The following is a 756,052-nucleotide window of genomic DNA, read 5'->3' as shown; positions in this document are numbered from 1 at the left end:
CGTCCGGCTTGGTCTTCAGATGCAGGCCGGGTGGCGTATCGAGGAACCTTGCCCAGCGCGTGCGCACCTTGACCCAGTAGCCCTGGGTGCCCTTCCAGTACGCATAGGCCGGGGCGAAGTCGACCTCGGTGGTCTTGCGGTAATCGTTGAAACCGAACTCGCGCGCGATCGCTTCCTGGCTGCCGTCGGGCTTGCGCAGCACCTTGGTGTTGAACTGTTCGTGGGTCCAGCCGTTGGGCGTGAGCGTGTGGCGATTGATCACCGCGAGCGCGTTGTAATCGCTGCGCTTGGTGTACTCGCGGCGCGGCAACGGGCGCCAGCTCAGGTCGCTGGTCCAGGTGGGATGGCCGTCGGCATAGTCCCAGCGACCGGTGCCGCAATAGCGTGGCGCGTCGCTGACCTCGTAGACGCACTGGGTCCAGGCGCCGGTGGTGACTGCCGGCGGCAGCGCATGCACCGTCCAGGTCTGATCGGCGCTGAATTCGAAACGCTGCGGCGCCTCGTAGATCCAGTCCTGCCGCCAATGCTTGGTCACGTGCCTGCTCTTCTCGTCGACCAGCAGATGCTGCAACACCAGCTTGCGCGGTGAATCCTCCACCACGATCACCACTTCGCTGGCGCCGCTGCGCATGGCCGATGCACGCTCGTAACCGGGCTTGAGCAACACCGTCTCGTCGAAGGCAAAGTCCACTGCGTATTCGCCCTGCATCGCCAGGATGCTCTGCCGATCGCGCTGGGCGTCGGCGGCGGCAATCAACGGCAACAGGCTCAGCGTCAGTGCGATACAACGGGAAAACGTTCGGCTCATCGGAACTCTCGGGAGTGGTGGGAGACGTCAGCGGCGCAGGCGCACCAGCGACGTGGTCATGTCGGATGGGTTGTTGTTGCTGGATATGGCGGAGGCCGTGCGCAAGGCGGCAGCGCGCGCGCAGCAGCAATCGTCCACCGCCACGCGGCCGTCGATGCCCTCTTCGCGCGCCAGGCGTGCGGCAACCTCCGCACCCAGCGCCGACACGGTCGCCAGGCTGGCGACAAACGGCTGCTCGCGGGTGGCGGCGGCCTGCAGGCGCAGCGCGCTCAAGCGCCACGCCTCCCCACGCATGCGCCCGGCCAGACGACGCCACAGCCGCTCGCCGACGCCCAGCTCATGGTTTTCCATCGGCAACGGCGGCAGCCGCGAGACCAGGCGATCCCAGATCAGGAAATCGCTGTCAGGCAGCAGGCAGATGCGCCAGCAGCACTGCCCCTCGGCATCAAAGAACCAGATGCTCTCGCGCACGCCATCGCTGTCGACCTGCCGGCACGCCGCCGCATCCACCGCGTGCTGCCAGCCATCCAGTTCGTTGCCCAATGCGGGCCGGTACAGGCACAGCACCGTGCCCAACGCCGCCAACTGCTGCGGACGCGGCAGCGCGGCGCGGGTGGCACGTGCATGCGGCAACGACGGCAGCGGGCGGGCGATGGGCATGGCCGCTACCAGCTCACCGCCAGGCTGACCGAGGCGGTGCGCCCGGCGCCGGTGAAGCGATCGATCACCGTGCTGCTGGCCAGCGTGCCGTTGGGCAGCGCATTCCAGTCCACATAGCGGCGGTCGGCGAGATTGAAGATGCCTGCAGTGACCTTGGCACCGGGTGCGAACTCCCAATGCCCCAACAGGTCCAGCGTGGCGTAGCCGGCCGGGGTGTAATAGCTGTCCAGCTGCGGGCGACGCTTGCGCGCGACGAAGGTGCCGATCAGTTCCGCGCCCCAGGCATCGCTGTCGAAGGCCACGCCGAGCGTGCCGCGCAGCGGGTCGACCGAGTTGAGCGGGGTGTTGTCGGTGAGATTGTCGCCTTCCGCATACGCTACGGCGCTATTGAGCGACCAACCCTGCCAGCCGGCCAGCGCGCCCAGATCGATTCCGCCGCGCGCTTCGGCACCCTTGATCACCACATCGTCCACGTTGCGCGACTGGAACAGCATCAGCCCTTCGGCATTGAAGCCGGCCGGCGCATACGATTCGATGAAGTTGCGGTAGTCGGTGTAGTACACGCTGACACCCAGATAGCCGACTGCATCATTGAAACGCAGCCCGAGTTCGCCACCGCGGCTGGTCTCCGATTTCAGATCCGGATTGGCGATGGCGGTGTAGCGCGCCTGCAGATTGGTGAAGCCGATGTTGACGTCGTTGTACGGCGGCGCGCGGAAGCCGTGCGCGTAATTGGCATACGCCGACCACGCGTCCGAAAACCGCCACACCACACCGAACTTGGGAGACACCTGGGTCTCGTAGATGGTCTCGGCGGCAACGCCGGGATTGTCTTCGCGGAAGATGTCGTCCACCTGCGGCGACAGCCGGAAGTAATCCACGCGCACCCCGGGCGTCAGCGACAGCTGGCCATCGAACAGGCGGATCTCGTCCTGCGCATACAGCCCGAGCTTGGTGGTCTCGCTCTTGGGAAAATCGCGCACCGGGAACACGTCCTGACCGACGCGGTTGGTGATTTCGCCATTGGCCAGATTGACCGAGTAGCCATCGCGCTTGGCGCGGGTGTCGGTCCAGGTGCCGTCCAGGCCATAGGTGATGTCGTGGCTGAGCGTGCCGGTGTCGATGGTCTTGTGCGCGTTGACCAGCAGGCCGTACACGCGCTGATCGAAGTTGTGTTCGTTATGACGGCGGGTGTTGTTGCCGCGTAGCTCGTCGGTACGCTGCAGGCTCTCGCTGTCCTGGCGATACAGCTGCCACTGCAGGTCGTCGGCCAGTGCCCAATCCAATGCATCCAGCTCGTGGCGCAGCGAAACGCGCGCGCGGGTCTGATGGTCGCGTCCGTCCTGCGACAGGATGCGCAGCGATGGCGTGGTCACGCGCGGGTCGATGCCGGTCAACGCCTCGATGCTGCCGTAGTCTTCGTTGCCTTCCACGGTGAGCTTGAAGCGCTGCTGCGCGCTGGGCGCGTAGACCAACTTGGCGAGCACGCTGCGGCCATCGATGCGCTGCGGGTTGGCCGCGGTGCGGGTGAAATCGCGGCTGCGGTTGTCGCCCTGGTTCTGTGCCTCCTGGCCCTGGCGATGGCTGACAGCCACCATGCCGCTCCAGCGCTCGCCGCCGAACGCGCCGGTGGCACCGGCGAACAGGCCGTTCCAGTCGCCTTCATAGCCGAACTTGAGGCCGACATAACTGTGCTTGTCGGCGCTCAGGTAATCGGATGGATCCTTGGTGACGAAAGCCACCACGCCGCCCAGCGCGTCGGAGCCGTACAGGGAGCTGGCCGGCCCGCGCACCACTTCGACGCGCTTGAGCGTTTCCAGATCGACGAAGTTGCGATTGGCGTTGAGGTAGCTGCCGAAACTGAAGGTGTCCGACACCGGCACGTTGTCGACCAGGATCGCCACACGGTTGCCGTCCAGCCCGCGGATGCGGATGCCGTTGGCGCCGGTGAAGCGGCCGCTGGTGCTGGTCACCGACACGCCGGGCGTGTAGCGGAACAGATCCTTGAGCTCGCGCACCAGTTGGTTGTCCAGTTGTTCGCGATCGATCACATCCACGGTGCTCGGCACATCGACCAGGGCACGCTGGGTGCGCGTGGCGGTCACCTGCAACCGGTCGAAGTCGTGGACCTCACGCGCGGCGTCACCATTGGCGGCAAGGTCGGCAGCGTGGGCACTCAACGGAAGAGCGGGCAGCGCAAGCGACAGCGCGACCACCAGCGGATGCAGGCGAATCATCGGGAACCTTTGAGGGAAGTTCCCGGCAGCGTGTGCTGCAGACTAGGCCGCGACCGGCCGCCGGGAAAGAGCGTGGGATGCGCGGACGACGGCGGCAACGCCCGCGGCAGACAACCCGATCCCGGGCGCCACTGCGCGGAATCGGAGGGTAAAAACTTACTTGGTCAGGATGAGCTTGTCGTTGCTGGTGTGGCGCAGGCGATAGACGCGGTCGCCATGCTGGATCAGCACTTCGCGACGGCCTTTGAGCAGCGCCTCGCTGCTGATGAGGTCTTCTGCGGGGACGGCGCGCGGAGCAGCGCGGTCGCGCAGGTTGACCGGTTCGGAGCGGAGCAGCACGGGATGAGCGGTCATGATCTGGATCTCCAGTCGGTTGGCCAGACAAATAATAACCATTCTCATTTAATGATCAAGAGCCATTCTCATCTTCTTGACACGACCTTTGCATGGGTCAGGCGATTTCGATTCACCAATCCTATTGAAAAGATTCAGCCGCGATTTCTGATTGGGGTTTTCCGTGCACAGTTCGTGGCCTTGCTGATCACATCGGTGGTGAGGACTACGCTGGGCAAGCGCGAGGACTGAGCGGACGGCAGCACCTTGCGATGCATGGATTTGGCTGGCGTGCACGACCTGCCAGGTGCAACCTCTTATTCGCGTTGAGAACCAACAAACCAACGCAGCGCAGTCGACTGTCCCGCACGCATGCACGGCACAGGGCACTCCTCAGCGCGTCGCCCCCTCCACCCGTGCCCACCCGTCGGCATCGACCTGGGTCAGGGTCTCCAGCGCGCCGAGATTTTCTTCCAGCTGCGCGACCCGGCTGGCCCCCAGGATCACCGTGGACACGTGCGGGTTGCGCAGGCACCAGGCGATCGCCAGGCGTGCGGGCGACTGGCCCAGCTCGGCGGCCAACGCACAGAAGGCGCGGGTGCGTTCCAGGCGGCGCGCTTCCGGTGTGCCCAGCACTTCGTCCTGCAGCCACTGATTGCCCGGCTGGCCGAGGCGGCTGTCCGCGTCCACGCCGGCGTTGTACTTACCGGTCAGCAGGCCCGAGGCCAGCGGCGACCAGATCGTGGTGCCCAGCCCGCCCTCGCACAGCGGCGCGTATTCGCGCTCCAGCCGGTCGCGGTGCAGCAGGTTGTACTGCGGTTGCTCCATCGCCGGAGCGTGCAGGTGTTCCTGCTCGGCGATGCTGATGGCCTCGCGCAACTGCTCGGCGCTCCACTCGGAGGTGCCCCAGTACAACACTTTGCCCTGGCGGATCAGGGCATCCATGCTGCGCACAGTTTCGCGGATCGGCGTGTCCGGATCGGGCCGGTGGCAGAAGTACAGGTCCAGATAGTCCACGCGCAGGCGCTTGAGCGCGGCATGGCAGGCGTCAGTGACGTGCTTGCGCGAGAGTCCGCGCTGGGTCGGGCGCGGGCTGTCCACCGCGCCGAAGAACACCTTGCTCGACACGCAGTAACCATCGCGCGGCAGGCGCAGGTCGGCGATCACATCGCCCATCACCTCTTCGGCGCGGCCGCGTGCGTATACCTCGGCGTTATCGAAGAAATTGATGCCGTTGTCCCAGGCGGCGGCAATCAGGTTGCGCGCTTCGCTGCGCCCGATCTGCTTGCCGAAGGTGACCCAGGCCCCGAACGACAGGGCCGACAGCTGCAGCCCGGTGGACCCCAGACGACGGTATTGCATTGGCAGACTCCAACAACCTCCGCGGCGCCCTGCCCCGGATCGGCGTGCGCAGTGTAGGACGTGGTGCTGCCGGGGCGACAGGGTTGCGCGGCATCGATGCCGCTCAAGGTCCCATGCCGGCACGCGCAGGTACCACCGGTTCTATCGGTTCCGGAAAGAAGTGCGAACAGCCAGATGAGCTGCACGTTCTTCCTAGCGTCCATTCCTGGCGCGTGACGCCAGATGGATCGCTTACCGATCACAGCGGCCACGGAGTCCGCAGAGATCAACACGTGCTTGACGCATTGCTTGCCGATCAGCAGTGGCAATGCTGGGAGCGTGGTGTCGCGTCCGGGGGCGGGACCGTGTGGCGGCATGGATGCCGCCACCGAGCCTCCAGGGACGGATTCACGGCGTGTCCCGACGCCGGATGCGGCGCCGCGCCGCCGACCAACCACGCGCATGAGATCTTCAGGTTCTCAGTGCAAGCTCCGGTCTACCGAGGGCGCTTGCACGCGTACCGGCGTGGGACACGCCGCAAGTACGTCCATGTAGGCTCTGGCGCGGCATCCATGCCGCTCAAGGTCCCTCGCCGGTACGCGCGCAAGCACCACGGGTTTTGTCGACGGCTGACGGGAAAAGCGGCATCCGGTCGGCTGACCGTGCTTCGGGGCGCGGTCTTTGCGGGCGACGCTCGGCAGCGAATCGACGCCCCCCGATCAATGACCTTGCGCAAGCGCGGCTCGCCCGCCCGCGCGCAGGCAACTGCCCGCGCCCGCCCCGGCTCGCCTGCGGGCCAACGGGCGGGCCCTGAATGCTGCTCGCCTTGCCCACGGTCACCCCCTGCTCTAGGCTTCTCGTTTTGCCGTCAGCAGCCCCGGGGATTGGAATGGTCGAAGGTTTGGGAAGGATCGGTTTCGGCCTGTTCGGTCTGGCGGTGCTCATCGGCATCACCTGGCTGTTTTCGAGCAACCGCCGCGCGATTGACTGGAGGCTGGTCGCCACCGGTCTGGCGCTGCAGATTTCGTTCGCCGCGCTGGTGCTGCTGGTGCCGGGCGGACGCGACGTGTTCGACTCGCTGGGCAAGGGCTTCGTCAAGGTGCTGAGCTTCGTCAATGAGGGGTCCACCTTCATTTTCGGCAACCTGATGAACATCGACAGCTACGGCTTCATCTTCGCGTTCCAGGTGCTGCCCACCATCATCTTCTTCTCGGCGCTGATGGGCGTGCTCTACCACCTGGGCGTAATGCAGGTGGTGGTCCGCGCGATGGCGTGGGCAATCACCAAGGTGATGCGCGTGTCCGGTGCGGAAACCACCAGCGTGTGCGCCAGCGTGTTCATCGGCCAGACCGAAGCGCCGCTGACGGTGCGTCCGTACATCCCCAAAATGACCCAGTCCGAGCTGCTGACGATGATGATCGGCGGCATGGCGCATATCGCCGGCGGCGTGCTGGCCGCCTACGTCGGCATGCTCGGCGGCAGCGACCCCGTGCAGCAGGCGTTCTATGCCAAGCATCTGCTCGCTGCCAGCATCATGGCCGCGCCCGCCACCCTGGTGGTGGCCAAGCTGCTGGTGCCGGAAACCGGCACCCCGCTGACCCGCGGCACGGTCAAGATGGAAGTGGAAAAGACCACCAGCAACGTCATCGATGCGGCGGCAGCCGGCGCCGGCGATGGCTTGCGGCTGGCGCTCAACATCGGCGCGATGCTGCTGGCCTTCATTGCGCTGATCGCCTTGATCAACGCACCGCTGACCTGGCTGGGCGAGATCACCGGCGCCGCCGCACTGCTGGGCCGGCCGACCAACCTGTCGACGATCTTCGGCTACGTGCTGGCGCCGATCGCCTGGGTGATCGGCACCCCGTGGGTGGACGCGACCACGGTCGGTTCGCTGATCGGGCAGAAGGTGGTGATCAACGAGTTCGTCGCCTACAGCGAGCTGTCGCGTATCGTAAAGGGCGAAGTGCCGGGCGTTGGCCTGAGCGCGGAAGGTCGGCTGATTGCCACGTATGCGCTGTGCGGCTTTGCCAACTTCAGCTCGATTGCGATCCAGATCGGTGGCATCGGCGGGCTGGCACCGGAACGCCGTCACGATCTGGCCAAATTCGGCCTGCGCGCAGTGCTGGGCGGTTCGATCGCCACGTTCATGACCGCTACCATTGCCGGCGTGCTCTCGCATTTCGGTTGAGGCGGCGCGGGTTCATCGGCGTGACGGTCTAATCGCCGCACGCCACGTTTCATTCAGTCATTCAAGTCAAGGGTATTTATGAGTTCGGTCGTCGTTGTCGGGTCCTTCAATGTCGATCACGTGTGGCGCTGTGATGTCCTGCCTGCGCCGGGTGCCACCATCGCCGGTCGCTACAGCACCGGCCCGGGTGGCAAGGGCTTCAACCAGGCGGTCGCGGCCGCACGTGCCGGTGCCAGGACGCACTTCCTGTGCGCGCTGGGCGACGACGCCGGCGGCGCGCTGGCGCGCTCGCTGGCTGCGCACGACGGCTTTGCGTTGATCGCCGAGCCCAGCAATGAGCCGACCGGTACCGGCGGTATCTATGTCGACGCGCACGGCCGCAACACCATCGTGATCGGCGCCGGTGCCAACTCGGTGCTGAGCGCAGCGTTTGTGGACAACCAGCGCGCGCTGGTGGCCTCGTCCGGCGTGTTGCTGGCGCAGCTGGAATCGCCGGCGGAGACCATCGAATCGGCGCTGGCGCTGGCACGCGAATGCGGCGTGCTGACCGTGCTCAACGCCGCACCGGCCAATGCGCCGACCTCGATCGGCCTGCTCAAGCTGTCGGACGTGCTGACGCCCAACGAAACCGAATTTGCGGCCCTGCTCGGCCGCCACGTCGGCGAACGCATCAATGCCGACGATGTGGCGGCGCTGGACGGCAACACGCTGCATTCGCTGTGCCGCAAGCTGCTGCCGGGCGGTACCGTGGTGGTGACGCTGGGATCGGTGGGCGCCTTCATCTCGCATGCGGAAGAACAGCTGCGCGGCGACACGGCCGCGCATTACCGCGTGGGCGCGGAAAGCGCGCAGACGGTGGACACTACCGGCGCCGGCGACGCCTTCAATGGCGCGCTGGTAGCCTCGCTGGCGCAGGCGCCGACTGCCAGCTTCGTCACCCACGTGCGTTTTGCCACCCGCTACGCCGCGCGCTCCACCGAAGTGGAAGGCGCCGCCACCTCGATGCCGCGCATGGTGCCCGAACCGGCCGTGTGATCCGCACGCTTCAAGCAAACAACGAAGGCGACCGCAGCGATGCGGTCGCCTTTTGCGTTCAAGGCGTCGGCATACACAGGAGACTGCTTCGATCCGCGAACGGCATGTCGAGGCCTGTCCATCGACGGACGCCGCCAGACCCGCTGCGCCGGAGCTTCGATCTTCTTCATCGGATAGCAGTCTGGGCGGCAGGACCCGGCGTGATGCCGCGTCGGGCACCCGTACGCTCATCCGGCGCTGACGCGACACCGTCTCCCGACGGGAGAGGAGTTGGGGTGAGGGTACGGTCAGCCAGCAATCTCGCCGCTGCCCTCGCTCTACTGGTCACCTGACCCACACAGCAACCGCACAAGACCGAAGGCCGGAACTGCTTTCCCGATTCCCGATTCCCGATTCCCGATTCCCGATTCCCGATTCCCGAATCCCGAATCCCCACCCAGCTACAATGCCACCATGCAGATCGGCCCCTACTCCATCGACCCGAAAGTGATCCTGGCCCCGATGGCTGGCGTCACCGACAAGCCGTTCCGGCTGCTGTGCAAGCGGCTGGGCGCCGGGCTGGCGGTGTCGGAGATGACCATCTCCGACCCGCGCTTCTGGGGCACGCGCAAATCGCTGCACCGCATGGATCATGCCGGCGAGCCGGATCCGGTCAGCGTGCAGATTGCCGGCACCGAGCCGCAGCAACTGGCCGAGGCGGCGCGCTACAACGTCGACCACGGTGCGCAGCTGATCGACATCAACATGGGCTGCCCAGCCAAGAAGGTCTGCAATGCCTGGGCCGGCTCGGCGCTGATGCGCGACGAGGACCTGGTGGCACGCATCCTCAGCGCGGTGGTGCAGGCGGTGGATGTGCCGGTGACCCTGAAGATCCGCACCGGATGGGACTGCGATCACCGCAACGGCCCGACCATCGCGCGCATCGCGCAGGACTGCGGGATCGCCGCGCTGGCCGTGCACGGGCGTACCCGCGATCAGCATTACACCGGCACTGCCGAGTACGCCACGATTGCGCAGATCAAGGCGGCGCTGCAGATTCCGGTGATCGCCAATGGCGATATCGACTCGCCGCAGAAGGCGGCGCAGGTGCTGCGCGAGACCGGCGTGGATGCGGTGATGATCGGGCGTGCCGCGCAGGGGCGCCCGTGGATCTTCGGCGAGGTGGCGCATTATCTGTCCACCGGCGAGCTGTTGCCGCCGCCGTCGTTGGCGTTCGTGCGCGATACCCTGCTCGGCCATCTGGAAGCGCTGCATGCGTTCTACGGGCAGCCGCAGGGCGTGCGCATCGCGCGCAAGCATCTGGGCTGGTACGCCAAGAATCACCCGCAGAGCGCCGACTTCCGTGCAGTGGTCAATCGCGCCGAAACGCCGGAAGCGCAGCTGGAACTGACCCGCGCGTATTTCGACGCCTTGATCGCCGGTGTGCCGCCAGCGTTGTCGGTTGCCGCCTGAGTTTTCCTGCGTTGTTGGAGCTGCAGCCATGACCGCACCAAGCGACACCCCGACCTATCTGCATGGGTTTTCGTCTACCGAACAGGCACGCCTGCTCAAACAGGCGCGCCTGCTGGAAGCCACGCTGTTCAACCAGATCGACTACAGCGGCGCACGCCGGCTGCTGGAAGTGGGCAGCGGCGTGGGCGCGCAAACCGAAATCCTGCTGCGCCGCTTTCCCGACCTGCACGTCACCGGCGTGGATCTGAGCGAGGCGCAGTTGGGCGCGGCACGCGCCAATCTGGAACGGCTGGCATGGTGCCGCGAGCGCTACACGCTACAGCAGGCCGATGCCAGCGATCTGCCGTTCGAGGCGCGTCAGTTCGATGCGGCGTTCCTGTGCTGGGTGCTGGAGCATGTGCCCTCGCCTGCGCGCGTGCTCAACGAGGTGCGGCGTGTGCTGCTGCCGGGCTCGCCGGTGTATGTCACCGAGGTGATGAACGCCTCGTTCCTGCTGCATCCGTATTCGCCCAATCTGTGGCGCTACTGGATGGCCTTCAACGATTTCCAGCACGACCAGGGTGGCGACCCGTTCGTCGGCGCCAAGCTGGGCAACCTGCTGCTGGCCGGCGGCTTTCGCGATGTGCACACCGAGATCAAGACGCTGCATCTGGACAACCGCGAGCCGGGCCGGCGCAAGACCATGATCGGGTTCTGGGAAGAAGTGCTGCTGTCGGCGGCCGACCAGTTGCGCGAGGCCGGTGCGGTGAACGCAGACACCGTGGATGGCATGCGCCGCGAACTGGCGCAGGTGCACAGCGACCCGAACGCGGTGTTCTTCTACTCGTTCGTGCAGGCGCGCGCGACAGTGTATTGAGCCAGCGGGCTGCTCGGGCTTACTACGTCCGCGTTGCCGAGCGCCCCCGCCAAGCAGGCCTACCGAGCTGCCGGAGCAGGCGTGGTGGCGTGTTCCAGATCGCCGGTCAGCACCGTGCCGGCGGGCTCGTGCCAGATACGGCGCCACATCTGCGCCAGTACCTCACCAATTTGATCGCGCGCCACTGGCGCGCGGTAGGCGGCCTGGATCTGTCGCGGCGTAATCGGCTGCCACTGCCCGTCTTGACGGTGGGCCACCACGAAGTTGAAGTTGTAGTCCGGCTCCAGACCCATGCGCAGGTCGCTGAGCATCAGCTCGTCATCGACCAGGCGTGCGCGCATGAAACCGCGATTGAACCAGGTCAACCGGCGCACCGCGTCGAAACCGGCCACCTCGCCCAGGGCCTGGGTGTTGCTGGAATAGCCGCGAAACTGCATCGGGCCCTTGTCGGCCACCAGCGAGCGTTCGCCGATCACATAACCGTTGGGCGTCATCGCCACCACGCGCCACAGCAAGGTGTTGAGCGGCATCGGCACCGAGAAACGCGGCGCATCCTTCAAGCCGAGCGCGGCCAGTGCACGGTCCGCTTCCTGGTCGACCAGGTGCTTGGCCAGCAACGACCAGCCCAGATAGGCGGAGCTGAGCGCCAGCCCGATCACCAGCGCGTGCTGCGCGAGCGGCCGCGCGCGCGCAAACCATGCCACCGCGCAGGCCAGCAACAGCCATAGCGTGTAGGCCGGGTCGATGATGAAGACGCTCGACCACATTGCCGGATGCGGCTGCAGCGGCCACCACAGCTGGGTCCCGTAGACGGTGAAGGCATCCAGCAGCGGATGCGTGATCAAGGCCAGCTGGATCGCCCAGAACCAGCGCTTGGGCGCAGTGGCCACGCGCCCGTTGCCGTAACGGCGAAACATCCACCAGATCAGCCAGCCCAGCAACGGCAGCACGAACAACGAATGGCTGGCGCTGCGATGCACCGTCATCAGCGTGACCGGATCGTCGGTCAGCGGCAGCAATACCAGCGCATCGAGATCGGGCAAGGTGCCCAGTGCGGCGCCGGCCAACAGGGCTGCACGGCGCTGTCCGGCCGGTGCGATGGCGGCAGCGACGGCGCCACCAAGAACGATCTGGGTCAATGAATCCATCGGCCGATGCTAGCAGGACGGGCATCGTCCAGTGCCATCACGTGCGTTCCGGCCGGCCGGCAGTCAGCCAGTAGCCGCAGTGCTCGCATCGCGCTGCGGCTCGCGGTCGAAAACGGCGCTGCAGCCGCCGTCCGCAGTCCTTGCACCAGGACAGCGAACGCTGCACGCCGCGCACGTCCGATGGCACATACCGGCAGCTGCGGTCTGCCGGCAGCTGCTGCGCCTGGCCAACCTCACGCCGCGCGCTGCTGCGCGGCATGAGGTTGCGGCGCCAGCTCGGCCAGCACGTCGCCGTGATGGTTGACCAGTTGCAGTGCGCCGGACTGCGTTTCGCGCAGCGCCGTCAGGCTCTCCACCCAGTCGCCGGTGTTGGCGTAGAGATGGCCGGCCTGCATGCGCAGTGCGGCGCGATGGATGTGCCCGCAGACGATGCCGTCCAGATCGCGACGCACCACATCGGCCAGGCCGGCCGCCACGAAGCGGCCGATGTAGCGCTCGGCCGCACCGCTGCGGCGCTTGAGAAACTCGGCCAGCGACCAGTAGCGCATGCCCAGGCGCCGCCGCAGACGATTGGTCAGCTGATTGCCGGTGAGGATGCGGTAATAGAGCCAGTCGCCAAATCGTTCCTGCAAGCCGCCGAAATGGGTTTGCGCGTCGTAATCGTCGCCGTGGGTGACCAGCAGCCGGCGCCCGTCCAGCAAGGTGTGGACGCTGCGTCGGCGCACCTGCATGGCCGGCATTACCAGACCACAGAAGCGGCGGATGGCACGGTCGTGGTTGCCGGGCACGTAGATGATCTCGGTGCCGCGCCTGGCCTGCGCATGCAGGGCGGCGATCACCTGCTGATGCGCCGCATCCCAGACCGCGCGCCGCTGCGACATCCACCACAGGTCGATGATGTCGCCGACCAGATACAGGGTCTGGCAACGCTGGCGGCCGATGAACGCGGCGATCTCGGCGGCATGGCAGTGCCGCGAGCCCAGGTGCAGGTCGGACAGGAACAGGGCGCGGACGGGAGGGTGCAATGTGGACACGTGCATGCGGACATCTCCAGGGCAAAAAATGTCGACCGCGATCGGGCGCTGCGCAGGCAGGCTGCGTGCGCCGCCCGCAGGCATCGGCAGCGCGCTGACACAGATGCGCCCCGCAGCAAGCCGCGGCGTAGCACTGCAATCGGACGCGCGCATCCCGGCTCGTGGTCGCCATGGCAGCCATGCGCCCCTCGCCCCGGCACGCTGTCCGACGATATGGCTCATTCCCCTCCAGCGGCGTGGCTGCACGCAGCCATGCCGCCAGGCACGCGCGCATGCTGACAGTTCAGTACGACCGCTGCATGGCAAGCTGACGACACCCGGATGACCGTGCAAACCCCCGCCACGACACGGGTTTAACGCCACAGCGGGCTGTTCAGGCGCACAATGCACAGGGTTGTCGGACGGTGTATCATCCGCACCCATCTTTTCATCCGAATCAAGGGATATAAGCCTGATGTCCAGCTACCTGTTCACCTCCGAATCGGTCTCCGAAGGCCATCCGGACAAGATCGCCGACCAGATCTCCGACGCAGTGCTGGATGCCATCCTGGCCCAGGACAAGCGCGCCCGCGTGGCGTGCGAGACGATGGTCAAGACGGGCGTGGCGATCGTTGCCGGCGAAGTGACCACCAGTGCCTGGATCGACCTGGAAGCGCTGACCCGCAAGGTCATTCTGGACATCGGCTACAACAGCTCCGACGTCGGCTTCGACGGCGAGACCTGTGGCGTGCTCAACCTGATCGGCAAGCAGTCGCCGGACATCAACCAGGGCGTGGATCGCAAGAACCCGGAACAGCAGGGCGCCGGCGACCAGGGCCTGATGTTTGGTTACGCGACCAACGAGACCGACAGCCACATGCCGGCCGCGATCCATCTGGCGCACCGCCTGGTCGAGCAGCAGGCCAAGATCCGCAAGAAGAAGAACTCGGCGCTGTCGTGGCTGCGTCCGGACGCCAAGTCGCAGGTCACCCTGCGCTACGAAGACGGCGTTGCGACCGCGATCGACGCGGTGGTGCTGTCGACCCAGCACGATCCGGGCATCAAGCAGAAGGATCTGGTCGAGGCCGTGCGCGAGGAAATCCTCAAGCCGGTGCTGCCGGCCAAGTGGCTGCACAAGGGCACCAAGTTCCACATCAACCCGACCGGCAAGTTCGTGATCGGCGGGCCGGTGGGCGATTGCGGCCTGACCGGCCGCAAGATCATCGTCGACACCTACGGCGGCTGGGCGCGTCACGGTGGCGGTGCGTTCTCCGGCAAGGATCCGTCCAAGGTCGATCGCTCGGCAGCCTACGCCGCGCGCTATGTGGCCAAGAACGTGGTGGCTGCCGGCCTGGCCGACCGTTGCGAAGTGCAGGTCTCCTACGCCATCGGCGTGGCCGAGCCGACCTCGATTTCGGTCACCACCTTCGGCACCGGCAAGATCGCCGACGAGCAGATCGAAAAGCTGATCCGCAAGCATTTCGACCTGCGTCCGTTCGGCATCATCCAGATGCTCGACCTGATCCACCCGATGTATCAGCAGACCGCGTCCTACGGCCACTTCGGCCGCAAGCCGAAGGACTTCTCCTACACCGACGCAACCGGCGCGCAGCACACCGCCACCGCGTTCTCGTGGGAAAAGACCGACCGTGCCGACGCCCTGCGCGCCGACGCCAAGCTGAAGTAAGCCAGCTGCTCCTGCGGGAGTGAAACTGGCAAGAAGTGCAGATGGGCCGCTGATGCGGCCCATCTGCGTTTTGGCGGAATGCGTACCGTCATCAAGGCTTGCGTGGGAAGCATCGCCTGCCGATCAGCAGTGGCAACGATGGGAGCGCAGTGCCGCGTCCGGGGGTGGGGCCGTGTGGCGGCATGGACGCTGCCACCGAGCCTCCAGGGACGGATTTACGGCGTGTCCCGATGCCGGATGCGGCGCCGCGCTGCCGACCAACTCCGCACATCGATCGATCTTGCGCACGACATCTGGCGTTTTCATGCGACTGCTTCGGTCTACTGCGGCCGCTTGCACGCGTACCAGCGTGGGACACGCCGCAAGTACGTCCATGTAGGCTCTGGCGCGGCGTCCATGCCGCTCAAGGTCCCACACCGGTACGCGCGCAAGCACCACCGATCATCGTCGGCAACTGAGAGAAAAGCGGCCTTCGGTTGACTGGTCGTGGCCTGGATCTTGTTCCATCGGTTCCATGCGGATGCTTCGATGAGCTGAAGGTGCCTGCACATCGCAGCCCCGGCATTGCGTTCAAGGCTCACGTTGCAACTGTTGCTCCAACGCCTGAGCGAACGCCTTCAACGGGCACGCCATCCGTTGCTCGCCTGTGCATAGACCCAAGGCCAGTTCCTGCTGCAACGGCGGGTGCGCTAGATCCAATGGCGCCAGCGTCCGCAGTTGATCCAGCGATTGCGCAAGATACCGCGCATGCACCACCTGCTGCCCATTCGGTTCGCGCCATAGCTCCAGCAGCAACGCGCCGCCCGGCGGCGGATCGTCGGCACCGTAGCCGGGGAGATGAAAGTGCACGCCCAGCAAACCGCTCAAGGCAGCGATATGCGTATCGCTGCCAACGAAGACCGAGACCTTTGGCGCCTGCATATCGCCGAAGCGCTGCAGCACTTCGCGCGCCAGCGGTGCGCCCGAACGTGAGGCCATGTAATGCGGGCGCGCGTAGATGTCGAACAACAAGGCGTGCAGGCGCGAGACCTGCGCCAGCCGCTCGGGTGTGGCGCGGCCCCAGCCGACCTGCGACAGCGGCAGGCCTTCGGCGTATTGCAGCAGCAATACCTCGCCGGTGCCGGAGGTCAGGTCGATCGGCCCACCCAGGGCCAGGCCGCGCCCGTTGGCCGACGGTGCCAGCGTGGACGGCATCTGCGCGAAGTCGCAGGGGGTGCGCGTGCAACCCAGGATCTGCTGCATTGCCTGCAACTCGGCTGCGTGCCCTCGCAGCAATGCGGCGGGGCCACCGGTTTGCTTTTCGATCGCCGCAACCGCCGCCGTGCCATCGAACGGCACCGCGCCGGCTTCGATCGGGCGGAACAACGGATCGTTGCTGCCGGCCTGGCGATGTCCGGCGACGATCCCGCAGCCTGGTGCCAGCGCCTCGGCCAGCAAGGCGCCGCTGTCGATGGTGCGCTGATCGGTATTGGCCCAGACCGACACGCTGCCTGCTGCCGGGCATCCGCTACGCGGCAACACGCCCTGCTGCGCCAGCCATTGACGCAGATAGTCGCCGCTCAGCTGCACACCGATGCGCCCGTGTGGCGTCAGCAGGCTGGCCGGTGTGGACCATTGCGGCCATGGCGCGTCGGCATAGTGCGCGGCAGCGGCTTCGCCTTGCAGCGGTGCGCGCACGCCGTGCCGGAAGACAGCCACCACGCGTTCCAGCTGTGCGGTCTGCGCGATTGCGGGCGCCCCGGGCGGACGCGGCGTGCAGCCGATCAGCAGCAGCGCGCCGAGTGCGAGTGCCGGCATCCGCCATCGCGGCCGCAGCGCTGTCGTCGAACGTGGCCTGACGCCTGCGTGCAACGGCGCGACGATCCTGCACGACGGCAACGACGCGATCCCCATCGCGTCGCTGCCGTCATCGCCTGCGGGCGTCTGTTCACCACCCTGCCCCGTTTTCTTCGCTTGCCTGAAACCCATACCTGTCGGTCATCCGGTTGTTCATCGCGGAATTTACCGGGCCAATGTGCAAGGCAGACGACACCTGGCGGAACTTATCCAACATGTCCGGGAAGCTGCCACGCAGCGATGAATGCTCCTAAGCAGTCGCACGGTTGCGGTGCCAAGAGCGGACAACACAAGAAAGCTGGCGGTCGTCAGGTGGGTGCGGAGGGTGCGCTCAGAATCGAAATGTACGAATAGGTCCATACCGCTTCCGAGCACCGGCAGCGCCTCACCTGACGGCGGCGCAGTCGGTGTGTTGGCCGCTCGAAGCTCGGCATCAGCCTTGTACACCCGCAACTCACCGCATGGTGCGCCGCTTTGAGTAGATCCCCCGCGCACCGACCATCAGGACGCACTGCGCGAGGCCGCGCCGCGCTGACATGAGGTGGACCGGCATCCGTCCATCGACACACGCCTGCGCGGCGCGCCAGCTATCCGGGACCGTCGTGCTCCTGCGCCTGCATGCGACTGTATGCGTGCAGATCGGCCCGCACTCAGGTGCGCAGGAAGATTTCCACGCGTCGGTTGAGTTGTCGCCCGCCGGGGTTGTCCTGTCCATCCAGCGTATTGGGTGCCACCGGTTGCGATTCGCCATAGCCTTTTGCGCCGGCCGACTGCGCGGCACCGCGGGTGCGTAATGCGGCCAGCACCGCCTCGGCGCGGCGCTCGGACAGCGCCTGGTTATAGGCGTCGCTGCCCTTGGCATCGTTATGCCCGCGAACCTCCATGTCCTTGGCGCTGACCTTGCCGAGTGCGGCCGCCAGCACGTCGAGTACGCGCGCGGCGTCGGGGCGGATTTCGGCCTTGTCGAAGTCGAACAGGATGCGCTCGTTCAAGGTGATCAGATAGCCGCACGGTGCGCCGGGAAGTGCGAACTTCTGCAGCAGCGGGAAGCGCCCGGCCGGCGGCACCTTCGGCAGCGGCGGCATGCGCACTTCGCGCGGCGGGGTACCGACGGTGCCGGTGCCATTGCCGCGGTTCTGCACCAGTCCGTCCGGGCCGTTCCAGGTTCCCGAGCCGTCGGCATTGATGGTGATCAGACCGCGCGGGCCGTTCCAGGTGCCGCTGCCATCGCCGTGGTTGTCGACCAAGCCACTCTTGTCGCTGTTCCAGGTGCCTGCCCCCTTGCCATCCAGACTGATCAGGCCGGCCGGGCCGTTGTAGGTACCGGCGCCGCTGGCCTGGACCTGGATGATCGCGTCGTCGCCACCGGCGCCGCTGGCGTTGATGGTGCCGCTGCCGTCGGCATTGACGCGGATCAGGCCGCCGTCGAAGTTGGCAGTACCGCTGCCATCGGCCTTGAGGTCGAACAGCCCGCCGTCGCCGTTGCGCAGCAGATTGCCGTTGGCATCGACGCTGGTGATGCCGGCATCGTTGATCAGGCTGCCGCCATCGCCGCAGCGTGCCGGCGTCACGCTGACGCCTTCGATCGGGTCGAGAATGTCCTGCAGCGAGGCCTCCAGTGCGCGCTGCGCCGGGGTCACGCCGGCAATCTCCGGCACCACGATCGACGGGATGGCCGGGAATTCGGGCACCGCTTCATCGGCGACCGGTGGCGATGCGGATGGAGGCGCTGCGGTCTGCGCTGCCGGCGGCGTGGCACTCACAGGGTCGGCCGCCTCGCGTTGACCTTCGCCGCGGCCGCAACCGGCCAGCAGCAAGGGCACCCAGATCACTGCCGACAGCGTCTTGCGCATTGCGTCTTCCCTGGTTCGAGCGTGTTCGAGAACCGCCTGATAGCACGGGCCAGGTAAACAACGCGCTAAACGCGGCCAACGCAACGACTGCGCGACCGTCAGGCAGTGCGGTCGGTGCCGGGATCGGCATGCTCGTGCACTCCACCTCCTGCGCGTCGTCCCCACCCACCGGATGACCGCGTGTTGCCCAGGTTTGCGGGCCCAGGCGTGAGCGATCACAACGCCGGGACGCGTACCGGACAATGGCGCGCATCGGCAGCGGACAAACTCCACACCCCGCGGTGCGTGACTAGTAGCCACACCTTCCAGCGAGGGTGCAGCGCACTCAGAACGTCGCAGGCGTCGCAGTCGGGCGCGCGGCCTGCGCCTGGTTTGTGTCTGCCGCTTCCGATTGCAGCTGCTCGTGCAGGATGCGGCGAATTTCCAGAATCGCCTGCGGGGTTTCCTGCACGCTATGCCAGGAGGTCACCACCAGCTCCGACTCGGCGCCGTCCAGATGCGCGCTGCGATACGGCACCAGGCCATCGTCGGAATCGGCCAGCGGCACCTGCGGTTTTTCGCGTCCGACAATGGTGTGGTAATGCACCTGCGGGGAGATCGGCAGGTCCATGCTGGCGCGCACGAATGGGTCGGTATCGCGCAGGTTGTCGATGCTGGTCGGTGGCAGCAGGCGCCGCTTGCGCCGTGGGTCGTTGCCCTGCGCGCGCCGCTCGCTGCTGGCCAGGTCCTGAAACACATCGCCGAAGCGATCCAGCAAGGCGATCGGCAAACGCACCAGGCGGCCGACAAAGCGCCCGAGACCACCTTCGGCCAGGGGCGTGCCGCGATGCGGCGCGGCGATGAAGATGGCGCGGTCGACCTGCGGCATTGGCGAAAAATGCAGCAACGGCGACAACTTCGCGCGGATGCGTGCGCCGCGCTCGCCGTCCAGCCGGTAGTCTTCCAGCAGCGAATTCCACAGGCGCTCGCCCGACGAAGACACCAGCAGGCGCCCGATCACCCCGCCCATGCTGTGGCCGATCAACACCATGTCGTGCGATGCGATCGCCGTGCCGGACGGATCGAAGTGCTGCAGGCTACGCTCCACCAGGGCCTGGATTTCGGCGCGGTTGACCGCCACCGGCGCATTGGTGGGGTAGTACACCTGCCAGATCTGGTAGCGCTGGCGCAGCGCTTCATCGCCCATCACTTCGTTGGCGACATTGACCCAGGCTTCCGGGCTGCTGGCAAGGCCATGCAGCATCAACAGCACGCGTCGGTTCGGGTCGTAGGGCTGCATCAGATACAGATGCGGGCGGTCGATGCCGCGCGCGCTGCCCAGCATCGAGCGCAGGGACTGCGCGGCAAACCCGGACCTGGCCAGCCACAGGCCATACGCGGCGGTGAAGTTGGCCGCCAGCGGCACGCGCTGGCCATGCAGTACCACTTCGTTCTGGCGATACGGGTCGTAAGGCACCACGGTGACGGCACGACCGCGCAGCACCGCATCCAGCGTATCGCCCTCGAAGCGCAGCAGCAGCGTTGCCGGTGCATACGGCATCTCGCTGAAGGTAGGCAGCGGACGCTCAGGTGTCGCGACAGCGGCAGCAGATTGTTGCAAGGCCAGTCCGGCAGGGTCGCCGACCACCTGCGGGTCCACCTCGGCCACCAGTTCGGCGCCGAAGCCGTCGCGTCGATACGTGCTGCGCAGCCCATCGAAGCGCAATGCCGAGGCGGCAAAGATCGCGCGCGGCGTGTTGCCGCCGCCCGGCAACCGATATGCAGACATGTCGATACCGACCTGCCAGCGGCCTATGCTGGTCGGCTCGCGCTCGCTCTGGCCGGTCTGCTGCGCGCGTGCGAACAGGCGTTCGATCACCTGCTGCACGGCGTAGTTGTAGTAGTCGCGCACCTGCGTCTGGCGATTTTCGAACGCACGCGCGCTGGGCGCCCGATCGGTGAAAAACAGATACGCGTACGCATGCCGCGCGGCCTCCAACCAGGCATCGACTGCGGCATCGCTCATGGTTGTCGGGTCGCGCCCGCCCAGCGCAATCGCATGCGCGGTCCATAGCTCGGCCTGCGTTGCCAGCCGGCGCTCATCGCCGATGCCTGCCACGGTGGCGAGTTGCTGCAGGCAGGGCATCGGGTCGCTGCGGCAGGCCTTGGGTTGCAGACCGGCCACCTGCACCGTCTCGCCGCTGGCCTGGCTCAACGCGCCAGTGCTGAGCACATCGCCACGCGTGCGCGCGATGAAGTCGCCGCTGCTGTGCGATTGCACCGTGACCATGGCGCAGCCGCTCAGCCACAGGCTCGCCAGCATGCCCGCCAGCACCGCGGCGGTACGACATCCACGCAGGCGCGGCGTCACCGGGGTGCGCTCGCGGTGGCCCCAGGCGCCGGTGCCTGCGGCATGCCGGCGCGGATGCGCTCGGAGAAGTCAGCCGCCTTGTCGGCGGCGATCGCACGTGCGGTGAAATGCCCGCACTGCTTCAGTGTGGCGAAGTCGTAGCCGGGCATCAGCCCATCGTGATCGTAGGCGTATGCGTCGGCGTAGCCGGACAGCAACAGGCGATGATCCAGCGGCAATGTGGGCTGCAATTGCCGCGCCAACGCAAACACGATCGTGGTGCAGTTGCTGGTGAGCGTGTTGTAGAACGCCGGCGCGCGATTCAAGTCGTTGGCCAGGCCCACGTAGCCCATGAACATGCGGCGCAGCCCGGCCTTGGGAATCGCCAGCCGATACAGATACATGTCCTCGCCGCGCACATTGGTGCGCACGCGCAGGATGTCGCGCTCGTCGGCGGCGACCAGGGTCTCTTCGAAACTGCGGAAAAACCCGCCCAATGCCGAGAACGACTCGTCGCGCTCCTTGCGGATTTCCAGCGAGAACACCACGTGCGAGCCGTCGTCGAAACCGAACGACACCAGGGTGTGCGCGATCGCCGGGCCCATCCAGTACGACAGCGCCAGATCGGCGCTGACCAGACGGTCCAGATCGTACTGGCGGGTTTCCCAGCGCGGCTGGTAGTCGGTTTCGCTATGCCAGTCGAAATTGCGCACGTTGTGCAGCGTGACGATGTTGCCGTGCACCTCGGGCCGCAGGCGCTGGGCGACATCGTCGGCCCAGTCGCGGTCCTGGCTGGGCTGCATCATCCACCACGACACCGCCAGCACCGCAAATGCCGCACTGAAGATGCCCACCAAGGCCCAGTTCTCGCGGCCACGGCGCAGACCCCACAATGCCGCGATTGCCATCGCGCACCACGAGCCCACCCACGCCGCGCGCACGAACGCATTGCCGGTCAGCGCGAAGTAGATCGCCAGCCCGCCCCAGAGCGCGGCCAGCACCAGCGCCACCCGCAGCGCCCAGCGCCCGATGCGCGAACGCGTGGCCGGTTTCATCGGGTGCCGCCTTCCGGCACCTGCATGCCCAATGCGTGCATCAACAGATCGGCCGAACGATGGGCAAGCCGTTTGCGTTCGGATTCGTCATTGCCGCGCAGGCAGCTGCCCAGCATGTCGATCACCAGCAGCAGCTGTTCGTCGTCGACATCGGCACGGCACAGGCCGGCGTCGCGGGCGCGATGCACGAACGGCAGGAAGATGCTCACCACACGCCGGTCGGCGGTTTCCACCGCCGGGTGCGCGCGTTCGATGGACCGCCAGAAATCCACCAGCGGCGCGGACTGGGCGATGTGCTCGGCCACGTCGTGCAGCAGCACGGCCAGTCCGTCCGGGCGCTCGGCCAGATCGGCGGCCAGCCGCTCCAGGCCATCCAGGCCGCGGGTCATCAGCGCGGTCATCAGCGCGAGCCGGTCGGGGAAATTGCGGTACAGCGTGGCGCGGCCAAGGCCGGCACGCTCGACCACCAGTTCCAGCGGGGCATTGACGCCGTGTTCGCTGAACACTTCGTCGGCGGCATCGAGTATCTGCCGGCGGCGCAGCGCGGCATCAGGGCGGGAAGTCGTCATCGCGGCATTATCGGACAGATTTGTCCGGTTACGCCAGAGTCCGCTTGTCGATTCCGCGCCCTCTCCGACCAACGGTCGGATCGGATTGGACCATCGAATCCGACGGTCCAATCAGCGAACCGGATCAGCCGGTGTTCTGCACGCCTTGCGAGACGCCGTTGACGCAGGCGACCAGCGCGCGCAGCAGTTCGTCGTCCTCGCCATCGGTGGCACGCCAGCGTTGCAGCAGGTCCACCTGCAGCACGCTGATCGGGTCGATGTAGGGGTTACGCAGACGGATCGACAAGGCCAGCCGCGGGTCGTGTTGCAGCAGCGACTGCTGGCCGGTCAACGCCTTCACCCAGCCCTTGGTCAGCGCCAGCTCGGCGCCGATGCCCGGGAAGAACCGCTCGTGCAGTTCCCCCGACAGCCGCGAGAACAGCTCGGCGATGGTGAGGTCGCCCTTGGACAGCACCATCGCCACGTCGTCGAGGAAGGTGCGGAAGAACGGCCAGTCCTGCGCCATCTCGCGCAAGGTGTCCTCATGCCCGGCATCCACTGCCGCCTGCAGGCCGCTGCCCACGCCGTACCAGCCCGGGATCACCGCACGCGCCTGGCTCCAGGCAAACACCCACGGAATCGCGCGCAGGTTGGACAAGGCCGCGTCCTGGCCGAGCCGGCGCGACGGGCGCGAGCCCAGCGTCATGCGTTCGATCACATCGATCGGCGTGGCGCGGCGGAAGTACTGCATGAAATCCGGCGCACCGACGAAGGCGCGATATGCCACGGTGCTGCGTTCGGCGACCAGGTCCATCACCGGCCGCCAACGATCCTCGCGTGGCTCGGGCGCACGCGGGCGCAGGCTGGACAGCAGCACCGCGCCGGTCATCTGTTCCAGCGAGCGCAGCGCCAGGGCACGGATGCCGTACTTGCGATGGATCACCTCGCCCTGCTCGGTCACGCGCAGCCGGCCATCGACACTGCCGCGCGGTGCGGCATCCAGCGCGCGGCTGGTCTTGCCGCCGCCACGTGCGATCGAGCCACCGCGGCCATGGAAGAAGGTCAGCCGCACGCCCAGCTCGGCGGCGGCTTCGAGCAGTTCCACCTGCGCGCGCTGCAGCCCCCAGCGCGAGGCGGTGATGCCGCCGTCCTTGCCGCTGTCCGAATACCCGAGCATCACCATCTGCGTATCGCCGCGCGCGGCCAGATGCTGGCGGTAGACCGGGTCGGCCAGCAGATCCTGCACGGTGCCGGTACCGCCGCGCAGATCGTCCACGGTTTCGAACAGCGGCACGATATCCAGCGGCACTGCGCCGGCGTCGTCGACCAGGCCGCCACGGCGCGCCAGCGCCAGCACGGTGAGCACGTCGGCGCGGTTGTGCGCCATCGAGATGATGTAGCTGCCCAGCGCATCGGCGCCGTGGCGGCTGCGCGCATCGGCAAGCGCGGCAAACACCGCATCCAGTCGCGCATTGCCTTCGTCATCCACGCGCGGCAATGCCTGCTCGCCGGCGGCATACGGACCGAGCAATGCAGCGCGCTGCCTGGCCTCCTGTTCGTCCCAATCCGCCTGGCCGAGTGCATCGGCCACCGCACGCGCATGCACGCTCGATTCCTGGCGCACATCCAGACGCGCCAGGTGGAAGCCGAAGGTGCGCACGCGCCACAACAGGCGGCGCACCGCGAACCAACCGGCGTGCAGGCCCTTGTTGGCCTGCAGGCTGTCCAGGATCAATTGCAGGTCGTGTTCCAGCTCGGACGGGCTGGTGTAGGCACCCTCGGCATCGTCCAGCGTGGCCTGCAGGCGCGCGCGCATCAGATCGTTGAGCAGCCGGTACGGCATGTCGCCGTGGCGCGGACGCGAGCGTGCGGCGTCCTCCGGCAACAGCGCGCGGTAGCGCTGCAGTTGCTCGCTCAACGCCGGGCTCACCGCCACCAGCGTGGTCGACTGGCTGAGCAGGCTGGCCAGTTGCCAGAGTTCCTTCTGATAACGGTCCAGCACCGCACGCCGTTGCGCATCCAGCGTGCCGGCGATGGTGACGGCATCCACGTTGGGGTTGCCGTCCATGTCGCCGCCGACCCAGGTGCCAAAGCGCAGCAGCCGCGGCAGGGTCGGCACGCTGCCGTAGGTTTCTTCGATGGCGTGTTCGAGGGTTTCGTACATCACCGGGACCACGCGATACAGCACCTGGGTGAGATAGAAGCCCACATGCTCGCGCTCGTCCTCCACGGTGGGGCGCACCGGCGAGGAGTCGGCGGTCTGCCAGGACGCGGTCAAGGCCATGCGGAAGCGCGCCGCGTCGGTGGCGCGCTCGTTGGGCGTGCGCATGCCGTCCAGGTTGTCGACCAGGCTGGCGACCATCAGCTGCTCTTTTTCCAGCAGCGCGCGGCGCACCGCTTCGGTGGGATGCGCGGTGAACACCGGCTCCACGTCAATCCGCGGCAACCACTCGCTGAGCTCGTCCAGCGTCACGCCCTGCGCCTTGAGCCGGCGCAAGGCATCGTGCAACCCGTCCGGCTGCGGCGTGTCGGTGCCGCTGCGCTGGTATTCGCGGCGGCGGCGGATGCGGTGCACGCGCTCGGCGATGTTGACCACCTGGAAATAGGTGCTGAAGGCGCGCACCAGCGATTCGGCCTCGCGCGGCTCGCGCCCGGCCAGCTGCTCGCTCAGCGTCGACGGCGGGGCATCGCTCTCGCGGCGCGCAATCGCCGTGGTGCGGACGCGTTCGATCTCATCGAGAAATTCCGCAGAGACCTGCTCGGCGAGCAGGTCACCGACCAGTGCACCGAGCCGACGCACATCGTCGCGCAAGGCAAGATCGGGGGTAGCGAACACAAGACTGCTGCGGTACTCGTTCATCGGAAACGCACACCCTCTCAAGCGCAAAGTCGTCGAAGACTAACCCAAAAGGATTAGATGATCGCGACCGGCACGACGGTTTCAACACCAACCATCGTGTGCTGGCGCTCCCTGCCCATGACCTCGTAGGAGCGCGCTGGCGCGCGATGGGGCTTTCCCGGTGATGCCCCATCGCGGGCAGGTCCGCTGCTACGCGAGGTGGCTGTCCTGGTCATGCTGCGTCGCGCCCGGGTGCGCTCCTACCGGTGATCGCGGCAATCGCGTGGACGGCGCAGCGAATCTTCCCGGGACGCGAGGCGGACGCATTCGCCGTAGGAGCGCACCCGGGCGCGACTTTCCTGGTAAGGCCCTCGCGGGCAAGCCCGCTCCTACGGGTGATCGCGCAACCATCCACGCGGCTCGGCAGACGTTGCCGGCAGCGCATCAGCCACATCCTCATCTGATGTAGGAGCGCACCCGGGCGCGACGAGGCGTTATCGATAAAGTCCCATCGCGCGCAAGCGCGCTCCTACCGGTCCCAACGCACCATCGATCAACGCGTGCGCGTCGCGCCGGTCTCCTTCATCGGCTCGCCGAGATTGGTCTTCAACCACTGCTCGCTCTCGGCCAGCATCTGCAGGATCGACTGCCGCGCACGATACGCATGCGATTCGTTGGGCAGCAGCACCAGCCGCGCGTTACCACCCAGGCCCTTGATCGCGGCGAACATGCGCTCGCTCTGGATCGGGAAGGTGCCGGTGTTGTTGTCGTCCTGGCCGTGGATCAACAGCAGCGGATCCTTGATCTTGTCGGCGTAGTTGAACGGCGACATCGCCTGATACACCGATTGCGCCTGCCAGTAGTTGCGCTCCTCGGCCTGGAAGCCGAACGGGGTGAGCGTGCGGTTGTAGGCCCCGCTGCGCGCGATGCCGGCCTTGAACAGCCGCGTGTGCGCGAGCAGATTCGCCGTCATGAACGCGCCATACGAGTGCCCGCCGATGGCGATGTGCTCGCGGTCGGTGACCCCGCGCCGCACCACTTCGTCCACCGCGGCCTGCGCATCGGCGACCAGCTGCGGCACATAGGTGTCGTTGGGTTCGGCATCGCCTTCGCCGACGATCGGCATGGTCGGGTTGTTTAGCACCACATAGCCGATCGCCAGAAACGCCTGCGGCCCCCAGTAGCTGATCGCGTTGAAGCGATAGGGCGAGTCGGTGACCTGGCTGGCGGTGTCGGCACTCTTGAACTCGCCCGGATAGGCCCACATCAGCAGCGGCCGCGGACCGTCGCGCTTGGGGTCGTAACCGGGCGGCAGCAGCAGCGTGGCAGTGAGGCCCACGCCATCGGCGCGCTTGTAGCGGATCTGCTCCTTCTGCACGCCACGCAACTGCGGCAGCGGATGGGCGAAATGCGTCAACGCCCGCGGCGCAGGCGCTGCATCGCCCAATGCCTGCACCACATAGTTGGCCGGCTCCTCGGGCGACTCGCGGCTGAGCAGCAACTGCGTGCCTTGCGCATCCAGCAATGCCAGCGGTGCGGAATAGCTCGGCGCCTGCGAATGGAACAGGCGCGTGGCGCGCCTGCTCTGCAGATCGAAGCGATCCACGAACGGGCGGTCGCCTTCCGGCGAGGCGCCCTTGCCGAGCAGGAACAGGCTGTTGCCATCGGCGCCGGTCTGCAGCAGCGTGCGGCCCTTGCCGTCGGCCACGGTCGCCGGCGTGCCGGGATCGTTGTAGCGGTCCTGCGAGGAGCGGTCCCAGAGCAATTCGGGCGCGCGCTGCGGCTGGTCCGGTGCGATACGCCACTGCTTGGTGCGGCGGGTCTTCCACCAGCTTTCGCTGAGGATGGCCAGATCGCCGCGGCCCCACTGGATGCCTTCGAAGCGGCTGCCCAGTTGCGCCAGCGTGACCGGCGCACGCGTAAATGGCGCAGCCTGCATCAGCACCGCATCACGGATCTTGCTCTCGCGTGCCGGGTCGCCGCCGTCCTGCGCCTCGGCCCAGACCAGCGTGGCCGGCGCATCGATGCGCCAGGCGATGTCGCGCACGCCGGTGGGCACGGCGTCATTGCCGGTCGGCAGGCCTTCCACCAACGGCAGCCTGGCGATCTGGCGCACCAGCTTGCCCTGCAGGTCCAGCACATCGATACGGCGTGCGAAGTTGTCCACCGGCACCAGATACGAGAACGGCCGTTCGCTGCGTTCGCTCAGGATGTAACGGCCATCCGGCGACACCGACAGATTGAGATAGATGCCGGGCGTAGCGACCGGGCGCACCTGCCCACTCACGCTGACGATGATGGGCTGGCCGGTGGCGTAATACTCGAACACGCGCGCATCGGCCTCGTTGCGCAGCAGGTCCTGATAGGTCGGCAGCGAGCGCACGCCGGCAGCGGCGCTGGTCTGCTGGATCGCCGGGCCGTCCGGCACCGCATCGCGGGTGGGCGGCGCGCCCTGCCCGGCCACTTGCTGCTGCAGCAGCAGGCCGCTGCCATCGGGCAACCAGCGCAGATCGTCGTTGACACTGGTGTTCAAACCGGCCACCAGACGCCGCGCCTGCCCGGCCGCCACGTCCACCAGCCACAGCTCGTTGGCACCGCTGGCCGCGTCCTCGCGGCGGAACGCCAGGTAGCGCTGATCCGGCGACCAGCTCAACGTGGCCAGCGACAACGGTGACGGCAGCCCGGCGATCTGCCGCTCGCTGCCGTCGGCCACCGACAGCAGCCACAGCTTGTCGGCAAAGGAGAACCGGCTGCTGGCAGAGGTTTTGGGATGGATGCGCAGGCCGGCCAGCTTGAGTTCGGGCTGGGCCACCTCGGCGATGTCCGGCAACGCCGGCAACTGCAGCATCGCGCCCAGGTCGCGTTTGGGCGACAGGTGCAGCAGCGGCGCGCGCGGGGCATCCACCACTGCCTGCAGCGCCTTGGAGGGCAGTTGGTAGCCAGTGCTTGCCGCAGCGGCAGGCGGGCCAGCCGACGCGACGGCTGCGGCCGCAGCCAGTGGTGCGCTCAGCGCCAGTACGCCTGCCAGGGCCCATCGCTGCTGCCGCCTGCCGTGCCGTGCATCGGGTGTCGCCTGCATTGTCCATCCCCAGTGTCGATCGACTGCGGACCATAGCAGCCACGCGCTCCCCCGCTCCCCTGCCGTTGGTTGGGGCGCGCGCCACTTCAAGCCGGCCAATTCATGCCGGAGGGGGGTGCTGCCGATATAATCAACGCTCTCGTCGAGGGGCGCTGCGACCGGTATGGCGGACTGATCCGCCAACTGCACGAAAAGTGCGGGAAATACGGCCAGGCTCGACAAGCATTCATCGTTCAACGGCGCCCCGCATTGCAGACATTGGTCTGCTTACCGGAGCTATTGCATGAACGCTGTCACGAAAATCGCCCCACACACCGATTACAAGATCGCCGACCTCTCCCTGGCCGATTGGGGCCGCAAGGAGCTGGACATCGCCGAGCACGAGATGCCGGGCCTGATGTCGATCCGCCGCAAGCATGCGCAGACCAAGCCGCTGAAGGATGTACGCATCACCGGCTCGCTGCACATGACCATCCAGACCGCGGTGCTGATCGAAACGCTCAAGGACATCGGCGCCAACGTGCGCTGGGCCTCATGCAACATCTTCTCCACCCAGGACCACGCGGCCGCCGCGATCGCCGCCTCCGGCACGCCGGTGTTCGCCTGGAAGGGCGAGACGCTGGAAGAGTACTGGGACTGCACCCTGGACGCGCTGACCTTCACCCTGCCCGACGGCACCCAGACCGGCCCGGAGCTGGTGGTGGACGACGGCGGCGACGTCACCCTGCTGATCCACAAGGGCTATGAGCTCGAAAATGGCAGCACCTGGGTCGACGAGCCGGCCTCCTCGCACGAGGAAGGCGTGATCAAGGCGCTGCTCAAGCGCGTGGCCGTCGAGCGTCCGGGTTACTGGACCCGCGTGGTCAAGGACTGGAAGGGCGTCTCCGAAGAGACCACCACCGGCGTGCACCGCCTGTACCAGATCGCCGAAGCCGGCAAGCTGCTGATCCCGGCCATCAACGTCAACGACTCGGTCACCAAGAGCAAGTTCGACAACCTGTACGGCTGCCGCGAGTCGCTGGCCGATGGCCTCAAGCGCGCGATGGACGTGATGCTGGCCGGCAAGGTCGCGGTGGTCTGCGGCTATGGCGACGTCGGCAAGGGCAGCGCTGCCTCGCTGCGTGCCTACGGTGCCCGCGTGATCGTCACCGAGATCGACCCGATCTGCGCCCTGCAGGCGTCGATGGAAGGCTTCGAGGTCAACACCATCGAATCCACCCTGGGCCGCGGCGACATCTACGTCACCACCACCGGCAACAAGGACATCATCACCGTCGAGCACCTGCAGGCGATGAAGGATCAGGCCATCGTCTGCAACATCGGCCACTTCGACAACGAGATCCAGGTCGATGCGCTGAACGCACTCAAGGGCGTGGAAAAGATCAACATCAAGCCGCAGGTCGACAAGTACGTGTTCGGCAACGGCAATGCGATCTTCCTGCTGGCCGACGGCCGCCTGGTCAACCTGGGCTGCGCCACCGGCCACCCGAGCTTCGTGATGTCCAACTCGTTCGCCAACCAGACCCTGGCGCAGATCGACCTGTGGGAAAAGCGCGACAGCTACGAGAAGAAGGTCTACATCCTGCCCAAGCACCTGGATGAAGAAGTGGCACGTCTGCACCTGGAAAAGATCGGCGTCAAGCTGACCACCCTGACCAAGGACCAGGCCGACTACCTCGGCGTGGACGTGGCCGGCCCGTACAAGCCGGATCATTACCGCTACTGATCAGCCGGGCGGTTGATTGCCCGGATGTCACCGCTTGAACAGAACGGGCGCCGCAAGGCGCCCGTTTTCTTTGCAGGATGCTGGATGGCCCTGCGTGCAAGCGGCCCCACATGGCGACCAATCTGCGTTCGTGCCTGCGGCATCGACATGCATCGCATGGATGCAACGCCTCGAGCAAGGCACCATTGAATCCAGCACGCCGGGTAGCCTTGTCGTCGGCATGGCAGCTGTTGCCGTGTGCGATACTCGGGCAAGGCTTGCGACTTACCTGCGTGGCAGCAAGACCGGTCAACCACTACGTAACACCCATCGTCAAAAGGAACCAACATGGGCGGCTTCAGCATCTGGCACTGGATCATCGTTCTTTTCTTCTTCTGCAGCATTGCTGCCGTGATCAGCCTGATCGTCTGGGTCGCAAAGCGCGCGTCGCGCAAATCGACTGTGGCAACGACGGGGTCAGCAGTGCCGAAGAGCGCTCAAGCCAGACTGCTGGAGCTGGACACGCTGAGGTCGCAGCAGTTGATCACCGATGCGGAGTACCAACAGCGCCGCAGCCATATCCTCAGCGAGATCTGAGCAGCGGCTGCAACGCATGAACCATGTTTCCGCTGTCCTGGATCAACATGTCCATGTGATCTGCGACAGTGCCCTGCGCCAGCGATTGCTCACGCGCGGCAGTTCGATGCAAGACCGCATCAGTCTGAGCTTCAAGGGCTCTGAGGAACTTGCCGAAATCCTCAGCCTGCTGCAATCACTGCAGGTTCCCTTTGCCGACGCACCTGCGGGCTGGCCCCCTGCGGCCGTCTTCGCGCAGCTCAGGGATCAGGGACTGGTGCAAGGCGCGATCACTACCGTCGCATGGGTCGCCCCGGACATGCCCGCGCTCGGCGTCGGCTAGCACGCATCAGCGCCAGGGGTGCCGGCAGCTGATCCGGTGCAATCCACGCAATGCCGCGCCTGAGACTGTCGCGCTGCGGCAAGGCCGAAAACTGCAGACGCAGCTCGGCTCTGCAGTCGCACCTGCAGCTACGTTTATGCTCGACGAAAGCAAGCGCCCGCGGTGGCGAGCGGAACCGCACTGCCACGCCTGAGTTCAAGAGCAGCGCTGCGTTCCCTGCCACGCGGAAGAATTGCACGACACGCCGTGGCTATCCGCGCGCTACGGCCGCCAGTTCGCATTGCGTTCCCAGAACGCAACGCTGCGCCGGTACGCATCGCGGTCCAGTGCCACACCGGAGCCGCCCTCGTCCACGCCCAGTGCATTGCGCAGCATGGTGATGGGCGCCATTGGAATTTCTTCCGGCTCGGTGGTGTAGAGGCAACCGACCACGCCCCAGTCGGCGTCGATCGGCGCGCCCTCCTTGGCCAGCTGATCGCGGCTATAGAGGATCGGCAGCAGATACGTCGCCACCGGTGGCTCCACACCTTCGAACCAGCGCACCAGCACCGGTAACTCCTGCGTGCTGCGTGCCTCGTAGCCGGAGCGCAGCTGGTGGCGGTTGTCGTCGGTGATCGGTGCAGTGAGGCAGCGCGTCGAGGTCCAGTTGCGGTGCACATGCAGCTGGCAGAACGGCGCATAGCCTTCGATCACGCGCACCGGCGCCTCTTCATTGAGCCGCTGGATGAACTGCTCGGGCGTGCAGTCCTGGATGGCGTTGCGACGACCATCGCGGGGAAACAGACGGGTGCGGGCAAACGGTGTGAGAACGATGGACATGACGGTGGTGGGTGGCAAAGAACGCCAGGGTAGCCTGCAGCCCTGCCATGCGACCACTTACCAGATCAGATCGTCCGGCACCTTGAACTGGCTGTAATAGTCGTCGTCGCTGTCCGGCGCCGAAGGCGTGCTGCTACGGCCATGATCCAGCACCACAGTGTCCGCATCGCGGCTGTAGACCTTGTCGGCGGCGGCGCGCGGAATCAGCTCGAAGCCATCGCCATGCCGCACGATCACCAGCGCTCCGCTGGCCAGCTGGCTGCGCAGCGTGGGATTGACCAGCACGCTGCGGATGACGCGGCCGTCGTTGAAGCGGTAGTCGATCTCTCCATCGCGCTTGACCTTGTTGGTCTCCACGATCTGCCGGACCTGGGCCAGCACTTCCTGCCGCCGCAGCTGCAGCTTGCGTTCTTCGGCCAGCGCGCGATCGCGCTCGGCGCGCTCGGCCTGTAGCCGCGCTGCGTCCACCTTGTCGACCTCGGCCGGTGCCACGGCCGCGCCCTTGGCATGACGCTGCTTGTTCTGCTCGCGCGCGACCTTGTCCACCTGGGCCTTCTTGACCAGGCCGGCCTTGAGCAGTTGTTCTTGCAGCGGATTGCGCATGGGAGGGGAACCGGTGAATGTGCGCCCAGTTTACCGCGCCCCGCGCCACCCAGCCTGACTGCCCAAGCCCGCCCCGGCTGCAGCACCGCGCCGTACCGCGGTACCGCGATCCACCCGCACCGCGCAAAGCGCGACCTGCATCGGGGTTTTCGCGGGTACTCGCATTGAATACGTATGCACAACAGCGATGTTGCGCCGCGATGCACGCTTAGCATCACCGCGCGCTGCACGCCGTGCGCGCGCTTTCCGGAACAGGGGCCGGAGGCCTTGATGCGGGCATCGCACAGCATGCGTGTGCTCGCGCTTACCGACTGGAGATCCATCCGATGCGCGATACGCACACTCCACCCCCACCCTCACGGCTTCAACGCAGCTCGCGGCTGCTGCTCGCCGCGCTGGTGCTGCTGCTGACCACCGCCAATGTGCAGGCCGATGTGATCCTGCACGCCTTCAATTGGCCGTATGCCACCGTGGAAGCACGTGCCAAGCAGATTGCCGATGCCGGCTATCGCAAGGTGTTGGTCGCTCCCGCGTATCGCTCGCAAGGCAGCGCGTGGTGGGCACGCTACCAGCCGCAGGATCTGCGCGTAATCGATGGCCCGCTGGGCGACACCGCCGCGTTCTCGCGCATGGTGCAGGCGCTGGCCAATAACGGCGTGGAAACCTATGCCGACGTGGTGCTCAACCACATGGCCAACGAGGCCGCGACACGCTCGGATCTCAACTACCCCGGCAGCGCCGTGCTCGCGCAATACGCTGCGAATCCAGGCCGTTACGATACCTTGCGTCTGTTCGGCACCTTGCAATCGAACTTCCTGAGCGCCAGCGATTTCGGTCCGGCCCAGTGCATCACCAACTACAACGACGCCTACCAGGTACGCACCTATCGCATCTGCGGTGGCGGCAGCGATCCGGGCCTGCCCGACCTGGTCGGCAACGATTGGGTGGTGCAGCAGCAGCGCGCCTATCTGCAAGCGCTGAAGGGCCTGGGTGTGACCGGCTTTCGTGTCGATGCGGCCAAGCATATGAGCTTCGACCATCTCAATCGGGTCTTCGATGCGGGCATTCGTTCCGGCGTGTATGTGTTCGGCGAAGTGATCACCGGCGGCGGCAGCGGCAATGGCGATTACGACCAGTTCCTGGCGCCGTACCTGCAGTCCACGCCGCATGCGGCCTACGATTTCCCGTTGTTCAACGCGGTGCGCAATGCATTCGCCATTGGCGCCAGCCTGCAGCAGCTGGTGGATCCCGCGTCCACCGGACAGGCGTTGCCGGGCAATCGCGCGGTGACCTTCGCCGTCACCCACGACATCCCCAACAATGCCGGCTTCCGCTACGCCATCCTCGACCCCGTCGACGAGACGCTGGCATACGCGTATCTGATCGGCCGCAACGGCGGCATGCCGATGGTCTACACCGACAACAACGAAAGCGGCGACAACCGCTGGGTCAACGCCTATCTGCGCGACGACCTGCGCCGCATGATCGGCTTCCACAACGGCGTGCAGGGCAGCGACATGCAGGTGCTGTCGTCCAGCTCCTGCCATGTGCTGTTCCGGCGCGGCAGCCTGGGCATTGTCGGCATCAACAAGTGCGGCAATCCGGTCACCACCACTGTGGCGATGAATGGCAGCGTGCTGTACTGGAATGCGGATTATGTGGATGCACTGGGCTCGGGCAGCGTGGTGCGTATTTCCAGCGGCTCCTACACCTTCACGCTGCCGGCGCGCGGTGCACGCATGTGGCGCCGCTGAGCTGTCTGGCCAGCACGAGGCGTCCGCTGCGTGGTTGAAGCACGTCTCAAAGACACCCAGCCTTTGACACAAAAAACACCGGCTTATCGCCGGTGTTGTGGGTGCTGCAACACGTTGGATGGTGCGACCGGCTACCAGGCGAACGGCGCGGTGACCTTGCGCGCGCCGAGCATGAACGCATCGGCCACATGCACGAACGGGGTGACATCCACCTCCGATTCGCCGGCGCGCACCAGCTGCACGAAACGCCGGTACAAGCCGTCGTATTCGCCGGCGGCTTCCACTGGCTGCGGCTGGCCATCGATACTGAGCCTGGCACCGCCCTCACTGAGCATGAGCAGGCCATCGGTGGTGTCCACTTCGATATCCCAGCGCTGATGGCCGGTCTGCAGAAAATCCAGTTCCGCCGTTACCGGCACCCCTGCGGTATCGACAAAACCGAGCCTGGCGTACAGCGGTGCCTGGCGATTTTCCGGCGTGTGCAACTCCGCTTCGCGCAGCGCGAAGGGGCGCGGCAGCAGATGCGTGACGATGGACAGCGCATTGATGCCGGGGTCGAACACGCCCATGCCGCCCGGCTCCAGGATCCAGTCCTGGCCCGGGTGCCAATGGCGAATGTCTTCCTTCCAGGTGATATGCGCGCGCAGGATCTGCTTGTCGGCCAGCCACGCCCGCGCAGGCTCCACGGCAGCGGCGCAGCGCGAATGCCAGCTGGTGAACAGGCTGCGTTGCGCACGCTGCGCCAACACGCGCAGATCGTCGATCTCGGCCAGGGTGGCGGCCGGGGGTTTTTCCAGGAACACATGGCGCCCGGCGGCCAGCGCGGCCTGTGCCTGCGCGTGCCGCCCGACCGGTGGCGTGCACAGCGCCACCGCTTCAATCTGCGGATGCGCCGCGAAGGCCTCTTCCAGGCTGTGGTAGGCCGGCACTCCATCGACCGTGCCATGCCGGCTCACCGTGGCCACCAGCTGCACATCGGCACGCGCGGCGATGGTGGGCACGTGCTGGTCGCGGGCGATCTTGCCGATGCCGACAAGGGCAATGCGCAATGCGTCTGGATGCTTCATCGAAACCTTCGGGCTGATAGGGACGTGGCGGGACCCGCGCGATCGCCCGTTTCGGGCGCATGCACGGACACTGCGGCAGCGGCGCGCTGCACGCGCACGCAACGGCGCAGTGTAAGGTCACGCTGCGGTTCGCTGCGAGACATCGCTCCTGCTTGTTTTGCTATACCTGCGCCGCCCGGTGGCCGTGCAGGAGCCGCCATGCTGCATCGGTGCAACTGCACGGCACGCCTTGCCGTTCGTGGCCTTCCACCTGGTCGCGCTGGAGCACTCGGCGGCTACGGTGGGGCGCCCGGGCTGCGGCCGATGTATGGCCAAGCCTGCGACGCCGGCTGCAGACAGAGCGACCTGCATGCGCCTTGCGATGCGCTCACATCTCCAGCACGACCTTGCCCAGGTGGCTGCCCTGCTCCAGATAGCGGTGCGCTGCAGCGGCTTCGTTGAGCGGGAAGCGCTTGTCGAGCAGCACGCGCAGCTTGCCCTGCGCGATCCACGGCCACACCACGCGCTCCACTTCCGCGGCCAGGCGCGCCTTTTCGTCGGCACTGCGCGGGCGCAGCGTCGAGCCGGTGAGGATGGCCTGCTTGCGCATCAGCAGCGGGATCGGCACCTCGATGGTCGAGCCGGCCTGCGAGGCGATGTAGACGATGCGCCCGCGTGGGTTGAGCGCCTCCAGGGTGTCGGCGAATACCGCAGCGCCCACCATGTCCAGCGACACATCCACCCCGCCGTGCGCCTTGGCCACGTCGACAAACGATTCGGTGGTGGAGTCGATCGCCACATCGGCACCCAGTTCGCGCGCCTGCGCCGCCTTACCTGCCGAACGCGCAGTCGCCAGCACATGCGCACCGGCGGCCTTGGCCATCTGGATCGCAGTCACGCCGATCCCGGACGTGGCGCCATGCAGCAGCAGCCATTCCCCGGCCGCCAGCCGGCCATGCTCGAACAGGTTGGTGTACGCGGTAAAGATGGTTTCCGGCAGCGCCGCGGCATGCGCCAGATCCATGCCAGGCGGAATCGGCAGCACATGCCGCGCGTCGACCGCTGCGTACTGTGCGTATCCGCCACCGCCCAGCAGTGCACACACCCGATCGCCGACCTTCCAGCGACCGGCCGGCTCCACGATCTCGCCGGCGATTTCCAGCCCGAGCGTCTGCGGCGCGCCGGGCGGCGGCGGATAGTGGCCGGCACGCTGCAGCAGATCGGGACGATTGATCCCGGCCGCATGCACGCGGATCAGCACCTGCCCCGGCGCCGGACGCGGGCGCGGCTGCTCGCTGGCGTACAGTGCATCCGCATCGCCCTTGCCATCGCGTATGGCGATTGCAGTCATCGTGGTATCGCTCATGCGCAGCACTCCGTAGAAAGTGCACCCAGTGTAGAGCTGCCCGCGTCAACGTCCGGCGCAAGCCCGCTCGCGACATGGCACGCAGGCGCAGCGCAACCACTGTCTCCGCCAAGTCACGGTAAGCAACCACGCGATGACCGGCATCACGCGTGAAACCAGTGCGGCGACAAACGCGATTCGCCTGCCCGCTGCAAGGCAAGGCTTCGCTCGCCGCCGCGCGGCAAGCGCCTGCAGGTCCCCGCAGATCGCGCCGTCATTCCGCTGACAGCACGCGAGGTAACCGAATGCAGGACACCCGCAACCAAATATGCATTCATCGCGATGAAGCGATATTATGCCAGTACGATCCGCCGGACCCGCCGCGATGACGCATCTCAGTTTCGAGTTCTACCCGCCCAAGACCGACGACCAGCGCGCCCAGCTGGACCGCACGGCGGCCAGGCTGAAGGGCTACGCGCCGGAATACGTGTCGTGCACCTTCGGTGCCGGCGGCTCCACGCTCAGCTACACCTCCGAGACGGTGCGTCACCTCAAGCAGAAGCACGGTTTCGAAGCCGCCCCGCATCTGTCCTGCGTCGGCGGCAGCCGCCAGGAGATCCGCGAGCTGCTCAAGCTGTATCGCGCGATCGGCTGTACCCGCATCGTCGCGCTGCGCGGCGACCTGCCCTCGGGCATGGGCCATCCGGGCGACCTACGTTACGCCTCGGACCTGATCGCCTTCATCCGCGCCGAGCACGGCGACGCGTTCCGGATCGAGGTCGGTGCGTATCCGGAAACCCATCCGCAGGCGACCGACGCGCTGAGCGATCTGCGTTACTTCAAGGCCAAGGTGGATGCCGGCGCCGATGCCGCAATCACCCAGTATTTCTACAACGCCGACGCGTACTTTCATTTCCGCGACGCCGTGCAGCGCATGGGCGTGGAGATCCCGATCATCCCCGGCATCATGCCGATCTCCAATTTCTCGCAGTTGCGGCGCTTTTCCGAGCAATGCGGTGCGGAAATTCCGCGCTGGATCAGCAAGAAGATGCAGTCCTACGGCGACGATGCCGATGCGGTGCGCGCCTTCGGTGCGGAAGTGGTGGCCACCGTGTGCGAGCGCCTGATCGCCGGCGGCGCGCCTGCCCTGCACTTCTACACGCTCAACCTGGCCAAGCCGACCACGCAGGTGCTGCAGCTGCTCGGGCGCTGAGCCAGCCGCTCGCAGCCATGCCCTCGGCAGGCGTATCTGTGCGGGCACATCACTGGCAAACGCGCGTGTGATGCGCAAACGCCGTGCAAGCTCTTTCGGTCCCGGCGCGTTGCTCGCCGGCTCACGCAGGCCCCGTTACGCTGCGCCGATGCCTCGCCTCCTGCTGCCGTTGCTGCTGTTGTTCTGCCTGTGCCCGGCCACGCGCGTGCAGGCGCAGGAGATCCGTCGCTGCGTGACAGCGGACGGGCAGACCATGTTCACCGACCGCCGCTGCGAAGATGTCGGCGCCGCGGCGCGCCCGCCGCCGGCCGCGCGCACGCAGGGCAACACCGGCCTGCATCGCTACGGCTGCCCGCGCCGGCTGAGCGAACTGGTGTCGTTGCTGCAACTGGCGGTGGACAGCCGCGACGTCAATCGGCTCTCCAGCCTCTACCTGTGGAGCGGCCAGTCCGACGCCGCTGCCAACCAAGTGCTGAGCCGGCTGGAGGCGATCGTGCAACGCCCATTGCTGGACATCGTGCCGATGTACCCGCAACGCGATCCGCCGACCTGGGAAGCCGATGCCGGCACGGCAGCGGCTCCATCCCTGGACGGCAGCGCCATCGACGCCCCACTCCCGGCACCGCCAAGCCGCCCGCGGCCCTGGGGCCTGCGCCTGGAACAGAACCTCGCCAGCGGTGCGCCCGCAAGCAGCGTGTTGCGGCTGCGCCGGCAGTACAACTGCTTCTGGGTGACGTTTTAGCGCAGCGCCCGGCGTAAGCGGATTGCAGCGGCCAAGTACATGCGACGGCGCATTGCCCCGGCAATCGGTGATGGTGACGATGGTGGTGTGGGCTGCGAGGCAGTGAGCGTATCGGCTCAGAGACCCCGAACCTCATGCCTCATAGGTGACGCTTGCAGGCTATGCGACAAGCCGGCCCATGATCTGCGTGACCGCCTGCTGCGGGCTCAGCACGGCGCTGTCGATCACCCAGTGCGGCTCGGTCCAGGCCACGTAATCATGCGCGAGCACGGAGGCCCACCCCGGCACGCGCAATCCGACCACGTCGCTTTGCCGCAATTCCACGCGCTGCCGATGCACGTTGCGATCGCTGCACACTACCTCGATCTCCAGCAAGCGGCTCCGTGCACGACGAGCTACATCGCGCCACGCTTCACGGGTGACCGGCAACGGGTTCACGCAATCGGCGACCACCACGTGACCCAGTTGCAGATTGGCCTCGGCAAGTGCGTAAGCGGTCATGTAGCCCGCTGCTCCGACATCGTTGGCGAGTGCACCACTTTCGCGTAGTGACTGCTCGATCGTATCGATACGCAAATAAAACGCAGTGCATTGCGTCAGTAGCGCCTGGGCAATGGAACTTTTGCCGACGCCCGGCAATCCGCCGAACACCACCAAGATCGCTGACTGCAGGGTCACTGCGGCCACAGCGCGCGAATCGCCGCGATGCCTTGTGCGCCATGCGAACGGGCTTCAAGCAGGTCGCCGACCTGCATGCCACCGAGTGCGTAGATCGGCAAGGAGACCTGCTCGCGCAAGCGTTCGAATCCATCCCATCCCAGGGGTATTGCACCCGGATGCGACGCGGTCGCCTGCACCGGGCCCAGCACCGCAAAATCGCAGCCAAGACGCTGGGCGTGGCGCAGGTCTTCCAGCCCGTGACAGGAAGCGGCGACCGGCTGCTCGGCCGGCAACGGGCGCTGCTGCAGGCTGGCCAGTTGCTCCGCGCCCAGATGCACGCCGATGCCGAGTTCGCCGGCCAGTGCGATGTTACGGTTGAGCAGCAGTTGCGCGCGCGCACGGCCACGCAGGCGCATCACCTGCTGCAGCAAGGCCTGCCAGCGCGCCGGTTCGGCCTGCCGCGCACGCAACTGGATGCGCGTGATGCCCTCCTGCAGCGCACGCTCCAGACCTTCCAGCCACAGCACGTCATCGGCCGGCTCGGGCGTGATCAGATAGCGGTCGGGCTGGCGCAGCACACCGACCACCGGCACATCGGCCGGCGGCATCGAATAACGGGTCAGCTTGTCGGCGGCCACCCAGGTCATCGCCTGGCCTTCGCGGCCGCGCGGGCTGCCTTTCCATGCGGTGATGTGGCGCACTTCCAGGCGCAGCCGCTTGTCCGGGTACAACTGCGGCACGTCCATCAGCCACTCGCCGACCTGCGCCTCGATACCGAGCTCTTCGTTGAGTTCGCGCACCAATGCCTGTTCGGAGGTCTCGCCAGGTTCGCGCTTGCCACCCGGAAACTCCCACAGGCCGGGCATGTCGCGGGTTTCGGTACGGCGGGTCAGCAGGATGCGGCCGCGGGCGTCAGTGATCACGCCGGCAACGACGTGGATGGATCTTAGAGAATCAGGCATGGCACAAGAGTGCCGCGAGTGAGCCGTTCAGTGCAATCGCTTGGCGGCGGGGAATGGAGATTCGGGAATCGGGAATCGGTTGAAGCAGGCACCATGCCCGCCTTTGCAATTCCCCATTCCCGATTCCCGATTCCCGATTCACGCCTACAGCGGATGCCCGATGCGCCAGAGCACGCCGCTAGGATCGTGCAAGGTGAAATCGCGTGCGCCCCACGGCCGATCTTCCGGCGCGCTGCAGCTCACCCCGAACTGCGCGCCCAGGCCGGTGTCGTGCACGTGCTGCCACCAGCTGTCGGCATCGTCCACCCACAGGTGCAGCATCAGGTTCTCGGCCAGTTCGCGCAGATAGAAATCCTGCAGCAGGAATGCGCAATGCGTGCCATGCCGGAAGCAGGTCACATTGCCTACCTCGTCCTCCTGCACGAAGCCCAGCGCGCGATAGAACCGCTGCGACACCGCGTAGTCGCGCGCAGGCACGAACACCTTCAATTGCTGGCTGGATAGCAACGCCATGACCGCACTCCACGCAGGATATGGATCGAGCATACGCCCCGCAGTGGCACCGGCGGAGACGCCTGCATGCGGCGGGCGCCGTTGGCGCCACAAGAAATGGACAGCGCGGCAGAGCTACCGTGCCGAGGCCCACCGCAAGACAAATCGCCGGACGCTTCCAGCGTCTATGCGATTGGTGTCCCGTCGTTGCCTGGCAACGATGCAAGCCATGCCTTCGCAGGGAATTGGCCAAGGGCGGCGAAACCTGAGCGTGGCCTCGTACCCGGTCTGCGATATCCCCTTTCCTGCTTCAAGACCCCCTCAGGATCCCATCCGTAAGCAGAGCCCCCCTTGGTAAGGGGGCGCGCCAAAGGCGCGGGGATCGGAAGCAAGGACCGTGCACCAGGCGTCCGCTATGCGGACGCCTGGTGTGCAGCCCGCCAAGCGGGCTGCACCACGGTCAACTCAGCTCAGCTGAGTTGACCGTGGCAATGCTTGTACTTCTTGCCGCTGCCGCAGGGGCACGGATCGTTACGGCCCACCTTGGGCTCGTCGCGGGTCACCTGCGACACCGGCACCGGGGCGTTGCCGCCCTGCATCTGTTCCACTTCCTCGTCGGCACCGTAGCCGCCGGCGTCCTGATGCTGGAACTGCGAGGCCATCAAGCGCGCCTGCGCCTGCAGACGCTCCTGCTCTTCCAGCTCGGCCACTTCCTCTTCGCTGCGGATGCGCACGCGCGCCAGCAGGTTGATCACTTCGCGCTTGACGTTCTCCAGCATCTCGGAGAACAGCTCGAAGGCTTCCTTCTTGTATTCCTGCTTGGGCTGCTTCTGCGCATACCCGCGCAGATAGATGCCCTGGCGCAGGTAATCCATCTTGGCCAGATGCTCCTTCCAGCCCTGGTCGAGCACGGTCAGCATCACGTGCTTCTCCAATGCGCGCATGGTGTCGTTGCCCACCGCCGCTTCCTTCTCGGCAAAGTGCGCATCCACCGCTGCCTGCACCTTGGCCGCAATCTGCTCGGCGTCCAGTTCTTCCTGCGTGCGTGCCATCTCGCTTAGCGCCAGCGGCATGCCCAGCTCCGATTCCAGCGTGGCTTCCAGACCCTTCAGGTCCCACTGCTCATCGACAGAGTTGGGCGGCACGAAGCGTGCGACCAGGTCGTAGATCACATCGCCACGGATGCCGTCGACGTTGTCCTTGACCGATTCGGCATCCAGCAATTCGTCGCGCTGGGCGTAGATCACCTTGCGCTGGTCATTGTTGACGTCGTCGAAGTCCAGCAGGTTCTTGCGGATGTCGAAGTTGTGCGCTTCCACCTTGCGCTGCGCCTTTTCGATCTGCCGGCTGACCAGGCGATCTTCGATGACGTCGTCTTCCTTCATGCCCATCATGCGCATCGCCTTCTGGACCCAGTCCGAGGCGAAGATGCGCATCAGGTTGTCTTCCAGCGACAGATAGAAGCGCGAGGAACCCGGGTCGCCCTGACGACCGGCACGGCCACGCAGCTGGTTGTCGATACGGCGCGATTCGTGCCGCTCGGTACCGATGATGTGCAGGCCGCCGGCCGCCTTGACCGCATCGTGACGACGCTGCCATTCGGTCTTGGCCGCAAGGCGCTGCTCGTCGCTGATGTCGTCGCCCATGGCATGCAGCTCGGTTTCCAGCGAACCGCCCAGCACGATGTCGGTACCGCGGCCGGCCATGTTGGTGGCGATGGTCACCGCGCCCGGCTGGCCGGCGTTGGCCACGATGGTGGCTTCGCGCTCGTGCTGCTTGGCGTTGAGCACTTCGTGCTTGACCCCGGCCTTGCGCAGGTGCTCGGACAGCATCTCCGAAGTCTCGATCGAGGTGGTACCCACCAGCACCGGCTGGCCGCGCTTGGCGCAGTCTTCGATGTCGGCCAGCACCGCGTTGAACTTGCCCTTGCGGTTGAGGAACACCTGGTCCGGATGGTCCTTGCGCACGGTCGGGCGGTTGGTCGGGATCACCACCACTTCCAGGCCGTAGATGCTCTGGAATTCGTAGGCTTCGGTGTCGGCCGTACCGGTCATGCCGGACAGCTTCTTGTACATGCGGAACAGGTTCTGGAAGGTGATGCTGGCCAGCGTCTGGTTCTCGCGCTGTACCGGCACGCCTTCCTTGGCCTCGACCGCCTGGTGCAGGCCATCGGACCAACGGCGCCCGCTCAGCGTGCGGCCGGTGAATTCATCGACGATCACCACCTCGCCATCGCGCACGATGTAGTCCACGTCGCGCTGATAGATCGCATGCGCGCGCAGCGCGGCATTGAGGTGATGCACCACGCTCAGGTTCTGCGCGGCGTACAGGCCGTCTTCGGCATTTTCCAGGATGCCGGCCTGCATCAGCAGTTCTTCGGCGTGGCCCATGCCCGCCTCGGACAGATGCACCTGCTTGCCCTTCTCGTCGATCCAGAAGTCACCCTCGCCCTCTTCGCTTTCCTGCCTGGTCAGCTGCGGCACGATGCGGTTGACGCGGATGTACAGCTCCGGCGACTCGTCGGCCGGGCCGGAGATGATCAGCGGGGTACGCGCCTCGTCGATCAGGATCGAGTCGACTTCGTCGACGATCGCGTAATGCAGGTTGCGCTGGTAGCGGTCGGCCTTGGACAGCGCCATGTTGTCGCGCAGGTAGTCGAAACCGAACTCGTTGTTGGTGCCGTAGGTGATGTCGCTGCCGTAGGCCTCGCGCTTGTCGCTGTGCGGCATGCCCGGATACACCACGCCCACGCTCAGGCCCAGCCAGTTGTACAGCTTGCCCATCTGCGCGGCGTCGCGGCGCGCCAGGTAGTCGTTGACCGTGACCACATGTACGCCCTCGCCCTGCAGCGCGTTGAGGTACACCGGCAGCGTGGCGACCAGGGTCTTGCCTTCACCGGTGCGCATCTCGGCGATCTTGCCCAGGTGCAGCACCATGCCGCCGATCAGCTGCACGTCGTAATGGCGCATGCCGAGCACGCGGCGGCTGGCCTCGCGGCACACCGCGAAGGCTTCGGGAAGAATCTTGTCCAGGGACTCGCCGGCGGCAAGTCGCTGCTTGAACTCCGGGGTCTTGGCTTGCAGCTCGGCGTCGGAGAGCTTCTCGATCGTCGGCTCCAGCGCATTGATCTGGGTGACGAGGCGGTTGAGCTGGCGCAGCTGGCGTTCGTTACGACTGCCAAAGACACGGGTAAGCAGACTGTTGATCATTGAAGAAACCGGTTGAAAAGGAACGGTTTGACCGACGCCGGTCCCCAAGACCCGGCCGCCGTAAACGAAACAGGGCGCACTGCGCCCTGTCGATGGCAACACCCTATTGTAGCTTGGGGCGGGCCTTCACGAATCAAGCGCCGCCCGCGCCGTCGTCAACCGCGCCCGCGGCGGCCCACCGGCGTGTTGGTATCGCCCAGGAACTTGCGCGGATTGACCACCCGCCCGTCCGCCCACACCTCGAAATGCACGTGGGCGCCGGTGGAGCGGCCGCTGGATCCGGCCCGGGCCACCTGCTGGCCGGCGCGGACCAGGTCGCCCACCTTCACCACCAGGCGCGAGTTGTGCGCATAGCGGGTCACATAGCCGTTGCCGTGGTCCACTTCCACCACGTTGCCGTAGCCGCCGCGCACGCCGGCATAGCTGACCACGCCGTCGGCGACCGACATCACCGGGTCGCCCACGTTGGCGTGGAAGTCCACGCCCTTGTGGAAGGCCGAACCACCGTCGAACGGATCGGCGCGGCCGCCGAAGCCGGAGGTGATGTAGGTGTTGCGGATCGGCATCCGCGAGGGCACCGAATTCTGTTCGAGCTGATGATCGAACATCAGCGCGGCCAGCACGTTCAGTTGCTGGCCGGAGGCGGAGAACTGCTGTTCGACCTGCCCCAGCGTCTGCTTGAGCGACTCGACCGGCATGTCGCTGACCGGCTCGTCGCCGCCACCGACGCCGACCGGGGCGTCGAAGTCGAACTCGCCGTCCTTCAGCTTGCCCATTTCGGTCAGCCGCTCGCCCAATGCATTGAGACGGGTGGCCTGCGCCTGCAGCTCGCCCATGCGCGCGGCCAGTGCGTTGACCTGCGCCTGCGAGGCGCGCTGCGCCTGGGCCAGCTCGGCCTGCTGCCGGGCAACCTTGGCCTGCAACGCGGAATTGGTCACCATGCCGGTGGCGGTGCTGGCACCGATGCCGATCAACATGCCCAGCCCAAGCACGGCGCCGAGGACTACCATCGGTCGATCCGCGGCAAAGCCCTGGAACTGGCGGGCCAACCGCTGCGCCCGGGTTTCGCGAGATTTGATTACAACTTTCTTCAACGCCATATGAGTGTCATGTCCAAGCCCAAGTCCAACGCACGCAACCCTTCCGTCCCACAACCGGCCATCGAGGCCGCGTTGGGTGAAAAGGCTGGCGACCCCTTGCGCCGAGCGTTGTGGCTCGATGCGCTGGACCGACAGTTGCGCCCCCTGTTACCGCCTCATCTGGCCACCCGTTGCCGGCTGGCCAATGTCAGAGACGAACAGCTCGTTTTTCTGGTTGATTCACCTGTCTGGCATGCCAAGTTGCGACTTGCCGAGACCCAATTACTGGATGCCGCCCGATCCATCGGACTGAAGGCCACCGCAGTGACCATCAAGACCACTACCACCCCGCTGCATTCCCCAATGCAGCAGAATCGCGAGCGTCCGCGCCCCGTCTCGGAGGCCACGCACAGAGGTCTGCGCGATGCGCTGGCCTCCCTGCAGGATGTTCCACCCACCAAACGGTGAGCACCGCGCCGCTGGTGCGAAGCGGCCGCCGCAGCGTGAAAGAATTGCGAAGACCGCGCACGACCCGACGCATCCTAGCGGGCCTCAGCCACGCAGGAGTTAGAGAAGTCTTAAATAAAAGTTAAGAACGGGCCAGTAATCCGACGCAGTTCACACTTCGAACGCCGACTGCGGCATTCCCCGACATCAGGCGTAGACGGGGCTGGCGTAGGTGACCGGCGGTTGCACGGTGCCTTCCGGGAAGCTGACCCATTCCCAGGCGGCCTGATCCGCCAGCAGCGCACGCACCAGCTTGTTGTTGAGCGCGTGGCCGGACTTGAAGCCTTCGTAGGCGCCCAGAATGGCGCCGCCGGCCAGGTACAGGTCGCCGATGGCGTCCAGGATCTTGTGCCGCACGAATTCGTTGGTGTAACGCAGGCCGTCCTCGTTGAGCACGCGGAACTCGTCCAGCACGATGGCGTTGTCCATCGAACCGCCCAGGCCCAGATTGCGCTCGCGCATGTATTCAAGGTCGCGCATGAAGCCGAAGGTGCGGGCGCGCGAGATTTCCTTGACGTAGGCCGAGGTGGAGAACTCGATTTCCTGGCGCGACTGCTTGGCCGGGATCATCGGGTGGTTGAATTCGATGGTGAAGCCGAGCTTGTAGCCCTCGTACGGCTCGAAGCGCGCGACCTTGTCGCCCTCGCGCACTTCCACCGTCTGCTTGATGCGGATGAAGCGCTTGGCCTTGTTCTGCTCGACGATGCCTGCCGACTGCAGCAGGAACACGAACGGGCCGGACGAACCGTCCATGATCGGCAGCTCGGCCGAGGACAGTTCGACGATGACATTGTCCACACCCAGGCCGGCCAGTGCCGACATCAGGTGCTCGACGGTCTGGATCTTGGCACCATTGCAGGTCAGGCCGGTGCACAGCGTGGTCTCGGTGACCAGTTCGGCATCGGCCGGGACTTCGACAATCGGCTCCAGGTCCACACGCCGGAACACCACGCCATGATCGACCGGAGCCGGTCGTAGCGTCATGTACACCTTGTCGCCGCTGTGCAGGCCGACGCCGGTGGCGCGAATGGTGTTCTTGAGAGTGCGTTGCTGGGTCATATGCGAAGTCTGGATGAACAATGCAGACAGACGCTGAACCGGCTGTCTAATCCGTACAGATTATCTGAATTTTAACAAGTCGCGCGTGACGGGAACTGTAATCCCCGGGTCACGCCGCTGCAAAAGCTGCCGGATCGTGGCCGACCCGGCAGAAAGGACATGGCACTGCACCCCGAGGCGAACCCCGGGCGGAACGGACCGCGCCGCCGTAGCGACGCAGCCGACGATCCTCAGTCGGCCTGGCGGCGCAGGAACGCCGGGATATCCAGGTAGTCGTTGGGCAGGTCTGCGGCCGGCGCAGCCGAACCGCCGCCGTTGTTGCTGCCGCTGCCGACCGAGTCGCTGCTCGGACGACGCAGGCCCAGGCCCATGCTGCCGCCGACGGCCTTGGACACCGCATCGCCGCCGCTGGTGTCGAAATCGCCGAACTCCGGCTGGCCGGTGGTGGCATTGCGCACCAGCTTGATCGGCGCGCGCTGGTCCGGACGCTGGGTCTGGCGGGCAACCGCACGGTTCAGGCCAGTGGCCACCACAGTGACGCGCACTTCGTCCTGCATGTCCGGGTCAAGCACGGTGCCGACGACCACGGTCGCATCTTCCGAGGCGAATGCCTCGATGGTGCGGCCGATCTCGTCGAACTCGGACATGGTGAAGTCCGGGCCGGCGGTGATGTTGACCAGGATGCCGTTGGCACCGGCCAGGTTGACGTCGTCCAGCAGCGGGTTCTGGATGGCGGCTTCGGCAGCGGCCTGCGCGCGATCGTCGCCGCGTGCCGAGCCGGTGCCCATCATGGCCAGGCCCATTTCCGACATCACGGTGCGCACGTCGGCGAAGTCGACGTTGATAAGACCCGGACGCACGATCAGGTCGGCGATGCCCTGCACGGCGCCCTGCAGCACGTCGTTGGCGGCGCGGAAGGCCTGGATCATGGTGGCGTTGCGGCCGAGCACGGTGATCAGCTTTTCATTGGGAATGGTGATCAGCGAGTCGCAATGCTGGCTCAGCTCCTCGATGCCCTTGAGCGCAACCTGCATGCGGCGACGGCCTTCGAACGGGAACGGCTTGGTGACCACGGCCACGGTCAGGATGCCCATTTCCTTGGCCAGCTGTGCAACCACCGGGGCGGCGCCGGTGCCGGTGCCGCCGCCCATGCCGGCGGTGATGAACACCATGTCCGCACCCTGCAGCGCGTCCATGATGCGCTCGCGGTCCTCCAGCGCGGCCTGGCGGCCGACTTCCGGATTGGCGCCCGCGCCCAGGCCCTTGGTGACGTTGGTGCCGAGCTGCAGCTGCAGCTTGGCGCCACAGTTCTTGATTGCCTGCGAGTCGGTGTTGGCGGTGATGAACTCCACGCCATCGACATTGGTGTTGACCATGTGCGCAACCGCGTTGCCGCCGCCGCCGCCCACGCCAACGACCTTGATTACCGCGTTGGGAGCCATCTTTTCGATCAGTTCAAAATGTGCCATGTCAGTGTCCTCTTGAGCCGGGATTGGGGGGTGGGGATTGGGGAGTCGCAAACGCGCTGGTCCCTGTCCCACTCCGCATCACGGCGAGTGTTGTTGTTTGAAAGTCGGGATTCGTGTGCCTGGGCCATGGATGCGCTGTTGCGCTCTACGACTCACGGCACCTACTCCTCGACGCAATGCCTGCAAAAAATTTTACCGCCTACCCGCTCGCCGCTCTCCACTTAATCGTTGCTACCACTCTGCTTTTTTTCGCCCTTGCCAATCCCAAATGCCGAATTCCAAATCCCGGCCCCTCAGAATTCCCCGCGATACCAGTTCTTCAATTTCTTGAACAAGCTCCCGGCGCGACCGGTCGGAATCGACGGGCGGCGCGGGTGTTCGATCTGGCTGCCCATCAGCAGCAGGCCCACGCCGGAGGCGTGCACCGGGTTGCCGACGACTTCGCCCAGGCCGGTGACGTGCTGGGGAATGCCCACGCGCACCGGCATCTGCAACATTTCTTCGGCCAGTTCGACCACGCCTTCCATCTTCGACGCACCGCCGGTGAGCACCATGCCGGCGCGCACCATTTCCTCGAAACCGGAGCGGCGCAGTTCGGCCTGCACCATTTCGAAGATTTCCTCGTAACGGCCCTGCACTGCCTGCGCGAGCGCATGCCGCGGCATGCGCCGCGGCGGGCGGTCGCCGACCGACGGCACCTGGATGCTTTCTTCGGCGGTGGCCAGCTGCGCCAGCGCACAGGCGTAGCGCACCTTGATCTGTTCGGCTTCCGGGGTGGGCGTGCGCAGCATGTGCGCGATGTCGTTGGTGACGTGGTCGCCGGCGATCGGCAGCGAGGCGGTGTGGCAGATCGCGCCCTGCACGTAGACCGCAAGGTCGGTGGTGCCGGCGCCGATATCCACCAGCACCACGCCCAGTTCGCGCTCGTCGGCGGTCAGGACCGCCACGCTGGAGGCCAGCGACGACAGCACCAGATCGTCCACCTGCAGGCCGCACTTCTGCACGCACTTGGTGATGTTGGCCGCTGCCGACTGCGCGCACACCACCAGATGCGCGTGCACCTCCAGGCGCACGCCGGTCATGCCGACCGGATTGCGGATGCCTTCCTGCGAATCGTCCAGCACGTACTCGCGCGGGATCGCATGCAGGATGCGCTGGTCAGCAGGAATGGCCACGGCCTTGGCTGCATCCAGCACGCGCTCCAGATCGCTCCAGGTCACTTCGCCGTCGCGGATCGGCACGATGCCGGGCGAGTTCTTGCACTGCACGTGGTTGCCGGAAATCGACGCGTACACCGAGCGGATTTCGCAGCCGGCCATCAGCTCGGCCTCTTCCACCGCGCGCTGGATCGACTGCACGGTGGATTCGATATCCACCACCACGCCGCGCTTGAGACCGCGCGATTCATGCGAACCGATGCCGATCACTTCGATCGGATTGCCGGGCGAGTACTCGCCGACCAGCGCGACGACCTTGGAGGTGCCGATGTCCAGTCCAACGATGAGGGATTTGTCGCCTTTGCGGTTCATGTCTTAAAGCCGGGATTCGGGATTTGGGATTCGGGATTGGAGAAAAGCGGGGTATGGGTGCGAGGGAGTTGCAGCACGACCGTGTGATGTGCGGCGGGCGTGGCCGGCGGAGGTTTTTTCTTGGTCTCGGGCACCGCGTTTTCCAAATTCCGTTCGACCGTGAAGCCGTTGGTGTAGCGCAGGTCGGCGCGGGCGATCGGGCGTTGCGGGTCGGCCAGTTGCGGCAGCACGCGGGCGAAGCGCTGCAGGCGCGCGCGGGCGTCGTCGCGGCCGATCACGATCTGCACGCCGTTGCTCAGGCCCAGCGACCAGCTGCCGCGCGCGTCCATTTCCAGACGCTCCACATCCAGCCCGGTCGGCGCGAACAACGCGCGCGACTCGTTGTAGAGCGCCACCACGTCCTGGGTCTTGCTGTCCGGGCCACCGAGTTGCGGCAGCTTGAAATCCTTCAACAACGGCGGGGTGCGGAACAGCCGGCCCTGCTCGGACAACATGCGGTCGGTGCCCCAGCGCGCGAACGGCTTATGCTCGGTGACGTGCACTTCCAGCACGTCCGGCCAGCGCTTGCGCACCTGCGCACTTTCCACCCACGGCAGGCGCGCGATGGCGTCCTGCGCGTTCTGCAACTTCACCGCGAAAAAGCCCGCGCGCGCATACGGCAGGACCACCGCACGCAACTCTTCGGCCGGCACCCGCTTGAAGTCGCCCGACACCCGCAAGCGCGCCAACGGCCAACGCTCGGCACCGACCCAGCCATTGAGCACAGCCACCACCGGCAACGCGACCAGCGCCACCGCGAGCAACCACGCCAGGATGCGCAGGGTGGCGTTCATGCGCGCGCTCCGCGCGCGGGAATGGGGAGTCGGGAATAGGGAATCGTCAACAGCGGCACACTGCCGGCTGTCGCTTTTGCGATTCCCGATTCCCGATTCCCCATTCCCCGCGTCATAGCGTCTGCTCCAGCACGCGCCAGACCAGTTCTTCGAAATCGATGCCGAGCTGGCGCGCGGCCTTGGGCACCAGCGAGTGGCTGGTCATGCCCGGGGCGGTGTTGACCTCCAGCAGATACAGCTGGCCGCTGGCACGGTCGCGCATCACGTCGACGCGGCCCCAGCCGCTGGCGCCGGCAGCGCGGAAGGCGTCCAGGGCGAGCTGGCGCAGTTGCGTCTCGGCATCGCCGTCCAGGCCCGGACACAGGTACTGGGTGTCGTCGGCCAGGTACTTGGCGTTGTAGTCGTACCACTGGCCCTTGGGCACGATGCGGATCGACGGCAGCGCGACCTCGCCGAGCACGGCCACGGTGAGTTCGTCGCCTTCGATCAGCTGCTCCATCAGCAGCGCGCCGTCGTAGCGCGCCGCCAGCAGCACGGCTTGTTCGAGCTGGGCCTGGTCGAACACGCGGCTGATGCCGACGCTGGAGCCTTCATTGGCCGGCTTGACGATCACCGGCAAGCCGATCTGCCGCGCGGCGGCATGGATGTCGTCGGCGCTGGCACCGGCGGCCAGGCGCGCATAGCGCGGCGTGGACAGGCCCAGCGACAGCCACACCTGCTTGGTGCGGATCTTGTCCATGCTCAACGCCGAACCCAGCACGTTGGCGCCGGTGTACGGCACCTTGAAGGCTTCCATCAGGCCTTGCACGATGCCGTCTTCGCCGCCGCCGTTATGACCGTGCAGCACATTGAAGACGCGATCGAAGCGTTTTTCGACCAGGGCCTGCGCCAGGGCCGGAATGCCGTCGACCGGCTGCGCGTCGACACCGCGCGCGCGCAGTGCGTCGAGCACGTTGCTGCCGGAGTTCAACGACACTTCGCGCTCGGACGAGGTACCGCCGAGCAGCACGGCGACGCGGCCGAACGCGGCCGGATCGCTGGTACGTGCATTGGGAATCACCGCGCTCATGCGCTCGCTCCGGTGAAACCGTTGTTGATGATGTGCTGCGCGACATAGCCGATATCGCCGGCGCCCATCATCAGCAGCAGATCGCCGTCCTGCAGCACGTCCGGCAGCACTTCGGCCAGGCCGGAAATCTGCCCGACCACCACCGGTTCGCTGCGGCCGCGCGCACGGATCGCACGCGCCAGCGCGCGCGCATCGGCGCCCGGAATCGGCGCTTCGCCGGCCGGATAGACCTCGCTCAGCACCAGCGCATCGACGGTGCTCAGCACCGCGGCGAAGGCATCGAACTGATCGCGGGTACGGCTGTAGCGATGCGGCTGGAATGCGACAACCAGACGCTTGTCCGGCCAGCCGCCACGGGCGGCGGCGAACACTGCTTCCAGCTCGCGCGGATGGTGGCCGTAATCGTCGACCACGCGCACGCGCGCACCGGTGCTGGTGGTGACTTCGCCCAGGTCGTTGAAGCGACGGCCGATACCGGCGAAGTTTTCCAGCGCACGCGCGATGGTCTCCGGCGCCACGCCCAGCTGCCAGCCGATCGCAGCGGCCGCCAGTGCGTTGAGCACGTTGTGGCGGCCCGGCAAGGCCAGCGTCACCGGCGTGGTGGTGCCTTCGGGCAGGCGCAGCGTGAAGCGCATGCGCGGGCCGTCCTGCACCACGTCTTCGGCGCGTACGTCGGCGTTTTCGCTCATGCCGTAGCTCATCACGTGGCGCGGCGTCTTGCCGGCCAGCGCGGCCACTTCCGGGTCGTCGATGCACAGCAATGCCAGGCCGTAGAACGGCAGGCGCTGCAGGAACTCGGCGAAGGCGGCCTGGATGCGTGCGAAATCGTTGCCGTAGTTTTCCAGGTGATCCGAATCGATGTTGGTGATCACCGCCATCAGCGGATTCAGGCGCAGGAAGCTGCCGTCGCTCTCGTCGGCCTCGGCCACCAGCCACTGGCCGCCACCGAGCTTGGCGTTGGCGCCGGCGGCCAGCAACTGCCCGCCGATGACGAAGGTCGGATCCAGCCCGCCCTCGCTCAGCACCGCTGCGGCCAGGCTGGTGGTGGTGGTCTTGCCATGCGTGCCGGCCACCGCGATGCCGCGACGGAACCGCATCAACTCGGCCAGCATCGCCGCACGCGGCATGATCGGAATGCGCTGGCTGCGCGCTTCCATCAGCTCGGGGTTATCTTCGCGGATCGCGCTGGACACCACCACGCAATCGGTGCCGAGCACGTTGGCCGCCGAATGCCCGCGCATCACCCGCGCACCCAGCTTGGCCAACCGCCGCGTCGCCACGTTATCGGAGTTGTCCGAGCCGGAGACTTCATAGCCCAGCGTCAGCATCACCTCGGCAATGCCGCTCATGCCGGTGCCGCCGATACCGACGAAATGCACGCGCGGAAATGCACGCACCAGGTCGCCACTGTCCTGCAGACGGCGGATCACGCGGCACCTCCGGTGGAGGTGCCGGGATTGGAAATTCGGGATTGGAGATTGGTGGCGATCAATTGCGCGGAGCGGTCGCCATTAACGGATGTCTGCATGCTGTCCTGCTTGTGCTGTTGCTCTTTACGAATCCCAAATCCCGAATCCCCACTCCCGGCTTCCTGAAGAATGATGTCGGCAATGCGTTCGGCGGCGTCCGGCTTGGCCAGGGTGCGGGCGGCCTGCGCCATCGCCAGGCGGCGGGCGGGGTCGGTGAGCAGGGTCTGCAAGACCTGCTGCAGGCGCGCGGCCAGGGTGTCGTCCTGCTTGAGCAGCACGGCGGCATCGGCGCCGACCAGGTATTCGGCATTGCGGGTCTGGTGGTCGTCCACCGCTGCGGCGAAGGGCACCAGCACGCTGCCGATGCCGGCGGCGCACAGTTCGGCCAGCGTGGAGGCACCGGCGCGGCACACGACCAGGTCGGCCCAGGCGTAGGCGGCGGCCATGTCGGCGATGAAGGGTTCGACGCTGGCGTTGACGCCCGCCTGCGCGTACGCGGCCTCGGCTTCGGCACGCAGCTTTTCGCCGCACTGGTGGCGCACGTCCACATCCGGGTGACCGAGCGCGGCCAGTGCCGCCGGCACGGCCTGGTTCAATGCGCGTGCGCCCTGGCTGCCACCGAGCACCAGCACGCGTACGGCACTGCCACGGCCGAGCAGGCGCGTGGCCGGCGCGGGAAGCGCTGCGATTTCCGCACGCACCGGATTGCCCACCGCTTCTTCGCCGGCGAAGCTGCCCGGGAAACCGGTCAGCACACGGCGCGCAAACCGCGACAACACCTTGTTGGTCATGCCGGGCGCACGGTTCTGCTCATGCACCAGCAACGGCACGCCGAGCAGCCGCGCTGCCAAGCCACCCGGGCCGGCCGCAAAGCCGCCGAAACTGATCACCGCACGCGGCTGGCGCTTGCGCAGCACGAAGCCGGCGGCGCGCACCGCGCGCATCACCCGCACCGGTGCACCGAGCAATTTCACCAGGCCCTTGCCGCGCAGGCCGCTGATGGCCAGCGTGTCGAGTTGAATATCGTGCTGCGGCACCAGCCGGGTTTCCATCGCGCCGTCGGCGCCCAGCCAGGTCACCGGCACGCCACGCGCGCGCAGCACCTTGGCCACGGCCAGACCCGGGAAGATATGCCCGCCGGTGCCGCCAGCCAGAATCATCACTGGTCGGATCCCCGCACCTGGATGTGCAGGCGTTTGCGCGGGATTTGCATGAGCGCTCATGCAATCCTCCCGAAGGTCGGTTCCACGCGCGGCTGCATGCGGCTGGTGCCGCGCAGGAACTCGGACGCATGCGCAGACGTGGCCGAGGCTGCAGCAACCGGTGCCGGCGCGGGTGCGGCGGCAACCGGCTCGCGCTGCGGCTTGCGCGCGGGCGCGTAGGCCGGCGTGGCCGACTCGACCACCGGTTCGGCCGGCTCGGCCGACGCTGCGCCCGCACCCTGCGGCGACAACTTGCTGCGCAGGCGCTCGGCACGATCCATTTCGTAGGACACGCGCAGCAGCAGGCCCATCGCCACGCAGGTCATCAGCACCGACGAACCGCCGGAGGAAATCAGCGGCAGGGTCAGGCCCTTGGTCGGCAGGATGCCCAGGTTCACGCCTACCGAGACGAAGCTCTGCAGGCTGATCCACAAGCCGATGCCGAAGGCGATGTAGCCGGAGAAGTGACGCTTCATTTCCACGCAGCGCATGCCCAGCCAGAACGCGCGGCCGACCAGCAGCGCATACAGCGAGATCACCCCACACACGCCGACAAAGCCGAGTTCTTCGGCGATGACCGAGAAGATGAAGTCGGTATGCGCTTCGGGCAGGTAGTTGAGCTTCTGCACCGAGGCGCCCAGGCCCACGCCGGTCCACTGGCCACGGCCGACCGCCATCAAGGCGTTGGACAGCTGATAGCCGGAGCCGAGCTGGTCGGCCCACGGGTCCAGGAACGAGGTGATGCGACGCAGCCGGTACGGCTCCAGGATCGCGATGAAGGCGAACACCGGCAGGCCGAACACGATCGGCATCGACATGCGCGGCAGGTTCACCCCGCCCAGCACCAGCATGCCGGCGGTGATCGCCAGCAGCAGCGTGGACGAGCCGAAGTCCGGTTGCATCAGCAGCAGGCCGACCAGGGCGATCGCCACGCCCAGCGGCTTGAGCATCGCCGGCCAGGTCGCATTGACCTCGTCGCGAAAGCGCACCAGGTAGCTGGACAGCCACACGATGTAGAGCACCTTGACCGCTTCGACGGTCTGGAATTTCGACACGCCCAGGTTGATCCAGCGCTTGGCGCCGTTGACGCTGCTGCCCAGGCCGGGCACGAACACCACCATCAGCAGGCCGAAGCAGGCCAGCAGCAACACCTGGTTGTACTGCTCGATGGTCTTGAGCTCGGTACGCATCGCCCAGAACGCCAGGCCCACGCCGATGCCCAGGAACAGCAGATGGCGGGTCAGGTAATAGAACGGGTTGTCGGACAGCTCGATCGAGCTGGACGCCACCATCACCACGCCCAGCGAGGCGAGCGTGGCCGCGGCCCCGAGCAGCCACGGGTCGTAGCGGCCGCCGATGGCGTCCAGTCGCGTGGCCTGGCGGGACATGTCGTTCATCAGCGCACCTTCAACGTGGCAAGGCCGATCAGCACCAGCACCACCGAAATGATCCAGAAGCGCACGATCACGCGCGGCTCCGGCCAGCCCTTGAGTTCGAAGTGGTGATGGATCGGCGCCATGCGGAACACGCGCTTGCCGGTCAGCTTGAAGCTGGCGACCTGGATCATCACCGACAGCGTTTCGATCACGAACACCCCGCCCATGATCACCAGCACCATCTCCTGGCGCACGATCACCGCGATGGTGCCCAGCACCGCGCCCAGCGACAGCGCCCCGATATCACCCATGAACACCATGGCCGGATAGGTGTTGAACCACAGAAAGCCCAGGCCTGCGCCAGCGATCGCCGAGCAGATGATGATCAGCTCGCCGGCCCCGGGAATCAGCGGGATCTTCAGGTATTCGGCAAACACGACGTTGCCCGAGGCATAGGCGAACACGCCCAGCGCGCAGGCCACCAGCACGGTCGGCATGATCGCCAGGCCGTCCAGACCGTCGGTCAGGTTGACCGCGTTGGAGAAGCCGACGATCCAGAAATAGGCGATCACCACGAAGCTCACGCCGGCCAGCGGCAGCGCGATCGACTTGAACATCGGGATGTAGAAGGTGATCGCGGCCGGCACGTCGGCGGTGTAATAGAGGAACAGGCCTGCGGCCAGGCCGAAGATCGACTGCAGCAGATACTTCCAGCGCGACTTCAGGCCGTTGGGATCGCGGCGCACGATCTTGATCCAGTCGTCGTACCAGCCGATCGCACCGAAACAGACCATCACCGCCAGCACCAACCATACGTAACGGTTGCGCAGGTCGCCCCACAGCAGCACCGACAAGGTCACCGTCAGCAGGATCAGCGAGCCGCCCATGGTCGGGGTGCCGGCCTTGGAGAAATGCGTCTGCGGGCCGTCCTGGCGAATCGGCTGGCCGCCCTTGAACTGGGCCAGCTTGCGGATCACCGCCGGGCCCATCCACAGCGACAGGAATAGCGCGGTCAGCGCGGCCAGGATGCCGCGGAAGGTCAGATAGTTGAACAGCCCGAACAGGCTCTCCAGTTGCTGCAGCCAACGCGCCAGCTCAAGCAGCATGGGATGCGTCCTCCGCTGGTGCGAGCAGCGCGGCGACGATGCGGTCCATGGCGCTGCCACGGGAGCCTTTCACCAGCAGCGTGGGCGGGGTTTGCGCCGTGGTGGCGGCAGTCTGCGCCGCCGCACCGGTGTGTTCGTACATCGAAGAAGATTCCTGCGTTTGGGTCGGCGAAACGGCGAGCTGCGCCAGATCCGCCTGCAAGGCCGCGATCAATGCGGCATGGGTGGCGAACACGCGGCCGCCCTCGCCGAACGCCTGTGCGGCGGCGGCACTGAGCTCGCCCAGCGCGTACAGCCGCTGCAGCTTGGCCGCGCGCGCGCGACGGCCGGCGGCGGCATGCAGGGCGGCGCCTTCCGGGCCGAGTTCGCGCATGTCGCCCAGCACCAGCCAGCCTTCGCCAGGCGCAGCGGCCAGGGTGTCGATGGCGGCATCCAGCGAGCCGGGGTTGGCGTTGTAGCTGTCGTCGATCAGCACCGCGCCGCCAGGCAGGGCGTGGGTGATCTGACGGCCGGCCACCGGGCGCACCTGCGCCAGGCCGGCGGCAATGATCGGCAAGGTGATGCCCGCCCCCAAGGCCAGGCCGGCCGCGGCCAGCGCGTTGAGCACGTTGTGGCGGCCCGGCAACGGCAGCGCGATCTGCGCCTGACCTTGCGGGGTCACCAGGGTGAATTGCGCGCCACTGGCCTGCAGCCGCAAGCCATGCGCGGTGATGTCGGCACTGGCCTGCAGGCCATAGCGCAACACGCGGCGGCCCTGTACCGGCTGCGCATGCAGCTGCTGCTCGAACCAGGCACCGAAGGCATCGTCGGCATTGATCACCGCCACGCCATCGGCCGGCAATGCAGCGTAGATGGCGCCCTTGGTGCGGGCAACGCCGAGCAGGCTGCCCAGGCGTTCCAGATGGGCGGGGGCGATGTTGTTGACCAGGGCCACGTGCGGCTGGGCGATGTCGGTGAGATAGGCGATATCGCCCGGCTTGCCGGCGCCCATTTCGTAGATCGCCAGGTCCGCATCGTCGGGGGCGGCGATCACCGCCAGCGGCAGGCCGATCTCGTTGTTGCGGTTGCCCGGCGTGGCGTACACGGTGGTGCCGTCGACACGCCCGGCCTCGGTCAGGATGGCCAGCAGCAGCGCCTTGACGCTGGTCTTGCCGTTGGAGCCGGTCAAGGCGATCACCCGCGTGGCGCGGTCGCGCTGCATGCCGGCGGCGATACGCGCCAGCGCCAGTTCGGTATTTTCCACCAGCACCTGCGGCACGCTCAGCGCCGGCAGCAGGCGATCGACCAGCACACCGCTGGCGCCGTGCGCCACCGCGTCTGCGGCAAAGTCGTGTCCGTCGAAACGCTCGCCGCGCAGCGCCACGTACAGGCTGCCGTTGGCCAGCGTGCGGGTGTCGTTGCCGACGGTGTCGATCATGGCGTCGTCGCCATGCAGCTCGCCACCGGCCCAGTGGGCGATCAACGACAGCGGAGTGAGCTTCATGCGCGCACTCCCAGTACGGTGCGCGGCAACAGGGCCTGCGCCGCCACGATGGCGTCGTCGAAGGCATGCCGCACGCCGGCGACTTCCTGGTACGGCTCGTGGCCCTTGCCGGCGATCAGCACGATGTCGGAGGCACTGGCCATGCTGATGGCCTGATGGATCGCGGCGGCGCGGTCGCGCTGCACGATAGCCGCATCCGGGCGTGCGAAGCCGCGCAGGATATCGGCCACGATCACATCGCCATCTTCGCCACGCGGGTTGTCGTCGGTGACGATCGCTACGTCGGCATTGACCTCGGCAATGGCCGCCATCTGCGGGCGCTTGCCGGTGTCGCGCTCGCCACCGCAACCGAACACGCAGATCAGCCGGTCCTGTGCATGCGAGCGCAGGCTGGCCAATGCCTGTTCCAGCGCGTCGGGCGTGTGTGCGTAGTCGACGACCACCAGCGGTGCGCCATGCGCGCCACCCAGGCGATTCATGCGGCCGTGGATCGGCTGCAACCGACCGAGCACTTCGGCGATCTGCGCCGGCGCGATCTCCAGCGCAAACAACGCACCGGCCACGGCCAGCAGGTTGTCCACGTTGAAGCGGCCCAGCAGCGGCGAGTGCACCGGATGCACCTGGCCGTCGAGATGCAGCGCGAAATTGATGCCGTTGTGATCCAGCTGCAGTGCCTGCGCACGCACGCTTGCCTGGGCCTGCGCGCGCGAACTCACGCCGATCGCGCGCAGCGCGGGGTCGAGCGAAGCCAGCAGCGTGCGGCCGAAGTCATCATCCAGGTTCACCACCGCAGCCTTCAATCCGGCGCGCGTGAACAGCCTGGCCTTGGCCGCGCCGTACTGGGCCATGTCGCCGTGGTAATCGAGATGGTCGCGGGTGAGATTGGTGAACACCGCCACGTCGAAATGCACCGCATCCACGCGGCCCTGGTCCAGCGCATGCGAGCTGACTTCCATCGCCACCGCCTGCGCGCCCGCGTCGCGCAACTGCGCCAGCAAGGCATGCGTTTGCAGCACCAGCGGCGTGGTGAAACCGGTCGGCACGGCGCTGCCGTACAGGCCGACACCCAGGGTGCCGAGCGTGCCGGCAGGGGTGCCCAGCAGCGTCAGGGCCTGCGCCAGCAATTGCACGGTGGAGGTCTTGCCGTTGGTGCCGGTGACGCCGACCATGCGCATCGCCCGCGAGGGCTGGCCGTGGAACTGATCGGCCATCGCGCCCAGGCGCGCACGCAGGCCCGGCACCGCGATCGCGTCGGCCGGTGCCGGCAGATCAGCCGGCGCCGGCGGCTCGAACAACACCGCCGCCGCGCCATTGGCGCGCGCCTGGTCAACGAAGCCCAGGCCATGCGCACCAAACCCGGCGATCGCCACGAAGGCATCGCCCGCACGTACCGCACGGCTGTCCATCACCAGGCCCGACACCTGCACCTCGTGCGCAAGCGGTACGTCCGGCAACAACTGCGACAGCGGCATGCTGCGGCTCACTGGCGGCTCTCCTGCAACGGTGCAGGCTGGGCGGGTGCGGGCAATGCAGCCGGCGCGAGTGCGGTGGGAATACCCGCAGACACTTCATCCACCGGGTCCGGCACCAATGCCGGGTCCAGATCGGCCGGCTGCGGCTTGACCACCGGCTGCCCGGTCTTGCCGGCGGCCTGCGCGGCCAGCCACGACTGGATGTCGTCCGGCGGCACGTCCATCAGCCGCAGCGCGCCTTCCATTACCTTGTGGAACACCGGCGCCGACACCAGGCCGCCGTAATACACCTTGCCCTGCGGATCGTTGATCACGATGACGGTGGCAAAGCGCGGTCGCGTGGCCGGCACCAGGCCGGCGAACAGCGCGTTGTAATGCCCGCGCTCGTACCCGTTGGCGCCATTCTTGCGCGCGGTACCGGTCTTGCCGGCCACGTGATAGCCCAGGATCGCCGCGCCCTTGGCGCCGCCCTGGGTGACCACGGTTTCCATCATGTCGATGACCTGGCGCGCCACTTCCGGAGTGACCACCTGGCGGGTTTCGTTGTGCTGGCCGCGCACGAAGGTCGGCGGGGTCAGCTTGCCGCCGTTGCCCAGCGTGGCGTAGGCCTGCGCGATCTGCAGCGGCGTCACCGACAGGCCGTAGCCGTAGGACATGGTGGTCTTGGACGGGCCGCTCCAGCGCGCCGGCTGCAGCACCACGCCGGCCGATTCGCCGGGAAAACCGCTGTGCGGGGCAGCGCCGTAACCGAAGTTGCGGATCGACTGATAGAAGGTCTGGTCCGGCACCTTGGCGGCGATCTTGGCCGCGCCGATGTTGGAGCTGCGGGTGATCACGCCGGTGACGTTGAGCACGCCGTTGTTGCGCGGCACATCGCGGATGGTGAAGCGCCCCACCGACATGTAGCCGGGGTTGGTGTCGATGACGGTGTCCTTGGTCACCACACCGGCGGTCAGCGCGGTGGCCACGGTCAGCGGCTTCATCGTCGAGCCCGGCTCGACCAGATCGGTGACCGCACGGTTGCGGCGCGCCGACGGGTTGATGCCGGTGACCGCGTTGGGGTTGTAGGTGGGCAGGTTGACCATCGCCAGCACTTCGCCGGTGGCCACATCCATCACCACCATCGAACCGCCGGCCGCATTGTTTTCGACCAGAGCGTTGCGCAGCTCCTTGTAGGCCAGGAACTGGATGCGGCGGTCGATGCTCAGCGTCAGGTCCTTGCCCGGCTGGGCCGGACGTACCAGATCCACGCTCTCCACGATCGCGCCGCGCGCATCGCGCACCACCTTCTTGGAGCCGGGCTTGCCGCGCAGCCATTCGTCAAAGGCCAGCTCCAGGCCTTCCTGGCCGCGGTCGTCGATATTGGTGAAGCCCAGCACGTGGGCCATCGCCTCGCCTTGCGGATAGAAGCGACGGAACTCGCGCTGCGAGAACACACCGGGGATCTTCAGGTCGACGATCGCATGTGCCTTGTCCGGGTTGATCCGGCGCTGCAGGTACATGAATTCCTTGCCGGCCTTCTGCGCCAGCTTGGCGTTCAACTCGTCCAGCGGCTGGCCGAGCGCCTTGGCCAGCTCGGGGATGCGGTCCGGGTTGCGCAACAGTTCCTGCGGATTGACCCAGATCGATTCCACCGGCGTGGACACCGCCAGCGGCTCGCCGTTGCGGTCGGTGATCATGCCGCGCGAGGTGGCGATCGGCAGTTCGCGCAGATAGCGCGCTTCGCCCTGGCGCTGATAGAAATCGCGGTTGACCAGCTGCACGAACGCCGCCCGGCCGATCAGCGTCACCGAGCACAGGCCCAGCGCGATGCCGACCAGCGTCAGGCGGCCACGCAGGTTGAAGTTGCTGCGCGCGCGGTTGCGGCCGGCCTTCATTCCGCACCTCCGTGTGCGCCACCCTGCGGGCGGCGACGCCGTGCACAACGGCTGTCCTGCCGTCCGCTCATGGGCGCACCACCACGATGTCGTTGGTCTCCGGGAACTTCATCCCGATGCGCGCACGCGCAACCTGATCCACGCGATTGCTTTCCGCCCAGGTGGCCTGCTCCAGCTGCAGCCGGCCGAATTCGATATTCAATTCATCGCGCGTGTGCTCGAGCTTGGACAACTGCACGAACAGCTTGCGATGCATGTGGCGCATGTACACGACCCCGATCGCCGAGGCGATGCTGCAGGCAAGCAGCACGATGAGCAGCAGGCGGCTCATGCGGCGTCTCCATTCGGAGACGCCGGGAATCGGGATTCGGGATTCGGGATTCGTGAAGCAGCGGCACTGTTGCCTTTGCCCATTCCCGATTCCCCATTCCCCATTCCCAGTTTTTCGGCCACCCGCAATACCGCGCTGCGGGCGCGCGGGTTGATGCTCAGTTCGGCGTCGTCGGCCTTGATGGCGCCGCTGATCAGCTGCAGCGTCGGTACGAACGGCTGCGCTTCGGGCAGGCGGCGGTTGCTCGGCGGGGCCTTGGCGTAGCGGGCCATGAACTGCTTGACGATGCGGTCTTCCAGCGAATGGAAGCTGATCACCGCCAGGCGGCCGCCGGGCTTGAGCGCGCCCAGGGCGGCGTCCAGGCCGGCTTCCAGATCGTCCAGCTCGCGGTTGATGTAGATACGGATCGCCTGAAAGCTGCGCGTGGCCGGATGGGTCTTGCTGTCGCCGCGCGGCATCACCGAGGCGATCAGCTCGGCCAGTTGCGCGGTGCGCAGCAGCGGCTGTTCGGCGCGGCGGGCCACGATGGCGCGCGCGATGCGGCGGCTCTGGCGCTCTTCGCCATAGGTCCACAGCACGTCGGCGATCTCGCGGTCGCTGGCATGCGCCAGCCACTCGGCCGCGCTCTGGCCGGCGTCCGGATCCATGCGCATGTCCAGCGGGCCGTCCTTGCCGAAACTGAAACCGCGCCCGGCCACGTCCAGCTGCGGCGAGGACACGCCCAGATCCAGCAGGATGCCGTCGACGGTTGCCGCAGCGACCACCTGGCCGAGACCGGCAAAGCTGCCGCGATGGATGGACACGCGCGCATCGTCACCGAACGACTGTTCGGCCACGGCAATCGCGTCGGGGTCCTTGTCCATCACCAGCAGTCGACCTCCCGGGCCAAGATGTTGCAGCACGCCACGGGCGTGTCCGCCACGTCCGAACGTGCCATCGAGATAGGTTCCGTTTTCGATCACCTGCAGGCCGTCCAGAACCTGCGTGTACAGCACCGGCACATGGGCCGCCGGTGGCTGCGACACCGGGTGACCGGGCTGCGCTTCACCGCGCATCCGGGCACCCCGGCTCACAACCTGAGATCGAGCAATTCATCGCCCAGATCCCCGTCAGACAATGTCTGCTGGATCAGTGCGCGATGTGCCTGCTCGCTCCAGAGTTCGAATTTGTCGCCCATGCCCAACAGCACGGCCTTCTTCTCGATGCCAACCGCATTGCGGTGGCTGGCCGGGATGCTCAGACGGCCATTGGCGTCCAGCTCCAGCACTGCGGAAGAACCCACCAGTTTCTGCTGCAGCGTGCGGACCACGCGCTGGGTATTGGGCTTGGACATCACATCGTCACGCACCCGCTCCCACTCCTTTTCCGCATACAGCCACAGGCATCCGGCTTCGAACGGGTTGTAGGTGAGCACCAGGCGATTGCCGCTCACACGCGTGACCAGGTCGCGGTACGCGGTTGGCACCGCCATACGCCCCTTGTCGTCCACCGTGATGGCAGTCTCGCCCTGAAACACCGAATACAACCTCGAATACCCGCTGGGGGATCATTGAACCACGAAAAACCACAAAACACCTGGTTTTCCCTCCGTTGCCCACCTTAGCAGCGCGTCAAAGGTTGTCAACAACTTTGAAGGTCATAAATCGCCAGTCGCATCAATGAGTTGCAGCACTCTTTAGAGACTTGTTCAAAGGTTATCCACAAGTTGCTGTTTCATCTCAGATTTTGAGATTGAACAAAAATTCAGGGGCGTGAAGGTCATGTAAACCGGACTGCAGTCTCACTTCACACTGCGCCAGCTGCACATGGGCATTGCGCAAACAGGCGACAATCAGACCTATGTGCCTGGTCGCTCTTGCCTGGAAAACCCACCCGCGTTGGCGTCTGCTGCTGGCGGGCAACCGCGATGAATTCCATGACCGGCCGACCGCTGCGCTGGCGCGCTGGCCGGCACCCGCCGACGGCGTGCTGGCGGGCCGCGACCTGCGCTCGGGCGGTAGCTGGGTGGGGTTGGGCAGCGACGGCCGCGCTGCGGTGGTGACCAATGTGCGCGACCCGCTCGCCACTGCGTCCGGCCGCTCGCGCGGGCATCTCATTGCCGACTACCTGGCCGGCAGCCTGGACGCGGCCGTGTACGCCGTCGACCTGGCAGCGGCCGCGCACGAATTCCCGCCATTCAATCTATTGCTGTGCGACGCCGAACGATGCGAACACCTCAGCAACCACCCACCGTTGGCACGCACCTTGGCGCCGGGCATCCACGGCATGTCCAACGGCCCGCTGGACGCGCACTGGCCCAAGACCACTGCACTGACTGCAGTCCTGCACGACTGGTGCGCGGCAGGTAGCGACGACCTGCAACCGCTGTGGACCGCCCTGAGCAACCCCGCCATCGCGCCCGACGCCGCCCTGCCCCACACCGGCGTGGACCTGCCCACCGAACGCCTGCTCTCGGCCGCCTTCATCAACGGCTCCAGCTACGGCACCCGCGCCACCACCATCGTCGCGGTGGACCACCAGGGCAGCGGCTTCATCCACGAACGCCGCTTCGGCCCCGCCGGGATCTTCCAGGGCGAAACGCGGCTGGACATCGTCGGGACGTGTCGACGATGACCGCAGCAACCAGCGCACATTGATCGCAGCCAAGGCAAGGCACCCAGCAACGCACCCAAGTGCAAGCCCCCTTGAGTCAAGGGGGCGCGGCGACAGCCGCGGGGGTTCTGGCATGCCCGGAGCGGGGCCCGCGTTTTGTACTGCCAAAGGCGGTACGAAGCGTGGGTGTCTTCTTGGGGCGAACGCCCAAAGAAGGCAGCGAAACAGCCGCGGGGGTTCTGGCCTGCCCGGAGCGGGGCCCGCGTTTTGTACTGCCGAAGACGGTACCAAGCGTGGGTGGCTTCTTGGGGGCGAACGCCCAAAGAAGGCAGCGAAACAGCCGCGGGGTTCTGGCATGCCCGCAGCGGGGCCCGCGTTTTGTACTGCCGAAGGCGGCACCAAGCGTGGGCAACTTCGCGAAGGGCGAACGCCCGAAAGAAGGTGGCGGAGCCGGCCGGTAAGCCGGGTTCTGTCGTGGACAGTCATTCGTCTAGGCGCTACGTCACCGCAGCGCTCAAGCAACCTACCCGGATCCAGCGCGGGCCACGCCAATGGATCCCTATTTGGTCTTGCTCCAGGTGGGGTTTGCCGTGCCGGTCCGTTACCGGACTCGCGGTGCGCTCTTACCGCACCATTTCACCCTTACCGGCCCCTCGCCACCCCTCTGCGGCCTCCGAACGCACTTGGCGATGCCTATGCATCGCCGACACGTTTCAGTGGCGGCAGAGGGGTGACGAGGGACGTAGGCGGTATCTTTCTGTTGCACTTTCCGTCGGCTTGCGCCGCCCAGGCGTTACCTGGCACCTTGCCCTATGGAGCCCGGACTTTCCTCGGCACTCTTGCGAGTGACGCGACTGTCTGGCCGACTCCGCCGGGGCGCACTATACGCTATCGCCACCTTTCAGAACGGCGCCGCGAGCCGGCCCCGCCATCGCCGGCAGGCCCGCAATTGCCCGTAGGAGCGCACCCGGGCGCGAGAGGCCTTACCGAGAAAAATCCCAGTGCACGTCAACGTGCTCCTGCAACAGCACACCTAGCCGCCATACAAGGCCTTGCGCGGCGCACCGGTCAGCTCGGCGGCCAGCTTGGCGGCGGTGGACGGCGGCAGGTGTTCGGCCAGCTTGGCGTAGACGCGGCGGCCTTCGGCCAGCTGGCCTTCGGCGGCGTCGGCGGCGCCCTGCACCATCACCACGAACTCGCCCTTGCGCTGGTTGTCGTCGGCTTCGACCCTGGCCTGCAGCTCGGCCAGGGTGCCGTCGAGCACGGTTTCGAACAGCTTGGTCAGCTCGCGGGCGATCACCGCCGGGCGCTCGTCGCCGAAGGCCCCGCGCAGGTCGGCCAGCGACTCGACGATGCGGTGCGAGGACTCGTAGAACACCAGGGTGCGGGTCTCCCCGGCCAGGTGCGCCAGGCGCTCGCGGCGCGCGGCGCTCTTGGCCGGCAGAAAGCCCTCGAAGCCGAAACGGTCGCTGGGCAGGCCGGCCACGCTGAGCGCAGCGATGGCGGCGCAGGCACCCGGCACCGGGCTGACCCGGATCCCGGCCGCACGCGCGGCGCGCACCAGCTTGAAGCCGGGGTCGCTGACCAGCGGGGTGCCGGCGTCGCTCACGATGGCCAGCGACTCGCCCTCGCGCAGGCGCGCGACGATGCGCTCGGACATGGCCTCTTCGTTGTGGTCGTGCAGGGCCAGCAGCGGGCGGTCGATGCCGAAATGGCCGAGCAGCTGGCGGGTATGGCGGGTGTCTTCGGCGCAGATCGCGGCCACGCCACGCAGCACCTCCTGCGCACGCGGCGACAGGTCGGCCAGGTTGCCGATCGGCGTGGCGACCACGTGCAGGGTTCCGGGGGAGGTCATCAACGGTATTCCGTAGGGCAAAGGGTAGAATCGTAGCGTTTTTAACGGTCCGCCCCGGCGGGCCCCGTCCAATGGATCTGAAATGAACAAGCGTGTTGCAAGGATCTCCGCCCTGTCGCTGATGGTGATGCTGGCCGCCGGCTGCGCCACCAGCAGCGTGACCCAGACCGCCTCGCCGACCCAGAGCGCGGCGCTGGCATTGCTGGACCAGGGCAAGCCGCGCGAGGCGGCGCAGCAACTGGAAGCCGAGGCGGCCAGCGCCAGCGGTGCGCAGCGCAGCCGCCTGCTGGCCGCGTCTGCATTCGGCTGGCACGACGCCGGCGATGACGCGCGTGCGCGCACGCTGCTGGCCCAGGTGACCCCGCGCCATCTCAGCGGCGAAGACCGCGCCCGCTTCGCGCTATTGACCGGCGAGCTGGCGGTGATCGACAAGCAGGCCGCGCAGGCGCTGCAGGCGCTGGGCGACAGCCCGCAAGGCCTGCCCCAGCCGCTGCAGACCCGCTGGCTGCTGGCACGCGCCGCCGCATTGGAAGGTACCGGCGACCTGTTCGGGGCCGCCGCCGACCGCGCACGCGCCGATGCCAGCCTGACCGGCACCCCGCGCAGCGAGAACCAGCGCGCGATCGTGCGCCTGCTCGCCGCACTCGACGATGCCACGCTGAAGGGCCGCACCGCGGCGCTGCCGGCGGGCGACCCGCTGTACAACTTTGCCGGCCGCGCCTTGATCAGCCGCGGGCTGGCGCTGCCGCGCGCCTTCGATCGCGACGCGCAATGGGGCTTTGACACCAGCAAGCGCCCGCCGGCCGAACGCGACGGCTACCGCCCGCCGGTCAAGCTGGGCGTGCTGCTGCCGCTCAGCGGCAGTCTGGCGACCGCCTCGGCGCCGGTGCGCGACGGCCTGCTGGCCGGTTACTACGCCGAAACCCGCCGCCGCCCGGAACTGCGCTTCTTCGACACCGCCGGCACTGCCGCCGGCGCCAATGCCGCCTACGACAAGGCGGTGAGCGCCGGGGTCGACTACGTGGTCGGCCCGCTGGGTCGCGACGAGGTCAGCGCCGTGTTCGCACGCGGCCAGCTGCCGGTGCCGGTGCTGGCGCTCAACCGCCCCACCGACAACAAGGCACCGCCCAGCGGCAGCGCCGGCTTCTCGCTGGCGCCGGAAGACGACGGCATCATGGCCGCCGAATACCTGCTCTCGCGCGAGCGCCGCAACGTGCTGATCGTCGGCACCAGCGACGACAACGGCAAGCGCACCATCAAGGCCTTCCGCGACCGCTTCACCGAACGCGGCGGCAGCGTCGCCGGCAGCATCAGCGTGGCCGAGGTACCGGGCGACATCGGTGCGCAGCTGCGCAACTACGGTGCTGCCGATGCGGTATTCCTGGCGGTGCGCGGCAACACCGCGCGCGCGCTGGCGCCGCAACTGGCCTTGAGCGGATTCGCCGGCAAGTCGCGCGTGGGCACCTCGCAGCTGGTGGCCGGCACCGGCAAGGTCGAAGACGACCTGGCCCTGGACGGCATCATCTACCCGAGCGAAACCTGGACCGCACTGGGCGTGTCCGGGCTGCCGGCCTCCACCCAGGTTGCCAGCACGCTGCCCAGCGCACGCGGACCCGGCGCGCGCCTGTTCGCTTTCGGCTACGACGCCTGGAAGATCAGCGCATATCTGGAAAAGCTCGCCACCGGCACCGACGGCGGCCTGCGCGGCGCTACCGGCACGCTGCATCTGGATGGCTTCGGCAACGTGCTGCGCACTCCGGCCTGGTCCACCTTCAACGGTGGCCGCCCGGTGCCGATCGCCGACGGCCGTTGACGCCATGCCGGCAGCGCGCCAGCAGCGGGGTGCGGCGGTGGAAGCGGCCGCACGCACGCTGCTGGAGCAGGCCGGGTTGCGGCTGGTGGTGGGCAATGCCAACTACCGCGGCGGCGAACTGGATCTGGTGATGCGCGACGGCCAGGCGCTGGTGTTCGTGGAAGTGCGCTATCGCCGCGACAACCGCTTCGGCGGCGGCGCGGCATCGGTGGATGCGCGCAAGCGTCGCAAGCTGGTGCTGGCCGCGCAATTATTCCTTGCCTATCACCCGGCACTGGCGACCTTGCCGTGCCGCTTCGATGTGGTGGAAGCCAGCGGTGAGCCGCCGGTGCTGAACTGGATCCGCGACGCCTTCCGCGCCGACGATTGCTGACGACGACGACCCACGCGCGATGCCCACCATCATCACCCATGCCGCGGTGCCGCTGGCGCTCTGGTGCGCCAGTGAACGCGGCCGCCTGTCGCCGCGCCTGCTCGGTGCCGGCATCGTCGCGGCGATGTTGCCCGATGCCGATGTGCTGGCGTTCGCGTTGCATGTTCCGTATGCGGATGCGTTCGGCCATCGCGGTGCCAGCCACTCGTTGCTGTTTGCCGGGCTGATCGCGCTGCTGGCTGGTGTTGCGCATCGCGTCTTGCGTGCGGACGCGCTGCAGGCAGCAGCGTTCTTGTTCGTCTGCGCCGCATCGCATCCATTGCTGGATGCGATGACCTCCGGCGGACTTGGCGTTGCGTTGACCTGGCCCTGGAGCGAGGCGCGCTGGTTCGCGCCATGGCGGCCGATTCGCGTGTCGCCCTTCGCCAACGGTTTCTTCAATGCGCGCGGCCTTGCCACGCTGCTCTCCGAGCTGCGCTGGGTCTGGCTGCCGCTCACCGTCGCGGTGCTGGGATGGAAATGCATCCAGCGCGCGGCACCACAGGATCACACTTCATGACCGATGTGCTTCCCACTGCCCTGGCCGCGTTGCTGGCCGCGCGGCTTGGCCCCGATGGCTGGTTGACCGGCGACGACGCGCGGCGCCGCTATGGCGAGGACGATTCGCGCCGCTGGGCCTTGCCCGCCGCCGTCGCCTTGCCGGGCGATACCGAGGATGTGGTGGCGATCGTGCAGGCCTGCCGCGCGCATGGCGTGCCGATCGTCGCGCGCGGCGCCGGCACCGGCACCACCGGTGCGGCGGTGCCGTTTTCCGGCGGCGTGGTGATGTCGATGGCACGCATGGATCGCATCCTCGCGCTGCGTCCGGCCGATCGCTGCGCCATCGTGCAACCGGGCCTGCTCAACGGCCAATTACAGCAGGCCTTGCAGCCGCACGGCCTGTTCTGGCCGCCGGATCCGTCCAGCGCGGACATCTGCAGCGTCGGCGGCAACCTGGCCACCAATGCCGGCGGCCCGCGCGCGGTGAAATACGGCGCCACCCGCGACAACGTGCTCGGCCTGGTCGCTGTGACCGGCACCGGCGAGGTGATCCGCTGCGGCGGCGCGTACACGAAAAATTCCACCGGCTACGACCTGACGCATCTGCTGGTCGGCAGCGAAGGCACCCTGGCGATCATCGTCGAAGCGACCTTGAAGCTGACGCCGCGCGCGGTCGCGCAAGCCGGCGTGCGCGCGCTGTATCGCGATGCGGCCAGCGCCGCGGCGGCGGTCTCGCGCATCATGGCGCAACCGACCACGCCGACGATGCTGGAATTCATGGATGCCAGTGCGATCGCATTACTGCGCCGCAACGGCAGCGATGTGCCCGAGGCCGGCGCGATGCTGCTGATCGAAGCCGATGGCGATCACGACACCCTGCCCTACGCATTGCAGGCCCTGCACGATGCCGCCGATGGCGAGGGCGTGGTGAGCCTGGACGTGGCCGCCGATGGCAGCGCGCGCGACAGGTTGTGGGCCGCGCGGCGTGCGCTGTCGCCGGCACTGCGCACGATCAAGCCGGGCAAGATCAACGAGGACGTGGTGGTGCCGGTCTCGCGCATCCCCGAACTGGTGGCCGGCGTGGAAGCGCTTGCCGCCGAATTCGCGTTGCCGATCGTCGCCTTCGGCCATGCCGGCAACGGCAACCTGCACGTCAACATCATGTACGACCCGGCCGATGCCGACGAGGACGCGCGCGCACATGCCGCATTGCCGCGTCTGTTCGCACTGGTGCTGTCGCTGGAAGGCACGCTCTCCGGCGAGCATGGCATCGGCGTGGCCAAGCGCGCGTTCATGACGCAGGCTTTCAGCGCACCGACACTGGCCGCAATGCGCGCGATCAAGGCTGCGCTGGATCCGGACGGGATCCTGAATCCGGGCAAGGTGCTGCCACCGCGCTAGTGGCGTTGTCGCCTCAACGCGTCACCCCGATAAAGCGCAAACCCACGCCCGGTTCGGTGACGATGTAATGCGGGTCGGCGGCATCGTCGTGCAATTTCTGGCGCAGCTTGCCGACCAGGATGCGCAGGTAATGGGTGTCTTCCTCGTGGGTGGGGCCCCACACCTCGCGCAGCAGTTGCGGCTGGGTGACCACGCGGCCGGCGTGCTTGAGCAGCAGCGCGAGCAGGGCGTATTCCTTGCGGCTCAAGGGCACCGCTTCGCCATCGAGGGTGACCTCGCGCAGGCCCAGGTGGATGTGCAGGCGGCCGTCGTCGAACACGCTCTCTTCCACCGTGCTGCCGGCGCCGGCCTGGCGCAGCAGCGCGCGGATGCGCGCCATCAGTTCCTGCACGCCGAACGGCTTGGTGACGTAGTCGTTGGCGCCGGCATCGAGCGCGGCGACCTTTTCGATTTCGCCGGCGCGCACGGTGAGCATGATCACCGGCACGTTGGACCACTGGCGGATCTCGCGCAGCACCTCGTGGCCGTCGCGATCGGGCAGGCCGATGTCCAGCACCACCAGTTCGGCGCCCTGCCCGGCCAGCGTGGCCAGGCCTTCCTCGGCGGTGCCGGCCTGCAGCACGCGGTAGCCCTGCGCACGCAGGCTGATGTCGAGAAAGCGGCGGATCTGCGGCTCGTCGTCGACGATCAGCACGCGGGCAGGCGGGATGGCAGTGAGGTCAGTCGGCATCGGGGCGAGGTGGCGCGGCGGGAACGAGCAACGGCAGCGTAATGCGGATCGTGGTGCCGTGACCATCGGCGCCGGCCAGCGCCTCCACGCTGCCGCCATGCGCGCCGATCATGCCCTGGCAGATGGTCAGGCCCAGCCCGGTGCCGTGACGGCCGCGGTCGCCACGCTCCACGCTGTAGAACATGTCGAAAATGCGCGCACGCTCGTCCTCGGGAATGCCGGGACCCTGGTCGCCGATATCGATCTGCAGGGCGCCGGCCTGCAGCCGTGCCTGCACGGTGACGGCCACACCGGCTGGCGAAAATTTCGCCGCATTCTCCAGCACGTTGAAGATGGCCTGTTCCACCAGCGCCGGGTGCACCCAGATCGCCGGCAGGTCGGCGGCCAGATCCAGTTGCAGGCGCACCGCCGGCTGGTAGCGCTGCAGCCGCCGCGTGGCCGAGCCGATCAGCTCGTCCACGCCGATCCAGTCGCGCTTCAAGGTCAGCCCGGTGTGGCCGAGCCGGGTCATGTCGAGCAGGTTCTGGATGTAGCGATCCAGCCGCTCGCCTTCGAGCTGGATGGTGTCGAGCAGGCTGTGGCGGTCCTGCGCGTCCATCGCATCGCCGTAGCTGGCCAGGCTGCTGGCCGAGCCGATCATCGAGGCCAGCGGCGAGCGCAGATCGTGCGAGACCGAGGACAGCAATGCCGAGCGCAGGCGCTCGGTTTCGCCACTGACACGCGCGCCTTCCAGATCGGCGACCAGGCGCGTGCGCAGCGCCGCCTGGCCGATGTCCTCCACCATCGCTTCGGCCAGCCGACGCTCCTCCAGGCCGGGCCGCTGCACGCTCTGACGGAAACGCAGCGCGGCCACCCCCAGGCTGCCGCGTTCGTGCCGCACCGGCAGGCACCACCACTGCGCACCGGCCAGCGTGTCGGTGAAGCGGCCGGCCGGCTGACCGTGGCGCTGGGTCCAGTCCGCCGCGCTGCGATCGAGTGCACCGAAGCTGGCCGGTGCATCGCTTTCGCGCTGCTCCAGGCGCAACCAGGCCTCGGCATCCAGGGCCGTGGTCAGCGCGCGACGGCCGGCTTCCAGCACCTGCCCCAGGTCGGCGGCGGTGCTGAGCTCGCGGGCCAGCGTCTGCAGCGCATTGGCATGCGCATTGGCGGCGCGCAAGGCCAGCACCTGGCTGCGCAGGCGCGAGGCCAGGCGGCCGGCGACCAGGGCGGCGATCAGGAACAGGCATACCGTCACCACGCCCTGGCGCGCGCTGATGTGCAGGGTGAAGCGCGGTTCGATGAAGAAGAAGTTGTAGGCGACAAAACTCAGCAGCGCGGCGATCACCGCGGCAGCCATGCGCGTGCGCGAGGCCACCAGCACCACCGCGACGATGAACACCATCGACAGGTCGTCGATGTCGGTCCAGCGCTGGATCACCCACGCCACCGCAACCGCGGCAGCGGCGGCGATCGCCGCGAAGGCCAGGTCGTAACGCTGCAGCCACTGGCGCGGATTGCGCCAACGCTGGCGTGCGCGTGCACGCGCATCGGCGGAGCTGACGATGACCAGTTCGTAATGCGCGCCACGCTGCAGCAGTTGCTGGGTCAGCGTGCGGTTGAACATGCGCGCCAGCGGGCGTTCGCGCGTGCGCCCCAGCACCAGCGTGGACACGCCGTTTTGCGCGGCGAAATCCAGCAACGCTTCGGCGACGTTGGCGCCGTGCAGCAGCGCGGTATCGCCCCCCAGGCGACGTGTCAGTGCGAAGGCGCGGTCGATCTCCAGCTGCCAGGCGGCGTCGGCCACGGTGCGCGTCTGCACGGTGACCACCGTCCACGGCGCATCGCGTCGTTCGGACAACCGCCGCGCCACCCGCACCAGATAATCCGAGCTGCCACGGCCATCGATGGCCACCACCACGCGGCGACGCAAGGCGGCAGTGCCCGGCAAACCGCGTGCGGCCTGGGTGTCGCGCAGGTCGCTGTCGACGCGGTCGGCCGCGGTCTGCATCGCCAGCTCGCGCAGCGCGGTGAGGTTGGAGGGCGAGAAAAACGCCTGCAAGGCCTGCGTCGCCTGCTCGGGCAGATACACCTTGCCCTGCTGCAGGCGCTCGATCAGTTCGCGCGGCGGCAGGTCCACCAGCACGATGTCGCGCAGGCGGTCGAACACCGCATCGGGCACGGTTTCGGACACGCGCACGCCGGTGATGCGCAGCACGATGTCGTTGAGGCTTTCCAGGTGCTGGATGTTGACCGTGGTGTAGACATCGATGCCGGCATCGAGCAGTTCCACGATGTCCTGCCAGCGCCGCTCGTGCCGGCTGCCCGGCACGTTGCGATGGGCCAGCTCGTCGATCAGCGCCAGCTTCGGCTTGCGCGCCAGCAACGCGTCCAGGTCGAGTTCTTCCAGCTCCCGGCCCTGGTAGTTGATGCGGGTGCGCGGCAGCAGCGGCAGGCCATCCAGCAGTGCCGCGGTTTCGCTGCGGCCATGGGTTTCCACCACTCCGGCCACCACGTCCATGCCCTGACGCAGGCGCTCGCGCGCCCTCGACAGCATGGCGTAGGTCTTGCCCACCCCGGGCGCCGCGCCCAGAAACACGGTCAGGCGCCCGCCATGTTCGCGCTGCAGTTCGCCGATCAGCGCGTCGGCTTGTTGGGTGCGGGCGTCAATCATGGAGGCCGGGATTGGGGAAGCGGGATTGGGGATTGGTGCAGCCTACCGCGAGCTGACAGCTCTAGTGCTGTTGCTTTAGCCCATTCCCGATTCCCGACTCCCCATTCCCCGCGCGATCCAGCGCCAGGTTCAGTGCCAGCACATTCACCCGCGGCTGCCCGAGCAGGCCGAACTGTGGCTGTTCGGTGGCAGCCCGTACCAGCGCGGCCACGCGTTGTTCCGGCCAGCCGCGCGCGGCGGCGACCCGGCGCACCTGGACCTGTGCGCCGGCCGGGCTCAGGTGTGGATCCAGGCCACTGCCGGATTGGGTGATCAGCTCGGCGGGGACCGCCTCCGGTGCGATGCCGTCGCGTGCAGCCACCTCGGCGCGCGTGGCGGCGATGCGGGTTTGCAGGTCGGGATTGGAACGCGCCTGGTTGCTGCCGGCCGCCGCAGTCGGGTCGTACTTGGCCGCCGAGGGCCGTGGCTGGAAATAGCGCGCATTGGCAAACGGCTGCGCCACCAGGGCCGAGCCCACCACACGCGCGTCATCGCGCAGCAACGAGCCGTGCGCCTGCTCGGGGAACAGCGCACCGGTGATGCCAGTGGCGACCAGCGAATAGCTCAGGCCCAGGCCCAGCAGGATGAACAATGCCAGCATCACCGCCCCGCGCAGGGCGCCGTCGTCGCGCAACGGCTGCGCCGTGGACGTACCGGTTTTCGAAGAAATCGTCATGACTCAGTTCCCCAAAGTGGCGACAAGCGCCAGGTCGATCAACTTGATCGCGGCAAACGGCAGCAACACGCCACCGACGCCGTACATCAGCATGTTCCGGCGCAGCAGGGCCGTGGCGCTGGACGGGCGAAAGCGCACGCCGCGCAACGCCAGCGGAATCAATGCCGGGATGATCAGTGCATTGAAGATCAACGCCGCCAGCACCGCATGCCGCGGGTTGGACAACTGCATCACGTTGAGCGCGGCCATCGACGGAATCGCCGCGGCAAACAGCGCCGGCAGGATCGCGAAATACTTGGACACGTCGTTGGCCAACGAGAACGTGGTCAACGCACCGCGCGTGATCAGCTGCTGCTTGCCCACTTCGACCACCGCCAGCAGTTTGGCCGGATCCGAATCCAGATCGACCATGTTGCCGGCCTCCTTGGCCGCCTGCGTGCCGGAGTTCATCGCCAGGCCCACGTCGGCCTGGGCAAGCGCCGGCGCATCGTTGGTGCCGTCGCCGACCATCGCCACCAGCCGCCCGCCGGCCTGCTCGGCGCGGATGCGGGCCAGCTTGTCTTCCGGGCGCGCCTGGGCGATGTAGTCGTCCACGCCGGCTTCGGCGGCAATCGCGGCGGCCGTGAGCGGGTTGTCGCCGGTGATCATCACCGTCTTGATGCCCATCGCACGCAGCTGCGCGAACTTTTCCTTGATGCCTTGCTTGACCACATCGCTCAGCTCGACCACGCCCAGCACATGCCGGCCTTCGGCCACCACCAGCGGGGTGGCGCCGCCGCGCGCGACTTCTTCGATGCGGCCATTCAACTCCGGCGACACCGTGGCGCCCTGCGCCTGCACATAGGCCACGATCGCATCGCCGGCACCCTTGCGGATGCTGCGCCCGGCCAGATCCACGCCGGACATGCGGGTCTGCGCGGTGAAGCCGATGAAATGCGCGCCCTCCGGCTCGACCGCCACCGCGCCCTGCTGGCGTGCCAGCTTGACGATGGATTTGCCTTCCGGCGTCGGGTCGGCCAGCGAGGCCAGCATTGCAGCATCGCGCAGCTGCGCACGGTCGATGCCGGCCAGCGGATGGAACGCGGTGGCCTGCCGGTCGCCGTAGGTGATGGTGCCGGTCTTGTCGAGCAACAGCACGTCCACGTCGCCGGCCACTTCCACCGCCTTGCCGGATTTGGCCAGCACATTGGCAGACAGCGCGCGGTTCATGCCGGCAATGCCGATCGCCGGCAACAGCCCGCCGATGGTAGTCGGGATCAGGCACACCAGCAGCGCGATCAGCAACAGCGGGTCCAGCGTAACGCCGACGAAGCCGGCGATCGCCGGCAGCGAGGCCACCACGATCAGGAAGGTCAGCGTCATCGCCGCCAGCAGCAGGGTCAGCGCGATTTCGTTCGGCGTCTTCTGCCGGTTGGCGCCTTCCACCAAGGCGATCATGCGATCCAGGAAACTATGCCCCGGCTCGGCGGTGACCTTGAACACGATCTCGTCGGAAAGCACGCGCGTTCCGCCGATCACGCCACTGCGATCGGTGCCGGCCTCGCGCAGTACCGGTGCCGATTCGCCGGTGACCGCCGCTTCATTGATCGTTGCAACGCCGCGCACGATCTCGCCATCGGCCGGGACGAATTCGCCTTCGGACACCATCACGTAGTCGCCCGGGCGCAGCTCTGCCGCCGGCACGCGGGTCTCGCGGCCGCCAAGTGCGGTTTCCACCCGGCGGGCGACCAGATCCTTGCGCGCACGGCGCAGCGATGCGGCCTGCCCACGCCCGCGCGCCTCGGCGATGGCCTCGGCGAAATTGCCGAACAGCACGGTGACGAACAGGATCGCCGTCACCGCCCAGCCGAACCCGGCATTGCCATGCCCGCTGGCGGTGATCACCGCCGCCAGCAGCGTGCCACCCATCACCACCGCCATCACCGGGCTGCGCAGCAGATGCCGCGGCGCCAACTTGAGGAAGGCCGCGCGCATCGCCGCCACCAGCACGGCGGCGTCGAACAACGCCGCGTCACCGCGCGCGCGTTTTTCAGTCGTATCGATCGTAGACATTGCTCAAACTCTCAGGACGCCGCCAGGGCGAGGTGTTCAGCGATAGGACCCAGCACCAGTGCCGGCATGAACTGCAGCACGGTGAGCACCAGCACGATCGCCATCAGGGTCAGCGCGAAGGTTGGCGTTTCGACCTGCAGGCTGCCGGCCGATTCCGGCGCGCGCCGCTTCACTGCCATGCGCGCGGCCACCATCAGCGGCAGGATCAGCGCGGGATAGCGGCCCAATGCCAGCACCGCCGAGCAACTCAGGTTCCACCAGTACGTCGCATCGCCCAGGCCTTCGAAACCCGACCCGTTGTTGGCAAAGGCCGAGGTGTACTCGTAGAACACCTGGCTGATGCCGTGGAAGCCGGGATTGGAATTGGCGGTAAATGCCGGCACCGCCAGCGCCACTGCGGTGAAGCCCAGCACCACCAATGGCTGCAGCAGGATCAGCAGCGCAAGCAACTGCACCTCGCGCGCTTCGATCTTGCGGCCGAACAACTCCGGCGTGCGCCCGGTCATCAAACCGGCCAGGAACACGCTCAGCAGCAGATACACCACGAACTGCTGCAAGCCGCAGCCGATGCCGCCCCAGATCGCGTTGATCAGCATGTCCACCAGCGTGACCAGGCCGCTCAACGGCGCCAGCGAATCGTGCATCGCATTGACCGAGCCGTTGGAGGTCTGCGTGGTCAAGGCCGCCCACAACGCAGACGCATCTGCGCCGACACGCACCTCCTTGCCTTCCATCAAGGCAGCCGAGCTGGCGCTGGCCGAATGCGCTTCGGACCACAGCAACAGCGCGGTGGACGCGACCGACATCGTCAGCATGGTGCCGAACACCAGCGCGGTGAGGCGCTTGCGCCCGGTCAGATAGCCGACCATGAACACCACGCTCATCGGCAACAGCACCAGCGCCAAGGTCTCCAGCAGGTTGCTCAGCGGCGTGGGATTTTCCAGCGCCACCGAACTGTTGGGGCCGTACCAGCCGCCACCGTTGGTGCCGAGCTGCTTGACCGCGACCATCGCCGCAACCGGCCCGACCGGAATGGTCTGCTTGGACATGCCGGCGCTGCTGTCCAGCGGTGCGGCAGTGGCCGCACCCTGCAGCGTGGAGGGCACGCCCTGCCAGCCGAGCAGCACGGTCCACAGCAGGCACAGCGGCAGCAACACACGCACGCTGGCGCGGATCACATCCGCCCAGTAATTGCCGACGTCTGCGTCCGGCAATGCCTCCAATCCGGCAGCCGACTGCTGCCGCCCCGGGCGCGGCGTGACGATCTCCGGCTCCTCCAGCCCGGCCACCCGTGGCTTGGCGCTGGCCGTCGCATTGGATGCCGGCAAGGCGTCGGACACAGTTGCAACGGCACGCCCACCGAACAATGCGCGCAAGGTCGCCACCGCCAATGCCAGGCCCATCATCGGCGTGACCACCTGCAGGCCGACGATGCCGGTCATCTGCGCCAGATACGACAACTGCGCCTGGCCCGAGTAGTGCTGCTGATTGGTGTTGGTGACGAACGACACCATGGTGTGCAGCGCGGTGTCCCAGCGCATGTTCGGGATGGCGTCCGGGTTGAACGGCAGCCACGCCTGGGTCATGAACACTGCCCAGGTGAGCAGGCCTACAACCAGGTTGCTGAGCAGGAACGCCACCGCATACCCACGCCACGACATGCCCTGCTGCGGGCGGGTACCGAGCAACGCATACAACGGCCGTTCGATCCAGCCGAACAGCACGTCGCCACGCATCGGGGCGCCGCGCATCACCGCTGCCAGGTAGCGGCCCAGGGGCCAGGCCAGCACGATGGCCAGCGCGTAGACAAGGAGAGTTTCAATCATTGGAGCGCACTCGCATCAGAAGTCTTCGGGGCGCAGGACCACGTACAACAGGTACGCGGCGGCAACGAGTACGGCCACGCCGCACAACAGGGACAACCAGGCAGGCATGTGGGCTACTCCCCGAGGCGCGCGCAACGCGGCGCGATGGATGCGAGATGCGACGGCGCATGCAGCGTCTGCAGGCCGACAAGGCAAAGCGCTGCCGCACCGCGCGCGCAGCGGCGATGGAGCAGACAGGTCAAGGGATGCATCGGGATCGTCCACGGCGGAACCGCTCCGCCAACCCGCGCAGTGTCTTCCCGGGCTGCGTAAAGTCGCTATGGACCTGCAACAGCCGCCGCGTAAATTCCGCATAAATGCTGTGTGGCGACGGTCTGCAGTCACGTCTCCACGCTATGCAGTCGTTTCCGGGTAACCGCGACCTCACCCACGCCGCCGGGTCCCAGCCCAGGACAACCACGTTTTGAGTCAAGGCGTATGAGGTCGTAGCAAAGCCTCATTGGTCGAGGGCGCGGTGCCCTCACCACTTCCGGGACACGCCGTAGATCCGTCCATGGAGGCTCCTTGGCGGCATCCATGCCGCCAAGGGTCCCGGAACCGGCAAGGTCACCGCACCAGGACGTTCTGAGGTTGCTTCATTGAAAGCCTGCTAACTGCTCGGCTCGTCTTGGCAACTGATTAGCCATGCTGCAAACACTGCATGCCACGCCCTGCTCGCCCGTGCACACCGACTATCTGGACTGGTCCTTGCCCGCCCACCGTCGCGGGACCTTACGCGGCATGGATGCCGCGTAAGAGCCTACAAGGACGTACTTGCGGCGTGTCCCGCAATGGTGGGCGGGCAAGGCCCCCGCAGCAAACTCACAGCGTCGAGGGCGCGGCGAGGACACCGCACCGGTTGCAAGCTGTTTGTTAAACACCATGCGCTCCGACCAACTCGACTGGTCCTTGCCCGCCCACCGTCGCGGGACCTTACGCGGCATGGATTCCGCGTAAGAGCCTACAGGGACGTACTTGCGGCGTGTCCTGCGATGATGGGTGGGCAAGGGCCCTGCAGCAAACTCACAGCGTCGAGGGCACGGCGAAGACACCGCACCGGTTGCAGGCTGGTTCGTTGAACACCATGCACACCGACCAGCTCGACTGGCCCTTGCCCGCCTACCGTCGCGGGACCTTACGCGGCATGGATGCCGCGTAAGAACCTACACGGACGTACTTGCGGCGTGTCCTGCGATGGTGGGCGGGCAAGGGCCCTGCAGTGGAGCCGCAGATCAGCCGCTCTACAACTGATCTAGCCGAGCGACCTCATTCCTAATACACGAGGAGCCAAAATCAGCCGGGATTCCGAGTTGCAGCCTCGTTCACCAGATGCCGTCAAGACCTGGCGGGACGAGCGCACAGCACCCTCTTCGCTCGCGGAACAGGCCGTGACTTCGCACCTGGAGGCTCCCACCTGTCCCCACCTGTCGACGGAGCGATCACCGTCGCTGCACTAACGTACCGGCGTCATCCATCAGAGTCCTTGCACATGCCTGTCAGCTACTCGATCAGCCTGCCCGACCCCAAGCTCGCCCGCGGCGGCGATGCGAGCGTGAGCTTTAGTGCCCATGGTGCCGAGGCCTTTGCCGAACAGTTGCAGGCCGCCTTGCGTGATCCGGCCTGGTTCGATCGCTGGCGCCAGCTGCAGGCCGACCCGGACGCGGTGGACCCCAGCCTGGGCGTGACCGATCCATCGGCCACGGTTACCGGCAAGCAGGGCGACCTGCGTGTCGACCTGGTCGCCACCACCAGCATCCCCGGCGACCTGCTCAAGCAGCGCATGCAGGCCCTGGCCGGGCACCACTGGGAACTGCGCGACGTGCGTTGACTTCCACGGCCGACGCGTGCACGACGCGGCGGCAATGTGGCTCAGGCCGGTGCGCTGTCTGCCACAGGCCGCGGCCAGCGCCATTTCAAATTCACCGCCAGCGTGCCCACCACGATCAGCGCCAGGCCCAGCCACTGCACCGGCACCAATGCGTGGGCGTAGAGCAGATAGTCCAGCAGTAGCGTCACCAGCGGATACACGAACGCCAGCACCGCAATCGTGGCCACATGCAGATGGCGATAGGACGAATAGAACAGCACATAGACGATGCCGCTGTGGATCACGCCCAGGCCCGCCAGCCACAGCCAGTGCAGACCCGGATGCAACGCCGCACTGCTGGAAAACCCGGCCAGCAGGAACGTGCCGACCCAGCATTGCACCGTCACCACCGCGAGCGGCCGCTCGCGGCTGATACGGCGCGACATCAGCAGCGACGCACCGCATAGCAACGCCGCCAACAGCGTCAGTGCAATGCCGATCAGATAGCCACGGTCGGCCGCCTGCCACAACCGGGCCGGATTTGCCGAGCAGGCCACGCCGACGAATGCCAGCAACGTCCAGCCCAGATCGGCACGCCGCGTGCGCTCGCCTTGCACCAGCGCGGCCAGCAGCAACATCACGAACGGAAACACGTGGTAGACCATGGTCGCCACGCCGATCGACGAGCGCGCCATGCCGGCGAACAACGCCACCCAATTCAACACCAGCAGCACACCGCTGACGATGGCATCGCGCAACAGCGCACGCTCGCGCCATAGCCCTCGTAGCTGTCCACCGACCAAGCCGCATACGGTAAGAAACAGCGCCCCGAACAGGCAGCGATAGAACACCGCCGTCACCGGATCCTGCCCGCTTTCGTGGACGAACACACCGACCGAACCGATCAGGACTTCGGCAACCAGCAATTGCCAGACCGCCCGTCGCCCAGCGCCGGCCGATACTGCATGCACAGATAGAGGACTGCTCATAGCGCAATGGTTCCCTGCAGATACTGGACAGCGCTGCCGCGCACGTAGACATGCCGCGGCTCGACCCGGCACTGCAGTTCGCCGCCACGCGCGGAGGCCTGCAGCGCGGTGAGCTGCGTCTTGCCCAGCCGCTGCGCCCACAACGGCGCAAGCGCGGCATGAATCGACCCGGTGACCGGATCTTCGCTGCCGCCGTTGCAGGGCCAGAAGTAGCGGGAGACAAAATCATGCTCAAGGCCTGGCGCGGTGACCGCCACATCGCGCGGCGCCAGTGCCAGCATCCGGCCCAGATCCGGCGTCACCGCACGCACCTGTGCTTGGTCGGCGTAGACGGCGATATACGCCTGCGCGTTCGCATAGACAGCTTGGGGCGCGATCGATAACGACTCAGACAACGCGTGCGGCACCACCTGCAGCAGCGACGGCTCCTGGTTGGGAAAGCGCAGCTCGAAGCTGCGCTCATCCATCCTGGCAACGGCGATCTCACCGACAGCCGGCGTACGCAAGCGTAGTGGAAACGCCGCCAGCTGGTGCGTCGCGATCACGAACGCGCTGGCCAAGGTCGCATGCCCGCAGAAGCCGACCTCCTTGAGCGGTGAAAACCAGCGGATGTCGAACACCCCGCTGTCGTCGCGAACGAAGAAGGCGGTCTCCGAAAGATTGTGTTCGCTGGCGATGGCCTGCATCACCGGCTCCGGCAACCAGGCCTGCAATGGCACCACGGCTGCCGGATTGCCCTTGAAACGCAGCGTGGTGAACGCATCGACGATAAACACAGGAAGCAGCACGGCAAACCTCACAGAAGGGAAGATACCTGGCGTACTCACCGGGCACGGCCAGTCTGCAACGTGCTACCCAACCATCACAGATTCAGATACGCTGCAAATCGACCAATACAGATGGAAGGCGCCCGCAGATGCTGCTGTACGAATCGCTGGCCACGCAGCTGCGGCAGCAGATCGAAGGCGGCACCCTGCGTGCCGGCGAGCGCCTGCCCTCGATCCGGCAACTGGCCGCCAACCATGGCATCAGCACCGCCACCGCCGTGCAGGCCTGCCTGCAACTGGAACGCGAGGGGCGCGTGCAAGCGCGCCCGCGCTCGGGCTACTTCGTGCGCAGTGCGGCGCCTGCATTGCCGGCCGCCGCACCCGTCCCACGTCGGCGCAAACCGGGCATGGTCGACAACCCCGCCTTGCAGCGCGTACTCGACACCTTGGCGCGTACCGACCTGGTGCCGCTGCACACTGCCACCCCCGCGCCTGCGTTATTGCCCACCGCGCAACTGGCCGCAGCCCTGTCGCGGCAGCTGCGTCGCCAGCGCACGGCGGCGCTGGATTACGCACCGCCGCAAGGCCACCCTGCACTGCGCCGCCAGATCGCACAACGTTATGCACACTGCGCAACCACCGTCGACGCAGAAGAGGTGATGATCACCGCCGGCGCGATGGAGGCGATCAGCCTGGCGCTGCGCACGCTCACCGCACCGGGCGATGTGGTGCTGGTGGAAACGCCCACGTATCACGGCATCCTGCAGGCGGTGGCGGCACTGCGCCTGAAGGTGCTGGAGGTACCCAACCGTCCCGGCCAGGGTATCGATGTCGCGCGTCTGGATACGCTGCTGCAGCGCACGCCGGTGCGTGCGGCAGTGCTGGTCCCCAACTTCAACAATCCCAGCGGCAGCCTCACGCCCGACAGCGCCAAGCGCGCATTGCTCGACAGCTGCGCGCGCCATGGCACCGTGGTGATCGAAGACGATATCTACGGCGAACTGGATTGGTCGGGCCAACGTCCACGTCCGCTGCGCCATTTCGATACCCATGCCAACGTGATCACCTGCGGCTCGTTCTCCAAGGTGCTCTCGCCCGGCCTGCGGGTGGGGTGGTTGCTGGGTGGCGACTGGACCGACGCCCTGGTGCGCGCCAAGTACTTTTCCACCGTCGGCAGCGCCAGCCTGCCGCAACTGGCACTGGCCGACTACCTGGCGCAACACGATCTGGAACGGCATCTGCGCAAGCTGCGCCGCACCCTGGCCGACAACGGGCAGCGGCTGCGCGATGCCATCGTGCGGCATTGGCCGGAAGGCACGCGCGTGGGCGACCCGGCAGGCGGGTTATCGCTATGGCTGCAGTTGCCCGACGGCGGTAGCGGCCAGGCCGTGTTCGAGGCCGCGCTGGCAGAACGCATCGGCACCTCGCCCGGTCATCTGTACTCCAGCCGTGGCGACTACGCAGATCACCTGCGGCTGACCTGCGGCCAGCCATGGAGCGACACGCTGGAGCGCGCGATGCGCCGATTGGGCAAGCTTGCGGCGCAGGTCGTGCGTTAGCCGTTCTTGGTTTGTGGCAATGGCGATAGCCGACAAGATAATGATGTGACGCAGCTGGTCGACGCAGACTTCAGATGCGAAAAGGCTGCTTGCGCGCTTTACCAGGAAGTCTGCAGGGCGTTGTGTTGAAGCCTGCCTGTTGAATGCGCTGTATTGAAAAGCTGACAGGACGCCGTTATCCAAACAACGGCACGCCATGCTCTGCTTGCACCAGCACACCGACCATCTCGCCTGGTCCTTGCCCGCCCAACGTCGCGGGACCTTACGCGGCATGGATGCCGCGTAAGAGCCTACAAGGACGTACTTGCGGCGTGTCCCGCGATGGTAGGCGGGCAAGGGCTCTGCAGCCACGCGCAGATCGGCTGCTCCACAAGGCCAGCTGCCCGCTCCATCGGGCGTCGCCCGTCCCTCATCCGCCCGTGCGGGGCACCGTCTCCCGAGGGGAGCAGGGAAGTCAATTCGACGCTTTACTCAAGCCGCGGCCCGCGCAACACGGCAGCGCGGCAATGCAAGGCGCACCACCATCCACCATCGCATACCACGCATCTACTGCGCACTCGACCAGCCGATCAACCACGCAACGCCGCAGCATGGTGTGCGATGTGTTCGCCGATAAAGCTGGCGATGAAGTAGTAGCTATGGTCGTAACCAGGCTGCAGCCGCACCGTGACCGGATAACCGGCGGCCTTGGCAGCCTGTTCAAACAGCGACGTCTTCAGCTGGTTCTCGAGGAATTCGTCGCCATCCCCTTGATCGATCAACAGCGGCAGGCGTTCCTGCGCCTGTGCGATCAACGCAGTGGCGTCGTACGCTTGCCACGCTGCGCGGTCCTGACCCAGATACTGGCCGAATGCCTTCTCGCCCCACGGCACCTGGCTGGGCGCCACGATCGGCGAGAATGCCGACACGCTGCGATAGCGGCCCGGATTCTTCAACGCGATGGTCAAGGCGCCATGGCCGCCCATCGAGTGGCCGCTGATCGCGCGCGCGCCGGTGGTGGCGAAGTTCGCTTCGATCAACGCCGGCAATTCGTTCACCACATAGTCGTACATGCGGTAGTGCGCCGCCCACGGCTGCTCGGTGGCATCGACATAGAAGCCGGCGCCCTTGCCGATGTCGTAGCCGTCCGCGTCGGCCACATCGTCGCCACGCGGGCTGGTGTCGGGCGCGACGAGAATCACGCCATGCTCGGCCGCATACCGCTGCGCGCCGGCCTTGTTGATGAAGTTCTGTTCGGTGCAGGTCAGCCCGCTCAGCCAGTACAGCACCGGTAGCGGGCCATCGGCGGCCTGCGGGGGCAGATAGACGCCGACCTGTATGCTGCAGTTCAAGCTCTGCGACTGATGCCGGTAGACGTCTTGCCAGCCGCCGAAACAGGCATGGTGTTCGATACGTTCCATGAGATTCCTTCGATAAAAACCCGCGGCCGGCACGAGCGCCGGCCGCGGGGTTGGACGATCAGTGCAGCAAACCTTTCTTGCGTGCCACGTTGGCGGCCAGCGCATCCATCAATCCCGGCGACAGGCAGTCGTACGGGGTCAGCCCGAGCTCGTTGAGACGCGCGCGCACGCCGTCCATGTCCGCCGGCGGCGTGCCGGTTTCGATGATGGAGGACACGAACGCCGCAAAGCCCGGCGTCGACCAGCCCGACTGCTGCGACAACTCGGTATGGATGAAGTCCAGACCGTAAAACGCGTGCCCCTTGTCTTCGATGCGACCGAACATATGCACACCGCAGCCGGTGCACGCATGCCGCTGGATCGCCGCGCTTTCGTCGACGACCTTGAGCTTTTCCGCATGCGCGGTCACCGTGACCTTGTCGCGCGGCACCACCGCAATTACCGAAAAGGTCGCGCCTTCCGGCTTCCAGCATTTACTGCAGCCGCAGGCGTGGTTGTGCGCGGTCTGCGCAGCCACGTCCACGGTCACCTTGTCGCTGGCGCAGTGGCATTCAAGGGTTCCGCCCTGAAAGCTCTCCGCACCGCCACGCGCTATACCACTGTCTACCGAAGGATGAATCGAGACGCTGGTCATCATGCCCCTCCCGGAGTATCGGGTACCACGTGCGCGGAAGCGGCCGCGCGCCGCTCCTGGCCGTACGGTCAGAAATGGATCACGGTGCGGATCGACTTGCCTTCGTGCATCAGGTGGAAGGCCTCGTTGATCTCTTCCAGCGGCATGGTGTGGGTGATGAACGGATCGAGATCGATCTCGCCGTTCATCGATTGCTCCACCATGCCCGGCAACTGGGTCCGTCCCTTGACGCCGCCGAAGGCCGACCCGCGCCATACGCGGCCGGTCACCAGCTGGAACGGACGGGTGCTGATTTCCTGGCCGGCGCCGGCCACGCCGATGATGACGCTCTCGCCCCAGCCCTTGTGGCAACACTCCAGCGCCGAACGCATCACGTTGACGTTGCCGATGCACTCGAAGCTGAAGTCCACGCCGCCATCGGTCAGCTCGACGATGACCTCCTGGATCGGCTTGTCGTAGTCCTTGGGGTTGATGCAATCGGTGGCGCCCATGCTGCGCGCCAGATCGAACTTGCCCGGGTTGGTGTCGATGGCCAGGATGCGCCCGGCCTTGGCCTGCACCGCGCCCTGGATCACCGCCAGCCCGATGCCGCCCAGGCCGAACACCGCCACGCTTTCGCCCGGCTTGACCTTGGCGGTGTTGTGCACCGCGCCGATGCCGGTGGTCACGCCGCAACCGAGCAGGCAGACCTTTTCCAGCGGCGCTTCCGGGTTCACCACGGCCAGCGAGATCTCTGGCACCACGGTGTACTCGCTGAAGGTGCTGCAGCCCATGTAGTGGTAGATCGGCTCGCCGTTGTAGGAGAAGCGCGTGGTGCCGTCGGGCATCAGGCCCTTGCCCTGCGTGGCGCGCACGGCCTGGCACAGGTTGGTCTTGCCCGACAGGCAGAACTTGCACTTGCGGCATTCGGCGGTGTACAGCGGGATCACGTGGTCGCCGACCTTGACGCTAGTGACGCCCTCGCCGACCTGCTCGACGATGCCGCCGCCCTCGTGGCCCAGCACGGACGGGAAGATGCCTTCCGGGTCGTCGCCGGACAGCGTGAACGCGTCGGTGTGGCACACACCGGTGTGGGTGATGCGGACCAGCACTTCGCCGGCCTGTGGCGGTGCGACGTCGATCTCGACGATTTCCAGCGGCTTGCCGGGTCCGAATGCAACTGCTGCACGGGATTTCATGTGGTGGCGCTCCTGACGATGGGGTTCAAGGACGGGCACGGCAGGCGCCGGCCCGGTGGGAGTTCATTTGAGATAGGACCGGACCAGCCCGAGCAGCTCCTGCACCCGCTCGGCGCGCTGCGCGTCGGAAGCGGCGGCGTGGCCGAAGTCCTCGCGGATATGCGCTTCGAGCACCTGCGACATCAGCCCATTGACGGCACCCCGGATTGCGGCGATCTGCTGCAGCACAGGCGCACAGTCTGCGCCCGCCTCCAGCGCGCGCTCAAGCGCGTCGCATTGCCCGCGCAGACGTCGCACGCGTGCTAGCGCCCGCTTTTTTTCCTGCGGCGAATGCGGCATGACGACTCCGGCCAGATACTGGGGGGCAGTATATGGATTCGCCCGAAAAAATCCATGCCCGCGAGGAAGACCGCTCGAAAAAGGCGACAGACCGCTGCTGCCTGGATCGGCGCCCAGCTACGACAACATCCGCGCCAGCCATGGCGCTTAACGTCCATCCAGGCACCTGCCGCTCGTCGACCCGTGCTGCTGCGCTGCTGCGGATTACGCGTGCCGGCCGCCGCTGTCGTCGCACTGCAGCACGCCACTGGCAGGCGTGTGCAGGCGCAACACGCGCCCGTCAGCTGTCGTCGCTGTCCAGACGCATGCTCTGCGATACCGGCAGCTCGATGGTGCAGCGCACGCCGTCCGGCCCCAGCGCAAGTCGTCTCGGCCTGCAGCTGGTACGGCAACGCGCGTTCGATCAGCTCGCGCCCATAGCCGGAGCCTTGCGCCGCTTCGCCAGGCGCCGGCATATGCACACCGGTCTCGCTCCACTCGATATGCAGGCGGGTGCCCTTGGCGGTACCCAGCAGGCGCCAGCGCACCCGCAACTGGCCGCCGGCCTGTGCAAGCGCGCCGTACTTGTTGGCATTGGTGGCCAGCTCATGCAGGGCCAGCGCAAAGGTCTGCACGGTGCTGGAGCGCAGACGCACGCCGGCGGGGCCGTCCAGTGTCACGCGGTCGCCTTGGCCTTGCGCATCGATCGCGCCCATGGCCGACAGCTCGACCCGGATCAATTCGTCGAACAGGATACGATCGCCCTCGTTCAGGCGCGACAGTAGGCCCTGCACGCGCGCCAGGGCATCCAGGCGATCGTTGTAGATCAGCGCCAGCTCGGCGATGGTCTTGCTGCTGCGCTGCGTGCGATTGAAGACCACACGCACCACACCCATCAGATTACGCGTGCGGTGCTGCAGCTCGGCCAGCAACACCTGCTGGCGATCTTCCCACTGCCGTCGTCGGGTCACGTCCTGGCCGATCTTGAGATAGCCCAGCGGCTCGGCGCTGCCATTGCGCAGCGGCCGCGTTGCGCCTTCGATGAAGACGTGCCGGCCATCCTTGCACCGATGCCAGCGCACATTCGGCGCGCCGCCGGTGTAATGCGCCTGCTCGATCTCGCGCTGCGGCACGCCGGTCAGGCGATCTTCGGCAACGAAGGTCATCGCGATGTGTTGGCCGATCGCCTCTTCCGCGGTCCAGCCGAACACCGCCTCCGCTCCCGGTGGCCAGGTCTGGATGTGTCCGCGCGTATCGGTGGTAAAGATTGCGTAGTCGAGCGCGCTCTCCAGGATCACCCGGTAGCGCTCCTCGCTTTCGAGCAGCGCGCCCTGTGCACGCGCACGCTCCAGCGCCGCCCAGGTGCGCTCGGCGGTTTCCTCTGCCAGACGGATCTCGGCGGCATTCCAGTTGCGTGCGCTGCGTTGATTGACCACGAAGGTCGCCACCAGCTGGCCGCCCCTGATCAGCGGCACCACGATCAGCGCAGCGATCTGGTTGCCCAGATAGGCCGCGCGCTGATCGTCGGGCAATGCAGGATCGGTGGCGGCATCGCGCACCACCCAGGTCTGCGCGTCGAGCAGCCAGGGCATCGGCCAGTCGGTCAACGCGAAACGACGTGCATGACTGGTTTCATCGGGCTGATGCCAGTCGCGCTCGACCACGTACTGCTGCGCCCTGGCATCCACCTCGACGTAGTAGGCGCGGCCGGCGGCCAGATGCTCGCCCAGCACGCGCGCGGCCTCGCCCTGGATCGCAGCCGGATCGGACAGCGGCCGCAGCGCGTCGGAGAGTTTCAGCAGGAAGGCATTGCGGTCCTGCACCTCGCGCAGCGCCGCTTCGGTGAGCTTGCGGTCGGTGATGTCGAGCACGAACTCGAAGCCGGTGCCGTCGGGCAAGCGCTTGGACGCAAACAGGGCCCAGCGCCGGGTTCCGTCCTTGCACAGGTATTGGCGCTCATACGGTGTGGCGCTGCCCTTGGTCCTGAGTTCCTCGAACGCCCGCTCGCACAGGTCCCTGGCTTCGGGTGGGGTTAGCGCCTGCCAGGAGAGCGTGCCCGCTTCCACGTCGGCACGGCTGTAGCCGCTCATTTTCAGGAAGGTGTCATTGGCATCGGTGAAGCGGCCGCCCATGTCGAAGTAGGTCGCACCGACGGTTTCGATCGTCAATGCGGTGCGGAAGCGTTCTTCGCTGGCACGCAGCCGCGCGTCGGCGCGTTTCTTGTCGGAGATGTCGCGGAAGTACACCGACATGCCGCCATCGTTGGTGGGATAGATGCTGATATCCACCCAGTACCCCAATGCCGGCGACAAGGCTTCCAGTCTGACCACCTGGCGTGTCTGTGCCGCGCGCACATGCGCCTGATACGGAAGCGACCCGATCGAGTCCGGAAACTGCTCCCACAGCAGGTTTCCCAGCAGTTGGTCGCGCGAACGCCCCCACAGCAGCTCGGCTTTCTGGTTGATGTAGGTGAAGCGCCCCTGCGCGTCGACGCCATAGAAGGCGTCGGAAATACTTTCGAGGATGTCGCGATTGCGCTCGGCAAGCGCGCCCACTTCCGTCTGCACCTGGCGCTGCACCGTGACGTCCTGCACCACCGCAACGCCACCGGTCACACCATCCTCTTCGCGCAGCGCCACCGCGGTGATGCGCAACCAGCGCTGCGCAGTGTCACGGGGATCGAGGAAATCCACCGGCATGGTCGCATCTTCGCCACGCAGCGCACGGGCGCAGGGAAATTCCTCGATCGCAACCGCCCGCCCCTGCTGGTCGACCCCGGCCCACGGTTGCTCCTGCAATGACTCGCGCGAGGGCACCCGCTCTGCCAGCTGCTCACGCAGTTGTGGATTACGGTAGGTGAAGCGGCCTTGCGTATCGAACAGGCCGATTCCGATCGGAACCTGATCGAGCACATAGGTCAGCCGCGCCTCGCTCTCGCGCAGATGTTCCTCGGCCTGCTTGCGCGCGGTAACGTCGGCGCCGGCACCGAACCACTCGGTGATGCGCCCGCCCGCACCCAGTGCCGGTACCGCCTTGGTCGCCATCCACGCAATGCTGCCATCGGCGCGTCGCACCCGGTGCTCGAACACGATCGCGCTGCGCGCGCGGATCCCTGCATCGATCCTGCTCCGCACCAGCGCCTGATCCTCTGCAGGGATGTAATCCATGATCCAGGAACGGCTGGTCGCCATCGCATCGGCAGTGCGTGCGCCGGCGGTCAGCTGGTGCATCTCGTCCCAGTCGGCGCTCATGCGGTAATGCACCTCGGAACTTGCCGCCGACAGCGCGGCCAGCCGCGACTCGCTCATGCGCAAGGCCAGCTCGCCGCGATGGCGCTCGATGTAGTCGGCAGCCGTCCATGCGAGCAGTTCGAGCAATCTGAGTTCGTGCTCCGCAGGCCGATACGGCACCGTGAACTGGGTCCCGAGCAATCCCAGCAGGCCACCGGCACGATTGAACAACGGAGTGAACTGGGCAGCACGGATGCCGCTGCACAGCGCGGCCTCATAATCGGGCGTTCCCTTCAACGGGGTGAAGGTTTCGATGTCCTCGATCACCAACTGCCGGCGTTCGCGCCGCACGGTGTCGCAGGTCGCCTGGAAGCCGTCCTTCAGGAACTGCTGGACGAATGTGCTGCGTTCGTCATGTCCGCGATAGACACGCAGCTCCATCTCGCTGTTGTGTGCACTGACCAGTTGCACACAGCCGCAGTCGGTACGCGCGAAGGCACAGGCAAGCGCGGTGATCTCCTGCAGCGCGATGCGCGCATCGGCCTGTGCCGCCAGGCTGACCTGCAGGGCATGCAGGCGACGCATGCCGGAAAGCTCGTCCCGCAGCGCCGCGTTGTCCTGCATGGTGTCGTCGGGCACGGCACTCATCGTGTCCGGCTCTTGCCTGCGCGCATCGTCATCGATCATTCGTACCGGGTGAGCGCACACAGTGGGCAATCGATGGCGAAGAGCTTGTCAGTAGCGTGCTCGACACTGCCGAGTGTCGTCGGGTGCCTGGTGTACGGATAGGACCCGGCTGAAGCATCACGGAGGGAAATCGCTTCAGTCGGCCTCGCGACTGCCTGGCGATTGTCAGAGGATCCAGGTAGAGGCCGCCAAGCGCGGCCAGCGTCCGCTTCTTCCGGACCCAGCAATGCATCGTGCAGGGCGACCGCCGCTCCTGCGCAACTCACTCCAGCTGCAGCGTCGCCGCCAGCAGCTGGAACCGACGGGCGGCGTGATCAGCACGATCAGCCATGCCGCGGCGGTGGCGCGAAACCTTCGGCCTCCAGGCATTGCGACAGCGCGGGCGGAGGCGGGCCAAGGGGCGGCGCGTCAGGCGCAGGCAACGCGATGCCTTGCGCGGTGGCACAGGCCTGCAACGCGGCGTCGAAGTCGGGATCGTGGGGTGGCGGACCATGTGGTTCGCCAGGCCCGTGCGGGCGATCTGGCGCCGGGCCGCCGGGCATCGGCGTTGGCCGCCGCACGCCGTTGCTGGCCAGACAGCGCTCAAACGCACTGCGGTCCATGCCTTGCGTGGGCGCATCGGGATGCGGCGTGGCCGCAGCTGGCGAGGGCAAGGCCACTCCCTGCTCTTGAGCACAGGCCTGCATCGCGGCCAGATCGCTCGCACTCGGTGGCGGTGGTGGTGGCGGACCACGCTGTGCCTGTGGTGGCGCGGGCGGCGGCGGTGGCCCGCCGGAAGGCGCGCCGCAGAAACTGGCGCAGCCGCCCAGGCCGAGCACTGCGAGCAATGCACTGATGGCAACGGCTGTGGAACGTGTCTGGACCATCGTCGATCTCCCTGGCTGGATGGCGCATGCGCGTACCGCACGCACATGGCAATGGCGGGCTGTACCCGCTTGGTCAGGGAGAGCGTTGCATCGCGATATGTCGTGCATTTGCCGCTGCGCGCCGATCGCCGGCGTGCGCCGTCATGCAGCGTGCAAGACCTGGGACCACGCCAGCACCGTGCTGCATCCAACACGCAGGGGCTTTGTCAGAGCGGTGACCCGGCCAAGCCAGGGGCTAACGCATCAATTTTCGACGACCGCCTGGGCCACGTCCGTGGTGACCTCCGCCGCATCTGCGGGCAATGACGCCAGCACCGCATTGCGAAAGCGCGCGGCGAACGCGGCATCGTTGGCCTGGTAGAACGCCCGCGCGTTGGCCGACAGCTGATCCAGCTGCGCCTGCGACAAGGCCAGCGCGGTTTCCACCGCCTGCGCAATGCCCGCCGCGTCCACGAAGTAGTACGACGCCAGACGCCGCTGGTGCACCTCGGCCACCGGAATCAGCACGCCGTGCTCGGGCCTGACCAGTTCGTTCATCGGCTCACCGTCGGTGGCCAGCGTCACCGCGCCCACGCTCAGCGCTTCCATCAGGTAGTGCCCGAAGCCTTCGGCCTCGGATGGGCACAGATGGAACAGGTGCGCGTTCTGCAGGCGGCGCAGTTCGGCGTCGTCGAGATAACGGACGCGGTGGTCGATGTTCGGCGCCACCACCGGCTTGCCGGCCGTGCGCGGATTCTGCACCACCGTCAGCAGCGGCCATTCCGGATGCCGCTGCCAGGTCTCCAGCAGCACACGGGTGCCCTTGGCGGTGCTGCGCCCGGCCAGATGGAAGAACGCACGCTGACGCACGACCTGTGCGTCGTAGCGATCCGGGCTGGTGAAGCCGATGAACCGCGTGGTGCAGCCCAGACTGCGGAAAATCCGCTCCGCGTGATGGGTCTTGCACAACACCGCGTCGAACTGCGGCAGCCGCGGCAGCCACTTGGGCAGCAACCATTCCGGATTGGGCACCAGCAGGTTGGTCTGGCCCAGCGGCAGGCAGCGCGCATACACGCGCTCGGAAAAGATCTGCACCGGCACCCGCCCGAACAGCGCGCGACTAGCCCACAGACGGGCTTCGCGTGCGGTGTCGTGCAGCCGCTGACTGGTGAAGCCCACTTCCTGCACCGGTATGCCGCCGGCACGCAGCGTCTGCGCCATCAGCACCATGTCCCGGGTCAGGCCCACGCCGTTGTCGCGGCTGATCACCCGCATCATCGGAAACGCCTTGTCATGCGTACACTCGCCATTGCTGCGGCACAGTGTCGATGGCCCGGTTTCCTGCGCGATGTCCCGTTCTGTCATGTTGCGTCACACGTGTGCCAAAGGTTGACAAATTCAATCATTATGATGCGTGCTCCAGCCCTGCAACTGCGAGCACCATGTACCCGGTCGCCACCACCCTGCGCGGGCCAAGCTCCGCGCCACCGACGATGATCTCCATGGACATGCAACAACCCTGCGTTCTTGTGGTCGACGACGACCCGGACCTGCGCAAGCTGATCGGCGAGTTCCTCAGCGCCCACGGTTACCAGGTGGACGTTGCCGAAAACGTGGCGGAGATGCGCAAGAGCATCGCTCAGCGCCGCCCGGACCTCATCGTACTCGACGTGATGATGCCTGGAGAAGACGGCCTGAGCGCGGCGCGGGCGCTGGCCAGCGAGCGCGGTTCACCTGCGGTCATCATGCTCAGCGCGCTGGGCAACGACACCGACCGCATCATCGGCCTGGAAGTGGGCGCCGACGATTACCTGGCCAAACCCTGCAATCCGCGCGAACTGCTGGCGCGGGTACGCGCCCTGCTGCGCCGCAGCCAGGCCAGCAGCGAGCAGGCCGACCACCGTGGCAATGTCTACGAGTTCGCCGGTTGGCGGCTGGACGTGGTGCGGCGCGACCTGCGTGACCCCACCGGCATCTTCATCAACCTGTCCGACGGCGAGTTCGCGCTGCTGCGTACCTTCGTCGAGCATCCGCAGCGTGTGCTCAGCCGCGACCAGTTGCTGGACTACGCCCGTGGCCGCGATACCGACGTCTACGACCGCGCCATCGACAGCCAGATCAGCCGCCTGCGCCGCAAGATCAACGAGCGCGTGCATACCGAGTTGATCCGCACCGTGCGCAACGAGGGCTACATGCTGCTGCCGGGCGTTTCGCGTCTGTGAGCAAACCGGCACGTCGCGGGCTGTCGATCTTTGCCCGTACCTTTGTGCTGCTGGCGGTGGCACTGCTCACCGCCCAGGTCATCGGCATCGCCCTGCTGGTGATGCGCACCCCGGTCTACGAGCCGCCGGTGCATCCGCCGGAGGTGGTGGCGCTGCTGTCCACGCGCATGCCGGCCGGCACCCAGACCCTGACGGTGCACGAATCGGCCCAGGCCCCGCTGCCGCCGGCAGGCCAGGTGCGCGACGGGTTTGCCGAAATGCTGCTGGCCCATTGGCTGGATGTCCCCGAGCAGCGCGTGCGCTTCTACCGCAGCGCCGACGATCGCCAGGGCCCGCGCATCGGCATGTCCCCACCGCCGCGCATGCCCGGCCAATCGCAGGCATCCGGGGCCGATGATGGCGATGCCAGTTACGCCGGCAATCGCCACGAGGCCTTGCAGCGCTCGCCGCCGGCGCCAGGCGACTGGCCGCACGAGCGCCCCCCCGGTGCCCCGCCGTTCGGCAATGGACTGCGTCCGGACGACAGCCCCGGCGCCTGGGAAAGCGAGCGCCTGACCCCGGGCGTGCCCTTGCTGGACGGCTTCACCGCCGCGCTGCAACAGCCCGATGGCCGCTGGCGCACGGTCGAATCGCCACCGCGGCGGCTGTCGGCCGAGTTCAAGACCCATGTGGTGCTGCTGTTCCTGGCCGGCCTGCTGGCCAACGTACCGTTGGCGTGGTGGTTCTCGCGTGCGTTGTCGGCGCCGATCAAGCGCTTTGCCGAAGCCGCCGACCGGCTGGGCCGCAACCCGGATGCTGCCGCACTGCAACGCAGCGGCCCACCGGAGATCGTGCGCGCGGCCGATTCGTTCAATGCGATGCAGGCCCGCCTGAACCGCCTGATCAACGAACGCACCCACATGGTGGCGGCGATCGCGCACGACCTGCGCACGCCGCTGGCGCGCCTGTCGTTCCGCCTGGACGGCCTGCAGCCGCCGTTGCGCGACAAGGCGCTGGCCGACATCGACGAGATGAAGGCGATGATTTCCGCCGCGCTGGATTTCATCCAGAACGATCGCCACCGCGGCAAGCGCGCGCCGCTGGACCTGCGCCTGCTGGTGGAAAGCGTGGTCGACAACGCCACCGACATCGGCGCCGATGCCGAACTGCTGCCCGGCCCGGCGATCACCCTGGATGGCGACCCGCTGGCCTTGCGGCGCGCAGTGATGAACCTGCTGGAGAACGCGCTGAAATACGGCAAGCGCGCGCGCCTGCAACTGCAGCGCGACGGCGAAGAGGGCGTGCTGTGGATCGACGACGACGGCCCCGGCATCGACCCGACCCAGCGCGAACAGCTGCTGTTGCCGTTCGTGCGTGGCGAGTCCTCGCGCAATCGCGACACCGGCGGCATCGGGCTGGGTTTGTCGGTGGCGCACAGCATCGTGCTGGCGCATGGCGGCGACCTGCGCCTGGACAACCGTGCAACAGGTGGCGGCCTGCGGGTGACGGTGCGCCTGCCGTGCATGCCGGAGCGGCGCTAGGGCCGGGTTGGAGTACGTTCTCTCGCCCGCAAGCTCGGGGGTGCCGGCCGGCGCGTATCCGAGAATTCACGCCTGCACACAACGCTCCGCGCGATCGATCAGCCGCGCGCGACCACTACTGCGATCAGCAAGCGCTCAATACGCAAACTCGCGGAACACGCGATCGATGTCGCCATTCCATGCACCGTGATACAGCGCCAGCTTGCGCTCGGCGGCGGTGACACCGCTCTCGGCGATCTCGGCGATCACATCCACAAAGCCGGTTTCGTCCTGACCATCGGCATTCAGGCGCGCACGCCGACGCAGGCCCTCGCGGGCGATCTTGACCGCTTCCACCGCCAAATCGCGCACCGTCCCATTGCGGAACGGCAGGCCGAGCGCATGCTTGGGCACGCCGTCGCGCAGCGCGTGGCGCTCGGTGGTGCTGAAATCCTTGACCAGATCCCAGGCCGCATCCAGCGCGGTGTCGTCGTACAGCAACCCCACCCAGAACGCCGACAGCGCGCACAGGCGGTCCCACGGGCCGGCGTCGGCGCCGCGCATTTCCAGGTACTTCTTCAGGCGCACTTCCGGGAACGCGGTGGTCATGTGGTCCGACCAGTCGCGCAGCGTCGGCAACGCGCCCGGCAATGCCGGCAACCTGCCCTGCATGAAGTCGCGGAAGCTCTGTCCGCTGGCATCGACGTAGACGCCGTCGCGGTAGGAGAAATACATCGGCACATCGAGCAGGTAATCGACATAGCGCTCGTAGCCGAAGCCGTCCTCGAACACGAAGTCCAGCATGCCGGTGCGGTCGGCGTCGGTATCGGTCCAGATGTGCGAGCGGTAGCTGAGGTAGCCGTTTGGCTTGCCTTCGGTGAACGGCGAATCGGCGAACAACGCGGTGGCGATCGGCTGCAACGCCAGCGACACGCGGAACTTCTTCACCATGTCCGCTTCGGTGGCGTAATCCAGGTTGACCTGCACCGTGCAGGTGCGGGTCATCATGTCCAGGCCGAGCGAGCCGACCTTGGGCATGTAGTTCTTCATGATCTGGTAGCGGCCCTTGGGCATCCACGGCATTTCATCGCGGCGCCACTTGGGCTGGAAGCCCATGCCCAGGAACCCCAGCTGCAACTCGCCGGCCACCTGCGCCACTTCGTCCAGATGGGTGCCGGTTTCCACGCAGGTGTGATGCAGGCTTTCCACTGCCGCGCCCGACAGTTCCAACTGGCCGGCCGGCTCCAGCGTCACCGAGGCGCCGTCACGCAGCAGCGCGATGGTGTGGCCGTTTTCCTGCACCGGCTCCCAGCCGAAGCGGGTCAACCCGGTCAGCAATGCCTGGATACCGCGCTCGCCTTCGAACGTGGGCGCGCGCAGGTCGTCGAGCTGGAAGCCGAACTTTTCGTGCTCGGTGCCGATCCGCCAGTCAGCGCTGGGCTTCTCGCCGGAGGCCAGCACCTGGACCAGCTCCGCGCGTTCGGTGATCGGCGTTTCGGCAACGTGGCTGGGACTCGACAAGGGCAGGCTCGCAGGAAAATTTAGGGGAACGATGTGGGGGTCCTCCCCTGCCACCGCAAGGCCCGCACTATAACCGCAGGGCATGGAAAGAATTGCTGCCATCGGCCGGGTCTGACATTTCCATCCATGCGCACGGCGTGGCCGCGGCAGCCGAGGCCGGGCGTGACGGAGGGCGCCGCAGGCCGCAACCGTCCAGGCTGAAACTGGACACCCGCAACTTCCTGCAGGCGCGGATGCACGGCGTTTGATCGTCCGCAGCCGCGCAGCCGCGATCCTGTAGCATCGCCCGGCCATGACCGTTGCGCCCACACCCACCGACGCCCTGCTCGCGCAGATGGCCAGCCTGCTGCACTGCGAGCGCGCCGAAGGGTTTGCCTGCGTGAGTGCGCGGCGCGAACACGGGGCGCGCTCGGTGGATCTGACCCAGGCGCAGTTCGCGATGGTGCTGCAGGGCCGCAAGCAGGTGCGCAGCGCGACCCAATCGCTGCAGTTCGTGCCGGGCGACCTGTTCCTGGTGACGCGCCGTTGCCGCATCGATGTGATCAACACGCCCGACCCGCAGACCGGACTCTACCTGAGCGTGGTGGTCCCCCTCTGCGAAGAGGCGCTGGCCGCTGCACGCGCATTGTGGAACGAGCCGCTGCCCGAGGCCGGCGCCGACATCGCGCAACTGCCGGCGATCGATTTCGCGCTGACACTGCGGCAATGGCGCGATGCGCTGCAGCACGGCCTGTATACCGAAGCACGCCTGGCGCTGGCCGCACTGGTCGTCACCCTCTGCCGCCGCGGCCACGGCGGCCTGTTGCTGCCGCCGGCGCCAAGCGTTGCCGAGCAGGTGCGTACGCTGATCACCGCGCAACCGCAGCGGGCGTGGCGCTCGCGCGATATCGAAGAGAGTCTTGGCATCAGCGGTGCCACCTTGCGCCGGCATCTGGCCGCCGAACACCGCTCGCTGCGCGAACTGATCACCGACGCGCGGCTGGCGCACGCCATGGCCTTGCTCTACAGCACACGCTGGCCGCTCAAGACCGTGGCCGCGCGGGCCGGCTATCGCTCTACCCGCAGCTTCAGTCAGCGCTTCCAGCAGCGCTACGGGCTGGATCCGGCCAGCATCGGCAATAGCCGCTAGATCGCCGACGCGAGCGCTTCGCGCAGCGCAATGAGCGAATCGCGCAGGTCGCAGCGGCCAGCATGGCGACACCGCGGCGCTTGCCGCCTGTCCTGGAGTTGCTCATGCCTGTTTTTTCCGCCCTGCGTTCGCTGGCGCCGCTGTTGCTCGCCGCAAGCGCCACGCTGGCGCACGCCGCTGCGCCCGCATCCACCCACGCACAGGTCCCCGGCTTCTACCTGCAGCGCATCGGCACGCTGCGCGTCACCGCCTTGTTCGACGGCAGCGTGGCGTTGACGCGGCAACAGCTGTCCAACGTGGCCCCGGCAGAGCGCGACCGCCTGCTCGCGCAGGGCTACGTGCCCGAAGACGGCAAGGGGCTGCAGACGGCAGTCAACGCCTATCTGATCCAGGACGGCAGCCACCTCAGCCTGGTCGATACCGGCACCGCGCAGTGCCTGGGGCCCGGCCTCGGTCAGGTGCTGAGCAACCTGCGCGCCGCCGGTTACGACCCCACCCAGGTCGACGATGTGCTGCTCACCCACGCGCATCCGGACCACCTGTGCGGGCTGCTCGATGCGCAGGGCAGGCCGGCCTTTCCCAACGCCACGGTGTGGCTGTCGGAGGCCGATGCCGCGTACTGGCTGGACCCGGCCTCGGAGGCCGGTGCCGTGCCGACACTGCAGTTCGCCTTCCCGCTGGCACGCGCGGCCGTCGCGCCGTATCAGGCCCAGGGTCGGCTGCGCCGCTTCCAGCCCGGCATCAGCGCATTGCCGGCCGGCATCACCGCGCTGGACAGCCAGGGCCACACGCCCGGCCACGTCTCCTATCGCTTCGACGGCGGCACCGGCAACACGGTGCTGGTGTGGGGCGATGTGCTGCACTACCACGCCGTGCAGTTTGCCCGGCCGGACGCCTCGTTCGAGGCCGACAGCGACCGCAGCAAGGCGATCGCCTCACGGCGTCGCCTGCTGGCGCAGGCCGCCGACGGCCGCTGGTGGGTGGCCGGCGCGCATCTGCCGTTCCCAGGGCTGGGTCATGTGCGCCGTGAGGGCAAGGCGTTCGCCTGGGTGCCGACCGAATTCGGGGCGGTACCGCAATGAAAAAACGGCGAGCCCTGGCTCGCCGTCCTGATGCTCTGAAGGCCAGGCGTCATGCGCCAGGCCCGCCCCGGCTCACTCCGCGGCAGGCGCCGCGACGTCCAGGCCCAGCCAGCCGCCGACGATGCCGCGCAACTCGTCCACGCCCTGGCGCGACTCGCCGGAGTAGGTCTGCACGGTCACGCTGTCGCCGAAGCGCGAGGTCACTTCCTTCTTGACCTTCTGCAGCGTCTGCATCTGCTGGCCACGGCCGAGCTTGTCGGCCTTGGTCAGCAAACCATGCGCGGGCAGGCCGCGCTCGGCCGCATAGCCGAGCATCTGCAGGTCGTAATCCTTGAGCGGATGGCGGATGTCCATCACCACCACCAGCCCGCGCAGGGCTTCGCGGGTGCGGAAATAGCGGTCGATGAAGGCCTGCCAGTGCGCCTGCAGGTCCTGCGGCACCTTGGCGTAGCCGTAACCGGGCAGATCCACCAGATAGCGCTCGGGCTGGATCTGGAAGAACACCAGCTGCTGGGTGCGGCCGGGGGTCTTGGACACGCGCGCCAGTGCGTTCTGGCGGGTCAGCGCGTTGAGCGCGCTGGATTTTCCGGCGTTGGAGCGGCCGGCGAAGGCGACCTCGTAGCCGCCATCGTCGGGCAATTGCCGGGCGTTGTGGGCGGACAGGTGGTAGCGGGCTTGTTCGATAAGGAGCGACATCTCCCTAGGATCGCACGTTCGGGGCCTGACGGTTTTGCTGCACTGTTCGTTGACCCTGGCGCAAAGGCGTGTCGATAATCGAAGCACGCCTGCCACAGCCAGCACCCAACGCGCGCGGGCCGGGTCCATACGGAGCTTTAGCTGATGCGCCATGCTCGTGTGCTAGTCCTCGCCGCCCTCGCCGTGCCGGTCATCGCCGCCGTGGCGTTTGCGCAGTCGGCGGTCACGCCGATCCCCGATCCGCCGCCGGTGCGCATTGCCCCGCTGGAGGTGGACCTGTCCAAGACCACCTGGGGCGATGCCAAGGCCGGCCAGACCAAGGCCGCCGCCTGCGCGGCCTGCCATGGCCCGGACGGCAATCCGGCGGTGGCCATGTACCCGCGCATCGCCGGCCAGACCGAGCGCTACGTGGCGCACCAGGTCGCCTTGATCGCCAGCGGCGAGCGCAATACCGGCATGTCGGCGGTGATGGTGCCGTTCGTCAAGGACCTCACCGCGCAGGACATGCGCGACCTGGGCGCCTACTTCGCCACGCAAAAAGCCGCTGCCGGGGTGGCCGACGATGCGGTGGTCAACGAGGGGCCGTACCAGGGCCTGAAGTTCTACCAAGTCGGCGAGAAGCTCTACCGCAGTGGCGATGTCGCGCGCGGCGTGCCGGCCTGCATGGCCTGCCATGGGCCGTCCGGCAGCGGCAATCCGGGCCCTGCGTATCCGCGCCTGGGCGGCCAGCATGCCGAGTACGTGGCGCGGCGCCTGAAGGAATACCAGGTCGGCACCACCCAGGAGCGCAACCCGGCGCTGTTCAATATCATGGCGCAGGTAGCGCACCCGCTGACCGAGCAGGAGATCCAGGCGCTGGCCAGCTACCTGCAGGGTCTGCACGACCGCGCCGACGATGCCGCCGCCGCGCAACTGCCCGCAGCAACGCCCGCCCGCTCATGAGCTGACCGCCGCAACCGCCACAGCGTGTCACGACGCCGGTCCCGCGACCGGCGTCGTCGTTTCCCGCCCTCCCCCTTTCCACCCCCACGGAGCCTGCATGAATCTGTTTTCCCGCCTGTCCCTGCTGTTGTTGCTGTTGATGCCGCTGGCGGCCTGTGCCGCCGACAAGAACGCCCCGCCGGTCGAAGGCGACGACTACATCGTCATCGACGGCGGCCAGCCGTACGCGCCTCTGGCCGGCAAGGTGGAAGTGGTCGAGGTGTTCGGCTACACCTGCCCGCACTGCGCGCACTTCGAGCCACCCCTGGAGGCCTGGGTGACCAAGCAGCCGTCGTATGTGCGCTTCACCCCGGTGCCGGCGGCCTTCGGCGGGTTCTGGGATGCCTTCGCGCGTGCCTACTTCGCCGCCGACATCCTGGGCGTGGCCAAGCGCAGCCATCGCGCCATGTTCGAGGCGATCCACGAAAAGCAGACCGTGCCGACCCAGAACGTCGCCCCGGAGGAACTGGCCGCCTTCTACTCCGGCTATGGCGTGCCGCAGCAGCGCTTCATCGAGACCTACAAGAGCCAGGCGGTCGACGCCAGGCTCGATGCCGCGCGCGAGTTCGCCAAGCGCAGCAAGCTGCCCGGCACCCCGGCGATCATCGTCAACGGGCGCTATCTGATCGGCGCGCGCAACTACCCGGACATGCTGCGCGTGGCCGACTACCTGATCGCCCGCGAACACGCTGCGCCTGCCAAGCGCTGAACCGCGTAACCGCCACCGACGGCCGCCCGTGGCATCATGCGCCCCGCGGCCGTCCGGCCCTTTCCTCGCCCCACGCTGGAGATCCAATCCGATGAAGACCCGCTTCGCCCTGACGCTGATGGCGCTGCTGCCGATCCTGGTCGCCTGCAAGGCCCAGGACGGCTCGTCCGACACCGCACCTGCCGCCACCACGCCGGCTGCCGAAACGGCGCCTGCTCCGGCTGCTGCCACGCCGGCCGCCGATCCCGCCGCACCGCCTGCAGTTGGCGAGAGCGCCAGCACCCCGCCGGCCGCCGCCCCCAGCGCCGCACCGCGCGCGCCGAACGGCCCCGAGCCGGTCGCCGGCACCGACTATCTGGATATCGAAGGCGGCCAGCCGTACCAGCAGGCCGCCGGCAAGATCGAAGTGGCCGAGGTCTTCGGCTATGTCTGCCCCGCCTGCAACGCGTTCCAGCCGCTGATCGGGCCGTGGAAGGCCGGCCTGCCGTCGGACGTGCACTTCGTCTACGTACCGGCGATGTTCGGCGGCCCGTGGGACGACTACGGCCGTGCGTTCTACGCCGCCGAAACCCTGGGCGTGCAGGAAAAGACCCACGAAGCGCTGTACAAGGCCATCCACACCGAGCAGACCCTCAAGGGCGAGCGCGGCAAGGATTCGGTGCAGGACATCGCCGCGTTCTACGCCAAGTACGGCGTGGACCAGAAGACCTTCATCGACACCATGAGCAGCTTCGGCGTGTCGGCCAAGACCAACCGCGCCAAGCAGTTCGCCACCCGCAGCAAGCTCACCGGCACCCCGTCGCTGATCGTCAACGGCAAGTACCTGGTCAAGGGCCAGAGCTTCCCGGACATGCTGCGCATCGCCGATCACCTGATTGCGCGCGAACGCGCCACGCTGGCCAAGTGATCCTGTCGATCGCCGCCCTGTGAACGCTTCGGATTCGCGCACCCTGCGGGTGCTGACGGCCAATATCCAGGCCGGCTCCAGCACTCGCCGTTACAGCGATTACGTCACGCGCAGCTGGTCGCATGCGTTGCCGCTGGGCAGCAAGCGCACCAGCCTGGACAGCATTGCCAAGCTGGCCGGCGAGCGCGACATCGTGGGCCTGCAGGAGGCCGACCCGGGCAGCCTGCGCTCGGGCTTCACCAACCAGACCCACTATCTGGCCGAGCGTGCCGGCTTCCATTACTGGAGCCACCAGCCCAACCGCCGCATGGGCGGGGTGGCCTCCAGCGCGAATGGTTTGCTCAGCAAGCTGGAACCGCTGGAAGTGCAGGACCACGCCCTGCCCGGCCGGATCGGCGGGCGCGGCATCCTGCTGGCCAAGTTCGGGCAGGGGCGCGAAGGCCTGGCGGTGGCGGTGGCGCATCTGTCGCTGGGCGCCAATTCGCGCATGGCGCAGCTGGCCTTCATCGCCGAATTGTTGTCCGAGCATCCCAACGCGATGTTGATGGGCGATTTCAATTGCATGGCCGACCGGCCGGAAATGCAGGCGCTGTACCGGCACACGCGGTTGCAGCCGCCGAGCTGCGAAGTGCATACGTTTCCGAGCTGGCGTCCGGACCGGGCGATCGACCATATCCTGGTCAGCGACAGCCTGACCATCGAGCATATCGAAGCGATTCCCGCCGCGTTCTCCGACCATCTTGCGGTGGGCATGGATATCCGCGTGCCACTGCAGCTGCTGCGCTAGCCACCACGCAAAGTGGCTACGGGTTTGCACTGGCGGACTCGACCGATGACACCCCCTCGACACCGCCTGTGCGATAACGCAGGCGGTTTTTCGTTGGGAGCACAGCACGTGATACGCGTCATATGAGTGTGTCGGCATGAGTGCGGTTGAGCCGCAGCTGTTGCCGGTGCGCACCCTGCGCCCGGTGTTCGTGCTGGCGGCCACGGTGGTGTGTACGTTTGCGTTGTTGGTGTCGTTGTTTCCGCTCGAAGCGGGCCGCGTGCTGCTGGACGCGCAGACCTGGGCCTCGCGCAATGTCGGCTGGTACTACCTGCTGGCGATGACGGTGTATCTGGTGTTTGTGCTTGGCGTGGCCTTGTCCAGCTACGGCAACATCAAGCTCGGCGCCGATCACGACGAACCGGAATTCAGCTATCTGTCCTGGGCCGGCATGTTGTTCGCCGCGGGCATCAGCATCACGCTGTTCTTCTTTTGCGTCTCCGAACCGCTCACCCATTATCTGCAACCGCCGCAGGGCGGCACCGGCAGCGGCGAAGCTTCCGCGCGGCAGGCGATGCAGCTGCTGTTCCTGCATTGGGGACTGCATGGCTGGGGCGTGTTCGCGCTGGCAGCGATGGCGCTGGCGTATTTCGCATTCCGCCACAACCTGCCGCTGGCCTTGCGCTCGGCGTTGTATCCACTGATCGGCAAGCGCATCAACGGGCCGATCGGCTACACCGTGGATGCGCTGGGCATCGTGGCCACCGTGTTCGGCCTGGGCGCGGACATGGGCTTTGGCGTGCTGCATCTCAACGCCGGCCTGAGCACCTTGATGGATGTTCCGCATACCCATTGGGTGCAGGTCGCGCTGATCGTGGCGATGATGGGCGCGGCGATCGTGGTGGCGGTGTCCGGCGTCGAGAAAGGCGTGCGCTGGATGTCGGACATCAACATGCTGCTGGCGATCGCGCTGCTGCTGTTCATGCTGTTCGCCGGCCCCACGCAGTATCTGCTCAACGCGCTGATCCAGAACCTGGGCGACTACCTGGGCAGTGTGGTCAACAAGAGTTTCGATGTGTACGCCTACGGCGGCCGCAGTGACTGGCTCGGCAACTGGACGGTGTTCTACTGGGCGTGGTGGATCGGCTGGGCGCCATTCGTAGGCCTGTTCATCGCGCGTATTTCGCGCGGCCGCACCATTCGCGAATTCGTGCTCGGCGTGTTGTTGATACCGCTCGGTTTCACCCTGGCGTGGCTGTCGATCTTCGGCAACAGCGCGCTGGACCAGTTACTGCATCACGGCCAGGGCGCGCTGGCGCAGCAGGCCATCGATGCGCCGCAGACGGTGCTGTATTCGCTGTTGCAAAGCTACCCGTGGAGCCGCACGGTGATTACGGTGACGGTGGCGATCAGCTTCGTGTTCTTCGTGACCTCCGCCGATTCCGGCACGGTGGTGTTGTCCACGCTGTCCTCGCACGGCGGCGAGCCGCACGACGATGGCCCGCGCTGGCTGCGCGTGTTCTGGGGTGTGCTCACCGCGGTGGTGACCGGCGGCCTGCTGCTGGCCGGCAGCATGGACGCATTGAAATCGGCCGTGGTGCTGGCCTCGCTGCCGTTCTCTGCGGTGTTGCTGCTGATGGCCTGGGGCTTGTCGCGCGCGCTCAGCGAAGAATCGCAACGCAAGCGCGCACAGCTCTACAGCCCCAGCCCGCTGATCGGGCAATCGCGGCATCACCGCGGCTGGCGTCAGCGCCTGGGCCAGGCGATGCATTTCCCGGCGCGCGATGAGGTCTATCGCTTCATGCACGACCAGGTACGCCCGGCGATCGAAGCGGTCACCACGCAGCTGCAGGAAGAAGGCTGGCAGGTCAGCAGCCGGCTGGACGACGACGACATGGAAATCAGCGTCGACCACGGCGAGCAGCAGGGCTTCCGCTACCAAGTGGTGATGCGCGGCTACCTGACGCCGTCTTTCGCCGCGCAACGCCTGCGCAACCAACGCTATTACCGCGCCGAAGTGTATCTGTACGAAGGCAGCCAGGATTACGACCTGGTCGGTTACAGCCGCGAGCAGATCATCAACGACATCATCGATCAATACGAGCGTCACCTGCAGTTCCTGCATCTCACTCGCTGAGGTGCCGCCGCTGCCGCGTGCGCCCCACAGGAGGTTTGTCATGCCACGTTTTCCCGACCAGTTGCTGTATATCGGCGGCCGTTACGTTCCCGCCCGCGGCGGCCACACCTTCGAGGTGGTCAACCCCGCCACCGGCGAGGTGCTGGCCAATGTGCACAACGCCGGTGCCGACGACCTGGACGCCGCGGTCGACAGCGCCACGGCCGGCCAGCAGCAATGGGCGGCACTGACCGCGGTGGAGCGCTCGCGCATCCTGCTGCGTGCGGTGGCGCTGCTGCGCGAGCGCAACGATGCGCTGGCCGAGCTGGAAACGCTCAACACCGGCAAGCCGCTGAGCGAAACCCGCAGCGTGGACATCGTCACCGGCGCAGACGTGCTGGAGTACTACGCCGGGGTGGCGCAGGCGCTGCAGGGCGCACAGGTACCGCTGCGCGAAGGCAGCTTCTTCTACACACGGCACGAGCCGCTCGGCGTGGTCGGCGCGATCGGCGCGTGGAATTACCCGATCCAGATCGCGCTGTGGAAGGCCGCGCCCGCGTTGGCGGCCGGCAACGCAATGATCTTCAAGCCCAGCGAAGTGACACCGCTGACCGCACTCAAGCTGGCCGAACTCTTCACCGAGGCCGGCCTGCCCGATGGCGTGTTCAACGTGCTGCCCGGCGACGGCGCCAGCGTGGGCACCGCGCTCACCGAACACCCGCAGATCGAAAAGATCAGCTTCACAGGCGGCACCGCGACCGGGCGCAAGGTGATGGCCAGCGCCTCGAGTTCGTCGCTGAAAGACGTGACCATGGAACTGGGCGGCAAGTCGCCCCTGATCGTCTGCGCCGACGCCGACCTGGATCTGGCCGCCGACATCGCGATGATGGCCAACTTCTACAGCTCCGGGCAGGTCTGCACCAATGGCACCCGCGTGTTCGTGCCGCGCGCGCTGCGCAACGCCTTCGAGGCGCGGCTGCTGGCACGCGTCCAACGCATCCACATCGGCGACCCGCTGGACGTGCGCACCACCTTCGGCCCGCTGGTCAGCGCCGCGCACATGCAGCGCGTACTGGACTACATCGAACAGGGCAAGGCCGAGGGGGCGCGCCTGCTGTGCGGGGGCGAACGTCTGCGCGATGGCGCGCTGGCACAAGGTTGCTATGTCGCACCGACCATCTTCAGCGACTGCACCGACGTGATGACCATCGTGCGCGAAGAGATCTTCGGACCGGTGCTGAGCCTGCTCACCTACGACGACGAAGACGAAGCGATCGCGCGCGCCAATGCCACCACCTACGGCCTGGCCGCAGGTGTGGTGACGCCCGACCTGGCGCGCGCGCATCGGCTGATCCATCGCCTGCAGGCGGGCATCTGCTGGATCAACACCTGGGGCGAGTCGCCGGCAGCGATGCCGGTGGGCGGCTACAAGCAATCCGGCGTGGGTCGCGAAAACGGCCTGGCCACGCTGCAGGCCTATACCCGCACCAAATCCATCCAGGTCGAACTGGAACGCTACGCGTCGGTGTTTTGACCGACCGACGCCACCTGGCAGGCCGTCGCCGGCGATACCGGCGAGCTGCGCAAGCTGCAGCCTGTAGATCGCGCTGCCATTTCGAACAAGAACAGCCGCCCACCACGCAATCGTCTTGAAAGCCGCTTCACGCCGGCACCGCAACAAGGAGAATCCCATGCAACGCGAATACGACTACATCATCATCGGCGCCGGCTCGGCAGGTAACGTGCTGGCCGCGCGCCTGACCGAAGATCCGGGCGTCAGCGTGTTGCTGCTGGAAGCCGGCGGGCCGGATTACCGGCTGGATTTCCGCACCCAGATGCCGGCGGCGCTGGCGTTCCCGTTGCAGGGCCGTCGCTACAACTGGGCCTACGAGACCGAGCCGGAGCCGCATATGGACAACCGACGCATGGAATGCGGGCGCGGCAAGGGATTGGGCGGCTCGTCGTTGATCAACGGCATGTGCTACATCCGCGGCAATGCACTGGATTTCGACCATTGGGCCAAGCGGCCGGGCCTGGAAGACTGGAGCTACCGCGACGTGTTGCCGTACTTCCGCAAGGCCGAGACACGCGACATCGGCGCCAACGATTATCACGGCGGCGAAGGCCCGGTCAGCGTGGCCACGCCGAAGAACGACAACAATGTGCTGTTCCATGCCATGGTCGACGCCGGCGTGCAGGCCGGTTACCCGCGCACCGACGATCTCAATGGCTATCAGCAGGAAGGCTTCGGGCCGATGGACCGCACGGTGACGCCGCAGGGGCGCCGCGCAAGCACCGCGCGCGGCTATCTGGACATGGCGCGTCCGCGCGATGGCCTGCACATCGTTACCCATGCCACCACCGATCGCATCCTGTTTGCCGGCAAGCGCGCAATCGGCGTGCATTACTTGGTCGGCAACAGCAGCGAGGGCATCGACGCGCATGCGCGCCGCGAAGTGCTGGTGTGTGCTGGCGCGATTGCCTCGCCGCAGCTGCTGCAACGCTCCGGTGTCGGCGCGCCGGATCTGCTGCGCGCACTCGACGTGCAGCTGGTGCACGACCTGCCCGGCGTCGGCCAGAACCTGCAGGACCACCTGGAGGTCTATATCCAGTACGCCTGCACCAAGCCGGTGTCGTTGTATCCGGCGCTGCAATGGTGGAATCAACCCGCCATCGGCGCGCAGTGGTTGTTCGCCGGCACCGGCACCGGGGCCAGCAACCAGTTCGAGGCCGGCGGCTTCATCCGCACGCGCGAAGAATTCGACTGGCCCAACATTCAGTACCACTTCCTGCCGGTGGCAATCGATTACAACGGCAGCAATGCGGTGAAGGAACACGGCTTCCAGGCGCATGTGGGCTCGATGCGCACCCCCAGCCGCGGGCGCGTGCATGCCAAGTCGCGCGACCCGCGCCAGCATCCGTCGATCCTGTTCAACTACCAGTCCACCGATCAGGACTGGCAGGAATTTCGCGATGCGATACGCATCACCCGCGAGATCATCGCCCAGCCCGCACTGGATGCCTATCGTGGCCGTGAAATCAGCCCGAGCGCGGACTGCAAGACCGATGCCGAGCTGGACGCGTTCGTGCGCGCACGCGCAGAGACGGCGTATCACCCGTCCTGCTCCTGCGCGATGGGCACCGATGACATGGCGGTGGTCGACGGACAGGGCCGCGTACACGGCATGGACGGCCTGCGGGTGATCGATGCCTCGATCATGCCGCGCATCATCACCGGCAACCTCAACGCCACCACCATCATGATCGCCGAGAAGATCGCCGACCGCATGCGTGGCCGCACGCCACTGCCGCGCAGCACCGCCGACTACTACGTGGCCGGCGATGCGCCTGTGCGCGGGTGATGCTAGAAAACGCAGTGCGCCACCCTGGGTGGAGTGCGCGGTGCCCTCACCGCTCGCGGGACACGACATAAACCTGTCGCTGGGGCCTCGGTGACGGCAGCCATGCCGCCACACGGTCTTGCAATCGGTAAGGACACCGCACCAAAGAGCTTGCAGGTTGTTTGTTGAACGCCATGCACACCAACCATCTTCGATGGTCCTTGCCCGCTCACCGTCGCGGGACCTTACGCGGCATGGATGCCGCGTAAGAGCCTGCATGGACGTACTTGCGGCGTGTCCTGCGATGGTGGGCGGGCAAGGGCCCTGCAGCGAAGTCGCAGATCAACCGCTCTCCGCTTTACGACCGACCCGACCTGATGGACTAAAACTTCAAGTCGACCCGCGCATACCAGAAGCGTCCACCGGGGATGTCGTAGGTGGAGGCGTCGTAGCCATTGAGTGAGCACGACAGGCAGAGCGGCGGGTCCTTGTCGAAGACGTTGTTCAAGCCGGCCGTGAGCTGCAGCCCCTTGAGCCAATCGACGCGATAACCCAGCTGTGCATCGTGGTAGGTGATCGCATCCAGGCGATTGGTGCCTGTGGCAGGATCGGAACACACCGCAAATTCCACTGCATCGCCGCATTGCTCGGTGAGTTTGGAGATGTGGCGCGCCGTCCAGGATGCGGTCCAGTTGCCCAGCGACCAGTCCAATACCGCGTTGCTGGTCCATTCGGGGATCGCGCTGTCCACCACTTCGATGCCCGGCCCCTGCGGCTGGCGCTGCCCTGCCGCACCGAGTGCCTCGTAGCGGCCCACAAAGGTGTTCTGCCAGGACACCTTGAAACGGCCAAGCGCCGTCTCTGGCAAGGTCCAGAACAGGTCCACATCCCAACCGTCGGTCTTGATCGAACCCAGATTGGTCAACCGGTTGTTGAACGCATTGATGCCGCCGGTGGAGGCGCGCCCGATGCCATTGCAATACAGTGCGTCCAGGGTATCCACGCACAGATCCAGCTGGGTTTGCGCATTGATCGCCTGGATCGCGCCATCGACATGATGGCGATAGAACGTCATCTCCAGGTCGAGGCGGTCGGACCAGCTGGCATTGCTGGCAAAGCCAGGACTGAACACAAAGCCGGCACTGAAGCTGCGCGAACGTTCCGGATCCAGTTGCTCGTTGCCGCCGGTGGTGACCGAGATCTGCTGGTTGGCCTGTTGATAGCCGGCCGGTACGCCGAGCGATGCGCAGTTCGCGGCGCTGCCGCGCGGCGCGGTGCCGCCCAACCCGATCGAGCATGGATCGGACAGCTGCAGATCGGCGCGCGCGGCCGAACCGAACAGCTCGCCGATGGTCGGCGCACGGAAGCCCTCTGCATAACTGGTGCGCAGCACCAGCTCATCGGTGACCTGCCAACGCAAGCCGTACTTTGGCGTGAACTCACCACCGAAAGTGGAGTAATCCGAATAACGGCCAGCGATATTCAGGTCGAGTTTGTCGCCCAACGACGAATTGGCGAAGATCGGGATATTGAGTTCGAGATAGGCCTCGTTGACGTCGTAGCTGCCTGAGGTCGGCAACGATGGCACACCGTTGTAGCGCCCCGCCACGGTGAGCGGATCGGGTTGGTAGGACCCTTCGTACTTGCGGTATTCGTAGCCGGCGGCGAACGACACCGCACCACCGGGTAGCTGGAACAGCTCGCTGCTCAGATTGGCGGTGAACAGGCTCAACTCGTTCTGGCTGCGGTCGCGCACCACCGGCTGGATCCAGCGCAACATCTCCGGCGTGATGCTGCCGGCGCCGCTGAAGATATCCAGTGGCACGCAGCCGGCCACCGCCGCGCACGCGGCCGGATCGCCCAGGCCAAGGTTGATGTTGTAGAGGTTGTAGCTGCCGTAGTTGGTCTGTTCGGCCTTGTTCTTGCTGTACATGCCGTTGATGTCCCAGAACCAGGTGCGCGCCGCACCTTCGAAGGTGCCCACCAGACCGGTGCCGAAGTATTGCGTGTCGACCTGCTGCTCGAAACGGCGCGCCCCGCCTTCCACCGGGCGGCGGCCGATCTGGATCAGGTTGGTGGCCGAGTTCAACTCGAAGCCGAACGGATTGAACGGATTGAGCGCGGAAATCACGATGTTGTCGGCCAGCGGATTGCCGGTGCCGGCATCGGGGCCGAGAAAGATCGGCTCGGGCGCGGCCTGGTTGGTCGACTCGCGCCGGTTGCCCAGCGCCTTGACGTACCACTGCACGTCGTCGTTGAAGTAGTAGCGGAATTGCGCAAACACGCCCTTGCGCTCGGACGGTGTCAGCAACAGGTTCTGTTCGGCAAAGTTGTAGCGGTCTGCGGTGCCGAAACAGTGGTAGTCGTCGCTGCGCGTACAGCCGGCGCTGCCATCGTATTGCGGCGTGCCGACGCCGGCATTGGGCGTGAGGTTCTGGCGCACGCCGGTGTTGGGGTCGACGAACTGGAAGCGACCATCGGGCGTTGCCGAGCTGGCAAAGGTCAGCCCGGTGCCCGGGATCGGGAAGCGGGCCTGCGCGCGGTCGCGTGCGTAGATCGGATCCTGCTTGACGTAGCTGGCGCCCAGAAACAGGCTGAAATCCTCGCCGCTGGTGCCCCAGGCCAGGTCCATGCCCTGGTTGGCGCCGTCGCCCTTGCCGTATTGCCCGTAGTTGAGCGTGACCTGCGCACCGTCGAAGCTGCGCCGGGTGATGATGTTGACCACGCCGGCGATCGCATCCGAGCCGTACAGCGACGAGGCGCCGTCTTCGAGCACCTCGATGCGCTCCACGATCGCCAACGGAATGGTGTTGAGATCGGTCGACGAGCCCACGCCGGAGGCCGAAGACTCGTTGACCCAGCGGATGCCATCGACCAGCACCAGCACGCGCTTGGAGCCGAGATGGCGCAGATCCACCTGCGCCGAGCCGGCGCCCACACCGCCGCCATCGGGCGGGAAGCCGAAGTTGCCGGACGAATTGAATTTGGCGTTGAGCGCCGAACCCGACGCGGTGAGTTCCTGCAGCACCTCGCCGATCGAGGTCAGGCCGGTGCGTTCGATGTCGGCGCGGTTGAGCGTCTGGATCGGCACCTGGCCCTGCAATTCTGCGGTCTTGATGCGCGTGCCGGTGACCTGCACGCTGTCGAGCGTGCGCGTGCTCGGGGCGGCCTCGGGCTGTTGCGCCCAGGCGAGTGTGGGAACCAGACACAACGACAACTGCACGGCCAGGCATGACCGCGGGGAGCCAATCAGACGCTTCATCCTTTCTCTCTCCAGAAGGACTGCTTAAGTGTCCGCACGCCCCCGTGCCCTGCGGTCCGCCCCAACTTTTAAACGAAACCTTAACGCCCCGCAAGCCAACCATGCAGGCAGTGAGAGACGCTTCCCATTGCGCGCCGGGCCGCAGACCAAGACCGCGCGCCAACGGGACGCTTCTGCACCTTGCGGCGCATGTCGCTGCCGACAGCGCTGACGGGCATCGATCCTGCGCGTATTCACTCAGGCGCGCAGGCGCGCTTCGGTATCATCGCGCAATGACTTATGCCCCCCGTCTTGCCACTGTTTTCGTCAGCCTGCTGTGCCTTGGCAGCACCACGCTGCATGCCCAAAGCCTCGACCCGCAACTGACCGCCATGCGCGATGCCATCGCCGCTGCAGAGCGCGGCCAGTCCGATGCCGGTCAGCTCGGTGCCCTGAGCCGTCACCCGCTCTATGGCTGGCTGGAATTTGCCACGCTCAAGCGCAACATCGACAACGTCTCCAACACGCAGGCGCAGGGATTTTTGCAGCGTTATGCAGGCCAGCCGGTGGCCGAAAGCTTCCGCAGCACCTGGTTGCCGGCGGTGGCGCGGCGCCAGGACTGGACCACGTTGCTGGCCAACTGGAAACCCACCGACAACGTCGGCCTGCGCTGTGCGCAGCTGACCGCGCGACAGGCAACCGGCAAGCTGGATGCGCAGTGGAGTCGCGATGCGTTGACGTTATGGCGCACTGGCAAGGGCCTGCCCGATGCCTGCGATCCGGTGGTCGCCGGGCTGGAGTCGCGCGGCGAGCTCACTCCGGCGCTGCGCTGGGAGCGCGTGGAGGCGGCCGCCGATGCGCAACTGCCCGCGGTGATGCGCACGGCCGCACGCGGTCTGCCGGCAGCCGATCTGGCCCTGGCCAACGATTACGCCGCGTTTCTGGACAAGGTGCATCCGCGTGCATCGAGCTGGCCCAGGACCGAGCGCAGCCGGCGCATCGCGGTCGATGGCCTGGCCAAGCTGGCCAAGAGCGACCCGGATGCGGCCGAGCAGCAGTTGCCGCAGCTGGCCAGCGCGCTCGGCTTCAGCGAGGCGCAGCGCGGCCAGGTGCTGTACCAGATCGCGCTGTGGACGGTGGCGTCGTACCTGCCGGATTCGGCGCGTCGCCTCAATGCAGTGCCCGATGCCTCGTACGACGAGCGCCTGCACGAATGGCGTGCGCGCGAGGCGATGGCGCGCGGCGACTGGCCGGCCGCCTTGGCGGCGATCCGCAAGATGCCCGCCAGCCAGCGCAGCGATTCGCGCTGGCAGTATTTCGAGGCGCGCCTGGCCGAGAAGACCGGCGCTGCCGCGGCCGCGCAGCCGCTGTATCGCGCAGCCGCGCAATCGCCGACCTTCCACGGCTTCCTGGCCGCCGATCGTCTGCAGCAGCCTTATCGGCTGTGCCCGTGGGAGCCCAAGGACACCCCGCAGGCCAAGGCCGCCGTCGCGCGCGATCCGGCGTTGCTCCGTGCCATCGCCTTGTTCCAGATCGACCGCCCCGGTTGGGCCGTGGCCGAGTGGAACGATGCCGCAAGCCGCTTCGACGACACCCAGCGCCGGCTGGCGGTGCAGGTGGCCAGCGAGAATGGCTGGTTCGATCGCGCAGTGTTCGCGCTCGGCAAGCAGCCGGACGAACAACGCCTGTATGCATTGCGCTTTCCGCTGCATCACGACGACAGCATTCGCCGCGAAGCGGCCAAGAACGCGATCGACCCGGCCTGGGTGGCAGCAGAGATCCGTGCCGAAAGCATCTTCAATCCACGCGCCCGCTCGCCTGCCAACGCGATGGGCCTGATGCAGGTATTGCCGGGCACCGGCGCGGCCGTGGCCAAGGGCATCGCCCTGCCCGGTTATGCGGGCGCCACCAGCCTGTACGAGCCGGACACCAACATCGCCATCGGCACCGCCTACCTGCGCCAGTTGCTCAATACCTACGGCCTGCCCTACCTCACCATCGCCGCCTACAACGCCGGCCCGGGGCCGACCGGGCGCTGGCAATCGCAACGGCCCAACTTCGAGCCGGACTTCTGGATCGAAACCATCAGCTACAAGGAAACCCGAGAGTACGTCGCGCGCGTGCTGGCTTTCAGCGTGATCTACGACTGGCGGCTCAACGGCGACATGCTGCCGCTGAGCGATCGCCTGATGGGCAAGCTGGTGGACAAGCGCCTGAAACCGGTGTGCACGCCAGGCCAGGCGACCAATAACGCGGCGCAGGACTGAGCTCCCAGTCAGCCGCCGAACATGGCGGCCGGATGAGGTGGTCGTGCTTGCGCGGTTGCGCGTGGTTGTCTTGGCCTGGGGCGCAAGCTAGGCGATGCCGCTCTGATACTTGCCTTTCGGTAGGCTCCTAAGCTTCGGGCTTTGGAGGCTTCAGGCTCTCAAGCTCTGGGGCTCTGGGGCCAACCAAGCGTTCCCGTCATTGCGTTGTTTAGGTGCAATCGAAAGCGCGGGTCGGCGAGTGCGCGGTGCCCTCACCGCTTGCGGGACACGCCGTGAATCCGTCCGTGGAGGCTCGGTGGCGGCATCCGTGCCGCCACACGGTCCCGCAACCGGCAAGGACACCGCACCAGAAGGTTGGTCGGTAGTCACGTGAAAGTAGCTTGTTACACGACGTGCATTGGACGTTGGCCGTTGGGCCGGGCAAGTACATCACTATCCGAAATGCACATCACGCGCTGCTCTTACCCATGCGCAGCAGACGTCCCGACTGGTTGCCGCTCGACGTGCACCGCGCATTGAGCCGGCGCATCGGCATCAAGCAACGCGCATCAAGCATTGCGCTTAGCTGTGCACACCGACCATCTCGACTGGTCCTTGCCCGCCCATCGTCGCGGGACCTTACGCGGCATGGATGCCGCGTAAGAGCCTACAGGGACGTACTTGCGGCGTGTCCCGCGAGGGTGGGCGGGCAAGGGCCCTGCAGCAAAACCACACATCACCCCGCTCTACAGCTGATCTATCCGCAAAGCCGTACTGCCTTGCGGCATGTCCCGCGATGGTGGGCGGGCAAGGACCCTGCAGCAAAGCCACACCGCACCGGCTCTACAGCTGATCTATCCGCAAAGCCGTAGATCGTCCACTGTGCCTTACAGCATGTCCGCGATGATGGGCGGGCAAAGGCCCTGCAGCCAAGCCGTGGATCAGTCGCTCTACGACGCACGCACCGCATCGGGCATCATGTCGCGATGAAGATCTATCTTGTTGGCGGCGCAGTCCGCGATGCCCTGCTTGGCCAGCCCGCTGGCGACCGCGACTGGGTGGTGGTCGGTGCCGATCAGGCGCAGATGGAACGCCTGGGCTTCAAACCGGTGGGGAAGGATTTCCCGGTGTTCCTGCATCCGCGCAGCGGTGAGGAGTATGCGTTGGCGCGTACCGAGCGCAAGTCCGGGCGCGGCTATCGCGGCTTCGTGGTGGATGCCGATCCTTCGGTGACGCTGGAGGAGGATCTGCTGCGCCGCGACTTCACCATCAATGCGATCGCACGCGACGAGGACACTGGCGAGCTGTTCGATCCGTATGGCGGCGCGCGCGATCTGCAGGCGCGCGTGCTGCGGCACGTGGGGCCGGCCTTTGTCGAAGATCCCGTGCGCGTATTGCGCGCTGCCCGCTTCATGGCACGGCTGGCACCGCTTGGTTTCACTGTCGCGCCAGAGACCGCAGCACTGATGCGCGAGATGGCCGCCAGCGGCGAGCTGGACAGCCTGGTGCCCGAACGTGTGTGGCAGGAATTGCGCCGCGTGCTGGAGAGTGCGCAGCCGTCGGCATTCCTGCGCACGCTGCACGACACCGATGCGCTGCGCGTCATCCTGCCCGAGATCGATGCGCTGTATGGCGTGCCGCAACGTGCCGAGTTTCATCCGGAGGTGGATACCGGCATTCACCAGGAAATGGTCAGCGACATGGCCGCGCGACTGGCGCCCGGCGACGCGCTGGTGGGCTTTGCCGCATTGACCCACGACCTGGGCAAGGCGCTCACGCCGGCGGAAGAATGGCCGCGCCACATCATGCACGAACAGCGCGGCGTTGCCCCGCTGCAGACATTGTGCGAGCGGCTCAAGGTGCCACAGGATTATCGCCAGCTCGCCATCACCGCCTGCCGCGAACACTTGAACGTGCATCGCCTGGCCGAACTGCGCGACCGCACCGTGCACGAGCTGCTGGTGCGCTGCGACGCGTTTCGCCGCCCCGAGCGCATCGCGCAACTCGCGCTGGTCTGCGAAGCCGACAAGCGTGGCCGGCTGGGCAGCGAAGACGCCGCATATCCGCAGGGCGAACAGCTCAAGCATCTGCACGCCGCTGCGCTGGCCATCAATGCGCGCGACCTGGCCGCACAAGGCCTGCAAGGCCCGCAGATCGGCGAGGCATTGGCGAAGGCGCGGATTGCGGCGATTACGGCCGCAAGAAAGGCCGGCACATAGCCGATGCATCGCGCATACCGTTGTCGCAACACGACAGGGATGTAGCCGTGCCAAGCAAAGCGTTGCCGCTCAGATCCGGACTAGCGAAAGATCCCCGGGTCGAAATTGCAACCGCGAGCCGCCGCCATTGCAACAGGGCGGCTGCCCGAAAGCAGCCGCCCGGTCGACGTCACAGCTTGAAATTCAGGCTCAGCATGAAGGAGCGGCCGTTCTTGTAGATGTAGTACGGCTGGTTCTTGTTGCCGATATAGCTGAAGTAGGTTTCGTCCAGTAGATTGGTGGCTTCCAGCGCCACGCGCAGGCGCTCGGTGGCCTGGTAGCCGAATGAGGCATCGACCTGGGTGAATGCATCGGTCATCTGCTGGCCGTTGAGGCGGCCAATCTGGGTGAAGTATTCCGAGCGCCAGCCCAGATTCACCCGCGCGCTCCATTTGCCCTGCTCGTAGTACGGGCTGATGTTGTAGGCGTTGCGCGAGTTGTACGGCAGGCTGTAATCGCCGTCGGTCTTGGAATCGGAATAGGTGTAGTTGGCCACCACGCCGAACCCGTTGCCGAAGTTGTGCTGCAGGTTGAGCGCAACGCCGCGCACCTTGGCATCGCCGGCGTTGGTCGGCACGGAGGTCTGATAGGTGCTCGAGCCGCCGGTGGCGTTGTTGAAGAACACCCGGTCTTCCACGGTGGTCAGGATGTAGTTGGAGATATCGCGCGAGAAGAACTCGCCGCTGAGCAGGCTGCTGTCGGAGAAGTACCACTCCAGCGATGCGCCCAGGTTGGTGGACTCGTACGGACTCAATCCAGGATTGCCCGTGGACGCGGTGAGCGTGGTGTCGTCGGTGGCCACGTACGGGGTCATGTTGGTGTAGCGCGGCCGTGCGATCACCTTGGACGCAGCAAAGCGCAGCATCAGATCGTCGCGCAGGTCGTAGGCGATGTTGAAGGACGGCAACCATTTGCCGTAGCTGTTGAGGAAGTTGACCGGCGTATAGCCGCCACCGGGCGCATAGCTGAAACCATCGGTGGAATCGCGGGTGTGCACGTAACGCACGCCGACGTTGCCGCGATAGCGCTCGCCGGAAAAATTGCCCTGCAGGAACCAGGCGCGGTTCTGCTCTTCGATGCTGTAGTTGCCGGCGTAGCTGATCGGCAAGCCGTCATCGCCCTCCAGGCCACCGATGTACTGGCTGATGGCGCCGCTGTTGATGGTCGACCAGCGCTGCATGTCGGCGCTGGTCGACAAGCCGTCCAGATAGCCCGACGGCGTGGTGCCCGGCGAGAATGCGGCCAGCGTGCTGCCGTCGTTCGGTGTCCAGGTGCGGCTGTAGGAGGACTGCCCGGTGGCATGATTGGTCAGCTTGATGCCGGTCAGGATCTGGGTGAACGGCCCCCACTCCACCGCATGGTCGAAGTCCAGCTGCAGGTAGCGTTCCTTGTCGTACTGCGGGCTGTGGCTGGCCGAGGCATTGTTGAGCTGCATCGCCGCCGCGTTGGTGGGGTCGGTACTGTAGTCCATCGCGGTGCGACGCCCGTCGATGTTGTAGCTGTAACCGGCGAGGTTGCGGAACTGGATGCCGTAGATGCGCTCGGCGCCACCCTGCGAACTGGTGTAGCCCACCTGGCTGGACGCATTCCAGCCATCGCCATGCCAGTCGGCGCGTAGATGGATGCTGCCGGTGCTGACCTCGCTGTTGCGCAGGTAGCCATCCAGGTAGGTGTTGGACTGGTCGCCGAACGTACCCGAGGTCGCCACGCCGTTCTCGAAGCCCAGCGCCTGCGCATCGCCGGGGGTGGAACCCCAGTAGCCATAGCGGCTCTGGTTGTAGTTGTCAAAACTCTCCTCGACGTACAAGCCGGTCAGATTGAGCTCGAAATCGGCATCCGGCTTCCACTGCAACGCCGCGCTGACGCCGTCACGCTTGCGCGTCTGCTGGAACAACGCGGTGTTGATCGAGGTCGGAAAGACGCCGGTGTTGTTGCCGACCACGGACGCCGGAAACCCTGCGCCTTGCACATTGTCGTAGCCGAAGATCTCCACGCCATCGCGGCGCAACACGCGCTGCGAATGCATCACCGAGGTGAGCACACCGAGCGTTTCATCCTGGTTCTTCCAGCTGTACAGCGCCGAGGCATTTGGCTTGCCTTCTTCGGAACGGTCGTTATAGCCGTAGCTCAGCGTGCCGGTCAGGGTGTTGCGCTCAAGGTCCAGCGGCTTGCGCGTGTGCACGATCACGGTGCCGCCGATGGAGCCCTCGTCGATGCGTGCCTCCGGTGTCTTGTAGACCTCCATCAGGCCGACCACTTCCGGCGCCAGCGTGCTGTAGTTGAACGAGCGGCTGTCCGGGTCGTTGGGATCGCCGCCCCAACTGGTGGAGGCAATGGTCTGGCCGTTAAGCAGCACGCGATTGAGTGCCGGATCGGTGCCGAGGATGCTGACCTTCTCGCCTTCGCCGAACTGGCGATCCACGGTGATGCCGGACAGGCGCGACAGCGACTCGGCAACGTTGGTGTCTGGGAATTTGCCGATGTCTTCGGCGCTGATCGCATCGACGATCGCATCGGCATTGCGCTTGACGTTGAGTGCCTTGCCGAGGCTGGCCTGATAGCCGACGACCTTGACCTCGTCCAGCGTGGACACCGAGGGATTGGTTTGCGCGGGCGCCTGTTCCTGCGGGCCTGCAGCCTGCTCCTGCGCACCTGCGGGCAACGCGGCAAGACCTGCCAGGGCAGCGCCACCGATCAACAGGCCGCGGACTGCAGTACTCAATGGGGTGCGACGCAGCGGATGCGCATGACAGAACAGGTGGCGGGACAACTCGAACACACGGGAAGACGGCATTGCGTAGACCTCTTGACGGATGTCAGGTGGCAACCATGTGGTTGCACGACAACGCGCGATGCGCGTGACATGCCCGCACTCCGTCCCCTGTGCCGGATGCGAGCAGCGTCCCGCATCGCCGTAGCGGCATGCGGGTCAGCGCCAGTCCGACCAGCGGCCGGACGACAACGCTTTCAAGATTTCAGAAGTGGCTCCTGCTCGCTGACAACGTTATCAGCGAAGGTGCCCTTTCGCAGCCGGGCCTGTCAACTCGCTGCCACAAAAGCCCAGTTTCATGCCTGAAACCGCACCGGCGATGCAGATATTGGAATGACAGCGTGATCGTGTTCGCACTCATGTGCATCGACGATGTAGACCACTGCGCGTAGCGACCTGATGCCATAAGGCTGCGCAGCCGGATGTTGCGATGCAGAGTGTGTTGCAGGCTTTGATGTGGTGGATGGTGTACGCAGTGCATTGCCAAACTACCGCGATTGCATTGCTGACGTGCTGCAAGTGCATGCGGCTGCAGTCATCGTCGAGCCTTTACTGCAACGGGCTGCGCGTCGGTTGCAGCCTGACGCAGGAAGCGACCGAGCTCTGTTGGCCGCTCCATCGTTCGACACGATTCTTTTCCAGAACTTGGCGAAAGCACGCCCTGCACTCGCGCACGCACGCACGCACGCACGATCATGCTGCAGCGTACCGACGATGGCGGTTCACCGCAGACACGACCGCAAACAAGGTTTCAAACGCATCGCGCCGCACGAACGGGTTCGTGCGGCGGCGAGCGGACTTACTCGCGCTGCCCGGCGACCCAGGTGGCAAGTACCTGCACGTCGGCATCCACCAGCACCAGGTCGGCCTGGTAGCCGGGTGCAATGCGGCCCAGGCGCTGGCCCAGGCCGATGCATTGCGCCGGATAGGTGGACGCCATGCGCGCGGCTTCGGCCAGGTCCACGCCCAGCCACTGCACGCTGTTGCGCACGGCCGTGGCCATGTCCAGCGCCGAGCCGGCCAGTGCGCCGTCGGCATTGCGTACCACGCCGTCCACGGCGGTGATGGTTTCGCCGTACAGGTCGAAACTGGGGCTGTCGGCACCGACCATCGGCATGGCGTCGGTGACCAGCAACAGCTTGCCGCGCGGTTTGGCGGCCAGCGCCACGCGCAGGCTGGCCGGGTGCACGTGCACGCCATCGACGATGATGCCGCACCACACATCGGGGTCTTCCAACGCGGCGCCGACCGCGCTGGGCTCGCGCCCGGCCAGCTGCGACATCGCGTTGTACAGATGGGTGAAACCGCTGACGCCGGCGGCAATGCCGTCGCGCGCCTGCTCGTAGCTGGCCGCAGTGTGGCCGGCAAACACGATCGCGCCGCCGGCGACAAAGGCGCGGATGTCGTTCAGCGGCACGCGCTCGGGTGCGAGCGTGATCAGGGTGACGCCGTTGTCCAACGAGGTATCGACGGCAATCTCGTGCGCGTCGGGCAGGCGGAACTTGTGCGCGTCGTGCGTGCCCTTGCGGGCCGGGCTCAGGTACGGGCCTTCCAGATGAATGCCGAGCACGCCGGGCACGCCTTGCGCGATGGCCTGGCGCGTGGCGGCGATCGCCTCGGCCATCACCTCGGCGGTGTCGCTGATCAATGTCGGCAGCATGCCGGTGGTGCCGTAGCGGCGATGCGCGGCCGCGATCGTGGCCAGCGCCTGCGGGTCGCGCGCATTGTTGAACAACACGCCACCACCGCCGTTGACCTGGATGTCGATGAAGCCGGGCAGCAAGGTGGCGCCGCCCAGATCCACGCGCGTATGCGCCTGCGCAACGCGCGCATCGTCGGCCGCCACCACCGCCTGGATCTGCGTGCCGGCCAGCAGCACCGCCAGCCCATCCTGCAAGCCGTCGTCGGTGAGCACGCGTGCATTGCACAACGCTTGAATCGGGGAAGCATCCATGTTCAAACGGTTTCCGTGACCTTGTTCAAATGCGGCGGCAGATCGGGATTGTTGCCACGCTGCAGGGCCAGCGCGTTGATCGCGCGGTAGAAGCTCTGCACGGTCAGCAGCGGCGCGCTGGCCGGATGTGCCGCATCCACGAGCGGCAGATCGCCGTCGGGGGCGGCCAGCCACACCTGCGCGCCACGCGCGCGGAATTCGGCCGCGAGCGCACGCGTGCCGGCGCCGGTTTCGTCGGGCTGGGCGAACACCAGCACCGGGAAGCCCGGCCCCACCAGCGCCATCGGGCCGTGTTTGACCTCGGCCGAGCTGTACGCCTCGGCATGCAGGCCGCAGGTTTCCTTGAACTTCAGCGCCGCTTCCTGCGCCGCGCCCAGGCCCAGGCCGCGACCGAGCACGAACAGGTTGTGTGCCGGCACCAGGCCGGCAGTGAGCGCGGACCAGTCGGCCTGCCAGGCGGCGCGCAACTGCTGCGGCAGTGCCTCTACCGCCGCGAGCAGGGCCGGGTCGTTCTTCCACACCGCGCCCAGGTGCAGCAGCGCAGCCAGCGAGGCGAGATAACTCTTGGTGGCAGCGACGCTTTTTTCCGGGCCTGCGCCCAGCGGAATCACCACCTCGGCCAGCTGCGCCAGCGGTGAATCCTCGACGTTGACCAGCGCGACCACGCGCGCGCCGGCCGCCTTGGCGGCCTCGGCATTGCGCAGCAGGTCCGGGCTCTTGCCCGATTGCGAAATCACGATGTACAGCGCACCGCGCAACTGCAGCGGCGATGCGTAGACCGAGCCCACCGACGGCGATGCAGAGGCGGTCACGATGCCCAGTTGTGTTTCGAACAGATACTTGGCGTAGGTCGCTGCGTGATCGGAACTGCCGCGTGCACAGGTCACCACGAACGGCGGCGGCGTATCGCGCAGCGACTGCGCGAGGGCGGCGACGGTGTCGGCATTGCGGGCGAACTGTGCGGCGACCACGTCGGCGGTCTGCGCCGCCTCGCGGAACATCAAGGTCTCGGTTTCGGTGGGAAGGCTCATCGTGCTCAGGCGGATTCGGGAGGAAGGGATTTGGCGGACGGCGTCTGCGCCGGTGCAGTGGAACCGCGCACCACCAGCTGCGGCACGAAGCCGCGGTTCTGCAATTGCGCGGGCTGGTCGTCGTAGGCATCGCTGCGCAGCTGGCTGATCAACAGGCGTGCGGCATGCCGCGCGATGTCGTCGGTGGCCTGCTTGGCGGTGGTCAGCGCCGGCCATGACTGGCGCGAGAACGGGCTGTCCTCGAAGCCGGCGATCGACAATTGATACGGCACGTTCATGCCGGTGGACTTGGCCGCGGCCAGCACGCCCGCGGCGATTTCATCGTTGCTGCCGAAGATGGCGGTGGGCGGCTCGCGCAACGACAGCAGCCGGCGCGCGCCACGGAAGCCGTCGTCGAAGGTGTAATCGCCGGGAATCACCAGGTGCTTGTCCAGGGTGATGCCGTAGTCCTTCAACGCCGCCTCGTAACCGGCGTAACGCTCGCCGCTGGAGCGGTGCTGCGGGCCACCCCACAGGAACCCGATGCGCTGATGGCCCAGCTGGACCAGATGCTCGGTGATCTCGTAGGCGGCAGCGCGGTCGTCGATATAGACGCAGGGGCCGTCGCCCGGATCGTCGGTGGCGGCGATGATGCGCACGCTCTTGATGCCGCGCGCAGCCAGGCCGGCCATCAACTCGGGGCGCTCGGACATCGGCGCGGTCAGCACCACGCCGGCCAGCCGCGAGCGCTGCACCCATTCGGCCAGTTCTTCGGCCAGCAATGGCGAGGTGGAATCGCAGGGATGGATCTGCAGGCCGAAGCCGGTTTCGCGGCAGGCGGCCAGCACGCCGTTCTGGATGCCGATGATGTGATACGGGTTGGGATTGTCGTAGACCAGGCCGATCACGAACGGCGTGCCGCTGCGCAGGTTGCGCGCGGACGGATCGGGTTCGTAGTCGAGATCGGCGATGGCGCGCAGCACGCGCGCGCGCGTGGCCTGCATCACCGACGGTTCGTTGTTGATCACGCGCGACACGGTCTTCAACGAGACCTTGGCGCGCTCGGCGACATCTTTGATGGTGGGCCTGCGCATGGGTGTGCCTTGTTCGTCGGAACGCATCATGCTGCCTGGTTCACTTGGCCTGGGCCGGCAGGCCCACACGGTAACCGCGCAGCGAATAGAACAGGATGTAGAGATAGCACGGCACCATCAGCGCAGCGAACACGACCTGGAAGTCGTAGTGCTGTTTGAGAATGGCGAACAGCTGCGGAATGATCGCGCCGCCGGCAATGCCCATGACCAGCAAGGCCGACCCGATCTCGGTGAAGCGGCCGAGCCCGCGAATGGCCAGCGGAAAGATCGCCGGCCACATCATCGCGTTGGCAAAACCGAGCGCGGCCACGAAGCCCACCGACACATAGCCGTGGGTCAGCAGCGCGCCCAGCGAAAACAGCACGCCCAGCACCGCCGACACGCTCAGGTAGCGCGCCTGCGAGATCACACCCGGAATCAACGCCAGGCCGACGATGTAGCCAACCAGCATCGCGCCCAGCGTGTAGGAGGTGAAGATCTTGGTGCTGTCCAGCGGCAGATTGAAGCCGTGGCCGTAGGTGCCGATCGCATCGCCGGCCATCACTTCCACGCCCACGTAGACGAACAGGCACAACACGCCCAGCCACAGGTGCGGGAACTGGAAGATGCTGGATTTCTGCACGCCAACCGCGCTGCCGGGCGTGGCATTGGCCTCGGAGGCCCGCAGCTCCGGCAGCGGCGAGAACAGCACGCCGATCGCCAGCAGCAGCAGCACGCCAGACATCACCAGATACGGTGCGTGGATCTTGGCGGCGAAGGCCGTGAGCAGCTGCTGCTTGGTCGCCGCATCAGCGCTGGCCACCTGCGCGGACAGATCGCCGATGCCGTGCAACACCAGCGAGCCGATCAGGATCGGCGCCAGGATGCCGGCGATCTTGTTGCAGATGCCCATCAGCGCGATCCGCCGCGCCGCGCTCTCGATCGGCCCAAGGATGCTGATGTACGGGTTGATCGCGGTCTGCAGCAGCGCCAGGCCGCTGCCAATCACGAACAGGCCGCCCAAGGCGCCCGGATACCAGCGCTGGGTGGCGAACTGGCCGAAGCCGGCCGCGCCCACCGCCATCACCACCAGGCTCAGCGCCAGCCCCTTCTTCATGCCGGTGCGCTTGAGGATCCACGACGCCGGCAGCGCCAGGAAGAAGTACGACAGGTAGAACACCATCAGCACCAGAAAGGCATTGACCTCGTTGAGGTCGAACGCCAGCCGCACGAAGGTGATCAGCGGCCCGTTGATCCAGGTGAAGAAGCCGATGATGAAGAACAGCACGCCGACGATGGCGATCGAGACAACGGGATTTGCGGGCCTGGCGGTAGTCATGGATCGGCTGGCTCTTGAGTTGTCGGTTGGGGGGCGCCGCGCTGGATCAGCGACGCAGTTCGGCGACGAAATCGTAGAAATCGTTGTGGCAATAGGTGTCGGTCAATTCGATCGCGCTGCCGTCGCGCGCATAGCCCACGCGCACCACATGCAGGATCGCCTCGCCGGTCTTCATGCGCAGGTGTTCGGCCAGCCGCGCGGGCAGATTGATCGCGCGGAAGTACTGCAGCGCGCGCACCACCGGGGTGCCCTGCGCGTCCAGGTAGCTGTAGAGCGAATCGCCGATCTGCTGCGGGTCGGCGACGATGCGCTGCGGCAACACCGCATGCTCGTAGGCCATGACCCGGTCGTCGGCGCTGCGCAGGCGGGTCAGCGAGGCCACCGCCGCATCCGGCGACAGGCCCAGCCGCAGGATCTCTTCGCCATGCGCCGGACGCAGCCGCCGCTCCAGCCAGCGCGTGCCGGGCTCGTAGCCCTTGATGCGCAGCGTCTCGCTGAAACTGGTCAGGCCGCTGAGCTGGTGCTGGATCTGCGTGGTGACGAAGGTGCCGGCGCCCTGCCGGCGCGAGACCAAACCCTGTTCGACCAGCACGTCCACGGCCTGGCGCAGCGTCACCCGCGAGATCTGCAGCCGCTCGCACAGCTGGCGCTCGGCCGGCAGCGCCTCGCCGGCCTTCCACTGCGCGCCGCGGATCTGCTCGTCCAGCTTGCTCGCCAGTTGCAGATACAGCGGCGTCGGCGCGGAGGCATCCAGCGTCAGCGCGTCCATCCGGGGGTCGGTGTCCGTCCTGGCTTCGGTTTTCGGTTTGGCCATTGCCTGTCCTCCGGACCGACTTGGATTCGTTAGGTCCAATATAGTACCAATTTGCTCAGCGCGCATTAGCGGCTGTGGATTATTGGGAGCGGTGATAGGCCCTGGCTGACCCAGGCTTTCGCCGCGTCAGTCATGGGCGGGCGTGCATGCCGATCAGCAGGCCGGTGCCGGGCTGCGTCACCGATTGCCGGGTCGGGCAATCACAGCCGCAGATACCAGCGCCGCCGATCCATCCACCAGCCCACGCACCAACACAGCAGCGTGTAGCTCAGCGCGCACAGCAGCGACCCGAGCGGGCCCGGCGCGATGGTCTGGAACACGCGGATGCCGGCCCAGGCGTACAGGTCCAGCCCGGAACTGCCGGCCGGGAGCAGCCGCAGCACCACCACGAACAGTTCGGAGAACAGGTAGATCGCCAGCGGGTTGCGCCCCAGCACGGTGAAGAAGCCGCTGCCGCCGCTCCAGCCGCGCAACTCCAGCAGGTAGACCAGGACGCCCAGCGCCAGCAGATCCAGGCCTACCGTGCAGGCGACGAACGACCCGCTCCAGAGCTTCTTCGACAGCGGCCAGGCCGGGTGCCAGAGCAACGCCAGCAGCACCAGCCCCGCGCCCGCCAGCAACAGGCTGCGCGTGGCGGCACCGGTCTTGCCGTGCCGCTGCAGGAAGCGCCCGCCCAGATAGCCGGCCAGCACGTTGACCGTGGCCGACAGCGTGCCAAGCAGGCCCTCGGGGTCGAAGCCGCCATCCTTGCGATACAGATGCGCATGCCCGTACAGCCACAGGTCCAGCCGGGTGCCGGCGTTGCCGGTCTTGCTCAGCTCCGCACCGGGCTCGCCAAAGACGTACAGCAATGCCCAGTAGCCCAGCAGCAGCGCGACGCAAACCGGCGCGATAGCGCGTAGCGGCAGATAGCGCACCAGCAGCGCTGCGAGCAGATAGCACAGGCCGATCCGCTGCAGCACGCCGGTCAGGCGGAGTTGATCGACTGCAGTGAACGCCCATCCACCATCGGGCTGCGGGTGGAAGAACGGAAACCAGTACATCAGCACGCCGCACATCACGATCAGCGCGGCGCGCTTGCCCACGCGGGCGAGGAACTGCCGGTGCGGCGTGCCGGTGGCCAGCGCAAAACTCATCGCGCTGCCGACGGCGAACAGGAACGAGGGAAACACCAGATCGGCAAGCGTGAAGCCGAACCAGGCCGCGTGGGTCAGCTGCGCATATGGCTGCGCGCCGGGCCCGGCGGTGTTGACCAGGATCATCAGGAAGATGGTCAGGCCGCGGAACACGTCCAGCGACAGGAAGCGTTCGCGCCTGGGTGCTGCGGTTGCAGCGCCAGCTGCAGCGGGGAGTGTTTGTGCGCTCATCGCAGTTCCTTGCCCAGCGACTGCAGGGGAAGGCGGCCTGCAGACGTGCTGCCCGTGGCGAGCGTCATTGCATCGGCGCGGAAGCGCTCATGTAGGGCCGCGATGTGCGATACACATCTGCTCATTGGGCAGTGCCTTGCGGGGTGCTGCGAATGGCATCGTGCGCCATGCCGTGCACGTCACCTTGGGCAATGCCTTGCATTGCATCGCGCCTACTGCCTTGCACATTGTGTTTCATCGCACGTTGCAAACCATCAGGCGCGTCCACCTGCGCCAGCAAGCTGCGTAGCAGGATCAGTGGGTCGCGGGGTGGCTGTCGCTTCGGCACTTCGTCCTGCGCGGCCCATTGGCGCTCCCACGCGGCAAGCTGCGCGTTGACTGTCGCTGCGTCGAACGGTGTGCCCGCCTTGCGTGCGGCGCGGTATGCGCCGAGAAAGCGCGTCCAGCGCTGCAGATAGAAATCCGCGTACATGCCCTGCCACGCCTTGGATGCGTAATCGGCCAGGTTGCCGTCGCCGCCCCAGATGCTGACCTGCGCACGTGCATTGCCGACATAGGCACGCCGCAGTGCGGCATCGTTGCCGGCGGCCGCAGCGGCCTGGCCGGTCCAGTCGGCCAGGGTTTCGTGCTGGCCGCCGACCAGTGCATCCAGCCCCTGCACCAGTTGCGTGGTGCGTGCCAGCAGCGCATCGCCGCGCGCGAGGTCGCCGGCGTCGTAGGCCTGCACCACCGCCTGCAATTGACGGTCGGCATGCAGGCTCAGGTAGTGCCGTGCGTCTTCGATCAGGTCGTAGCGGTACAGCGGCGCGTCGGCATAGCGGTGGGCCTGCTGCAGCAAAGCATTGATGGCGCGGCGCAAGCGTTGCGGATCGCCGGGGCGGTCGTCGAAGCCGACGATGTCGGCGGTCGGCCGCTTGAACAGCAGATACGCGCCGGCGCGCTTGTTCCACCAGCGCGGCGACCAGTAGCGGGTCTGGTAGATGCCCGCTTCCAGATCCGACCAGGCCTGCAGCAAGGCCGCATCGCTGCGGCCGTAGCGCGCGCGGGTGTATTGCGTGAGCCATTGCGACCAGGATTGCTGCGGGCCCTCCCAGGCCAGCGCGTAGAGATAGTCGTAGACCACCGAGTTGCTGTGCAGCCCTTCCGGAAACACGCCAAAGCCGCGCAGATTGCGTTTGTCCGGATCGGCCAGCAAGGCCTGCAGATCGTGTCGATAAAACGCGAAGTCGCCGTACACCGGGTTGCTGGCGCCGTAGTTGTGCACGTAGCCATAGATCCACTGCTTGTTGTCGAACGCCTGCGAGGACTTCCAGGTGCCGGGATAGCGGTCGTTGCCGATGTCCAGCACCATCAAGTGCGCGTCGGGCACCTTGCCGAGAAACGCGGCGATCGCCTGCGGTTGCCAGAACTCGCGGTCGGCACCGAACAGCCAGCCCTGCATTACCCAGGTGGCCTGCGGATTGACCTGCGCGATGGAGCGATACAAGGCCTGCCCGTACTCGGCCAGGCGTGCATCGCGTTGCGCCGCCGGCACGGCCTTGGCACGTGCGGCATCGGAGTTGGCGATGCTGTCGCCGTACTTGGCGGCGGCCACGTCGCTGCCGTCGTCGGCCACCGGCGGCAGCATCTCGTTGAAGGCGTCGGCCAGATAGAACTCGCCTGCACCGTAGGCCTGCGTGTACAGCTCCAGAAACCGGCGCGCGACCTGGGCGAACAATGGATCGCGCGGATCCAGCCAGTAGGTTTCGTGGAAACCTTCCCAGGCGCGCATGCGGTAGATGCGCGCGTTCGGATGCGCCTGCGCGAATGCCTTGGGCACGTAGCCGGCAAACGCCGGCAGCACCGGCTGCATGCCCAGCTCGCGCATGCGGCTGAGGATCTGCGTCTGCAGCACGCGCTTGCTGTCGATCCATTGCTGCGGCAACGGCGCGCGATAACCTTCGATATTGCCCATGCGCTGCCACGGGGTGAATGCGGGGCCGGAGAAATACTCCGCCAGCGCGTCATCGCCCACGTCGAACTCGCGCCACAGCGCCTGCCAGATCGCCTCCTGCCCTTCCATCGCCAGCGGCATGTCGATGCCGTGCAACGCCATCCAGTCGATCTCGCGCTGCCAGCGCGGCCAGTCCCAGAACGGCGTGGTGTAGCCGTAGGTGCAGGTGTTGAGATAGGCGCGATGCGCAAACGGCGTGCGCACCTGGCCGCTGCTGTAGGCCGGCCATTGCGCCGGCAGCGCCACGCGGTCGCCTTCCCAGCTCATCGAGGCTGCACCGGCCTGGCCCAGATAAGCGTAGGCGCCACGCGCCAAGGCCACCTGCGAGGAGCCGGCAATGCGCACCGTGTCGCCGCCGGCATCGATGCGATACCAGTCCGCGCCGTCGCCGCGCGGCGCCACGCGCATCTCGAACTGGGCGGCGCGTGCGTCGATCAGGCGTTGCAGCACCGCCTGTGCGGGTGGTGTGGCCAGCACGGTAAGGGGAATGGCGAGCAATGCGCCCAGCACTGCGCCGGCGAACAGCCGCGCGGGCGAGGACGGGAAAAACGATGAGGTAATCATGGCGAGTTCCGATACTGCACGGTGACGACGTCGTGGAATCCAAACGGTTGATCCGCAGCGACCTGCAGGATCACCGCCAGCGTGCGCGCGCCGGCTGCGGGTGCAAGCGCCAACTTGATCGGCGTACCGGCCGCCGCCTGCGTCACTGCACGGCCATCCAGAAACACCTGCGCCGGCCCGCTGAGGCGGCCCAGGTCGAGCATGCCGCCGTGGGCCTGCACGCCCTGCCACGGCGTGAACCGGGTGCGGTACAACACGTAGCCGGCGCGTTCGGGCGCGGTTTCCAGGGTGCCGGGCAACGTGTTGCTCCAGCTGTTGTTGTCGTTGGGGCGGCGCGAGAGATCCGGCGCCGGCGGCTGCGCGAAGGCGGCGGTGTGGCGCCAGCTTTCGACCACCATCACCGGCGCCACGATCGGCACCGTGGCTGGCAGCGGCACCGTCACGCACGCGATCTCGACCACCGCATCGCGCACGCCTGCGCTGCGCGCCTGCAGCCGTAATACGCCTGCGCCACGCTCGGCCTGCACGATCGCCTGCGCCAGCCCGTTGAACAGGGCCACTTGCATGCCCTGATCGGCGGCGTGTGCATTCGGGTCGCCATTGCCAACCCCCAGCAAGCGGCCACCGCTGATCTGCAGCGTCAGCATTGCATTGCAATCGGGCACGTGGCGACCTTGCGCATCCACCGCTTCCAATGTCACCGGCTGCGCATCGCGGCCATCGCCGCGCAGCTGGGGGCGGTCGGGCGTGAGCCGCAGCGCAACCGCTGCGCCGGTGGTTTCCACCCGCGTACGCGCCACCTCGCGGCCGTCGCGCCAGGCCACCGCTTCGAGCACACCCGGCGCATAGTCCACCTGCCACTGATTCATCTGCGCGCGATCCACCGCCTGTTTGCCCAGCGAGCGGCCATTGAGCCACAGCTCCACCTGCGCGGCATTGCAGAACGCCATCACCTTGATCGGCCGGCTTTCGCGACCCGGCCAGTTCCAGTGCGGCAACAGGTGCAGCACCGGCGCGTCGTCGATCCACAGCGCGCGGCGCAACCAGTAGGCCCCCTTGGCAAATCCGCATTGATCCATGATGCCGAAGAACGCGCCCACCGACGGCCATTCGAACGGTGTGGGTTCGCCGCGATAATCGAAGCCGGTCCACACGAAACCGCCGGCGACGAACGGGCGTTCGGCAATCAGCTGCCAGGCGCGGCGGTGGGTATTGCCCCAGTCCGCGGCCAGGCTGTCGTCTTCGGCCACCACGTGCGCGTCCAGGTCGGTGAACCACGCGCCGCGGGTCTGGAACGCGCTGGTGTCCTCGCTGGACAGCATCGGCGTGCGCGGCCGCGCCGCATGCACGCGGTCGTAGTTGAACTGGCGGTAGTTGAAGCCGAGCACGTCCACCACATCGGCCGCGCCACGGGTGGCGAACATGCCGTCGTTCATGCCGGCGGTGATCGGGCGGCTGTCGTCGAGCGCGCGCACGGCGCTGGCAGCGCGCGCCATGATCGCGTAACCGGTGGCGGTGCCCTGCAGCGGCTCCTCGTTGAGCAGCGACCACAGGAACACGCTGGGATGGTTGCGCTGGCGCCGCACCATGTTCTGCAGCAGCGCCACATACTCGGGTGCGGGATTGAATAGCCTGTTCTCGGCCATCACCAGCATGCCGAGCCGGTCGCAGGCCTGCAGCAGTTCCGGTGCCACCGCGTGATGCAGGCGGATGGCATTGCAGCCCATCGACTTCAGGCGCTGCAGGCGAAACGCGTGCAAGGCATCGGGCAGCGCCACCCCGACGCCGGCATGGTCCTGATGCAGGCATACGCCCTTGATCTTGAGCGGGCGGCCATTGAGGAAGAAGCCGTGGTCGGCATCGAAGCGCAGGCTGCGAAAGCCGATCTCGCACTCGGCACGGTCGCTGCGGCCGTCTGCGCCACGCACGCTGGCCTGCACCCGATACAGCACCGGCCTGTCCACGCTCCAGCGCTGCGGTTGCGGCACCGACATGCTGATGGCCGCCTGCACGGTACCGAATGCAGCCACGCGCAGTTGCGTCTCGCCACTCGCCACGACAACACCGTCTGGGTCGCGCAGCGCCACATCCACCCACGCCTCGGCAGGCTGTTCGCCGCTGTTGACCAGGTCCAGTTGCACCGGCAGCTGCCAGAGATCGCCCGGGCCTTCGCGCGGCGCCGCCGCCAGGCCATCGCCGGCGATATGCAAGGGCGCACGCAGCACCAGCCAGGTGTGCCGGTAGATGCCGCCGCCTTCGTACCACCAGCCATCCATCGCCTCGGCATCGACGCGGATGGCGATGCTGTTCACGGCATTGCCGTAGCGCGCGACCGGCGTGAGATCGATGACCAGCCCGTTGTAGCCGCTCCAGCTGCGCGCCATCAGCATGCCGTTGACCCACACGGTGGCATGGCTGGCGATGCCGTCCAGACGCAGTTCCACCGCCTGGCCGCGCACGGACTCGTCTAGCCGTAGCGTGCGCCGGTACCAGGCAATGCCGCGCGGGCGATAGCCCTGCGCGATGTTGGCGTCGGCGCGCACCGCCTGCTCCACCACGAAGTCGTGCGGCAGTTGCAGCTGTCGCCAGCCGGTGTCGTCGTAGTCCGGCGCCGCTGCGCCCCAGGCGCGGCCGGCCTTGGCGTTGTCGTAAGTCTCGTCCTGCGCCAGCAGGCGCGGCGGCGGCAGATCGCCGGCATGGAAGCGCCAGCCCTCGTCCAGGTCCAGCCACTGGCCTGCGCCATCGGTGCCCGCTGGCGGTGGCGCGGGACGCGGCGTGCCGCCACTGCCCGCGCGCGGCGCTACAGCGTTCGCCGCGCCAGACAGCAGCGCCGGCACGCCAAGCAGCGACGAGGCGCAGACGCTGCCGGCAAGGAACTCACGCCTGCGCATGATGGCGCCCGCCAGCCTGCACCGCAGGCGCGCTCCGTGACGCATGCGGCGCGCGCGCGGCCACTGCATGGCGCGCGTCCATCACACCTGCGGCAATGCCTGCGCTGCTGGCTGCCACCCGCAGCGATGCCTGCCGGCGCAGCGCTCGCTGGCCCGGCATCACAGCATGTCCCACTGCATCGACAGGTAGTAGCTGCGGCCGGTGACGCCGGTCATCTGCCAGCGGCTGGCGATGTCCTTGTAGGCCTGCTCGGTGCGGTTGGTGAGATTCAGGCCACCGAGCTGGAAGCTCAGCCTGTCGTTGACCTGATAGCCGAGCACCGCATCCAGCTGGGTGCGCGCCTTCATGGTGTGGCCTTCGCGCGCGAAGAAGCTGTCGCTGCTGTCCTGTTCGTACTCGCTGCGATGGTTGAGCGAAACGCGCGCCGAATAATGCGCACTCTCCCAGTACGCGGTGGCGTTCCAGGTCTGCTCGGACAGGTTGCGGATCTGGAAATCGGTATCGCGCTGCGGAATCACCCGGGTGAAGTTGGTGGTCACCCCGAAGCCGTCGATCGGCAGCCAGGCATCCAGCGATTGCGTCCAGCCCAGTTCGTAACCGCGGATCTTGACCTTGCTCGGGTCGTTGGTGGTGGCGGTGATCTCGTAGATATCGCCGCCACTGTCCACGCAGTCGCCGGCCGCATTGCTGGACAGCGCGGTGCCGTTGAAGGCGGCCGGGCAGACGATGCTGTTGAAAGTGCCGTTCTTGATGTTTTTCCAGAAGCCGGCCACGGTCAGCGCGCCACCGTTGCCGTAGTACCACTCCAGGCTCAGGTCGGCCTGGTCGGCGGTCAGTGCCTTCAGATCGGTCTGGCCCTGGGTGACGACATAGGTGGTGGTGCCGCCGGTATTGGTGCCGGTGGAGATGGTCGAGGCGATGGCGGTGTTGCTGTCCAGGATCGGCCGCACCAGCACCTTGGCGGCGGCAAAGCGCAGCAGCAGGTCGTCGCGCATGTCCAGCACCAGATTCAGGCTGGGCAACCAGTTGGAATACTCGTACGGCGCGCGCGCGGTGCCGATCACCACATTGGCGTCGTCGCTGGCAGCCTGCGCCTGGGTCAGGTAGGTGTCGGTGGTGCGCTTGGTGTTTTCGTAGCGCAGGCCGAGGTTGCCGCGCAGACGCATGCTGCCGATGTCGGTATCGATGCGCGCCATCGCATAGGCCGAGGAAATGTCGTTCTCGATGCTGTAGCTGCTCTGCGGTGCGAACAGCACCGGCACGCTGATGCCGGCCGCCGCCAGCGAGCGCGCGTAGGCCGCGATATCCGGGGTGACCCAGCTGTCCTGCGAGGCCAGCTGCCCGTCGAGGAAGTTGCTCACCGTGCTGTTGGCGGCCGACAGCTCCGGGAACATGTCGAAGCCCGACACCGCACCGGTCCTGAGCAGATACAGGAAGTCACGCCGGCGCACGTCGCGCTCGAAGGTTTCGCGGCGGTATTTGGCACCGAAGCGCACCGCATTCAACGCACCCAGCTCCAGATACCGTTCGGCATCCAGCTGCAGCGACCATTCCTTGTTGCTGAGCGACTGGATGGAGCCGTTGGGGTACTCGCTGCGCACCAGATTGCGCTTGTCCCAGGCGCTGGCATCGGTGGCGTCGGCATCGGTGGTCAGCGAGATCGCGTCGGGATTGGAGGTATCCAGCAGCGTCGCCGAGGGGATCCGGCCCAGGATCGCGGCGCGTTCGTTCTCGTCGGTCTTGCCCTGGGTGTAATTGGCCGCGCCGCTGAGCGTCCAGGCATCGCCCTTCCATTTGAAGTCGTAGGTGAGCAACTGTGTGGACAGATCGTGTTGTTCGATCTGGCGGTTGTTTTCCAGCCAGTAGTCCGATGCCGACACCTGCGTGGCGGTCAGGCCGTTGGTCTGCAGCACCGTCAGCGGGCTGCGCTCGAACGAGTACACCAGCTGGTTCATGTCGTTGGCGGTCTTGTCCTGCGAATACAGCGCAGTGAGGTTCATCTCCAGCTGGTCGTTGGGCTTCCACTGCAGGCCGCCATTGAACATCTTGCGCGTGGTCTCGCGCTCGATCGAGCGATAGCGTGGACGACGCGGGATGTACAAGGTGCCGGCGTCGGTGTCCTGCGTGTACCAGCGGTCGATCCACAGATAATCGGCGCGGTCCTTGAGCTTCTGGTAGCCGGCACTGAGGAACACGCCCAGATCGCCACCGCCGAACTTGAACTGGTCGATATAGGTCAGCACGCCCTTGGGCGTGGGCGAGCCACCGGCGAACTCTGCATATTGGGTCTTGGCCGAGAACAGCAACTTGGTCTGCTGGTAGTCCAGCGGTTTGGTGGTGTTGATGTTGACCGTGCCGGACAGGCCACCGGCATCCATGTCCGCCGAGGGCGACTTGATCACCTCGATCCCGGCGGCCACTTCCGGCTGGATGATGTCGTAGCGGAACCCGTCGGTGAAGTCGGCGCTCTTGATCACCTGGCCGTTGATGGTGGTGGCCGAATACTGCGGGCCCAGACCACGCACGCTGATGGTGGAGCCGCGCCCGTTGATGGTGGAGATCTGCACACCGGGGATGCGCTGGATCGCCTCGGCGATGTTCTCGGCAGGAAACTTGCCGATGTCCTGTGCGGAGATGCCATCGGTCATGCGCACGTCGTCGCGCTTGTTGTCCATCGCGGTGATCAGGCTCTTCTGGTAGGAGCTGGTGACCTTGACGGTATCGAGCTGGGAGATCTGCGCCGATGCCGGCGGCGGCGATTGTTGCGTCTGCGCACTGGCACCGCAGGCAAGCAGCGACAGCGCGATGGCGACTGACAGCGAGGAGGGCGAACAACAACGCAACGAGGCACGCGGGACAGGTGACATGGGAGATCCTGAGGTGGAATGGCTGGACGACGACGCGGCTGGCATTCCGATCGATCAGCAAAGACAGATCACGACGCTGGGCAACCCACCCACACGCGCACAGGCCACCAGTTCCGGACGTGCGGAACCGCCTGCGATCTGTTGTCTGCGAGCACCCCGTACGGCCCCCCGTGGGTGCCGATGCCGCCTCCCTCCCAGGACGGACATCGCATGCCATTGCTGATCAACGGCCCTGACTGGCAAATACCAATTCAGTGGATTTGATTCTTATGGTCTTTAAAAGATCCTGTCAACAATCACTGCCGAAAGTGTTTGACCGGCGGCTGCGAACGCGTCTGAGCCCTGCTTTTCAAGACCTTCGACGGTGCACAAAGGATCATTTGGGTGCGTGGCGGGCATCGTTGTCACAGGACCAGTCTCTGACCAATCCCCGGTAACCAGACCAATTCCGGTGGGTCCGGAATGTGTGGGCCGCAGCACACGCGTTGCGGGCTGGATCACAGTCCATACCGCACGCTCCCGTGTATCGGAAGCAGCACTTCTGCCTTATCGAAGCAACCCAGCAACTGGCGCAATGACTACGCAGGGTCCTACGCCGACAACGTTGTCAACAGATCAATGAAGTGTGCCACCGCAGCGGCCGCGATGAAGACGCCAGCCACCAGGCATGCACGCTAATGGTGCAGGCGACAGATTTCTCGCCGCGCCGCGCGTAACAGCAGTCCTAGCGCAATTGCCCCTGGTCGATGCGCAACAAGCTGCGCTCCGGGGTGGCGGCAAAGCCTAGCAACTGCAGGCCCACGCCCAACACTTCGTCCTGCCCCGGATCGATGCGTGACTGCAATTGCCAACGCCCATCGCGCCACACTTGCAGCTGTGCATCGGCCTGCACGCCGGCAGGCAACGGTGCATCGGGCAGCAGACTCAGCACGACGCTGTCATCCACGCACCGCGGCTGCCCGGACAAGCGCAACGGCGGCAGACCGGGCAGCTCGCCCGCCCCGCTCGCCAGCAGTTGCAGGCCGACCCGGCCACCTGCCTGCACGCAACCGGTGGCATCGAACAGCAGATCCACCTGCTGCAGCTCCACCGCCAGATCGATCAAGGCCATGCCCGCCGGCTGGCGCAACAGCAGCTGGCCCTGCGCATCGCCGATACCGTGTTGCGCGCCATCCACCAGCAGCAGTTGCAGCTGCGGGGCCTGCAGGTGCACCTGGCGCTGTCCACGCAATAGCGGCCAGATGCGCGGCCGCACCATGACATCGCCGAAGGCGATGCCCTGCCATTGCACCTGCCGCAAGGTGCCGGCCCACACCGGCCCCTCCACGTCCAGCGCCGAGAACGGCAAGCCCTCGCGTGGCAACACCAGGCGCAGGGGCAGCCATGCCAGCAGCGCAACGCCCACCATCAACAAAAAGACCAGGGTCCAACGCAGGCGCGTCACGGTGCAGGCTCCGTAAACCCGCAGCGTACCCGCAGTTGGCCCTGGTCGCGCACGATGCTCAGCTGCGTCGGCGCCAGGTCATGCGCCTGGCGCAGCCGCTCCAGCCAGCCGAACAAGCTGGCGGCGCTGACCGCATCGATCTGCACGTCCACCCCGCCCGCTGCGTTGCGCTGCTGGGCGGTGATGCCGACGCCGGCTTCGCGTGCGCTGCTTGCGATGAGCTCGTTCAGTGCCGCCGTACCAGGAGCAGCGGTACGCCTGCTCGCCGATGCCTGCGCAGATGCATCGAGCACCAGCTGCGCCGCAGCGGCATAGCGCGCCTGCGCCTGGGCACGCCAGTGCCGCAACGGGGTGTAGAGCGCATACCAGGCGACGAACGCGGCCACGGCAGCGCACATCACGCCCAGCATCAGCCGCTCGCGCGGCGCACGCGTCTGCCACCACTGCATGCCGCGTTGCATAGGTGCAGTCATCGCAATGGCTCCAGCGCGAACGGCGTCCGCAGGCGATCGTCCTCGCCCTGGCTGCTGCCGGGCTGCAGTTGCCACCCCTGCCCGGCCAGCCGCGTGGACAGCTGTTGCAGGCTGGCGCCATCGGCGTGCAGCAGGGTGCCGCGCAGCGGCTGGGTGGCGTGATAGTCGATCTGATCCAGTTCCGCCGCCGGCATGGCATCGACCGCTGCGAACAAGTCGCCGAGCTGCATGGCCAGGCGATCGGCCGCTGCCCCGGTATGCCGGCGTGCCTGCAGCGCGGCCGGCAGCGCCGCTGCATCGCGCACGCCCAACTGCGCGGCGGCGCGCGATTGCAGCAGGCGCGCGCCGATTTCGTAGCGCAGTGTCTGCGCCAGCACCAGCACCAGCGGCGACAGCAGTACCAGTGCGGCCAGCGCCGCAAGACGGCGCGTAGTGACCGTGTGCTGCGCGGCCGGCCGCGCAGCGAACGCGTGTTGCAGCAGGTTGATCGGTGCGCGCGTGGCGCCTTGTGCAAGGCAGGCAATGGCGTGCGCGGTGTCGTGCGCTGGCGGCTGTGCCGGCGCGCGCGCGCCCAGCAGCATGCGCGCAGCCTCCGGCTCCAGGCTGCAGGCCAGGCCTGCGCCACGGATCAGCCAGCGACCGTCCCAGTCCACCACTGCCGCCGCAGCGTCCGCGGCGGGCTCCAGCAACAGGCAATCGGGCACCACCGCATCGGGGACGACGCCCAGCTGCGCTGCGCGCGCCAACCACTGCTGCATTGTTGCGCCATCCACCGCAGCGACCAGGCGCGTGCCATCGGCCTCGCTGCGATCGGCGATCACCACATGCAGGGCCGACGTCTCCACAGCCAGATGTTCGGCCAGTTGCAGGCGCGCGGCCGCGACCGACTGCGCGATGCTGCGGCCAGGCAGGCTCAGCCAGCGCAGATGCACATCCACGCCCGGCACCACCAGCACTGTGCGTGCGGACGGTTCATACGGCGCGCTGGCCACACGCTGCGACAGTACCTGGCCATGCGCGTCCACACGCACGGCGATCGCGTGCGCGGTGGCATCGGCGGGCAGCAACAGCAAGGTGGTACTCATTCGTCGAAACTCCATTGGCGCGCCACCAGCCGCACGCGCCCGGCAGGATCCTGCTGCAGCAAGGCGTCCAGCACGACTTGTGCGTCGGCGTGGTCGACCTGGCTGTAGAGGGAGAAATAACGGGTACGTAATTCGATCTGTTCCAGCACTGCATTGGACAGCTCGGCCTGGATCAGCGCTGGCTGGCTCAGGAAGGTTTTGACGTCGCGCCATCCGCCGGCCGGCCGCGCGGCGATGACGCGGCGCGCGGCCGGCAACTCCAGGGCGCCTTCGGTCAGCGCCACCAGCACCGGCGCATCCTGCAGACGCAACGTATTGATGTTGACCGGCGACAGCCGCGCCTCCGGCAGTGCGCACACATGCGGCCGCAACTGCGCGATCACCTGCGGCGTGTAGCCGGCAATGGCACGCAGCTCGCTGACGCCCGCCAGCAGGGTCGCCCCGCTGCGCAACGGCACTGCCGATTGCAGGTAGCGATCGTCTTCGGCGCCCTGCGCACCGGGCTGGCTGTCGCTGTCGATCCAGTCCACCAGCGCATCGGTCAGCGCCTGCGCCTGTTGCGGTGCGATGCCCAGCACCGCCAGCAAGGCGCGGTACTGCGCTGCGCCGTCGTCGCTGCGCTGCCATTGCTCGGGCGCACCGGCGACCACGCTGTTGAGATTGAAGCAGCCGCCGCGGTCGCGCAGCCGCACGCTCACTGCGCCGTCGTCCAGCGGAAAGGTCACCGGTTGATCGTTCCAGCCACCCTCCAGCGTGGTACGCATCGGGTCGCGCCTGGCCAGTGCCTGCAGGCGTTGCCGGGCGATGGTTTCGGTGCCCAACGCATACCACTGCGCCTGCGTCATCGCCTCGCCATTGCCGCTGCGGCGCAGGCCAAAGCGCAGATCGTCCAGCACTGCGACCATCAGCAACGTCATCACCGCCACCAGCAACAGCACCGTCAGCAGTGCGACGCCGCGTTGCTGCCTGCATGCGTTCAAGGTCTTCATCCGCGCCCCTCCGGCAGCAGGAACAACTGGCGCACGCGGCCCCATTGCTCCAGGTCCAGCTCCAGCGAGATCGCATCCGGCAGCGCGTCGAGCCCGCCGCTCCAGCCATCGCTCCACTGCGCGCGATAATGGAACCCGACCACCGCCGAGCGCACCCCACGCAACACCACCTGCGGCGGACCGGCGATTGCACCGTCGAGTGCGGGGCGTGCACTGCGCTCCAGGCGTCCATCGACCACGCGGTATTCCACGTATTGCAGCGACGCGCGCGGCGCCTGATCCGGATTGCTCCAGCCGCGTCGCACAAATCCGAACAGCGGCCCCGGCACACCGGGCGGGCTGGCGATGAACGCGGTGCGTGCAGCGCCGCCCTCACTGTTGCGCGTGCGCCGCACTGCGGCCTGCTGCAGGTCGCTGCGCAACAGGCCATGTGCAAGCTGGAACTCGCGGACCTGCTGCAAACGTGCACGCACTGCATCGCGCTGGTCGATGCTCTGGCGCATCACCACCACCGCCGCGACTGCCACCAGCGCGAACACCGCCAGGGCGACCAGCAGCTCGATCAAGGTAAAGCCCGCGCTGCCACGACTGCCCGCTGCGCTGCGACGTACACGCATCATTCGGCGCTCCGCAAGACGCTGAGGCTGGCGATTTCCTGCGCCTGCGCTGCAGCGCGCACCTGCACCTGGATGCGCACGATGCCGGTACTGCCGGCCGGCATCGACGTACGCCGCCAGTCCCAGCTGCGTCCGCCCAGCATTTCCTGCCCGTTCGCCGGCGCCACTGCTGCGGCGGTGGGCGCCAGCATTGCGTCGATCGCCTGATTCTCCGCAACCACCGCAGCCAGGGCGCGCTCTTCCAGCACCACCGCGGTGCGCGTGCTTTCGCCGGACAGGTTCAGCAGGCCAACCACGGCCATGCCGAAGATCGCCAGCGCGACCATCAGTTCGAGCAGCGAAAACCCGGCGCAGGCATGGGGATTACCGCAGGGGCGCATCGACCCGTACCACGCCGGCGGCGTCCACCACCACCTGCAGCTGCTGCTGGCCGTCGGCCAGCGCGATGCGTTGCGGCGTGGCCGCACCGGTGGGATCGAAGCGCACGCTCAACTGCGTCCCGCCCACCGGCAACTGCGTCTGCACGCCGGCAGGCCAGCGCATCGCGGCGAACGGTTTTTCATCCAGCGGCACCCAGCGTTGCTGCGCCTGGCGGCGGAACCTGTAGCCACCTGCATCCACGGTCACCTCGACCATGCGCAGGCTCAGGATGGCTTCGTCGCGTGCGTGCAGCAGGGCACTGGCCAATGCATCGGCCTGGTCGTGCAGGTCGCGTCGCGTATCGGGCAAGGTCAGCACCACCAGCGTACTGGCCAGTGCGGTGATCACCAGGACGGCGAGCAGTTCGAGCAGGGTGAAGCCGCGCGCCTGCGCCCGCGACGCACATGCCCGTGCTTGCCTTGCCATGGCCGGTTGCGCGAGCACCGCTGCGACTCAGCGCCAGTTGCCGACATCGGCATTGTCGGCGTCGCCGCCTTCGGCACCATCGGCACCGAACGAGTAGACGTCGAAGCCACCACTGCGGCCCGGGCGGCGGTATTGATACGCATGGCCCCACGGATCTTCCGGCAGGCGGCGGATATAGCCGCCCTGGCGATAGCGCTCGGGCCGGGTCAATCCGCTCGGCGCATTGAGCAAGGCCTGCAGGCCCTGTTCGGTGCTCGGGTAGCTGAGGTTGTCCAGGCGATAGGTCTCCAGCGCCTGCTCCAGCACCGCCACGTCGGCACGCGCCTTCTCGACCATGGCGCGGTCCTGGCTGGGCATCACGTTGATCATCACCACCGTGGCCAGCAGGCCGATGATGACGATGACCACCATCAACTCGACCAGGGTGAAGCCGCGCGTTCGCGCTTGCGAGGACAGCGAGCAAGGACGTTGGCGGTGATGGATGGACTGCATGAGGATCTCCAGGGATGGGCGGCCGCGCTCAACCAAGCGCGAGGGTGTTGAATTGCAGGATGGGCAGCAGGATCGACAGCACGATCACCGCCACCACCCCGCCGAGCAGCACGATGATGGCCGGCTCCAGCAGGCTCATCGCCGCGGTGGTGAACGACGCGAACTCGCGCTCCAGATAATCGGCGGCGCGCTCCAGCATCGGCGCCAGGCGCCCGCTGTTTTCGCCGCTGGAGGCCATGTACAGCAGCGTCGGTGGAAACACGCCGGCGCGCTTCATCGCCGCGGCCAGGCTGCCGCCCTCGCGGATTGCCGTGACCATGTTGTCGGTGGCCAGCCGCAAGGCGCGGTTGTCGACAGTGCGCGCGGCGATCATCAGGCCTTCCATCAGCGGCAGCCCGCTGTTGACCATGATCGCCAGCGTGCGCGCCATGCGTGCGGCGTGCAGGTCGCGGATCAACCGGCCGAGCAAGGGCGCGCGCAGCACCGTACGGTCGGCCGCCAGGCGTAACTCCGGGCGCCTGAGCAGGCGCAGCGCTGCGATCACCGCAATGACCAGTGCCACCAGCAACGGAATGCCTGCATGCAACAGGAAGTTAGACACGCCGATCACCGCGCGCGTCAGCCATGGCAATGCGCGGCCCATCGAATCGAACTGGTCCACCACCTTGGGCACCACGAAGGTCATCAGCACGATGACCACCGCACCGGCAGTCAGGGCCAACGCCGCCGGATACACCAACGCAGACTGCAGCCTGCTGCGCACCTGCGCCTGCCGCTCCAGCAGGTCGGCCAGGCGCTCCAGCACCTGCGGCAGCGCACCGGCACTCTCGCCCGCGGCCACCATCGCGCGGTACAGCGGCGGAAACGCCATGCCCTGGCGCGCCATCGCATCGGACAGGCGGAAGCCCTCGACCACCAGCCCGTGCGTCTGGCCGGTGACCCGGCGCACGCCGCGCCGCTCGGATTGCGTGCCGATGGTGCGCAGCGCTTCTTCCAGCGGCGCGGTTTCCACCAGCGTGGCGAGTTGCCGGGTGAACAGCACCAGATCCTTGCCGCTGAAACGCGCCGGACGCACGCTGCTGGCCGCCACCGCCGCCTCCACGCGTACCGGCACCCACTGCCGCTGCTCCAGTTGCGCACGCGCAGCCTGTACCGTGTCCGCGCTGATCACGCCCTGACGGCTGTGCCCATGCAGGTCGAGCACGGTGTAGTCAAACCGCGGCATGCGCATCGTCCTGCTGGCGGGTGACCCGCAGCGCTTCTTCCAGCGTGGTGAGGCCTTGCAGCACAGCGGCGCGCGCGGCATCGCCCAGGCGCGCTGCGCGTGCGAAGGCCGCTGCCGCCAGGGCATCCTCGTCGGCGTTGTCGCCGATCAGGCGGCGCATCGCATCGTCCACCGCGATGGCTTCGTAAATGCCCACGCGCCCGGCATAACCGCTGTGGTGGCAGGCCGCGCAGCCCACGGCGGCGTAGATGGTTGCATCGTCGGGCGCCTGCAACATCTGCCGCGTGCTGGCATCCAGCAGGCGCGGTGCGCGGCACTGCGTGCACAGGCGACGGACCAGGCGCTGCGCCAGAATCAGCCGCAGGCTCGACGCGAGCAGGAACGGTTCGATGCCCATGTCGCGCAGCCGCGTGACTGCGCCCACCGCATCGTTGGTGTGCACGGTGGACAGCACCAGGTGGCCGGTGAGGCTGGCCTGCACGGCGATCTGCGCGGTCTCGGCGTCGCGGATTTCGCCGATCATCACCACGTCCGGATCCTGGCGCAGGATGGCGCGCAAGCCGGCCGCGAAGGTCATGCCGACACGTGCATTGACCTGGGTCTGGCCGACGCCGTCGATGGCGTATTCCACCGGGTCCTCCACCGTGAGGATGTTGCGCGAGCCATCGTTGAGCAGGCTCAGCGCCGCATACAGGGTGGTGGTCTTGCCCGAGCCGGTCGGCCCGGTCACCAGCACGATGCCGTTGGGCACCTGCAGGGCGCGCTGCACGGTGTGCATCACCGCCGGTGGCATGCCCAACTGGGCCAGCGACAAGGTGCCCTGCTCCTTGTCCAGGATGCGCAGCACCACCCGCTCGCTGCTGCGCGTCGGCAGCGTGGACACGCGCACGTCCAGTGCCTTGGCGCCCATCACCAGCGACACGCGGCCATCCTGCGGGATGCGTTTTTCGGCGATATCCAGCCGCGCCATCACCTTGACCCGCGACACCAGCAACGGCGCGATGCGTCCGGGCAAGGTGGCCGCCTCGCGCATCACCCCATCCACGCGCAGGCGTACGCGCAGCCGCGATTCGTAGGACTCCAGATGTACGTCCGAGGCGCCCAGGCGCGCGGCCTCGGCGATGATGCCGTTGATCAGGCGGATGATCGGCGCATCGTCCTGGCTGTCGAGCAGATCGGCGGTGGGGATGTCGTCGATCAACGAATCCAGGCTGCCGTGCAGGTCCAGCGCCTCGACCTGCACGCCCTGATCCATGCCGGCATCGGCGTAGATCTCCGACACATGCCGGTCGAACACCGACGGCGCCAGCGTGCGCACCTGCAACGGCATGCCCAGCGCACGCCGCAGCTCGATCAGCGCCTGCACGTCGCCGCCTTCGCGCAGGCCGATCTGCGCGGCGCTGTCGCTGCCCAGCAGCACCACGCCGTGGCGCTTGGCAAACGCGTAGGAAATGCTGGCGCGCGCGGTGTTCATGGCATCAGCGCTGCGCGGGACGCGCGCCGGGCGCAGGCGTTGTTGCCGGTGCGGGCACGGCCGACGATGGCGCGGCCGGCAGCTGCGGCGGCTGCGCACGCAGGTAGTCGCGCACCAACGCATCGAGCGCGGCTTCCGGGTCGCCATCGGCCAACTGGCGATCGCGCAGATAGGTGTAGCGCGGCGCGGTCATGCGCTGCGCATCGGCCGCGTCGCGGATGATGGTCGGGCGGATGAACACCATCAAATTGGTCTTGTCGCGATTGCGCGACTTGTGCCGGAACAGCGCGCCCAGCCCGGGCACATCGCCCAGCAGCGGCACCTTCTCCACGGTCTGCCGGTCGTTCTGGTCGAGCAGGCCGCCGAGCGCGACGATGGCGCCGTTTTCCACCACCACGCGGGTTTCGATCTGGCGCTTGTTGAACACCAGCTCCGACGACTGCGCGCTGACCGGCCCGGCAATCGCCGAGACTTCCTGCTTGATCGCCAGGGTGATGCCGCCGGCGGTATTGATCTGCGGGCGCACTTCCAGCTCCACGCCCACGTCCTGGCGCTGGATGGTGCGGAACGGGTTGTCGTTGGCCGCGCCCAGCACTTCGCCGGTGGTGATCGGCACTTCCTGCCCGACCAGGATGCGCGCCTGCTCGTTGTCCAGGGTCATGATCGACGGGGTCGACAACAGGTTGGAGCCGGTGTCGCTCTTGACCGCATCGATGATCATGCCGAACACCGCATCGTTGCTTTGCCCGGCCAGCCCGATCAGGCCGCCGCTCAGGCCCAGCAGCGATTGCGCGGCCACATTGCGCGCCTGTTCCAGCACCGAATCGTCGTCGCCGTTGTTGCTGCGCGTGCCGGCCGCCGCTGCGGCCAATGGCACGATGCCCGGCGAGGCGCCGCTGTACTGCGTGGCGATCAACGGCACCGTGCCATTGCGCCCGGCCAACAACAGCTGCACACCCAGACGCTTGGCGGCGGTGTCGGAGATCTCCACCACGATCGCTTCGACCAGCACCTGCTCGCGATGCACGTCCAGCTGACGGATCACATCCATCAAGGCACGCTGGGTTTCCGGGTCGGCATTGATGATCAAGGCGTTGGAGCCGGGGTAGCGCACGATCACCGGGCGCTTGCCGGCGGCCGGTGTGATCACCTGCGTCTGTGCAGCGCCCGCAGCAGCGGCGGCCACATCCACCGCGTTGGAGCGCGTGTCCTGCCCGGGCTGCGCCTCGTTGCCCGGGGTCTGCCCGACCAGCTGCTGCAACACCGGCAGCAATTGCTCGGCGCTGGCGTGCTGCAGCCGCACCACGCTGACATCGCCGCGACGTTCGGCACGCCCGTCCAGATCCACCGCGGTGCGCACCACCCGCTGCACCAGCGCCGGGTCGCCGCGCACGATCAGCGAATTGCTGCTTTCCACCGGCAACACCGACAGCACATTGCTGCGCTCGCCCCCCTGCCCGAACAGCGAGGTCAGCGTGCGCGCCAGTTCCTGCGCAGAGCTATTGCGCAAGCTCACCGTGTCGATCGCCGCACGGTCGGTGTCGATCTGCGCGACCAGGCCGCGCACGCGGCGCAGGTTATCGGCGTAATCGGCAATCAACAGGCTGTTGCCCTGCGGCATCGCCATGATCACGCCGCCGCGCCCGATCAAGGGCTTGAGGATCTCCGCGGCGCTGCGCGCATCCACACGCTGCAGGGTAAACACCTGCGTGGCAAATCCCAGGTTGCCGTTGGCGGCGCTGGCCGGCTGCTGTGCAGCGGTATCGTCGGGAATGATGCGGTAGGTCGACGGCCCGCTGGACACCGCGATCAAGCCATTGGCACGCAAGACCGCCAGCAGCATGCCGAGCAGATCCTGTTCCGACATCGCCTGCGCACGCGCCACGTTGACCGTGCCCTGCACGCGCGTGTCCACGATGAAGGTGATGCCGGTGGCACGCGACACATCCTGGATGAAGGCGCGCAGGTCCACATCCTGCAGGCGCACGGCCGGCGCATCGGCGGCATGCAGCGACAGCATCGGCACCGCCGGCAGGGCGAGCAACAACGTGGCCGAAAACAGCCATCTGGGGCGGGCAGCAGTCATTGCGGGCGCTTCAAGGTCATGGTGTGGGTCTGGCCGTCGCGGCGGTAGGTCAGCGTGGCCGCCTGGCCATCGCGCAGTTCGTCCTGCAGCTCGCGCAGGTGTTCGGCATCGAGCGTGCGGCCATTGAGTTGGGTGAGCACATCGCCCGGCGCCAGGCCGGCCTGGCGCAGCAGCGCACCATCGCCGCGCGGCATCACGGTGAAGCCACTGCCGTCTTCGCTTGCACGCAGGCCGGCGGTGGTCAGCAGTTGTTGCGGGTCGACGGCCGCCGCCGTGGCCGTGCCGGCCGCGGTGCCGACATTCGACGTCACCGCAGGTGCGCCGCCCGCTGCTGCAGTCGTGGTCGTTGCCGGCGATGTGGCCGCCGCAGACGCGGTGGATTCCACCAAGGCCAGACGTCGCACGCCGCTACCGGTACGCAGCAGCACGTGATCGCTCGCGATCGCCTGCACCGTCACGCCAGCCACCACGCCATCGCCGATGCGATACGCCCCCTGCCTGCCGTCGCCGCTGCTCAGGAACGCAGCCGCTTGCGCGCCACCCGCGCGTACGCCATGCAACACGATGCCGTCGCTACTCGCCTCCGCAACGCTGCGATAGAACACATCGCGGCGCAGTACCGGCAATTCCGCCTGTGCAGGCGTGGTGACCTGGGTGGTGCCCAACGGCCCGATCGGGGCGATCACCAACCACATCACGCGCGCGCACTGCAACGCGAGCAAGGCCAGCAGCACGCAGGCCAGTGCGCTGCGGCCGCGCGCCGACATCAGGGGTTTCAAGGAGGGCAAAGCGCGCTGCAAAGCGGACATCCGTCTCAGGATTGCGGTCGGATGACAGAATGCGGCAGCAATGTGTCAGTTCGAAGAAAGTGATGACACAGTCCGACACACGGCGACACAGACCCAGATGCAAACGCCCGCCATGCGAGGCAGGGCGGGCGTTTGCGATACCGGCAGCGGGCGTCGAATCAGAAGCGCGCTGTCACACTCAGGTCATACGTCACCCCGGGCTGGTACTCGTACAGGTCCACCCGATTGCTGCCCAGGCTCTGATATTCCTGGTACTTGGTCTTGAGCAGGTTGCGTGCGGCGAAGTTCAACGACAGCGTATTGCCCGACCATACCAGGCCCTTCTTGATCACCAGATCCAGCGAGGTGCCGGGCTTGTCGATGTAATCCGGTTGCCCCGGCCGGCCACGCGCGGACACCCGCTCGCCGACATAGTTGGCGATCAAGGTGGCCTGGCTATGGGTGCTCTCGCTTTCCACACCGATCTGCAGGTTGGCGATGTCATCGGACTGCCCCTGCAAGGCCGAGCCATCGCGGATGAACAAGGTCGCCTGCACCGGTGCGGTGAAGCCGAACGGCTGCACGGTGTCGCCATCGCTGGCACTCACCTCCGACTTGGTGCGCGTGTAGTTGCCGGACACGAACACCCGCTTGTCGCCCCACCAGTCGGCCGCGATCGGCAGGTCCAGATATTTCTTGGCCTCCAGCTCGATGCCGTACAAGGTGGCCTCGGGCGCATTGATGAAGCTCTGCACGATGCCGCCGCCGGGCGCGTCGTTGACGATGGCTTCGATCGGCTTGTCGATGCTCTTGTAGAACGCGCCGACGGTGAAATACTCGCCCGGCTCGAAGAACCACTCGTACCGCGCATCCAGGTTGACCAGCTCGCTATCGACCAGGAACGGGTTGCCGAAGAACTGGCGATCGATATCCGGGTCCAGATACTGCTGCGGCGCCATCTCGCGGAACTGCGGGCGCGCGATGGTCTTGGACGCACCAAAGCGCAGCTGCTGGTTCTCGGCAAAATTCCAGGTCACCGTGGCCGATGGCAGCGCGTAGCTGTTCTCCAGCGGTGCCACGCTGTCCTGGCGCACGCCAGTGAAGATGTCGTACGGATGCACCGCCTGGGTGGCGTCTTCGTAGCGCACACCGACGGTGGCGCGCAGGGTCGGCACGATCTCACCCTCGGCCTGCAGATACGCCGCCTTGACCTTCAGGGTCGCATCGTACGCGGCCGCACCGAAGCTGCCGGTGGTCTCGCGCAGGCGCAGCAGATCGTTGCTGAGGTTGTAATCGGAGATCAGGTGATCCACACGCTGGAACTGGTTGTAGAACGGCAGCGGGCCGTCCAGCGCCAGGAAGCGGAACTCGCGGCTCCACGCGCTGCGGTCGTTGTCCAGATAGGCCAGACCGCCCTTGACGGTGAAGTCGTGCTCGATCGGCAAACGCCAGGTCACATCCACCCCGCCGCTGGCCACCTTGTCGTCGACCTTGCTGAAGCGGGTGTAGTTCTGCACGCGCGAGGCATCATGCGCCCAGTAGCCATCGAGCAACTCGTAGCGAATGCCGGTTTCGTATGGCACATCGCGGCTGGCATTGGCCACCGCTGCGCGCCATTCGATCTTGAGATCGTCGTACTCGCCGAACGCGTGCGTGCCGCGCAGCTGGTTGTTGATCAGCTGGCGCTCGTACCACTCGGTGTTGTCGTCACGCACATCGAAACCGGCCAGCTCATCGCGGCCGGCACGGCTGCGTGCCACCTTCAAGGCATCGTGCACATACAAGGTGGTCCAGCCGATGGTGTGGCGGCCGTACTCCCAGCCCAGGCCCAGCATGCCGTTGGTGCGCACGTTGTTGCGGGTGGTGGCGAAGTCGTAGTTGGAGTTGAACTCGACCGTATCGCCGACAAAGATGCCGTCCTGCTGCTTGCCGGTGCGGGTGCGCCACTCGTTGTCGTAGCTGGCCACCGCGATGATGCCCAGCTTGGCCTCGCCCACGTCCATGCTGTAACCGGCACTGCCGCCGACATTGACGTCCGGGGCGATGCTGTCCTTTTCCTGCAGCACATACAGGTTGGCGTCGTTCAAGCTGCGGCCGATACGGCGGATGTCCTCGCGCGAGAAACTGCCCAGATCCACGCGCCGGCCGCTCTGGATCGCATCGCGCAACGCGGCAGGCTGCTTGCGGGTGCCATCGTCGTAGCCCCATTCGTCATCGCCGGAGCCGTAATAGGTCAGGCCTTTTTCGCCGGTGCTGACGCTGTTGACGCCGCCACCCACGGTCAGCGACAGGAACGGTTTGTCCGGCACCGCCATCGACTGCAGATCGATCACGCCACCGCCGAATTCGCCCGGATAATCGGCCGAATAGGTTTTCTGCACGGTCACGCTGGCCAGCACGTCGCTGGGGAACAGATCCAGCGGCACCACGCGCTGCATCGGCTCGGGGCTGGGCAACGGCGAGCCGTTGAACAATGCCGACGAATAACGCTCGCCCAGGCCGCGCACATACACGTACTTGCCGCGCGACAGGCTCAGCCCGGTGACACGCGTCAGCGCCACCGCCGCGCTGCTGTCGCCGGTGCGCTCCATGTCCTCACGGGTGACGAACGATGCCACCTCCGAGGTCTGCAGCATCGGTTCGGGAATGTACTCGCCGCGCACCACGACCTGGTCGAGTTGCTTGGGCGCACTGGTGGCGGTGCTGCTACTGCCGCTGGCAGAGCCGGCATCGGTGGTGGTCGACTGCGCCAGCGCAGCGCCGGAAAACAGCAAGGTGGAAATGGAAAGAGACAGGCCCGTCCGCGAGAGACGGGCGACAGCGGAGGTTCGCATCGTGGGAGCCCTGGCAACTGAAAGATGAAGCTGGACGCATCACAAGGCAGCCGCACGGGCTGCCTTGCGATGCTGTGCCTCAGCAGGGACGATCGGCGGTCAGGCCACAGGTCCAGCCCTGCCACCAGGTGTCGTTGGCATCGCGCACGCCACCGATGTAGTTCACCTGCTGGAAGAAGCTGCTCACCCCATTCAAGCCCTGGAAGGCCGGCACGGCGCTTTCGTTGGCGCCATTGACGAAGGTGTTCTGCAACGTGGACACACCGTTGGCGACGTTGTTGGTGCCGGCCGCGAACTGGGTGGCCGCACGCGCGTCGCTGCCGAAAGCCGTCGGGCAGGCGAAGAACACCGAGTTGAAGGTCCCGAGCGTGTCGGCATCGGCCAGGTTGAAGCACACCAGGCCATCACCGCTGCCACCGGCCGGACGCGTGACGACCGAGTTGTAGAACGCGGCCTGCGTGCCCTGGTTGAGCATGATCGCCGCACCGGCGCGCGCATTGCCCACGTAGGTGAAGTTGGCCACCTTCGGGCGCGAGTACGGTTGACGGCGCAGGCTGCTCCACTCGTTTATGCGGTCGCCGCCACCGGCGCGCTGCACCACGATGCCGAACTGCAGGGCGCCGTTCCAGCCGGCATCGGTATCCAGCGAATCGTCGTCGGCGCCGGTGATCACGATGTGGCTGCCGTTGACGGTGCCACCGAACCATTCGATACCGTCGTCGGAGCTATTGTGGATCTGCACATGATCCAGGCGCGTGCCGCTGCCCACGCCGGCCAGGGTGATGCCCTGCAGCTCGTTGTTGGGCGAAATTTCGAAGCCCGAATACATCACCCGCAGGTAGCGCATGGAGCCGCTGTTGTCGGTGGCGCTGTTGCCGCCGTAGAACGCATTGGTACCTTCCACCTGCGCCTGGCATTCCGGCGTACCGGAGACCGTGGTGCCCGGGCAGTTGTTGATGGCCGCACGGCCCAGCACCACGATGCCGCCCCACAAGCCGATGGTGTTGGCGCTGACCTGGCCCTCCAGCGCCTGGCGCGCGGTGAACACGATCGGGGCGGTGGCGCTGCCTTCGGCAAAGATCTGCGAACCGCGGTTGACCACGATGTAGTCGCTACCCGCCGAACCGAACAGGGTCACGCCCGGCTCGATGGTCAGGATGCCCTGCGTGCTGCCGGCGGCCGGTGCGATGGCGTTGCCGCCGCGGTCGGTGCCCACGTTGACGCGCCCGCTGATCGAATACGCCGTGCCCGCACGTGCCGGCACCACCAGGTTGCCGTTGATGGTGTCCGGCAGCTGGCAGGCGCGCAGCGTGTTGTTGGCGATGGTGCCGACGTTGGAGAAACCGGTCGGGCAATCGGCGGCCGGGCCGGTCGGTGCCGGAGCGGGCGTCGGTGCAGGCGTGGGCGCCGGGGTCGGTGCGGGAGCCGGCGTCGGTGCCGGCGGAAATGCGCCCTCGCCGGGCGAGGCGACACGATCGGCACCACCACCGCAGGCCGACAAGGCCAGCGCGGTACCAAAGGTCATGAGAAGTGTCTTGCTGCTATTGCGAACGGACATGCGGCTGATCTCCAGGTCAAGGAAGGTCCGGTATGAAGAGGAGTCGTCAAGAATTGGTTGCGTTCCGCTCACTGCAGTGGCGAGCACGTTCAAGATCCCCGTAACTTTTATAGGGGCTGTCTGTTTCATTTGTCTTACGACGACACAATTGACACATGTCTGCCACACATTGACATGCACTGTAGGAGGATGACTCCGCCTCCCATCCCCGCTGCCCTGGGCGACTGGATCATTGCGCAGGCAATGACCGGCCAGCCGCCCGAACAAGCGCTACAGCCGCTCCTGGATCAGGGCTGGAACGAACAGGACGCCATCGACGCAGTCGAGGCCCTGCTGCGCGACCACATCCACCAGCACGCGCAGACCCATGGCCTGCCGGTGCCGGTGCGCGTGCCGGCAGTGCTGCAGCACAACGATGCCTCGTTGCTGGACCTGGGCGATCGCCAGGTGCGCGTGCTGGTCAGCCTGTTGCTGCCGCGCGTGGCGGTGCTGGGCGATTTCCTGTCCGATGCCGAATGCGAGGCATTGATCGCACTGGCGCAGCCACGCCTGGCGCGTTCGCGCACGGTGGACAACGACAACGGCGCGCAGATCGTGCATGCCGCACGCACCAGCCACAGCATGTGCCTGCAGCTGGGGCAGGATGCGCTGTGCCAACGCATCGAAGCACGCATCGCCCGCCTGCTCGACTGGCCCGTGGACCACGGCGAAGGACTGCAGGTGTTGCGCTATGCCACCGGCGCCGAGTATCAACCGCACTACGATTACTTCGACCCCGCGGCCGCCGGCACGCCGGTGTTGCTGCAGGCCGGCGGCCAACGCGTCGCATCGCTGGTGATGTATCTCAACACGCCGGAACGCGGCGGCGCCACGCGCTTTCCCGATGCGCACCTGGACGTTGCCGCCGTCAAAGGCAATGCGGTGTTCTTCAGCTACGACCGCCCGCATCCAATGACACGCAGCCTGCATGCCGGCGCACCGGTCCTGGCCGGCGAAAAGTGGGTGGCGACCAAGTGGCTACGCGAACGCGCGGTACGCATGCCCGGCTAACGCTCCGCAGAACACCGGCACCAGCGGCCGGCACGTACCGACGCGACCAGCCCCCCCCTGCCGCCTGCCACCCAAGCCTGTTGCGCCGGGCCAGCCACGCCTGGACACCGGAGCTGCTGCCGGCCTCCAATCCTGCTGACCGCAGCCACCGCTGAGCGCGGTGCGAAGCGCGCTGGCTGCCGCGATCCAGCCCCCGGCAGCGCACGCGCACCGCGAGCACCCTGCAGCTCGGACCGAAGACTTGCCATTTATGTTATAATATTGCAAAAGATGCCACATTCGGTTTCCCACTTCGCATTGGTGCTGTCCGATCCATGAAGATCCACATTCTCGCGGCGGCCGTCGGCGCCGTTCTGCTGCTCCCTGAGGCACGCGCACAGTCGTCCGATTCAGCGCTGACGCTCGGCAAGGTCGATGTCCACCAGCATGGCGAAGGCCAACTCACCGCGCATCAGGTACTGACCTCGGTGGACGTGCTGGGGGCCGATCAGATCGAGGACAAGAACGTGTCCTATAGCTGGGAGCTGCTCGGGCAGATGCCCGGCATCCAGCTCACCGAAACCCGGCAAGGCGCCGAATCGGGCAAGGTCAGCTTTCGCGCCTTCAACGGCGAGGGTTACCTCAATGCGATCAAGACGCTGATCGACGGCATCCCCAGCAACGTCAACAGTGGCAACCAGCGCTTCATCGACATGCTGTTCCCGCTGGAAATCAGTTACATCGAAGTGGTGCGCGGCACCAATGATCCGCGCTACGGCTTGCACAATATCGGCGGCAACATCAATTTCGGCACGCGCCAGGGCGGCAGTTACACCGACGCGCGCCTGACCTACGGCAGCTTCAACACCCGCGATGCGCAGCTGGCCGTGGGACGCGAACGCGACGGGTTTGCGCAGAACTATTTCGTCGGCGTGCAGGCCTCCGATGGCTACCGCGACCACGACACCTCCAGCAAGTATTCGTTGGGCGGCAAATGGTTCTACGGCAACCTCGACGACGGCATGCGCATCGGCCTGACCGCACGCGTCTATCACAACCAGGCCGACGAACCCGGCTTCATGACCGCAGCGGAAATGCAGGCAGACCGTCGCAGTTCGGACCTGCGCAACCGCAACGACGGCGACGACCGCGACATGCGCCAGTTCGGCGTCCATCTGGATCTAAAGCTGGCAGACGGGCTGTTTTTCGGCACCAAGCTTTACTCCAACCGCTATCACGACGACCGCCGGGTGACCTTCAGCGACCTGCCCACCGGCAATGCGCCACGCCAGCGCCGCATCTGGGACGAGACCCAGGTCGGCATGCTCAACACGCTGACCTGGCGCAGCAGCGACACGCTCACCCTGGAAGGCGGCATCAACTACGAGCATCAGGACAACGCCTACCGACGCGAGCGTTTCAGCTATGCCGAGCCAACCGATTTCAATGCCACGCCGGCACGCATCCAGAACGACGACCGCCATACCTTCGACAACTGGGGCGCCTACGTGCAGGCGATCTATCAGCCGACCGAGGCGCTGAAGATCGTGCCGGCCTACCGTGTGGACCGCTTCGACGGCGACACCCGACTGCCCGGCGGCGTTCGCGCGCCGCTGCAGCGCTATGGCACCATCGAGCAGCCCAAACTGAGCCTGGTCTACGCCTTTACCCCGACCACCAACGTCTATGCCAACTGGGGCCGCAGCTTCCAGGTGCTGACCGGGTCCACGGCGCCGGCTTACCTCACCGCCGGGCAGGCGGACGTCCGCCCGTCCACCAATACCGGCGTGGAGCTGGGCATGAAATTCAGCCCGTTCCAGGGCGGCCAGGCGCGCATTGCGGTGTGGCAACAGGACGCGGCCAACGAAGTCTCCAACATGCCCGCCACCGGCACCACCGTCACCCTGGGCAAGACACGCAGGCGTGGGGTGGATGCGCAGATCAATGCGCAGCTGGGCGACAGGTGGACGCTATGGGCATCGCACGCATACCAGGAGGCAAAGATCGAACGCGACGACCGCGATGCCAGCGTGTCGCTGGTCGGCCGCGAAGTGGCCGCAACGCCGCGTTACATCAGCAACGTCGGCGTCGAGTACCGCCCGACCGCTGCGCTGCGCTTGGGAATGCAGGGCCGCGCGCAAGGCGACTACTATCTGGAGGAGCGCAACCTGGCCGGCAAATACGGCGGCTTCGCCACCCTGGATCTCACCGCCAGATACACCATCAATCCCGCCTGGAGCGTGGATCTGCAGGTCCGCAACGCCACCGGCCGCGAGTATGCCTACGTGTGGTACGACAGCTTCTTCTGGACGCAGGCGCAGCCGATGTTTTCGCCAGCGGCAGGGCGCCAGCTCTATCTTGGCCTGAACATGAAGCTGTAACCCGCGCATCCACAGGCTGCGATCGACGTCTCATCCGATGATGTACGCGTGGCTGCTACCCGATGCAGCCCTGCGCCGGATCCGGGACTCCACACGCTGCAGGCAGCTGCCACGACATCCCGCTACCCGCTGCCGATGCGTCAATGCGCCATCGCAAGTACACCGCTCGATAACGGCAGTGCCTGGCGCACACGCGCATTCGTACACGCATGCGCGCACGCAACTCAACCCCGCGCGAACAGGCGCTGGTCGATCCGCAACATCACAAGACACAACGGCGTCCACGCCAGGCACAGGCCTGCAGCAATGCCCAGCGTGTCGGCCAGCGCATCGTATGGGTCGGCGCTTCGATTGGTCGTCAGTGCGCCTTGCGCGATCTCGATGCCAACGCCTAAAGCCACCAGACCGATGGCCGCACCAACCTGCGCGCGGCGCGTGGCAAACAACTGCACCGCGCCCCAGCACAACAGCGCGAAGGTCAAAAAGTGCTCGGCCTTGTCGCTGTTATCCGGCAGCTCCGGAATCTCCGGCGGCGGCCCCAGGCAGACCGCGATCACCACCACGATCGCAGCGATCCACAACCCCACCCACAACCGCGGCCGATGAAACGGGCGCAGCGTCTGCGTCACAGCCGCCACGTGAGATCGCCCGCCAGAAATGCCGGCGCAAAATCGACGTCGCGCGCAAAACCCATCACCTGGAAGCGCTCGCCCATTTCGCTGGGCAAGGTCAGCCGCTTGATCTGCTCGCGCAGCCGCATGCGCCCTACTTCGTCGGTGCGCGTGTCGGCCTGCGCCAACAACGCATCCAGGCCATTGCCGAGCAGAAAACTCGCCTGCGTGCAGTAGCCGGCCAGTTCGAAACCGGCTCCGGTGCCGGCCTCGGCCAACGCGGTGAAGTCCACCGACGCAGTCAGATCCTGCAGGCCCGGCCAGCGATACAAATCCTCATGCATGCGATGGCGATAGAACGCGCGCAAGGTGCCGTCTTCGCGCTGCGCACGATAGAACTCGCCACGCGGGTAACCGTAGTCGACGAACAACATCGCGCCGCGCTTCAGACCGCCAGCCACCGCCTGGATCCAGTAGGGCAACTGCGGCAGCAGCTCGGAGCGATAACCATCGGCGAAGGGCTGCTCCAGATAACGTTCCAGATGCCGCACTGCCGCGCCCAGCAAGGCATCGGCCGGCTGCTCGCCGCGCGCGAATTGCTGCTGCGCATCCAGCACCACGGTTTCTTCATACACCTCGCCGTCGCGCAGCGTGAAGCGCGGCGTGGGCAATGCGTCGATCACTTCGTTGGCGAACAGCACCCCGTCCCAATCGTCCGGGAACGGCCCGTCCAGCCACTCCACCAGATCGAACACCGGCGGGATCAGGCTGCGTCCCAACCGCTCGCGCTGACGCTCGCGCAGGTCGGCACTGGGCTCCAGGATCGCGTAACGCTCCGGCAGCGCATCCAGCTCGAGCAGGCGCTTGAGCGTGACTTCGGCAAAGGCACCGCTGCCGCCGCCCACTTCCAGCACGCGCGCCTGCGGCCCGAGTTGCTGCAGCACCGGTGCCAGCGCACCGGACACGGTGGCCGCGAACAACGGCCCCAGCTCCGGTGCGGTGACGAAATCGCCAGCCTCGCCGAACTTGCTGGAGCCGGCGCTGTAATAGCCCAGACCCGGCGCGTACAACGCCAGCTCCATGAAACGCGAGAACGGAATCGCACCACCGGCGGCGGCGATCTCGGCGCGCAGATGCGCGGCCAGCCGGCCGCTATGCGCCAGGGCGTCCGGATCGGGAGTAGGAAGGTCGGCGTGCATGCGGGCACCGGTTGCGGGGACAATGCACAGGATAGCCGAGCCCTTTGCAACGCCGAGCGAGTGCGCCATGACAGACAGTTCCAAGGTGGTGTTGATCACCGGTGCAGGTCGCCGGATTGGCGCGCAGATCGCCACCACGCTGCATGCGGCCGGCTACCGCGTTGCCCTGCATGCGCACCGCTCCGGCGCGGCGCTCGGCGCGCGTGTAGCGGAGCTCTGCGCCCTGCGCGCCGGTAGTGCACAGGCCCTGCACGCCGACCTGCGCATGCCGGAGGCACCGGCGCAGCTGGTCGCCGACTGCATCGCCGCGTTCGGCCGCCTGGATGGCGTGGTCAACAATGCCTCCGCGTTCTACCCCACCGCGCTCGGCGCAGCGACAGCCGCGCAATGGGACGAGTTGTTCGCAGTCAATGCACGCGCACCGTTCTTCATCGCCCAGGCTGCCGCCGCGCAGCTGCGCCAGCATCGCGGTGCCATCGTCAACATCACCGACCTGCACGCGCAGCAGCCGATGCGCAATCACCCGCTGTACGGCGCGTCCAAGAGTGCGCTGGAAATGCTGACCCGCTCACTCGCGCTGGAGCTGGCACCGGAGGTACGCGTCAACGCGGTCGCGCCCGGCGCGATCCTGTGGCCGGAGCAAGGCAAATCCGCAGCGGCCAGGCAGGCGCTGCTCGCACGCACGCCGCTGGCCCGCATCGGCACGCCGGAGGAAATCGCCGAGGCGGTGCGCTGGCTGCTGGACGACGCCGGCTTCGTCACCGGCCACACCCTGCATGTGGACGGCGGCCGCCAGCTCAGTTGAGCTGCAACGGCGCTAGCGCGCCACATCCAGCGCCGGGGCCGCATCCAGCGCCACCGTCATGAACGCGATGCCGTGCTGCGGGTGCGCCTGCCACAGCGCGGCCAGGGTCTGCCCGCTGAGCGGATCGACAAAGTCGGGTGCGATATCGGCCAGCGGCTTCAACACGAAGGCATGCTTGAGCTCGGGCCGCGGGATGCGCAGATGGCCGGGGCCTTCGATGATGCAATCGCCGAAGAACACCACATCCACGTCCAGCGTGCGGTCGCTGAAACGCGGGCCGCTGCGATCGCGGCCGTGCGCATCTTCCAGCGCATGCAGCCAGTGGTCCAGCGCAGCCAGGTCCATGTCCGTGTCCAGCGCCACGGCGTTGTTGACGAAGTCCGGCCCGTCGAAGCCCACCGCCGGCGTGCGGTACGCCGGCGAGACGGCAAGCTGGCCGAAGCGTGCGCGCAAGGCGTCGACGGCCAGGCGCAGGTAGTGGGTCGGCTGGACGTTGCTGCCGAGGCTGAGAAGCACGGTGGTCATGCGTTATTCGCGCATGCGGCCAGCGTGGGCGTCAACTGTTGCAATCGTGTCGCATCTGAGCCTGCCCGCCCGCAGCGCGCCAGACCCTGGCCTCAGGCCGCTTCCAGCGCATGCGCCACCGCGCGGAACACCCGGCGCATTTCCAGCGGTTTGCGCAGCACATGCACCGGGATGTCCGGCGGAAAATGCGAACGTTGCAGCGGCGCGCCGACATCTTCGAGCACGATCGCCGGGCCGTGGTAGCCCAGCTCCTGCATGCTCAACAACACGCTCACCGCCGAGAGCTGGATGATGTCGCTGTCGATGATCACCAGGTCCGGCATCGCGTGCTGCTGCACCAGTTGCAGCGCCGCCGCGCCATCGGTGGCCAGCTGCGGTTGATAGCCCTGGCTGGACAAGGCATTGCCCAGTAGCGACAGGCGCGTGGCCTCGCCATCCACCAGCAGGATGCGCTGCCCATGCCCCAACGCCAGCGGCGGCTCGGTGTCGGCAATCGTCACTGCGGCCGCACGCATCGGCACGATCATGTCGAACCGCGTGCCCTCGCCCAGGCGGCTGTCGACCACGATGCTGCCGCCGTAGCTTTCGACGATGCGCTTGCAGGAAATCAGCCCCAGGCCGGTGCCATCGGCCTTGGTGGTGAAGAACGGACTGAACAGGCGTGCGCGGGTATCTTCGTTCATGCCCACGCCGGTGTCGGCCACGCTCATGCGCACGCGCGTGCCGTCGTGGCGATCGGCCGACAGGGTCAGCATCCCGCCGCCCGGCATCGCCTGGATCGCATTCAGGCCCAGGTTGAGCAGGCATTGCTGCAACTCGGTGTAGTTGGCCTCGATGGTCAGATCCAGCGGGATCGTGTCCATCTGCAGGCGCACGCCGTCGGGCAGGCTGCTCTTGAGCAACATCTGCACGGCCTGGAACAGGCTGGCGATCGACACCTGCTCGCGCGGCTTGTTGGAGCCACGCACGAACGAGAGCATCGACTCGGCCATCTCGTGCCCGCGCCGGCCGCACTCGGCCACCACGTTGGCCAGCTGGCGCAGCTGCGGATCGTCGGTGCGTCCGGCCAGCAGGTCGGGCACGATCAGCAACGGCTGCAGGATGTTGCGCAGGTCGTGGCTCAACCCGGCCGCCAGCATTGCCAGGCTTTCCAGTCGCTGCGCGCGCATCAGCTCGCTCTCCACGCGCTGGCGTTCCAGGTCGGCGCGCGCCTCGCGGATCGCACGAATCACCGCGCTCGGCAGGCGGGTCGGATTGTGCTTGATGATGTAGTCGTTGGCGCCGTCCTGCAGCGCCTTGACCGCGGTCTCCTCGCCCATGGTGCCGGAGACGAAAATGAAGGGCGTGGCGCCGCTCTGGCGCACCAGGCGCAGCGCCTGATGGCCGGAAAAACCGGGCATGCTCAGGTCCGACAGCACGATGTCCGGCTGGAATTCATCCAGTGCGGCACGCAGCGACGGCTCGCTGTCCACACGCTCGAACGCCGCATCCAGCCCGGCATCGAGCAGCTGATCGGACAACAGCTCGGCGTCTTCCGGTGAATCTTCCACCAGAAGGATCTTCAGCTGCTCCAGTTTGCCCCCCTCTTGCAGCATGGGTCAGTCCAGCTCCGGTGCCTGATTGATGACCGCCCAGAAGGTGCCGAGCGTCTTGACTGCGTTGAAGAACTGATCCACGTCCACCGGCTTGACCACGTAGGCATTCACGCCCAGGTCCCAGCTGCGGGCCAAGTCGCTCTCCTCGCGCGAGGACGACAGGATCACCACCGGCAGGCGCTTGAGCGACTCCTCGCTGCGGATCTGCTTGAGCACTTCCAGCCCGTCCAGGCGCGGCATCTTGATGTCCAGCAGCAACACCGCCGGCAGGCCTTCCTCGCGATCGGCGAAGATGCCCCGACGCAACAGGTAGTCCATGGTCTCCACGCCGTCCTCGACGTGCACGATGGGATTGGCCAGGCGGGCTTCGCGCAGCGCGTCGACGGCCATTTCCGCATCGGCCGGGCTGTCTTCTGCCAGAAGAATGGTACGGATGGCGGTCATACATTGAACTCTTGGTTGGGCGCTTCAAGCGCAGGAGGAAGCACAAAATAGAACGTGGCGCCTTCGTCGACCGCGCCTTCGGCCCAGACCCGGCCGCCGTGACGCGTCAGCACACGCCGCACGCTGGCCAGGCCGATACCGGTCCCGGGATATTCGCTGGCCTTGTGCAGGCGCTGGAACACGCCGAACAACTTGGCGCTGTATTCCATGTCGAAGCCGGCGCCGTTGTCGCGCACGCTGAACTGGTGGCCGCCGTCAGCCATCGGCGTATAGGTGACCTCGATCCTGGCCACCTCGCGCTTGGTGCTGTATTTCACCGCATTGCCGAGCAGGTTCATCCACAGCTGGCGCATCATGTTCTCGTCGGCCACCAGCACCGGCAACGGCGCGATATGCCAGTCCACACGGTGGCCGGTGTTCTCGCTCTGCACGTTGGAATCCAGGATCGCGCGGGTTTCCGACACCAGCGACTGCATGTCCACCGCCTGCAACCGCAGCGCGCTGCGGCCCAGGCGCGAGTACACCAGCAGATCGTCGATCAGCGACGCCATGCGCCGCGCCGAGCTGCTGATCACTTCCATGTAGTGACGCGATTTCTCGTCCGCCGCATCGCCCAGGTGGCGCGCCAGCTTGTCGGAGAATCCGGCCACATGGCGCAGCGGCGCGCGCAGATCGTGCGAGACCGAATAACTGAAGGCTTCCAGCTCGCGATTGACCTCCGACACCTGCTCCACCTTGCCTTCCATCTGCCGGTTGAGCTCCTGGATGCGCAGCTGCGAGGCCTTCTGCAGGCTGATGTCGCTGACCGTCATCAGCACCACGTCTTCGTCGCTGGTGTCCGGCAGCGGCATGCGCCGCGCGTTGATCAGCATGGTGCGCTGCACGCCATCGGCGGCGCGCTGCTCGTGTTCGTAGTCCCACAACTCGCGGCCGCGCAGCAACACGTCGGCCAGCCGCTGATGGATCTGCGCATCGCGCCAGACGCCATCGCCCACGTCCTCCAGCGGCATCGATTCGTTGCCGCGCTCGTCCAGCCCGTACAACTCGGCAAACGCCGGGTTGTGCAGCAGGATGCGCTGGCCGGAATCCAGCAGCACGATCGGCTCGCGCACGGTCTGCAGCACCGACGACGCGCGGCCGTTGGCGCGCAGGTATTCCTGCTCGGCCGCCAGGCGGCGACGGATCTGCCGCTGCAGCAACCAGGTCACCGTGCCCAGCAGCAGCAACTGCACCACCAGCGTGCCCCAGCTCAACACCGCGTAATGCGTGCGTTCGGTGTCGGCGCGCGTACTGCGCAACTCCAGCAGCTTGCCCTCGGCGTCCTGCAACTCGTCGATCAGCACGCGGATCGGGTTGTTCAGGGTCATGTCGTTGATCAGCAGACGGATCTGCTCCGGCGCGGTGGTCACCGCAATCCGCTCGGCCAGCAACAGGCGCCGCTCGATGGTGCTCTGGATACGCCCCATCCGCACCTGCTGTGCGGGGTTGTCCTTGGTCAGCACGATCAGCCGCTGCACCGCCGCCAGCGACTCGCGCCGGCCGCGCCGCATGCGCTCCAGCAGGGCCGGGCGCTGCACGCCATGCGAGCGCATCAAGGCTGCAGATTCGGTATCGCGCATCGCCGCTTCCAGGCGCTGGGCGGTCTCCTGCACCTCCTGGCTATGCGACACCCACACCGCGGCCTGGTTGGCGTTGTGCGCCATCTGCTGCAGCAGCAGCGACGGCACCACCACAATCAGAAACACGGCAACCGCCAGTAATGGCAGGCGCCAGCGATCCCATCTGTCTTCTTGGACCGTTGTCTGCATTGCTAGGTCTGTATCCGCTCGCTGCCAAGGCCCCGAAGGCAAGTCGGCATTGTCTCCGATCAGGCTCAGGATGAGATTAACGATTCAGCCTGATCACTCCCATGGCGACATAGCTGAATGGGCATATCATAAGTGCAGTAAACGTGAAAATGGCGCGAGCGCCCGGCCGCCCGTCGGCGTGCCCGTCTTGCGCGCAGGCAACAAAAAAGGCGCACCCCATGGAGTGCGCCTTGTGCTCGGTTCAGCCGCCTCGCCTCGGCTGGCCCGGCATTCGCTACCGCTGCAGTTACATCTTTGCAGCGACGACCTTCAGGCCGGTGGACTTGACGCTCTTGACGCCTTCGATGCCCTTGGCAACTGCCACGGCCTTGTCGTGCTCGGCCTTGGTGGCAACCGTGCCGGTCAGGGTGACAATGCCGTTCTTGGTCTCGACCTTGACGTCGGTGCCCGACACATTGTCAGTGGCCAGCAGATCGGCCTTCACCTTGGTGGTGATCCAGGTGTCGGTCACCGGCTTCTTGGATTCGTTCATGTTGTAGGCAGCGTGATCCTTGTGCGCGGCGTGCTCCTGCGGCGCAGCGAATGCCTGCGAGGCACCCAGCGTCAGACCGAGCGACAGCGCCAGAGCCAGCAACTTGCGTGCATGTGTGATGTTCTTCATCGGATGTACCCTCCTGTGAATGTGGCCGCAGTCTGCAGTGGCGCTCGTCGTGCATACGTGACTGCCGGATGCAGGGGTTGTGAACCCGGCGCACACGGGTGGGTGCAATACCATGCAGGCCTCCTCCGTCGTTGCGATGAACCGTTTTCAATGCCTAAACCGTTCAATCTGGCCGTCGTCGGCTATGGCTATGTCGGCCGCACCTTCCATGCCCCGCTGATCGCCGGCACCCCCGGTCTGGCCCTGCACAGCGTGGTGTCGTCCAAGCCGCAGCAGGTGCAGGCCGACTTCCCCGATGTCGCCGTGCTGGCCGATCTGGAAACCGCATTGGCCGATCCGGCGCTGGATGCGGTGGTGCTGGCCACCCCCAACCAGACCCACGCACCATTCGCGTTGCAGGCCCTGGCCGCCGGCAAGCATGTGCTGGTGGACAAACCCTTTGCGTTGGACGCCGCACAGGCGCGCGAGGTGGTCGCTGCTGCGGCGGCGGCCGGGCGTATCGTCAGCGTGTTCCAGAACCGGCGCTGGGATGCGGACTTCCTCACCGTGCGCCGGCTGATCGACGAAGGCCAGTTGGGCGAGGTGGTGGAATTCCATTCGCATTTCGACCGCTTCCGGCCGCAGGTGCGCGACCGCTGGCGCGAAAGCGACATCCCCGGCGCCGGTCTCTGGTACGACCTGGGGCCGCATCTGCTCGATCAGGCGCTGCAGCTGTTCGGCACGCCACAGGCGATCGGCGCGGACCTGCAGCGCCAGCGCAACCAGGCGCGCAGCGACGACTATTTCCACGTCACCCTGCGTTACCCGCGGCTGCGCGTGATCCTGCACGCCGGCTCGCTGGTGGCCGACAGCGGCCTGCGCTTTGCCGTGCACGGCACCCGTGGCAGTTACCTCAAGCATGGGCTGGATACCCAGGAAGACCAGCTACGCGCCGGGCGCCGCCCCGGTACCGCCGGTTGGGGCGTGGACCCGCTTCCGGGCACGCTGACCCGCGTCGACGACGAAGGCCGCGTGCATACCCATCAACCCGACACCACGCCGGGCGACTACCGCCAGTGCTACGCCGCGTTTCGCGATGCCCTGGCCGGCGCCGGACCGGCACCGGTCAGCGCTGCCGACGCGGTGCAGGTGATGGAGCTGCTGGAGCTGGCACAACGCAGCGCCGCCTCGGGCCAGGTGCAATGGCTGGAAGGCGCGAGCGCGGCTTCACGCGGCTGATGCACGGCTGGGCACCGGTGCAGGCGCCCAGCCGATATTCGGCATCGGCATGGCGCGCACGCGTCCTGCGCTGCCACGTCCGGGCACCGCATCGATGCGCACTGCCATCAGTCAGCGGGCACGCCGGCAGTCGCCAGACACAGACGCGATGGAACAGACCTGCACTGCGCGCCATGCAGGCGCGCAGGAATCGGCATCGCTCAGACGTCCTTGCTGCCGATCGTCGGCGCGGCTTCCGTGGTGGTCTTGACCGCATGACCACCGAACTGGTTGCGCATTGCGGCCAGCAGCTTGTCGGTGAACGAATCCTTGTCGCGCGAGCGCAGCCGCTCCATCAGCGACAAGGTGATGATCGGCGCCGACACTTCCAGGTCGATCGCCTCGGCCACCGTCCAGCGCCCTTCGCCCGAATCGGCCACGAATGGAGCGATACCGGCCATGGTCGGATTGTGCGCCAGCGCATCGGCGGTGAGATCCAGCAGCCACGAACGCACCACGCTGCCATCGCGCCAGATCTCGGCGACCTGGTGCAGATCCAGCGCAAAGTCGGTCTTGTGCTGCATCAGCGCGAAGCCCTCGGCATAGGCCTGCATCATTCCGTACTCGATGCCGTTGTGGACCATCTTGGTGAAGTGGCCGGCGCCGCTCGGGCCGACGCGGCCCCAGCCCTTGTCCGCTGCCGGCGCCAGCGTGGCCAGGACCGGATGCAGCGTGGTCACCGCCGCTTCGTCGCCGCCGACCATCAGGCTGTAGCCTTCCTGCAGGCCCCAGACGCCGCCGCTGGTGCCGCAATCGACAAAGGCGATCCCACTGGCATGCAGCAGCGCGGCGCGGCGTTGCGAATCCTTGTAATACGAATTGCCGCCGTCGATGACGATGTCGCCGGCCTGCAACAGCGGCAGCAGCTGCGCCAGGGTGTCGTCGACGATCTTGCCCGCCGGCACCATCAACCACACCACGCGCGGGCTCGGCAGCGCGGACACCAGCGCGGCCAGCGCATCGGCAGTGACAATGCCCTTGGCCTGCGCACTGCTACGCGCGGCTTCGCCAGGATCGTAGCCATGCACGCGGTGTCCGCCGTGCACCAGGCGCTCGGCCATGTTGGCGCCCATGCGGCCCAAACCCACCATACCCAGTTCCATAATCGCTCCTCATGATCTGATCAGTGCAGGGTGCCACGCCCGGCGTACGCTGGCGTGGCGGAATTCTCAATGGATTGTTCCGTCGCGGTGCCGGCGCCGCACTGTTGCAGCTGCCAGTCGATCCAACGCCAGTACAAGGTGCTGCGCAGATTGTGCAGGGTCAGGTCGATGGCATACGGCGTGCGCGGATTGCGATCGAGCAGGCGCGCCACGTGGTACCCGATCGGCTTGATGCCCTTGGGATGCACGTACACCAGAAAGCCCTGGTAGAACGGGTCATCCAGCAGGCCTTGCAGCGTCTGCAGGCGTGCCTGCTGCTGCGGGTCGAGCGTGGCGCGCAGCGCGGCATCGCGTTCGTACAACAGCCGCTCGAAGCGACGCTTGCCCGGTCCGCGCAGTTCCCTGGCCAGCTCCCAGATCTGCCGGTTGCGCGCGTCGTAGTGCGCAAAGCCGCCGTGCTGCGCCAGCGCCTGCGCCGCCGCATCGCTGACGTCCACCACCACGAAGTTTTCGGCCTGGTTGTGGATGTCGTCCAGAAACGACTTGTCGAACACATGCGCAATAAACCCCGGCGCACCGACAAATGCCTGCCGCCCCAGCTGCGCGGTTCTGGCCGCCTTGCCGTCGGCGAAGAACTCGCCGGCATGCGCACCCAGCAGGATGCTGTCGGTGTTGTGCAGGGTCAGAAACGTGCCGATCGACAATTCGCCCGAGGTGAACACCTGATCGAATCCGGCATCGCCATACAACTCGCGCTGGGTGGCCAGCTGGGCCACCTGCCGCCCCACTCCGCATTCGGAGCGCACCTGGCCGCGATAGAACGCATCCAGCGCCTGCGCATTGCTGCCACGCGGTTGATAGCCGCGCCCGAAACTGCGAAAGCCGCTCCAGCCCTGCGAGGCCGCGCCACGCCAGCCGAATCCGATCCAGCCCAGCTGCAGCGCCGAAAACCGGTAGCCCGGGTTGTCCTGTAGCTGCGTGGTGGCACGCCGTGTGGCCGCACCGAGTTCGAACGCGTATGCACATTGGGTGGCGCTGTCGTCCAGCAAGGCCTTGAGCGCGGCGCCGCGTTGCTGCGCGTTCCAGCTGGCCGGCAGCGTCAGTTGCAGATCGCCGGCCGCACGCGCCTGCGCAAGCGAACCGCGCGTACACGGCTCGCCGCGCTGGATCACCGGCGCACCCACTGCGGCGCTGCGAATGCTCCAGCCCAGCTTCTGCAGCAAGGCATCCACACAGTCAACGGACGCCTTGCGTGCGGTCTCGCTCGGCGCGGCCGCGGCAGCCTGCAACAGCTGCACACCGAGCAGCGCCATCGCGCATAGACGCACGGAGAGGCGGCGGCGCGGTCGGTGCGGCGCGAATACTGATACTGACGCAGGCCGCATCACTCCCGTCCACCGCCGCGGGCGGGGCTTCTGAAACGCACTCATCGGTACAAGGTGGTGTAAATCGGCAGCAAGCTGCTGCATCCTCAGACGTAGAAAGCCCCGGCAGGACCGGGGCTCGTAGGATTCACTGCATCAGGTTCAGCGGCGTTCGCAGACGCGCTCGACCTGACGGTTACCGTTGGCTTGCTGGCGGTTGCCCTGGATGGTGCGGCCCGCTGCGCCGCCGGCAACTGCACCGGCCACGGTTGCCAGCTTCTTGCCGTTGCCGCCACCAACCTGGTTGCCGAGCAGGCCACCAATGGCCGCGCCAGCAACTGTCCCGCCGATGCGATTGGGATCGGTCGAGTTCTTCTGCACTTCGACATTGCGGCAGCGCACGCGCGTGCCATCGCCGAACTTGCGGCCTTCATCTGCTTCGGTGTAACGCTGCTGGTACGAACGCGTTTGCGCCTGCGCCAGTGTGCTGGTTGCCATCAACGCGATCAGGGACATACCCACGAGGGAATTGCGCATCTTCATCGTCTGTCTCCATCTCGCCCCTTGGCGAGTCATGGCTGCACTTTCGCCACTTGGTCGAGAACGCGACGTGAAGCGTGCAACCGGCTATTCAGGCTCTGGAGCAGAGCCTGAATCGCTTCGTCACGGTTGGCTTGCTGGCTCGGTTTGCGGCAGCTTGGCTGGTGTCGGCGGTGGGTCCTGCGCCTCCACCGGCAATGGCGCCACCGGCGGCTGTGCGACATGCGTTGCAGCAGGTTGCGGCGCAGCTGTAGTGGGCGTGGGCGGTGGAGTGGCTGCCTCGCTGGCCTGAGTGGCCGCAGGCACCGGAGCCGGTGCTTGAGATATCGCATGCGGTGGCGGTGGCGGAGCAGCAGTTGCAGGTGCAGGCACCGCTGCGGTCACCTTGGGCAGATACGAATTTAGACGGTCGAAGAAGCGTTTGTAGAAGGCCGCGTCCTGCACCGTGGTGCTGGACACGCGCACCAGCGAATCGCCGCTGCTGCCGACCGGCAACGACAACGAACCGAGCACGCCGACACCGACGCTGGCCGAGGTCGAACTCTTCTTCAGCGCGTAACGGTCCTGCAATGCGCTGACGAACACCTGCGCCTTGCCGCCGTCCTGCGTGGCGCAGGAAATGCGCAGATTGAGTTGTTCGCTCTGGTCGGCTTCCTTGAGCTGGAAGTTCTTGCTGCCTTCCACCGCAGCGGCATCGGCACGCGTCACCGCATAGCCCTGGCTCAACAACACCCGGCGCGCGGCCTCGCAGGCCTGCGGCGAGGTGGAGGCCACACTGCGCGAGTAGGTGTCGTCGGAATTGAACGACTCACGCATCAGCATGGTGTCGCCCTTGCTGCCACCGCAACCAGCCAGGGTTGCCAGCGCGCCAAGCAGGGCACCGCGCGCAATCAGGGAAGAACAAGACATGGAGACATTCCGGCATCCAAAACCGGCACAGAGCATAGCCGCAACCGGTGTGCGCGCGGCGTCGCGTGGCCGATCAGGGCAACGGCGGTTCATCCGCTGGCAGTTGCAGGTCCAGCTGCAGGCGGCCGCCGTCTGCGCCGATGCGCTCGGCGCGCAGATAGTGGTGCGCACGCACCGCCGCCAACGCGACCGGCGCCCGGCATGGCTCGCCCCACAGGCTCAAGGCGAATCCCTGCGCCTGCAGCCAGACGGTGAGGCGGTCCCAGAGTGGCTGCTCCGCCTGCAGGATCAGGTCCAGATCCGCCGGCCCCTCCGGCACCGACTCGGGTGCCTGCAGCCAGCGCGCGTAGCTGCCGTGCACCTGCACCGGCAGGCCGTCTGCACGTAGCGCCTGCAGCAGCAGCGCTGCCTGCTGCAGGTCCAACTGCGCACGGCAGTGCTGGAAGATCAGCGCGTACTCGTGGCTGCGATTGCTGTGCGTGCCTGCAGGCGCCAGCGCTGCGCCCGGCCGCCGGTAGCACAGCACCCGCTCCTCGCGCAGGGTAAACAGGCTGGCAAGGATCCGCCCCAGATCCCACGCCTGCGGAATCACCCGCCCGCCGACGACGACGTTTTCCGCCATCGCCACACCGAAGCCATCCGCTCGCATCCGCTTGCGCAAGGCATGCAATACCGCCCGCATGCCGGACAGGTAGCCTGCGTAATCGGCGCTGGCATACAACTGCCCCGGCAATGCCGCACCGCGCCAGTGGCAACCGAAATAAGGCACGTTGGTCAGGCACAGATCGACCGCCGCAGCGGGCGCGGTGTCGACCAGCGTGCCGACCACGACCGGCGCCTGCACGCCGTGCCGCTGCAGGCGCGTGCGTGCCAGGCGGGCACGTGCGGCATCGATCTCCATGCCATGCGCGCCACGCCCTTCCAGCGCCGCCGCCAGCAGCGTGCTGCCGAATCCACAGAACGGATCGAACACCTGTGCACCCGGCACGCTGAAGTGCCGCACGAACGGGCGCATTTGATTCACCCAGCCGCAGTCGCGCCCGCCAAGCGGATCGGCTGCGCGCAGATCCTCGGGCAATGCCAAGGATGGCTCATCCGGCGCCGGCGTCCACCAGCTGCGCTGATCGAGTTCATCCATCGCCCGGCTCCCACAGCACATCTGCATCCGGGTCCCAGCCCGCACACAGGCGGCCATTGGCGAAGAACACCAGCTTGTAGAGGTCGCCTGTGGCGTGGCGTGCGTGCATGGCCGCGTAGTCGGCGCTTTCGAACACCACTTCCAGGCCGTCCTCGCTGCGCATGCGCAGATTCCAGAAGTAATAACCCTCGGTCATGCCGTCGGCTTGCCAATGCGACCACCACGGCTGCTGCATGCAGTCCGCCAACAGGCTTTCCATGCCGATGCGATGCTGCGCGATGTAGCGCCAGGTGCCATTGCTGCGGTACGCATCGTCCAGACGCGACAACTCGCGAAAGATCACCTGCGTGGCGCCACAGCGGCGCGCCCACGCGATGTATTGCGCCACGCCATCGGCACAGTCCACGCCGCCCCGCTGCACGATGCAGACCAGCCGCACCGGCAGGCGCGCTGCGATGCGTTGCGCCGTCCGCGCGAAAATGGCCGCATCGGCAATGGGCTCTTCTGGACGAAAGCGCATGATCGCGTCGTTGCCGGCCTGCAGCGGATGGTGACGCGACAGCTCGATCCACGACAGGCCGAAGTCGACCAGGGCATCGAGCAACTGCGCCCCCTGCGCGCGCGCCAGGCCGGCGCCATTGCTGTACAGCACACGTTGCTCCACGCACGGGCCATCGGGCGTCGTCGCCAGGGTCTGCAGCAAGGCCTGCAACCAGTCCGGGTCGTCGGTCATCTCCAGGCCGGACAAGGAATACGACAACGGCACCCCGTGCAGCAGCTGCAACGCAGCGCGCAACTGCGCAAAGTAGTCCGGCCCTGGCCGCAACATCGCTGCCGCCGGGCCACCACGGTGTTGACGCAGGTTTTCCGAACAGAAGCCGCAGCGCGCCGAACATGGCCGTACCGAGGCATACGGGGTCAAGGTGATCGGCAACGCTGCCCGATACGCGCGCTCGCCGATGCGCAACGCATGCCATCGGCTGCTTTCTTTCTGCTGCGGCACGCGCCGCCGCAGGCTGGGCGCGGCGGCGCGCAACCCGGCCAACAGCGGCGATGCAGACAGCAACGAGTCGTCATCCAGGGAGGCGTGCATACCGTCAGCCGCGCGGCGAACGTCAGCGACGCGCGGCATCGGCACGTGCGCGCACCTGCTCCAGCGTCCACTCCTGCTGCATGACGCCGTTCTCCCACACAGTCACCAGCGCATCTTCGCTGTCGGCATGCGCGTCGACTTCATCCAGCAACGCGCTGCGATAGCTGCCATCGGCACGGTCGCGCAGCAGGGTCAGCCGACCGCGCTTGCTCTGCTTGCCCTTGTCGGTGATCGGGTCCTTGTAGACATCGATCCATTGCCCGTCCACGCGCACGGCCGAGCACTTCAACGCGAACTTCTGGGTGTCGCGATCCACCTTCTGCAACAGCGCACCGCCCATGCCGAAGGCGACGTTGTCGGCGGCATAGCCGGCAGCAGTGATGCGTTCGAGAATCGCGCGCAGCGACTGCGGGTTGATGCCATCGCCCTGGATCACCCGCACATGGTTGAGCACCTTGTAGCCCTTGCCGTTGCGCTGATGGCCGAACGCCTCGTCCAGCAGCAGCAGGCATTGCTCGACCACATCCACCGGGTCGCCCGAATCCGGACGGATCACCACCGTCGCACCGGAGGCAATCACCTCCTCGCGCAAGGTGGTGCCCCAATGCTCGCGGATCGCGCGGTAGATGTCGTAGCTGTCCGATACCACCGCCACCAGCGAACCGGGGCGCGCGAACTGCGCCAGCATGTTGCGGTACGCATCGGCCTCGCGCTCGCGGCCCCAGCTGGTGATGGTGCTGTGCTCGGCAGCGGGAATCGAATAGCCGGCTACCGGCGTGTGGTAATGCGCACGCGCCAGCAGCAACGCCGACAAGGTATCGGTGCCGAGGAAGTTCACCAGATGCGCGGCACCGCCCAGCGCGGCCGAGCCAAGGCTGGACACCCCACGCGCGCCGAAGTCATGCAGCTTGAACGGCAACTGCCCTTCCGGATCGTCGCTGGTGCGCTGCAGGTAATCGCGTACCACCTGCTTCACCTGCCAGCTCACCGTTGCCACCGTCACCGGGTACCACACGCGCAACAGCAGCGTTTCCAGGTACGACGGCACCCAGAACGCCTTGGGATCGGTGGATTCGATCGTCATCAGCACATTGTGCGTGGGCACGACCGTGCCTTCGGGCACGGCACGGATGCGGATCGGCAGTTGCCCGCCGAGACGATCGACGATGTCACGCCAGCCGGCCTCGTTGAACGGCTCGCCATGCGCGGCCAGCAAGGCCTTCGCATCGTCGATGTCGGCATGCGTCACCGGCCGGCTGATGGCCTCTTTCAGGATCGACTGCAGGCCGAAGAACACAGTCTGGTCATAGACGCCACCGCGCGATTCGACATAGAAAAACGCTGCATCGGTGCCGGGTGGATACTGCAGCCAGTGGCTGGCCTTGTAGCTGTCGGTGTTGAGCAGCAGGTTATCGAGGTAATGCATGACGGAAGCTCCTTCGCGTCGAATGAACCAGCGGTCTGTCCGCCGGCAGGGAGGCTACGGTTCAAGCCGATCTTGGATTGCGCGCGGACGCATTTGGTGGATGACGGCACGCAATCGTTGTCGGCCTCAGCCGCGACCCAGGAAGAATTCGAGGATATGCAGATGATCTTCGTACAGGCGCGGGCCCATCGCCATGACTTCGGCAAGCGGAATCCAGCGCGCCTTGTCGGCATCGTCGCCGCCGCGCACCGCGGGCAACTCACCGGCCGGAAATTCGAAATGGAATGCATGGGTAATGGTGCGCCCGCGCAGGCTGCGCTCGGGGTGGTCGAACACCTGGCGTCCGCGCAACGAGCCCTTGAGCACCGGCACCGGCACCTTCAGCCGTGTTTCCTCGCGCAGCTCGCGCAGGCAGCCGTCCAGCAGCCCTTCGTCCTGGCCGACGAAACCGCCCGGCAATGCCCACAAGCCCTTGCCCGGCTCGGCGCGACGACGCACCAGCAGCACGTGGCCCGAATGCACCACCACCGCATCGGTGGTGACGAAGGTCGGCGGATACGGCGCATCCTTCCAGGCGGCGCGATACTGCTCGATGAAACGGTATTCGGCCACCAGCTGCGCGTAGCTCGGCGAGTTGCGCCGGAACGCTTCCAGCATGTCGTACACCGGCGCCGGCACATTGCCGCGCAGCATCAGCAACCCACCGTGGAAACCGATCTCGCCGGCCTCGAACAGATAGCGGCGCAACTCGGTGGCCGACAGCGTGGCGGTATGTTGCACATCTTCCAGCGGCCACTGCGGAAACTCGCGCAAGTAGTAGCTGCTGGCGTCCTTGTCCATGCCGATCAGGCCGATGCGCGCATCGGGCGTGCCGCCATCGGCCTGTACGGCCTCGGCGACCTGGCGCTGCACCTCGGCAATCCACAGGCTTTCGTTGTACAGATGGTCGCGCAACGGGCGCAGGATCAGCCGCTGGCTCTCGCCCGGCAACGCGGACTCGATCATCACCGCACGTTCGGCGACGGTCCACGGATTACGAATGGTGCGAGGCGTGTCGGCAGAGCCGATCAACACGATGAGCTTGTTCGCCTTGCCCAGCGCGTGGCGGGCGACGGCGGCGTGGCCGTTGTGAAAGGGCTCGAAACGCCCGATGAACACGAGATAGTCGTACTGCGGTGCCATGAGAATCCCTCACGGTTGAGTAGGCAGACCAGCGGTCTATCCGATGGCTTGGTGCAAATGCTACGCCGATGTGCGACGACGTCAAGCGGGCACGGTATGTCGATGACATTTCGGTCATGCATGCCGATTAGACTCGCCGATTGGTCCTTGAGGAATCCGCCTGCATGTCACGCCTGTCCGTTCGCGCCATCTCACGCTCCCTGTTCGCCGCACTCGCGCTGTTGTGCATCGCCTTGCCTGCGTTGTCTGCACCTGCGCCTGCGCCCTTGCGGGTGATGTCGTTCAATGTGCGCGTGCCGGTGGATACCGATGGCGACAAGCGTTGGAGCGTGCGCCGCACGGCGATGGCGGCATTGGTCGAACAAGCGCACCCGGACGTCTTCGGCACGCAGGAATTGGTGCAGGAGCAGGCGCAATATCTGGCTGCGCAACTGCCTGATTACCGCTGGTTCGGCAAGGGCCGCCGCGGCGACGACAGCGACGAGCACATGGGCGTGTTCTACGACAGCCGCGCGGTGTCGGTGGTGGAATCGGGCGACTTCTGGCTGTCGGAAACGCCACAGATCCCCGGCAGCAGCAGTTGGAACACCGACCTGCCGCGCATGGTGACCTGGGCCCTGTTCGAGCGTCGCAGCGACAAGCGCCGCTTCTATCTGCTCAACACGCACTTCGCCCACCGCGACCAGGACGAGGCCGCCCGCGAGCACAGCGCGCGCCTGATCCTGTCGCGCATCGCGGCGCTGCCGGCCAACATTCCGGTGGTGCTGACCGGCGACTTCAACAGCGATCCTGACCAGGGCACCTACCGCGTCCTCACCGCCTCGCTTGGCGATGCACGCGCCCGTGCCCCCGAACCGCAAGGCCCGGAAAAAACCTTCCAGGACTTCAGCACGCAGCCGACCCGTCGTATCGACTGGATCCTGTTCCGCGGCCTGACACCGACACGCTTTTCCACGCTGGATCAGCGTCCCGGCGGTGTATTGCCGTCCGACCACTATCCGGTGCTGGCCGAATTCGCCTGGCCGCGTTGATCGCGCCAGCGACGTGACGCTGTCACGATGCCGGCCGCTCTGACGCTACGCAGCTCAGTCGTGTTGCAGCCAATCCACCAGCGCTTGCAGCATGGTCGACGGCGCAGGCTCGCAACGCAGCACGATCGAAAGTTGCCGCGGTGCCCAGGCTGCATCCAGGGGCACCGTGACCAGTTGATCGCGCACGCATGAGCGTTGCACAGCGGCGTGCGGGAGAATCGCCACGCCCATGCCTTGCGCGAGCATGCGGCACAACACGTCGATGACTTGTACCTTTGCACGCATGCGCACCTGCACGCCGGCGCGGTTCATCTGCACGCGCAGATGCCGTTGCAAGGCGCTGTCGCCGGCCAGCCCCAGCGTGTCCATTCCCGCGAGCTCGCTCAATTGCAGCGTCGCGGCGCCGGCCAGCGGATGCGCTGCAGCCATCACCAGCACCAGTCGATCCTCACGGAACGGCAGCACCTGCAGCCCACTGAGATCGGCATGACCCGCGACCACGGCGATGTCGGCGCGTTCCTCGCGCACCGCATCGGCAGCTTCGTCGCTGCCCTGCTCGGTCAATGCCAGATCCAGCTGCGGATGTGCGATAAGAAAATCCGCCAACCGTTCGGGCAACCATGCCGACAGCGCCGCGGTATTGGCCGCCAGCCGCAGCGTCACCTGGCCACCGCCACCGTAGCCGCCCAGCTCCAGCTGCAGCGCCTCGGCCTGCCGCTGCAATTGCCGTGCGTGCCGCAGCAACACGCCGCCGGCCGGAGTCAGACTGACGCCGCGGCGCCCGCGTTCCAGCAGTACGGCGCCCACCTGCAGCTCCAGCGCACGAATCCGCGCACTGGCAGCGGCCAGCGACAACGCCGCGCGTTGTGCACCGGCAGTAATGCTGCCGGTCTCGACCACTGCGATGAACAACCGTAAATCGACAAATTCCAGATGCATCAGCGCTCCACAAGCACGTGCAGTCATCGACATGCGCTCGCCACCGACAGGACAGGCCAGCCAAGCCAGGGGCCTCTGCACGCGCGGCGTCCCGCCTTAGCCTTCGGCGCTGCCGAAGCCTGCATCAAACAATCACGCATTGTCCGCCGCGGAGCAAGCCCGGATCCTTGGCTGCATGGAGACATTGCACACCCACTGGTATCTGATCGCAGGCGTGTTTTTGCTGGCAGGCTGGGTCAAGGGCGTGGCCGGGATGGGCTTGCCGACCGTTGCGATGGGGCTGCTGGGTCTGTGGCTGACGCCTGCCGAGGCAGCGACCTTACTGGTTCTGCCTTCGCTTGTGACGAATGTGCAGCAAGCCTGGGGACCGGACACCGCGACCCTGTTGCGACGTCTGTGGCCATTGCTGGCCACCGTGACGCTGGGCACCTGGCTGAGTGCAGGGGTGCTGACAGGCGCCGACCCCAGCCTGGTCCGCGCCGGGTTGGGCGCGCTGCTGGCGCTGTACGCCTTGCTTGGGCTGGTCCGTCGGTACTGGACGATGCAGGCGCGTCACGAACCGTGGGCGGGGCCACTGGCCGGCCTGGCCACCGGTCTGTTGAGTGGCGCCACCGGCGTGTTCGTGCTGCCATCACTGCCCTACCTCACCGCCCTGCAACTACCACGCGAGCTGTTGATCCGCTCCCTGGGCTGGTGTTTCGGCGTGGCGACGCTGGCGCTGGCCAGTGCCCTGGCCTGGCACGGCGCGCTACCCCGCGCGGCGATCGCTCCGTCGTTGTGGGCACTGCTACCCACCGCCATCGGCATGTGGCTGGGCGCCTGGGTGCGCAACCGCATTTCCGCCGAGACGTTTCGACGTTTCTTTTTCACCACCTTGCTGGTGCTCGGTCTGCAAGGCGTCTGGCAGGCACTGGCGTAAGCACAACGGGCGTCGCACGACACGCAGGCACGGCAGCCAGCAATCGATCGTCAGTCAAATCCGCTCGCGACGTCGTGCCAGCCATGAAAGGGGCGGCCAATAAAAACGCCACCGCGATGCGGTGGCGTTTCTTGTATTTAACGCTGATGTCGTCGCCAGCTGTTCGACGAACGATCAGTCGGCCCAACGCCCCGGCGCGGTCGACTGCGGCAGCACCTGCGCCGACAGCGGCTGGTCCTGCGACAGCAGGCCCAGCGCATCGGCGAGGATGGCGGCCGATTCGTGCAGCAACGGATCCGGGCGCTTTTCTGCGGCCTTTTCGCGCGCAGTGTCCTTGACGATATCGCGCTCGTTGCCGGTCAGGCCGTCGTCGCTGTCTTCGGCAAGCGGGTCCAGCGGCAGGCCCAGCTGCTTGCGCACCTGCTGGCGATCCTTGCGCTGCTGATCCTGCTTCTGACGCTCGGCAACGCGCTCGGCTTCGTTCAACGAGATGTACTTCTTGGCCTTCTCATCGCGGAACTGCTTGACGTCCTCTTCCCACCACTGGAATTCCTTGTCGGTGGCGATACGCGCGGTGTGCAGGCCCTGCAATTTGGGCAGCAGTGGCGCGAAGTTGCCGTACTGGGTGTGCGGTGCGGCGGCGATGCGCGTCCACGGCAGCGCGTTGTCGTAGGTGCTCTCGCCGAACTCGGTGGCATCCACGCTGGCCGGGAATGCGATGTCCGGCACCACGCCCTTGTGCTGGGTGCTGGAGCCGCTGACGCGGAAGAACTGCGCGATCGTCAGCTTGACCTGCCCGTAGCGCTGGCCTTCCGCCGCCGGCCAGCGGTCCAGGTCGACGATGTTCTGCACCGTGCCCTTGCCGAAGCTGGTTTCACCGATCACCAGGCCGCGGCCATAGTCCTGGATGGCACCGGCAAAGATCTCCGATGCGGATGCCGAGCCGCGGTTGATCAGCACGCCCAGCGGACCATCCCAGGCCACTTTTGGATTGCTGTCGCCATTGACGGTGACCCGGCCGCCGGATTCGCGCACCTGCACCACCGGGCCCTGCTCGATGAACAGGCCGGTGAGCTCGATCGCCTCGTCCAGCGAACCGCCGCCGTTGTTGCGCAGGTCCAACACCACGCCGTCGACCTTGTCGGTCTTGAAGCCGGCCAGCAGCTTGGCGACGTCGCGCGTTGCCGAGGCATAGTCGGTCGCGTTGCGGCGACGGCCTTCGAAATCCTGATAGAAGCCCGGCAGCTTGATGATGCCGATGCGGCGCTCCGGCTCGCTGCCCTTGGCCGGCAGGGTGATGGTCTCGCCTTTGGCGGCCTGCTCGGCCAGGCGCACCTTCTGCCGGGTCAGCGTCACGGTGCGGTGCTTGCCGTCGATGCCCGATTCGGCCGGGATGTATTCCAGACGCACCTGGGTGTCCTTGCTGCCGCGGATCTTGGCGACCACGTCGTCGATGCGCCAGCCGATCACATCCTCGATCGCGCCGTTCTTGGCCTGGCCCACGCCGACGATGCGATCGCCCGGCTTGAGCGTGCCATCCACCGCTGCCGGACCGCCCGGGATGACCTCACGGATCACCACCATGTCGTCCTGCTTCTGCAGCTGCGCACCGATACCTTCCAACGACAGCGACATCTGCTGATTGAAGTTTTCGGCCGTGCGCGGCGTGAAGTAGTCGGTATGCGGATCGACTGCGTTGGTGTAGGCGTTGACGAAGAACTGGAACACGTCCTCGGCCTTCAACTCGTTGACCGAATCGGCCAGCGCCGCATAGCGCTTGTCCAACGTCTTGCGAATGTCTTCGGGCTTCTTGCCAGCCAGCTTCAGACGCAGCCAGTCGTTCATCACCGACTGGCGCCACAGCACGTCCAGCTGCTTGTCGTCGGCAGCCCACGGCACGTCCTTGCGGTCGTACTCAAACTTGTCGCTGCCGGTGAAATCGAAGTCCTGCTTGAGCAGGTCGCGCGCGTACTTGACGCGCTGATCGACGCGCTTCTTGTAGACCGAGAACACCTGGAACGCCGGATCCAGCTTGCCCCCGCGCAGCGCGTCGCCCACGCCTGCTTCCAACGGCGCGAAGCCGGTGATGTCGGTCTGGGTAAAGAACTGTTTGCTGCCGTCCAGGGTTTCCAGATAGCGCTTGAACACATCCTTGGTCATGGCCTCGTCCAGCGTGCGCGGACGGTAGGCGTAGCGGCTGTCGGAGAGCAGGCCATAGACCAGCTTGGTCGCTGTGGCCTGGTCGGGCGTGGCTGCCGCCGGCAACGCCGTGTCGGCGCGTGCGAGCAAGGCCATCGGAGTGGTCAACACCAGCGCCAGCAGGCCGGCCTTCATGGACGCAGAAACGTTGTAGGTCATCGAATGGCTCTCGGCACAGGGCCGACGAAAGAAAGGCGGTGAACGGATCAGACAGCATGACAGTGCCGAAAGTTGCTGGCGTTGTCATCCACTGGCTGAATCAGCCTAGCGCCGGGCCTGTAGCGGATTGTGAACGCGACCGTACCCTGCAAGCCGAGGGCAGCGGCCGGAGACGACACGACCCCGCGGTGTGCGGGGTCGTGTGGGTCGTTCTGGCTCGAAATCATCGGAGCTACGCGAGGGCGGTCGCGGGCAGTTCGCGACGACACGCACTCGGTGTGCGGCCGGCTGCGGCATCAGATGACGCCGGCACTGGCGGCCGCGCCCGCCTGAGCATGGGCGCAGGCGTGATCGGCGAGCTTAAGCAGCGACGCCCGCGCCGGCGGCCTGACGATCGGCGTGATACGAGGAGCGCACCATCGGCCCGGAAGCGACGTGGCTGAAGCCCAGCGCATTGCCGTAGTCCTCCAGCGCCTTGTATTCCTCCGGCGTCCAGTAGCGCATCACAGGATGATGGTGCGGCGTCGGCTGCAGGTACTGGCCGATGGTGATCATGTCCACATCGTGCGCGCGCAGGTCGCGCAAGGTGGCGTGCACCTGCTCCATCGTCTCGCCCAGGCCGAGCATGATGCCGGACTTGGTGGCGATGGACGGATGCTGCGCCTTGAAGCGCTGCAGCAGGGTCAGCGACCACTGGTAGTCGGCACCCGGACGCACGTTCGGGTACAGATCCGGCACGGTTTCGATGTTGTGGTTGAACACGTCCGGCGGGCTGAGCGCCAGGATCTCCAGCGCGCGGTCCATGCGGCCCTTGCCGCGGAAGTCCGGGGTCAGGATCTCGATGCGGGTCTTGGGTGAGCTGACCCGGATGGCCGAAATGCAGTCGACGAAATGCTGGGCACCGCCGTCGCGCAGGTCATCGCGATCCACGCTGGTCACCACCACATACTTCAGGCCCATGTCGGCCACGGTGGTGGCCAGGCTGGCCGGCTCGTTTGCATCCGGCGGCTTGGGCCGGCCATGCGCCACATCGCAGAACGAGCAGCGCCGCGTGCAGACCTCGCCCAGGATCATGAAGGTGGCGGTGCCGTGGCTGAAGCACTCGTGGATGTTCGGGCAGCTGGCTTCCTCGCAGACCGTGACCAGGCGGTTTTCGCGCAGCTTGGCCTTGAGGTTCTGCACTGCATTGCCGGACGGAATCCGCACCCGGATCCACGACGGCTTGCGCAACACCGGCGCATCGACGAACTGCACTGGCGAGCGGTTGATCTTGTCGCCACCGATCTGCTTGACGCCGGTCTGCAGCGGCGCAGGTGCGGCGGTGTCGCCGGAGACGACCTGCAAGGGGATGGAACGGGCGATAGGCTGGGTCATGGCAGTAACGGGCGCTCAGGCCGGAAGCGAAAGGTCGGGCAACGCGGAGACAGGCTGCAGGACGAGACCGAACTGGCGCGCCAGCTGATCGAGCAGCACCGCCTTGACGGCGTCCATCCCGGAGGGGCCGCCCAAGTCTAGCACCGAGGTCACCTGCAGGCCCTGATAGCCACAGGGGTTGATGCGGTGGAACGGCTCCAGGTCCATCGCCACATTGAACGACAGGCCGTGGAAGGTGCAGCCGCGCCGCACCCGGATCCCGAGCGCGGCGATCTTTGCCCCGCCCACGTACACGCCCGGCGCGCCCTCGCGGCGCTCAGCGAGGATGTTCCATTCGTCCAGCGTGTCGATCAGCGCCTGCTCGATCTTGCACACGTAATCGCGCACGCCGATCTTGAGCCGACGCAGGTCCAGCAGCGGATAGACCACCAGCTGGCCGGGGCCGTGATAGGTGACCTGGCCGCCGCGATCGACCTGCAGCACCGGAATTTCGCCCGGCGCGAGCACATGCTCGGGCTTGCCGGCCTGGCCCAGCGTAAACACCGGCGCATGCTCGACCACCCACACTTCGTCGGCCGTGGCCTCATCACGCGCATCGGTGAAACGCTGCATCGCACGCCAAACTGGCGCGTACGCCTGTCGGCCGAGATCGCGCAACTGCGCCGGCAGGACGGGGACAGGGCTTTCCGCAGCCTGGATCGCTACAGCGTCCACTTCACTTCCGGGTGGTCGCGCAGCGCCTGGTGCGCAGCGTCGAACTGCTCGCGGCTCTCGGCACGGAAGCCGATCTTGACCGAGACATATTTGCCGCTGGACGAATGCTTCCAGCTGATGCTTTCCTCCAGCAGCTCCACACCGGTGGCGGCGAGCAGGCGCGGAAGTTCGCTTTCCAGCCCGCGCTCGGCCGCGCCCATTGCGCTGAGCTCGAAGGTACCGGGAAACTGGAAGCCGTGATCGGGGTTGTCGGTGCTGATTTCCATCCGCCCATTATCGGGACGATGGTGGACAAACCCAAGCCCGCCGCGCGCGGGACAACACAACGGGGCCGCAGGGGCCCCGTTGTTTCACGCCGTACGCGTCATGCCCAGCGTGGGTCTGGCCAACTGCTTACTTGGACAGTTCCAGCATGGCCGACGACACCCAGCCGCGGTTGCCCATTTCGTCTTCGACTTCCCACATGACGCCTTCCTTGGTGCCAGTCGGGTAAAGCATCATGCCCGGCTCCAGCGTACGCACGGCCGCGCCAGTGCCCTTGGCATTGCCCAACAGACGCCCCGCGCGGGTCACGGTCACAGCCTGCTGCACATTGGATGCAGCCGCGTTGCCGGACAGACCGCCGAGCTGGGTGACGACGTCGGTGTAAGCCTGCAGATAGGCCAGGGTAATCACCTGTCCGATCTCGGTATTGGCATAACCGCCGGCACCGGCGGCGCCGTAGTCGCCGCCGCTGAAGACGTTGCCACGCGCGCCCCAGCCCAGGTCGGTCTTCTTGGCGTTGCCTTCGGCCATGGCGACCTGTTCGGAGGAACGCACATCGGTGATGGTCAGCACCACGTCGGCGGTCTTCTTGTTGAGGTTCAGGCCACCGACCAGGTTGCCGGCATTGCCGCCCATCAGGCCGCCCAGCATGCCGGCAATGGCGCTGCCGCCGGCATTGTGGTTCTGCGAAATGAGGTCCGGCGTCATCACATAGTCGGCTGCGCGGATCTGGCCCTTGCCGACGTTGGAGCGGGCGCGCAGGTCGCCGTTTGCCGCCATGTCGCGCTCGCGCTGCGATGCCGCCATGCCCGCGCCACGGTCTACCAGGGTGAAGCAGCGCGAACGGTTGACGAATACCTTGATCAGCTTAGAAGGCGCCGGCAACTGCTGACCCGACCACCAGTTGACTGCATCCTCCGGCTCGAGCACCGACAGGCTGCCCAGCGGTTTGGCGCACACCGGGATCTGCGCGACGGCCTCCTTGCGCTGATCCTGTGCAGACCCCTTGAAGGCATCCTTCAGTCCGGCCGAAGCCGGCGCGCTGACACTGACCAGTGCAACACCCAACACGCTGGACAACAGCGCTGCGCTCACAGAAATCGTCTTGCTCATATTTGTTCCCCTGACACCTGCGCTGCCGTCGGCAAACGCGATCCGTTGGTGATGAAACGGCCTGAGAAAGGCCGCCGTTCCTTGGGGCTAGTTCCCCCGGAGGCGGATCATATGCGATTCGCGCGGGCTTTTCATGGCCGCCGTACCGCAAATGGAACGGACTGGTGTTCCAGGCTCTGCCGCTGCATCCGGGCGGCTCGGGCATGATCCCGGAGCACATTCACGCGGCGCAGCAGCGGCCGCAGGCACCTTTGCTGAACATCGCCCCTCCTTACCTTTCCAGGCCCTCCATGCTTCGACCGCGCGCCTTGTCCGCTGCCCTGCTGCTCTCTCTTTCCGTACTGTCGATGCCGGCCGTGGCTGCCGACCAGTGCGATTCCAGCAGAATGAGCCGGACGCCGCCGGCGGTGAACTTCCGGGTCGACAACGACCTGTTCGGCGGAGAGGATCAGGACCAGGGCTATTCCAACGGCGCGGTGCTGACGCTGGTGTCGCCCAACCTGGTCGACTACACCGACGACCCCTGCCTGCCGCGCACCGCGCGCTGGGTCAACGGCTATCTGGAGCGTCTGCATCCGGGCGAGTTCGATCAGCAGAACATGGTGTTCTCGATCGGCCAGGCGATTTTCACTCCCACCGACCCCACCCGCCGTGATGTGATCCCGGACGATCGCCCGTATGCGGGCATCCTGCTGGCGAGCTTCGGCTACAACGCGCGTAACGATGCGCATCTGCGCACCACCCAGCTGCAGGTCGGCGTGGTCGGCCCGTGGGCATTTGCGCAGGAAGCGCAGGATGCGATCCACGATGTGCTGGGCGACGAAAAATTCCAGGGCTGGGACAACCAGCTGCACAACGAGCCGCTGATCAACCTGGTGCACGAGCGCATGCGCCGCTGGCCGGGCGACGCGGCAGTCAATGCGGACGGCTTCGGCTGGGATTTCATCTCGCATTGGGGCGGCGCGGTCGGCAACATGGCCACGCATCTGAATGCCGGTGGCGAGGTGCGCTTCGGCTGGAAGCTGCCGGACGACTTCGGCAGCACCCCGACCCGCCCGGCCGGCGAGAACACCGCCCCCAGCCGGCTCGGACGCGCCAGCGGCTGGTCGGGCCATCTGTTCCTGACCACCGATGCGCGCTGGGTGCTGCGCGACATCACCCTGGACGGCAACACCTTCCGCAACAGCCACAGCGTGGACAAGCGCCCGTTCGTAGGCGACGTCGGCTACGGCCTGGCGGTGATGTACGGCCGCTGGAAGTTCGCCATCGCCCGCTACCACCGCACCCGCGAATTCGACACCCAGCGCGAAACGCCGGTGTATGGCAGTTTCACGATCAGTCGGATGCTTTGAGGGCTGGGAATTGGGAATCGGGAATGGGGAATAGGTAGAGCAAGAGCGACACCCCCGCTTCTGCGATTCCCACCTCTCCGATTCCCGCTCTCCGATTCCCGATTCCCGATTCCCGATTCCAAAAAAATGCCGGCTTTCGCCGGCATTTTTTTATTCTGATTCCCACCACATCCAGAACGCATCCCAGAGGCGCTTGAAGAAGCCGCCCTCCTCGACTGCGTTGATGGCGACCAGCGGGGCCTGGGCGATGATCTTGCCGTCCAGGCTGACCTTGACGGTGCCGATCTGCTGGCCCTGCTTGATCGGGGCCTGCAGGTTCTTGGCCACTTCCATGCTGGGCTTGAGGTCGTTGTAGCGGCCGCGCTGCAGGCTGACCAGCAGTGGCTGGGCCACGCCGAGCTGCACTTCGTCCTGCTGGCCCTTCCAGACCTTCTGCTTGGTCACGACCTTGCCGGGCGAGTACAGGCTGTGGGTTTCGAAGAAGCGGAAGCCCCAGTTGAGCAGGGCCAGGCTGTCGTCGGCGCGCTGGCGCTCGGACGAATCGCCCATCACCACCGCCACCAGGCGCTGGTCGCCGCGCTTGGCCGAGCTCAGCAGGCAGTAGCCGGCCTCGGAGGTGTGGCCGGTCTTGATGCCGTCCACCGCCGGGTCGCGCCACAACAGCAGGTTGCGGTTGTTCTGCTTGATGCTGCCGACCTGGAATTCCTTGATCTTGTTGTAGGCATAGGTCTCCGGGTAGTCGCGCACCATCGCGCGGCCCAGCATCGCCAGGTCGTAGGCGGTGGAATGGTGACCTTCGGCGCTGAGGCCGTGCGCGTTGACGAAGTAGGAGTCCTTCATGCCGATCTTGGCGGCGTAGCTGTTCATAAGCGAGGCGAAGGCTTCTTCGCTGCCGGCCACATGCTCGGCCAGTGCGATCGCGGCATCGTTGCCGGACTGGATCGCCATGCCCTTTTCCATGTCTTCCAGACGCGCGGTCTGGTTGACCGGGAAGCCGCTGTAGCTGCCGTCGGTGCCCGCACCGCCCTCGCGCCAGGCGCGCTCGCTCATCATGACCTGGTCGTCGCGCTTGACCTTGCCATTCTTGATTTCGGCAGCGACCACGTAGGACGTCATCACCTTGGTGATGCTGGCCGGGGCCAGCTGCTGGTGGATGTTTTCACCAGCCAGCACCTGCCCGGTGGCGTAATCCATCAGGATCCAGGACTTGGACACCGCCGGCGCGGGTGCGGGCGGAACCGGGACGGCGGCCGGCGCAGCGGCAACGGCAGGCGTCGGCTGCGGCGCAGGGGTCTGCGCGCAGACCAGGCCAAAGGCGAACGTGGCCACCGCAGCGGCGGCGAAGCGGAATTTCATTGAAGAACGACTCCTGACGGGCCCGAAGGCTGGGTAATGCGAAATTGTAAGGCGCCACGGCGATCAGGGCGACGCACGCGATGCTGCGCGCGCCTGCGCAGTTCAGCGATGGCGGCAGACGACGCGCCGAACGTGGCTGACGCACTGGGCGATCGAGCAAGCTGCATGGGGCGCGTCGTGATCGCGGCTGCCCGACGCTAGCTGTCGATAGCGGGCGCCGGCCTACCCACCGACGCCTTGGCTGCCGGATCGATCGTGGCTAGTTGGCGACGATCTGCGGGCGCCCGAAGCCCAGGCCGGCGATGCGCTGCGCGATTTCCGAGGCATTGGCGTGATCGCGCGCATTGACGCGCAGCCGCCACAAGGTGCGACCGCCGCTGACGATGTCGCTGACGCTGGCACCGGCGATCCCGGCCGAGGCAAGCTGCGACAGCGCGCGGTTGGCGTTCTCGCGGCTGGCGAAACTGGCCACCTGCAACAGGATGTCGCCCAGTGCCGCCTCGGCCACGCTCGGCGCCTTGACCGGTACCGGTTCGCTCCTGAGCGGACGTGCCGGCGCGCTGTCGGCGGGCTTGATCGCCGCCACCGCGACCGGGGCGGCTGGCGCGACCGCGACCGGGGCAGCCGAGGCAGGCCGCGGCGCGGCGGCAGCCGGCTTGCCGGTGGCCACGCGCACGCCCTGCGACTTCATCCAGGCATCGAAGTTGTCGGCGTTGCCGGGCTGGCGCGAATCGGCCACGCGGTAGCGCCAACGCTCGCCCGCGGGAATCGCAGCGGCCCCTGCACTGCCTGCCGCTGCGGCGGCTACCGGAGCGGCGGCACTGGCGGCCACTGCGCGCGGGGCGGCGGCCGGCACGGTACGGGTGGGCAGGCGCTGCACCAACCCATCGATCTGGCTGGCGCTGGCGGCCGGCCGTGCGGCGGCCACCGCAGTGCTGACCGGCGCGCGGCCGCTGCGGCGCTTGGCCAGCAGATTGCCGTTGTCGGCTTCGGTCAGACCGCGTACCTCGACGTTGCCGGTGCCCTTGCCGGTGATGCCCAGCTTGACCGCAGCGGCGTAGCTCAGATCGATCACGCGGCCATCGTGGAACGGGCCGCGGTCGTTGACGCGCACCACCACCGAGTCGCCGGTGTCGGTGTTGGTCACCAGGGCGAAGCTGGGCAACGGCAAGGTCTTGTGGGCGGCAGTGAAGGCGTACATGTCGTAGACCTCCTTGTTGGAGGTCAGCCGGCCGTGGAATTTGCTGCCGTAATACGAGGCGGTCCCGCGTTCGACATAGTCGCCGGGGTTGTCCATCACCACGTAGCGTTTGCCCAGCACCTCATACGGCGAGCGGTTGCCCACCGCCGAGCGCGGCTCGTTGGTGACCAGCGGTTCGGGGATGCAGGCCACGTTGGGCACGTGGTCCGGCGTGGCGTCCTTGACCCCCGGCTTGTACAGGCCGCCGGCGGTGTAGTCGCCGCGCGTGGACGGGTCTTCCTTGGCGGGTGCGTAGGGCGAGGTCGAGGGGCAACCGGTGGCCACATACGCCGGCCCCTTGCCGTCGACCTTGACGCCCTTGATCGCGCCGCTGCCGCCGGTGCCGGCGCTTTTCTTCGGTGCACTGCTACAGGCCGCCAGGCCGAGCATCAGCGCCATCGGGATCAACCACTTGGGGCCTGTCATGCTGTTCATGCCGGGGGTAACTCCTTGCCGGCGATGGCCTCGGACAGCTGGAACACGGCCATCGCGTACATCTTGGAAATGTTGTAACGGGTGATTGCGTAGAAATTCTGGAAGCCCAGCCAGTACTGCTTGCCGTTGGCATCGTCCAGGGTGATCGGGGTGGCGGTGCTGCCGGCCACCACCGGCGCATTCGGGTGATAGCCGCGCGCAGACAGGTCGGCCAGCGTGTACACCGGCGACCAGTCGGTGGGATTGAATTCCTCGTGGCCGGCGGCCAGCGTGGCCGGCACCGCGACCTGGCCACCGCGCACCCAACCGCCCTTCTTGACGAAGTAGTTGGCGACCGAGGCGAACACGTCGTTGTGGTCGGTGAACAGGTTGCGCTTGCCGTCGGCATCGCCGTCGACGGCGAACTGGCGGTAGCTGGACGGCATGAACTGGCCCATGCCCATCGCGCCGGCATAGCTGCCGATCAGCGTGGTGACATCGAGCTGCTCTTCCTTGCCGAGCGCGAACAGTTGGCCGAGTTCATCGCGGAAGAACAGCTCGCGACGCACTTCGCGTTCGAGCTTGGCCGGGTCGCCGCTGCGCGGGTAGCGGAACGCCAGCGTGTATAGCGCGTCCAGCACGCGGTACTTGCCGGCGTTGCTGCCGTAACTGGTCTCCACCCCGATGATGGCCACGATCACCTGCGCCGGCACGCCGGTGGCCGCTTCGACCTTGCTCAGCTCGGCACGATGCTCGGCCAGGAACTTGCGGCCGCCATCGATCCGCGCCTGGGTGATGAACATCGGGCGATATTCGTTCCACGGTTTGACCCGCTCGGCCGGGCGCGACATCGCGGTGACGATGGCGTCCTTGAATTGCGCCTGCGCCAGCACTGCTTCGATCTGTGCGGCGTCGATGCCGTACTTGGCGGCGGTGTCGCGCACGAAGTTGGCGCGGGCGATCTCGAACGGCACCGGGGTCAGGTCCACCGGCGGCAGCGCGGGCGCTTCGGCAGCGGCACTGACGGGCGCGACCGGGGCGCTCGGCGGCTTGGCCGGGGGCGCGCTGGCGGCCGGCGGCGGGGTCGGAGGGCTGGGCTGAGTCGCGCAGGCGACAAGGCCGAGGGTGAGCAGGCAGGTCAGAGTGCGTCGAATCATCGGCCGAGGGTAACAGAGAACAGATGAACTTCTGGCAATAAGACCATGAAAGGAAAGAGCTTTAGCTTGCCGCTCTGGGCGGCGGGGATTTGGGAGGGGGGATTGGGGATTGGTTTGGGTGCTGCGGGGGAATGGGGAATGGGGAATGGGGAATGGGGAATGGGGATTCGGGATTCGGGATTCGGGATTCGGGATTCGGGATTCGGGATTCGGGAATTGTGGGGTGCGGGGTGCTCGTGTGCCGACCGGGGTTGTCTGGTGGACCGGGCCAGGCGCTGGCGGAGCTTGCGTTTTCGTGGGCCTGCTTCTGGTTTGTTCCTCTGATGGCATTAGCGGCCGTCTTGGGTCCTTTGATGTCACTCCGGCCGTCAGGCGCGGCCGGTGGCCGCGCCTGGTCGATCACAGGGCCGGGAAGCGTGGCGCAGTCGAGCAGGCGGGTACGCTGCCGCCAAGTTGCACGCTGGAGGTGGTGACGTTGCTGCCGGTCGGGGTGAGCGCGCTGTTGCTCAGCCCGATCTGCGCATCACTGGCGGAGACCGCGGTATTGCCAGTGGCCACATTGGCCAGCGTCAGGTCCAGCGGCGTCTGCGCATCGAAGCCTTTCAGGATCCAGCCCTTGCCCTTGAGGCCGACATCGCCGGTGGTACGCAGGCCGTTGACGACGACCCCGGCGAAACTGGGCTTGGTGCCGCTGCCGCCCACCGAATAGAACGGGTTGATCACCAGCGGGCTGGTCACCCCGTACAGGCAGGTATTGCGATAGGTGACCAGGCTGACCGGGCCGCCCTTGGCGAGGCTGGTCTTGATGCGCAGCCCGGCGTTGTCGGTACTGCGGTTGCCGGCATCGTCGGTGGCGGTGATGGCGTTGTTGTCGACCAGCACGTTGTTGACCCCGGACATCACCTCGCTGCCGATCGAGATGCCGTGGGTGCCGTAGCAGCGGTTGTCGCGCACGCTGATGTTGCCGGACCTGGACGCAATGGTCTTGATCGCCACGCAGTCGTCGCCGCCCATTACATCGTTGTCGACCAGGCTGGCGTTGACCACGCTGTCCAGGTCCAGGCCATCGGTGTTGGGGCTGGTCGCCGGCGACTTCACCCGCACGCCCCAGATGGTCAGGCCATCGACGATATGCGCGAAGAAATGGAAGTACGCCGCATTGATCAGATTGACGTTGTAGAGGGTGAACGTGTTGGAGTTCTGCACCTTGATCAGGTCCGGGCTGTTCTGCACCTGGCCGGCAGCCTTGGCGTTTTCGCCGAACTCCCACCAGGTGGTGCTCTTGCCGAGCATGGGCAGATCGCCGCGTCCGTCGATCGTGCCCTGGCGCCCGCCGGTGCGTACGCCCATCACGCCCGACCTGGTGCCCTTGACGCTGATCAGCGGCAGGCAGCCGCCGCTCTTGGCGCCTGCGACACCGCAACCGCTGCCGTAGTCGGCCGGATTGCGCGAGCCGTACAGGGTCACGCCCTGATCGACGACCAGGGTGACGCCGGTGGGAATGGTCAGCGGGCCGCTGAGAAACGCGTTGCCGGTGCCGGCCTTGAGCAGCACGCTGCCGTTCTTGCCGGTGCAGGCAGTCAGTGCGGCCTGGATGGCTTTGGTGTCGGGCGGTGCGCTTTCCAGCGCGGCGTCGAACAGCCGTCCGCTTGGCGTATGGCTGGCGCTCACCGGCTGGCAGGTGGCGGGAATCGCCGGCTCGGAGACCGCGCGCGTATCGCCGGTGGCAAGGTTGATGGCGCCGGCGTGAGCGGCGAACGTAATACAGACACCGCCGATCGCGGCGGTTGGCAGTTTCATGGAAGAGGTCACCTGGAAGAGGAATGGCGCGCGCCTGCAGCTGCAACGCGACCCGGCCGCGCGCAGGACGGCGGCGCATCGGACTCTACGGAGCGACGCGCCCATTCACAGACGCCGCGCGAACCCGATACCGCATGCGCGAAGCGGCCCCGTGCCGGGAGGTCGTCATTGCAACGCAGCGCGCAGAACCGCGCGTGCGTTGCGATGCGCCGGTTGCGTAACCGGCACCTGTCGAGTGCGCCCTCAGAACGGCGCGTCGATGTCCACCACGTCGATCAGCTTATGGTTGACGAACTCCTTGATGCCCAGGCCGATCAGCTCGCGGCCGTAGCCGGAGCGGCGCACCCCGCCGAACGGCAGGTCGGCCTTGACCATGGTCGGATGGTTGACGAACACCATGCCGGTGGAGATACGCCTGGCCACCGCCACGCCACGCGCGGTGTTGGCGGTGAACACCGAGCCGCCCAGGCCGAACGGCGAGTCGTTGGCGATGCGCACCGCATCGTCCTCGTCGGCGGCCTCGAACAGCATCGATATGGGCCCGAAGAACTCCTGGTAATAGGCCGGGTTGTCCGGGGTCACACGAGTCAAGATGGTCGGCTGCACGAATGCGCCCTGCGTCGGCACCGGTGGTCCGACCTCGGTGGCGGTGGCGCCATGTTCGACCGCCGCGGCGATCTGCTGCTTGAGCTCGTCGGCCGCGTCCTGCGAGGACAGCGGCGCCAGCGTGGTCGCCGGATCCATCGGATCGCCGGCCTTCAGCGCCGCCACGCCCTCGCTGTAGCGGCGCAGGAATTCCGCATACACCTCGCGCACCACGATCATGCGCTTGGACGATACGCACACCTGGCCACCGTTCCAGTGGCGGCCGAACACTGCCCACTTCACGGTCTTGTCCAGTTCGGCGTCGGCCAGCACCACGAACGCGTCGGCGCCGCCCAGCTCCAAGGTCGACTTCTTCAGCGCCCTGGCCGCCTGCGCGGCAACGATGGCACCGGCCCCCTCCGAGCCGGTCAGCGCCACGCCGTGCACGCGTGGGTCGTTGAGGATGGTCTCCACCTGGGTGCGGGTGGCGTAGAGGTTGGCGAACGCGCCGGCAGGCAGGCCCGCTTCGGCCATCAGCGCCTCGAACCTGGCCGCGCACTGCGGCACGTTGGAGGCGTGCTTGAGCAGCATCGTGTTGCCCGCCGACAACTGCGGGGCGATGATCCGCGCAATCTGGTAATACGGGAAATTCCACGGCTCGATCGCCAGCAGCACGCCCAGCGGGTCGTGCACCACGATCGCCTCGCCCTCGGCCGGATCCACCACCGGCAGCGACTCCGGCGCCAGCAGGCGCTCGGCGTTCACGGCGTAGTACTCGAAGATGTCGGCCGACAGGATCACCTCGGCCTCGGCTTCGCCGATCAGCTTGCCCATCTCCAGGGTCAGCAAGCGGCCGTAGCCGCGCACGTCGGCACGCAACAGCTGCGCCGCCTTGTGCATGACCTTGGCGCGCTCGGCAAAGGAAGCGTGCTTCCACTGCTGGAAGGCGGCATCGGCAGCGCCGATCGCGGCGAGCACCTGCGCGTCGGTGGCGTCGGGAAAGCTGGCGAGCAGTTCGCCGGTGTAGGGATTGCGGGTCGCATAAGCCATGCTGGTGTCCTCGTGGGATGGGTCGGGAAGCGCGTCGCGTCGCGCCGGATCGGTTCGGTCAGACGGCCAGTTCCTTGACTGCCTGCACCATGCGGTTGAGCACCGCGGCGGCATCGCCGTAAACCATGTCGCAGTTGTCGCCGTAGAACAGCAGGTTCTCCACGCCGGCGTAGCCCTTGCCCTGGCCACGCTTGATCACGTAAACCTGATGGGCCTGGTCGGCGTTGAGGATCGGCATGCCGTAGATCGGCGAGGCCTTGTCGGTACGTGCGGCCGGGTTGACCACGTCGTTGGCACCGATCACCAGCGCCACGTCGCTGCTGGCGAAGCTGTCGTTGATGTCGTCCATGTCGAAGATCAGGTCGTAGGGCACGCCGGCTTCGGCCAGCAGCACGTTCATGTGCCCGGGCATGCGCCCGGCGACCGGGTGGATGGCGAACTTCACGTCCACGTCCGCGGCCTGTAACAGCTTGACCAGTTCGTATAGCCGCGCCTGCGCCTGTGCCACCGCCAGTCCGTAACCGGGCACGATGATCACGCTGGAGGCATAGCGCATTGCCACCGCCGCATCGCCGGCATCGACTGCGGTCATGCGCCCCTGCACATCGCCCTGCGCCACCGCCGCGCCGTCGCCGAAATTGCTTAACAGCACATTGGCCAGCGAGCGGTTCATCGCCTTGGCCATCAGCACGGTTAGCAGCGTGCCGGCCGAGCCGACCACCATGCCGGCGATCATCAGCGCCGGGTTCTGCAGCGCGAAACCCTCCAGGCCCACCGCCAGGCCGGTGAAGGCGTTGTACAGCGAGATCACCACCGGCATGTCGGCACCGCCGATCGGCAGCGTCATCAACACGCCGAAGCCAAGCGCGGCGACGAAGAACACCAGCGCCGCCCAGCCGCCGCCGACCTGCGCCACGACCAGCGCGCCGAGCACCAGCGCGGCGACGAACACACCTGCGTTGAACACGCTCTGGCCCTTGAAACGCCATGCGTTATCGATGCGGCCGTCGAGCTTGGCCCAGGCGATCACCGAACCTGACAGCGAGATCGCTCCGATCAGCGCGCCGAGCACGGTCACCGCCAGGTGCAGGCCGCCGTGCTGCGGCTGCCGCGAGGTCAGCGCGACTGCGGCGACCGCCGCCGCCGCGCCGCCGCCCATGCCGTTGTACAGCGCCACCATCTGCGGCATGGCGGTCACCGCGACGGTGCGACCGCTGCGCCAGGCCCAGGCGCCGCCGAGCGCCAGTGCCAGCAGCGCCAGTGCGAGATTGGTCAGCGCATGCGGCTGCGCGGCCGGTTGCAGGTCGGCCAGATAGCCGAACGCGGCGGCGACCGCGACCAGCATGCCAATGCCGGCCAGCACGATGCCGCGCAGCGCGGTCACCGGCGAGGACATGCGTTTGAGACCGAGAATGAACAACAGCGCGGCGGTGAACCCGCTCAGCTCCACCAATAACTGCAGCATGACGCTACTCCTTCGTGGCGGCGGATGGGGAGGCGGGCTTTGCGCTGGGCTTGAACATCGCCAGCATGCGGTCGGTGACCACGTAGCCGCCGGCGGCGTTGCCGGCACCAAGCAGCACGCCGACGAAGCCGATCGCCTGGCCGGCGATGCCGTCGGCGTTGAACAGCGCGTGCATCGCGCCGACCACGACGATGCCGTGGATGAAGTTGGAGCCGGACATTAGCGGCGTGTGCAGGATCGAGGGCACCTTGCCGATCACTTCGTAACCGGTGAAAGCGGCAAGCAGGAACAGGTACAACGCGATCATCCAGCTCATCGACAGGTCGAGATTCATCGCTCAGGACTCTTTGGCGGTGGATGCAGGCGCGACGGCCTGCACGGTGGGGTGGCAGGCGCGGCCGTCGCGGGTCAGCAAGGTGCCGGCCACGACCTCGTCGTCGAAGTCCGGCGCCAGTACGCCATCGCGCACCAGCAGCTCGATCAGGTTCAGCAGGTTCTTCGCGTACAGCTCGCTGGCGTGCTGGGCCAGCGCCGAGGGCACGTTGAACGGCGCGACGATGGTCACCGTCCCCACCTCGACGGTCTGCCCGGGCACGCCGCCCTCGCAGTTGCCGCCGCTGTCGGCGGCCAGGTCCACGATCACCGCGCCAGGCTTCATGCCGGCGATCTGGGTGCGGTCGATCAGGATCGGGGCGGTACGGCCGGGCACGTTGGCGGTGGTGACGATCAGGTCGGCCTGTTGGATATGCTGGGTCAGCACCACGGCGGCCCTGGCGCGTTCGTCGGCGCTGAGTTCGCGCGCATAGCCGCCCTCGCCGCGCGCGTCGATGCCGGTGTCGACGAACCTGGCGCCCACCGATTGCGCCTGCTCGCGCGTTTCCGGGCGCACGTCGTAGCCTTCGGTGACCGCACCGAGCCGGCGCGCGGTGGCCAGCGCCTGCAGGCCGGCCACGCCCAGACCCATCACCAGCACGCGCGCGGCGCGCAGCGAACCGACCGCGGTAGTCATCATCTGCAGGATCCGCGGCAAGTGCACCGCACCCAGTAGCGGCGCGTAATAGCCGGCCAGCGCGGCCTGGCTGGACAGTACGTCCAGCGCCTGCGCGCGACTGATCCGCGGCACGGTCTCCATCGCGAACGCGGTGATGCGGCGTTCGCACAGCAGGTCCAGCAAGCCCGGTAACTTCGCCGGATACAGCATCGCGATCAGCATGCTGCCCGGACGCATCCCCGCCAGCGTCTGCAGCGAGGGCGCCTGCACCGACAGCACAAGATCGGCACCAGCGACGACTTCCCTTGCGTCGTCGAGCACGGTGGTACCGGCATAGGCCGCATCGGCCAGGTACGAAGCGAGGCCGGCGCCGGCCTGCAGGCGCAGCTGCGCGCCCAGTTTTGCCAGCTTCGGCAGCACTGCGGGCACCATCGCCACGCGGCGCTCGCCAGCACGTTGTTCCTTGATGATCGCAACAGTAAATGCCATCCGCTTGAGCCCGTTTCGAGGACGGGGGCACTGTGCGCGTGCCGCCGCACGGCGGCATTGATTCAGATCAAGTCGGCGCGCGGCGATGCGCAGGCCCTTGCGGCCCCGCCGGCGGGACGTGCACCGAGCCGCTCAGCGCATGCAGGTGGGATGCGCGGGACCTGCCGGCGCGCTCCGGCTTATCGACCGGACGGAAGCGGCGCGAGAGCAGGAAAAGCCAACTCGCGCGGCACCGGCCGCGCCGCGATCGGTCGCGCACAGCCGCCGAGCCGCAGCGCGACCGGGCGCCTTAGCAGGCGCAGCTCAGTAGCCGTGCACCGGGCGGTGCGCCTTGACCGCCATCACCAAGCCCAGCCCGGCCAACAGCGACACCGCCGAGGTACCGCCGTAACTCATCAGCGGCATCGGCACGCCCACCACCGGCAGCAGCCCGGAAATCATGCCGCCGTTGACCAGCACGTAGACGAAGAAGGCCAGGCCGGTGGCACCGGCGACCAGGCGCGAATAGGTGTCGCGCGCCTGCGCGGCGATCCACAGGCAGCGCGCGATCACGATCAGGTACAGGCTGAGCACGGTCGCCACGCCGATCCAGCCGAACTCCTCGCTGAGCACCGAGAACGCAAAGTCGGTGGTCTGTTCGGGAATGAAGTTCAGATGCGACTGCGAGCCCAACCCCCAGCCCTTGCCGTCGAAACCGCCCGAGCCAATCGCGATCTTGGACTGGATGATGTTCCAGCCGGCGCCCAGCGCATCGTTTTCCGGGTTGAGGAACATCATGATGCGGTCCTTCTGGTACGGCCGCAGCAGCCAGAACCAGGCCACCGGCGCGGCCGCCGACACGCCGCCCACGCCCACCGCCACCCACCACCACGGCAGGCCGGCCAGCAGCAGCACGAACACACCGCTGGCGGCGATCAGCACGCCGGTGCCGAAGTCCGGCTGCAGCATGATCAGTGCGGTCGGCACGCCGATGATCACGCCGGTCACCAGCACGGTGGAGATGCGCGGCGGCAACGGCATGCGGTGCAGATACCAGGCGGCCATCATCGGCAGGCTGATCTTGAGCAGTTCGGCCGGCTGCAGGTAGAACAGTTTCAGGTCCAGCCACTGGCGACCGTACTTGCCGGTGCCAAGCGCGAACACCGCCAGCAGCGGCAGCATCGACAGGCCGTACACCCACGGCGTCCAGGCGCGCAGGCGCAGCACCGACATGCGCGAAATCCCCCACATCGCGGCCAGGCCGATGACGAAACGCACGGCTTGCGCCATCACCAGATGATCGCCGTTCGCGGCGCCGCCCGCGCTCTTGAGCACCGACAGGCCGATCACCATCAGCGCACCCAGCGCCAGGCACAGCACCCAGTCCAGGCTGCGCGTGAAGCGCGCAACCATGTCCACCAGCCAGCGCAGGATGTCACTCAATGGTCGGTCTCCTGGACCGCATCGGGCACATCCGGCACCACGGGCTGCGCCGGCGTGTTGGGGTCCAACGCCACCGCAGTCTGGCCGATCACCACCGGCAGCTCGTCCAGCGTGGCCGCGGCCGCATCGCCGGCCTGGCGCGCATCGGTGGCGCCGGCTTCGAACTGGTTGACGCCCACCGCGGTCATGCCGAGCTCGCTGTCCAGCGGCTCCAGGCCGGCGGGCAGCTTGCCGAGCAGCCAGGCGTCGAAGATCTTGCGTGCGATCGGCGCTGCCGAGCTGGTACCGAAACCACCGCCCTCCACCGCCACCGCCACCGCGATGACCGGGTTGTCGGCCGGCGCGAAGCCGACGAACAGGCCACGGTGGCGCAGGTGCAGCGGCAGGCTGCGCGGGTCCACCGCGGCCACGCCCTTGCGGCTGACTACCTGCGCGGTGCCGGTCTTGCCGGCCATCTGATACGGCGCGCCCGGCGTGATCGCATAGCCGGTGCCGCCCGGGCGCATGGTGTCCATCATGCCCTCGCGCACCACCTGCAGGTGCGCCGCGCTCGGGCTGATCGGCTTGCCCGGCGGCTGGATCATCGGCTGCCAGGGGTGATCGAAGCCGGTGCGCTGCTCCAGCACCAGGTGCGGGCGCAGCAGCAGCCCGCTGGCGATCGCCGACACCCCGCGCACCAGTTGCAGCGGGGTCACCTTCCAGTCGCCCTGGCCGATGGCGATGTTGACGGTGTCGCCGGGATACCAGCGCTCCTTGCGGGTTTTGTACTTGTAGGCCGGCGACGGCAGGATGCCGCCGATCTCGCCGAGCAGGTCCACCCCGGTCGGCTGGCCGAAGCCGTACTCGCCCAGGTAGTGGTCGAAGCGCTCGATGCCCATGTCCACCGCCAGCCGGTAGTAATAGGTATTGACCGACTGGGCGATGGACTTGCGCAGATCGGTCCAGCCATGGCCGCCGCGGTGCGAGTCGCCCCAGCCGCGGCTGACCCCGGGCAGGTAGAACATGCCGGTGGACAGCACCCGGTCTTCCGGCCGGCGCAGGCCGCTGTCCAGGCCGGCCAGCGCGATCAGCGGCTTGAGCGTGGAGCCCGGCGCCACGCCGCCCAGCACCAGCCGGTTGAACTGCGGCCGCGACGGGTTGTCGTTGAGCATCTTGAAGTCGGTATGCGAGATGCCGTTGACGAACAGGTTGGGGTCGTAGCTGGGCAGGCTGACCATGCCCAGGATCTCGCCGGTGCGCGGGTCCATCGCGATCGCCGCGCCTTCGTGCTCGCCGAACGCGGCCACCATCGCGCGCTGCAGGTCGGCATCCACCGACAGCCGCAGGTCCGCGCCCGACTGCGGCGCGACCCGGCCGACGGTGCGGATCGCCCGCCCCTGCACGTTGGTTTCGACCTGCTCGTAACCGACCTGGCCGCGCAGGTCCTGCTCGTAATAGCGCTCCAGCCCGGACTTGCCCATGTGGGTGAGCGCGGCATTGCCCTCGCCCAGCACCGCCAGGTCCTTCTCGTCGATGCGGCCGACGTAGCCGATGATGTGCGCGAACAGCGGCCCGTACGGGTAGCGGCGGGTCAGGTAGGGCTCCAGCTCCACGCCGGGGAAGCGCCAGCGCTCCACCGCAAAGCGCGCCATTTCCTCATCGCTCATGCGCAACTTGAGGGTGACCGGCAGGAAGCTGCGGCGCGCGCGCCGCTCGCGGTTGAAGCGCTCCAGATCCTCCGGCGCGATCGGGATCACCTTGCCCAGCGCGGCCAGCATGGCGTCCATGTCGGCGACCTTGTCCGGGGTCACGTCCAGGCGGAAGGCCGGCACGTTCTCGGCCAGCAGCCGGCCGGTGCGGTCGTAGATCATGCCGCGCCCGGGCACCACCGGCTTGGGCTTGATGCGGTTGGCTTCCGAGCGCGTGGCATAGACCTCGTGGTCGAGCACCTGCAGCTTGAAATACCAGCCGCCCAGCCCGACCAGGCAGATCACCACCATCACAAAGCCCAGCACCGCGCGCCGGCGGAACTGCTCGGCCTCCGCATGCGGGTTCTTGGGATGACGGCGCCCGTGCATGGCTTACTTCTTGCTCCGCTTGCCCAGCCGCACCGCATCCAGCAACACGAACAGCGGCGGCCACAGCGCCATGCCCAGCAGCGGCGCCCACCAGTAGCTCCACGGCAGGGTCGGCTCGCCCACCGCCAGATGCACGGCCGAGGAGACGATGCGGTCGTTGAGCAGCAGCCCACCGATCGCCAGCGCCTGCTGCGAGACCGGGAAGAAGCGCATCCGCGCGCGGAAGCGCTGCAGGATGAAGGTCATGATCACCAGCCGCAGCGCCTGCTCGCCGAGCAGCCCGCCATACAGCAGGTCGGCCAGCACGCCGGCCACGAAGGCGATGCCCAGCCCGACCCGGTCCGGCTCCTCGATCACCCAGTACGCCAGCACCAGCGCCAGCCAGTACGGACGCAGCGGCTGCACCACCACCGGCAGCGGCAGCAGGCCCAGCACCAGCGCGATGACGATGCTCGCCGGCAGGATCCAGGTGTTGCGCATGCGGGTCATTGGTCCGTCTCCTGCGGAGCCGGACGGGATTGGGGAGTGGGGATTGGGGATTGGCTGGAAGCAGCGCCCTGTGGCGGGGACGAACGGGAATCGGGATTCGGGCCGTTGGATGCGGTCGATGCGGGACGCCGGGCGGACGTGCTGGCCGGGCGGCCGGACGCTGGCGCACTGGACGGCTGCGCGCCGGGCGCGGCAGGTGTCGCCGCGGACTGGGTAGGCGCCGAGGTACCGGTGCCCGATGCCGCGGCGGCCGTCGGGCGCGCGGTATCAGTCGCTGCGTTGGAAACACCGCCCGCAGGCGTGCGCGGTGTCGCAGTCACCGGCGCGCCGGCCGCCGCCGCGACGCCGTTGCCGTTGCCGTTGCCGTTGCTGTTGCTGTTACCAATCCCAACTCCCGAATCCCCAATCCCGGCCCCAGGCACCACCCGCAACGGCTTGCCGGCGCGCAGCAGCAGCACATCGCGGCCGCGATCAAGCTTGGCGGCCGGGGTCAGTTCGCCGACCAGGAAGGCGTGGGTGTCGTCCGGGTGCAGTTCGGAGACCTTGCCGACCGGGAAGCCGGCCGGGAAGCGGCCACCGAGGCCGGAGGTGACGATTTCGTCGCCCACCTGCACGCCGGCACTGAGCGGGATGTCGCGCAGTTCCAGCCGGTCGCCGCGGCCGTAGACGATCAGGCGCACGCCGTTGCGCGCCACGCTGACCGGCACCGCGTGGTCGGGGTCGGTCAGCAGCAGCACGGTCGAATGCAGCGGGGTCACTTCGATCACCTGGCCCATCAACCCGCCGGCATCGATCACCGCCTGGCCCAGCAGCACGCCATCGCGGCTGCCGGCGTCCAACAGCAGGCGCTGCCGGGTCGGGTCCAGGTCGATATCCAGGATCGGCGCCAGCTGCACGTCCAGCCCGCGGCGCTCGGCCACGTTGAGCAGTTCGCGCAGCTGCGCATTGTCCAGGGCGGCGGTCTGCAGCCGGGTCAGGCGCGCATTGGCCACCAGCAACTGATTGCGCAGGGTACGGGTTTCTTCCACCAGCTGCGCATGGGTGGCGGCGTTGTCGCGCACCTGCGAGCCGATCCGCCCCGGCAACCCGGCCACCGCCCAGATCGGCTGGATCAGCAGGTTGGCCTGCAGACGCACCTGGCTCAGCCAGCCCCCCCGGCTATCGAGCGCGATCAGCACGATCGCCAGCACCAGATAGACCAGCAGCCGCAGCGTGGAGGTGACTTCGCCCGGACGGGAGGCGACGGGAGGACCGGCGTAGGAGGGCACTGTCAGGGCCGGGATTGGGGATTCGGAATTGGGGATTCGGGGAGCGGTTGGCTGCCCCCGATACGGATGCGGCTAAAACGTGAACTCGCGGAACTGCGGAGCAGTCCTACCGGGCCGTGGGCCGGAACCGCTTTTGCGAATCCCGAATGCCGACTCCCCAATCCCGAACGCTTCACTCCGGCGCGAAGAACTCGTTGCCGTGCATGTCCACCAGCTCCAGCGCGCGACCGCCGCCGCGGGCCACGCAGGTGAGCGGGTCGTCGGCGACCTGTACGTGCAGGCCGGTTTCTTCGGAGATCAGGCGGTCCAGGTCGCGCAGCAGTGCGCCGCCGCCGGTAAGCACGATGCCGCGCTCGGCCACGTCGGCACACAGTTCCGGCGGGGTCTGTTCCAGCGCCAGCTTGACCGCCGAGACGATGCCCGACAGCGGCTCGTGCAATGCCTCGAGCACTTCGTTGGAGTTGATCTTGATCATCTTCGGCACGCCTTCGGCAAGATTGCGGCCGGAGATTTCCATCTCCTGCACCTCGTCCTGCGGGTAGGCGCAGCCGATCTGCAGCTTGATGCGCTCGGCGGTGGCTTCGCCGATCAGCATGCCGTGGTTGCGGCGCACGTAGTTGGTGATCGACTCGTCGAAGCGGTCGCCGCCCACGCGCACCGACTGCGAGTAGACGATGCCGTTGAGCGAGATGACCGCCACTTCGGTGGTGCCGCCGCCGATGTCGATGACCATCGAACCGCGCGCCTCGGTCACCGGCATGCCGGCACCGATCGCCGCGGCCATGGGTTCCTCGATCAGATACACATCGCGCGCACCGGCTTCTTCCGCCGATTCCTTGATGGCGCGGCGCTCGACCTGGGTGGAACCGGCCGGCACGCACACCAGCACGCGCGGGCTCGGGCGCAGGAAGCGCGACTTGTGCACCTTCTTGATGAAGTGCTTCAGCATTGCCTCGGTGTAGGTGAAGTCGGCGATGACGCCGTCCTTCATCGGGCGGATCGTGGTGATGTGACCCGGGGTGCGGCCGAGCATCTGCTTGGCCTCGGCGCCGACGGCGGCCACCGAGCGCGTGCCGCCGATTGCGCGGTCCTGACGCACCGCCACCACCGAAGGTTCGTTCAGTACGATGCCCTGCCCGCGTACGTAGATCAGCGTATTGGCCGTGCCCAGGTCGATGGACAGGTCGTTGGAGAACATGCCGCGGAGTTTCTTGAACATCGAGGGAGTTGTTCCTGGGTAAGTCGCGTGCCCGCCGCCAGACTGGCGAAATTTTGGGCAGAAAACGAAGTCCACTAGCCTAGCAATCCCCCCCGGTGCGGGCAAGGAAAAATCGGCCGTTGCGGCGTCGTTTTCATGTGCCGGTCACGCCGGGCGTGGCATGCGCTTGTGGCCCTGATCGGTCGCAGCCGTTACCCTTTGCGCCGCGGCGCGCGCGCCGTCCCGCTGCCATGCCCGGCAACTGGCGGGTATTTCCCAACGCAAAGGCCTGACTCGATGTCCGCACTGATCTGTGGTTCCCTCGCCTACGACACCATCATGGTGTTTCCGGACCAGTTCAAGAACCACATCCTGCCGGACAAGGTGCACATCCTGAATGTGTCGTTCCTGGTCCCGCGCATGCGCCGCGAGTTCGGCGGTTGCGCCGGCAATATCGCCTACAACCTGCATCTGCTCGGCGGCGCGCCGATCCCGATGGGCACCGTGGGCCAGGACTTCGGCCCGTACCGCGAACACTTCGAAACGCTGGGGATCGACCTGTCGCGGGTGAAGATCATCGACGACCTGTTCACCCCGCAGGCCTTCATCACCACCGACCACGACAACAACCAGATCACCGCCTTCCATCCGGGCGCGATGATGCGCAGCTACGAGAACCACGTGAAGGATGTGCCGGGCGTGACCCTGGGCCTGGTCGGCCCGGATGGGCGCGAGGGCATGATCCAGAATGCGGAAGAGTTCGCTGCCGCCGGCATTCCCTTCATCTTCGATCCCGGCCAGGCGATGCCCTTGTTCAACGGCCCGGAACTGCGCCAGTTCATCGAGCAGGCCCAGTACGTGGTGGTCAACGACTACGAATCCAACCTGCTGCAGGAACGCACCGGCTGGGACGAGAAGGACATCGTCTCGCGCGTGCAGGCCTACATCACCACGCAGGGCCCCAAGGGCGCACTGGTGCATACGCCGGAAAAGACCTACGACATCCCGCCGGCGCACGAGCGCCGCGTGGTCGACCCGACCGGCTGCGGTGACGCCTTCCGCGCCGGCCTGATCTACGGCATCCAGGGCGGCTACGACTGGCTGACGATCGGGCGGATGGGCAACCTGATGGGCGCGCTGAAGGTGGAGCACCCGGGCACGCAGAACCAGCGGTTCGACTTTGCCGAGTTCAACGACCAGTTCAAGCAGCAGTTCGGCTACGCGCTCTGACGCGGCACCACCGCTGATCAGCGCTGTGCCCTTCTCCCCTCGGGAGAAGGTGCCCCACAGGGGCGGATGAGGGGACGGGCGAAGCCCCGTGCAAGTTGAACAGCTTCGGGTTTCGCACCGCCCCCTCACCGCACCCCCGCTCCCGCTCCCGCTCCCGCAGGAAAGGGGCGCGTCGGCACCGCAATTGCTGCAATGCAGTTTGAGCATCGGCCCGATCTGTGCCTCTACTGACGCTTCGCGCCCACTGAGGAACGCTGGCCCATGTCCGAGCCAAGCGTTGTCGCCGCCACGTCCATCGCCCTGCCGGAGATCGAGCCGGATGCGCTCCGGCAGATCCGCCGGCTGCGCGACATCGCGCCGCTTGCCGCGCCACTGTCGCGCTCGTGGCGGCGCTGCCTGGACGATTACGCGTTGTTGCCCGAGGCAGCCCCCGAGCCGCTGGTGCACGATGCGCTGCACGTGCGCGAGCGCCAGCAACGTCTGGGCGATGTGCTACGGATTGCCAAGGTGGAGATGGAAAACCTCTACGAGCAGATCGCCGGCAGCGGCTACGCCGTGATCTTTGCCGATGCAGAGGCGACCGTGCTGCACAGCGTGCACGACCCAACCCTGCTGCGCGAATTCCGCCAGGCCGGTCTGTTCTGCGGCGCCAGCTGGGCCGAGTGTCACCAGGGCACCAACGGCCTGGGCACCTGCGCCGCCGAACGCACCGCAGTCAGCGTGCACCGCGGCGAACATTACCTGACCCGCCATCTGCCGCTGTCGTGCAGCGGCGCGCCGATCCTGGACCCGCATGGCGGGCTGCTGGCGGTGCTGGATGCATCCACCCCCAACGCGCAGGACGGCAAGCAGATCCAGCGCCACACCGTGGCCCTGGTGAGCATGTCGGCGGCGCAGATCTCGCGCTCGCATTTCCTCAACCAGTTCGGCCATGCCTTCATCCTGCGCTTCCATAGCCGGCCCGAGTTCGCCGGCCTGCTGCACGAGGCACTGATCGCGATCGATACCGATGGCCGCGTGCTGGCAGTCAACGAGGCGGTGCTGGAGCAACTGGGCAAGATCGATCGCAGCCAGCTGGTGGGCCGCAACATCGCACAGGTGATGCAGCTGGATTTCGACACCCTCGAGCACCGCGCCGGCAGCGATGCCGGCACCTTGTGGTCGATCCGCTGCGCCTGCCATGGGCGGCGGTTCTACGCACTGGTGCGCCCGCCGCGCGCGCGCGCTGCGCTGCCGGCGGTGGGTGGGCCGGCGCAGCTGGCACCGGATACCGAGCTGCAACCCGGTGAGCATGTCGGCTCGGATTCGCGCATGCGCCACAACCTGGCCAATGCCTTGAAGCTGGCTGCGCATCGGGTGTCGATTCTGCTGTGCGGCGACACCGGCACCGGCAAGGAGGAATTTGCCAAGGCGGTGCACCGCGGCTCGCCATGGGCCGGCGGCGCGTTCGTGGCGATCAACTGCGCGGCGATTCCCGAGGCATTGATCGAGAGCGAATTGTTCGGGTATGCGCGCGGCGCGTTCACCGATGCCGCGCGCGAAGGCCGCCATGGCAAATTGCTGCAGGCCAGCGGCGGCACCCTGTTTCTGGATGAAATCGGCGACATGCCGCTGCCCTTGCAGAGCCGCCTGCTACGCGTGCTGGAAGAACAATGCGTCACCCCGCTGGGCAGCGAACGCGCGGTACCGCTGGAGCTGCACGTGATCAGCGCCAGCCATCGCGATCTGGCGCAGCGGGTGGCGGCCGGCGAGTTTCGCGAGGATTTGTATTACCGGCTCAATGGCGTGGTGCTGCACCTGCCACCGCTGCGTGAGCGCAGCGACAAGGCCGAACTGATCCGCACCCTGCTGCGCGAGGAAGCCAGCGAGCACAGCGTGCGCATCAGCGAAGAAGCGATGCACAAGCTGCTGAGCTACGCATGGCCGGGCAACCTGCGCCAGTTGCGCAATGTGCTGCGCACGGCGGCGGTACTGTGCAGCGACGGAGTGATCCGCCTGCCGAATCTGCCGCAGGAAATCGTCGATGCTGGCAGCGCACCGTGCCTGGTCGATGGCGGCGCGGTGGCCGCCGACGACATGCCCGGCCGCGTCGCACTCGACCAGGCCGAACGCCTGGTGCTGCAGCAACAACTCGAACGCCACCGCTGGAATGTCAGCCGCACCGCCGATGCCCTGGGCATCAGTCGCAACACGCTGTATCGCAAGCTGCGCAAGCATGGCCTGGATACCGGGTGATTGGAGGGCGGGGATTTGGGATTCGGAATTGGGGATTCGTTAGAGCCCATGCTGGTTCTTGGCGCTGGTATTTGGAGCGATTTATCAAGAGCACTTCTTGACAATCAGGTGGGTGCCGCTGTTGTTTGGTGTGGCATGCACCACGTGTCGATGCCGCGATTGTGGAGCGGATGATTTGGAGCTTGGCTGCAGGGCCCTTGCCCGCCCACCCTCGCAGGACACGCCGCAAGTACGTCCTTGTAGGCTCTTACGCGGCATCCCTGCCGCGTAAGGTCCCGCGACGGTGGGCGGGCAAGGACCTGTCGAGATGGACGGTGTGCATGGTTTTAAACAAGGCAACCAATCAACTGTCTGGTGCGGTGTCCTCACCGCTTGCGGGACCGTGTGGCGGCATGGATGCCGCCACCGAGCCCCCAGGGATGGGTTTACGGCGTGTCCCGCGAGCGGTGAGGACACCGCACCCTCGACTAGCGCAGCTCGGCACCATCCAGATAACGCTGCGGGCGACTGGCGATTGCACTTTGCGCCTTACGAATCCCTAATCTCCAATCCCGAATCCCCAGCCTCATAACGCCCAGCGTATGCCGATCAGATACTGCCGCGGCACGCCCGGCGCGAGGAACCTTGCCGGGCCGGTTTCCACCGGCGCTTCCTGCGGGCGCGCGAGTTCGCCATCGGGGAACACGTCTTCGGCCACGGCCGCATAGGTCGCATAGCGGCGGTTGAAGACGTTGTCGACGCGGGCGAACAGCGATAGCCGCTCGCTGAATTGCAAACGTGCCTGCAGGTCTACCAGCGCGTAGCCGGCGGTGCCGATGTCGATGCGCTCGGGTGCGGGCTCGTCGTCGTCGGCATTGTCGACCTGGCCATCCTCGTTGCCGCTGGCCACGCGCCCGGACACCGCACGCACCCCGGCGCCCAGGGTCAGCGCATCGTGCTGCCATTCCACGCCGAGCTTGAGGTTGTGGCGCGGCAATGCGGCGATGCGCAGGCCTGGACGCAAGGCGATCACGCGCTCGCCGGACAGCAGCTCGCCATCGCTGCGGTAGGTCGCATCCAGGAAGCTGTAGCCGGCCGACCATTGCCAGTCGCCGCTGCGCAGACGCAGCGCCAGATCCGCGCCCTGGTAGCGGGTGCGGCCGACGTTGTCGAAGTAACCCAGCTGGGTGTCCGGTGCACGCAGGAACAAAATGTCGTCGCGATTGTCGGCGCGGTACACCGACAGGCTGGCGTTGCTGTTGGCCGACGGCGCCCAGCGCGCGCCGAGCTCGTACGTGCGGGAGACGATCTGCTCCAGGCGCGGGTCGGCCTGCAGGCCGGTCGGCAACCGACACGGCTGGGTGGGATCGGCGCAACCCAGTTCGATCGCGGTCGGTGCGCGGCTGTTTTGCGCGACCGAGCCGTACAACGTCAGCCCCGAATCGAGCCGATGGGTCAGACCCAGGGACGGATTGGCCTTGGCATAGACGAAGCGCTCGCGTGGGCGGTCGCCGTCGTCGGCGGTGGAAAGGATGTTGTCCACCACCACGCGATTCCAGCGCACTGCGGCACTGAGATGGGTGGCATCGTCCAGCGCCCAGGTGTCGGCGACGAACACGCCCAGCGTTTTGGTGCTGCCGCGCACGCCGGAAAAGAACGCGCGCTCGGCATCCGGATCGGCAGCGACCGAGCGGTCCGGTTGCACCCAGCCGTCGCGGGCGAATTGCTGATAGCGCACGTGACCACGATCGAAGGTGACGCCGGTGCTGAGCGCATGCGCACCCCACTGACTGCTCAGGTTGACTGCCAGACCTTGCGCCTCCTGGCGCATCTGGGTGGTGTTGAGCGCGCCGGTGGGCAATGCATCGGCATCGGCGCGCGCGACATCGCAATCGGCATCCAGCGCGCTGCCGTCGGCGGCGTAGCCGGAGGCGCATTCTTCGACGAACTCCTCGTAGTCCTCGCCGATATCGCCATTGACAGTGTCGCGGCGGCCCACGCGTGCGTAGGCCAGTGCATGCAATGCGGTGTCCGCATCAAAGCGATGGTCCAGTTGCGCGGTGAACAGCGTATTGCGATTGCGGGTGAGATCGGGCGAGGTGTACACCGCGCGGCGGTCGGCGCGATACAGGCCGGGCTCGGGGCCATCGTCGGTGTAGCGCGTATCCGGCAGCAGGCCATTGCCGATCAGGCGGCTGCGCCCGTGCAGCACCGACAGGCTCCAGTCGGTCTGCTCGCCCTGCTTGCCGACCTTGCCGAACACGGTGCCCAGGCGGCCCTCGGAGGCATCGCGCCAGCCGTTCTCGTCGAAACCGGTCACCGCGACGAAGCCATGCCAGCCGTCCTGGCTGGCGAGCCCGTAACTGGCATCCAGGCGCTTGCGCGCACCGCTGCCGATGCTCAGCTCGCCCTGCACTCCCGGTGAGGTGAGGCCCGATGCGGTAGACAACACCACCGCGCCACCGAGCGTGTTCGGCCCGAACAAGGGATTGGAGCCGGGCATCAGGGTCACTGCATTGATTGCCGACTCGGGCAGCATGTCCCAGCTGACGATGTCGGCGAACGGTTCGTTGAAACGCACGCCATCCAGATACACCGACACGCCTTGCGAGGCGCCGGGCAAGGCGGAGGCACGAAACCCGTGGAAGGTGAGGTCGTTCTGGAACGCGCTGCCCTGCACATCGTTGCCGTCCACGCCGACGAAGCGCCGCTGCAGCAGATCGCCGAGGTTGTTGCTGCGCGCGCGCGACAGCTCGCTGTTGGTGGCCGATTGCACCATGTACGGCAGTTGCGCCGCATCGATGGTGGTGCCGGGGATCGGCGTGGCGGTGACCTCGATGCGGTCCAGCCAGGTCACCTGCGGCGCCTCGGCCGCCACTGCCAGCGCACTGCTTGCGAGCAAGGCGCTAGCGCAGGCGCCTGCCAGTACGTGACGGTGCAACTTCGCTGTGCTGCGTGTGCCTGCTGCCATCTGCGTCTCCTCAATAGAGCACGATCGATTTGATGCCGCGCGCCGCACGCAAGTCCGCCAGCGCCTGATTGATGTCGTCCAGCGCCAGCGTGCGGGTGATCAACGGCGCCAGCCGGATGTCGCCGTGCAGATAGCGCGCGACATAGCCGGGCAATTCGCTGCGCCCCTTCACTCCGCCGAAGGCGCTGCCGCGCCACACCCGCCCGGTCACCAGTTGAAACGGGCGCGTGCTGATCTCCTGCGCGTCGTCGGCCACGCCGAGGATGACGCTCTCGCCCCAGCCCTTGTGGCAGCACTCCAGCGCCGCGCGCATCGCGCCGACATCGCCCACGCATTCGAAACTGTGGTCGGCGCCGCCATCGGTGAGGTCCACGATCACCTGCTGGATCGGTGCGCCGTAGTCGCGCGGATCCAGGCAATCGGTGGCGCCCAACGCGCGCGCCAGCGCGAACTTGGTCGGGTCGATATCCACCGCGATGATGCGCCCGGCCTGCGCCAGTACCGCGCCCTGCACCACCGACAAGCCGATGCCGCCCAGGCCGAACACCGCCACGCAGTCGCCGGGCCGCACATGCGTGCTGTTGAGCACCGCACCGACGCCGGTGGTGACCGTGCAGCCGAGCAGGCAGACCTGATCCAGCGCTGCCTCCGGCTGGATCCGCGCGACCGCGATCTCCGGCACCACGGTGTATTCGGAAAACGTGCTGATGCCCATGTGGTGCAGGATCGGTCGGCCCTGCAACGAGAACCGGCTGCTGCCATCGGGCATCAGCCCGCGCTCCTGGCTGCTGCGGATCGCCTGGCACAGGTTGGTGCGGCCGGAACGGCAGAACTTGCACACGCCGCATTCGGGCATGTACAGCGGGATGACGTGATCGCCGGGCTGCACGCTGGTGACGCCGATACCGACCGCCTCGACAATGCCGGCGCCTTCCTGCCCCAGGATCACCGGGAAGCTGCCCGCCTGCGCATGCGCCAATGCATGCGCATCGCCATGGCAGATCCCGGTGGCGACCAGGCGCACCAGCACCTCGCCGGGCCGCGGCGGCTGCAGGTCCACCTCTTCGATGGTCAGCGGCTGGTGCGGACCCCATGCCACCGCAGCGCGTGTCTTCATCCGGCCTCCCTGGCGCGCTGCGGCATGCCCGCCGCTCAGCGCGCGATGACCACGCCCCACGGCAGTTCGCCGACGGGGATCTGTTTGATCTCGCGCAACGCGACGGTGTCGATCACGCTGACCGTGTTCGAGCGCCCGTTGGCGACATACAGCTTGTCGCCGGCCGGGGTCAGTGCCGGATTCCACGGCCGCAGCCCCACCGCGATTTCGGCGAGACTGCGCGCAGTGTTGGTATCGATCACGCTGAGCGTGCCGGCACCGCCGTTGGACGCATACAGCCGCGTGCCGTCGGCAGACAGTGCCACGCCCGCCGTGCGCACGCCGGCTGGCAGGCTGGCGCGGCGTTGGCGCGTCTGCAGGTCGATCACGTCGACCACATTGGCGGTTTCCTGCGCGATGTAGACGCTATGCCCGTCGGGCGCAAACGCCATGCCGCGCGGATGGCCGCTGGTGGCGACCACGCCACGCGAGCGACCGGTGGCCAGCTCGATCATGTCCATGTCGTTGGAACCCTCGTTGCTGGTGAGCAGCCACTGCCCGTCCGGCGTGTAGGCGCAGTGCTCGGGCGCCTGCCCGCGCGTGGCGATCACCTGTTGCACGCTGAACTGCGCCGCATCGATCAACATCACCTGGTTCTGGCCTTCCACGCACACCGCAAACTGCTTGCCGTCCGGCGACAGCGCAATGCCTTCGGCGTTCTCGCCGATCTCCACGCTGCGCAGCACCGCGTCCTTGTCGGTATCGAGTTCGATCAGGCGGTGATGCTCGGCATCGATCAGGTACAGATGCCCCTGCGGGCCCGGCAATACCTGCTGCAGACGCTTGCCCAGTTGCCCCTGCGCACTGAGCGTACGCACCACCGTGTCGGTGTGCGTATCGATCACCGACACCGTGCCGCTGCGCTGGTTGGGCACATAGGCAAATACCGGCGGCGTTGCGGGCACCGGTGCCGCGGCCTTCGTTGCAGGCGTTGCTGTCGCCGGCGCAGCGCTGGACGCCGGCGGCTCCGCATCGCGCCGGCAACCGGCCAAGGCCAGCAGCGCGCCCAGCGCAGTTGCCGCAAGCAGGCACCGCCACCCGGTTGCCACTGGCCTCATTGCGCCTTGCCCGCGGTCTTGTTGATCGAATGGATGAAGGCGAGCAGTTTTTCGGTATCGCCCGGCTTGAGCACCGGCGCGAACGGCGGCATCTGCCCGACCACCTTTTCATGCCCGACCCGGGTCTTGCCGTGGGTGATCATCGCGGCGGTGCCTTCGCTGATCAGCGTGCGCAAGGTGTCGTCGTCGCTGCCATACACCCAGATGTCGTTGGTCAACGGCGGGCACATGCCGCCGCCACCGGTGCCGCCATGGCAGGCATTGCAGCCGGCAGAGAAATAGATTTTCTTGCCCTCGGCGATCAGCTCGGGCGTGGCCTTGACCTCCGGCCCCTTCGGGATCGGCACCACGGTGGCCGGCGCTGCGGGCGGCGTGGCCGGATCCGGCGCAGGCCCGGCGGCCGGGTTGGGCACCGCGGCGCTCGCCGCCGCAGGCGCAGGCGCGGCAGTACCGGTGGCCGGCGCCGGCGGGCTGGCAGCCGGTGCGGTGGCCGCCTCAGGCGCGGGCGCGGGCGGCGGTGCGTCCTTGCCGCAGGCCGCCAGCACGACGCTGAGCATCACCGCGCACAGCGGTGCGCGCATGGAACGATCGAAACAACCCACGGTGGACTTGCGCATGAACGAACCTTTCTGATCGGAGGGAGCACCGCGCACCCCGTGCGCGCGGCGGGTGACACAGTCATTGCCGGGAGGGGCGCCTGGCCTCGGTAAGCAGCGTGGCCAGCGCGTTATCGCCGCGTGCCTGCGCTAATGCAGCGGCGGTCTTGCCGTCGCGATTGCGTGCGGCAGGGTCGGCGCCGGCCGCCAGCAGGCGCTTGGCCGCCGCGTCGCGCCCGGCCGCGGCGGCCAGCATCAATGCGGTGACGCCGGCCTGGTTGGCGTGGCCGACGTCGGCACCGCCGGCCAGCACCGCATCGAGCATCGCCGGGTCGTCGCGCGCCACCGCGAACATCACCGGCGTGAAGCCGGTGGCATTGGCACGCCGTACATCCGCGCCCGCCTTGAGCAAGGCCTGCACCACGCCGACATCGGCATAGGACACCGCCAGGTCCAGCGCGCTCCAGCCATCGCTGGAGACGGTGTCCACCGGCGCGCGCTTGCCGAGCAACCTGGTCACGCTGTCGGCATCGTTGGCCCAGGCCGCCTTCATCAACGCGGTCCAGCCGCTGCCATCGCGCGCATCCAGGCGTGCACCGGCATCGAGCAGCAGGCCGACCAGATCCGGTTCCTGGTTGCGGATGGCCTGATGCAACGGCGGCTCGCCGAGCAGGTTGGGACGGTTGGCATCGGCGCCATGCCGCAACAGCCACGCCGCACGCACCGCGTCGCCGGCATCCAGCGCATGCGCCAGTTCCTGGTTCGGGTCGGCACCGTCGGCGATGCGCAGTTGCAGCTGCGCCAGCTCCTGCGAGGACGCGGCCGGGCTTGGCGCCTTGGATACTGGCGTCGGCGTGGCATACGGCCCGTGCGCGGCCAGATCGCCGGCTACCACGCAGTCGCCACAACGCACCAGCGGCACGTGATAGCTGCGCAGGATCTGGGCAATCTTTGCCGCGCTCTGTTGCATCGCGGTGTTCAACGCATCGCGCAGGTCTGCGTTCTTGCGCGACACCGCCCACGCCATCGAATACTCCAGCACCGCATCGTCGATGGTATTGAGCGGCACCATGCCCAGGCCACCGCGTTGCGCGTAATAACCGGCCACCGGGCCCCATGATTCGGCCGCATCCAGTTCATTGGCGGCGACGCGCTCGACCAGCTTGCCGGGATGTTCTTCCGGCGCCGTGGCCGAGTCGTAGAACAGGTATTGCACCTGGCCGCTGATGCCGTGCTCGTACAGGGCCTGGCGTGCGGGCGAGCTCTGGAACACGCCCAGCCGCAGTTTTTTCAGCGCCGGATCGTCCAGCGACGTCGGCACCAGATCCAGGCCCTTGCGCGTCACCAGCACATAGGCCGAGCGATACAGCGGGCGCGTGGTCAGGCCCTGCTCGAAATCGCTGTTGAGGTCCATCAACACATCGCAGCGGCCGGCAGTGATCGTGCTGCGTGCCAGCCCGCGTTGGTAATAGGTGCGCCACTCGTATTCCAGGCGCCGGCCCATGGCATCGGCCACGACTTGCGCGATCTTGTTCTGGAAGCCTTCGCCGGCCTTGTTGGACAGCGGCATGTTGCCCGGGTCGGCGCAGACCCGCAGCACGTGCGGATCGGGCGCTGGCGGTGGAGCACTGGCCGTGGCCGGTGCCGCAGTGGAGGGCGCCGCAGCGGGCGCCGCAGCGGAAGCAGAAGCAGAAGCGCGAGCCGCCGGTGAGGACGGCTCGCGGGTGCAGCCTGCGGCGACGAGTCCGAGGCTGCAAAGCACCAGCAGCCGACACAGCTGCCGGTGCATGCCACGCGCACCGGCAGCGAACTGCCAGTGCGCGCGTCCAACGCCTTGCGTGGAACTCATCGTGCGGTCTTCGCTGCGGTGTTGGCGGTGCCGCCTGCAGCCGCCGTGGCGGTTGCACTGGCGGTCACGGTCTTGCCGGCACCATCGATCCGGAAGCTGTGCACCATGCCGCCGAGTGGGATCTTGTCGAAGCCGGCACCAAATGCCAGACCGGCTGCGCCCAGCGCGCCATACGGATCGGACGGATCCAGACCTGCGGCCACCGGCAGGCCGATCCAGCCACCGATGCCGGAGAACACCGCCACGTACTGGTGCCCATTGGCCTTGTAGGCGATCGGGTTGCCGATGATGCCAGAGGGCAGTTTCATCTCCCACAGCTTCTTGCCGGTGTCCTTGTCCACCGCACGGAACCAGCCATCCAGCGTGCCGTAGAACACCAGCCCGCCGTCGGTGACCAGGGTGCCGCTCCACACCGGGAACTTCTCCTTGATCTCCCACTTGGACTTGCCTTCCACCACGTCGAAGGCCTTGACGATGCCCAGTGCACCCGGCTCGTTGGGCTTCATCATCACGTTGGCGAACACGTAGGGCAGGCCCATCATGGTGTTGCCGCGTTCCTGCGGTTCCAGCTCCATATGCCAGTTGTTGGTGCCGCAGAAGAACACCGCCGCATTGGCCGGATCCACCGAGCACGGCTGCTGGTCCTTGCCGCCCATCGCCGACGGGAAGGCCTGCACCTTCTTGCCGCGCTCCAGCGGCGAATGCGCGGCCACCTTGACCGGGCGGCCGGTCTTCATGTCGATGCGTTCGGCCCAGTTGGCCGGTACGAACTTGTGCGCGCGCAGCAAGGTGCCGTCGCGGCGATCGAGCACGTAGGCAAAGCCGTTGCGATCGAACTGCACCACCGATGGCACCTGCTTGCCGTCGATGGTCAGGTCCACCAGGATCGGCTCGTTGATGCCGTCGTAATCCCACTGATCGAACGGGGTCTTCTGATAACCCCACACCGCTTCGCCGGTATCGATCTTGCGGGCGAACAGGGTCATCGACCACTTGTTGTCATGCTCGCCGTTGTTGCATTCCTCCTGCGAGGTCTTGCCGCAGCGATACGACGGGCTCCACAGGCCGGGATTGCCGGTGCCGTAGTAGAGCAGCTTCAACTTCGGGTCGTAGCTGTACCAGCCCCAGGCCGCACCGCCACCACGCTTCCATTCGTCGTTGGGAAAGGTCTTGACGCCTAGATCGCCGAGCTGGCCATGCTGCGGGTTGGCCTTGTTGAAATCCGCACCCAGGCAGATCGATTTGTCAGTACCCGCCGCATCGCAGGACCATGCCTGCTTGCCATCGGCCAAGTTGTAGGCAGCGACACGCCCAAGCACGCCGAACTCGTTGCCGCTGATGCCGGCCACCACTTTGCCGTCGGCGATGATCGGTGCCATGGTGATAGTTTCGCCCTTGTCCGGGTGCGCGAGTTTCTGCTTCCACACTTCCTTGCCGGTCTTGGCATCGAGTGCGATCACATCGCCGCTCAGGCTGCCGAACACCAGCTTGCCATCGGCATAGGAGGCGCCGCGGTTGACCGTATCGCAGCACGCCACCGCCACCGAGCGTTCGTCCTGCTGCGGGGTGTACTTCCACAACACCTTGCCGCCGTCGTCCTGCGCTGCCAGGTCGATGGCGAACACGTTGTTCGGATACGCGCTGACCATGTACATGATGCTGCCGATTACCAGCGGCTGGCCTTCGTGGCCGCGCGTGGCATCGGTCTTCATTTCCCACGACATCTTCAGGTTCTTGACGTTGTCGCGATTGATCTCGGCCAGCGGACTGTGCCGGGTGAGCGCGAAGTCGCGCCCGATGCCGCCCCAGTTATCCGGGTTGCTGGCATTGGTGGTGAACTCGCTGTCGGTATCGACTACGGCGGCGGCCGCCGGCGCGGCGGGTTTGGCGGCCGGTGCGGGCGTTGTCGTCGTTTCCGTGGCGGCGTCTTTCTTGCAGCCGGCCAACGCGGCGCTCAGCGCAAGCATGAGCAGCACACTGCTGCGCAGGCTGCGACAGGAAGATTGGTGCATATGCGTCTACCCCTCTCGATTGAACAACCAGTCGGTTGAAACATCCCGCAGCGCAGGCGTTGCACCCGCCAGTTGCACCGCGGACGTCGGAAACGTCGAGAGGGAAAGAGCAAACGCCATGCCAGCGCACTGGTGCGACGCACCATGTTGGAGCAGCAGGGTTTGATGTGATGGCAGTCGCTTGCGCCAGGTGCACTGTCACGGTTCTGGCACAGTTTGCGCCGGGCGTGCTGTGACATGGATGGTGCAGCGGGGGTGGGACTGCCTGTCGGTCAGTGCTGCGCACCCTGCAGGCTTGAGGCGACATAGCTTGCTGTGGCTCGCGCAAGGCAACACCTCACCTCACCGAAGGCCAGCTACGTTGTCGAACGGGGTGCTGCCGCGTTTCCCTCCTCCCATCGGGAGAAGGTGCCCGAAGGGCGGATGAGGGTACGGCGTAGGCCAGTTGCATGATGTCTGGCAGTGCTGATGACGCATTGCAAGATTCAGCGGCGTCCACGCCCCTTCGAGCGCATGTCACTTCCAATGCGATAACGGTGTCCTGATCGCCAGCGTTATCCAACGACACGCGGCCAGCCACGCATCGCACTCCATGCTTCGCGCGCTTGGCCTACTCGCCAAAGCTCACGCTAGCGGTTCCACTGCGCCAGCAACTGCGTGCAATCCTGCAACCGCCAGTCGGCAAGGCCGGGCCATGGATCGCCGGGTGTGTTGACCAGCACGGTGCAGGCACCGACTGCACGGCCGCAGGCCAGGTCGTTGTGGTGATCGCCGACCATGACCAGTGCTGTGCCCCCCACTGCCCAGCGTTGCGCAAAATACTGCAGGCCATCGGGTGCGGGTTTGGGGGCGGCCTCATCGCGGCCGACGATGTCGTCCCAGGCGAATGCATCGTGCAGGCCGATCGCCTGCAATGTCACCTGCGCCAATGCGCGCGCATTGCGGGTGAGCATGCCGAGCCGGCATCCGGCTGCCTGCAACGCACGCACCAGGGCCACTGCACCGGACGCAGGCTGTGCGGCGTGTGCGAGTTCACGCTCGTGCGCGAGCAACCAGGCGTGTTTGGCTGCGGCCTGCTCGGCCGGCAGCGATGCCAGGTGGTGCAGGATGTCCGCCTCGGGCGGGATCTCCAGCGCGCGTCGGATCAACGCGAAATCGTGCACCGCTTCAGTCAGCGTGCCGTCCATGTCGAACACCCAATGGCGGTAACCGGACAACGCGGGAGAGATCTGTGTGATGGCCATGGCGTCCATACGTGAGGAGACTCCAGAGATGGTTGAGGCAACGCCGCAAGCCGTCAGGGAACGCACATCGCGCACTCACCCGAATGGACCGGCACCTCATGCCGATGCCGTACGTCGACTGCGCAGCTGGTGCCGTGCAAGGGCGGTGCGCCTACTTCCAGCCCGGCATCTGGGTGGTATCCAGGCCACCCACTTCGAACTCTGCCGTGCGCGTGCCGCCGGCTTTCACCGGGAACGCGATGCTGATGCGCTTGGCATTGCGCACCAGCTTCCACAGCGCCTTGTCGTCGTCGATGAACATCGCGATCGCTTCATCGGTGTCGGGGCGGTGCGCGGCCATCGCGCGTGCTGCGCCACCATCGGCCGAGACCTGCACCTTGCAGCCGCCATAGCAGTTGAAGTCGCCGGCCTTGAGCACGAGATAGCTGTGACGCTTCCACTGCGGGTGATCGCGGAACACCAGGCTCACCGGCTTGGGGCCGCTGCCGTCGACATCCACGCGGCTCTTGGCATCGATCATCGCCGAGCGCTGCGTGCCGCCCTTGGCGGGCACCTGCGAGTACTGCCACAACGCCTGCATGCGGCGCAGTTCGCGCGCCTGGTCGCCCTTGGCCTTGATGTCGGCATAGCCGGGTTCGATGCGTGTGGCCGCCGCGGTACCGGCGTAGCCTTCCAGCAGTGCGGCACCATGCGCACGTGCCATGTCCCAGTTACCGGCCGTCACCGCCTCGTCGTATTGCTTGGCGAGTGCATCGGCCTGTTGTTGCTTGGCCTGCGCCTGCGCGCTTGCCTGCGCCTGACGCTGCGCCTCGCGGTCGGTACAGCCACTCACTGCAGCGACGCACAAGGCCGCGCTCAGCAGATACTTCATCGTCGACTCCGGAAGGCATGAAAGGCAGCGGCAACGATACCAGCCTGCCCGCGACAGCCGCGATCAAACTGCGGCACGCTGTAGGAGCGCACCAGGGCGCGATGGAGCATTCCCGGTAACGCCACGTCGCGCCCGGGTGCGCTCCTACAACGGCGATTGCAGGGCGCGGTGCTGCCTGCACGATGCAGCAAGGAAAGCGGCGGGAGGGCGTCGGCAACGCCCTCCCCTGCCATTACGGCTGCGGCTGCGGCTGCGCCGGCGGTGCCGCCTTGGCCTTGGCGATCATCTCGGCCACCGATGCGGTGGTGATCGGGTGGTAGCTGGGCTTGGCCTTTTCGAAGGCCTGCTCGGCGAAGGCGATGCCGTCCGGGGTCTTCAACAACTCGGCGTAGATCGGCAGCACCAGCTTGCGGCGGCCGACGCGTTCGATGAACTCGCCTGCAGCGGGGCGCGCATCGGTGTAGCCGCTGCGGATCGCCAGCGGATACCAGCGCATGGCGATTTCGCCGTTCGGGGTGCCGGTGAAGTGGTAGGCCTCATCCAGCTGCTTGAGCTGCTCGGGCTTGAGCATGGCGCCCATGCCGCTGAGGAAGTGCACCCATTCCTGCGTGCCCCATTCGCCGGTGACCTGCTTGCTCGGCAGCGTGCCGCTGCCGCTCCAGGCGATGCGCGCGGTGTCCACGATCGAGAAGCTGCGCGAGCGTGCCTTGGCGGCGAAGGCCGGGATGCCCGGCTGCTTCAACCACGCATCCACCTCGGCCGCACTGACCGTGTTGGGATGCTTGTCCAGCAGGTTCTTGTTGAGGTAATCGACGAACTGGTCGGTGGTGGCGCTCTGGAACGCGTGATCGTCGAACCAGCCGCGCAGGAACGGGTCGAACACCTCGCGGCCGAAGCGCTGCTCCAGGAACTGCAGGAACCATGCGCCCTTGACGTAGGCCACCTGGCTCAGGGCTTCGTCGGGGTCGCGCTCGGCCAGCGGCGGCAGCGCCAGCGCCTGGTCGGCCGGCGCCATGCCCTTCACTTCGGCCAGCAGGTCGCCCTGGTCGATCTCGCGCTCCATCTCGGCCATCTCGACGCCATACAGCGCTTCGGTGATGCGGGCCTGCACGTAGGTGGTGAAGCCTTCGTTGAGCCAGATGTCCTTCCAGCTGGCATTGGTCACCAGGTTGCCGGACCAGCTATGCGCCAGTTCGTGCGCGACCAGCGACACCAGCGACTTGTCGCCGACGATCACGGTCGGCGTGGCGAAGGTCAGGCGCGGATTCTCCATGCCGCCGAACGGGAACGACGGCGGCAGCACCAGCATGTCGTAACGGCCCCAGCGATACGGGCCATACAGTTTTTCGGCAGCACCGATCATCTTTTCGGTGTCTTCGAATTCCTTGGCGGCCTTGTCGGCCATGGCCGGCTCGGCCCAGACGCCCGAGCGCGCGGAAATCGGCTTGAACACCACGTCGCCGGCGGCGATCGCCAGCAGATAGGACGGAATCGGCTCGGGCATCTTGAAGCTGTAGTCGCCGTCGCGCGCGGCCTTGGGGTCGTTGTCGGCGCTCATCAGCACCATCACGTCCGGGCGCGAGGTCACGTGCGCGCTGTAGGTGAAGCGCACGCTCGGGGTGTCCTGCAACGGCACCCAGCTACGCGCGTGGATCGCCTGCGACTGGCTGAACATGAAAGGCAACTGCTTGCCTTCGGTCATCGACGGCTCCAGCCACTGCAGGCCGGAGGCGGTCGGCGCGGTGTGGTAGGTGATCACGACCTTGGCCGGCTGATTCGGCGCCTCGATGGTGAGCTTGCTGCCGAAGGTCTTGTCGGCCGGCGCCAGCGCGAACTGCAGCGGCGCCAGCGTGCCCTTGCCGTCGTCGGCCTGCACCTGCGCAATGCTCAGCTCGCGCGTGTCCAGCACCAGCTGCTTGGCGGCCTTGTCCTTCCATTCCAGCGTGTAGGTGGCGGTGCCGCCGATCTGCTTGGCGTCGAAATCCAGCTTCAGGTCAAGCGCCAGATCCTTGATGACCACCAGCTGCGGCTGGGCGTAGGAGCTTTCGTCGTGGTTGCGGGCGTCTGCTTTCACGGGGGCCTTGGCAGTGGTGGCCGGCGCGGCGGTGCTGGCGGCCGGCGGCGTGGACTCGTTGGAACAGCCGGCCAGCGCAATGGACACGGCCAGGGACAGCGACAGGAACGGGAAGCGCATCGACGGCACCGCAGCGAGGGAATTGGGCATTTTAACGCCCCGGGCCGTTGCCTGCCCGTGCGGCCGATGGCGAGCGCTTGCCGGCTGCTCAACCTGCGCCGGCTGGGGACACCGTGCATGTCGCTGGCCGCATCGGCGCGAACCTTACGCAGCAACGGCGTTAATGGCGTAACTCAGGCTACCCGTGCCTAGCGTGCACCCGCCTGCGGCCCGGCCGCTAGGTGATTGCCGGATCGCCTAGACCACCGGATGGCTGCGCGGGCTGTCATGCCCGTCGCGTACCAGACGCCGGCCACCGGAGAACTTGGCGCGATACATCGCCGCATCGGCGCGGCGATACAGCTCGGTGGCATCCAGGCCCCGCTCGCACACCGCGCTGCCGGCGCTCACATGCAGCGGCGCCTCGTCGGCATCCTCGCGTTCGAGCATCGACAGCCATTGATTGAGCTTGAGCGTGGCGTCGTCCTCGCTGGCATGCACGCCGATCAGGAACTCGTCGCCGCCCCAGCGCCCGATCCAGTCCTGCGCGCCCAGCCAGCCGTAGGCCGACTCCACCAGCCGCACCAGCACGCGATCGCCGGCCAGATGGCCGAAGCGGTCGTTGATCGGCTTGAGGTTGTCCATGTCCAGCACGAACAGCACGAACGGCCAGCCTTCGCGCTGCGCGGCGGTGACCGAATCGCGCATCGCCTGCTCGCAGCCGCGCCGGTTCAAGGCCTCGGTCAGCGGGTCGAACAAGGCGTGCTTCTTCAGGTCGCGCATGCCGGCATCGATGCCGCGCAGGCTGCGATTGATGCCACGCAGCAACCGCCCCAGTTCGTCGTCGCCATGTTCGGGCAGGCTGGGCAGACGTTGATCGGCGTAATACGCATCCAGTGCGTCGGCGGCGATGCGCAGCGGTGCGAGCAGGCGATACAGGGCCGACAGGGTCGCCGCGGTGCCAGCCAGCGTGGCCAGCAGCGCCACGATCACCACCGACCACAGCGGGCGCCCGCTCAACTCGCTTTGCGCGGCCAGCCAGGCGATCAACAACAGCAACGGCAGGTGGATGCCGACAAAGGTCACCGCCAGCAGCTTGGCGCTGAAGGAGCGGGGAAACACGCGCGACAACCCTGCGTACAAGCGCATCCACGTCTCCGGCAAAAGAGCGCCTAGTGTCGCCGACCGTTGGTGGAGCCGACGCGACGGGAGTCTCAAAAGTTTGTCGGCAAACGCACCTGCGCACAGTGCAATCGTGCGGCAAGCGAACACGAGCATGACCTGCTCGTGCGATGCCCGATGCGCGATGTCCGGCGCATGCTGCGCGCCGGACCGGACGCTCAGATCACGCTGCGTCGGATCTGGGTCAGATCTTGTAGCCGGAGTGGATCGCCACGATGCCGCCGGTCAGGTTCTTGTAGTGGCAACGCGCAAATCCGGCCTCGCCCATCATGCCCTTGAGCGATTCCTGCGGCGGGTGCTTGCGGATGCTTTCTGCCAGGTACTGGTAGCTGTCGGCGTCGCGCGCGAACAACTGGCCCAGCCTGGGCAGGATCTTGAACGAGTGGAAGTCGTAGATCGGCTTGAACCAGTCGGCGGTGACTTCGGAAAACTCCAGCACGCGCGCCTGCCCGCCCACCTTCAACACGCGGTACATCTCGCGCAGCGCGGCGTCCTTGTCGGTGACATTGCGCAGGCCGAAGGAAATGGTCACCAGATCGAAGCTCTGATCCGGGAACGGCAGCGCCTCGGCATTGCATTGCACGTAATCGAAGCCGGCCACCAGGCCGCGGTTGGTCAGCCGGTCGCGGCCTACCGACAGCATGCCGGCATTGATGTCGCCCAGCACCACCGCGCCTTCGCTGCCGACGCGCTCCTTGAGCAGCACGGCGATGTCGCCGGTACCGCCGGCCAGGTCCAGCACACGGTCGCCCGGCTTCACCTGCGCGGTCGCCACGAAGTAGCGTTTCCATGCGCGGTGCACGCCCAGACTCATCAGATCGTTCATCAGGTCGTAGTTGCGCGCGACCGAGGTGAACACTTCGCCGACCAGCTTCTGCTTGTCCTTGGCAGCGACGTCGCGGAAGCCGAAATGGGTGGTACCGGAGGTATAGGGGGATTCGCTCATGGGCGGATTATCGCACTGCTGACGCCGCCATGACCGCAACCGGACCACAATCGCTGCCTTCCCTGCGACCGGCCCTGCGAGCCCTGCGTGCACGACAAGTACGTCCAGCGCGACTGGCAGCCCCACGAGAAGCCCACCCTGCCCGGGTCGGCCTCCACCCCCCTGCACTCCACCCGGCGCCGCATCCAGTACGGGCTGGTGGGCGTGGTGGTGGCGCTGACCGGCGGGCTGAGCAATGCGCTGGTCACCGCCAACCTGACCTATCTGCAGGGCACGCTGGGCGCCTACGCCACCGAAATGGCCTGGCTGCCGGCCGCCTACGTGATGACCAACATGTCGGCCAACCTGCTGCTGGTGAAGTTCCGCCAGCAGTTCGGGCTGCGGCGCTTCACCGAGATCTTCCTGGCGCTGTATGCGGTCATCGCCTTCGCGCATCTGTTTGTGCACAGCCTGAGCTCGGCGATCACCGTGCGTGCCGCGCACGGATTGGTGGGCGCCGCGCTCAGCTCGCTGGGGCTGTATTACGTGATCCAGGCGTTCCCGGCCAAATACCGGCTCAAGGCGGTGGTGACCGGGCTGGGGGTGACCCAGCTGGCGCTGCCATTGGCGCGGGTGTTCTCCACCGATCTGCTGGAATTTGCACAGTGGCAGGGCCTGTACCTGTTCGAACTGGGCCTGGCGGTGTTCGCGCTGGCCTGCGTGCTGGCGCTCAAGCTGCCGCCCAGCGACCGCTATCGCGTGTTCGAGCCGCTGGATTTCCTCACCTTCAGCCTGTTCGCGGCCGGGTCGGCCGGGCTGGCGGCGGTGCTGTCGCTGGGGCGGCTGCTGTGGTGGACCAGCACACCGTGGCTGGGCGTGGTGCTGGCGGCCTCCATTGTGCTGCTGTGCACGGCGGCGTGGATCGAGCACAACCGCCGCAACCCGATGATCAACACGCGCTGGCTGGCCAGCGGCGACATGCTGCGGCTGGGCCTGGCAATCCTGCTGATCCGGCTGGTGCTGTCCGAGCAGAGCACCGGCGCGATCGGCTTCCTCCAGACCCTGGGGCTGGCCAACACGCAGCTGCAGACCCTGTTCGCGCTGATGTTGCTGGGTGCAGTGGTCGGCGTGGCCGCCAGCGCGTGGCTGATCAATCCGGCGCGGGTGGCCGAACATCTGATCATTGCGGTGGCGGCGATCTGCATCGGCTGTTTCATGGATGCCGATGCCACCAGCCTCACCCGCCCGGAGCAGATGTACGTCAGCCAGTTCCTGCTCGCCTTTGGCAGCACCTTTTTCATCGGCCCGGCGATGGTGGCCGGGCTGGGCCGGGTCATCGCGCAGCCCGGCAACCTGATCAGCTTCATCGTGCTGTTCGGCATGGCACAGAACATGGGCGGCCTGCTCGGCAGCGCGCTGCTCGGCACCGTGCAGGTCGTGCGCGAGAAATACCATTCCAGCCAGCTGGTCGAACATCTGGCATTGACCGACCCGCAAGTGGCCGCGCGCGTGCAGGCCTATGCCGCGCTGTACGGCCGCAGCATCGGCGACCCGGCCCTGCGCCAGGCCCAGGGCGTGCGCGCCCTGGGCAGCGTGGCCACGCGCGAAGCCAATGTGCTCGCCTACAACGACGTGTTCCTGTTGATCGGCTGCATCGCCATCGCCACCGGGCTGTGGATCCTGTCCGTGCTGGTGTGGCGGCGTTATCTGCGCCCATCCGCTGCGTCCCCCTCTCCTGCTTCCACCGCGCGCCCATGAATACACCTGCAGCTTCAACCTCTCCTGCCGATCTGCAACGTCGCAGGCGCCGCCGCATCGGTGGCGTGATCGGCTTCGGCGGGCTGGCCCTGCTCGGTGTCGCCCTGGTGCTGTACGCATGGCGGTTGCCGCCGTTCGTCAGCGCCGTCGAGCGCACCGAGAACGCGATGGTGCATGGCCAGATCACGGTGATCGCGCCGCAGGTCAGCGGCTATGTCACCGAGGTGCCGGTGCAGGACTTCGCCCACGTCAAACACGGCCAGTTGCTGGCCAGGATCGACGACCGCATCTATGCCCAGCAGCTCGAGCAGGCCAGGGCGCAGCTGCAGACCGCGCAGGCCAACCTGTCCAACTGGGACCAGCAGCGGCATAGCGCCGATGCCACCATCGCCGAACAACGCGCCGCACTGAGCAGCAATCAGGCCCAGCGCGACCGCACCCGCTCGGCGTATGCGCGCGCGCAGCAGTTGGCCGAGCAGAAACTGGTATCCGAACAGGATCGCGACACCGCCTTCGCCGCACGTGCGCAGGCCGATGCCGGCGTGGCGCAGGCGCGCGCCGCCGTGCAGGCCGCCGAGGAGAACGCACGCAGCGTCACCGTCAATCGCGCCGCGCTGGAAGCGGCGGTGGCCAATGCGCAGGCGGCCCTGCAACTGGCGCAGATCAATCTGGACAACACGCGCATCCTGGCCCCGCGCGATGGCCAGCTCGGCCAGCTCGGCGTGCGCCAGGGCGCCTACGTCACCAATGGCACGCAGCTGATGTCGCTGGTGCCGGACACGTTGTGGATCGTGGCCAATTTCAAGGAAACCCAGATGGCCAAGATCCGCATCGGGCAACGCGCCAGCTTCACCGTGGATGCGTTGGACAATGCGCGTCTGCACGGCCTTGTGCAGGAAATCTCCCCGGCCGCCGGCTCGGAATTCAGCGTATTGCCGGCCGACAACGCCACCGGCAACTTCGTCAAGATCGCCCAGCGCATTCCGCTGCGCATCAGCGTCGATCCGGACCAGGCGCTGGCACCGCGGCTACGCCCGGGCATGTCGGTGGTGGTGGCGATCGACACCGACAGCGCGGTCGACTGACGCGACACAGCCGCTATCATGCGGTGATGTCGTCCCTGTCCCCATCCTCGCTGCACTGGCAATGCCTGCGCTTCGACCAACTGAGCACCACGCAGTTGTACACGCTGCTGCGGCTGCGCTCGGATGTGTTCGTGGTGGAGCAGCAGTGCGCGTATCCGGAGCTGGATGGCAAGGACAGCCTGCCGGGTGTGCTGCATCTGCTCGGCAGCACCGACGACGGTGCGTTGGCCGCCTATCTGCGCGTGCTACCGCCCGGTGTGAGTTACCCCGAGCCGAGCATCGGCCGGGTAGTGATTGCCGCCACGCAGCGCGGCCACGGCTTCGCACACGCATTACTGCGGGAAGGCTTGCGGCTGGTGCACCGGCAGTGGCCCGCCAGCGCCGTGCAACTCGGCGCGCAGGCGCACCTGCAGGCGTTCTACGCCGCACACGGTTTCACGCCCTCGTCCGCACCGTATCTGGAAGACGGCATTCCCCACATCGACATGCTGCGTCGCGCCGACGCCGCCACCCAGGAGCCTGCATGATCACCACCCCCGACTACCGCGCACTGCTCGACACCGCCATTGCCGAAGCCCGCCAGGGCCTGGCCGAAGGCGGCATTCCGATCGGCGCGGCGCTGTACCACAACGACGGACGCCTGCTCGGTTGCGGCCACAACCGCCGCGTGCAGGAAAACGATCCCTCCGTGCATGGGGAAACCGATGCCTTCCGCAAGGCCGGCCGGCAGCGTCGCTACAAGGACACCATCATGGTCACCACGCTGGCGCCGTGCTGGTACTGCAGCGGGCTGGTGCGCCAGTTCAATATCGGCACCGTGGTGGTCGGCGAGTCGGTCACCTTCCAGGGCGGCGTATCCTGGCTGCGCGAGCACGGCGTCACTGTCATCGACCTGCAGAGCCAGGAATGCATCGACCTGCTGGGCGGCTATATCTCGGCCAACCCGGACGTGTGGAACGAGGATATCGGCGAGGACTGAGCGGTTTGGGTGCAGAGCGCTTGATCTGCGGCTTGGCTGCGAGGCCCTTGCCCGCCCACCATCGCAGGACACGCCGCAAGTACGTCCCTGTAGGCTCTTACGCGGCATCCATGCCGCGTAAGGTCCCGCGACGGTGGGCGGGCAAGGACCATCGGAGATGGTCGGTGTGCTTGCTTAAGAGCAGCAAGGGCAGTGCGTGATGCGCGTTGTTTGATCCTAATGCGCCGGCGCAACATCCGGCGTCAGTCGAGCGATAAGCAGCTTTTTGCGTGACCACCGACCAACTATTTGGTGCGGTGCCCTCACCGATTGCGGGACCCTTGGCGGCAGGGATGCCGCCAAGGAGCCTCCACGGACGGATTCACGGCGTGTCCCGCGAGCGGTGAGGGCACCGCGCCCTCGACCGACCCAGCGTTTGACTGCATCCGGGAGGAGGCGGCTAACAACGCCGCCAGGCCAGCGCGGTCGGAATCGGCATGTCCAACGCGTACACGCCGGTTCCGGTTGCGTCCACACCGGTCTGATGACCGTTGGCACCTGCACGCAGGTGCGCTGCGATCAGAGGATATAGCGGCTCAGGTCCGGGTCCTGCACCAGCTCGCCGAGCTGCGCATCGACATAGGCCGCATCGACCGTGACGCTCTGGCCGTCGCGATCCGGCGCCTCATAACTCAGCACATCGAGCAGGCGCTCCAGCACCGTGTGCAGGCGGCGCGCACCGATGTTTTCCTGCCGCTCGTTGACCTGCGCGGCGATCTCGGCAAGGCGCTCCACTGCATCCGTGCCGAAGGTCAGGCGCACGCCCTCAGTCTGCAGCAGGGCTTCGTACTGCTTGATCAACGCCGCCTTGGGCTCGGTGAGGATGCGCACGAAATCGGCCTTGGTCAGCGCGGTCAATTCGACACGGATCGGGAAACGACCCTGCAATTCGGGAATCAGATCGCTGGGCTTGGCAAGATGGAACGCGCCGGAGGCAATGAACAGGATATGGTCGGTCTTGACCGTGCCGTACTTGGTCGACACGTTGGAACCTTCCACCAGCGGCAACAGATCGCGCTGCACGCCCTCGCGACTGACATCGCCGCCATTGGAGCCGGCTTCGCCACGCTTGGCGACCTTGTCGATCTCATCGATGAACACGATGCCGTGCTGCTCGCAGGCTTCGATCGCCGCCGCACGTACGTCGTCTTCGTTGACCAGCTTGCCGGCTTCTTCTTCGATCAGCAGCGGGCGCGCGGCCTTGATGGTGAGCTTGCGCTTCTGCGACTTGCCGCTGCCCAGGTTGGAAAACATCTGCCGCAGCTGCTGGCCCATTTCTTCCATGCCCGGTGGGGTCATGATGTCCATGCTGGCGTTGACCGCCACTTCCAGCTCGATCTCGCGCTCGTCCAGCTCGCCGCTGCGCAGCATGCGGCGGAACTTGATGCGGGTGTCGTTGTCCTGCGCCGAGGGCTCGTTGCGCGCCGCTTCCGGATCGAACCCGATCCCGGCCGCACGGCGCGGCAGCAGCGCATCCAGGAGGCGGTCTTCGGCGCGTTCTTCGGCCTGGTTGCGCACGCGCACCTTGGCCTGTTCGCGATACAGCTTGACCGAGGTGTCAGCCAGGTCGCGAATGATCTGTTCCACATCCTTGCCGACATAGCCGACCTCGGTAAAGCGCGTGGCTTCGACCTTGACGAACGGCGCATTGGCCAAGGTGGCCAGACGCCGCGCGATCTCGGTCTTGCCGACGCCGGTCGGGCCGATCATCAGGATGTTCTTGGGCATCACCTCGTTGCGCAGCTCTTCGGGCAGCTGCATGCGGCGCCAGCGATTACGCAGCGCGATGGCAACCGCACGCTTGGCATCGTGCTGGCCAACGATATGACGGTCGAGCTCCTGCACGATTTCGCGCGGAGTCATGGTTGAGGTATCGGAATTTGGCATTGGGGATTGGGGATTCGTAAAAGCGGAGTAGGAACGATCGATGCGTGTCCGGGCGCAGGGAAAGGAGTGCTTTTGCGAATCCCCAATCCCAAATCCCGATTCACAGCTCTTCGACCACCACATTGCGATTGGTATAAATGCAGATATCGCCGGCGATGTTGATCGCCTCGGTGGCGATGGTCTTGGCATCGAGCTCGGTGTGCGCCAGCAGCGCGCGGGCAGCCGACAGGGCGTACGAACCGCCCGAACCGATGGCGATGATGCCGTCTTCCGGTTCGATCACATCGCCGGTCCCGCTGATGATCAACGAGGTTTCCTTATCGGCGACCGCAAGCAGCGCTTCGAGCTTGCCCAGGCGGCGCTCGGTGCGCCAATCCTTGGCCAGCTCCACGGCGGCACGGGTCAGTTGCCCATGCTTGTCGAGCTTGGCTTCGAACAGCTCGAACAGGGTGAACGCATCGGCGGCGGCGCCGGCAAAACCGGCCAGCACCTGCCCCTCGCGGCCGAGCCGGCGCACCTTGCGCGCATTGCCCTTCATGACAGTGTGGCCGAGGGTGACCTGGCCATCGCCGGCAACGGCGACATGCCCACCACGCCGAACCGAGATGATGGTGGTGGCGTGAACGATGTTGGGGTTCTGGCTGGGGTCCATGGGTCCTCCGGGGGTTTCCAATGAGGTGGGGACGCCCCTGCCGGGTTCAAGCATGCTGCGCGCATGCGGCGCGGGCGGCTGATGCAGCGCGCTCAGACGGCAGACAGCATGCGTCTGCGCTACCGGTACGCAGGCATCGAGCAGCCGTACACGAGAACGATTGGGAGCGTGGTGTGCGCTTCGGGATGAACCGGGTGATCGTCGCCGGCGCGGAGACGCTGCTGCGCAAGCCTGTCACCGCAGTCCGCGGCCGTCATATGCGCATCACTGCAAGAAACGCTCCGGCCGGAATAACCACGCAGGCCCGCGCATGGATCCGCGTACAGGCGCCGATGCCTGCGCTCTTGCCCCTCTCCCAATGCGATAGGGGCTCAAGAGCGGCGATTCGCACGCGGCGGTACTTCAGAGAAGTGTTTAACCGCTACGCGCAACACACGCCGCGCCACTCACTCAGCAGCTTTCTTGCGCCTGGCGCGCGGATGCGCAGCGTCGTAGACCTTGGCCAGATGCTGGAAATCCAGATGCGTATAGATCTGCGTGGTGGCGATATCCGAATGGCCAAGCAATTCCTGCACGCCGCGCAGGTCGCCGGAGGATTCGAGGATGTGGCTGGCAAAGGTGTGCCGCAGCATATGCGGATGCACGTCCTTGAACATGCCCTGGCGCACCGCCAGTTGCTTGATGCGGATCTGCACTGCGCGCTGCGAAATCGCACCGCCGGCGCGGCCGGGGAATACATGCGTATCGGCACGCCCGCCGCTGTCGCGCAGCCATTCGCGCAGCGCGCCGACCGCATGCGAGCCCACGGGCACCAGGCGCTGCTTGCCGCCCTTGCCGAGCACCATCACCAAGCCGCTGTCCAGATCCAGGTCGCGCCAGCGCAGCGCGCAGAGCTCGCTCAGGCGCAGACCGGACGAATAGAACAGCTCCAGCAAGGCGCGATCGCGCAGGCCCAGCGGCGCGTCGGTGGGCACCTCGACCAGACGCACCGCTTCATCGGCATCCAGTACCCGCGGCAATTTACGCGGCGCCTTGGGCGCACGCAGCGCCGCCGCCGGGCTTGCGGCGATGCGGCCATGCTTGAGCAACCAGGCGTAGTAACTGCGGCATGCCGACAGGCGACGCTGCAGGCTCTTGGCCGACAACCCGCGCCGGTGCTCGGCCGCAACGAACTGCCGCAACTGTGCGCTATCGAGCTGCGCCACATCGTCGATGGCCTGTTCGCCGGCCCAGCTCACTAACGCAGCAAGATCGCGCTGGTAGGCATCCAGCGTATGCGCAGACACCTGCCGCTCGACCTGCAGGTACGCCAGGAAATCGTCGACCGACGCCACCTCAGATTCCTCGCTGCCGCACCATCGGCGCGGCCATCCAGCGCAGGCTGCACGCATCGGCGCACCCTGCACGGCGCATCATGTGTCGAAGCGCTGCAATGCTACGCCCAGGGACTCGCCCATCATGCGCAGGAACAAGGTGCCCATGCCGGGATAGAAACGGTTGGCGTCGCTGCTGCCGACCGCAATCAGGCCGATGCCGGGCAACGGCAGCAGCGCGGTGGATTGCACGTTGGCAGCCTGGTCGGCGTACAGCAGCGCGTGTTTTTCCGCCTGCAGGCGGCCACAGATCGGCTCGCCATCGCTCAGGCAATCGCGGAACGGGGCAAGCCGTGCATCGTCGGCGGCGATGACCTGCAGCCAGTCGGCCTCCAGGCCGGCGACCGGCTTGAGCAACACCAGCCGCACCAGTTCGCCATTGAAATCTTCCGCCAGCGAGGCGGCCATCGCCTTGAGCGTGTCGGCCGCGCTGGTCTGGCGCATCAGCGCCAGGGTCAGTTGATGCGTGCGTACCGCCAGGCGCTCGTTGTCCTGCGCATTGTGGCCAAGCTCGTGCAGGCGCCGCGACAGTTCGCGGTTCTTGTCGCGCAGCACTTCCAGCTGATAGGTGGCCAGCGAGGCGGTGGGGCCGTCGTCGCGCGGCACCAGCAGACTCACCGCCAGATCCGGGAACTGCTTGAGGAAGGTCGGGTGGCGCCGCAACCAGGTTGCCACTTCGTGCGCGCTGAATTTGTCCGTGTTCTCGCTCATCAGTTCCATTCTCCATCGAAGACGAACACGGCCGGACCGGACATCACGACGTCCTGTTGTTCGCCGGCCCAACGGATGCGCAGCTCGCCGCCGGGCAAGGACACCTGCACGTCGCGCTCGACCCGGCCACGCTGCATCAGCACCACCGCCGCCGCGCAGGCACCGCTGCCGCAGGCCAGGGTTTCGCCGACGCCGCGCTCGAACACGCGCAGGCGCACATGCGTCGGGTCGACCACCTGCACAAAGCCGACGTTGACCGAGTCGGGGAACGCGGCGTTCTGCTGCAACAGGCCGCCGACGCGTTCCACCGGCGCCGCCTCCACCCGCCCCACTTCCACCACGGCATGCGGGTTGCCCATCGACACCGCGCCAAAGCGCACGGTTTCGCCATGCACCGGCAGCGCGTATTCCTCGCGCGCATGCGCAAAGCCGGCCAGCGGGATCTGCGTGGGCTCGAATTGCGGCACGCCCATCGCCACCGCATAGGTGCCGGCGTCCAGACGCTGCACGCGGTGGGAGGTGAACGGGCTATCGATGACGAAGTCATCGCCCTGCGCGGTGCCGTCGCGCACCAGCCAGGCCGCCACACAGCGCGCGCCGTTGCCGCATTGGCGCGCGGCCGAGCCGTCGGAATTCCAGATGCCGTACGCGGCCACCGCCTCGCTGCTGCGCGGGGGTTCGATGGTCAGGATCTGGTCGCAGCCCACCCCGAAATGGCGGTCGGCCAGGCGTGCGGCCAGCGCGGCATTCGGCGGCGGCGTGCCGTCGCGCAGGTCCAGCAGCACGAAATCGTTGCCGGCGCCATGCATTTTGGTGAAACGCAGACGCCCGCTGCGGCCGTCAGCGCTCATTGCCGCTGCTAGCGGGCTGGTCGGTGGTGGGCGCGGGCTGCGTATCGGTGTTCACCGGCGCAGGCGCAGGCGAGGACTCATCCAGCGGTTGCGGCGCATCCGGCGGCTGCAGCACCGGCTGGGCTTCCACCGGCACCGGCTTCTGCGGCATCACCAGCGGGCCCTTGTTGCCGCAGGCGGCAAGCAGGACAAAGGTCGCACCAACCAGTGCGAGACGAACAGACGGTCGGGACATGATGCTCATGGCCGAAGTATAGCCAGAACACCCTGACTGCCGTGCGCTCAATGCGCAGCGGGCAGCGCGCGCGGTGGCGGCTCGGGGCGCAGCCACAGCCAGATCGCCACCACCGCCATACTGCCGATTGACAGGCATTTGACCCAGAACACCGGCACGCACCACAGCATGATGCCGGCGCAGACGGTCATGGTGAGCGTGGCCATCCACTTGGCCTTGCGGCTGACCGCGCGATAGGTCTGCCACTCGACGATCGCCGGGCCGAAGCGCGGGTGCGAGAGCAGCCAGTTGTGCAGGCGCTCGGAGCCGTGCGAGGCCGCCCAGGCGGAAATCAGGATGAACACGGTCGTCGGCAGGCCTGGCACGAAGATACCGACGATGCCGGTCGCCAGGCTGGCGTAGGCCAGCAACCACCAGGCCCAGCGGAATCGAGTCGGTCGCGTCATGGGTAAATGATACGGCCAGCGGGCGCCGAGATGGTCCGGGCATCCCCTTCTCGCACCGGGAGAAGGGGCCCCGAACCGCGGATAAGGGGACGTCTGCACGCAGGATTGGGCGGGTTTTGCTTACCAATCCCCAATCCCGACTCCCCAATCCCCGCCCCTCAACTACTTGACCCCGAGCTGATCCAGCACAAACGCATAGGACTCGGCGAGTTCGCGGTAACGGCGGAAGCGGCCGGACTTGCCGCCGTGACCGGCTTCCATGTTGGTGCGGAACACGATCGGCCGGGTACCGGTGTTGTCGTCGCGCAGCTTGGCCACCCACTTGGCCGGCTCCCAGTACTGCACCTGCGAATCCCACAGACCGGTGCCGACGAACAGGGCCGGGTAGGCCTGCCTGGTCACGTTGTCGTACGGGGAGTAGGACAGCATGTAATCGTAATAGGCCTTCTTTTCCGGGTTGCCCCACTCGTCGTATTCGTTGGTGGTGAGCGGGATGCTGGCATCGAGCATGGTGGTGACCACGTCGACGAACGGCACCTGCGCGACCATCACGCGATAGTCCTGCGGGGCCATGTTGGCCACCGCGCCCATCAGCAACCCACCGGCGCTGCCGCCGGAAGCGGCGACGCGATCCTTGGCGGCATAGCCCTGTTCCACCAGGCCGCGGGTGACGTCGATGAAGTCGGTGAAGGTGTTCTTCTTGTGCAGCAGCTTGCCGTCGTCGTACCACTGGCGGCCCATTTCCTGGCCGCCGCGGATGTGCGCGATGGCATACACCACGCCACGGTCCAGCAGGCTGATCGCCGGCAGATTGAAGGCCGGGTCCATCGACATGCCGTAGCTGCCGTAGGCGTACTGGAACAACGCCGCAGTGCCGTCCTTCTTGAAGCCGCGCTTGTACACCAGCGACACCGGCACCTTGACGCCATCGCGCGCAGTTACCCAGACGCGCTCGGTGACGTACTTGCCGGCGTCGTAACCGATCACCGGCTGCTGCTTGAGCAGCTTGCGCTCGCCGGTCCGCGTATTGAGTTCGTAGGTGGTCGCCGGCGTGGTCAGCGAGGTGTAGCTGTAGCGCAACCACTCGGTGTCCGGCTCGGAATTGATCGCCAGGCCCATCGAATACGCAGGCTCGTCGGCCTTGACGTATTGCGGTTCCCCCGCATGAGCTCCTACATCCATATGCGGACTGTTGAATTGAAGACGCACGCGTTCCAGCCCGCCGGAGCGCTCTTCGATCGCGGTAAACCCGTCGAACAGCTCGAAGTTTTCGATATAGACCTTGTCATCGTGCGCCACCCAATCGGTCCACTGCTTGCGCGTGGTCGCATCGGTGGGTGCGGTCACCAGCTTGAAATTCTTGGCGCCATCGGCATTGGTGCGGATCACCCAACGGCCATCGAAATGCTCGGGGTGATATTCGACATCGCGCTCGCGCTTGGCCAGCAGGGTGAACCGCTCGGGATTGTCGGCCGGCGCATAACGCGTCTCCGACGACACCGTGCTTTCCACGCCGATGGTGATGTACTTGTCGTCGCGGGTACGGCCGATGCCCATGTAGAAGCTGTCGTCCTTCTCCTCGTAGACCAGCACGTCGTCCTTGGAGGGCGTGCCCAGCACGTGTTTCTTCACCCGCACGGTGAGCAGCGTTTCCGGATCGTTCTCGACATAGAACAGGGTCTTGTTGTCGTCGGCCCAGACCACGTTGGCCGACACGCCTTCCACCGTATCGGGGTATATCTCGCCGGTGTCCAGATTCTTGAAGCGGATCGTGTACTGGCGACGTCCCACCGCATCGTCGGCCCAGGCCAGGATGCGATTGTCCTGGCTCACTTCCGCATCGCCGACGCTGAAGTAGCCCTTGCCCTGCGCCATCTGGTTGACGTCGAGCAGAATCTGTTCCGGCGCGTCCATGCTGCCCTTGCGGCGCGCCTGGATCGGGTAGTCCTTGCCGGCCTCGAAGCGCGTGTAATACCAGTAGCCACGCTCGCGATACGGCACGCTGGCGTCGTCCTGCTTGATGCGCCCGACGATCTCGGTATACAGCGCGTCTTCCAGCGGCTTGAGCGGCGCCATCACCGTGTCGGTGTAGGCGTTCTCTGCGTTGAGGTAGGCCAGCATCGCCTTGTCCTCGCGCTTGTCGTCGCGCAGCCAGTAGTAGTCGTCGCTGCGGGTGGCGCCGAACGGGGCCTTGACCACATGCGGACGCTTGGCCACGTCCGGTGGCGACGGGAGAGCTGCGAAGGCGGAAGAAACAGATGTGGTCATCAGGCTGGCGATCAGAAGGGCGAGGACAGGCTTCATCAGATTGGGGTCCGTTGGATGAACGCAATGCCATCCCAGCACCCGAGTGTGGAAGAGCCCGGCCGGGAGCGTCATGTGCCCGAGGTCATGCTGCTCTATCCTCTTCGGTATGGACTCCCTACATTCGCATGCCCCCCGCTACAGCCGCCGCAGCCAGGACATCGCCCCGTTTCATGTGATGGCGTTATTGGCGCGCGCCAATGCGCTGGAACAGGCCGGCCACGATGTGATCCACCTGGAGATCGGCGAACCGGATTTCACCACCGCCGCACCGATCGTCGCGGCCGGACAGGCCGCACTGGCGGCCGGACACACCCGCTACACCGCCGCCCGCGGCCTGCCCGCGCTGCGCGCCGCCATCGCCGGGTTTTACGCGCAGCGGTACGGCTGCGCTATCGATCCGGAACGCATCCTGGTCACCCCGGGCGGCTCCGGCGCATTGCTGCTGGCCAGCAGCCTGTTGGTCGACCCGGACAAACACTGGCTGCTCGCCGACCCCGGCTATCCGTGCAACCGGCATTTCCTGCGCCTGGTCGAAGGCGCCGCGCAACTGGTGCCGGTCGGCGCAGACACCGATTACCAACTGACGCCAGGCCTGATCGACGCCTGCTGGAACGCCGACAGTGTCGGCGCACTGGTCGCCTCGCCGGCAAATCCCACCGGCAGCGTGCTGTCGCGCGCGCAACTGGCCGGCTTGTCGCAGGCGCTGCATGCGCGCGGCGGCCACCTGGTGGTGGACGAGATCTACCACGGCCTGACCTACGGCATGGATGCGCACAGCGTGCTGGAAGTGGACGACAGTGCCTTCGTGCTGAACAGTTTTTCCAAGTACTTCGGCATGACCGGCTGGCGCCTGGGTTGGCTGGTCGCTCCGCCCGCAGCGGTGCCGGAGCTGGAGAAACTCGCGCAGAATCTTTACATCAGCGCCTCCACGATCGCCCAGCACGCCGCGCTGGCCTGCTTCACGCCCGACAGCATCGCCATCTTCGAAGCCCGCCGCGCTGAGTTCCAGCAGCGCCGCGATTACCTGCTGCCCGCGCTGCGTGCACTGGGCTTGAACATCGCCGTCGAACCGCAGGGTGCGTTCTACCTGTATGCCGATATCAGCGCATTCTCGGACGATGCCCAGGCCTTCTGCGCGCATTTCCTGGAAACCGAGCATGTCGCCTTCACCCCCGGCATCGACTTCGGCCACCACCGCGCCAATCAGCACGTCCGCATCGCCTATACGCAAAGCCTGCCGCGCCTCGAGCAGGCGGTGGAGCGGATTGCGCGTGGTTTGCAACGTCTTTGATCGAACCAGCGCCAGTGCGCACGGCGCCTCTCGTCGAGCAGCGCCTGGACGTGGCCGCAGGTTCACTGCATCGATGTAAAAAGCCGTGACTGCTGTTTGCCGCGGCTTTTGCATTGCTGTTTGTGGACTTGCCTCGCCCTGCAGCGAACCAAGCGCCGCAGCCACGCGTGGCTGCATGGGCACCCTGCTGGGCCGTAGCCAGTAGCGTGCGCACGTACCCTCATCCGCCCTTCGGGCACCTTCTCCCGATGGGAGACGGAACCAACAAAAAGCCCTGGACCATTCGGCCCAGGGCTTTCTTCAACGCAGCACCTGATCAAGACAACTCGAATTACCGAGCTGCCTTGGGGCGGCAACTCAATCCGCCAGCCGCTCCCACAGGAAGCTGTAGGCCAGCGCCGCCATGTGTGCGGCCTGTGCGTTGTTGGCCGCGCCGCCGTGGCCGCCTTCGATGTTCTCGTAATAGGTCACGTCCTTGCCGGCCTCGATCATCTTGGCGGCCATCTTGCGCGCGTGGCCCGGATGTACGCGGTCGTCGCGCGTGGAGGTCAGGAAGATCACCGGCGGATAGGTCTTGCCCGGGTCGAACAGGTGGTACGGCGAGAAGGTCTGGATGAACTTCCAGTCGTCGGTATCCGGATTGCCGTACTCGGCCATCCACGAGGCACCGGCCAGCAGATGGCTGTAGCGCTTCATGTCCAGCAGCGGCACCTGCACCACCACCGCGCCGAACAGCTCCGGATACTGGGTCAGCATGTTGCCGGTCATCAGCCCGCCGTTGCTGCCGCCCTGCACACCCAGATGCCTGGTCGAGGTGATCTTGCGCGCCACCAGGTCCTTGGCCACCGCAGCCATGTCTTCATAGGCCTTGTGGCGGTTCTGCTTGAGCGCGGCTTGGTGCCAGCGCGGGCCGTATTCGCCACCGCCGCGAATGTTGGCCACCACATAGACGCCGCCCTTCTCCAGCCAGGCGCGGCCCAGTCCGCCGGAATAATTGGGCGTCATCGAAATCTCGAAACCACCATAGCCGTACAGCAGGGTCGGCGCGCTGCCATCGAGCTTCAACGCCTTGGGGCGCACCAGGAAATACGGCACGCGGGTGCCGTCCTTGCTGGTGGCAAAGTGCTGCTCGATGCTGTCCTTGCCGGCATCGAAGAACGCCGGCATGGCCTTGAGCGGCTGCGGCGCGGTACCCACCTCCACCCACGACAAGGTGGTCGGGGTCAGGTAGTCGGTAACGGTCAACCACAGCGCGTCGCTGTCGTCGCTGTCCACCGCGCTGACGTCGACGGTGCCGAACGCCGGCGCACCGACGAAGGCGCTCTTCTTCCAGGCATCCTGCCCAGGCGTGATCACGCTCAGGCGGTTCTTGACGTCTTCCAGCACGTTCAACACCAGGTGCGAACGCGTCCAGGCGATACCTGCCAGCGAGGTGCTGTCGGTGGGCTCGAACAGCACATCGAAGCTGCGCTTGCCGGCCATGAAGTCGTCAAAGCGCGTCGCCAGCAGCGAGCCGGCCTTGTAGGTCTTGCCGGCCACGGTCCAGGGTTCGCGCAGTTCCAGGGTCAACCATTGCCGCTTGACCGACTTGCTGGCCGAGTTGGGCGCATCCACCTTGACCAGCTTGCCGTCGGCACCCTTGAGATACAGCTCCTCGTTGTAGAAGGCCAGCGTGCGGCTGACGAAATCGCGCTCGAATCCGGGCGTGTCGTCGTGCATCGCGGCGATATACATGTCGGTCGGCTTGCCCTCGTACACCACCGTGGCGGCGCTGAGCGGAGTGCCGCGCTTCCACTGCTTGGCGATGCGCGGATAGCCGGAGCTGGTCATCGTGCCGGCACCGAAATCGGTGAACACGTAGACGGTGTCCTGGTCGATCCAGCCCAGCCCGCCCTTGGATTCGGGACGGAAGAAGCCGTCCTTGACCCACTGCTTGCCGGCCAGGTCGAACTCGCGGGTGACATCGGCATCGGCGCCGCCGCGCGACAGCGCGATCAGGCAGCGCTGGTAATCCGGGCGCAGGCAGTCGGCGCCGTGCCAGACCCAGTTCTCGCCTTCGGCCTTGTTCAGCGCATCCAGGTCCAGCACCGTTTCCCACTTGGGCGCCGGCTTGCGGTATTCGTCCAGCGTGGTGCGCCGCCACAGGCCGCGCTCGTGCTGCTTGTCCTTCCAGAAGTTGTAGTAGTACTCGCCGATCTTCTGCACGCCGGGAATCTTCGCGTCCGAATCAAGCACTTCGCGGATGCTGGTTTCCATCTGCTTGAAGGCCGGCGTGGCCGCCAGGCGCGCCTCGGTCTTGGCGTTCTGGGCCTTGACCCAGTCCAGCGACTTGGCGCCGGAAACATCTTCCAGCCAGGCGTAGGGATCGTTGGACACGGCGGTTTCCTCTGCAGAGACGGCGCCAGCGGTGATCAGACCGGCAACCAGGCAGATCGAGGCGAGTTTGGACATGAATGTTTCCGGGAGAACGAACGCCGGGAACGTAGCATAGCCCTCCGCCGCCCGACCCTGCCGAAGGTCAGGCCGCGCGCGCCTGTGTTGCCGCGCGCGACGTGCTGCGTCGGCGTTGCGCCTGCGGCCCGCGCCGACGTGGCGCGCCGCGCCGCGCACCTGGCCGTACCAGGGCCGGCAACGCGAACCGGTGCAGGCTCCACCAGGCCAGCATCGGCATGCCGACCAGCCATAGCGGCAGCCAGCCGATCCACTCGCTGTGGCCGCGCGCGGCTGGCCACACCAGCACCAGGGCCAGGCCGGCCAGGGCGATTTGCCGGACCGGGCGCAGCACGCGCGGGTCGGGACGTTCGGAACGACGGGAAGGACGAATTGACATGGCGGCACTCCGTGGCAGGAAGGATCAGGACAGGCCGGCAGGATTGCCTGCGCCCATCTCACCGACTGCGACCTGGCGGCGAAAACCGGAGAGACCGCCTTGCCGGGTGCCGGCGCCGCGGTGCGATAACCATTGCCAAGCCGCCGATGGCGCCCTCTTCCGCGCCCGGACCCAGGCCTACGGTTGCCGCGTCCGAGGCAGCCGGGTGCGCCAGACCCGACCGTTGACGCGAACTTGCCCCCTGCATGCGGTAGTGTGCTGCTCCAACTGCCCCTTTGTGATGTTGCGATGCGCCTGACCGTTACGATCGCCCTCGCTTTTCTGTTCGTCCTCGGCCTGCCCGTGGCATCTGCCAAGGACGCGCCTGCCAGCGAGCCGGCGGTCGATCTGTCCAAGATCATGGGCACCTGGTATGTGATCGCACGCATGCCCAACCCGGTCGAGCGCGGCCACGTCACCAGCCGCGACGAATACACCCTGGTCGAAGACGGCAAGGTGGCGGTGCGCTATGTGTACCGCGAGGGCTTCGGCGAGCCGGAGAAAGAGGTCAACGCGCGCGCCTCGGTGGATGCCGAGAGCGGCAACCGCGACTGGCGGGTATGGTTCTACAAGGTCATCCCGGCCAAGCAGCGCATCCTGGAAATCGCACCGGACGGTTCGTGGATGCTGATCTCCTACCCCGGCCGCGACCTGGCCTGGATCTTCGCGCGCAAGCCGGACATGAGTCGCGACCAGTACCGCAAGCTGGTCGACAAGATGCGCGATGACTATTCCATCTACACCGACAAGCTCAAGCGCGTGCCGCAGCTGCGCGAGCAGGTGGACCGCCTGGGCTTTGAAGTGCCCAACAAGCGCTGACATTGGCGGGCCGGTCGGTTACCCGGCCGGCGTCGATTGTTCCAGGCGTCAGCCGACTGGATGCGCCGGTCGGGGAGACCCGGCGTGCGGCGTCGCGGCCGGCACCGATCTCCACTTCATGTGCCAGCCTCCTGGCGCGGTTTCCGGACGCAGCGCACAACACCGACGCGCGCAACCGGCGATGGCCATGTCAGCACGCCGTGGGGGCGCCGAATCAGCACCTCACTGCGCGCGGGCACCTGTCGCATGACGACTCGCACCCCGCGCTACGGCCCGGCCACGCTCAGTCGTAATTGCTCAACGCCAGCGACAGCAGCGCCTTGGCCTGCTCGCGCAGCGAGACCGGCTCGACGATCTCCGCGTCCGAGCCGTAATGCAGCACGTCCATCAGCAGTTCGCGCGAGTTGCTGTACGGCACTTTGAGCTCGTAACGGCCATCGGCCAGAAAGCGGCCCTGCTGCTTGGAATGCCAGTGCTCGTCGGCGACCCAGCGCGCGGCCTTGGCACTGAACACGATGGTCGCCCAGCCCTTGGGCGCGCCGGAAAAAATGCCGTAGCTGGCCGCCAGCTGCTCGTCCAGCTCGCTATCGGGCACATCGCGCGGCACGCTCTCGAGCAGGCGTGCGTGATTGATACGGTCCACCGCAAAGCTGCGCACGCCATCGCGGCCATGGTCCCAGGCATCCAGGTACCAGTTGTCGCGGTAGTGGGTGATGCGCTGCGGGGACACCGTGCGCTTGGTCGATTCGTCGGTGGAACGGGCGCGGTAGTCGAAGCTCAGCTGCTTGCGCTCCAGCACGCCGGAGGCCACGGTGCGGAAGCTGGCTTCGTCCAGCTTGCGGCCGCGGTGCGGAATCACCCGCACCCGGTCCACCGGCCATTGCGACACGCCGGCCTGGGCGGCCAGCAGCCCTTCGATGCGTTGCTGCAGCGGCGCCAGCATCGAGGACAACACCCCGCCACCGGTGCGCGCCAGCAGTTGCTGGGAGGCCAGCAGCGCATGCAGCTCTTCCGAACTCAGCCACAGGCCGGGCAGTTCGAAGCGGTCGCTTTCGCCGGAGAGATAGCGGAACCCCGATTCGCCGTCGCCTTCCACCGGCGCCATCAGCGCATCGCGCAGAAACGCCAGGTCGCGGTACACGGTTGCGCGGGAACAGCTCAGCTCATCCTGCAGCCGCGCCACCGTAACCGGGTAGCGTGCCGATTTGAGCAAGCGATGCAGGGAGTTGATGCGTTCGTAGCGGTCCATGCGTCGATTATGTCCGAGTCTTTGCGTGGCAGGGTGAGCGTCGCTGTACACCGGCAATCATGCCTGGATCGGCGCCGCCACTGCGCGCGGGCGGGCGGGCCGCGGGCCTGCAGCGCGCGAAGGCCGGGCCTGGTTGCGATGCGCCAGCCGCTGCCGTTGCGCAAGCCGACGCCCGAACCCCTTCTGAAGCGCGGCGTTCACTTACTCATGACGCAGCCGCTCAGTCCGTTATCATGAAATCGCTTCCACCCTCTTTCGCCCCTGTCCTCCAAAGCGAGCCGCCCATGTCCCGCCGTGCCCCGTTGTCTGCCCTGCTGCCGCTGTTGTTGATCACGCCCACCGTCTGGGCCCAGGCAGTCGCACCGGCCCCGGCGGACCCTGCCGCAGCCGTGATGCCGTCGCCGTGGGGCGGGAGCAGTGGCGAGCTCGGCTATGCCGCCGCCCACGGCAACAGCACCACCGACAGCCTCAATGGCCGGATCCGCCTGCGCTATACCGACGGCGACTGGATCCACAGCCTGGATGCCACCGCGCTGCGCTCCAGTTCCGAATACACCAACACCAACGACGACGGCAGCACCTCGCGCGAGCGCCAGACCACTGCCGAGCGCTACACCGGCAGCGCCGGCAGCGCGCTGCAGTTGGGCGAGCACCGCCAGCTCACCGCCACCGGCCGTTACGAACACGACGACTTTGCCACCTACGACCGCCTGGCCACCTTCGGTATCGGTTACGGCACGCGCCTGATCGATGCCGACCGCTTCTACCTGGATGCGCAGATCGGCCCGGGTATCCGGCGCGCGCACAACAGCGACGAAGACCGCAACGAGACCGGCCTGATCGGGCGCGGGCTGTTCGACCTCAAGTACACCGTCACCGACAACACCGACCTGATCAACACGCTGCTGGTGGAATCGGGCGAATACAACACCTACGCGCAGAACGATTTCGGCGTGCAGGTCAGCATGAACTCGCACTTCGCGCTCAAGGCCGCCTGGCAGATGCGCCACAACAGCGAGGTCAGCGACGGCGACAAGAAGACCGACACCCTGACCACGGTCAACCTGGTCTATACGTTCAAGTAAACACCCGCAATCTGTAGGAGCGGCCCCGGCCGCGAAGGGCTTTCCCGGGAAAGCCTCTCGCGGCCGGGGCCGCTCCTACGAAGAGCGCAGCTTGCTGGACAGACCCTGCGCGACGCGGCGGTCAATGGGCCCAGACATTCGACTACGCAACCGCAATCTGTAGGCCGCGAGGGCTTTCCCGGTAGAGCCTCTCGCGGCAGGGGCCGCTCCTACGAAGAGCGCAGCTTGCCGGACAGACCCCTGCGCGACGCGGCAGTCAATCGGGCCCAGACATTCGACTACGCAACCGCGAGCGGTAGGAGCGGACCTGGCCGCGAGGGCTTTCCCGGTAAAGCCTCTCGCGGCCAGGGCCGCTCCTACGAAGAGCGGGGGTTGCGTGGGGGCGGGCATTGCGTGCGTAGCGGCCAGGTCTGGAGCTTGCGCCTGGGCGTCGATGTCGGTCGCGTTACACGTTGACGCGACGGCGCGTTACAGCTCGGCCAGCAGCTGCGCGGCGCCCTTGTCGAACAGGCCTTGCGCGACCAGGCGGCCGAGGGCCTCGGTGTCGTCAGCGCTGCCGTGCGCCTCGGCGTGGATCAGGCGTCCATCGCTGGCGCTGCCGACCATGCCCTGCAGGAACAGGCCCTGCCCTTCCCAACGCGCGAATGCCGCCACCGGCACATGGCAGCTGCCGTGCAGCGCGCGATTCATCGCCCGCTCCGCTTCCACGCAGGCGCGCGTGCGGCCGGCGTCCAGCACTGCCAGCAGGCCATGGATACGCGCATCGTCGCCACGGCATTCCACCGCCACCGCGCCCTGGGCCGGTGCCGGCAACCAGTCCGGGACGTCCAGACGCGCGGTGATGCGCGCATCCAGGCCCAGCCGCTGCAGGCCGGCGCAGGCCAGCACGATGGCGTCGTAACCGCCGTTATCGAGCCTGGCCAGGCGGGTGTTGACGTTGCCGCGCAGGTCGATCAATTCCAGATCCGGGCGGGCCGCGCGCAGCTGCGCCTGACGCCGCAAGGAGGAGGTACCCACGCGGGCGCCCAACGGCAGCGCCTGCAGGTTGGCATAGAGATTGGACACCAATGCGTCGGCGGCATCGCCGCGCTCCATGATCGCCGGCAGCACGAAGGGCGCGTCCAGCTCCATCGGCACATCCTTGAGCGAATGCACCGCGCAATCGGCCTCGCCGCGCAGCATCGCCAGCTCCAGCTCCTTCAGGAACAGGCCCTTGCCGCCGATCGCGGCCAGCGAACGGTCCAGCACCTCGTCGCCGCGGGTGCTCATCGGCACCAGCGCGACCTCCAGCCCGGGGTGGTGCTGGCGCAGCGCGGCGGCGACGTGTTCGCTCTGCCAGAGGGCGAGCGGGCTCTTACGGGTAGCGATGCGGAGCGTGGTCATCGGGCCATTATCACGGACCGGGCGCGTAACTCCTACCTGGAGCGCACGCCGGCGCCCGCAGCACATTGCCGCGACCGAGCAACGCACCTCACCACACGTGACAGGTCACGCCCTAACGCAGTTGCTCGCGCAGGCTGGCCACGCAGCGGCGGCTCACTTCCAGCGGGTGCGGCACGTTGCGCAGTACCGCGTGCACCTGGCCATCGCCGCTGCGGCGCAGTTCCACCAGCTCGGCGCGCGCGACCAGGCAATTGCGGTGGATGCGCACCAGGCGGTCGGCGAATTCGTCTTCCAGCGATTTGAGCGACTCTTCGATCAGGTCCTCGCCGCGGGCGTGGTGGACGATGACGTACTTTTCCTCGGCCTGCAGGTAGCGGATGTCGCCGATGGCGATCAGCCGCAGGCTGCCACGCAGGCGTGCGCACAGATGCGTGCGCAACGGCGGCGGCGTGGCGCTGGGCGCGCGCCCGGCCAGGAAGGTGGCCACCTTTTCCAGCGCGGCGGCCAGGCGTTCGGGGCGCACCGGTTTCATCAGGTAGTCCAGCGCGGCGGCATCGAAGGCCGACAATGCGTGCTGGTCGTAGGCGGTGCAGAACACCACCGCCGGTTGCGGCTGGCTCTGGCGCAGCAGGCGCGCGGTTTCCAGGCCGTCGACGCCGGGCATGGCGATGTCCAGCAACACCAGGTCCGGATGCAGGTGATGGCACTGCTGCAACACCTGCTGGCCGTTTTCGGCCTCGCCGATCACTTCGACATGCGGATGTTCGCCCAGCAGCAGGCGCAGGCGCTCGCGCGCCAGCGGCTCGTCATCGGCGATCAGCACCCGCACTTGCGTGGCCGTCATGGACATCCCCCTTCGCTGCAGCGACTCCCCCGTCACGACAGCGGCAATGTGATCTCACAGGCATAGTAGCCCTCGGCCCAGCTGGCCGCCATCCGTGCACCGGCACCGAACTGGAACGCCAGCCGGTGCGAGATGCTGGCCTGGGCATGCCCGGCCCCGGCCACCAGCGGCAACTGGGTGCCCGGCTGCGGGGCCGGATTGACGATACGGATCTGCAACTGGTTGCCGCGCTGGCGCAGCGACAGGTACAGCGTGCCGCCCTCGGGCATGCGCGAGACGCCGTGCAGCACGGCGTTTTCCACCAGCGGCTGCAGCACCAGGCGCGGCATCGGCAGCTCCCACGGCAACGGCTCCTGCCGGTGCCAGCGCACCTGCAGGCGCTCGCCCAGGCGCAGCGATTCGATCGCCAGGTAGCGTTCGGCCAGTTCGCATTCGGCACGCAGGCTGGACATGCCTTCGCCGGCACCGAGCGCGGCGCGGAACAGATCCGACAGGTCCAGCACCGCCTGCTCGGCCACGACCGGGTCGCGGCGCAACAGGCTGGCGATGAGATTCATGCTGTTGAACAGGAAATGCGGACGGATGCGTGCCTGCAAGGCATCGGCCTGGGCACGCGCATTGGCCTGCACCTGCGCTTCCCAGCGGTCGCTGACGTAGAAGTAGCGCAATGCCAGCGCGGTGATCAGCACCACCGTCGCCGCGCTGCCCAGGGTGAAGCGCCAGAAGCCGACCAGGGGACCGAGCGGGGCCTGGTCGAGCGCCGCGTACAGGGCGTGCACGATTCCGGCGCCGAGCATCGCCACCACCGCGGCGATCGACAGCGCGGCCAGCCCGCCCACCCGTGGCGGCAGCCGCGACAACGCCGGCCGCAGGACGCATAGCAGCACGCTGACCGCCAGCGCCAGCCATAGCGCCAGGCCGCTGGCAGAGACAAAGCGCGACAGGGTGATACTGCGCGCCGCACCGGCGTCGGGCACCAGGGTCACCACCAGCACCACCAGTTCGGCCAGGCCCAGCATGGCGCCCAACCGCGGCAGCCGGCACAGGTCCGGCATCCAGGCGGTCTGGGGCGCGTGCTGGGCCATGGCCTCAGGCGGCGGTGAAGCGCGCCTGCATCCAGGTGCGCAAGGCCTCGATTTCTTCCAGGCAGACCTGGTGGCCCATTGGGTAGGTGTGCCAGTCCAGTTCGAAACCGAGCGTGCGCAGGGTCTGCATGCTGGCCTGGCCGGCACCGAACGGCACCACCGGGTCGGCGGTGCCGTGGGCCATGAACACAGGTTGGCGGGCAGCGACCGGCTGCAGCTGGCTGGCGGCCGCCGCCGGCTCGGGCAGATAGGTGGACAGGGCGATCAACCCGGCCAGCGGTACGCTGCGCTGCAGTCCGACCGCCAGGGTCACCGCGCCGCCTTGCGAGAACCCGGCCAGCAACATGCGCTCGAGGGCGATGCCGCGGGATTGCTCATGGGCGATCAATGCCTCGACCTGGGCCACCGATTCGGCGATGCCGGCCTTGTCGGCGCGTGTGGCGAAATCCATGCCGACGATGTCGTACCAGCCGCGCATGCGCACGCCGTTGTTGATGGTGATCGGGCGGATCGGCGCATGCGGAAACACGAAGCGCAGCGCCGGCCAGTCCGGGCGCACCAGTTCCGGCACCATCGGGGCGAAGTCGCTGCCATCGGCGCCCAGGCCGTGCAGCCACAGCACGGTCCATTGCGGGTTCGTTCCGGTCTCGCGTTCGATCACTTCCAGCATTGTGCAGCTCCGCTTGCGGGCCGAGCATTATGCCTTGCGCCATCGGCCAGACCGATCACGGGCCGGCCGAGCCGGACAGCCCGACCGCTCTTGCCGCTTGGTGCGCGCCGCTGCCCCGGCGCGACAGACGCGCAGATCGCAACGCGCACCGATCCAGCCATGCGCCGCCTGCGCGCTCAGATCAGCGACGGCTCCAGCGCGGCGGCACGGCGCAGCTCGGCCGCACGCACCAGTACCTTGGGCGGATCGAGCTCTTCGGGAATGCAGAAGATGCCGGCGCGGCGCAGGGCCAGGCCGGTGCGGCGCAACGAGGTCACAGCCACCACCGGGATCGACACCGCCATGCCCACGATCACTGGCGCCATCCAGGCCGCCAGCGATGGCGACACCGTATAGGCCACCGCGCCCATGAACAGGCCGAACACGGTCAGCCCGCCGTAGCTGCGCAACAGCGCCGGCCACGACAGCTTGCCGTCGTCGCGCACCTGCGCATCCCAACCCGAATCCTTGCCGGCCAGTACCTCGAACACGCCGCGCGACTGCAGGTACATCACCACCGGCGCCATCAGCGCCGCCAGCACGGTTTCCAGCAGGATGCTCAGCAGCGCGCGGATCGCGCCGCCGCAGGCGCGCAACTCGCGCGGGTTGAGCAGCAGCGCGATATAGCCCAGCAGCTTGGGCGCCAGCAGCACGAACATGGTGCAGACGAAGATCCAGATCGCGTTGCCCTGGCTGCTGCCATGCCAGTAACGGGCGGGCGAGAACGGCAGGTCGCCGGCCAGATCGATCCCGCCACCGGCCAGCGGAATGCCGATGCCAATCAGCATCAGCAGGCCCCACATCGGCGCAGTGAAGTAATGCCCGATGCCGATCAGCATGTGCATGCGGCTGATCCAGTGCAGGCCCTTGGCGCCGACCACCTTGGCGTGCTGCAGGTTGCCCTGGCACCAGCGGCGGTCGCGGATCAGCAGGTCGGTCAGCGTGGGCGGGCCTTCCTCATAGCTGCCCTGCAGGTAGGGCACCATGTGCATGGCCCAGCCGCCACGCCGCATCAGCGCCGCCTCGACGAAGTCGTGGCTGAGCACATGCCCGCCGAACGGCTTGCGCCCGCGCAGCGACGGCAGGCCGGCGTGATCGGCGAAGGCCTGGGTGCGAATGATGGCGTTGTGGCCCCAGTAGTTGCTCTCGGCGCCGTGCCACCAGGCCACGCCGAAGGCGATGATCGGCCCGTACACGCGCCCGCCGAACTGCTGCATGCGGGCGAACAGGGTCTGCCCGTTGACCACCGCCGGCAGGGTCTGGATCAGGCCCACGTCCGGGTTGTTTTCCATGCCGGCGACCAGCCGCACGATGGTGTCGCCGGTCATCACGCTGTCGGCGTCCAGGATCAGCATCTGCGGGTAGTTGCCGCCGAAACGGCGCACCCAGTCGGCGACATTGCCGGCCTTGCGCGCGGCATTGTCGGCGCGGCGGCGGTAGAAGATGCGCCCGTGTCCGTCGACGCGGTCGCACAGCTCGTTGTACACCAGTTCTTCGGCACGGCCGATGTGTTCGCGGGTGGTATCGCTGAGCACGAAGAAGTCGAAATGCTCCAGCTGGCCGGTTTCGGCCACCGATTCGTAGATTGCCTGCAGGCCGGCCAGCAGCCGGCGCGGGTCTTCGTTATAGGTGGGCATCAGCAACGCGGTGCGCGTATGCAGGGTCGGCAGCGGCGCTTCCGGGTCGATGCCGAGCTTGCGTCCGGCGCGCGCCACCACGGTGACGAAACCGGCCACCGCGCTGGCGAAGGACATCGCGATCCAGGCAAACAGCAGCACGAACAGGCCGAGCAGGCAGCCTTCCAGCACGCTGAGGCCATCGGGCCACAGCACGCTGAGCATCACCCACACCGCCACGGCGGTGGTGGCGAAGGTGCCGCCGATCAGATAGAAGCGCCGCACGCCGATGCCGACCGGCGCGGTGCGCTGATGCGGCACCTGCAGACGGCCTTCGCGCAGGGATTGCTCGGGCATGGCCAGCGGCGCTTCCGGTGGCAGCGTGGGCTGGCCGGCGTCGAGGGCGGAAACGGGGGGAAGATCGGTTGGTGCGGGGGAAAGAGTCACAGTGCCGTCCATCAAGGCTGCCCGCCGCACGATCGCGGCAGTGTGGGCTGACGCGGGAGATCCCTACCCGCTACGCGTGGCGACGTCGCCGCATGCACCGCAGTCCGGGCGAGCCCGGCAGTGCGGGACCACGTCGCAGAATTAGCAGCTCTAAGACCACTCCGATGCACAAGCTCTCCTGGCTGCGACGATGACGTCGCGGCTCATCTTAAAGAATCGACCGTTAAAGGAAACGAAGGCCGCGCTGCAGTCTTCGCCCCACCCGACGAGGACCGCGCGGCAGACTACGCCGCAGCGACCGAACGCTACCCCAACAGATTGCAGCCTGGCACGCGTGCTGTCACGGGCGGCAAACCGCACTGTCATGTCAGACAACTGCAAGTGATGTGCCAGGACCTGCAATCGGTTGCAGCGCCAGCCTGCCGGCGCGCGATCAAGGCGACGGGCTGAGCGGTTCTAAGGCATTCTGCCGCGCGTCACGGTGCATCGGAATAAGCGATGTCGGGCTTGGCCCACGTCGGCGCAGTACACGAAGGCTGCGTTGCGCCTGTAATCGCCGGCAAGGACACCGCACCGGGGAGTTGGTCGGTGGCCAGGTGAAAAGCTGTTGGTCGAGCGATGGACATAAGACGTTGAGCCGCGTCGTTGAATGCATCGTGCCCTGCTTGCACCGTGCCCACCGACCATCTCCGGTGGTCCTTGCCCGCCCAGCGTCGCGGGACCTTACGCGGCATGGATGCCGCGTAAAAGCCTACACGGACGTACCTGCGGCGTGTCCCGCGATGGTGGGCGGGCAAGGGCCTTGCAGCCAAGGCGCAGATCAACCGCTCCGCGCCTTCGTCACTCGCCCGTGAGTGAGCACTGGCCCAAGGGACCAACCCTCCTATCAGCCGCTCTGCGAGCGACGCATGCGTGGCACCCGAGCGCGCGCAGACGCCCGCGGCCTCGGCCTTGAACTAGCCGACCAGACCTGCAAGCACCGGGCACATGGCTGCAGGCAGGAGGCGGCATGCGCACATGCCGCATCGAACAGCAGCAGCGCCGCCTGACGGAAGCGCTGCCGCCATAGCGGCCGGTGTTACTTGCGCGCAGCCTCGCTGGCGTCGCGGGTGGCGCGGAACTCCGAATCGTTGCTCCAGTTCGGCCACTGGCGCGAATCGGCCAGCTGTTGGCCCAGCGCGTACAGCACGCCCAGATCGCGCGCGGCGCCGGCGAAGGTCCAGTCCGGCTTCCACTCGTCGCCCTGCTGATGGTAGCGCTTGGCGGTGTAGTCGTCGGAGGCGGCCTTGCCCGCGGCCACGCCGCCCACTTCCCAATCCTGCCCGGCCGCATACGACAGCGCCGGCACGCCACGCTTGGCGAAGGAGAAATGGTCCGAGCGGAAGAAGTACCCCGCCTGCGGCTTGGGATCGGGCGTGTAGCGCAGCTTCCACTGGCCGGCGACGGTCTTGAGCTGATCGAGCAATTCGAGTTTTGCGGTGCCGTAGATGCCGAAATCGCGCGATGGTACGAACGGGCTCATGCCGTCCATGTTGATCACCGCCACGGTGGTGTCCAGCGGATACAGCGGCTTGGAGGCGTAGAACTCCGAGCCCAGCAGGCCCTTTTCTTCGGCGGTGACCGCCAGGAACACCACCGAGCGCTGCGGCTTGGGGCCGGCGGCAAAGCCGCGCGCCAGCTCCAGCAGTGCGGCGGTGCCGCTGGCGTTGTCCAGCGCGCCGTTGAAGATGGTGTCACCGCGTGCGTCCGGCTTGCCGACGCCGATGTGGTCCCAATGCGCGCTGTAGATCAGCGTTTCATCCGGATGCGTGCTGCCTGGCAGCCGTGCGACCACGTTGTGCGAGGTGATCACGTCGGATTTGACCTGGTAGCTGGCGCTCAGCCCCTGGCCCTTGAGTTCCACCGGCTTGAAGCCACGCGTCTGCGCCTGCTTCTTCAAGGTGTCGAAATCCAGCCCGGCCTGCTTGAACAGGTCGGCGGCCAGATCGCGCTGGATCCAGCCTTCCAGGGTGGGATGCGCGGCGCGCGGGTTGTCGCGCACCACGTCGAACATGGTGTTGGTGTTGGAGCTGGCCACGGTGTCCCAGCCATAGGAGGCGGGCGCGGTTTCGTGCACCACCAGCACGCCGAGCGCGCCCTGGCGGGCGCCTTCTTCGTACTTGTAGGTCCAGCGGCCGTAGTAGGTCATGCCGGCGCCGTCGAAGGCGCCCTTGCCAGTTTCGAAATCCGGGTCGTTGATCAGCACCACCGCGATCTTGCCCTTCAGGTCCACACCCTTGAAGTCGTCCCAGTCACGCTCCGGCGCCTTGACGCCGTAGCCGACGAACACCAGCGGTGCGTTGGCGATGTCGACCTTGGACGAGCCGTCCAGCGCGGCGCGGATGGCGATCTGCTTGCCCTGGGTCAGCGCCTGCGGCTTGCCGGCGTGCTGCAGGGCGATGGTCGGCGTGCCGACGATATCGGCGCGGCGCAGCGGCACCGCCTGGGTCCAGGCGCGCTTGCCGTCGGTCAGGTCGCCGCCCGGCTGCAGGCCGGCGTCTGCGAACTGCTTGCTCAGGTAGGCAATGGTCTTTTCCTCGCCGGCGGTGGCCGGGCCACGGCCTTCATAGGCATCGGAGGACAGCTCCTTGACGTCGCGCGAGATGCGCGCGCCATCGAAGCTCGGCGTCGCCGCCATCAGTGCGGTCGAGACCGCCATCGCCAGCATTCCCATTGCAACGCGTTTGGTAACAACTCGCTTCACTGCAGCACCCAGGTAGTGTCCGAACAGCCCTGGAGTGTAGCTACTGCGGCGTTCGATCGGGTGTGCACGGCAGCGGGCGATGCATGCCGTCGCGCCAGCGCCACTGCCGCTCAGAACAGATCGACGCTGCCGACCTGCTGGGCGACCTGCTGCATCTTTCCGCTGGCCACCAGTTCGGCGTACACCTCGGTGCGATTGCGGCCGTGCTGCTTTGCCCAGTACAGCGCCTTGTCGGCCTCGTCGAGCAACTGGCTGATCAACTGGCCGTCGGTGAGCTCGACGATGCCAGTGCTGAGCGTGACCTTGCCGACCTGCGGAAACACCTGCTCGGCCACCGCCATACGGAAACGCTCGAACAGGCTCACCGCGATGTCGCGGTCCACGCCGCGCAACACGATCACGAACTCCTCGCCGCCGAAGCGGAACAGCAGATCGTCCTGGCGGAAGCAGCGCTGCATCAACTGCGCAACCAGCAACAGCACCTCGTCGCCGTACAAGTGGCCGAAGCTGTCGTTGACGCGCTTGAAGTGATCGATGTCCACGATCCCCAGCCACACGCCTTCGCTGGCTGCTGCATCCGCACCACCGGCGAACAGGCGCAGGATCACATCGTCGAAGGTCTTGCGGTTGCGCAGGCCGGTCAACGCATCGCGCTGGGCATCGTCGAGCAGGCTGCGGTAATTCTGGAAAAAGCGCGCAAAGCCCTGCAGCATCACCTGTTCGGCGGCGCCGGGTGCGCGCGAGCCGCCCACGCGCAGGCAGGTGCGGATGCCGCGTGCCTCCATCATCGGGTACACCAGCAGCGCGCGGCCGTCCTGCTGCAACTGCACCACATCGCCCGGCCCATGCAGGTCAGCCAGTTGCGCGCGCAGCTGCGCGTCGTGGATGTCGGCCACCGTCAGCGACAGCCGGCCATCCTCGCGCAGCCGCGTTTCGGCCATGGTGCGGCCGTCCGGTGCGATGCGCAGCAACGACAGTTCCTCGGACGCGCAGACCTCGCGCATGGTGCGCAACAGGCTGAGGTCGAGTAGATCGGCATCGCGGATGGCGGTCAGGTCCACCATGCGTTCCAGCAACGGTGCCGTGGTCATTGCCGCACCATCCCGCGGGCAGACGCAGGCCCGCAGCGCCGGTCACGGCACGCGGGCACACCTCTCGGGCTGGAACGCACTGGCATCACGACGGGTTACCGGCAGTCTCGATGCCGGTTCATCGGCGCTGAACGCGCGAACTTGAGTCCGCCCGCCGGCCGGCGCAGCGCACGGCCAGCCGGCGTACACGGATGTGCAGGCGCACGACCGGCCGGCGCACCAGCGCGCTTACGGCAGTGCGGACTCCAGCGCATCGTCGCCCAGCGCGTGCGCCTGCATCAGACGCCGGCTGCCGGCATTCAGCCCTTTGACCTGGACGTCCAGCGCGTGATGACGCAGCCGCTGCACCACTTTGTCCAGCGCCGCCACCGCGGTGATGTCCCAGAAATGCGCGCGGCCGACGTCGATCACCACTGCGCGGCCGGGCACCTGGCGCGCGTCGAAGGCGTCGATGAACACGTCGGCCGAGGCGAAGAACACCTGCCCGCGCACGTGGTAGGTACGCACGCCGTCGTCGCCGTCGCTGTGCGTGATCTGCAGCAGCCCGGCCACCTTGAAGGTGAAGAACACCCCGCTCAATACCACTCCCACCGCCACCCCGGCGGCCAGGTTGCGGGTGACCAGGGTCACCGCCACGGTGGCCAGCATCACCACGCTGGAGGTGCGCGGATGGGTGACCACGGTGCGCAGCGAACGCCAGTCGAAGGTCTCGGCCGAGACCATCACCATGATCGCCACCAGCGCGATCACCGGTACCTGCGAGACCCACGGCTTGAGCAGCACCATCAGGATCAGCAGGAACACCCCGGCGAACAGGGTGGAGAGACGGCCGCGCCCGCCGTATTTCACGTTGCCCACGGTCTGCCCGATCATGCCGCAGCCGGCGATGCCGCCGAACAGGCTGGCCGCGGTGTTGGCCAGACCCAGCCCGGTGCACTCGCGGTTCTTGTTGCTCGGGGTGTCGGTGAGTTCGTCGACCACGCGTGCGGTCATCAGCGATTCGAGCAGCCCCACCATCGCGATGGCCAGCGCCGGCAGGGCGATGATGCGCAAGGTCTCCAGCGTCAGCGGCACCGCCGGCCATTGCAGGACCGGCAGCGCGTTAGGCAGCTTGCCCAGATCGGCCACCGTCTCCAGTGGCAGGTGCAACGCTGATCCCAGCACCGTCAGCACCAGGATGCACAGCAGCGGCGAAGGAATCGCCGACACGCCCGGCAGCGGCAGCCGCGGCAGGCCGTAGATGATGAGCAGGCCCAACGCCAACATGCCCCAGGTGGCCAGGTTGGCGTGCTGCAGATGCGGCAGCTGCGCGGCGAAGATCAGCACCGCCAGCGCATTGACGAAGCCGGTACGCACCGAACTGCTGACAAAGCGCATCAGCACGCCCAGCCGCAGCAGACCGAACAGGATCTGCACCGCACCGGCCAGCAGCCCGGCCGCCAGCAAATAGGGCAAGCCGTGTGCGGCCACCAGCGGTGCGGCCACCAGGGCCACCGACCCGGCCGCAGCGGAAATCATCGCTGGGCGGCCGCCGAAGAACGCGATGACAATCCCGATCACGAACGACGCGAACAGCCCCACTTGCGGGTCGACGCCGGCCACGAACGCAAAGGCGATCACTTCGGGAATCAGCGCAAAGGTAGCGACCGCACCGGCCATCAGTTCGCGCGCAGGCGAGGCGCGCCATTGCGCCAGTTCGGCACGCAGAAAGGACATTGGAAGACACTCCGGGGACAGAAAGGACAGCCTGCGGACAGGCGACAGCGGCGATAGTGTGCGCGAAAGCGACCCGGCCCGCAGCCTGCGTGTGACCGGTGCGGCAATGCGCCTTTCTGTGGTCCGGATCACGCCAAACGATGCGGCTGCGGACCAAGATGCCCCCCTCACCGGGTTCGGGTGTCGAGCCGGGTTCGCTAGGGAGATCACCATGTCCATTTTCAGGACTGCCAGTACGCTCGCACTGGCCACCGCGCTGGCGCTCACCGCCGCACCGGCCTTCAGCTACTCCATCAGCAACAACAAGATTGTCGACGACAGCGGCAAGGTGGTCCAGCTCAAGGGCGTCAACGTGTTCGGCTTCGAGACCGGCAACCATGTCATGCACGGTCTGTGGGCACGCAACTGGAAGGACATGATCAACCAGATGCAGGGCCTGGGCTTCAACGCCGTGCGTCTGCCGTTCTGCCCGGCCACCCTGCGCAGCAGCACGATGCCGACCAGCATCGATTACAGCCTCAATGCCGATCTGCAGGGCCTGAGCTCGCTGCAGATCCTGGACAAGGTGATCAACGAATTCAACGCGCGCGGCATGTATGTGCTGCTGGATCACCACACCCCCGATTGCGCCGCCATCTCCGAGCTCTGGTATACCGGCTCGTATTCCGAAGCGCAGTGGCTGGACGATCTGCGCTTTGTCGCCAACCGCTACAAGAACGTGCCCAGCGTGATCGGCCTGGACCTGAAGAACGAGCCGCACGGTGCCGCCACCTGGGGCACCGGCAACGCGGCCACCGACTGGAACAAGGCCGCCGAGCGCGGTTCGGCCGCGGTGCTGGCGGTGGCGCCGAAGTGGATCATCGCGGTGGAAGGCATTACCGACAATCCGGTCTGCTCGACCAATGGCGGCATCTTCTGGGGCGGCAACCTGCAGCCGCTGGCCTGCACCCCGCTGAACATTCCGGCCAACCGGCTGCTGCTGGCACCGCATGTCTACGGGCCGGACGTGTACGCGCAGGCGTACTTCAACGACAGCAAATTCCCCAACAACATGCCGGCGATCTGGGACCGCCACTTCGGCCAGTTCGCCGGCACATATGCGCTGCTGCTGGGCGAATTCGGCGGCAAGTACGGCCAAGGCGACGCACGCGACAAGGTCTGGCAGGACGCGCTGGTGAAGTACCTGCGCAGCAAGGGCATCAACGAGGGCTTCTACTGGTCGTGGAATCCCAACAGCGGCGACACCGGCGGCATCCTGCGCGACGACTGGACCAGCGTGCGCGAAGACAAGATGGCGCTGCTGCGGACGCTGTGGGGCACGGTGAGCAGCACCACGCCGACGCCTACTCCCACTCCGACGCCCACGCCAACTCCAACACCGACGCCGACGCCGACGCCCAGCGGCAGCTTCAGCACCAAGGTGAGCGTGGACAGCCAGTGGAACGGTGGCTACTGCAACCGCGTGCAGGTCACCAACACCGGCACCGCCAGCGGCACCTGGGCGATCGCGCTGCCGGTCACCGGCACTGTCAACAACGCCTGGAACGTCACCTGGTCGCAGAGCGGCAGCACGCTCAAGGCCAGCGGGGTGGACTTCAACCGCACCCTGGCCGCCGGTGCGACGGCCGAATTCGGCTTCTGCGCGGCCGGCTGATGCAATACGGCGGGCACGTAGTGCGTGTCCGCCATTACCTTGCAAGCTGCCGACAGTCTGCAAGTCACCAATGTCGCGTCACCCATCGATCGCTGGATCGATGCCCATGACCTTGCAGGAGCGCCCCCGGACGCGATGAAGCGTTATCGATAACGCCCCATCGCGCCCGGGGGCGCTCCTACATTGCAGCTGCCGCAAGCGGACGCTGCCGCAATTAGCATTCAACCCGCATGTGAATCAGCCGCTATTCATGACATAGCGCCCTACGCGCGTTCTGGATGCCGTTGCCATGCCTGTTGTCTCCCTGTTGCGTCGTCACGTTGCCAATCTCCCGCTTACCCGCAAGTTCGTGCTGTTGTGCAGCTTGTTGACGGTGGGCGTGATCCTGCTGGCAGTGGCCGCGGCCCGCCTGCAATACCTGGACCTGATCGAGGCGCGCAAGCTCAGCGTCAAGACCGAGGTGGAGATGGGCCTGACCGTGATGCAGCACTACGCAGACAAGGCCAAGGCTGGCGAACTGACGGTCGAACAGGCCAAGGAAGCTGCACGCACCACGCTGGCGGACATGCGCACCAACGACGGGGTGGATTACTTCTTCATCGTCGACCCGCAGATGCGCATCCTGATGCATCCCAAGCGCGCCGTCGGCACCGACATGAGCGACTACAAGAGCGATGCCGGGCAGTACGTCTATCGCGACATCAAGACGGCGATCGAGCGCGGCGACGGCTTCAGTTACTACGACGCGCCCAAGCCGGGCAAGCAGGAGCAGCTGCCCAAGATCAGCTACGCCAAGACCTTTCCGGCCTGGAACTGGGTATTGGTGATGGGCGTGTACGCCGAGGACATCCAGGTGCAGGCCTGGGGCTTCACCCGCACCCTGACCCTGATCGGCGGCGCCTTGGTGGCGATGGTGATCGGCCTGTGCTGGTTGATCGCCTCGGCGATGGCCGCACCGCTGCGGGCAGCATCGCGCACCGCGGAGGCGATCGCCTCGGGCCGCTTCGACAACGATATCCGGGTTGAATCGCGCGACGAAACCGGCCAGCTGATGCACAGCATGCAGCAGATGCAGACCCAGTTGCAGCGCTTCAACGGCGAGATGCAGACCATGATCCGCCTGCAGCAGGGCGAGAACATCGCGCACCGCATTCCGGAGGATTTCCCCGGCGATTACGGCACCCTGGCGCATGGCGTGAACACGGTGGTGTTCGAGCATCTGGATGCCATCAACGAGGCGATGGACCTGATGGGCGAGTACGGCCGCGGCGATCTGCGCCGCGACATGCGTCGCCTGCCCGGCCAGCGCGCGGCGCTGCACGAAGCGTTGGACACGGTGAAGAGCAACCTGTCGGCGATCAACAGCGACATCGCACGCCTGGCCGACGCGGCCGCACGCGGCGATTTCTCCGCACGCGGCGAGCAGGCGCGCTACCAATTCGCATTCGCCGAAATGGTGCAGGCACTGAACCGCCTGATGCAGCAGGCCGATGCAGGCCTGGACGATGTCGGCCGCATCATGGCCGCGATTGCCGATGGCGATCTGTCGCAGCGGGTGGAATCGCATTACGAGGGCGCATTCGGCCGCCTGGCCAATGCGGCCAACCGCACGGCGATCCAGCTGACCACCATCGTGCAGGGCATCCAGCACTCGGCCGAGATGATCAACACCGCCGCCGGCGAGATCGCCAGCGGCAATGCCGACCTGTCCACACGCACCGAGCACCAGGCGGCGAACCTGGAAGAAACCGCCGCGTCGATGGAAGAACTCACCTCCACCGTGCGCCAGAACGCCGACAACGCGCGCCAGGCCAATCAGCTGGTCAAGGGCACCGGCGAAGTGGCCGAAAGCGGCGGCCGCGTGGTGCAGGAAGTGGTCAGCACCATGCAGGCGATCACGCAATCGTCGGCACGGATCTCCGACATCATTGGAGTGATCGACGGCATCGCGTTCCAGACCAACATCCTGGCCTTGAACGCGGCGGTGGAAGCGGCACGCGCCGGCGAACAGGGCCGCGGATTTGCGGTGGTAGCCACCGAAGTGCGCGCGCTGGCACAGCGTTCGGCCGGCGCGGCCAAGGAGATCAAGCAGCTGATCTCCGATTCTGTGGAAAAAGTGGCGCAGGGCTCGGACCTGGTGCAACAGGCCGGCAGCACGATGACCGAGGTGGTCAGCTCGGTGCAGCGGGTGACCGACATCATGGCCGAGATCACCGCCGCCAGCACCGAGCAAAGCGCCGGCATCGAGCAGGTCAGCACCACGGTGATGCAGCTGGATGAAATGACCCAGCAGAACGCGGCACTGGTGGAAGAAGCCACCGCTGCGGCACGCAGCATGGAAGACCAGGCGGCGGATTTGACCCGCGCAGTGGCAGTGTTCCGGTTGGTGCCGGAGCAGGCTGCGCTGACGCAACGGCGCTCGGTGGTGCAGGCGGCTTGATTGAGGGATGTAGAGCGCCTCCCCCTGCGAGCGCGAAAGCACGGCATGCGCGCCACTGGCGCGCGTGACGCAACCGTGGGCTGGGGCGCGGAGCGGGGATTCGGATAAGCGTGCCCGAAAGCCGCATCTGCACAGAACAGGCGCGTCATCGGATCAAAAAAAGCTGACCAGACCGCAGATCAGCAGACCGCCGTGCAACGTGCACGGCTCACAACCATGCATACCGACCATCTCGATTGGTCCTTGCCCGCCTACCGTCGCGGGACCTTACGCGGCATGGATGCCGCGTAAGAGCCTACAAGGACGTACTTGCGGCGTGTCCTGCGATGGTAGGCGGGCAAGGGCCTTGCAGCCAAGCCGCAGATCATCGCTCTGCAACTGAACTATCCGTATTGTCCACGCCAGTCGAAGCGCAATGCGTAGAGCAACCAAGGCTTCGACTCGCGGCGGCGTTGAGGCGTGATTAGATACTTAAGTCAAACGCTCGGTGAGTCGAGCGCGCGGCGCCCTCACCGCTCGCGGGACACGCCGTGAATCCGTCCATGGAGGCTCCTTGGCGGCATCCATGCCGCCAAGGGTCCCGCAATCGGTCAGGGCACCGCACCAAATAGTTGGTCGGTGGTCACGCAAAAAGCTGCTTATCGCTCAACTTACGCCGGATGTTGCGCCGGCGCATCAGGATCAAACAACGCGCATCACGCACTGCCCTTGCTGCTCTTAAGTAAGCACACCGACCATCTCCGATGGTCCTTGCCCGCCCATCGTCGCGGGACCTTACGCGGCATGGATGCCGCGTAAGAGCCTACATGGACGTACTTGCGGCGTGTCCTGCGATGGTGGGCGGGCAAGGGCCTTGCAGCCAAGCCGCAGATCATCGCTCTGCAATCCATGCATCCATCGCCTGCATCACCTCTCCAGACGACCGCGATAATGGGTCTCAACGTCGCGGGTGGTGAACATCATCGATGCGATTGACGCGGCTTTATGGGTAGGCCGTACCCTCACCCGCCCTGCGGGCACCTTCTGCTGTTGGAGAAGTGTGTGTTGCTGCATGCGCTGCGTCAGCGCGCGGCGTCGCGTCCGGTGGTGGCACTGCCGTGGCGGGCGCGTTTGACGGCGTACATCGCTTCGTCTGCCGCGTGCATCAGGCTGGCAGCGTCGGCCTGCTGGCCGTGTTGCCAGGCGACGCCGATGCTGGACCGGATCGGCAGATGTTGCTCACCGAACATGGCACCCCCCACCGATGCGGCGCGGATCCGGTCTGCCACGGCGGCGCATTCGGTCTGCGGATCCTGCAGGTTGTCCAGCAGCACCACGAATTCGTCGCCGGCCAGGCGTGCCACCAGATAGCGGCCTTCGGCCGCCTGCTGCAGGCAGCGGCCGAAGGCGACCAGTACCGCGTCGCCGGCGCGGTGGCCGTGGACGTCGTTGATGCGTTTGAAGCCGTCCAGATCCAGGAACATCACCGCGACCGCGCGCTGCTGCTGTTGCGCCTGGGTCACCGCAACCTGCAGCGCCTCGGACCAGGCGTGGCGATTGGGCAGGCCGGTCAGGGCGTCGCGGGTCGCGCGCTCGTGCATCAGCCGATGCAGGGTCTTGTGCGCGGTGACATCCTGCGCCATCAGGAAGAATCCCTGCGCCTGCGCCGCTGTGCCCTGCATTTCCGGCACCAGGGTGATTTCCACATCGCGCGGTGTCGCGCCACCACGCAGAACGTGTTCGAAGTGGGCCCGCTGCCCGGCGCTCACCTGCGCCAGCGCAGCGCGCGCCTCCGCACCGAGGTCCTCGCCCAGTACCTGGGTGATCGCGCAGCCGACCAGACTGGCCGGCTCCACGCCGAGCCAGTCGCGATGCGCCTGGTTGGCGAACAGGCAGCGCTGCGCGGCATCGTAATGTCCCACCAGGGTGGGGGTGGCATCGCTGATCGCACGCAGCCGCGCTTCGCTTTCGGCCAGGCGCTCGGCGGCGACATGGCGTTCGGTGACGTCCTGAATCTGCGAGACGAAATGCACCGGCGCGCCGCTGCTGTCGCGCACCAGCGACACCGACAGCTGCGCCCAGATCACCGCGCCCTGCTGGCTGATGTAGCGCTTGGCCAGGCTGTAATTGTCGCGCTTGCCGTCGATCAGTTCCTGCACCAGGCGCAGGTCCATGTCCAGATCGTCGGGGTGAGTGATGGTCTGGAAGGTGGTGCGCAACAGCTGCTCGCGCGGATATCCCAGGATGCTGCACAGCGACGGGTTGACGTCGCGCCAGTCGCCATCCAGCGAGACGATCGCCATGCCCTGCGGGGCGGTTTCGAACGCACCGCGGAAGTGCTCGGCCGCCAGCTGCGCGGCGGCCTGCGCCTGCAGCTCGGCGGTGACGTCGATGGCCATTGCCAGGTAGCCGGACAGCCCCTGCTGCGTGTCGTGGATGATGTTGAAGCACAGCCGTACGCGCCGCAGTCCGCCGTCCTTGCGCACCAGGGTCCAGATTTCTTCTTCGAGCAGGTCGCCTGCAGCGGCGGCGGCCAGCTTGATGTACGACGGCGGCGACAACGCCAGCGTGGCCATGTGCCGCTCCAGCTCGGCCGGCAGGTGGAACTGCGCCGGGCAGCGGCCCAACACCTCGTCGGCCGCGTAGCCCAGCAGGCGCTCGGCGCCGGGGTTGAACAATTCGATGCGCCCGTTCGGATCGAACGCGATGATCGCCACATCCTGCGAGGCGTCCACCAGCGACTGCAGGCGTGCGCGCTCGCCCGCCAGCGCAGCCGAGGCATCGCGCAACTGGGTGATGTCGTGCATCACGCATACCGCACCCAATGCCGCGCCCTGGTCGCTGACCACCGGGTCGGCATTGCACAGCACGCTGCGTGCCGGCTGGCCGGTGGCACGGATCACCATCTCGGCATTGCGCACGTGCTCGCCGGCCCAGGCGCGCACCAGCGGGATGGCCTCGGTGGGCAGCAGCGCACTGCCGTCGGCGTTATAGAGATCGAAGTGCTGGGCCCATTGCGTCGGCGGCAACAGGCGCGGATCGGTACCGTGCCATTGCCGTGCGGCGTGGTTGAACTCATGCAGCAGCCCGTCGCTGTCGCAGGACACCACGCCGTCGGGCATGGCTTCCAGCAAACGGCTCAGGGTCTGCCGCTGCGCCTGCGCAGCCAACCGGTCACGACGCGCCTCCAGTTGACCGACGGCTTGCCGCGCCAGGCGGATCAGGCCTTGCTTCTGGTTTTCGTCGAGCAGCCGCGATTGGGTGCTGAGCGTGCACAAGGTGCCGTAGGCATAGCCCTCACGGCCGACCAGCGGCACGCCCGCATACGAGCGTACCCCTGGCGCAGCAGTGACCAGCGGGTTGCGCGCGAAGCGCGGATCGGCCGCCGCATCGGGCACTTCCAGCAGCTCGGTCCCCATCACCGTGTAGGAACAGAACGACATCGCGCGCGGGGTACCTTCCAGATCGGTGCCACAACGCGCCTTGAACCACTGGCGGTCGGCGTCAAGCAGCGACACCAGCGCCATCGGGGCGCCGGTGATGTGGGCCGCCAGCCAGGCGATATCGTCGAATTCGGCCTCCGGCTCGGTATCCAGCACCCCCAACCGACGCACCGCCTCCACGCGCAGGGCGTCGTCGGCGGGAATGGGTACGGGCGGCAACAGGACGGTCATGGCGTGATCGGCGGGCAACGTCTGGGCAAGGTAGGTCGCCCCAGGTAACGGCGAGGCGATGATCAACTTGAGCGCGTGCGCCGGGCCTGCTGGCGGGCCGGTGGTTGCCGCACCCCCACCCGCGCCGGCCCGGGCGTCCCATCGCACGCCGCCCCGCCGGTGGCCGCACCTGCCCCCCTGCCGGACAGCATTTGCGACACCGCCGGGCAGCCACTACCCTCGGCCGATTGTCCTGCTCTGGAGTGTCACATGCTGCGTCCGCTGTCCCTGTTGATCGCCGGTGTGCTCGGCGTCGCTGCCGGTACCGTTGCTCCCGCCGTCGCTGCCGCCCCGGCCAGCCTGTCCAAGCCCGCGGCCAGCAGTGCCATTCCCGAGATCGGCTACACCCGCTTCACCCTGCCCAACGGCCTGACCGTGGTGGTGCACGAAGACCACAAGGCGCCGGTGGTGGCGGTAAGCATCTGGTACCACATCGGCTCCGGCGACGAGCCGGCCGGCAAGACCGGCTTTGCGCACCTGTTCGAGCACCTGATGTTCTCCGGCTCGGAGAACAACAAGGGCAGCTTCTTCGCGCCGCTGGAAAAGGTCGGCACCACCGACATGAACGGCACCACCTGGTTCGACCGCACCAACTATTTCGAGACCGTGCCGACCACCGCGCTGGACACCGCGCTGTGGCTGGAATCGGACCGCATGGGTCACCTGCTCGGCGCGATCGGCCAGGAAGAACTCGACACCCAGCGCGGCGTGGTACAGAACGAGAAGCGCCAGGGCGAGAACCGCCCCTACGGCCGCGTGGACCAGAACATCCTGTCCAACCTGTTCCCGGCCAACCACCCGTACCAGCACGACACCATCGGCTCGATGGAAGATCTGGACGCGGCCTCGCTGGCCGACGTCAAACAGTGGTTCAACGACAACTACGGCGCCGCCAACACCACCCTGGTGCTGGCCGGCGACATCACCGTGGCGCAGGCGCGTGCCAAGGCGCTGCAGTATTTCGGCGACATCCCGTCTGGCAAGCCGGTGGCGCGCCAGCAGCCGTGGGTGACCCCGCTGGCCGCGCAGAAGCGTGGCGTGCAGCACGATCACGTCTCGCAGCCGCGCATCTACCGCACCTGGGCCGCACCGCAGCTGGGCAGCGATGCGGCGATCCAGCTGGACCTGGCCACCACCGTGCTCGGCGGCGGCAAGACCTCGCGGCTGTATCAGCGCCTGGTCTACCAGGACAATCTGGTCGATGACGTATCAGCGGCGATCCAGCCGTTCGCGCTGTCCAGCCAGGTGCAGATCCAGGCCGACGTGAAGGACGGCGTCGACCCGGCCAAGGTCGAGGCGATCATCGACGAGGAGCTCAAGAAGTTCATTGCCCAGGGCCCGACCGCCGACGAGCTGCAGCGCGCGCAGGTGGCCTACCGCGCCGGCTTCGTGCGCGGGCTGGAAAAGGTCGGCGGCTTCGGTGGCAAGGCGGTGATCCTGGCCGAGGGCCAGGTCTACCGCGGCGACCCGGGCGCCTACAAGCAGGATCTGCAGCGCGGCCAGGCCGCCACCGTGGACAGCGTCAAGCAGACCGCCGCCACCTGGTTCGGCAAGGGCGACTATCTGCTCACCGTGCTGCCGGCCGGCAAGGATTTCGACCCCGCCGCCGAAGACAAGGCAGTGGTCGCGCGTGGCGAAGAACCCGGCAAGCCAGCGCCCAGGCTGCCGGCCGCCGGCAAATACAAAACCACCGCCTCCACGCTGGACCGCAGCAAGGGCGTGCCGCAGACCAGCCAGTTCCCCGACCTGAGCTTCCCGCAGCTGCAGCGCGGCAAGTTGAAGAACGGCGTCGAGGTGATCCTGGCCGAGCGCCACACCATCCCGGTCACCCAGGTGGAACTGCTGTTCGATGCCGGGTATGCGGCCGACCAGGGCAACAAGCTCGGTACCGCCAGCTTCAGCGCCGCGCTGATGAACGAGAGCACCGCCGCGCTGGATTCGGTGGAAGTGGCGCAGCGTCGCCAGCGCCTGGGCGCCATCACGGCGGTCGGCTGCGATCTGGACAGCTGCAGCGCCTCGCTGGATGCGCTCAACGACCAGTTGCAGCCGTCGCTGCAGCTGTTCTCCGACATCGTGCGCAACCCGGCCTTCAAGGCTGCCGACATCGAGCGCATCCGTGGCCAGTGGCTGGCCGGCATTGCGCAGGAGAAGACCCAGCCCAACAGCCTGGCGCTGCGTGCGCTGCCGCCGTTGCTGTTCGGCCAGAACCACCCCTACGGCATCCCGCTCACCGGCAGCGGCACCGAGGCGGCGATCAAGAGCCTCAACGCCCAGGACCTGCAGGCCTTCCACCGCCAGTGGCTGCGTCCGGACAACCTGCGCATCCTGGTGGCCGGCGATACCACGCTGGCGCAGATCATCCCGCAGCTCGATGCCGCCTTCGGTGACTGGAAGGCGCCTGCCACGCCGTTGCCGAAGAAGAACCTGGTCCAGGTCGCCGCGCAGCCCAAGCCGCGCGTGTACCTGATCAACCGCCCGGATGCGCCGCAGTCGGTGATTCTGGCCGGCCTGCTCGCACCGTCCACCAAGGCGCCGGACAACCTGGCGATCGGCGTGGCTAACGGCGCCTTCGGTGGCACCTTCACCTCGCGCCTGAACATGAACCTGCGCGAGAACAAGCGCTGGGCCTACGGTGCCGGTACCCGCATGCTGGATGCGCAGGGCCAGCGGCCGTACATGTTCTCCGCGCCAGTGCAGACCGACAAGACCGCCGAGTCGGCCAACGAGATCCTCAAGGAAGCCACCGCGATCATCGGCGACAAGCCGCTGACCACCGACGAGATCGAGAAGATCAAGAACCAGCGCATCCGCGCCCTGCCCGGCAGCTTCGAAACCACTGGCGCGGTGCTGGGTGCGATCGAAGGCATCGTGCAGTTCGACCGCCCCGACGATTATGTGCAGATGCTCAAGCCGCGACTGGAAGCGATCGACCAGCCGGCCGCGCAGAAGGCCATCAAGGAAATCATCGCGCCCAACGCGATGACCTGGGTGATCGTGGGCGACCTGAAGAAGATCGAATCCCCGGTGCGTGCGCTCAAGCTCGGTGAGGTGCAGGTGCTGGACGTGGACGGCAAGCCGGTCAAGCGCTGAGGCTGGTCAGTCGCACACCGACGGCGCGGCTTTCGAGCCGCGCCGTTGCCAGATCCGCGTACGCAACGGTGCGTGCGCGTATGAGTCGCCGGTGCCTGCGTGCAATGCGCAGGCATCACACTTGGGTTTGAAATCTCGCGCCGGCGCTTCAGTCCGCCGGTTGCATGTCCCCTAGCCTGCGCAGCGCGGCGGGGATGCGGATTTGGAGACGCTGTGCAGGCCACGCCGGGAACGCGGCCGATATCCACGCGGCGTTATCGATGGTGCCGGTATCGTGGCCTCTTTCTCGCTCGCGCTTGTCCGACTTACCCGATGAAGCAAATGCCCCCGGCTGACGAAGCCTCCCGCCAACAGGTCCTGGACGGCTATCGCATCGTCGACAGCCTGCCCGAGGACACTTACCAGGACGTCGTGCAGGTGGCGGCCTCGCTGTGCAACACGCCGATCGCACTGATGTCGCTGGTCGATCGCGACCGCCAATGGTTCAAGGCCCAGCTCGGTCTGGGCATGCAGCAGACCGACCGCAGCCAGGCAGTGTGCGATCACGCCATCCGCAGCCCCGAGCAATTGATGGAAGTGCGCGACCTCACCCAGGACAGCCGTTTTGCCGATGTCTCTGTGGTCACCGGCGAGACCGGCGCGCGCTTCTATGCCGGCATGCCGCTGGTCACCTCCGACGGGGTGGCGTTGGGCACCGTCTGCGTGCTCGACACCGAGCCGCGCACGCTCACCGACACTCAACGCACCGGGCTGCAGGCACTGGCGCGCGTCACCATGCGCCTGCTGGACGAGCGCAAGCGCGAGCTGCAGCTCGAGCGCGAGGCGATCCTGCAGCCGGTGGCACCGGCGGCCGCCGATGCCGGTTATTACCTGGTGATTCTGGAAGTGCAGGAACTGGCCGCGCTGGCCGAAAAACAGAGCGAGCGGCTCCTGGGTCGCGCCTTGCAACAGCTCGACCAAGCCCTGGCCGCGCAGGCGCAAGCCAACGGCGACAGCGTGGACCGCGTGACCGACAGCGCCGAATTCATCGCCGTACTGCGCGATCCCAATGCCGAGCAGAAGCTGCAGCGCCTGCGCGACATCGCCAAGCAGCAGCATGCGCACGGGCTGACGGTGCTGATCGGCCAGGCGCAGGCAACCCGTGGCGACGAGCCGATCGGGCAAGTGTTCCTGCGCGCGGAAGTCGCGCTGAGTGTCGAGAAAGACCGTTACCGCCAGAGTCTGGCGCAGGACGGCCTCAGCGCCTGATGTAGCGCGGGGCGACAGTCCGGCTGCCGGCTGATCCGCCGTGTCATAGACGTGCCCTCACAACTCCCGCTGCGCGCCTTCAGCCGCGCTTGCGTCGCGGGCGCTCCAAGGCATGCGCGCGCTTGCCGCGAAAGCCGTACCTTCTCGCCCAGGCGGGAGGGGGTTTTAGTCCCGATATCGGACGAAGCTGCCTTACTTCTTCAATTCCTGTCGGGACGCTTCCCTTCTCCCACCGGGAGAAGGGAAGCGCAGCGCCGCTCGTCCACTTCCACTTCGCGCGGCTACCAGGTGATTGAGCGGTGTGGGTGAGTCGGGTGCAGAGCTGCGGATCTGCGGTTTGGCTGCAGGGCCCTTGCCCGCCCACCATCGCAGGACACGCCGCAAGTACGTCCATGTAGGCTCTTACGCGGCATCCATGCCGCGTAAGGTCCCGCGACGGTGGGCGGGCAAGGACCTGTCGGGATGGTCGGCGTGCACGGCAAGAGCAGTGCTTGCTACGCGTTGTTCGGATTGTCGTGCGGCCGAAAATCTTCCATCGCAAGCCGAGCACCAATCAGGTTTTCACCTGGTCGCCGACCAACCTTCTAATGCGGTGTCCTTGCCGGTTGCGGGACCCTTGGCGGCATGGATGCCGCCGAGGAGCCTCCATGGACGGAGTCAGTGCGGGTCCCGCAAGCGGTGGGGGCACTGCGCAATCGACTCACTCACCGTCACGCGTCAACGCTGCGAATGTGGCCGGTACGTTGCCGCCATCGAGACAGCCTTAGAGAGGTTTTGCCCGCTACTCCTGGTCAGCTGCACCCAAACGCATTCACTGACCCACTCACCCGATCGCACACTGCTTCAACTGGCGGTCCGCGTACCACAGCGCGCGGCGGGCCAGATCGTAGGCGCTGTCGGCCTGGCGCGGCAGCATCTGTGCGGCCATCACCGGGTCGGCGCCGTTGTTCAAGGCGTGCTCGGCACGCTCCAGATCGCCCAGGTGCGTGCGCACCGGCGACAACAGGGATTTGCGTTTGGACGCATCGCAATGCGCGCTGCGCTGCTCCAGCGCGGCCAGCGCCTCGCGGATGCGGCGGCTGGCTTCGCCCTTGAGATCGGGCGGTGTCTCGTGCGCGATCGGCGCGGCCTTGTAGGCATCGCCGGTCGCCTCGCTGCCCATCTCGGCCTGATTGCCCGCCAGCGCGGGGTTGAAGCGCACATCCGGCGGTGGCCGCGCCTTGGCCACCTGCGTCTGCGGCCCGTTGAGCATGTCGTTGAACTTCTTCATGCCGCGATTCATTTCCTGCATCGCCACATCGCCCAGCGTGCCGTCGCTCTTCCAGTCCTTGGCAAAGCGCGTGTCCTGGTATTGCACCGGATTGACCCGTTCCATCACGTTGCGCGCCTTGGCCTGCGCGCGTTCGTCGGCCATGCCCGGTGGCACCGCGGCGCCGGCCTGCGCCATCGGGTCGACCTGCGCATCGCGCGGCATGCGCAAGCGGCCTTCGCGGGTGTAGAGCTGGGCCGCCATCGATTCGCCAGCGGGCGCGTTGGCGGCGGCAACCTGCCGCTGCGGCGGTGGGGTACGTGTCGGCGGTGGCGCACTGCGCGCGGATGAGGCCGCGGCAGGAGCCGCGCGCGGTGTGGAGTCGCGTTGCTGCGGCGGTGTCGCCGGCGCCGGCAGCGTCAACTGCGGACGCGGCACGAAATACACCTGCAAACTGTCGTCGTGTCGCGCGGTGTCGCGTGGCGGCGGCATATACAGCAACAGACAGGCAAGAAAGAACAGGATGGCGCCCGTGCATGCGACAGCGGCGACATGCGGGACAAGCGTTTCCTTCCTGCGGGTAATCACAATGCGGGAGACCGATGAGATGAGAGATGCGCACGCCGCACCGTGAACCCGGTGCAGGACGCGCAAATCTAGCGGGCGTGGCGTTTGCGCGCGTTTGAAATTCGTTGTTTGGGCCGCAGGCGCCAGCCGCCATTCACATTAGCGAGCGTGGCGGCCGACGCCCGCTGCTTGCCGACAGGCATTGCCCGGCCCCGGCGGCATGGATCCTGCATGCTGTGGCGGCGGTCGTTCGCCCTACATCCGGTCGATGCCGACTGGCCAGGGTGCGGGCCGCACATGCTCAGTCATCCTCCGGACGGTACAGCCGCTGGCAGACCTCGCAGAAAAACGCCCGCCGCCCGGCCTTGCCCAGGTGCTTTCGATACTGCAGCGGCGCGCCGTCGCGCGGGCAGCTGGTTTTGGTATGCACCTGATAATGCTTCTTCAGCACGAAGGCCTTTTTCCAGGTGTAGAAGTCGAAGCTATAGTCGCGCGCCTGGGTGACCAGCTCGCCGAGCTTGCGCGCCGACAATGCGCCCACCGTGCTTTCCGGGTGCACACGGATGCGATGCAGCACTTCGTTCTTGATGATGTTGCCGACGCCGGCAAAGATGGTCTGATCCAGCAACGCATCGGCGGCCAACATGCCGGGTGCGGCGCGTAACTTGCGCCGTGCCTGCGCGCCATCCCAGAGCGGGTTCATGACATCCGCCGTCCAGTCGTAGACCTCGTCCAGCGGGCGCTCGATGAACTGCACCGAGCAGGCGTAGAAATTCAACCGCTGGCCCTTGGAAAACTCCAGGCGCAGACGCGGCACCGCATTCGGCTTGTCCTCGTCGATGCGATAACTGCCGAACAGCAGAAAGTGGATGCGCACGCTGAACTGCGCGCACTCGATCAGGAAGTGCTTGCCCCAGCTGCGTAACGCCAGCACCTTTTGCTGCTCCAGCCGCGCGATGTCCTGCTTGCCGTTGCCGGACACGCGCAGGATCTTGCGGCCGACAAACGCTTCGGTCTGTTCGCGCAGGATGACAAGGGAAGGACCTTCTGGCATGCGCCCAGTATCGAAGTCGTCGGTGAGTCGGCCGTGAGCGCAGTGCACACGCAACGCTGACATGCGCGCATGCATAGAGTGCTGCCCACCCGTCTTGCGTATACCTCATGCAGGCTCGTTCATCCATCGCCCTGCCGCGCGTGCGCTGTGGCTGCGCAGGCTGGTCGATTCCGGCCGCCGACCGCGCCGCATTCGGCGATGGTGCCAGCGTCCTGCAGCGCTATGCCACACGTTTTGATGCAGTGGAGATCAACTCCTCGTTCCATCGTCCGCACCGTGCCAGTACCTACGCACGCTGGGCCGACAGCGTACCGGAGGATTTCCGCTTTTCGGTCAAGCTGCCGCGCAGCATCAGCCACGATGCACGCCTGCAAGGTACCGGTGCATTGCTGGATGCCTTCCTGGCCCAGGCCGGTGCGCTGGGCACGCGACTGGGCTGCCTGCTGCTGCAACTGCCGCCCAGCGCTGTGTTCGATGCGCCGGTGGCGGCCAGGTTCTTCGCCATGCTGCGGCGGCGCTGGGACGGCGGCGTGGTCTGCGAACCGCGCCATGCCAGCTGGTTTCTCCCGCAGGCACAGGCGCTGCTGGCACGCCACCGCATCGCACGCTGCGCCGCCGATCCGGCGCCGGTGCCGGACGCCGCCACACCGGGTGCGACAGCCGGCCCGCAGTACTGGCGCTGGCATGGCGCACCGCGCATCTACTACAGCAGCTACGACGACAGTGCGCTGCAGACACTGGCCGACGCGGTGCGCAACGCAGCGCAGGACGCGACGCATCCGCAGGCAGAACGCTGGGTGATCTTCGACAACACCGCCGCCGGGCTGGCGGTGCCCAACGCGCTGCAGCTGCAGCGTTTGTTGCAGACCGGTCGGCCGCGCCAAGGCTGACGCATAAGGACAGCAAGCCGCCTGGCTTTGTTCGGCGTGCCACCGGTGCGTCCACGCCGCTGCAATCGGTCAGGCGAGCAAGGCCGAGCTGCCGCCGGCCAGTCCCCACGCGCGCCGGCTGCCGTGCACTGGCAGTGCCGCCCGCCGTTCGCCACGTGCCGCCCGCCGCGCTGTGGCGCGCATCTTGCAGCGATGTCGGCAATCCGACGCGGTCCGCACGTGGCTCAAGCTGCCTCGATCCGGGCCGATAGGCCTGAATCGGCAACGCAACCCGCGCAACCACCTGCAGCCCCGCGCCGGATCACCTTGCTGAATCCAGTCGTCTCCGTGCGAAGCCTGTCGGCCTGCCGACACCGTCGTCCGGCCCCGCCCGCCACTTCGGTCGTTTACCATGCCGCACGTCACTGCCCGTTCTGGAGATGCCATGAGTTCTGCCGCGCCCCCGTGCTGCACGTCGCTGCTTGGCCTGTCGCTGAGCATGTTCGTGGCGCCCTGCACGCTGACCGCCGCGCCCATGGACACTCCGGTCGTCAACGCACCGGCGGCCACACCGCCCACGCCCGACCTGGCCTACCCGGAACTGTTCCGGGCGGTGCAGAGCGGCGAGCTGTTCGACGACCAGAAGCACTTCGTCGACTTTCTGCCGCTGCGCGACCCGGCCCTGATCAACGCCGACTATCTGGCGCAGCACGATCACCCCGGCTTTGACCTGCGCAAGTTCGTGGACGCCAATTTCGAAGAGTCGCCGCCGGTGCAGACCGACGCGATCCGCCAGGACACCGCGCTGCGCGAACACATCGACGAGCTGTGGCCCAAGCTGGTGCGCAGCCAGACCCACGTGCCGCCCTACAGCAGCCTGCTGGCGCTGCCGCATCCGTACGTGGTGCCGGGCGGACGCTTCCGCGAGGTGTATTACTGGGATTCCTACTTCACCATGCTGGGCCTGGTGAAGAGCGGCGAGACCACGCTCAGCCGCCAGATGCTGGACAACTTCGCCTACCTGATCGACACCTACGGGCATATCCCCAACGGCAATCGCAGCTACTACCTGAGCCGCTCGCAGCCGCCGTTCTTCTCCTACATGGTGGAACTGCAGGCCGGCGTGGAAGGCGAAGCGGTCTACCAGCGCTACCTGCCGCAGCTGCGGAAGGAATACGCCTACTGGATGCAGGGCAGCGAGGACCTGCAGCCCGGCCAGGCCGCGCGCCATGTGGTGCGTCTGGCCGACGGCAGCCTGCTCAACCGCTACTGGGACGAGCGCGACACCCCGCGCCCGGAAGCCTGGCTGCACGACACCCGCACCGCCGCCGAGGCCGGCGACCGCCCGGCCGCCGAGGTCTACCGCGACCTGCGCGCCGGCGCCGAGAGCGGCTGGGACTACACCAGCCGCTGGCTGGCCGATGGGCAGAACCTGCGCACCATCCGCACCACCGCCATCGTGCCGATCGACCTGAACAGCCTGCTGTATCACCTGGAGCGCACCCTGGCCCAGGCCTGTGCGAAGCCGGGTGCCGAGTGCACGCAGGACTATGCGGCGCTGGCACTGCGCCGCAAGCAGGCCATCGATGCGCACCTGTGGAACGCGGCCGGTTACTACGCCGACTACGACTGGCAGACCCGCAAGCTCAGCGACCAGGTCACTGCCGCGGCGCTGTATCCGCTGTTCACCGGCCTGGCGACCGACGCGCACGCCAAACGCACCGCCAGCACCGTGCGTGCGCGCCTGCTGCGCCCCGGTGGCCTGGCCACCACCGCAGTGAAGACCGGCCAGCAGTGGGACGAGCCCAATGGCTGGGCGCCACTGCAATGGGTGGCGGTGGACGGCCTGCGCCGTTACGGCGAAGACGCGCTGGCGCGCACCATCGGCGAGCGCTTCCTCACCCAGGTGCAGGCGCTGTTCGCGCGCGAGCACAAGCTGGTCGAAAAATACGGACTGGAAGCCGATGCGGCCGGCGGTGGCGGTGGCGAATACGCGCTGCAGGACGGCTTCGGCTGGACCAACGGCGTCACCTTGATGCTGTTGAACCTGTACCCGGACACCGCGAGCAAGCCGGCGCCGGTCAAACGCGTGCGCAAGCCCGAAGCGGCCACGCGATGAGCGTGCGCCAGCGCTGCCGGGCATGCCCGGCGGCGCTGGCGGCCTTGCGGTTCTGGCAGTCGGCAACGCCGGCGGATCGCTGCATCAGGCATCGCCTGATCGCTGCGCCAGTGCAGCGCGCAGCAGCGTGTTCGATTGGTTGCTGCTACTGCACCACCGGCCATGCACTGCCGTCGTAACCCAGCCGGTTGATGCCCAGGCGCGCGTCGCCGCGGTCGTCGTAGTAGTGGTAGACCAGGATGTCGCCGTCGCCATCGCGGAACACCGATTGCCCGCCTGGCCCATGCATGCTGCCCAACCCGGACTGGATCACCGTGCCGCCGCCGTTGCGCATGTCCACCCCGGCGCGATCCAGGTACGGCCCGGTCACCGAGCGCGCACGTCCCACCGCAATCTTGTAGGTGCTGCTGGCGCCCTTGCAGCACGCATCGAACGACACGAACAGGTAGTACCAGCCATTGGCCTGCTGGATGAAAGGCGCCTCCACCGCGCCCGGGGACGGCCGGCTCGCCAGGCTGTAGCGCGTCGTGTTGCCGGACAGCTGCTTGCCGGTGCCGGGGTCGAGCTGGATCAGCTTGATCCCCGACCAGAACGAGCCGAACGCCAACCACCACTTGCCATTGCCGTCCACCACCAGATTGCCGTCGATGGCGTTGTAGTCGTCGCTGCTCTTGGAGGTGTAGACGATGCCTTGATCCTTCCACGAGCCAGGCTTGCCGGTGCTGCTGCTGGCAAGCGCAATCGCCGAGGTATTGGTGGCGAACTTGGAGGCGGTGTAATACATCAGATACTTGCCGCCATGGAAGGACACATCCGGCGCCCATAGCTGGTTGTCCGGGTTGTAGCTGCGCACCCAGCTCGGCATGCTGCTGAAGATCGCGCCCGCATTGCTGAACTTGGTGCGGTCGGTACTGGTGACCACGCCGGTGGTGGCATAGATGTAGTAACGCCCATCGCTCAGCTTGAGCATCGACGGGTCGTGCACGATGGTGTCGCCGCTCACCACACCCGGCCCCACTGCCGCTTGCGCGGGCGCGCCATGCAAGCCAGTGGCAGCAGCAGCCAGGGCCAACAGCGACGCAATCGCGCGACTACGCAGAGACATTCCAGACCAGCCACCTTCCACTCGACTGCCACCCACAACGCGCATCGCCCCACTCCTTGAACAACGTAAAGACGTTTTCTGTAGGCGCAATCTAGCCCGGCAACAATGCCACGAATCCGACGCCGATCTCAGAAGCACGGTGCAGGCCGAGCGGTTGTTTTATTTGCGACGTGCCTTCGTGCCGAACTGTGTAACGTAGCTGGGATTGCATACGTCGGAACGTGGCGCGCACAGAGTCACTGCACCAGTGGCGTATCGGCGTCATCTCTTTATCGCCGTGCAGTGCGTCGATGCCAACCCGCATCCATGACGCTGCAAAAAGCTGCAGCACTACTTCGCCACGACGCACAGATCTTGATGGATGGGCACCTGGTTGTGGCTGTCATCGCGCGCGACGCGCTGACTGAGCACCATGTGCGCCGCAACATCGGCGCGCCATCTGTGCAGACGCACAGCGACGCGCACACCAGTACGCTTCGAAGATACAAGCCTGCCGCGTATCATGCGCACTCTTTCACCCTCCAGGACGGATCCATGGCCGTACGCACGCTTAACGAATTTCTCGCCCATTCCAAGGAAAAGGACGTCAGCCCCGATCCGTTCGAACTGGAAAACCCGCACCTGCTGGAAGTGCGCCTCGACGGCATGGTGTGGTCCAAGGCCGGCGCCATGGTCGCGCGCACCGGCAACGTCAAGTTCACCCGCGAGGGGCTGCTGGAACAGGGCCTGGGCAACCTGCTGAAGAAGGCGGTCAGCGGCGAAGGCATGCAGCTGATGAAGGCCGAAGGCCAGGGCCGGGTATATCTGGCCGACCTCGGCAAGCTGGTGACCTTGTTGCGTTTGAATGGCGAAGCGATCTTCGTCAACGGCAACGACGTGCTGGCCTTCGAATCCGGCGTCGAGCACAAGATCACGATGATGCGCAAAGTGGCGGGCATGCTGTCCGGCGGCCTGTTCAATGTGCGCCTGAGCGGCCACGGCATCGTGGCGATCACCTCGCACTACGAGCCGCTGACCCTGCCGGTCACCGCCGCCAGCGGCCCGGTGTTCACCGACCCCAATGCCACCGTGGCCTGGTCGGGCACGCTGTCCCCGGAGCTGGTCACCGACGTGTCGATCGGCACGCTGTTCGGCCGAGGCTCGGGCGAAAGCCTGCAGATGCGTTTTGCCGGCGAAGGCTGGGTGGTGGTGCAGCCGTACGAGGAAGCCAGCTTCCAGGCCAAGGGCTGATCCAGGCCGCCCGGCAGCAATCAACAATGCGTCTCGCCTGGTCGCACGCTACGCAGCTGGGCAGTTTTCCGGTCTCGGCGCAGTGCGCAGTGACAGCTGCGCATCCCAGCCACCCTGTAGGAGCGCCCCCGGGCGCGAGGGCCTTCCCGGTAACGCCGCATCGTCCCGGTAACGCCGCATCGTCCCGGTAACGCCGCATCGCGCCCAGGTGCGCTCCTACGGGGTTTCCTGCAGTCTGCCGCGCGCTGCACAGCTACCGGGATGCCCTAGCCTGGCATTGCGTAGTCACGCCACCGTAGGCAACAGATGATTGCGTTGACGGCACTCTGTAGGAGCGCCCCTGGGCGCGAGGGCCTTCCCGGTAACGCCATATCGCGCCCAGGTGCGCTCCTACGGTTTCCGGCTCTGATGCATCACACCCAGCCACGTTTGCGGAACCAGGCCAGCGGCACCAGCATGCTCAGCACGATCACGCCCAGCGCCCAGTAATACGCGTCGTGCCACTTGAGCTCGGGCATGTAGGCGAAGTTCATGCCCCAGATGCCGACCAGCACGGTGGGCGGAATGCCGACCACCGAGGCCACCGCCATCACCTTCATCACGTTGTTCTGGTCCATGTTGATCATGCCCAGCACGCTGTCGAGCAGGAACTCGATGCGGTCGTCCATGTGCTGCTGGAATTCACTCAAGGTGGTCAGGTCCTTGTGCAGCAAGCCGATGCGTTTGGCCGCATCGGCACCGAACCAGTCCGGCGCGGCGCCATCCAGATAGGTGACCAGACGCAGCAGGCCTTGCCCGGCATTGTGCAGCCCGCCCAGACGTCGGCCCATGCCCCCGACCTGATGCAGCATGCGCTCCAGGTCCTTGGTTTTGTGCGGGTTGTCGAACACCTGCCGGGTGGTGTCGGTGACCTCGGCTTCCAGCGATTCGAGCCGGTCTGCCAGGCGCCCCACCAACTGGTCGAAGATGCGCAGCAGCAGATCGTCGGCGCTATGGCAGGGCTCATGCGCAAGACGCGCGGCCACCGCATCCAGCGAGCCCATGTGCTGCTCGCGCAGGGTCACCAGCATGGTCGGCGACAACGCAAAGCCCAGCGGCGCAGTCGGGCCATCGTCGTCCTGAAAGCGCGGCACGTTGAGAAACAGCACCTCGCCCTGGCGCCGCACCCGGCTGGAGAATTCGATCTCGCCGATGGCCGCGCGATCCGGCAGCGCAAAGCCCACCTTGTCTGCGGCCTGCGCCAGTTCCTGCGCGCTGGCCTGGCACAGGTCGACCCAGCAACCTTGCGTGTGCTGTGTTCCGGCAATCGGGTGCGTCGTGATCATGCGATGGGCCGTGGCGATGGATGGCGGCGAGCATCCCGTTCCACCCGATCCGCGTCAACGTCGCGCGCAAAACGCGCTTAGCTGCCAGTGGCCTTTATCGCAGCGCCGTGCAGCCACAGACGTCAAGGCCCCGCAGTGCGGGGCCTTGATGAGGTCTTCGCTGGATGCCTTCGCTGGTACGCGCGCTCAGCCGCTGCGCGTCTGCTGCCGCTTCACCGCATAGCCGATCGCCAGGATCAGGAACCACACCGGGCTGGCCAGCAAGGCCTGGCGTGTGTCGGCCTGCAAGGTCAGCAGCACGATGACGAAGGCGAAGAACGCCAGGCACACGTAGCACATCAACACGCCACCGGGCATCTTGAACGCCGAGGCCGCGTGCTGCTCGGGCCGCTTGCGCCGGTACGCGATGTAGGCACACAGGATCAGCGACCACACGAACATGAAGAGCACCGCCGACAAGGTGGTGACCAGCGTGAACGCAGTGACCAGGTTGGGGATCAGGTACACCAGCATCGCGCCCAGCAACAGGCACAGGCAGGAGAACAGCAGGCCACGTGCCGGCACCGCCGCACGCGAAAGCTTGGCAAAACCCTTGGGCGCGTGCTGCTCCTCGGCCAAGCCGTAGAGCATGCGGCTGGTGGAGAAGATGCCGCTGTTGGCCGACGAGGTGGCCGAGGTCAGCACCACGAAGTTGATCAGGCTCGCGGCCGCCGGCACGCCGGCCAGCACGAAGAGCTCCACGAACGGGCTCTTGTCGGCCACCACCTGCCGCCACGGCGTCACCGCCATGATCGCGATCAGCGCCAGCACGTAGAAAATCAAAATGCGCACCGGGATCGAGTTGATCGCCTTGGGCAGGTTGCGGCGCGGGTCTGCGGTTTCCGCAGCGGTGGTGCCGACCAGCTCGATGCCGACGAAGGCGAACACCGCGATCTGGAATCCGGCAAAGAAGCCGCCAATACCCATTGGGAACATGCCGCCGTCGTTCCACAGGTTCGACAGCGAGGCCACATTGCCCGACGGCGAGCGGAAGCCCCAGGCCACCAGCCCGGCGCCGGTGAGGATCAAGGCGCAGATGGCGATGATCTTGATCAGTGCGAACCAGAACTCCATCTCGCCGAACAACCTGACCGTCACCAGGTTCAGGCTCAGCAGCAACAGCACGCACAGGATGGCCGGGATCCACGGCGCCAATCCGGGGAACCAGAACTGCGCATAGGCGGCGATCGCGATGACGTCGGCGATGGCGGTGATGATCCAGCAGAACCAGTACGTCCACCCGCAGAAGAACCCGGCCCACGGCCCGAGCAGATCGGTGGAGAAGTCGATGAACGACTTGTACTCCAGGTTGGACAGCAGCAGCTCGCCCATCGCGCGCATCACGAAGAACAGCATCGCGCCGATGATCAGATAGACGAACAGGATCGACGGGCCAGCCAGGCTGATGGTCTTGCCCGAGCCCATGAACAGCCCGGTGCCGATCGCGCCACCGATGGCGATCAGCTGCAGGTGGCGATTGGAAAGACTGCGTTGCAGATGATCGGGCGCGGACGGATCGGACATGGGGCACGGCACCGGCAAGTGAACAAGCCGTCAAAAATACGAGATCGCGGCAGCGCGCACCAGCGGTTTACACAGCGGCGCCGGGTAGGCCGCAGCGTGCGCCGGCGAACGGTGGTTGGCTAGCCCCATCGTGGTGCGCCGCTTATCCACGCGTTCGCGGCTGCCCTGATCGAGGAAGCGCAGCCGTCGGTAACGCGCGCAACGCATCGCTGGAGCAGTCCCCCTCTGCCTGCCGCCTGCACGTTGCAGCGCTGTCTGCTCTCGCGACACACAGGCACATGCACTACCAGGGCACGAGCACAGCCGGTCGACCACGTCCGCAGCATGCCTGCCGTTACGTCCGTCACCCGCGCAGCGCAACATGGCCACCGCTGGTCGGCGATGCATCAAGTACACACCGCCGACAGCGGCGGCGCATCAAGCATCCCGCACAAACCGCGATCCCCATTCCAGTGCGGCCGCTCGCCTGCCGCGGCTCCCACACTCCTGCCCGCTTCCTTGACCCGGCGCACGGACCGCACACGACGATCGCTGGTCTCCTGCGCGGGCCATCCCTCAGGACACTCCCATGCGCTCTCATGCTCATCTGCTGCTTGGCCTGGCCTTGCTGACTCCCGTGACCGCACTGGCCGTGCAGGTCGACACACGCGGACACCTCACCGATGCGCGCGGCCAGGCGCTGCAGGTACGCGGCGTGACCTGGCCCGGCTTCGATCGCGCAGCGCTGGCGGCCACCGGACTGCGCAGCAATACGCTGCAGCAACTGCTGGATCAGATGCAGGCATCGGACATCAATACCGTGCGCGTGCCGATCTGTGCGGCAACCCTGCAAGCCAGGCCGGTGGCAGCCGCCGAGGTAGCCGGCGACCCCGCGCTGGCTGGCCTCACTTCCCTGCAGTTGCTCGACGCCGTGGTGCGCGCCAGCACCCAGCGTGGCATGCAGGTGCTGCTCGCTTTCGCCGATGGCGCTTGCGATGACGCGGCGCCGCAGCTGGGCACGCAGCACGACGCCTGGATGGAGGGCCTGGGCCTGCTCGCGCGCCGCTACGGCAGCACCGCGGGCGTGCTCGGGATCGACCTGGGCAGCAGCGGCTACCGCAATGCCAACTGGGCGGGCAATGCGGCAGACGCCGACTGGAACCGCATCGCCGCGCGAGCAGCGGCCGCGGTGCTGAAGCAGGCGCCGGCCTGGGTGATCGGAGTGGAGGGCGTGGGCAACGACGCGCTCTGCAGCGACTCCGCACGCAAGGCCGCCGGCAGCAATCTGCAGCCGCTCGCCTGCGTGCCGCTGCGCATTCCGCGCGCACATCTGCTGCTGATGCCGAAGCTGGCCGGGCCGGATCGCGACGCGGCGGACGCGTTTGCAGCGGCCGACTTTCCGCGCAGCCTGCCGGCGAGCTGGCAGCGCGACTTCGGACAATTCTACGCCGATCACGCGGTGCTGCCGGTCAGCCTGGGCGGCGGCCTGGGCGATGGCGATCCACGTGACCGGGCATGGCAACACGCACTGAGCGGGTATCTGAGCAACACCGGCATGCACAGTGCCGTGCTCGGTAGCTGGGAGGTGGGCAATGCCAACAACGGTGGCCTGCTTGCCAGTGATGGCAACCCGCGTGCCGACAAGCTGCAGGTCCTGCATCAGGCCTGGGGACTGACGAGCGCCAGCGCCGCCACGCCATCGGCAAAGACGGCCGCTGCCGCGGATGCCAGCAAGGCCACTGGCTGGAACAGCACCTTCACCGGCACCGCGACCTATACCGGCTCGGGCTATTCCGGCGGAGCGGCGCTGCTGGATCCCATTCCGAGCAATGCCTTCATCACCGCGCTCAACCCCACCCAGATGAACTTCGGCGGGGTCAGGGCCGCACTGGCCGGCGCCTATCTGGAAGTGACCGGGCCCAAGGGCAAGGCCGTCGTCTACGTCACCGACCTATACCCGGAGGGCGCATCGGGCGGCCTTGATCTATCGCCCAACGCCTTCGCGGCGATCGGCGACACCGTGCAGGGGCGCATCCCGATCAGCTGGAAGATCGTGCGCGCGCCGACCACCGGTAACGTGCAATACCGCATCAAGGAAGGCAGCTCGCGCTGGTGGGCGGCGATCCAGGTGCGCAATCACGTCTACCCGGTGGTCAAGTTCGAAGTGAAACAGGGCAGCAGCTGGAAGAGCCTGCAGAAGATGGACTACAACCACTTCCTCGGCGAGCAGCTCGGCAACCAGCCCTTGTCCATTCGGATCACCGATATCCGCGGCAAGGCCATCCTGGACACGATCCCCGCGCTGCCCGAAGACGGCGACAAGCCGGTGTACTTCGAACCCGGGCATGTGCAGTTCCCTTGACGAGGGCATCGCGCCCTTGACCATCCGGCCTGGGAACATCCAGACGATGCTGAAGAATCTCAGTGTCGGCCGCACACGCCTGGTGGCTACTCAAGTGCTTGGTTAGCCGCTCTTACCCCCCGCATCAACCACCCGCAAGCCCGCCACCGACGCGGCCGGGCAATGCCTGATCGTCGTCTTCTTCCAGATCGCCCACCTCCTCGCGCAAACCGCCTTGCTGCGGAGTCTGTTCTTCCAGCGGGATTTCGTCTTCATTGGTATCCGGATCGGGCGTGCCGTGTGCCGACAGCCCGGCAATGGCGGTGGTCATCGGACGCGCAGTGCGTGGATTGAGCTGCATGAGGTGACTCCGATCGGTTCGAATGAAGCACCGACAGTGCGCAACGCAGCGCTACCGCACCGTGATCCCGGGCAGGATCGTGCTGACATGCCGTTGACGTCGGCCACACCACATCGGCCACGACTATCATGGCCGCAATTTTCCGAGGCCACGTCATGCGCCATCGCATCTGCCTTGCGTTCCTGCTCAGCTGCGGCCTTGCGCACGCAGCCGCGCCCGAGCCTGCCTCACGCCTGGATGCGGTGCTGCAATCCGGCGTGCTGCGGGTCTGCACCACCGGCGACTATCGCCCCTACTCGTTGCTGCGTGCCGACGGGCAGTTCGAGGGCAGCGATATCGCCCTGGCGCAGTCGCTGGCCCGCAGCCTGGGCGCGCGCGTGGCGTTCGTCCGCACCAGCTGGCCGCAACTGATGCCCGACCTGCTCGCCGATCGCTGCGACATCGCGGTCGGTGGCATTTCGGTCACCTTGCAGCGGCAACGCCAGGCCAATTTCAGCGCGGTGCTGGATGTGGACGGCAAGATTCCGCTGGTGCGCTGCGCCGACCAGGCGCGTTACCGCAGCCTGTCGCAACTCAACCGACCCGAGGTGCGCGTGATCGAACCGCCCGGCGGTACCAACGAGGCCTTCGCGCGCCAACAATTGCCGCGCGCGCACCTACGCCTGTTCGCCGACAACACCACCATCTTCCAGGAGCTGCTGCAGCAGCGCGCGGACGTGATGATCACCGACGCCTCCGAAGCGCTCCACCAGCAGGCACGCCTGCCCGGCCTGTGCGCAATCGCACCGGAGCAGCCGCTGCAATACGGCGAAAAAGCCTTCCTGCTACCGCGCAACGACCAGCCCTGGAAAGCGTACGTCGACCAGTGGCTGCACCTGAGCAAGGCCAGCGGCGAGTACGCGCGCATCGTTGAAACCTGGCGCGCACCGCGCAAGGAATCCACTGCGCCCCCGTAAAACCGGGATTGGGGAGTCGGGATTCGGGATTGGCAGCGGCAATTGACACCAGCGACAACACGCTTTGACGCCGTTACCAATCCCCAATCCCGACTCCCCAATCCCCGCTCTCAGACAATCTTCGTCCGCCGCCACCACCGCGACACCTGCTCCTCGCGGATCAGCGTGAACAGGCCCGCGCCCAGAATAAGTGCGATGCCGACCGCCATCGGCCAGTCCAGGTGGTCGTGGAACAGTAGGTAGCCGAAGGCGATCGCCCACAGCATCTGGCTGTATTGCGTGGGCGCAACCACGCTCACCGGCGCCATGCGCGTGGCGTACATCAGGCAGATCGCCGCCAGGCCGGCAAGCAGGCCGTAGCCGGCCAACAGCCCCCACTGAGACAGCGTGGGCCAGACAAAGGTCGGCAACATCATGATCCCGCCCATCACCAACGGGCCGATCACCCCGGCGCCGTACAAGGTCAGGCGTTTTTCGCTATGCCCGGCCATGCGCAGCGTGATGACCGAGATCGCACCGACCAGGCCACACACGATCGCAGCCACATGCCCGTGGGTGAGATGGCGAAAGCCCGGACGCAGCACGATCAACACGCCGATGAAGCCGACGATCACCGCCGACCAGCGCCGCCAGTGCACTTCTTCCTTGAGAAACACCACCGACAGTACGGTGACGAAGATCGGCATCAGGAAAATCAGCGCAAACGCCTCGGCCATCGGCAAGGTGGTGAACGCAATCACCGAGGTCAGGTTACCGATGGCACCGGTGAGCGCACGCAACAGCCACAGGCTGGGTTGCTTGGCCATCACCAGCTCGCGCAGCCGGTCGTCCGGCTTCTTCAAAAATGGCACAGCCACCAGCATCAGCAGTGCACCGAGAAACAGCACTTCGTAGACCGGCAGCGTGCCTTCCAGCAGCTTCACGAACGCATCGCTGATCGAATAGGCCGCATAACAGGCAAACCCCAACAACACACCCTTCAGCATTGCCGATCCTCCACGGTTGGCGCCAATCGGACAACATGTCGACGGGGGCAGCGCGCAGTATGCGGTGCGGCGTGCGTCGGAGGAATCGGCGCATGCATCCGGGCACGACGGCTCATGCATCACCACCGGCACACCATTGCAGACGGCCCGCCGCCCCACGTCGCTGCAGAGACCGCCGCTGCGCCGCCGCGCCATCGTGCCCGCGGTGCGCTGGATGCGCATGCGTGATGGGGTCGGTTACGATGCCAGTCCATCCCTCGCACCCGCAGCGCGCGTGACGCCTGCCCACCCAGACCAGCGACTCGTGCCCCACTACTCCGGCCCACTCCTCATTTCCTCCGATGCCCAGGCGCTGCTTGCCGCGCGCGGCAGCGGTCTGACCCAATGGACCGGCTCGCTGGACCTGGGCCGCAGTACCGGCACCGCGCAGCTGGATGCGCAGACCTGGCAGTGGCGCGGCAGGGGCTACCCGTATCCGGGCAAGTTCAAGGAGCGCACGCTGTACTTCTGGGACGGTGATGATTTCGCCCCGATCTCGCGTTTCAGCGGCGCGCTGATCAAGCTCATTCCCACCGAATGGGGTGCGCCCACCTTCGAGATCGATGGCATCAAGATGCTACCGTCGGCGCAGCTGTCGCCGTTCGACGATGCGCGCCGCAAGGTGGCGCTGGTCGACCCGCGCGGCAAGATCGTGCTGGATACCTGCGGTGGGCTGGGCTACTTCGCTGCCTGCTGCCTGGAAGCCGGGGTGGCGCAGCTGCACTCGTTCGAAAAGAATGCCGACGTGCTGTGGTTGCGCACGCTCAATCCCTGGTCGCCGGACCCGGCCGATGCCGCCTACGGCGGACGCCTGCAGCTGACCCACGCCGATATCTCGCAGCACATCACCACGCTGGCGGACGATTCGGTCGATGCCATCCTGCACGACCCGCCGCGCTTCGGCATTGCCGGCGAGCTGTATTCGCAGCTGTTCTATGACCAGCTGGCGCGGGTGTTGCGTCGTGGCGGGCGCCTGTTCCATTACACCGGCGCGCCCAACCGGCTCACCAGCGGGCGCGACGTGCCCAACGAAGTGAGCAAACGCCTGAGCAAGGCAGGCTTCAGCACGCAACTGGCGCTGGATGGTGTGCTTGCGACGCTGCCGGCGCGGCGCTGATTGCGGGATGTTTTCCGCAACCGAAAACGCGCAGTCAGTCGCGGCCAACTGGATGTCGGCGCTGCACGCCAAGCCGCAATGCAGCAGACAGATGCCGTCCCAGGCATTGACCGCCTCCGTCTGCCTGGAGTGCAGTCTGCGTGCCAGCCACGCCTGACCAGCAAACGGATCTGCGATACTGCAGCGCCCACGACAAGGACGTTGCATGCGCATCCGCTTTCCGACCTGGTTGCTCGCCGCGCTGTTGGTGATGACCGGCGCACACGCGCAGACCGCGCCACAGACGTCGCCGCCGCCGCAGCCCATGTCCGAAGTCACCACCCGCCATCCGGTGACCACTGCGGTCCTTGCCGGGCGTACGATTCGTTTGGGCGAACACGCCGGCAAGTGCGCGATCCTGCGCGATGACGAAGTGCTCCCGCTGGGCATCGGCGCACCGTGCTACTTCAGCATCAATCGCCAACACGGCGCCCAGGTGCACCACTTCCACGGCAGCGACATCGTGCTGGTGCAGCACGCCCACCCCACCTCTGCGCCGGACTGGGATATCAAGCTGTACGGGGCGATCTGCGCGTTCGAAGCGCAGGCCGTGCGCGAAGTCGATGGCGTGCTGGAACCCGGCAGCGTCGCCACTTCCTGGCACTGCGACCCGACCATGGGAGCCGATCAGAAGCAGTTCGTCTACAGCTATGACACCTGGCCCAGGCGCGAGACGCAGCCGCCATCACGCAAGCAAAAGCAGACACAGCCCTGATGGCCACATGATGCGCAGGCATCGATCGGCGCAAACGGTTGCCAAGGCCGTGTGACCCGACCGCTGATCAACACCGTGTACTCAACAGCGGCTTGCCGCACGCCTGCGCAGCCGCGTCGTCGTCGACAGCGCGGCACCGCGGCACCGCAGTTGCGCATGCTGTGGAACGACCACGCAGGTCACCGCCTGCCGCGTCGGTACGTGGTCCAGGCAACGTAGGTGAACCAGGCGATGAGCGCCAACGGCACACTGGTCAGCAACGCATCCCAGCCGACGGCGATCCAGAACCGCTGCGGGTCTGCATCCGCGTAGAAGACCCTGGTCGGCCGGCCGCGGATGACGCTGATATAGCGCCCCGTGACGATCGCCTCCAGCACCAGCCACAGCCGCATGCAGCAGGCGATTGCCACGACAACCGCTCCCCCGCCGATGATCCATTCGTGGATCCGGGACGCTGCGGGAGCTGGCGCAGGTGGCGGTGATTTGGGCCGCTTCTTTTTCACGCAGGCATCGGTTCGATGGTGGCGGCGCAGTGTACGCGCAGCGCAACCGGCCGAGGCCATCCATCGCACGCATGCAGCACCTGGTGGTCGCGCAACGAGCGCATGACACGCACCTGCCGGCTGAGCGCGGCCGCTATACTGATGGCGCAGCGCACTCGCTCAGAGTGAATGGAATGCTCCACGCTGCATTCGTCTCAGGGAAGATGGCCAGCAACAGTGCAACATGGATTGTCCGGGCGCTTCCTTGGGGTTTTTGCCGTCTTCGCCATGCAGTGACAACAACGGCCTCGTACCAAGGATCTTTCGCTTTGAAGACGTTCACCACGTTCCTGCTTGTCTCTTTCAGTCTGCTGCTGGCTGCCTGCGGTGGCGGCACCACCACCGGCGCCTCCAAGCTCTCTTCCAGCGACTACCTGCTGCACAACATCTCGGTCTGGAATGGCGCGGTCACCATCATCGACCCGTGGGTGTCGGGCGATCGCGGGCAGAGCCTGGTGGCCGATGCCGTCGCGCACAAGCCGCTGGACAGCTACAAGACCGCACTGGGCAGCCAGCGCAAGGCACTGGCCGCCAACGCGCAGGCCAATACCGCCATGGCCGCGGGCGTGCCAGACAACGCCAAGGACCTGGACGGCAAGCTGTCGGCCTACCTCAAGCGTGCCGACGCGATGATGGCCGCGCTCGAACGCGTGGCGGCCCTGCCCAACGGCTACGGCAATGCCGAGCTGGCGCCGTTGGCCAAGGACCTGGAAACCGTGTCCGCCCAGCTCAACACCGATATGGAAGCGCTGAATACCGCGCAGCGCGCGTACTCCAAGCAGCACAAGATTGCGATGCAGGAAGTCAGCCAGTAAGCAGCGCAGCCGCGATTTCTCCTGCAGGCCGGCATGGTCTGCAGGGGAAATCGCAACACGCCGCTCAGTTGCTCAGACCGAACATCAACGAGCGATGCGTTGCCACGCCGGCCATTGCGCCGCTGGCAACCGCAAAGGCGATCGATGCCGCCGGGTTGGCCACATCACCGCAGGCAGCGATACCCGGCACCGAGGTGGCCTGCATGGCATCCACCGCGATATGACGGCCCAGCGGCCCCTCGCTGGTACTGCAGCCCAGCGATGCGACCAAGGCACTGAGTTCGGTCTGGGTGGTGATGAACAGGCCATCCAGCGCGCAGACCTGCCCATCGCGTAACACCAGCTCCAGCACGTCGCCATCGCCTTGCAGCGCCGCCACTGTGCCGCCCACCACGCGCACGCCACGTGCCTGCAATTGCGCGTGCTGCGCCTCGTCCAGCACCACCGCGTCGTTCAAGAACAGCTGTGTTGCGCCCCAGTCCGGCAGCATGGCCGCCTGATGCACCGCAAAGGCGGAGGTGGCAAGCACGCCGATGCGGCCCTGGCCCAGCTCATAGCCGTGACAGTACGGGCAGGCGAACACCTGCGTGCCCCAGCGCTCTGCCAGGCCGGCCAGCGCCGGCAGACGATCGACCACCCCCATCGCCAGGACAAGGCGACGCGCCGTATGCGTGGAGCCATCGGCCAGCGTCACCTCGAAGGCTTCCGCCTCGCCGCGTAGCTGTATCACCTGGCCGTCGGCCCATTGCACGCTCGGATAGGCCAGCAGCTGCGCGCGTCCGGTCTCGGCAATCTGCGCAGGTGATGCACCGTCGCGGCTGAGAAACCCGTGCGAGGTGGTGGCAAAGCGATTGCGGCGCTGGCCGCTATCGATCACCAGGACCGCGCGCCGTGCACGCGCCAGCTGCAGCCCGGCCGACAGTCCGGCATAGCTGCCGCCAATGATGATCACGTCGTGCTGCATGTCCGCTCCCGGTAGAAATCCGCGTTATGTACTTTTCGATGTTACATGAAAAGACCGTCGATTCAACCGCGGTGTGCTGACGTGGCTACCTGCTTGATGGCTGACGGGTTGCGTGTGCTAACGAGGGTTGATGCGCTGCCTGCTGTCACGCTTGCCGTGATCGGCGGCGGTTCGCGTCGTCACCTGCAGGAATGCATTGTTTGCCAGTGCGGCGTGGCGGTGCTGCGCGGATGCGCACATACACGCCATGCCGAAAAACGGCATCGCCCTGGCGATTGCGCCTGGCCAAGCGCGCCCTGTCTGCGATCGATGCCGACCAGCTGCCGCAAAGCGCATGCGTATGCCGCATGGGACTGCAAGCGCAGGCACACCTCGCGTCCGCCATCCCGGCTGCACCCCATGTGCAACGGCGTATGCAACAGCTGGTGTGCGTCAGCGCCTGCGTTTGCCTGTCGGCAGACCGGCAGGCAGCGCGGCTGCCGTGCACAGCGCATCGAATTCGTCCGCCAGCGTTGCCAGCGTCACCGTGCCCAGGCGCTGCAGCAACACGGTTTGTGCCTCGGCCAGCGCGTCGGCGATGGCTGCGTTGACCACACGCTCCACGCCACATTGCGGGTTGGGGTGATCGGCGCCGATCGCAAACAGATGCGGGCCGCCCACTGCACGGTGCACGTCCAGCAATGTCACCTGGGTCAGGTCGCACGCGATATGCCAGCCACCGTTGTGGCCCTTGCTCGACTGCACGTAGCCGGCAGCACGCAAGCCGGCCATGGTCCGACGCACCACCACCGCATTGGTCGACAGCATGCCGGCGATCTGCTCGGAGGTCATCGGCCGCTGGCTTCTGGCCATGTGCAACAGCACATGCAGCATGCGGGAAAGGCGGCTATCGGTTCGCACGCGGTCTCGGTTCGCTCAATCGACGGAAGGCAACGTGGCAGCGCCACCGCACGATTGTGCCGCAGCCCCGCGCAGATGTCGCAGCCGGCGCCGCGCAGCCGCGCATGCAGCAGTCAAACCACTGCCCATTGATCGCGCCCGGCGGTCTTGGCGGCGTACAGCGCAAGATCGGCCTGCCCCAGCAGCACATCCAGACCGCTCCCTGCAGTGACGCTCACCGCGCCCATGCAGAAGCGCACCGGCTGGTTGGCGGGCAGGCCGGCGATCTCGATCGCGGCCACCGCGTTGCGCAGCCGTGCGAACACCGCCGGAATCTCCTCTGCGCTGCAGCCCGGCAGCACCAGCAGGAACTCTTCGCCGCCCAGCCGGCCCAGCCGATCCTGCGTGCGCAGCGCCAACCTGGAGGCGCTGGCAAGCGCCTTGAGCACGGCATCGCCGGCGGCGTGGCCATGCATGTCGTTGATCAGCTTGAAGTGGTCCAGATCGATCAATGCCAGCATGCACGGGACCTGCGAGCGCACCGCCTGCTCGGCCTGCTGCTGCGCCTCGGCGCGAATGGCGCGGCGATTGGGCAGGCCGGTGAGTTCGTCGCGCATCGCCAGCCGCGAGAGTTGCCGCCGGTGGCGCGCACCGAAGGCCAGCACCACCAGCGCGCCCAGTAACAGCAGGCAGGCCGCGCAGAGCGCAATCCACAAGGCGCGTTGCCCGGCTTCGCGGGCTTGCAACGCCAGTTGCGCGGTCTCGCTGCGGCGGCGCAGCTCGGCGGTTTCCGCGCCACGGCGTGCATCTTCGTAACGCGCCTGCAGGCGCAGCATCACGGTATCGCGCTGGCGATCCAGGCTCTGCGCGCGCAGCGTGTTGGCGCGCTGCAGTTCCTGGTAGGCCTCGGCATGCCGCCCCTCCGCTGCCAGTGCCTGGGCAATGGCATCGAGCAGTCGCGCGCGCCGCACCAACGGCAGATTGGGGTCGTCCGCTGCCCGGGCCGCGATGATCTCCATGCCGAGGCTGCCGGACTTGAGCGCGGTCAATGCCTGCAACAACACCGCATGGCAGGCGGCCACGCGGCCGACATTGCCCTGGCGTTGCATCAACGGCAGCGCCTCGCGCGCCATTGCCAGTGCTGCAGCGGCATCGCCGGCGTCGATCAGCACCTCGCTGGCGCTGGTCAATGCCGCGGCCACGCCGGCCTGATCGCCCAGCTCGCGGCTGAGCGCCAGCGCACGCCTGAAATGCAGCAGCGACGCGTCCGGCTGCTGCGCTGCCAGCGAAGTGCCGTATTCGTATTCGATCAGGCTGCGCTGGAAGCGTGCCGGCTGGCCGCGCAGGCGCGCCAGGGCGCGCAGCAGATAGTCTTCGGCGTCGTTGTCTTCTGCCGAACGACCACCCACGCGGCTGGCCAGCGAGCCGAGCTGGGTCAGGGCATCCAGCTCCAGGCTCAAGCTGTGTTCGCGCACCGCGCACTGGTAACTGGCCTGCGCCGCGTTCCAGGCCTCGTCGCTGCTGCCGGAGGCGAGCATGCTCCACATGTCGACCGCTTCGATCTCGCACAGCAGATCGTTGCGCCCCAGCGCGCGCGCCTGCTGACGCAGCGCTTCCAGCCGCGCCAGCATGCCGCGGTTGGGGCTCTCGCGCACATCGCTGAGCGCCTGCACGATCGCCAGCCACAGCTGCGCCTGCGCCGCGTTGCCGCGCACCCGTTCCAGCATCGCATGCGCCTGGGCCAGGACTGTCTGGCGGCGCTCGGTCTCTTCCAGCGAAATCAGCACCCGCGCCTGCGCCAGCAAGGCCCAGAACTGCGCATCGGCGTCGCCATCGCTGCGGGCACGCTCGAACGCGGCCTGGGCGGCCTGCAGGGCGGCCCTGGGGTCGTCGATCGCGGCGGTCTCGATGCTCTTCCACGGCTGCGGCTGCGCCCACAGCATCGCGCTGAACAGCATTGCAGCCATCCCCACGGCCATGCGCCGCCAGCGTGGCGTCGCACTGCTCATCGACACCTCACGGCGACGATGAGCCACACCGCATGGCTGCCGTGCACAGCAAGCGCCGCCCGGCCCGCATCGGGTTTGCTGGTTGCTGCGGCACTCGAGCTCTCCCATGGTTGGCTGGCAGTGGAATCGGGGCGATGTCGGCGTCTGACTGACGCCACTTCGATGCAAAAACACGCGGTCATGATGACCGGCGAACACGGCAGGTCATGTGATCGCCACGCTATGCGTCAAGATCGATAGCGGCCTGCATGCAGCGGGCTTGAATCGGCCTGCAGATCGCACCGGCGGGCGACCCGCGCCGTCGCGGCTGCTGCACATCGCCGCATGCAACCACCCCGCGACAGCCACGTAAACTGCGACACGGCACCTGCCGCCGCCCCCCGGATCCTGGAGACGCCGTGACATCCCGCCTGCCCCGCCTGCTCACGCTGCTCGCCGTCGCCTTGCTGTCGGCCTGCGCCACCCAGGCGCCGCGTGCGCCACAGCGCTCCCCGGACGCGGTCAAGGCCGACATCGCGCGACGCCTGCCGGCCACGCTGGGCGATCGCAACGGCTGGGCCGACGATGTCTACGTGGCGCTGTCCTCGCAGGCGCTGGACACCAGCGCCGAGCACATCTGCGCGGTGCTGGCGGTGACCGAGCAGGAGTCGACCTACCAGGCCAACCCGGTGGTACCCAATCTCGGCAAGATTTCGCGTGCCGAGATCGACCGCCGCGCCAGCGCGCATCACATCCCCGGCTTCATGGTCGATGCCGCCCTGCGTATCGACTCGCCCGACGGCCGCAGCTATGCCACGCGCATCGCGAGCGCGCGCACCGAGCAGGAGCTGAGCCGCATCTTCGAAGACTTCACCGGCAGCGTGCCGCTGGGCGCGCGCCTGTTCGACGGGCTCAACCCGGTGCATACCGCCGGGCCGATGCAGGTCAGCATCGCGTTTGCCGAGCAGCATGCCGAGCGCTACCCGTATCCGCCCGGCGACTCGATCCGCCACGAGGTGTTCAGCCGTCGCGGCGGGCTGTGGTTCGGCACCAGGCACCTGCTCGGGTATCCGGCCAGTTACGACGCCCTGCTGTACCGCTTTGCCGACTTCAATGCCGGCTGGTACGCCAGCCGCAATGCCGCCTTCCAGGCGGCGCTGAGCAGGGCCAGCGGCATCGCGCTGACCCTGGACGGCGACCTGCTGACACCGGGTGCCAGCCTGGATGCCCCCGGCGGCACTGAACGCGCCGCACGCGCCCTGGGCAGCCAGCTGGCGATGAGCGACCGGCAGCTACGCCGCGCCCTGGAAGCCGGCAACTCTGCCGATTTCGAAGACACCGCGCTGTATCGCCAGGTCTTCGCGCTGGCCGAGCGCAGTGCCGGCAAGCCGCTGCCGCGCGCGGTGCTGCCCGGCATCACGCTGGAAAGCCCCAAGATCACCCGCACCCTCACCACCGCCTGGTTCGCGCAACGCGTGAACGAGCGCTGGAAGCGCTGCATGGGCAAGTAAGCGACTGGCTTGCCGCGCTGCGAGCACTGCCTGCGCTGCGCATCGCCATCTCATTCCCCGCTCAGGCGACTGGTCAACACATCGCCGACAACAGGGCCATGTTCCACCTTGCCATCGCTGCCGCGTTGATAGTTGATGCCGACCCGACACGCGGCAGGGTGCATCTCCCAGACCCAGCCATACAGGGCGCGCCCGGTGTCTGGCGGCGAGCGCAGCGGCATGTTCATGCGCAGCCCATCGTCCTGGCCTCGGTCCAGTGTGCACATGACGGTGCCGGCGCCGTCGTCTTCAGCATCCGGGTCGACGTCGTCCACATGGGTGATGGTGGCGATGATCGCTTCGGCAGTCACCCGTTGCTGTAACGCGCGTGGAAGATCGGCAAGCGGGGGCGCAGCGCGTCCACCGGATGGCTCCTCGACAAATGCATCGCCCAACCCCACCTTGCGAAAGTAGTACTCGCTGCGGCCCAGCGTTTTCGAGCCATCCATGGCCGTTGCCATGTCTGCCAGCTCGTCGGCGCGCAGCAGAAACATGTCGGTACCCGAGCGCATGACCACCAGCTGCGCATCGTTGGCATCGCTACCACTGGAGTCGCTGCGCAACCGAATATCGAGCGTCACGTGTTCGTCGCCAATCTCGGTATGCGTTACCTCGTAGCGGCCCGCATACGCACGCACATCGGTGCGTGCAAGGCTGCGATGATCGATTTTCCAAAACAGTAGGCGATACTGGCCGTTGGGCTCGAGCGCCAGCATGCGATGCCAATCGATATACGACGAAAGGTACACGCCGTGCAGGTCGTTGCCGGACTGTGGCTCGTTGAAGAGGTCCTCGAACATGGAGCGCTGCGCTGCGGGTAATGCATCGCCATTGGTCGTAGGTGCATCGGCAACGGTTGCAGGGCCGTCGACAGCATCGCGAAGCCGGGTGTGCAGCGCCAACGCATCGACCTTGTCGACCCGCAACATCTGCATCGAAAACATCATCTGATCAATCTCGTAGACCTCGCCCGCAGCCAATGCGCCGCACTCTTTGCGCGCGGCGGCGAGCAGGGCCGATGGGATCAGGGAGTCGCAGAATTCCGCCTCGCACAGGGACTGGTTGAAGAAGTCGTCCAGGCTCCAGCTCAGGTCAGCGGCGGCTTTGGAGACCGGGTCCAGGTAGACCACGTCTTCGTCGGTGGCGGTCAGCTTGCGGTAGTACAGCAGCGCGCCGAAGGGGGTGAGCGCGATCGGAATACGCCGCACCGCATCGGGTGGCGAGACGATCCAGCGATCCAGCACCGGTTGCCATTGCCGGGGGTCGATCAGCGCGAGTTGCATGTCGCCATAGTGCCCCAGTCCTTTTTGGCGCCAGAGTTCAAGCAGGCTGGCAGGCAGCACCGGCGCATAGGCGGCAATCAGGTCCGCCGGGGCAGGCTGCGTCTTGCGTGGCGGGTGTGCCTTGATAAAGGGGGACAGTGCCAAGCGGCGGAACCATGACATCCGACGGCCTCCAGTCAACGTTGCGTGCGTGCAGTAAATCCAAATCGTGCCAGATGGCCCTGTGTGGACGCCGGGAAGCGTAGTTCATGCCGGGACATTCCCGCAGTCAGTGGCTGGCCGATCACCGGCGCGCGTGCGGTCCACGGGTGTGATCTGCCTCGATGGGCATCGCGCTCGACGAACCTCATCGGTCACGCTGTGGCGGTGCCGGACCGGCCGATGCGCTCGGCAACCGCTCAATCACAGGTCCGCCCCGCTTCGGTCGCCGAAACGCGTGCGGCCCGCCCCAGTCGACAACGGCGCGAACACGACTTCTGGCAGAGGCGCCCGGCCCATCTGGCGGGTAGCATCGGACGGTCGCGCCGACCGCGTTGCGCGCTCCTTTCGTCCCGGAGAGTCTTTCATGCCCACCCCGTTGCCGTTGCGGCAGCTGTTCGCCGCCATCGCCCTGGTCACCCTGCCGGCACTCGCCAGCGCACAGACGCCTGCCGTCACCGAGGCCGACTACGCCCGCGCCGAGCGCCTCACCAGCTATCTGGCGCAACCGCTGGTCGATCACCAGGCCACCCGCATCGACTGGCTGGACGCCACCCACGTGGTCTATGTCGACCACGATGCCAAGGGCAACCAGCTGTTGCAGCTGGACACCGCCACCGGCAAGAGCGCGCCGATCTTCAAGCAGTCCGCATTGGTCGCCTCGCTCAATACGCTGCTCAAGACCGGCGACAAGCCGCTCAAGGCCGACACCTTCGCCCCAGCGGTCAAGCGTACCGCCGATGGCCGCTACCGCCTCAACGTGCGCGACACTGCCGTGGTCTGCGATGCGCGTGCGCGCTGCAGCAAGCTGTACGCAAAGGACAAGGCCGAGCCGGGCGTGCTGTCGCCGGACAAGCGCAGCGAAGCCTTCATCCGCAACTGGAACCTGTGGGTGCGCGATCTCGCCAGCGGCCAGGAGACCCAGCTCACCCGCGACGGCGTGGAAAACTTCGGCTACGCCACCGACAACGCCGGCTGGCAGCACAGCGACAACGCCATCGTTGCGTGGTCGCCGGACTCACGCAAAATCGCCACCTTCCAGCAGGACCAGCGCAAGACCGGCGACATGTACCTGGTCAGCACCAAGCTCGGGCATCCGGAACTGCAGTCGTGGAAATATCCGCTGGCCGGCGACAAGGACGTGACCATGATCGAGCGCGTGGTCATCGACGTGCCCACGCGCAGCGTGCTGCGGCTGAAACTGCCGCCCGACCAGCACCGCTCCACCCTGTGCGATGACGTCAGCTGCTCGCCGGGCCTGTGGGACGATGTGAAGTGGGCGCCGGACGGCAAGACGCTGGCCTTCGTCTCCACTTCGCGCTTCCACAAGCAGGCCTGGTTGCGCATTGCCGATGTCGCCACCGGCGACGTGCGCACCGCCTTCGACGAAACCGCCAAGACCTATTACGAAAGCGGCCAGGTCGCCGCCAACTGGGCGTACCTGCCCGGCAGCAACGAGGCGGTGTGGTTTTCCGAGCGCAGCGATTGGGGCCAGCTGTATCTCTACGACCTGGCCACCGGCAAGCCCAAGCGCGCGATCACCAGCGGCGAGGGCAACGTCACCGAACTGCTGCGCGTGGACCCGCTGACACGCACTGCGTGGTTCGTCGGCGTCGGCCGCAGCCCGGGCGTGGACCCGTATTACCAGCAACTGTGGAAGGTGAGTCTGGACGGTGGTGAGCCGGTGCTGCTCACGCCAGAAGTCGCCGATCACAGCATTGCGCTGGCGCCCGATGGGGCGCGCTTTGTCGATACCTACTCCACCTCGGTCACGCCACCGGTCACGCTGCTGCGCGATGCCGGCGACGGACGCAAGGTCAGCACGATTGCCACTGCCGACATCAGCCGCCTCAAGGCGGCCGGCTGGGTGCCGCCGGAGCCGATCACGGTCAAGGCGCGCGATGGCAAGACCACGCTGTATGGCCTGATGTTCAAGCCCAGCAACTTCGACCCGGCGCGCAAGTACCCGATCATCGATTACGTCTATCCCGGCCCGCAAACCGGCTCGGTCCGCGGCCGCAGTTTCCTTGCCGGCCATGGCGACAATCAATCGCTGGCGGAGCTGGGCTTCATCGTGGTCGCCATCGACGGCATGGGCACACCGTGGCGCTCCAAGACCTTCCACGACACCTGGTACGCCAACATGGGCGACAACACCCTGCCCGACCAGGTGGCCGGCCTGAAGGAACTCGGCCAGCGCTATCCGTGGATCGACCTGGGCCGCGTCGGTATCTGGGGCCACTCCGGCGGCGGCAATGCATCCACCGCCGCGATGCTGCGCTACCCGGATTTCTTCAAGGTGGCCTGGTCGGAAAGCGGCAACCACGACAACCGCGGCTACGAGGACGACTGGGCCGAGAAGTATCACGGCGAGCACATCGTCAACAAGGACGGCAGCTCCAATTACGACGACCAGGCCAATGCCACCCACGCCAGCAAACTCAAGGGCAAGCTGATGCTGGTGCACGGCACCCTGGACGACAACGTGCCGCCATATCTCACCCTGCTGGTGGCCGATGCCCTGATCAAGGCCAATAAGACATTCGACATGCTGATGCTGCCCAACGCCAAGCACGGCTATGGCGAACTCACCCCGTATGTCAGCCGCCGCCGCTGGGACTACTTCGTGCAACACCTGCTCGGTGCCACGCCACCGGCCGACTACCAGATGAAGCCGATGCCCAAGAACTAAGCGGTGTGCACGGCACCTCTCCTTAGAACGCCAATGCAGCAGCGTGCAGACAACGAACCGCCACACGTGCCACTCGGGGTGGCGCCGGCCGTACGTGCTGGCGCTGTACGCTTCCACACTGCTGGAACCTGCTGATGACGACTGCGCTGTGCACCGGCAAGCGGAACATCGCTGGCCGCCGACGTGCTTCAGATGGCGGGCTGACGGAAGAGTGTGGACATCCACATGCCTCCGCCAGCCCGGCCACATGCTCACCAGTCCATGGCGACCCGATGCACGTGGCTCGGCAATGCAGCCACCTCATCCAACCATGCAATGCCGATCGTCAGGCAGTGGCGGGGTCGGGGATCGTCGCGGTGGCGGGCGTTGCCTGGTTGTACTTGATCGAGGCGATTGTATTGCACAGTCCCACCAAAGTCTGCCAATCCTGGTTGGCGGAATTCAGATTGGACTGAAGCTGCGGCAGGTTCAAATTGGTGACGTTTCCGTTGCAGTTGGTCAAGTCCGTCACCACGGTATTCAACTCGGACTCAAGCTCTTGCCAGACCTGCAACACCAGGGAAATCTGCGTGCTGGCCGCTTGCGAAAGCGCGATCAATCCATTGACCTGGTCATTCAGCACCGCCAGGCTCGCCGCCTGCTGGGTCACAGCATTCATATTGCTGTTGTCGGCCTCTACCTGGCTCTTCAACGCCTGAATCTTGTTCGATGCGATGACCATCGTCGTGATCAGCGCTGCGGCGGCGACGATCCCGAATGCCAAGCCGATCCCGAACGAGAAAATTGCAATCACCGCACCAGTAAAGAAGGCGACACCTGCAGCAATCGCAGATGCCGTCTCGACGGTTTGCCAATGGCTGATTTCCGACTGCAGCGACGCGATATCGGCCTTGAACGCAGCGATCTTGGCCTGATCCACCTCCTGCTCCTTGGTCGAGTCAACGACTGCCTGCGCCAGCACTGCCGCATCGGAGGTCAGGTTATTGCTGAATGTAGTGATGGACTGCTGGACATTCACCGCACTCTGCGTATAGGACGTGATTTGGGAAATCATGCTGCCGAACTGAGACTTCAGCGCAGCAATCGCAGCGGCATTGGTCGGATCGTTCTGCAGCACCGCCACCAGGGAATTGATGGTGGACATGCTGACATTGAAGGAAATGCCATAGCCCGCAATCGAGTTGGGGATACTGACGAGATTGGTCGCAATCGGATACCAGCCATTGGCGTGAATCTGTGCATCGCTGAACGCTGTCTGGAACGTGCTGTACCACGTGGGCGAAGGCGAGATCGTCGGCAACTGCGTATTGCCGATGCCCAAGACATAGGCCATGACCGCATTATTGGCATTGAATGCGTTCGCAAGTTGCTGATCGATGGGCAAGGGATCGTTGGAGACGGCAGCCAATACACGCGAGGTACCGATCGCACTCGCGATGCTGGTCACCTGTGGGGCCGAACTCAGAGCAAAGGGAAAAAACGGCTTCTTCTGCGCTTGCATGGATCGTCTCCTGATGCTGTCAACCAATGAATCGAGGAATGGCACCGCCAGATCCGGACCGCTGGTTCTCGGATCCAGACGTTCTGTTTACGTCACCTGCGTGTGGTCCCATGGATCCGTTCGCCTTGGGTCCATGCCGGATTGCGACCACCGATGCCCGAACCCGGACGCGTTGGACGCTCCATCAACGCTTGCCATTGAACACAGCGACTGCCGGCCTGCTGCCACAACGGGACAGCACCGATGATCGATGCTCTCGAGAACGCTGCCGTGCTATCTGCGAAAGCACCGAGTGCCCGAGAACCCCAGCATCCCCGAACCGATGCGCGCCGACCCGTCGATTTGTCTCAGCCGGCACATCGTCCGGCAGGTGCAGGCTCTACCATGCCGATCGCCAGTGGCGTCCACAAACAGCGGATGCGCTGGTCGATCACCTTCACTGCAATGGCGATCACGCCGCATCGGGGTTCGCCCCGGCGCGCTCAGCCGGCAGTTCGCGCCGGCACACCCAACAGGCCAATACGCCGGAACCACATTTCCAGCGGCACCGTCACCAGTGGCGGCAACGCAGCCAGCAGGCTCAGCGCCCACGCCCACCACGGCCAGCGCAGCCGCAGCGCGGCAAGCACGCTGACCGCCACATAGAACAGGAAGGCCGCGCCATGCAGGCGCCCGAACAGCCACACCACAAGCTCGGTGGTGTGCGTGCCGTACTTGAGCAACATGCCGAGCAGCAAGCCGGCCCAGGTCAGCCCCTCGATAAAGGCGGCCACCGCAAACAGCCGACCGATCGGCGACAACGCAGAAGAAGCACGCATGCAACACTCCAGACAGACAGGGATTGCCGCGACGCGATGGCGGCGGCGACGCCCGCTGGCAGCTGCATTCTACAGAGCGCATCGCGCATCGGCAGCCGGCCCGCGTTCCTGGCGATAATGGTGGCCCTTGCACCACCTGCCGGCCTCCCATGCGCACCCTCTTCTTGCTCGCCGTGCTTGCACTGGCACTGCTGCCCACCACCTCCATCGCCGTACAGCTGCAGGACGGCGACTTGCTGTTCGTCACCGCCGCCCGCACCGGCCTGAGCGGCGCCATCGACGATGCCACCGCCAGGCAGGATGCCCCCAGCTTCGATCATGTGGCACTGCTCGCCCATGACGCTACCGGACAGGTGCTGCTGCACGCAGACGAACAAGGCTCGCGGCAGCAGCCGCTGCAGGCATTCGTCGAAGAAGCCAATGCCAAGCATCGGCAGATCCATGTGTACCGGCTGACGGAAGAACAGCGCAATGCGATCCCCGGCGCCATCGCGCAGGCACGGCGCATGCTCGGCAAGCCTTACAACCAGACCTACGTGCAGGACGACAACAGCTACTACTGCTCGGACTTCATCGAACGCGCGTTCCGCGCACGACACGTCTTCGCCCTGCAACCGATGAACTTCAAGAACCTGCAGACCGGCAAGATCTCGCAGTACTGGACTGACTTTTACCGCAGCAAGGGCATGGACGTGCCACAAGGCCTGCCCGGCACCAACCCGAACGATATGGCAGCCGCTCCCGTGCTGGCGTATGTCGGCCGTTTGAATTGATGCGCGGGAATGCCGGCGACAACAGGCGCCTGCTTCGCCAATAAGCTAGTGCAGACGCTGCGCGCGGCACAGTATCCGTCGGTGCAGCTGGAGCTGGAGGTGGTCAACGACGAAGATCACCTGAGTGTCGCGCCGCGCGGCATCACCCATGGGCTGAAGTTCCTGTTGGCACCAAGGCACCCTGAGTGCAATGCCGCGCGCCTGATTGCGCGGCGCAAGCCGATACATCCCCGGCAGCGCATCGCAAGCACATCCAGTGCTGTGAGGGCACCGCCAATGCACGGCATGCACAAGCTCTTGCCAAGGCCCATACATGCGCCGTCCTAGTGTGTGCACATCCATACAGCGTGCCGCACGCAGCGCATTCCGCCTGCGATTGTTGAGCACATGCAGAGGTGTACATGGCTTTGATTCATTCCATCCTGATGGGCGCCGTCGCCGGCATGCGCTCGATGACGCCGCTGGCGGCGGTCACCAATGCTGCGCGTACCGGCAAGCTTCCTGCCGACAACGGCGCACCGCCGCTGCTGGCCAATCCGCTGGCGTCGGCCGGCATGCTCGCGATTGCCGGCGGCGAGCTGGCAGGCGACAAGATGAAAACCGCGCCCGACCGCATCGTGCTGCCCGGCATGATCGCGCGCATCGCCACCGGCGTGATCGTCGGCACGGCCCTGGCTCCGCGCCATCAGCGCGGCGTCGCCGCACTGATGGGCGCGTCCACCGCAGTGGCGGCCGCCTATCTCACCTTCAACCTGCGCATGCGTGCGATCGACCGCTACGGCCAGACCAGCACCGGCGTGGTCGAAGACGCGATCACGGTGGGCGCGGCGACGTTGATCATGCGCGATGCGGCCAAGCACTAACGCAATTTAGCCTGTCACCTGCTGCAACCGCAGGCCGCACCACGACGATGGTCATTCCATCGTCTCCATGGCGCAGCAATAACCCGGTGTCCGTTCGCGCTGCGGCAGTCGCAGCAGCGCAAGTCTCGCAGCCTACGCAGGCCGATAGATCGCGCAGAGCTTGTTGCCGTCCGGGTCGCGCACGTAGGCCAGCCAGACCGGCCCCATGCGGCTCTCACGCACGCCCGGCGGATCTTCGATGGACGTACCACCTGCCGCCACCGCAGCGTCGTGGAAGGCCTGCACCTGCTCGGGCGAGCCGCAGCTGAAGCCCACGGTGGCGCCGTTGCCGCTGGTCGCGGGCGCATCATTGATCGGCTCGCTGACAACGAACGTGCTGCCGGCATGGCGATAGAACAGGCGCACATGACCAGACCCGGCTGGGTTAACCAGTGGCTCCGCCGCACCGAGGACGCCGCCGAGCACCGCATCGTAAAACTGCCTGGATCGCGCAATATCGTTCGATCCCACCATCACATGATTCAGCACGCATCACTCCTGTTCGTATCGAAGGCGCACAGCTTAGGGCAGCACGTGGATATCCGGCAGCACTCGGCGAACAGCTGCATCAGCCGCCACGCCCGTGCGGCGCCTGCAGATCCAGCACCGGCCCCAGCGGCACGATGCCGGTGGGGTTGATCATGTCGTGACTCTGGTAGTAATGGTGCTTGATGTGCTGGAAATTCACCGTGTCTGCGATACCCGGCATCTGATACAGCTCACGCAGGTAGCCGGACAACTGCGGATAGTCGGCAATGCGCCGCAGGTTGCACTTGAAATGGCCGACATACACCGCGTCGAAACGCACCAGCGTGGTGAACAGGCGCCAGTCCGCTTCGGTGAGGCGGTCGCCGCACAGGTAGCGCTGCTGGCCCAGGCGCGCATCCAGCCAATCCAGGCTCTCGAATAGCGGCACCACCGCCTCTTCGTACGCAGCCTGCGTGGTGGCAAAGCCTGCCTTGTACACGCCATTGTTGACGGTGTCGTACACGCGCGCATTGATCGCATCGATCTGCTCGCGCAGCGGCGCCGGATAGAAATCGCCGGGCGCAGCACCCACCGCGTCGAAGGCGCTATTGAACATGCGGATGATGTCGGCCGACTCGTTGCTGACCACCGTGTTGCGCTCGCGATCCCATAGCACCGGCACGGTCACGCGCCCGGAATACTGCGGATCCGCCTTCAGATAGACCTCGTACAGATGCTGCGCCTGGTGGAGCGCATCGCCCACCACGCCCGGCCCTGGCGCAAACGTCCAGCCCTGCTTGCCCATCAGCCAGTGCACCACCGACACGTCGATCATCGACTCCAGACCTTTCAGCCGCCGGAAGATCAGCGTGCGATGCGCCCACGGGCAGGCCAGCGACACATACAGGTGATAGCGCCCGGGAGCGGCCTGAAAGCCACCGTCCCCATGCGGGCCGGGGCTGCCATCGCGCGTCACCCAATTGCGGAACTGCGATTGCGAGCGTTCGAAACGCCCACCGCTCTTGTCGGTGTCGTACCAACTGTCCTGCCACTTGCCATCGACCAACAGGCCCATGCTGCCTTCTCCGCTACCACAATAGGCCGCAACCCTAGCCCAGCCGGTTTGGAGAGTGCGTGAGCGGCCGTGGTGGCGTGAGCGGACGCGAGCAGCCAGCAGCGCCTGCAGACCGAAGACCCACCGCTGCAAGGCAACAGGAGCGCCGCGTTGCCGTCGGTCGGCAGCGCAGGCTACCTGGCAATCACCGACGTGCCGGAAGGCACCATGTAGCAGGCCTGCGCCTTCTTGCAGGCATCGGCATTGAGTTCGGCGATCTGGCTGGCCCACTGCCGCACCCTGGGCACCGGAGTCATCACCGCTTCCACTGCCTTGGCACGCCATTGGCACCAACACCTCGGGATCGGCGAAAATAGCCGCAGTCCGGACGCTCCGGCCTGCGGCGGCAGCGGTCCAGGCCAGCGTGGCCGCTGGCCGCCATCCATCGCGTCCACCGCGCCGCCCGCTGCATGCGCTCCGCCTTCTGTCGCTCTTTTCCGGATCCATCTTGAACACCAACGCCCCACCCCCGCCCGCCGACGACCTGCCCCTGACCGACCGCCTGCGCGCGGCGCTGGACCTGCTGGAGGCCATCGAGGCCGACCGCAGCGTGCTCGACACGCTGCCCGAGGCCGACCGCGTGCGGCTGCACCAGGTGGTGGCCAGGGTCTATCACCCCGAGCCCAAGGCGCGGCGGCAGCTGCTCAAGCAGCGCGAGCGCGAGCGGCATCAGGAGAAGGTGCGCAAGGCCGAAGCGCTGCTCGAGCAGCGCGGCATCCGCGCACTGCGGCGCAAACCGGTGTTCAGCACGCCGAACTTCTTCCCGCCGCATGCCGCCGGCCTGCACGACGCGCACAACGGCCAGAATGCCGCTGCCGCACCGGAGCCCACGCATTCGCCGGAGTTGCGCCACTGCTACGTCTGCAAGCAGAAGTTCACCCAGCTGCATCATTTCTACGACCAGATGTGCCCGGCCTGCGCCGAGCTGAACTACTTCAAGCGCACCGAAACCGCCGACCTGCGTGGACGCGTGGCGCTGCTGACCGGCGGACGGGTCAAGATCGGCTATCAGGCCGGCTTGAAGCTGCTGCGCGCCGGTGCCGAACTGATCGTCACCACGCGGTTTCCGCGCGATTCGGCCGCGCGCTATGCCCAGGAACCGGACTTCAACGAATGGGGCCATCGCCTGCAGGTGTTCGGCCTGGATCTGCGCCACACCCCCAGCGTGGAAGCGTTCTGCAGCCAGCTGCTGGCCACCCGCGACCGGCTGGACTTCATCATCAACAACGCCTGCCAGACGGTGCGCCGCCCGCCGCAGTTCTACGCGCACATGATGGCCGGCGAGACCGCCGCGCTGCATGAGTTGCCGGAAACCGTACGCAACTTGGTCGGCCATTACGAGGGCCTGCGCACGCCCGAACTGCTGCGCGATGCCTCGGCAATGGCGCTGCCGGCGGTGCACGGCCGCGGCCTGGACGGCGCCGACGGCCTCACCCGTGCTGCCGAGCTGTCGCAGGTGGCGTTGCTGGACGATGAGCTGGTCGGTCAGCAGCATCTGTTCCCGGACGGACGGCTGGATCAGGACCTGCAGCAGGTGGATCTGCGCGGGCGCAACTCCTGGCGCCTGCTGATGGACGAAGTGCCCTCGGTGGAACTGCTGGAAACCCAGCTGGTCAACGCCATCGCACCCTTCATCATCAACGCGCGGCTGAAGCCGCTGATGCTGCGCACGCCCGAGCGCGACAAGCACATCGTCAACGTCTCGGCGATGGAAGGGCAGTTCTACCGCAACTTCAAGACCACCCGGCATCCGCATACCAACATGGCCAAGGCTGCGTTGAACATGATGACGCGTACCTCGGCGGCCGATTACCAGAACGACGGCATCCACATGAACAGCGTCGACACCGGCTGGGTCACCGACGAGGATCCGGCGGACATCGCCGCGCTCAAGGTCCAGCAGGAACGCTTCCACCCGCCGCTGGACATCGTCGACGGCGCCGCGCGCATCGTCGACCCCATCATCCACGGCGCCAACACCGGCGAGCATGTGTGGGGGCAGTTCCTCAAGGACTATGCGCCGACGGATTGGTAAGGGCTCTCAATCGGCAGGTGCCTGCACCGGCGCCTGCTGCAAATGTTGCCGCCACGTGCATAACGGCCGAGCTCCCTTGTCGCGCCATTGACTGCACCGCCGCTAGCGTCACGGTCAATCAACCGAGACGCCCACATGACAGAGCACGGCAAGCCCAACCCGATCATCGACACCCTCTCCAACGTCATCGGCGCCATCCGTGCCGACGACGACATGCACGACTTGGCCCAGGCCCACGATGCGCTCGAACCCAAGGCCATCGAGAAGCTGACGCCGGCCGAAGCCCGGCAGCAGCCGACCATTGCCGATGCGGTCAAGAAGCTCCTGCACGACCAGGGCAAGTCCGCCGACCCGGAGGCGCTGGTGCCCGGCGTCAAGCGCACCTCCCACACACTGGAAACGCCGGCCGGCAATCTCCCAGCCTTCGTCTATACCCCACAGGGCGGCACCGCACTGCCGGTCATTGTCTATTTCCACGGCGGTGGCTGGGTGATCGCCAATGCCGAGGTCTATGACGGCGGCGCGCGCGGGCTCGCCAAGGAAACCGGCGCCATCGTGGTTTCGGTCGACTATCGCCAGGCGCCCGAACACAAATTCCCTGCCGCCTGGGACGACGCGCTCGCCGCCTATGAGTGGGTGCTGGCAAACGCGGCAAGCATCGGCGGCAACCCGCAGCGCGTCGCACTCGCGGGCGAGAGCGCCGGCGGCAACCTCGCCATCGCCACGGCCGTGGCCGCACGCGACAAGGGGCTACCGGCACCGACGCATATCCTGGCGGTCTACCCGGTCGGGCAGACCGGCAGCCTGCACACCGAGTCCTACATCGAAAACGCCATCGCCAAGCCCCTGAACAAGGCCATGATCGAATGGTTCGTGGGGCACCTGATCCGCAGCGATGCCGACAAGGCGGATACGCGTCTGGACCTGGTCAACGCCAACCTGCGCGGCCTGGCACCGGTGACGATCATCAACGCCACCATCGACCCGCTGCGCAGCGATGGCGCCAAGCTGGAAGATGCGCTGAAGGACGCCGACGTACCGGTCGAGCGCGAGGTCTACACCGGCGTGACACATGAGTTCTTCGGCTGCGCCGCCGTCGTTGCCAAGGCCAAGGCCGCACAGGAGTACGCAGGCAAGCGGCTGCGCGAGTCGTTCCGCTAAGCGACGCACAGCGTCTGGCACGACGGGCGTGCCACGCGATAGCAGGAACAGATAATGTCCACACGAGGGCCGCCCTGGCATGCCAGGCGGCCCTCTTTTTTGATCCTAGTTTGTGCGTTATCAAAACTATTACTGTCGGGACAGGGTGTTGGCTCCGAGCCTGCCTCGTAGGCAGCACGATGTGACAGGCCTGTGACTGAAAAGGACTACCGCGGCAACTCCTGCCACAGCCATTGCATGTACGATCCGGCCAGGGGAGGAGTCGCGGTCAGACAAGGAGTTCACCATGCATGGGATCCACTCCAAAACTACCATCGCCTATACGCAGGTCAGGCACGCACTGCAATCCGGCCGGTATCGACCCGGTCAGCGCATCGATCCGACAACGTTGGCTGCCGAGTTCAAGGTCAGCCCCACGCCGGTACGCCTTGCGTTGCATCGCCTGGTCGGCGAAGGCCTGGTCATCGATCACGCACGCTATGGCTTGCAGGTGCCGCTGCTCACCGAAGTCGCACTGCGGGATCTTTACGACTGGATGGACCGCCTGCTGCGGATGGCCTGCGATATCGGCGTTGCATCGACACCGCACGCCGCTGGCGAGTTGGAGCCCACCACCGCACCTGCGGACGTGGTCAAGCAGACCTGGAAGCTCTTCGACGCCATCGCCCATGCCACGGCGCATTGGTCGCTGCATCATGCCGTCAGGCAGACCAACGACCGGTTGGCACCGGTGCGACGTGCCAAACATGGCCTGCTCGACTCTCTTGAGGAAGAACTGGCAGAGCTCACGCTGCACTGGCAGCAGCGCAACCTTGCCGCGTTGCAGACAGCGTTGCATGCCTATCACGTACGCCGCATCCAGGCCGTGCCGCGCATCGTGGCGGTCATGAATGAGCGCATCAATCAGGCTTCCAGCTTCGGCGACTGAGTGTCGTCAGCGCAGCACATTGCGGGATCTGCATGCTGTGCTTGCGAGCTGCCTGTGACGTGCGCCTGATGTGGCGTGAAAGGTGCGATGCGACACCACCGGCCAGATTTGCGCGGCCATCTTCGATGACGGTCACACAGTGCATTTAATTATGACGGTGTTACGACTTAATCATTTGATAATCAATACACCCGTTTCCTAACGTATCTGCGTCATGGATTCCCATGACACAACCAGGAGACAGCGATGAACATCAATGACACCACCTACAGCGATGCATCCAGCGAGATCACGGTGCTTGGCGTTGCCAGCACCGACACCAAAGGCGGCCCGCTCGCTGGCGAAGAAATCGGCGGCTTCAACGTGCCTGGCATTTCCGAAGAGTGAACCCGAGGCGTGCCTGAGTGCACGCCTCTCCCACCAGGAGTAGAGACCATGGATACCAGCAACAACGACGCGCACACCACGACGTTTGGTCAGGATCTCATCGTGCTTGGGATCGCAAGCCTGGACACACAGGGCGGGCCACTGGCAGGCGAAGAAATGGGTGGCAGCACCACGCTGGGCATCAGCCAGGACTAGGCGCTGCCAACGCGCGGCGGTCGCCACTCGGCTGTACATGCCGGTGAGCAACTTCCCAGGCCACGGGGCGCACTGCAACGGTGCGCCCCTTCTCTCAAGGACAGCGCCATGCACCGCTACACATTGCGCAACGACCTAACGTTCTGCCGCATCGGCGAGCGCCTGGTGTTCCTGGATGTCGGTAACGACCGCTACTTCCGCCTGCCCCATGCACTGGAGCACTCCCTGCTCGCCTACCTGGCGCATGACCCGGTGTCGGACCTGGAGATCAACGACCTTGTCGAACGGGGCTTGCTGGTGGAGCGTTCGCAAGCGACCGCCGGCCCGCAGCTTCCCGTCATGCCTGTTTTGCGTAGCGCGATGGAAATGCCTGTACCGGCGCGACGACCACAGCTGCTTGAAAAGCTCGAGGTGCTGGCACTTGTGCTGTCCACACGCCTGGCATTGAAGCGCACCCCGCTTGGCAGGGTACTTGGCAGCCTCTCCGCTGGAGCACAGCGTCGGGGGATGCAGCAACGCTCGCTCGCCGGACTCGAGCAACGGCTCACCGATGCAGCGTCCGTCTTCCAGCGCGCACGCGTGTGGGTGCCGGTCGAGATGCGCTGCCTGCTCGATTCAGTCGCATTGGCAAAATTCCTGCGTAGGCGCCAGCTTGACGCCCAGCTTGTCTTCGGGGTCGCACTCGATCCGTTTTCGGCCCATTGCTGGGTACAGACGGGCGATCTGGTCTTGAACGACACGGTCGGCAACGTCCACGCGCATACCCCCATCCGGGTGGTGTGATGTACCGCTACATCGCCTTGTTCAACCATGCGCAGGCACACCGCGATGGCGACTGCGCCGGTATCGATGCGTCGTTGCGCCAGATCGGGTTACAGCTACGGCAACGCGCTGGGCACATCGACCTGTATGCCTCAGACGACACGCCCGTGCTCGGCTTGCCTGGTGGTGGCGCTCTGATCGGCCATGTCTTTTCGCAGCGCGACAACGTCCCCTTGCTGGACGGCGCATCGCTGCATGCATTGTCCACGCGGCATCTGATCGAGACGCAGTGGGGCGAGTACCTGCTGTTGCATGCACCGCGCGCGGACCCGAGCGCCATCACCGTGATGCGCGAGCCTTCCGGCGGCGTGGCATGCGTTTACGCGCTACAGCATGGCTTCATCACTTCAGATATTTCGATCGCCACGCATGCCGGTGTGTACACGCGTGAGATCGACTGGGACTCCATCGCCCATCATCTGCACTACCCGCACCTCAAGACCGAGCGCACCGGGCTTGTCGGCATACGCGAATTGCTGCCGGGCAGCCAGCTGTGTCTGCAGTCTAACCGCAGCCGTGTCGAGCAAGTCTGGAACCCCTGGGATTTCGTCGCAGCCTCTCGGCGCCGGCACGATCCCCTCGACGCACAGGCACAGCTGCGTCAGACGGTGGCCTCCAGCGTCACGTGTTGGGCGCGGACCGATGCGTCCGTGCTGCTGGAACTCTCTGGCGGCCTGGACTCCTCCATCCTCGCCGCATGCCTGAAAGACACCACCGCGCGCGTGGCGTGCTGCAATCTGGTCACGCCGGTGCCTGGCGCCGACGAGCGGCACTATGCCCGGCAGATGAGCGATCTGTTGGGCACCGAGCTGATCGTGCGCACGCTGGGGTTCGACGCTGCACCAGTCGATTTCGCACCGCCGGCACATGCGGTCGCGCCCAGCACCTGGTTTCTGCAGCATGCCTCCAATGCGCTGAAAGAAGCGATCGGCACGCAGCTGGCCATCACCAGTTTCTTTTCCGGCGGCGGTGGCGACACCGTGTTCTGCAACACCAGAACCGCCGCGCCCGCCGCAGACGCCTTCCGTGCAGGCGGCCTGCGCGCCGGCTTCAGCGCAGTCCATGCACTTGCCGAACTGCACCAATGCACGCTGTGGAAAGCAGGCAGGTTGACGATCAAGAAACTCCTCGCCAAGGCCGGACCGCCACGCAAGCCGGAGCGATCGTTCCTGCCAGGCACGCAGGCTGAGATTCCATTGCAATCGCATCCCTGGTTCAATGCCCCACCCGACAGCCTGCCCGGCGACCGCGAACGTATCGTCGATCTGGCCGGCACCCAGGTGTTCCGTGATGGACTGGCGCGCAGTGCATCTTGGCACCTGCGCATGCCGCTGCTCTCGCAACCGGTGGTGGAGGCCTGCCTGACAGTGCCGAGCTGGATGTGGATCGCTGGCGGCCGCAATCGCGCCGTCGCACGCGATGCGTTTGCGGATGTGCTGCCTGCGCAGATTCTGCATCGCCGCAGCAAAGGCACCTTCATGAACTACTCCGGCGCGGTCTATCGTCGGGGCAGGCAGCAGATCCGCGATTATCTGCTGCAGGGTCGGCTTGCAGGCCAGGGGCTGCTGGACGCCGATGCCCTGCGCCACCATTTCGACCACACAGTGGCCGACGGCGACCACAGCGTCATGCGCATCTTCGACCTGTGCGCGGTCGAGAACTGGGTCCGTCATCAGCGCTGAGGTTGCCTGCACTGCGTAGGTGCGTGGCGCAGCTGCCAACGTGCCACGCGTCAGCTGCGCCACACACGCTAGTCGCCACGCGACGGCAGTGCCGCCTTGATTGCGCGCCAGCGCGCATACTGCGCGGCCTTTTCCGGCGGAGCGTCCTGGTAGTCCTGCAACCAGAAGCGGAACCAATCAACGTTGCGCGCATATACGGCCAACTTGTGCTGCGGCTGGAACTTCTGGTGCGGCTCGTTCGCAAACACGTACAACTCGGCGCGTTGCGCACGCAGCAGGGGAATCAGGTAATCCAGCGCGTACAGATACTCCTGCTCGGAATGCTGGAACAGGATCGGCGCGCGGATCCGCTCCAGCTTGAACGCCGGCGACAACACTTTCCATCGCTCGGGTGTCTGCTCCGGTGCACCCAGGCCCCACATGTCGCGCAGCCCCTTGAGGAAGGGCTCGCCCTTCATGCTGCCGAACAGGTAGTACGACGGCGACACCACCGGGTTGGCTACCGAAGCGGCGGCCAGCGGGTTCGACTCAGTGGCCGTCCACAGGGTCACCGCACCGCCGAAGCTCAGCCCGCCCATGCCCACCCGCGTGCGATCGATGCCGGCCTGTGACGACAACAACGCCACCGCGCTTTCCACCGCCGCCAGCCCTTCGCCGTGCCGTTCCACCGCATCCATGGTGTAGCCGGGCAGCTGATTGATGCACAGCGCTGCGATGCCTACCTGCGCCAACGCGGCGAGCGGCCACTCATCGCCCACGCCACCGCGCACGAAGCCCGGGCAGCTGTAGTAGGTGACGAACAACGGCGGCTTGCCCGCGCCGGTACCGTGTGCCGCGAAGAACTGCCCGCTGTAGCGCCGCCCACGTGCGTCGCTCCACTGCAACAGCCGTGCAGGCGTCGCATGCGCCATGTCAGCTGCAAGCTCCGCGTTTGGATCGAACAGCACCTGCCGCGTGCCATCGTCCAGGCCGATACGTTCCAGACGCGGCGGGCGATCGGCTTCGGCTGTCACGCACACCAGCGCAACGGCCGAGGCACCGCAGCGTGCCGCCGGGTCACGCCCGCCATTGATCAAACCGCGCCCCTGCACCACCAACCGCACCCGCCCGGTGGCCGGATTCCAGCGCTGGATGGATTGCGCCAGGCCCAATGCAGGATCGGTGATGGTGAAGAGCACCTCCGCATTCCCCGGGCGCCACTGCACTGCACTGATTGCCTTGTCCACGCAGGCCGCCGCGGTGCAGCGCACGGCCTTGCGGGCGTGTGCACCGGGCAGGACTGACAGCGCCACCTGCGGACGGAATAGCTGGCCCTTGCCATCACCCACACGCGACAACACCGCCACCGCACCACCGGGCGCAGGCACGGACTGCCACACGTCACCGTCGACACCGTGCGTACTGACGGGCGATTCCTCCGCGGGCACCGGCGCATCCGCGAGTGGCCGCGTGGTTACCGTGGCCAGGTCCAGCGCCAGCCAGTGCTCCGGCACATCCGCCGACAAGCCGGTGCGATCGAACCACACCGTGCCGAAGCGCTGCGTCGCCAGGCGTCCTTGCACATTGCCCGAGCGGAACAGGCCCTGCCCGAGCGGCACCGTCTCGTCGATCCGGATGCCTTGCGCATACTCGTCCTGTTCGGCCGCCATGACCTGCGCGCGCGTGGCGCCGACGCGGTAACGCAGCACCCGCCCATCCGCGTCCAGCGAAAACTCCTGCACGTCGGCCGCATCGTGGGTCACCGCTTGCGCGCCGGAACCGTCCGCCGCCGCGCGCCACACCGCAATCACGTCATCGATCAACGCGCGGTAGTACAGCCAGCGACCATCCGGCGACCACAGCACCTTTGCAGGCAAGGACCCGCCTGCCGAATCGCGCAAGGGCACGCCGCCATCGGCGATGCGTCTGGGCGCAGCGTCCTGCAGGCCCTGCACGTACCAGACGCTGTCGTAGGTATTGCGCTGCACCGCTGCCTGCTCGGTGCGAAAGGCCACGCTGCGGCCATCCGGCGACAGCGTGGGGCTGCCGATATCCACCACCTCCAGCAATCGCTGGGACGATACCGTTTGCGCGTGTCCCACGCATGCACCTGCCGCCATCAGCACGCCTGCAAGCAGCAGGCGCCATGGTTTGTGATTCCTCACACACACACTCCTCTCAGCAACGCTCAAGGACCATCGCCAATACATCGGCTGCAGCAGGCAGCCCACGCATCACCAGTGCTTGGACACCGACACGCTCACGAAGCGACCAATCGCCGAATAGTTGGTGGAGTCGTACGGCGCCACGTACAGCGGCGAGGTCACCCGATACAACGGCGGATCGCGATCAAAGGCGTTGTCCACCGACGCACCGAACTCCAGCCCCGCCCACGCATCGCCGCGTGCGCCGGTGGCGTAGCGCAACGCCATATCGAATGTGGTGAACGATGCCGACTCCACCCCGTCGGCGCGGTTGCGCACCCCGCCGCGGTAGTTGCCGAACAGCGAGGCGGTAAGCCCGCCCTGCTTCCACACCGCGCCCACGCGGCTGCTCAGCTTGGGCGGGTTGAACAGCGTGCCGGACAGATCGAACGTCGGTTGCGCGGGGAGTGTCCGCTGCGTGCTGTCCAGCCAGCTCGCCGAGCCGCGCAAGGTCAGCGTGCCGCGCGCCAACGCCACCTGGTAGCTACCGCTCAGGTCCAGACCCTCGATGTCCTGCTGCGCCACGTTGGCGTACTGCGTGTAGATGATTGCCGCCACCCGGCTCGGGTCGTAGGCGACGCCGGCAAAGTTGGAGAATCGGCTGGCGAGCGCGATCACATCGGCCTGCGCCTGCGGCGTCGGCGTGCGGTCCACGAAGGGCGCGTAGATCGGATTGCGCAACGCCTGGCTGGCATTGGCGATCGGCTGCAACACGCGGTTGCTGTAGTCCACCCCGAACCAGGTCAGCTCCGCCTCCAGGCCATCCAACGCCTCGGGGTGCCAGGCCAGCGAGACCGAGCGGGTGATGGCGCGCTCCGGCTGCAGATCCTGGTTGCCGCCATCGGCCACCAGCACCGTCGTCCCGGCGGGAAAGCCTACCCCGCCGAACGCGCCCGGCTGGAACAGCCACGCCTCCTGCGCGTAGTTGCGCTCGAACAGCGTGGGCGCCTTGAACGACTTGCCCCACGAGGCCTTGAGCGTCACATCGCTGCCAGGCGCATACAGCACACCGAACTTGGGCGTCGTCACCCCGCCGAAGCTGCTGTAGTCCTCCCCGCGCACCGCCGCTGTCAGCGTCAGTCGCTGCACACCGGGCACGCCCTGTGCCGGGCCCACCACCGGCAGGTTCAGCTCCGCATAGGCAAAGCGCGCACTTTCGCTGCCGTCGATCGTCGCCGCGCCACTGACGTGGTTGACGTTACGGAACGTGTTGCTGCGATACCCCACCCCGGTGGCCAGGCGCGCATCGCCTGCCGGCAGCGCGAACAGCGGCCCTTCGGCGCCCAGCTCGTAACTGCGGCTGTCGTTGCAATAGCACAGGTCGGTCACGCTCACCGCACCGCTAGCCAGCGCCGTCTCCTGGCGGTATTGATCGTGCTTGCTGTTGCCGTCGGTGGCGCCCAATGTCAGCGTCCAGTCGTTGGGCAACCACACCACAAGGCTCGGTGACAGCAGCAGGCTGGTGGTGGTCGGAGTGACCCGGCTGTTGCGGCCACTGACAGCGTAAAAGTGCAGTTGGTCGCGTTCAGTGCGTAACGCATCCAGGCGCAATTCGGCGTTGTCGCCCAGCGCCTGGTAGGCACTCAGCAGCCCGCTGCGCAGGTCGCTGCCCGGATACAGCGTGGACGGGTCGGTGAGTTGAGTGGTGTAACTACGCTGACGGCTGTAGATGGGGTCTGCGGACACGTCCTGATAGGTCGCGATCACTCCACCACTGCGCCAGGTGGTGCCGGCCGTAACGCTGTATTGCCGCGAGGTGAGCCCGCCTTGCGTGGCCCGCCCGAAGCGCGTGCCAACGCTCACCCCGTCGTAGTCGCGCTTGAGGATCACATTACCGACGCCACCCACCGCGTCCGACCCATAGATTGCCGACGCACCGTCGGCCACGATCTCCAGCCGCTCCACTGCCTCCACCGGGATCGCGCTGAGGTCCACCGCCTGGGTGAATCCACCATAGGCCAGCCGGCGCCCATTGAGCAGGGTGAGCGTGGCATCGGCGCCCAGCCCGCGCAGGTTGAGGCTCGCGCCGCCGGTCATGTTCTGGTTCGCATTGCCGGCCCCGGCCAGATTGCCGCTCAGCACGCCCGGGTTCTGCCCACCGGAGAAGTTCTGCGGCACGCTGCGGATCACCTCGCCCAGATCGCTGAAATCCTCTTCCTGGATACGCGCCGCGCTGATCGAAATCACCGGCGACGGAACTGCACCGCCCTTGATGCGCGTGCCGGTGACTTCGATGGACTCCAACTCGGTCGCGGCGGTTTGCGCCGGCGCGGTCGCCGCAATCGCAGCCTCCGGCGAGCCGGGCCTGGGCGGCTCGCCTGCGTTCGGTGCCACGGCTCCCGGCGTTTTCTGCGCCGCTGCCGGAGCTTGCGTCGCCCCCTGCGCTGTCGCTGCCCGTGCCCCCACCGCACCTGCCGCCCCGCTCGCCACGGCTAGCAGGGCGATGGAAATGGCGTTGCGTAACGTGCGTGTCTTCATGCTGCGTCCTTTGGCTTGCCTGGGTTGGCCCGCCGACGGCGCACTCCGGGTCGACCCGGCGCGCATCGCCAGCTGAGCAAGATCGGTCCTGCACCCGACTGCTGAAAACGCGGGCACCGCAGCGCGGCGGGCAGCGACCAGTATCACTAACTGTTTGATTTTCGAGCAATCATTGCGCACGCAAAATGGCTCGGCACCCATCCGGGCCCGACACGTCATCGCTGTGTATGCAATTGCCCTTTCCCCACTACCTGCTACGCGTCCACTACGCCTGCATCGCCATCACCAGAGCATGCCGGCCGTGGCTACGTGCACAGGCGCATCACCGAGCTGCGCATCCGCTTCCACCGCTGGGGTCTGCACGCGTTGCACAGCCGTGCGTTCCTGCGCCGCAAGGTTGTGCAGCGACAGCAGCGAGACAACCGCCACTGCCAGTCTGCTGCGTGCATGATCAAAACCGAGACCGCTCCCCGATACTGCCCGTCGTGCTTGCATGTGCATCCTTCGCGTCCTGGGCGCGGCGCCATCGCCATTGCGTCCCCCGACAACAAGTGATGTTGCGCAAGCGCAATGCCCTACCAGCGACGTGTGCAATATGCAGGCAGCGCTGCAACAGAGCGCACATTCAACGGTTTCCGCAACACGCAGTGCGGTTTGCTGAGTGCCGAGTGTTGAGTGCGCGCTACTGCACCAGCAGGTGATGCACCGCATAGCCTATCGCGGCAACCAGCATCGCTGCCAGCAACAGCCAGGGCCAGCGACGCCGCCGGCCGGAGGCCGGCGTCAGCAGTTCCAGATCGCGTGCAGTGGCAGCCTGCAACTCGGGGTCATTCAGCACTGCCGACGCGTGTTCGTCCACGTCGAGCAACTGCTGGTAGGCCGCACGGTGGCGCGGATCGGCAGCCAGCCACGCCTCGCGCGCAGCGCGCTCGGCAGCAGTCTCGCTGCCGCGTCGAACGAGATAGGCGGCCGCCTGCGCGTGGATGCGCCCGGACTCTGCACGCATGGCTGGTGACTCCCGACGGGCCGTCTGCTGCGCCCTCGCGCACGATGCTACCAGCATCTTCCGGCGGCGCCAGCCAGCCGCCTTGCAGCCCGGTTACTGCGGCAACTCCCCCACCGCCGCGCGGCACGCCAGCAGCGCACGGCTGATGTGCTTCTCCACCATCTTGGTGGAGATCCCCATCTTCGCGGCGATCTGCGGATAGGTGAGCCCGTCGAACCGGCTGAGCTTGAACGCAAGCCGGCACTTCGGCGGCAGCTCGAGCAAGGTGCGCTTGAGCAGCACATCGAGTGTCTGGCGCGCATCGGCAATCTCGTCCACGCCGGCCTCGTCGGCGCTGATCGGTGCAACTTGGTCCAGCGACACGTGCTGCGCCGCCAGCCGCCGCTGACGCGAGCGCCGCTGCTCGATCACCAGGTTGTGCGCGATGCGGTACATCAGCAGCCGGCGGTCGCCGATGTTGGGCGCATCGCGGTACACCATCATCCGCGAGAAGGTCTCCTGTGCCAGGTCTGCAGCGGTCTCGGCATCGCGCGTACGGCGGCGCAGGTACACCAACAGTTCGGCATGCAGTGCGGCCAGTGCCTGGTCGAACTCGGCGCGGAGGCGGTCCCTCTCGGCGAGCGACGGCTGCCCGCGCGCCATGGGCGGCCCGTCACGCGAGCTCATCGTGGTCGCCGCGCCTTCGGCCAAGTGCCGCTGCCCACCAACTTCCCCACGCATCCTGCGACACGACGCACCAGCGCAACGCGCGCGCGAGGGTCATGCAAGTGGATCTGAACATGAGCAGTGCAGCCGAAAGATGGAGAGTGGGTGGTGGGCGCCGCACCCCGAACCGCAGCCCCACCTCTTCCTCTATGACGGCAAGCGATGCTAACCCCCTACGTCTTGCGCGTTAGTCAGCCTCCGTCCACATCAACACACACGTGCTGCACACCTCAACCCTGTCACTTGCACCGGCGATACTGCATGACCGATTCGCCGTCGGAAATCACCAGATGCTTGCCCTTTCCAGATACAGGTCATCCGTTCTTCCAGCTGGTGCGAGATCCGACGTGGCGGACACGATCCAGACGTGAGGTTTGTAAGCAACAAGGCCGATTGCTACCGACATCGTTCGGCACTCGTACGACGCATCGTCCGCCAAGTCTGGTTTCATCAACACCAAAGCCGTCACTCCATCCTTTGGCAAACGGGCCAGAAGCGCGGAATCGGTGTTCATTGCCCTTCATGAACTGAACTACCTGCCCGGTGCCACCCCCGCTACCCCGTGTTGTAGGGGCGCCGATCGGTGCTCGCGATAAGACTCATCGCGCTCCCCCTCCTCGCTAGCAAGTGCGCTGCACCAGAGACGCATCTTCAGCCGTCGGTTGAAATGGTCACCTTTTCCCAATCGGCGATGGACGCTGCGAACGCAGCCAGCTTGGCTCGCACCAGCGTCAACGCATCGCTCCCCAGAAGCAAATGCGCCGGCGGATTTTCCGCGGCAATCACCTTCAGCATCGCGCGTGCTGCCTTCACCGGGTCGCCTGGCTGCTTGCCACTCTTTTCCTCGCGGGCCTGGCGGATGGGATCAAAGATGGCGTCGTAATCCGCGATGGATCGCGGCGCCCGCTGCATCGAACGCCCCGCCCAATCGGTGCGAAACGAACCCGGCGCCACCGCTGTCACCGCGATGCCTAGCGGACCAACTTCCTTGCCCAGCGTCTCGGAGATGCCTTCCAGCGCGAATTTGCTGCCGCAGTAGTATCCGATGCCGGGCATGGTGATGTGGCCGCCCATCGAGGTGATGTTGAGGATGTGGCCGCGGCGGCGCTGGCGCATGTACGGCAACACGGCCTTCATCATGGCGACGGCGCCGAATACGTTGACATCGAACTGGCGGCGCATCTCCTCGAGAGGCGACTCCTCCATGATGCCTTCGTGGCCGTAGCCAGCGTTGTTTACGAGGACGTCGACCGGGCCGACATTCTCCTCCACTTCGGCGATGACGCCGTCGATGGCGGCGAAGTCGGTGACGTCGAGGAGGCGGCCATGAACCTTCCCGGGAGCGAGGTCTTCAAAGACGCGTTTCGCCGCCGCGTTGCGAACGGTACCGATGACCACGTGGCCCTGGGCGACGGCTTGCCGGGCCAGGGCACGGCCCAAACCGCTACTGACACCGGTGATGAGGAGGGTCTTTGGGTTGCCCATGGGTGCTCCGTTGGTTGGTCTTGGAATGCATAATCCGCCACCATTGCCAGGTCGATAAGTCACAATTGGCTTTTATTCTTGCCTATTCCTATGGATGCTCCGAAGGCTCGCACGCTCAAACTTCTGCGCGAACTGGCACCCGACGAGGGCTATAACCTCACGGCGGTGCCGAGCGTCCGCATCCTCCGCTCCGACCGGGCGCTTGCCCGCACGCCCGTGCTTTACGACCCCGGCATCGTCATCGTGTGCCAGGGCCGCAAGCGTGGCTACTTCGGCGACCAGCTCTACCTTTACGACGCGGACCAGTACCTCGCCGTCTCGGTGCCCGTGCCTTTCACGATGGAAACGGACGCCACGCCGGCCCACCCCCTGCTGGCCCTCTACCTCCATCTCGACTTCCCGCTCGCCGCGGAAGTGGCGGAACAGATCGACCGCAAAGGCCAGGCCGACACTCTGCAGCCACCGCAGAGCATGATGTCCACGCCCGTGGACGACGCCATGCGCGATTCGGTCCTGCGCTTCCTCGAGGCCATGCAGAAGCCACTGGATGCCGCCGTCCTCGGCCCGGGACTGCTACGCGAGCTCTATTTCCGCGTATTGACGGGCGCGCAGGGCAGCGCCATGCGTAGTGCACTGGCCATGCGCGGCCAGTTCGGTCGCATCAGCCAGGCGCTACGTTTGATTCACGCCTCATATCCGCAGCCCCTGGACGTGGCGCGACTGGCGAGCGAAGCAGGCATGAGCGCGCCCAGCTTCCAGAGCCACTTCAAGGCGATCACGCAGGTCTCGCCCATGCAGTACGTGAAGTCGACGCGGCTGCACCAGGCGCGGTTGTTGATGGTGCGGCAATCGCTGACGGCGGAAGCGGCGAGCCATGCGGTGGGGTACACCAGCCCATCGCAGTTCAGTCGTGAGTTCCGGCGGTTGTTTGGTGCCACGCCGGCGGCCGAGGCGCGGAGGATGCGGGAGACGTTTGCAATTCCCGAGGCATTTGCGGATGCGGTGTACGTCTCTTCGCACTAGCTAAGGGAACCGAGGCAATTAAACCGCATGGCTCTTTCCGCTTGGAGGAGCGCGGAGACCACATGTTGCCGGCCTGCGCACGCGCGGTATTGCAGCAGCGCTACGACCGCAAGGACTATCAAGCAGCGTTCTCTACACCGTCTCCCATCCTGACGCAGTGCGGGCAGACGCCGGGATGGGACAAAGAGGGAAATATGCGCAACGACGTGGCAATCGTCCAAGACAAGACTGCCCAGTACGCGCCATGCCTGGAAACGCTGCGCTAACGGGGTCAGGTTCATTTCCTAGCCAAATTTCAGGCTACGGCCTCAGCTTTCGGGAGGGTTTCCTCGCTATCAGCACCAACGCCGGGCTGCGAGTCTTGTGCCATGGTCAGACTTCCATGCATCGACCTTCCCGGCATCCCGCAGCACATCGTGCAGCGCGGGAACAACCGCTTGCGCTGCTTTCTGGATGATGGCGATCGATTGCGCTATTTGCACCTGATGCATGAGGCCCTGCACGCGACAGGCTGTCAGCTGCATGCTTACGTCTTGATGGACAACCATGTGCCCTTGCTAGTCACGCCATCTGATGCGGGACGGATCGGGCAACTGATGCAACAGCTTGCGCGAAACTACGTCGCAGCATTCGTCTTCATCTACAGCAGCAGCGAGCCCTGGGCCACGACGCCTTCCGCGCAATGGTCGAAGCCAAGACCCACCGCTTTGCCGGCGTCAGGCCCGCTCATCTCCGACGCAGACCGAACACCGCCGACTGATAAGTTAACCTGACCCCGTTATTGGCTTGAGATGAAACGTGCGCAGCAGCGCACGAACAGGCAGCGGATCCGCGCCGGGCGGCACGGCTCCCGCCCGCGACCTTTCCCGCTCACGCGGTCGCCCGGACCACTGGCATGATGATGCCCGCACGTTGACCACTGACGCACAGGAGGCACGGATGTCACAACACGCTATCGAGGAGTTCATCGAACGCTGCGTCCAGCTGGTCGATCGCGGCAGCTTGAGTCGCACGCACAAGGCAGCGCTCATGCGTAGCCTGCTTGGGCTGCAGGCGCGTTACGACACCGGCCTGACCTGGTTCCGCGTGCACACCGAGCTACTGCGCAATGGCGTGCTGGTGCGTACGGCGGTCGAGGAGATCGACGATGCGACCCTGCGCGCGCAGGCCCTGGCCGCCGAAGCGCCCGGTTGGCTGGAGGACGCACAGGGCGAGGTCTATCTGCAATGGCAAGACCAGGCACGCGTGGTCTACCGCCAACCAGACACCGGCCACACGCTACCGCTGGCAGAAGTGTTCGGGGACGTTCTCAACCTCGCCCACCAGGCCGATGACAGCGCGTTGTTCACCGACTGCTACGGCCTGTTGGTCAACGGCTGGCTGGACGAGACCTTCGACGCTGCCGACGGTATCGCGCCCACCCTGGACGGCCTGCTCGCTTCCGACACCTTGCGCGCCATCCGTGCGCTGGCCGCACTCCGCGCGCTCAAGCCTCGCCGTGGCGCGCCCGAGGACCTGGCCGTGCCGCGGCTGGCCGACAGCGGCACCTCCGGTGAGATCGAGCGCGAGATGGGTCTGCGGTTTTTCCTGCAGCCCAAGCGCACGCCTGCGGCGTTACGCACCGCGCGTGACAAGGCCCGACGTCAGCAGGTGCGCCTGCGCGAGCTGCTCCCGCAACTGGTGGAGCAACACCTGGGCACATCGCTGCGCGCTGCTGGCTGGTCTGCTGTCACGGTTGACGCGAGCCATCGTTGGCAATGGATCCGCGACCACGACGGCAGCCGTCAGTGTCTGTGGGCCAGCTATGACCCGACCCTGGGCGAGCTGATGGTCCAGGCGGGGCTGCAGCATGCCCGCCTGCTGGCCTGGCAGCAGCGCGCGGCGACCACGCAGCTGCATGACCTGCATTGCGTGGCTGATGCGGCCACCTTCCTGGGCAAGCAGGTCCTGGACAGCGCGGACGTGGGCGACTACGGCGGCTGGGCACTGAATCCAGCCCACAGCGACGCCGTGCTGAGCGCTGCCCTGGCCCGTCTGGCGACGGCACTGCCCGCACTGGATGTGCACTTTTTCAGGCGCCTGACCGATCAGCTGGCCGGCCCCTGGTTCCAACGCTCCGCCGACACCTGGCTGCAGCTGCTGGAACACGGCGACGACAACGGCGTGGTGCCGCCCGAGGTGATATTCGCCAGTCCGGACAGCATGCTGCTGGTATTCGTGTTCTTCCACCTGGAGTGCGGCGAACAGACACGTGCCAACGCACATGTCGAACAGTTGCGCCAGCGGCTGGCCGCACGCGCCCGTCCAACTGTCTGGCATCGCCAATGGCTGGCGCCATTTCTGCAGCAGTGGGAGCACGGGGCAGGCACTGCTCCCATGCCACCGCTGCTGCACCCGCTGCTGCTCGATCACCTGCGCGCAAACGATGGCGCCTGATTGCCGCACCACGCCGCCGATACGCCGCTGGCGCGACTCAGGCGTGTGTACGGAGGCCTTGCAGGTCGACATCTTGCTGCCGCAAGCCGCGGCGCCGCGCAGGCAACGCGGCGCCGCATTCCAAGGCCTTGTCCGCCTGCAATGCCGGCAGCGCACAGGCATCGCGCACAGCCCCTCAATAGCGTAGCGCCTCCGCTGTGGGTGCCACCGGCGCAAACCGCGCCTTGCTGAAGTCATGCAGCAGCCGAGCCGCCTGCTCGCCCTGCTCGGAATAGCGCCGGAAATCGCTTTTGCACAACCGATACAGGCAGCCGCCCCGCGCGAACACCAGGTCGCCGCCATCCCAGTCGGCCCAGTCGGTGCCGGGCAGGTCCACCAGCACGGTGCCGTCGCGATCCAGCACGCGATGATCCAGCGCATACCAGGCATCGTTCTGGCGCCCCACGGCACGCAACAGCGATTGCAGCCGACGCCCGCCACTGCCGTCCTTCTCCCACACGCGTGGGCGCGTGAAGCCGTAGAGCACGCCGCTTCGCAAACCGCCGCGTTCGCCCTCACCGCCGTCGAGCGTTCGCCAGCCAGCGCGCTGCCGCAGCATGCTGTCGATCGGCTCGTCTTCGCCACCGCCGGACCATTGCCCGAACGGCCGCACCGTCATCCCGTGCTTCAGACCGAAGCCGGTCGGCAGCGGAAACGGCTCGCGGCCTGCCTGCGGGCGATGATTCAACAGCAAGGTCTGCTCGTCCTCAAACGCACCACCGCCACCCCACGCATCCCCCTTGGGCCAGAGCGCCAGCGCGGTGAAGAACGGTGGGCGCGACAGCGCTGTCCAGGTTCCGAAATCGCCCTTGTGCTTGGCCGCGAAATACACCAACAGCCGCCCCGACGGCGACAGATCGCAACGCCGCTCGTAGATGCGGCCCTTGAACCACTGCCCGTGCTCGAACGTGTCCGTGCGCAAGTCCCAGCGGATCAGCTGAACCTGCTTGCTGGGCCCACGCCGGAAGATCACCCCGGTGCGTGCATCCCGCGCCAGCAGGACATACAGCCGTGTGGCCGGGGCGAACCTGTCTTCCATCTGCGATGTCGATTGCATCTGCATCCTCCGTGGATTGACGCTGCTCCCGCACCGATGCAGTCCAGCCACATCTGGCTGCAGGCAGCACGTATCGCAGCCGCCGCACGGTGTCGTGCCGATTATCGAGCCCGGGCAACAGAGCGCAAGGTCTGCGCTGCAGGCATTCCGGCGTCGCGCCCTGGTGTGTCGCGCACACGTTGCCTGCTGCCGGGCACCGATCGCCTCGCGCGTTATCCTTCGCCCCGCAAGCAGCTGTCTCTTCCGCCTTCTGCGAGGAACCGCACCTGAGCAAGGTCACCCGTCGTCAATTTCTCGAAGCCGGCATCGTCGTCCTGGGCACAGCGGGCATGCTCGGCGCCTGCGCCACGCAGGACAGCGCCCTGCACACGCGCTGGAGCCAGTGGCAGGCGAAATGGCGCTGGATGGAAGCCATCGCCCGCAAGCGCCGTTGGCAGGTGACGCCGCTACGGATCGCCCCGCCTGCGACAGAACGCCAGCTGCTATCGCTCGAACGCCGTCACCGCCTGCCGATCCCCGCCCAACTGCGTCGCGTCCTGCGCGAGCTGTCGGCGGAGGTGAGCTTCGGCTGGTACGTGCCCTCGCATCTGCGCGCGATGGAACAGCAAGACCTGCCGTCGATGAGCTGCAATCGCGACACGGTGTGGAGCCTGACGCACATCGATACGATGGCCCTGCCCGTCTTCCTGGACTGGAAGCAGGAGCTGGCCACGCGCGATCTGTCCGAGGCACCCAACAGTCCTGCACTGTGGGAACACCAGTTCGCTTTCTACAACCTCATCAACGGCGACTGGCTGACCATCGACACCACGCATGCGGATCCGGCCAGGCAACCGGTACGCTATTTCTCGCACGAACTGGAGATGCTGCACGGCCTGGCGCTGGCGCCGGACTTCTTCAGCTTCATCACCCAGATGTCGGCGCTAGGCATGGCCGGCACCGAATGGGCCTCGTGGATGCGCTTCGGAAACGGCCAGAAAGACGACACCTTCTACCTGGATGCCGGCAACCAGGGCTCAAAGGCGTGGCTGGCCTGGCTGCAACGCGACCCGGCGCAACCCGACCCCGATACGCCGCCGCTGCCGATCGTGGAGCGCAGCGCTGCCGATCGCGCATTGCTGGACGCCGCACGCGCCAATTCACTCGTCGGCGTCGAGGCCGCATTGCTGGCAGGCGCCGTCCCCGACTGCACGCCGGACAGCGACTGGCTGATGGAACACACCGCATCCGACCAGGAGTTTTCCACCGCCATCCATTACGCCACCCGGCACGACAACACGGCCATGATCGAGCGCCTGCTCAAGGCCGGCGCAACGCTCAATACACGGCTGCTGCCGCTCAATACCGCAGTCAAACACGGTACGCTGGCCACCGTGCGCTGGCTCATCGCGCACGGCGCACGCGTCAACGGTTGGGCCAATCAGCGTTCCTGGCCGCTGCACGACCTGGTGGTCACCCGCGGGCCGATCGCCGCAATGACGCGTGCGCAATACCGCCAGCACCTGATCGACAGCATCAGCATCGGCAGCCTCGACTCACTGGATGACATGATCGCCCAAGCCAAGGACGCACAGACCCGCGCGCGCTATCGCGCCGCCAAGCGCGCCCTGCAGCAGGCCAGCGAGGAGGCGGTGAAAGACGTCGACAGCAAGCTGCGCAACCACCTCAGCCTGCAGGACTATCTGGACATGCTGGAAGCGCTGCTGGACGCCGGCGCCGACCCGGACGCACGCTGGGACAACGGCACCACCATGCTCGGCTGGGGCGGCGTGGCCACCGCACGTGTGCTGCTGGCACACGGCGCCGATCCCAACGCACGCGACATCCACGGCACCACGCCGCTGCACACCGCCAGCACCGGCGAAAAGGTGCGCGTGCTGGTCGCCGGCGGCGCCGACATCAACGCGCAGGCCATCGCACAGAACACCGACGACTCGCAGCACTACACACCGCTGCAGTCGGCGCTGCTCTCCCACACGCTCGATGGCGACAGCCCCATCACCGCGCTGCTGGAACTGGGCGCGGACGCCACCCGCACCGACGCCGATGGCCGTTCGTCGCTGGCCTATTGCTTCCAGCCGGACCTGGTGCGCCTGATCATGAGCAAGGGGCTGGACCCGCTGGCCCTGCAACCGGGCCAGCAAACCCTGCTGCATAACCTCACCGCCCGTCACTGGCTCCCGCGCCACACGTTCCCGAAGGAAGTGGCCTTTCTCGATTTTCTGCTGAGCCTGGGGATCGACATCAACGCGCGCGACGCCAGGGGCCGCACCCTGCTGCACTACGCCGCCGAACAGGAAAGCAACGATGAGAGCGCGCCCAACTACGCCCTCGTCCTGGCCCGGAGTGCCGACAAAACCATCAAGGACAACGATGGCAAGCGCGCCGTCGACCTGTTTGCCATCTCGCTGCAGACGGTGCGGGCGGCATTGCGGTAAGCGTCATGCGCTGACCATTACCGGAGCCAGACATCACGCATCAGCATGCGCGCGCCGGCCTTCCCTTGATGACTCAGCCGTCGAAGGCAGCACGTCGGCAGTACCTACCACCAACCTCCCACTGGGCCGCCTAGCGTCCAGGCGCAGGTGCTTGTTGTGTCGCCTGCGATTGCGCTTGGTCGTAGGCCTGGACGGCGTTGTGCTGATCGGCGGTGTAAACACTCTGCCGCATATCAGGTGCCGGCGTGGTCGCGTCTACCTGTGCACGAAATCCTGGCGTCTTGCCTGAAACGAAGATCTGGTCGTCACGCAGAACGGCGCCGGCGAGCTGGTCGACCCTTTCCACACCCGCCTGCTTTGCGGCAATCATGACCTCGGCCACCTTGGTGTCGGACACCGATGCAGGCAGCTGCCCACGCAGCGTATTGAAATACGCACGGTCCAGATGCGTGTCTGGGAACCTGTCATGCGCCTGGTCCTGCAGGCGCGATACATCCTTGTTGATCCGGTCAACATCGCCGCTGGTCACAAGATCACGCTGAGGATCTCCCTGGGGCCGCGCCAGGCGTGGATCGTCGGGAAATAGCTGCCTGAGCCGCGGATCGTTCAAACCGGTCGCCAGATCGCCCTGGCGCAGCGCAGCGTAGGCCTGTCGCGCCAGCTCATCCTGCCCGGAGGTCTGATCGCCAAGCCGGCGACCGGCTTCGTTGTTCCATAGATCCATGCGATGTTCGTAGGGATCATTTGGATGGGCTGGCCCAATCTCGGCATCATCCCCGAACCTGCGTGCGATCCATTGCTGACCTAACGCAAGCTGGGTGACACGGCCGCTGGTATACGCATGCCGAAAGGCATCGAGCTCGTCGTTGTGCCCCTGCGATTGGAAGGTGCCATCGGGACGCTTTGCCAAGGTGATGCCGCTCAGATGTTCGTAGTGCCGATAGGCTTCCTGCTCAATCTCACGCTTGGCACCCTTTGGATCGGTGATATCGACCATGGCCTAGCCTCCCTGCGCTGCCTTCTGAAACTCGATAGGCCCTTGATAGCCCGGATACTTCTTCTTGATCAGGATGCGATCGGATGGCGTGACACAGCTGTCCTCCAGTGAATTGGCAACATGTGCCTCATCCACGAAGAACTCTTCATAGGGCAACGGCAGCACGGATGTCTCTCCGTCGCGATCGAACTTCAGCAACAGGCTGTCATCGCGCTCGAAGCACAGCGTCTTCCAAGGGAAATCGGTCAGCTTGCCGGCTTCAACCACAGCCGAGTCCTTGCCGGCCAGCAGCGTCACAACATGCTCGGAGAACTGTTTTTTTGAGATTGGCGGCTCGGTCATGGCGCATCCTGCAAAGGTGGCAACGACCACTGCAGCCGATGCCGAAACGTAAGAACGGAAGATAGCGAATAACATACGGCGCGGTTCCTTCCTGCGGTAGAGCGATTTTTTTACCAGAAGCGGCCAGCCGGCACCGCACCTCGCCTACCTCTCTACAGCGTGCGGTTGACGGAGCGTTCAACAGTCCCAGCAAAATTGCACTAGGCCTCACACCATACGGTGTTGAGGCGCAATCGACTGCTCTTGCTGTTGCACCTGCTGCTGGAATTGCTGTTGGCGCTGCGTTTCGCCCAAGGCCTGCAATTGCGCCAAGGATTGCTCGACGGGCTGCGCTATCGCCTCACTCGTCTTCATATGCGCCATCTTGTGGGCGGGATCGTTCAACGCGCCTTCCACGACGAAGACGTTCTCACCCTGTCGCACGGACTTGGTGTTCTCGCTCAGCACGACATGATCGATCCGCGACAGTCCTTGTTCTTTGGCCATATATGCGCTGCTTGCAGCCAGCCGAGCACTGTTGTCGTCGTACTCTCGACCGAGGCCTTGCTCGAGGCGGCGAACGGCTTCTTCTGCTTGGCGATGGAGCGGATCTTGTGCGGGCGCAGAACCCTGGATATTTCGATAGGTCGGCGCTGCGTTGTGATCGTCTCTATTGAGCTCCGGCGGAAATATACGCGGAGCGATTTGCTGCAATGTCGCAGAATCAATGTCTCCCGTTGGGGAAAGGCTACGGGCTTGCTGGTAGTTGATGACAGCCGGCTGCATTGAGAGACGGTACACACCATCCTCCTGAAGCGGCTGGTTATCTGCGCCTCGGAATCCCTCAGCATTCAATGTGCGCTGCACCTGCCGTACGATGTCAGACGATTCGCCTATGCGGATGGTGCCGTCGTCCACAATTGGCCTTGGCTCGATGCCACCAATCCGTGTCTGGGCATCAACCGATAGACGCCCGCTCGCGAGGTCTTCCATGTAGTTTTCGGATTGCTGGTAGTAACGCGTATCCATCTCCATATGGACATGCTTGCCGGCGTTAGGGAGCCCCTTGTTGCTCTGCGTACCGAGCGACTGACCGTATTCCACGCTATCTCCTACCGAAACACCAACTGGATCCAGATGCAAGATGCGCGCGACCAATTCGCCGCCTTTGCGATCGTAGATATCTACGGCACCAAACCGGTCGGCATCAACACGGGCTACATAGCCTGCAACAGGCGAAGGCACATCAACGGCGCGAACGTTGGCACCACCTGGCGGGATCCGGCTATCTTCAAGCATGAAATCTTTGGTCAATAGCACCTGATCCGCGCCCAGAGCGCTGGAAGGTCCGCCGTCAGTTCTACGCGTCTCCAGCTCCTGAATTTCCCCGCCAATCACACCGTAAGACCGGGTACGCGGGTTTTCGACATTGACAGGAATGCCGTCCACTACTTGAGCACGCGCATTTGCCCCGGGATGATGGGTGACCAAACCCTCGAAATCTTCGACACGCTGATTGCCGAGCCTGGGGCTATGAAATTGCTGCAGCCTGTACGGCGCAGGTTGAACGACATTCCCGTCTTCATCTGCCATGACGTCTCTCCTTGATCATGTCAAACCTTGCTCAATTATTTACACCGACGATACTGCTTGACTGATTCACCGTCGGAAATCACTAGATGCTCGCCCTTCAAAATGTACAAGTCATCAGTTTTTATATCTGGCGCAATGTCCGACTTGGCGGAAACAACCCAGGCGTGCGGGCCGGTGGAGACAAGCTTGATTGCTACCGGAACCTCCTCGTGCTCGTACCCACGCAGCCGGGTCTTCTCGATGCGTATGGGTGAATCAGAATCAGGATTCAAGGGTAGCTTGCACGATTGTGGCCCCAGATCCCACATCCCCTGGAGTTCTGTGGGATATGCAATGGAGTGCCGCGCCTTGGTGGCTGACACCGCACTGCAGCTAGGCAATAGAAGGGAAACTGAAAGCACCGCAGTCAACATCCGCATACTTACCTCTACTCGGTGGTCATGGTCGGCGCGCAAGCCTGATAGAGGGCGCGTGACCACTATACCTAAGCACTAATCAAGCAGACACATCATTACGCAGCACGCGTCTTATGCCTCTGGACGGATTGTCTTGCATGCTGCGTGGGCAACATCTAGCACCGCGGCTACAGCGGCACCTCCACCGGCGGTAACACCTCCATCAGCAGCTGCCCTTCGCTTGCGGTGATGCGCAGCTTGGTGCCGATGGCAAAGCCCAGTTGTTCCAGCCATAGGCCGCTGAGGCGAACGTGGGGCACGTGCTGGTCGCCGGCGTGGTCGTGGGCGCCGGGGTAATGGGTGTAGCTGACGGTGCATTGGCGCGGGCGGCGGGCGCGGCGGGGTGCGCGCAGCGTGCCGGGGCCTTGCGGGGAGGCATCCGGGTCGGGCGGCAGCATCGGTGGCAGCTTGGTGCGGTCGGGTTCCACCACAACCCACTGCACCCGTTTGGGCGGTGCGGGGCGCGCACGCGTGCGGGTGGGCCGTGCGCTGGCAGATGCCGTGGGTGGGCGGCGGCGTGTCATGGCGCCTCCGGGTGATGGTTAGTAGATGCGGCGACGCGCTGCTGTAACGCCACGGCCTTGTGTACGAACCGGCGGCGCGAGGTGTGCGGTAACACACCGAGCTGGCGGCTCAGCGGATGCGCAGAATGGGCGCTCGCCTGCTCAATAGCTGTGCTTGCGTCGAGCCTGCGCAGCACATCGCCCATATCCCACCGCAGGCGGTGAGCGGAAGCTGGCAAAAGATCAACTGGCACAGATGCCGGCATGGATGGTGCGGTAGACATGGCAACGCCCTCCCGGAACAACCCAAGAACCGCCGCCAACGGCGACGGGATGTCGGGAGGTTCGAAACCGCACAGAGCCGGCGGGCGTATTCCCCTTGCGGGTGTTGTATTAGCCGCCCTCCCGACGCAGGCATTGCGTCGGCTTGTACCTGCGGGATGCAGGCACAAAAAACCCACCGGTTTGACGGAGGTGGGTACCGCTCTGTGAGGAGTTTCGACGCTCCTTGGGCTTAGATTGCGAGTGCAGGGCGTGGCGTGTCAATAGCAGCTCCGGCGAGATCCGATACAGCTATACGCGTAGCTGGCGCAAGCCCACGCGCTACGGAATACTAAGCAAGGTGCCTGGGCGATGAAGCCGCTAGCCAAAGGAAGCATAATGAGTTCAGTGGAAGAAGCAGCTGGCGCAACCATCAGCGAAGCAAGCGACGAAGCCATGATGCTTCCTGACCTGAGTTTTTCATCGCTCTCTGCAGCGATGGCACGCTACTCACAGGTGACTGGGGAAAGCCGTGCCGGCCCGGTTGAGCGCTGGAGCTTCGCAATTGGCCTCATGGGTGCCGCTGTTGGAATGGTGTTCGGAACACTACTGGAAGGCAAGGCTGCGTTCTATTGGGCAGCAACCGGGCTGGCGGTTGAGTTGATCGGCTTCCTGGTCTCTGTGGTGCTATTTGTCAAACGTGAGCTACCAAGCTTTCGCCGTCCCTACACTGAGCATGCAAATCAGATGGAGCAAGAGTTTCACCAATATCACGCCATCGTGACTGCACTAAGAACGTTTCCGCTTGAACAGCGACGTCGACGCGAGGCCTTCATGCGCGACCGGCGCACCAACATGCACGAACGCCTGGGGTTGTTTACGGGTGGCATGGAGAAGCTAGGGATCATGCCTGTTCTACTTGCACTCTATCTCCAGCTAAAAGACTGGCGTTGGGGCGATTGGACGGTACTGGGCAAGATCACAATGATGCAAGGCGTGTTCGCTTTCCTTCTCTTGTTTGCATATGGGATGTCCTGGCATCTCATCCGGCTACGCGTTCGCGTGCAGTCCTATGAGCAGTTGCTTGCTGAAGCAAATAGGCAAGATAGCGCCAACGTACAATAAGAACATCTCTTTCCAACTGCCGTACGCACCGCAGACACCAAGTCACATGGGAGGATGTGCATACACCGCCTACTGAAGACTGCATTTAAACCACGTATAAAAAAAGGGGAAATATATGAAAACACGATTGACCATGTTGTGCTTCATGTTTCTAGCAGTGATTGGAGCCAGCAATGCGAAAGATTACAACCCAAAGAAGCTGTCTACTTCAGTGATGAAAGAGGAGTACGAGCTGCGGAGCCCTTACGTCGCCAAGGCCTCCTCATGGGGCCATAGTTTCACCTACACATTAAGGCCCGGCATCTATACGCGCACCTTCGAATTGAAAGACGGCTATATCCTGATTGGTCAAGATAAGAGCTTTGAGCAGTCCGCATTTTGGGAGCCCCGCAACAAACCAGCATGGACTGAGCGCCACGAATATCAGGGCGCGATATTTGTTTATAAAGACCTTAAACGGGGAGCAAGACCGTTGTTTTTTGTCCCCAACGATCTTGGCAACGGGCTCGATCCAAATACGGCTCAAGGCATTGCCCAGCGTACTGTGACAGGCAGTACGGGGGCATCTGCGGCCGGAGGCGCCCTGGGCGGAATTATCGTAAATTCAATTATTGCCAGCCGAACCGGAAAAATATCAACAGTAGATGGACTTAATGAAGACCCGGTACTTACCAGTCTACTAGCAATTAAATAAATCCTTTCTTTATTACACTGTACAAGCCCGGCACCTGATAAATGAGCAATAGTAAATTTTTTCTAGCACTGATTGTAAGCATCATATCTCTCAATGGATGTGCCGTCGTCATGAAGTCAGACTACCAACCTCATGCAGCCGAGCCTACAGCCGATGTGCGCCTCATTGCCGACTCAGATTCAACTGGGATGATGGGCAGGCATTACAGCGTACTACTGTCACGAGACAATATGTGCACGCGCGGCAGGATGGTCGAGCTCGGCGGAAAGCTCATCGCTGAGGCTCATGAGGAGCTACCTGCCGTTGCTATTCCTGCAACAGGTCCGATTTCTCTTGCCGTCATATACCGCGAGGGAAGATTTGGGCAGCAACGTTCTTGTGCAAATGTTGTAAGTTTTGCTCCCTTGCCCGGACATAGCTACAACCTTAGCTTCAGGGTCACAGATCAATCGATGCGTTGCGCAATACTAGCCACAGACAGCCAGCATGGCGTCCTGAATAGCCTGCCATCGGATAATTGCATTGTTCAACGAGGCCAGGGAGGAACTCCTGTTCCAAATGGCACCGCTTTGATTACGCAAACCAAGATCCAATTCATCAGAGACTAGCCTCACTTACTGAGGAAACCCCGTCGGCATGCGACCTAGCCCCGGGACAGTAACTACTCTGTGTGTCGTCAAAGAAGGAGAATGGAAGCAATTGGTCCGACGTCGAACCCACCTTTGCGCTTCCCTAGCCACATAAGCAATTGGCCTACTTGTTCGCCTGACCGCCGACCCGGCCGGGTATCTCTGATCCAGCTGCCCAGCCGATCTGGCCCAGCGCGGGCACTCCGCACTGACGCCACATCTCTTTTGGCTTGCGCTTGACAATGACCCAATTGAGCGATTCAACGCCTACCGTGCCCTGCGCAGTGAAACCCTGTGCGGCGAACTGCTCGCCAGCATCCGCCGTCATCTACAGCAGCAGCGATCCCTGGGCCACGATGCCTTCCGCGCGATGTCGAAGCCAAGATCTGCCGCTTTGCTGGCGTCAGGCCTGCTTATTGGCCAAGCAAGCCGAGCGCCATGACTTATAAGTGAACCTGCCCCATCACTTCTGCTTAAATATCTTGCCCCCTCCTCATGTTCCGTCTCTAGCTTGTCGAAGTACCGGGTGATAACGTGCAGGACGGATCCCATACTTGGGCATGAACGTGGATATAAAGAGTAGACTGATTTTTGCTACGGGATTATTAGCACTATCAACCTTGACTGCCTGTGCAGGAGAAAACATGCGCTCTGATTACAAGAAGAATGATGTTCAGCCGGTCAAGATCGAAAAATCAGGCGATTCACTTCAAATCACGTACCACATGCCTGCAGAAAGTCTGTTTTATTCTCCCGGCGTTGATTTCGTGAATGATGGCGGCGTATTGCGTATCGCCATCCGCAGATGTGGCATCAATAAGAAGTGTGATGCCATGGCGAAGGCTGCCTTGCCATCCGCTGAGCCCTGGACCCCGAAGGTCACCGTACCGTACGGGGGCGAAAAAGTCGTACTGGTCTACGCAGACACCGAAGAGACGTTGACTCCATAATTCCAGTCAAGGAGCGATGCAATGGGCACCGAACCGGCTAATGAGCGCGTTGTGCTAGGAATACACAGCAATGGCGGACAGGGCGGCCTGACTGACGGCCATGCCTGGATTACGGTCAAACGAGGCGATTCGCCTACGGAATACTATGGATTGTGGCCCGACAACCATCCGATGGTGAAGGATAACGGGGCTGGCACCGACATCCGTTCCGGAATGGAAAAGGGACAGCGTTCTGATGCCGACCGCTACTACGAACTCTCACCGGCTCAAACCGAAGCCCTCGATCAAGCGCTTCGCGAGAATGTCACGTGGGAACTAAATAACAACTGTTCGTCGTGGGCTAGCGAAACGGTGTCTCGCGTCACTGGAAAGCAGATTGATGCAGGTACATGGTTGCCCACCGTGGAAACGCCCAATGCGTTGATCGACACCATTCGCGAGCTGGAGTCTCGACAGCCGACATCCCCATCCACGCCTGAAGTGAATGAGCCTGTGCGCGAAGGACGATCAAGTAACTCACTTGGGCAGAATGACTCATCGCAAGAACGTAGCAACCCTCGGACCAAGACAATGACTGATCCAGAGCATGCTGGAAATCGTCTTTTCGCTGGACTACGAGAAGGGTTGCCTCAGCACATCTCCGATGAACGGGTCGCCTTCGCTGCTCAGCGTGCGCACGAAGCCGGAATAAATGACATGTCCAAGGTGGGACGGGTCATTGAGCGGGAAGGCGACGTGTTCGTCGTAGGAACGACTCCTGGATTCCGCGCATCGGTACTTGCGGGCGAGCAACCTCCCACTATCGAAAATTCCAGTACAGCACTGGCCCAACATGCTGCTGCGCAGCCTTCGATGGAACCCGATGCTCCAGCTGTTGGTCCCCGAATGGTTTAGCCAACTTCTTGGAGCAGCCCAACGCGTACTCGCCCGCCCGACGCCCCGGCGACGTATCGCTAGTCCGATTGTCCAGCCCATCTTGGCCAGCGCAGGCACCCTGCACTGACGCCATATCCCTGTTGGCTTGCGCTTGGCAACGACCCGAAAGGGCGGCCCAACACCTACCGCGCCCTGCTCGATGAAGCCCTGTCCGACGAACTGCTCGCCAGCATCCGCCTTCATCTACAGCAGCATGGCGCCATGGGCCAATATACCTTCCGCGTGATGGTCGAAGCCAAGGCCTCCCGCGTTTCTGGCGCTAGGCTCTCCACTAGCTGCGCAAGCCGAGCGTCGTCAATTGGTGAGCGGCATGACCCGTTACTTCGAACCAGACCAAGGCACTCTCCATGGTCGGCCCAGCCCCTCCGCAATGAAGCCTCTTAATCAACTAAGGCACGTCAGGCGCCGAACCAACACTAGTTACCACCCCTTCCTTGTCATAGCTAATCTTCAATAACGGACACTGAGATGAACCAACGTCGTTGCATCGGTAGTAAACGTCCCTAGACACCAACTTCCCCGCAATCTTATGGGAGACATATTTGGCAGCACCAGCAACTGGAACTATCGCTTGTACGGCACACTCCCGCATCCCAACCGTTATCTCTCGTCGCTCGACGTGCACCCACTCCTCTGCGTTAATGGCATTTCTCGAGGAGAGTTCCGCTCGGATCTTACCTCTATCAGGCGCCCTCATTCCATATGCCGCACATAACGAAGTAGTCCGCACACGACTAACGGGCGTACTTGGCTTGTAATCTGCTGATGCACAGCCAGACGCAAGCACTGCACCTAACAAAAGAAGGTAATTTTTCACTGGATACCCTTTTATTATTTCGAGCACATTAGCTCTATTCGCACATGAATATCTGAGACTTATATTCAGAAATCAAGAAGTCAATTAATTGGCGCTATTCAATGGCTGCCACGGGCGCACCGGCACGCTATAGGAAGCGCACTACAAAGCCTACCTTGTGAATAGTGCTCGCTACGTCCTTAGCTGCTATTGCTACATTGAACTCAAGCTGTGGGTACTCGCCTGAACGACGACCCGACGCGTATCGCTGGTCCAGCTGCCCAGCCAATCTGGGGCAACGCGGACACTCGGCACTGGCGCCACATCCCTATTGCCTTGCGCTTGTTAGCGACCCGATCGAGTGATCCAACGCTTACCGCGCCTTGCTCGATGAAGCCCGTCCGGCGAACTGCTCGCCCGAATCCGCCTTCGTTTACAGCAGCAGCAAGCTCTGGGCCACGACGCCTTCCGCGCGATGGTCGAAGCCAAGACCAACCGCTTTGCCGGCGTCAGGGCCGCTCATCGGCCACGCAAACCGAACACCGCCGACTGAGTAGGTTAACTTGACCCTGAGGTTTCGTTGTCCATCAACACAAGCGCATGCACCGCACAGCAAAGCGCTCGCGGGCCATGCGTAATAGCAGGCAATAGTGATGCCGATCCTTATCGTCCAAGAAGATCTCGCACCGATTCACGCCCCTCTGAACGACATGCATCGGAACGCCGGGTAGTTCCAGACGCGGCTGACGCGGCATGGCCGGCCTCCTGCTCAAGAAGAAGACCTCAGCCTGACGGCAGCGACACAGCCCCGCTATGAGGCATCGCCGCGCAGGCCTGTACGACCGGTTTGCTTAATTAACTCCGTCCCCTTTTGCCTTCAAACTTAGCACTCTCGATTGATATGTGAACCTGAACCCGTCGCTCCAATGGAACGACGAAATGTCTTAGACTTCGGGTATCGGAAACTGACTACAGGTGCTACGCGTGATTGATCCAAGGCCTGGTCTGCCAGCACATATAGCACTGCTGTTAAACGAAAATTTCGATTTTTCGGATCCCCGTTTGGTTTTTAGAAAGCTAAAATCAATGCTTAGCGACCTAAAAAATCAGACGAAGTTCGGTTCTATGCAACCTCTTCCGCGAATGGACAGCAGCACTCCGGAGTTCAGGGCGGTGCTGAGCGGAGGGCTCGATCTGTTCGGCACGACAGGAGCTTGTCAAGCATTGCAATGCCGGATTCGATATGCGGATCAGATTGCTCGAACAGTAGCGTTGATGTCTGACAGGGTCACTGCTCATGACTTCTTCTACGAACGCATACTAGAACTCAGATCGCGCCCAACCAATGCCGAGCTATACAGACTTGCGGCTGATATCGCTGTACTGAAGCGTTTGCAGCCACTAATAGAGGCAGGGATTTTTTGCTTTACGTCCCCCTTCATGTCAGTTTGCGCTCCCTGCATGAATGAATTTGACAAGAGAGTGTTACATCTCACCAATGAGGCGATCGCGAGGGTTGGTCACCTGATGATGGTTGAACGCGATGAAGATGGGGGCCACATTGATCTGACCGCACTATATGAACCAGCTCTTTTCATACATTTTTCGGGTGAATCAACCCGCACAATGACTGATGAAGATCTTCGATCGACATTTGTATATGACGCGGTCAGATCGACCATTTGGGATGCGCGCGCCGCTGCATGGACCTCAGGTAGCGTATTTTCAAACTCTCCCACCGGGATATCAGCTCTACTATCCGCAGACGGGGTACACTTCACGTCGCCAGAGCTAATGGCCTTCGCGGCCAACAGAACCGCTGAACTCCCGTGGATTGCTAGTCTTACAATTGAGCAAACGTTATCGCTACGCGATGCTGCAAGCGTTGCTCTGCCGCAGCTGCGTGAATTCATGGCACGTCGTCTATCTGGCATAAATGATTTGCCAGGATCAGACAATCAGTGGAGAGAGATTGTTGCGGAGCTACGCGAGCAAGCCGCAGAAGTTCGATCAGAACTGAGCGCTGCAACTAGGCGATCACCCTCACTTAGGCGAAACTCTGCAGGAATTCTGGGCCTCGCAGTGAGTGCGGCCTGTCTTCTTGCCGATGGCCCCGTCTCTGCGCTTGGTGGATTACTGGGCACTCTTGGCTTGGTACACTCAAATGAAGAGAAGCACAACCACGCGCTTCGAGCGAAGCCGGGTTATGTCCTTGTTTCTGCAAAAGATATTCTTGATCACGCTCAACAAGCAACTTGATAGAAATGACGTTGTTTTCAAATGAATCAGTCAAACACCTACAGGCGGGTAAACTAGTAGAATTCTAAAATTTCGAAAGACTTATGTGATGGTTTGTACAATTGCTTGGTGGCATTGAATTTTCATCAAGATCTTATTCGGCACAGTGCAGGGGAGGCACTATCAATCAGTCCTTTGCAAACATTGACTATGGACTTCGCTGCTACCGCTCTTATATATAATGCACGCTCACGCAACAGATGATCCTTTGGCGTATGGCCGGTCAAGATGCCCAGTCAATCTAGGCAACGCGGGCATTCCACACTGACGCGACATCCCTGTTGGCTTGCGCTTGAAGCGACCCGGTTTGGCTATCCAAGGCCTACCGCGCCCTTCTCGATGAAATCCTGTCTGACGAACTGAACATCCGTCTTTATCTCAGCAGCAGCGAGCCCTAGGCCGCCACGCCTTCCGCGAGATGGTCGAAGCCAAGACCCGTCGCTTTGCGGGCGTAGAGCTCGCTCATCGGCAGCGTAAACCGAGCGACATCGAATGCTAAGTGAAGCTGCCCCGTCATTGCACGCTGGCTGAAACGCTCGCGCACATTACTGCAAGCCGTGCGACTCCAAATGACGCTGGTGCAGTAAAGCGTAAGGAAACCTTAAAACCTGACCTTGTTAGTTCAACTACGGCAAAGGAAGGTGCTCGGCAAAAAAAGCGATAACCACCTTGCCTTCGCTTTCAGCAGCAGGAGCATGAAGATGGATACGATTCCTGTGCGGCTCTAGCTTGCAATGCCACTCGCAGTAGAACCCTTTTCCTGCAATAGTGATCTGTCTAGCTTCCCGACACCTTCTATCGATATAGACATTAGGATTTTCCGGAGAGACGTCTAGCGTAAGTGCTGTGAATCGCCGCTCAATCAGCTGATTTGTAGGATGGATACCGTGCGGCCCAGCCACTTCGTGACGCGATAGCGCAGGTGGAGCGGCGGTGAATGCCCAATGGGCAGCTTCGTCAAGTATCTTTAGATGTCGTTTTAAGGCAGCCGAGTTGGCGTAGTACCCCCCTGCAAGTTGATTGGCTTGCGCTAACACTCCTCCAAAGAAATAGAGCCTTGGATATGCCTTCGGCGCTAGTCGCACGAATGAAGCGAGCGAGTTGCCCTCCACATCAATCGCATCCTGCCAAAATTCTGCAGCCCCAGCGGGTCCATCTCCAAGCCAGTGAAGATTGGTCATGCCCATACTTGTTGCCGTCGTGAAGACCCCATTACGCCAAAGTCCAATGCAAGCAACCGCTTTGCCCGTGCGGACATTATGGTGGGCCCATGCAGCATCAAGATTCTCTCTAGCTGGCCCACCGTCGATCGAGATCACCCCATCTTCCGGAAAACCCGCTGGCCAATCGGGCTCATCGACATAATAGAGCCCTCGACCAAGATGAGCTGCGAGTTCCTGAGAGACCTCAGGCGGAATGCTTATAGCGAAACCCTCAGCACATAGGTCCCAAATCGAACTGCCCCCCAGTATGGGACGGCTGCTAAAGTCTTCTCCGAACCATACTTTTACTTTGTCGCTCGCTGCGCGATCGAGCTTTTCAAAAAATTTGTCTAATGCATCTAGAACTTCATGCTGAGCCTTCCCCTGAAAATCCCAATCGTCCCCTTCAACGACGAATGCCATTACTTCCCCCTGCGCGACGGACGCGACCGAGTGCCGCAACGTCAATTTGATACTGGTCGAAGAACCCTTCAGGCCAATGCGAGACACCACCACGCTCAGTGAAGTGTAACTCTTTTGCCACTTCTTCCGAGTCATCAAAGAACTGAACTACGGCATTTTCGGCAGCAAGGAGATCATTCTCAGCTATAGCCCGACGCATACCATTTAGCACGTGATCCGAATGCGTTTCAACTAGAACCTGAACTCCTTTGGACGCAAGCCACGCGAGGAAAACACCCATCCTAGACTGGCCGGCGGGGTGCAAATGTGCCTCAGGGTTTTCGATAAGCAGTAGGCCACCACTGGCAGCGGTTAGACCTGCAACAACCACAGGCAATGCATACGAAACTCCGAAACCCATATTGGGAGCACGCACCCATTGGCCACTTGTGGGGACCTGAAAGCGCAAAGCATAAGCGTCTGCAGCCTCATGATGAACTGCCTCAATAGCCAATGGACGGGTAAGCTCACCGAGCCAACGTTCGATCTCATACTTTAATAGCGATAGTTCGCTTGAGTCTGGGTGACGTCGATCTGTAAATCCTGGCTTACCGCCCGTGCTCTCAATAATCTGGGCGGAGTACTCGCCGCGTACCCCAACTTCAAGGTCATCGGACGGAAGTGCAGACGCACCAACACTGCCTCTTGGCCCCAAGCGCTCGGCCGATAGGTAAGTAAAGCGTCGGGGCATCGCCTGAAATGCAAACGGCAGCGGATCAGGGCTGATAGAAGCCATTAGGTAGCGCGACTCATCGGCAGGAGATTCAAGTACCCAGTCGAACAGAGCGCCGCCTTCCTCCACCTGAAATTCTATTCCACCAAGGGAATTCCAGTTCACAATATCTTCTGCTGTTCCGAGCTGGAGATTAAAAGGACCACCCAGCATTACGGCTTGGCTTTTTGTCGCTTCCCGCATTAAAAGCAAAGAATGGACAACTGATGTTTTGCCGGCGCCATTCAACCCTGTCAAAACTGTCAGCGGCTTCATCGCCAGCGAAATATCACTAAAGCGCTTAAACCCTTTAATCCTAATATTATCAATCACGAAAGCGCCCTTATGACTGCCTCATGCGTTGCGGATAAACGATGCAGCACTCGACGTGGATCCCCTGTTCCTACGGTTACAGAGCGCACATACTCATCGTCATTAAAGAGATCTATTAGCTCTTTTATGACTTTATTCTTTTTACTTAGCAGAGCTTCAGTAGGAAACTTCGCAAGCGCTGTAGCTTGCGCTTCGAAAACAGCACGATTGATTGGGCCGCGCTTGCTAGCTTGAGGTGTCACACGCCTAAAGGCGTACTTTCCAAGCACAAATGAGGCGGACATCATTGCCGCCTCAAATTTCTTCCGAATTTCATCCAATGAACTTTGACTAAGTCCCGGCTTACTCGCGGGCCGCTCATCGAGCCGTTTGGTGAAGTCTGCCAAGTAAGCATCTAGGCTTGCAAATTGCCTGTAGCTGTCCACATCAAAATCAAGAAATGCACAGAATCGCAGCACTAACTCACGATTCATCATTCGACCAGTATCGCGCACCCATTTGGAAGGATCTTCTCGATCGCGCCGGAGGAAATTATTCCCAGTGGCATCGTCGAATGCACGGAGTTCTGTCAATTCGCAAAGGAATTTCCGGGATCGCGACTTACTCATTGCGTGCCTTATCTCCTGTGTAGATAAGGGACTGCCCAGCGTATTGACACGACCAAAAATGTCGTACTTAACTTCATCAGGCGTCTGCGGCTCGATGATATGGACCACGATTTGCGCACTTCGAAAACGACGCATCGAAGCCTGATCTAGTTGCTCGTAGGTGAGGCCATCAAGATCCTTGAGGTACTCAAGATCCGAGCCACTGAGTTCATGCCCATTCCCCATGAACAAGGAGATCGTTGAAAGGCGCTGTACACCATCGACCACTTGGTAGGTCGCGTCGTGCTCTTGGTTGAAATAAAAGGCAGGCAAGGGAATCCCGAGCAAGATTGATTCAATCAACCTTGTGCGCTGTCGCCGTTTCCACACATACTCTCGCTGAAAATCAGGCGACAGATCGATTTCATCCTGTCGGATCTGCTCAACGACTTCGCGTAAAGTAAAGTTCTTAGTAGTAATCCGAATCTTAGTCGGATTCCAAGGTTGAATTTCGCCTGCCCCGCCACCGGTATCGTCATCGTCAACGGCATCCGGTGGCAGTAATTTCTCGTCTTCTTGGTCCAAATTTTCGGTTGACATGGCGTCCAATAATTAGGATGTGCATCGGCCAATGCATTACGCGATTGCGCCAGTATGGGAAGTGAGCAGAATTTTGACCCTGCCTGACATTAGGTTGCGCCGCTAGGTGCGGCTGGTCAACTACATGAACTCGCGCCTGCTAACCACTTGAGATCGAAGTACCCATAAAAGCAAAGGCGGCTACAAGGCCGCCTTTGCCACTCCTATTTCGCCGGCCCAATCAAACCCCAACAGGATTCGCCTTCTCAGGATCAATCTTGTACTGCTTGATCGCCCGGGCCACATCCTTGCCGGTCATCTTGCCATCCTTCGCCAGCGCGGCAATCGCCGCGTGCGCGATGTAGTAGCGGTCGACCTCGAAGAAGCGACGCAGGTTGGCACGCGTATCCGAGCGACCGAACCCATCCGTGCCGAGCACGGTGTAGGTCATCGGGACGAAGGCGCGGATCTGGTCGGCGAAGGCGCGCACGTAGTCGGTTGCGGCGATGGCCGGGCCCTGGCGGCCTTCCAGCAGCTGGGTGACGTAGGGCTTGCGCTGTTCGGCCTCCGGGTGCAGGCGGTTCCAGCGTTCCACGGCGTAGCCGTCGCGGCGCACTTCGTTGAGGCTGGGGCAGGACCAGATGTCGGCGGTAACGCCAAAGTCCTTGTCCAGCAGCTCGGCCGCGGCAATGGCCTCGCGCAGGATGGTGCCGCTGCCCAGCAGCTGCACGCGCAGCTCGCCCTTCTTGGGCTTGCCGGCGTCCTTGAGCAGGTACATGCCCTTGATGATGCCCTCGGCTGCGCCGTCCGGCATGCCGGGGTGGGCGTAGTTCTCGTTCATCAGGGTGATGTAGTAGTACTCGTCAATCTGGTCTTCCATCATCGCCTTCATGCCGTGCTGCATGATGACGGTGACTTCGAAGCCGAAGGTCGGGTCGTAGCTACGCACGTTCGGGATGGAGCCGGCGATGACCTGGCTGAAGCCGTCTTCGTGCTGCAGGCCTTCGCCATTGAGCGTGGTGCGGCCGGCGGTACCACCGAGCAGAAAGCCACGCGTGCGCATGTCCGCTGCCTGCCAGGCGATGTCGCCCACGCGCTGGAAGCCGAACATGGAGTAGTAGATGTAGAACGGCAGCATCGGCACGTCGGACACCGAGTAGCTGGTGCCGGCGGCCATCCACGAGGCGATGGCGCCCGGCTCGCTGATGCCCTGCTGCAGCACCTGGCCGGTCTGGTCTTCGCGGTAGTACATCAGCTGGTCGGCATCGACCGGCTTGTACTTCTGGCCGAACGGGGCATAGATGCCGATCTGGCGGAACATGCCTTCCATCCCGAAGGTGCGCGCCTCATCGGCCACGATCGGCACGATGCGCGGGCCCAGTTCCTTGTCGCGCAGGGCGATGTTGAGGCTCTGCACGAAGGACATGGTGGTGGAATAGCTGCGCTCGCCGCTGTCCTTGAGCAGGCGCTCGAACTTGTCGAGCGTGGGCGCCACGAACGACTTGCTGGCCTTGGGACGGCGCGAGGGCAGGAAGCCGCCCAGCACGTTGCGGCGCTCCTTGAGGTACTGCACTTCCGGGGAATCTTCGCCGGGGTGGTAGAACGGCACCTGGCCGTCTTCCAGCTGGGCGTCGGTCACCGGGATGTTGAAGCGGTCGCGGAAGTGCTTGACCGCCGCGTCGTCCAGCTTCTTGGTCTGGTGGGTGGGGTTGAGCGCCTCACCGGCCGAGCCCATGCCGTAGCCCTTGACCGTCTTGGCCAGGATCACGGTGGGCATGCCCTTGGTGTTCACGGCCTGGTGGTAGGCGGCGTACACCTTGTGCGGGTCGTGGCCGCCACGGTTCAGGCGCCAGATGTCGTCGTCGGACAGGCCGGCGACCATGGCCGCGGTCTCCGGGTACTTGCCGAAGAAGTTGGCGCGCGTGTAGGCGCCGCCGAAGGCCTTGCAGTTCTGGTATTCGCCGTCGACGGTTTCCATCATCAGCTTGCGCAGCACACCGTCGGTGTCCTTGGCCAGCAGGGCGTCCCAGTAGCCGCCCCACAGCAGCTTGATGACGTTCCAGCCGCCGCCACGGAACACGCCTTCCAGTTCCTGGATGATCTTGCCGTTGCCGCGCACCGGGCCGTCCAGGCGCTGCAGGTTGCAGTTGACCACGAAGATCAGGTTGTCCAGGCCTTCGCGGCCGGCCAGCGCAATGGCGCCGAGGGTTTCCGGCTCGTCGCTCTCGCCGTCGCCGATGAAGCACCACACCTTGCGGTCGGACTTCTCGATCAGGCCGCGGTTTTCCAGGTAGCGCATGAACTGCGCCTGGTAGATGGCGGCCAGCGGGCCCAGGCCCATCGACACGGTAGGGGTCTGCCAGAACTCGGGCATCAGCCACGGGTGCGGGTAGGAGGAGATGCCCTGGCCGTCCACTTCCATGCGGAAGTTGTCCAGCTGGGCTTCGCTGATGCGGCCTTCCAGGAAGGCGCGGGCGTACACGCCCGGGGCGCTATGGCCCTGGATGAACAGCAGATCGCCCGGGTGCTGGTCGCTGGGCGCGCGCCAGAAGTGGTTGAAGCCCACGTCGTACAGCGTGGCGCTGGAGGCGAACGAGGCGATGTGGCCGCCCAGGTCGCCCGGCTTGCGGTTGGCCCGCACGACGGTGGCCATGGCGTTCCAGCGGATGATCGAGCGGATCTTCCACTCCAGCGCGGAGTCGCCGGGGTTCTTGGCCTCGTTGGCCGGTGCGATGGTGTTGACGTACTCGGTGGTGGGCGAGAACGGCAGGTAAGCGCCGGCGCGGCGGGTCTGTTCGACCATGCCTTCCAGCAGCTGATGGGCGCGCTCCGGGCCTTCGACGTCGATGACGGCCTTGATCGATTCGAGCCACTCCTGCGTCTCAAGCGGGTTCGGATCGTTGTGCAGCACTTCGTTCAACCAGTTCATTAGCGCTCCCGGGGGGACACACCCCGCGGGTGTGTCGACATCGTGAATTCGTGAACCCCCAAGTGTACCGCACGCACCTGTTGCCATTCCTCGCTACGGGTGCGTATGGAATGGGACGGTGTTGTGCGCGGGTGGGGTACCGATGCCGGCTGGGACGACGATCCGGTGCAGCGGGCGCTGCCGGTATACGACCAAAGGATAAGGGCCACCGGCCGGAATGGACCGACACGCCTGCCCCGTAGGAGCGCACCTGGGCGCGAGAGGCGTTACCGGCAAAGCCCGTCGCGCCCGGGTGCGCGCGTACGTGCCTGGCGCTCTGTAGGAGCGCACCTGGGCGCGAGGGGCGTTATCGGTAAAGCCCGTCGCGCCCGGGTGCGCTCCTACCGCGGTCGGGTGGTCAGAACGCTTGTAGCGCTTCGGTCAGCTGGCCGTTGTTGTTGACCGCGCCCATGGTGTAGCCCTGCCAGCCGGGGTAGGCGTTGGGCTCCCAGTAGAAGATGCCGAGCACGCGCGATCCGATGGCGCTACTGCGGCTGAGCAGGTTGGTGAGCATGGCGCGGGTGGTGGCGGCCTGCTGCCAGTCCATGCCGACCTCGGCCACGATCACGTCGCTGCCGTAGCGGGAGATCATGTCGCGCATGTTGGTGTCCAGGCGGTTGTTGTAGTCCTGCCAGCTGCCGACCGGCGGGTAATGCGACATGCCGATGACGTCCCACTTGCCGCCGGCCGAGCGCAGGTTGTCGAAGAACCAGCGGAAGTTGGCGTTGTCGTAGCCGTTGGCCAGGTGCACGATGACCTTGGCGTTGGGGTACACCGCCTTGGTGGCGTTGTAGCCGCTATTGATGAACTGGCCCAGCGTGGCGAAGTTGGGCGTCTTGCCCTCGTTCCACAGCATGCCGCTGTTGATCTCGTTGCCCACCTGCACCCAGCTGACGGTGATGCCGTTGTCCTTGAGGTATTTGAGGATGCCCTGGGTGTGGCTGTAGACATCGGTATTGAGCTGGGCGACGGAGTGGCCCGCCCAGGCGGCCGGCTTGGTCTGCTTGCCGGGGTCGGCCCAGCTGTCGCTGTAGTGGAAGTCGATCATGATGCGCATGCCCTGCGCGGCGGCGCGCTTGGCCTTGTCCAGGGTGTCACGGCCATCGTTCCAGCCGCCGGACGGGTTGACCCACACGCGCAGGCGGATGGCGTTGCCACCCACATCCTTGAACAGCTTGATGAAGTCGGTGGTGTTGCCGGCCGCATCGCGAAACACCTGCGGCGGGTTGGCGGCGGCCTGCTGGTTGAGCCAGCTGACATCGGCGCCCTTGGCGATGCCCTGCGCGCCGGCGCCGGCGCTGAGGCCACCCAGCAACAGCACCAGCAGCAAACGGTGGTACCCCTTGCGAAAAACGTGCATGAACCCTCTCCCTTGATCGATGGATGTCGCGCCACATGGCGCCCTGCCTGATCCCCCTGAATTCGCCGCGTGCCTGTGGCGATGTGGCGCCGCCCGCAGCGGCCAGACACGCCGCGAAACGGTGGCGATTGCAGCACGGCGGCGCAATGCGGTCGCGCCCGCTATAGCTGCTGCGTGGTTGCGGCATATCTCGCGGCGGCAAACGCCTTGCGCCAGCGAACTGGCGATATTTTCGCCAGCGCGTTGTTGTGCGGGTGCAACAGAAAACCGGCGCGGTAGTGCGCAGCGGGTCTGTCACTGGCGATCCGTCGCAGAGGTGACAGGCGTGGTCGACTGTTAGGGCAGCACAAGCAGACCTGGGCTCGATGCGATGCGGTGCGGCGACGTGCTGCGGGCTTCCCGGCACCGGGGCGCGTTGCTGGAAGCGCACACCATCGCCGTACGCACGCAGCTCACCGCTCACCGCGCGCAGCGGCTGCGCTGTGACTGCGGCTGCGTGACTGCGGCTCCGTGGCTGTGGCTGTGGCTAACAGCTGATTCTGGAACGACCAACCCGGCTCGATCACCGTCACCGGCGCTGCGCGGCAAAGTGCGACTCCAGCTCGACAGCAGCAGCCCGACGGGTGAAGACCGCCCGCCTTCCTGCTGCCCTGCCCGCTCGGCGCACTCGATACGCTCGCGTCCATGGATGGGCAGCGACCGAAACGAAAAACGCCGGGTAAGCCGGCGTTTTTCTTACACGCCACTCGATGGCGGCAGTTGGCAGATCGACGCGTCGCCGCGTCAGCCCTGCGGGTCGGGCGCAGTCACCGCATCAAGCGCGACTCCCAGCGCGTAGCGAGCGGCCGTCAGATGGTGCGGCTGGCGCGCCCGGCACTGCAGTGAACCCTTGGTCCATCCCGATTCCGGGCAACGGCCGCGCCCACCTGCCGGCTGCGCAGCCGTTTTGTCGGCTGCCCAACGCCACGCATGCATGAGCGCGCTCAGCCCAGCGCGCGTGCGCCCTGCTGTTGTTGCTGGGTCTGGGTTTGCTGCTGCTCCAGCGCCACCGCTTGGCGTGCGGCGTTGTCGGCCACCCGCTGGCTGCTCTGCTCCAGCGGGGTGTTCATGGCGGTCATGGTTTCCACGCTGACACGCAGCTGCGCGGGGTCGTCCACACGGCCCTGCACGGCGAAGGTGCGTGCGGCATCGGGGCTCATCATCACCGCGTCGATGCGCTGGCCGCCGGCGGCGTGCATTTCCGAGGCGAGCGAGCCGGACAACTGGGCGCTTTGCTGGTCGGGCGCGCGCCCTGCACGTGCGTCCTGTGCGTGCACGCCACGCTGCGCGTCCTGGAACAGGGCATTGCCCACATGCCCCGGTTGGTCGATACGCAGCGAGGTGTGCTCGTTGCCGTGCTCGCGCGCGTCGCGCTTGGCAGGCTCGCCCGGAGCGAGCGGGCCGCGGATGGCGTCGATGGCGTCCTGGCCGAGGCCGCGCGCGCTGCGCGTCAGGATGGTGGTGCCGGTGCGCAGCCCGTCCACATCGCTGCGGTATTCGTCGATCATGCGCGCGTTCTTTTCGGCAAGCGGACGCGCGTTAGGGTCGGTGAGCGCCGAATGTTCGCCCAGGAAGTTGCCCAGCTTGTGCGCGCCCAGCGAACCGCCGGCCGCCACCAGCGGGTAGTCGGGAATCAGGAAATTGGCCTTGCTGTTGCTGTAACCGGCGCCGCTCAACGTGGCGATTTCATCTGGCTTGGCGTAGATGCGCACCTGCCCGAAATGCGGCGAGGCCGCGCTGACCGGGTCTGACGCCATCACGTGGTTGATCACGCTGTTGCCGCCTTCGGGAATGCGGTAACTCAGGCTGGCTGCACCGTAGGCGTTGAAGGTTTCGCCCTTGAGGTCGTAATGGTGCGCGGAGACCTGCGCAAGCGCACCGCCCAGGGAGTGGCCGGTGACGGTGACTTCGGGTTGGTGCCCGGTTCGCTTGCCGACGTCCTTGGCAATGTCCATCGCGTTTTTGGTCAGCGCGAGCGCGTCGGCTGCCTGCGGATTGGTCCGCGAGGTGACCATGGTCGCATCGGTGAGAATGTCCTTGACCGCGCCCTCGGTGCCGCGATGGGCGACCACGATGTCGCCGCTGCCTTCACGCCGGTAGATGGTGCCTTGATAGCCGGTGGCCTTGTTGTTGACGTGGTCGAGAACCGCATAACGCTGCCCCTCGACCACGACGATTTCTTCCTGACCTGGCGCGCGCCGGCCGACGGCGCGATCCTTGTAGACATCTTCCGACAAGCCCGCATAGTGCGGCGATGGGATGCTCATGGCGCAACTTCCTTGGCAGCCAATGTGATGGTGAAGAGATTGTCGCGGATTTCCGGCTTGAATTTGTCCGGGCTCAGCTCACCGGTGTCCGGAAAGCTCTTGGACTCCGAGCGCGGATACCCCTCCTTCCAGTAGTACTTCGTCTGTGGCTGCTGCGCAGTCACCGTCTTGCCTTCGATAAACGACAGGAAGCGGGTCTCTTCCTCTGCGCCGGTGGCCTTCAGCAGCACGCTGGCACCGCTGAATTCCCAGTGGCAGACGCCGCGGCCGTAATAGTCCTCGTCCTGCATCAGGTCCAGATAGACGGTGCCGCGGTACTCGGTGTCGGAAATCTTCTTGAGTGCGAAGTCTTCCTGGCTGGTGATGCGCCCGGCGGTGCCGGTTTCGGGCTGGATCTTGCCGCATTCGGCTTCGTTGCTGACGTCGTATTGCGCCGCGCCCTGCACCAATCCGAAGGCGCCGGGCGCCTTGTCCAGCGTCAGCGTGACCTCGTAGGCCTTGCGCGGGTTGGGATTCAACTTGGCAAGGCCGCGGCCACCGGCCTCGACGTCGGCTTCTGCGGCGGCCTCGGTTGCGGGGGATTGGGTCTGGGTCATGCTGGTCTCCGGGGCGTTACAGGCCGTAAGCAAAAGGGCCAGCAGGCTCGGGGTCAGAATCTGGCGCAAGGCCGGCCTCCATGGCGATAGGGGGAGTCAATCTAGTTTGCTTGACCCGCTGGGGTCAATTTACGGCAGCTGAGGATGAGGCGGCCGTGAGCCGGTTGCCGGCGGCCGCAAAACTGCCATGATCGGGCCATCCGCCGCCACGGAAGCGCGCCATCGCCACGGGTCCCACATCGCCAGCCGACCGCGTGGCCGTCACCCCGCGGGTGCACTGGCGGCACAGCCTGCGCATGCGCGTGTTGCTGGCCGCTACCGCCGTGCTGGTGGTGTTGCTGGCGTTGCTGGGCACGGTGTTCTACCTGGGCGCACGCGCCGAGTTGGTGGAGGCAGCGCGCACCGAGGTGGATGGCCTGACCGAGCAGACCGCGCGCAGCCTGGCGGCGATGCTCGACTCGGTGCAGGTGAGCGGCCGCACGCTGGCGGCCAGCAGCAGCGCGGTGGGGCTGCAGCCGTTCAATCTGCGCGCGCTGCTGCTGGCCACGCTCAGCGGCGACCCGGATATCGGTGCGGCGCGATTGATCATCGAGCCGCGCACGCAGAAGGCGCGCGACACTGGGTTTGTCTGGTACGTGCATCGCGACGGCACGCGCGTGCTGGAGAAATCGGTGCAGGACCTGGGCTACGACTACCGCGCGATGCCGTGGTATCTGCGCACCCAGCGCGAAGGCCGCGCGTGGTGGTCAGAGCCGTACCTCAACGCCAATGGCGGCAACGCGCTGTACACCAGCTACAACCTGCCGTTGCGCCGCCCGGGCGATGCGGTGGATGCCGCGCCGGTGGGCATGGTCAGCGTGGACCTGCCGCTGCAGCACCTGCGCGAGATCATCGACCAGCTGCCGCGCGACATCGGCATCCAGCCGATGCTGCTGTCGCCCGAGGGCATGCTGGTGTTCAGCCCCGACCCGGCGCTCAACCTGCGTTACACGCTGGAGCGCTACGTGGCGCATTCGCGGCCCGACCTGCTGCCGTTGCAGCGCGCGGTGGCGGCGGGCCAGCCGATCTCGTTTGCGCACACCGCACCGGATGGCGAGCGCTTTTTGACCCATAGCGCAACGGTGGGGCGCAGCGGCTGGACCTTTGTGCTGTCCGCCTCGGAGGGCTATGTGCTGGCGGGCCTGAACTGGCTGGCCGCGTGGGTGGCGCTGGCGGCGTTGCTGGGCGCGGTGGTGTGGTGGTGGCTGATGGGGCGGATCACGCGCAAGCTGACGCGCCCGATCGAGGAATTGACCGATACCGCCGAGCACTTTCGCCGTGGCGAATTCGCATACCCGCTGCAGCACATCGAACGCCGCGACGAGGTGGGCGTGATGGCGCGTGCGTTCGACAGCGCGCGCGATGCGATCCGCGACCACATCGCGCAGATCGGCGAGATGACCGCCGCGCGCGAGCGCATGCACAGCGAGCTGCAGATTGCGCGCGAGATCCAGCAGGCGATGCTGCCCTCCGGGCGCACCTTCGACCGCGCCAGTTCGCATCTGGAAACCTGCGCCTGGCTGGAACCGGCCAAGGCGGTGGGCGGCGACTTCTACCACTTCGTCGAGACCGAGCCGGGGCTGCTGTGGTTTGTGGTGGGCGATGTGTCCGACAAGGGCGTGCCGGCCGCCCTGTTCATGGCGCGCGCGGTGAGCGTGCTGGAAATCGCCGCGCGCCGGCATACGCGCCCGGACAGCATCCTGATCGCCGCCTCCACGCGGCTGGCGGAAAACAACGACACCTGCATGTTCGCCACGGTGCTGTGCGGGGTGATCAACGTGGTGAGCGGCGACTACTGGCTGGCCAGTGCCGGCCACGAGCCGCCGGTGCTGATCGACATCGACGGCAGCGCGCGGCCGTTGCCGCTGGACACCGGCGCGCCGCTGGGGATCGAGCCGCAGGTGGCCTACCCGGTGCTGCAGGGCCGCATGAGCGCCGGGCAGACGCTGCTGGGCTATACCGACGGGGTGACCGAGGCGATGGACGAGCAGGGCGCCAGCTACGGGCTGGAGCGCCTGCTCGGCGCCTTGCGGCCACGCCGCAGCGCGGCGGCGCAGTGCAAGGCGGTGATCGCCAACATCGCCCACTTCACCGGCCAGGCCGACCCGTACGACGACATCACCCTGCTGGCGATCCGGCTGCGCCAGGAGCATGCTGGGCGGGTCGCAGACGCTGGCCGGGACGCCCCCGGAAAGGCAACGACCTGATGAAGCTCGACCTGGCCATCGCGCCCTCGCTGGCCCAGCTGGCCGGCGCCAACGACGCGCTGGAACACTCGCTCACGCTGGAAGGCCTGCACGCCGAGCGCATCGGCCAGGTGCGGCTGATCGTGGAAGAGCTCGGCTGCAATGCGCTCACCCACGGCCAGTGCGCCGAGCAGCCGCTGCGCCTGCAACTGCAGCTGGACCCGCAGGCGCTGGTGCTGGAGATGCACGACCCCGGCAGCGCCTTCGACCCCAGCACCGCCGCGATGCCGGACCTGAGTGCCGAGCTCGACGAGCGCGCGATCGGTGGGCTGGGGCTGTTCCTGGTGCATCAGTTCGCCGATCACATCGACTACCGCCGCGATGGTGCATACAACGTGGTGCGCGTCACCCTGCTCCACCCGTACGCCCCCGTCCCCGAGGCACTGTCATGACCACGCTCGCCATTCAGATCGACCCGCCGCAGGACACCCGTCAACGCGTCATCCTGACCGGGCGCCTGGACACCCACACCTACCAGGATCTGGACGCGGCGCTGTCACCGCTGCTGGGCACCCTGATCACCACGCTGGTGCTGGACCTGAACGCGCTGGAATACATCTCCAGCGCCGGCATCCGCTGCATCTTCAAGGCGCGCAAGGCACTGGCCACGCGCCAGGGCAAGGTGCTGGTGACCAACCCGCAGCCGCAGATCCGCAAGGTCTTCGACATGGTCAAGGCAGTGCCGCTGAGCGATGTCTTCGCCTCCACCGAAGAACTGGATGCCTACCTGGCGGCGATGCAGCGCAAGGTCATCGAACAGCATGCGCAAGGCGATACGCCGATCGTGCCGCATTTCGCCGAGGCCTGAGTGCGGCCAGCGCCGCACCGCGAACCGGCGCCGGCTGGATGTAGGCGGCGCGCTCGGCAGAAGGATACGCGTGGTACATGCCGCCCCCGTCATCGGACGCGCACCGTCCGGCGATGATTGCAGTGGTTGTGCCGATCGCTTTGCGGCGCCACCTCGCCTGCGCGCACATCGGTGGCGTGTCTGCGTACGGCGCGTGTGCAGCAATGGTTAGGCTATGGCGCCAAGATCCCTGCGTTGCGATGCCTAAGCTGATCATCTTCGATTTCGACGGCACCCTGGCCGACTCGTTCGGTTTCTTTCTGAGCACGCAGCGCGTACTGGCCGAGCGGCACGGCTTCCGCGCGGCGCAAGCGCATGAAGTGGACGCCGCACGCCGCCTGAGCACCCGCCAGCTGCTCAAGCAATCGGGCCTGAGCAGCTGGCGCATCCCGCTGGTGGCTGCCGACTTCATCCGCCTGATGCGCGCCGCCCCGCCGATGGCCTTGTTCGACGGCATTGCCGAGGTGCTGCAGACCCTGCACGCCCGCGGCACCTGCCTGGCCCTGGTGTCGTCCAACTCGGTGGAGAATGTGCAGCGCGCGCTGGGCGAGGAGCTGAGCGCGAAGTTCGCAGTGATCGACGGCGGTGCGCATCTGCTGGGCAAACAGCGCGCCTTGCGTCGCGTGTTGCGCAGCACCGGGCATACCGCAGCGCAGGCGGTGTACGTGGGCGACCAGGTCGCCGACTGGGAGGCGGCGCAAGTGGTGGGTCTGCCGTTTGCCGCGGTGGCCTGGGGCTATGCGCATCCGAACGTGTTTGTCGGCTTGGCTGAGACGCGGTTGATCGAACGCGTGGATGACTTGCTTGCGTTGGGCGGGAAGTAGGCGGTGGGGATTGGGGATTGGGGATTCGCAGGAGCGAGAAGCGTCCCGGTGCTGCGTGCGCACGTATCCTCATCCGCCCTTCGGGCACCTTCTCCTGATGGGAGAAGGGACGTGCGCTCTCGGTGCGCGTGGTGGTGCGCCCGGACAGCGCCGACTTCTAGACCCCACCCACCCTCGGTAATGGCGCCGGCACGTTCAACATACCACCCGCTGCCACGTACGCCGCCAAGGCCTGGCCCTGGCTCAGCAGATGCCCGTGCATCGTGCGCTCTGCGCCTTCGGCATCGCCGCGGCGTACGCAGGCCATCAGCTCGCGGTGCTCGGCCAGCGACTGCGCCATGCGCCCGGGCGTCAACAGCTGCCGGCCGCGGTGCATCTTGAGGATGCGGTGCAGATCGTGGGTGACGCGGATCAACCACGGATTGCCAGCGTACTGCTGTACGGTCTCGTGGATCAGGTAATTGTTGCGGTAGTACTCGGCCAGGTCGCCAGCGGTGGCGGCGGCTTCCATTGCCGCGTGCAGCTCTTCCAGGCGTTGCACGCCGGCCGCGTCGATGCGCTTGACCGCATCGTGGGCGCAGCGGCCTTCCAGCATCGCCATCACCGGGAACAATTGGTTGAGGTCTTCCAGCGTCAGCCGCGTGACCCGGCTGCCGCGGCCGGCGTCCAGCTGCACCAGGCCTTCGGCGGCGAGCAGCTTGAGGCTCTCGCGCAGCGGGGTGCGGCTGATGCCGAGTTCCTCGGCCAGCGCCGGCTCGTCGATCCATTCGCCCGGCGGCAGCGCGTAGTCGTAGATCTTCTGGCGCAGGCGCTCGGCCACTTCCTCGTACAGCGGTACGCGCTTCTTGGCGTTGCGCGAATCAGGGGCGAGGGTCATGGCAGGCGGGTCGTCGATGCTGGCGTGGGGGCGCCCATTCTACCGGGGCGCCCCAATGCCCTGCCGGACGCGGGCCGGATCACAGCCAGCCCGGCACCACGAACAGCAGCCAGGCCACCAGCGGCCCCAGCAACACCACCAGCCCGCTGTAGACCAGGAAGCGGCGGAACAGCGCGTCGCGTTCTTCCTTGGCGGCAGAAGCCACCACCAACGCACCATTGGTGGAGAACGGGCTGACATCGACGATGGTGGACGACACCGCCAGCGCGCAGATCACCCCGGCCGCACCGAGCTGGCCCTGCATCAGGAACGGCACCGCCAGCGGGATGGTGGCGCCCAGCACCGCCGCCGACGAGGCGAATGCGGAAACGATGCCGCCGACGTAGCAGACCAGCAGCGCCCCCAGCAGCGGCATGCCGATATGCGATACGCCGGTGCCGATGTAGTCCACCGCGCCGGCCTTTTCAAGCACCGCCACATAGGTGACCACGCCGCTGATCAACAGCACCGTGGACCAGCTGATGCCGTCCACCGCGCCCTTCTGCGCGCTGGGCGAGATCAGCGCCAGTGCCACCGCCACGGTGATCGAGACCAGGCCGACGTTGAGGTTGTAGACCAGCGCGGCGATGCCCAGGCCGAGCAGGCCGACCAGCGTGATCACCCGATCGCGCGTGATGGCGACCGCCTCCAGCGCCAGCGGATTGGTCGACAAGGTGCCGCCACCGGCGGCCACCAGCGAACCATGCCCTTCGATCGCGAACGGGCGCTTGGAGGCCTGGTCGTCGGCCACCGCCACGTACTGCGCATCGGCCAGCGACACCTCCTGCCGGCGCATCAGCTTGAGCCCGCCGAAGGCGCAGAAGCAGATGATCGCCATCATCAGGTTGAAGCCCAGGCTGGTGAGGAACACCGCCATCTCGGTGACGTCCAGCCCGGCCTTTTCCACCACCTTGTTGGTGATGCCGCCATACACGCTGATCGGCGAAAAGCCGCCGCCCTGCGCGCCATGGATCACCAGCAGGCCCATCATCAAGGGATTGATGCGGTACTGCTTGGCAAAGCGCAGCGCCACCGGGCCGATGATGGCTACCGCCGCCGGCCCGAGCGCACCGAAGGCGGTGAGCAGGCCGGTGATGACGAACATCACCCAGGGAATGGCGACGATGCGCCCGCGCACCGCGCGCACCGCCCAGTGCACCAGCAGATCGATGGTGCCGTTCTTCTGCGCGATGGCGAACAGATAGGTGATGCCGACCAGGGTCAGGAACAGGTCGCCCGGAAAGCCGGCCAGCACCTCCTTGCCGTCCAGCCCCACCCACACGCCGCCGATGATGAAGGCCAGCGCGAAGGCCACCGCGCCCATGTTGATGGGCAATGCGGTGGCGACGATGAACATGATCACCAAGCCAAGAATCGTTGCAATTTGCGGGGTCATGCGCCCTCCCAGACACCTGATACGCGTACAGCACGGATGGCCACCCGCCACCCAAGGGTTACGCCGTGTGCACCACCTCGACCGTCATGCCGCGCGCTCGCATGCGGCGTTGACCCACTCGACCACACCGTGGATGCTCTGAAATTCGTCGACCGATCGCGCTTCGCAGCCCGGCACGCGCTCGCGCGCCATGCGCGCCAATGCGCTGCCTGGCCCCAGTTCGAGAAACACCCGCGCGCCGCGTTCGGCGGCCTGCACCAGCACTTCGGACCAGCGCACGGTCTGCGCGATCTGTGCGGCCAGCGTGTCCACCACCAGGGCCTGCGTGGTGACGGCACGCGCATCGATGCCGGCCAGCACACGCAGCCTGGGCGCCTGCACGGCCGCATTGTTCAATTCGACGGCGAAGGCGTCGGCAGCCGCCCGCAACCACGGCGTATGCGCCGGCACGCTAACCGGCAACGGCGTGACACGTGCGCCCTGCGCCTGCGCTGCATCGCCCAGTGCCTGCAGCGCCGCCTGCGAGCCACCGAGCACGGCGTGGTCGTCGCCATTGACGATGGCGATGGCCGCGCGATGCGTCTGGCACAGCGCCTCGAGCGTGCGCAGCGGCAGGCCGAGTACCGCCATCAAGCCGGCATGGTCCGGGCTGGCGGCGTCCATCAGGCGCGCGCGGGTGGCAGCCAGCTGCAAGCAGGTGGCGATCTCCATGCTGCCGGCAACCGCATGCGCGGCCAGCTCGCCGACGCTATAGCCCAGCACCAACACCGGCGTGGGCAGCTGCGCACGCAGCACCTGCCAGTGCGCCAGCGTGCCGGCGCAGACCAGCGGCTGTGCAATGGCATTGGTGTAGCGGGAGTTGTCAGCGGCCAGCGTTTGCGCCGAGGCGCCAAGCACCTTGCTCGCAGCAGCGATTACCTCGGCCGCGGCAGGCGCATCGGCAACCCGCGCGAACATCGCGGCGTGCTGCCCACCCTGGCCGGGACAGAGCACGGCCAGGCTCATGCGGTGGCCTGCTTGCAGGCAGCCGCGCGCGCTGTGCTTGTGCCGCCCTCATTCGCGCTGCGGGCATGTTGTTCCGTGACCAGGACAAGCACGCCGTTCACTGAGGCAGTGCGAAGGGCCGCGCCGCCACACGCCTGCATGGACGTCGCCTTGGCAGCTGCCAGTGCTCGACACAGGCTCATGCCGTCTCCTGACAGTGCAGGAACCAGGCGCAGGCCAGCAGATCGGCGCTGCCGCCCGGGCTCAGGCGACGCGCGACGAATTGCCTGCCGATGGCGTGCAGGCCCGCGCGCCACTGCAGGTGCGCGATGCCGCCATCGGCCAGAAATGCACGTGCCTGCGCCTTTGCGTAAGCCAGCCCTTCCTGTCCGCCGCGATGCAGCAGGTTGAGATCGTCGACCTCGGCAACCAGGTGCATCAAGGTCTGCGCCAGCGCGGCCTCGCGCGTGGCGTCACTACGCAATGCACTGCGTAGAGATGGCAGTGCGATCTCGCGCAACAATGGATACCCGGCCGCGGCCTGTTCGCGCACTCCACTGATCCGGAGCGCCGCGCGCACGCGCTGGCCATTGCTGTGTGGATCCAGCGGCGCGGCCCGCAATGCATCGCGCCAGACCTGCACCGCGCTGCAGACTGCTTCGCCGGTAGGGGCATGTCCATGCACGGCACGCAAGCGCGCCGCCTGCGCAGTGAGCAAGCCCAGGCTGAAGATTGCACCGCGATGAGTGTTGATGCCGCCGGTGGCGCGCAGCATCGCCGCTTCGGCCGCGATGCCGAGCTGGCGCAATTGCTCAAACGGCGCGTTGTCGATACCGGCCTGTGCAACCGCGACGAAGTAGCCGCGCAGGGCGAACAGGCTGCGCAGGAATGTCGACGCGTCCATATCGGCATGGCTGCCGCTGTCGAACGGCGTGACCAGGCCGGGCTTGGGCGCACAGCCGAGTTCCGTATGCAGGGCGGCGACCGCCAGCCGCCCCAGCCGGTGCGCCAGTGCGCTGGCGGTGCCGGCTTTGGCATGCAATGCGTGTTGCCGGGCTGCACTGTCTTGCAGCTCGCCATGCGTGCGTGCAGCGCGCGATGACGCATGCACGCGGTTCGAACCAGCGCCTGCGCGCGCAAGGTGCAGTAGCGGCTGCGGTGGTACGTCGTGCGCCGCTGCCGGTGTCGGTGCGAGCGTCGATCGGCGATCGGCACGAACCAGCCGCGTCGATTGGCTGGCCGCATCAACCAGGGATGGTGCGATGCCCGTTTGTTTGGCTCCTGTCACTGGCCGCTGCCGCTCCACCGCGTTGCAAGGCGTCACGGAACGCCTGGCATCGGTAGTGCGTTCGACCAGCGTGCTCATGCCGCGCTCCATACCGGAAACAGCGCACTGCGCGGCAGCAAGCGGCAGCCGTTGGCGGACTTCACCAAGACCTGTTGCGCGCTGCCGGCGTATTCGCGCCAGTTCACCGCGGTGTCGTCGGGCAGCAGCAGTTCGCCGTCTGCGCGCAGCCCGTGGCGCTGTTCCCAGCGCTGCAGCACTGTCACCACGGCCTGCGCCTGCTCGGGTGTGGCAATGGACCACAACAGGTCCAGATCCGATTGCGCGTGCACATACGCAAGCCCGGTCAGGGCCTGCCATGCGAAGCTGCCGAAGACATGCGGCTGCAGGGCGTTGGCATCGCACTGGGTCAGCAAGGCCTGCAGTGCAGGCTGCATCGCGGCGGGTGCGGCTGCGATCACGGCATCCAGCGCCAATGGCGCGGTGCTGCGCGCAACCTCGTCCAGGCCGGCGCTCAAGGCCAGGCGTTGCTTGCCTTCGTCTGGCGGCAAGGGCACGCCCAGCCGCAGGCTGCCGGGCGCCTCGCTGCCATCGCCACGCGCCACCACTGCCGGCAGACCCGCGGCAAACCACTGCTGCAGCCGTGGCTGCGCGCCCGGCGTCAGCGCTTGCCAGCGCGCGCCGGGATGCAGCCACACCAGTGCGTGGCGGCCGGGCATGCTCAGGCCTCGCCCGCGGCCACGGCCGCAGCGACATCGCGCGCCAGGGTGCGCCCGCCACGCTGCGCGCCAAGTGCCCGGCGTTGATCGCCATCGCTGGGCGCGGCCAGGGCATTGAGCAGCGCCTGCGCCAGATCGCCATCCCAGAGCGACTCCACCGCGCCCATGCGCACATAGTTCTCCACGCCGGGCGCAAACACCGGCGAGCTCTTGCTCAGCGCCTGCAAGGTGTCCACGCTCTGCTTGGTGACGCGCGCCATCGCGCGCAGATCCATCACGCGGATCTGCGCATCCGGCAATGCGTGGATATGGTCGGCCATCAGACCGAACGACAGAAAGCCGCCGCTGACCGATTCGCCATACACCAGCGTGACCAGCCGCGCGCCGCGCTTGCGCGCCAGATCCAGCGTGCGTGCCAGATGCGCGAAATAGCCATTGATGCCGAGCAGTTCGTCACGGCGCGCCAGCCGTTGCCCGGCGGTATCGGCCAGCATCACGATCGGCCGCTGCGGGTGCGCGCGCGTGCTCGCCAACACGGTCGCCGCCAGTGCCAGCGCGTGGTCCACGCCGACTTCCAGCTTGTTGGCGGTGCCGATCACGGTGACCTCGCCCGCGGCCGTGGTGGCACTGCCGGTGAGCACATCGTCGTTGCGGGCGATGGCGTGGCCGAGCGGAAACAGCTGGTCCAGCAGTTGGCTCAGTTCCATGGCGTGCTCCGGTCGGCGGTGGCGGCGAGGAAGGCGTCGGTGTCCAGCAGCGGCAGGCGCTGCGCATCGACAATGCCCTGCCGCTGCCAGATCTCCAGGCCGTCGCGGCAATCGCCATAGGCGGCGATGCGCGTGGCCAACTGCTGCTGTGCAAGTTCCAGCGCCTGCAATGCGGCCTCGCCTTCCGGCTCAGTCAGCGTGTCCAGCGCCTGCACGGCGGCCTCGGCGAATGCGGCGATGCGGTCGGCCACCAGCGTCTGCGCCTCGCCCAGCAGATAGCGGTGCTTGCCGCCGGTGATGCGCCACACCAGGGCGCGATCACGCGCGTCGAACTCCTCCACACCGCGCACGGTTTCGATCACGTCCGGGCCGGACAGCGACAGGCGGCCTTCTTCGGACATGATCACCGCGCTGCAGCAGCGCGCCACGATGCCCATGCCGCCGAAGGCGCCGTTACCGCTGCCGATCAAGGCCAGCACCGGCACGCCGGCGGCGCGCGTGTTCAAGGTGGCGCGCATGATTTCGGAGATGGCGATCAGGCCAGCGTTGGCTTCGTGCAGACGCACGCCGCCGGTGTCGAGCAGTAACAGCACCGCCGCCGGCTGCGTGGCAGCGGCGCGTTCGAGCAGGCCGGTGAGCTTGGCACCGTGCACCTCGCCGACGCCGCCGCCCATGAAGGCGCCTTGCTGCGCGGCGATCAGCACGTGACGCCCACGCAGCGTGCCTTCACCGACGACGATGCCGTCATCAAAGGCGCCGGGCGTGTCCAGCTGGGCCAGATGCGGGCTGATCAGGCGACGGCGCGGACCGACGAATTCGCGGAAGCTGCCGGCATCCAGCACGCCATCGATGCGCTCGCGCGCATCGGCCTCGTAATAGCTGCGCTCGGCCATGGGAATGGTGGTGCTCATACGTATCTCCCAACGACATGCGTAGGAGCGCACCCGGGCGCGACTGCAGCGTTACCGGGAAAGCCCGTCGCGCCCTGGTGCGCTCCTACAAGATTGCTGCGCTCGGCACTATCGACAGTGGTGCTCCCCACGACGCGCGTAGGAGCGCACCCGGGCGCGACTGCGGCGTTACCGGGAAAGCCCGTCGCGCCCGGGTGCGCTCCTACGGGGTGAGAGGGGTGGCTCATGCGGCGGCTCCCTGCAGGACGTCCAGCGCCTGCTCCAGGCGCAGGCTCACCACCGCTGGGGTGGCGCCGACATCATTGATGCTGATGCGCACATCGCGCAGCGGATGGCGCGCGGCGAAATCGTCCAGCACCGCCTGCCAGATGGTGCCGAACCCGCGCGCGGCGGTGAGGATCTCGATCTCCATCGCGCCGTCCAGCGGCACGCGCTCGACCAGCACTTCCAGATTGCCGGAGGCGACCACGCCGACCAGCGCATGGTCCAGCCCGGCGCGTGCGCCATGCTGGCCATCGAAGCGATACCGCAGGGTTTCCATGCTGTGCCCCTACCAGTTGCGAAAACGTTTCGGCGGGTCGTACAACCCACCGGACCAGCGCACCAGGTCCTTGACCGTGCGCGCGGCGAGCAGGTCGCGCGTGGCATCGCGTGGACGAATCCCTAAGTCTTCCGGCCGCTTGATGACGCCGCGATCGCGCAGGTTTTCCACCGCACGTTTGTCGCGCCCCAGGCCGACGGCGGTATAACCGGACACGCCACGGATGGCCTGCTCGCGCTCTTCGGCGCTGCGGCATAGCAACAGGTTGGCAATGCCTTCTTCGGTCAGCACGTGGCTGACGTCGTCGCCGTAGATCATCACCGGCGGCAGCGGCATGTTGGCGCGCTCGGCCAGTTCCCAGGCATCGAGCCTGTCGACGAAGGCCGGTGCCATGTGTTCGCGGAAGGTTTCCACCATCTGCACCACCAGCTTGCGTCCGCGCGGCATCTCGCCGGGACGCGCCGCCTCGTGCCCGGCCTTGAGCCAGGCGTCGCTGGCGTGCCGGCGGCCGCGCGCATCCGAGCCCATGTTGGGCGCGCCGCCGAAACCGGCGATGCGGTCGCGCGTGGCGGTGGAGCTGTTGCCCTGCAGATCGATCTGCAGGGTGGAGCCGATGAACATGTCGCAGGCATACAAGCCGGCGGTCTGCGACAACGCCCGATTGGAGCGCATGCTGCCGTCGGCACCGGTAAAGAAGATGTCCGGACGTGCGGCGATATAGGCCTCCATGCCCAGTTCCGAACCGAACGAATGCACCGAGTGCACGAAGCCCGATTCGATCGCCGGGATCAGCGCCGGATGCGGATTGAGCGCCCAGTGCCGGCAGATCTTGCCCTTCAGCCCCAGCGATTCGGCATAGGTGGGCAGCAGCAATTCGATCGCGGCGGTGTCGAAGCCGATGCCGTGGTTGAGCCGGTCCACGCCGTATTCGGCGTAGATGCCCTTGATCGCCATCATCGCCATCAGCACCTGGATCTCGGAGATCTGCGCCGGGTCGCGGGTGAACAGCGGTTCGATGTAGTTGGGCCTGGGCGCCTGGGTGACGAAGTCCACCCAGTCGGCCGGGATGTCCACGCGCGGCAGCGTGTCCACGATCTCGTTGACCTGCGCAATCACGATGCCGCCCTTGAACGCGGTGGCCTCGACGATCACCGGGGTGTCTTCGGTATTCGGGCCGGTGTAGAGATTGCCGTGGCGGTCGGCGGCCTGCGCGGTGACCAGCGCGATGCGCGGTGTCAGGTCGATGAAGTAACGGCCGAACAATTCCAGGTAGGTGTGGATGGCGCCGATCTCGATGCGGCCCTCGCCGACCAGCCCGGCCAGGCGCGCGGCCTGCGGGCCGGAGAACGAGAAATCCAGCAGCTTGGCGATGCCGCGCTCGAACACGTCCAGATGCGCGGGCAGCGACAACACCGATTGCACCATGTGCAGGTCGTGCACGCGCACCGGGTCCACCTCGGTGAGGCAGCGCGCCAGGAAGTCGGCCTGCTTCTGGTTGTTGCCTTCCAGGCAGACGCGGTCGCCGGGTTCGATCACCGCCTCCAGCAGCGCCACCACGTCGTCGGCGGCCACCACGCGCCCCTGCGGCGCCAGGGCTGCGGCGCGCTGCAGGCGCTGGCGCCGGCTTTCGGCCTGGGTGTCCCACTGTCGACTCATGCGTCTGCCTCACCGGGCCAAGCCCGTAATGTCGAAGTAATTACATCGTAATTATGGAGGCCAGCCGTGTCTAGCCGCGTTGCAGCATGGGCGGCAGGGATGGCCAGGCCGGTCAGCCGGGCGACAGGCAGGCGCTTGCGGACCAGCACACTTCGATATATCTTTTCGCCATACTTCGATATATCGAATGACGATGCGCTCCCACCACGACGACCTGCCGAGCGAGCTCGATCCATCTGCGGCGCCCAGTGCGACGCGCCGCGGCGGCGCCGGGCGCGCACGGCCGCTGGAACATGGCGACCTGCGCTTGCTGCTGCTGGCGCTGATCGAGCAACAGCCGCGCCATGGCTACGAATTGATGCGGCAGATCACTGCGCTGTTCAAAGGCCTGTACACGCCCAGCGCGGGCGCCATCTATCCGGCACTGGCGCAGCTCGAAGCCGATGGCTGGGTGCAGACCGCGCTGGACGAAGGGCGCAAGCGCTATCAGGTCACCGCCTCTGGCCGTACGTATGCGGCGCAGCACCGTGACGCGCTGGATGCGGCACTGGCCCGCACCCACCGCCGCGCGCGCGAGCTGATCAAGGCACAGACCCCGGCGCCGATTCGCGAGGCCATCCACCGCATCAAGCACGGCCTGTTTGCGCGGCACGGGCAATGGACGGATGCAGAAACCACACGCATTGCCGCGCTACTCAACGCCGCCGCTGACGGCATGGAGCGCGACGACGGCTGAGTACGTCTATCGCCGTGATCCGAAGCCAACCGATACCGGTTTGAATGCGACTTGCGGCAGTGACGCGTCATCGCGGTGGTTGCGTTGCGCGGCCTCAGTGGCATGCATGTGGCATGCATGCATTGCTGTCCCTGCGCTGTTCTGCGATTTGATCAGCGTGTCGCTGCACGACATCGACCTTGCTTGGTTGGCAGATGCACGCAGCTTCGCCTACAACCGCATCCGCGCCTGCGGGGCATCTTCTCCCGATGGGAGAAGGCTGAGCAACACCCGCTGTTCTTTGCCAGCTCGCTGGCCAGATCGTCGCATCACCGTTTGCAGTCACTCCCCAGCCGCGCATCTGCGCGTCACATCCAGGAATCGCACTACATGGCCATCCACACCCACACCCAACTCCGCCGCGATCCGCGCCTGCGCTCCGTGCAGGTGGTGCGCTGCGAATCGCTGACGCCGCAGATGCGCCGCATCGTGTTTGGCGGCAGCGAGCTTGCCGGCTTTCAGAGCGAGGCACCGGACGATCACGTCAAGCTGTTCTTCCCCAATGCCGATGGCGCCTTCGTGCTGCCGACGATGACGCCGGAAGGCCCGCGCTACGCCGAAGGCGCGCTGCCCTCGCCCGGCCGCGATTACACCCCGCGTGCATTCGATCCGCAAAGCGGCGAGCTGAGCATCGACTTCGTGCTGCACGGCGACGGCGTGGCCTCCAGCTGGGCGGCGCAGGCACAGCCCGGCGATACGCTGAAGATCGGCGGCCCGCGCGGCTCGTTCCTGGTTGCCGACGACTACGACCACTACGTACTGATCGGCGATGAAACCGCGCTGCCCGCGATCGGCCGCTGGCTGGAAGCGATGCCCGCCGACATGCAGGCAGAGGTCTTTATCGAAATCGCCGATGCGGCCGAGCGCCAGGAACTGCTCAGCGCCGCCGAGGTGGACGTGTACTGGCTGGAACGCAACGGCTTCGATGCCGCCAGCAGCACGTTGCTGGAAGACAGCCTGCGCGATTACGAGCCGCACGACGGCGATACGTTCTACTGGATCGGTACCGAATCCATGCGCGCGCGTGCGATGCGCAAATTTCTCGAAGAGCACATGGGCGTGGACAAGGACTCGGTGCGCGCGAAGGGCTACTGGAAGGCGAATCCTGCTGCGGAGTGAGGCGTTGGCGTGCGCATCGTGGCGGGGCGGAGGGTGGAGCTGTCGCGGCCTGGGCCGCTCCTACAAAAGTCGGGCGGTTACGCTCAAGCAAAAGCCCGCCGATTGGCGGGCTTTCGCGTTCCGCACATCGGTGCGATCGCTCGCACCGATGCATCGACTGCGCTGCGCCTTACTTGGCAGCAGCAGCGTCACCGGCCTTGGCCTGCAGGGCTTCGGTGGTGATGCGGATCTTCACTTCGTCGCTGACGTTCGGGGCGTACTGGCCCACGCCGAAGTCGGTGCGCTTGATGGTGGTGGTGGCGTCGAAACCGGCAGCCGGCACCTTCTTCATCGGGTGCTCGCCGGCACCGTTGAGGGTGACGTCCAGCACGACCGGCTTGGTCTGATCCTTGATGGTCAGATCGCCGGTGACGGTCAGCTTGTTGGGGCCGGCCGCTTCGACCTTGGTGCTCTTGAAGGTGGCGGTCGGGAACTTGGCCGCGTCGAAGAAGTCACCGCTCTTCAGGTGCTCGTCGAACTTGGCGGTGAAGCTGTTCAGGCCCGACAGCGGCAGGGTGACCTGCACGGTGGACTTGGTCACGTCGGCCGCGTCGTACACCAGGGTGCCGTCGACATTGCCGAAATGCGCGCTCGGGTTGGAGAAGCCGAAGTGGCTCCACTGCGCGATCACGTCGGTATGGCTCGGATCCAGCGTGTAGGTACCGGAGGCCACTTCCACGGCCGGCGCGGTCGAGGCGGCCGGCGCAGCAGCCGGGGCCGGGGTGGTGGCAGCGGCATCGGCCGGTGCGGTAGCGGCCGGGGTTTCAGCGGCCGGCGCGGCGGCGTTGTCGGCCGGTTTGGAGCAGGCGGCGATGGCCAGGGTCAGGGCGAGCGGCAGCAACAGTTTGTGGGTGGTCTTCATTGAAACTCCTTGAGATGAGGGACCGCATTGGATCAACGCGGATGGAACAGACGCAGACGGACGAGGACTGCAGGAAAATCGAAACGGGCGCCCGGGGCGGGTTGCACAAGGCGCGGTCGTCAGGTGGTGCGGGTGGCGCGCCCCGAAGCCGGAGTGTACGTGGCTCCTGCCTGCCGGAGCGCCGGCTGCGCCCGCCCGACGGTGCGCGCAGCCGCGGTGCCAGCCGCTGTTACTCGATGCGTGCGGCTTCGTCGAAGCTCAGCCGCGGTAGCCGCGGGAACAGCCCGGCCGGATCGCCATAGCCCAGATTGACCAGGAAGTTGGACTTGATCGGCGTGCCGGCAAAGAACGCCGCGTCCACCTTGTCATTGTCGAAGCCGGACATCGGGCCGGCATCCAGACCCAGCGCACGCGCGGCCAGGATCAGGTAGGCGCCCTGCAGCGAGCTGTTACGGAACGCGCCGGATACGCGCATCTCGCGCGAGTCTTCGAACCAGCTCTTGGCGTCGGCATGCGGGAACAGGTACGGCAACTTTTCGTGGAACTCTTCATCGGAGCCGATGATCACCGTGACCGGCGCGGCCAGCGTCTTGGTGGCATTGGCCTCGGACAGTGCCGGCTTGAGCTTCTGCTTGCCCTCCGGCGTGGTCACGAACACGAAACGCGCCGGCGACCCGTTGGCGGCGGTCGGGCCCCACTTCAGCAGATCGTAGAGCTCGCGCAGCTGCGCCTCGCTCACCGGCTTGTCGAGAAAGGCGTTTTGCGTGCGGGCGGTGCGAAACAGCTGATCCAGCGCGGCAGCGTCGAGCAAGTCGGACATGGAGACTCCGGGAAGCAAGGGAATGGGCGACAGTAGGGTGCAGCACCGGCGCCAGCGTGAAGACCCGCAGTGTAGAGTGACGCGATTGCGGCAGCACACGCTCAATCTGAAACAAATCTATGTCGGATCTGAAACGATGGCGCTGACCTGGGCGGTCAGCGACGGCCGCGCCGGCAATGCACGCCAGGCCGAGGCCTTGGCGCAGGCGCTGCACTCCACGCCGGTCACGGCGTTGCATCTGCAGGCCCGCGCGCCGTGGCGTTGGGCCGCACCGCGCCTGTTGCCGGGCGCGCAGGCGGCGTTTGGATCCGGCTTTGCCCGGCAATTGCAGCAGCCGCCGGCGCTGGCGATCGGCTGCGGGCGCCAGGCCGCGCTGGCCACCCGGCTGCTGCGCACGCGCGGCAGCCGGGTGGTGCAACTGCTGGATCCGCGCCTGGACCCGCGCCACTGGGATCTGCTGGTCGTGCCCGAGCACGATGCGCTGCGTGGCGCCAACGTGCTCACCCTGCTCGGCAGCCTGCACCCGGTGGACGATGCCTGGCTGGCCGCCGGGCGCGCCGCCTTCGCCGCGCTCGGCGCGCTGCCCGGCCCACGCCTGGCGCTGTTGATCGGCGGCCCCACCGCGCAACTGCCCTGGACCACCGAAGCGCTTGCGGCACTGTGCACGCACCTGCGCGCGCAGGTGCTCGCCGCTGGCGGCAGCCTGCTGGTCACCACCTCACGGCGTACACCGCACGAGGCGATCGCAACGCTGCGCAAGCTGCATGCAGGCCTGCCAGGCCTGCTGTGGTGCGACGAGCGCGACGGGCCCAACCCGTACGCCGGCCTGCTGGGCTGGGCCGATGCAATCGTGGCCAGTGCCGACTCGGTCAACCTGCTCTCCGAAGCCTGCGCCACGCGGGTACCGGTGGCAGCGGCGTTTGCCGGACAGGCACAGGGCCGGGTGGCGACATATGTGCGGGCACTGCAGGCGCGTGACCGTCTGTGCGATGCCGGCGATGTTTTCGCAACGCCGCCGCAGCTGCATCCATTGCGCGAAACCCAGCGCATCGCCGCACTGGTGCGTGCGCGCCTGCACGTATGATGGTGACGCCGCCGATGCCACGGGGCAGACACAAGGACGCTGCACTCCCCATGCAACTTGCACACAAACGGCGCGGTTGGTTTGCAACGGCGCTGTTGCTCGTCTCCCTGACCTGCGCACTCCCCGCCTTCGCCGCGCCGGTGTGCACCCCGCATTATCCAACGCCCGCCACGCTGGCGGCGATGTTCGACATGGCCAGGTCCACCCAGCAGGCGCTGGACGCAGTGGACGGTGCGCAGGTCGTGCTGCTGGCACGCGGCGGTCAGGATCTGAGCCGCTATGGCTTGAAACACAGCCATCTGGCCTTCGCGCTGCGCGAGGACGACGGCACCTGGCGGGTGAAACACCTGCTCAATCACTGCAAGTCGGACAACTCCGCGCTATATCACGAAGGTCTGAGCAACTTCATCGGCGAAACTGCCCTCACTGCCGATCTGCGCGTCGGCGTGCCGGCACCGGCGCTGCAGCAGCAGCTGCGCACGCTGCTGCAGGATCCGGCCACGCTGGCACATGCGCTGCACGAGGCGCGCTACAGCATGATCGCCTACCCGTTCTCCACCGATTATCAGAATTCCAACCAGTGGGTGCTCGAAGTGCTGGCGGCGGCATTGGTGGCGACCCACACAGCAGATGCGACGGCTGCACCGGTGAGCGATCGACGCAGCGCGCAAGCCTGGCTCAAACGCAACGACTACCAACCTACCCGCCTGCATCTGGATCTGAGCAAGCGCATCGGCGCCCGTTTCTTCGTCGCCAATGCCGCAGTGATCGACCATCCCGCCGGCGAGCGCATCTCCGGCAACTATTCGGTGATCACGGTCGAGTCGGTGTTCGATTTCCTGCAGCAGCAACACATGCTGCAGCAGGACCAGTCCATTCCACACAGCGTTGCCACGCACGGAGCATCTCCATGAACATCCCTCTTCGATCTGCCGGCCTCGGGCTGCTGCTGGCCATCTCGTTCGGCCAGCCGATGCAGGCCCATGCGGGCCTGACCACGATCACCCGTGGCGATGCCTCGGCGATGTCGGCGATCCTGGTGATCTCCGCGCCGTACTTCGTGTCGTTGGCGCTGGGCCATAGTGCGATCGCAGGCTCGGAAGCCTTGAGCGACGCATCGCACAAGGCCTCGGCCGGGCCGTTGCCGCCGATGCGGGTGAAGTCGGTGGAAAAAAAGACGGACGGCGGCTGCCAGGTGCAGTTGCAGGATCCGGCAAACACCGAGAACACCGCGTTGCTGCGCTGGCCGGCTCGCCAGGACGACCCGACTGCGGGCTTTCGCGTTGGCGAGACGGTGACCTTCCAGCCGAGCCCGGCTGGTGCGGGCTGGACGGTGCAATCGCCACAAGGCCAGGCGCTGGCATTCGTGCCGACCGCGGAATCCGCCGCGCAGAACAGCAGCACCACCTGGTGATGCAGGGAAGCCGCTTGCAGACGCTGTCGGCCAGGATGGGACATTACTGACGCACCGTTTGCGGATACGGCGCTACGTGCCGTGCGTGCGATACGTGCGGTGCGCGCAGAGGCATCTTCCGCCCTCTGCCGAACTGCTTGCGCGATGGTTTGTTGATCACCGACGCGTACGGCCACGTGCCGTTGCAGAGCCTTGGCGCACCGATGCCTGGCACGCATGTACGCACGCAGGTAATTGCCAGCGTGCTGATCGCGCCGTAATCGGTAACGCTATAGGCGCAAATTGACCTGGTGAGCGCCGGCATGCGCTCAAACGGCAGCACAGCGCAACGCCGGAGTGCTCACGCATCACGCGGTTGCGCGAGCACGAGCGATCCGCAGCGCGTCACTCACCAATGCTGGCGGCCATGCGTTGACCAGCACGCAGGTTGCACCAGCAGCACGCGGCCGTGTCGTGCATGCGCATTGGCGCACTGGCCCGCATGCGCCAACGCGCGGATAATCCGCATTGCCCTGTCACTGCAGCACCGTCATGTCCAGCACCGCGCCGACGCCGTTCGCCCCACTCACCGCGCGCGCATTGGCGTGGGCAGTGCTGGCCATGGGCGCGGTGGTGCTGTTGTCCAACATCCTGGTGCAGTACCCGATCAACGATTGGCTGACCTGGGGCGCGTTCTCGTATCCGCTGGCGTTTCTGGTGAGCAACCTGATCAATCGCCGCTTTGGTCCGCGCGCGGCACGCAAGGTCGCCTGGTGCGGCTTTGCGCTGGCGGTGGTGTTGTCGCTCTGGCTGGCCACCCCGCGCATCGCGGCGGCCTCGTGCACCGCCTTCATCGCTGCGCAGTTGCTGGATATCAGCGTGTTCGACCGGCTGCGCAGTGGCAATTGGTGGCGTGCACCGATCGTGGCCACCACCTGCAGCGCCACGCTGGATACGACGATCTTCTGGAGCATCGCCTTTGCCGGCGCTGGCCTGCCATGGATCAGCTGGGCGGCCGGCGACCTGGCGGTGAAGCTGGGCATGGGCGTGTTCCTGCTCGGCCCGTTCCGCGCCCTGCTGTGGCGCAGTGCGCCGCGACCGCAGGGCTGACCGGCTCGCCTGCGTACCGGCAATCAGGCCGACGCCAGGCGCGGTGCAGGGACGCCATTCCAACGCACCCGCGCTTCTGCCAACCCGGCCTGTGCGCTGCACGCGTCTCACCTTGCAACGCCAGCTACCGGTCACTCAAGGCGGTGGCGTTGCCACGTCCTTGCCGAGCGGAAACTCTAGCCCTTGTGCGTGCGCGGTAGTGAAAATGCTGTGCCGTGCCTGCTCGATGGCAGGCGTAGGCGGGATCAGCCGCGGCCGGCGATCCAGGGTGCAGCTCAGGCCCGCTTCCACCAAGGTGGCATGCGCCTGGTGCAGCGGTGCGGCACGCTCGGCCGGCAGCCATTGCACCTGCACCAATGCATCGATCAAGGCGGGCGTGGCGCAGGCCAGCAGCAGCGCCGGATGCTGTGCGGCCTGGCCGAGCACGCCGGCCTGCAGGACGAATTCCAGATCGACCAGGCCGCCGGCGCCCTGCTTGAGATCCAGCCGCCCCGCATCGCTGCGATCCAGTTCGCTGCGCATGCGCGCGCGCATCTTGCGCACGTCCTCGTGCAGCACGGCGGTATCGCGCACACGTGTCAGCGTGTCGGCACGCACCTGCGCAAAGGCCGCGCACAGCGCCGCATCGCCAGCCACCGCACGCGCACGCACCAGCGCCTGATGCTCCCAGGTCCAGGCGCGCTCGCGCTGGTAGTCGCGGTAACTGGCCAGCGATGACACCAACGCGCCCTTGCCGCCATCCGGGCGCAGCCGCACGTCGATCTCGTAGAGACGGCCGGCGCCGGTTTCGGCGGCCAGCAGTGTCATCACCTTCTGCGCCAGCCGCGCAAACCAGCGCCCGGCTTCCAACGCTCGCTTGCCATCGGAGGCTTCCACCTCGCGTGGATGGTCGTAGAGAAACACCAGATCCAGATCCGAGCCGAAGCCCAGCTCCAGGCCGCCCAGGCTGCCGTAGCCGATGATGGCGAATGCCCCGCCCGGCACCTGCCCGTGCGCGGCGATCAGTTCGCGGCGCGCCAGCTGCAGCACCGTCTGCACCACCGCTTCGGCCAGCCAGGCCAGTTGCTGGGTGCTGTCCACCGCCTGCTGGCGGCCATCGAGCGTGGCCAGCGCAATGCGGAAGCTCAAGGCGAGCCGGTGCTCGTTGAGTTCGCGCAGCGCCGCTTCGGTGTCCTCGATCTGCAAGGTGTCCAGGCACGCAGCGTGCAACGCATCGCGGTCGGGCAACGGACCGCTGATGCGGGTGTCGAGCAATTCGTCCAGCAACAGCGGATGCGCAGCCAGGCGCTCGGCCAGCAAAGCGCTGCGCGAGAGCACATCGACCAGGCGTGCGAGCGCGCTGGGTTGTTCGTCCAGCAAGGCCAGGTAACTGGTGCGGCGCAAGGTGGATTGCAGCAGGCCGAGCATGCGGCGCACGGCGGCATCCGGCTGGCTGGCGCGGGTGGCCGCATGCAGCAGCGCCGGCATGACGCGGTCCAGCCGCGCACTTGCGGTATCGGAGAGCGCACGCACGCCGGAAGACTGCGCAAAATCGGCCAGCACCTGATGCGCGCCGGCTGGATCGTGCAATCCGATGCCGGCCAGCGGCGCGGCATCGCCTTCCGGCAGTGCGCGCCAGTAGTCGGCAAGCGCGTCGGGCGCGGTGGCGCGCACGCGCGGTGCCAGCAGCTCGGCGAATTCGGCGGCAACGCGCGCACGTTGCGGAGTGAGTGCCTGCAGCAGTGCCGGCCAATCCGCATAACCCAGGCCCAGCGCGATGCGTTCGCGATCCAGCGGGGCCTGCGGCAAGGCATGGGTCTGTGCGTCGCGCAACATCTGCAGACGATTTTCGAGCCGGCGCAAGAAGCGATACGCCTCGGTCAATGCATGCCCGTTGTCCGCATCGATCTGGCCTGCCTCCACCAGCGCCTGCAGGGCAGGCAGCAGGCGACGCTCGCGCAGGCTCGGCTCGCGCCCACCGCGAATCAGCTGCAGCGATTGCGCCAGGAACTCGATCTCGCGGATGCCGCCAGGCCCGCGCTTGATGTCGTCCAGACGATCGTGGCGGGCGACTTCGGCAGTGATCGCCGCCTTCATCTCGCGCAGGCCGTCCAGTGCGGTGAAGTCCAGATAGCGCCGGTAGACGAAGGGGCGCAGTGTCTCCAGCCAGGCTTCGCCGGCGTCGATATCGCCGGCCACCGCGCGCGCCTTGAGCCAGGCATAGCGCTCCCAGTCGCGTCCTTCGCGCTGGAAGTACTGGTCCATGCCGGTGAACGACAGGGCCACGCGCCCGGCCGTGCCGAACGGGCGCAGACGCAGATCCACGCGATGGCTGAATCCATCGGCCGTGGTCTCGTCGAGCAGCTTGGCCAGCTGCTGGCCAAGCCGCGCAAAATATTCCTCCGCTGCCAACGGGCGGGCACCATCGGACTGGCCGCCCTGCGGATACGCATAGACCAGATCCACATCCGAGGAAAAATTCAGCTCGCCACCACCGAGCTTGCCCAGCCCGAACACCACCAGCCGCTGCACGCTGCCGTCTTCGGCAATCACCTGGCCATGGCGGTCGCGGAATTGCTGCTCCAACGCCTGCAGCCCACATTGCAGGCAGGTTTCGGCCAGGCGGGTGGCACCGGCCAGGGTGGCATCGACGCTGTCCAGATCGAGCACGTCGCGCCAGACCAGGCGTGTGGATTCGGCACTGCGGTAGCGCCGCAACTGCGCCGGCCAGGCCTGGGGCTGTGCGGGGTCGAGCACCGGTAGTGGCAACGGCGGTGGATCCGGCTGCGCCAGGTGCTGCAGCAATGCCGGCTGACGCGCCAAGGTATCGAGCGCAAACTCGCTGGCGAGCGCAACCTGTTCGAGCTGCCGAGCGAAGTCATCGCCCGGCCAGGGCTGGTCGGCCGGCACGGCATGACGGACACGCGCCACAGCCCGCTCGATCAGGGCGGTGAGCGCAGGAGACACGGATGAGATAGGCAGCGACATGCGCCGATTCTGGCATCCCTGCGCGATGGCGGCACGTGTCTACGGTTGATCCAGCGGTGTCTAGAGGCAGCAATGCAACTACCGGGTTTACCACCGCGCTGCGTGTAGCCCCATCGGCACGCGGCCATGTTGGCGGGCGTGATGTCCTCACTGGTTGCGGGCTCCTTGGCGGCTTGTTCGACGTCTCTATTTTTTTAGCGTTGTGTCCCGAAGGTGCCTCAGCAGTGTGGATAGATCAGTTGCGGAGCGGTTGGTCTGTGGACTTGCTGCAGGGCCATTGCCTGCCTACCCTCGCGGGACACGCCGCAAGTACGCCCATGTAGGCTCTTACTCGGCATCCATGCCGCGTAAGGTCCCGCGACGGTGGGTGGGCAAGGACCAGTCGAGATGGTCGGTGTGCATGGTTGCAAACGGTGCATGCGGTGCACGACGTGCGCTGGTTGGATCACTCGGCGTTCGCCCAACTTTTATCATTTTTCCATCGCAAGCCGAGCGGCAGACAAACCTCCAACACGCACCCTGTAAACGTCTCGTCTGCGACGCAGGCCGAGTCACACGCTTTCAGGAAAGCAGCCGACCAACTGTCTGGTGCGGTGGCCTCGCCGGTTGCGGGACCGTGTGGCGGCATGGATGCCGCCACCGAGCCCCCAGGGATGGGTTCACGGCGTGTCCCGCGAGCGGTGAGGACGCCGCGCACTCGACTCACCGAGCTTTTTGATTCAAGCATCCGATCGCGGCTGAACAAGCCCACCGTTCTCGGTCTCGACTGCCTTGTGCCTTGTGTACTGGGGCTTGGAAAGTGCAGATGGATCAGTTGTAGAGCGGCGGCTCTGCAGACTGGCTGCCGGGCCCTTGCCCGCCCACCATCGCAGGACACGCCGCAAGTACGTCCTTGTAGGCTCTTACGCGGCATCCATGCCGCGTAAGGTCCCGCGACGGTAGGCGAGCAAGGACCAGTCGAGATGGTCGGTGTGTGTGACCTTCAAACAACAGCAAACCACAGCACATTCCAACCAAGCACCCCGCATGCGACGCAGCCCAGCAGCACTGCCAGCCACGCACTCCAGCGCGGCGCGTACGCCAGGCCCAGCGCCACCCACAGCGCGGCCACGCTGGCAAACCCCAGCCACAACAAGGTGCCCACCGCTCCGCCCCAAGCGAGCACGCACAGCACCAGCGCGGCGATCAACAGACAGACAGCCATCGCACGCAGCAACCATCGCTGCATGACCGGCGCAGTGCGGCGGCCGGTGAGCTGCTCGTAATGGCGATGCATCGCCACGGCCAGGGCCATCAGTGCGGCATGGCAGAGCGCGGTGCCCAGCAGCGCGGTGATCAGCCCATCCATGGCGGATGTCCCAGCAACCAGCTCGCACCGCCCAGCACGGCGATGCCCACGCCCAGCCAGCCCCACATGCGCAATGCACTGCGCGCACGAAACATCCACAGCACGACGACGGTGTAGATGGCGAAACTCAGCAATGTCATGCTCAGCACCGAGACCGCAGGTGACACGCCGGCAAACCGCGACAGCAGCTGCGCCAGCACGCTGCAACCGGTGGACGTCAGCGCATAGCCGCCGACGCTGGCAGCGAGCACGCGACCGGCAACCGACCAGCGGTAGCGCGTCACCGACGCGGTGCTCGAAGCAGGCTTCACAACACGTCCATCCCGGCAGTGGCGCCGCGCCTGGCGCGTGTCGGCACCGGTCGCACTGCGCTGCGATGAGCCCGATATGCCGCGTAAGCAAATGCAATGCCGAAGACGAGCGAGACCAGCTCGACCCCGGCGCGCTGCAGGTCGCCGGCAGCCAGGTACACGCCCAGATGTTGCCCGGTGGTGACCGCATTGAGCAGCGGCAAGCCGACACATAGCAGCGCCGTCATCGCCAGTTGCTCCACCCATGCGCGCGCGGGCGGGCGCAGCAGCGCATGCAGCAGCGTGACCGCCCAGACCCACAGGAATGCGTGGATCTCGATCTGGCTGCGGCCGGCCTGCGCGATCGGCACCAGGCGGTTGGCGTAGAAATACGCAATGCTCGCCAAGGCGGTTCCCGCAAGCGCGGCGGCATTGAGCGCTTCCACTACCCGATAGATGCCGGCGGTGGCCGCGCCGAACTCCTGCTCGCTACGCCGACGCCGCTTGATCGAAAACAGCAAGGTACCGGTGGCCATCATCAAGGTGCCGGCCAGGCCGCAGATGAAATACAGCCATTTACTGGTCCAGCCGCCGAACCCGGCCACGTGCAGGGTCTTGATGACCTCTTCCACATCCTGCGCGTGCAGGTCAGTGCGTGCGGCATCCGCGTGCCGCTCCAGCAGCGCGCCACTGTTCGCGTCGAATACCACGCTGTTGGCTGGGTTGAGCAGGCGCCGCGAGCTGCCGGTCGCGGCCACGCGCGCGATCACGCGCAGCTTGCTGCCGGGTTGATCGGGCCGCTCGATCACCAGCGTTTGCGCAGGCGCAGCGTTGAGCGAGTCTGCTCGCTGCACCAGCTCCGGCAGATAGGCAGGCACGTTGTTGACTGCTGCTTCGTCTGTGCTGGCCGCAGGCACTGCCGGCGACAGAGCATCGGCGTAACGCGTGTAGGCGTCCTCGTCGCTGCCATACAGTGCGTGCAATGGCGCGGGCATGTAGCTGGTGTAGAAATACGCCAGGCCGGTGTAGACGATCATCAGCAGGAAGGGCAGCGTCAGCACCGCCGTGGCGTTGTGCGCGTCCAGCCACGAGCGCTGTCCCTTGCCCGGGCGGAAGGTGAAGAAATCCAGAAAGATCCGCTTGTGCACGATCACCCCGGATACCAGCGCGATCAGCCCGCACAGCGACACCCAGCCCACCAGCCAATAGCCGGGAATGCCGCCATGCAAGGTGTAGTGGAAGCTCATGAAATGCCGGCCGCCTTCGGTCTGCCGGCCCCACGGAGACGGCAGCAGCTCGCCGCTCCCGGGGTCCAGCGCTGCCTGATCCTGGCCCTCTGGTGTCCGCCAGGACAGCGTGAGCGCCTCACCCAGCTGCGCGGGCAAGGTGATCCGCCACAGGCGTGCCTGTGGCGCAAGCTGATGCAACTGCGCCAGTGCACGCGGCACCAGCGCTGCTTCCGACAGGACCGTCTGCGTGCTCGCACTCGGCAAGGCCGGTGTGCCCTGCATCCAGCTGGTGATCGGATCGCGGAATACGCTGAGCGTGCCAGTCAGGAAGATTGCGCACAGCAACCAGCCACAGCTCAGGCCGCACCAGGTGTGCAGCCAGGCCATGCTTTGGCGAAAACCTTCTTTCATCCGGCACGCGCCATGCGCCACCGCAGCGCTTGTGCCCGCATCACAGCGCGCCGCGCAGGGTCACCATCACATTGCGCGGCTCGCCGTAATAGCGCCCGTTAACGAAGCTCGACAAGGTGTTGTAGTAGTGCTTGTCGAACACGTTGTTGAGATTGACCGCCACCGACCATTGCCGGTTGACCTGGTACCGCGCCAATGCATTCCAGACCGCACGCCCCTGGATCGGCGCGGTGGCGGTGCCGATCTGCCGATACGCCGCGCTCTGCGCGCTGACACCGCCACCAACGGTGACGTCCTGCAGCACGCCCGGCAGACGGTAGGTGGTCCATACCCGCAGCAAATGCTTGGGCGTGTAGCTGTTGAAGGTCTGGCCCTGGCTGCTGACATCCTGCAGGTAGGTGGTGCGGTTGAAGGTGTAACCGGCAAACACGTTCCAGTCGCGCAGTACCTCGCCGCTGACTTCGGCATCGAATCCGCGGCTGCGCACCTTGCCGCTGTCGATGTAGCAGAAATCGTTGTTGCGGCAGGTGGGGCTGGTGGTCAGGTCGGCCTGGGCACGGTTTTTCTGCTCGATCTGGAACAGCGCAAACGCGCTATTGATGCGCCCGTCCAGCCACTCCCCCTTGATGCCCAGCTCGTAGTTGGCACCGGTCATCGGCTTGAGCATCTCGCCGGCTTCGGTCTGCGCGTTCTGCGGCTGGAAGATGTCCGCATAACTGGCGTAGGCCGACCAGGTCGGGCTCAATGCGTACAACAGGCCGGCATACGGTGTGACCTGCCCGGTCTCGCGGGTGTGCTCGATCGATTGCGACGGCGACAGCCCGGTGGTGGTGGTGTTCCACAGGGTGTCGTGCCAGCTCACGCGGGTGCCGACGATGGCCCTCAACGGATCCGTCAGCTGCCAGCGCAGTGCGCCGTACAGGCCGAATTCGCGCGAGGTGCCATGCCGGGCCTCGCGTGCATTGGCGAAGATTTCCGCATCGCTGATCGCCCGCACATTGCGCTGCAGATTGAACACATTGAAGGTCTGGAAGTTGTTCTTGTTGCCGTAGACCGTATCCACGTTGGTCTCGGCGAAGTTGCTGCCGATCACCAACTCGTGCCTGCGCCCCAGTGCATTGAACTGCCCGATCACATTGGCATCGAAGCCAAAGGCGTCCGCATCGGAAATGGTGCGCGCGGCCAGCAGCGCGCCGGTGCCGTTGGCCGGATTGATCGCGCGGCTGGAGCTGGCATATTTCAGATCGTGCAGCTCGCGCACCTGCACCGCGCTGAGCTTGAACACCCAGTCGGCATTGAAGCGATGGTCCAGGTCCAGATACAGCCCGCGATTGGACGAGGACTGCCGGTTCCATGCCGCACCCAGATTGGTCTGGCGTGGCAGGCCGATATCGCGGCCATCGCTGAAACTGGGCAGACCGCCGAAGAACGGCCGGCCTTCCACCTGTTCGTAGCTCACGCCCAGGCTGAGCTGGGTCTGCGGCGAGAACGTGTAGTCGAGCGTGCCGTAATAGGTGGGCGTGCGGCGCGTGACCCCATCGACGAACGAGCGCTGCTCCTGGTAATCGATCACCCCGCGCGCGCGCAATGCGCCATCGGCGCTGAGGTTGGCGCTGCCATCGATCAGTGCGCCGTAGCGATCCCAGCTGCCGCCCTGGACCATCACGCTGACGCCCGGCACATCCAGCGGGCGCTTGCGCACCAGGTTCACCGCGCCACCGGGATTGCCCGCCCCCTGCAGCAGGCCGGCCGCACCGCGGAGCACTTCGGCGCGATCGTAGATGCCCATATTGGCGCTGTAGTTGCTCGCACGGCCATACATGCCGCGATTGAGCGGCACGCCGTCGTACTGCACCGTGGTGATGTCGAACCCGCGCGAATAGATGTACTTGCCGCCCTGCGGGCTCTGCACGATGGTGATTCCGGTGGTGCTGGCCAGCGCGTCGTAGACCGAGGTGATGTTCTGCTCGTCCATCAACTGACGGGTGACCACGCTGATCGACTGCGGGATGTCCTTGAGCGCCTGCTCGCCGCGGCCGATGCTGACCGCGCGCGCGGTGTAGCTGCCGGTGCCGCTAGTGGTCGCACTGCGGTTGGCCTGCGCGGTGACCTTGACGGTGGGCAGCAGCCACGCGTCCACTTCGCTATTGCTCGTACTCAGCTGCGGCGCGGCGCGCAGCACGTAGCCGCCGGTCTGCAACGGCACGGCCTGCAAGCCGCTGCCCGCCAGCAGCGCAGCCAGGGCCGCCGGTGCGGTGTAGCTGCCATCCAGCCCGGCGGTGGTCTTGCCGTCGGTCTGCGCGGCGGTGAAGCTCAGCAACAGGTTGGCCGAACCGGCCAGTTCACGCAGCGCCGGCGCCAACGGGCCGGCGGGGATGCGATAGGCCTGGCGTGCATCCTGCGTGGCAGGCGTGGTCTGGGCGATGGCGTCGGGCATCCCCGCACACACGCCCAGGCTGCAGAGCGCAACCGCCACGGCCGTGCCCAGCGGCCGCTGCACGGCCTGCACCAGGGCGTTGCGCTGCAACGACGAAGAGGAAAGTTGGCCGCGGCGGCGGGCAGTGATCGACATGCTGTTCCCACAAAGGTTTGGTGTCGCACTGACACCGTCATTGGGGAGGTGCCACAACTGCGGCGATCGGGCAGCCCGGATGCAAACTTTTTTCGGCGACGTGCCGGCTGGCAGCGCCTCAGCCCTGCCCGGCCGCCTGCACCGTCACCCAGTAACGGCTGCGCCGGCTCACCCGCACCGGCAGCACGCTGGGCAGCATTGCCAGGATGCGGTCGGTGTCGTCCAGCGGGAACACGCCGGAGACGCGCAGGCTGCCCACCTGCGGGTCGCAGCGCAGCAGCCCGGCGCGATAACGGTCGAGTTCGGCGATGAAGGCATCCAGGCGCCACTCGTCGGCGATCAGCTGCCCGCGTACCCAGGCCGCGGCCTGTGCATCGACCGGCGCGATGGCGCCGAGCGCCTCGGCGGTAAACCGACACTGCTCCCCTGCATGCACGCGCCCGACGGCCTGCTCGGCCGCATGTGGCCGCACCTCCACCGCGCTTTCCAGCACGCTCAGCCGGGTGTCGTGTTCGTCCTGGCGCACGCAAAAGCGCGTGCCCAATGCATGGATATCGCCCTGCGCGGTGCGCACCAGCAGCGGCCGCGCATCGTGGCCCGCGCCCAGCGCGTGCGCGGTGGTCACCATGATCTCGCCGGCCAGCAACTCCAGCAGCCGCTGCTGCGCGTCGAACCGCACATCGATGGCGCTGCGCGTGTTGAGGGTGATGCGGCTGCCGTCCTGCAACTGCACCTCGCGGCGCTGGCCGGTCGCGGTGGCGTAATCGGCGGTGGCGCGCTGCCAGCGTTCGGTGCGCGAGGCCAGCACGCCGGTGGCCCCGGCCACCCCGCCCCACAGCAGCAGGTTCAGCGCCTTGCGCCGGCCAGCTGATGCCTGGCCGTTGCTGCCCGCATACGGCGACAGGCTACGATAGGCCGCCTGCGGGGTCAGCGTCTTCAGCCGCCCGGTCACCGCCTCGATATGCGCCCACGCCCGCGCGTGGTCCGGATGCGCATCGCGCCACTGTTGCCAGCGCTGCAGCTGCGCCTCGCTCGCAGTGCCGGACATCAGCACCGTCAGCCATTGCGCGGCCTGGTCGGCGACCTCGGCGCTGATCGGTTGCCCGCCGGCCAGCGGCGCGCGCTGGCCGGCAGCGGTGCGCGCACGAGGTGAGGCGGCATCAGCCATCCGTGCAGCTCACGCCGACAGGGCGAACAGGCAATGCCGGTTGGCACGCGTGAGGTATTGCTTGACCGAGCTGCTGGACACGCCCAGCCGCTGCGCGATCTGCGCGTAGCTCAGCTCCTGCAGATGTGCCAGCAAAAAGGCTTCCTTCACCTTGGGCGGCAGGCCATCCAGCGCCTGGTCCACCTGCTGCACCGCTTCCAGCGCCAGCAGTTGCAGCTCCGGCGACGGCGCCAATTCCTCTGGCAGCGCAGCCAGCAGTTCCAGGTAGCTGGTTTCCAGCAACTTGCGCCGCTGCCGGTGCGCCATCAGCCGGCGCGCGATGGTGGCCAGGAACGGGCGCGGCTCGCGGATCTCGTCGGCGGCGCCCGCGCTGATCACGCTGATGAAGGTGTCCTGCGCCAGGTCGGCAGCCACGAACGCATCGCCCAGCTTGCGCCGCAGCCAGCCCTGCAGCCAGCCATGGTGGTCGGTGTACAGGCGCTCCACCTGTTGATGAAGCGCGCCTTGCGTGACCGACACGATGACCTCCTGGACGGCTGGACCCAGGCGGCAAGGCGCCCGGCGATAAATGAGAATTGATCTCATTCTAGCGGAAGCCGGCGACGTATGCAGGCGCGGCCGCTGGCCACCCCATCACGCGGATCGAGAACATGTAGGCGGTTGATGCTCAAAGTGACCCGGCAGTGGCCTGGGCAAGCCTTCAACAACTAGGCGTTTCGCGCGCTGAGCGGAGGCCAAGTGGCTTGACTGGCCAAGCTTCAGGCAATAAAAAAGCCCGCTTGCAGCGAACTGCCAGCGGGCTTTGCTCCCTCCCCCACGTCGGGATGCAGGATCATAGTGCGCGCCCCGAACGCCACTTGCACGCTGCACTGCAAAACAACACCAGGCAGTACAGAACTGGCGCTTTTTCCTTCACACCGCACTGGCGCGCGGCGACCTCAGCGCAGCAGATCGGGCTGGGCCTGATACCACTCCGGTGCACGCAGCAGATGCCATTCCGGGGTCTGGCCGCGCAACCCCACCGCCGCGCTCAACATGCCCCAGCGCGCGAGCAGACTGCCGCTGCGTTGGCTGCCCTGCAAACGCAGGCGCGCATCCACCTGGAAGCGTTGGTTGCGCGCCTGCAAGCGATCGACGATGACGGTGTCGCCCTGCCAATGCACGCGCCCGGTCACCTGCGCCTGGCCTGCATCCACCAGCCGCAGCATCCAGTTCGGAATCGAACGGTCGCGCGCGTACAGCGCCATCAGGAACGCCAGATCGCGCACCTGTATGCGCACGCGACCATCCACGCCGACCGGCTGGTGCCATTGCATGCGGGTGTCCTCCAGCACGATGCGCGCCCACCAGCCATCGCGGCGCTGACCATCCGGCCCGGTGAATCCGATATTGCGCAGCTGGATGGTGCTGGCGTCGAGGCGAAAGTTTTCCGCACGCAGATCGCCGCGTTGCAAGCGCAGATCCGCATCCACATCGCCACGCAGTGCCAGGCCGGCAAACTGCAGCCGCGCCGCACGTGCACCGATACGCAAGCCACCCTTGCCGATACGCCCACCGGGTTCGATCTGCAGATCGCCACTGAGCACACCGTTGCCGCCATCGAAACGCAGTTGCTGCTGCGGCAGATAGCGGTTGTAGGCACGTAGATCCGGCACGCGCGCATTGGCGAACACCAGATGCGCACGCGTGGCGTCGCGCAGCGTGGCCAGGTTGCGTGCATCGGCACGCGTCTGCAGATCCAGACGCAGGTCGCGGCCCTGCACGAACGGGCGCGTGGGCGCATCGCTGTGCGCAATGGAGAACTGCTGCATCTGCAAGGCAAGCGCCGGCAGCAGCTGCCCGTTCGCATCGGCGCTCACCCGCAGGTCGGCGCTGGCCTGCCCATCGATCGCATGCCCCATCACGCCGACATGCGCACGCACGTGCGGCACCTGCAGGCGACTGCCGGCACCGAGCTGGCCGCGATCGATGCGCAGATCCGCATCCACCAGCCCGTCGCCGTCCAGCGTCAGCCAGTCCACGTCCGGGAACAGCGCCGGAATCCAGCTCAGCGAGGACAGCTGCCAGTGCAGGCGCGCATGCCCGGAGGTGCGCGGCAGCAGGCTGCGCATCGATTGCAGCGGCAGCTGCCGGCCCTGCACGCGCAGATCCGCATCCAGGGTCAGCCCGGCATCGGCCGGCTCGGGCATGCTCACCTGCAGGCGCATGTCCTGATCCACCTGCAGTTGCGCTGCAAGCTCGCCCAGCAGGGCGGCCGGCGTGCGCGTGCTGTCGTGCAGGGGTGCGCGCCATTGCAGCTGGCTGCCGGGCTGCAAGGCGCCACGGATCCAGTGCAACTGCCCATCCGCACGCCCCGTGCCGGCGCGTGTGGCGAGCGTGTGGCGCCCCTGCGCATTACGTACGACATCCAGTGCCGCGGTGTCGCCATGCACGCTCACCTGTGCATCGGCAAGCTGCAGCATGGCCAGCCCACGTGCCTGCTCCGGCGCATGCCGCGCGATGCTGGCTTCGATGCGCAGCTGGCCGTCGCGCAGCACTTCGCTGTCACCCCAGCGCATGCGTGCGTTGTCGAAGCGCGTCCGCGAGGGAAACACTTCCATCGGCCCGCCACGCAACTGCTTGAACAGGCCGAGCTGCAGCTGACCATCGCCTTCGATCCGCAGCTGACGCAGCGTCACTGCCTGCACCTGATCGGCGACGATGCGGTCGAACTGCAGGGTCCAGGCCGGAGCGGTCGATGCGGGACCTGCGGGTGCGCCAGCGGTATTGGCGACCCCAGAGGATTTCGGCACCCGAATGGCTAAGTCGGTCGTCCGTGTGGGCGGCGGCGTGCTCGCCGCGACGTCTGGGGTGCGTGTGGGTGGCTTGTCCTGCGCGGTCGTTGGCTGCGGCGTACCGGCTGCGTCAGCCGGCGCTGCGGCAGCGACTTGCGTGTTCGGCGCTGTCGCCGGTGCTGGCGTCGCCACGGTAACGGCTGTGGGTACAGCCGCCTGCATGCCGCCGCGCACCCCGTGCGCATGCAGCTCCGGCACCAGCAACTGCCGATGCAGCAACGGCAACAGCCGCACCTGCCCGCTCATGCGCTGCGCGCTGACGTTCCAGCGGGTGCGTGTGGAGCGGCCTTGCAACTCCACCTTCCACAGCGTCAGCCGGCCCGGCCACCAGGTCACTGCCGGGCCCCAGTGCATGGTGAACCGGTCCGGCTTGCGATTGAGCGCGGCCGGCCCGAGTGGCGTGTTGAGCAACAGGTTGCCGAGCAGCAGATAGCTTGCGTACACCACCAGTAACGCCAGCAACGGCCAACGCACCGGGCGGGGCAAGGTCTGCCAGCGGGCGCGAACAGGCATCGTCATGACGGCAGGCTCCTGAAGACCGCGCACGCGGCGTGGCGCAGTGTGCCAAGGAAACCGTGAGCGCGGTGCGCAGCGGCGATTGCGGCTGGGCACCGGCAGGCTGCCCGGTATGCAGTGGATGTCCTACACGCCAGGCAGTGCGCGCACGCCTCGTCGAAGACGGCAAAGCTGGCCGCATTACGCAAGCCTCAAACCACGAACCGCTTACTTCGCCTTCGACACCGCCGGCAACAGCCCCGGCTGCGCGTCGTACCACTCGCGCGCGCCGGCCAGATGCCACTGGCGTTGCTTGCCATCGAGTTCGATCCCGGCGCCCAGCACGCCCCAGCGCAGATACAGATCGCCGCGCCGCTGCTCGTCGTTCAAGGCCAGCCTTGCACGCAGCGACAGCCGCGCATTCTCCGCATGCAGGTCGTCGATCAGCAACTGCTGCTTGCGCCAACGTACCCTACCGGTGGCGTCGAGCTCGCCCGAATCCAGCAAGCCCAGTACCCAGCGCGGATAGTCGGCACGTTGCGCAAACACCGACAGCAGCGGCGCGACATCGCGCATGCGGATCGCCGCATCGGCATCCACCTGGAACGGTGCGCTGGCCTGGATGGTGCCGGCGCCGACCTGCATCTGCCCCCACCAGTTGGCATCGCTGCTGTCGTCGCCCACACGCATATTGCGCAGGCGCACGCGCGTGCCGCTGAGGTCGAAGAACTTGTTCTTGAAATCGGCACGCTGCAGCTGCGCCTGCAATTCGGCATCGCCACGCATCTGCACGCCGGCCAGCGCCAGGTGCGCGCCCTGCCCGCGCAGGTTGGCGTGGCCGCTGCCCACATCGCCGGCGGCATTGAGCGCCACATCGCCGGTCAGGCTGCCGCTGCCGCCGAGCAGGCGCACGTTCTTGCCGGGCAGGTAACGGTTGTAGACGGTGAGATCGGGAACGCGCGCATCGCTGAAACGCAGCTGCGCCTTGAGCGTGTCGCGCAGGCGCGCCAGTTCGGCATCGCCATGCATGGCCAGTTGCAGATCGCGGCCGTCCAGCAGGACCTGCCTGGGCGCATCGCGCGGTGCGGCCTTGAAGGTGGGGATGCTCACCTCCAGATGCGCCTGCGGCGTGGCGGCATCGTCGATGCGTCCATGCGCCTTGGCGATACCGGCCAGCCGCGTATCGAACACCTGCGCCACCGCCTCCACACGTGGAATCTCCAGGCTGCTGCCGCTGGCGAGCCGCCCTTGCGCCAGGCGCAGATCGGCCTCGACCAGGCCGCCGCCTGCGAGCTGGAACCAGGGCTTGCGCACGAACAGCTCGGCAATCCAGTTCAGCGATTCGAACTGCCAGCGCCCACGCACTTGCCCTGACAGGCGCGGCAGCACCTGCGCAGGATCCTGCAAGGGAATGCTGCGTCCGGCGATGCGCAGATCGGCCTGCAGTTCGCTGCCCGTCTTCTCGTCGCGCGGCAGGCGTGCCTGCACACGGATGTCGCGCGCCACGTCCAGCTGCAGCGCCAGCATGCCGCGGTCGGTCGCGCCGACGCCGGCCATCAACGGCAGACGCCAGACCGCATGGCTGCCCTCCTGCAGGGTGCCGCGATCCAGCGTGATGTCGGCCTCCACCCGCGCCGCGGACGGCCCGCTGCGGATGTCCACATGCGGCGCGCCGGTGTCGATCTTCAACGCCACGGTCGCCGCCTTCAGCTGCAGGCGGGCATGGGTAATGCCGAGCTTGCGCAGGCCCGGCGCCTGGTCGCGGTAATGGCGCGGAAACTGGAATTGCGCATCCAGCTGCGCGCCATTGAACACCTGCACCCCGTCATAGCTGACCACCGCATCGCGAAAGCCCGCTTCGGAGGGAAACAGCTCCGACGGCCCGCCCTTGAGCTGCTTGAGGAAGCCGACGCTGCCGTGGCCCTGCCCGGCGATCAGCAGCTTGCCCAGGCGCGCACTGCGGATGCTGTTGCTGGTGATCGCATCGAAGCGCAGCGTCCAGCCCTGATCTCCGCGCGGCGGTGGCGGAATCGGGGTGTCGGAGGTTTCCACTTCTGCTTCCAGGCCGGTGGCATGCAGCCAGGGCAGGCGCACCTCGCGCCGCAACAGTGCAAGCAAGGCCACACGCGCATTGGCGCGGTCGGCGTGAAACACGTACACGGTGCGGTTGGCCTGCCCACGCATGCGCACGTTCCAGGCCATCACCTGCCCCGGAAACACGGTCAGTGCCGGGCCGGTCTGCATGGTGAATTTATGCGGCTGCCGGTTGGTGACGGCATCGAACAGCGGCGTGTTGAGGAACAGGTTGCCGGCCAGCAGATACAGCGCATACAGCGCCACCAGCACGACCACTGCGATGCGCCCTGGCCGGGGCCAGCGCTGGAAGCGGTCGCGAAGAGAGGACATGGGCGCAGGCAGAAGTCGAGTCTGCCGCCACTATCGCGGTTGCGCTGGCGGCGAGGCGTGAACATGGCCGGTAGCGCATCACCGCATCCGCTGCACGGCAGCTGGGGATGCGTTGACGATGTACTACAGCGCAGCAGTGCACAGGGCTTGCCGGCCTGCGCTCACCAGGCGACCGCAGGCCTGCCAGCGGCGACGCCGACGCCAGGCTGCAGATGCGGCAACGAAAGCGGACGCAGCGTCGATGTGTCGCCCCAACCGACCCGCCACGCAACAGCCCGCTTCGCACGCAGTTGCGGCCATCCGCGCCATTGCATTGCACCATGGTCGCAGCGCGGCCAACGCATGCAGCGGCGATAATGGCAGTCCCCTGTCCCGCTGTGCCACCATGTCCGACGAACGCATCCTGTACGCGCCGCTGCGCGAGCGCCTGGTTTCTGCCGAGGCCGCTGCCGCATTGATCCAGCCCGGCGAGACCGTGGCGATGAGCGGCTTCACCGGCTCCGGTTACCCCAAGGCGGTGCCGATGGCGTTGGCACAGCGCATCGAAGCGGCGCATCTGCAGGGCCAGCCATTCCAGATCAAGCTGATGACCGGCGCATCCACCGCGCCGGAACTGGACGGCGCGCTGGCCAAGGCCGACGGCATCGCCATGCGCATGCCGTTCCAGTCCGACCCGGACGCGCGCCAACGCATCAACGCCGGCACGCTGGACTATATCGACATCCATCTCAGCCACGTCGCCCAGCACGTGTGGTTCGGCTTTTACGGCCAGATCGACACCGCCGTGGTGGAAGTCTCGGCGATCCGCGCCGACGGCAGCCTGGTGCCGTCCACCTCGATCGGCAACAACAAGACCTGGCTGGACCTGGCCAGCAAGGTGATCATCGAGGTCAACGATTGGCAGCCGGCCGGCCTGGATGGCATGCACGACGTGTACTACGGCACCGCGCTGCCGCCGCAGCGCAAGCCGATCCCGTTGGTGCATGGCGACGACCGCATCGGCGAACCCAGCCTGCGCTGCGATCCGGACAAGATCGTGGCAGTGGTGCGCACGCATGGCCCGGACCGCAACAGCCCGTTCGCTGCCGCCGACGACAGCAGCGAACGCATCGCCGAGCACCTGATCGCGTTCCTGCGCCATGAAGTGGACAAGGGCCGGCTGCCGGCCAGTCTGCTGCCGCTGCAGTCGGGCGTGGGCAATATTCCCAATGCGGTGCTGGCGGGGCTTGCACGCAGCGGCTTCCGCGACCTGGAAGCATTCACCGAAGTGATCCAGGACGGCATGCTCGCGCTGCTGCGCGATGGCGTGCTGCGCTACGCCTCGTGCACCGGTTTTGCGCTCAGCCCGGAGGGCAACGAGGAGTTCAAGCGCAATATCGATTTCTACCGGCAACGCATCATCATGCGCACGCAGGAGATTTCCAATCATCCGGAGCTGGTGCGCCGGCTTGGCTGCATCGGCATGAACGGCATGATCGAGGCCGACCTGTACGGCAACGTCAATTCCACCCACGTGATGGGCAGCCGCATCATGAACGGCATCGGCGGCTCCGGCGACTTTGCGCGCAACGGCTTCCTGTCGATCTTCCTGAGCCCCAGCATCGCCAAGGCCGGCAGCATCTCGTCGATCGTGCCGATGGTCAGCCATGTCGACCACACCGAACACGATGTCTCGGTGATCGTCACCGAACAAGGCCTGGCCGATCTGCGCGGCCTCACACCCAAGCAACGCGCACGCCAGTTGCTCGATCACTGCGTACACCCGCGCTACCGCGATGCGCTGGAAGATTATGTGGCGCGCGCCAATCGCGACAGCTATGGCAAGCACACCCCGCATCTGCTGACCGAGGCGTTGTCGTGGCATCAGCGCTGGTTGGAGACGGGGGATATGTTAGGGTGAGCGGGATCGGGATTTGGGAATCGGGAATCGGGAATCGGCGGTTTAGCGCAGCGTGACGGTGTTGCTAGAGAGATCGGAGCACGGTCGTCGTGCCGGTGTTTAACGCTTCGCGAACTTCATTGCTGGCATCGACATGCTGCGACATCGCGATGTCACGGATGTGGCGGATAACGTTCCTGCCCGCTCGCATTCGGCGGCAGGACGGCTCTCTCCCCCTCCTGCCGCTGGGCGCGACGGGTCACCACTGGGTGGTGTCCAATCCGTCGGGCCGGCTCCCTGCGCCGGCCCGGCGTTCTCGTTCTGGAGCGGCCATCAGCACGCGTGCGCTTGTGTTCATTGCCAGGCTGCTCGAGAGGGGCTTCTCCCTTCTCCCGGCGAGAGAAGTTGGCACGCAGCGCCGGATGAGGGTCCGCGCGAAGCCTCGTGCTCTCACCCCACCGCCTCGCCGATCACGCAGCTTCGGCAACCCGCCTTGCGCGACGTGCGCGTACGGCCGTCGCCAGGCGCTCGAGCACCTGCACCGAGGCGTCCCACCCCAGGCAGCCGTCGGTGATGCTCTGGCCGTAGGTCAGTGCGCAACCCGGCACCAGCTCCTGGCGTCCGCCGACCAGGTGGCTCTCCACCATGACGCCGACGATGCGGGTCTCGCCGCCTTCCAGCTGCGTGGCGATGTCGTCGATGACCCTGGGCTGGTTCTCGGGATTCTTGCCGCTGTTGGCGTGGCTGGCGTCGATCATCAGCCGCGCCGGCAAGCCGGACGTGTTGAGCACCTGGCTGGCCGCTTCCACATTGGCCGCGTCGAAGTTGGGCTGCTTGCCGCCACGCAGGATCACGTGGCAATCCGGGTTGCCTGCGGTCGCGGCCACCGCGGTGTGGCCGTCCTTGGTCACGGCCAGGAAATGATGCGGGTGCGAGGCCGCACCCACCGCGTCCACCGCAATCTTGACGTCGCCGCCGGTGCCGTTCTTGAAGCCCACCGGGCACGACAGACCCGAGGCCATTTCGCGATGCACCTGGCTTTCGGTGGTGCGCGCGCCGATCGCGCCCCAGGCCACCAGGTCGGCGATGTACTGCGGCGAGATGATGTCGAGGAATTCCACACCGGCCGGCAGGCCGAGGTTGTTGATGTCGCGCAGCAGACCGCGCGCCACCCGCAGGCCCTTGTTGATCTGGAAGCTGCCATCCAGATCCGGATCGTTGATCAGGCCCTTCCAGCCGATGGTGGTGCGTGGCTTTTCGAAGTACACCCGCATCACGATCTCCAGCGCGTCGCCGAATTGCTCGCGCAGCGGGCGCAGGCGGTGCGCGTAGTCCATCGCCGCGACCGGATCGTGGATCGAGCAGGGCCCGATCACCACCGCCAGGCGGTCGTCACGGCCATGCAGGATCTCGTGCAGCGCGGCACGCGAATTGGTCACGGTCTCGGAGGCGCGCTCGTCGCAGGGCAGCAGCGACAGCAGCTGCGAGGGCGGGGCAAGGGCTTCGATCTTGCGGATACGCAGGTCATCGGTCACAGGCGGCATAACAGTGTCTCGGTGGGCGGTGTTGCATCAGGGAGCCAGGCGCGGCGGCAACAAAAAAGCCGCCAGTGTGCGCTGGCGGCTTTTCGGGAATGCTGCTGAAGATTTCTTCAGGGTGAGCGCAATCCGTCCTCCGCCAGCGGCATCGGAAAACCGTAGTACCAAAAGTAAAACTGGCTGCGGGGTGCGTTCATTGAGTGCATTGATACCACGCACGTTTGGCCGTTGCCACTGTTTCATCGGCAACGGAACGTTGCAGCAGTGCCAATGCGGGGGGCCTGCAGGCCGCATGTGTCGCGCCGACCACCACGGCGCACGACAAGCTGGGCGAACCGATGCGCGGCATTACCACGCGCGCGCTGGCAGGCCGGGATCGCGTACGGCTTGCCTGCGCAGGTGCCATCGACCATGCATCGCACGCCACGGCGCTGTGCCGTGACGTGCGATGCGGCCAGCACCTTCAATCAGAACGTAAACACATATTCCGCCGCCACTTCGCGGCCGATCGGGTTGAACAAGGTGGTGTTGTAGAAGCCGTAACCGTAGAAGCGCTCCTTGTTCTCGTAGCCCACTTCGTTGAACACGTTGTTGACGTAGAAGTTGACCTTGGCGTGGTCGGTGATCCTGTAGCCGGTGCTGAGGTTCCAATAGATCGCCGGGCCGACGCGGCCGAAGTAACGCTTGCTGCTCTCGCCCAGATGCACGTTAGCGGTGTCGGTGACCACGCATGCGTCCGAGGCACTGGGTTGGTAGCCGTCGTCGAAGCGCTCGCAGGTGCCCCAGTTGACCGCGCGCATGGAGCCGAGCCGGCGGAAGTACACCGTCCAGTCCCAGGCACCGCCGTTGTCCCAATGCACGCTGCCCCGCACACGGCTGCGCACGCGTTCGTCGCGACGGTTTTCGTCGCTGTCGGTGCGGTAGATCTGCTCGCGATAGGCCAGCAGATTGTTGTAGTCCAGCGACAACTGGAAGTTGCCCCAACCCGCCGTGGCAAGCCGGTATTTCAGCGAGGCATCGATGCCGGAGGTTTCCATCTGCGCCAGGTTGATCGGGCCGCGCTCGATGCTGGCAATGGTGCCGTCGGCATTGCGCAACACGCGCGAGGTGATGGTGTCGCAATAGCCGGCGCCGCCGGGATTGTTCCAGGCGCCGCCGCTGATGGTGGTGCCGGTGCGGCAGCCGGCTTCGGCCGAGAGGATCTCGTCGCGGTCCAGATCCTTGATCATTTCCTCCAGCTCGATGCGGTAGTAATCCACGCTCAGCGACAGGCCCTGCACGATGTCCCACACCACCCCGCCAGTGAACGAGCGGCCGGTTTCCGAGCGCAGATCCGGCGTGCCGCGACGGTTCACGTCCACGGTGTAGTAGATGTTGCTGTTCTCGTCGTTGCAGCCGCCGGTGAGATACGCGCCGGTGGCGATGCAGCGGTATTGGTCGATCACGGTCTGGTTGGTGGAGCTGGGTTCGCCGAGCACGTAATGCATGTCCGGCGCGCGGAAGCTGGTGGCCAGCGTGCTGCGCAACAACAGGCTCTCGACCGGGCGCCACTCCAGACCCGCGCTCCAGGTGGTGTCGCTTTGGGTGCCGACATCGGTCGGAATCGCCGCCGAAGAGCGATAACTGCCGTAGCGATCGTAGCGGCCGGCGACATTGGCGCTCAACGTCGACAGCAGCGGAATCTGGAATTCCAGCCCGGCCGAACTGCGCATGCGCTCACCGCCGCCACTGTCCACCACATCGACCGGATAGCACTCGTTGGCGCAGGGGTCAGGCGACAGCTGGTAGCCCTGCTTGGCGACTTCGGCCACGGTGGCGAAGCGGATCGGCCCGGCCCAGCCCTGCACCAGATCGCCGCTCAGGCTGAAGCTGGCCTGGTTCACCCACGAATACGCCGAGTTATGCGATTTGGCGACCAGCTCGTCGTACTCGATCGAGGACAGCGGCACATACAGGCGCGCCTGGTTGATCGCATAGATCGGCGTGCCGTCGGCGGCGGTGCCGGTGGGGCTGCCGAGGAAATAATCGGTGGCGCGGGCGGTGTCCACGGTGCGTACGTATTCGTCCACCGTGTAGCGCGAGCGGCCCACGCTCAGCTCCCAGTCGAAGCGGTCGGCCCACACGCCACGCAAGCCGGCGCTCAGGTCCCAGGACTGCTCCTTGTTGTAGTTGGCCAGCCGGTCCCAACCACCGGCCTCGCGCCGGGTGAGCTGCCGGATCGCATACAGCGAGCGGCCGGTGTCGGCGTCCTGGAACGGACCCAGATACACGTACGGCGGGTCGTAGGTCCAGCGGCCGATACTGCGGTTGGCCGACAGCGTGGCCCAGGCTTCGGTGTGCTCGCCGAACTTCCAGGTGCCGTAGAGATACGCCGAATAGTCCTCGCTGCCGGTGACCAGCCCCCAGTCGCCGTAGTCGCGCGCCACGCCGCAGTAGTCGCCGGCGTTGGTGACCACCCCGGTGTTCTGGCTGTAGCTCAGCCGCTGCCCGTCGATGAACTCGCCGCCGAAGCGCGCGCAGGTGCCGGCGGGCGGTGCGAGGCGTTCGTTGGTGTTGGCATCGACCAGGCTCAGGCCGGTGAACGGGTTGAAGCCGTAGCGGCGGTTCTGCCCGGTCCAGTTGGAATAGGACATGTCGTCGGAATCGTCCATCTCGGGGCGATCGCGCCCGCTCAGCGGATCGCGCCGGGTGGCCTGCAGCGCGTAGGTCAGGCTCCAGTTCTCGCCGGTGCGCCCGCCGGCCCAGGACACGTCGAAGCTGTCGCGGCCGCCTTCGGTGGCAGTGCCGCCGCGCAGCCGCACCTGGTCGCCCTGGTAATCGCGCTTGAGGATCACGTTGACCACGCCGGCCACCGCGTCCGATCCGTAGATCGCCGAGGCGCCGCCGGTCAGGATGTCGATGCGCTCCACTGCCGCGGACGGGATGTTGCTGTAGTTGGAAAAGTTGCTCTCGCCGCCGTACGGCAGCGGGTAGTCGGCCACGCGGTGGCCGTTGACCAGCAGCAGGGTGCGGCCCGGGCCCAGGTCGCGCAGGTTGATCGGCGAGGCGTTGGGCGTATGCGAGCCCCATTGCGTATCGGCCTCCACCGAGCCCTGCTGGTTCATGCTGTTGAGCACGTCGTAGACGGTGGCAAAGCCCTCCTGCTGGATCTGCTGCGCAGAGATGGTGACCACCGGTTGCGCGCCCTCGACCTGCGCGCGCTTGATGCGCGAGCCGGTGACGCTGACCGCGTCCAGGGTGGAGGTGGTGCGCGGTTGCTCCGGCTCGGCCTGCTGGGCAGCCGCCGACGGTGCGACCGCAGCGGTCAGGGCGAGGGACAAGGAAATCGACAAGGCAAGGCGATGACTGCGGCAGTTCATAAGATCCCCGGGAGAGGCCGGCATGGCCGGCGTGGCGTTCCACTGCAACGACGCCTGCGAGCGATGCACCGCATCGCCGCCCCCTGTCCGATGGCCCCCCGACCGTTCGGCGCAAGCGCCTGCCCAGCGACGCTAGGTTGGCGCTGACATCGATGTCAACACACTGTCATGCAAGTGTGATGGGGTTCGCGATCCACGCGATGGCACGCACGTCGACACGGTTGGGGCCGCGAACCGATTGCGCGAACCGTGGCATCTGCGCCGCGTAGAAGCGCACCCGGGCGCGATTGGGGCATTCCCGGTGAAGCCCTTTCGCGCCCAGGGGCGCTCCTACGGGGTCATGGGGTTTGCGTGGTTATGCACGCGTGGGTTCGACACGGTCGGGTTCGCGAACCGTTGGCCGCATCGGTGCCAGGTAGGAGCGCACCCGGGCGCGACTGGGGCGTTCCCGGTGAAGCTCCTTCGCACCCTGGGGCGCTCCTACGGGTCATGATGGGGTCTGCGTGGCCACGCACGACCTCCTGCGGCATCCATCTCATCGCCCACAAAAAAACCCCGCCTTTCGGCGGGGTCCTTTTTTGCTGCAACAGCCGAGTGGCGTGGATCAGAAATCCATGCCGCCCATGCCGCCCATGCCACCGCCGGCCGGCATCGCTGGCTCGTCCTTCTTCGGTGCATCGGCCACCATGGCTTCGGTGGTGATCATCAGGCCGGCGATCGAGGCTGCGTTCTGCAGCGCCGAGCGGGTGACCTTGGTCGGATCCAGGATGCCGAACTCGACCATGTCGCCGAACTCGCCGTTGGCCGCGTTGTAACCGTAATTGCCGGTGCCTTCCTTGACCTTGTTCAGGATCACGGACGGCTCTTCGCCGGCATTGGCCACGATTTCGCGCAGCGGGGCTTCCATCGCGCGCAGGGCGATCTGGATGCCGTGGGTCTGGTCTTCGTTGGCACCGGTCAGGTTACCGACGGCCACCAGCGCGCGCACCAGGGCCACACCGCCGCCCGGGACCACGCCTTCTTCGACGGCTGCACGGGTGGCGTGCAGGGCGTCTTCGACGCGGGCCTTCTTTTCCTTCATTTCGATTTCGGTCGACGCACCGACCTTGATCACTGCAACGCCACCGGCCAGCTTGGCCACGCGCTCCTGCAGCTTCTCGCGGTCGTAATCGGACGAGGTGTCTTCGATCTGGGTCTTGATCTGGCCAACGCGGGCTTCGATCGTGGCCGAGTCGCCGGCGCCGTCGATGATGGTGGTGTTCTCCTTGGAGACCTGCACCTTCTTCGCGCGGCCCAGGTCCTTGATCGTGGCCTTCTCCAGCGCCAGACCCACTTCCTCGGAGATCACGGTGCCGCCGGTCAGCACGGCCATGTCTTCCAGCATCGCCTTGCGACGGTCGCCGAAGCCCGGTGCCTTGACGGCCACGACCTTGACGATGCCACGGATGGTGTTGACCACCAGGGTGGCCAGCGCTTCGCCTTCGACTTCTTCAGCGACGATCAGCAACGGCTTGCCGGCCTTGGCCACGCCTTCCAGCACGGGCAGCAGGTCGCGCACGTTGGAGATCTTCTTGTCGTGCAGCAGGATGAACGGGTCGTCCAGGTCGGCCGACTGGCTCTGCTGGTTGTTGATGAAGTACGGGGAGAGGTAGCCGCGATCGAACTGCATGCCCTCGACCACGTCCAGCTCGTTTTCCAGGCCCGAGCCTTCTTCAACGGTGATCACGCCTTCCTTGCCGACCTTCTGCATCGCTTCGGCAATGATGTTGCCGATCGACTCGTCCGAGTTGGCCGAGATGGTGCCGACCTGGGCAATCGCCTTGTCGTCGGTGGTGGGCTTGGAGATGTTCTTCAGCTCGACGACGGCGGCCTTGACGGCCTGGTCGATACCGCGCTTGAGGTCCATCGGGTTCATGCCGGCAGCGACGGCCTTGGCGCCTTCGCGGATCAGGGCCTGGGCCAGCACGGTGGCGGTGGTGGTGCCGTCGCCGGCGTTGTCGTTGGTCTTGGAAGCGACTTCCTTGACCATCTGCGCGCCCATGTTCTCGAACTTGTCAGCCAGTTCGATTTCCTTGGCGACGGAGACGCCGTCCTTGGTGATGGTCGGCGCGCCGAAGCTCTTCTCGAGCACGACGTTGCGGCCCTTCGGGCCCAGGGTGGCCTTGACGGCATTGGCAAGCACGTTGACGCCACGAACCATACGGGTACGTGCGTCTTCACCGAAACGAATGTCTTTAGCAGCCATTTGTTGTAACTCCGGAATTTGAGATTGGGGATTGGGGATTGGCTAAAGCGGGGTTCGGGGGAGATGCGGGATCAGCTGCGCCAAGCGCAGTGGCCAATCCCGAATCCCCACTCCCGAATCCGCCGGCAACGGCTATCAGCCGATGACCGCCAGGATGTCGTCTTCGCGCAGCACCTTGTACTCGACGCCTTCGGACTTGTAGCTGCTGCCGGCGTACTGGCCGTAGATGACCTTGTCGCCGACCTTGACCACCGGCGCGCGCAGGCTGCCGTTGTCCAGGGGCTTGCCGGCGCCGATGGCGACGACTTCACCCTTGGTGGACTTTTCCTTGGCGGAGTCCGGGATCACGATGCCGCCGGCGGAAACTTCGTCGGCTTCGATCGGCTTGACTACAACGCGGTCGTGAAGCGGCTTGATGCTCATAGAGAAAGACCCTCTTAAGTGATTGATTGGTCTGGAAATTATCGGCGATGTTAGCACTCGCATGTGACGACTGCCAGCACAGCGCGCGGAAAAAACCCGACAGAGCGGGTGCGGGCCAGAGATTGTGCTGTGTGGCCAGCTTTCAAGGGCTGGGGGCAAAAAATTTTCGCCGGGCAGTTCCGTGCCAGGACCGCGAAGCGGCCGACACGACCTGGCGCGCATTGCCCGCTGGCGACGGTCAGCCGGGTGGGAACCGTGGTGGGAACCGGGCTGCGCAATCGCCGGCTGCGCCTGAGACCGTCTACCGAGCCACTGGCACGCCGGACAGTGCGCACCGAGCAGTCGCCGGAGCAGCCGCTCTAAAAATGGAACCAGGTTCCACCGATTGTCATGCACACGTTTTACAGTCGGCCACGCATTCCCCGATCACAAGGAGCTGTCGATGAGGTTGCCGTCCCCTGCCCGTGCTTTCCCCTTGCGCTGGTCCCCCAGCTGCACGCTTCCCCTGGCCTGTGCGCTCGCGCTGGCCGTCCCCACCGCCCACGCGGCGGTGTTCATCAATGAACTGCATTACGACGACGCAGGCGCCTCCGGCGACAGCGGCGAAGGGGTGGAAGTGGTGGCCACCGCCGGCGAATCGCTGAGCGGCTATCGCATTTATCTGTACAACGGCAGCACACCGGGTGCGGCGACGGTCTACGCCAATACGGCGGTGCCGGTCGGCAGCCTGGTCAGCTGCGGCAGCCAGGTGCGCGTGGCCACGGTCGGCTACGCCAGCAACGGCGTGCAGAACGGGCCCAACGACGGCGTGGCACTGGTCGACCCCAACGGGCAGCTGGTGCAGTTCCTCAGTTACGAAGGCGCCATCACCGCCAGCGGCGGGCCCGCCGCCGGCATCACCAGCCAGAACCTGCCGGTCAGCGAGAGCAACAGCAGCGCGGTCGGCAGTTCGCTGCAACTGACCGGCACCGGCAGCAGCGCGGCCAACTTCAGCTGGGCCGGCTCGTCGGCGCAGACCTTTGGCGCGTGCAACCGCGGCCAGAGCTTCAACGGCAGCGGCGGTGGCGGCGAGACCGGCGCGGCACCGACGATCACCAGCACCACCCCGACCCAGGGCGCGACCGGCTTTCCCGCCGCCGGCGACCTGAGCGTGGGCTTCAGCGAGGCGGTGACGCTGAGCAGCGGCGCCTTCGCACTGAGCTGCGCCAGCTCCGGCACGGTGGCGCTGAGCTACCCGACCAGCGGCACCCGCTTCAGCCTGTCCACCAACACCGCCTTGGTCGGTGGCGAGCGCTGCACCCTGGCGATCACCGCCAGCGCCATCCGCGATGCCAGCGGGCTGAGCCCGGCCGCCAACCAGTCGATCGCCTTCACCGTGGCCACCGCCAGCGGCGGCGGCACCGGTTACTACTCGCGGGTCAACACCGCCAATGCCAGCCAGTTGCGCTGTTCGCTGCACACCGTGATCAAGGGCCACACGGTCTATCCGTACAGCGGCTCGGGCACCAGCACCTGGACCATCCTGGAGATGGCCGACGAGGATCCCAACAACAGCGGCCGGATCCTGGACGCCTACCGCAACCGCAGCTACGCCAAGGGCAGCGACCGTGCCGGCACCGGGAGCGGGCTGACCTACAACCGCGAGCATACCTGGCCCAACTCGCTGGGCTTCGGCAGCGCCAGCGGCGACAAGGGGCTGCCGTATGCGCCCTATACCGACACCCACATGCTGTATCTCACCGACACCGCCTTCAACGCCGACCGCGGCAACAAGCCGTACGCGGCCTGCACCAGCAGCTGCGGCGAGCGGGTCACCGAGGTCAATGACGGCAGTGGCGGCGGCAGCGGGCGCTATCCGGGCAATTCCAACTGGGTGCGCACCCCGGACGGCAACGGCGGCACCTTCGAGGTGTGGGGCAAGCGCAAGGGCGACATGGCGCGTGCGGTGATGTACATGGCAATCCGCTACGAGGGCGGTACCGACGCGGCCACCGGGCAGTCCGAGCCGGACCTGGAGCTCACCGACGACCGTAGCAAGATCGTGCAGACCTCGGCCTCGCCGGCCTACATGGGCCTGTTGTCCACGCTGCTGGCCTGGCACCAGGCCGACCCGCCGGACGATGCCGAGCGGGCGCGCAACCAGGTGATCTTCAGCTTCCAGGGCAACCGCAACCCGTTCGTGGATCACCCCGAATGGGCGACCTCAAGCCTGTTCACCTCGGCCAAGCCGGCCAGCTGCCAGCTGGCCAATTGATCCGGCCCGGCCCGGTGCCCCAGGCGCCGGGCCGGGAGACGGCCTGCAGCGGCAATCCACATGCCCGACCGCGCAGCAGGCGCGCGAGCCGTCGGCCTGCGTCATTCAACATCAGCGGGCAGGCGCAGGACCGGTATCGCCGGCCAGCCGCCAGGCTCAGCGAACTTGACGCCCTGTTCCGGAAACTGCGGTCGATCCCCCGCAAACAGGGGATTACACTGCGCGGTCACATGAGCGCCTCTTCCCTCCATCTATTGTTCAGTACATGTCCGGATGCCGACAGCGCCGAGCGCATTGCGCGCGTGCTGCTGGACGAGCGCCTGGCCGCCTGCGTCACCCAGTTGCCCGGCGTGCAGTCGCTGTACCGCTGGAACGGGGCGATCGAGCGCAGCCAGGAAGTGCAGCTGTTGATCAAGACCTGGGAAGACCGCCTGCCGGACACCATCGCGCGGCTGCAGGCGCTGCATCCGTATGAACTGCCGGAGGCGATCGCGGTCCAAGCCAGCGCCGGGCTGCCGGCGTATCTCGATTGGGTCCGGGCCGAAACCCGCAAGGAATCCTGACGTCCATGAAGTCTCTGTCCCGCTGGATCGCCCGCTGCGCATTGCTGGCCGTACCCTTGCTCGCCGCGCCGCTGGCGCTGGTGGCGCCCCTGCCCGCGCAGGCCGCGGTCACCGAGGCCGACCTGCTGCCGGTGGATCAGGCCTTCACCCTGAGCGCCACCGCCGACAGCCGCGACAGCATCGCGCTGCACTGGAAGATCGCGCCGGGCTATTACCTGTATCGCCACCGCATCAGCGTCAAATCCGGGCAAGGCTTTGCCGCCGGCGAGCTGGCGCTGCCGGAAGGCGAGAGCAAGCACGACGAGTTCTTCGGCCAGGTGCAGACCTACCGCAAGCAGCTGCAGGCCAGGCTGGCCGGCAAGGCCGATGCCGGGTTGCAGACCGCCGTGCTACAGGTGCAATACCAGGGCTGCGCCGACGCCGGCGTGTGCTACCCGCCGCAACGCCGCGAGCTGCGCGTGCGCCTGCCCGATGCCTCGGCTCCCGCCGCGACGTCCGCCACCCCGCGCGAAAACCTGGGCGCGCTGGTGCCGCGCGCACCGGCAGGCCCGCGGCTGTTCGGCAGCACCGGCCAGGCCGCCGGCGTGGACGCACTGCCGCTGCCGGCCGAGCAGGCCTTCACCTTCGAAGCCATCGTCGGCGACGGCAACAGCCTGCTGCTGCGCTTCACCCCCGCGCCGGGCTACTACATCTACCGCGACCGCACCTCGCTGGCGCTGGAAGGCGCCGGCGGCGTGCGTCCCGGGCTGCCGCGCTGGCCGCAGGGCAAGGCGCACCGCGATGAACACTTCGGCGATGTGGTGGTGTATTTCGACCAGGCCGAAGTCACCTTGCCGCTGCTGCGCGAGCACGCCGAACCGGTCAAGGCGACCCTGGTGGCGACCTTCCAAGGCTGCCAGACCGACGGCATCTGCTACCCGCCGATGACCCGTCGGGTGGCGCTGGAGTTGCCCGCCGGCACGGTGTCGCCGCAGAACCAGGCGCAGGCCGCGCCGCTGATGATCTCGCCGTTGCCGGCCGGGCAACTGCCTGCGGAACCGGCGCCGGCACCGACGCCCGCGGCGACTGCAGCGCCGGCCGCAGATGCCTCGGCCGACAATCCGCAACGCACCCAGCCGCCGCACACCGACAAGGGCTTGCTGGCGATGCTGGTGCTGGCCCTGCTCGGCGGGCTGGTGTTGAACCTGATGCCCTGCGTGCTGCCGATCCTGTCGCTGAAGGTGCTGGGCCTGGCCCACAGCGGCGAGAGCCGCAGCCACGCGCGCAGCCATGCGATCTGGTATTCGCTGGGCGTGCTGGTGTCGTTTGCGGCGATCGGCGCGCTGGTGATCGGCCTGCGCGCGGCCGGGCAGGCGGCCGGCTGGGGCTTCCAGCTGCAGCAGCCGTGGTTCGTCGCGGCGCTGGCCTATCTGATGTTTGCGGTGGGCCTGAGCCTGTCGGGCGTGTTCACGCTGGGCAGCAATCTGGGCGGCATCGGCCAGTCGCTGGCAGCGCGCAATGGCCCGCTGGGCGATTTCTTCACCGGCGTGCTGGCCTGCGTGGTGGCCAGCCCCTGCATCGCCCCGTTCATGGGCACCGCACTGGCGTATGCCTTCACCGCCCCGGCGCTGCTGGCGATGCTGGTGTTCCTGGCGCTGGGCCTGGGCCTGGCGCTGCCGTTCCTGCTGATCGGCTTCATTCCCTCGCTGGCGCGGCGCCTGCCCACGCCCGGCGCGTGGATGGAAACGCTCAAGCAGGTGCTGGCGTTCCCGATGTATCTCACTGCGATCTGGCTGCTGTGGGTGCTGGGCAAGCAGCGCGGCGTGGACGCGCTGGCGCTGATGCTGGTTGGCGCCACCCTGCTGGCACTGGGCCTGTTCTGCTTCGAGCGCAGCCGCTGGAAGAGCCATCGCATCGGCATGGGCCTGGCCGCGGTGATGCTGGTGCTGGCGATCGTGCCGGTGGTCGGGGTCACCCGCCTGCGCCTGCCGGCCGCCACTGCCGCCGAAGGCGTGGTGGCGTTCTCGCCGCAGTTGCTGGACCGCCTGCGCGCCGACAACCGCGTGGTGTTCGTCAACATGACCGCCGACTGGTGCGTGACCTGCAAGGCCAACGAGAAGAACGTGCTGAGCAGCGCCGACTTCCGCGACGCGCTGCGCCGCGTCGACGCGGTCTACATGAAAGGCGACTGGACCAACGTCGACCCCAGGATCAGCGCCTTCCTCGACCAGCACCAGGCTGTCGGCGTGCCGCTGTACGTGGTCTACGGCCCCGGCGCGCCGCCGGCGGTGCTGCCGACCGTGCTGACCAACGCGATCACCGAGGATGCGTTGCTGCGCGCGGCTAGGTGAGCCGGTCGGTCAGACCCGCGGGCCAGCACGCCGGCTCGACCGGCGTGCCTGATGCATGGACGGCATGGGTCGATGATGAAGGGAGCGAGCGCCGATCGGCGCTGAAGTGGCTGGATCCCGGCGAACACCAGCCGGCGTTGCCGAGCATGCCACTCGACAGCACGACAGATAACAGCAGGGGCCGGGGATGCACGGCAGCGAACACACGCCCTTCCGGGAAGGAACGCGCTGCACTACGCCCCATGGTGATTCAGCAGATGGTCGGCATGCGATCGACCGACCGGGAAGGCTGGGCGCCTGCCGCGAAACCGCAGCCCCACAGGGCCTGGCACACCCACGCGGCAGCGTGCCACCGCGAAATTAAAACAATCGTTTAAAACAGACCTAACTTCGCCTATCTGGACAGCATCGGCGACATCGCGCAGACTTCCGGCCTTTCAGCTCTCCCGGATGTCATGGCCCACCTGCTGCTGTTGCACGGCCCCAACCTCAACCTGCTCGGCACCCGCGAGCCGGATGTCTACGGGCGCACCACGCTGGCGCAGATCGATGCGGCCCTGGTGGACCGTGCGCAGGCCGCCGGGCATGCGCTGGCCTGCCTGCAGTCCAATGCCGAGCACGTGCTGGTGGAGCGCATCCACGCCGCGCGCGAGGACGGCACCGCCTACATCCTGATCAACCCGGCCGCCTTCACCCATACCTCGGTGGCGCTGCGCGACGCGCTGCTGGGCGTGGGCTTGCCGTTCGTGGAAATCCATCTGTCCAACCCGCATGCGCGCGAGCCGTTCCGTCACTACAGCTATCTCAGCGACAAGGCCGACGGCGTGATCTGCGGCTTTGGCGCCGACAGCTACCGGCTGGCGCTGGAAGCGGTGATCGCGCGGCTGGAACGCGACGCATGACATCCCGCTCACCCACGCCGGCGCCCGCGCCGACGGCCTGACCCCCTTCCGCCGGCAGCCGCCGGCAACCTCCACCGATTCACCTCATGAGGCCCGTATGGATCTCCGCAAAATCAAGAAACTGATCGACCTGCTCGAAGAATCCAATCTCGCCGAAATCGAGATCAAGGAAGGCGAGGAAAGCGTGCGCCTGGCACGCGTGCCCAAGGGCACCACCGTGATGAGCGCGCCGGTGCAGCAGTACGCACCTGCCCCGCCCGCGCAGGCCCCGGCCGCCCCCAGCATGCCGATGCAGTCGCCCACCGAGGCCTCCACCGGCGGCGCCAAGCAGGCTGCCGCCCTGCCGGAAGGCCACGTGCTGCGCGCGCCGATGGTCGGCACGTTCTACACCTCGCCCTCGCCGGACAAGCCGGCCTTCGTCACCGTCGGCCAGCAGGTCAAGGCCGGCGAAACGCTGGCGATCATCGAGGCGATGAAGATGTTCAACCCGATCGAAGCCGACGTCTCCGGCACCATCGTGGCCATCCTCGGCGAAACCGGCCAGCCAGTGGAATTCGATCAGCCGTTGTTTGTGATTGGCTGAGCGGCGGGGATGGGAGAGTCGTGATGACAGCCATACGGCTGTGGAAAAGCCGGGATTCGCAAGAGCGACCGCATGAGCGCCTGATGGTTTGGCGCGATGCGATGTCGCTTGTCGAAGCGATCTACCGCCTGAGCCACGACTTTCCTGATTCCGAACGTTTCGGACTGACGGCACAGATGCGGCGCGCTGCGATCAGCGTGCCCTCCAACATTGCCGAAGGCGCCGCGCGGCGTTCCACTGCCGAGTACCTGCGTTATCTGTCGATGGCGCGGGGTTCGCTGGCGGAACTGGATACGCAACTGCAGATTGCCGCACGGCTGCAGTTCGGTTCGCCCGATACGGCAACCCTGGATCTTTTGAATCGCACGTTTGCCAGGCTCAATGCATTGATCCGCACGCTGGACGAATCGCGCCATCTGCGCGAGCCCGGCGCCCTCTACGAATCACCACTCTCGAATCCCCAATCCCATGCTAGATAAAGTCGTCATCGCCAACCGAGGTGAAATCGCGCTGCGCATCCTGCGCGCGTGCCACACGCTCGGCATCCGCACGGTCGCGGTGCATTCCACGGTCGACCGCAACCTCAAGCACGTGGCCATGGCCGACGAGTCGGTGTGTATCGGCCCGGCTGCCTCCAGCGACAGTTACCTCAACATCCCGGCGTTGATCGCCGCGGCCGAGGTGACCGATGCGCAGGCCATCCATCCCGGCTACGGCTTCCTGTCGGAAAACGCCGACTTTGCCGAGCGCGTGGAAGAATCCGGCTTCATCTTCATCGGCCCCAAGGCCGACACCATCCGCCTGATGGGCGACAAGGTGGAGGCGATCCGCGCGATGAAGGCCGCCGGCGTGCCGTGCGTGCCCGGTTCGGGCGGTCCGCTGGGCGACGACATCGTCGCCAACACCAAGGTGGCGCGCGAAATCGGCTACCCGGTGATCATCAAGGCCGCCGGCGGCGGCGGCGGGCGCGGCATGCGCGTAGTGCATTCGGAGGCCGCGTTGAAGGCCGCCATCGAAACCACCAAGTCCGAAGCCAAGGCCGCCTTCAGCAACGATCAGGTCTACATGGAGAAGTTCCTGGAAAATCCGCGTCACGTGGAAATCCAGGTGCTGGCCGACGGCCAGGGCGGCGCGATCCATCTGGGCGAACGCGATTGCTCGATGCAGCGCCGCCACCAGAAGGTGGTGGAAGAAGCGCCGGCCCCGGGCATCACCGAAGAACTGCGCAACGAGATCGGTAAGGTCTGCGTGGATGCCTGCATCCGCATCGGCTATCGCGGCGCGGGCACCTTCGAGTTCCTGTTCGAAGACGGGCGTTTCTACTTCATCGAAATGAACACGCGCATCCAGGTGGAGCATCCGGTCACCGAGCGCATCACCGGCATCGACCTGGTCTGCGAGCAGTTGCGCATTGCCGCCGGCCGCAAGCTGACCATCAAGCAGAGCGACATCGTGCTGCGCGGCCATGCGATCGAGTGCCGCATCAATGCCGAGGACCCGGAAACCTTCATGCCCAATCCGGGCCTGATCACCGCGTTCCATCCGCCCGGCGGCCCGGGCGTGCGTGTGGATACGCACATCTACGCCGGCTACAAGGTGCCGCCGAACTACGATTCGATGATCGGCAAGCTGATCGTGCATGGCCCCGATCGCGAGACCGCGATCGCACGCATGCGCGTGGCGCTGAGCGAGATGGTGGTGGACGGCATCAAGACCAACATCCCGCTGCAGCAGCGCATCATGCGCGACAAAGGCTTCCAGGCCGGTGGGCAGAACATCCACTATCTGGAAAAGCGTTTGGCCGAGCGCAAGAACAAGTCGATCGCGCTGGTCTGATCGCACTGGCCAGTGCACCGCGCAACAAGCCCGGGAAACCGGGCTTGTTGCGTTGTTGCCCGGTGCATTGCGCAGGCCAGCCGACCTATGCGTAGGAGCGCACCCGGGCGCGACCGCGCTTTATCGGTGGAACCTCGTCGCGCCCAGGTGCGCTTCTACGGGATCCTGGGTACTACCGGATCCGCGGCGCCGGCTGCTGGCTGCCCGGCACCGGCACGATGCCGCTGGAGGAGGCCGGGTCGACCACGGTCATGGTTTCGGTGGAGCCATCCGGCCACACCACCTGGAAGGTGGAGCCGGCCGGCAATGTCGAAAACGGCATCGCGCTGCTGGCGCGGTACACCGCGGCCACCTGGCTGGCGCCATGCCGTCGCTGCTGTTCGTCGGCGGCGACCGTGGTCGACTTGACCGACAGCGGCTGGTAGCGGTGATCGGCGGTGTCGATCATCACGATGCCCACGGCCGCGGCCGAATACGCCACGAACAACGCGACCCAGAACCAGAACTTGGCGCCATGCGCCAGGCGACGGTAATTCATGACTGCGCTCCCGGCTCGGAGACCAAGCTATCGACCATCTCATCCACTCTGTCTGCTCCCTGCCGCGGCACCGCGGCATCGAATACGAACGACACGAAATCCTGTGCGCTATTGCGCGAGCAGATGCCCGCGTTGGCGCAATAACTGGTGACCAGGGTGCTGTCTGCGCTGCAATCCAGCCCCAGCCGGCATGCAGCCACCTGCCAGGCCAGCTCGGCGAACTGATCGCCGGCCACATAGCCGTCGAGGCTGTCATCGCCACTGGCGCGCGCCCCCATTGCCGGCGCCAGCGCCAGGTAGGCCTCCGGGTCGCGCGAGGCCAGCACGCGCTGCACCAGCGCGCGCTTGTAGCTGGGCGAGCGCTGCAGCGGCTCGCCCAGCGCCAGCAACGCCGCCTCGGCAGCCAGGTTGCCTGCACGCGCGGCTGCCTGCCGTTGCTGCGCCACCAGCCGCGGGCCCAGGCCGTCGCTGGGCGCAAAGCCGGCGCAGCGTTGCGCCACGCGCGTGCGCGCCGCGTGCATCGCCGCCACGCCGGGCGTGTGTTGCGCGGCGATCCAGGCACTGTCGGCGGCGTAACCGGCCGGGCTGGACGCATACGGCGCGCAGTAATCGTAGACGCGGCTCAGGCGCCACCCCGCCTGCGCATTGCCGGCGCGCACCTGCTGCTGCAACTGCTGCGCATAGCGGTACAGGTCAGGCTGCGCGTCCACCGCATCGCGGTAGGGCAGCTGCAGGGCAGTGCCGCGTTCGGCGGGCGCGTGCGCCACCGCTGCCGGCGCGCCGGCACGGGCATTGCTGGCAACCGCCGGCAGCGCGGCGGTGGGCGAATCGCCCGGTTGCGCGCGCACATGCCACCAGGCCGCCGCCGCGAGCGCGACGGGAGCCAGCAAGAGCCAGAGATGGCGGGCACGAGCAAGCGGCATGGACAGCGGCGACCCTGCTGCGGAAAGCCCCGCAGCGACGGCGCGGAGTCTAGCACCCGCGCCCGCGCACGCTGGCGCGCAAGCGGACGCTGCCGATGCGAACGGCGGACGGTGCATTGCATGAGGACGGTGATCTGCGCAGGTGTGGCGTGCGTGGTGCGCAGCGGGCGTCTGGTTGCCGGCGCGCCCGCGTGCTGCGCCGGCAGCGGCCGGCACCATCGCGCCGCATGTGCGGATTGCACCGATCAGGCGACGGCATCCGCCGTATCGCGCACGCGGTGCGTCTGCCTATCCGGCCCCCGTCGCGCAGGAGCCCGCCGGCATGAATGGTCTACGATGCACGCTTTCGAATTGCCCGACCGCCACGATGCCGTTTCTTGAACTGACCCTGCCCTGCTCCGACGCCACCCAGCCCCGTTACCAGAATGCGCTGGACGACATCGGCGCGCTGGCGGTGACGCTGCTCGACGCCAATGCCGACACCAGCAACGAGCGCGCCATTCTCGAGCCCGGCGTCGGCGAAACGCCGCTGTGGAACACCATGGTGCTGAACGCGCTGTTCGACGGCGACAGCGATGCGCTGGTGCTGCTCGCCGCGCTGGAAGCGTTCGACCCCAGGCTGGACTGGAGCCAGGTGGCGTTCCGCACGGTCGACGACAGCGACTGGGAACGCGCCTGGATGGATCAGTTCAAGCCGATGCAGTTCGGCGCGCGCACCTTCATCGTGCCGTGGAATCACGCGCTGCCCGAGGCCGCGCAAGCGCCCGACGCCGCAGTGATCCGTCTGGATCCGGGCCTGGCGTTCGGCTCGGGCACGCACCAGACCACCGCGCTGTGCCTGCGCTGGCTGGACAGCCTGGCCGGCAGTGGCGAGCTGCAGGGCCGCAGCGTGCTGGATTTCGGCTGCGGTTCGGGCATTCTCGCCGTCGCCGCGCTGAAGCTGGGCGCGGCCAGCGCGGTGGGCGTGGACAACGATCCGCAGGCGCTGCTGGCCACTGCCGACAATGCCGAGCGCAACGCCTTGCAGGCGCAGCTGGCGGTGTACCTGCCGCAGGACGAGCCGGTGCAGACCTATCCGGTGGTGGTCGCCAACATCCTGGCCTCGGCGCTGGATGCGCTGGCCGACACCTTGTCCGCGCGCGTGGCACCGGGCGGGCGGATTGCGCTGTCGGGCATCCTGCATGGTCAGGAAGAGGAGCTGCTGCAGCGCTACGCGCCCTGGTTCGAGCAACTGCGTTGCGAACGCGACGAAGACTGGATGCGCATCGACGGCGTACGCCGCCACTGACACCGCGTCGGGTCAGCGGTGTGGCCGGCCGGCGCGGATTTGCGCGGTGGTCACCGCATCGGCCACGCTGATGGCGCGCAGGCGGGTCACCGCCTGCCAGCCGGCACGCCGCAGCGCCGCGTTGCGCCACGGCCCGGCCTGCCGGGCCAGCTGCACGCGCAGGCCCAGCTCGGCCAGCAGCAAGGCCGCCCAGGCCGGCAGCGACCACGTGCGCGGGCCCAGGCTGGCCAGGCCGCCGGCCAGCGCCAGCAAACCCACACTGAGCGCCAGCAGCCGCCAGTGCCGCTGGCGCAGCGCCCACCACCGCGGCGCCAGCCCGGCCGACCACTGCGTGCCGTTGGCCACCGCGGTCCACGCGTCCTGGCGCTGCCAGACCTGGTAACACGGCGCGCCCCGAAAGCGGGTGATCGCCGGATCCAGCGGCGAATGTGCCGGCCATGCCGCGGGTGGTGGCGCGGCGGGCGGCGTTGCCGGCGTGGTGGAACGGGCGGATTTGGGAGCGGCTGGCTCGACCATGGATGTCCTCCTTGAGTTCGCTGTGATCCCGTCATCATTGACGCCCGGACAGTATCGCAAACATATCGGCATATGAAAGGCATACGAACTATCCCTGATTGCTGCTAGGGCTATATCTCCCGGCCCGTTCCCCACTCACGGTGCCGTGTGAGCAAGTTGTACGAACGCGTCCGCGAAGCCCGCGCCCTGACCAAGCTGACCCAGGAAGGCCTGGCCGGCGAGCTGGGCGTGACCCGTAGCGCGGTGGCGCAGTGGGAGATGGCGGAAGGCACCGCGCCTTCGGTAGACAACCTCATCGGCCTGGCCAAGCGCAGCGGCATGGCGTTCGAATACCTGGCCACCGGCCGCGGCGAGCGCACCTTCGGCCCACCGGTACCGACGATCGCCGAAGAACCCGCGCAGTACCGCCATCTGGACGAGCAGCAACGCGTGCTGCTGAACCGCTTCGACACGTTGGCGCCGCGTCAGCGCAGCGGCCTGCTCGATCTGTTGCTGGCCGAGGGCAAGACGCGGCGTCGGCGTTGAGTTGGGGATTCGGGATTCGGGAATCGGGAATCGGGAATCGGGAATCGGGAATCGGGGGCAGGCTGCTGGGGGCTTCGTTTGTGAGGCAAGCTCGGTGTTGGTAGCTGGCTCAGTCGGAGTGCATGACGTGCACCGGTCGTTGCGTTTGCTCGTTGGCTGAAGTGCGGTCTGCGCTGGAATGCGGCCTTGGTCTGCGGCGGGGTGGTCACAGCGGCGCGACGGTTGGCCAGCCAACGGGATGCGTACCCCGCAGCTGCGTGCCGCACGCATGACGCACCCGGGTTCGCCCATTGGCGTGCGCGTGGTTGAATAGGGTTCTTCCCGCTGCACGCCTGCCGATGTCCGAGACTCCGCCACCGCGCCGCCCCCTGGCCACGTTCCTGCGTGCGACGCCGGCTGCCCCGTCGCTGATCCCGACCCCGGTGGTGCCTGCCGCCGACGCGCCGCTGCACGCGCCGCCGGTGCCGGCCGACGCACTGGTGCCGGCACCATTGGCCGAGCCGGTGGCCGCCCCGGCGGCGGCGCTCGTTCCGCCGCCGTCTGCGCCACCGGCGGCGACGCCGCATAGCGACTCGATGCCAGTGGACGTCGTGCTGCCACCCGGCGATGCCGGCCAGACCGCGGCAGATGCCGCCGAGCCGGACCGGCTGGCGTGGACCACGGCGACCACGCGCCAGCTGCCCGACGATCCTGCCGAAGACACAGCGGCCGGTCCCGGCGACATCCCCAGCGCGCTCGCCGGCACTGCCCCTGCACAGCCGACCACCGCGCATCCGCGCGGCGTGGCAGCAGGCGGCATGGCAGGCACAGACAGGCAGCGTGAGCACGGCACCGCGTCCGCCCCCGCTTCCGACTTGGCCGCCCCGCCAGCACCCGGCAGCGCTCCGGACACGGACGCCGAGCCAGGCGACAACGACGCGGACGCTGCCGACGCGGCGGCGCCCGCCCAGTTCCAGCCACTGCCAGCCCAGGCCGCGCCTGCATTCGCACGGCGCGGGCTGAGCCGGCCACGGCTGCGCGCCAGCGGCCGCCAGTGGGCGTTGCTGCTCGGGCTGGTCGGCCTGCTGGCCTTGCAGATCGTCATCGCCGACCGCGCGCAGCTGGCGGCCGATGCGCGCTGGCGCCCGCTGGTCAGCGCCGCCTGTGCAGTGGCGCGCTGCACCCTGCCGGCCTGGCGCGAGCCGGCCGCGCTGACCTTGCTCAATCGCGAGGTGCGGCCGCTGCCCGGGGTGCCGGGCGTGCTGCAGATCCAGGCCAGCTTCCGCAACGAGGCACGCTGGGCGCAGGCCTGGCCGTGGCTGCAGCTGTCGCTGTCCGACGCCGACGGGCGGGTGATCGGCACGCGTGTGCTGGCGCCGCAGGAGTATCTGGGCCAGCCGCCGGCCGCGCAGGACACGCTCGCGCCGGGCCAGGCGGTGCAGGTGGCGTTTCGCGTGCGCGAACCGGCCGCGAGCACGGCCGCCTTCAGTTTCGACTTCCGCTGAGCGGACCCGACCTGCGCCCACGGCCACACGGGCGTGGCGAGCGGGGAGGTCACGCGCTAGACTCACTCCCCCTCGCCGGCCACGCGTCCCGGCTTCGTGACACTGGGAAACCTCCTTTGAACGCAGCCCCCTCTCGTCCTGACACCAGTCGTGGCGCCCCGAAGTCGCCGCTGCGCGAACACGTGGCCCAGTCCGTCCGCCGTTACCTGCGCGACCTGGACGGAAGCGACGCCGACGACGTGTACGAAATCGTGCTGCGCGAGATGGAGATCCCGTTGTTCGTGGAAGTGCTCAACCACTGCGAAGGCAACCAGAGCCGCGCGGCGGCGATGCTGGGCATTCACCGCGCCACGCTGCGCAAGAAGCTGAAAGAGTACGGGCTGACGTAGGACGGGAATCGGGAATCGGGATTGGGGAATCGTTAGAGCGTTGGGGTGTGCTGCGGGCTGGTAATGCGCTGCGCTGGCACGCTTGGTGATGACGCGGCCGATGGACGATCTCGTTGCGTGTTGTGGACTGCGCAGCGTGTTGATGTCGGGTCGGGCTGCCCAAAGTATTCGCTCTTGATCCCACGCCTTGGCGCAGGACTTCCGTCGCGCCCAGCGTGCCCTGCTCGCGCGCGCTCTTCATCTGATCGGGTCAACCGCCGGGGATCCGGCGGTTGGCTGCAGTGCTCAATCGGCGATGCCGATTGCCTGGGCGAGTTGCCTGCTCAGTTCGGCAATTGCGTCACCGCTGCTTGATCCGCTGCCGGGGCCGGGCCGCTGCCATGGTCCGGCACGATGGTGGCGAGCGTGTCGAACGGATCGTCGAACTTCTCCACCACGTTCTTGTCGTCATCGATCTGATAGGCGGTGTCGGCCTCGACGCCCTCTTCCCCGGTCTTGGCGATGATGTTGGTGTAGCGCTTGCCGTCCCAGCAGCGAAAGATCAGCACCGAGTCTTCGCCACCGGTCAGGGTGGAGCCCAGGCTGCCGATCAATCTGCTGTTGGCGCCCGCCGTCAGGATGCTGTTCTTGCCAGCGGTCAACTTGCTGCGGTCGCCCGCCATCAGCGTGCAGTCATCGCCGGCGGTGAGCCTGCTGCGGTCCCCGGCGGTGAGGAAGCTATTGCTGCCGGCCAGCAACTTGCTGCGATCGCCAGCGATCTGGGTGCTGTCGGCGCCGGCGATCAGCTTGCTGCGGTCACCCGCGGTCTGCACGCTGCCCATGCCGGCGATCAACGTGCTGCGCGAGCCGGCCGTCTGCGAACTCAGCTTGCCGGCAATCAGCATGCTGCGGTGACCGGCAATCTGGGTACTTTCGTGTCCTGCGATCAGCGAGCTGCCATAGCTGGCGATCTGGTTACTGCCGTAGCCGGCGGTCAGATAGCTGCGCACGCCACTGGTCAAGCTGCTGCCATAACCGGCAATCAGCGAGCTGTCCTGCCCGGCGATTTCGGTGCTGCCGTAGCCTGCGGTCAACGAGCTGTTGTCCTGCGCGGTCAGGGTGCTGCCCCATAGCCGGCAGTCAGCGTGCTGTCGCCACCGGCGGTCTGGCTGCTGCCGTAACCGGCGATCAGGGTGCTGGAAAACCCGGCGATTTCGGTACTGCCATAGCCGGCGGTGAGCGAGCTGTTTTCCAGCGCGGTCAGCGTGCTGCCGTAACCGGCCGTCAGGGTGCTTTCGTAACCGGCGGTCTGCGTGCTGCCATAGCCGGAAATCAGGGTACTTTCGTAGCCGGCGGTGGAATTGCTGCCGTAACCGGCAGTCAGGATGCTGCCATGGCCGGCGGTTTGCGTACTGCCGTAACCGGTGGTGAGCCAGCTGATTTCCTGCGCGGTCTGGGTGCTGCCGTATCCGGCGGTCAGCGTGCTTTCGTAACCGGCCGTCTGCGTGCTGCCATAGCCGGCAATCAACGAGCTTTGGAAGCTGGCGGTGGAGGTACTGCCATAACCGGTGATCAGCCAGCTGCTGCTCTGCGCGGTCTGGGTGCTGCCATAACCGGCAGTCAGGGTGCTGTCGTAACCGGCGGTCTGGGTACTGCCATACCCTGCGATCAGCGAGCTGTCCGGGCCGGCCATGGAGGAACTGCCGTAGCCGGCGATCAGCGAGCTGCCTTCCTGCGCGGTCTGGGTACTGCCATAGCCGGTGGTGAGAATGCTCTTGTAACCGGCCGTCTGCGTACTGCCGTAGCCGGCAATCAGCGTACTGTCATGCCCTGCCGTCGAGGTGCTGCCGTAACCGGTGGTGAGCGTGCTGCGCTCCTGCGCGGTCTGCGTGCTGCCGTAGCCGGCGGTGAGGATGCTCTTGAAGCCGGCCGTCTGCGTGCTGCCATAGCCGGCGATCAGCGAGCTGTCCGAGCCCGCGGTGGAAGAACTGCCATAGCCGGCAGTGAGCATGCTGCCCTCTTGCGCGGTCTGGGTGCTGCCATAGCCGGTGGTCAGGATGCTCTTGAAGCCGGCCGTCTGCGTGCTGCCGTAGCCGGCGATCAATGAACTGTCCGAACCGGCGGTGGAGGTGCTGCCGTAGCCGGCGGTCAGATCGCTGCCTTTGCGCGCGGTCTGCGTGCTGCCGTATCCCGCCGTCAGGGAACTGTCGCCACCGGAGGTTTGCGTACTGCCATAACCGGCAATCAGCGTGCTGTCGGCACCAGCTGTCGACGTGCTGCCGTAACCGGTGGTGAGGTCGCTGCCCTTGCGCGCGGTCTGCGTGCTGCCATAGCCGGCGGTGAGCGAGCTTTCCCCGCCCGAGGTCTGGGTGCTGCCGTAACCGGCAATCAAGGTGCTGTCGGCACCGGCCGTGGACGTACTGCCGTAGCCGGTGGTCAGGTCGCTGCCGCTGCGCGCGGTTTACGTGCTGCCGTAGCCCGCAGTGAGCGAACTGTCACCGCCCGAGGTCTGCGTACTGCCATAGCCGGCGATCAGCGTGCTGTCGGCGCCGGCGGTGGAGGTACTGCCGTAGCCGGTGGTCAGGTCGCTGCCCTTGCGCGCCGTTTGCGTGCTGCCGTAGCCGGCGGTCAGCGAGCTGTCGCCGCCGGAGGTCTGCGTACTGCCGTAACCGGCAATCAAGGTGCTGTCGGCACCGGCCGTGGACGTACTGCCATAGCCTGTGGTGAGGTCGCTGCCCTTGCGGGCGGTTTGCGTGCTGCCGTAGCCCGCAGTGAGCGAACTGTCGCCGCCGGAGGTCTGCGTACTGCCATAGCCGGCGATCAGCGTGCTGTCGGCGCCGGCGGTGGAGGTGCTGCCATAGCCGGTGGTCAGGTCGCTGCCGCTGCGCGCGGTCTGCGTACTGCCATAGCCAGCGGTGAGTGAGCTGTCACCGCCAGAGGTTTGCGTGCTGCCGTACCCTGCAATCAAGGTGCTGTCGCCACCGGCCGTCGAGGTGCTGCCATAGCCGGCGGTCAGGTCGCTGCCCTTGCGTGCAGTCTGTGTACTGCCGTAGCCGGCAGTGAGCGAGCTCTCGCCACCGGAGGTCTGGGTGCTGCCATAACCGGCGATCAGCGTGCTGTCGGCGCCGGCGGTTGCAGTGCTGCCGTAGCCGGCGGTCAGATCACTGCCTTTGCGCGCGGTCTGCGTGCTGCCGTAGCCGGCGGTGAGCGAGCTGTCGCCGCCGGAAGTCTGGGTACTGCCATAACCGGCGATCAGTGTGCTGTCCGCTCCAGCCGTGGAGGTACTGCCGTAACCGGCGGTGAGGTCGCTGCCGGTGCGGGCAGTTTGCGTGCTGCCGTAGCCTGCCGTCAGCGAGCTGTCGTTGCCCGAGGTCTGCGTGCTGCCATAACCGGCAATCAGGGAGCTGTCGGCACCTGCGGTGCCGGTGCTGCCGTAGCCGGCGGTGAGGTCACTGCCGTCCTGCGCGGTCTGCGTGCTGCCATAGCCGGCGGTCAGCGAGCTTTCTCCGCCCGAAGTCTGGGTGCTGCCATAGCCGGCAATCAACGAGCTGTCGGTGCCTGCGGTGCTGGTGCTGCCGTAGCCTGCGGTGAGGTCGCTGCCGTTCTGTGCGGTCTGGGTGCTGCCGTAACCGGCAGTCAACGAGCTGTCGCCGCCGGAAGTTTGCGTGCTGCCATAGCCGGCGATCAGCGAGCTGTCTGCACCCGCGGTTTCCGTGCTGCCGTAACCTGCGGTCAGATCGCTGCCATGGCGCGCGGTCTGGGTGCTGCCATAGCCGGCCGTCAGTGTGCTGCCCCCGCCTGCGGTCTGGGAACTGCCGTAGCCGGCGACGATGGTGCTGTCGGATCCGGCCACGCCGGTGCTGCCATAGCCGGCGATCAACTCGCTGCCGTTACCTGCGGTTTCGGTACTTCCATAGCCTGCGATCAGCTGGCTCTGATCGGCGCCGGTGAGCGTGCTGCCGTAGGTGGCGATTTCGCGTGTGCGCAGGATCGCAGCTGTAGCCTGTGCGGTTTGTGGATCGATGCCGTGGGTCGCAACCGGCATTGGCGCGGTGGAATGCGCAGCGCTTTCGACGAGCGGTGCGGTGAATTGCGCCTGCGCTGCCTTGGGAATGAAATCCGCGGCAATGACCGGCGTTGCCGGCGGCTCCGGCTGGGGCGGCGCGTGCTGCGCAATGCCCGCGGCAATGCACTGCATGGCACCGGCACGGCTGCCGGCGTAGACCACCTCGGCCCGGGGGAAACTTGATCATGCCCTCCTCGCCCAGCCAGATGATGTCGGCGGTATCGACCATGCAGACCACCCAGTGCGCATCGGCATGCATGTTCAGATGCGCATTGGTTCCCTGTCCCCATAACAGGCCGGTCAGGCCGTTTTCCTGCTTGATGCTGGGTTGCCAATGCCGGCATTCGACACTGCCCGACTGCGGCCAGATCAGCCCGCAGTGATCGGACATGTTGTTGGTGCAGGTGCGTAATGCCAGGACTTTTTCGCGATTCATAAGGGTGATCTCATAGGAATGTTCCGAGCAGCTGCGCAAACCGGCATGCATGCCCTGGCCGACGAACGGGTGCGGAGCGTCCTGCCGTGAGGGCGAGACGGATCGGCCCATTGGCAAGGGCAGTACCGGCACTGCGACGGTTGGTCATCGACGAACGCCACAAGGCGCACGCGGGCTGCGGTGTCTTGCTTGAATCGCAGGGTCATGGACGGCCGTGACGGCAAGACGCAGCGGGGAGTGATGGCAAGGCTGGCTCCTGCGCGACAGCCGTTGCAGCAAGTAGCGACGGGACGCCTCGCCGAAAGCGTCGTTGCTGGTGAACCGGTTGAGTGAATCGATCAGCGAGCACAGATCGTCGGTCAGCCCGTCGCTGGCAACTGTCGCCGTAGCAGAAGACAGGTGCGCATTACCGAAGAACAGGCATGCATTCCACGCCCGAAGACAGGTCTTTTTGATCAATCTGCGACCGGCTCCGGATTGTGTTCGTCAGTGCACGACCGGAACCAAAAAGAGTTTTGCGCAATCATCGAATCCCGTCGCGGTGGCACACGTGCATGCCCGGCCACAGCGCATGCCGCGGCGGCCACCAGCAACGCCACCGCTGCCGCGAACGCCCGGTCGGCGCTGATGCCGCCGCGTGACCGCGCGCCCGCCATCGGCCGCAGCAGTGCCTGGCAGCGCCTTTTTGGCGCATGGATCGACGCCATTGCGGGCGCACGGGTCCATTCAAGCGCCGGCGCGGCCTACAATATGGGCTGCTCCGCTTTGATATCCCCCACCGATGGCCTCTGATCTCCTGCCCGTGCGCCGGGCCCTGCTCTCCGTTTCCGACAAGACCGGCCTGATCGATCTGGCCCGCGCGCTGGCAGCGCGCAATGTCGCGCTGCTGTCCACCGGCGGCACCGCCAAGGCGATCCGCGAGGCGGGCCTGCCGGTCACCGACGTCGCCGAGCTGACCGGTTTCCCGGAGATGATGGACGGCCGCGTCAAGACCCTGCACCCGCTGGTGCACGGCGGCCTGCTCGGCCGCGCCGGCATAGACGAAGCGGTGATGGCCGAACACGGCATCGTGCCGATCGACCTGCTGGTGCTGAACCTGTATCCGTTCGAATCGGTGACCGCCAAGGCCGACTGCACGCTGGCCGATGCGGTGGAAAACATCGATATCGGCGGCCCGGCGATGCTGCGCAGCGCGGCGAAGAACTTCGCCCGCGTGGCGGTGGCCACCGACCCGGCGCAGTACGCCGAGCTGCTGGCCGAACTCGACGCCAACGACGGCCAGCTGTCGGCGGCCAGGCGCTTTGCGCTGTCGGTGGCCGCGTTCAACCGCGTGGCGCAGTACGACGCGGCGATCAGCAACTACCTGTCGGCGGTGGCCGACAGCACCGAAAACGTGCCCACGCGCAGCCCGTTCCCGGCGCAGATCAATTCCAACTTCGTCAAGGTGATGGACCTGCGCTACGGCGAGAACCCGCACCAGGCCGGTGCGTTCTACCGCGACCTGTACCCGGTGCCGGGCACGCTGGCCACCTTCCAGCAATTGCAGGGCAAGGAACTGAGCTACAACAACCTGGCCGATGCCGATGCGGCATGGGAATGCGTGCGCCAGTTCGATGCGCCGGCCTGCGTGATCGTCAAGCACGCCAACCCCTGCGGTGTGGCGGTGGGCGTGGCCTGCGGCGATGCCTACGAGCTGGCCTATGCGACCGACCCGACCAGCGCCTTCGGCGGCATCCTGGCCTTCAACAAAACCCTCGATGCGGCGACCGCCAAGGCCATCCTGGATCGCCAGTTCGTCGAGGTGCTGATCGCGCCGGACTACGAGCCCGGCGCGCTCGACTACGCGACCAAGAAAGCCAACGTGCGCGTGCTCAAGATCCCGCACGGCAACGGCCTCAACAACTACGACACCAAGCGGATCGGCTCGGGCCTGCTGATGCAGTCGTCCGATAACCGGGGCATGTCGCTGGGCGAACTGAGCGTGGTCACCCAGCGCGCGCCCAGCGAGGCCGAACTGGGCGACCTGCTGTTCGCCTGGCGCGTGGCCAAGTACGTCAAGTCCAACGCGATTGTCTACGCCAAGGACCACCGCACCATCGGTGTGGGCGCCGGGCAGATGAGCCGCGTGGTCAGCGCCAAGATCGCCGCGCTCAAGGCCGAGGAAGCCAAGCTCACGGTGGCCGGCTCGGTGATGGCGTCGGATGCGTTCTTCCCGTTCCGCGACGGCATTGATGCCGCCGCTGCGGCCGGCATCAAGGCGGTGATCCAGCCCGGCGGCTCGATGCGCGATGGCGAAGTGATCGCCGCTGCCGACGAACACGGCATCGCGATGGTGTTCACCGGCGTGCGGCATTTCAGGCACTGACGTGCCGGGATTCGGGAGTGGGGATTCGGGAGTGGCAACGTCGCTCTGGTCTCTCCTGTTTCCGGTCTCTGCCTTGCTTCAACCAATCCCCAATCACGACTCCCCAATCTCGGCACTCAAATGAAAATCCTCGTCATCGGCTCCGGCGGCCGTGAACACGCCCTGGCCTGGAAGATCGCGCAGTCCGCGCGTGTGAGCGAGGTGCTGGTGGCACCCGGCAATGCCGGCACCGCGACCGAAGCCAAGTGCCGCAATGTCGCGATCAAGGTCGACGATCTGGATGGCCTGCTGGCACTGGCGCAGCGCGAAGCCGTGGCGCTCACGGTGGTCGGCCCGGAAGTGCCGCTGGTGCTGGGCGTGGTCGACCGTTTCCACGCGCTGGGCCTGCGCATCTTCGGGCCCACCGCCAAGGCCGCGCAGCTGGAGGGCAGCAAGGCCTTCGCCAAGGATTTTCTGGCGCGCCATGGAATCCCCACCGCGTACTACGCGGTGCACACCGAGGTAGACGCCGCGCTGGCCTACGTGCGTGAGAAAGGCGCGCCGATCGTGGTCAAGGCCGACGGCCTGGCCGCCGGCAAGGGCGTGATCGTGGCGATGACGCTGAGCGAGGCCGAAGACGCGGTGCGCGACATGCTCTCGGGCAATGCGTTCGGCGATGCCGGCGCGCGCGTGGTGATCGAGGAATTCCTCGATGGCGAAGAAGCCAGCTTCATCTCGATGGTCGACGGCACCCACGCCTTGCCGATGGCCACCAGCCAGGACCACAAGCGTGTCGGCGATGGCGACACCGGCCCCAATACCGGCGGCATGGGCGCGTACTCGCCGGCCCCGGTGGTCACGCCCGAGGTGCATGCACGCGTCATGCGCGAGGTGGTCGAGCCGACCGTGCAAGGCATGATCGCCGACGGCGTGCCGTTCACCGGCTTCCTGTACGCCGGGCTGATGATCGACGCGCACGGCGCGCCCAAGGTGATCGAATTCAACGTGCGCTTCGGCGACCCGGAAACCCAGCCGGTGATGCTGCGCCTGCAGTCGGACCTGGTGGATCTGCTGGACGCCGCCATCGACGGCAAGCTCGACACCGCGCAGGCGCAGTGGGACCCGCGTCCGTCGCTGGGCGTGGTCATCGCCGCCAGGCCGTATCCCGAAGCCCCGATCACCGGCGAGGTCATCAGCGGCCTGGACGCGGTGCCGGCCACCGCCAAGGTCTTCCATGCCGGCACCGCATTGAATGCAAACGGTGAGGTGGTCAGTGCCGGTGGCCGCGTGCTGTGCGTGGCCGCGCTGGGCGATAGCGTGCTGGAAGCGCAGCGCAATGCCTATGCCGGCCTGCAGCCGATCCACTGGGCCAGCGCCTTCCAGCGCAATGACATCGGCTGGCGTGCGATCGCCCGCGAGCAGGGTGCACAGGCCTGAGCGGCTTGCCCCAGGCACTTGCGACAACGCGGCTACTGACAAAGAACTAGCCGCCCTCCACCCCGATGGCGCGTGCCTGCGGCAATAATGCCCGGGCACCTTGCCTTGCAGAGACTGTGGCCACTTCCTCCTTCGAAACCCGCCTGAGCCGCCTGTGGGCCCATGAAAAGGCAAGCTATGGCCTGCGTGTGTTCATCGCGCTGGCGGTGGCAATGGGCGTGTGCTGGCACTGGCAGCAGCTCACTGCGGTGCCGGCGCTGTTCCTGGGCGCGATCGCCAGCGCCATCGCCGAGACCGACGACAACTGGCTGGGCCGCATCAAATCGGTGCTGCTGTCGCTGCTGTGTTTTGCCGCTGCTGCCGCGTCGGTGGTGCTGCTGTTCCCGTATCCGCTGGCGTTCGTGACCGGCATGGCGGTGGCGACCTTCTCGTTGACCCTGCTCGGCGCGTTGGGCGAGCGCTACGCCTCGATCGCGCAGGCCACCGTGGCCTTGTCGATCTACGCCATGATCGGCATGGACCAGCACGGCAGCCACGATCCGTCGATCGCCTGGCATGGCGCGATGCTGCTGCTGATCGGTGCCACCTGGTACGGCGTGCTGTCGATCCTGTGGACCCTGCTGTTCGCCAATCGCCCGGTGCGCGAACGGCTGTCGCGGCTGTTCTTCGAGCTGGGCCGTTATCTCAAGCTCAAGGCCGACCTGTTCGAACCGGTGCGGCAGAGCGACCTGCACGCACGCCGGCTCGCGCTCGCCGAACAGAACGCCAAGGTGGTCGGCGCGCTCAACGCCGCCAAGACCGCGATCATGAGCCGCTTCGGCCGCTCGGGGCGGCCGGGCGTGCAATCGGGCCTGTATTTCCGCCTGTACTACATGGCGCAGGAATTCCACGAGCGCGCCAGCTCCTCGCACTATCCCTACGAAGCGCTGACCGACGCGTTCTTCCACAGCGACGTGCTGTACCGCTGCCAGCGCCTGCTCGCGCTGCAAGGCAATGCCTGCGCGGCATTGGGCGAGGCGATCCGCCTGCGGCACCCGTTCGACTATGGCGATAACAGCCGCCTGGCCACCGAAGACCTGCGCCAATCGCTGGACTACCTGCACGCGCGTGCCGACCCGGCACTCGCACGTTTGCTCGGCGCGCTGGAACTGCTGGTCACCAACCTGCAGAGCATCGAACGCAAGCTGTCGGAAGCGGCGCAATCCGATTCCACCAGCGACAACCTCGACACCCGTCTGCGCGATTCATCGCCGCATACCTTGCGCGAAATGGCCGCACGCCTGGGCCAGCAACTCACGCCCGGCTCGGTGCTGTTCCGCCACGGCCTGCGCATGGCCATCGCGCTGGTGGTCGGCTACGCCATCATGCAATCCATCCATGCCGACAACGGCTACTGGATCCTGCTCACCACCGCCTTCGTGTGCCGGCCCAATTACGGCGCCACCCGCCTGCGGCTGGTGCAGCGCATCGCCGGCACCTTGATCGGCCTGGTCGCTACCTGGGCGCTGATGCAGCTGTTTCCCGGCACCGAGGTGCAGCTGCTGCTGGCACTGGCCGCTGCCCTGATCTTCTTCATCACCCGCACCGATCGCTACATGCTGGCTACCGCCGGCATCACCGTGATGGCGCTGTTCTGCTTCAACCTGCTTGGCGATGGTTTCGTGCTGATCTGGCCACGCCTGATCGACACGCTGATCGGTTGCGCAATCGCCGCGGCCGCTTCGTTCCTGATCCTGCCGGACTGGCAGGGCCGCCGCCTCAACCAGGTGATGGCCACGGTGCTGGCCAGCTGCGCGCGTTATCTGGCCCAGGTGCTGGAGCAATACGCCAGCGGCATGCGCGACGACCTGCCCTACCGCATCGCGCGCCGCGACATGCACAACGCCGATGCCGCGTTGTCGGTGGCGCTGTCCAACATGCTGCGCGAACCGGGCCGCTATCGGCGCAACCTGGATGCCGGTTTCCGCTTCCTGGCGCTGTCCAACACCTTGCTCGGCTATCTGTCTGCGCTCGGCGCGCACCGCGCCGCGCTCGATGGCGAACACGATCCCGCCATCGCGCAGGCCGGCGACTACCTGCAGCGCGCGCTGGGCGAAATCGCCACCGCCTTGCGCGAACGCCAGCCGCTGCCGGCGCACGACGAAAGCCAGGAAATCGCCACCGCCGAAGCGCTGGAGCAGCATGCCGTGCAACTGCCGCCCAAGCAGCGCCTGGTGCGCGACCAACTGGCACTGACCCTGCGGCTGCTGCCCAAACTGCGTGCCGCTGCCGTGGCGGTCACCACCGCGCCGGCAGAGGGCGCACCGCGCCTGGCAAGCAGCAAGGCCTAGTGCGTCGTCGGCGGTGCGCGTGCACGGTGCGCATGCACGCCGCGCAGCCACTGCCGCATCGATGTGGGCGGCGACGCCGACGTACCGCGGTGCGCGCGCAGGCCACTTGATCCGGTGGCCGCGGCGCCGTTCCGGCAATGCACCTACTTCCAGTGCTTGCGCGCCACGCTCAGTCCCACCCAGCCCAGTGCCGCCACCGCCAGCACCGCCCCACCGATCACCACACCGTTCCAGCCGGCCTGCGCATATGCCGCCGTGCCCAGCGTGGATCCCACCGCACCGCCGATGAAGTAGCAGGTGATGTAGGCCGAGGTGATGCGATTGCGCGCGTTCGGATTGCGCTGGTAGATCACGCTCTGGTTGGCGATGTGCACGCCTTGCACCGCGATATCCAGCAGCAGCACGCCGACGATCAGCAGCGCGATTGACTGCGGCGCAAACGCCAGCAATCCCCACGACAGCAGCAGCATCACCAGCCCGCCCCAGCTGACGCGGTCGCCATGGCCGTGATCGGACCAGTGACCGGAACGGTTGGCCGCCAGCGCGCCGGCCGCACCGATCAGGCCGAAGAGCCCGATCACCGCCGTGCCATAGCCATACGCAGGCCCGGACAACAGGAACGCCAGCGTGGTCCAGAACATGCTGAAGCCGGCAAAGATCAGCCCGCCCAGCACCGCACGCGAGCGCAACACCGCATCGTCGCGCAGCAGCGTCAGCACCGAACCCACCAGCTGCGGATACGACAGCTGCGCATTGCCCGGGTGCCGCGGCAGCCCGCGCCACAGCAGCCAGGCGGTGACCAGCAGCAGGCCGGAGGCGATCCAGTACACCGTATGCCAGCCGCCAACGCCGGCCAGCACCCCGGCCGCGGTGCGCGCCAGCAGGATGCCCAGCAACAGGCCGCTCATCACCGTGCCGATCACCCGCCCGCGCTCGTGCGGGGCGGCCAGGGTCGCGGCAAACGGCACCAGGATCTGTGCCGCCACCGAGCTGGCACCGGTGACGATCGTGCCGGCCAGCAACATGCCGAAGCTATGCGAGGCGGCGCTCACCAGCAGCCCCAGCGCACTGAGCACGAACAGGCCGACGATCAGCCCGCGCCGCTCCAGCCGGTCGCCCAGCGGCACCAGCAACAGCAGCCCCGCCGCGTAGGCCAGCTGCGCAGCGGTCACCACCGCCCCGGCACTGCGCACCTGGATCCCGAACGCCTGCGCCAGCGTCTCCAGCAAGGGCTGGGCGTAGTAGTTGCTCGCCACCGCCAGCCCGGTGGCGGCGGCCATCAGCAGCACCAGTCGGCGCGGCAATGGCGGGTGGGCAATCGGTTCGACGGTCATGGCAGGTGCCTGCTGTAGGAATGGGCGCAGTGTGGGCAGCGATGCGGCATCTTTCCAATGTATTGTTTTCACCGTGTCCATCGCGTTTGGAGATCGTATGCTGACCCTGCGCCAGCTGGAGTTCGCCGTGGCCGTGGCCGAGGAAGGCGGCTTTACCGCCGCCGCACGCCGGTGCAACACCGTGCAATCGGCGCTCAGCCACCAGGTCGCCAAGATCGAGGAATCCCTCGGTGCGCGCCTGTTCGAGCGCGGCACCCGCCAGGTGCGGCCCACCGCGGCCGGCGAGGTGTTTCTGCACAACGCCCGCGCCACCTTGCGCGCGGCCGAACGCCTGCACGAGGAAATGGCCCAGGCCCTGGGCACGGTGCGCGGCCGGCTCACGCTGGGGCAGATCTCCTCGCTCACCACCGTGCAGCTGCCGACGCTGCTGCGCGCCTTTCGCAGCGCGCATGCGCGGGTGGACGTGCACCTGCGCACCGCCATGAGCGAGGCCCTGCTGCACGACCTGGGCGAAGGCCGGCTGGATGTGGCCCTGGTCGGCGTCGGCCCGCAGGTCGCGGTGCCGGAACAGCGGCTGCTGCTGCACGAGGAAGCCCTGGCCTTGATCGTGGCGCCCAGCCATCGCTTCGCCACGCGCAAGCGGGTGGCGCTGGCCGAGCTGGACGACGAACCGATGGCCGGGCTGATCGCCGGCGCCGGCGTGCGCGGCATCGTCGATGCGGCCTTCGCGCAGGCCGGCCTGCGGCAGCGCCAGCAGTACGAGGTCACCCATGCCGACCTGATGCGCGAACTGGTCGCCGCCGACCTGGGCGTGGGCATCGTGCCGCAGACCATGGCCACGGCCATGCGCGGGGTGGTGACGGTTGCGCTGAAGGAGCGCTTCGGCTTTCTGACCTATGCGGTGTGGCGGCCCGATCCCACCCCGGCCGCACGGGCCTTCATGGCGCTGCTGCGCGCCCAGGCCGCGCGACGTGCGTCATCGGCACGCGCGCCGCGCTGAGCGCGTCGGCATGCACCAGCGCGCCGTGGAAGCCTGCTAGGCTGCGCGCGTTCGCAAAGGAAACTGCATGTCCGGTCACAGTCAGTTCGCCCTGCTCAGGCAGCGCCGCTTCTTGCCGTTCTTCGCCGTGCAGGCGTTGGGCGCGTTCAACGACAACGTCTATCGGCAGGCCATCATCGGCCTGTTGTTCTACCTGGGCATCGATGCGGCGCAGCGCACGCTCTACACCAATCTGGCGCCGGCACTGTTCATCCTGCCGTACTTCCTGTTCTCCGCGCTGGCCGGGCAGATCGCCGAAAAGCTGGAAAAGCAGAAACTCATCGTGATCACCACCACGATGGAGATTGCGATCATGTCGCTGGCGGCGGTGGGGTTTGTCACCGAAAACATGGTGATCCTGCTGGTCGCGTTGTTCTGCACCGGCCTGCAGTCCACGCTGTTCGGGCCGGTGAAATATTCGATCCTGCCCTCGGTGCTGAAACCGGAGGAACTCACCGGCGGCAACGGCCTGGTCGAGATGGGCACCTCGATCTCGATCCTGTGCGGCATGATCTTCGGCGGGCTGATCTTCCAGATCGCCGGCAGCCACGGGCCGGTCGCCGCGGCCACCGCGGTGATCGCGATTGCCGTCACCGGCAACCTGGTCGCGCGGCTGGTGCCCAGGGTCGATGCCGGCGCGCCCGAGCTGAAGATCAACTGGAACCCCATCCCCGAATCGCGCGCCATCATGCGCCTGACCCGGCGCACGCCGGCGGTGCGCAACGCCGTGCTCGGGGTGTCGTGGTTCTGGTTCGTCGGCACCGTGCTGACCGCGCAGTTGCCCACCTACGCGCAGGTCAATCTTGGCGGGCAGCAGGATCTGTACGTGTTCGCGCTGGCGCTGTTTTCGATCGGCACCGGTGTCGGCTCGCTGCTGTGCGAGCGGCTGTCCGGACGCACCGTGGAAATCGGCCTGGTGCCGCTGGGCGCGTTCGGCATCAGCGCATTTCTGCTGGACCTGTACTTCGCGCGTCCCGGTGTTGCACCGGCCACCGATCTGTCGATCGGCCAGTTCGTGCAGCAGGCCGGCAGCGTGCGCCTGATCGTGGATCTGGTCGGCATCGGCCTGTTCACCGGCTTGTTCGTGGTGCCGTTGTTTGCGCTGATCCAGAGCCGCACGCCCAAGGCCGAACTCTCGCGCGTGATCGCCGGGCTCAATATCCAGAATTCGTTGTTCATCGTCACCGCCGCCATCATCGGCATCGCGCTGCAGCTGCCGCAGCTGGTGCTGTTCGGCGTGCGCATTCCGCTGCCGGGCCTGAGTATTCCGCAGGTGTTCCTGGCCCTGGCGCTGGCCAATACGCTGGTGGCGCTGTGGATCTTCACCCTGGTGCCCGAGTTCCTGATGCGCTTTCTCAGCTGGGTGCTGGTGAGCGTGCTGTACCGGCTGCGCACGCGCGACATCGACCGCCACGTGCCCGACGAAGGCGCCGCGTTGCTGGTCTGCAACCACGTCAGCTACATGGACGCGCTGATCCTGTCGGCGGTGATTCCGCGCCCGGTGCGCTTTGTCATGTACTACAAGATCTTCCGCATTCCGGTGATGCGCTGGATCTTCCGCACCGCCAAGGCGATCCCGATCGCCGGCGCGCGCGAAGACCCCGCGCTGATGCAGCAGGCCTTCGACCGTATCGATGCGGCGCTGGCCGACGGCGAGCTGGTGTGCATCTTCCCCGAAGGCGCATTGACCCGGGATGGCGAGATCGCACCGTTCAAGTCGGGCGTGGAAAAGGTCCTGCAACGCCGCCAGGTGCCGGTGATTCCGATGGCGCTGCGTGGCATGTGGTCGAGCATGTGGAGCCGCCGCGACACCCGCCTGGGCCGCATGCGCGTGCCGCGCCGGATCCGCGCGCATATCGAAGTGGCCGCCGGCCCAGCGGTTCCCGGCGACGCGGCGACCGCCGCGCTGCTCGAACAGCAGGTCCGTGCACTGCGCCAGGATCAACCGTGACTGCGGCCAGCGCGGGCTTTGCGTCCGCCGCGTGCCACGAGTAGCCTGTGCGCCATTGCACGCATTGCCGCCGCGCTCGCCTAGCGGGCGCGACAAGAAGGACCGGGGGAAGTCGTCATACGCCACATCACCGTGTCAGACGCGTTCGCCGTGATCGGTGGACGCTGCCTGCGCGGCCCGTCACTGCCTTCCCCACGCGCTGCAACATCTCGTTGTTGTTTACCACCCAAGGAGCTTCACCATGAGTGCCATCCCACCGCCGATCCATCCCTCGCCCAGCGCCGCACCGGGCCCGATTCCCAATCACCTGATCTGGGCGATCGTCTCCACCGTACTCGGCTTCTGCCTGTGCTGCCCGGCCCTGATCACCGGCATCGTGGCGATCGTGTTCTCCAGCAAGGTCAACGGCCTGCTCAACCAGGGCGACATCGACGGGGCACGTCGCGCCTCCAACACCGCCAAGACCTGGTGCATCGTGACCAGCGTGCTGGCCGTCATCGGCCTGCTGATCAACATCGGCATGGTCGCCACCGGCGGCATGCAGGGCTACATGGACTACATGCAGCAGTTGCAGCACATGCAGTAATGGAACTACGTCCACGCCACTGGCTTGGACTCGGGGCGGCCACCAGCGTGGCCGCTTTCGGTGTGTCGTTGCTGTATCGCTTCGATCCGAACGCGAGCAACAGCCCGTTCCCGCCCTGCGTGTTCCGTGCCGTGACCGGCTGCTACTGCCCCGGTTGCGGCATGACCCGCGCGCTGTATGCGCTGGTGCACTTCGATCTCCCCGGCGCCTTCGCCATGAACCCGGCCGCCGTGCTCGGCCTGTTCACCCTGCCCGGCCTGATCGCCTGGAAAGCCGGTTGGCGCGCGCGCTGGTTTGCACCGGTGGTGGCCGTCATGTCCGAGCCGAAGTTCTGGTTATGGGCGTTGCCGACGTATTGGATTGCCAGGAATTTGCCTTGGTACCCGTTTACCTTGCTGGCACCGGGTTAGCAGGTCGCGAACAGCCGCGCGATCGGAATCAGGCTGCGCGCCTACCGCACCCAGCCGGCGATCACCAGCAACGCCAGCACCACCATCCACAACAGCAGCACGCGCCAGACCAGGCTCATTGCATCGCGCACTTCCGGCAGGCGACGCCAGACCGGCACCAGCCCCGAATCGGTGTAGTCGTGCGCTTCTTCGCGCAGTTCGGCACTGACGCTGGCACGCGCCACCGCACCGAGAAAATGCGGCTCCAGCGACCAGCGGTTGCCATGCGCCTGCCGCCAGGCACGGAACACCGTATCGAAATTGCCTACCAGCGCCATCGACACGGTGATCAACTGCGCCACCGGCCATTCCAGCGCAGCCAGCAGCCAGCGCGCGCCGGCCAGGTTGCGCGGCGGCAGCAGCACCGAGAGCGGGCTTTCCACCACCAGCGCCGTCAGCCGATACAGCACTGCACCGAACGGCCCCAGCAGCAAAAACCACCACAGCACCGCGAACCAGCGCCGCAATCCATTGACCACCACCGCTTCCACCAGCGACGGCGCATCCTCGTGCACGCTGCCGCCGGCGGCCTGCAGCTGCGCGATCGCATCGCGGCGCGCGCCCGGTTCGTCGGCATCGATCACCGCTTCCACATCGCGGTCCAGATCGCGCGGCCCCCAGGTCCAGGCCAGCACCGCCACGCCGAACAGCAAGGCCCAGAACCCGCGCCAGACATCGTCCAGCAGCCATTGCAGCAGCACGACCACCAGCAAGGCCGGCAACAGCGCCAGCACCACGCCATAGCGCCCCTGCCACGCACCGCGCCCGGCGGCATGGCTGTCCAGCCGGCGCAGCCACTGGCCGAACCATTCGAAACGCCGCAGCCGCGCCACCTGGGCGGGCGCCAGGTGGCCCAGCGCAAGTGCGACGACGACAGCAACCAGGGTGGTGAACATGGGTGGGCCTCCTCAGCCGAGTCTAGCCGAGCCGATGCCAATGCTCGATCAGCGCCCGCGCGATGGAAATGCGCGGCGGCAGCCCGATCTGGCCTTCGCCGGCCAATGCCGCGGTGACCTCGGCATGGCTGACCCAGCGCGCGTCTTCCAGTTCACCGGTGACCTGCGGCACCTCGCTTGCCGCAGCGCGCGCGGTGAAGCCCAGCATCAGCGCACCCGGGAACGGCCACGGTTGCGCGCCCAGATAGCGGCAGTCCTGCACCTGCACGCGGGTTTCCTCGAACACCTCACGCGCCACGGTCTGCTCCAGCGACTCGCCGGGTTCGACAAAGCCGGCAATCACCGAATAACGCCCCGGCGCCCAGCTTGCCTGCCGCCCCACCAGCAAGCGCGCGCCATCGCTGACCGCCACGATGATCGCCGGGTCCACGCGTGGGTAATGCTCGGTCTGACATTGCGTGCAATGGGCGATGAAGCCGGCACGGCGGAACGCGATCGCCCCGCCGCAGACGCCGCAGAAGCGCGTGCGCGACTGCCAGTGCAGCATCGCGCGCGCGTAAGCGAACGCGGTAGAAATGTCTGCCGGCCAATCGGCGGCAGCCTGGCGCAGGTCGATGCGCTGCGGCGCTTCCACACCGAGCACATCGGATGGCAGGCAGAACCAACCGACGTCATCGCGCAGCCCAAGAAAGATCGCCCCATCCGGCCCGTCGCCAAGCGCGGCACCGTCCATCAGCAGCGGCTGGCCATCCGCATCGGCCAGCGCAGTGCCCTTGGCATCGAGCAGCAGCACGCGGCCTTGCGGCCACAGACGCGCCAGCGCAGCGGGATCGTCACGCAACAGATCGCCTCGATCCAGCGGCGCATGGGTGAAGGCAAAACCGGAGGTTGAAAAAGAAGACTCTGACATCGGCGCAAGCCTGCCGATAATCGGCATCGCCCGCAAGCAGCGCACCATCGATGCAGGCCCGCCCGGCGGCGCGCGTTCAGACGTCAACACCACCTGGCGCCCGCCGGGCGGTCATGAGCGCGTCACATTGCGCGCCACATCGCAGAGCAGGCCACGTGCGATCGACATGTGCTGCAGCCAGCCGGGTCCGAATCCCGGCATCTTCAGCCCTGTCGCCGGTGACAGCGACAAGGCTCCATCGCAGGGCGAGGCGTCCAGCGCCGATCCTGGACGCGCTGATCATCCAGCGCTGTCAGCGACACCCCATCCCGGCCTCAGCGCTGCTTGTCCAGCAGCTGATGCCGCACGGCGACGATGCACGGTTCGTTGGTGGTCAGATGCACGAACGCCGAGTTGTCGTTGGGGTCGCCACTGCCGATATCGACCAATGCTGCCTGGGTGCTGCCGCGATGCTTGAAAGCGGCAATTGCGGTCACCGCATTCTTCAGCGGAATGGTGGCGTCGTTGGACGAACCGCATAGCAGCGTCGGCGTCTGCGGCGCCCAGTCCAGCAGGTCGTTGCGTGCCAGATCCTTGCGGAACGGATTGGTGGGATTATTGGCAAAATCGCGATAGAACCCGGGCTGGAAGTACGCCTTGAGCTGGTCGATCCCGGGCAGCGTATCGCCCAGGACCAGATCGGTCAGGCCCAGCTTGCCGGGGAACAGCGCCTCGACTCGGGCCGCCCACGGATCCTGAAACACCTGTCCGGCCGCCAGATAGATATTGCGATACGTGTGTTGCATCGCGACGATCGCGTAGCTGCCCAGGATGATGCCGAAGCTGCTTTCGCCAACCGCGTTGCTCCCGCTCCAGCTGTCTACGAAGGTCTGCTCCAGCGCGTAGGGCCCGGAGATCGGCGCGCTGGCAACCAGATGAAACTCCCTGGACAGATGCGCTTCGATTTCCCGCTGGGTTGCCAGTGCGGCATGGCCGCCTTGCGAATACCCCGACAGCATGACCTTGCCGGATAACGGCGTCTTCAAGCGCTGCAACACGCTGCGTGCCGCGCGCAGGGCATCGATCGTCGCACTGGCCTCGGTCGCGCTATGCAGGTAGGGATGGAAGCCATAGCTGGATTGACCGAGCCCCAGATAATCGCTGCTGACCACCACATAGCCCTGACTGGCCAGACGTGTGACCAGCGGGTCGTCGCCCTTGGCATCACGGATGTCCTTGGCCTGTTCCTCATTGCGGATCGTCGCTGTCGACCGCCCCCAGCCCAGCAACGGATACGGCCCGCTGCAGCGCTCGCCGCCTGGAATCAGCACCACGCCCGACGCAGTGGCCGGCTCGCCATCGACACCGACGGTGGCATAGGTGAACTCGGCCACGCGCACGTTGCATCTGGGCTGTTCGGCCTGCGGCTCGGAGGTGAGCAACGCGGCAATCGCATCACGGGTGTAGCTGGTCAGGAAGTTGCTGCTGAGCAAGCTGCCGCGTGCGGGCGATGCCTGCGCGCTGGGTGCAAGCACTGCGCTGGCGATACCAAGCATGGCCAGCAGGCCCAGCGTCGAACGGGATCTGATCTACAACATGGTGAGGCTTCTCTCGTGGATGACTGCAATGGGCAGGGGACTGGCGTGTCGAAGGATCGAGATCCGTTGCGCGATCAACGTCCGCGGGCTGGGCGGCGCGGTGACTGCGCCATGGGGTGGAATCGGCGCGGTGCGCGGCACGCTCGGTCAGCGCAGTGGCGACCGCCCGCGCGCGTCACGCAAGGCAAAACGCGATGCATGAATCAGAATCGGCATGTGCTGGCACCAGCGCTGGGCATGCGTGCAGTATCGCCATCGCCGCACGCGGCCCAGCTCGCGCGCACGAAGCTTGCGCGCGCATGGCGAACCCCGCAGCAGGCGAATGTTCACAGCGCGTTGGACATGTACATCGATAGCGCGTGGCGCTTCGCCAGTGCATCGGCGAGCATCTGCGCAGTGCATGGATCACATAGATCGGCGTTTGAAAATCCGCCCGGATGCGGTGTCGTTGACCCGCAACACGCGTCGCACCAAGAGTCATACAGCGCGCGCAAGCGGCGCACAGCGTGAGGCCGTATCGACACACTCACGCGACTGCCGCTATCACATGCACCATGTCAGACCTGAAAACGTCGCAGGCAGCAGATTGCCCGCGACTCGACCGCAACATCACACACGAACAACCAAGCACCAGCAACCGCGTCGATTCAGACGCTGAAGCTGCTACCGCACCCACAGGTGGTCTTGGCGTTCGGATTGCGAATCACGAACTGCGCCCCGGTCAGGCTTTCGGTGTAGTCCACTTCGGCGCCCATCAGGTACTGCAGGCTCAGCGGGTCCACCAGCAACGTCACCCCGTCGGTGGCCACGGCCAGGTCGTCCTCGGCGCGGTTCTCGTCGAACTCGAAGCCGTACTGGAAGCCGGAACAGCCGCCACCCTGGATGTAGACACGCAACGCCAGCTCGGCGTTGCCTTCTTCCTGGATCAGCTCGCGCACCTTGCTGGCGGCGGCCACGGAAAAGTTCAGCGGCCGGTCGATGGACTGGTAGTCCGGGGCCGGGGCGGCGGTGGGTAGCGAAACGAGCGTGCTCATGGCGTCAGCATGGGGGCCAAGCGGCCCCACTTCAAGCGCTGCTTGCCAAATCCGGCGCCCGCTTCAGCTGCGGGCCACACCCTCAGGCGTCGGCAGTCTCGGCCTGCAAGGCCTTGACCGGCTCGACGCGGCCGGCCTCCGGCGCCGGCAACGCGGCGGTCGCGCCAGCGGTGGCGGCATGGATCAGGCGGCCGGTGAGCTGCGCGCCGGCGCTCATCTCCACCACCTGGTAATGCACATTGCCCTGCACCCGCGCGTTGGCGGCCAGTTCGACCCGCTCGGCGGCATGCACGTCGCCGGTCAGCTGGCCATTGATGATCACCACCGGCGCGCGCACCTCGCCCTCGATGCTGCCCTGCTCGGCCACCGTCAAGGTGGCGCTGGCGCCGTCTTCGGCAATCACCTTGCCCAGGATGCGGCCTTCCACATACAGCCCGCCGCTGAACATCAGGTCGCCGCGGATGACCACCTGCGGCCCGATCAAGGTGTCGACCACGGTCTGCGCACCACGGTTGGATTTGTTTCCGAACATCAGCTACTCCCCCGCGCCATTCCCGGCGACTTTCCAGTCGAATGTCTGATTGACCGGCGCCCCATCGCCGCTCAGGGAGATTTTGACACGTTGCGGAGTGAAATCCTTCGGCAGGATCACGCTGCCGTCCAATTGCTGGAAATAGCGGAACGAGTACGGCTGCCCGGCCGCATCTGGCTTCTGGTGCAGCTCGTTCCAGCTCACCGTGACCAGCTTGCCGGCACGCACGCCTTCCACCGCAAAGCGCAGCTGGCCCTGGCTGATCGCGCCGCGGTTGAGGTTCTGGGTCAGCACCACGCTGTAGTTCCAGGTGCCGCCGGCCTCGGCGGTGAATTGCACCGAGTGCGCGTTCAGCCCCTTGCGCTGCGCGGTGGAGCCCACCAGGCGCTCGTAGAACGCCACATCCGCGCGCAGTGCGGCGATCTGCTCGTCGCGCTCGGCCAGCGAGGCCTGCACCTCGGTATTGGCGGCGCGGCTGATCTTGTCGGACATCGCCAGGTTGACCTGACGCTGCTGCAGCTGCGCGATCTGCCGACGCTGCTGGGCCTGGTTGCGCTGCGCCTGCTGCAGCGCCGACTCGGCCTGGACCAGACGCGGCGCGGCAGTGCGGCTGGCCATCCACCACACCCCGCCCAGTGACGCCAGCCACACCAGTGCGATCACCAGCCACAACCAGCGGCCGCGGGAACGGCCGCCGCCGGAATCACGTTGGACGATCTGAACGCGTGCGGCTGGTCGCATGGGCATCGGGTCCGGACGGGCCGGCGCAGTCATGGGCGGCGTAGTGTGCCAGAGCGACACTGACCGTCGTGCTGGCGCTGGACCGGCGGTTATCCCAAAGTTCTGCGATAGTTCTGCAATTGTTTGCAGGGATCGACGACGCCATGAGCGAAGCCCATCTGTTCGTGATCGGCATCCTGCTGGCCTGGCTGGCCGGCATCCGTGTCTATCTCACCGTGTTCGGCGTCGGCCTGGCCGGCCTGCTCGGCTGGATCGAGCTGCCGCCCGCCCTGCACCCGGCACAGTCGTGGTGGGTGCTGGGCACCTCCGGTGCACTGGCGGTGGCCGAATTCTTCGCCGACAAGATCCCCGGCGTGGATTCGGGCTGGGACCTGCTGCAGACACTGGCACGCGTGCCGGCCGGTGCCTTCCTGGCCGCGGCCACGCTGTCGCCGGACGGTGACCTGAGCACCGGCGTACTGGCCGCCGGCGCGGGCGTGGCGCTGACCAGCCATACCCTCAAGGCCGGTACCCGCGCCTTGCTCAACACCTCGCCGGAACCGGCCAGCAACTGGGTCGCCTCGCTGGCCGAAGACACCATCACCACCACCGCGCTGGCGCTGGCACTGGCGCACCCGTGGCTGGCACTCAGTGTTGCCGTGGGTTCCAGCGTGCTGGCCACGCTGGTGGTGTGGTGGGTGTGGCGCCTGCTGTGGCGGGGCATGCGCCGGCTGGTCGCGCCGATGCGTTCCACCACCACGCCGGCTGCACGTCGCTCCCCGCTATCGTGAAGTTCATCGCATAATCATCGCGACTGCAGGGAGTATCGATGGCCGCCCGAGATCCGGTTCCTTTCACCCGTGACGACACCGCCACGCGCAATCGTCCATTGCGCGCCGAAACGCCGCCGGCCGACTATTGGCGCCGCTGGGCCGACGAGACCGCGGCGGCGTCCACCGTTGCCGAGCCGGTGAGCGCGGCCATCATTCCGGCGCCGGCGCTCGCTGCCGCACCCGAAATGATCCTGCCGATGGCGCCAGCGCAGTCCGCTGCACAAGGCAGCAGCGCGCACGCGACGGCCGCAGCGCCGACGCCAACGACCGCCTCAACCCCGCGCGAGGGCGATGACAACGCCGCCGCCGACGCGCCGTACCGCGTGCTGATCGTCGAGGACGACCGCTCGCAGGCGCTGTTTGCGCAGAGCGTGCTGCACGGCGCCGGCATGCATGCACAGGTGGAAATGACCGCCGCCAGCGTGCCGCAGGCGATCCAGGACTACCACCCGGATCTGATCCTGATGGACCTGCACATGCCCGAGCTGGACGGCATCCGCCTGACCACCCTGATCCGCCAGCAGCCGGGCCAGCAGTTGCTGCCGATCGTGTTCCTGACCGGCGACCCCGATCCGGAGCGTCAGTTCGAAGTGCTCGACAGCGGCGCCGACGATTTTCTGACCAAGCCGATCCGCCCACGCCACCTGATCGCCGCGGTGTCCAACCGCATCCGCCGCGCCCGCCAACAGGCGCTGCAGCAGGCCGGCGAACCGGTCAGCGTGCGCAGCAATCCGGAAACCGGCCTGCCGACGCGCGGCCACGTGATGGAACTGCTGGCCGATGCGCTGACGCGCAAGCAGGCCGGCGGGCTGTTCTTCATCGAAATCGCCAGCGCGCTCGGCCTGCGTGAACGCTACGGCTATGCCGCCTACGAGCGTCTGATGACCCAGGCCGGGCATCGCCTGGCCAGTGCAGCGCACCCGTATCCGCTGGCGCGCTTGAACGACAACAGCTTCCTGTTGCTGGGCGTGGACATGCCCGAATCCAGCCTGGAGCAGCATGCGCTGGAGATCCGCCAGCGGCTGTCGGCGCATGCCTTCCCGGTACGCGAGGAAGAATCGGTGCACGTGCGCTGCGCCATTGGCGTGGCACCGCTGGGCCTGGGCTTCGACGACACCGGCAGCGCGCTGGAAGCGGTCGAGCGCACCGCGCTGCAGGCACGCCTGCGCAGCGACGGCGTGCAGGCCTATCTGGCCCCCAGCCAGGCCGAACAGCAGGAGCAACTGCGCCTGGTCGAAGGCCAGCTCGAACTGGCCTATCAACCGATCGTGGCAGTGGCCGGCGGCGACACCGCGCAATACCAGGTGCTGCTGCGGCTGCGCCAGGCCGACGGCACGCTGCTGTCGGCCGGCCAGGTGATTCCCGCCGCCGAAGCGGCCGGACGCATCGCCGATCTCGACCAGCAGGTCATGGATCACGCGCTCGGCCTGCTGCATCTGTACCAGCACGCCCACCCGCCGCTGCGGCTGTTTGTGTCGCAGTCGCCGCGCACGCAGGCACGCGATGCCTTTGCCGACTGGCTGCTCAAGGCGCTGGTCGAGCGCGGCGTGGCCGGGCAATCGTTGATCGTCGACCTGCGCCTGGACGATGCCCTGATCCACGCGGTCACCGTGCAGCAGTTCTGCGCCAAATTGATGCCGGCCGGCGTGCAGTTCTGCCTGAGCCAGTTCGAGCCCGGCGACGAGGCCAACGCGCTGCTGGACCAGTTGCCGCTGAGCTTCGTGCGCATGGCCAACCGCTTCGCCGATGCCCACGGCAACACGGCAGTCCGCGACGAACTGCGCAGCGTGATCAATATCGCCCATCAGCGCGGCCTGCTGATCATCGGCCAACGCATCGAAGATCCGCAGGCGGCTGCGGCGATGTGGATGAGCGGCGTGGACTTCATCCAGGGCAACCTGGTGCAGACGGTCGGCAAGGAACTGGACTTCGACTTCACGAACGCGGTGCTCTGAGTGACAGCGCGGGCAGGAGGCCTCCGCGCCTGGAGCAGCCTGGCCACGCTGACCGCGCTGGTCGCTGCGCTGGGTGCCGGCCTGCAGTGGTCGGCCATCGACGGGCCGTGGCGCGCAGTGACGGCGCTCTCTGCAGCACTGGCAGTGGTATTCGGTCTGGGCGCTGCCGTTGCCGGCTACCGCAGCGCGCGCGCGCAGCACGCCCTGTTGCAACGCCTGGAGGAAGCCGACCTCGCGCGTGAGCGCCTGCAGCAGGAACTGCAGCGTCACGGCGCGCTCGAACAGGAACTGTTGCGCGCCAAGCAGGCCGCCGAGGCCGCCACGCTGGCCAAGGGCGAATTCCTGGCCACCATGAGCCACGAGATCCGCACCCCGCTCAACGGCATCATTCCGATGCTGGAACTGATCTCCAGCGGCCAGCTCAGCCTGGACCAGCGCGACATGCTGCAGACCGCCACCGGCAGCTCGCTGCAACTGCTGCGCATCGTCGACGACATCCTTGACTACTCCAAACTCGAAGCCAACAAGCTCGAACTGGAGATCACCACCTTCAACCTGCGCGAGCTGCTCGACGGCGTCGTGCAGCTGCTGCAGCGCACCGCTGAAGGCAAGCAACTGCGTGTGGGGTTGGATATCGAACCGTCGGTGCGCCTGCTGGTGCGCGGCGACCCGATCCGCCTGCGCCAGGTGCTGGGCAACCTGATCGGCAATGCGATCAAGTTCACCGAGCGCGGCAGCGTCGACATCCAGCTGCGTCGCCTGGGCGAGACCCGCGCCCAGCATCTGCTGCGCTTCCAGGTGCGCGACACCGGCATCGGCATCGCCCCGGATCAGCAGGCACGCCTGTTCCGCTCCTTCGCCCAGGCCGACGCCTCCACCACGCGCCTGTACGGCGGCACCGGCCTGGGGCTGGCGATCTGCAAGCGCATCATCGACCTGATGGGCGGCCGCATCGGCGTGGAATCCGAGCACGGGCGCGGCGCCACGTTCTGGTTCGAAATCCCGCTGCTCAAGGTCATCGGCGACCTGCAGCAGAACGCCGGCGCCGATGCCGCGCGGGTGATGGTGATCAGCTCCGACACCCGCCTGTTGCAGCGCCTCAAGCGCCTGCTGGACAGCTGGGGCGTATCGCACGTGCTGATGGAAACCACCCAGGAAGCGCTGGAGCGGGTGCGTCGCCACAGCGACAGCGAAGGCTTCCGCTGCGTCATCGCCGACCACGACACGCTGCGCTACAGCGCGCGCGCCGTGCATCGCGCACTCGCGCGCCCGGACGACCTCAGCGGCGCACGCCTGATCTGGCTGTACGGCGACGAGCCGGTGCCGTCCGAGCTGCAGGACAATGCCACCCTGGTGCCGCGCCAGAGCCCGGACGAGACCCTGCGCTCGCTGGTGCTGCCGCCCGAGCCGAGGCCGGCCCACGCGGCCACGCTGGCCGCGGCGATGATTCCCGAGCCGATGGCGCCGGCGCTGGCCAACGCGCGCGATGTACGCATCCTGCTGGTGGAAGACAACCCGGTGAACCTGCTGGTCGCGCAGAAGCTGCTGGCCGTGCTCGGCTTCGACGCGGATACCGCCACCGATGGCGAAGCCGCGCTGAGCAGCATGGAGTCCACCCGCTACGACATGGTCTTCATGGATTGCCAGATGCCGGTGCTGGATGGCTATGCCGCCACCCGCCGCTGGCGCGCGATGGAAACCGAAAGCGGCGGCCGCCCGATCCCGATCGTGGCGATGACCGCCAACGCCATGGCCGGCGATCGCGAACGCTGCCTGGCCGCCGGCATGGACGACTATCTGTCCAAACCGGTTGCCCGCGAGCAGCTCGACGCCTGCCTGCAGCGCTGGCTGCCGCGCCAACCGCTGCTGCCTGGCCCGGCCATCGGCAGCCAGGCAGCAGGCGATCCCGAAAGCGTCAGCGCCACGCAGGCGCGCGCCCTGCCGATCCTGGACAACAGCGTGATCGATGAGCTGTACGAGGTGGCGGGCGCGGACACCATCACCATCCTGCAGCTGTTCCTGGAAGACGCACCGGGCATCATCGAGCGCCTGGAAACCGCAGCCACCAACCGCGACAGCATGCAGCTGCGCGATCTGGCGCATACGCTCAAATCCTCCAGCGCCAATGTCGGCGCCCAGGCGCTGGCCAATGCCGCGCGCCGGATCGAACTGGCCGCGCGCACCGGCACCATCGAACGCCCCTCGGTGATGGTGGCGCTGGTCATCGCCGAATACGCACGCGCCCGTCTGGCGCTGCTCGGCCAGGTCGCTCGCCTCCAGGCCAAGGCCCGCACAGCCGGCTGAACCGCGCAAGCCTGCAGCCGAAGACAGAACCGGCCAGGCAACGCAGTCGAAGACATCCTGCGAAGAAAAATCTCGCCCCTCTCGCGCCGCGGCGAGAAGGCAGGGTTTGCGCGCCACTGGCGCGCGTGCCCTGGAGCGCACGCGTCGCAAACGCGGGCCGGGGGGCGCGGAGATAGGTGGGTGGGGGTTGGAGGTGCGCGCGCATCCAAATGCGGCCAGCCACAGCGACAGCACGACACCCATGCAGCGCCCGCAGCGCCCGCATGCTCCCCAGCAGTGCAGGCGCTTACTGACTCAGACCCTCTTGCGCTGATCCCGACACACCGCTGACCAGCACCGCACCGAGCGCCCTCAGTCGTCCAGCTTGGTCAGCAGGTAATTCGGCTCGCCGATGCGCGCCACCAGATCCAGCTGCGTTTCCAGCCAGTCGATGTGCTCTTCTTCCGACTCCAGGATGTCCACCAGCAGCTGGCGGCTCACGTAATCGTTGACGGTCTCCGCATAGGCCACGGCCTCGCGCAGCACAGCGACCGCCTCACGCTCCAGCGCCAGATCACAGCGGAACATCTCGGTGGGGTTCTCGCCGATGCGCAGCTTGCCCAGCGCCTGGAAATTCGGAAGTCCTTCGAGAAACAGGATGCGGTCGGACAGCTTGTCCGCATGCTTCATCTCGTCGATGGATTCCTTGTACTCATGCTCGGCCAGTTCTTTCAGGCCCCAGTTCTTCAGCATCTTGGCGTGCAGAAAGTACTGGTTGATCGCAGTGAGTTCGTTGTAGAGCACCTTGTTGAGGTACTCGATGACCTTGGTATCGCCCTTCATGCGATGTCTCCGAGACAGTGAGCCGGCCGCACTGTAGCGCGTTGCCGCGGCGCATGAAGGAACGCGAATCGTGATCAGTTGCGCGACGCCTACCCGCCCGCAGGTGGCCTGTTGCACATAACGTGCGCATCGATCATTTGCCGAACGATCGCGCGCTGTCGATCAAACGGCAACCGCAGGGTTACGACCTGACCGCATGATGGTCAGCCAGGAAGGCGACCTATCGATCGCGCCTTGGCGGCGCGACAGAACGACTGTAGAGCGAGCCAGACCGGCAACCTGCTCGCGGCAGTCCGTTACCGACAGTGCGCGAGCACAGCGGAAGGCGCTCAGGCAGCGCTGGCAAGTCCTAGCATGGGCAACGGCAGCGCACGGCTCGCATGGGCCTGGCTCAGCACGTCGCCCGCCATTTCCAGGCACGACCCACAGTTCGAACCACAGCCGGTGCGCATGGTCAGTTCGGCCAGGCTGGCGCAGCCATTCTGGGCGGCTTCGCGGATCTGGTGGTCGGTGACCCCATTACAGATGCAGACGTACACGGTATCGGTCGGATGCTGGCGATCCGGAGAGGACCGGCGCTGATTGCACCGCAAACGAGAATAGGTGTCAATTCCAAACGTTAATCATTATTAATCCGTACCGCACGAGGCCCGCCCCGCTTGCGTGGACGCTTGCGCGGACTGTCGTGCCCGGCCGCGCTGCTGCCCGGCAACCAAGCCTCCAGCGCGCGCTCGGGCATCACCCCGACCGCCGCAGAGCCCGCGATGGTCTGCGCCAGCGGAGCCAGATGACGCAGCGCGCGCGCATAGACCCCACGCTTGAACATCACCACATGCTCGACCGGATACCAGAAATCCACCCAGCGCCAGTGGTCGAACTCCGGCGTGTCGGTGTGGTCGAGCTTGAGATGGGATTCGTGGCCGGTGAACTGCAGCAGGAACCAGACCTGCTTCTGGCCGATGCAGACCTGGCGCTCATTGCGCCGCACTGCCCGGCTCGGCAGGCGATAGCGCAGCCATCCGGGGGTGGCACCGAGCAATTCGACATGCTCGGGCAACAACCCGGTTTCTTCGCGCAACTCGCGGTACATGGCTTCTACGGGTGTCTCATCGGTATTCATGCCACCTTGCGGGAACTGCCAGCCGTCCCTGCGCACACGTCGTGCCCAGAACACCTGACCATCCTCTCGCATCAGCACGATGCCGACGTTTGGCCGGAAACCGTCCGGATCGATCACGATGCGGACTCCTGAAAATCTACTGTCACCGACTCTGCCACGGCGACGGCCGGCTCACAAGCTGAAAACGAAATGCTTGACAACACGCGGGCGCTTGGTAAGAATTACCGGCTCCCTAGGCTATGTAGCTCAGCCGGTTAGAGCACAGCACTCATAATGCTGGGGTCGGTGGTTCGAGTCCACCCATAGCCACCAAGGTTTTCAGGCCCACCTGGGCATGCAATACTCTTGGTTCAACACGTTTTATTGCCCCGTCGCCAAGCGGTAAGGCACCTGACTCTGACTCAGGCATTCGGTGGTTCGAATCCATCCGGGGCAGCCAAACACGAAAGGTCCGATCTGACGATCGGGCCTTTTTTGTTGCCCGATTACTGCTTGCCGGCATTCGTGCAGCAAGCATTCCCGCCCCAAGGCCGAACAGCGATCACCGAAGGCGACACCCACCCTGGTCGAAATGGATCCCGGGTCAGACAGGCACCAATAGTCAGGCACAGAGCCCGGCCACCGCGGCATCACCCCATGCCGCCGTGCGCAGGCGCAGCGGCCGGTACACACGAGATGACCAGCCAGCGTTTGCGAAAGTCACCAGACCTGGGCAAGGAAAAATCTGCCCCGACACAGCAGGCCACCGACTGCAGGCGCCCACTGCGCAGGCCCCAAAAACGACAAAAGCCCGGCATGGCCGGGCTTTTGAAGCAGGCGCCCCGGCGAACCGGGACGCAACAAACGCAATGGATCAGCGCTTGGAGAACTGGGTCGCGCGACGGGCCTTGTGCAGACCGACCTTCTTACGCTCGACTTCACGGGCGTCACGGGTCATGAAGCCGGCCTTGCGCAGCTCGGACTTCAGGGTTTCGTCGTACTCGACCAGCGCACGGGCGATGCCCAGACGGATCGCACCGGCCTGGCCGGTGGTGCCGCCGCCGGAGGCGGTGACCAGGATGTCGAAGCTTTCGGTATTCTTGGTGAGTTCCAGCGGCTGACGCACGATCATGCGTGCAGTCTCACGGCCAAAGAACTCGTCCAGCGGACGGTCGTTGACGGTGATGTTGCCGGTACCCTTGCGCAGGAACACGCGAGCGGTGGAGGACTTGCGGCGGCCAGTGCCGTAGTTTTGCGTGATAGCCATGATTAGATATCCAGAACTTGCGGCTGCTGGGCGGCGTGCGGATGCTCGGCACCCGAATAGACCTTGAGCTTGCGGTACATGGTGCGGCCCAGGGGGCCCTTCGGCAGCATGCCCTTGACGGCGATTTCGATCACGCGCTCCGGGTGGCGCTGCAGCGCCTGCTCCAGGCTCTCGGTCTTGAGGTTACCGATGTAGCCGGTGAAGCGGTGATACTTCTTGTCTTTCAGCTTGTTGCCCGTGACCACGATCTTTTCGGCATTGATCACCACGAGGTAATCGCCGGTATCGACGTGCGGGGTATAAACCGGCTTGTGCTTGCCGCGCAGGCGGCGGGCCAGTTCGGTGGACAGACGGCCGAGCGTCTTGCCGGCGGCGTCAACGAGATACCAGTCACGCTGGACGGTCTCGGACTTGGCGGTGAACGTAGTCATGAGAAAACTCTTGAGTGGTCGGGCGGATTGCAGCGGCAATGACCGCTGGAACTTTGCCACGCGTTGTGAAGGCGAAACAGAAGAGGCGGGATTGTACGGGACGATACAAGGCCACGCAAGTCGCCGACCGGCCGGCGCGCTGGCGGTTGGCAGCGGCTCGGTCCGGGGCCAGAATCGGCGCATGACCCAGATCTCCTCTTTCCGACTGCATGGCCCGCTCGACCGGCTGCTGGTCGAAGCCCAGCGCGCGCTGGACACGGTATTCGGCAATCCGCCCGCCGAGCGGCCCAACCCGGCCGCCGACACGCCCGACGTCGCACTGGAACCGGACCAGCGTCGCCACGCCGCCGGCTTGATGCGGATCAACCACGTCGGCGAAGTCTGCGCGCAAGGCCTGTATTTCGGCCAGGCCGCGGTCGCCCGCGATGCCCACACCCAGCATCATCTGCTGGAGGCGGCGCAGGAAGAAACCGACCATCTGGCCTGGTGCGCCGACCGCCTGCACGAGCTGGACAGCCGCCCCAGCCTGTTCAACCCGCTCTGGTACGCCGGCAGCTACGCGCTCGGCGCCCTGGCCGGATTGCGCGGCGACGACTGGAGCCTGGGCTTCGTGGTCGAAACCGAGCGCCAGGTCGAGGCCCATCTGGATGAACACCTGGAAACTCTCCCCGAGGGCGACCAGCGCAGCCGCGCGATCCTGCGCGTGATGAAGATCGACGAAGCCCGCCACGCCGACCAGGCCGAACAGGCCGGCGCGCGCATCCTCCCGCCCCCGATCCCCAGCGCCATGGCCCTGGCCTCCAAGCTGATGAAAGCGGTGGCGTACCGGCTGTAGCCGGGGGATTGGGGATTGGCAGCTGGCGGCCGGCGGCGCCCAGCAAACCATACCCCACACCTCGCAACACCCCACTGGAGCAGAGCCCCCTTCTGTTAAGGGGGCGCGCCGAAGGCGGGGGGATAGGCTGCTACGAAGTGGGGCCCAAGGTTTGCACAGCAAATCTTGGGAGGCAGGCCCACGCAGTGGGACTGACCACGCAGGGCTGACCACGGCTAGCCCACCAGCTTCAGCCCGATCACCCCGGCCACGATCAGGCCGATGCAGGCCAGACGCGACCACGACGCGCTGTCGCCGAACAGCGCGATGCCGGCGATGGTCACGCCCAGCGCGCCGATCCCGGTCCAGATCGCGTAACCGGTGCCGACCGGGATGGTCTTCAGTGCCTGGGTCAGGAACCACAGGCTGATGCCCGCCAGACCGATCGTCAGCACGGTCGGCCACAGGCGGGTGAAGCCGTCGCTGTACTTCAGGCCCATGGCAAAACCGATTTCGAACAGGCCGGCCAGCAGCAGATAGATCCAGGGCATCGCATTACTCCTCACTTGAAAAACGCACAAAAAAAAAGCGGCCCAGTGTTTGCACACTGGGCCGCCGTCGGCTGTGGAACGCGAGGTCATCGCGTGGCGGGCCGTCCCGCCTTGGTTCTTTCGCGCGCCTGCAGGCAGGTCGCGCAACAGCTCGCTCGCTGCGCTTACTCGCTCAGGTTGCGCCCGTGGAACAGTTCTTCGATCTCGCGCTTGAGCAGCGTTTCGATCTTCATGCGCTCCTTGAACGAGAGGTTCTTGGCGCGCTCCTCGAATAGGTACTGGTCCAGGTCGAAGTCCTTCAGGTGCATCTTGGTATGGAAGATGTTTTCCTGATAGACGTTGACATCGAACATCTCGTAGCGCGACTTCACGTTCTTGGCGAGGAAGTGCTGGATCGAGTTGATCTTGTGATCGATGTAGTGCTTCTTGCCCTTCACATCGCGGGTGAAGCCACGGACGCGGTAGTCCATGATCACGATGTCCGACTCCAGACTCTCGATCAGGTAGTTCAGCGCCTTCAACGGCGAGATCACGCCGCAGGTGGCGACGTCGATATCGGCGCGGAACGTGGCAATGCCTTCCTGCGGATGCGTCTCGGGGTATGTATGGACAGTGATATGACTTTTGTCCATATGAGCGACCACGGCATCGGAGATCAGCTCCTTGCCGGCCTGCTTCTTGTCGATGACGGGCTCTTCCGAGATCAGGATCGTGACCGATGCGCCCTGCGGATCGTAGTCCTGACGTGCGATATTGAGGATGTTGGCGCCAATGATCTCGGCAACATCGGTCAGGATCTGCGTCAGACGATCGGCGTCGTACTGCTCATCGATATATTCGATGTAGCGCTGACGCTCCTCTTCGGTACGCGCGTAACAGACGTCGTAGATGTTGAAGCTCAACGCCTTGGTGAGGTTGTTGAACCCCTGTAGCCTCAGGCGAGGCAACGGCTTGACCACGTCGGTCTGTCCTTATGGAAGGCGGGAAAGGAAACAATTATGAGCCAAAGATCCCAGCAACGAAATGCCGACGTTAAGAATGGTTTACCTTGCATGACTCATGCCGTTAAGCTTCAGGAATTACACGCGGAACTACCATGAGCCCAGGAAACACGACGGTTGTGACTACGACGGTACGTAACGCTACCCCTTCTCTGGCGCTGGACGCGGGCACGATCGAGCGTTTCCTGGCGCACAGCCATCGCAGGCGCTATCCGACCCGGACCGATGTGTTCCGGCCGGGAGACCCGGCTGGCACCCTCTATTACGTGATCAGTGGCTCGGTGAGCATCATTGCCGAGGAAGATGACGATCGTGAGTTGGTGCTGGGCTACTTCGGTAGCGGCGAGTTCGTCGGCGAGATGGGGTTGTTCATCGAATCCGATACCCGCGAGGTGATCTTGCGCACCCGCACCCAGTGCGAGCTGGCCGAGATCAGCTACGAGCGGCTGCAGCAGCTGTTCCAGACCAGTCTGTCCCCGGATGCGCCCCGCATCCTGTACGCGATTGGCGTTCAGCTGTCCAAGCGGTTGCTCGACACCACAAGGAAAGCCAGCCGCCTGGCGTTTCTGGACGTGACCGACCGCATCGTGCGCACCCTGCACGACCTGTCCAAGGAGCCGGAAGCGATGAGTCATCCGCAGGGCACCCAGCTGCGCGTATCGCGGCAGGAGCTGGCACGTCTGGTGGGTTGTTCGCGCGAGATGGCCGGGCGCGTGCTCAAGAAGCTGCAGGCCGACGGCCTGCTGCATGCACGCGGCAAGACCGTCGTGCTCTACGGCACCCGCTGACCGGTTGTGGTCGCGGCTGGTGCAGCACTGCACCGGCCGCAACTTGAACCATACGCCGCACGGCATGCGGACTGATGCAGTCGGCGCGCGGCGCCGCCGCGTGCTATGCATTACTAGCTGCTTACCCTTCCCTGCTGCTCCGGCGGGCTTGGCGTGACCAGTAAATCTTGGTGAACAGCCACTGGATGCGCGCGAATCAATCCGTGCGTCTGTGCGGTAGCTGCCGAGTTCGAATACCTGCCGTGCCCGCCAGGCTGCGCGCCGCTACCGGCGCCAGGCGCTACAGCGCCTTGCCACCACGATCGCGACACCCCCAGTTGAGGATCGGCGTGCCGGCCGGCAGCACCTGCCGGAACAGCGCTTCGCGATTAGCCTTCGGATTGACCACCACCGGCGCGCGCGCGGCCTTCAACAGCGGCAGATCCGCGGTGCTGTCCGAATAGGCAATGGCGATGTCGGCATAGCCGCGCTCGCGCAGCATGCGCATCTTCTCTTCGTTGTGGCAGTGACGTCGCGCGGTGACCGCGCCCAGACGCGGACCGACCAGGCTGCCGATCACCGGCACATCCTGATGGGCGACAAAGCCGAGAATGGCGCGCGCCAGTTCCGGCGGCGCGCCGGTGGCCACCACCACGCGGTCGCCGGCAGCGCGGTGGTCGGTGAACACCTTCAAGGCGTGCGGCAACAGGCGCTGCCGGATCTGCGCTTCATGCTTGAGCACGTACGCATCGATGAAGCGGTTGAACTCGCGCGTGCGGTGCAGGCCGAAGGTGGCGATCCACACATACCCGGACACGCCGCGACGGCGGGTCGGCAGCATCGCCACCATCGGGCCGAGGATCGGCGAGGCCAACAGCGCCACCAGCAGACGCAAGGGGTTGCGCTTGATCAGCCAGGCGAACAGATGGCTGCCGGAGTCGCCGTCATACAGCGTGTGGTCGAAATCGAAGACCACCAGCGGTGCGTCGTCGCGCGGTACGGGATACGCCTCAGTCATGCGCAAAGAATAGCTGACGCAGCGACTCGCCGGGTTCGGCCGCGCGCATGAAGGTCTCGCCGACCAGAAACGCGTTCACGCCGTGGCCGCGCATCAACTGCACGTCGGCCGGAGTGACGATGCCGCTTTCGGTGACCAGGATGCGGTCGCGCGGCACGGCGGCGCGCATGTCCAGCGTGGTCTGCAGCGTCACCTCGAAGGTGCGCAGATTGCGGTTGTTGATGCCCACCAGCGGCACCGGCACCTGCACCGCGCGCTCCAGCTCGTCGATGTCGTGCACTTCCACCAGTACGTCCAGGCCCAGTTGCATGGCCAGGCCGGAGAGCTCGGCCAGTTGCCCATCGTCCAGTGCCGAGACGATCAGCAGGATGCAATCGGCGCCGAGCACGCGCGCCTCGTAGACCTGGTAGGGGTCGACAGTGAAGTCCTTGCGCAGCACCGGCAGCGTGCAGGCCTCGCGCGCCTGGCGCAGATAGGCATCGGCGCCCTGGAAGAAGTCCACATCGGTCAACACCGACAGGCAGCTGGCGCCGCCGAATTCATAGCTGACCGCAATGTCGGCCGGGTGGAAGTCGGGCCGGATCACGCCCTTGGACGGGCTGGCCTTCTTCACCTCGGCGATCACCGCCGGCTCGCCGGCGGCGATGCTGGCCTGCATGGCGGCGGCAAACCCGCGCGTGAGCGGCAGGTCGGCGCTGCGCGCGATCAGCTCGGCAAGCGGCACGCGCGCACTGCGCTCGGCGATTTCTTCGGCCTTGCGGGCAAGGATGGTGTTGAGGATATCGCTCATCGTATCGGGTCCTGGCAGTCGGGCATTATCGGTCAAGACGGCCGCAACCGGCCGCCACGCGCCAGCCCCAGCATGCCAGCGGTCATGATCGGGATGCCGCCGCATGCCTGCCGGTGCAGTGGGAGGGGTCAGGCCTGTGAGGCAATCTGCCGGGTGAAGGCGACATAGGCGTCCAGTCTTGCACGCGCCGAGCCATCGGCCAGGACCGCACGCGCACGCACGACGCCCTCGGCGATGCTGTCGGACACGCCTGCCACGTACAGCGCCGCACCGGCGTTGAGCGCGACGATGTCCAGCGCCGGGCCGGGCACATTGTCCAGCACCTGCAGCAGCATCGTGCGCGACTGCGCGGCATCGGCCACCTTGAGGTTGCGGCTGGCCGACATCGCAATGCCGAAATCCTCCGGATGCACTTCGTATTCGCGCACCTGGCCATCGCGCAGCTCGCCGACCAGGGTGCCGGCCCCCAGCGAAAGCTCGTCCATGCCATCGCGGCCCCACACCACCAGCGCACGCTCGGCACCGAGTTCCTGCAGCACGCGCGCCTGGATGCCGACCAGGTCCGGATGGAACACGCCCATCAGGATGTTCGGCGAGCCGGCCGGGTTGGTCAGCGGGCCGAGGATGTTGAAGATGGTGCGCACGCCCATTTCGCGGCGCACCGGCGCCACCACCTTCATGGCCGGATGATGCACCGGTGCATACATGAAGCCGATACCGGTCTGCGCCAGCGAGGCGGCGACCTGCTCGGGCTGTAGCTCGATCGCCGCGCCCAGCGCCTCCAGCGCGTCGGCACTGCCGGACTTGGACGAGACGCTGCGATTGCCGTGCTTGGCGACCTTGGCACCGCCGGCGGCGGCCACGAACATCGCGCAGGTGGAGATGTTGAAGGTATGCGAGCCATCGCCGCCGGTGCCGACGATGTCGACCATATGCCGGCGATCATCCACTTCCACGCGACGCGAGAACTCGCGCATCACCGTGGCTGCGCCGGCGATCTCGCCGATGGTTTCCTTCTTGACCCGCAACCCGGTGAGGATGGCCGCGACCATCATGTCCGAGACCTCGCCACGCATGATCTGGCGCATCAGCTCGACCATTTCGTCGTGGAAGATTTCGCGGTGTTCGATGGTGCGTTGCAGGGCTTCTTGCGGGGTGATGGGCATGGACGAGGACCGTGGCAAAACGTGGGAAAGATAGGCGGCAGCGAGCTTGGTCGATCAATGCTGGCGCTGCAGTCGCGCATGGCGGCAATGCCATGCAGCGACGCGGCGCGCAGCGCTCACTGGCCCGGGCGCCGCATGCGGAAGCGTGCCTGCGCCTGCACTTCGAAATAGTCGGCGGCGCCGCCGGCGCGCAGAATCGTCTGCACGGCTGCGGGATCGTAGATGCCGTCCTGCAACGCCGCGTGCGCCAGATGCACGCCGACCACTTCGCCCAGGACCAGCCAGGTTTCGATGGCCTGCCCGGCTGCGCTCTGCAGCGGCAATAGCTGGCTGAGCCGGCATTCGAAACTGACCGGACTGGCTGCCACGCGCGGGGCACCGATCAGCCGCGATGGCGCCATCTGCAACTCGGCCAGCACGAACTCGTCGACCTCCGCCGGCACCATCGCAGCACTGGCGTTCATTGCCTCGGCCAGTGGGCGCGTGGCCAGGTTCCAGCTGAACTCGCCGGTGGCTTCGATATTGCGCAGGCTGTCCTTGCGGCCGATGCTAGCGAAACCGACGATCGGCGGCACGTAGTTGAACGCATTGAAGAAGCTGTAAGGCGCCAGATTGGCGATGCCCTCGGCGCTGCGCGAGCCGATCCAGCCGATCGGCCGCGGACCGACGATGGCGTTGAACGGATCGTGCGGCAGCCCGTGGCCCTGGCCTGGTTCGTAGAAGTGGAAGCTGTCGCTGGCGGTGCTCATCGTGATCCGGATGCAGGTGTGAACGAAGCGAGGCGGGAAACCCGCCGCATGCTATCGCGTAGGTCATTGCAGGCATTGCGCGCATGGGTCGCTGGTGCATCGATGGCGCCGAAGACTGCATCGAGACTGACGAAGGTTACGGCGGCCCTTGCGACGTGCGCGCTGCGCATTTCGATCAACGCTGCAGGAAGTTTTTCAGCAAGGCCTGACCGTGCTGGGTCAGGATCGACTCGGGATGGAACTGCACGCCTTCGACCGGAAACTGGCGATGACGCAGGCCCATGATCTCTTCGATCGAGCCATCCGGATTCTCGGTCCAGGCGGTGACTTCCAGCGCGTCGGGCAAGGTGGTCTTGTCCACCACCAGCGAGTGGTAGCGGGTGGCTTCGTAGCTGTCCGGCAGGCCGGCGAACACGCCCTTGCCCTGGTGGCGGATCGGCGAGGTCTTGCCATGCATGATGTTGTCGGCGCGGATCACATCGCCGCCATAGACCTGCCCGATGCTTTGATGCCCCAGGCACACACCCAGGATCGGCGTGGTCTGGCCCAGCTGCTCGATCAGCTGCAGCGAGATACCGGCCTCGTTCGGGGTGCACGGGCCGGGCGAGATCACGATGCGCTCGGGCCTGAGCGCGGCGATCTGATCCACGCTCATCGCGTCGTTGCGCACCACCGTGACCTCGGCACCCAGCGCCTGCAGGTACTGCACGAGGTTGTAGGTAAAGCTGTCGTAGTTGTCGAGCATCAGTAACATTTCAGGCCTATCTCTTTGTTTTTAAAGGGCAACAGCCCGAAACAACCCGCCGATAGCCGCCCTGATCCCTTTCAACCCGCCTGGATACCCAAGCGGCCGGGGAGCGAGCAACACCGAAGCATATCTTCGCACGGGCTCGCTCAGCGCTCCTGTGTGCGATCAACGCGATCAGCCATGCAGACGCGTCATCCACGCTGTCCCTCCCCGGACCACAGTGCTCCGACAGGTCCGGACCAGCTAGACAACTTGCACCTCACGCGCGGAACGCCGGCTGTCTCCAGCCTGGATCCAATGCTCGCCGCCATGCGTCCCTAACGATGCGTTCGGCGTGACGGCAGTTCGCATCCTCCGCTCCGGGCAAACTTGAAAGACGTGATGCTTCGAGAAATTGGCATGCGTGGAGGTGTTTCCAGACAACCGCGCTCAGCTGACCTCCATCACGCAAAGGCTTCCCATGGCTCTGTCGTTTCGTTCGCCGTCCCCCACGCTCATCGCTCTTTCCGCGTTGCTGGCAGCGCTGACGGCCTGCGACAGATCAACGCCGTCGGCGGTATCGGCGCCGCCCGCGGCAGCAACGCGGCCTGCAGCGGCGCCCGCGATAAACTGGCATGAGGGGAATGTAGAAAAAGCCCTGGAGGAGGCCAGGAACACCGGCAAACCACTCCTGTTGTACTGGGGCGCCATCTGGTGCCCACCGTGCAACCGGCTCAAGGCCACCACGTTCAAGGACCCGGGGTTCATCGCGCAGACGCGGCAATTCGTGGCAGTGCATCTGGACGCAGACCTGCAAGAAGCCCAGACCTGGGCCGAACGCTTCGGCGTCAGGGGGTATCCCACGGTCATCCTGCTACGCCCGGATCGCAGCGAAATCACCCGGCTGGTGGGCGACAGCAGTACCGCCCAGCTTGTCGATAGCCTGCGCGTTGCAGCTCAATCCACCGCGAGTACAAAGCAGATCCTGGAGCGGGCGCTCAACGCTCCACAAACGCTAAAGCCGGACGAGTGGACTCTTCTCGGCAATTACAGCTGGTTGCAGGACGACCAACTGGTCGATGCAAAGGCTGCGCCCGCCACCCTGGCTGCACTGGCGAAGGCGGCACCACAGCCGGCCTTGCAGCGTCGCTTCCAGCTGCTGGCAGTAGCTGTCACCAGGCAGAAGCCCGTCGTAAGCCCGGCGACGTACACGTTGCTGCAAACCGTGTTTTCCAACCCGTCAGAGGTGCGCAACAATCTTGATGTGCTGGTGCGTGGTGCTGCCACGCTGGTTGCTTCTGCGACCGACGATCCGGGCAAACGTGCCGCATTGTCCAGGGAGTTCAATCAGGCGTTGGCGCAGGCCTATGCCGATCCCACCTTGCCCATCGTTGATCGTTTGCGGACCGGGTATGCCGAGATCGACCTTGCTCGCCTGGCACAGGGACAGCCGACCAGAGCGGAAATGAATAAGCCGCAACCTCCGCTGCCTGCAGACGTGGTCAAGACCGTGCACCAGCGCGTGCAGTGGGCGGTGACGGAAGCCAAGACCGATGAAGAGCGTCAGTCCACGATTACAAGTGCTGCCGGCTTGTTGGCGCTGGTGGGCGATAACAAGGGATCTGCGCAATTGATGCAGGCCGAGTTGACGCGTAGCAAGACACCGTCCTACTACATGCCCTACCTGGGTATCCTGGCCGAACAGCGCGGTGACACCAAGGCTGCGCTGTCATGGTTCAAGCAGGCCTACGATTCGAATGGTAGCCAGGGGACCGTGGTTGAGCGGGGCATGACCTATCTGGATGCGCTGGTCCGGCTCAGCCCGGAGGACGGTACAGGTATCGAGACGCTTGCAAGCCGAGTGATCGGCGATCTGGCGCGGCAATCCGATGGCTATCTCAAAGACAATCGCCAGCACTTCGAGGAAGTCGGCGCATCACTGAAGACCTGGAGCAAGCAGAGCCCGACAGGCAGCGCAGTCCTGACCCGCCTGCGCCAGAAGGCGCAGACACGTTGCGCCGACGGGAACAAGCCAGCCGCCTGCGCCGACTGGCTGGGGTGAGGCGGGGCATAGTCCTGATGCGCCTGCGAAGGTCGGCACAGGCACGCCCCGCGCAGGTGGTTCGCCCATCAGAAACGCAGCCAATGCCATCCCGTCCTATTCGGCCAGCTCACGCATGACCTTGATCAGGTCGGACTTGCCCTCGAAGCCGATACCCGGCAATTCCGGCATCACGATGTGTCCATCCTGGACCTTGACGCCATCCGGAAACCCGCCATATGGCTGGAACAGGTCCGGGTAACTCTCATTGCCGCCCAGACCCAGGCCTGCGGCGATGTTGAGCGACATCTGATGACCACCGTGCGGGATGCAACGTGCGGGCGACCAGCCGAACTGCTCCAGCACCTCCAGCGTGCGCAGATACTCGACCAGGCCGTACGACAGCGCGCAATCGAACTGCAGGTAATCGCGGTCCGGGCGCATGCCGCCGTAGCGCAGCAGGTTGCGTGCATCCTGGTGCGAGAACAGGTTTTCGCCGGTTGCCATCGGCCCCGGATAGAATTCGCTCAGGGCGGCTTGCAGCGCGTAGTCGAGCGGATCACCGACTTCCTCGTACCAGAACAGCGGATAGTCGCGCAGCATCTTGGCGTAGGCGATGCCAGTCTCCAGGTCGAAGCGCCCATTTGCATCCACCGCCAAGCGGGCCTGGCTGCCGATTTCCTCAAGCACCGACTCGATCCGGCCGCGGTCTTCGTCAATGGACGCGCCACCGATCTTCATCTTGACCACGTTGTAACCACGGTCCAGATAGCCGCGCATCTCCTTGCGCAAGGCACTGTTGTCCTTGCCCGGGTAATAGTAGCCACCGGCTGCATAGACGAAGACGCGCGGATTGGCTTGCCGGCCTTTCATCTGCGCCAGATAGCGGAACAGCGGCATGCCGGCGATCTTGGCGGTCGCATCCCAGATCGCCATATCCAGCGTGCCCACTGCGACGGAGCGCTCGCCGTGACCACCCGGCTTTTCGTTGGACATCATCGCCTTCCAGATCCTGGACGGATCCAGATTGTCGCCGGCGTCGTTGCACAGCGATGCACTGTCTGCCTCCAGGATGCGATCGCGAAAGCGCTCGCGTATCAGCCCGCCCTGTCCATAGCGCCCATTGGAGTTGAATCCGTAGCCGACGACCCGACGGCCGTCGCGCATCTGATCGGTGACCACCGCCACCAGACTGGCGGTCATCTTCGAAAAATCGATGTAGGCGTTACGGATCGGCGAGGAGATCGGCTTGGTGATTTCAACGACATCGATGATACGCATTGGGTGGTCTCCCGCAGGTTGGTGTGAGTTATGGATCGGTTGAAGAGGCTGCGACAGGCATGGGCTCGCCCGCTTGTTGACGACGCATGATTTCCCGGGTCTTGGACAGATCCAGCGCGCCATCCCACTTGGCAATGGCGAGCGTGGCGACACTGTTGCCGATCAGGTTGACCACCGCCCTGGCCTCGTTCATGAAGCGATCGACGCCCAGCAGAAGCACCAGCCCCGCAACAGGCACCGTGTCGATGGTGGAAAGCGTGGCGGCCAACGCAACGAAACCCGCGCCAGCGACACCGGCCGATCCTTTCGAGGTCAGCAACAACACCCCAAGCAAGGCAATCTGTTGGTAGACCGGCAGCGGCGTATTGGTCGCTTGCGCTACAAAGATGGCTGCCATGGTCAGGTAGATACAGGTGCCGTCCGCATTGAAGGTGTATCCGGTGGGCAGAACCAGGCCAACCGTCGATTTGCGCACGCCGGCCAGTTCGAGCTTCATCATCATGCGCGGCAGCACGGCTTCGGTGGAACAGGTTCCGAACGTGACAAGTATTTCGTCCTTGATGAACCGGAGAAGGTGCAAAAGTGGAAAGCCCGTCCACCGTGCGATCGCTCCCAGCACCACAAACACGAACAGTGCCGACGTCACGTAGACGGCCAGCATCAAATGCCCCAGCGACCACAGGGTGGCGAGGCCATACTTGCCGATCGTGAAAGCGATGCCCGCACCGGCGCCCAGTGGCGCGAGTCGCATCACCATGTTGATCATCTTGAACAGTGCCTGCAGCCCGTTATCGATGAGATCGACCAGGGGCTTTCCACGCTCGCCCAGCTGCAATAGCCCCACTGCAAACAACACCGATACCAGGATGACTTGCAGCATGCTGCCTTTGGCGAAGGCGTCCACCAGCGTGGTGGGAATGATGTTCAGCACAAAATCGATCATGCCAGCATCGTCTTTTGCGCGATCGACATACTGTCCGATCGCACTACTGTCGATCGAACCGGCATCGATGTTCATGCCCTCGCCGGGGCGGATGATGTTCACCACGACAAGACCAATCGCCAGCGCGAGTGTCGACACGACCTCGAAATAAATCAGCGCCTTGATGCCGGTTTTTCCGACCTCTCTGACGCTTCCCATCTTGGCGATCCCGACCACGACCGTTCCAAAGATGATCGGTGCCAGAAGCATCTTGATGAGCTTGATGAAACCCTCCGCAACAGGCTGCAAGACCACACCCAGATGCGGCCACACGTAGCCCACCAGACCGCCAATGACGATGGCGATCAGGACCTGCACGTAGAGTTGGCCAAGCACCTGTCTTATGCCACTTTGTTTCTGCATGATCGCCCGCTCCCGTCGACATGCGAACCCACCGGAATTGCCGCTTGCTGGACAACCTGCCTGTGGAGGCGTTGCAAGCTCGAGTCGGAGCGTAAGTGCCAGCGCCCAAACGCTGCCAATGCCTTTTTTATGCGCTTGATGCACAATCGGCATCATGGAACTGACATGGCTCGAAGACTGCTTGGCGTTGGCTGAGACCCTGAATTTCTCGCGCGCCGCACAACGTCGCTTTGTCACCCAGCCGGCCTTCAGTCGGCGCATTCATGCCCTCGAAGAATGGTTGGGCACGCCGCTGTTCACGCGCTCGCGCAAGGAAGTGCTGATGACGCCGGCCGGCGAAGCGTTCGTTCGCAAAGCATCCGGGTTGGTCTCGGGTATTTACGCTGCGCGGCAGGAAACACTGGAAGTGGCCGGGCGACACCGGCCTGCGTTAGCGTTCCTCGCCACCCATGTTCTTTCTTTCACGTTCTTTCCGGCATTTGTCAGGCGCATCGAATCAAACACCGGTATCGGTGCGTTTCAGCTGGTCTCCGACACGCTCAGGGCGTGCGAAAAATTGATGCTGCAAGGGGCAGCGCAATTCCTGCTCTGCCACCATCATCCGCGGATGCGTCTTGGGCTGGACACGGAACAGTTCGAGCGGGTTGTGGTCGGCAACGATGTGCTCCAGCCCTTCAGTGCAGCGAAGGAAAACGGCGACGGCAGTCCGCGTTGGTCGCTTGCCTCAACCGATGCAATGCCCTTGCTGTCCTACAGTGCAGATTCCGGCCTGGGCCGCATCATCGCCGGGCATCCAGCGTTCAAGGATGTGGAGCCGCGCCTGACACCTGCGCTCACTTCCGATCTTGCAGCGACCTTGCTGGCCATGTGCCGCTCTGGTGCCGGGATCGCGTGGCTGCCGCGCACACTGGTGGAAGAGGACCTCGCCAAAGGGCTGCTGGTCCATGCAGCGCCCGGCGACACGCACTGGGATATCGGCATGGAGATCTGCCTGATACGTCACACCGGCGGCTTACCCCGGCAAGCCGAAGACATGTGGGAAAAGCTCAAGCAAGGCAAGCTGGAGACCTAGCGGGTGCGGCATGCGCGCTGCTGCGCGCTTCGAATCCAGCGCTTGCCGCCACTATCCGCCTGCGGGCCGTCCTGGCGCTCCCGCGCACAATCCTTCCATCACCGTCTCCATGAGCCAGGCCAGGCGTGGCTGCCAGTTCTCGGTGGCGTCGATCTGCCAGATCCCTGCGATCGCCAGGAAAAACTTGTCCGTGGTGATCCCTGGACGAATCGTTCCGGCCTTCTCGTTGGCATCCAGCAGCAATTGGGCGGCAGCGATCACGGGGGCATAGCCTGCGTTGCCTGCGCACTCCTTCGCGTTGGCGACAACCCGAAGCGCATCCGCCAGGCCCGCCTTGGTAATGGCGTATTCGGCCAGACGGTTCATCCACTCGCGTAGCGCCTGCTCCGGCGGACGCGTCTTCAGCAATTGCTCGGCGAACCCGGTGACCTGCAGCATTTCATGGCGATAGACCTCTACCACCAAGGCCTCCCGCGTCGGGAAGTGGCGGTAGAAGGTCCCTTGCCCGACGCCCGCCTTCTTGGCGATTGCGCTCAGTGGCACATCGGCCGAGCGCACCAGCTCCGCAAGCGCCACGGACAGGATGCGCTCGCGGTTTTGCAGTGCATCGGACCGCGTTGGCTTTTCCACACCCTGCTCCTCACTGAAATTATTGACAAACGGACAGTTGTCCGCCAACGTTTCAGGGCAAGCGGACTGTTGTCCGTTTGGATTCTACCCCTTCCGTACCCAGGAAACATCCATGAAGAACAGCGGCAACACCATCCTCATTACCGGCTCGACCTCTGGCATCGGCCTCGGACTGGCGCTGCGGCTCCAGCAGGCTGGCAACATGGTCATCGTGTCAGGGCGAAAGAAAGCGCTGCTGGATCAGATCACTGCCGAGCATCCAGGCATCGAGGCAATCGAAATCGACGTTGCGGACGCGGACTCCATCGTCCAGGCCAGCCGCGTGGCGGCCGAGCGCTACCCCGCCTTGAATGTGGTGATCAACAATGCCGGCATCATGCCGAGCGAGAACGTCTTCAAGCCAGAGTCCTTGCAGGCTGCCGAAGAGGCGATTGCCATCAACCTGCTCGGCACCATCCGCATGACCTATGCATTCTTGCCGCAACTTGCCGGCAACAACGACAGCGTCATCATCAACGTCAGTTCCGCGCTGGGCTTTGTGCCGTTCCCGGCTGCAATGACCTACAGCGCCAGCAAGGCCGCGGTGCACTCGTTCACCGAAGCCTTGCGTGTGCAGCTGGCCGACAGCACCGTGCAAGTCGTGGAGCTGGTGCCTCCGGGCGTTCGCACCAAACTGTACGGCCAGGGCAACGACGAACATGCCATGCCCCTGGACGAATTCCTCGACGAAGCACTGGCGCTGCTGCATGCAGAAAACACGCCAAAGGAGATTGTCGTGGAACGCGCCAGGTTTCTTCGCGATGCGGCGGCCAATGGCAGCTACGACGAGATGCTGGGAATGCTTTCTACCGTCAAGTTCTAGGGCTGGCGCAGAACATCCAACTCGTCAGCACGGCGCCACCGCCGTGCTGACGCCGGTCATTCACCCGTGGCGCATGAATGGCTGCAAGGCTGCTACCGCGAGATGCGCAGGCATGTTCGCCGCGCGCATCCAGTGCTTCCAGGTGAGCGCCTTTGAGACCTTTGCAGCGCGCGGACCATACCGGTGCGATGTGCAACCGGCTGGATCCATTCGGGTTGGCACCCGCTCCTCGCGAGGGTTCTTCCGATCCCCTGGAAACGGATCTCAGCGCGGCGCGGTCACTGCCCGATTGCGCGCAACGATCGTCTCGTGACTTGGCGGTGCGTCGGCGCCAAAGAACTCGGCCATCAGTGCATCGCGATGACCCGGTGCATCACCCTTCACTGCGGCCTTGAGCGCTGACGCCAGCTCAGCGGTCGGAAGCTCGGTGCAATACGCAGGCGTGCCTGGCTGCTGCCGCCATGAATCTGCAAGATTTCCCGCGTCGACCGAGTCGAACCCGGCAGCGTCGAGCAGTTGCTGCGCGATCGCCTTGCCGGCCGGACTGTCGCCTGCCACCGGGATGGCGATCCGGTTCTGCGTGCTTGCGGGCTTGCCGCGCTCAGCCAGTGTCCTGGCGAGCACGGCGTTGAATGCCTTGATGATGGGCCGACCAAGCTGCTCGCTGGACCAGACACTTTCCAGCTTGCCGCCGTCGACTTCCGGGATACTGGTGCCGAGCTGCGGGTAGTAGTTCGAGGTATCGATCACCACCACCTCTGCGGGTACCGTGGAGAACAGGCCGGCAACCTCGGGGATCCGGGCGAACGGGATGGACAGCACGATCACCTCGACGTCCTTGACCGCCTCTTCAGCGGCGACAGGCTCGGCGCCGATCGTTTCTGCCAATTCGCGAATGCTGTCGGGGCCTTTTGAACCAGCCAGTTTGACGACATGCCCGGCCGCGACGAATTTGCGTGCCAGGGTGCCACCGATATTGCCTGCGCCAATGATGCCGATGTTCATGTGTGCTCCTTCCGATGTGTGTGACGTGCTGCGGCTCACGCAGTGATGCGTGGATCGCGCCCGTATTGGGCAGGTGCGCCCAGGTGGTCGCGCAGCGTGGTGCCCCGGTAATCGCGATGGAACAGACCGCGTTGCTGCAGGATCGGCACGACTCCATCGACAAAGGCATCGATGCCGTCGTCATTGATATCCGGTGAGATCCAGAAACCATCGGCCGCACCTGCCTCGAACCAGGCCTGCATGTGGTCGGCCGCCTCGACCGCCGGGCCCACAATCACCGGGTGATAGTCGATGACGCCATGGGCCAGGATGTCGCGCAGGCTCCAGCCCTCCCGCGCGATCTGCAGCGCCTTTGTCGAGCGAGGATCATGCGGCGACGGGCGTGCCGCAGCCAGTTGCGCGGGTGACAGAGGCCGCTCGAGTGCAGCAGGATCCAGACGTAGCCCGAGCATCTGTTGCAGGTAACCCAGCCGCTGAGGAAACGTCTGCGCGGTCAGTGCAATCCGGCGATCCAGTGCCGCACGGCGATCCTGCGCGATTGTCGTCATCAGCCCTGGAATGAACTTGATCTCGTTCGGGTCGCGGCCGGCCTGCTTGGCGGCGTTGCGGAAGGCGGTGCGTTGCGCGCGGGCATCTTCAATGCTGAAACACGCACCGATCACAGCACTGGCATAACGTCCGGCCAGCTCCAACGCATTGGGACTGCCGCCGGCATGGAAGATCACCGGCTGGCCCTGCTCGGAGGGTGGTATGTACAGCGGTCCGCGGGAGCCGACGAACTTGCCTTGCAGGTTGATCGGCGCAATTTGCCTGGCGTCGGCAAACCGGCCAGAGGCCTGGTCGTGCAGCCAGGCATCCTTCCCCCAACTGCCCCACAACGCCTGCACCAGTTGCACGAACTCGTGCGCACGTGCGTAACGATCCGCGCTGGGCGGAATTTTTCGCCCGTAGTTCGCGGCGACATCCTCGCCACTGGAGGTCACCGCATTCCAGCCGGCACGCCCGTGGCTCATGATGTCCAGCGCCTTGAATTGCCGCGCAAGATTGAACGGCTCGTTGAACGTCGTGGAGCCGGTGGCCACCAGACCGATACGCTCGGTGCCGCGCGCAACGGCAGCCAGGGTCATCATCACGTCCAGGTTGAAGTGAGGCGCTTCGTTGTCGATATCGGCCACCGCGCTCGGACCGTCAGGCAGGAAGATGAACTGGAATTTCCCACGCTCGGCGGCCTGCGCCTGACGCACGCGGGCATCGAAGCTGGTGTAGTTGGTCGGATCCACCCACGGCATGCGCCAGGCTCCCGGCTGAGACCCGTAGCCATTGCCCAGGTGCAGGCCAATGATCATCGTCTTGGAGTGACTCATGCGTTCCTCGATCTGCAGTGGTGGTGCGTGCGTCCGGCGGTGGCAACCGGCGGAGACGGCGACGGCCGATCGCCGCCCGCAGTCTCGAAACCTCCCGGTTCAGAGTGCCCAGCAAAAAGGAGACACGCTCCGTTTGTGTCGGGAAATATATGGAGATACACTCCGGATATCAAGAGCCAGACTAACCGACCCATGTCCTCCGACGTTCAGCCACGCCCTCCCCGCGCCGATGCCCAACGCAACAGGACCCATATTCTCGAGGTCGCCGGCAACGCCTTTGCCGAGGAAGGCATCGACGTGTCGATGGACAGCATTGCCAAGCGCGCAGGCGTTGGCCCGGGGACCTTGTACCGGCACTTCCCCAGCCGCGACGCCCTGCTGGCAGCGCTACTGGAAACGCATTACGCCAACCTCGAGCAAGCACGCATGGCCATCAGGGCAGAAGAGCACGACCCGGGGCGTGCGCTGCAACGATGGATCGAGGCGTTGGGAAACTGGATGAATGCCTACGAAGGTCTTCCGGAGCCGCTACGGGCCGCATGGTCCCAGCCAAGTTCGGTGTTGATGCCGACCTGCCAATCCGTGGTCGAGGCCTCAGGCGTGTTTCTGCAGGCTGCACAACGCTCTGGTCAGGCGAGGGCATCGTTGACTGGCCGCGACATCTTTCTTGCCGCGCTTGCGATCGCCTGGGCAGGAGCTGCCAGCGGTGACGCGGACAGCGACGCGCGGCAGGCGCTGCAGGACGTGCTGCGCTCGGGCTGGGCGCTTCCTGCGTGAAAGGCACTTCCCTCGCCCCGCAAACCATCCCGCTCTCTACACAGAAGAACGCATCATGAAGCTAGGCATTATCGGCACCGGCCATATCGGCAAGACGTTGGTGAAAAAGTTGAGTTCGCTCGGCCATGAGGTCAAGGTTGCCAACTCGCGTGGGCCAGAGACGATTGACCTGCAACTGCTGTCCTCGGGCGCTCGCGCGGTGACTGCGCAAGAGTGTGTGGTCGATGTCGATGCCATCATCCTTTCGATCCCGTTGAACAGGATTCCGGAGTTCAAGCCGCTGCTGGCGCAGGTTTCAAGTGATGTCGTACTGATCGATACGTCCAACTACTACCCCGCGCGTGATAGCAAGATTGACGCGATTGAAGCGGGCCAGGTCGAGAGCCTGTGGGTGGCTGAGCAATTGGGTCGCCCGATCGCCAAGGCATGGAATGCGATCGGGTCTGGTTCGCTTGCCGAGAAAGGCCAGCCGGCCACTGCGCCCGGCCGTATCGCCATCCCCGTGGCGGCTGATCGCGACAACGATCGCGAGGTCGCGATGGCATTGGTGAATGACACCGGCTTCGACGCGTTTTATTCGGGCCAGCTGGCTGATTCCTGGCGCCAGCAGCCAGGAGCGCCTGCGTATTGCACCGATCTGACCAGGAGCGAGATGGGCGATGCACTTGCCAGCGCCGACCGCAGCCGACTGGCGAAACGTCGCGACCTTGCCGTGGCGGTCATGCAGGAAAGGCTGGGCGACTCCGCAACCAATCCCGATGCAGGCTTCGGCGCCCGGATCAGTAGAGCCATCTACATGTAGCCAGGCAGGTCGGCAACATCGCCATGTAGTCAGCGCGTTTTAAAACGCAGGCAGGTGTTGCCGAGCCTGAGGATGGCAAGACGGCGGTACGGCGAACAGCGGTTTGTGCCAGGCGTGCAGCCGCCCGTCCTGACTTGCGTCAGGAGCACCCCGACAGCTCGGGCGTTTTCTGAAGGGTGCGATGATAATTTAGTGACAGACATTCCAGTTTTGGACAAGGACGCCGTTATTGGGGAACCGGTGCCAGGCTCGCTAACAGCGTGGAAATCGATGCCTCCACTGATCTCTTCTGGGACGTCCATGATCGCCTTTCTTCAACGCTTCAACGTCGGCCACCGCCTGGCCGTTGCATTCGGAATCCTGATTCTTCTCTCAGGCCTGCTGGTGGCCACCGGCCTGAGCACGATGGCGAACGCACGCGCGCAGCTGGACTTCATCGTTCTCGACCGCACCGCCAAGATCCAGATCGGCAACGGCATGCTGGATGCCAACTCCTCGCTGCTGATCGCACTGGGCACGTATGCCATGGCGACAAGCGAGGAGCTCAACACCGAAGCGCTCAACACCATCAACGCCCAGCGCCAGCGCTACCAGGAGCTGCGCACCAGGCTGGATACGCTGTCCAGCTCGGAGGAAGGGCGGAAGATCCGTAACGAGATGGACGAGCGTCGGGCGACTTCCGTGAAGTTCAACGACGAAGTCATGGCACTGGCCGCCAAGAACGAGAACGCGCAGGCCCAGGACATCCTCAGCGAACAGGCGCGGCCTGCCACGCTCGCCTGGCAGGACAAGATCCGCGAGCTCGTCACCCGGCAGGAAGGACAGAGCAGACAGGCCTACGCAGAAGCAGTCCGGTCGATGGATCGCGGCAAGCTCCTGCTCATCCTCGGCGGTGCCGCGGTCGTGCTGGTCAGCAGCCTGCTAGCCTGGCTCATCACCCGCAGCCTGACCCAGCCGCTGGCACGCGCCACCAACGCAGCCGAGGCGATCGCCAATGGTCAGCTCGGCAACAACGTGCAGACACAGGCCAAGGACGAGACCGGCCGCTTGCTGCGCGCCATGCAGGGCATGCAGACACAGCTGCAGGCCCTTTTGACTGCACAGGGCGACATGGCCAAGCGCCACGACGAAGGCCAGACCAGCTTCCGCATGGATGCCCAGGCCTTCCCGGGCGACTACGGCCGCATGGCCGAGGACACCAATGCGCTTGTGGCCTCCCACCTGGCCGTGCAGTCCAACCTTGCACGGATCATGGGCCGCTATGCCATCGGCGACCTGAGCGAGAGCATGGAGCGCCTGCCCGGTGAGAAGGCCGTGCTGACGCAGACCATGGACGAGGTCAAGGCCAACCTGTCCGCAATGAACATCGAGATCAAGCAGCTGGCGCAGGCTGCCGCGGACGGTGACTTCACCGCGCGCGGCGATGCCGAGCGTTTCCAGTACGATTTCCGCATCATGGTGGAGAGCTTGAACCTGCTCATGGCCACCGCGGACAGCAACCTGCAATCGCTGTCTTCGCTGCTGCAGTCCATCGCCGCAGGCGACCTGACCGCACGCATGACCGGCGAGTTCAGGGGTGTGTTCGCGCAGATGCGCGATGACGCCAACACCACCGCCGCGCAGCTTGCCGAAATCGTTGGCCGCATCCAGCAGTCGGCCGTGTCGATCAATTCGGCGGCCAGCGAGATTGCCGCCGGCAACCAGGACCTGTCGCAGCGCACCGAACAACAGGCGGCCAACCTGGAGGAAACCGCTGCCTCGATGGAAGAACTCACCTCCACCGTGCGCCAGAACGCCGAGCACGCACGTCAAGCCAACCAACTGGCGATCGGCGCGGCAGGCGTGGCGTCCCAGGGCGGCGAGATCGTGAGCAAGGTGGTGGGCACCATGGCCGGTATCGAGGCCTCGTCCAAGAAGATTGCCGACATCATCAGCGTCATCGACGGAATCTCGTTCCAGACCAATATCCTGGCCTTGAATGCCGCCGTGGAAGCGGCACGTGCCGGCGAACAGGGGCGCGGATTTGCCGTGGTTGCCTCGGAAGTGCGCACGCTGGCCCAACGCTCCACCGCTGCGGCGAAGGAGATCAAGAGCCTGATCGACGATTCGGTCGAGCGGGTCGCCGAAGGCTCGACCTTGGTGCATACCGCAGGCGCCACGATGGCCGAGATCGTAGCCAGCGTGCAGCGCGTGACCGACATCATGGGCGAGATTTCCGCGGCGTCGCAGGAGCAGTCGGCCGGTATCGAGCAGGTCAACATCACGGTCACGCAGATGGACGAAACGACGCAGCAGAACGCAGCCCTGGTCGAGGAAGCGACGGCTGCAGCACGTGCGATGGAAGAGCAAGCGACGCAGCTGACCGAGGCGGTGGCGGTCTTCAAGATCGACGGACAGAAAGCTGTTCCGGTCGGCGCAGCTGCTGCCACATCAGCCATTGCGAACTCCGGCAGCAGGAAAACGGCAGCGCCCCTGAAGACACCTGCAAAGGTTGTTCCGCACCGGGCACCACGCAAACTCGAGTCAGTCACCGGCGCAACAGACGGCGCAGGCTGGCAGGAATTCTGACCAAGCCGCGGTGGGCCCGGATTTCCGGGCCCACCCGCGTTCTGCTCTTACGCATCATTGCGCAGCACGTGATCCGCGTGGGCGGTCGTACCGACCGCCCGGGCAAAGGTCATCATCGGACTTCAGACGCAAACGGTGCTCGAGGTCATGAACATCGACCAACGTCACCGCACGTCACCTTACTCCATCAACTCGAAGCTCGCCGTCAGTCCTGCAGCTTCAGCCGATGGCGCCACCCACACAGCGAATACATCCGGCTCCACGATCGGTTCCAATGCCTGACCGATGAACAACAGGTCCGCACGCCGCAACACGAACTCCACCGGCGCGCTACCGCCTGCTGGTACCGCGAGCTTGCGGAAATCCTTCAGTTCCCGCACCGGCCGGTTCACGCTGGCGCTGCGGTCGCGCACATACTACGGTTCGCGCACCCCGGTGGGCAGGCGCTCCCCATGTCATGGACGCCCTGCGCGCAGACGACCCGCACGGCAGCGACTCATTGCGCGATCAGGAAGACCGCATAGATGTTCTCGGTGTAGGTGATCGTGCCGGTCAGCAGGCTTTCGCCGAGGCCTTGCACCTTGCCATCTGCACCAGGTGGCGGCGGCGGCGGCGGTGGGGGTGCCGGTGGCGAGGGCGGCGAAACCACGGAGCTGGGCGTTGGCGCTGCAGGCGCAGACCAGGTGCCGGCTTCGACGCCGTAGGCAAAACTGGGCGCCACATCGGAGATGCTGTAGATCCCGGTCAGCCGCACGCCGTAGGCGCTGGCCAGCCCTTGGGCGGATTCCCGCGATTGCGTTGCGGCTTCGCGTTTGAGTTCGGCGCGCAGCTTGGCCGCATCGGCGTATGCACTCTGCATCGACAACACCTGGACATTCTCGTTGGCCTCCAGGCCACCCAGAAAGGCGCGCACGTCCTTCAGGGACGAGAAGGTGCCGCGGATCTTGCGCTCCACGCGGGTCCCCTGGAACACCGACTTGCCATTTTCGTAGCGCGACTGCGGGGAGATCGACAGCGACGAGGCATAGAGCGAATCCATCAGCACGTGGTTGCGTCGCAGGCCGTCCAATACCGATCGGGCGCGTTCCTCGACAAATTTGCGCGCCAGGTCAGGCTGCAGATCGGTGTTGCTGACCTTGAGATCTAGGATGAAACGGTCCGGATCAACCGTCCGCGAGGCTTGGCCCTTCACCAGCAAATGCGGCTGTGACGGCAGGCTGTTGACCTGCGCTGTCGCCGCGAGCGGCAGCATCAACAGGCTTGCGAAAATCCAGAGGGCAACTCGCTTCATCGGGGTCTTCCTTGATGAGATAGATGGTTATGGATGCATGGCCGAATGACTGAGCGCTGCGAAGTCCGCGCAGAGCCGGTCGACCGACGCGGCCGTGGTCGCCCACGAGGTCACGAAGCGGATCACCTGACTGCCATCGGCGCGCACTTCCCAGCGCTCGAAGTCGTAGCCTTGCGCCAGCTGCGCGGCCTGCTGCGCGCTGACGGCGATGAACTGCTGGTTGGTCGGCGAATCGCTGGTGAACTGCGCGCCAGCGGCCAGCAATCCCGCGCGCAGGCGCTGGGCCATCGCATTGGCGTGTGCGGCCAGCTCGAAGAACAGGCCATCTTCGAACAGAGTGGCAAACTGCGATCCCAGCAGCATGCCCTTGGCCAGCAGCGCGCCGCGTTGCTTGATCAGGTAGCGGAAGTCGGCCTGCAAGGCAGGAGTGACGATGACCAGCGCTTCGCCGAGCAATGCGCCGTTCTTGGTGCCGCCGATGTAGAACGCATCGGTCAGCGCGGCGATCGTGGGCAGATCCAGATCGTTGCCCTCGGCGGTCAGCGCGGCGCCCAGTCGTGCGCCATCCAGATACAGCAGCAGATCGTGCGCGCGACAGAAACGCGACAGCGCCTCGAGCTCGGCACGGCTGTAGATGGTGCCACTCTCGGTGCTGTTGGAGATGTAGACCAGGCGCGGTTGCACCATGTGCTCGTTGCCGTGCACATCCAGCAATGGCTGGATCAGCGCCGGGGTCAGCTTGTCGTGCAACGCGGGTACGGTCAGCACCTTGTGGCCGGTCGCTTCGATGGCGCCGGTTTCGTGCGTGGCGATGTGCCCCGCTTCCACCGCGATCACCGCCTGATGCGGGCGCAGGAACGCCGCGATCGCGGTCAGGTTGGTCTGGGTACCGCCGACCAGCAAATGCACCTCGGCCTGCGCCTGCGCGACTGCGCTGCGGATCAACGCAACCGCACGCGCGGTATGCCGATCGGTGCCGTAGCCGGCGTTCTGCTCGGCGCTGGCCTGCGCCAAGGCCTGCAGCAGGCGCGGGTGCGCGCCCTCGCTGTAATCGTTGCGGAAGCTGATGCGCGCAGCGTTGCCCTGCCCGTCCATCACAGCCCCTTGGCCGCCTGCGCGACCGCACGGAACAGCGCGCGACCCTTGTTCATGGTCTCCTGCCATTCCAGATCCGGGTCGGAGTCGTAGACCACGCCGCCGCCGGCCTGCACGTACAGATACCCATCCTGGATCACCGCCGTGCGGATCGCGATGGCGGTGTCGGCATCGCCGTGCCAGCCGATGTAACCGACCGCGCCGGAATAGACGTTGCGCTTGACCGGCTCCAGTTCGCGGATGATCTCCAGCGCGCGGATCTTCGGCGCGCCGCTGACGGTGCCGGCCGGGAAGGTCGCACGCAGCACGTCGCTGTAATTCAGGCCGGCCTTGAGCGTGCCGGTGACCTCGCTGACGATGTGCATGACGTGGCTATAGCGTTCGATCACGAACTGCTCGCCCACCTTGACCGTGCCCGGTTCGGCCACGCGGCCGACATCGTTACGACCGAGATCGATCAGCATCACGTGCTCGGCGCGCTCTTTCGGGTCGGCCAGCAATTCGACTTCCAGCGCCTTGTCCTGCTCGGGCGTGGCACCACGCGGGCGGGTGCCGGCGATCGGCCGCACGGTGACCACCCCATCGCGCAGGCGCGCCAGGATTTCCGGCGAGGAGCCCACCACCTGCGTGCCGCCCACATCGAGAAAATACATGTACGGCGAGGGATTGAGCGCGCGCAGCGCGCGATACACATCCACCGGACGCGCACGGAACGGCACGCGCAAGCGCTGCGACGGCACCACCTGGAAGATGTCGCCGGCGCGCACGTATTCCTGCGCCTTGCGCACCACCGCGTGATATTCCTCGCGGGTAAACGAGGAGTGGAAGTCCGACTCGTCGATCGCATCGGAAACCTGCGCCTGCGGATACCCGGCACCGCCCTGACGCAGCCGGTGCGCCAGTTCGTCCAGGCGCCGGTTGGCGCGCACATAGGCCTGCGGCTGGCGCGGGTCGGCGTGCACGATCAGGTACAGCCGATCCTTGAGGTTGTCGAACACCGCCAGCTCTTCGGACAGCATCAGCAAGATGTCCGGCGTGCCCAGCTCATCGGGTTTGTCGCCGCTGCCCAGGCGCGGTTCGATGTACTGGATGCACTCGAAGCCGAACCAGCCGACCAGGCCGCCAGTGAAGCCGGGCAGGCCGTCGAGCTGCGGCACCGAATGCTCGGCGCGCAAGGCGTCCACTTCGGCCAGCGGGTCGGCGACCTCGCGGGTTTCCAGCACTTCGCCGTGCTCGCTGATTTCCAGCGTATGCCCGCGGAAGCTGTACACGCGCCGCGCCGGCAGGCCGATGATGGAATAGCGCCCGAAGCGTTCGCCACCTTCGACCGATTCGAACAGATAGGTGTAGGGGCCGTCGGCGAGCTTCAGATAGACCGACAGCGGCGTGTCCAGGTCGGACAGCACTTCGCGGACGACGGGAATACGGGTGTGACCTTCAGCGGCCTGGCGCTGGAACTGCTCTGCAGTGATCAAGACGACTTTCCTTCCGGGACTCTGTGGCGGGGCGGACGACGGCAACGGGCCACCATCGCCACCAGCGGCGAGCGGAAGAGAAGGAGCGTGGAGTCGTCAAGCGGGACACGTCCCTACTGTAGCGCAACTGCCGCGCCAGGGCAGCAGGCCCGAGGCGAAAGCCAAGCAAATTGCGAAGCCGGGCGGGCCAGCCTGGCGCAGAACAGCCAGCCCACGCTCTACCGATTCCCCAATCCCGATTCCCGACTCCCCACCCTCAAGCGTTCCGCAACGGGCACTCCACCGGCAAATGCATCCGCAACCGCGCCGGCACGCATTCGATGCGGAAATGCAGCGAGGTCTCCGGCTCGCCATCCAGGTTCAAGGTCAGCGGCTGATGGGCGACGATCTCCAGCCACGGCAGCCGCGCGCGCACGGCCACACGTTCCAGCGCGGCCTGTTTGCCGCCGGTGACCAGGGTGCCGAGGGTGGCGGCCACTTCGCCGTTGAGCGCGGGCACGATCGTGACGTCGAGCAGGCCATCGTCGATCAGGGCCTCCGGGCACAGCGCCTGGCCGCCGCCGGCCTGGCGCCCGTTGCCCAGGCCAAGCGCGATGAACTCGCCTTCCCAGCTGAAATCCGGGCCGCTGAAGCGGGCGCTGATCGGGTCGATGCGGCCCAGCCGCGACATGCCGGTGATCAGATACGCCAGGCCACCGAGCATCTTCTTCAGGCCTTCGTCGGTTTCGACGGTGACCTGGGTGCCGAACCCGCCACTGGCGACGTTGGCGCACCAGTGCGGGCCGTGCTCGGCGTCGATGCGCAGCAGGTCGATCGGCTCGGCAGGGCGCTCGGCAATCAGCGTCAACGCAGCGAGCGGTTCGATCGGCAGGTTGGCGGCGGTGGCGAAGTCGTTGGCGGTGCCCAGCGGCACTAGGCCCAGCGATGGCAGCGTGGCGGCATCGGCGGTGTGATGCGCCAGCGCCGCGGCCACTTCGCTCAAGGTGCCGTCACCGCCGGCCGCGATCACGGTGTGGGCGCCGTCGGCAACCGCTTCGCCGACATAGCGCTCGGCATCGCCGTCTTCCCAGGTGACCCGCACCTCAAGCTGGATGCCACGCTTGCGCAGCGCTCCCACCGCCTCACGCAGGTCCAGATTGTCGGTGGACTTGCCGTTGAGGATCAGACGCCAGTGGGACGCGGCCATGCACGCTGCCAATGCTGTGGGGGTGGTGGACGCAGGCTAGCAGCGGCCCGCTGCGCGCATCGTGAATACGCAATGTCGCCGGGCTGTCATCGGCATGTCACCGAGAACCCGGAGAGTGGAAGGCCATAGCAGGGACGACGGGCGGAGGCAGGATCAGCCTCCAATTTTCTCGAAGGCCGCTCCAAGGGGAGCGGCCTTCTCTTTGCGTGCCGCGGCGGCGCGCAGGGCGCGCTCAGGCGCCGGCGGCGAACGCGACCAGGCGCTCGCCGTCGAGCCGGTAGACGGTCCAGCCGTCCATCGGGCGCGCACCGGCCACCTGATAGAAGTCGATGGCCGGTTGGTTCCAGTCCAGCACCGACCATTCGAAACGCCCGCAGCCACGCTGCACGGCCAACCGGGCCAGGTGCCGCAGCAAGGCCAGACCGGCACCCTGCCCGCGCGCCTGCGGGCGCACGAACAGGTCTTCCAGATACAGGCCGTTGCGGCCGAGCCAGGTCGAGTAATTGAAGAAATACACCGCAAATCCCAGCGCCTGGCCGTCCTGCTCGCAGATCAGCGCATGCGCGGTGGCGCCCTCGCCGAACAGGCTGGCGCGCAGGTCCTGCGGGCTGGCCTTGACCGCATCGGGCTCGCGTTCGTACACCGCCAATGCAGTGATCAGCTCATGCAGCAGCGCCACATCGTCGGGCGTGGCGGCGCGGATCTGCAGCGCAGGCGCGCTCATCGCACCGCATCCACCGCCGCGCGCATCTGCGCGATCACCTGCGCATAGTCGGGCGCGTTGAAGATCGCCGAGCCGGCGACGAAGGTGTCGGCACCGGTGGCAGCGATCGCGCCGATGTTGTCGGCCTTGACCCCGCCATCGATCTCCAGCCGGATCGGCTTGCCCAGCGCGTCGATCTTGTTGCGGATGGCGCGCAGCTTGTCCAGCGCCGAGGGAATGAAGGCCTGCCCGCCAAAGCCGGGATTGACCGACATCACCAGCACCAGATCCAGCTCGGGCAGCACCCAGTCCAGAATGTCCACCGGGGTGGCCGGGTTGAGCACCAGGCCGGCCTGGCAGCCGTGCGACTTGATCAGCTGGATCGTGCGATGCACATGGCGGCTGGCTTCGGGATGGAAGCTGATGGTGGTGGCGCCGGCCTCGGCGAAGTCCGGCACGATGCGGTCCACCGGCTCGACCATCAGGTGCACGTCGATCGGCGCGGTGATGCCGTGCTTGCGCAGCGCCTGGCACACCATCGGGCCGATGGTGAGGTTGGGCACGTAATGGTTGTCCATCACGTCGAAGTGCACCCAGTCGGCGCCGGCCTTCAGGACGTTGTTCACTTCCTCGCCCAGACGGGCGAAATCGGCGGACAGGATGGACGGGGCAATCGCCGTCGGTTGCATGGGCAGCTCGTCAAGGAACGGAAAACACATTGTCGCAGGCGCGCAAAGCCAGTGCATCCGTAGCGGTCCAGCCTGCGTATGCAGCTGAACCGGCGCACCGCGCCCTTTCGCCAAGGACACCGCATGAAGACCACCCCGCTCGCCTCCGCTGCGCTCGTTTTGATGGCCCTCGCCCCGTCCGCCTGGGCCCAGACCGGCCCGGCCGACTGGTCAGGTTTCTCGATCGGCGCCAATGTCGGCGGTGCCGACGTCAGCGGCGTTTCCGGCGGCCGCTTCGGCTTTGACACCAACCTGGATGGCCGCGACGGCGACCAGGTCAGCACCCCGACCGGCGCCGATGCCTTCTCGCCCGGGTTCTGCGGCGGCGCGGCGGCCGGGCGCACCCCGGCCAGCGGCTGCAGCAAGGACAAGGGCGGCGCCGAATACGGTGCGCGGCTGGGCTATGACTGGCAGGCCGGCAACTGGGTCTACGGCGTCGTTGCCGAGTACACCCGCAACGACCTGCGCGACAGCGTCAGCGCCTTCAGCACCACCCCGGCGTTCTACACCTTCACCCGCCAGCTCAACCGCACCGCCGCACTGCGCGGCCGGATCGGTTACGCCTTTGGCGCGCAGGGCGACTTTCTGGCCTATTTCACCGCTGGCGTGGCACGCGGCGAGTTCGATCACAGCTTCTCCAGCAGCAACACCGCCAACAGCTTCACCAGCAGCGGCGGCGACAGCGCCGACGGCTACCAGGCCGGCCTGGGCCTGCAGCGCCGCCTGAGCGACAACGTCTCGGTCGGTGTGGAATACCTGTTCACCCGCCTGCAGGACGAAGACACCCGCGTGCGGGTCGGGCCGGGCACTGCGCCGGCGACCAACCCGTTCCTGCGCGTCAATCCGGCCGGCACCGACCTGCGCCGCAGCGATACCGACTTTTCGTCGAATGCGGTGCGCCTGACGGCGACCTATCGCTTCTGAGTGTTCGGCGCCTGAGTGACCGCGCCTGACCTGTCATGGGTCGGGCGTTTTCATTTTTGGCGCCCATGCTGACCCTGTGCGGGCGCTGGCAGCGATATTGCAGCGTAGGCTGGATCAGCGTTTGCGCAGGCGCTGGATCCGATCGTAGGCCGCATTGATCTGGCTGGCCTTCTTCTCCGCCTGGCGGCGTGCTTCCGGCTCGGCGTTGGCCACCTTGTCGGGGTGGTAGCGCGACATCAGCCGGCGGTAGGCCAGGTCGATCTCGGCGGTGGTGGCGTCCGGCTCCAGTCCCAGCGCTTCGTACGGGTTGTCGGCGCGGCGCTTGAACCAGCCGGCGTCCACCGCATGCCCGATCGCCAGGCCGATCATCAGCCCGAGTACCGGCGCGCCGCGGAACAGCAGGGCGCCGGCCAGTGCGCCGAGCAGTTTTCCGTACCAGGACATGGGCAATCGGGGGCGGGAAGGCGGGCTGGCGATCTTACCCGAACGCCCGCCCGGCCTGGCTGACGCGGCACGCACGCCGGCCGCCGGGGCGGCTCCAATAAATCCAGCGGCGCGCGCCGAAGCGCCGTACACTACGCGGCCCGCTGCCCACCCGCGGGCCCGCCGGGTCCCGGGGACAGCGTCATTGCGACGTCCTTAGGAGTGCCTGTGTCGACCACGCTGTTGCAATCCGATCTGCCCGGCCTGCCGTTGCGTCACCGTGGCAAGGTCCGCGATGTCTTCGACATTCCCCGCGAGCGCCTGCCCGCCGATGCGCCCCCGGGCGATTATCTGTTGATGGTGGCGACCGACCGCCTGTCCGCGTTCGACGTGGTGCTGCCCGACCCGATCCCCGGCAAGGGCGAGATGCTGTGCCAGGTCTCCAACTTCTGGTTCCACAAGACCGAACACCTGATGCCCAACCATCTGGTCGACATCACCGTGGAGCAGGTCTTGCCCGAAGGCGTGGACCCAGCGCTGTATGCCAAGCGCGCCGTGGTCACGCGCAAGCTCAAGCCGGTGCCGGTGGAAGCGATCGCACGCGGCTATCTGATCGGCAGCGGCTGGAAGGATTACCAGCGTACCGGCAAGATCAGCGGCATCGAACTTCCCGACGGCCTGCGCCAGGCCGAGAAACTGCCCGAGCCGATCTTTACCCCGTCGACCAAGGCCGCGGTCGGCGACCATGACGAAAACATCGACTTCGATGCGATGGTCATGAGCGTCGGCGCCGAGCTTGCCGAACGCGTCCGCGATGCCACCTTGCGCATCTACCGTTTCGCCGCCGATTTTGCCGCCGAGCGCGGCATTCTGCTGGCCGACACCAAGTTCGAATTCGGCACCGATGCCGATGGCCGCCTGTACATCATGGACGAGATGCTGACCCCGGACTCGTCGCGTTACTGGCCGGCCGACCAGTACGAACTCGGCACCAGCCCGCCCAGCTACGACAAGCAGTTCGTGCGCGATTATCTGGAAACCCTGGACTGGGGCAAGACCGCACCCGGCCCCAGCCTGCCGGCAGAAGTGATCGAACGCACGCGCGCAAAATATGCCGAGGCATTGCAGCGGTTGGCGGGCATTTCGGTCGATTGATCTCCAAGGCCCCGCTCCCGGGGCTTTGAGGCTGTAGTAAAGCAACAATGGCGGGCAGCGCTCTTTATTGAGCGCTGAAAGATGCACCTGACGCAGTCTGTTGCCAAGAAAAGTCGCAATGGCGCTCCCATACTTTTCATTCCGCAGCCGCGCCGGACAGAATCCGCTGTATTACTACGTCATTGCGATTCCTGCAGACAGTGTCGCCGGATGCAAGAACAACCCGGCATGCGGAACATATGGCGACAGGCCGATCCAACGCTCGAAGACCGTCACTGGCGAGAGCTGCCATGCCGCCGCACCGGGCCAGTATGTCGGCGACTGCGCGCAGGGATGGGTGGGTGCGGATGCTCTCGATGTATTTTCAAACGGGATATAGTCAGCCGCGCCACACTGGATAAATCCCCGGCCAAACCATAATCAAATCATCATGATCTTTGCGCAGGCTCGATCGAGATAACCTGCGCTTTGCTGACGACAATCAACGGCGATGGACTCACCCGTGCACCGGGGCCACCGTCAGGCTGCTTGTTCTGCGAGGGTATTGGCTTGCCGCATGCCGGCCAGTTTGCGCAAGCCACGACTCCGCCAGCCTTCACACATTGGCAAGCAGCGCGCGTATACCATCCCGCCCGCGTTCCAGTTGCCCCGCTATGATCAGGAGGATCCCTTGGCCCGTTTCCGAACGTCTCTGCACGCTCTCGCACTGAGCCTGGCGCTGGTCGCCTGCAAGCCGCAAGCTGAGCCCGCCGGCGCTGCGACGCCTGCTGCGAATGCAGCACCCGCAGCCTCCGCACCTGCCACCGCTCCGGCAACGCCTGCGCAGGCGACAACCTGCCCCAGCGCCGACTTCTCTGTATTTCTGAAAAGCTTCAGTGCATACATTGCGGTACAGGAAAAGGCCACCGCCGATCCGCTGACGATGATCCAACTCGACCCGGACGCGCAGCCCGAGCCCACCCCGGTCACCCGCATGGTTCCGCTGGCCAAGGTCGAATGGCCTGTCATTCCCAACCTGGAGGCAGCCCGCAACGGCGGCCGCGAGGTCACGATTTCCGAAGAGGCCGATGGCCGCCAGGTACTGGTCCGCAGGCCGGACACCGGCGATCAGCAGGTCTACCACTTCGCCCAGCGTCCTTGCTGGATGCTGGTCAAGGTGGACGACCAGTCTCTGTAAACGTCGGTGGGCGCTGGAAGCAGGTTCTGCCTGCTTGGCTATCCTCACCTACAACTCAAACCGTCAAAGAGGCGACCTGATGCGACGCTTCATCTCTGTCCTACCTGCGCTCGGCCTGAGCCTGGTGCTTGCCGCATGCGGTGACAAGCCAGGACCCGCAGCTACCACCACCACCAGCGCGCCCAGCACGCCACCTGCCACTACCCCATCCCCGGCTTCGACAGAAGCAGATACACAAGGACGGAACGACATGATCAAGGAATGCTCCGGCGTGCGCCTGCACCTGAGCGCGTTGCCATCCGAGAGCGGCGGCTCCACCAAAACCCACCTGGAGATGGAGCGTGATGGCCAACGCCAGGAAGTGGCAGCGCCTCCAGAGATGGCGGACTACACCGCAGTGGGCCTGGGTTGCGCGGAAAACGCAAAAGGAAACACGTATTTTGTCGTCCAGTACGGCGAGCTTCCTTACGGCTGCGAATTTTGCGAATGGTTCTTCCTGTATGACATCAAGGGTCAGTTGCTGAATCACGCGACACCACCGCTGCATACACAGGACGGCCAGCAGAGCCCGAATAACGATGAGTACGAACACAAGCTCGAAGAGCTGGGACTGAAGCACCCGGAACTGGTGCCTTTCCAGCCCTGAGCAAAGGATGCCCGTGCACCGATGGCGGTGCACGGCCAACGCAGTACGCGGTACATGGAGCAGCACCCGTTACAAGGAAGAATCTGTCTCATAGAAAGGAACGCACGATATGACCGACACCACGATTTATACCGAAATGCTTCAACCACGCGGCGCTGCATACAGCAGTGACCGGATCAAAGCCTGGAGCCATTACCGCGAGCCCATCGACAGCGGAGATGGCCGACTGCATGGCGAATCGCGTCGCTGGGGCGATGCCAGTCCACAAACCCAATCACGGGTAATCGATAGTCTTATCGATGCCTCGCGGGATGCCGGGCTTTCATCGCGCGAGACCGCTTACGTCCTTGCCATCGCCCGAGTTGAATCAGGCTTCAATCCTGATGCTGCTGCGGGCACAACGTCTGCCTCGGGCCTGGGTCAGTTCATCGACCGCACCGGCGCGCACTACGGCGTCAACGCGTCCAACCGCTTCGACGTGCAAACGCAGTCGCAGGCCTTGGTGCAACATTTCATCGATAACCGCGATCTTGCGCGCAGCCGCGGTGAGGGCGAGGACTACATCTACAAATATCACCACGATGGTCCCAGCAAGGATTATGGCGGCCTTGCTCTGTCGCGGCGCGAGATTGCCCCTCATCTGGACAACTACACCCAGTTTGTCGAACAGCGTCTCGCCCAGACGCAGGGCAATGCCCTGGACCGGCCTGCACCCGCGATGCACCCGGCCGAGCCCAGCCATGGCGCTCGCAGCAATTTCCAGCAAACGATGGAACGCATGCTGCCCGGTCAAGGCAGTGCCGACCCGCATATCACCGGTCATTATGGCGAGCACCGCGGCAGCCACGGGCCGCACGGCGGTACCGACTTCAACTACCAGGGTGGCCAGACAGGCCGCAACATGCAGCACCCGACGGTGCATTCGCCGGTCGCCGGAACCGTCACCTTCGCGGGCGGCAACTACGGCACCGTCAAGATTCGCGATGCACAGGGCAACTCGCACGAGATCCTGCACCTGGACGCGCTCAAGGTGAAGGAAGGTCAGACGCTGTCCGCAGGCGATGCCATCGGCACGATGGGTGGACGCGGCCCGAACGGTAACAGCCAGTACGCGCAGCACGTGCATTACCAACTGCGCGATGCCAACGGCAAGCTGACCAGTCCGGAGACATTCTGGAATCAGGGCCATCAGCAGGAGTTCGGCGCGCGCCACCCCCAGCCGGCGACAGCGGGTGGCAATGGCACGCTGCGGCATGGCGAGCAAGGCAGTGATGTCGGCAAGCTGCAGCAGGACCTCAACCGTCTCGGAGTGCGCGATGCGCAGGGCAACCGGCTTGCCGAGGATGGCCGCTTTGGCGACAACACGCGCGAGGCGGTGATTGCGTTCCAGAAGCAGCACGGGCTGCAGCCCGATGGCGTGGTGGGGCGCAACACGCAGGCCGCGTTGTCCGCACAACCGGCCCAGGCCCAGGCAGCGCAGACGCCGGTCGCTGCGCCCAAGGGGCCGTCGCTCGACGATGCCTCGCATCCGGACCATGCCTTGCACAACGCGATCCGCAGCAAGCTGTCCAGCATGATCTCCAACGAGACCGCGGCCCACGTCACCCTGCAGGCCAAGCAGAACGGTATCGATTCGGCAGACAAACTGCAGAACGTCACCGTGCAGGATGGCAAGGCATTTGTCATGGGCACCACGCCGGGCTTCCGTGCGGCGGTGGATCTGAACCAGCCAGCTCCCCCGCTGGAACAGACCAATGCGCAATTGCTGGCTGGCCAGGCTTCGCAGCAGCGTGCGCAGGATGAGCAGCAGCGGGTCGCGATCGGCGGCCGCTGACGGTTCAACGCCGCAGCACGAAAAACCGGCCAGATGTCTGGCCGGTTTTTTTGTGTCTGTCTGCTTTCGACAGTAGCCCCGAGAGCGGCGCTGCGGCCGCGCCTGACTGCACACGCCGCGCGGATTGCCTGTCGTTGCCAGTGGATCGAGCGTCGCTGGAGGTTGGTGCACCCTCCAGATTGCGACAAGACGGCATGCCTGCCGCGCTGGCGATGTCGCACACGCAGTGACACTCCTGCTGCTCTGCGATGCCCTCCACACCGCAAAGTGGCGCGGCGCACAGAACGCAACACAGCTGTAATTTTTACTACTGTGCTGTCATGGACTGTGCAAGTTTATCTGCCGGCACCTGTTGCCAGTCGCGATCGGCCGTGATGCGTATCGCCGCCGATCTTTGCATTGCACGTTTTCGGGGAGAGAGTCGTCATGCAAGTTCATGTCCTGGGCGCGGCGATCTGCTGCGCGCTATCGTTGTCTGCTGTCGCCACTGCTGCGGATCTTTCCGCGGATGCCGCGGTATCGCGCGCGCAATCCTTGTTGGGCAATCACGCTGCGGCGCTGGCCAATCGTGCAACGGCCGATGCGTTTGTCGCGCGCGACAGCATTGTCGATGCCGACGGCAGCGAGCATGTGCGCTTCGATCGTACGTATCAGGGCCTGCCGGTGATCGGCGGCGATGTGGTGGTGCATTCGCGGCGCGGAGTGATGCGTCAGTTGAGCCAGAGCATGGACACCAGCGCGCGCCCGAGCATCGTGCCCGGCATCGATGCCGACACGGCAGTGCGCGCGGCCGGTGCGCAGTTCGATCTGGCACCCGATGCCGCGCCGCGCGCAAGCTTGGCCCTGTATGCGCGCCAGGGCGCACCGCGGCTGGTCTATGAAGTGATCTACAGCGGCATCAAGCCCGATCAGACGCCGACCGAAATGCATTACATCGTCGACGCAATCAATCAACGCATTCTCGAATCCTGGGACACTGTGCACACCGCCTGCGCGGGTGGCACCAGTGCGGCCGGCACCGGGCGTTCGCTGTATGCAGGCAGCGTGGCGTTGGCAACGACGCGTTGCAGCAGCGGTTACGAGTTGACCGATCTGAGCCGCGGCAGCGGCGCCACCTACAACATGCGCAACAGCACCTCCGGCAACGGCACGCTGGTCACCGATGCCGACAACGCCTGGGGCAGCGGCGCCAACAGCGATACGGTGACCGCGGCAGTGGATGCGCATTACGGCGTGGCGTTGACCTGGGACTATTTCCGCACCACCCATGCGCGCAGCGGCATCGCCAACGATGGTGTCGGTGCGCGCAGCCGCGTGCATTACGGTAGCCGCTACAACAACGCGTTCTGGCAGGACAGCTGCTTCTGCATGACCTTCGGCGATGGCGACGGCAGCACGTTCACGCCGCTGGTGTCGGTGGATGTGGCCGGCCACGAGATGACCCATGGCGTGACCAGCCGCACCGCGCGCCTGGTGTATTCGGGCGAGTCGGGCGGCCTGAACGAAGCCACGTCCGACATCATGGGCGCGATGGTGGAGTACTCCGCCAACAACAGCGCGCAGCCGGGCAATTACCTGATCGGCGAGAAGATCATCCCGGGCAACAGCAGCGGGACGCTGGCCCTGCGCTACATGTTCAAGCCCAGCCTGGATGGCGATTCACCCGATTGCTACAGCAGCAGCCTGGGCTCGCTCAACGTGCATTACAGCTCGGGCGTGGCCAACCATTTCTACTATCTGCTGGCCGAAGGCGCGGTGGTGCCGAGCGGCTTCGGGTCGGGCACCAGCTGGAACGTGACGCCGGCCGGGCTGGTCTGCAACGGCAATACGGCATTGACGGCGATCGGCCGGGCGGCGGCCAGCCGCATCTGGTACCGCGCGTTGACGGTCTACATGACGTCCTCGACCAACTACGCGGCCGCACGCAGGGCCACGTTGAGCGCGGCCACCGATCTGTATGGCAGCAGCTCCACGCAGTACCGCGCGGTTGCCGCAGCGTGGAGCGCCGTGTCGGTCAACTGATGCACACCGGCCCCTGCCACGCGCACTGTGCGTGGCAGGGAGTACGGCTGCCACAGTGCCATCCGCGCGCGTATGCTTGGGTCATTCCTGGGAGGGAACATGACCGAACGCACCAAGACCGCGCGGCCGATCGACCGCTATTTCGCCAGCTACGCCGACGATCACCGCAACACCACCAATCAGCAGATCCACGTGCTGGCGGTGCCGGCGATCCTGTGGTCGGTGGTGGCCCTGCTGTGGTGCATCCCGGTCGGCGGCACCTGGTTCAGCAGCGGCGTGTGGGCGGCGTTGTCGATGTTCGCGGCCTGGTCGTACTACAACCGCCTATCGCGTCCGCTCGGGCTGGGCATGCTGGGGATCTTCTTTTTCTTCGGCTGCCTGTGCCGGTTGCTCGAAGGCAGACTCGGGCTCACCGGGCTGTTCGCCACGGCGCTGACGGTGTTCGTGCTGGCCTGGGTCGCGCAGTTCGTCGGCCACCGGATCGAAGGCCGCAAGCCGAGCTTCCTGACCGACCTGACCTATCTGCTGATCGGACCGATCTGGGTGTTGGCCAAGCTCTATCGTCAGTTGGGTTGGCGGTACTGAGCGCGACGACAGCCATAACGTGGCCGGTCGCCGGCGTGGTCATGATCTGAAAGCAGCGGATTACGCCTGAGCGCTGCGGCGGCTAACGGTCATACTGCATCGCCCTGCACAGCAGAGCTAGCGGACCGCGCGCTGTGCAGGTCTTCGAAGCACATCCGCCCAGACGAGCCTCACTCGCCGATGCCGAGTTCTTCGGGCAGGGGACGAAAGGCGCGCGGCGCATAACCGAAGTCGCGACGCGCCGGTTCCAGGTCAAACACAAGGTCATCGCGCATGCGCTGCAATGCGGCCGCATTGATGCCACGCAGGCGCCCCAGCCGCTGCGCAGCGGTCAGGGCAAGGCCAAACAGTCCGGGCGGTACCTGATACAGCCGCGCCGGTCGTGGCAGCGCTGCCAGCACGCGCTCCACCATCTGCGTATAGGCCAGCACTTCGCCGCCGCCGACGGCATAGCTGCGCTGCTGTGTCGCCGGCTGGGTGACCACCGCCAGCGCGGCGCTGGCCAGATCGTCCACATGCACCGGCTGGCGCAGCCCGGTCGCGTTGGCCGGCAGTACGAAGGCGCCGGTGCGCTGCGCCATCCCGGCGATCTGGGTGAGCGTGCGGTCGCGCCCGGCACCGTAGACCAGGGTCGGGCGCAGTACCGTCGCCGCAGCGCCACGCGCCTGGGCTGCGGAAAACAGCGCCTGTTCGGCATTTGCCAGGCGCTGTGCGACATCGCGCTCGGCCGCGTCGATCGAGTGTTCCTTGACCTCCAGGCTGGTGGAACCGAACGCCACGATGCGCGGAGCACGCACCGGATTTTCGACATACCAACGCGCGAAATGGTCCAGCGGACCGCAGCTGAAGATCACCTCGAATGCCTCGCCCGCGGCAGCCGGCATGGCCAGATCGCCCTGCCGCCAGATCAGCCCGGCGCGCGCGGCACGTGGCTGGCGCGACCAGGCCGTCACCTGCCAACCGCGGCCGAGCAGCCGCGTCAGCAGGCGTTCGCCGATCTGACCGCTGCCGCCGAACACCAGGGCACGCGGCGCAGAAACGGCAGTGGACGGAGCGGGATCGGCAGCAGTCACAGGGCTCGGATGCAGTCTGGGTGATCCCAGCATAGCGAGTGACAGGCAGCGGCGCGACGCCGATCCGGCCGCGATTTGCGCGGGCGCGCAGCCACGGCGTTGACGCTGGCGTCAGTCAACGATTTGTTAAGCTCTCTGGCCTGCTCGCGAATCTTGTGTTCCCTGCATGCCTTTCTCGCTGGAAATCCTGCTTGCGCTGCCATTTTTGATGGCGGCCGCCACTGCGCTGCTTTGGCGCACCTCCCGTTCGATCACTGCGTGGTTGGCTGCGGCCGCGCCGTTGGGCGGGCTGGTCATCCTGGCGACGCTCACACCGGCCGTGTTGCGCGGTGAGGTGATCGGCAGCCAGTACGCATGGTTGCCGCAGATCGGCCTGATGTTCTCGTTGCGGCTCGATGGCCTGGCGTGGATGTTCGCGTTACTGGTGCTGGGCATCGGTGCGCTGGTGGTGATGTATGCGCATTACTACCTGAGTGCACGCGATAGCGCATCGCGTTTCTTCGCCTATCTCATGCTGTTCATGGGCGCGATGCTCGGCATGGTGCTGTCGGGCAACCTGCTGTTGCTGATGGTGTTCTGGGAACTCACCAGCATCAGCTCGTTCCTGTTGATCGGCTTCTGGTCGCACCGCAAGGATGCGCGCGAAGGCGCGCGCATGGCCTTCGTGCTGACGGCCGGTGGCGGCCTGGCCCTGCTCGGCGGCATCCTGATGATCGGCCGCATCGTCGGCAGTTTCCAGCTGGATGCGGTGCTGGCGGCCGGCGATCTGATTCGCGCCAGTCCGCTGTATCCCTATGCACTGGGACTGGTGCTACTGGGCATCTTCACCAAGAGCGCGCAGTTCCCGTTCCACTTCTGGCTGCCGCACGCGATGGCGGCGCCGACGCCGGTGTCGGCGTACCTGCATTCGGCCACGATGGTGAAGGCCGGCGTGTTCCTGCTGGCGCGCCTGCATCCTGCACTGGCCGGCACCGACCTGTTCTTCTACACGGTCACCAGCATCGGTGCGATCACGCTGTTGCTCGGCGCATGGCACGCGATCTTCCAGCACGATCTCAAGGGCGTGCTGGCGTACTCGACCATCTCGCATCTGGGCCTGATCACCATGCTGTTCGGCCTGTCCACGCCGATGGCGGTGGTGGCCGGCGTGTTCCACATCCTCAACCATGCGGTGTTCAAGGCCTCGTTGTTCATGGCCGCCGGCATCATCGACCACGAGACCGGCACGCGCGACATGCGCAAGCTGGGCAACCTGCGCCGCCTGATGCCGGTCACCAGCGTGCTGGCGATCACCGCCTCGCTGGCGATGGCCGGTGTTCCGCTGCTCAACGGCTTTTTGTCCAAGGAAATGTTCTTTGCCGTGGCGCTGGAAACCGATGCGCCGCAGACGATGCGAGTATTGGCCAGCATCGCCGCGCTGCTGGCCGGCCTGCTCGGCGTGGCCTACAGCCTGCGCTTCGTGCACGACACCTTCTTTGGCGAGGGCCCGCGCGACCTGGACACCACTCCGCACGAGCCGCCGCGCTGGATGCGGATTCCGGTGGATGTGCTGGTGCTGATCTGCGTGGCCGTGGGCATCGTGCCGGCCTGGACCATCGCGCCGGTGCTGCGCGCCGGTGCCAGCGCGATCCTGGGCGAGCGCCTGCCCGACTACAGCCTGGCGCTGTGGCATGGCTGGAACTGGCCGCTGGCGATGAGCATCGCCGGCATGGTGGGCGGCACCCTGTTGTACATGGCGCTGCGCCGCACGCTGGACATGTACGCGATCCAGAACCGCTCGCCCGGCAAGGCGCTGTTCAACTGGAACCTGCGCGCGCTGTTCGCCGGCACCGTGCGTATGACCGATGCAGTCACCAACGGCAACCTGCAACGCATGCTGATGCTGCTGGTGCTGAGCGCTGTCGTGGTGGCGCTGGTGCCGTTTCTGCAGGGCGGCGCATTGCCGGCCTGGCCCGCGCCCACCCCGCTGCCGCTGCTGGGCTGGACGATCTGGCTGCTGATGATCGCCTGCGCCCTGGGCAGCCTGTTCCTGTACAAGCAGCGCCTGCTCGCAGTGCTGGTGCTGGGTGGCACCGGCCTGGCGGTCAGCATGACCTTCGTGTTCCTGTCGGCACCGGATCTTGCGTTGACCCAGTTGCTGGTGGAGATGGTCACGCTGGTGCTGATGCTGCTGGCGATGAATTACCTGCCCGAGCGCTCGCTGCCCGAGCCCGCGCGCCTGCGCAAGCTCCGCGATGCCGGCATCGCCGTCGTCGGTGGTGCCGGGCTTGCCGCATTGGCCTATACCTTGATGACCCAGCCCAGCCACACGGTTGCCGGCGAGCTGCTGCAGCGTGCGCTGCCGGAAGCCTACGGGCGCAACGTGGTCAACGTGATCCTGGTGGATTTCCGCGGCTTCGATACCTTCGGCGAGATCACCGTGTTCGCGATCGCCGGGCTGGTAGTGCACGCGCTGCTGCGGCGCTCGCGGATGGCGCCGGAGCGCAGCATGCCCGGCCCGCCGATCAAGTTGCCGGTGCCGGCCGATCTGGCGCAGATCATGTTCCCGCTGACGCTGACGGTGTCCTTGTTCCTGTTCCTGCGCGGCCATAACGCGCCCGGTGGCGGCTTCATCGCCGGGCTGGTGCTGGCGGTGCCGTTGCTGATGCAGTACGTGATCCAGGGTGCCGCGTCGGTGGAATCGCGCTTCGGCTTCGACTACATCCGCCTGATCGGCATCGGCCTGCTGTGCGCGCTGGTCAGCGGCGCCGGTGCGCTGGTGTTCGGCATGCCGTTCCTGAGCAGCGGGCATCTGGAGATTCCGTTGCCGCTGCTGGGCGACCTGGAACTGGCCAGCGCGCTGGGCTTCGATGTCGGCGTGTATCTGGTGGTGTTCGGTGCGGCGATGTTGATGCTGTCGATGATGGGCACGATCAAACCCTCGCGCACGCGCAGCTCGCAGCGCGGCGAGATCGACCCCACCCAACGTTCGACACGCACCGCGGAGCAGCATTGATGGAACTGGCAGTGGCAAGCGCGATCGGCGTCCTCACCGCATTGGCGATCTACCTGTTGCTGCGCGCACGCAGCTTCGACGTGATCCTGGGGATGACCTTCCTGTCGTACGCGACCAACCTGCTGATCTTCGCCGGTGGACGGCTGCGCAGCGGCCAGGCGCCGGTGTTGCGCGAGGGCGTACCCGCCGACCTGATGCACTACACCGACCCGTTGCCGCAGGCGCTGGTGCTGACTGCGATCGTGATCGCCTTCGCGATGACCGCGGTGAGCCTGGTGCTGGCGATCCGCAGCCGCAGCGACAACGGCAGCGATCATGTGGATGCGCATGAAGACGCCACCACCGGCGTGGACACGCGCGAGGCCCGGCGATGAGCCATCTGCTGATCCTGCCGATCCTGATCCCGATGCTGGGCGCGTCGGCGTCGCTGTTCGTCGAACACCGACGCTATGGGCCGCGCGTGCAGCGCACGGTGGCATGGGCGAGCATGGCCTTGCTGGCCGCATCGGTCATCGCCTTATTCGCGCGCGCCGCCGAAGGCCAGGTGCTGGTCTACCTGCTCGGCGACTGGCCGGCGCGCATCGGCATCGTGCTGATGGGCGACCGCCTGTCGGCGTGGATGCTGTTGACCACCCTGATCCTGGGCGCGGCCTGCCTGCTGCATGCCTGCGCCGGCTGGGACCGGCGCGCGCCGCATTTCCATGCACTGTTCCAGTTCCAGTTGATGGGCTTGAACGGCGCATTCCTGACCGGCGACATCTTCAACCTGTTCGTGTTCTTCGAAGTGATGCTGATCGCCTCCTACGGCCTGCTGCTCAGCGGCGGGCGCGGGCTGCAGATGCGTGTGGGCCTGCATTACGTGGTGTTCAACGTGTGCGCGTCGACCCTGTTCCTGATCGCGCTGGGCCTGCTGTTCGGCGTGTTCGGCACCTTGAACATGGCCGAGCTGTCGCAACGCATCGCCGCGTTGCCGGCGCAGGACCTGCCGCTGGCCAAGGCCAGCTTGGGCCTGTTGCTGCTGGTGTTCTGCAGCAAGGCCGCGTTGCTGCCGCTGTACCTGTGGCTGCCGGAGACCTATTCGCGCGCGCCGGCGGCGGTGGCGGCGTTGTTTGCGATCATGACCAAGGTCGGGCTGTACGCGACGCTGCGGGTGTCGGCGCTGTGGTTCGGCGCCGGTGCCGGCGCGCTGCAGGGCTTCGGCCGCCACGCATTGCTGTGGCTGGGCATCGCCACGCTGCTGATGGCCGCGTTCGGGGTGATGGCCGCATCGCGGCTGCGGGTGATGGTGTCGTATCTGGTGGTGTTCTCGGCGGCGACGTTGTTCATCGCCTTCTCGCTGGACGATGCCGGCGCGTTGGGTGCGGGCCTGTACTACCTGCCGCATAGCAGCTTCGTGGCTGCGGCGTTGTTCATGGTGTCGGACCTGATCCGGCGTCGCCGCGGCAGCGCCAGCGACCGCAAGGAAGTGGTCGCGCCACTGCCGCGGCGCGGGATCCCCGGCGCGATGTTCATGGTCGCCGCGGTCGCGGTCGCCGGGCTGCCGCCGTTGTCCGGCTTCCTGGCCAAGGCCGCATTGCTGCAGCACGTTCCCGAGGGCCTGGTCGGGCCGGTGTGGTTCGCCATCCTGGGCAGCAGCCTGCTGGTGGTGATCGGCCTGACGCGTGCCGGGGTGCGCCTGTTCTGGCGCGTGCCCGAAGCGGTGCAGGACGTTCCCGAGCTGCAGCCGCAACGGCGTGCGCGCATGCGCCCGGTGGAAACCGCCGCCACGCTGCTGTTGCTGGGCGGGCTGGTGGCGATGACGGCCGGTGCCGGCCCGTTGATGCGCTACACCGACGCGGCTGGCGTGCAGCTGCGCGACCCCGGCGCCTACGTCGAGCAGGTCCGCGCCACCACGCCGCAACGGAGGCAGCCATGAGCACGCGCCTGCCGCTGCGTAGCCGGCTGCTGCCCTCGCCGTCGCTGAGCGTGACGGTCTTCATTTTCTGGCTGTTGCTCAGCGACAGCTTCGGGCCGCAGCAATGGGTGCTGGGCTTGTTGCTCGGCTGGGTGGTGCCGATCTTTGCGGCGCGCCTGGACCGCGAGTTCGCCCGCATCGGCTCGCTGCGTTCGGTGCCGCGCATGTTGCTGGTGGCCGCCGGCGACATCGTGCGCTCCAACATCAAGGTGGCTGGCCAGGTGCTCGGCCCGGAGTCGCGCATCCACCCCGGTTTCATCTGGGTACCGCTGGATATCGCCAACATCCACGGCATCGCCGCGCTGACCAGCATGATCACGCTCACTCCCGGCACGGTGTCGGCGGCGCTCTCGGACGACCGCAAGTATCTGCTGGTACACGTGCTGCACCTGGACGACCCGGACGCCTTGATCGTCGAGATCAAGACCCGCTACGAGAAGCCCCTGATGGAGATCTTTCCGTGACCGGCCACATGTTCATCGAATCGACCATCGTCATCTGCATGCACACGGTGGGCCTGGCCATGCTGATGGCGCTGTGGCGCCTGCTGCGCGGCCCGAGCGTGCCCGATCGCATCCTGGCGCTGGACACACTGTCCATCACCGCCATCGCCGAGCTGATGCTGCTGGGCATGTACCTGGACTCGCCGATCTACTTCGAGGCCGCGCTGGTGATCGCGATGCTGGGCTTCGGCAGCACCGTGGTGCTGAGCAAGTTCGTGTTGCGTCGGGACATCGTCGAATGATTGCGCTGACCGAATATCTGCTCAGCGCGCTGTTGCTGGTCGGCACCTTCTTCATCCTGATCGGCGCGCTCGGCCTGGTGAAGCTGTCGGATTTTTTCAAGCGCCTGCATGCGCCGACCAAGGCCAGCACCCTGGGGGTGGGCTGCGTGCTGCTGGCATCGGTCGGCTATCACCTGTTCCTGGGTGTGGACCCGCAACCGCGCGAGTTGCTGATCACCGTGTTCCTGTTCATCACCGCACCGATCAGCGCCCATCTGATGGCCAAGGCCGCGCTGTCGCTGATGATGGAAAACCGCCCGGAAGTGCCCAACCATGGCGAGATGAAGAAGGAAGGCCTGCCCACACCGCAGACGCAAGGCGATGTGGGCGAAAACGCGGAAACCGCCAAACAGCACGCCGAGCCGGACAAGGATCCGCGCTGAGCTGCGCAGCTGCTTCGAGACCCCCTGCCCGGATGGTCTCGACACGTTGTTCTACGCGCATGCTACCAATCGACTATGCGCGCGCACGCTGCGCTGCCGGAAGCCGCTTGCGCCGCCGATGCGGCGCCGCGGCGGCCGTGACGGATCAGCCGCAGCCCTCCACATAATCCACTTGCGGCGGCTGCCCGACCCGCCAACTGGTGACCTTGCCGTCGGCATCGGTCTCGAACACCAATGCGGACCGGGTGGCCGCATCGGCCATGCGCAGGGTGAACGCGCCGGGGACGTATTTGTGCGGCTGTTCGGTCAGACCTGCCGGATACAGCGCGCGCAGCTGCGCCAGCGTCATGCCGACCCTGCCGCCGCCCGGGGCGAGCTCCTTGGGTTCGTTGGTCTGATAACGCACAAGGCGATCGCCTTCGAACATGAAACCGAAGCGGCGTGCATCCTCGGCCCACTGCGGCCGTAGCAGATAGCAGCCGCCGTCTGTCGTCGGCTCGCCGCGCAGGTCGCCGCCCCAGGCAGCGCGCGCCTGCGCTGCATCCATGCCCAGGCGCAGATCGCCGTACCCATCCAGGCGCGCGAGCGCAGCCGGCTGCTGGCGCAGTTGCGGCGGAAACGTGCCGGCCGGCGCAGTGGCCGGCGGAACCTCCCCGGCTGGCTGGTCGTTGGCGGCTGCCACCGGTGCGGGTGCCGCGTCGGACGCGGCCGTGGTGGCGTCCTCGGCACGGTTGCAGCTGGTCAGCAACAGCAATGCGCCCATCAAACCGAGCAATCTGGTGGTCATGCATGCATTCCTTACGGGTCCGCTACAGCGTACACAGCCCACATCGCGACGATGTGCAGAACGCGCTGGCATTGCCTCGTACCGATGTCATCGGCGCTTCATTGGCGGCGGGCAAGCTGGGTGCCTCGCAGGACCGCCGCCATGACCCCACGCAAGACCGAGCTCGCCCTCACCGCGCTGCAATCGCACCGCAGTCCACTCACCTTGCTGCAGCGACGCGCGCTGATCCTGGCCGACGGCCAGCGCGATCTGGCAACGCTGGCCGTGCTGCTGGGCGGCGACGGCGCCGCGCTGGTACATGCGCTCTGCGCGATGGGCTATCTGGAGTTCGGCACGCAGGCAGGGAGTGCGACGCGCACTGCCCAGGCGTCTGATTCCTCGCCGGCAGGCGTGCCCGGTACCCACGTGACGCCGCCAGCGGCACCACCGAGCGAAGAAGACCTGCAGCGCCAGCGCCGTCGCGCGGCCACCAATGCACGGCTGTACCTGCTCGACATCCTGCAGCTGCAACGCGACCCGGTGGCCGCCGCGCTGCATCGGCAACTGCAGGCCGCGCGCGCCGAAGACGCCATCGGCGCTGCCATTGCCGACGCGCTACGCGCCTTGCCGCAGATCACCTCGGCAAGCTATGCCGAGCGCGTACGTGCCCGGATTGGCGAGCTGTTGCCGGATGCGCTGCAGGCGGCTTGAGCGGACAACCGGAACCCTCGATCCGGCACCTGCGACCTCTGACTGCCGTAGCGCCTGATCAGCACATTCGCCCAACTGCCTGAGTTACTGCGCATCCTCTGAGCCGGGCGCCTGAAACGCCGCGCGCAATCCGGACCAGCACTGCTGGTAGTCGCCCTGCCGGTGCGCGGCCTGCAAGGCCTGCTGGGTGGGACGCAGCACCGCACGTGTTTCGAACATAAAGGCCATGGTGTCGGCGATCACATCCGGGCGCGTCAGGTCCGCATGCAAGGCCTTGTCGAAGGTCGCCGCATCCGGGCCATGCCCGCTCATGCAGTTGTGCAGCGAGGCACCACCCGGCGCGAAGCCGTCGGCCTTGGCGTCGTAGACGCCGTGCACCAGCCCCATGAACTCGCTGGCCACGTTGCGATGGAACCACGGCGGGCGGAAGGTGTGCTGCGCCACCAGCCAGCGCGGCGGGAAGATCGCAAAATCCATGTTCGCCGTGCCATGCGTGTCGCTGGGTGAGGTCAGCACGGTGAAGATGCTCGGATCCGGATGATCAAAGCTGATCGAGCCGATGGTGTTGAAGCGGCGCAGATCGTAGCGATACGGCGCGTAGTTGCCATGCCAGGCCACCACGTCCAGCGGCGAGTGGCCGATGTCCGCACGCCACAGATGGCCCTGGAATTTGGCCACCAGCTCGAACGCACCTTCGCGCTGTTCGTAGGCCGCATGCGGCGTTTCGAAGTCGCGCGCATTGGCCAGCCCGTTGGAGCCGATCGGCCCCAGGTCGGGCAGCCGCAGCAATGCGCCGAAGTTTTCGCAGACATAGCCGCGCGCCTCGCCATCGGGCAGCTCGACGCGGAAACGCACACCGCGCGGTATCACCCCGATCTGCTGCGGCTCCAGCTCCAGCACACCGAGCTCGCTATGGATGCGCAGGCGGCCCAGTTGCGGCACCAGCAACAGCTCGCCATCGGCATCGTAAAAGAAGCGATCGTGCATCGATGCGTTGGCCGCATACAGATGCACGGCGACACCGGACATCGCCTCCGGCCCGCCATTGCCGGCCATGGTGTACAGACCGTCGACGAAATCGGTTGGCGTGGACGGCAGCGGCAATGGGCTCCAGCGCAGTTGATCCGGCGGCACCGGGCCGCGCCCGAAATCGTTGTGGAGCTGCGACTGTTCGACCAGGGAAAAACTGCCATGCACGGCCGCCGGGCGGATGCGGTACAGCCAGCTGCGCCGGTTCTCGCTGCGTGGCGCGGTGAACGCGGTGCCGGACAACTGTTCGGCATACAACCCGTGCGCCACACGCTGCGGCGAGTTCTGCCCCACCGGCAAGGTACCGGCCACCGCCTCGGTCGCAAACGCGTTGCCGAAACCGGTCATGTAGTGCTGGTTGTTATGCATGGCATGCGTCCGGATCTTGGCCCTCCCTTCCCGGATGCAGAAGGTTGGGATTGAATTGAATCAGGCCGCTTTCCTACCGTAGAAGAGCTAAGCCTGGCGGATTAAGCCCCTCTCCTCGCGGGGAGAGGGGCTTTAACGACGTGCGTCTTCGTTGCTTTGTGTCGTCGGAAAAATACCTTGCCTGAGCGCGCTTGATTGCGACCACTTGCCGCCCGCTTCGTTGGATCCGTACCGGAGCCACATCCGACGTGACGGGCAGGCAGGCTGGACATCGCAGCACTTTGCACCACTCAAACCCGCACCGACCCAGTTAACCGCACCAACCACAAATCCCGAACAGCGAATCCCCAATCCCCGCCCTCAAAGCACCCCACGCTTCATCTGGTCGCGCTCGATGCTCTCGAACAGCGCCTGGAAATTGCCTTCGCCGAAGCCCTCGTTGCCCTTGCGCTGGATGATCTCGAAGAAGATCGGGCCGATGCAGTTCTGGGTAAAGATCTGCAGCAGCTTGCGCTGCTTGGTATCCACGTCGGCATCGATCAGGATCTTGTTGCGGCGCAGGCGTTCGACATCCTCGCCGTGGTCGGGGATGCGCAGGTCCACCACGTCGAAATAGGTATCGGGCGTATCCAGGAATGTCACGCCGGCCTCGCGCATCTTTTCCACCGAGCTGTAGATGTCGTCGGTGAAGCAGGCGATGTGCTGGATGCCTTCGCCGTGGTAGGCGTCCAGATACTCGTTGATCTGGCTCTTGGGGTCGGAGGATTCGTTGAGCGGAATGCGCACGATGCCGTCCGGGGCGGTCATCGCCTTGGACACCAGGCCGGTCTTGGCGCCCTTGATGTCGAAGTAGCGGATCTCGCGGAAGTTGAACAGGCGCTCGTAATAGTCCGACCAACGCTGCATGTTGCCGAAGTACAGGTTGTGGGTCAGGTGGTCGATGAAGGTCAGCCCGAAGCCGGCCGGGTGCTGGTCGGCGCCTTCGATCGGCTCGTAGTCGGCGTCGTAGATGCTGCCCGCATCGCCGTAGCGGTCGACCAGATACAGCATGCAGTCGCCGATGCCCTTGACCACCGGGGCCGGCACGGCGCGGGTGTCGGCCTTGTCCTGCACCGCTTCGCCGCCGTTGCCCAGCACGGTCTGCAGCACGGTCTCGGCCGGGGTACGGAAGCGGATCGCAAAGCCGCAGGCGCTCGGGCCGTGCGCGGCGGCGAAATCGGCGGCAAACGAATCGGGCTCTTCGTTGAGCAGGAAGTTGACCCCGCCCTGGCGATAGACGGTAATGGCACGGCTGCGGTGGCGCAGCACCGCGCTGAAGCCCATCTTGCGGAAGTAGTCGTGCAACTGCGCCGCCTGCTCGGCGGGCGCGGCGAATTCGACGAATTCGAACCCGTCGATCCCCATCGGATTGTCGAAGGTGGTGACCTGCATGCCCAGGTTCGGGCGGGTTGCGGTACTGCTCGGTTGTGCGCTCATCGTCGTTTCTCCACGCTAGGCCGTCCGCAGGGCTATGCGGGGTGGCAGAAGACCCGCGAGAATGCGCAGGCCACCCAAGGTTTGTAGTTGCAAATGAAACCAAAATCAAGACACAGTGCAACATGAGCGATCTCGACGCCCCCACCCCGCCGCCACATCCTGTGCTGCTCAACCTTGAGCAGTTCCTGCCGTATCGCCTGAGCGTGCTGTCCAACCGCATCAGCAGCAATATCGCCAAGGTCTACGGCGATCGTTACGGCATGGCCATTCCCGAGTGGCGGGTGATCACCATCCTGGCGCTGTATCCGGGTTCATCGGCCAGCGAGGTCTCCGACCGCACCGCGATGGATAAAGTTGCAGTCAGCCGCGCCGTGGCGCGCTTGCTGGAGCGCGGCTTCATCCGCCGCGAAACCCATGGCGACGACCGCCGCCGCTCGATGCTGGCACTGTCGCCGGCCGGCCGCCAGGTCTACGAGACCGTTGCCCCACTGGTCAACGAGATGGAACAGCGGCTGATGTCGGTGTTCAGTGCCGAGGAGCAGCAGATCCTGGAAAAGCTGATCGACCGGCTGGCCAAGGACGGGCTGCCGCGCATGGCCGGCAAGGACTGATAAAAAAACCCCCGCAGTGCGGGGGTTTTTGCATGCCACCGCAACGACGGATCAGGCCTGCGGCGGCGCCCACTGCTTGAGGAAGTCGAACAGCTTCCTGCGGTCGAAGCGCTCGCCCTTGCGCAGGTCCGGGCCGGTCTGGGTGGTCAGCAGCTTGCCGTCGTTGTCCAGCACCAGCAGCGACGGATAGTCGTTGAGCTGGGCGAACTGCGACAGGAACGCGGCATTCTCGTTGGCCGCATCGCGATTGACCTTGACCACCACGAAGTGCGCGTCGCGGAAGCTGCGCAGCTCCGCATCGCCGCCCATCAGTTCGTCCAGCGCCTTGCACGGCTCGCAGGCCGCATTGCCGACATTGAGCACGATGCGCTTGCCGCCGCGCTTGGCCTCGACCTTGGCGGTCTCCAGATCGGCGGCCGGATCGCGCGAGGGGTCGTACTGCGCATTGAGTGCCGCCGCCGCGGCGATGTCCGCCGCGGTGGGCGTATTGCCCGAGGACACCGGCTGGCTGGGATCGGCGCTGGGCGGCTTCTGCATCGAGGTATCCAGCGGCCGTGGCGCCTCCTGTTGCTCGGTGGGCTGCCCGCAGGCGCTCAACAGACCTGCCAGCAGCAGGCCACAGACAGTGGGTTTGATCGGCATCGCTGTTCTCCTCACTTCACACCATGCATCAGTTTGTTGATCAACGGCGCGATCAGGAACAACACCGCGCCAGCGCCCAAGAGCGCCCAAAATCCGAAGGTATACCCGCTCAGGGCCGAAGACACGCTCATCCCTTCGCTTCCGCTGACATGCCCGGCAAAAATGCCCGACAGGTTGTTGCCGATGCCGGTGGACAGGAACCAGCCGCCCATCCCGAAACCGACCAGGCGCACTGGCGCCAGCTTGGTCACCATCGACAGGCCGATCGGCGACAGGCACAGCTCGCCCACCGACTGGATCACGTACACCATGAACAAGGTCCAGAACGGCACCTTGCCAGCATCGTTGACCAGGCTCGACAGTGCAAACATCAGCAGCAGGAACGCCAGGCCGTTGAACAGCAGGCCCAGGCCGAACTTGCGCGGAATCGACGGGTTGAAGCGGCCGGCCTTGACCCAGATCCAGGCGATGACCGGCGCCAGCGTGATGATCGCAATCGAGTTCACCGACTGGAACCAGGCGGTGGGGAAGGTCCAGTCGCCGAAACTGCGGTCGACGATATTGTCGGCCAGGAAGGTGAACGAGCTGCCGGCCTGTTCGAAGAACATCCAGAACAGCACGTTGAAGGCGAAGATGATCAGCATTGCGATCACCTTGTCGCGCTGCACCTTGCCTTCGCGGATGCCTTCGACCAGCAGCATCACCGACAGGCCGACGAACAACACGGTCAGCACGATCTGCAGCACGTCCGCACCGACGGCGAGCAGGAAGTACACCACCGGGATGGCCAGCACGCAGCCGACCAGCACCATCAGCACGCGGCCGATGCCCTGCGCGTTCGGCGCCGGTGCACCGATGCCCTTGAGCTGCGCGCGGCCGATCCAGAACCACACCAGGCTGATCAGCATGCCCGCGCCGGAGGCCATGAACACCATCTTGTAGGACGGCATTGCCTGGGTGCCGAACACCTTTTCGGCCAGCAGCTGGGTCAGCACCGGCGAGATCATCGCGCCGAGGTTGATGCCCATGTAGAAGATGGTGAAGCCGCTGTCGCGGCGCGGATCGGCCACCGAGTACAGCTTGCCGACCATGGTGGAGATGTTCGGTTTGAACAGCCCGTTGCCCACCACCACGGTGGCCAGGCCGATCTCGAACATGGTGTGGTCGGGAATGGCGATCAGGAACAGGCCGGTGGCCATCACGGCCGCACCGACCAGGATCGAGCGTTGGTAGCCGAGCACGCGGTCGGCCACGTAGCCGCCGAAGATCGCTGCCGCATACACCAGCGCCAGATAGGCGCCGTAGGTGCGTCCGGCCGGCGCCTGGCCGGTGGCATCGCCGTTGAAGAACTGCGCCACGATGTACAGCACCAGCGCCCAACGAATGCCGTAGAACGCGAAGCGTTCCCAGAATTCGGTCATGAACAGCATCCACAGCGGCCGGGGATGACCGAGCAGCGTGGGGAACTCGGGCGGTGCCGGCGGCGGCGGGGTGGCGGCGGAAGTCGGCGCGGTAGCGTCAACGCTCATGGAATGTCCCTTGCGTATTCAGTAATGGCTGGGTGCCCGGAGCGTACCCCGGGAGACGCGCGAGGATCACTTAGACGTCATGTACGCGTCAAATTCGCAGGACTCGCCGGCCTGATGGCGGCCGCTCTGCGGGGATGACGCCCGTAGCGACCCGCTCAGCCCTTTTCAGGCTCACCGCGGCCACCACCCGCCGGCTCACGACCTTCCACGCCCACCGAGGTGCGCACGTCGAACAGCTCCGGGAAGAACGTCAGCGCCAGCGCCTGCTGCAGAAAGCCCACGCCGCTGGACCCGCCGGTGCCGCGCTTGAAGCCGATCACCCGCATCACCGTGCGCATATGGCGGAAGCGCCAGAGCTGGAACTGGGTTTCCACATCGACCAGGTCCTCGCACAGCGAGTACTCGCGCCAGTAGCGGTCGGTGTTTTCGTAGATGCGCTCGAACACCGGGCGCAGGCTGTCGTCGGCCACATGCGCGCAGGTCCAGTCGCGGGCCTGGTATTGCGGCGGAATCGCATGCCCGAAGCGCGCCAGGTAGCGCAGGAACTCCTCGTACAGGCTGGGCGCTTCCAGCACCTCGCGCAGCCGCGCCTGCCCCTGCGGGTCGTACGCGAACACCTGCAGCATCTGCGGGTTCTTGTTGCCGAGCAGGAACTCGATATAGCGGTATTGCAGCGACTGGAAGCCGGACGAGGGGCCCAGCACATCGCGGAATCCCATGTACTCGCTCGGCGTCAGCGTCTCCAGCACCGACCATTGTTCGGTGAGCTGGCGCAGCACCTGCTTGCTGCGCGCCAGCACCTTGCGGCACTGCCAGACCTGGTCGTTCTGCAGGTGCACCATCGCCGCGCGCAGCTCGTGCGCCAGCAGCTTCAGCCACAGCTCGGAGGTCTGGTGCTGGATGATGAACAGCATCTCGTCGTGGTGCGCCGGTTCGGACAGGGGCTGCTGCGCCGACAGCAACTGGTCCAGCCGCAGATAGCCGCCGTAGGTCAGCCGCCCCTCCAGATCGGTGTGGATGCCGGGTTCCAGGTCACGCAGATTCTTGTCGACGGGCATGGCGGTGCAGGTGGATCGGGCCGGTCAGGGTAGCTCAGTGGCGGGGAATCGGGATTCGGGATTCGGGATTCGGGAGGCAGTCGTTGCAGCGCGCGGCCTTGATGCATGTTGCTGCGTCGCATTGCCGTAGCAGCGTCCGGTTGCCTGGGTGGCCTGCTTGCTTGGCAGCCTGACGATGCCGTGGCGTACGCGACCGGTACTTCACACCTGAAAAATGCTGCAGCGGCTGCGCGCGCGCGCAGCTGCTGCGCCGGTGTCACCGTATCGTCAACCAAGGTCTGCAAATTCATGCAGAATCGAACGGCGCTGCCGGCCAGGGACGTGGCCGGACCAGGGGAGCGCTTCACGTCTCATGGATCAGGGGACTCTCATCTCATGCATGTGTTGCAGCGTCGTGCAGCCTTACTTCTCTGTGCGCTGGCGGTTGCCGGCCACGCCAATGCCCAGGTCGTCATCAGCCAGGTCTACGGCGGTGGCGGCAACAGCGGTGCCACCTTCCGCAGCGATTTCGTCGAGCTGCACAACATCGGCAGCACCACGGTCAGCCTGGACGGCTGGTCGGTGCAATACGCCTCGGCCGCCGGCAGCAGCTGGCAGGTCACGCCGTTGGCAGGCAGCGTTCCGGCCGGCGGCTATTACCTGGTCAAGCAGGCCGATGGCAGCGGCGGCAGCGTCGCGCTGCCCACGCCCGACGCCACCGGCACCATCGCCATGGGCGGCGGCGCCGGCAAGGTGGCGCTGAGCAACAGCGCCTCCGCGTTGAGCGGCGCCTGCCCCACCGGCAATGCCGACCTGGTCGGCTATGGCAGCACCGCCAGCTGCGCCGAAGGCAATGCGCCCACGCCGGCGCCCAGCAATACGCTGGCAGTGCTGCGCGGCGGCGATGGCTGCACCGACACCGACAACAACGCGGCCGATTTCGCCACCGGCGCGCCGGCGCCGCGCAACGCCGCCAGCCCCGCACGGCTGTGCAGCGGCGGCGGCCAGCCGATCGCCACGCTGGCCGATGTCAGCCAGGCCGAAGGCAACAGCGGCAGCCGCAGTTTCGTGTTCACGCTGAGCCTGAGCCAGCCGGCCGGCGCAGGCGGGGTGAGCTTCACCGCCGCCACCGCCGATGGCACGGCCACGGCCGGCAGCGACTATGTCGCCCTGCCCGCCTCCAGCGTCCGCATCGCCGCCGGCGAGCGCAGCGCCAGCATCACCGTGGAGGTGCTGGGCGACACCACGCCCGAGCCCGACGAGACCTTCGCGCTGCAGATCAACGGCCTCACCGGCGCGTTGCCGGCCACGCTGAGTGCCACCGGCACCATCCTCAACGACGACTTCAGCCTGCTGCCGATCCACGCCATCCAGGGCAAGGGCGCACGCTCGCCGCTGGAAGGCCAGGTGGTCGCCACCTCGGGCATCGTCACTGCCCGTCGCAGCGCCGGCTTCTTCCTGCAGGCACCGGATGCCGAAACCGATGGCGATCCGGCCACCTCCGAAGGCGTCTACGTCTACACCGGCAGCGCACCCCCGGATGCCGCCGCCATCGGCAACCGGGTGCGCGTGCAGGGCACGGTGCTCGAGTACGTGCCCACCGCCGACCCGACCCAGCCGCCGCTGACCGAGATCGGCGGCAGCCTGACCGTGCTGCTGGATTCCACCGGCAACCCGTTGCCGATGCCGGTGGCGTTGAGCGCGAACTTCCCCAACCCGAACGGCGCCTTTGATCAGCTCGAAGCGCTGGAAGGCATGCGTGTCACCGCCGCCAGCCTCACCGTCAATGCCCCCACCGGCGGCAGCGTCAACGAGACCAACGCCAGCGCCACCAGCAATGGCGTGTTCCATGCGGTGGTCACCGGCCTGCCGCGCGCCTTTCGCGAGCCCGGCGTGCAGTTGCCCGACCCGCTGCCGGCTGGCTCGCCTGCCGGCGTGCCGCGTTGGAACACCAACCCGGAAGTGATCGCCGTCGGCAGTGCCGGCGTGGGTGCCGAACGGCTGGATCTGGCCTCCGGCTGCGTCGTGCTGGATGTCACCGGCCCGCTGGATTACAGCTTCCGCCGCTACACGCTGTATCCGGAACGCACCCCGCAGGTGAACTGCAACGGTGCCGACCAACCGCGCCCGGCACCGGTACCGCAGGCCGACGACGTGGCCGTGGCCACCTACAACATGGAGCGCTTCTTCGACGACCAGAACGACCCGGCGATCGGCGAACCGGTGCTCACCCCGGCCGCGTTCCAGGCCCGCCTCAACAAGGCCTCGCTGGCGATCCGCAACTACCTGCACACGCCCGACATCCTGGGCACGGTGGAGGTGGAAAACATCAGCGTGCTGCAGACCCTGGCTGCGCGCATCAACGCCGATGCCATCGCCTCCGGCCAGCCCAATCCGCAGTACGTGGCCTACCTGCAGGAAGGCAATGACGTCGGCGGCATCGACGTCGGTTTCCTGGTCAAGACCGGTACGGTGTCGGCCGGCATGCCGCGCGTGGAAGTGGTGTCCATCGCCCAGGAGGGCAAGACCACCACCTGGACCGAACCGGGCGGTGGCGTGAGCCTGCTCAACGATCGCCCGCCGCTGGTACTCAGCGCCAGGGTGCATCAGGCCGATGGCCGCGTGCTGCCGCTGACCGCCATCGTGGTGCATCAACGCTCGCTCAACGGCGCCGAGACCGACGATGCCGCAGGCACCCGCATCCGCGCCAAACGCCAGGCCCAGGCCGAGTACCTGGCGCGCCTGCTGCAGACGCGCCAGCAGCTCGACCCGGCCGAGCAGGTGCTGGTGATGGGCGACTTCAACGCCTTCGAGTTCAACGACGGCTATGTGGATGCAATGGGCACCGTCACCGGCAGGCCGGCACCGGATGCGCAGACCGTGGTGAGCGGCGATGGCGCGGACCTGGTCAACCCGGACTACACCGATCTGACCTGGTTCAACACGCCCGACCAGAGCTACTCGTACGCCTTCGACGGCAACGTGCAGTCGCTGGATCACATCCTGGCCAACGAGGCGCTGATGCGCGCACCGGGCATCGCCTCGCTGTCGGTGGGCCACGCACGCATCAATGCCGACTTCCCCGGCACCGCGCGCAACGATGCCAATACGCCCACGCGCCTGTCCGACCACGACCCCACAGTGGTGCTGCTGCGCATGGCGCCCGCGTTGCGTGCCGACCTGGGCGCAACGGTCACTGCGGCACGCGCACAGGTCACCGAAGGCGAGCGCATCGACTTCAGTGTGGATGTGGACAACCGTGGGCCCGACAGCGCGGCGTTTGCCGCAGTGGCACTGGCCTTCGATGCCGCGGTCAGCCCACGGGTCACCGCGGCACCGGGCTGGAGCTGTCAGGCGCCGGAAACCGCGACCCAGACGGTGGTCACCTGCACCATCGCCTCGCTGGCAGCCGGTAACGCACAGCGCTTTGCCGTGCAGGTCGACGCTGGCGCGGAACTGGCAGGACGCACGCTGACCCTGGCCGCCTCGGTCGCCTCGCAAACGCCCGACCCGCAGCCGGACAACAACACCGACACCGCCGCAGTCAGTGTGCAGCCAGCGCTGCGCAGCGATCTGGCAGTGCGCCTGGAAGGCCCTGCCACGCTGCCGACCACCGCCTTCAACGCCACCTACCGGGTATTGCTGGACAACCGCGGCAACGCAGCGGCCACCGGTGCCAGCGTGCGGATCGAAGGCAACACGGTATCGGCCTTGTCGCTGCTGGTGCCGCCCAGCGGCTGGCGTTGCACCAAGCAACTGCCGTCGTTGCGCAACGCAGTGTTTGTCTGCAGCACCGCCGCCGCAGTGCAGCCGGGCGCGCAGGCCGTGTTCCAGCTGACCGTCGCGGCAAAGCCGATCCCGGCCGAACGCGCGGTGCGGGTGCAGGCCAGCGCCAGCTCGACCTCGCCCGATGCCAACCCGGCCGACAACACAGCGCTGATCGTCACCCCGATCGGTGGAGGCACCGGCCGCCGCTGATCGCAGTGCAACACGTCGCAGTTCTGTACTGCGACAAAGGGCGCGGCCTGGTCCGCGCCCTTTTTTTTGTGCAAGCCAGCATCATTGTGTGCTGCGGTGCAGGACAGCTTTTTGCTGCGTGGTCCTTAACATCGCAACTCATATCATTTGAAACTTCTTGGTGAAGGTGTCGCCGCAATGAGCGTAGCCGCGCAGTTCGAGATCGAATATCTGCAATACATGGACGCGGACGGCCAGATCGTCCGCGACGACCTGCCGGCCGACGCCGCCAACCCGCAACAGTTGCTCGCGCTGTTCAAGCGCATGCTGTTCGTGCGCACCTTCGACAGCAAGTCGGTCGCGCTGCAGCGCACCGGCAAGTTGGGCACCTATGCGGCCTGCCTCGGCCACGAAGCCACCCATGTGGGCATCGGCGCATCGATGCGCAGCGGCGATGTGTTCGCGCCCAGCTATCGCGAGTACGGCACCATGTTCGAACGCGGCGTGCGCCCGCGCGACGTGCTGCTGTACTGGGGCGGCGATGAACGCGGCAGCGACTATCCGCGCGATGCCGATGCGGCGATCGACTTCCCGATCTGCGTGCCGATCTCCACCCAGTGCCTGCACGCGGCCGGTTCGGCGCTGTCGTTCAAGCTGCAGGGCAAGCCGCAGGTCGCTGTGGCCTGCTGCGGCGATGGCGGCAGCTCCAAGACCGACTTCTACGCCGCGCTCAATTCGGCCGGTGCCTACAAGCTGCCGCTGATCCTGTGCGTGATCAACAACGGCTGGGCGATCTCGGTGCCGCGCTCGGCGCAGACCGGCGCGCAGACGCTGGCGCAGAAGGGCCTGGCCGGCGGCCTGCATTGCCTGCAGGTGGACGGCAACGACCTGATCGCAGTGCTCGAGGCGATGCGCCAGGCGCGTGCGCGTGCACTGGCCGGCGACGGCGGCACGGTGATCGAATTCCTGACCTACCGCCTGTCCGATCACACCACCGCCGACGATGCGCGGCGCTACCGCGGCGAAGAAGAGGTCAAGCAGGGCTGGGCGCGCGAGCCGCTGCTGCGGCTGCGCCGTTATCTCACCGCGCAGGGCCTGTGGGACGAGGTGCAGGAAACCGCCTGGAAGGCCGAATGCGGCGCGCGCGTGGACGAAGAGGTCAATGCCTACCTCAACACGCCGGTACAGCCGGTCGAAGCGATGTTCGATTACCTCTACGGCGACCCGCCGGCCGAGTTGCTGGCCCAGCGCGCCGAGGTGATGGCACAGGAGGCCCGTCATGGATGAGCTCAACCAGTCGCACCTGGCTGCGACACAGCAGCAGGCCAGTGCCCCTTACAACGCCGCAGCCACGCGCGGAGAGATCGCCATGAGTTCGCCCATCACCCTGATCGAAGCCATCACCCAGGCGCTGGCCTGGGAGCTGGAACACGACCCCGCGGTGCTGGTGCTGGGCGAGGATGTCGGCGTCAACGGCGGCGTGTTCCGCGCCACCGCCGGCCTGCAGCAGCGCTTCGGCAGCGAGCGGGTGCTGGACACGCCGCTGGATGAAACCACCATCGCCGGCCTGAGCGTCGGCCTGGCCGCGCAGGGCATGAAGCCGGTGGCCGAAGCGCAGTTCGACGGCTTCGTGTACCCCATGGTCGATCACCTGATCTGCCACGCCGCACGCCTGCGCAACCGCACCCGCGGCCGCCTGCATTGCCCGATGGTGCTGCGCGTGCCGTGGGGCGGCGGCATCCGCGCGCCGGAACATCACAGCGAAGCCAACGAGGCCATCTTCACCAACGTCCCCGGCCTGCGTGTGGTGTTGCCGTCCTCGCCGCAGCGCGCCTATGGCCTGTTGCTGGCCGCGATCCGCGACCCGGATCCGGTGATCTACATGGAGCCCAAGCGCATCTACCGCCAGTACAAGGAAGTGGTCGCCAACGATGGCGAGGCGCTGCCGCTGGACGTGTGCTTCGTGCTGCGCGACGGCACCGACGTCACCCTGGTCACCTGGGGCGCGCAGGTCAAGGAAGCGCTGGAAGCGGCCGACAAACTCGCCGGCGAAGGCATCAGCGCCGAGGTCATCGACGTGGCTACGCTGCGCCCGCTGGACTTCGACACCATCGCCGAATCGGTCGCCAAGACCGGCCGCTGCGTGATCGTGCAGGAAGCCCCGCGCACCGCCGGCTTCGGTGCGGAGATCGCCGCGCAGCTGGCGGAAAAATCGATGTACGACCTGCTCGCACCGGTCGAACGCGTCACCGGCTACGACACCCATATCCCGCTGTTCCGGCTGGAAATGAAGTACCTGCCGAGCGTGGAGCGCATCGTCACCGCCGCCCGTCGCGCGGTGGCCGCCGGCTGACATGCGCGCCCGTCTGCTCTGCGATTACCGCGCCGCGTACGCCAACCCGATCCGCTTCCGTGCTGGCCAGCAGGTGACCATCGGCGTGCGCGATGAGGAATGGCCGGCCTTCGCCTGGGTCAACACCGGCGACGGCCATGCCGGCTGGGCCCCGGTGGCCTGGCTGCGCCCGCTGGGCGACGGCCAGGCCAAAGCCCTGCGCGACTACGACGCACGCGAACTCGATGCCCACCAGGGCGAGGACGTGCTGCTGCATTACGAACATGGCGGTTGGTGGTGGTCCGAGCGTGCCGATGGCATGCAGGGCTGGCTGCCGGCCGCCGACCTCGAACTCCTCGACGACACCACGCCGCCGCTGCCTGCGGCGCAAGAGAACCTGCCATGAGCGAAGCCAAGAATTTCCACCTGCCCGACCTGGGCGAAGGCCTGCCCGACGCCACCATCGTCGAATGGTTCGTCAAGGAGGGCGACAGCGTCCGCCTGGACGATCCGCTGGTCTCGATGGAGACCGCCAAGGCGGTGGTCGAGGTGCCATCGCCGTTTTCCGGCACCGTGACCAAGCTCGCCGGTGCCGCCGGCGACATCATCGTCACCGGTGCGATGCTGGCGCAGTTCGCGTTGGACGCCTCGCAGCCGCAGCGCGCCGATGGTCAGGACACCGGCCACTCGCACGGCCCTGCACCCACGCACACGCCCAGCACCGGTGATAGCGCGGCCGGCCCGACCGCACGCGTGGTCGCCTCCGACAACGGCGGCGAGATAGCCGACGCCGATTCCAGTGGCGGGAGCGAGCGTGACGACGCCGGTACCGTGGTCGGTGCGATGCAGAGCTCCAACGCAGTGCAGAGCGAACAGGCGATCGCCGTGGGCGGCGTGCGCGCGATGCCGGCCGTGCGCGCGCTGGCGCGCAAGCTGCGCGTGGATCTGGCCCAGATCCGCGCAAGCGGCCCGGATGGCACGGTGACGATGGCGGATGTGAAGCAGGCCGCCGCGGCCGGCAGCGCGCCGCTGTCTGTAGCGCGCGCCGGCGCCTCGGTCACCCCGAGCAACGGCAGCAATGCGCCCGTAGCCGCGCTGCACGCCGCCGGCACGCAATCAGCAACCAGCGCAGCCGGCAACGCGCAACCACGTGCAGCGCTGTCTGCCAGCGGCAAACCGATGCGCACCCAGTCGCCAGGCGTGGTCGCCAAAGGCCAGCCGGAGCAGCTCAAGGGCGTGCGTCGCAACATGGCGCGCGTCATGGCCGATGCGCACAGCAAGGTGGTGCCGACCACGCTCAACGACGATGCCGACATCCACGCCTGGCAGCCCGGCAACGATGTCACCGTGCGGCTGGTACGCGGCATCGTGCGGGCGTGCCAGGCGGTGCCGGCGCTCAATGCCTGGTTCGACGGCGAGGCACTCAGCCGCACCCTGCACACGCAGGTGGATATCGGCATTGCGGTGGATACCGAAGAAGGCCTGTTCGTGCCCGCATTGCGCAATGCCGACATGCTCGACGCGCACGGCATTCGCGAAAGCGTCAACCGGCTGCGCCAGCAGGTGGAAAACCGCAGCATCGCCGCCTCCGAACTCAGCGGCTACACCATCTCGCTGTCCAACTTCGGCATGTTCGCCGGCCGCTACGCCACCCCGGTGGTGGTGCCACCATGCGTGGCCATCGTCGCCGCCGGCCGTGCGCGTTACCAGCTCACCCCGGTGATGGGCGGGGTGGAAACCCACAAGGTGATGCCGCTGTCGCTGACCTTTGACCATCGCGCCGCCACCGGCGGCGAAGCCGCGCGTTTCCTGCGCGCACTGCTGGACGATCTGGCGCTGGCCGTGTGAACTGACGCCGCCACACCGGCCTTGCGCCATCGCTTGCCGCGCCGTGCTGGGCGGCAGTGCTACGACAGCATTGGCCGGACGCGTGTCAGTGCTCCACGACGCCTTCCGCGCCATGGCAGAGTCAGTCAACGCACTCCACGCTAAACTTGAGCGCCGGACACCAGGCGTTGCGATGCGGACATTTGTCACTCAGGGAGATGGACTTCCCGCGCGGGCATCGCCGATCGGCAATGCCATCATGGAGGCCCCATGAACACACCCGCGACCGACGCTGACTGGCGTCCAGTGGACTGCCCGCCGCTGGCATGGCCGGACCTTGTCGATGACGATGCACGCCTGCAGTGGTACCGACAGGTCTGCACCGCGTATGCCGCACTTCTCGGCGACGACGCTGCGCAACCCGCCAGCCTGCAGGCCGTACTCGCGTGTCAGGCGCGCCTTGGCTGCGCGCTGCCGCCGCTGCTTGCCCGCTATCACGGCGAAGTCGGCTGCCTGGAACTGGCCGAAACGCTGTGCACGCCGGGCGACACCGCACCCAGCATCGAACCCCTGCAGCAGGCCTATCCGAGCATCGACGAGATCGAGGCGAGCGCCGAAGAACAAGCCTTGATCCCGTCGCTGATCGTGTTCGGCGACTACCTGGGCAATGGCAATCTGTGGTGCTTCCATCGCGACAACGGTGCGGTGTATTACTTCGACCACGACGATGGCGCGATGCTGACGCGCCTGTTCGATTCGGTCGCCGTCTATCTGGATGCGCTGATGCTGCTCTGCCTGGGCGAGATTCACGACGATGATGCGGCAGCCCAGGCGCTGCTGGAAGAAAGACTGGGAAGACAGACGGTGCGCAAATGGCGGTACTGACGGCACCGCGAAAAACCATCGGTGTCGTTACCTCACCGCTGCGTCGCAGTCATTGCTTCAATCGCCCACAATGACGCATGTGCCCGGAGATTTCACGATGTCGTTCGACCAGCTCGACCTATCGCCACAGCTGCTGCCTGCCTTTACCGCAGCGCTGACTCGCGCCGGTCACCACACGCCCACGCCGATCCAGCAGCAGGCCATTGCGCCGATGCTGCAGGGGCGCGATCTGATCGCGATGGCGCAGACCGGCTCGGGCAAGACGCTGGCCTATGCGCTGCCGCTGCTGCAGCAACGTTGCCTGGCGCCCGACACCGCGCCGCGCGTGCTCGGTGCGCTGGTGCTGGTGCCCACGCGCGAACTCGCTGCGCAGGTGGAAGACACCTTGCGCCAACTGGCCGCGCATCTGCCGCGGCGGCTCAAGATCGTGGCGGCCACCGGCGGCAGTTCGATCAATCCGCAGCTGCTCGCCCTGCGCGGTGGTGCCGATATCGTGGTCGCCACGCCCGGGCGGCTGCTGGATCTGGTCGACCACAACGCGCTGCGCCTGAGCGAAGTCGCCACACTCGTGCTGGATGAAGCCGACCGTCTGCTGGAGCTGGGCTTCGGTGCCGAGCTTGATCGCATTCTGGCCTTGCTGCCGACGCAGCGCCAGAGCGTGCTGTTTTCGGCCACGTTTCCGCCCGGCATCGCCTCGCTGGCCAAGCGTCGCCTGCGCGACCCGCTACGCATCACCGTTGCCGCCACCCCGGAGGCTGCGCCTGCGATCGAACAACGCGCGATCGCCGTCGATGCCGGCCAGCGCACGCAACTGCTGCGCCACCTGCTGCAGGAGCATGGTTGGTCGCATGTGCTGGTGTTCGTCGCCAGCCGGCACACCGCCGAAAAAGTCGCTGAAAAACTCGGCAAGACCGGCATCAACGCGCAGCCGCTGCACGGCGAGTTGAGTCAGGGCCGGCGCGAACGCGCCCTGTCTGCCTTCAAACAGCGCGAGCTGCAGGTGCTGGTGGCCACCGATCTGGCCGGGCGCGGTATCGATATCGATGCGCTGCCGGCCGTGATCAATTACGACCTGCCGCGTTCGACGGTGGATTACACCCACCGCATCGGCCGCACCGCACGCGCCGGCGCCAGCGGCCTTGCGATCAGCTTCGTCACGGCAGAGAGCCAGCCGCAATGGCGTTTAATCGAAAAACGCCAGGGCCTGCGCGTACCGACCAGCCTGGTCGCCGGGTTCGAGCCGAGCCCGGCGACCGCGGCGCCTGCAACACAGATGCCGAATCCCGGCACGCGCGCTGCGGACGACAACGGCGGCATCAAGGGCAGGCGACCGAACAAGAAGGACAAGCAACGCGCGGCAGCGGCGACGCAGGCAGGCAAGCCCGACTGAAGGCGCTGCGTGACACCTGGCGCGCTGTCGTCACGCCAAGGCGGACGCCATGCGAAGACTCAGTCCTGCTCGAAATCCAGCTCGCCGCCCGGGGCGCTGTCGCCATCGGCACGCGGAGTCCGCTTGCCGGGCTTGCGCAGGATTTCCACGAAGAACTGCCCGCCACCTTCGCTGGTGAGCGCATTGATCGAGCGAATCAGCTCGGCCGGCGGCAGCGGCGCAGCACTGGCCTCGTCCACCCCGAAGCGCATGTCGAAGTCCCAATAATCCGCTCCTTCCGGCAAGTCCTTGCGACGCTCGCGGCGGATGTACTTGCGGATATCGTGCTTGCTGGATTCCAGCAGACGATCGCGGTTCTTGCCTTCGAGGTTGAGCTGGTAGGTCTTGCGCATGGCGACATCGGTTGGGAGCTGGCCGCCTATTGTGAGGCCACACGGCCGTTCTGGGTGAATGGCCGGGGATTCGGTGGCCGGCGGCATGGGCGCAAGCGTTTGCCTGCCTCGGCGTGGAGAAGGCCACGCGCGCCCTGCGCCAGCATGGATACACGCCGCCGCTACGACGCGACGGGCGGCCCGTCGATGCAGGCTGGCACAGGCGGGCAGGCCGCCGCCTCATGCACGACGATGGCGTGTCGCACACCTCGGCCTGCCACCTGGCTGACGATGTCGATGTGAAAGGCGTGCCCAACGTGGCTGCAGCGGTGCTGCCGCAGATGATCAAGCAACAGTCCGGCCACGTCTTCAATACTTCCTCGATCGTCGGGCGCAAGGTGTTTGGCCAGGGATTTGCGGTGTCCTCGGCAAGCAAGTTTGCAGTGACCGCGTTCACCGAAGGCCTGCGGATGGAAGTCGGCAAGAAGCACAACATCCGCGTCACCAGCATTCAACCGGGCATCGTCGCAACCGAGCTTCCGGCACAGACCACCGGCGCGGAATATCAGGCCATGATGCCCGGTTATGCCGGCACGGTTCGCATGCTGGACCCGATGGATAGTGCCGACACCATCCTGTTCGCGGCGCAGGCACCGTCCAACGTCAACATCGCCGAAGTCTTCGTGCTTCCGACCGACCAAGTCTGAGTCTGCGCCTCACCAGGCAAACCGCAGGGCACGGACGCGCTGTCGTCTGTGCCCTGCGCGGCGCCACGGTTCCCGCACGCCGGCCTGCCGGCCGGCCGGCTGTCAGTTCGTCGCAGGCCGCGGCGGCGGCCCACGCTGGTGAGCGACCGCGCTCCAACCCGTTCGACAACAGCGACTTGGCCGCCCTGGCCCAGCGGCATCAGGCGTGCTGCGTCGCTGCCCGGGTGCTACCGGAATCGGGCCGGATCTTGAACCAGATCGAATACATCGCCGGCAGGAACACCAGCGTCAGGATCGTGCCGGCCAGGGTGCCGCCGATCAGCGTATAGGCCAGCGTGCCCCAGAACACCGAATGCGTGAGCGGGATGAACGCCAGGATCGCCGCCAGCGCGGTCAGGATCACAGGGCGCGCACGCTGCACGGTGGCTTCCACCAGCGCATGGAACGGGTCCAGCCCTTCGGCCTCGTTGTGATGGATCTGCCCGATCAGGATCAGCGTGTTGCGCATCAAAATGCCCGACAACGCGATCAGGCCCACCAGCGCATTGATGCCGAACGGTTGCTGGAACAGGATCAGGGTCGGCACCACGCCGATCAGGCCGAGCGGGCTGGTCAGAAACACCATCACCATCGCCGAGATCGAACGCACCTGCAGGATGATGATCAGCAAGGTGGCCGCCAGCATGATCGGGAACAGCGGCAGCATCGCGGTGGTTGCCTTGCCGGATTCCTCGATCGAACCGGCCTCCTTGATCTGGTAACCGCTGGGCAATGTGTCGATGATCGGCTGCAGCTGCCTGGTGATCGCCGCCGAGACATCCGGCGGCTGCAGTTGGTCGTCGACATCGCCACCCACGGTGATCGTCGGCACCCGATCGCGGCGGCGCATGATCGGCTCTTCCATCCGCACATCCACCTTGCCCACCTGCGACAGCGGCACGCGCTGGCCGTTGGCACCGGCCAGGGTGAAGTCGGCGATGCGTGCCGGATCGAAGCGCGTATCGCCAGCCGAACGCGCCATCACCTGCACGCTGCGGATATCCTCGCGCACCAACGTGACCGGCACGCCGCTGAGCAGGAACTGCAGTTGCTGCGCCACCGCGGTCGAGGTCAGCCCCACCGCCTGCAGGCGGTCCTGGTCCAGGGTGAAATGCAACGTGGGCGTGCGCGTGCCCCAGTCGGTGTTGACGGTGCGCAGCATCGGGCTGTCCTGCATGACCTGCTTGACCTGCGCGGCGATGCCACGCACCACTTGCGGGTCCGCCCCGCTGACCCGGTAGGCCACCGGGAACTGCGAGTACGGGCCGAAGGTAAGTTGGGTCACGCGTACGCGCGCTTCGGAGGCCAAGCCTTCGGCAACCGCCTTGCGCATGCGCAGCTTCAATGCGTCGCGCTCGTGCTGGTTGTCGGTGCGCACCACGATCTTGGCGAACGACGGATCCGGCAACTCCGGGCCCATCGCCAGGAAGAAGCGCGGCGCGCCCTGGCCGATGTAAGCGGTGACAATCTTCGCTTCGTCCTGTTTGGCCAGCCAGGCTTCGAGCTTGGCCGTGGCCGCGCTGGTCTGGGTGATCGAGCTGCCGTACGGCAGTTGCACTTCGACCAGCACTTCAGGGCGATCGGAGATCGGGAAGAACTGCTTCTTGACGATGCCCATGCCCAGGATCGCAAGCACGAACAGGCCCACCACCGAGCCGGCCACCAACCACTTGCGCGCGATGACGCGTGCCAGCGCATTGCGGAAGCGGTTGTAGCGCGGCGTGTCGTACATCGCGGCGTGGCCGCCTTCGATCTTCTTCAGATCCGGCAGCATCTTGACGCCCAGGTAGGGCGTAAACACCACCGCCACCACCCACGAGACGATCAGCGCGATCCCCACGATCCAGAACATGTTGCTGGTGTATTCGCCGGCAGTGGAAGCGGCAAACCCATTCGGCATGAAGCCAACCGCGGTCACCAGCGTGCCGGACAGCATCGGCGCGGCGGTATGGCTCCACGCATAGGCCGATGCGGCGACGCGGCTGTAGCCTTCCTCCATCTTCACCACCATCATCTCGATCGCGATGATGGCGTCGTCCACCAGCAATCCCAGCGCCAGGATCAACGAGCCCAACGTGATGCGGTCGAAGTTCTTGCCGGTGGCCAGCATCACCACGAACACCGCCGCCAGCGTCAGCGGCACCGCGGCCGCCACCACGATACCCACGCGCCAGCCCATGCTGACGAAGCACACCAGCATCACCACCAGCAGTGCGACGAAGAACTTGGTCATGAACTCGCCCACCGACGCGTCGATGTTGACCGCCTGGTCGGTGACCTTGCTCAGGGTCATGCCCAGCGGCAGCTCGGCATTGATTGCGCCCACTTCGCTGTCCAGCGACTTGCCCAGATCCAGCCCGTTCCAGCCATCGCGCATGATGATGCCCAGCAGCAACGCCGGCTCGCCGCCACTGCGGATCATGAAGGTGGACGGATCTTCGTAGCCGCGTTTGACCGTGGCGATATCCGACAGTTTCAGGGTGCGGCCCTGCACCACCAGCGGGGTGTCGCGGATCTTCTGCAGGCTGTCGAGCGCACCGTCCAGGCGAATGAACACCTGCGGCCCGCGCGTCTCCACCGAACCTGCCGCATTCAAGGCGTTCTGCGCATTGAGCGCCGCAAACACCTCCTGCGGACCGACGCCAAGCGTGGCCAGGCGCTCGTGCGAGAACTCGACAAAGATGCGCTCGGGCTGTTCTCCGATGATGTTGACCTTCTTGACGCCCGGCACGTGCAACAGGCGCTGGCGCAGGCTTTCCGCATCGCGCGCAAGCAAACGTTGCGGCTCGCCCTTGGCCTTGAGCGCGAACAGCGCGAAGGTGACGTCGGCATATTCGTCGTTGACCATCGGCCCGATCACACCGGCCGGCAGGTTGCCGACTTCGTCGCCCACCTTCTTGCGCGCCTGGTAGAACTGCTCCTGCACCTGGCTGGGTGGTGTGCTGTCCAGCAAGGTCAAGGTCGTGAACGCAAGCCCGGGGCGCGTATAGGTTTCGCTGCGGTCGTACCAGCGCAGCTCCTGCAGGCGCTTTTCGAGTTTCTCGGCGACCTGGTCCTGCATTTCCTGCGGCGTGGCGCCAGGCCAGGCGGTCACGATGGTCATGACCTTGACGGTGAAGGCCGGGTCTTCGGCACGGCCAAGCTTGAGGAAGGCGACCAGGCCGGCCAGCGAAATCAGGACGATCAGGAACAGCGTGATCGAGCGCTCGCGCACCGCCAGCGCGGAAAGATTGAACCCACCTTCGCTCACGGCTGCGCTCCTGCCGCGGCTGCGGCCTTGGCGCCGGTCGTGGCGCCGGCGGCAGGCGCAATCGTGTTGACCACCCGCACCTGCTCGCCGTCGCGCAACAGGTGCGCACCCAGTGCCACGATGCGCTCACCGCGCGCCAGCTTGCCGGCAACCGTGGCGTGGTCGTCGTCCAGGCCCAGCACCGTCACCGGCCGCCAGCGCACCTTGGCCGGATTGCCGGCAATCACCCACACGCCCGGCCCCTTGCCGGCATCGAACAACGCGGCCAGCGGCACCTGCAGCCCGGCCTGCGGGCCGGCGGCCGTGCCATCGGCGATGCGCAGGCTGACGGTGGTACCCAGCGGCGCATCGCCCAGTGCGCCATCGAGCACGTAACGTGCCTCGAAGGTGCGGGTCAGCCGGTCGGCGCTTTCGGACAGCTGGCGCAAGGTCGCCGGCACGGTGACAGCGGCATTGCCGAACAAGGTGGCCTGCGCTACCGAGCCGACCTGCGGGCGCAAGGTTTCCGGCAACTGGATCACCGCCTCGCGGCGGCCGGCATGCGCCAGCCGCACCACCGGCTGCCCGGCCGCGACGACCTGGCCCGGTTCGACCAGCGTCTCCATCACCACGCCATCGGCGTCGGCCAGCAGGTCGGTATAGCGGTTGGCGTTGCGGGCCACTTCGGCCTGCGCCTGGGCGGCGCTCAGCTGCGCCCTGGCGGCGTCGGCGGCGGCCTTGATCTGGTCGTAGGCCGAAGCCGAGATGGCGCCGGTGCCACGCAGATCGCGGTAGCGCGCTTCATCCTCACCCGCCTGCTGGGCGCGCGCCTGCGCGGCCGCCACCGCGTCCTGCTGCGCCCGCGCGGCGAGCTTGAGGTCGACCGGGTCGATCCGCAGCAGCGGCTGGCCACGCTTCACGCGCTGGCCGGCATCGACCAGCCGCTCCTGCACCTTGCCGGCGACCCGGAACCCCAGGTCGCTCTGCACCCGGGCCGCGACCGTGCCGGAGAAGCTGCGCGCCGCTGCACCGGCGTCTTCGACGATGGCCACCCGCACCAGCGGAGCCGCGGTGCGCGGATCGGAGGGGGGCGCCTTGCCGCAGGCGATCAATGCCAGCGGCAGCACACAGAAAGCGGCAGAGGTAACGAGGCGCCGAAGCATGGCAGATCCAGGAGCGAGCTGATGAAGGCTCGCATCCTGAGACTTGTGACTAAATCAGTCAATAGTCACAAACGAATTTAGGGCGACAGGCTGCGGAGCACCAGGCTCGACAACAGCACCGGCACCTCGTCGGCCTGCTCCAGGCTGTGCTGCAGCAGCAGCGGGTTCATGTAAGGGCGCAGCACCATGTAAATCGCCTGCGTGGCCTCGTCCAGTGGCGTCTTGCGCTCGAAATCGCCACTTTGCCGGCCTTGCTGCAGCACATCCTGCAGCAGCGTCTGGATGCGCACTTCATAGGCGCGGACCGATTGCCAGCGCTCGGTGGCCGCCGACGTGGCGATCTCGTACAGCTTGCGATCCTGGAAGAACAGCCGGAGGCTCGCCTCGATCATCACCTTGAAAAGCCTGCGTAATTTTTCCGGCGGCTGCTCCGCCTCGTCGACTGCGGCACGCACCTCGGTCTCGATTTCGCGCAGGCAGTTGCTGCAGATCATCTCGCCGATGGCCTGCTTGGATTCGAAGAACTTGTAGATATAGGCCTTGGAGAACCCGATCGCCTTGGCCAGGTCCGAAACGGCGGTCTTCTCGTAGCCGTAGCGGCTGAAATGCTCGGTGGCCGCAATCACGATCTGATCGCGCACGTCATGGTCGGCCGGGCCGCGGCCCGAAACCGGATAGCTGGATGTCTTGCTCATGCCGCCAGCTTAGCGCCCCGGCGCCCCACATACAAAAGTGACCATTTCGTATTATAGTCACACCTCATCCCTGCCCGCCCGGTCTGCCATGTCCCCGTTCCGTCCTGTTGCCCTGCTTGTCGTTGCCAGCCTTGCCACGGGCTGCGCAGTCGGTCCGACCTACACCCGCCCCGCAGCGCCCCTGCCAGACCGTTACGCGGGCCAGGCGGCGGTCGAAGTGCGCCCGGCAGCGCGACCTGCCGAGCTTTCGACCTGGTGGACCGGCTTCGACGACGCGGACCTGAGCCGCTACGTCACCCAGGCGCTGGCGCAGAACCTGGACCTGGCCCAGGCCACCGCGCGCGTCACCCAGGCCCGCGCCGGCCTGACCGCCGCCACTGCTGCGCTGCTGCCTTCAGGCAACATCAGCGGCAACGCGACCCGCGCCTACCAGTCATTGGAAACGCCGCTCGGCCAGGTGCTCAACAGCACGCCCAACTTCGACCGCTATGCCAGCACCTACGAAGCCAACCTGGGTGCGAGCTGGGAGCTGGATCTGTTCGGCGGCCTGCGTCGCGGGCGCCAGGCCGCACTGGCCGACTACCAAGCCAGCGAAGCCGGCGCCGCCGCCACCCGCCTGACGGTGGCGGCGCAGACCGCCGATATCTACATCAGCATCCGCGGCCTGCAGGCACGGCTGGAGGTGGCGCAGCGCCAGGTCGCCACCCAGCAGGGCCTGCTGTCGATGGTGACGCTGTTGCACGGCAAGGGGCTCGCGCCGGAGTTGCAACTGCACCAGGCGCAAGGCGCGCTGGCACAGGCGCAGGCCTCGGTGCCCGGCATCGAAAGCGGCGTGGTCGCGGCGATGAACGCCCTGGACGTGATGCTGGGTGTGCCGCCTGGCACGCACCGCGCGGAACTGGCCGCCACCAAACCGATTCCGCTTGCACCGCGGATCGCCGAGACGGGCACGCCCGGCGACCTGCTGCGCCGCCGCCCCGATCTGATCGCGGCCGAACGCAGGTTGGCCGCGTCGAACGCGCGTATCGGCGTGGCGATGGCCGAGTACTACCCCAAATTCTCGCTCAGTGGACTGCTCGGCAGCGCCACCGCGATCTCCGGCGCCAACCTGTTCACCGGCGATGCCAGCCAGTCCGCCGGCGTGCTGGGCCTGCGCTGGCGGCTGTTCGACTTCGGCCGCATCAATGCGCAGATCGCCCAGGCAAAGGGCCAGGAAGCCGAGCAGCTGGCGGCGTATCGCCTGGCGGTCCTGCGCGCCACCGAGGACGTCGAAAATGCATTCACCGCACTGGTCAAACGCGAACAACAAGCCAGCGTGCTCGCGCAAGGCGTGGACGCACTGGGCAAGGCGCGCACCGCGTCGGCGCTGGCCTACGAAAAGGGCGTGGTCAGCCTGATCGAAGTGTTGAATGCCGACGAGCAATTGCTGCGCGCGTCCGATGCGCAGGTGCAGGCGCGCACGGATGCCGCGCGCAGTGCGGTGACCACCTTCAGGGCGCTGGGTGGCGGCTGGCAATCCAGCACCGCCGACGCAGTTGCGCTGCAGCAGTCGTCACCGCGCTGACGCAAGCACGGACAAGGTCGCTACCGGGCAACCGCAAACTGCGGCGCTTGCCTCATATCGGTGGGCGTCGTCTGTGCGCCAAGCGGGTCCTGCATCTCTGGCGGAAGAAAACTCGCTGTCCTCACCGCGACCCGGGTGCAGATAACGACTGCGCGTCGCCGTGCACGCGATGGCTGCTGCAGCCCGCGCAGTCGTCATGTGGTCAATCGGCGTGGAAACGGATGCCTTGATTGATCGTGCATTGATACGCCAGCACCGGCCCGCGTTGCTGCAGACCCGGCAGGTCGTACATGTAGGTGGTGAAACGCACGCTGCCATCCGGGCGCAGCTGGTAGCGCATGAACTGCTGGATCGGCTTGCCGTCGTTGGCCACGGTGAAGTGCGAACCAGAGAACGCGGCAGTGCCGTCCTCGGTGATGCGGTACGCATCGATATGGCGGCCGCCACGGGTCTGGGTGACCGGCGTACCTTCTTCTGGTGTGCAGCGGCCAAGATCGGTGGTCAGGCTGACGTCGTAACCGGATTCCAGGGCTGCGAGCACTTCCGCACGGGTATTGAGCGATTCGCTGGCCCAGGCGGGCAGCGCGCAGGCGCACAGCGTGGCGAGCAGGGCAGCGGGAGCAAGACGGGGCATGGCGAACTCCAGGATGAGGGAAAGAAGCGACCTGGACTGTAATCAGCCCAGGGCCGTCAACATGACCCAGTCCTGTCTGCAACGGCGCACTGCGCTACGCATCACGCGGCATGATTGCGCTGTTTGGCGAAGTCCGCGCGAGATTGCGCCGTGCGGGCTATGCCTGCGCGCGCAGAGGCTGTTTGTTGCGCGATCGGGCGCTTCTATCGCCAGAAAAAGACGAAGGAATGTCGGTCGACGACAGACGACAGACGACACGAGCATTACGCAAACGTCTGATGCACGCACAAAAAAATGCTGCTACTGGCACGCGTCGACCGGAAGCAACTTTTTCAAAGAGGCATCACCCAAACCCGCGGGGCTGCGCACCTACCCTCATCCGGCGCTGGCGCGCCATCTTCTCCCGATGGGAGAAGGGTTCAAGATGCGGGGTGATGAGGCACTCTCTCGATGAGAGAAGGCTCAAACTCGCACTCGTCACAGCTTCAACTTCATACAACCATCAAGAAGCTGCAATGCAAATCCACCCAGCTACAAGCGCGCATTGACCTCGCGCGGCACCTGTTCCGGCTCCGGCTGTAACGCCGGCATCGCGCCCAGCAACAGACGGTCTGCCAGGGCACGTGTAGCCACACGCAACTCCGGCACCGCGGTGATTTCCCAATAGCGCCCGCGCAGCAGCGGGCCCACGCAATACAGCCCCGGTACGATCTGCCCGGCGCCATCGCGCATGCGCAGTTGTGCATCGGTATCCACGCCCAGGCCCAGCGGATCGGCACGTAATAGCCCCGCCTCGCGCATGCCGGCGATCAGCGGGTCGCTGGTGCGGTCGATATCGGTATCCAACCCTGTGGCGCGGACCACCGCATCATAATGATCGGTGTGCGCGTCGGCCGATCCACGCGGGCGAATCACCGCTTCCACGCCGTCGGGCACCCAACGCGCACGCAGCAGGCGCGCTGCGACGATCTGCAGTTGCCCCGATTGCTGCAATTGCGCCAGCTGTTCCGCTGCGCCCGGCGCAACGCGGTGCCGCGCCACCTCCCAATACGGGCGCAGATGGCGCAGGAAACGCGCACGCTGCGGCAACTCCAGCCGCTGCCACAGCGGTTGCAGATGCGGGCGCAAGGCATCCACCACGCGTCGCCAGTCGTCGACCACTGCGCTGAGCTGACGCACACCGCGCAACAGGCCACGCAGGTCGGCATCCTTGAGTGCGCGCTGCAGATGCGGCGGCAACTCCAGCGCCGCACCCGGCTGGCGCAGATGCGCCTGCGGCGCCAGGCCGCGTCGCGAGATCGCCAGCAGGCGGCCGCGATGCCCGCGCGTGTGCAGGGTCAATGCCACATCCACCATGGTCAGCCCGGTGCCGACGATCAGCACATCGTCGTCCGGCGACAAGCGCGCCAGGGCATCGCCCTGCCACGGCCAGCCGATATAGCGCGGATGCACGCTCAGGCGCGGGCCGATCCCGGCCAACGCCTGCGGCTGCAGTGCGCCCACCGCCAGCACCACCCGATCGCTGTGGAAGGCATCGCCATTGGCCAGGAATACGCGAAAGCCCTTGCGCGCACGCTCCACCGCCACTGCTTCCTGCGACAGCCGCACGATCGACGCCTGCGCGCCACTGACCGCGGTATCCAGCTCGCTGCGCAGATAATCGCCATAGGCAAGGCGCGGCAGGAATTCCAGTCGCCCGCTGTCGCCCAGATGCAGGGTATCGGCGAAGGCGCCTGGCGCCTGCGCGTCGATCCCCAGGTCCTTGGCACGCACGTTGAGCAGGTGCTCCGGCCGGGCGGCACCATAGGCGATGCCGCTGCCGAAGGTCTCGGTCACGCCGACCAGAGTGATACGCACCTGCGCATCGGCCGTCTGCGCCAGCGCACGGACCAGCGCGGTGCCGCAAAAGCCGGCACCGATGACGGTGATATGGGTTTCCATGTGCAACTCCCACTGAATGACCCGCACGTTGTGCCCGCAGCGCGGCGCAAACGTGTAAACAAATGGTTAGCGGCGAGAAATCGAAAACGCATGAGCTGATCATGCTTGGTGATGAGGCTTGCGTTGCAAGCGGCGTGCGGACGGCATTGCACAAAGATGACAGCGCACGCGACCGCAGCCAGGTGCCGGTGCATGGCTCCCAACCTGGGTCGCAGCGCAGCGCTGCGCAACACGATTTAGGGTGGTTGACAAAACGTAGCGAGCAATCGCTCGGGACGTGTGGACGGCGCGCTCAAAACCTGAGTGCACGAGTGGCACATGGCAATTCCCAGCACCGCCGCGCGCCTGGGGATGAGCGCATTAGATCGCCAGCCCGCTACGCGCGGTGGCCGGCGCGTCGTTGGCAGAAGCGATGGAAGTAATGGAACGGACAGCAGACATTGCGACGATGCGTTCAACACTGCAACGGCACCGAGCACCGCGTCATGACCGGGCTGCTCGATAATGTCGGTTTCCGATCGAGTGTCCGCCATGTCCATTTCCGCAGCACCCACGCAAATCTCGCCGCGCAATCAACGCGTGCTGATCGCAGGCGGCAGCCGTGGCATCGGGCTGGCCATTGCCGAAGCGTTCGTGCGCAACGGCGCGCAGGTCTCGCTGTGCGCACGCAATGCCGATGGCCTGGCACAGGCCGCCCACGCGTTGGCGCCTCATGGAGCCCCGGTACACACCTTCGCCTGCGACCTGTCGGACGCTGCGCAAATCGAGGCCTATGTGCAGGCCGCAGCACAGGCGCTGGATGGGCTGGACGTGGTGATCAACAATGCCTCCGGTTATGGACACGGCAACGACGATGCGAGCTGGCAAGCCGGCCTGGACGTGGATCTGATGGCCGCAGTGCGCTGCAATCGCGCCGCACTGCCGCATCTGCGCAACAGCGATGCGGCAGTGATCCTGAATATCAGCTCGATCAATGCGCAACGTCCCACACCACGTGCGATCGCCTATTCCACCGCCAAGGCGGCGCTCAATTACTACACCACCACGCTGGCCGCCGAACTCGCCCGCGAGCGCATCCGCGTCAACGCGATCGCACCGGGCTCTATCGAGTTTCCGGACGGGCTATGGGCCCGCCGCCGCGATGAAGAACCGGAGCTGTATGCCCGCATCCGCGACAGCATCCCGTTCGGCGGATTCGGTCAAGTGCAGCACATCGCCGATGCGGCGTTGTTCCTCGCATCGCCGCAAGCACGCTGGATCACCGGGCAAGTACTGGCGGTGGATGGCGGGCAGTCGTTGGGGGTGTGAGCGAGGATTTGTGCTGGCGAAGATGCCGATCCGCTGCACGCCAACCCGTAGGAGCGTGCCTGCGCGCGATGAAGCTTTATCGGTAACGCCTCGTCGCGCGCAGGCACGCTCCTACGAACAGCAGACAAGCAGTTTCTCCATCTGCGACACCCTCGCGACGACGGGCGGGTGCTGATGGAGGGTGGGCAGTTCTTCGGGGGTGAGCGGTATTTTTATGCTGGCGGAAATAGCAATCGGCTGCACGCTAACCTGTAGGAGCGTGCCTGCGCGCGACGAAGCTCTATCGGTAACGCCCCATCGCGCGCCGGCACGCTCCTACGATACGGCGGCGTCTCACCTCTATCCGGCTGCCTCGCGACGAGGCGATGAGGCGGCGTTAGCCAGCCAACTTCGCCGCCTCGACGCTGTGCTCGCCACGCGCCGGTGCCAGCGCGGCGCCCACCATGGCGGCGGCAATGCGTTCGGCCGGGTTGATGCGGAAGCGGCGTGGTAGCAGTGGGCCGAGCGCGCCCAGCACGAGGCTGCCGATGTGTTCGCCGGTGCGCCGCTGCTCGCGTTCGCCGCCGATCAGGCCCGGGCGCACGAAGGTGAGCGAGGGGAAGCCGACCGCGCGCAGGTCGCGTTCCAGTTCGCCCTTGACGCGGTTGTAGAAGATGCGCGAGTGCGCATCGGCACCGGCCGCCGAATTCAGCACGAACACCGAGGTGCCCTGCGCGCAGGCGGCGCGTGCCAGCGCCATCGGGTAGTCGTGATCGATGCGGTAGAACGCCTCGCGCGAACCGGCCTGCTTCATCGTGCTGCCCAGGGCGCAGATAGCCGCTTCCATGCGCGGCGCGGTCCAGTGATCCAGGCGCTCGAAATCGATCACCTGGTTGCGCAGCTTGGGATGGATCTGCGACAGCGGCCGGCGCGTGATCGCCACCACGCCGGTACAGCGCGCGTCGGCCAGCAGCTGTTGCAAAACATGTCCGCCGACCAGACCGGTGGCCCCTGCCAGCAGCACGTCCATCAGACCGCCCCTGCCATCAGCGTGCGCCCTCGGAGACGATGCGTGCGCTGCTGGCGATGCGATCGCGCTCCACCGCCAGCAAGGTCAGCGAGTGCGCCGGCGCCTTCCATTCGCTGCCGCCGGCCACCACGCGGCCGCCATGGCGTGCGGTGTCGACCAGCACGCGCCAATGTTCGTCGTGCATCGCCGGCAGCGTGAACGACACGCTAGTAGAGGCGGCGTTGATCAGCATCAGCAAGGTCACGTTGGCGGCGATCTCGCGCAGACCGGTGGTCGGCGAGCGGCCATCCAGGCGCAGCATCAGCGCGCGCGCTTCCGGGTCGTGCCAGCCGGCTTCGTCCATCTCGTGGCCGTCCGGTGCCAGCCAGGTGAGATCCTTCAAACCCAGCGCTTCGTCGAACTTGCCATCGAAGAAGCGGGCGCGATGCAGCAGCGGGTAACGCTGGCGGATGCGGATCAACCGCCGCACGAACGCAGCCTGATCGGCGGCGGCGGCCTTGGTGGCAGCAGTCCAGTCGATCCAGGTCAGTTCGTTGTCCTGGCAATACGCGTTGTTGTTGCCGTTCTGGCTGTGGCCGAACTCGTCACCGGCCAGCAGCATCGGCGTGCCCTGCGACAGCAACAACGTGGCCAGCAGGTTGCGCATCTGTTGGCGGCGCAGCTGCTTGATGGCCGGGTCGTTGGTGTCGCCTTCGACGCCATAATTGGCCGAGATATTGTGGTCGCTGCCGTCCCTGCCCTCTTCGCCGTTGGCGAAGTTGTGCTTGCCTTCGTAGCTGACCAGATCACGCAGGGTGAAGCCGTCATGCGCGGTGACGAAGTTGACCGACGCAGTGGGGCGGCGGCCGCTATGGTTGAACAGGTCGGCCGAGCCGGTCAGGCGCGTGGCCAGTTCGGCCAGCTGACCACCATCGCCACGCCAGAACGCGCGCACGTTGTCGCGGAACTTGTCGTTCCATTCCACCCAGCCCGGCGGGAAATTGCCGACCTGGTAACCGCCCGGGCCGATATCCCACGGCTCGGCGATCAGCTTGGTCTGGCTCAGTACCGGATCCTGGCGCACCGCATCGAGAAAGCTGCCCGAGGGATCGAACCCATAGCGCTCGCGGCCGAGGATGCTGGCCAGGTCGAAGCGGAAGCCGTCGACATGCATTTCCTGCACCCAGTAGCGCAGCGAGTCCATCACCATGCGCAACGCGCCGACGTTGGTCAGGTCGAAGGTGTTGCCGGTGCCGGTGTCGTTGATGTAGAAGCGGCGATCGTCGGCCAGGCGGTAGTAGCTGGCGTTGTCGATGCCCTTGAACGACAGCGTCGGCCCCAGCTCGTTGCCTTCGGCGGTGTGGTTGTAGACCACGTCCAGCAGCACTTCCAGCCCCGCATGATGCAGGCGCGCCACCATCTGCTTGAACTCGGCCACGGTGCGCGTGGACATGTAGCGCGCCTGCGGCGCGAAGAAGCCCAGCGTGTTGTAGCCCCAGTAATTGCGCAGGCCTTTTTCCAGCAGGTACTGGTCGTCGACGAAGGCGTGAACCGGGAGCAGCTCCACCGCGGTGACGCCGAGCGAGCTGATGTGGTCGATCAGCTCGTCGGTCTTCAGGGCCGAGAAGGTGCCGCGATTTTCCGGCGGCACTGCCGGATGCAGCATGCTCAGCCCGCGCACGTGCGCTTCGTAGATCACCGTGCGGTTCCACGGCGTCTGCGGCGGGCGGTCCTGGCCCCAGGTGAAAGCCGGGTCGATCACCGCCGATTTGGGCATGAACGCGGCACTGTCGCGACGGTCGAAGCTCAGATCCTTGTCGCGGTGGCCGATGGTGTAGCCGAACAGATGCGGCGCCCATTTGAGCTCGCCGACGATCTGCTTGGCATACGGGTCCAGCAGCAGCTTGTTGTGGTTGAAGCGATGCCCGGCCTCAGGCGCATAAGGTCCATGCACGCGGTAGCCGTACAGCTGGCCGGGGCGTGCGTCGGGCAGATAGCCGTGCCAGACCTCATCGGTGTATTCGGGCAGCGCCAGACGCTCCTGCTCGCGGCCACGCTCGTCGAACAGACACAGCTCGACACGGGTAGCGTTGCGCGAGTACAGCGCGAAGTTGACCCCCAGGCCATCCCAGGTGGCGCCGAGCGGGTTGGGACGGCCTTCGCGAATGCGCGAGCGCTGAGTGAACTTGCGGGTGGCCATCGGTAACTCCTGAGAACGGTGAACTCAAAACGCTGAGCGAATGCGGGTGCCTGCGTGCCCGGGCACGCTCACCCTGGCACGGCACAGCCTGCAGGGTGAACCATGTAAGGTGACAGAGGCACCGTTACTGGCGTGCAGTCACCGGCGGGCCAGCCTGTTCGGCGGCGCGCTCTTCGGCATCCACCAGCCGCTCGGCCATAGCCCAATGCCGATCTGCGTGGCCGTCCGGGCGGCCTTCGGCCTCCCAGATCTCCTGTGCCAACTGGCGAAGCCGCGCTTGCCGTTCCGTGTCGTTCATTGCTTACGTTCTCTTAGGGGGTCAACAACACTGCCACTGGCGCACGTGCAAACAGCGTGGATATCGCCACGCGGCCGCCTTGCGGCTGCAGCGTGCTGCCATCGAGCACATTACGATACGTGGCGGGCGGCAATGCCAACGACGCCTGACCCCAATTGGCCGGCGGCACCAGCAGCGGCAGGTCGCCATCGCCCTGGTTGCCGGCCCCCAGCCGCGTCACTGCCACCACCAGCGACTGGCCGCGGTACTGGCGGCGGAACGCCAGCACCTGCGCATCGCCGCTGACCGCCACGGTCAAGGGCTGATAATCGCCCTTCGCAAACAGCGACGGATGTTCGGCACGCAGCTGCAACAGCAGTGCGGTGAGACGTGCCTTGACTGCGCCATCGCGCCAGCTGCGCAGCAGCGTGTTCCAGTCGCGCGCCTGCTGCAGCCATTGCTGGCGCTGCGCGTAGTCGACCGGGCGGCGGTTGTCCGGGTCCACCAGCGACAGATCCCAGCCTTCGGTGCCCTGGTACAGGTCAGGCACGCCCGGCACGGTCAGGCGCAACGTGGTCTGCACCAGCGCATTGCGCGCACCGGCCGCGGCGATGTGGTTGCTGGCGCGCAGCAGCGCCCGCCGCAGCGGCAACCCGGCGCGGCTGCACAGCACCTGCTCCACGGTGGCCTGCACGGCCTGCTCGTAGGCCGGCGAGCCATCGGTCCAGCTGGTGTGCAGCTTGGCTTCGCGCACCGCCTTGAGCAGCCACTGCGCAATGCGCTCGGCGTACTCGGCCAGCGGCTCAGTCTGGTCGGCGCCCAGTCCGATCGGCCAGGCGGCCACCAGGGTCTGCCAGAGCATCTGCTGGTCGCCACCGGCCAAGGCCGGCGAGTCCAGCGTCTCGGTCAAGGCATCGAACTGGCTGCTCTGCTCGATCCACCAGCGCGGTTGCTCGGACAGCACCGCCAGCCGCATGCGCAGGTCTTCGCCGCGCTTGTGGTCGTGCGTGGCGGTGGCCAGCAACGCGCGCGGGAAGTGCTTGGCGCGTTCGAGATTCTGCGCGTGGAACTCGGCCGCGTCGTTGGCGAAGTGGGTCGGATGGCTGCCGACCTCGTTGCGCGACAGCAGCACGCCATGCCGGTAGAACGCGGTGTCTTCCACCGACTTGGCATTGAGCGGTGCGGACAACTGCTCCACGCGACGACGCAGGATGCGCCGCAAGGCGACCTGCGCGCGGTCGGCGCCGGCATCGTCGAGCAGCCAGCGCTCGATCGCGTCGACGGCCGCAACGATCGACTCCGGCATGCCCTCGCGCGCACGCGCGGCAGTGGCGCGCAGGCGCTCGGCTTCGCTGCCGGTCACGCCCTTGGCACCGGCGTAGGTGCGGTACACCGGAAACCAGCGCAGCAACACGCACAGGCCGCGCGCCAGCATCTGCGGGCTAAACTCGCGCGTGGGCGGGTCCAGTCGCGCCAGTGCCGACAACGCACCGACGGCGCGATTGAATTCGGTCTGCAGCGGGCCGCGCAGGATCTCGTCGCGTGCGCTGCGCTCTTCCTGTGCGAAATCGCCACTGCGCCCGCTCACCTTTTGCCAGGCACGCGCCAATGGCTTGAAGCCGGCCGGGTCATGCAGCACGCCGCCGACCTGGTCCATGAAGTCGTAGCCGGTGGTGCCATCGCAGGGCCAGTCGGCGGGCAAGGCTTCGCCGGGCGCCAGAATCTTTTCCAGATACAACCCCAGCGTGCCGGGCTTGAGGCCACGCGTGCGGCCGGCCGCATCCAGCCGGCTGCGCAGCTTGCGCACATAGCCGGTGGGGTCGGTGAGCCCGTCCACATGGTCGATGCGCAAGCCATCCAGGTGGCCTTCGGCCACCAGCCGCAGCGGCAGCGCATGCACCGCGTCGAACACCGCCGGCAGCTCCACGCGCAATGCCACCAACGAGGTGATATCGAAGAAACGACGGTAGTTGAGCATGTCGTTGCCCACACGCCACCAGTTCAGGCGGTACGGCTGGCGCTCGATCAGCTTGTGCAGGCGGCCATCGCCGCGCTTGGCGCCGTCGTTGTAGTCGCGCAGCCATTGCGCACGTGCGGCCTTTTCCGGCACTTCCAGTGTCTGCGGACGGATCGGGTAACGCTGGTCGTAATGCGCCAGTGCCGCGCTACCGTCGTCCTCCACCACCAGCGTGATCAGGCCTTCGGCCAGTGCGGTGGCATACGGGCGGTCCAGCACCGCCAGCCACAACTTGCCGTCGCGCCCGGGCGCGCGCCAGTCGATGTCGAACCAGTCGGCATGCTTGGCGCTGCGGCCATTGCGCAGCACATCCCACCACCATGCGTTGTCCGCATGCGTGGCCATGTGGTTGGGCACGATGTCGGCGATCAGGCCCATGCCATGCTCGCGCGCAGCCTGCGACAGGGCGATCAGCGCCTCTTCGCCGCCGAGTTCGGGATTGACCACGGTCGGGTCGATATTGTCGTAGCCGTGCGTCGAGCCCGGCACTGCAGTGCCGATCGGCGACAGGTACAGATGGCTGATGCCGAGGCCGGCGTAATACGGCACCTGCGCGAGCGCATCGTGCAGGGTGAAGCCGACATGCAGCTGCAGGCGGGCGGTGGCGCGAAGTTCGATCATGGATGCGGTTCCGAAACAGCCGCGACGCGACGCGCCTCGGCAAAGCCCTGCAGCGCCGTACTCAGGCGCGCATGCGGCAAGGGATCGGGCAGGCGTCGACGCCAGTTGGGATGGACCTCGACGGTGCCCGGCAGATTGGGTTGTTCTTCCAGCGCCAGCGCGTCTTCCACCGGCAGCAAGGCCAGGGGCGACACGCTAGTGGCGGTGAAGCGCAGCGCGCCCAGCAACGGATCGTCCGCAGCGCTGAGGCCGGCGTGTTCGACCGCCGCATCCAGGCGTGCCAGATCCTTGCTGCGCGCGGTGGCGTCATCGCTGGCCTGCGCGGGCTGGATCAGTTCCAGCTTGCGTCGCCAGTCGATATCGCGGCCTTCGCGCCAGCCGGTCAGGGTGGGCAGATCGTGCGTGGTGGTGGTGGCCACCGCATCCGGCCGCCACAGCGCCGGCGAGACGAAGGCGCCATCGTCGTCGCGGGTGAACATCAACACATCGATGCCCATCACCCCGCGCCGGGACAGTTCCTCGCGGATGCCCGGCGGCACCACGCCGAGGTCTTCGCCGATCACGATCGCCCGGTGCCGCCACGATTCCAGCGCGAGCAGGTTGAGCAGATCGTGCAGTGGATAGGCCAGATACGCGCCTTCGTTAGAGCTGGCACCTTCCGGCACCACCCACAGCCGCAACAACCCCAGGATATGGTCGATGCGGATGCCGCCGCGGTCGCGCAGCACTGCGCGCAGCAGCGCGATGTACGGCGCATAGCCGCTACGCCGCAATGCGGCGGGCGAATACGCACCGATGCCCCAGTGCTGGCCGTCGGCATTGAAGGCGTCCGGCGGCGCGCCCAGCACCAGGCCGCGCAGCACGGTGTCGGCGGCCGCCGCGGCTTCGGCGCCATTGGGATCGAAGCCCACGGCCAGATCGGCGATCAAACCGATCTTCATGCCGCGCTCGTGCGCCTCGCGTTGCGCATCGGACCAGCTGCGCGCCGCCAGCCATTGCGTGAACACGTGCAGCTGCGGATCGCCGTCGCCGAAATCCTGCGCGGCAAACCGTGCAAAGCCCTCCAGCGCCTCGCCCCCCTCGCTGCGGAAGGCAACCAGATCGGGATGATCGGCGGGCACGCGGGTGTAGAGATGGCGCAGCAGCTGCCACTTGGCCTGCGCCGAGGCCGGCCAGTCGATCAGGGCGCTGTGGTGCAGCGTATCGAAGCGCTCGCGCAGGCCGGGCACCTCGTTGATCGCCTCCAGTGCGAGCTCGCCCAATACGCGCACCGGTGCGGCATGCAGGGGATCGAGAAAACGCCGGTCGCTGGGCGAATACGGGCTGTAGCCGCCGGTGACCGGGCGCGCGGCATGCACCGGGCTCAGGGCCAGGGCATCGGCGCCGGCCAGTGCGGCATGCCGCACCCATTCCACCGTGCCGGATGCGTCGCCGATGCCGGCGTCGTCGATGCTGCGTGCCGAATACACCTGCAGCGCCATGCCCCAGGCACGCGGTGCCGGCAGGCCACAGGCATCGGCCACGCTGAAGCAGCGTTGCGGGGCGACCGCGACCTGCTGGGTCAGGCTGCCGATCTGCAGCGTCCAGTAGCCGAAACGCTGCGGCGCACGCACCTGCCCCTGCGCATCGGCATGCGCCGGCTCGCTGGCGCCGCTGTCGTCCAGCCAACGGCCGCTGGCATTGGCGGCGACCGACACCGGCAGCAACCCGGCCACCTGCACGGTCAGCAGCGGCGCCGGCTCGGTGGCGTGCGCCTTGCAACGACGCAGGCTGTCTTCGCGCTGCGCAGCGGTGCCGGCAGGCAGTTCCAGCGCGGTGAGCACCGCATGCAGCGATTGGTTGGACACCTGGCGTGGCTGGTCGCTGGCATCCACCCAGTCCACCATCACCCCGGCCGCGCCGGCCAGCGCATGCAGATCGCTCCTGCTCAGATCACGGGTACTCATGCGCGCGCCTCGTGCCAGGCGATGAAGCCATCGACCGGCAACTGCTGCGCGTCGGCAGCGACGTTTTCGACATGCGCCACGCGGCCGCGCAGCGGCGGCATCGGCACCGCCGAGGCACCGACGTTGAAGGCGATATGCCACAGCCCGTCGGGCAGCTCCCAGCTGGCGGTCACTGCGCCGTCGGCCAGCACGCTGGCGCCCACCGCGCGTGCCTGTGCAAGCCCCGGTACCAGCCACTGGCGACGCACGCCCAGCAGCGCCTTGAACCAGGCTGTCCACTGCACGCCTTCGCCCTGCGCGGCATCTTCGATCGGCGAACGCGAGGCGGCGAAGGTATCGTGGCTGTTTGGATCGGGAATGGTGGCGCGCTGCGCTTCGTCGGCGAATGCGGCGAAGTGCGCAAACTCGCGACGCCGCCCTTCGCGCACTGCATCGTCCAGCGGCGGGCCGAAGTCGGTGAAGAACAGGAACGGCTGCGTGGCGCCCCACGGCTCGCCCATGAAGAACAACGGAATCATCGGCGTCAGCGTGGTCAGCGCCAGCGCAGCACGCAGGCGTTGCGGCGACACCAGCACGCTCAGCCGCTCGCCGCGCGCACGGTTGCCGATCTGGTCGTGGTTCTGCGCGAAGACCACGAACTTGTGCGGCGGCAGCGCCCCACTGGGCTCGCCGCGCACATGCCCGCGCGGGTCCGGCTCGCCCTGGTAGGCGAAACCTTCGCCGAGCACGCGCGCCAGGTGTTCGGTGGGCTTGTCGGCAAAGGCGGCGTAATAGCCTTCCTCTTCGCCGGTCAGCAGCACGTGCAGGGCGTTGTGGAAATCGTCGTCCCACTGCGCGGTGTAGCCGCGTTGCAGCTGCGACGCCTGGTTGGCCTCGTTTTCCAGCACCAGATGCACGTGGCGGCCGGCCGGCAGGCTGGCCTGCACGGTCTGCCGCAAGGTATCCAGGAAGGCGTTCGGGGTGATCGCATGCACCGCATCCAGGCGCAGGCCGTCGAAGCCGTATTCGTGCAGCCACATCAGCGCATTGTCGAGAAAGTAACGCTGCACCTGCGGCTTGCGGAAATCGATCGCCGCGCCCCACGGGGTGGGCTTGTCCTCGTTGAAGAACGGGGCGGCATAGCTGTGCAGATAATTGCCGTCCGGGCCGAAGTGGTTATAGACCACGTCCAGCAACACCATCAGGCCGTGTCCGTGCGCGGCGTCGATCAGCGCCTTCAATTGGTCCGGCGTGCCATAGGCTTCCACCGGCGCGTACGGCAGCACGCCGTCGTAGCCCCAGTTATGCGCGCCCGGAAATGCGCTCAGCGGCATCAGCTCGATCGCGGTGATGCCCATCGCCGCCAGCTGCGACAGTTGCGCCTGCACCCCGGCATAGCCGCCACAGGTGCCGACATGCAGTTCGTAGATCACCGCCTCGTCCCACGGCCGTCCCTGCCACTGGGTGTTCTGCCAGGCGTAGCCATCGCTGCGCTGCACGGCGCTGGGGCCGTGCACGCCCTCGGGCTGCCAGCGCGAGGCCGGATCCGGCACCGGTTCGCCGCCATCGACGCTGTACCGATAGCGCGCATCCGCCGCGCATTCGATCACCGCGCTGAAGAAGCCATCCTGCGCGGGCTGCAACGCGACGCGCGCGCCGTCGTCGAAGACCACTTCCACGCTTTTGGCGTCCGGTGCCCAGAGCGCGAAGCGCACCTGTCCCTCACCCGCTGGCCATGCACCCCATGCCGGCGTGGTGTCGTTGCGCTCGTTCATTCTTATTTCTCCGCTTGCAGATAGATCGTGGCCAGCGGCGGTAGGGTCAGGCGCAGGCGTTGTGCGTGCCCGTGCATGCCCATCGGCTCGGTCGCCAGGCGACCGCTGTTGCCGAGGTTGCTGCCACCGTAATGGGCACTGTCGGTATTGAGGATTTCGCGCCAGCCGCCGGCACGCGGCACGCCAACGCGATAGTCGTGGTGCGGTTGCGGGGTGAGGTTGCTCACCGCCAGCAAGGGTGCGCCGCCATCGGGATCGTGGCGGATGAACGCCAGTACGCTATTGCGCGCATCGTCGGCCACGCTCCAGTCGAAACCGTCGGCACGATGCGTGCCGCGGTACAGCGCCGGCACCCGTCGCAATGCGGCATTGAGATCGCCGACCAGTTGCTGCACACCGCGATGCGGCGCGCCGTCGAGCAGATGCCAGTCCAGCGATTGATCGTGATTCCAGTCGTTCCACTGGCCGAATTCGGCGCCCATGAACAGCAGCTTGTCGCCAGGATGCGCCCACATCAGCGCCAGATACGCGCGCAGGTTGGCAAAGCGCCGCCAGTCGTCGCCGGGCATCTGCCCGAGCAGACCACCAGTGCCATGCACCACTTCGTCGTGCGAGAGCGGCAGCACGAAACGCTCGGAGAACGCATACACCAGGCCGAAGGTGAGCTGGCTATGGTGCTGCGCGCGCTCGGCCGGATCGCGCTGCATATAGCTCAGCGTGTCGTGCATCCAGCCCATGCTCCATTTGTGGGTGAAGCCCAGGCCACCCTCGCTGATCGGTGCGGTCACGCCCGGCCAGGCGGTGGACTCTTCGGCGATGCTCAGCACACCGGGAAAGCGCGTGGCGATCTCGCTGTTGAGCTGGCGCAGGAAGGCGACCGCTTCCAGATTCTCGCGGCCGCCATGCGCGTTGGGCACCCACTCGCCTTCGGCACGGCCATAGTCGCGATACAGCATCGAGGCCACCGCATCCACGCGCAGGCCGTCGAGGTGGTAGTGGTCGATCCACTCCAGCGCGCTGCCCAGCAGGTAGGCGGTCACTTCGGGCCGGCCGTAGTTGTAGATCAGCGTGTTCCAGTCGCGATGCATGCCTTCGCGCGGGTCGGCATGCTCGTACACCGCGGCGCCGTCGAACTGCGCCAGGCCGTGTGCATCATCGGGAAAGTGTGCGCTGACCCAGTCCAGGATCACGCCGATGCCGGCGCGATGACAGGCATCGACGAACTGGGCAAAGCCATCCGGGCTGCCGTGGCGCGCGGTCGGTGCGTACAGCCCCAGCGGTTGATAGCCCCAGGAGCCGCCGAACGGATGTTCGGTGATCGGCAGCAACTCGATATGGGTGAAGCCGAGCTGCTGCACATAGGGGATCAGTTGTGCGGCCAGCCCTGGCCAGTCCAGCGGCTGGTTGTGCCCATCGCGCCGCCAGGACGCGGCATGCACTTCATAGATCGACAGTGGCGCCGGCGCGGCACTGGCATCGCGCGCGGCCATCCAGGCGGCATCGGTCCAGGCAAACGCAGCCGCGCCCGGCACCACCGAGGCGGTGGCCGGCGGCAATTCGCTCTGGCGCGCCACCGGGTCGGCCTTGAGCAGCACACGGCCATCGGCAGCGGTGATGGCGTACTTGTAGCGCGTGCCGGCTTCCACACGCGGCAGGAACAGCTCCCAGAAGCCGCCAATGCGCGGGCGCATCGGGTGCCGGCGCACGTCCCAGCCATTGAAATCGCCCACCACCGCCACGCGTTGCGCATGCGGCGCCCACACCGCAAAGCGCACCCCGGGCACGTCGTCGCAGTGCAGGTGCTGGGCACCCAGGGCGCGACGCAATGCCTGGCCGTCGCCGGCAGCGATCTGCAGCAGGGTGGATTCGTCCAGCGTGGCGGCAAAGGCGTAGGGGTCTTCGATCTCCTGCACCACGTCCGGCCACACGATGCGCAAACGATACGGGCCTTCGACCGCCAGCGTGCCCTCGAACACGCCATCGACCGGGCCGGCCTGCATGCGCGCCAGCAACTTGCCACGCGTGTCGATCAGGCCCATCGCCTCGGCCCCAGGCGCCAGCACGCGCACCAGCCGGCGGCCATCAGCCTGGGAATGCGGGCCCAATACCGCGAATGCATCGGCAGGCAGGCCATCGGCCAGCGCCTGCACGCTCTGCACCAGATCCGCCATCCCGTCCATGGTCACCGCCGTCGCTTCCGTCTCCTGCCCCTGCACGCCCAGCCGTTCGCTCATGACACCGTCGCAAGCGCGGGAGCGGTTGCGGCGGTGCGTTCGTACAGCGAGAGGTATTTCTTGCCCGCCACATCCCAACCACTGGGACGCAGCATCGCCGCGCGGCGCATCGCCGACAGCAGGCTGGGCAGGCGGAAGGTGCGGAATGCGCGCTCCAGGCAGCGGCGCAACGCTTCCACGCTGGCATGCTGGAACAAAAAGCCGGTGACGCCGTCATCTACGGTGTCGATCAGACCACCGGTGGCGTGCGCGATCGGCAGGCACCCAAAGCGTTGTGCATACATCTGGCTCAAGCCGCACGGCTCGAAGCGCGACGGCATCAGCAGGAAGTCGGCGCCGGCGAACATGCGCCGCGCCAGGCCTTCCTCGAAACCGATGAAGGCACCGACCTGGCCCGGATAGCGCCGGGTCAGCTCGGCGACCTGTTGCTCGATCTCCGGCTCGCCACCGCCGATCACCGCGATCTGGCCGCCGGCCGCCACGATCTGCGGGGCGACCTCGCAGATCAGGTCCAGGCCCTTCTGATGCACCAGCCGCGACACCACCGCAAACAGCGGGCCGGTGCTCTCGCGCAGCCCGAAAGCCTTGCGCACCTGCGCGGCGTTGGCCTGACGGCCCTGCCACTGATTGACGCTGAAGTGCGTGTCCAGATATTCGTCGGTACGCGGGTCCCAGCTGGCGTCGATGCCGTTGACGATGCCGGTCAGCGCGCCCTTGGCGGCGCGGCCGGCCAGCAGGCGGTCCAGGCCACAGCCCTGCGCCGGGCCGGTGATCTGCTGGGCATAGCTGACGCTGACCGTGTTGACGTGGTCGGCATGCACGATGCCGCCGCGCAGGAATGACATCTGCCCGTAGAACTCAAGCTCGGCCACACGCTCGGCCGGGATGCCCAGCGCAGCGGCCATCGAATACGGCACCAGGCCCTGGTAGGCCAGGTTATGGATGGTCAACAGGCACGGCGTGGTGCCGCCGGACCAGCGCACATAGGCGGCGGCCAGCGCGCACGGCCAGTCGTTGAGGTGCAGCAGGCGCGGCTTCCAGCCCAGCCCGGCATGGCCGGCGGCGATCTGCGCGGCGGCATGCGACAGAGTGGCAAAACGGATCGCGTTGTCTTCGAACTCCGAGCCGCTGGTGCTCACATAGGGCGAGCCGTCGCGTTCGAACAATTCCTTGGACAGCAGGATGTAGATCGGCAGCCCGTCCGATTGCACGATGCGGCCGATGTCGCAGGCCGGCAGTGCGGCATGCGCCAGCACCCGGCCGACGATCTCCACCTTGCCCGCCCGCGCCAGCACCGCCCGGTAGCCGGGGATCAGCACACGGACGTCGTAGCGATGGCGCAGCGCGCGTGGCAGCGCCGCAGCCACATCGCCCAGACCGCCCGCCTTGATGAAGTCCGCCATCTCCGACACCACGAACAAGGCGCCGCGGGTATCGGCCGGCGACACCGGCAGGCGCTCGTGATGGCGAATGAAGCGGCCACGCGCATCACGCGGTCGCCCGCTCTTCTTCAGAGTCGGGAGCATCGTGCTGCGCTCTAAGCGTGCGGTAGTAGCGTGAAGCGGCATCATGGCAACCATCTAAACGTCCGTCGTAAAGTGGGTGGAGACGGAAAAACAGCGAAGCGACAACCATCATCTGCCGATTCAGCCAGACGACCTGCTACGAATGAGGAGCGGGGCCAACGCGCGTACTCCACGTTGTCCTTGGGACGAATCTACACCCCGGGCAAATAAAATATGCGTGAATACGTGCTGACTTTTCTGCGACATCTACATTCCCTTGCGCATGGTTGCGTAGCTCTAAAGGCATAAGCGGCGCATTGCAGTGCGATGACATCCCTGCCGTGGTGCGCGGTTGTTGAAACGCACCGAAAGCGGGCAACGACGGCGGCGCCCGCCATCACCCGCATGACTTGTTCAGCCGCGCACGCAGGACCGCTGTCGTCTACTGCCTGGCATCGGGGCTGCCTGCCGGAACTGCGCAGACCTGCCCAGACCGCTTAAGCGCGACGCCCGCGCGCCGATAACCCGCAATGGCACCACGACTTTCCGAGACCCCGGCGCATGGCAGACCAGCCTGAACTCCCAAGCCGCCCACGTGGCGGGCTGCGCCGCCTGTTGCCCTGGGGCGGCGCGGACAGCGCGCGCCCGGCCGCCGCCCTGCCCAGCGTGATCGGCGGCGGGCACGGCCTGGCCGCGCATCAGCTGGTGCCGGCCAAGAACAAGTCCGGCGCGCACGACCCGGCGGCCGCCACCGCCCTGTTGATGCGCCTGTTCTCGCATGCCGCGCATCCGGAGGCCTTGCTGCTGGCCTTCGCCGAAGGCATCACCAGCCTGCATGGCGAACTCGGCGACATGGGCGTGCGCCTGAGCGCAGCCTATGCGGCCGGCGACTGGCCCGGCTATGGCCGCGCCTTGCGGCAATTGATCGACAAGTACATCCGCACCATCGATACCGGCGACTCGCTGGCCGAAGGACGCACCGAAGCCGAGCAACTGCGCGACCTGCTGCGGCACGCGCTGGGCAATGCCCTGTCCACGCTGCTGCAACGCAGCCCGGAACTGGCCGAGGAAGCGCAGACCCTGGCATCGGCACTGCGCCACTGGCGCCCCGGCCATGAGCTGATCACGCTGGAACAGCGCCTGCGCGAACTGAGCCATCAGATCGGCCTGCGTGCCGAAGATGCCAGCGAGCAGCAGAACCTGCTGCTCGGCCTGTTCGACCTGTTGCTGGAAAACGTCGGCGAACTGCTCGACGATCGCAGCTGGCTGCAGGGGCAGATCTCGGTGGTGCGGCAGCTGATCTCCGGGCCGCTGGATGTCGGCTCGATCGAACAGGCACGCGGCACCTTGCGCGAGGTCATCTACAAGCAGGGCCTGCTCAAGCAAGGCATTGCCGACTCCAAGACCGCGATGCGCGAGATGATGGTGTCCTTCGTCGACCGGCTCGACGGCATGGCCACCAGCACCGGCGAGTACCACGATCGCGTTGCCGGCTATTCGCAGGCGATCGGCGACGCTCGCAGCATTCCCGACCTCAACCGGCTGTTGCAGGACGTGCTGCAGGACACTGCCGGGGTGCAGGCGCAGGCGCTGGCCGCACGCGACGAGCTGCTGGCCGCACGCCGCCAGGTCGAGGACGCCGAGCAGCGCATCGCCTCGCTCGAACAGGAACTCAAGGACGTGGCCGGGCTGGTGCGCGAAGACCAGCTGACCGGCGCGCTGAACCGCCGTGGCTTCGAGGAACTGTTCCAGCGTGAGGCCGCACGCACCCAGCGCGGCGGGCAACCCTTGTGCGTGGCGATGCTGGATCTGGACGACTTCCGCCGCCTCAACGAGACCCACGGCCACGCCGGTGGCGACGCCGCGCTGCGCCACACCGTGGACGTGGCCAAGTCGGTGCTGCGCACCACCGACGCCATCGCCCGCTTCGGCGGCGAGGAGTTCGTGCTGCTGTTGCCGGACTCCACCATCTTCGAAGCCAGCGCGGCGGTGATCCGCCTGCAGCGCGCACTGGCCCAGCGCTCGCTGCTGCACGAAGACGTGCGCGTGTTCGTCAGCTTCAGCGGCGGCGTGGCACTGCGCCATCTCGACGAGGCCCAGGACGATGTGATCCGCCGTGCCGACCGCGCCATGTATGACGCCAAGGCGGCCGGCAAGAATCGGGTGATCAGCGCCGACTAGCCGCGAACGCGGCCTGCCGCATCGACCGGTCGGACCGGATTACCGGCGCACGACGCAGAGGCGCCGCAGGTCCTTGGGTTGCCGCCGGGCCCCCACCACGACCATGCGCTTCCGTGCGGCGACCAGGGGCTCCCCTGGCCAGCCGCGGGACGGCGTCAGTGCGCCGCCGGCTTACCGCGCAGCTTCTGGAACAGCATCACCGCGCCCAGCACGATCGCACCGGCAATCACGCCGACCAGCATGTTGCCCAGTGCATCGACCAACCACCCCATGCCGCCGGCCGACTTGGCCAGGTCCTGCACCAGGTGATGCAGCGCCGGGATGTTGTGCACCAGGATGCCGCCGCCGACCAGGAACATCGCCAGCGTGCCGGCCACCGACAGGAACTTCATCAGCCACGGCGCGGCCACCAGGATGCCGCGGCCCAGCCCCGCCAACGCCGCGCCCTTCTTGCTCAGGTACAGGCCCAGGTCGTCCAGCTTGACGATGGCCGCGACCAGACCGTACACACCGATGGTCATCGCCAGGGCGATCGCCACCAGCACCGCGACCTGCTGGCCGAACGACACCCCGGCCACCACGCCCAGCGACAGCACGATGATCTCCGCCGACAGGATGAAGTCGGTGCGGATCGCGCCCTTGACCTTGTCCTTTTCCAGCGCCACCACGTCCACGTTCTGGTCGGCCAGCGCGCGGGTGCGCTCGGCATGCCGCTGGGCTTCCTCGTCCTGGTTGTGCAGGAACTTGTGCGCCAGCTTCTCCACGCCCTCGAAACACAGGTAGGCGCCACCGATCATCATCAGCGGCATCACCAGCGGCACGTTGTAGCCGCGCCCGCGCAGCCAGGCCTCCAGGGCGCTGATCGCCAGTGCCGCCGGCACCAGGATCACCTTGTTCATCAGCGAGCCCTTGGCCACCGCCCACACCACCGGCAACTCGCGGTCGGCGGTGACGCCGGTGACCTGCTGCGCATTGAGCGCCAGGTCGTCGCCCAGGACGCCGGCGGTCTTCTTGGCCGCGACCTTGGTCAGGATGGAAACGTCGTCCAGCAGCGTGGCGATGTCGTCGAGCAGGGTGAACAGGCTGGCACCGGCCATGCGGGGGTCCTTCGTGAGTGGCGGTGGATTCTCGCCGATCCTGCGCCCGTATGGGGTGATGGCATGCGGTTGCACGCCGTTGCCGACCGTTGGTGCGCGATCCCGACGCCCGCCGGCCGCATGATTCGGCCATGCCCGTCGGCCTCGCCGCACACGACCGCGCCGTAGCCGCTTGTCTGGATTCACCGCCCGACGACCCGCCGCTGGCCACACTCGCGCTCTTGCACGACCGCCGGAGATGGCCTTGAGTCCGAACGACCCGTACCGCACACCGGCCCAGGCCGCGATCCCCGCCGACACCGGCGTGGTGGGCGGCATGAGCCGTCGCACGCAGATCCTGCGCCTGTTGCTGCGGTATCGCGGATCGGGCGTGTTTGCGGGCATGAACCTGGATCCGGCTGCGATCAACGAGTACGAAGTGCCCGCCGAAGGCACGCCCGACCAGTTCGTCTCCGACCTGGAAGCGCTCGGTCCCACCTTCGTCAAGCTCGGCCAGATGCTGTCCACGCGGCCGGACATCGTGCCGCCGGAGTTCGCCACGGCGCTGGAGCGCATGCAGGAGAACACCAGTTCGGTGCCGGTGGAGCGCATCCGCCAGATCATCGAAGAAGAACTCGGCGTGTCGGTCAACAAGGCGTTCTCGTTTTTCGATCCGGTGCCGCTGGGCTGCGCCTCGCTGGCGCAGGTGCACCGCGCCGCCCTGCGCGACGGCACCCCGGTGGCAGTCAAGGTGCAAAAGCCCGAAGTCGCTGCCCAGGTACGTTCGGATCTGGACGTGCTCAAGAGTTTTGCCACCGCCGCCGACCGCCTGACCGGCATCGGCCGGCGCGTACGCTTTGCCGACTGGCTGGGCGAATTCGGCAAGACCCTGCGCGCCGAGCTCAATTACGAGGACGAGGCCGAGACGCTGGTGCGCTTCGGAAAGCATCTCAAGCCGTTTCCGCTGTTGTGGATCCCGCAACCGGTATGGGACCTGAGCAGCCGCAAGGTGCTGACCATGCAGCTGGCCGAAGGCGTGCGCGTGGACAAGATCTCCGGCCTGCGCCGCACCGAGCAGCCAATGGACAAGCTGGCCGCAGAACTGGTCAAGGGTTACCTGGATCAGATGTTCGTGCATGGCGAGATCCATGCCGACCCGCATCCGGGCAACCTGCGCGTGCTGCAGGACGGGCGCCTGGCGATCTTCGACCTGGGCATGGTCGCGCACGTGCCACCGCGCCTGCGCGAGCGCTTGCTCAAGCTGCTGTTCGCCGCCGTCGACGGCCGTGGCGAAGAGGTCGCCGAAGAGACCATCGCGCTGAGCACGCGCCTGGAGGATTACGACGAAGACCGCTACCAGCGCGAAACCGGGCAGATGATCGCCCGCTACGCCGCGCACGACACCACCTCCGAGGGCCGTGTGGTACTGGATCTGGTGCGCATCGCCACCGCCAACGGCTTGCGCACGCCGCCGGAGCTGAGCCTGCTCGGCAAGACCTTGTTGAACCTAGAAGGCGTGTGCCGCACGCTGTCGCCGCACCTGGACACCCGCCGCATCGTCGAGCGCCACCTGCAGCATGTGATGCGCGCGCGCCTGAAAAAATCCCTGTCGGCGGCCAATCTGGCCAGCGAGGCGATGGAACTGCAGCATCTGGTGCGCGAAGGACCGCGCCGCATGTCCGAGATCCTGTCGCTGGCGGCGGAAAACCGCCTGCAGATGCGCGTCACCGGGCTGGAAGAATCGCATCTGATGGAAAGCCTGCAGAAGATCGCCAACCGCGTCGCGGCCGGCATCGTGACTGCGGCGCTGATCATGGCCTCGGCGCAGATGATGCGTATCGAAACCGGCTTGAAGCTATGGGGCTATCCGGCGATCGCGATGGTGCTGTTCCTGCTCGGCGTCGTGCTGGGCCTGGGCATCGTGCTCAGCGCGCTGCTGTTCGACCGCCGTGTGCGTGCACGCGAAGAACGCGGGCATCGATAGCGCTTCACACAACCACACCCCCGCGTAGGAGCGCACCCGGGCGCGACATGGCGTTACCCGGTGTCGCCTGCCAAGACCGCCGCGTCCAGCGGTCAAAGGGGATCAGGCGATGTGGCGTTATAGAGACATCGCCTATACGCGAGAACCTCGCCAGATGCGGAGTACAGAAACCGTGGCTCCCTTGGCGAGCGCCACCGCGACCAGCTGATCCTCACCGCGCACCCTGTGCCGCGCTACGGTAAGCACGCAACTCCAACAAACATTTCAGTCAGCTTCAGCGCGGCATAGTCCGTCATCCGGGTGTCACATTGGCTGTGGCGCACAGGACATGGCGAGCAAGGCGTCCGGTACGCGCTCGCATCATTCCCCCACGGACGCTGCCGCATGCATTGGATGTTGTTGTTTTCGCTGTTGCTCCTGCTTTGGCTGTTGGTCGCCTCGCCGCGTCTGGCGTGGCTGAAGGCCGGATTGTTGTCATTGCTGCTGCTATTGCTCAGCGCCTGGGGTCTGGTGGATCGGCTCAGCGGCGACGGCATCAATGCTGCCACGCTGTATCACCTGCGCGCGGACATGGACGGTGCCGGCGTCAGCGATTTCTCCGGCTATATCGCCGTGTTTATCGGCATGGTGCTGTTGTCGCTCAGTCCGCTGGTATTACTCAGGGTGCGGCGTTTCCGTCGCCCGCGTGGCGGCAATGCGGTATTCGGCGGCTTCGTGGTGATGTTGTTGGTGAGCATCGCGGTCAGCCCCTTGTACCGCGACGGCAAGCGTCTGTACTACCAGCTGCGCCCGGTGGATTACGCCACCGTGGTACCGGAATACCTGGTGCCGCAGCAGCCCTTGCAGAAGCGCAAGAACATCGTGTGGATCTACGGCGAGAGCCTGGAACGCACTTACTTCGACGAAGACGTGTTTCCCGGCCTGATGCCAAACCTGCGCGCGCTGGCCAGCGAGGCGGTGGACGTGCGCAACCTCACCTCCACCGAAGGCAGCGGCTGGACCATCGCCGGCATGGTCGCCTCGATGTGCGGCGTGCCGCTGACCACCGCGCCCGGCGATGAAAACAGCATGGGCCGCATGGGCCTGTTCCTGCCCGAAGCGCGCTGCCTGGGCGACTATCTCAAGGATCAGGGCTACCGCAATCACTATGTCGGCGGCGCCGATGCCAGCTTTGCCGGCAAGGGCAGTTTCCTGTCCAGCCATGGCTTCGATGTGGTGCACGACGTCAGCTACTTCCGCGACAAAGGCGTGGCGCCGAACCACTTTTCCGCCTGGGGCGTGCATGACGACGTGCTGCTGGACGATGCCTGGGACAGCTTCCAGACGCTGTCGCGCGCCGGCCAGCCGTTCATGCTCACCACGCTGACCATGGACACCCACCACCCTGCCGGCCATCTGCCGCTGGCGTGCAAGGGCCAGCACTACGACAGCGCGTTGGGCGACATCGGGCTGCTGCATGCGCTCAAGTGCAGCGACCGGCTGATCGGCGAGTTGGTCGCACGCATTCGAAACAGCCGCTACGGCAAGAACACCATCATCGTAATCGCCTCCGACCACCTGGCGATGCCCAACGATCTCAGCGATGTCCTGGCCAAGCAGAAGCGCGAAAATCTGCTGCTGTTCCTGGGCAAGGACATCGCCCCGCAGCAAGTGGTCACGCGCGCCGGCAGCACATTGGATTCGGGGGCGACGCTGTTGCAGTTGCTGGAGCCGGGCATGCGCACGCTGGGCTTCGGCCGCTCGCTGCTGGCCAACGATGCGCCCCCCAGCGCCAGCGTTGCGGCCAGCCGCGACAGCGGCAAGAACTATCCGCGCTATCTCGCTTACGCGCGCACGCTGTGGACCGGGCGCAGCACCCGCATGCTGCGCATCAACGGCAATGGCGATGTGGTGGTGGGCGTGCAGCAGGTGCGCCCGCCGGTGCTGCTGGAATACGACGACGACACCAATCTCAAAACCGTCTATCTGGAAAACACCTCGCGCCAGTTCGACCGCACCCACACCGAGGGCACGCTGGCCTATGTGGATCGCTGCACGGCGTTCGAGGACGGCTCGGCCGATGGCGATTGGTGCGCTTTGGTGGTCGACCGCCACCAGAGCATGAAGCTATATCGCGACCCGGACCTAACCCGCGGCATCGCCGTTGATGCGCCGCTGGAGGCCAGCCAGCAAGGCCCGCGCCCACGCGTGCGCCAGCCGATCATGCTCACCCAGGCCGCGCGCAAGACCGAGGCCGGTCGTTACATGCTGGAGCTGTACGCCAAGCGCCGGCCGACGCGTGCATTCTGGGTGGAGGCAGTCTCGTCGGAGCGCAAGGTGGTACTGGCCCAGCAATGGGTGGTGCCCGATGCGGCCGGTCGCATCCGCATGCCGGTAGGCCTGGAACATGCGGTGGACGATCTGGAAATCCGCGCCTGGCTGGACTACACCGAAGACGTCAGCGTGGACGACCTGGCCCTGGTGAAGCAGACCCAGGTCGCGGATCGCTCTTGAGTCTGGCTGTCGCCCTGTATGAAGCAACGGCGAAGGCAAAGCTCAAGAGCAACGGCGAAGCGTGCGATTTGCGGCCTGACTGCGGGGTCCTTGCCCACCCACCCTCGCAGGACACGCCGCAAGTGCGTCCCTGTAGGCTCTTACGCGGCATCCATGCCGCGTAAGGTCCCGCGACGGTAAGCAGGCAGGGACCTATCGGGATGGTCGGTGTGCATGGCGCAGGCAGAGTAGGACCCGCGTTGTTCGATCATTGTGCGTGCGACCAGGGCCCCTTCCCACGCGCTGCATCCACGCGTCGACTCAATCTTCCGATGCAGGCGTGCCATCGGCCGGATCGCGCGCCACCGCCGCACCTGCCCGGCTGAAGCGAATTTCCTGCGGCGATTGCAGCGCAATCCCCGCCGTTTCCATCCGCTGCAACAACGCGAAGAACAGCTCGCTGCGTACCCCGTACGAATCGCGCGGGCTGCGCACATAGGCGAACGAATTGAAGTTGACGTGCCCGCCGGCCAGCGAATCGATGAATACCGAGGGGGCCGGATCGGCCAGCACCTTGGTGTGCTCGGCAAACAGCTCCAGCAGCATGTTGCGCACCTTTGCCACGTCGGTTTCCAGCGGCACCGAGAACTGCAGCTGCACCCGCCCCATCGGGTTGGACAGGGTCATGTTGCGCACGCTCTTGGTGATCAATTCCGAATTGGGCACGATCAGGGTGGAGCGGTCGCCGACCTGGATCTCGGTCGCACGCACGCTGATCTTGCGCACGTCGCCCTCCTGGTCGCCGATACGCACCCAATCGCCGATCTTCACCGGCCGCTCGGCCAGCAGGATCAGGCCCGACACGAAGTTCTGCGTGATCGCCTGCAGACCGAAACCGATACCCACCGACAGCGCGCTCAACACCAGCGCAAGCCGCTTCAGATCCAGGCCCAATGCAGTCAGGCCCCACACCACCACGATCAGCCAGCCCAGATAGCGCGCCACCGTGCTGATGGAATTGCGCGCACCGTCATCGAGCTCGGTCTTGGGCAGATAGGTGTTGAGCAACCACTGCTGCACCACGTGCACCAGCCCCATGCCGAGCAGGAACACGCATAGCGCCCTGAGCACGTCGCCCGGGGTGATCACCAGCTCCTTGCCGATGGTGATGCCGTGGGCGATGTTCTCCGCCCAGTCGGTGACCACGCTGATGTTGGCGCCATACGGCGTCAGCAGTACCGCGATGCCCAGCAGCACCAGCAGCACCCGGGTTGCCGCCGATATCAGCAGCCCGAGCTGCACCAGGCGTCCGCTGCCGATGCTGAGCGCGTGCGACAAGGCCCGGCTGAAGCGGCCGTCGGGCTTGAACAGCCAGGTCATCAGGTCGTCGGCAAAGACCACCAGCAGGCCGAGCAGGCTGCATACCAGGGTGATCCAGATGATCTGCCGCTCCACGAACAAGGCCAGATTGAGATAGCCGAACAAGGCCGCGATCAGCGCAAAGATCACCGCCAGATGGCCCAGCAGGCGGATCAGCACAATGAAGCCGCCACCACGCGAGACCACCGGCGGCGGCGCATCGCTGTCCGGATCGGCCACACCGGCATTTGCCGCATGCGCGCGCAAGGACAGGCTCAGCCCGGCCAACGCCGACAGGATCAACCCTGCGTACAGCAACGCGGCCAGCGCATCGGTGGCGGTGGTCAGTGCGGGGCTGCTGCCGGCCACCTCGTTGATCTTCATCGCCATGCCGCTGAACCAGATCACCGCCGCGGTGGCCAGGCAATGCACGCGCAGGCGGTCGACAGTGGCATCGTCCAGCGGGAACAGGCGCCAGCTGGGCTGATGTTTCATCAACAGGCTGGCACTGAGCGAACCGACGAAGGCAGCCACCACGCTGATGGCGACGAATCCGGTCAGCAACTGGTCCAGATCGTCAGGCAGCTCGCCGAGCGCGCGGATGCCCTCGACCAGCACGAATGCCGCAATCCCCAGAGTCAGCGTGCCGACCAACAGAAACCACAGTGCCAGCCCCGAGCGTCGCAGGCGTCCGCCGGGCGCACGTGATGCCGCGTAGCGACGCCCCAGGTGGCGCAGGAAGATGCGCAGCGGAAGCGCCAGCAGCAACGCGATGACGGCAGCGGTCATCAGTCCGCCCACGCCGCTGGCGGCGATGCCGGCCTGCACCATCTGCACCGTCTTGTCGGACAAGGCCTGCAGGCGGGCACGATCGTCGGGCCATTGCTGCGCGATCTGTTTCCACAAGGTCGGCGACAGCGGCGAGGCCACCCGCGTGGAGAGCTTCACGCTGAAGCGTTGCACACGCTCGCGTTCGAGCCGGTCGGCCAGGTCCTTGGCATTGGAGACCAGCAGCGTGGCCCGGATGAACTCGGCATTGAGCTGATCGCGCTCCTTGGTCAGCGCCTTGCGCTGTTTTGCCAGGTCGGTCAGTTCGTTCGGCGCCGCGACACCGAGCCCCTCCAGTCGCCCGTTGAGCTCCTTGAGCGGTTGCTCCAGCGTGCGCACCAGATCCTGCGCCTGCCGCTGCGCGCCGGCGACATCGTCGGTGAGCTTGCTGAGCTGCTCGGTATCGGCCTTCTCCATGCCCGCGTCGGCCTGGGTCAGCACCTTCTGCATGTTGTCGAGCTGAGTCTGTGCGGTCTCCAGCAGCGTGTCGTCGTCCTGCGCCACGGCGGCGCCCACGCACACCATCCACAACGCGACCAGCAGCAGCACACGCTGCAACACGCCGCGACGGGCACCCAGGGCAACTCGGAATTCGGACACAGGCAGAGATCGGACAGGCGCACACCGGCGCGGTGCCGGCATCTTAATCCACTGCTTCCAGCCAGGCGGATCGACGCTGCCGTGCGGGTTCAGCCTGGCAGAGCTCGCCAGCAGCGGCTGTTACTGCGCGATCGCAGGTTCTTTCGCGATGCGGTGACAGCGCTGCCCGTCGCAGTGGATGCACCGTCCGGCCATCCCGACCTGAGCATGAACGCGGTGCAGCTTGTCACCTCGCGGCAACGGTGCGCTGTCGCAGAATCGAGTCACCGCTACGGCAGACGCAGCGGATGACCGCGAAGGAGAACACTCTATGCAGATTCAGATCCAGACCGACAAGCACGTGCCGCATGACCCCTCAGTCGTGCAGCATGTCGAGAAGACCTGCTCGGCCCAGCTGGCGCATTTCGCCAACGACATCACCCGCGTCGAAGTGCATTTGCGCGATGAAAACGGCCAGCGCGGCGGCGCAGCGGATCGAACCTGCAGCATCGAGGCGCACGTCGCCGGCCTGCCGCCGATCGCAGCCACCAATAGCGCCGAAACCACCGCCTCGGCCGTCACCGGCGCCGCACGCAAGCTGCGCACCGCTATCGAACACGCACGTGGCAAGCAGCACGCCAAGGCCACCACACCGCCGCCGGAAGCGCTCTGATCCGCGCCTGGGCAGGGTGGCGCCAGGCGCCCCCTGCCAGCCGTTGCATCGTTGGCACCGCAGCGCAATGACGCATTGATACATCAGCCGGCACCAACCCCTGATCCAGAAACGCCATCGGCCCGCTGCAGTGTCACTGCAGCGGGCCGATGGGTTTTGATCTGGTGCGCCCGGAGGGATTCGAACCCCCGACCAATGGCTTCGGAAGCCACTACTCTATCCGGCTGAGCTACGAGCGCCTGGCCGGGCATTATGCCAGAACCGCCGCCGCGCGCGTGACACCGGCGACAGGGAGTGCCGAAACGGCCGGACACCGCTGCATTGCCGATGGAGCCCAGTCCGGAGCCAGCGCCGGCGCGGAGGTACCTGGCGCGAGCTCGCGCAGCCGCCCGGAAGATTGGACGATGCCTGGCTCGATCGTCACCCAGTGCATGACCGCAGCCGAGCCGCGCTGCTACCCTTTGCAGCATGAGCAAGCATGGTGTTGAACAGCTGCCCACAGCGCCCGCGCTGACCTGGCCGCAGCGACTGGGGCAGTACTGGACATTGGTCCGCGGCGATCGTCCGATCGGCAGCCTGCTGTTGCTGTGGCCGACCTGGTGGGCGTTGTGGCAGGCCGCCGGTGGCCTGCCGCCGCTGTGGACACTGTTCGTGTTCACCGCCGGGGTCTGGCTGACCCGCTCGGCCGGCTGCGTGATCAACGACTATGCCGACCGCTGGCTGGACCCGCATGTGGAGCGCACCAAGTCGCGCCCGCTGGCCACCGGGGCGGTGTCCGGGCGCGAGGCGCTGTGGGTGTTCGTGGTGCTGATGCTGGTGGCATTCGCGCTGGTGCTGACGCTCAACTGGCTGACCGTGGCCCTGAGCGTGCCGGGCGTGTTCCTGGCCGCCAGCTATCCCTATCTCAAGCGCCACACCCACCTGCCCCAGGTCTATCTGGGCATGGCCTTCGGCTGGGGCATCCCGATGGCCTTCGCCGCGGTGCAGGGCAGCGTGCCGCTGCTGGGCTGGCTGCTGTATGCGGCCAACATCCTCTGGGCCACGGCCTACGACACCTGGTATGCGATGGTCGACCGCGAGGACGACATCCGCATGGGCAGCAAGTCCACCGCCATCCTGTTCGGCAGGTTCGACCTGATCGCGCAGGGCCTGCTGTACGCATCGATGTTTGCGGCATTGGCGCTGGTCGGCCTGCGCGCCGGTCTCGGTATCGCATATTGGGCGGGGCTGGGCGTGGCCGCACTGCTGGTGGCCTACGAGTTCCTCCTCGCCCGCCACCGCGAACGCGGCCCGTGCTTCCGCGCCTTCCTGCACAACAACTGGGTAGGCCTGGCGATCTTCGTCGGTATCGCCGTAGCCCTGGGATTGCGCTGACGCGCAGACAGGTCAATCGCCTCGGCTTCAGCCCCTCTCCCCGCGGGAGAGGGTACGGGCGAAGCCCCATGTTGCAGCTCACAACCCACAGCCCACCAAGCCTCACGGCACCCGCGCACATATCCACGCATCCACCCGCTGCACACCGGCCCGATGCAGGGCCTGCGCCGCCGCATGCAGCGTCGCACCGGTGGTCATCACGTCATCCACCAGGGCCACATGCGCGGGCAAGGCGCCACGCGCGACAAAGGCCTGGCGCAGATTGCGCTGACGCTCGGCTGCATCCAGCTCCGATTGCGGCGCGGTCGCGCGGACCCGGCGCAGCAATGGCAGGCAGGGCAGCCGCAGCGCGCGGCCGAGCGGTCTGGCCAACTCTAGCGCCTGATCGTAACCACGCTGGCGCAAGCGCTGCCGGTGCAGACTCACCGGCACCAGCGCCTGCGGACGCGGCAGGCCTGCGCAACGCCTGACCATCAACTCGCTGAGCAAGCGCCCGGCAGCCAGGTCCTGATGGAACTTGAAACGCCGCAGCAGCCCATCCACCGGCCAGCGATAGGTGAAACACGCATGCACGCGTTGCAGCGGTGGCGGGTGCTGCAGGCATTGCCCGCACAGCAGCGCGCCACTGCAGGCGTATAGCTGCGTTGCGCAACACAGGCAGGCGTGCCCGTGATCCGGCAATGCGGCGCGACACGACGGGCACAGATCGCAGTCGGCGCTGCCGGGTTCCGCGCACACCAGGCACCGGCTCGGCAGCAGCAACCGCAACAGCCGGCGCGGCCACCTGTAAACCGAGTTGGCTTCTTCGAAGTTGACAGCCTCTTCCATGCTCACCAGACTGCCTGGCTTCCAAGCCGCTGACTGTCAGGAAACCCCGATGTCTGTTGTCGTACGCCATGACTGGGATCGCAACGAGCTGCAGGCGCTGTTCGACCTGCCGTTTCCGGAGCTGCTGCACCGCGCTGCCAGCGTGCATCGCGCCCATTTCGATCCGGCGCAGGTGCAGGTGTCCACGCTGCTGTCGGTCAAGACCGGCGGCTGCCCGGAAGACTGCGCGTACTGCCCGCAGGCGCAGCGCTACGACACCGGCGTGACCGCGCAGAAGCTGATGGAGACCGAAGAGGTCGTCGCCAAGGCACGCCAGGCCAAGGCCGCCGGCGCCTCGCGCTTCTGCATGGGCGCGGCCTGGCGCTCGCCCAAGGAGCGCGACATCCCCAAGGTGGCGGCGATGATCCGCGAGGTCAAGGCAATGGGCCTGGAAACCTGCGCCACGCTCGGCATGCTCGACGCCGGCCAGGCGCGTGCGCTCAAGGACGCCGGGCTGGACTACTACAACCACAATCTGGACACCGCGCCGGATTACTACGACTCGATCATCCACACCCGCCAGTATCAGGATCGCCTGAACACGCTGGAGCACGTGCGCGATGTCGGCCTGAAGACCTGCTGCGGCGGCATCGTCGGCATGGGCGAAACCCGCGAGCACCGCATCGGCCTGCTGTTGGCGCTGGCCACGCTGCCGGCGCATCCGGATTCGGTCCCGATCAACCAGCTGGTCCAGGTCGCCGGCACCCCGCTGCACGGCACCCAGCAACTGGATCCGTTCGAGTTCGTACGCATGATCGCGGTCGCCCGCATCACGATGCCGCGTTCGATGGTGCGCCTGTCCGCCGGCCGCGAGGCGATGAGCGACGAACTGCAGGCGCTGTGCTTCCTGGCCGGTGCCAACTCGATCTTCTACGGCGAAAAACTGCTGACCACCGGCAACCCGGACACCGAACGCGACCAGGCTCTGTTCCAGCGCCTGGGCCTGCGCCCGATGCAGATCACCGTCGACGCCGCCGACCACGACCACCCCGGCACCGTGCATGCGGAGATCACCCGCAGCACGGCCTGCGAGCACGCCGCCTAACCGCGAATCGAACGTCCGGCACCGGTCGTCGGTGCCGGCTGGGCGTGCCGGGCGCGGCAGGCTACGCTAACGCCCCCTTCTGCCGTTGAACGCCCCCATGGCCCGCCCCGATCTGCACGAACGGATTTCGTCGCTGCGCACCTTGCGTGTGGCCCAGGAACGGGTGCGGGTGCGGCGGCTGGTGAGCCGTCGCGATGGCGTGCGGCTGGAAGTCGATGGCCGCTGGCTGACCGGTTTCTGCTCCAACGACTATCTGGGCCTGTCGCAGCAGTTCGAAGTGGTCGCCGCGTTGCAGGACGCCGCCGCGCGCGATGGTGCCGGCGCCACCGCCTCGCACCTGATCTGCGGCCACCACACCGCGCACGAAACGCTGGAGCGCGAGATCGCCGAGTGGCTCGGCTATCCATCGGCGCTGCTGTTCGGCAGCGGCTTCATCGCCAACCTGGCGGTGCAGCAGGCCTTGCTCAGCGAGGACGACGATGTCTGCGTGCAGGACCGGCTCAACCACGCCAGCCTGCTCGATGCCACACGCCTGGCCGGCTGCCGGTTGCGTCGTTATCCGCACCTGGATGTGGAAGGCGCGATGCGTCAGCTCAAGGGCTCGCCCGAGGGCGCGGCGATGCTGGCCAGCGATGGCGTCTTCAGCATGGATGGCGATGTCGCGCCGCTGCGTGCGTTGAGCCTGGTGGCACGCATGCAGCAGGCGCTGTTCTACGTCGACGACGCACATGGCGTGGGCGTGCTCGGCCCGCAGGGGCGCGGTTGCGTTGCCGATGCCGGACTGGGCGTGGCCGAAGTGCCGCTGCAGCTGGTGACGCTGGGCAAGGCGCTCGGCGGCTATGGCGCGGTGGTGGTCGGCGATGCAGCGCTGGTGCGCCATCTGGCCGAAACCGCGCGCCCCTACATCTACACCACCGCGTTACCACCGGCGCAGGTCGCTGCGACGTTGGCGGCAGTGCGACTGGCGCGTCGCGACGATTGGCGGCGCGCCAAGCTGGTCGAGTCGATCGGCAGTTTCCGCGATGGCGCACGCCGGCATGGCTTCGAGCTGATGGCCTCGGATACGCCGATCCAGCCCCTGCTATGCGGCGAAGAAGCCACGGTGATGGCGATGTCGGCCGCGCTGGAACAGGCCGGCTTCCTGGTCGGCGCGATCCGCCCACCCACCGTGCCCGAAGGCAAGGCGCGTCTGCGTGTGACCCTGTCCGCGCTGCATACGCCGCAGCAGGTGCAGGCCTTGATCGAGGCCATCGTGCAGGCGCGCGATGTGGTCAGCCGGCAACCGCTGCGTGCGTCTGCCTGAGGGCGACGATCCAGACGATTGCGCAGTAGCCGCGCGACGGCGGCCGGTGCTCGACGTAGCAGTGTCCGCGTCGTTGATGTGAGCAGATCGCTACTGTCGGTGCGGTCCTGCGTGTCCGCAACCGGCTTGACGTGCCGCGCAGATCGGCTCCACGCGCAGCGCAGGCTGACGCAAGACACCTTGCGCCGCACGCGCCGACCCATGCGCCGGTCAGCGCCATCAGCGACAATCCCCGCATGCATATCGATGTCATCGGCCACGGGCCTGCGCTGGTTCTTCTGCACGGTTGGGCGTTGCACGGCGGCGTGTTCGCGCCATTGGTGGAACGCCTGGCCGCGCAGCATCAACTGCACCTGGTGGATCTGCCCGGACACGGTTTCAGCCGTGGCGACAGCACGCCGCTGGCGCTGCCGGACGTGGTCGCCGGCATTGCCGCCGCCACGCCGCCGGCGGTGTGGGTCGGCTGGTCGTTGGGCGGGCTGTTCGCGCTGCATGCCGCAGCCACCCAGCCCAAGGTACGCGGGCTGGCGATGATCGCGGCCACGCCGCGTTTCGTGCGTGGCCAAGATTGGTCCGACGCCGTCGAGCGCGAGGTGTTCGTGCAATTCGGCCAGGACCTGGCGCGCGATTATCACGGCACGCTGGAGCGGTTTCTGGCGCTGGATACGCTGGGCTCGGCGCATGCCCGCAGCGAGTTGCGCAGCCTGCGCGAGACGCTGGCGGCGCGTGGCGAACCGGCCGCCGAAGCACTGCAGCAAGGCCTGCAGCTGCTGGAACGCAGCGACCTGCGCCGCGCGCTGCCGCAACTCGCGCGCCCCAGCCTGTGGATCGCGGGCCAGCGCGACCGGCTGGTACCGGCGGCCGGCATGCAGGCCGCCGCCGCGCTGACGCCGCACGCGCAGGCCCTGACCATTGCCGGTGGCGGGCACGCACCGTTTCTTGGTCATGCCGATCAGGTCGCCGAGGCGCTGCAACGCTTCGTTGCGTCCGTGCCATGAGCGGATCGTCGATCATGCGGCATCGCTGATCGAGGACACACGCATGGATCTGGGAATCGCCGGGCGCTGGGCACTGGTCTGCGCCGCCAGCAAGGGCCTGGGGCTGGGCTGCGCACGCGCACTGGCCAGCGAAGGCGTCAACGTGGTGATCGTCGCGCGCGGCCGCGCTGCCCTGGAGCAATCCGCCGAGGCATTGCGCGCACTGCCAGGCGCCGGCGAAGTGCGTAGCGTGGTGGCCGATATCGCCACCCCGCAGGGACGCAGCGATGCGCTCGCCGCCTGCCCGCAGCTGGATATCCTCATCAACAATGCCGGTGGCCCGCCGCCCGGCGATTTTCGCCAGTGGGAACGCGACGACTGGCTGCGCGCACTGGACGCCAACATGCTGGCGCCGATCGAACTGATCCGCGCCAGCGTCGATGCGATGCGCGCGCGGCGCTTCGGTCGCATCGTCAACATCACCTCCAGTGCGGTGAAGGCGCCGATCGACATCCTGGGCCTGTCCAATGGCGCGCGCGCCGGCCTCACCGGCTTCGTCGCCGGGCTGGCGCGCAGCACGGTGGCCGACAACGTCACCATCAACAATCTGTTGCCCGGCCAGTTCGCCACCGACCGCCTGCGCGGCAACTTCGCGGCGATCGCGCAACAGCAAGGCAGCAGCGTCGAAGACGTCGTCGAGCGCAAGCGTGCGGGCATTCCCGCCGCACGCTTCGGCGAGCCGGACGAATTCGGCGCGGCCTGCGCGTTTCTGTGCAGCGCGCAGGCCGGCTACATCACCGGGCAAAACCTGCTGATCGACGGCGGCAGCTATCCCGGCACGTTCTAGAGCGCCTCGGCCACGCGGCGAGTCGTGGCGACCGCCGCGGGCATCCGGTGGGTGTTTGGTCAGGCCCCGTTGAACCCCGTGCCGCTCGCAGCGCAGCCACCGGCAGACCGAACGTCTGCAGACTCGCCAGGCCGATGCCAGGCCATCCATCGATTCCCTCCGCCCCGGCCACAGGCGACAATAGCGCCGCTCATGAACAGTACTTTCGACCCCCGCCACGTCCGGCGCGCCTTTGCGCGTGCCGCCAGCAGCTATGCCGCCGCCGCCGCGCTACAGCGCGAAGCCGAAGCGCGCCTGCTCGAATCGCTCGACTACCTGGGCGACCAGGTGCCCAAGGTGGTGCTGGATGTCGGCGCCGGCCCCGGCCATGCCAGCGGCGCGATCAAGAAGCGCTGGCCCAAGGCGCAGGTGATCGCGCTGGACCAGGCCATGCCGATGCTGCGCCAGGCGCGCAAGGCGGCGGGCTGGTGGAAGCCGTTCGCGCAGGTCTGCGCCGATGCACGCGCCTTGCCGGTGGCCGACGGCAGCGTGGACGTGATCTTCAGCAACCTGTGCCTGCAGTGGGTGGAAGACCTGCCCGCGGTATTTGCCGGTTTCCGCCGCGCGCTGCGGCCAGGCGGCTTGTTGCTGTGCTCCACCTTCGGCCCGGAGACGCTGATCGAGCTGCGCGAGGCGTTCGCCCAGGCCGACCCGGCACCGCATGTCAGCCGCTTTCCGCCGATCGCCCAGTTCGGCGATGCCTTGCTGATGTCCGGCTTCCGCGACCCCGTGCTGGACCGCGACCTGTTCACGCTGACCTACAGCGACCTGCCCGCGCTGATGCGCGAGCTGCGCGCGATGGGCGCCACCAACGCACTCAGCAATCGCCGCGCCACCCTGACCGGACGCGGCCGTTTTGCCGCCGCCAGCGCCGCCTATGAGCCCTTGCGGCGGCCGGACGGCACCCTGCCCAGCTCCTGGGAAGTGATCTATGCCCACGCCTGGGCACCGGCGCCGGGCGCGCCCATCCGCGAGCAGGGACACGATGTCGCCAGCGTCCCGGTGGCCTCGATCCCGATCCGCCGCCGCATCGACTAGCGGCGGTGCAGATCGCCGGCGGCAACGCAGCCGTTGCCGGCGAGACACACAGTTTTGCGACGGCACCAATGCTGACCTGTCAGGCTCGGTCGCGACACCCGGTAGAATTCAGCAGTCAATGGCCGCATGTTCCTGTTGCGGCTTGCCTTTTCGACGCCTGAACCGGCGTGGTTAGCAAAACGCAGCACGCAGCCGCCAGGTGGCTGCAGACGGCGCGCAGGAACCGGCATGTACGCGTGGTACATGCCGGTTCCGAGTACCGGCAGCGCCCCCGCCCGGCTGCTGCATTGTCGTTTTGATAGCCGCTCTTAGGTTTGCGGCCCCCGTCCCCCAATCGGCCTTCCCAATGTTGAAGTGGCTCATCATCGCGCTGTTCATCGCATCGGCGCTGTACATCCATTACCGCGGTCGCGTACGGCACCGGCTCAGCCGGCAGCTGCTGGACCATTCCACCTTCATGGCGCCGATCAACACGCTGATGTATCTGTGTTCGCGCGTGCCGACCACGCCGTTCATCGATCCCGGCAAGGAATTTCCGGAGCTGGCGCCGCTGCGCGCCAACTGGCCGCTGATCCGCGATGAAGCGGTGGCGCTGCAGCAGATGCAGAAGATCCGCGCTGCCGACGGCTACACCGACATCGGCTTCAACTCGTTCTTCCGCCGTGGCTGGAAGCGCTTCTATCTGAAGTGGTACGGCACCGCGCACCCGTCGGCGTCTGAACTGTGCCCGCAGACCACTGCGTTGCTGAAGTCCATCCCCACGGTCAAGGCCGCGATGTTCGCCGAGTTGCCGCCGGGCAGCGAACTGCGCCCGCACCGCGACCCGTTCGCCGGGTCCATGCGCCTGCACCTGGGGCTGGCCACGCCCAACGACGACCGCTGCTTCATCGATGTCGACGGGCAGCGCCACAGCTGGCGCGATGGCGAGTGGACGATGTTCGACGAGACCTACATCCACTACGCGCGCAACGACACCGACCAGGACCGCATCATCCTGTTCTGCGACATCGAGCGCCCGATGCGCTGGCGTTGGGCCGCGGCGGTGAACCGCTTCGTCGGTCGCAGCCTGCTCTCGGCCGGTGCCTCGCCCAATCAGGAAGGCGACAAGACCGGCGGCATCAACCGCGTGTTCCGCTATTTCTATGCCGCGCGCCTGAAGGCCAAGGCGCTGAAAGAACGCAACAACCCGCTGTACCAGACGCTCAAGTGGGGCATCTTCATCCTGGTGGTGGTCGGGATCGTGTTGCTGTAACCCCCACCCACGTAGGAGCGCACCTGGGCGCGACCAGGCATCGCCGGTAACGCCCCATCGCGCGCAAGCGCGCTCCTACATAGGCACAGCTCCGGCCGCAACACCGCACCAATCACGTAGGAGCGCACCCGGGCGCGACCAGCATTGCCGGTAACGCCTCATCGCGCCCAGGTGCGCTCCTACGCCGTGGCGGTCGATGCGCTCAGCGCGACACCTGCGCGATCCATTCCTGCAGGTTGTAGTAGTTGGTGACGCGGGTGATCTTGCCGTCGCGCACATCGAAGAACGCACCACCCGGCAGCACATAGGTCTGCCCATTGGCTTCCGGCAGGCCTTCGTCGGTGGTGTGGTAGACCCCGTGCACCACGTACTCGGCACCGACCCGGGTGCCATCCTCGTTGGCGGTGATCACGATGTCGCGCAGCTGCTCGCGGTAACTGTCGTTCATGCGCTGCAGGAAGGCGGCAAATTCCGCCCGGCCGATCTCGCGCGGGCCCTGGTTGAGATCGTGCGCGACGTCCTCGGCCAGGAACGCCAGCATGGCGTCCCAATCGCCGCGGTTGAATGCCGCGTAATAGGCCTGGACCAGGCCGGTGGCGTGTTGCCGATTGCGCTCGCTCATGCTCGAACCTGCCGCTGGGAAAGCGGCATCATAGAGCGCGTTTTGCGCTTCAACACGCCTGCCCTGCGGCATACCCGGCGTCAGGCGCCCTGCACCACCAGATCGCGATGGAAGTAATAGACCTCCTGCAGCAGGAAGCGCCAGCTGGTGTGGAAGCTGCGAAAGCGCGTGCTGGGCGTGGAAGAGGCCAGCGCGTCCACCCCCAGCTCATCGCTCAGCCGCAGCGCGCGCGCCATGTGCAACGGGTCGCTGACGATGATCGCCCGGTGCATGCCGTGCCGGTCCATCAGCGCGCGTGCCTGCTGCAGATTCTGCCGGGTGGTGCGCGAGACCGTCTCGATCACGATCGCCTCCGGCGGTACGCCGTGGCGTAGCGCGTAGCGCCGCGCCACCTGCGATTCGGCAAAGCGCGCGCCATTGCCGAAGCCGCCGGTGAACAGCAGCCGCGGCGCGTAGCCCTGCGCGTACAGGTCCAGCGCATGCCGGATGCGCTCTTCGAACACCGGCGAAGGGCGCGCGTCGTAGGCAGCCGCGCCCAGCACGATGATCACGTCGGCCGGCGCGGCCTGGTCGCGATCGCCGACCCAGACGATCCAGCCGGCCACGCCCACCAGCCAGATCAGCGTCAGCATGCACAGGCGCCAGCACCAGCCCCACAGACCGATCCCACGCGACCGCCTGCTCACGCCGCGGCCCACGGCAGCGCATCCAGATCGACATTGCCGCCGGACAGGATCAGCCCGACCCGCCGCCCGGCAAAGCGCGCCGGGTCGCCCAGCACCGCTGCCAGCGCAATCGCCGAGGACGGCTCCACCACCTGTTTGAGCACCTGCCAGATCAGCCGCATCGCCTGCACCACCGCCGCATCGTCCACGGTGATCACCTGCGCGCCGGCGGCCTGCAACACTGCGAAATTGGGCGCACCCAGGGTGCCGCGCAGGCCGTCGCAGAGCGTGTCGGGCACGAAGTCGACCAGGCGCTCGCCGGCCGCCAGCGAGCGCGCGGTATCGGCCGCCCCGCTCGGCTCGGCCAGCACCAGCGCACAGCCCGGCGCCGATTGCAGCGCCAGCGCACTGCCGGCGGCCAGCCCACCGCCGCCGACCGGTGCCACCAGCACATCCAGCCCGCCGCTCTGCAGCAGCAGCTCCAGCGCGGCGGTGCCCTGCCCGGCGATCACCGCCGGGTCGGTATACGGATGCACCAGCGTCGCGCCGCTGCCGGCCTGGACGTCGGCACACATCTGCTCGCGCGCCGCGATGGTGGGCGCGCAACGCCACAGCGTGGCGCCGTGACGGGAAATATTGGCCAGCTTGGCGGCCACCGCGCCTTCAGGCACCACCACGTGGCAGCCGATCCCGCGCGTGCGCGCGGCAAGTGCGAGTGCGGCGCCGTGATTGCCGGACGAATGGGTGACCACCCCACGCGCGGCCAGCTCCTCCGGCAACGACCACACCGCGTTGCAGGCGCCACGGAACTTGAAGGCGCCGCTGCGCTGCAGGTGTTCGGCCTTGAAGAACAGCTGCGCACCGCAGAGGGCGTCCAGGCTGTGCGAGTTCAGCAGCGGTGTCGGCACGCACTGCGGCGCGATGCGCGCAGCAGCTTGCAGGACGTCGGAATGGGCAAGCGGGACCGTCTCGATCATGCCTGCAAGATTAACGTATCGTCCCCGCCTTCACGGCTGCACGCGCGGCACCCGCGCATGCTGGATCGATGCAGAAGCACCACATTGCGGCACAGTTAAGGACCGATTCAATGCATCGGTTCGAAAGTGACACCATGGTTGCAGGAGGGCACCATCCATGAAATTCCGTCTGATCTTCGCCGCCGGGCTACTGGCCCTGGGCGGCTGCACAACCTACGACTACACCGGTGCGGGGTCGGGCGGCTATTACCGCGGCGCGCCCGCGGTGCAGTACCGCTATCCGCCGGGGTACTCGCCATATTTCTACGGCAACCCCTACGGTTACCCTTACGGCGCCGGTTCGATCGGGCTGTACGACTACCCGGCGTATCCGGTCTACCGCGGTGGCTATTACTACCGCCAGAACGATCGCCGCCCGCAGTACCGGCCGCCACGTCCGCGCGGCTCGTTCAACAATGGGCCCCGTCCCAACGGCCCGCGCCCGCAACAGCCCAATCGCCCACCGGCGACTGGCGCTCCGCCGTCGCGGCCGCCTCGCATCGGTGCGCCGCCGCGGGTGATCCGCGAGATTCAACGGCAGACCGCGCCGCGCAACACACGTGAGCAGATTCCCTGAGTTGCTGACTGCGACGTGGCCCACAAATGGCGATGTTGGGGGCTTGCGTTCAGCCGGCACTTGGTCGCAAGCTAGGCGCTCTGTGTGACCCGCCACGTCATGTTTTGACCCGGCCGGGCGCACTGACCGACTTATGTCGATGTCCGACAGGGAAATCTGGATCCCCCCTGTTCCGGCCCTGTCGGATATCGGCGCCTCCAACGCATAAAGCCCCGGCATGCCGGGGCTTTATGTTTTTGTCGTGCGGTCCGCTCTGGCGCACCTGGGCACCCCGTTCGAGCAGCCAGGGCTGCGGCGGGCGGTGGAGCGCGGAAAAAAATAAGGGTCGGCAGTCCCCCGACTACCGACCCTTACGCTACCCCATCGCACGCGTGGCTGGCCCCTGTTCCAATTCCAGCCTTGCGCCCATGTCGCAATGCCACGACGGGTGCACTAGGGATATCCGCACGGAACATGCCAACTTGAGAGCCAGTGTTCGATGATGTGATCTACATCACATTTTTATCCGTCGAGTGACCTTACTCGCCCTTCAGCCGATACTTTCGCGGCCGCCAACCTCCTTCTGCTCCTGGTCCACGCCCATGTCCGACTCCTTCTATCGCTACGACGTCATCGTGATCGGCGGCGGCCATGCCGGCACCGAGGCGGCGCTGGCCTCCGCGCGCGCCGGTGCGCGCACCTTGCTGCTGACCCACAACATCGAGACGGTGGGCGCGATGAGCTGCAACCCGGCCATCGGCGGGATCGGCAAGGGCCATCTGGTCAAGGAGATCGACGCGCTGGGCGGGGCGATGGCACGCGCGGCGGATCAGGCCGGCATCCAGTGGCGCACGCTCAATGCCTCCAAGGGGCCAGCGGTGCGCGCCACCCGTTGCCAGGCCGACCGCAACCTCTACCGCAACGCCATCCGCCGCATCGTCGAGGCGCAGCCCAACCTGACCGTGTTCCAGGCGGCGGTGGACGATCTGATCATCCACAACGGCGCCGCCGAAGCCGACGGCGTGCGCGGCGTGATCACCCAGACCGGGCTGCGCTTCGAAGCGCCTTCGGTGGTGCTGACCGCCGGCACCTTCCTGGCCGGCAAGATCCACGTCGGCGAGACCCAGTACGCGGCCGGACGCATGGGCGACCCGCCGGCCACCACGCTGGCCGCGCGTCTGCGCGAGCGGCCGTTCGCGATCGACCGGCTCAAGACCGGCACCCCGCCGCGCATCGACGGGCGCACGCTCGACTACAGCGTGATGGCCGAACAACCCGGCGACGATCCGCTGCCGGTGATGTCATTCATGGGCCAGCTCGGCGATCACCCGCGCCAGGTCAGCTGCTGGATCACCCAGACCACCGAACAGACCCACGACATCATCCGCAGCGCGCTGCATCGCTCGCCGCTGTATTCCGGGCAGATCGAGGGCATCGGCCCGCGTTACTGCCCGTCGATCGAAGACAAGGTGGTGCGCTTTGCCGAGAAGAGCAGCCACCAGATCTTCGTCGAGCCCGAAGGCCTGGAAGTGGCCGAGATCTACCCCAACGGCATCTCCACCTCGTTGCCGTTCGACGTGCAGCTGGCATTGGTGCGCTCGATCCACGGGTTTGCACAGGCGCATATCACCCGCCCCGGCTATGCGATCGAATACGACTTCTTCGACCCGCGCGGGCTCAAGGCCTCGCTGGAAACCAAGGCGGTGGGCGGGTTGTTCTTCGCCGGGCAGATCAATGGCACCACCGGGTACGAGGAGGCCGCCGCACAGGGCCTGCTGGCCGGGCTCAATGCCGCGCGCCATGTGCAGGGCTTGCCGGCGTGGTCGCCGCGCCGCGACGAGGCCTACCTGGGCGTGCTGGTGGACGATCTGATCACCCACGGCACCACCGAGCCGTATCGCATGTTCACCAGCCGCGCCGAATACCGCCTGCAGCTGCGCGAGGACAACGCCGATGCGCGCCTCACCGGCGTCGGCCGCGCGATGGGCTTGGTCGACGATGCGCGCTGGGCGCGCTTCTCCGCCAAGCAGGAGGCGGTGCAGCGCGAAAGCGCGCGCCTGTCGGTGCTGTGGGCGACCCCGGGTAATGCACTGGGCCGCGAAGTGGCCCAGACCCTGGGCGTGGCGGTGAGCCGCGAAACCAACGTGCTGGACCTGATCAAGCGCCCCGAACTCAATTACGCCGCGCTGATGCGCGTGCCGACGCTGGGGCCGGGCGTGGACGATGCGCAGGTGGCCGAGCAGGTGGAGATCAGCGTCAAATACGCCGGTTACCTGGACCGCCAGCGCGACGACATCGCACGCCAGCAGCGCCACGAAACCACGCCGATTCCGGATGGATTCGATTATGCCGGCGTGCGCGGGCTGTCGATCGAGGTGCAGCAGAAACTCGAGCGCGTGCGCCCGCAAAGCATCGGCCAGGCGCAACGCATTGCCGGCATGACGCCGGCGGCGATCTCGTTGCTGCTGGTGCATCTGGAGCGGGCGCGCCGCAGCCAGGTGGCGTAAGCGCTCGCCGGTGCGTGGGCAGCTGCATGGCGGCTGCCTGTTCGGACGCATGCGTTTACACGCGGCACACGCGTGAATGTTTGTCAGCGGATGTCATGGCGCGACGGCATGTCGCCGCAAGCGAAGCAACACGCCGGTATCGCAGCGGCGGTGCCGAAAAGCGCGATGGAGGTCGCGAACGAGTTGGTATGCTCCGGCACCACCGACGACTTCCTGACGATGAACAGACTGCGCGCGCTGCTGACGGCCAGCTACCGGATCGCCTGCCCCGCCCTGCTGCTGATGCTGGGCGGCACCTCGCAAGCGGCCGCGCAGACCGAGGAAGACGGGCGTTACTGGCTGAGCGTGTATGCCCAGGGCAAGCTGCCGGTCGAAAACCTGTACTGGAGCATGGATGTGCACCCTCGCTGGCGCGAAGAGGGCGAACAGTTCGACCAGTTGATCCTGCGCCCTGCGGTGTTTTACCGGTTCACTCCCAAGGCCAGTGTCTGGATGGGCTATGACACCATCATCAGCCACCCGGCCGGGCAGTCCTCCAACCGCGAAAATCGCTGGTGGGGGCAGTTTCAATATCAGTTCGATCCGATTGCCAATATCACCATCACCAGTCGCACCCGCCTGGAGCAGCGGCACCGCGAAGGTTTCAGCGACGAAGGGTATCGGGTGCGCCAGATGATCAGGGCGGTCCGGCCCAGTGCATTGTCTGCGCAACTGTCGTGGGTGGCCTTCAACGAACTGTTCGTCAATCTCGACCACACCGAGTGGGGCGCCCGGCGCGGTGTGGACCAGAACCGCGTCTTCGTCGGCATCAACTGGAAGTTCAACGACATTGCCAATGTCGACGTCGGTTATCTGAATCAGTTCGTCAACACCAGCACGGTGGACCGCGAAAACCACGTGCTGATGACCACGTTCCGCTTCAACTTCTGAGCCTGCTGGCGGCCCGCAGGACTTGCGCACCTGCAAGCCTGCATCGTCGTCTTTCCCTCGCGCGGTGATCCACATGCGGGCATGGCTGCAGCGCTGCGGCAGCGCGCGCATGGCACGCCTGCCGCACGCCCTTATGCGGCCCTGCGCTCGACGGCGGGCAGCAAGCGCTGGCGCAGCAGCAGCGCTGCCATCTCCAGCGTTTCGCCGGCGGCGCGCAGGACGCCGCCCATATTGATGAAGCCGTGGATCATGCCGGGAAAGCTGTGCAGGGTGACTTCCACACCGGCGGCGCGCAGGCGTTCGGCATAGCTGCGGCCTTCGTCGTAGAGCATGTCGCGCTCGCCCACGATGACCAGTGCGGGCGCAACGCCGGCCACCTCCGGCACCAGCATCGGCGAGACGCGCCAGTCCTGTGCAATGGCCGGGTCGGGCAACAGATGACGATTGAAGAAGCGCACTGCCTCTGTGGTCAGCGGCGGCAGGCCGGCGTTATGTGATCGCGACGGGTATTGGCCGTTGTCCTCGCGCGCATCGGTGAGCGGATACACCAGCACCTGGCAGCGCAACGCGATCCCGGCATCGCGCGCGGCCAGCGCCGCGACTGCGGCCATGGCCCCGCCGATGCTGTCGCCGGCCACGGCCAGGCGCTGCACGTCGGCACCGACCGCATCGGGCTGGGCAACCAGCCAGTGCAGGGTCGCAATCACGTCCTCCACGCCGGCCGGCGCGGGATGTTCCGGCGCCAGGCGATAGTCGACCGCCAGCAGCTGGCAGCCGGCGCGCGCCGCCAGTTGCCGGCAGACGTCGTCGTGGGAGTCGAGGTCGCCCACCACACCGCCGCCGCCGTGCACGAACAGGCAGGTCGGGGCCGGACCGGCAGCCAGCCCGGACGGGCGATACAGACGCAGACGCACCGGGCCGGCAGCGGTGCCGGCCTGCAGGTCGCGCACCTCGGCCATCTCCACACGCGAAAAGCCCAGCTGCGTGCCGAGTGCACGCATCATTGCGCGCGCGCCCTCGATCGGCAGGGTTTCCATCGGTGGTTGAGCGGCGTGTTGAAGCTGGGCAAACAGGCGCACGACATCGGGATCAAACGACATGGCGGACTCTCCAGGAGACGATGGCTGAGCCTGCCAGATACTTATGATCAATCACCATTCAACGCCATCAATTATTTCAATGGCGGTGCCGGAGATGCGCGGCAGTACCGCAAAAACCCCGTGCTGCCGATGCATGCGCCTGCCATGGCGATGCCTGGCGAACAGTCGCATCATCAGCATCTGTTGGTTTTTTGCTGCACTGCATCGTGGCTGCGCGCCTGCATCGGCACGCACCTGCATGACAGTCGTGAGCGATGCATGCCGGCATGCGCGCCAACTGTGTCGCTGCTGTGACGCCGCATCGCGCGCGAACGCAACAGCGGCCTAGTCGTCGTCCTCGGCAGCGGCCTCGCGGCCCTGCTGACGGATGAGGTTTTCCTGGCGTGCGTCCTCGATCGAGGCGCGGATGGCACGCACGTCGGCGCGGCGGGTGTCGAACTTGAAGCGGCCGGTCAGCACGCTGTCCGGGCGCAGCTCGCCCTTTTCGAACAGCGCCCACATCTCTTCGCCGTAATGGGTGTCCAGCAACTCCGGGGCGAAGCGGCCGAGGCAGTCGCGCAGGTTGTGCACATCGCGCAGCAGCATGTCGCGTGCGGCGTTGTTGCCGGCAGCACTGACCACCTGCGGGAAATCGATCAGCACCGGGCCCTCGGGCGAGACCAGCACGTTGTATTCGGACAGGTCGCCGTGCACCAGGCCCAGCGACAGCATCTTGACCACATCGCCGATCAGGCTGGCGTGGAAGCTGCGCGCCTGCTCCGGCTCCAGGTCCACTTCGCCCAGCCGCGGTGCGCTGTGGCCGGCCTCGTCGGTGACCAGGTCCATCAGCAGCACGCCGTGGAAATAGCCGCGCGGCTTAGGCACGTGCACGCTGGCGTCCATCAGTTGATAGAGCACCTCGGCTTCGGTGTTCTTCCATGCGGTCTCGGCTTCGCGCCGGCCGAACTTGGTGGCCTTGCCCATCGCGCGCGCCTGCCGGCTGCCACGCACCTTGCGGCCTTCCTGATATTGCACGCGCGCCTGGAAACTGCGTTGCGCCATGTCCTTGTAGACCTTGGCGCACAGGATGTCGGCGCCCGTACTGACCACATAGACGGATGCTTCCTTGCCGCTCTTCAGTGGTCGCAACACTTCGTCGATGATGCCGTCGTCGATCAGCGGTTGCAGGCCCTTGGGGGTTTTCATGGACTAAGGAGACCGATCCGAAACAAACCAGCAACGATTATGCGGCAACCAGGGTGAAGCGCTTACATGTCCGGGCACAAGCTGCGACCGGGGGCATGTATCGGCGTGAGCGCTTACCATGCACGGACCCGTCCAAGCTGCGATCCGATGCCCGAGCCCGCCTCCAGCCGCCGCAAACCCACCACCACCGTGGCCACCGCCGGGAGCGAACGCGGCCTGCCGCATGAGTTGATGCAGCAGATCGCCGCCGCCCAGGGCGACCCGGACTTCATGACCTCGCTGGGCCGCGGGCTGGTGGTGCTGAGCGTGTTCGCCCAGCACGCGCGCGAGGTGACGATGTCGCAGATCAGCCTGGAAACCGGCATCTCGCGTGCGGCGGTGCGGCGGGTGCTGCATACCCTGGCCAGGCTGGGCTATGTCGGCGAGCAGGGCCGCGGCTACGTGCTGCTGCCGCGCGTGCTGGGGATCGGCGGTGCGTATGCGGCATCTTCGTCGATGACCGCGGCGGCGCAGCCGGTGCTGGACGGGCTGCGCGACCAGTTGCACGAATCCTGCTCGCTGGGCGTGCTGGACGGCGACGACCTGCTGTACGTGGCGCGTGCCGAGACGGTGCGCATCATGTCGATCGGGCTGCGCCCGGGCACACGCCTGCCGGCCTACTGCACCTCGATGGGCCGCGTCCTGTTGGCCGCCCTGCCCGGCGACACCTTGCAGGCGTACCTGGAGCGCACCACGCTGCGCCCGCGCACCGACCGCACCGTGACCCAGGCGTCTGCACTGCTGGAAGTGCTGGCGCGCACGCGCCGCGAAGGCATGTGCCTGACCGACCAGGAACTGGAAATCGGCCTGCGCTCGATCGCGGTGCCGGTGCGCAACCTGCGCGGCGAGGTGATCGCCGCGCTCAACATCGGCGCCCAGGCCGGGCGCGTGAGCCTGCAGACGATGCAGACGCTGCTGGAGCCGTTGAAACAGGCGGCGCAGCGGCTGGGTGCGTTGTTGAGTTAGTCGCCGGCGGGCGCGCTCAGCGCGGCCGGCGCAGGAAGCTCACCACCGCATCCACCCAGGCGGCATGGGTGTCCTCGACATGCGCCACGTGATCGGCGTGCGGCAGCGTGACCCAGCTGCGGTCTTCGCTGCGCAGGCGTGCGTACAGGTGCGCGTTGTCCGCCTGGGTCGCGATGGGATCGTCGACGCCACGCAGCAGCAAGACCGGCAGCGTGGTCACCTGCTCCGGCTGGAAGGCGAACTGCTCCATCGCGCGCCAGTCGGTGCGCACCGGGTCGGCCGATACCGCCTGCGCCACATAGGCCGCACGCACGCTAGGCGGTGCGGCGTTAGCGGTGATGAAATCCTCGCCGGCCGCCGCGGCCGTGGTGCGCGCACGCAATGGCTGCGCCGGCGCCGGGGTGGTGTCGGGCGCTGCGTCGACATCGTCGGGGAAGCCGTACAGCACCAGCGCCGACACTGCCTGCGGATGTTGCTGACCGATCAGCAGCGCCACCCGCGCACCATTGGAATAACCGAGCAGCGCCGGCGGCGGCAGCTGCGGGTGCTGGTGGGCAACCCAGCTCAGCACCGTATCGACATCGGCCACGGCGCGCGCGGGCGTGTTCCAGCCGCTGCGATCGCGCGCACTGCCGCCGTAGCCGCGCAGATCGACCGCATAGGCGGCGTAACCGGCCTGCGCCAATGCCGCCAGCACCGAGCGCGCATCGCGCGGCTCGTCGGCAACCTGCAGATCGAAATTGGGCAACGCACTCCAGGTGCGCCCATGCACCAGCAGGATCGTGCCGCGCGGCTGCGCGGGGACGCGCGACCACACCGCCAGCGTCTGGCCATCGTCGGCGCGCACCTGCGCCAGCTCGGTCCCGGGCCCGGGATGCGGTTGTGCCTGCAGCCCGGATGCGGTGAGCAGCAGCAAAAGCAAACAAACGGTACGCGGCAGCATCGGCAACCCCATGGGAAATGTCCTGTGCGAACGGAAGCGGTGGTCCGTTGCGGTACGTGCATCATCCCGTCGTCGATGGGTGATGTCATCAGGCGATGTGTATACGGGATGGCCAGGGTGCAACGCAGTGCGCGCGCTAGATCGCCCCCCTGCCCGGCGTGCCATCAGTGCAGGCCAGGGACACAGCTAACCGAACCGGTCGCATTTGCGCCGCATGCCGCGCAAATGCAGCGTGCCTGCTGCACTCACGCGTCGCCGTGGCCGTCAGCCTTCGCGCACCGGCTGTTCTTCGCCGGCCTGCTCCTCGAGGATGGGCTTGGCCAGCGCGAAGGCATGGTTGGCGGCAGGCACGCCGCAATAGACCGCGGCCTGCAGCAGGACTTCCTTGATCTGCTCGGGCGTGACGCCGTTGTTGCGCGCGGCGCGCACGTGCAGCTTGAACTCCTCGTCGTGGCCCAACGCCACCATCATCGCCAGGGTCAGCAGCGAGCGGGTGTGCGCGGGCAGGCCATCGCGGGTCCAGATGGTGCCCCAGGCGTAGCGGGTGATCAGCGTTTGGAACTCGTCGGTGAACTCGGTGCGTGCGGCCAGCGAGCGCTCGACATGCGCATCGCCCAGGACGCGTCGGCGCTCGCGCAAGCCCGCCTGGTAACGCTCGTCTTCGTGCATTGGAAATCTCTCCTGCGTGGGAATTGGGAATTGGGAATTGGGAATCGGGAATCGGGATGCTGGCGGCGATCGCAGGGCAAGCGCTGGGATATCAGGTGCATTGGTTGCGATTGATGTCGCCGGCGACAGGCAGCTGGCCGTGGTCAGCTGGGCGCAGATGCAACGCATGAGCGGGAATGACGAGCGTCGTGTGTGCCGAATCGGGGTGACGGCTGCATGCGTCCGGCAGCTGCCTGGCCGGGTGGAGGGTCACACGCGGTCGGCCTGCAGAAAGCCCAGCACGCTGTGGTTGAACGCGGCCGGCGACTCCAGGTTGCAGATGTGCCGGCCGGGCACCTGTGCGTAGTGGCCGTGCGGGGCGGCGTAGGCGATCTCGCGCAGATCGGCCGGCGGACAGACCGGGTCGTCGTCGCCGGCCAGTGCGAGCAGTGGCAGCTCCAGCGTGTCCAGCGCGCCGCGGAAGTCGGCGTCGGCCACCGCCTGGCAGCAGGCGATATAGCCCTGCGGCGATGTCGACACGAAGGCGGCCACGATCATGTCCAGGCGCTGCGCATGGCTGATGGCAAACGGTGGCGTGAACCAGCGTTGCAAGGTGGCATCGACCAGCCCCGGCAGGCCTTCGCTGCGCACCTGCTCGATGCGCGCGTTCCAGCTCTCGCTGCTGCCGATCTTCTGCGCGGTGGCGCACACCACCAGCCGGCGCAGGCGCTGCGGTGCATGCAGGCCCAGCCATTGCCCGGTGAGTCCGCCGATCGACAGGCCGCAGAAGTCGCTCTGCGCGATCTGCAACGCATCCCACAGCGCCAGCACGTCCTGGCCGAGGTCGGCAACCCGATACGGGCCGGGCGGCGTGTCCGAATCGCCATGGCCACGGCGGTCGTAGCGCAGGATGCGGTAATGCGGCGCAAACGCGGCGATCTGCACGTCCCACATGTGCAGGTCGGTGCCCAGCGAGTTGCAGAAGGTCAGCCAGGGGCGGCCCTCGGTGCCGTCGAGGCGGTAGTGCAGGCGATGCGTGGGCAACTGGAGATAAGCCATCGGAGCACCGTCAGCGGGATGAAGAAGCGGCCAGCACGCGATCGATCCAGACCGAGGACATGCCGCGCCAGCTGTCCACATCGAACACCGCCTGCAGTTGCGCCTGCGTGAGTACCGCGCTCACCTGCGCGTCGTCGCCAAGCACCTCGCGCAGATGGCGCTGCTGCGCCTGGGCGCGTGCCACCGCCTGTTCGACCAGCGCATGCGCCTGCGGCTTGCCGAGCCGTGGTGCCAGCGCGAACACCGCTGCCTCGGCGTACAGCACGCCGCCATGGCTGTGCAGGTGCGCGCGCATGGCCTCGCGGTCCAGTTGCAGGTCGGCCAGGCAGCCTTGCATCTGCGCCAGGCTGCCGGCGGTCAGGCACACGATCTGCGGCAAGGTCTCCCATTCGGCATGCCATTGCCCAGCGGCGCGCTCATGCGGCTGCGCCATCGCGCTGAACAAGGTCGCCACCAGGCCGGGCACGCGGGTGGCAGCAGCAACCGCGACGACGCTGGAGACCGGATTGCGCTTGTGCGGCATCGCCGAGGAGCCGCCCTTGCCGGCTGCGGCCGGCTCGAACACTTCGCCGACTTCCGACTGCATCAGCAACACCACGTCGCCGCCGATCTTGCCCAGCGTGCCGGCCAGCAGGCCGAACGCACAGCCGACCTCGACGAGGCGATCGCGTGCGGTATGCCACGGCATCGCGGGCAACGGCAGCGCCAGCGTGGTTGCCAGCGCCTGGGCGACATCCAGACCGCGCTCCTGCAACGACGCCAACGTGCCGGCCGCGCCCCCGAACTGCAGCACCAGGCCATCGTGCTGCAGGGCCTGCAGGCGCTGGTGCGCGCGCTGCAGCGCATCCAGCCAGGCGGCGACCTTGAGCCCGAACGTGACCGGCACCGCCTGCTGCAACAAGGTACGACCAGGCAGGCCGGTATTGCGTTCGCGCGCGGCCAGCGCAGCCAGCTCGGTGCACAGGCCCTGCAGGCGCGGCAGCAGCAGGTCGAGCGCGGCGCGCAGCTGCAGTACCGTGCCGGTGTCGATAACGTCCTGGCTGGTGGCGCCCCAGTGCACCCAGCGCGCGGCCTGCGCATCGTGGGCGGCCACGCGCGCGGTCAGCGCCTTGACCAATGGAATGGCGGGGTTGCCGGCAAGTGCGGTGGCCTGCGCCAGCGCGGCCAGATCGTAATGCTGCACGTCGCATGCGGCCGCAATGGCTTGCGCGGCCTCGGCGGGAATCACGCCGCATTGCGCCTGCGCGCGAGCGAGCGCGGATTCGAAGTGCAGCATTGCCTGCACCCGCGCCGTGTCATCAAACAACGCGTCGCAGGCAGGCTCGCCAAACAGGGATCCCAACAGGGAAGACGTCGCAGTCATGCATGGCCTCGGGTGGCGTGCCGTCAGCATGGCACCGATGCGCAAGAGTGCCAACTGGCGTGCGCGGTGCTGGGTGGTGTGCACGCGTGGTGGTCAGTGCGGGTCATGCGTGCTGCACGTTTGGACAAGGCGCGTGTCGCGGCGGGATCACGGCATCGCGCGCAGCTGCCACACGATCGCAATGGATCACCGAGGGCAGCGCGCGCTGGCACCCGCCTGCCCGGCGCGTGGCGACAGCTGCACCGCACCTGCAGGCAGGTGCAGGCGTGCTGCTCGCACGGAGACAACCATGCATGGCACCCCGCGCACCGACCGCGCGATCAATAGTTGAAGAACACCGTTTCCGCATCGCCCTGCATATGGATGTCCCACACGTAATCGCTGCCACCGCGCGATTGCGCCAGCAGCGTGCTACGGCGCTCGGCCGGCACCAGGGCCAGGATGGGGTCGCTGCCCAGCTGCGGATCGTCGGCGAAATACAGCCGCGTCGACACGCCGCGCAACAGCCCGCGCATGAAGACCAGCACGGTCAGATGCGCTGCCTGCAGCTTGCCATCCGGCCCGGCGACCTGGCCCGGCTTGACGGTGCTGAAGGAAAACCGCCCCTGCGCGTCGGTCGGCACGCGGCCCCAGCCATCGAAGCCGGGATCGTGCGCCTGGCAGCGCGTATCGGCGGCATGCGCATAGATGCCGGCCGCATCGGCCTGCCACAGCTCCAGCACTGCGTCGGCCACCGGGGCGCCGGCGCCATCGAACACGCAACCACTGACCTGCACGTGTGTACCCACGGCCTGCGCAGGCGCAAGTTGCGCGCGATACAGCGGCTCCAGCCCGAGCCGGTAATACGGGCCAACGGTTTGCGACGGGGTGGTGTGCAGGCTCATCGATTCACTCCCAGACCGTTTGCTTGCGACCGCGCAACACGATGTCGAAGCGGTAGGCCAGCGCGTATTCGCTCACCGCGTTTTCCCAGTCGAAGCTGGACACCATGCGTTCGCGCGCCTGCGCATCGTCCACGCAGTTGTAGATCGGGTCGTGCGCCAGCAACGGGTCGCCGGGGAAGTACATCTGTGTGATCAGCCGCTGCCCGATGCCATCGCCATGCAGCGAAAAATGGATATGCGCCGGCCGCCAGGCGTTGTAGTGATTGCGCCACGGATACGCGCCCGGCTTGATGGTCTTGAACGCGTAGCGGCCATGGTCGTCGGTGAGCACCTGGCCGGTGCCGCGGAAGTTTGGATCCAGCGGTGCGTCATGCCGGTCGCCGGCATGTTGATAGCGGCCGGCGGCATTGCATTGCCACACCTCGACCACGCTATTGCGCACCGGCTTGCCGTTTTCGTCGAGCACGCGGCCGGACACGATGATGCGCTCGCCCAATGGCTCGCCCGCAAAGCCGGCGGTGAGGTCGGCGGCATGCTCGCCCATGGTGAGCCGATTCAATTGCGGGCCGGTGACTTCCGACAGCGTGGCCGGGATATCGATGGGCGCACGCGTGGGGCCGCGCAATGCGGTGGATGCGTAGGGCAGATGCAGGTAGGCCGGCTGCGTGCCGATCCGCGGCCGGCGATAGCCGAGCAGCGGATCGATCGACGTGTCAGAGCTGGGGTCGCGCATGCGGGATCTCCATCGGTTGCGCTACGGCAGGATCAAAACGTGGGGTGTGCGGTCACGGCAGCGGCGGTTGCAATCGGCGCACTAGACGCGCTCGATCGCCAGCGCCACGCCCTGCCCGACCCCGATGCACATGCTGGCCAGCCCAAGCCGCCCATTGCCCGCCTCCAGTTGCCGCAACAAGGTCAACGCCAGCCGCGCGCCGCTCATGCCCAGGGGATGGCCCAGCGCGATGGCGCCGCCATTGGCGTTGACGTGCGCGGCATCGTCGGCCAGGCCGAACGCGCGCGTGCAGGCCAGCACCTGCGCGGCGAAGGCTTCATTGAGCTCGATCGCATCGAACTGCTCGATGCGCAGGCCCAGGCGCGCCAGCAGGCGCTGCGTGGCCGGTACCGGGCCGATGCCCATGTAGGCCGGCTCCACGCCCGCCGAGGCGAAGCCGAGCACACGTGCCCGCGGGGTCAGTCCATGCGCGTGCACGGCCTGCGCAGACGCCAGCAACAGGGCGGCAGCACCATCGTTCAGACCGGCCGCATTGCCAGCCGTCACCGTGCCGGGCTGGCGGAACACCGGCTTGAGCTTGGCCAGCATCTCGCCGGTGGTGTTCGGGCGCGGATGCTCGTCGCGATCGACCGCGCTTGCCTCGCCCCCTTTGCGTGCGGGCACCGGCACCGGGGTGATCTCTGCATCGAAGAAACCGGCCGCCTGTGCGGCGGCGGCGCGTTGCTGGCTGCGCAGCGCAAACGCGTCCTGGTCTTCGCGCGCGATGGCATGGCGCTGTGCCACGTTCTCCGCGGTCTCGCCCATCAGCTCCACCCCATAGGCGCCCTGCAGGCGCGGATTGATGAACCGCCAGCCCATGGTGGTGTCTTCCAGCTGTTGCGTGCGCGCGAACGCGCTCTCGGCCTTGCCCATGACCCAGGGCGCGCGGGTCATCGATTCGACCCCGCCGGCGATCGCCAGGCCCAGCTCGCCGGCACGGATGCCGCGCGCCACCGTGCCGACCGCATCCAGCCCCGAGCCGCACAGGCGATTGAGCGTGCTGCCCGGCACCGAACTGGGCAAGCCCGCCAGCAACAGACTCATGCGCGCGACATTGCGATTGTCCTCGCCGGCCTGATTTGCGCAGCCCAGGTACACGTCGTCGATCAGCGCCGGTTCCAGTTGCGGATTGCGTGCCATCAACGCGGCAATCGGTATCGCGCCCAGGTCGTCGGCGCGCACGCCGGCCAGGGCGCCGCCGTAGCGGCCGATCGGCGTGCGGATGCCATCGATCAGATAGACCTCGCTCATGCCTCGGCTCCGGCTGCCTGCTTGCCATGCGCTGCGTCGGTGCGTGCCTGCAGCGCGCGCAGCGCCTGCAGTTCCGCAGCGCTGGGTGGGGTGGTCTGCGCCAGATCGGCGGCGAAGCGGATCGGCCAGCCGGTGGCCGCGCTCACCTGCTCGCGGGTGCTGCCGGGATGCAGCGCGGTGACGGTGAGTTCGCGGGTCACGGGATCGGGCTCCATCACGCACAGGTCGGTGACGACCACGGTGGGGCCGGCGCCGGGCAGGCCGGCACGCTGCCGCGCATCGCCACCGTCCAGATGCCCGACCGTGGTGATGAAGTCCAGCGCGGGCACGAAGCTGCGTCTGGATTGGCGAATGATGATGAACACCTGTTTGGCGCTGGCCGCGATCTCCGGCGCACCGCCCGCGCCGGGCAGCCGCGTCTTGGGCGCGTCGTACTGGCCGATCACCGTGGTGTTGAGGTTGGCATGGCGATCGATCTGCGCCGCGCCCAGGAAGCCCACGTCAACGCGCCCGCCCTGCAGCCAGTAGCGGAAGATTTCCGGCGTGGAGACCACGGTGTCGGCGGTTTCGGCCAGTTCGCCGTCGCCGATCGACAACGGCAGCACCTCCGGGCGCGCGCCGATCGGGCCGGATTCGTAGATCAGGGTGACATCCGGCGCATGCGTCAGCCGCGCCAGGTTGGCGGCGGTGGATGGCAGGCCGATGCCGACAAAGCACACCGCGCCATCGGGCAGGCGCCGCGCCGCCGCCACGGTCATCATCTCGTTGGTGCTGTAGTCGCTCATGCGGCCACCTGCAGCAGCGATTGCGCGTACACGCGCTGGAACGCGGCAAAGTCCTCGGTGTCGAGAATGTGCGTCTGGATCCACGCCTGGAAGCGGGCACGGTCGCGCGCAATCGCATCCCAGGCCAGGTAGAAGCGGTTGTCGCGGGCGTAATAACCGTGCGCGTACGACGGTGCCGCACCGCCGGGTACATGGCAAACCGCATCGACCACCCAGCGCGGCAGGATGCAGGCATTGGGCGGCGCATCCAGCGTGTCGACGATCTCTTCCACCGTGACGATCACCTTGCGCGCCGCCAGCGCGGCTTCCTTCTGCACGCCCAGGATGCCCCACAGCAGCACGTTGCCGCGGCGGTCGGCCTGCTGCGCATGGATCACGGTGACATCGGGCTTGACCGCCGGCGTGGTGGCCAGCGTCTCGCCGGTGTACGGGCATTGCAGGAACTTGATGCTGTCGTTGACGCGCGGCAGGTCCGAGCCGACATAGCCGCGCAGCACCGCGAACGGCAGGCCCGAGGCACCGGCCACGTACGCGTTGGCCATGTCGGCATGGCTGTGTTCGCGGATCTGCAGCGGCTGCGGCCACGCATGTTCGACCGCATCGCGCAGCCGGTGCAGCGAACCGACGCCGGGATTGCCGCCCCAGGAAAACCGCAATGCCGATGCACAACCGGCGCCGATCAACTGGTCGTAGATCAGGTCCGGCGTCATGCGCACCAGGTGCAGGTCGCGCTTGCGCTGGCGGATCACCTCGTGGCCAGCCGCATGCGGAATCAGATGGGTGAAGCCTTCCATCGCCACGCAGTCGCCATCGGCGATCAGCTGGGACACCGCTTCTGAAAGGGGGACGATCTGGGCCATTGCTTCGGTCCTGCGCAGCGAGCGTGTGGTCACGTTAGGCGCAGCTGCACGGCCCGGTCAATGCGATTATCGGTGCATCAATTCGATAATCGCACAATTTCGGCGAGCGACCGACGCTCCAACATTGTCTCCGGTGTATACATAACTTCGCTTGCAAGCAGACGCCAGCGCCGGCATGCGCGTCAACTGGTCGCCAGCCGGCGCACCGCTGCCGATCCGCACCCCAGGTTGTATACAAACCCCAGGAGCCACGGTCATGTCCCAGTCCAAGCAGCTGTTTCCCCTCAACGCGTGGTACGCCGTCGCCTGGGACCACGAGATCAAGCACGCACTGACCCCGCGCAAGGTCTGCAACCTGGATGTGGTGGTCTATCGCACCACTGCCGGGGCGGTGATCGCGCTCGAAGATGCGTGTTGGCATCGCCTGGTACCGCTGTCGATGGGCAAGCTGCGCGGCGACGATGTGGTGTGCGGTTACCACGGCCTGGTCTACAACAGCCAGGGCCGCTGCGTGCACATGCCCTCGCAGGAGACCATCAATCCCTCCGCATGCGTGCGCAGTTTTCCGGTGGCCGAGAAGCATCGCTATGTGTGGATCTGGCCGGGCGACCCGGCGCAGGCCGACACCCGCCTGATTCCCGACCTGCACTGGGCGCACGATCCGGCCTGGGCCGGCGATGGCCGCACCATCTATGCCAAGTGCGACTACCGGCTGGTGCTGGACAACCTGATGGACCTGACCCACGAGACCTTCGTGCACGGCTCCAGCATCGGCCAGGACGAGATCGCCGAAGCGCCGTTCGAGGTGATGCATGGCGACCGCTCGGTGGTGGTGTCGCGCTGGATGCGCAACATCGACGCGCCGCCGTTCTGGGCCAGCCAGATCGCACGCCATCTGGATTACCGCGGCAAGGTCGACCGCTGGCAGATCATCCGCTTCGAAGCGCCCGGCACCATTGCCATCGACGTCGGCGTGGCCATCGCCGGCACCGGTGCGCCGGAGGGCGACCGCAGTCAGGGTGTCAACGGCTACGTGCTCAATACCATCACGCCGGAAACCGACACCACCTGCCACTACTTCTGGGCGTTCATGCGCAACTACGCGCTGCACGACCAATCGCTGACCACGCTGACCCGTGCAGGCGTCACCGGCGTGTTCGGCGAGGACGAGGCGGTGCTGGAAGCGCAGCAACGCGCCATCGACGCGCATCCGGATCACACCTTCTACAACCTCAACGTCGATGCCGGCGGGATGTGGGCGCGCCGCGTGATCGATCGGCTGATCGCCCAGGAGCAGCGCGCGCAGGAACTGTCGCTGCGCATGGTGGGCTGAGCACCGCATCGGAGGTTTCCATGTCACCCGCCACCCCGTTTCGCAGCAGTGCGGCGCAGACCACGCGCGCACTGCTGTCGCTACGCGAACTGATCCTCGACGGTACCCTGCCGGCCGGAACGCGCCTGTCCGAGCTGGCGGTGGTGCAGCGGCTAGGCATGTCGCGCACGCCCGTGCGCGCCGCGCTGCAGCGGCTGTGCGAAGAAGGCCTGGCCAGCGCACTGCCCGGCGGCGGCTATGCGGTGCAGGCCTTCAGCGAACGCGATGTGCACGATGCGATCGAACTGCGCGGCACGCTCGAAGGCCTGGCCGCGCGCATGGCGGCCGAGCGCGGAGCATCGGCCGCGGCGCTGGCCCAGGCACGCCAGTTGCTGGATACGCTCGACCGCATCGTCGGCTCGCCGCTGCACGCCATCGACTTCAGCGCGTACGTGCAGGCCAATGCGCAGTTCCACGCGTTGCTGGTGGCCATGGCCGGCAGCGATGTGCTGGGCCGCGAGCTCACCCGCGTGCTGCAGCTGCCGTTCGCCTCGCCCAATAGCCTGGTCATGGCGCAGACCACCAGCGCCGAGGCGCGGCTGATCCTGACCCTGGCGCAGGACCAGCACCGCGAAGTCCTGGCCGCCATCGAAGACCGCCAGGGCGCGCGCGCCGAAGCGCTGATGCGCGAACACGCACGGCTGGCCCATCGCAATCTGCGCCACGTGCTGCAGACCCCGGCGGCGATCACCCAGGTGCGCGGCGGCGCATTGATCGGCCGCGCCCATCCCGCCACTGCCGGCAGCAGCCGGCCCACCCCTCTGCCTGGAGTTCCCCATGCGTAAAGACACCCAGTGGCACCGCGCCCATGTGGTCAGCATTGCCGACGCCTGCGAGGGCGTGCGCGAAATCGTGCTCGACCCGGGCACCGCGGCGCGCGGCTTCGAGGTCGGCAGCCATCTGGATTTTCGCGTGCAGCTGCATGGCCGCGCCGACGTGCGCTCGTACTCGCTGGTGGGCGAGCCGCGTGCCGATGGCTACTACCAGATCGCGGTACGGCAGATGCCCGACAGCCGCGGCGGCTCGCGGCACATGTGGACGCTGCAGCCCGGCGATGAGGTGGAGATCTCCCCGCCCAGCAACAACTTTGCGCTGGACGAGGGCGGCGAGGAGATCCTGCTGATCGCCGGCGGGATCGGCATCACCCCGATCATCGGCATGGCGCAGCGGCTGGCGCGCCGCCATCACGCGTTCCGCCTGCTGTATGCCGGGCGCACGCGCCGTGCGATGGCCTATGTCGACGAACTGGAAGCGCTGCTGGGCGAGCGCCTGCAGCTGCAATGCGACGACGGCGCCGGCCCGGCGGACCTTGCTGCCGAGCTGGCGCGGCTGTCGCCCAATGCCGAGGTGTACGTGTGCGGCCCGCTCGGCATGCTCGAGGCGGTGCGCCAGCACTGGCACGCTGCCGGGCGTCCGCGCGCGCGGCTGCACTTCGAAACCTTCGGCAACAGCGGGCGGGTGCCGGCGCAGGCATTCGTGGTCAAGCTGCCCGGGCTCGGCCTGGAAGTGCCGGTGGCCGAGAACGAATCGATGCTGGATGCGCTGGCCGACGCCGGAGTCGAGCTGATCGCCGAATGCCGGCGCGGCGAATGCGGGCTGTGCGCGGTCGAGGTGCTGGACAGCGCGGCCGATATCGATCACCGCGATGTGTTCTTCAGCGACGAACAGCGCCGCGAGAACCGCAAGCTGTGCGCCTGCGTGTCGCGCGCGGTGGGCGGCAGCATCAGCATCGATACCGGCTACCGCGGCGAGCTGGGCTGAGCGCAGCCATCGACACGCCGGCGCTCGCGCAGCGCGTGTTTGCATCCTCACGCGCATGCGCGATCATCTGCGCATGGAGTCGACTCACTACAGGACGGTCCCGGCGCCGGCACTCAACCCGCGCCAGGAACAATTGGTGGCATTGGTGCGGCAGCAGGGCTTTGCCGAGGTGGAAGGGCTGGCGACGCGCTTCGAGGTGACGCCGCAGACCATCCGTCGCGATCTGACCCTGCTGTGCGATGCCGGCGTGCTGCGCCGCTATCACGGTGGCGTCAGCATGCCCTCGAGCGTGGAAAACCTGGCCTACACCGCGCGCAAGGCGCTGCAGGCGCGCGAGAAACAGCACATTGCCGCGCAGGTCGCCCGCTTCATTCCCGACGATGCCTCGTTGTTCATCAACCTGGGCACCACCAACGAAGAGGTCGCGCGCGCCTTGCTGCAGCACCGCGGCCTGCGCGTGATCACCAACAATCTCAACGTGGCGGTAATGCTCAGTGCCAACCCCAGCTTCGAGGTGATCGTGGCCGGTGGCGTGGTGCGCGGCCGCGACCAGGGCGTGACCGGCGAGGCGACGGTGGAGCTGATCCGGCAGTTCAAGGTGGACTTCGGGGTGATCGGCATTTCCGGCATCGATCTGGACGGCACCTTGCTGGACTTCGACTACCAGGAAGTGCGCGTGGCCCAGGCCATCATCGAGCACTCGCGGCAGGTGCTGCTGGCCGCCGACCACAGCAAGTTCGGCCGCAACGCCATGGTGCGACTGGGCACGATCGCCCAGGTGCACGACTGGTTCACCGACCGGCCGCCGCCGCAAGAACTGGCCGCCGTGCTGGCCGAGGCCGGCACCCGCGTGCACCTGGCCGAGCCTGGCGACGCCGGCTGAGCCAATTGTTCGTTTTTGTGCGTTTGCGGTGCGGCGTGCCGATCTGACGCCCTAATGATCCGCTCTGGCTATCGAAATTTCGGCTTCGATAGGCCAATTTACTCTTTATTCGCCTAGCTCCCAGGTCTCACGGCTCTTCACGTCCCGAAAAGGTTTGATGTTCGAATATGTTCGAACATGACAACTTGGGTTCGCTACTGGCGCGCCCGGACGGAGACACCGATGGGCGAGACATACGATCTTCTGGTGATAGGCGGCGGCATCAACGGGGTCGGCATTGCCCGCGATGCGGCCGGGCGTGGCCTGTCGGTGTGCCTGTGCGAACAGGACGATCTGGCCGCGCATACCAGCAGCGCCAGCACCAAGCTCATTCACGGTGGCCTGCGCTACCTGGAGCAGTACGAGTTCGCGCTGGTCGGCAAGGCGCTGGCCGAACGCGAGGTGTTGCTGCGGCTAGCCCCGCACATCATCTGGCCGCTGCGCTTCCTGCTGCCGCATCAACCGCATCTGCGCCCGGCCTGGATGATTCGCGCCGGCCTGTTCCTGTACGACCATCTCGGTGGCAGCAAGCGCAGCCTGCCGCGCTCGCGCCGGCTGTCGCTGCGCACGCACCCGGTTGGCCAGCCGCTGCAGGAATCGCTGCGCACCGGCTTCGTGTACTCCGATGCCTGGGTGCAGGATGCGCGGCTGGTGGTGCTCAATGCGATGGACGCCGCCAGGCGTGGCGCACAGATCCGCACCCGCACACGATGCGTCGGTGCCTGGCGCGATGCAGGCTTCTGGTATGCCGAGCTGGAAGACCGCGACGGCCGCCGCCGCACCGTGCAGGCGCGTGCGCTGGCCAACGCGGCCGGGCCGTGGGCGGTGTCGTTCCTGGACAAGGTCGCCGCAGTGCCGCACAAGCACGCACTGCGCCTGGTCAAGGGCAGCCACATCGTGGTGCCCAAGTTGTTCGACCACGACCACGCCTACATCTTCCAGCAGCCGGATCGGCGCATCGTGTTTGCCATCCCCTACGAGCACGACTTCACCCTGATCGGCACCACCGACGTGGATTACCAGGCCGACCCCGCCGCGCCCAGCATCGATGCGGCCGAAGTGCAGTACCTGTGCGATGCGGTGAACCTGTATTTCCAGCAGCAGATCGCCCCCAGCGATGTGGTGTGGAGCTATAGCGGCGTGCGTCCGCTGCTGGACGATGCCGAGGACAACGCCGCCGAAGTCACCCGCGACTACCAGCTGGAAGTGCTTACCGACGGCGCACCGTTGCTCAACGTGTTCGGCGGCAAGCTCACCACCTATCGCAAGCTGGCCGAAGAAGCGGTCGACCGCCTCACCCAGGCGCTGGGTGCCCGCAAGCCTGCATGGACCGCGCGCGGCGATGCATTGCCCGGCGGCGAACAACGCGATATCGCCAGCCTGCTCGAGCGCGTGCGCAACGCATACCCGTGGCTGCCGGCGCCGACCGCGCAGCGGCTGGTACGCAACTACGGCACCTGTGCGGAGCAGCTGCTGGGCCAGGCGCAGGACATCGCCGCCCTGGGCACGCACTTCGGCGCCGATCTGTACCAGGCAGAGGTGGATTACCTGCGTGCCCACGAATGGGCCGTGATTGCCGACGACATCCTGTGGCGCCGCAGCAAACTCGGCCTGCGCATCGACGCGGCCGGGCGCGCACGCCTGGAGGCGTACCTGCAGACACACTCGGTCCGGCAGGCGGACGGCATGCCGGCCTGATCGAACCACGTTGCCGGCGAGGACGGGTCGCGCGGCAACGTATCCTGGCGCATTCGCCAGCATCATCCTGAGTCACGTGGAGGGCACCCTGATGAGCATCACCGAAGACCCCTGCGCGCCAATGCGCGCATCGCACCACCCTGCCTGCGTCATCGCCATCGGCACGAGGACGCGCGCATGAGCCGCCAACTCGTGGGTGAGTTGATCTCCGAAGCGGTGGCGATGTTCATCATCATCGCGCTCGGCGATTCGGTCGCGGCGATGTACGTCCTCTACGACCCCAGCCCGTACCAGAACGCCTACTGGGGCGTGTGCATCGCCTGGGGCCTGGCGGTGACGCTGGCGATCTATGTCACCGGCTCGGTGTCCGGCACGCATGCCAACCCGGCGGTGACGCTGGCGCTGGCGCTGTTCCGCGGTTTCTCCTGGAAGAAGGTGCTGCCGTACTGGGGCGCGCAGGTGATCGGCGCATTCCTGGGCGCGGCCATCGTCTACCAGTTGTACGGCCCGGTCATCGACCACTACAACCAGGTGCAGCAACTCACCCGCGAAGCCGGTGGCGCCGCCGGGGTGTTCTTCACCGCACCCGGCCTTGCGGTCACGCCGATGCATGCGCTGGTCGACCAGATCATCATCACCGCGTTCCTGATCTTCGGCATCTTCGCCATCACCGAACAATTCAACGAAGCCGCGCCGACCGCCAACTCCGGCGCGCTGATGATCGGCCTGCTGGTGGCGACGCTGGGCGCGTCGATGGGCTATCTGGAAGCCTGGGCGATGAATCCGGCGCGCGATTTCGGCCCGCGTCTGTTCGCCTACCTTGCCGGCTGGGGCGAGGCCGCATTGCCGGCCAAGGACAACTACTGGTGGATCCCCATTGTCGGCCCGTTGATCGGCGGCCCGATCGGCGCGCTCGCCTACCAGTGGCTGATCCTGCCGTTCCTGCCGGCACGCGTGCGCCATCTGCAGGGCGGCAAACCGCTCGATCCGCGCTGATCGCCCTGCTGCACGACTGACAGCACAGCGCCGCCGCCGGACAGGCCGGGTTTTATCGGCCTTTCGCGCAGCGGCGTGCACTGCCCCTTTCTCGCCGTGCGCCAGCGCCGGCATTGTTCGAGGAATCTCCGATGGAAAAGCAATACGTCCTTGCGATCGATCAAGGCACCACCAGTTCACGGGCGATGTTGTTCGATCGCAACGGCAAGGTGGCCGGCGTGGCGCAGCGCGAGTTCGGCCAGATCTTTCCGCAGCCGGGCTGGGTGGAACACAACCCGCGCGAGATCATGACCAGCGTCTACACCACGATCACCGAGCTGCTCAACAACGCGCAGATCGATGCGCGCTCGATCGCCGGTATCGGCATCACCAACCAGCGCGAGACCGCGGTGGTGTGGGACAAGGCCACCGGCCAGCCGATCTACAACGCCATCGTCTGGCAATCGCGGCAGACCAAGGACATCTGCACGCAGCTCAAGGAGGCCGGACACGAGCAAATGGTGCGCGACAAGACCGGCCTGCTGATCGATGCGTACTTTTCCGGCACCAAGGTCCAATGGATCCTCGACCACGTCGACGGCGCCCGCGAGCGCGCGCGTAACGGCGAGCTGGCCTTCGGCACCATCGACAGCTGGCTGATCTGGAATCTCACCGGCGGCAAGGTGCATGTCACCGACTACACCAATGCCTCGCGCACGCTGATGTACAACATCCACACGCTGGAGTGGGACGCCGAGCTGCTGGCCATGCTCGACGTGCCGAAGGAAATGCTGCCGGAGGTACGCTCGTCCAGCGAAATCTACGGCATGACCCAGACCCAGTATTTCTACGGCGAGCAGGTGCCGATCGCCGGGATCGCCGGCGACCAGCAGGCGGCGCTGTTCGGACAGGCCTGCTTCGAGCCGGGCATGGCCAAGAACACCTATGGCACCGGCTGCTTTGCGCTGATGAATACCGGCGACAAGGCGGTTGCGTCCAAGGCCGGTCTGTTGACCACGATCGCCTGGGGCATCGACGGCAAGGTCGAATACGCGCTGGAAGGCTCGATCTTCGTCGCCGGCTCGGTGGTGCAGTGGCTGCGCGACGGCCTGCGCATGCTCGGCAAGGCCAGCGACTCGCAGGCCTATGCCGAACGCGCCGGCGACAACGACGGGGTCTATCTGGTGCCGGCCTTCGTTGGCTTGGGCGCACCGTATTGGCGCAGCGATATCCGCGGCGCGGTGTTCGGGTTGACCCGCGGCACCACCAAGGAACATTTCGTGCGTGCGGCGGTGGAATCGATGGCCTACCAGACCCGCGACGTGTTGACTGCGATGCAGGCCGATTCGGGCATCGAGCTGAAGGAACTGCGCGCCGACGGTGGCGCCATCGCCAACGACTTCATGGCGCAGTTCCAGAGCGACATGCTCAACGTGCCGGTGCTGCGCCCGGAAGTGGCCGAAACCACCGCGCTTGGCGCGGCCTACCTGGCCGGTCTGGCGACCGGATTCTGGAGCAGCCGCGAAGAGATCGCCAAGCAGTGGGCGGTGGATCGCCGCTTCGAGCCGACCATGGCCGACGACAAGCGCGAACAACTCTATGCCGGCTGGCAGCAGGCAGTGGAAGCGACGATGGGCTTCCGTATCAGCTGACCGCTGCGCTCAAAAAAACAACGCCCGCCATCAGGCGGGCGTTGTCGTTTCCGTCAACAACTAGCATGGTTGCTGACGACCTGCATGGATCACGCATTGCAGGGCTGCACGTTGCAGCCCTGCAATGCAGCAGCGATTACTGGCCGCCGCTATTGGCGCGGCCGGCAATGGTGTCCGGATCCCAATGCTCCTTGATCAGGCCTTTTTCGATGCGGAACATGTCGAACCAGGTAGTGGTGTAGGTGGTGCCCGGTTTGTTCGGATTGGGCAAGGTGCGCACCGACACCAGCGTGACCAGATCGCCGTCGGCAGTGATGGCCACCAGCGGCAGCTGCACGCGCGGCTGCACCGGCGTCGGCTTCACGAAGGCGGTCAGGAAGGCGATGAAGGCATCGCGGCCATTGGCCACATTCGGGTTGTGCTGGATGTAGTTCTTGTCCATGTACATCGGCGCATACTGCACCTGGCCGGCTTCGAACACGGTGCGCCAGAAATCGTAGACCAGCCGCTTGTTGGCGGTTTCATACCAGGTGGAGCCGAGCAGCATCTTCTGGTGGTTGGGATTTTCCGTCACTGCGGTCTGCGCGAACGCAGCCACCGGCGCCACCAGCATGACCAGCAGCAAGGCGCGTGAGAACAGCTTATTCATGGAAGACTCCTTACGTGGAGACGGGCACTGCATTGGCAGGGATACCAGCACGCTGCACCGTTGATTGGGGGACGACGCGCCTTGGCATACAGGGTTGTTCACGCGTCGCCGCCAGCCTAACGGCCGCGTCCGCTCGCCCGCTAGCCGCCCTGGAGTGCACCAGGGCACCTGCGGTATTGGTGGTAATCAGAAGATAACCACGGCAGTCGGTTTTCTCGCGCGCACGCACGAGGCGTCTCGGCGGCAACCATCGCTACGCTCAATCCGGCAGCTCCACCAACGGCAAGCCCGCATAGTTTTCGGCCAGGGTGGCCCGCCCGGCCTCGCTGTCCAGCAGATAATCCAGCTCTGCGGCATGAATGCGTGCGGTGAATGCGTCCTGGTCGTCGAAGGTATGCAGCAAGGTGGTCATCCACCATGAAAACCGTTCGGCCTTCCACACCCGCTGCAATGCCAGCGCCGAATACTGTTGCAGCACCGCGGTATCGCCACGCGCGTTCCAGCGCTCGAACAATTGCGCCAGCAAACCGACATCGGCCAGCGCCAGATTCAGGCCCTTGGCGCCGGTGGGCGGTACGATATGCGCCGCATCGCCGGCCAGGAACAGACGCCCGTACTGCATGGGTTCGGCGACGAAGCTACGCAACGGCGCAATGCTCTTCTCGATCGACGGCCCGGTGAGCAGTTGCGCAGACAAGGCGTCTGGCAGACGCGCACGCAACTCATCCCAGAACGCCTGATCGCTCCATGCCTCCACCCGCGCATCGGCCGGCACCTGCACGTAATAGCGCGAGCGCGTCGGCGAGCGCATCGAACACAAGGCAAAGCCGCGTGGGTGCTGCGCGTAGATCAACTCGTCGTTGACCGGTGGGGTGTCGGCAAGCACGCCAAGCCACCCGAACGGGTACACCCGCTCGAACAGGCGCAGTCGCTCCGGCGGGATGCTGGCGCGGCTGATGCCATGGAAGCCGTCGCAGCCGACGATATAGTCGCAGTCGATACGCAGGCGCTGGCCATCGTGGGTGAATTCCACCGCAGGCGCGTCGCTGTCCACTCCGCACAGTGTCACGTCCTGCGCGCTGTAATACGTTGGCGCAGCGCTGCGTGCACGGGCCTGCATCAGATCGGCAGTGACCTCGGTCTGGCCGTAGACGGTCACGCTGCGTCCGCAGCCGCGCAGCAGATCGATACGCTCGCGCCGGCCATCCAGCGACAGTTCGAAGCCGTGATGCGGCAAGCCTTCGCGTTGCACGCGTGCGCCAACGCCTGCCTGCTGCAGCAGCGCCACGCTGCCCTGTTCCAGCACGCCGGCACGGATACGCCCCAGCACATGCTCCGGGGTCTGCCGCTCGATCACCACGGTATCGATACCGGCCCGCAGCAACAGCTCGCCCAGCAACAGGCCGGAGGGGCCAGCGCCGATGATCGCGATCTGGGTTCGCATGCAATGCTCCTGCCTCAGCCGACGGATGCAGGCCAGTGTGGGTAGCCAAGCACATGCTTTGAAGGGATGATTGCGTGCAGTGCTTGGACTTTTCGACGATGCCCACACGCGCGCACGCCACTGCCGCAACTACCGCGGTTCCCGCCTTCGGCCTGTATGGCGAGCAGCATGCCGACACGCCCGAGCTGTTGCACTGGGAGTCGATTGCCGCACGCAGCCGGCTGCATGACTGGCGCATCGCCCCGCACCGGCACGAGGACCTGGCGCAACTGCTGTACGTGCAACGCGGTCCGGCGACGCTGCAGCTGGATGGCCGCAGCCAGCGCGTGCGTGGCGCAAGCGTGATCTGGCTGCCACCGCTATGCGTGCATGGCTTCAAATTCGATCCACAGGTACGCGGCCACATCATCACCGTGTGCATGCCCTTGGTACGCAATGCCTTGAGTGCCGCGCCAGTATTGCAGGGCGCACTGACGGTCCCGCAGGTCCTGCACGCATGCCGCGCACGCGGATTGCTCGACGTGCTGTTCGCCAGTATTGCCGGCGATCACGCGTACCGACGCATCGGCCACGAGGCGGCATTGCACGCCGCCGCAGCGCAGCTGTTGATCTGGACCGCCCGCACGGCGTTGGAGCACGCGCAGGATGCGGCTGCGGTGAGCCCGTACGCCGACCCGGCATTGCGCCATCTGCGTGGCTATCAGGCCCTGATTGACCAGCACTATCGCGCGCACTGGCCGATCTCCCGCTATGCCGAGCAGCTGGGTCTGACTCCGGGCCATCTCAACGCGTTGTGCCAGCGACTGGCCGGCGCCTCGGCACTGCAGTTACTGCAGCGCCGGATCATGCTCGAAGCACGCCGCAGCCTGCGCTACACCAGTCTGAGCGTGCAGCAGATCGCCGCCAGCCTTGGATTTTTCGACGCTGCATACTTCAGCCGCTACTTCGCACGCCATGCCGGCTGCTCGCCGACGCAATTCCGCGCTGGCGAGTAAGAGCGGCTGGTCTGGAGCTTGGCTGCAGAGCCCTTGCGATAGCTCAATCCTAGAGCGGTTGATCTCAGGCTCTGCAGCGGGGCCCTCGCCCGCCCACCCTCGCAGGACACGCCGCAAGTACATCCCTGTACGCGGCATCCATGCCGCGTAAGGTCCCGCGACGGCGGGCGGGCAAGGCCCAGTTGAGATGGTCGGTGGGCAAGGTTAAGAGCGGTGCGCTTGGACAACGCAGATAGATCAGCCCCAAAGCGGCTGATCCACGGCTCGCCTGCAGCCCCGCCCCCCGGTCGGTTGCGCCGCGCCGGTCAGAACGGGTACTGCGGCACTTCGTTCTTGATCGTCAGCCATTGCCAGTGGGTGTACTGCTCCCAATCGGCCGGTCCGCCGACACTGGTGCCGTTGCCCGACGCGCCGGTCCCGCCGAAGGGATTGATGACTTCATCGGCCACGGTCTGATCGTTGATGTGCAACAGGCCGGTGTGCAGCTTGTCGCCCAGGCGCATCGCGCGCGATACCGACGCCGACAGGATGCCCGCAGCCAGACCGTACTCGCCATGGTTGGCAAGTTCTGCGGCTTCGTCGTCGGTATCGAACACGGTGATATTGATCACCGGGCCAAAGACTTCTTCGTCGAATGCACGCATGCCCGGACGCACGTTGGACAGCACCGTCGGCGCATAGAACAGGCCTTGGTTGCTGGCGCCGGCCTCCACCACCGCACCGGCGGCGACGCTGTCGTCCACGATATCGATCACCCGCTGCAGCTGGCGCTGGTCGATGATCGGGCCCAGTGCCACAGTGCCGCTGACCGGATCGCCAACCGGCAGATGCCTGGCTTTTTCGGCCAGCCGCTGCGTGAATGCATCGGCGATCCCGCGCTGGACCAGCACGCGGCCGGTGGCCATGCAGATCTGTCCCTGATGCATGTAGGCGCCGAATGCCACTGCAGCGGCGGCCTTGTCCAGATCGGCGTCGTCGAGCACGATCACTGCGTTGTTGCCGCCCAACTCCAGCGACACCTTCTTCAAATGCCGGCCGGCGATCTCGCCGATGCGCCGCCCGGCCGCGGTGGAGCCGGTGAAGGCAATCATCGGGATATCCGGCGATTCGACCAGCGCCTGCCCGATGGCGGCATCGCCATGCAGTACATGCAACAGTCCCTTCGGCAGGCCCGCTTCTTCCAGCACCTGCGCGATGACCACGCCACCGGTATACGGCGTGCGCGGATCGGGCTTGAGCACCACCGCATTGCCCATCGCCAGCGCCGGGGCGACCGAGCGCAGCGACAGGATCAACGGGAAATTGAACGGGGAAATCACTGCGATCACGCCCAGCGGCAGATGCCGGGCCAGGCTGAGCTGGCCGGCGCCCGTCGGCAGCACCTGGCCGACCGCCTGCAGCGGCAGTGCCGCAGACTGCTGGTAGATCACCACCGACTCGTTCACTTCGCGCTGGGCCTTGGGCAGGATGCCGCCGGTTTCGCGCGCGATCAGCAGTGCCGCTTCGGCACTGCGCGCTTCCATCAGCTGCGCGGCACGGTGAAACACCGCAGCGCGCTCGCGCGGCGCAGTGGCCGCCCAGGCACGCTGCGCTTTTTTCGCCAGCGCCACGGCAGCGGCGACATCGGCCAGGTCGGCCTTGCCGACTTCGTGCAGCAGCGTGCCGGTGGCCGGTTCGATGATCTGCGCGGTGCCGTCGTTGCCGGGCACCCAGTCGCCATTGAAGATGCAGCCATGCCAGGCCGGAGCGGCGCTTGCGGCAATGGCGGTATTGGGGAGAGCGTTCATGGTCTAGCCTCCTGCTGAGGGGGTGGTGTTACAGAGTGGTGGACGCCAGCCCGCCATCGACCGGCAGGGTGATGCCGTTGATCCAGCGCGCCGCATCGGAGGCGAGAAACACGATGGCCTCCGCCACCTCGTCGGCATAGGCCGGCCGCGTCATGCGCTTGGCATCTTCCTTGACGCGCTCCTCGCCGAGCATGGTGACGAAATCGCCAAGAATCGGCGTAAACACCGGCCCCGGCGAGACGTTATTGACGCGCACACCGTGCTCGGCGAACCAGGGCCGCGACTGCAGCAGCGTCCAGACGATCAGCGCTTCCTTGAAGTACTGGTAGCAGGTGTCGTGTGCCACCGGATGCGCCTGCAGCCATGCATCGCCAGACGCAAAGCTGTCGGTGGCGGCCAGTTGCTTGTGCAGTTCCAGGCGCTGCGGCCACTCGGCGCCCAGGATGGAAGCCACATTGATGATGGAACCACCGGGCGTCATGCGCGGCAGCAGCGCCTGACTCAAATGGCGCAGGCCCAGATAGTTGACGCGTGCCACCACCTCCAGCGGCGCGGTACCGGGAACGCCAGCCACATTGGCCAGCGCATCGATACGCGCCGGCAAGGCCTGCACCAGCGCATCGATGGATGCCGGATCACCGAGATCGGCCTGGTGGAACCCGTGCAGCGACATCTGCACCGGCGTGCGATCGACGCCGATCACCGTGGCGCCATGGAAACGGGCCAGACGCGCGACTTCGGCACCGATGCCCGATGCCACGCCAGTGACCACGATGGTCTTGTTCTGCAAATTCATTGCCACTCTCCGAAGAGGCCGGCCGTGCCGGCGCTAGAACACATGGACGTACTGCAGGTTGACGTTATTGCCGGAGGCGGCGTTCTTGACCTCCACCGGCAGATACACATTGGCAAACAGCATGTTGTTGGCATCCATCCGCCACACGCCACCGGGCCCCGCATAGAACACGCTCTGGCGGGTGTCGGCCACACGCTGCCCATTGGTGCGGTTGTCGCGGAACTGGGTGAGGTAATAGGCATTCACGCCAAGCCGGATGTCGGGTACCACTTCCCAGGAGGTGGCGAAGTTGATCCAGCCCGCGTCGCCGGCCTGGCCGTTGCGGAACTCGAAGCCCGGCGGCAGGTTCGGCCGGCGCTCGCTGCGGAAGTTGTAGATGTAGTTGATGCGTGCGCTGACTTCCCAGTTGGGGGTCGGGAACACGGTGAACGCATATTGCGGCACCAGCGACCAGTAGCCGGCGCCCTGATTGAGATCGCGATCGCGGTCGAACTTGCCGATTGGCGCGATCGCATCGATTTCGAAGCGCTGCGAAAACACCGGCCTGCCATTGCGGATCACCGGCAGCATCTGCAGATACGGGCCGAAGGTCAGGTCGCCCACACCGGCGCCGTTGTCGCGCAAGCTGGCAATGCTGTTGCGCCCGAACGAGGCATCCAGATTGATCAGCGGCAGCAGCGTGTTGATGCCCACTGCGCCGCCGAAGAGCGTGTACGGGGTGACATAGGCGACCTGGGTCAGCAGCAGGGTGGAATCGATGCGTGGGCGGTCGAACACCGGCACGTCGTCGCCGCGGGAATCCTTGATCGCGTCCAGTGAGCTCTGGCGCAGATAGGTGATCACCGCCCAGCCGGGCGTGGTGCGGGTGAAGCCGTCCAGATAGCTGGTGCCGCCGGTATTGATGCCGTTGGTCAGCGTCGTACTCTGCGGCAGGCTCTGTGCGCCGGCCGTGCCGGCAGCAAGCAGCGACAGCATGCCAAGCGCTGCGCGGCGCAGCGCCGACGCGCGGGAAGACAACCCAGACAGGACCGATCGATAGCTCACTGCGAACATCTCCAGCATTGGGAGGGACAGCGGGAACTGCGGCGGGACAACGGTCAGGCAGGCGCGATCGACACGCCGGCAACGGCGCGTGCGCAGGTCAACAGGAAAGCTGGCCGTGCGCCTGCACGGCAGCGGTGGATTACGCGGTGTCCAGCCGGTCCAGCCGGTCGAGTGCGCGCAGCAATGGCGCCTCGCTGCTGCCCAGCACCACGCTGAGCTGCTGTTCCATGCGCAGCACTTCGGCCTCGGCAGCGCTCAGCAGGGTCACGCCGGCGCTGGTCAGCGACAGATGCTGCATGCGTCGGTCCTGGCGTCCCCGCACCTGCCGCAGCAGGCGGCGCTTGACCAGGCGTGCCACCACGATCGCCAGGTTGGGCGCCGACACGTGCAGCACGTCGCCGATCTGGCGCTGGTTGATGCCCGGGTTGCCGTCCACCAGCATCAGCAGCGAGAAGTCGACCGGCTTGAGGTCGAACGCAGCCACGCAGTCCTGAAACATCCGCCGCACCAGCAACTCGGTGCGGGTGATGCGGTAGCCCAGCAGCCGCAGCAGGCGTGCCTGATCCACCGTGGTGACGGCATCCGGCAGCGGTACGGCAGTGGCAGTGACGGACATGACGGTTCTCGCAGCGAAGACGACAGGCGGACCGGTGCGCGCAACGCTCACCGCCCGCAACGCCGATCCGCGGCGTGAGCTGCATTGTAGACGCGCGCAGGCATGCCGATGTGGGCGTGGCCGCCGAGCGCGTGGCACCGCCGTGCAGGCAGGTCGCCACAGGCTGGTGCCAGTCCAGCGCCAGCACGTGGCGGCCGCATGCGGCGGCACGCAGGTGTGGGAAGCGACGGTCATCCAGGCACGGCTGCGACATGGGATCCGGGGTCGGCAAGTGATTGCGTTCCGGAATAGTTATGGATCATAACTACATTGCCAAGCTGCAGCGCAGCATGGTCGCGCTCGCCAGGTTGACCAGGCGGGCCGATGGACTTGGCGGGCATGGTGGCAACCGCCTGTGACCGGCACGCCAGGCACAGGTGCGCGCGGCATGCCGGGCATGGCAGCGGTGGTGGCAATCACGACGGCAAGGCTGCGGCCTTCGCCAGACGACGCCTGCGGACCCAGCCCACTCGCCCAGCGCATCTCCGCGCCAGGTAGGCCGCGTGCATGCGTGCGGCCTGCGGCCTGCGGGTTACGGGGTTACGGATTACGGCAGCCAGAGCTTCTCGAGATCGCGGAAGCCCCAGTCCGAGGGGCTTTCCATCTGCGCGATGCGGTCCTGGCAGTCCGGGCGCGACAGGTCGATGTCCTGCACCAGCACATGGCTGCGCAGCTTGGCCGAATAGAACACGCGCACCTTGGGCTTGAGCAGCGCATCGGGGGTCTGCTCGATCACCACCGCCAGTTTCTGCGACTCCAGCCGCACCAACGAGCCGACCGGATAAATCCCCAGCCGGCGCACGAAGGCCTGGAACACCACCGGGTCGAAGTGCCCCTGCCACGACGCCATGCGCTTGAGCGATTCGGCCGGATCCCAGCCGCGTTTGTAGGGGCGGTCCGAGCTGATGGCATCGTACACATCGCACACCGCGCCCATCCGCGACATCAGCGCGATGTTCTCGCCCGCCAAGCGGTTCGGGTAGCCGCTGCCGTCCATTTTCTCGTGGTGGTGCAACGCGATCTCCAGCACCACCGCGTTCTGCACCCCGCCGGCCACCAGCAGGCGATGACCGTCCAGCGGGTGCTGGCGCATGATCGCCATCTCTTCGTCGGTGAGCTTGCCGGGCTTGTTGAGGATGTCCAGCGGCGTCACCGCCTTGCCCATATCGTGCAGCAGGCCGCCCATGGCCGCCTCGACGACCTGCCCTTCGGGCAGACCGAGCTGGCGCGCCAGCCCGCTCATCAGGCCGGCCACCGCCATCGAATGCAGATAGGTGTAGTCGTCGGCGGTCTTCAGCCTTGCCACGCTGATCAAGGCCTGCGGATGCCGCAGGACCGAATCGTTGATGGCCTCCACCAGCGGCATCGCCGCCTCGGTGTCGACGGTGCGGCCAAGCCGCACATCGCGGAACATCGCCTCGACCGTATCGCGGCCGTCTTCGAAGATCTTGCGTGCGCGCACCACTTCGGACTCGATGCCGACCTGCGCGGTGACGCTATTGGTCCGCGCGGTGCGCGTGGTAGTGGCCGGCTCGGGGGGTTCCGGTACTGGCGGCGGCGGTTGCTCCGGCTCAGGCTGCGGATCGGGCGCGTCCGGCGCCGCCGTGTCCAGGTCCAGGCCACGCGCGGTGTCGATCACCAGTTGCTCGATCCGGCTGCCATGGATCTTCTCCACGTCGTCCGAATCGACCAGGAACGAGGTCTTCCAGAACGGGTGGTGCACCCACGCGCCCAGCAGCTTGTAGACATACATGCCGGGGCGGAGTTGGTCTGAATCGATGGTTCTGAGCATGCCGGCGCTGATCTGCAAATGGTCCGCGGAAGAGCCCGCCACGACGATGGAGGGTCTGTCGGGTTATCGGCAGTGCGCAGGATTTCTTTGGTCCGGTAGAACTCGCTCGCGCCGCGCGGCGACCGCCGGTTGAGAAGTTCAGCGCGCCGGCAGGCGCATGCCCAGCACGGCGATGGCCGCGAGCAGCAGCGGCACGCTGCAGGCCAGGTACAGGGCCGCCGGCGACCAGCCCGCATCCACCAGCACGCCCACGCACAGCGGCGAGGCGATCGCACCGAAGCGGCCCACCCCGATCGCCCAGCCCATGCCGGTGGAACGCACCGCCGCCGTGAAGACCACCGGCGCCACCGCATACAGCCCGGCGATGGCGGCAAACAGCGCCGCGCCGCTCAGCACCGCAATGACGAACGCCCAACCCAGCACCGTGCTGTACCAGCCAAAGGCCAGCAGCGCCAGCGCCGACAGTCCCAGCACACCGGCGGTCAGCCACGACAGCCGCGCACGCGCGGCCAGCGCGCTGAAGATCGCACCGCCGGCGATCCCGCCCAGATTCAACAACACGCCACCGGTCACGCCCTGCTCTGCCGACAAGCCGGCCACGACCAGCAGCTTCGGAGTCCAGCTGAGCACGAAATAGAACGCAAACATCAGCAGAAAGAACGCCAGCGCGATCAACAGCGACTGCCGCCGCAATGCCGGCACGAACAAGGCCGCATAGCCCCGCGCCCGACCGGAGCCATGCGGCGGCGGTGACGGCAGTACCGCCTGCGGCGGCATGCCCATACGCGCAAGCACTGCGTTGAAGCGTGCGCCTGCGTTGGGTGGGCGACGCGCGATCAGAAATTCCAACGACTCAGGCAAGAACGCCAGCACCAAGGGCACACACAGCAGCGACCCCAGCGCGCCGAGCACAAACACCGCGTGCCAGGACCAGTGCTGCAACAGCAGTGCTGCGATCGCGCCGCCCAGCGTCGCGCCGATCGGATAACCGGTGGCCTGCAGCGCCAGTGCCGTGCTGCGCCACTGGGCGGTGGAATATTCGGCAGCGATAACCGCAACGCAGGCCAGCATGCCGCCGATGCCGATCCCGGTAAATGCACGCAACGCGCCGAGTTGCCACACCCCGGTGGCCAGCGCCGAGGCGCCCATGCCCACGGTCAAAATCGCCAGGCATGCCAGGATCGTCGCGCGCCGCCCGATGCGGTCGGCCAGCGGCGCCAACAGCAACGATCCCACCGCCATGCCGACCAGGCCGGCACTGAACAAGGCCCCGAGCAGCTTGCCCGACAACTGCCACTGCGCCGACACATGCGGGGCGGTGAAGGCCATCGCCATCACATCGAAGCCATCGAGCATGGTCAGCAACACGCACACCGCCACCGCCCTCCACTGAAACGGCGTCATGCGTTGCAGTACGAAGGGTGCAGGTGTCGCGGCGCTCTGGGTCATCGGGTGATCCTGGTTAGGGAGGGCAGCTGCATTGGCAACCTCACGCGTGGCCATGCGCTCACGCAGCGCCGCCACGACGAAGACGCAAGCACGCTGGACGCTGCGACGGCCTTCGACAGCGCAGCGGCACTGCAACGCGGCAACGACAGTCGGGGTGTTGCAACGTCACCGCACGCTAGGCCGATCGCAGAGGGCGTTCAAGACGGCGGCCTGCACGGGTGTGCGCTTATCGAACAAGCCGGCAGCGCGCTTCGCTTGCCTCTCCACGCATTCGTTGAGCTGTCTGCGCAGCGGCATCTGCAGGGTGCGCCTTGCCTGTACGGAAACGATCGACCTCGCATGCGGCGCTGCAGCGCGTGCCTCGAGTGCGATCAGACCGGGCAACCATCACGTTCGTCTGGTCAGGCCTACAAAGCGCAGTGCCGCACTCGTGATGCAGGCATGGATGCAACGTTGCTGGCAGCGAGGTTGAACGACGCGACATATGCATGACTGCACACCGCGACACACCTCGATCCGTTCGAAGCGGCAGCGAACGTGCAGGCGCGGCCTCACACGCCCTGGCGCCAGCTGTTCCAACACACTGCGCCGCTGCATCAGGCACGTCCGCAGCCAGATGGATCCACTGCCGCACCAGCGCTTTCCGCATGCCGACGCTCGCCCGCTATCATGCAGGCCGTGCCCGCACCGGGCGGCACGCCGACATGCCGGAGATCATCGTGACCCCGATTCGCTCGTTCCTGGAACACACCCCGCAACTGGGCGCACGCGTCTATGTCGATCCTGCCTGCACCATCATCGGCAAGGTGAGCCTGGGCGATGACGTGTCGGTGTGGCCGGGCACGGTGATTCGTGGCGACGTCAATCATGTGCAGATCGGCGCACGCACCAACGTGCAGGACGGCACCATCATCCACGTCAGTCACCATAGCCCGTTCAACAAGGCCGGCTACCCGACCGTGATCGGCGCCGACGTCACGGTCGGCCACGGCACCATCCTGCATGCCTGCACCATCGAAGACCTGTGCCTGATCGGCATGGGCGCCTGCGTGCTCGACGGCGCCACCGTCAAACGCTACGGCTTTGTCGGCGCCGGGGCGGTCGTCGGCCCGGGCAAGATCGTTGGCGAAGGCGAATTGTGGCTGGGCAATCCCGCACGGCTGGCCCGCACGCTCAGCGACAAGGAAATCGAAAGCCTGCATTACTCCGCACAGCATTATGTGCGGCTCAAGGACCAGTACCTGGGCACCGTCGGCACCAGCTGAGCCGTTGTCCGCCCTACGCAGGCATGGCAAGATCGGCGCCCTGCGGCGTGGGGACGCTGCCCTCGAATGGATTCGACCCGATGCATACGCGTTTTGCCCTGCGCAGCCTGCTGGCCGCCTGCCTGCTGATCGCGAGCCAGTCGCTGCTGGCCATTCCAGCCGACGCCGTCGACGAAGCGCAGGTGCTGTCTGCCCTGCAGTACCGCAACGGCCACATCGACGTGCCGCAAGCCAAGGCGCACTTCGATCTGGACCCGGCATTCCGCTACCTGGACAAGGCCGACACGCGCCGCGTGCTCGAGCAGCTGTGGGGCAACCCGCCCGACGACAGCGTGCTGGGCATGATCGTGCCGCGCACACCCGCGCTGGATGCGCCGGGTGGCTGGGCAGTGGTGGTGACCTATGCCGACGACGGTTATGTGTCCGACGAGGATGCCGCCAAGATCGATTACAGCGAATTGCTGGCCGACATGCAGAAGGGCACCGCCGAAGACAACGCCGCGCGCCGTGAGCAGGGCTACGGCACCGTCGACTTGCTCGGCTGGGCGGTGCCGCCGCGGTACGACGCCGGCAGCAAGAAGCTCTATTGGGCCAAGGAACTGCGCTTCGATGGCGCCCAGCAGCACACGCTCAACTACGATATCCGCGTGCTCGGCCGCAGCGGCTACCTCAGCCTCAATGCCATCGCCGGCATGGACCAGCTCGAACAGGTCCACCAGGGCATGCAGCAATTGCTGCCGATGACCGAATTCGACCAGGGCGCGCGCTATGCCGACCACAACCCGTCCACCGACAAGATCGCCAGCTATGGGCTGGCCGGCCTGATCGGCGGTGGCCTGGCGGCCAAGGCCGGGCTGTTCGCCAAGCTGGGCCTGTTGCTGGCCAAGGGCTGGAAGCTGGTGCTGTTGGGCGTGTTTGCCGTGGGTACGGGCATCAAGCGGGTCTTCTCCCGCAAGGCGCAGGGCACCGGCAGCTGAGGCGTGCCGCGGCTCACGGCCGCGTGGCGTGCTCCAGTGCCGTCAACGTGGCCAGCGCCTGCGCGCGCGATGCGCCGCACATGTCCTCGGACGGACGCAGGCTGGCGCACACCGCCGGCCGCGTCGGCAACCCGAACAGGCGACAACGGCCCTGGCCGTCGAGCTGCACGCAGGGCACGCCCGCCGGCTTGCCTTGCGGCATGCCGGGGATGGCCGAACTGATCGACGGCGCGATGCAGCAGGCCGCGCAGCCGGCGCGGCACGGGAGGTTCTTGCGCATGCCGCCAGTGTAAACCGCCGCCGCGTGCCGGCAGCGGCAGCGTGGCTAGCGCGGCGGGATGTAGCTGGACAGGCGCACGTCGAAGAAGGCCTGCACGGCAGCGAGATTGCTCTTGGCCTGGATGTCCGCGCCCACGTCGCGGCTCATGCCGAGCACGTCGTCATCCGGCCAACCGGGGCCGAAGCACCATTGCGTGCTGGGGATATTGTTCGCCTGCAGATGGGCCAGCATGCGTGTGGTGGCGACCTCCGCGCTGCGGTTGCCGGCCGGGTAGCCGTGCTCGCCGAGATAACCGCGCTTGCCGGCATCCCGCAGGGCGTCGATGAAGGGCGTCACCATCATGATGCCGGTATCGGGCTGGATCACTTCGTTGCGCCCGCCCGGTCCGATCCAGTTACCGCCGCCAGCCCCCTTGCTGTCCAGATAGTTGTGCGCTTCGTAGACGATGCGGTTGTAGGGATCGGGGATGTCGAACAGGCCCATCGAATCCTCCTGCCAGAGCCGGGCACTGGCATAGCCGTTGCCGCACACGAACACGAAGTGGTCGCGGTCGCGATCGATGATGGTCTTGCAGCACGCAGTGGCGGTGTTCTGCCAGTGCGCCGCCATCGACAGCACGCTGCCGTCGGCGGCGCGCTCGTCGCCCTGATAGGGCTCGTTCATCACGCCCCAGCCGAACACCGCCGGGTGCTGCCGGAACCGGTTGACGATGCGTGCCCACAGGTCGGGCAGGCCGGACGCGTTGTAGAGCGTGCACCCCGGCGTGCCGATCACGCGGTATTCGTACAGCTTGAGCAGCCCGTCGCGGCGATCGAAATAGCCCTGGTAGCCGAAATTGCGCAGCGGATAGGTGTCGGCCCAGACCGCGGCGGCCGCCGGGTCGTCGATGCGGTTGCCGCGCGCGTCCACAAGCGTTCCGCTGGCGTCGCGCCGATAGCCCGACTTGACGGCCACCCGCTGCGGCAGGCGCATATAGTCATGCAGCTCCACGATGGCGCGCTTGCCGCGGGCGGCGATGTGGTCCAGCGCATCCTGGACCTGGCTGCAGTAGGTCTCGTTCAAGGCCAGCCCCTGCCCCCGCGTGAAGCGCGCGGCGGTGGTCGGCAGCCGGAACAACGGGCAGGCCCCGGCGGCGGCCACGTGCTGTGCGGTAATGGCGCGATAGTGCGTGCCGATCTCCGCATTCTCCACATAGCTGTTGGAGGCCAGGCCCGACAGGTTCAGGCCCGCAAACGGCAGGTTGGCGCTCTGCGCAGCCGCGCGGCCGCCCCACCCGAGGCCGGCCAGTGCCACCGCGCCGGCTGCGCCCTGCAGCACGCGACGGCGGGTGACCCCGGCTGTTGCTGCCGGCGTCTGGTCGATGGGATGCGGGCCTGCCGCCGCCGTGCGGCGTGGATGTGGATGGTCGGACATGGGCGCCTCCTGCGGTGCCGTTGGTGGAGATCCTTGGCGGTGGTGCTCCCCTCTGCCGCACCGGTCTGACGGCGATGGTGCCGGTGTGGCAACGGCGCAATCTGCGCTCCGGTTCGCACTCCGGGCACTGCATGCAGCCCCGCATACGTTTACATCGCATTACATGCCACTCCGACCAGCGGGAGGCGCGTGTTCGCGCGCCGTGCCCGCGAACGCTCCGCCGCCGCCTGTGCGATGCGCGCGGCGCGCGCCCTCCCCACCGCCACGGCGTGCCCTGGCCCGCGTGCTACCGTGCCGGATCACCGGAGCGCGCCGCGACCGTTGCAGCAGCAACAGTCACGACGCGGTCTAATTGCCAGCCACCGCTCGCCAATCAGCCGTCGAATTCGCCATGCCCGAGTACCGCTCCAAGACCTCCACCCACGGCCGCAACATGGCCGGCGCCCGCGCACTTTGGCGCGCCACCGGCATGAAGGATGGGGACTTCCACAAGCCCATCATCGCCATCGCCAACTCGTTTACGCAGTTCGTGCCCGGGCACGTGCATCTGAAGGATCTCGGCCAGCTGGTCGCGCGCGAGATCGAACGCGTCGGCGGCGTGGCCAAGGAGTTCGACACCATCGCCGTGGACGACGGCATCGCCATGGGTCACGACGGCATGCTGTATTCGCTGCCCAGCCGCGAGATCATCGCCGACTCGGTCGAATACATGGTCAACGCGCATTGCGCCGACGCACTGGTGTGCATTTCCAACTGCGACAAGATCACCCCCGGCATGTTGATGGCCGCGCTGCGGCTCAACATCCCCACCGTGTTCGTCTCCGGCGGGCCGATGGAAGCCGGCAAGACCAAGCTGGCCGAACACAAGCTCGATCTGATCGACGCGATGGTGATCGCCGCCGACGACAGCGCCTCCGACGAAAAGGTGGCCGAGTTCGAACGCAGCGCCTGCCCCACCTGCGGCTCGTGCTCGGGCATGTTCACCGCCAACTCGATGAACTGCCTGACCGAAGCGCTGGGCCTGTCGCTGCCGGGCAACGGCACCGTGGTGGCCACGCATGCCGACCGCGAGCAATTGTTTTTGCGCGCCGGGCGCGTGGCGGTGGAGCTGTGCCACCGCTGGTATGGCGGCGAAGACCCCACCGCCCTGCCGCGCGGCATCGCCACCTTCGAAGCGTTCGAGAATGCGATGACGCTGGATATCGCCATGGGCGGCTCGACCAACACCATCCTGCATCTGCTCGCCGCCGCGCAGGAAGGCGACGTGCCATTCGGCATGCGCGATATCGACCGCCTGTCCAAGCGCGTGCCGCAGCTGTGCAAGGTCGCCCCGAACACGCCGAAGTACCACATCGAAGACGTGCACCGCGCCGGCGGCATCATGGCCATCCTCGGCGAGCTGGCGCGTGGCGGCCTGCTGCATACCAACGCGGCCACGGTGCACGCACGCACGCTGGCCGATGCCATCGCGCAATGGGATGTCACCCAGACCGACGCAGAGACCGTGCACACGTTCTACAAGGCCGGCCCGGCCGGCATCCCCACGCAGATTGCCTTCAGCCAGGCCACCCGCTGGGACAGCCTGGACACCGATCGCAGCGAAGGCTGCATCCGCGATGTCGCGCATGCGTTCTCGCAGGAGGGCGGCCTGGCCGTGCTGTACGGCAATATCGCCCGCGACGGCTGCGTGGTGAAGACCGCAGGCGTGGACGAATCCATTCACGTGTTCGAAGGCAATGTGCGCGTCTTTGAGAGCCAGGATTCGGCAGTGAAGGGCATCCTGGCCGACGAAGTGAAAGCCGGCGACATCGTGGTAATCCGCTACGAAGGCCCCAAGGGCGGCCCCGGCATGCAGGAAATGCTCTACCCCACCAGCTATCTCAAATCCAAGGGCCTGGGCAAGCAATGCGCCCTGCTCACCGACGGCCGCTTCTCCGGCGGCACCTCGGGCCTGTCGATCGGCCACGCCTCACCGGAAGCGGCGGCGGGCGGCGCGATCGGGCTGGTACGCGACGGCGACAAGATCCTGATCGACATCCCCAACCGCTCGATCAATCTGCTGATCTCGGACGAGGAACTTGCTCTTCGTCGCGCAGAGCAGGATGCCAAGGGCTGGAAGCCGGTCGAGGTGCGCCCACGCAAGGTCACCACGGCGTTGAAGGCGTATGCGCTGCTGGCGACCAGTGCGGATAAGGGTGCGGTGCGGGACAAGGCGTTGTTGGACGGCTGAGGCATTGCCATGAAGACCGCGGATTCTTAGCGGTCTTCATCGATTCCCGGCATAGGACTTTGCAGGGACTTCAGTCACGACGCCTCGTGGCAAACGCCTACAGCGGACTGGCATTGCTTGCCCGCAACGTCACCCACTGCCGGTGCGTAGCCCGTCCAGCGGGCTGCGCACCGCCCACGCCCCGCGCCCCAGCACATGCGTGTAGATCTGCGTGGTTACCACATCCTTGTGGTCCAACAGCTCCTGCATGGTGCGCGCGACATCCTCGGCCGAGAGCACCACCGGAATGGGCCGCGCCCGCTTGGCGCGCTGCAGTTTCTCCATCCAGGGCAACTCCGCCCCCAAGACCTCGCGATACAGGAACAACAGCGCCGCCAGCGCCTGATTCTGCGTGCCGGCCGACACCTGGCCCTGCGTCGCCAGCTCGGTGAGAAACGCCTCGACCTCTGCCCGCCTAATCTGAGCTGGATGCCGTTTGCCGTTGGCCGCAATGAAGCGCCGGATCCAGCCCAGACGCCTGCTCGGTACGCAGGCTGTAGTGACGAAGCCGCAGCCGAGCACGGACCTGATCCAACAGCTTCGGAGTCAGAGCCGTCATTACGCCTGCATCGTCACGGGTGTAACTCATACGCCTGCTCGAACGTCGGCTAACGCAACCAGCATCGGTGCAAAGACTGCCGGTGGCCATCCGGCAAGTTATTGTCAAGGAATAGGAATTCCTTCTTTCCAGACCTCCTGCCTTAGTCGATACTTGGCGCAACACCGCTCTCAGGCGGTCCAATCGTGGTTAGGCCCCGGATGCAGCTAATTGGCTTTTCAATTGCCGAAGACTTTATCGCGCTTGAGCGCGGGCCTGACCGTTTTGACCTACACAACAACTTTGACTTTCAGGGCATGTCATACGCCCCAGCACAACAGACGTTAGAGCTACATTGGCACCGTGGCACCGGCGATTGGGTAAAGCCATCAGACCCGCCTGAGCTCTCGCTCAGCTTTGCGGGGGTGTACTTGTTCAAAGCCCAGGAGCGAGATCCGACAGTTCCATTCACCGAGGATGACTGCTTGGACTCCCTTGGATTCATGTGGGACGACCTATTAGCTGAGATGCGTGCATTCGCCTCAAGTAGGCCGTCTGAGGGCTGCAACCACCTTACGGCCAACTTCATGAGTGGCTTTAGCATCAAAGTGGGCGCCGTATCCGCGACTCTGCGTGTCTCGGGCTAACAATTCATTCAAGCCGAACCCGTTTCGCGGGTCGGCTTAATTCAGGTGTTAGCACCCATGATCTTTCTCCCACACTTCCTTGCAGCCGTAAGCGAATCGGGCATCTGCTCCGCGTACTACTCCCTTTGTCGTGAGCATCCTCTTCGGCTAAATGTTCCACTCGCAAAGGCGCCCGCTAGTGCCGTACTAAAGGCTGCGACCGGGCAGGTCTTACTCAAAAGGCTTGACGGCCCGGGCACCGTATTTCGGCTGGACGGCCTGCCGGACAGAGTGTCACTCAATTTCATAATCCAAGGCCGCAGTTCTGTTGAGACAGATTTTTCTGTGTCTTTCGGAGATGGGGCCCAACGGGGCACATTTGCAATCTTGTGTAACGCTGCAACAGTCGCGGCTAGTTTGGCCGCACCTAATCCCGCCTATCCTCGCCCCGACTTCCGTTCCATTGAGGAGTTGGTAACAATCCTTAGCAAGTTTGACGCTCTCGTTCGCAAACTCGGCATGGTTGCCAATGGGCGCTAACAATTCATTCAAGCCGGCGCCGCGTGCGGCGCGGCTTAACTCAAGTGTTAGGCCACATTCGGACACATCCATGCAGTCAGAAGACTATCTCGACCGGCATTACATCGGCATCCGGAAGCAGTCCGAGACAGAGCGGGTATGCTGCTATGAGTTCATCTGCACGGAATACCGGCGGATCGGCACCAAGCGTCTCGAACAGCTCGGATACGTCACCGGCGCCTTTCAGATAGACAAGCAAACGGGCACCACTGAACTAGTGCACCTCATGCCTGGCGATGAGAGCCTCAGCGCTTTCAACCGTGCTAGCTACAAGATCCACAGGTGCTGGCTGGGCGGCGAGCTCCCGAACACAGATCAGTACTGTGCGGGCTAATATGGCCTAACAATTCATTCAAGCCGAAGCCGCTTCGCGGCTCGGCTTAATTCAGGCGTTAGAGCCCTTTGGAAACTTGGCAGCCCATTACAGTCGTTGAGCTTGAGGCGCTGGTGGCAGATCAGTTCCCTAGCTGCTCGCCTACCCAGCAAGCTGCATTCGCCCCGTATCGCGTGCCGTTTTATTCAGTCCCTTTCCAGCGCAGCCGTGCCTTGGGCCAAGTCCTTGTCGTTGCGGAGTTGCCATCTGGCCTGCTCTACTACGAGGATGTTGAGGAGGGATTTGAGGTTGGGGTGCTAGATGCTGACGGCATCCTGCAGGACCATGGCTGCAACCAGTTGGAGTTGACTCATGCGCTGTCGCGGGCAGGGCTCTAACAATTCATTCAAGCCGAACCCGCTTCGCGGGTCGGCTTAATTCGGGCGTTAGGCCGCTCATGAGTACATATGCAATTCTGGGGATGCTTGCAGTTGCGCTAGCTCTTTGGGGCTATGGCCTTTGGCGGCGCGGATTCTTCAGTGCACAAACTCTCCCAGTAGAGCGCCAGACCTATGGCATTCGTACTGCGCTATGGTTCGCTTCTATATTTATCGTGTCTTGGCCACTTCGACAGCATCGCGCCTCAATGGGTGACACTACTTACGTGATCGCAGCGCTGGCTATCCTTGCGCTCTTTTTTGTGATTGGTCTAGTTGCTACGAATTTCCTGGTCAAACGTGCTCGGGATCGTGTTGGCGCGGCCTAACAATTCATTCAAGCCGAACCCGCTTCGCGGGTCGGCTTAATTCCGGTGTTAGGCCTCATGAGCGACACTTTCGACCGTTCAATGTTGCTGCTCTCACTCCAGCGTGCACTTCTCGGCGAGGTGCACATTGAGCTGCGCCAAGCCTCAATCGAGGCTGATCCAACCTCAAAGACCGTTCGGCTCCGCTTCGAATACGACGGGTCTCCTCCGAGTCCGACACGGGAAAGTTGCTCTTGCTCCGCCGCCGAGGTCATCGCTGACTTTCCAGCGCAGTGGCAACTGGACGAGCAGCACCTTACTGTTCCCGTGCCTACAGCTCTGGAGCCATTGGCCCATGTTGCATGTCTTCGGGCCGAGCCTCAGCATGAGGCCTAACAATTCATTCAAGCCGAACCCGCTTCGCGGCTCGGCTTAACTCAGGCGTTAGGCCTCTGGGAAAAACTCAATGCTCACCTACGCAGATGGATCACCAATTCAAGTAGGAGACTCGGTGCTGCTGGAGCATGGCCAGACTCCTGGCACCGTTGAGCTTGTCGTTCTGACGCAAACCGAGATGGAGACCATCGGCGCTGAGGAGCCTGGCGTCATGCTTTTGTCAGCCCCATTTGGCCGCGTCTACCTGCCAAAATGGTTCCTGCAGCGCGAGCCTTTGCAGTATGTTCCTCACGGGCCGTCGGCCTAACAACTCATTCAATCCGAACCCGCTTCGCGGGTCGGCTTAATTCAGGCGTTAGGCCCCTTATGGCTAATTTGAACATTGCAGAAATTCCATATGAGTCAGGCGTTGTCCGCTTCCGATATTCGCGCTATCTGTCAGCGGATGGCTCTCGGTGGGTTCGACATGGCTTGTTCTGTGCCTACCATGAGGATGGCTCGCTCGCTTCTGAGGGAATCTACGAACAGGGACAGGAGCATGGCTTTTGGCGGGACTATCATCCCAACGGCCAACTTGCCGCCGACGGGCAGTACACACATGGCACCGAGACTGGCATTTGGCGCTACTGGTCAGAGGCCGGCGTTCCGGAGCTGTTGGACGGGGCCTAACAATTCATTCAAGCCGACGCCGCTTCGCGGTGCGGCTTAACTCAGGTGTTAGGCCGCATGAAAGCTAGCCGCATACTGTTTTTCCTAGTTTTGACGCTGCTCACCGAGCCTGCCATCGCGCATCAGGACCGCATACTTAGCCTTGAGCCCGACGGGTCGATCCCCGAGATTCCCGCATCGTTCGGCAAGGCATTTCTGGTTGTTGAGGGCTTAGGCACGAAGGCGCCTGTCGTTAAGCTTAAAATTGGCGCTCGTAGCACCGCTCTACCACTTTGCATGACGCGACTCATTAAAACGCGCCAGAGGTCAAGTATAAGACTGAGCGGATCCTGGTATCACGATGAGAGAATTGTACCTTTCTACATCAATGTTGAGTTTCCTGACCCTGGTCAAGAACAAGAAAAATATCCAAGATCAGGCCAGACGTTCTTGTTCAACCTGCGCACCCCTAGTCTTATAGACTCCAGCTCTCCTGAAGGCTGCAGAACAGTGTCCTCTGCGCTGCGGCCCAACAATTCATTCAAGCCGAACCTGCTTCGCGGGTCGGCTTAATTCAGGCGTTAGGCAGTGGTGGAGCAAATGCGTTGGTGGTTGCTGCTTCGGTGAGTTCGCAGGCGTGCATGCGGTTGGCTCCGGACAGCAGTCATCAGCATTGCTGGTTGCGGTAAGTTCGGTGCTTCGCCCTCGTACGTCACTTCCGCGCTGCGCTCGTTGCATTTGTCTTCGGGAGCAGCCCGCACCGGGGCGTCGCTGGGCAAGCTCCATCCCGCAAGCTGTGGCACACTCGGTCAAGGCGGCAGTGCTGGGGAGCAGGGTTGCACCATCCAACCTTCGCGACCACTCACTGCCTAACAACTCATTCAAGCCGAAGTTGCTTCGCAACTCGGCTTAATTCAAGCGTTAGCTGTACGAGGGAGATCAATGCAACTCGAAGAAGAGCTCGCAGCCTTCTACCGCAAGCATGGCTTCGGCGAAGACTCGGGCAAGCGTTCATTAACTGTGCCGGTCTACACTGGTTGCATGCTGGTCCCTTTGCCAAACGTTGAAACGCGGCATAAGTACCTGAAGTTCCACGACCTCCACCATTTAGTCGGGAGATACGGCGTTGGCCGTGTCGGCGAAGGGGAAGTTAGCGCCTGGGAGCTGGGCACTGGCTCCTTGCTGGCCTCCCCGACTCTCGCATTCATGAACCTCATCGCCCTATCTACGGGGCTCGTTCTAGAACCCAGGCGCATGTGGCGTGCTTTTGCTCGGGGCATGCGCAGCAGGAATCTTTACGCCGCTTCCGTGCGAGCGCGCGTGCAGAGCGGCGAATGGGAGAACGTCCGCGCGCTCCGCGGCTACCTGCTCGAAGTTCGCCTGCCGTCGCGCGTCGTCTCAACGCTGCGAGCAGCCGAGTTCGGTCTGTATGCTTTTTTAGCCATGGCAATCCACGCGCTCATAGCCGTGCCGGCCTTAGTTGCGCGCACGGTCACGGACATTGGGCTTGGTCTTAGCTTGTTCGAGATCGTGCGCCCAAAAAAGCGAGTGGATCTGGTCTACCGGCGCACAGCTAACAATTCGTCCAAGCCGACGCCGCTTCGCGGCGAGGCTTAACTCAGGTGTTAGGCAGCTATGAAAAATTCCGTCTCGCGCTTTCAAGGCAAATCGTTTGGTTGGGGGTTCATCCTTTTCATCGGTTTGTTTTCGGCGTCCGCTTTCTGGGGCGAGTCGGTGGGCCTTAGTAAATTGGCTGCCGCCGTTCTGTTCGGTGTGAGCGGTTTTATTCCATTCCTCATTCAGGCCTTTACTGGTTGCGCGCTTGATGGCGCGTGGGTAGCCAGATTCAGCCGCAGAGAGCATCCAACCAAGTATTGGCTGTTGCTTGCTCTTTCTGCTGCTATTGGCATCGGCTTCTCATATGACGCGTACAGCACGTACATGGAGGTTGCACATGTCGCGGCCTAACAATTCATTCAAGCCGAACCCGCATCGGGGCAGCGCTTGGGCGCTTTTCCGCTACGCTAGCCAACCGCTGCCCCGTTGCGGGTTCGGCTTAATTCAGGCGTTAGGCGGGCTATGACAGACCAACTCGGATCCGAACAAAGAGCATTACGCCAAGCAGTTGGTGAGGTGCTGCACTACATCTGGGATCCAATCGGAGTAGCAGGCGTTCCGCAAGCCCGTAATGAGTACGACGGCTACGTTGATCACATTTGCAGCCTGTTGTGGCATGGCGCCGACAACTCCGCAATCACAAGGCATCTTGTGCAGATTGCTGACCAACACATGGGACTTCCGGGAACGGAGACCCGTGCTGACCTCGCGGCCGATAAACTCCTGGAGTGGCGAGATGCGGTCGCACGCTAGCCCACCTAACAATTCATTCCAGCCGAACCCGCTTCGCAGGTAGACTTAATCCAGGCGTTAGAGCCCACATGGAGATGACATGGGTCTGAGTATTTCGGTCGGAGGCATGGAGGACCAAGAAATGTACGCTCCCGTGGCGCGAGCCTTAACGGAGGCGGGCTTGTCCGGTCACGCGGAGCCGCCAAGCTCTGAGGACGAGCCGTTCTTCTCCTGCCAGATGTGGGGCTATTCAGGGCTCCACTACCTGCGGAGGCTGGCTGCGTACATCGGCCAAGGGCTCGATGTACCCGGGCCGGCAGACGACGATCCGGCTGCAGACCCCGTGCTTGCCGAGTACTACGATCTCTTGGCCCCGGGCTTTGAGCATCTCGTACTTCACAGCGATGCCGAAGGCTTTTACGCACCCCAAGATTTCGAGTCGGTCATATTCCCAAGTGAGGAGGTCGATTTGCCCGGAGGCATGCTCGGCTCGTCCCCGAGGCTTCTAGAAGAATGTCGCCGCCTAGCGGCATGGCTGTAACTTCCGCCAGAAATAGATCCTGAAAGTGAGGAAGTTTGGGAGGCTGCCGATCTGCAGCAGCAGCCCGGACTAAAGTGGAAGCAATACGGTATTGAGTCGTTTACGTGCCTCCGCCTCATTGGGGCAGCAGAGGCGTCTGTGTTCTCCGGAGCTGCAATCGTGTTCTGCTAAGTGGGCTCTAACAATTTATCCAAGCCGACGCCGCTTAGCGACGCGGCTTAACTCAGGCGTTAGGCGCTAAACAATCTTTCTGGCGAGACCAAGCAATGTCAGAGCAAAGTTGGCTTACTTACACCGGAGCAATTGCGGGCATCATCGGCGCCGTCACTGGCATCGCTGGGGCTGTTCTCGCTTTCCTGGCATTTCGACGCACTGGCCAGCTCAAATCCCTTGATCTTCGCCTAGAGCTCCGTCGCGCCGAAATCACGTTGCATTCGGATATCCACGGTCTGGCTCCCCTGCTGGAGAGCGCAAAGACCTCACGGACGCGGCTCGCTGCCGCTCAAGGCGCCTATAATTCTGGCGCTACAAAGCATTGGCTTGCTCAATGGGATGCAGACTTGGCAGATGCCAGCTCGCTCATTGAGGGCGCGTCCGTTTTGGCTATTGATTGCTCAGCATTCTCTCAAGCAGAGCTCGAGGCGCGACTTGTCACGGTTCATAAGCTTCAGCGTCGAGTTGCTCAATTTGCTGGCAAGTACCAAGGTTCACTTGCTGCGGATGATGTTAGTCGGGAGCAGCTTCGAGCAGATCAACAGGTAATCACTCAGGCGCGCATCGAGGGCAAGATATGAGGCATGCGTCTAACAATTCATTCAAGCCGAACCCGCTTCGTGGGTAGACTTAATTCAAGCGTTAGGGGCAGCGGGAGTGAGCAACGTGGGCAAGATCCTTGGGTTCGTACGCGGCGTGCTGGGCATTGGCCAAGCCGATGCCACCAGCAAATTTGAGCAACCACAAGACGAACCTCTGTTTATGGCGATGCCCAACGGGGAGCTTGCGGACGCCGCCCGAGCAGCTAACGGCTCGCTAGGCCACTTTCGTCAGCTCCTAGCCGATGGGACGCCGACTGACGTCTCGTCAATGGTAAAAACACGCATCTCTGACCCGGCAAGTGGCGTGATGTGGCTTTGGCTAACCGTGGATTCCGCTACGCCTTCTGGATTCAACGCGTCAGTCTTCGAGGCGCCGCCTGAGTTCACTGACCTCTCTCCCGGCACAAGGAAGTTCGTGCCGGAATCAGAAGTAGCGGATTGGGCTTTGGTCAGCTCGGGCGTTATGCAAGGTGGCTACTCGCTTCGCATTCAACGAAGCCGCCTTCCTGCAGCCGAGCGCGAGCCGTTTGATCGCTACATCGGAGTGAGTAGTTATGCACCGCTGCCTGCCCCTAACAATTCGTCCAAGCCGACGCCGCTTCGCGGCGCGGCTTAACTCAGGTGTTAGAATTGATTAGAACGTTTGTCGCCGTTATAACGGCCGTTCTGGGAGCAGCACTTGCGCCGGCCCTGGCTTTTTTTTCTACCTGTATGGCCTTGAACGGAAAAGTACTATTCATTCAAGCCGAAGCCGCTTCGCGAGCTGGCTCAATTCAGGCGTTAGGCTGCTATGGGACAACCACTCGGTTCTGAACAAAAAGCCATGCATCGCATTGTCAGTGAGGTTCTCCATTACATCTGGGATCCCATTGGCATCGCTGGATCTGTCGGCGCACGAGATGAGTACGATGGGTATGCTGACCACGTCTTCTCGCTGCTCTGGGATGGCACGGACGCATCATCAATTGCGCAATATCTCGTAAACGTAGCTGGCGAACGCATGGGGCTTTCTGGCACAGAGTCGCGAGCGTCGCTGGCAGCTGACAAGTTGGTGGAGTGGCGTGCCGAGCTGCTTAGAATACCGCCTAACAATTCATTCAAGCCTAAGCCGCTTCGCGGGCCAGCTTAATTCAGGCGTTAGGCGCTACAGACAGATCAAAGGAGTGCGTATGAATACAATAGCGCAACCGGCCCCATGCGCTATTAGCCCGAAGGACAAAAAGGCGCAGGCACAGGCAGTGGGCGAAGATCTCGTCCGGCACTATGGGAAGCGAAAGTTCTATACCGTCGAACAGGTCCGAGAGTCGAACCGGCGCCGGAAGGTTGACATTGATGTGGCCTGTTGGTCACACGCGATGTTCAACTCGCACGAGGAATTTGACCGCCTGCATTCTGGGATCGCTGAGGTTTTCAATTACGCGGCAATGAAGTCAGACATGCTGCGGGCAGTTGCCACAAACGGTTCGGGCGGCTGGTTCAATTGGGATATGTCCTGGCTGGATTTTCCAGACCTAGACTTCTCGCTTTTCGACTTCTTGGATCTGTAACTGGTTACACAGCGGTAGCGCCTAACAATTCATCAAGCCGAATCCGCCTCGCGGGTCGGCTTCATTCAGGCGTTAGGCCGTACAGGGGGCTCTGTTGCAATCTCTCAAATTCTTCGCATTATCGTGTTTGGCGGTGGTCGTGTTTGATGCGGTCGCATCTCTCGCGTCTCTGGTGCTTGGCTTTCCTTACACTTACGCAGCGTTCGGATCCGCTATTCTCTACATCGCATTTGCATTCTTCGCTGCTCGTAAGTTTGGGTTCTGGGCTGCAGTTTTGCTCGGTTTAGCTATGGGCATCACTGATGCAACGCTTGGCTGGGCCGTCTCTTGGGCCATTGGTCCAGGCCGCCTTGCCGCAGGCACTCTTACCCTGTCGGTTTGGCTCTACACTGCGACGTTCGTCGTAGTCTCGGGCGCAATTTACGGGCTCATTGGCGATGGCATTGGTGCGCTCACGGGGCGGTGGCGTGTGGCCTAACAATTCATTCAAGCCGAACTGGCTTCGCGGGCCGGCTAAATTCAGGCGTTAGGGGCAAAAAGGATTACAGCCATGCATCAGGAAGCTGAAAGGACCATCAATCACGGCCTCAGCCTTGGTGCGAGACTGCTCCTTGGCGTCTTTGCCATGCTGTTTTGCGCCGTCATGGTCGTTGTTGCGCCGCCTACCGACAAGGCGATTTATTTCCACTTGTTTGCCGCTTTTTGCTTGCTACTCGCCCTTGCCTGCTTTACTCAAGGCCGAGTCAGGCAATTCATTGGCAGCCTCATTGGCTGCACCATCTTCGGTCTTGGCATCTGGTACCTTGTGGTCCAGCTTTCTAAGGCCCCAACTTGGCTTGGTGCGCGCAGTCAGCCATCAGTTCTAAACGCTTGCTTGTATCTCTTGTTTATCGGTTTTCCAGGTGCGGCATACGCTTATCGGGCACGCTTTGGCATGCGGCGTAAGTCCTAACCACTCATCCACGCGGACGGCTCCGCCGCCGATTAATTCCAGCTTTAGGCCGCACTGATGCAATCACACACTCTCGAACTATTTGCTGACTACTTCCAATTCTATCTCCAGGACGAGGGAGCGAGCGGCGACCTGTCGGATGCGTGGAGTCCAATAGCCATTCAACGCATGTTCGCTGTCTCAATGGGCGTGGTCGGGATCGGCACTGCGCGCAACATGTGCGTACCAGTTACGCTTGAGTTCCTGGATTCGGCGCCGTCTGCTGACTTCATGGAATTCGATCATGTTGTCGAGGGTTCACTCGCGATCACAAAAGGCCCGCTCGTTGTGGCTGGCTGCACGGACTACTTGCCTGATGCGGCACGCTTTGACTTGGCGCCTGGCGAGTACAGAGTCCGTCTTTCTTCTTCCGGCCTTTGCACGCTGTCGGAGGACGGGCTTGATGGCCAAGATCACTACCGCCTACAGCTTTGGCAAGCTTCGCCCACTGAACCAACCGTCCTTAAGCAGCGTGCGGTCTAACAATTCATTCAAACCGATGCCGCTTCGCGACGCGGCTTAATTCAAGCGTTAGTCCGCAAGGGAGATCGCGTGGAAGGCCCAACCAACAAGCTTCTCATCGTCGGCGGCGCACTGAGTGGCGTTGCAGCACTGGCACATCTTGCATGCTTGGTAGTGGGCGCACCGCTCTTCCGCCTCTTGGGCGCCGGAGAGCAGATGGCGCAACGTCACGCCGAAGGCAGCTGGTACCCCACAGTGGTCACGCTAGCAATCGCCACCATCTTGGCCATTTGGAGTGCGTACGCACTCTCGGCCGCAGGAGTATTCCGGCCGTTTCTGCTACGTCGAACAGTCCTTACGGCGATCACAGGTATTTACATCGTTCGCGGTGTGGCGTTTGTCCCGGTCATGGCCTACTTCCCTGGCAACAGCCTCACGTTCTGGGTCGTGAGCTCGGCGACCTGTCTCGCCATTGGTCTAGTGCACCTTGTGGGGCTTCGCCAGTCGTGGGGCAGGCTACGCCGGCTTGCGGCCTAACCATCCATTCAAGCCGAAACCGCTATACGGTTCGGCTTAACTCAGGCGTTAGGTCTGCTTTTTCGCAACTGACATTTGAGGCAAAGATCATGAGCGACTCCCGATTTTGCCGTTCCAACCCCTACTTAAAGATTGGCAGATCGCTGGTCTTGTTCGCCCTAGGAGTGATAGCTTTTACCTCGTTCTTTCTTCCGGATAGAGATCTCCAAGCTATTGTCCGCAACATCGGTGGCGTGGTGCTGCTTTGCGGCGCTGTCGTCTATGTGATCGGTCGGTTCGTGCAGGCCAAAGGTGCACGGGCGCAGGGCTGATAATCCATTCAAGCCGTCGCCGCTTGGCGGCGTTGCTTAACTCAGGCGTTCGCCGCTGTCAGGAGTCATCGCAAGAGGGAAAGGACACAAGCCGACGCAATCGCGAAGGCCATTTTGGGGCCGGATCTGCGTACTCAGGAGCAGATTCGCCAAAAGCGTATAGCGGAAACCGCTTATCTCGCCCGAAAGCGCAAAGTAGCATGGTTTGCTTTAGCGGGCTCGGGGATCGGTGCTGGCATTGCATACCTCATCGGCGTGCAGTTTCCAATCGGAGTGGTTTGGGGCGGGCTTGCGAGCTCTATAGTTGGCTGGTTGGTGACGCGCAGGTCCGGGGCCTAACAAGTCATTTAAGCCGTACCCGCTTCGCGGGTCGGCTCAACCAGGTGTTAGGCAGCAAAGCAGACATGATCGCAACTCTACTCATCGCACTTCTCGCTGCTAGCTCGTCGACTGTGCCTGCCACTGAGCAACCCGCGCTTCAATGCAACATTGGACCCGCCTTGAAGCAGTTCGGAGGCAATGAGTGGCTGATATATGGCTGCGCTGACGGGCATTCCGTAGTGGTCGCTGCCCGCGCGCCTAATCCCGCTGCTCCGTTCGTCTTTATCCTCACGCCGAATGGTAACGGTGGCATTGAGTTGCTCGGCGAAGGTACTGGGACCGAATCCGCCACCAAACCCGCGTATGACAGGCTCAGCAAGATGTCCAGCTCGGGCCTGGCTGCGCTTTTTCAGGAGGCTAGTCGTGCCAATCGGCGGTAAGCTGACGCCTAGCAATTCATTCAAGCCGAATCCGCTTCGCGAATCGGCTTGATTCTGGCGTTGGAACTCAGGAGGAGAGTGCTGTGAACTGGAAGCGCGTCGTCGGCTGGTCTGCTCTACTCATGATCTTGACCAGTGGTGTCGGTGTTCTTAGCGGAGTCTGGGTGGCTCACTCGCAGATCGAACCGGCGACGATTGACCAACTAGTAGAGAGAGCCCGCCTTTTCAGGCGTGTTGCAACTGGGCTTATTGCAGTCGTCTGCTATTGGCGCCTTGCCACTGGTGCCCCGACTCGTAGGGCCTGGCAGGTAGTTGCTGCATTCTTGCTAGTACAGCTGACGGACATGGCTCTGTCTTTGGCACTGGGTGCGCATGTCGGTGAGTTACTCGAGCCGTGGGGTATCTTGCGTTCTATGTTGTACGCACTAGCAGGCTACGTTCTAGCAACGCTGAGCCACAGCAACTCACCCAAGCCGAAACCGCTACGTGAGTCGGCTTAACTCAGGCGTTAGACCTAGCTGGAGATTTTATGGTATTCAAATGCTTGCTCATCGCTATGGCTGTCTTGTGCGCCTTTCTCGGATACCGCGTTCTTCGCCTGGAGTCTGAGGTGCATCAGCTACAACGCAATGCTGCCATCGCCATTCTCTCTGCAGAGATCGCGAACAAGAAGATCGGCGCCTTTGCACCATATTTTCGACAGGACAAAGAGGCATTTGCCAACGCGTGGATAGACGACTCAAACATGCCCGGCGCCGTGTTCCCGGAGGATGTGTTGGTGCCCCTCAAGAATGAACTCGCTCGCAAGCGATCGGACCCGTCATCCCAGAAGCTCAAAGCTGACACCTTCCGATAAGATAGGGCTAACAATTCACCTGAGCCGAAGCCGCTTCGCGGCTCGGCTTCACTCAGGCGTTAGCCGCATGAAAAAGATGCCAGTACTGTTGATTTCCTGCCTCTTGGCTGGAGGTTGCGACCATCTATCAGACACTGTGACGAGCAACTACCCCACCCTGGCCGATGCAAGATCCGATCAACTGTTCGGTCGCGGTTGGCTTCCCGACATACTTCCGCCCAGTACAACTGACATCCGCACATCCAACGACTTGGACAGCAATACATCTGTCGGTGAGTTCAGCTTCAAGAGCGGAGAAAGCTTCGCTTTCTACTCAAATCTTCAGCCCGGACTTCCCACATCATCGAGAATCGGCAGCTGGTCGGAAATCGTAGGAGACTACGCCGATACCGGACACACTCAATGGCAGTATCGAGACTCCGATACCACGTGGGCGTTCTTCTGCGAGCAGCAGGCAAACAAGTGTATGTATTACGCATGGCGCCGGTAGCTGCTAGCAATTGAGAATAAGGGGTCAGGCTTATTTTCCAGATGCCTCATCGGTATGGGCAACGGCTTCGTTGGACGCTGATCGGCTCCCTGCTTGTTGAGGCAGTTGACATCCCAACAAACACGCAGCAATCTCTTCCTCAAGGAGCGTAGAAACTCCTCGAACAGCGGTACCCACCTCCGTCAAACCGGTGGGTTTTTTGTGCCTGCAGCTTCTTGCGGGGGCAACCGACGCGATGCCTGCGTCGGGAGGGCGGCTAATACAACACCCTCCGGGGAAATACGCCCGCCGACTGTTCGCGGTTTCTAACCTCCCGACATCCCGTCGCCACCCGGCGGCGGGGCCTGTTCGTCAAGGAGGGCTTGCCATGCGTCGATCCACGTCCCGCCCCACCTCAGCGCGCAAGCGCGCCACGGTGCCACCGCCCACCGAGATCGGCTGGCACTCGCTCGACCCCTCGATCACGCCGCGGCGCTACTTGGAGCGCACCCCTATCCCAGAGCCCCGCCCCGATCCCGGCAAGCCGCGCCGCCTCGGCCACCCGCGTGCCCCGCAACACTGCACCGTCGGCTACGGCTACTACCCCGACAGCCACCAACGCATCCCCACGCTACGCCTACGCGGCCGCTGGCTGGAACAACTCGGCTTCACTATCGGCAGCAAACTCAACATACGCATGCGCAATGGCGAGCTGGTCGTCAGCGTGGCACCCAAGAACTAAGCAGATGCGTCGCGCAGCATGCAGACCAACGCCCGCATCAAGCGCAACGCGTTTAGCATCACACCTTGCGCGCTCACTGCTTCTCGCGCAGGAGGACAAAAGTGGAGCACCAAGCCGTCGTCCTGCATCTCACGTTGGATCAACTTGACTATGGCATAGCACATGGTCATGGGCAGCCGCGCTGGCATAACAAGCGTTTGTTGCAAAGGCTTGCAGCGATTGACGGCAATGGACGACTCGGCGAGGATCGTTTTTACGCCACACAGGCAACCCCGGTAATAGTCAGGCGACTTGGAGGTTTGGATGAAGTTGATGCTTCTATTGGGTGTGGTACTTGCGCTTGGCAATATCGTCGCATCGGTTGCCGTGCTTCGCGTTTCGGTGCTGTCGCCATCACAACGCGCATTGCAAGTTGCCCTCATCTGGCTTATTCCAGTCATTGGCGCGGTGGTTTGTGCGGCATTTGCTTCTTCTCAGTCAGCTGGCTCCACGTCGTCCGGTACAAGTGACCCGTTCTATCTGTCATCCGATGGTGGCGCATCGGGTGGTCAGGACATTGGTTTTTCCAGTTGCGATGCGGGGGACTCTGGCTGTGCCGGGAGCAGTGACTAGTGGCGACGCTTGGCAAGTCGTTCAAGCCGGATCCAGCTCGCGGTTCTGTTTAATCCAGTTGCTGGACCGCTAAGGATATTTCGAGAGAGACAGATGATTCTTTGGGGATGGGGCGAGCGTGTGCTGACCTTCGACCTGGCAGAGCATGAGCACTGCCAGAGGTGCGAGCAAGAGCAAGTCTTTACACTGCGTCTCAAGTACACGTACGGACACTTCTACCATCTTTTCGGATGGGTTATCTCCAAGCAGTACCAGCTCATTTGCCCCGTTTGCTCCCACGGCTGGATAGTTAACGCTTCGGCGGCGGAAGCGCAGATTGGGTGCAACCCAGTGCCGTTCCATCAGAGATCAGGATGGATTGTCATGCTCTTCCTTGCAGCAATCATTGGATTTGCCGCCGTGACGTATCAGCATGCGGCCTGACAATTCATTCGAGCCGAAGCCGCTTCGCCGGTCGACTCAACCTAGGTATTAGCCCCTATGAGAAAGATCGTTGCAGCTGTTGCTTTTCTCCTCTTCGCATCAGGCGTAGCCTGCTCGGCATCCACTCCGACGGTTGACGTCTCTGGCCTGTCCGAGGCTTCCATGAACTTCGATCAAGACGGAGTTGGGCCATTCCTGCATGAGTTGTCTAGCTCCCTCAGTACCAACCTCGACCCCGACGCACTCACAAATGCAATCGATGTGTTGCCGGTTGAGACAAGCGGAAACTGGGAGTTCTCGGTCAACTTGAATGGCAAGCACGAGCGCTTGGTGATCGTTGCGTTCAAGGATGACGTGGATGCTCCTGACCTTGCGTTCTACACGTCACCCGAGCTAGCTGCCAAACTTCAGCGACACCTTGAGTCATTTGCCCAAGCTCAGGGGTGGTAGGGCCCAACACTTCATTCAAGCGTTAGGCCGCCCTGCCCATGCGCGCGCATCCGAAATCAACAAAGACGTCAGTTGGATATCGCGCGCTTCGGCTATTCGGTGCGCTACTCGTGTTCCTCATTGTGTCCGTGACGTTCACCTGGTGGCATCACACCAGGACGCTCTCGCCCTGCGCCACGTCCGCCTCCATCGCAAGAGACCCAGTCGCATGCCATGCTGGCTTTTGGCTATTCGGCATCTCTTGGGCCGGGCTTGCCACCTTTTTGTTTACGCTCTTTGGCGTCTGCTTGTTCCTTTCATGGGGATGGTCCCTGACTCGCCGCGAGCGGAGCTAAAGCCTTAAAATTTGTCCAATCGCCCAGCGATCCGATCTACTACTCAAGCACACCGCCAAGGAAAGCATGTTCTCCATCTTCAAAAAGAAAGCCGCTCCGTTATTGATCGTTCGCGCCGATGGGCGAGAGTTGTGCCGCGTTACCGAGAGCGATGTCCCGTGTGAGCTCAAGCCTTCCGCATGGTTGAAGGCCAATAGCGTCCTGGAGTTTGCCGACTCGGCGGGAGAGGTGCATCGGCATGAACTTGGTGCTGCGACGGGGTGGTTCCACTTTTCCGTTCGCGTGCATCCCAACCTCGGGTGCCAGGCAGACTGTGTCATTTCGCAGACCGAGCAGCTCGATCCAGATGCGTTTGCGAATGGCCAAGCATCCGGGATCAGGTTTCAGCCGTTCTTTCTGCCGGGCGCCAGCGTCAGAAGTGCCACACTTGCAGGCAAGGGGTTGTTTGCCAGGGGGCTGCACTTCAATGGAATCGTCACCAGTGGCAATGTGGTGCTTTCCTGTGAGTGCGACCACTGCAAGCGTTCGTTCCTGATCCGCTCCTATCACGCGGGTTTTAGCAACGCGGGATACTTCTACTCGGGGTCCGGCAAGTACACCATCACCGTCGATAGCCATCTGCCTGGCAGCCCTGCAGCGCTGTCCGAGCCGGATGCCGAAGCGCTTGCTGTGCTGGAAGACGCATTACCGTTGGCACCGGATGGGTCCCGCTACGCCTACCTCAATCCTTTTCGCTGCCCGCATTGTTCCGAGCCTTACATCGATTTTGAGGCGAATCCGGGGCTGAGGGCGAGCGAGTACTACGGGAATTGCTTCGAGGGCTCAACGCTGCTGCGATACGCGCCGCCCGATGTTGAGCACTCTTCCTGATGACTCCATTGCTGCGTTGCCGCTGGTCTGTCCGAGCTCGCAAAGCAACGCTTTTATAACGAGTCCGAATGCGCTTGAGCAAGCGTGCATTGCCGTCTCATGTGCTGAAAATGAGCCTTGTTTGTTGGCGTGATGTCACGCTTCCGCTACGCAGCGCGGAGTTCCGGAGTTGCAACGCGAGCCCAAGACATTAGAATCGGTACGCGTGGTGCGCGTCAGTTCCCGCCTGCGCAATGTAATCGTCAGGTGGATCGCTTCAACTATCAACGAAGGAATGCTCATGTTGAAACCAGCAGATACCAAGCTCTATTCCAAATTGGTCGGCATCAGCATTGGCATCTTTGCAGCCGTGGGGGCTGCCCTCGGGGCAGCAATGGGCAACCTGCCGCAAGGCCTCGGCCTGGGGCTGTCGCTTGGCTCCGTGTTCGGCATTGCCTGGGCGCGTCGGCGTGGTGCCATCTGACGCCGGCATGAGGTGACACGCGCATGTCGCTCGGCCGACTGCGCTGTGCTGCCGCAGACGACGTTGATACCGCCTGGTAACCGGTGTGACATGCAGCCATGGCAGCGGATTCGCAGCTGTTTTGGTACCGCTCCTCAATGCCGGTCGGCAAGGCGCTGGCATGCGCTACCATGGGTCGATGAACGTTAAATCGTGTCTTGTAGTGTTCCTGCTCGGTGCCTGTGCATCGCTTTCGGCCCAAGGGGTTTCGCCCGCCACCACGCGTGAGGTCGATCAGCTTTTCAAGGTTCTTGCGCAATCCAACTGCGAATTTTCGCGCAATGGGTCGTGGTACGCGGCGCCCAAAGCCAGTGAACACTTGCAGCGCAAGTACGACTACTTGCAGAAGAAGGGGCTGGTGACGTCTACCGAATCCTTCATCGAGCTTGCTGCCACCAAGAGCAGCATGTCTGGTACGCCGTACCAAGTGCGCTGCGGTGGCGCTGCGCCGGTATCCAGCCAATCCTGGTTCACTGGCAAGCTGCGGGAGCTGCGCAAGTAATCGGCAGGCGTCAGCACCACAGCATCTGCCTGCAGCGCCGCCTGAAGCAGGCGCTGGCAACTGCCGCTGGACAGCAGATACGCTGATGTAAATCAGGCAACGCGCAGCCTCTGCACTGCCTCAGCGCTGCCATCGCGCTCATCGGCCACAAACGCACTCACTGCATCTTCCAGCTGCGCGGCATGGTCGCCCATGGCGCGTGCGGCGGCGCTGGCGTCCTGCATGCGGGTGACGCCGTCGCGCATGTCGGCGTCTACGCCGGCGAGGGTGTGATGCACCTGCGCGATGCTGCCGGCTTCCTGTTGCGAGGCGACGGCGATCCTGCTGAGCGTGCTGCTGACCTGGCCGATGGTGGCGACGATGTGCTGCATGCCTTCGCCGGCGTGGCGCACCTGCTGCACGCCGGCCTGCATATGCGTGACCGATTCGCCGATCAGCGTCTTGATATGGCTGGCGGCGGTGGACGAGCGCAATGCCAGCGCGCGCACCTCGCCCGCAACCACGGCGAAGCCGCGGCCTTCTTCGCCGGCGCGTGCGGCTTCGACGGCGGCATTCAGGGCCAGGATATTGGTCTGGAAGGCGATGCCGTCGATGACCGAGACGATGTCCTGGATGCGGCGCGAGGCCTGTTCCATCTGCTGCATGGTGCCCATCGCCTGGTGCATGGTGTCACCGCCGCTGCGTGCGGCCTCGGAAGCGGCGGCGGTGAGCTTGTCGGCGTCGGCCGCCTGCGCGGTGTGCTCCTGCATGGTGCCGAGCACGGCCTGCATCTGGGTGGCGGTGCGGCCCAGGGTGGCCGACTGGCGCTGCACCTGCTGCTCCAAGGCATCGTTGCGGGTCAGGATGTGGCCAGCGGCGTGATTGATCGCGGTGCTGGAGCTGCGGATCTGCGTGATGATGCGCGCCAGCTCGTCGGCGGTGGCATTGGCGTCGCGCTTCATCTGCTCGAACACGCCTTCGCAGTGGCGGTCGATACGCTGGGTCAGATCGCCACGCGACATCGCCGCCAGCATGCGACGCATGTCCTGCAGGCTGTCGTCGGTGATGGCCAGGAACTGGTTGACGCCCTCGGCCAGCTGGCCGAGCGTGCCGCTCCTAGCATTTCCCTGCAGACGGGCACCGAGCTCGCCACGCGCAGCCTGGGCAATGACCGTGGCCAGTTGCTCTTCCAGCGCCAGGTCCTGGGTGCGGTCCTGCCACTCCACCACCACGCCCAGCGAGGCGCCGTCGTCATCGCGGACCGGGGTGATGTTTTCCTGCAGTTGCAACGCCGCCAGCGCGCGCGTTTTGCTGCTGCCTGCGTCATGCCCCAGCTGCACCGCATCGGCAAGTGCGGTGTGCAGCACATGCGCATCGACCTGCGTGCTCAGTTGCTGGAACGATTGATTGCGATAGATGGCAGCGCCCTGCCCGTCGACGATGGCCACCGCCATTGCCGATGCATCCAGCGCCAGGCGGATACGGCGATTTTCCAGCAGCAGTTGCTGCTGTTGGGCGATGCGCTCTTCCACCTGCACGCTCATGCGCACCAGCGCCTGCGCCAGCGAGCCGCTGCGGAAGGGCTGCTGCAGGATGGCCGGCGGCAAGGTGGCGCCGGTGGCCAGGGTGTCGGCCAGTTCGGCCAGCGCTTCGGCCTCGTGGTCGAGGGCATCGACCTGGCGGCGCAGCTGGATGGCCATCACGCAGACGAAGGCGGTTTCGACGATCACGTAGCCGGCATGCAGCACCACGATGCCGAAGCCGCTGCCGACGGTGAACGCCTGCACCGGCATGCCGCGCGATTGCAGCCAGTAGAACGCCAGGTGATGCACGGCGATGGCGCCTGCGGCGACCACCACCGGCAGCCAGTCGCGGTAGTACAGCAGCAGCGCCAGGATCACGAACACGCCAAAGTGCATTTCCACCAGGCCATGCGCCTGCTGGATGGTGGCCGCGACCAGGGCCATCAGCACCAGCGCGTTGGTGATGCGGGTCAGGCGCGTGCCGGGGTTGGCCTGCACTTGCCAGGCCATCAGCAACAGGCTGGGCAGCGTGACCGCCAGAAACGTGGTCCATTGGCCCTGGTACCAGGCCAGGCCCAGCGAGCCGACGCTCTGCAGCACGGCCAGCCATAGAAACAGCCGGTCGGCCTTGATCGCCAGGCGGGTGGCGTAGGTGGAGGTCGGCGGCGCCGATGCGGACAGTTCCATCATGACAGCGACTCCACGGCACAGGGACAAGGGGACACCAGCGCGGCACCCGGGGTGCGCGCCAGGACATCGGGTAACCAGCGCGACCAATCCGCCGTGCCGGCGGTGCCGCACACGGCGCCGCCGTCTGCGGGGCCGGCGTAGCGCGGTTGGCCGTCGGCACCGAGCAGCCACACGGCATAGCCGCTGCCACGCAGCGCGGGGGTGTCGAGCATGCGCACCTGGCCGCCACGCGAACGTACCGCGCTGCTGAGCACGGCCCAGGCGCGATCGGCGGCCGGGTCGGTGCAGGCGCAGGCACCTGCGACGCCGATCAGCATCGGCGCCCGCTGCGCGGCCGGCAGGCTGGCCTGGACCTGCGCCCATGCACTGGCGACGTCGGTGGCTTGCGCACGTGGCGTGGTCCAGGCCACGGCGATCCAGCCGCACCACAGCGCGAGCAGGGCAGCGCCCAGGGTGCGTCGCGTTGAGGCGGACAGGGTGCCGAAGACGGGCATGGCGCAGCGGATTCGCGAGGTAAGGTGAGCCCCTTATCGGGTGCCGGTGCAGACGCTTGAGCCGGCTTGCGATTGAAATTAGCGATGGCAGCGATAGCACGCGCCAGGCCCGTTACGCCGCAAGGGTTTGCGGGCGTGCGTGGCGTGGCTGTGCTGGCAGTCGTTTATCCGGCGCGGGATTTTGTGAGCACGCGTTCACAGATCGACGGTGGGGCTGCTGCATGCATGGCAGGCCGTGGTGGCTGTGATGTCGTCACTCTGGATTCGGGTCCAGGTGCCAGGGCGTGCCCTCGACAGCGGCGATGCATGGCGAGTCCGCCACTGAGCCGCCTACGCTTCCGGGCCCGAGTATCGATGCCTCAACAACGCACATCTGGCAGACGCGGAAATCCATCCACCGCTGCGCCTGGTGCAAGCGCTTAGGCGATCCTCCAACGCGTCGAGGCGCCCACCCGGAAGTCAGCGCCGTCAGCTCGCTTGCCGATACTGCAAACCGGCGCTTACGCCAGCGCTTCGTCGGCATCCAGCGCAACCGCCGGCTGCTGGGCATGATCGAAGCGTTCGCGTGCAGAGCGGATGGCCGCGTGGTTCTCGCCTGCCCAGTTGAGCAGCTGCGAGATCGGGCCGAGCAGCGCCACGCCGAGCTTGGACAAGGCATATTCCACGCTGGGCGGCTTGGTCGCGTAGACCTTGCGGGTGATCATGCCATTGCGCTCGAGGTTGCGCAGGGTCTGGGTCAGCATGCGCTTGGAGATGTCCGGCACGGCGCGCTGGATGGCGCTGAAGCGGGAGGGGCCGGGGATCAGCGTCAGCAGGATCAGCATGGTCCATTTGTCGCCGATCTGGTCGAGCACGTCGCGCACCGGGCACTTGGTGGCGTCGAACGGCATACCTTGCAGGGACGGCGGCGGCGGAAACAGAGCAATCGCGTTCACTGGGATATCTCACGGTAACCAGGGGGTGGAAAACTGCCTCCTTGCGGAGGTTCGAACGGCCCTGACAATAGGTGCGCGGACCAAGAGTCTAGATAGTAGACCACACCTCTTATCAATACCTACTGGAGTTCACCATGACACACACCTCCCCCCTGATCCTCGTCACCGGCGCCAGCGGGCAGCTGGGCGCATTGGTGGTCGACGCATTGCTGGCGCGTGTCCCGGCCGCTCGGATCGTAGCAACGGCCCGCGATACTGCGTCACTCGCACAGTTCGCAAAACGCGACATCACCGTGCGTCGCGCCGACTACGCGGACCCGCAGAGCCTGGATCAGGCCTTCGCAGGTGTGGGCCGGGTGCTGCTGGTGTCGTCCAATGCGGTGGGCGAACGCGTGCCGCAGCACCGCAACGTGATCGAGGCCGCCAAGCGTGCCGGCGTGGAGTTGCTGGCCTATACGAGCGTGCTGCATGCCGATACCAGCACGCTGGCGCTGGCACCCGAGCATGTGGCCACCGAGGCGCTGCTGCGCGAGAGCGGCGTGCCGCACGTGCTGCTGCGCAATGGCTGGTACACCGAGAACTACACCGGCTCGATCGCGGCCGAGGTGGCGCATGGCGCGGTGATCGGCAGCGCCGGCGAGGGCAGGATCAGTGCGGCCACGCGCGCCGACTATGCCGAGGCCGCCGCAGCGGTGCTGGCCGCCGACACGCCGCAGGCCGGCAAGGTCTACGAACTGGCCGGCGATACGGCCTTCACGATGGCCGAGTATGCCGCCGAGGTGGCGCAGCAGTCGGGCAAGCCGGTGGCCTATCACGACCTGCCCGAAGCCGACTACGCGGCGGCCTTGGTGCAGATCGGCCTGCCGGCTGCATTCGCACAGGTGTTGGCGCAGTGCTCGGCCTCCTCGCGCGGCGGCAGCCTGTTCGACGACAGCCACACGCTGAGCCAGCTGATCGGCCGCCCGACCACCCCGCTGCGCGATGCGGTGGCGGCGGCATTGCAGGCGACGCCGGCCGGCTGAGCCGAGCCCTCGCACGGTGTTGCGCGACACCGTGCAGCCGCACCGGCCTGGCGCTACGCCACGCGGTGCGTGATCCGGCAAAGGCGGGCGATGACCCCGCCTTTGCCATGATTCTGAGTCATCGTCCTTTGCCCACGCGTTGGCGACGACGACAGCACGCCATGGCCGTGCACAGCACGCGCTTCGGCCTTTGCGTCGGCAGCTGCTCCTGGCGGCACCATCTGCCCATGGCACCGCAGGCCCGATGGCCAGCGGCAGCAACCAAAGCGTCACATCGGCGCCTGGTGCCCGCGCCGCGCGCCGCTGGGCCGGCCTTCTGCACGTCGCACAACTGACACGCGCCAGACACGCAGCTGACACAGCGTTGCGCTGTGCGGGGCCGCCGATGTCACCAAACTGACATCAAATCTAAATATAACTGCACGCATTGCCGCACCGTCAGGACGACCGGGCGCCTGGTGGGCGTGCCGGCGCCGTGTTCGCCGCCCGCCGGGCAGCGCCGGCCTGACGCTGCCGCCGACCCGTTTCCCTTGCACGAGCCGGACCAATGAAAAAACGCAATCTCGCCACCGTCCTGTGCGCCCTCAGCGCGACCGCCAGCGGCAGCACGCTGGCCGCCGAGCTGGAGCTGTACGTCGACCGCAAGACCAAGCAGATCTTCGCCGAGCCGGCCCCGGGCCGCGACAAGCTGGGCAAGTTCGTGCAGGTGGACGAGAACGGCAAGCTGCCGGCGTCGGCGATGCCGGCCGCACCGGCACTGCCGCCCGCCCCTGCGGCGCCGGTGCCTGCCGACACCGCCATCGCCCAGGCCGCACCTGCACCCGTACCGGCTGCGGCACCGGCCAAGGCTGGCGAGGCCGGCAAGAAGTGGTACGACAAGCTGAGCCTGCGCGGCTACACGCAGATCCGCTACAACCAGGGCATCGGCGGCGACGCGCAGGATCTGCGCGCACCCGGCGACCGCTTTATCGGCAACGACCAGAGCCTGGGCATCCGGCGTGCGCGCCTGGTGCTGAGCGGCGATCTCAACGAGCACGTGTCGCTGTACTTCCAGCCGGACTTTGCGAGCACGCCGACCGGTTCGACCACCTCCAACTTCGCGCAGCTGCGCGATGCGTATGCCGACATCTACTTCGACAAGAAGCGCGAGTACCGCGTGCGCGTGGGCCAGTCGAAGATGCCGTACGGCTGGGAGAACCTGCAGTCCAGCCAGAACCGTCTCACCCTGGACCGCGCCGACGCGCTCAACTCCGGCCTGCGCGACGAACGCGATATCGGTGCGGTGTTCTACTACAGCCCCACCGTGGCCAAGGGCCGCTTCCAGGACCTGGTCAAGTCGGGCTTGAAGGGCTCGGGCGACTACGGCGTGATCGGCGCCGGCGTGTATAACGGCCAGGGCGCCAACCGCGCCGAGCGCAACGACAGCATGCATGCGGTAGTGCACGCCACCTACCCGTTCAAGTTCGCCAACGGCCAGTACCTGGAAGTGGGTGCCGATGCCTACAGCGGCCGCTTCGTGCCGACCGCGGCGGCAGTCAACATCGGTGGCCGCAGCTTCACCCCGGCCATCACCGACCCGAACGGCTACACCGACCAACGCGTGGCCGCGCACATCATCTACTACCCGCAGCCGTTCGGCCTGCAGGCCGAGTGGACAGTGGGCCGCGGCCCGGAGCTGGATGTCGCACAGCGGCGCATCCGCACCCGTTCGCTGAGCGGCGGTTACGTGCAGGCGATGTACAAGCACGATGGCAGCTACGGCACCTTGCTGCCGTACCTGAAGTGGCAGACCTACCGCGGCGGCTCCAAGTTCGACACCAATGCGCCGCGCATGCGCCTGGACGAAGTGGAAGCCGGCGTCGAGTGGCAGCCGATGGATGCGCTGGAACTGGTGTTCGCCTACTCGAAGATGAAGCGCACCGACGTCACCACCGCGCCGTATCCGGTGGTGGAAGGCGACTTGCTGCGGCTGCAGTTGCAGGTCAATTACTGAGCCCTGCACCGTGATGGAAGACCAACAAGCCCCCGCATACGGGGGCTTGTTGGTGGTTGTGTCGCTAGCCGTGGTGGCGACGTGCGTCGGCACGATGGCGCTAGCCGCGGCCCTGTTGCTTCGGCCGCCGACCCAGCGCCGGCACCGGCGCGCTAGCGGGCTGCCAGTTCTGCGCGAATGATGTCTGCGCCTGCGCTGAGGGCCTTGAGCTTGCCTCTTGCAACATCACGGGCCAGAGGCGCCATCCCGCAGTTGGTGGACGGGTAGAGCTTGTCGGCATCGACGAAGCGCAGCGCCTTGCGCAGCGTAGCAGCCACTTCTTCCGGCGTTTCGATCGTATTGCTTGCCACGTCGATGGCCCCGACCATCACCTTCTTGCCGCGCACCAGTTCGATCAGGTCGATCGGCACATGCGAGTTGTGGCACTCCAGCGAGATGATGTCGAGCGTGGATGTCTGCAGCTTGGGAAACGACTCTTCGTACTGACGCCACTCCGACCCCAGGGTCTGCTTCCAGTCGGTATTGGCCTTGATGCCGTAGCCGTAGCAGATGTGGACGGCGGTCTCGCACTTGAGTCCTTCGACCGCACGCTCGAGGGTGGCAACACCCCAGTCGTTGACCTCGTCGAAGAAGACATTGAAGGCCGGCTCGTCGAACTGGATGATGTCCACGCCGGCCGCTTCAAGCTCCCTGGCTTCCTGGTTGAGGATGACGGCAAATTCCCACGCCAGCTTTTCTCGGCTTTTGTAGTGCGCGTCGAAGAGGGTGTCGATCATCGTCATCGGGCCAGGCAGCGCCCATTTGATCGGCTGGCGGGTCTGCTGGCGCAGGAACCTGGCATCGTCCACGAACACCGGCCTGGGACGGCTCACCGCGCCAACGACAGTGGGGACGCTGGCGTCGTAGCGATTGCGGATCCTGACGGTTTCGCGCTTTTCGAAATCGACGCCGCTGAGGTGTTCGATGAAGGTGGTGACGAAATGCTGGCGGGTCTGCTCGCCGTCGCTGACGATGTCGATGCCGGCGTGCTGCTGTTCCTGCAGCGACAGGCGCAATGCATCCTGCTTGCCTTCGATCAGTTCCTCGTCCTGTAGCTTCCAGGGAGACCAGAGTTTCTCCGGCTGCGCGAGCCAGGACGGCTTGGGCAGGCTGCCGGCGGTGGAGGTAGGGAGCAGCTTTTTCATGATGAGTGGTGTCTTGCGTTCTTGTTGATCAGACAGCGTGGTGGGAAACCCACTGCGCGAGAATCTTGCCGTAGGGCCTGATGAAGTGCTCCTCGGTGAATTTGCCCTGCGTCACCGCGAGCTGGCTGCGCTCTTCCCGGTCGTAGACGATCTGGGTAGAGGAATAATCCTGGTGCTTCAGGCTCGGCTGGTAGATGGCCCCCGCCGCGGAATTGGCGTTGTAGATTTCCGGGCGGTAAATCTTCTGGAACGTCTCCATGGTGCTGATGGTGCCGATCAGTTCCAGATTGGTGTAGTCGTTGAGCAGGTCGCCGAAGAAGTAAAAAGCCAACGGAGCGACGCTGTTGGGAGGCATGAAATAGCGCACCTGCAGGCCCATCTTCTCGAAGTAGCGATCGGTCAGGGAAAACTCGTCCTGCCGGTATTCGATGCCGAGCACGGGGTGCCGGTTGCCGGTTCGGTGATAGACCCTGCTGCTGGAGACGCTGATGCAGATGACCGGCGGCTTGGCGAAACGCGCCGTATAGGCGTCCGAGTCCACGAAGTGCTTGAACAGCTTTCCGTGCAGGCTACCGAAATCGTTCGGGATACTGAAGCCGGACGCGTCCTGATTGTGCGCCGGCAGCAGCACGCTGAAATCGTAGTCGCGCACGTAGGAGGAAAAATTGTTCCCTGCAATGCCATCGATGCGCGCGCCGCTCGTCTTGTCGAGGATGCTGGGCTTCAATATCTCGATCAGCGGAAATGCATCGCCGCTTTCGTTCTCGCCGATGTTCATCTCGACAGAGATGATGTCCAGCTCCACCGCGTAGCGGTCGCGGGTGGGGTTATCCCAATGCGCCAGGTCGTTGCAGCGGTTGTTGATCATCGCAAGCGTATTGCGCAGGTTTTCCTGCCGACGCTGCCCCCTGGCCAGGTTGGCAAAGTTCGTCGTGTTGCGCGTGTTGGCCGCGGGACGGTAGTCCTCGTCAAACCGCTGACGTTTGATGCTGAAGGTGAATTCCTGAGTCATTGCAAGCTGACGCCTTGTTTCCGAAATTGATTACGAGCGCAGGTCTCGGCGCAGGGGTGGATCCCTGCTGGATGGATGCCGGGACTCTGGATCTGCGGACAGTTGCCAACCGATCCTGTAGCCGGCGAAGGGTGTGGTGGCCCGCCGCGCAACGGTGGCCGGGTGGCCTCAGGCCGCGGCCACGTTTTCTGCGGCAATGGCACCTGCCTGCCGCGTCAATGCGATCAGCGGCAATGCCCGCTGCACCGCCAGCCTGGCCCGCTCGGCCAGGGCCTCGTTATGCACGCGGTAGTCCAGGAAGTCGCGGTCGGTGGCGTAAACGCCCAGCGGCAAGGTGCGCGCCTGGAAGAAGCTGAAAAGTGGCCGCAACTGGTGGTCGATCACCAGCGCGTGGCGCTCGCTGCCGCCGGTTGCCGCCAACAGCACCGGGGTGTCGATCAAGGCATCCTGGTGGATGAAGTCGAAGAAGTGCTTGAACAGCCCGGTGTAGGAGCCGCGATAGACCGGCGTGGTCACCACCACCACGTCCGCCTGCTCCACGGCCGCAAGTTCCTGCTCCACCGTTGCCGGCAGCTGCGAGCGCCAGACCGCACCGGCGAACTGTGGCGCCAACGCCCCGAGTTCGACCAGATGTTGCTCGCACGGCACGGCAGCGGCGATCAGCGCCAGCAGGTGCTCGGCCAGGGCGACGGCCTTGGAGGGGCGCTGCAGCCCGCCGGAGACCGCGACGACGCGGAGGGGGGGTGGCACGTTGACAGTCATGCGGGTGAACCTGAAACGACGAACCCCGATGCTAGGGCTCGCGTTCAATGAAGTAAAATGGTGTTATTTCAACAATCCATGAATTCGGATCATCTGAATGCTTGAGCGCATCCATCTCACCATCGTCCAGCAAGTCGAGCAGCAAGGCTCGCTGACCGCTGCTGCCGGCGTGCTGAACCTGACCCAGTCGGCGCTGAGCCACAGCATGAAGAAGCTGGAGCAACAGCTGGGCACCGACGTGTGGCTGCGCGAGGGACGCAACCTGCGCCTGACCCAGGCCGGCCAGTACCTGCTGGCGGTGGCGAACCGGGTGCTGCCGCAGCTGGACCTGGCCGAGGAGCGCCTGGGCCAGTTCGCACAGGGCGAACGCGGCGCACTGCGCATCGGCATGGAATGCCATCCCTGCTACCAGTGGCTGCTCAAGCTGGTAGCGCCCTATCTGGCCACCTGGCCGGATGTGGATGTGGACGTCAAGCAGAAGTTCCAGTTCGGCGGTATCGGCGCGCTGTTCGGCTACGAGATCGATCTGCTGGTCACGCCCGACCCGCTGTACAAGCCCGGGCTGCGGTTCGAGCCGGTGTTCGACTACGAGCAGGTGCTCGTCGTGGCCCGGAGCCACACACTGGCGTCGGCCGCCTACGTCAAGCCCCAGCAGCTCACACGCGAGGTGCTCATCAGCTATCCGGTGGACCTCGAGCGCCTGGACATCTACAGCCAGTTCCTGCTGCCGGCCGGTGTCACGCCCAGGCGCCACAAGGCCATCGAAACCACCGACATCATGATGCAGATGGTGGCCAGTGGCCGCGGTGTGGCCGCCATGCCACGCTGGCTGGTGGAGGAATACGCCGCCAGGATGGACGTGGTGCCGGTGCGGCTGGGCGCGCGCGGCATCGCCAAGCAGATCTTCCTGGGCGCACGCGAGGCCGATATCGCCGTCGACTACCTGCGCGCCTTCATCGAACTGGCCCGCCAGCCTGCCAATGGCACCGCCACGACATCCGGAGCCCACTGATGGATACCACCGCAACCCGCACGCCACTCCCACTGCCTGCCGGCCACGACAAGGTGTTGCTGCATTCCTGCTGCGCGCCATGCTCCGGCGAGGTGATGGAGGCCATGCTGGCGTCCGGCGTCGACTACACCATCTTCTTCTACAACCCCAACATTCATCCGCGCAAGGAATACGAGCTGCGCAAGGACGAGAACATCCGCTTTGCCGAGCAGTGCGGCGTGCCCTTCGTCGATGCCGACTACGATCGGGACAACTGGTTCGAGCGGGCCCGCGGGATGGAGAACGAACCCGAGCGCGGCGTGCGCTGCACCATGTGCTTCGACATGCGCTTTGAACGCACCGCGCTGTATGCGCACGAGCACGGCTTCCCGGTGATCACCAGCTCCCTGGGCATCTCGCGCTGGAAGAACATGCAGCAGATCAACGACTGCGGCGTGCGCGCTGCGGCCAGGTATCCCGGCTTGATGTACTGGGAATACAACTGGCGCAAGGGCGGCGGTTCCTCGCGCATGGTCGAGATCAGCAAGCGCGAGAACTTCTACCAGCAGGAATACTGCGGCTGCGTCTACTCGCTGCGCGACACCAACCGGCACCGCGTGGAAAGCGGGCGCAATCGCATACAACTGGGCGTGAAATTCTACGGCGATGCGGAACAGGACGATTAAGTGCCGGGGGGGGGGCCAGGACGCCGCCGGAATTTCAACGTTCTCCCTGGCCCCTGCCCGCTCGATCAGGGCTGACGCAGCGGCGCAGTCAATCACCACCACAGGACGGCAACACCCTTGATCGACCCGGACACGCCCAGCCTCACCGGCACCATCACCGAGGCCTATTCGCTGGAGGTCAGCGCAAAGCACATTGCCGGGCTGGCTGCTGCGGCGCCCCGGATCATGCATGGCGCAACCATTGCAATCCCCTACCTGCCCAACCAGGACGACGACGCGCGGCTGGCCGCGGCACGGATGGTGCGCACACTCGGCTTTCAGCCGATGCCGCACCTGTCCGCGCGCCGTATCGCCTCGCGCGAGCAGCTGCATGCCTTTGTCAGCCGCGCCGTCGATGACGCCGGCGTCGAGCGCTGTTTGGTGATTGCGGGCGATCCGCCTGCTCCGCTCGGGCCGTTTTCGGACAGCTTGTCGCTGATCGATACCGGGGTCTTTGAGCGCAACGGCATCCGGACCATCGCCGTGGCGGGGCATCCGGAAGGGCATCCGAGCATGCCTGCAGCCGATCGATGGGAGGTGCTGCAACGCAAGTGTCGCAGCATCGCCGAGCGCGGCATGGCGCCGCTGATCGTCACCCAGTTCGCGTTCGATGCCGACATCGTGCTGACGTGGCTGCAGGCGCTGCGCGCGCACGGCATTGCATATCCCGTGCGTGTGGGCGTAGCCGGTCCTGCCGGCGTGGCGGTGCTCGCACGCTATGCCGCCAGCTGCGGTGTCGGCGCATGCGCATCGATGTTGTCCAAATACGGCATCTCGCTCGGCAAGCTGTTGGGTACTGCCGGGCCGGATCGTTTTGTGGAACGGCTGGCCACTGGCCTGACTGATGCGCACGGCGAGGTCCGCATGCACTTTTATCCGTTTGGCGGCATCGCACAGACTGTCGCGTGGGTAGAGCAGTACCGCTCCCTTACCACACGCGGCCGGGCGGACTGAAACCCGCCACATCCGGCGCCCGCGCAGCATCTGCAGACCTCTGACTTTCATCCGGCGACGCGTCGTGGACCTCGACATGTCCACGACCTCGATCACAGTCTGTACTTTTTATTCCTGGCGGTTTGTTTGCTGCGCGTGAGGTGTTGCAGCGCACAGCAGACCTGTCACAAGCGCGCGGTATAACCATCGGCGAATCGCGGCGAGGGGGCGCTGCATCCGATGCCGTTGCCATGCGCGGCGGCATCGCTTCTGCAACGTTCAAGGAGAGATGTCGCCATGCCGAAGCCGTCGCTGTTGTCCCTGCTGTGCACCCTGTCGCTGGTCTCCACGCCGCTTGCCGCGGCCGAGCTGCAACCCAAACAACTGGCTGGCCCACCGGAGGAGTTCGCGCAGATGCGCGCGCCCGATCCGGCCGAGTCGGCGATCCTGTCCAAGAGCGCCTTGCTGCCGGTGGAGTTGGCGCCGGCCGGCAAGTCTGCACGCTGGCAAGGCACCTTGCCGGTGGAGAACGGCCATCTGCGTTTCATGGTGCTGGCCGGCGATCAGCCGTGGGAGGCGGCGGTGACTGCACCACGCGTTGCCGGCGCACGTGCCGCTGCTGTTGCACCGCAGCTGCAGGCACAACGCACACTGTTGGGCAGCGCCGAGAGCGGCACCAGCGGCATGCGTTACGCGGTGGAGTCCGCGCAGAACGGCAACTGGGCGCTGACGTTGCAATCGGCGGCGCCGGTGGCGCAACGCGGGTATGTGCTGATGGAAGGCGATGCGCGCACGCAGCTGGCCTCGTACCCGCGCCATCGTCGGCAGCAGGTCGGCCAGTCGCTGACGCTCAACGCCTTGCTCAGCGGCAACGATGCAGCCGGCGCGAGCTTGCTGGCCGCGCAGGCGGGGCAGATCGAGACAGCGAGCCTGCGTGTGATCGACCCGCAAGGCGGCATCCGCACGCTGCCGATGGCCGATGACGGGCAGCACGACGACGGTGCTGCCGGCGATGGCGTGTATGGCGGCACGTTCCAACCGACAGCCGAAGGCACCTGGATTGCACAGGTGATCGTGCGCGGTCGCGACCAGGCCGGGCAGCCGTTCGTGCGCACCAGCGAGCATGTGTTGCCGGTGCTGGATACCTCCCTGCGTCTGCTCGGCAACGCACTCAGCGCACGCGCTGCCGACGGCACCCGGCTCAGCATTGCCTTGCCGATCGCCGCGCGCGGCAAGGCACCATCGCATTACCGCGTGTTTGGCCAGGTTTGGGGCACCGATGCCAAGGGCAAGGACGTGCCGGTGGCGTGGATCGGCGGCATGCTGACGCCGCAGCAAGGCCAGCTGCCGTTGAGCCTGGACGAGCGCTGGGTCGCGCGTGCCGGTGCGCGTGCGCCGTTTACGCTGCGCGGGCTGCGCATCGAAGACCCGGACCATTACATCCCGCTGGTACAGGCCGACACGCTGCCCTTGCAGCTGCCCGCGTTGCGCCGCGCCAGCATTGCGCACTCTGCCGCCGCGATCGACGAGAGCATGCGCATGGGGCCGCGTCCGACGACGCTGGCCCGTGCCAGTGCGATGGCGCAACCGCAGGCCACGGGGTCGCAACTGGTGCTGGTGCACGGCTATTGCTCCAACGGCGTGTGGCCGCAGGCGCAGTTCACCAATGCGTCCTCGTTCCTTGATGCCAAACAGAACCGCAGCAACGACCAGTTCGCACAGCGCTTGGCGCAGTTCGCCAGTCAGTGGTCCTCGTTCGCGACGGTGGCGCACAGCCAGGGCGGCATGGCCGCGCTGCATCTGTATACCTACTACTGGAGCGGGCTGGATAACGCCACGGGTGGGCGGGTGATGCAGTCGGTCGGCACGCCGTACCAGGGCACCAATCTGTCCGGCATTCTGGCGGCGGTGGGCTCGTGGTTCGGCGTGGGTTGCGGCACCAATACCGACATGACCTACGACGGCGCCAAAGCCTGGCTGGCCGGTATTCCGGCCGATGCGCGTGCCAAGGTCAACTACTACACGACCTCGTTCGCCAAGACCAACTGGTACACCAACGACTACTGCAACGCGGCCTCGGACCTGGTACTGAACGACCCGGAAGATGGCACCGTGGAGCAGGTCAACGCGCAGCTGCCGGGCGGCGTCAATCGCGGCCACACCACCGGGCAATGCCATACCACAGGCATGCGCGACCCGGCGCAGTACCTGGATGCCAGCCGCAATGCAGTGATGAACGCCAACGCCGCGAAGTGATGCGGTTCTAGCAATGTGCAATGCGATGGCCGGCGTCTGCGTCGGCCATCGCAGCGTGCGTGGGAACACGTCGCGTGTCGGCGACTGGCACGACTCCTGCGTTCACAGAATTCGATTCCTCCTCCCTTGAAGGTGACGAGGTCCCAACGGGAGCTTGACCCCTTCTCCCGCCGGGAGAAGCTGCCCCGCAGGGGCGGATGAGGGTACGGGCAAAGCCTCTCAATTCTCACTCTTGTGTGGCTTCGCTCCGTACCCTCTCCCCCAACACCTCTACAGAGGAAAGAGGGGCTTTGGTTGCCTTGAAAGGTGATTGAACGCTGTGGGTGCATCGGTTTTTAGAGCGGATGATTTGCGGGTTTGCTGCAGGGCCCTTGCCCGCCCACCATCGCAGGACACGCTGCAAGTACGTCCTTGTTAGCTCTTACGCGGCATCCATGCCGCGTAAGGTCCCGCGACGGTGGGCGGGCAAGGACCAGTCGAGATAGTCGGTGTGCAGGGTTTTAAACAAAGATACCGATCAACTCTCTGGTGCGGTGTCCTCGCCGATTGCGGGACCGTGTGGCGGCATGGATGCCGCCACCGAGCCCCCAGGGATGGGTTCACGGCGTGTCCCGCAAGCGGTGAGGGCACCGCGCACTCGACCGACTCAGCTTTTGATTTCGGTACAGCGGTCGAAAGGTTTTACTAGCCACTCCAAGCCGCTTCGGAAGCCCACAGTTCTGCATCCGCGCCTGCAGGAATAAACATCGGCGCGGCCGGATCGGTGGCTGCGCGCCAGATGGCCTGCGCGACATCGATCGACTGCGTTTCGGGGCCGGCGGATGCGCTCATGCGCGCCATCGTCTGTTGCATAAACGTTCCATAGACCTCGTCATCAAGACCGCGAAGACCCGCGCGGGCATTGGCACGAAATTCCGTCTCCCCGCACGAGCCCGGCGAGACGATGCGCACGCGGATACCGAAGTCCTCCAGCTCGGCGGCCAGCGATTCGCTCAGCGCATTCACCGCGGCCTTGGCTGCGCGGTAGGCACCGATCAGTGGGAGGGGTTTGAGCGTTGCGCTCGACGACACGTTGACGATGACCCCGGCGTGGCGCGCACGCATCTGCGGCAAGACCGCCTGGGTTACCGCAAGCGTGCCGAAGGTATTGGTCTCGAACAGATCACGCACCGACTGCAGGCTTGCCAGTTCCAGCGGCGCGGGCGCACCGGAGCCTGCATTGTTGACGAGAACGTCGACCGTGCCGGCCGCAGCGATCGCGGCCTGGATGCTCGCGGCATCGGTGACATCGAGCTGCAACACCCTCATTCGTGGCGACGCAGGAAACAGGTCTTCGCGTGGAGTGCGCATGGTGGCGACCACATTCCAGTCGCGCTCTAGGAAGTAATTGGCGGTCGCCAAGCCAAAGCCGGATGAGCAACCAGTGATGAGTACGGTTTGCATGAAGCGCCCTCGGTGATGTTGTGAGGGATGTACGTTAGGCGTCGAACATCGTACTTGCGATATTCTAAAGTGCTTAATTCATTTGCGAGAGTCCAATGCTGCCCGACCCGCTTACCGAGGTTGTCCTGCTGCTCAGGCCGGCGGCACGGTTTTCCAAGCTTGTCGTGGGCGCCGGTGCGTGGTCGGCACACCGCTCCGATGCGCCAGGCCCGTTTTATTGCGCAGTGATCGAAGGGACGTGCCGGCTGACGCTCGAAGATGGCGAGGCGCGTGTTCTTGAAGCAGGCGACTTCGTGCTGGCACCGGCCATGCTGGCCGTCACGCTCTCCAGCCTGCAGGCGTCGACCGGGCAGGCCCACACGGTGCCGACCAACATGGGCGATGGCACTTTCCGTATCGGCGCGCAGGACGGCCCGGCGGATCTTCGCATCGTGATTGGGCATTGCAGCTTCGGCTCGCCCGATGCCGCGCTACTGGTGTCGCTGCTGCCCCGGCTGGTGCATGTGCGCAGCGAGCCGCGACTTACCACGCTGGTGACTCTGGTTGGCGAAGAGGCACGTGCAACCCGGCCCGCACGCGAGGTGGTGCTTGCGCGGCTGTTGGAGGTGCTGTTGATTGAAGCATTACGCTCGCTGACAGCGAGCGACACGACGCCAGGACTGGTGCGCGCGTTATCCGACGCGCGGCTGGCGGCGGCAATGCGTGCACTGCACGGTGCACCGGCGCATGCGTGGACGGTCGATGCATTGGCCAAGGAAGCGGCGCTGTCGAGATCATCGTTCTTTGCGCGCTTCAACCGGGCAATGGGCATGGCGCCGATGGAATATCTGCTGGCATGGCGCATGGCGCTGGCAAAGACGCTTCTGTCAGAACAAGGGCTTGGCGTAGCGCAAGCCGCGCAGCGTGTGGGGTATGGCTCGGCAAGCAGTTTCAGCGTTGCCTTCACCCGCCATACCGGCAGCCCACCATCGCAGTACGCGCGCGAGCGTGCTGCAGCGCCTGCAATGTCTGCAATGTCTGCAGACGCTTTGTAACGGCATCAGGTGTGCCAGACCCGAGCGCGCAGTGCCGCCTGCAGCTGCAGTGAGAAACAGCTGCAACTGCAGGCAAGTGCCCTCGCACTGGCGCATCGATGCATGACTACTGTTGCGCTACCGGTGGCGGTTGCGATTGCGCATCGGCGCCGCCGCCGAGCACCTTGTACAAGGTCACCCGGTTGCTTGCTTCGGTCAGCCGCAGGCTGATCAAGGTCTGCTGTGCGCTGTAGAGCGAGCGCTGCGCGTCCAGCGCCACCAGATAGCTGTCCACGCCGTTGCGGTAGCGCGCATCCGACAGGGTGAAACCGCGTTGTGCCGCATCCACCAGTGCGCGCTGCGCGTCCATGCGTTCGTCCAGCTGGGTGCGCTCGGCCAGCGCGTCGGCCACTTCGCTGAAGGCGGTCTGGATCGCCAGTTCGTATTGGGCGATGGTGATGTCCTTCTGCAGCTTGGCCACATCCAGTTCGGCCTTCAGCGCGCCGGCGCGGAAGATCGGCAGGCTCACGCTGGGCGTGAACGACCAGGTGTGGTCGCCATCGAACAGGCTGGACAAGGCATCGCTGCCGCGCCCGACATTGCCGGTCAGCGAGATGGAGGGGAAGAACGCCGCACGCGCCGCGCCGATGTCGGCATTGGCGGCCTTGAGCGTGTGCTCGGCCGACAATACGTCCGGGCGCTGCAACAGTACGCGCGATTCCAGCTGCGCCGGCAACGGTGCCAATGCCACGCCGCTCTCGATCGCATCGGCAGCCGGCAACAACGCCGCCGGTACCGACGTGCCCACGACCAGGTTCAACGCATTGCGCGACTGCGCCAGCTGGGTGGTGAAGCTGGCGACATCGGCGCGCGCGCTTTCCACGCTGGTCTGGATCTGCGCCAGATCCAGCCCGGAGACGATGCCGTTGTCGTGCTGCAATTCGGTCAGACGCAGCGTCTTGCGCTGGCTCTCCAGGGTCTGCTGGGCAAGTGCCAGCCGCTGCTGATCGGCGGCCACGGTGAGCCAGTCGCTGGCCACTTCGGCCACCAGGCTCAGGCGGGTGCTGCGCTGGGTCTGCTCGCTGGCCAGATAGGTTTCCAGCGCTTCGTTCTTGAGGCTGCGGATGCGCCCGAACAGGTCCAGCTCCCAGCTGCTGATGCCCACCTGCCCGGTGGCGCTGCGGATGATCTGTGGCGCGCCGGTGAAACTGGTCGCGGCCGCAGCACGTTGCGCCGTGTGCGAGACGGTGGCGTCCACCGCGGGAAACAGGTCCGCACGCTGGATGCGGTACTGCGCACGTGCCTGCTCGATATTGAGCACGGCCACGCGCAGGTCGCGGTTGTTGTCCAGCGCCAGTGCGACCACCTGTTGCAGGCGCGCATCGACCAGCACCTGCCGCCAATCCAGCCCAGCCGCAGCGGTAGTGCGGCCATCGGCACTGTCGCCATGGGTCGCGCTGCCGGTGTCGCCGACCACGCCGGGCACCGGTGCGTCCGGGCGCGCATACCGCGGCGCCATGCTGACGCAGCCGCTCAATGCGATGGCACAGGCCGCCGCCAGGCTGAGGGATGTCGTGCGCATCATGGCGTTACCTCGGAGGTGGAAACGACGGGGGAGTGCGTGGCAGCCTTGCCGGGAAACAGGCTGCGCACCATCACGTAGAACAACGGCACGAAGAAGATGCCCAGCACGGTGGAGGCCAGCGTGCCGCCGAGCACGCCGGTGCCCAGCGAATGGCGTCCGCCCGAGCCGGCGCCGCTGCTGATCACCATCGGCAGCACGCCGAGCATGAAGGCCAGCGAGGTCATCAGGATCGGGCGCAGGCGCATGCGTGCGGCGTGCAGGGTGGCCTCGATCAAGGGCTGGCCTTTCTCTTCCAGCTCCTTGGCGAACTCCACGATCAGGATGCCGTTCTTGGCGGCCAGGCCCATCGTTGCCAGCAGGCCGACCTGGAAATAGATGTCATTGGACAGCCCGCGCATCCAGGTCGCCAGCAGCGCGCCGACGATGCCCACCGGCACGGCCAGCATCACCGAGATCGGGATCGACCAGCTCTCGTACAACGCGGCCAGGCACAGGAACACGAACACCAGCGACACCGCATACAACATCCAGGTCTGGGTGCCGGCGGCCTGTTCCTGATACGACATGCCCGACCAGGCGTAGCCCACGCCCTTGCCGATGCCGTCCACTTCGCCGGCGACCGCGGTCATCGCATCGCCCGAGCTGATGCCGGATGCGGCGCTGCCGGTGATCTCCATCGATTCGCTGCCATTGAAGCGGGTCAACACCTGCGGCGCATACGCCCAGGCGCTGCTGGCGAACGCCGAGAACGGCACCATGGCGGCGTCGCTGTTGCGCACGTACCAGCGGTCGATATCGCCGGGCAGCATGCGTGCGGACGCTTCGCCCTGCACGTACACGCGCTTGACCCGGTTGTTATTGAGAAAATCGTTGACGTAGCGCCCGCCCATCACCGTGGAGAGCGTGGTGTTGATGTCGGCTGCGGCCACGCCCAGCGCGCCGGCCTTGGCATCGTCGATCTGCACGCGGTAGGTCGGCGCATCGTCCAGGCCGTTGAAGCGCACCGCTGTCAGGTTCTGATTGCCGTTGGCCAGCTGCAGCAACTGCTTGCGTGCTTCCACCAGCGCCTCGTGGCCGTTGCCGGCGGCATCCTGCAATTGCAGGGTGAAACCGGAACTGGTGCCCAGCCCGTTGATGGCCGGCGGCGTCAATGCAAACACCTGCGCGTCGGGCAGCGTCATCATCATCGCGCCGGTGATGCGCTGGGCCACCTCCTGCGCCGAACCCTCGCGGTCGGCCCAATCCTTCAGGCGGATAAAGCCCATGCCCGAGTTCTGGCTGCTGCCGGCCAGGCTGAAACCGGAGATGGTCATGATGCCCTGCACTTCCGGCTGCTTGAGGATGAACGCGGTAGCCTGGTCGATCGACTGCTGGGTGCGTTGCTGGGTGGCACCGGCCGGCGCACTGAACATCACCATCAGCATGCCCTGGTCTTCCTCGGGCAGGAACGCGCTGGGCAACCGCCAGAACAGCAGGCCAAGCACCACCAGCAACAGCGCGTAGACCAGCGAGCCGAGCTTGCGATGGCCGACCACGCGCTCCACGCCACGCCCATAGCGCTCGGTACCGCGATCGAAGCGGGTGTTGAACCAGGTGAAGAAGGTGCCCAGCGCGCCCTTGCGCGAGACATGGCCGCCCTTGTCGATGGGCTTGAGCAAGGTGGCGCACAGCGCCGGACTCAGGGTCAGCGCGACCACCAGCGACAGAATCATCGCCGCGGCAATGGTCACCGAGAACTGCCGATAGATCTCGCCGGTGGCGCCGCCGAAGAAGGCCATCGGCAGAAACACCGCCGTGAGTACCAGCGCGATGCCGACCAGGGCGCCGGTGATCTGGCCCATCGAGGTGTGCGTGGCCTCGCGCGGCGACATGCCCTGCTCGGCCATCAGGCGCTCGACGTTTTCCACCACCACGATGGCATCGTCCACCAGCAGGCCGATCGCCAGCACCATCGCGAACATGGTCAGCGTGTTGATCGAAAAGCCCAGCAGCGACAACACCCCGAAGGTGCCCATCAGCACCACCGGCACCGCGATCACCGGCACCAGCGTGGCACGCCAGTTCTGCAGGAACAGGTACATCACCACGACCACCAGCACGATCGCTTCGATCAGGGTCTTGACCACTTCCTCGATGGAGATGCGCACGAACGGTGTGGTGTCGTAGGCGACCTCGTATTTCAGGCCAGCCGGAAAATACGGCTTGAGCGCATCCAGCTTGGCTTCCACCAGCTTGGCCGCGTCCAGCGCATTGGCACCGGTCGCCAGCTGCAGGCCCATGCCCGAGGCGGCCTTGCCGTTGAACTTGGAACTGGAGCCGTAGGATTCCGAGCCCAGCTCCACCCGCGCGACATCGCGCAGGTACACCGTGGCGCCGCCGGCATCGGACTTGAGCACGATGTTCTCGAACTGCGCCGGTGTACGCAGCTTGCTGCGCGAGGTCACCGTGGCATTCAACTGCTGGCCCTGCAGCGCCGGCAATGCGCCCAGTGCGCCCGACGAGACATCGGCGTTCTGCGCGGCGATCGCGCTGCTGACATCCGAGGGCATCAATGCGTAGGTGTGCAGTTTCTCCGGATCCAGCCAGACGCGCATCGCGTACTCGGCACCGAACACGTTGACGCTGCCGATGCCGTTGAGGCGGCTGATCGGGTCCTGCAACGAGGACACCATGTAGTCGCCGATGTCGGTGCTGTCCATGCTGCCGTCTTCGGAAGTGAAGGCCAGCACCATGAACATGCTGCCGCTGGCTGACTTGGTCACGGTCACGCCGTTGGTCTTGACCTCGTCAGGCAGCAGCGCCTCGCCTTGCGACACCTTGTTCTGCACCTGCACCTGCGCGGTGTCCGGGTCGGTGCCGGACTCGAAGGTCAGCGTGAGTTGCGCGGTGCCCGCCGAGCTGCTGCTGGAGGACATGTAAAGCAGATTGTCCAGGCCTGTCATCTGCTGTTCGAGGATCTGGGTGACCGAGTTCTGCACGGTCTCTGCGGAGGCACCGGTATAGGTCGCACTGACCGTGACCGAGGGCGGTGCGATGTCCGGGTATTGCTCCAGCGGCAGCGAGAAGATCGAGATCGCGCCGGCCAGCGTGATGACGATGGCGATGACCCAGGCGAAGATGGGGCGGTCGATGAAGAAACGAGCCATGGGATTTCCTCAGTCGGCCTTGGGCGTGGCGCTGGCCGGCGCTGCAGGCATCGGCGTGGCCGCACGCGCAGCGGCGGCGGGTGCACTCGGTGTGCCTGCAGCGGCTGCACTCGGCGCCGCTGCAGACGCGGCCGCAGTGGCGCTCACCTCGTACGTCTTCACCGGCATGCCGACCTGGATCTTCTGCAGGCCCTGCACGATCACGCTCTCGCCCGCAGACAGCCCTTCGCTGACCACCCAGCGATCGCCCACCGCATCGCCGGTCTTGAGCACGCGCTGCGCCACCTTGCCATCGGCGCCGACCACCATCGCCACCGCCTCGCCCTTGCTGTTGCGGGTGACGGCCTGTTGCGGCACCAGGATCGCCTGCTCGTTGACCGCCATCGACAGCACCGCCTTGACGTACATGCCGGGCAGCAGCAGATGGTCGGGGTTCGGAATCACCGCACGCAGCTTCACCGTGCCGGTGGTGGCATCCACCGCGGTATCCACCACTTCCAGCGTGCCGGTGCGCGCGTAGGCAGTGCCGTCTTCCAGCAACAGCTTGACCTCGGCCTTGCCATCGACCGCCTTGAGCTGGCCGGCATCGAGCTTGCGCCGCAGCTGCAGCAGCTGCGCGCTGGACTGACTGACATCCACATAGATCGGATCGAGCTGGTTGATGGTGGTGAGCACATCGGTCTGGTCGGCGGTGACCAGCGCGCCCGGTGTGAAGCTCGAGGTGCCGATACGGCCGCTGATCGGCGCGGTGATACGGGTGAAATCCAGATTGAGCTTTGCGGTCTGTAACGCCGCCCTGGCCGCGGTGACTGCGGCTTCGTTCTGGCGCAAGGTGGCGGTGGCGTCGTCGCCGTCCTGCTGGCTGACCGCATCCAGCTTGACCAGCGTCTGATACCGCTGCGCCTTGGGCCTGGCCGACAGCACCGCCGCTTCGGCCTGCGCCAGTTCGCCTTGCGCGGACGCGTACGCGGCCTGGAACGGCGCCGGCTCGATCTGATACAGCACCTGCCCGGCCTGCACCTGCTCGCCTTCGGTGAACAGCCGCTTGCGCAGGATGCCGCCCACTTGCGGGCGCACCTGCGCGCTTTGATAGGCCACGGTGCGCCCGGGCAGCGTCTGGTCCAGCGCCAGGCGCTGCACGTCCACGCGTTGCACGCCCACTTCCACTTGCCGCTGCTGCGGCGCTTGCGCAGGCGAACACGCCGCCAGCGCGACGGTGATCATGGCGGTCAGCAGCCACTGACGCGGCACCACGGCAGAACGGGAGGAAGCAACGCAACGCATACGGCGCACTCGGGGGTGATCGGAGGATGCGCACGCTACGCTGCGAATATGGAGCAAATTTGAAGATTTGCATCGGCAGACAGCAGGCGCTTGCTTTCGGGGTTTAATGAAGTCCCAATACGGTTGTGCACGACACGCGCTACACCGGCAGCGGCAGGCGCCGCTGCTGCAACATGGCGTGACTGCAGCAAGCACCCCGTGCCTGACCTCGTTCGCAACAAGGTTGTCCCAGCCTCGATGAAACTCGGAATCACCGCCAAACTCTTCCTCGCCATCCTCAGCGCCTGCATTGCAGTGCTGCTGATCAATGGCCTGGCCGGGCAGCTGTTGCTCAGGAAGCAGTTTCTCGACTATCTCAGCGAGCAGGGCATCGAGCGGATGCTGGAAGTGTTGCCGCGCGTGCAGGCCGACTACGCCAAGCACGGCGACTGGAACTTCATCCGCGACAATCCCGACGCCTGGTTCGTGCTGATGCGCCCGGAGCTGCCGCAGAACCTGCCGCCACGCGCACCACCGATCTCCGATCAGACCGGCGCGGTGTTTCGTTTCGCGCTGCTGGATCGCGACTACCGGGTAATCATCGGCAACCCCGATGTCAGCCGCACCGACACGCTGCGCCCGGTGGTGGTAAACGGGCAGACGGTGGGCTGGATGGGCATGCTGCCCTTCGAGAAGGTGCTGACCGCCAACGACGCGCGCTTCTACCAGGCCCAGCAACGTCTGTGGTGGACTGTCGGCGCGGCGTCCATCGTGGTGGCCGCGCTGTTCGGCTGGCTGCTGTCGCGCACCTTGCTGCGGCGCGTGCGCAGCCTGACCGCGGCAACCCATCGCCTGGCGGCCGGCGACTACGGCACGCGCCTGGAGGCGCGCATGCGCGATGAGCTCGACCAGCTCGCGCGCGACTTCAACCAGCTGGCGCAGGCACTGGACAACAACGAACGCGCGCGTCGCGATTTCATGGCCGATGTCTCGCACGAGTTGCGCACGCCGCTGGCGGTGCTGCGCGCCGAGCTGGAAGCGCTGCAGGACGGCATCCGGCCGATGACGCGCGAATCGCTGACCTCGTTGCACCAGGAAGTCGGCCAGCTCGGCAAGCTGATCGAGGATCTCTACGATCTGTCGCTCACCGATGTCGGCGCGCTGGCCTACCGGCGCGCGCCGATCGATCTGAGCGTGGTGCTGCAGTCCACACTGGCCGGCATGCACACGCGCATTGCCGCAGCCGGGCTCACGCTGCAGGCCCACGGCATCACTGCGCCGTTGCATGTCGACGGCGACGAGCGTCGCCTGCAGCAGCTGCTGTCCAACCTGCTGGAGAACGCCTTGCGCTACACCGATGCCGGCGGCCAGTTGCGGGTGCAGTGCGCACGGCGCGCGCACCTGGTGGAGATCGTGATCGAAGACAGCGCGCCCGGCGTGCCGGCAGACAAGCTCGATCGCCTGTTCGAGCGCTTCTATCGTGTGGAAGGCTCGCGTAATCGCGCCAGCGGCGGCAGCGGGCTGGGCCTGGCGATCTGCCGCAATATCGTCGGCGCGCACGACGGCGAGATCCACGCCACCGCTTCGCCCCTGGGCGGCCTGCGCGTGACGCTGCGGCTGCCGGCCCTGGAGGCATAATGGACGACACCACCACCGCAGCACCGAACGCACACGTGCTCATCGTCGAAGACGAACCGCGCCTGGCCGCGGTGCTGGGCGAGTATCTGCACGCGGCCGGCTATTCGCATCATTGGGTGGCCGATGGTGCGCTGGCGATTACTGCGTTTCGCGCGCAGTCGCCGGATCTGGTCCTGCTGGACCTGATGCTGCCCAATCGCGATGGCATGGAGATCTGCCGCGAGCTGCGCAGCCTCGGCGCGGTGCCGGTGATCATGGTGACCGCGCGCGCCGAAGAGATCGACCGCCTGCTCGGGCTGGAGATCGGTGCCGACGACTACATCTGCAAGCCGTTCAGCCCGCGCGAGGTGATTGCACGGGTGCGCGCGGTGCTGCGCCGCCACCGGCACGATCCCAATGCGGTGCCCACGCATGGATTGCTGATCGATGAGGCCGCCTGCCGCGCCAGCGTGGCCGGGCGCGACCTGGACCTGACCCAGGTCGAGTTCCGCCTGCTGCGCACGCTGTGCGCAGCGCCAGGGCGTGTCTACTCGCGCGAACAGTTGATGGACCACGTGTATGTGGACCACCGCATCGTCACCGATCGCACTGTGGACAGCCACATCAAGAACCTGCGCCGCAAGCTGGCCGAGGTGGGCGGCGAAGAATGGGTGCGCTCGGTCTACGGCGTGGGCTATCGCTTCGAGTACCTAGCCACCGAAGCGTAATCAATATCCCCCCTCGTAGGAGCGTGCCTGCGCGCGACGCACTCCCGATACTCCAGCGACCACAGGCGCGCGACCCTCAACACTCACATCTTCAACCAACGCGTCGACATCGCCACACCGACCATCAGCACCGCAACAGCGAGCAAGGCGCCGACCAGGCCGATGCCATGCGCGGCGAAACCGATCATGGCCGGCCCGGCCAGGATGCCCGCATAGCCGAGTGTGGTGACCGCAGTGATGGCGATGCTCTCCGGCATGCGCGTCTGGTTGCCGGCCAACGAGAACAGGGCCGGCACGATATTGGCGCAGCCCAGGCCGACCAATACGTAACCGGCCAACGAGGCCTGCCATGGGCTCACCAGCGTGAGCACGCAGAAGCCCGCGCTGGCCAGCAGCGCGCCCACCACGATCGAGCGGATGCGCCCCAGGCGCTCCACCACCGCATCGCCCAGCAGGCGCGTCACCGTCATGGTCAATGCAAACACCACATAGCCCACGCCGGCGGTGCTCGGGGCGACCTGGTGCACATCGGCCAGGAACACCGAGCTCCAGTCCAGAATGGTGCCTTCGGCCAGGAACACCACGAACGCCAGGATGCCGATGAACAGCACGATGCCCCTGGGCAGCGCCAGCAACGGCCCCTGTTGCGCCACGCGCTCGGTCCGCCAGTGGCGCACCGACGCCACGGCGACAAGCAGCATGGCGATTACCCCGGCAACCGCCGCGCTCGACGGGGAGAGCTGCGCCGACAGCAGCAAGGTCATCGCGCCGGCACCGACAAACCCGCCGATGCTGAAAAACGCATGGAATCCCGACATCATCGCGCGCCCGGCATCACGCTCGACCACCACCGCCTGCATGTTCATCGCGCAATCCATCGCTCCCACGCCGGCGCCGAACACGAACAGTACCGCGCCCAGCAACCACGGATCGGCGACAACCGCCAGCAACGGCAGGCTGAGGCAGATCAGCGCCGACGTCACCGCCATGACCGCACGGAAACCGAAGCGTGCCGACACCGCGCCGGCCAGCGGCATCGCCAGGAACGAGCCTGCCCCCAGGCACAGCAGGATCAGGCCAAGCGCGCCATCGTCCACGCCGGTCCTGGCCTTGGCGAATGGCACCAGCACCGCCCAGACCGCGGCAGCAAAGCCGGGAATGAAGAACGCCGCGCGGGTGGCGTGCTGTTGCGCGCGAGCGCTGGAGCCGGGGATTAGCGACATGCAAAAAATTCCAGAAGGAAGCGGCGAGGAGAGTGCGACGGTGGCCCAGGCCGGCGCGCTCGCTGGCCGGACCTGGCCCGACCACCGCTCCCTTGCGCGTGCTGCAACCGTCCGTGGGGATATGCGACGCTGCTAGCGAAACACCACCGTGCGATGGCCATTGAGCACGATGCGGTGCTCGACATGGCGACGCACCGCACGGGCAAGCACCAGCGATTCGGTATCGCTGCCCAGCCGCACCAGATCGCGCGGCGTCATCGCGTGATCCACGCGCGCCACGTCCTGTTCGATGATCGGGCCTTCGTCCAGATCTTCGGTGACGTAATGCGCGGTGGCACCGATGATCTTGACGCCGCGTGCGTGCGCCTGATGATACGGCTGCGCGCCCTTGAAGCTGGGCAGGAAGCTGTGATGGATATTGATCGCCCGCCCTGCCAATGCGCGGCACAACGCGGGCGAAAGAATCTGCATGTAGCGCGCCAGCACCACCAGATCGATCTGCAGCGCCTCGACCAGCGCAAGCAACTGCGCTTCCTGCGCGGCGCGCGTGTCGGCGCTCACCGGCAGATGGTGGAAGGCGATGCCATAGGAGGCGGCCAGCGGCGCGAAGTCGGCGTGGTTGGACACCACCGCCGCGATATCCACCGGCAATTGCCGGCTATGCATGCGGAACAGCAAATCGTTGAGGCAATGCCCCTGCTTGCTCACCAGCACCAGCAGCCGCGCGCGGCGGCGCGCATCGTGCAGCTGCCAGTCCATCTGGAATTCATCGGCCAGCTGCGCAAAGCGGCGTTCCAGCCCGACAATGTCGGTGCCCGGCGGTTTGTCGAAGTGCACGCGCAGGAAGAAGCGGCCACTTTCGTCGTCGCCGAACTGCTGTGCGTCGAGGATGTTGCAGGCCAGATCGAACAGCAGCCCGGTCACGCGATAGACGATGCCGGTGCGGTCGGGGCAGGACAGGGTGAGGATGTAGTCGGAGCGCATCGGCACAATGATAGCCAATGCGCCCGGCTGCGGGCGCAGTGCTTGCGCCCGTAACTTTCCGCTGCGACTCAGCGCGGCGGCAGGCGCAGCATCAGCCGCCGATTGATCTCGTCCAGTTGCGCCATCGATGCCTCCACCGAGGTCTCCATCGCTTCCTGGGTGGTGATGTGCGCACGCAGATGCGCCGGATCGGCGAGCTCGCCACGCACCAGAAACACGTTCTCGCCCACCTCGCCGACGTGCCGGCTGAGCACCACGTAATCCACCTGGTCGAAGCCATGTTGCTTGGCCAGCGGCAGCAGGCGCGCGGCCATGCGCACGCTGGCCTCATCGGTGGGTTTGTTCAACTCGGCATCGAGCGCGGCCACCGCTTCGCGGATCTGCGCGAACAGATAGTGGTCCGGATGCTCGGGATGGTCAGGGCCCACCGGGCCCTGGTCGACGACCGGTACGGCGGTCATCGTGTCCCACCGGCGCAGGTCGTTGCGCGCGGTGTGCGCTCGGTCGAACCGAGCGTGATATGCAGGTGTCGCATCGCATCCTCCCTGGAGCGGCGGCTGTCACGAGCCGGCATTTTAGAAGGTCTGCTGCATGTTGAGGTGAGCAAGAGGTGGACCGTGTTGCTGTGAAGCGAAGCGGCGTGAGAGTGGGGAGCAGATGGAGCTGACGGCGTGCGAAATCTGCTGCACGTTGCGTCGCCTCATCCCCTCACCCCAACCCACGCCGCGCCAGCAGCGCGGGCGCTCCAAGGCTTGCGCGCCAGTGACGCGCAAGCCGTACCTCCCCGCCCCGCTCCGCCGGGAGAGCGGCTAGCTCCGCTTTGCGGAGGCTGCGATCAGGCCTGCCCGGCGCGCCGCGCCGATACTTCTGCCAGCACCGCCCAGTCGGCGTTGCCGTCGCCATGCGCGATGGCCTCGTCCAAGCCGGCGCGCAGCAACTCGCCCAGTGGCATCGGCACCTGCTTGTCGGCGCCGGCCTGGATCGCCAGATCCACATCCTTGCGGCCCAGGGTGGCGGTGAAGCCGGCGGGCAGGTACTCGCGCTGCATGATCAGGCGGCCGTAGCCCTGGTACGCGGGCGCGGCGAACAAGGTGCTGGTGAGCATGCCCAGGAACTGAGTGGCATCCACGCCGTGGCCGCGTGCCAGCGCGCTGGCTTCGGCCATGGCGCCGATCGCGCTGGCCAGGCAGAAGTTGGCTGCCAGCTTGACCGCATTGGCCTGCTCGGGGGTGCGGCCGATCTCCCAGGTGCGTTGACCGAGCACATCGAACATCGGCTGCACGCGCGCCAGCGCCGCCTCGTCGCCGGCGGCCAGAATGTTGAGCTTGCCGGCTTCGGCCACATCGACCCGGCCGAGCACCGGTGCGGCCACATAGGCCACGCCGCGTTCGGCATGCAGGGCGGTCAGCTCGTGCGCCAGTGCCACCGAGATGGTGGCCATGTTGACGTGCACGCTGCCGGCCGGCAGCGCGTCCAGCACGCCTTGCTCCAGCACGGTGGCACGCACCGCGTTGTCGTCGGCCAGCATCGAAAACAGCAGCGGGCCGTGCGCGGCGTCGCGCGGTGCATCCACCACCGTGGCACCGGCCTCGCGCAGCGACTGCGCGCGCTCCGGCGAGCGATTCCACACACGCAGTTCAAAACCGCCGCGCAGCAGGTTGTGCGCCATCGGCAGGCCCATCGTCCCCAAGCCCAGAAATCCTATCGGCATGCGTTGTCCTTGTTCGTTATGACGTCTATCGGATGGATCAGCTGGCGAATACGCCACGCGCATCGCGTGGCTCGCAGCGCAGGTATTGCGGCGAGGGCGTGACCGACGCGCCGAGTGCGGCAGCGGCATGCCACGGCCAGCGCGGGTCGTACAGGATGCCGCGCGCCAGCGCGATCGCATCGGCCTGGCCGTCCTGCAGGATCGCCTCGGCCTGCGCCGGCTCGGTGATCAGGCCCACGCCGATCACCGGTGTGCTGACCTGCGCCTTGATCTGCTGCGCAAACGGAATCTGATAGCCCGCCTGCACGGGAATCTGCTGGCGCGGATCCAGCCCGCCGCTGGAGACATGGATGTAGTGCGCACCGCGCGCATCCAGCGCCTTGGACAAGGCGAGGCTCTGCTCGAGATCCCAGCCGCCCTCTACCCAATCGGTGGCGGAGATGCGCACGCCGATGGCGAGCTTGTCCGACACCGCCGCGCGCACCGCGTCGAAGATGCGCAGCGTCAGCCGCATGCGGTTTTCCAGCGAGCCGCCATACGCATCGCTGCGCTGATTGCTCAGCGGCGACAGGAACTGATGCATCAGATAGCCATGCGCGGCATGCAGCTCGATCAGCGCCAGGCCCAGGCGTTCGGCGCGCTGTGCCGCATCGACAAAGGCCTGCACCACCGCATCGATACCGGCCTGGTCCAGTGCCTGCGGCAACGGCTGACCGTCACGGAACGCCAGCGCCGATGCGGACACGGTCTGCCAGCCATGCGCGTGATCCGGCGCGATGGCCTCGCCGCCGTTCCACGGCAGATCAGTGGAGGCCTTGCGCCCGGCATGCGCCAGTTGGATGCCGATCGGCATCGGCGACCACCGCCGGACCGAGTCCAGCACCTCGCCCAGCGCCTGCTCGGTGGCATCGTCGTACAAGCCGAGGTCGGCGTAGGAGATGCGCCCCTGCGGCTGCACCGCGGCCGCTTCCAGGATCAGCAGGCCGGCACCGGATTGCGACAAGGTGCCCAGATGGATGCGGTGCCAGTCGCTGGCGCGGCCGTCCTGTGCGGAGTACTGGCACATCGGGGCGATGACGATCCGGTTGGCGAGCGCAAGCGGACCGAAGCGGATGGGGGAGAACAACTGGCTCAAGGGGGCATCCACAGATGACACGGGGATGCCCATTGCACTGCGCCACGCGCGTGGGCACAACCGCTGCGATGGATCACTGCGTCATGCCGAGCGCGCACTGGCGTCGTTGACGCTGCGTGCACACAGCGGATCGAACGGCGCATGCAGGAACGCCAGCGCCTGCGCGCATGACTGTTCGACCTTCAGGCTGAGCAGCTCGTCCGCGCGGGTGCGCCCGAAGTTGAGCGCGGCGATCGGCAGGCCGTTGCGTGCCGCGGTCTGCACGAAACGAAAACCCGAATACACCATCAGCGACGAGCCCACCACCAGCACCGCATCGGCCGCCTGCAGATGCGCAAATGCACGCTCCACACGCTCGCGCGGCACGTTCTCGCCAAAGAACACCACATCCGGCTTCAGCACGCCGCCACACAGCGGGCACGGCGGCACCACAAAACTGTCGAAGGCCACATCGTCCAGATCCGCATCGCCATCGGGCGCCTGCGCCGCGTCCAGGTCGGCCCAGCCGGGGTTGGCGTGCTCGAGCAGCAGCTGGAATTCGGTACGGGGCATGCGCCGCTCACAGCCCATGCAGCGCACCACATCGAGCCGGCCATGCAGATCGATCACCGCCTGACTGCCGGCGGCCTGATGCAGGCGGTCCACGTTTTGCGTCAGCAGCAGTTCCAGCTGGCCGCGGGCTTCCAGTGCGGCCAATGCGTGATGGGTGGCATTGGGTTGCGCCAGCCCGAAGCGCGGCCAGCCGACCAGGCTGCGCGCCCAATACCGCTGCCGCGTGGACAGCTCGCCCATGAAGGCCTGGAACGTGACCGGTTGCGGACGCTTCCAGCCGCCTTGCAGATCGCGGTAATCGGGAATGCCCGAATCGGTGCTGCAACCGGCGCCGGTGAGCACGAACAGGCGCCGATGGCGTTCGATGAAGTCCTGCAGCGCGTTGCCGTCCTGAGCGAGTACCGCCGTCATCGCGCAACTCCGGTGGCCATGAGATAACTGTGCAGCAACACCACCAGTTGCGCCTGCAGCGGCGCAATCCGCACCGCAGGCGCACCCTCCTCGAGCAGGCTCTTTACCGGCCCGGTGATGGCCGCCATGCCGATCTCGGCCACCGCCTCGCAATCGTCGAAGCGCACATCCGCGGCGGTGGCCAGCGCAGCGGCAAACGCCTGCTGCGAGCGCTTGCGCGCCTGCGACCCCAGCGCGGCGCCACCATGCAGCTCGGCGATGGCGTACAGCGCGCGCGAGACATCCACATGCTGCAGCTTGGCCTGCACGAAGGCATGCACCAAGGCCTCGCACTGCTGCGCCAGCGTGCGCCCGTGCTGTTGCGCGCAGGCCCGTTCCACCGCATCGATCACCGCCTGCAGATGCCACTGCAGCAACGCGATCAACATCGCCTGCCGATTGGGGTAGTACTGGTACACGCTGCCGACCGACACGCCGGCACGCGCGGCCACCCGCGTGGTGGTGCAGCCCTGCAGTCCGTCGGCCACCAGCACCTGGATGCTGGCCTGGCGGATGACCTCCACGGTGGCGCGCGAGCGCGCTTGCTGCGGGGCCTTGCGCGGTGCTGGCAGGGGGAATGAGGTGCTCACGAAGGCGACTGTACACACGGATGGATGGCACATAGTCTGGGGGCCTTCTTGGTGATTCCAAGCAAGCGCCCCTCTCCAGCTCCGCACCCCTGGCGCTGCGCGACGGCGCCGAGCGCCCGATTGCTTCACCGTGTCGCTGGCGAAGGCACTGCGTAACGCAGGCTTTGCGGTCAGTGCGCCGATGCGTTCAATGCGATCAATCACGCTCGCGCCGCTATCGATCTCAACGACCACGCCGGTTCAGACAGCGTCGACAAGGGGCTGCCAGCGTGACGCAGCTTGCGATGTCCGAGCTGGCACCGGCGCGACGACACCGAGGGCGGAACGATTGACCTCGTGATGCGCACCGAACGACGCACAGCCGGCCACCTGCCGCGCACGGTTGAAATCGCTTGAAAACACGTGCCACGTCACAGATCGGCACGCGAACCCGCCAACTTAGCGTGATCGGGCGCACACGCAACGCTGCGGAAACATGGCGCCGCGACAGTGGGCAGCTCCCCCGCTGACCCCACTCCTGCCATGCCCTACACCCACATCCGGACGCGCTCCGGAGTGCGTCGTGCCGTGTCGCGTCGTCCGCTCACCGTCCTGCTTGCACTGACCCTGGCCACCCCCGCGCTCGCGCAGGAAGCCGCACCCGCCACGCCTGCCACCCGCAAGGGCGAGGACGGCATCTTCTCGCTGGACCGGATGATCGTCACCGGTGCCGGCCAGGCCCAGAACCAGTTCGACGCCTCGTATGCGATCACCGCGCTGACCGCCGAGCAGATCGACAAGCTGGCCCCGCTCAACCTGGCCAGCCTGATCGGCTCGATGCCCGGCATCTATGCCGAATCCACCGGCGGCGAAGTGCAGAACGTCTACCGCATCCGCGGCATTCCCGACGAAGGCTCGTTTGCGGTGATCCAGGAAGACGGCATCAGCCCCTACCCGGACAACAACGGCTACTTCTACAAGACCGAAGGCCTGGTGCGCCCGGACCTGATGGTCGAATCGGTGGAAACCGTACGCGGCGGGCCGTCGCCGATCTTCGCCTCCAATGCCGCGGCCATCGTCAACTTCGTCACCCGCCAGGGCGGCGACGCCCCCGAAGGCGCAGTGCGCACCACCGTCGGCGACACCGGGCTGTATCGGCTCGATGGCTACTGGTCGGGCAAGCTTGCCGACGGCTGGTACCTGGCTGCCGGCGGCTTCGTGCGGCGCAACGACGGCTACCGCGACGTGGGCTTTCCGGCCGACGAGGGCGGGCAGTTCCGCATGAACCTCACGCATACGCTGGAGCACGGCAAGCTGACCTTCACCGCCAAGCATCTGGACGACAAGAACGCGTTCTACATGCCGATCCCGCTGTACGACCCGCGCGACACCGCGCGTTCGCTGGACCCGTTGATCGACCGCTTCACCGGCACCTTGAGCAGCGCGCAGCTGAAACGCGCCAGCATCGTCTCCAGCGATGCCAACGGCGCGCCGCAGCGCGAGTTGCGCGACCTGTCCGATGGCCGCCACATGAAGTTCAACCATCTGGGCGCCAACCTGGACCTGGCCTTCGACAACGGCTGGAGCCTGTCCAACAAGGCCATCGTCAATCGCCTGGACATGACCTTCGACGCGCTGTATTCCAGCAATGCGCCGCAGGACGCCGCCGCGTATGCCAACAGCCGCCGCGCCGCCGCCAGCGCCGCGTTTCCCGGCCTGAGCTCGCTGGGCTACGTCTACACCGACGACGGTAGCCGCTTCGATCCGGCCAGCACCGACGGCCTGGTGATCCAGGGCCAGTACCGCGCCATGAACGTGCGCGCCGATTCGTTCGCCGACGACCTGCGCCTGCACCGCCGCTTCGACTGGGGCGGCGACAGCCACGACATCACGCTCGGCGTGTACGGCGCCTACTACGCGCGTTCCTACAATTCGCGTTACCAGAGCTATCTGCTGGAAATGCGGCAGAACCCGCGCACGATCGACCTGCTCGGCTACGACGCGGCCGGCAATGTGGTCGGTGGCGTGACCAAGGACGGCGTGGTGATCTACGGCGCCGACCGCACCCAGGGCAAGGCCTACACCAGCATGCTGGCGCCCTACATCGCCGACACCTGGCAGGTGACCGACAAGCTGCGCCTGGAAGCCGGCGTGCGTCACGAGCGCTACCGCTACCGCGCCTGGAGCATGCTGCGCAGCACCGGCAACCTGGGCATGGCCGACACCCTGGCCGACGATGCCGCGCGCCTGTTCACCGGGGCCCGCGCGCGCACCGCGCTGGACGTGGGCGTGACCAACTGGACCGCGGGCTTCAACTACGACATCACTCCCACCGTCGGCATCTACGGCCGCGCCTCGCGTGCGCACCGCGCGCCCAGCGAGGGCGCCAACGAAGGCAACGTCAACATCCCCACCGCCGACCAGTTCGAGCTCGGCACCAAGCTCAACTTCGACACGCTGGACGTGTTCGCCACCGCCTTCTACACCAAGTACGACCCGTACAACATCGGCACCAGCGCGGTGAATCCGCAGACCGGCGCGGCCGAATCCAAGGACTACCGCGGCAGCGTCACCAACCCCGGCATCGAACTGGCGGCGGTGTGGACGCCGGCGCAGTGGCTACGTCTTGATGCAAACCTGACCTACAACGACACCAAGGTGTCCGACCTGACCGAAGTGGTGGCCAATGGCGCAGTGGCCGTGGTCGACGTGGACGGCAACATGCCCAACCGCCAGCCGAAGCTGTACGGCAATGCCGGCCCGACGCTGTTGTTCACCACCGGTGCGTTCGATTGGGAAACCTCGTTGCGCTACGCCTACGTGGGCAAGCGCTACGCCGACCTGGAAAACACCACCGAGCTGGCCGCCTACGACACCCTGGCGGCCAACATCCTGGTGCGCAACGGGCCGTGGGACGTGCAGCTGTCGGTGGACAACCTGACCAACACCTTTGCGCTGACCGAAGGCAACCCGCGCACCGACACCATCTCCGGCCAGGGCACGCGCGCGCCGATCTACGGCCGGCCGATCTACGAGCGCAACTCGCGGCTGGTGTTGACCTACCACTTCTGAGTGCGCCGGCGTCCGGGGTGTCGCAGCCTCGATGCCAGCGCTCCACTTCCCGATCCATCGCCTGCAGCGCCGTAGCTGCGCTGCAGGCCACAAGGACTGCCATGACAGCTTCCCGTCTTGCCTGTGCGCTGCTGGTTGCAGCAGCGACGTGTTCCGGCGATGCCGCCGCCTGGGGCCACCGCGCGCATGCCGCCATCGACAGCGCCGCCGTGCAGGCGCTGCCCGACGACGGCCCGGTCTTTCTCAAACAGTACGCGCAGGTGATCGCCGACGGCGCCACGCTGCCGGACGGCTGGCGCAGCGAAAGCGAACCCTTCCTCAAGATCGAAGAAGACCCCAACCACGGCTGGTTCCGCGAGCAGTTCGCCTTCATGCAGCATCCGCCGCGCTCGCGCTACGCCTTCGTGCTGGCGCTGTACGACGAACAACGGCGCATCGCCGGCAGCGACCCGCAACTGGCGCAGCGCATGAACGTGCGTTGGGCCGGCACCTTGCCGTACGCCGCCACCGAAGGCTACCAACGCATCGTGGCGACCATGCGGCAGCTGCGCACGCTGCGCGCCAAGGGCCAGGACACCCGAGAGCTCGAACGCAACTGCGCGTTCTACGTCAGCTGGTTTGCGCACTACATCGGCGATGGCGCGCAGCCGCAGCACGACAGCATCCATCACGACGGCTGGCAGGGGCCGAATCCGCACGGCTACAGCACCGACCCGAAGGTGCACGGCAAGTTCGAGAGCGATTACGTGGAGAAGATTGCGCTGACCCCGCAGGACCTGCTGAGCCGCATGCCGGCCCTGGCGCACCAGGATGGCGATGTGTTCGAGCAGATCCTGGGCTTTCTCGACATCGGCACCGGCCGTGTCGAGCAGGTCTATCGCCTGGAAAAGGCCGGCGCCTTCGACGACGCATCCAGCAGCGATGGCCGCGCGATGGTCTATCGCACCGCCGGCGATGGCGCGGCGATGCTGCGCGACCTGCTGGTGCGCGCCTGGCGCGAAAGCGCGCTGCGGCCTGGCACCTCCACGCCACCCAGCATGGACCCACGCCATCCGCAGTACGACCCAGCGACCGGATCTGCACCTGCCGGCACCTCGCCCACGCTGTAACCGCCGATGGCGACAGGGGGTGCCGCCATCGGCGTGCCGCCCTGCGCAGCGGCAACGGGCGCTGCGCAGGCGGCAGCACAGCACAGCGCGCCATGCGGATCGCGCGTGCCATCACACCGCGTCAGTGGGCGTTGGCGGCCTGTTCGACAAAGCGCAGCAGATCCTGATTGAAGCGCGGGCTGTCTTCCAGAAACGGGGCATGCCCGGCGTTGGGATACAGCACCGTCTGCGCACGCGGCTGCAGCTGCCGTGCACGTGCCAGCGTCGGCCCGGTGGTCACCAGTGCATCGCGCGCGCCGTACATCAGCAACACCGGCAGCTGCGTGCGTTGCAGGCCGGCAACGTCGATCGACATGCCCTGCACGGCCCGCTGCATGTCCCACGAGGCCAGCGACGCGTTGGCCAGCAAGGTTTCAAACACTGGCGCCGGAGGCTGGGTGGCAAAACACAGCCGCAGGAAGTCCTGCACCGCCTGCAGGTGCGTGCGCAGGTCGTCGGAGACCAGATCGCGATAGATCGCCGGATGCGCGCCCAGTTGCTCTGCGCGCAGTTCGATCACGCCATCGACATACACCACGCCGCCAAGCCCTTCGTCGCCATAACGGGTGAGGTAGTTGCTGATCACCGCACCGCCCAGCGACCAACCCACCAGCACCGCATCGCGCGCGTTTGCGGCCTTCACCACGGCGGCAAGGTCGTCGGCCCAGCGCATGCCGTCCCGATACGCGGACGCTGCCGCCGGCTTGCCGGACAGCCCATGCCCGCGCAGGTCGTAGGTGATCAAGCGATAGCCTTGCAGGCGCGGATCGGCCAGCTGCGCGTCCCAATCGATGCGGCTGCCGAGCAGGCCGTGCACGAACACGATTGCCCGGCCATCGGTGGCGCCATGCTCCTGCACCGCCAGGGCCACGCCGTCAGGCGCGGTGACGGTGTAGCTGCGCGACGCCGGGGTGACCGCCGGACCTGCGGCAGCCGATGTTGAGAAAAACAGCAGCAGGCAGGCCAGCAGGTAGCGCACCGGCAACATGCCGAAGACGGGGAGAAAGCGAACAGGCATCGGAGTGAGCTCCAGACAATGTGAGCCACCATCCTCGAGCCTCACACCAATGTGAGGGTCAAGCATTGCGTGCAACGTATGCTGGGCGCATGGCCACATCGTCCGAACCATCGCTGAGCATTGGCGCGCTGTCGCTGCAGACCGGCGCCAGCGTGCGCTCGCTTCGCCACTACGACGCGCATGGGCTGCTGACCTCCTCGCGCAGCGCCAACGGCTACCGGGTGTTTCCCGCCGCCTGCGTTGCGCAGGTGCGGCAGATCCAGCGGCTGATCGCCACCGGCTTCAGCCTGGACGACATCCTCGGCTTCCCCGATTGCATGCGCCTGGTGGAAGGCGCGCAGATGTGCCCGGAAACCGCGCAGGCGCATCGGGCACGCCTGCAGCTGATCGAGCGCCAGCTGGCCGACCTGGAGCGGCGCCGTGCGCGTTTGCTGGAAACCCTGGCACAGGGTGCGGCGGATGCCGCGGCCACGCTGCCGCCTGCAGCGCAGACCAGACGCAGCAAGCGGGCGCGCTAGAGCGGCTGACAGACACCGCGCAGTCGTGCAGCCAGTCGCGCTTGCACGCGGCGGTCGAACCGCGTCACTCGCCGCGTGCAGGGTGCGGCGCAAAGCGCCCGTACGGCCGTGTGTCATCGGCGCGCTGGCGCAGCACGTAGGCCGCGGCGAAGGCGAGCGCCAGCAAGGTCAGGCACATGCCGACCAGCGCGCCCCAGCCACCGTGTTGCCAGAACCAGCCGCCAAGCGCGCCGATCACGCTGGAGCCGGCGTAATACGCCAGCAGATACAGCGATGCGGCGTGACTGCGGTGCGCACCGCCGAGCCGGCTCACCCAGGCGCTGGCCGCCGAATGCGCGATGAAGAAGCCGATCGTCAGCAACACGATGCCGGCCACCACCAGCGCCAGCACATGCGCCAGGGTCAGCGCCACGCCGAGCACGCACAACACGATGCCGGTGGTGACCACCGGGCCGCGCCCGAAACGGTCCGACGCCGCACCGGCCACCGACGAACTGACGATGCCGAACACATAGGCGCTGAAGATCATGCCGATCTGGCTCTGGCTCAGGCCGAATTCCGGCCCGCCCAGCCGGAAGCCGGCGTAGTTGTAGAGGCAGACGAACACGCCCATCAACAGGAACGGCAGCGCGAACAGGAACGGCAGGTTGCGGTCGCGCAGATGCCCGGCCCAGGCGCGCAGATGGAAGCGCAGGTTGATGCCGTGCCGGCGCACGAAGTTGCGCGACGGCGGCAGCAACCAGAAGAACGCCAGCGCGCACAGCAGGTCGAACACGCTCAACACCGCCAGTGCGGTGCGCCAGTCGTAGTGATCGGTCAGCATGCTCATCACGATGCGCCCGCTCATGCCGCCGAAGGCATTGCCGGCCACATACAGGCCGGTGGCCGCGCCCATCTTGTTGGCCGGCAGTTCCTCGCCCAGATACACCATCGCCACCGCCGGCACCCCGCCCAGCGCGATACCGGACAAGGTGCGCACCAGCACCAGCGCGCCCCAGTGCGGCAGGAAGGCGGCGACCAGGTTGAGCACCGCGGCCAGCGCGATCGACACGAACATCAGCCCGCGCCGGCCCAGGTTCTCCGACACTGCGCCGGCACAGAAGATCGCCAGGGCCAGCGCGCCGGTGGCCAGCGACAACGGCAGCGAGGCGGTGGCCGCATCCACGTCGAAGGCGCGCGCAAACTCGGGCAGCACCGGCTGCACGCTGTACAGCAGCGAGAAGGTGGCAAAGCCGGCCAGGAACAGGGCCAGGCGGATGCGGCCGCTGGCGGGCGCAGCGGCGGCGGCTGCGTTGTCGGCAAGGCCGGCGGTGGCGTCCGGCAGGCTGCCGGTGCGGCGATCAGGAGAGGACACGGGCGCAGCATCGAGACATGGGACGGCGAGTATTCGCCTGCGCTGACCCCCTGTCCAATATATGATGCTGGCAGTTGCCATACGCAGAACAGATAGCATGGAACTTCGCCACCTGCGCTACTTCCTGGCTGTCGCCGAGGAGGGCAACTTCACCCGCGCCGCAGCGCGGGTCGGCATCGGCCAGCCGCCGTTGAGCCAGCAGATCCAGGCGCTGGAGCGCGATCTGGGCACGCCGCTGTTCCGGCGCACCCACAGCGGCGCCGAGCTGACCCCGGCCGGCGAGGCCTTCCTGGTCGAGGTGCGCCGCGTGCTCGCCGATGTGGAGCGCGCCGCGGAAACCGCACGGCGGGTGGCGCGCGGCGAATCCGGCCGGCTGCGGCTGGGCTTCACCGCCTCGGCCGCCTTCAACCCGGTGGTGCCGCACCTGATCCGCGACTTTCGCCGGCAATGGCCGCAGGTCGAGCTGCTGCTGGAAGAAACCAACACTGCCGGGCTGCTGCTGGCCCTGGCCGATGGCCGCCTGGACGCGGCCTTCGTGCGCTACGGCCTGAGCACGCCGCCCGACCTGCAACTGCTGCGCTTTGCCGACGAACCGATGAAGATCGCCGTGCCCGCCGCGCATCGCCTGGCCGCCCGCAACAGCGCGCCACTGGCGGCGCTGGCGGGCGAACCGTTCATCCTGTTCCCGCGCAGCTTCGGGTCCAGCCTGTACGACGAGATCCTCGCCGCCTGCCGGCAATCCGGCGTGACCCTGCGCATCACCCAGGAGGCGCCGCAGATGTCGTCCATCGTCAACCTGGTGGCCGCCGAGCTGGGCGTGTCGGTGGTACCCGCCTCCACCGCGCAGCTGCAGCTGCCCGGCGTGCGCTATCTGGATATCGAAGGCCAGATGCCGCTGGCCCGGCTGGCCCTGGCAGTCGCGCCCGGCGCCCTGGACACCGCGCCACTGGTCCAGCATCTGTGGGCGCTGGCGGAAGTGCTGTGAGCCCGGCTGATCTTGAGCCGACAACACCACGGTTGTGGTAGGAGCGCACCCGTGCGCGACGTGGCTCTACCGGTGAGGCCCTCGCGCACAGGTGCGCTCTTACACCTGCCCGGGCGGAAAGATGTTGGATTGGGTTGCCTGCCACCAGCGATGGCGCTGGTTCTCTTGAGCCGAGGTCTGATCCACACACCCTCAGCCGCACCCGAAGTCATTGATCCTGTGGAAGCACGCATGCCTGCATGCTGCTTGCATGGCGACATCATCGCGGCCAGGGCCTTCGCTGCAGACAGCGTGCACGTTGCCAGCGTGCGCACGTGCCCTGCCGAATCCGCGCACACCATCCGGGCACACCGCTTGACCTCAACCGCGATTGAGGTCGTTCAATGCCTGCACCTTCCATCACCTGCGCCCGCCATGCATCTTCGCCATCTGTTGCTGCCCTGCCTGGACCCCGACCTCAGCCTGCGCTTCTATCGCGAGGTACTGCAGCTGCCGCAGCACGGCAACAGCATTCGCATCGGCTGGAGCAGCCTGGAATGCGTGCAGGCGCAGCAGCCGGTGGGCAGCGTGCATCTGGCGTTCAACGTGGCGCCGTCGCGCTTCGACGCCGCTGCGCAGTGGATCGGCGAGCGCAGCAAGCTGCTTGCCGATCCACATGGCCGCCGGCAGTTTCAACTGGACGGCGTATGGCAGTCGCGATCGGTGTATTTCGCCGGCCCCGACGGCGCAGTACTCGAGTTGATCGCGCGTCGGGCGGTGCAGGACGTGGCCGCCGGCGACGGTGCGTTCCACGGCGACGAGTTGCTGTGCGTGAGCGAGATCGGCTTACCCAGCAACGATGTCGCGGTGGTGACCAGCAGTGTCGCCCATCACTTCGGCGTGCGGCCGTTTGCGCCGGCACTCGAAGGTTTTGCCGCGCTGGGCGACGATGATGGCCTGTTGATCGTGGTCGATCAGGCGCGGCGCTGGTTTCCGCAGCAGCGGCAGCTGCCGTGGGCCAGCGGCGTGCGGGTCAGCGTGGATGCACCGCAACCGGGGCTGCGCTTGCGCGATGCGCAGGGCTGGGAGTTGCTGGCGGCGTGATCGCCCACGCCGCGCAGGTCATGCCGCCGCTGCAGGCGCGGGCAGACGGAAGAACGCCCGCGCCGCCGCGGTGCTGTTGGCCGCGGTCAGCGCCACCTCCTCGCCACGATCTCGCGCGAGTTCGTCGACGATATGCGACAGGAACATCGGCTCGTTGCGGCGGTCCTTGGGCATCGGCTTGAGCGTGCGCGGCAGCAGGTACGGCGCGTCGGTTTCGATCATCAAGCGGTTGGCCGGGATGTTGCGTACCAGCTCGCGCAGATGCAGGCCGCGGCGCTCGTCGCACAGCCAGCCGGTGATGCCGATGTAGTAATCGCGGTCCAGGTAGTCGAACAGTTCTTCGCGGCTGCCGGTGAAGCAATGCACCACCGCCGGGCCGAGGCGGCCATCGAAGCTGCGCATGATCGACAGGAAATCGTCGTGCGCCTCGCGCTGATGCAGGAACAGCGGCTTGCCGTTGTCGGCAGCCAGTTGCAGCTGGCGCTCGAAGGCCTTGTGCTGGGCCGGACGCGGGGCGAAATCGCGGAAATAATCCAGCCCGCATTCGCCCACCGCCACCACCTGCGGGTGCGCCTGCAGCGTGCGCATTTCGGCCTCGCATTCGGCGGTGAACTCCACTGCGTGGTGCGGGTGCACGCCAGCAGTGGCGTAGAGGAATCCGGGATGCTGCTGGGCCAGCTGCAAAGCCAGCGGCGAATGCTCGCGGCTGGCACCGGTGATCACCAATTGCGCAACGCCTGCCTCGCGTGCGCGTTGCAGCACGGCGTCGCGGTCGCGGTCGAAGGAGTCGTGGGTGAGGTTGGCGCCGATATCGATCAACTGCATGCTGCGGTGTCGTGTGGGGAGAGCCGGGCAAGTGTAACGAGTGGGGGTTGTGTGCGCTTAGCGCTTCGCGTCCCTTCTCCCGCCGGGAGAAGCTGGCGCGCAGCGCCGTATGCGGGTGCGAGCGGAGCCTCGCATGACTAACCACACAATGTGGCGTCGCCCGGTCCCCTCACCCCAACCCCTCTCCCGCAGGAGAGGGGCTTTGCTCCGTTCTTCGACGAGAGAGAGGGGTTCAACCCACCACCGGCACCACCATCGCATCGATCTTCGCCGCCAGCGCCTGGATCGTCAGCAGCGCCGAGCGCGACAGCTGCCGCTGCGGGGCCACGCACAGCGCCAGCGTCATCGGCTTGGTCAGGTGGCGGCGGAACGGCACGAATGCCAGGCGGCCATCGGCCACATCCGGCGCGGCATCCAGCCACGACATCAGGCCCACGCCGGCACCGGCGCGCACCAGCCCGCGCAGGGTGCGCACATCGTTGCAGTGGGTCAGCCGCTTCACGTCGATGTGCTGGCGTTGGTACAGCACCTTGGCATGCTCGCCGACGATCAGCGGGGCGGCCGGCAGCAGCAGGCGGTGTTCCAGCGTTTCGCTCAGCTGCAGCTCGGTGCGGGTGCTGAGCGGGTGGCCGACCGGCATCGCAATCCCCAGCGGGATGTCGGCAAAGGCGCGCACCTCCAGGTCCACGCTGCTCACCGGGTCCAGCAGCAGGCCGATGTCCACATCGGCCGAGGTCACCATTTCCATCACCCGCTGGTTGCGCGCGGTGGACAGGTTGAAGGTGATGCCGGGGTACTCCTGCACCAGCGCCGCCACCGCCTCCGGCACCACGCCCTCGCTGAGCGCGTCGATCATGGCGATCTCCACGTGCCCGCGGCGCAGCCCCTTGAGCTCGTCGAAGCGCTCCAGGGTGCGGGCGTAGGCCTTCTCCCAGCCGCGCACGTCCACCAGCAGCAGCTCGCCAGCGGCGGTCAGCCGCAGCCGGCCGGGCAGGCGCTCGAACAGCTGCGCACCCAGTTCCTCCTCGGCCTTGAGGATCTGCCGGTCGATCGCCGAGGCCGACACGTGCAGCACCTCGGAGGCCTTGCGGATGCTGCCGCAGCGGGCCACTTCGATGAAGTAACGGGTGAAGCGGGAAAAGGTCAGCATGCGGCGGGGCTCGGTTGGCGTTGCATTTTTTGCAATGGCTTGGCTGAAAATCGATGTTTGATAACACACCCCCGGCTTCCTAGAGTCAATCCGGCACCGCTCCCGCCCTACGCCAGAGACTGGACCCATGGATGTCGCCGTCCCCACCCTGCCGCTGCACTGCACCTTCGAGGCCGCCGACTGGCAGCGCCTGGCCCAGCACTGGCACGCGGTGGCGCTGAGCAGCGAGGTCGGGCAGGCGCCGTTCAAGGCCACCCTGCTGGACGAGCCGCTGGTGCTGTACCGGCTGGGCGAGGAACTGGTGGCCGCGCGCGACGTCTGCCCGCACCGCGGCGTGCCGCTGAGCATGGGCACCGCCGATGGCGGCGGCGTGGTCTGCGCCTACCACGGGCTGCGCTTCGGCTCGGGCGGGCGCTGCAACCACATCCCCGCCAGTCCCAGCCAGAACATCCCGGCCAAGATGCGCCTGCACACCTACGCGGTGGCCGAGCGCTACGGGTTGATCTGGGTCTGCCTGGCCAAACCGGCCGGCGTCAGCGCGGCCGAGGTGCAGATTCCGCCGATGCCCGGCTGGGACGAGGACGGCTTCCAGCAGATCGTCTGCCCGGCCTTCGACATCGGCGGCAGTGCCGCGCGCCAGCTGGAGGGCTTCATCGACGTGGCGCATTTCGCCTTCGTGCACACCGCCACCTTTGCCCAGCCGGACAAGCGCGAGGTGCCGGCCTACACCACCACCGAGACGCCGACCGGCTTCAATGCCGACTACCTGAGCTCGGTGGCCAATTATTCGGTGGACATGCCGCTGCCGGACGTGGACCCGGATTTCCAGTGGCTGCGCCATTTCGAGGTGCATCTGCCGTTCACCGCCACCCTCACCATCCACTTCCCGGTGCCGGGCAAGCGGCTGGTGATCATGAACGCAGCCAGCCCGGTGTCCAAGCACAAGACGCGCCTGCTGGTGCCGATCGCACGCAACTTCGACACCCATCTGCCGGTGGAGGACGTGCACGCCTTCAACCTGCGCGTGTTCGAGGAAGACCGCGCCATGGTCGAGGCGCAGCGCCCCGAATACCTGCCGCTGGACCCGCTGCTGGAAGTGCATATCCCGGCCGACCGCAGTTCCATCGCCTATCGCCGTGGCCTGCGCAGCCAGGGCTATAGCGATTTCTTCCTGCGCTGACCGCCAAGGAGCACGCCATGCAGTTGCACGAGGTCCGCGTTGCCGAGGTCTTCGACCAGGGCCATCGCCAGCGCGCGATCCGGCTGGAGCCAGTCGGCGCGGAATTGCCGGCCTTCGAGGCCGGCGCACATGTGGACCTGCATCTGCCCGACGGCATGATCCGCCAGTACTCGATCGCCAGCGCACCGCATGTGCGCGACCACTACCTGCTGTGCGTGAAGCTGGCCGACGCCTCGCGCGGCGGCTCGCGGCATCTGTGCGAGCAGCTGAGCACCGGCGACCGCCTGCGCATCTCCACACCGCGCAACCTGTTTCCGCTGCATCCGGGCGAGCGCCACGTGCTGCTGGCCGCCGGCATCGGCATCACCCCGCTGCTGTCGATGGCCGAAGCGCTGGAAGCGCGCGGCGAACCCTTCGTGCTGCACTACTACGCGCGCCGGCACGCCGACGTGGCGTTCGGGCAGCGGCTGCAGCAGGGCTTCGCGCATGGCCAGGTGCAGGTGCATCTGAGCGATGGCGGCGAAAGCCCGCGCGTGCATGTGCCCGAGGAATTGGGCCAGGCGCGTGCGCGCGACCAGCTGTACCTGTGCGGGCCGGCTGCCTTCATGGACCACTTCACGCTGCTGGCCAGGGCGCACGGCTGGACGACGGAGCAGCTGCACCGCGAACACTTCGCCGCCGCAGAGCCCGGCATCGCCCACGCTGCCGACAGCGCCTTCGAAGTGGAGCTGGCCGCCAGCGGCCGCGTGGTGCAGGTGCCGGCCGGCTGCAGCATCGCCAGTGCCCTGCTGGACGCCGGCATCGAGGTGCCGCTGTCCTGCGAGCAGGGCATGTGCGGCGCCTGCCTGACCGGCGTCCTGGCGGGCACCCCTGATCACCGCGACAGTGTGCTCAGCGACAGCGAACACGCGCAGAACCGGCAGATCACGCTGTGCTGTTCGCGTAGCCGCTCGCCGCGGCTGGTGCTGGATCTTTGAGGCGGCCTGGGTGTGGCGGATGCCTGTGCAGCGCTGCCGCGAGTGCGGCCATTGCCTCATGCCGATGGTCCTGCCGGTGCGATTGGTGAGCACTGCAGATGAGCATGCGTTGTGCCGCCGATCGTCATGACCTGCACGCAGCCGCAGCACATCACCCGTACATCGCGTACCCGCTGCCGGAAACGGCCTGGTCGCTGCAGCGCGCTTGTCTGCGCTGCGCTGATGTGCCGCGTCAGGCCTGGTGTGCCGATGTGCAGGACGCTGCGGGAGATTCGCAAGCGACGAAGCAGCGCTTGTCGATCCGCAGGCATTGATGGTGGCGCGGTGCCTCATGTAGCACCAAGGAGCCTTGCAACCTCACCAAGGCGTCCGCCCACCAATACGAGCTTCAGCACCAGCAAAAAACCACTCCAGTGCTGGCCGTGCACCACGCATGCAAGGCATGCTTCGCATCTACCGGCGTGATTGCGCCATTGCCGTTCTTTCCGAGCTTTCCATCGCATGTCCATCGTTCATCGCAGTCTGATTGTGGCGCTATGCCTGTTGTTGCCCACCGCCGCACAGGCACGCAGCCAAGCCACCCCTGCACAGCAACGCGAGCAGCAGGTGGCGCAGCTGTTGCGCACCGCCGCCGATCAGCCTGCGCAGCTGCGTGCCTGGCTGCAGGCGATGCCCAAGGGCGGCGACCTGCATAACCATCTGTCCGGTTCGGTGTATGCCGAGGACTACCTGCAGTGGGCCAGCGAGGATGGCGCCTGCGTGCAATTGGACGACCTGAGCCTGCGCGCGCCGCCGTGTGGTAACGGCCAGGAGCCGGCACGCGGCCTGGCAACGCGCAATGCCGCGCTGTATGGCCGGGTGGTGGATGCCTTGTCGATGCGCAAGTTCCTGCCCAGCCCGTCGCAACCCACCGGACACGGTCAGTTCTTCGGCACCTTCGGCAAGTTCGACGCGGTGGTGCGCGCGCGCGTTGCCGACACCGTGGCCGCGGTGCTGGAGCAGGCCGCACGCGACCGCGTGCCCTATGTGGAAATCATCGCCAACCCGCCGCAGATGGATGAGGCAGCCAAACAGATGCAGTCCTTGCCCTGGAAGGGCGACGACGACGCGGCCAACCTGCGCGCCTTGCAGGATGCCTTGCCGCCGCTGGTACAGGACGCACAACGCGCGCTTGCCGACACCGATGCCCAGGTGCGCCGCGTGCTGCACTGCGACCAGCCCGATGCGCGTCCCGGCTGCCAGGTCACCTACCGCTACGTGCCTTACGTGCTGCGCGTGTTGCCGCAGCCGATGGTGTTCGGGCAGATGGCGCTGGCGCATGCGCTGATCGCCGCCGGCGGCAGCCGCGCGGTGGCGTTGAACATCGTCGCGCCCGAAGACAACCCGGTGGCACTGGCCGATTACGCGCGGCACATGGCGATGTTCCGGTTCTTCGCCGCGCACTACCCCGACGTGCCGCTGTCCCTGCATGCCGGCGAGCTGGCCCTGGGCCTGGTGCCGCCGGCGCAACTGCGCTCGCATATCCGCCAGGCGGTGGACGCCGGTGCGCGCCGCATCGGTCATGGCGTGGACCTGCCTTATGAAGACGACGCCGACGGCCTGCTGCAGCGCATGCGCCGCCAGCAGGTTGCGGTGGAGATCAACCTCACCAGCAACGATGTGATTCTTGGCGTCAAAGGCCCCGCACATCCGCTGGCGATGTATCTGCGCGCCGGCGTGCCGGTGGTGCTGTCCACCGACGATGCCGGCGTCTCCCGCGCGGACATGACCCACGAATATCAACGCGCGATGCAGGAACAGGGCATCGATTACCCCACCCTCAAACAGCTCGCCCGCAACGGCCTGACCTACAGCTTCCTGCCGGGCACCAGCCTGTGGGATGCCGGCGGTAACGCTGCGCAGGCCTGCGCCACTGCGTTGCAGCGCGAAACCGATGATGCTGCCTGTCGCGCATTCCGCCAGGGTAGCGAGAAGGCCCGGCTGCAATGGCAGCTGGAAACCGACCTGGCCCAGTACGAGCGCACGTTGTTGAATGCAGGAGCGCGCCAGAGCGCGAACGGGCTTTACCGGTAACCCCCCGTCGCGCGCAGGCACGCTCCTACCAACGCCCTCGATCCATCGCCGCTGCAACGCACTCAACCTTCCATGACAAAGACGCAATGACCGACCCGCACACCTCTTCATCCAGACGCCGCGTCATTCTCGAAGACGACATCGACGGCTTCACACCCGCGCAGCTGCTGCTGTTGCAGTCGCCCGAGGTCGAGGTGTTGGGCATCAGCGCGGTCAGCGGCAACATCTGGCGCGACGAAGTGCTGGCGCATAGCTGCCGCCTGCTGGAATTGGCCGGTCACCCCGACATCCCGGTGCTGCCCGGCCCGGTGCATCCGCTGCTCAACAGCGAACTGGCCACCGAGCGTTGGGAAGCGCTCTACGGCAAGCTGGTCTGGAAAGGTGCCTGGACCAGGCACTGGGTGGATGGCGACACCGTGCAAAGCGCGCCGCGTTATCACGCGCACGACGTGGTGCCCGACCTGCCGTTGGGCAATCCCAGCGTGGTGCGCGCGTCCGACGAGCCGGCCGCGTTGTTCATGCTGCGCATGGTGCGCCAGTATCCGGGCGAGGTGAGCATCATTGCCACCGGCCCGTTGACCAATCTGGCGCTTGCGCAATCGCTGGATCCGTCCTTCGCCACGCTGGCACGTGAGCTGGTCTACATGGGCGGCAGCCTCAACCCACGCCAGCAACGCAACAGCATCAGCGCGCAGCAGTTCGCACGCGAGTTCGTCAACTCGCCACGCCGCGAATTCAATATCCGCTGGGATCCGGAAGCGGCCAGCATCGTCATGCGCGCCCCCTGGCGCAGGATCACCATGGTGCCGGTGGATCCATCGACCGCGACCGAACTCACGCCCGACCTGCTGGCGCGCATGAGCGCGGCCGATACCAGCATCGGCCATGCCTTGCGCCGCCGCGAACCGGGTTTTCCGATGTGGGACGAGTTGGCCACTGCGGTATGGCTGCGGCCCGAGCTGGCGACACGGACCGAGACGCTCTACGTCGATACCAACACCGCCTTCGATGCCGGCTACGGCGACATCCTGTCGTGGGCACCGGGGTACCAGCCGGGCCTGGGCGAGCAGGCGCAGACCGTGGTGCACGCGGTGGATATCGAAGCGTTCGAACAATTGCTGGTAGACCATCTCACCGCGCCGCAACCACCAGCAGTCGGCTTGCCGCTCCTCCCTCTCCCCTCGGGAGAAGCTGCCCGAGGCGCGGATGAGGCTGCGGCATCCCAATCCCGACTCCCAACGAGCGAATCCCCGCTTCCAACCAGGTGACCCCATGCAACTCCCAGCGCAGTGGCAGGCCGGCATCGATCGCAATACCGAGGTCCTGCGTGGCCACGCGCAGCTGCTCGCCAGCTTCAACGCGCCGCGCCCCGCCGCACCGGACACCACCACGCCGCGCGGGCTGATCGCCTCCATCATCAGCACCACCCGCAGCCAGCCCACCCTGGCCGCACGCCTTGCCACCCAGACGCTCACGCGCATCAACCAGGCCAACGACAGCCTGCGCGCGATCACCCGCCTGCTGCCCGCACGCGCCGCCGCCGATGCCGCGCGCGTGCAGGCCGCGCTGGCCGGCGGCAGCGACGGCGGTGCCTTGGCCGGCGTGCCGTTCGTGGTCAAGGATCTGTTCGACGTCGCCGGACAGGTCACCACCGCTGGCGCCGTCATGCGCGCGCAGTGCGCGCCCGCCAGCCGCGATGCGGCCGTGGTGCAACGGCTGAGCGACGCCGGCGCGGTGCTGGTCGGCACCGCCAACATGGACGAATTCGCCTACGGCTTCGCCACCGTCAACGCACACTACGGCACCACCGCCAACCCGCACGATCACCGTCATCTGGCCGGTGGCTCGTCGGGCGGCTCGGCCGCCGCGGTGGCCGCCGGGCTGGTGCCGTTCGCGCTGGGCTCGGACACCAACGGCTCCATCCGCGTCCCGGCCGCGCTATGCGGCGTGTATGGCCTGCGCCCCACGCACGGCGCGTTGCCGCTGGATGGCGTGTTCGGCTTCGTCGATGCGCTGGATGTGGTCGGCCCGTTTGCCAGCTCCATCGCCGACCTGCGCCGCGTCCATGAAGTCATGCTCGGTCGCCCATTGGCGTCGTGCAATGCCGGCAGCCTGCGCATCGCTCGGCTGGGCGGCTGGTTCCAGCGCAACCTGGATCCCGAGCTGGATGCCGGCCTCGGCACATTGCTGACCGCCTGCAACAGCAGCACCCTCATCGAATTACCCGAAGCAGAACGCGCCCGCGCCGCCGCCTTCGTGCTCACCGCTGCCGAGGGCGGCCACCGCCATCGCGCCGGCCTGAGCACGCAGGCCGAGCGGTTCGACCCGGCCACCCGCGACCGCCTGCTCGCCGGCCTGCAACTGCCCGCCAGCACGGTGGCCGATGCGCACCGCTTCGCGCAGTGGTTTGGCGCCGCCATGCAGCGCCTCTGGGACGAGGTGGATGTGTTGATCGCCCCGGCCACACCCTGCGTGGCGCCGCGCATCGACCAGGACACCATCCAGATCGACGGCCTGCCGGTGTCCGCACGCGCCAACCTGGGAATCTTCACCCAGCCGCTCGGCCTGGCCGCCTGCCCGGTGCTGGCCGCGCCGTTGCCGCGCCCCGGTCGCCTGCCGCTGGGCGTGCAGCTGATTGCCGCACCCGGCCACGAAGACCGCCTGTTCGCGCTCGCCGCGCAACTCGAACGCGACGGCCTGCTGGCCTTCAGCCCACCGGCGGAGACGCGCTGATGCTGCACACCTTGCGCGCACGCCGCGGCATGGTCGTGGCCCCGCACCATCTGGCCGCACAGGCCGGGCGCGATGTGCTGCGCGACGGCGGCAATGCCATCGAAGCGGCCGTCGCCACTGCCGCCTGCCTGGCCGTGGTCTACCCGCACATGACCGGTATCGGGGGCGACGGCTTCTGGCTGATCCACGATCCCGACGGCCGCGTGCACGCCATCGACGCCTGCGGCCGTGCCGCACAGGCTGCAACACTGGAGTTCTATCGCGGCCACAGCAGCATTCCGTGGCGCGGCCCGGGCGCGGCCAATACCGTCGCCGGCACCGTCGCCGGCTGGGCGCTTGCCCTGCAGCACGCAGGCGGCGGCCTGTCGCTGCAGCGCCTGTTGCAGGACGCCATCCACCACGCCAGCGCCGGCGTGCCGGTGACGCTGGGCGGTGCGCACATCGCCACCAGCAAGGGGGCCGAGCTGCGCGTGCAACCCGGTGCCTACGCGGACATCTTCGAACCCCACGGCACGCCGCTGCACGAAGGCGCACTGCTGTATCAGACGCAGCTCGCACACACCCTGCAACGGCTGGCCGACCACGGCCTGGACAGTTTCTATCGCGGCGCACTGGCCGACGACATCGCCGCCGACCTGCAGGCGCTCGGCAGCCCGCTGCGTGCGCACGATCTTGCTAGCCACCGTGCCGACGCCAGCGTACCGCTCTCGGTCGCCATCCACGGTGCACGCCTCTACAACCACGCACCGCCCACGCAAGGCCTGGCCTCGCTGCTGATCCTTGCCCTGTTCGATCGCCTGCAGGTCGCACAGCCCGACAGCTATGCGCACCTCCACGGCCTGGTCGAAGCCAGCAAACAGGCCTTCCTGATCCGCGACGCACACCTCGGCGACCCCGACTGGATGACGCTGGACGCACAGGCGCTGCTCGATGACAGTGGCGCACTGGATGCGCTCGCCGCACGCATCGACATGCACAGCGCGCTGCCCTGGCCGCAGCCCTCGCAGGCCGGCGACACCGTCTGGTTCGGCGCCATCGACGCGCACGGCCGCGCGGTCAGTTGCATCCAGTCCACCTATTTCGAATTCGGCTCCGGCCTGGTGCTGCCGCGCACCGGCATCACCTGGCAAAACCGCGGCTGCAGTTTCCGCCTCGCCCCCGACGGCTGGAACGCACTCGCCCCGGGCCGCAAACCCTTCCACACCCTCAACCCGGCGCTGGCCACCTTCGACGATGGCCGCGTCATGGCCTACGGCACCATGGGTGGCGAAGGCCAACCACAGACCCAGGCGGCGATCTTCTCCCGCTACGCGCGTTTCGGCGTGCCGCTGCAACATGCCATCACCGCACCACGCTGGTTATTGGGACGCACCTGGGGCGAAGAGAGCACATCACTCAAGCTGGAAGACCGCTTTGATCCGGCACTGGTGCAGGCACTGCGCGATGCCGGGCATGCGGTGGACCTGTTGCCCGCCTACAGCTCGGTGATGGGACACGCAGGCGCGCTGGTGCGCGAGGCCGATGGCGTGATCAGCGGAGCAAGCGATCCGCGATCCGATGGTGAGGTGGCTGGGTGGTGATGGTTGGGGCGTGATGATGCTTGCTGCGCCTGCGTGGTGACGGGCAGACATCCCTGCCCGCCAATCAGGCGATCGGGTCAGAGCGTGCTTGCACGCCAGCACCGGCTAGCGCGCAGGACCGAGACCGCAGCCAGTTGCAGGCCGACAAGGTGAACATGTCATAGACTCTGGGCATGCTCTCCAAGGCGACGATGGCGGACTCAACCACGCCAATCACTGGACAGGATGCACTTGCTTTCTTGGGCATGCATGGCGATGGGTAAGCTACGTCGCCGCGCTTATTTCGACAGACGCATCAACCCTTCCACCAAGGAGAGCCACATGACAGAGCAAGAAGACAACCAACCCAGCCTGGAAGACGTCAAGCTGGCGTTCGACGGCCAGAGCCTGGACTGGTATCTGCAGAAGCTGGTCGCAACCGTCAACAGCTCGAACGTGCAGTTCGGCATCACGCTGTTTGTCGAGGGCATCATCGTGTCCGGCCAGCTGGTCAGCGGCAAGCAGTACTTCGAGGCGTTTGCGCAGGAATTCTCTGCCGCCTACCCCGGCGATGCCGAGGAAAAAGAGGATATTCGTCGTGCGTTTGCCAGCCACGCGAGCATCTACGACACCGAGGAAGATGCGCAAAGCAGCCGGCCGCCGCAGTTCATTCACCTGATCGACTCGCGTTGCTTCTCGCCCGGCGGCCAGCCCCTGCCCAGCAACCGTGGTGTGCTCTGGCGCGGCAAGGTCAATGCCGTGTCCGGCTTCACCCTGGGATCGCTGTCGGCGGATTGAGCCTGACAAGTTCCGCGTTGGTGTGAGGTGCTCGTCATCTCACATCGGACTGTTGGAGATAACGCCAGGAGTCCGCCACGACGGCACAACAGCCACACGCGCTTGCGCTTGCTGACAACGGTGCGCTCGCCAACGTCTTCCGTTGTCTCTCGCATCAGACCGGCGCTGCTCGATGGCAGCAGCACCGGCCATGCGGCAATACCTACGCAGACACCTTGGGTGTGCGCCGCGAGAGGGAGCCAAGCACTGCCTCTGGCGTCGTTGCGTGGCACGGGCCGACGTCCGCGCAATGCGCGCCGCATCGTGCGATCGCCATCCCTCACGGCTGTAAGCGATCGCCACGCCCTGCAACCAGTGACGAGGCCAGCAGCAACACGCTGGCACCGACAAAGGTGGCGCCGATCGACACATGATCCAGCAGCACGCCGCCTGCGGCGCCACCCAGCATGATGGAAAGCTGGATTGCGGCAACCATCAGGCCGCCGCCGCTTTCCGGTGCGTCCTTGACGCAGCGGCTCAACCAGGTGGACCAGGCCACCGGCATCGCCGCGTTGAGCGTGCCCCAGGCAATCATCGCCACGGCCACGGCCCACACCAGGTGACCGGCCAGCAGCATGCTGATGGTCGCCACACCCAGCGCGACCGGCAGTACGCTGAGCAGGGTGAACAAGCGCTTCGGCACCAACGCGGTAGTGGCATAGGTACCGACGAATCCAGCCAGGCCCAGGCCGAGCAGCAGCAACGACAGTTGCGACACATCGACCTGCGCAACGGTTTCCAGAAACGGGCGAAAGTAGGTGAACGCAGAAAACGCACCGGCAAACCCGAGCATCACCGCGAGCATGGCGCGCGCCACATAGCGACGCTTCAACAAGGTCACGATGCCACCCAGCGAAGTGGCGCCCTGTGCGGGCATCGACGGCAGGCTGCGCCATTGCCAGGCGATGGTCAGCGCCACCAACGGCAACATGCCCCAGAACACCCCGCGCCAGCCGATGGTGGCGCCCAGATAGCTGCCCAATGGCGCGGCGAATGCAGCAGCGACTGCGTTACCGATAAACACGATGCCCAACGCCTTGGGCACCGCATGCTCGGGCATGATGCGCATCACCGTGGCGGTGGACAATGCCCAGAAGCCGCCGATGGTGATGCCGAGCAACGCACGCGCCACCATCAACATGCCGAAGCTATGCGCATTGGCGATCAACAGCATCGACAACAGCATCACCCCGGTCAGGGCAATCAGCACATGGCGCCGGTTGAAGCGCGACGACAGCGGTGCGATCAGCAGGCTGGCGACCACCGCGAACAGGCCGGAGATCGAGATCGCCTGGCCGGCCATGCCGGCACTGGCGTGCAGATCGGCGGCGATCGGCGTGAGCAGGCTGACCGGCATGAACTCGGAGGCGATCAGCAGCGCAACGCAGAGCGACATCGAGCCGACCGCGCTCCAGGTCTGGCGGGTTGCGGCGGGTGCGGCGCGCGAGGATGGATCGGTAGCGAGCGAACTGGCTTGCATGTGGGGCCTTTGTGCGAAGTGGAATGCGAGACGAACGCCACGCCGCAAGCGCGCTGACGCCGCGCTCGATCGCGAACCTGGTGTTCGGAGGGGATGCGCCGCAGGCAGCGATGCACTGCATCGACCTGTCAGCGCAGCGACGCACGACGGGCGCAATGCAGCAACGGGCGCTGCGGCTCGGGCGTATGCGTGTCTGGATGTGCTGCAGCTTACGCAGGCCGTGAACAGCGATAAAGATGGCGGATGCGCACGGGCTTATGAAGCCCGCTCATCAACCACTTGCCTGCGTCGAGCGCCTCTGCCTGGCGCGGACCCTCAACCCTTGTAGCGCAGCGCATCCACGACGAGGTTGAAGGCGGACGAGGAATGGCGGCGGCTGGGATAGAACGCGTGCAAGCCCGGCCAGGTCGGCGACCAGTCCTTCATCACCCAGCGCAGCCGTCCGGCCTTGATATGCGGGCGCGCCAGATCCTCCTGCACGAACGCGATGCCGAAGCCATCCACCGCCGCGTCCAGCGCTTCGTAGGTGCCGTTGAAGGTCAGCTGGCCATCCACGCGCACGATGACTTCGCGGCCGTCCTTTTCCAGCTCCCAGGCGTAGATGCCACCGGCGGTCTTCATGCGCAGGTTGATGCAGCTGTGCGCGGTGAGATCCTGCGGCGTCTTGGGGATGGGCCGACGCGCGAAATAGGACGGCGCGGCGACGATGGCCATGCGCATGTCCGGTGCGATGCGCGCGGCGATCATGTCCTTTTCGACCTGGTCGCCCAGCCGCACACCCAGGTCGTAACGGTCGGCGACGATGTCGGTCAGGCCGTTGTCGACCACGATCTCGACCTTGATCTCCGGGTAGTCGCGCAGCAGCCTGGACAGCTTGGGCCACAGGATCGCGCGCGCGGCGTAGTCGGTGGCGGTGATGCGCACGGTGCCTGCGGGCGTGTCGCGCATTTCGCCGAGCGCAGACAGCGCCTCCTCGATTTCGGCAAAGCGCGGCGCCACCGTCTGGATCAGCCGCTCGCCGGCTTCGGTGGGCGCCACGCTGCGCGTGGTGCGGGTCAGCAGGCGCAGACCCAGCGCCGCTTCCAGCCCGCGAATGGTGTGACTCAGCGCCGACTGCGAAACGCCCAGCTTGGCGGCAGCGCGGGTAAAGCTGCCCTCGCGAACGATCGCGATCAGTGCCAGCAGGTCCTTGAAGTTGTCGCGCGCCATTGGTGAATCTCTTTCATGGAATCCACATGACTGTAGCAGCCGGTGAAAAATGAATCCCGAAGCCCCGCTCCTGCGGGAGAGGGGTTGGGGTGAGGCTACGGCTGCTCAGCTATCTCGACGCTGCCGCACCCGCATCCGCCCTGCTGGCACCTGCTCCCGGCGGGAGAAGGAACAAAACGGGCCACAAGCCGCCCGTCGCATTTTTTGCAACGCCCGACCCTAAAAAAACCGCTTTGGGGTGACGGGGCCGGTTCGTATAGTCGATTCGACGGCCGCCGCCGGCCGCGCAAGCACCTGATGCCATTGCTGCGAGGCGACCAACGTCGGCGATACCCGCCCCCTTTTCACACCGCCTGCGGAGGCTCCATGCACCAGTCCCTGTCGCATCGCGGTCCTGGCAGCTGCGTTGAAACAACACACGCGCACGGCGCCCCATGCTGAGCGCGCAACGCAGCTCACCCGTCCACAGCTCGGGCGCACGCGCGGTCGCCCGCTGCGACGCATTGGGCCTGCCGCCCTACAGCGACACACCCGGCGGGCTGTTCCGCGCCTGGCTCAGCCCGGCGCATCGCGCCGCCGTCGCACAGGTGGGCGAATGGATGCGCCAGGCCGGCATGCAGGTGCGTCTGGACGCAGCGGCCAACCTGATCGGGCGCTACGAAGGCGCGCATGCCGACGCACCGGCGCTGCTGATCGGCAGCCACCTGGACAGCGTGCGCGATGCCGGGCGTTATGACGGCCCGCTAGGCATCCTGCTCGGCATCGAATGCGTTGCCGCGTTGCACGCCCAGGGGCGGCGCCTGCCGTTCGCGATCGAGGTGATCGCTTTCGGCGACGAGGAAGGGTCGCGCTTTCCTGCCTCGATGTTCTGCAGCCGCGCGGTCGCCGGCACGCTCGACCCCGCCACGCTGGCGGTTACCGACGCGGGCGGCACCGACGTGGCCAGCGCGCTGGCCGACTGGGATCTGGACATCGCGCACCTACAACATGCCGCACGCGCGCCCGGCAGCGTGCTGGCCTATCTGGAAACCCACATCGAACAAGGCCCGGTGCTGGAAGCCGAAGGCCTGCCGGTCGGCATCGTCACCGCGATCGCCGCGCAACGGCGCTTCGCCCTGCGCTTCGACGGCCGCGCCGGCCACGCCGGCACCACCACCATGGCCTTGCGTCGCGATGCATTGAGCGCCGCTGCCGAGGCCTTGCTGGCGATCGAAGGGATTGCGCGCGCCGGCAGCGACGACCTGGTCGCCACGGTCGGCAAGCTGCAGGTCGCACCCGGTGCCACCAACGTGGTGCCCGGCCGGGTGGACTGCACGCTGGACGTGCGTGCCGGCGACGATGCAACGCGCGATGCAGCAGTGCTGGAGATCGAACGCGCACTGGCCCGTATCAGCAAAACCCGCAACATCGCCATCGCCATCGACCCGTTGCAGACGCTGGCCGCCAGCCCCTGCGCACCGGCACTGATGACCCGTCTGCAACACGCAGTCGCCGCACAAGGCATCGCGCCGCGCCAGTTGGTGTCCGGCGCCGGCCACGATGCGATGGTGATGGCTGCGCTCTGCCCCACCGCGATGCTGTTCGTGCGCTGCGCCGGCGGCATCAGCCATCATCCGGACGAACACGTGGCCCCGGCCGATGCCGAGCTCGCACTGGCGGTCATGCGCCACTTCATCGAACACCTGGGAGATCCCCTTGTCACCTGATCTGCGTCACCTGCACACCTTCGGCGAGCTCGATCCCCCGCAACGGCTGTTGATGGGCCCGGGCCCGGTCAATGCGCATCCGCGCGTGCTGCGTGCGATGGCCGCCGATCTGCTCGGCCAGTTCGATCCGGAAATGACCACCTACATGAACGAGGTGATGGCGCTGTACCGGCCGCTGTTCGGCACCGAGAATCGCTGGACGTTTCTGGTCGACGGCACCGCCCGCGCCGGCATCGAGGCGGCGCTGGTGTCGCTGGTCAGCCCGGGCGACCGCGTGCTGGTGATCAACTTCGGCCGCTTCGGCCTGCTGCTCACCGAGATCCTGGGCCGGCTCGGTGCCGACGTGCACACCGTGGATGCGCCCTGGGGCGAGGTGGTGCCGCTTGCTGCAATCGCCGAGGCGATCGAGCGCGTGGCACCCAAATTGGTCGCTACCGTGCACGGCGACACCTCCACCACCATGGCCCAGCCGCTGGATGGCCTCGGCGCGCTGTGCCGCGCGGCCGGCGCGCTGAGTTACGTCGATGCCACTGCCACCATCGGCGGCATGCCCATCGCCAGCGATCGCTGGGACGTGGACGTGGTCACCGGCGGCCTGCAGAAATGCCTGGGTGGGCCGTCCGGCTCGGCGCCGATCACCGTCTCCGACGCGGCGGCCGAGGCGATCTTCGCGCGTCGCCATGTCGAGCGCGGCATCGTGCGCGAGGACATCGTCAACGGCAGCGGGCCGCGCATCGCCTCGAATTATTTCGATCTGGCGATGATCATGGATTACTGGTCGGACAAGCGCCTCAATCACCACACCGAAGCCACCACCATGTTGTACGGCGCCCGCGAATGCGCGCGTGTGGCGCTGCAGGAAGGCCTTGACGCCCGCTTCGCCCGCCACGCCGCCGCCGGGCGTGCGGTGAGTGCCGGCATCCGCGCGCTGGGGCTGGAGGTGTTCGGCGATGATGCGCATCGCATGACCAATGTCACCGGCGTGGTGATTCCGCACGGCATCGACAGCGATGCGGTGCGCCGGCGCATGCGCGAGGATTTCGAGATCGAGATCGGTACCGCGTTCGGGCCGTTGCAGGGCAGGATCTGGCGCATCGGCGCGATGGGCTACAACGCGATGAAACACAAGGTGCTGATCACCCTGGCCGCGCTGGAAGCGGTGCTGCGCGCCGAAGGCTACGCCTGCACACCAGGGCTGGCGGTGGAAGCCGCACTGGCGGCCTGGCACGCGGAGCCGCAGGCATGAACACGGCGCGCGACCTGGTCGGCTATGGCGCCACCCCGCCTGCGGCGCAGTGGCCCGGTGGCGCGCGCATCGCAGTGCAGTTCGTCATCAATTACGAAGAGGGCGCGGAAAACTGCGTGCTCAACGGCGATGCCGGCTCGGAGGCCTTCCTGTCGGAGATGGTCGGCACGCAAGCGCAGCCCGGCGCGCGCGCCATGGCGATGGAAAGCCTGTACGAATACGGCAGCCGTGCCGGCTTCTGGCGGCTGCATCGGTTGTTCACTGCGCGCAATGTGCCGGTGACCGTATTCGGCGTGGCGCACGCGCTGGCCTCCAATCCCGAGGCAGTCGCCGCGATGCAGGCCGCCGACTGGGAGATCGCCAGCCACGGCCTGCGCTGGATCGATTACCAGCATGTGGATGAAGCCACCGAGCGTGCGCATATCGCCGAAGCCATCGCCGTGCACACCCGCGCCACCGGCAGCCGCCCGCTGGGCTGGTACCAGGGCCGCACCAGCCCCAACACCGCGCGGCTGGTCGCCGAGGAAGGCGGCTTTGTCTACGACGCCGACAGCTACGCCGACGATGTGCCGTACTACGACCATCGGCATGGCCGTGCGCAGTTGATCGTGCCGTACACGCTGGACGCCAACGATATGAAATTCGTCGCCTACAACGGCTTTGCCGATGGCGAGCCGTTCTTCCGCTATCTGCGCGATGGCTTCGAGCACCTGCGCAGCGAAGGCGGGCGCATGCTGTCGGTCGGCCTGCATGGGCGCATCGTCGGCAAGCCGGCGCGCGCGGCGGCCCTGGCACGTTTCGTCGATCACGTGCTGGCCAGCGGCGATGCCTGGATTGCGCGCCGCATCGATATTGCGCGGCATTGGCTGCAGGTCCATCCGGCATGAGCATCGACACCGCCGACATCGACCTGCCCGAGGTGATCGCGCAAGTGACCGCCGCCTTCCATGCCTACGAACAGGCCCTGATGGACGACGACATCGCCGCAATGGATGCGCTGTTCCACCCGGCACCCAGCACGGTGCGCTATGGCGTGGGCGAGGTGCTGTACGGCATCGAGGCGATCCGCGCCTTCCGCATCGGCCGCGGCGGCTCGCCGCAACGCCGGCTTGTGCATGTGCAGGTGCATGGCTTCGGCCACGACTTCGCCACCACGCACGCAGAATTTATCCGCGACGGCAGCAGCGCGCGCGGCCGCCAGAGCCAGAGCTGGGTGCGTTTTGCCGACGGCTGGAAAGTGGTGGCCGCGCATGTGTCGCTGCAGGGGGCGCATGCATGAGCGTGATCGACGACAGCGTGCTGGACGATGCCGCCTTCGTGGCGCGCTACCGCGAGCTGTTCGAGCATTCGCCGTGGGTGGTCGAACGCGCTGCACGGCGGCGTCCGTTCGCCGATGTGTACCGCGGGCTGATGCAGGTGGTGTTCGACGCGTCGCAGGAAGACCAGGTTGCGTTGATCCGCGCGCATCCGGAGCTGGCGGGCAAGGCGGCGATCGACCGCACGCTCACCGCCGCGTCGGCCGCCGAGCAGGCCTCGGCCGGATTGGACCGGCTCAGCGAAGCCGAATTCAAGCGCTTCCACGCGCTCAATCAGGCCTATCGCCATCGCTTCGGATTTCCGTTCGTGATCTGTGTGCGGCTGCACGACAAGGCCGGCATCCTGGCCGCACTGGAACGCCGGCTGGATGCCTCGCGCAGCGAAGAACTGTCCACCGCCCTCGCCGAGATCGGCAAGATCGTGCAACTGCGCCTGGAGGCACTGCCATGAGCCTGGCCCAACTCGAACGCGAGCTCCACCACGACCTGCAACGCCTGGCCCACGGCGGCGATGCCTGGACGCAGCCGCGCGTGCATCCGGCAGGGCATGTGTATGACGTGGTCATCGTCGGCGCCGGCCAGAGCGGCCTGGGCGCGGCGTTCGCACTGCAACGCGAGCGCGTGCACAACCTGCTGGTCATCGATGAGAACCCGGCCGGGCAGGAAGGCCCGTGGGTGACCTACGCGCGCATGCAGACCTTGCGCACGCCCAAGCAGATCACCTCGATCGACCTGGGCGTGCCATCGCTGACCTTTCGCGCCTGGTGGGAGGCGCAACACGGCGGCGCTGGCTGGGACGCGCTGGACAAGATCCCGCGCGGCAGCTGGATGGACTACCTGCGCTGGTACCGCGCGGTGCTGCGCCTGCCGGTGCGCAATGCCACGCGGCTGGCGCGGGTGGAACCGGACGTGGCGCCGGGCATCCATCGCCTGCATCTGGCGATGGGCGCGCCGCTGCTGACGCGCAAGCTGATCCTGGCCACCGGCATCCAGGGCGGCGGCCAGTGGATGGTGCCGGACTGGATCAGCGGCGCCCTGCCCGCACAGCGCTATGCGCATACCTCCGGCCACATCGACTTCGCCGCGCTGGCCGGCAAGCGCGTGGGCATCCTGGGCGGTGGCGCCTCCGCGTTCGACAACGCCTGTTTCGCGCTGGATCAAGGCGTCGCCAGTGCCGAGGTGTTCGTGCGCCGCAGCGCATTGCCGCGCATCAACCCATTCCGCCACATGGAACAGGCCGGCATCATCCCGCGCTTTCTGACGCTGCCGGATGCGGACAAGTACCGGATGATGGCCAGCTTCTTCGCACACAACCAGCCGCCGACCAACGACACCTTCCAGCGTGCCTGCGCGCATGCCGGCTTCGCGCTGCACCTGGGCGCGCCATGGCTGGAGGTGGCCGAGCGCGATGGCGAGGTGGTGGTGCGCACGCCACAGGGCGAGCACCGCTTCGATTTTCTGGCCGTTGCCACCGGCCTGGTCACCGACCCGCAACTACGCCCGGAACTGGCCGCGCTGTCCGGGCGCATCGCCTGCTGGGGCGACCGCTACCAGCCGCCGCCGGGCCAGGCCAATCCGGTGCTGGATGCGCATCCCTACCTGGGGCCGGGCTTCGAACTGCTGCCGCGCACGCCTGACGATGCCGCACTGCTGCACGGCTTGTTCGCCTTCAACTATTCGGCGCTGATCAACCACGGCCCGTCGGCGGCGGCGCTGTCCGGGCTCAAGGTCGCGCTGCCGCGGCTGGCCCGCGCGGTGGCCGACCAGCTGTTCCTGGACGACCGCCAGGCCATCGTCGACAGCTATCTGGCTTACGACCAGCCCGAGTTCGTCGGCCAATGGCCGCAACCGACCCAGGCGGTGGCATGAGCACGCTGTCCACCCATGTGCTGGATACGGCCACGGGCCGCCCCGCCGCCGGCATCGCCTTGCGCCTGTTCGCCGGCGCCACGCTGCATTTCGACGGGGTCACCAACCAGGACGGGCGCTGCCCCGAAATGGCCGCACTCACGCTGCAACCCGGCCGCTACCGGCTGGAATTCGAGGTGGCCGGCTACTGGCGGGCGGCCGGAACCGCACTGCCCGACCCGCCCTTCCTGGAACAGGTCCCGATCGCGTTCGGCATTGCCGACAACGGCCATTACCACGTGCCGCTGCTGCTCTCACCGTACGGATATTCCACCTATCGCGGCAGCTGAGCGGCCGACGGTTCGGCAACGGATCGGCGGGGCACACGCCGCGTTCCGCATCGGCCCCGTAGAATGGCGCCTTTCCGGCGACAGGCCGGGGCCCCGGAATTGTCATGATCCACAACGATGTACTGCGCAGCATCCGCTACATGCTCGACCTCAGCGACGACAAGGTGGTGGAGATCACCCACCTGGCCGACCCGGAGTTCGCGCTCGACAAGCCGCAGGTACAGGCCTGGCTGAAGAAGGAAGACGAGCCCGGTTTCGAGCCCTGCACCGACGCAATGCTGGCACGCTTCCTCGATGGCCTGGTGCTGCGTTTTCGCGGCCGTGACGAGAGCCAGCCGGTGCGCCCGCTGGAAACCCGCGTCGGCAACAACCTGGTGCTGAAGAAACTGCGCGTGGCCTTCGAGCTGAAAGACGTGGACATGCACGCCATCTTCGCCAGCGCCGGCTTCCCGCTGTCCAAGCCGGAACTGTCCGCGCTGTTCCGCCAGCCCGGCCACAAGAATTTTCGCCCCTGCGGCGACCAGCTGCTGCGCGCCTTCCTCAAGGGCCTGACCGCGCGGATGCGCGAAGCGGGTTGATGACCGGATAATGAGGTCGGACTGGTTTGGCCTGGCTTGGTCGTCCGACGACGCTGCGACTTGAATTCGCAGGTTTTTAGCGCAGTTTTCGTGTGTCTCGAAGTGACTGGATGGTGTCGATGGATCGATCGTGGAGCGGTCGATCTGGAGCGGTCGATCTGCGGCTTGGTTGCAGGGCCCTTGCCCGCCCACCATCGCAGGACACGCCGCAAGTACGTCCGTGTAGGCTCTTACGCGGCATCCATGCCGCGTAAGGTCCCGCGACGGTAGGCGGGCAAGGACCAAGCGAGATGGTCGGTGTGCTTGGTGCAAGCAATGCACGATGTGCGTTGTTCGGATTGTGGGAGCCCAGTTAGCCCCTCAATCGAATTCGAGCAACAGGCAAGCCTTGAACGAAGCGATCTCAAACTTCTCGGCACCCCAAAGCAAAACCAGGTTTTCACGCGCCCATCGACCAAAGCTTGGTGCGGCGTCCCCGCCGCTTGCGGTACCCTTGGCGGCATGGAGGCCGCCAAGGAGCCTCCATGGACGGATGCACGGCGTGTCCCGCAGGTGGTGAGGGCACCGCGCCCTCGACGCACAGGGCTTTTTGATTCAAGCAGCTGCACCTGGGCCGCTACAACGCCTCACGCAATCAAGCCGCAGCCGCCAGGCGCGGCCGGCGTGCATCCAGGCGGAACACCGATACCGCTTCGCTCAGTTCCACCGCCTGCTCTTCCATCGCACGGGCTGCGGCGGAGGCTTCTTCCACCAGTGCGGCATTGCGCTGGGTGGTTTCGTCCATGTCGTTGACAGTGCGGGCGACCTGCTCGATGCCGGAGGATTGTTCGCGCGATGCAGCGGAAATCTCCGCAATCAACGTGGTCACCTGCTGCACCGACTGCACGATCTGCTGCATCGTCTGCCCGGCCTGATCCACGCGCGCGCTGCCGCGCTCCACGCTGTCCACCGAGGCGTCGATCAGCTGCTTGACCTCCTTGGCCGCGCCGGCCGAACGCTGTGCCAGCGCGCGCACTTCCGAGGCGACCACGGCAAAGCCGCGGCCCTGTTCGCCGGCACGCGCCGCTTCCACTGCCGCGTTCAGCGCCAGGATGTTGGTCTGGAAGGCGATGCCGTCGATGACGCTGATGATCTCGGCGATCTTCTTGGACGACACCTCGATCTCGCCCATGGTGTCGACCACGCTGGCCACCATCTCGCCGCCACGGCCGGCGATCTCCGCGGCCGCCTGCGCGCCGCGGCTTGCCTGCTGCGCGGTGTCGGCATTCTGGCGCACGGTGGAGGTGAGCTCTTCCATCGAGGCAGCGGTTTCTTCCAGGTTGGCGGCCTGCTGTTCGGTGCGCTGCGCCAGGTCGTTGTTGCCGGCGGCAATCTCTGCCGAGGCGGTGCGAATGGTCTGCGCGGCCACGGTGATGTCGCCGACGATATCGGTCAGCCGCTGCACGGTGGCATTGGCATCGTCGCGCATGCGTGCAAACACGCCTTGCTGGTTGCCGTGCATGCGCGCGGTCAGGTCGCCGTCGGCGATCGCCTTGAGCAGCTGCGACAGCTCGGCCAGATTCTGGTCCACGTTCTGCATCAGGCCGTTGACGCCGCTGACCATGGCGCGGAATTCGAACTGGTAGGCCTCGGCATTGCCGCGCGTGGCGAAGTCGCCGGCCGCAGCCGCGTCGACCAGGCCACGGATTTCGCCATTGATCGCCGCCAGGTTGCGCTTGGTGGTGTCCATCGCCTCGGTGATCTGCGCTTTCTCGCCCGGCAGGCGCGGCATGTCCACCGACATGTCGCCGACCGCGTAATGCTGCATCACCTGCAGCATGTCGCCGATCAGACCGACCTGCGCGCCGATCAAGCCATTGGTGTCGTCGACCATGCGGCCGTATGCGCCCGGGAAGGCCTGCGCGTCCATGCGGTAACTCATCTGCCCGGCTTCGTGGCGCTGTGCCATGTCGGCCTGCGCGGTGGAGACGTCAGTGAGCGTGTTGACCACCTGGCCCATGGCCTGGCCGAGCAGACCGATTTCATCGCGCGTGCTGACCGCCGCACGCGCCGACAGATCGCCGGCCGCCACCTGGCGTGCCGCACGCGCGACGTTTTCGATCGGGCGCACGATCGAGCGACGGATCCACCAGCCCAGCACTGCCACCAGGCACAGCGCCGCAGCGACCGTGGCCACCGCCGACAGCACCAGCTTGTGCTGCGCCGATTGCGAACTGGCCAGCACCGCCGCATCGGCCAGGGTCTTGCTGCGCTTCACCAGTTCTTCGAGGGTGTGGCTGGGCGCGCGGTCCTGGCCCTTGACCAGTTGGTCGCCCACCTGGGTGTCGTAGCCGGCCTCGGCAAACTTGCCCAGCGCCGCTTCGTAATTGCGCTGCAGACCCAGATGCGCCTTGGCAAAGTCCTGCGCCAGCGTGCGCGCCTGCGGGTCCTGGGTTGCCTTGGCCAGCGCCTCGGTGCTGGCCTGCACCTTCCTGCCCTGCTCGCGGAAGGCGCTCAGGTGCTTGTCCAGCAGCGCCGGATCGCGCCCGCGGATCAGCACGTTCTTCCATTCCTGCACCTGCAGGCGGAAATCGCGGGTGATCTCTTCGCTGCTGGAGGCCTGCGCCACCTCCGGCGGTACCTTGCCGGACAGGCTCAGCCACGCCGTGCCCAGACCGCCCAGGGCACACAGCAGAATGACCGACAGACCCAGCGCGAGCGCGCCGAGCAGCTTGCTTTGCAGGCTGACGAATTTCGGGGTGACAGCAGACATGGGGCGTCCAAATCAGGGAGTACAGCGGTTATCGACAGGCACGCTGCCGGCCTGAAGCAGCGCCGGCGCCAAAGTCAGCCTTGAATGCCCGAAAGGTAATATCACTTCCGGATTCCCCGACAGGCTTCACCCGACGGCCCGACCGTCGCGCCATCTGTGGCGTGCCCGTATCCTTCCCGCGCATGACCGAGCCTGCCTTTCCGATCTCCCCCCTGCTGCCGCAGCTGTGCGACAGCCTGGCCGCCCATCCGCGGCTGGTGCTGGAAGCCCCGCCCGGCGCCGGCAAGACCACCCAGGTACCGCTGGCCTTGCTGGACGCACCGTGGCTGGCCGGCCGCAAGATCGTGATGCTCGAACCGCGGCGCGTGGCCGCCCGCAGCGCCGCCGTGTTCATGGCGCGCCAGTTGGGCGAGCCGGTCGGCGAGACGGTGGGCTACCGCATCCGCTTCGAGAACAAGACCTCCGCGCGTACCCGCATCGAGGTCGTCACCGAGGGCATCCTGACCCGGCTGATCCAGGACGACCCGATGCTGGAGAGCGTCGGCGCGCTGCTGTTCGACGAGTTCCACGAGCGCCATCTGGCCGGCGACCTCGGCCTGGCGCTGGCGCTGGACGTGCAGGCGCAGGTACGCGAGGACCTGCGCATCGTGGCGATGTCGGCCACGCTGGATGGCGAGCGCCTGGCCGGCTTTCTCGACGCGCCGCGCCTGAGCAGCGCCGGCCGCAGTTTCCCGGTGGAGATCGCGCACTTTCCCGCGCGCCGCGACGAAGCGCTGGAGCCGCAGACCCGGCGCGCGGTGGAACACGCCTTGTCCACCCACCCGGGCGATGTATTGGTGTTCCTGCCCGGCCAGCGCGAGATCGCACGCGTGCACAGCGCGCTGCAGGACGTGCTGGATCCGGCGGTGCAGGTGCTGCCGCTGCACGGCGAGCTGGCGGTCGAGGCGCAAAGCCAGGTGCTGCAACCCGACCCGTCCGGGCGCCGCCGCGTGGTGCTGGCGACCAACGTCGCCGAGTCCTCGGTCACCCTGCCCGGCGTGCGCGTGGTCATCGACAGCGGGCTGGCGCGCGAGCCGCATTACGATCCCAACAGCGGCTTCTCGCGCCTGGACATCACCACCATCGCGCAGGCCCCGGCCGACCAGCGCGCCGGCCGCGCCGGGCGTGTGGCCAGCGGCTGGGCGTACCGGCTGTGGCCGCAATCGCAGCGGCTGGAACCGCAGCGGCGCGCGGAGATCACCCAGGTGGAGCTGGCCGGCCTGGCGCTGGAACTGGCCGCCTGGGGCAGCGCCGCGCTGCGCTTCGTCGATGCCCCGCCGGCCGGTGCGCTGGCCGCCGCGCACGAGTTGCTGCAGCGGCTGGGCGCGCTCACCGGCAGCGGCGGCATCACCGCACTGGGCCGGCGCATGCTCGCGCTGGGCACCCATCCGCGTCTGGCCGCGATGCTGGCGCAGGCTGGCGACGCGACACGCGTGGCGCTGGCCTGCGACCTGGCCGCCTTGCTGGAAGCGCGCGATCCGCTGCGTCAGGGCGGCGATGGACTGGCTGCACGCTGGCGCGCACTGGCCGCATTCCGCCAAGGCCGCAGCGCGCACGATGCCAACCGCGGCGGCCTGGCTGCGATCGACAGCGCCGCCAAACAATGGCGACGGCGGCTGCGCTGCGACAGTGCCCCGCCCGCCAGCGTGGAGGCGCACGCGCTCGGCGACCTGCTCTCGCACGCCTTCCCCGACCGCATTGCCACACGCCATCCCAACGACCCGTTGCGCTACCTGCTGGCCAACGGCCGCAGCGCGCGCCTGTTCGACCACAGCGACCTGCGCGGCGAGCCCTGGCTGGTTGCCAGCGAGCTGCGCTACGAAGCCAAGGACGCGCTGCTGTTGCGTGCCGCGCCGGTGGACGAAGGCTATCTGCGCCGCAGCGTGCCCGAGCGTTTCGTGCAGCAGGATCTGGTGCAGTGGGACGCGGACAAGCGCGCCCTGGTCGCGCGTCGGCAATCCAGCTTCGACCGCATCGTGCTCGACAGCCGCCCGGCCGGCCGCGTCGATCCGGCGCAAGCCGCCGGTGCGCTGACCGAGGCGGTGCGGCAGCTCGGCCTGGATGCCTTGCCGTGGACCGACGGCCTTCGCCAATGGCGGGCCCGCCTGCAGTCGTTGCGTGCCTGGATGCCCGAGCTTGCACTGCCCGATCTGTCCGACGCCGCGTTGCTGGAGACACTGGACACCTGGCTGCGCCCGGCCTTCGCTGGCAAGACCCGCCTGGATGCGCTGGACGAGGCCAATCTGGGCGAGGCGCTCAAGGCCGCCCTGCCGTGGGACCGCCGCCAGCTGATCGACCGCCATGCGCCCACCCGCATTAGCGTGCCCTCGGGCATGGAGCGGCAGATCGTCTACGCCCTCGACCACACCGAGCAACCGTTGCCGCCGGTGCTGGCGGTCAAGCTGCAGGAACTGTTCGGCCTGGCTGAAACCCCGCGCATCGCCGACGGCCGCATCCCGCTGACCCTGCATCTGCTCTCGCCCGGCGGACGCCCGTTGCAGGTCACGCAGGATTTGAAGAGCTTCTGGGTCACGACCTATCCGGATGTCAGAAAGGAGATGAAGGGACGGTATCCCAGACATCCGTGGCCGGAAGATCCATGGACCGCGACTGCAACCCATCGGGCAAAACCGCGCGGCACCTGATGTAAGCCCCTCTCACCTCGGGAGAGGGGCTGGGGTGCGGGTACGGTGCGAAGCCCTCGCGCTGCTCAAGTGCACGTGGCTTCGCCCGTCCCCTCATCCACCCGTCGGGCACCTTACTTCCGGCGGGAGAAGCGACGTCAGCGTCGACACCGGCCAGGTCAGGCTTCTGCCGCATCCACGTAGATTCCGGATCCAGGTAAACGCCGATCACAGCATCGCCCCGCATCATTACTTAACCGCAACCCAAACAAGCCCTGCCACCGCTAACACCGTCTATACGCAGCAGCCCACACACTGCGGCCCACGTACTCAGAAAGGAAACGCCTCCAATGAGCAAGCTGACTGTGATCACCGAACGCGCCCTGGAGCGTGCCCTGGAACTGGCTGGCAATGCGGGCGACCATCTGCGTCACGCCGCCTCCAACGCTGGCGATCAGGCCCGTCATGCAGGCAGCAGCCTGCGTCATTTCGGTCCAGGCGCCAGCGAATGGCTGAAGACCGGTGCTGCCCTGGGTGCCGTGCGCACCGGCGGCAAGGTCGTCAGCAAAGTGGTCAAGCGCAACCCGGCCGTCACCGTGGCTGCTGCCGTCGCCGGCCTGGGCCTGATCGGTTATGCCGTGTATCGCAAGCGCCAGCGTGACCAGCAGGTGCTTGGCGGCAACGTCCACCGTCTGGACCGCGAACACGCCAGCAATGCCAGCGCACGTCGCGCCGCCTACCAGCGTCGCGGTGCGGTGACTCCTAGCGACGGCATCGAGTAAGCCGTCGTTCCAGGCACAAAACATGACGCCACGGCCCTGCGCCGTGGCGTTTTTGTTTGGGGACCACGATCGATGCCACCGTTAAATCGTCAAGCCATCGACACCCACTCGCGTGGTCGAAGAATGCGGCATTCCATGTGCAGGTCCAGAGCGATTAACGATCGCGTGTGATCGCGTTGCCTGCCCATAGTCGCGCCCTTGTCATTACCGCGCCTGGCCTGACCCGCGCCGTATTGCCGCATTGCAGGATGGATCGGCCCCGCAGACACGCAACCGCTGCGTCTGAGCTCGCGTTACCAATCCTGCTGCTCATGCCGCATGAGCGGTTCTGGAAGCAGCGCCGTCCAAGATGCATCGAGCTCAGCGCCGCATGCGGTGCAGCGACCGCTGTACCGGATGCAGGATCAGCGTCGCGTCCTGCCAGGGCGCGCGCCATGCGTGTGTTCGATGCGCCACTGGCCCGGCGCGAGCGCATCCAGGGTCCAGTCGCCGATCGCCACGCGGATCAGACGCAAGGTCGGAAGGCCCACCGAGGCAGTCATGCGGCGCACCTGGCGATTGCGCCCTTCGGTGATCTGCAGCTCCAGCCAGGCATCGGGCACGGTCTTGCGCACGCGCACCGGCGGATCGCGCGGCCACAGCTGCGGTGCCGGATCGAGCCTGCGCACTTCGGCCGGGCGGGTCGGGCCGTCGTTGAGCAGCACGCCATCGCGCAAGGCCTGCAGTTGCGCAGGTTCCGGGTCGCCTTCCACCTGCACCCAATAGGTCTTGGGTTGCTTGTGGCGCGGGTCGGTCAAGCGATGCGCCAATGCGCCGTCGTCGGTCAGCAGCAACAGGCCTTCGCTGTCGTGATCCAGGCGACCGGCTGCATAGACGTCGGCCGGCAGACCGAATTCGGCCAGCGTGCGCTTGGGCGGCTGCGAGCGGTCGCTGAATTGCGACAGCACGCCATAGGGTTTGTTCAACAACACCAACATGCCAATCCTGTTGCGCAAGGTCGTTGCAGGCCACGCGCGTGGCGCGTGAGTCGTGCACCGGGTTGAAGAGGTCGCGCTACCGGCGGCAGGCGATGTGCTGCTGCCCGCAACCGCGTTGCACGCTGACGCAGCCGGCATCGCTGCGCGGGGCGGTTGTGCATCAGTGGCCTGACGCATGCAAACCAGCGCAGCGTTGGTCCAACTGGCCGTCGTTGCGCCGTCCGCGCCGTCCTTACGGTCGTGCAGCCGATTGCGCAGTCATCGCATGCCGCGCGTCAGGCCAGCATCGACGCACCGTAGCGGGCAGCGCCCAAGACCTGCATGCCGACGCGCGGTGCGTCGGCATGCAGGCGGCGTCTCACTGCTTGACGAACTTCAAGGTCATGCGGTCGCTCTCGCCGATCGCCTTGTACTTGGCATCGTCGGCCTTGTCGTGGTTGTTGCTCGGCGGCAGGGTCCACACGCCACCGGCATAGTCCTTGGTGTCGCGCGGATTGGCGTTGACCTCGCTCTTGCCGGCGAGCTTGAATCCGGCCGCTTCGGCCGTCGCGATCAACTGCGCCTGGCCGACATAGCCGCTCTTGTCGTCGGCCGGCACGTCGGCTTTGGCACGGTGCTCGACCACGCCGAGCACGCCGCCGGGCTTGAGCACCTTGTAGAAGCCGGCAAACATCGCCTCGGCATTGCCGGCCATGTGCCAGTTGTGCACGTTGCGGAAGGTCAGCACCAGATCGGCCGAGTTGTCCACGCCGAACGACGGCGTCTTGGGCACATAGGAAACGAACGACGGCTTGCCGTACACCTCCGGCTTGGCGGCGAACTTCTTCTCCAGCTCGTCGCGCCCACGTTGTGCCGAATCGCGGCCACGCCCCTCCGGCACCGCTGCCGGGTCGACCACTGCGGCAACATACTTGCCCTTGTCGCGCAGGTACGGCGCCAGGATTTCCGAGTACCAGCCGCCGCCCGGCGTGATTTCAATGACGGTCTGGGTCGGCTTGATGCCGAAGAACGCCAGCGTCTGGCCGGGATGACGATAGACATCGCGCTGCACGTAGACGCGATCGCGCCAGTTGCCGTCGATGGCTTTTTGCAGCGCCGCATCGGGCGCCGGCAAGCTGGCGCTATCGGCCGGTTTGATTGCCATGGCCAGTGGCGCGCTCATCGCCACTGCCATCCCCACCACACATGCACACACCAGCTTGTTGCGGATCATCGCAGCGCCCTTTGCGGGAAAAAGTAGCGCGAGCCTAGCATGCGGCCCGAAGCCTGCCATGTGCACGGATCCGTACGCCGCATGACGCGCCGCACCAGGCGCGGCGGACGACATGTTCAGACGACGTGAGTCGATGAGGGCGATCTGCGGAACGCTGAATCCACGCAGGTGTCACACGCAACATCGGCACGCATGACTATCCTGTCGGCAGTTCGAATCAGGAGCAACCGTGATGACCCACTCCCGCGCGCTAGGCCGCTCCGGCCTGCAGGTTCAACCGATCGTGTTCGGTGGCAATGTGTTTGGTTGGAGCGCCGACGAGGCGACCTCGTTCGCGTTGCTCGATGCCTTCGTCGATGCCGGTTTCAATCTGATCGACACCGCCGATGCGTACTCCGGCTGGGTGCCGGGCAATCGCGGTGGCGAGTCGGAAACCATCATCGGGCGCTGGCTCGCACGCAGCGGCAAGCGCGACAAGGTGCTGATCGCCACCAAGGTGGCCAAATGGAGCGAGCATCCGGGCCTGTCGCCGGAGAACATCGCCGCCGCGGTGGAAGATTCGCTCACCCGCCTGCAGACCGATGTGATCGATCTGTACCAGGCGCACGAGGACGACGAATCGATTCCGCTGGAAGCCACGCTGGCCGCATTCGGCCGCTTGATCGAACAGGGCAAGGTGCGCGCGATCGGCGCGTCCAACTACAGCGCCGCACGCCTGCGCGATGCCCTGGATATTTCCGAGCAGTACAAGCTGCCGCGTTACGAAAGCCTGCAACCGGAATACAACCTCTACGACCGCGCCGGCTATGAAGCCGAGCTGGAGCCGCTGGTGCGCGAACGCGAGCTCGGCGTGATCAGCTACTACTCGCTGGCCAGCGGTTTTCTGACCGGCAAATACCGCAGCGCCGACGACGCCGGCAAGAGCAGCGCGCGCGGTGCCTCGGTGGTCAAGCAATACGTCAATCCGCGCGGCCTGCGCATTCTGCAGGCGCTGGACGATCTGGCGGCCACCCACCGCGCCACGCCGGCACAGATCGCACTGGCCTGGTTGATCGCACGCCCCGGCCTGACCGCACCGATCGTCAGCGCTACCAGCGTGACCCAGTTGCACGATGTGCTGGCCGCCGCGCAGCTGTCGTTGAGCGCCGATCAGATTGCACAGCTCGATGCCGCAAGCGCCCCCGAGCCGGCCGACGCAGCCTGACGCATCGGCTTGCATCACGCACGCAGTCGACCACGCGCGTCTTTCCGCGCGCAGCCGCCATTGCGGCTGCGCTCCCCCGGTCGCGTACGCGCGGCCCTTTCCGCAAGGAATCCCCCATGACATCGATCACCAATCGCCGCGTCGTGCTGGCCTCTCGCCCGCACGGCGAGCCGAGCGCCGACAACTTCCGCAGTGAAGACGTCGCCTTGCCGCCCACCGGGCACGACCAGATCCTGGTGCGCAACCGCTTCCTGTCGCTGGACCCGTACATGCGCGGACGCATGGACGCAGGCCCGTCCTACGCCGCCCCGGTGGAGATCGACGCGGTGATGGAAGGCGGCACCGTCGGCGAGGTGCTCGAGTCGCACCATGCCGGCTATCAGCCAGGCGACCTGCTGGTACTGCCCGGCGGTTGGCAGAGCCATAGCCTGCTCACGCCCACCGCGCCGTTGCGCAAGCTGCCCAAGGACGATGCCCTGCCGCTGAGCACCGCGCTCGGCGTGTACGGCATGCCCGGCTTCACTGCCTACGCCGGCCTGCACGAAATCGGCAAGCCGCAGGCCGGCGAAACCCTGGTGGTGGCAGCAGCCAGCGGGCCGGTCGGCGCCACCGTGGCCCAGCTGGCGCGTCTGCAGGGATTGCGCGTGGTGGCCATTGCCGGTGGCGAGGAAAAGGTGCGGTATCTGCGCGAGGTGCTGCGCGTGGATGTGGCGCTGGACCATCGCGCCGACGACTTTGCCGAGCAGCTGCGCGCGGCCACTCCGGACGGGATCGACATCTATTTCGAGAACGTCGGCGGCAAGGTCTTCGACGCGGTATTGCCGCAATTGAACGACTTCGCGCGCATCCCGGTATGCGGCGTGATCGCCACCTACAACAGCCGCAGCCAGGCCTTGCCGGGGCCAGATCGCCTGCCGGAGTTCATGGGCCAGGTGCTGCGCAAGCGGCTGACCGTGCGCGGCTTCATCCAGCACGATTTCATCCGCCTGATGCCCGCCTTCCTGCGCGAGATGGGCCAGTGGCTGCGCGACGGCCAGATCCAGTACCGCGAACACGTCCTGCACGGGCTGGACAGCGCCCCGCAGGGTCTGATCAGCCTGCTGCGCGGCGAGAACTTCGGCAAGGCCGTCGTCGCACTGGACTAATGGCTCACAGCGCCCCCACGACATCAGCTTTTGCGATGCACGATTCCCCATTCCCGATTACCAAAGGAACACAATGACAGTCCCCGCATTCGGCCTCGGCACCTTCCGTCTCAAGGACCAGGTCGTCATCGACTCGGTGCGCAATGCACTGGAGTTGGGCTACCGCGCCGTCGATACCGCGCAGATCTATGACAACGAAGAACAGGTCGGCCAGGCCATCGCTGCATCCGGCCTGCCGCGCGATCAGCTATATCTGACCACCAAGATCTGGGTCGACAAGTTCGACCGCAGCGCCTTGCTGCCCAGCCTGCAGGAAAGCCTGCGCAAACTGGGCACCGACTACGTCGACCTGACCCTGATCCACTGGCCTTCGCCCAAGGATCAGGTGCCGATGCGCGACTATCTGGAAGCCTTGAACGAGGCCCGGCAGCAGGGCCTGACCCGCGCGATCGGCGTCTCCAACTTCACCATCGCGCTGATCAAGCAGGCCATCGAGATCCTGGGTGCCGAGGCCATCGCCACCAATCAGATCGAAGTGCATCCGTACCTGCAGAACCGCAGCCTGATCGCGTTCCTGCGCGAGCAAGGCATCCATGTCACCTCGTACATGACGCTGGCGGTGGGCGAGGTGCTGAAGGACCCGGTGATCCAGGCGATCGCCGCACGCCATGACGCCACCCCGGCGCAGGTCACCCTGGCCTGGGCACTGCAGCAGGGTTATTCGGTGATTCCGTCCTCGACCAAGCGCGACAATCTGGAGAGCAATCTCAAGGCGCAGACGCTGCGGCTGAGCGAGCAGGACATGAGCGAGATCGCCGCACTGGACCGCGGGCAGCGGCTGGCCAACCCGAAGGCCATCGCACCCGACTGGGATTGAGGTCCCGGCTGCCATGGGTCGGCACTGTCCGGCCCGTGGCATCGCCAACGCGACGACCGCTCGTCGTCGCGTGCTGGTTGCACGCGGCAGGCGCTGCTACGGTGCCGGGCACAGGGGGTAGTCTCGGCAACGGAGTCCTACCCATGCACAGCGCATCCGTCTTGACCCGCCGCAGCGTCGATCTCGACACCGAGATCGCCTACTGGCGCGGTGTCCACGCCGAAGGCCATCTGGGGGGCTACGCCTTCGCCGATTATGCCCGGCTACTCACGTTCGGCTACGACATCTATCTGGCCTATCCGCGCGCGACCGAGGCGCAGCTGTATCGCGTGCTGCAGGACGGCTATTACCACTATCAACCGCTGCTGTCGGTGCCCTGGGACCAGGCGCGCTGGATCGTGCGGCATGCCTGGCGGCATCTGGAAGAGGCCGCCGTCCGGCATTGAAGACAAGCGTTCTGACATGAAGCCAACCCTTGGACGGCAGCACAGCCTGTGCAGCCGCGCAGCGCGGTCAGCTCACTGTCCCAATGCCATCGCCTGGCGGTCGATGCGGTGCTTGTCGGCCAGTGCCTGCATGCCCTGCAGGGTGGCGGCGATCAGGCTGGCATAGCGCAGCCGCCACAGCGTGGCGCGGTCGTTGTCGTCATGCGTATTGCCCAGGCCATCGAGCACCTGCGGCAGGCGGCGATCGGCCAGCGCGGAGGGGGCCAGATAGGGCTTCTCGGGTGCGATCACATCCACCGGCGCGCGCCAGTCGTTGGCAACCTGCTGGGAAATGCCCGCCAGGTGCGAGAGCTGGTGCATGCCGATCAGCGTCTCGTGCAGCATCTCGCGGCACGCCCACTGCCACAGCGCCACCTTCTCCGATGGGTCCTTGGCAATCTCGGTGAGTGCCAGATCAACCTTTTCGATGCGTGAGTCGAGCATTGCTGAGCTCCGATGCTGCTGTGCAACATAATTCACACCATACACCGTGAGAATCAAGTGAGCCAAACGTTTGCAGGATGTCGGCGCAACGATGCTCGACCCGGTTCACGTTTTACGTGGCGAGGCCCAGACGCCGCTACGGCGCCCCGACGTCCTGCCATAGGTCGATGTCACGCTGGGGCGTGGCCGCCGGGAACAGGCGCTGGCCGACGACTGCCGCGCGGTGAGGGTGGCGGTGCAGCGCAAGCGGACTTGCGCGCCTTGCGGCGGCCCAACGATTCGCTTCGGCCGGATGGCTACCGTGACCAGGTACGACACCGTGCGTGCAGGAATGCACGCATTACGTATCAGCCGACGGCATGCTGATGCTTGCTCCCCAACTACCGCTGGTTCAGAGCACCTCATCGCACACTGGTTGATGCCACCCCACGGCGATCGCACGGCGGCAGGCATGGCTGGGTCGGCTCGGTCATTGCGGTATCAGGCGAGCAGCCATTGCCGCAGTGCATCCGACACCGCCTGCGGCTGTTCCAGCGGCGACAGATGGCCACACGCAGGCACCTGCACCAGACGCGCGTGCACTGCAAGTGCGGCCATTTCCTCGTGCAATGCGGGCGGGGTGATCGCATCGTCCTGGCCGCACAGCACCAGCAGCGGGCCGGCATAGGCGCGCAGCAGCGCGCGGCCGTCTTCCCGCTCCAGCCGGTTCTGCCGCAGAAACACCTCCACGCCCAGCCGCTGGGTCATGCCACGCACCCGCTCCAGCAAGGCCTCGTCCTGCCAGCGCGAGGGATGCACGTAGTGCCGCAGCAGCCGTTCGCCGAATCCGTGGAAGGCACTGGCGCCACGCACGCTCGCTTCCTGCGCGCGCCGTTGCGCCGCACGCTCGGGCGAATCGGCACGTGCGGAGGTATCCAGCAAGGCCAGCCGCTCCACGCGCTCCGGCGCGATACGCAGGATTTCCTGCGCGACGTAGCCACCCAAGGAAAATCCTGCCAGTGCAAACCGCGGCGGCATCTGCGCCAGCAGCTGTGTCGCCAGCGCGCGCATGCTCTCGCCCTGGGTGATGTCGCCGACCACGCAGTCGGCAAGCTCGGCCAGGGCCACGCGCTGCGCCTGCCACAGCTGCGCATCGTTGAGCAGACCGGGGAGCAGCAACAAGGTGGGACGCGTTGCGCTCATGCGCAGGAAAGTCCGATCGGGATCGCAGAAGCAGGCACTGTCATCGCAACAGTGTGCCGCGCGGTGACGCGCATCGCCAGCGCGTGCGTGCGCACCCGGACGCGGGTGCATCGGCTCGTTGGCGTGTCTTGCGTCCATGCCAGGTCGCGCTGACACAGCGACGCCGGCTGCCTGTGTTCTTCAGGGCAGCGCTGCTGCTGCAACAAAAACGGCCCGACGCAGGCGCCGGGCCGTTTCTGACTCCACCACGTGTTACGCGTGGTGGTGCTGGCGTGGATCAGGCCAGGGTCAGGGTGACGTCGATGTTGCCGCGGGTCGCGTTGGAGTACGGGCAGACCTGGTGGGCCTTGTCGACCAGCGCCTGCAGTTCGGTCTGGTCCATGCCCGGCACTGCGATGCGCAGTTCCACGGCAATGCCGAAGCCGCCCGGAATCTGGCCGATGCCGACGCTGCTGTCGATGCTCACTTCGCCCGGCAGCTTGAGCTTGTCCTGCGCCGCGACAGCCTTCATCGCGCCGATGAAGCAGGCGGCGTAGCCGGCAGCGAACAGCTGCTCCGGGTTGGTACCGTCGCCGCCGGCGCCGCCCAGCTCGCGCGGGGTGGACAGCTTGGCGTCCAGCGCCTTGTCGGAAGACACGGCGCGGCCTTCGCGGCCGCCTGTGGCAGTGGCATGGGCGGTGTAGAGGACTTTTTCAGGTGAGGCCATGGTGGTTCTCCAGAATGAGCGCTGTCAGCGCGTGATGTAGATGAATAGTTGACGATTTAATCGTGTACGACATGTTGCAAAGACGTGCGGATCTCGCGGGGCCGGCTCACCCCGTGCCGAGGTTTGAGCGCAGCGTTTCCAGCTGCTGCTTGAGTTGACGCAATTCGTCCAACGAACACGCCGAGGCGCACAACACCTGCTCCGGTACCACGCCAGCCTTGGCGCGCAGTGCGCGGCCGGCATCGGTCAGCGCAATGATCACCTGACGCTCGTCGCTGGCGGCGCGCGTGCGAGTGACCAGTCCGGCAGCCTGCAGCCGCTTGAGCAGCGGGGTCAGCGTGGCCGAGTCCAGGTACAGGCGCTCGCCGATCTCCGACACGCTGCGGCCGTCGGTTTCCCATAACACCAGCAGCACCAGGTATTGCGGATAGGTCAGGTCCAGCGTCTTCAGCAGCCCGCGGTAGAGCTTGTGCATCGCCAGGTTGGCCGAATACAGCGCAAAGCACAGCTGGTTGTCGAGCTGCAGCAGCGCATTGGTCCGGGCGGTGGTGGCTGTGGCGGTGTCCATGGCTGCAATTTACATAGCGCACTATTTAATTGCAAGCGATTTTTAGATCCATTGTGCAACCAGGCACCGCCGCCGAACTGGCCCAGGCCGCCGTCCTGATCGGTCACAAGATCTTATGCAGTCCCGGGCCGGGCCGCGTCTGCATGTCTAGGCCCGATGCGCGGTCGCCAGATACTCGGCGCTCTGCATCTCGATCAGGCGCGAGGCGGTGCGCTCGAAGGCGCCGGCCAGGCGCTGGCCGCTGTACAACGCGGGCGGGGCGTCCTGCGCGGTGCAGACCAGGTTGACGTGGCGGTCGTACAGCTCGTCGATCAGATTGACGAAGCGACGTGCGGCGTCCTCATTCATGCGATCGAAGTGCGGGATGCCGCCCAGCAACACGGTGGTGAATTCGCGCGCGATCTCGATGTAATCGCCCGGGCCACGCGGGCCCTCGCACAGCGCGGCGAAATCGAACCAGGCGATGCTCTTGCCGCGCGCACGCACGGCAATCTTGCGCGCCTCGATTTCGATGTTGCCGCTGCGCGGCTCGGAATTTCCGCTCAGCTCGCCCCAGCGCTGCGTCAGCCATGTGTCGGCCTGCGCATCCAGGGGCGCGCGATACACCGGTGAGCGCGTCAGCGCGCGCATGCGGTAATCCTCGGTGCCTTCGGCATAGAGTTCCACGCAGAACTTCTGCAACAGGCCGATCGCCGGCATGAAACTGTCGCGCTGCAGGCCATTGGCGTAGAGGTTTTCCGGTGCGGTGTTGGAGGTGGTCACCAGGGTCACGCCTTCGGCGAACAGGCGTTCCAGCAGGCGCGCCAGCAACATCGCATCGCCGATGTCGGTGACGAAGAATTCGTCCAGCACCAGCACGCGCAAATTCTCGCGCCACTGCTGCGCGATCTTGGCCAGCGGATCGCTTTGCCCGGCGTGCTCGCGCAGTTGCTCGTGCACCCCGCGCATGAAGCGATGGAAGTGCGTGCGGTACTTCTGCTTGATCGGCAACCCGTCGTAGAACAGGTCGACCAGGAAGGTCTTGCCGCGCCCCACCCCGCCCCAGAAATACAGGCCGCGCACCGGCTCGGGCTTTTTCCAGAACGCCGACAGCCGATCCAGCCAGCCGTCCTGCGCGCTGTCCACCAATGCCTCGTGGATACGGTCCAGCTCGGCCAGCGCCGCCTGCTGCGCGGGGTCGGCGCGCCAGTCGCCGCGTTGTACGCCGGCGGCGTAGCGCTGCGACGGGGTCATCTCACTCATCGTGTTCTCCGCGGGCCGGCTGCTGCCTTGCCCGCTCAACGGCGCATCGCCGGGCGATACGCATGGGCCCTGCCGCGGTCAGACGGCGGCCGGCAACCAGCGCCGGACACCATGCTGGATCGCACCGCGCAGATCGATCAATTTGCGGTGGAAGAAGTGGCTGGTGTCGGGCATGCGTACCAGCTCGGGCTGCTGCTCCAGGGTCTCCAGCCAGTCATACACCGCCTGCGGGTCGACGATTTCGTCGGCATCGCCCTGCACCACCAGCCACTGCGCCGGCGGCTGCATGTCGCTGAAATCCCAGCGCCCGGCCGGCGGCGCGATCGAGATCAGCACCTGCGGTTCAAGCGAGCCGGCGGCGCGCAGCGATACATACGCCCCGAAGCTGAAACCGGCCAGCCACAGCGTGTCGCCCGGGCGCTGGCTGCGCACCCATGCGGCGACCGCACGCAGATCGTCCTGCTCGCCATCGCCATGATCAAACGCACCGGCCGAGTTGCCGACACTGCGGAAATTGAAGCGCACCACGGTGATCCCCAACTCGCGCAGCGCGCGCGCAGCCATGGTGACGACCTTGTTGTGCATGCTGCCGCCCTCGGTGGAGAGCGGGTGGCAGACGATGGCGGTGACCGGTTGCACGGCAACGTCCGGCTCGGGCAGATCGACCGCGACATCGAGCGGACCGACTGGCCCGTCCAATGTCAGTGCGGCCGATTCGGTGGGGAATAAGGGATTGGACATACCGTCATAATAGCCGCCCCGCCGGCCGCGTTCATCGCCCTGCCTGCACACTTCGTTGCGTTGCCCATGCATTTTCTGCTGTTTGCGGTCGTTTGCAGTGTCCTGGTGTCGGTGGTTCTCAAGCTGCTGCCGCGCTATCGCCTGGATGCTGCGCAGGCGATCACCTGGAACTACGCCACCGCCGCACTGCTGGCGTGGCTGACCCTGCATCCGTCACTGGACACGCTGCGCGCGCCGACCACGCCCTGGCTGGCACTGTTTGCATTGGCGGTGGCGCTGCCCTCGATCTTCATGCTGCTGGCACGCGCGGTCGCCACCGCCGGCATCGTCCGTACCGACATTGCCCAACGCCTGTCGCTCCTGCTCTCGCTGGCGGCGGCGTTCACGCTCTTCGGTGAACCGGTCAATGCCTGGAAGCTGACGGGACTGGGCCTGGGTCTGCTGGCCATCGTCTGCATCCTGCAACGGCCACGTCAGGCCACCGGTGCGGATTCGGCCCCGACCTCGATCGGATGGCCGTGGCTGGCAGGCGTGTGGATGGGCTTTGCCCTGATCGATCTGTTGCTCAAGCACATCGCACAGGCCGGTACGCCTTCATTGACGTCATTGACGCTGTGCTTTGCCCTGGCAGGTGTGCTGATGCTTGGCCTGCAAGTCGTTCGCCGGGGCGGTGTCGCGCGCCTGAGCTTTCGCAACCTGCTCGCCGGCGTGCTCCTGGGCGCGCTTAATTTCGGCAACATCCTGTGCTACGTGCGCGCCCATCAGCTGCTGCCACACAGCCCGGCCACCGTCTTCGCCAGCATGAACCTGGGGGTGGTCATCCTGGGAGCGCTCGTCGGCAAGCTGGGGTTCGGCGAACGCATCGGCCGACGCGGCTGGGTGGGGCTGTTGCTGGCGGCGCCGGCAATCGCAGCGATCGCCTGGGGCATGCGGCTGGGCTGATGGCGGCATTCGGCCGGCGCGACGCCGGTTCGCCACTCGCCTCGAAGGGGCAGCGCTGGAGATCATGCGTGCAGTGACCCAAGGGGGACTGTGATGCGCATGGGTCAGTTGTTTGGCAGCCGTCATCGCGTCGCGGTGTGCTCACTTCGGCGCCTAGATCCGTCGCCGCCCTCCTCACGTCGCCGGCCTGGACGACGGCTCTCGTTGCCAGTCTGCCGAAAAAGCAAGAGCACATCGCAAGGCAAGCGACAACGGCTACCGCGGAAGATCCGGACAGCGCCGTTGCCTGTGCGCGCTGTCCGGAGGCCGCGGGTGAGGCATGCGATACACCGCCACGTGGCGGCACATCCGCACGCCGCACTGCAGATGCAAGCCTGCGGCAGATTGCATCCGGAACCAGGCGCGAACGGATGTCGACAGCGCGATCCAGGCCGCCATCAGCGCTGCCAGTGCGGAAACGGATCGTCCAGCAGTTGCCATTGCGCCGGGCCCTGGCGTAGCTCGTGATCGCTGAGCAGGCAGGCATCCAGCGCAGCGCGCGTGCGCGGCGCGTCCATGTCCACGCCGATCACCGCCAGCTCCTGGCGACGGTCGCCCCATAGCGGGTGCCACAGCCGCTGCATCGCGGCGTATTCGCTGGCATCGCCAACCTCGTGCGGTTGCGGCAGCGGCGCGGTCCAGCATTGCGTCTGCTGACGCTGCCAGCCGATATCGGTATACGGCAATGGCGTGATGCTGGTCTGCAGCGGCTCGCCGATGGCATGCGCATCCACGCGATGGCGTGCGGCAAACCAGAAGCCCGCTGCATTGGTCTGGGTCGCGCCACCCACGCTGGACAATTCGCCAACCCAATCCATGCGGCTGGCCAACCAGAAAAATCCCTTGCTGCGAATCACCTGCGGCAGACCGCCTTGCACCATGCGCGCAAAACGCTGCGGGTGAAACGGCCGGCGGGCGCGATAGACGAAGCTGCTGATGCCGTATTCCTCGGTTTCCGGCGTGTGCTGGCCGCGCAGTTCCTGCATCCAGCCCGGCGCCAGCTGCGCACGGGTGAAATCGAAGCGGCCGGTGTCTAGCACCTGGCGCAGTGGCACTTCGCCATGCACCGCGTCGACGATCGCCGCCTCGCGATTGAGCGCACGCAACACCGCGCGCAGGCGTTGCAGCTGCTGTGCATCGATCTGATCGCACTTGCTGATCACCAGCACGTCGGCGAATTCCACCTGTTCGCCCAGCAACTGCACCAGCCCGCGGCTATCGTCCGGGCCGGCCTGCTGGCCGAGTTCGGCCAGCGTGGCGGCCGAGCCGAAGTCCTGCAGGAAGCGGCTGCCGTCCACCACCGTCACCATGGTGTCGAGCCGGGCGATGTCGGCCAGGCTGAAGCCGTCGGCATCGCGCACCGCGAAGGTGGCCGCCACCGGCATCGGCTCGGCGATGCCGGTCGATTCGATCAACAGATAGTCGTAGCGCTTCTGTTCGGCCAGCTTGCGTACCTCCTGCAGCAGATCGTCGCGCAACGTGCAGCAGATGCAGCCGTTGCTGAATTCCACCAGTGTCTCTTCGGTGCGTCGCAAGGCCGCGCCGCCCTCGCGCAGCAGCTGCGCGTCGATGTTGACCTCGCTCATGTCGTTGACGATCACCGCCACGCGCAGGCCGTCGCGGTTATGCAGGATGCGGTTGAGCAGGGTGGTCTTGCCGGCGCCGAGAAAGCCGGACAACACGGTGACGGGCAGGCGTGAATCGCGCTTGGGGGACAGGGACATCCTGAGGGCCTGGCTGGAATGGAAGTGTTACTATATAACACTAGCTCGACAGGACACCCCCGATGCGCGTTACCGCTTCTGTACTGGACAACTCGGCCATCGCCTTATCCAGCCTGTGCCTGCTGCACTGCCTAGCGCTGCCATTGCTGGCCGCTGCACTGCCGCTGCTGGGTGCCTGGAGCCGGGCCGAATGGGTGCATGTGGTGTTCGCCACGGCCGCCGTGCCGCTGAGCGGCTACGCGCTGTGGAGCAGTCATCGCCGGCATGCACTGCCCGCGCCGGTATGGGCGCTGGCGGTCTTCGGCCTAGCCGGCCTGGTGCTGGGCGCCAGCGGGGTTGCCGGCGGCAGTTGGGAAACCCCGATCACGGTGACCGGCAGCCTGCTGCTGGCCAGCACGCACCTGCTCAACCTGCGGCTGCGCCGCCGCGCCGGGACGTGCGCCAGCTAGCGCGCTATAGCGAAAAACCCAGCAGCACCGGGTCGTGGTCGGAACTGCGCCACGGGCCGGGCAGGTTGCGCTTGGCATAGCCGGCATCGTCCATGACATCGGCGTTGATATGCCATTCCACCGCGCCGCGCAGTTGCTTGGCCATCGCCGGGCTGAGCAGGGCGTGGTCCAGCCGCCCGCTCATGCCATCGTAGACGTAGCTGTAGGGCTGCTTCACGCCGGCCACCGCAAAGGCGTCCTGCCAGCCGCTGGCGCGCAGGCTGCGCATCGGCGTTTCCATCGCGTAGGCGTTGAAATCGCCCAGCAATACGGCCAGCTTGGTCTGCGCGCCGGTGGGGTCGGTCTGCAGCCACTGGTGCAGGCGCTTGGCCGATTCGGTGCGGGTGGCGTTCCAGCAGGCCTGGCCGTCGCGCTGGTCGGCATCGGCGCCGCTGGCGCTGCCGCAGCCCTTGGACTTGAAGTGATTGGCGACCACCACGAAGGTTGCCCCGCGGGTGCTGCGAAACGCCTGCGCCAGCGGCACCCGGCTGTGGCTGTCGAACGGCCCGCCGGTCAGCGTGGCCGGCTTGCCGACCGGCGTGACCTGCGAACTGCGGTACACGATGCCGACCCGGATCGCGTCATCGCCCGGGCCGCTGCCGGTGTCGACGAACTGCCAGTCCTTGGCCTTGTCAGCCGCGTTGAGCGCGGCGACCAGTTGCGCCACCGCCGCATCAGCGTCATTGCCATCGTTTTCCAGCTCCATCAACGCAGCCACATCGGCGTGCAACGGCACGATGGTGGACACCAGCTTGGTCAGCTGCGCCTGGAACTGCTCGTGCGTGCGCGCACCGCGCTTGGTCGGAAAGCCGCCGCCGCGGCCATTGCCGTTGAAGAAGTTCTCCAGATTGAACGAGGCGATACGCAGGTCACCGCCAACCTGCGGCGCCACCGCGGTCGGCATGGCCGGCAGCGTCAACGGACTCAGCACCTGGATGCGGTAGTTGCCGTCGTAACGCTGGTCGACGATGCCGTCGACCGACTTGAGCAGGCTGCCGCTGCGCAGCACCGGATCGGCCGGCAGATAGGCCACCGCCTTGGGGCTGCGGCCGTTGCGCGCGTCGTCCAGCAACACCTGGCGACGGGCGTTGTCGGCCTGCACCTGTGCGAAGGCCGGGGTGCCGGCGGCGGCCACTTCGCTGGGCTGCCACAAGCGCCCGCCGAACGCGGCGACCAGCTCGCCATAGGTGTCCAGACGATCGCTGCCGTTGAGCGTCAGCGCAGCGATGCGCACGTGCTCGCCTTCCAGCGCTTCCCAGTTGGCCGGCGGCCCGCTGAGCATGCGCACCGGCACCGGCTGGCCGCTGGCCAGTCGCTCGATACTGCTGGCATCCACCGTGGTCAGGCTCGCCTCGCCGCCTGCCGACACCTCGCGAACGGTGCCGACGATGCGCACGCGGTCGCCCACCGCCACCTCGGCATTGCCGGCACCGGTCACGAACAGACCGTGCGAGCGCCGCGGCTCGAAGCCGGGCTGCTGCACGAACAGCCCGGCCAGACCGGCACGCGTATCGGCGGTGACAATGCCCTCCACGTCGACCACACGGCCGTCGTAGGGGCTACGAGTGTCTTCGCCTTGCACGTCGGCGATCGACAGACGTTGCGGCGCGCCCTCGGCGGCACTGCCCAGCAGTGGCGCCAACAGACCGATCACACCGAGCACAACCAGCGAGCAACGCGACATCGACACACTCCAGAAAGACGTAGACCACATGCAAGCGCCGCCCCGAAGGCGGCGCGTGAGAACCGCGACAGGCTAGCAAAACGTTGCGAGTGGCGACCAGCTGCTGCGTGGGTAGCGTGGCCGATCTACAGATGCCGGTAACTGCAGGCATTCCCCGAAGCACTTGCGCCGGCCTGGGCGTCCAAGGCTAAGGTTGTCGTGCAAGCACGTCGTGCAGCGAGTGCAAACGCTCGCGCAATGGGTGCTGGCCTACAAAAGCTAACGCGTGCTCCAGCGCGTGCAAGCCTGGCGATTGACCGGTCGACGCACCCGCGCACGGCGCGCGCTGCCACCTGGCCGCACACCGACCGCTTGTGTCAACCGCCTACTGCGCTGCAGGCGCTTACTTCAGATTGCTCAGCATCCAGTCGACCGTGGCCCGCACCTGTTCTTCGGTCAACGCCGGGTTGCCGCCCTTGGGCGGCATGATGCCGCCATCCGGGCCGGTGTAGCCCTCGATCGCGTGCTTGTACAAGGTGTCCTTGCCCTGGGCGATGCGCGCGTCCCAGTGCGCATGGTCCAGCGTCGGCGCCTTGCCCACGCCGGTGGTGTGGCAGGCGGTGCACAGGTTGTCGAAGATGGTCTTGCCGTCGGTGCTGCCGCCGTAGGCGGACTGCGAGGCGGCCTTGGCCAGCGCTGCCGCCTGGGCTGCGGCCTGTGCGGACGCACCGGTGGTGCCGGCATAGACCGCGCCGGCCGGGGCGATGCGTTGCTGCACGCGCTTGGCCGCAGTGGGCGAGACTTCGTCGGGAATGGCGCGTTGCAAATAGGCTGCCAGGGCAATCAGGCCCAGGGTGATCACCACCAGTAGTCCGATCACCATCGAGAATTTCTTCAGGAACTCGAGGTCGTAATTCCGCACGCGCTCACCCCTGGCTGTTGGTCGAAGACCTCTGCTAGCGCCGGAGTATAGAGCACAGTTCGCGCCCGTCTGGCCAGTGTGCATGACCGTGATTGCAGCGGTGTGCGCTGCGCCCTGGCGCGCTATGGGTCTTGCAGGCACGCCGGTCCGCGCAGCCCGATGAATTGCCGCAATGCCGCATGAGACGTTGGTCGCGCTTGAGGGAATTGCGTATCATTCCCATCAATCCACGGTGATGCGGTTCTCGCCTCGCCCGGTCCCGCTGACGAGGAGTCGCCGCGATGAAGTCCTTCCTGCTGTCCTGCCTGGCCTTGGCCAGCATCAGTCTGTCTGCCCAAGCCCACGAGATCTGGATCGAGCGCGACGGTAGCGGCCCGGTGCGCATCTACTTCGGCGAGCCGGCGCAGGAGGCCCTGGATCACGGCGAAGACGAGATCAAGCGTGTGGTCAAGCCGACCGTGTTCGGCAGCGCCGGCAAGGCTGGCGCCCTGCAGCGCGGCAGCGAATTCCTCACCGCGCCGTTGTCCGGCACCGGCGATGCCTGGCTGAGCGATGACAGCGTGTTCGAGCCGTGGAAGGGCGAGGCCGGCGGCTTTGAGACCGTGAGCTACTACGCACGCGCCGGGCGCGCCACGCCCTCGGCCAAGCTCGATTTCGAACTGGTGCCCACCGCCGCCAACAGCAACACGCTGACCGTGCTCTATCGCAACAAGCCGCTGCCCAAGGTCGAGGTGACGGTGATCGACCCGCAGAAGTGGCAGAAGACGCTGACCTCCGACGCCAAGGGCCAGGTGACCCTGCCCAAGCTGCGCGCCGGCCGGCACATCCTGGTCGCTGCCAACAAGGAGCCGGTGAAGCGTGAGATCGCCGGCAAGCAGGTGTCGATGATCCATCACATCAGCACGTTGACCTTCCTGGCCGAGTAAGTCGGCCACACGCCTGGCTGATCCGATGTCCACCGCACCGTCCCTGCCGCTTCCCTGGTTCAGGCGTCCCTGGCTGGGCGTGCTTGGGCGCACGCTGGCGGCGATGTTTGGCGGCTATGCACTCGCCAGCGCCACCAATCTGCTGCTGGCGCTGGTCCTGCCGATGCCACGCAGCGAGGCGGTGTTGACCAGCATGCTGGTCGGCATCGTGGTGTGCGCCTGCGCGCCGCTATGGGCCTTCGCCACCGCCAGCGTGTGGCGCGCCTGGGCCGGCATCGCGGTGCCGGCGGCGCTGATGTTCGCACTGGCCGCATGGCTGCAACGGGGCGTGGCATGAAGCAGGGATTCCGCCAGTCGATGGCGTGGCTGCACACCTGGACCGGCCTGCTGGTCGGCTGGGTGCTGCTGTTGATCTTCATGGGCGGCACGGCGAGTTATTACCGCGACGAAATCAGCCGCTGGATGCGCCCGGAATTGCCCACCACCACGGTGAGCAACGCAACCGCGCTGCGCAGTGCCGAGCAGTATCTGCAGACGCATGCAGCCGATGCGCAGAGCTGGAACATCACCTTGCCGGACACGCGCAATCCGGTAGTCAGCATGTACTGGCAAAACCCTGCGCCAGCCGATGGCAAACCGGCCAGCCGCCGGCAGATGTACGGCACCGCCATCATCGACCCGGCCACCGGCAGGGAAATCGCCGCACGCGACACCCTGGGCGGCGAATTCTTCTACCGGCTGCATTTCGACCTGCATTATCTGCCGGTGATGTGGTCGCGCTATATCGTCGGTTTCTGCGCGATGTTCATGCTGGTGGCGATCATCAGCGGCGTGATCACGCACAAGAAGATCTTCAAGGATTTCTTCACCTTTCGCCCGGGCAAGGGCCTGCGCTCGTGGCTGGATTTCCACAACGTCAGCGCGGTGACCGCGTTGCCGTACCACGCGATGATCACCTACACCGGCATCGTGACCTTGATGTTCATGTACCTGCCGTGGGGCATCAAGGCGCAGTACCCCGACAACGAAATGCGTTTCTACGAAGAGTCCGCCAACCGGGTGGCCGATACGCGAGGCGCCTCCGGCACGCCGGCGCGCATGCTGCCGCTGGAACAATTCGTGGCGCGTGCGCGCAGCGACTGGCGTGGCGGCGAGGTGGGCAACGTGGCGGTGTCGCTTCCCAACGACGCGCATGCGGCGGTCGGCGTCACTCAGCGCGCTGGCAACCTCTCCACCGATGCGCCGTCCATCCTGTTCGATGCAATCAATGGACAGCGCCTGCAGCGCAGCGGGCCGCCGGGCGGTGCCAGCCAGACGCGTGGGGTGATGGTGGGCCTGCATATCGCCCACTTCGCCGGGCCGTGGATGCGCGCGCTGTTCTTCGGCTCCGGCTTGCTTGGTTGCCTGATGGTGGCCAGCGGCGTGGTGATGTGGGCAGTGAAGGAACGCCCCAAACACCTGAGGGCTGGGCGCATCGGCTTCGGGCTGCGGTTGGTGGATGCGCTCAACATCGGCACGGTCGCCGGCCTGCCGATCGCCTTTGCCAGTTTCTTCTGGGCCAACCGCTTGTTGCCGGTGGGCCTGGAGGGGCGCGCGGCGATGGAGGCCAATCTGTTCTTCGTCGCATGGGCCACCGCATTGCTGGCCGCGTTCGTGTGGCCACGGCGCGCGATGTGGAGCTGGCAGCTGTATCTGGGTGCGGCCTTGTTCGCGTTGGTGCCGGTGGTCAATGCGATCACCACCGATGTGCATCTGGGCGTGACGTTGCCGGCCGGGCAATGGACGCTGGCCGGGGTCGATCTGGTCTGCCTGTTCCTTGGCGTATCCCTTGGGATCGCGGGATGGCGCCTGCAACACTGGAAGGCGCCGCAACCGGCATCGGCACGACGTGCGCGCGCCACTGCCGCCGCGCCTGCGCAAGGCGGCGTGCCGATGCAGGAGAGCGCATGAGCGTGTGGCTGTTGCTGGCGCTGAATTTTTCCGGATTCGCCGCGCTGTGCCTGGCGATGGACAAGCATCAGCAGGAAGTGCGTGGCCGTACGCTGGGCGCCGCGCGTTCAAGGCAACTGCGCGTGCTGGGTTGGCTGCTGTTGCTGCTCACCTTCGGCCTGGCGGTACACGCGCAAGGCTGGGGCATCGGCCCGGTGTTGTGGCTGGGCACATTGACCGGCGCAGCCGCGTTGCTGTCGCTGTGGCTGCTGCCGTATCGGCGTGGGTTGATTCTGCCCACGGCTGTGGCCGCGCCGGTGCTGGCGGGTGCGCTGCAGCTGTTGCTGGGTTGAAGGGCCTCGCTACGCCTCGATCGGCGGATCGCCCCAACTACGCCCATCGCGCGGCAGGCGGCCATCGTCGAGCACGCGCAACACCTGTTCGGGCTGCAGCATGTCCAGAAACAGCACCACGTTGATGCCCTCCGGCAACGCCATGCTGGGAAAGATCACGCCAGGGATCTCCGCCTCGCGCAGCATGTCGCCGAGCACCCAGCTCACCGGTTCGATCTTGTTGACCAGGGCCTTGCGCCAGTCCTCGGTCCAATCGGACCAGAGCGGATCCCAGCTTGCATCGAGCAGGCGCAGATCGGCCAACGCCGGCAGGTCGGCGGCGTAACTGACCAGGGTCAGTGGCGGCAGGAACAGCGCAGCCTGCGCGTATTCGGCGGCAGCGGTTTCCAGCTGCAGCGACAGATACAGCGCCGGCTGCCCGAAACGATTGAAGCGCCCGCCCGAGCGTGCCGCACCGGCGCCGCTCAGCGGTTCGGCGGCCCAGCGTGGGGTGAAGGCGCGATACAGCGTGCAGTGCGCCGGGGCGCTCAGCTTCAACCGGCGGCACCCGAGGCGACGGTGCGCAGATAGGTCAACGCATCGTCGGTACGGCCCTGTTTGACCACTTCCAGCAAGGTGGCGAATTCGAACGCGGGGATGGGAGTGTTCTTGAGATGGAACACCACCTGGCGTTCGTCCGGCTGGAGCTGCGTCATCGCCACCAGCAGGCGCGACAGGTTGCGTAGCAGGTCCTGCACGCGCGGGCTTTCCGGATGCACGCGCAGGCTGTTGCGATGCACACCGGCCAGCTCGGCCAGCTCCTGCTGCGACAGATCCAGCAGGCCGGCCATGGCCGAGGGCGACAGGATGGTGCGATCCGGTACGCGCAGGCGTTCGGTCAGGGCCAGGGGATTGAGAACGGCGACCATCGCACGACTCCAGCAGGACGAGTGCACAGTATATGCACAGTCAGAAGCGTTCATACAGCCCAGTTAGAGGCTCAGTCAGTGCACTGTCAGCCGGCCGGATGGGACGCGCCGACCGCGCGCAGGCAGAACCCGCAGATCGCCTCGACCAGTTGCTCGCCCTGCTGCGGGTCGCCGCGACTGGGGGCGATCGGTCCCACCAGCGCCTCGGTGAAGGCGCCAACGATGCAGGCCGCCGCTGCGTCCAGCGATTGCGGCGGGAACTCGCCAGCCGCCACGCCTTCGGCAAGCAACTGACGGAACACTTCGCCGAACAGGCGTCGGCCACGGATGCGCTCGGCATCCACCTCGCTTTCCACCGGCTCGGCGATGAAGGCGTACGCCAACGCCGGGCCGGCCAGCGCGCGCCGCACAAAAGTGGCGATCGCGTTGCGCAGGCGCTCGGCAGCGCTGGCCTGGGTGGTGGTGATGGCGCGCAGGATGGTCATCTCGCGCTGCACCGCCGCATTGAGAACTTCCACGAAAAGCTCGGCCTTGGACGGGAAGTGTCGGTAAATCTGCCCGGTGGACACGCCAGCGGCAGCGGCGACGGCGGTCACCGGCGCATTGCGGTAGCCGCCTTCGGCGATCAGGGCGCGGGCCGCGTGCAGGATGCGTTCGCGATTGCCGGCCAGGCGTTCTTCCATCAGGGCGGAGCGTCGATAAGCCATGGTGTGATTCTGGGTTCAATAGTTGAATTTTAGTTCACTTTTTCATTGCGGACCGCTAGGCTGCGCACAAACGCCGTGCGGCCTGCCCGCTCCCACCCGGCACATCCCGATCCCTGCGGAGTCGCTCCATGCACGTGCCGTCCCTGAATTTTGCGCTTGGCGAAGACATCGATCTGCTGCGCGAAAGCGTGGCGGCCTTCGCCAGCCACCATATTGCCCCGCTCGCCGCCGCGGCCGACCAGGACAATGTCTTCCCTGCCCAGCTGTGGCGCCTGTTCGGCGAGCAGGGCCTGCTCGGGCTGACCGTGGAAGAAGAGTACGGCGGCAGCGGCATGGGCTACCTGGCGCATGTGGTGGCGATGGAAGAGATCTCGCGGGCCGGCGGGGCCATCGGCCTGTCGTACGGCGCGCATTCCAACCTGTGCCTCAACCAGCTGCGCAAGAACGCCACGCAGGAACAGAAGCAGCGTTACCTGCCCAGGCTGTGCACCGGCGAGCATGTCGGCGCGCTGGCGATGAGCGAGGCCGGCTCCGGCTCGGATGTGGTGTCGATGAAGCTGCGCGCCGATGCGCGCGGCGACCGCTATGTGCTCAACGGCAGCAAGATGTGGATCACCAACGGCCCGGACGCCGATGTGCTGGTGGTGTACGCCAAGACCGACCCGGATGCCGGCGCACGCGGCATCACCGCCTTCATCATCGAAAAGGGCATGCCGGGATTCTCCACCGCGCAGAAGCTCGACAAGCTGGGCATGCGCGGCTCCAACACCTGCGAGCTGGTGTTCACCGATTGCGAAGTGCCGGCCGAGAACGTGCTGGGCACGCTCAACGGCGGCGTACGCGTGCTGATGTCCGGGCTGGATTTCGAACGTGTGGTGCTGGCCGGTGGCCCGTTGGGCTTGATGGCTGCGGCGATGGACGTGGTGCTGCCGTACGTGCACGAGCGCAAGCAGTTCGGCGCGCCGATCGGCACCTTCCAGTTGATGCAGGCCAAGCTGGCCGACATGTACGTCGGGCTCAACGCCTGCCGCGCGTACGTCTATGCGGTGGCGCGCGCCTGCGATGCCGGGCTGACCACGCGCCAGGATGCGGCCGGCGCGATTCTCTACGCGGCCGAAAAAGCCACCTGGCTCACCGGCCAGGCGATCCAGGTGCTGGGCGGCAACGGCTACATCAACGACTACCCCACCGGGCGCCTGTGGCGCGATGCCAAGCTGTACGAAATCGGCGCGGGCACCTCGGAGATCCGACGCATGCTGATCGGCCGCGAGCTGTTCGAACGCACCGCCTGACGGAGCCACCATGAGCGCGATCACCAGCCAGCTGCAGGTCAGCGGCGAGAGCTTCCAACAAAACGCTGCTGCGATGCGCACCGTGGTCGAGGATCTGCGCCGCACGCTGGCGCAGACCGCGCTGGGCGGCAGTGAGGCTGCGCGTGCCAAGCACAGCGCACGTGGCAAGTTGCTGGTACGCGAGCGTATCGATGCCTTGCTGGATCCGGGCAGCGCCTTGCTGGAGATCGCGCCATTGGCCGCGCACGGTATGTACGACGATCAGGTGCCGTGCGCCGGTGTGGTGGCCGGCATCGGGCGCGTGTCCGGGGTGGAGTGCGTGATCGTGGCCAACGATGCCACCGTCAAGGGCGGCACCTATTACCCGATGACGGTGAAGAAGCATCTGCGCGGGCAGGAAATCGCGCAGCAGAACCGCTTGCCATGCATCTACCTGGTCGATTCCGGCGGCGCGTTCCTGCCGCTGCAGGATGAAGTGTTTCCCGACCGCGATCACTTCGGACGCATCTTCTACAACCAGGCCAACCTGTCGGCCAACGGCATCCCGCAGATCGCCTGCGTGATGGGCTCGTGCACCGCCGGCGGCGCCTACGTGCCGGCGATGAGCGATGAAACGGTGATCGTGCGCGAGCAGGGCACGATCTTTCTCGGCGGTCCACCCCTGGTCAAGGCGGCCACCGGCGAAGAAGTCAGTGCCGAAGAACTCGGCGGTGCCGATGTGCACACGCGCATCTCCGGCGTGGCCGACCACTTTGCCGACAACGACCTGCAGGCCCTGGCGCGCGTGCGCGCCATCATCGCGCGGCTCAACTGGCGCAAGCCGCCTGCATCGCTGGCACTGCAGGCACCGCTGCCGCCGCGCTACGCCGCCGACGAGCTGTATGGCGTGATTCCTGCCGACACGCGCAAGCCCTTCGATGTGCGCGAAGTGATCGCCCGCATCGTCGACGACTCGCAGCTGGACGAATTCAAGCCGCGCTACGGCAGCACCCTGGTCACCGGCTTTGCGCATCTGCATGGCTATCCGGTGGGCATCATCGCCAACAACGGCATCCTGTTTTCCGAGTCTGCGCTCAAGGGCGCGCACTTCATCGAACTGTGTACGCAACGCGGCATTCCGCTGGTGTTCCTGCAGAACATCACCGGCTTCATGGTCGGGCGCAAATACGAACATGGCGGCATCGCCAAGGACGGGGCCAAGCTGGTGATGGCGGTGGCCTGCGCCAAGGTGCCCAAGTTCACCGTGGTGATCGGCGGCTCATTCGGTGCCGGCAATTACGGCATGTGCGGTCGCGCCTACTCGCCGAACTTCCTGTGGATGTGGCCGAATGCGCGCATCGGCGTGATGGGCGGCGAGCAGGCCGCCAGCGTCTTGGCCACGGTGCGCCGCGACGGTATCGAAGCCAAGGGTGGCGCCTGGTCGGGCGAAGAGGAAGCTGCATTCAAGGCGCCGATCCGTGCGCAGTTCGAGCAGCAGGGGCATCCGTATTACGCCAGTGCACGCCTGTGGGACGACGGCATCATCGACCCGGCCGATACCCGTCGCGTGCTGGGGCTGGGACTGTCGGCCGCATTGAATGCACCGATCGAGACGACACGCTTTGGCGTGTTCCGGATGTGAGGTGATGATGTCCGTCTGCAGGTGCTGCTCTTGGCTGTCTTGCGGTGTACACACACCTGCACGCAAGGCGTTGCGTGTCGCCTGGAGCATTGCATGAGGCCGGGCGCGTTGCCTGCGTCGAGCAGCGCATCGCGCGGGGCCGCAGCGGCGTCAGCTGCCATCGCACGGCGTGTGGCGCAATCCATGCAACCGTCTTTCCATCGCAGCGCCCGCCAGCATGGCGGCGTGCAGAGAACTTCGTCATGACCCAGCGCGAACTCACCACCGCAGCAAGACCGCCCTATTTCGACAAGATCCTGATTGCCAATCGCGGCGAGATCGCCTGTCGCGTCATCGCCACCTGCCGCAAGCTCGGCATCGCGACCGTGGCAGTGTATTCGGATGCCGACCGCGATGCGCGACATGTGCGGCTGGCCGATGAAGCGATCCATCTCGGCGCCGCACCGGCGCAGCAGAGTTATCTGCGTGGCGATGCGATCCTGGAGGCGGCACGCGCAAGCGGTGCGCAGGCGATCCATCCCGGCTATGGCTTCCTGTCGGAAAACGCGGCGTTTGCCGATGCCTGCGCGCAGGCTGGCATCGTGTTCATCGGCCCGCCAGCGGCCGCCATCCGCGCGATGGGCGACAAGAGTGCGGCCAAGGCGCTGATGCAACGCGCCGGCGTGCCGCTGACGCCGGGCTACCACGGCGACGAACAGGCGCCGGCGTTCCTGCGTGCGCAGGCCGACGCGATCGGCTATCCGGTGCTGATCAAGGCCAGCGCCGGCGGTGGCGGCAAGGGCATGCGCCGGGTGGATACCAGCGCGGCCTTCGAAGAGGCCTTGGCCAGCTGCCAGCGCGAGGCCCAATCGGCTTTTGGCAATGCGCAGGTGCTGGTGGAGAAATACGTCGAGCGGCCGCGCCATATCGAGATCCAGGTGTTTGGTGATACCCGGGGCGAGGTCGTCTATCTGTTCGAACGCGATTGTTCGGTGCAGCGCCGGCATCAGAAAGTGTTGGAAGAAGCGCCTGCTCCCGGCATGAGCGAACAACGCCGCGCCGCCATGGGCAAGGCCGCCGTGGATGCCGCGCGCGCTGTGGGTTATGTCGGTGCCGGCACGGTGGAGTTCATCGCCGGCCCGGATGGCGATTTCTATTTCATGGAAATGAACACCCGGCTGCAGGTCGAGCACCCGGTGACCGAGTTGATCACCGGCACCGACCTGGTCGAGTGGCAATTGCATGTCGCCGCGGGCGAGCCGTTGCCGCTGCGTCAGCAGGACCTGCGCATCCATGGCCACGCGCTGGAAGCGCGCCTGTATGCCGAAGATGCCGACCGCGGCTTTCTGCCGTCGACCGGCATGCTGCGGCAACTGCAGTTTCCCGCAGCCGGCGCGCATGTACGCATCGATGCCGGGGTGGAGCAAGGCGACAGCATCAGCCCCTACTACGATCCGATGATCGCCAAGCTGATCGTATGGGATGTGGATCGCCCCGCCGCCCTGGCACGCATGCGCGAGGCGCTGGCGCAATTCCATGCAGTGGGCGTGACCACCAACAGCGCGTTCCTTGCGCGCCTGATCGGCACGGCGTCGTTTGCGTCTGCCGATCTGGATACCGCGCTGATCGAACGCGAGCAGGCCGTGTTGTTTCCCGATGCGGTCAGTCCGGCAAATGCCTGGTGGTGCCTGGCAGCGGCGTTGATTGCCGACGCGTTGCCGAAGGCCGCCGCCGATCCGGCCGACCCGTTTTCGCCATGGCAACACATCGATGGCTGGCGCATCGGTGCGCATGCCGCGCACGCCATGACGCTGGAGGCCGCAGGCGAGCGCCGCCAGTTCGGCGTGCGCCCGCTTGGCGATGGCTGGCAGGTCACGACTGCAGGCGATACCCACACGCTGCGCTACCACCTGCAGGGCGATGCACTGCGCGTGGAAATGGATGGCCGACAATGGCGCATGCAGGTCCTGCGCGACGGCGACACCCTGACATTGCGCGATGCCACGCAGCGGGCGACCTTCCGCCACCATGACACGCTGGCCGAAGCCGATCAGCCCGCGCACGACACCGGTGGCCTGACCGCACCGATGCCGGGCCGCATCGTGTCGCTGGTCGCCCCAGTTGGACAGTCGGTCACCCGCGGCCAGGCCCTGGTGGTGCTGGAAGCGATGAAGATGGAGCACACCTTGCACGCGCCCGGCGACGGCACGGTGGCGGCGTACCTGGTGGCCGAGGGCGAGCTGGTCGCCGAGGGTGTCGCGTTGGTGGAATTTGTGTCCGCGTCTGCGTAGCGGCGCCTGGTGGCGTGACCAACGGCACGTCCGCAGGGGCCGGCCCTCGCCCTAGCGTGGGGGAAAGCGGCCGGAGTGGCCGCGCCCCAGACCGGAGACGTCCATGCAACGCCTGCTTCTTGTTTCCAGCATGCTGCTCGCGCTGACCGCCTGCAGCGACAACGCCGCGCCCACCACCGACAAGGCCGCCACGCCGGCCCCGGCCGCTGCGCAAGCACCCGCGGCGCCACCCGAACTGATCACCCGTGATGCGCTGTTCGGCAACCCGGAACGGGCGAACGTGAGCATCAGCCCGGACGGCAAATACCTCAGCTGGGTCGCGCCGCTGGAGGGCGTGCTCAATGTCTGGGTCGCCCCGGTGGATGCACCGGATCAGGCGCGCGCGATCACCAAGGACACCGCACGCGGCATCCGCACTTATTTCTGGACCTATCAACCCAACACGTTGCTGTACCTGCGCGACAATGGCGGCGACGAAGACTTCCATCTGTTCTCGGTGAATCTGAGCGATGGCAGCAGCAAGGACCTCACCCCGTTCAAGAAGACCAACGCCGAGGTGTATCGCGTCAGCGCGCAGCACCCCGAGTCGATCATGGTCGGCATGAACGACCGCGATCCCAAATGGCATGACCTGTATCGGGTGGACCTGGCCTCGGGCAAGCGCAGCCTGGTGCAGCAGAACACCGACAGCCTGGATTCCTATCTGCTCGACGGCAACTACCAGCTGCGCTACGCCACGCGCGCCACCGACGATGCCGGCAGAGAGCTGCTGGTACCGGATGGCAAGCGCTGGAAGCGCGTGGACCGCATCCCGTTCGAGGATGTCAGCAACACCTCGCCCGACGGACTGACCGACGACGGCAAGACGCTATACATGCAGGATTCGCGCAATCGCGACACCGCGGCACTGTATGCCATCGACACCGCCAGCAATGCGCGCACGCTGCTGTTCGAAAACCCGCGCACCGATGTCGGCGCCACCTTGAACGACCCCAGGACCGGCGTGGTGCAGGCCGTGTCCACCGACTATCTGCGCGAGGAATGGAAGGCGCTGGACAACGGCATTGCCGCCGACCTGCAAAAGCTCAAGTCACTCGGCAGCGGTGATGCCAGCGTTGCCGCACGCACGCTCGACGATCGCATCTGGATCGTGGGGTATTCGGCGGCAGAGACACCGCTGAGCTACTACCGCTACGACCGTGCAGACGGCGGCAAGCTGACCAAACTGTTCTCCGCCCGCCCCGCGCTCGACGGCAAACCGCTGGTCCCGATGTGGCCGCAGGAACTGACCGCGCGCGACGGCCTCAAGCTGGTCAGCTATCTCACCCTGCCCTCTGAGGCTGACGCCAATCACGATGGCAAGGCCGACAAGCCGGTGCCGCTGGTGCTGTTCGTGCATGGTGGCCCGTGGGCGCGCGACAGCTACGGCTACGGGCCGTATGAGCAGTGGCTGGCCAATCGCGGCTATGCGGTGCTGGCGGTGAACTTCCGTGGCTCCACCGGCTTCGGCAAGGCCTTCACCAATGCCGGCAACGGCGAGTGGGCCGGCAAGATGCACGACGACCTGCTCGACGCCGTGCAGTGGGCGGTCAAGCAAGGTGTGACCAGGCCCGAGGACGTGGCGATCATGGGCGGCAGCTATGGCGGCTACGCCACGCTGGTCGGCCTGACCTTCACCCCGGACGCGTTCAAGTGCGGCGTGGACATCGTCGGTCCGGCCAACCTCAACACCTTGCTCGGCACCGTGCCGCCGTACTGGGCCAGCTTCTACAAGCAGCTGACCAAACGCATGGGCGACCCGGCCACCGAGGCCGGCAAGCAGTGGCTGACCGAGCGCTCCCCGCTCAGCCATGTCGACAAGATCAGCAAGCCGCTGCTGATCGGCCAGGGTGCCAACGACCCACGCGTCAAGCAGGCCGAGAGCGACCAGATCGTCAACGCGATGAAGGCCAAGAACATTCCGGTCACCTACGTGCTGTTCCCCGACGAAGGCCACGGCTTCCGCCGCCCGGAAAACAGCAAGGCCTTCAACGCGGTGACCGAAGGGTTCCTGGGCCAGTGCCTGGGCGGCCGCGTGCAACCGATCGGCGACGACCTGACCGGCTCCAGCATCACCGTGCCGGAAGGCGCCGACAAGGTGAACGGTCTGAGCGATGCATTGAAGACGCATACGCAGGCGATTCGGCGGTAACGCCATTGCGAAGTGCTTGCTTTGGATCGACGTCAGCGCTCGCCTGCAACGACGAGCGCTGACGGTTGTAGCGAGGTTCTCCAACTAGCCGGCATGCCTGACTTCCCTCGCCAAGCGGTCCAGATCGAAAGATGTGTGATGGTCTCTCGCTAATGGGGTCCGATGTCCTTGGCCGCCTCTGGATCACGACCAGCCGGCCACACTGCCCCGCCAGGATCCAGCTCGGTATTGTTCATTTCCTCGCCACGCCAACCGAATCCGCAGATGGCCAGTGGGCCGTCCTGCAGGCCGTCCAGGCCAAGCGCCTGTTCAATGTCCACCTCGTTGATCGCCGAGGTGACAAACGCTCCCAGCCCCAGGTCGGTTGCGCTCAGATAAAGCGTCTGCGCGATATGGCCGACATCCAGAATCATTGCGCGGTAGGCCTTGGCGTGGTTTCGATACTTCCAGAAACTGCGTAAAAATCGCGGCACCAGGATCACCAGCACCGGCGCATCGGCAAACCAGTGCTGCCCGGACACGGCGCGACGCGCGAAGTCCACCAGCGGTTGCGGCGGCGACTGCAATGGCTGCAAAGCATGATCGACAGGGCGATAGTGATAGAGACCGCTCGTCATTCCCTCGACACGCTGGACCAGCAAGTAGGTTTCGGTGGGATGGAGACTACCCCCCGACGGTACCGGCTTCTTCAAGAATGCGGTGTCGTGCCCCACTTCGATGCGCGCGCTTGCCATGACGCTGCGCTCAAGCATCTGGCCGAGCAAGATGGATGACAGTGGACGCTGCGTATCGAAATTGCGACAGGTGACGCGACGCGACAGTAGCTCATCGAATGTGCCCGGGGTTGACCGCGGCAAGGCAATGCGCGCTTCGACGCCACCCTCGCCTCGGTCTACGATTTCTGCCGGGGGGGCGCCCAGTCGGCCGACCATGCCTTCTGCAGTTGTCAGGCCATGCGCTTCCATGGTGGCCACGCTGTCTTCGCCACTCCAGCGCGCGGATCGATGCCACAACGCAGCCAATGGCCACCAGCGCTGCTGCTGCACGCACTCGTCGTTGCGGCGGTGCTGAACATGTTGTGGTTGATCGCTGATCACAAGACCTTGCTCGATCAAACGCTCCGCCCAGATTGGCAACGGATGCACCTGATCGATGGACTGCCAGCGCGAGGAACTCAACTCGCCCAGCCATTCGCGCTCTTCCTCTGAAACCTCCACCTCCGCCTCAAGATGAGGCGCGAGCGCCAGCCATCGTGTGCGGCGACGCAAGCCATCGCCCCCGGCAAGCAATCGTGCAAGATCAAACACCGAATCGTCGCGCAGTTCAAAAAACAACGTGGTACAGCGACGAATTTGCATAGGAACATCTCAAGGACGCATGAGTACGGTCGATATTGTGTCAGGTCCCACGTCATACAACAGCACACTCCCTCACCTTCCAGGCAAGCCACACCATGACTGACGCAGCCAATGACACCCATCTCCCGTTTGATGCATCCACAGCCGACAAGCTGCTGGAGCTACTGGCAACCGATGACGACTTCCGCGACTGCTTTCAATGCAATCCGGCGCAGGCGCTTGCCCAGATCGGCGTACCTGGCGTGAGTGCGGACAACGCCGTCCCCGGCGTAGGAGAGGCTTATTACTGCATGAACACCAATCAGCTCGCATCCAAGCAGGACATTGCAGCGGCTCGCGCCGAGCTGCAGAGCTACCTGACCGAAAAGGCCAATCACACCGTGATTTTCGCCTTCGAATCGGACAGCATGCGTTCGACCCTGTTACGCAAGTAAGCAGGCAGACTCGGTAAAGGCCAGGCGCGCGCAAATGCCTGGGCCTGTTCGCGCGCCTCCTGGCTACGGCCGAGTGCGTGCAGCGATTCGGCCATCCAGAGCTGGGCCAGACGCGCATCGGCAACATTGAGCGGCTGCAGCGTTTGCGACGCATTTGCTTCGATGTAAGCACGCCCGCGATGGAGAAGCAGCCAACGTGCCTGTTGCAACGCTTCAGCGTGCCGACCGCTGTCGTGCAACAGCGTGTACAGCGTCACGCGTGTCTGGAAAAGATCATCGTCATTGACCGGCAGGCGCGCGATGGCTGCTGCGCGGTCGCCCGACAGTGCCAGCTGCTGGGCTTCGACAATGGCGCGCAGGTCGGCAAGCACCGGTGTTTCATGCACAAGCGCCGGCTTGATCGCCGCAAGCGCGTGGGCGGTGAGGCTGTTATCGCCGCTCCGCTGCGCCTGGCTTGCGAGGATCAATACCATCGCGGCATTGTCCTGCAGGTTTACCGTTGCCAACCCGTCGTCAATGACAGCCGACACCAGCCGATCGAACGTCGGCTTGAGCGCTGCCGCCGTCGCCAGGGACGGATCGACCAACGCATCGGTTGTCACCGCAATGACCGAGAACTGGTGACGGTTGAAATCGTCGCCTTGCTTGCTGCGCGTCAGACCTTGTGCGATCGCTGCACGTGCAGCGCTCCAGTCGGCCTGATCGATTGCGATGCTGGTGCGATCGATCAATGGCACCACATCGTCGTTGGCATAGCCTTGCTCGATGATCCTGTCGAGCGTTTGCTTCGCTTCGACATGGCGGTTCAACACCGCAAGCGCGTTCGCCTGGCGCCGTAGCGGGCCGGCGCGATCGGCATCGCCGGGAATGGAAAAGCGCTGCAGTGCCGCTTCGGCCTTTCCCTGTGCCAGCAAAATGCGTCCAACCCGATCGGTCGCGATCGCGCGCAGCGGGTCCTGCGGAACATCGGCCGCCTGCGCGTACGGCAACGCGTCGGCAAAACGATTGGCAACGAACAGGTGCCACGATGCGTTCGCGGTGCCGGCAAAATTGTCCGGGTAGAGCGAGGCCAGCGTTCTCCACAGCGTCAATGCCTTGTCGGGTGCTAGCAACTCGGCTGCCCATGCATCCATGTACAACTGGTCACGCTCAGGCAAACGCTGACGGAAACGAATTGCCTTCTCCAGGTACGGAAGCGCACCACGGCGATCGGAGATAGCCACCTTGATGCGTGCCGCCCCCAGATACGCGAGCGCAAATTCCGGATCGATGGCCACCGCGCGCTCGAACAGTTCCAACCCTTCTTTCCATTGGCCTTGCGCCGTTGCGTCGACCCCCAGGGCATAAGCCCGCAGCGCATCCAGGCTGGACGTGGTCACGGCGGGTAACGGCACGGAATTCTTGTCGATCGAGGCCACCACCTCACCCAGCCCCTGCCTGAGCTTGCGGGTCACCTGATCCACCGAGGACAGTACCGATGGCAAGCCATCGCCTTGCACAAACTCCGAGTAAACCGTGGTCTGGGTCCGCGGATCCACCAATTCAACGCTGAAACGAAGCTTGCCGCCAATCTCCGCGACAGTCGGCAGCAGCACAGCGCTTGCACCATCGCGCAGCGCCACTTCCGAGGCGATGGCGCGATCAACGATCACGCGATCCGGATCGCGCTTCATCCGCGCCATGGTGTCGCGCACTTTCATCTCACTCAGGACATTGACGTAGCGCGACTGCTCCAGGCTGATGCGCAGCGCCTGGTCGAGCGAACTGTCGAGCAACGTATTGCCGGTGAGATTACGTAGATCTCCGACCACCACCCACCCACGTTCGGAGAACGCAATGGCTGGCTCGGAACGGGTGAAAAACCACGCCGACACGCACACGATGACGACCAAGGCAGTTTCCGCCAACAGTGCCGCCGGCCGCCGCCACAGCGGAATATCCCGCCATGCCTTCGGCGAATGCTTCGGCGCGCGCAATGGCGTGACATCGATCTCGCCGACCTCATAGATCTCCATCGGCGTGGGCACGCCCTTGAAGCGCCAGCGGCCGTGGGATTTCCACAGGATGCGTTCGCCGCGGTCGCCCAGTTCGCGTGCGGCGCGGTGGGTCAACGACTCGGCCACTGCCGACAACAGGATCTGCCCGGGCCGCGCCATCGACATCAGGCGCGCGGCGGTGGGCTTGGCCAGGCCTTCGACTTCCAGCGGTTTGGCACCGATGCTGACCGCTTCGTCGCTATTGCGCCAGGTCAGCACTTCGCCGACGTGCAGGCCCTGCCGCGCGCACAGCGTGAGCGCACGGGCATCGCCCATCGCCTTGAGGCCACGGGCGTAATCCAGCGCAAAGCCCAGGCCGTCGATGGGGCGATCGAACAACAGCAGCAATCCGTCCGAGCGGTCGATCAGCCGGCCACGCCATTGCTGCTGCAGTTTGACCACCAGCCGGTCGTGCTCGCGAAACAGCGCGGCGGCGGCGTTGTCACCGATGCGCTCGACCAGCGCGGTCGAGTCGCACAGGTCGGTCAGCAGCAAGGTGCGCAAGCGCGGCGCCTGGATCGCTTCCGACGACGCATCCTTGCGTGCGTGGGTGCGGGCGCTCATTGCTCAGCGATTGTCCGACGTGGCTGCGTTGCCGGGTGGCTGCGTGCTGCCCGACCCCAGCGCTTCATGCATGCACAGCACATTGCCGCCTTGCCGCTTTGCTTCGTACAGCGCGCTGTCGGCCAGCGTGTACCAATCGTTCCATGCCGCATCGGCATCGATCATGCACAGGCCCAGGCTCACCGAGCAGCCCTGCTCGCTCTGGCCATTGCACAGCCGCGCTTCCACTGCGCGCACGATGCATTCGCCGATGTGGTGCAGCAGCTCCCGGGTGCCCTGCGCGACCAGCACGCAGAATTCGTCGCCGCCGAGCCGGCAGGCCAGGTCACCGTCGGCGATCACCGAACGCAGCGCGTGGGCGACGTTCTGCAGCACGCGGTCGCCAGCGAGATGGCCGAATTCGTCGTTGATGCGCTTGAAACGGTCGCAATCGATCAGGATCAGACCCACCCCGGGCACGCGACCGGCGCGCCGGCATTCCTGCAGATGCAGGGCGAGCCCGCGGCGGTTGTGCAGGCCGGTGAGTTCGTCGGTGCGGCTGAGTTCTTCGGTGTGGTTGAGCTGGTGCGAGGTGACGTAGAGGTTGTCCAGCGCCGCTTCCAGATCGTGGTTGCGCCGGCGCAACTGGCGGATCAGCAACTGCTCGTTGTTGACCACTCGCACAATGGAGCGGCGCAGGAAATGCGCCACCATCGACGGGTCGTGATCGACCAGGCGCTGGAAGTCCTCGTGCGCCAGTTCGATCAAACGGGTGTCGGTGGATGCGCTGGCGCCGGCACTGCGCGCATGGTCGCCGATCAACAGGCCAAGTTCGCCGAAGAATTCGCCCGGGCCCAGGTGCTTGAGCATCAGGTCTTCGCCGAAATCCAGATCGATCTGGCCACTGACCACAATGAACATCTGCGTTCCCACTGCACCGCGCTCGAACAGCGCCTGGCCGGCGGCCAATTCGCGGGCGCGGCCAAAGCGGGCGAAAAACCCCAGCTCTTCGGCAGTCATGAGCGCATGCAGCCCGTCCGACAGCGTCTTTGCAACGCTCCCCGTCGGCTCCACTGCGCCGGCAGTGTTATGGCACGTCATCCCAAAATCCCTTAGACCGACCTGCAGCGCCGGCCTGCCTCAGCATCGTACAGGAGCGTTTTGTTCAGCACCAGGTCACACTCCCTCTCATTGAGCTTGAGACGAAATGACGGGTATTGGCAAAAAATCGGGCTCGGTTTCCCGAGCCCTTCTCCCCTGCTCCCGGCAGAGCCCGCCATCCTCTTCGACAGGCCACCACCACCCCCAGCGTTGCTCAGCGGTGCTAGCGGGGGCTTGGCGGTGGGCGAAGCCCGCTGCTCCGCTTCACCCGTCGGCCGGCCGGCACGCGGTCGCGGCGCCTGCGCGCTGGGTTATGCGGCCTTTTCGCCGTGAAACTGCTCTTCCTCGGTCGAGCCACGCAGCGCGGTGGTGGACGACTGGCCCTGCTGGATCGCCTGCGTCACCGCGTCGAAATAGCCGGTGCCCACCTCCCGCTGATGCTTGACCGCGGTAAAGCCCATCTCGGCCGCCGCGAACTCGGCCTGCTGCAACTCGACGAAGGCGCTCATCTGGCGGCGTGCGTAGCCATGCGCCAGGTTGAACATGCCGTAGTTCAGGGCGTGGAAGCCGGCCAGGGTGATGAACTGGAATTTATAGCCGTAGCTCGCCAACTCGGTCTGGAATTTGGCGATGGTGGCGTCATCCAGGTTCTTCTTCCAGTTGAAGCTCGGCGAGCAGTTGTAGGCCATTAATTTGCCGGGGAATCTGGCATGGATGGCTTGCGCAAAGGCGCGCGCAAATTCCAGATCCGGCTTGCCGGTCTCGCACCAGATCAGATCCGCGTACGGCGCATAGGCAAGCCCGCGGCTGATGGCCTGATCCAGCCCGTTGCGGGTCTTGAAGAAGCCTTCGACGGTGCGCTGCCCGGTGGTGAACGGCTGGTCGTTGGCATCCACATCGCTGGTGATCAGATCGGCCGCCTCGGCATCGGTGCGCGCGATCAGCAGCGTGGGCACACCCAGCACATCGGCCGCCAGCCGCGCGGCATTCAACTTTTCGATTGCCTCGCGGGTAGGCACCAGCACCTTGCCGCCCATGTGGCCGCACTTCTTCACCGATGCCAGCTGATCCTCAAAGTGCACGCCGGCCGCGCCGGCTTCGATCATCGCCTTCATCAACTCGAAGGCGTTGAGCACGCCGCCAAAGCCGGCTTCGGCATCAGCCACGATCGGCTGCAGGAAGTCGATGTCGTCATTGCCTTCGGCGTGATGCAGTTGATCGGCGCGCAACAAGGTGTTGTTGATGCGCTTGACCACCGCCGGCACCGAGTCGGCCGGATACAGCGACTGGTCCGGATACATCTGCCCGGCCAGGTTCGCATCGGCGGCGACCTGCCAGCCGGACAGGTAGATCGCCTTCAACCCGGCCTTGACCTGCTGCATCGCCTGGTTGCCGGTCAACGCGCCCAGCGCATTGACGAACGGCGTGGCGTGCAATGCATTCCACAACTTGTCCGCGCCCAGCCGCGCCAGCGAATGCTCGACATGCACGGTGCCACGCAAGCGCACCACGTCGGCGGCGGTGTAGTTGCGGGTGATGCCGGCCCAGCGCGGGTTGCTGGCCCAGTCTTGCTGGATCTGTTCGGCGGTCTGCAGTGTGCTGCTCATGGTGCGTTCTCCTGGCAGGGATACGACGGGTGCAACGAGGAAGAAAGGGGCGCATTGATACGCGCCGGGCATGGCAAGGCCGTCGTTGCGCGCGTGGGCGCAACCGGCGGTTTGATGCATGACGTGAATGGATTGCAGCGACAGCGCGCGTGCGCCGGCGTGTCGCTGCAGCGTTGGCTCAATCGATCAGGCGATACGCCGGCACGGTGAGGAAGTCGGCCAGCGCATCGGCACGGCTGAGTGTATCCAGCAGTGCAATGGCGTCGTCGATGCGTGCGGCGCCGGGCAGTGCATCGGTCGCGCCCAGGCGTGCCGGCAACGCACGCAACGTGGCCTGCAACAGGGGCTGATCGATCGCAGTGCCGTCGTCCAGGTGCTGGCCGTGATGCAACCACTGCCACAGCTGCGCGCGGCTGATTTCGGCAGTGGCGGCGTCTTCCATCAGGTTGTGGATGGGCACGCATCCATTGCCGTCCAGCCAGGCCGCCAGATAACGCACGCAGACTTCGACATTGCCTTCGAACCCGGCGCGGGTGACGGTGCCTGGCGAAGGCGCGATCAGCATGTCGCGCGTCACCTGCACGTCATTGCGCAAGACATGCTGCTGATGCGCGGTGGGCATGTGCTCGTCGAAGATCTTCATCGCTACCGGAATCAACGCCGGATGCGCCACCCAGGTGCCATCGTGGCCGGCGCTGACTTCGCGCAGCTTGTCGGCACGCACGCGCGCCATCGCCTGCTCGTTGGCGGCCTCGTCGTGATTGATCGGAATCTGCGCCGCCATGCCGCCCATCGCATGGGCGCCGCGGCGATGGCAGGTCTTGATCAACAGTTCCGAATACGCCTTGAGGAAGGGCTGGGTCATGGTGACCTGGCCACGTTCGGGCAACACGCGGTCGCGATGCGCGCGGAAGGTTTTCAGATACGAAAAGATGTAATCCCAACGGCCGCAATTGAGCCCGACGATGCGCTCGCGCAGCGCGTGCAGGATCTCGTCCATCTCGAATACCGCCGGCAGCGTTTCGATCAGCACGGTCACCTTGATCTGCCCGTGCGGCAGGCCCAGCATCGCTTCGATATGCGCCAGCGCGGTCTCCCACAGCGCGGCTTCTTCCATGCTCTGCAACTTGGGCAGGTACAGATACGGGCCACGGTCCTTGGCCAGTAGCGCGCGACCGTTATGGAAGGCGAACACCGCCGCATCGAACAGGCCGCCGGCCAGCGGCTGCCCATCGATGAGCACGTGCTTCTCATCCAGATGCCAGCCGCGCGGGCGCACGATCAACACCGCGCGCTCGGCTTCCGGGCGCAACGCGTAATGCTTGCCGTTGGGCGCATCGAAGCTGAGATCGCCGCGCACCGCAGCGGCCAGCGTGCGCTGGCCGGCCAGCAGGTTGCGCCAGGTCGGCGCGGTGGAATCCTCGAAGTCGGCCATGAACACCTTGGCGCCGGAGTTCAGCGCGTTGATGACCATCTTCGGATCGGTGGGGCCGGTGATCTCCACCCGGCGGTCCTGCAGCGCCGACGGCAGTGCGGCGACGCGCCAGTCGCCATCGCGGATGGCGCGGGTGTCGGGGCGGAAATCCGGCAGCTGGCCGGCATCGAACTCGGCCTGGCGGGCGCGCCGCTGGGCCAGGCGCTGCTGGCGGCCGGGTTCGATCGCGCGGTGCAACGACACCAGCAAGGCCAGCGCGGCGGCCGGCAGCAGTTCTGCCTGGCCTGCGATCTGCGTGGTCAGCGACAGCCCGGGCGTGGCGCGTTCGGTGGGACGTGGGGCAAAAGCGGTGGCAGACATGTCGGGGAGTCCTTGTGCATCCGGACCTGTACCGTGCGCCGATGGAAATTATTTGACAAAGCAGTTTTATCAATGCTGTAAATAAGCCTGACTTATATTGGGTTTCAGAACACACCCAGATGTCGCCAACCCCGCGATTTTCCTACAAATCCGACCGGCTCAAGCCCCTGCGTGCGTTCTGCCAGACGGTGCGTCTGGGGTCTGTCTCACGGGCGGCTGAGGCGCTGTACGTGAGCCAGCCGGCGGTGACGCTGCAACTGCAGGCGCTGGAACGCGACCTGGGGGTGGCCCTGTTCGAGCGCTCGGGGCGCCGCATGGCACCCAGCCGCGAGGGCCAGCTGCTCTACGACATGGCGCTGCCGCTGGTGGAGAGCCTGGACGGGCTGGAGGCGAGCTTTCGCGAGAAGGTGCGCGGGCTGGATGCGGGCGAGCTCAATATCGCCGCCAACAGCTCCACCATCCTGTACCTGCTGCCGCGCATCGTGGCGAACTTCCGCGCGCGCCACCCGGACGTGCGGCTGACCCTGCACAACGCCATCAGCGCCGACGGCACCGATCTGCTGCGCGAGGACGCGGTGGACCTGGCGATCGGCTCGATGCTGGACGTGCCGGCCGACCTCAACTACGCGCCGGTGTATCGCTTCGAACAGCTGCTGATCACCCCGCCCGACCACCCCTTGGCCAGCAGGTCCACGGTCACGCTGCAGGATCTGTCGCCGTATCCGCTGATCCTGCCGCCGCGCCGGCAGGTGACCTATCGCTTGGTCGATCTGATCTTCCAGCAGGCACGGGTGCCCTACACCGTGGCGTTGGAGGTGGGCGGCTGGGAAGTGATCAAGCAATACGTGGCGATGGACATGGGCATCTCCATCGTCACCGCGATCTGCGTCACCGATGCAGACCGCGACAAACTCGCCACCCGCTCGCTCAAGGACTACTTCCCCACCCGCAGTTACGGCGTGGTGGTGCGCAAGGGCAAGTATCTGTCGCCGCAGGCGCGTGCGTTTATCGAGCTGATCCAGCCGGACCTGTTTACCCCGCGCGGGTATGACGAGAGTGGCGATTCGGAGCGGTGAGTCTGCTGCCGGCTGTGCGCGCGTGAGTTCGCATCGCGCCTGAGCTTGCTCGCCAGGCACCGCGCATGAGGCCGCCACGCGCTCTCCATCTGCGATCCCGTGTGCGACATGCGGGTTGCCGTTGACGGCGTCGTTCGATCAAGCCGTGCAAGCGCACACAAGCAGCACCGACGACGGTTCCCGCCTGCAGCGTGAACCACGCCGCATTGCCGCAGCATGTCGGCTCGATGCAACCGCACGGCGGTTGTCGTCATAGACTAGGCCGATGCTGTGGGGACGGCATGTCACCGCTGATCAGTCCGGGGAAACAACTGACCAGATGCGCAGCCGTCCCGCACTGCAGGGGCGAGCCGACTCAACCAACCAAGGCTGACGCAATGAATCCGACCATGCTGTTGCTGGTGCAGTTGGCGCTGATCCTGGGCGCGGCGCGTGCATGCGGTGCGCTGCTGCAACGCTTCGGGCAGCCGCCGGTGATCGGCGAAATGGCCGCCGGCCTGCTGCTGGGGCCGATCGCATTCGGCGCGTGGCTGCCGGAGTTGCATGGCGTGTTGTTCGCCTCCAGCAGCTTGCCGCCACTGTCGGGCCTGGCCAACATCGGCGTGGTGCTTTTCATGTTCATCGTCGGCGTGGAGTTGCGTGCGCCGGAAGGCACCACTGCGCAGGTGCGCGCGTCAGTACTGGTGGGGCTGTCCGGTATCGTGCTGCCGTTGCTGCTGGGGCTGGCCGCCGCACCATGGTTATTTGCGCGCTTTGCTCCGCAAGGCATCGGCTTCTGGCCCTTCGCATTGTTCATTGCCGCAGCGATGTCGGTGACTGCGTTTCCGGTGCTGGCGCGCATCCTCAAGGACCGCAACATGACCCGCACGCCGGCCGGCCGCCTGGCCCTGGGCGCGGCGGTGATCGACGATGCCACGGTGTGGATGTTCCTGGCGATCGTGCTCACCCTGACCGGCGGCAATAGCCATGGCGGCATTGCGTTCACTGCGGCCGGTGCGGTGGTGCTGATTGCGGTGGTGTTCGGCATGTTGAAGCCGATGTATGCGCGCGTGCTCACCCCGCGCGCAAGCGATGGAGGCTATGCGTCAACGGCGCTGGTGTGGGTGCTGATCGGTGTGCTGGCCTGCGCCGCAGCGGCTGAATGGATCGGCCTGCATGCGATCTTCGGCGCATTCCTGTTCGGCATCTGCGTACCGCGCGATGACCGCCTGCTGGAACACCTGGCCGGACGCCTCGAACCCCTGGCGATCACCCTGCTGATGCCGGTGCTGTTTGCGGTCGCCGGCCAGGCCACCAGCTCCGGCGTGTTCGTCGGCGCAGGTATGGGCGGCTTTGCGCTGGTGGTCGGCGTGGCGGTCACCGGCAAGCTGCTCGGCTGCACCCTGGGCGCGCGCCTGAGCGGCCACGATTGGCGCGATAGCCTGAGCGTGGGTTCGCTGATGAACGCACGCGGCCTGATGGAACTGGTGGTGATCAAGATCGGCCTGGACAGCGGCGTGATCGGGCCGGACCTGTTCACCCTGCTGTTTGGCATGACCTTGGTGACCACGGTGATGGCCTCGCCGATGGTGGCCTGGTTGCAACGCAGCCGGCACACCGTCACCGCCAACGGGCTGGGCGCGGGCAACCGCCCGCATTGACGAGGCAGCGCCAGGCTGCCGGATGCGGCCACGATGGTTGCGTCGGCGCGGGCCTGCGATGTCGACCGAATGCGGTCGACGCCATGCACTCTCATCGCTGCGGCCACCGAGCCGCACGGCATCCACCTCTTCGCACAACGCACCGATGTCCGAACTCTCCGAGTCCTGTTATGCCGAAAGCCCGGCACCGCCGGCGTTACACGCGCAGCTGCAGTGCAGTTGGCGGTTTCGCCAGGGCACGGCCGCAACGGACCCCGTGCTGGTCTTGCCCGATGGCGGCGTCGATCTGATCTGGGATGGCACGCTGCTGTTGGTTGCCGGGCCCGATCGCACCGCCGCCATGGCAGCGTTGGCACCGGGCAGTGCGCTGAGCGGGGTGCGCCTGGCAGCGGGTGCGGCAGCCGGCCTGTTGAAGCTCCCGCTGCATGCCATTGCCGACCAACGCGTTGCACTGGAATCGCTGTGGGGCGTGCAAGGGCGCACCTGGCAACACCGCCTGGAAGACGGTGCCGACCCGCTATACACCTTGCAGGCGCTGTGCCGACAGCACGGCACATCGCAAGACCGCCAGATGGCGTGGCTGTTCGATCGATTGCGTGCCGGCACCCCCGCCCGGCTGAGCGAATTGACCCAGGCGCTGGGCCTCAGCGAGCGCTCGTTGCGCCGCCGCTGCCAGGATGCGTTCGGCTATGGCAGCAAAACGCTGGAGCGGGTATTGCGCCTGCAGCGCTTTTTGCGTATCGCCGGCCAGCACCGCAGTCTGACCGACGCCGCGCTGGATGCCGGTTACGGCGATGCGCCGCACCTGGTGCGCGATGCGCGCCAGCTCACCGGCCTGAGCCCGCGCGTGTTGGTACGGCGCCACGCACGCTGAGTTGGCCGTTTTCGCCAAGCCAGTCATACGCGCCGACTGCATGCTGTACCTCCACTCGCGGAGGACACCACGCCATGATCGACAACACGCCGCAACACCGCATCGACTACCTCGAGTTCGCCGTCGACTCGATCGCCGTCGCCAAGGCTTTTTACGGGCAGGCCTTCGACTGGACGTTTCAGGATTACGGCCCAGATTACTGCGAATTCCGCGACGGCCGGCTGAGCGGTGGCTTCTTCCACGGCCCCGCCCAGCCCGGTGGTGCGCTGGTGGTCCTGGCCTCCGACGACCTCGCCTACAGCCAGGCACGTATCGAAGCGGCGGGCGGGCACATCACCAGGCCGGTCTTTGCGTTTCCCGGCGGGCGACGTTTTCATTTCACCGATCCGCATGGCTATGCGCTGGCGGTGTGGTCGAAGGACTAAGCGCGCAACATGCGCAGGCTGCAGCGGCATGGGTTGCACAGACAGCGCGGCGCAAGACGCAGTCCTTGCCCTGCAGCGCTGCGGTCGACATACAACGCGAGGAAGATCCGGCCTGCGATGCGGGGCGGCGCTGCGCTGGCACGCGCATCGCAGACCATCACTCGCGCCCGTACAAACCCAGGAACATCGCCACCGCCGATTCGGCCACCTGGGCGCGTTGCTGCGGCGACAGCGGCGGCTGGCCCATGGCGATCTGCGGCCAGAACGCAAAGCCCTTGATCAATGCCTGCAGTTGCTGCGCACCGACCTCCGGCTCCACGCCCGCCAGCCGGCCGTCGGCCAGTGCGGCGCGCACCCAGGTGGTGGTGCCTTCTTCCTTGCTGCCCAATTGCGCGATCAGCGAACGCGCGCGCTCGGGCGAATGGATGCCTTCGGCAATGGCGACACGCGACAGGTCGATAAACGCCGGGTCGTCGAGCAGGTGTAGCTTCTGCTGCAGCAGCTGGATCAGCTGCGCGCGCAGCGGCTGGTCGGGCCGGTAGACAAGATTCACCGCGTCGGCGCTGCGTTGCCACAGCCCGCGCAGGATCTCGCCGAACAGCGCGTCCTTGCTGGGGAAATGGTTGTAGACGGTGCGCTTGGACACGCCCGCAGTGGCCGCCACGCGGTCCATGCTGGTGGCCTCGAAGCCATGCTGGCGGAACTCGACAATGGCCGCCTCGACGATGGCGTGGCGCTTGCGGTCGGTCAGCCGCTGCGGCGCGGGCCGGGGGGAAGATGCGCTCGACATCGGATCATTTTACACCCGACAGTTTACTTTCAGCGGAATGAAACTACACTGCTCGGTGTAATTTCCTCCTGCTGTCGTTCCTTGCTCCTGATCGGACTCCCCATGGCTTCCTCTCGCCCCTCCCCGTATGCCGATTCGCCGCAGTTTCGCGGCGGCCGGTTCCGCAATGCGTTGCCGCTGCCGACCACCGCGCTCAGCCTGCGCAAGCAGATCGGCCTGATCTGGACCGTCCTCTTCGACAAACCCAGCACCACGGTGCCGTCCGCGCCGCTGCCGGTACAGCCGCTGACACGCGCGCAGCTGCTTGCCGCGCCCGATCGCAGCCTGTATCGCCTGGGCCATTCCACCGTGCTGATGAAGCTGGCCGGCGGCCTGTGGCTGACCGACCCGGTGTTCTCCAGGCGCGCCTCGCCGGTGCCGTTCGCCGGGCCCAAGCGCTTCCATGCGCCCCCGATCGCGCTGGACGAGCTGCCGCCGCTGGCCGGGGTGATCCTGTCGCACAACCATTACGACCACCTCGACCGCGCCAGCATCCGTGCCCTGGCCGACCGCGTCGGCGTGTTCGTCGCGCCCCTGGGCGTGGGTGATCTGCTGGTGCGCTGGGGCGTGGACCCGGCCAAGGTGCGCCAGCTGGACTGGTGGGACACGATCAACATCGATGGCCTGCAACTCACCGCCACCCCGTCGCAGCATTTTTCCGGGCGCGGCCTGTTCGATAGTGGTCGTTCGCTGTGGTGCTCCTGGGCGATCCAGGAGCGCGAGCTGCGCGTGTTCTTCAGCGGCGACGGCGGCTATGGCCCGCACTTCAAGACCATCGGCCAACAGCTCGGTCCGTTCGATGTAGCGCTGATCGAAAACGGCGCCTACGACCAGCAGTGGCCGCATGTGCACATGCAGCCGGAGCAGAGCCTGCAGGCCTACCTGGACGTCGGCGGGCAGACCCTGCTGCCGATCCACAACGGCACCTTCGACCTGGCCATGCACGCGTGGCAGGAACCGCTGGACCGGATCGTGGCCTTGGCCGACAGCGCCGGCGTTGCGCTGGCGACGCCGCGCATGGGCGAGCGGGTGGATCTGAATGCGCCCGGCAATCGCCTGCGCTGGTGGCGACAGGATGCTGCGACTCTGGCATCGGATGGCCTGGTGGCGCCGCGCTAGCCAGTGCGGTGCACCATCCACAAACAAAAACGGGATGGCGCGTGGCCATCCCGTTTCGATCGCTGGTGCAGCTACTGCACACGCATGCGCCAGCGACGCAGGCGCATCACCCAGTCGCTCACTCCGTCAGACCACGATTTTCCAGCAGCGCCTTGACGCTGGGATCCTTGCCACGGAAATCGCGATACAACGTGGCCAGGTCGACGGTATTGCCGCGCGAAAGGATCTTGGCGCGGAAGGTGTCGCCATTCTTGCGGTTCAAGCCACCATTTTCTTTGAACCATTCGAACGCATCGTCGTCGAGCACTTCCGACCAGAAATACGCGTAGTACCCGGCCGAATAACCGCCGCCCCAGATGTGGTCGAAATAGCTGCTGCGATAACGTGGCGGCACTTCGGCCAGGTCTACCTTGAAGCGCTTCAGGGCGTCGGCTTCGAACTTGCTCACGTCCTGCAGCGGCGCACCGGCCGGCTGGGTGTGCCAGGCCAGATCGAGCAACGCGGCCGATAGGTACTCGGTGGTGGCGTAGCCGCTGTTGAAGGTCTTGGCCTTCTTGATCTTCTCCACCAGCTCGGCCGGCATCGCCGCGCCAGTCTGGTAGTGCTTGGCGTAATTGGCGAAGACCTTGGGATCGGACGCCCAGTGCTCGTTGAACTGCGAGGGGAACTCGACGAAGTCGCGCGAGGTGCTGGTGCCGGCGATCGAGGGGTACTTCACCTTGGAGAACATGCCGTGCAGCGCGTGGCCGAACTCATGGAACAGCGTGGTGACGTCGTCGAAGCTCAGCAGCGCCGGCTGGCCGGCGGCCGGCTTGGTGAAGTTGCAGACGTTGTAGACCACCGGCTTGGCGCCGGTGAGACCGTCCTGCTCGACGAACACGTCCATCCAGGCGCCGCCGGACTTGCTGTCGCGCTTGAAGTAGTCGGTGTAGAACAGCGCCATCGAGGTGCCGTCCGCGTCGAACACTTCATACACCTTCATGTCCGCGTGATAGGTCGGGATGTCGGTGCGCTGCTTGAAGGTGATGCCGTACAACTGCGTGGCCGCGTAGAAGACGCCGTTCTGCAGCACGTTGTCCAGCTCGAAATACGGCTTGATCTGCGCTTCGTCCAGGTCGTACTTGGCCTTGCGCACCTGCTCGGCGTAGAAGTCCCAATCGGAGGCGGCGAGTTTGAAGTCTCCCTTCTGCGCGTCGATCACCTTCTGCATCTCGGCCACTTCGCGGCGCGCCTTGGCGGTGGCGGCCGGCACGGTGTCGGTCAGCAGCTTGAGTGCGGCGTCCGGGCTCTTGGCCATCTGGTCGCCCAGGCTGTAGGCGGCGTAATTGTCGAAGCCGAGCAGCTTGGCCTTCTGTGCGCGCAGCTGCGCTAGACGCTGGATGGTCTGGCGGGTGTCGTTGGCATCGCCCTTTTCCGCGCGCGTTTCCGAGGCCTTGAGCACGTCGGCGCGCAGCTGGCGGTCCTTCAGCGAGGCCAGCACCGGCTGCTGGGTGGTGTTCTGCAGGGTCAGCAGATACTTGCCATCGAGCTTGCGCGCCTTGGCCGCATCGGCGGCAGCGGCAATGTCGCCCTCGCTCAGGCCGTCGAGCCTGGCCTTGTCGTCCACCACCACCGCACCGGCGGCCGAGGCGGCCACCAGACGGGTATGGAACTGGGTGGAGAGCGTGGTTTCTTCGATATTGAGCTTGCGCAGGCTGGCCTTGTCGGCCTCCGACAGCTGCGCACCGGCACGCACCAGCTCTTCGTAGTCGCGCTCGACCAGACGCTTCTGCTCCGGCTCCAGGTTCAGCGTGTCGCGCTGGTCGTAGATCGTCTTGACGCGTGCGAACAGCTTCGGGTCGAGATTGATCTCGTCCTGGTGCGCGGCCAGCTTGGGCGCGATCTCTTCCTGGATCTTCTGGCGTGCATCGCTGGTATCGGCCTGCACCAGCCCGAAGAAGATGCGCGACACGCGCGTGAGCGTTTCGCCGCTGCGCTCCATCGCCTCGATGGTGTTGTCGAAGCTGGCAGGCTCGGGGTTGTCGGCGATCTTGCGGATGTCGGCCAGGTGCAGGCGCATGCCTTCTTCGAAGGCCGGCAGGTAATCGGCGTCCTTGATCTTGTCGAACGGCGGCGCCTGGAACGGCAGCGTGCTGGCGGTCAGCAGCGGGTTCGGCGCAGCATCCGCGGCCGGGGTGGTGGCGGTCTTTTCGGGCACGGTGGTGGACTCCTTACCGGACGAATCTTTTCCAGAACAAGCAGCCAGTGCCAGGGTGATGGCAGCGGCCAGAACGACGGTACGCGACATGGCGTGTGATTCCTGAGTGGGTAGCGCAGCCGGTCACGCTAGCGGGTTTGCGCAGCGTCGGCATGTGCCGTTGGATTGGGAAGATGGGTGCGATTGGGGATGCGCGCGCTACAGCGTCTCGTCCTTGAAGATCGCCACGTGCGGGCTGCCGTCGGCGCCGATCCAGCCGCGGTACATGCCTTCGGTATTGAACGGGAATGCGGCGTTGCCCTGCGCATCCAGCGCGATGGCACCGCCGTCGCCGCCGGCCTTGGGAATCTCCTGGTCGATCACCGTGTCGGCGGCCTGTTGCAACGACTGCCCGGCGTATTTCATGCGTGCGCAGATGTCGTAGGCGGCTACCGCGCGGATGTAGAACTCGCCCCAGCCGGTGCCGGACACCGCGCACTGGCTGTTGGCATAGGTGCCGGCGCCGATGATCGGCGCATCGCCGACGCGGCCGTAGCGCTTGTTGGTCATGCCGCCGGTGGAGGTGCCGGCGGCCAGGTGTCCCGCGCGATCCAGCGCCAGCGCGCCCACCGTGCCGAAATGCTTGGCGGTTTCCAGGTCCAGTTCAGCCTGCGCCTGACGGTCGCCGGCTTCGGCCTTGCGCGCTTTCTGCAGCTGCTGCCAGCGCTTGTCGGTACGGAAATAACCCGGATCGACCAACGTGACGCCCTGCTCGCGCGCGAATTGTTCGGCGCCGTCACCTACCAGCATCACGTGCTTGGAATGGTCCATGACGCTGCGCGCGAGCTGGATCGGGTTCCTGACCGTGTGCACGCCGGCAATCGCGCCGGCCTTGCCGGTGGCGCCGTCCATGATCGCGGCATCCAGTTCGTTCTTGCCGTCATGGGTGAACACCGCACCGCGCCCGGCGTTGAACTGCGGCGCATCCTCCAGCACGGTGATGGTGGCCGCCACCGCATCCACCGCACTGCCGCCACCTTGCAGCACCGCGTGCCCGGCACGCAGCGCGCGTTGCATCGCCTCGCGCGCCTGCACCTGTTCCTCGCCGGAAAGGCTGGATTTCTCCACCCCGGCGCCGCCGTGGATCACCAGCATCGGCGTGGCCGCCAGCACCGGGCCGGCAGCAAGCAGGAGGGAGAGCGACAAACACAGTGCGCGTGCGGACAAGCCCATCATGGTGTTTCCTCGGTGGAGGCAGCGAGGTGCCCGGCGGCGCCGGTCATAAATGCAGGCGACCGGCAGCGACAAAAACCTTTCAAGCGCGCGGCCGCATTCTCACAGCGTATCGCGATGCTTGCCGCGCCACGGCCGGTACCAGGTGCGGATGGCGGCGATATCGGCGGCCATGTCGGTGCCGGTCCAGAACGGCTCGCCGATGCCCACGGTCTTGCTGGGGTAGTCGAAATACACCGGCAGGATCGGCACCTTGGAATCGGAGGCAATCTTCCAGAAGCCGGCCTTCCAGTGCTCCACCCGCTTGCGGGTGCCCTCGGGGGTAATCACGTACCACATCTGTTCGGAATTGCGGATCAGCCGCACCGCCTGGCCGATGGTGCCCTGCGGCGAGCTGCGGTCCAGCGGGATGGCGCCGAGCTTGCGCAGCAGCGGGCCCAGCGGCCACCAGAACAGCTGCGCCTTGCCCAGCACGCGCACGTCGAAGCCCAGCGCGAACTTGGCCGCAAAGCCCAGGAAGCCGTCCCAGTTGGACGAATGTGGGGCGACGATCATCACCAGCTTGGGTTCGTCGGGCAGCCGCCCGAGCAGGCGCCAGCCGGTCAGACGCAGTGCGGTGCGCCCCAGCCAGCGGCCGAAGCGGCCGTGCGCACGTGGCATTCTGGGTGGAGAGGGCTGCAGCAGGATGTTGGCCTGTGTTACCGGTGGCAACGACGGGTCGGTGTGACTCACGCTTACTCCCAGTGGGACGCAGAGCGTCCACGCTTGATATGGCTGCGCTCACGCTTGGCATCCAGCCGCCGCAGCTTGGCACCATGACTCGGTTTGGTGGCGACCCGGCGCTTGGGCACCGACAGGCAGGCACTGATGATCTCGACCAGCCGCTCGCGCGCATCCTCGCGGTTGCGGTCCTGGGTGCGGAAGCGCTGCGCGTCGATCACCAGCACGCCATCGGCGGTCATGCGCCGGTCGCGCCGCGACAGCAGTCGCGCGCGCAGGGGTTCGGGCAGCGACGGCGACCCGGCCACGTCGAAACGCAGTTCCACCGCGGTGGAGACCTTGTTGACGTTCTGCCCGCCCGCGCCGCTGGCGCGCACGAAGCGCTCGACGATCTCGCTGGGCGGGATCGTCAGGCTGGGGGTGATCTGGATCGGGTCGCTGGCCATTCAACCCGATTGTATCGGCACGGGCATGGACGCGCGCGCGAACGCCGGCTTCCCGTATGCTGCGGCCGGTTCCCCCGACTGTGCAGGATGCTCCGATGACACCGCCCCGTTCCGTTGCCGCCGCCCGCGCCTTGGCGCGCCGCCTGATCGTGCTGGCCGCGCTGGCGCTGGCCACGCCCGCCGCGTTTGCGCAGGCGCCCAGCGATGCCGACATCAACCGCCTGCTGGCCGCCTCGCGCGCGCAGACCATGCTGGACACGATGCTGCCGCAGATCGAAGCGATGCAGCAGCAACAGTTCGCCCAGCTCACCGCCCAGCGCCAGCTCGACGCCGACCAGCAGGCCCAGCTGCAGCGTATCCAGGAGCGCACCCGCCAGACCGTGCGCAAGGCGCTGTCGTGGTCGGAGCTGCGGCCGATGTATGTGGACATCTACAAGCGCTCGTTCTCGCGCGAGGACGTGCTGGCCATGGCCGAGTTCTACGAGAGCTCGGCCGGCCAGAGCCTGCTGGACAAGACCCCGGCACTGACCCAGAACCTGATGGGCGCGATCCAGCAGAAGATGCTGCCGCTGTTTGCCGACCTGCAGAAGGATCTGGAGAAGATCGTCAATACGCCGGCGGCGGCACCGCAGAAGCCCTGAAGGGCGGGGATGGGGGAATCGGGATTGGGGAATCGGAACAGCGTGCCTGCTGTGGCGGTTGCTGCTTGCGACGGTGGCGGTGGTGGCGCTGACGACGATTGCGCCAACCCGCTTCTCCCACTCGGTGAGGAGGCGCTTGGCCCCTCTCCTGCGGGAGAGGGGTTGGGGTGAGGGCACGGTTGCGCGGATTTCCAGCAGATCGAGTGGGGGTGTTGACTAGTAGCCGCACACCGCATCAAGCCGTCTGCACCGCTCCCAGCGCGGCCATCTCCCACCCGAGCAATGCGCAGGCCTTGGAAAATTCCACATCCAGCGGCGCGGTGACGCTGATGCGCTGCCCATCGGCCGGATGCGGAAACCTCAGCCGCTCGGCGTGCAGCAGCATGCGGTGGATGCCGAGCATGCGGAAGCTGCGGTTGTGCCGGCCATCGCCGTGGCTGGTGTCGCCGATCATGTGGTGCGACAGGTGTTTCATGTGCCGGCGGATCTGCCGGAACCGCCCGGTCTGCGGCTGGCAGCGCAGCAGCGCATAGCGCGAGGTGGCAAAACCGGTGGACGGGATCTCCAGCTCGCCGGTGGCCAGGCGCTGGAAGTGCGTCACCGCCGGCTTCTTGACCGGCTTGCCGGGGCCGCCGTCTAGATCGTGGTCGACGATGAAGCGCTCCTCGGCCGGCCAGCCGCGGCACACGGTCAGATAGTCCTTCTCCAACTCGCCGGCCATCAAGGCCTTGCCCAGCGCGCTGGCGGCCTCGCGGTCGAACGCCAGCAGCAGGCAGCCGCTGGTTGCGCGGTCGAGCCGGTGCACCAGAAAGATTGGCCGGCCCAGCTGTTCGCGCAGGCGGTCGGCCAGGAAGTCGTCCTCCCCGCGCGCCAGCTTGCTGTCGTGGACCATCAGCCCGGCGGGTTTGTCGACGACGGCCAGGAGCTCGTCCTGGAAGAGAATCTGCAAGTGCTTGGGGGATGTGCTCACCGGCGGATTATCCGCATCGTCGACACCGCATGCCACTGCGCCGCCGCGCCGTATGGCGCCTGCCAACCACGCGCCTTGAGGCCTGAGGGCGTGGCAGCTCGGCCGCGCACGCTCAGGCCGCGCCGCACACCGCCAGCAATTCGCCCTTGCCCACCGGCACCACGCTGCAGGTGACTGCCGGATCGTCAGCCAGCAGCGCGGTGAACGGCGCCAGTTCGTCGGCATGCGACAGCGCATTGTCGACCACCAACAGGCCACCGCCGCGCAGCACGCGGCGCAGTGCCGGCCACCAGCGCACGTACTCGCCACGCGCCGAATCCAGGAACACCAGATCGATGCTGGCGCTGGCCGCCTGGGTCAGCCACGTGCCGCCGTCGCCGTGCACCACCTCCACCGACGCGGCCAGGCCGCTGCGTGCAAGCGTGGCCTGCGCCAGGGCCACCTTGTCGGCCGCAAGCTCCACCGTGGTGACCTGCCCACCGATTGCGGCGGCCGCTTCGGCCAGCCACAGCGTCGAATAACCGTTGGAGGTGCCGATTTCCAGCACGCGCCGCGCAGCGGTGGCGCGTACCAGCACGGCCAGCAATTGCCCGGTGTCGGGCGTGATGTTGAGCATGCGCCGGCCACGCTCCGGCTGGTGCGCATCGTTGTCGCTACCGAACCGTGCCAGTTCGTCCTTCAAGGCCTGCAGATCGATCATCACTACCTCGCCGGGGACGGCTTCGTCATCGTGCCGCTGCAGGCGCTGCCGTTACCCAGCCGGATGCGGCAGGCCGCCTGTCGCAGTGTCTTAGTGCTTCAGCGCCGCAGCCAGGCGACCAGCAGGGCCACCGAGCCGGCGCCGCCGCTGACCCAGCTCCATACCGGCACCGTGCCCAGGTACCAGCCATTCGGGTGCAGGCCATACAGCACGGCAGCCACCACCAGCAGGCCGCTGCCGGTGATGGCAGTGACCACGCGCGTCTGTAGCTTGCGCAGGCTCAGGTCCAGCGCGCGCAGCTCGGCCGAGCGGATGTCGAGCTGGTGGCGGCCTTCCACCTGCTGCTTCAACCAGCTGTGCACCAGGCGCGGCATGTCCGGCGCATGGGTCATGATTTCCGGCAGGCGCTTGCGCAACTCGCCGAGTACGCGGCGCGGGCTGTAACGCTCGCGCAGGATGCGCTCCAGCACCGGCCGCGCCACTGCCCAGATATCCAGCCTGGGGTCGAGCTGGCGGCCGACGCCTTCGATGTTGAGCAAGGTCTTCTGCAACAGGATCAGCTGTGGCTGCAGCGTCAGTTCGTAGCGCTGCGCGACGCGGAACAGCTTGATCAGCACTTCGGCCAGCGAAATCTCCGACAACGGGCGGGTGAAGTACGGTTCGCACACCGAGCGCGCGGCCGCTTCCAGTTCGTCGATGCGCACGTTGTCGGGCATCCAGCCCGCCTCCACGTGCAGCTCGGCCATGCGACGGTAATCCTTGTGGAAGATCGCCATGAAGTTCTCGGCCAGGTAGTACTGATCTTCCTGCGAGAGCTGGCCCATGATGCCGAAATCCAGCGCAATGAAACGCGGATTGAGCCGGCGCTCCGGGTCGCTGTCGACCCAGATGTTGCCGGCATGCGCATCGGCATGGAAGAAATTGTCGCGGAACACCTGCGTGTAGAACACCCGCACGCCCTTGGCCGCCAGCGCCTTGCGGTCGATACCGGCCGCATCGAGCTTGGCGATGTCGTCGGACGGAATGCCGTACACGCGCTCCAGCGTGAGTGCACGCTCGGCGGTGTGCGACCAGATCACCTTGGGTACGTACAGATCGTCCGAGCCTTCCCAGAACCGGCGCAGCACGCTGGCGTTGGCGCCTTCGCGCTGCAGGTCGAGTTCGGCCGACAGGGTGCCTTCGATCTCGGCCACCACTTCGCGCGGACGGATCTTGTCAGCGCGCGGGTGAGTGCGTTCGACCAGCGTGGCCAGCGACTGCAGCAACGCGATATCGGCATCGATCTGGCGCTCGATATCCGGGCGCAACACCTTGACCACCACCTCGCGGCGCACGCCGTTGGCATCCGGCGGCAAGGTGGCCGCATGCACCTGCGCGATCGAGGCCGAGGCCAGCGGCACGGTATCGAACGCGGCAAACGCCACGCTCACCGGCAGGCCCAACGCGCGCTCGACGATCAGCCGCGCCGCTTCGCCGTCGAAGGGCTTGACGCGGTCCTGCAGCAGGGTCAGTTCATCGGCCACGTCGGCCGGAATCAGGTCGCGCCGGGTCGACAGGATCTGCCCGAACTTGACGAAGATCGGCCCCAGCTCCTGCAACGCCAGCCGCAGCCGCGCACCGCGCGATTGCGCGGCGATTTCGGCACTGGCGCGTGGCACGAACGGCTTGGCCAGGCGCAGCCAGCGCTCGGCCGGCGTGTCCTGCAACAGGTCGTCCAGGCGATAGCGCAGGATCACCCGGCCGATGCGGCTGGCCCGCAGCAGCGCCTTCATGCCGCACCTCCGGTCGCGCGCAGGCGCGCCACGCGTGCGGCCAGCCGTTCGACGTCGTCGCGCAGTTCGTCGACATCGTCGTGAAAGGCGTCCAGTTCGGCACGCGGCACCACGTCGCGCGATTCCTCGGTCACGAATTCGGCCGCGCTCTGCGCCAGATCCACCGCGCTGCGGCGTGCCTGCTGCAGCGCTGCACGCACCGCATTGGCGATCTGCACGCCGAGGATCTCGCCGAACACTGCCACGAACGGCAGTTGCCAATCCGGATCGAAGCGGCCGGCCAGTTGCTGCAGCTGGCGCGCCAGCTCGGCATCGCCGGAGACCTTGAGCCGCCCAGCCGGTGCGCCGCTGCGGCGCGCGTTGGCCAGGAACGGCAGCTGGCCGAGCAAGCCGGCCAGGCTGCTGCGCACGGCCAGGTCCGGCTCCTGTGCATGGTCCACCGGGCCGACCAGCAAGCGGCGCTCGTGCACGCGGATCTGCAGGGCCAGCGCAGGCGCCTCCAGGGTCAGTGCGATGCGTTGGCCTTCCAGTGGCAGCAGGGCGTCGCGGGTATCGGGGTCCAGTGCCAGCGCGCGGTTGAGCGCGGCTTGCAGGGCCTGGCCGGCGAGCGGCTTGAGTGAGTTGAACAGGGATCCGGGCATGGGCGCATTCTACCGTCCCCGCATGTCGCCACTGCTTGACGGTGGTGTGGCACGTGCAAGCCGGAGGCCGGGGTGGCGATCATGGCAGGGCGCCTTGCGGCCAGGCCGCGTGCGTCGATCATGCAGGACTTCCTTCGGCACGCCTGCCGCGGGCATGCTGGCGACCTCATCACGCAGGTGGCAGGAGCAGGCAATGCGCAAGATCCGGGTCGGTCTCATCTTCGGCGGCAAATCGGCCGAACACGAGGTCTCGCTGCAATCGGCGCGCAACATTCTCGATGCGCTGGATCCGCAGCGCTTCGAGCCAGTGCTGATCGGCATCGACAAGCAGGGCCAGTGGCACGTCAACGACCCCGACAGCTTCCTGCTCAATGCTGACGACCCGGCCCGCATCGCCCTGCATCGCAGCGGTTGCGGCGTGGCCCTGCTGCCGGGCGCGCAGCAACAGCAGCTGCGCCCGACCCAGCCGGAGGAGGCGCTGGCGCAGATCGATGTGGTGTCGCAATGGCACGTCGTCGATCGAACAGTGCGCAGCGCGGTCGAGCCAGGCGCATGAGCCAGGCCCGTGTGCGCGCCGTGCAACCGCACGACCACCGCGCACTGCTTGCGCTCAACAATGCGCATGCCACCGAGCTGTCGTTGCTGGATGCCGACGGGCTGGCTGCATTGCTGCAACTGGCGTGGCACGCACGCCTCGTCGCGCCGGCGGATGGCCTGCTGATCGCGCTGGATCAAGGCGCGGCCTACGCCAGTCCGAACTTTGCATGGATGGCGCAACGCTTCGCGCGCTTTGTCTACATCGACCGTATCGTGATCGCGGCGCATGCGCAGCGGCGCGGGCTTGCCAGGCAGCTGTATGGCGAACTCATCCACGCCGCACGTGCAGCGGCACAACCGCGCCTGGTCTGCGAGGTCAATCTGCTCCCACCCAATCCGGCATCGCTGGCGCTGCATCTGCAGCTGGGTTTCCAGCCGGTCGGTGACGCGCTGCTGGGCAACGGCAAGCACGTGCAATATCTCGAAAAACTGCTTTGAAACAGAAGCGATTCAACGATGGAGCGTCCACAACGCACATGGCCCGCCTCCTTACGGAAGCGGGCCATGCGAGCGTCGACCGGCAGCGCCGCTGCCGTGACGTATCGCAGCTAGGCGTTATACCTTGCCGCGACGGAACATCGAGATCACAGCCAGGATCAGGAACACCACGAACAGGATCCAGGCGATGTTGGTCGCCGCACCGGCGATACCGCTGAAGCCCAGCACGGCGGCAATGATGGCGATGACGAAGAAGATGATGGCGTAATGCAGCATGGCAAGGATTCCAGAAGTTGTCGTGCCGAATCGGCGCAGACGTATCCTGAAGATGTGGCGGTCTTTATCGAGTGATGGCGATGTCGTTGGAAGATGAGGATCGCAGCCGTTGCAGCCCCTCTTCGATGCTGACCTGCGGCACATAGCCAAAGTCGCGACGCGCCGGCTCCATGCTGTACCAGTGCGGCGTGCACAGCTGCTCCACCAGAAAACGCGTCAACGGCACTTCGCCAGGCAGACGCAACAGTGGCCACATGGTCTCGCAGATTGCACCGATTCTGTACGCAGTCTTGAACGACAACGAACGCGTCACCGCCGGTGCATCCACCGCAGCCAGCAGGCGATTGAGCAACTCGCGCATCGGCAAGGGCTCGCCGTTGGAGATGAAGTACGCCTTGCCCGCACACGCAGCACCTGCAGCCAGATGCGCGAACGCATCGAAATGCGCCTGCGCGGCGTTGTCGATGTAGGTGCTGTCCACCAGGTTGCTGCCGTCGCCGACCATGCGCAAGCGGCCGGCGCGCGCACGCGCGGCCAGGCGCGGCAACAGATGATTGTCGCCCGGGCCCCAGATCAGGCGCGGACGCAAGGCCACCGTCGCCAGTTGCGCATCGTTGGCCGCCAGCACCGCGCGCTCGGCGATCGCCTTGGTCGCCGCGTACGCCGCGCGCAGATCTTCGCCATACGGCACTTCGTCGGCGCCCAGGCCTTCCACCGGATTGGTGGCGCGATGGGTCACGCTGGGCGTGGAGGTATAGATCAGGCGCGGCACACCATTGGCCCGACACGCGTCGAGCACGTTCTGCGTGCCCACCACATTGGCCTGGTGATAGCTGTCGTAGCTGCCCCACGCACCGGCCTTGGCGGCATTGTGGAAGACCGCATCGATGCCGGCGAAGGCATGCCGCACCGCCTGCGGATCGGCCAGGTCGCCACGGATCTGGCCCACGCCCAAACTCTGCAGCACCGGATAATCGCCGCGCTGGAAACTCACCACCTCATGCCCACGCGCGATCAAGCCGCGGCACAACGCCTGGCCAAGAAAGCCACCACCACCGGTTACCAACACCTTCATTGCGCCACACCCATCGCTCCTGCAGGGCGCACACAATAGCCGGACCGGACCGTTATCGCGACGCGGCGCAGATGGGTAACCGTTTGCGCTAGACGCAAGCCATTGATCGCAAAGAGCTTCATAAATCTTCATCGAGACATCAGGCAGTTCATTCGCACCGCTGGCGTCATGGTGGCTCCGTCGATCTCTGGAGCCACCATGACCCGCCCGTCTCTGCTGTTACCCGCACTGTTTGCCATCTCTGCGCTGCACGCTGCACCACCTGTTGCCACGCCCAGAGCTGCCACGCCGACGGCCACCACTCCGGCACCTGCAGCTTCAACGGCCGCCACGCCACCTGCTCTGGATGACGGCTGGCCGGTCGCCAGCGCGGCCGCCCATGGCTGGAACCGCACCGTGCTCACGCAGATGGAACAGGCGCTGGCCGCCGATCTGGCGCCATCCACCACCAGCGTGTTGATCGTGCGCGACGGTGTGCTGGTCTACGAAAACTACCTGGGCGGTGCCGATCGCCAGATCTTGCACGACACCCGCTCGCTGACCAAAAGCGTCACCGGGTTGCTGGTCGGTGCGGCAATCGAGCGCAAACTGATCCCAAACGCGCAGGCCAAGGTCTACGACTACTTTGGCGATCGCCAGTGGCAGCATCCCGATCCGCGCAAGCGCGACATCAGCATCGAGGACCTGCTGACGATGAGCTCGCAGCTGGAATGCAACGACGACAACGAATTTTCTGCCGGCAACGAAGAGCGCATGTACGTGAGTGCGGACTGGCCCCAGTTCGCCCTAGATCTGCCGATCCGTGGCTACGCGCCGTGGATGCAGCGGCCTGCGCAAAGTCCGCACGGCCGCGCGTTTTCGTACTGCACGGCAGGCTCTTTCCTGCTCGGTGCATTGCTGGAAAGAGCCACAGGACAGCGGTTGCAGGCATTCGCAGCCCAGGTCCTCGAAACGCCGCTCGGAATCACGCAGGCGCAGTGGAACGTCTCGTCCGAAGGAGTGGGTATGGGCGGTGGCGGCACCCGTTATCGCAGCCGCGACCTGGCCAAACTCGGTCAACTGCTGCTCGCACAGGCGCGTTGGCAAGGCCGCCAGGTCATTCCCGCAGACTGGGTGCGGGCGATGACCAGCGTGCATGCGCAGGCACGCGAGGATGCCGATTATGGCTATCAACTCTGGCACTTCCTGTTTCCTGTACGCGGCATACAACGCGACACCTGGGCGATGTCCGGCAATGGCGGCAACTACGTATTCGTCGTGCCCGAAGAGCGGTTAGTGGTCGTACTCACCCGCCGTGCCTACAACACCCGGCAGATGCACCAGCAATCACACCGATTGCTGACCGACTATGTGCTCAAGGCGCTCCCCGAAAGCAACTGACAGACGCATCCACACCGCTCGATCACTTCTCGACGTGGCCAAGGGTTTGCGCTTTTAGCGTCGTTTGGATGCTGCCAAGGGAGTCCAATGCCCTAACGCTTGCGGGACACGCCGTAACTTCGTCCCTAGAGGCTCCTTGGCAGCAGCCATGCCGCCAAGGGCCCCGCAAGCGGTAAGGACATCTCACCTGCCAACATGGTCGTGTGCGGATGGGAACCACAAGCCGGCTGCGCCCGGCTGGCGGCGTGCTTAGCAGTTTTCCAAGGCGGCTCACCATACGACTGCGCAACCAGCAAGCGCAGTTGTTCTATGAGGCACGCAGCGCATGCAATGCGATTTGAGCATGCAGCGCACAAACGACACATTGCAGTGTCTTAGCCCCGCTCGGACGTCGCTTCTGCCGGCGGCAGATTGCGCTCACGCAGCTGCGCACGCTGGGCAGCAAGATCGGCATCGATGCGTGCCAGCAGCGCAGCAAACTCCGGTAGCGTGCGCAGCGGTTGCAGCAGCGGTGACTGCCGCAGATAGCCGGCATTGCGGTAGCCGGCGGCTTCGGCACGCTGCAGGGCGCGCATCGCTGCATCCGGCGCCTCTGCACACAGCAGCAATACCGCCGCATCGACTGCATCGAACGGATCGCCACCGCGCTCCACGCTGACCAGCAATTCCTGTGCGCGCGCCTGCAGCGTCGCGGCTGCCGGTGGCGGCTGCGCCTCCAGCGTCCACGCCACGGTCTGCGCAAAGCTGCCTTGTGGACGCAGCTGCGCCGCCCGTAGCACCGCTGCATGTGCAAGCGCCTTGTCACCACGCACCCAGGCAAGTTCGGCCTGTAGCAACGACAGCCCCGCACACTCGGTGCCGCGGCCCAGCGCCTCGCTCAAGGCGGTCTGCGCTTCAGCCGCGCGGCCATGGTCGAACAGAAACCTGGGCCAGGCCAGATTGGAGAACGGGTCGTCCGGATACAGTTGAAAATTCTTTCGGTAGCGCGCCTCGGCGGCACTCGCATAGCCGAGCAGGCTCAGATTGCTGGCGATCTGGATCCGCAAGAACCGCACGCGCGAGGGATCGCGCACCGCCAGATTGGCCACCAGCGCCTGCACCAGTTTCCCCTGGCGTTCGTACAGATAGGCGGCCGAGCCGCGCACCGCATCGGCAGCGGGATCCAGCTGCAACGCCTGCTCGTAGGCCGCCAGCGCATCGCCATTGCGACCCTGACAATCCAGTGCGTAGCCACGCGCCGCGTATGCCGCGGCAAGACGCGGCTGCACGGCCAGCACCACATCGGCCAGTTGCAAGGCCTGCTGCGCAAACGCCGCATCGGCGTCGTATTGGCACACGCGCGCACTGTAGGCGCGACTGAGGCCGAGTTGTGCCTGCCGATCGTCCGGTGCTTGCTGCAAGCGTTGCCGATACAGCCCGATGGCGCGTTCGTTGTCGTCGCGCTGACCGATGCCGGCATAGTAGTCGGCACGCTGCAACAAGGCCGATTGTGCTGGCGTGGTGTCACGCGACTGCAGCCGCCAGGTCGCGCCAACGCAGAGCAGCAGCACGCCTGTCGCAATGATCCAGGCACCACGCCACCGCACCCCAAATGCAGGCGAAGCCTCTTCCAACTGTACCGGCACGCACAGTTGATAGCCCTGCCCGCGCACCGAGCGCAGGTAACGCGGCTGACGCGAGTCGTCGCCCAAGGCCTGCCGCAGCAGGCGCACACGTTGGGTGACGGTTTCTTCGTTGACCAGCGCAGGTGCCCACACGCTCTGGATCAACTCGTCAAAACCGACCACCCGCTGCCCCTGCTGCAGCAAATAGTGCAGCAGGCGGAAACTCAACCCGCCGACCTCCAGTGCGACGCCGTCACGCTCCACACGCTGGCGCGCCACATCGATGCGCAGGTCATCCAGTCGATAACGCGCGCGCATCGTGAGGCTCGGCGCTACTGCTGCGCCGCCCAGATCGCCAGCGTTTCGCGGCCGATCTTGGCGTTGTGGCGAATGTCCACCGGAAATCCGGAATGGCGCAGGAAACGCGTGATTCCAGCCGTGTGCGGGTGCGCAGCGCCCAGCGCGCGCAATGCGGTTTCCACTTGCGCAAATGCCGATGCCGCCACGCCAGGCTGCAATTCCACGCACAGCACCGGCTGTTGCTGTCCGGGTGCGCCGACACCGACCAAGGCGGTGCGCCGCACTTGCGGATGCACGTTGAAGACCGGCTCCACCTGCTCGGTGTAGAGCGGGCCGGTGGCGGTTTCCACGCGGTGGGTCTTGCGCCCGCAGAACCACAAGCGCCCTTCGGCATCGAAGTAGCCCACATCGCCCATGCGATGCACGATGCGTTCGCTGCCATCCGCGTTGCGCTCGCGGATCTTGGCAATCCGCGTGGCCGCGTCGCGGTTGAAGTAGGTGTCGGTGGTGGTGGGGCCAGCGACGGTGATCTCGCCCACCTCGCCCGCCGCCAGCACGCGCGCGCCGCTCCACTCGGGAATGGCCGCATCGTCGATGGCGATGATGCGCACCTCGTTCGGCGCGACGACCTGACCGACGCAGGTGCCGGCACCGGCCTCGGTGGCCGCGCGGGTGGCGTCCAGCGTACGCCCTTCAATCGCTGCCACCGGCAGGCATTCGGTGGCGCCATACGGCGTCCAGAATTGCGCATCTTCCGGCAGCAACGCGCGGATCTTGGCCACCACGTCCGGCGGCACCGGCGCACCGGCCGAGGTGGCCAGGCGCACGTTTGGCAAGGGCTGGCCGTAGTCGGCCAATACGCGCATCAATGCCGGCGAGCCGAACAACTGCGTGACTCCGAAGCGGTCGATCGCATCGTGCAGCTTGCGCGGATCGGCGGTGGCCGGGCGGGTCGGATCCATGTCCGGAATCACCGAGGTCAGCCCCAGTGCCGGATCGAACAGGGCAAACGGCGGGAATGTCGGCAGATCCACGCCGCCGGGCTGCATGCCAAAGGCATTGCGCAGCAATTCGATCTGGCCGACGAAATGCCGGTGGCGGTACACCACGCCCTTGGGCACGCCGGTCGAGCCGCTGGTGAACAGGATGGCGGCCACATCGTCCGGCCCAGTGTTGGCCAGCTGACTGCCGGCGCCGGCGCCATCGCGCTCCACGCGCGCCAGTGTCACCCCGCCCCAGCCGTAACGGCCACCGACGCTGACGATCTGCTTTGCAGAGCGCGCCCACCGCAGCAGACGACGCGCCAGCTGCGCAAGCGGAATGCCGATGAACGCCTGCGGCTGCGCTTCGTCCAGGCATTGCTTGAGCGCGCGCTTGTCGATGCCCGGATCCACCAGCACCGGCACCGCACCGGCCTTGAACAAGGCAAACATCAGCAGGAAGAATTCCGGCGACGGGCGCACCATCACCACCGCGCGCGCACCGCGTCCGATGCCGTGCAGGGCCAGTCCGGCAGCGATCGCATCGCTGCGCGCGTCCAGCTCGGCATAGCTCAAGGTCACATCGTAGGCGGCATACCCGTTGGCGGCGCGGCGGCCCGGGCAACGGATGGCGATCTGCTCGGGGCGCTCGCGCGCGAGTTCCGGCAGGGTGGCGGCGATATTGCAGAGAGTTGTCGTAGTCATTGCCGCATTATCACCCATGCGCCGACGGTGCCGGCCGCTTGACCGCGCTCAGGTCAGCTGCGCTGGTGCGTGCTCCCAACGCAGCGATGGCTAACGCGGCGATTGCGCGTCGTCGGGCCATAACAACACCGCGCAGTGCTCGCGCGAGGTGCCTGCCCGCGCAAGGCGCAGCGCCTTGCACACACGCGCTGCGTCGAGCGATGCAGATGAACCGCTAACCGGCGCACGGCCGCGCCACTTGTATCGCAGCGTGGTTCGGTCAGAATGCCGCGCTCACCACGTTGTTTCGCCGCGCAAGGCCCGGCATTCCATGGCACATCCCTGCCTTACCTGCGGCGCTTGCTGCGCCTATTTCCGCGTCAGTTTCCACTGGAGCGAAGCCGATCCCGCATTGGGCGGCAGGGTGCCGATCGAGCTGACCGATGCGCTGCGCACCCACGAACGCGTCATGCGCGGCACCTCGCAATCGCAGCCGCGCTGCACCGCACTGGACGCGGACATCGGCCGCTACAGCCGTTGCAGCATCCATGATCGTCGGCCCTCCGCCTGTGCTGCCGTGCCGGCCTCGCTGGAATTCGGCCAGCGCAGCGCGCAGTGCGACAAATCCCGGCTGGCCCACGGCCTGCACGCACTGACCGAAGCCGACTGGCTGGGCGTGGACGAGGCGCAACGCAATCCGCTGCCACCGTTGTAACGGCCATCGCTGCGAATGAGCGCGGCATCCACACGCGACGGCCAACAGACCGACGGCATGGCCTGCCCCATCGTTCGTGCATCCGCGTTCTGCATGCCGCAGGCACTCATCGAGCGAGCGCCTGCGTGGCCATGCCAGCAGCGCTTACAGCGGGTGGCGCTCCAGAAATGTACGGATCGCCGGCACCAGCACTTCATGCTTGTCTTCCAGCACGTAGTGATTGGCATCGTCGAACGCGGTGACCTCGGCATTGGGCAATGCCTTGCGGAAGCCGGCCAGGAAATGCTTGTCGAAGCAGATATCGCGCAGGCCCCAGGCGATGAACGCCGGGCGATCGGCGAACGACGGCAATGCCTGCGCCGAGCGCTCCAGCAGCGACCAGGCCTGGTCGGCGGGCGACAGCGGAATATCCTGCATGAAGCGAATGGTGGAGATGCGATTGCGCCAATTGTTGTAGGGCGCCACATAGGCGCGACGCACCTCCGCCGGCATCCGCCGCGACACCCCGAACCAGGACGCGCCGGAGGAAAACGCATTGAACGTGCGAATGAACCACTCGCCCGGTCCCCAATGCCGACCCATTGCGATCTGCCACGGCATCGGTTTTTCCGGCGGCAACGGGAATGCGGCGGTGTTGGTGATCACCAGCCGCTTGACCTGCGCGAGATGCGACAACGCCCAGCCGAACCCGATCATGCCGCCCCAATCGTGCACCGCCAGCGTGACCGGTCCGGTGATGCCCAGATGCCGCAACAACGTGTCCAGATCATCCACGCGCGACTGCAGCGTGTAGTCGTAACGCGGCTGCGCGTCGGGCGCATCGTCCGGCTTGTCGGACAGCCCCATGCCGATATGGTCCGGCACGATGCAGCGGTAACGATCCGACAGGCCACTGACCAGGTGCCGCCACAGATAGCTCCACGACGGATTGCCGTGCAGCATCACGACCACCTCGCCATCGCGCGGACCTTCGTCCAGATACGACATCGCAATGCCGGGACGCACCTCAAGGCGCTGGGGAGTGAAGGGATAGCCGGGGTAGTTCATGGATCTCTCTATTTGCTGAAGCTTGGGCTGGGTGCGTGGCAAGTCGCCAGCTACATCGCCACGACAGTATCGAAAATACGCTGGATGTCTCTGCATCGTCGGCAACAGCCGTGCGCAAACGCATCGCTCACAGCGGCTGCGCCCCTTCGCTGAGGATGTCGAGATAGGCGTGATAGGCAAAAATACGATGCCGCTGCTGGCCGGTGAGTTCGTTGACGATTTCCAGCTCCTGCAGAGTGCGTACCGCAGCACGGATGGTGGGCGCACTCAACGACAGGGCGGGCGCAACCTGCGGCACTGCCAACACCACGCGCCGCGCGAACTGCTCAAACACCAGGCCGACGTTACCTGCTCGCTGGCCCAAAGCCGCAATGCGGGCCCGATCACGTGCCAACAGTGCCAGCAGGCGCTGCGCGGTGTCGACGGCTTGTTGCGCGGTCTCTGCCACACCATCCAGAAAGAAACCCAGCCATCCTTCCCAGTCACCGTTGAGTCGCACCGCATTGAGACGATCGTAGTAATCGGCACGACGGCGCTTGAAATACAGGCTCAGATACAGGCTGGGCTCCCGCAGCACGCCTTCGCTGCACAGGATCAAGGTAATCAACAGCCGTCCCAGGCGCCCATTGCCATCGCTGAAAGGATGGATGGTTTCGAACTGCACGTGGGCAAGCGCCGCCTTCACCAACGGCGGCATCTGCCCCTGCGGCGCATGCAGAAACTGTTCGAGTGCCGACAGCGCGTCGGGCAATGCATCTGGCGGTGGCGGAACAAAGTGCGCAAGTGCAGGCGAGGCCCCGCCTACCCACGCCTGACTCCGGCGGATTTCACCTGGCTGCTTGCCGGCTCCACGCCCACCCTGCAGCAATAGCGCATGCATCTCGCGGATCAAACGCAGCGACAGCGGGAAATCGTCCTCGCGCAGGCGCCGCAAACCATGGTTGAGGGCCGCGACATAGTTGGACACTTCTTCGACATCGTCGACAGGCACGCCCGGTGCCGCATCCATCTCGAACAGCAACAGGTCCGAGAGCGATGACTGGGTTCCTTCGATCTGGGACGACAGCAAGGCTTCCTTGCGGATGTACTGATAGAGAAACAGCTCCGGGTCCGGCAGCATCAGCGTGATGCCGTCCAGTCGCCCCAATGCCTGGTCGGCGCGCTCTTTGCGCGCCACCAGTTCGGCCTGTGCGAAATCCAGTGCCGGCACTGGCGGCAACGGATCAGGGACGAACGCCTGGTAACGGCTCCCTGCGAGAGCGCCAGCAACATAGTGTCCAGTGATGCGCTGAGCCATCGTCTTTCCTTACAGACCGCAACTGTTCCTGCAAGGAAACTTAGATACCACTTTTTTACTTAAGCAGCGATATTGCCCGGCGTGCAAAAGCATCGGCCGGGCACTATTAAGCGCATTACCAGACCACTTCCGCCATCGAGCAGTTCAGGCCAGAACCAATTCCCATCAACGCGATGCGGTCGCCCTTCTTCAAGCGGCCGAGCTCCTTGAGCTTGCTCAGCACGATCGGGACTGAAGCCGGGCCGATGTTGCCGTGTTCGCCGAAAATGGTCATGACCTTGGCCGGGTCGATGCCGAACGACTTCACGAATGAAGCGGTATGCGGGCGGCTGACCTGATGGATGACGAACTGGTCCAGCTCGTCCACTGCCCAGCCCATCGCCTGCTTGGCGGCCAGGAAGGTCTTCTGCGCCAGCTTGATGCCTTCGATCAGCAGCAGGCGGGTGTCGGTGACCATGCGGTCCAGGTTGCCGCGGCACAGCTTGTTCCACTCGGTGGCCGAGCGGGTCACGCCACCCTTGTAACGCGGGGCGTCGGGCACCAGCTCGGTGCGCGCCATCACCATCGCTGCGGCACCGCAGCCCAGGGTCAGCGCGGCGAGTTCATTGCGGAACTCTTCTTCGGTGACGTCGGGCGAGGTCATGCGCTCGAGGGTCTTTTCGTACACCAGGTTGGCGGTTTCGCCATCGACGACCAGCGCATAGTCGATCTCGCCGCGCTCAAGCATGCGGGCGGCGATGTCCATGCCGTTGATGAAGGCAAGGCAGGCGTTGGCGACGTCAAAGGTGACGCAATGGTCGCCGACCCCGAGGTTGCCGGACACGATGGAGGCGGTGGACGGCTCCAGGTAGTCGCGGCTCACCGAGGTGTTGACCAGCAGGCCAATCTTCTCGATGCCGATGCCGGCGTCGAGCAGTGCCTTGCGCGCAGCCTGGGTGGCGGCGTCCGAGGCCTGGACATCCTGGTCCCACAAGCGCCGTGCATGGATGCCGGCAACGTCGCCCAACACGTCGGTTCTGATCCCGAGGCGGTCGTAGGTCGGTTGCAGGCGCTCGTTGATTTCCTTGGAAGTCAGCGTGTGCGGCGCATCAATATGCGCCAGTCCCGCGATGGAGACATTCTGGAAGAGCATCGAAGTAGCGCCATGGCGTCAGGCGAGGGGGCGCTAGTCTAGCCGCTGGCTGGTTTTACCGCATCTTTACAATTGCAGCGGCCGCGCCCCAGCCCAACGGTTCAGCGCGGCGGGCAGCGGAAGGCGTTGAAGCGCTGGCTGCCATCGGCCGGGTGGCCCTGCGCCTGGACCGTATTGGCATTGGCGCCCGGCGCCTCGTTGCGTGCCAGCGTTTCCAGTTCTTCCTGCACCCGCAATGGGTTGCGGTTGTAGAAGCCGACCTTGCTCTTGACCGATACCACCACCTCGCCCTGCTGCTGACAGCCAGCTGGCACAGGGCCTGCGGGCAGCACCTGCACGCCTTTGCCGCTTTGCTCGATCGGCACCCAGGTGCAGGCCGTGGCAGTGGTGGCAACCAGAACAGACAGCATCAGCACGCGCATAAGTCTTAGACACCTGAGGACGAAGCCGGATTGTGCCGCAGTTGCCGGGCGGCGATCGGCGTGCGCTGCGCGGCCGCATGCCACGCATTCAGCGCGCTGAACACCACGCAGATCGTCGTGTTCTCTCGCTTCGGCCGGTGTCCGGCGCCCGCATCCGCGTCCGGGTGTCCGGACGCGGACACCGCTGCGGCGCATAAATCCTTTTAAAAACAATCCACTGCAACTGGCACGCGGTTTGCTGCATGGCATGGGCAAGCAGCGGGCAGCGACCTCGATCAATGAAAATGACTGCCAGCTGAATAAATAAAACTGCGCCGCGAAAGTTATTGCACTTACCGAAACGGTGTACTACATTACTACCACACCACTGATCACCCACACCAAGAGACCTCGCCATGAAGACCCAGACCCTGCGCATCGCCCTCTCCGCCGCCCTGTTTGCCGGTACCGCCCTGGCCGGTTTCGCCCAGGCCGCCAGCCTGACCACGCTGGACACCGTGCAGGTCCGCCCGTCTGCCGACCAGATCGCCCAGCAGGCGCTGGAGCGCAACAGCGACATCCCTACCCTGGCCGCCGTGCAGGTGCGTCCGTCGGCCGAGCAGCTGGCCGCCCTCGCCGCCGAGCAGGCCGGCCCGCGCATCCTCACCCTCGCTGCGGTGCAGGTGCGTCCGTCCGCCGACCAGCGCGCCGACCTGGTGACCCGCAACGCCGCTTCCAGCGCGCAGAGCACCTCCGGCCAGGCTGCTGCCGCCATCGGCGCGCTGATGGGCCAGGTCATCGTCAACCTGCCGGTGCCGCAGCTGCAGCCGTCGCCGGTCGAACTGGAAGCGCTGGTCAACGCCGCCATCAGCCTTTGAGCACGCGCGCAGCTACACTGCGCGCATGTCAGCCCCCGTCCTCGATGTCATCCTGTTTCAGCCGGAAATTCCGCCCAATACGGGCAATGTGATTCGCCTGTGCGCCAACACCGGCGCGCGCCTGCACCTGATCGAGCCGCTCGGCTTCGACCTCAGCGACAAGCAGCTCAAACGCGCCGGCCTGGACTATCACGAATACGCAAGCCTGCAGGTGCATGCCGACCTGCCCACCGCCCTGGCCGCGATCGCGCCCAAGCGCGTGTTTGCACTGAGTACGCGCAGCACCGTGCGTTACGACACACCGCAATTTGCCGATGGCGATGCCTTCCTGTTTGGCCCGGAAACACGCGGCTTGCCCGCCGACGTGCTGGAGTCGATCCCGCCACAGCACCGGCTGCGCCTGCCGATGCGCCCGGACAACCGCAGCCTCAATCTGTCCAACACTGTTGCGGTGATGGTGTTCGAAGCCTGGCGTCAGTGGGACTTCAGCGGCGGCCGATAACCGTGGCGATGCAGACGGTTGGCTGACTGCGGCACCGTCCGCCCCGATCCCGGCCCGCTGCATGGTTCCCATACCGGTCTGTCACTCAACGCGTGCTCCGCGCGTATGCCAGTCGCGGGCGTTGCCGTTTGCGTGCTGCTCCGCGCCGCTGCGATGACCTCATTGCATCGCCTGGGCATCGGTCGCTGCCTGCAGCATGCCGCGGCAGCCTGCCCAGAGCGCCACCGCCAGCAAGGCGATGGCGCCCAGCGCCAGAAACGCGATGCGATAGCCGAAGGCGTGCGCCAGCCAGCCGCCCAAGGCCGGGCTCAGCGCCGCGCCCACACCTTGCACCGTCATCACCGCGCCCTGGCCGACATTGACGCGCCCGGTGCCCTGCAGCAATCGCGCCACCAGTGCCGGCACCACCACGGCCTGCAGGCCGGCGCCGAGTCCGTCGAGGATCTGCACCGGAAACACGCCCCAGCCATGGATTAGCGACGCTGCCACCAATGCACGCAGCGGCAAGGCCATGAAGGCCACCAGCAGCACCCACCAATGCCCGTGCACGCGGATCCAGCGCATCGCCAGCAACGCCACCACCACCATCGTGGCCTGCGCGACCACGATGGTGGTCGCCGTCAGCGCACTCGCATCGCCCGCATGCGCGGCCACGATGGCCATGCCGTAGAGCGGCAGCATCGCCGCATTGCCCAGGTGGAACAGCCCCAGGGTGATGGCCAGCAAGGCCAGTGGCCGGCAGGTCAGCAACACCCGCCAGCCGCTGAGGGTGTCCGCGCCGTCGGCGTGGCCCAGGCCGCGCGCGGCACGATGGTCGATGGCCGCAGACGGAATCAGCAGCACCGCCGCGATCGCCAGCACACCGAACGCGGCGGTGAGCACGAACACCGCCGCAAACCCGTAGCGCCAGCCCAGCCAGCCGGCCAGCACCGCGGCCAGCATGTTGCCGGCGTGGTTGGCGACCTGATTGCGCGCCAGTTGATGAACGAATCCGCGCGCGTGCACCAGCCCCAAGGTGATGCCGGTGAGTGCCGGGCCGATGCCGGCTGCCGCCAACGCCGAGACGATCTGCGCGGTGACCACACCGGAGGAAGTCGGATGCAGCCAGATCAGCGCCGTGGCCAACAGGATCGCCAGGCAGCCCACCACCACCACGGCGCGCTTGCGCCGGGTGCTATCGACCAGTGCACCGGCCGGGGTGGTGGCGAGCATGCCGGCGATGCCGCCCACGCTCATCACCGTGCCGATCGCCGCCACCGACCAGCCCCTGGATTGCAGGAACACGCTGAGAAATGGCCCCAGCCCGTCCTGCACATCGGCCACGCTGAAATGCAGCGCCTCCAGTGCGCGGCTGCCACGGGGACGCGGTGTGCTCATGCGCATCGGCGCTCTCCACGAAACGATGAAAGGCGACTGCGCATGCTGGGCGGCATGTGCGACCCAATTGCGGTCGCACGGCGCCAGCACGGCAGTCGCATTGCAGGCTGCTAGTGCTTCGGCTTCGGCTTATGCGCACCCGGACCATGCGGATGCTCGATCTGCTTCAGCGACGCGGCCTTGGCGCCCAAGGCATGCGCGTGGACCAGCACCCCGTGGGGGGTCGTCCTGGTATCGCCTTCGGCCACCAGCGTCTTGCCGACCACCAGCTGCTTGGCGAAGTCCTCTCCGGCATGCGGTGGGAACCGCACCGTGACCTCGTCGTCCAGCAACACGCCATGCACCTGCCCGTGCGGGCCGTGCAGCAGGCGCGCGATGGTGCCGCTGTGCTGGGTGAGCTGCGGCTTGGGCGGCTTGCCGGCAGGCGGTTTGGGCTTGAGCTTGGCATGCGACCCGTGCGGGCCCTCATCGACGATGCGCTTGCCGCCTTCCGGATCGATCGCCAGGGCCACCAGCATGTCCACATCGCGCGGCTTGAGGCCGCGCACGCTCAAGGTGCTGCCGGGCTTGAGTGCCTTGAGCAAGGCGGCGGACAGGTGCGGCGGCGTGTGCACCTCGGTGCCGTCGGTCAGCAGCAGGCCGTCGATATCGGCCTTGGGGTTGAGCAGAAAGCGCGCCAGCGTGCCGCGGGTTTCGGGAAGGAAATCAGGGTCGACCCAATGCATGAAAAACTCCAGAGAAGTGAGAACCGGCCGATGCCGGCAAGCCGCGCCCGTCGCCACGCATGCGGCGTGGTGAACAGGCGCGTAGAGGGGAACGCGACGGGTAAGCGCCGCCGCGTGGGCGGCGGCGCCCTGGATCAACGCGGCGCCGGAGCGGGCGCTGGCGGCGGGACAGGCGGGGCCGGTGGTGCGGGCGGCACCGGGCCGTCCGGGCGCGGCGGGCTGAACAGCGCACGCTGCGAGGCGCGATCGCGGCCCAGTTGGGTGGCTTCGATGGCGCGGCCGTTGGCGGTGGCAACCCCGAAGCCGCTCACGCTCAATGGCGCGCCGGCCCGCAGCAGATCACCGAACTGCAGCGCCAGATGCGGCGGCATCCGCACCAGCGTGCCATCGCTCAGCAACGCGCCATTGGTCTCGCCACCCGGGCCGTAGACCAAGCGCTCGATGCGTCCTTCCGCCTGCAACGGCGTCAACGCGGCAGGCGCTGGCGGCGCCGGCGGCATGGCGCCCGTCGGCGGCTGGTCGACCACTTCGCGCCCACCACGATTGGAGCGGATGCTGCTGGCGCGCAGCACCGGCAGGCTGCCCAGGCGATAGCCCTGCACGCTCACCGTGTCGCCCCGGCGCACCGCAGCCTGCAACTGTGCGGACAGATGCGGTGCAAATGCCACCTGGGTGCCATCGCGCAACCACAGGCCGTCGACCTCGCCATTGGGATTGAGCATGAAGCGCTCGACCGTGCCGGTGATGCGCACCGGGGTGGCGGCCAACGGCGCGGGCGGTGCGGGCGGCACCGGCGGAGCCGGCGGTGGCGTGCCGACCGGCGCGCGCGGCGCCATCGGTGCTGCCGGCGGTGTGGGAGCCTGCGCGGCAGCGGTCGCCACGCTGCAGGCCAGTGCGAAAGCAAGTGCGGTCTGACGAATCATGCGATGTCTCCAACGCGGCAGGAGCGCCGCTCGCCCTGGAGATAAAGCAGCAATCGTGCCAACAGCGAGTCCGTTGTTTTACAAGGGTTTTGTGTCTGCACGCGCGCGGACAGTCGTCTGCGTTTCATCCACCACTGTCCGCTTTGCAGACACGTTGCAGCTCGGGTTGTGTTTCGACCCTGCAAGGCAAGAGCGTGCCGGGCACGCTCGACGGTGGCGTGCGCGTGCCGATGTTCGGGCTGGATTTCGAACGCGTGGTGCTGCGCTTTCCGGCTGCACCGTTTGCTGGTGCAAGGCCGTAGCCAATGCTGCGAGTGGCAGCGGCGACATGCAACCAACAGGTGCGCATGACAACAGGTGCACGTGCTGCTGTGCGCGTATTGCGTCGTGACCGAAGCGGCAGCCTGCAACCATCGCGTCCGGTGATCGCTGCGCCTACTGCAGGCCGTACTCATCGAGCTTGCGGTACAGCAGCTGGCGATGAATGCCGAGCCGGCGCGCGGCTTCGGCGCGGTTGCCGCCACTGTGCGCCAAGGCGTCCTGGATCATCTGCTTTTCCAGCCGCGCCACCGCCTCGGGCAAGCTGCCTTCCGGTGGCGCTGTCGTCGTGTGCTGCTCGGCATCGTGCTCGAGCGCGTCGTCCAGATCCGCGGCAACGATGCCGTGGCCGCGCACCAGCAGCTGGCTGCGTTGCATGACGTTACGCAGCTCGCGCACGTTACCGGGCCACGGGTAGGCCAGCAGCCGCGCTTGCGCGTCCGCCGACAACGCACGCGCCGCGCCTTCGCCGCTGCGCAGGAAATACTGCGCAAGCAGCACGATGTCCTGCCCGCGTTCGCGCAGCGGCGGCAGTTCGATCGGCACCACATTGAGGCGATAGCGCAGATCGCTGCGGAACTGTCCTGCCGCCACCCACGCCGCCAGATCGCGATGCGTGGCCGCCAGCACGCGCACATCCACCTTTTGCGCGCCGCGCCCGCCCAGCGGCGTCACTTCGCCTTCCTGCAGGAAGCGCAACAACTTGGCCTGCATCGGCAGCGGCATGTCGCCGATCTCGTCCAGGAACAGCGTGCCGCCATCGGCTTCGCGAATCAGGCCGATGCGGTCGCTGGTCGCCCCGGAAAAGGCGCCCTTGCGATGGCCGAACAATTCGCTTTCCATCAACTCCAACGGGATCGCCGCACAATTGACTGCCACGAACGCCGCATTTGCGCGTGCGCTGGCGCGATGCAGGGCGCGCGCGACCAGCTCCTTGCCGGTACCGGTTTCGCCGGTGATCAACACCGGCAGATCGGAGGCTGCCGCCAGCCCGATGCGTTTATGCACGGTACGCATCGCCGGACTGTGGCCGACCAGGCCGTCGTCGTCGTCGGGTGGTTCGCTCGCTGCGGCATCGGCATCGGCATCGGCGTCGGCATCGGCGCGACTCGCCAATGCACGCTCCACCACCTCGACGATATCGGCACGCCCCACCGGCTTGACCAGGTGATCGAACGCACCCAGCGTCATCGCTTCGATGGTGTTGCCGCTGGAGGCGTACGCGGTGAGCATCACCAGCGGCACCTGGCGCGCGCGGGGATCGTCCGCACGCGCACGCAGCACCTGGATGCCGTCCATGCCGGGCATGCGGAAGTCTACGAACGCCAGCTCGACGCCGCCCTCGTTCAGGCGCAGCAAACCATCGGCGCCGTTGTCGACCGCGATCACCGTATGGCCGAGCGAGCGCAGCGTTGCCTGCAAGGTGGCCAGAAACGCCGCATCGTCGTCGATGATCAGGATGCGCGCCATGGCAGCTCCAGAATGAAATGGGTCATACCGTCGGCGTGTGCATAACGCACCTGCCCGCCATGTGCACGGGCGATCTCGCGCACCAGCGCAAGCCCCAGGCCATTGCCGTCGGCGCGACCGCTGACGAACGGCTCGAACAATTGCGAAGCGATGGCATCGGCGATGGCCGCGCCACGATTGCTCACCTGTAGCTGCAACAACCCATCGCGGGTGCTGGCCTCCAGTGTCACCGCGCTGCCTGCATCGGCGTGCTGGAGCGCGTTGCGCAGCAGATTGTGTACGGCACGGCCGAGCTGCTGCGGATCGAGCATCCACTGCAGCGGCGCGTCCGGGACGCGCAGCTGTGGCGCCGGCGCGCCCGGCGGCAGCACGGCAGGATCGAGCAAGCTCGCCAGCCAGTCCTGCACCACCACCGTCTCCAGCTGCAGCCGGATCGGCTGCACCATGCCGAGCAGGCTTTCGACCACCCCATCCAGGCGACGGATCTGCCCCAGCATCAGCTCACCATGCGCGGCATCGTCCGGCGTGCCCTGGCGAGTGGCGATTTCGTTCTCCACGGCCAGGCGCATCGTGGCGATGGGGTTGCGAATCTCATGCGCCACCGTGGCGGTCAGGCGCCCGAGTGCGGCCAGCCGCTCGTGCCGTGCCAGCTCGTCGGCCAGCCGCCGCGTCTGCGCCAAGGCCTGCGCATTGCGCTGTGCGTAATCGCTGACCGCAGCGCCCAGCCGGTCCAGCTCGGGTGCGCCGGTGACCGGAATCTGCGGAAGTTCGGTATCGGCGGCCAGCGCCTGCTGGATGCGCTGCAGGCGCTGACTCCAGCGCCGCACCACCACGCCCAGGGCAATCGCCGACATTGCCACCATGGCGAAGATCAGCAGCATGCCGATCGCCAGTGGCCGCCAGGCATCGGAGGTGCTCGCCGGCACCCGCGACATGGTCCATGCAGCGGTGCCCGCGGCCAGCGGGCAGGCACTGATCAACACCACTTCGCGGCTGCCGTCGCGACGAAAATCCACGGCCTTGTTGCCCACCGCACTCTGCCGTGCGGTACTGACGATCGTGGTCCACTCGGCGGCCGGGATATCGGTCTTGTGATCGCTGCCGTCGTAGGTGGGATAGGCGTAGGCAACGAATCCCTTGTCGAGATTCCACACCCCGCCCTCCACACCGGGCGCATCGGCCAGCACCAGTTGCACCACTACCGCGGCCAGCCCGGCGCCGTTGTCGCCACTACGCGCCGCCTCGCTTGCGCCGGCGTAGCGCTGCACGATGCGTGCGCATTGCGCGGTCAATTGCTGGCGCGCATCGTCCAGTCGCACCCCTTCGGTCTGTCGGTACAGGCCATACAGCATCGTGGCCACGCCCACGCAGGCAGCCAGGATCACCACCCAGATCAGCAGCAACTGGCGCAACAACGAACGAGGCATGCGAGGGTCCGGTAAAGACGTGCAGTTCAGAACGCGGTAACTGTGTCAGCGCATGTTGGTCTTGACCAGATCGATCACCTCATCGCCGCGCCCGCTCATCACTGCCTTGAGCAGATACAGGCCCATGCCTTTGGCCTGTTCCAGCTTGATTGCCGGCGGCACCGCCAGTTCCTGCGTGGCGATGCGCACATCCACCAGCGCCGGACCGGAATGCGCGAAGGCCTGCCGCAACGCCCGCTCCAGTTGCGCGGACTCATCGACCCGGATGCCCAGGATGCCCATCGCATTGCTCATCGCTGCGAAGTCCGGATTGCGCAGCTCGGTGCCGGTGTCCAGATAGCCGGCGGCCTTCATCTCCATCGCCACGAATCCCAGCGAAGAGTTGTTGAACACCACGATCTTCACCGGCAGACGCAGCTGCGCCAGCGAGATGAAATCGCCCATCAGCATCGCAAAACCACCATCACCCGACAGCGCAATCACCTGACGGCCCGGATACGCCGACTGCGCACCCAGCGCCTGCGGCATCGCATTGGCCATCGAGCCGTGGTTGAACGAACCAAGCAAGCGGCGTTGTCCGTTCATGCGCAGATAACGCGCGGCCCACACCGTCGGCGTGCCGACATCGCAGGTGAATACCGCATCCTGGTCGGCGATCTGGCTGATCATGCGCGCCACGAATTGCGGATGCAGCGGCTCGCCTGGATCGGCCGGCACCGCCAGATCGTCCAGCCCCTCGCGCGCCTTGCGATAGTGCGCCAGCGCCTTGTCCAGGAAGTCGCGTTTCTCGCGTCGCTGCAGCTGCGGCAGCAAGGCGGCAATGGTTTCGCCTACGTCCGCTGCGATGCCCAGCTGCAACGGCGTACGCCGCCCCAGCGCGCTCGGGTCGCGGTCCACCTGCACGATGGTCGCATCCTTCGGATAGAACTGCCGATACGGGAAATCCGTGCCCAGCATGATCAAGGTGTCGCAGTTGAGCATCGCGTGATAGCCGGAGCTGAAACCGATCAGGCCGGTCATGCCGACATCGAACGGGTTCTCCCACTCCACGTGTTCCTTGCCCCGCAAGGCATGCACGATCGGCGCGCCCAGGGTGTCGGCCAATGCCACCACCGCATCGTGTGCGCCCGCGCAACCGCTGCCGCACAACAGCGTGATCGCTTCGCTCTGCTGCAGCAGCGCGGCCAGTTGCTGCACATCTTCGGGAGCCGGCAGTACGCGCGGTTGGCGCAGTTGCGGCCACGCCGTGGGAATGTGCTTGTCCACTTCCAGCAGTGCGATATCGCCGGGGATCACCACCACCGCTACGCCTTGCTGCAGGATCGCCGCACGCATCGCCCGGTGCAGCACTTCCGGCAGCTGCGCCGGATTGGTCACCAATTCCACAAAGTGACTGCACTCGCGGAACAGTTCCTGCGGATGCGTCTCCTGAAAATAGTTCAGCCCGATCTCGGACGAGGGAATATGCGCGGCGATCGCCAGCACCGGCTGGCGGCTGCGATGACAATCGAACAGCCCGTTGATCAAGTGCAGGTTGCCCGGCCCGCAGCTACCCGCACACACCGCCAGCTTGCCGGTCACCGCCGCTTCGGCACCGGCAGCGAACGCGGCCACCTCTTCGTGGCGTACGTGCATCCATTCGATCGTCTGCATCTCGCGCAAGGCATCGGTCAGGCCGTTGAGGCTGTCGCCGGTCAACCCCCAGATCCGCTCCACCCCCGCGCTCTGCAGCGTCTCGGCCAGAAACCGCGCCAACGTCTTTTTCTTCGCCACGATGCAGCTCCACGCTTGTTCGACAAGCCTTGCATGCTCCCAGTCACAGTGTCAGCGCAATGTGCTTGCACGCTGCAAACGCAGTAAAAATCACTGCAAAACAGCCGCTTCTATACATGCGCATCACATCGACGCGATGTAACCGCCAATGCATCACGCTTTGCGCGTGCGCTACGCGCATTGCAATTTGATGACAAGGAAGCGGAGCTGAACTGGGCGCGATGATTCATGGACCAGTCAGTCCAAAATTCATGTCGCGTTCCATCGAATAACGGAGAATTTACATCTCGGCAGCGAACGGCATCCGCCTCAGCGCCGGCCCAAACCATAAGTACAGGTATCGATCATGAAGAATTCCCTGCTGGCCCTCGGCCTTCTCGCAGCCCTGCCGTTTGCGGCCTCCGCTGCTGAAAACCTCTCCTACAACTTCGTCGAAGGTGACTACGTGCGCACCCCGACCGAAGGCCGCGACGCTGATGGTTGGGGCGTGAAGGCGTCCTACGCCGTCGCTCCGAACTTCCACGTGTTCGGCGATTACAGCAAGCAGAACGCTGACGACAACGACAACGTGTTCGAAAGCTCCAACTCCGACTTCCAGCAGTGGGGCGTCGGCGTGGGTTACAACCAGGAAATCGCCACCAGCACCGACTTCGTTGCTCGCGTTGCCTACCGCAAGCTGGACCTGGACACCCCGAACATCAGCTTCGACGGTTACAGCGTTGAAGCCGGCCTGCGTAACGCCTTCGGCGAGCACTTCGAAGTCTACGCCCTGGCTGGCTACGAAGACTTCTCCAAGAAGCGCGGCATCGACATCGGCGACAACTTCTACGGCCGCCTCGGCGCCCAGGTCAAGTTGAACCAGAACTGGGGCATCAACGGCGACATCCGTATGGATGGCGACGGCAATAAGGAATGGTCGGTCGGCCCGCGCTTCAGCTGGTAAGCCGCACGTTTGACTGCAACGCGACTCTCTCTCCCGCGTTGCATTGGAAGCCCGGTCCCCCGACCGGGCTTCTTTCTTTTGGGCGATCGGCTGGCGCTGCGCACATCGCGCTATAGCGGCATGTGCGCAATGCGGCTGCTGTAGAAGCACGATCCAGCGCGCTCAAGCGGCTACAGCTTGCCGCCAACCTTTGCGATCGACACCAACAAAAAGCCCGGCAATGCCGGGCTTTTTGTTGTTTCTGCGCAGCGCGTCAACGCGCGATGCCACGATCAGGTGAACAAGGTCTGCGGGTACTCGGGCTTGCGCTCGCGTGCCAGCAATTCCTTCAAGCCTGCTTCCGGGGTGATCTCGCCATGCAATACCGCACGCACGGCGTTGGAGATCGGCAGCTCGATGCCGTGATGCTCGGCCTGACGCATGACTTCATCGGCGGTCTGCACCGATTCAACCACCTGGCCGATCTCGCGGATCGCATCGTTCAGGCTCTGTCCGCGCCCTAGGGCCAGCCCCAGCCGTCGGTTGCGCGACAGATCGCCGGTGCAGGTGAGCACCAGATCGCCCAGACCCGCCAGGCCCATCAACGTCTCCGGCCGTGCACCGATCGCCGCCGCCAGACGCAGCATCTCGTTCAAGCCGCGCGTGATCAGGCCGGCACGGGCGTTGAGGCCGAGCTGCATGCCATCGGCCACGCCGGTGGCCACCGCCAGCACGTTCTTCATCGCACCACCGAGCTCGGCGCCCACCATGTCATCGCCCGTATAGGCGCGGAAAGTGGGGCCATGCATGGCATCGGCCACGACCTGCGCAAAGGCCGCATCGTCGCCGTGCACGGTGATGGCGGTCGGCAGGCCGAGCGTGACTTCCTTGGCGAAGGACGGCCCGGTCACCACGGCCAGCGGAACGCCGGGACCGAGGATGTCGCGCGCCACTTCGTGCAGGAACCGCCCGGAACCGGGCTCGAAGCCCTTGGTCGCCCACGCAACGCCGGCACCGGCCGGACGCAACGGGGCGATCAACCGGATCGTCTCGGTGAATGCGTGCGAGGGCACCACGACCAGGATCCAGCCAGCATCGGCAATGGCCAGTTGCAGGTCGGTGGTCGCGCGCAGGCTCTCGGGCAGTGCAATCCCCGGCAGATAACGCGCGTTTTCGTGGGTGCGGTCGATGGTATCCACCATCGCCGCATCGCGTCCCCAGAGCACGGTCGGGTGACCGTGCCTGGCGAGCAGCGCGGCCAGGGCCGTGCCCCAGGAGCCGGCGCCGAGAACCGCGATCTTCTGCGTCGAATCGCTCATCGGCGCACGCAAGGCTTAGGCGTTGCCAGCCGGCTCGGAATCGGCCAGCGAGGTGCCTTCGCCCTGCGAACGCTGGCGCAGGGTTTCTGCATACAGCGCTTCGAAGTTGATCGGCTGCAGGTAGAACGGCGGGAAGCCGCCGGCCTGGATCAGGTCGCTGACCAGGGTGCGCACGTACGGGAACAGGATGTTCGGGCACTGGGTGCCGAGCAGCACGTCGATCGCCTGCGGCTCCAGGCCGACCAGGCCGAACACGCCGGCCTGCTGCACTTCGGCCACGTAGGCGGTCTTGCCACCGGCGGTGCAGGTCAGGGTCACGGCCAGCACCACTTCGAAGGCGTTGTCGTTGAGGCGCTGCACCTTCTGGTTGAGGTTCAGCTGCAGCTCGGGCTGGTTGGCGTCATTGAAGACGGACGGCGCGTTCGGCGATTCGAAGGAAACGTCCTTGACGTAAATCTTCTCGATGGTGAAAGCGGGGCCAGCAGCGGCGTCGGCCGGCGCAACCGCGCCGTTGATGATTTCGTCGGACATTCCTAACTCCAGAAACGGTTCGGTGGATGCAGCGTTGAATGATGCAGACGTGAAAGTGCGAGTCTCTCACGCCAGCAATGGGGACTTGCCCGGCGCCTCACAAGGTGCGGTCAGGCGCGGCCCTTGACCAGCGGCAGCTCGGCCATCTGCCAGGCGGCCACGCCGCCATCGAGCCAGTAGACCTGCTCGAAACCGGCTTTCTTCAGCGTCTTGGCCGCGCCTGCGGAGGCATTGCCGTTACGGCACACCACCACTACGGGCGAGGACTTGGCGTTGGCGAGGAGCTTGCCGGCCGGGTCGAACTTGGCCAGCGCCACGTTGCGGCTGCCGGCGATGTGGCCTTTTTCGAAATCGGCGGTCGGCGACAGGTCGATCACCAGCGCGTTCTCGCTGTTGATCAAACGGGTCAGCTCGGCCGGCTTGAGTGCGCGATACCCACGGAACAGGCGCGCGACCTCGGTGACGATCAGGGCGATGGTCAGGCCCACCAGGGCCAGTGACAACATGGGGTTGCGGCCGACAAAGGCCTGCAGCTCTTCGAAATTCACGGGGTCAGGGTCAGTCAAGCGGGCGGGAATTGTCGCACAGCTGGCGCGCGCGACGGCCAGGCACTGGTGGCACGGGCTACTGGCCTTGCCACAGATCGGGCAGGCCGCTGGCCAGCCACCAGCGTTTGCGCTCGGCATCCCAGCGCCACAGCTCGATGCTGCGCACCAGCCGCTCGGCCTGGGTATTGCGGTTGATCACCCGCAGCTCGACCTCGCGGCGCAGGTCGCCGTTGCCATCTTCGCCCACCCGCAGCTCGCGGTAGCCGGAGATCTGCACCTGTTCGTAGCGCGAGCGTTCCAGATCGCTGAGCGGATGCGCCTGGGCGTAGGTCGGCTCGACAAAGCCCTGCGCGGCATCGAAATCGCTCCAGCGCACCGCAGCGGTGTAGGCGGCCTGGGTGGTTTCCAGCGCGCGTGCCTGGGCACGGCTGCCGGCAGACGCCACCCCGCTGACCATCGCCAGCCCGAGCAACAGCATTGCCCCGATCACTGCACGCATGCGCATTCCCCCAAGTCCAGCGCGCATCCTACCGTTTTGGAAACGCCACGAAGCGCCCGCTCAGGGTGGCCGCCGCCGCACCGGATCCCAGCGCGATCTGCGCACGCATGCCGATGCGCGCCTTGCCGCGCTGCCGGAAGGTCGCCAGGAACGCCTCCCAGCTGCCGAGTTCGGACGGCTCGGCATTGGCCACCAGGTCCTCGTAGACCGGGGCGACGTAGCGCAGCTGGCTGTCGGCCACGTAGACATCGGCGCTGTGCCCGGCCAGTTGCAGTTGCAGCGTCAGCCAGCCCCAGCTGGCCAGCGTCATCAACGAAGCTAGGCTGCCGCCGAACGCGTTGGCCTTGTCGTTGACGTTGGCCTGCAGCGGCGCACGCAAGCGCAAGGCGCCGTCATGCAAGCCGTCGACGGCAATGCCCATCGACAGGACCGGCGGCATGGCGACGAACTGTTGCTGCAGCGACTGCAGGGCGGATGCGAGCGTGCACGAAGGAGTCATCGGCGAAGGCTGGAAGACGGCGAAGGGCGGCATCATGCCGCAATGTTCCGCGAGCGTCTTGTGCACTGGAATGACATGCGGTACCGCATGGTGAACGCGTACGGCATCGCGTCGCCGCATGCCTGGGTCTTGCCCGGCTCAGGGCGCGAACACGACCTTGCGATAGCCCTGCGCCACCCGCAGCAACGCGGTGGCCTTGGCCTTCCAATGCGCGCTGCGCTGCCGTTGCGCGTGCGTCAACGGCGCATCGATGGTGCTGGTGAACACGATCTGCTCCGGGGCGGCGTGGAAGAACTTGTCCTGGATGCAGGCCGCCGGCGCCAGCTGATAGGTGGACAGTTGCTGTGCGACCGGCGATTCGTTCCAGCCGAACAGGAAAATGTCGGCCATGGTGTGCCAGCGCGCGTCGGCCGCGAGCAGCAGGCGCGCCGCATCGCGGCTGAGGATCAGCGCACCGGCGCAGACCGGCCAGCAGTGTTGGTGGGTCGAGGGACGCACCAGGCGCAGCTGCCGGCCACCGACTTCGGCGACCTTGGCATCGAGCTTGATGCGGTTGTAGGACGGTTCCAGCCGCACGATGCTGTTGCCGCCCGGCAGCCACTCGCTGCTGCGCAGCAGCGCCGGCAGCGCGTCGGACAGATGCATGTCGTCTTCGAAGATGGCGGTGTAGGCGTCGTCGGAGTGGGCTGCGATGCGCCACGCGGCCTGATGGCTCAGGAAGCACCCGATGTTGGAGGCGGTCCACTTGCGCGGGCCGGTGCTGAAGGCATCCCCGGAGCCTTGCAGCGGCCGCTCGCGTGCGAAGTCGGCAATCTGCGCAGGCGTCAGGGTGGCGCCATCGACTGCGGGAATCCGCTCGAACGGCAGGCCCAGTGCCTGGAACCGCGTCGACATCGCCTGCAGGCGCTCGCCGCTGCGCTGCATGTTGATGAGGTAGGACTTGATCACGGCGCCACTCCAGCTCGATCGTCGTGGCGGATCGTGGGCGGTAGCGGTCATCGGCACAGACCCGGAGACGAGGTTCTGGCCGCAGAAACGCAGGCATGGCGTCGAGCAGGCACGCAAAGGCCAGACAGCGCGCGAGGATCGAATCGCCGCCAGCGCCAGCGCAGCGCGCGACACCCGCCCCCGATAACGCACGGCTCTCGCATAATCACTGGATGACGCCTCCCGCCCCAGCTGCCGACGCCTGGACCCTGATTTCGCTGCGGCCCAGCGGTGAACACGCGCCACTGCGGCGGGCCGCCGCGCGGCACGGCGGACGGCTGCTGGCGCTGTCGCCGTGGCGGCTGCAGACCAACGACACCCCGCAGGCACGGGCTGCATTGCGGCAGGCCTTGCATGCGCCGATCGCGGTGTTCACCAGCCCGGCCGCTGTGCACGCGGCGCATCGCCTGGCGCCGCTGCAGCGGCCGGCGCAGGCGCAGTGGGTGAGCGTGGGAGACGGCACTGCGCGCGCGCTGCAGGCCTGCGGCATCGACACGGTGATACGCCCCGCGCGCATGGACAGCGAGGGCCTGCTCGCATTGCCGCTGTTCCGGCAACCGCTGCAGGCCGTCGGGCTGATCACCGCCCCGGGCGGGCGCGGCATGCTGGCGCCGGCACTGGAGCAGCGGGGCGCCCGCATCCTGCGCGCTGATGTCTATCAGCGCGTGCCGTTGCGCCTGCGCGCATCGGCAGTGCGTGCCCTGGCGAACGTGCTGCCCGCTAGTGTGCTGGCGCTGAGCAGCGCCGAAGCGCTGACGCTGGTGCTGCAGCAACTGCCCGGACCGCTGATCGACGCCTTACGGCAACGCCCGCTGGTGGCCTCCAGCGAGCGCATGCTGCAAGCCGCACACGCCGCCGGCTTCCAGCAGGCGGTGCGCGCTGCGGGTCCCTTGCCCGAGCAATTGGCCGCTGCCGCCGCCGCGATCGTGACACCATCGCGACCTTGCTGAACTTCGAACTCAAGCACGGCTTGCGGCTGTCTGCCGCTGCACGCCATGCTGTGGCAGATGACTGCGGCACCTGCACCCGTCGTGACCGCGCGAGGATGGACGAATGACCGAAATGCCCGCTTCCACGCGACGCTTTCCCTTGGCATGGCTGCTGCTCGTCGTCGCGCTGGCCGCCGTGGGCGTGGCGCTGTTCTTCGGTTGGCGCGCATGGCAGGGCTATCAAAGTGCGCAACTGCAGGCCGCCGAAGCGCAGCAGCAGCGCTGGGATGGCACGCAGCAGATGCTGGAGACCTTGCGCCGCGACCAACGCCTGGCCAACGAACGCCTGGCGGATGCGGCAGCCACCAACCGCGTGCTGCGCGACGAGATGCTCGGCCTGAGCCAACGCAGCGCCTTGCTCGAAGAAACCGTGCAAAAGCTTGCCGATCCCAACCGCCACGGAGCGCAGGCACTGCGGCTGGATGAAGTGGAGCTGCTGCTGCGGCTGGGCCAGCAGCGGCTGAGCATCGCCGGCGACGCCGACGGTGCGCGCCGCGCCTACGCGCTGGCCAATGCCGCGCTCAATGGCATCGACGATCCCGGCTATCTCAACCTGCGTCAGGCGCTGGTGCAGGAACGCGATGCACTGGATCGCCTGGGCGCCGGTCCGCAGGCGCAGGCCGGCCACACCCTGGACCAGTTGGCCGGCGACCTGCTGCGCCTGCCCGAACAGACCGCTCAAGAGAGCGAAGCAGCGCAGCCGTGGTGGCAGAAAGCACTTACACCGCTGGTGGACATCCGTCCCAGCCGAGGCGATGCACTGCTGACCGGCGACGATCGCCATGCCGCGCGCGACGCCTTGCAGATCGAGGTCAGCCTGGCCCGCGCTGCGGCCGAGCGCGGCGATGCCGCCGGCTTTGCGCAATCGCTGCGCCGGGTGGACACCTGGACTACCCGGCTGTGGCCGGATTCACCACAACGTCGCCAGGCACGTACCCGCCTGCGCACGCTGCAACAAGCGCCACTGCGTCCGCGCCTGCCGGAACTGGGCACCACCCTGCTGCAACTGCAGGCCATGCGTGAAGGGAGATCCACCCAATGAAAGTGTTGCGTACCGTCTTGATCCTGTTGGTTGCCGTGGCGCTGGGCGTGCTCGGTGCGCAATGGCTGTCGCATCAGACCAGTTACGACCTGGGCAATGTGGTGGTCAGCGTCGGCGGCAACGACTACCGCGCCGCCATGCCGCAGGCGCTGCTGATCCTGGTCATCGCGCTGCTGGTGCTGTGGCTGGTGTGGACGCTGGTCAGCCTGCCGTTCCGGGTCTGGGGCAAGTACCGCCGCAGGAAGGGCCGTGCCCGCCTGATCGAAGGCCTGCGCGCAGCCGATCACGGCCAGTGGCAGCGTGCCGAGCGCCTGTTGGTCAACGCCAGCGAGGATGCGGAGGTCAGCGGCATCGCCCTGGCCAGCGCAGTGCGGGTCGCCGATGCACGCGGCGACGAGGTGGCGGCGAACGCGCTGGCCCAGCAATTGGCAGAGCGCGACCCCACCGCGCATGCGTTGCTGCAGGGCGAGCGGCATCTGGCGCGGCAACGCCCGGTCGAGGCGATAAATGCGCTCGATCATGCCAACGCCCAGCCGCTGCCGGCGCGCGGCCTGCTGCTGCGCACGCACGCCCTGGCGCAGATCGGCCGCGCCGACGAGGCTTACGGCCAGCTGGGCGCATTGCGTCAGCAGGCGGTACTGGCACCGGAGGCCTACAGCGCCCTGGAAGCGACGCTGGCCGAGCAGACGCTGTTGCAGGCCGGCGATGCCAATGCCCTGGCCGAACGCTGGGAAGCGCTGCCCAAGCCGCTGCGCACCTATCCTGCGGTGGTAGGCGCCTATGCACAGCGCGCCGCGGCGCTGCATTGGGACGACGCGGCAGTGCACAGCCTGGAGCAGGCGCTGGACACGCAGTGGGACGAATCGCTGGTGCGCCTGTACGGCGTGCTGGCGTTGGAAAAATACGATTCGCGCCGCGCCAGTGCGCAGCGTTGGCTGGCCCAGTACCCGGACAGCCCGGGCCTGTTGCTGACCCTGGCGCGCCTGGCCCGTCACCAGCAGCAGTGGTCGCAGGCCGAAGAGTTCCTGCATCGCGCGGTGGCCAATGGCGCGGGCAGCGAGGCCTGGGAAGAACTCGGCCACGGCTTTGCCGCCGCGGGGGATCTGCTGTCTGCACAGCATTGCTACGCCAACGCCCTGCGCGCCGCACGCGGCGAGCCGGTGCACGAGGGCTTGCCGCAGCAATCGCTGCACGGGCCGATCGTCTCGGCGTATGCCACGCCGCCGGCCGATCCGCTCGCACCGGACGATCGCGTGCTTTGACCTAAGATCTGATCGCCGTTGCGGCGATGCGTGGACTCACCATCAGCCCCGGCATGTCCGGGGCTTTTGGTTTTCTAGATCCGGGCAGAAGCGCCGTCGGCAACGTTTGCCGGCCCGTCCTCACGTCCGCGGAGATGGCAACGCATTGACGTTACAAAGCTATCTGCAAACATGGCGGCGCAGATCACCAATCGCGCGATTCCCGGGGCGGCGCTGGCAATGCGCGCAAAAACGCGTCACAGGCACCGAAATAACGTGCCTGCTCGTGATCGACCGATTGCGCCGACAACACGCGCGAACCGCGCCTGCCGATCAACAGCATCGCCGCCGTCACACCGGCACCGGTCAGCCAGCCGGTCGCACCACCGATCCACAGCACCCCGACCAACAACGGCACGATCGACGCCATCGCGATGGCGACACACCGCACGCGGCGGCGCTCATGCCACGCGCACAGGCTCAGCACGTGCGCACTGCGCTTGCGCAGCACGATGGCCAGGATCAGATACGGCAGCACCCCCATCAATAGGGTCAGATAGATCGCCGGGTGATGCCAATGGAAGATGTAGCGGCGCGGCGAGATGTCCGCGGCCGCATTGCACTTGACGCAACGCGGCGGCAGATCGGCGCCCGGCGTGCACACCAGCACATCGCCCTCGCGCCACACGGCGCCGTGCGTCGGAGGCAGATAAAGCGTAGGGGGCTCGTGTGAATCAACGTTCGACATCCATGCGTCCTTGCAGGTTGGGGATTCGGGATTCGGGATTCGTAAAATCAGGAGTCCGCAGCTGCTTTTGCGAATCCCCAATCCCGAATGCCCAATCCCACGCTGCGCAGCAGCGTCAGCGCTCGACGATGGCCACCACGCCCATGCCGCCAGCGGTGCAGATCGAAATCAACGCACGGCCGCCGCCGCGTTCTTCCAGTTGCTTGGCAGCCGTTGCCACCACGCGTGCGCCAGTGGCGGCGAAGGGGTGGCCGGTGGCCAGCGACGAGCCCAGCGGGTTGATCTTGTCCGGGTCGATACGGCCGAGCGGCGCTTCCAGCCCCAGGCGATTGCGGCAGTAATCCTCGCTTTCCCAGGCGCGCAGCGTGCACAGCACCTGCGCGGCAAACGCCTCGTGGATTTCGTAGATGTCGAAGTCCTGCAGGGTCAGGCCCTGACGCGCCAGCATCTGCGGCACCGCGATGGTCGGCGCCATCAACAGGCCTTCGCCATGCACGAAATCCACCGCCGCCACCTGCGCATCGCGCAGATAGGCCATCGGGGTGTGGCCATGCGCCAGCGCCCAGGCTTCGCTGGACAGCAGCACCGCGGCCGCACCATCGGTGAGCGGGGTGGAATTGGCCGCGGTCAACGTGCCGCGGCCGGAGGTCTTGTCGAAGGCCGGGCGCAGCGTGGCCAGCTTTTCCAGCGAGGTGTCGGCGCGCAGGATGTTGTCGCGCGAGACGCCGCGGAACGGCGCGATCAGCGTGTCGAAGAAGCCGCGCTCATAGGCGGCGGCCAACTTGTGGTGCGAGGACACCGCCCATTCGTCCTGCGAGTCGCGCGAGATGTTCCATTCCTTGGCCATGTCCTCGCAGTGGTCGCCCATGCTCTTGCCGGTGCGCGGCTCGGCCACGCCGGGGAATTCGGGCTTGAGCTCGCTCAGCTTGAAGCCGCGCAGCAGGGCCTTGAGCTTGTCGCCGGTGGCCTTGGCACGGTTGGCGGCCATCAGCCGCGCGCGCAGCTTCTTGCCGTAGACGATCGGCACTTCCGAGGTGGTGTCCGAGCCGCCGCCGATGCCCGAATCGATCTGGCCCAGCGCGATCTTGTTGGCGATGGTGATCACCGAATCCAGGCTGGTGCCGCAGGCGCGCTGCAGGGTGATGCCCGGCGTCAGCGGCGACAGCCCGGACGACAGCGCCGCCTCGCGGGCCAGGTTCCAGTCCGAGGAGTGCTTGATCACCGCCCCCATCGCCACTTCGCCTAGTTGCTGCCCGTGCAGCCCGAAGCGCTCGACCAGCGCCCCCAGCGTGCGCACCGACATGCCCAGGTTGCCCACGTCCGCGTAAGCGGTGTTCTGACGACAGAACGGGATACGAACGCCGCCCAGAATGGCGACGGGACGGGCTGCGGGCATCGGTTGACCTGGCATGGAGGACTCGGGGACATGGCCTGCACAGGGCCGGCAGGCATAATGGCCGCAGTGTAGCTTCGACCCCGTGATGGGCCAACCGCGAATCATGAGCAAGACCGAACACGGCGTGACCGCCATGGGTGTGATGGCGCTGGAATTGACGGGCGGCACCGCCCCCGAGCGCGGCGCCCTGGCGCCCGAGCAGGCTGGCATGCTGGCCGAACGCATCGGCCGCGACCTGGCGCAGTGGATCCCCGAAGTCCGCGAGCTCGAGCTCAGCGTGGCAATGGCGCACTTCGACCCGGCCGAAGTGCTGCGGCCGGGCTGGCCGCTGCATCGCCGGCTGGACGAGCTGCGCGCGCGCGCGCCCGGGCGCGATCAGGGCCCGCGCGTGCTGGCGTTCGGCGCCGATGCGCAGGGCGAGATCCCCCTGCCCTTCCAGGCCGACGCACAGCTGACCGGCGGCGGCCTGCGCGTGCTGCCGTTCCTGCTGTCCGGCGATCCGCAGATCGTGTCGACGGTGGCCGATGCGATGGAAGAAGTGCTGCTGGCCCAGGGCATGGCGCAGGCCGATACCGCGCTGCTGGCGCAGGAAAGCTTCGGCGCACGCATCGAACACGCGCGGTATCTCACCGCGAACGATCTGGCGGCGATGATTTCCATGCAGTACGACAACCAGGGCCTGGCCCCGTTGTGGCCGCTGATCGAAGCCGCCCTGCTGGCGCCGCATACCGAAGAGTGGCTGGAACAGCCGCCCGAGCCGGTGCTGCGCTATGTCGAGGGCGAAGTGCGCATCGCGCTGTTCGACCCGGCCGGCTGGTGCGATTACTACGCGCACGACCGCGAGAATTGCGAACGCCTGCGCGGCGTCTACGAACAATTCCTCTCGCGCCAGCGGCAGATGGCCGCAGTGCTGGAAGCGCATGGCCTGCCGGTACTGTACGTGCATGTGGAACCGGGCCAGGATCCGCGCCAGGCACTGGCCGCATGAGCCAGACGCCGGCGTCCGTGGCGCCGGCGTTGCAGGGCGTACTGGAAACCGGCGTGTATGTGGCAGACCTGGAGCGCGCCTGCGCGTTCTATGCCCGCGTACTGGGACTGGCAGCCATGTATCGCGACACGCGCATGGCCGCGTACGCAATCGCGCCCGGGCAGGTGTTGCTGCTGTTCCTGCAGGGCAGCACCGCCGCCACGGTCACGCTGCCGGGCGGCACGATTCCGCCGCACGATGGCAGCGGGCGCGCGCATTTCGCATTCGCCATCGCCAGTGATGCGCTGGCCGGATGGGAGGCACATCTGCAGTCCTGCGACGTGCCCATCGAGGGCCGCACGCAGTGGCCGGGCGGTGGGCACAGCCTCTACTTCCGCGATCCGGATGCGCATCTGCTGGAGCTGGCGACGCCGGGGCTGTGGCCAAATTACTGAGTCGTTGATGACGCGGGTCTTGCGCAAGCCAACGACGTTGGTCGCCTGTGCGGTGTACCCGGTGTGCGGTGTATCGACGGTTCGAGATATACCGACAATTCAACAGGAAGCATGCAGCACGCGATATGCGGCGTGCCGGATGCACTAGCGCCGGCACGCCGCAGGACCGGATCGCTCCCCACAGCAGCCCAGAAACAACGACGCCGCGGTGATCGATCACCGCGGCGTTTTGCCTGGCCGCTGGCCTGTCCTGCTTACTTGGCTGCAGCTGGCGCGTTGTCGGTGGTGATCACACCGCAGGCCAGACGGCCGCCGGCGTTGCCGGTGGGCTGGGTTTTGTAGTCGTCTGCATCGGCATGCACGATCACCGCGTGGCCGGCGATATCGAACTGGTCGGCCTTGCCCAGATTGACGTTGCTCGACACCGGGCCGTCGATGCTGGCATTGCCCTGCGCATCGGCCTTGATGTTGGGCATGTCGCCGCCGTGGTGCGGGTCGGCACTGACGGCGCCGTGATCGGACTGGGTCGGGTTGAAGTGGCCGCCGGCGCTGCTGCCGTCCGGTGCGCTGCAATCGCCCTTTTCGTGGATATGGAAGCCATGTTCGCTGTCGGGCTTGAGGCCACTGAGCTGGCCGGTGACGCGCAGCGCGCCGTCGACGATCTTGAAGCTCACCGTGCCTTTGACGTCGCTGCCCTTGGTCGGCTTGAGCTCGGCGGTGGCGGTGGTGGTGGCCGCCGCTTCGGTGACCATGGACGCGGCGTGCTCACCGCCATGCGCCGCTTCGGCCGCTGCGCCGGCCTGCGGTGCGGGTGCAGGGTCGGCCGGTGCGGGTTCGTCGCGCTTGCACGCGGTCAGCACCAGCGCGGTGGCCAGGAACAACGTCGTTGGAAGAATACGCATGAGAAAACTCCTGTGGAAAGGCCGCAGCTGCAGCCAGGGGTGCCCCGACTCAGGGCTGCGAAGGGGGTGTGCGCCACTGGGTGACGCGGATGACGCCGCAGGCCAGACGTGCGCCGGCATTGCCGCTGGGTTGGCTGCGATAGTCGTCGGCGTCGGCATGCACCACCAGCGACTTGCCGACCACGTCGGTGGGCGCGGCATCGCCCAGGGTGATGCCGGCAACGATCATGTCCAGATGCGCGACACCTTCGGCATCGGCACGCAGATTGTCCATGTCGCCGGCGTGGTGGGGAGTGTTGCCGGTACGTCCGTGCGCCATGCCACTCGGATTGAAATGCGCACCGGCACTGCTGGCGTCGGCGGCGCTGCAATCGCCGCGTTCGTGCACATGGAAGCCGGCCACGCCGCCTGGACGCAGGCCACCGACCGTGCCGGTGATGCGGATACCTTGCAGCGCGGGGACCAACACCACCCGACCGCTGACCAGGCTGCCCGATGCCGATGCCAGCGCCGCTTCGGCCTGCTGGACCGGACGCACGGGCACCACCCGCGCCGCCGGGGGCGGTGGTGGCGGAGGCGGTGGCGTGCTGCTGCAGGCGGCAAGCGCCAGCGCGGTGAGGGCAACGATCGTGGACGACCGGTAACGCATCGAGCTGTTCTCCTGATCAGGCTGAAAACCTATGCGGGCGCATGTTCACATGTCATGAAATGCGCCGCTGGCAGCACAGGAGTTTACGGGGTTGGTGTGGATGGTCGGGCTGTTGGAGGTGCGGGTCGATGGGATGCGGGTTGTTGGGGTGGTGTGCGAGGCGCCAAGTACACGTGTCGTGAGCTGCTTGGACGATGGCGTCGGCAGATGACAAGCCGCAGTGGCGTATCGATGGCACAGGGACGCGGCGGCGCGTCACTGATCAACGCTTGCCGCGGGCAGTGTCGGGCAGCCTCAGCTCGATCGAGGCACCGTTGCAATAGATGCGCGTGCAGCAGCGCTTCCATCGGCACAGGGACCCTCACCCCAACCCCTCTCCCATCGGAGAGGGGCTTTAGCGCCAGATCAGCGGCGTTTGCGGCCCGGACCGAGCTTGCGGGTGACGGTGTTGCGGCCCAGACCCAATCGGGCGGCGGCTTCGGCACGGCGGCCCTGGGTG

The 756,052-nt window shown here is 66.3% G+C and carries 625 protein-coding genes, 3 tRNA genes, 4 other RNA genes, 13 pseudogenes and 1 riboswitch (1 of these 646 only partly in view); of the genes and pseudogenes, 267 read left to right on the top strand and 378 right to left on the bottom strand.

Annotated features, from left to right (window positions below; all coding sequences use genetic code 11):
• From ABQ137_RS04625 to ABQ137_RS04605, 5 genes are all read right to left on the bottom strand, one after another.
• Nucleotides 1–808: DUF6607 family protein (locus ABQ137_RS04625; RefSeq protein ID WP_349781357.1), on the bottom strand; the 808-nt coding region annotated here is incomplete at its 3' end.
• Nucleotides 809–835: 27 nt separating this feature from the next.
• A complete protein-coding gene (locus ABQ137_RS04620; protein WP_349781355.1) occupies nucleotides 836–1,468 on the bottom strand; it encodes a Hemin transport protein in 633 nt (210 codons plus the stop codon).
• A gap of 5 nt (nucleotides 1,469–1,473) precedes the next feature.
• Nucleotides 1,474–3,705: a TonB-dependent hemoglobin/transferrin/lactoferrin family receptor gene (locus tag ABQ137_RS04615; RefSeq protein WP_349781353.1), complete on the bottom strand. Its 2,232-nt coding sequence runs from the start codon at nucleotides 3,703–3,705 to the stop codon at nucleotides 1,474–1,476.
• A 156-nt stretch (nucleotides 3,706–3,861) separates the two neighbouring features.
• Complete coding sequence (gene hemP, locus ABQ137_RS04610) at nucleotides 3,862–4,101, bottom strand: hemin uptake protein HemP (RefSeq protein WP_024938306.1); 240 nt, start codon at nucleotides 4,099–4,101, stop codon at nucleotides 3,862–3,864.
• Between the two features lie 330 nt (nucleotides 4,102–4,431).
• A complete protein-coding gene (locus ABQ137_RS04605; protein ID WP_349781351.1) occupies nucleotides 4,432–5,400 on the bottom strand; it encodes a potassium channel beta subunit family protein in 969 nt (322 codons plus the stop codon).
• A gap of 868 nt (nucleotides 5,401–6,268) precedes the next feature.
• On the opposite strand from ABQ137_RS04605, the gene ABQ137_RS04600 reads away from it, so the two are divergent.
• From ABQ137_RS04600 to ABQ137_RS04585, 4 genes are all read left to right on the top strand, one after another.
• Entirely contained in the window at nucleotides 6,269–7,567 is a 1,299-nt protein-coding gene (locus ABQ137_RS04600) for a NupC/NupG family nucleoside CNT transporter (RefSeq protein ID WP_054591385.1), read from the top strand.
• A 78-nt stretch (nucleotides 7,568–7,645) separates the two neighbouring features.
• The gene (locus ABQ137_RS04595; RefSeq protein WP_046345734.1) at nucleotides 7,646–8,602 is read left to right on the top strand and encodes a ribokinase; all 957 of its coding nucleotides are present in this window, start codon (nucleotides 7,646–7,648) and stop codon (nucleotides 8,600–8,602) included.
• Nucleotides 8,603–9,055: 453 nt separating this feature from the next.
• Nucleotides 9,056–10,054 carry a tRNA dihydrouridine synthase DusB gene (dusB, locus tag ABQ137_RS04590; RefSeq protein WP_349781348.1) on the top strand — a complete coding sequence of 333 codons (999 nt, stop codon included), beginning with the start codon at nucleotides 9,056–9,058 and terminating at the stop codon, nucleotides 10,052–10,054.
• A gap of 28 nt (nucleotides 10,055–10,082) precedes the next feature.
• The gene (locus ABQ137_RS04585; protein WP_024938309.1) at nucleotides 10,083–10,910 is read left to right on the top strand and encodes a class I SAM-dependent methyltransferase; all 828 of its coding nucleotides are present in this window, start codon (nucleotides 10,083–10,085) and stop codon (nucleotides 10,908–10,910) included.
• Nucleotides 10,911–10,969: 59 nt separating this feature from the next.
• On the opposite strand, the gene ABQ137_RS04580 is transcribed toward ABQ137_RS04585, so the two are convergent.
• Together ABQ137_RS04580 and ABQ137_RS04575 are read right to left on the bottom strand one after the other, a co-directional pair.
• The gene (locus ABQ137_RS04580; protein WP_054591386.1) at nucleotides 10,970–12,058 is read right to left on the bottom strand and encodes a metal-dependent hydrolase; all 1,089 of its coding nucleotides are present in this window, start codon (nucleotides 12,056–12,058) and stop codon (nucleotides 10,970–10,972) included.
• Between the two features lie 233 nt (nucleotides 12,059–12,291).
• The gene (locus tag ABQ137_RS04575) at nucleotides 12,292–13,098 is read right to left on the bottom strand and encodes a UDP-2,3-diacylglucosamine diphosphatase (protein ID WP_047129583.1); all 807 of its coding nucleotides are present in this window, start codon (nucleotides 13,096–13,098) and stop codon (nucleotides 12,292–12,294) included.
• 448 nt (nucleotides 13,099–13,546) lie between these two features.
• Between ABQ137_RS04575 and metK the strand changes: the two genes are divergently transcribed.
• Complete coding sequence (metK, locus tag ABQ137_RS04570) at nucleotides 13,547–14,758, top strand: methionine adenosyltransferase (protein ID WP_024938312.1); 1,212 nt, start codon at nucleotides 13,547–13,549, stop codon at nucleotides 14,756–14,758.
• 570 nt (nucleotides 14,759–15,328) lie between these two features.
• Here the strand turns inward: metK and ABQ137_RS04565 are convergent.
• The 7 genes from ABQ137_RS04565 to ABQ137_RS04535 all read right to left on the bottom strand — a co-directional run bounded on the left by ABQ137_RS04565 (nucleotide 15,329) and on the right by ABQ137_RS04535 (nucleotide 28,246).
• Nucleotides 15,329–16,651: a histidine-type phosphatase gene (locus ABQ137_RS04565; protein ID WP_503021187.1), complete on the bottom strand. Its 1,323-nt coding sequence runs from the start codon at nucleotides 16,649–16,651 to the stop codon at nucleotides 15,329–15,331.
• Between the two features lie 593 nt (nucleotides 16,652–17,244).
• Nucleotides 17,245–18,447 (bottom strand): OmpA family protein, encoded by a 1,203-nt coding sequence (locus ABQ137_RS04560; RefSeq protein WP_349781343.1) that lies wholly within the window; start codon nucleotides 18,445–18,447, stop codon nucleotides 17,245–17,247.
• A gap of 325 nt (nucleotides 18,448–18,772) precedes the next feature.
• Nucleotides 18,773–20,749 (bottom strand): esterase/lipase family protein, encoded by a 1,977-nt coding sequence (locus tag ABQ137_RS04555; protein WP_503021196.1) that lies wholly within the window; start codon nucleotides 20,747–20,749, stop codon nucleotides 18,773–18,775.
• 44 nt (nucleotides 20,750–20,793) lie between these two features.
• Complete coding sequence (locus tag ABQ137_RS04550) at nucleotides 20,794–21,831, bottom strand: DUF4105 domain-containing protein (RefSeq protein WP_349781339.1); 1,038 nt, start codon at nucleotides 21,829–21,831, stop codon at nucleotides 20,794–20,796.
• Nucleotides 21,828–22,400, bottom strand: a complete 573-nt coding sequence (locus ABQ137_RS04545; RefSeq protein ID WP_016902213.1) for a TetR/AcrR family transcriptional regulator — start codon at nucleotides 22,398–22,400, stop codon at nucleotides 21,828–21,830. The genes ABQ137_RS04550 and ABQ137_RS04545 overlap by 4 nt, the downstream gene beginning before the upstream one ends.
• A gap of 124 nt (nucleotides 22,401–22,524) precedes the next feature.
• Nucleotides 22,525–25,239, bottom strand: coding sequence for a phosphoenolpyruvate carboxylase (ppc, locus tag ABQ137_RS04540; RefSeq protein ID WP_349781337.1), 2,715 nt, complete (start codon nucleotides 25,237–25,239; stop codon nucleotides 22,525–22,527).
• 532 nt (nucleotides 25,240–25,771) lie between these two features.
• Nucleotides 25,772–28,246: a S9 family peptidase gene (locus ABQ137_RS04535; RefSeq protein ID WP_503021195.1), complete on the bottom strand. Its 2,475-nt coding sequence runs from the start codon at nucleotides 28,244–28,246 to the stop codon at nucleotides 25,772–25,774.
• A gap of 189 nt (nucleotides 28,247–28,435) precedes the next feature.
• A riboswitch (S-adenosyl-L-homocysteine riboswitch) is annotated at nucleotides 28,436–28,549 on the top strand.
• A gap of 31 nt (nucleotides 28,550–28,580) precedes the next feature.
• Between ABQ137_RS04535 and ahcY the strand changes: the two genes are divergently transcribed.
• The 3 genes from ahcY to ABQ137_RS04520 all read left to right on the top strand — a co-directional run bounded on the left by ahcY (nucleotide 28,581) and on the right by ABQ137_RS04520 (nucleotide 30,921).
• The gene (gene ahcY, locus ABQ137_RS04530) at nucleotides 28,581–30,023 is read left to right on the top strand and encodes an adenosylhomocysteinase (RefSeq protein WP_016902210.1); all 1,443 of its coding nucleotides are present in this window, start codon (nucleotides 28,581–28,583) and stop codon (nucleotides 30,021–30,023) included.
• A gap of 327 nt (nucleotides 30,024–30,350) precedes the next feature.
• Nucleotides 30,351–30,599 (top strand): SHOCT domain-containing protein, encoded by a 249-nt coding sequence (locus tag ABQ137_RS04525; RefSeq protein ID WP_046345726.1) that lies wholly within the window; start codon nucleotides 30,351–30,353, stop codon nucleotides 30,597–30,599.
• A gap of 16 nt (nucleotides 30,600–30,615) precedes the next feature.
• On the top strand, nucleotides 30,616–30,921 hold the full coding sequence (locus ABQ137_RS04520; protein ID WP_102581985.1) for a hypothetical protein: 306 nt from the start codon (nucleotides 30,616–30,618) through the stop codon (nucleotides 30,919–30,921).
• Between the two features lie 261 nt (nucleotides 30,922–31,182).
• Here the strand turns inward: ABQ137_RS04520 and ABQ137_RS04515 are convergent, their stop codons facing one another.
• Both ABQ137_RS04515 and ABQ137_RS04510 read right to left on the bottom strand, forming a co-directional pair.
• Nucleotides 31,183–31,740: a DUF3228 family protein gene (locus tag ABQ137_RS04515; protein WP_024938322.1), complete on the bottom strand. Its 558-nt coding sequence runs from the start codon at nucleotides 31,738–31,740 to the stop codon at nucleotides 31,183–31,185.
• Between the two features lie 57 nt (nucleotides 31,741–31,797).
• Nucleotides 31,798–32,343: a DUF2058 domain-containing protein gene (locus ABQ137_RS04510; RefSeq protein ID WP_046345723.1), complete on the bottom strand. Its 546-nt coding sequence runs from the start codon at nucleotides 32,341–32,343 to the stop codon at nucleotides 31,798–31,800.
• 383 nt (nucleotides 32,344–32,726) lie between these two features.
• On the opposite strand from ABQ137_RS04510, the gene ABQ137_RS04505 reads away from it, so the two are divergent.
• Nucleotides 32,727–34,097 carry an alpha-amylase family protein gene (locus ABQ137_RS04505; RefSeq protein WP_024938324.1) on the top strand — a complete coding sequence of 457 codons (1,371 nt, stop codon included), beginning with the start codon at nucleotides 32,727–32,729 and terminating at the stop codon, nucleotides 34,095–34,097.
• A 131-nt stretch (nucleotides 34,098–34,228) separates the two neighbouring features.
• Here ABQ137_RS04505 and ABQ137_RS04500 read toward each other — a convergent pair whose 3' ends face one another.
• Both ABQ137_RS04500 and ABQ137_RS04495 read right to left on the bottom strand, forming a co-directional pair.
• On the bottom strand, nucleotides 34,229–35,164 hold the full coding sequence (locus tag ABQ137_RS04500) for a Gfo/Idh/MocA family protein (RefSeq protein WP_065032058.1): 936 nt from the start codon (nucleotides 35,162–35,164) through the stop codon (nucleotides 34,229–34,231).
• A 367-nt stretch (nucleotides 35,165–35,531) separates the two neighbouring features.
• Nucleotides 35,532–36,509 carry an NAD(P)H-quinone oxidoreductase gene (locus tag ABQ137_RS04495; protein WP_104543330.1) on the bottom strand — a complete coding sequence of 326 codons (978 nt, stop codon included), beginning with the start codon at nucleotides 36,507–36,509 and terminating at the stop codon, nucleotides 35,532–35,534.
• A 364-nt stretch (nucleotides 36,510–36,873) separates the two neighbouring features.
• Between ABQ137_RS04495 and metF the strand changes: the two genes are divergently transcribed.
• Both metF and ABQ137_RS04485 read left to right on the top strand, forming a co-directional pair.
• Nucleotides 36,874–37,701, top strand: coding sequence for a methylenetetrahydrofolate reductase [NAD(P)H] (metF, locus tag ABQ137_RS04490; protein ID WP_024938327.1), 828 nt, complete (start codon nucleotides 36,874–36,876; stop codon nucleotides 37,699–37,701).
• Between the two features lie 70 nt (nucleotides 37,702–37,771).
• Entirely contained in the window at nucleotides 37,772–38,443 is a 672-nt protein-coding gene (locus ABQ137_RS04485) for a hypothetical protein (protein ID WP_349781333.1), read from the top strand.
• A 159-nt stretch (nucleotides 38,444–38,602) separates the two neighbouring features.
• Here the strand turns inward: ABQ137_RS04485 and ABQ137_RS04480 are convergent, their stop codons facing one another.
• The 5 genes from ABQ137_RS04480 to ABQ137_RS04460 all read right to left on the bottom strand — a co-directional run bounded on the left by ABQ137_RS04480 (nucleotide 38,603) and on the right by ABQ137_RS04460 (nucleotide 44,866).
• The gene (locus ABQ137_RS04480) at nucleotides 38,603–39,130 is read right to left on the bottom strand and encodes a P-loop nucleotide/nucleoside kinase family protein (RefSeq protein ID WP_478203638.1); all 528 of its coding nucleotides are present in this window, start codon (nucleotides 39,128–39,130) and stop codon (nucleotides 38,603–38,605) included.
• Nucleotides 39,118–40,065 (bottom strand): Nudix family hydrolase, encoded by a 948-nt coding sequence (locus ABQ137_RS04475; RefSeq protein WP_349781331.1) that lies wholly within the window; start codon nucleotides 40,063–40,065, stop codon nucleotides 39,118–39,120. Before ABQ137_RS04475 ends, ABQ137_RS04480 begins: the two co-directional genes overlap by 13 nt.
• 144 nt (nucleotides 40,066–40,209) lie before the next feature.
• A complete protein-coding gene (locus ABQ137_RS04470) occupies nucleotides 40,210–40,578 on the bottom strand; it encodes a VOC family protein (protein ID WP_016902193.1) in 369 nt (122 codons plus the stop codon).
• A gap of 449 nt (nucleotides 40,579–41,027) precedes the next feature.
• Nucleotides 41,028–43,766 (bottom strand): preprotein translocase subunit SecA, encoded by a 2,739-nt coding sequence (secA, locus tag ABQ137_RS04465; protein ID WP_024938330.1) that lies wholly within the window; start codon nucleotides 43,764–43,766, stop codon nucleotides 41,028–41,030.
• A 155-nt stretch (nucleotides 43,767–43,921) separates the two neighbouring features.
• A complete protein-coding gene (locus tag ABQ137_RS04460) occupies nucleotides 43,922–44,866 on the bottom strand; it encodes a M23 family metallopeptidase (protein WP_024938331.1) in 945 nt (314 codons plus the stop codon).
• On the opposite strand from ABQ137_RS04460, the gene ABQ137_RS04455 reads away from it, so the two are divergent.
• On the top strand, nucleotides 44,867–45,313 hold the full coding sequence (locus ABQ137_RS04455) for a DciA family protein (RefSeq protein ID WP_024938332.1): 447 nt from the start codon (nucleotides 44,867–44,869) through the stop codon (nucleotides 45,311–45,313).
• 186 nt (nucleotides 45,314–45,499) lie between these two features.
• On the opposite strand, the gene lpxC is transcribed toward ABQ137_RS04455, so the two are convergent.
• The 15 genes and pseudogenes from lpxC to mraZ all read right to left on the bottom strand — a co-directional run bounded on the left by lpxC (nucleotide 45,500) and on the right by mraZ (nucleotide 63,143).
• Nucleotides 45,500–46,411 (bottom strand): UDP-3-O-acyl-N-acetylglucosamine deacetylase, encoded by a 912-nt coding sequence (lpxC, locus tag ABQ137_RS04450; RefSeq protein WP_024938333.1) that lies wholly within the window; start codon nucleotides 46,409–46,411, stop codon nucleotides 45,500–45,502.
• Between the two features lie 230 nt (nucleotides 46,412–46,641).
• The gene (ftsZ, locus tag ABQ137_RS04445) at nucleotides 46,642–47,880 is read right to left on the bottom strand and encodes a cell division protein FtsZ (protein ID WP_016902188.1); all 1,239 of its coding nucleotides are present in this window, start codon (nucleotides 47,878–47,880) and stop codon (nucleotides 46,642–46,644) included.
• 293 nt (nucleotides 47,881–48,173) lie between these two features.
• Complete coding sequence (gene ftsA / locus ABQ137_RS04440; RefSeq protein WP_003485272.1) at nucleotides 48,174–49,409, bottom strand: cell division protein FtsA; 1,236 nt, start codon at nucleotides 49,407–49,409, stop codon at nucleotides 48,174–48,176.
• Nucleotides 49,406–50,242, bottom strand: coding sequence for a cell division protein FtsQ/DivIB (locus ABQ137_RS04435; RefSeq protein WP_054591400.1), 837 nt, complete (start codon nucleotides 50,240–50,242; stop codon nucleotides 49,406–49,408). Before ABQ137_RS04435 ends, ftsA begins: the two co-directional genes overlap by 4 nt.
• A 112-nt stretch (nucleotides 50,243–50,354) precedes the next feature.
• A complete protein-coding gene (locus tag ABQ137_RS04430; protein WP_167708446.1) occupies nucleotides 50,355–51,311 on the bottom strand; it encodes a D-alanine--D-alanine ligase in 957 nt (318 codons plus the stop codon).
• The gene (murC, locus tag ABQ137_RS04425; RefSeq protein WP_016902185.1) at nucleotides 51,308–52,741 is read right to left on the bottom strand and encodes a UDP-N-acetylmuramate--L-alanine ligase; all 1,434 of its coding nucleotides are present in this window, start codon (nucleotides 52,739–52,741) and stop codon (nucleotides 51,308–51,310) included. Before murC ends, ABQ137_RS04430 begins: the two co-directional genes overlap by 4 nt.
• A gap of 101 nt (nucleotides 52,742–52,842) precedes the next feature.
• Nucleotides 52,843–54,003, bottom strand: a pseudogene (murG, locus tag ABQ137_RS04420) (undecaprenyldiphospho-muramoylpentapeptide beta-N-acetylglucosaminyltransferase); the annotation flags it as partial.
• A complete protein-coding gene (gene ftsW, locus ABQ137_RS04415; protein WP_104608392.1) occupies nucleotides 54,000–55,379 on the bottom strand; it encodes a putative lipid II flippase FtsW in 1,380 nt (459 codons plus the stop codon). The pseudogene murG and the gene ftsW, both read right to left, overlap by 4 nt.
• The gene (gene mraY / locus ABQ137_RS04410) at nucleotides 55,379–56,464 is read right to left on the bottom strand and encodes a phospho-N-acetylmuramoyl-pentapeptide-transferase (protein ID WP_024939425.1); all 1,086 of its coding nucleotides are present in this window, start codon (nucleotides 56,462–56,464) and stop codon (nucleotides 55,379–55,381) included. Before mraY ends, ftsW begins: the two co-directional genes overlap by 1 nt.
• Complete coding sequence (locus ABQ137_RS04405; RefSeq protein ID WP_349781325.1) at nucleotides 56,454–57,947, bottom strand: UDP-N-acetylmuramoyl-tripeptide--D-alanyl-D-alanine ligase; 1,494 nt, start codon at nucleotides 57,945–57,947, stop codon at nucleotides 56,454–56,456. Before ABQ137_RS04405 ends, mraY begins: the two co-directional genes overlap by 11 nt.
• Nucleotides 57,944–59,419: a UDP-N-acetylmuramoyl-L-alanyl-D-glutamate--2,6-diaminopimelate ligase gene (locus ABQ137_RS04400; protein ID WP_349781529.1), complete on the bottom strand. Its 1,476-nt coding sequence runs from the start codon at nucleotides 59,417–59,419 to the stop codon at nucleotides 57,944–57,946. Before ABQ137_RS04400 ends, ABQ137_RS04405 begins: the two co-directional genes overlap by 4 nt.
• An 8-nt stretch (nucleotides 59,420–59,427) precedes the next feature.
• Nucleotides 59,428–61,296: a peptidoglycan D,D-transpeptidase FtsI family protein gene (locus ABQ137_RS04395; RefSeq protein ID WP_016903085.1), complete on the bottom strand. Its 1,869-nt coding sequence runs from the start codon at nucleotides 61,294–61,296 to the stop codon at nucleotides 59,428–59,430.
• Between the two features lie 67 nt (nucleotides 61,297–61,363).
• Nucleotides 61,364–61,627: a cell division protein FtsL gene (gene ftsL, locus ABQ137_RS04390; RefSeq protein ID WP_005991913.1), complete on the bottom strand. Its 264-nt coding sequence runs from the start codon at nucleotides 61,625–61,627 to the stop codon at nucleotides 61,364–61,366.
• The gene (gene rsmH, locus ABQ137_RS04385; RefSeq protein WP_349781527.1) at nucleotides 61,624–62,682 is read right to left on the bottom strand and encodes a 16S rRNA (cytosine(1402)-N(4))-methyltransferase RsmH; all 1,059 of its coding nucleotides are present in this window, start codon (nucleotides 62,680–62,682) and stop codon (nucleotides 61,624–61,626) included. The genes ftsL and rsmH overlap by 4 nt, the downstream gene beginning before the upstream one ends.
• A 14-nt stretch (nucleotides 62,683–62,696) precedes the next feature.
• A complete protein-coding gene (gene mraZ, locus ABQ137_RS04380; protein WP_033006748.1) occupies nucleotides 62,697–63,143 on the bottom strand; it encodes a division/cell wall cluster transcriptional repressor MraZ in 447 nt (148 codons plus the stop codon).
• Between the two features lie 323 nt (nucleotides 63,144–63,466).
• Here mraZ and ABQ137_RS04375 point away from each other — a divergent pair, with 323 nt between their 5' ends.
• Complete coding sequence (locus ABQ137_RS04375; protein WP_349781323.1) at nucleotides 63,467–64,240, top strand: NRDE family protein; 774 nt, start codon at nucleotides 63,467–63,469, stop codon at nucleotides 64,238–64,240.
• Nucleotides 64,241–64,661: 421 nt separating this feature from the next.
• Here ABQ137_RS04375 and rnpB read toward each other — a convergent pair.
• Together rnpB and rsmI are read right to left on the bottom strand one after the other, a co-directional pair.
• An RNA gene (gene rnpB, locus ABQ137_RS04370) (RNase P RNA component class A) lies at nucleotides 64,662–65,089 on the bottom strand.
• 163 nt (nucleotides 65,090–65,252) lie between these two features.
• Nucleotides 65,253–66,074 (bottom strand): 16S rRNA (cytidine(1402)-2'-O)-methyltransferase, encoded by an 822-nt coding sequence (gene rsmI / locus ABQ137_RS04365; protein ID WP_039523544.1) that lies wholly within the window; start codon nucleotides 66,072–66,074, stop codon nucleotides 65,253–65,255.
• A gap of 82 nt (nucleotides 66,075–66,156) precedes the next feature.
• Here rsmI and ABQ137_RS04360 point away from each other — a divergent pair, with 82 nt between their 5' ends.
• The 4 genes from ABQ137_RS04360 to ABQ137_RS04345 are packed head-to-tail and all read left to right on the top strand — an operon-like array spanning nucleotide 66,157 to nucleotide 70,201.
• On the top strand, nucleotides 66,157–67,887 hold the full coding sequence (locus ABQ137_RS04360; protein WP_016903090.1) for a penicillin-binding protein activator: 1,731 nt from the start codon (nucleotides 66,157–66,159) through the stop codon (nucleotides 67,885–67,887).
• Between the two features lie 4 nt (nucleotides 67,888–67,891).
• Nucleotides 67,892–68,260: a YraN family protein gene (locus ABQ137_RS04355; RefSeq protein WP_184432089.1), complete on the top strand. Its 369-nt coding sequence runs from the start codon at nucleotides 67,892–67,894 to the stop codon at nucleotides 68,258–68,260.
• 19 nt (nucleotides 68,261–68,279) lie between these two features.
• Complete coding sequence (locus ABQ137_RS04350; protein ID WP_039515804.1) at nucleotides 68,280–68,819, top strand: metal-dependent hydrolase; 540 nt, start codon at nucleotides 68,280–68,282, stop codon at nucleotides 68,817–68,819.
• Complete coding sequence (locus ABQ137_RS04345; RefSeq protein ID WP_349781318.1) at nucleotides 68,816–70,201, top strand: FAD-binding oxidoreductase; 1,386 nt, start codon at nucleotides 68,816–68,818, stop codon at nucleotides 70,199–70,201. The genes ABQ137_RS04350 and ABQ137_RS04345 overlap by 4 nt, the downstream gene beginning before the upstream one ends.
• Nucleotides 70,202–70,214: 13 nt before the next feature.
• Here ABQ137_RS04345 and ABQ137_RS04340 read toward each other — a convergent pair whose 3' ends face one another.
• From ABQ137_RS04340 to ABQ137_RS04315, 6 genes are all read right to left on the bottom strand, one after another.
• Nucleotides 70,215–70,931: a response regulator gene (locus ABQ137_RS04340; protein ID WP_349781316.1), complete on the bottom strand. Its 717-nt coding sequence runs from the start codon at nucleotides 70,929–70,931 to the stop codon at nucleotides 70,215–70,217.
• A complete protein-coding gene (locus ABQ137_RS04335; protein WP_065032075.1) occupies nucleotides 70,921–73,581 on the bottom strand; it encodes a DUF4118 domain-containing protein in 2,661 nt (886 codons plus the stop codon). The genes ABQ137_RS04340 and ABQ137_RS04335 overlap by 11 nt, the downstream gene beginning before the upstream one ends.
• 61 nt (nucleotides 73,582–73,642) lie before the next feature.
• Nucleotides 73,643–74,296: a potassium-transporting ATPase subunit KdpC gene (kdpC, locus tag ABQ137_RS04330; RefSeq protein WP_349781314.1), complete on the bottom strand. Its 654-nt coding sequence runs from the start codon at nucleotides 74,294–74,296 to the stop codon at nucleotides 73,643–73,645.
• Between the two features lie 3 nt (nucleotides 74,297–74,299).
• Complete coding sequence (gene kdpB / locus ABQ137_RS04325) at nucleotides 74,300–76,348, bottom strand: potassium-transporting ATPase subunit KdpB (protein WP_349781312.1); 2,049 nt, start codon at nucleotides 76,346–76,348, stop codon at nucleotides 74,300–74,302.
• A gap of 11 nt (nucleotides 76,349–76,359) precedes the next feature.
• Nucleotides 76,360–78,174 (bottom strand): potassium-transporting ATPase subunit KdpA, encoded by a 1,815-nt coding sequence (kdpA, locus tag ABQ137_RS04320; RefSeq protein WP_349781310.1) that lies wholly within the window; start codon nucleotides 78,172–78,174, stop codon nucleotides 76,360–76,362.
• Nucleotides 78,175–78,189: 15 nt separating this feature from the next.
• A complete protein-coding gene (locus tag ABQ137_RS04315) occupies nucleotides 78,190–78,282 on the bottom strand; it encodes a potassium-transporting ATPase subunit F (protein WP_006452907.1) in 93 nt (30 codons plus the stop codon).
• 1,420 nt (nucleotides 78,283–79,702) lie between these two features.
• Between ABQ137_RS04315 and ABQ137_RS04310 the strand changes: the two genes are divergently transcribed.
• Complete coding sequence (locus ABQ137_RS04310) at nucleotides 79,703–80,041, top strand: hypothetical protein (protein WP_039509881.1); 339 nt, start codon at nucleotides 79,703–79,705, stop codon at nucleotides 80,039–80,041.
• Between the two features lie 41 nt (nucleotides 80,042–80,082).
• On the opposite strand, the gene ABQ137_RS04305 is transcribed toward ABQ137_RS04310, so the two are convergent.
• Nucleotides 80,083–81,009: a DMT family transporter gene (locus ABQ137_RS04305; RefSeq protein ID WP_349781308.1), complete on the bottom strand. Its 927-nt coding sequence runs from the start codon at nucleotides 81,007–81,009 to the stop codon at nucleotides 80,083–80,085.
• The gene (locus tag ABQ137_RS04300; protein ID WP_349781306.1) at nucleotides 81,006–81,797 is read right to left on the bottom strand and encodes a PhzF family phenazine biosynthesis protein; all 792 of its coding nucleotides are present in this window, start codon (nucleotides 81,795–81,797) and stop codon (nucleotides 81,006–81,008) included. Before ABQ137_RS04300 ends, ABQ137_RS04305 begins: the two co-directional genes overlap by 4 nt.
• 128 nt (nucleotides 81,798–81,925) lie before the next feature.
• On the opposite strand from ABQ137_RS04300, the gene ABQ137_RS04295 reads away from it, so the two are divergent.
• Entirely contained in the window at nucleotides 81,926–83,335 is a 1,410-nt protein-coding gene (locus ABQ137_RS04295; protein WP_349781304.1) for an aminotransferase-like domain-containing protein, read from the top strand.
• 569 nt (nucleotides 83,336–83,904) lie between these two features.
• On the opposite strand, the gene fghA is transcribed toward ABQ137_RS04295, so the two are convergent.
• From fghA to ABQ137_RS04260, 7 genes are all read right to left on the bottom strand, one after another.
• Nucleotides 83,905–84,735 (bottom strand): S-formylglutathione hydrolase, encoded by an 831-nt coding sequence (gene fghA, locus ABQ137_RS04290; RefSeq protein ID WP_349781302.1) that lies wholly within the window; start codon nucleotides 84,733–84,735, stop codon nucleotides 83,905–83,907.
• A 58-nt stretch (nucleotides 84,736–84,793) separates the two neighbouring features.
• The gene (gfa, locus tag ABQ137_RS04285) at nucleotides 84,794–85,369 is read right to left on the bottom strand and encodes an S-(hydroxymethyl)glutathione synthase (RefSeq protein WP_349781300.1); all 576 of its coding nucleotides are present in this window, start codon (nucleotides 85,367–85,369) and stop codon (nucleotides 84,794–84,796) included.
• A 68-nt stretch (nucleotides 85,370–85,437) separates the two neighbouring features.
• Nucleotides 85,438–86,547 (bottom strand): S-(hydroxymethyl)glutathione dehydrogenase/class III alcohol dehydrogenase, encoded by a 1,110-nt coding sequence (locus ABQ137_RS04280; RefSeq protein ID WP_054591879.1) that lies wholly within the window; start codon nucleotides 86,545–86,547, stop codon nucleotides 85,438–85,440.
• Between the two features lie 63 nt (nucleotides 86,548–86,610).
• Nucleotides 86,611–86,886, bottom strand: coding sequence for a formaldehyde-responsive transcriptional repressor FrmR (gene frmR, locus ABQ137_RS04275; RefSeq protein WP_016902624.1), 276 nt, complete (start codon nucleotides 86,884–86,886; stop codon nucleotides 86,611–86,613).
• On the bottom strand, nucleotides 86,850–90,743 hold the full coding sequence (locus ABQ137_RS04270) for a PAS domain-containing sensor histidine kinase (protein ID WP_349781298.1): 3,894 nt from the start codon (nucleotides 90,741–90,743) through the stop codon (nucleotides 86,850–86,852). The genes frmR and ABQ137_RS04270 overlap by 37 nt, the downstream gene beginning before the upstream one ends.
• A gap of 362 nt (nucleotides 90,744–91,105) precedes the next feature.
• Nucleotides 91,106–91,648, bottom strand: coding sequence for a hypothetical protein (locus ABQ137_RS20665; protein WP_503021185.1), 543 nt, complete (start codon nucleotides 91,646–91,648; stop codon nucleotides 91,106–91,108).
• Between the two features lie 243 nt (nucleotides 91,649–91,891).
• Complete coding sequence (locus ABQ137_RS04260) at nucleotides 91,892–92,992, bottom strand: glycosyltransferase (RefSeq protein ID WP_154831460.1); 1,101 nt, start codon at nucleotides 92,990–92,992, stop codon at nucleotides 91,892–91,894.
• A 137-nt stretch (nucleotides 92,993–93,129) separates the two neighbouring features.
• Here ABQ137_RS04260 and ABQ137_RS04255 point away from each other — a divergent pair, with 137 nt between their 5' ends.
• Both ABQ137_RS04255 and ABQ137_RS04250 read left to right on the top strand, forming a co-directional pair.
• A complete protein-coding gene (locus tag ABQ137_RS04255; RefSeq protein ID WP_087962308.1) occupies nucleotides 93,130–93,849 on the top strand; it encodes a response regulator in 720 nt (239 codons plus the stop codon).
• A complete protein-coding gene (locus ABQ137_RS04250; RefSeq protein WP_154831459.1) occupies nucleotides 93,846–95,369 on the top strand; it encodes an ATP-binding protein in 1,524 nt (507 codons plus the stop codon). Before ABQ137_RS04255 ends, ABQ137_RS04250 begins: the two co-directional genes overlap by 4 nt.
• A gap of 135 nt (nucleotides 95,370–95,504) precedes the next feature.
• Here ABQ137_RS04250 and ABQ137_RS04245 read toward each other — a convergent pair whose 3' ends face one another.
• A complete protein-coding gene (locus tag ABQ137_RS04245) occupies nucleotides 95,505–96,869 on the bottom strand; it encodes a glutamate--cysteine ligase (RefSeq protein WP_349781295.1) in 1,365 nt (454 codons plus the stop codon).
• 292 nt (nucleotides 96,870–97,161) lie between these two features.
• Here ABQ137_RS04245 and ABQ137_RS04240 point away from each other — a divergent pair, with 292 nt between their 5' ends.
• Nucleotides 97,162–97,998, top strand: coding sequence for a helix-turn-helix transcriptional regulator (locus ABQ137_RS04240; protein WP_184516177.1), 837 nt, complete (start codon nucleotides 97,162–97,164; stop codon nucleotides 97,996–97,998).
• Nucleotides 97,999–98,102: 104 nt separating this feature from the next.
• Nucleotides 98,103–99,080: an MBL fold metallo-hydrolase gene (locus ABQ137_RS04235; protein WP_184516174.1), complete on the top strand. Its 978-nt coding sequence runs from the start codon at nucleotides 98,103–98,105 to the stop codon at nucleotides 99,078–99,080.
• A 72-nt stretch (nucleotides 99,081–99,152) separates the two neighbouring features.
• On the opposite strand, the gene yihA is transcribed toward ABQ137_RS04235, so the two are convergent.
• Nucleotides 99,153–99,776: a ribosome biogenesis GTP-binding protein YihA/YsxC gene (gene yihA, locus ABQ137_RS04230; RefSeq protein WP_024939454.1), complete on the bottom strand. Its 624-nt coding sequence runs from the start codon at nucleotides 99,774–99,776 to the stop codon at nucleotides 99,153–99,155.
• A gap of 144 nt (nucleotides 99,777–99,920) precedes the next feature.
• Here yihA and ABQ137_RS04225 point away from each other — a divergent pair, with 144 nt between their 5' ends.
• From ABQ137_RS04225 to betA, 7 genes are all read left to right on the top strand, one after another.
• Nucleotides 99,921–100,718 carry a c-type cytochrome gene (locus ABQ137_RS04225; protein WP_046344264.1) on the top strand — a complete coding sequence of 266 codons (798 nt, stop codon included), beginning with the start codon at nucleotides 99,921–99,923 and terminating at the stop codon, nucleotides 100,716–100,718.
• Between the two features lie 97 nt (nucleotides 100,719–100,815).
• Nucleotides 100,816–101,466: a thiol:disulfide interchange protein DsbA/DsbL gene (locus ABQ137_RS04220; protein ID WP_349781292.1), complete on the top strand. Its 651-nt coding sequence runs from the start codon at nucleotides 100,816–100,818 to the stop codon at nucleotides 101,464–101,466.
• 91 nt (nucleotides 101,467–101,557) lie between these two features.
• A complete protein-coding gene (locus ABQ137_RS04215; RefSeq protein ID WP_016902612.1) occupies nucleotides 101,558–102,373 on the top strand; it encodes a thiol:disulfide interchange protein DsbA/DsbL in 816 nt (271 codons plus the stop codon).
• 49 nt (nucleotides 102,374–102,422) lie between these two features.
• Nucleotides 102,423–103,160 carry an endonuclease/exonuclease/phosphatase family protein gene (locus ABQ137_RS04210; protein ID WP_024940789.1) on the top strand — a complete coding sequence of 246 codons (738 nt, stop codon included), beginning with the start codon at nucleotides 102,423–102,425 and terminating at the stop codon, nucleotides 103,158–103,160.
• Nucleotides 103,161–103,296: 136 nt separating this feature from the next.
• A complete protein-coding gene (gene betT, locus ABQ137_RS04205) occupies nucleotides 103,297–105,276 on the top strand; it encodes a choline BCCT transporter BetT (RefSeq protein ID WP_184516168.1) in 1,980 nt (659 codons plus the stop codon).
• A gap of 40 nt (nucleotides 105,277–105,316) precedes the next feature.
• Nucleotides 105,317–106,789 (top strand): betaine-aldehyde dehydrogenase, encoded by a 1,473-nt coding sequence (gene betB / locus ABQ137_RS04200; protein ID WP_184516165.1) that lies wholly within the window; start codon nucleotides 105,317–105,319, stop codon nucleotides 106,787–106,789.
• 157 nt (nucleotides 106,790–106,946) lie between these two features.
• A complete protein-coding gene (betA, locus tag ABQ137_RS04195; protein ID WP_184516162.1) occupies nucleotides 106,947–108,617 on the top strand; it encodes a choline dehydrogenase in 1,671 nt (556 codons plus the stop codon).
• 361 nt (nucleotides 108,618–108,978) lie between these two features.
• Here betA and ABQ137_RS04190 read toward each other — a convergent pair whose 3' ends face one another.
• Nucleotides 108,979–111,858: a TonB-dependent receptor plug domain-containing protein gene (locus tag ABQ137_RS04190; RefSeq protein WP_184516144.1), complete on the bottom strand. Its 2,880-nt coding sequence runs from the start codon at nucleotides 111,856–111,858 to the stop codon at nucleotides 108,979–108,981.
• A gap of 272 nt (nucleotides 111,859–112,130) precedes the next feature.
• Between ABQ137_RS04190 and ABQ137_RS04185 the strand changes: the two genes are divergently transcribed.
• Both ABQ137_RS04185 and ABQ137_RS04180 read left to right on the top strand, forming a co-directional pair.
• On the top strand, nucleotides 112,131–114,104 hold the full coding sequence (locus ABQ137_RS04185; RefSeq protein ID WP_184516140.1) for a transglycosylase SLT domain-containing protein: 1,974 nt from the start codon (nucleotides 112,131–112,133) through the stop codon (nucleotides 114,102–114,104).
• Nucleotides 114,105–115,069: 965 nt separating this feature from the next.
• Nucleotides 115,070–116,302, top strand: coding sequence for a multifunctional CCA addition/repair protein (locus ABQ137_RS04180; protein WP_184516137.1), 1,233 nt, complete (start codon nucleotides 115,070–115,072; stop codon nucleotides 116,300–116,302).
• A 169-nt stretch (nucleotides 116,303–116,471) separates the two neighbouring features.
• Here the strand turns inward: ABQ137_RS04180 and ABQ137_RS04175 are convergent, their stop codons facing one another.
• From ABQ137_RS04175 to ABQ137_RS04060, 24 genes are all read right to left on the bottom strand, one after another.
• Nucleotides 116,472–119,135, bottom strand: coding sequence for a TonB-dependent receptor (locus ABQ137_RS04175; RefSeq protein ID WP_184516134.1), 2,664 nt, complete (start codon nucleotides 119,133–119,135; stop codon nucleotides 116,472–116,474).
• 775 nt (nucleotides 119,136–119,910) lie between these two features.
• The gene (nagA, locus tag ABQ137_RS04170) at nucleotides 119,911–121,065 is read right to left on the bottom strand and encodes an N-acetylglucosamine-6-phosphate deacetylase (protein ID WP_054591890.1); all 1,155 of its coding nucleotides are present in this window, start codon (nucleotides 121,063–121,065) and stop codon (nucleotides 119,911–119,913) included.
• Between the two features lie 2 nt (nucleotides 121,066–121,067).
• Complete coding sequence (locus tag ABQ137_RS04165) at nucleotides 121,068–122,096, bottom strand: SIS domain-containing protein (RefSeq protein WP_016900885.1); 1,029 nt, start codon at nucleotides 122,094–122,096, stop codon at nucleotides 121,068–121,070.
• 5 nt (nucleotides 122,097–122,101) lie between these two features.
• On the bottom strand, nucleotides 122,102–123,169 hold the full coding sequence (locus ABQ137_RS04160; protein WP_024940298.1) for a LacI family DNA-binding transcriptional regulator: 1,068 nt from the start codon (nucleotides 123,167–123,169) through the stop codon (nucleotides 122,102–122,104).
• A gap of 40 nt (nucleotides 123,170–123,209) precedes the next feature.
• The gene (locus ABQ137_RS04155; protein WP_024940299.1) at nucleotides 123,210–124,487 is read right to left on the bottom strand and encodes a sugar MFS transporter; all 1,278 of its coding nucleotides are present in this window, start codon (nucleotides 124,485–124,487) and stop codon (nucleotides 123,210–123,212) included.
• A gap of 46 nt (nucleotides 124,488–124,533) precedes the next feature.
• Entirely contained in the window at nucleotides 124,534–125,256 is a 723-nt protein-coding gene (locus ABQ137_RS04150) for a GntR family transcriptional regulator (protein ID WP_016900882.1), read from the bottom strand.
• Between the two features lie 245 nt (nucleotides 125,257–125,501).
• Nucleotides 125,502–126,668: an acyltransferase family protein gene (locus ABQ137_RS04145; RefSeq protein WP_184516129.1), complete on the bottom strand. Its 1,167-nt coding sequence runs from the start codon at nucleotides 126,666–126,668 to the stop codon at nucleotides 125,502–125,504.
• 121 nt (nucleotides 126,669–126,789) lie between these two features.
• Nucleotides 126,790–129,225, bottom strand: a complete 2,436-nt coding sequence (locus tag ABQ137_RS04140) for an alpha-N-acetylglucosaminidase (RefSeq protein ID WP_349781286.1) — start codon at nucleotides 129,223–129,225, stop codon at nucleotides 126,790–126,792.
• On the bottom strand, nucleotides 129,222–132,116 hold the full coding sequence (gene galA, locus ABQ137_RS04135) for a beta-galactosidase GalA (RefSeq protein WP_349781284.1): 2,895 nt from the start codon (nucleotides 132,114–132,116) through the stop codon (nucleotides 129,222–129,224). Before galA ends, ABQ137_RS04140 begins: the two co-directional genes overlap by 4 nt.
• 159 nt (nucleotides 132,117–132,275) lie before the next feature.
• Nucleotides 132,276–134,984, bottom strand: a complete 2,709-nt coding sequence (locus tag ABQ137_RS04130) for a TonB-dependent receptor (RefSeq protein WP_349781282.1) — start codon at nucleotides 134,982–134,984, stop codon at nucleotides 132,276–132,278.
• 724 nt (nucleotides 134,985–135,708) lie between these two features.
• The gene (gene gspN / locus ABQ137_RS04125) at nucleotides 135,709–136,392 is read right to left on the bottom strand and encodes a type II secretion system protein N (protein ID WP_503021193.1); all 684 of its coding nucleotides are present in this window, start codon (nucleotides 136,390–136,392) and stop codon (nucleotides 135,709–135,711) included.
• Between the two features lie 32 nt (nucleotides 136,393–136,424).
• On the bottom strand, nucleotides 136,425–136,901 hold the full coding sequence (locus tag ABQ137_RS04120) for a type II secretion system protein M (protein WP_349781280.1): 477 nt from the start codon (nucleotides 136,899–136,901) through the stop codon (nucleotides 136,425–136,427).
• A complete protein-coding gene (gene gspL, locus ABQ137_RS04115; RefSeq protein WP_349781278.1) occupies nucleotides 136,898–137,986 on the bottom strand; it encodes a type II secretion system protein GspL in 1,089 nt (362 codons plus the stop codon). Before gspL ends, ABQ137_RS04120 begins: the two co-directional genes overlap by 4 nt.
• Entirely contained in the window at nucleotides 137,983–138,975 is a 993-nt protein-coding gene (gene gspK, locus ABQ137_RS04110; RefSeq protein WP_349781276.1) for a type II secretion system minor pseudopilin GspK, read from the bottom strand. Before gspK ends, gspL begins: the two co-directional genes overlap by 4 nt.
• Nucleotides 138,972–139,595: a type II secretion system minor pseudopilin GspJ gene (gene gspJ, locus ABQ137_RS04105; RefSeq protein WP_184516104.1), complete on the bottom strand. Its 624-nt coding sequence runs from the start codon at nucleotides 139,593–139,595 to the stop codon at nucleotides 138,972–138,974. Before gspJ ends, gspK begins: the two co-directional genes overlap by 4 nt.
• Nucleotides 139,592–139,972: a type II secretion system minor pseudopilin GspI gene (gene gspI / locus ABQ137_RS04100; RefSeq protein ID WP_184516101.1), complete on the bottom strand. Its 381-nt coding sequence runs from the start codon at nucleotides 139,970–139,972 to the stop codon at nucleotides 139,592–139,594. Before gspI ends, gspJ begins: the two co-directional genes overlap by 4 nt.
• Nucleotides 139,956–140,438: a GspH/FimT family pseudopilin gene (locus tag ABQ137_RS04095; protein WP_104553695.1), complete on the bottom strand. Its 483-nt coding sequence runs from the start codon at nucleotides 140,436–140,438 to the stop codon at nucleotides 139,956–139,958. The genes gspI and ABQ137_RS04095 overlap by 17 nt, the downstream gene beginning before the upstream one ends.
• Nucleotides 140,439–140,465: 27 nt before the next feature.
• The gene (gene gspG / locus ABQ137_RS04090) at nucleotides 140,466–140,930 is read right to left on the bottom strand and encodes a type II secretion system major pseudopilin GspG (protein ID WP_054591901.1); all 465 of its coding nucleotides are present in this window, start codon (nucleotides 140,928–140,930) and stop codon (nucleotides 140,466–140,468) included.
• Nucleotides 140,931–140,958: 28 nt separating this feature from the next.
• Nucleotides 140,959–142,155, bottom strand: coding sequence for a type II secretion system inner membrane protein GspF (gspF, locus tag ABQ137_RS04085; RefSeq protein ID WP_349781272.1), 1,197 nt, complete (start codon nucleotides 142,153–142,155; stop codon nucleotides 140,959–140,961).
• Nucleotides 142,142–143,629, bottom strand: a complete 1,488-nt coding sequence (gspE, locus tag ABQ137_RS04080) for a type II secretion system ATPase GspE (RefSeq protein ID WP_349781270.1) — start codon at nucleotides 143,627–143,629, stop codon at nucleotides 142,142–142,144. The genes gspF and gspE overlap by 14 nt, the downstream gene beginning before the upstream one ends.
• Before the next feature lie 4 nt (nucleotides 143,630–143,633).
• Nucleotides 143,634–145,715: a type II secretion system secretin GspD gene (gene gspD, locus ABQ137_RS04075; RefSeq protein WP_039530864.1), complete on the bottom strand. Its 2,082-nt coding sequence runs from the start codon at nucleotides 145,713–145,715 to the stop codon at nucleotides 143,634–143,636.
• Nucleotides 145,712–146,524 carry a type II secretion system protein N gene (locus tag ABQ137_RS04070; RefSeq protein ID WP_349778171.1) on the bottom strand — a complete coding sequence of 271 codons (813 nt, stop codon included), beginning with the start codon at nucleotides 146,522–146,524 and terminating at the stop codon, nucleotides 145,712–145,714. Before ABQ137_RS04070 ends, gspD begins: the two co-directional genes overlap by 4 nt.
• 158 nt (nucleotides 146,525–146,682) lie before the next feature.
• Nucleotides 146,683–149,337, bottom strand: coding sequence for a TonB-dependent receptor domain-containing protein (locus ABQ137_RS04065; RefSeq protein WP_349781267.1), 2,655 nt, complete (start codon nucleotides 149,335–149,337; stop codon nucleotides 146,683–146,685).
• 79 nt (nucleotides 149,338–149,416) lie between these two features.
• Nucleotides 149,417–150,895, bottom strand: a complete 1,479-nt coding sequence (locus ABQ137_RS04060) for a beta-helix domain-containing protein (RefSeq protein WP_349781265.1) — start codon at nucleotides 150,893–150,895, stop codon at nucleotides 149,417–149,419.
• A gap of 189 nt (nucleotides 150,896–151,084) precedes the next feature.
• On the opposite strand from ABQ137_RS04060, the gene ABQ137_RS04055 reads away from it, so the two are divergent.
• Together ABQ137_RS04055 and ABQ137_RS04050 are read left to right on the top strand one after the other, a co-directional pair.
• Entirely contained in the window at nucleotides 151,085–151,945 is an 861-nt protein-coding gene (locus ABQ137_RS04055; protein WP_349781263.1) for a 2OG-Fe(II) oxygenase, read from the top strand.
• Nucleotides 151,946–152,259: 314 nt separating this feature from the next.
• Nucleotides 152,260–154,305 (top strand): TonB-dependent receptor, encoded by a 2,046-nt coding sequence (locus ABQ137_RS04050; protein WP_349781261.1) that lies wholly within the window; start codon nucleotides 152,260–152,262, stop codon nucleotides 154,303–154,305.
• A gap of 224 nt (nucleotides 154,306–154,529) precedes the next feature.
• Here ABQ137_RS04050 and ABQ137_RS04045 read toward each other — a convergent pair whose 3' ends face one another.
• The gene (locus tag ABQ137_RS04045; protein WP_208412966.1) at nucleotides 154,530–154,898 is read right to left on the bottom strand and encodes a VanZ family protein; all 369 of its coding nucleotides are present in this window, start codon (nucleotides 154,896–154,898) and stop codon (nucleotides 154,530–154,532) included.
• A gap of 32 nt (nucleotides 154,899–154,930) precedes the next feature.
• The gene (locus ABQ137_RS04040; RefSeq protein ID WP_349781259.1) at nucleotides 154,931–156,184 is read right to left on the bottom strand and encodes a class I SAM-dependent methyltransferase; all 1,254 of its coding nucleotides are present in this window, start codon (nucleotides 156,182–156,184) and stop codon (nucleotides 154,931–154,933) included.
• Between ABQ137_RS04040 and ABQ137_RS04035 the strand changes: the two genes are divergently transcribed.
• A complete protein-coding gene (locus ABQ137_RS04035; protein WP_349781257.1) occupies nucleotides 156,183–156,920 on the top strand; it encodes a pteridine reductase in 738 nt (245 codons plus the stop codon). The genes ABQ137_RS04040 and ABQ137_RS04035 overlap by 2 nt on opposite strands.
• A 12-nt stretch (nucleotides 156,921–156,932) precedes the next feature.
• Here ABQ137_RS04035 and folK read toward each other — a convergent pair whose 3' ends face one another.
• From folK to ABQ137_RS04010, 5 genes are all read right to left on the bottom strand, one after another.
• The gene (folK, locus tag ABQ137_RS04030; RefSeq protein ID WP_046345647.1) at nucleotides 156,933–157,445 is read right to left on the bottom strand and encodes a 2-amino-4-hydroxy-6-hydroxymethyldihydropteridine diphosphokinase; all 513 of its coding nucleotides are present in this window, start codon (nucleotides 157,443–157,445) and stop codon (nucleotides 156,933–156,935) included.
• A gap of 92 nt (nucleotides 157,446–157,537) precedes the next feature.
• Nucleotides 157,538–159,040 (bottom strand): hybrid sensor histidine kinase/response regulator, encoded by a 1,503-nt coding sequence (locus ABQ137_RS04025; protein ID WP_024939668.1) that lies wholly within the window; start codon nucleotides 159,038–159,040, stop codon nucleotides 157,538–157,540.
• A 3-nt stretch (nucleotides 159,041–159,043) separates the two neighbouring features.
• Nucleotides 159,044–159,484, bottom strand: coding sequence for a response regulator (locus tag ABQ137_RS04020; RefSeq protein WP_016900854.1), 441 nt, complete (start codon nucleotides 159,482–159,484; stop codon nucleotides 159,044–159,046).
• Nucleotides 159,481–161,292: a sensor histidine kinase gene (locus ABQ137_RS04015; RefSeq protein WP_054591909.1), complete on the bottom strand. Its 1,812-nt coding sequence runs from the start codon at nucleotides 161,290–161,292 to the stop codon at nucleotides 159,481–159,483. The genes ABQ137_RS04020 and ABQ137_RS04015 overlap by 4 nt, the downstream gene beginning before the upstream one ends.
• 286 nt (nucleotides 161,293–161,578) lie before the next feature.
• Nucleotides 161,579–161,953, bottom strand: a complete 375-nt coding sequence (locus tag ABQ137_RS04010) for a BON domain-containing protein (RefSeq protein ID WP_349781255.1) — start codon at nucleotides 161,951–161,953, stop codon at nucleotides 161,579–161,581.
• A 150-nt stretch (nucleotides 161,954–162,103) separates the two neighbouring features.
• Between ABQ137_RS04010 and ABQ137_RS04005 the strand changes: the two genes are divergently transcribed.
• Entirely contained in the window at nucleotides 162,104–163,171 is a 1,068-nt protein-coding gene (locus tag ABQ137_RS04005) for an oxidoreductase (protein WP_039514968.1), read from the top strand.
• Between the two features lie 200 nt (nucleotides 163,172–163,371).
• Here ABQ137_RS04005 and gnd read toward each other — a convergent pair whose 3' ends face one another.
• The 8 genes from gnd to ABQ137_RS03965 all read right to left on the bottom strand — a co-directional run bounded on the left by gnd (nucleotide 163,372) and on the right by ABQ137_RS03965 (nucleotide 171,965).
• Nucleotides 163,372–164,313 carry a phosphogluconate dehydrogenase (NAD(+)-dependent, decarboxylating) gene (gene gnd, locus ABQ137_RS04000; protein WP_104560615.1) on the bottom strand — a complete coding sequence of 314 codons (942 nt, stop codon included), beginning with the start codon at nucleotides 164,311–164,313 and terminating at the stop codon, nucleotides 163,372–163,374.
• A gap of 20 nt (nucleotides 164,314–164,333) precedes the next feature.
• A complete protein-coding gene (locus ABQ137_RS03995; protein WP_184516081.1) occupies nucleotides 164,334–165,626 on the bottom strand; it encodes a hypothetical protein in 1,293 nt (430 codons plus the stop codon).
• 213 nt (nucleotides 165,627–165,839) lie between these two features.
• On the bottom strand, nucleotides 165,840–166,220 hold the full coding sequence (locus ABQ137_RS03990; protein WP_024939674.1) for a glycine zipper 2TM domain-containing protein: 381 nt from the start codon (nucleotides 166,218–166,220) through the stop codon (nucleotides 165,840–165,842).
• Between the two features lie 120 nt (nucleotides 166,221–166,340).
• A complete protein-coding gene (locus tag ABQ137_RS03985; RefSeq protein WP_184516078.1) occupies nucleotides 166,341–167,126 on the bottom strand; it encodes a DUF2242 domain-containing protein in 786 nt (261 codons plus the stop codon).
• Nucleotides 167,127–167,199: 73 nt separating this feature from the next.
• Complete coding sequence (locus ABQ137_RS03980; protein ID WP_184516075.1) at nucleotides 167,200–168,264, bottom strand: DNA methyltransferase; 1,065 nt, start codon at nucleotides 168,262–168,264, stop codon at nucleotides 167,200–167,202.
• Entirely contained in the window at nucleotides 168,257–169,357 is a 1,101-nt protein-coding gene (locus ABQ137_RS03975; RefSeq protein WP_184516072.1) for a radical SAM family protein, read from the bottom strand. The genes ABQ137_RS03980 and ABQ137_RS03975 overlap by 8 nt, the downstream gene beginning before the upstream one ends.
• Nucleotides 169,358–169,379: 22 nt before the next feature.
• Entirely contained in the window at nucleotides 169,380–170,783 is a 1,404-nt protein-coding gene (locus ABQ137_RS03970) for a nicotinate phosphoribosyltransferase (RefSeq protein ID WP_104577073.1), read from the bottom strand.
• 126 nt (nucleotides 170,784–170,909) lie between these two features.
• Nucleotides 170,910–171,965, bottom strand: a complete 1,056-nt coding sequence (locus ABQ137_RS03965; protein ID WP_047124615.1) for a bifunctional nicotinamide-nucleotide adenylyltransferase/Nudix hydroxylase — start codon at nucleotides 171,963–171,965, stop codon at nucleotides 170,910–170,912.
• A gap of 164 nt (nucleotides 171,966–172,129) precedes the next feature.
• Here ABQ137_RS03965 and ABQ137_RS03960 point away from each other — a divergent pair, with 164 nt between their 5' ends.
• Nucleotides 172,130–172,996: an endonuclease/exonuclease/phosphatase family protein gene (locus ABQ137_RS03960; RefSeq protein WP_184516069.1), complete on the top strand. Its 867-nt coding sequence runs from the start codon at nucleotides 172,130–172,132 to the stop codon at nucleotides 172,994–172,996.
• A 54-nt stretch (nucleotides 172,997–173,050) separates the two neighbouring features.
• Here ABQ137_RS03960 and ABQ137_RS03955 read toward each other — a convergent pair whose 3' ends face one another.
• Nucleotides 173,051–173,935, bottom strand: a complete 885-nt coding sequence (locus ABQ137_RS03955) for a LysR substrate-binding domain-containing protein (RefSeq protein WP_349781249.1) — start codon at nucleotides 173,933–173,935, stop codon at nucleotides 173,051–173,053.
• Nucleotides 173,936–174,110: 175 nt separating this feature from the next.
• Here ABQ137_RS03955 and ABQ137_RS03950 point away from each other — a divergent pair, with 175 nt between their 5' ends.
• The gene (locus tag ABQ137_RS03950) at nucleotides 174,111–174,854 is read left to right on the top strand and encodes a sulfite exporter TauE/SafE family protein (RefSeq protein WP_184516063.1); all 744 of its coding nucleotides are present in this window, start codon (nucleotides 174,111–174,113) and stop codon (nucleotides 174,852–174,854) included.
• Nucleotides 174,855–175,028: 174 nt separating this feature from the next.
• Here the strand turns inward: ABQ137_RS03950 and ABQ137_RS03945 are convergent, their stop codons facing one another.
• From ABQ137_RS03945 to ABQ137_RS03925, 5 genes are all read right to left on the bottom strand, one after another.
• Nucleotides 175,029–177,188, bottom strand: a complete 2,160-nt coding sequence (locus tag ABQ137_RS03945; RefSeq protein WP_024939682.1) for a carboxy terminal-processing peptidase — start codon at nucleotides 177,186–177,188, stop codon at nucleotides 175,029–175,031.
• A gap of 384 nt (nucleotides 177,189–177,572) precedes the next feature.
• Complete coding sequence (gene lipA, locus ABQ137_RS03940) at nucleotides 177,573–178,586, bottom strand: lipoyl synthase (RefSeq protein WP_016900831.1); 1,014 nt, start codon at nucleotides 178,584–178,586, stop codon at nucleotides 177,573–177,575.
• Nucleotides 178,587–178,601: 15 nt separating this feature from the next.
• Nucleotides 178,602–179,300, bottom strand: a complete 699-nt coding sequence (gene lipB / locus ABQ137_RS03935) for a lipoyl(octanoyl) transferase LipB (protein ID WP_184516060.1) — start codon at nucleotides 179,298–179,300, stop codon at nucleotides 178,602–178,604.
• Nucleotides 179,288–179,566: a YbeD family protein gene (locus tag ABQ137_RS03930; RefSeq protein WP_016900827.1), complete on the bottom strand. Its 279-nt coding sequence runs from the start codon at nucleotides 179,564–179,566 to the stop codon at nucleotides 179,288–179,290. The genes lipB and ABQ137_RS03930 overlap by 13 nt, the downstream gene beginning before the upstream one ends.
• 127 nt (nucleotides 179,567–179,693) lie before the next feature.
• The gene (locus ABQ137_RS03925; RefSeq protein ID WP_024939685.1) at nucleotides 179,694–180,677 is read right to left on the bottom strand and encodes a CsgG/HfaB family protein; all 984 of its coding nucleotides are present in this window, start codon (nucleotides 180,675–180,677) and stop codon (nucleotides 179,694–179,696) included.
• Nucleotides 180,678–180,967: 290 nt separating this feature from the next.
• Between ABQ137_RS03925 and ABQ137_RS03920 the strand changes: the two genes are divergently transcribed.
• Entirely contained in the window at nucleotides 180,968–182,029 is a 1,062-nt protein-coding gene (locus ABQ137_RS03920; RefSeq protein WP_184516055.1) for a lipid A deacylase LpxR family protein, read from the top strand.
• Between the two features lie 150 nt (nucleotides 182,030–182,179).
• Here ABQ137_RS03920 and ABQ137_RS03915 read toward each other — a convergent pair whose 3' ends face one another.
• The 13 genes from ABQ137_RS03915 to ABQ137_RS03855 all read right to left on the bottom strand — a co-directional run bounded on the left by ABQ137_RS03915 (nucleotide 182,180) and on the right by ABQ137_RS03855 (nucleotide 199,031).
• On the bottom strand, nucleotides 182,180–183,385 hold the full coding sequence (locus tag ABQ137_RS03915) for a D-alanyl-D-alanine carboxypeptidase family protein (RefSeq protein WP_166771688.1): 1,206 nt from the start codon (nucleotides 183,383–183,385) through the stop codon (nucleotides 182,180–182,182).
• Between the two features lie 259 nt (nucleotides 183,386–183,644).
• Complete coding sequence (locus tag ABQ137_RS03910; RefSeq protein ID WP_349781245.1) at nucleotides 183,645–185,060, bottom strand: septal ring lytic transglycosylase RlpA family protein; 1,416 nt, start codon at nucleotides 185,058–185,060, stop codon at nucleotides 183,645–183,647.
• A complete protein-coding gene (gene mltB / locus ABQ137_RS03905) occupies nucleotides 185,057–186,196 on the bottom strand; it encodes a lytic murein transglycosylase B (RefSeq protein ID WP_024940725.1) in 1,140 nt (379 codons plus the stop codon). The genes ABQ137_RS03910 and mltB overlap by 4 nt, the downstream gene beginning before the upstream one ends.
• A gap of 399 nt (nucleotides 186,197–186,595) precedes the next feature.
• Nucleotides 186,596–187,996: a glycoside hydrolase family 28 protein gene (locus ABQ137_RS03900; RefSeq protein WP_349781243.1), complete on the bottom strand. Its 1,401-nt coding sequence runs from the start codon at nucleotides 187,994–187,996 to the stop codon at nucleotides 186,596–186,598.
• 243 nt (nucleotides 187,997–188,239) lie between these two features.
• Complete coding sequence (locus ABQ137_RS03895) at nucleotides 188,240–189,631, bottom strand: NAD-dependent succinate-semialdehyde dehydrogenase (RefSeq protein WP_184516044.1); 1,392 nt, start codon at nucleotides 189,629–189,631, stop codon at nucleotides 188,240–188,242.
• 58 nt (nucleotides 189,632–189,689) lie between these two features.
• Complete coding sequence (locus ABQ137_RS03890) at nucleotides 189,690–191,096, bottom strand: NAD(P)(+) transhydrogenase (Re/Si-specific) subunit beta (RefSeq protein ID WP_184516042.1); 1,407 nt, start codon at nucleotides 191,094–191,096, stop codon at nucleotides 189,690–189,692.
• Nucleotides 191,097–191,100: 4 nt separating this feature from the next.
• Nucleotides 191,101–191,430 (bottom strand): NAD(P) transhydrogenase subunit alpha part 2, encoded by a 330-nt coding sequence (locus ABQ137_RS03885; RefSeq protein ID WP_184516040.1) that lies wholly within the window; start codon nucleotides 191,428–191,430, stop codon nucleotides 191,101–191,103.
• A gap of 3 nt (nucleotides 191,431–191,433) precedes the next feature.
• The gene (locus ABQ137_RS03880) at nucleotides 191,434–192,576 is read right to left on the bottom strand and encodes an NAD(P) transhydrogenase subunit alpha (protein WP_349781240.1); all 1,143 of its coding nucleotides are present in this window, start codon (nucleotides 192,574–192,576) and stop codon (nucleotides 191,434–191,436) included.
• A gap of 303 nt (nucleotides 192,577–192,879) precedes the next feature.
• Entirely contained in the window at nucleotides 192,880–193,998 is a 1,119-nt protein-coding gene (gene rodA / locus ABQ137_RS03875) for a rod shape-determining protein RodA (RefSeq protein ID WP_054591925.1), read from the bottom strand.
• Nucleotides 193,995–196,055: a penicillin-binding protein 2 gene (mrdA, locus tag ABQ137_RS03870; protein WP_039523408.1), complete on the bottom strand. Its 2,061-nt coding sequence runs from the start codon at nucleotides 196,053–196,055 to the stop codon at nucleotides 193,995–193,997. Before mrdA ends, rodA begins: the two co-directional genes overlap by 4 nt.
• A 3-nt stretch (nucleotides 196,056–196,058) precedes the next feature.
• Nucleotides 196,059–196,544, bottom strand: a complete 486-nt coding sequence (gene mreD, locus ABQ137_RS03865; protein WP_016900812.1) for a rod shape-determining protein MreD — start codon at nucleotides 196,542–196,544, stop codon at nucleotides 196,059–196,061.
• Nucleotides 196,541–197,812: a rod shape-determining protein MreC gene (mreC, locus tag ABQ137_RS03860; protein ID WP_349781237.1), complete on the bottom strand. Its 1,272-nt coding sequence runs from the start codon at nucleotides 197,810–197,812 to the stop codon at nucleotides 196,541–196,543. The genes mreD and mreC overlap by 4 nt, the downstream gene beginning before the upstream one ends.
• 172 nt (nucleotides 197,813–197,984) lie before the next feature.
• On the bottom strand, nucleotides 197,985–199,031 hold the full coding sequence (locus ABQ137_RS03855) for a rod shape-determining protein (protein ID WP_003482734.1): 1,047 nt from the start codon (nucleotides 199,029–199,031) through the stop codon (nucleotides 197,985–197,987).
• A 276-nt stretch (nucleotides 199,032–199,307) separates the two neighbouring features.
• On the opposite strand from ABQ137_RS03855, the gene ABQ137_RS03850 reads away from it, so the two are divergent.
• Nucleotides 199,308–200,240, top strand: a complete 933-nt coding sequence (locus ABQ137_RS03850) for a carbohydrate kinase family protein (RefSeq protein ID WP_003482735.1) — start codon at nucleotides 199,308–199,310, stop codon at nucleotides 200,238–200,240.
• A gap of 261 nt (nucleotides 200,241–200,501) precedes the next feature.
• Nucleotides 200,502–202,475: a sigma-54-dependent Fis family transcriptional regulator gene (locus tag ABQ137_RS03845; protein WP_054591926.1), complete on the top strand. Its 1,974-nt coding sequence runs from the start codon at nucleotides 200,502–200,504 to the stop codon at nucleotides 202,473–202,475.
• A 565-nt stretch (nucleotides 202,476–203,040) separates the two neighbouring features.
• Here the strand turns inward: ABQ137_RS03845 and ABQ137_RS03840 are convergent.
• From ABQ137_RS03840 to ubiE, 11 genes are all read right to left on the bottom strand, one after another.
• Entirely contained in the window at nucleotides 203,041–205,425 is a 2,385-nt protein-coding gene (locus ABQ137_RS03840; protein WP_054591927.1) for a TonB-dependent receptor, read from the bottom strand.
• 10 nt (nucleotides 205,426–205,435) lie between these two features.
• Complete coding sequence (locus ABQ137_RS03835; RefSeq protein ID WP_054591928.1) at nucleotides 205,436–206,542, bottom strand: S-(hydroxymethyl)glutathione dehydrogenase/class III alcohol dehydrogenase; 1,107 nt, start codon at nucleotides 206,540–206,542, stop codon at nucleotides 205,436–205,438.
• A 35-nt stretch (nucleotides 206,543–206,577) separates the two neighbouring features.
• Nucleotides 206,578–207,639 carry a beta-propeller fold lactonase family protein gene (locus ABQ137_RS03830; protein WP_054591929.1) on the bottom strand — a complete coding sequence of 354 codons (1,062 nt, stop codon included), beginning with the start codon at nucleotides 207,637–207,639 and terminating at the stop codon, nucleotides 206,578–206,580.
• Nucleotides 207,636–208,292 carry a c-type cytochrome gene (locus tag ABQ137_RS03825; RefSeq protein WP_054591930.1) on the bottom strand — a complete coding sequence of 219 codons (657 nt, stop codon included), beginning with the start codon at nucleotides 208,290–208,292 and terminating at the stop codon, nucleotides 207,636–207,638. Before ABQ137_RS03825 ends, ABQ137_RS03830 begins: the two co-directional genes overlap by 4 nt.
• A gap of 25 nt (nucleotides 208,293–208,317) precedes the next feature.
• Complete coding sequence (locus ABQ137_RS03820) at nucleotides 208,318–210,084, bottom strand: quinoprotein dehydrogenase-associated putative ABC transporter substrate-binding protein (protein WP_054591931.1); 1,767 nt, start codon at nucleotides 210,082–210,084, stop codon at nucleotides 208,318–208,320.
• Nucleotides 210,081–212,096, bottom strand: a complete 2,016-nt coding sequence (locus ABQ137_RS03815; RefSeq protein ID WP_326521461.1) for a methanol/ethanol family PQQ-dependent dehydrogenase — start codon at nucleotides 212,094–212,096, stop codon at nucleotides 210,081–210,083. The genes ABQ137_RS03820 and ABQ137_RS03815 overlap by 4 nt, the downstream gene beginning before the upstream one ends.
• A 629-nt stretch (nucleotides 212,097–212,725) precedes the next feature.
• Nucleotides 212,726–213,349, bottom strand: coding sequence for an HAD family hydrolase (locus ABQ137_RS03810; protein WP_349781232.1), 624 nt, complete (start codon nucleotides 213,347–213,349; stop codon nucleotides 212,726–212,728).
• A gap of 142 nt (nucleotides 213,350–213,491) precedes the next feature.
• Entirely contained in the window at nucleotides 213,492–214,211 is a 720-nt protein-coding gene (locus tag ABQ137_RS03805) for a hypothetical protein (RefSeq protein ID WP_349781230.1), read from the bottom strand.
• Nucleotides 214,212–214,443: 232 nt separating this feature from the next.
• Nucleotides 214,444–216,405 carry a M1 family metallopeptidase gene (locus ABQ137_RS03800; RefSeq protein WP_349781522.1) on the bottom strand — a complete coding sequence of 654 codons (1,962 nt, stop codon included), beginning with the start codon at nucleotides 216,403–216,405 and terminating at the stop codon, nucleotides 214,444–214,446.
• Between the two features lie 237 nt (nucleotides 216,406–216,642).
• On the bottom strand, nucleotides 216,643–217,533 hold the full coding sequence (locus ABQ137_RS03795; RefSeq protein WP_024940237.1) for a GGDEF domain-containing protein: 891 nt from the start codon (nucleotides 217,531–217,533) through the stop codon (nucleotides 216,643–216,645).
• A 217-nt stretch (nucleotides 217,534–217,750) separates the two neighbouring features.
• Complete coding sequence (gene ubiE / locus ABQ137_RS03790; RefSeq protein ID WP_104594044.1) at nucleotides 217,751–218,512, bottom strand: bifunctional demethylmenaquinone methyltransferase/2-methoxy-6-polyprenyl-1,4-benzoquinol methylase UbiE; 762 nt, start codon at nucleotides 218,510–218,512, stop codon at nucleotides 217,751–217,753.
• An 87-nt stretch (nucleotides 218,513–218,599) separates the two neighbouring features.
• On the opposite strand from ubiE, the gene ABQ137_RS03785 reads away from it, so the two are divergent.
• The 4 genes from ABQ137_RS03785 to ABQ137_RS03770 are packed head-to-tail and all read left to right on the top strand — an operon-like array spanning nucleotide 218,600 to nucleotide 222,313.
• On the top strand, nucleotides 218,600–220,249 hold the full coding sequence (locus tag ABQ137_RS03785) for an efflux MFS transporter permease (RefSeq protein ID WP_349781228.1): 1,650 nt from the start codon (nucleotides 218,600–218,602) through the stop codon (nucleotides 220,247–220,249).
• Nucleotides 220,246–221,334, top strand: coding sequence for an HlyD family secretion protein (locus ABQ137_RS03780; protein WP_349781226.1), 1,089 nt, complete (start codon nucleotides 220,246–220,248; stop codon nucleotides 221,332–221,334). Before ABQ137_RS03785 ends, ABQ137_RS03780 begins: the two co-directional genes overlap by 4 nt.
• A 26-nt stretch (nucleotides 221,335–221,360) precedes the next feature.
• A complete protein-coding gene (locus tag ABQ137_RS03775; protein ID WP_047128070.1) occupies nucleotides 221,361–221,861 on the top strand; it encodes a GNAT family N-acetyltransferase in 501 nt (166 codons plus the stop codon).
• Complete coding sequence (locus ABQ137_RS03770; protein WP_016903626.1) at nucleotides 221,858–222,313, top strand: nucleoside deaminase; 456 nt, start codon at nucleotides 221,858–221,860, stop codon at nucleotides 222,311–222,313. The genes ABQ137_RS03775 and ABQ137_RS03770 overlap by 4 nt, the downstream gene beginning before the upstream one ends.
• Before the next feature lie 558 nt (nucleotides 222,314–222,871).
• On the opposite strand, the gene hslU is transcribed toward ABQ137_RS03770, so the two are convergent.
• The 8 genes from hslU to ABQ137_RS03730 all read right to left on the bottom strand — a co-directional run bounded on the left by hslU (nucleotide 222,872) and on the right by ABQ137_RS03730 (nucleotide 230,811).
• A complete protein-coding gene (gene hslU, locus ABQ137_RS03765) occupies nucleotides 222,872–224,239 on the bottom strand; it encodes an ATP-dependent protease ATPase subunit HslU (protein WP_184516025.1) in 1,368 nt (455 codons plus the stop codon).
• A gap of 100 nt (nucleotides 224,240–224,339) precedes the next feature.
• Nucleotides 224,340–224,891 (bottom strand): ATP-dependent protease subunit HslV, encoded by a 552-nt coding sequence (gene hslV, locus ABQ137_RS03760; protein WP_005997221.1) that lies wholly within the window; start codon nucleotides 224,889–224,891, stop codon nucleotides 224,340–224,342.
• Between the two features lie 446 nt (nucleotides 224,892–225,337).
• The gene (gene xerC / locus ABQ137_RS03755) at nucleotides 225,338–226,225 is read right to left on the bottom strand and encodes a tyrosine recombinase XerC (RefSeq protein WP_349781223.1); all 888 of its coding nucleotides are present in this window, start codon (nucleotides 226,223–226,225) and stop codon (nucleotides 225,338–225,340) included.
• A 78-nt stretch (nucleotides 226,226–226,303) separates the two neighbouring features.
• Nucleotides 226,304–226,975, bottom strand: a complete 672-nt coding sequence (locus tag ABQ137_RS03750) for a DUF484 family protein (protein WP_166771685.1) — start codon at nucleotides 226,973–226,975, stop codon at nucleotides 226,304–226,306.
• Nucleotides 226,975–227,826: a diaminopimelate epimerase gene (gene dapF, locus ABQ137_RS03745; protein ID WP_104608323.1), complete on the bottom strand. Its 852-nt coding sequence runs from the start codon at nucleotides 227,824–227,826 to the stop codon at nucleotides 226,975–226,977. Before dapF ends, ABQ137_RS03750 begins: the two co-directional genes overlap by 1 nt.
• Nucleotides 227,816–228,070, bottom strand: coding sequence for an LPS translocon maturation chaperone LptM (lptM, locus tag ABQ137_RS03740; RefSeq protein ID WP_016903632.1), 255 nt, complete (start codon nucleotides 228,068–228,070; stop codon nucleotides 227,816–227,818). Before lptM ends, dapF begins: the two co-directional genes overlap by 11 nt.
• 38 nt (nucleotides 228,071–228,108) lie before the next feature.
• On the bottom strand, nucleotides 228,109–228,507 hold the full coding sequence (locus ABQ137_RS03735) for a YbaN family protein (RefSeq protein WP_046345683.1): 399 nt from the start codon (nucleotides 228,505–228,507) through the stop codon (nucleotides 228,109–228,111).
• 162 nt (nucleotides 228,508–228,669) lie between these two features.
• The gene (locus ABQ137_RS03730) at nucleotides 228,670–230,811 is read right to left on the bottom strand and encodes a S9 family peptidase (protein WP_349781220.1); all 2,142 of its coding nucleotides are present in this window, start codon (nucleotides 230,809–230,811) and stop codon (nucleotides 228,670–228,672) included.
• Between the two features lie 109 nt (nucleotides 230,812–230,920).
• On the opposite strand from ABQ137_RS03730, the gene ABQ137_RS03725 reads away from it, so the two are divergent.
• Nucleotides 230,921–232,105, top strand: a complete 1,185-nt coding sequence (locus ABQ137_RS03725) for a pyridoxal phosphate-dependent aminotransferase (protein ID WP_349781218.1) — start codon at nucleotides 230,921–230,923, stop codon at nucleotides 232,103–232,105.
• A gap of 357 nt (nucleotides 232,106–232,462) precedes the next feature.
• On the opposite strand, the gene ABQ137_RS03720 is transcribed toward ABQ137_RS03725, so the two are convergent.
• Nucleotides 232,463–234,556, bottom strand: a complete 2,094-nt coding sequence (locus ABQ137_RS03720; RefSeq protein WP_349781216.1) for a prolyl oligopeptidase family serine peptidase — start codon at nucleotides 234,554–234,556, stop codon at nucleotides 232,463–232,465.
• Between the two features lie 67 nt (nucleotides 234,557–234,623).
• Nucleotides 234,624–234,935 (bottom strand): hypothetical protein, encoded by a 312-nt coding sequence (locus ABQ137_RS03715; RefSeq protein ID WP_024940223.1) that lies wholly within the window; start codon nucleotides 234,933–234,935, stop codon nucleotides 234,624–234,626.
• A 288-nt stretch (nucleotides 234,936–235,223) separates the two neighbouring features.
• Between ABQ137_RS03715 and ABQ137_RS03710 the strand changes: the two genes are divergently transcribed.
• Nucleotides 235,224–235,793, top strand: coding sequence for a lipocalin family protein (locus ABQ137_RS03710; protein WP_016903639.1), 570 nt, complete (start codon nucleotides 235,224–235,226; stop codon nucleotides 235,791–235,793).
• 283 nt (nucleotides 235,794–236,076) lie between these two features.
• On the opposite strand, the gene ABQ137_RS03705 is transcribed toward ABQ137_RS03710, so the two are convergent.
• On the bottom strand, nucleotides 236,077–237,042 hold the full coding sequence (locus tag ABQ137_RS03705) for a helix-turn-helix transcriptional regulator (protein ID WP_024940221.1): 966 nt from the start codon (nucleotides 237,040–237,042) through the stop codon (nucleotides 236,077–236,079).
• Nucleotides 237,043–237,326: 284 nt separating this feature from the next.
• Between ABQ137_RS03705 and ABQ137_RS03700 the strand changes: the two genes are divergently transcribed.
• Nucleotides 237,327–238,127 (top strand): DUF481 domain-containing protein, encoded by an 801-nt coding sequence (locus ABQ137_RS03700; RefSeq protein WP_104569115.1) that lies wholly within the window; start codon nucleotides 237,327–237,329, stop codon nucleotides 238,125–238,127.
• A 468-nt stretch (nucleotides 238,128–238,595) separates the two neighbouring features.
• Here the strand turns inward: ABQ137_RS03700 and hemC are convergent, their stop codons facing one another.
• The 8 genes from hemC to ABQ137_RS03660 all read right to left on the bottom strand — a co-directional run bounded on the left by hemC (nucleotide 238,596) and on the right by ABQ137_RS03660 (nucleotide 249,761).
• The gene (gene hemC / locus ABQ137_RS03695) at nucleotides 238,596–239,510 is read right to left on the bottom strand and encodes a hydroxymethylbilane synthase (RefSeq protein ID WP_065032133.1); all 915 of its coding nucleotides are present in this window, start codon (nucleotides 239,508–239,510) and stop codon (nucleotides 238,596–238,598) included.
• A gap of 112 nt (nucleotides 239,511–239,622) precedes the next feature.
• Entirely contained in the window at nucleotides 239,623–240,354 is a 732-nt protein-coding gene (locus ABQ137_RS03690; RefSeq protein WP_016903806.1) for a LytR/AlgR family response regulator transcription factor, read from the bottom strand.
• Nucleotides 240,355–240,386: 32 nt separating this feature from the next.
• Complete coding sequence (locus ABQ137_RS03685) at nucleotides 240,387–241,439, bottom strand: sensor histidine kinase (protein WP_024937790.1); 1,053 nt, start codon at nucleotides 241,437–241,439, stop codon at nucleotides 240,387–240,389.
• Between the two features lie 4 nt (nucleotides 241,440–241,443).
• Nucleotides 241,444–242,109: an alpha/beta hydrolase gene (locus tag ABQ137_RS03680; RefSeq protein ID WP_126965505.1), complete on the bottom strand. Its 666-nt coding sequence runs from the start codon at nucleotides 242,107–242,109 to the stop codon at nucleotides 241,444–241,446.
• Between the two features lie 176 nt (nucleotides 242,110–242,285).
• Entirely contained in the window at nucleotides 242,286–244,223 is a 1,938-nt protein-coding gene (gene mdoH / locus ABQ137_RS03675) for a glucans biosynthesis glucosyltransferase MdoH (RefSeq protein WP_039811277.1), read from the bottom strand.
• A gap of 1,066 nt (nucleotides 244,224–245,289) precedes the next feature.
• Complete coding sequence (locus tag ABQ137_RS03670) at nucleotides 245,290–246,918, bottom strand: M28 family metallopeptidase (RefSeq protein WP_179465001.1); 1,629 nt, start codon at nucleotides 246,916–246,918, stop codon at nucleotides 245,290–245,292.
• Nucleotides 246,919–247,064: 146 nt separating this feature from the next.
• A complete protein-coding gene (locus tag ABQ137_RS03665) occupies nucleotides 247,065–248,045 on the bottom strand; it encodes a GGDEF domain-containing protein (RefSeq protein ID WP_180968862.1) in 981 nt (326 codons plus the stop codon).
• Nucleotides 248,046–248,273: 228 nt separating this feature from the next.
• On the bottom strand, nucleotides 248,274–249,761 hold the full coding sequence (locus ABQ137_RS03660) for a SulP family inorganic anion transporter (RefSeq protein WP_104594039.1): 1,488 nt from the start codon (nucleotides 249,759–249,761) through the stop codon (nucleotides 248,274–248,276).
• A gap of 211 nt (nucleotides 249,762–249,972) precedes the next feature.
• Here ABQ137_RS03660 and ABQ137_RS03655 point away from each other — a divergent pair, with 211 nt between their 5' ends.
• Together ABQ137_RS03655 and ABQ137_RS03650 are read left to right on the top strand one after the other, a co-directional pair.
• Nucleotides 249,973–251,415, top strand: a complete 1,443-nt coding sequence (locus tag ABQ137_RS03655) for a cellulase family glycosylhydrolase (protein WP_349781211.1) — start codon at nucleotides 249,973–249,975, stop codon at nucleotides 251,413–251,415.
• Nucleotides 251,416–251,722: 307 nt separating this feature from the next.
• Nucleotides 251,723–253,855 carry a methyl-accepting chemotaxis protein gene (locus ABQ137_RS03650; protein ID WP_179465000.1) on the top strand — a complete coding sequence of 711 codons (2,133 nt, stop codon included), beginning with the start codon at nucleotides 251,723–251,725 and terminating at the stop codon, nucleotides 253,853–253,855.
• Between the two features lie 1,061 nt (nucleotides 253,856–254,916).
• Here ABQ137_RS03650 and ABQ137_RS03645 read toward each other — a convergent pair.
• Entirely contained in the window at nucleotides 254,917–257,655 is a 2,739-nt protein-coding gene (locus ABQ137_RS03645) for a PAS domain S-box protein (protein WP_503021184.1), read from the bottom strand.
• Between the two features lie 102 nt (nucleotides 257,656–257,757).
• Here ABQ137_RS03645 and ABQ137_RS03640 point away from each other — a divergent pair, with 102 nt between their 5' ends.
• Both ABQ137_RS03640 and ABQ137_RS03635 read left to right on the top strand, forming a co-directional pair.
• Nucleotides 257,758–260,637, top strand: coding sequence for a M16 family metallopeptidase (locus ABQ137_RS03640; RefSeq protein WP_349781207.1), 2,880 nt, complete (start codon nucleotides 257,758–257,760; stop codon nucleotides 260,635–260,637).
• A 312-nt stretch (nucleotides 260,638–260,949) separates the two neighbouring features.
• The gene (locus tag ABQ137_RS03635) at nucleotides 260,950–261,885 is read left to right on the top strand and encodes a GAF domain-containing protein (protein WP_349781205.1); all 936 of its coding nucleotides are present in this window, start codon (nucleotides 260,950–260,952) and stop codon (nucleotides 261,883–261,885) included.
• Between the two features lie 823 nt (nucleotides 261,886–262,708).
• Here the strand turns inward: ABQ137_RS03635 and ABQ137_RS03630 are convergent.
• Both ABQ137_RS03630 and ABQ137_RS03625 read right to left on the bottom strand, forming a co-directional pair.
• Nucleotides 262,709–263,722 (bottom strand): hypothetical protein, encoded by a 1,014-nt coding sequence (locus tag ABQ137_RS03630; protein WP_184515987.1) that lies wholly within the window; start codon nucleotides 263,720–263,722, stop codon nucleotides 262,709–262,711.
• A gap of 280 nt (nucleotides 263,723–264,002) precedes the next feature.
• Nucleotides 264,003–264,755, bottom strand: a complete 753-nt coding sequence (locus ABQ137_RS03625; protein ID WP_184515984.1) for a DNA-formamidopyrimidine glycosylase family protein — start codon at nucleotides 264,753–264,755, stop codon at nucleotides 264,003–264,005.
• 107 nt (nucleotides 264,756–264,862) lie between these two features.
• Here ABQ137_RS03625 and ABQ137_RS03620 point away from each other — a divergent pair, with 107 nt between their 5' ends.
• Together ABQ137_RS03620 and treA are read left to right on the top strand one after the other, a co-directional pair.
• The gene (locus ABQ137_RS03620; protein WP_024937802.1) at nucleotides 264,863–265,645 is read left to right on the top strand and encodes a DUF72 domain-containing protein; all 783 of its coding nucleotides are present in this window, start codon (nucleotides 264,863–264,865) and stop codon (nucleotides 265,643–265,645) included.
• Nucleotides 265,646–266,069: 424 nt separating this feature from the next.
• Nucleotides 266,070–267,743, top strand: a complete 1,674-nt coding sequence (gene treA / locus ABQ137_RS03615) for an alpha,alpha-trehalase TreA (RefSeq protein WP_184515981.1) — start codon at nucleotides 266,070–266,072, stop codon at nucleotides 267,741–267,743.
• 145 nt (nucleotides 267,744–267,888) lie between these two features.
• On the opposite strand, the gene ABQ137_RS03610 is transcribed toward treA, so the two are convergent.
• Nucleotides 267,889–268,848, bottom strand: a complete 960-nt coding sequence (locus tag ABQ137_RS03610; protein ID WP_184515978.1) for an arabinan endo-1,5-alpha-L-arabinosidase — start codon at nucleotides 268,846–268,848, stop codon at nucleotides 267,889–267,891.
• 534 nt (nucleotides 268,849–269,382) lie between these two features.
• Between ABQ137_RS03610 and ABQ137_RS03605 the strand changes: the two genes are divergently transcribed.
• Entirely contained in the window at nucleotides 269,383–270,078 is a 696-nt protein-coding gene (locus ABQ137_RS03605; protein WP_039523320.1) for an AIM24 family protein, read from the top strand.
• Nucleotides 270,079–270,491: 413 nt separating this feature from the next.
• On the opposite strand, the gene ABQ137_RS03600 is transcribed toward ABQ137_RS03605, so the two are convergent.
• Entirely contained in the window at nucleotides 270,492–271,403 is a 912-nt protein-coding gene (locus tag ABQ137_RS03600) for a CorA family divalent cation transporter (RefSeq protein ID WP_039523317.1), read from the bottom strand.
• 186 nt (nucleotides 271,404–271,589) lie between these two features.
• A complete protein-coding gene (gene cycA, locus ABQ137_RS03595) occupies nucleotides 271,590–272,966 on the bottom strand; it encodes a D-serine/D-alanine/glycine transporter (RefSeq protein ID WP_039523314.1) in 1,377 nt (458 codons plus the stop codon).
• A 568-nt stretch (nucleotides 272,967–273,534) separates the two neighbouring features.
• On the opposite strand from cycA, the gene ABQ137_RS03590 reads away from it, so the two are divergent.
• A complete protein-coding gene (locus ABQ137_RS03590; RefSeq protein WP_184515975.1) occupies nucleotides 273,535–275,307 on the top strand; it encodes an expansin EXLX1 family cellulose-binding protein in 1,773 nt (590 codons plus the stop codon).
• Nucleotides 275,308–275,431: 124 nt separating this feature from the next.
• Here the strand turns inward: ABQ137_RS03590 and ABQ137_RS03585 are convergent, their stop codons facing one another.
• Nucleotides 275,432–275,647, bottom strand: a complete 216-nt coding sequence (locus ABQ137_RS03585; RefSeq protein ID WP_024937810.1) for a hypothetical protein — start codon at nucleotides 275,645–275,647, stop codon at nucleotides 275,432–275,434.
• Between the two features lie 155 nt (nucleotides 275,648–275,802).
• On the opposite strand from ABQ137_RS03585, the gene ABQ137_RS03580 reads away from it, so the two are divergent.
• On the top strand, nucleotides 275,803–276,603 hold the full coding sequence (locus ABQ137_RS03580; RefSeq protein WP_184515972.1) for a transporter substrate-binding domain-containing protein: 801 nt from the start codon (nucleotides 275,803–275,805) through the stop codon (nucleotides 276,601–276,603).
• Between the two features lie 110 nt (nucleotides 276,604–276,713).
• On the opposite strand, the gene ABQ137_RS03575 is transcribed toward ABQ137_RS03580, so the two are convergent.
• Nucleotides 276,714–277,589, bottom strand: a complete 876-nt coding sequence (locus ABQ137_RS03575; protein ID WP_046345616.1) for a DMT family transporter — start codon at nucleotides 277,587–277,589, stop codon at nucleotides 276,714–276,716.
• 214 nt (nucleotides 277,590–277,803) lie between these two features.
• On the opposite strand from ABQ137_RS03575, the gene ABQ137_RS03570 reads away from it, so the two are divergent.
• Nucleotides 277,804–278,745 carry a class I SAM-dependent methyltransferase gene (locus ABQ137_RS03570; RefSeq protein WP_349781201.1) on the top strand — a complete coding sequence of 314 codons (942 nt, stop codon included), beginning with the start codon at nucleotides 277,804–277,806 and terminating at the stop codon, nucleotides 278,743–278,745.
• A 205-nt stretch (nucleotides 278,746–278,950) separates the two neighbouring features.
• Nucleotides 278,951–279,499: a hypothetical protein gene (locus ABQ137_RS03565; RefSeq protein WP_349781199.1), complete on the top strand. Its 549-nt coding sequence runs from the start codon at nucleotides 278,951–278,953 to the stop codon at nucleotides 279,497–279,499.
• Between the two features lie 179 nt (nucleotides 279,500–279,678).
• On the opposite strand, the gene ABQ137_RS03560 is transcribed toward ABQ137_RS03565, so the two are convergent.
• Complete coding sequence (locus tag ABQ137_RS03560; RefSeq protein WP_184610462.1) at nucleotides 279,679–279,891, bottom strand: hypothetical protein; 213 nt, start codon at nucleotides 279,889–279,891, stop codon at nucleotides 279,679–279,681.
• A gap of 419 nt (nucleotides 279,892–280,310) precedes the next feature.
• Here ABQ137_RS03560 and ABQ137_RS03555 point away from each other — a divergent pair, with 419 nt between their 5' ends.
• Complete coding sequence (locus ABQ137_RS03555; protein WP_184515963.1) at nucleotides 280,311–280,856, top strand: hypothetical protein; 546 nt, start codon at nucleotides 280,311–280,313, stop codon at nucleotides 280,854–280,856.
• Nucleotides 280,857–280,920: 64 nt separating this feature from the next.
• On the opposite strand, the gene ABQ137_RS03550 is transcribed toward ABQ137_RS03555, so the two are convergent.
• The 3 genes from ABQ137_RS03550 to ABQ137_RS03540 all read right to left on the bottom strand — a co-directional run bounded on the left by ABQ137_RS03550 (nucleotide 280,921) and on the right by ABQ137_RS03540 (nucleotide 284,708).
• Nucleotides 280,921–281,820, bottom strand: a complete 900-nt coding sequence (locus tag ABQ137_RS03550; protein ID WP_349781197.1) for an NAD(P)/FAD-dependent oxidoreductase — start codon at nucleotides 281,818–281,820, stop codon at nucleotides 280,921–280,923.
• Nucleotides 281,821–282,252: 432 nt separating this feature from the next.
• Entirely contained in the window at nucleotides 282,253–282,693 is a 441-nt protein-coding gene (locus ABQ137_RS03545; protein WP_349781195.1) for an Rrf2 family transcriptional regulator, read from the bottom strand.
• Nucleotides 282,694–282,833: 140 nt separating this feature from the next.
• Nucleotides 282,834–284,708 carry a GGDEF domain-containing protein gene (locus tag ABQ137_RS03540; RefSeq protein WP_349781193.1) on the bottom strand — a complete coding sequence of 625 codons (1,875 nt, stop codon included), beginning with the start codon at nucleotides 284,706–284,708 and terminating at the stop codon, nucleotides 282,834–282,836.
• A 398-nt stretch (nucleotides 284,709–285,106) separates the two neighbouring features.
• Here ABQ137_RS03540 and ABQ137_RS03535 point away from each other — a divergent pair, with 398 nt between their 5' ends.
• The gene (locus ABQ137_RS03535) at nucleotides 285,107–286,198 is read left to right on the top strand and encodes a DUF1615 domain-containing protein (protein ID WP_184515945.1); all 1,092 of its coding nucleotides are present in this window, start codon (nucleotides 285,107–285,109) and stop codon (nucleotides 286,196–286,198) included.
• 50 nt (nucleotides 286,199–286,248) lie between these two features.
• Here the strand turns inward: ABQ137_RS03535 and ABQ137_RS03530 are convergent, their stop codons facing one another.
• Nucleotides 286,249–287,682 (bottom strand): GAD-like domain-containing protein, encoded by a 1,434-nt coding sequence (locus tag ABQ137_RS03530; protein WP_349781191.1) that lies wholly within the window; start codon nucleotides 287,680–287,682, stop codon nucleotides 286,249–286,251.
• A 403-nt stretch (nucleotides 287,683–288,085) separates the two neighbouring features.
• Between ABQ137_RS03530 and ABQ137_RS03525 the strand changes: the two genes are divergently transcribed.
• Complete coding sequence (locus ABQ137_RS03525) at nucleotides 288,086–290,410, top strand: S9 family peptidase (protein WP_349781189.1); 2,325 nt, start codon at nucleotides 288,086–288,088, stop codon at nucleotides 290,408–290,410.
• A 325-nt stretch (nucleotides 290,411–290,735) separates the two neighbouring features.
• Here the strand turns inward: ABQ137_RS03525 and ABQ137_RS03520 are convergent, their stop codons facing one another.
• Together ABQ137_RS03520 and ABQ137_RS03515 are read right to left on the bottom strand one after the other, a co-directional pair.
• Nucleotides 290,736–291,911, bottom strand: a complete 1,176-nt coding sequence (locus tag ABQ137_RS03520; RefSeq protein ID WP_104623450.1) for an HBL/NHE enterotoxin family protein — start codon at nucleotides 291,909–291,911, stop codon at nucleotides 290,736–290,738.
• A 482-nt stretch (nucleotides 291,912–292,393) separates the two neighbouring features.
• Complete coding sequence (locus tag ABQ137_RS03515; protein ID WP_349781186.1) at nucleotides 292,394–292,729, bottom strand: DUF3817 domain-containing protein; 336 nt, start codon at nucleotides 292,727–292,729, stop codon at nucleotides 292,394–292,396.
• 149 nt (nucleotides 292,730–292,878) lie between these two features.
• Between ABQ137_RS03515 and ABQ137_RS03510 the strand changes: the two genes are divergently transcribed.
• The 3 genes from ABQ137_RS03510 (at nucleotide 292,879) to ABQ137_RS03500 (ending at nucleotide 294,365) form a co-directional block, all read left to right on the top strand.
• On the top strand, nucleotides 292,879–293,502 hold the full coding sequence (locus tag ABQ137_RS03510; RefSeq protein WP_046345605.1) for a YiiX/YebB-like N1pC/P60 family cysteine hydrolase: 624 nt from the start codon (nucleotides 292,879–292,881) through the stop codon (nucleotides 293,500–293,502).
• 48 nt (nucleotides 293,503–293,550) lie between these two features.
• Entirely contained in the window at nucleotides 293,551–293,829 is a 279-nt protein-coding gene (locus ABQ137_RS20660; protein WP_503021183.1) for a hypothetical protein, read from the top strand.
• Nucleotides 293,830–293,903: 74 nt separating this feature from the next.
• Nucleotides 293,904–294,365, top strand: a complete 462-nt coding sequence (locus tag ABQ137_RS03500) for a DUF4126 domain-containing protein (RefSeq protein WP_349781184.1) — start codon at nucleotides 293,904–293,906, stop codon at nucleotides 294,363–294,365.
• A gap of 132 nt (nucleotides 294,366–294,497) precedes the next feature.
• Here the strand turns inward: ABQ137_RS03500 and ABQ137_RS03495 are convergent, their stop codons facing one another.
• The 3 genes and pseudogenes from ABQ137_RS03495 to ABQ137_RS03485 all read right to left on the bottom strand — a co-directional run.
• Nucleotides 294,498–294,893 (bottom strand): VOC family protein, encoded by a 396-nt coding sequence (locus ABQ137_RS03495; protein WP_349781182.1) that lies wholly within the window; start codon nucleotides 294,891–294,893, stop codon nucleotides 294,498–294,500.
• Nucleotides 294,894–294,972: 79 nt separating this feature from the next.
• A complete protein-coding gene (locus ABQ137_RS03490; RefSeq protein ID WP_039513158.1) occupies nucleotides 294,973–295,947 on the bottom strand; it encodes a glutathione S-transferase family protein in 975 nt (324 codons plus the stop codon).
• Between the two features lie 173 nt (nucleotides 295,948–296,120).
• Nucleotides 296,121–296,213: pseudogene (locus tag ABQ137_RS03485) on the bottom strand (SPFH domain-containing protein); the annotation flags it as partial.
• 221 nt (nucleotides 296,214–296,434) lie between these two features.
• Here ABQ137_RS03485 and ABQ137_RS03480 point away from each other — a divergent pair.
• From ABQ137_RS03480 to ABQ137_RS03450, 7 genes are all read left to right on the top strand, one after another.
• Nucleotides 296,435–298,021, top strand: coding sequence for an SDR family NAD(P)-dependent oxidoreductase (locus ABQ137_RS03480; protein ID WP_104646903.1), 1,587 nt, complete (start codon nucleotides 296,435–296,437; stop codon nucleotides 298,019–298,021).
• A 135-nt stretch (nucleotides 298,022–298,156) separates the two neighbouring features.
• Nucleotides 298,157–299,182: an alpha/beta hydrolase gene (locus ABQ137_RS03475; protein ID WP_039523261.1), complete on the top strand. Its 1,026-nt coding sequence runs from the start codon at nucleotides 298,157–298,159 to the stop codon at nucleotides 299,180–299,182.
• 286 nt (nucleotides 299,183–299,468) lie between these two features.
• Nucleotides 299,469–300,110: a GntR family transcriptional regulator gene (locus tag ABQ137_RS03470; protein WP_181109343.1), complete on the top strand. Its 642-nt coding sequence runs from the start codon at nucleotides 299,469–299,471 to the stop codon at nucleotides 300,108–300,110.
• A gap of 246 nt (nucleotides 300,111–300,356) precedes the next feature.
• Nucleotides 300,357–300,497, top strand: coding sequence for a lasso peptide xanthomonin 1 (locus tag ABQ137_RS03465; RefSeq protein ID WP_104538648.1), 141 nt, complete (start codon nucleotides 300,357–300,359; stop codon nucleotides 300,495–300,497).
• A 48-nt stretch (nucleotides 300,498–300,545) separates the two neighbouring features.
• Nucleotides 300,546–300,692 carry a benenodin family lasso peptide gene (locus ABQ137_RS03460; RefSeq protein ID WP_016903880.1) on the top strand — a complete coding sequence of 49 codons (147 nt, stop codon included), beginning with the start codon at nucleotides 300,546–300,548 and terminating at the stop codon, nucleotides 300,690–300,692.
• Between the two features lie 108 nt (nucleotides 300,693–300,800).
• Nucleotides 300,801–301,475: a lasso peptide biosynthesis B2 protein gene (locus ABQ137_RS03455; protein WP_349781178.1), complete on the top strand. Its 675-nt coding sequence runs from the start codon at nucleotides 300,801–300,803 to the stop codon at nucleotides 301,473–301,475.
• The gene (locus ABQ137_RS03450) at nucleotides 301,475–303,196 is read left to right on the top strand and encodes a lasso peptide isopeptide bond-forming cyclase (RefSeq protein WP_349781176.1); all 1,722 of its coding nucleotides are present in this window, start codon (nucleotides 301,475–301,477) and stop codon (nucleotides 303,194–303,196) included. Before ABQ137_RS03455 ends, ABQ137_RS03450 begins: the two co-directional genes overlap by 1 nt.
• A gap of 68 nt (nucleotides 303,197–303,264) precedes the next feature.
• On the opposite strand, the gene ABQ137_RS03445 is transcribed toward ABQ137_RS03450, so the two are convergent.
• The 6 genes from ABQ137_RS03445 to ABQ137_RS03420 all read right to left on the bottom strand — a co-directional run bounded on the left by ABQ137_RS03445 (nucleotide 303,265) and on the right by ABQ137_RS03420 (nucleotide 311,053).
• On the bottom strand, nucleotides 303,265–305,340 hold the full coding sequence (locus tag ABQ137_RS03445; RefSeq protein WP_349781174.1) for an Atxe2 family lasso peptide isopeptidase: 2,076 nt from the start codon (nucleotides 305,338–305,340) through the stop codon (nucleotides 303,265–303,267).
• Between the two features lie 69 nt (nucleotides 305,341–305,409).
• Nucleotides 305,410–307,857 carry a TonB-dependent receptor plug domain-containing protein gene (locus ABQ137_RS03440; RefSeq protein ID WP_184515905.1) on the bottom strand — a complete coding sequence of 816 codons (2,448 nt, stop codon included), beginning with the start codon at nucleotides 307,855–307,857 and terminating at the stop codon, nucleotides 305,410–305,412.
• A 682-nt stretch (nucleotides 307,858–308,539) separates the two neighbouring features.
• Nucleotides 308,540–308,863 (bottom strand): DUF4880 domain-containing protein, encoded by a 324-nt coding sequence (locus ABQ137_RS03435; RefSeq protein ID WP_161961152.1) that lies wholly within the window; start codon nucleotides 308,861–308,863, stop codon nucleotides 308,540–308,542.
• A gap of 93 nt (nucleotides 308,864–308,956) precedes the next feature.
• The gene (locus ABQ137_RS03430; protein ID WP_226426886.1) at nucleotides 308,957–309,529 is read right to left on the bottom strand and encodes an RNA polymerase sigma factor; all 573 of its coding nucleotides are present in this window, start codon (nucleotides 309,527–309,529) and stop codon (nucleotides 308,957–308,959) included.
• Between the two features lie 322 nt (nucleotides 309,530–309,851).
• Complete coding sequence (locus ABQ137_RS03425) at nucleotides 309,852–310,082, bottom strand: hypothetical protein (RefSeq protein ID WP_184515902.1); 231 nt, start codon at nucleotides 310,080–310,082, stop codon at nucleotides 309,852–309,854.
• 137 nt (nucleotides 310,083–310,219) lie between these two features.
• Nucleotides 310,220–311,053, bottom strand: a complete 834-nt coding sequence (locus ABQ137_RS03420; protein WP_104569134.1) for an oxidoreductase — start codon at nucleotides 311,051–311,053, stop codon at nucleotides 310,220–310,222.
• Nucleotides 311,054–311,143: 90 nt separating this feature from the next.
• Between ABQ137_RS03420 and ABQ137_RS03415 the strand changes: the two genes are divergently transcribed.
• The 4 genes from ABQ137_RS03415 (at nucleotide 311,144) to ABQ137_RS03400 (ending at nucleotide 314,512) form a co-directional block, all read left to right on the top strand.
• Nucleotides 311,144–312,076, top strand: coding sequence for an AraC family transcriptional regulator (locus tag ABQ137_RS03415; protein ID WP_065032165.1), 933 nt, complete (start codon nucleotides 311,144–311,146; stop codon nucleotides 312,074–312,076).
• A 62-nt stretch (nucleotides 312,077–312,138) separates the two neighbouring features.
• On the top strand, nucleotides 312,139–312,342 hold the full coding sequence (locus tag ABQ137_RS03410) for a hypothetical protein (protein WP_184515898.1): 204 nt from the start codon (nucleotides 312,139–312,141) through the stop codon (nucleotides 312,340–312,342).
• Between the two features lie 102 nt (nucleotides 312,343–312,444).
• Complete coding sequence (locus ABQ137_RS03405) at nucleotides 312,445–312,849, top strand: transposase (protein ID WP_260400409.1); 405 nt, start codon at nucleotides 312,445–312,447, stop codon at nucleotides 312,847–312,849.
• 166 nt (nucleotides 312,850–313,015) lie between these two features.
• A complete protein-coding gene (locus tag ABQ137_RS03400) occupies nucleotides 313,016–314,512 on the top strand; it encodes a hypothetical protein (protein ID WP_349781169.1) in 1,497 nt (498 codons plus the stop codon).
• A gap of 175 nt (nucleotides 314,513–314,687) precedes the next feature.
• On the opposite strand, the gene ABQ137_RS03395 is transcribed toward ABQ137_RS03400, so the two are convergent.
• The gene (locus tag ABQ137_RS03395) at nucleotides 314,688–315,608 is read right to left on the bottom strand and encodes a hypothetical protein (RefSeq protein WP_260400408.1); all 921 of its coding nucleotides are present in this window, start codon (nucleotides 315,606–315,608) and stop codon (nucleotides 314,688–314,690) included.
• Between the two features lie 329 nt (nucleotides 315,609–315,937).
• Between ABQ137_RS03395 and ABQ137_RS03390 the strand changes: the two genes are divergently transcribed.
• Nucleotides 315,938–318,046 (top strand): ankyrin repeat domain-containing protein, encoded by a 2,109-nt coding sequence (locus ABQ137_RS03390; protein ID WP_184515892.1) that lies wholly within the window; start codon nucleotides 315,938–315,940, stop codon nucleotides 318,044–318,046.
• 130 nt (nucleotides 318,047–318,176) lie between these two features.
• Here ABQ137_RS03390 and ABQ137_RS03385 read toward each other — a convergent pair whose 3' ends face one another.
• The 5 genes and pseudogenes from ABQ137_RS03385 to ABQ137_RS03365 form a co-directional block, all read right to left on the bottom strand.
• On the bottom strand, nucleotides 318,177–319,043 hold the full coding sequence (locus ABQ137_RS03385; protein WP_184515889.1) for a DUF6973 domain-containing protein: 867 nt from the start codon (nucleotides 319,041–319,043) through the stop codon (nucleotides 318,177–318,179).
• A gap of 3 nt (nucleotides 319,044–319,046) precedes the next feature.
• The gene (locus ABQ137_RS03380) at nucleotides 319,047–319,460 is read right to left on the bottom strand and encodes a hypothetical protein (RefSeq protein ID WP_349781166.1); all 414 of its coding nucleotides are present in this window, start codon (nucleotides 319,458–319,460) and stop codon (nucleotides 319,047–319,049) included.
• Nucleotides 319,461–319,592: 132 nt separating this feature from the next.
• The gene (locus ABQ137_RS03375) at nucleotides 319,593–320,399 is read right to left on the bottom strand and encodes an XVIPCD domain-containing protein (protein WP_349781520.1); all 807 of its coding nucleotides are present in this window, start codon (nucleotides 320,397–320,399) and stop codon (nucleotides 319,593–319,595) included.
• A gap of 42 nt (nucleotides 320,400–320,441) precedes the next feature.
• Nucleotides 320,442–320,663 (bottom strand): annotated as a pseudogene (locus ABQ137_RS03370) (XVIPCD domain-containing protein); the annotation flags it as partial.
• A gap of 877 nt (nucleotides 320,664–321,540) precedes the next feature.
• Nucleotides 321,541–321,936, bottom strand: coding sequence for a SymE family type I addiction module toxin (locus tag ABQ137_RS03365; protein ID WP_184515863.1), 396 nt, complete (start codon nucleotides 321,934–321,936; stop codon nucleotides 321,541–321,543).
• Between the two features lie 612 nt (nucleotides 321,937–322,548).
• Between ABQ137_RS03365 and ABQ137_RS03360 the strand changes: the two genes are divergently transcribed.
• The 5 genes from ABQ137_RS03360 (at nucleotide 322,549) to ABQ137_RS03340 (ending at nucleotide 326,468) form a co-directional block, all read left to right on the top strand.
• On the top strand, nucleotides 322,549–323,301 hold the full coding sequence (locus tag ABQ137_RS03360; RefSeq protein ID WP_260400407.1) for a hypothetical protein: 753 nt from the start codon (nucleotides 322,549–322,551) through the stop codon (nucleotides 323,299–323,301).
• Nucleotides 323,302–323,416: 115 nt separating this feature from the next.
• The gene (locus ABQ137_RS03355; RefSeq protein ID WP_184515860.1) at nucleotides 323,417–323,995 is read left to right on the top strand and encodes a hypothetical protein; all 579 of its coding nucleotides are present in this window, start codon (nucleotides 323,417–323,419) and stop codon (nucleotides 323,993–323,995) included.
• 110 nt (nucleotides 323,996–324,105) lie between these two features.
• Nucleotides 324,106–324,603: a hypothetical protein gene (locus ABQ137_RS03350; RefSeq protein WP_349781163.1), complete on the top strand. Its 498-nt coding sequence runs from the start codon at nucleotides 324,106–324,108 to the stop codon at nucleotides 324,601–324,603.
• A 665-nt stretch (nucleotides 324,604–325,268) separates the two neighbouring features.
• Nucleotides 325,269–325,574 (top strand): hypothetical protein, encoded by a 306-nt coding sequence (locus ABQ137_RS03345; protein ID WP_170912711.1) that lies wholly within the window; start codon nucleotides 325,269–325,271, stop codon nucleotides 325,572–325,574.
• Nucleotides 325,575–325,595: 21 nt separating this feature from the next.
• Complete coding sequence (locus tag ABQ137_RS03340) at nucleotides 325,596–326,468, top strand: hypothetical protein (protein ID WP_184515853.1); 873 nt, start codon at nucleotides 325,596–325,598, stop codon at nucleotides 326,466–326,468.
• A gap of 1,417 nt (nucleotides 326,469–327,885) precedes the next feature.
• On the opposite strand, the pseudogene ABQ137_RS03335 reads toward ABQ137_RS03340, so the two are convergent.
• A pseudogene (locus tag ABQ137_RS03335) lies at nucleotides 327,886–328,061 on the bottom strand (transposase); the annotation flags it as partial.
• Between the two features lie 229 nt (nucleotides 328,062–328,290).
• Between ABQ137_RS03335 and ABQ137_RS03330 the strand changes: the two are divergent.
• Nucleotides 328,291–329,565: a hypothetical protein gene (locus ABQ137_RS03330; RefSeq protein ID WP_184515850.1), complete on the top strand. Its 1,275-nt coding sequence runs from the start codon at nucleotides 328,291–328,293 to the stop codon at nucleotides 329,563–329,565.
• Between the two features lie 665 nt (nucleotides 329,566–330,230).
• Here ABQ137_RS03330 and ABQ137_RS03325 read toward each other — a convergent pair.
• From ABQ137_RS03325 to ABQ137_RS03290, 8 genes are all read right to left on the bottom strand, one after another.
• Nucleotides 330,231–331,229 (bottom strand): hypothetical protein, encoded by a 999-nt coding sequence (locus tag ABQ137_RS03325; protein WP_349781160.1) that lies wholly within the window; start codon nucleotides 331,227–331,229, stop codon nucleotides 330,231–330,233.
• Complete coding sequence (locus ABQ137_RS03320) at nucleotides 331,213–332,313, bottom strand: DUF3696 domain-containing protein (protein WP_184515843.1); 1,101 nt, start codon at nucleotides 332,311–332,313, stop codon at nucleotides 331,213–331,215. The genes ABQ137_RS03325 and ABQ137_RS03320 overlap by 17 nt, the downstream gene beginning before the upstream one ends.
• Nucleotides 332,310–333,500, bottom strand: coding sequence for a DUF262 domain-containing protein (locus ABQ137_RS03315; RefSeq protein WP_184515840.1), 1,191 nt, complete (start codon nucleotides 333,498–333,500; stop codon nucleotides 332,310–332,312). The genes ABQ137_RS03320 and ABQ137_RS03315 overlap by 4 nt, the downstream gene beginning before the upstream one ends.
• Nucleotides 333,501–333,720: 220 nt before the next feature.
• The gene (gene aceE, locus ABQ137_RS03310) at nucleotides 333,721–336,408 is read right to left on the bottom strand and encodes a pyruvate dehydrogenase (acetyl-transferring), homodimeric type (RefSeq protein ID WP_024937855.1); all 2,688 of its coding nucleotides are present in this window, start codon (nucleotides 336,406–336,408) and stop codon (nucleotides 333,721–333,723) included.
• Between the two features lie 397 nt (nucleotides 336,409–336,805).
• Nucleotides 336,806–337,807: an arabinogalactan endo-1,4-beta-galactosidase gene (locus tag ABQ137_RS03305; protein ID WP_039531138.1), complete on the bottom strand. Its 1,002-nt coding sequence runs from the start codon at nucleotides 337,805–337,807 to the stop codon at nucleotides 336,806–336,808.
• Nucleotides 337,808–338,629: 822 nt separating this feature from the next.
• A non-coding RNA gene (locus ABQ137_RS03300) (sX9 sRNA) lies at nucleotides 338,630–338,705 on the bottom strand.
• A gap of 85 nt (nucleotides 338,706–338,790) precedes the next feature.
• Nucleotides 338,791–340,113 (bottom strand): XVIPCD domain-containing protein, encoded by a 1,323-nt coding sequence (locus ABQ137_RS03295; RefSeq protein ID WP_102250910.1) that lies wholly within the window; start codon nucleotides 340,111–340,113, stop codon nucleotides 338,791–338,793.
• The gene (locus tag ABQ137_RS03290) at nucleotides 340,110–340,709 is read right to left on the bottom strand and encodes a hypothetical protein (protein WP_047126145.1); all 600 of its coding nucleotides are present in this window, start codon (nucleotides 340,707–340,709) and stop codon (nucleotides 340,110–340,112) included. Before ABQ137_RS03290 ends, ABQ137_RS03295 begins: the two co-directional genes overlap by 4 nt.
• 296 nt (nucleotides 340,710–341,005) lie before the next feature.
• On the opposite strand from ABQ137_RS03290, the gene ABQ137_RS03285 reads away from it, so the two are divergent.
• The 4 genes from ABQ137_RS03285 to ABQ137_RS03270 all read left to right on the top strand — a co-directional run bounded on the left by ABQ137_RS03285 (nucleotide 341,006) and on the right by ABQ137_RS03270 (nucleotide 344,665).
• Nucleotides 341,006–342,955 (top strand): SpoIIE family protein phosphatase, encoded by a 1,950-nt coding sequence (locus tag ABQ137_RS03285; protein WP_221439256.1) that lies wholly within the window; start codon nucleotides 341,006–341,008, stop codon nucleotides 342,953–342,955.
• Nucleotides 342,955–343,386, top strand: a complete 432-nt coding sequence (locus tag ABQ137_RS03280; RefSeq protein ID WP_039523217.1) for an ATP-binding protein — start codon at nucleotides 342,955–342,957, stop codon at nucleotides 343,384–343,386. Before ABQ137_RS03285 ends, ABQ137_RS03280 begins: the two co-directional genes overlap by 1 nt.
• The gene (locus tag ABQ137_RS03275; RefSeq protein WP_184515834.1) at nucleotides 343,383–343,802 is read left to right on the top strand and encodes an STAS domain-containing protein; all 420 of its coding nucleotides are present in this window, start codon (nucleotides 343,383–343,385) and stop codon (nucleotides 343,800–343,802) included. The genes ABQ137_RS03280 and ABQ137_RS03275 overlap by 4 nt, the downstream gene beginning before the upstream one ends.
• Nucleotides 343,803–344,041: 239 nt before the next feature.
• Nucleotides 344,042–344,665 (top strand): HAD hydrolase-like protein, encoded by a 624-nt coding sequence (locus ABQ137_RS03270; protein WP_184515831.1) that lies wholly within the window; start codon nucleotides 344,042–344,044, stop codon nucleotides 344,663–344,665.
• A gap of 157 nt (nucleotides 344,666–344,822) precedes the next feature.
• On the opposite strand, the gene ABQ137_RS03265 is transcribed toward ABQ137_RS03270, so the two are convergent.
• From ABQ137_RS03265 to mdcA, 9 genes are all read right to left on the bottom strand, one after another.
• On the bottom strand, nucleotides 344,823–345,542 hold the full coding sequence (locus tag ABQ137_RS03265) for a GntR family transcriptional regulator (protein WP_024937864.1): 720 nt from the start codon (nucleotides 345,540–345,542) through the stop codon (nucleotides 344,823–344,825).
• A gap of 79 nt (nucleotides 345,543–345,621) precedes the next feature.
• Nucleotides 345,622–346,977, bottom strand: a complete 1,356-nt coding sequence (locus ABQ137_RS03260; RefSeq protein WP_024937865.1) for an SLC13 family permease — start codon at nucleotides 346,975–346,977, stop codon at nucleotides 345,622–345,624.
• An 84-nt stretch (nucleotides 346,978–347,061) separates the two neighbouring features.
• Entirely contained in the window at nucleotides 347,062–347,982 is a 921-nt protein-coding gene (mdcH, locus tag ABQ137_RS03255) for a malonate decarboxylase subunit epsilon (RefSeq protein WP_104646878.1), read from the bottom strand.
• 178 nt (nucleotides 347,983–348,160) lie between these two features.
• Nucleotides 348,161–349,003: a triphosphoribosyl-dephospho-CoA synthase MdcB gene (mdcB, locus tag ABQ137_RS03250; RefSeq protein ID WP_104647650.1), complete on the bottom strand. Its 843-nt coding sequence runs from the start codon at nucleotides 349,001–349,003 to the stop codon at nucleotides 348,161–348,163.
• Nucleotides 349,004–349,323: 320 nt separating this feature from the next.
• Nucleotides 349,324–349,965, bottom strand: coding sequence for a malonate decarboxylase holo-[acyl-carrier-protein] synthase (gene mdcG / locus ABQ137_RS03245; protein WP_184515827.1), 642 nt, complete (start codon nucleotides 349,963–349,965; stop codon nucleotides 349,324–349,326).
• Between the two features lie 2 nt (nucleotides 349,966–349,967).
• Complete coding sequence (mdcE, locus tag ABQ137_RS03240; RefSeq protein ID WP_184515824.1) at nucleotides 349,968–350,672, bottom strand: biotin-independent malonate decarboxylase subunit gamma; 705 nt, start codon at nucleotides 350,670–350,672, stop codon at nucleotides 349,968–349,970.
• Entirely contained in the window at nucleotides 350,663–351,565 is a 903-nt protein-coding gene (locus ABQ137_RS03235) for a biotin-independent malonate decarboxylase subunit beta (RefSeq protein WP_184517690.1), read from the bottom strand. Before ABQ137_RS03235 ends, mdcE begins: the two co-directional genes overlap by 10 nt.
• A gap of 241 nt (nucleotides 351,566–351,806) precedes the next feature.
• A complete protein-coding gene (gene mdcC / locus ABQ137_RS03230) occupies nucleotides 351,807–352,124 on the bottom strand; it encodes a malonate decarboxylase acyl carrier protein (protein WP_016902872.1) in 318 nt (105 codons plus the stop codon).
• Between the two features lie 9 nt (nucleotides 352,125–352,133).
• The gene (gene mdcA, locus ABQ137_RS03225) at nucleotides 352,134–353,780 is read right to left on the bottom strand and encodes a malonate decarboxylase subunit alpha (RefSeq protein WP_349781152.1); all 1,647 of its coding nucleotides are present in this window, start codon (nucleotides 353,778–353,780) and stop codon (nucleotides 352,134–352,136) included.
• Between the two features lie 193 nt (nucleotides 353,781–353,973).
• Between mdcA and ABQ137_RS03220 the strand changes: the two genes are divergently transcribed.
• Together ABQ137_RS03220 and ABQ137_RS03215 are read left to right on the top strand one after the other, a co-directional pair.
• A complete protein-coding gene (locus tag ABQ137_RS03220) occupies nucleotides 353,974–354,516 on the top strand; it encodes a PadR family transcriptional regulator (RefSeq protein ID WP_102580392.1) in 543 nt (180 codons plus the stop codon).
• 369 nt (nucleotides 354,517–354,885) lie between these two features.
• A complete protein-coding gene (locus ABQ137_RS03215) occupies nucleotides 354,886–355,674 on the top strand; it encodes a siderophore-interacting protein (RefSeq protein WP_349781150.1) in 789 nt (262 codons plus the stop codon).
• Nucleotides 355,675–355,843: 169 nt separating this feature from the next.
• Here the strand turns inward: ABQ137_RS03215 and ABQ137_RS03210 are convergent, their stop codons facing one another.
• Nucleotides 355,844–356,575: a YceI family protein gene (locus ABQ137_RS03210; protein WP_080716308.1), complete on the bottom strand. Its 732-nt coding sequence runs from the start codon at nucleotides 356,573–356,575 to the stop codon at nucleotides 355,844–355,846.
• Between the two features lie 229 nt (nucleotides 356,576–356,804).
• Nucleotides 356,805–357,395 (bottom strand): malonic semialdehyde reductase, encoded by a 591-nt coding sequence (locus ABQ137_RS03205; protein WP_228911816.1) that lies wholly within the window; start codon nucleotides 357,393–357,395, stop codon nucleotides 356,805–356,807.
• A 136-nt stretch (nucleotides 357,396–357,531) separates the two neighbouring features.
• On the opposite strand from ABQ137_RS03205, the gene ABQ137_RS03200 reads away from it, so the two are divergent.
• The 4 genes from ABQ137_RS03200 to ABQ137_RS03185 all read left to right on the top strand — a co-directional run bounded on the left by ABQ137_RS03200 (nucleotide 357,532) and on the right by ABQ137_RS03185 (nucleotide 360,982).
• Nucleotides 357,532–358,479, top strand: coding sequence for a mitochondrial fission ELM1 family protein (locus tag ABQ137_RS03200; protein WP_228911817.1), 948 nt, complete (start codon nucleotides 357,532–357,534; stop codon nucleotides 358,477–358,479).
• A 50-nt stretch (nucleotides 358,480–358,529) separates the two neighbouring features.
• The gene (locus tag ABQ137_RS03195) at nucleotides 358,530–359,393 is read left to right on the top strand and encodes a DUF2145 domain-containing protein (protein ID WP_349781147.1); all 864 of its coding nucleotides are present in this window, start codon (nucleotides 358,530–358,532) and stop codon (nucleotides 359,391–359,393) included.
• Nucleotides 359,390–359,893 (top strand): hypothetical protein, encoded by a 504-nt coding sequence (locus ABQ137_RS03190; RefSeq protein WP_104561429.1) that lies wholly within the window; start codon nucleotides 359,390–359,392, stop codon nucleotides 359,891–359,893. The genes ABQ137_RS03195 and ABQ137_RS03190 overlap by 4 nt, the downstream gene beginning before the upstream one ends.
• Before the next feature lie 531 nt (nucleotides 359,894–360,424).
• Nucleotides 360,425–360,982 (top strand): VUT family protein, encoded by a 558-nt coding sequence (locus ABQ137_RS03185; protein WP_024937878.1) that lies wholly within the window; start codon nucleotides 360,425–360,427, stop codon nucleotides 360,980–360,982.
• Nucleotides 360,983–361,117: 135 nt separating this feature from the next.
• On the opposite strand, the gene glnE is transcribed toward ABQ137_RS03185, so the two are convergent.
• The 10 genes and pseudogenes from glnE to ABQ137_RS03140 form a co-directional block, all read right to left on the bottom strand.
• The gene (gene glnE / locus ABQ137_RS03180) at nucleotides 361,118–363,949 is read right to left on the bottom strand and encodes a bifunctional [glutamate--ammonia ligase]-adenylyl-L-tyrosine phosphorylase/[glutamate--ammonia-ligase] adenylyltransferase (RefSeq protein ID WP_349781144.1); all 2,832 of its coding nucleotides are present in this window, start codon (nucleotides 363,947–363,949) and stop codon (nucleotides 361,118–361,120) included.
• A 982-nt stretch (nucleotides 363,950–364,931) separates the two neighbouring features.
• Complete coding sequence (locus ABQ137_RS03175) at nucleotides 364,932–365,297, bottom strand: DUF3325 domain-containing protein (protein WP_349781142.1); 366 nt, start codon at nucleotides 365,295–365,297, stop codon at nucleotides 364,932–364,934.
• Complete coding sequence (locus tag ABQ137_RS03170) at nucleotides 365,285–365,608, bottom strand: hypothetical protein (protein ID WP_104646867.1); 324 nt, start codon at nucleotides 365,606–365,608, stop codon at nucleotides 365,285–365,287. Before ABQ137_RS03170 ends, ABQ137_RS03175 begins: the two co-directional genes overlap by 13 nt.
• Nucleotides 365,605–367,227 carry a PepSY-associated TM helix domain-containing protein gene (locus ABQ137_RS03165; protein ID WP_126965240.1) on the bottom strand — a complete coding sequence of 541 codons (1,623 nt, stop codon included), beginning with the start codon at nucleotides 367,225–367,227 and terminating at the stop codon, nucleotides 365,605–365,607. The genes ABQ137_RS03170 and ABQ137_RS03165 overlap by 4 nt, the downstream gene beginning before the upstream one ends.
• Before the next feature lie 40 nt (nucleotides 367,228–367,267).
• A complete protein-coding gene (locus tag ABQ137_RS03160; protein WP_349781139.1) occupies nucleotides 367,268–369,799 on the bottom strand; it encodes a TonB-dependent siderophore receptor in 2,532 nt (843 codons plus the stop codon).
• 118 nt (nucleotides 369,800–369,917) lie between these two features.
• Nucleotides 369,918–370,967: a FecR domain-containing protein gene (locus ABQ137_RS03155; protein WP_349781137.1), complete on the bottom strand. Its 1,050-nt coding sequence runs from the start codon at nucleotides 370,965–370,967 to the stop codon at nucleotides 369,918–369,920.
• A gap of 9 nt (nucleotides 370,968–370,976) precedes the next feature.
• Nucleotides 370,977–371,486 (bottom strand): sigma-70 family RNA polymerase sigma factor, encoded by a 510-nt coding sequence (locus ABQ137_RS03150; protein ID WP_016902856.1) that lies wholly within the window; start codon nucleotides 371,484–371,486, stop codon nucleotides 370,977–370,979.
• Between the two features lie 419 nt (nucleotides 371,487–371,905).
• Nucleotides 371,906–373,696, bottom strand: a pseudogene (locus ABQ137_RS03145) (hypothetical protein); the annotation flags it as partial.
• A 212-nt stretch (nucleotides 373,697–373,908) separates the two neighbouring features.
• A pseudogene (locus ABQ137_RS20655) lies at nucleotides 373,909–374,320 on the bottom strand (hypothetical protein); the annotation flags it as partial.
• A 204-nt stretch (nucleotides 374,321–374,524) separates the two neighbouring features.
• Nucleotides 374,525–376,702, bottom strand: coding sequence for a translocation/assembly module TamB domain-containing protein (locus ABQ137_RS03140; protein ID WP_167708340.1), 2,178 nt, complete (start codon nucleotides 376,700–376,702; stop codon nucleotides 374,525–374,527).
• Between the two features lie 385 nt (nucleotides 376,703–377,087).
• Here ABQ137_RS03140 and scpC point away from each other — a divergent pair, with 385 nt between their 5' ends.
• The gene (gene scpC / locus ABQ137_RS03135; RefSeq protein WP_104543436.1) at nucleotides 377,088–378,602 is read left to right on the top strand and encodes a succinyl-CoA:acetate CoA-transferase ScpC; all 1,515 of its coding nucleotides are present in this window, start codon (nucleotides 377,088–377,090) and stop codon (nucleotides 378,600–378,602) included.
• A 449-nt stretch (nucleotides 378,603–379,051) separates the two neighbouring features.
• Here scpC and ABQ137_RS03130 read toward each other — a convergent pair whose 3' ends face one another.
• The 5 genes from ABQ137_RS03130 to ABQ137_RS03110 all read right to left on the bottom strand — a co-directional run bounded on the left by ABQ137_RS03130 (nucleotide 379,052) and on the right by ABQ137_RS03110 (nucleotide 386,146).
• Nucleotides 379,052–380,125, bottom strand: a complete 1,074-nt coding sequence (locus tag ABQ137_RS03130; protein ID WP_102583313.1) for a 3-deoxy-7-phosphoheptulonate synthase — start codon at nucleotides 380,123–380,125, stop codon at nucleotides 379,052–379,054.
• Between the two features lie 27 nt (nucleotides 380,126–380,152).
• Nucleotides 380,153–380,362, bottom strand: coding sequence for a hypothetical protein (locus ABQ137_RS03125; protein ID WP_126750501.1), 210 nt, complete (start codon nucleotides 380,360–380,362; stop codon nucleotides 380,153–380,155).
• Between the two features lie 224 nt (nucleotides 380,363–380,586).
• The gene (locus tag ABQ137_RS03120; protein ID WP_349781132.1) at nucleotides 380,587–383,478 is read right to left on the bottom strand and encodes a TonB-dependent receptor plug domain-containing protein; all 2,892 of its coding nucleotides are present in this window, start codon (nucleotides 383,476–383,478) and stop codon (nucleotides 380,587–380,589) included.
• A gap of 604 nt (nucleotides 383,479–384,082) precedes the next feature.
• Entirely contained in the window at nucleotides 384,083–385,723 is a 1,641-nt protein-coding gene (groL, locus tag ABQ137_RS03115; RefSeq protein WP_039523170.1) for a chaperonin GroEL, read from the bottom strand.
• A 135-nt stretch (nucleotides 385,724–385,858) separates the two neighbouring features.
• Nucleotides 385,859–386,146, bottom strand: coding sequence for a co-chaperone GroES (locus ABQ137_RS03110; RefSeq protein ID WP_003483210.1), 288 nt, complete (start codon nucleotides 386,144–386,146; stop codon nucleotides 385,859–385,861).
• A 442-nt stretch (nucleotides 386,147–386,588) separates the two neighbouring features.
• Between ABQ137_RS03110 and ABQ137_RS03105 the strand changes: the two genes are divergently transcribed.
• From ABQ137_RS03105 to accC, 7 genes are all read left to right on the top strand, one after another.
• Nucleotides 386,589–388,400 (top strand): endonuclease, encoded by a 1,812-nt coding sequence (locus ABQ137_RS03105; protein WP_184515797.1) that lies wholly within the window; start codon nucleotides 386,589–386,591, stop codon nucleotides 388,398–388,400.
• Nucleotides 388,401–388,630: 230 nt separating this feature from the next.
• Complete coding sequence (gene cutA, locus ABQ137_RS03100; protein WP_047127996.1) at nucleotides 388,631–388,963, top strand: divalent-cation tolerance protein CutA; 333 nt, start codon at nucleotides 388,631–388,633, stop codon at nucleotides 388,961–388,963.
• 5 nt (nucleotides 388,964–388,968) lie between these two features.
• Nucleotides 388,969–391,293, top strand: coding sequence for a protein-disulfide reductase DsbD family protein (locus tag ABQ137_RS03095; RefSeq protein ID WP_184515793.1), 2,325 nt, complete (start codon nucleotides 388,969–388,971; stop codon nucleotides 391,291–391,293).
• A gap of 455 nt (nucleotides 391,294–391,748) precedes the next feature.
• Nucleotides 391,749–392,195: a type II 3-dehydroquinate dehydratase gene (gene aroQ / locus ABQ137_RS03090; RefSeq protein ID WP_104623486.1), complete on the top strand. Its 447-nt coding sequence runs from the start codon at nucleotides 391,749–391,751 to the stop codon at nucleotides 392,193–392,195.
• A gap of 97 nt (nucleotides 392,196–392,292) precedes the next feature.
• A complete protein-coding gene (gene accB / locus ABQ137_RS03085; protein WP_016903367.1) occupies nucleotides 392,293–392,778 on the top strand; it encodes an acetyl-CoA carboxylase biotin carboxyl carrier protein in 486 nt (161 codons plus the stop codon).
• A 23-nt stretch (nucleotides 392,779–392,801) separates the two neighbouring features.
• Nucleotides 392,802–393,257, top strand: a complete 456-nt coding sequence (locus ABQ137_RS03080; protein ID WP_184457347.1) for a four helix bundle protein — start codon at nucleotides 392,802–392,804, stop codon at nucleotides 393,255–393,257.
• A complete protein-coding gene (gene accC / locus ABQ137_RS03075) occupies nucleotides 393,247–394,614 on the top strand; it encodes an acetyl-CoA carboxylase biotin carboxylase subunit (protein ID WP_016903366.1) in 1,368 nt (455 codons plus the stop codon). The genes ABQ137_RS03080 and accC overlap by 11 nt, the downstream gene beginning before the upstream one ends.
• A 172-nt stretch (nucleotides 394,615–394,786) precedes the next feature.
• Here the strand turns inward: accC and ABQ137_RS03070 are convergent, their stop codons facing one another.
• Both ABQ137_RS03070 and ABQ137_RS03065 read right to left on the bottom strand, forming a co-directional pair.
• The gene (locus tag ABQ137_RS03070) at nucleotides 394,787–395,152 is read right to left on the bottom strand and encodes a hypothetical protein (RefSeq protein ID WP_016903365.1); all 366 of its coding nucleotides are present in this window, start codon (nucleotides 395,150–395,152) and stop codon (nucleotides 394,787–394,789) included.
• Entirely contained in the window at nucleotides 395,149–395,964 is an 816-nt protein-coding gene (locus tag ABQ137_RS03065; RefSeq protein ID WP_425525158.1) for a hypothetical protein, read from the bottom strand. Before ABQ137_RS03065 ends, ABQ137_RS03070 begins: the two co-directional genes overlap by 4 nt.
• A 478-nt stretch (nucleotides 395,965–396,442) precedes the next feature.
• Between ABQ137_RS03065 and prmA the strand changes: the two genes are divergently transcribed.
• On the top strand, nucleotides 396,443–397,363 hold the full coding sequence (prmA, locus tag ABQ137_RS03060; protein ID WP_349781126.1) for a 50S ribosomal protein L11 methyltransferase: 921 nt from the start codon (nucleotides 396,443–396,445) through the stop codon (nucleotides 397,361–397,363).
• A gap of 12 nt (nucleotides 397,364–397,375) precedes the next feature.
• Here prmA and ABQ137_RS03055 read toward each other — a convergent pair whose 3' ends face one another.
• Complete coding sequence (locus ABQ137_RS03055) at nucleotides 397,376–397,879, bottom strand: hypothetical protein (protein ID WP_349781124.1); 504 nt, start codon at nucleotides 397,877–397,879, stop codon at nucleotides 397,376–397,378.
• A 147-nt stretch (nucleotides 397,880–398,026) separates the two neighbouring features.
• Here ABQ137_RS03055 and ABQ137_RS03050 point away from each other — a divergent pair, with 147 nt between their 5' ends.
• From ABQ137_RS03050 to fis, 3 genes are all read left to right on the top strand, one after another.
• Complete coding sequence (locus ABQ137_RS03050) at nucleotides 398,027–398,404, top strand: helix-turn-helix transcriptional regulator (RefSeq protein WP_054591306.1); 378 nt, start codon at nucleotides 398,027–398,029, stop codon at nucleotides 398,402–398,404.
• A 338-nt stretch (nucleotides 398,405–398,742) separates the two neighbouring features.
• A complete protein-coding gene (locus tag ABQ137_RS03045; RefSeq protein WP_349781122.1) occupies nucleotides 398,743–399,888 on the top strand; it encodes a DUF3426 domain-containing protein in 1,146 nt (381 codons plus the stop codon).
• A gap of 116 nt (nucleotides 399,889–400,004) precedes the next feature.
• Complete coding sequence (gene fis / locus ABQ137_RS03040; RefSeq protein WP_002804983.1) at nucleotides 400,005–400,277, top strand: DNA-binding transcriptional regulator Fis; 273 nt, start codon at nucleotides 400,005–400,007, stop codon at nucleotides 400,275–400,277.
• Nucleotides 400,278–400,600: 323 nt separating this feature from the next.
• Here the strand turns inward: fis and ABQ137_RS03035 are convergent.
• The 3 genes and pseudogenes from ABQ137_RS03035 to ABQ137_RS03025 all read right to left on the bottom strand — a co-directional run.
• Nucleotides 400,601–404,220: pseudogene (locus ABQ137_RS03035) on the bottom strand (beta strand repeat-containing protein); the annotation flags it as partial.
• Nucleotides 404,221–404,902: 682 nt separating this feature from the next.
• Entirely contained in the window at nucleotides 404,903–405,217 is a 315-nt protein-coding gene (locus tag ABQ137_RS03030) for a hypothetical protein (protein WP_349781120.1), read from the bottom strand.
• Between the two features lie 119 nt (nucleotides 405,218–405,336).
• A pseudogene (locus tag ABQ137_RS03025) lies at nucleotides 405,337–405,465 on the bottom strand (CDP-alcohol phosphatidyltransferase family protein); the annotation flags it as partial.
• A 74-nt stretch (nucleotides 405,466–405,539) separates the two neighbouring features.
• Here ABQ137_RS03025 and purH point away from each other — a divergent pair.
• From purH to yccS, 3 genes are all read left to right on the top strand, one after another.
• Nucleotides 405,540–407,123 (top strand): bifunctional phosphoribosylaminoimidazolecarboxamide formyltransferase/IMP cyclohydrolase, encoded by a 1,584-nt coding sequence (gene purH, locus ABQ137_RS03020; protein ID WP_184615871.1) that lies wholly within the window; start codon nucleotides 405,540–405,542, stop codon nucleotides 407,121–407,123.
• Between the two features lie 120 nt (nucleotides 407,124–407,243).
• Complete coding sequence (purD, locus tag ABQ137_RS03015) at nucleotides 407,244–408,539, top strand: phosphoribosylamine--glycine ligase (RefSeq protein ID WP_349781118.1); 1,296 nt, start codon at nucleotides 407,244–407,246, stop codon at nucleotides 408,537–408,539.
• A 116-nt stretch (nucleotides 408,540–408,655) separates the two neighbouring features.
• Nucleotides 408,656–410,869: a YccS family putative transporter gene (yccS, locus tag ABQ137_RS03010; protein ID WP_349781116.1), complete on the top strand. Its 2,214-nt coding sequence runs from the start codon at nucleotides 408,656–408,658 to the stop codon at nucleotides 410,867–410,869.
• A 143-nt stretch (nucleotides 410,870–411,012) separates the two neighbouring features.
• On the opposite strand, the gene ABQ137_RS03005 is transcribed toward yccS, so the two are convergent.
• Nucleotides 411,013–412,203 (bottom strand): MFS transporter, encoded by a 1,191-nt coding sequence (locus ABQ137_RS03005; protein WP_016904528.1) that lies wholly within the window; start codon nucleotides 412,201–412,203, stop codon nucleotides 411,013–411,015.
• Nucleotides 412,204–412,300: 97 nt separating this feature from the next.
• On the opposite strand from ABQ137_RS03005, the gene ABQ137_RS03000 reads away from it, so the two are divergent.
• From ABQ137_RS03000 to ABQ137_RS02985, 4 genes are all read left to right on the top strand, one after another.
• Entirely contained in the window at nucleotides 412,301–413,203 is a 903-nt protein-coding gene (locus ABQ137_RS03000; protein ID WP_102250942.1) for a LysR family transcriptional regulator, read from the top strand.
• Between the two features lie 67 nt (nucleotides 413,204–413,270).
• The gene (locus ABQ137_RS02995; protein WP_349781113.1) at nucleotides 413,271–415,193 is read left to right on the top strand and encodes an MFS transporter; all 1,923 of its coding nucleotides are present in this window, start codon (nucleotides 413,271–413,273) and stop codon (nucleotides 415,191–415,193) included.
• A 241-nt stretch (nucleotides 415,194–415,434) separates the two neighbouring features.
• Nucleotides 415,435–415,779, top strand: a complete 345-nt coding sequence (locus ABQ137_RS02990) for a CD225/dispanin family protein (protein ID WP_016902410.1) — start codon at nucleotides 415,435–415,437, stop codon at nucleotides 415,777–415,779.
• A complete protein-coding gene (locus tag ABQ137_RS02985) occupies nucleotides 415,779–416,189 on the top strand; it encodes a DUF2752 domain-containing protein (RefSeq protein WP_005990725.1) in 411 nt (136 codons plus the stop codon). The genes ABQ137_RS02990 and ABQ137_RS02985 overlap by 1 nt, the downstream gene beginning before the upstream one ends.
• A gap of 41 nt (nucleotides 416,190–416,230) precedes the next feature.
• Here the strand turns inward: ABQ137_RS02985 and ABQ137_RS02980 are convergent, their stop codons facing one another.
• The 3 genes from ABQ137_RS02980 to ABQ137_RS02970 all read right to left on the bottom strand — a co-directional run bounded on the left by ABQ137_RS02980 (nucleotide 416,231) and on the right by ABQ137_RS02970 (nucleotide 419,569).
• Nucleotides 416,231–417,124, bottom strand: a complete 894-nt coding sequence (locus ABQ137_RS02980; RefSeq protein ID WP_349781111.1) for a cobalamin biosynthesis protein — start codon at nucleotides 417,122–417,124, stop codon at nucleotides 416,231–416,233.
• Between the two features lie 22 nt (nucleotides 417,125–417,146).
• Nucleotides 417,147–418,034, bottom strand: a complete 888-nt coding sequence (gene nudC / locus ABQ137_RS02975; protein ID WP_349781109.1) for an NAD(+) diphosphatase — start codon at nucleotides 418,032–418,034, stop codon at nucleotides 417,147–417,149.
• Nucleotides 418,035–418,348: 314 nt separating this feature from the next.
• Complete coding sequence (locus ABQ137_RS02970; protein WP_349781107.1) at nucleotides 418,349–419,569, bottom strand: lipase family protein; 1,221 nt, start codon at nucleotides 419,567–419,569, stop codon at nucleotides 418,349–418,351.
• On the opposite strand from ABQ137_RS02970, the gene ABQ137_RS02965 reads away from it, so the two are divergent.
• Nucleotides 419,568–419,813, top strand: a complete 246-nt coding sequence (locus ABQ137_RS02965) for a hypothetical protein (protein ID WP_349781105.1) — start codon at nucleotides 419,568–419,570, stop codon at nucleotides 419,811–419,813. The genes ABQ137_RS02970 and ABQ137_RS02965 overlap by 2 nt on opposite strands.
• A 445-nt stretch (nucleotides 419,814–420,258) precedes the next feature.
• On the opposite strand, the gene erpA is transcribed toward ABQ137_RS02965, so the two are convergent.
• The 3 genes from erpA to ABQ137_RS02950 all read right to left on the bottom strand — a co-directional run bounded on the left by erpA (nucleotide 420,259) and on the right by ABQ137_RS02950 (nucleotide 421,918).
• Nucleotides 420,259–420,645 carry an iron-sulfur cluster insertion protein ErpA gene (gene erpA / locus ABQ137_RS02960; RefSeq protein WP_024938186.1) on the bottom strand — a complete coding sequence of 129 codons (387 nt, stop codon included), beginning with the start codon at nucleotides 420,643–420,645 and terminating at the stop codon, nucleotides 420,259–420,261.
• An 82-nt stretch (nucleotides 420,646–420,727) separates the two neighbouring features.
• On the bottom strand, nucleotides 420,728–421,177 hold the full coding sequence (locus ABQ137_RS02955) for a bactofilin family protein (protein ID WP_039513525.1): 450 nt from the start codon (nucleotides 421,175–421,177) through the stop codon (nucleotides 420,728–420,730).
• Between the two features lie 3 nt (nucleotides 421,178–421,180).
• Nucleotides 421,181–421,918, bottom strand: coding sequence for a DUF6776 family protein (locus tag ABQ137_RS02950; RefSeq protein WP_311769982.1), 738 nt, complete (start codon nucleotides 421,916–421,918; stop codon nucleotides 421,181–421,183).
• 143 nt (nucleotides 421,919–422,061) lie between these two features.
• On the opposite strand from ABQ137_RS02950, the gene ABQ137_RS02945 reads away from it, so the two are divergent.
• The 3 genes from ABQ137_RS02945 to ABQ137_RS02935 are packed head-to-tail and all read left to right on the top strand — an operon-like array spanning nucleotide 422,062 to nucleotide 426,989.
• Nucleotides 422,062–422,688: a DUF4126 domain-containing protein gene (locus ABQ137_RS02945; protein WP_024938188.1), complete on the top strand. Its 627-nt coding sequence runs from the start codon at nucleotides 422,062–422,064 to the stop codon at nucleotides 422,686–422,688.
• Nucleotides 422,689–422,726: 38 nt separating this feature from the next.
• A complete protein-coding gene (locus ABQ137_RS02940) occupies nucleotides 422,727–424,685 on the top strand; it encodes an EAL domain-containing protein (RefSeq protein WP_349781103.1) in 1,959 nt (652 codons plus the stop codon).
• 39 nt (nucleotides 424,686–424,724) lie between these two features.
• Complete coding sequence (locus tag ABQ137_RS02935; protein ID WP_349781516.1) at nucleotides 424,725–426,989, top strand: ATP-binding protein; 2,265 nt, start codon at nucleotides 424,725–424,727, stop codon at nucleotides 426,987–426,989.
• 351 nt (nucleotides 426,990–427,340) lie between these two features.
• On the opposite strand, the gene bfr is transcribed toward ABQ137_RS02935, so the two are convergent.
• The 3 genes from bfr to ABQ137_RS02920 form a co-directional block, all read right to left on the bottom strand.
• Nucleotides 427,341–427,811: a bacterioferritin gene (bfr, locus tag ABQ137_RS02930; RefSeq protein WP_005990707.1), complete on the bottom strand. Its 471-nt coding sequence runs from the start codon at nucleotides 427,809–427,811 to the stop codon at nucleotides 427,341–427,343.
• A gap of 329 nt (nucleotides 427,812–428,140) precedes the next feature.
• The gene (locus ABQ137_RS02925) at nucleotides 428,141–428,350 is read right to left on the bottom strand and encodes a (2Fe-2S)-binding protein (protein ID WP_167708321.1); all 210 of its coding nucleotides are present in this window, start codon (nucleotides 428,348–428,350) and stop codon (nucleotides 428,141–428,143) included.
• An 80-nt stretch (nucleotides 428,351–428,430) separates the two neighbouring features.
• Nucleotides 428,431–429,048 (bottom strand): RNA pyrophosphohydrolase, encoded by a 618-nt coding sequence (locus tag ABQ137_RS02920; protein ID WP_024938192.1) that lies wholly within the window; start codon nucleotides 429,046–429,048, stop codon nucleotides 428,431–428,433.
• A gap of 118 nt (nucleotides 429,049–429,166) precedes the next feature.
• On the opposite strand from ABQ137_RS02920, the gene ABQ137_RS02915 reads away from it, so the two are divergent.
• Together ABQ137_RS02915 and ABQ137_RS02910 are read left to right on the top strand one after the other, a co-directional pair.
• Nucleotides 429,167–429,243, top strand: a tRNA-Met gene (locus ABQ137_RS02915).
• A gap of 52 nt (nucleotides 429,244–429,295) precedes the next feature.
• Nucleotides 429,296–429,370: transfer RNA gene (locus ABQ137_RS02910), tRNA-Gln, on the top strand.
• A gap of 414 nt (nucleotides 429,371–429,784) precedes the next feature.
• On the opposite strand, the gene rpsI is transcribed toward ABQ137_RS02910, so the two are convergent.
• Nucleotides 429,785–430,177 (bottom strand): 30S ribosomal protein S9, encoded by a 393-nt coding sequence (rpsI, locus tag ABQ137_RS02905; protein ID WP_016902423.1) that lies wholly within the window; start codon nucleotides 430,175–430,177, stop codon nucleotides 429,785–429,787.
• 2 nt (nucleotides 430,178–430,179) lie between these two features.
• The gene (rplM, locus tag ABQ137_RS02900) at nucleotides 430,180–430,608 is read right to left on the bottom strand and encodes a 50S ribosomal protein L13 (RefSeq protein ID WP_003483082.1); all 429 of its coding nucleotides are present in this window, start codon (nucleotides 430,606–430,608) and stop codon (nucleotides 430,180–430,182) included.
• Between the two features lie 181 nt (nucleotides 430,609–430,789).
• Between rplM and coq7 the strand changes: the two genes are divergently transcribed.
• The gene (coq7, locus tag ABQ137_RS02895; protein WP_102250951.1) at nucleotides 430,790–431,443 is read left to right on the top strand and encodes a 2-polyprenyl-3-methyl-6-methoxy-1,4-benzoquinone monooxygenase; all 654 of its coding nucleotides are present in this window, start codon (nucleotides 430,790–430,792) and stop codon (nucleotides 431,441–431,443) included.
• Nucleotides 431,444–431,658: 215 nt separating this feature from the next.
• Here coq7 and ABQ137_RS02890 read toward each other — a convergent pair whose 3' ends face one another.
• Both ABQ137_RS02890 and speD read right to left on the bottom strand, forming a co-directional pair.
• Complete coding sequence (locus ABQ137_RS02890) at nucleotides 431,659–431,973, bottom strand: DMT family transporter (RefSeq protein ID WP_003483069.1); 315 nt, start codon at nucleotides 431,971–431,973, stop codon at nucleotides 431,659–431,661.
• 164 nt (nucleotides 431,974–432,137) lie between these two features.
• On the bottom strand, nucleotides 432,138–432,932 hold the full coding sequence (gene speD, locus ABQ137_RS02885; protein WP_005990692.1) for an adenosylmethionine decarboxylase: 795 nt from the start codon (nucleotides 432,930–432,932) through the stop codon (nucleotides 432,138–432,140).
• Nucleotides 432,933–433,069: 137 nt separating this feature from the next.
• On the opposite strand from speD, the gene crp reads away from it, so the two are divergent.
• A complete protein-coding gene (crp, locus tag ABQ137_RS02880; protein ID WP_024938194.1) occupies nucleotides 433,070–433,762 on the top strand; it encodes a cAMP-activated global transcriptional regulator CRP in 693 nt (230 codons plus the stop codon).
• Nucleotides 433,763–434,042: 280 nt separating this feature from the next.
• Here crp and ABQ137_RS02875 read toward each other — a convergent pair whose 3' ends face one another.
• The 5 genes from ABQ137_RS02875 to ABQ137_RS02855 form a co-directional block, all read right to left on the bottom strand.
• Nucleotides 434,043–434,759: a haloacid dehalogenase-like hydrolase gene (locus ABQ137_RS02875; protein WP_016902427.1), complete on the bottom strand. Its 717-nt coding sequence runs from the start codon at nucleotides 434,757–434,759 to the stop codon at nucleotides 434,043–434,045.
• Nucleotides 434,752–435,549, bottom strand: a complete 798-nt coding sequence (gene trpC / locus ABQ137_RS02870) for an indole-3-glycerol phosphate synthase TrpC (protein WP_046345541.1) — start codon at nucleotides 435,547–435,549, stop codon at nucleotides 434,752–434,754. Before trpC ends, ABQ137_RS02875 begins: the two co-directional genes overlap by 8 nt.
• A gap of 128 nt (nucleotides 435,550–435,677) precedes the next feature.
• Nucleotides 435,678–436,715 carry an anthranilate phosphoribosyltransferase gene (gene trpD, locus ABQ137_RS02865; protein WP_102255540.1) on the bottom strand — a complete coding sequence of 346 codons (1,038 nt, stop codon included), beginning with the start codon at nucleotides 436,713–436,715 and terminating at the stop codon, nucleotides 435,678–435,680.
• A 116-nt stretch (nucleotides 436,716–436,831) separates the two neighbouring features.
• Nucleotides 436,832–437,464 carry a flavin reductase family protein gene (locus tag ABQ137_RS02860; RefSeq protein WP_016902430.1) on the bottom strand — a complete coding sequence of 211 codons (633 nt, stop codon included), beginning with the start codon at nucleotides 437,462–437,464 and terminating at the stop codon, nucleotides 436,832–436,834.
• Nucleotides 437,465–437,639: 175 nt separating this feature from the next.
• The gene (locus ABQ137_RS02855; protein WP_016902431.1) at nucleotides 437,640–438,218 is read right to left on the bottom strand and encodes an anthranilate synthase component II; all 579 of its coding nucleotides are present in this window, start codon (nucleotides 438,216–438,218) and stop codon (nucleotides 437,640–437,642) included.
• 454 nt (nucleotides 438,219–438,672) lie between these two features.
• Here ABQ137_RS02855 and ABQ137_RS02850 point away from each other — a divergent pair, with 454 nt between their 5' ends.
• Nucleotides 438,673–440,253: a thioredoxin family protein gene (locus ABQ137_RS02850; RefSeq protein WP_349781099.1), complete on the top strand. Its 1,581-nt coding sequence runs from the start codon at nucleotides 438,673–438,675 to the stop codon at nucleotides 440,251–440,253.
• Nucleotides 440,254–440,349: 96 nt separating this feature from the next.
• On the opposite strand, the gene ABQ137_RS02845 is transcribed toward ABQ137_RS02850, so the two are convergent.
• Both ABQ137_RS02845 and dctA read right to left on the bottom strand, forming a co-directional pair.
• On the bottom strand, nucleotides 440,350–441,513 hold the full coding sequence (locus ABQ137_RS02845) for a mandelate racemase/muconate lactonizing enzyme family protein (protein WP_184457380.1): 1,164 nt from the start codon (nucleotides 441,511–441,513) through the stop codon (nucleotides 440,350–440,352).
• A gap of 28 nt (nucleotides 441,514–441,541) precedes the next feature.
• Nucleotides 441,542–443,014, bottom strand: a complete 1,473-nt coding sequence (gene dctA / locus ABQ137_RS02840; RefSeq protein WP_349781096.1) for a C4-dicarboxylate transporter DctA — start codon at nucleotides 443,012–443,014, stop codon at nucleotides 441,542–441,544.
• On the opposite strand from dctA, the gene ABQ137_RS02835 reads away from it, so the two are divergent.
• The gene (locus ABQ137_RS02835) at nucleotides 443,013–443,930 is read left to right on the top strand and encodes a LysR family transcriptional regulator (RefSeq protein ID WP_051750189.1); all 918 of its coding nucleotides are present in this window, start codon (nucleotides 443,013–443,015) and stop codon (nucleotides 443,928–443,930) included. The two genes, dctA and ABQ137_RS02835, sit on opposite strands and share 2 nt — an antisense overlap.
• A gap of 51 nt (nucleotides 443,931–443,981) precedes the next feature.
• Here ABQ137_RS02835 and ABQ137_RS02830 read toward each other — a convergent pair whose 3' ends face one another.
• Nucleotides 443,982–444,560 (bottom strand): TetR/AcrR family transcriptional regulator, encoded by a 579-nt coding sequence (locus tag ABQ137_RS02830; protein ID WP_039522468.1) that lies wholly within the window; start codon nucleotides 444,558–444,560, stop codon nucleotides 443,982–443,984.
• 112 nt (nucleotides 444,561–444,672) lie between these two features.
• Here ABQ137_RS02830 and ABQ137_RS02825 point away from each other — a divergent pair, with 112 nt between their 5' ends.
• Nucleotides 444,673–445,422 carry an SDR family oxidoreductase gene (locus tag ABQ137_RS02825; protein WP_184457386.1) on the top strand — a complete coding sequence of 250 codons (750 nt, stop codon included), beginning with the start codon at nucleotides 444,673–444,675 and terminating at the stop codon, nucleotides 445,420–445,422.
• A gap of 264 nt (nucleotides 445,423–445,686) precedes the next feature.
• On the opposite strand, the gene ABQ137_RS02820 is transcribed toward ABQ137_RS02825, so the two are convergent.
• Both ABQ137_RS02820 and ABQ137_RS02815 read right to left on the bottom strand, forming a co-directional pair.
• The gene (locus tag ABQ137_RS02820; RefSeq protein WP_184457388.1) at nucleotides 445,687–446,427 is read right to left on the bottom strand and encodes an NADPH-dependent F420 reductase; all 741 of its coding nucleotides are present in this window, start codon (nucleotides 446,425–446,427) and stop codon (nucleotides 445,687–445,689) included.
• A gap of 35 nt (nucleotides 446,428–446,462) precedes the next feature.
• Nucleotides 446,463–447,791, bottom strand: a complete 1,329-nt coding sequence (locus ABQ137_RS02815) for an NtaA/DmoA family FMN-dependent monooxygenase (RefSeq protein WP_184457391.1) — start codon at nucleotides 447,789–447,791, stop codon at nucleotides 446,463–446,465.
• Nucleotides 447,792–447,983: 192 nt separating this feature from the next.
• Between ABQ137_RS02815 and ABQ137_RS02810 the strand changes: the two genes are divergently transcribed.
• The 3 genes from ABQ137_RS02810 (at nucleotide 447,984) to ABQ137_RS02800 (ending at nucleotide 451,938) form a co-directional block, all read left to right on the top strand.
• Nucleotides 447,984–448,568 carry a TetR/AcrR family transcriptional regulator gene (locus tag ABQ137_RS02810; protein ID WP_065050354.1) on the top strand — a complete coding sequence of 195 codons (585 nt, stop codon included), beginning with the start codon at nucleotides 447,984–447,986 and terminating at the stop codon, nucleotides 448,566–448,568.
• Nucleotides 448,498–449,370: an NADPH-dependent F420 reductase gene (locus tag ABQ137_RS02805; protein ID WP_226426938.1), complete on the top strand. Its 873-nt coding sequence runs from the start codon at nucleotides 448,498–448,500 to the stop codon at nucleotides 449,368–449,370. The genes ABQ137_RS02810 and ABQ137_RS02805 overlap by 71 nt, the downstream gene beginning before the upstream one ends.
• A 300-nt stretch (nucleotides 449,371–449,670) precedes the next feature.
• A complete protein-coding gene (locus tag ABQ137_RS02800; RefSeq protein ID WP_184457393.1) occupies nucleotides 449,671–451,938 on the top strand; it encodes a methyl-accepting chemotaxis protein in 2,268 nt (755 codons plus the stop codon).
• Between the two features lie 179 nt (nucleotides 451,939–452,117).
• On the opposite strand, the pseudogene ABQ137_RS02795 reads toward ABQ137_RS02800, so the two are convergent.
• From ABQ137_RS02795 to rpe, 7 genes and pseudogenes are all read right to left on the bottom strand, one after another.
• A pseudogene (locus tag ABQ137_RS02795) lies at nucleotides 452,118–452,354 on the bottom strand (fibronectin type III-like domain-contianing protein); the annotation flags it as partial.
• Nucleotides 452,355–452,434: 80 nt separating this feature from the next.
• Nucleotides 452,435–453,229, bottom strand: coding sequence for an SIMPL domain-containing protein (locus ABQ137_RS02790; protein WP_184457395.1), 795 nt, complete (start codon nucleotides 453,227–453,229; stop codon nucleotides 452,435–452,437).
• 27 nt (nucleotides 453,230–453,256) lie between these two features.
• Nucleotides 453,257–454,324 (bottom strand): threonine aldolase family protein, encoded by a 1,068-nt coding sequence (locus tag ABQ137_RS02785; protein WP_184457397.1) that lies wholly within the window; start codon nucleotides 454,322–454,324, stop codon nucleotides 453,257–453,259.
• Nucleotides 454,324–455,799, bottom strand: a complete 1,476-nt coding sequence (trpE, locus tag ABQ137_RS02780; RefSeq protein WP_046345463.1) for an anthranilate synthase component I — start codon at nucleotides 455,797–455,799, stop codon at nucleotides 454,324–454,326. The genes ABQ137_RS02785 and trpE overlap by 1 nt, the downstream gene beginning before the upstream one ends.
• A gap of 256 nt (nucleotides 455,800–456,055) precedes the next feature.
• Nucleotides 456,056–456,985, bottom strand: coding sequence for a lipid kinase YegS (gene yegS, locus ABQ137_RS02775; RefSeq protein ID WP_349781091.1), 930 nt, complete (start codon nucleotides 456,983–456,985; stop codon nucleotides 456,056–456,058).
• 232 nt (nucleotides 456,986–457,217) lie between these two features.
• Nucleotides 457,218–457,709, bottom strand: coding sequence for a GNAT family N-acetyltransferase (locus ABQ137_RS02770; RefSeq protein WP_226426940.1), 492 nt, complete (start codon nucleotides 457,707–457,709; stop codon nucleotides 457,218–457,220).
• Entirely contained in the window at nucleotides 457,706–458,377 is a 672-nt protein-coding gene (gene rpe / locus ABQ137_RS02765) for a ribulose-phosphate 3-epimerase (RefSeq protein ID WP_349781088.1), read from the bottom strand. The genes ABQ137_RS02770 and rpe overlap by 4 nt, the downstream gene beginning before the upstream one ends.
• 123 nt (nucleotides 458,378–458,500) lie before the next feature.
• Between rpe and ABQ137_RS02760 the strand changes: the two genes are divergently transcribed.
• Nucleotides 458,501–459,340: an outer membrane protein gene (locus ABQ137_RS02760; RefSeq protein WP_039511280.1), complete on the top strand. Its 840-nt coding sequence runs from the start codon at nucleotides 458,501–458,503 to the stop codon at nucleotides 459,338–459,340.
• 114 nt (nucleotides 459,341–459,454) lie between these two features.
• Here the strand turns inward: ABQ137_RS02760 and ABQ137_RS02755 are convergent, their stop codons facing one another.
• On the bottom strand, nucleotides 459,455–459,784 hold the full coding sequence (locus ABQ137_RS02755; protein ID WP_016901358.1) for a J domain-containing protein: 330 nt from the start codon (nucleotides 459,782–459,784) through the stop codon (nucleotides 459,455–459,457).
• 207 nt (nucleotides 459,785–459,991) lie between these two features.
• Here ABQ137_RS02755 and ABQ137_RS02750 point away from each other — a divergent pair, with 207 nt between their 5' ends.
• The 7 genes and pseudogenes from ABQ137_RS02750 (at nucleotide 459,992) to ABQ137_RS02720 (ending at nucleotide 467,182) form a co-directional block, all read left to right on the top strand.
• On the top strand, nucleotides 459,992–460,918 hold the full coding sequence (locus ABQ137_RS02750; RefSeq protein ID WP_349781086.1) for a phosphoribosylaminoimidazolesuccinocarboxamide synthase: 927 nt from the start codon (nucleotides 459,992–459,994) through the stop codon (nucleotides 460,916–460,918).
• A gap of 148 nt (nucleotides 460,919–461,066) precedes the next feature.
• Nucleotides 461,067–461,297: pseudogene (locus ABQ137_RS02745) on the top strand (hypothetical protein); the annotation flags it as partial.
• A gap of 291 nt (nucleotides 461,298–461,588) precedes the next feature.
• A complete protein-coding gene (locus ABQ137_RS02740) occupies nucleotides 461,589–462,095 on the top strand; it encodes a hypothetical protein (RefSeq protein ID WP_349781514.1) in 507 nt (168 codons plus the stop codon).
• A gap of 34 nt (nucleotides 462,096–462,129) precedes the next feature.
• Complete coding sequence (locus ABQ137_RS02735; RefSeq protein WP_349781084.1) at nucleotides 462,130–462,741, top strand: hypothetical protein; 612 nt, start codon at nucleotides 462,130–462,132, stop codon at nucleotides 462,739–462,741.
• 109 nt (nucleotides 462,742–462,850) lie between these two features.
• Nucleotides 462,851–464,575, top strand: coding sequence for a peptidoglycan-binding protein (locus tag ABQ137_RS02730; RefSeq protein WP_349781083.1), 1,725 nt, complete (start codon nucleotides 462,851–462,853; stop codon nucleotides 464,573–464,575).
• A 426-nt stretch (nucleotides 464,576–465,001) separates the two neighbouring features.
• Nucleotides 465,002–466,597: a M4 family metallopeptidase gene (locus tag ABQ137_RS02725; RefSeq protein WP_349781081.1), complete on the top strand. Its 1,596-nt coding sequence runs from the start codon at nucleotides 465,002–465,004 to the stop codon at nucleotides 466,595–466,597.
• Between the two features lie 99 nt (nucleotides 466,598–466,696).
• Nucleotides 466,697–467,182 (top strand): Mpo1 family 2-hydroxy fatty acid dioxygenase, encoded by a 486-nt coding sequence (locus ABQ137_RS02720; RefSeq protein ID WP_024938209.1) that lies wholly within the window; start codon nucleotides 466,697–466,699, stop codon nucleotides 467,180–467,182.
• Nucleotides 467,183–467,352: 170 nt separating this feature from the next.
• Here the strand turns inward: ABQ137_RS02720 and ABQ137_RS02715 are convergent, their stop codons facing one another.
• Nucleotides 467,353–468,255, bottom strand: a complete 903-nt coding sequence (locus ABQ137_RS02715; RefSeq protein ID WP_180970371.1) for an NAD-dependent epimerase/dehydratase family protein — start codon at nucleotides 468,253–468,255, stop codon at nucleotides 467,353–467,355.
• Between the two features lie 166 nt (nucleotides 468,256–468,421).
• On the opposite strand from ABQ137_RS02715, the gene ABQ137_RS02710 reads away from it, so the two are divergent.
• Genes ABQ137_RS02710 through ABQ137_RS02685 form a run of 6 tightly spaced genes read left to right on the top strand, consistent with a single transcriptional unit; the run spans nucleotide 468,422 to nucleotide 474,371 of the window.
• A complete protein-coding gene (locus tag ABQ137_RS02710; RefSeq protein WP_046345453.1) occupies nucleotides 468,422–471,250 on the top strand; it encodes a monovalent cation/H+ antiporter subunit A in 2,829 nt (942 codons plus the stop codon).
• The gene (locus ABQ137_RS02705) at nucleotides 471,250–471,624 is read left to right on the top strand and encodes a Na+/H+ antiporter subunit C (protein WP_016901335.1); all 375 of its coding nucleotides are present in this window, start codon (nucleotides 471,250–471,252) and stop codon (nucleotides 471,622–471,624) included. Before ABQ137_RS02710 ends, ABQ137_RS02705 begins: the two co-directional genes overlap by 1 nt.
• Nucleotides 471,621–473,165: a monovalent cation/H+ antiporter subunit D gene (locus ABQ137_RS02700; RefSeq protein WP_349781078.1), complete on the top strand. Its 1,545-nt coding sequence runs from the start codon at nucleotides 471,621–471,623 to the stop codon at nucleotides 473,163–473,165. The genes ABQ137_RS02705 and ABQ137_RS02700 overlap by 4 nt, the downstream gene beginning before the upstream one ends.
• Complete coding sequence (locus tag ABQ137_RS02695; protein ID WP_349781076.1) at nucleotides 473,162–473,668, top strand: Na+/H+ antiporter subunit E; 507 nt, start codon at nucleotides 473,162–473,164, stop codon at nucleotides 473,666–473,668. The genes ABQ137_RS02700 and ABQ137_RS02695 overlap by 4 nt, the downstream gene beginning before the upstream one ends.
• Complete coding sequence (locus ABQ137_RS02690; protein ID WP_046345450.1) at nucleotides 473,665–473,949, top strand: K+/H+ antiporter subunit F; 285 nt, start codon at nucleotides 473,665–473,667, stop codon at nucleotides 473,947–473,949. Before ABQ137_RS02695 ends, ABQ137_RS02690 begins: the two co-directional genes overlap by 4 nt.
• Nucleotides 473,946–474,371 carry a Na+/H+ antiporter subunit G gene (locus tag ABQ137_RS02685; protein ID WP_047127936.1) on the top strand — a complete coding sequence of 142 codons (426 nt, stop codon included), beginning with the start codon at nucleotides 473,946–473,948 and terminating at the stop codon, nucleotides 474,369–474,371. Before ABQ137_RS02690 ends, ABQ137_RS02685 begins: the two co-directional genes overlap by 4 nt.
• A gap of 145 nt (nucleotides 474,372–474,516) precedes the next feature.
• On the opposite strand, the gene ABQ137_RS02680 is transcribed toward ABQ137_RS02685, so the two are convergent.
• Nucleotides 474,517–475,134, bottom strand: a complete 618-nt coding sequence (locus ABQ137_RS02680) for a lectin (RefSeq protein ID WP_349781512.1) — start codon at nucleotides 475,132–475,134, stop codon at nucleotides 474,517–474,519.
• Nucleotides 475,135–475,299: 165 nt separating this feature from the next.
• On the opposite strand from ABQ137_RS02680, the gene ABQ137_RS02675 reads away from it, so the two are divergent.
• Nucleotides 475,300–475,848: a hypothetical protein gene (locus tag ABQ137_RS02675; RefSeq protein WP_349781074.1), complete on the top strand. Its 549-nt coding sequence runs from the start codon at nucleotides 475,300–475,302 to the stop codon at nucleotides 475,846–475,848.
• An 84-nt stretch (nucleotides 475,849–475,932) separates the two neighbouring features.
• Here the strand turns inward: ABQ137_RS02675 and hmgA are convergent, their stop codons facing one another.
• Together hmgA and hppD are read right to left on the bottom strand one after the other, a co-directional pair.
• Entirely contained in the window at nucleotides 475,933–477,246 is a 1,314-nt protein-coding gene (hmgA, locus tag ABQ137_RS02670) for a homogentisate 1,2-dioxygenase (RefSeq protein ID WP_349781072.1), read from the bottom strand.
• Between the two features lie 360 nt (nucleotides 477,247–477,606).
• Nucleotides 477,607–478,722, bottom strand: a complete 1,116-nt coding sequence (gene hppD / locus ABQ137_RS02665; RefSeq protein WP_024938217.1) for a 4-hydroxyphenylpyruvate dioxygenase — start codon at nucleotides 478,720–478,722, stop codon at nucleotides 477,607–477,609.
• Nucleotides 478,723–478,844: 122 nt separating this feature from the next.
• On the opposite strand from hppD, the gene ABQ137_RS02660 reads away from it, so the two are divergent.
• On the top strand, nucleotides 478,845–479,333 hold the full coding sequence (locus ABQ137_RS02660) for a MarR family winged helix-turn-helix transcriptional regulator (protein WP_024938218.1): 489 nt from the start codon (nucleotides 478,845–478,847) through the stop codon (nucleotides 479,331–479,333).
• Between the two features lie 51 nt (nucleotides 479,334–479,384).
• Here the strand turns inward: ABQ137_RS02660 and ABQ137_RS02655 are convergent, their stop codons facing one another.
• The 3 genes from ABQ137_RS02655 to ABQ137_RS02645 form a co-directional block, all read right to left on the bottom strand.
• Complete coding sequence (locus ABQ137_RS02655; RefSeq protein ID WP_054592411.1) at nucleotides 479,385–479,975, bottom strand: thioredoxin family protein; 591 nt, start codon at nucleotides 479,973–479,975, stop codon at nucleotides 479,385–479,387.
• An 11-nt stretch (nucleotides 479,976–479,986) separates the two neighbouring features.
• On the bottom strand, nucleotides 479,987–481,504 hold the full coding sequence (locus tag ABQ137_RS02650) for a peptide MFS transporter (protein ID WP_349781070.1): 1,518 nt from the start codon (nucleotides 481,502–481,504) through the stop codon (nucleotides 479,987–479,989).
• Between the two features lie 155 nt (nucleotides 481,505–481,659).
• Nucleotides 481,660–482,562, bottom strand: coding sequence for a tryptophan 2,3-dioxygenase (locus ABQ137_RS02645; protein WP_104554510.1), 903 nt, complete (start codon nucleotides 482,560–482,562; stop codon nucleotides 481,660–481,662).
• Between the two features lie 375 nt (nucleotides 482,563–482,937).
• Here ABQ137_RS02645 and ABQ137_RS02640 point away from each other — a divergent pair, with 375 nt between their 5' ends.
• The 7 genes from ABQ137_RS02640 (at nucleotide 482,938) to ABQ137_RS02610 (ending at nucleotide 492,932) form a co-directional block, all read left to right on the top strand.
• Nucleotides 482,938–486,519 carry a lamin tail domain-containing protein gene (locus ABQ137_RS02640; RefSeq protein ID WP_349781069.1) on the top strand — a complete coding sequence of 1,194 codons (3,582 nt, stop codon included), beginning with the start codon at nucleotides 482,938–482,940 and terminating at the stop codon, nucleotides 486,517–486,519.
• Between the two features lie 177 nt (nucleotides 486,520–486,696).
• A complete protein-coding gene (gene pdhA, locus ABQ137_RS02635; RefSeq protein WP_349781068.1) occupies nucleotides 486,697–487,785 on the top strand; it encodes a pyruvate dehydrogenase (acetyl-transferring) E1 component subunit alpha in 1,089 nt (362 codons plus the stop codon).
• Nucleotides 487,778–488,851 carry an alpha-ketoacid dehydrogenase subunit beta gene (locus tag ABQ137_RS02630; RefSeq protein WP_039515775.1) on the top strand — a complete coding sequence of 358 codons (1,074 nt, stop codon included), beginning with the start codon at nucleotides 487,778–487,780 and terminating at the stop codon, nucleotides 488,849–488,851. Before pdhA ends, ABQ137_RS02630 begins: the two co-directional genes overlap by 8 nt.
• A gap of 1 nt (nucleotide 488,852) precedes the next feature.
• Nucleotides 488,853–489,236, top strand: coding sequence for an SH3 domain-containing protein (locus ABQ137_RS02625; protein WP_104593789.1), 384 nt, complete (start codon nucleotides 488,853–488,855; stop codon nucleotides 489,234–489,236).
• The gene (locus ABQ137_RS02620; protein WP_104593790.1) at nucleotides 489,233–490,678 is read left to right on the top strand and encodes a dihydrolipoamide acetyltransferase family protein; all 1,446 of its coding nucleotides are present in this window, start codon (nucleotides 489,233–489,235) and stop codon (nucleotides 490,676–490,678) included. Before ABQ137_RS02625 ends, ABQ137_RS02620 begins: the two co-directional genes overlap by 4 nt.
• Nucleotides 490,679–490,927: 249 nt before the next feature.
• A complete protein-coding gene (locus ABQ137_RS02615) occupies nucleotides 490,928–491,542 on the top strand; it encodes an SMI1/KNR4 family protein (protein WP_104593791.1) in 615 nt (204 codons plus the stop codon).
• Nucleotides 491,543–491,639: 97 nt separating this feature from the next.
• Nucleotides 491,640–492,932 carry a DEAD/DEAH box helicase gene (locus ABQ137_RS02610; protein ID WP_349781067.1) on the top strand — a complete coding sequence of 431 codons (1,293 nt, stop codon included), beginning with the start codon at nucleotides 491,640–491,642 and terminating at the stop codon, nucleotides 492,930–492,932.
• Between the two features lie 59 nt (nucleotides 492,933–492,991).
• Here the strand turns inward: ABQ137_RS02610 and ABQ137_RS02605 are convergent, their stop codons facing one another.
• Nucleotides 492,992–493,324: a DUF6172 family protein gene (locus tag ABQ137_RS02605; RefSeq protein ID WP_104593792.1), complete on the bottom strand. Its 333-nt coding sequence runs from the start codon at nucleotides 493,322–493,324 to the stop codon at nucleotides 492,992–492,994.
• Nucleotides 493,325–493,545: 221 nt separating this feature from the next.
• Between ABQ137_RS02605 and ABQ137_RS02600 the strand changes: the two genes are divergently transcribed.
• Nucleotides 493,546–494,010 carry an SDR family oxidoreductase gene (locus ABQ137_RS02600; RefSeq protein ID WP_238601135.1) on the top strand — a complete coding sequence of 155 codons (465 nt, stop codon included), beginning with the start codon at nucleotides 493,546–493,548 and terminating at the stop codon, nucleotides 494,008–494,010.
• Nucleotides 494,011–494,209: 199 nt separating this feature from the next.
• On the opposite strand, the gene ABQ137_RS02595 is transcribed toward ABQ137_RS02600, so the two are convergent.
• The 3 genes from ABQ137_RS02595 to ABQ137_RS02585 all read right to left on the bottom strand — a co-directional run bounded on the left by ABQ137_RS02595 (nucleotide 494,210) and on the right by ABQ137_RS02585 (nucleotide 499,136).
• Nucleotides 494,210–497,299, bottom strand: coding sequence for an efflux RND transporter permease subunit (locus ABQ137_RS02595; protein ID WP_349781066.1), 3,090 nt, complete (start codon nucleotides 497,297–497,299; stop codon nucleotides 494,210–494,212).
• A complete protein-coding gene (locus ABQ137_RS02590) occupies nucleotides 497,296–498,441 on the bottom strand; it encodes an efflux RND transporter periplasmic adaptor subunit (protein WP_065033031.1) in 1,146 nt (381 codons plus the stop codon). The genes ABQ137_RS02595 and ABQ137_RS02590 overlap by 4 nt, the downstream gene beginning before the upstream one ends.
• Nucleotides 498,442–498,518: 77 nt before the next feature.
• Nucleotides 498,519–499,136, bottom strand: coding sequence for a TetR/AcrR family transcriptional regulator (locus ABQ137_RS02585; protein WP_039517156.1), 618 nt, complete (start codon nucleotides 499,134–499,136; stop codon nucleotides 498,519–498,521).
• Between the two features lie 88 nt (nucleotides 499,137–499,224).
• On the opposite strand from ABQ137_RS02585, the gene ABQ137_RS02580 reads away from it, so the two are divergent.
• Nucleotides 499,225–500,700 (top strand): efflux transporter outer membrane subunit, encoded by a 1,476-nt coding sequence (locus ABQ137_RS02580; protein ID WP_184515723.1) that lies wholly within the window; start codon nucleotides 499,225–499,227, stop codon nucleotides 500,698–500,700.
• 202 nt (nucleotides 500,701–500,902) lie between these two features.
• Here ABQ137_RS02580 and ABQ137_RS02575 read toward each other — a convergent pair whose 3' ends face one another.
• The 3 genes from ABQ137_RS02575 to ABQ137_RS02565 form a co-directional block, all read right to left on the bottom strand.
• Nucleotides 500,903–501,334 (bottom strand): VirK family protein, encoded by a 432-nt coding sequence (locus ABQ137_RS02575; RefSeq protein ID WP_024938233.1) that lies wholly within the window; start codon nucleotides 501,332–501,334, stop codon nucleotides 500,903–500,905.
• A gap of 531 nt (nucleotides 501,335–501,865) precedes the next feature.
• Nucleotides 501,866–503,275 (bottom strand): FAD/NAD(P)-binding protein, encoded by a 1,410-nt coding sequence (locus tag ABQ137_RS02570; protein WP_184515720.1) that lies wholly within the window; start codon nucleotides 503,273–503,275, stop codon nucleotides 501,866–501,868.
• Between the two features lie 243 nt (nucleotides 503,276–503,518).
• Nucleotides 503,519–503,595, bottom strand: a non-coding RNA gene (locus ABQ137_RS02565) — sX9 sRNA.
• Nucleotides 503,596–503,806: 211 nt separating this feature from the next.
• On the opposite strand from ABQ137_RS02565, the gene ABQ137_RS02560 reads away from it, so the two are divergent.
• Complete coding sequence (locus tag ABQ137_RS02560) at nucleotides 503,807–504,583, top strand: SDR family NAD(P)-dependent oxidoreductase (RefSeq protein ID WP_184515717.1); 777 nt, start codon at nucleotides 503,807–503,809, stop codon at nucleotides 504,581–504,583.
• A 376-nt stretch (nucleotides 504,584–504,959) separates the two neighbouring features.
• Here the strand turns inward: ABQ137_RS02560 and ABQ137_RS02555 are convergent, their stop codons facing one another.
• The 8 genes from ABQ137_RS02555 to glgA all read right to left on the bottom strand — a co-directional run bounded on the left by ABQ137_RS02555 (nucleotide 504,960) and on the right by glgA (nucleotide 518,200).
• The gene (locus tag ABQ137_RS02555) at nucleotides 504,960–505,592 is read right to left on the bottom strand and encodes an NAD(P)H-binding protein (RefSeq protein ID WP_184515714.1); all 633 of its coding nucleotides are present in this window, start codon (nucleotides 505,590–505,592) and stop codon (nucleotides 504,960–504,962) included.
• Between the two features lie 16 nt (nucleotides 505,593–505,608).
• Nucleotides 505,609–507,771: a glycogen debranching protein GlgX gene (gene glgX, locus ABQ137_RS02550; RefSeq protein ID WP_016901662.1), complete on the bottom strand. Its 2,163-nt coding sequence runs from the start codon at nucleotides 507,769–507,771 to the stop codon at nucleotides 505,609–505,611.
• Between the two features lie 124 nt (nucleotides 507,772–507,895).
• Entirely contained in the window at nucleotides 507,896–508,069 is a 174-nt protein-coding gene (locus ABQ137_RS02545; protein ID WP_005993048.1) for a DUF2934 domain-containing protein, read from the bottom strand.
• A gap of 13 nt (nucleotides 508,070–508,082) precedes the next feature.
• A complete protein-coding gene (treY, locus tag ABQ137_RS02540; protein ID WP_184515711.1) occupies nucleotides 508,083–510,686 on the bottom strand; it encodes a malto-oligosyltrehalose synthase in 2,604 nt (867 codons plus the stop codon).
• Nucleotides 510,683–512,632 (bottom strand): 4-alpha-glucanotransferase, encoded by a 1,950-nt coding sequence (locus ABQ137_RS02535; RefSeq protein WP_184515708.1) that lies wholly within the window; start codon nucleotides 512,630–512,632, stop codon nucleotides 510,683–510,685. The genes treY and ABQ137_RS02535 overlap by 4 nt, the downstream gene beginning before the upstream one ends.
• Complete coding sequence (treZ, locus tag ABQ137_RS02530) at nucleotides 512,629–514,386, bottom strand: malto-oligosyltrehalose trehalohydrolase (protein ID WP_184515705.1); 1,758 nt, start codon at nucleotides 514,384–514,386, stop codon at nucleotides 512,629–512,631. The genes ABQ137_RS02535 and treZ overlap by 4 nt, the downstream gene beginning before the upstream one ends.
• A gap of 2 nt (nucleotides 514,387–514,388) precedes the next feature.
• The gene (locus ABQ137_RS02525) at nucleotides 514,389–516,620 is read right to left on the bottom strand and encodes a 1,4-alpha-glucan branching enzyme (protein ID WP_349781065.1); all 2,232 of its coding nucleotides are present in this window, start codon (nucleotides 516,618–516,620) and stop codon (nucleotides 514,389–514,391) included.
• Nucleotides 516,617–518,200: a glycogen synthase GlgA gene (glgA, locus tag ABQ137_RS02520; RefSeq protein WP_047127915.1), complete on the bottom strand. Its 1,584-nt coding sequence runs from the start codon at nucleotides 518,198–518,200 to the stop codon at nucleotides 516,617–516,619. Before glgA ends, ABQ137_RS02525 begins: the two co-directional genes overlap by 4 nt.
• A gap of 486 nt (nucleotides 518,201–518,686) precedes the next feature.
• On the opposite strand from glgA, the gene ABQ137_RS02515 reads away from it, so the two are divergent.
• Entirely contained in the window at nucleotides 518,687–520,306 is a 1,620-nt protein-coding gene (locus ABQ137_RS02515; RefSeq protein ID WP_104623544.1) for a GGDEF domain-containing protein, read from the top strand.
• A 155-nt stretch (nucleotides 520,307–520,461) separates the two neighbouring features.
• On the opposite strand, the gene ABQ137_RS02510 is transcribed toward ABQ137_RS02515, so the two are convergent.
• A complete protein-coding gene (locus ABQ137_RS02510) occupies nucleotides 520,462–521,403 on the bottom strand; it encodes a DUF808 domain-containing protein (protein WP_184515700.1) in 942 nt (313 codons plus the stop codon).
• Nucleotides 521,404–521,641: 238 nt separating this feature from the next.
• On the opposite strand from ABQ137_RS02510, the gene ABQ137_RS02505 reads away from it, so the two are divergent.
• Together ABQ137_RS02505 and ABQ137_RS02500 are read left to right on the top strand one after the other, a co-directional pair.
• On the top strand, nucleotides 521,642–523,366 hold the full coding sequence (locus ABQ137_RS02505) for an ABC1 kinase family protein (protein WP_024938244.1): 1,725 nt from the start codon (nucleotides 521,642–521,644) through the stop codon (nucleotides 523,364–523,366).
• Between the two features lie 384 nt (nucleotides 523,367–523,750).
• Complete coding sequence (locus tag ABQ137_RS02500) at nucleotides 523,751–525,859, top strand: phosphoglycerol transferase I (RefSeq protein WP_184381043.1); 2,109 nt, start codon at nucleotides 523,751–523,753, stop codon at nucleotides 525,857–525,859.
• A gap of 300 nt (nucleotides 525,860–526,159) precedes the next feature.
• Here the strand turns inward: ABQ137_RS02500 and ABQ137_RS02495 are convergent, their stop codons facing one another.
• The gene (locus ABQ137_RS02495; RefSeq protein ID WP_184517675.1) at nucleotides 526,160–528,583 is read right to left on the bottom strand and encodes a DUF3772 domain-containing protein; all 2,424 of its coding nucleotides are present in this window, start codon (nucleotides 528,581–528,583) and stop codon (nucleotides 526,160–526,162) included.
• Nucleotides 528,584–528,935: 352 nt separating this feature from the next.
• Between ABQ137_RS02495 and ABQ137_RS02490 the strand changes: the two genes are divergently transcribed.
• On the top strand, nucleotides 528,936–529,277 hold the full coding sequence (locus tag ABQ137_RS02490; protein WP_024938247.1) for an HPF/RaiA family ribosome-associated protein: 342 nt from the start codon (nucleotides 528,936–528,938) through the stop codon (nucleotides 529,275–529,277).
• A 162-nt stretch (nucleotides 529,278–529,439) separates the two neighbouring features.
• On the opposite strand, the gene ABQ137_RS02485 is transcribed toward ABQ137_RS02490, so the two are convergent.
• Nucleotides 529,440–529,516: transfer RNA gene (locus ABQ137_RS02485), tRNA-Arg, on the bottom strand.
• Nucleotides 529,517–529,745: 229 nt separating this feature from the next.
• On the opposite strand from ABQ137_RS02485, the gene ubiA reads away from it, so the two are divergent.
• Nucleotides 529,746–530,651: a 4-hydroxybenzoate octaprenyltransferase gene (gene ubiA, locus ABQ137_RS02480; RefSeq protein WP_184515697.1), complete on the top strand. Its 906-nt coding sequence runs from the start codon at nucleotides 529,746–529,748 to the stop codon at nucleotides 530,649–530,651.
• 102 nt (nucleotides 530,652–530,753) lie between these two features.
• Here the strand turns inward: ubiA and ABQ137_RS02475 are convergent, their stop codons facing one another.
• On the bottom strand, nucleotides 530,754–531,479 hold the full coding sequence (locus tag ABQ137_RS02475) for a ComFC family protein (RefSeq protein ID WP_184515694.1): 726 nt from the start codon (nucleotides 531,477–531,479) through the stop codon (nucleotides 530,754–530,756).
• A gap of 49 nt (nucleotides 531,480–531,528) precedes the next feature.
• Between ABQ137_RS02475 and bioB the strand changes: the two genes are divergently transcribed.
• From bioB to bioC, 5 genes are all read left to right on the top strand, one after another.
• Nucleotides 531,529–532,563: a biotin synthase BioB gene (gene bioB / locus ABQ137_RS02470; RefSeq protein ID WP_154831294.1), complete on the top strand. Its 1,035-nt coding sequence runs from the start codon at nucleotides 531,529–531,531 to the stop codon at nucleotides 532,561–532,563.
• Nucleotides 532,564–532,660: 97 nt separating this feature from the next.
• On the top strand, nucleotides 532,661–533,866 hold the full coding sequence (gene bioF / locus ABQ137_RS02465) for an 8-amino-7-oxononanoate synthase (RefSeq protein WP_104626591.1): 1,206 nt from the start codon (nucleotides 532,661–532,663) through the stop codon (nucleotides 533,864–533,866).
• A gap of 236 nt (nucleotides 533,867–534,102) precedes the next feature.
• Nucleotides 534,103–534,864, top strand: a complete 762-nt coding sequence (gene bioH / locus ABQ137_RS02460; RefSeq protein ID WP_349781064.1) for a pimeloyl-ACP methyl ester esterase BioH — start codon at nucleotides 534,103–534,105, stop codon at nucleotides 534,862–534,864.
• A 43-nt stretch (nucleotides 534,865–534,907) separates the two neighbouring features.
• The gene (locus tag ABQ137_RS02455; RefSeq protein WP_184614635.1) at nucleotides 534,908–535,690 is read left to right on the top strand and encodes an SDR family oxidoreductase; all 783 of its coding nucleotides are present in this window, start codon (nucleotides 534,908–534,910) and stop codon (nucleotides 535,688–535,690) included.
• Between the two features lie 192 nt (nucleotides 535,691–535,882).
• The gene (gene bioC, locus ABQ137_RS02450; RefSeq protein ID WP_039517288.1) at nucleotides 535,883–536,767 is read left to right on the top strand and encodes a malonyl-ACP O-methyltransferase BioC; all 885 of its coding nucleotides are present in this window, start codon (nucleotides 535,883–535,885) and stop codon (nucleotides 536,765–536,767) included.
• A gap of 169 nt (nucleotides 536,768–536,936) precedes the next feature.
• On the opposite strand, the gene ABQ137_RS02445 is transcribed toward bioC, so the two are convergent.
• Nucleotides 536,937–537,012: non-coding RNA, sX9 sRNA (locus tag ABQ137_RS02445), on the bottom strand.
• 101 nt (nucleotides 537,013–537,113) lie between these two features.
• Between ABQ137_RS02445 and lpxO the strand changes: the two genes are divergently transcribed.
• Nucleotides 537,114–538,019 carry a lipid A hydroxylase LpxO gene (gene lpxO / locus ABQ137_RS02440; protein WP_016903250.1) on the top strand — a complete coding sequence of 302 codons (906 nt, stop codon included), beginning with the start codon at nucleotides 537,114–537,116 and terminating at the stop codon, nucleotides 538,017–538,019.
• A gap of 202 nt (nucleotides 538,020–538,221) precedes the next feature.
• On the opposite strand, the gene ABQ137_RS02435 is transcribed toward lpxO, so the two are convergent.
• The 3 genes from ABQ137_RS02435 to ABQ137_RS02425 form a co-directional block, all read right to left on the bottom strand.
• Nucleotides 538,222–538,641, bottom strand: a complete 420-nt coding sequence (locus ABQ137_RS02435; RefSeq protein WP_065047020.1) for a nuclear transport factor 2 family protein — start codon at nucleotides 538,639–538,641, stop codon at nucleotides 538,222–538,224.
• An 80-nt stretch (nucleotides 538,642–538,721) separates the two neighbouring features.
• Entirely contained in the window at nucleotides 538,722–539,339 is a 618-nt protein-coding gene (locus tag ABQ137_RS02430) for a YdcF family protein (protein WP_026064498.1), read from the bottom strand.
• Nucleotides 539,324–540,283 carry a pyridoxal-phosphate dependent enzyme gene (locus ABQ137_RS02425; protein ID WP_349781063.1) on the bottom strand — a complete coding sequence of 320 codons (960 nt, stop codon included), beginning with the start codon at nucleotides 540,281–540,283 and terminating at the stop codon, nucleotides 539,324–539,326. Before ABQ137_RS02425 ends, ABQ137_RS02430 begins: the two co-directional genes overlap by 16 nt.
• Before the next feature lie 157 nt (nucleotides 540,284–540,440).
• Between ABQ137_RS02425 and ABQ137_RS02420 the strand changes: the two genes are divergently transcribed.
• From ABQ137_RS02420 to ABQ137_RS02410, 3 genes are all read left to right on the top strand, one after another.
• A complete protein-coding gene (locus ABQ137_RS02420; protein WP_349781062.1) occupies nucleotides 540,441–540,899 on the top strand; it encodes a hypothetical protein in 459 nt (152 codons plus the stop codon).
• 581 nt (nucleotides 540,900–541,480) lie between these two features.
• On the top strand, nucleotides 541,481–543,385 hold the full coding sequence (gene mnmG / locus ABQ137_RS02415; RefSeq protein ID WP_349781061.1) for a tRNA uridine-5-carboxymethylaminomethyl(34) synthesis enzyme MnmG: 1,905 nt from the start codon (nucleotides 541,481–541,483) through the stop codon (nucleotides 543,383–543,385).
• Between the two features lie 219 nt (nucleotides 543,386–543,604).
• On the top strand, nucleotides 543,605–544,315 hold the full coding sequence (locus ABQ137_RS02410; RefSeq protein ID WP_503021192.1) for a DUF2490 domain-containing protein: 711 nt from the start codon (nucleotides 543,605–543,607) through the stop codon (nucleotides 544,313–544,315).
• Between the two features lie 131 nt (nucleotides 544,316–544,446).
• Here ABQ137_RS02410 and ABQ137_RS02405 read toward each other — a convergent pair whose 3' ends face one another.
• The gene (locus tag ABQ137_RS02405) at nucleotides 544,447–545,415 is read right to left on the bottom strand and encodes an alpha/beta hydrolase (RefSeq protein ID WP_024938782.1); all 969 of its coding nucleotides are present in this window, start codon (nucleotides 545,413–545,415) and stop codon (nucleotides 544,447–544,449) included.
• Between ABQ137_RS02405 and ABQ137_RS02400 the strand changes: the two genes are divergently transcribed.
• Nucleotides 545,359–545,709, top strand: coding sequence for a hypothetical protein (locus tag ABQ137_RS02400; RefSeq protein WP_349781541.1), 351 nt, complete (start codon nucleotides 545,359–545,361; stop codon nucleotides 545,707–545,709). The genes ABQ137_RS02405 and ABQ137_RS02400 overlap by 57 nt on opposite strands.
• A 30-nt stretch (nucleotides 545,710–545,739) precedes the next feature.
• On the opposite strand, the gene ABQ137_RS02395 is transcribed toward ABQ137_RS02400, so the two are convergent.
• Complete coding sequence (locus ABQ137_RS02395; RefSeq protein WP_039517307.1) at nucleotides 545,740–546,600, bottom strand: PA4780 family RIO1-like protein kinase; 861 nt, start codon at nucleotides 546,598–546,600, stop codon at nucleotides 545,740–545,742.
• 147 nt (nucleotides 546,601–546,747) lie between these two features.
• Between ABQ137_RS02395 and ABQ137_RS02390 the strand changes: the two genes are divergently transcribed.
• A complete protein-coding gene (locus tag ABQ137_RS02390) occupies nucleotides 546,748–547,605 on the top strand; it encodes an IclR family transcriptional regulator domain-containing protein (RefSeq protein ID WP_024938784.1) in 858 nt (285 codons plus the stop codon).
• Nucleotides 547,606–547,621: 16 nt separating this feature from the next.
• Here ABQ137_RS02390 and ABQ137_RS02385 read toward each other — a convergent pair whose 3' ends face one another.
• From ABQ137_RS02385 to ABQ137_RS02345, 9 genes are all read right to left on the bottom strand, one after another.
• Nucleotides 547,622–548,548: an alpha/beta hydrolase gene (locus ABQ137_RS02385; protein ID WP_349781508.1), complete on the bottom strand. Its 927-nt coding sequence runs from the start codon at nucleotides 548,546–548,548 to the stop codon at nucleotides 547,622–547,624.
• A 264-nt stretch (nucleotides 548,549–548,812) separates the two neighbouring features.
• Nucleotides 548,813–549,217, bottom strand: a complete 405-nt coding sequence (pcaC, locus tag ABQ137_RS02380; RefSeq protein ID WP_184432373.1) for a 4-carboxymuconolactone decarboxylase — start codon at nucleotides 549,215–549,217, stop codon at nucleotides 548,813–548,815.
• A gap of 249 nt (nucleotides 549,218–549,466) precedes the next feature.
• Nucleotides 549,467–550,255, bottom strand: a complete 789-nt coding sequence (pcaD, locus tag ABQ137_RS02375; protein WP_024938787.1) for a 3-oxoadipate enol-lactonase — start codon at nucleotides 550,253–550,255, stop codon at nucleotides 549,467–549,469.
• A gap of 10 nt (nucleotides 550,256–550,265) precedes the next feature.
• Entirely contained in the window at nucleotides 550,266–551,618 is a 1,353-nt protein-coding gene (locus ABQ137_RS02370; RefSeq protein WP_503021182.1) for a 3-carboxy-cis,cis-muconate cycloisomerase, read from the bottom strand.
• A 320-nt stretch (nucleotides 551,619–551,938) separates the two neighbouring features.
• Complete coding sequence (gene pcaG / locus ABQ137_RS02365) at nucleotides 551,939–552,502, bottom strand: protocatechuate 3,4-dioxygenase subunit alpha (RefSeq protein WP_349781059.1); 564 nt, start codon at nucleotides 552,500–552,502, stop codon at nucleotides 551,939–551,941.
• A gap of 4 nt (nucleotides 552,503–552,506) precedes the next feature.
• A complete protein-coding gene (gene pcaH / locus ABQ137_RS02360; RefSeq protein ID WP_054591148.1) occupies nucleotides 552,507–553,235 on the bottom strand; it encodes a protocatechuate 3,4-dioxygenase subunit beta in 729 nt (242 codons plus the stop codon).
• Nucleotides 553,236–553,316: 81 nt separating this feature from the next.
• Nucleotides 553,317–554,525 (bottom strand): 3-oxoadipyl-CoA thiolase, encoded by a 1,209-nt coding sequence (pcaF, locus tag ABQ137_RS02355; RefSeq protein WP_054591149.1) that lies wholly within the window; start codon nucleotides 554,523–554,525, stop codon nucleotides 553,317–553,319.
• On the bottom strand, nucleotides 554,522–555,310 hold the full coding sequence (locus tag ABQ137_RS02350; protein WP_054591150.1) for a CoA-transferase subunit beta: 789 nt from the start codon (nucleotides 555,308–555,310) through the stop codon (nucleotides 554,522–554,524). The genes pcaF and ABQ137_RS02350 overlap by 4 nt, the downstream gene beginning before the upstream one ends.
• Entirely contained in the window at nucleotides 555,307–556,170 is an 864-nt protein-coding gene (locus tag ABQ137_RS02345) for a CoA transferase subunit A (RefSeq protein ID WP_024938793.1), read from the bottom strand. Before ABQ137_RS02345 ends, ABQ137_RS02350 begins: the two co-directional genes overlap by 4 nt.
• Nucleotides 556,171–556,426: 256 nt before the next feature.
• On the opposite strand from ABQ137_RS02345, the gene ABQ137_RS02340 reads away from it, so the two are divergent.
• The 7 genes from ABQ137_RS02340 to glpK all read left to right on the top strand — a co-directional run bounded on the left by ABQ137_RS02340 (nucleotide 556,427) and on the right by glpK (nucleotide 564,550).
• Nucleotides 556,427–557,503, top strand: coding sequence for an aromatic ring-hydroxylating dioxygenase subunit alpha (locus ABQ137_RS02340; RefSeq protein ID WP_016904721.1), 1,077 nt, complete (start codon nucleotides 556,427–556,429; stop codon nucleotides 557,501–557,503).
• A gap of 20 nt (nucleotides 557,504–557,523) precedes the next feature.
• A complete protein-coding gene (locus tag ABQ137_RS02335) occupies nucleotides 557,524–558,327 on the top strand; it encodes a GntR family transcriptional regulator (protein WP_016904720.1) in 804 nt (267 codons plus the stop codon).
• Entirely contained in the window at nucleotides 558,320–559,303 is a 984-nt protein-coding gene (locus tag ABQ137_RS02330; RefSeq protein WP_054591152.1) for a PDR/VanB family oxidoreductase, read from the top strand. Before ABQ137_RS02335 ends, ABQ137_RS02330 begins: the two co-directional genes overlap by 8 nt.
• Before the next feature lie 55 nt (nucleotides 559,304–559,358).
• Entirely contained in the window at nucleotides 559,359–560,186 is an 828-nt protein-coding gene (locus tag ABQ137_RS02325; RefSeq protein ID WP_039528800.1) for a DeoR/GlpR family DNA-binding transcription regulator, read from the top strand.
• Between the two features lie 222 nt (nucleotides 560,187–560,408).
• Nucleotides 560,409–561,923, top strand: coding sequence for a glycerol-3-phosphate dehydrogenase (gene glpD, locus ABQ137_RS02320; protein WP_349781058.1), 1,515 nt, complete (start codon nucleotides 560,409–560,411; stop codon nucleotides 561,921–561,923).
• A 177-nt stretch (nucleotides 561,924–562,100) separates the two neighbouring features.
• The gene (locus ABQ137_RS02315; protein ID WP_016904933.1) at nucleotides 562,101–562,919 is read left to right on the top strand and encodes an MIP/aquaporin family protein; all 819 of its coding nucleotides are present in this window, start codon (nucleotides 562,101–562,103) and stop codon (nucleotides 562,917–562,919) included.
• Nucleotides 562,920–563,050: 131 nt separating this feature from the next.
• Nucleotides 563,051–564,550: a glycerol kinase GlpK gene (glpK, locus tag ABQ137_RS02310; protein WP_349781057.1), complete on the top strand. Its 1,500-nt coding sequence runs from the start codon at nucleotides 563,051–563,053 to the stop codon at nucleotides 564,548–564,550.
• Nucleotides 564,551–564,686: 136 nt separating this feature from the next.
• On the opposite strand, the gene ABQ137_RS02305 is transcribed toward glpK, so the two are convergent.
• Nucleotides 564,687–565,199: a nuclear transport factor 2 family protein gene (locus ABQ137_RS02305; protein ID WP_046345403.1), complete on the bottom strand. Its 513-nt coding sequence runs from the start codon at nucleotides 565,197–565,199 to the stop codon at nucleotides 564,687–564,689.
• Between the two features lie 259 nt (nucleotides 565,200–565,458).
• Entirely contained in the window at nucleotides 565,459–566,643 is a 1,185-nt protein-coding gene (gene pobA / locus ABQ137_RS02300) for a 4-hydroxybenzoate 3-monooxygenase (protein WP_167708266.1), read from the bottom strand.
• A gap of 98 nt (nucleotides 566,644–566,741) precedes the next feature.
• Here pobA and ABQ137_RS02295 point away from each other — a divergent pair, with 98 nt between their 5' ends.
• A complete protein-coding gene (locus ABQ137_RS02295; RefSeq protein WP_349781056.1) occupies nucleotides 566,742–567,638 on the top strand; it encodes a helix-turn-helix domain-containing protein in 897 nt (298 codons plus the stop codon).
• Between the two features lie 305 nt (nucleotides 567,639–567,943).
• Here the strand turns inward: ABQ137_RS02295 and ABQ137_RS02290 are convergent, their stop codons facing one another.
• From ABQ137_RS02290 to ABQ137_RS02265, 6 genes are all read right to left on the bottom strand, one after another.
• Entirely contained in the window at nucleotides 567,944–569,425 is a 1,482-nt protein-coding gene (locus ABQ137_RS02290; protein WP_349781055.1) for a benzaldehyde dehydrogenase, read from the bottom strand.
• Between the two features lie 28 nt (nucleotides 569,426–569,453).
• Nucleotides 569,454–570,221 (bottom strand): coniferyl-alcohol dehydrogenase, encoded by a 768-nt coding sequence (locus ABQ137_RS02285; protein ID WP_065033063.1) that lies wholly within the window; start codon nucleotides 570,219–570,221, stop codon nucleotides 569,454–569,456.
• Between the two features lie 33 nt (nucleotides 570,222–570,254).
• Nucleotides 570,255–571,283, bottom strand: a complete 1,029-nt coding sequence (locus ABQ137_RS02280; RefSeq protein WP_439654992.1) for a SphA family protein — start codon at nucleotides 571,281–571,283, stop codon at nucleotides 570,255–570,257.
• Between the two features lie 121 nt (nucleotides 571,284–571,404).
• The gene (locus ABQ137_RS02275; protein ID WP_024938805.1) at nucleotides 571,405–571,881 is read right to left on the bottom strand and encodes a MarR family winged helix-turn-helix transcriptional regulator; all 477 of its coding nucleotides are present in this window, start codon (nucleotides 571,879–571,881) and stop codon (nucleotides 571,405–571,407) included.
• A 586-nt stretch (nucleotides 571,882–572,467) separates the two neighbouring features.
• The gene (locus tag ABQ137_RS02270) at nucleotides 572,468–573,712 is read right to left on the bottom strand and encodes an HD-GYP domain-containing protein (RefSeq protein WP_046346170.1); all 1,245 of its coding nucleotides are present in this window, start codon (nucleotides 573,710–573,712) and stop codon (nucleotides 572,468–572,470) included.
• A gap of 138 nt (nucleotides 573,713–573,850) precedes the next feature.
• A complete protein-coding gene (locus tag ABQ137_RS02265) occupies nucleotides 573,851–575,161 on the bottom strand; it encodes an MFS transporter (protein ID WP_349781054.1) in 1,311 nt (436 codons plus the stop codon).
• Between the two features lie 719 nt (nucleotides 575,162–575,880).
• Between ABQ137_RS02265 and ABQ137_RS02260 the strand changes: the two genes are divergently transcribed.
• The gene (locus ABQ137_RS02260; protein ID WP_167763553.1) at nucleotides 575,881–576,426 is read left to right on the top strand and encodes a gamma carbonic anhydrase family protein; all 546 of its coding nucleotides are present in this window, start codon (nucleotides 575,881–575,883) and stop codon (nucleotides 576,424–576,426) included.
• Between the two features lie 80 nt (nucleotides 576,427–576,506).
• The gene (locus tag ABQ137_RS02255; protein ID WP_349781053.1) at nucleotides 576,507–577,403 is read left to right on the top strand and encodes a DUF2167 domain-containing protein; all 897 of its coding nucleotides are present in this window, start codon (nucleotides 576,507–576,509) and stop codon (nucleotides 577,401–577,403) included.
• Nucleotides 577,404–577,416: 13 nt separating this feature from the next.
• Here ABQ137_RS02255 and ABQ137_RS02250 read toward each other — a convergent pair whose 3' ends face one another.
• Both ABQ137_RS02250 and ABQ137_RS02245 read right to left on the bottom strand, forming a co-directional pair.
• The gene (locus ABQ137_RS02250; RefSeq protein WP_039513263.1) at nucleotides 577,417–577,683 is read right to left on the bottom strand and encodes a YkgJ family cysteine cluster protein; all 267 of its coding nucleotides are present in this window, start codon (nucleotides 577,681–577,683) and stop codon (nucleotides 577,417–577,419) included.
• A 45-nt stretch (nucleotides 577,684–577,728) separates the two neighbouring features.
• Nucleotides 577,729–579,096 carry a glycoside hydrolase family 5 protein gene (locus ABQ137_RS02245; protein ID WP_349781052.1) on the bottom strand — a complete coding sequence of 456 codons (1,368 nt, stop codon included), beginning with the start codon at nucleotides 579,094–579,096 and terminating at the stop codon, nucleotides 577,729–577,731.
• A 391-nt stretch (nucleotides 579,097–579,487) separates the two neighbouring features.
• On the opposite strand from ABQ137_RS02245, the gene ilvD reads away from it, so the two are divergent.
• Entirely contained in the window at nucleotides 579,488–581,326 is a 1,839-nt protein-coding gene (gene ilvD, locus ABQ137_RS02240) for a dihydroxy-acid dehydratase (RefSeq protein WP_046345393.1), read from the top strand.
• 237 nt (nucleotides 581,327–581,563) lie between these two features.
• Here ilvD and ABQ137_RS02235 read toward each other — a convergent pair.
• Nucleotides 581,564–581,924, bottom strand: a pseudogene (locus ABQ137_RS02235) (phage integrase N-terminal SAM-like domain-containing protein); the annotation flags it as partial.
• Nucleotides 581,925–583,139: 1,215 nt separating this feature from the next.
• Between ABQ137_RS02235 and ABQ137_RS02230 the strand changes: the two are divergent.
• The 23 genes and pseudogenes from ABQ137_RS02230 (at nucleotide 583,140) to ABQ137_RS02130 (ending at nucleotide 599,285) form a co-directional block, all read left to right on the top strand.
• Nucleotides 583,140–583,442: a hypothetical protein gene (locus ABQ137_RS02230; RefSeq protein WP_184515617.1), complete on the top strand. Its 303-nt coding sequence runs from the start codon at nucleotides 583,140–583,142 to the stop codon at nucleotides 583,440–583,442.
• A gap of 802 nt (nucleotides 583,443–584,244) precedes the next feature.
• Nucleotides 584,245–584,562 (top strand): MafI2 family immunity protein, encoded by a 318-nt coding sequence (locus tag ABQ137_RS20650; RefSeq protein ID WP_485130039.1) that lies wholly within the window; start codon nucleotides 584,245–584,247, stop codon nucleotides 584,560–584,562.
• A gap of 70 nt (nucleotides 584,563–584,632) precedes the next feature.
• A complete protein-coding gene (locus tag ABQ137_RS02225) occupies nucleotides 584,633–584,869 on the top strand; it encodes a hypothetical protein (protein WP_146097017.1) in 237 nt (78 codons plus the stop codon).
• The gene (locus ABQ137_RS20645; protein ID WP_425524009.1) at nucleotides 584,815–585,231 is read left to right on the top strand and encodes a toxin-antitoxin system YwqK family antitoxin; all 417 of its coding nucleotides are present in this window, start codon (nucleotides 584,815–584,817) and stop codon (nucleotides 585,229–585,231) included. Before ABQ137_RS02225 ends, ABQ137_RS20645 begins: the two co-directional genes overlap by 55 nt.
• A 57-nt stretch (nucleotides 585,232–585,288) precedes the next feature.
• Nucleotides 585,289–585,783: a hypothetical protein gene (locus ABQ137_RS02220; protein WP_184614670.1), complete on the top strand. Its 495-nt coding sequence runs from the start codon at nucleotides 585,289–585,291 to the stop codon at nucleotides 585,781–585,783.
• A gap of 369 nt (nucleotides 585,784–586,152) precedes the next feature.
• Nucleotides 586,153–586,827 carry a hypothetical protein gene (locus tag ABQ137_RS02215; RefSeq protein WP_184515608.1) on the top strand — a complete coding sequence of 225 codons (675 nt, stop codon included), beginning with the start codon at nucleotides 586,153–586,155 and terminating at the stop codon, nucleotides 586,825–586,827.
• 18 nt (nucleotides 586,828–586,845) lie between these two features.
• Nucleotides 586,846–587,178, top strand: a complete 333-nt coding sequence (locus tag ABQ137_RS02210) for a hypothetical protein (RefSeq protein ID WP_184380994.1) — start codon at nucleotides 586,846–586,848, stop codon at nucleotides 587,176–587,178.
• Nucleotides 587,179–587,659: 481 nt separating this feature from the next.
• Nucleotides 587,660–588,271, top strand: a pseudogene (locus ABQ137_RS02205) (putative DNA-mimic protein).
• Nucleotides 588,272–588,366: 95 nt separating this feature from the next.
• On the top strand, nucleotides 588,367–588,894 hold the full coding sequence (locus tag ABQ137_RS02200) for a hypothetical protein (protein WP_184515602.1): 528 nt from the start codon (nucleotides 588,367–588,369) through the stop codon (nucleotides 588,892–588,894).
• An 85-nt stretch (nucleotides 588,895–588,979) separates the two neighbouring features.
• On the top strand, nucleotides 588,980–589,531 hold the full coding sequence (locus tag ABQ137_RS02195; protein ID WP_184515599.1) for a DUF2314 domain-containing protein: 552 nt from the start codon (nucleotides 588,980–588,982) through the stop codon (nucleotides 589,529–589,531).
• Between the two features lie 553 nt (nucleotides 589,532–590,084).
• Entirely contained in the window at nucleotides 590,085–590,462 is a 378-nt protein-coding gene (locus ABQ137_RS02190) for a DUF6559 family protein (protein WP_184515592.1), read from the top strand.
• Between the two features lie 94 nt (nucleotides 590,463–590,556).
• Nucleotides 590,557–590,940 (top strand): hypothetical protein, encoded by a 384-nt coding sequence (locus ABQ137_RS02185; RefSeq protein WP_046345387.1) that lies wholly within the window; start codon nucleotides 590,557–590,559, stop codon nucleotides 590,938–590,940.
• Nucleotides 590,941–591,012: 72 nt separating this feature from the next.
• Nucleotides 591,013–591,414 carry a hypothetical protein gene (locus ABQ137_RS02180; RefSeq protein ID WP_184515588.1) on the top strand — a complete coding sequence of 134 codons (402 nt, stop codon included), beginning with the start codon at nucleotides 591,013–591,015 and terminating at the stop codon, nucleotides 591,412–591,414.
• Between the two features lie 57 nt (nucleotides 591,415–591,471).
• A complete protein-coding gene (locus ABQ137_RS02175) occupies nucleotides 591,472–591,936 on the top strand; it encodes a hypothetical protein (RefSeq protein ID WP_046345385.1) in 465 nt (154 codons plus the stop codon).
• Between the two features lie 605 nt (nucleotides 591,937–592,541).
• Nucleotides 592,542–592,763: a hypothetical protein gene (locus tag ABQ137_RS02170; protein WP_184515585.1), complete on the top strand. Its 222-nt coding sequence runs from the start codon at nucleotides 592,542–592,544 to the stop codon at nucleotides 592,761–592,763.
• Nucleotides 592,764–594,053: 1,290 nt separating this feature from the next.
• Nucleotides 594,054–594,380, top strand: a complete 327-nt coding sequence (locus ABQ137_RS02165) for a hypothetical protein (protein ID WP_146095868.1) — start codon at nucleotides 594,054–594,056, stop codon at nucleotides 594,378–594,380.
• Between the two features lie 67 nt (nucleotides 594,381–594,447).
• Nucleotides 594,448–594,870, top strand: a complete 423-nt coding sequence (locus tag ABQ137_RS02160; RefSeq protein ID WP_102255464.1) for a YbbD-related protein — start codon at nucleotides 594,448–594,450, stop codon at nucleotides 594,868–594,870.
• Between the two features lie 367 nt (nucleotides 594,871–595,237).
• Nucleotides 595,238–595,591, top strand: coding sequence for a SymE family type I addiction module toxin (locus ABQ137_RS02155; protein WP_349781051.1), 354 nt, complete (start codon nucleotides 595,238–595,240; stop codon nucleotides 595,589–595,591).
• 303 nt (nucleotides 595,592–595,894) lie between these two features.
• Nucleotides 595,895–596,203 (top strand): hypothetical protein, encoded by a 309-nt coding sequence (locus ABQ137_RS02150; RefSeq protein ID WP_184515578.1) that lies wholly within the window; start codon nucleotides 595,895–595,897, stop codon nucleotides 596,201–596,203.
• Nucleotides 596,204–596,683: 480 nt separating this feature from the next.
• The gene (locus tag ABQ137_RS02145) at nucleotides 596,684–597,076 is read left to right on the top strand and encodes a hypothetical protein (RefSeq protein ID WP_349781050.1); all 393 of its coding nucleotides are present in this window, start codon (nucleotides 596,684–596,686) and stop codon (nucleotides 597,074–597,076) included.
• Nucleotides 597,077–597,477: 401 nt separating this feature from the next.
• The gene (locus ABQ137_RS02140; RefSeq protein ID WP_349781049.1) at nucleotides 597,478–598,281 is read left to right on the top strand and encodes a hypothetical protein; all 804 of its coding nucleotides are present in this window, start codon (nucleotides 597,478–597,480) and stop codon (nucleotides 598,279–598,281) included.
• Nucleotides 598,282–598,450: 169 nt separating this feature from the next.
• Complete coding sequence (locus ABQ137_RS02135; protein ID WP_245229724.1) at nucleotides 598,451–598,744, top strand: glycine zipper domain-containing protein; 294 nt, start codon at nucleotides 598,451–598,453, stop codon at nucleotides 598,742–598,744.
• A gap of 178 nt (nucleotides 598,745–598,922) precedes the next feature.
• The gene (locus ABQ137_RS02130; protein WP_104593745.1) at nucleotides 598,923–599,285 is read left to right on the top strand and encodes a YfeK family protein; all 363 of its coding nucleotides are present in this window, start codon (nucleotides 598,923–598,925) and stop codon (nucleotides 599,283–599,285) included.
• Nucleotides 599,286–599,377: 92 nt separating this feature from the next.
• Here ABQ137_RS02130 and ABQ137_RS02125 read toward each other — a convergent pair whose 3' ends face one another.
• The 3 genes from ABQ137_RS02125 to ABQ137_RS02115 form a co-directional block, all read right to left on the bottom strand.
• Entirely contained in the window at nucleotides 599,378–601,477 is a 2,100-nt protein-coding gene (locus tag ABQ137_RS02125; protein WP_260400399.1) for a methyl-accepting chemotaxis protein, read from the bottom strand.
• Nucleotides 601,474–601,971, bottom strand: coding sequence for a hypothetical protein (locus tag ABQ137_RS02120; protein ID WP_126965415.1), 498 nt, complete (start codon nucleotides 601,969–601,971; stop codon nucleotides 601,474–601,476). Before ABQ137_RS02120 ends, ABQ137_RS02125 begins: the two co-directional genes overlap by 4 nt.
• Nucleotides 601,972–602,471: 500 nt before the next feature.
• Nucleotides 602,472–602,906, bottom strand: coding sequence for a winged helix-turn-helix transcriptional regulator (locus tag ABQ137_RS02115; protein WP_046345376.1), 435 nt, complete (start codon nucleotides 602,904–602,906; stop codon nucleotides 602,472–602,474).
• Between the two features lie 134 nt (nucleotides 602,907–603,040).
• Between ABQ137_RS02115 and ABQ137_RS02110 the strand changes: the two genes are divergently transcribed.
• Nucleotides 603,041–603,928, top strand: coding sequence for an SDR family oxidoreductase (locus ABQ137_RS02110; protein WP_184515566.1), 888 nt, complete (start codon nucleotides 603,041–603,043; stop codon nucleotides 603,926–603,928).
• A 547-nt stretch (nucleotides 603,929–604,475) separates the two neighbouring features.
• Nucleotides 604,476–605,921, top strand: a complete 1,446-nt coding sequence (locus ABQ137_RS02105; RefSeq protein ID WP_047127880.1) for an OprO/OprP family phosphate-selective porin — start codon at nucleotides 604,476–604,478, stop codon at nucleotides 605,919–605,921.
• Between the two features lie 152 nt (nucleotides 605,922–606,073).
• Here the strand turns inward: ABQ137_RS02105 and ABQ137_RS02100 are convergent, their stop codons facing one another.
• The 3 genes from ABQ137_RS02100 to msuE all read right to left on the bottom strand — a co-directional run bounded on the left by ABQ137_RS02100 (nucleotide 606,074) and on the right by msuE (nucleotide 608,879).
• Nucleotides 606,074–607,105, bottom strand: a complete 1,032-nt coding sequence (locus ABQ137_RS02100) for a methionine synthase (RefSeq protein WP_039513239.1) — start codon at nucleotides 607,103–607,105, stop codon at nucleotides 606,074–606,076.
• A gap of 28 nt (nucleotides 607,106–607,133) precedes the next feature.
• The gene (locus tag ABQ137_RS02095) at nucleotides 607,134–608,117 is read right to left on the bottom strand and encodes a DUF1852 domain-containing protein (RefSeq protein WP_016904546.1); all 984 of its coding nucleotides are present in this window, start codon (nucleotides 608,115–608,117) and stop codon (nucleotides 607,134–607,136) included.
• Between the two features lie 168 nt (nucleotides 608,118–608,285).
• Nucleotides 608,286–608,879 carry an FMN reductase gene (gene msuE, locus ABQ137_RS02090; protein ID WP_184515562.1) on the bottom strand — a complete coding sequence of 198 codons (594 nt, stop codon included), beginning with the start codon at nucleotides 608,877–608,879 and terminating at the stop codon, nucleotides 608,286–608,288.
• A 97-nt stretch (nucleotides 608,880–608,976) separates the two neighbouring features.
• Between msuE and ABQ137_RS02085 the strand changes: the two genes are divergently transcribed.
• The 4 genes from ABQ137_RS02085 to ABQ137_RS02070 all read left to right on the top strand — a co-directional run bounded on the left by ABQ137_RS02085 (nucleotide 608,977) and on the right by ABQ137_RS02070 (nucleotide 613,784).
• Nucleotides 608,977–609,891 (top strand): LysR family transcriptional regulator, encoded by a 915-nt coding sequence (locus tag ABQ137_RS02085; RefSeq protein ID WP_065033084.1) that lies wholly within the window; start codon nucleotides 608,977–608,979, stop codon nucleotides 609,889–609,891.
• Nucleotides 609,891–610,556: an epoxyqueuosine reductase QueH gene (locus tag ABQ137_RS02080; protein ID WP_039517469.1), complete on the top strand. Its 666-nt coding sequence runs from the start codon at nucleotides 609,891–609,893 to the stop codon at nucleotides 610,554–610,556. Before ABQ137_RS02085 ends, ABQ137_RS02080 begins: the two co-directional genes overlap by 1 nt.
• Before the next feature lie 117 nt (nucleotides 610,557–610,673).
• Complete coding sequence (locus ABQ137_RS02075; RefSeq protein WP_184515559.1) at nucleotides 610,674–611,549, top strand: methylenetetrahydrofolate reductase; 876 nt, start codon at nucleotides 610,674–610,676, stop codon at nucleotides 611,547–611,549.
• A gap of 276 nt (nucleotides 611,550–611,825) precedes the next feature.
• Entirely contained in the window at nucleotides 611,826–613,784 is a 1,959-nt protein-coding gene (locus ABQ137_RS02070; protein ID WP_184515556.1) for a choice-of-anchor X domain-containing protein, read from the top strand.
• Nucleotides 613,785–614,468: 684 nt separating this feature from the next.
• Here the strand turns inward: ABQ137_RS02070 and ABQ137_RS02060 are convergent.
• Complete coding sequence (locus tag ABQ137_RS02060; protein ID WP_046344942.1) at nucleotides 614,469–615,227, bottom strand: SDR family oxidoreductase; 759 nt, start codon at nucleotides 615,225–615,227, stop codon at nucleotides 614,469–614,471.
• A gap of 98 nt (nucleotides 615,228–615,325) precedes the next feature.
• Here ABQ137_RS02060 and ABQ137_RS02055 point away from each other — a divergent pair, with 98 nt between their 5' ends.
• A complete protein-coding gene (locus ABQ137_RS02055; protein WP_104593749.1) occupies nucleotides 615,326–616,261 on the top strand; it encodes an AraC family transcriptional regulator in 936 nt (311 codons plus the stop codon).
• A gap of 106 nt (nucleotides 616,262–616,367) precedes the next feature.
• Here ABQ137_RS02055 and ABQ137_RS02050 read toward each other — a convergent pair whose 3' ends face one another.
• The 3 genes from ABQ137_RS02050 to ABQ137_RS02040 are packed head-to-tail and all read right to left on the bottom strand — an operon-like array spanning nucleotide 616,368 to nucleotide 622,255.
• On the bottom strand, nucleotides 616,368–617,822 hold the full coding sequence (locus tag ABQ137_RS02050; protein ID WP_503021180.1) for an efflux transporter outer membrane subunit: 1,455 nt from the start codon (nucleotides 617,820–617,822) through the stop codon (nucleotides 616,368–616,370).
• On the bottom strand, nucleotides 617,822–620,971 hold the full coding sequence (locus ABQ137_RS02045; RefSeq protein WP_349781047.1) for an efflux RND transporter permease subunit: 3,150 nt from the start codon (nucleotides 620,969–620,971) through the stop codon (nucleotides 617,822–617,824). Before ABQ137_RS02045 ends, ABQ137_RS02050 begins: the two co-directional genes overlap by 1 nt.
• Before the next feature lie 9 nt (nucleotides 620,972–620,980).
• A complete protein-coding gene (locus ABQ137_RS02040; protein ID WP_349781505.1) occupies nucleotides 620,981–622,255 on the bottom strand; it encodes an efflux RND transporter periplasmic adaptor subunit in 1,275 nt (424 codons plus the stop codon).
• Nucleotides 622,256–622,492: 237 nt separating this feature from the next.
• Here ABQ137_RS02040 and baeS point away from each other — a divergent pair, with 237 nt between their 5' ends.
• Together baeS and ABQ137_RS02030 are read left to right on the top strand one after the other, a co-directional pair.
• A complete protein-coding gene (gene baeS, locus ABQ137_RS02035; RefSeq protein WP_047127867.1) occupies nucleotides 622,493–623,872 on the top strand; it encodes a sensor histidine kinase efflux regulator BaeS in 1,380 nt (459 codons plus the stop codon).
• A complete protein-coding gene (locus ABQ137_RS02030) occupies nucleotides 623,872–624,579 on the top strand; it encodes a response regulator (protein WP_126965424.1) in 708 nt (235 codons plus the stop codon). The genes baeS and ABQ137_RS02030 overlap by 1 nt, the downstream gene beginning before the upstream one ends.
• An 83-nt stretch (nucleotides 624,580–624,662) precedes the next feature.
• Here the strand turns inward: ABQ137_RS02030 and ABQ137_RS02025 are convergent, their stop codons facing one another.
• The 7 genes from ABQ137_RS02025 to ABQ137_RS01995 all read right to left on the bottom strand — a co-directional run bounded on the left by ABQ137_RS02025 (nucleotide 624,663) and on the right by ABQ137_RS01995 (nucleotide 631,257).
• The gene (locus tag ABQ137_RS02025) at nucleotides 624,663–625,802 is read right to left on the bottom strand and encodes an MFS transporter (protein WP_349781046.1); all 1,140 of its coding nucleotides are present in this window, start codon (nucleotides 625,800–625,802) and stop codon (nucleotides 624,663–624,665) included.
• 132 nt (nucleotides 625,803–625,934) lie between these two features.
• Nucleotides 625,935–626,786, bottom strand: coding sequence for a formyltetrahydrofolate deformylase (gene purU, locus ABQ137_RS02020; protein WP_166771548.1), 852 nt, complete (start codon nucleotides 626,784–626,786; stop codon nucleotides 625,935–625,937).
• 68 nt (nucleotides 626,787–626,854) lie between these two features.
• Nucleotides 626,855–627,247 (bottom strand): XVIPCD domain-containing protein, encoded by a 393-nt coding sequence (locus ABQ137_RS02015; protein WP_016901471.1) that lies wholly within the window; start codon nucleotides 627,245–627,247, stop codon nucleotides 626,855–626,857.
• Nucleotides 627,248–627,621: 374 nt separating this feature from the next.
• On the bottom strand, nucleotides 627,622–628,497 hold the full coding sequence (locus ABQ137_RS02010) for an NAD(P)-dependent oxidoreductase (RefSeq protein ID WP_102250830.1): 876 nt from the start codon (nucleotides 628,495–628,497) through the stop codon (nucleotides 627,622–627,624).
• A gap of 37 nt (nucleotides 628,498–628,534) precedes the next feature.
• Nucleotides 628,535–629,632 carry an NADH:flavin oxidoreductase/NADH oxidase gene (locus tag ABQ137_RS02005; protein WP_503021179.1) on the bottom strand — a complete coding sequence of 366 codons (1,098 nt, stop codon included), beginning with the start codon at nucleotides 629,630–629,632 and terminating at the stop codon, nucleotides 628,535–628,537.
• 81 nt (nucleotides 629,633–629,713) lie between these two features.
• Complete coding sequence (locus ABQ137_RS02000) at nucleotides 629,714–630,595, bottom strand: NAD-dependent protein deacetylase (RefSeq protein ID WP_349781044.1); 882 nt, start codon at nucleotides 630,593–630,595, stop codon at nucleotides 629,714–629,716.
• Complete coding sequence (locus tag ABQ137_RS01995) at nucleotides 630,592–631,257, bottom strand: TetR/AcrR family transcriptional regulator (protein WP_047127863.1); 666 nt, start codon at nucleotides 631,255–631,257, stop codon at nucleotides 630,592–630,594. Before ABQ137_RS01995 ends, ABQ137_RS02000 begins: the two co-directional genes overlap by 4 nt.
• Nucleotides 631,258–631,791: 534 nt before the next feature.
• On the opposite strand from ABQ137_RS01995, the gene ABQ137_RS01990 reads away from it, so the two are divergent.
• Both ABQ137_RS01990 and ABQ137_RS01985 read left to right on the top strand, forming a co-directional pair.
• On the top strand, nucleotides 631,792–634,275 hold the full coding sequence (locus ABQ137_RS01990) for a TonB-dependent receptor (RefSeq protein WP_349781043.1): 2,484 nt from the start codon (nucleotides 631,792–631,794) through the stop codon (nucleotides 634,273–634,275).
• 101 nt (nucleotides 634,276–634,376) lie between these two features.
• Nucleotides 634,377–635,384, top strand: coding sequence for a phospholipase C/P1 nuclease family protein (locus tag ABQ137_RS01985; protein WP_243849413.1), 1,008 nt, complete (start codon nucleotides 634,377–634,379; stop codon nucleotides 635,382–635,384).
• Nucleotides 635,385–635,505: 121 nt separating this feature from the next.
• Here the strand turns inward: ABQ137_RS01985 and ABQ137_RS01980 are convergent, their stop codons facing one another.
• Complete coding sequence (locus tag ABQ137_RS01980) at nucleotides 635,506–636,441, bottom strand: alpha/beta fold hydrolase (protein ID WP_503021177.1); 936 nt, start codon at nucleotides 636,439–636,441, stop codon at nucleotides 635,506–635,508.
• An 89-nt stretch (nucleotides 636,442–636,530) separates the two neighbouring features.
• Between ABQ137_RS01980 and ABQ137_RS01975 the strand changes: the two genes are divergently transcribed.
• Entirely contained in the window at nucleotides 636,531–636,959 is a 429-nt protein-coding gene (locus ABQ137_RS01975) for a MerR family transcriptional regulator (RefSeq protein ID WP_245104355.1), read from the top strand.
• A 64-nt stretch (nucleotides 636,960–637,023) separates the two neighbouring features.
• Here ABQ137_RS01975 and ABQ137_RS01970 read toward each other — a convergent pair whose 3' ends face one another.
• Nucleotides 637,024–638,313, bottom strand: a complete 1,290-nt coding sequence (locus ABQ137_RS01970; protein ID WP_349781042.1) for an MFS transporter — start codon at nucleotides 638,311–638,313, stop codon at nucleotides 637,024–637,026.
• Nucleotides 638,314–638,410: 97 nt separating this feature from the next.
• On the opposite strand from ABQ137_RS01970, the gene ABQ137_RS01965 reads away from it, so the two are divergent.
• Together ABQ137_RS01965 and ABQ137_RS01960 are read left to right on the top strand one after the other, a co-directional pair.
• On the top strand, nucleotides 638,411–639,298 hold the full coding sequence (locus ABQ137_RS01965; protein ID WP_024939810.1) for a LysR family transcriptional regulator: 888 nt from the start codon (nucleotides 638,411–638,413) through the stop codon (nucleotides 639,296–639,298).
• Between the two features lie 414 nt (nucleotides 639,299–639,712).
• On the top strand, nucleotides 639,713–640,381 hold the full coding sequence (locus ABQ137_RS01960) for a VOC family protein (protein ID WP_349781041.1): 669 nt from the start codon (nucleotides 639,713–639,715) through the stop codon (nucleotides 640,379–640,381).
• 18 nt (nucleotides 640,382–640,399) lie between these two features.
• On the opposite strand, the gene ABQ137_RS01955 is transcribed toward ABQ137_RS01960, so the two are convergent.
• Nucleotides 640,400–641,206, bottom strand: a complete 807-nt coding sequence (locus tag ABQ137_RS01955) for a TatD family hydrolase (RefSeq protein ID WP_024939812.1) — start codon at nucleotides 641,204–641,206, stop codon at nucleotides 640,400–640,402.
• Nucleotides 641,207–641,438: 232 nt separating this feature from the next.
• Complete coding sequence (locus tag ABQ137_RS01950) at nucleotides 641,439–642,356, bottom strand: LysR family transcriptional regulator (protein ID WP_024939813.1); 918 nt, start codon at nucleotides 642,354–642,356, stop codon at nucleotides 641,439–641,441.
• 127 nt (nucleotides 642,357–642,483) lie between these two features.
• Between ABQ137_RS01950 and ABQ137_RS01945 the strand changes: the two genes are divergently transcribed.
• The 7 genes from ABQ137_RS01945 to gvpU all read left to right on the top strand — a co-directional run bounded on the left by ABQ137_RS01945 (nucleotide 642,484) and on the right by gvpU (nucleotide 651,676).
• Nucleotides 642,484–643,536 (top strand): Rieske 2Fe-2S domain-containing protein, encoded by a 1,053-nt coding sequence (locus tag ABQ137_RS01945; RefSeq protein WP_166771540.1) that lies wholly within the window; start codon nucleotides 642,484–642,486, stop codon nucleotides 643,534–643,536.
• 17 nt (nucleotides 643,537–643,553) lie between these two features.
• Complete coding sequence (locus tag ABQ137_RS01940; protein WP_180969542.1) at nucleotides 643,554–644,513, top strand: PDR/VanB family oxidoreductase; 960 nt, start codon at nucleotides 643,554–643,556, stop codon at nucleotides 644,511–644,513.
• A 501-nt stretch (nucleotides 644,514–645,014) separates the two neighbouring features.
• Nucleotides 645,015–646,586, top strand: coding sequence for an adenosine deaminase family protein (locus tag ABQ137_RS01935; protein WP_349781040.1), 1,572 nt, complete (start codon nucleotides 645,015–645,017; stop codon nucleotides 646,584–646,586).
• A gap of 86 nt (nucleotides 646,587–646,672) precedes the next feature.
• Nucleotides 646,673–647,854, top strand: a complete 1,182-nt coding sequence (locus ABQ137_RS01930; RefSeq protein WP_349781039.1) for a nucleoside hydrolase — start codon at nucleotides 646,673–646,675, stop codon at nucleotides 647,852–647,854.
• A gap of 4 nt (nucleotides 647,855–647,858) precedes the next feature.
• The gene (locus ABQ137_RS01925) at nucleotides 647,859–649,319 is read left to right on the top strand and encodes an AtzE family amidohydrolase (protein ID WP_349781038.1); all 1,461 of its coding nucleotides are present in this window, start codon (nucleotides 647,859–647,861) and stop codon (nucleotides 649,317–649,319) included.
• Nucleotides 649,319–650,899 carry a gamma-glutamyltransferase family protein gene (locus ABQ137_RS01920; protein WP_166771535.1) on the top strand — a complete coding sequence of 527 codons (1,581 nt, stop codon included), beginning with the start codon at nucleotides 649,319–649,321 and terminating at the stop codon, nucleotides 650,897–650,899. The genes ABQ137_RS01925 and ABQ137_RS01920 overlap by 1 nt, the downstream gene beginning before the upstream one ends.
• A 321-nt stretch (nucleotides 650,900–651,220) precedes the next feature.
• Nucleotides 651,221–651,676 (top strand): gas vesicle accessory protein GvpU, encoded by a 456-nt coding sequence (gvpU, locus tag ABQ137_RS01915; RefSeq protein WP_039528928.1) that lies wholly within the window; start codon nucleotides 651,221–651,223, stop codon nucleotides 651,674–651,676.
• A 319-nt stretch (nucleotides 651,677–651,995) separates the two neighbouring features.
• Here the strand turns inward: gvpU and ABQ137_RS01910 are convergent, their stop codons facing one another.
• The gene (locus ABQ137_RS01910; protein ID WP_349781037.1) at nucleotides 651,996–653,195 is read right to left on the bottom strand and encodes an MFS transporter; all 1,200 of its coding nucleotides are present in this window, start codon (nucleotides 653,193–653,195) and stop codon (nucleotides 651,996–651,998) included.
• A gap of 315 nt (nucleotides 653,196–653,510) precedes the next feature.
• A complete protein-coding gene (locus ABQ137_RS01905; RefSeq protein WP_349781036.1) occupies nucleotides 653,511–654,404 on the bottom strand; it encodes a LysR family transcriptional regulator in 894 nt (297 codons plus the stop codon).
• 434 nt (nucleotides 654,405–654,838) lie between these two features.
• Here ABQ137_RS01905 and ABQ137_RS01900 point away from each other — a divergent pair, with 434 nt between their 5' ends.
• The 8 genes from ABQ137_RS01900 (at nucleotide 654,839) to ABQ137_RS01865 (ending at nucleotide 661,448) form a co-directional block, all read left to right on the top strand.
• Entirely contained in the window at nucleotides 654,839–656,110 is a 1,272-nt protein-coding gene (locus ABQ137_RS01900) for an allantoate amidohydrolase (RefSeq protein ID WP_349781035.1), read from the top strand.
• The gene (locus tag ABQ137_RS01895; RefSeq protein ID WP_016901427.1) at nucleotides 656,100–657,356 is read left to right on the top strand and encodes a pyridoxal-phosphate-dependent aminotransferase family protein; all 1,257 of its coding nucleotides are present in this window, start codon (nucleotides 656,100–656,102) and stop codon (nucleotides 657,354–657,356) included. Before ABQ137_RS01900 ends, ABQ137_RS01895 begins: the two co-directional genes overlap by 11 nt.
• Nucleotides 657,353–658,243 (top strand): allantoinase PuuE, encoded by an 891-nt coding sequence (gene puuE, locus ABQ137_RS01890; protein WP_166771532.1) that lies wholly within the window; start codon nucleotides 657,353–657,355, stop codon nucleotides 658,241–658,243. Before ABQ137_RS01895 ends, puuE begins: the two co-directional genes overlap by 4 nt.
• A complete protein-coding gene (gene hpxZ / locus ABQ137_RS01885; RefSeq protein WP_054592086.1) occupies nucleotides 658,240–658,635 on the top strand; it encodes an oxalurate catabolism protein HpxZ in 396 nt (131 codons plus the stop codon). Before puuE ends, hpxZ begins: the two co-directional genes overlap by 4 nt.
• Nucleotides 658,632–659,123 carry a 2-oxo-4-hydroxy-4-carboxy-5-ureidoimidazoline decarboxylase gene (uraD, locus tag ABQ137_RS01880; RefSeq protein WP_016901424.1) on the top strand — a complete coding sequence of 164 codons (492 nt, stop codon included), beginning with the start codon at nucleotides 658,632–658,634 and terminating at the stop codon, nucleotides 659,121–659,123. Before hpxZ ends, uraD begins: the two co-directional genes overlap by 4 nt.
• A complete protein-coding gene (hpyO, locus tag ABQ137_RS01875; protein ID WP_104593687.1) occupies nucleotides 659,120–660,541 on the top strand; it encodes an FAD-dependent urate hydroxylase HpyO in 1,422 nt (473 codons plus the stop codon). The genes uraD and hpyO overlap by 4 nt, the downstream gene beginning before the upstream one ends.
• Nucleotides 660,511–660,870, top strand: a complete 360-nt coding sequence (uraH, locus tag ABQ137_RS01870) for a hydroxyisourate hydrolase (RefSeq protein ID WP_349781034.1) — start codon at nucleotides 660,511–660,513, stop codon at nucleotides 660,868–660,870. Before hpyO ends, uraH begins: the two co-directional genes overlap by 31 nt.
• A 104-nt stretch (nucleotides 660,871–660,974) precedes the next feature.
• Nucleotides 660,975–661,448, top strand: a complete 474-nt coding sequence (locus ABQ137_RS01865) for a YehS family protein (protein WP_016901421.1) — start codon at nucleotides 660,975–660,977, stop codon at nucleotides 661,446–661,448.
• 634 nt (nucleotides 661,449–662,082) lie between these two features.
• Here ABQ137_RS01865 and ABQ137_RS01860 read toward each other — a convergent pair.
• Nucleotides 662,083–664,200 (bottom strand): methyl-accepting chemotaxis protein, encoded by a 2,118-nt coding sequence (locus ABQ137_RS01860; RefSeq protein WP_349781033.1) that lies wholly within the window; start codon nucleotides 664,198–664,200, stop codon nucleotides 662,083–662,085.
• Between the two features lie 182 nt (nucleotides 664,201–664,382).
• Between ABQ137_RS01860 and hrpB the strand changes: the two genes are divergently transcribed.
• Both hrpB and ABQ137_RS01850 read left to right on the top strand, forming a co-directional pair.
• Nucleotides 664,383–666,884 (top strand): ATP-dependent helicase HrpB, encoded by a 2,502-nt coding sequence (hrpB, locus tag ABQ137_RS01855; protein ID WP_349781032.1) that lies wholly within the window; start codon nucleotides 664,383–664,385, stop codon nucleotides 666,882–666,884.
• 329 nt (nucleotides 666,885–667,213) lie between these two features.
• The gene (locus tag ABQ137_RS01850) at nucleotides 667,214–667,645 is read left to right on the top strand and encodes a hypothetical protein (protein WP_016903604.1); all 432 of its coding nucleotides are present in this window, start codon (nucleotides 667,214–667,216) and stop codon (nucleotides 667,643–667,645) included.
• 404 nt (nucleotides 667,646–668,049) lie between these two features.
• On the opposite strand, the gene ABQ137_RS01845 is transcribed toward ABQ137_RS01850, so the two are convergent.
• Together ABQ137_RS01845 and ABQ137_RS01840 are read right to left on the bottom strand one after the other, a co-directional pair.
• Nucleotides 668,050–668,622, bottom strand: a complete 573-nt coding sequence (locus tag ABQ137_RS01845) for a pseudouridine synthase (RefSeq protein WP_104590679.1) — start codon at nucleotides 668,620–668,622, stop codon at nucleotides 668,050–668,052.
• A 358-nt stretch (nucleotides 668,623–668,980) separates the two neighbouring features.
• Complete coding sequence (locus tag ABQ137_RS01840; RefSeq protein ID WP_349781031.1) at nucleotides 668,981–669,835, bottom strand: class I SAM-dependent methyltransferase; 855 nt, start codon at nucleotides 669,833–669,835, stop codon at nucleotides 668,981–668,983.
• Between the two features lie 232 nt (nucleotides 669,836–670,067).
• Between ABQ137_RS01840 and ABQ137_RS01835 the strand changes: the two genes are divergently transcribed.
• From ABQ137_RS01835 to ABQ137_RS01820, 4 genes are all read left to right on the top strand, one after another.
• Nucleotides 670,068–671,039, top strand: coding sequence for an aldo/keto reductase (locus ABQ137_RS01835; RefSeq protein WP_024938994.1), 972 nt, complete (start codon nucleotides 670,068–670,070; stop codon nucleotides 671,037–671,039).
• A gap of 116 nt (nucleotides 671,040–671,155) precedes the next feature.
• Complete coding sequence (gene curA, locus ABQ137_RS01830; protein WP_349781030.1) at nucleotides 671,156–672,184, top strand: NADPH-dependent curcumin/dihydrocurcumin reductase; 1,029 nt, start codon at nucleotides 671,156–671,158, stop codon at nucleotides 672,182–672,184.
• A gap of 73 nt (nucleotides 672,185–672,257) precedes the next feature.
• Nucleotides 672,258–673,061: a 2,5-didehydrogluconate reductase DkgB gene (dkgB, locus tag ABQ137_RS01825; RefSeq protein ID WP_065033122.1), complete on the top strand. Its 804-nt coding sequence runs from the start codon at nucleotides 672,258–672,260 to the stop codon at nucleotides 673,059–673,061.
• A 143-nt stretch (nucleotides 673,062–673,204) separates the two neighbouring features.
• Nucleotides 673,205–673,507: a hypothetical protein gene (locus tag ABQ137_RS01820; protein WP_349781029.1), complete on the top strand. Its 303-nt coding sequence runs from the start codon at nucleotides 673,205–673,207 to the stop codon at nucleotides 673,505–673,507.
• Nucleotides 673,508–673,579: 72 nt separating this feature from the next.
• Here ABQ137_RS01820 and ABQ137_RS01815 read toward each other — a convergent pair whose 3' ends face one another.
• From ABQ137_RS01815 to ABQ137_RS01790, 6 genes are all read right to left on the bottom strand, one after another.
• On the bottom strand, nucleotides 673,580–673,990 hold the full coding sequence (locus tag ABQ137_RS01815; RefSeq protein ID WP_047124556.1) for a hypothetical protein: 411 nt from the start codon (nucleotides 673,988–673,990) through the stop codon (nucleotides 673,580–673,582).
• 480 nt (nucleotides 673,991–674,470) lie between these two features.
• The gene (locus ABQ137_RS01810; RefSeq protein ID WP_184432496.1) at nucleotides 674,471–675,172 is read right to left on the bottom strand and encodes an alpha/beta fold hydrolase; all 702 of its coding nucleotides are present in this window, start codon (nucleotides 675,170–675,172) and stop codon (nucleotides 674,471–674,473) included.
• Between the two features lie 277 nt (nucleotides 675,173–675,449).
• Nucleotides 675,450–675,878, bottom strand: coding sequence for an organic hydroperoxide resistance protein (locus ABQ137_RS01805; protein WP_102580170.1), 429 nt, complete (start codon nucleotides 675,876–675,878; stop codon nucleotides 675,450–675,452).
• A 106-nt stretch (nucleotides 675,879–675,984) separates the two neighbouring features.
• A complete protein-coding gene (locus ABQ137_RS01800; protein WP_184614732.1) occupies nucleotides 675,985–676,446 on the bottom strand; it encodes a MarR family winged helix-turn-helix transcriptional regulator in 462 nt (153 codons plus the stop codon).
• Between the two features lie 147 nt (nucleotides 676,447–676,593).
• A complete protein-coding gene (gene zapE / locus ABQ137_RS01795) occupies nucleotides 676,594–677,688 on the bottom strand; it encodes a cell division protein ZapE (RefSeq protein ID WP_102250863.1) in 1,095 nt (364 codons plus the stop codon).
• A gap of 78 nt (nucleotides 677,689–677,766) precedes the next feature.
• Nucleotides 677,767–678,429: an alpha/beta hydrolase gene (locus ABQ137_RS01790; protein WP_046346164.1), complete on the bottom strand. Its 663-nt coding sequence runs from the start codon at nucleotides 678,427–678,429 to the stop codon at nucleotides 677,767–677,769.
• 66 nt (nucleotides 678,430–678,495) lie between these two features.
• On the opposite strand from ABQ137_RS01790, the gene ABQ137_RS01785 reads away from it, so the two are divergent.
• Nucleotides 678,496–679,371 (top strand): EamA family transporter, encoded by an 876-nt coding sequence (locus ABQ137_RS01785; RefSeq protein WP_046345360.1) that lies wholly within the window; start codon nucleotides 678,496–678,498, stop codon nucleotides 679,369–679,371.
• 437 nt (nucleotides 679,372–679,808) lie between these two features.
• Here the strand turns inward: ABQ137_RS01785 and ABQ137_RS01780 are convergent, their stop codons facing one another.
• Entirely contained in the window at nucleotides 679,809–681,134 is a 1,326-nt protein-coding gene (locus ABQ137_RS01780; protein ID WP_127159615.1) for a GTP-binding protein, read from the bottom strand.
• Between the two features lie 62 nt (nucleotides 681,135–681,196).
• Here ABQ137_RS01780 and ABQ137_RS01775 point away from each other — a divergent pair, with 62 nt between their 5' ends.
• Nucleotides 681,197–681,583 (top strand): MerC domain-containing protein, encoded by a 387-nt coding sequence (locus ABQ137_RS01775; RefSeq protein WP_054592074.1) that lies wholly within the window; start codon nucleotides 681,197–681,199, stop codon nucleotides 681,581–681,583.
• A 4-nt stretch (nucleotides 681,584–681,587) separates the two neighbouring features.
• On the opposite strand, the gene ABQ137_RS01770 is transcribed toward ABQ137_RS01775, so the two are convergent.
• Nucleotides 681,588–683,306 carry an ExeM/NucH family extracellular endonuclease gene (locus ABQ137_RS01770; RefSeq protein WP_349781028.1) on the bottom strand — a complete coding sequence of 573 codons (1,719 nt, stop codon included), beginning with the start codon at nucleotides 683,304–683,306 and terminating at the stop codon, nucleotides 681,588–681,590.
• Nucleotides 683,307–683,688: 382 nt separating this feature from the next.
• Entirely contained in the window at nucleotides 683,689–684,207 is a 519-nt protein-coding gene (locus ABQ137_RS01765; RefSeq protein ID WP_016902056.1) for a c-type cytochrome, read from the bottom strand.
• A 281-nt stretch (nucleotides 684,208–684,488) separates the two neighbouring features.
• Here ABQ137_RS01765 and ABQ137_RS01760 point away from each other — a divergent pair, with 281 nt between their 5' ends.
• Genes ABQ137_RS01760 through ABQ137_RS01745 form a run of 4 tightly spaced genes read left to right on the top strand, consistent with a single transcriptional unit; the run spans nucleotide 684,489 to nucleotide 687,415 of the window.
• Nucleotides 684,489–685,133 (top strand): DUF4198 domain-containing protein, encoded by a 645-nt coding sequence (locus ABQ137_RS01760; RefSeq protein WP_102250866.1) that lies wholly within the window; start codon nucleotides 684,489–684,491, stop codon nucleotides 685,131–685,133.
• A gap of 25 nt (nucleotides 685,134–685,158) precedes the next feature.
• A complete protein-coding gene (locus tag ABQ137_RS01755) occupies nucleotides 685,159–685,470 on the top strand; it encodes a DUF3649 domain-containing protein (RefSeq protein ID WP_024939006.1) in 312 nt (103 codons plus the stop codon).
• On the top strand, nucleotides 685,467–687,083 hold the full coding sequence (locus ABQ137_RS01750; RefSeq protein WP_349781027.1) for a PepSY-associated TM helix domain-containing protein: 1,617 nt from the start codon (nucleotides 685,467–685,469) through the stop codon (nucleotides 687,081–687,083). The genes ABQ137_RS01755 and ABQ137_RS01750 overlap by 4 nt, the downstream gene beginning before the upstream one ends.
• Nucleotides 687,080–687,415 (top strand): DUF3325 domain-containing protein, encoded by a 336-nt coding sequence (locus ABQ137_RS01745; protein ID WP_016902052.1) that lies wholly within the window; start codon nucleotides 687,080–687,082, stop codon nucleotides 687,413–687,415. The genes ABQ137_RS01750 and ABQ137_RS01745 overlap by 4 nt, the downstream gene beginning before the upstream one ends.
• Nucleotides 687,416–687,424: 9 nt before the next feature.
• On the opposite strand, the gene ABQ137_RS01740 is transcribed toward ABQ137_RS01745, so the two are convergent.
• From ABQ137_RS01740 to ABQ137_RS01730, 3 genes are all read right to left on the bottom strand, one after another.
• Nucleotides 687,425–687,952, bottom strand: a complete 528-nt coding sequence (locus tag ABQ137_RS01740) for an RES family NAD+ phosphorylase (protein WP_228912475.1) — start codon at nucleotides 687,950–687,952, stop codon at nucleotides 687,425–687,427.
• Complete coding sequence (locus ABQ137_RS01735; protein WP_016902050.1) at nucleotides 687,949–688,323, bottom strand: hypothetical protein; 375 nt, start codon at nucleotides 688,321–688,323, stop codon at nucleotides 687,949–687,951. The genes ABQ137_RS01740 and ABQ137_RS01735 overlap by 4 nt, the downstream gene beginning before the upstream one ends.
• Before the next feature lie 86 nt (nucleotides 688,324–688,409).
• A complete protein-coding gene (locus tag ABQ137_RS01730) occupies nucleotides 688,410–689,030 on the bottom strand; it encodes a TetR/AcrR family transcriptional regulator (RefSeq protein ID WP_104553341.1) in 621 nt (206 codons plus the stop codon).
• A 128-nt stretch (nucleotides 689,031–689,158) separates the two neighbouring features.
• Between ABQ137_RS01730 and ABQ137_RS01725 the strand changes: the two genes are divergently transcribed.
• The 4 genes from ABQ137_RS01725 (at nucleotide 689,159) to ABQ137_RS01710 (ending at nucleotide 696,404) form a co-directional block, all read left to right on the top strand.
• Nucleotides 689,159–690,322 (top strand): isovaleryl-CoA dehydrogenase, encoded by a 1,164-nt coding sequence (locus ABQ137_RS01725; protein WP_154831230.1) that lies wholly within the window; start codon nucleotides 689,159–689,161, stop codon nucleotides 690,320–690,322.
• A gap of 10 nt (nucleotides 690,323–690,332) precedes the next feature.
• Nucleotides 690,333–691,943 carry a carboxyl transferase domain-containing protein gene (locus ABQ137_RS01720; RefSeq protein WP_349781026.1) on the top strand — a complete coding sequence of 537 codons (1,611 nt, stop codon included), beginning with the start codon at nucleotides 690,333–690,335 and terminating at the stop codon, nucleotides 691,941–691,943.
• Nucleotides 691,944–692,185: 242 nt separating this feature from the next.
• Nucleotides 692,186–694,213, top strand: a complete 2,028-nt coding sequence (locus ABQ137_RS01715) for an acetyl/propionyl/methylcrotonyl-CoA carboxylase subunit alpha (RefSeq protein WP_349781025.1) — start codon at nucleotides 692,186–692,188, stop codon at nucleotides 694,211–694,213.
• Between the two features lie 103 nt (nucleotides 694,214–694,316).
• On the top strand, nucleotides 694,317–696,404 hold the full coding sequence (locus tag ABQ137_RS01710) for a S9 family peptidase (RefSeq protein WP_349781024.1): 2,088 nt from the start codon (nucleotides 694,317–694,319) through the stop codon (nucleotides 696,402–696,404).
• 149 nt (nucleotides 696,405–696,553) lie between these two features.
• On the opposite strand, the gene ABQ137_RS01705 is transcribed toward ABQ137_RS01710, so the two are convergent.
• A complete protein-coding gene (locus ABQ137_RS01705) occupies nucleotides 696,554–697,762 on the bottom strand; it encodes a putative peptide maturation dehydrogenase (RefSeq protein WP_349781023.1) in 1,209 nt (402 codons plus the stop codon).
• Nucleotides 697,763–697,857: 95 nt separating this feature from the next.
• Between ABQ137_RS01705 and ABQ137_RS01700 the strand changes: the two genes are divergently transcribed.
• Entirely contained in the window at nucleotides 697,858–698,196 is a 339-nt protein-coding gene (locus tag ABQ137_RS01700) for an NHLP-related RiPP peptide (RefSeq protein WP_349781022.1), read from the top strand.
• On the opposite strand, the gene ABQ137_RS01695 is transcribed toward ABQ137_RS01700, so the two are convergent.
• The 4 genes from ABQ137_RS01695 to aceB all read right to left on the bottom strand — a co-directional run bounded on the left by ABQ137_RS01695 (nucleotide 698,136) and on the right by aceB (nucleotide 705,278).
• The gene (locus tag ABQ137_RS01695) at nucleotides 698,136–700,796 is read right to left on the bottom strand and encodes a putative peptide modification system cyclase (RefSeq protein WP_349781021.1); all 2,661 of its coding nucleotides are present in this window, start codon (nucleotides 700,794–700,796) and stop codon (nucleotides 698,136–698,138) included. The two genes, ABQ137_RS01700 and ABQ137_RS01695, sit on opposite strands and share 61 nt — an antisense overlap.
• Before the next feature lie 3 nt (nucleotides 700,797–700,799).
• Nucleotides 700,800–701,876 carry a GGDEF domain-containing protein gene (locus ABQ137_RS01690; RefSeq protein WP_039517644.1) on the bottom strand — a complete coding sequence of 359 codons (1,077 nt, stop codon included), beginning with the start codon at nucleotides 701,874–701,876 and terminating at the stop codon, nucleotides 700,800–700,802.
• A 311-nt stretch (nucleotides 701,877–702,187) separates the two neighbouring features.
• The gene (gene aceA, locus ABQ137_RS01685) at nucleotides 702,188–703,483 is read right to left on the bottom strand and encodes an isocitrate lyase (protein WP_349781020.1); all 1,296 of its coding nucleotides are present in this window, start codon (nucleotides 703,481–703,483) and stop codon (nucleotides 702,188–702,190) included.
• 178 nt (nucleotides 703,484–703,661) lie between these two features.
• The gene (gene aceB, locus ABQ137_RS01680) at nucleotides 703,662–705,278 is read right to left on the bottom strand and encodes a malate synthase A (protein WP_065033136.1); all 1,617 of its coding nucleotides are present in this window, start codon (nucleotides 705,276–705,278) and stop codon (nucleotides 703,662–703,664) included.
• 119 nt (nucleotides 705,279–705,397) lie between these two features.
• On the opposite strand from aceB, the gene ABQ137_RS01675 reads away from it, so the two are divergent.
• From ABQ137_RS01675 to ABQ137_RS01660, 4 genes are all read left to right on the top strand, one after another.
• Nucleotides 705,398–706,354, top strand: a complete 957-nt coding sequence (locus tag ABQ137_RS01675; protein WP_046345344.1) for a LysR family transcriptional regulator — start codon at nucleotides 705,398–705,400, stop codon at nucleotides 706,352–706,354.
• Nucleotides 706,355–706,731: 377 nt separating this feature from the next.
• Complete coding sequence (locus tag ABQ137_RS01670; RefSeq protein WP_349781019.1) at nucleotides 706,732–707,994, top strand: cation:proton antiporter; 1,263 nt, start codon at nucleotides 706,732–706,734, stop codon at nucleotides 707,992–707,994.
• Between the two features lie 145 nt (nucleotides 707,995–708,139).
• The gene (locus ABQ137_RS01665) at nucleotides 708,140–708,868 is read left to right on the top strand and encodes a helix-turn-helix domain-containing protein (protein WP_349781018.1); all 729 of its coding nucleotides are present in this window, start codon (nucleotides 708,140–708,142) and stop codon (nucleotides 708,866–708,868) included.
• Nucleotides 708,869–708,945: 77 nt separating this feature from the next.
• Nucleotides 708,946–709,293, top strand: a complete 348-nt coding sequence (locus tag ABQ137_RS01660) for a VOC family protein (RefSeq protein ID WP_166771798.1) — start codon at nucleotides 708,946–708,948, stop codon at nucleotides 709,291–709,293.
• 157 nt (nucleotides 709,294–709,450) lie between these two features.
• On the opposite strand, the gene ABQ137_RS01655 is transcribed toward ABQ137_RS01660, so the two are convergent.
• Complete coding sequence (locus ABQ137_RS01655; protein WP_349781017.1) at nucleotides 709,451–710,083, bottom strand: TetR/AcrR family transcriptional regulator; 633 nt, start codon at nucleotides 710,081–710,083, stop codon at nucleotides 709,451–709,453.
• A 102-nt stretch (nucleotides 710,084–710,185) separates the two neighbouring features.
• Here ABQ137_RS01655 and ABQ137_RS01650 point away from each other — a divergent pair, with 102 nt between their 5' ends.
• Nucleotides 710,186–711,241, top strand: coding sequence for an MBL fold metallo-hydrolase (locus ABQ137_RS01650; RefSeq protein ID WP_349781016.1), 1,056 nt, complete (start codon nucleotides 710,186–710,188; stop codon nucleotides 711,239–711,241).
• A gap of 118 nt (nucleotides 711,242–711,359) precedes the next feature.
• On the opposite strand, the gene dcp is transcribed toward ABQ137_RS01650, so the two are convergent.
• The 4 genes from dcp to arfB form a co-directional block, all read right to left on the bottom strand.
• The gene (gene dcp / locus ABQ137_RS01645) at nucleotides 711,360–713,528 is read right to left on the bottom strand and encodes a peptidyl-dipeptidase Dcp (RefSeq protein ID WP_349781015.1); all 2,169 of its coding nucleotides are present in this window, start codon (nucleotides 713,526–713,528) and stop codon (nucleotides 711,360–711,362) included.
• Between the two features lie 108 nt (nucleotides 713,529–713,636).
• Entirely contained in the window at nucleotides 713,637–714,653 is a 1,017-nt protein-coding gene (locus ABQ137_RS01640) for an isoaspartyl peptidase/L-asparaginase family protein (RefSeq protein ID WP_349781014.1), read from the bottom strand.
• Between the two features lie 99 nt (nucleotides 714,654–714,752).
• Complete coding sequence (locus ABQ137_RS01635) at nucleotides 714,753–715,382, bottom strand: lysophosphatidylcholine acyltransferase (RefSeq protein ID WP_024939028.1); 630 nt, start codon at nucleotides 715,380–715,382, stop codon at nucleotides 714,753–714,755.
• Nucleotides 715,383–715,384: 2 nt separating this feature from the next.
• The gene (gene arfB / locus ABQ137_RS01630; protein WP_006449817.1) at nucleotides 715,385–715,816 is read right to left on the bottom strand and encodes an alternative ribosome rescue aminoacyl-tRNA hydrolase ArfB; all 432 of its coding nucleotides are present in this window, start codon (nucleotides 715,814–715,816) and stop codon (nucleotides 715,385–715,387) included.
• A gap of 56 nt (nucleotides 715,817–715,872) precedes the next feature.
• Between arfB and ABQ137_RS01625 the strand changes: the two genes are divergently transcribed.
• The gene (locus ABQ137_RS01625) at nucleotides 715,873–716,457 is read left to right on the top strand and encodes a DUF2059 domain-containing protein (protein WP_039529037.1); all 585 of its coding nucleotides are present in this window, start codon (nucleotides 715,873–715,875) and stop codon (nucleotides 716,455–716,457) included.
• A 235-nt stretch (nucleotides 716,458–716,692) separates the two neighbouring features.
• On the opposite strand, the gene ABQ137_RS01620 is transcribed toward ABQ137_RS01625, so the two are convergent.
• The 4 genes from ABQ137_RS01620 to ABQ137_RS01605 form a co-directional block, all read right to left on the bottom strand.
• Nucleotides 716,693–717,463: a pseudouridine synthase gene (locus tag ABQ137_RS01620; protein WP_349781013.1), complete on the bottom strand. Its 771-nt coding sequence runs from the start codon at nucleotides 717,461–717,463 to the stop codon at nucleotides 716,693–716,695.
• 76 nt (nucleotides 717,464–717,539) lie between these two features.
• Nucleotides 717,540–718,127, bottom strand: coding sequence for an O-methyltransferase (locus tag ABQ137_RS01615; RefSeq protein WP_104569283.1), 588 nt, complete (start codon nucleotides 718,125–718,127; stop codon nucleotides 717,540–717,542).
• Between the two features lie 98 nt (nucleotides 718,128–718,225).
• Nucleotides 718,226–719,899 carry a ubiquinone biosynthesis regulatory protein kinase UbiB gene (ubiB, locus tag ABQ137_RS01610; RefSeq protein WP_349781012.1) on the bottom strand — a complete coding sequence of 558 codons (1,674 nt, stop codon included), beginning with the start codon at nucleotides 719,897–719,899 and terminating at the stop codon, nucleotides 718,226–718,228.
• Nucleotides 719,896–720,540: a ubiquinone biosynthesis accessory factor UbiJ gene (locus ABQ137_RS01605; RefSeq protein WP_349781011.1), complete on the bottom strand. Its 645-nt coding sequence runs from the start codon at nucleotides 720,538–720,540 to the stop codon at nucleotides 719,896–719,898. The genes ubiB and ABQ137_RS01605 overlap by 4 nt, the downstream gene beginning before the upstream one ends.
• Nucleotides 720,541–720,733: 193 nt before the next feature.
• Between ABQ137_RS01605 and ABQ137_RS01600 the strand changes: the two are divergent.
• Nucleotides 720,734–721,039, top strand: a pseudogene (locus ABQ137_RS01600) (D-alanine--D-alanine ligase A); the annotation flags it as partial.
• A gap of 53 nt (nucleotides 721,040–721,092) precedes the next feature.
• Nucleotides 721,093–721,575 (top strand): GNAT family N-acetyltransferase, encoded by a 483-nt coding sequence (locus ABQ137_RS01595; protein ID WP_349781010.1) that lies wholly within the window; start codon nucleotides 721,093–721,095, stop codon nucleotides 721,573–721,575.
• Between the two features lie 117 nt (nucleotides 721,576–721,692).
• On the opposite strand, the gene ABQ137_RS01590 is transcribed toward ABQ137_RS01595, so the two are convergent.
• Both ABQ137_RS01590 and oleD read right to left on the bottom strand, forming a co-directional pair.
• Nucleotides 721,693–721,851, bottom strand: coding sequence for a DUF1328 domain-containing protein (locus ABQ137_RS01590; RefSeq protein ID WP_003468167.1), 159 nt, complete (start codon nucleotides 721,849–721,851; stop codon nucleotides 721,693–721,695).
• A gap of 64 nt (nucleotides 721,852–721,915) precedes the next feature.
• Complete coding sequence (oleD, locus tag ABQ137_RS01585) at nucleotides 721,916–722,926, bottom strand: 2-alkyl-3-oxoalkanoate reductase (RefSeq protein WP_024939036.1); 1,011 nt, start codon at nucleotides 722,924–722,926, stop codon at nucleotides 721,916–721,918.
• 198 nt (nucleotides 722,927–723,124) lie between these two features.
• Here oleD and ABQ137_RS01580 point away from each other — a divergent pair, with 198 nt between their 5' ends.
• Nucleotides 723,125–724,306, top strand: a complete 1,182-nt coding sequence (locus tag ABQ137_RS01580) for a serine hydrolase domain-containing protein (RefSeq protein WP_349781009.1) — start codon at nucleotides 723,125–723,127, stop codon at nucleotides 724,304–724,306.
• A 374-nt stretch (nucleotides 724,307–724,680) separates the two neighbouring features.
• On the opposite strand, the gene ABQ137_RS01575 is transcribed toward ABQ137_RS01580, so the two are convergent.
• Both ABQ137_RS01575 and oleC read right to left on the bottom strand, forming a co-directional pair.
• Complete coding sequence (locus tag ABQ137_RS01575; protein ID WP_349781008.1) at nucleotides 724,681–726,228, bottom strand: winged helix-turn-helix domain-containing protein; 1,548 nt, start codon at nucleotides 726,226–726,228, stop codon at nucleotides 724,681–724,683.
• 14 nt (nucleotides 726,229–726,242) lie between these two features.
• The gene (gene oleC / locus ABQ137_RS01570) at nucleotides 726,243–727,895 is read right to left on the bottom strand and encodes an olefin beta-lactone synthetase (protein ID WP_349781007.1); all 1,653 of its coding nucleotides are present in this window, start codon (nucleotides 727,893–727,895) and stop codon (nucleotides 726,243–726,245) included.
• A 310-nt stretch (nucleotides 727,896–728,205) separates the two neighbouring features.
• Here oleC and ABQ137_RS01565 point away from each other — a divergent pair, with 310 nt between their 5' ends.
• Entirely contained in the window at nucleotides 728,206–728,589 is a 384-nt protein-coding gene (locus ABQ137_RS01565; RefSeq protein WP_349781006.1) for a YkgJ family cysteine cluster protein, read from the top strand.
• Between the two features lie 144 nt (nucleotides 728,590–728,733).
• Here ABQ137_RS01565 and ABQ137_RS01560 read toward each other — a convergent pair whose 3' ends face one another.
• The 4 genes from ABQ137_RS01560 to ABQ137_RS01545 form a co-directional block, all read right to left on the bottom strand.
• Complete coding sequence (locus tag ABQ137_RS01560; protein ID WP_102255384.1) at nucleotides 728,734–729,636, bottom strand: alpha/beta fold hydrolase; 903 nt, start codon at nucleotides 729,634–729,636, stop codon at nucleotides 728,734–728,736.
• 127 nt (nucleotides 729,637–729,763) lie between these two features.
• Entirely contained in the window at nucleotides 729,764–730,933 is a 1,170-nt protein-coding gene (locus ABQ137_RS01555; protein WP_180970353.1) for a Fic family protein, read from the bottom strand.
• A gap of 115 nt (nucleotides 730,934–731,048) precedes the next feature.
• Complete coding sequence (locus ABQ137_RS01550; RefSeq protein WP_016903994.1) at nucleotides 731,049–732,065, bottom strand: 3-oxoacyl-ACP synthase III; 1,017 nt, start codon at nucleotides 732,063–732,065, stop codon at nucleotides 731,049–731,051.
• Nucleotides 732,066–732,166: 101 nt separating this feature from the next.
• Nucleotides 732,167–732,487 (bottom strand): DUF4156 domain-containing protein, encoded by a 321-nt coding sequence (locus ABQ137_RS01545; protein WP_184515400.1) that lies wholly within the window; start codon nucleotides 732,485–732,487, stop codon nucleotides 732,167–732,169.
• A gap of 395 nt (nucleotides 732,488–732,882) precedes the next feature.
• Here ABQ137_RS01545 and ABQ137_RS01540 point away from each other — a divergent pair, with 395 nt between their 5' ends.
• Together ABQ137_RS01540 and ABQ137_RS01535 are read left to right on the top strand one after the other, a co-directional pair.
• On the top strand, nucleotides 732,883–733,344 hold the full coding sequence (locus tag ABQ137_RS01540; RefSeq protein WP_046345327.1) for an XAC0231 family protein: 462 nt from the start codon (nucleotides 732,883–732,885) through the stop codon (nucleotides 733,342–733,344).
• Between the two features lie 25 nt (nucleotides 733,345–733,369).
• Nucleotides 733,370–733,846, top strand: coding sequence for a tRNA (cytidine(34)-2'-O)-methyltransferase (locus ABQ137_RS01535; RefSeq protein WP_039517704.1), 477 nt, complete (start codon nucleotides 733,370–733,372; stop codon nucleotides 733,844–733,846).
• 159 nt (nucleotides 733,847–734,005) lie between these two features.
• Here ABQ137_RS01535 and ABQ137_RS01530 read toward each other — a convergent pair whose 3' ends face one another.
• From ABQ137_RS01530 to ABQ137_RS01520, 3 genes are all read right to left on the bottom strand, one after another.
• Nucleotides 734,006–735,229: an MFS transporter gene (locus ABQ137_RS01530; protein WP_184515397.1), complete on the bottom strand. Its 1,224-nt coding sequence runs from the start codon at nucleotides 735,227–735,229 to the stop codon at nucleotides 734,006–734,008.
• 104 nt (nucleotides 735,230–735,333) lie between these two features.
• Nucleotides 735,334–735,948 carry a hypothetical protein gene (locus ABQ137_RS01525; protein ID WP_184515393.1) on the bottom strand — a complete coding sequence of 205 codons (615 nt, stop codon included), beginning with the start codon at nucleotides 735,946–735,948 and terminating at the stop codon, nucleotides 735,334–735,336.
• A gap of 134 nt (nucleotides 735,949–736,082) precedes the next feature.
• On the bottom strand, nucleotides 736,083–736,871 hold the full coding sequence (locus ABQ137_RS01520; RefSeq protein ID WP_184515390.1) for a hypothetical protein: 789 nt from the start codon (nucleotides 736,869–736,871) through the stop codon (nucleotides 736,083–736,085).
• 143 nt (nucleotides 736,872–737,014) lie between these two features.
• Here ABQ137_RS01520 and ABQ137_RS01515 point away from each other — a divergent pair, with 143 nt between their 5' ends.
• The gene (locus ABQ137_RS01515; RefSeq protein ID WP_349781005.1) at nucleotides 737,015–737,173 is read left to right on the top strand and encodes a hypothetical protein; all 159 of its coding nucleotides are present in this window, start codon (nucleotides 737,015–737,017) and stop codon (nucleotides 737,171–737,173) included.
• A 133-nt stretch (nucleotides 737,174–737,306) separates the two neighbouring features.
• Here the strand turns inward: ABQ137_RS01515 and ABQ137_RS01510 are convergent, their stop codons facing one another.
• From ABQ137_RS01510 to poxB, 3 genes are read right to left on the bottom strand one after another with little or no spacing between them, the layout of a single operon-like run.
• A complete protein-coding gene (locus ABQ137_RS01510; protein WP_349781004.1) occupies nucleotides 737,307–738,659 on the bottom strand; it encodes a sigma-54-dependent transcriptional regulator in 1,353 nt (450 codons plus the stop codon).
• Complete coding sequence (locus ABQ137_RS01505) at nucleotides 738,644–740,086, bottom strand: sensor histidine kinase (protein WP_184515383.1); 1,443 nt, start codon at nucleotides 740,084–740,086, stop codon at nucleotides 738,644–738,646. Before ABQ137_RS01505 ends, ABQ137_RS01510 begins: the two co-directional genes overlap by 16 nt.
• A 45-nt stretch (nucleotides 740,087–740,131) precedes the next feature.
• Nucleotides 740,132–741,841 (bottom strand): ubiquinone-dependent pyruvate dehydrogenase, encoded by a 1,710-nt coding sequence (gene poxB, locus ABQ137_RS01500; RefSeq protein WP_184517650.1) that lies wholly within the window; start codon nucleotides 741,839–741,841, stop codon nucleotides 740,132–740,134.
• 364 nt (nucleotides 741,842–742,205) lie between these two features.
• Here poxB and ABQ137_RS01495 point away from each other — a divergent pair, with 364 nt between their 5' ends.
• On the top strand, nucleotides 742,206–742,802 hold the full coding sequence (locus ABQ137_RS01495; protein WP_016904049.1) for an OmpO family porin: 597 nt from the start codon (nucleotides 742,206–742,208) through the stop codon (nucleotides 742,800–742,802).
• A 272-nt stretch (nucleotides 742,803–743,074) separates the two neighbouring features.
• Here the strand turns inward: ABQ137_RS01495 and ABQ137_RS01490 are convergent, their stop codons facing one another.
• The 6 genes from ABQ137_RS01490 to ABQ137_RS01465 form a co-directional block, all read right to left on the bottom strand.
• A complete protein-coding gene (locus tag ABQ137_RS01490; protein ID WP_026064544.1) occupies nucleotides 743,075–744,100 on the bottom strand; it encodes an NAD(P)H-dependent glycerol-3-phosphate dehydrogenase in 1,026 nt (341 codons plus the stop codon).
• A 15-nt stretch (nucleotides 744,101–744,115) separates the two neighbouring features.
• Nucleotides 744,116–744,631, bottom strand: coding sequence for a protein-export chaperone SecB (gene secB, locus ABQ137_RS01485; RefSeq protein ID WP_016903394.1), 516 nt, complete (start codon nucleotides 744,629–744,631; stop codon nucleotides 744,116–744,118).
• Nucleotides 744,632–744,741: 110 nt separating this feature from the next.
• Complete coding sequence (locus tag ABQ137_RS01480; protein WP_016903395.1) at nucleotides 744,742–745,179, bottom strand: rhodanese-like domain-containing protein; 438 nt, start codon at nucleotides 745,177–745,179, stop codon at nucleotides 744,742–744,744.
• 76 nt (nucleotides 745,180–745,255) lie between these two features.
• Nucleotides 745,256–745,678, bottom strand: a complete 423-nt coding sequence (locus ABQ137_RS01475; RefSeq protein ID WP_039518349.1) for a hypothetical protein — start codon at nucleotides 745,676–745,678, stop codon at nucleotides 745,256–745,258.
• Between the two features lie 28 nt (nucleotides 745,679–745,706).
• Nucleotides 745,707–746,177 carry a YiiD C-terminal domain-containing protein gene (locus ABQ137_RS01470; RefSeq protein ID WP_024940488.1) on the bottom strand — a complete coding sequence of 157 codons (471 nt, stop codon included), beginning with the start codon at nucleotides 746,175–746,177 and terminating at the stop codon, nucleotides 745,707–745,709.
• Nucleotides 746,178–746,315: 138 nt separating this feature from the next.
• A complete protein-coding gene (locus ABQ137_RS01465; RefSeq protein ID WP_184515380.1) occupies nucleotides 746,316–747,125 on the bottom strand; it encodes a glycosyltransferase family 25 protein in 810 nt (269 codons plus the stop codon).
• Nucleotides 747,126–747,220: 95 nt separating this feature from the next.
• Here ABQ137_RS01465 and ABQ137_RS01460 point away from each other — a divergent pair, with 95 nt between their 5' ends.
• The 3 genes from ABQ137_RS01460 to ABQ137_RS01450 all read left to right on the top strand — a co-directional run bounded on the left by ABQ137_RS01460 (nucleotide 747,221) and on the right by ABQ137_RS01450 (nucleotide 750,457).
• The gene (locus ABQ137_RS01460) at nucleotides 747,221–748,114 is read left to right on the top strand and encodes a uroporphyrinogen-III synthase (RefSeq protein WP_184515377.1); all 894 of its coding nucleotides are present in this window, start codon (nucleotides 747,221–747,223) and stop codon (nucleotides 748,112–748,114) included.
• Nucleotides 748,115–748,217: 103 nt separating this feature from the next.
• Entirely contained in the window at nucleotides 748,218–749,195 is a 978-nt protein-coding gene (locus ABQ137_RS01455; protein ID WP_184515374.1) for a uroporphyrinogen-III C-methyltransferase, read from the top strand.
• A complete protein-coding gene (locus tag ABQ137_RS01450; protein WP_104569296.1) occupies nucleotides 749,192–750,457 on the top strand; it encodes a heme biosynthesis protein HemY in 1,266 nt (421 codons plus the stop codon). The genes ABQ137_RS01455 and ABQ137_RS01450 overlap by 4 nt, the downstream gene beginning before the upstream one ends.
• A 184-nt stretch (nucleotides 750,458–750,641) precedes the next feature.
• Here the strand turns inward: ABQ137_RS01450 and ABQ137_RS01445 are convergent, their stop codons facing one another.
• On the bottom strand, nucleotides 750,642–751,184 hold the full coding sequence (locus ABQ137_RS01445; RefSeq protein WP_349781500.1) for a hypothetical protein: 543 nt from the start codon (nucleotides 751,182–751,184) through the stop codon (nucleotides 750,642–750,644).
• 115 nt (nucleotides 751,185–751,299) lie between these two features.
• Complete coding sequence (locus ABQ137_RS01440) at nucleotides 751,300–752,595, bottom strand: acetyl-CoA C-acetyltransferase (protein ID WP_024940494.1); 1,296 nt, start codon at nucleotides 752,593–752,595, stop codon at nucleotides 751,300–751,302.
• 88 nt (nucleotides 752,596–752,683) lie between these two features.
• Here ABQ137_RS01440 and ABQ137_RS01435 point away from each other — a divergent pair, with 88 nt between their 5' ends.
• Together ABQ137_RS01435 and ABQ137_RS01430 are read left to right on the top strand one after the other, a co-directional pair.
• A complete protein-coding gene (locus ABQ137_RS01435; RefSeq protein ID WP_349781003.1) occupies nucleotides 752,684–753,568 on the top strand; it encodes a hypothetical protein in 885 nt (294 codons plus the stop codon).
• Nucleotides 753,565–754,002, top strand: a complete 438-nt coding sequence (locus ABQ137_RS01430) for a VOC family protein (protein ID WP_349781002.1) — start codon at nucleotides 753,565–753,567, stop codon at nucleotides 754,000–754,002. Before ABQ137_RS01435 ends, ABQ137_RS01430 begins: the two co-directional genes overlap by 4 nt.
• A 254-nt stretch (nucleotides 754,003–754,256) precedes the next feature.
• Here the strand turns inward: ABQ137_RS01430 and ABQ137_RS01425 are convergent, their stop codons facing one another.
• The 3 genes from ABQ137_RS01425 to ntrC form a co-directional block, all read right to left on the bottom strand.
• Complete coding sequence (locus ABQ137_RS01425; RefSeq protein ID WP_349781001.1) at nucleotides 754,257–754,904, bottom strand: superoxide dismutase family protein; 648 nt, start codon at nucleotides 754,902–754,904, stop codon at nucleotides 754,257–754,259.
• 49 nt (nucleotides 754,905–754,953) lie between these two features.
• Nucleotides 754,954–755,553 (bottom strand): superoxide dismutase family protein, encoded by a 600-nt coding sequence (locus tag ABQ137_RS01420; RefSeq protein ID WP_184515366.1) that lies wholly within the window; start codon nucleotides 755,551–755,553, stop codon nucleotides 754,954–754,956.
• Between the two features lie 405 nt (nucleotides 755,554–755,958).
• On the bottom strand, nucleotides 755,959–756,052 hold the end of the coding sequence (gene ntrC / locus ABQ137_RS01415; protein WP_349781000.1) for a nitrogen regulation protein NR(I). Its footprint extends 1,337 nt past the window's final position; the window shows 94 of its 1,431 coding nt (coding positions 1,338–1,431); its start codon lies off the right edge, out of view — the gene reads right to left on this strand; its stop codon occupies nucleotides 755,959–755,961.

This window comes from Xanthomonas sp. WHRI 8393, from assembly GCF_040203315.1.
Taxonomy (GTDB): Bacteria; Pseudomonadota; Gammaproteobacteria; order Xanthomonadales; family Xanthomonadaceae; genus Xanthomonas; species Xanthomonas arboricola.
This window is presented reverse-complemented; position numbering and strand designations above follow the sequence as displayed.

Bases quoted from the DNA above. Each gene is read 5' to 3' on its own strand.
- ABQ137_RS04620 (WP_349781355.1), bottom strand. From the start codon at position 1,468: ATGCCCATCGCCCGCCCGCTGCCGTCGTTGCCGCATGCACGTGCCACC.
- ABQ137_RS04615 (WP_349781353.1), bottom strand. From the start codon at position 3,705: ATGATTCGCCTGCATCCGCTGGTGGTCGCGCTGTCGCTTGCGCTGCCC.
- hemP (WP_024938306.1), bottom strand. From the start codon at position 4,101: ATGGTTATTATTTGTCTGGCCAACCGACTGGAGATCCAGATCATGACC.
- ABQ137_RS04605 (WP_349781351.1), bottom strand. From the start codon at position 5,400: ATGCAATACCGTCGTCTGGGGTCCACCGGGCTGCAGCTGTCGGCCCTG.
- ABQ137_RS04600 (WP_054591385.1), top strand. From the start codon at position 6,269: ATGGTCGAAGGTTTGGGAAGGATCGGTTTCGGCCTGTTCGGTCTGGCG.
- ABQ137_RS04595 (WP_046345734.1), top strand. From the start codon at position 7,646: ATGAGTTCGGTCGTCGTTGTCGGGTCCTTCAATGTCGATCACGTGTGG.
- dusB (WP_349781348.1), top strand. From the start codon at position 9,056: ATGCAGATCGGCCCCTACTCCATCGACCCGAAAGTGATCCTGGCCCCG.
- ABQ137_RS04585 (WP_024938309.1), top strand. From the start codon at position 10,083: ATGACCGCACCAAGCGACACCCCGACCTATCTGCATGGGTTTTCGTCT.
- ABQ137_RS04580 (WP_054591386.1), bottom strand. From the start codon at position 12,058: ATGGATTCATTGACCCAGATCGTTCTTGGTGGCGCCGTCGCTGCCGCC.
- ABQ137_RS04575 (WP_047129583.1), bottom strand. From the start codon at position 13,098: ATGCACGTGTCCACATTGCACCCTCCCGTCCGCGCCCTGTTCCTGTCC.
- metK (WP_024938312.1), top strand. From the start codon at position 13,547: ATGTCCAGCTACCTGTTCACCTCCGAATCGGTCTCCGAAGGCCATCCG.
- ABQ137_RS04565 (WP_503021187.1), bottom strand. From the start codon at position 16,651: ATGGGGATCGCGTCGTTGCCGTCGTGCAGGATCGTCGCGCCGTTGCAC.
- ABQ137_RS04560 (WP_349781343.1), bottom strand. From the start codon at position 18,447: ATGCGCAAGACGCTGTCGGCAGTGATCTGGGTGCCCTTGCTGCTGGCC.
- ABQ137_RS04555 (WP_503021196.1), bottom strand. From the start codon at position 20,749: ATGCTGGCGAGCCTGTGGCTGAGCGGCTGCGCCATGGTCACGGTGCAA.
- ABQ137_RS04550 (WP_349781339.1), bottom strand. From the start codon at position 21,831: ATGAAACCGGCCACGCGTTCGCGCATCGGGCGCTGGGCGCTGCGGGTG.
- ABQ137_RS04545 (WP_016902213.1), bottom strand. From the start codon at position 22,400: ATGACGACTTCCCGCCCTGATGCCGCGCTGCGCCGCCGGCAGATACTC.
- ppc (WP_349781337.1), bottom strand. From the start codon at position 25,239: ATGAACGAGTACCGCAGCAGTCTTGTGTTCGCTACCCCCGATCTTGCC.
- ahcY (WP_016902210.1), top strand. From the start codon at position 28,581: ATGAACGCTGTCACGAAAATCGCCCCACACACCGATTACAAGATCGCC.
- ABQ137_RS04525 (WP_046345726.1), top strand. From the start codon at position 30,351: ATGGGCGGCTTCAGCATCTGGCACTGGATCATCGTTCTTTTCTTCTTC.
- ABQ137_RS04520 (WP_102581985.1), top strand. From the start codon at position 30,616: ATGAACCATGTTTCCGCTGTCCTGGATCAACATGTCCATGTGATCTGC.
- ABQ137_RS04515 (WP_024938322.1), bottom strand. From the start codon at position 31,740: ATGTCCATCGTTCTCACACCGTTTGCCCGCACCCGTCTGTTTCCCCGC.
- ABQ137_RS04510 (WP_046345723.1), bottom strand. From the start codon at position 32,343: ATGCGCAATCCGCTGCAAGAACAACTGCTCAAGGCCGGCCTGGTCAAG.
- ABQ137_RS04500 (WP_065032058.1), bottom strand. From the start codon at position 35,164: ATGAAGCATCCAGACGCATTGCGCATTGCCCTTGTCGGCATCGGCAAG.
- ABQ137_RS04495 (WP_104543330.1), bottom strand. From the start codon at position 36,509: ATGAGCGATACCACGATGACTGCAATCGCCATACGCGATGGCAAGGGC.
- metF (WP_024938327.1), top strand. From the start codon at position 36,874: ATGACGCATCTCAGTTTCGAGTTCTACCCGCCCAAGACCGACGACCAG.
- ABQ137_RS04485 (WP_349781333.1), top strand. From the start codon at position 37,772: ATGCGCAAACGCCGTGCAAGCTCTTTCGGTCCCGGCGCGTTGCTCGCC.
- ABQ137_RS04475 (WP_349781331.1), bottom strand. From the start codon at position 40,065: ATGCCTGATTCTCTAAGATCCATCCACGTCGTTGCCGGCGTGATCACT.
- ABQ137_RS04470 (WP_016902193.1), bottom strand. From the start codon at position 40,578: ATGGCGTTGCTATCCAGCCAGCAATTGAAGGTGTTCGTGCCTGCGCGC.
- secA (WP_024938330.1), bottom strand. From the start codon at position 43,766: ATGATCAACAGTCTGCTTACCCGTGTCTTTGGCAGTCGTAACGAACGC.
- ABQ137_RS04460 (WP_024938331.1), bottom strand. From the start codon at position 44,866: ATGGCGTTGAAGAAAGTTGTAATCAAATCTCGCGAAACCCGGGCGCAG.
- ABQ137_RS04455 (WP_024938332.1), top strand. From the start codon at position 44,867: ATGAGTGTCATGTCCAAGCCCAAGTCCAACGCACGCAACCCTTCCGTC.
- lpxC (WP_024938333.1), bottom strand. From the start codon at position 46,411: ATGACCCAGCAACGCACTCTCAAGAACACCATTCGCGCCACCGGCGTC.
- ftsZ (WP_016902188.1), bottom strand. From the start codon at position 47,880: ATGGCACATTTTGAACTGATCGAAAAGATGGCTCCCAACGCGGTAATC.
- ftsA (WP_003485272.1), bottom strand. From the start codon at position 49,409: ATGAACCGCAAAGGCGACAAATCCCTCATCGTTGGACTGGACATCGGC.
- ABQ137_RS04435 (WP_054591400.1), bottom strand. From the start codon at position 50,242: ATGAACGCCACCCTGCGCATCCTGGCGTGGTTGCTCGCGGTGGCGCTG.
- ABQ137_RS04430 (WP_167708446.1), bottom strand. From the start codon at position 51,311: ATGAGCGCGGTGATTCCCAATGCACGTACCAGCGATCCGGCCGCGTTC.
- ftsW (WP_104608392.1), bottom strand. From the start codon at position 55,379: ATGAACGACATGTCCCGCCAGGCCACGCGACTGGACGCCATCGGCGGC.
- mraY (WP_024939425.1), bottom strand. From the start codon at position 56,464: ATGCTGCTTGAGCTGGCGCGTTGGCTGCAGCAACTGGAGAGCCTGTTC.
- ABQ137_RS04405 (WP_349781325.1), bottom strand. From the start codon at position 57,947: ATGAAGCTCACTCCGCTGTCGTTGATCGCCCACTGGGCCGGTGGCGAG.
- ABQ137_RS04400 (WP_349781529.1), bottom strand. From the start codon at position 59,419: ATGCCGCTGTCGCAGTTGTTGCCGGACGTACCGCTTGCGCACGAGGTG.
- ABQ137_RS04395 (WP_016903085.1), bottom strand. From the start codon at position 61,296: ATGAAGGCCGGCCGCAACCGCGCGCGCAGCAACTTCAACCTGCGTGGC.
- ftsL (WP_005991913.1), bottom strand. From the start codon at position 61,627: ATGAGCCGCCTGCTGCTCATCGTGCTGCTTGCCTGCAGCATCGCCTCG.
- rsmH (WP_349781527.1), bottom strand. From the start codon at position 62,682: ATGCGCGGTGAAGCGCAGCCCGGTCACCCGGTGTCGCAGCCACCGGCG.
- ABQ137_RS04375 (WP_349781323.1), top strand. From the start codon at position 63,467: ATGTGCCTGGTCGCTCTTGCCTGGAAAACCCACCCGCGTTGGCGTCTG.
- rsmI (WP_039523544.1), bottom strand. From the start codon at position 66,074: ATGACCTCCCCCGGAACCCTGCACGTGGTCGCCACGCCGATCGGCAAC.
- ABQ137_RS04360 (WP_016903090.1), top strand. From the start codon at position 66,157: ATGAACAAGCGTGTTGCAAGGATCTCCGCCCTGTCGCTGATGGTGATG.
- ABQ137_RS04355 (WP_184432089.1), top strand. From the start codon at position 67,892: ATGCCGGCAGCGCGCCAGCAGCGGGGTGCGGCGGTGGAAGCGGCCGCA.
- ABQ137_RS04350 (WP_039515804.1), top strand. From the start codon at position 68,280: ATGCCCACCATCATCACCCATGCCGCGGTGCCGCTGGCGCTCTGGTGC.
- ABQ137_RS04345 (WP_349781318.1), top strand. From the start codon at position 68,816: ATGACCGATGTGCTTCCCACTGCCCTGGCCGCGTTGCTGGCCGCGCGG.
- ABQ137_RS04340 (WP_349781316.1), bottom strand. From the start codon at position 70,931: ATGCCGACTGACCTCACTGCCATCCCGCCTGCCCGCGTGCTGATCGTC.
- ABQ137_RS04335 (WP_065032075.1), bottom strand. From the start codon at position 73,581: ATGATTGACGCCCGCACCCAACAAGCCGACGCGCTGATCGGCGAACTG.
- kdpC (WP_349781314.1), bottom strand. From the start codon at position 74,296: ATGACGATTTCTTCGAAAACCGGTACGTCCACGGCGCAGCCGTTGCGC.
- kdpB (WP_349781312.1), bottom strand. From the start codon at position 76,348: ATGTCTACGATCGATACGACTGAAAAACGCGCGCGCGGTGACGCGGCG.
- kdpA (WP_349781310.1), bottom strand. From the start codon at position 78,174: ATGATTGAAACTCTCCTTGTCTACGCGCTGGCCATCGTGCTGGCCTGG.
- ABQ137_RS04315 (WP_006452907.1), bottom strand. From the start codon at position 78,282: ATGCCTGCCTGGTTGTCCCTGTTGTGCGGCGTGGCCGTACTCGTTGCC.
- ABQ137_RS04310 (WP_039509881.1), top strand. From the start codon at position 79,703: ATGCCTGTCAGCTACTCGATCAGCCTGCCCGACCCCAAGCTCGCCCGC.
- ABQ137_RS04305 (WP_349781308.1), bottom strand. From the start codon at position 81,009: ATGAGCAGTCCTCTATCTGTGCATGCAGTATCGGCCGGCGCTGGGCGA.
- ABQ137_RS04295 (WP_349781304.1), top strand. From the start codon at position 81,926: ATGCTGCTGTACGAATCGCTGGCCACGCAGCTGCGGCAGCAGATCGAA.
- fghA (WP_349781302.1), bottom strand. From the start codon at position 84,735: ATGGAACGTATCGAACACCATGCCTGTTTCGGCGGCTGGCAAGACGTC.
- gfa (WP_349781300.1), bottom strand. From the start codon at position 85,369: ATGACCAGCGTCTCGATTCATCCTTCGGTAGACAGTGGTATAGCGCGT.
- ABQ137_RS04280 (WP_054591879.1), bottom strand. From the start codon at position 86,547: ATGAAATCCCGTGCAGCAGTTGCATTCGGACCCGGCAAGCCGCTGGAA.
- frmR (WP_016902624.1), bottom strand. From the start codon at position 86,886: ATGCCGCATTCGCCGCAGGAAAAAAAGCGGGCGCTAGCACGCGTGCGA.
- ABQ137_RS04270 (WP_349781298.1), bottom strand. From the start codon at position 90,743: ATGAGTGCCGTGCCCGACGACACCATGCAGGACAACGCGGCGCTGCGG.
- ABQ137_RS20665 (WP_503021185.1), bottom strand. From the start codon at position 91,648: ATGGTCCAGACACGTTCCACAGCCGTTGCCATCAGTGCATTGCTCGCA.
- ABQ137_RS04260 (WP_154831460.1), bottom strand. From the start codon at position 92,992: ATGACAGAACGGGACATCGCGCAGGAAACCGGGCCATCGACACTGTGC.
- ABQ137_RS04255 (WP_087962308.1), top strand. From the start codon at position 93,130: ATGGACATGCAACAACCCTGCGTTCTTGTGGTCGACGACGACCCGGAC.
- ABQ137_RS04240 (WP_184516177.1), top strand. From the start codon at position 97,162: ATGACCGTTGCGCCCACACCCACCGACGCCCTGCTCGCGCAGATGGCC.
- ABQ137_RS04235 (WP_184516174.1), top strand. From the start codon at position 98,103: ATGCCTGTTTTTTCCGCCCTGCGTTCGCTGGCGCCGCTGTTGCTCGCC.
- yihA (WP_024939454.1), bottom strand. From the start codon at position 99,776: ATGTCGCTCCTTATCGAACAAGCCCGCTACCACCTGTCCGCCCACAAC.
- ABQ137_RS04225 (WP_046344264.1), top strand. From the start codon at position 99,921: ATGCGCCATGCTCGTGTGCTAGTCCTCGCCGCCCTCGCCGTGCCGGTC.
- ABQ137_RS04220 (WP_349781292.1), top strand. From the start codon at position 100,816: ATGAATCTGTTTTCCCGCCTGTCCCTGCTGTTGTTGCTGTTGATGCCG.
- ABQ137_RS04215 (WP_016902612.1), top strand. From the start codon at position 101,558: ATGAAGACCCGCTTCGCCCTGACGCTGATGGCGCTGCTGCCGATCCTG.
- betT (WP_184516168.1), top strand. From the start codon at position 103,297: ATGAGTGCGGTTGAGCCGCAGCTGTTGCCGGTGCGCACCCTGCGCCCG.
- betB (WP_184516165.1), top strand. From the start codon at position 105,317: ATGCCACGTTTTCCCGACCAGTTGCTGTATATCGGCGGCCGTTACGTT.
- betA (WP_184516162.1), top strand. From the start codon at position 106,947: ATGCAACGCGAATACGACTACATCATCATCGGCGCCGGCTCGGCAGGT.
- ABQ137_RS04190 (WP_184516144.1), bottom strand. From the start codon at position 111,858: ATGAAGCGTCTGATTGGCTCCCCGCGGTCATGCCTGGCCGTGCAGTTG.
- ABQ137_RS04185 (WP_184516140.1), top strand. From the start codon at position 112,131: ATGACTTATGCCCCCCGTCTTGCCACTGTTTTCGTCAGCCTGCTGTGC.
- ABQ137_RS04180 (WP_184516137.1), top strand. From the start codon at position 115,070: ATGAAGATCTATCTTGTTGGCGGCGCAGTCCGCGATGCCCTGCTTGGC.
- ABQ137_RS04175 (WP_184516134.1), bottom strand. From the start codon at position 119,135: ATGCCGTCTTCCCGTGTGTTCGAGTTGTCCCGCCACCTGTTCTGTCAT.
- nagA (WP_054591890.1), bottom strand. From the start codon at position 121,065: ATGGATGCTTCCCCGATTCAAGCGTTGTGCAATGCACGCGTGCTCACC.
- ABQ137_RS04165 (WP_016900885.1), bottom strand. From the start codon at position 122,096: ATGAGCCTTCCCACCGAAACCGAGACCTTGATGTTCCGCGAGGCGGCG.
- ABQ137_RS04160 (WP_024940298.1), bottom strand. From the start codon at position 123,169: ATGCGCAGGCCCACCATCAAAGATGTCGCCGAGCGCGCCAAGGTCTCG.
- ABQ137_RS04155 (WP_024940299.1), bottom strand. From the start codon at position 124,487: ATGACTACCGCCAGGCCCGCAAATCCCGTTGTCTCGATCGCCATCGTC.
- ABQ137_RS04150 (WP_016900882.1), bottom strand. From the start codon at position 125,256: ATGGACGCGCTGACGCTGGATGCCTCCGCGCCGACGCCGCTGTATCTG.
- ABQ137_RS04145 (WP_184516129.1), bottom strand. From the start codon at position 126,668: ATGAGCGCACAAACACTCCCCGCTGCAGCTGGCGCTGCAACCGCAGCA.
- ABQ137_RS04140 (WP_349781286.1), bottom strand. From the start codon at position 129,225: ATGATTACCTCATCGTTTTTCCCGTCCTCGCCCGCGCGGCTGTTCGCC.
- galA (WP_349781284.1), bottom strand. From the start codon at position 132,116: ATGCGCAGGCGTGAGTTCCTTGCCGGCAGCGTCTGCGCCTCGTCGCTG.
- ABQ137_RS04130 (WP_349781282.1), bottom strand. From the start codon at position 134,984: ATGTCACCTGTCCCGCGTGCCTCGTTGCGTTGTTGTTCGCCCTCCTCG.
- gspN (WP_503021193.1), bottom strand. From the start codon at position 136,392: ATGGTGGGCGTTGCGCTGCTGGCATGGCTGCCCCTGCGCCTGGTGTTG.
- ABQ137_RS04120 (WP_349781280.1), bottom strand. From the start codon at position 136,901: ATGACTGCACCTATGCAACGCGGCATGCAGTGGTGGCAGACGCGTGCG.
- gspL (WP_349781278.1), bottom strand. From the start codon at position 137,986: ATGAGTACCACCTTGCTGTTGCTGCCCGCCGATGCCACCGCGCACGCG.
- gspK (WP_349781276.1), bottom strand. From the start codon at position 138,975: ATGAAGACCTTGAACGCATGCAGGCAGCAACGCGGCGTCGCACTGCTG.
- gspJ (WP_184516104.1), bottom strand. From the start codon at position 139,595: ATGATGCGTGTACGTCGCAGCGCAGCGGGCAGTCGTGGCAGCGCGGGC.
- gspI (WP_184516101.1), bottom strand. From the start codon at position 139,972: ATGCGCCCCTGCGGTAATCCCCATGCCTGCGCCGGGTTTTCGCTGCTC.
- ABQ137_RS04095 (WP_104553695.1), bottom strand. From the start codon at position 140,438: ATGGCAAGGCAAGCACGGGCATGTGCGTCGCGGGCGCAGGCGCGCGGC.
- gspG (WP_054591901.1), bottom strand. From the start codon at position 140,930: ATGCAGTCCATCCATCACCGCCAACGTCCTTGCTCGCTGTCCTCGCAA.
- gspF (WP_349781272.1), bottom strand. From the start codon at position 142,155: ATGCCGCGGTTTGACTACACCGTGCTCGACCTGCATGGGCACAGCCGT.
- gspE (WP_349781270.1), bottom strand. From the start codon at position 143,629: ATGAACACCGCGCGCGCCAGCATTTCCTACGCGTTTGCCAAGCGCCAC.
- gspD (WP_039530864.1), bottom strand. From the start codon at position 145,715: ATGACTGCTGCCCGCCCCAGATGGCTGTTTTCGGCCACGTTGTTGCTC.
- ABQ137_RS04070 (WP_349778171.1), bottom strand. From the start codon at position 146,524: ATGTCCGCTTTGCAGCGCGCTTTGCCCTCCTTGAAACCCCTGATGTCG.
- ABQ137_RS04065 (WP_349781267.1), bottom strand. From the start codon at position 149,337: ATGCGAACCTCCGCTGTCGCCCGTCTCTCGCGGACGGGCCTGTCTCTT.
- ABQ137_RS04060 (WP_349781265.1), bottom strand. From the start codon at position 150,895: ATGTCCGTTCGCAATAGCAGCAAGACACTTCTCATGACCTTTGGTACC.
- ABQ137_RS04055 (WP_349781263.1), top strand. From the start codon at position 151,085: ATGACTCCGCCTCCCATCCCCGCTGCCCTGGGCGACTGGATCATTGCG.
- ABQ137_RS04050 (WP_349781261.1), top strand. From the start codon at position 152,260: ATGAAGATCCACATTCTCGCGGCGGCCGTCGGCGCCGTTCTGCTGCTC.
- ABQ137_RS04035 (WP_349781257.1), top strand. From the start codon at position 156,183: ATGACAGACAGTTCCAAGGTGGTGTTGATCACCGGTGCAGGTCGCCGG.
- ABQ137_RS04040 (WP_349781259.1), bottom strand. From the start codon at position 156,184: ATGGCGCACTCGCTCGGCGTTGCAAAGGGCTCGGCTATCCTGTGCATT.
- folK (WP_046345647.1), bottom strand. From the start codon at position 157,445: ATGACCACCGTGCTTCTCAGCCTCGGCAGCAACGTCCAGCCGACCCAC.
- ABQ137_RS04025 (WP_024939668.1), bottom strand. From the start codon at position 159,040: ATGCTGCAAGAGGGGGGCAAACTGGAGCAGCTGAAGATCCTTCTGGTG.
- ABQ137_RS04020 (WP_016900854.1), bottom strand. From the start codon at position 159,484: ATGACCGCCATCCGTACCATTCTTCTGGCAGAAGACAGCCCGGCCGAT.
- ABQ137_RS04015 (WP_054591909.1), bottom strand. From the start codon at position 161,292: ATGCAGACAACGGTCCAAGAAGACAGATGGGATCGCTGGCGCCTGCCA.
- ABQ137_RS04010 (WP_349781255.1), bottom strand. From the start codon at position 161,953: ATGAAGAACATCACACATGCACGCAAGTTGCTGGCTCTGGCGCTGTCG.
- ABQ137_RS04005 (WP_039514968.1), top strand. From the start codon at position 162,104: ATGCCTAAACCGTTCAATCTGGCCGTCGTCGGCTATGGCTATGTCGGC.
- gnd (WP_104560615.1), bottom strand. From the start codon at position 164,313: ATGGAACTGGGTATGGTGGGTTTGGGCCGCATGGGCGCCAACATGGCC.
- ABQ137_RS03995 (WP_184516081.1), bottom strand. From the start codon at position 165,626: ATGGCGCTGCTCGGTGTGCAGCTGTTGCAGGCTGCCGCGGCCGCGCCG.
- ABQ137_RS03990 (WP_024939674.1), bottom strand. From the start codon at position 166,220: ATGAAGATGCGCAATTCCCTCGTGGGTATGTCCCTGATCGCGTTGATG.
- ABQ137_RS03985 (WP_184516078.1), bottom strand. From the start codon at position 167,126: ATGTCTTGTTCTTCCCTGATTGCGCGCGGTGCCCTGCTTGGCGCGCTG.
- ABQ137_RS03980 (WP_184516075.1), bottom strand. From the start codon at position 168,264: ATGGATGAACTCGATCAGCGCAGCTGGTGGACGCCGGCGCCGGATGAG.
- ABQ137_RS03975 (WP_184516072.1), bottom strand. From the start codon at position 169,357: ATGCACGCCTCCCTGGATGACGACTCGTTGCTGTCTGCATCGCCGCTG.
- ABQ137_RS03970 (WP_104577073.1), bottom strand. From the start codon at position 170,783: ATGCATTACCTCGATAACCTGCTGCTCAACACCGACAGCTACAAGGCC.
- ABQ137_RS03965 (WP_047124615.1), bottom strand. From the start codon at position 171,965: ATGGCACCGCAGTACGACTATCTCGTGTTCATCGGGCGTTTCGAGCCC.
- ABQ137_RS03960 (WP_184516069.1), top strand. From the start codon at position 172,130: ATGTCACGCCTGTCCGTTCGCGCCATCTCACGCTCCCTGTTCGCCGCA.
- ABQ137_RS03955 (WP_349781249.1), bottom strand. From the start codon at position 173,935: ATGCATCTGGAATTTGTCGATTTACGGTTGTTCATCGCAGTGGTCGAG.
- ABQ137_RS03950 (WP_184516063.1), top strand. From the start codon at position 174,111: ATGGAGACATTGCACACCCACTGGTATCTGATCGCAGGCGTGTTTTTG.
- ABQ137_RS03945 (WP_024939682.1), bottom strand. From the start codon at position 177,188: ATGAAGGCCGGCCTGCTGGCGCTGGTGTTGACCACTCCGATGGCCTTG.
- lipA (WP_016900831.1), bottom strand. From the start codon at position 178,586: ATGACCCAGCCTATCGCCCGTTCCATCCCCTTGCAGGTCGTCTCCGGC.
- ABQ137_RS03930 (WP_016900827.1), bottom strand. From the start codon at position 179,566: ATGGAAATCAGCACCGACAACCCCGATCACGGCTTCCAGTTTCCCGGT.
- ABQ137_RS03925 (WP_024939685.1), bottom strand. From the start codon at position 180,677: ATGAGCAAGACGATTTCTGTGAGCGCAGCGCTGTTGTCCAGCGTGTTG.
- ABQ137_RS03920 (WP_184516055.1), top strand. From the start codon at position 180,968: ATGCTTCGACCGCGCGCCTTGTCCGCTGCCCTGCTGCTCTCTCTTTCC.
- ABQ137_RS03915 (WP_166771688.1), bottom strand. From the start codon at position 183,385: ATGAAATTCCGCTTCGCCGCCGCTGCGGTGGCCACGTTCGCCTTTGGC.
- ABQ137_RS03910 (WP_349781245.1), bottom strand. From the start codon at position 185,060: ATGAACAGCATGACAGGCCCCAAGTGGTTGATCCCGATGGCGCTGATG.
- mltB (WP_024940725.1), bottom strand. From the start codon at position 186,196: ATGATTCGACGCACTCTGACCTGCCTGCTCACCCTCGGCCTTGTCGCC.
- ABQ137_RS03900 (WP_349781243.1), bottom strand. From the start codon at position 187,996: ATGAAACTGCCAACCGCCGCGATCGGCGGTGTCTGTATTACGTTCGCC.
- ABQ137_RS03895 (WP_184516044.1), bottom strand. From the start codon at position 189,631: ATGGCTTATGCGACCCGCAATCCCTACACCGGCGAACTGCTCGCCAGC.
- ABQ137_RS03890 (WP_184516042.1), bottom strand. From the start codon at position 191,096: ATGCTGCAGTTATTGGTGGAGCTGAGCGGGTTCACCGCCGCGCTGTTG.
- ABQ137_RS03885 (WP_184516040.1), bottom strand. From the start codon at position 191,430: ATGAATCTCGACCTGTCGATGAGCTGGATGATCGCGTTGTACCTGTTC.
- ABQ137_RS03880 (WP_349781240.1), bottom strand. From the start codon at position 192,576: ATGGCATTTACTGTTGCGATCATCAAGGAACAACGTGCTGGCGAGCGC.
- mrdA (WP_039523408.1), bottom strand. From the start codon at position 196,055: ATGCACGGGCGCCGTCATCCCAAGAACCCGCATGCGGAGGCCGAGCAG.
- mreD (WP_016900812.1), bottom strand. From the start codon at position 196,544: ATGACCCGCATGCGCAACACCTGGATCCTGCCGGCGAGCATCGTCATC.
- ABQ137_RS03855 (WP_003482734.1), bottom strand. From the start codon at position 199,031: ATGTTCAAGAAACTCCGCGGCATGTTCTCCAACGACCTGTCCATCGAC.
- ABQ137_RS03850 (WP_003482735.1), top strand. From the start codon at position 199,308: ATGTCCGCACTGATCTGTGGTTCCCTCGCCTACGACACCATCATGGTG.
- ABQ137_RS03845 (WP_054591926.1), top strand. From the start codon at position 200,502: ATGTCCGAGCCAAGCGTTGTCGCCGCCACGTCCATCGCCCTGCCGGAG.
- ABQ137_RS03840 (WP_054591927.1), bottom strand. From the start codon at position 205,425: ATGGCAGCAGGCACACGCAGCACAGCGAAGTTGCACCGTCACGTACTG.
- ABQ137_RS03835 (WP_054591928.1), bottom strand. From the start codon at position 206,542: ATGAAGACACGCGCTGCGGTGGCATGGGGTCCGCACCAGCCGCTGACC.
- ABQ137_RS03830 (WP_054591929.1), bottom strand. From the start codon at position 207,639: ATGAGGCCAGTGGCAACCGGGTGGCGGTGCCTGCTTGCGGCAACTGCG.
- ABQ137_RS03820 (WP_054591931.1), bottom strand. From the start codon at position 210,084: ATGAGTTCCACGCAAGGCGTTGGACGCGCGCACTGGCAGTTCGCTGCC.
- ABQ137_RS03815 (WP_326521461.1), bottom strand. From the start codon at position 212,096: ATGCACCAATCTTCCTGTCGCAGCCTGCGCAGCAGTGTGCTGCTCATG.
- ABQ137_RS03810 (WP_349781232.1), bottom strand. From the start codon at position 213,349: ATGGACGCCATGGCCATCACACAGATCTCTCCCGCGTTGTCCGGTTAC.
- ABQ137_RS03805 (WP_349781230.1), bottom strand. From the start codon at position 214,211: ATGAAGTATCTGCTGAGCGCGGCCTTGTGCGTCGCTGCAGTGAGTGGC.
- ABQ137_RS03800 (WP_349781522.1), bottom strand. From the start codon at position 216,405: ATGCGCTTCCCGTTCCTGTCGCTGTCCCTGGCCGTGTCCATTGCGCTG.
- ABQ137_RS03795 (WP_024940237.1), bottom strand. From the start codon at position 217,533: ATGCGCTTGTACGCAGGGTTGTCGCGCGTGTTTCCCCGCTCCTTCAGC.
- ubiE (WP_104594044.1), bottom strand. From the start codon at position 218,512: ATGAGCGAATCCCCCTATACCTCCGGTACCACCCATTTCGGCTTCCGC.
- ABQ137_RS03780 (WP_349781226.1), top strand. From the start codon at position 220,246: ATGAATACACCTGCAGCTTCAACCTCTCCTGCCGATCTGCAACGTCGC.
- ABQ137_RS03775 (WP_047128070.1), top strand. From the start codon at position 221,361: ATGTCGTCCCTGTCCCCATCCTCGCTGCACTGGCAATGCCTGCGCTTC.
- ABQ137_RS03770 (WP_016903626.1), top strand. From the start codon at position 221,858: ATGATCACCACCCCCGACTACCGCGCACTGCTCGACACCGCCATTGCC.
- hslU (WP_184516025.1), bottom strand. From the start codon at position 224,239: ATGCCAAATTCCGATACCTCAACCATGACTCCGCGCGAAATCGTGCAG.
- hslV (WP_005997221.1), bottom strand. From the start codon at position 224,891: ATGGACCCCAGCCAGAACCCCAACATCGTTCACGCCACCACCATCATC.
- ABQ137_RS03750 (WP_166771685.1), bottom strand. From the start codon at position 226,975: ATGAGCGAGAACACGGACAAATTCAGCGCGCACGAAGTGGCAACCTGG.
- dapF (WP_104608323.1), bottom strand. From the start codon at position 227,826: ATGAGCGCTGACGGCCGCAGCGGGCGTCTGCGTTTCACCAAAATGCAT.
- lptM (WP_016903632.1), bottom strand. From the start codon at position 228,070: ATGAGCATCATGTCCCGACCGTCTGTTCGTCTCGCACTGGTTGGTGCG.
- ABQ137_RS03735 (WP_046345683.1), bottom strand. From the start codon at position 228,507: ATGACGCGACCGACTCGATTCCGCTGGGCCTGGTGGTTGCTGGCCTAC.
- ABQ137_RS03730 (WP_349781220.1), bottom strand. From the start codon at position 230,811: ATGAAGCCTGTCCTCGCCCTTCTGATCGCCAGCCTGATGACCACATCT.
- ABQ137_RS03725 (WP_349781218.1), top strand. From the start codon at position 230,921: ATGGACTCCCTACATTCGCATGCCCCCCGCTACAGCCGCCGCAGCCAG.
- ABQ137_RS03720 (WP_349781216.1), bottom strand. From the start codon at position 234,556: ATGTCCAAACTCGCCTCGATCTGCCTGGTTGCCGGTCTGATCACCGCT.
- ABQ137_RS03715 (WP_024940223.1), bottom strand. From the start codon at position 234,935: ATGTCAATTCGTCCTTCCCGTCGTTCCGAACGTCCCGACCCGCGCGTG.
- ABQ137_RS03710 (WP_016903639.1), top strand. From the start codon at position 235,224: ATGCGCCTGACCGTTACGATCGCCCTCGCTTTTCTGTTCGTCCTCGGC.
- ABQ137_RS03705 (WP_024940221.1), bottom strand. From the start codon at position 237,042: ATGGACCGCTACGAACGCATCAACTCCCTGCATCGCTTGCTCAAATCG.
- ABQ137_RS03700 (WP_104569115.1), top strand. From the start codon at position 237,327: ATGTCCCGCCGTGCCCCGTTGTCTGCCCTGCTGCCGCTGTTGTTGATC.
- hemC (WP_065032133.1), bottom strand. From the start codon at position 239,510: ATGACCACGCTCCGCATCGCTACCCGTAAGAGCCCGCTCGCCCTCTGG.
- ABQ137_RS03690 (WP_016903806.1), bottom strand. From the start codon at position 240,354: ATGACGGCCACGCAAGTGCGGGTGCTGATCGCCGATGACGAGCCGCTG.
- ABQ137_RS03685 (WP_024937790.1), bottom strand. From the start codon at position 241,439: ATGGCCCAGCACGCGCCCCAGACCGCCTGGATGCCGGACCTGTGCCGG.
- ABQ137_RS03680 (WP_126965505.1), bottom strand. From the start codon at position 242,109: ATGCTGGAAGTGATCGAACGCGAGACCGGAACGAACCCGCAATGGACC.
- mdoH (WP_039811277.1), bottom strand. From the start codon at position 244,223: ATGGACGGCACTGTGACTCTTTCCCCCGCACCAACCGATCTTCCCCCC.
- ABQ137_RS03670 (WP_179465001.1), bottom strand. From the start codon at position 246,918: ATGCTGGCGATGGCGGTCTCGACCGCACTGATGGCGGCGACGCCGAGC.
- ABQ137_RS03665 (WP_180968862.1), bottom strand. From the start codon at position 248,045: ATGACCACGGCACCGTTGCTGGAACGCATGGTGGACCTGACCGCCATC.
- ABQ137_RS03660 (WP_104594039.1), bottom strand. From the start codon at position 249,761: ATGTCCTTTCTGCGTGCCGAACTGGCGCAATGGCGCGCCTCGCCTGCG.
- ABQ137_RS03655 (WP_349781211.1), top strand. From the start codon at position 249,973: ATGTCCATTTTCAGGACTGCCAGTACGCTCGCACTGGCCACCGCGCTG.
- ABQ137_RS03640 (WP_349781207.1), top strand. From the start codon at position 257,758: ATGCTGCGTCCGCTGTCCCTGTTGATCGCCGGTGTGCTCGGCGTCGCT.
- ABQ137_RS03635 (WP_349781205.1), top strand. From the start codon at position 260,950: ATGAAGCAAATGCCCCCGGCTGACGAAGCCTCCCGCCAACAGGTCCTG.
- ABQ137_RS03625 (WP_184515984.1), bottom strand. From the start codon at position 264,755: ATGCCAGAAGGTCCTTCCCTTGTCATCCTGCGCGAACAGACCGAAGCG.
- ABQ137_RS03620 (WP_024937802.1), top strand. From the start codon at position 264,863: ATGCAGGCTCGTTCATCCATCGCCCTGCCGCGCGTGCGCTGTGGCTGC.
- treA (WP_184515981.1), top strand. From the start codon at position 266,070: ATGAGTTCTGCCGCGCCCCCGTGCTGCACGTCGCTGCTTGGCCTGTCG.
- ABQ137_RS03610 (WP_184515978.1), bottom strand. From the start codon at position 268,848: ATGTCTCTGCGTAGTCGCGCGATTGCGTCGCTGTTGGCCCTGGCTGCT.
- ABQ137_RS03605 (WP_039523320.1), top strand. From the start codon at position 269,383: ATGGCCGTACGCACGCTTAACGAATTTCTCGCCCATTCCAAGGAAAAG.
- ABQ137_RS03600 (WP_039523317.1), bottom strand. From the start codon at position 271,403: ATGATCACGACGCACCCGATTGCCGGAACACAGCACACGCAAGGTTGC.
- cycA (WP_039523314.1), bottom strand. From the start codon at position 272,966: ATGTCCGATCCGTCCGCGCCCGATCATCTGCAACGCAGTCTTTCCAAT.
- ABQ137_RS03590 (WP_184515975.1), top strand. From the start codon at position 273,535: ATGCGCTCTCATGCTCATCTGCTGCTTGGCCTGGCCTTGCTGACTCCC.
- ABQ137_RS03585 (WP_024937810.1), bottom strand. From the start codon at position 275,647: ATGCAGCTCAATCCACGCACTGCGCGTCCGATGACCACCGCCATTGCC.
- ABQ137_RS03580 (WP_184515972.1), top strand. From the start codon at position 275,803: ATGCGCCATCGCATCTGCCTTGCGTTCCTGCTCAGCTGCGGCCTTGCG.
- ABQ137_RS03575 (WP_046345616.1), bottom strand. From the start codon at position 277,589: ATGCTGAAGGGTGTGTTGTTGGGGTTTGCCTGTTATGCGGCCTATTCG.
- ABQ137_RS03570 (WP_349781201.1), top strand. From the start codon at position 277,804: ATGCGCATGCGTGATGGGGTCGGTTACGATGCCAGTCCATCCCTCGCA.
- ABQ137_RS03565 (WP_349781199.1), top strand. From the start codon at position 278,951: ATGCGCATCCGCTTTCCGACCTGGTTGCTCGCCGCGCTGTTGGTGATG.
- ABQ137_RS03560 (WP_184610462.1), bottom strand. From the start codon at position 279,891: ATGCGGCTGTGGCTGGTGCTGGAGGCGATCGTCACGGGGCGCTATATC.
- ABQ137_RS03550 (WP_349781197.1), bottom strand. From the start codon at position 281,820: ATGCAGCACGACGTGATCATCATTGGCGGCAGCTATGCCGGACTGTCG.
- ABQ137_RS03545 (WP_349781195.1), bottom strand. From the start codon at position 282,693: ATGCTGCATGTGCTGTTGCACATGGCCAGAAGCCAGCGGCCGATGACC.
- ABQ137_RS03540 (WP_349781193.1), bottom strand. From the start codon at position 284,708: ATGAGCAGTGCGACGCCACGCTGGCGGCGCATGGCCGTGGGGATGGCT.
- ABQ137_RS03530 (WP_349781191.1), bottom strand. From the start codon at position 287,682: ATGTCATGGTTCCGCCGCTTGGCACTGTCCCCCTTTATCAAGGCACAC.
- ABQ137_RS03525 (WP_349781189.1), top strand. From the start codon at position 288,086: ATGCCCACCCCGTTGCCGTTGCGGCAGCTGTTCGCCGCCATCGCCCTG.
- ABQ137_RS03520 (WP_104623450.1), bottom strand. From the start codon at position 291,911: ATGCAAGCGCAGAAGAAGCCGTTTTTTCCCTTTGCTCTGAGTTCGGCC.
- ABQ137_RS03515 (WP_349781186.1), bottom strand. From the start codon at position 292,729: ATGCGTGCTTCTTCTGCGTTGTCGCCGATCGGTCGGCTGTTTGCGGTG.
- ABQ137_RS03510 (WP_046345605.1), top strand. From the start codon at position 292,879: ATGCGCACCCTCTTCTTGCTCGCCGTGCTTGCACTGGCACTGCTGCCC.
- ABQ137_RS03500 (WP_349781184.1), top strand. From the start codon at position 293,904: ATGGCTTTGATTCATTCCATCCTGATGGGCGCCGTCGCCGGCATGCGC.
- ABQ137_RS03490 (WP_039513158.1), bottom strand. From the start codon at position 295,947: ATGGGCCTGTTGGTCGATGGCAAGTGGCAGGACAGTTGGTACGACACC.
- ABQ137_RS03475 (WP_039523261.1), top strand. From the start codon at position 298,157: ATGACAGAGCACGGCAAGCCCAACCCGATCATCGACACCCTCTCCAAC.
- ABQ137_RS03470 (WP_181109343.1), top strand. From the start codon at position 299,469: ATGCATGGGATCCACTCCAAAACTACCATCGCCTATACGCAGGTCAGG.
- ABQ137_RS03465 (WP_104538648.1), top strand. From the start codon at position 300,357: ATGAACATCAATGACACCACCTACAGCGATGCATCCAGCGAGATCACG.
- ABQ137_RS03460 (WP_016903880.1), top strand. From the start codon at position 300,546: ATGGATACCAGCAACAACGACGCGCACACCACGACGTTTGGTCAGGAT.
- ABQ137_RS03455 (WP_349781178.1), top strand. From the start codon at position 300,801: ATGCACCGCTACACATTGCGCAACGACCTAACGTTCTGCCGCATCGGC.
- ABQ137_RS03450 (WP_349781176.1), top strand. From the start codon at position 301,475: ATGTACCGCTACATCGCCTTGTTCAACCATGCGCAGGCACACCGCGAT.
- ABQ137_RS03440 (WP_184515905.1), bottom strand. From the start codon at position 307,857: ATGAAGACACGCACGTTACGCAACGCCATTTCCATCGCCCTGCTAGCC.
- ABQ137_RS03435 (WP_161961152.1), bottom strand. From the start codon at position 308,863: ATGCGTGCAGAGTCCGGGCGCATCCACGCGCAGGCGGCCGCCTATCTC.
- ABQ137_RS03430 (WP_226426886.1), bottom strand. From the start codon at position 309,529: ATGAGCTCGCGTGACGGGCCGCCCATGGCGCGCGGGCAGCCGTCGCTC.
- ABQ137_RS03425 (WP_184515902.1), bottom strand. From the start codon at position 310,082: ATGAACACCGATTCCGCGCTTCTGGCCCGTTTGCCAAAGGATGGAGTG.
- ABQ137_RS03420 (WP_104569134.1), bottom strand. From the start codon at position 311,053: ATGGGCAACCCAAAGACCCTCCTCATCACCGGTGTCAGTAGCGGTTTG.
- ABQ137_RS03415 (WP_065032165.1), top strand. From the start codon at position 311,144: ATGGATGCTCCGAAGGCTCGCACGCTCAAACTTCTGCGCGAACTGGCA.
- ABQ137_RS03410 (WP_184515898.1), top strand. From the start codon at position 312,139: ATGTTGCCGGCCTGCGCACGCGCGGTATTGCAGCAGCGCTACGACCGC.
- ABQ137_RS03405 (WP_260400409.1), top strand. From the start codon at position 312,445: ATGGTCAGACTTCCATGCATCGACCTTCCCGGCATCCCGCAGCACATC.
- ABQ137_RS03400 (WP_349781169.1), top strand. From the start codon at position 313,016: ATGTCACAACACGCTATCGAGGAGTTCATCGAACGCTGCGTCCAGCTG.
- ABQ137_RS03395 (WP_260400408.1), bottom strand. From the start codon at position 315,608: ATGCAATCGACATCGCAGATGGAAGACAGGTTCGCCCCGGCCACACGG.
- ABQ137_RS03390 (WP_184515892.1), top strand. From the start codon at position 315,938: ATGCTCGGCGCCTGCGCCACGCAGGACAGCGCCCTGCACACGCGCTGG.
- ABQ137_RS03385 (WP_184515889.1), bottom strand. From the start codon at position 319,043: ATGGTCGATATCACCGATCCAAAGGGTGCCAAGCGTGAGATTGAGCAG.
- ABQ137_RS03380 (WP_349781166.1), bottom strand. From the start codon at position 319,460: ATGTTATTCGCTATCTTCCGTTCTTACGTTTCGGCATCGGCTGCAGTG.
- ABQ137_RS03375 (WP_349781520.1), bottom strand. From the start codon at position 320,399: ATGGAGATGGATACGCGTTACTACCAGCAATCCGAAAACTACATGGAA.
- ABQ137_RS03365 (WP_184515863.1), bottom strand. From the start codon at position 321,936: ATGACACGCCGCCGCCCACCCACGGCATCTGCCAGCGCACGGCCCACC.
- ABQ137_RS03360 (WP_260400407.1), top strand. From the start codon at position 322,549: ATGAAGCCGCTAGCCAAAGGAAGCATAATGAGTTCAGTGGAAGAAGCA.
- ABQ137_RS03355 (WP_184515860.1), top strand. From the start codon at position 323,417: ATGAAAACACGATTGACCATGTTGTGCTTCATGTTTCTAGCAGTGATT.
- ABQ137_RS03350 (WP_349781163.1), top strand. From the start codon at position 324,106: ATGAAGTCAGACTACCAACCTCATGCAGCCGAGCCTACAGCCGATGTG.
- ABQ137_RS03345 (WP_170912711.1), top strand. From the start codon at position 325,269: ATGCGCTCTGATTACAAGAAGAATGATGTTCAGCCGGTCAAGATCGAA.
- ABQ137_RS03340 (WP_184515853.1), top strand. From the start codon at position 325,596: ATGGGCACCGAACCGGCTAATGAGCGCGTTGTGCTAGGAATACACAGC.
- ABQ137_RS03325 (WP_349781160.1), bottom strand. From the start codon at position 331,229: ATGGCATTCGTCGTTGAAGGGGACGATTGGGATTTTCAGGGGAAGGCT.
- ABQ137_RS03315 (WP_184515840.1), bottom strand. From the start codon at position 333,500: ATGTCAACCGAAAATTTGGACCAAGAAGACGAGAAATTACTGCCACCG.
- aceE (WP_024937855.1), bottom strand. From the start codon at position 336,408: ATGAACTGGTTGAACGAAGTGCTGCACAACGATCCGAACCCGCTTGAG.
- ABQ137_RS03305 (WP_039531138.1), bottom strand. From the start codon at position 337,807: ATGCACGTTTTTCGCAAGGGGTACCACCGTTTGCTGCTGGTGCTGTTG.
- ABQ137_RS03295 (WP_102250910.1), bottom strand. From the start codon at position 340,113: ATGAGCATCCCATCGCCGCACTATGCGGGCTTGTCGGAAGATGTCTAC.
- ABQ137_RS03290 (WP_047126145.1), bottom strand. From the start codon at position 340,709: ATGACCCAGACCCAATCCCCCGCAACCGAGGCCGCCGCAGAAGCCGAC.
- ABQ137_RS03285 (WP_221439256.1), top strand. From the start codon at position 341,006: ATGCGCGTGTTGCTGGCCGCTACCGCCGTGCTGGTGGTGTTGCTGGCG.
- ABQ137_RS03280 (WP_039523217.1), top strand. From the start codon at position 342,955: ATGAAGCTCGACCTGGCCATCGCGCCCTCGCTGGCCCAGCTGGCCGGC.
- ABQ137_RS03275 (WP_184515834.1), top strand. From the start codon at position 343,383: ATGACCACGCTCGCCATTCAGATCGACCCGCCGCAGGACACCCGTCAA.
- ABQ137_RS03270 (WP_184515831.1), top strand. From the start codon at position 344,042: ATGCCTAAGCTGATCATCTTCGATTTCGACGGCACCCTGGCCGACTCG.
- ABQ137_RS03265 (WP_024937864.1), bottom strand. From the start codon at position 345,542: ATGACCCTCGCCCCTGATTCGCGCAACGCCAAGAAGCGCGTACCGCTG.
- ABQ137_RS03260 (WP_024937865.1), bottom strand. From the start codon at position 346,977: ATGACCCCGCAAATTGCAACGATTCTTGGCTTGGTGATCATGTTCATC.
- mdcH (WP_104646878.1), bottom strand. From the start codon at position 347,982: ATGAGCCTGGCCGTGCTCTGTCCCGGCCAGGGTGGGCAGCACGCCGCG.
- mdcG (WP_184515827.1), bottom strand. From the start codon at position 349,965: ATGCCCGGCCGCCACGCACTGGTGTGGCTGCATCCCGGCGCGCGCTGG.
- mdcE (WP_184515824.1), bottom strand. From the start codon at position 350,672: ATGGAACTGAGCCAACTGCTGGACCAGCTGTTTCCGCTCGGCCACGCC.
- ABQ137_RS03235 (WP_184517690.1), bottom strand. From the start codon at position 351,565: ATGGCCGAGCGCAGCTATTACGAGGCCGATGCGCGCGAGCGCATCGAT.
- mdcC (WP_016902872.1), bottom strand. From the start codon at position 352,124: ATGGAAACCCTGCGGTATCGCTTCGATGGCCAGCATGGCGCACGCGCC.
- mdcA (WP_349781152.1), bottom strand. From the start codon at position 353,780: ATGAGTCGACAGTGGGACACCCAGGCCGAAAGCCGGCGCCAGCGCCTG.
- ABQ137_RS03220 (WP_102580392.1), top strand. From the start codon at position 353,974: ATGCGCTCCCACCACGACGACCTGCCGAGCGAGCTCGATCCATCTGCG.
- ABQ137_RS03215 (WP_349781150.1), top strand. From the start codon at position 354,886: ATGGCCATCCACACCCACACCCAACTCCGCCGCGATCCGCGCCTGCGC.
- ABQ137_RS03210 (WP_080716308.1), bottom strand. From the start codon at position 356,575: ATGAAGACCACCCACAAACTGTTGCTGCCGCTCGCCCTGACCCTGGCC.
- ABQ137_RS03205 (WP_228911816.1), bottom strand. From the start codon at position 357,395: ATGTCCGACTTGCTCGACGCTGCCGCGCTGGATCAGCTGTTTCGCACC.
- ABQ137_RS03200 (WP_228911817.1), top strand. From the start codon at position 357,532: ATGGCGCTGACCTGGGCGGTCAGCGACGGCCGCGCCGGCAATGCACGC.
- ABQ137_RS03195 (WP_349781147.1), top strand. From the start codon at position 358,530: ATGCAACTTGCACACAAACGGCGCGGTTGGTTTGCAACGGCGCTGTTG.
- ABQ137_RS03190 (WP_104561429.1), top strand. From the start codon at position 359,390: ATGAACATCCCTCTTCGATCTGCCGGCCTCGGGCTGCTGCTGGCCATC.
- ABQ137_RS03185 (WP_024937878.1), top strand. From the start codon at position 360,425: ATGTCCAGCACCGCGCCGACGCCGTTCGCCCCACTCACCGCGCGCGCA.
- glnE (WP_349781144.1), bottom strand. From the start codon at position 363,949: ATGTCGCTGCCTATCTCATCCGTGTCTCCTGCGCTCACCGCCCTGATC.
- ABQ137_RS03175 (WP_349781142.1), bottom strand. From the start codon at position 365,297: ATGGATGGGCTGATCACCGCGCTGCTGGGCACCGCGCTCTGCCATGCC.
- ABQ137_RS03165 (WP_126965240.1), bottom strand. From the start codon at position 367,227: ATGAAAGAAGGTTTTCGCCAAAGCATGGCCTGGCTGCACACCTGGTGC.
- ABQ137_RS03160 (WP_349781139.1), bottom strand. From the start codon at position 369,799: ATGTCGATCACTGCCCGCCGCCGCGGCCAACTTTCCTCTTCGTCGTTG.
- ABQ137_RS03155 (WP_349781137.1), bottom strand. From the start codon at position 370,967: ATGGCTGATGCCGCCTCACCTCGTGCGCGCACCGCTGCCGGCCAGCGC.
- ABQ137_RS03140 (WP_167708340.1), bottom strand. From the start codon at position 376,702: ATGTCCTCTCTTCGCGACCGCTTCCAGCGCTGGCCCCGGCCAGGGCGC.
- scpC (WP_104543436.1), top strand. From the start codon at position 377,088: ATGTCCGACGAACGCATCCTGTACGCGCCGCTGCGCGAGCGCCTGGTT.
- ABQ137_RS03130 (WP_102583313.1), bottom strand. From the start codon at position 380,125: ATGCCGCCTGTGACCGATGACCTGCGTATCCGCAAGATCGAAGCCCTT.
- ABQ137_RS03125 (WP_126750501.1), bottom strand. From the start codon at position 380,362: ATGAAACAGTGGCAACGGCCAAACGTGCGTGGTATCAATGCACTCAAT.
- ABQ137_RS03120 (WP_349781132.1), bottom strand. From the start codon at position 383,478: ATGAACTGCCGCAGTCATCGCCTTGCCTTGTCGATTTCCTTGTCCCTC.
- groL (WP_039523170.1), bottom strand. From the start codon at position 385,723: ATGGCTGCTAAAGACATTCGTTTCGGTGAAGACGCACGTACCCGTATG.
- ABQ137_RS03110 (WP_003483210.1), bottom strand. From the start codon at position 386,146: ATGAGCATCAAGCCGCTTCACGACCGCGTTGTAGTCAAGCCGATCGAA.
- ABQ137_RS03105 (WP_184515797.1), top strand. From the start codon at position 386,589: ATGAGGTTGCCGTCCCCTGCCCGTGCTTTCCCCTTGCGCTGGTCCCCC.
- cutA (WP_047127996.1), top strand. From the start codon at position 388,631: ATGAGCGCCTCTTCCCTCCATCTATTGTTCAGTACATGTCCGGATGCC.
- ABQ137_RS03095 (WP_184515793.1), top strand. From the start codon at position 388,969: ATGAAGTCTCTGTCCCGCTGGATCGCCCGCTGCGCATTGCTGGCCGTA.
- aroQ (WP_104623486.1), top strand. From the start codon at position 391,749: ATGGCCCACCTGCTGCTGTTGCACGGCCCCAACCTCAACCTGCTCGGC.
- accB (WP_016903367.1), top strand. From the start codon at position 392,293: ATGGATCTCCGCAAAATCAAGAAACTGATCGACCTGCTCGAAGAATCC.
- ABQ137_RS03080 (WP_184457347.1), top strand. From the start codon at position 392,802: ATGACAGCCATACGGCTGTGGAAAAGCCGGGATTCGCAAGAGCGACCG.
- accC (WP_016903366.1), top strand. From the start codon at position 393,247: ATGCTAGATAAAGTCGTCATCGCCAACCGAGGTGAAATCGCGCTGCGC.
- ABQ137_RS03070 (WP_016903365.1), bottom strand. From the start codon at position 395,152: ATGAATTACCGTCGCCTGGCGCATGGCGCCAAGTTCTGGTTCTGGGTC.
- prmA (WP_349781126.1), top strand. From the start codon at position 396,443: ATGCCGTTTCTTGAACTGACCCTGCCCTGCTCCGACGCCACCCAGCCC.
- ABQ137_RS03055 (WP_349781124.1), bottom strand. From the start codon at position 397,879: ATGGTCGAGCCAGCCGCTCCCAAATCCGCCCGTTCCACCACGCCGGCA.
- ABQ137_RS03045 (WP_349781122.1), top strand. From the start codon at position 398,743: ATGTCCGAGACTCCGCCACCGCGCCGCCCCCTGGCCACGTTCCTGCGT.
- purH (WP_184615871.1), top strand. From the start codon at position 405,540: ATGGCCTCTGATCTCCTGCCCGTGCGCCGGGCCCTGCTCTCCGTTTCC.
- purD (WP_349781118.1), top strand. From the start codon at position 407,244: ATGAAAATCCTCGTCATCGGCTCCGGCGGCCGTGAACACGCCCTGGCC.
- ABQ137_RS03005 (WP_016904528.1), bottom strand. From the start codon at position 412,203: ATGACCGTCGAACCGATTGCCCACCCGCCATTGCCGCGCCGACTGGTG.
- ABQ137_RS03000 (WP_102250942.1), top strand. From the start codon at position 412,301: ATGCTGACCCTGCGCCAGCTGGAGTTCGCCGTGGCCGTGGCCGAGGAA.
- ABQ137_RS02995 (WP_349781113.1), top strand. From the start codon at position 413,271: ATGTCCGGTCACAGTCAGTTCGCCCTGCTCAGGCAGCGCCGCTTCTTG.
- ABQ137_RS02990 (WP_016902410.1), top strand. From the start codon at position 415,435: ATGAGTGCCATCCCACCGCCGATCCATCCCTCGCCCAGCGCCGCACCG.
- ABQ137_RS02985 (WP_005990725.1), top strand. From the start codon at position 415,779: ATGGAACTACGTCCACGCCACTGGCTTGGACTCGGGGCGGCCACCAGC.
- ABQ137_RS02980 (WP_349781111.1), bottom strand. From the start codon at position 417,124: ATGTTCACCACCCTGGTTGCTGTCGTCGTCGCACTTGCGCTGGGCCAC.
- nudC (WP_349781109.1), bottom strand. From the start codon at position 418,034: ATGTCAGAGTCTTCTTTTTCAACCTCCGGTTTTGCCTTCACCCATGCG.
- ABQ137_RS02965 (WP_349781105.1), top strand. From the start codon at position 419,568: ATGGCCAGCAGGCCCAGCGTCGAACGGGATCTGATCTACAACATGGTG.
- ABQ137_RS02970 (WP_349781107.1), bottom strand. From the start codon at position 419,569: ATGCTTGGTATCGCCAGCGCAGTGCTTGCACCCAGCGCGCAGGCATCG.
- erpA (WP_024938186.1), bottom strand. From the start codon at position 420,645: ATGAGCACGCTCGTTTCGCTACCCACCGCCGCCCCGGCCCCGGACTAC.
- ABQ137_RS02955 (WP_039513525.1), bottom strand. From the start codon at position 421,177: ATGTTCGGAAACAAATCCAACCGTGGTGCGCAGACCGTGGTCGACACC.
- ABQ137_RS02950 (WP_311769982.1), bottom strand. From the start codon at position 421,918: ATGCGACCAGCCGCACGCGTTCAGATCGTCCAACGTGATTCCGGCGGC.
- ABQ137_RS02945 (WP_024938188.1), top strand. From the start codon at position 422,062: ATGAGCGAAGCCCATCTGTTCGTGATCGGCATCCTGCTGGCCTGGCTG.
- ABQ137_RS02940 (WP_349781103.1), top strand. From the start codon at position 422,727: ATGGCCGCCCGAGATCCGGTTCCTTTCACCCGTGACGACACCGCCACG.
- bfr (WP_005990707.1), bottom strand. From the start codon at position 427,811: ATGAAGGGCGATACCAAGGTCATCGAGTACCTCAACAAGGTGCTCTAC.
- rpsI (WP_016902423.1), bottom strand. From the start codon at position 430,177: ATGGCTATCACGCAAAACTACGGCACTGGCCGCCGCAAGTCCTCCACC.
- rplM (WP_003483082.1), bottom strand. From the start codon at position 430,608: ATGACTACGTTCACCGCCAAGTCCGAGACCGTCCAGCGTGACTGGTAT.
- coq7 (WP_102250951.1), top strand. From the start codon at position 430,790: ATGACCCAGATCTCCTCTTTCCGACTGCATGGCCCGCTCGACCGGCTG.
- ABQ137_RS02890 (WP_003483069.1), bottom strand. From the start codon at position 431,973: ATGCCCTGGATCTATCTGCTGCTGGCCGGCCTGTTCGAAATCGGTTTT.
- crp (WP_024938194.1), top strand. From the start codon at position 433,070: ATGAGCCCAGGAAACACGACGGTTGTGACTACGACGGTACGTAACGCT.
- ABQ137_RS02875 (WP_016902427.1), bottom strand. From the start codon at position 434,759: ATGACTGAGGCGTATCCCGTACCGCGCGACGACGCACCGCTGGTGGTC.
- trpC (WP_046345541.1), bottom strand. From the start codon at position 435,549: ATGAGCGATATCCTCAACACCATCCTTGCCCGCAAGGCCGAAGAAATC.
- trpD (WP_102255540.1), bottom strand. From the start codon at position 436,715: ATGCCCATCACCCCGCAAGAAGCCCTGCAACGCACCATCGAACACCGC.
- ABQ137_RS02860 (WP_016902430.1), bottom strand. From the start codon at position 437,464: ATGAGCACCGCCAGCGACAGCTTCCACTTCTACGAACCAGGCCAGGGC.
- ABQ137_RS02855 (WP_016902431.1), bottom strand. From the start codon at position 438,218: ATGTTACTGATGCTCGACAACTACGACAGCTTTACCTACAACCTCGTG.
- ABQ137_RS02850 (WP_349781099.1), top strand. From the start codon at position 438,673: ATGGCTCTGTCGTTTCGTTCGCCGTCCCCCACGCTCATCGCTCTTTCC.
- ABQ137_RS02845 (WP_184457380.1), bottom strand. From the start codon at position 441,513: ATGCGTATCATCGATGTCGTTGAAATCACCAAGCCGATCTCCTCGCCG.
- ABQ137_RS02835 (WP_051750189.1), top strand. From the start codon at position 443,013: ATGGAACTGACATGGCTCGAAGACTGCTTGGCGTTGGCTGAGACCCTG.
- dctA (WP_349781096.1), bottom strand. From the start codon at position 443,014: ATGATGCCGATTGTGCATCAAGCGCATAAAAAAGGCATTGGCAGCGTT.
- ABQ137_RS02825 (WP_184457386.1), top strand. From the start codon at position 444,673: ATGAAGAACAGCGGCAACACCATCCTCATTACCGGCTCGACCTCTGGC.
- ABQ137_RS02820 (WP_184457388.1), bottom strand. From the start codon at position 446,427: ATGAACATCGGCATCATTGGCGCAGGCAATATCGGTGGCACCCTGGCA.
- ABQ137_RS02815 (WP_184457391.1), bottom strand. From the start codon at position 447,791: ATGAGTCACTCCAAGACGATGATCATTGGCCTGCACCTGGGCAATGGC.
- ABQ137_RS02810 (WP_065050354.1), top strand. From the start codon at position 447,984: ATGTCCTCCGACGTTCAGCCACGCCCTCCCCGCGCCGATGCCCAACGC.
- ABQ137_RS02800 (WP_184457393.1), top strand. From the start codon at position 449,671: ATGATCGCCTTTCTTCAACGCTTCAACGTCGGCCACCGCCTGGCCGTT.
- ABQ137_RS02790 (WP_184457395.1), bottom strand. From the start codon at position 453,229: ATGAAGCGAGTTGCCCTCTGGATTTTCGCAAGCCTGTTGATGCTGCCG.
- ABQ137_RS02785 (WP_184457397.1), bottom strand. From the start codon at position 454,324: ATGGACGGGCAGGGCAACGCTGCGCGCATCAGCTTCCGCAACGATTAC.
- yegS (WP_349781091.1), bottom strand. From the start codon at position 456,985: ATGGCCGCGTCCCACTGGCGTCTGATCCTCAACGGCAAGTCCACCGAC.
- ABQ137_RS02770 (WP_226426940.1), bottom strand. From the start codon at position 457,709: ATGAGCGCGCCTGCGCTGCAGATCCGCGCCGCCACGCCCGACGATGTG.
- rpe (WP_349781088.1), bottom strand. From the start codon at position 458,377: ATGCAACCGACGGCGATTGCCCCGTCCATCCTGTCCGCCGATTTCGCC.
- ABQ137_RS02760 (WP_039511280.1), top strand. From the start codon at position 458,501: ATGAAGACCACCCCGCTCGCCTCCGCTGCGCTCGTTTTGATGGCCCTC.
- ABQ137_RS02755 (WP_016901358.1), bottom strand. From the start codon at position 459,784: ATGTCCTGGTACGGAAAACTGCTCGGCGCACTGGCCGGCGCCCTGCTG.
- ABQ137_RS02730 (WP_349781083.1), top strand. From the start codon at position 462,851: ATGACCGACACCACGATTTATACCGAAATGCTTCAACCACGCGGCGCT.
- ABQ137_RS02725 (WP_349781081.1), top strand. From the start codon at position 465,002: ATGCAAGTTCATGTCCTGGGCGCGGCGATCTGCTGCGCGCTATCGTTG.
- ABQ137_RS02720 (WP_024938209.1), top strand. From the start codon at position 466,697: ATGACCGAACGCACCAAGACCGCGCGGCCGATCGACCGCTATTTCGCC.
- ABQ137_RS02710 (WP_046345453.1), top strand. From the start codon at position 468,422: ATGCCTTTCTCGCTGGAAATCCTGCTTGCGCTGCCATTTTTGATGGCG.
- ABQ137_RS02705 (WP_016901335.1), top strand. From the start codon at position 471,250: ATGGAACTGGCAGTGGCAAGCGCGATCGGCGTCCTCACCGCATTGGCG.
- ABQ137_RS02700 (WP_349781078.1), top strand. From the start codon at position 471,621: ATGAGCCATCTGCTGATCCTGCCGATCCTGATCCCGATGCTGGGCGCG.
- ABQ137_RS02695 (WP_349781076.1), top strand. From the start codon at position 473,162: ATGAGCACGCGCCTGCCGCTGCGTAGCCGGCTGCTGCCCTCGCCGTCG.
- ABQ137_RS02685 (WP_047127936.1), top strand. From the start codon at position 473,946: ATGATTGCGCTGACCGAATATCTGCTCAGCGCGCTGTTGCTGGTCGGC.
- ABQ137_RS02680 (WP_349781512.1), bottom strand. From the start codon at position 475,134: ATGGGCGCATTGCTGTTGCTGACCAGCTGCAACCGTGCCGAGGACGCC.
- ABQ137_RS02675 (WP_349781074.1), top strand. From the start codon at position 475,300: ATGACCCCACGCAAGACCGAGCTCGCCCTCACCGCGCTGCAATCGCAC.
- hmgA (WP_349781072.1), bottom strand. From the start codon at position 477,246: ATGCATAACAACCAGCACTACATGACCGGTTTCGGCAACGCGTTTGCG.
- hppD (WP_024938217.1), bottom strand. From the start codon at position 478,722: ATGAGCGCACAACCGAGCAGTACCGCAACCCGCCCGAACCTGGGCATG.
- ABQ137_RS02660 (WP_024938218.1), top strand. From the start codon at position 478,845: ATGAGCGATCTCGACGCCCCCACCCCGCCGCCACATCCTGTGCTGCTC.
- ABQ137_RS02655 (WP_054592411.1), bottom strand. From the start codon at position 479,975: ATGCCGATCAAACCCACTGTCTGTGGCCTGCTGCTGGCAGGTCTGTTG.
- ABQ137_RS02650 (WP_349781070.1), bottom strand. From the start codon at position 481,504: ATGAGCGTTGACGCTACCGCGCCGACTTCCGCCGCCACCCCGCCGCCG.
- ABQ137_RS02645 (WP_104554510.1), bottom strand. From the start codon at position 482,562: ATGCCCGTCGACAAGAATCTGCGTGACCTGGAACCCGGCATCCACACC.
- ABQ137_RS02640 (WP_349781069.1), top strand. From the start codon at position 482,938: ATGCATGTGTTGCAGCGTCGTGCAGCCTTACTTCTCTGTGCGCTGGCG.
- pdhA (WP_349781068.1), top strand. From the start codon at position 486,697: ATGAGCGTAGCCGCGCAGTTCGAGATCGAATATCTGCAATACATGGAC.
- ABQ137_RS02630 (WP_039515775.1), top strand. From the start codon at position 487,778: ATGGATGAGCTCAACCAGTCGCACCTGGCTGCGACACAGCAGCAGGCC.
- ABQ137_RS02625 (WP_104593789.1), top strand. From the start codon at position 488,853: ATGCGCGCCCGTCTGCTCTGCGATTACCGCGCCGCGTACGCCAACCCG.
- ABQ137_RS02620 (WP_104593790.1), top strand. From the start codon at position 489,233: ATGAGCGAAGCCAAGAATTTCCACCTGCCCGACCTGGGCGAAGGCCTG.
- ABQ137_RS02615 (WP_104593791.1), top strand. From the start codon at position 490,928: ATGAACACACCCGCGACCGACGCTGACTGGCGTCCAGTGGACTGCCCG.
- ABQ137_RS02610 (WP_349781067.1), top strand. From the start codon at position 491,640: ATGTCGTTCGACCAGCTCGACCTATCGCCACAGCTGCTGCCTGCCTTT.
- ABQ137_RS02605 (WP_104593792.1), bottom strand. From the start codon at position 493,324: ATGCGCAAGACCTACCAGCTCAACCTCGAAGGCAAGAACCGCGATCGT.
- ABQ137_RS02600 (WP_238601135.1), top strand. From the start codon at position 493,546: ATGCACGACGATGGCGTGTCGCACACCTCGGCCTGCCACCTGGCTGAC.
- ABQ137_RS02590 (WP_065033031.1), bottom strand. From the start codon at position 498,441: ATGCTTCGGCGCCTCGTTACCTCTGCCGCTTTCTGTGTGCTGCCGCTG.
- ABQ137_RS02585 (WP_039517156.1), bottom strand. From the start codon at position 499,136: ATGAGCAAGACATCCAGCTATCCGGTTTCGGGCCGCGGCCCGGCCGAC.
- ABQ137_RS02580 (WP_184515723.1), top strand. From the start codon at position 499,225: ATGTCCCCGTTCCGTCCTGTTGCCCTGCTTGTCGTTGCCAGCCTTGCC.
- ABQ137_RS02575 (WP_024938233.1), bottom strand. From the start codon at position 501,334: ATGCCCCGTCTTGCTCCCGCTGCCCTGCTCGCCACGCTGTGCGCCTGC.
- ABQ137_RS02570 (WP_184515720.1), bottom strand. From the start codon at position 503,275: ATGGAAACCCATATCACCGTCATCGGTGCCGGCTTTTGCGGCACCGCG.
- ABQ137_RS02560 (WP_184515717.1), top strand. From the start codon at position 503,807: ATGTCCATTTCCGCAGCACCCACGCAAATCTCGCCGCGCAATCAACGC.
- ABQ137_RS02555 (WP_184515714.1), bottom strand. From the start codon at position 505,592: ATGGACGTGCTGCTGGCAGGGGCCACCGGTCTGGTCGGCGGACATGTT.
- glgX (WP_016901662.1), bottom strand. From the start codon at position 507,771: ATGGCCACCCGCAAGTTCACTCAGCGCTCGCGCATTCGCGAAGGCCGT.
- ABQ137_RS02545 (WP_005993048.1), bottom strand. From the start codon at position 508,069: ATGAACGACACGGAACGGCAAGCGCGGCTTCGCCAGTTGGCACAGGAG.
- treY (WP_184515711.1), bottom strand. From the start codon at position 510,686: ATGATCGAACTTCGCGCCACCGCCCGCCTGCAGCTGCATGTCGGCTTC.
- ABQ137_RS02535 (WP_184515708.1), bottom strand. From the start codon at position 512,632: ATGAGTACCCGTGATCTGAGCAGGAGCGATCTGCATGCGCTGGCCGGC.
- treZ (WP_184515705.1), bottom strand. From the start codon at position 514,386: ATGAACGAGCGCAACGACACCACGCCGGCATGGGGTGCATGGCCAGCG.
- ABQ137_RS02525 (WP_349781065.1), bottom strand. From the start codon at position 516,620: ATGAGCGAACGGCTGGGCGTGCAGGGGCAGGAGACGGAAGCGACGGCG.
- glgA (WP_047127915.1), bottom strand. From the start codon at position 518,200: ATGGTTGCCATGATGCCGCTTCACGCTACTACCGCACGCTTAGAGCGC.
- ABQ137_RS02515 (WP_104623544.1), top strand. From the start codon at position 518,687: ATGGCAGACCAGCCTGAACTCCCAAGCCGCCCACGTGGCGGGCTGCGC.
- ABQ137_RS02510 (WP_184515700.1), bottom strand. From the start codon at position 521,403: ATGGCCGGTGCCAGCCTGTTCACCCTGCTCGACGACATCGCCACGCTG.
- ABQ137_RS02505 (WP_024938244.1), top strand. From the start codon at position 521,642: ATGGCCTTGAGTCCGAACGACCCGTACCGCACACCGGCCCAGGCCGCG.
- ABQ137_RS02500 (WP_184381043.1), top strand. From the start codon at position 523,751: ATGCATTGGATGTTGTTGTTTTCGCTGTTGCTCCTGCTTTGGCTGTTG.
- ABQ137_RS02490 (WP_024938247.1), top strand. From the start codon at position 528,936: ATGCAGATTCAGATCCAGACCGACAAGCACGTGCCGCATGACCCCTCA.
- ubiA (WP_184515697.1), top strand. From the start codon at position 529,746: ATGAGCAAGCATGGTGTTGAACAGCTGCCCACAGCGCCCGCGCTGACC.
- ABQ137_RS02475 (WP_184515694.1), bottom strand. From the start codon at position 531,479: ATGGAAGAGGCTGTCAACTTCGAAGAAGCCAACTCGGTTTACAGGTGG.
- bioB (WP_154831294.1), top strand. From the start codon at position 531,529: ATGTCTGTTGTCGTACGCCATGACTGGGATCGCAACGAGCTGCAGGCG.
- bioF (WP_104626591.1), top strand. From the start codon at position 532,661: ATGGCCCGCCCCGATCTGCACGAACGGATTTCGTCGCTGCGCACCTTG.
- bioH (WP_349781064.1), top strand. From the start codon at position 534,103: ATGCATATCGATGTCATCGGCCACGGGCCTGCGCTGGTTCTTCTGCAC.
- ABQ137_RS02455 (WP_184614635.1), top strand. From the start codon at position 534,908: ATGGATCTGGGAATCGCCGGGCGCTGGGCACTGGTCTGCGCCGCCAGC.
- bioC (WP_039517288.1), top strand. From the start codon at position 535,883: ATGAACAGTACTTTCGACCCCCGCCACGTCCGGCGCGCCTTTGCGCGT.
- lpxO (WP_016903250.1), top strand. From the start codon at position 537,114: ATGTTGAAGTGGCTCATCATCGCGCTGTTCATCGCATCGGCGCTGTAC.
- ABQ137_RS02435 (WP_065047020.1), bottom strand. From the start codon at position 538,641: ATGAGCGAGCGCAATCGGCAACACGCCACCGGCCTGGTCCAGGCCTAT.
- ABQ137_RS02425 (WP_349781063.1), bottom strand. From the start codon at position 540,283: ATGATCGAGACGGTCCCGCTTGCCCATTCCGACGTCCTGCAAGCTGCT.
- ABQ137_RS02420 (WP_349781062.1), top strand. From the start codon at position 540,441: ATGAAATTCCGTCTGATCTTCGCCGCCGGGCTACTGGCCCTGGGCGGC.
- mnmG (WP_349781061.1), top strand. From the start codon at position 541,481: ATGTCCGACTCCTTCTATCGCTACGACGTCATCGTGATCGGCGGCGGC.
- ABQ137_RS02410 (WP_503021192.1), top strand. From the start codon at position 543,605: ATGAACAGACTGCGCGCGCTGCTGACGGCCAGCTACCGGATCGCCTGC.
- ABQ137_RS02405 (WP_024938782.1), bottom strand. From the start codon at position 545,415: ATGTCGTTTGATCCCGATGTCGTGCGCCTGTTTGCCCAGCTTCAACAC.
- ABQ137_RS02395 (WP_039517307.1), bottom strand. From the start codon at position 546,600: ATGAAAACCCCCAAGGGCCTGCAACCGCTGATCGACGACGGCATCATC.
- ABQ137_RS02390 (WP_024938784.1), top strand. From the start codon at position 546,748: ATGCCCGAGCCCGCCTCCAGCCGCCGCAAACCCACCACCACCGTGGCC.
- ABQ137_RS02385 (WP_349781508.1), bottom strand. From the start codon at position 548,548: ATGCTGCCGCGTACCGTTTGTTTGCTTTTGCTGCTGCTCACCGCATCC.
- pcaC (WP_184432373.1), bottom strand. From the start codon at position 549,217: ATGCACGAAGACGAGCGTTACCAGGCGGGCTTGCGCGAGCGCCGACGC.
- pcaD (WP_024938787.1), bottom strand. From the start codon at position 550,255: ATGGCTTATCTCCAGTTGCCCACGCATCGCCTGCACTACCGCCTCGAC.
- ABQ137_RS02370 (WP_503021182.1), bottom strand. From the start codon at position 551,618: ATGACTGCGACGTCTTCCCTGTTGGGATCCCTGTTTGGCGAGCCTGCC.
- pcaG (WP_349781059.1), bottom strand. From the start codon at position 552,502: ATGAGCCTGCACACCACCCCGTCGCAAACCGTTGGCCCGTATTACCGG.
- pcaH (WP_054591148.1), bottom strand. From the start codon at position 553,235: ATGCGCGACCCCAGCTCTGACACGTCGATCGATCCGCTGCTCGGCTAT.
- pcaF (WP_054591149.1), bottom strand. From the start codon at position 554,525: ATGAGCGAGGTCTATCTGATCGATGGCATCCGCACGCCGATCGGCCGC.
- ABQ137_RS02350 (WP_054591150.1), bottom strand. From the start codon at position 555,310: ATGAGCGACTACAGCACCAACGAGATGATGACCGTGGCGGCGGCGCGG.
- ABQ137_RS02345 (WP_024938793.1), bottom strand. From the start codon at position 556,170: ATGGCCCAGATCGTCCCCCTTTCAGAAGCGGTGTCCCAGCTGATCGCC.
- ABQ137_RS02340 (WP_016904721.1), top strand. From the start codon at position 556,427: ATGTCCCAGTCCAAGCAGCTGTTTCCCCTCAACGCGTGGTACGCCGTC.
- ABQ137_RS02335 (WP_016904720.1), top strand. From the start codon at position 557,524: ATGTCACCCGCCACCCCGTTTCGCAGCAGTGCGGCGCAGACCACGCGC.
- ABQ137_RS02330 (WP_054591152.1), top strand. From the start codon at position 558,320: ATGCGTAAAGACACCCAGTGGCACCGCGCCCATGTGGTCAGCATTGCC.
- ABQ137_RS02325 (WP_039528800.1), top strand. From the start codon at position 559,359: ATGCGCGATCATCTGCGCATGGAGTCGACTCACTACAGGACGGTCCCG.
- glpD (WP_349781058.1), top strand. From the start codon at position 560,409: ATGGGCGAGACATACGATCTTCTGGTGATAGGCGGCGGCATCAACGGG.
- ABQ137_RS02315 (WP_016904933.1), top strand. From the start codon at position 562,101: ATGAGCCGCCAACTCGTGGGTGAGTTGATCTCCGAAGCGGTGGCGATG.
- glpK (WP_349781057.1), top strand. From the start codon at position 563,051: ATGGAAAAGCAATACGTCCTTGCGATCGATCAAGGCACCACCAGTTCA.
- ABQ137_RS02305 (WP_046345403.1), bottom strand. From the start codon at position 565,199: ATGAATAAGCTGTTCTCACGCGCCTTGCTGCTGGTCATGCTGGTGGCG.
- pobA (WP_167708266.1), bottom strand. From the start codon at position 566,643: ATGCGAACCCAGATCGCGATCATCGGCGCTGGCCCCTCCGGCCTGTTG.
- ABQ137_RS02295 (WP_349781056.1), top strand. From the start codon at position 566,742: ATGCCCACACGCGCGCACGCCACTGCCGCAACTACCGCGGTTCCCGCC.
- ABQ137_RS02290 (WP_349781055.1), bottom strand. From the start codon at position 569,425: ATGAACGCTCTCCCCAATACCGCCATTGCCGCAAGCGCCGCTCCGGCC.
- ABQ137_RS02285 (WP_065033063.1), bottom strand. From the start codon at position 570,221: ATGAATTTGCAGAACAAGACCATCGTGGTCACTGGCGTGGCATCGGGC.
- ABQ137_RS02280 (WP_439654992.1), bottom strand. From the start codon at position 571,283: ATGCTGGAGATGTTCGCAGTGAGCTATCGATCGGTCCTGTCTGGGTTG.
- ABQ137_RS02275 (WP_024938805.1), bottom strand. From the start codon at position 571,881: ATGTCCGTCACTGCCACTGCCGTACCGCTGCCGGATGCCGTCACCACG.
- ABQ137_RS02270 (WP_046346170.1), bottom strand. From the start codon at position 573,712: ATGCTCAGAACCATCGATTCAGACCAACTCCGCCCCGGCATGTATGTC.
- ABQ137_RS02265 (WP_349781054.1), bottom strand. From the start codon at position 575,161: ATGACCCAGAGCGCCGCGACACCTGCACCCTTCGTACTGCAACGCATG.
- ABQ137_RS02255 (WP_349781053.1), top strand. From the start codon at position 576,507: ATGCATACGCGTTTTGCCCTGCGCAGCCTGCTGGCCGCCTGCCTGCTG.
- ABQ137_RS02250 (WP_039513263.1), bottom strand. From the start codon at position 577,683: ATGCGCAAGAACCTCCCGTGCCGCGCCGGCTGCGCGGCCTGCTGCATC.
- ABQ137_RS02245 (WP_349781052.1), bottom strand. From the start codon at position 579,096: ATGTCCGACCATCCACATCCACGCCGCACGGCGGCGGCAGGCCCGCAT.
- ilvD (WP_046345393.1), top strand. From the start codon at position 579,488: ATGCCCGAGTACCGCTCCAAGACCTCCACCCACGGCCGCAACATGGCC.
- ABQ137_RS02230 (WP_184515617.1), top strand. From the start codon at position 583,140: ATGCAGTCAGAAGACTATCTCGACCGGCATTACATCGGCATCCGGAAG.
- ABQ137_RS20650 (WP_485130039.1), top strand. From the start codon at position 584,245: ATGAGCGACACTTTCGACCGTTCAATGTTGCTGCTCTCACTCCAGCGT.
- ABQ137_RS02225 (WP_146097017.1), top strand. From the start codon at position 584,633: ATGCTCACCTACGCAGATGGATCACCAATTCAAGTAGGAGACTCGGTG.
- ABQ137_RS20645 (WP_425524009.1), top strand. From the start codon at position 584,815: ATGGTTCCTGCAGCGCGAGCCTTTGCAGTATGTTCCTCACGGGCCGTC.
- ABQ137_RS02220 (WP_184614670.1), top strand. From the start codon at position 585,289: ATGAAAGCTAGCCGCATACTGTTTTTCCTAGTTTTGACGCTGCTCACC.
- ABQ137_RS02215 (WP_184515608.1), top strand. From the start codon at position 586,153: ATGCAACTCGAAGAAGAGCTCGCAGCCTTCTACCGCAAGCATGGCTTC.
- ABQ137_RS02210 (WP_184380994.1), top strand. From the start codon at position 586,846: ATGAAAAATTCCGTCTCGCGCTTTCAAGGCAAATCGTTTGGTTGGGGG.
- ABQ137_RS02200 (WP_184515602.1), top strand. From the start codon at position 588,367: ATGTCAGAGCAAAGTTGGCTTACTTACACCGGAGCAATTGCGGGCATC.
- ABQ137_RS02190 (WP_184515592.1), top strand. From the start codon at position 590,085: ATGAATACAATAGCGCAACCGGCCCCATGCGCTATTAGCCCGAAGGAC.
- ABQ137_RS02180 (WP_184515588.1), top strand. From the start codon at position 591,013: ATGCATCAGGAAGCTGAAAGGACCATCAATCACGGCCTCAGCCTTGGT.
- ABQ137_RS02175 (WP_046345385.1), top strand. From the start codon at position 591,472: ATGCAATCACACACTCTCGAACTATTTGCTGACTACTTCCAATTCTAT.
- ABQ137_RS02170 (WP_184515585.1), top strand. From the start codon at position 592,542: ATGAGCGACTCCCGATTTTGCCGTTCCAACCCCTACTTAAAGATTGGC.
- ABQ137_RS02165 (WP_146095868.1), top strand. From the start codon at position 594,054: ATGGTATTCAAATGCTTGCTCATCGCTATGGCTGTCTTGTGCGCCTTT.
- ABQ137_RS02160 (WP_102255464.1), top strand. From the start codon at position 594,448: ATGAAAAAGATGCCAGTACTGTTGATTTCCTGCCTCTTGGCTGGAGGT.
- ABQ137_RS02155 (WP_349781051.1), top strand. From the start codon at position 595,238: ATGCGTCGATCCACGTCCCGCCCCACCTCAGCGCGCAAGCGCGCCACG.
- ABQ137_RS02150 (WP_184515578.1), top strand. From the start codon at position 595,895: ATGAAGTTGATGCTTCTATTGGGTGTGGTACTTGCGCTTGGCAATATC.
- ABQ137_RS02145 (WP_349781050.1), top strand. From the start codon at position 596,684: ATGAGAAAGATCGTTGCAGCTGTTGCTTTTCTCCTCTTCGCATCAGGC.
- ABQ137_RS02140 (WP_349781049.1), top strand. From the start codon at position 597,478: ATGTTCTCCATCTTCAAAAAGAAAGCCGCTCCGTTATTGATCGTTCGC.
- ABQ137_RS02130 (WP_104593745.1), top strand. From the start codon at position 598,923: ATGAACGTTAAATCGTGTCTTGTAGTGTTCCTGCTCGGTGCCTGTGCA.
- ABQ137_RS02125 (WP_260400399.1), bottom strand. From the start codon at position 601,477: ATGATGGAACTGTCCGCATCGGCGCCGCCGACCTCCACCTACGCCACC.
- ABQ137_RS02120 (WP_126965415.1), bottom strand. From the start codon at position 601,971: ATGCCCGTCTTCGGCACCCTGTCCGCCTCAACGCGACGCACCCTGGGC.
- ABQ137_RS02110 (WP_184515566.1), top strand. From the start codon at position 603,041: ATGACACACACCTCCCCCCTGATCCTCGTCACCGGCGCCAGCGGGCAG.
- ABQ137_RS02105 (WP_047127880.1), top strand. From the start codon at position 604,476: ATGAAAAAACGCAATCTCGCCACCGTCCTGTGCGCCCTCAGCGCGACC.
- ABQ137_RS02100 (WP_039513239.1), bottom strand. From the start codon at position 607,105: ATGAAAAAGCTGCTCCCTACCTCCACCGCCGGCAGCCTGCCCAAGCCG.
- ABQ137_RS02095 (WP_016904546.1), bottom strand. From the start codon at position 608,117: ATGACTCAGGAATTCACCTTCAGCATCAAACGTCAGCGGTTTGACGAG.
- msuE (WP_184515562.1), bottom strand. From the start codon at position 608,879: ATGACTGTCAACGTGCCACCCCCCCTCCGCGTCGTCGCGGTCTCCGGC.
- ABQ137_RS02085 (WP_065033084.1), top strand. From the start codon at position 608,977: ATGCTTGAGCGCATCCATCTCACCATCGTCCAGCAAGTCGAGCAGCAA.
- ABQ137_RS02080 (WP_039517469.1), top strand. From the start codon at position 609,891: ATGGATACCACCGCAACCCGCACGCCACTCCCACTGCCTGCCGGCCAC.
- ABQ137_RS02070 (WP_184515556.1), top strand. From the start codon at position 611,826: ATGCCGAAGCCGTCGCTGTTGTCCCTGCTGTGCACCCTGTCGCTGGTC.
- ABQ137_RS02060 (WP_046344942.1), bottom strand. From the start codon at position 615,227: ATGCAAACCGTACTCATCACTGGTTGCTCATCCGGCTTTGGCTTGGCG.
- ABQ137_RS02050 (WP_503021180.1), bottom strand. From the start codon at position 617,822: ATGCGCACGACATCCCTCAGCCTGGCGGCGGCCTGTGCCATCGCATTG.
- ABQ137_RS02045 (WP_349781047.1), bottom strand. From the start codon at position 620,971: ATGGCTCGTTTCTTCATCGACCGCCCCATCTTCGCCTGGGTCATCGCC.
- ABQ137_RS02040 (WP_349781505.1), bottom strand. From the start codon at position 622,255: ATGCGTTGCGTTGCTTCCTCCCGTTCTGCCGTGGTGCCGCGTCAGTGG.
- baeS (WP_047127867.1), top strand. From the start codon at position 622,493: ATGAAACTCGGAATCACCGCCAAACTCTTCCTCGCCATCCTCAGCGCC.
- ABQ137_RS02030 (WP_126965424.1), top strand. From the start codon at position 623,872: ATGGACGACACCACCACCGCAGCACCGAACGCACACGTGCTCATCGTC.
- ABQ137_RS02025 (WP_349781046.1), bottom strand. From the start codon at position 625,802: ATGTCGCTAATCCCCGGCTCCAGCGCTCGCGCGCAACAGCACGCCACC.
- purU (WP_166771548.1), bottom strand. From the start codon at position 626,786: ATGCGCTCCGACTACATCCTCACCCTGTCCTGCCCCGACCGCACCGGC.
- ABQ137_RS02015 (WP_016901471.1), bottom strand. From the start codon at position 627,247: ATGACCGCCGTACCGGTCGTCGACCAGGGCCCGGTGGGCCCTGACCAT.
- ABQ137_RS02010 (WP_102250830.1), bottom strand. From the start codon at position 628,497: ATGCCGATAGGATTTCTGGGCTTGGGGACGATGGGCCTGCCGATGGCG.
- ABQ137_RS02000 (WP_349781044.1), bottom strand. From the start codon at position 630,595: ATGACGGCGGTACTCGCTCAGGACGGCAACGCGCTGCAGGACTTCATC.
- ABQ137_RS01995 (WP_047127863.1), bottom strand. From the start codon at position 631,257: ATGTGCCATCCATCCGTGTGTACAGTCGCCTTCGTGAGCACCTCATTC.
- ABQ137_RS01985 (WP_243849413.1), top strand. From the start codon at position 634,377: ATGACAGCTTCCCGTCTTGCCTGTGCGCTGCTGGTTGCAGCAGCGACG.
- ABQ137_RS01980 (WP_503021177.1), bottom strand. From the start codon at position 636,441: ATGCCTGTTCGCTTTCTCCCCGTCTTCGGCATGTTGCCGGTGCGCTAC.
- ABQ137_RS01975 (WP_245104355.1), top strand. From the start codon at position 636,531: ATGGCCACATCGTCCGAACCATCGCTGAGCATTGGCGCGCTGTCGCTG.
- ABQ137_RS01965 (WP_024939810.1), top strand. From the start codon at position 638,411: ATGGAACTTCGCCACCTGCGCTACTTCCTGGCTGTCGCCGAGGAGGGC.
- ABQ137_RS01960 (WP_349781041.1), top strand. From the start codon at position 639,713: ATGCATCTTCGCCATCTGTTGCTGCCCTGCCTGGACCCCGACCTCAGC.
- ABQ137_RS01955 (WP_024939812.1), bottom strand. From the start codon at position 641,206: ATGCAGTTGATCGATATCGGCGCCAACCTCACCCACGACTCCTTCGAC.
- ABQ137_RS01950 (WP_024939813.1), bottom strand. From the start codon at position 642,356: ATGCTGACCTTTTCCCGCTTCACCCGTTACTTCATCGAAGTGGCCCGC.
- ABQ137_RS01945 (WP_166771540.1), top strand. From the start codon at position 642,484: ATGGATGTCGCCGTCCCCACCCTGCCGCTGCACTGCACCTTCGAGGCC.
- ABQ137_RS01940 (WP_180969542.1), top strand. From the start codon at position 643,554: ATGCAGTTGCACGAGGTCCGCGTTGCCGAGGTCTTCGACCAGGGCCAT.
- ABQ137_RS01935 (WP_349781040.1), top strand. From the start codon at position 645,015: ATGTCCATCGTTCATCGCAGTCTGATTGTGGCGCTATGCCTGTTGTTG.
- ABQ137_RS01930 (WP_349781039.1), top strand. From the start codon at position 646,673: ATGACCGACCCGCACACCTCTTCATCCAGACGCCGCGTCATTCTCGAA.
- ABQ137_RS01925 (WP_349781038.1), top strand. From the start codon at position 647,859: ATGCAACTCCCAGCGCAGTGGCAGGCCGGCATCGATCGCAATACCGAG.
- ABQ137_RS01920 (WP_166771535.1), top strand. From the start codon at position 649,319: ATGCTGCACACCTTGCGCGCACGCCGCGGCATGGTCGTGGCCCCGCAC.
- gvpU (WP_039528928.1), top strand. From the start codon at position 651,221: ATGACAGAGCAAGAAGACAACCAACCCAGCCTGGAAGACGTCAAGCTG.
- ABQ137_RS01910 (WP_349781037.1), bottom strand. From the start codon at position 653,195: ATGCAAGCCAGTTCGCTCGCTACCGATCCATCCTCGCGCGCCGCACCC.
- ABQ137_RS01905 (WP_349781036.1), bottom strand. From the start codon at position 654,404: ATGGCGCGCGACAACTTCAAGGACCTGCTGGCACTGATCGCGATCGTT.
- ABQ137_RS01900 (WP_349781035.1), top strand. From the start codon at position 654,839: ATGCTGAGCGCGCAACGCAGCTCACCCGTCCACAGCTCGGGCGCACGC.
- puuE (WP_166771532.1), top strand. From the start codon at position 657,353: ATGAACACGGCGCGCGACCTGGTCGGCTATGGCGCCACCCCGCCTGCG.
- hpxZ (WP_054592086.1), top strand. From the start codon at position 658,240: ATGAGCATCGACACCGCCGACATCGACCTGCCCGAGGTGATCGCGCAA.
- uraD (WP_016901424.1), top strand. From the start codon at position 658,632: ATGAGCGTGATCGACGACAGCGTGCTGGACGATGCCGCCTTCGTGGCG.
- hpyO (WP_104593687.1), top strand. From the start codon at position 659,120: ATGAGCCTGGCCCAACTCGAACGCGAGCTCCACCACGACCTGCAACGC.
- uraH (WP_349781034.1), top strand. From the start codon at position 660,511: ATGGCCGCAACCGACCCAGGCGGTGGCATGAGCACGCTGTCCACCCAT.
- ABQ137_RS01865 (WP_016901421.1), top strand. From the start codon at position 660,975: ATGATCCACAACGATGTACTGCGCAGCATCCGCTACATGCTCGACCTC.
- ABQ137_RS01860 (WP_349781033.1), bottom strand. From the start codon at position 664,200: ATGTCTGCTGTCACCCCGAAATTCGTCAGCCTGCAAAGCAAGCTGCTC.
- hrpB (WP_349781032.1), top strand. From the start codon at position 664,383: ATGACCGAGCCTGCCTTTCCGATCTCCCCCCTGCTGCCGCAGCTGTGC.
- ABQ137_RS01850 (WP_016903604.1), top strand. From the start codon at position 667,214: ATGAGCAAGCTGACTGTGATCACCGAACGCGCCCTGGAGCGTGCCCTG.
- ABQ137_RS01845 (WP_104590679.1), bottom strand. From the start codon at position 668,622: ATGTTGGTGTTGTTGAACAAACCCTATGGCGTGCTGTCGCAATTCAGC.
- ABQ137_RS01840 (WP_349781031.1), bottom strand. From the start codon at position 669,835: ATGATCCGCAACAAGCTGGTGTGTGCATGTGTGGTGGGGATGGCAGTG.
- ABQ137_RS01835 (WP_024938994.1), top strand. From the start codon at position 670,068: ATGACCCACTCCCGCGCGCTAGGCCGCTCCGGCCTGCAGGTTCAACCG.
- curA (WP_349781030.1), top strand. From the start codon at position 671,156: ATGACATCGATCACCAATCGCCGCGTCGTGCTGGCCTCTCGCCCGCAC.
- dkgB (WP_065033122.1), top strand. From the start codon at position 672,258: ATGACAGTCCCCGCATTCGGCCTCGGCACCTTCCGTCTCAAGGACCAG.
- ABQ137_RS01820 (WP_349781029.1), top strand. From the start codon at position 673,205: ATGCACAGCGCATCCGTCTTGACCCGCCGCAGCGTCGATCTCGACACC.
- ABQ137_RS01815 (WP_047124556.1), bottom strand. From the start codon at position 673,990: ATGCTCGACTCACGCATCGAAAAGGTTGATCTGGCACTCACCGAGATT.
- ABQ137_RS01810 (WP_184432496.1), bottom strand. From the start codon at position 675,172: ATGAGCGCAACGCGTCCCACCTTGTTGCTGCTCCCCGGTCTGCTCAAC.
- ABQ137_RS01805 (WP_102580170.1), bottom strand. From the start codon at position 675,878: ATGGCCTCACCTGAAAAAGTCCTCTACACCGCCCATGCCACTGCCACA.
- ABQ137_RS01800 (WP_184614732.1), bottom strand. From the start codon at position 676,446: ATGGACACCGCCACAGCCACCACCGCCCGGACCAATGCGCTGCTGCAG.
- zapE (WP_102250863.1), bottom strand. From the start codon at position 677,688: ATGAGTGAGATGACCCCGTCGCAGCGCTACGCCGCCGGCGTACAACGC.
- ABQ137_RS01790 (WP_046346164.1), bottom strand. From the start codon at position 678,429: ATGTCCAATCCCTTATTCCCCACCGAATCGGCCGCACTGACATTGGAC.
- ABQ137_RS01785 (WP_046345360.1), top strand. From the start codon at position 678,496: ATGCATTTTCTGCTGTTTGCGGTCGTTTGCAGTGTCCTGGTGTCGGTG.
- ABQ137_RS01780 (WP_127159615.1), bottom strand. From the start codon at position 681,134: ATGTCCCTGTCCCCCAAGCGCGATTCACGCCTGCCCGTCACCGTGTTG.
- ABQ137_RS01775 (WP_054592074.1), top strand. From the start codon at position 681,197: ATGCGCGTTACCGCTTCTGTACTGGACAACTCGGCCATCGCCTTATCC.
- ABQ137_RS01770 (WP_349781028.1), bottom strand. From the start codon at position 683,306: ATGTCGCGTTGCTCGCTGGTTGTGCTCGGTGTGATCGGTCTGTTGGCG.
- ABQ137_RS01760 (WP_102250866.1), top strand. From the start codon at position 684,489: ATGAAGTCCTTCCTGCTGTCCTGCCTGGCCTTGGCCAGCATCAGTCTG.
- ABQ137_RS01755 (WP_024939006.1), top strand. From the start codon at position 685,159: ATGTCCACCGCACCGTCCCTGCCGCTTCCCTGGTTCAGGCGTCCCTGG.
- ABQ137_RS01750 (WP_349781027.1), top strand. From the start codon at position 685,467: ATGAAGCAGGGATTCCGCCAGTCGATGGCGTGGCTGCACACCTGGACC.
- ABQ137_RS01745 (WP_016902052.1), top strand. From the start codon at position 687,080: ATGAGCGTGTGGCTGTTGCTGGCGCTGAATTTTTCCGGATTCGCCGCG.
- ABQ137_RS01735 (WP_016902050.1), bottom strand. From the start codon at position 688,323: ATGGTCGCCGTTCTCAATCCCCTGGCCCTGACCGAACGCCTGCGCGTA.
- ABQ137_RS01730 (WP_104553341.1), bottom strand. From the start codon at position 689,030: ATGGCTTATCGACGCTCCGCCCTGATGGAAGAACGCCTGGCCGGCAAT.
- ABQ137_RS01725 (WP_154831230.1), top strand. From the start codon at position 689,159: ATGCACGTGCCGTCCCTGAATTTTGCGCTTGGCGAAGACATCGATCTG.
- ABQ137_RS01720 (WP_349781026.1), top strand. From the start codon at position 690,333: ATGAGCGCGATCACCAGCCAGCTGCAGGTCAGCGGCGAGAGCTTCCAA.
- ABQ137_RS01715 (WP_349781025.1), top strand. From the start codon at position 692,186: ATGACCCAGCGCGAACTCACCACCGCAGCAAGACCGCCCTATTTCGAC.
- ABQ137_RS01710 (WP_349781024.1), top strand. From the start codon at position 694,317: ATGCAACGCCTGCTTCTTGTTTCCAGCATGCTGCTCGCGCTGACCGCC.
- ABQ137_RS01705 (WP_349781023.1), bottom strand. From the start codon at position 697,762: ATGCAAATTCGTCGCTGTACCACGTTGTTTTTTGAACTGCGCGACGAT.
- ABQ137_RS01700 (WP_349781022.1), top strand. From the start codon at position 697,858: ATGACTGACGCAGCCAATGACACCCATCTCCCGTTTGATGCATCCACA.
- ABQ137_RS01695 (WP_349781021.1), bottom strand. From the start codon at position 700,796: ATGAGCGCCCGCACCCACGCACGCAAGGATGCGTCGTCGGAAGCGATC.
- ABQ137_RS01690 (WP_039517644.1), bottom strand. From the start codon at position 701,876: ATGACGTGCCATAACACTGCCGGCGCAGTGGAGCCGACGGGGAGCGTT.
- aceA (WP_349781020.1), bottom strand. From the start codon at position 703,483: ATGAGCAGCACACTGCAGACCGCCGAACAGATCCAGCAAGACTGGGCC.
- aceB (WP_065033136.1), bottom strand. From the start codon at position 705,278: ATGTCTGCCACCGCTTTTGCCCCACGTCCCACCGAACGCGCCACGCCC.
- ABQ137_RS01675 (WP_046345344.1), top strand. From the start codon at position 705,398: ATGTCGCCAACCCCGCGATTTTCCTACAAATCCGACCGGCTCAAGCCC.
- ABQ137_RS01670 (WP_349781019.1), top strand. From the start codon at position 706,732: ATGAATCCGACCATGCTGTTGCTGGTGCAGTTGGCGCTGATCCTGGGC.
- ABQ137_RS01665 (WP_349781018.1), top strand. From the start codon at position 708,140: ATGTCCGAACTCTCCGAGTCCTGTTATGCCGAAAGCCCGGCACCGCCG.
- ABQ137_RS01655 (WP_349781017.1), bottom strand. From the start codon at position 710,083: ATGTCGAGCGCATCTTCCCCCCGGCCCGCGCCGCAGCGGCTGACCGAC.
- ABQ137_RS01650 (WP_349781016.1), top strand. From the start codon at position 710,186: ATGGCTTCCTCTCGCCCCTCCCCGTATGCCGATTCGCCGCAGTTTCGC.
- dcp (WP_349781015.1), bottom strand. From the start codon at position 713,528: ATGTCGCGTACCGTCGTTCTGGCCGCTGCCATCACCCTGGCACTGGCT.
- ABQ137_RS01640 (WP_349781014.1), bottom strand. From the start codon at position 714,653: ATGATGGGCTTGTCCGCACGCGCACTGTGTTTGTCGCTCTCCCTCCTG.
- arfB (WP_006449817.1), bottom strand. From the start codon at position 715,816: ATGGCCAGCGACCCGATCCAGATCACCCCCAGCCTGACGATCCCGCCC.
- ABQ137_RS01625 (WP_039529037.1), top strand. From the start codon at position 715,873: ATGCTGCGGCCGGTTCCCCCGACTGTGCAGGATGCTCCGATGACACCG.
- ABQ137_RS01615 (WP_104569283.1), bottom strand. From the start codon at position 718,127: ATGATCGATCTGCAGGCCTTGAAGGACGAACTGGCACGGTTCGGTAGC.
- ubiB (WP_349781012.1), bottom strand. From the start codon at position 719,899: ATGAAGGCGCTGCTGCGGGCCAGCCGCATCGGCCGGGTGATCCTGCGC.
- ABQ137_RS01605 (WP_349781011.1), bottom strand. From the start codon at position 720,540: ATGCCCGGATCCCTGTTCAACTCACTCAAGCCGCTCGCCGGCCAGGCC.
- ABQ137_RS01595 (WP_349781010.1), top strand. From the start codon at position 721,093: ATGAGCCAGGCCCGTGTGCGCGCCGTGCAACCGCACGACCACCGCGCA.
- ABQ137_RS01590 (WP_003468167.1), bottom strand. From the start codon at position 721,851: ATGCTGCATTACGCCATCATCTTCTTCGTCATCGCCATCATTGCCGCC.
- oleD (WP_024939036.1), bottom strand. From the start codon at position 722,926: ATGAAGGTGTTGGTAACCGGTGGTGGTGGCTTTCTTGGCCAGGCGTTG.
- ABQ137_RS01580 (WP_349781009.1), top strand. From the start codon at position 723,125: ATGACCCGCCCGTCTCTGCTGTTACCCGCACTGTTTGCCATCTCTGCG.
- ABQ137_RS01575 (WP_349781008.1), bottom strand. From the start codon at position 726,228: ATGCGCGCGCGTTATCGACTGGATGACCTGCGCATCGATGTGGCGCGC.
- oleC (WP_349781007.1), bottom strand. From the start codon at position 727,895: ATGACTACGACAACTCTCTGCAATATCGCCGCCACCCTGCCGGAACTC.
- ABQ137_RS01565 (WP_349781006.1), top strand. From the start codon at position 728,206: ATGGCACATCCCTGCCTTACCTGCGGCGCTTGCTGCGCCTATTTCCGC.
- ABQ137_RS01560 (WP_102255384.1), bottom strand. From the start codon at position 729,636: ATGAACTACCCCGGCTATCCCTTCACTCCCCAGCGCCTTGAGGTGCGT.
- ABQ137_RS01555 (WP_180970353.1), bottom strand. From the start codon at position 730,933: ATGGCTCAGCGCATCACTGGACACTATGTTGCTGGCGCTCTCGCAGGG.
- ABQ137_RS01550 (WP_016903994.1), bottom strand. From the start codon at position 732,065: ATGCTCTTCCAGAATGTCTCCATCGCGGGACTGGCGCATATTGATGCG.
- ABQ137_RS01545 (WP_184515400.1), bottom strand. From the start codon at position 732,487: ATGCGCGTGCTGATGCTGTCTGTTCTGGTTGCCACCACTGCCACGGCC.
- ABQ137_RS01540 (WP_046345327.1), top strand. From the start codon at position 732,883: ATGAAGACCCAGACCCTGCGCATCGCCCTCTCCGCCGCCCTGTTTGCC.
- ABQ137_RS01535 (WP_039517704.1), top strand. From the start codon at position 733,370: ATGTCAGCCCCCGTCCTCGATGTCATCCTGTTTCAGCCGGAAATTCCG.
- ABQ137_RS01530 (WP_184515397.1), bottom strand. From the start codon at position 735,229: ATGCGCATGAGCACACCGCGTCCCCGTGGCAGCCGCGCACTGGAGGCG.
- ABQ137_RS01525 (WP_184515393.1), bottom strand. From the start codon at position 735,948: ATGCATTGGGTCGACCCTGATTTCCTTCCCGAAACCCGCGGCACGCTG.
- ABQ137_RS01520 (WP_184515390.1), bottom strand. From the start codon at position 736,871: ATGATTCGTCAGACCGCACTTGCTTTCGCACTGGCCTGCAGCGTGGCG.
- ABQ137_RS01510 (WP_349781004.1), bottom strand. From the start codon at position 738,659: ATGGCGCGCATCCTGATCATCGACGACGATGCGGCGTTTCTGGCCACC.
- ABQ137_RS01505 (WP_184515383.1), bottom strand. From the start codon at position 740,086: ATGCCTCGTTCGTTGTTGCGCCAGTTGCTGCTGATCTGGGTGGTGATC.
- ABQ137_RS01495 (WP_016904049.1), top strand. From the start codon at position 742,206: ATGAAGAATTCCCTGCTGGCCCTCGGCCTTCTCGCAGCCCTGCCGTTT.
- ABQ137_RS01490 (WP_026064544.1), bottom strand. From the start codon at position 744,100: ATGAGCGATTCGACGCAGAAGATCGCGGTTCTCGGCGCCGGCTCCTGG.
- secB (WP_016903394.1), bottom strand. From the start codon at position 744,631: ATGTCCGACGAAATCATCAACGGCGCGGTTGCGCCGGCCGACGCCGCT.
- ABQ137_RS01475 (WP_039518349.1), bottom strand. From the start codon at position 745,678: ATGCGTGCAGTGATCGGGGCAATGCTGTTGCTCGGGCTGGCGATGGTC.
- ABQ137_RS01470 (WP_024940488.1), bottom strand. From the start codon at position 746,177: ATGACTCCTTCGTGCACGCTCGCATCCGCCCTGCAGTCGCTGCAGCAA.
- ABQ137_RS01460 (WP_184515377.1), top strand. From the start codon at position 747,221: ATGGCGTCGAGCAGGCACGCAAAGGCCAGACAGCGCGCGAGGATCGAA.
- ABQ137_RS01455 (WP_184515374.1), top strand. From the start codon at position 748,218: ATGACCGAAATGCCCGCTTCCACGCGACGCTTTCCCTTGGCATGGCTG.
- ABQ137_RS01450 (WP_104569296.1), top strand. From the start codon at position 749,192: ATGAAAGTGTTGCGTACCGTCTTGATCCTGTTGGTTGCCGTGGCGCTG.
- ABQ137_RS01445 (WP_349781500.1), bottom strand. From the start codon at position 751,184: ATGTCGAACGTTGATTCACACGAGCCCCCTACGCTTTATCTGCCTCCG.
- ABQ137_RS01440 (WP_024940494.1), bottom strand. From the start codon at position 752,595: ATGCCAGGTCAACCGATGCCCGCAGCCCGTCCCGTCGCCATTCTGGGC.
- ABQ137_RS01435 (WP_349781003.1), top strand. From the start codon at position 752,684: ATGAGCAAGACCGAACACGGCGTGACCGCCATGGGTGTGATGGCGCTG.
- ABQ137_RS01430 (WP_349781002.1), top strand. From the start codon at position 753,565: ATGAGCCAGACGCCGGCGTCCGTGGCGCCGGCGTTGCAGGGCGTACTG.
- ABQ137_RS01425 (WP_349781001.1), bottom strand. From the start codon at position 754,904: ATGCGTATTCTTCCAACGACGTTGTTCCTGGCCACCGCGCTGGTGCTG.
- ABQ137_RS01420 (WP_184515366.1), bottom strand. From the start codon at position 755,553: ATGCGTTACCGGTCGTCCACGATCGTTGCCCTCACCGCGCTGGCGCTT.